776 protein-coding genes, 14 tRNA genes, 1 other RNA gene, 12 pseudogenes and 3 riboswitches (2 of these 806 running past the window's edge) are annotated in these 922746 nt (G+C 71.5%); of the genes and pseudogenes, 362 read left to right on the top strand and 441 right to left on the bottom strand.

From position 1 onward, the window contains the following. Positions 1-973, bottom strand: partial view of an MFS transporter gene (locus KV381_RS21125; RefSeq protein ID WP_030087409.1) — the 5' portion only. The gene continues 362 nt to the left of window position 1, outside the view; 973 of the gene's 1335 nt are visible here — the first part of the coding sequence; its start codon is at positions 971-973; its stop codon lies off the left edge, out of view. Positions 974-1109: 136 nt separating this feature from the next. Next, positions 1110-1550 carry a MarR family winged helix-turn-helix transcriptional regulator gene (locus KV381_RS21120; RefSeq protein WP_007452526.1) on the bottom strand — a complete coding sequence of 147 codons (441 nt, stop codon included), beginning with the start codon at positions 1548-1550 and terminating at the stop codon, positions 1110-1112. Between the two features lie 134 nt (positions 1551-1684). Between KV381_RS21120 and KV381_RS21115 the strand changes: the two genes are divergently transcribed. Beyond that, entirely contained in the window at positions 1685-1924 is a 240-nt protein-coding gene (locus KV381_RS21115; protein ID WP_030087407.1) for a hypothetical protein, read from the top strand. Here KV381_RS21115 and KV381_RS21110 read toward each other — a convergent pair. Beyond that, a complete protein-coding gene (locus tag KV381_RS21110) occupies positions 1917-3371 on the bottom strand; it encodes an NCS2 family permease (RefSeq protein WP_030087405.1) in 1455 nt (484 codons plus the stop codon). The two genes, KV381_RS21115 and KV381_RS21110, sit on opposite strands and share 8 nt — an antisense overlap. 210 nt (positions 3372-3581) lie before the next feature. Here KV381_RS21110 and KV381_RS21105 point away from each other — a divergent pair, with 210 nt between their 5' ends. Then, on the top strand, positions 3582-3884 hold the full coding sequence (locus KV381_RS21105) for a hypothetical protein (protein ID WP_030087403.1): 303 nt from the start codon (positions 3582-3584) through the stop codon (positions 3882-3884). 158 nt (positions 3885-4042) lie between these two features. After that, entirely contained in the window at positions 4043-6511 is a 2469-nt protein-coding gene (locus KV381_RS21100; protein WP_030087402.1) for an HAD-IC family P-type ATPase, read from the top strand. Positions 6512-6576: 65 nt separating this feature from the next. Here KV381_RS21100 and KV381_RS21095 read toward each other — a convergent pair whose 3' ends face one another. The 3 genes from KV381_RS21095 to KV381_RS21085 all read right to left on the bottom strand — a co-directional run bounded on the left by KV381_RS21095 (position 6577) and on the right by KV381_RS21085 (position 12001). Then, positions 6577-7434, bottom strand: a complete 858-nt coding sequence (locus KV381_RS21095; protein ID WP_098026441.1) for a DUF5707 domain-containing protein — start codon at positions 7432-7434, stop codon at positions 6577-6579. Between the two features lie 170 nt (positions 7435-7604). Then, positions 7605-10808 (bottom strand): sacsin N-terminal ATP-binding-like domain-containing protein, encoded by a 3204-nt coding sequence (locus tag KV381_RS21090; RefSeq protein WP_218787276.1) that lies wholly within the window; start codon positions 10806-10808, stop codon positions 7605-7607. A gap of 317 nt (positions 10809-11125) precedes the next feature. Further along, positions 11126-12001 carry a DUF3027 domain-containing protein gene (locus tag KV381_RS21085; RefSeq protein WP_032791033.1) on the bottom strand — a complete coding sequence of 292 codons (876 nt, stop codon included), beginning with the start codon at positions 11999-12001 and terminating at the stop codon, positions 11126-11128. A gap of 452 nt (positions 12002-12453) precedes the next feature. Between KV381_RS21085 and KV381_RS21080 the strand changes: the two genes are divergently transcribed. The 4 genes from KV381_RS21080 to KV381_RS21065 all read left to right on the top strand — a co-directional run bounded on the left by KV381_RS21080 (position 12454) and on the right by KV381_RS21065 (position 16037). After that, on the top strand, positions 12454-13893 hold the full coding sequence (locus tag KV381_RS21080; RefSeq protein WP_030087394.1) for an MFS transporter: 1440 nt from the start codon (positions 12454-12456) through the stop codon (positions 13891-13893). A gap of 27 nt (positions 13894-13920) precedes the next feature. Next, positions 13921-14397 (top strand): hypothetical protein, encoded by a 477-nt coding sequence (locus KV381_RS21075; protein ID WP_030087392.1) that lies wholly within the window; start codon positions 13921-13923, stop codon positions 14395-14397. Between the two features lie 73 nt (positions 14398-14470). Next, positions 14471-15175 carry a futalosine hydrolase gene (locus KV381_RS21070; protein ID WP_030087390.1) on the top strand — a complete coding sequence of 235 codons (705 nt, stop codon included), beginning with the start codon at positions 14471-14473 and terminating at the stop codon, positions 15173-15175. After that, a complete protein-coding gene (locus tag KV381_RS21065) occupies positions 15165-16037 on the top strand; it encodes a 1,4-dihydroxy-6-naphthoate synthase (RefSeq protein ID WP_030087388.1) in 873 nt (290 codons plus the stop codon). Before KV381_RS21070 ends, KV381_RS21065 begins: the two co-directional genes overlap by 11 nt. A 52-nt stretch (positions 16038-16089) precedes the next feature. Here the strand turns inward: KV381_RS21065 and KV381_RS36945 are convergent, their stop codons facing one another. Then, on the bottom strand, positions 16090-16473 hold the full coding sequence (locus KV381_RS36945) for a cold-shock protein (RefSeq protein WP_006126557.1): 384 nt from the start codon (positions 16471-16473) through the stop codon (positions 16090-16092). Between the two features lie 187 nt (positions 16474-16660). Between KV381_RS36945 and KV381_RS21055 the strand changes: the two genes are divergently transcribed. Then, complete coding sequence (locus KV381_RS21055) at positions 16661-16900, top strand: hypothetical protein (protein ID WP_030087383.1); 240 nt, start codon at positions 16661-16663, stop codon at positions 16898-16900. 50 nt (positions 16901-16950) lie between these two features. Here the strand turns inward: KV381_RS21055 and KV381_RS21050 are convergent, their stop codons facing one another. Then, positions 16951-17610, bottom strand: coding sequence for an HAD family hydrolase (locus KV381_RS21050; RefSeq protein WP_086779597.1), 660 nt, complete (start codon positions 17608-17610; stop codon positions 16951-16953). Positions 17611-17770: 160 nt separating this feature from the next. Here KV381_RS21050 and KV381_RS37115 point away from each other — a divergent pair, with 160 nt between their 5' ends. The 5 genes from KV381_RS37115 (at position 17771) to KV381_RS21025 (ending at position 23969) form a co-directional block, all read left to right on the top strand. After that, on the top strand, positions 17771-18517 hold the full coding sequence (locus KV381_RS37115) for a FecCD family ABC transporter permease (RefSeq protein ID WP_373461069.1): 747 nt from the start codon (positions 17771-17773) through the stop codon (positions 18515-18517). Continuing rightward, on the top strand, positions 18514-19608 hold the full coding sequence (locus KV381_RS21040; RefSeq protein WP_086779595.1) for an iron chelate uptake ABC transporter family permease subunit: 1095 nt from the start codon (positions 18514-18516) through the stop codon (positions 19606-19608). Before KV381_RS37115 ends, KV381_RS21040 begins: the two co-directional genes overlap by 4 nt. Beyond that, the gene (locus KV381_RS21035) at positions 19605-20564 is read left to right on the top strand and encodes an ABC transporter ATP-binding protein (RefSeq protein WP_256995126.1); all 960 of its coding nucleotides are present in this window, start codon (positions 19605-19607) and stop codon (positions 20562-20564) included. The genes KV381_RS21040 and KV381_RS21035 overlap by 4 nt, the downstream gene beginning before the upstream one ends. A 3-nt stretch (positions 20565-20567) precedes the next feature. Beyond that, positions 20568-21551: an ABC transporter substrate-binding protein gene (locus KV381_RS21030; protein WP_218785992.1), complete on the top strand. Its 984-nt coding sequence runs from the start codon at positions 20568-20570 to the stop codon at positions 21549-21551. 105 nt (positions 21552-21656) lie between these two features. Continuing rightward, entirely contained in the window at positions 21657-23969 is a 2313-nt protein-coding gene (locus KV381_RS21025) for a protein kinase (protein WP_256995125.1), read from the top strand. Between the two features lie 10 nt (positions 23970-23979). Here the strand turns inward: KV381_RS21025 and KV381_RS21020 are convergent, their stop codons facing one another. After that, the gene (locus KV381_RS21020; protein WP_218785991.1) at positions 23980-25260 is read right to left on the bottom strand and encodes a hypothetical protein; all 1281 of its coding nucleotides are present in this window, start codon (positions 25258-25260) and stop codon (positions 23980-23982) included. Between the two features lie 54 nt (positions 25261-25314). Between KV381_RS21020 and KV381_RS21015 the strand changes: the two genes are divergently transcribed. Both KV381_RS21015 and KV381_RS21010 read left to right on the top strand, forming a co-directional pair. Continuing rightward, a complete protein-coding gene (locus KV381_RS21015) occupies positions 25315-27804 on the top strand; it encodes a helicase C-terminal domain-containing protein (RefSeq protein WP_218785990.1) in 2490 nt (829 codons plus the stop codon). A gap of 5 nt (positions 27805-27809) precedes the next feature. After that, positions 27810-28589, top strand: coding sequence for a YqjF family protein (locus KV381_RS21010; RefSeq protein ID WP_218785989.1), 780 nt, complete (start codon positions 27810-27812; stop codon positions 28587-28589). Between the two features lie 38 nt (positions 28590-28627). Here KV381_RS21010 and KV381_RS21005 read toward each other — a convergent pair whose 3' ends face one another. Beyond that, on the bottom strand, positions 28628-29215 hold the full coding sequence (locus KV381_RS21005; protein ID WP_218785988.1) for a hypothetical protein: 588 nt from the start codon (positions 29213-29215) through the stop codon (positions 28628-28630). Positions 29216-29281: 66 nt separating this feature from the next. Between KV381_RS21005 and KV381_RS21000 the strand changes: the two genes are divergently transcribed. Next, positions 29282-29575, top strand: coding sequence for a hypothetical protein (locus KV381_RS21000; RefSeq protein WP_218785987.1), 294 nt, complete (start codon positions 29282-29284; stop codon positions 29573-29575). 212 nt (positions 29576-29787) lie between these two features. Beyond that, the gene (locus tag KV381_RS20995; protein WP_030634116.1) at positions 29788-31431 is read left to right on the top strand and encodes a DNA repair helicase XPB; all 1644 of its coding nucleotides are present in this window, start codon (positions 29788-29790) and stop codon (positions 31429-31431) included. Positions 31432-31453: 22 nt separating this feature from the next. Here KV381_RS20995 and KV381_RS20990 read toward each other — a convergent pair whose 3' ends face one another. Beyond that, positions 31454-31645, bottom strand: a complete 192-nt coding sequence (locus KV381_RS20990; protein ID WP_086780261.1) for a hypothetical protein — start codon at positions 31643-31645, stop codon at positions 31454-31456. Positions 31646-32071: 426 nt separating this feature from the next. Between KV381_RS20990 and KV381_RS20985 the strand changes: the two genes are divergently transcribed. After that, entirely contained in the window at positions 32072-34189 is a 2118-nt protein-coding gene (locus tag KV381_RS20985) for a UvrD-helicase domain-containing protein (RefSeq protein WP_030634117.1), read from the top strand. A gap of 44 nt (positions 34190-34233) precedes the next feature. Here KV381_RS20985 and KV381_RS20980 read toward each other — a convergent pair whose 3' ends face one another. After that, positions 34234-34923, bottom strand: coding sequence for a copper homeostasis protein CutC (locus tag KV381_RS20980; RefSeq protein WP_030075909.1), 690 nt, complete (start codon positions 34921-34923; stop codon positions 34234-34236). 296 nt (positions 34924-35219) lie between these two features. Between KV381_RS20980 and KV381_RS20975 the strand changes: the two genes are divergently transcribed. Further along, positions 35220-37514 (top strand): cation-translocating P-type ATPase, encoded by a 2295-nt coding sequence (locus KV381_RS20975; RefSeq protein WP_256995124.1) that lies wholly within the window; start codon positions 35220-35222, stop codon positions 37512-37514. A gap of 47 nt (positions 37515-37561) precedes the next feature. Here KV381_RS20975 and KV381_RS20970 read toward each other — a convergent pair whose 3' ends face one another. Genes KV381_RS20970 through KV381_RS20960 form a run of 3 tightly spaced genes read right to left on the bottom strand, consistent with a single transcriptional unit; the run spans position 37562 to position 39962 of the window. Beyond that, complete coding sequence (locus KV381_RS20970; protein WP_050495495.1) at positions 37562-38476, bottom strand: biotin-dependent carboxyltransferase family protein; 915 nt, start codon at positions 38474-38476, stop codon at positions 37562-37564. Beyond that, positions 38473-39216, bottom strand: coding sequence for an allophanate hydrolase subunit 1 (locus tag KV381_RS20965; protein WP_218785986.1), 744 nt, complete (start codon positions 39214-39216; stop codon positions 38473-38475). The genes KV381_RS20970 and KV381_RS20965 overlap by 4 nt, the downstream gene beginning before the upstream one ends. Continuing rightward, positions 39213-39962, bottom strand: coding sequence for a LamB/YcsF family protein (locus KV381_RS20960; protein WP_032790029.1), 750 nt, complete (start codon positions 39960-39962; stop codon positions 39213-39215). Before KV381_RS20960 ends, KV381_RS20965 begins: the two co-directional genes overlap by 4 nt. Positions 39963-40161: 199 nt before the next feature. On the opposite strand from KV381_RS20960, the gene KV381_RS20955 reads away from it, so the two are divergent. The 4 genes from KV381_RS20955 to KV381_RS20940 all read left to right on the top strand — a co-directional run bounded on the left by KV381_RS20955 (position 40162) and on the right by KV381_RS20940 (position 44541). Then, positions 40162-40887: a hypothetical protein gene (locus tag KV381_RS20955; RefSeq protein ID WP_030077554.1), complete on the top strand. Its 726-nt coding sequence runs from the start codon at positions 40162-40164 to the stop codon at positions 40885-40887. 157 nt (positions 40888-41044) lie between these two features. Beyond that, positions 41045-42289 carry a PQQ-binding-like beta-propeller repeat protein gene (locus KV381_RS20950; protein ID WP_256995123.1) on the top strand — a complete coding sequence of 415 codons (1245 nt, stop codon included), beginning with the start codon at positions 41045-41047 and terminating at the stop codon, positions 42287-42289. A gap of 142 nt (positions 42290-42431) precedes the next feature. Beyond that, complete coding sequence (locus tag KV381_RS20945) at positions 42432-43688, top strand: Cmx/CmrA family chloramphenicol efflux MFS transporter (protein ID WP_218787272.1); 1257 nt, start codon at positions 42432-42434, stop codon at positions 43686-43688. Positions 43689-43893: 205 nt separating this feature from the next. Continuing rightward, entirely contained in the window at positions 43894-44541 is a 648-nt protein-coding gene (locus tag KV381_RS20940; protein WP_218785985.1) for an HAD family acid phosphatase, read from the top strand. Positions 44542-44636: 95 nt separating this feature from the next. Here KV381_RS20940 and KV381_RS20935 read toward each other — a convergent pair whose 3' ends face one another. Together KV381_RS20935 and KV381_RS20930 are read right to left on the bottom strand one after the other, a co-directional pair. Next, positions 44637-44909 carry a DUF4031 domain-containing protein gene (locus KV381_RS20935; protein ID WP_030077547.1) on the bottom strand — a complete coding sequence of 91 codons (273 nt, stop codon included), beginning with the start codon at positions 44907-44909 and terminating at the stop codon, positions 44637-44639. Continuing rightward, positions 44906-45277 carry a hypothetical protein gene (locus KV381_RS20930; RefSeq protein ID WP_030077546.1) on the bottom strand — a complete coding sequence of 124 codons (372 nt, stop codon included), beginning with the start codon at positions 45275-45277 and terminating at the stop codon, positions 44906-44908. The genes KV381_RS20935 and KV381_RS20930 overlap by 4 nt, the downstream gene beginning before the upstream one ends. 103 nt (positions 45278-45380) lie before the next feature. On the opposite strand from KV381_RS20930, the gene KV381_RS20925 reads away from it, so the two are divergent. The 12 genes from KV381_RS20925 to KV381_RS20875 all read left to right on the top strand — a co-directional run bounded on the left by KV381_RS20925 (position 45381) and on the right by KV381_RS20875 (position 55169). Further along, positions 45381-46298, top strand: coding sequence for a MurR/RpiR family transcriptional regulator (locus KV381_RS20925; protein ID WP_030077545.1), 918 nt, complete (start codon positions 45381-45383; stop codon positions 46296-46298). Between the two features lie 89 nt (positions 46299-46387). Further along, positions 46388-47365, top strand: a complete 978-nt coding sequence (gene murQ / locus KV381_RS20920; RefSeq protein ID WP_030632984.1) for an N-acetylmuramic acid 6-phosphate etherase — start codon at positions 46388-46390, stop codon at positions 47363-47365. A gap of 44 nt (positions 47366-47409) precedes the next feature. After that, a complete protein-coding gene (locus KV381_RS20915) occupies positions 47410-48978 on the top strand; it encodes a PTS transporter subunit EIIC (RefSeq protein WP_086779103.1) in 1569 nt (522 codons plus the stop codon). A gap of 217 nt (positions 48979-49195) precedes the next feature. Beyond that, positions 49196-49576: a WXG100 family type VII secretion target gene (locus KV381_RS20910; RefSeq protein WP_256995122.1), complete on the top strand. Its 381-nt coding sequence runs from the start codon at positions 49196-49198 to the stop codon at positions 49574-49576. 51 nt (positions 49577-49627) lie between these two features. After that, positions 49628-49927 carry a WXG100 family type VII secretion target gene (locus KV381_RS20905; protein ID WP_030632993.1) on the top strand — a complete coding sequence of 100 codons (300 nt, stop codon included), beginning with the start codon at positions 49628-49630 and terminating at the stop codon, positions 49925-49927. 185 nt (positions 49928-50112) lie between these two features. Next, the gene (locus KV381_RS20900) at positions 50113-51888 is read left to right on the top strand and encodes an RNase A-like domain-containing protein (protein WP_218785984.1); all 1776 of its coding nucleotides are present in this window, start codon (positions 50113-50115) and stop codon (positions 51886-51888) included. After that, positions 51885-52631 carry a hypothetical protein gene (locus tag KV381_RS20895; protein WP_218785983.1) on the top strand — a complete coding sequence of 249 codons (747 nt, stop codon included), beginning with the start codon at positions 51885-51887 and terminating at the stop codon, positions 52629-52631. Before KV381_RS20900 ends, KV381_RS20895 begins: the two co-directional genes overlap by 4 nt. Positions 52632-52639: 8 nt before the next feature. Then, complete coding sequence (locus KV381_RS20890) at positions 52640-52939, top strand: RNase A-like domain-containing protein (RefSeq protein WP_030633002.1); 300 nt, start codon at positions 52640-52642, stop codon at positions 52937-52939. Positions 52940-52947: 8 nt separating this feature from the next. Next, a complete protein-coding gene (locus tag KV381_RS20885; RefSeq protein WP_218785982.1) occupies positions 52948-53589 on the top strand; it encodes a contact-dependent growth inhibition system immunity protein in 642 nt (213 codons plus the stop codon). 104 nt (positions 53590-53693) lie between these two features. Next, positions 53694-54329: an NADPH-dependent F420 reductase gene (locus KV381_RS20880; protein ID WP_218785981.1), complete on the top strand. Its 636-nt coding sequence runs from the start codon at positions 53694-53696 to the stop codon at positions 54327-54329. 116 nt (positions 54330-54445) lie between these two features. After that, complete coding sequence (locus KV381_RS36615) at positions 54446-54616, top strand: DUF5670 family protein (RefSeq protein WP_010071635.1); 171 nt, start codon at positions 54446-54448, stop codon at positions 54614-54616. Positions 54617-54815: 199 nt separating this feature from the next. Next, entirely contained in the window at positions 54816-55169 is a 354-nt protein-coding gene (locus KV381_RS20875; protein WP_030077529.1) for a PRC-barrel domain-containing protein, read from the top strand. An 88-nt stretch (positions 55170-55257) separates the two neighbouring features. Here KV381_RS20875 and KV381_RS20870 read toward each other — a convergent pair whose 3' ends face one another. The 3 genes from KV381_RS20870 to KV381_RS20860 form a co-directional block, all read right to left on the bottom strand. Then, the gene (locus KV381_RS20870; protein ID WP_030077527.1) at positions 55258-55872 is read right to left on the bottom strand and encodes a hypothetical protein; all 615 of its coding nucleotides are present in this window, start codon (positions 55870-55872) and stop codon (positions 55258-55260) included. A gap of 119 nt (positions 55873-55991) precedes the next feature. Further along, on the bottom strand, positions 55992-56228 hold the full coding sequence (locus KV381_RS20865; RefSeq protein WP_030077525.1) for a hypothetical protein: 237 nt from the start codon (positions 56226-56228) through the stop codon (positions 55992-55994). Then, positions 56218-56460: a hypothetical protein gene (locus KV381_RS20860; RefSeq protein ID WP_030077523.1), complete on the bottom strand. Its 243-nt coding sequence runs from the start codon at positions 56458-56460 to the stop codon at positions 56218-56220. The genes KV381_RS20865 and KV381_RS20860 overlap by 11 nt, the downstream gene beginning before the upstream one ends. 305 nt (positions 56461-56765) lie before the next feature. On the opposite strand from KV381_RS20860, the gene KV381_RS20855 reads away from it, so the two are divergent. Continuing rightward, positions 56766-57809: a LacI family DNA-binding transcriptional regulator gene (locus tag KV381_RS20855; protein WP_030077521.1), complete on the top strand. Its 1044-nt coding sequence runs from the start codon at positions 56766-56768 to the stop codon at positions 57807-57809. A 196-nt stretch (positions 57810-58005) separates the two neighbouring features. Here KV381_RS20855 and KV381_RS20850 read toward each other — a convergent pair whose 3' ends face one another. Further along, positions 58006-60846 (bottom strand): glycosyl hydrolase, encoded by a 2841-nt coding sequence (locus KV381_RS20850; protein WP_098026459.1) that lies wholly within the window; start codon positions 60844-60846, stop codon positions 58006-58008. Positions 60847-61081: 235 nt separating this feature from the next. On the opposite strand from KV381_RS20850, the gene KV381_RS20845 reads away from it, so the two are divergent. The 4 genes from KV381_RS20845 (at position 61082) to KV381_RS20830 (ending at position 65920) form a co-directional block, all read left to right on the top strand. Beyond that, on the top strand, positions 61082-62386 hold the full coding sequence (locus KV381_RS20845; protein ID WP_103538459.1) for an ABC transporter substrate-binding protein: 1305 nt from the start codon (positions 61082-61084) through the stop codon (positions 62384-62386). 163 nt (positions 62387-62549) lie between these two features. Then, complete coding sequence (locus KV381_RS20840; protein WP_030077515.1) at positions 62550-63530, top strand: carbohydrate ABC transporter permease; 981 nt, start codon at positions 62550-62552, stop codon at positions 63528-63530. Next, the gene (locus KV381_RS20835; RefSeq protein WP_030077513.1) at positions 63527-64441 is read left to right on the top strand and encodes a carbohydrate ABC transporter permease; all 915 of its coding nucleotides are present in this window, start codon (positions 63527-63529) and stop codon (positions 64439-64441) included. The genes KV381_RS20840 and KV381_RS20835 overlap by 4 nt, the downstream gene beginning before the upstream one ends. Positions 64442-64492: 51 nt before the next feature. Next, positions 64493-65920: a GH1 family beta-glucosidase gene (locus KV381_RS20830; RefSeq protein ID WP_030077511.1), complete on the top strand. Its 1428-nt coding sequence runs from the start codon at positions 64493-64495 to the stop codon at positions 65918-65920. Positions 65921-66069: 149 nt separating this feature from the next. On the opposite strand, the gene KV381_RS20825 is transcribed toward KV381_RS20830, so the two are convergent. The 5 genes from KV381_RS20825 to KV381_RS20805 all read right to left on the bottom strand — a co-directional run bounded on the left by KV381_RS20825 (position 66070) and on the right by KV381_RS20805 (position 71787). Then, the gene (locus KV381_RS20825) at positions 66070-67581 is read right to left on the bottom strand and encodes a cell wall metabolism sensor histidine kinase WalK (protein WP_103538458.1); all 1512 of its coding nucleotides are present in this window, start codon (positions 67579-67581) and stop codon (positions 66070-66072) included. Beyond that, positions 67578-68333, bottom strand: coding sequence for a response regulator transcription factor (locus tag KV381_RS20820; protein ID WP_103538457.1), 756 nt, complete (start codon positions 68331-68333; stop codon positions 67578-67580). Before KV381_RS20820 ends, KV381_RS20825 begins: the two co-directional genes overlap by 4 nt. A 105-nt stretch (positions 68334-68438) precedes the next feature. Continuing rightward, the gene (locus KV381_RS20815) at positions 68439-70247 is read right to left on the bottom strand and encodes a CotH kinase family protein (RefSeq protein ID WP_103546999.1); all 1809 of its coding nucleotides are present in this window, start codon (positions 70245-70247) and stop codon (positions 68439-68441) included. After that, the gene (locus tag KV381_RS20810; RefSeq protein ID WP_030077503.1) at positions 70247-70924 is read right to left on the bottom strand and encodes a DUF4956 domain-containing protein; all 678 of its coding nucleotides are present in this window, start codon (positions 70922-70924) and stop codon (positions 70247-70249) included. Before KV381_RS20810 ends, KV381_RS20815 begins: the two co-directional genes overlap by 1 nt. Then, positions 70921-71787: a polyphosphate polymerase domain-containing protein gene (locus KV381_RS20805; protein ID WP_373461067.1), complete on the bottom strand. Its 867-nt coding sequence runs from the start codon at positions 71785-71787 to the stop codon at positions 70921-70923. Before KV381_RS20805 ends, KV381_RS20810 begins: the two co-directional genes overlap by 4 nt. A 530-nt stretch (positions 71788-72317) precedes the next feature. Here KV381_RS20805 and KV381_RS20800 point away from each other — a divergent pair. Beyond that, positions 72318-72869 (top strand): DUF417 family protein, encoded by a 552-nt coding sequence (locus tag KV381_RS20800; protein ID WP_218785980.1) that lies wholly within the window; start codon positions 72318-72320, stop codon positions 72867-72869. A 70-nt stretch (positions 72870-72939) separates the two neighbouring features. Here KV381_RS20800 and KV381_RS20795 read toward each other — a convergent pair whose 3' ends face one another. Beyond that, positions 72940-74403 (bottom strand): MFS transporter, encoded by a 1464-nt coding sequence (locus KV381_RS20795; protein ID WP_030633017.1) that lies wholly within the window; start codon positions 74401-74403, stop codon positions 72940-72942. A 365-nt stretch (positions 74404-74768) separates the two neighbouring features. Here KV381_RS20795 and KV381_RS20790 point away from each other — a divergent pair, with 365 nt between their 5' ends. Next, the gene (locus tag KV381_RS20790; protein WP_218787271.1) at positions 74769-75455 is read left to right on the top strand and encodes a DUF4232 domain-containing protein; all 687 of its coding nucleotides are present in this window, start codon (positions 74769-74771) and stop codon (positions 75453-75455) included. A gap of 19 nt (positions 75456-75474) precedes the next feature. On the opposite strand, the gene KV381_RS20785 is transcribed toward KV381_RS20790, so the two are convergent. Further along, positions 75475-76422: an NAD(P)-dependent alcohol dehydrogenase gene (locus KV381_RS20785; RefSeq protein WP_030633023.1), complete on the bottom strand. Its 948-nt coding sequence runs from the start codon at positions 76420-76422 to the stop codon at positions 75475-75477. 133 nt (positions 76423-76555) lie between these two features. Between KV381_RS20785 and KV381_RS20780 the strand changes: the two genes are divergently transcribed. Next, positions 76556-77227 (top strand): TetR/AcrR family transcriptional regulator, encoded by a 672-nt coding sequence (locus KV381_RS20780; RefSeq protein WP_030633025.1) that lies wholly within the window; start codon positions 76556-76558, stop codon positions 77225-77227. 293 nt (positions 77228-77520) lie between these two features. On the opposite strand, the gene KV381_RS20775 is transcribed toward KV381_RS20780, so the two are convergent. The 4 genes and pseudogenes from KV381_RS20775 to KV381_RS20765 all read right to left on the bottom strand — a co-directional run bounded on the left by KV381_RS20775 (position 77521) and on the right by KV381_RS20765 (position 80785). Continuing rightward, on the bottom strand, positions 77521-78516 hold the full coding sequence (locus KV381_RS20775; RefSeq protein WP_218785979.1) for a hypothetical protein: 996 nt from the start codon (positions 78514-78516) through the stop codon (positions 77521-77523). Beyond that, positions 78513-79985, bottom strand: a complete 1473-nt coding sequence (locus KV381_RS20770) for a hypothetical protein (RefSeq protein ID WP_218785978.1) — start codon at positions 79983-79985, stop codon at positions 78513-78515. Before KV381_RS20770 ends, KV381_RS20775 begins: the two co-directional genes overlap by 4 nt. A 217-nt stretch (positions 79986-80202) precedes the next feature. Next, a pseudogene (locus KV381_RS37110) lies at positions 80203-80334 on the bottom strand (transposase); the annotation flags it as partial. Positions 80335-80338: 4 nt separating this feature from the next. Next, positions 80339-80785, bottom strand: a complete 447-nt coding sequence (locus tag KV381_RS20765) for a DUF1772 domain-containing protein (RefSeq protein ID WP_218785977.1) — start codon at positions 80783-80785, stop codon at positions 80339-80341. A gap of 91 nt (positions 80786-80876) precedes the next feature. On the opposite strand from KV381_RS20765, the gene KV381_RS20760 reads away from it, so the two are divergent. The 4 genes from KV381_RS20760 to KV381_RS36935 all read left to right on the top strand — a co-directional run bounded on the left by KV381_RS20760 (position 80877) and on the right by KV381_RS36935 (position 82463). Next, on the top strand, positions 80877-81467 hold the full coding sequence (locus tag KV381_RS20760) for a TetR/AcrR family transcriptional regulator (protein WP_086779532.1): 591 nt from the start codon (positions 80877-80879) through the stop codon (positions 81465-81467). Between the two features lie 200 nt (positions 81468-81667). Then, positions 81668-81937 carry a hypothetical protein gene (locus tag KV381_RS20755; protein WP_218785976.1) on the top strand — a complete coding sequence of 90 codons (270 nt, stop codon included), beginning with the start codon at positions 81668-81670 and terminating at the stop codon, positions 81935-81937. Between the two features lie 34 nt (positions 81938-81971). Next, positions 81972-82157 (top strand): hypothetical protein, encoded by a 186-nt coding sequence (locus KV381_RS36940; protein ID WP_306438362.1) that lies wholly within the window; start codon positions 81972-81974, stop codon positions 82155-82157. Between the two features lie 30 nt (positions 82158-82187). After that, a complete protein-coding gene (locus tag KV381_RS36935) occupies positions 82188-82463 on the top strand; it encodes a DUF6879 family protein (protein ID WP_306438361.1) in 276 nt (91 codons plus the stop codon). Positions 82464-82634: 171 nt separating this feature from the next. Here KV381_RS36935 and KV381_RS20745 read toward each other — a convergent pair whose 3' ends face one another. From KV381_RS20745 to KV381_RS20735, 3 genes are all read right to left on the bottom strand, one after another. Further along, the gene (locus KV381_RS20745) at positions 82635-83858 is read right to left on the bottom strand and encodes a mannosyltransferase family protein (RefSeq protein ID WP_218785975.1); all 1224 of its coding nucleotides are present in this window, start codon (positions 83856-83858) and stop codon (positions 82635-82637) included. 147 nt (positions 83859-84005) lie between these two features. Then, complete coding sequence (locus KV381_RS20740; protein ID WP_218785974.1) at positions 84006-84479, bottom strand: hypothetical protein; 474 nt, start codon at positions 84477-84479, stop codon at positions 84006-84008. Next, entirely contained in the window at positions 84472-84972 is a 501-nt protein-coding gene (locus KV381_RS20735) for a SigE family RNA polymerase sigma factor (protein ID WP_193464257.1), read from the bottom strand. The genes KV381_RS20740 and KV381_RS20735 overlap by 8 nt, the downstream gene beginning before the upstream one ends. A gap of 457 nt (positions 84973-85429) precedes the next feature. Between KV381_RS20735 and KV381_RS20730 the strand changes: the two genes are divergently transcribed. Both KV381_RS20730 and KV381_RS20725 read left to right on the top strand, forming a co-directional pair. After that, on the top strand, positions 85430-86248 hold the full coding sequence (locus KV381_RS20730) for a hypothetical protein (protein ID WP_218785973.1): 819 nt from the start codon (positions 85430-85432) through the stop codon (positions 86246-86248). A 56-nt stretch (positions 86249-86304) separates the two neighbouring features. Next, complete coding sequence (locus KV381_RS20725) at positions 86305-86892, top strand: Uma2 family endonuclease (protein WP_218785972.1); 588 nt, start codon at positions 86305-86307, stop codon at positions 86890-86892. 25 nt (positions 86893-86917) lie between these two features. Here the strand turns inward: KV381_RS20725 and KV381_RS36610 are convergent, their stop codons facing one another. From KV381_RS36610 to thrC, 11 genes are all read right to left on the bottom strand, one after another. Next, the gene (locus KV381_RS36610) at positions 86918-87307 is read right to left on the bottom strand and encodes a hypothetical protein (protein WP_256995121.1); all 390 of its coding nucleotides are present in this window, start codon (positions 87305-87307) and stop codon (positions 86918-86920) included. Beyond that, positions 87307-89454, bottom strand: a complete 2148-nt coding sequence (locus KV381_RS20715) for an ABC transporter ATP-binding protein (protein ID WP_256995120.1) — start codon at positions 89452-89454, stop codon at positions 87307-87309. Before KV381_RS20715 ends, KV381_RS36610 begins: the two co-directional genes overlap by 1 nt. Beyond that, positions 89384-89893: a lasso peptide biosynthesis B2 protein gene (locus KV381_RS20710; RefSeq protein WP_218785971.1), complete on the bottom strand. Its 510-nt coding sequence runs from the start codon at positions 89891-89893 to the stop codon at positions 89384-89386. The genes KV381_RS20715 and KV381_RS20710 overlap by 71 nt, the downstream gene beginning before the upstream one ends. Then, entirely contained in the window at positions 89890-90141 is a 252-nt protein-coding gene (locus tag KV381_RS20705; RefSeq protein ID WP_030087127.1) for a lasso peptide biosynthesis PqqD family chaperone, read from the bottom strand. Before KV381_RS20705 ends, KV381_RS20710 begins: the two co-directional genes overlap by 4 nt. After that, the gene (locus KV381_RS20700; RefSeq protein ID WP_218785970.1) at positions 90138-92228 is read right to left on the bottom strand and encodes an asparagine synthase-related protein; all 2091 of its coding nucleotides are present in this window, start codon (positions 92226-92228) and stop codon (positions 90138-90140) included. The genes KV381_RS20705 and KV381_RS20700 overlap by 4 nt, the downstream gene beginning before the upstream one ends. A gap of 50 nt (positions 92229-92278) precedes the next feature. Beyond that, positions 92279-92401, bottom strand: coding sequence for a keywimysin-related RiPP (locus KV381_RS20695; protein WP_018511015.1), 123 nt, complete (start codon positions 92399-92401; stop codon positions 92279-92281). A 555-nt stretch (positions 92402-92956) separates the two neighbouring features. Continuing rightward, positions 92957-93436: a hypothetical protein gene (locus tag KV381_RS20690; protein ID WP_256995119.1), complete on the bottom strand. Its 480-nt coding sequence runs from the start codon at positions 93434-93436 to the stop codon at positions 92957-92959. Positions 93437-93662: 226 nt separating this feature from the next. Next, entirely contained in the window at positions 93663-95285 is a 1623-nt protein-coding gene (gene groL / locus KV381_RS20685) for a chaperonin GroEL (protein WP_003967345.1), read from the bottom strand. 368 nt (positions 95286-95653) lie between these two features. After that, positions 95654-95860 (bottom strand): cold-shock protein, encoded by a 207-nt coding sequence (locus KV381_RS20680; protein ID WP_003967346.1) that lies wholly within the window; start codon positions 95858-95860, stop codon positions 95654-95656. Between the two features lie 445 nt (positions 95861-96305). Then, positions 96306-96584, bottom strand: a complete 279-nt coding sequence (locus KV381_RS20675; protein ID WP_003967347.1) for a MoaD/ThiS family protein — start codon at positions 96582-96584, stop codon at positions 96306-96308. A gap of 35 nt (positions 96585-96619) precedes the next feature. Continuing rightward, on the bottom strand, positions 96620-97915 hold the full coding sequence (gene thrC, locus KV381_RS20670; RefSeq protein WP_030633055.1) for a threonine synthase: 1296 nt from the start codon (positions 97913-97915) through the stop codon (positions 96620-96622). 18 nt (positions 97916-97933) lie between these two features. Then, positions 97934-98061: riboswitch (SAM riboswitch) on the bottom strand. Between the two features lie 153 nt (positions 98062-98214). On the opposite strand from thrC, the gene KV381_RS20665 reads away from it, so the two are divergent. Together KV381_RS20665 and KV381_RS20660 are read left to right on the top strand one after the other, a co-directional pair. Further along, positions 98215-99165 carry a glucosyl-3-phosphoglycerate synthase gene (locus tag KV381_RS20665; protein WP_030633058.1) on the top strand — a complete coding sequence of 317 codons (951 nt, stop codon included), beginning with the start codon at positions 98215-98217 and terminating at the stop codon, positions 99163-99165. 64 nt (positions 99166-99229) lie between these two features. Further along, positions 99230-100621 carry a trehalose-6-phosphate synthase gene (locus KV381_RS20660; protein ID WP_218785969.1) on the top strand — a complete coding sequence of 464 codons (1392 nt, stop codon included), beginning with the start codon at positions 99230-99232 and terminating at the stop codon, positions 100619-100621. A 19-nt stretch (positions 100622-100640) separates the two neighbouring features. Here KV381_RS20660 and otsB read toward each other — a convergent pair whose 3' ends face one another. Continuing rightward, positions 100641-101492, bottom strand: a complete 852-nt coding sequence (otsB, locus tag KV381_RS20655; protein ID WP_030087110.1) for a trehalose-phosphatase — start codon at positions 101490-101492, stop codon at positions 100641-100643. A gap of 202 nt (positions 101493-101694) precedes the next feature. Between otsB and KV381_RS20650 the strand changes: the two genes are divergently transcribed. The 3 genes from KV381_RS20650 to KV381_RS20640 are packed head-to-tail and all read left to right on the top strand — an operon-like array spanning position 101695 to position 104061. Further along, positions 101695-102639 (top strand): ABC transporter ATP-binding protein, encoded by a 945-nt coding sequence (locus KV381_RS20650; protein WP_030087108.1) that lies wholly within the window; start codon positions 101695-101697, stop codon positions 102637-102639. After that, a complete protein-coding gene (locus KV381_RS20645) occupies positions 102636-103610 on the top strand; it encodes an ABC transporter permease (RefSeq protein WP_030087106.1) in 975 nt (324 codons plus the stop codon). The genes KV381_RS20650 and KV381_RS20645 overlap by 4 nt, the downstream gene beginning before the upstream one ends. A gap of 46 nt (positions 103611-103656) precedes the next feature. Next, positions 103657-104061: a GntR family transcriptional regulator gene (locus KV381_RS20640; protein ID WP_030087104.1), complete on the top strand. Its 405-nt coding sequence runs from the start codon at positions 103657-103659 to the stop codon at positions 104059-104061. A gap of 22 nt (positions 104062-104083) precedes the next feature. Here KV381_RS20640 and KV381_RS20635 read toward each other — a convergent pair whose 3' ends face one another. The 3 genes from KV381_RS20635 to KV381_RS20625 all read right to left on the bottom strand — a co-directional run bounded on the left by KV381_RS20635 (position 104084) and on the right by KV381_RS20625 (position 109132). After that, positions 104084-106204: a serine/threonine-protein kinase gene (locus KV381_RS20635; protein WP_256995118.1), complete on the bottom strand. Its 2121-nt coding sequence runs from the start codon at positions 106202-106204 to the stop codon at positions 104084-104086. Positions 106205-106613: 409 nt separating this feature from the next. Continuing rightward, entirely contained in the window at positions 106614-107306 is a 693-nt protein-coding gene (locus KV381_RS20630) for a response regulator transcription factor (RefSeq protein WP_218785968.1), read from the bottom strand. Positions 107307-107410: 104 nt separating this feature from the next. Continuing rightward, positions 107411-109132: a sensor histidine kinase gene (locus KV381_RS20625; RefSeq protein WP_256995117.1), complete on the bottom strand. Its 1722-nt coding sequence runs from the start codon at positions 109130-109132 to the stop codon at positions 107411-107413. Between the two features lie 336 nt (positions 109133-109468). Between KV381_RS20625 and KV381_RS20620 the strand changes: the two genes are divergently transcribed. Continuing rightward, positions 109469-110140, top strand: a complete 672-nt coding sequence (locus KV381_RS20620; RefSeq protein ID WP_256995116.1) for a hypothetical protein — start codon at positions 109469-109471, stop codon at positions 110138-110140. 141 nt (positions 110141-110281) lie between these two features. On the opposite strand, the gene KV381_RS20615 is transcribed toward KV381_RS20620, so the two are convergent. The 11 genes from KV381_RS20615 to KV381_RS20565 form a co-directional block, all read right to left on the bottom strand. Then, a tRNA-Thr gene (locus KV381_RS20615) sits at positions 110282-110355 on the bottom strand. Between the two features lie 108 nt (positions 110356-110463). Further along, positions 110464-111993 (bottom strand): alpha/beta hydrolase, encoded by a 1530-nt coding sequence (locus KV381_RS20610; RefSeq protein WP_030087094.1) that lies wholly within the window; start codon positions 111991-111993, stop codon positions 110464-110466. Between the two features lie 90 nt (positions 111994-112083). Continuing rightward, positions 112084-113289, bottom strand: a complete 1206-nt coding sequence (locus KV381_RS20605) for a DNA polymerase III subunit delta' (protein ID WP_030087092.1) — start codon at positions 113287-113289, stop codon at positions 112084-112086. Positions 113290-113456: 167 nt separating this feature from the next. Next, positions 113457-116693, bottom strand: coding sequence for a dTMP kinase (gene tmk, locus KV381_RS20600; RefSeq protein WP_030087090.1), 3237 nt, complete (start codon positions 116691-116693; stop codon positions 113457-113459). A gap of 214 nt (positions 116694-116907) precedes the next feature. Then, positions 116908-119817 (bottom strand): type I DNA topoisomerase, encoded by a 2910-nt coding sequence (gene topA / locus KV381_RS20595; protein WP_218785966.1) that lies wholly within the window; start codon positions 119815-119817, stop codon positions 116908-116910. Between the two features lie 281 nt (positions 119818-120098). Continuing rightward, positions 120099-120296 carry a hypothetical protein gene (locus KV381_RS20590; protein WP_030087086.1) on the bottom strand — a complete coding sequence of 66 codons (198 nt, stop codon included), beginning with the start codon at positions 120294-120296 and terminating at the stop codon, positions 120099-120101. A 541-nt stretch (positions 120297-120837) separates the two neighbouring features. Beyond that, entirely contained in the window at positions 120838-122379 is a 1542-nt protein-coding gene (locus KV381_RS20585; protein ID WP_218785965.1) for a methyltransferase, read from the bottom strand. A 78-nt stretch (positions 122380-122457) separates the two neighbouring features. Continuing rightward, the gene (locus tag KV381_RS20580; RefSeq protein ID WP_030087082.1) at positions 122458-123129 is read right to left on the bottom strand and encodes a hypothetical protein; all 672 of its coding nucleotides are present in this window, start codon (positions 123127-123129) and stop codon (positions 122458-122460) included. A 367-nt stretch (positions 123130-123496) separates the two neighbouring features. Continuing rightward, positions 123497-125926, bottom strand: a complete 2430-nt coding sequence (locus tag KV381_RS20575) for a sodium-translocating pyrophosphatase (protein WP_103536490.1) — start codon at positions 125924-125926, stop codon at positions 123497-123499. A gap of 728 nt (positions 125927-126654) precedes the next feature. Further along, the gene (locus KV381_RS20570) at positions 126655-127125 is read right to left on the bottom strand and encodes an ATP-binding protein (protein WP_218785964.1); all 471 of its coding nucleotides are present in this window, start codon (positions 127123-127125) and stop codon (positions 126655-126657) included. Between the two features lie 199 nt (positions 127126-127324). Beyond that, positions 127325-127678: an STAS domain-containing protein gene (locus tag KV381_RS20565; RefSeq protein ID WP_003967428.1), complete on the bottom strand. Its 354-nt coding sequence runs from the start codon at positions 127676-127678 to the stop codon at positions 127325-127327. A 79-nt stretch (positions 127679-127757) separates the two neighbouring features. Between KV381_RS20565 and KV381_RS20560 the strand changes: the two genes are divergently transcribed. Further along, on the top strand, positions 127758-130229 hold the full coding sequence (locus KV381_RS20560; RefSeq protein ID WP_218785963.1) for a DEAD/DEAH box helicase: 2472 nt from the start codon (positions 127758-127760) through the stop codon (positions 130227-130229). A 53-nt stretch (positions 130230-130282) separates the two neighbouring features. Here KV381_RS20560 and KV381_RS36605 read toward each other — a convergent pair whose 3' ends face one another. From KV381_RS36605 to ssd, 7 genes are all read right to left on the bottom strand, one after another. Beyond that, positions 130283-130858, bottom strand: a complete 576-nt coding sequence (locus KV381_RS36605) for an Rv3654c family TadE-like protein (protein WP_256995115.1) — start codon at positions 130856-130858, stop codon at positions 130283-130285. After that, the gene (locus tag KV381_RS20550; protein WP_373461066.1) at positions 130855-131235 is read right to left on the bottom strand and encodes a TadE family type IV pilus minor pilin; all 381 of its coding nucleotides are present in this window, start codon (positions 131233-131235) and stop codon (positions 130855-130857) included. Before KV381_RS20550 ends, KV381_RS36605 begins: the two co-directional genes overlap by 4 nt. Before the next feature lie 127 nt (positions 131236-131362). Beyond that, positions 131363-131629 carry a DUF4244 domain-containing protein gene (locus tag KV381_RS20545; RefSeq protein WP_218785961.1) on the bottom strand — a complete coding sequence of 89 codons (267 nt, stop codon included), beginning with the start codon at positions 131627-131629 and terminating at the stop codon, positions 131363-131365. 114 nt (positions 131630-131743) lie between these two features. After that, entirely contained in the window at positions 131744-132547 is an 804-nt protein-coding gene (locus KV381_RS20540) for a type II secretion system F family protein (protein WP_256995114.1), read from the bottom strand. Between the two features lie 35 nt (positions 132548-132582). Continuing rightward, a complete protein-coding gene (locus KV381_RS20535; protein ID WP_218785959.1) occupies positions 132583-133506 on the bottom strand; it encodes a type II secretion system F family protein in 924 nt (307 codons plus the stop codon). Then, entirely contained in the window at positions 133503-134651 is a 1149-nt protein-coding gene (locus KV381_RS20530) for a TadA family conjugal transfer-associated ATPase (RefSeq protein WP_103538211.1), read from the bottom strand. The genes KV381_RS20535 and KV381_RS20530 overlap by 4 nt, the downstream gene beginning before the upstream one ends. Further along, the gene (gene ssd / locus KV381_RS20525) at positions 134648-135784 is read right to left on the bottom strand and encodes a septum site-determining protein Ssd (protein ID WP_218785958.1); all 1137 of its coding nucleotides are present in this window, start codon (positions 135782-135784) and stop codon (positions 134648-134650) included. Before ssd ends, KV381_RS20530 begins: the two co-directional genes overlap by 4 nt. Positions 135785-136284: 500 nt before the next feature. Between ssd and KV381_RS20520 the strand changes: the two genes are divergently transcribed. Beyond that, positions 136285-137133, top strand: a complete 849-nt coding sequence (locus tag KV381_RS20520; protein WP_030634155.1) for an HAD family phosphatase — start codon at positions 136285-136287, stop codon at positions 137131-137133. A gap of 711 nt (positions 137134-137844) precedes the next feature. On the opposite strand, the gene KV381_RS20515 is transcribed toward KV381_RS20520, so the two are convergent. Further along, a complete protein-coding gene (locus KV381_RS20515) occupies positions 137845-138669 on the bottom strand; it encodes a hypothetical protein (RefSeq protein ID WP_030634153.1) in 825 nt (274 codons plus the stop codon). Between the two features lie 102 nt (positions 138670-138771). Between KV381_RS20515 and KV381_RS20510 the strand changes: the two genes are divergently transcribed. Beyond that, positions 138772-139767 carry an ATP-binding protein gene (locus tag KV381_RS20510; protein WP_218785957.1) on the top strand — a complete coding sequence of 332 codons (996 nt, stop codon included), beginning with the start codon at positions 138772-138774 and terminating at the stop codon, positions 139765-139767. 343 nt (positions 139768-140110) lie between these two features. On the opposite strand, the gene KV381_RS20505 is transcribed toward KV381_RS20510, so the two are convergent. Further along, the gene (locus KV381_RS20505) at positions 140111-141406 is read right to left on the bottom strand and encodes a hypothetical protein (RefSeq protein ID WP_218785956.1); all 1296 of its coding nucleotides are present in this window, start codon (positions 141404-141406) and stop codon (positions 140111-140113) included. 372 nt (positions 141407-141778) lie between these two features. Here KV381_RS20505 and acs point away from each other — a divergent pair, with 372 nt between their 5' ends. The 5 genes from acs (at position 141779) to KV381_RS36600 (ending at position 147431) form a co-directional block, all read left to right on the top strand. After that, positions 141779-143779: an acetate--CoA ligase gene (gene acs, locus KV381_RS20500; RefSeq protein WP_030087037.1), complete on the top strand. Its 2001-nt coding sequence runs from the start codon at positions 141779-141781 to the stop codon at positions 143777-143779. A 321-nt stretch (positions 143780-144100) separates the two neighbouring features. Further along, a complete protein-coding gene (gene nhaA / locus KV381_RS20495) occupies positions 144101-145513 on the top strand; it encodes a Na+/H+ antiporter NhaA (protein WP_218785955.1) in 1413 nt (470 codons plus the stop codon). 40 nt (positions 145514-145553) lie between these two features. Then, positions 145554-146093, top strand: coding sequence for a phage holin family protein (locus KV381_RS20490; RefSeq protein WP_030087033.1), 540 nt, complete (start codon positions 145554-145556; stop codon positions 146091-146093). Beyond that, entirely contained in the window at positions 146090-147112 is a 1023-nt protein-coding gene (locus KV381_RS20485) for an alpha/beta fold hydrolase (protein WP_218785954.1), read from the top strand. The genes KV381_RS20490 and KV381_RS20485 overlap by 4 nt, the downstream gene beginning before the upstream one ends. 115 nt (positions 147113-147227) lie before the next feature. Further along, positions 147228-147431, top strand: coding sequence for a hypothetical protein (locus KV381_RS36600; RefSeq protein ID WP_078611269.1), 204 nt, complete (start codon positions 147228-147230; stop codon positions 147429-147431). Positions 147432-147512: 81 nt separating this feature from the next. Here KV381_RS36600 and KV381_RS20480 read toward each other — a convergent pair whose 3' ends face one another. The 3 genes from KV381_RS20480 to nth form a co-directional block, all read right to left on the bottom strand. Continuing rightward, a complete protein-coding gene (locus tag KV381_RS20480) occupies positions 147513-148718 on the bottom strand; it encodes a MarP family serine protease (protein ID WP_030087029.1) in 1206 nt (401 codons plus the stop codon). A gap of 91 nt (positions 148719-148809) precedes the next feature. Continuing rightward, a complete protein-coding gene (locus KV381_RS20475; protein ID WP_218785953.1) occupies positions 148810-149580 on the bottom strand; it encodes a CoA pyrophosphatase in 771 nt (256 codons plus the stop codon). A gap of 139 nt (positions 149581-149719) precedes the next feature. Further along, a complete protein-coding gene (gene nth, locus KV381_RS20470) occupies positions 149720-150466 on the bottom strand; it encodes an endonuclease III (RefSeq protein ID WP_030634144.1) in 747 nt (248 codons plus the stop codon). A gap of 493 nt (positions 150467-150959) precedes the next feature. Between nth and KV381_RS20465 the strand changes: the two genes are divergently transcribed. Beyond that, positions 150960-151634 (top strand): Crp/Fnr family transcriptional regulator, encoded by a 675-nt coding sequence (locus KV381_RS20465; protein WP_003967450.1) that lies wholly within the window; start codon positions 150960-150962, stop codon positions 151632-151634. Positions 151635-151805: 171 nt separating this feature from the next. Here the strand turns inward: KV381_RS20465 and KV381_RS20460 are convergent, their stop codons facing one another. From KV381_RS20460 to KV381_RS20445, 4 genes are all read right to left on the bottom strand, one after another. Continuing rightward, positions 151806-152636 carry an MBL fold metallo-hydrolase gene (locus KV381_RS20460; protein ID WP_030087020.1) on the bottom strand — a complete coding sequence of 277 codons (831 nt, stop codon included), beginning with the start codon at positions 152634-152636 and terminating at the stop codon, positions 151806-151808. Beyond that, complete coding sequence (locus KV381_RS20455; protein WP_218785952.1) at positions 152633-153529, bottom strand: NUDIX hydrolase; 897 nt, start codon at positions 153527-153529, stop codon at positions 152633-152635. The genes KV381_RS20460 and KV381_RS20455 overlap by 4 nt, the downstream gene beginning before the upstream one ends. Positions 153530-153714: 185 nt before the next feature. Continuing rightward, positions 153715-154185 carry a RidA family protein gene (locus KV381_RS20450; protein ID WP_030087015.1) on the bottom strand — a complete coding sequence of 157 codons (471 nt, stop codon included), beginning with the start codon at positions 154183-154185 and terminating at the stop codon, positions 153715-153717. After that, on the bottom strand, positions 154185-154343 hold the full coding sequence (locus KV381_RS20445; RefSeq protein ID WP_003967454.1) for a DUF4177 domain-containing protein: 159 nt from the start codon (positions 154341-154343) through the stop codon (positions 154185-154187). The genes KV381_RS20450 and KV381_RS20445 overlap by 1 nt, the downstream gene beginning before the upstream one ends. A gap of 72 nt (positions 154344-154415) precedes the next feature. Between KV381_RS20445 and KV381_RS20440 the strand changes: the two genes are divergently transcribed. Together KV381_RS20440 and KV381_RS20435 are read left to right on the top strand one after the other, a co-directional pair. Beyond that, positions 154416-155390 (top strand): ArsA-related P-loop ATPase, encoded by a 975-nt coding sequence (locus KV381_RS20440; RefSeq protein WP_030087013.1) that lies wholly within the window; start codon positions 154416-154418, stop codon positions 155388-155390. After that, complete coding sequence (locus tag KV381_RS20435; protein WP_218785951.1) at positions 155387-156820, top strand: ArsA family ATPase; 1434 nt, start codon at positions 155387-155389, stop codon at positions 156818-156820. Before KV381_RS20440 ends, KV381_RS20435 begins: the two co-directional genes overlap by 4 nt. Positions 156821-156870: 50 nt before the next feature. Here KV381_RS20435 and KV381_RS20430 read toward each other — a convergent pair whose 3' ends face one another. Continuing rightward, positions 156871-157221, bottom strand: a complete 351-nt coding sequence (locus KV381_RS20430) for a WhiB family transcriptional regulator (protein ID WP_030087009.1) — start codon at positions 157219-157221, stop codon at positions 156871-156873. 645 nt (positions 157222-157866) lie between these two features. On the opposite strand from KV381_RS20430, the gene KV381_RS20425 reads away from it, so the two are divergent. Next, positions 157867-160122: a transglycosylase domain-containing protein gene (locus KV381_RS20425; protein ID WP_218785950.1), complete on the top strand. Its 2256-nt coding sequence runs from the start codon at positions 157867-157869 to the stop codon at positions 160120-160122. Between the two features lie 101 nt (positions 160123-160223). On the opposite strand, the gene KV381_RS20420 is transcribed toward KV381_RS20425, so the two are convergent. Next, the gene (locus tag KV381_RS20420) at positions 160224-160688 is read right to left on the bottom strand and encodes a GatB/YqeY domain-containing protein (RefSeq protein WP_018514200.1); all 465 of its coding nucleotides are present in this window, start codon (positions 160686-160688) and stop codon (positions 160224-160226) included. Positions 160689-160807: 119 nt separating this feature from the next. On the opposite strand from KV381_RS20420, the gene KV381_RS20415 reads away from it, so the two are divergent. From KV381_RS20415 to KV381_RS20395, 5 genes and pseudogenes are all read left to right on the top strand, one after another. Continuing rightward, entirely contained in the window at positions 160808-161746 is a 939-nt protein-coding gene (locus KV381_RS20415; RefSeq protein ID WP_218785949.1) for a metallophosphoesterase, read from the top strand. Positions 161747-161868: 122 nt separating this feature from the next. Further along, on the top strand, positions 161869-162618 hold the full coding sequence (locus tag KV381_RS20410; RefSeq protein ID WP_193464239.1) for a Pr6Pr family membrane protein: 750 nt from the start codon (positions 161869-161871) through the stop codon (positions 162616-162618). 28 nt (positions 162619-162646) lie between these two features. Next, positions 162647-162720, top strand: a tRNA-Pro gene (locus tag KV381_RS20405). A 442-nt stretch (positions 162721-163162) separates the two neighbouring features. Further along, a pseudogene (locus KV381_RS36595) lies at positions 163163-163381 on the top strand (hypothetical protein); the annotation flags it as partial. A 312-nt stretch (positions 163382-163693) separates the two neighbouring features. Then, positions 163694-164500: an SGNH/GDSL hydrolase family protein gene (locus KV381_RS20395; RefSeq protein ID WP_030633976.1), complete on the top strand. Its 807-nt coding sequence runs from the start codon at positions 163694-163696 to the stop codon at positions 164498-164500. Between the two features lie 104 nt (positions 164501-164604). On the opposite strand, the gene KV381_RS20390 is transcribed toward KV381_RS20395, so the two are convergent. Together KV381_RS20390 and KV381_RS20385 are read right to left on the bottom strand one after the other, a co-directional pair. Beyond that, entirely contained in the window at positions 164605-165042 is a 438-nt protein-coding gene (locus KV381_RS20390; RefSeq protein ID WP_373307692.1) for a nuclear transport factor 2 family protein, read from the bottom strand. Positions 165043-165111: 69 nt separating this feature from the next. Further along, the gene (locus KV381_RS20385) at positions 165112-165954 is read right to left on the bottom strand and encodes a bifunctional 2-polyprenyl-6-hydroxyphenol methylase/3-demethylubiquinol 3-O-methyltransferase UbiG (RefSeq protein ID WP_030633972.1); all 843 of its coding nucleotides are present in this window, start codon (positions 165952-165954) and stop codon (positions 165112-165114) included. A 131-nt stretch (positions 165955-166085) separates the two neighbouring features. Here KV381_RS20385 and KV381_RS20380 point away from each other — a divergent pair, with 131 nt between their 5' ends. Together KV381_RS20380 and KV381_RS20375 are read left to right on the top strand one after the other, a co-directional pair. Then, positions 166086-167963, top strand: coding sequence for a prolyl oligopeptidase family serine peptidase (locus KV381_RS20380; protein ID WP_078611271.1), 1878 nt, complete (start codon positions 166086-166088; stop codon positions 167961-167963). A gap of 85 nt (positions 167964-168048) precedes the next feature. Beyond that, the gene (locus KV381_RS20375; RefSeq protein ID WP_086777352.1) at positions 168049-168918 is read left to right on the top strand and encodes an SURF1 family protein; all 870 of its coding nucleotides are present in this window, start codon (positions 168049-168051) and stop codon (positions 168916-168918) included. On the opposite strand, the gene KV381_RS20370 is transcribed toward KV381_RS20375, so the two are convergent. From KV381_RS20370 to KV381_RS20345, 6 genes are all read right to left on the bottom strand, one after another. Beyond that, on the bottom strand, positions 168888-170339 hold the full coding sequence (locus KV381_RS20370) for a hypothetical protein (protein ID WP_373461065.1): 1452 nt from the start codon (positions 170337-170339) through the stop codon (positions 168888-168890). The two genes, KV381_RS20375 and KV381_RS20370, sit on opposite strands and share 31 nt — an antisense overlap. A gap of 71 nt (positions 170340-170410) precedes the next feature. Further along, on the bottom strand, positions 170411-171073 hold the full coding sequence (locus tag KV381_RS20365; RefSeq protein ID WP_230543937.1) for a SigE family RNA polymerase sigma factor: 663 nt from the start codon (positions 171071-171073) through the stop codon (positions 170411-170413). 272 nt (positions 171074-171345) lie between these two features. Then, positions 171346-172419, bottom strand: a complete 1074-nt coding sequence (locus KV381_RS20360) for an aspartate-semialdehyde dehydrogenase (protein ID WP_030086986.1) — start codon at positions 172417-172419, stop codon at positions 171346-171348. Next, a complete protein-coding gene (locus KV381_RS20355) occupies positions 172416-173687 on the bottom strand; it encodes an aspartate kinase (protein ID WP_030086984.1) in 1272 nt (423 codons plus the stop codon). The genes KV381_RS20360 and KV381_RS20355 overlap by 4 nt, the downstream gene beginning before the upstream one ends. Before the next feature lie 244 nt (positions 173688-173931). Further along, positions 173932-176058 carry a LamG domain-containing protein gene (locus tag KV381_RS20350; protein ID WP_256995112.1) on the bottom strand — a complete coding sequence of 709 codons (2127 nt, stop codon included), beginning with the start codon at positions 176056-176058 and terminating at the stop codon, positions 173932-173934. A gap of 447 nt (positions 176059-176505) precedes the next feature. Beyond that, on the bottom strand, positions 176506-177465 hold the full coding sequence (locus tag KV381_RS20345) for a hypothetical protein (protein ID WP_050505070.1): 960 nt from the start codon (positions 177463-177465) through the stop codon (positions 176506-176508). A 423-nt stretch (positions 177466-177888) separates the two neighbouring features. Here KV381_RS20345 and KV381_RS20340 point away from each other — a divergent pair, with 423 nt between their 5' ends. Continuing rightward, complete coding sequence (locus KV381_RS20340; protein WP_218785947.1) at positions 177889-178734, top strand: SDR family oxidoreductase; 846 nt, start codon at positions 177889-177891, stop codon at positions 178732-178734. Positions 178735-178815: 81 nt separating this feature from the next. Here KV381_RS20340 and KV381_RS20335 read toward each other — a convergent pair whose 3' ends face one another. From KV381_RS20335 to KV381_RS20325, 3 genes are all read right to left on the bottom strand, one after another. Continuing rightward, positions 178816-179475 (bottom strand): DUF5063 domain-containing protein, encoded by a 660-nt coding sequence (locus KV381_RS20335; RefSeq protein WP_030086974.1) that lies wholly within the window; start codon positions 179473-179475, stop codon positions 178816-178818. 83 nt (positions 179476-179558) lie between these two features. After that, the gene (recR, locus tag KV381_RS20330; protein ID WP_030086971.1) at positions 179559-180158 is read right to left on the bottom strand and encodes a recombination mediator RecR; all 600 of its coding nucleotides are present in this window, start codon (positions 180156-180158) and stop codon (positions 179559-179561) included. A gap of 111 nt (positions 180159-180269) precedes the next feature. Continuing rightward, positions 180270-180614 (bottom strand): YbaB/EbfC family nucleoid-associated protein, encoded by a 345-nt coding sequence (locus KV381_RS20325; RefSeq protein WP_003967515.1) that lies wholly within the window; start codon positions 180612-180614, stop codon positions 180270-180272. Positions 180615-180934: 320 nt separating this feature from the next. Here KV381_RS20325 and KV381_RS20320 point away from each other — a divergent pair, with 320 nt between their 5' ends. After that, the gene (locus tag KV381_RS20320) at positions 180935-181738 is read left to right on the top strand and encodes an SLATT domain-containing protein (protein WP_218785945.1); all 804 of its coding nucleotides are present in this window, start codon (positions 180935-180937) and stop codon (positions 181736-181738) included. 132 nt (positions 181739-181870) lie between these two features. On the opposite strand, the gene KV381_RS20315 is transcribed toward KV381_RS20320, so the two are convergent. From KV381_RS20315 to KV381_RS20305, 3 genes are all read right to left on the bottom strand, one after another. After that, entirely contained in the window at positions 181871-182521 is a 651-nt protein-coding gene (locus KV381_RS20315; protein WP_030086969.1) for a hypothetical protein, read from the bottom strand. Positions 182522-182580: 59 nt separating this feature from the next. Continuing rightward, on the bottom strand, positions 182581-183300 hold the full coding sequence (locus KV381_RS20310) for a GntR family transcriptional regulator (protein ID WP_098023527.1): 720 nt from the start codon (positions 183298-183300) through the stop codon (positions 182581-182583). Between the two features lie 170 nt (positions 183301-183470). Further along, positions 183471-184853 (bottom strand): aspartate aminotransferase family protein, encoded by a 1383-nt coding sequence (locus KV381_RS20305; protein ID WP_086779905.1) that lies wholly within the window; start codon positions 184851-184853, stop codon positions 183471-183473. A gap of 162 nt (positions 184854-185015) precedes the next feature. On the opposite strand from KV381_RS20305, the gene KV381_RS20300 reads away from it, so the two are divergent. The 3 genes from KV381_RS20300 to KV381_RS20290 all read left to right on the top strand — a co-directional run bounded on the left by KV381_RS20300 (position 185016) and on the right by KV381_RS20290 (position 188320). Further along, positions 185016-185639 carry a DJ-1/PfpI family protein gene (locus tag KV381_RS20300; RefSeq protein WP_218785943.1) on the top strand — a complete coding sequence of 208 codons (624 nt, stop codon included), beginning with the start codon at positions 185016-185018 and terminating at the stop codon, positions 185637-185639. Further along, positions 185632-186156: a MarR family winged helix-turn-helix transcriptional regulator gene (locus KV381_RS20295; RefSeq protein WP_256995111.1), complete on the top strand. Its 525-nt coding sequence runs from the start codon at positions 185632-185634 to the stop codon at positions 186154-186156. The genes KV381_RS20300 and KV381_RS20295 overlap by 8 nt, the downstream gene beginning before the upstream one ends. A 388-nt stretch (positions 186157-186544) precedes the next feature. Further along, positions 186545-188320: a serine/threonine-protein kinase gene (locus KV381_RS20290; RefSeq protein ID WP_103538279.1), complete on the top strand. Its 1776-nt coding sequence runs from the start codon at positions 186545-186547 to the stop codon at positions 188318-188320. Here KV381_RS20290 and KV381_RS20285 read toward each other — a convergent pair. Beyond that, positions 188302-189642: an MFS transporter gene (locus KV381_RS20285; RefSeq protein ID WP_030633946.1), complete on the bottom strand. Its 1341-nt coding sequence runs from the start codon at positions 189640-189642 to the stop codon at positions 188302-188304. The genes KV381_RS20290 and KV381_RS20285 overlap by 19 nt on opposite strands. A 174-nt stretch (positions 189643-189816) precedes the next feature. Between KV381_RS20285 and KV381_RS20280 the strand changes: the two genes are divergently transcribed. The 5 genes from KV381_RS20280 to KV381_RS36580 all read left to right on the top strand — a co-directional run bounded on the left by KV381_RS20280 (position 189817) and on the right by KV381_RS36580 (position 194069). Then, positions 189817-190368: a TetR/AcrR family transcriptional regulator gene (locus KV381_RS20280; protein WP_030633944.1), complete on the top strand. Its 552-nt coding sequence runs from the start codon at positions 189817-189819 to the stop codon at positions 190366-190368. A 114-nt stretch (positions 190369-190482) separates the two neighbouring features. Beyond that, positions 190483-191436 (top strand): aldo/keto reductase, encoded by a 954-nt coding sequence (locus tag KV381_RS20275; protein ID WP_030633942.1) that lies wholly within the window; start codon positions 190483-190485, stop codon positions 191434-191436. A 78-nt stretch (positions 191437-191514) separates the two neighbouring features. Beyond that, positions 191515-192804, top strand: a complete 1290-nt coding sequence (locus KV381_RS20270; RefSeq protein ID WP_306438360.1) for a serine hydrolase domain-containing protein — start codon at positions 191515-191517, stop codon at positions 192802-192804. 94 nt (positions 192805-192898) lie between these two features. Then, positions 192899-193342, top strand: coding sequence for a MarR family winged helix-turn-helix transcriptional regulator (locus KV381_RS20265; RefSeq protein WP_030075956.1), 444 nt, complete (start codon positions 192899-192901; stop codon positions 193340-193342). Between the two features lie 235 nt (positions 193343-193577). Then, positions 193578-194069: an AMP-binding protein gene (locus KV381_RS36580; protein ID WP_030075957.1), complete on the top strand. Its 492-nt coding sequence runs from the start codon at positions 193578-193580 to the stop codon at positions 194067-194069. Here the strand turns inward: KV381_RS36580 and KV381_RS20255 are convergent. After that, positions 194066-194545, bottom strand: coding sequence for an AfsA-related hotdog domain-containing protein (locus KV381_RS20255; protein WP_050495430.1), 480 nt, complete (start codon positions 194543-194545; stop codon positions 194066-194068). The two genes, KV381_RS36580 and KV381_RS20255, sit on opposite strands and share 4 nt — an antisense overlap. A 441-nt stretch (positions 194546-194986) precedes the next feature. Between KV381_RS20255 and KV381_RS20250 the strand changes: the two genes are divergently transcribed. The 3 genes from KV381_RS20250 (at position 194987) to KV381_RS20240 (ending at position 196871) form a co-directional block, all read left to right on the top strand. Beyond that, on the top strand, positions 194987-195712 hold the full coding sequence (locus KV381_RS20250; protein WP_234024505.1) for a ScbR family autoregulator-binding transcription factor: 726 nt from the start codon (positions 194987-194989) through the stop codon (positions 195710-195712). 248 nt (positions 195713-195960) lie between these two features. Then, entirely contained in the window at positions 195961-196104 is a 144-nt protein-coding gene (locus KV381_RS20245; protein WP_158101260.1) for a hypothetical protein, read from the top strand. Beyond that, positions 196104-196871 (top strand): SDR family NAD(P)-dependent oxidoreductase, encoded by a 768-nt coding sequence (locus KV381_RS20240; RefSeq protein WP_030075959.1) that lies wholly within the window; start codon positions 196104-196106, stop codon positions 196869-196871. Before KV381_RS20245 ends, KV381_RS20240 begins: the two co-directional genes overlap by 1 nt. Positions 196872-196984: 113 nt before the next feature. Here KV381_RS20240 and KV381_RS20235 read toward each other — a convergent pair whose 3' ends face one another. The 5 genes from KV381_RS20235 to KV381_RS20215 all read right to left on the bottom strand — a co-directional run bounded on the left by KV381_RS20235 (position 196985) and on the right by KV381_RS20215 (position 200281). Further along, positions 196985-197401 carry a multidrug efflux SMR transporter gene (locus KV381_RS20235; RefSeq protein ID WP_218785939.1) on the bottom strand — a complete coding sequence of 139 codons (417 nt, stop codon included), beginning with the start codon at positions 197399-197401 and terminating at the stop codon, positions 196985-196987. An 87-nt stretch (positions 197402-197488) separates the two neighbouring features. After that, positions 197489-197809, bottom strand: coding sequence for a multidrug efflux SMR transporter (locus tag KV381_RS20230; protein ID WP_030075961.1), 321 nt, complete (start codon positions 197807-197809; stop codon positions 197489-197491). Between the two features lie 68 nt (positions 197810-197877). Continuing rightward, positions 197878-198357 carry a nucleoside deaminase gene (locus tag KV381_RS20225; protein WP_218785937.1) on the bottom strand — a complete coding sequence of 160 codons (480 nt, stop codon included), beginning with the start codon at positions 198355-198357 and terminating at the stop codon, positions 197878-197880. Between the two features lie 126 nt (positions 198358-198483). Continuing rightward, a complete protein-coding gene (locus tag KV381_RS20220) occupies positions 198484-199620 on the bottom strand; it encodes an NADH:flavin oxidoreductase (RefSeq protein WP_218785935.1) in 1137 nt (378 codons plus the stop codon). 1 nt (position 199621) lies between these two features. Then, complete coding sequence (locus KV381_RS20215; protein ID WP_218785933.1) at positions 199622-200281, bottom strand: DsbA family protein; 660 nt, start codon at positions 200279-200281, stop codon at positions 199622-199624. 179 nt (positions 200282-200460) lie between these two features. On the opposite strand from KV381_RS20215, the gene KV381_RS20210 reads away from it, so the two are divergent. Both KV381_RS20210 and KV381_RS20205 read left to right on the top strand, forming a co-directional pair. After that, positions 200461-201078: a GNAT family N-acetyltransferase gene (locus tag KV381_RS20210; protein WP_193464735.1), complete on the top strand. Its 618-nt coding sequence runs from the start codon at positions 200461-200463 to the stop codon at positions 201076-201078. Positions 201079-201165: 87 nt separating this feature from the next. Continuing rightward, complete coding sequence (locus KV381_RS20205; RefSeq protein WP_218785931.1) at positions 201166-201915, top strand: hypothetical protein; 750 nt, start codon at positions 201166-201168, stop codon at positions 201913-201915. Between the two features lie 27 nt (positions 201916-201942). On the opposite strand, the gene KV381_RS36930 is transcribed toward KV381_RS20205, so the two are convergent. The 3 genes from KV381_RS36930 to KV381_RS20190 are packed head-to-tail and all read right to left on the bottom strand — an operon-like array spanning position 201943 to position 204778. Then, a complete protein-coding gene (locus KV381_RS36930; RefSeq protein ID WP_030075967.1) occupies positions 201943-202155 on the bottom strand; it encodes an acyl-CoA carboxylase epsilon subunit in 213 nt (70 codons plus the stop codon). Beyond that, complete coding sequence (locus KV381_RS20195; RefSeq protein WP_218785930.1) at positions 202152-203699, bottom strand: acyl-CoA carboxylase subunit beta; 1548 nt, start codon at positions 203697-203699, stop codon at positions 202152-202154. Before KV381_RS20195 ends, KV381_RS36930 begins: the two co-directional genes overlap by 4 nt. Before the next feature lie 35 nt (positions 203700-203734). Continuing rightward, positions 203735-204778, bottom strand: coding sequence for a polyprenyl synthetase family protein (locus KV381_RS20190; RefSeq protein WP_103546884.1), 1044 nt, complete (start codon positions 204776-204778; stop codon positions 203735-203737). 270 nt (positions 204779-205048) lie between these two features. Between KV381_RS20190 and KV381_RS20185 the strand changes: the two genes are divergently transcribed. Further along, positions 205049-207229 carry an MMPL family transporter gene (locus KV381_RS20185; RefSeq protein WP_050505095.1) on the top strand — a complete coding sequence of 727 codons (2181 nt, stop codon included), beginning with the start codon at positions 205049-205051 and terminating at the stop codon, positions 207227-207229. A gap of 204 nt (positions 207230-207433) precedes the next feature. Here the strand turns inward: KV381_RS20185 and KV381_RS20180 are convergent, their stop codons facing one another. The 3 genes from KV381_RS20180 to KV381_RS20170 form a co-directional block, all read right to left on the bottom strand. After that, on the bottom strand, positions 207434-208060 hold the full coding sequence (locus tag KV381_RS20180) for a PadR family transcriptional regulator (protein ID WP_030089211.1): 627 nt from the start codon (positions 208058-208060) through the stop codon (positions 207434-207436). A 107-nt stretch (positions 208061-208167) separates the two neighbouring features. After that, on the bottom strand, positions 208168-210126 hold the full coding sequence (locus tag KV381_RS20175) for an AarF/ABC1/UbiB kinase family protein (RefSeq protein ID WP_030089210.1): 1959 nt from the start codon (positions 210124-210126) through the stop codon (positions 208168-208170). Between the two features lie 10 nt (positions 210127-210136). Next, positions 210137-211234 carry a methyltransferase gene (locus KV381_RS20170; protein WP_050495824.1) on the bottom strand — a complete coding sequence of 366 codons (1098 nt, stop codon included), beginning with the start codon at positions 211232-211234 and terminating at the stop codon, positions 210137-210139. Positions 211235-211519: 285 nt separating this feature from the next. Here KV381_RS20170 and KV381_RS20165 point away from each other — a divergent pair, with 285 nt between their 5' ends. Genes KV381_RS20165 through KV381_RS20155 form a run of 3 tightly spaced genes read left to right on the top strand, consistent with a single transcriptional unit; the run spans position 211520 to position 214409 of the window. After that, positions 211520-212530: a hypothetical protein gene (locus KV381_RS20165; RefSeq protein ID WP_050505096.1), complete on the top strand. Its 1011-nt coding sequence runs from the start codon at positions 211520-211522 to the stop codon at positions 212528-212530. Then, on the top strand, positions 212509-213753 hold the full coding sequence (locus KV381_RS20160; protein ID WP_143665783.1) for a sensor histidine kinase: 1245 nt from the start codon (positions 212509-212511) through the stop codon (positions 213751-213753). The genes KV381_RS20165 and KV381_RS20160 overlap by 22 nt, the downstream gene beginning before the upstream one ends. Next, on the top strand, positions 213750-214409 hold the full coding sequence (locus tag KV381_RS20155; RefSeq protein ID WP_030634174.1) for a response regulator transcription factor: 660 nt from the start codon (positions 213750-213752) through the stop codon (positions 214407-214409). The genes KV381_RS20160 and KV381_RS20155 overlap by 4 nt, the downstream gene beginning before the upstream one ends. A 28-nt stretch (positions 214410-214437) precedes the next feature. On the opposite strand, the gene KV381_RS20150 is transcribed toward KV381_RS20155, so the two are convergent. Genes KV381_RS20150 through KV381_RS20105 form a run of 11 tightly spaced genes read right to left on the bottom strand, consistent with a single transcriptional unit; the run spans position 214438 to position 268727 of the window. Then, a complete protein-coding gene (locus tag KV381_RS20150; RefSeq protein WP_256995110.1) occupies positions 214438-215010 on the bottom strand; it encodes a YbaK/EbsC family protein in 573 nt (190 codons plus the stop codon). After that, entirely contained in the window at positions 215007-216242 is a 1236-nt protein-coding gene (locus KV381_RS20145; protein WP_256995109.1) for a cytochrome P450, read from the bottom strand. The genes KV381_RS20150 and KV381_RS20145 overlap by 4 nt, the downstream gene beginning before the upstream one ends. Before the next feature lie 15 nt (positions 216243-216257). Beyond that, positions 216258-217223: an ATP-binding cassette domain-containing protein gene (locus tag KV381_RS20140; RefSeq protein WP_218785928.1), complete on the bottom strand. Its 966-nt coding sequence runs from the start codon at positions 217221-217223 to the stop codon at positions 216258-216260. Continuing rightward, complete coding sequence (locus tag KV381_RS20135; protein WP_218785926.1) at positions 217220-218548, bottom strand: cytochrome P450; 1329 nt, start codon at positions 218546-218548, stop codon at positions 217220-217222. The genes KV381_RS20140 and KV381_RS20135 overlap by 4 nt, the downstream gene beginning before the upstream one ends. Positions 218549-218552: 4 nt before the next feature. Continuing rightward, positions 218553-219944, bottom strand: a complete 1392-nt coding sequence (locus KV381_RS20130; protein WP_218785925.1) for an MFS transporter — start codon at positions 219942-219944, stop codon at positions 218553-218555. Between the two features lie 4 nt (positions 219945-219948). Then, positions 219949-220740 (bottom strand): ABC transporter permease, encoded by a 792-nt coding sequence (locus tag KV381_RS20125; protein ID WP_030089191.1) that lies wholly within the window; start codon positions 220738-220740, stop codon positions 219949-219951. Further along, entirely contained in the window at positions 220737-223952 is a 3216-nt protein-coding gene (locus KV381_RS20120; protein ID WP_218785923.1) for a non-ribosomal peptide synthetase, read from the bottom strand. Before KV381_RS20120 ends, KV381_RS20125 begins: the two co-directional genes overlap by 4 nt. Next, positions 223949-227383: an amino acid adenylation domain-containing protein gene (locus tag KV381_RS36570; protein ID WP_030634187.1), complete on the bottom strand. Its 3435-nt coding sequence runs from the start codon at positions 227381-227383 to the stop codon at positions 223949-223951. The genes KV381_RS20120 and KV381_RS36570 overlap by 4 nt, the downstream gene beginning before the upstream one ends. Further along, positions 227380-228675, bottom strand: a complete 1296-nt coding sequence (locus tag KV381_RS36565) for a cytochrome P450 (protein WP_078611324.1) — start codon at positions 228673-228675, stop codon at positions 227380-227382. The genes KV381_RS36570 and KV381_RS36565 overlap by 4 nt, the downstream gene beginning before the upstream one ends. Positions 228676-228726: 51 nt before the next feature. Continuing rightward, entirely contained in the window at positions 228727-248154 is a 19428-nt protein-coding gene (locus KV381_RS20110; RefSeq protein WP_218785922.1) for a non-ribosomal peptide synthase/polyketide synthase, read from the bottom strand. Then, positions 248151-268727, bottom strand: coding sequence for a non-ribosomal peptide synthase/polyketide synthase (locus tag KV381_RS20105; RefSeq protein ID WP_218785921.1), 20577 nt, complete (start codon positions 268725-268727; stop codon positions 248151-248153). Before KV381_RS20105 ends, KV381_RS20110 begins: the two co-directional genes overlap by 4 nt. A 232-nt stretch (positions 268728-268959) precedes the next feature. Between KV381_RS20105 and KV381_RS20100 the strand changes: the two genes are divergently transcribed. After that, positions 268960-269742: a thioesterase II family protein gene (locus tag KV381_RS20100; protein WP_218785920.1), complete on the top strand. Its 783-nt coding sequence runs from the start codon at positions 268960-268962 to the stop codon at positions 269740-269742. A gap of 248 nt (positions 269743-269990) precedes the next feature. Here the strand turns inward: KV381_RS20100 and KV381_RS20095 are convergent, their stop codons facing one another. The 19 genes from KV381_RS20095 to KV381_RS20005 form a co-directional block, all read right to left on the bottom strand. Then, a complete protein-coding gene (locus KV381_RS20095) occupies positions 269991-270212 on the bottom strand; it encodes an MbtH family protein (protein ID WP_030082141.1) in 222 nt (73 codons plus the stop codon). Positions 270213-270297: 85 nt separating this feature from the next. Continuing rightward, complete coding sequence (locus tag KV381_RS20090) at positions 270298-271005, bottom strand: 2-hydroxychromene-2-carboxylate isomerase (protein WP_103538053.1); 708 nt, start codon at positions 271003-271005, stop codon at positions 270298-270300. Between the two features lie 17 nt (positions 271006-271022). Beyond that, entirely contained in the window at positions 271023-271769 is a 747-nt protein-coding gene (fabG, locus tag KV381_RS20085; protein ID WP_030082137.1) for a 3-oxoacyl-[acyl-carrier-protein] reductase, read from the bottom strand. A gap of 71 nt (positions 271770-271840) precedes the next feature. After that, positions 271841-272326: a 3-hydroxyacyl-ACP dehydratase FabZ family protein gene (locus tag KV381_RS20080; RefSeq protein ID WP_030082135.1), complete on the bottom strand. Its 486-nt coding sequence runs from the start codon at positions 272324-272326 to the stop codon at positions 271841-271843. Beyond that, positions 272323-272778 carry a 3-hydroxyacyl-ACP dehydratase FabZ family protein gene (locus KV381_RS20075; protein WP_050495655.1) on the bottom strand — a complete coding sequence of 152 codons (456 nt, stop codon included), beginning with the start codon at positions 272776-272778 and terminating at the stop codon, positions 272323-272325. The genes KV381_RS20080 and KV381_RS20075 overlap by 4 nt, the downstream gene beginning before the upstream one ends. Next, positions 272775-273035, bottom strand: coding sequence for an acyl carrier protein (locus KV381_RS20070; RefSeq protein WP_030082131.1), 261 nt, complete (start codon positions 273033-273035; stop codon positions 272775-272777). Before KV381_RS20070 ends, KV381_RS20075 begins: the two co-directional genes overlap by 4 nt. Positions 273036-273095: 60 nt before the next feature. After that, complete coding sequence (locus KV381_RS20065) at positions 273096-274169, bottom strand: beta-ketoacyl synthase N-terminal-like domain-containing protein (protein WP_030082129.1); 1074 nt, start codon at positions 274167-274169, stop codon at positions 273096-273098. A 49-nt stretch (positions 274170-274218) separates the two neighbouring features. Next, a complete protein-coding gene (locus tag KV381_RS20060) occupies positions 274219-274638 on the bottom strand; it encodes a hypothetical protein (RefSeq protein WP_030633614.1) in 420 nt (139 codons plus the stop codon). Beyond that, positions 274638-275045 carry a hypothetical protein gene (locus KV381_RS20055; RefSeq protein ID WP_030633612.1) on the bottom strand — a complete coding sequence of 136 codons (408 nt, stop codon included), beginning with the start codon at positions 275043-275045 and terminating at the stop codon, positions 274638-274640. Before KV381_RS20055 ends, KV381_RS20060 begins: the two co-directional genes overlap by 1 nt. A 1-nt stretch (position 275046) precedes the next feature. Beyond that, a complete protein-coding gene (locus KV381_RS20050; RefSeq protein WP_030633611.1) occupies positions 275047-275376 on the bottom strand; it encodes a DsrE family protein in 330 nt (109 codons plus the stop codon). After that, positions 275373-276377, bottom strand: a complete 1005-nt coding sequence (locus KV381_RS20045) for a hypothetical protein (RefSeq protein WP_030082120.1) — start codon at positions 276375-276377, stop codon at positions 275373-275375. The genes KV381_RS20050 and KV381_RS20045 overlap by 4 nt, the downstream gene beginning before the upstream one ends. Continuing rightward, a complete protein-coding gene (locus KV381_RS20040; protein WP_218785919.1) occupies positions 276374-277492 on the bottom strand; it encodes an alpha/beta fold hydrolase in 1119 nt (372 codons plus the stop codon). The genes KV381_RS20045 and KV381_RS20040 overlap by 4 nt, the downstream gene beginning before the upstream one ends. After that, entirely contained in the window at positions 277489-278433 is a 945-nt protein-coding gene (locus KV381_RS20035) for a beta-ketoacyl synthase N-terminal-like domain-containing protein (RefSeq protein ID WP_030082116.1), read from the bottom strand. Before KV381_RS20035 ends, KV381_RS20040 begins: the two co-directional genes overlap by 4 nt. Continuing rightward, positions 278430-279569 carry a beta-ketoacyl synthase N-terminal-like domain-containing protein gene (locus KV381_RS20030; protein WP_030633607.1) on the bottom strand — a complete coding sequence of 380 codons (1140 nt, stop codon included), beginning with the start codon at positions 279567-279569 and terminating at the stop codon, positions 278430-278432. The genes KV381_RS20035 and KV381_RS20030 overlap by 4 nt, the downstream gene beginning before the upstream one ends. Then, on the bottom strand, positions 279566-280819 hold the full coding sequence (locus KV381_RS20025; RefSeq protein WP_030082112.1) for a beta-ketoacyl synthase: 1254 nt from the start codon (positions 280817-280819) through the stop codon (positions 279566-279568). The genes KV381_RS20030 and KV381_RS20025 overlap by 4 nt, the downstream gene beginning before the upstream one ends. 46 nt (positions 280820-280865) lie before the next feature. Beyond that, positions 280866-281117, bottom strand: coding sequence for an acyl carrier protein (locus KV381_RS20020; RefSeq protein ID WP_030082110.1), 252 nt, complete (start codon positions 281115-281117; stop codon positions 280866-280868). Between the two features lie 60 nt (positions 281118-281177). Continuing rightward, positions 281178-282176, bottom strand: coding sequence for a TauD/TfdA family dioxygenase (locus tag KV381_RS20015; RefSeq protein ID WP_218785918.1), 999 nt, complete (start codon positions 282174-282176; stop codon positions 281178-281180). Positions 282177-282339: 163 nt separating this feature from the next. Beyond that, entirely contained in the window at positions 282340-283302 is a 963-nt protein-coding gene (locus KV381_RS20010) for a helix-turn-helix domain-containing protein (RefSeq protein WP_050495654.1), read from the bottom strand. Positions 283303-283579: 277 nt separating this feature from the next. Continuing rightward, the gene (locus tag KV381_RS20005) at positions 283580-284293 is read right to left on the bottom strand and encodes an IclR family transcriptional regulator (RefSeq protein WP_030082104.1); all 714 of its coding nucleotides are present in this window, start codon (positions 284291-284293) and stop codon (positions 283580-283582) included. Positions 284294-284684: 391 nt separating this feature from the next. On the opposite strand from KV381_RS20005, the gene KV381_RS20000 reads away from it, so the two are divergent. Next, positions 284685-284924 carry a hypothetical protein gene (locus tag KV381_RS20000; RefSeq protein WP_086777693.1) on the top strand — a complete coding sequence of 80 codons (240 nt, stop codon included), beginning with the start codon at positions 284685-284687 and terminating at the stop codon, positions 284922-284924. Positions 284925-285039: 115 nt separating this feature from the next. Here the strand turns inward: KV381_RS20000 and KV381_RS19995 are convergent, their stop codons facing one another. The 5 genes from KV381_RS19995 to KV381_RS19975 all read right to left on the bottom strand — a co-directional run bounded on the left by KV381_RS19995 (position 285040) and on the right by KV381_RS19975 (position 290436). After that, positions 285040-286998 (bottom strand): BTAD domain-containing putative transcriptional regulator, encoded by a 1959-nt coding sequence (locus KV381_RS19995; RefSeq protein WP_218785917.1) that lies wholly within the window; start codon positions 286996-286998, stop codon positions 285040-285042. Positions 286999-287056: 58 nt separating this feature from the next. Further along, positions 287057-287785 (bottom strand): IclR family transcriptional regulator, encoded by a 729-nt coding sequence (locus tag KV381_RS19990; RefSeq protein ID WP_030633600.1) that lies wholly within the window; start codon positions 287783-287785, stop codon positions 287057-287059. Next, entirely contained in the window at positions 287782-288531 is a 750-nt protein-coding gene (locus tag KV381_RS19985; protein WP_218785915.1) for a thioesterase II family protein, read from the bottom strand. The genes KV381_RS19990 and KV381_RS19985 overlap by 4 nt, the downstream gene beginning before the upstream one ends. Before the next feature lie 162 nt (positions 288532-288693). After that, the gene (locus KV381_RS19980) at positions 288694-289605 is read right to left on the bottom strand and encodes a LuxR family transcriptional regulator (RefSeq protein ID WP_230543990.1); all 912 of its coding nucleotides are present in this window, start codon (positions 289603-289605) and stop codon (positions 288694-288696) included. A 51-nt stretch (positions 289606-289656) separates the two neighbouring features. Next, on the bottom strand, positions 289657-290436 hold the full coding sequence (locus tag KV381_RS19975; protein ID WP_218785913.1) for a hypothetical protein: 780 nt from the start codon (positions 290434-290436) through the stop codon (positions 289657-289659). 445 nt (positions 290437-290881) lie between these two features. Between KV381_RS19975 and KV381_RS19970 the strand changes: the two genes are divergently transcribed. Further along, positions 290882-291616, top strand: coding sequence for a 4'-phosphopantetheinyl transferase superfamily protein (locus KV381_RS19970; RefSeq protein ID WP_230543991.1), 735 nt, complete (start codon positions 290882-290884; stop codon positions 291614-291616). A 283-nt stretch (positions 291617-291899) separates the two neighbouring features. Here the strand turns inward: KV381_RS19970 and KV381_RS19965 are convergent, their stop codons facing one another. Then, positions 291900-293375: a helix-turn-helix domain-containing protein gene (locus KV381_RS19965; protein WP_030082091.1), complete on the bottom strand. Its 1476-nt coding sequence runs from the start codon at positions 293373-293375 to the stop codon at positions 291900-291902. Between the two features lie 397 nt (positions 293376-293772). On the opposite strand from KV381_RS19965, the gene dnaN (KV381_RS19960) reads away from it, so the two are divergent. Then, on the top strand, positions 293773-294888 hold the full coding sequence (dnaN, locus tag KV381_RS19960; RefSeq protein WP_218785911.1) for a DNA polymerase III subunit beta: 1116 nt from the start codon (positions 293773-293775) through the stop codon (positions 294886-294888). A 57-nt stretch (positions 294889-294945) separates the two neighbouring features. Here the strand turns inward: dnaN (KV381_RS19960) and KV381_RS19955 are convergent, their stop codons facing one another. The 3 genes from KV381_RS19955 to KV381_RS19945 form a co-directional block, all read right to left on the bottom strand. Further along, the gene (locus tag KV381_RS19955; protein WP_256995108.1) at positions 294946-295515 is read right to left on the bottom strand and encodes a peptidoglycan-binding protein; all 570 of its coding nucleotides are present in this window, start codon (positions 295513-295515) and stop codon (positions 294946-294948) included. Positions 295516-295769: 254 nt separating this feature from the next. Beyond that, positions 295770-296660, bottom strand: a complete 891-nt coding sequence (locus KV381_RS19950; RefSeq protein WP_030633582.1) for a glycoside hydrolase family 19 protein — start codon at positions 296658-296660, stop codon at positions 295770-295772. A gap of 328 nt (positions 296661-296988) precedes the next feature. Next, positions 296989-297852: a glycoside hydrolase family 19 protein gene (locus tag KV381_RS19945; RefSeq protein WP_078846079.1), complete on the bottom strand. Its 864-nt coding sequence runs from the start codon at positions 297850-297852 to the stop codon at positions 296989-296991. A gap of 176 nt (positions 297853-298028) precedes the next feature. On the opposite strand from KV381_RS19945, the gene KV381_RS19940 reads away from it, so the two are divergent. Further along, positions 298029-299141: a DUF6183 family protein gene (locus KV381_RS19940; RefSeq protein ID WP_218785909.1), complete on the top strand. Its 1113-nt coding sequence runs from the start codon at positions 298029-298031 to the stop codon at positions 299139-299141. A 79-nt stretch (positions 299142-299220) separates the two neighbouring features. Here the strand turns inward: KV381_RS19940 and KV381_RS19935 are convergent, their stop codons facing one another. From KV381_RS19935 to KV381_RS19885, 11 genes are all read right to left on the bottom strand, one after another. Further along, positions 299221-300024: a SprT family zinc-dependent metalloprotease gene (locus KV381_RS19935; protein WP_249628341.1), complete on the bottom strand. Its 804-nt coding sequence runs from the start codon at positions 300022-300024 to the stop codon at positions 299221-299223. A 5-nt stretch (positions 300025-300029) separates the two neighbouring features. Then, positions 300030-303734 (bottom strand): type I restriction endonuclease subunit R, encoded by a 3705-nt coding sequence (locus KV381_RS19930; protein ID WP_218785907.1) that lies wholly within the window; start codon positions 303732-303734, stop codon positions 300030-300032. Between the two features lie 141 nt (positions 303735-303875). Beyond that, positions 303876-304145, bottom strand: coding sequence for a hypothetical protein (locus KV381_RS19925; RefSeq protein WP_218785905.1), 270 nt, complete (start codon positions 304143-304145; stop codon positions 303876-303878). Further along, the gene (locus KV381_RS19920) at positions 304145-304480 is read right to left on the bottom strand and encodes a hypothetical protein (protein WP_218785903.1); all 336 of its coding nucleotides are present in this window, start codon (positions 304478-304480) and stop codon (positions 304145-304147) included. The genes KV381_RS19925 and KV381_RS19920 overlap by 1 nt, the downstream gene beginning before the upstream one ends. A gap of 185 nt (positions 304481-304665) precedes the next feature. Then, the gene (locus KV381_RS19915) at positions 304666-304854 is read right to left on the bottom strand and encodes a DUF397 domain-containing protein (protein WP_218785901.1); all 189 of its coding nucleotides are present in this window, start codon (positions 304852-304854) and stop codon (positions 304666-304668) included. 13 nt (positions 304855-304867) lie between these two features. Further along, a complete protein-coding gene (locus KV381_RS19910) occupies positions 304868-305719 on the bottom strand; it encodes a Scr1 family TA system antitoxin-like transcriptional regulator (protein WP_218785899.1) in 852 nt (283 codons plus the stop codon). A 33-nt stretch (positions 305720-305752) separates the two neighbouring features. After that, positions 305753-306919, bottom strand: coding sequence for a restriction endonuclease subunit S (locus KV381_RS19905; protein ID WP_218785897.1), 1167 nt, complete (start codon positions 306917-306919; stop codon positions 305753-305755). Continuing rightward, the gene (locus KV381_RS19900; RefSeq protein WP_218785895.1) at positions 306909-309620 is read right to left on the bottom strand and encodes a class I SAM-dependent DNA methyltransferase; all 2712 of its coding nucleotides are present in this window, start codon (positions 309618-309620) and stop codon (positions 306909-306911) included. The genes KV381_RS19905 and KV381_RS19900 overlap by 11 nt, the downstream gene beginning before the upstream one ends. Before the next feature lie 109 nt (positions 309621-309729). After that, entirely contained in the window at positions 309730-310464 is a 735-nt protein-coding gene (locus KV381_RS19895; protein WP_218785893.1) for an RloB family protein, read from the bottom strand. After that, a complete protein-coding gene (locus tag KV381_RS19890; RefSeq protein WP_218785891.1) occupies positions 310464-311732 on the bottom strand; it encodes an ATP/GTP-binding protein in 1269 nt (422 codons plus the stop codon). The genes KV381_RS19895 and KV381_RS19890 overlap by 1 nt, the downstream gene beginning before the upstream one ends. 117 nt (positions 311733-311849) lie before the next feature. Then, entirely contained in the window at positions 311850-313133 is a 1284-nt protein-coding gene (locus tag KV381_RS19885) for an adenylosuccinate synthase (RefSeq protein WP_030082081.1), read from the bottom strand. 186 nt (positions 313134-313319) lie between these two features. Between KV381_RS19885 and KV381_RS19880 the strand changes: the two genes are divergently transcribed. The 3 genes from KV381_RS19880 to KV381_RS19870 all read left to right on the top strand — a co-directional run bounded on the left by KV381_RS19880 (position 313320) and on the right by KV381_RS19870 (position 315039). Beyond that, complete coding sequence (locus KV381_RS19880) at positions 313320-314201, top strand: hypothetical protein (RefSeq protein ID WP_030082079.1); 882 nt, start codon at positions 313320-313322, stop codon at positions 314199-314201. Between the two features lie 32 nt (positions 314202-314233). Then, a complete protein-coding gene (locus KV381_RS19875; RefSeq protein WP_030082077.1) occupies positions 314234-314506 on the top strand; it encodes a DUF1876 domain-containing protein in 273 nt (90 codons plus the stop codon). Between the two features lie 191 nt (positions 314507-314697). Continuing rightward, positions 314698-315039 (top strand): hypothetical protein, encoded by a 342-nt coding sequence (locus KV381_RS19870; RefSeq protein WP_193464638.1) that lies wholly within the window; start codon positions 314698-314700, stop codon positions 315037-315039. A gap of 10 nt (positions 315040-315049) precedes the next feature. Here KV381_RS19870 and KV381_RS19865 read toward each other — a convergent pair whose 3' ends face one another. From KV381_RS19865 to KV381_RS19785, 17 genes are all read right to left on the bottom strand, one after another. Then, positions 315050-316255, bottom strand: coding sequence for a cytochrome P450 (locus KV381_RS19865; RefSeq protein WP_218785889.1), 1206 nt, complete (start codon positions 316253-316255; stop codon positions 315050-315052). A gap of 103 nt (positions 316256-316358) precedes the next feature. Next, on the bottom strand, positions 316359-317027 hold the full coding sequence (locus KV381_RS19860; protein WP_030082071.1) for a response regulator transcription factor: 669 nt from the start codon (positions 317025-317027) through the stop codon (positions 316359-316361). Further along, positions 317024-318367: a sensor histidine kinase gene (locus KV381_RS19855; protein ID WP_098023952.1), complete on the bottom strand. Its 1344-nt coding sequence runs from the start codon at positions 318365-318367 to the stop codon at positions 317024-317026. Before KV381_RS19855 ends, KV381_RS19860 begins: the two co-directional genes overlap by 4 nt. Positions 318368-318497: 130 nt before the next feature. Next, entirely contained in the window at positions 318498-319325 is an 828-nt protein-coding gene (locus KV381_RS19850; RefSeq protein ID WP_086777873.1) for an NAD(P)H-binding protein, read from the bottom strand. A 105-nt stretch (positions 319326-319430) separates the two neighbouring features. Further along, entirely contained in the window at positions 319431-320354 is a 924-nt protein-coding gene (locus tag KV381_RS19845) for an alpha/beta hydrolase (protein WP_030082066.1), read from the bottom strand. 136 nt (positions 320355-320490) lie between these two features. Further along, positions 320491-321738, bottom strand: a complete 1248-nt coding sequence (gene kynU / locus KV381_RS19840) for a kynureninase (protein ID WP_030082064.1) — start codon at positions 321736-321738, stop codon at positions 320491-320493. Continuing rightward, positions 321731-322579 (bottom strand): tryptophan 2,3-dioxygenase family protein, encoded by an 849-nt coding sequence (locus tag KV381_RS19835; protein ID WP_193464640.1) that lies wholly within the window; start codon positions 322577-322579, stop codon positions 321731-321733. Before KV381_RS19835 ends, kynU begins: the two co-directional genes overlap by 8 nt. A gap of 139 nt (positions 322580-322718) precedes the next feature. Continuing rightward, positions 322719-323132 (bottom strand): DUF3151 domain-containing protein, encoded by a 414-nt coding sequence (locus KV381_RS19830; protein WP_030082060.1) that lies wholly within the window; start codon positions 323130-323132, stop codon positions 322719-322721. A 47-nt stretch (positions 323133-323179) separates the two neighbouring features. Then, complete coding sequence (locus tag KV381_RS19825; protein WP_103537949.1) at positions 323180-324679, bottom strand: DHA2 family efflux MFS transporter permease subunit; 1500 nt, start codon at positions 324677-324679, stop codon at positions 323180-323182. A gap of 164 nt (positions 324680-324843) precedes the next feature. Then, positions 324844-326007, bottom strand: a complete 1164-nt coding sequence (locus KV381_RS19820) for a MalY/PatB family protein (RefSeq protein WP_030082056.1) — start codon at positions 326005-326007, stop codon at positions 324844-324846. A gap of 91 nt (positions 326008-326098) precedes the next feature. After that, on the bottom strand, positions 326099-327130 hold the full coding sequence (gene fbaA / locus KV381_RS19815) for a class II fructose-bisphosphate aldolase (RefSeq protein WP_030082054.1): 1032 nt from the start codon (positions 327128-327130) through the stop codon (positions 326099-326101). Between the two features lie 160 nt (positions 327131-327290). Next, positions 327291-327830: an orotate phosphoribosyltransferase gene (pyrE, locus tag KV381_RS19810; protein WP_030082052.1), complete on the bottom strand. Its 540-nt coding sequence runs from the start codon at positions 327828-327830 to the stop codon at positions 327291-327293. A 43-nt stretch (positions 327831-327873) separates the two neighbouring features. Further along, complete coding sequence (locus KV381_RS19805) at positions 327874-328698, bottom strand: aldose epimerase (protein WP_030082050.1); 825 nt, start codon at positions 328696-328698, stop codon at positions 327874-327876. Positions 328699-328753: 55 nt separating this feature from the next. Continuing rightward, positions 328754-329731: an SRPBCC family protein gene (locus KV381_RS19800; protein WP_218785886.1), complete on the bottom strand. Its 978-nt coding sequence runs from the start codon at positions 329729-329731 to the stop codon at positions 328754-328756. Positions 329732-329819: 88 nt separating this feature from the next. Then, positions 329820-331421, bottom strand: coding sequence for a polyamine aminopropyltransferase (locus KV381_RS19795; RefSeq protein ID WP_030633557.1), 1602 nt, complete (start codon positions 331419-331421; stop codon positions 329820-329822). 67 nt (positions 331422-331488) lie between these two features. Then, on the bottom strand, positions 331489-332010 hold the full coding sequence (locus KV381_RS19790; RefSeq protein ID WP_030082045.1) for a DUF2617 family protein: 522 nt from the start codon (positions 332008-332010) through the stop codon (positions 331489-331491). A 323-nt stretch (positions 332011-332333) separates the two neighbouring features. Beyond that, positions 332334-332630, bottom strand: a complete 297-nt coding sequence (locus KV381_RS19785) for a hypothetical protein (RefSeq protein ID WP_030082043.1) — start codon at positions 332628-332630, stop codon at positions 332334-332336. A 138-nt stretch (positions 332631-332768) separates the two neighbouring features. On the opposite strand from KV381_RS19785, the gene KV381_RS19780 reads away from it, so the two are divergent. After that, positions 332769-333965 carry a pyridoxal phosphate-dependent aminotransferase gene (locus KV381_RS19780; protein WP_030082041.1) on the top strand — a complete coding sequence of 399 codons (1197 nt, stop codon included), beginning with the start codon at positions 332769-332771 and terminating at the stop codon, positions 333963-333965. A gap of 67 nt (positions 333966-334032) precedes the next feature. Here the strand turns inward: KV381_RS19780 and KV381_RS19775 are convergent, their stop codons facing one another. Together KV381_RS19775 and clpB are read right to left on the bottom strand one after the other, a co-directional pair. After that, positions 334033-334578, bottom strand: a complete 546-nt coding sequence (locus KV381_RS19775) for a YbjN domain-containing protein (RefSeq protein WP_030082039.1) — start codon at positions 334576-334578, stop codon at positions 334033-334035. A gap of 159 nt (positions 334579-334737) precedes the next feature. Next, positions 334738-337323 (bottom strand): ATP-dependent chaperone ClpB, encoded by a 2586-nt coding sequence (clpB, locus tag KV381_RS19770; RefSeq protein ID WP_218785884.1) that lies wholly within the window; start codon positions 337321-337323, stop codon positions 334738-334740. 145 nt (positions 337324-337468) lie between these two features. Here clpB and KV381_RS19765 point away from each other — a divergent pair, with 145 nt between their 5' ends. Further along, positions 337469-337870, top strand: a complete 402-nt coding sequence (locus KV381_RS19765; RefSeq protein ID WP_030082035.1) for a pyridoxamine 5'-phosphate oxidase family protein — start codon at positions 337469-337471, stop codon at positions 337868-337870. A gap of 140 nt (positions 337871-338010) precedes the next feature. Here the strand turns inward: KV381_RS19765 and KV381_RS19760 are convergent, their stop codons facing one another. Together KV381_RS19760 and KV381_RS19755 are read right to left on the bottom strand one after the other, a co-directional pair. After that, positions 338011-338331: a hypothetical protein gene (locus KV381_RS19760; protein WP_003967571.1), complete on the bottom strand. Its 321-nt coding sequence runs from the start codon at positions 338329-338331 to the stop codon at positions 338011-338013. After that, positions 338328-338576 carry a hypothetical protein gene (locus KV381_RS19755; RefSeq protein WP_143665840.1) on the bottom strand — a complete coding sequence of 83 codons (249 nt, stop codon included), beginning with the start codon at positions 338574-338576 and terminating at the stop codon, positions 338328-338330. Before KV381_RS19755 ends, KV381_RS19760 begins: the two co-directional genes overlap by 4 nt. A gap of 109 nt (positions 338577-338685) precedes the next feature. Here KV381_RS19755 and KV381_RS19750 point away from each other — a divergent pair, with 109 nt between their 5' ends. Both KV381_RS19750 and KV381_RS19745 read left to right on the top strand, forming a co-directional pair. After that, positions 338686-339690: a hypothetical protein gene (locus KV381_RS19750; protein ID WP_030633543.1), complete on the top strand. Its 1005-nt coding sequence runs from the start codon at positions 338686-338688 to the stop codon at positions 339688-339690. Positions 339691-339787: 97 nt separating this feature from the next. Then, the gene (locus KV381_RS19745; RefSeq protein WP_218785882.1) at positions 339788-340312 is read left to right on the top strand and encodes a hypothetical protein; all 525 of its coding nucleotides are present in this window, start codon (positions 339788-339790) and stop codon (positions 340310-340312) included. A gap of 93 nt (positions 340313-340405) precedes the next feature. Here KV381_RS19745 and KV381_RS19740 read toward each other — a convergent pair whose 3' ends face one another. From KV381_RS19740 to dnaK, 4 genes are all read right to left on the bottom strand, one after another. Continuing rightward, complete coding sequence (locus KV381_RS19740) at positions 340406-340858, bottom strand: heat shock protein transcriptional repressor HspR (protein WP_007452885.1); 453 nt, start codon at positions 340856-340858, stop codon at positions 340406-340408. Position 340859: 1 nt separating this feature from the next. Continuing rightward, the gene (dnaJ, locus tag KV381_RS19735) at positions 340860-342053 is read right to left on the bottom strand and encodes a molecular chaperone DnaJ (protein ID WP_030082025.1); all 1194 of its coding nucleotides are present in this window, start codon (positions 342051-342053) and stop codon (positions 340860-340862) included. Between the two features lie 96 nt (positions 342054-342149). Next, complete coding sequence (grpE, locus tag KV381_RS19730; RefSeq protein ID WP_030082023.1) at positions 342150-342803, bottom strand: nucleotide exchange factor GrpE; 654 nt, start codon at positions 342801-342803, stop codon at positions 342150-342152. Then, positions 342800-344653, bottom strand: a complete 1854-nt coding sequence (gene dnaK, locus KV381_RS19725; protein WP_030082021.1) for a molecular chaperone DnaK — start codon at positions 344651-344653, stop codon at positions 342800-342802. Before dnaK ends, grpE begins: the two co-directional genes overlap by 4 nt. 526 nt (positions 344654-345179) lie before the next feature. Between dnaK and KV381_RS19720 the strand changes: the two genes are divergently transcribed. The 4 genes from KV381_RS19720 to KV381_RS19705 all read left to right on the top strand — a co-directional run bounded on the left by KV381_RS19720 (position 345180) and on the right by KV381_RS19705 (position 350719). Then, on the top strand, positions 345180-345833 hold the full coding sequence (locus tag KV381_RS19720) for a sugar transferase (RefSeq protein WP_218787262.1): 654 nt from the start codon (positions 345180-345182) through the stop codon (positions 345831-345833). Positions 345834-345929: 96 nt separating this feature from the next. Further along, positions 345930-348212 (top strand): (Fe-S)-binding protein, encoded by a 2283-nt coding sequence (locus tag KV381_RS19715; RefSeq protein ID WP_030082017.1) that lies wholly within the window; start codon positions 345930-345932, stop codon positions 348210-348212. A 262-nt stretch (positions 348213-348474) separates the two neighbouring features. Further along, entirely contained in the window at positions 348475-349629 is a 1155-nt protein-coding gene (locus KV381_RS19710) for a VCBS repeat-containing protein (RefSeq protein ID WP_218785880.1), read from the top strand. A gap of 118 nt (positions 349630-349747) precedes the next feature. Then, positions 349748-350719, top strand: a complete 972-nt coding sequence (locus KV381_RS19705) for a Yip1 family protein (protein ID WP_103537952.1) — start codon at positions 349748-349750, stop codon at positions 350717-350719. A gap of 76 nt (positions 350720-350795) precedes the next feature. On the opposite strand, the gene KV381_RS19700 is transcribed toward KV381_RS19705, so the two are convergent. Both KV381_RS19700 and dcd read right to left on the bottom strand, forming a co-directional pair. Further along, positions 350796-351296, bottom strand: coding sequence for a phosphoribosyltransferase (locus KV381_RS19700; protein WP_018514097.1), 501 nt, complete (start codon positions 351294-351296; stop codon positions 350796-350798). Between the two features lie 6 nt (positions 351297-351302). Next, complete coding sequence (gene dcd / locus KV381_RS19695; RefSeq protein ID WP_003967584.1) at positions 351303-351878, bottom strand: dCTP deaminase; 576 nt, start codon at positions 351876-351878, stop codon at positions 351303-351305. 534 nt (positions 351879-352412) lie between these two features. Here dcd and KV381_RS19690 point away from each other — a divergent pair. The 3 genes from KV381_RS19690 to KV381_RS19680 all read left to right on the top strand — a co-directional run bounded on the left by KV381_RS19690 (position 352413) and on the right by KV381_RS19680 (position 355059). After that, positions 352413-352486 (top strand) — tRNA-Gly (locus KV381_RS19690). A 522-nt stretch (positions 352487-353008) separates the two neighbouring features. Continuing rightward, complete coding sequence (locus KV381_RS19685) at positions 353009-354676, top strand: hypothetical protein (RefSeq protein WP_256995107.1); 1668 nt, start codon at positions 353009-353011, stop codon at positions 354674-354676. Next, on the top strand, positions 354673-355059 hold the full coding sequence (locus KV381_RS19680) for a hypothetical protein (protein ID WP_218785876.1): 387 nt from the start codon (positions 354673-354675) through the stop codon (positions 355057-355059). The genes KV381_RS19685 and KV381_RS19680 overlap by 4 nt, the downstream gene beginning before the upstream one ends. An 82-nt stretch (positions 355060-355141) precedes the next feature. On the opposite strand, the gene KV381_RS19675 is transcribed toward KV381_RS19680, so the two are convergent. The 3 genes from KV381_RS19675 to KV381_RS19665 form a co-directional block, all read right to left on the bottom strand. Continuing rightward, positions 355142-356290, bottom strand: a complete 1149-nt coding sequence (locus tag KV381_RS19675; protein WP_218785874.1) for a tyrosine-type recombinase/integrase — start codon at positions 356288-356290, stop codon at positions 355142-355144. Then, positions 356290-356508, bottom strand: a complete 219-nt coding sequence (locus tag KV381_RS19670) for a helix-turn-helix domain-containing protein (RefSeq protein WP_010071525.1) — start codon at positions 356506-356508, stop codon at positions 356290-356292. The genes KV381_RS19675 and KV381_RS19670 overlap by 1 nt, the downstream gene beginning before the upstream one ends. Before the next feature lie 188 nt (positions 356509-356696). Then, a complete protein-coding gene (locus tag KV381_RS19665; RefSeq protein WP_218785872.1) occupies positions 356697-357182 on the bottom strand; it encodes a helix-turn-helix transcriptional regulator in 486 nt (161 codons plus the stop codon). 307 nt (positions 357183-357489) lie between these two features. Between KV381_RS19665 and KV381_RS19660 the strand changes: the two genes are divergently transcribed. From KV381_RS19660 to KV381_RS19645, 4 genes are all read left to right on the top strand, one after another. Continuing rightward, positions 357490-358731 carry a DUF3631 domain-containing protein gene (locus tag KV381_RS19660; protein WP_218787261.1) on the top strand — a complete coding sequence of 414 codons (1242 nt, stop codon included), beginning with the start codon at positions 357490-357492 and terminating at the stop codon, positions 358729-358731. Between the two features lie 181 nt (positions 358732-358912). Next, positions 358913-359710, top strand: coding sequence for a DUF2637 domain-containing protein (locus KV381_RS19655; RefSeq protein ID WP_218785870.1), 798 nt, complete (start codon positions 358913-358915; stop codon positions 359708-359710). Between the two features lie 82 nt (positions 359711-359792). Beyond that, complete coding sequence (locus KV381_RS19650) at positions 359793-360449, top strand: MobC family plasmid mobilization relaxosome protein (RefSeq protein WP_373461060.1); 657 nt, start codon at positions 359793-359795, stop codon at positions 360447-360449. Continuing rightward, positions 360446-362149, top strand: coding sequence for a relaxase/mobilization nuclease domain-containing protein (locus KV381_RS19645; RefSeq protein WP_218785866.1), 1704 nt, complete (start codon positions 360446-360448; stop codon positions 362147-362149). The genes KV381_RS19650 and KV381_RS19645 overlap by 4 nt, the downstream gene beginning before the upstream one ends. A gap of 32 nt (positions 362150-362181) precedes the next feature. Here the strand turns inward: KV381_RS19645 and KV381_RS19640 are convergent, their stop codons facing one another. After that, positions 362182-363024, bottom strand: coding sequence for an NAD(P)-dependent oxidoreductase (locus tag KV381_RS19640; RefSeq protein WP_218785864.1), 843 nt, complete (start codon positions 363022-363024; stop codon positions 362182-362184). A gap of 300 nt (positions 363025-363324) precedes the next feature. Here KV381_RS19640 and KV381_RS19635 point away from each other — a divergent pair, with 300 nt between their 5' ends. The 5 genes from KV381_RS19635 to KV381_RS19615 all read left to right on the top strand — a co-directional run bounded on the left by KV381_RS19635 (position 363325) and on the right by KV381_RS19615 (position 368379). Next, positions 363325-364554, top strand: a complete 1230-nt coding sequence (locus KV381_RS19635) for a helix-turn-helix domain-containing protein (protein WP_218785863.1) — start codon at positions 363325-363327, stop codon at positions 364552-364554. 283 nt (positions 364555-364837) lie between these two features. Further along, on the top strand, positions 364838-365056 hold the full coding sequence (locus KV381_RS19630; RefSeq protein ID WP_007457738.1) for a hypothetical protein: 219 nt from the start codon (positions 364838-364840) through the stop codon (positions 365054-365056). A 303-nt stretch (positions 365057-365359) separates the two neighbouring features. Further along, a complete protein-coding gene (locus KV381_RS19625; RefSeq protein ID WP_199888238.1) occupies positions 365360-366592 on the top strand; it encodes a hypothetical protein in 1233 nt (410 codons plus the stop codon). A 108-nt stretch (positions 366593-366700) separates the two neighbouring features. Continuing rightward, positions 366701-368023 (top strand): UDP-glucose/GDP-mannose dehydrogenase family protein, encoded by a 1323-nt coding sequence (locus tag KV381_RS19620; RefSeq protein ID WP_218785862.1) that lies wholly within the window; start codon positions 366701-366703, stop codon positions 368021-368023. A 26-nt stretch (positions 368024-368049) separates the two neighbouring features. Beyond that, complete coding sequence (locus KV381_RS19615) at positions 368050-368379, top strand: MazG-like family protein (RefSeq protein WP_218785861.1); 330 nt, start codon at positions 368050-368052, stop codon at positions 368377-368379. 429 nt (positions 368380-368808) lie between these two features. Here the strand turns inward: KV381_RS19615 and KV381_RS19610 are convergent, their stop codons facing one another. The 4 genes from KV381_RS19610 to KV381_RS19595 all read right to left on the bottom strand — a co-directional run bounded on the left by KV381_RS19610 (position 368809) and on the right by KV381_RS19595 (position 374243). Further along, positions 368809-369588: a hypothetical protein gene (locus KV381_RS19610; RefSeq protein WP_218785859.1), complete on the bottom strand. Its 780-nt coding sequence runs from the start codon at positions 369586-369588 to the stop codon at positions 368809-368811. 87 nt (positions 369589-369675) lie between these two features. Continuing rightward, complete coding sequence (locus KV381_RS19605) at positions 369676-371220, bottom strand: AAA family ATPase (RefSeq protein ID WP_218785857.1); 1545 nt, start codon at positions 371218-371220, stop codon at positions 369676-369678. Next, the gene (locus tag KV381_RS19600) at positions 371221-372852 is read right to left on the bottom strand and encodes a restriction endonuclease subunit S (protein ID WP_218785855.1); all 1632 of its coding nucleotides are present in this window, start codon (positions 372850-372852) and stop codon (positions 371221-371223) included. After that, the gene (locus tag KV381_RS19595) at positions 372849-374243 is read right to left on the bottom strand and encodes a class I SAM-dependent DNA methyltransferase (protein WP_218785853.1); all 1395 of its coding nucleotides are present in this window, start codon (positions 374241-374243) and stop codon (positions 372849-372851) included. Before KV381_RS19595 ends, KV381_RS19600 begins: the two co-directional genes overlap by 4 nt. A 56-nt stretch (positions 374244-374299) precedes the next feature. On the opposite strand from KV381_RS19595, the gene KV381_RS37105 reads away from it, so the two are divergent. From KV381_RS37105 to KV381_RS19575, 4 genes are all read left to right on the top strand, one after another. Then, positions 374300-374704: a hypothetical protein gene (locus KV381_RS37105; protein ID WP_218785851.1), complete on the top strand. Its 405-nt coding sequence runs from the start codon at positions 374300-374302 to the stop codon at positions 374702-374704. Next, a complete protein-coding gene (locus KV381_RS37100) occupies positions 374677-374865 on the top strand; it encodes a hypothetical protein (protein WP_218785849.1) in 189 nt (62 codons plus the stop codon). Before KV381_RS37105 ends, KV381_RS37100 begins: the two co-directional genes overlap by 28 nt. A gap of 781 nt (positions 374866-375646) precedes the next feature. Further along, positions 375647-375895: a type II toxin-antitoxin system CcdA family antitoxin gene (locus KV381_RS19580; RefSeq protein ID WP_007457715.1), complete on the top strand. Its 249-nt coding sequence runs from the start codon at positions 375647-375649 to the stop codon at positions 375893-375895. After that, positions 375892-376293 (top strand): DNA-binding protein, encoded by a 402-nt coding sequence (locus tag KV381_RS19575; protein WP_218785847.1) that lies wholly within the window; start codon positions 375892-375894, stop codon positions 376291-376293. Before KV381_RS19580 ends, KV381_RS19575 begins: the two co-directional genes overlap by 4 nt. A 562-nt stretch (positions 376294-376855) precedes the next feature. On the opposite strand, the gene KV381_RS19570 is transcribed toward KV381_RS19575, so the two are convergent. The 4 genes from KV381_RS19570 to KV381_RS19555 form a co-directional block, all read right to left on the bottom strand. Then, positions 376856-378412, bottom strand: coding sequence for a PQQ-dependent sugar dehydrogenase (locus KV381_RS19570; RefSeq protein ID WP_218785845.1), 1557 nt, complete (start codon positions 378410-378412; stop codon positions 376856-376858). 102 nt (positions 378413-378514) lie between these two features. Beyond that, on the bottom strand, positions 378515-379186 hold the full coding sequence (locus KV381_RS19565) for a lytic polysaccharide monooxygenase (RefSeq protein WP_218785843.1): 672 nt from the start codon (positions 379184-379186) through the stop codon (positions 378515-378517). A gap of 287 nt (positions 379187-379473) precedes the next feature. After that, positions 379474-380592: an acyl-CoA desaturase gene (locus KV381_RS19560; RefSeq protein WP_218785841.1), complete on the bottom strand. Its 1119-nt coding sequence runs from the start codon at positions 380590-380592 to the stop codon at positions 379474-379476. A gap of 7 nt (positions 380593-380599) precedes the next feature. Continuing rightward, positions 380600-381610 (bottom strand): ferredoxin reductase, encoded by a 1011-nt coding sequence (locus KV381_RS19555; protein WP_218787260.1) that lies wholly within the window; start codon positions 381608-381610, stop codon positions 380600-380602. 132 nt (positions 381611-381742) lie between these two features. Here KV381_RS19555 and KV381_RS19550 point away from each other — a divergent pair. From KV381_RS19550 to KV381_RS19540, 3 genes and pseudogenes are all read left to right on the top strand, one after another. Continuing rightward, positions 381743-382835 (top strand): annotated as a pseudogene (locus KV381_RS19550) (PucR family transcriptional regulator). 262 nt (positions 382836-383097) lie between these two features. Next, the gene (locus tag KV381_RS19545; protein WP_103537972.1) at positions 383098-383436 is read left to right on the top strand and encodes a co-chaperone YbbN; all 339 of its coding nucleotides are present in this window, start codon (positions 383098-383100) and stop codon (positions 383434-383436) included. Between the two features lie 443 nt (positions 383437-383879). Next, the gene (locus KV381_RS19540) at positions 383880-384299 is read left to right on the top strand and encodes a hypothetical protein (RefSeq protein WP_103537973.1); all 420 of its coding nucleotides are present in this window, start codon (positions 383880-383882) and stop codon (positions 384297-384299) included. A 165-nt stretch (positions 384300-384464) separates the two neighbouring features. Here the strand turns inward: KV381_RS19540 and KV381_RS19535 are convergent, their stop codons facing one another. After that, positions 384465-386876: a PA14 domain-containing protein gene (locus tag KV381_RS19535; RefSeq protein WP_218785839.1), complete on the bottom strand. Its 2412-nt coding sequence runs from the start codon at positions 386874-386876 to the stop codon at positions 384465-384467. 325 nt (positions 386877-387201) lie between these two features. Between KV381_RS19535 and KV381_RS19530 the strand changes: the two are divergent. Next, positions 387202-387483, top strand: a pseudogene (locus tag KV381_RS19530) (sterol carrier protein domain-containing protein); the annotation flags it as partial. A 73-nt stretch (positions 387484-387556) separates the two neighbouring features. Here KV381_RS19530 and KV381_RS19525 read toward each other — a convergent pair. Beyond that, entirely contained in the window at positions 387557-387775 is a 219-nt protein-coding gene (locus KV381_RS19525) for a DUF6243 family protein (RefSeq protein ID WP_098023928.1), read from the bottom strand. 17 nt (positions 387776-387792) lie between these two features. Here KV381_RS19525 and KV381_RS19520 point away from each other — a divergent pair, with 17 nt between their 5' ends. The 4 genes from KV381_RS19520 (at position 387793) to KV381_RS19505 (ending at position 391031) form a co-directional block, all read left to right on the top strand. Further along, entirely contained in the window at positions 387793-388023 is a 231-nt protein-coding gene (locus KV381_RS19520; protein WP_218787363.1) for a DUF6193 family natural product biosynthesis protein, read from the top strand. 103 nt (positions 388024-388126) lie between these two features. Continuing rightward, a complete protein-coding gene (locus tag KV381_RS19515) occupies positions 388127-388711 on the top strand; it encodes a TetR/AcrR family transcriptional regulator (RefSeq protein WP_030634294.1) in 585 nt (194 codons plus the stop codon). 121 nt (positions 388712-388832) lie between these two features. Then, a complete protein-coding gene (locus KV381_RS19510) occupies positions 388833-390239 on the top strand; it encodes an MFS transporter (RefSeq protein ID WP_218785837.1) in 1407 nt (468 codons plus the stop codon). Positions 390240-390266: 27 nt separating this feature from the next. Then, positions 390267-391031, top strand: a complete 765-nt coding sequence (locus KV381_RS19505) for an SDR family NAD(P)-dependent oxidoreductase (protein WP_218785835.1) — start codon at positions 390267-390269, stop codon at positions 391029-391031. Between the two features lie 167 nt (positions 391032-391198). On the opposite strand, the gene KV381_RS19500 is transcribed toward KV381_RS19505, so the two are convergent. Beyond that, positions 391199-392044: an SDR family oxidoreductase gene (locus KV381_RS19500; RefSeq protein WP_218785833.1), complete on the bottom strand. Its 846-nt coding sequence runs from the start codon at positions 392042-392044 to the stop codon at positions 391199-391201. A gap of 89 nt (positions 392045-392133) precedes the next feature. Between KV381_RS19500 and KV381_RS19495 the strand changes: the two genes are divergently transcribed. After that, positions 392134-392751: a TetR/AcrR family transcriptional regulator gene (locus KV381_RS19495; RefSeq protein ID WP_030634285.1), complete on the top strand. Its 618-nt coding sequence runs from the start codon at positions 392134-392136 to the stop codon at positions 392749-392751. Positions 392752-392867: 116 nt separating this feature from the next. Here KV381_RS19495 and KV381_RS19490 read toward each other — a convergent pair whose 3' ends face one another. Continuing rightward, a complete protein-coding gene (locus KV381_RS19490; RefSeq protein ID WP_098023924.1) occupies positions 392868-393341 on the bottom strand; it encodes a hypothetical protein in 474 nt (157 codons plus the stop codon). A gap of 155 nt (positions 393342-393496) precedes the next feature. On the opposite strand from KV381_RS19490, the gene KV381_RS19485 reads away from it, so the two are divergent. Both KV381_RS19485 and KV381_RS19480 read left to right on the top strand, forming a co-directional pair. Further along, positions 393497-396835, top strand: a complete 3339-nt coding sequence (locus KV381_RS19485) for an AfsR/SARP family transcriptional regulator (protein ID WP_218785829.1) — start codon at positions 393497-393499, stop codon at positions 396833-396835. Positions 396836-396906: 71 nt separating this feature from the next. Next, entirely contained in the window at positions 396907-397626 is a 720-nt protein-coding gene (locus tag KV381_RS19480) for a hypothetical protein (RefSeq protein WP_256995106.1), read from the top strand. A 32-nt stretch (positions 397627-397658) separates the two neighbouring features. Here the strand turns inward: KV381_RS19480 and KV381_RS19475 are convergent, their stop codons facing one another. Both KV381_RS19475 and KV381_RS19470 read right to left on the bottom strand, forming a co-directional pair. Beyond that, the gene (locus KV381_RS19475) at positions 397659-398429 is read right to left on the bottom strand and encodes a polysaccharide deacetylase family protein (protein ID WP_218785827.1); all 771 of its coding nucleotides are present in this window, start codon (positions 398427-398429) and stop codon (positions 397659-397661) included. 144 nt (positions 398430-398573) lie between these two features. Further along, positions 398574-398789 (bottom strand): DUF4287 domain-containing protein, encoded by a 216-nt coding sequence (locus tag KV381_RS19470; protein ID WP_030075716.1) that lies wholly within the window; start codon positions 398787-398789, stop codon positions 398574-398576. 237 nt (positions 398790-399026) lie between these two features. On the opposite strand from KV381_RS19470, the gene KV381_RS19465 reads away from it, so the two are divergent. Next, positions 399027-400286, top strand: coding sequence for a hypothetical protein (locus tag KV381_RS19465; protein ID WP_218785826.1), 1260 nt, complete (start codon positions 399027-399029; stop codon positions 400284-400286). Between the two features lie 193 nt (positions 400287-400479). Next, positions 400480-401613: an NADH:flavin oxidoreductase gene (locus tag KV381_RS19460; RefSeq protein WP_086777270.1), complete on the top strand. Its 1134-nt coding sequence runs from the start codon at positions 400480-400482 to the stop codon at positions 401611-401613. A 24-nt stretch (positions 401614-401637) separates the two neighbouring features. On the opposite strand, the gene KV381_RS19455 is transcribed toward KV381_RS19460, so the two are convergent. The 5 genes from KV381_RS19455 to KV381_RS19435 all read right to left on the bottom strand — a co-directional run bounded on the left by KV381_RS19455 (position 401638) and on the right by KV381_RS19435 (position 407170). After that, positions 401638-402648, bottom strand: coding sequence for a D-alanyl-D-alanine carboxypeptidase family protein (locus tag KV381_RS19455; RefSeq protein WP_256995105.1), 1011 nt, complete (start codon positions 402646-402648; stop codon positions 401638-401640). Positions 402649-402795: 147 nt separating this feature from the next. After that, on the bottom strand, positions 402796-404070 hold the full coding sequence (locus KV381_RS19450; protein WP_218785825.1) for a HAMP domain-containing sensor histidine kinase: 1275 nt from the start codon (positions 404068-404070) through the stop codon (positions 402796-402798). 16 nt (positions 404071-404086) lie between these two features. Continuing rightward, a complete protein-coding gene (cseB, locus tag KV381_RS19445) occupies positions 404087-404839 on the bottom strand; it encodes a two-component system response regulator CseB (protein ID WP_218785824.1) in 753 nt (250 codons plus the stop codon). Positions 404840-404972: 133 nt separating this feature from the next. Then, the gene (locus tag KV381_RS19440) at positions 404973-405869 is read right to left on the bottom strand and encodes an endonuclease/exonuclease/phosphatase family protein (RefSeq protein WP_306438621.1); all 897 of its coding nucleotides are present in this window, start codon (positions 405867-405869) and stop codon (positions 404973-404975) included. Positions 405870-406225: 356 nt separating this feature from the next. Next, positions 406226-407170, bottom strand: a complete 945-nt coding sequence (locus KV381_RS19435) for a carbon-nitrogen hydrolase (RefSeq protein WP_218785823.1) — start codon at positions 407168-407170, stop codon at positions 406226-406228. A gap of 144 nt (positions 407171-407314) precedes the next feature. Between KV381_RS19435 and KV381_RS19430 the strand changes: the two genes are divergently transcribed. The 8 genes from KV381_RS19430 (at position 407315) to KV381_RS19395 (ending at position 418975) form a co-directional block, all read left to right on the top strand. Next, positions 407315-408349, top strand: coding sequence for a LacI family DNA-binding transcriptional regulator (locus KV381_RS19430; protein WP_218785822.1), 1035 nt, complete (start codon positions 407315-407317; stop codon positions 408347-408349). Between the two features lie 191 nt (positions 408350-408540). After that, positions 408541-408726: a plantaricin C family lantibiotic gene (locus KV381_RS19425; RefSeq protein ID WP_030075698.1), complete on the top strand. Its 186-nt coding sequence runs from the start codon at positions 408541-408543 to the stop codon at positions 408724-408726. A 107-nt stretch (positions 408727-408833) separates the two neighbouring features. Then, positions 408834-411863 (top strand): type 2 lanthipeptide synthetase LanM family protein, encoded by a 3030-nt coding sequence (locus tag KV381_RS19420; protein WP_218785821.1) that lies wholly within the window; start codon positions 408834-408836, stop codon positions 411861-411863. A gap of 100 nt (positions 411864-411963) precedes the next feature. After that, positions 411964-412164 (top strand): class II lanthipeptide, LchA2/BrtA2 family, encoded by a 201-nt coding sequence (locus tag KV381_RS19415; protein WP_030627248.1) that lies wholly within the window; start codon positions 411964-411966, stop codon positions 412162-412164. A gap of 98 nt (positions 412165-412262) precedes the next feature. Next, positions 412263-415145: a type 2 lanthipeptide synthetase LanM gene (lanM, locus tag KV381_RS19410; RefSeq protein WP_218785819.1), complete on the top strand. Its 2883-nt coding sequence runs from the start codon at positions 412263-412265 to the stop codon at positions 415143-415145. After that, positions 415145-417310 carry a peptidase domain-containing ABC transporter gene (locus tag KV381_RS19405; protein WP_218785818.1) on the top strand — a complete coding sequence of 722 codons (2166 nt, stop codon included), beginning with the start codon at positions 415145-415147 and terminating at the stop codon, positions 417308-417310. The genes lanM and KV381_RS19405 overlap by 1 nt, the downstream gene beginning before the upstream one ends. A 19-nt stretch (positions 417311-417329) precedes the next feature. Next, positions 417330-418088: an ABC transporter ATP-binding protein gene (locus KV381_RS19400; protein ID WP_218785816.1), complete on the top strand. Its 759-nt coding sequence runs from the start codon at positions 417330-417332 to the stop codon at positions 418086-418088. Next, positions 418085-418975, top strand: a complete 891-nt coding sequence (locus KV381_RS19395; RefSeq protein WP_218785814.1) for an ABC transporter permease — start codon at positions 418085-418087, stop codon at positions 418973-418975. Before KV381_RS19400 ends, KV381_RS19395 begins: the two co-directional genes overlap by 4 nt. A gap of 90 nt (positions 418976-419065) precedes the next feature. On the opposite strand, the gene KV381_RS19390 is transcribed toward KV381_RS19395, so the two are convergent. From KV381_RS19390 to KV381_RS19375, 4 genes are all read right to left on the bottom strand, one after another. After that, positions 419066-419251 carry a hypothetical protein gene (locus KV381_RS19390; protein ID WP_230543432.1) on the bottom strand — a complete coding sequence of 62 codons (186 nt, stop codon included), beginning with the start codon at positions 419249-419251 and terminating at the stop codon, positions 419066-419068. Between the two features lie 31 nt (positions 419252-419282). Further along, complete coding sequence (locus tag KV381_RS19385; protein ID WP_078611007.1) at positions 419283-419918, bottom strand: response regulator transcription factor; 636 nt, start codon at positions 419916-419918, stop codon at positions 419283-419285. A 262-nt stretch (positions 419919-420180) separates the two neighbouring features. Next, positions 420181-421407, bottom strand: coding sequence for a sensor histidine kinase (locus KV381_RS19380; protein WP_256995104.1), 1227 nt, complete (start codon positions 421405-421407; stop codon positions 420181-420183). Then, positions 421404-422054, bottom strand: a complete 651-nt coding sequence (locus KV381_RS19375; RefSeq protein WP_103538932.1) for a response regulator transcription factor — start codon at positions 422052-422054, stop codon at positions 421404-421406. Before KV381_RS19375 ends, KV381_RS19380 begins: the two co-directional genes overlap by 4 nt. Positions 422055-422531: 477 nt before the next feature. Here KV381_RS19375 and KV381_RS19370 point away from each other — a divergent pair, with 477 nt between their 5' ends. The 9 genes from KV381_RS19370 to KV381_RS19330 all read left to right on the top strand — a co-directional run bounded on the left by KV381_RS19370 (position 422532) and on the right by KV381_RS19330 (position 430037). Next, on the top strand, positions 422532-423770 hold the full coding sequence (locus KV381_RS19370; RefSeq protein WP_086779392.1) for an ATP-binding protein: 1239 nt from the start codon (positions 422532-422534) through the stop codon (positions 423768-423770). After that, on the top strand, positions 423767-424171 hold the full coding sequence (locus tag KV381_RS19365; RefSeq protein WP_030075680.1) for a roadblock/LC7 domain-containing protein: 405 nt from the start codon (positions 423767-423769) through the stop codon (positions 424169-424171). Before KV381_RS19370 ends, KV381_RS19365 begins: the two co-directional genes overlap by 4 nt. Then, complete coding sequence (locus KV381_RS19360; protein ID WP_030075678.1) at positions 424168-424542, top strand: DUF742 domain-containing protein; 375 nt, start codon at positions 424168-424170, stop codon at positions 424540-424542. The genes KV381_RS19365 and KV381_RS19360 overlap by 4 nt, the downstream gene beginning before the upstream one ends. Next, a complete protein-coding gene (locus tag KV381_RS19355; RefSeq protein ID WP_086779391.1) occupies positions 424517-425107 on the top strand; it encodes an ATP/GTP-binding protein in 591 nt (196 codons plus the stop codon). The genes KV381_RS19360 and KV381_RS19355 overlap by 26 nt, the downstream gene beginning before the upstream one ends. Positions 425108-425188: 81 nt before the next feature. Continuing rightward, complete coding sequence (locus tag KV381_RS19350; protein WP_218785813.1) at positions 425189-426598, top strand: cytochrome P450; 1410 nt, start codon at positions 425189-425191, stop codon at positions 426596-426598. A 269-nt stretch (positions 426599-426867) separates the two neighbouring features. Next, positions 426868-427995 (top strand): cytochrome P450, encoded by a 1128-nt coding sequence (locus tag KV381_RS19345; protein WP_030075672.1) that lies wholly within the window; start codon positions 426868-426870, stop codon positions 427993-427995. Further along, positions 427992-428819, top strand: coding sequence for an enoyl-CoA hydratase/isomerase family protein (locus KV381_RS19340; protein ID WP_086779389.1), 828 nt, complete (start codon positions 427992-427994; stop codon positions 428817-428819). The genes KV381_RS19345 and KV381_RS19340 overlap by 4 nt, the downstream gene beginning before the upstream one ends. Before the next feature lie 24 nt (positions 428820-428843). Continuing rightward, complete coding sequence (locus KV381_RS19335) at positions 428844-429788, top strand: TerC family protein (RefSeq protein ID WP_193462578.1); 945 nt, start codon at positions 428844-428846, stop codon at positions 429786-429788. 48 nt (positions 429789-429836) lie between these two features. Then, positions 429837-430037 (top strand): hypothetical protein, encoded by a 201-nt coding sequence (locus KV381_RS19330; protein WP_030075666.1) that lies wholly within the window; start codon positions 429837-429839, stop codon positions 430035-430037. Positions 430038-430052: 15 nt separating this feature from the next. On the opposite strand, the pseudogene KV381_RS36555 reads toward KV381_RS19330, so the two are convergent. Then, a pseudogene (locus tag KV381_RS36555) lies at positions 430053-430291 on the bottom strand (GNAT family N-acetyltransferase); the annotation flags it as partial. Positions 430292-430423: 132 nt separating this feature from the next. Here KV381_RS36555 and KV381_RS19325 point away from each other — a divergent pair. The 5 genes and pseudogenes from KV381_RS19325 to KV381_RS19305 all read left to right on the top strand — a co-directional run. After that, positions 430424-430945, top strand: a pseudogene (locus KV381_RS19325) (VOC family protein); the annotation flags it as partial. A gap of 189 nt (positions 430946-431134) precedes the next feature. Then, entirely contained in the window at positions 431135-431530 is a 396-nt protein-coding gene (locus KV381_RS19320) for a molybdopterin-binding protein (protein ID WP_030075662.1), read from the top strand. A gap of 140 nt (positions 431531-431670) precedes the next feature. Next, on the top strand, positions 431671-432495 hold the full coding sequence (modA, locus tag KV381_RS19315; protein WP_218785811.1) for a molybdate ABC transporter substrate-binding protein: 825 nt from the start codon (positions 431671-431673) through the stop codon (positions 432493-432495). A gap of 86 nt (positions 432496-432581) precedes the next feature. Further along, positions 432582-434543: an ABC transporter permease gene (locus tag KV381_RS19310; protein WP_030627225.1), complete on the top strand. Its 1962-nt coding sequence runs from the start codon at positions 432582-432584 to the stop codon at positions 434541-434543. Positions 434544-434633: 90 nt separating this feature from the next. Further along, positions 434634-434999 carry a PH domain-containing protein gene (locus KV381_RS19305; RefSeq protein ID WP_030075656.1) on the top strand — a complete coding sequence of 122 codons (366 nt, stop codon included), beginning with the start codon at positions 434634-434636 and terminating at the stop codon, positions 434997-434999. A 35-nt stretch (positions 435000-435034) separates the two neighbouring features. Here the strand turns inward: KV381_RS19305 and KV381_RS19300 are convergent, their stop codons facing one another. Beyond that, positions 435035-435805, bottom strand: a complete 771-nt coding sequence (locus tag KV381_RS19300; RefSeq protein WP_030627221.1) for a peptidoglycan recognition protein — start codon at positions 435803-435805, stop codon at positions 435035-435037. A 181-nt stretch (positions 435806-435986) separates the two neighbouring features. Here KV381_RS19300 and KV381_RS19295 point away from each other — a divergent pair, with 181 nt between their 5' ends. Both KV381_RS19295 and KV381_RS19290 read left to right on the top strand, forming a co-directional pair. Continuing rightward, the gene (locus KV381_RS19295; protein ID WP_030627219.1) at positions 435987-437489 is read left to right on the top strand and encodes an APC family permease; all 1503 of its coding nucleotides are present in this window, start codon (positions 435987-435989) and stop codon (positions 437487-437489) included. A 1-nt stretch (position 437490) separates the two neighbouring features. Then, positions 437491-437931, top strand: coding sequence for a universal stress protein (locus KV381_RS19290; protein ID WP_103538928.1), 441 nt, complete (start codon positions 437491-437493; stop codon positions 437929-437931). A 70-nt stretch (positions 437932-438001) separates the two neighbouring features. On the opposite strand, the gene KV381_RS19285 is transcribed toward KV381_RS19290, so the two are convergent. Both KV381_RS19285 and KV381_RS19280 read right to left on the bottom strand, forming a co-directional pair. Beyond that, the gene (locus KV381_RS19285) at positions 438002-439228 is read right to left on the bottom strand and encodes a cation:proton antiporter (protein WP_030627214.1); all 1227 of its coding nucleotides are present in this window, start codon (positions 439226-439228) and stop codon (positions 438002-438004) included. Between the two features lie 113 nt (positions 439229-439341). Then, positions 439342-440862 carry an alpha/beta hydrolase gene (locus KV381_RS19280; protein WP_218785809.1) on the bottom strand — a complete coding sequence of 507 codons (1521 nt, stop codon included), beginning with the start codon at positions 440860-440862 and terminating at the stop codon, positions 439342-439344. Positions 440863-441088: 226 nt separating this feature from the next. On the opposite strand from KV381_RS19280, the gene KV381_RS19275 reads away from it, so the two are divergent. Beyond that, positions 441089-443380, top strand: coding sequence for an MMPL family transporter (locus KV381_RS19275; protein WP_218785807.1), 2292 nt, complete (start codon positions 441089-441091; stop codon positions 443378-443380). A gap of 50 nt (positions 443381-443430) precedes the next feature. Continuing rightward, positions 443431-444519, top strand: a complete 1089-nt coding sequence (locus KV381_RS19270) for an acyltransferase family protein (RefSeq protein ID WP_218785805.1) — start codon at positions 443431-443433, stop codon at positions 444517-444519. Between the two features lie 31 nt (positions 444520-444550). On the opposite strand, the gene KV381_RS19265 is transcribed toward KV381_RS19270, so the two are convergent. From KV381_RS19265 to KV381_RS19250, 4 genes are all read right to left on the bottom strand, one after another. Beyond that, positions 444551-444778, bottom strand: coding sequence for a hypothetical protein (locus KV381_RS19265; RefSeq protein ID WP_218787256.1), 228 nt, complete (start codon positions 444776-444778; stop codon positions 444551-444553). A 191-nt stretch (positions 444779-444969) separates the two neighbouring features. Then, positions 444970-446541, bottom strand: coding sequence for a DEAD/DEAH box helicase (locus KV381_RS19260; protein WP_218785803.1), 1572 nt, complete (start codon positions 446539-446541; stop codon positions 444970-444972). Between the two features lie 244 nt (positions 446542-446785). Beyond that, positions 446786-446989 carry a cold-shock protein gene (locus KV381_RS19255; RefSeq protein ID WP_003967653.1) on the bottom strand — a complete coding sequence of 68 codons (204 nt, stop codon included), beginning with the start codon at positions 446987-446989 and terminating at the stop codon, positions 446786-446788. A 338-nt stretch (positions 446990-447327) separates the two neighbouring features. Continuing rightward, positions 447328-447675 carry a MerR family transcriptional regulator gene (locus tag KV381_RS19250; RefSeq protein WP_030088810.1) on the bottom strand — a complete coding sequence of 116 codons (348 nt, stop codon included), beginning with the start codon at positions 447673-447675 and terminating at the stop codon, positions 447328-447330. Positions 447676-448113: 438 nt separating this feature from the next. Here KV381_RS19250 and KV381_RS19245 point away from each other — a divergent pair. The 4 genes and pseudogenes from KV381_RS19245 (at position 448114) to KV381_RS19230 (ending at position 451248) form a co-directional block, all read left to right on the top strand. Continuing rightward, positions 448114-448691 (top strand): annotated as a pseudogene (locus tag KV381_RS19245) (hypothetical protein). A 10-nt stretch (positions 448692-448701) separates the two neighbouring features. Further along, a complete protein-coding gene (locus KV381_RS19240; protein WP_030088814.1) occupies positions 448702-449289 on the top strand; it encodes a hypothetical protein in 588 nt (195 codons plus the stop codon). Positions 449290-449356: 67 nt separating this feature from the next. Further along, positions 449357-450628 carry an MAB_1171c family putative transporter gene (locus tag KV381_RS19235; protein WP_030627194.1) on the top strand — a complete coding sequence of 424 codons (1272 nt, stop codon included), beginning with the start codon at positions 449357-449359 and terminating at the stop codon, positions 450626-450628. Then, on the top strand, positions 450625-451248 hold the full coding sequence (locus KV381_RS19230; protein ID WP_218785801.1) for a hypothetical protein: 624 nt from the start codon (positions 450625-450627) through the stop codon (positions 451246-451248). The genes KV381_RS19235 and KV381_RS19230 overlap by 4 nt, the downstream gene beginning before the upstream one ends. A gap of 46 nt (positions 451249-451294) precedes the next feature. On the opposite strand, the gene KV381_RS19225 is transcribed toward KV381_RS19230, so the two are convergent. Then, positions 451295-452629, bottom strand: a complete 1335-nt coding sequence (locus KV381_RS19225; protein WP_030627180.1) for a ParB/Srx family N-terminal domain-containing protein — start codon at positions 452627-452629, stop codon at positions 451295-451297. Between the two features lie 203 nt (positions 452630-452832). On the opposite strand from KV381_RS19225, the gene KV381_RS19220 reads away from it, so the two are divergent. Together KV381_RS19220 and KV381_RS19215 are read left to right on the top strand one after the other, a co-directional pair. Continuing rightward, a complete protein-coding gene (locus KV381_RS19220) occupies positions 452833-453087 on the top strand; it encodes a hypothetical protein (RefSeq protein WP_218785799.1) in 255 nt (84 codons plus the stop codon). Positions 453088-453177: 90 nt separating this feature from the next. Then, positions 453178-454029, top strand: a complete 852-nt coding sequence (locus tag KV381_RS19215) for a GNAT family N-acetyltransferase (RefSeq protein ID WP_098026922.1) — start codon at positions 453178-453180, stop codon at positions 454027-454029. A 25-nt stretch (positions 454030-454054) separates the two neighbouring features. Here the strand turns inward: KV381_RS19215 and KV381_RS19210 are convergent, their stop codons facing one another. Beyond that, positions 454055-455785: a SpoIIE family protein phosphatase gene (locus tag KV381_RS19210; protein ID WP_218785797.1), complete on the bottom strand. Its 1731-nt coding sequence runs from the start codon at positions 455783-455785 to the stop codon at positions 454055-454057. A 150-nt stretch (positions 455786-455935) separates the two neighbouring features. After that, positions 455936-456715: an alpha/beta family hydrolase gene (locus KV381_RS19205; protein WP_030088827.1), complete on the bottom strand. Its 780-nt coding sequence runs from the start codon at positions 456713-456715 to the stop codon at positions 455936-455938. A gap of 161 nt (positions 456716-456876) precedes the next feature. Here KV381_RS19205 and KV381_RS19200 point away from each other — a divergent pair, with 161 nt between their 5' ends. The 3 genes from KV381_RS19200 to KV381_RS19190 all read left to right on the top strand — a co-directional run bounded on the left by KV381_RS19200 (position 456877) and on the right by KV381_RS19190 (position 459617). Beyond that, entirely contained in the window at positions 456877-457368 is a 492-nt protein-coding gene (locus KV381_RS19200) for a peroxiredoxin (protein ID WP_218785796.1), read from the top strand. A gap of 104 nt (positions 457369-457472) precedes the next feature. After that, on the top strand, positions 457473-457982 hold the full coding sequence (locus KV381_RS19195; protein WP_030088831.1) for a hypothetical protein: 510 nt from the start codon (positions 457473-457475) through the stop codon (positions 457980-457982). Positions 457983-458162: 180 nt separating this feature from the next. After that, positions 458163-459617 carry a flotillin family protein gene (locus KV381_RS19190; RefSeq protein WP_030088833.1) on the top strand — a complete coding sequence of 485 codons (1455 nt, stop codon included), beginning with the start codon at positions 458163-458165 and terminating at the stop codon, positions 459615-459617. A gap of 171 nt (positions 459618-459788) precedes the next feature. Here the strand turns inward: KV381_RS19190 and KV381_RS19185 are convergent, their stop codons facing one another. Next, a complete protein-coding gene (locus tag KV381_RS19185; protein WP_218785795.1) occupies positions 459789-460364 on the bottom strand; it encodes an ABATE domain-containing protein in 576 nt (191 codons plus the stop codon). 80 nt (positions 460365-460444) lie between these two features. Between KV381_RS19185 and KV381_RS19180 the strand changes: the two genes are divergently transcribed. Together KV381_RS19180 and KV381_RS19175 are read left to right on the top strand one after the other, a co-directional pair. Continuing rightward, positions 460445-461620: an epoxide hydrolase family protein gene (locus KV381_RS19180; protein WP_218785793.1), complete on the top strand. Its 1176-nt coding sequence runs from the start codon at positions 460445-460447 to the stop codon at positions 461618-461620. 128 nt (positions 461621-461748) lie between these two features. Further along, on the top strand, positions 461749-462447 hold the full coding sequence (locus tag KV381_RS19175; RefSeq protein WP_218785792.1) for a nucleotidyltransferase domain-containing protein: 699 nt from the start codon (positions 461749-461751) through the stop codon (positions 462445-462447). A 187-nt stretch (positions 462448-462634) separates the two neighbouring features. Here the strand turns inward: KV381_RS19175 and KV381_RS19170 are convergent, their stop codons facing one another. The 3 genes from KV381_RS19170 to cbiE all read right to left on the bottom strand — a co-directional run bounded on the left by KV381_RS19170 (position 462635) and on the right by cbiE (position 465139). Further along, a complete protein-coding gene (locus KV381_RS19170) occupies positions 462635-463045 on the bottom strand; it encodes an Imm10 family immunity protein (RefSeq protein WP_218785790.1) in 411 nt (136 codons plus the stop codon). Between the two features lie 64 nt (positions 463046-463109). Then, complete coding sequence (gene cobM / locus KV381_RS19165) at positions 463110-463859, bottom strand: precorrin-4 C(11)-methyltransferase (protein ID WP_218785788.1); 750 nt, start codon at positions 463857-463859, stop codon at positions 463110-463112. Next, a complete protein-coding gene (gene cbiE, locus KV381_RS19160) occupies positions 463856-465139 on the bottom strand; it encodes a precorrin-6y C5,15-methyltransferase (decarboxylating) subunit CbiE (protein ID WP_218785787.1) in 1284 nt (427 codons plus the stop codon). The genes cobM and cbiE overlap by 4 nt, the downstream gene beginning before the upstream one ends. A 237-nt stretch (positions 465140-465376) precedes the next feature. On the opposite strand from cbiE, the gene KV381_RS19155 reads away from it, so the two are divergent. Both KV381_RS19155 and KV381_RS19150 read left to right on the top strand, forming a co-directional pair. Continuing rightward, positions 465377-465784: a YciI family protein gene (locus KV381_RS19155; protein WP_030088863.1), complete on the top strand. Its 408-nt coding sequence runs from the start codon at positions 465377-465379 to the stop codon at positions 465782-465784. Between the two features lie 9 nt (positions 465785-465793). Beyond that, a complete protein-coding gene (locus KV381_RS19150; RefSeq protein WP_218787255.1) occupies positions 465794-467065 on the top strand; it encodes an RNA polymerase sigma factor in 1272 nt (423 codons plus the stop codon). A 22-nt stretch (positions 467066-467087) separates the two neighbouring features. Here KV381_RS19150 and KV381_RS19145 read toward each other — a convergent pair whose 3' ends face one another. The 13 genes from KV381_RS19145 to KV381_RS19085 all read right to left on the bottom strand — a co-directional run bounded on the left by KV381_RS19145 (position 467088) and on the right by KV381_RS19085 (position 479706). Continuing rightward, on the bottom strand, positions 467088-467822 hold the full coding sequence (locus KV381_RS19145; RefSeq protein WP_249628284.1) for a hypothetical protein: 735 nt from the start codon (positions 467820-467822) through the stop codon (positions 467088-467090). Positions 467823-468427: 605 nt separating this feature from the next. Next, positions 468428-468994: a phage tail protein gene (locus KV381_RS19140; RefSeq protein WP_218785786.1), complete on the bottom strand. Its 567-nt coding sequence runs from the start codon at positions 468992-468994 to the stop codon at positions 468428-468430. Between the two features lie 4 nt (positions 468995-468998). After that, positions 468999-470987 carry a putative baseplate assembly protein gene (locus KV381_RS19135; protein WP_218785784.1) on the bottom strand — a complete coding sequence of 663 codons (1989 nt, stop codon included), beginning with the start codon at positions 470985-470987 and terminating at the stop codon, positions 468999-469001. Between the two features lie 31 nt (positions 470988-471018). Further along, positions 471019-471459, bottom strand: a complete 441-nt coding sequence (locus KV381_RS19130) for a GPW/gp25 family protein (protein WP_030088871.1) — start codon at positions 471457-471459, stop codon at positions 471019-471021. A gap of 9 nt (positions 471460-471468) precedes the next feature. Beyond that, complete coding sequence (locus KV381_RS19125; RefSeq protein WP_030627131.1) at positions 471469-471759, bottom strand: PAAR domain-containing protein; 291 nt, start codon at positions 471757-471759, stop codon at positions 471469-471471. Positions 471760-471823: 64 nt separating this feature from the next. Next, entirely contained in the window at positions 471824-473773 is a 1950-nt protein-coding gene (locus tag KV381_RS19120) for a VgrG-related protein (protein WP_218785783.1), read from the bottom strand. Further along, a complete protein-coding gene (locus tag KV381_RS19115) occupies positions 473773-474621 on the bottom strand; it encodes a LysM peptidoglycan-binding domain-containing protein (protein WP_098026245.1) in 849 nt (282 codons plus the stop codon). Before KV381_RS19115 ends, KV381_RS19120 begins: the two co-directional genes overlap by 1 nt. Before the next feature lie 5 nt (positions 474622-474626). Further along, positions 474627-475064 (bottom strand): phage tail protein, encoded by a 438-nt coding sequence (locus KV381_RS19110; RefSeq protein ID WP_030088878.1) that lies wholly within the window; start codon positions 475062-475064, stop codon positions 474627-474629. Between the two features lie 93 nt (positions 475065-475157). Further along, positions 475158-476051, bottom strand: a complete 894-nt coding sequence (locus tag KV381_RS19105) for a hypothetical protein (RefSeq protein ID WP_218785782.1) — start codon at positions 476049-476051, stop codon at positions 475158-475160. Positions 476052-477012: 961 nt separating this feature from the next. Further along, a complete protein-coding gene (locus tag KV381_RS19100) occupies positions 477013-477156 on the bottom strand; it encodes a DUF6760 family protein (RefSeq protein ID WP_086779281.1) in 144 nt (47 codons plus the stop codon). After that, positions 477153-477614: a hypothetical protein gene (locus KV381_RS19095; protein WP_030627120.1), complete on the bottom strand. Its 462-nt coding sequence runs from the start codon at positions 477612-477614 to the stop codon at positions 477153-477155. Before KV381_RS19095 ends, KV381_RS19100 begins: the two co-directional genes overlap by 4 nt. After that, on the bottom strand, positions 477614-478057 hold the full coding sequence (locus KV381_RS19090) for a phage tail protein (RefSeq protein ID WP_030075899.1): 444 nt from the start codon (positions 478055-478057) through the stop codon (positions 477614-477616). Before KV381_RS19090 ends, KV381_RS19095 begins: the two co-directional genes overlap by 1 nt. Positions 478058-478119: 62 nt before the next feature. Then, the gene (locus KV381_RS19085) at positions 478120-479706 is read right to left on the bottom strand and encodes a phage tail sheath subtilisin-like domain-containing protein (RefSeq protein WP_218785781.1); all 1587 of its coding nucleotides are present in this window, start codon (positions 479704-479706) and stop codon (positions 478120-478122) included. 476 nt (positions 479707-480182) lie between these two features. Between KV381_RS19085 and KV381_RS19080 the strand changes: the two genes are divergently transcribed. Both KV381_RS19080 and KV381_RS19075 read left to right on the top strand, forming a co-directional pair. After that, positions 480183-483677 carry a hypothetical protein gene (locus KV381_RS19080; RefSeq protein ID WP_256995103.1) on the top strand — a complete coding sequence of 1165 codons (3495 nt, stop codon included), beginning with the start codon at positions 480183-480185 and terminating at the stop codon, positions 483675-483677. A gap of 3 nt (positions 483678-483680) precedes the next feature. Then, a complete protein-coding gene (locus tag KV381_RS19075; protein ID WP_143665613.1) occupies positions 483681-484349 on the top strand; it encodes a hypothetical protein in 669 nt (222 codons plus the stop codon). A 28-nt stretch (positions 484350-484377) separates the two neighbouring features. On the opposite strand, the gene KV381_RS19070 is transcribed toward KV381_RS19075, so the two are convergent. The 4 genes from KV381_RS19070 to KV381_RS19050 form a co-directional block, all read right to left on the bottom strand. Continuing rightward, on the bottom strand, positions 484378-486603 hold the full coding sequence (locus tag KV381_RS19070) for an ATP-binding protein (protein WP_256995102.1): 2226 nt from the start codon (positions 486601-486603) through the stop codon (positions 484378-484380). After that, positions 486600-487394 carry a DUF4255 domain-containing protein gene (locus KV381_RS19060; RefSeq protein ID WP_030075889.1) on the bottom strand — a complete coding sequence of 265 codons (795 nt, stop codon included), beginning with the start codon at positions 487392-487394 and terminating at the stop codon, positions 486600-486602. The genes KV381_RS19070 and KV381_RS19060 overlap by 4 nt, the downstream gene beginning before the upstream one ends. Positions 487395-487455: 61 nt before the next feature. Then, complete coding sequence (locus KV381_RS19055; RefSeq protein WP_373461056.1) at positions 487456-489564, bottom strand: VWA domain-containing protein; 2109 nt, start codon at positions 489562-489564, stop codon at positions 487456-487458. A gap of 264 nt (positions 489565-489828) precedes the next feature. Then, positions 489829-490455: a response regulator transcription factor gene (locus KV381_RS19050; RefSeq protein WP_030075885.1), complete on the bottom strand. Its 627-nt coding sequence runs from the start codon at positions 490453-490455 to the stop codon at positions 489829-489831. A gap of 214 nt (positions 490456-490669) precedes the next feature. Here KV381_RS19050 and KV381_RS19045 point away from each other — a divergent pair, with 214 nt between their 5' ends. Then, the gene (locus tag KV381_RS19045; protein ID WP_218785779.1) at positions 490670-492013 is read left to right on the top strand and encodes a hypothetical protein; all 1344 of its coding nucleotides are present in this window, start codon (positions 490670-490672) and stop codon (positions 492011-492013) included. 54 nt (positions 492014-492067) lie between these two features. Here KV381_RS19045 and KV381_RS19040 read toward each other — a convergent pair whose 3' ends face one another. Continuing rightward, positions 492068-492943, bottom strand: coding sequence for a DUF4157 domain-containing protein (locus KV381_RS19040; RefSeq protein ID WP_218785777.1), 876 nt, complete (start codon positions 492941-492943; stop codon positions 492068-492070). A 279-nt stretch (positions 492944-493222) separates the two neighbouring features. Here KV381_RS19040 and KV381_RS19035 point away from each other — a divergent pair, with 279 nt between their 5' ends. The 4 genes from KV381_RS19035 (at position 493223) to KV381_RS19020 (ending at position 497013) form a co-directional block, all read left to right on the top strand. After that, a complete protein-coding gene (locus tag KV381_RS19035) occupies positions 493223-493903 on the top strand; it encodes an HhH-GPD-type base excision DNA repair protein (RefSeq protein WP_218785775.1) in 681 nt (226 codons plus the stop codon). Positions 493904-494062: 159 nt separating this feature from the next. Then, complete coding sequence (locus KV381_RS19030) at positions 494063-495595, top strand: M28 family metallopeptidase (protein WP_030075876.1); 1533 nt, start codon at positions 494063-494065, stop codon at positions 495593-495595. Positions 495596-495914: 319 nt separating this feature from the next. Continuing rightward, positions 495915-496211 carry a type II toxin-antitoxin system VapB family antitoxin gene (locus KV381_RS19025; RefSeq protein ID WP_003967677.1) on the top strand — a complete coding sequence of 99 codons (297 nt, stop codon included), beginning with the start codon at positions 495915-495917 and terminating at the stop codon, positions 496209-496211. A 193-nt stretch (positions 496212-496404) separates the two neighbouring features. Next, complete coding sequence (locus KV381_RS19020) at positions 496405-497013, top strand: LytR C-terminal domain-containing protein (RefSeq protein WP_030627100.1); 609 nt, start codon at positions 496405-496407, stop codon at positions 497011-497013. Positions 497014-497136: 123 nt separating this feature from the next. On the opposite strand, the gene upp is transcribed toward KV381_RS19020, so the two are convergent. Continuing rightward, positions 497137-497772 carry a uracil phosphoribosyltransferase gene (gene upp / locus KV381_RS19015; protein ID WP_030075862.1) on the bottom strand — a complete coding sequence of 212 codons (636 nt, stop codon included), beginning with the start codon at positions 497770-497772 and terminating at the stop codon, positions 497137-497139. A 102-nt stretch (positions 497773-497874) separates the two neighbouring features. Here upp and KV381_RS19010 point away from each other — a divergent pair, with 102 nt between their 5' ends. The 6 genes from KV381_RS19010 (at position 497875) to KV381_RS18985 (ending at position 500608) form a co-directional block, all read left to right on the top strand. Next, positions 497875-498126 (top strand): hypothetical protein, encoded by a 252-nt coding sequence (locus KV381_RS19010; protein WP_030627095.1) that lies wholly within the window; start codon positions 497875-497877, stop codon positions 498124-498126. A gap of 241 nt (positions 498127-498367) precedes the next feature. Beyond that, entirely contained in the window at positions 498368-498922 is a 555-nt protein-coding gene (locus tag KV381_RS19005) for a hypothetical protein (protein ID WP_030075858.1), read from the top strand. A 172-nt stretch (positions 498923-499094) separates the two neighbouring features. Beyond that, positions 499095-499523, top strand: a complete 429-nt coding sequence (gene tadA / locus KV381_RS19000) for a tRNA adenosine(34) deaminase TadA (protein WP_218787253.1) — start codon at positions 499095-499097, stop codon at positions 499521-499523. A 67-nt stretch (positions 499524-499590) separates the two neighbouring features. Beyond that, positions 499591-499678 (top strand) — tRNA-Ser (locus tag KV381_RS18995). Positions 499679-499934: 256 nt separating this feature from the next. Beyond that, positions 499935-500183, top strand: coding sequence for a hypothetical protein (locus tag KV381_RS18990; RefSeq protein WP_256995101.1), 249 nt, complete (start codon positions 499935-499937; stop codon positions 500181-500183). 74 nt (positions 500184-500257) lie between these two features. After that, on the top strand, positions 500258-500608 hold the full coding sequence (locus KV381_RS18985) for a DNA-binding protein (protein WP_218785773.1): 351 nt from the start codon (positions 500258-500260) through the stop codon (positions 500606-500608). A gap of 84 nt (positions 500609-500692) precedes the next feature. On the opposite strand, the gene KV381_RS18980 is transcribed toward KV381_RS18985, so the two are convergent. The 4 genes from KV381_RS18980 to KV381_RS18970 all read right to left on the bottom strand — a co-directional run bounded on the left by KV381_RS18980 (position 500693) and on the right by KV381_RS18970 (position 504614). Next, the gene (locus KV381_RS18980) at positions 500693-501796 is read right to left on the bottom strand and encodes a methyltransferase domain-containing protein (RefSeq protein ID WP_218785771.1); all 1104 of its coding nucleotides are present in this window, start codon (positions 501794-501796) and stop codon (positions 500693-500695) included. Further along, complete coding sequence (locus tag KV381_RS36545; protein WP_256995100.1) at positions 501793-501924, bottom strand: hypothetical protein; 132 nt, start codon at positions 501922-501924, stop codon at positions 501793-501795. The genes KV381_RS18980 and KV381_RS36545 overlap by 4 nt, the downstream gene beginning before the upstream one ends. Positions 501925-502745: 821 nt before the next feature. Then, entirely contained in the window at positions 502746-503930 is a 1185-nt protein-coding gene (locus KV381_RS18975) for a helix-turn-helix transcriptional regulator (protein WP_030627084.1), read from the bottom strand. Positions 503931-503975: 45 nt separating this feature from the next. Then, a complete protein-coding gene (locus tag KV381_RS18970) occupies positions 503976-504614 on the bottom strand; it encodes an HAD family hydrolase (protein ID WP_030627081.1) in 639 nt (212 codons plus the stop codon). Between the two features lie 145 nt (positions 504615-504759). Between KV381_RS18970 and KV381_RS18965 the strand changes: the two genes are divergently transcribed. The 8 genes from KV381_RS18965 to KV381_RS18930 all read left to right on the top strand — a co-directional run bounded on the left by KV381_RS18965 (position 504760) and on the right by KV381_RS18930 (position 511680). Beyond that, the gene (locus KV381_RS18965; protein WP_030627079.1) at positions 504760-505074 is read left to right on the top strand and encodes a 4a-hydroxytetrahydrobiopterin dehydratase; all 315 of its coding nucleotides are present in this window, start codon (positions 504760-504762) and stop codon (positions 505072-505074) included. Positions 505075-505585: 511 nt separating this feature from the next. Continuing rightward, positions 505586-506563, top strand: coding sequence for a MarR family transcriptional regulator (locus KV381_RS18960; RefSeq protein WP_256995097.1), 978 nt, complete (start codon positions 505586-505588; stop codon positions 506561-506563). A 70-nt stretch (positions 506564-506633) separates the two neighbouring features. Then, entirely contained in the window at positions 506634-507641 is a 1008-nt protein-coding gene (locus KV381_RS18955) for a phosphotransferase family protein (protein ID WP_218785767.1), read from the top strand. A 455-nt stretch (positions 507642-508096) separates the two neighbouring features. Beyond that, positions 508097-508261 (top strand): hypothetical protein, encoded by a 165-nt coding sequence (locus KV381_RS18950; RefSeq protein WP_007446295.1) that lies wholly within the window; start codon positions 508097-508099, stop codon positions 508259-508261. Positions 508262-508271: 10 nt separating this feature from the next. Further along, positions 508272-508565 carry a Dabb family protein gene (locus tag KV381_RS18945; RefSeq protein WP_015610041.1) on the top strand — a complete coding sequence of 98 codons (294 nt, stop codon included), beginning with the start codon at positions 508272-508274 and terminating at the stop codon, positions 508563-508565. Between the two features lie 225 nt (positions 508566-508790). After that, positions 508791-509645, top strand: a complete 855-nt coding sequence (locus KV381_RS18940) for an RNA polymerase sigma factor SigF (RefSeq protein WP_373307589.1) — start codon at positions 508791-508793, stop codon at positions 509643-509645. 234 nt (positions 509646-509879) lie between these two features. Continuing rightward, the gene (locus KV381_RS18935; protein WP_018958648.1) at positions 509880-510746 is read left to right on the top strand and encodes an RNA polymerase sigma factor SigF; all 867 of its coding nucleotides are present in this window, start codon (positions 509880-509882) and stop codon (positions 510744-510746) included. Between the two features lie 91 nt (positions 510747-510837). Next, on the top strand, positions 510838-511680 hold the full coding sequence (locus KV381_RS18930) for a hypothetical protein (RefSeq protein WP_218785765.1): 843 nt from the start codon (positions 510838-510840) through the stop codon (positions 511678-511680). 281 nt (positions 511681-511961) lie between these two features. On the opposite strand, the gene KV381_RS18925 is transcribed toward KV381_RS18930, so the two are convergent. After that, positions 511962-512177, bottom strand: coding sequence for a hypothetical protein (locus tag KV381_RS18925; RefSeq protein ID WP_030077455.1), 216 nt, complete (start codon positions 512175-512177; stop codon positions 511962-511964). Between the two features lie 259 nt (positions 512178-512436). Here KV381_RS18925 and KV381_RS18920 point away from each other — a divergent pair, with 259 nt between their 5' ends. The 5 genes from KV381_RS18920 to KV381_RS18900 all read left to right on the top strand — a co-directional run bounded on the left by KV381_RS18920 (position 512437) and on the right by KV381_RS18900 (position 518295). After that, entirely contained in the window at positions 512437-512949 is a 513-nt protein-coding gene (locus KV381_RS18920) for a MarR family winged helix-turn-helix transcriptional regulator (RefSeq protein WP_218785764.1), read from the top strand. A gap of 31 nt (positions 512950-512980) precedes the next feature. Continuing rightward, the gene (locus KV381_RS18915; protein ID WP_218785762.1) at positions 512981-515569 is read left to right on the top strand and encodes an MFS transporter; all 2589 of its coding nucleotides are present in this window, start codon (positions 512981-512983) and stop codon (positions 515567-515569) included. A 245-nt stretch (positions 515570-515814) separates the two neighbouring features. Further along, positions 515815-516633: a YceI family protein gene (locus KV381_RS18910; protein WP_218785760.1), complete on the top strand. Its 819-nt coding sequence runs from the start codon at positions 515815-515817 to the stop codon at positions 516631-516633. 155 nt (positions 516634-516788) lie between these two features. Continuing rightward, positions 516789-517259: a PPOX class F420-dependent oxidoreductase gene (locus KV381_RS18905; RefSeq protein WP_030077451.1), complete on the top strand. Its 471-nt coding sequence runs from the start codon at positions 516789-516791 to the stop codon at positions 517257-517259. Between the two features lie 7 nt (positions 517260-517266). Continuing rightward, positions 517267-518295, top strand: a complete 1029-nt coding sequence (locus KV381_RS18900; RefSeq protein ID WP_218785758.1) for an NAD(P)-dependent oxidoreductase — start codon at positions 517267-517269, stop codon at positions 518293-518295. Between the two features lie 16 nt (positions 518296-518311). Here KV381_RS18900 and KV381_RS18895 read toward each other — a convergent pair whose 3' ends face one another. Together KV381_RS18895 and KV381_RS18890 are read right to left on the bottom strand one after the other, a co-directional pair. Continuing rightward, a complete protein-coding gene (locus KV381_RS18895) occupies positions 518312-519244 on the bottom strand; it encodes a TetR/AcrR family transcriptional regulator (protein WP_256995096.1) in 933 nt (310 codons plus the stop codon). A gap of 101 nt (positions 519245-519345) precedes the next feature. Next, the gene (locus tag KV381_RS18890) at positions 519346-521013 is read right to left on the bottom strand and encodes an MFS transporter (protein WP_230543449.1); all 1668 of its coding nucleotides are present in this window, start codon (positions 521011-521013) and stop codon (positions 519346-519348) included. A 235-nt stretch (positions 521014-521248) separates the two neighbouring features. On the opposite strand from KV381_RS18890, the gene KV381_RS18885 reads away from it, so the two are divergent. After that, a complete protein-coding gene (locus KV381_RS18885) occupies positions 521249-522139 on the top strand; it encodes an endonuclease/exonuclease/phosphatase family protein (protein WP_218785756.1) in 891 nt (296 codons plus the stop codon). A 205-nt stretch (positions 522140-522344) separates the two neighbouring features. Then, entirely contained in the window at positions 522345-523511 is a 1167-nt protein-coding gene (locus KV381_RS18880; protein ID WP_218785754.1) for a serine hydrolase, read from the top strand. Positions 523512-523536: 25 nt separating this feature from the next. Here KV381_RS18880 and KV381_RS18875 read toward each other — a convergent pair. From KV381_RS18875 to KV381_RS18845, 7 genes and pseudogenes are all read right to left on the bottom strand, one after another. After that, a pseudogene (locus KV381_RS18875) lies at positions 523537-524966 on the bottom strand (ArnT family glycosyltransferase). Next, on the bottom strand, positions 524963-526318 hold the full coding sequence (locus KV381_RS18870; protein ID WP_218785752.1) for a bifunctional glycosyltransferase family 2/GtrA family protein: 1356 nt from the start codon (positions 526316-526318) through the stop codon (positions 524963-524965). Before KV381_RS18870 ends, KV381_RS18875 begins: the two are co-directional and overlap by 4 nt. Before the next feature lie 25 nt (positions 526319-526343). Then, the gene (locus KV381_RS18865; protein ID WP_218787250.1) at positions 526344-528020 is read right to left on the bottom strand and encodes a cell wall metabolism sensor histidine kinase WalK; all 1677 of its coding nucleotides are present in this window, start codon (positions 528018-528020) and stop codon (positions 526344-526346) included. Positions 528021-528030: 10 nt separating this feature from the next. Continuing rightward, on the bottom strand, positions 528031-528777 hold the full coding sequence (locus tag KV381_RS18860) for a response regulator transcription factor (RefSeq protein ID WP_030077428.1): 747 nt from the start codon (positions 528775-528777) through the stop codon (positions 528031-528033). Between the two features lie 166 nt (positions 528778-528943). Further along, complete coding sequence (locus tag KV381_RS18855; RefSeq protein ID WP_030077427.1) at positions 528944-529825, bottom strand: amidohydrolase family protein; 882 nt, start codon at positions 529823-529825, stop codon at positions 528944-528946. A gap of 23 nt (positions 529826-529848) precedes the next feature. Further along, positions 529849-530763 carry a DUF2797 domain-containing protein gene (locus KV381_RS18850; protein ID WP_218785750.1) on the bottom strand — a complete coding sequence of 305 codons (915 nt, stop codon included), beginning with the start codon at positions 530761-530763 and terminating at the stop codon, positions 529849-529851. Positions 530764-530824: 61 nt separating this feature from the next. Further along, the gene (locus KV381_RS18845) at positions 530825-531445 is read right to left on the bottom strand and encodes a TetR/AcrR family transcriptional regulator (protein WP_218785749.1); all 621 of its coding nucleotides are present in this window, start codon (positions 531443-531445) and stop codon (positions 530825-530827) included. Between the two features lie 146 nt (positions 531446-531591). On the opposite strand from KV381_RS18845, the gene KV381_RS18840 reads away from it, so the two are divergent. From KV381_RS18840 to KV381_RS18825, 4 genes are all read left to right on the top strand, one after another. After that, complete coding sequence (locus KV381_RS18840) at positions 531592-532356, top strand: siderophore-interacting protein (RefSeq protein WP_218785748.1); 765 nt, start codon at positions 531592-531594, stop codon at positions 532354-532356. 189 nt (positions 532357-532545) lie between these two features. Further along, positions 532546-534834, top strand: a complete 2289-nt coding sequence (locus KV381_RS18835) for a 2Fe-2S iron-sulfur cluster-binding protein (protein ID WP_218785747.1) — start codon at positions 532546-532548, stop codon at positions 534832-534834. A 39-nt stretch (positions 534835-534873) separates the two neighbouring features. After that, positions 534874-535827 carry an RNA polymerase sigma factor SigJ gene (sigJ, locus tag KV381_RS18830; RefSeq protein ID WP_030077417.1) on the top strand — a complete coding sequence of 318 codons (954 nt, stop codon included), beginning with the start codon at positions 534874-534876 and terminating at the stop codon, positions 535825-535827. Positions 535828-535920: 93 nt separating this feature from the next. Further along, positions 535921-537144 (top strand): NAD(P)/FAD-dependent oxidoreductase, encoded by a 1224-nt coding sequence (locus tag KV381_RS18825; RefSeq protein ID WP_103536369.1) that lies wholly within the window; start codon positions 535921-535923, stop codon positions 537142-537144. Here the strand turns inward: KV381_RS18825 and KV381_RS18820 are convergent. Both KV381_RS18820 and KV381_RS18815 read right to left on the bottom strand, forming a co-directional pair. Beyond that, positions 537122-537790: a hypothetical protein gene (locus tag KV381_RS18820; RefSeq protein WP_103536364.1), complete on the bottom strand. Its 669-nt coding sequence runs from the start codon at positions 537788-537790 to the stop codon at positions 537122-537124. The genes KV381_RS18825 and KV381_RS18820 overlap by 23 nt on opposite strands. Positions 537791-537835: 45 nt before the next feature. Continuing rightward, the gene (locus KV381_RS18815; RefSeq protein ID WP_103536363.1) at positions 537836-538570 is read right to left on the bottom strand and encodes a hypothetical protein; all 735 of its coding nucleotides are present in this window, start codon (positions 538568-538570) and stop codon (positions 537836-537838) included. A gap of 76 nt (positions 538571-538646) precedes the next feature. Between KV381_RS18815 and KV381_RS18810 the strand changes: the two genes are divergently transcribed. Next, positions 538647-539219 (top strand): transcriptional regulator, encoded by a 573-nt coding sequence (locus KV381_RS18810; RefSeq protein ID WP_103536362.1) that lies wholly within the window; start codon positions 538647-538649, stop codon positions 539217-539219. Between the two features lie 82 nt (positions 539220-539301). Here KV381_RS18810 and KV381_RS18805 read toward each other — a convergent pair. Then, positions 539302-539374, bottom strand: a tRNA-Arg gene (locus tag KV381_RS18805). A gap of 227 nt (positions 539375-539601) precedes the next feature. Then, positions 539602-539692, bottom strand: a tRNA-Ser gene (locus tag KV381_RS18800). Positions 539693-540020: 328 nt separating this feature from the next. Here KV381_RS18800 and KV381_RS18795 point away from each other — a divergent pair. The 3 genes from KV381_RS18795 (at position 540021) to KV381_RS37090 (ending at position 544638) form a co-directional block, all read left to right on the top strand. Then, positions 540021-540605: an SSI family serine proteinase inhibitor gene (locus KV381_RS18795; RefSeq protein ID WP_030627022.1), complete on the top strand. Its 585-nt coding sequence runs from the start codon at positions 540021-540023 to the stop codon at positions 540603-540605. Between the two features lie 292 nt (positions 540606-540897). Then, positions 540898-542343, top strand: coding sequence for a PAS domain-containing protein (locus tag KV381_RS37095; protein WP_256995095.1), 1446 nt, complete (start codon positions 540898-540900; stop codon positions 542341-542343). A 1074-nt stretch (positions 542344-543417) separates the two neighbouring features. Next, complete coding sequence (locus KV381_RS37090) at positions 543418-544638, top strand: response regulator (protein ID WP_373461054.1); 1221 nt, start codon at positions 543418-543420, stop codon at positions 544636-544638. A 129-nt stretch (positions 544639-544767) separates the two neighbouring features. On the opposite strand, the gene KV381_RS18785 is transcribed toward KV381_RS37090, so the two are convergent. From KV381_RS18785 to KV381_RS18750, 8 genes are all read right to left on the bottom strand, one after another. Beyond that, on the bottom strand, positions 544768-546420 hold the full coding sequence (locus KV381_RS18785; RefSeq protein ID WP_218785746.1) for a long-chain fatty acid--CoA ligase: 1653 nt from the start codon (positions 546418-546420) through the stop codon (positions 544768-544770). A gap of 174 nt (positions 546421-546594) precedes the next feature. After that, complete coding sequence (locus KV381_RS18780) at positions 546595-547158, bottom strand: SigE family RNA polymerase sigma factor (protein ID WP_030077401.1); 564 nt, start codon at positions 547156-547158, stop codon at positions 546595-546597. A gap of 169 nt (positions 547159-547327) precedes the next feature. After that, positions 547328-548494 carry a lipid-transfer protein gene (locus tag KV381_RS18775; RefSeq protein WP_218785744.1) on the bottom strand — a complete coding sequence of 389 codons (1167 nt, stop codon included), beginning with the start codon at positions 548492-548494 and terminating at the stop codon, positions 547328-547330. Beyond that, on the bottom strand, positions 548491-548940 hold the full coding sequence (locus tag KV381_RS18770) for a MaoC/PaaZ C-terminal domain-containing protein (RefSeq protein WP_218785742.1): 450 nt from the start codon (positions 548938-548940) through the stop codon (positions 548491-548493). The genes KV381_RS18775 and KV381_RS18770 overlap by 4 nt, the downstream gene beginning before the upstream one ends. Next, positions 548937-549983: an acyl-CoA dehydrogenase family protein gene (locus KV381_RS18765; protein ID WP_218785740.1), complete on the bottom strand. Its 1047-nt coding sequence runs from the start codon at positions 549981-549983 to the stop codon at positions 548937-548939. Before KV381_RS18765 ends, KV381_RS18770 begins: the two co-directional genes overlap by 4 nt. Position 549984: 1 nt before the next feature. After that, positions 549985-551007: a bifunctional MaoC family dehydratase N-terminal/OB-fold nucleic acid binding domain-containing protein gene (locus KV381_RS18760; RefSeq protein ID WP_373461053.1), complete on the bottom strand. Its 1023-nt coding sequence runs from the start codon at positions 551005-551007 to the stop codon at positions 549985-549987. Then, the gene (locus KV381_RS18755; RefSeq protein WP_218785739.1) at positions 551004-552176 is read right to left on the bottom strand and encodes an acyl-CoA dehydrogenase family protein; all 1173 of its coding nucleotides are present in this window, start codon (positions 552174-552176) and stop codon (positions 551004-551006) included. The genes KV381_RS18760 and KV381_RS18755 overlap by 4 nt, the downstream gene beginning before the upstream one ends. Positions 552177-552359: 183 nt before the next feature. Continuing rightward, positions 552360-552674 carry a hypothetical protein gene (locus KV381_RS18750; RefSeq protein WP_098023990.1) on the bottom strand — a complete coding sequence of 105 codons (315 nt, stop codon included), beginning with the start codon at positions 552672-552674 and terminating at the stop codon, positions 552360-552362. 378 nt (positions 552675-553052) lie between these two features. Between KV381_RS18750 and KV381_RS18745 the strand changes: the two genes are divergently transcribed. Further along, the gene (locus KV381_RS18745) at positions 553053-553961 is read left to right on the top strand and encodes a bifunctional DNA primase/polymerase (protein WP_030627006.1); all 909 of its coding nucleotides are present in this window, start codon (positions 553053-553055) and stop codon (positions 553959-553961) included. Between the two features lie 92 nt (positions 553962-554053). Continuing rightward, positions 554054-555160: a hypothetical protein gene (locus KV381_RS18740; RefSeq protein ID WP_143665775.1), complete on the top strand. Its 1107-nt coding sequence runs from the start codon at positions 554054-554056 to the stop codon at positions 555158-555160. Positions 555161-555224: 64 nt separating this feature from the next. Here the strand turns inward: KV381_RS18740 and KV381_RS18735 are convergent, their stop codons facing one another. Further along, positions 555225-555617 carry a hypothetical protein gene (locus tag KV381_RS18735; protein ID WP_218785737.1) on the bottom strand — a complete coding sequence of 131 codons (393 nt, stop codon included), beginning with the start codon at positions 555615-555617 and terminating at the stop codon, positions 555225-555227. Positions 555618-555781: 164 nt separating this feature from the next. Here KV381_RS18735 and KV381_RS18730 point away from each other — a divergent pair, with 164 nt between their 5' ends. After that, positions 555782-556195, top strand: a complete 414-nt coding sequence (locus KV381_RS18730) for a hypothetical protein (protein ID WP_373461052.1) — start codon at positions 555782-555784, stop codon at positions 556193-556195. A gap of 673 nt (positions 556196-556868) precedes the next feature. Here the strand turns inward: KV381_RS18730 and KV381_RS18725 are convergent. The 13 genes from KV381_RS18725 to KV381_RS18665 all read right to left on the bottom strand — a co-directional run bounded on the left by KV381_RS18725 (position 556869) and on the right by KV381_RS18665 (position 564657). Then, on the bottom strand, positions 556869-557243 hold the full coding sequence (locus KV381_RS18725; protein WP_218785733.1) for a hypothetical protein: 375 nt from the start codon (positions 557241-557243) through the stop codon (positions 556869-556871). Positions 557244-557324: 81 nt separating this feature from the next. After that, positions 557325-558452 carry a site-specific integrase gene (locus KV381_RS18720; RefSeq protein WP_218785731.1) on the bottom strand — a complete coding sequence of 376 codons (1128 nt, stop codon included), beginning with the start codon at positions 558450-558452 and terminating at the stop codon, positions 557325-557327. After that, complete coding sequence (locus KV381_RS18715; RefSeq protein ID WP_191861175.1) at positions 558452-558673, bottom strand: helix-turn-helix domain-containing protein; 222 nt, start codon at positions 558671-558673, stop codon at positions 558452-558454. The genes KV381_RS18720 and KV381_RS18715 overlap by 1 nt, the downstream gene beginning before the upstream one ends. Positions 558674-558675: 2 nt before the next feature. After that, entirely contained in the window at positions 558676-560091 is a 1416-nt protein-coding gene (gene repSA, locus KV381_RS18710; protein ID WP_306438338.1) for a replication initiator protein RepSA, read from the bottom strand. A 91-nt stretch (positions 560092-560182) separates the two neighbouring features. Then, complete coding sequence (locus tag KV381_RS18705; protein WP_128862537.1) at positions 560183-560497, bottom strand: SpdD-like protein; 315 nt, start codon at positions 560495-560497, stop codon at positions 560183-560185. A gap of 27 nt (positions 560498-560524) precedes the next feature. After that, entirely contained in the window at positions 560525-560680 is a 156-nt protein-coding gene (locus KV381_RS18700) for a hypothetical protein (RefSeq protein WP_010060553.1), read from the bottom strand. Positions 560681-560692: 12 nt separating this feature from the next. Beyond that, positions 560693-560884 (bottom strand): mobile element transfer protein, encoded by a 192-nt coding sequence (locus KV381_RS18695; RefSeq protein ID WP_218785728.1) that lies wholly within the window; start codon positions 560882-560884, stop codon positions 560693-560695. Positions 560885-560889: 5 nt separating this feature from the next. Further along, positions 560890-561075, bottom strand: a complete 186-nt coding sequence (locus tag KV381_RS18690; RefSeq protein WP_218785727.1) for a hypothetical protein — start codon at positions 561073-561075, stop codon at positions 560890-560892. Positions 561076-561093: 18 nt separating this feature from the next. Further along, positions 561094-561759, bottom strand: coding sequence for a DUF2637 domain-containing protein (locus KV381_RS18685; protein WP_218785726.1), 666 nt, complete (start codon positions 561757-561759; stop codon positions 561094-561096). Beyond that, positions 561759-561944 (bottom strand): hypothetical protein, encoded by a 186-nt coding sequence (locus KV381_RS18680; RefSeq protein WP_218785725.1) that lies wholly within the window; start codon positions 561942-561944, stop codon positions 561759-561761. The genes KV381_RS18685 and KV381_RS18680 overlap by 1 nt, the downstream gene beginning before the upstream one ends. A 79-nt stretch (positions 561945-562023) precedes the next feature. Beyond that, positions 562024-563376 (bottom strand): FtsK/SpoIIIE domain-containing protein, encoded by a 1353-nt coding sequence (locus tag KV381_RS18675; RefSeq protein WP_218785724.1) that lies wholly within the window; start codon positions 563374-563376, stop codon positions 562024-562026. Positions 563377-563378: 2 nt separating this feature from the next. Then, the gene (locus KV381_RS18670; protein ID WP_109175417.1) at positions 563379-563738 is read right to left on the bottom strand and encodes a hypothetical protein; all 360 of its coding nucleotides are present in this window, start codon (positions 563736-563738) and stop codon (positions 563379-563381) included. A gap of 139 nt (positions 563739-563877) precedes the next feature. Beyond that, on the bottom strand, positions 563878-564657 hold the full coding sequence (locus tag KV381_RS18665) for a GntR family transcriptional regulator (protein WP_003967790.1): 780 nt from the start codon (positions 564655-564657) through the stop codon (positions 563878-563880). Between the two features lie 18 nt (positions 564658-564675). On the opposite strand from KV381_RS18665, the gene KV381_RS18660 reads away from it, so the two are divergent. Continuing rightward, a complete protein-coding gene (locus tag KV381_RS18660; RefSeq protein WP_218785723.1) occupies positions 564676-565140 on the top strand; it encodes an NUDIX hydrolase in 465 nt (154 codons plus the stop codon). Positions 565141-565488: 348 nt separating this feature from the next. Here KV381_RS18660 and KV381_RS18655 read toward each other — a convergent pair whose 3' ends face one another. From KV381_RS18655 to KV381_RS18630, 6 genes are all read right to left on the bottom strand, one after another. Further along, positions 565489-567543, bottom strand: a complete 2055-nt coding sequence (locus tag KV381_RS18655) for a hypothetical protein (RefSeq protein ID WP_218785721.1) — start codon at positions 567541-567543, stop codon at positions 565489-565491. A gap of 177 nt (positions 567544-567720) precedes the next feature. After that, a complete protein-coding gene (locus KV381_RS18650; RefSeq protein WP_218785719.1) occupies positions 567721-569643 on the bottom strand; it encodes an ATP-dependent endonuclease in 1923 nt (640 codons plus the stop codon). A 397-nt stretch (positions 569644-570040) separates the two neighbouring features. Then, positions 570041-570349 carry a hypothetical protein gene (locus KV381_RS18645; RefSeq protein ID WP_218785717.1) on the bottom strand — a complete coding sequence of 103 codons (309 nt, stop codon included), beginning with the start codon at positions 570347-570349 and terminating at the stop codon, positions 570041-570043. Then, the gene (locus tag KV381_RS18640) at positions 570276-571088 is read right to left on the bottom strand and encodes a GntR family transcriptional regulator (protein WP_256995094.1); all 813 of its coding nucleotides are present in this window, start codon (positions 571086-571088) and stop codon (positions 570276-570278) included. Before KV381_RS18640 ends, KV381_RS18645 begins: the two co-directional genes overlap by 74 nt. Continuing rightward, positions 571085-571309 (bottom strand): hypothetical protein, encoded by a 225-nt coding sequence (locus tag KV381_RS18635; RefSeq protein ID WP_031124591.1) that lies wholly within the window; start codon positions 571307-571309, stop codon positions 571085-571087. Before KV381_RS18635 ends, KV381_RS18640 begins: the two co-directional genes overlap by 4 nt. A 526-nt stretch (positions 571310-571835) precedes the next feature. Then, on the bottom strand, positions 571836-572114 hold the full coding sequence (locus KV381_RS18630) for a hypothetical protein (RefSeq protein WP_069171556.1): 279 nt from the start codon (positions 572112-572114) through the stop codon (positions 571836-571838). 78 nt (positions 572115-572192) lie between these two features. Between KV381_RS18630 and KV381_RS18625 the strand changes: the two genes are divergently transcribed. After that, complete coding sequence (locus tag KV381_RS18625; RefSeq protein ID WP_218785715.1) at positions 572193-572948, top strand: GntR family transcriptional regulator; 756 nt, start codon at positions 572193-572195, stop codon at positions 572946-572948. A 162-nt stretch (positions 572949-573110) separates the two neighbouring features. On the opposite strand, the gene KV381_RS18620 is transcribed toward KV381_RS18625, so the two are convergent. Then, positions 573111-573197 (bottom strand) — tRNA-Ser (locus KV381_RS18620). 85 nt (positions 573198-573282) lie between these two features. Continuing rightward, positions 573283-575004 carry a S1C family serine protease gene (locus KV381_RS18615; RefSeq protein WP_218785713.1) on the bottom strand — a complete coding sequence of 574 codons (1722 nt, stop codon included), beginning with the start codon at positions 575002-575004 and terminating at the stop codon, positions 573283-573285. 201 nt (positions 575005-575205) lie between these two features. Here KV381_RS18615 and KV381_RS18610 point away from each other — a divergent pair, with 201 nt between their 5' ends. From KV381_RS18610 to KV381_RS18600, 3 genes are all read left to right on the top strand, one after another. Further along, entirely contained in the window at positions 575206-576048 is an 843-nt protein-coding gene (locus tag KV381_RS18610; RefSeq protein WP_030077379.1) for a glycerophosphodiester phosphodiesterase, read from the top strand. Between the two features lie 84 nt (positions 576049-576132). Further along, positions 576133-576798, top strand: a complete 666-nt coding sequence (locus KV381_RS18605; RefSeq protein ID WP_078845945.1) for an ATP-binding protein — start codon at positions 576133-576135, stop codon at positions 576796-576798. A 116-nt stretch (positions 576799-576914) separates the two neighbouring features. Continuing rightward, positions 576915-577880, top strand: a complete 966-nt coding sequence (locus KV381_RS18600; protein WP_030077376.1) for a DUF5926 family protein — start codon at positions 576915-576917, stop codon at positions 577878-577880. A gap of 269 nt (positions 577881-578149) precedes the next feature. Here the strand turns inward: KV381_RS18600 and KV381_RS18595 are convergent, their stop codons facing one another. Both KV381_RS18595 and KV381_RS18590 read right to left on the bottom strand, forming a co-directional pair. Beyond that, positions 578150-578545, bottom strand: coding sequence for a hypothetical protein (locus KV381_RS18595; protein ID WP_050495482.1), 396 nt, complete (start codon positions 578543-578545; stop codon positions 578150-578152). A gap of 447 nt (positions 578546-578992) precedes the next feature. Next, complete coding sequence (locus KV381_RS18590; protein ID WP_030077373.1) at positions 578993-579736, bottom strand: bifunctional DNA primase/polymerase; 744 nt, start codon at positions 579734-579736, stop codon at positions 578993-578995. Positions 579737-580385: 649 nt separating this feature from the next. Between KV381_RS18590 and KV381_RS18585 the strand changes: the two genes are divergently transcribed. Beyond that, positions 580386-581873, top strand: coding sequence for a PP2C family protein-serine/threonine phosphatase (locus tag KV381_RS18585; RefSeq protein WP_218785711.1), 1488 nt, complete (start codon positions 580386-580388; stop codon positions 581871-581873). Positions 581874-582018: 145 nt separating this feature from the next. Then, positions 582019-583500 carry an aminopeptidase P family protein gene (locus KV381_RS18580; RefSeq protein ID WP_030626927.1) on the top strand — a complete coding sequence of 494 codons (1482 nt, stop codon included), beginning with the start codon at positions 582019-582021 and terminating at the stop codon, positions 583498-583500. A 49-nt stretch (positions 583501-583549) separates the two neighbouring features. Here KV381_RS18580 and KV381_RS18575 read toward each other — a convergent pair whose 3' ends face one another. Continuing rightward, positions 583550-584038 carry an ATP-binding protein gene (locus KV381_RS18575; RefSeq protein WP_030626922.1) on the bottom strand — a complete coding sequence of 163 codons (489 nt, stop codon included), beginning with the start codon at positions 584036-584038 and terminating at the stop codon, positions 583550-583552. 317 nt (positions 584039-584355) lie between these two features. On the opposite strand from KV381_RS18575, the gene KV381_RS18570 reads away from it, so the two are divergent. The 9 genes from KV381_RS18570 to KV381_RS18530 all read left to right on the top strand — a co-directional run bounded on the left by KV381_RS18570 (position 584356) and on the right by KV381_RS18530 (position 594282). Then, the gene (locus KV381_RS18570) at positions 584356-585222 is read left to right on the top strand and encodes a hypothetical protein (RefSeq protein ID WP_030626919.1); all 867 of its coding nucleotides are present in this window, start codon (positions 584356-584358) and stop codon (positions 585220-585222) included. Between the two features lie 151 nt (positions 585223-585373). Next, positions 585374-586120: a YcnI family protein gene (locus KV381_RS18565; protein WP_086778175.1), complete on the top strand. Its 747-nt coding sequence runs from the start codon at positions 585374-585376 to the stop codon at positions 586118-586120. Positions 586121-586164: 44 nt separating this feature from the next. Then, positions 586165-586824: an SCO family protein gene (locus KV381_RS18560; protein ID WP_030077361.1), complete on the top strand. Its 660-nt coding sequence runs from the start codon at positions 586165-586167 to the stop codon at positions 586822-586824. Then, positions 586821-587282 (top strand): copper chaperone PCu(A)C, encoded by a 462-nt coding sequence (locus tag KV381_RS18555; RefSeq protein WP_098023981.1) that lies wholly within the window; start codon positions 586821-586823, stop codon positions 587280-587282. The genes KV381_RS18560 and KV381_RS18555 overlap by 4 nt, the downstream gene beginning before the upstream one ends. Positions 587283-587294: 12 nt before the next feature. After that, a complete protein-coding gene (locus KV381_RS18550; protein WP_218785710.1) occupies positions 587295-589217 on the top strand; it encodes a copper resistance CopC/CopD family protein in 1923 nt (640 codons plus the stop codon). A 5-nt stretch (positions 589218-589222) separates the two neighbouring features. Next, positions 589223-590548 (top strand): iron uptake transporter deferrochelatase/peroxidase subunit, encoded by a 1326-nt coding sequence (gene efeB / locus KV381_RS18545; protein ID WP_098023979.1) that lies wholly within the window; start codon positions 589223-589225, stop codon positions 590546-590548. 73 nt (positions 590549-590621) lie between these two features. Then, positions 590622-591557 carry a prephenate dehydratase gene (gene pheA, locus KV381_RS18540; RefSeq protein ID WP_030077354.1) on the top strand — a complete coding sequence of 312 codons (936 nt, stop codon included), beginning with the start codon at positions 590622-590624 and terminating at the stop codon, positions 591555-591557. Positions 591558-592192: 635 nt separating this feature from the next. Continuing rightward, positions 592193-593470: a serine--tRNA ligase gene (serS, locus tag KV381_RS18535; protein WP_103536337.1), complete on the top strand. Its 1278-nt coding sequence runs from the start codon at positions 592193-592195 to the stop codon at positions 593468-593470. Beyond that, entirely contained in the window at positions 593467-594282 is an 816-nt protein-coding gene (locus KV381_RS18530; protein WP_030077352.1) for an HAD family hydrolase, read from the top strand. Before serS ends, KV381_RS18530 begins: the two co-directional genes overlap by 4 nt. Positions 594283-594354: 72 nt before the next feature. Here the strand turns inward: KV381_RS18530 and KV381_RS18525 are convergent, their stop codons facing one another. From KV381_RS18525 to KV381_RS18505, 5 genes are all read right to left on the bottom strand, one after another. After that, positions 594355-595059: a hypothetical protein gene (locus KV381_RS18525; protein WP_218785708.1), complete on the bottom strand. Its 705-nt coding sequence runs from the start codon at positions 595057-595059 to the stop codon at positions 594355-594357. Positions 595060-595386: 327 nt separating this feature from the next. Next, positions 595387-596106, bottom strand: coding sequence for an ABC transporter permease (locus KV381_RS18520; protein ID WP_030077350.1), 720 nt, complete (start codon positions 596104-596106; stop codon positions 595387-595389). A 30-nt stretch (positions 596107-596136) separates the two neighbouring features. Next, the gene (locus KV381_RS18515) at positions 596137-597048 is read right to left on the bottom strand and encodes an ABC transporter ATP-binding protein (protein WP_030077348.1); all 912 of its coding nucleotides are present in this window, start codon (positions 597046-597048) and stop codon (positions 596137-596139) included. Continuing rightward, entirely contained in the window at positions 597045-597953 is a 909-nt protein-coding gene (locus KV381_RS18510; RefSeq protein ID WP_218785706.1) for an ABC transporter permease, read from the bottom strand. The genes KV381_RS18515 and KV381_RS18510 overlap by 4 nt, the downstream gene beginning before the upstream one ends. Then, entirely contained in the window at positions 597943-598980 is a 1038-nt protein-coding gene (locus KV381_RS18505) for an ABC transporter ATP-binding protein (protein ID WP_030077344.1), read from the bottom strand. The genes KV381_RS18510 and KV381_RS18505 overlap by 11 nt, the downstream gene beginning before the upstream one ends. A 292-nt stretch (positions 598981-599272) precedes the next feature. Between KV381_RS18505 and KV381_RS18500 the strand changes: the two genes are divergently transcribed. The 4 genes from KV381_RS18500 to KV381_RS18485 all read left to right on the top strand — a co-directional run bounded on the left by KV381_RS18500 (position 599273) and on the right by KV381_RS18485 (position 603613). Continuing rightward, positions 599273-600142: a M24 family metallopeptidase gene (locus tag KV381_RS18500; RefSeq protein ID WP_098023975.1), complete on the top strand. Its 870-nt coding sequence runs from the start codon at positions 599273-599275 to the stop codon at positions 600140-600142. Next, positions 600139-601911, top strand: coding sequence for an SDR family oxidoreductase (locus tag KV381_RS18495; RefSeq protein ID WP_103536340.1), 1773 nt, complete (start codon positions 600139-600141; stop codon positions 601909-601911). The genes KV381_RS18500 and KV381_RS18495 overlap by 4 nt, the downstream gene beginning before the upstream one ends. Continuing rightward, positions 601908-602855 carry a MerR family transcriptional regulator gene (locus tag KV381_RS18490; protein WP_218785705.1) on the top strand — a complete coding sequence of 316 codons (948 nt, stop codon included), beginning with the start codon at positions 601908-601910 and terminating at the stop codon, positions 602853-602855. Before KV381_RS18495 ends, KV381_RS18490 begins: the two co-directional genes overlap by 4 nt. Before the next feature lie 191 nt (positions 602856-603046). After that, complete coding sequence (locus KV381_RS18485; RefSeq protein ID WP_218785704.1) at positions 603047-603613, top strand: RNA 2'-phosphotransferase; 567 nt, start codon at positions 603047-603049, stop codon at positions 603611-603613. 27 nt (positions 603614-603640) lie between these two features. Here KV381_RS18485 and KV381_RS18480 read toward each other — a convergent pair whose 3' ends face one another. Next, positions 603641-604543 (bottom strand): LLM class flavin-dependent oxidoreductase, encoded by a 903-nt coding sequence (locus KV381_RS18480; protein ID WP_218785703.1) that lies wholly within the window; start codon positions 604541-604543, stop codon positions 603641-603643. A 149-nt stretch (positions 604544-604692) separates the two neighbouring features. Here KV381_RS18480 and KV381_RS18475 point away from each other — a divergent pair, with 149 nt between their 5' ends. Next, positions 604693-605550, top strand: coding sequence for an HAD family hydrolase (locus KV381_RS18475; RefSeq protein ID WP_098023998.1), 858 nt, complete (start codon positions 604693-604695; stop codon positions 605548-605550). Between the two features lie 56 nt (positions 605551-605606). Here the strand turns inward: KV381_RS18475 and KV381_RS18470 are convergent, their stop codons facing one another. From KV381_RS18470 to hisC, 5 genes are all read right to left on the bottom strand, one after another. Further along, positions 605607-607313, bottom strand: a complete 1707-nt coding sequence (locus tag KV381_RS18470) for a GAF domain-containing sensor histidine kinase (protein ID WP_030077331.1) — start codon at positions 607311-607313, stop codon at positions 605607-605609. 140 nt (positions 607314-607453) lie between these two features. After that, positions 607454-610978 (bottom strand): thiol reductant ABC exporter subunit CydD, encoded by a 3525-nt coding sequence (gene cydD, locus KV381_RS18465; RefSeq protein ID WP_218785701.1) that lies wholly within the window; start codon positions 610976-610978, stop codon positions 607454-607456. Positions 610979-611063: 85 nt separating this feature from the next. Next, positions 611064-612065: a cytochrome d ubiquinol oxidase subunit II gene (gene cydB, locus KV381_RS18460; protein ID WP_030626888.1), complete on the bottom strand. Its 1002-nt coding sequence runs from the start codon at positions 612063-612065 to the stop codon at positions 611064-611066. A gap of 16 nt (positions 612066-612081) precedes the next feature. Beyond that, entirely contained in the window at positions 612082-613593 is a 1512-nt protein-coding gene (locus KV381_RS18455; protein ID WP_030077325.1) for a cytochrome ubiquinol oxidase subunit I, read from the bottom strand. Between the two features lie 288 nt (positions 613594-613881). Next, the gene (gene hisC / locus KV381_RS18450; RefSeq protein WP_030077323.1) at positions 613882-614961 is read right to left on the bottom strand and encodes a histidinol-phosphate transaminase; all 1080 of its coding nucleotides are present in this window, start codon (positions 614959-614961) and stop codon (positions 613882-613884) included. A gap of 404 nt (positions 614962-615365) precedes the next feature. Between hisC and KV381_RS18445 the strand changes: the two genes are divergently transcribed. From KV381_RS18445 to KV381_RS18435, 3 genes are all read left to right on the top strand, one after another. Continuing rightward, positions 615366-616478: a LacI family DNA-binding transcriptional regulator gene (locus KV381_RS18445; protein WP_030626883.1), complete on the top strand. Its 1113-nt coding sequence runs from the start codon at positions 615366-615368 to the stop codon at positions 616476-616478. Between the two features lie 159 nt (positions 616479-616637). Beyond that, positions 616638-617831, top strand: coding sequence for a metallophosphoesterase (locus tag KV381_RS18440; RefSeq protein WP_256995241.1), 1194 nt, complete (start codon positions 616638-616640; stop codon positions 617829-617831). 203 nt (positions 617832-618034) lie between these two features. After that, positions 618035-618868 (top strand): hypothetical protein, encoded by an 834-nt coding sequence (locus KV381_RS18435; protein WP_086777590.1) that lies wholly within the window; start codon positions 618035-618037, stop codon positions 618866-618868. A gap of 184 nt (positions 618869-619052) precedes the next feature. Here the strand turns inward: KV381_RS18435 and KV381_RS18430 are convergent, their stop codons facing one another. Both KV381_RS18430 and thiC read right to left on the bottom strand, forming a co-directional pair. Beyond that, on the bottom strand, positions 619053-619409 hold the full coding sequence (locus KV381_RS18430; RefSeq protein ID WP_030626875.1) for a DUF805 domain-containing protein: 357 nt from the start codon (positions 619407-619409) through the stop codon (positions 619053-619055). A 284-nt stretch (positions 619410-619693) separates the two neighbouring features. Further along, a complete protein-coding gene (thiC, locus tag KV381_RS18425; protein WP_030077314.1) occupies positions 619694-621484 on the bottom strand; it encodes a phosphomethylpyrimidine synthase ThiC in 1791 nt (596 codons plus the stop codon). Beyond that, positions 621477-621610, bottom strand: a riboswitch (TPP riboswitch). It overlaps the preceding gene by 8 nt. Positions 621611-621680: 70 nt before the next feature. Between thiC and KV381_RS18420 the strand changes: the two genes are divergently transcribed. After that, entirely contained in the window at positions 621681-623027 is a 1347-nt protein-coding gene (locus KV381_RS18420) for a YibE/F family protein (protein ID WP_218785699.1), read from the top strand. 54 nt (positions 623028-623081) lie between these two features. On the opposite strand, the gene KV381_RS18415 is transcribed toward KV381_RS18420, so the two are convergent. The 4 genes from KV381_RS18415 to KV381_RS18400 all read right to left on the bottom strand — a co-directional run bounded on the left by KV381_RS18415 (position 623082) and on the right by KV381_RS18400 (position 625480). Beyond that, complete coding sequence (locus tag KV381_RS18415; protein ID WP_030077310.1) at positions 623082-623519, bottom strand: SsgA family sporulation/cell division regulator; 438 nt, start codon at positions 623517-623519, stop codon at positions 623082-623084. A 101-nt stretch (positions 623520-623620) separates the two neighbouring features. Continuing rightward, positions 623621-624397: an IclR family transcriptional regulator gene (locus KV381_RS18410; protein WP_032789937.1), complete on the bottom strand. Its 777-nt coding sequence runs from the start codon at positions 624395-624397 to the stop codon at positions 623621-623623. 393 nt (positions 624398-624790) lie between these two features. Beyond that, a complete protein-coding gene (locus tag KV381_RS18405; protein WP_030077306.1) occupies positions 624791-625003 on the bottom strand; it encodes a DUF5326 family protein in 213 nt (70 codons plus the stop codon). A 159-nt stretch (positions 625004-625162) separates the two neighbouring features. Then, the gene (locus KV381_RS18400) at positions 625163-625480 is read right to left on the bottom strand and encodes a cupin domain-containing protein (RefSeq protein ID WP_030077305.1); all 318 of its coding nucleotides are present in this window, start codon (positions 625478-625480) and stop codon (positions 625163-625165) included. 87 nt (positions 625481-625567) lie between these two features. Between KV381_RS18400 and KV381_RS18395 the strand changes: the two genes are divergently transcribed. The 5 genes from KV381_RS18395 to KV381_RS18375 all read left to right on the top strand — a co-directional run bounded on the left by KV381_RS18395 (position 625568) and on the right by KV381_RS18375 (position 629280). Continuing rightward, a complete protein-coding gene (locus KV381_RS18395) occupies positions 625568-625945 on the top strand; it encodes a phage holin family protein (protein WP_030077304.1) in 378 nt (125 codons plus the stop codon). A gap of 130 nt (positions 625946-626075) precedes the next feature. Continuing rightward, positions 626076-627200: a cystathionine gamma-lyase gene (locus tag KV381_RS18390; RefSeq protein ID WP_030626864.1), complete on the top strand. Its 1125-nt coding sequence runs from the start codon at positions 626076-626078 to the stop codon at positions 627198-627200. Between the two features lie 55 nt (positions 627201-627255). Next, entirely contained in the window at positions 627256-627735 is a 480-nt protein-coding gene (locus KV381_RS18385) for an NUDIX domain-containing protein (protein WP_030077302.1), read from the top strand. 119 nt (positions 627736-627854) lie between these two features. After that, the gene (locus tag KV381_RS18380; RefSeq protein ID WP_030077300.1) at positions 627855-628382 is read left to right on the top strand and encodes a hypothetical protein; all 528 of its coding nucleotides are present in this window, start codon (positions 627855-627857) and stop codon (positions 628380-628382) included. A gap of 4 nt (positions 628383-628386) precedes the next feature. Continuing rightward, entirely contained in the window at positions 628387-629280 is an 894-nt protein-coding gene (locus KV381_RS18375) for a GNAT family N-acetyltransferase (protein WP_218785698.1), read from the top strand. 126 nt (positions 629281-629406) lie between these two features. Here the strand turns inward: KV381_RS18375 and KV381_RS18370 are convergent, their stop codons facing one another. Further along, on the bottom strand, positions 629407-630618 hold the full coding sequence (locus tag KV381_RS18370; RefSeq protein WP_218785696.1) for an MFS transporter: 1212 nt from the start codon (positions 630616-630618) through the stop codon (positions 629407-629409). Between the two features lie 139 nt (positions 630619-630757). On the opposite strand from KV381_RS18370, the gene KV381_RS18365 reads away from it, so the two are divergent. Continuing rightward, positions 630758-631216 carry a MarR family winged helix-turn-helix transcriptional regulator gene (locus KV381_RS18365; protein WP_030077294.1) on the top strand — a complete coding sequence of 153 codons (459 nt, stop codon included), beginning with the start codon at positions 630758-630760 and terminating at the stop codon, positions 631214-631216. A gap of 74 nt (positions 631217-631290) precedes the next feature. Beyond that, positions 631291-631743 (top strand): GNAT family N-acetyltransferase, encoded by a 453-nt coding sequence (locus tag KV381_RS18360; protein ID WP_030077292.1) that lies wholly within the window; start codon positions 631291-631293, stop codon positions 631741-631743. A 97-nt stretch (positions 631744-631840) separates the two neighbouring features. On the opposite strand, the gene KV381_RS18355 is transcribed toward KV381_RS18360, so the two are convergent. After that, positions 631841-633217 (bottom strand): serine hydrolase, encoded by a 1377-nt coding sequence (locus tag KV381_RS18355; RefSeq protein WP_218785694.1) that lies wholly within the window; start codon positions 633215-633217, stop codon positions 631841-631843. Between the two features lie 549 nt (positions 633218-633766). Further along, positions 633767-634249 carry a MarR family winged helix-turn-helix transcriptional regulator gene (locus tag KV381_RS18350; protein ID WP_218785692.1) on the bottom strand — a complete coding sequence of 161 codons (483 nt, stop codon included), beginning with the start codon at positions 634247-634249 and terminating at the stop codon, positions 633767-633769. A gap of 157 nt (positions 634250-634406) precedes the next feature. Between KV381_RS18350 and KV381_RS18345 the strand changes: the two genes are divergently transcribed. After that, positions 634407-635126, top strand: a complete 720-nt coding sequence (locus KV381_RS18345; RefSeq protein ID WP_256995093.1) for a dienelactone hydrolase family protein — start codon at positions 634407-634409, stop codon at positions 635124-635126. A 45-nt stretch (positions 635127-635171) separates the two neighbouring features. Here the strand turns inward: KV381_RS18345 and dnaB are convergent, their stop codons facing one another. Next, a complete protein-coding gene (dnaB, locus tag KV381_RS18340) occupies positions 635172-636647 on the bottom strand; it encodes a replicative DNA helicase (protein ID WP_026290418.1) in 1476 nt (491 codons plus the stop codon). 458 nt (positions 636648-637105) lie between these two features. Between dnaB and KV381_RS18335 the strand changes: the two genes are divergently transcribed. Then, positions 637106-638443, top strand: a complete 1338-nt coding sequence (locus KV381_RS18335; protein WP_218785690.1) for an MATE family efflux transporter — start codon at positions 637106-637108, stop codon at positions 638441-638443. 164 nt (positions 638444-638607) lie between these two features. Here KV381_RS18335 and rplI read toward each other — a convergent pair whose 3' ends face one another. The 4 genes from rplI to rpsF form a co-directional block, all read right to left on the bottom strand. Continuing rightward, entirely contained in the window at positions 638608-639054 is a 447-nt protein-coding gene (rplI, locus tag KV381_RS18330; protein ID WP_003967856.1) for a 50S ribosomal protein L9, read from the bottom strand. A gap of 18 nt (positions 639055-639072) precedes the next feature. Then, positions 639073-639309, bottom strand: coding sequence for a 30S ribosomal protein S18 (gene rpsR, locus KV381_RS18325; RefSeq protein WP_003967857.1), 237 nt, complete (start codon positions 639307-639309; stop codon positions 639073-639075). A 43-nt stretch (positions 639310-639352) separates the two neighbouring features. Next, positions 639353-639970: a single-stranded DNA-binding protein gene (locus tag KV381_RS18320; protein WP_030077281.1), complete on the bottom strand. Its 618-nt coding sequence runs from the start codon at positions 639968-639970 to the stop codon at positions 639353-639355. 75 nt (positions 639971-640045) lie between these two features. Beyond that, the gene (gene rpsF, locus KV381_RS18315) at positions 640046-640336 is read right to left on the bottom strand and encodes a 30S ribosomal protein S6 (RefSeq protein ID WP_018957345.1); all 291 of its coding nucleotides are present in this window, start codon (positions 640334-640336) and stop codon (positions 640046-640048) included. Positions 640337-640667: 331 nt separating this feature from the next. Between rpsF and KV381_RS18310 the strand changes: the two genes are divergently transcribed. The 3 genes from KV381_RS18310 to KV381_RS18300 all read left to right on the top strand — a co-directional run bounded on the left by KV381_RS18310 (position 640668) and on the right by KV381_RS18300 (position 643379). Then, positions 640668-640979 (top strand): hypothetical protein, encoded by a 312-nt coding sequence (locus KV381_RS18310; RefSeq protein WP_030077279.1) that lies wholly within the window; start codon positions 640668-640670, stop codon positions 640977-640979. A gap of 171 nt (positions 640980-641150) precedes the next feature. Next, positions 641151-642269 carry a peptidoglycan bridge formation glycyltransferase FemA/FemB family protein gene (locus KV381_RS18305; protein WP_030077277.1) on the top strand — a complete coding sequence of 373 codons (1119 nt, stop codon included), beginning with the start codon at positions 641151-641153 and terminating at the stop codon, positions 642267-642269. Positions 642270-642347: 78 nt separating this feature from the next. Then, positions 642348-643379 (top strand): alanine racemase, encoded by a 1032-nt coding sequence (locus tag KV381_RS18300; protein ID WP_003967862.1) that lies wholly within the window; start codon positions 642348-642350, stop codon positions 643377-643379. Positions 643380-643438: 59 nt separating this feature from the next. On the opposite strand, the gene KV381_RS18295 is transcribed toward KV381_RS18300, so the two are convergent. Continuing rightward, the gene (locus tag KV381_RS18295; protein ID WP_181007981.1) at positions 643439-644953 is read right to left on the bottom strand and encodes a glycosyltransferase family 87 protein; all 1515 of its coding nucleotides are present in this window, start codon (positions 644951-644953) and stop codon (positions 643439-643441) included. Between the two features lie 159 nt (positions 644954-645112). Next, positions 645113-647869 carry a transglycosylase domain-containing protein gene (locus KV381_RS18290; protein ID WP_218785688.1) on the bottom strand — a complete coding sequence of 919 codons (2757 nt, stop codon included), beginning with the start codon at positions 647867-647869 and terminating at the stop codon, positions 645113-645115. A 400-nt stretch (positions 647870-648269) separates the two neighbouring features. On the opposite strand from KV381_RS18290, the gene KV381_RS18285 reads away from it, so the two are divergent. From KV381_RS18285 to KV381_RS18275, 3 genes are all read left to right on the top strand, one after another. Then, entirely contained in the window at positions 648270-648977 is a 708-nt protein-coding gene (locus KV381_RS18285; protein WP_030077268.1) for a PadR family transcriptional regulator, read from the top strand. Positions 648978-649036: 59 nt separating this feature from the next. Continuing rightward, positions 649037-650119: an inositol-3-phosphate synthase gene (locus KV381_RS18280; protein WP_030077266.1), complete on the top strand. Its 1083-nt coding sequence runs from the start codon at positions 649037-649039 to the stop codon at positions 650117-650119. A gap of 145 nt (positions 650120-650264) precedes the next feature. Then, a complete protein-coding gene (locus KV381_RS18275) occupies positions 650265-651533 on the top strand; it encodes an MFS transporter (protein WP_218785686.1) in 1269 nt (422 codons plus the stop codon). Positions 651534-651632: 99 nt separating this feature from the next. Here KV381_RS18275 and KV381_RS18270 read toward each other — a convergent pair whose 3' ends face one another. After that, complete coding sequence (locus KV381_RS18270; RefSeq protein ID WP_218785685.1) at positions 651633-653075, bottom strand: CCA tRNA nucleotidyltransferase; 1443 nt, start codon at positions 653073-653075, stop codon at positions 651633-651635. A 180-nt stretch (positions 653076-653255) separates the two neighbouring features. Here KV381_RS18270 and KV381_RS18265 point away from each other — a divergent pair, with 180 nt between their 5' ends. From KV381_RS18265 to trxA, 7 genes are all read left to right on the top strand, one after another. After that, on the top strand, positions 653256-655550 hold the full coding sequence (locus KV381_RS18265) for a DUF6049 family protein (protein WP_218785684.1): 2295 nt from the start codon (positions 653256-653258) through the stop codon (positions 655548-655550). A 50-nt stretch (positions 655551-655600) separates the two neighbouring features. Beyond that, positions 655601-657760 carry a murein biosynthesis integral membrane protein MurJ gene (gene murJ / locus KV381_RS18260; RefSeq protein WP_218785683.1) on the top strand — a complete coding sequence of 720 codons (2160 nt, stop codon included), beginning with the start codon at positions 655601-655603 and terminating at the stop codon, positions 657758-657760. Between the two features lie 129 nt (positions 657761-657889). Continuing rightward, entirely contained in the window at positions 657890-659620 is a 1731-nt protein-coding gene (locus KV381_RS18255; protein WP_098023777.1) for a protein kinase family protein, read from the top strand. A gap of 162 nt (positions 659621-659782) precedes the next feature. Then, positions 659783-660499, top strand: a complete 717-nt coding sequence (gene sigM / locus KV381_RS18250; protein WP_030077258.1) for an RNA polymerase sigma factor SigM — start codon at positions 659783-659785, stop codon at positions 660497-660499. Beyond that, entirely contained in the window at positions 660496-661461 is a 966-nt protein-coding gene (locus tag KV381_RS18245) for an anti-sigma factor (protein WP_218785682.1), read from the top strand. The genes sigM and KV381_RS18245 overlap by 4 nt, the downstream gene beginning before the upstream one ends. Positions 661462-661587: 126 nt before the next feature. After that, the gene (gene trxB / locus KV381_RS18240; protein WP_030077254.1) at positions 661588-662559 is read left to right on the top strand and encodes a thioredoxin-disulfide reductase; all 972 of its coding nucleotides are present in this window, start codon (positions 661588-661590) and stop codon (positions 662557-662559) included. A 47-nt stretch (positions 662560-662606) separates the two neighbouring features. Continuing rightward, positions 662607-662939: a thioredoxin gene (gene trxA, locus KV381_RS18235; protein WP_030077252.1), complete on the top strand. Its 333-nt coding sequence runs from the start codon at positions 662607-662609 to the stop codon at positions 662937-662939. Between the two features lie 97 nt (positions 662940-663036). Here the strand turns inward: trxA and KV381_RS18230 are convergent, their stop codons facing one another. From KV381_RS18230 to rpmH, 9 genes are all read right to left on the bottom strand, one after another. After that, positions 663037-663654: a GNAT family N-acetyltransferase gene (locus tag KV381_RS18230; protein ID WP_030077250.1), complete on the bottom strand. Its 618-nt coding sequence runs from the start codon at positions 663652-663654 to the stop codon at positions 663037-663039. Between the two features lie 304 nt (positions 663655-663958). Further along, the gene (locus KV381_RS18225; protein ID WP_030077248.1) at positions 663959-665053 is read right to left on the bottom strand and encodes a ParB/RepB/Spo0J family partition protein; all 1095 of its coding nucleotides are present in this window, start codon (positions 665051-665053) and stop codon (positions 663959-663961) included. Then, a complete protein-coding gene (locus tag KV381_RS18220) occupies positions 665050-666126 on the bottom strand; it encodes a ParA family protein (RefSeq protein ID WP_078585112.1) in 1077 nt (358 codons plus the stop codon). Before KV381_RS18220 ends, KV381_RS18225 begins: the two co-directional genes overlap by 4 nt. A 256-nt stretch (positions 666127-666382) precedes the next feature. Then, positions 666383-667099 (bottom strand): 16S rRNA (guanine(527)-N(7))-methyltransferase RsmG, encoded by a 717-nt coding sequence (gene rsmG, locus KV381_RS18215; protein ID WP_030077245.1) that lies wholly within the window; start codon positions 667097-667099, stop codon positions 666383-666385. A 109-nt stretch (positions 667100-667208) separates the two neighbouring features. Beyond that, on the bottom strand, positions 667209-667724 hold the full coding sequence (locus tag KV381_RS18210; RefSeq protein WP_010060419.1) for a R3H domain-containing nucleic acid-binding protein: 516 nt from the start codon (positions 667722-667724) through the stop codon (positions 667209-667211). A 14-nt stretch (positions 667725-667738) separates the two neighbouring features. Continuing rightward, the gene (yidC, locus tag KV381_RS18205; RefSeq protein ID WP_030626812.1) at positions 667739-669001 is read right to left on the bottom strand and encodes a membrane protein insertase YidC; all 1263 of its coding nucleotides are present in this window, start codon (positions 668999-669001) and stop codon (positions 667739-667741) included. A 3-nt stretch (positions 669002-669004) separates the two neighbouring features. Further along, positions 669005-669364 (bottom strand): membrane protein insertion efficiency factor YidD, encoded by a 360-nt coding sequence (yidD, locus tag KV381_RS18200; RefSeq protein WP_006125986.1) that lies wholly within the window; start codon positions 669362-669364, stop codon positions 669005-669007. Continuing rightward, positions 669361-669732, bottom strand: coding sequence for a ribonuclease P protein component (gene rnpA / locus KV381_RS18195; RefSeq protein ID WP_218785681.1), 372 nt, complete (start codon positions 669730-669732; stop codon positions 669361-669363). Before rnpA ends, yidD begins: the two co-directional genes overlap by 4 nt. Positions 669733-669751: 19 nt before the next feature. Continuing rightward, positions 669752-669889 (bottom strand): 50S ribosomal protein L34, encoded by a 138-nt coding sequence (rpmH, locus tag KV381_RS18190; protein WP_003967884.1) that lies wholly within the window; start codon positions 669887-669889, stop codon positions 669752-669754. 273 nt (positions 669890-670162) lie between these two features. Here rpmH and dnaA point away from each other — a divergent pair, with 273 nt between their 5' ends. The 9 genes from dnaA (at position 670163) to KV381_RS18145 (ending at position 683280) form a co-directional block, all read left to right on the top strand. Beyond that, positions 670163-672190 carry a chromosomal replication initiator protein DnaA gene (gene dnaA / locus KV381_RS18185; RefSeq protein ID WP_373461050.1) on the top strand — a complete coding sequence of 676 codons (2028 nt, stop codon included), beginning with the start codon at positions 670163-670165 and terminating at the stop codon, positions 672188-672190. Positions 672191-673139: 949 nt separating this feature from the next. Then, the gene (gene dnaN / locus KV381_RS18180) at positions 673140-674270 is read left to right on the top strand and encodes a DNA polymerase III subunit beta (RefSeq protein ID WP_003967886.1); all 1131 of its coding nucleotides are present in this window, start codon (positions 673140-673142) and stop codon (positions 674268-674270) included. Between the two features lie 160 nt (positions 674271-674430). Further along, on the top strand, positions 674431-675309 hold the full coding sequence (gene gnd / locus KV381_RS18175) for a phosphogluconate dehydrogenase (NAD(+)-dependent, decarboxylating) (protein WP_030077234.1): 879 nt from the start codon (positions 674431-674433) through the stop codon (positions 675307-675309). A 73-nt stretch (positions 675310-675382) separates the two neighbouring features. Further along, a complete protein-coding gene (recF, locus tag KV381_RS18170; protein ID WP_030077232.1) occupies positions 675383-676513 on the top strand; it encodes a DNA replication/repair protein RecF in 1131 nt (376 codons plus the stop codon). After that, positions 676510-677187 (top strand): DUF721 domain-containing protein, encoded by a 678-nt coding sequence (locus tag KV381_RS18165; protein ID WP_230543452.1) that lies wholly within the window; start codon positions 676510-676512, stop codon positions 677185-677187. The genes recF and KV381_RS18165 overlap by 4 nt, the downstream gene beginning before the upstream one ends. 470 nt (positions 677188-677657) lie before the next feature. Then, positions 677658-679727, top strand: a complete 2070-nt coding sequence (gene gyrB / locus KV381_RS18160; RefSeq protein WP_218785679.1) for a DNA topoisomerase (ATP-hydrolyzing) subunit B — start codon at positions 677658-677660, stop codon at positions 679725-679727. A gap of 47 nt (positions 679728-679774) precedes the next feature. Continuing rightward, positions 679775-682414: a DNA gyrase subunit A gene (gyrA, locus tag KV381_RS18155; protein WP_030626805.1), complete on the top strand. Its 2640-nt coding sequence runs from the start codon at positions 679775-679777 to the stop codon at positions 682412-682414. A 93-nt stretch (positions 682415-682507) separates the two neighbouring features. Further along, on the top strand, positions 682508-683128 hold the full coding sequence (locus tag KV381_RS18150) for a DUF3566 domain-containing protein (protein ID WP_030077224.1): 621 nt from the start codon (positions 682508-682510) through the stop codon (positions 683126-683128). A gap of 78 nt (positions 683129-683206) precedes the next feature. Then, positions 683207-683280: transfer RNA gene (locus KV381_RS18145), tRNA-Ile, on the top strand. A 346-nt stretch (positions 683281-683626) separates the two neighbouring features. On the opposite strand, the gene KV381_RS18140 is transcribed toward KV381_RS18145, so the two are convergent. Beyond that, positions 683627-684004 carry a DUF6344 domain-containing protein gene (locus tag KV381_RS18140; RefSeq protein WP_030077222.1) on the bottom strand — a complete coding sequence of 126 codons (378 nt, stop codon included), beginning with the start codon at positions 684002-684004 and terminating at the stop codon, positions 683627-683629. A gap of 291 nt (positions 684005-684295) precedes the next feature. Here KV381_RS18140 and KV381_RS18135 point away from each other — a divergent pair, with 291 nt between their 5' ends. Beyond that, positions 684296-684430 (top strand): DLW-39 family protein, encoded by a 135-nt coding sequence (locus KV381_RS18135; RefSeq protein ID WP_003958712.1) that lies wholly within the window; start codon positions 684296-684298, stop codon positions 684428-684430. Between the two features lie 194 nt (positions 684431-684624). Continuing rightward, positions 684625-686034 (top strand): hypothetical protein, encoded by a 1410-nt coding sequence (locus tag KV381_RS18130; RefSeq protein WP_256995092.1) that lies wholly within the window; start codon positions 684625-684627, stop codon positions 686032-686034. A 37-nt stretch (positions 686035-686071) separates the two neighbouring features. Here KV381_RS18130 and KV381_RS18125 read toward each other — a convergent pair whose 3' ends face one another. Then, positions 686072-687412, bottom strand: a complete 1341-nt coding sequence (locus KV381_RS18125) for a serine/threonine-protein kinase (protein ID WP_218785676.1) — start codon at positions 687410-687412, stop codon at positions 686072-686074. 145 nt (positions 687413-687557) lie between these two features. Then, the gene (locus KV381_RS18120; protein WP_030077216.1) at positions 687558-688106 is read right to left on the bottom strand and encodes a DNA-binding protein; all 549 of its coding nucleotides are present in this window, start codon (positions 688104-688106) and stop codon (positions 687558-687560) included. Positions 688107-688284: 178 nt separating this feature from the next. Between KV381_RS18120 and KV381_RS18115 the strand changes: the two genes are divergently transcribed. Further along, positions 688285-688357: transfer RNA gene (locus KV381_RS18115), tRNA-Ala, on the top strand. 48 nt (positions 688358-688405) lie between these two features. Here KV381_RS18115 and KV381_RS18110 read toward each other — a convergent pair. The 20 genes from KV381_RS18110 to KV381_RS18015 form a co-directional block, all read right to left on the bottom strand. Next, positions 688406-691558 carry a BTAD domain-containing putative transcriptional regulator gene (locus KV381_RS18110; RefSeq protein WP_218785674.1) on the bottom strand — a complete coding sequence of 1051 codons (3153 nt, stop codon included), beginning with the start codon at positions 691556-691558 and terminating at the stop codon, positions 688406-688408. Positions 691559-691699: 141 nt separating this feature from the next. Then, entirely contained in the window at positions 691700-691879 is a 180-nt protein-coding gene (locus tag KV381_RS18105; protein ID WP_030077212.1) for a hypothetical protein, read from the bottom strand. Between the two features lie 121 nt (positions 691880-692000). Then, a complete protein-coding gene (locus KV381_RS18100) occupies positions 692001-692642 on the bottom strand; it encodes a hypothetical protein (RefSeq protein WP_158688280.1) in 642 nt (213 codons plus the stop codon). Between the two features lie 92 nt (positions 692643-692734). Further along, entirely contained in the window at positions 692735-694090 is a 1356-nt protein-coding gene (locus tag KV381_RS18095; RefSeq protein ID WP_103538550.1) for an MFS transporter, read from the bottom strand. Then, positions 694087-695493, bottom strand: coding sequence for a hypothetical protein (locus KV381_RS18090; protein WP_210764243.1), 1407 nt, complete (start codon positions 695491-695493; stop codon positions 694087-694089). The genes KV381_RS18095 and KV381_RS18090 overlap by 4 nt, the downstream gene beginning before the upstream one ends. Then, entirely contained in the window at positions 695490-697439 is a 1950-nt protein-coding gene (locus tag KV381_RS18085) for a phenylacetate--CoA ligase family protein (RefSeq protein ID WP_218785672.1), read from the bottom strand. The genes KV381_RS18090 and KV381_RS18085 overlap by 4 nt, the downstream gene beginning before the upstream one ends. Next, entirely contained in the window at positions 697436-698662 is a 1227-nt protein-coding gene (locus KV381_RS18080; RefSeq protein ID WP_256995091.1) for an acetyl-CoA carboxylase biotin carboxylase subunit family protein, read from the bottom strand. The genes KV381_RS18085 and KV381_RS18080 overlap by 4 nt, the downstream gene beginning before the upstream one ends. Before the next feature lie 13 nt (positions 698663-698675). After that, positions 698676-699620, bottom strand: coding sequence for a 3-oxoacyl-ACP synthase III family protein (locus tag KV381_RS18075; protein ID WP_230543459.1), 945 nt, complete (start codon positions 699618-699620; stop codon positions 698676-698678). 11 nt (positions 699621-699631) lie between these two features. Continuing rightward, positions 699632-700504, bottom strand: coding sequence for a TauD/TfdA family dioxygenase (locus tag KV381_RS18070; protein WP_030077198.1), 873 nt, complete (start codon positions 700502-700504; stop codon positions 699632-699634). Positions 700505-700536: 32 nt separating this feature from the next. Continuing rightward, positions 700537-701751, bottom strand: a complete 1215-nt coding sequence (gene hemA / locus KV381_RS18065; RefSeq protein WP_218785670.1) for a 5-aminolevulinate synthase — start codon at positions 701749-701751, stop codon at positions 700537-700539. 177 nt (positions 701752-701928) lie between these two features. Next, complete coding sequence (locus KV381_RS18060) at positions 701929-702630, bottom strand: thioesterase II family protein (protein WP_158101288.1); 702 nt, start codon at positions 702628-702630, stop codon at positions 701929-701931. Next, positions 702627-703613, bottom strand: coding sequence for a fatty acid desaturase family protein (locus tag KV381_RS18055; protein ID WP_086779991.1), 987 nt, complete (start codon positions 703611-703613; stop codon positions 702627-702629). Before KV381_RS18055 ends, KV381_RS18060 begins: the two co-directional genes overlap by 4 nt. Positions 703614-703697: 84 nt before the next feature. Then, on the bottom strand, positions 703698-710213 hold the full coding sequence (locus KV381_RS18050) for a non-ribosomal peptide synthetase (protein WP_218785668.1): 6516 nt from the start codon (positions 710211-710213) through the stop codon (positions 703698-703700). 1 nt (position 710214) lies between these two features. Then, on the bottom strand, positions 710215-711261 hold the full coding sequence (ltaE, locus tag KV381_RS18045) for a low-specificity L-threonine aldolase (RefSeq protein ID WP_030077187.1): 1047 nt from the start codon (positions 711259-711261) through the stop codon (positions 710215-710217). A 60-nt stretch (positions 711262-711321) separates the two neighbouring features. Next, positions 711322-713589: a pyridoxal-phosphate dependent enzyme gene (locus KV381_RS18040; RefSeq protein WP_256995090.1), complete on the bottom strand. Its 2268-nt coding sequence runs from the start codon at positions 713587-713589 to the stop codon at positions 711322-711324. Next, entirely contained in the window at positions 713586-714572 is a 987-nt protein-coding gene (locus KV381_RS18035; RefSeq protein ID WP_063755548.1) for a kinase, read from the bottom strand. The genes KV381_RS18040 and KV381_RS18035 overlap by 4 nt, the downstream gene beginning before the upstream one ends. Then, positions 714541-716046 carry an argininosuccinate lyase gene (locus tag KV381_RS18030; RefSeq protein ID WP_230543462.1) on the bottom strand — a complete coding sequence of 502 codons (1506 nt, stop codon included), beginning with the start codon at positions 716044-716046 and terminating at the stop codon, positions 714541-714543. Before KV381_RS18030 ends, KV381_RS18035 begins: the two co-directional genes overlap by 32 nt. An 11-nt stretch (positions 716047-716057) precedes the next feature. After that, positions 716058-717335, bottom strand: coding sequence for an MFS transporter (locus tag KV381_RS18025; protein WP_032786493.1), 1278 nt, complete (start codon positions 717333-717335; stop codon positions 716058-716060). Beyond that, positions 717332-724630, bottom strand: a complete 7299-nt coding sequence (locus KV381_RS18020; protein WP_306438313.1) for a non-ribosomal peptide synthetase — start codon at positions 724628-724630, stop codon at positions 717332-717334. Before KV381_RS18020 ends, KV381_RS18025 begins: the two co-directional genes overlap by 4 nt. A 59-nt stretch (positions 724631-724689) precedes the next feature. Next, positions 724690-728190 carry a non-ribosomal peptide synthetase gene (locus tag KV381_RS18015; protein ID WP_218785664.1) on the bottom strand — a complete coding sequence of 1167 codons (3501 nt, stop codon included), beginning with the start codon at positions 728188-728190 and terminating at the stop codon, positions 724690-724692. Between the two features lie 308 nt (positions 728191-728498). On the opposite strand from KV381_RS18015, the gene KV381_RS18010 reads away from it, so the two are divergent. Further along, positions 728499-729005: an FBP domain-containing protein gene (locus KV381_RS18010; RefSeq protein ID WP_086777761.1), complete on the top strand. Its 507-nt coding sequence runs from the start codon at positions 728499-728501 to the stop codon at positions 729003-729005. 78 nt (positions 729006-729083) lie between these two features. Here the strand turns inward: KV381_RS18010 and KV381_RS18005 are convergent, their stop codons facing one another. Together KV381_RS18005 and KV381_RS18000 are read right to left on the bottom strand one after the other, a co-directional pair. Next, on the bottom strand, positions 729084-729302 hold the full coding sequence (locus KV381_RS18005; protein WP_030077178.1) for an MbtH family protein: 219 nt from the start codon (positions 729300-729302) through the stop codon (positions 729084-729086). A gap of 64 nt (positions 729303-729366) precedes the next feature. Further along, positions 729367-729600 carry a hypothetical protein gene (locus KV381_RS18000; RefSeq protein ID WP_218785663.1) on the bottom strand — a complete coding sequence of 78 codons (234 nt, stop codon included), beginning with the start codon at positions 729598-729600 and terminating at the stop codon, positions 729367-729369. 176 nt (positions 729601-729776) lie between these two features. On the opposite strand from KV381_RS18000, the gene KV381_RS17995 reads away from it, so the two are divergent. Continuing rightward, positions 729777-730823 carry a helix-turn-helix transcriptional regulator gene (locus KV381_RS17995; protein ID WP_050495472.1) on the top strand — a complete coding sequence of 349 codons (1047 nt, stop codon included), beginning with the start codon at positions 729777-729779 and terminating at the stop codon, positions 730821-730823. Between the two features lie 125 nt (positions 730824-730948). After that, positions 730949-731533: a TerD family protein gene (locus KV381_RS17990; RefSeq protein WP_030077175.1), complete on the top strand. Its 585-nt coding sequence runs from the start codon at positions 730949-730951 to the stop codon at positions 731531-731533. 172 nt (positions 731534-731705) lie between these two features. Here KV381_RS17990 and KV381_RS17985 read toward each other — a convergent pair whose 3' ends face one another. After that, on the bottom strand, positions 731706-732425 hold the full coding sequence (locus tag KV381_RS17985) for a DUF5324 family protein (RefSeq protein WP_218785661.1): 720 nt from the start codon (positions 732423-732425) through the stop codon (positions 731706-731708). Positions 732426-732706: 281 nt separating this feature from the next. On the opposite strand from KV381_RS17985, the gene KV381_RS17980 reads away from it, so the two are divergent. Both KV381_RS17980 and KV381_RS17975 read left to right on the top strand, forming a co-directional pair. Beyond that, a complete protein-coding gene (locus tag KV381_RS17980) occupies positions 732707-733234 on the top strand; it encodes a peptidylprolyl isomerase (protein WP_030626686.1) in 528 nt (175 codons plus the stop codon). Positions 733235-733376: 142 nt separating this feature from the next. Next, positions 733377-734279 carry a rhomboid family intramembrane serine protease gene (locus KV381_RS17975; RefSeq protein ID WP_030077172.1) on the top strand — a complete coding sequence of 301 codons (903 nt, stop codon included), beginning with the start codon at positions 733377-733379 and terminating at the stop codon, positions 734277-734279. 335 nt (positions 734280-734614) lie between these two features. On the opposite strand, the gene crgA is transcribed toward KV381_RS17975, so the two are convergent. After that, positions 734615-734869, bottom strand: coding sequence for a cell division protein CrgA (gene crgA / locus KV381_RS17970; RefSeq protein WP_003967902.1), 255 nt, complete (start codon positions 734867-734869; stop codon positions 734615-734617). A gap of 143 nt (positions 734870-735012) precedes the next feature. On the opposite strand from crgA, the gene KV381_RS17965 reads away from it, so the two are divergent. The 6 genes and pseudogenes from KV381_RS17965 to KV381_RS17940 all read left to right on the top strand — a co-directional run bounded on the left by KV381_RS17965 (position 735013) and on the right by KV381_RS17940 (position 739557). Next, positions 735013-735780, top strand: coding sequence for a DUF881 domain-containing protein (locus tag KV381_RS17965; RefSeq protein WP_179889339.1), 768 nt, complete (start codon positions 735013-735015; stop codon positions 735778-735780). Positions 735781-735810: 30 nt separating this feature from the next. Then, positions 735811-736472, top strand: a pseudogene (locus tag KV381_RS17960) (sortase domain-bontaining protein). An 89-nt stretch (positions 736473-736561) separates the two neighbouring features. Further along, the gene (locus KV381_RS17955; protein ID WP_030077164.1) at positions 736562-736750 is read left to right on the top strand and encodes a hypothetical protein; all 189 of its coding nucleotides are present in this window, start codon (positions 736562-736564) and stop codon (positions 736748-736750) included. Next, positions 736747-737385 (top strand): aminodeoxychorismate/anthranilate synthase component II, encoded by a 639-nt coding sequence (locus tag KV381_RS17950; protein WP_030077162.1) that lies wholly within the window; start codon positions 736747-736749, stop codon positions 737383-737385. Before KV381_RS17955 ends, KV381_RS17950 begins: the two co-directional genes overlap by 4 nt. After that, positions 737382-738797 (top strand): class E sortase, encoded by a 1416-nt coding sequence (locus KV381_RS17945; protein WP_218785659.1) that lies wholly within the window; start codon positions 737382-737384, stop codon positions 738795-738797. The genes KV381_RS17950 and KV381_RS17945 overlap by 4 nt, the downstream gene beginning before the upstream one ends. 25 nt (positions 738798-738822) lie before the next feature. Beyond that, positions 738823-739557, top strand: a complete 735-nt coding sequence (locus KV381_RS17940) for a class E sortase (protein WP_086777766.1) — start codon at positions 738823-738825, stop codon at positions 739555-739557. A gap of 163 nt (positions 739558-739720) precedes the next feature. On the opposite strand, the gene pknB is transcribed toward KV381_RS17940, so the two are convergent. The 6 genes from pknB to KV381_RS17910 all read right to left on the bottom strand — a co-directional run bounded on the left by pknB (position 739721) and on the right by KV381_RS17910 (position 747761). Then, positions 739721-741697, bottom strand: coding sequence for a Stk1 family PASTA domain-containing Ser/Thr kinase (pknB, locus tag KV381_RS17935; protein WP_030077156.1), 1977 nt, complete (start codon positions 741695-741697; stop codon positions 739721-739723). A gap of 171 nt (positions 741698-741868) precedes the next feature. After that, complete coding sequence (locus KV381_RS17930) at positions 741869-743326, bottom strand: penicillin-binding protein 2 (protein ID WP_030077154.1); 1458 nt, start codon at positions 743324-743326, stop codon at positions 741869-741871. Next, on the bottom strand, positions 743323-744723 hold the full coding sequence (locus tag KV381_RS17925) for an FtsW/RodA/SpoVE family cell cycle protein (protein ID WP_030077152.1): 1401 nt from the start codon (positions 744721-744723) through the stop codon (positions 743323-743325). The genes KV381_RS17930 and KV381_RS17925 overlap by 4 nt, the downstream gene beginning before the upstream one ends. A gap of 22 nt (positions 744724-744745) precedes the next feature. After that, positions 744746-746245 carry a PP2C family serine/threonine-protein phosphatase gene (locus KV381_RS17920; RefSeq protein WP_030077151.1) on the bottom strand — a complete coding sequence of 500 codons (1500 nt, stop codon included), beginning with the start codon at positions 746243-746245 and terminating at the stop codon, positions 744746-744748. Positions 746246-746380: 135 nt separating this feature from the next. Then, positions 746381-746896 carry an FHA domain-containing protein gene (locus tag KV381_RS17915; RefSeq protein ID WP_030077149.1) on the bottom strand — a complete coding sequence of 172 codons (516 nt, stop codon included), beginning with the start codon at positions 746894-746896 and terminating at the stop codon, positions 746381-746383. Positions 746897-746906: 10 nt separating this feature from the next. Continuing rightward, positions 746907-747761, bottom strand: a complete 855-nt coding sequence (locus KV381_RS17910; RefSeq protein ID WP_030077147.1) for a DUF3662 and FHA domain-containing protein — start codon at positions 747759-747761, stop codon at positions 746907-746909. A 309-nt stretch (positions 747762-748070) separates the two neighbouring features. On the opposite strand from KV381_RS17910, the gene KV381_RS17905 reads away from it, so the two are divergent. Then, positions 748071-748153, top strand: a tRNA-Leu gene (locus tag KV381_RS17905). A 314-nt stretch (positions 748154-748467) separates the two neighbouring features. Beyond that, the gene (locus tag KV381_RS17900; protein ID WP_030626670.1) at positions 748468-749277 is read left to right on the top strand and encodes a ScbR family autoregulator-binding transcription factor; all 810 of its coding nucleotides are present in this window, start codon (positions 748468-748470) and stop codon (positions 749275-749277) included. A gap of 222 nt (positions 749278-749499) precedes the next feature. Here the strand turns inward: KV381_RS17900 and KV381_RS17895 are convergent, their stop codons facing one another. Then, positions 749500-750111: an FMN-dependent NADH-azoreductase gene (locus KV381_RS17895; RefSeq protein ID WP_030077143.1), complete on the bottom strand. Its 612-nt coding sequence runs from the start codon at positions 750109-750111 to the stop codon at positions 749500-749502. Positions 750112-750258: 147 nt separating this feature from the next. Between KV381_RS17895 and KV381_RS17890 the strand changes: the two genes are divergently transcribed. The 4 genes from KV381_RS17890 to KV381_RS17875 all read left to right on the top strand — a co-directional run bounded on the left by KV381_RS17890 (position 750259) and on the right by KV381_RS17875 (position 753716). Next, positions 750259-750609: a helix-turn-helix domain-containing protein gene (locus tag KV381_RS17890; protein WP_030077141.1), complete on the top strand. Its 351-nt coding sequence runs from the start codon at positions 750259-750261 to the stop codon at positions 750607-750609. A 159-nt stretch (positions 750610-750768) separates the two neighbouring features. Beyond that, the gene (locus KV381_RS17885; protein ID WP_373461049.1) at positions 750769-752181 is read left to right on the top strand and encodes a DUF2252 domain-containing protein; all 1413 of its coding nucleotides are present in this window, start codon (positions 750769-750771) and stop codon (positions 752179-752181) included. Between the two features lie 81 nt (positions 752182-752262). Beyond that, positions 752263-753228, top strand: a complete 966-nt coding sequence (locus tag KV381_RS17880) for a J domain-containing protein (RefSeq protein WP_218785657.1) — start codon at positions 752263-752265, stop codon at positions 753226-753228. Positions 753229-753371: 143 nt separating this feature from the next. Next, positions 753372-753716: a rhodanese-like domain-containing protein gene (locus KV381_RS17875; protein WP_030077135.1), complete on the top strand. Its 345-nt coding sequence runs from the start codon at positions 753372-753374 to the stop codon at positions 753714-753716. Positions 753717-753769: 53 nt separating this feature from the next. Here KV381_RS17875 and KV381_RS17870 read toward each other — a convergent pair whose 3' ends face one another. The 6 genes from KV381_RS17870 to paaA form a co-directional block, all read right to left on the bottom strand. Continuing rightward, the gene (locus KV381_RS17870; protein ID WP_218787246.1) at positions 753770-754975 is read right to left on the bottom strand and encodes an acyl-CoA dehydrogenase family protein; all 1206 of its coding nucleotides are present in this window, start codon (positions 754973-754975) and stop codon (positions 753770-753772) included. A gap of 116 nt (positions 754976-755091) precedes the next feature. Beyond that, on the bottom strand, positions 755092-756150 hold the full coding sequence (locus KV381_RS17865; protein WP_218785655.1) for a 2Fe-2S iron-sulfur cluster-binding protein: 1059 nt from the start codon (positions 756148-756150) through the stop codon (positions 755092-755094). Then, on the bottom strand, positions 756151-756648 hold the full coding sequence (gene paaD, locus KV381_RS17860) for a 1,2-phenylacetyl-CoA epoxidase subunit PaaD (RefSeq protein ID WP_030077129.1): 498 nt from the start codon (positions 756646-756648) through the stop codon (positions 756151-756153). It lies immediately after the preceding gene. Continuing rightward, positions 756642-757358: a 1,2-phenylacetyl-CoA epoxidase subunit PaaC gene (paaC, locus tag KV381_RS17855; RefSeq protein ID WP_098025339.1), complete on the bottom strand. Its 717-nt coding sequence runs from the start codon at positions 757356-757358 to the stop codon at positions 756642-756644. The genes paaD and paaC overlap by 7 nt, the downstream gene beginning before the upstream one ends. Beyond that, positions 757355-757645: a 1,2-phenylacetyl-CoA epoxidase subunit PaaB gene (gene paaB / locus KV381_RS17850; protein WP_018489793.1), complete on the bottom strand. Its 291-nt coding sequence runs from the start codon at positions 757643-757645 to the stop codon at positions 757355-757357. The genes paaC and paaB overlap by 4 nt, the downstream gene beginning before the upstream one ends. Beyond that, entirely contained in the window at positions 757642-758691 is a 1050-nt protein-coding gene (paaA, locus tag KV381_RS17845; RefSeq protein WP_030626659.1) for a 1,2-phenylacetyl-CoA epoxidase subunit PaaA, read from the bottom strand. Before paaA ends, paaB begins: the two co-directional genes overlap by 4 nt. A 115-nt stretch (positions 758692-758806) precedes the next feature. On the opposite strand from paaA, the gene KV381_RS17840 reads away from it, so the two are divergent. Genes KV381_RS17840 through KV381_RS17830 form a run of 3 tightly spaced genes read left to right on the top strand, consistent with a single transcriptional unit; the run spans position 758807 to position 761738 of the window. Next, positions 758807-759637: a DUF5819 family protein gene (locus tag KV381_RS17840; protein ID WP_167396370.1), complete on the top strand. Its 831-nt coding sequence runs from the start codon at positions 758807-758809 to the stop codon at positions 759635-759637. Next, positions 759634-761007 carry an HTTM domain-containing protein gene (locus KV381_RS17835; RefSeq protein ID WP_218785653.1) on the top strand — a complete coding sequence of 458 codons (1374 nt, stop codon included), beginning with the start codon at positions 759634-759636 and terminating at the stop codon, positions 761005-761007. Before KV381_RS17840 ends, KV381_RS17835 begins: the two co-directional genes overlap by 4 nt. Further along, positions 761004-761738 (top strand): TrmH family RNA methyltransferase, encoded by a 735-nt coding sequence (locus KV381_RS17830; protein WP_030077116.1) that lies wholly within the window; start codon positions 761004-761006, stop codon positions 761736-761738. Before KV381_RS17835 ends, KV381_RS17830 begins: the two co-directional genes overlap by 4 nt. Here the strand turns inward: KV381_RS17830 and paaN are convergent, their stop codons facing one another. Then, a complete protein-coding gene (gene paaN, locus KV381_RS17825) occupies positions 761739-763439 on the bottom strand; it encodes a phenylacetic acid degradation protein PaaN (RefSeq protein WP_030626657.1) in 1701 nt (566 codons plus the stop codon). Positions 763440-763595: 156 nt separating this feature from the next. On the opposite strand from paaN, the pseudogene KV381_RS17820 reads away from it, so the two are divergent. Continuing rightward, positions 763596-764156, top strand: a pseudogene (locus tag KV381_RS17820) (TetR/AcrR family transcriptional regulator); the annotation flags it as partial. Between the two features lie 44 nt (positions 764157-764200). On the opposite strand, the pseudogene KV381_RS17815 reads toward KV381_RS17820, so the two are convergent. Then, positions 764201-764608: pseudogene (locus KV381_RS17815) on the bottom strand (Lrp/AsnC family transcriptional regulator); the annotation flags it as partial. Positions 764609-764868: 260 nt separating this feature from the next. Between KV381_RS17815 and pdhA (KV381_RS17810) the strand changes: the two are divergent. The 7 genes from pdhA (KV381_RS17810) to KV381_RS17780 all read left to right on the top strand — a co-directional run bounded on the left by pdhA (KV381_RS17810) (position 764869) and on the right by KV381_RS17780 (position 773420). Then, positions 764869-766029 (top strand): pyruvate dehydrogenase (acetyl-transferring) E1 component subunit alpha, encoded by a 1161-nt coding sequence (gene pdhA / locus KV381_RS17810; RefSeq protein ID WP_030626652.1) that lies wholly within the window; start codon positions 764869-764871, stop codon positions 766027-766029. After that, positions 766026-767057 (top strand): alpha-ketoacid dehydrogenase subunit beta, encoded by a 1032-nt coding sequence (locus KV381_RS17805; RefSeq protein ID WP_098025346.1) that lies wholly within the window; start codon positions 766026-766028, stop codon positions 767055-767057. The genes pdhA (KV381_RS17810) and KV381_RS17805 overlap by 4 nt, the downstream gene beginning before the upstream one ends. Further along, positions 767057-768487 carry a dihydrolipoamide acetyltransferase family protein gene (locus KV381_RS17800; RefSeq protein WP_218785651.1) on the top strand — a complete coding sequence of 477 codons (1431 nt, stop codon included), beginning with the start codon at positions 767057-767059 and terminating at the stop codon, positions 768485-768487. Before KV381_RS17805 ends, KV381_RS17800 begins: the two co-directional genes overlap by 1 nt. Before the next feature lie 100 nt (positions 768488-768587). Then, the gene (locus tag KV381_RS17795; protein ID WP_193462660.1) at positions 768588-769502 is read left to right on the top strand and encodes a DUF6457 domain-containing protein; all 915 of its coding nucleotides are present in this window, start codon (positions 768588-768590) and stop codon (positions 769500-769502) included. Further along, complete coding sequence (locus KV381_RS17790; RefSeq protein WP_218785649.1) at positions 769499-771244, top strand: molybdopterin molybdotransferase MoeA; 1746 nt, start codon at positions 769499-769501, stop codon at positions 771242-771244. The genes KV381_RS17795 and KV381_RS17790 overlap by 4 nt, the downstream gene beginning before the upstream one ends. Further along, positions 771202-772338, top strand: coding sequence for a TrkA family potassium uptake protein (locus tag KV381_RS17785; protein WP_030077098.1), 1137 nt, complete (start codon positions 771202-771204; stop codon positions 772336-772338). The genes KV381_RS17790 and KV381_RS17785 overlap by 43 nt, the downstream gene beginning before the upstream one ends. An 89-nt stretch (positions 772339-772427) precedes the next feature. Continuing rightward, a complete protein-coding gene (locus tag KV381_RS17780) occupies positions 772428-773420 on the top strand; it encodes an NAD(P)H-quinone oxidoreductase (protein ID WP_030077096.1) in 993 nt (330 codons plus the stop codon). A 148-nt stretch (positions 773421-773568) separates the two neighbouring features. Here the strand turns inward: KV381_RS17780 and KV381_RS17775 are convergent, their stop codons facing one another. The 6 genes from KV381_RS17775 to KV381_RS17750 all read right to left on the bottom strand — a co-directional run bounded on the left by KV381_RS17775 (position 773569) and on the right by KV381_RS17750 (position 781300). Further along, on the bottom strand, positions 773569-774117 hold the full coding sequence (locus KV381_RS17775; protein ID WP_006125928.1) for a bacterial proteasome activator family protein: 549 nt from the start codon (positions 774115-774117) through the stop codon (positions 773569-773571). A gap of 109 nt (positions 774118-774226) precedes the next feature. Beyond that, complete coding sequence (locus KV381_RS17770; protein WP_218785647.1) at positions 774227-777088, bottom strand: FtsX-like permease family protein; 2862 nt, start codon at positions 777086-777088, stop codon at positions 774227-774229. After that, the gene (locus KV381_RS17765) at positions 777085-777867 is read right to left on the bottom strand and encodes an ABC transporter ATP-binding protein (protein ID WP_030077090.1); all 783 of its coding nucleotides are present in this window, start codon (positions 777865-777867) and stop codon (positions 777085-777087) included. Before KV381_RS17765 ends, KV381_RS17770 begins: the two co-directional genes overlap by 4 nt. A 150-nt stretch (positions 777868-778017) precedes the next feature. After that, positions 778018-778641, bottom strand: coding sequence for a PadR family transcriptional regulator (locus tag KV381_RS17760; RefSeq protein WP_030077088.1), 624 nt, complete (start codon positions 778639-778641; stop codon positions 778018-778020). 81 nt (positions 778642-778722) lie between these two features. Further along, positions 778723-779469 carry a hypothetical protein gene (locus tag KV381_RS17755; RefSeq protein ID WP_103538366.1) on the bottom strand — a complete coding sequence of 249 codons (747 nt, stop codon included), beginning with the start codon at positions 779467-779469 and terminating at the stop codon, positions 778723-778725. Between the two features lie 178 nt (positions 779470-779647). Further along, positions 779648-781300, bottom strand: coding sequence for a protein kinase (locus KV381_RS17750; protein ID WP_030077084.1), 1653 nt, complete (start codon positions 781298-781300; stop codon positions 779648-779650). A gap of 359 nt (positions 781301-781659) precedes the next feature. On the opposite strand from KV381_RS17750, the gene KV381_RS17745 reads away from it, so the two are divergent. Further along, positions 781660-783255, top strand: a complete 1596-nt coding sequence (locus KV381_RS17745) for a protein kinase (protein WP_103538367.1) — start codon at positions 781660-781662, stop codon at positions 783253-783255. A gap of 80 nt (positions 783256-783335) precedes the next feature. Here KV381_RS17745 and KV381_RS17740 read toward each other — a convergent pair whose 3' ends face one another. The 3 genes from KV381_RS17740 to KV381_RS17730 form a co-directional block, all read right to left on the bottom strand. Continuing rightward, complete coding sequence (locus KV381_RS17740) at positions 783336-784367, bottom strand: phosphotransferase (RefSeq protein WP_030077080.1); 1032 nt, start codon at positions 784365-784367, stop codon at positions 783336-783338. Positions 784368-784497: 130 nt separating this feature from the next. Beyond that, positions 784498-784941 carry a pyridoxamine 5'-phosphate oxidase family protein gene (locus KV381_RS17735; protein WP_030626636.1) on the bottom strand — a complete coding sequence of 148 codons (444 nt, stop codon included), beginning with the start codon at positions 784939-784941 and terminating at the stop codon, positions 784498-784500. 94 nt (positions 784942-785035) lie between these two features. Continuing rightward, positions 785036-785695, bottom strand: a complete 660-nt coding sequence (locus tag KV381_RS17730; protein WP_030626635.1) for a response regulator transcription factor — start codon at positions 785693-785695, stop codon at positions 785036-785038. Between the two features lie 349 nt (positions 785696-786044). On the opposite strand from KV381_RS17730, the gene pdhA (KV381_RS17725) reads away from it, so the two are divergent. From pdhA (KV381_RS17725) to KV381_RS36920, 3 genes are read left to right on the top strand one after another with little or no spacing between them, the layout of a single operon-like run. Then, entirely contained in the window at positions 786045-787205 is a 1161-nt protein-coding gene (gene pdhA, locus KV381_RS17725; RefSeq protein WP_030077070.1) for a pyruvate dehydrogenase (acetyl-transferring) E1 component subunit alpha, read from the top strand. 2 nt (positions 787206-787207) lie between these two features. Continuing rightward, positions 787208-788188 (top strand): alpha-ketoacid dehydrogenase subunit beta, encoded by a 981-nt coding sequence (locus KV381_RS17720; protein ID WP_030077068.1) that lies wholly within the window; start codon positions 787208-787210, stop codon positions 788186-788188. Between the two features lie 11 nt (positions 788189-788199). Next, complete coding sequence (locus tag KV381_RS36920; RefSeq protein ID WP_086779341.1) at positions 788200-789651, top strand: dihydrolipoamide acetyltransferase family protein; 1452 nt, start codon at positions 788200-788202, stop codon at positions 789649-789651. A gap of 87 nt (positions 789652-789738) precedes the next feature. On the opposite strand, the gene KV381_RS17710 is transcribed toward KV381_RS36920, so the two are convergent. Continuing rightward, positions 789739-790638 carry a D-alanyl-D-alanine carboxypeptidase family protein gene (locus KV381_RS17710; protein WP_193462665.1) on the bottom strand — a complete coding sequence of 300 codons (900 nt, stop codon included), beginning with the start codon at positions 790636-790638 and terminating at the stop codon, positions 789739-789741. A gap of 247 nt (positions 790639-790885) precedes the next feature. Here KV381_RS17710 and KV381_RS17705 point away from each other — a divergent pair, with 247 nt between their 5' ends. Beyond that, on the top strand, positions 790886-791569 hold the full coding sequence (locus KV381_RS17705; protein ID WP_030077062.1) for a GntR family transcriptional regulator: 684 nt from the start codon (positions 790886-790888) through the stop codon (positions 791567-791569). Next, positions 791566-792873, top strand: a complete 1308-nt coding sequence (locus KV381_RS17700; protein WP_030077060.1) for a nitrate/nitrite transporter — start codon at positions 791566-791568, stop codon at positions 792871-792873. The genes KV381_RS17705 and KV381_RS17700 overlap by 4 nt, the downstream gene beginning before the upstream one ends. Before the next feature lie 55 nt (positions 792874-792928). Here the strand turns inward: KV381_RS17700 and KV381_RS17695 are convergent, their stop codons facing one another. Further along, entirely contained in the window at positions 792929-793753 is an 825-nt protein-coding gene (locus tag KV381_RS17695) for a maleylpyruvate isomerase family mycothiol-dependent enzyme (protein WP_030626630.1), read from the bottom strand. Positions 793754-793952: 199 nt separating this feature from the next. On the opposite strand from KV381_RS17695, the gene KV381_RS17690 reads away from it, so the two are divergent. Further along, positions 793953-794744 carry a carbon-nitrogen family hydrolase gene (locus KV381_RS17690; RefSeq protein WP_086779339.1) on the top strand — a complete coding sequence of 264 codons (792 nt, stop codon included), beginning with the start codon at positions 793953-793955 and terminating at the stop codon, positions 794742-794744. Positions 794745-794791: 47 nt separating this feature from the next. Then, on the top strand, positions 794792-795190 hold the full coding sequence (locus tag KV381_RS17685; RefSeq protein WP_030077054.1) for a hypothetical protein: 399 nt from the start codon (positions 794792-794794) through the stop codon (positions 795188-795190). A 77-nt stretch (positions 795191-795267) separates the two neighbouring features. Here KV381_RS17685 and KV381_RS17680 read toward each other — a convergent pair whose 3' ends face one another. Next, complete coding sequence (locus tag KV381_RS17680; RefSeq protein WP_030077052.1) at positions 795268-795759, bottom strand: LURP-one-related/scramblase family protein; 492 nt, start codon at positions 795757-795759, stop codon at positions 795268-795270. A gap of 64 nt (positions 795760-795823) precedes the next feature. On the opposite strand from KV381_RS17680, the gene KV381_RS17675 reads away from it, so the two are divergent. Beyond that, positions 795824-797641, top strand: a complete 1818-nt coding sequence (locus tag KV381_RS17675) for an NHL domain-containing thioredoxin family protein (RefSeq protein WP_218785645.1) — start codon at positions 795824-795826, stop codon at positions 797639-797641. A gap of 12 nt (positions 797642-797653) precedes the next feature. Here the strand turns inward: KV381_RS17675 and KV381_RS17670 are convergent, their stop codons facing one another. The 5 genes from KV381_RS17670 to KV381_RS17650 all read right to left on the bottom strand — a co-directional run bounded on the left by KV381_RS17670 (position 797654) and on the right by KV381_RS17650 (position 805115). Then, positions 797654-798394, bottom strand: a complete 741-nt coding sequence (locus tag KV381_RS17670; RefSeq protein ID WP_218785643.1) for a DUF4232 domain-containing protein — start codon at positions 798392-798394, stop codon at positions 797654-797656. A gap of 163 nt (positions 798395-798557) precedes the next feature. Beyond that, complete coding sequence (locus KV381_RS17665) at positions 798558-801425, bottom strand: AfsR/SARP family transcriptional regulator (RefSeq protein WP_218785641.1); 2868 nt, start codon at positions 801423-801425, stop codon at positions 798558-798560. 102 nt (positions 801426-801527) lie between these two features. Further along, positions 801528-801749, bottom strand: coding sequence for a DUF6458 family protein (locus KV381_RS17660; protein ID WP_030077045.1), 222 nt, complete (start codon positions 801747-801749; stop codon positions 801528-801530). Between the two features lie 100 nt (positions 801750-801849). Further along, the gene (locus tag KV381_RS17655; protein WP_030077044.1) at positions 801850-803148 is read right to left on the bottom strand and encodes a M18 family aminopeptidase; all 1299 of its coding nucleotides are present in this window, start codon (positions 803146-803148) and stop codon (positions 801850-801852) included. Between the two features lie 140 nt (positions 803149-803288). Next, positions 803289-805115: an acyl-CoA dehydrogenase gene (locus KV381_RS17650; protein WP_086780126.1), complete on the bottom strand. Its 1827-nt coding sequence runs from the start codon at positions 805113-805115 to the stop codon at positions 803289-803291. A gap of 167 nt (positions 805116-805282) precedes the next feature. On the opposite strand from KV381_RS17650, the gene KV381_RS17645 reads away from it, so the two are divergent. The 3 genes from KV381_RS17645 to KV381_RS17635 all read left to right on the top strand — a co-directional run bounded on the left by KV381_RS17645 (position 805283) and on the right by KV381_RS17635 (position 808035). After that, positions 805283-805750, top strand: a complete 468-nt coding sequence (locus KV381_RS17645; protein WP_006125898.1) for an SseB family protein — start codon at positions 805283-805285, stop codon at positions 805748-805750. A gap of 186 nt (positions 805751-805936) precedes the next feature. Further along, positions 805937-806893 (top strand): pirin family protein, encoded by a 957-nt coding sequence (locus tag KV381_RS17640; protein ID WP_218785639.1) that lies wholly within the window; start codon positions 805937-805939, stop codon positions 806891-806893. Between the two features lie 92 nt (positions 806894-806985). Further along, positions 806986-808035: an AI-2E family transporter gene (locus tag KV381_RS17635; protein ID WP_030626615.1), complete on the top strand. Its 1050-nt coding sequence runs from the start codon at positions 806986-806988 to the stop codon at positions 808033-808035. A 63-nt stretch (positions 808036-808098) separates the two neighbouring features. On the opposite strand, the gene KV381_RS17630 is transcribed toward KV381_RS17635, so the two are convergent. After that, on the bottom strand, positions 808099-810210 hold the full coding sequence (locus tag KV381_RS17630) for a SpoIIE family protein phosphatase (protein ID WP_030077034.1): 2112 nt from the start codon (positions 810208-810210) through the stop codon (positions 808099-808101). Positions 810211-810376: 166 nt separating this feature from the next. Here KV381_RS17630 and aspS point away from each other — a divergent pair, with 166 nt between their 5' ends. The 3 genes from aspS to KV381_RS17615 all read left to right on the top strand — a co-directional run bounded on the left by aspS (position 810377) and on the right by KV381_RS17615 (position 813892). Next, positions 810377-812170: an aspartate--tRNA ligase gene (gene aspS / locus KV381_RS17625; RefSeq protein ID WP_030077033.1), complete on the top strand. Its 1794-nt coding sequence runs from the start codon at positions 810377-810379 to the stop codon at positions 812168-812170. A 258-nt stretch (positions 812171-812428) separates the two neighbouring features. Next, positions 812429-813220, top strand: a complete 792-nt coding sequence (locus tag KV381_RS17620; protein WP_218785637.1) for a L,D-transpeptidase family protein — start codon at positions 812429-812431, stop codon at positions 813218-813220. A 153-nt stretch (positions 813221-813373) separates the two neighbouring features. Continuing rightward, a complete protein-coding gene (locus KV381_RS17615) occupies positions 813374-813892 on the top strand; it encodes a Uma2 family endonuclease (RefSeq protein WP_218787245.1) in 519 nt (172 codons plus the stop codon). Between the two features lie 72 nt (positions 813893-813964). Here KV381_RS17615 and metG read toward each other — a convergent pair whose 3' ends face one another. After that, positions 813965-815578, bottom strand: coding sequence for a methionine--tRNA ligase (gene metG, locus KV381_RS17610; RefSeq protein WP_030077027.1), 1614 nt, complete (start codon positions 815576-815578; stop codon positions 813965-813967). A gap of 183 nt (positions 815579-815761) precedes the next feature. Between metG and KV381_RS17605 the strand changes: the two genes are divergently transcribed. Together KV381_RS17605 and KV381_RS17600 are read left to right on the top strand one after the other, a co-directional pair. After that, on the top strand, positions 815762-816415 hold the full coding sequence (locus KV381_RS17605) for a response regulator transcription factor (protein ID WP_024263690.1): 654 nt from the start codon (positions 815762-815764) through the stop codon (positions 816413-816415). Further along, positions 816412-817737 carry a HAMP domain-containing sensor histidine kinase gene (locus KV381_RS17600; protein WP_218785635.1) on the top strand — a complete coding sequence of 442 codons (1326 nt, stop codon included), beginning with the start codon at positions 816412-816414 and terminating at the stop codon, positions 817735-817737. The genes KV381_RS17605 and KV381_RS17600 overlap by 4 nt, the downstream gene beginning before the upstream one ends. On the opposite strand, the gene KV381_RS17595 is transcribed toward KV381_RS17600, so the two are convergent. After that, entirely contained in the window at positions 817671-819233 is a 1563-nt protein-coding gene (locus KV381_RS17595) for a VWA domain-containing protein (protein ID WP_218785633.1), read from the bottom strand. The two genes, KV381_RS17600 and KV381_RS17595, sit on opposite strands and share 67 nt — an antisense overlap. Positions 819234-819526: 293 nt before the next feature. On the opposite strand from KV381_RS17595, the gene KV381_RS17590 reads away from it, so the two are divergent. Together KV381_RS17590 and KV381_RS17585 are read left to right on the top strand one after the other, a co-directional pair. Then, positions 819527-821596, top strand: coding sequence for a PhoX family phosphatase (locus tag KV381_RS17590; protein ID WP_218785631.1), 2070 nt, complete (start codon positions 819527-819529; stop codon positions 821594-821596). Positions 821597-821688: 92 nt separating this feature from the next. Next, on the top strand, positions 821689-822090 hold the full coding sequence (locus KV381_RS17585; RefSeq protein ID WP_030077017.1) for an RNA-binding S4 domain-containing protein: 402 nt from the start codon (positions 821689-821691) through the stop codon (positions 822088-822090). Between the two features lie 116 nt (positions 822091-822206). Here KV381_RS17585 and KV381_RS17580 read toward each other — a convergent pair whose 3' ends face one another. Together KV381_RS17580 and KV381_RS17575 are read right to left on the bottom strand one after the other, a co-directional pair. After that, positions 822207-822452: a DUF2630 family protein gene (locus tag KV381_RS17580; RefSeq protein WP_030077015.1), complete on the bottom strand. Its 246-nt coding sequence runs from the start codon at positions 822450-822452 to the stop codon at positions 822207-822209. A 92-nt stretch (positions 822453-822544) separates the two neighbouring features. After that, positions 822545-823471, bottom strand: coding sequence for a hypothetical protein (locus KV381_RS17575; protein ID WP_218785629.1), 927 nt, complete (start codon positions 823469-823471; stop codon positions 822545-822547). Positions 823472-823602: 131 nt separating this feature from the next. On the opposite strand from KV381_RS17575, the gene KV381_RS17570 reads away from it, so the two are divergent. The 5 genes from KV381_RS17570 (at position 823603) to KV381_RS17550 (ending at position 827978) form a co-directional block, all read left to right on the top strand. Continuing rightward, positions 823603-824010, top strand: coding sequence for a hypothetical protein (locus tag KV381_RS17570; protein ID WP_030626594.1), 408 nt, complete (start codon positions 823603-823605; stop codon positions 824008-824010). Positions 824011-824184: 174 nt separating this feature from the next. After that, positions 824185-824754, top strand: coding sequence for an NADPH-dependent FMN reductase (locus KV381_RS17565; RefSeq protein WP_030626591.1), 570 nt, complete (start codon positions 824185-824187; stop codon positions 824752-824754). Between the two features lie 57 nt (positions 824755-824811). Beyond that, positions 824812-825783: a daunorubicin resistance protein DrrA family ABC transporter ATP-binding protein gene (locus tag KV381_RS17560; RefSeq protein ID WP_030626589.1), complete on the top strand. Its 972-nt coding sequence runs from the start codon at positions 824812-824814 to the stop codon at positions 825781-825783. Beyond that, entirely contained in the window at positions 825780-826637 is an 858-nt protein-coding gene (locus KV381_RS17555; protein WP_030077004.1) for an ABC transporter permease, read from the top strand. The genes KV381_RS17560 and KV381_RS17555 overlap by 4 nt, the downstream gene beginning before the upstream one ends. Positions 826638-826742: 105 nt before the next feature. Next, positions 826743-827978, top strand: coding sequence for a MerR family transcriptional regulator (locus KV381_RS17550; protein ID WP_218785628.1), 1236 nt, complete (start codon positions 826743-826745; stop codon positions 827976-827978). A 15-nt stretch (positions 827979-827993) separates the two neighbouring features. Here KV381_RS17550 and KV381_RS17545 read toward each other — a convergent pair whose 3' ends face one another. From KV381_RS17545 to KV381_RS17530, 4 genes are all read right to left on the bottom strand, one after another. Next, positions 827994-831446, bottom strand: a complete 3453-nt coding sequence (locus KV381_RS17545) for an AAA family ATPase (RefSeq protein WP_218785626.1) — start codon at positions 831444-831446, stop codon at positions 827994-827996. A gap of 175 nt (positions 831447-831621) precedes the next feature. Beyond that, positions 831622-832044 (bottom strand): universal stress protein, encoded by a 423-nt coding sequence (locus tag KV381_RS17540; protein WP_030077000.1) that lies wholly within the window; start codon positions 832042-832044, stop codon positions 831622-831624. A gap of 139 nt (positions 832045-832183) precedes the next feature. Beyond that, the gene (locus tag KV381_RS17535) at positions 832184-832861 is read right to left on the bottom strand and encodes an FMN reductase (protein WP_218785625.1); all 678 of its coding nucleotides are present in this window, start codon (positions 832859-832861) and stop codon (positions 832184-832186) included. 5 nt (positions 832862-832866) lie between these two features. Continuing rightward, positions 832867-833958, bottom strand: coding sequence for an LLM class flavin-dependent oxidoreductase (locus KV381_RS17530; protein WP_218785623.1), 1092 nt, complete (start codon positions 833956-833958; stop codon positions 832867-832869). Between the two features lie 152 nt (positions 833959-834110). Here KV381_RS17530 and KV381_RS17525 point away from each other — a divergent pair, with 152 nt between their 5' ends. Both KV381_RS17525 and trpS read left to right on the top strand, forming a co-directional pair. Next, on the top strand, positions 834111-834251 hold the full coding sequence (locus tag KV381_RS17525; protein WP_167396279.1) for a DUF6126 family protein: 141 nt from the start codon (positions 834111-834113) through the stop codon (positions 834249-834251). 278 nt (positions 834252-834529) lie between these two features. After that, positions 834530-835654, top strand: a complete 1125-nt coding sequence (gene trpS / locus KV381_RS17520; protein ID WP_218785622.1) for a tryptophan--tRNA ligase — start codon at positions 834530-834532, stop codon at positions 835652-835654. A 31-nt stretch (positions 835655-835685) separates the two neighbouring features. Here the strand turns inward: trpS and KV381_RS17515 are convergent, their stop codons facing one another. The 4 genes from KV381_RS17515 to KV381_RS17500 all read right to left on the bottom strand — a co-directional run bounded on the left by KV381_RS17515 (position 835686) and on the right by KV381_RS17500 (position 846404). Further along, entirely contained in the window at positions 835686-837689 is a 2004-nt protein-coding gene (locus tag KV381_RS17515) for an NAD(P)-binding protein (protein WP_030626571.1), read from the bottom strand. A 40-nt stretch (positions 837690-837729) separates the two neighbouring features. Next, positions 837730-842730 (bottom strand): DNA repair ATPase, encoded by a 5001-nt coding sequence (locus tag KV381_RS17510; protein ID WP_218785620.1) that lies wholly within the window; start codon positions 842728-842730, stop codon positions 837730-837732. 628 nt (positions 842731-843358) lie between these two features. Then, a complete protein-coding gene (locus KV381_RS17505) occupies positions 843359-845470 on the bottom strand; it encodes a hypothetical protein (RefSeq protein WP_030076989.1) in 2112 nt (703 codons plus the stop codon). A 259-nt stretch (positions 845471-845729) separates the two neighbouring features. Beyond that, entirely contained in the window at positions 845730-846404 is a 675-nt protein-coding gene (locus KV381_RS17500; RefSeq protein WP_030076987.1) for a hypothetical protein, read from the bottom strand. A gap of 440 nt (positions 846405-846844) precedes the next feature. Here KV381_RS17500 and KV381_RS17495 point away from each other — a divergent pair, with 440 nt between their 5' ends. Next, complete coding sequence (locus KV381_RS17495; RefSeq protein WP_030076985.1) at positions 846845-847918, top strand: CdaR family transcriptional regulator; 1074 nt, start codon at positions 846845-846847, stop codon at positions 847916-847918. 30 nt (positions 847919-847948) lie between these two features. Here the strand turns inward: KV381_RS17495 and KV381_RS17490 are convergent, their stop codons facing one another. Then, complete coding sequence (locus KV381_RS17490) at positions 847949-848404, bottom strand: tellurite resistance TerB family protein (protein ID WP_030076984.1); 456 nt, start codon at positions 848402-848404, stop codon at positions 847949-847951. Positions 848405-848629: 225 nt separating this feature from the next. Between KV381_RS17490 and hemC the strand changes: the two genes are divergently transcribed. Beyond that, on the top strand, positions 848630-849562 hold the full coding sequence (gene hemC, locus KV381_RS17485; RefSeq protein ID WP_218785618.1) for a hydroxymethylbilane synthase: 933 nt from the start codon (positions 848630-848632) through the stop codon (positions 849560-849562). A gap of 125 nt (positions 849563-849687) precedes the next feature. Here the strand turns inward: hemC and KV381_RS17480 are convergent, their stop codons facing one another. Genes KV381_RS17480 through KV381_RS17470 form a run of 3 tightly spaced genes read right to left on the bottom strand, consistent with a single transcriptional unit; the run spans position 849688 to position 852053 of the window. Then, positions 849688-850962 carry a cation:proton antiporter gene (locus KV381_RS17480; protein ID WP_030076980.1) on the bottom strand — a complete coding sequence of 425 codons (1275 nt, stop codon included), beginning with the start codon at positions 850960-850962 and terminating at the stop codon, positions 849688-849690. A 2-nt stretch (positions 850963-850964) separates the two neighbouring features. Continuing rightward, the gene (locus KV381_RS17475; RefSeq protein ID WP_030076978.1) at positions 850965-851435 is read right to left on the bottom strand and encodes a cation:proton antiporter regulatory subunit; all 471 of its coding nucleotides are present in this window, start codon (positions 851433-851435) and stop codon (positions 850965-850967) included. A gap of 48 nt (positions 851436-851483) precedes the next feature. Further along, the gene (locus tag KV381_RS17470) at positions 851484-852053 is read right to left on the bottom strand and encodes a flavoprotein (RefSeq protein ID WP_030076976.1); all 570 of its coding nucleotides are present in this window, start codon (positions 852051-852053) and stop codon (positions 851484-851486) included. A gap of 159 nt (positions 852054-852212) precedes the next feature. On the opposite strand from KV381_RS17470, the gene KV381_RS17465 reads away from it, so the two are divergent. Continuing rightward, the gene (locus tag KV381_RS17465; RefSeq protein ID WP_030076974.1) at positions 852213-852857 is read left to right on the top strand and encodes a dihydrofolate reductase family protein; all 645 of its coding nucleotides are present in this window, start codon (positions 852213-852215) and stop codon (positions 852855-852857) included. 206 nt (positions 852858-853063) lie between these two features. Beyond that, positions 853064-853543, top strand: a complete 480-nt coding sequence (locus KV381_RS17460; protein WP_193462702.1) for a hypothetical protein — start codon at positions 853064-853066, stop codon at positions 853541-853543. A 55-nt stretch (positions 853544-853598) separates the two neighbouring features. Here the strand turns inward: KV381_RS17460 and KV381_RS17455 are convergent, their stop codons facing one another. Next, complete coding sequence (locus tag KV381_RS17455) at positions 853599-853985, bottom strand: DUF6221 family protein (RefSeq protein WP_030626558.1); 387 nt, start codon at positions 853983-853985, stop codon at positions 853599-853601. A 54-nt stretch (positions 853986-854039) separates the two neighbouring features. On the opposite strand from KV381_RS17455, the pseudogene KV381_RS17450 reads away from it, so the two are divergent. Next, a pseudogene (locus tag KV381_RS17450) lies at positions 854040-854162 on the top strand (hypothetical protein); the annotation flags it as partial. A 10-nt stretch (positions 854163-854172) separates the two neighbouring features. Here the strand turns inward: KV381_RS17450 and KV381_RS17445 are convergent. Continuing rightward, positions 854173-855285, bottom strand: a complete 1113-nt coding sequence (locus tag KV381_RS17445) for a cobalt-precorrin-5B (C(1))-methyltransferase (RefSeq protein WP_103538023.1) — start codon at positions 855283-855285, stop codon at positions 854173-854175. A 17-nt stretch (positions 855286-855302) separates the two neighbouring features. Here KV381_RS17445 and KV381_RS17440 point away from each other — a divergent pair, with 17 nt between their 5' ends. Next, positions 855303-856082 (top strand): cobalt-precorrin-6A reductase, encoded by a 780-nt coding sequence (locus KV381_RS17440; protein ID WP_218785616.1) that lies wholly within the window; start codon positions 855303-855305, stop codon positions 856080-856082. Positions 856083-856093: 11 nt separating this feature from the next. On the opposite strand, the gene KV381_RS17435 is transcribed toward KV381_RS17440, so the two are convergent. From KV381_RS17435 to KV381_RS17425, 3 genes are read right to left on the bottom strand one after another with little or no spacing between them, the layout of a single operon-like run. Further along, the gene (locus tag KV381_RS17435; RefSeq protein ID WP_218787244.1) at positions 856094-857635 is read right to left on the bottom strand and encodes a precorrin-2 C(20)-methyltransferase; all 1542 of its coding nucleotides are present in this window, start codon (positions 857633-857635) and stop codon (positions 856094-856096) included. 14 nt (positions 857636-857649) lie between these two features. Continuing rightward, on the bottom strand, positions 857650-858276 hold the full coding sequence (locus tag KV381_RS17430) for a precorrin-8X methylmutase (protein WP_030076958.1): 627 nt from the start codon (positions 858274-858276) through the stop codon (positions 857650-857652). Between the two features lie 48 nt (positions 858277-858324). After that, complete coding sequence (locus tag KV381_RS17425; RefSeq protein WP_218785613.1) at positions 858325-859641, bottom strand: cobalamin biosynthesis protein CobG; 1317 nt, start codon at positions 859639-859641, stop codon at positions 858325-858327. Between the two features lie 314 nt (positions 859642-859955). Beyond that, positions 859956-860035, top strand: a riboswitch (cobalamin riboswitch). 117 nt (positions 860036-860152) lie between these two features. Between KV381_RS17425 and cobN the strand changes: the two genes are divergently transcribed. Together cobN and KV381_RS17415 are read left to right on the top strand one after the other, a co-directional pair. Continuing rightward, positions 860153-863758, top strand: coding sequence for a cobaltochelatase subunit CobN (gene cobN, locus KV381_RS17420; RefSeq protein ID WP_218785612.1), 3606 nt, complete (start codon positions 860153-860155; stop codon positions 863756-863758). 82 nt (positions 863759-863840) lie between these two features. Then, positions 863841-865007 (top strand): hypothetical protein, encoded by a 1167-nt coding sequence (locus KV381_RS17415; protein WP_218785609.1) that lies wholly within the window; start codon positions 863841-863843, stop codon positions 865005-865007. Between the two features lie 26 nt (positions 865008-865033). Here the strand turns inward: KV381_RS17415 and KV381_RS17410 are convergent, their stop codons facing one another. From KV381_RS17410 to KV381_RS17355, 12 genes are all read right to left on the bottom strand, one after another. Next, positions 865034-867124, bottom strand: a complete 2091-nt coding sequence (locus KV381_RS17410; protein WP_256995087.1) for a hypothetical protein — start codon at positions 867122-867124, stop codon at positions 865034-865036. Continuing rightward, positions 867121-869175, bottom strand: coding sequence for a hypothetical protein (locus KV381_RS17405; RefSeq protein ID WP_230543468.1), 2055 nt, complete (start codon positions 869173-869175; stop codon positions 867121-867123). The genes KV381_RS17410 and KV381_RS17405 overlap by 4 nt, the downstream gene beginning before the upstream one ends. Continuing rightward, a complete protein-coding gene (locus tag KV381_RS17400) occupies positions 869172-871943 on the bottom strand; it encodes a hypothetical protein (protein WP_218785607.1) in 2772 nt (923 codons plus the stop codon). The genes KV381_RS17405 and KV381_RS17400 overlap by 4 nt, the downstream gene beginning before the upstream one ends. Beyond that, positions 871940-875308, bottom strand: coding sequence for a tubulin-like doman-containing protein (locus KV381_RS17395; protein WP_218785605.1), 3369 nt, complete (start codon positions 875306-875308; stop codon positions 871940-871942). The genes KV381_RS17400 and KV381_RS17395 overlap by 4 nt, the downstream gene beginning before the upstream one ends. A gap of 49 nt (positions 875309-875357) precedes the next feature. Beyond that, positions 875358-877628 (bottom strand): VWA domain-containing protein, encoded by a 2271-nt coding sequence (locus tag KV381_RS17390; protein ID WP_218785604.1) that lies wholly within the window; start codon positions 877626-877628, stop codon positions 875358-875360. Positions 877629-877783: 155 nt separating this feature from the next. Then, positions 877784-878335: a Pycsar system effector family protein gene (locus tag KV381_RS17385; protein WP_218785603.1), complete on the bottom strand. Its 552-nt coding sequence runs from the start codon at positions 878333-878335 to the stop codon at positions 877784-877786. After that, positions 878332-879513 (bottom strand): hypothetical protein, encoded by a 1182-nt coding sequence (locus tag KV381_RS17380; protein WP_218785601.1) that lies wholly within the window; start codon positions 879511-879513, stop codon positions 878332-878334. Before KV381_RS17380 ends, KV381_RS17385 begins: the two co-directional genes overlap by 4 nt. Next, positions 879506-882097 (bottom strand): hypothetical protein, encoded by a 2592-nt coding sequence (locus KV381_RS17375; RefSeq protein ID WP_218785599.1) that lies wholly within the window; start codon positions 882095-882097, stop codon positions 879506-879508. Before KV381_RS17375 ends, KV381_RS17380 begins: the two co-directional genes overlap by 8 nt. A gap of 2 nt (positions 882098-882099) precedes the next feature. Beyond that, positions 882100-882984, bottom strand: a complete 885-nt coding sequence (locus tag KV381_RS17370) for a hypothetical protein (protein WP_030626520.1) — start codon at positions 882982-882984, stop codon at positions 882100-882102. A 108-nt stretch (positions 882985-883092) separates the two neighbouring features. After that, on the bottom strand, positions 883093-883803 hold the full coding sequence (locus KV381_RS17365) for a Crp/Fnr family transcriptional regulator (RefSeq protein WP_030076925.1): 711 nt from the start codon (positions 883801-883803) through the stop codon (positions 883093-883095). Between the two features lie 430 nt (positions 883804-884233). Next, on the bottom strand, positions 884234-886078 hold the full coding sequence (locus KV381_RS17360) for a lysyl oxidase family protein (RefSeq protein ID WP_218785597.1): 1845 nt from the start codon (positions 886076-886078) through the stop codon (positions 884234-884236). Positions 886079-886562: 484 nt separating this feature from the next. Further along, positions 886563-886922, bottom strand: coding sequence for a helix-turn-helix domain-containing protein (locus KV381_RS17355; RefSeq protein WP_030076921.1), 360 nt, complete (start codon positions 886920-886922; stop codon positions 886563-886565). Positions 886923-887175: 253 nt separating this feature from the next. On the opposite strand from KV381_RS17355, the gene KV381_RS17350 reads away from it, so the two are divergent. Genes KV381_RS17350 through KV381_RS17330 form a run of 5 tightly spaced genes read left to right on the top strand, consistent with a single transcriptional unit; the run spans position 887176 to position 891560 of the window. Continuing rightward, positions 887176-887379, top strand: coding sequence for a hypothetical protein (locus KV381_RS17350; RefSeq protein ID WP_143665817.1), 204 nt, complete (start codon positions 887176-887178; stop codon positions 887377-887379). Positions 887380-887402: 23 nt separating this feature from the next. Continuing rightward, on the top strand, positions 887403-888614 hold the full coding sequence (locus KV381_RS17345) for an acyl-CoA dehydrogenase family protein (protein WP_050495468.1): 1212 nt from the start codon (positions 887403-887405) through the stop codon (positions 888612-888614). Next, on the top strand, positions 888611-889483 hold the full coding sequence (locus tag KV381_RS17340; RefSeq protein WP_030076914.1) for a hypothetical protein: 873 nt from the start codon (positions 888611-888613) through the stop codon (positions 889481-889483). Before KV381_RS17345 ends, KV381_RS17340 begins: the two co-directional genes overlap by 4 nt. Continuing rightward, positions 889480-890481, top strand: coding sequence for a ThiF family adenylyltransferase (locus KV381_RS17335; protein ID WP_078611050.1), 1002 nt, complete (start codon positions 889480-889482; stop codon positions 890479-890481). Before KV381_RS17340 ends, KV381_RS17335 begins: the two co-directional genes overlap by 4 nt. Next, the gene (locus KV381_RS17330) at positions 890478-891560 is read left to right on the top strand and encodes a TauD/TfdA family dioxygenase (protein WP_050495466.1); all 1083 of its coding nucleotides are present in this window, start codon (positions 890478-890480) and stop codon (positions 891558-891560) included. Before KV381_RS17335 ends, KV381_RS17330 begins: the two co-directional genes overlap by 4 nt. A gap of 85 nt (positions 891561-891645) precedes the next feature. Here KV381_RS17330 and KV381_RS17325 read toward each other — a convergent pair whose 3' ends face one another. Continuing rightward, positions 891646-892041, bottom strand: a complete 396-nt coding sequence (locus tag KV381_RS17325; protein ID WP_158101263.1) for a MarR family winged helix-turn-helix transcriptional regulator — start codon at positions 892039-892041, stop codon at positions 891646-891648. Positions 892042-892181: 140 nt separating this feature from the next. Between KV381_RS17325 and KV381_RS17320 the strand changes: the two genes are divergently transcribed. Then, positions 892182-893636: an MFS transporter gene (locus tag KV381_RS17320; RefSeq protein ID WP_030076905.1), complete on the top strand. Its 1455-nt coding sequence runs from the start codon at positions 892182-892184 to the stop codon at positions 893634-893636. 58 nt (positions 893637-893694) lie between these two features. Here the strand turns inward: KV381_RS17320 and KV381_RS17315 are convergent, their stop codons facing one another. The 3 genes from KV381_RS17315 to KV381_RS17305 form a co-directional block, all read right to left on the bottom strand. After that, positions 893695-894441: a hypothetical protein gene (locus KV381_RS17315; RefSeq protein ID WP_218785596.1), complete on the bottom strand. Its 747-nt coding sequence runs from the start codon at positions 894439-894441 to the stop codon at positions 893695-893697. A gap of 87 nt (positions 894442-894528) precedes the next feature. Further along, on the bottom strand, positions 894529-894768 hold the full coding sequence (locus tag KV381_RS17310; protein WP_218785595.1) for a hypothetical protein: 240 nt from the start codon (positions 894766-894768) through the stop codon (positions 894529-894531). A 119-nt stretch (positions 894769-894887) separates the two neighbouring features. Further along, a complete protein-coding gene (locus tag KV381_RS17305; protein WP_218785594.1) occupies positions 894888-895472 on the bottom strand; it encodes a TetR/AcrR family transcriptional regulator in 585 nt (194 codons plus the stop codon). 186 nt (positions 895473-895658) lie between these two features. On the opposite strand from KV381_RS17305, the gene KV381_RS17300 reads away from it, so the two are divergent. After that, positions 895659-896216 (top strand): hypothetical protein, encoded by a 558-nt coding sequence (locus tag KV381_RS17300; RefSeq protein ID WP_218785592.1) that lies wholly within the window; start codon positions 895659-895661, stop codon positions 896214-896216. Between the two features lie 24 nt (positions 896217-896240). Here the strand turns inward: KV381_RS17300 and KV381_RS36505 are convergent, their stop codons facing one another. The 3 genes from KV381_RS36505 to KV381_RS17285 form a co-directional block, all read right to left on the bottom strand. Then, complete coding sequence (locus KV381_RS36505) at positions 896241-896375, bottom strand: hypothetical protein (protein ID WP_256995086.1); 135 nt, start codon at positions 896373-896375, stop codon at positions 896241-896243. A 196-nt stretch (positions 896376-896571) separates the two neighbouring features. Continuing rightward, positions 896572-897234 carry a hypothetical protein gene (locus KV381_RS17290; protein WP_086778637.1) on the bottom strand — a complete coding sequence of 221 codons (663 nt, stop codon included), beginning with the start codon at positions 897232-897234 and terminating at the stop codon, positions 896572-896574. A gap of 233 nt (positions 897235-897467) precedes the next feature. Beyond that, positions 897468-897962, bottom strand: a complete 495-nt coding sequence (locus tag KV381_RS17285) for a peptidoglycan-binding domain-containing protein (protein ID WP_256995085.1) — start codon at positions 897960-897962, stop codon at positions 897468-897470. Positions 897963-898350: 388 nt separating this feature from the next. On the opposite strand from KV381_RS17285, the gene KV381_RS17280 reads away from it, so the two are divergent. From KV381_RS17280 to KV381_RS17265, 4 genes are all read left to right on the top strand, one after another. Then, the gene (locus KV381_RS17280) at positions 898351-899148 is read left to right on the top strand and encodes a peptidoglycan-binding protein (protein WP_030633429.1); all 798 of its coding nucleotides are present in this window, start codon (positions 898351-898353) and stop codon (positions 899146-899148) included. Beyond that, positions 899145-900203, top strand: a complete 1059-nt coding sequence (locus tag KV381_RS17275) for an XRE family transcriptional regulator (protein WP_218785590.1) — start codon at positions 899145-899147, stop codon at positions 900201-900203. Before KV381_RS17280 ends, KV381_RS17275 begins: the two co-directional genes overlap by 4 nt. 111 nt (positions 900204-900314) lie before the next feature. Continuing rightward, positions 900315-900629: a hypothetical protein gene (locus KV381_RS17270; protein ID WP_143665816.1), complete on the top strand. Its 315-nt coding sequence runs from the start codon at positions 900315-900317 to the stop codon at positions 900627-900629. A 183-nt stretch (positions 900630-900812) separates the two neighbouring features. Further along, complete coding sequence (locus KV381_RS17265; protein ID WP_256995084.1) at positions 900813-901055, top strand: hypothetical protein; 243 nt, start codon at positions 900813-900815, stop codon at positions 901053-901055. Positions 901056-901211: 156 nt separating this feature from the next. Here the strand turns inward: KV381_RS17265 and KV381_RS17260 are convergent. After that, positions 901212-901299: transfer RNA gene (locus KV381_RS17260), tRNA-Ser, on the bottom strand. Positions 901300-901431: 132 nt separating this feature from the next. On the opposite strand from KV381_RS17260, the gene ffs reads away from it, so the two are divergent. The 6 genes from ffs (at position 901432) to KV381_RS17230 (ending at position 910215) form a co-directional block, all read left to right on the top strand. Next, an RNA gene (gene ffs / locus KV381_RS17255) (signal recognition particle sRNA small type) lies at positions 901432-901528 on the top strand. A gap of 77 nt (positions 901529-901605) precedes the next feature. Continuing rightward, positions 901606-903885, top strand: a complete 2280-nt coding sequence (locus tag KV381_RS17250) for a DNA polymerase III subunit gamma and tau (protein WP_218785588.1) — start codon at positions 901606-901608, stop codon at positions 903883-903885. Between the two features lie 279 nt (positions 903886-904164). Beyond that, entirely contained in the window at positions 904165-905415 is a 1251-nt protein-coding gene (gene purD, locus KV381_RS17245) for a phosphoribosylamine--glycine ligase (protein ID WP_193464669.1), read from the top strand. A gap of 348 nt (positions 905416-905763) precedes the next feature. Continuing rightward, positions 905764-907509 (top strand): hypothetical protein, encoded by a 1746-nt coding sequence (locus tag KV381_RS17240; protein WP_218785586.1) that lies wholly within the window; start codon positions 905764-905766, stop codon positions 907507-907509. A gap of 239 nt (positions 907510-907748) precedes the next feature. Further along, complete coding sequence (locus KV381_RS17235) at positions 907749-909203, top strand: N,N-dimethylformamidase beta subunit family domain-containing protein (RefSeq protein ID WP_030076825.1); 1455 nt, start codon at positions 907749-907751, stop codon at positions 909201-909203. 97 nt (positions 909204-909300) lie between these two features. After that, complete coding sequence (locus KV381_RS17230) at positions 909301-910215, top strand: phosphoribosylaminoimidazolesuccinocarboxamide synthase (protein ID WP_030076823.1); 915 nt, start codon at positions 909301-909303, stop codon at positions 910213-910215. 57 nt (positions 910216-910272) lie between these two features. Here KV381_RS17230 and KV381_RS17225 read toward each other — a convergent pair. From KV381_RS17225 to KV381_RS17190, 8 genes are all read right to left on the bottom strand, one after another. Beyond that, positions 910273-910345, bottom strand: a tRNA-Gly gene (locus KV381_RS17225). Positions 910346-910368: 23 nt separating this feature from the next. Continuing rightward, positions 910369-910989, bottom strand: a complete 621-nt coding sequence (locus KV381_RS17220; protein ID WP_030076821.1) for a response regulator transcription factor — start codon at positions 910987-910989, stop codon at positions 910369-910371. Continuing rightward, entirely contained in the window at positions 910986-912377 is a 1392-nt protein-coding gene (locus KV381_RS17215; RefSeq protein ID WP_218785584.1) for a sensor histidine kinase, read from the bottom strand. The genes KV381_RS17220 and KV381_RS17215 overlap by 4 nt, the downstream gene beginning before the upstream one ends. Before the next feature lie 19 nt (positions 912378-912396). After that, positions 912397-913227, bottom strand: coding sequence for an ABC transporter permease (locus KV381_RS17210; protein WP_030633445.1), 831 nt, complete (start codon positions 913225-913227; stop codon positions 912397-912399). Continuing rightward, entirely contained in the window at positions 913224-914303 is a 1080-nt protein-coding gene (locus tag KV381_RS17205; RefSeq protein ID WP_218785582.1) for an ABC transporter ATP-binding protein, read from the bottom strand. Before KV381_RS17205 ends, KV381_RS17210 begins: the two co-directional genes overlap by 4 nt. Before the next feature lie 129 nt (positions 914304-914432). Continuing rightward, positions 914433-914505 (bottom strand) — tRNA-Gly (locus KV381_RS17200). Between the two features lie 79 nt (positions 914506-914584). Then, a tRNA-Gly gene (locus KV381_RS17195) sits at positions 914585-914656 on the bottom strand. Positions 914657-914872: 216 nt separating this feature from the next. Continuing rightward, on the bottom strand, positions 914873-915208 hold the full coding sequence (locus tag KV381_RS17190) for an Lsr2 family protein (protein ID WP_030633450.1): 336 nt from the start codon (positions 915206-915208) through the stop codon (positions 914873-914875). A gap of 420 nt (positions 915209-915628) precedes the next feature. Here KV381_RS17190 and purS point away from each other — a divergent pair, with 420 nt between their 5' ends. From purS to purF, 8 genes are all read left to right on the top strand, one after another. After that, the gene (gene purS, locus KV381_RS17185; RefSeq protein ID WP_030076812.1) at positions 915629-915880 is read left to right on the top strand and encodes a phosphoribosylformylglycinamidine synthase subunit PurS; all 252 of its coding nucleotides are present in this window, start codon (positions 915629-915631) and stop codon (positions 915878-915880) included. Next, on the top strand, positions 915877-916557 hold the full coding sequence (gene purQ / locus KV381_RS17180) for a phosphoribosylformylglycinamidine synthase subunit PurQ (RefSeq protein ID WP_030076810.1): 681 nt from the start codon (positions 915877-915879) through the stop codon (positions 916555-916557). The genes purS and purQ overlap by 4 nt, the downstream gene beginning before the upstream one ends. After that, entirely contained in the window at positions 916554-918803 is a 2250-nt protein-coding gene (gene purL, locus KV381_RS17175; protein WP_086778325.1) for a phosphoribosylformylglycinamidine synthase subunit PurL, read from the top strand. Before purQ ends, purL begins: the two co-directional genes overlap by 4 nt. A 121-nt stretch (positions 918804-918924) precedes the next feature. Beyond that, the gene (locus tag KV381_RS17170; protein ID WP_218785580.1) at positions 918925-919431 is read left to right on the top strand and encodes a helix-turn-helix transcriptional regulator; all 507 of its coding nucleotides are present in this window, start codon (positions 918925-918927) and stop codon (positions 919429-919431) included. A 38-nt stretch (positions 919432-919469) separates the two neighbouring features. Further along, positions 919470-920348, top strand: coding sequence for a M23 family metallopeptidase (locus tag KV381_RS17165; RefSeq protein ID WP_218785578.1), 879 nt, complete (start codon positions 919470-919472; stop codon positions 920346-920348). Between the two features lie 10 nt (positions 920349-920358). After that, positions 920359-921156, top strand: a complete 798-nt coding sequence (locus KV381_RS17160; protein ID WP_193464663.1) for a maleylpyruvate isomerase family mycothiol-dependent enzyme — start codon at positions 920359-920361, stop codon at positions 921154-921156. Positions 921157-921241: 85 nt separating this feature from the next. Further along, the gene (locus KV381_RS17155) at positions 921242-922096 is read left to right on the top strand and encodes an META domain-containing protein (RefSeq protein ID WP_030076800.1); all 855 of its coding nucleotides are present in this window, start codon (positions 921242-921244) and stop codon (positions 922094-922096) included. A 331-nt stretch (positions 922097-922427) separates the two neighbouring features. After that, a protein-coding gene (gene purF / locus KV381_RS17150) for an amidophosphoribosyltransferase (RefSeq protein ID WP_030076797.1) crosses the window boundary here: on the top strand, positions 922428-922746 show its start. Its footprint extends 1208 nt past the window's final position; only the first 319 of its 1527 coding nucleotides appear in the window; its start codon is at positions 922428-922430; its stop codon lies beyond the right edge, outside the window.

Genomic DNA, 922746 nt, shown 5'->3' with positions numbered 1-922746 from the left:
ACGGGGACAGCGAGGCGGCGATCTCCAGCAGCCCGAACGCCGTGCCCGCCGCCACCAGCATCCGCAGCCGTGTGGAGCGGCGGCGGGCCGAGAGCAGTGCGCCGGCCAGCGAACCGGCCGCCATCAGGATGTTGAAGAAGGAGTACATGCCCGCGCCGCCGTCGAAGATCTCGTCGGCGAAGGCGGTCAGCCAGATCGGGAAGTTGAAGCCGAACGTGCCGACGAAGCCGACCAGGACGATCGGCCAGATCAGCTCGGGGCGGCCGCGCACGTACGTCAGGCCCTCGCGGAGCTGGCCCTTGGCGCGGGGCACGGTCACCGAGGCGTGCAGCTCGTTTGTGCGCATCATCAGCAGGCCGATGAGCGGGGCCAGGAAGGAGAGGCCGTTGAGCAGGAACGCCCAGCCGCTGCCGACCGTGGTGATCAGGACGCCCGCGACGGCGGGGCCGATGAGCCGGGCGGACTGGAAGTTCGCCGAGTTCAGGCTGACCGCGTTGCGCAGCTGCGCGGGGCCGACCATCTCGGAGACGAACGACTGGCGGGCCGGGTTGTCGACGACGGTCACCATGCCGAGCAGGAAGGCGACCAGGTAGACGTGCCAGACCTCGACGACCCCGGTCAGGGTCAGGACGGCCAGCGCGATGCCGCACAGACCGAGCATGGCCTGGCTGACGAGCAGGATCTGCCGCTTCGGGAGGCGGTCGGCGATGACGCCGCCGTACAGGCCGAAGAGCAGCATCGGAAGGAACTGCAGGGCGGTGGTGATGCCTACGGCGGTGGCGGAACCCGTCAGGCTCAGCACGAGCCAGTCCTGCGTGATGCGGGACATCCAGGTACCGGTGTTGGAGATCACGGCGCCCGTGGCGAACAGGCGGTAGTTACGGATCTTCAGCGACGAGAAGGTCCCGCCGGTCTTGCTCTCGTGGGTGGAAGTCGGTGCGGGGGCGGAGTCTGCTCCGGATCCCGTACTCAAAAGGGTTCGCCTCCTCGGGCGTCTGCGGCGTTCGGTCCGACGAGGACGTGACGACGGGCGCTCCGGCGGTGATCCGGTCCGGCCGTATACAGGGATACGGCCCGGCGGGTGGATCACCGTCGGCGCGCCCGTGGGGTCACAGGTGGGCGAGCTTCTCCAACACGGGCGCGGCGGCCCGAAGCGTCTCCCACTCGTCCTCGTCCAGGCCCTCGGCGAGGTGGGACAGCCAGGCGTTCCGCTTGGTGCGGCTCTCCGCGAGCATGGCCTCGGCCTGCTCGGTCTGGCTGACCCTCTTCTGCCGACGGTCATCGGGGTGCGGTTCCAGCCTGACCAGCCCCTTCGCCTCCAGCAGCGCGACGATGCGGGTCATCGACGGCGGCTGGACGTGCTCCTTGCGGGCCAGCTCACCGGGGGTGGCGGATCCGCAGCGGGCCAGGGTGCCGAGCACCGACATCTCGGTGGGGCTCAGCGACTCGTCGACACGCTGGTGCTTCAGGCGACGGCCCAGCAGCATCACGGCGGAGCGGAGGGAGCTCACGGCGGCGGCACTGTCGCCGTCGTGGATCAGGTCAGGCATGTTTGTTAGCGTAACTCATTACCCACCCTAAATACCACTCGTTTACACCTCCCGTAAATTCCGATCACCCGAACGAGTGAGTTGGAAGCGGAAAGTGACGCAAAGAGCGCTCCGGGGCGGCGACCCTGCTGGACATGGGATCGACAGTGCTCAGCCTGCGGATAGACGGTGAGCTGCTCGACCGGCTCCGGCAGCACGCCGCGAAACGCGGAATGAGCGTCCAGGACTATGTGGTCCGGACGCTCATTCGCGACGACTTCGACGAACGCTTCAAGGTGGCCGTCGAGGAGACGGAGAAGTTCTACGGCGACTCCAGGGGAGGCGTCACGCCCCCCGTGGACGCCAGGAGGGGCGTGACGCCACCGATCACGTGAGGCCGAGCGCCGGCATCGCGTAGTAGAAGACGAAGACCGCCGACACGACGTACATCGCGATCGGCACCTCGCGGCCGCGGCCGGCCGCCAGGCGCAGCACGGAGAAGGCGACGAAGCCGATGCCGATGCCGTTGGTGATCGAGTACGTGAACGGCATCATCACCATGGCGAGGAACGCCGGGACCGCGAGCGTGTAGTCGCTCCAGTCGATGTCCCGCACCGAGCCCGCGATGATCAGGAAGCCGACCGCCAGCAGGGCGGGAGTGGCCGCCTGCGACGGGACCATGGTCGCCAGCGGTGTGAGGAACAGCGCCACCGAGAAGAGCAGACCGGTCACCACGCTCGCCAGTCCGGTGCGGGCGCCCTCGCCGACGCCCGCGGTGGACTCCACGAAGCACGTGGTGGCGGAGGAGGAGCTCGCACCGCCCGCGGCGACCGCGATGCCGTCCACGAACAGCACCTTGTTGATGCCGGGGAAGTTGCCGTCCTGGTCCATCAGCTTCGCCTCGTCGCCGACGCCCAGAATGGTGCCCATCGCGTCGAAGAAGCAGGACAGCAGCACGGTGAAGACGAACAGGACGCCGGTCAGATAGCCGACCTTCCCGAAGCCGCCGAACAGACTGACCTCGCCGAGCAGCCCGAAGTCCGGCGCGGAGACCGGGTTGCCCGGCCACGACGGCGTCGTCAGACCCCAGGCGCCCTCGGGCAGCCCGGCCACCGCGTCGATCACCACGGCGACGACCGTCATGGCGACGATCGAGATCAGGATCGCGCCGGGCACCTTGCGCACGATCAGCGCGAGGGTGAGCAGCGCGCCCAGCACGAAGACGAGAATCGGCCATCCGGTGAGGTGGCCGTCGCCGCCGAGCTGGAGCGGCACGGTGGTGTGCGCGGCGTCCGGGATGCGCGAGACGAAGCCCGAGTCGACGAGGCCGATCAGCAGGATGAAGAGGCCGATTCCGATCGCGATGCCCTTGCGGAGCGAGCGCGGCACGGCGTTCATCACGCGTTCCCGCAGCCCCGTGGCGACCAGCAGCATCACCACGATGCCCGCGAGGACGACCATGCCCATCGCGTCCGGCCAGCTCATCCGGGGAGCGAGCTGGAGCGCGACGACGGTGTTGACGCCGAGGCCGGCGGCGAGCGCGATCGGCACATTGCCGATGACGCCCATCAGCAGCGTGGAGAACGCGGCGGACAGCACGGTGGCGGTGACCAGCTGCCCGTTGTCGAGCTGGTGGCCGTACATGTCCTTCGCGCTGCCCAGGATGATCGGGTTGAGCACGATGATGTACGCCATCGCGAAGAACGTGGCGAAGCCGCCGCGGAACTCACGGGCGACGGTCGACCCCCGCTCGGAGATCCTGAAGAACCGGTCCAGGCTGCCCTGGGGCTGCGGAGCCGACGGGGGCGGGGAGTCGACCGGAGCGGTGGCCGAGGGGGGCATGGGTGACCTCAGTCGTACGTAGGGGAGGCGGAGCAAAGGACGAGAGGTGATCGAATTTGGATGTTCAGACGAACAATTCGAGCCAGCCCAAAGCAGATTCAGTATGAATACATCAAGCGAAGATCGCTATCTCCGCGCGTAGACCCTTGGGCCGAGCGGCCCGCAACCCGCCGATCGGGTGAGCGGCGCGGGGCCCCATACACTGAACCCATGGAGAAGTGGACACCGAAGCACGAGGCGCCCGAACCCCTGGAGGGCCCCGTCGTCGCCACCGTCGTCGGCGGCACGATCCTCTGGTTCGTCCTCTTCCTCGCCCAGCTCCCCTTCTACGGCTGGTTCGCCGACCGCGGCCACACCTGGTGGGTGTGGACCCCGCTGGCCGGCGCCGGGCTGGGCCTGATCGGCATCTGGTACGTCCGCGGGCGCGACGCCGCCCTCAAGCGCCACGCGGCCCGGGCCGCGGCCAAGGACGCCGCCGGGGCCGAGGCGGCGGGCGAAGCGCTCGACCGCTGAGCCGCCGGCCCGACCGGATCAGCCCGGCCCGGATCGCACGGGACCGGACCGCCCGACTCCGCTTCCGTACAACCACGGGACCGACTTGGTCCTCCCCTGGTCGGATCTTCGACCCCCTCGGTGGGTGTTCCGACGCGCACGCCCGTAACGTCGGACCCATGACGCAGCGGGCACTCGATTCCTCCGGGGAGCAGACCCCCGGACCCTCCCGGCCGGCCATGATCGACGCGGGGGCGGAACTCGATCCCGTGCACCCCGTCGAGCTACCGCCACCGGCCCATCGACCGGACGGTCTGAGCACCGCCGAGGTCGCCGAACGGGTCGCGCGCGGTGAGGTCAACGACGTACCCGTACGCTCCTCGCGCTCGGTCACCGAGATCGTCCGGGCCAATGTCTTCACCCGGTTCAACCTGATCATCGGCGTGCTCTGGGTGATCATGCTGTTCGTCGCGCCGATCCAGGACAGCCTCTTCGGCTTCGTGATCGTCGCCAACACCGGCATCGGCATCATCCAGGAGTGGCGGGCCAAGAAGACCCTGGACAGCCTCGCGGTGATCGGCGAGGCCAAGCCGACCGTGCGGCGCGACGGGGTCGCCGCCGAGATCTCCACCTCCGAGATCGTCCTCGGCGACCTGGTCGAACTGGGCCCCGGCGACAAGGTGGTCGTGGACGGCACGGTCGCCGAGGCCGACAGCCTGGAGATCGACGAGTCGCTGCTCACCGGCGAGGCCGACCCGGTGATCAAGCGGCCGGGCGACCCGGTGATGTCGGGCAGCTTCGTCGTCGCGGGCGGCGGCGCGTTCACCGCGACCAAGGTGGGCCGGGAGGCGTACGCCGCACAGCTCGCCGAGGAGGCCTCGCGCTTCACGCTGGTCCACTCGGAGCTGCGCAGCGGCATCAGCACGATCCTGAAGTACGTCACCTGGATGATGGTGCCGACGGCGATCGGGCTGATCATCAGCCAGCTGGTCGTGAAGGACAACAACTTCAAGGACTCGGTCGCCCGGACCGTCGGCGGCATCGTCCCGATGATCCCCGAGGGCCTGGTCCTGCTGACCTCCGTCGCCTTCGCCATCGGCGTCGTACGCCTGGGCCGCAAGCAGTGCCTGGTCCAGGAGCTGCCCGCGATCGAGGGGCTGGCCCGGGTCGACGTGGTCTGCCTGGACAAGACGGGCACGCTGACCGAGGGCGGCATGGACGTCACCGAGGTCCGGCCGCTGAACGGGAGCGACGAGGCGTACGTCCAGGAGGTGCTGCGGACGTTCGGCGCGTCGGACCCCCGTCCCAACGCCAGCCTCCAGGCCATCATCGACGCGTACCCGCAGGGCGACGGAGCCGCCTGGACGGTCACCGACGCGATGCCGTTCTCCTCCGCCCGCAAGTACAGCGGCGCGGCGTTCACCGAGGCCGACGGAACGGCCTCCGCCTGGCTGCTCGGCGCCCCCGACGTCCTGCTGCCCGAGGGCGACCCGACCCTCACCGAGATCGAGCACCTCAACGAGCAGGGCCTGCGGGTGCTGCTGCTGGCCCGCGCGCAGGGCGAGCTGAACGCGTCCGGCGCGGCCGCCGGAGCCGCCCCCACCGCCCTGGTCGTCCTGGAGCAGCGGCTGCGCCCCGACGCGGGCGACACGCTCGCCTACTTCGCCGACCAGAACGTGGCCACCAAGGTCATCTCCGGCGACAACGCGGTCTCGGTCGGCGCGGTCGCCGGGAAGCTGGGTCTCGCGGGCGCCGAGAACACCCTGGACGCCCGCCGGCTGCCCGCCGACCCGGACGCGATGGCCACGGCCATGGAGCAGAACGCGGTCTTCGGCCGGGTCACTCCGCAGCAGAAGCGGGACATGGTGGCCGCCCTCCAGTCGCGCGGCCACACGGTCGCGATGACCGGCGACGGCGTCAACGACGTGCTGGCCCTCAAGGACGCCGACATCGGCGTCTCGATGGGCTCGGGCTCGGAGGCGACGCGTGCGGTGGCGCAGATCGTGTTGCTGAACAACAGCTTCGCGACGCTGCCCTCGGTGGTCGCCGAGGGCCGCCGGGTGATCGGCAACATCACCCGGGTCGCCACCCTCTTCCTCACCAAGACGGTCTACTCGGTGCTGCTGGCGATCCTGGTGGTCTGCACCCAGGTGGAGTATCCGTTCCTGCCGAGGCATCTGACCCTGCTGTCCACGCTGACCATCGGCGTCCCGGCGTTCTTCCTGGCGCTCGCGCCCAACAAGGAGCGCGCCCAGCCCCACTTCGTACGCCGCGTGATGCGGTACGCGATTCCGTCGGGCGTCATCGCGGCGGCGTCCACCTTCGCGACGTACCTGGTGGCGCGGCACCACTACAGCGGCGAGGGCGCGCTGGAGGCCGAGACGAGCGCGGCGACGCTGACGCTGTTCCTGGTCTCGATGTGGGTCCTGGCGATCATCGCCCGCCCGTACACCTGGTGGCGCATCGGCCTGGTCGCGGCGATGGGGCTCGGCTTCCTGATCGTGCTCGTGGTGCCGTGGCTCCAGGACTTCTTCGCGCTGAAGCTGGTCGGCACGACGATGCCGTGGACGGCGGTCGGCATCGCGGTGGCGGCGGCCACGCTGCTGGAGTTCACCTGGCGCTGGGTGGGGCGGCGCTTCGGGGCGTAGGCCGCGGACAGGCGGAAGCCCCCGGGAGGACGGTGATCCTCCCGGGGGCTTCCGTGTGCCGGGTGCTACTTCACGTCGAGGTAGTCGCCCTTGGCCGAGACGGCCGGGGTGCTCGGCGTGCCGGCGAAGCTGTAACGCCAGTAGCCGTCGGCCGATGCCTTGACGGTGGTCTTCAGGGTGCCGGTGGAGCTGGTCTTGACGGTCTTGACCGTCGTGTAGCTCTTGGCGCCCTTCTTCTTGAACTGGAGCTTCACGGACTGCTTGCTGTAGCCCTTGTACGTGCCGGTGTCCCAGTTGGCGCGGGTCAGCTTGCCGGTGACCGTGATGGTCTTGCCCTTCTTCACGGGCTCCGGGGAGGCGTTCACGGTCAGCTTGGAGAAGCGCTGGACGCGGACCTTGGAGACCGCGTCACGCTCCACCTCCTGGCCGTCGTTGGCGCCGGCCGCGGCACCGACGCGCCACCAGGTCGCGTCCGAGTTGAGCATCAGACCCGGGGTGAGGGTGATGGTGCCCTTGCAGGTCGTGGTGGTCGCGCTGGACGCCTTGCACGAGATCGACTTCTCGTTCGGGCCGAAGCCGAAGCTGTCCTCGGCGTCGACGGACGAGCCGATCCAGATGAACGCGGCGGCGCCGGCGATGCCGGAGTCGTCGGTGGCCGTCACGGTGTAGGGCACCGTGACCTTCGACTTGGTGCCGACGACGATCGGCTTGCCGCCGTTGACGACCGCCGCGGTGATCTTGGCGTCGCCGTCCTTCGTGGCGGCGAACGCGCGCTTCGACTTCTCCCCGGCCGAGGGCTGGGTGGCGGTGAATCCGCGGTCCAGGCTCCACGAACGGCTGTCATCGGCCTGCGCGGCCGGTACGGCGAGAGCGGAAAGGGCCAGGGCGCCGGAAACGGCGGCCACAGTGGCACGAATACGCATGTGTCCCCAAGTGGAGAAGGGGGCCCGGGGGCGCGCTTGTGTCGTCAGCCCGGCGGGACCCGTCTGGTCCATGAGCCTCTTGGCTCAATGGAACAGACAGGCGAACCAGGTGAACGGTTGTGCGGATCTGTGACTTTTCTGTGAAGCCGCAGCTCGCGCCTCACGGCGGATCAGTCGAACCAGCGGTCCCGGGCCAGCTCCTCCGTCCGGGACGGGTCCTCCAGCAGGGCCGCGACCTCGAAGCGCCGCGGCCACTGGCCCGCCGCCCAGGCGAGACCGGCCGCCACGCCCTCCAGGGTCGCGGCGTGGACGACGCCGTCCGGGGTGCGGCGCCAGTCCAGTTCGACGCCGCCCGCGCGGAGTTCGGGGTGTTCGACGTACGTGTCCGGGGTGCCGGCGCCGAGCAGGACGCGGACCGGCTCCGGTACGCGGTGCTCCTCGCCCTCGCTCGTCACGTCCGCCTCGACCGTCTCGCCGAGGCGGCGCACCTGGAGCAGATCGGCCAGCTCGGCGGCGCGCGAAGGAGCCACCGGAAGCAGCGGCAGGCCCGCCGTCAGCGGCAGCACGTCCGGGGCGTCCGCGATCACGGCGTCCGCCGCGTCGGCCACCACCACCTCCCCGTCCACCACGGCGCGCAGCTCGTCCGGCAACGTCACCTGGTCCGGGTCGAGTTCGGCGAGGGCGGTGTAGAGCGCGTGCAGCTGTACGGGGGTGACGGGGCGGTCCTCGTCGGCGAGCCGGCCCAGCAGTTCGGCCGCGCCGCCCGGCTCGTCCAGGAGCGCGGCCACCGAGGTGCGCACCCCGAGCGCCCGCAGCACCTCGGTGTCGTCGAAGCCGGTGGCGTCCACCGCGTCGTAGAGCCCGGCCAGCCGGGGATCGCCGCCCGCGGCGCGGAGCCCGGCGGGGCGGCGGCCGTCCAGGACGGGGTGGTCGCGCAGCCACCACGCGGTGTACGGGCGCACGGACTGCGTCGTCCCGTCCGGCAGCAGCACCCGCACCGGCTGCGTCAGCGCGTCGCGCAGCGGCGGCCGGGCCAGCAGGGCGAGCGCCTGCGGCCAGGCGTCGTCGTCCACCAGATCCAGATCCCGTACGGCGACGATCTCGGTGGCGACCGGCGGCACCGGCGTCTCGGGCAGCTGGTCGAGCAGGTCCTCGCACCAGACGTCGACGGCGTCCAGCAGCCCGGCGTCGTCCGGTTCGGCGAAGTCGCTGTCGCGGGGCTCCAGTTCGTCCGGGTCCAGGACGACGTCGGTGGCCCGGACGAGCGCGAAGGTGGCGAGCACCCCGCAGGCGGTGAGCGGGCCCTCGCCCCAGCGGTCGGCCACCTCCTGGTCGACGAGGGCGAGTTCCCCTTCCCGCATGACCTGCGCGAACGGGCTTGCCGGAAGGACCAGTTCACCGGCGGGGGCGGGCTCGCCCTCCTCGTCGGGCAGCGCGAGCGCGCCGAGCCACGGTTCGTCGCCGGGGGCCAGCTCGGCGTCCCGGACGAGGGTGAGCACGGTCTCGGCCAGCTCGTCGCCGTCGAGCGCGTCCTCGTCCCAGATCTCCCCCGCGTCCAGCGAACCGGCGACGGCCGCCCGCACCTGCGGGGTCGTCAGCACGGCGCGGGGCGTGGCGGGCAGGGCTCCCAGCTTCTCCAGCAGCGGGTGGGCCGCGTCCGGGTGGGCGACCTTGAGGCCGAGCCGGGAGAGGCGGCCGAGGACGGGGCCGGTGAGGGCGTCCGGGAGGGGCAGCAGGATCTGGCGGGGGCCGATGGTGGTGCGCGGCGGGCGGCCCGCCTGCTCGTCCTCCGGGTCGCCGGCGAGCGGGACCGGCAGGCCGGTGAGCCGGTCGGGGTCGGTGCCCGCGAGGCTGTCGTAGAGCCGGTGCCACCAGGCGGGGTCGCGCTCCAGACCGGCGAGCCGGTCGATGGCCTCGGTCAGCGGGACCCGGGCGACGCCGAGGGTACGCAGCTCGGTGCGGCGCTCCAGACCGGCGGGCAGCAGACAGGGCAGCACCTCGGCGAGGACCCGTACGGTCTCGGCCCCGACGCCCTCGACGACCTCGGCCTCGACGGGCCGCAGGGCGGAGGTGCTCTCCGTACGGTCCTGGTCCCGGTCCCAGTCGTCGGCCCAGCCGCTCTCCGCCTCCGGGTCCCGGGGCGCGGCGGGCTCCAGGAACGCGACCCGCGGCAGCCGGGCGAGGATCGCCCCGCGCAGGTTCCCGTCCAGCGCGCCCTTGCCCAGCCGGCCCGGCACCAGGTCGATGGTCCCGGTCGACACGGGCCGCCAGTCGCCCAGCAGCTCCGCGTACGCGTCCGCCGCCCGCTCCACCAGGAAGTCGGTCAGCGGCCCCGGCGCGGGGTGCCTGCGGGCGGTGTCCAGCGGGAGCGAGGCGATGAGCAGGGCGGGGATGCCGAGCGGTTCGTCGGTGGGGGTCGGGGCGTGCACGACCGGTGCCGTACGGGGGTGGAGCGGGGCGCCGGACTCGTCGACCGGCACCGCCCAGGTCACCGACCAGTGCGGACGCAGCCGCTCCTCGACCGGGCGGTCGGCGAGCAGGGCGGGCTCGATCGGCCCGTGGCGCAGGACGGTACGCCAGCGGTTCAGGCCGTGCGCGGAGTCGTCGACGTGCGTGTACGGGCCGTGCTGCGACCGGCTCAGGGTCCGTGTGCCGTCCGGGGTCTCGATGACGACCTCGTCCAGGCCGGGCAGCGTGAGCAGCAGCGCGTCGTCCACGGCGGCCAGCAGCCGGGCCACCAGGTCCTCGGCGGTGCCGTCGCGCAGCGGCAGCACGACGACGGTGTCGTACCCCTCGGGCGCGGAGCCCTCGGCGGGCAGCGGCAGACGCAGCAGCGGTACGTGTCCGTCGCGGCGGCGCAGCTCGTCCCCGAGGCCGGGGCTGCCGACGGCCGCCTGGCGGGCCAGCTCGCGGGCCTCGGCCAGGGACCAGCGCACACCGCCGTGCCGGCCGAGCACCGCGGGTTCGTCGCTGACCGCGAGGACGGCGGCGAACCCGACGCCGAAGCGGCCCACCGCGGACTCGTGGCCCTCGCGCTTGGCGGAGGCCCGCAGGGTGGACAGGGACTCCACGCCGGTGGCGTCGAGCGGGGCGCCGGTGTTCGCGGCGGCCAGCACGCAGCGGGCGTCCGGGTCGCCGGGGGCGGCGGGGTGCAGGGTGAGGCGGAGCCGGCCGGGGGTCCTGGCGCGGGCGGCGGCGTCGGCGGCGTTCTGGGCCAGCTCGACGACGAGGCGGTCGCGGTAGCCGCCGAGCGCGAGGTCCTCCTCGGCGTTGGCGTCCTCCCGGAACCGGGCGGGCCCGGCGCCCCACGCGTCGAGCACGCCGCGCCGCAGCCGTGCCGTCCCGAACGGATCGGCCCCCTCGGTCGCCTTCATGCTCACGCTCTCGACTCCGTCCGGTGTGTCGGTCGGGCGCGCGGATGCCCGTGCCGCCCAGTGTGCGCCCGAAGGTACCGCGCGCGCCGCCCCGCCCGTACCGGCGGCCGCTTCAAGCCCGTCCGGCGCCCCCTTCAAGCCCGTCCGGCGATTGAGGACGGAACCCTTGACCGGGGCAGCGGTCACCGAACAGGCACCTGGTGCGCAGGACCCTGCGGTGGCACCCGACACCACGTCGACGGTTCCGTCCTCAAACGCCGGACGGGCTGGATTTGCTCACCCAACGCCGGACGGGCCGGCTGGTGCGGGCAGGAGCGTCAGGAGTGGCCCAGGTCCTCCGACGCGCCGTCCGCCTCGGCGGGCACGGAGCCCTCGCCCCGCTCCGGCCGCAGCGAGTACGCGTCCACCCGCATCGTGTCCATCGCATGCGGCGCCGGCTTCGGCGGCGCCGGCATCACCGCGGCCTCCGAGTGCCCACCGCACCCGTACGCCAGCGACACCACATGCCCGTCCGCCGGACCGAACTCGTTCGCGCACACCCCGAAGGCCTGCTTCAGCGAGCCCGCCATCGGGATCAGGAACGCACAGCTGACACAGGTCGCCGGAGCCGCCTGGGCCATCGGCGTCTTCGGGCCGAACTCCTCGTCCCAGCGGTCGGCCGCCTCGTACAGCCCGTACCGCGACAGCACCCGCGCCCGGCGCGTACCCAGCTCCTCGGCCACCGCGGCGATGGAACCCCGGCTGGTCGTGGCCACCGGCCGGTCGGTCAGCTCGGCGTCCTCGGAGTCGACCAGCTCCGCCAGCTCCTCGGAGACCGCGGAGTTCGGCGGCGGCTCGTCCTCGCCGGTCCAGCCGGGCTCCAGGCGCAGGTCCTCCGCCTCGGTGGGCAGCAGGTCGCCGGGGCCCATGTCGCCGGGGCGCAGCCGCTCGCTCCACGGCACCCACTCCGGCGCCAGGAGCGCGTCGTCCCCCGGCAGCAGCACCGTTTCGTCCAGGGTGACGTTCTTCGCGCGGGAGGCCCGCGCCACCGTCACCGCCCAGCGCCAGCCCCGGTAGCCGGGCTCCTTGGCCTCGAAATAGTGGGTGACGACCCGGTCTCCCTCGGAGACCACGCCGATGTGCTCACCGACCACGCCGGGCGCGGCGGCCTCCTCCGCGGCCGCGCGCGCGAGGTCCACCGCCTCGGCGCACAGGCGGTCGGGAACGGGGGTCCGGGCCGTACGGCTTCGCGTCGTCGTCGCAGCACTCACAGGTCTTCGCTTCTCTCCATACGCCAGTCTCACGAGCGCGCCAGCTGCTGCACGATTGCCGTTTCGGCCAGACGGGTGCGGGCGGAGCGGACCTGGGGGCCGCGTCGACGTCCACACCCGTTGTGCCTGCCTCGGGCGCGCCTTCTGCCACCCATTCTGCGGGATCGCCGAGAGGCGCGCGGCCAAGAACAACCGCCGGTGGCGCGTTACGCACGCTACCCTCTCCGCCGCTCCGCGCCCACCTGCCCGTCCCAAACGTGCCGTATCCGTTCCGGTCCGTTCGGTACCGGCACCCGTACCGGCGCCGGTACCGACAGCGCGTCCAACAGGGCGTCACACGCGCGTCCGCGCACGATCACCGTTCATACCGGCCAGGGTTGGGGCACTATGACGGGGTGACTGCCGCCAGGTCGCACGACGGTCCCGGCCCGCTCCGCAGGGCGGGACGGGCGACGGGCCGTGCCCTGCGCGCCCCGTTCACCGGCACGGCGCGCGGTATCCGCAAGGCCACCCACGCCCACGGCGCGGGCGAGTCCGGCCTCGGCAAACTGATCGAGCTGCACGCGGTGAACGGCGCGGGCGACGTCATGATCACCGTCGCGCTCGCCTCCACGGTCTTCTTCTCGGTGCCGACGGACGAGGCGCGGGGCCGCGTCGCCCTCTACCTCGCCATCACCATGGCCCCCTTCACCCTGCTCGCCCCGGTGATCGGCCCGCTCCTGGACCGGCTGCCGCACGGCCGCCGCGCCGCGATGGCGGGGGCGATGCTGGCCCGCGCGCTGCTGGCGATCACCATGTCGGGCGCGGTCGCCACGGGGGGCCTGGAGCTGTATCCGGCCGCGCTGGGCGTCCTGGTCTCGTCGAAGGCGTACGGCGTGGTGCGCAGCGCGGTCGTGCCGCGTCTGCTGCCACCGAAGTTCTCCCTGGTGAAGGCCAATTCCCGGGTCACCCTGGCGGGGCTGCTGGCGACCGGGGTGGCGGCCCCGATCGGGGCCGGTCTCCAGACCATCGGCTCCCCCTGGCCGCTCTACGGCGCCTGCGCGATCTTCGTCGCGGGCACCTTCCTCGCCTTCACCCTGCCGCCCAAGGTCGACTCCGCGAAGGGCGAGCGCCGGGCGCGGCTGATCGACCCGCACCACGGCGAGGAGTCCGTACCGCGCCCGGCCCCCGGCAAGACCAGCACCCGGGCCGGCCTGCGCAGGGGCGGCAACGGGGAGAAACCGGCCAAGGAGCGGCCGCCGGGCCTGCGGTCCGTCGGCGGGTCCGTCCTGCACGGGCTCCAGGCCAACGCCGCGCACCGGGCCCTCTCCGGCTTCCTCATCTTCTTCCTGGCGTTCCTGCTGCGCGAGCACCCGCTGGCCGGGCAGAGCGCCGCGGTCTCGCTCGGCATCGTCGGCGTGGCGGCGGGGGTCGGCAACGCCTGCGGTACGGCGGTGGGCTCCTGGCTCCGGGCGCGCGGCCCCGAGATCATCATCGCGACGGTGCTGGGGCTCGCGCTCGGCGTGGCGATCCTGACCGCGGTGTTCTTCTCCACCCTGCTGGTCGCCGCGCTCGGCGCGGTCGCCGGCTTCACCCAGGCCCTCTCCAAGCTGTCGCTCGACGCGATGATCCAGCGGGACGTGCCCGAGGAGGTCCGCACCTCCGCGTTCGCCCGCTCCGAGACCGTGCTCCAGATGGCGTGGGTGGTCGGCGGCGGCATCGGCATCGCGCTGCCGCTCAACGCGGTGGTCGGCATGTCGGTGGCCGCGGGCATCCTCGCGCTCGGCGCGGCCACCTCCGTACGGGGCCTCCTGGGGGCCGCGCGGCGCGGCACGCCGCACCCCCGCGTGGCGTGAGCGGAGGCGACCGATAGCCTTCGGCCCATGACCGTTGCGTTCTTCTCCGGTAAGGGCCGTCGAATCGGCGTCGCTCTTGGTGCCGTGTCCGCGGGACTCCTTGTCCTGTCCGCCTGCGACAAGCCGACCCCGCTCGCCACCGTGACGGTCGGCACCGACTCGGTGAACACCGAGGCCGCCTGCTACAACGACGGCGATGCGATCAAGGAGTCCCTGATCCAGGGCTGCCTGAACAAGAAGGCCGACAAGACCATCAAGGTCTCCATGGACGACCAGGTCCGCTTCGGCGTCGACCCGGAGATCGCCGAGAACGGCTGGACGCTCTTCATCAACGGCCAGCAGGCCGAGCAGGAGCCGTTCAAGAAGACCTACCGGACGATCCCCGGCAACGCCTTCTTCGCCAGCCAGACCGGCCAGCCGGCCGACAAGACGAACATCTCCATCGTGGAGACCAAGGGCAAGAAGCTCACGGGCATCTGGCAGTTCGAGTTCAAGAAGGACTGACCCGGCCGCCCGAAGAGCGCTCCCCTGCTCTTCCCCCGCCGCCCTTCCCCGTCCTCGACCCGAGGCTGATTCCGTGCGTGTGCTCGTCGTGACCGCTGTCCCGGTGGAACGGGACGCGGTCACGCGTGCGTTCGGGGGCGCCCCGGAGACCGTGGCGGTGCCGGGGGCGGAGCCGCACCGCTGCGGCGCGTTCGACGTCCTGGCGGGCGGTGCGGGTCCGGCCGCCGCCGCCGCGGCCACCGCGTTCGCCCTGGCCGCCGGGGCGTCGGCCCCCGTTCCGTACGGTCTCGTCGTCTCGGCCGGGATCGGCGGCGCGTTCACCCCGCTGACCCCGCTCGGCTCGCTGGTCGTGGCGAGCGACATCGTCGCCGCCGACCTGGGCGCCGACACGCCCGACGGCTTTCTGCCGGTCACCGCGCTCGGCTTCGGCCGGGACCGGTTCGCCCCGCCGCCCGCCCTCGTCCGCGAGGTGGCGGCCGCCGCGGGCGCCGCCGCCGGCCCCGTCCTCACCGTCTCCACCGTGACCGGCACCGCCGAACGCGCCGCCGGCCTGCTCGCCGCGCACCCGGGGGCGCTGGCCGAGGCGATGGAGGGCTTCGGGGTCGCGGAGGCCGCCGCCCGGGCCGGTGTGCCCGTACTGGAACTGCGGGCCGTCTCGAACGCCGTCGGCCCCCGCGACCGCGACGCCTGGCGCATCGGCGACGCGCTGGCGGCGCTCACGGACGCGTTCGGGAAGACGGCACCCGTACTGGAAGGTTGGAACCGGCATGACCACTGAAGCGAACCCGGGCCCGGCCGGCGAGGCGATCGAGATCGCCTTCTCGCCCTGCCCCAACGACACCTTCGTCTTCGACGCCTGGGTGCACGGCAGGGTCCCCGGCGCGCCCGCGCCCGAGGTGACCTTCGCCGACATCGACATCACCAACGGCATGGCCGAGCGCGGTGAGCTGGACGTCCTGAAGGTCTCCTACGCCGTGCTGCCGTGGGTCCTCGACGACTACGCCCTGCTGCCGTGCGGCGGGGCGCTGGGCCGGGGCTGCGGTCCGCTGGTCCTCACCAAGGAGCTGGGCCTCGACCTGACCGGCCGGACCGTCGCCGTGCCGAGCGAGCGCTCGACGGCGTACCTGCTGTTCCGGCTCTGGGCGGCGGAGATGGTGCCGGGCGGTGTCGGCGAGGTCGTCGTGATGCCGTTCGACGAGATCATGCCCGCCGTACGGGACGGCAAGGTGGACGCCGGTCTGGTCATCCACGAGGCCCGTTTCACGTACCGGAACTTCGGTCTGCACAACCTCGCCGACATGGGCCGGCACTGGGAGGACACCACGGGCCTCCCGATCCCCCTCGGCGCGATCATCGCCAGGCGCTCGCTGGGCGAGGAGACCCTGCGCCGGCTGGCCGACACGATCCGCAGCTCGGTCCGGCTCGCCTGGGACCACCCGGAGGTCTCCCGGCCGTACGTCCTGGAGCACGCCCAGGAGATGGACCCGGCCGTCGCGGACCAGCACATCGGGCTGTACGTGAACGAGTTCACCGCCGACCTCGGCGAGGACGGCTACGCGGCGATCCGCGGCCTGCTGACCCGCGCGGCGGCCGAGGGGCTCGTACCGCCCCTCGGCCCGGACGCGCTGGCGTTCCCCTGAGCCCGGGGGCTCCTCAGGGGCGGCCGCCCCTGAGCCCGCGGGCTTCCTCGGGTCAGACGTCGAGCTGGTCGGCGACCGCCCTCAGCAGGCCCGCGATCTTCGCTCCGGCGGCCTTGTCCGGGTAGCGGCCCCGCTCCAGCTGCGGCGTGATGTTCTCCAGGACCGTCGTCAGGTCCTGCACGATCGACGCCAGCTCGTCCGGCTTGCGGCGCTGCGCGGCCGCGACGGACGGGGTGGGGTCGAGGACCACCACAGAGAGGGCCTGGTCGCCGCGCTGGCCCGCGACCACGCCGAATTCCACGCGCTGGCCGGGCTTGAGCGCGTCGACTCCGGCAGGGAGTACCGACGAGTGGACGAAGACGTCGCCGCCGTCGTCGCGGGAGAGAAAGCCGAAGCCCTTCTCGCTGTTGAACCACTTGACCTTGCCGGTGGGCACGTCTGTCCTCGTCCTCGTACTCGTCGGTGTGCGGAAGAGCCGGTCCCCCCTCGGGCACCAGGGGAAACGGCTCCGGATAGCAGTACAGCGGGTCACCGTGACCCGCCCGGTCCCAGGCTAATGGCCCTACGGCCGGTGACAAGACGTCGCCGGAGAGTTCCTCCGGGCTGGGAACTACCCTGGTCGCGTGAGTACTACTCCTTCAGGCGCAGGTGACCGGCTTGTTCAGGTCGGCGCGATCGTCTTTTTCGTCGGCGCTCTGGCCACACTGGTCACGGTGGCCCCTCTGTTCCTGGGCACGGACCCGTTCCCTCCGGTCGCCTACGCCGTCTGCATGTTGATGGGCGTCGGGTTCCTGATCGCCGGGGCCGGCGTCGTCCGCTCGGCCTGGGTCAACTCGCCGAAACGGGCCGCGAACCGCGTCTGACGGTCTTGGCCCGTTCCCGCCCCTGACGTACGCCGTCCGGCCTGCGCGATCTACGCCGTGCGGTCCGCGTCGAAGGCGGCGAGCCAGGCCGGGAAGCCCGTCAGGTCCGGCAGGACCACGTCCGCGCCCGCCGTCCGCAGCTCCGCCGCGTCGCACGGGCCCGTCGTCACCGCGACCGACAGCGCGCCGGCCGCCCGCGCCCCGCGCACGTCGCCGGTGTGGTCGCCGACGTACACCTGTGCGCCGTTCTCGCGCAGCGCCTCGCCCTTGGCCTCCGCCCACAGCCAGCCGACGACCGCGTCCGGCTCGATGCCGAGGTGGGCCAGGTGCAGCTTCGCGTGCGTGGCGAACTTCGCCGTGACGACGATCGCCCGGCCGCCGAGCGCCCGCACCGCCGCCACCGACTCCCGCGCCCCCGCGAGGGCCGTGGACGGGGCTATCGCGTGGTCGGGGTAGAGCTCCCGGTAGCGGTCGGCCGCGGCCCGCACCCCGTCCTCCGGAAACCAGTGCGCCAGCTCCGTCTCCAGCGGCGGGCCGATCCGGCTCACCACCAGGTCCACGTCGATGGGCACGCCCGTCTCGGCGGACAGCGCCCGGTAGGTCGCGGCGATGCCGGGGCTGGAGTCGATGAGCGTCATGTCGAGGTCGAAGCCGACCGTCAGGGGGCGCCGGTGCGGGTGGGGGGCGGAGTGCGGAGCGGTGGACGTCATGCCTGCCATTGTGCCGACCTGCCGGGGCCGGTCCCGGGGCGGTCCGGCAGCCCCCGTCGGACCGGAAATCCCGCCGCCTAGACTGAGGCCCGTACTTAGCCAAGCCTTACCAGCCTCGGCCCCGTCCCCCTCACGCTCCGGGCCGTCACGATGGGTTCAGATGTCAGCGTCAGCACCGGTGCGGGACACCGCGCCACCCGGGGTGCCCCGAGCACCCCGCCTCTCCCGACGCGCGACGGCGACGGCCGCGGCCGTCGTCGCCCTGCTGCTCGCGATCCTGCTGAGCCTCGCCGTCGGCGCGCGTTCCATCCCGCCGGGCGAGGTGCTCGACACCCTGCTGCTCCGCACGTGCCGCGGCATCCTGACGGGCCGCCTGCATCTCGGCATCGCCATGGCTCGCGTTCGCGCACGCTTCGCGGGTGCTGACGGCCTCGGGGCGCGGCGCGCTGGGCGCGGCGGGCGGGATCAACGCGCCTGGGCGGACGTCGTCCAGCAGGTGTGGCCGTTCCTGCTCCTCGGCGCCGTCCTCGTGCTCTCCGTCGCCCGCGGCCTGGACGCGCTCGCGCTCGGCGAGGACGTGGCGAAGGGGCTCGGGCAGAACGTCGCGGCGGTCCGGATCACCGGCGGCATCGGGGCGACCGTGCTGACCGGGGTCGGGGTGGCAGCCGCCGGTCCGATCGCGTTCATCGGGCTCGCCGTCCCGCACATCGCCCGCGCGGTCGTCGGCAACGACCACCGCTGGGTGCTGCCCATGGCGGCGCTGATCGGGCCCGTGATGCTGCTGGTCTCGGACGTCGTCGGCCGGATCGTGTTCCCGCCGAGCGAGGTCCCGGCGGGCGTGATGACGGCCCTGATCGGGGTGCCGTTCCTGGTCGCCCTCGTACGCCGGAAGGCGGTTCCGGCATGAGCGTCACCCGTACGCCCGAGAAGACCGTGAGGCCCGTACGGGTCCGGCCCGCCGGGTACGCCGTCGTGAAGGCCGGGCCGCGCGGCCGGTTCCTGCTGCACCGCAGGGCGTCCGTCGCGGCGGCGGCCCTGCTCGTCCTCCTGGCCGCCGTCTGCGTCGCCTACCTCTGCGTCGGCGAGAGCTTCGTCGCGCCCGGCGAGGTCGTGAAGGTGATCCTCGGGCAGCCGTCCTCGGCCGAGCTGGTCGTGGGCACGCTGCGGCTGCCGCGCATGGTCGTCGGGCTGCTGGTCGGCGCCGCGTTCGGGGTCGCCGGGGCGCTGATCCAGACGGTCGCCCGCAACCCGCTGGCCAGCCCCGACATCATCGGCATCAGCCAGGGCGCGAGCGCCCTCACGGTCGGTGCGATGACCTTCGGCATCACCTCGTACACCGTCCTGCCCTACCTCTCCGTCATCGGCGGAGTGGCGGCGGCGGCGCTCGTCTACGTCTTCGCCTGGCGCGGCGGTCTGCACGCCACCCGCTTCGTGCTCATCGGCATCGGTTTCGCCGTCGCGCTGCGGTCGGTGACCACGCTGTTCCTGACCAAGGGCGACTACCTGGTCGCCCAGCAGGCGCAGATCTGGATGACCGGTTCGCTGAACGGACGCGGCTGGTCGGAGGCGGCCCCGATCGGCTGGACGCTGCTGGTGCTGCTGCCCGCCATCGCCTGGGCGGCCCGCGCGCAGCGCACCGTCACGATGGACGACGACACCGCCACCGCGCTGGGCGTGCGCCTGGGGCGGGTACGGCTCGGACTGGTCGCGCTCGGTGTGGTCCTGGCGTCCGTGGCGACGGGCACGGCCGGCCCGGTGGATTTCGTGGCGCTGCTCGCCCCGCAGATCGCCCGCCGGATGACCCGGACCGCGCAGATCCCGCTGCTGTCCTCGGCGCTGCTGGGCGCGGTGATCGTCGTCCTCGGCGACCTGCTCGCCCGCAGGCTGTTCTCGCCCACCGAACTGCCGGTGGGCGTCCTCACGGCGGCGGTCGGCGCCCCGTACCTGATCTGGCTGATCATCCGCGGTCACCGCGGCCGCAGTGGAGGCACCGCATGAGCCCGAGCCGAAGCACGAACACGAGCACGGGCCCGAGCCCGAGCCCGAGCCCGACGACATCCGACGCAGCGCGGCGGACCGGCCGCCTCGCGGCCAGCGCCCTGACGCTCGCGTACGAGGACCGCACCGTGGTCCACGAGCTGGACCTCACCGTGCCCGACGGGCAGGTCACCGTCATCGTCGGCCCGAACGCCTGCGGCAAGTCCACCACCCTGCGGGCGCTCGGCCGGCTGCTGAAACCGCGCGGCGGGGCGGTCCTGCTGGACGGCACGGAGCTGGCGCGGATACCGACGAAGCAGATCGCCCGGTCCATCGGACTGCTCCCGCAGACCCCGGTGGCGCCCGAGGCGATCACCGTCTCCGACCTGGTCGCGCGGGGCCGCCAGCCGCACCAGAGCTGGTGGCAGCAGTGGTCGGACGAGGACGAGCGCGCGGTGACCGACGCCATGTCCCGTACGGATGTGACGGCGCTGGCCGACCGGTCGGTGGACGAGCTGTCGGGCGGTCAGCGCCAGCGGGTGTGGATCGCGATGGCCCTGGCCCAGGACACGGACCTGCTGCTGCTCGACGAGCCGACGACGTATCTGGACATCGCCCACCAGGTCGAAGTCCTGGACCTGGTACGACAGTTGGCGTCCCCTGCCGCGGACGGCACCCGGGGCCGTACGGTCGTCACCGTGCTGCACGACCTCAACCAGGCGGCCCGGTACGCGGACCGCCTGGTCGCCATGAAGGAGGGCCGGATCGTCGCGGAGGGCGCCCCCGGGGACATCGTCACGGCCGAACTCGTCCGCGAGGTCTTCGGCCTGGAGGCGGTGATCGTCCCGGACCCGGTGACGGGCTCGCCGCTCGTCGTCCCGGGCGCCCCCTGGACCCCGACGGCCACGTCCGCTCCCGCTTCCGCTCCCGCTTCCGCTTCTTCCGCGTCCGACCCGACTCCCGGAAAGGTCCTCTGACCCATGACCCAGCGCAGCTTCCTCCCCCGCGCCCTGGCCGCCGTGTCCCTGACCACGGTCGCCGCCCTGACCCTGGCCGCCTGCGGCGGGTCCGACGACTCCGGTTCCGGCTCCGGCTCCGCTTCCTCCGGCGGCTCCACGCGTACGGTCGAGACGCCGATGGGCGACGTGCAGGTCAAGGAGGCCCCCGAGCGGGTGGTCGTCCTGGACACCGCCGAACTGGACTCGGCCCTCACCCTCGGCGTGAAGCCGGTCGGCGCGACCCACGCGGACGTGACGTCGGGCTTCCTGAACTACCTGCCGAAGGACCAGCTCTCGGGCATCAAGGACGTCGGTCAGATGATGACCCCGAACCTGGAGGCCATCGCCGCCCTGAAGCCCGACCTCATCCTCACCAGCAAGATCCGGCACGGCGACAAGTACGACGAGCTGTCGAAGATCGCGCCGACCGTGATGACGGAGAACACCGGCTACCCCTGGAAGGAGAACTTCCAGCTCCACGCGGAGGCCCTCGGGAAGCGGACCGAGGCGAAGATGGTCACCGACGACTACGCCAACCACGTGGCGGACGTGACCAAGGCGCTCGGCGGCAAGGACAAGGCCGCCGCGACCGAGGTCAACATGGTCCGCTTCGTCGAGGGCGCGGACATCCGCATCTACGGCAGGAAGAACTACATCGCCACGATCCTGGCCGACGTGGGCCTGGGCCGCCCCGCGATCACGGACCAGGCCAAGGACGGCTTCTCCTACGACGTCAGCCCCGAGAAGATCGACCTCGCGGACGCGGACGTGGTCTTCCACTCGACGTACGGCGACCCGAAGAAGTCCAAGGAGACGGAGACCACCGGCAGCGGCCTGTGGAAGAACATGGACGCGGTGAAGAACGGCAAGGTCTTCGCGGTCGACGACCAGCTGTGGATCCAGGGCATCGGCTACACCGCCGCCGACAAGATCCTCGGCGAACTCCACCAGAACCTGACCGCGTAGTCAGGAGCGCCCGAAGGCCCTGCACGGGCCCGGTTTCCGCTCCTCTAGGGTGTGCCGGGACACGTTGCAGGGTGCGATCGGGCGTTGGCGGGGGAGCTGGAGCAGGTGCCGTTGAGTGATGCCGACCCGGCGGCGGTGGGCGGCTACGAGCTGCTGGACCGCCTCGGTTCGGGCGGGATGGGCATGGTCTATCTGGCCCGGTCCGCGTCCGGCCGTCGGGTGGCCGTGAAGGTGGTCCACGAGCAGTACGCCGAGAACGAAGAGTTCCGGATGCGCTTCCGGCAGGAGATCGCGGCGGCCCGGCGGGTGAGCGGGGCGTTCACCGCGCCGGTGGTCGACGCGGACCCCGAGGCGGTACGTCCGTGGATGGCGACGCTGTACGTTCCGGGCCGGACGCTGGCCCAGCGGGTCCGGGAGGACGGGCCGCTCTCCGGTGCGGAGTTGCGGGTGCTGGCGCTCGGGCTGAGCGAGGCGTTGCAGGACATTCACCGGGCCGGGGTGGTGCACCGGGATCTGAAACCGGCGAACGTCCTGATGGCCGAGGACGGGCCGCGCGTCATCGACTTCGGCATATCCCGGGTCGCGGACCACCAGATGCTGACCGCGACCGGACGGGCCCTGGGCACGCCGCCCTACATGTCCCCGGAGCAGCTGGCCTCGGCGCGGGACATCGGTCCCGCGTCGGACGTGTTCTCGCTGGCCGCCGTACTGACGTTCGCGGCGTGCGGGTACGGGCCGTTCGACGCGGAGAGCTCGTACACGACCGCGTACAACGTCGTCCACACGGCGCCGGTGCTGGACGATGTGCCGGAGGTGCTGCGTCCGGTCCTGGCCCGGTGCCTGGCGAAGGACCCCGGCCTGCGGCCCGGCCTCGCCGAACTGCTGCCCCTGTTCCAGGCGTTGCCGTCGTACCGGACGCCGGCGTCACCGGACGCCGCCGCGCACGCGCCCGGGCGGCAGCCGCACCCGCACGCGACCGGCGACCTCCCTCCGGCCGGATTTCCCCCGGCCGGACCTCCCTCGGCCGGGTTGCCTCCGACCGGACACCTCCCGACCGGGGCGGCACCGACCGGAGTCCTGCCGACCGGAGTTGTGCCGACCGGAGTCCTGCCCCGCGACACGTCACCGCCGCCCGCCCGACCACCCCGACGACGGCGACGGCGGCAGCTGCTGCTGGCCGCCCTGACCGTGGCCGTGGCGGCGGCCGGCCTGACGACGGCCGTCCTGCTCCGGCCGGGAGGGGGCGGCGAGGACGGGGACCGCGCGGAGCCCACCGCGTCACGCGCTCCCGCGCCGGCCCTGCCCCGGGGCTGGCGGCCGTGGCTGACCACCGTACGGACTCAGGAGCCGATGGACGGAGGGGGTGACGGCAGCAGCGGCTGCCTGGCTCCGCCCGAGGCGCTGTACTGCGGCGGGCAGGGCTACACCGCCGCACGGCTGGACCCGGCCACGGGGAAGACCCGGTGGCGGTTCTCGGCGGGGATCGAGTCCTCCGCCCCGGTGATGGTGCGGGACGGCGTCGTGGTGGTCAACGACATGAAGGGCCCCTCCTGGTCGACCGAGGTACGTCAGTGGGTGACCGGCCTGAGCACGGACAGCGCCGAGGTCGCGTGGACCCACTCGGTCGCCGACGGTTCCCGTGCGGTCCCGTTCGGGAAGTGGGTGGTGGCCCTGTCGGTGAACAGCCGGCACCTCGTCGCCATGAACGCCGAGGACGGCGCCGAGGCCTGGCGCTTCACGATCCCGGAGGGCGACAGCTGCATACCGTGGTCCGGCGGCGGCGCCCTGTACGCCCGCTGCTTCCCGGCGAACGACCCGACCGTCGAGGGCACGCTGTGGCACATCGGCCCGGCCGGCCAGGCGCGCGAGGTGGGTGCCGTCCCGCCGGACGCGAACCCGGTGGGCGTCGACGGGGACGAGCTGGTCCTGCTGGAACGGTCCGGCGGCGCCCAGGACGAAACCGGCGACTACACCTCCGTGCTGAGGGTGCACACCACCACCGGTGAGTCCCGCCGCGTGGCACTGCCGAAGCGGGGCCGGGTCACTCCGGACGACCGGGCGCCGCTGATCGACGGGACGCTCTACCTGGTCCGGGCCGACGGCACGGTCACCGCGGTCTCGGCGCGTACCGGAAAGGTGCGGTGGCGGCGCGACACGGAGGTGGAGGGCCTGTCCGCTCCGGTGCTGTCGGAAAAATACGGAGCGCTGTACCTCGTCAGCGGCCACGGGCGGCTGCTGGCGCTGGCGAAGGCCGACGGCCGGGTCATGTGGAAGACCCCGTCCCGGGAGGGCGCGAGTCCCCGGCCGGACGCCGGGCCGCCCACGGTCCGGCTGAAGGGCGACGCCATCGTGGCCCACGCCGGAGGGCTGACGTTCTCCGTCAGCCCCCTGGAGCCGAACGCACCGGTCGAGCGCTGAGGCCCGGCCGTCACCCCGTACGCCTCCGCGCCCGCCACACCAGGTAGAGCGCGGAGGCGACGGCGGCGACCCGGACGACCACCGGCCAGGTCTCCAGCAGGACGTCCCGCATCGCGCCCTCGCGGATCGGCTCGCCCCAGCGCCCCTCCATCCGGCCCCAGATCCATACGAGGGCCGTGGCCGCCACCACGCCCGGCAGGCCCAGCGCCGCCCACTTCGCCTCCGTACGGGAGAGGGTGCGCGAGCTGTACGCGATCAGCCAGCCGCCCGCCAGCGGCAGCCAGGAGCCGGTGACCACGCCCGCGACGAGCAGGACGGCGGCCAGGACCAGCAGCGGGTGCGCGAAGCCGCCGCGGGGGGCGGGGGCGGCGGCCTCGGGCGCGGCGGCGACGGGGACGGCCTTGCGGCGGCGGAGCTTCACGAGGCGCAGGGCGCGGCGGCGCCGGGCGGTCCCGGCGGCTCCGGCGGCTCCGTCCTCCGCTGCTTCGCCGCCCTCGGCCTCCTTCCCGTCGCCTTGCTTCTCTTCCTTCTTCTCGTCCTTCTTCTCGTCCTTCTCCAGGGGGATCGGTCGGCGGCCCAGCAGCTCCGGGGCCTCGATGCCGCCGAAGAACCCGGGGATGGCGGTGCCCTCGTCGAAGGGGCCCGGCTCCAGACGCCACCAGTCGGTCGCGTCGCCCGCGCCTGTCTGCCGGTCCTGGCCGAGCATGTGCGGGGCGTTGGGGTCGGGCCAGTCGCGGGCCGGTACGCCGGTGTCGTCGGGGGCCGTCGACGGGCCGGGTACGGCGGCCGTGTCGGCGGTGGTTTCCGTACGGCTCTCCGGCGTGTCCCCGGCCTCGGGATCGCGGTCGCGGCGCGACGCGCCCCGCCCGAAACCGGCTTTCGGCTTCCCGGGGCCCCGGGACTCCCGGCCCCCGCCCACCCCGGACGCGGGCTCCTCGGGCCCTCCCGGCGCTTTGCGGAGGAGTCCGCTCCGGGGCCGGGGCAGACCGCGCCGCTGCTGCTCGCCGGCGCCCGGGCCGGTCCGGGCGGACGGCAGCGGGACCGTGCCGTCGGCCGACCCGGCGGCCGCGGCGACCAGTTCGTCCGGGCTGCCCAGCCTGCCGATGATGCGCCGCACGGCCGCCGGGGAGTCCGCGCCCTCCGTGCCGCGCTGCCGGTCGATCTCGCCCCGGAGCGTCGAAACCAGGCGCATCCGGGCGCCCGACGACAGCTGTTGTTGCTGAGCCAGGTCGCCGACCCGGCTCAGGTAGTCGTAGACGAGCTGGTCGCTCTCGATCCCCACGCGGTGCATCCCCTCTACCGGCCCTGCCCCGACGGTAGCGTTCCAGCGGCTACCGTGGGACGGATGGGGACGACCACACCACCGCGCACGCTCGCCGAAGCCCTGCGCGCCCGGGGCGACGAATCGCTGGCCGGGCTGCTGCGTGCCCGCCCCGACCTCCTCAACCCGGTGCCGAACGACATCACCCAGCTCGCCACGCGGGCCGGCACCCGGGCGTCCGTCGTCCGCGCGCTGGAGCACCTGGACCGGTTCGCGCTGCAGACCGCCGAGGCGCTGGCGGTGGCCCCGGACCCGGCCCCGTACGGCACGCTCCTCTCGCTGCTCACCGGCGACGGGCTCGACGACGGCGAACAGCGCGACGACGCGGGCGCGGCGGTCACCGCCGCGCTGCCGGGCGCGCTGGCGACGCTGCGCGAACAGGCCCTCGTCTGGGGCGAGGACGACCGGCTGCGGCTGGTGCGCACCGCCCGCGAACTGCTCGCCCCGTCCCCGCAGCACCCCTCCCCCACGGGCCTCGGCCCCACGGTCGCCGAGGCCACGGCGGGCATGTCGCCGGGCCGGCTCCAGGAGATCCTGGCGGCGACCGGGCTGTCCGCCACGCACGACCCGGTCTCGGCGGTGGCGGCGCTCTCGTCCCTGTTCACGGACCGGACGCGGATGGCGGAGCTGCTGGACACCGCGCCGGTGGAGGCGCTGTCGGTCCTGGACCGGCTGGTGTGGGGCCCGCCGTACGGCGAGGTCACGCCCAACCCCACCCCGCCCGTGAAGTGGCTGCGCGACCGGGGTCTGCTGCTGCCGGTGTCGACGCGCACGGTGGTCCTGCCGCGCGAGGCGGCGCTGCATCTGCGCGCCGGGCGCGCCCACCGCGTACCGGAACCGGTCCCCCCGGCCGTCGCGGCGGCCGCCGAACGCGATCCACAGGCTGTGGACAGGGCGGCGGCCGGTCAGGCGTTCACCGCGCTGGCGACCGTCGAGGAGCTGCTGAAGCTCTGGAACGGCGGCGGCCCCGCGATCCTGCGCGCGGGCGGGCTGAGCGTACGGGAGCTGAAGCGTACGGCGAACGCCCTGGACGTGACGGAGCCGATCGCCGCGTTCTGGATCGAACTCGCTTACGGTGCGGGCCTGTTGGCGTCCGACGGCGAGACGGACGAACGGTACGCGCCGACGCCCGCCTCCGACGAGTGGCTCGGCCTGCCCGCCGAGGACCGCTGGACGCACCTCGCCACCGCCTGGCTCGCCGCCACCCGGACCCCGGGCCTGGTCGGCGGCCAGGACGCCAAGGGCCGGGCCCTGTCCGCGCTCGGCCCGGAGCTGGACCGCTCGGCCGCCCCCGACGTACGCCGCCGGGTGCTGGCCCTCTTCGCCGAACTCCCGCCGGGCACCGCGCCGGACGCCGAGACGCTGCTGCGACGGCTGCGCTGGGAACGCCCGTTGCGCGGCGGACCGGCCGCTTCGGCCACCGGTCAGGGCCCGGCCCCGACGGAGGGCACGGACCTCCGCTCACGCCTCGCCCTGTGGACGCTCAACGAGGCGGAGCTGCTGGGCATCACGGGCCGGGGCGCGCTCTCCGCACAGGCCCGCGCCCTGCTGGCGGAGGGCGAGAAAGCCGCCGCGGCACGCCTCGCCCCGCTCCTCCCCGAGCCGCTGGACCACGTCCTGCTCCAGGCCGACCTGACGGCGGTGGCGCCGGGTCCGCTGGAACGCCCGCTGGCGGACATGCTCTCGGTCCTGGCCGACGTGGAGTCGAAGGGCGGGGCGACGGTGTACCGCTTCACGCCCGGTTCGGTGCGCCGCGCCCTGGACGCCGGGCAGGCGGCGACCGACCTGCACGCGTTCCTGGCCGCGCACAGCCGTACGCCGGTGCCGCAGCCGCTGAGCTATCTGATCGACGACGTGGCCCGCCGCCACGGCCATCTGCGGATCGGGGCGGCGGCCGCGTACGTACGCTGCGACGACGAGGCGGTCCTCAACGAGATCCTGGCCGACCGGCGCTCCACCGGCCTCCGCCTCCGCCGCCTGGCCCCCACGGTCCTGGCCTCCCAGGCCGACCCCGGCTCCCTCCTGGAGGCCCTGCGCGACATGGGCTACGCCCCGGCCGCCGAATCCGCCGAGGGCGACGTCCTGATCACCCGCGCCGGCGCCCGCCGCACCCCGCCCCGCACACCACCGGTCCCGGTCCCCGAGGGCCCGCCGGTCCCGGACGACACGCTGCTCGGCGCGGCGGTGCGGGCGATCCGCGCGGGCGACACGGCCGCCACGGCGGTCCGCAAGGAGCCGGCGGATGCCCCTTCCTCGAACGCCCCCTCCGGCGCCCTCCCCCGCACCACCCCCGCCGAGACCCTGGCCACGGTCCAGGCCGCCGCGATGACGGGCTCCACGGTCTGGATCGGCTACGTCAACGCGGACGGCGCGGCCAGCCAGCGCGTGATCGCCCCGGTCCGCGTGGAGGGCGGCTTCGTCACGGCGTACGACCACACCGCCGACGAGGTCCGCACCTACCCGCTGCACCGGATCACGGGGGTGGCGGAACTGGCGGAGGACGGGAAGGGTTAGGGGCCATGTCCTTCGCCCACCGCGCCGCCCGATCGCTGCCGCCCGAGCCGGTGTCACCCGAGCCGGTGTCACCCGTTCCGCCCGCCGCGCCGATGCCTCCGCTCCTCACGCAGTCCTGGCTCGATCTGGCGTTCCTGCACTGGGCGGTCGATCCGGCGGACGTGGCACCGCTGTTGCCGCGCGGCACGGTGCCGGACACCTTCGACGGGGCGGCCCACGTGGGGCTCGTGGCGTTCCGGATGGATCGGGTGAGCGGGTTCGGGCTGCCGGGAGTTCCGTACCTCGGGAGCTTTCCCGAGACCAACGTCCGGCTGTACTCCGTGGACGAACGCGGGCGGCGCGGCGTCGTCTTCCGCTCGCTCGACGCCTCGCGGTTGATCCCGGTCCTCGTGGCGCGGGCCGCGGTCCGGTTGCCGTACGTGTGGTCCCGGATGGACATCGAGCGGTCCGGCGACACCCTGACGTACACGAGCACCCGCCGGTGGCCCGGTCCGCGCGGCGCCCGGAGCCGGATCGTGCTGCGGACGGGCGACCCGATCGGCGAACCCACGCCCCTGGAGCACTTCCTGACCGCCCGCTGGGCCCTGCACACCTCGTTCTTCGGGCGGACCGCCTATCTGCCCAACGTCCACCCCGCATGGCCTCTGCACCGGGCGGAGCTGGTCGCGTGCGACGAGGACCTGGTGGCGGCGGGCGGGCTGCCCGCGCCGGCCGGGGAGCCGGTGAGCGTGCTGTACTCCCCGGGCGTGCCCGTGCGCTTCGGGCCGCAGCGGCGCGGGGACTGAGGCCCGCGCCGCGCCAGGTCCCCGCTCCCGTACCGACGTCAGTCGGGATTCATGTCCGAGAACCGCTCGAACGTGTCCGTCCCCGTGGCGCCCTTCTTCCACGTGACAGTCAACGTGTCGCCGTTCTGCCGCAGGTCGCCGACCCGGTCCTTGCTCTTGACCCGGACGCCGTCCTCCTCGCACAGCAGAGCCATCTCCAGGAAGTCGCCGCTCTCGTCCTCCTGCCAGCGGCCCTTGCACTGCAACCCGTCGCGGACGCTGTAGATCGCGTTGATCCTCGCGGGCTCGTCGGTGTACGCCTCGCCGAGCCCGAGCATCGTGGAGTCCGGCATCTTCCACACCGCCTGGAGCCCGGTGCCGGTGGGCTGGGGCACGAGCGGGTTGTCCGAGCGGGCGGGCGGCGAGACGGACGGCTCTTCGGCCGGGTCCGCCGTCGGGTCCGCCGCCTCCGGGCTCTCCCCGGTGCGCCCGTCGGCCCCGGACGCGCTCGGGGTCCCCACGGTCGTCGGCGACTTGGCTTCGTCGCTGCCGCTGTCCCGGTCGACGGCGAACCAGACCCCACCGCCGATGACCGCCACGGCCAGCGCGGCGGCGACCGCGATGAGCCCCGTCCTCTTCCGCTGCACGGGCGGACCCGGCTGGGGTGGCGGGAAGCCTCCGGTCCCGGGGGTTCCGTACGGGCCGTAGGGCGGTTGGCCGCTTCCGTACGCCTGGCCGCTTCCGTACGGAGTGGGCTGCGCACCGCCGTATCCGTACACCTGCGGGGGTGCGTCCTGGACCGGCTGCGCGTACGGGTTCCCGGCGACCGGCTGCTGGTGTCCGATTCCGGCGGCCGGCTGCTGACCGCTCCCCGGACCCGGCTGCGGCGGGCCGTACCCCGGCTGCGGGGGCAGCGGTGGAGGCGGTGGTGCGCCGAAGGGCTGCGGTGGTTGAGCCCCCGATGGCGTCGGCGGCTGCTGCTCGTCGTACGGCTGGGACACGCGTAACCCTCCCCCGTACCGACCCCCTGCCGGCACGCCACCTCTTTGTATCAGCCACGGATCCCCCGTCACCGACCACATCCGGCCTCCCTGCCGTCCCCCCGCCCGCGCCTCCCGTGCCCTCCCCCGCCCAGGCCCACCCCGCCCCGCTCCGCGATGCGGCACACTGGACGTTTGGCCGCAGCCGTGGCCGTACCCCGCAGAAAGGGCCGAAGCGCGTGACCGGACCCCTCATCGTCCAGAGCGACAAGACGCTGCTCCTCGAGGTCGACCACGACCAGGCGGACGCCTGCCGTCGTGCCATCGCGCCGTTCGCGGAGCTGGAGCGCGCGCCCGAGCACATCCACACGTACCGGGTCACCCCGCTCGGGCTGTGGAACGCCCGCGCCGCCGGGCACGACGCCGAGCAGGTCGTCGACGCCCTGGTCGAGTACTCCCGCTACCCCGTGCCGCACGCGCTCCTGGTCGACATCGCCGAGACGATGGCGCGGTACGGGCGGCTCACCCTGTCCAAGCACCCGGTGCACGGGCTCGTGCTCACCACCACCGACCGGCCCGTGCTGGAGGAGATCCTCCGGTCGAAGAAGGTCCAGCCGCTGGTCGGGGCCCGCATCGACCCGGACACCGTGGCCGTGCACCCCTCCGAGCGCGGGCAGGTCAAGCAGACCCTGCTCAAGCTGGGGTGGCCCGCGGAGGACCTTGCCGGTTACGTCGACGGCGAGGCCCATCCGATCGAGCTGGCCGAGGACGGCTGGGCGCTGCGGCCGTACCAGAAGCAGGCCGTGGAGGGCTTCTGGCACGGTGGGTCGGGCGTCGTGGTGCTGCCCTGCGGGGCCGGGAAGACGCTCGTCGGGGCCGGTGCCATGGCCCAGGCCAAGGCCACCACCCTGATCCTCGTCACCAACACCGTCTCCGCCCGGCAGTGGAAGCACGAGCTGGTGAAGCGGACCTCGCTGACCGAGGACGAGATCGGCGAGTACAGCGGGACGCGCAAGGAGATCCGGCCGGTCACCATCGCCACCTACCAGGTGCTGACCACCCGGCGGAAGGGCGTCTACCCGCACCTGGAGCTCTTCGACTCCCGCGACTGGGGCCTGGTCGTCTACGACGAGGTGCATCTGCTGCCCGCGCCCGTCTTCAAGTTCACCGCCGACCTCCAGGCCCGTCGGCGGCTGGGGCTCACCGCGACGCTGGTACGGGAGGACGGGCGGGAGTCCGACGTCTTCTCGCTCATCGGGCCCAAGCGGTTCGACGCCCCGTGGAAGGAGATCGAGGCGCAGGGCTACATCGCGCCCGCCGACTGCGTGGAGGTCCGCGTCAACCTCACCGACTCCGAGCGGCTCGCGTACGCGACCGCCGAGACGGAGGAGAAGTACCGGTTCTGCGCCACCACCGCGACCAAGCGGAAGGTGACCGAGGCACTGGTACGCAAGCACCAGGGCGAGCAGACCCTCGTCATCGGGCAGTACATCGACCAGCTCGACGAGCTGGGCGAGCATCTGGACGCGCCCGTCATCAAGGGCGAGACCAGCAACGCCCAGCGCGAGAAGCTCTTCGACGCGTTCCGGAACGGCGAGATCAGCGTCCTCGTGGTCTCCAAGGTCGCCAACTTCTCCATCGACCTGCCGGAGGCCACCGTCGCCATCCAGGTCTCCGGCACCTTCGGGTCACGCCAGGAGGAGGCGCAGCGGCTGGGCCGCGTCCTGCGGCCGAAGGCCGACGGGCACGAGGCCCGGTTCTACTCGGTCGTCGCCCGCGACACCATCGACCAGGACTTCGCGGCGCACCGCCAGCGGTTCCTGGCCGAGCAGGGGTACGCGTACCGCATCGTCGACGCGGACGAGCTGCTCGCGGACAACTGACGCCTCCGGAAGGGGCGGGCGTTCAGCGGCCGCGGCCGACGACGCCCGCCTCTTCCGCGTACTCCCCCAGGACGACGACGCCGAACGCCGTGGTCACGAACACCTTCACGGCGCGCAGCGCGTCGCCGACGCGGTGGGGTCGGTGGTCACCGGTCGCCGCGGTCGCGCCGTGCGCGGGGCCGGTCGTGCGGGGATTCAGGGTGGCTGTGCTCATGTATCCATGGTGCTCCCGTCACCCGTTCGGGCGCGTCGGCCCGCAGACGGAACCGGGTGAGCGGGCGCGTAGGTCTGCGGTGCCATGCCGAGGCCCGGCGTCCCCTACGGGTACCCCTTGGACCGCCCCCTCAGGTGGAGCCCGCACAGGCGGCGCAGCCCGTCGCCGGCCGGGCCCGTACGGCGGCGGAACCCCGTAAAGCGTTTCGACCGCGCCCCGCCCTGTGGCTACAATCGCCGGTCTGCCCGCCTCCCGAACCGTGGTACCGGCCTTTTCGCTGCCGGCAGCCGGGGGAGCGCCGCCGCCCGGACGGAAACCGGACGGCACCCACGCGAAGCGACCTTCCGAGCGGACCGCCCCGCCCCGGCCCCGGCCGGTACCGGCGCGCGGTCCGCCGTCCTGTGTTGAAGAGCCGGAGGCATCACCGTGCCCGCGCACGTAGCAGAAAGCGATTCCACCCCCGACCCGACCGGTCCCCCGGGCCCCGTCGACCCGCTGGCGCACGAACGCGCCCATCTGGCCGCGTCCCGCGCCGCGCTGCGCGGGATGCGCGAGGACGTCCAGGCCCTCGACATCCGCGATGTCACCGCGAACTGGGTCAACGCCGCCGTGCTCCAGTCCCAGATCGACGACCGCATCAAGGCGCTCGCCGATCTCTCGCACACCCCGCTGTTCTTCGGCCGCCTCGACTATCTGCACGCCGTCGGCGGCGAACTGGCCGAGGGCGCGGACGGCGAGCGGTTCTACATCGGCCGCCGACACGTCCACGACGCCGCCGGCGACCCGATGGTCATCGACTGGCGTGCGCCGGTCTCCCAGCCGTACTACCAGGCGTCCCGGAAGAACCCCCAGGACGTCGGGCTCCGCCGCCGGTTCGGCTACACGGCCGGCGAGCTGACCGCGTACGAGGACGAGCACCTCACCGACCCCGCCGAGGACGGCCCCGGGGCCGAGCACACCAGCCGCCTCCTCCAGGCGGAGATCGAACGGCCGCGCGTCGGCCCGATGCGCGACATCGTCGCCACCATCCAGCCCGAGCAGGACGAGATCGTCCGCAGCGGCCTCGGCGGCACCGTCTGCGTGCAGGGCGGGCCCGGCACCGGGAAGACCGCCGTCGGCCTGCACCGGGTGGCGTACCTGCTCTACGCGCACCGCGAGCGGCTCGCCCGCACCGGCACCCTCGTCATCGGGCCGAACCGGTCCTTCCTGCACTACATCGAGCAGGTCCTGCCCGCGCTCGGCGAGCTGGAGGTGAAGCAGGCCACCGTCGACGACCTGGTGCGCACCGGTGTCGAGGTGCGGGGCGAGGACGAGGCGGCCACCGCCGTCGTCAAGGGCGACGCCCGGATGGCCGAGGTGCTGCGGCGGGCCGTCCGCTCCCATGTGACCGCCCCCGCCGAGCCCGTCGTCGTGGTGCGCGGCTCCCGGCGCTGGCGGGTGCCGGTGTACGAGATCCAGGAGATGGTCGACGAGCTGCTGGCCCGCGACATGCGGTACGGGGCGGCGCACGAGGCGCTGCCGCAGCGGATCGCGCACGCCGTCCTCGTACGGATGGAGGAGGCCGGGGAGGCGCCCGACGACCGGGTGCAGAACGCCGTGGCCCGCAACCCCGCCGTGAAGGCGGCCGTCAAGGCGGTCTGGCCCCCCGTGGACCCGGCGAAGCTGGTGCTGCGGCTGCTCTCCGACGCGGAGTTCCTGGCCGCGCACGCGGAAGGCCTGCTGAGCGAGGACGAGCAGAAGCGGCTGCTGTGGGCGAAGCCCGCCCGCAGTGTGAAGTCCGCGAAGTGGTCGGCGGCGGACGCCGTGCTGATCGACGAGGCGGGCGATCTGATCGCCCGGACGCACTCGCTCGGCCATGTCGTGCTCGACGAGGCGCAGGACCTGTCCCCCATGCAGTACCGGGCGGTGGGGCGGCGCTGCTCGACCGGGTCCGCCACCGTCCTCGGCGACCTCGCGCAGGGGACGACGCCGTGGTCCACGGAGAGCTGGGGCGAGGCGCTGTTCCACCTGGGCAAGGCGGACGCGGTGGTGGAGGAGCTGACGGCCGGTTTCCGTGTGCCGCGCGAGGTCATCGCGTACGCCTCCCGGCTGCTGCCCGCGATCTCGCCGGGTCTGGCCGCGGTGGAGTCGGTGCGTGAGTCGCCGGGTTCCCTGGTCGTACGGGAGGTGGCGTCGGCCGAGGAGCTGGACGCGGCCGTCGTCGCCGCCTGCGAGGAGTCGCTCGGCCACGAGGGGTCGATCGGGCTGATCGCCGCCGACGCCCGGATCCCGGAGCTGGGCGCGGCTCTGGAGGCGGCGGGCCACGCGTATCTCTCGCCCGGCGAGGAGACCACCGCCGCGTCGCGGCTGACGCTGGTGCCCGCGTCGCTGGCCAAGGGCCTGGAGTACGACTACGTGGTGCTGGACGAACCGGCCGCCGTGGTCGACGGCGAACCGGACGAGCGGACCGGGCTGCGGCGGCTGTACGTGGCGCTGACCCGTGCGGTGTCGGGGCTGACCGTGCTGCACGCGGCCCCGTTGCCGGAGGCGCTGGTTCAGGCGTAGGCCCTCCGGGTGCGGGACTGCCCGGTCCCGCACCCGGTCGGACCTCAGGCGTCCAGCGCCTCGCGCCACTCCCGTACCGCTGCCGCGTCCACCGGCGCCGACCAGCCCCCGGGCCGGGCCGCGCCGCCGATGTGGAAGGCGTCGATCCCGGCGGCCAGCAGCTGTGGCAGGTGGTGCAGGTGGAGGCCGCCGCCGACCAGGACCTGTGCCTCGTATCCGGGCTCGCCGGTACGGGCCGCCTCGGCCAGGAGCGTCGGGATGCCCGCGTCCACTCCGGCCGCCGAACCCGCCGTGAGGAACGTGTCGAGGCCGGGCAGGTCCGCGAGCTGCTTGCGCAGGGCGTCGCGGTCGGCGGCCCGGTCGATCGCCCGGTGGAACGTCCACGGGCAGCCGTCCAGCTCGGCGACGAGCCGTTCGACGGCGACGAGGTCGGGGTGGCCCTCCGCGTCGAGGAAGCCGAGCACGAACGCGTCGGCCCCCGCCTCCCGCATCTCGCGGGCCTTGCCGGTCAGTACGTCGATGTCACCGGCGGCGAAGCCGTCCGCCACCCTGAGCATCACGCGCAGCGGGATGTCCACCGCGGACCTGATCGCCGTGAAGGTCTCCCGTGACGGTGTCAGACCGTCGGCGGCCATGTCGGTGACCAGTTCGAGGCGGTCTGCACCACCGGCCTGGGCAGCGACCGCGTCCTCCGCGTCGAGAGCGATCACCTCCAGGACTGCACGGTTGCTCATGGGTCCCCATTCCTCCGATACACAGCTCGATACACAGCTATAGGTCTAGTCCAATGGCCAGCCTACGGGTCGGTAGACGGACAGCCCAGCCCTCTATCTCAGCGCACGCACGCGGCGGCACGCGAGCCGACCCCGCAGACGAGTGACCCGCACCGCCGGAAACCCCTCGGCGGCCCGCCGCCGCCCCCTCCACAACCCCTCCCGTCACACCTTGCACTTCATAGGGGCGGGGGGTATACATGGAGAGAGAAGGAGATACCCCCTAGGGGTATCCGGACGGCTCCAGGGAGGACCCCGTGTCCGCGCACTCCGCCACCACCGCCGGTACCGCCACCGGCTCCGAGGCCGGCACCACCGCGGTCGAGCTCGCGATCGGCGGGATGACCTGCGCCTCGTGTGCGGCCCGTATCGAGAAGAAGCTCAACCGGATGGACGGCGTAGAGGCCACCGTGAACTACGCCACCGAGAAGGCGAAGGTCACCTACCAGGGCGCCGAGGTGTCCGTCGACGACCTGATCGCGACCGTCGAGGCCACCGGCTACACCGCCCGGCCGCCCGCGCCACCCGCACCGCCCGCCTCCTCCGGGAGCAACGGTACGGAGACGGCGGGCGCGGCGGGTACGGCGGGTCCGGCGGCGGAGGGCGCGGAGGACGACGGGCTCACCACCCTGCGCCAGCGCCTGGTCACCGCCGTCCTCCTGTCCGTCCCGGTGATCGCGATGGCGATGGTTCCGGCGCTCCAGTTCGACTACTGGCAGTGGCTCTCGCTGACCCTGGCCGCACCGGTCGTCACCTACGCCGCCTGGCCGTTCCACCGCGCCGCCTGGACCAACGCGAAGCACGGTGCGGCGACGATGGACACGCTGATCTCCGTCGGCACGTCGGCCGCGTTCCTGTGGTCGCTGTGGGCGCTGTTCTTCGGGACCGCGGGCATGGTCGGGATGACGCACCCCTTCGAGCTGACCATCGCCCGCAGCGACGGCGCCGGGAACATCTACCTGGAGGCCGCGGCCGGGGTGACGGCGTTCATCCTCGCCGGGCGCTACTTCGAGGCACGCTCGAAGCGGAAGGCCGGGGCGGCGCTGAAGGCGCTGATGGAGCTGGGGGCCAAGGAGGTCACGGTCCTGCGCGACGGTGTCGAGACGACGATCCCGACCGCCGCGTTGCAGGTCGGGGACCGTTTCCTGGTCCGCCCCGGGGAGAAGATCGCGACGGACGGGACCGTGGTCGAGGGCTCGTCCGCCGTGGACGCCTCGATGCTGACGGGTGAGTCCGTGCCCGTGGAGGTCTCGGTCGGCGACACCGTCTCAACGCCGGCGGACGTCGTCGTCGAAGCCACCCGCGTCGGCGCCGCAACTCGCCCGCATGGCCCGCCTCGTCGAAGACGCCCACCCTCCGCCCAACGCCTCGCCGACCGCATCTCCGCCGTCTTCGTCCCCATCGTCATCGCCCTCGCCCGCCTCGGCTTCTGGCTCGGCAACGACGCCGGACTCACCGCCGCCTTCACCGCGGCCGTCGCCGTCCTCATCATCGCCTGCCCCTGCGCCCTCGGCCTCGCCACCCCCACCGCCCTCATGGTCGGCACCGGCCGCGGCGCCCAACTCGGCATCCTCATCAAGGGTCCTGAGGTGCTGGAGACCACCCGCCGCGCCGACACCATCGTCCTCGACAAGACCGGCACCGTCACCACCGGCCGCATGACCCTCCAGACCACCCACACCACCGACACCACCACCGAGGCCGAAGTGCTGCGGCTGGCAGGCGCGTTGGAGAACGCCTCCGAACACCCCATCGCCCAGGCCGTCGCCACCGCCGCCACCGACGCCACCGGCCCGCTGCCCACCCCCGAGGACTTCCAGAACGTCCCCGGGCTCGGCGTCCAGGGCGTCGTCGAGGGCCACGCCGTTCTCGTCGGGCGCGAACAGCTGCTGGCCGAGTGGGAGATCCGCCTTCCCGCCCCCCTCGCCGAGGCGAAGAAGGCCGCCGAGGCCGCCGGGCGTACCGCGATCACGGTCGCCTGGGACGGTGAGGCGCGCGCGGTGCTGGAGGTCGCCGACGCGGTGAAGGACACCAGCGCCGAGGCCGTCCGCCGGCTCCGTGACCTCGGCCTGACCCCGATCCTCCTCACCGGCGACAACCGGGCCGTGGCAGAGTCGGTGGCCGCCGAGGTCGGCATCGACGAGGTGTACGCGGAGGTCATGCCGCAGGACAAGGTCGATGTGGTCAAGCGCCTTCAGGCGGAGGGCCGTTCGGTCGCGATGGTCGGGGACGGGGTCAACGACGCCGCCGCCCTCGCCCAGGCCGATCTGGGCCTCGCGATGGGCACGGGCACCGACGCCGCCATCGAGGCGGGCGACCTCACGCTGGTCCGCGGCGACCTCAACGCCGCCGCCGACGCGATCCGCCTCTCCCGCCGCACCCTCTCCACCATCCGCACCAACCTCTTCTGGGCCTTCGCCTACAACGTCGCCGCCCTTCCGCTGGCCGCCGCCGGACTCCTCAACCCGATGATCGCCGGAGCCGCGATGGCGTTCTCGTCCGTCTTCGTGGTCGGCAACTCCCTGCGGCTGCGCACCTTCAAGGGCGCGTGAGGCCCGAGGTGGCCTGAGCGCGGCGGGGCCTCGCGGTCCCGCCGCGCTCAGGCACGTACGAAACGCAGCCGGGTTCCCGGCACCGCCTGCGCCGCCGCGGCGAGGGAGCGTTCGGGGACGACGCCGACGACCGGGTAACCGCCGGTCGTCGGATGGTCGTTGAGAAAGACGACGGGCCGGCCGTCCGGCGGCACCTGGATCGCACCCAGCACCATGCCCTCACTGGGCAGTTCGCCCGTACGGGACCGCTCCAGCGCCGGGCCCTCCGTCCGCAGCCCGATGCGGTTGCTGTCCGGCGAGACCCGGTAGGCGGCGGTGCGGAGCGTACGGAGCGCGGCCTCGGTGAACCAGTCCTGCCGGGGCCCGGGGTGGACCGGGAGCACCAGCTCGGCGGGGGCGCCCGGCCAGGGGGCGGGCCCGGCGGGCGGCAGCGGAGCACCCGACGACGGTGCGCCCAGCGGGAGTTCGTCGCCCTCGCGCAGCGGGGCGGGCCCGAGACCCGAGAGCAGGTCCGCCGAACGGCTGCCCAGCACCGGGTCCGGCACCAGGCCGCCCGCGAACGCCAGGTAGCTCCGGAGTCCGTACGTCGCGGGGCCCGCGTCCAGCACCGCGCCCGCGGGCACCCGCACCGGCGCGCCCCACGCCACCGGCCGCCCGTCGACCGTCACCCGGCAGCCCGCCCCGCCGACGACGGCCACGACCGGCCGGTCCGGGCGGACCGCGCACCCGGTGAGCGTGGTCTCCAGGACGGCGGCGTCCGGCGGGTTGCCCAGCAGCCGGTTGGCCAGCCTGGCGGCGAGCGCGTCCAGGAACCCGGCCCGCCCGACCCCGAGGTGCGCCCAGCCGGGCCGGCCCGCGTCCTGCACGGTGGTCAACGCCCCGGCCCGGACGACGTACAGCCGGGAGCCGACGGGCGGGCGGCCGGTGGCGTGGGGCGCGCCGGAGCCGCCGGACGGCGTCATGAGCCCGCCACCGGAGGCCGCGGCACCGCGCCGGGCCGAGCCGCAGCCCGAGGACGCGGCACCGCGCCCCCGGCGTCCTCCCCCACCGCCACGAACCGCACCGGCGTACCCGGCTCCAGCAGCGCCGCCGGTTCCCGCTGCGGGTTCCACAGCTCGCCCGGGTCCGGCATCCGCCCGATGATCCGCCAGCCGCCGGGCGAAGGGCGCGGGTACACCCCGGTGTAGGGCCCGGCGAGGGCCACCGCCCCGGCCGGGACCCGGGTGCGCGGGGTCGTGCGCCGGGGCACGTGCAACCGCTCGGGCAGCCCGGTGAGATAGCCGAACCCGGGGGCGAACCCGCAGAACGCCACCCGGAACGCGGTGCGGGAGTGCACGGCGGCCACCTCGGCGGCCGGGACGCCCCAGAGCACGGCGACCTCGTCCAGGTCCGGGCCGTCGTAGACCACGGGGATCTCCACCGCGTCGCGGCCCGCGCGGCGCGGCGGCGGGATCCGCCAGGAAACCAGCTCCCGGGCGAACCGGTCCCGCGCCCCGGGCGTGCGCACACCGATTCCGTCGAGCAGGACGGTCCGGGCGGCCGGGACGATCTCCCGTACGGCGGGGAGTTCACCGCGCTCGCGGCGGCGGAGCAGTTCGGCGTGGAAGGCCTCGGCCTGCTCGCCGTCGGCCAGCTCCACGAGCAGCGCGTGCGGCCCGGCGGGCAGGACCCGTACGCCTCCCGTACCGCGCGGGCCGGTCACACGAACGCCCGTACCGCGACGCCCGCTTCTTCCAGCGCGGCCCGTATCCGGCGGGCGAGGGCCGCCGCGCCCGGGGTGTCGCCGTGGACGCAGAGCGAGCGCGCCACGACGGGTATCCGGCTGCCGTCCGCCCCGGTCACGGCCCGCTCGACGGCCATGCCGACGCTCCGGCGTACGACGTCGTCCGCGTCGTGCACCACCGCACCCGGTTCACCGCGCGGCACGAGGGTGCCCTGCGGGGTGTACGCGCGGTCGGCGAAGGCCTCCTCCACGGCGGGCAGTCCGGCGTCGGCCGCGTGGGCGAGCAGCCGGGATCCGGGCAGCCCGAGCACCGCCAGATCACCGCCCGCCAGCCGTACGCCCGCGATCACCGCGGCGGCCTGCTCGTCGTCCCAGACGGCCCGGTTGTAGAGCGCGCCGTGCGGTTTGACGTACGAGACGACGGACCCGGCGGACTCCGCGAAGACCCGCAACGCGCCGATCTGGTAGGCGATCTCGGCGGTCAGCTCGGCGGCAGGCACATCCATCGACCGGCGCCCGAACCCGGCCAGGTCCCGGTAGGAGACCTGCGCCCCGATCCGTACCCCGCCGGCCGCCGCCGCGTCGCAGACCCGCCGCATCACGGAGGCGTCGCCCGCGTGGAAGCCGCAGGCCACGTTGGCGCTGGTGACACAGGCGAGGAGCGCGTCGTCGTCGGTCAGGGTCCAGTTGCCGAAGCCCTCGCCGAGGTCCGCGTTGAGATCCATCATCACGGGCGCACGGTAGTGACAGGCCGGCCGGAGCGACAAGGGGCGGTCCGCAGAGCGGTACGGAGCCGGCACGGCCCGCCACCGGGGCCGCTGCGAGGACGGCACCGGAGCCGGTACGAGCGCGGCACGCGGGCCGTACGAGGGCGGCGGCACCGGGGGCGGCTCACCCGGCCGGAGGGCGTCTAGAGTCGCCCTCATGACGGACAGCTCCCGCCCGCCCCACGAAGCCGCCTCCCCGGACGACACCGCCCTCGGCGACACCGCTTCCCGGGACGACACCGGGCTCCGGCGCCGCTGGCACGACACGCTGCTGGCGGCGCGCGCCGGGGCGGACGGGCCCGATCCGCTCCCGTACGCCGAGAACCTCCTCGCCCGCTGGGCCGAACCGCAGCGCCGCTATCACACGACCGCCCACCTGACCGCCGTCCTGGACGGCGTCGACGCCCTGGCCGGCCACGCCGACGACGTGCACGCGGTACGCCTCGCCGCCTGGTTCCACGACGCGGTGTACCGGCCCGACCGCAGCGAGAACGAGGAGCGCAGCGCCGCCCTCGCCGAGCGCGCGCTGCCCGAGGCGGGGGTGCCGGACGCGGTGGTGGCGGAGGTCGCCCGGCTGGTCCGCCTCACCGTCACGCACGACCCGGCGGACGGCGACCGCAACGGCGAGGTGCTGTGCGACGCGGACCTCGCGGTCCTGGCGGGCGGCCCGCAGGCGTACGGGGCGTACGCGGCCCGGGTCCGCGAGGAGTACGGTTTCGTGCCCGACGAGGCGTTCCGGGCGGGCCGGGCGGCGGTGCTCCGGCAACTCCTGGACCTGCCACGGCTGTTCCGTACGCCCTACGGTGCGGCGGAGTGGGAGGCGCGGGCGCGGCACAACCTGGCGACGGAGCTGGAACTGCTGGACCCGTCCGCTCCGCGGTGACCGGCGGCGGCCGGTCCGGTTCCGCGGAGCAAATGTTCCGGTTCCTTCACGGAGTTGTTCCGGTCATGACCTGCCCCGGCCTGTGCCGCGGCACGCCCGCTAACGTCTGGCATCGCAGTTGCACACACTCTGACGACTCCACCGGGGGTACGGCGACATGTTCATGGGAACCGCGGGACACGGCACGACGGCCGGCAGACCTTCACGACGGCGAATACTGCGACTGGCCGGCGTCGGGGTCACGGTGGCGGCGCTCGGGGCCGGTCTGACCGGCTGCGAGGACGAGCTCGCCACCGGCGGCGAGGGCAGCACGCCGCCGCCGCGCACCGATTCCCCCGAGGAGGGCAAGGCGCCGAAGGACGGGGAGGCCCCCGCACCGCTGTGGACGAAGACGACCTCGGCACAGACCTACGGCGACAACGACGAACTGGTGACTGTGGACGGCGTGGTGATCGCGAGCGGCGATCCGCTCGCCGCCCTCGACGCGGCGAGCGGCGAGGAGCGGTGGTCGCTGCCGGGCGGCGCGGTCCCCGGTGCGCCGCTGCTGCTCGGCGACGGCACCCTGTACCTCGCCAGCGGCACGTACGACGGCAACGTCATCGGCTACGTACCGGGGACCGGCAAGGAGGCCTGGCGCAGCCACCTGGGCAAGGAGTACCGGCAGCCGAGGCCGGTCGCGGTGGACGCGGACCAGGTGTACGTCATCGCCGAGATCCTCGAACCCGACAACTCGTCCCACACCAATGTGATCGCCGCGCTGAACAGCAGCACCGGCAAGGTCGTCTGGAAGGAACAGCGCGACCTCGGCACCGAGCAGAACGGCATCCACGCCGCCGTGCAGGGCCGCTACCTCGTCTACACCGACTTCAAGAAGAACCTCACGGTCCGCGACACCGCCACCGGCCGCCAGGTGTGGACGCAGAAGACGACGAAGACGAGTTACGGGCCCTTCGTCGTCCACCAGGATCTGGTGATCGTCCCGCAGGGGCAGCGGCTCCAGGCGTTCGCCCTGTCCGACGGGTCCGAGAAGTGGTCTGTGGAGACCGAGAAGTTCACCACGTTCCGCGAGCCGAGCCTCGTGGAGGACGTGCTGTACATCGCGGACAGCGGCCGGACGCTGTGGGCCCTCCAGCCGGGCACCGGGAAGAAGGTGTGGCAGTCCACGGCCCTCAAGGACGCGGGCGCGCAGGTGCCGCGGCAGTTCGTGACGGCGGGCGGCGTTCTCTACGGCGCCACCGACCTCGACAAGCAGGGCGGCGTCCACGCCTTCGACGCGAAGACCGGAGCCCTGCGCTGGACGTTCAACGACAAGTCCGGCGACTTCCACGCGTGGCTGGTGGCCACCGACGGCAAGCACGTCTTCGCCCTGCACGGCAAGAAGCTGCACGCCCTGCCCGTGTGACGGGCCACACCGGTCCCTCCGGTGACCGAGGCGTGTGACAGGGGCGTGAACAAAGGCGCCCGCCACTCGACGCCGGGGAATGCGGAAGCGTTCCCCGGCGTTGTGACGAGTCATGCCCGACTCCGTCTCCCGCCGCGCACCCATGCCCGTCGCCGTATACATTCTCGGCCTCTCGGTCTTCGCACTCGGCACCAGCGAGTTCATGCTGTCGGGCCTGCTCCCACCGATCGCCGACGACATGAACGTGTCGATTCCGCAGGCCGGACTCCTCATATCCGCCTTTGCGATCGGCATGGTGGTCGGCGCCCCGCTGCTGGCCGTCGCCACGCTGCGGCTGCCGCGCCGCACCACCCTCATCGCGCTGATCTCGGTGTTCGGCCTCGGCCAGATCGCCGGTGCGCTGGCCCCGACGTACGAGGTCCTCTTCGTCTCCCGGGTGGTGAGCGCGCTCGCCTGTGCGGGCTTCTGGGCGGTCGGCGCGGCCGTGGCCATCGCGATGGTCCCGGTGAACCAGCGTGCGCGGGCGATGGCCGTGATGATCGGCGGCCTGTCCGTCGCGAACGTGCTGGGCGTGCCGCTGGGCGCCTTCCTCGGCGAGCACCTCGGCTGGCGTTCGGCGTTCTGGGCGGTCGGCGCGGCCTCGGCGGTGGCCCTGGTCGGCGTCGCCACCCGCATCCCGCACATCCCGCTGCCCGAGAAGAGGCCCGAGCTGAAGCGGGAGCTGGCGATCTACCGGGACCGGCAGGTCTGGCTGGCCATCGTGATCACCGCGCTCGCGGCGGGCGGGGTGTTCTGCGCGTTCAGCTATCTGGCGCCGCTGCTCACGGACGTGGCGGGTCTCGACTCGGGCTGGGTGCCGTGGATCCTCGGCCTGTTCGGCGTGGGCGCGCTGATCGGCACGATGATCGGCGGCCGGGTCGCGGACGCGCACCTCTTCGGGGTGATGCTGAGCGGCATCACGGCGTCCACGGTGTTCCTGGTGGCGCTGGCCCTGTTCGCATCCAGCCAGGTGGCGGTGGTCGCGCTGGCGTTCCTGCTGGGCCTGTCCGCCTTCTTCACGGCCCCCGCGCTGAACGCCCGGATGTTCAACGTGGCCGGAGCCGCCCCGACCCTGGCCGGAGCCACCACGACGGCGGCGTTCAACCTCGGCAACACGAGCGGCCCGTGGCTCGGCGGCACGGTGATCGACCTGGACTTCGGCTTCGCGTCCACGGCCTGGGCGGGCGCGGCGATGACGGCCCTGGCCCTGGCGGCGGTGGGGATCGCCCTGCGCCTCCAGCGCGGCGACGGCGGCCGGACGCGCTCCCGCTCACGGCTGATCGCGAAGAGCGCGGCGAGAGGGGCGGGGCGCCCGGCGCGGGTCGATTCCGTGCCCGCCGACGGCCGGGTGACTCCGTAGCTCCGGGCCCGGGCTCCGGGCCCACCGAGCCCTTCCCGGCCACAGCCCGGCCGATTTCCGCCGGGCAGCCGACAGCAGCCGAAAAAGACGCTACCGACCAGTAGTGAGATATCCACCCGCCCTTCATTATTGAGCGCGAGCATGACAACCCGTCGTCGGGTCACGGCGTACGGGCCATTGGCAGGTTCCCCACCCAGGAGTCCCCATGCATGCACGCGCCACCATCCAGCGCACCGCCGCGGCACTGGCCGCGACGCTCGCCCTCGTCGCGGTTCCCGTCACCTCGGCCGGCGCGGCGGAGACGCAGGCCCCGGCCCGTACCGCTCCCGCGGGCTCCGCTTCCGCCCTCGCCGCGGATGTCGACTACGGCACCTGGCGCAGCGACGTCGCGGCGGTCGTCGCCGAGGCGCGCCCCTGGATCGAGGCCCGGTCGGAGAGCGCCGGGAGCGAGAAGCAGGCGATCGTCCTCGACATCGACAACACCGCGCTGGAGACGCACTTCCACCCGTTCTGGGAGCTGCCCACCCCGGCCGTCGGGGACGTCCGCGAGCTGGCCCGGTACGCCGACGCGCGCGGCGTGGCCGTCTTCTTCGTCACCGCCCGGCCGGGCATCATCCACTCCCTCACGGACTGGAACCTGAAGAAGGCCGGCTACCCGGTCGACGGGCTGTACGTACGCAGCCTGCCGGATCTCTTCGAGGAGGTCAGCGCCTACAAGACCGAGCAGCGGGCCGCGATCGAGGCGAAGGGCTACAAGATCATCGCCAACATCGGGAACAACACCACCGACATCGTCGGCGGCCACGCCGAGCGCGGCTTCAAGCTCCCGGACTACGACGGCAAGCTCTCCTAGCGGACCCCGCCGACGGAACGGCCGGGCGGCGGGCGCTGTCGAGCGAGCCGACAGCGAGCCTTCCAGCAGGCCGGGGCGGCGGGCCGCCGGGTGGGCTACCCCGGCACCGGCCGCCCCTTCGGCCGCCGGAGGCCCGCCGCCGTGAGCCGCCGGACCAGCTCCTTCGAGCCGACCTCCCGCGCCCCGGCCCGTACGGCGTCCGCGTAGTGCGCCTCCGGCACGTCGTAGTGATCGCGCTCGAAGGCGCGCGGCGGGCAGCCGATCGCGGCGGCGAAGGCGTGCAGCTCCTCGAACGACTCATCGCTGACCAGGTGCGACCAGAGACGGCCGTGCCCGGGCCAGGTGGGCGGGTCGATGTAGACCGTCACCGCCGCAGCGCCCCGCCCAGCGCCCCCACCGGCGCCACCGCGACGGCCGCCTTGGTGCAGACCCAGTGCGGGTCGGGCCCCAGCTCCGGCTCGACGTCCAGGGCGTGCGGCTCCTCCTCCGGCGAGCACGCGGGGCACAGCGGCCACCGCCCGTACCGCTCCAGCAGGGCGTCCTGCACGTCCTGGGCGATCAGCCCGGCCACGAACTCCGCGCCCTCGGGCCACTGCTCCACCCACCACCGCCGGTGGGTCACCGCGTCCTCGACCAGCGAGACGATGTCCGCCTCGGCGACGTCGCCCGCCGCCAGATCGGCCATGACGAGCGCGCGGGCGGTGTGCAGGGACTGCTCCAGGGGGTTCAACTCCATGCCCCCATTGTGCGCGAGGGGCCGCCGGAGGGAGGGTCCGGCCGCCAGAGGTAGGGACCAAAGGGGGGTTGACGGACCACGAGGTTGAAAATATCTTTCAAATGTGACCAGTGACGTGAAGGAAATTTTCAGCGGCGACTCCCCTCCGGCCCCCGCGGCCCTCGCCGCCAAGGTCCGGACCCTCGCCCCCTCCATGACCCGCTCGATGCAGCTGGTCGCCGAAGCGGTGGCGGGCGACCCGGCCGGCTGCGCCGCCCTCACCGTCACCGGTCTCGCCGAGCTCACCGGCACCAGTGAAGCCACCGTCGTCCGCACCGCGCGCCTCCTCGGCTACCCGGGCTACCGGGATCTGCGCCTCGCGCTGGCCGGCCTCGCCGCGCACCAGGAGTCCGGCCGGGCCCCCGCCGTCACCGCCGACATCGCGGTCGACGACCCGATCGCCGACGTGGTCGCCAAGCTGGCCTACGACGAGCAGCAGACCCTCGCCGACACCGCCGCCGGGCTCGACACCGTACAGCTGGGGGCCGCCGTCGCCGCCGCGTCGACCGCCCGCCGCATCGACATCTACGGCGTCGGGGCGTCCTCGCTCGTCGGCCAGGACCTGGCGCAGAAGCTGCTCCGGATCGGCCTGATCGCCCACGCCCACATGGACCCGCACCTCGCGGTGACCAACGCCGTGCAGCTGCGCAGCGGTGACGTGGCCATCGCGATCACGCACTCCGGCTCCACCGGCGACGTCATCGAGCCGCTGCGGGTCGCCTTCGACCGCGGGGCGACCACCATCGCGATCACCGGGCGGCCCGACGGGCCCGTATCGCAGTACGCGGACCATGTGCTGACCACGTCCACCGCGCGCGAGAGCGAGCTGCGCCCCGCCGCGATGTCGAGCCGCACCAGCCAGCTGCTCGTCGTGGACTGCCTGTTCATAGGCGTCGCGCAGCGGACGTACGAGACCGCCGCGCCCGCCCTGGCCGCCTCCTACGAGGCCCTCGCCCACCGCCACACCCCGCGCACCCGCTGACCGCCCCGGACCGCCGACCACGGGCCACGGGCCACGCACCACCCGTACGCGTACGAGACCGAGCACCCGAGAAAGCAGAGCCGCACCTCATGACCTCCACCACGGACACCCCCGGCGCCACCGACACTCCCGGGTCCTCCGGCACGTACGGCGAGCTCCGCGCCCAGCTGGCCACCCTCACCACCGAGGCGTTCCGCCCCGAGCTGGCCGAGATCGACCGGCTGGCCACGCAGGAGATCGCCCGGATCATGAACGGCGAGGACGCCACCGTCCCGGCCGCCGTCGCCGAGCGGCTGCCGCAGATCGCCGCCGCCATCGACGCCACCGCCGCGCGCATGGCCCGCGGCGGCCGGCTGATCTACGCGGGCGCGGGCACGGCGGGCCGCCTCGGGGTGCTGGACGCCAGCGAGTGCCCGCCCACCTTCAACACCGACCCGTCCGAGGTCGTCGGCCTGATCGCGGGCGGCCCCTCCGCCATGGTCACGGCCGTCGAGGGCGCGGAGGACAGCAAGGAGCTGGCCGCCGCCGACCTGGACGCGCTGAAGCTGGGCGCCGACGACACGGTGGTCGGCATCTCCGCCTCCGGCCGCACGCCGTACGCGATCGGCGCGGTCGAGCACGCCCGCGCGCAGGGCGCCCTGACCATCGGGCTCTCCTGCAACGCGGACTCCGCGCTCGCCGCGGCGGCCGAACACGGCCTGGAGATCGTCACCGGCCCCGAGCTGCTCACCGGCTCGACCCGGCTGAAGGCGGGCACCGCGCAGAAGCTGGTCCTCAACATGATCTCGACGATCACGATGATCCGGCTCGGCAAGACGTACGGGAATCTCATGGTCGACGTACGCGCTTCCAACGAGAAGCTGCGCGCCCGCTCCCGGCACATCGTCTCCCTGGCCACCGGCGCGTCCGACGCCGAGATCGAGGCCGCCCTCACCGCCACCGACGGCGAGGTCAAGAACGCGATCCTGGTCATCCTCGGCCAGGTCGACGGCCCCACCGCGGCCACCCGCCTCACCGAGGCGGACGGCCACCTGCGCGCCGCCCTCGCGGCCGTACGCACCACCTGACCCACCGGGTACCCCACCCGCCGCACAGCAAGGCACCGAGCACCATGGCCACAGAAGACAAGAACCGCGCCACCGCCGCCGCGATCCTGCCGCTCGTCGGCGGTGCCGCGAACGTCGCCTCCATCGCCCACTGCATGACCCGGCTCCGTCTCGGGCTGCACGACCGGTCCCTCGTCGACGACGAGGCGCTGAAGGCCCTGCCCGCCGTGATGGGCGTCGTCGAGGACGACACGTACCAGATCGTGCTGGGTCCGGGCACGGTCGCCCGGGTCACCCCGGAGTTCGAGCAGCTGGTCGAGGAGGAGCGCGAGACGGCTCCCGCCCCGGCCTCCGGCCCCGGTGGTCCGGCCGCCACCTCGTCCGACGATCTGGCGGCCCAGGGCGCGGCGATCAAGGCACAGCAGAAGACGAAGAACGCCACCCCCTTCAAGCTGTTCCTGCGCAAGATCGCCAACATCTTCGTGCCGCTGATCCCGGCGCTGATCGGCTGCGGGATCATCGCGGGCCTCAACGGTCTGCTGGTGAACCTGGAGTGGCTGCCCGCCGTGACGCCGGCGCTGGCGGCGATGGCGTCCGGCTTCATGGCGCTGATCGCGGTGTTCGTGGGCTACAACACGGCGAAGGAGTTCGGCGGTACGCCGATCCTGGGCGGTGCGGTGGCGGCGATCATCGTCTTCCCGGGCGTCGCGAACATCGACGCCTTCGGCCAGACCCTCTCGCCCGGCCAGGGCGGTGTACTGGGCGCGCTGGGCGCGGCGGTCCTCGCCGTGTACGTGGAGAAGTGGTGCCGCCGGTGGGTGCCGGAGGCGCTGGACGTCCTGGTCACCCCGACCCTGACGGTGCTGATCTCCGGCCTGGTGACGATCTTCGGCCTGATGTACGTGGCCGGGGAGATCTCCTCCGCGATCGGCACGTTCGCCGACTGGCTGCTCTCCAACGGCGGCGCGGGCGCGGGCTTCGTGCTCGGCGGCCTGTTCCTCCCCCTGGTCATGCTGGGCCTGCACCAGGCGCTGATCCCGATCCACACGACCCTCATCGAGCAGCAGGGCTACACGGTCCTGCTCCCGATCCTGGCGATGGCCGGGGCGGGCCAGGTCGGCGCGGCGATGGCGGTCTACTTCCGCCTCCCCCGCAACGAGTCGATCCGCCGCACCATCAAGTCCGCGCTCCCGGCAGGCCTGCTGGGCGTCGGCGAACCGCTGATCTACGGCGTCTCGCTGCCGCTGGGCCGCCCCTTCATCACGGCGTGCGTCGGCGGCGCGTTCGGCGGTGGCTTCGTCGGCCTGTTCAACCAGCTCGGCGACACGGTCGGCTCCACGGCCATCGGCCCGTCCGGCTGGGCCCTGTTCCCGCTCCTGGACGGCAACCACGGCCTGGGCTCGACGATCGCGATCTACGGCGGCGGCCTGCTGGTGGGCTACGTCGCCGGCTTCCTGGCCACGTACTTCTTCGGCTTCGGCAAGGACCTGCTGGCCGAGTTCAACGTCTCCCAGGAACCGGCCCCGTCCACGGTCGCCGCCACGGGCGGCCCGACCACGGCCCCGAACCGGCCGACCGGCCCCGACGGAACGGACCCGGGCACCGACCCGGCCAAGGCGCCGGCCGGGGTCTGACCGCCGGAGTACGCCTGCGCGCAGGCCTTCCACCACGGCTCCGGCCGCCGCACACACGCGGCGGCCGGAGCCGTCGTCGTACATGCCGGGGCCGGCTGCCGCGAAGTGAGCCGGAGCCGCCTCACGTCAAGAAGTCCCCAAGGCTCCGGTCGCCGCCGATCGGCAGTGCGCCTCGTTGTTAAAGTGCCTGGAGTGTTCACGGGGGAAGGATGCAACGGTGACCCAGCCACCGAACCTCGCCGTGTCGGCCGCCGATCTCACGCGGCTCGCAGGCGACTTGGACGAGATGCAGCGTCATCTGGACACCCAGGTACGGCGGATGGACGCCGTCGTGGACCGTATCGAGTCCGGCTGGCGCGGCGAGGCGGCCAAGGGCTATCGCGCACTGCACCGAGGAGCCGCCGAGGACGCGGTGCGCATCCGGGAGATCCTCAAGGTTCTTGAGGCGGCCATGCGCATGGGCCGGGACGGTTTCACGGAGCAGGAGCTCGATGTGCTCCAGGCCATGCGGTCGGTCCGGTCCAACGTGGACGTGACGGCGGAGGCGCAGCGCCTCTCGGAGGGGCCTCAGCCGCACAGCAGGATCAACGACCTCTGACCTCGCGCACCGAACCTCTCGCACCCTCACACGCACCGAAGGAACCCTCGCGTGACCGACGACCACATAGGTGTCTCCTTTTCCACTCTGCGGGATCTGGCCGGAGAACTCGAAGACATCCTCAAACAGCTCAACGAAAAGCTCGAAACGCTCTACGGAAGGACGGAGAAGGCCGTCCTCACCTGGGAGGGCGAGGCACGGGACACGTTCGTGGACGAGCTCGACAAGTGGGATCGCGAGATGCAGGATCTCCAAGCCGCGCAGGCGTGGCTGCACGACGTCGTCACCACCGGCCACAGCAACTACGCGGCAGCCCACCAGGCTGTGCTGCGCGGATGGGGCGCGGCCTGATGGGAGAGCCGACCCCGGGCCCTTCTCCTTCGGCCACGCCCCCGGCCGACAGCAGTGAACCGAAGAGTCCTTCCGGAGACTCTCAGCCGACGCCCGAACCGTCACCGGGATCGCTCGAGGACCCCAACGGCGCCGACATCTCCCGTCATGACACCGGTTCGGCGGAGCGCGAGCGCAAGAGGAACGTGGAGGAGCTCAAGCCGTCGGCTCCGCCGGACGCAGGCGGCGGCTTCGACGTCTCGCCGGGACACGTCTACTACGCCTCGGGACTCGTCAGCAACGAGCAGTTCGAGTTCCACAAGTCCGCGAACCGGCTGGTCGACGCGGTGGGCGGCTGGAGCCAGACGCAGGCGGCGGGGCGCGGGCACGGCGCCGACGCCCTCGCCGCGGCCTACGAGGACGTGGCCGACAGCTTCCTCAAGCTGTGGGCCAGAGGCATCATGAGCATCGAGGGCGTCATCGTCGGACTGACGGTGACGGCCAACAACTACCAGCAGGCGGACTGGGCCTCGCGGGCCGCCAATCGTCAGCACCGCGGAGAGGAACCGCCGCGCCGGAGCCCTCCGACCAGCGTCGGCAAGACCACGTACAAGTCGGTCTCGTCAATCAAGTGGACCGGCACCGGCGACGACTCCGGACCGATCCTCGCGTGGGCCGGAAACGGCCCGGACTGGCTGGCCGAACAGATCGACGAGGCCGTCGAGCACCAGCTCCGCCTCGGCAAAACCGTGGAGATCACTCCCGGCGCCAACACGGGCGAGCTGCGCGGCATAGGCAACGCCTGGCTCGCCGCCGCCAAGGCGGCGAAGGAGTCCGCCACCAACTTCACCTCGTGCATCGCCTATCTCACCGACGGCAGCAACAACGAGTGGCAGGCGGCGATGAACTCCTTCTGCCAGTCGATCTGGGGCACGACGGCCTGGGGCGGGAGCCGTCGGATCTCGGACGCGAAGCCGGCCGCCCGGGGGGCGGCGGACGCACGCGAGTGGCGGACCAACCCGTCCGTTTCGCCGGCCGACCGGCGGCCCGTCATCGAGGTGCTCGCCCGAACCGGCGAAACGCTTCATCGGGCCCTCCACGACGCCGCGGACGCGGCGGACACATGCCGCGACACCACCTCGCGGCTCGCGGCGGAGGCCGCCAAGGCGACCGTCAAGGACCTGACGGTGGACATCGACTTCGGCGAACTGACCAGGCTCGGGGCCACCATGGCCTTCGGCGAGATCACCGCCACCTTCGCCAGCCACATGGACAAGGCGGGCGCGGATGCCGCCGTGGAGACCTGCCATGCCGCGTTCCACGAGGCCGCCACGACCGTGAGAGGTCTCGAAGCCGAGCTGACGGAGGCGCTCATGAGCGCTCCGCGGTTCGCGGCGGAGGAAGCACGCGCCCGGGCGTTCGGCGCCCGGGCCCTCGACGAGTTCAAGCCGCGGCACCGCTGGTCGCGGTCGGGCAACGCGGACCTCGGCATCTACGAGATCGACCTGGCGTCGACGGAGTGGCTGGAGAACTCGCACACCGTCAACAAGCACGTCGGCCTCACGGACGATCAGCTCGCCCAGCGCCTGCGAGACGACCTGAAGAAGGGGCCGCGCCCGGGAACCGAGTGGGAACACGGACAGCCCATGGTCGCCAGAGCATCCGCTTTCAAGGACATCGACTCGGCGCAGCGGATGACGCAGTACACCATCGACGCGAACCAGAAAACCATCAAGGATTGGATCGACGATCAGCCGGATTCCGGAAAACGCCTCGACATTAAAGTACCGCATACCGCCGACCCGGATGAGTACAGCGGCCGGAGCATCGAAAAGCAGGAGATGAAGAACTCCCCGTTCCCGTCGGACAAGGCCACCAACGTGAAAGGCGTCGAAACGCGCCTGGTGTACAATCCCGACCTCGATCCACCTTTCACTGTCCTGACCTCCATGCCGGCCCCTGTGAAGAAGGAAGAGGAATGACCGGAAGCGACGACAGGGGCGGCGTACGGCGGCAGGAGATGATGGACCACTTCGGCCTGGAAGGCGCGCGCATCCTCCTGGCTCCCTTCTCCTCCACCGGCATCCCGACGGATGCGGATGAGTGGCAAAGACGCCTCGGACCGACCCTCCGCGGCCTGTCGTACGCGCAGCGCGGCGGCGGAAGGACCTTCTACGAGATCGCCTCCCAGCTGCTCACCGCCGCGGAGACCTTCGCCGCGGACCCCGGGTCTCCGGCGCTCAGGGAGATCCCCGCCGCCGCACCGTCCGACCGAACCCCCGAAATATATCGCGAGATCTCCTCGTACATTCTGGACTGGCGCTCTCTTCCGACCGAGGAAAAGTACGAGCGCCGAGGTTGGACAGCTCGGGAGATCTCGCTCAGATTTCCGCGATTCAGCCAGTTCCTGCCTATTTACTTCGGGCAGGACGGAGTGGCGATCTCCGACGACATGCAGTCCGCGAGCATCGAGGAGAGCATCGCCCTGATCATCGAGGAGACGCATCCCCTGTGCATGTGGAACCTTCCCGGACTGGCCGCCGAGAGCTACGAGGCGCTGGCACTGTTCCAGAATGACGAGGACGCGATGGACCGGTTTTTCTCCGAGGTGTTCAGCGGAGGATCGGGCAACGCCGACTTCACGGAATTCTTCCCTCTCCTCGCACGGTCGATCATCGACCACCTCGCCTCCGCCCATCCGCCCGTGTGGCCGAAAGGGAAGTGACGCACACCGTGCGAACCCGCAGCGCGACGTACACCGACCGCGAAGCAGCCCAGTGGGCCACACAGCAGGTGGTCACCGCCAACGAGCAGACCATCCACCACTGGCTGGCCCAGTCCACCCGGCAACGCCTCACCATCGAGGCGGCCTGGCCTTCCCGTCCCGAGCCGGTCGGCCGCGTGCTGCTCCAGGCGATGATGCTGGCCGGACGTCCTGCCGTCGATGTGCGCGCCGCACGAGTCGTCCTCAGGCGCGAGCCCACGCGTCCGCACGGATTCGTCGTCCACTCCACCGCACCGATCTATCTCTAGAGGCATCCGTGTCCCTCAAGCCACTCGAACACGACCGCAAGTACGGCGAACTGGATCAGGTGGTCCGCGCCTACCTGGGCCGGACCGCGGACGACGAGGAAGCGATCACCGGCTATCTGCGCCACACCTGGCGCACCCGCCCGTGGTCCATCGCCACCGCCGAACTCCAGCTCCGTGAGTACGCCCGGAACCCTCCGGGCCGACTGCGGCTCCGCCTCGGCGAGTTCTATCCGGTGCCGGACGTGGGGCTGCCGGACGAGCGGATCCAGGACTGGCTCCTGATGCTCGCGGACCGCCTCAAGGAGAGCGTCGAGACCGGCCAGGCGCCGCCGCCCGCACCTCCGCAGACCCACTGGGAGTGGCGGGCCCGCTTTCCGGAGCTCGCGCAGTTGCTCGGAGGCTGGTACACGCAGGACATGCCGGACGAGTTCGAGGACCACGCGGCCGCGCTCCAGGACTACCTGGACAGCACGGATCCGGGGCTGGTGGCCCAGCTCGCCGGAGAGCTTCATGATCTGCTCGCGTTGCCCGTCGAGGAGCCGGACTACGCCGTCGGACTGGCCGAACTCGGCCTGGAGGTCGAACCTCCGGCGCCGCTCAGCATCGTCGGATGGCTGGTCGAGCTCGCCCGCGCGGTCGACCACCACTGACGCCGCGCACGGGCACCCGCCCTGCGGACTAGGCCATACGTCCTGCCTCGCACGGACCCATCGGCCGATCCGCGACGCCCGCCCCGCTGGCTAGCGTCCTCCCCATGCGTATAGGACTGCTCGGCACCGGAAATGTCGCCCGCGCCCTGGCCCACGGCTGGCGCGCCGCAGGGCACGACGTCCTCCTCGGATCACGTCGGCCCAAGGAACGCACCGACCTCGGCCTCCCCGTCGCGAGCCTCGACGAGACGGCCGCGCACGCGGAGGCCCTGGTCAACGCCACCCCGGGCGGCGTCTCCGTCGACCTGCTGCACTCCATCGGGGCCCCGGCCCTGGCGGGCACCCTGCTGATCGACGTCGGGGTCGGCCTCTCCGACGACTTCAGCGCCCTCACCCACCCCAACAGCAGCCTGGGCGAACTGATCCAGGAGGCCTTCCCCCTGACGCCCGTCGTCAAGACGCTCTGCACGATGGACTCGACCACCATGACCGCCCCGGGCGAACTCACCGAGCCGGGCACGGTCTTCCTCTCCGGCGACGACGCCGAGGCCAAGCGCACCACCGGCCGGCTGCTCACCGACCTCGGCTGGCCGGAGTCCTCCCAGCTCGACATCGGAGGCATCACCACGGCGCGCGGTCAGGAACACTTCGCGTTCCTCTTCATGGGCATCGCGGGCGGGGTGGGCTCCCACACCTTCAACATCAAGGTGGTCACCCGCCCGTCGGCGGACGCACGCTAGACGGCGGGCCCCGGGAACTCGTCCGCGCGCGGCTGTCGCCCGCCATCAATGATTCCGCACCTTCCGCGTGTAGACGGGAAAACAGCGGGAACCTGAATTCCTGGAGGTTGATAATCATGGTTCCCCTGCTACTCGTTCTCCTTCTCGCCCTGGTTCTCTTCGGTGCCGGTTTCGCGGTCAAGGCTCTCTGGTGGATAGCCGTGATCGTGCTGGTTCTCTGGCTCATAGGGTTCTTCGTCCGCCCTGCCGCGAGCGGTGGCCGACGTGGTCGGTGGTACCGCTGGTAGTCGCCCGTAAGCGGCTCTGAACAGCGGAAACGGGGGCGGGACCAGGCGTGCGCCCGGTCCCGCCCCCGTTTCTCGTCCCGGCACACGGGCCAGGTGTAGGCCGTCGTTCCCCGGGCACACGACGTTCAGCGGAATATCAATAACGCATAGACGATCCGCCGCAAGAACAATCCGGGCGGCCTTTGCGAAAGGAGCCACAATGAGCGACTCCCTGTGGGGCTACCAGCCGTCGAGCGGCCATACCGCGGGCGCCGATCTGACCGGTTATGCGGTCGAGGCGACCGACGGCGGTATCGGAAAGGTCGACAAGCACTCCGACGAAGTGGGTTCGGCCTATCTGCTGGTCGACACCGGGGTCTGGATCTTCGGCAAGGACGTCCTGCTGCCCGCGGGCACGGTGAAGCGCATCGACCCCGAGGAGCGGAAGGTCTACGTCGACCTCACCAAGGAACAGGTCAAGGACTCCCCGGAGTTCGACCGCCACCGGCAGGCCGAGGACCCGGGCTACCACGAGCAACTGTCCGCGTACTACCTGGCGTTCCGCATCATGTGACGGCGAACCGGAGTACGCCCCCGAACGGCGGCGGGCCCGGCCCCGAGGAGGGGTCGGCCCCGCCGTCCCGTACGTTCCCCGGCGCTCCTCAGAAGACCAGGTCCGACCAGAACGGCGGGCCGCTCCCGGCCGCCGGGGACGGCCCCTCCGCAGCGCCCGCCTCCCACCCCACGAACTCCCGCTCCACCCAGTCCGCCAGGTCCCGCCCGTAGTGGATGATGTCGGCCCCCTGCATCGAGAACACGGGGCTGCCGCACGGCTCCTTCGACGGCAGGTACCGGTGCGCGTAGACCGGGATCAGCTTCGGTACGGAGGCGAGCGCGGCCCGCGCCGCCGCGACGGCCTCCACCGGGTCCGCCGGACGCGCGCCCCACCGCCCGGGCAGCCACCAGCCGTGCTCCACCGAGAACAGCAGCCCCTCCACCGGCCCCTCCAGCCGCTCCCGGAGCAGGGCCGGGTCGCCGTCGCGCCAGTCGGGCCACGGGTTCCGCGGGGACTCGCCCTCCTCCGGCCGCCCCGCCCGGTCCACCGGCAGCCCGGCCGCCAGGAAGCCCCGGTGGTCGTCGGCGAAGACGATGCCGTACGCCGCCTCGATCCGGTCGAACTCCGCAGCGCTCAGGCCCGGCCCCAGCTCGCACACGCCCAGCTCCGCCAGACGGCGCGCCGCCCGCGCCCCCGCCCGCATTCCCTCGTCATCAGCCATCGGGGCAGCGTAACGAGTGCCGTCGGCGCCCCGCCCGGCGAGCGGACGACAGCCCGTCGCACTCCCGGTGAACGGCCGACGGCCGGCAGATGGTCGCCCGTCCGCACCCCGCCCCGCCCTCAACGTGGCAGCTGCCCCTCCCGGTTGATCTCCGTCACCCGGGCCCGCAGCACCACCCCCGGGGACGCCGGCCGCACCGCCTCCGCCGGGCACTCCCACTCCGGCCCGCCGCCGGGCGGCCGCAGCCGCACGTTCGGTCCGGACCGGCCCGTCACCCGGCCGACCCGCCCGTCCCGCCCGTCCACCGCGAACGCGCCCGCCTCGGGCGTACCCGGCTCACATCCCTCACTCGTCATGACCGCTCTCCTTCTCCGCCAGCACCTCGCACAGCCGCAACGCGGTGTCGATGTTGCAGCGGCCCAGGTCGACCAGGGGCGCCGGTTCGTCGCCCGCGCACGAGACCGGGTCGATCCGCAGGGACGGCAGCTTCACCCCGTGCTCCGCGAGGCCTTCCCGCAGTCGCTCCACGGCGTCCTCCGCCGTCCGCACACGGTCCGCCGCCGCCCTGCGCCGCTCCATCGCTTCCATGCCGCACACCTTCCACTCTGAGTGATGGCCATGCATACCCAGCGTGTTCAACGCGCAGTTGGCCCGTAAGAGGCGCAGTTCCGGCAACCCCGGCGTCGCCGCGTACGGCATCGGAACGACACCGCCTCCGCCGCTCTCCTTCTGGAAGCGCTCTCAGACCTGTCTGAGCCCGGCGCTAGGCTGTAGCCGATCCGGCGGCGACACCGAGCACCCAGCACGCGCACGACGCACCCCGCGCGCACCCGCGCGCGAGCCCCGCGCACCAGCCCGCGTTTCGCCGCCCCCGTCGACGAGGAGCGACCGCCTTGCCCGAGCAGTCCCCCGGGTCCCGGCCCACCCTGGAAGCCGTCGCGGCACGTGCCGGGGTGTCCCGGGCCACCGCCTCGCGGGTCGTCAACGGGGGCGACGGAGTCCGCAAGCCGCTCGTGGACAAGGTGCTCAAGGCGGTCGAGGAGCTGGGCTACATACCGAACCACGCGGCGCGGACCCTCGTCACACGGCGCACCGGCGCGGTGGCCGTCGTCATCGCCGAGCCGGAGACCCGGTTCTTCTCGGACCCGTTCTTCTCCCAGCAGATCCGCGGCATCAGCAAGGAGCTCACCGCCCACGACACCCAGCTCGTCCTGCTGCTCGTGGAGGGGCCCGGCGACTTCGACCGGATCGCGCGGTATCTGTCCGGCGGGCATGTGGACGGGGCGCTCGCGTTCTCGCTGCACACCGACGACCCGGTGCCCGCGATCACCCGGCGGGCCGGGATCCCGGCGGTGTACGGAGGCCGGCCCAGCTGGACCGCCGACCCGGGCGACCAGGCCGTGCCGTACGTCGACGCGGACAACCGGGGCGGGGCGCGGCTGGCCGTGCGGTATCTGAAGGACCTCGGGCGGCGGCACATCGCGCACATCGGCGGCCCCTCCGACCAGACCTCGGCGATGGACCGGCTGGACGGCTACCGGGACGTGCTGCTGGACGTGGATCCGACGCTCGTCGCCGCCGGGGCGTTCACCGTGGAGAGCGGGGCGCGGGCGATGGCGGAGCTGCTGGACCGGCGGCCCGATCTGGACGCGGTGTTCGCCGCCAACGACCTGATGGCGTCGGGTGCGTTGCGGGTCCTGCGCGAGCGCGGGATCGCGGTGCCGGAGCAGGTGGCGCTGGTCGGGTTCGACGACATGGACTCGGTGGCCTCGGAGACCGACCCGCCGCTGACCACCATCGGCCAGGAGATCGAGGAGCAGGGTCGGCTGATGGCCCGGCTGCTGCTGCGCGCGCTGGACCGGGACCGTACGGGCAGCGGCGACGTCCCGGAGTCGGTGATCACCCCGGTCACGCTGGTACGGCGGGCCTCCGCCTGAAAGCAGGGCCACCCCCGGACCCGCACAGCGAGGCCGCCCCGGCCCCGCGCACACGTACGGCGGGCCTCCGCCTGAGGAACCGGAGACCCGCCGCGTTCTGTGTCACCCGTACCGGCCGTCCCCCAGTGGCCGTCCGGTACGGATCACCGCCCACCGGTCTTCGGCCGGCCGTCGACCGGCCGAAGACCGGCAGCGGTCACTGGTACGGAATCCGCAGCACCGCCGCGTCCGTCCCGGTCTGCACCCGGGACGTGCCGTTGCCCAGCGCGTTCCAGATCTCCAGCCGGACCGTGCCGTTCTTCAGCTCGCCCAGGCTGCCGGTGGCCGTCTGGACGCCCGCCGCCTGCGTGTACTCCTCCCACCCGTTCACCGGGTCGGTCGCGAAGTAGCGGAAGGTCTCGGCCCGGTCGAACGTGCCGTCGCCGGTGAGGTCGTAGCTGACCCGGACCTGCGGGGCGAGCCCGACCGCCGTGCCCGCGTCCACCCGGAGGCGGAACGCGGTGGCGGCCCCGGCGGAGACCTTGCCGTTGACCTTCTTCACCTCGTAGACGGTCGGCCGGTACGGGGTGCCGTCCCGGTTGACGCCGTCGGCCGAAACGATGGTGTCCGAGCCCGCCGGGTCCGTGGTGGCGGTGGTGAGGACGCCGCCGGTCTTGAGGCGGAAGGTGTTGCCGGTGGACGGGCCGGGCTCCTCCGGCTCTCCCGGCTCCTCCGGGTCGGGGTCGCTGCCGCCGGGTCCGGTGCTCGTGGCCGTCGAACGGGCCGGTACGGAGAGCGTCTTGCCGTCGGAGAAGGTCACCGTACGGGCGGTCGAGCCGTGGTTGTGCGCGGTGTAGGTGCGCGTCCCGTCCTTGGAGAAGACGGCGGAGGTCGGGATGTCGCCGCTGACGGTCATGTCGGGGGCGCCGACGGAGGCGAGGGTGTTGATCCAGTGGTAGGTGTGCGCCTTGGACTCGCCCTGCTCCGGCTCGTAATTCCCGTTCACGCCGTCCCACTTGGCCTTGGCGGCGGCCGGGTCGGCCAGCGACTCGAACTCCCAGAGCAGGTCGCGCCACTCCTGGGCGGGGCCGCCGTTCTCGCGCTCCATCTCGGCGATGTTGCGCTTGATGGCCGCCTTCTCACGGGCGAGGTGGAGCGAACCGCCGGTCACCGGGAGGACGTTGATGCCGTGGATCTCCTCCGGGTTCGCCGTCCACCAGGTGGAGTACGCGCCGCCGCTGCCCCAGACCATGCCGACCGTGTCGTGGCCGAAGGAGGCGGGGAAGACCTGCTCGTCCGCGTCGAACCAGTACTGGGTGATGGCCTCGGACTCCGTCGTCAGCAGGTAACTGCCGAGGTCCCGCAGCGCGTTGTCACCGGTGGCCGCGCCCCAGAGGACGAGCCCCGCGCTGAGGTTGATGGACTCCGAGGACGACTCCTGGTTGTTGCCCGCCGCGAAGCCCTGGTGGCCGGAGGCCCAGCTGTGGCCGGCGTACACGTCGAAGCCGCGCAGGAAGGGGTAGGCGGAGTCGGTGCGGCTCGGGTTGGCGGTGTCGCGGATCAGGTGCTTGATCATCGTGCCCCAGGCCGAGTCGGCCGCCCAGGCCTGGTCGTACTGGGCGATGATCGCCGCCGCGTAGACGTAGTAGCTGTAGTGGAAGTGGTGGTCGTTGAGCTCGGTGTCGCTGCCGTACGAGGCCGGGTAGCCGGTGAGGGTCTTCCAGTCCTTGTCGTAGCTGAACTCGCTGGCCCCGCCCGCCGTGAACCACTCCTGGAGCCGGCCCTTCATCAGGCCGAGGAGCTTGTCGCGGGCGGCGGTCTCGCCGATCTGGTCGGCGACGGGCACCAGCTGGGCGAGCCGGCCGAGCGCCTTGCCGGTCCAGTAGGTGTCCGAGGCCCCGGAGAACGGGTCCGAGGCGTTGGCGACCTCGTTGATGTAGCCGGTCAGCCGGGCCTTGTCGACGCCGCTGGAGGCGGGCAGCGCGGGCACGACGCCGTTGTTCTTCTGGCTGGTGGTGAAGGTGGCGGACTCGCGCACCTTCATCGTGCCGCGCGGTGAGACGTACGTGTACGGGGTCAGCGCGTCGGTGGTGTGCAGCCACTGGTGGCGGTAGAGGGCCTGGAGCGTGCCGCGCTCGGTGCCCTCCTTCGCCTCGGTGGTCAGGCTGTAGGTCGCCCGGACGTTGCCGCCGGTGGTCTGCCAGGCCACCTGGGAGCCGGTGACGAAGCTGAAGGCGTACTTCCGGTAGGTCGCCAGCGCGTCCGTGGAGGGCAGGACGGCGAGCGAGAAGTAGTCCTTGGAGCCGAGACCCGCGGTGATCGTGGAGCCGGAGACGTTCCAGTCACTGCCGGTCGGGGCGAAGAGGGCGTAGTGGTGCCCGGCGACGGTGATGCCGAGGACGTTGCCCTGGTCGGAGAAGACGGTGGGCGCGGAGGCGGTCGTGACGCGGGCGTCGCCGCCGGAGCCCTTGGCGTACACGAAGGGCATGCCGTGGCCGATGGTGGCCCGGAAGGTGCGCGAGCCGTCGGCCCAGTACGGCGTGACCGTCCAGTCGGACCAGGCGTCGGCCTTGGTGTCGGGTGAGTTCAGCCCGGAGAGCCCGACGGTGAGGTCGGCCTTGTGGGCGTACTCGTACTGGCGGCCGTCGCCGACGATCGCGGGCGAGGTCGGGTAGCCGACCTCCAGTCCGCCGGAGGTCGCCTGGTAGGTGAGGGGGTGGCCGTACATGGGGGTGCTGTACGGGTTGTCGCCGTAGCGCTGGAAGGCGAGCGAGGACCACCAGTCGTTGGTCGGGACCGGCTGGTCCCGGGCGGCGGTGGTGAGCTTGGGGGTGACGGGCGCGCCGGTGTTGGTGGTCGGGCCCGAGGTCCCGGCGGGACGGCTGTCGGTGTAGCTGCCGGCGCCGGCGGGGATGGTGGCGGCGGCAGCGGGCGATGCGGCGGGACCCAGGCCCACGGCGGCCACGGCGACGGCGAGAAGCGCCGCCGCGGCGGGTCTGGGGGTGACTCGGGAAACGAGTCCGGAGAGGGAGGTCAGCACGAGCAGCACCTCGATCATGGGGGGCGAAGAGCGCGTTCGAGAGCGCTCTCAAGTGTCAAGGAACGTAAAACTCCTGAAACGTAAGTGTCAAGAGAACGCACACCGAAGGCAGTTGGGCGGTAGTCCGGTGTAACCCCAAGCTGTTATGCGTTCGAGTCTTGACGGGGCGGGGGCGGTGGGGGACGCTCCAGACGCAGGTTTTGAGAGCGCTCTCAAGGCGCTCGGTTCATCCCGAAGCCAAGGGAGGCTTCCCATGCCCATCGCCCGAGCCGCCAAGCGAGCCACTGTCCGCCTCGGCGCGGTCGTCCTCGCCGGGGCCCTCCTCGCCGCCTGTGGATCCGGCGACTCGTCGGACTCGTCCGACAGCGCGGGCGGAAAGGTCACGCTCAACGTCGACCTCTTCGGGTCGTTCGGCTTCAAGGAGGCCGGGCTGTACGAGGAGTACCAGAAGCTCAACCCCAACATCACGATCAAGCAGAGCGACACCCAGGACGAGGCGGACTACTGGAAGTCGCTCCAGACCCGTCTCGCGGGCGGCGGCGGTCTCGCGGACGTGCAGGGCGTGGAGGTGGGCCGCATCGCGTCGGTCACCCAGCAGCAGGCCGACAAGTTCCAGGACCTGAAGGAATTCGGGGCCGACAAGCTCAAGGACGAGTTCGCCGAGGCCAAGTGGTCGGCGGCGACCACCAAGGACGGCAAGATCCTCGGCCTCGGCACGGACGTCGGCCCGGAGGCGATGTGCTACCGCACCGACCTCTTCAAGCAGGCCGGGCTGCCCACGGACCGCGAGGAGCTCGCGAAGAAGTGGGCCACCTGGGACGGCTACCTGGAGCTGGGCAAGGAGTACAAGAAGAAGGCCCCCGCCAAGAGCGCCTGGCTGGACAGCGTCGGCTCGCTCTACGGGATCATGATCGGCCAGGAGGAGGAGCGGTACTACGACGCCTCCGGCGAGCTGATCTACGAGAAGAACCCGGCGGTCAAGGAGGCCTGGGACACCTCCGTGGCGGCGGCCGAGGCGGGCCTGAGCGCCAAGCTCGACCAGTGGTCGCCGCAGTGGAACCAGGCGTTCGCGGCCGGTTCGTTCGCGACGATCCCGTGCCCGGCCTGGATGCTCGGCTACGTCAAGGGCCAGGCCGGTGACGCGGGCAAGGGCAAGTGGGACATCGCCAAGCTGCCCGGCGGCGCGGGCAACTGGGGCGGCTCGTACCTCTCCATCCCGCGCGCGGCCAAGCACAAGAAGGAGGCGTACGCGCTCATCGAGTGGCTGACCGCCCCCGAGCAGCAGGCGAAGGTCTTCCAGAAGCAGGGCAACTTCCCGTCCTCGACGGGCGCCATCGAGACGATCTCGGACGCCAAGGACGAGTACTTCTCGGGCGCCCCGATCGGCCAGATCTTCGGTGACGCGGCCAAGGATTCCCCGGTCCAGGTGCTGGGTGTGCACGACCAGAACGTGATGCAGCAGATCACGAACGCGCTGAGCGAGGTCGAGCGCAAGGGCAAGCCGGCGGACAAGGCGTGGGAGACGGCGAAGAAGGGCGTGGACAACGTGATCGGCTGACCCGCCGGTCCGCGCGGTCCAGCTCCTCCCCGCCCGTCCCTGGGGCCGGCCCACCGGTGCACACCACGGTGGCCCGGCCCCACCCCCGTACCCCCGAATCCCTGCACCTCCGCACCCCCGCACCTCCGCAACAGACCGCCCCCCGATCCCGAAGGGCCGCACCGTGTCCCTCACCGCCACCGCGAAGGCCGGGCCCCCCGGCCCCGCCGGAACCGGGCCCGGCCCCGACGACGGCCGGGCCGCCGCGCTCCGGCGCACCTGGCGCAAGGCCTCCCCGTACGCCTACATCGCCCCGTTCTTCACGCTCTTCCTCGCCTTCGGCCTCTTCCCGCTCCTCTACACCGCGTTCGTCTCGCTCTACCGCGTCGAGCTCCAGACCAGCGGCGAGATGGAGTGGCGGGGCATCGCCAACTACACGGCGCTGTTCACCGACGAGTACTTCTGGACCTCGCTGCGCAACACGTTCACCATCGGCGTGCTGTCCACGGTCCCGCAGCTGGCGATGGCGCTGGGCCTGGCGCACCTGCTCAACTACAAGCTGCGCGGCCGGACCTTCATCCGCACCGCGATCCTGCTCCCGTACGCGACCTCCGTGGCCGCCGCGACGCTCGTCTTCGCGCAGCTCTTCGGCAAGGACTTCGGGCTGATCAACTATGTGATCGGGCTGGTCGGCTTCGACCCGGTGGACTGGCAGACCGGCACGGTCGCCTCGCAGATCGCGGTGTCGTCGATCGTGGTCTGGCGGTGGACGGGGTACAACGCGCTGATCTACCTGGCGGGCATGCAGTCGATCCCGCACGAGCTGTACGAGGCGGCGGAGATGGACGGGGCCTCGCGCTGGCGGCAGTTCCTCCACGTGACGCTGCCCGGTCTGCGCCCCACGATCGTCTTCACCGTCATCATCTCGACGATCGGCGCGACCCAGCTCTTCGGTGAGCCGCTGCTGTTCGAGGGGTCGATCTCCGGCGGTATCTCGCACCAGTACCAGACCCTCGGCCTGTACATGTACGAGCAGGGCTGGGGCTTCTTCCACCTGGGCCGGGCCGCGGCCATCGCCTGGGTGATGTTCGTCCTGATCGTGGTGCTCGTCGGGGTCAACGCCCTGCTCGTGCGCCGCCGCGCACGCAAGGAGGCCGGCCGATGACCGCGCTCGCCGCACCGCCGACCGCGCCCGAGAAGGGCGATCCGCCGCAGAGCCCGCCGGCCGGCCGGCGCATCGGCAAGGGAGGCGCGGGCCGCACGATGAAGGGCGGCTGGCTCTCCTACCTGATCCTCGGCTTCGCCCTCCTCATCTCGGCGTTCCCGTTCTACTGGACGATCGTCACGGCCAGCCGGTCCAACGCCGACATGGCGAAGGTCCCGCCGAGCCTGCTGCCCGGACCGAACCTGATCAAGAACTTCGAGCAGGTCCTCGAAGAGGCGGACATCGGCAAGGCGCTGCTGAACTCGCTGATCGTGTCGGGTTCGATCACGATCGGCACGGTGCTGTGCTGCACGCTGGCCGGATTCGCCTTCGCCAAGCTGAAGTTCAAGGGCCGCAACGCCCTGCTGACGCTGACGATCGGGACGATGATGATCCCGCCGCAGCTCGGTGTGATCCCGCTGTTCATGCTGATCGCCGAACTCCAGTGGGTGAACCAGCTCCAGGCGGTCATCCTGCCGGGCCTGGTCTCCGCCTTCGGTGTCTTCTTCATGCGCCAGTACCTGGTGCAGTCGCTGCCGGACGAGCTGATCGAGGCGGCCCGGGTGGACGGCGCGTCCACGGCCCGCATCTTCTGGTCGATCGTGGTCCCGATCGCGCGGCCGGGGATGGCGGTGCTCGGGATGCTGACGTTCATGACGGCGTGGAACGACTTCTTCTGGCCGATCATCGCGCTGTCCTCGCAGGAGCCGACCGTGCAGGTCGCGCTGCGTCAGCTCGGCGGCGGCTACGTCAACGACCAGTCGGTGATCATGGCCGGCACGCTGCTCGGCACGCTGCCCGTACTGCTGGTCTTCGGCCTGCTCGGCCGGCAGATCGTCGGCGGCATCATGCAGGGCGCGGTCAAGGGCTGATCCGCGCTCCCCCCATCTGCTCGCCCCCTCACTTCCTGGAGTGTCAGTCTCATGACCGCTGTCGATGCCCGCCCGGCGACCTCCACAGGCGCCCTCCCCGAGGCCGGTACGGTGCTCCGCTTCCCGACCGGTTTCCGGTGGGGCACGGCCACCGCCGCCTACCAGATCGAGGGCGGGGCCGCCGAGGACGGCCGTACGCCGTCGATCTGGGACACCTTCAGCCGGACGCCCGGCAAGGTGCGCAACGGCGACACCGGTGACATCGCCGCCGACCATCTGCACCGGATGCCGGACGACGTACGCCTGATGAAGGAACTCGGCGTCACCGACTACCGGTTCTCGGTCTCCTGGCCCCGGGTCCAGCCGACCGGCCGGGGCCCGGCGGTGGAGCGCGGCCTGGACTTCTACCGCCGGCTGGTCGACGAGCTGCTGGAGGCCGGCATCAGACCGGTGGCGACGCTCTACCACTGGGACCTGCCGCAGGAGCTGGAGGACGCGGGCGGCTGGCCGGAGCGGGACACGGCGCACCGGTTCGCGGAGTACGCGGGCCTGGTGGCGGGCGCGCTGGGCGACCGGGTGCCGACCTGGACCACGCTCAACGAGCCCTGGTGCGCGGCGTTCCTCGGGTACGGGAACGGGGTCCACGCCCCCGGCCGGACCAGCGACCTCGCGGCCCTGCGCGCCGCCCACCACCTGAACCTGGCGCACGGCGCGGGCGCGCGGGTCCTGCGCGACCGCCTCCCGGAGACGGCGGAGATCTCGCTCACCCTGAACCTGCACGCCCTGCGCCCGCTGACCGACACGGAGGCGGACCGGGACGCGGTGCGCCGGATCGACGCGGTGGCGAACCGGATCTTCCTGGACCCGGTCTTCCACGGCCGGCTGCCGCAGGACCTGGTCGAGGACACGGCGGCGGTGACGGACTGGTCGTTCGTGAGGGACGGCGACCTGGAGGTCACGTCGACCCCGATCGACTCGCTGGGCATCAACTACTACTCCCCCAGCGTGGTTTCGGCGGGCACGTCGGAGTCGCCCTCGCCGTGGGCGGGCGCGGAGAAGCATGTGGCGTTCACGCCGGCGGCGGGCCCGCGCACGGCGATGGACTGGCCGGTGGACGCGAACGGCCTGTACGAACTGCTGACCCGCCTGCGCGACGAACTCCCGTCCGTGCCGGTGCTGGTGACGGAGAACGGCGCGGCGTACGACGACTACGCCGACCCGGAGGGCGAGGTCCACGACCCGGAGCGGGTGGCGTACCTGGAGTCCCATCTGGCGGCCGTGCACCGGGCGATCGCGGACGGGGTGGACGTACGCGGGTACTTCCTGTGGTCGCTGCTGGACAACTTCGAGTGGGCGTACGGCTACAGCAAGCGGTTCGGCATCGTGCACGTGGACTTCGCGTCGCAGCGGCGTACGGCGAAGGACAGCGCGCGGTGGTACGCGGAACTGATCGCGCGGGGCGGGCTGTTGGAGGGATGAGGGGCGGAGCCTCCTGAGGGGCTGAGCTTCGCGATGTGGTCCAGGGCTCCGGGGTGCAGCACGCCCCGGGGCCCTTCGGCGTGCCGTACCGCGACGACGGGGCGGTACCCACCGCCCGACGCGGCCCGGGCCCGACACCCGATGCCGTCTCAGTGCGCGGGCAGGAGAAGGCGGAAGGTGCATCCGGCCCCGGGGCGGGTGTCGAGTTCGATGCGGCCCCGGTGGGCTTCGGCGATGGCGGAGGCGATCGCGAGGCCCAGGCCGCTGCCGGGTTCGTCGGCGTCCGCGGGGGCGGCCCGGTAGAAGCGGTCGAAGACGTGGTGGGCGTCCTCGGGGCCGAGGCCTGGGCCGGTGTCGGCCACCTCGATCACGGCGGCCGGGATGCCGGGCGGCAGGGCGGGGGTGGCGCTGGTGCGGCCGGGGCGGTCGAGGCCCCCGGCGGCCAGGCTCGTGCGCATGGTGCCGACGCGTACGTGGATGCGTGCGGGGGCCGGGGTGTGGGTGCAGGCGTTGGTCAGCAGGTTGGTGACGACCTGGGCGAGCTGGTCGGCGTCGCCGACGGTCTCGACGACGTCCAGTTCCTGGCCGCTGGTGTCGGTAAAGCCGGTGCGGAGCGGTTCCAGGGTGATGGTGCGGCCGGGGTGGCGTACGGCGGTGGTGGTGATGCTGTCGGCGGCCAGGGAGAGCAGGTCGACGGGTTCCGGGTGGGGGCCGGGGGCGTGGCCGAGCTTGGCGAGCAGGAAGAGGTCGTCGACCAGGCGGCTCATGCGGTCGGCATTGGCGGCGATGAGCGCGTGGGCTTCGGCGCGGCGCTCGGCGGACATGCGGGGGTCGTCGTGGAGGAGTTCGGCGAAGCCCTGGACGGCGGTGAGCGGGGTGCGCAGTTCGTGTCCGGCGTCGGCCATGAACCGGCGCATCTGCCGCTCGGAGGCGGCGGTGCGGTGCAGGGCGGTGCGCAGCCGGTCGAGCATGGTGTTCAGGGCCTGCCCCAGCCGTCCGACCTCGGTGGCGGGATCGGTGTCGGGCACGCGGAGGTCCAGCGCCCCGTCGGTGATCCGCTGGGCGGTGGCCTCGACGCGGGAGAGGGGCCGCAGCCCCAGGCGTACGGCGGCGTTGCCGAGCAGGGCGACCCCGGCGGCCACGACGACACCGAGAGAAGCGCTGAACCACAGCAGCTTGGTGGTCGCGCCGTCGACGGTGTCCAGGGGCAGGGCGACGACGGCGCGGATGCGGTCGGGTCCGGAGTCGGCGATGACGCGCCAGCTGCCGTCGCCGGTGGCGGCGGGAACGGTGGCGGGTGCACTGTCCCGCAACGTCAACCGGGATGTTCTGCCGGGGAGTCGTGGTCCGCGGTCGTCCTTGCGGCCCAGCGAGTCGGCCATCAGGCGGCCGTCGGAGCCGTAGATGTAGACGCGGTAGTCCGAGGGCAGGATGTCGCCGTTCCTGGGGACGTGCAGGCGGCCGTCGTCGGCAATGTCCTCGTATATGCGGCCGGGTGGTCTGAAGCCGGTGAGCCGGTCGTCGATCTGGTCGGTGAGCCAGGAGCGCAGCACGGTCAGTCCGGCGGTCTGGCACAGCAGGACGGCGCAGGTCGCCAGGACGGTGGCGATGAGCACGAGCCGGGTGCGCAGCGAGCGCGGGGCTCTCGGGCGGCTTCTCACGGCTCTCGCGTCCCGGCGCCGCTGCTGTCGGCCAGGCGCAGGCAGTAGCCGACGCCGCGGACGGTGTGGATCAGGGCGGGCGGGGTGGCGTCGATCTTGCGGCGCAGGTTCTTGATGTAGGTGTCGACGATCCGGGTGTCGCCGGCGAAGTCGTACTGCCACACCTCCTGGAGGATCGCGCGTTTCTCGATCACCCGGTCGGCCTGTGCCATCAGGCAGGCCAGGAGCCGGAATTCGGTCGGCGACAGCCTCAGCGGCCGGCCCGCCCGGTGCACGGTGTGCGCGTCCTGGTCCAGGAGGAGATCGCCGTAGCGCAGGGGCGGACGGGCACGGCCGGCGGAGGCCGGGGCGGAGGAGCCGGTACGGCGCAGGATCGCGCGGATCCGCAGCAGCACCTCCTGGACGTGGAAGGGCTTGGTGACGTAGTCGTCGCCGCCCGAGCTGAGGCCGATGATGCGGTCCTCGACCTCGGTGCGCGCGGTGAGGAACAGCACCGGGGTGTAGAGGCCCTGGGCGCGCAGCTGCCGGGTCAGGTCGAAGCCGTCGGCGTCGGGCAGCATCACGTCCATGACGATCAGGTCGGGCTGCCGGTCGCCCGCCTTGAACATGGCCTCCTGACCGGTGACGGCCGCGACGACGGAGTGTCCGGCGGCGCCCAGGGCGGAGGTGAGCAGGGTGCGGATGCTGGGGTCGTCCTCGACCACGAGGATCGTGGACCGGGCCGGGGCGGGCCCGGAGGCGGGGCGGGACATGTGCGGCTCACTGGGGTAGAGGGCGGTGCCGCGCGAGGGTAGCGGCACCGGCTGTGAGAGGCGGCCGGAGCCCGGGACGGGGGGTGGCCGTCCCGGGCTCCGGGGTCATCCGGTGACCTGCTTGTTCTTCGCGAGCGCCGCGGTGCGCTCGGTCACCGTGGTGCGCAGCTTCTCCACTGCGGCGTCCAGCTCCTTCGAGGACCCGGCCGCCTCACGGGCCTGCTCCGCGATGGTGTCCAGGGCCTCGACCGCCGTGTCGGAGGCGAAGGTCTTCGCGTAGACCTTCTTGTACGCCGCCTTGTAGACGGCGTCGAAGGCGTCGGACTCCAGGAACCGGTCCTTGAGGGCGTTCCCGCCCATCGAACCGCCCCGGCCGCCCGGCTCGCCGTTCCCGCCCCCGGGCATCCCTTCGGGCAGCTCCATCCCCTCCGGCAGTTCCATCCCTTCGGGCAGCTCCATGCCTTCGGGCAGTTCCATGCCTTCCGGCGGCTCGGGCATGCCCTCGGGCATCCCTTCCGGCCGGCCTGCGGCGCCTTCGCCGTTCTGCTCCCCTTGTCCTCCCCGTCCCCGGCCGCCGCCCATGCTGACCTTGTCGTCCGGGCCGGCTGCGGTGTCGCCGGAGAAGGTGAGGTTGTAGTCCCACCCCAGGACGGAGAACTTCTTGGTGTCCAGGTCGTACCAGAGCATGTAGTTCTTGCCGGGACCGGAGATGTCGTCGAAGTTCAGCAGCAGGTTCTGGGTGGCGATGTACGCGGCGAGCGAGTCGACGTCCACGTACTGGTGCAGTTCCTGCTCGAACTCCTTGTCGGAGGCTTCGTCCGCCCACTTGATCAGCTTCATGACCGGGCTCAGGTCCTGGCTGCCGACCTTGTTGAGCTGACGGAAGGAGCTCTTGTAGTCGGACGGGTCGTCCCCGCGGTAGGCGAAGCTCCCACCGGCCCGGGCCTTGTAGAGGATCCCGTTGCCGTCGCCGACGGCCTCGGCGTACTCGGTGTCCGGGTTGTCGACCATCAGGCGGGTCACCGCGGGCCGGTCGTTCACCTGCACCGAGGTGAAGCCGTACGCCTCGGCGGGCTGCCCGGAGGACTCGGTCAGCGACAGCGACAGCGCCTCGTTCAACGGCACCTGCTCGTTCGCTCCGGGGCGGAGCGAGATCTCCCGCTCTCCCTGGTAGGCGCGCCCTTCGATGTACTCGTCGATCTTGATCAGCCAGGGCAGTTCCTCGGGCTTCTCGGCGGACAGGTCGTACTGCACCATCCCGCCCGGCCCCCCACCGGCGGCTGCCGGACCGCCGCCGGCGGCGTCGCCTCCCGTACCGCCCTGGGCGGCCTGGCCGGGCTGCTGCTGGGAAGTGCCGGGACCGCCGCCGGTGTCCTGGCCGCGGTCCCGGCCCTCGCCCCCGCCCGCGCCTTGACCGGCGGCGGGCGGGCCGCCCTGCTGGGCACCGGCACGACCGGGCAGGTTCCGGCCGCCACCGGGCATGCCCTTGCCGTTGCCCCGCAGGGACATCAGGGTGGAGTTCCCCTTGAGACGGATCCCGACGTTCTCCAGATGGACGCCGTCGATCGTCAGGTCGGCCGAGATGTAGTCCTTCGTTCCCTCGTCCTCGAACTCCTTGATCATCTTGTTGAAGTCGGTCTGCTTGTACGTGAGTTGAATCTGGTGGGCCACCGACGCGTCGTAGAGGCCGACGGTGCCCTTGACGTCCTCGGTGATGGTGTCGGCCTCCACCCGCGATGCGGAGGTGACGTACGGCGACACGCGGGCGTCGCCGAAGAAGTAGACCGCCACCGCGAGTCCCGCGCACAGCGCCCCCGCCGGCTTCCAGTGGTGGCGCAGCCGTACCGGCAGCCGGTCCTTGAGCCGCCGTCCGCGCACCGGCACCACCACCGGGTCCCGCTCGTCGCCGGCCATCAGAGGTCCGTGGTGTCGTAACCGGTCAGGACCGTGACCCGCTGCCCGGCGGTGCGCTCCTGGAGCGCCGACACCAGGTCGCCCGGCTCGGTGCCCTTCTTCATCCGCACGGTGTAGAACACCTCGGTCAGCGCCCCGCCGCGGATGGTCTCCGTGCTCACCAGCTCGTACTCGCTGGTGTACTTGATCAGGACGTCGCTGATCGCCGGGCCGTAGTCCTCGCCGGTGGGCACCTGCACCTTGACGACCTGCCGCTGTACGTCGAGGGCGAACCAGTTGAACTTGAACATGATCAGGATGACGACGCAGATGGTCACGGCGCCGGCCACGGCGAGCGTGTAGAAGCGGGCGCCGCAGGCCATGCCGATGGCCATGGCCAGGAAGATGAAGCCGACGTCCCGCGTCTCCTTGATGGCGTTACGGAACCGGACCACCGACAACGCGCCCATCAGGGTGAACGCCCGTGCCAGGTTGGATCCGACGATCAGCATGATCAGCGCGACGATCATGCCGACGATCACGAGGGTCTGGACGTAGGACTGGCTGTAGGACACGTTGCGGTGCGTGTACCGGTAGGTGTAGCCGATGACCGTGCTCAGGACGAACGACAGCGCCAGCGCCACCACGACGTCGGCGACGCTGAACGTCCCGCTGAGTTCCTGCAGATCGAAGTTCACTGTGCTCCTGCTTTCAGCAGCGTGTGCGGCTGCTGCTCGATGGGGGAGGGCGGCGGCGGGCAGTCCGCCTCGTTGATGTGGAAGACCGAGCGCGGCGCCAGGCCGAACGCCTCGACGGACTGGACGTACTTGGAGATCCGGACCAGGTTGAGGTTGCGCCGGGCGGCGAGGTCGGTGATCCAGTGCGGAGTGCGCTCGTTCACCTTGATCTCCATCACCGACATGTGCGGCGGGATGGTGAACCGGTTCTCCGGGGTGGACGTGCCGAAGTGGAAGTCCCGGTCACGGCCTCGTACGCGACGGTCGAAGGTGACCCGCAGCCCGGTGTCCGCGTCCCGGCCGACCAGGGCCTCGCGCTGGTAGCCCGTGATCGCGGTGGGCTGCAGATTCAGCCGTACGATCAGATCGAGGACCTCCTGGATGAAGGCGCTCTCCTTCGCGCTGTGGTCGACCATTTCTCGGCCGTCGCACAGCCGCCGCGCCACTCCGTACGGCAGAGTGATCCGCCGCTTCTGCGTGACACGGTTGACGCGCTGCTTGATCTCCACGCACACCGGCGAGTCGTCGGTGACCGCGTCGAGATCGCCGTAGTGGCGGATCCGCAGCTTGCGCCGGAACTTCAGTCCCTCGATCTTCTCCCAGTAGAAGCGCAGTTGAGGAGTGTCGTAGTACAGGCTCCACACGCCGTAGCCGCCCACCGGGCTGTTGAGATCACGGTCCATCCGCTCACCCAGCTCGTCCCGGATCGCCGCGGCCTCCTCGACCGGCACCAGATACTTCAACTCGAACCGGTTGAACGCGTGCAGCCTGCTGGCCACGTGCAGCGGCTGCCCGTCCTCTTCTGCTCCTGCGGCTTGTGACACCTGCGCCTCCTCGTCGTACGGCCCGACCGGGCGGCCGGAAGGAACGCAATCAACGGCAGATGAGGGGGCGATGAGAATCGTGGGTGTATTGCAGGAGAACTACAGGTGTACGCATGGCAAAGCGGCCGGGGTGTGCGACAGCGCTCCCGCACCGACCGACACGGCCCGCACCCGGCCCGGGGTGACGGCATTCACCGTGCCGCCTCGACGGACGACCGCCGGGCATCCGGAAGCAACATGGCGCGAATGCACCCCTTCCGGCGAGCGCAACGGGACACACCCCTTGACGCCCTCCCGACCCTCACCCCTATGGTCTAGACCAAGCGAGGAGAGGGCGGCGCCGGCCCGTCGATCACGTACCGGCCCCGCCCCGCCCACGGATCCAGCCCCCATGCCCCGCTCCCCCGCCCCCACCTCCAGGCGCGCACCACCCCGCACCGGCTGCCACCGACGCCTCAGGCGCCCGACGAGCCGCGCGGGCCGCCCATGCACGTTTTCCCACCCCCCACAGAAACAGCGGGAGATCGCACATGAGAAGCCGCACCGTAGAGCCGACGCTGCCCCCACGCACCGCGACGACCTCAACACTCGCTCCACGCCAGCGGGTTGGAGACCGACTGACCGACCTGGCCGGGCTGGTCGACGCCCACGCCCTGACGCTGCTGAGAGCGACGGTCGGCATCGTCTTCGTCGGCTTCGGCGTACTGAAGCTGTTCCCCTCGGCCAGCCCGGCGGAGCAGCTGGCCGTGGACGCGGCGACGAAGATGACCCTGGGCCTGGTGCCGGAGACGGTCCTGCTCATCTCGCTCGCGGCGCTGGAGACGGCCATCGGGATCGGCCTGATCGCCGGCCGCCGCCTGCTGCGCCCCGCGCTCGTCGCGTTCTTCCTCCACATGGGCGGCGTGTTCTCGACCCTCGTCCTTCTCCCCGACGCGATGTGGCAGCCCCATTCCCCCGCGCCGACCATGGAGGGGCAGTACGTCGTCAAGAACGTGGTCCTGGTGGCCGTGTGCCTGGTCGTCGCCGCCGACGCCTGGGGACGTGGGTCGAGGTCCCGGCACCGGCCCCGCTCCCGTCCCTGAAGGCCGGACCGTACGGGCCGAGCAGCGGCATCGTCAGCCCGTGGGCTCGGCCGGTACGGGTATCAGGGCGTCAGCCCACGTGGGCCGGCACCTCAGCGGGCCGGTGCGGGGTGGCCGCGAGGCGGCGACCCCGGAGCATGGTCGCGGCGATGGCCGCCGCGACCACCAGGGTGACGGCAGTGGCGAGGAAGACCGAGGAGTAGCCATCCGTGAGGGCGGCCGCCTGGCCGCCGCCGGCCGCGGCGGAACGTTCAACGGCGCCGAGGTAGATCGTGGTGAACACCGACAGACCGACGCAACCACCGATCTGCATGGCGGAGTTGACCAGGGCCGATGCGGCACCGGCATCGTGGTGGTCGACGCCGGCAAGGGCGACGTTCTGCACGGGGATGATCACGAAGGCGATCCCGATGCCGACGACCACCAGGCCGCCGAAGACCTCGGTCCAGTAGCTTCCGTCGGCGGTGATGAAGGTCAGCCACAGCATCCCGGCCGCCGCGATCAGCGGCCCACCGGCCATCAGGACGCGCGGGCCCCTGGTGGGCAGCAGCCTGGCGGCCACGGGCGCGGTGATCATGGTCGCGAAGGTCATCGCGAGGCTCGCGAGTCCGGCCGTCAGCGGGGAGAGCCCGAGCACGATCTGCAGGTGGAACATCAGGTAGAGGGTCATCCCGATGTAGACGGCGCCGATCGTCGCCTGGATGAGGAACGCCCCGGCGCGGGCGCGGTCCCGCACGATCCGCAGCGGCAGCAGCGGCTGCGCGGCACGGGCCTCGATCCACACGAACGCCGCCAGCAGCACCAGACCGCCGGCGAGGAAGCCGATGGTGTCCGGCTCGGTCCATCCGGACTCGGCGAGGGTGAACCCGTAGACGAGGGCGGCCAAGCCGAGGGTGACGGCCAGGGTGCCCCAGATGTCGTAGCCGTTGCCGCCCTCGACCCGGCTTTCGGAGACGAAGATCAGGGCGCCGGCCAGGCCGACGACGGCGAAGACGATGTTGACCAGCAGGCACCAGCGCCAGTCGGCGAACTCGGTCAGGACACCGCCGAGCGCCAGGCCGACGGCGGCACCGGTACCGGCGACGGTGCCGAAGACGGCGAACGCCGTACCGCGCTCACGCCCGGCCGGAAACGTGACCGTCAGCAACGCGAGCGCCGCGGGTGCCAGCAGCGCCGCGAACACACCCTGCAGGCCGCGCGCCGCGATCAGCTCGGTCCCGCTCTGCGCGAGACCGCCCCACGCGGAGGCGGCCCCGAAGCCGAGCATCCCGACCATGTAGCTGCGCTTGCGCCCCCAGTAGTCGGCGACGCGTCCGCCGAGCAGCAACAGCGCGCCGAAGGCGAGGACGTACGCGGTGATGACCCACTGCCGCTCGGTGTCGCTCAGCTCCAGTTCGCGCTGGGCCTGGGGCAGGGCCACGTTGACGATCGTCGCGTCGAGCACGACGACCAGCTGGGTCAGGGCGATCACGGCCAGCGCCCACCAGCGGCGGGGGTCAGGATCGGTGGGCCGGGACGGCAGGAGGACAGACACGAAAAAACCTCCGGGGTTCTGTCTAACGAGCGCCGGAGGTTTCAAGCCTCGGACCAGACACCGGACGGCCGGGTCTGACCACCTCGACCACGGGGCCGAGCACACCCATCCTAACCACGGCCCACCGACCGGTCCGGACCACGAAGGACCGTGATCCGGCTCACAGAGGGACGCCGGACATCCTCGGCTCCTGGACCCGAACAAGCCCCGCGAGCTGGTGTTTGGCGCAAAATATCGCCGCTCCGATGGAACGGATCCGCTGAGACAGAACCTGGACATGCACGCAATCGTTTGAAGATCGGCCCGCCCCTAACGTCGTCGTGGTCAGCAGGAAGCACCGCACACGACAGCCGTTGGAGATCATGATGCGCTCGCGTCTCGCCACCCGTTCCGCCCGCCTCGTCCTGGCCGCCGCGGTCGTGACGGCGCTCGCCGCGACCACCGCGTGCGGCCCCGAGGACCCCACGGAGAACGGCGCCGCGGCCTCCTCCTCGTCACCCTCCGCAGAGGGCGGCGGCGGCAAGGGCGAGGCTCCGTCCGGCGACAGCGCACCGTCCGAGGCGGGCACATCGACGAACGGCTCCGACTCCACCGGTGGCGCAGGCGACAAGGGCGAATCCTCGACCGGCGACAAGAGCGGCTACGGGCAGTCCTGCGGAACCAACGACCTGGACTTCACGGTCACATGGGAGGCCCAGCCGATCAGCCACTACCTCGTCACCGCCAAGGCCAAGTCCGGCATCGCGTGCTACCTGGACGTCAACACGCCCAGCGTTTCCTTCGGTTCGGCCGCCGACGGCGTGGCGTCGCCCGTCGGGCAGGGCGGCGAGGACCCGATCAAGCTGTCCGGTTCCTCCGTCGCGTACGCCGGTATCAACGTCAAGACCACCGAGGGCGACGGCGGCAAGCAGTTCGAGCACGTCATCATCGCCACCTCCGAGGAGGACCCGAACCCCGCCCAGATCGAGCTGCCCGACGCGCCCACCGTCGACAAGCCGATCGTCACCAACTGGTCGACCAAGCGCGACGAGGTCGTTCCGCGCATCGTCTGACGCCCGACGGAAAGCGGCCTCACACCACCTGGATCACATGCTTGCCCCGTACTCCGCCCGCCTCCAGGGCGCGGTGGGCGGTGGCGATGTCCGCCAGCGGATGGACCGTGTCGACGACGGGCCGCAGGTCACCACGCTCCACGTACGCGGTCAGCTCGGCGAACAGGTCGTGCTTCGGGTTGCCGCTGAAGAAGCGGACGCGCTGCCGGCCGTGCACGGCCGAGCCCAGCAGATAGCCGATGCTCCGGACCGGGTGGTCGATGTCGAAGGCGATGGAGACCAGACGACCGCCGGGCGCCAACCGCCGCCGCAGCACGGGGTGTTCGGTGCCGACGGTGTCCATGATGACGTCGTAGCGGTCCAGGTCCGCCAGGGCGGTGGCCCGGTGGTCCAGCACCTCGTCAGCCCCCAACTCCCGCACGAAGTCAGCATTCTTGGCCCCTGCAAGCCCGGTGACATGCGCACCGAGGGCCTTCCCGAGCTGGACGGCGACACTGCCGACGCCGCCGGACGCCCCGCGCACGAGGAGGCGTTCACCCGCCCGCAGTCCGGCCTTGTCGCGCAGGGCGGTGAGGGAGGTGGTGCCTCCGGCGGGCAGTGAGGCGGCCTCGGTGAGGGTGACGTTCCCGGGGGCGTACGCGATCTGGCGCGGCCGGACGGAGACGTACTCGGCCGCGCTGCCGAAGGTGCGCCCCAGGATGCCCCACACCCGGTCACCCACGCGGAGCCCGGTGGCGTCCGGGTCCACCTCGGCGACCTCGCCCGCGAAGTCGAGCCCGGTCCGCTGCGGGAACCGGCGGCCGGTGACGAACCGGACCCGCCCGGCGCGCCCGTGCAGCTCACCGCCGTTGACGCTCGCCGCGTGCACCCGGACCAGCACCTCCCCGGGCTTGCGCACGGGCACCGGCACCCGGCCCTCGTAGAGGACCTCGGGCGGTCCGTAGCTGTCGTAGAGCGCGGCGCGCATGTCGTCGTTCACGGTGGGGGTCCTGTCTGTTCCGTGGTTCCGTCGATACGGGTGGTGAGTCCTGCTCCCACCCCTTCGTCCACCGTAGGCGGATAAACGGAAGACCCCCTCCATTTACCGTAAAGTGAGAGACATGCCAGTTCAGCCCTCTCACAACCCGCCCTCGGCCACCCCGGACCCCGGACCCGAGGCGCTACGGGCGGACGCCCGCGAGAACCGGGAACGCATCCTGCGGGCGGCCCGCGAGGCGTACGCGCTGCACGGCATCGACGTACCGATCAGCGCCATCGCCCGCCGGGCCGGCGTCGGGGTGGCCACCCTCTACCGCCGCTTCCCCACCCGCGACGCACTGATCACCGAGGCGTTCACGGAGCAGCTGACCGAGTGCGCCGGCGCACTGGACGAGGCCCTGGAGGACCCGGACCCCTGGCGCGGCCTCTGCACGGCGGTCCACAAGGTGTGCGCGATGCAGGCCACGGACCGGGGCTTCACCCACGCCTTCCTGGCCCGCTTCCCGGGCGACACGGCGTACGCCGGGGAGCGCGCCCGGGCGGAGGAGGGCCTGGCCCTGCTGGTCCGCCGGGCGAAGGAGGCGGGAGCACTGCGCCCGGACTTCGACGTCTCCGACGTGGTGCTGGCCCTGCTGGCGAACAACGGCGTGGCGACGGGGGCGGGCCCGGACGCCGCCGCCGCGTCGCGCCGACTGGTGGGCTACTTGCTGGAGTCGTTCCGTGCGACACCGTCCGCCGGGCCGCTCCCGCCGCCGGTGCGGCTGGAGCTGGAGCGGTTGGGCGGGGCTGGGTGAGGGGCCACGGATGAGAGGGGGCGGACGGGCTTCGGCCAGGACGGTGGGGAAACAGCTCAAAGAGCGTTTTGTCCCGGTGGGCGTTTGGCATTGCAGCGTTGCGTCGACCGCACATACCGCGCATACCGCGCATCTTCGGGCGCGACAGGTCCGGCAGAACACATGTGCGGCCTACAGATTTGTTGCGGACATTGGCTACTGGATGGCAGGAGAAGCGTCCGCGCGCCCGCGGCGGATCCTCGACCGTGTCTGCGGGGTCTGTGCCAGGGCGAGCCGGCGCAGGAGGCCGGCGTTCACGGTTCGAATCTCCAGGGCGAGTCCTCGCCGAGGAACGGCGACCCCGGGCGGGGTTTCCTGAACTGCCCGGTGCGCACCTCGCCGCGGACCCCGAGCCAGAGATAGATGCCGCTGCGCCACACGTCGTCGTGCTCTTCGGTGAGGAACACGACGGTGTCCGCGAGGGCGGGATCTCGGAAGCAGTAGACCTGCCAGGTGCTGCCGGCCGGGAAGCGATCGAGCCAGGAGTCGTCGACGTGATCGGCGAGGTGCACCTCGTGCTGCCTGCCGTCCGTGCCGCGGTATGTGACGTACAGGCCCGGCCGGCCGGTCATGAAGTCCGACTCCTCGTTGACCGTGACCATGGCGATGCGCGAGGTGCGATCCAGCGCGGGGAGCACCGCGTTCCGGCCGCGGCGCGAGCTGTGTCCGATCGTGCCTGCCCAGTCGACGAGGTGGATGTCGTCGAGCGCATCGGGGCGCAATGTGTTGTGGCGGAACCGCACCGGTCCACCCACCCGGCGGTCGTGATGCTCACCCTCGAGGTGGAGCCGACGGCGCAGCACGGAGCTCTCTGCGACCGCCGCGCTGATGCGCAGGTCCCACCAGGTCAGGTCATCGCCGCTGCCCGGATGCTCGATCGCCCGGTCCACGGTGCCCACGGTCTCGTAACCATCGGCGAAGCAGGCGGCCTGCCGACGGGAGCTGCCGAGCACCCACGTCAGCGCCCCGATGCCGGCGACGCCGACCGCAGTACCCCAGATCCACCACAGCGGTCCGGCAGGATCGCCGTCCGTGACGCTGTGCCAGACCGCCACCCCGATGGAGGCGAACGAGGCCGGCAGGAGCAGGGTGATGCCCATCAGCGTCACCGCGATCCCCGCGGTTTCGATGCGGGACCAGCGCCGGATCCGCGCCCGGGTCTCCGGCGTGCGCGCCGCGGCCATCCACTCGGCCGTCTGCCCACTGGGCAGGAACAGGCTCTGCACGATGGTGTTCTCGCGCATGCTCATCGCGCGCTCCTCTCGGCATGACGGCGCGCCTTCGCGCGCATCCGCTGAAAGGCCTTCCCGTGCGGGACCGTCGTCACCATGGGGTGTGCGTCCTCGGGGTCCTTCGAGGCGGTGATCAGCACCCACTGGTGCGTGGCGAGCTCCTCGGAGGTTCCGAACCCCGAGATGAACGGGAGATACCAGCCGCCTTTCGCCTCCGTCCCGAAGAGCCGTTCCGCCGGGAGAATCTCGTCCAGACAGGAGGTATCGACGACGGTGACAGCCGTGATCCAGGTGCGGAGCGCCTGATGGATCCGCTCCGCGACTCGATGGTCGAGCCGGTGATCGAGCGCGATGAACGTAGGGGAGCTATCCCCCTCGCCGCCGCTGCGGTCCCACGGAGCGCGGTGGAGGGTGCAGAGCACCCCGTGTCGGTAGATCCGCTCGTGGCCGGCCAGGTCTTCTCTCCGGATGTTCAATCGGTGCACCAGCACGCTGACCGAGACCAGCAGCCACACGAACGCCGCCACCCACAGCGCCCAGAAGAAGAACCCGTCCGGCCCTGCATCGCTCGAATCGCTGACGGTCAGGAACCAGAGAAGCCCGATCGCCGCCACCGGCAGGCACACCCAGAAGACCGGCGCGTGGATGAGCTGCGTACGGGCGAAGCTGTCCGAGTCCTCCCAGAGCCGGACCTCCTGGACCGATTCCGGCAGCGGTGCATCCTCCGCGCGACGGATGACCGGGGCCGGACGGGACGTTGCCGCCCAGATGCCCTGTGGGTCGGCGGGGAACGAACGCCGCTCACCCCGCACCTCGCCGCCAAAAGGATCACGCTCGGTCTTGAACGCCATGATCCCGAGAAACGGAGAGCCGGCCCGCGGCTCGGACCATCGCACGCGCTCGACGCGGGCACGCACCCCGTCGAGGTCGTAGCCCGCGCGCGGCACGTCGGTGAGTGAATCTGCGAGCAGGCACCGCATCGTCGCCCGGGCACCCGGTACTGCGTCTGCGCGCAGTCGGGTCCGAGGGTTCTCGAAGCACCGCACGGAGACCTCGGCACCGACCGTGAAACGCGGCAGCTCGCTGCCCGGGATCACATCGGCGAGACAGGCCCTGATCCGCTCACCCGCCTCCGTGGCGTATTCGACCTCGACCAACCAGGCATCGTGGATCAGCGAGCGCACATACGCCTCGTGCGCCGCCGCAGGCGCAAGACCTCGATACCAGTCGAGGAGCCTGCCCATGGGTGAGGTGTGCCGACGGTTCCACACGGGAAGCGGCGCGGGATGGATGGCCTGCACTACCGCGGGAACGGGCTCAGCGGCGAGCCTGGGCAAAGGTTCACGGGTCGTCCCGCTCCGGTGAACGATCATGACGCGCGTGAGGATGAAGATCAGGAGAGCACCGACGCATCCGCCGACGACGAGCCACGCCCACCAGGGCAGGTCTTGCGAATCGGTGCAGCACGTCCAAGCTCTCGGATCCATCGCACTTCCCCCACCGTCTACCGTCTCCTGGAGGAACATCGCATCGTCGCGGTGCGGAGTTCAGCTTCGCGCTGCGGCCAGTCCACCCCTGTGGGAGGCAGAGCCGGGCGTCTTGACGCCCCTCTCGTCGCTCTTCACGATATCGGCCCGTCACTCCCGATCACAGAGTGCCGGGAGCAGTGGGCCGGCATGCGCGAACGGTTCACTGCTCGTCGACGACCACGGACGGGCCGAAGGACACCGAAGGCAGCTGCTGCCAGGCGCAACCCGACAGGGCCACGAAGACGATCGCGGCCAACACCTCCCGGTCGCCGTGCGTGCGGGGACAGTCCCGCTTGTCCCCGCCCCCTGGCTCATACCAGCGCCGCGACCAGCAGCGTGAAGGCGGCGATCAGGACAGCGACCCGGATGTAGTGGTACCGGTCCCAGCGGTTCATCTGCTCCTTCCAGTCCGCGGGCCGGTTCTCCGGGGTCCACGTCTTGCCCAGGTTGTTGATCGGGACGAGCAGCAGGATCGACATGACCACGCTCACAAGCAGCAGCCCACCCGCGGTGACGACCAGGCCGATGCCCTCCTGCCCCCATCCGGCTATGGCCCAGATCGCGCTCAGGACCATCGAGCCGATGTACCAGAACGGCATCACCGCCCCCAGCATCCGGCCCCCGTGGCTTCGGCCGAGCTGAGTGCTGTCGTCGGGCAGCGCGTAGAGGATCCGGTTGATGACGAAGGCGACGGAGAACTCCACCCCCACCAGCAGTCCGACGATCACGGTGGTGACGATCTCCAGTGCGTTGAGCATGATGACCCCTCCTGAAATCTAGCGGCGCTAGGTGATGAGGCAACGCTAGACCTACTGCCGCTCGATTGTCTAGCGGTGCTAGGATCGAAGCATGTCGGTACAGGAACGCAAGGAGCGCGAACGAGCGAGCCGCGAGCGGCTCATCGTGGCGACGGCCCGCGAACTCGCCGAGCAGCAGGGCTGGGACGCGGTCACCACCCGCCGGCTCGCCGAGCGCATCGAATACAGCCAGCCCGTCCTCTACAGCCACTTCCGGGGCAAGCGCGAGATCATCGGCGCCGTCGCCCTCGAAGGCGCCGCCGAGATGGCCGGGGCGCTGCGGGCCGCGACCTCGGCCACGGCCACGGCCACGGCCGAGCCTCGCGCCCGGGTCGTCGCCCTCGCCCGCGCCTACCTCGATTTCGCCGCAGACAACCCGGCGGTCTACGACGCCATGTTCCAGCTCGACGGCGGCCTGGCGTTCGCGCAGGAGGACACCCCCGAGCCACTGAAGGACGCCTTCGCCGCCCTCCTGGAAACCCTCGGCGAGGTGGCCGGGGACGACGTTCACCCAGCACTGTTCACCGAACTGTTCTGGGCGTCCCTGCACGGGCTGGCCACCCTCACCCGAGCGGGACGGCTGCCGCCGGAGGACAGCGAGCTGAGGGTGGAACTACTGGTGGACCGGCTCGCCGTGGTCTGACACGCGCCGGCCCCGGGGTGCGCGCACGCGAGGCTCCACGCGGGGCCGGGCAGAGCCGCAGGGTGAACACGCGCCCCTCGGTAGAACACCAGCCCCCATTCGCACCTCCATTCACCAGTCCAAATCCCTTACTTGACACCGGTCTTGACCAGGTAGTCACTGGTAAGTTGGCCTGTTCACCCGGAGGAGGGGGCGGCAGCATGGGCAGACCCTGGGAAGCTGATCCTGAAACCGGCTTCAAGAGACGTCTCGGAAAGTCGGCACTGGAGCTGGGCGCCACCAGCACCGGACCCGAATGCCCGGATATCTGGGAGCTGGAGAACGGCGACATCGCCGTGATCGGACGCGACCTCACCGACTCCCTCGGGACACGTCTGCCCGATGGTGTCTCCATCAGTCGCGATGAGCGCCTCGTAGTCATCCCCCGAAGGATGCCCATCGCGGCGAAGGCGGACATCCCTCATGAATGAGTACGTCTGAATGAGTGCGTCAACGAGTGCATCAATGAACGCGTCAATGTTCGCGTGCTTCCGCAGCGGTGCCGGTGAAGTCCTCCAGAGGCCCGACTATCTCGCCGACTTCAGCCGGGTCCACGCGAGCGACATCCACCTCCTCGCCAAGCTTGAGCGGGGCCAGACCTTCAAGGAGCCGGGCACTCCCAGCTGGGAAGCCTTCGCTTCCGGGGACTGAAACCCCGTAACTCCGTACCTCCAGTGGGAGATGAACGTCCTCCGGCCCAGGTCGGAACTGGGCGAAGAGATCCGTGTACTGGACGCCGGAACAATCCCCGACCTGGAACGGGACGAGCATGTGCCCGAGGTCGTCATCCTCGGCAGTTCCGTGATGTACGCCGTCATCCACGACGACGATCTGAAGGGCGCAGGGGCCCGGCGGTTCACCGACCCCGACCAGGTCCGGACAACGACCCAGGAGTTCGAGGCCCTGTCCGGGGTGAGGAGTTCTCGGAGTTCTTCGCGCGGGAGATCGTGCCGCTGAATCCGCCTGTCTTTCACCAACGGCCGACGATGCGAACGTCGACCGCAGCGGCAGGAACAGCGTCAGGATGCGAAAAATCGGGCCGCACTCGCCCTGCCGGTGGACAGTAGGGGTGGGTATTGAGCACCGCCTCACCCACCGACGTACGTGTACACGTACACACACATGCCCTCACCCCGCCCACCTCCCCGTCAGGAACGTCAGCGCGACGATCGTCGTCACCGGCGCGGCCACGCACAGGTACGCCGTCGTGAACCACGGCCGCCGCAGGCTCACCGCCGCCAGGCCGATCCACAGCGGCCACCACAGCAGCGTCGCGCGCGGAACGGACGTGTACCAGTACGAGGTGCCCAGCGCCCACAGGCTGAGCGCCACGTACACCGCCTCGGGCCAGCGACGGCGGCGCAGCAGGATCGCCACCAGCGCCAGGCCCACCAGCATCGCCGCCAACTCGGCCTGGAACATGGCCGCGTAGCCCGTCGACTGCGTACCCTCGAACGCCCCGTGCCACGTGTTCGTCCACGCCTCCCACGGGGTGTGGAACGTGCGGTACCAGCCCCGCTCCTGCGCGTGCTTCCACGCCATCCAGTCGCCGGTGTGCGCGTGCAGATACCAGCTGTACGCGGCCGGGGGCAGCGCCGGAAGCAGCGTCCAGCCCGCCGTCCGCCAGTGCCTACCCGTCCGGGCGGACAGCACGAACAGCAGCCCGATCGCGGCGGCGAGGAACAGGCCGCTGACGCGCACCGTCGTCGCCGCCGTCGTCAGTACGGCGGCGAGCGCCCACCGGTGCCGCATCGCCGCAAGCCACGCGGGCAGGGCGAACGCGAGGAACAGCGCCTCCGTGTAACCGGCGGCCAGGAACACCGCGCACGGCGAGAGCAGGAAGAGGACAGCCGTACGGCGGCCCGCCACGTCCTCCGGCAGATACGCCCGCGCGATACGGGCCAGGGCCAGCACCGCCACCGCACCCGCGATGAACGAGATCAGCAGCCCGGCCGCCGTCCAGTCCGGGACGACCGTGTGCACGGCGCGCAGGAGGAAGGGGTAGCCCGGGAAGAACGCCTCCCGGTTGTCCCAGCCGCTCGTCCACGGGCCCGTTCCGGCCGGGAAGTAGCCGTCGCGCGCTATGTGGAGGTAGTGGTTCGCGTCCCACTGCTGGAAGGGCGCGAGGACGGGTGCCGCCTCCCGTGTTCCGGGGTGGGACGGGAACAGCCAGCGGGCGAGGTGGGCCGTGATCCACAGGGATATGCGGGTCAGGAGGTACAGCCACAGGACGCTGCGGTCGGCGGGCGTCAGGCGCGCGGCCGCACGGCGGATCCGGCCCGCCGCCCGGGGCTCGGGCGGCGGGGCCTCGGCCCGGGGCTCAGGACGTACGAGTGTGGACAGGGCGGTCATGCGGGCACCTTTCGGGCATGCCTCACGGACGTGCCGAGGTGAAGGCGTGCGGGATCGCCCGGTGAAGCCGCCGGGGCACGGAAGGGGTGGGGTGGGGGCTGGGGTGGGGTGGGGTACGGGCTATGGACTACGGCTACGGCTACGGGGTCAGGGCGTCGACGTGGCTCCGTCGGTCGCCGTCGACGTCGTCGACGTCGTCGACGTCGTCGACGTCGTCGACTCGGATGTCGGCGGCGGCTTCGTCCCGGTCGGACTCGTGCCCGTGGGCGCACCCGTGCCCGTACCCGTGGGCAGACCGCCCGGCAGCGTGGTGCTCGGCGAGGGCGGCGGCGACGACTGCTCGGTCGACAGGCCCTCCGACGGTACGGGCGAGGGGTAGCTCGGTGACGGACTCGTCGCCGGGACGACCGGTTCCGGCCGTACCGGCAGCAGGCCCACCGCGACCGCCCCGCCCCCGCCGACGACCAGGCAGACGCCCACCGCGACCACGGCCATCCGGCGGCGCTGCGCGCGCATGCCGCGTTCGGTGATGCTCGACGCCGGGTCCACCACCGAGCGGACCTGCCCGAAGTCACCGGCCTCCCGGAACAGAGACCGCAATGGATCCCGTGGTTCAGACATCAGGAGCCTCCTCGATGCGGGGGTCGTGCAGACGGTGCGCGAGCGCGGCCCGTCCACGGACCAGATGCGTCTTGATCGTGCTGGTGGAAAGCCCGGTCTCCCCGGCGATCTGCTCGACCGTGAGGTCGCACAGGTAGTGCAGGGTCAGCGTCCGCCGCTGCTGGGCGGGCAGTTCCCGGAGCGCGTCGACCAGCACCACATGGCCCGGGTCCGGCGGCTCCACGTGCTCGGGCGCACCGCTCCCCCGGCCCCAGGCGTCCGCCGAACGCCGCCGGAAGCGCCAACGGCTCACCGCCAGCCGCCAGGCGACCGTACGGATCCACGCCTCCGGCTGCCCGTCCCGCTCCAGCCGGCCGCGCCGGACCCACGCCTTGACGAAGGCCTCCTGCACGACGTCCTGCGCCTCCTGGAGGTCGCCGGTCATCACGTACAGCTGGCCCGTGAGACGCGCGACCGCCCGGGCGTAGAACTCTTCGAACTCCTCGACGGTCAAAAGTTGCTCCCGGATCTTTCGCTTCACCGGGTATACGCCCGGCGCGCGCCATCCGGTCGACACCACCGGCCATATTTCCGAGGTGACGGTCGTCACAGGACCCGAACGGCCCAGGCCCTCCCCTCACCCCCGCCGCTCACCACGCATCTCCCGAAGCTCAAGCGGCGAGATCCGAGCGCTCTTAACAGTGATGGGGTGGATGGGTCAGTAGTCCCACCCGCCCACCCTGGCTGCGAAGTTGACAGTTTGTGATCGAGTTGCGACGCACGGTCGCCAGGCTCTAGCGTGCGGGAAGACCACGACCAGGCAAAAGACGACCCCCACCGGTGCTCCAACACCGACAGGGGTCTAGCCACCGAAGATCGAGAAAGCGAAGAAAGCGATCCCCATGGCTGACAGCCAGTTTAGTGATGCACCCCGCGCTCCGCGCGAGACCCCGCCCACACCCCCGCACCCCATGGCCAACCCCGGCTACGGCAAGCGCTCCGCGCCCGGCGAACGTCCGCGCACCGACCGCGACTTCGCCCACCTCCTCCCCCGTGACGCCTCCGTCGCCGCCTACATCGACCGGCTGCCCGACGGCTCCGACATCTCCGTGAAGACGCTGGCCAAGCACCTCCCGTACGGCCAGTGCGCCCTGCGCACCACCCTCAACCGGCTCCAGGACGCCGGGCACTTACGGCGCGGCAGCGAGTGCGTGATCACCGACGAGGTCATGCTCTGGGTGACCCGGACCTTCTTCTCCCGCACCGCACGCGAGGACGCCTGGTGGAACGCCTACACCCGGGGCGACGCTCCGCCGGACGAACCGCAACGGCCCACCCGCTCGCGGGCGTTCATCCTGCTGGCGGCCCTGGGGCGGACCGCCCCCGCCCTGACGCTGTCCGCCGCCGACTGCGTACGCCTGGAGCCGCAGGTCGGTGAGTGGATCGCGCGGGGCGCGACCGAGGCGGAGCTGCTGCACGCCCTCACCAGCGGGCTGCCGTCCCCCGTCCACTGCGCCGCCCGCCTCGTCGAACGGCGGCTGCGCGACAAGCTGCCGCCCGAGCCGGTCCTGCCGGGACCCCGGACCGTCCTGCGCACCCTCGAATGCGGCAAGTGCGGAGTGCCCGGCTCGCCCGAAGCGCTCCTCGGCGGCCTCTGCCGGCCGTGCCGGGGGCCGTCCCCCGAGCCGCCGGTGGGGCCGCCGGGAACCGTGCAGCCGCCCGGCGTACGGGACCGGATGAACGCGGTCCGGGCCGGGCTCGTTCCTCGATCCGAAAGGACATACCGATGACCGTGCGGCTCGCCCGGAGATCCGACGGGGCACGATGGAGGGGAGGAGGCGACGCCATGACCCCCAGCTCCGCCGATCACGCACCGCACGCCCAGATGTCCGTCGAGGAGTTCGAGCAGCTTGCCCGGACGGCCCCCGAGACCGTGACGCTTGAGCTCATCAACGGAAAGCTGGAGGTCAAGCCCGTGCCGGACGGGGACCACGACGAGATCATCATGTGGGTCGCGATGCAGTGCATGCAGCAGCAGCCGGAACTGCGGCTGTACCGCGAACGCGGACTGCGGATCGGCGGATACCGCAACGGCCGCGCCCGCCCGGACGGCACCCTGGCCCGCGCGGGGCGCTTCGCGGGTGACGGCGAGTGGTCGAACCCGGACCGCGTCCTCATGACCGTCGAAGTCACGTCGCACGACCACGACACGGACCATCGTGATCGCACGGAGAAGCGTGACGGGTACGCCGCGGCAGGCATCCCGGTCTACCTCCTGATCGACCGCGACCACGATGCCCTCGTCGTGTACAGCGAGCCGGAGAACGGCCGGTACCGGCAGCGGACGACGTACGAGTACGGCAAGGCCGCCGCCCTCCCCCACCCCGTCGACATCACCCTGGACACCGAGGAGCTCAAGGACTACGCCCGCTGACCCGCCGCCCTCGGTTCTGACGCGGTCAGAAGCCGCCCGTGAAGGCGAAGAGGAACGAGAGCGGGTGGAGCACGCCCACGGCTCCCAGGACGAGGCCCGCGAGGCACTGGGGCCGGTTGTACCCGCCGATCAGGCCCAGCACACCGAAGGTGATCGCCAGACTCCCGGCCAGGAGGGCGAACAGGCCGAGGAAGAACGCGGCGATCAGCGCGATGACGCCGAAGCCGAGCGAGACGGGCCCGTAAAGCGTTGCGGGCGTCGCGGGTGTTGCGGGTGTTGCGGGTGTCGCAGGCGTCGCGGGTGTCGCAGGCGTCGCTGGGGTTTCGGGGCTTTCGATGGTGCCGGTTCCGGTTCCCTTGTCCCCCATCATGGCATTCGCCGCCGAACCGTCATCGCGCCGCCTCCGCCCCGCCATCACGCCACCTCCGCCGCCAGCTGCGTCGTCGCCAGCTCGCGGTACAGGTCGTCCCCGGCGATCAGCTCCTCGTGCGTGCCCGCCGTGCGGACCCGGCCCTCCTCCAGAACCACGATGCGGTCGGCGTGGCGGACCGTGGACAGACGGTGTGCGATGACCAACACCGTTGCCTGCTCGGCCATTTCGAGGATGACGTCGCGCAGCGCCTGCTCGTTGACCGCGTCCAGTTGCGAGGTCACCTCGTCGAGGAGCAGCAGCCGGGGGCGGCGCAGCAGGGCGCGGGCGATGGCGATCCGCTGGCGTTCGCCGCCGGAGAGCGTGACGCCCCGGTGGCCGACCGCCGTGTCCAGGCCGTCCGGCAGCCGGTCGACCAGGGCGTCCAGGCGGGTACGGGCCACCGCCGCCGTCAGCTCCTTCTCCTCCGCCTCCGGGGCGGCAAAGAGGAGGTTCTCGCGGAGCGTCCCGGCCAGGACCGGGGCGTCCTGTTCCACGTACGCGAGCGAGGCGCGCAGTTCGGCCAGCGGCCAGTCGCGGATGTCCCGGCCGCCCACGGTGATCGTGCCGCCGTCGTGGTCGTAGAAGCGTTCCAGCAGGCTGAACACCGTCGACTTGCCCGCCCCGGACGGGCCCACCAGCGCGACGAGTCCACCGGCCGGAACGTCGAACGTCACCCCCTTGTGGGCGGGGGCGCGCTCGTCCCCGTACCCGAAGGTCACGTCCTGGAAGGCGACCCCGAGCGGTCCGCCCTCCGGCTCCATGGCCCCGGATCCGGTGGAGGTCTCGCCCGGCAGCGACTCCACCTCGTCGATCCGGCGCACCGCCGCGAGGCCGCTCTGCAGCCCCGTCCAGCCCTCGACCAGACCGCCGATCGGGCCCATCAGGTAGAAGAGGTAGAGCAGGAACGCGATCAGCGAGGAGATCTCCAGCGAGCCCGACGCGACCCGCGCTCCGCCGACGCCCAGCACGGCCAGGAAGGCGAGTTGGATCGACATCATCATCGTGACGTCCGAGACCGAGGACCATTTCGCCACCGAGACGCCCCGGTCGTGCGCGTGCCGGGCCGCCTCCGCCACGGCTGCCGTCTCCCGCTCCTCGGCACCGCTCGCCTTGACCGTACGGAACGCCTGGAGCACCCGGTCCAGGGCCGCGCCCATCGCCCCGACGGACTCCTGCGCCCGGAGCTGCGCACGCTGAATACGCGGCATGAGCAAGGCCGTTACGGCTCCGATGCCGACGATGACGACCAGCGTCACGCCCAGCAGCGTCACGTCCATGTACGCCATGAACGCGACCGTTCCCAGCAGCATCAGCACACTGTTGAACGACTCGACCAGACCGCTGGAGAGGACCGTCCGGAGGAGAGTGGTGTCGCTGGTCACCCGGGACTGCAGGTCGCCGGGGGTGAGGCGGTCCACCGCCGGTACCTTCAACCGCATGATGCGGCCCACGAGTTGGTCTCGGGCACGGAGCACCACGCCCTCTCCCGTACGGGCCATGAGGTAGCGCCCGTACGCGGAGATGCAGGCTCCGGCGAGTACGAGCGCGGTCAGCGCGACGAGCGGGGCCACGGGCGAGCGGTCGGCGGCGAACGCGTCGACGGCGTACTTCGCCATCAGGGGCATCGCCAGGCCGGCCGCGGAGCCGGTGAGCGAGAGCAGGCCCGCGCGGATCAGTACGCCCCGGTGCGGGCGGACGCGGGCAAGGAGGAGGCGGAGGGGGGACGGGCCGGACTTGCCCTGGGCGGGGTTCCCGGTGGTATCCGCGGGGGACCCACCGGCCGGCGCCTCGGGGGCCGCCGCCTCCCCGGTGGGCCGCTCGGGCCCTACCGCCTCCCCGGTGGGCCGCTCGGGCCCTGCCGCCTCCCCAGTGGGCCGCTCGGGCTCTGCCGCCTCCCCAGTGGGCCGCTCGGGCTCTGCCGCCTCCCCAGTGGGCCGCTCGGGCTCTGCCGCCTCCTCGGTGGGCTGCTCGGGCTCTGCCGCCTCCTCGGTGGGCTGCCCGGGCCCCACCGGCACACCGGCGGTCTGCCCGGGCCCCACCGGCTCACCGGCGGGCCCCGCCGCCGGTGTCCCCGCGTCCTCAGGCCCGCTGCCGGCCGCCTCCGCCCCGGCTCTCGCTTCCGCCCCCGCCGTCCCCGACACCGCGCTCATCCCGTACCCCTCCGCCTGCCGTGACCGCCGCCGCCGTCACCACCATCAAGGGACGCAGATCCGCCGGTTCCGCCTGTTCCCCGACCGTACGGCCCTCCGCCTGCAGCCAAGCATGCGGGGCGAACGGTGGGGCGGACCGCACCCCGGCGCACCAGTCGGGCCAGACGCCGGACATCCGGCAGGCCAGGGCGACGGCCACCGAGCGGGGCAGGCAGCCGTAACGGCTCGCGCAGCGGCGGCTGGTGGCGACGACCGCCTCCAGCACCTCCATCGTCTCCGCGTACGAGGCCGGGCGCGCGTCCCGGGCGCATCTGGCCAATACCCGGCGCAGCCGTCCGGGCTTCAGGCGGGCCAGGACGAACGCGGCGACGATGGCCGTGCGCAGCCGCACCCCGCCCGCTCCCGCGCCCCGGCGCGGCATCGTCATCTCGGTGGTCATGGGCGCAGGATCTTCGCGTCGACGAGCTGCCGGGTCAGTTCCGCGACATCCGACTCCGCCTCGGCGCGCTCGACGTCGAACGCGGCGAGGATCCGCTCCACGGCGATGTCGGGGGTGTGTCCGGCGGCGAGGGTGTCGACGACGATGATGCTGGTGTCGTTCAACTGCCAGTAGCTGCCGTCCTTTTCGTCGAGGAGGACGCCGCCGTACTCGGTGGTCGTGACGGCGATGCCTTTTCTGAGCTTCACAGGGTTGCCTCGCTGGTCGTGGAGGTGCGGTGGGGTGGCAGTGACGGCGACTGTGCCGGTGTCGGCGTCGGCGTCGGCGTCGGCGTCGGCGTCGGCGTCGGCGTCGGCCAGGCGTTCTCGGCGGTGCGGAGCCAGGTCTCGCCGGCCACGGTGGAGCTGACGGAGTGCTCGACCAGGACCGGAGAGAAGGGTTCGGCGGCGAGCCGGAGCAGGTGGCGGGAGTCGACCAGGCCGTGCTCGGCGAGCCGGGAGCCGGTCCACAAGTCGGCCAGTTCCGACGCGTGTTGACGCAGCCCCTGGTGTTCGTCGGAGGACATGTGGTCCTTCGTCGTGCGGGCCAGCAGCGCGTCCGGGACCACCCCGCGCATCGCCTCGACGAGCAGCGGTTTGTAGCGCCACGGGCTGATGCGCTCCGCCAGGCGTACGGCGAGGGTCGCCTCCAGGACCCGGTCGTCGTAGAAGGGCGCGGCGACCGGCAGCCCGATCGTCATGCCGATGTCCTCCATCGCCTGGAAGTGCCGGGCCCCCATCCGTACGGCGTCGATGTCGACGTGCCGGCCGCGCCACGGGTCGATCGGCTCGGCGCGCTCGGCGGCGGCCCGGAACTCCTCGGCGATCAGGGCGTTGGCGTGCTCCGTGAACCAGGGGCGCAGCGACTGCCGTACGCCCCAGGAGAGCAGCGGCGTACGGGTGACCGGCTGGGGTTCGGCGGTGATCGCGCCGGCGAGCCAGCGGGGGAACGTGGAGCGGTTCAGCAGGGCCTTCAGCGTCGGCAGGAACGGCCAGCCGAGCTGGTGGCGCAGGCCGCTGAGGTGGTTCCAGGCAGTGAGCGGGTTGCCGTGGAAGAGGTCCTGGTAGGCGTGGGGCAGGCCGAGGAAGAGTTCGTCTCCGCCGTAGCCGGTGAGGTGGTAGCGCGAGCCGGTGGCGTGGGCGCGGCTCAGGAGCAGGTGCGCGCGGGCCCGGCCGGGGGCCACGGGGAGCGGCTCGTCGTTCAACTCGGCTGCGGTGGCGGCGAGCTCGGCGTAGAAGTAGGGGGCGTCGTCGGCGGGGATGATGTGGTGCTCCAGGCCGGTGACGTCGCCACCCTTCCGCCCCGCATCGCGCGTACGCGCCGCGTTACTGTCTCGGTTCCCGCCAGCACCTCGCGCCGCCCCGCCACTCCGCGTCGCCTCGCCGCCTCGCGCCGCCTCGCCCCCTCGCGCCCCAACACCTCCTTCTCGTGCCGCCTCCACCGCTCTGCGCGCCCACGTCTCGTCCTCGCTGTAGCGGTCGCGCGCGGCGACGGTGAGCAGGGCGAGTTCGGCGGGGCCGGTCGCGCGGGCGGCGAAGGTGAGGGCCGTGGAGTCCATGCCGCCGGACAGCTCGCAGCTGATCCGGTCCAGGCCGCCGACATGGGCCCGTACGGAGGCGGCGATGGCGTCGCCGAGCGCCTGCGCCCCGTCGGCCAGCGGGAGTTCGGCGGGTGGCGGCTCCCACCAGCGGTGCTCCGTGGGGCCGGGGACGGCGGCCGTGCCCGGTGCTGCGGCGGGCAGGGCCAGGCCGTACCCGGCGCCGGTCTCGTGCACGCCGCGCCACACGACGCGGCGGCTCAGGGGGTGCGGCAGGAAGTCGAGCATGCGCAGGGCCAGTGCGCCGTCGTCCAGGGGTGCGCCGATCAGGCGGGCGAGGACGGCGGGGCGGTCGGAGGCGATGGTTCCGGCCTCCGGGTGCCGGGCGTGGTAGATCCGGCGCAGCCCGGAGGCGGTGCCCCGGATCCAGGTCTGCCCGGAGAGCCGGGCGATCACATGGTGGAGGCCGGGCAGACGGGCGAGGCGGCGTTCCAGGCCCGCCCGGTCGCGGGCGCCTTCCAGGAGACCGGAGAGCACGGCGTCGGAGACCCGGTCCGGGCCGATGAGCACGAGGGCGTCGTCGCCCCGGCGGAGGTGGCTCACCCGGCGGACCAGCGGGCGGGCGAGGACCCAGGGCCGCCCGGATGCGTGGGCGACCACCGTCCCCCCGCCCGCCCCCGGAGGAAGTCGCCCGGCCACCGCCGCTCCCGCCACGCTGTCCGGCAGGACGACGAAGTAGTCACGCAGTTGGCCGGGCATGTTCACCTTCCGGAAGTTCTCGTACGACGCGCGGGAAACCGGGGGCCGGATCAGATGATGCGGCGGACCCAGTACTCCTTGTACGAGCCGTAGAAGTAACCGGCGGTCTTCTTCGAAAAGTCGCCCTGCTTGAACAGCGACGGCTTCACGTAAGCCTTCTTCTGCTGCTTCATGACACCTTCCCTTCTGTGCGGTTGACGACCGTTATGCCCAACTGGCAGCTGCATAACTGAAGTTATTCGTGCGGCTGGTGTTCACCACGTGAACACCAGAGCCATCATGTCCCGCTGCCGATCCGGTACGCATGATTCCGACTTACCGTGCGAAGTTGGCTGGATAGCGCGAGGACCGGGGCCGGCACGCAGGGCCGCTCCCGGCCTCTCCACGGCACCGCGGGGCACCGCGGGGCACCGACCGGTCGGCATGTGCAGTCGCACAGCACCGGAGCGCGGCGAGGTAGTGGACTGGACCAATGGCTGTACGCGTCGGCCGGACCGGGCAGTGAGCTGCCAAGAGAGCCGGCGGCGTGCGGCGGAACGCGGGAACCATGGCGGGCGAGGGCCCGGCAGCCCGCGCACCGGCCGTACCTCACGGGTCGCCGGCGCGCCACCGACATCGCCGAAAACGGAGGAACGCGCGGTGCAGCACGGCACCGGGCACGACAAGTACGCATTCGGCCACAGGCCCGGAGTGTGCCCGTTGGACCCGCCGGACCCGCCGGACCCGACCTACCGTCCGCGCAGCCGGTAGCCGCCCCAGGCCGCCGCTCCCGCGCCCAGCAGCAGCGGGATCATGCCGTAGCCGACGACCATCGAGGAGTGGGCGTACCACCGTCCGCCGTCGAACACCTGGGTCGCGGTGATGGTCTCGGGGTCCGTACGGCCGTCGTGGTCGGCGAAGAGGATCCTGGTGCGCCCGGTCTCCGCCGGCCGCGGCACGCCGTCCACATGGGCGCGCAGCGCCTCCCGGGCCACCCGTTCGCGCTCCGCCTCGTTGGCGCGCTGCTGGACCGGGCTCTCGCCGAAGCAGTGCCAGACGGTCTGCCCCTTCTTCGTCCGCGTGTCGTCGCAGTCGATCCGGCCGAAGGTCTCGACCCGCATGCCGAGGGCGCCGGAGAGCCCCGCCCCGGTCACCACGACGAACAGCCCCAGCACGAACAGCGCGGCCCCGCCCAGCACTAACGAGGCCCCCTTCCAATCCTTGGCCATCCCGTCCCGTCCCCGTCCCCGTCCCCGTCCCGTCCCCCGTTGTCGCGACGACCGGTCCACCGGCCCCCCGGCCGCATTGTTCCAGTGCGGCCGGGAACGCCACAGGGGCGGCACCTCCGTGAAGGAGATACCGCCCCTGTGGGACGTACTGCGGACGTACTGCGCACGTACGGGGACGTACGCGGAACTTCGGATCAGGCGGGGAGGCCGGAGCCTCCGTGGCTGATCAGAAGTCCATGTCACCGCCCGGCATGCCGCCCGGAGCGGCCGCGCCGGCCTTCTCGGGCTTGTCGGCGATGACGGCCTCGGTGGTGAGGAAGAGCGCGGCGATGGACGCGGCGTTCTGCAGGGCGGAGCGCGTGACCTTCGCCGGGTCGAGAATGCCCTCGGCGATCATGTCGACGTACTCGCCGGTCGCGGCGTTGAGGCCGTGACCGATCGGCAGGTTGCGGACCTTCTCCACGACGACGCCACCCTCGAGACCACCGTTGACGGCGATCTGCTTGAGCGGGGCCTCCAGCGCGAGCTTCACGGCGTTGGCGCCGGTCGCCTCGTCGCCCGTGAGGTCGAGCTTCTCGAAGACGGCCGAGGCCTGGAGCAGAGCCACGCCACCACCGGCGACGATGCCCTCCTCGACGGCGGCCTTGGCGTTGCGCACCGCGTCCTCGATGCGGTGCTTGCGCTCCTTGAGCTCCACCTCGGTGGCGGCGCCGGCCTTGATGACGGCCACGCCGCCGGCCAGCTTCGCGAGGCGCTCCTGGAGCTTCTCGCGGTCGTAGTCCGAGTCGGAGTTCTCGATCTCGGCACGGATCTGGTTGACGCGACCCTGAACCTGGTCACTGTCACCGGCGCCGTCGACGATCGTCGTCTCGTCCTTGGTGATGACGACCTTGCGGGCGCGGCCGAGCAGGTCCAGGCCGGCGTTCTCCAGCTTGAGACCGACCTCCTCGGAGATCACGGTGCCACCGGTGAGGATGGCGATGTCCGCGAGCATGGCCTTGCGGCGGTCGCCGAAGCCCGGGGCCTTGACGGCGACGGACTTGAACGTGCCCTTGATCTTGTTGACGACCAGGGTGGAGAGCGCCTCGCCCTCGACGTCCTCGGCGATGATCAGCAGCGGCTTGCCCGACTGCATGACCTTCTCCAGCAGCGGGATCAGGTCCTTGACGCTGCCGATCTTCGAGTTGACGATCAGGATGTACGGGTCGTCGAGCGACGCCTCCATACGCTCCATGTCGGTGGCGAAGTACGCCGAGATGTAGCCCTTGTCGAAGCGCATACCCTCGGTGAGCTCCAGCTCCAGACCGAAGGTCTGGGACTCCTCGACGGTGATGACGCCTTCCTTGCCGACCTTGTCCATCGCCTCGGCGATCTTGGCGCCGATCTCGGTGTCGGCGGCGGAGATGGAGGCGGTCGAAGCGATCTGCTCCTTGGTCTCCACGTCCTTGGCCTGCTCCAGCAGAGCGGCGGAGACGGCCTCGACGGCCTTCTCGATGCCGCGCTTGAGGGCCATCGGGTTGGCGCCTGCGGCGACGTTGCGCAGACCCTCGCGGACGAGAGCCTGAGCCAGAACGGTGGCGGTGGTCGTACCGTCGCCGGCGACGTCGTCCGTCTTCTTGGCGACCTCCTTGACCAGCTCCGCACCGATCTTCTCGTACGGGTCCTCGAGCTCGATCTCCTTGGCGATGGAAACACCATCGTTGGTGATCGTGGGCGCGCCCCACTTCTTCTCGAGGACGACGTTACGGCCCTTGGGGCCGAGGGTGACCTTGACGGCGTCGGCGAGCTGGTTCATCCCGCGCTCGAGACCGCGCCGTGCCTCCTCGTCGAACGCGATGATCTTGGCCATGTGAAGTGGTCCTCCCGGACAGGGGTGGATTTCTCCGGACCGAGAGGCGCCCGCGACGGACGGCCAGCGTGCGTGGTGGTTCCTTGCCCCACCGCGCCTGCGGGCCTCACCGGCCCGGTCCAAGTTCTGTCACTCTCACCTGGAGAGTGCTAACGCCAATGATTAGCACTCGACCCCTGCGAGTGCAAGCGTCCCTCGTCGGATGTGGACAGCGGCGGCGTCGGATGCGGACGTCGGCGCGCCCCCGCGACCGGTCACCGGACCGGATCGCCGGACCGGGCCACCGGACGCGCGTAGGGCCCGATCCCCCTGATCCGGGGTTCGGGCCCTACGGGCGTGAGTGGTGTCGTCGGACGACCGCGCCGAGCTCAGCCGACGGCGAGCTTGACCATGTCGGCCTGGGGCCCCTTCTGGCCCTGCGAGATCTCGAATTCAACTCGCTGACCCTCTTCGAGGGTGCGGTACCCGTCCATCTGGATCGCGCTGTAGTGGACGAAAACATCCGCACCACCGTCGACCGCGATGAAGCCGTACCCCTTCTCCGCGTTGAACCACTTGACGGTGCCCTGAGCCATGCCTAACTCCCCTATTACTGGCCCTTGCACGGGACCGCACTTCGCGGACCCGGGTCGGAACTCACCCTCCGACAGGAGAGGGTGTGCGGCGCCGCAGCGCGTCGACCGCGGCCGAATGTATCCGCCCAACTGCCCTCTGCAACAGGTCAATCGGACGAGAAATCTGGGCGCGGAAGAACACGCGAATATGCGGGTTTGCTGAGATTTACGGGCAAGTCGGGCCAGGCAAAGGGCACTTATGCCGCAAGAGGTTCACGCACTTTGGCTGCTTCTTATCGGGGCCGGGCGCATTCTCATATGCGGGCGGCACGGGCAGCGGATGGGGCTTCCCCAACTGTACCGTGCTCAACCATGCAGAATTGCCCCCTCCGCTTCTCTCGCGGAGGGGGCAATCGTGGTCACTCAGAGGTGCGGTGGGGGCCGCCGTGGAGCGGCCCGGGGCGGTTCAGCAACCGCCGGCGACCGCGGGGATGATCGAGACGCCGGCGCCGTCCGGCGTGGCCGCGTCCAGGCCGCCCTCGAAGCGCACGTCGTCGTCGTTGACGTACACGTTCACGAAGCGGCGCAGCTTGCCCTGGTCGTCCAGGACGCGGGCGGCGATGCCCGGGTGGTCCTTCTCCAGGGACTCGATGACCTCGGAGAGCTTCGCGCCCTCCGCCGGGACCTCGGCCTGGCCGCCCGTGTACGTACGGAGGATGGTGGGGATGCGGACCTTGACGCTCATGGTGGTGCCCTTCTTCCTTCGGTACGGGGTGGTCGTCAGGCGGTGCCGAGGCCCGCGGCGCGGAAGGCGTCCAGGCTCGGCTTGATGGTGGCCGTGGCCTGCGAGGTGGCGGAGACCGCGTCGAGCGTCTTCAGGCCGTCGCCGGTGTTGACGACGACGGTGGTGAGCGTCGGGTCGATGACGCCGGCCTCGATGAGCTTCTTCGTCACGCCGAGCGTCACCCCGCCCGCCGTCTCGCCGAAGATGCCCTCGGTGCGGGCCAGCAGCTTGATCGCATCGACGACCTGCTCGTCGGTGACGTCCTCCACCGCACCGCCGGTGCGGCGGGCGATGTCCAGGACGTACGGGCCGTCGGCCGGGTTGCCGATGGCCAGCGACTTGGCGATGGTGTTCGGCTTCTGGGGCCGTACGACGTCGTGACCGGCCTTGAAGGCGGCGGAGACCGGGGAGCAGCCCTCGGCCTGGGCGCCGAAGATCTTGTACGGCCGGTCCTCGACGAGTCCGAGCTTGATCAGCTCCTGGAGCCCCTTGTCGATCTTCGTGAGCTGGGAACCGGACGCGATCGGGATGACGATCTGGTCGGGCAGCCGCCAGCCGAGCTGCTCGCAGATCTCGTACGCCAGCGTCTTGGAGCCCTCGCCGTAGTACGGGCGGAGGTTGACGTTGACGAAGCCCCAGCCCTCGCCGAGCGGGTCGCCGATGAGCTCCGAGCAGAAGCGGTTGACGTCGTCGTAGTTGCCCTCGATGCCGACCAGTTCACCGCCGTACACCGCGGCCATGACGACCTTGCCCTGCTCCAGGTCGTGCGGGATGAACACGCAGGAGCGCAGTCCGGCGCGGGCGGCGGCGGCGCCGACGGCTCCGGCCAGGTTGCCCGTGGAGGAGCAGGAGAGGGTGGTGAAACCGAAGGCGCGGGCGGCCTCGACGGCGATCGCGACGACGCGGTCCTTGAAGGAGTGCGTCGGGTTGCCGGAGTCGTCCTTGACGTACAGGCCACCGGTGACGCCCAGCTCACGGGCGAGGTTGTCGGCCTTGACCAGCTTGGTGAAGCCGGGGTTGATGTTGGGCTTCTCCGCGACATCGGAGGGCACCGGCAGCAGCGGTGCGTAGCGCCAGATGTTGTCCGGACCGGCCTCGATGCGCTTCCGCAGCTCCTCCGGGGAGCCGGTGGGCAGGTCGTAGGCCACTTCCAGCGGTCCGAAACAGGACGCACAGGCGAAAAGGGGGCCGAGCTCGAAACGCTCGCCGCACTCGCGGCAGGAAAGCGCCGCGGCGGGACCGAGGTCCACGGGGGCGGTGGTGGCATTACCTGCAACGGTCTGAACAGCCATGATGGCGGAGGCCCTTTCTCCTCATCTTCCTTGCGACGCATTTCGCCACAAGACGGAATTGGCACCTTCCCCACCGTGACCTCGCGGTCGGCAGGAGGGTTGCCGGGACTTCAACGGGCCGTTCCCTCAGTCCCTCTGGATGAGCTCTATGGCGCTGGATCTTCGATCCAGGCGTTTATGTGCGGTCCGACCCCGACATGCGACGGCCATACGCGTTGTTCAAGACTGTAACCGAAGCATCGGACCGTTGAGATAGTCGTCCGAACCGCGAGATGGATCACACACAGGGAGTGCCGACCGTGCTCGAAGAGGTGGAACGCTGGCTGACCAGGCGTTCCTGGTCGTCCGGCGACCGCCCGCTGAACCGGCTCACCGACGCCCGGGACGCCGATCCGCGCCGTACGTCGGTGAGCGTGGTCCTGCCCGCGCTGAACGAGGAGGCCACGGTCGGCGCGATCGTGGCGACGATCCGCCGGGAGCTGATGGAGAAGGTCCGGCTGGTCGACGAGCTCGTGGTGATCGACTCCGGCTCCACCGACGCCACCGCCGCCGTGGCCCGGGCGGCGGGCGCGCGGGTGGTCCACCGGGACGCGATCCTGCCCCGGATCCCGGCCCTGCCCGGCAAGGGCGAGGTGCTGTGGCGGTCGCTCCTGGTGACCAGCGGCGAGATCGTCTGCTTCGTGGACGCCGACCTCAAGGACTTCTCGGCGGACTTCGTCTCGGGCACGATCGGCCCGCTGCTCACCGACCCCACGGTCCAGTTCGTCAAGGCGATGTACGACCGTCCGCTCGGCGACAGGGCAGGTCAGGGCGGCCGGGTCACCGAACTGGTGGCACGGCCGCTGCTCAATCTGCACTGGCCGCAGCTGGCCGGATTCGTACAGCCGCTGGGCGGCGAGTACGCGGTGCGGCGGTCCCTGCTGGAGCGGCTGCCGTTCCCGGTCGGTTACGGAGTGGAGCTGGGCCTGCTGGTGGACGCCCTGCACACGGTGGGCCTGGACGCGCTGGGCCAGGTCGACGTCGGCGTACGCATCCACCGCCACCAGGACGGGCAGGCGCTGGGCCGGATGGCGGCGGCGATCTACCGCACGGCGCAGCTGCGGCTCTCCCGTGGCCATCTGGTGCGGCCCGCGCTGACCCAGTTCGAACGCGGCGAGGACGGCTTCGTGCCGCGCACCCATGCGGTGGACACGGAGGAGCGGCCGCCGATGCGGGAGATCGCGGAGTACGCGGAGCGCCACGCGGCGTGAGCGGGCGGGGCGCGTGCCCCTCCGAGGCGTTTGGCGGCTTCCCGAACGGGCTAGGTTCCGCTACATGGTCTCCGAGCACACGTCTTCCTCGAACGCCCAGGTCCTCGTCGCGTCCAACCGCGGCCCGGTCACGTACACGCTCGGCGAGGACGGGACGCTGGACTCCAAGCGCGGCGGCGGCGGTCTCGTCTCCGGGCTGAGCGCCGTCGACGACAAGCTGTGGGTCTGCGCGGCCCTCGGCGACGGGGACCGCGAGGCGGTGCGCCGCGGGGTCGGCGAGGAGGGCGTGCGGATGCTCGACATCGACGCCGAGGTGCACGCCGACGCGTACAACGGCATCGCGAACTCGGTGCTGTGGTTCGTCCACCACCTGCTGTACCAGACCCCCGTCGAGCCGGTCTTCGACACGGAGTTCCGGCGGCAGTGGGCGGCGTACGAGACGTACAACCGGGCCTTCGCGGAGGCGCTGGCGGAGGAGGCGGGGCCGGGGGCGGCGGTCCTGGTCCAGGACTACCACCTGGCCCTGGTCCCCGGCATGCTCCGCGAACTGCGCCCGGACCTGCGGATCGGCCACTTCTCGCACACCCCGTGGGCCCCGGTGGACTACTTCCGGCTGCTGCCCGACGACATCGCCGAGCAGCTGCTGCGCGGCATCCTCGGCGCGGACCGGGCCGCGTTCCTGACCCGTCGCTGGGCGGACGCGTTCATCGGCTGCTGTACGGAGATCCTCGGCGGCACGGGCCGGACCAGGGTCGGGGTGCACGGCCTCGGGGCCGACGCGGACTTCCTGCGCCGGCGCTCGCACGAGGCGGACGTGGACGAGCGGATGGCGGCGCTGCGCGAGCAGGTGGGCGAGGGCAGGAAGACGATCGTCCGGGTGGACCGCACCGAGCTGTCCAAGAACATCGTGCGCGGCCTGCACGCCTACCGCACGCTGCTGGACACCCGCCCCGAGTGGCGCGAGCGCGTCGTCCACATCGCCTTCGCCTACCCCTCCCGGCAGGACCTCGCCGTCTACCGGGACTACACGGCGGCGGTGCAGACCCTGGCCACGGAGATCAACGCGGCGTACGGCACGGAGAGCTGGACCCCGGTGGTCCTCCACGTCAAGGACGACTTCGCCCGCTCGCTGGCCGCGTACCGCCTGGCGGACGTGGCGCTGGTCAACCCGATCCGCGACGGCATGAACCTGGTCGCCAAGGAGGTCCCCGTCGTCTCCGACCACGGCTGCGCGCTGGTGCTGTCGCGGGAGGCGGGGGCGTACGAGGAGCTGGGCGAGGACGCGATCGTGGTGAACCCGTACGACGTGACGGGCACGGCGGAGGCCCTGCACGAGGCGCTGACGATGAGCGGGGACGAGCGGTCGGGCCGCACGAAGCGGCTCGCGGAGGCGGCGACCGCGCTCCCGCCGCAGCAGTGGTTCCTGGACCAGCTGGAGGCGCTGCGGGAGGGGTGAGCCGAGGTCCTGGCCCGGCTCAGATCCGCTCGGCCAGGGCCGCCAGGAACGCGACGACGGCGGCCGGTCCCGGCACCGACAGGTCGGCGCGCTCGGCCAGTTCGGGCACCTCGGTGCTGCCGCTGCACACCAGGAGACCGGGGATGCCGTCCGGGCCCTCGCTGCGCAGCTTCTCCACCGCGGCGAACGCGGCGAGGTCCCCGAGGTCGTCGCCCGCGTAGATCACGGACTCCGCGTCCAGCTCGGCGACGAACCCGGCGAGCGCGACGCCCTTGTCCATGCCGGGCGGGCGCAACTCCAGGACCAGGCGGCCCGGTTCGACGATCAGCCCGTGCCGCGCGGCCAGCTCGCCGAGGGGTCCGCGCAGCGACTCGAAGGCCGCCTGCGGGTCCTCGGCGCGCCGGGTGTGCACGGCGACGGCCTGGCCCTTCTCCTCGATCCAGGTGCCATTCCACGCACCGAACTCGTGCAGTACGCCGGGGAGTTCGGCGCGCACGGCGGTGACGCCCGGATGCGGGGCGGGCGCGTGGACGGTGCCGGTGACGGCGTCCCAGCGCTCGGCCCCGTAATGCCCGAGCACGACGAGGTGTTCCAGGCCGGGCACGCCCGCGAAGCCTCCGTAGCGCACGGCGACGCCCGCCGGGCGGCCGGTGATCACGGCGACGGCGGCGACCTTCGGCGCGAGCGCGGCGAGCGCGGCCACGGTGCCGGGGTGGGCGCGGGCCTGTTCGGGGTCCGGGACGATGTCGGCGAGCGTGCCGTCGAAGTCGAGGGCGACGACCGCGCGGTCGGGCCGGGCGAGCACGGCGTCGAGCCCCTCGCGGCCGGCCGGGGTGGTCGGGTTCGGAAGACTTTCCGGGTGGCTGCCCATGGGGCGAGCCTAACGGGTACGGGGCCACTGCCGCCGGGTTCGGCCGCGACCGGGGCGCCACCCCGGCAAACCCACCTCCCCTCTTCCCGCCCCCTCCCTCCCCGGCCTGCCTCACTTGACAGTCATTCCCTCACGACTCCATGATTCCATTAATTGATTCATGGAATCACGATCACGGATTCACGGAACCGAGGTGAGGCGCGTGGCACACACGAGCACCCCGAACGCGACGTCCGGCAGCTGGGCGCTGGAGGCCCGCGGCCTGGGCAAGCGCTACCGGCGCGGCTGGGCGCTGCGCGACTGCTCCTTCCGGATCCCGGCCGGCCGCATCTGCGGTCTGGTCGGCCCGAACGGAGCCGGCAAGAGCACCCTGCTCGGGCTGGCGACCCGGCAGGTGCAGCCGACCACCGGCGAGCTGCGGATCTTCGGCGTACCGGTCGACGACCCCGCCGTGATGCCCACCTTCGCGTTCCTCGGGCAGGAGAAGCCGCTGTTCAAGCGGTTCACCGTGGCCGAGACCCTGCGGATGGGCGCCGAGCTGAACCCCGGCTGGGACGCGGTGGCGGCGGAGCGGATCGTCCGCGCGGGCAATGTCCCCTTCGACGCGCGGGTCGGCACGCTCTCCGGCGGCCAGCGCACCCGCGTGGCCTTCGCGCTGGCCTTCGGCAAGCGGCCCGACCTGCTGCTCCTGGACGAGCCGATGTCGGACCTCGACCCGCTGGCCCGCGACGAGATGAGCACCCTGCTGATGGCGGAGGCCGTCGAACGCGGCACCACGGTGGTGATGTCCTCGCACATGCTGACCGAGCTGGAGGACATGTGCGACTACCTGCTGGTCGTCGCCGAGGGCCGGATCCGGATGGCCGGTGACGCCGACGCGCTGGTCCCGGCCCACGCCCTGGTCACCGGCGTGACCCGGGACGGCGCGCTGCCGCCCGAGCTCGACCACCACACGGTCGTCGAAACCCGCCTCCAGGGACGGCAGTTCCAGGCGATGATCCGGCCGAAGGGCCCGCTCCCGGCGGACTGGGAGACGGCCGAACCCTCCTTGGAGGAAGTCCTCCTCGCCCATCTCCGCTCCCCGGACGCGCCCTCCCTCTACACCCAGGGCGCCCGCGTCGAGGCCGAAGGGACCCAGGCCGCATGAGCACCACCCTCACCGAGAAGCCCTCCGAGATCAGCTCCGGGCGCCGTCTGCTGCGCGGCATGCCGTGGCTCGTCGTACGCCAGCACCGGGTCGCGCTGGCCTGCGTCCTCGGCCTCACCCTGCTGACCGCGCTGTGGATCCTGTACGAGCGCAATGAACTGGTGCAGCTGCTCGACGCGAAGGGCTGGCCGGAGAAGGACGCCGGACAGCCGATGGAGAACAACCGCGGCTACAACTACATCACCGGCATCATCAACGGCCTGCCGCTGATCCTCGCCGTCTTCATCGGCGCCCCGCTGATCGCGGGCGATCAGGAGAACGGCACGGCCCAGCTCGTCACCACCCAGTCCGTCACCCGCCGGCAGTGGCTGATCGCCAAGCTGGGTCTGGCCTACGGCCTCGCGCTGATCTCCGGGGTGGTGCTCTCGGCCCTGTTCACCTGGTGGTGGAAGCCGTACCGCTCCGTCTTCCTCAGCGAGTGGATCACCGGCGTGATCTTCGACAACACCGGCCCCGTCCTGCCCGCGTTCCTCCTCTTCTTCACCGCGGCGGGCATCACCATCGGCGCCGTGGTGCGCCGGATGCTCCCGGCGATGGTGGGCACGTTCCTCTTCACCGCGATCACCACCATGTTCGTCTGGGACGAGGTACGCGTACGGCTCGGCTCCCCGAAGATGTTCACGTACCCGCTGGACGCCGAGCTGCCCGCCCGCTTCGACGAGGCGTACGAGGTGGACCGCTGGGTCGGCAGCGCGGACGGCACCCTGTACGGCTGGGGCACCTGCGCCGAGGCGACCGAGAAGGCGCAGAACGCGTGCATCAAGGACCACGGCATCGTCAACAACGTCATCGAGTACCTCGACTTCGGCCAGATGGCGTCGATGCAGTGGACCGCGGCGGGCCTCCTGCTCGCCGGGACTGCCCTGCTCACGGCGTTCACCCTGTGGCGGGTCTCGCGCCGCCCGCTGTGAGCACGCCCCGGTTCCCCTACGTAAAGTGTCGGCAATCGAGCGGAAGGTGAAGTCCGTGGTCGTGTTCCGCATCGACCGGCGCAGTGGAGTGGCGACCTATCTCCAGATCGTCCGGCAGGTCGAGCAGGCACTGCGGATGGGCGCGCTGGAGGAGGGCGACCGGCTGCCCACCGCGGCCCAGGTCGCCGCGACCACGAAGGTCAACCCCAACACGACCCTCAAGGCCTACCGCGAACTGGAACGCATGGGCCTCGCCGAGGTCCGCCAGGGTGCGGGCACGTTCATCACCCGCACTCTGGCGCAGCCCCAGTCCGGCCCCGACTCACCGCTGCGCGCCGCGCTCGCCGACTGGCTGGCCCAGGCCCGTACCGAAGGCCTCACCGGCCAGGACGTCACGGCCCTGTTCCACGCAGCGTTCGAGAACGCGTACCCGGGCGAGGCACCGGACTGACGGGCCCGGGCTTCCTCGCCGCTCAGGCGCGGTTGTAGCGGTAGCCGCTGCCGTGGGCGGGTCCGACGTCGTGGAGGATGCCGGACCCGGCGACGGTGAAGAACGAGGGGTCGGTGTCGCGGCACATACTGCCGGAACGGGCCTTGTTCACCACGGCGGTACCGACGTTGATCCGGTTGCCGCCGTCCGCCACGGAGCCGAGCTTCGCGGTGTACTCGCAGTGCCCCGAGCCCTGTACGTCGGCGATGAGGGTCACCGCCGACTGCCCGGGCGACACCCGCCGGATGACCACGGTGTGCGGCTGGAGGACGTCGTACTGGGACGCGATGGACCAGGTCCCGACGAAGTGCTGCGGCACCCGGCCGTCCGGCGCGGGGTCCGGGTCCGCGGCGGGCGGCTTCGCGGCGCCCCCGGACCCGCCCGACGCGGACGAACCGGCCCCGCCCTGCGCGCCGCCTCCGCCGGACGAGCCGGACTCCCCGGTCCCGGACGAGCCCCCGCCGGAAGCGGAACCGTCGCCGCTGCCGGCGCCCTGCCCACCACCGGCGTCGCCGCCCTGGCCCCCGTCGTCGCCGTTCCCTTTCTCCTTCTCCTTCTCCTCCGCGCTGTCCTCGGCCTTGTCCTTCGCCTTCTCTTCCTCGCTGCCCTTGTCGTCCTCGTCGTCGCCCTTCCCGGAGGGCGAGGCCGTGGCACCGTCGGCGGGCGGGGCGGCGGACTCCCCGCCCCGGGCATCCGCGCCACCGCCGGGGTCGCGGTTGAGGAAGGCCGTGGTCCCACCGGCGGCCAGAACGGCGACGACGACGGCCGCGACGGCCCAGACCCGACGGCGGTTACGCCGTGGCCCGGCCGCGACCGGCGCGGCGACCGGAACGGCCGCGGCGGCACCGGTCGTTTCGGGGCTCGGCCCTGCCACCGGTTCCGGTCCCGGTTTCCGTCCCGGTTCCGGCCGCAGATCGACCGTGCCGAGGTCACGAGGAGCGGACACGGGATCGGAATCGGAACCAGAAGCGGGAGCGGACACGGGATCGGGATCGGAACCAGAAGCAGGAGCGGACACGGGATCGGGATCGGGATCAGGCACAGGCACAGGATCAGCAACAGGACCGGGAACAGCAGCAGGACCGGGAACAGCAGCAGGCTCCGCGCCCTCCGGTTCGTCCGCCCCCTCAGGGACACCCGGCTCCTCCGGGACCTCCGCGTCGAGCAGCAGGGCCGACTGCTGCGCCAGCCGGGCCAGGAGCACCGGCGGCAGCCACGCGCCGCGCGCGGCGTCCGAGGACTGCTCGGGCGTCAGGCTCTCCAACAGAGCTTCCACGCCCGGACGTTCGGCCGGGTCCTTGGTCAGGCAGCGTTCGATCAGCGCACGCAAGGGGGCGTCGGACACCGCGGTGAGGTCCGGCGGGGACTGGACGATCCGGAACATCACGGCGTGCTGGTTGCTCACGCCCGCGCCGAACGGCAGCTGCCCGGTGGCCGCGTACATCAGCACACAGCCGAGCGAGAAGACGTCCGCGCCGGGCCCGGTCTCCTCGCCGAGGATCTGCTCGGGCGCCATGAAGCCGGGCGAGCCGATGACCATGCCCGTACTGGTCAACAGCGATTCCACGGAGACCTGGAGCGCGCGGGCGATGCCGAAGTCGATGACCCGGGGTCCGTCGACGGTGAGCAGCACGTTGGACGGCTTCAGGTCGCGGTGCACGATCCCGGCCGCGTGGATGCCCCGCAGCGCCCTCAACAGCCCCTCGGCCAGGGCGTTCACCGAGGCGGCGGGCAGCGGACCGTGTTCCCGTACGGCCTGCTCCAGGGAGGGCCCGGGCACGTAGCCGGTGGCCACCCACGGCTGCTCGGCGTCGGGATCGGCGTCGAGCACGGGGGCGGTGTAGCGCCCGCCGACCCGGCGGGCCGCCTCGATCTCCCGGCGGAAACGGGCCCGGAACTCCCCGTTCGCGATGTGCTCCTCGTGCACCACCTTCACGGCCACGGTGCGCCCGCCCGCCGAACGGGCCAGGTACACCCGGCCCATCCCACCCGCACCGAGCCGGCCGAGCAGCGGATAGGGCCCGATCCGCACCGGGTCACCGGCCGCGAGCGGCCGTATGCCCTCCATCGCCGTGTACCGCCCGCTGTCCTTGCCTTTGCCCATGCTGAACCGATCCCCCGATGGCCTTTGCCCGTACGGTCGTTCGCGCGCGTCCGGAGCCGTTCGCGCACGATCAGGATAGGCCGGGGACCGATCACGCAAGGGTCAGGCCGGCGCAGCCGCTGGACACCCACGGGCATCGGCGCCATGACCACGCGCCGGCAGGAACCCTCCAAGCGCGGCTCGCCATCGTTGTGCCGGCCAGGATCACCACACCCAGCGGCCCGGCAGCAGACTGGCGGAACGGGGCGTCCGGCGCGGCCAGGGACTCGACGCGAACAGAGTCGTGCAGCGGCACTCGACTCAGTTGAGCGGGAAGGTCGTTAGGAGCAGGCCAAGCGCCGCCAGCTCAGGCCTGGCGGTGCGACACGACCGTACGGGTACGGCCGTACGGAAGTGACGCTCCGTCCGGTCAGTGCCCGCCCGGCTGGAGTCCGCCCGGCTGAAGTCCCCCCGGCTGGAGCCCTGCGTCGCGAGCGAGGAGGGCGGCCTGGACCCGGTTGTCGCAGTCGAGCTTGGCGAGGATGCGGCTGACGTACGTCTTCACCGTGGCCTCGCTCATATGCAGCCGCCGCCCCGCGTCCGCGTTGGAGAGCCCCTCCCCGAGCAGCGCCAGCACCTCACGCTCCCGGGTGGTGAGCCCGTCGAGCCGACGCCGCGCGGCCTCCCCGCGCGTGGTGGCCCCGGTGGCGGAGAGCGCGTCCGCCACATGCCGAGTGGCCGCGGGTGAGAGATACGCGTTGCCCGCCGCCGCGGCCCGCACCGCCTCGATCAGCTCGCCGGGCGCGGAGTCCTTCAGCAGGAACCCCGCACCGCCGTGGCCGAGCGTCCGCAGTACGTTGTCCCGCTCGCCGAAGGTGGTGAGGATCAGGACCCGTACCTTCGGCGCGGCGCGGCCGAGCTCGACCAGCGCCGTCAGCCCGTCCATCACCGGCATCTGGATGTCCAGCAGCGCCACGTCGACCCCGCCGCCCCGGGCCTTCTCCACCGCCTCGCGGCCGTCCCCGGCCTCGGCGACCACCTCGATGTCGTCGGCCGAGGTGAGGATCATTCTGATGCCGGCCCTGATGAGCGGCGCGTCGTCGGCGACGAGGACCCGGATCACACAGCCTCCTGCGCGGTGTCGATCATGACGTTGTCAAGGAGAACGGACGGAGTGGCCCCGCCATCATGCCCTGTACCGGCCGACCCGCCGCACGGAGCCCGGCATCACTTCGCCTCGTACGTCTCCTTGGAGACCAACTTCCCGTCCTGGAAGCAGAACCGGAAGACGGTGAGGGCGTCGACCCGCTCGTCGTCCTCGGAGCCGAAGTGGCGGCACGTCGCTCCCTCGGCCGGCTTGGGCCCCTGGTCCGCCAGGTCCGAGGTGAGCCACGAGTCCCCTTCGGGGAGCCTGGCCCGGATGTCCGCCTCGGCATCCCCGACCTTCGCCTCCTCGTAGACGCTCGGCGAGATCTCCGCCTTCTTCACCTCTTCCGTCAGGACGCCGATCCCCCAGACGCCCAGGCCGATGACGCCCGCGACGAGGACGACGGCGGTGACGGCGCAGCCGATGGCGATGTTCTTCCTGGTACTCATGATGGTGGTGAACTCCCGCTGTGGATCGGCCCCGTTGATGACCGTTCCACCGTCGACCACCGCCCCCGGACGCCGCTGCCCCCGAACGTCGCGAGCCGGTACGACGGAGGTCGCGCCGTACGGCAGCATCCCCGCGATCCGGAAGCCGCCGTCCTCGGTGGGCCCGGTGTGCACCATGCCGCCGGCCCGGCCGACCCGCTCGCGCAGCCCTTTCAACCCCTGGCCGCCACTGATCTCCGGCGGCACCTCGGGCGCTCCACCCGGCACGGGCCCGTTGGTGACCTCCACGACCAGGCTGTCCGGTTCGTACCGCAGGGCAAGGCGTATCGGGGCGCCCGGCGCGTGCTTGTGGGCGTTGGTCAGCCCCTCCTGGACGATGCGGTACGCCTCGTGGTCGGCGGCGGGCGCCAACGGCCGCCGGACACCGCTCCGGTCCAGCGACACCGTCGTGCCCGCGCCCCGGGACGACGCGACCAGGCCGTCGATGGCGGCGGTGGTACGGGGCGCGTACGGCACCGAGGCGCCGCCGCCCACCGACTGCCGCCGCCGCCCCTGATACATCTGCTCGTTCTGCTGCTCGTTCTGCTGCTCGTTCTGTTGCCCGTTCTGTTGCTCCCGGTACTCCGCCTCGTCGTGGAGCACCCCCACCGCCGCCCGCAGCTCCGCCATCGCGGTGACGGAGGCACCCCGGAGGATCCGTACGGCCTCCCGCTGGTTCCCGGTCAGCTCCGGGTCGACCTGGAGGGCGCCCGCGTGCACGGAGATCAGGGCGAGTTGGTGGCCGAGGCTGTCGTGCATGTCATGGGCGATGCGGTTGCGCTCCAGCAACCGCGCCTCACGGGCCACCATCGCCTGCTCGCGCTGGAGTTGCTGGTTGTTCTGCCACAACGCGTCGAGCAGCCGTCGCCGTTGGTCCCGGTAGCGTCCGACGAGGGCCGGCACCACGGCCAGGGTGAGGAACGTGACGACGTTCCACCCGAGGGTGACGGGCAGCACGGGCGCGGCCCCCGAGGTGATGTCGTGGTACAGGCCCGGGACGGCGTGGAGCACACACGCGGCCCCGAACGCCGCGGTCACCCGCCAGGGTTCCGTGATCCGCCGCCCCGCCGACCAGGCGGCGCAGACCAGCAGCACGGAGGCCATGACGTTCCACCCTCCGGCCAGCGGGGCGGAGAGGATCAGGACGGTCGCGGGCAGCGCGTGGCGTGCGGGCGCCAGCAGGGCCATCGCCCCGGCGAGGAGGACGGTCCGCGCCCCGAGCGTGTCCATCCACGCGCCGACGCCGGTGGCGAGCCCGGCGAGGGTGACGGCGAGCACCGCCTCCCCGACGATACGGGCGGGGCTCCAGAGCACGCCGCCGGTCAACCGCCGCCGGAGACCCCGAACGGCGAGCCCGGCAGAACGTACCCGTCGATCTCCCGCATCCGTACCCGCCCTCACATCCACATCCACTTCCCTGTCCGCGTACACCGGACCGACGGTAGGACCCCCGGAAAGCGCGCGCATCGGCCGAGCGTCGTGCCACCGTACGACGAAAGTTGACACCTTTCGTCGCCCGGGATCGCGACTTCCGGAGACTGCGCCGGGCCGGTCGTGCGGCCGACGATGGACGGACCGCAACGGGGACACGGGGACAACGGGAGATGCCACATGGACAGCACGGGCACGGAGTCGAGTACGGGAACGGGCGTGGATGAGAACAAGGCCACCGTCGGCCTCACCAAGACCACCCCAGCCCCTGCCCCAACCTCGACCCCCACCTCCGCGGAAGCACCGGACATCCAGTCCCACGACACTTTCGTCATCAAGAAGACACTGAGCCTGACGGCCGGCGAGTACGTGGTGAGCGTGGCCCGGCCGGACGGCTCCGAGGGCGAGCCCGTCGCCTACGCACGCGAGAAGCGGCTGTCGCTCAGGGGGCAGGTGACCGTCTACACGGACGCGTCCAGGAAGTCCGTTCTCGCCGCCTTCAAGGGCCGCGACCACGAAGTGGGCTACATGTACGACGTGCGGGACGCTTCGGGCCAGTCCTTCGGATCGTTCTACGAGGATGCGGACGCCTCCTTCCTCCGCCGGACATGGCAGGTGCGGCAGCCGGGGACGATGAATCTGACCGGCCGCGAGCGCAGCCGGGTGGTGGCCTTCGTCCGGTTCGTCTGGGATTTCGTGCCGTACCTCGAGTACGTGCCGTTCATCTGGCCGTACCGCTTCAAGTACACCGAGAGCGGCAAGCCGCTGATGACCGTCACCAAGAAGCTGGGGCTGCACACCCGGTACGTACTGGAGATCCACGCGCCCGACATCGACCGCCGCCTCGCCATCGCCCACACGCTGGCCCTGGACGCCCTGGGAGTGGACTGACGGGGGCCATTTGCACGTTCGGCCACCGGTCGGCCACCGGCGACGATCATGGCGCCCCGAGCGGGCCGCGTCGCCCCTTCGGATCGATCATGAAAAGCACAAAGGCCCAGGACAGAAGCTATCTGTCCTGGGCCTTCACTGAGCCGCCTTCGGGATTCGAACCCGAGACCTACGCATTACGAGTGCGTTGCTCTGGCCAACTGAGCTAAGGCGGCGCGCCCTGTCGCACTATGGTGCGATCAGCAGCGGAGCCAAGTCTACACAGTTTCCGGGGGTGCTCCGCACACGGCACCCCCGGAGGCGTTTGTCCTGGTCAGAGTGGGTCAGCTGCACTTCTTGCCGTGGGTGGGCGGGGTGCCCTCCAGGAGGTACGTGTTGATCGCCGTGTCGATGCAGTCGCTGCCCCGGCCGTACGCGGTGTGGCCGTCGCCGTCGTACGTGAGCAGGGTGCCGGAGGAGAGCTGCTCGGCGAGGGACTCGGACCACGTGTACGGGGTGGCCGGGTCGCGGGTGGTGCCGACGACGACGATCGGGGCGGCGCCCTTCGCCTCGGTGCGGTGCGGGGTGCCGGTGGCCTTCGTCGGCCAGTAGGCGCAGTTCAGGGAGGCCCAGGCGAAGCCGCGGCCGAAGACCGGGGAGGCCTTCTCGAAGTCCGGGAGCGCCTTCTCGACCGCGTCGGGGCCGTCGAAGGCGGGCGGCAGGTCGAGGCAGTTCACGGCGGCGTTGGCGAACATCAGGTTCGCGTACTTCCCGTCCAGCTCGCGCTCGTAGTAGCTGTCTGCCAGTGAGAGGAGGCCGGAGCCGTCGCTGCGCTGCGCGCCCGCCAGCGCCTCGCGGAGCTGCGGCCAGGCCGCCTCGTCGTACATGGCGGCGATCACCCCGGTGGTGGCCAGGGACTCGCCCAGCTTACGGTTGTCGCCGGTCGGGATCGGCTTCGCGTCCAGGTCCGTGAAGAGCTGCTTGAGGGCGGTCGCCGCGTCGGCGGTGGACGTGGTGCCGAGCGGGCAGTCCGGCTGCTTCACGCAGTCGGCGGCGAAGGACTGGAAGGCCCCCTCGAAGCCGGCCGTCTGGTCGCGGTTCATGTCGATGGCCTTCAGGGACGGGTCCATCGCCCCGTCCAGGACGAGGCGGCCGGCCCGCTCGGGGAAGAGGTCCGCGTACGTGGCGCCCAGGAAGGTCCCGTACGACGCTCCGACGTAGTGCAGCTTCTCGTCGCCGAGCAGGGCCCGCAGGACATCCATGTCGCGGGCCGTGTCGACGGTGGAGACGTACGGGAGGATCTCGCCGCTCCGCTTCTCGCAGCCCGCCGCGAACTTCTCGAAGGCGGCGGAGAGCTTCTGGACCTCCGCGTCGTCGTCCGGTGTCTGGTCGACCTGGGTGTAGGCGTCCATCTCCGGGCCCGTGAGGCACTCGACGGGCTCGCTGCGGGCCACGCCGCGCGGGTCGATGGCCACCATGTCGTAACGGGCCCGCACCTGGGCCGGATAGCCGAGTGCCGCGTATCCCTGGAGATAGCCGATCGCGGAGCCGCCCGGGCCGCCCGGATTCACCAGGAGGGAACCGATCCGCTTGCCCGGTCCGGTGGCCTTCTTGCGGGAGACGGCGAGGTCGATGTCGCCGTCATCCGGCTTGTCGTAGTCCTTCGGCGCCTTCATCGTCGTGCACTCGAAGCCCTCCACCCCACAGTCGCGCCAGCTCAGCTTCTGCGCGTAGTACGACGACAATCCCTCGGGAGCGGCGGTGCCGGTGGCCGAGGCGTTCGGCGAGGAGCCGCTGCCGCTGCAGCCGGAGATGAGCAGGCCGGCAGTGCCGATCCCGATGGCGAAGGTGCGGAGCAGCCGCCTGGTAGTCATTCTGGGAGCGTATCCGGCGGGTGACGAGTCGTCTGATTCCCTGCTCATTCGGGTGAACAGGACTGAACAGGGGCGGCCGTGCCGGAGTCCTCAGCCCGCCCGCAGCGCCATCGTCATTGCCTCCACCGCGAGCAGCGGCGCCACATTGCGGTCCATCGCCTCCCGGCAGGCGAACACCGACTCGATCCTGCGCAGGGTCTGCGCGGGCGTCGAGGAATCCGCGATCCGGTCGAGGGAGTCCTGCACGTCGGCATTGGCGATGGCCAGCTTCGAACCGAGCTGGAGTGCCAGCACATCGCGGTAGAACCCGGTCAGCTCGGTCAGCGCCAGGTCCAGGCTGTCGCGCTGCGTACGCGTCTTGCGGCGCTTCTGCTTGTCCTCCAGCTCCTTCATCGCCCCCGCCGTACCGCGCGGCATCCGGCCCCCGGCGACCCCGCCGAGCGCCGCCTTGAGGTCCTCGGTCTCCTTGGCGTCGACCTCCTCCGCCATCTGCTTGGCGTCGTCGGTGGCCGTGTCGATCAGCTCCTGGGCCGCCTTGAGACAGCCGCCCACATCGGCGACCCGCAGCGGAACCTTCAGCACCGCCGCCCGCCGCGCCCGCGCCCGCTCGTCCGTGGCCAGGCGGCGGGCCCGGCCGATGTGCCCCTGGGTGGCCCGCGCCGCCGCGTGCGCCCGCTCGGGGTCGATGCCGTCGCGGCGGATCAGGACGTCGGCCACGGCCTCCACCGGCGGGGTGCTCAGGGTCAGGTGCCGGCAGCGGGAACGGATCGTGGGCAGGACGTCTTCGAGCGAGGGTGCGCACAGCATCCAGACCGTGCGCGGCGCGGGCTCCTCGACGGCCTTCAGCAGCACATTGCCCGCGCCTTCGGTGAGGCGGTCGGCGTCCTCCATGACGATGACCTGCCACCGCCCGACCGCCGGGGAGAGCTGGGCGCGCCGGACCAGGTCACGGGTCTCCTTCACACCGATGGAGAGCAGGTCCGTGCGGATGACCTGGACGTCGGCGTGCGTACCGATCAGGCTCGTGTGGCAGCCGTCGCAGAAACCGCAGCCGGGTGCGCCGCCCAGCGCCCGGTCCGGGCTGGTGCACTGGAGCGCGGCGGCGAAGGCCCGCGCCGCCGTGGACCGGCCGGAACCGGGCGGCCCGGTGAACAGCCAGGCATGCGTCATCTTCGAGCCCTGGTCCAGCGGCTTGCCGTCGGACACGGAGGTGACCAGCGCATCGGCGTCCCGGGCGGCAGCGGCGAGCTGTTCCTGCACTCGGTCCTGTCCGACCAGGTCGTCCCATACGGTCATGGGTCACCGCCCTTCCGGTGGTGTCGTGCACGGCCCGCGAACCGCGGTGCGTCGTCGCTCTCCATTGGTCGCTCTCCATTGTGGAGGACGCCACTGACAGTCCGGCCCGCCCGCCCCCGGAGGGGCGGACGGGCCGGGACCTCACCGTCGGCGGTGGGGCGGGTACGTCAGCCGCGCGGGCGACGCCCCCGGCCCCCGGGGCCCTCGTCGTCCTGGCCGCCGAGCAGCTCGTCCGCCAGGGTCGGCAGATCGTCCAGCGGGGTCTCCTCCGCCCAGTCCGGGCGGGGGCGCTTGCGGCGGCTCTGCTTCCGGTCGGGCGTCGCCCCGGCGTTCGGGTCCTCGACCTGCGGCAGCTCGCGGGTGCGCTCGTTCTCGCTCTCCGCGGGCGCGGCCCCCTGGCTCTCGTCCCGGAAGAAGCCCTGGGGCACCCGGTCGGAGGGCTGGTCGGCGGGCACGGGCGGCAGCACGGCCGTCTCGTCCGCGTCCCGGGCCTGCCGGGGGTCGGCCGGCCGCTGGTCCGTGAAGCGGGGCAGCATCGCCGTCTCGTCGTCCCCGGAAACACCACCGGTCACAGCCCCGGAGCCGGAGCCGGAACGAGAGCCCGCGCCCGCGCCCGTGCCCGTACCGGATCCGGAGGAACGGTCGTCCTCCGGACGCGCCGCCGGGACCGGCTGCGTGATCTCGTTCGGGTTCACGATCGGGGTGGGCACCGTGAGCTCGTTCTCCGGCACCGTCGGACCCGACGCGCCTTCGGAGCGCGAGGACGTCTCCGTACCGGACGTACGCGATACCCGCTCGGCCTCGGCCCGCGCCGCTTCCGTACGGGCGGCGGCATCGGCCTCCGCCCGGCGGCGGGCCTCCTCCGCGCGCAGCAGGGCCTCCTCGGCCTTGCGCTGCTTCTCCAGCCGCTGGGCCTCGGCCTCCTTGCGCTGCCGGGCCTCCTCCTCGGCCTGCTTGCGCAGACGTTCCTGCTCGGCCTCGCGGACCCGCTCCTCGGCCTCCAGCCGGAGCCGGTCCTCCTCGGCGCGGCGGCGGGCCTCCTCGGCACGCTGCCGGGCCTCCTCCGCCTGGCGTTCGGCCTCGCGGCGGCGGGCCTCCTCCAGTTCGCGCTGCTTGCGCTCCTCCTCCTCGGCGCGCAGCCGGGCGAGCTGTTCCTGGCGTTCCTTCTCCAGGCGCTCCTCCTCGGCCTTGCGGGCGGCCTCTTCCTCCGCCTTGCGCCGGGCTTCCTCCTCGGCCTTGCGCCGGGCCTCCTCGATGGCCTCGATCTCGGCCTCGGAGAGCGGAAGGAGCTGGTCGAGCCGGTGCCGTACGACCGTGGTGATCGACTCCGGCTCCTGGCCGGCGTCCACCACCAGATAGCGCGTCGGGTCGGCGGCGGCCAGGGTCAGGAACCCGGACCGCACCCGCTCGTGGAACTCCGCCGGCTCCGACTCCAGCCGGTCCGGCGCTTCCGTGAACCGCTCCCGCGCGGTCGCCGGGTCAACGTCCAGCAGCACCGTCAGATGCGGTACGAGGCCACTCGTCGCCCACCGCGAGATCCGGGCGATCTCGGTCGGGGCCAGGTCGCGGCCCGCGCCCTGGTAGGCGACGGACGAGTCGATGTAGCGGTCGGAGATGACGATCGCACCGCGCTCCAGCGCCGGGCGGACGACGGAGTCGACGTGCTCGGCGCGGTCGGCGGCGTACAGCAGGGCCTCGGCCCGGTTGGAGAGACCGGCGGAGGACACGTCCAGCAGGATCGACCGCAGCCGCTTGCCGATCGGGGTGGCCCCGGGCTCGCGGGTGACGACGACCTCGTGGCCCTTGGCCCGGATCCATTCGGCGAGCGCCTCGACCTGGGTGGACTTGCCCGCTCCGTCGCCGCCCTCCAGGGCGAGGAAGAAGCCGGTGGCCGCGGGCGCGACGGCCGGTTCGTCGCCGCGCAGCGCCTCGCGCAGGTCCCGGCGCAGCGGCACACCCGCCCGGTCGTCCGTCTTGGCGAGGACGACGGCGGCGACGGGCAGCAGCAGCGCGCCGAGCAGCATCAGGGTGTAGGCGGCCCCGCCGTGGGCGAAGACGAAGTCACCGGCGACCAGGCGGTGCCGGCCGATCGCGGCGGCCAGCAGCGGACCGGCGACCGCGCCGAGCGCCACGAGCACCCGGACGACGGCCTGGAGGTGCTCGGTGGTCCGGGCCTGCCGGAAGGCCTCGGTCTCCTGGTCGATCAGGGTGTGCCCGGTGTTGGCGGCGACCCCGGCGGTGTAGCCGGCGAGCAGCGCGATGGCGATCCCGGTCGCGGTGTCCGGCACCAGTCCGAGCGCGAGGAGCGCGAGGCCCGTGACGGCGGTGGCCAGCGCCAGCAGGCGGCGGCGCGACAGGGTGGGCAGTACGTGGCGTGCCGTACGGATGCCGAGGGCGGTGCCGCCGGTCAGTCCGAGGATCAGCAGCGCGAAGGTGGCCGGCCCGCCGCCGAGGTCGTAGGCGTGCAGGACGGAGACGGCCGCGGCCCCGGCGACGACTCCGGCGACGGCCGCGCAGACCGCGACGAGCAGCGGCACCGCGCCGGTGCGGCCCTTGTCCGGGCCGTTGCCGGTGGCGGGGCGGCGCAGGCCTTCCAGCGGGGAGCGCGGCCGGGGCGTCTGGGTGGCCGGGAACTGAAGGAAGTACAGGGTGGAGATGGAGGCGGAGAAGAGTCCGGCCGCGACGTAGGACCCCAGGGCCGCCTGGTGGAAGGAGAACCACTCCAGGCCCGAGCCGAGGAGGTTGCCGACCAGTGTGGCGGCCAGCAGGACCACCGCGGCGGCGGGCACGGCGAGGAAGTTGGTGCGGAGCGACAGACGGCGCAGGGCGTCGTGGTGGTCGGGCAGGGGGCGTACGGCCGCGCCTTCGAGGGGCGGGGCGGGCAGCAGCGCCGGGGCGGCGCTGTCCTTGGCCACGGCCCACAGGCGCTCACCGGCGCCGGTCACGAAGACGGTGATGAGGATCATCATGAGCGCCTTGTCGGGCGTCCAGTCGATCCACAGCGGGGCGACGACCAGCAGCGCCAGGCGCAGCCCGTCCACCCCGATCATCAGCCATCGCCGGTCCAGCTTCCCGCCGGGCCCCGTGAGGGACGTCAGGGGCCCCAGGAGTACGGCTCCGAAGAACAGGGTGGAAAGGATCCGGGCACCGAAGACGGCGGCGACGGCGAAGGCCGCCCCGCGGTATCCGGTGCCGAATGAGCCCTCAAGGACCGCCGCTTGCAGCGACAGCAGCACCAGCACGAGAAGGGCGAGTGCATCGCCGATACCGCCGACGAGCTGGGCACTCCACAACCGCTTCAGCGGGGGAATGCGCAACAGGGCCCGTACGGCGCGCTCGCGTGAGTCTGCGGCAAGTGTGTCGGAGGTGGGGCTCACGACCGTTGGCTGCTCGGCTCGCGTCATCCGCCCAGCCTATCGGCAGCGGTGCGGTGACTGTCGGCCCGTCCGAACATATGGACGCAGACAGTTTCGGCCATGGCGCCCGCGGACCCTTGACGCACCGCCGCCCGGCACCCGGATCACGCGGATCCGGGCGCCGGGCGGGGTGCTGTCGGCTCGGTGCGGCCGTCGGCCGTCCTGCGCGATGAGGCCGCCGGTCGTCCTGCTCGGTGCGGCGTCAGTCGTCCGACGGGGCGGAGGCCGAGGCCGTCTTCTTCGTAGCCGTCGTCTTCTTGGCGGCCGTCTTCGTGGCCGTCGCCTTCTTGGCCGTCGTCGTCTTCTTCGCCGCGGTCTTCTTGGCGGCCGTGGTCTTGGTGGCCGTCGTCTTCTTGGTGGCCGTCGTCTTCTTGGCGGCCGTCTTCTTGGCCGTCGCCTTCTTCGCGGGGGCCTTCTTGGCCGTCTTCTTCTTGGCGGGCCCCTTGGCGCGCTTCTCGGCGAGCAGCTCGTAGCCGCGCTCCGGCGTGATCTCCTCGACGCTGTCGCCGGTCCGCAGCGTCGCGTTGGTCTCGCCGTCGGTGACGTACGCGCCGAAGCGGCCGTCCTTCACCACGACCGGCGCACCGCTGACCGGGTCGGTGCCCAGCTCCTTCAGCGGCGGCTTGGCCGCGGCTCGGCCGCGCTGCTTGGGCTGGGCGTAGATCGCGAGGGCCTCTTCGAGGGTGATGTCGAAGAGCTGGTCCTCGGAGGTCAGCGACCGGGAGTCGGTGCCCTTCTTCAGATACGGGCCGTAGCGGCCGTTCTGCGCGGTGATCTCGACGCCCTCGGCGTCCTCGCCGACGACGCGCGGCAGCGACATCAGCTTGAGGGCGTCGGCGAGGGTGACCGTGTCCAGGGACATGGTCTTGAAGAGCGAGGCGGTCCGCGGCTTCACCGCGTTCTTGCCGGTCTTCGGCGTCCCCTCGGGCAGCACCTCGGTGACGTACGGGCCGTAGCGGCCGTCCTTGGCGATGATCTGGTTGCCGGTCACCGGGTCCGCGCCCAGCTCGAAGTCGCCGCTGGGCTTGGCCAGCAGCTCCTCGGCCAGCTCGACGGTCAGCTCGTCGGGCGCGAGGTCCTCGGGCACGTCGGCGCGCTGGTGGCCCTCGGCGTCCTTCTCGCCCCGCTCGATGTACGGGCCGTAGCGGCCGACGCGGAGCTTGATGTCGTTGCCGACCGGGAAGGAGGAGATCTCCCGGGCGTCGATCGCGCCGAGGTCGGTGACCAGTGCCTTCAGACCGCCGAGGTGGTCGCCGTCGCCGTTGCCCGCGTCGGAGGCCGATCCGGCTCCGGCGGTGTCGTCACCGGAGTCGGCACCGAAGTAGAAGCGCTTGAGCCACGGCACGGACTGGGCCTCGCCCCGCGAGATGCGGTCGAGGTCGTCCTCCATGCGGGCGGTGAAGTCGTAGTCGACCAGCCGGCCGAAGTGCTTCTCCAGCAGGTTGACCACGGCGAAGGACAGGAAGGACGGGACGAGTGCCGTGCCCTTCTTGAAGACGTAACCGCGGTCCAGGATGGTCCCGATGATCGAGGCGTACGTGGAGGGGCGGCCGATCTCGCGCTCTTCCAGCTCCTTGACCAGCGAGGCCTCGGTGTAGCGGGCCGGGGGCTTGGTGGCGTGCCCGTCGACCGTGATCTCGTCGGCGGACAGCGCGTCGCCCTCGGCCACCTGCGGCAGCCGGCGCTCGCGGTCGTCCAGCTCGGCGTTCGGGTCGTCGGCGCCCTCGACGTACGCCTTCATGAAGCCGTGGAAGGTGATCGTCTTGCCGGAGGCGGAGAACTCGGCGTCGCGGCCGTCGCTCGCCCGGCCGCCGATCTTGACGGTGACCGAGTTACCGGTCGCGTCCTTCATCTGGGAGGCGACGGTCCGCTTCCAGATCAGCTCGTAGAGCCGGAACTGGTCGCCGGTGAGCCCGGTCTCGGCGGGGGTACGGAAGCGGTCGCCGGAGGGGCGGATCGCCTCGTGCGCCTCCTGCGCGTTCTTGACCTTGCCGGCGTACGTACGCGGCTTGTCGGGGAGGTAGCTCGCCCCGTACAACTGCGTGACTTGGGCACGGGCCGCGGAGACCGCGGTGTCCGAGAGGGTCGTGGAGTCCGTACGCATATAGGTGATGAAGCCGTTCTCGTACAGCTTCTGCGCCACCTGCATGGTCGCCTTGGCCCCGAAGCCCAGCTTGCGGCTCGCCTCCTGCTGGAGGGTCGTGGTCCGGAAGGGGGCGTACGGGGAGCGGCGGTACGGCTTCGACTCGACGGACCGGACCGCGAAGGAGGAGTCGGCGAGCGCGGCGGCGAGCGCGCGGGCGTTCGTCTCGTCCAGGTGCAGGGTCTGGGCGGAACCGGCCTTCAGCTGCCCGTCGGGGCCGAAGTCGCGGCCCTGGGCGATGCGGCGGCCGTCGACCGCGCTGAGGCGGGCGGTGAGGTTCGAGGGGTCGGAGGCGTCACCGGTGCGGCCGGTGGCGAACTTTCCGGTCAGGTCCCAGTACTCGGCGGAGCGGAAGGCGATGCGCTCGCGCTCCCGCTCGACGACGAGGCGGGTGGCGACGGACTGGACGCGGCCCGCCGAGAGCTTCGGCATGACCTTCTTCCACAGGACCGGCGAGACCTCGTAGCCGTAGAGGCGGTCGAGGATACGGCGGGTCTCCTGGGCGTCGACCATGCGCTGGTTGAGCTCGCGCGGGTTGGCGACGGCGGCCCGGATCGCGTCCTTGGTGATCTCGTGGAAGACCATCCGGTGGACCGGGACCTTGGGCCGCAGGACTTCCTGGAGGTGCCACGCGATGGCTTCGCCCTCGCGGTCCTCATCGGTGGCGAGGAAGAGTTCGTCGGACTCGGCCAGCAGCTGCTTGAGCTTCCTGACCTGGGCCTTCTTGTCGGCGTTGACGACATAGATGGGCTGGAAGTCGTGTTCGACGTCCACCCCGAGGCGGCGGACCTCGCCGGTGTACTCGTCCGGGACCTCGGCCGCGCCGTTCGGGAGGTCGCGGATGTGCCCGACGCTCGCCTCGACCACGTATCCGGGGCCGAGATAGCCCTTGATCGTCTTCGCCTTGGCAGGCGACTCGACGATGACGAGTCGGCGGCCGCCCTGTGCGGTCTCGCTGGTCGGGGACAACTTCGCTCTTCTCTCCGGTCGACACTCGGTGGGCATCCGGGCAGCGTCATGACGCTGCCCGCGGTGCTGTCGCTGCGGAGTGTGACGGTACAACCCGCCCCCGTGTCAAACGGCAAAAGCCCGCAACGGCCACTCGAACGGTAACCCGACTTCCGCCATTCCTGCCGCCCGGACCGCCGGGTCCGCGCCGTGCGGGGCTTCGGCCTGCGGCTTTTCGGAGGCGGTCGCGGTGACCTTCGGAAGACCTGCCGTCCCGGGCTCCGCCCGGCCGGAGGCGAGGATCAGACGAGCGTGAAGCACCACACGCCGAGGCCGAGGAAAACTACGCCGAAGAGCGTCGTGAGTGCGGTGGAGGCGACGGGGCTCACACCGTGCGCCACCGGCGCGCGATGCAGGGCTCGCGCCCCTGTCCAGATCAGGAGGGCGGCGCCGAACAGGGTCAGGGCCGTACCGGCGAAGACTGCTGAGACGCTCTCCATGTCGTACTCCTGGACCGTCGTGTGACCCGTCGGGCGAACCGCCCGGGACGGGCCGGCCGGCCCGTCGGATCCGGACCTCGGCGGTCCGGCACGGGGAGGTTGTCACCCCGGGGCATCGTCCACACGAACCCGGGGTGAACAGCACTCTCCCGCCGCTCGGCGGAACTCCATCGGCCGCTTACGGTCCGGTCGGGACCGGAGCAGACCGGTCTCCGGATGACGAGGGCGGGGCCGGCCCGGGCACCGCGCTCGGACCGTGCGGTCCGGGCGCGACCGGAATACGCGGTCCGCGCGCGTCGGGGAGAGCGCCAGGCACGAACCCACTGGTGACAACGTCACCGCCACCCGAACGGTGACCGACCCCGGCGCGTACCGGAAGGAGGCTGTACGGGCGGCCCCGGTGCGTACGGGAAGGCAGTCGTACGGGCGGGCCCAGCCTGTACGGAAAGGCGGTCGTACGGGCGGGCCCGGCGCGTGCCGGAAAGCAGCCGCACGGGCGGCGGCTCCGGCCTGTAGGGGAAGGCAGCCGTACGGGCGGGGCCTACGCGCCCCGTGCGCCCTGCTGTCCGACGCCGGGCACCGGCTCCAGGAAGCCCTCCTCGACCAGCAGCCGGATCGCCTGCGGGGTGCGGTCGCGCAGCAGCACCGGATCCTCAGCCATCAACTGCGCGATGGCGTCCAGGATCCGCCCGGCGGGCAGCGAGCCGTCGGACACGCCCGCGAACCCGGCGGCCACCGCGTCGACCTTGGTCGCCCGCATCATGCCCCGGTGCTGACGCAGCACCACATGCTCGGGGTCCTCCGCTCCGGGCAGGCCGACCTGCTCCTGCACGACCTCGGCGGCGAGGGAGAAGTGCCCGGCGAGCAGCGCCGCGTCGTCCTGGTCGCGGAGGTAGTCCTGGCGGGCGAAGTGGTCCTGGACGGCCTGCCCGAGCGGCTGCTGCACCGCGTGCGGCCACTCCTCGACGACGATCGAGGGGTTCCCGGCCGCCGCAGCGGCGGACTTGCGCAGGGTGATCCAGCCGAACCCGACGGCCGTGGCGCCGAGCGCCTCGAACTCGTCGAGCCACGCCTCGTACCGCTCGTCGTACTCCGCCGGATCGCTGCGGTGGTCGCCGCTGTCCCGCAGCCACAGCTCGGCGTACTGCGTGACGTCCTGCACCTCGCGCTGGACGATCCAGGCCTCGCAGCCGTACGGCACCCAGGAGCGCAGCCGGTCCTGCCACTCCTCACCCTCCACGTGCTGCCAGTTGGCGAGGAACTGGGCGTATCCGCCGTCGTTCAGATGGTCGCCCGCCTGCTGCACCAGCGTGCGGCACAGGTCGTCGCCGCCCATGCCTCCGTCCCGGTAGGTGAGGCGGGCGCCGGGCGAGATGACGAAGGGCGGGTTGGAGACGATCAGGTCGAACGTGTCGGAGCCCACCGGCTCGAAGAGCGAGCCCTCGCGCAGATCGGCGGGGGCGGCGCCGGACAGGGCGAGGGTGAGCCGGGTGAACTCCAGGGCGCGGGGGTTGAGGTCGGTGGCGGTGACCCGGGTCGCGTGCTGGGCGGCGTGCAGCGCCTGGATGCCGGAGCCCGTACCGAGGTCGAGGGCCGAGGCGACCGGCGTACGGACGGTGATGCCGGCGAGGGTGGTGGAGGCCCCGCCGACGCCGAGGACGACGCCCTCCTCGCGCGAGCCGATCCCGCCCGCGCCACCGACCGCGCAGCCGAGGTCGGACACGATGAACCAGTCCTCGCCGTCCGGACCGCCGTACGGCCGTACGTCGACGCTCGCGCGGACCGTGCCGTCGTCCGCCGCCCGGGTCACCCAGCCGTCCGCGACGCACTCGTCCAGCGGCAGGGCGGCACGGGCCCGCTCCTCGGCGACGGGCCGCTGCAGAAGGAACAGCCGCACCAGCGTGTCGAGCGCGGTGTCGCCCCGGGTGGCCCGCAGCGCGGGGACGGTCTCGCTGCGGGCGAGGGCGGCGTAGGCGGGCGCGCCGAGGCGGTCGAGGAGCCCGTCCGCGGTGAAGTCCGCGGCGAGCAGGGCCTCACGGAGGCCGGCGGCGTGGTCGGGTGCGGGAAGGCTGCTCTTACTCACCCACCCATTGTGTCCGGTCCCACCGACAACGGCAGCGGCCCGGACACCCAGCGGGTGCCCGGGCCGGGAGAACGGCGCTCAGGCCTTCTTCTCCTCGGAGTCCTTCTTCTCGGAGTCCTTCTCGGTCTTCTCGGCCTTCTCGGGGGCCGAGGCCTCCGGGGAGGCGTCGGCGTCGGCCGCCCCGGAGCCGGAGGGGCCGGTCGAAGCGGTGGGCTTCTGGCAGCCCTTCTGCTTCGACATCGCGACGCCGACCTCGCCGGACTGGAGCTTCTTCAGCGCCTGGTCACCGCTGGTGCTGATCTTGTTCAGATCGTCGGCGATGCCCTTCAGTCCGTCGGCGAACTTCGCCTGGTCCTTGGTGTCGAGCGCGTCGACGTCGGTCTTGAGGTCGGCGTACGCCTTGGAGGAGGCGTTGAGCTCCTTCACCGCTTCCTTCTGCGTGGTCTCGCCGTCGTCGACCGGCGGCGGCCCCGCCGAGTCCACCGCGGCGCCCAGCGACTTGTACGCCTGGGAGATCTGCTGGAAGGCGGCCGAGTCGGTCTTCTGGACGTCGGCGGGCTTGCTGTTGTCCGCGGTCTGCTGCTGGATGGAGGCGTTGGCGTTGGCGATCTTCTGCAGTTGCGGCTGAACCTGGTCGCAGACCTTCTTGGCCCAGTCGTTGACCTTGTTGTCGCTGTCGTCGCTGCAACCCGACAGCGTCAGTACGAGTACCGCACCGCCGGACAGTGCGGCTGCAAGCTTCTTGTTCACCGGATTGGTCCCTTCCAAGGCTCTCGGCCCCGGAACTTACACGCCGAGGGGGCGACAGCCGGGTGCCGGTCATCCGGTGTGCACGCTTTTGAAGCCATTTGCACCAAGGGAAATGAGGGAGATGCCACTCACGCGGAGAATCGGACGCACGAGCGGTAACTCACCCGAAAGACTGCTCCTGATCGCCGCCCCGGCGCGCAGGGCGCGGGCGGACGGCACGTCAGCACGCACCGCCCACCCACTCACTGATCACCCATCACACGTGCCGCGAAGCACGTGACGCGAAGCACGTGACGCGACGCTCGTCGCTCGTCGCTCGTCGCTCGTCGCTCGTCGCTCGTCGCTCGTCAGGGACCGTACGTACGGATCACGGGGCCGCCGCGGGGTCCGGTGCGGGGACCGAGGGCCCGCCGCCCGCCGAGGCGTCGTCGTCGCCGACGGCGATGCCCCGCCGCTTGGAGACGTACACCGCGACGACGACGATCCCGATGGCGACGACGGCGACCAGCGCCCGCACCCAGGGATTCGCGTCCGCGCCGTAGCTGAACTGCACGATCGCCGGAGCGATGAGCAGGGCGACCAGGTTCATCACCTTGAGGAGCGGGTTGATCGCCGGGCCCGCCGTGTCCTTGAACGGGTCACCGACCGTGTCGCCGATGACGGTCGCGGCATGGGCCTCGCTGCCCTTGCCGCCGTGGTGGCCGTCCTCGACGAGCTTCTTGGCGTTGTCCCAGGCGCCGCCGGAGTTGGCGAGGAACACCGCCATCAGCGTTCCGGTGCCGATCGCGCCGGCGAGGTACGAGCCGAGCGCGCCGACGCCGAGGGTGAAGCCGACCGCGATCGGCGCCAGCACCGCGAGCAGGCCCGGTGTGGCCAGTTCACGCAGGGCGTCGCGGGTGCAGATGTCGACGACGCGCCCGTACTCCGGCTTCTCTGAGTAGTCCATGATCCCGGGGCGCTCGCGGAACTGCCGCCTGACCTCGTAGACCACGGATCCGGCGGACCGGGACACCGCGTTGATGGCGAGCCCCGAGAACAGGAAGACGACCGCGGCGCCCAGGATCAGGCCGACGAGGTTGTTGGGCTGCGAGATGTCCAGGCTCAGCCCCAGCTCGCCCGCCCCGGCTCCGACATCCGCGACGGCCGTCGCGATGGCGTCACGGTAGGAGCCGAAGAGCGCGGCCGCCGCGAGAACGGCGGTCGCGATGGCGATGCCCTTGGTGATGGCCTTGGTGGTGTTGCCGACCGCGTCCAGGTCGGTGAGCACCTGGGCGCCGGCCCCCGTGACGTCTCCGGACATCTCGGCGATGCCCTGGGCGTTGTCCGAGACCGGCCCGAAGGTGTCCATGGCCACGATGACGCCCACCGTGGTGAGGAGCCCCGTCCCGGCGAGCGCGACCGCGAAGAGCGCCAGCATGATCGACGTACCGCCCAGCAGGAACGCCCCGTAGACGCCGAGGCCGATCAGCAGCGCGGTGTAGACCGCCGACTCCAGGCCGATGGAGATGCCCGCGAGCACCACGGTGGCCGGACCGGTGAGCGAGGACTTCCCGATGTCCCGGACCGGACGGCGGTTGGTCTCGGTGAAATAGCCGGTGAGCTGCTGGATGAGCGCGGCCAGGACGATGCCGATGGCCACTGCGACCAGGGCGAAGATCCGCGGATCGCCACCGTGCTCGGCGATCGCCCCGTCGCTGACCCCGTCAAGATCGGCGTACGAGGACGGCAGATAGGAGAAGGCTGCCACGGCCACCAGGGCGAGCGAGATCACCGCGGAGATGAAGAAGCCCCGGTTGATCGCGGTCATCCCACTGCGGTCGGCGCGGCGCGGGGCGACCGCGAAGATGCCGATCATCGCGGTGACGACACCGATCGCCGGAACCATCAGCGGGAAGGCCAGACCGGAGTCGCCGAACGCCGCCGTGCCGAGGATGAGCGCGGCGACGAGCGTCACGGCGTACGACTCGAAGAGGTCGGCGGCCATGCCCGCGCAGTCGCCGACGTTGTCGCCCACGTTGTCGGCGATGGTGGCGGCGTTGCGCGGATCGTCCTCCGGAATGCCCTGTTCCACCTTGCCCACCAGGTCGGCGCCCACATCGGCGGCCTTGGTGAAGATCCCGCCGCCGACCCTCATGAACATGGCGATCAGCGCCGCGCCGAGGCCGAACCCCTCCAGCACCTTGGGCGCGTCGGCGGCATAGACGAGCACCACGCAGGAGGCCCCGAGCAGACCGAGCCCCACCGTGATCATCCCGACCACGCCACCGGTACGGAAAGCGATCTTCATCGCTTTGTGCGAGACAGCGGTGAGATCCTTTTCCGGTTCGCCCTCCGCCGGAGTCGCCTCACGCGCGGCCGCGGCCACCCGCACATTGCTCCGTACGGCGAGCCGCATGCCGATGTATCCGGTCGCCGCCGAGAAAAGCGCACCCACCAGGAAGAAGAGGGAACGCCCAGCGCGCTGCGACCAGTTGTCGGCCGGCAACAGGAACAACAGGAAGAACACGACGACGGAGAAAACACCGACCGTACGCAGTTGTCGGGCCAGGTAGGCGTTCGCACCCTCCTGGACCGCCGCGGCGATCTCCTTCATACGTTCGGTGCCCTCGCCGGCCGCCAGAACCTGGCGTACGAGCAGCTGGGCGACGATCAGCGCGGCGACGGCGACGACCGCCACCACGATGACGATCAGCCGGTTGCCGTCCGTGAGTACCGCCGCCGCGAGGGAGACGGGCCGGTCGGAAAATGCGGATTCTTGCGTCAGTGCTGCCATTGGGGTGGTGAAGAACTCCGCCATACGTCCTCCTTGACGCTCAGCGCTCAAGTCGTGGACGGATTGTAGGGAGCGGAACCTGATCAAAACAGTGGGCGGGAAGAGAATTGATCGCTCTCCCCCCAACGCCGAAAGATCAGCGGAGAGATGCTGCTCGAATGCAGTAATAGGGCAGACGGATTACCACGCAGACCTCAAGCGAAAAAGGCCCTGCTCAACAGGTCCCGGCAGAACGAAACATCACATCCCCCGCACACCTCGGGCCCCACGATCCACAGGGCCCCGGAGCCACAGGGCCGCCGGGCCGGCCTCAGCCGTAGTCGCGGGCTCGGGCTCGGGCTCGGGCTCGGGCTCGGGCTCGCAGGCACAGGATCACGGCTCGGGGATCGCGGCGACGGGCCGCAGCGTGGCCCCGGGGGCTTACGGGCACGGCCCTCAAGGCCCGGGAATCACAGGCGCGGGTCACGACATCGGCGCGCGAGGACAGGCGCAGCCTCAATGCGTGAGGACAAACTCAGCCCCGGCCTCACAAGCGCGGGCTCAGCGTCTGCCGGGCCGGCCCCAGGACAGCCTGGGCACATGGCCAGGGCCCTCCGGCCCAGCCCGCGACCGCCGGTCACAGGTTCTCAGGACATCGGGCGGGTCTCACAGCCTCCAGGCACGGGCCTCAGTGCCTCGGGCGCGGGGCTCAGTGCCTCGGGCGCGGGGCTCAGTGCCTCGGGCGCGGGGCTCACGGCCTCCAGACACGGGGCTCAGGGGCGTACCCCTGCGAGGGCCGTCGGCCAGCTCATGCGGATCACTCCGCCGCCCGCACCGGAACGGACCTCCACATCGTCGACGAGACCGCTGATGACCGCGAGGCCCATCTCGTCCTCGCCCTCACCGTCCGACTCGGAGTCGGACCGGTCCATCCCGGCTCCAGAGCCACCGGCGGCGTTGTGCGCCCCTGGCTCGGCGGAATCGGCGCCGGGGCCGGGCACGCTGTCCCCGACCTCGATGGAGAACGCCTTCTCCTCCTCGGTCAACGCCACGCTGACCGGCGCGGTGATGCCGTGACTGCGGTGCAGCCCGACCGCGCGGCTGCACGCCTCGCCGACGGCGAGCCTGACCTCGTCGAGCACCGCCTCGTCCACGCCGGCCCGGCGCGCCACGGCGGCCGCCACCAGGCGGGCCGTCCTGACATGTTCAGGCTGGGCGCTGAAGCGGAGTTCAACGGTGGCCATGCCATCCCCCTCGAACGTTCGGGCGTACGCCTCAGGGGCCCCGGGCGTGTCGCCCGGCACCCCTGCTCTTCTCCTCCGGAAGCCGACAAAGCCGACAGCCGACCCTGAGGTCGACCGCCTGCCCGTCACGGCCCATGCGCTGCCGCTGCCGGCCTGTTCACTGCCTGCCGACCGGCCCGGGGGCCGGCCCGCTCCGACCTCAGTCGGTGGCGGCGACAGCCTCGTCGACCGTGGTGTGAATCGGGAACACCTTGGTCAGACCTGTGATCCGGAAGATCTTGAGAATGCGCTCCTGGTTGCAGACCAGGCGCAACGAGCCCTCATGGGCCCGGACACGCTTCAAGCCGCCCACGAGCACGCCGAGGCCGGTGGAGTCGAGGAAGTCGACGCCTTCCATGTCGACAACCAGGTGGTAGCTGCCGTCATTCACCAACTCGACCAACTGCTCGCGCAGCTTGGGCGCGGTATACACATCAATCTCGCCACCGACCTCGACGACCGTACGGTCGCCACCAGGGCCGGACACATTGCGAGTCGACAGGGACAGGTCCACGGATCCTCCAGCACCTTGCTATCGAGCGGTCGCCCCTCGGTCTCCCCGACGGAGGCCAGGGGACGGATCGCCAGCCGCGATGGCATTCAATCACTTACCAGCAGCCATGCACGACGCCTTGGGACCATTGTCCGTCACGCCAGTGACACACTCGGTGCCGATGGCCAAGAATCACCGTCCCGGACGACCACCCGAGAGCAGGGGCTCGCGCCCCTCTCCCGCCATGATCCTCGACCGGCTCGCCACAGGGGCGGGCCGGGCCGCGCGCATCACTCATACGGAGCACTTGCCCCCGCGATCGGGAACCCATGCCATCTGGCCGGATCGCATCCGGCCAGGAGTGATCTCGGCGATCGAAAAAGCCGGGATCGACCATCCGTGGGCGCATCAGGCGGCCGCCGCCGAGCACGCGCTGGACGGCGAGTCCGTCGTGATCGCCACCGGCACGGCCTCCGGAAAGTCGCTCGCGTACCTCGCGCCGGTCCTCAGCACCCTGCTGGACGGCTCCGAGGCCCCGAACGGCCGCGGGGCCACCGCCCTCTACCTCGCCCCCACCAAGGCCCTGGCAGCCGACCAGCGGCGCTCGGTGAAGGCGCTGGCGGCTCCGCTCGGCAACGCCGTCAGGCCCGCGGTCTACGACGGCGACACCCCGGTCGAGGAACGCGAATGGGTTCGGCAGTACGCGAACTACGTCCTGACCAACCCCGACATGCTGCACCGCGGAATACTGCCCTCCCATCCCCGTTGGGCGTCCTTCCTGCGCGCCCTGCGGTTCGTCGTGATCGACGAGTGCCACACCTACCGCGGCGTCTTCGGCTCCCATGTCGCCCAGGTGCTACGCCGTCTGCGCCGCCTGTGCGCCCGCTACGGGGCCGATCCGGTGTTCCTGCTGGCCTCGGCCACCGCCGCGGATCCCGCGGTCGCAGCCGGGCGTCTGACGGGCCTGCCGGTCCGGGAGGTGTCCGACGACGCATCCCCGCGCGGCGAGCTGGTCTTCGCCCTGTGGGAGCCACCGTTGACCGATCTGCACGGCGAGAAGGGCGCCCCCGTGCGCCGGACCGCGACGGCCGAGACCGCCGACCTGCTCACCGATCTGACGCTGCAGGGCGTCCGCTCGGTCGCCTTCGTACGCTCCCGGCGCGGCGCGGAGCTGATCTCGGTGATCGCCAAGGAACGCCTCGCGGAGGTCGACCGCTCGCTGCCGAAGCGGGTCGCCGCCTATCGCGGGGGCTACCTTCCCGAGGAACGCCGGGCTCTGGAGCGGGCGCTGCACTCCGGCGAGCTGCTCGGTCTGGCGGCCACCACCGCCCTGGAACTCGGCATCGACGTCTCCGGCCTCGACTCGGTCGTCATCTGCGGCTACCCGGGCACCCGGGCGTCCCTCTGGCAGCAGGCGGGCCGCGCCGGCCGCTCGGGGCAGGGCGCCCTGGCCGTTCTCGTGGCCCGGGACGACCCACTGGACACCTATCTGGTGCACCACCCCGAGGCGCTGTTCCGACAACCCGTCGAGTCGACCGTGCTGGACCCGGACAACCCCTACGTCCTGACCCCCCATCTCTGCGCCGCGGCCGCCGAGCTGCCCCTCACCGAGCCCGACATCGCACTCTTCGGGCCTGCCGTGCCCGAGCTGCTGCCGCAGCTGGAGGCGGCGAAACTGCTGCGCAGGCGAGCCTCGGGCTGGCACTGGACCCGGCGCGAACGGGCCGCCGACCTCGCCGACATCCGGGGCGGGGGCGGCCGTCCCGTCCAGATCGTCGAGGAGGGCACCGGTCGCCTGCTGGGCACCGTCGACGCGGCCGCCGCCCACACGTCCGTCCACGAGGGCGCCGTCCATCTCCACCAGGGCCGCACCCACCTGGTCCGGAAACTGGACCTGGAGGACTCCGTGGCCCTGGTCGAGCAGGCCGAACCGCCGTACTCGACGGTCGCCCGCGACACCACGGCCATCACCGTCCTGGAGACCGACACCGAGATCCCCTGGGGCCAGGGACGGCTCTGCTACGGCTCCGTCGAGGTCACCAACCAGGTCGTGTCCTTCCTCCGCCGGAAACTGATCACCGGGGAGGTCCTGGGCGAGACGAAGCTCGACCTGCCGCCCCGCACCCTGCGCACCCGAGCCGTCTGGTGGACGGTCACCGAGGACCAGCTCGACGCTGCCCGGATCAACCCGGAGATCCTCGGCGGCGCGCTCCACGCCGCCGAACACGCCTCGATCGGACTCCTCCCCCTCTTCGCCACCTGTGATCGCTGGGACATCGGCGGCGTGTCCGTACCGCTGCACCCGGACACCCTGCTGCCGACGGTCTTCGTGTACGACGGCCACCCAGGAGGCGCCGGATTCGCCGAGCGGGCCTTTCACACCGCCCGTACGTGGCTGACGGCGACCCGGGAGGCCATCGCGTCCTGCGAGTGCGAGGCGGGCTGCCCCTCCTGCATCCAGTCCCCCAAGTGCGGCAACGGCAACGAGCCCCTGCACAAACGCGGAGCCGTACGGCTGCTCACCGAACTCCTCAGGGCCGCACCCCCGGAGCCGGAAGGAACGAAGCGTTAGGAGTCGCTGTCAGGCAGGCATTGGTCCCACCCGTGCGGGCGGCCCCGTCGGCCTCACCGGACACCGTGGCGCGGGGCACGGTCCGGGGGCCCTGCCCGAGATCTGACGGCTGGTTCGTAGGGCCCGAACCTCGAACGGGCGGTCACATCGGCGATCTCCCCGTGCACCGCGCAGCGAACGAGCACGGCGCCCTGCGCCAGGGCCACCCGCCGCGCCGCCTCGCACGCCGCCGACGCCCCTTCCAGCGCCCGGTCCGCTGCCGCGAGGGCCGCCAGATCCGCGGCTCCGCCAGCCCGGTGACGGGCAGCCACGGCCTGCCCCAGCGCGAGCACCACGGCGAACACGGTGCACAGAACAGCCGCGGTGACAGCCACCCACACCGTGGCCACGCCCCGATCCGCACCCCGCACCAAGGCCCGGCCCACGATCCACTCCGCGCCTCGGCTCCTGCCTCGGCCCACGCCCCTGCCTAAGGCCCGGCCCACACCAACGCCCTTGCCCTTGCCCGCGCCCTGCCTCCAGCCCCAGCCCCAGCTCCAGCTCCAGCCCCAGCCCCAGCCCCAGCGTCCGTGCACGTCCCGATGACGACCCCCTTCCGGCCCCGGGCCCTCGCCCCCGCGCTCCCTCATGACCCGGCACCTCCCACCATTTCCGGAACCTCTTCCCCCGCCCTCCGCCCCGTCGCTTCCCCCACGGTGTCCTCCGCCAGGGCAGCCGCTTCGGCGCTGAGCGTCAGGGCCAGCACGCCCGGCCCCGGGGTCGGCGACTCCACCCGGACTCGCCACAGGTCTCCCGCCCGGCCGATCTCGACCCGGGCGCCATGGGGCGCCGCTTCACGCGTGGCTTCCAGCACCGCCGCCTCCGGCTCCGAGCGAGCCGCGGCCCGTGCCCCCGCACGTGCCGCGTCCACGCAACGGATCTGGTCCGAGACCGCCATCAGCGCCCACAGCAGCGCCATGACGAAGGCCACCAGCACCGGGATCACCACGGCGGCCTCCGCGGTCACCGCGCCCCGGTCGCCACATCCGTAACCGCTCGCGGTCCGGCCCCGGTGCCTTCCCCGGTGCCGACCCCGGGGAAGGCCGCCGTTCGAGGCCATAGGCCCCCTCCGCGGGCTCAGCACCGACGGGGTATCAGAACTTCGCATCGAGCGCGTCCTCGACCAGTGACTGCAGCGCCGACAGCACCGGCCCGCTGTTCACGACCTTGTAGAGCACCGCCGCGAAGGCACATGCCGCGATGGTGCCCACCGCGTACTCGGATGTGGTCATTCCTCGATCGGACCGGCCGAGCCGCCCCGCCCACCGTGCGGACCACGTCGTCGGCAGGCCCAACACCCTTGTGGACAGCCGGCCCCCGCGCAGTGCGCCGACGGTCCGGCCCCAGAGCTTCTTTTCCATTTCATCCCCCGATGAGCATCGATGACGAGCGGGCGCCCGAACGGAACACCCGTGAGTGAGAGAGCGAGAACGAATGATCAGCGGGTCACTGCCGACCGCGCGTCGCGCGCCGCCTCACCGGCCCGGACGGCCGGTTGCGAGCAGTTCACCGGCCAGGCCGATGATCACCGGCGCCACCCCGACCGCCAGGAAGGCGGGGAGGAAGCAGAGGCCGACCGGCGCGGTGATCAGCACCCCGGCCCGTTGCGCCCGCGTCACCGCCGCACCGGCTCGCTCGGCGCGCATCGCCTCGGCCAGCCTGGCGACCGGCTCCGCGGCCGGGGCCCCTGTCGAACCGGCCCGGTGCAGGCAGCGGGCCAGCGGGGCTGCGCCCGGTATCTCCGCAAACCGGCCCCACGCCTCGGCCGGTTCGCCGCCGAGGCGGATCTCGGCGGCAGTTCGGGCGAGCCGGTCGCCGACCGGGCCGCCGATGGATTCGCCCACCTCCTCGGCCGCTTCCCGGGGCCCTGCCCCGACCGCGATACAGGCCGCGAGCAGATCCGCGGCCAGCGGAAGCTGCCCGGCGATCACGGCCCGCTCCGGATGGGCACTGCCGGGAACAGGCCGGGGCCGGGTCCGCTGCCACCGCCATGTCCCGTACGCAGCGGCCGAACCGACGGCGCAGCCGAACACGCCGCCGATCAGAATCCATCCCGTGAGCCAGACCCCGGCCGGGGCCGCCCACGGCCGAGCGGCCTCGGAGAGACCCGAACCACCGCTCGACCGGAATAGCCCGGTCATCCGACTCCACCCGCCGGGCCGTGCCACCGCGACCGTGCCCACCAGCAGCGCGCCCCGCTCGCGAACCGCTCGCCTCCGGTACCTGGCGACGGTCACGGCCGCCAGCTGCACCACCAGGCCCAGTACGGATACCGACATCCCCAGGCTGTGGAGAACTTCTCCGTCCGCCGCATTCACGCCGCCTCCCCTCCCCGCACGATCCGGCAGGCCCAGAACAGACCGGCCGTCTCCAGGAACGCCCCCGCTGCCAGACAGACCAGACCGCCCGGGGTGTGCAGCAGTACGCGCAGGGGGTCGGCTCCGAGGGCCGCTCCCAGCCCCAGACCCGCGACCGGGAGCAGGGCCAGGACCACGACCGTCGACCACGCACCCGCAAGCTGGGCGCGCAACTCCTCCCGTCTGCGTCGGTCCTCGCGCAACGCGGCCTCCAGGCGCTCCAGCCCGGTCGCCAGCCCGGCCCCGCCGTCCACGGCCACCCGCCAGCACGCGGCCATCCCGGACAGGCCCGCGAGACCCGGGCCCGCCGCCGCCTGGCGGAGCGCTGCCGGCACGTCGCCGCCGAACCGCGCCGCCGCCAGCACCGCTGCCTCCGCCTCTCCCAGCCGGCCGTCGGAAGCCACCGCCGATGGGCTGTCCTCCGACGGGCCCTCATTCAGTGCGAAGAGCAGTGCCTGCCCCGGCTCACGGCCGGCCCGCAGCTCCCCGACCACGGCCCCGCACAACGCTGCCACCGTGGCCGCCGCCTTCTCCGCCTCCCGTGCCCCGGCCCGCCTCCGCAGCCAACGGCGTATCACCGGGACCGCCACGGCTCCCGCGATCAGCGGCAGCACCGAGCCGCCCACCACCGCGAGCAGCACCGCGGCCGGTACGCACCACCACTCGCGACGCCCCCGGGCCGACTCCGTCACGCGCCCCAGGGCCTTCCGCAGCCCTGGCCACCGGCCCCACCCCCACGTCCGGCGTGACTCGGGCCGGGCGTCCACGAACAGCACCCTCGCCCGCCTCACCCCTGGATCCCGCACCATGGCGAGCCACACCGCCGAACCCGCGCAGAGGGCCACCGCGTGGGCCGCGTACGCGGACGTTCCCGCCGTCACAGGGCGCCTCCGATCAGCGACCGCAACCGTTCCCAGCCGCGCTCCGGCACGAATCCACCAACGCCCCAGCTCAGGGCCGGAACCGTGATGACCAGACCTGCCACGTCCCGCTCCAGGACATGCACCTCGGCGACCCGCCGTTGTCCCGCGCGGTCCCGCACGAGATGCACGACCACCGAGAGCGCGGCCGCCAACTGGCTGTGCAGGGCGACCCGGTCAAGACCGGCCGCGGTACCCAGCGCCTCCAGTCGGGCGGGGACATGCTCGGCGGCGTTCGCGTGGACGGTGCCGCACCCTCCTTCGTGACCGGTGTTCAACGCGGCCAGCAACTCGGTGACTTCGGCGCCTCGCACCTCTCCGACCACCAGCCGGTCGGGCCGCATGCGCAGCGCCTGCCGCACCAGATCTCGCAACGTCACCCGGCCCGCGCCCTCCTGATTGGCCGGACGGGACTCCAGGCGGACCACATGTGGGTGGTCCGGTCGCAGCTCGGCGGAGTCCTCGGCGAGCACGATCCGCTCGTTCGCGCCGACCGCGCCCAGCAAGCTGGCGAGGAGGGTCGTCTTGCCCGCTCCCGTGCCGCCACTGATCACGTAGGAGATCCGCGCTTCCACGAGGGCCCGCAGGATCCGGTCACCGCCGGGCGGCACCGTGCCCGCGTCCACCAACTCCGTCAGCGAGAAGGCCCGTGGCCGCACCACACGCAGGGAGAGACAGGTCGAGCCGACCGCCACCGGGGGCAGCACGGCGTGCATCCGGGTACCGTCGGGCAGTCGGGCGTCCACCCACGGCCGTGCGTCGTCCAGCCTTCTGCCGGCCACCGCGGCGAGACGCTGGGCCAGCCGCCGGATCGCCGCCGCGTCCGAGAAGGTAACGCCCGTCAGCTGGAGGCCACCGCCCCGGTCCACCCACACCCGGTCCGGTGCGGACACCAGCACATCGGTCACCTCCGGATCCGCGAGCAACGGCTCCAGCACTCCCGTGCCGACGAGTTCGCCTCGCAGCTCTGCCGCTGCTCCGAGCACCTCGGCGTCCCCCAGCAGCCGCCCCTGGGCCCGTAGAGCGGCGGCCACTCCGGCCGGAGTGGGAGCAGCGCCACTGCGTGCCAGCCGCTGGCGTACGGCGTCGAGCAGCTCGTCCGTCATGCCGCTCCTCCCCCGGGCGGGCCGGCCAAGGGGCTCGTTCCGCCGGCCACCGCCACCTGTTCCCAGAAGGCCGAACAGAACCGGGCCAGCGGTCCCCGGGCACTGCTGCCGGGCGGAGTGCCGTCGTCCTGGGAGACCAGAAGGCCTGATTCCCAAGGGAGTTCACCAACGAGTGGGAGGCCGATGGCCTGGGCCACCCACCGCCCGTCCAGACCTGACGCATACGGGCCCCGGGGCACCACCCGCAGGTCGCCCAGAACCATTCCGGCCGTGGACGCGACGCGCTTGGCCGCCGCGACCGCGCGCAGTTCACCGGGCACCACGAGCAGGCCGAGGTCGAGTTGTGCCAAGGCTTCCGCGACCCCCTCGTCGACCCGGCGCGGGAGGTCCACGACCACCACTCCGCCGAGTCGGCGCGCGGCGGCGAGCACGGCGCGCATCGCCTGCGGCGGGATCACCACCTCGTCGTCCCGCCCCCAGCTCAGCACCCGCAGCCCGTGGAGCGCGGGCAGCGAATCCTCAAGGGCTCCGCCGCCGAGTCGCCCTTTCGACTGCGCGAAATCCGGCCACCGCATGCCTTCGGCCCGTTCACCGCCGAGCAGGACGTCGATCCCACCGCCCAAGGGGTCGGCGTCGATCAGCATCGTCCGCCGACCGGACCTCGCCGCACTCACGGCAAGGGCACAGGCCAGCGTCGATGCGCCGGAGCCGCCCCGCCCGCCCATCACGCCGACGGTGAGCGCTGGCCGCCCCACACCTTCGGCGGCGTTGGCGATCTGATCGACGAGCCAGCCCTCGGAATCGGGCAGTCGCAGCACATATTCGGCCCCGATCTCCACCGCCCGGCGCCACACGTCAGGGTCGTCCTGGTCCCGACCGACCAGCATCACCCCCTTCCTGCGGCCGACGCCCCGACACCGCGCGGCGGCGTCGTCTCCCACCAGCACCATCGGAGCTCGCTCCCAGCCACCACGACGCCCGGGCGGCCCGTGATGAACCTCCGGCTCGGCTCCGGCCGCCGCGCACAGCCGCAGCAGATCGTCGAGCAGTTCCACGTCCTCCGTCACGATCAGCGGGCCTCCGCGCCGCCCCTCGGCGACCGCCGCTCCTTCTCCTGCGAGGGATCCAGCCACGATCTCCGCCCCCTTCTCACTGCCCCTTCAGTGCGGTTCGCGGCGTTCTCGGAGTGTTTCCGAGATGCGCGATTCCGGCACCCGCGGACTTCGCGGGTGGAATCAACGTGCAGCACCACGGAAAAACATGTGGATCTTGATGGAGAACTGTGGACAACCCCGGGGTTGTGAATAACTTCGTAACCCAAACCAGCGACTTCCGGAGTGCAGCCCCATGGCTACACAATGTGACGAGACGAGTCGCACGACACCCGGCTCGCACGATCGGGCCGGCGACGGCCAGACAGGAGACTCAGGTGATTTCCACCCCTAAAACGCGTCCGGACATGCGACGACCCCCGCCGGGGGGGAGAGCGGGGGTCGTCCCCACGGCCGACTCGGGGGGGGAGGAGTCGGACCGGGTTAGCACGGTCGCGAACGATCCGTGACCTCCATGGTGTACCCGAGGGCCTTCTCAGGCAAACCCACGCGCCGGAGTTTACGCCGAATGGTGGGCCCCTATGCTCAGCGTTGTGGAAAACTGCTTCTCGCCGCGCACAGCAGCCTTCTTTGACCTGGACAAGACGGTCATTGCGAAGTCTTCGACGCTGACCTTCAGCAAGTCCTTCTACCAAGGCGGACTGATCAACCGCCGCGCTGTACTGCGCACTGCGTACGCACAGTTCGTGTTCCTCGCCGGCGGCGCCGATCACGACCAGATGGAGCGGATGCGTGAATATCTCTCCGCCCTCTGCAAGGGGTGGAACGTCCAGCAGGTCAAGGAGATCGTCGCCGAGACCCTGCATGACCTGATCGACCCGATCATCTACGACGAGGCCGCCACCCTCATCGAAGAACACCACACAGCAGGTCGCGACGTGGTCATCGTTTCGACCTCGGGCGCCGAAGTCGTCGAACCCATCGGCGAGTTGCTGGGAGCCGACCGCGTCGTCGCCACGCGCATGGTCGTCGGCGACGACGGCTGCTTCACGGGCGAGGTCGAGTACTACGCCTACGGACCGACCAAGGCCGAGGCCGTGAAGGCGCTCGCAATCTCGGAGGGGTACGACCTTTCGCGCTGCTACGCCTACAGCGATTCGGCGACCGATGTACCGATGCTGGAGTCGGTCGGCCACCCGCACGCGGTCAACCCCGACCGTGCGCTGCGCCGCGAAGCGACCCTTCGCGAGTGGCCGATTCTCGTCTTCAACCGCCCGGTCCGACTCAAGCAGCGCCTGCCCGCCTTCTCGATGCCGCCCCGCCCCGCCCTCGTGGCGGCTGCCGCGGTCGGCGCGGCAGCCGTCACCGCGGGGCTGGTCTGGTACGCCAGCCGTCGGCGCACCACCGCCGGCGCCACCCTGCCGGGGTGAAACAGGCCGGGGTGAAACAGATCGGGGTGGGCCGGGGCAGGGCGGGTCGAGGCAAAGCGCGGTGGAGCAGGACGCTCCACCGCGGGCGACCTCGACCGACCCCCTCGGCCGATCCCGTGAACCCGTAGACCGGCCCCATCCCCTCCCCGGATTGCCTCAACCGATCACCTCGACCAGTCACCTGGACAGGTTCAGGCACCTCGTTCAGGCACCTCGTTCAGGCGCCCGCACCAGGTGCCTGTACCGGACACTCGCGCCGGGTGCCCGATTCATGCCTGATTGAACCTAAAAGTAAAGAAGCGAGGCCAGGGCTTTCCCTTCCCCTGGACCTGGAGTACAAAGGGGTTAACGGCCCGCGAGACCAAGGACATCCGTGAGGATGACCTGTAACGCAGTACGGCCCCACGGACCGCGCACGAAAGTCGAGCACCCACGCGACGTCGACCCGTCGATTACGGGCCAGCCGCACCAGGTGACGGGCAAAGTACCCGACCTGATGGGCAATTTACGAGGACGCTTGGTAACTGGGCGGACGTGCCAGCGGCGGTATCGCACCCCGATACCGCCGCAACCCTTGCTCCGGGCTTTCGCCCGTCGGCCACGCGGGCCACCCAGGAATCGACTTTCCCACCACGACGCCCGCTCGCGCCCTCTCGCCCCGCTCGCGCCCTCTCGCCCCGCTCGCGCCCCGTGCCGTGCCGCGCCGCGCCCTCAGGCCGCGCCGCGCTGAAGCGCCTCGCACACCGCGGTCGATTCACGTACACCCAGCTCGACCGAACGCCCGCAGTGGGCGATCCAGGCGGCCATGCCCTCCGGGGTTCCGGCTGTGTAGCCCTCGAACGCCGCGACATAGGCCGCCCGGCCCTGTTCCGCGTGACCCACCTCGGCCGGGCAGATCGACTTCGGATCCAGTCCGCTGCCGATCAGCACGATGCGCTCGGCGGTCCGGGCCACCAGACCGTTGTGCGAACCGAAGGGGCGCAGCGCCAGCAGTTCGCCGTGCACCACGGCCGCCGTGACCAGGGCGGGGGCGCTGCCGCCCGCGATGATCAGTTGCGAGAGCCCTTCGAGTCGTCCGGCGACCTCATCGGCCCCGGGCAGCGGCGCCTCGATCAGCGGCTCGTCGACGGATTCACCCGCCAGGCGCGGACGCCCCACCGTGTCGTCGGGAGCGGCCCCGCCGGCCGCCACCAGATGCAACCGAGCCAGCACCCGCAGCGGCGACTGCCGCCAGATGGAAAGGAGTTGCCCCGCCTCCGCGGTGAGGCGCAGTGCGGCACCGACCACGCGCGCCTCGTCCTCGCCACTGAAGTCGGTGCGCCGACGCACCTCTTCGAGGTTCCAGTCGGCACCGGCCAGTGCGGCCGAACCACGGGAACCCCGCAGTGCGGCCTCGGCCGTGACCTCGTTGCTGCGACGTCGCATGACGCGGTGACCGTAGACCCGGTCGACGGCCTTGCGTACGGAGTCCACGGCATCGGGCACGCCGGGCAGGGAACCGAGCGCGGCAAGCGGGTCTGAGGCAGTCGTACTCATAAGTAGCGAGGCTACGCGCCCACCCCACCCGGACCACCCTCAAGTGGCCTTCTTCACGAACGATGACAGCACACCGCAATGAAGCCGCTACCCTAGGTGAACATGAAGATCGCTTTCGTCGGGAAGGGCGGCAGCGGAAAGACCACGCTGTCCTCGCTCTTCATCCGCCACCTCGCCGCCAACGAAGCCCACGTCATCGCCGTGGACGCCGATATCAACCAGCATCTGGGAGCCGCTCTCGGCTTGGACGAGGCGGAGGCCGCCGCGCTGCCCGCCATGGGCGCGCACCTCCCGCTCATCAAGGACTATCTGCGGGGCTCCAACCCCCGTATCGCTTCCGCCGAGACGATGATCAAGACGACTCCGCCCGGCGAGGGCTCCCGGCTGCTGCGGGTCCACGAGAACAACCCGATCTTCGAGGCCTGTGCGCGTACGGTGCGGCTCGACGACGGGGACGTCCGGCTGATGGCGACGGGCCCCTTCACCGAGTCCGATCTCGGTGTGGCCTGCTACCACTCCAAGGTCGGGGCCGTGGAGCTCTGCCTCAACCACCTGGTCGACGGTCCCGACGACTACGTCGTGGTCGATATGACGGCGGGCTCGGACTCGTTCGCGTCGGGCATGTTCACGCGCTTCGACATGACGTTCCTGGTCGCGGAGCCGACCCGTAAGGGGGTGTCGGTGTACCGCCAGTACAAGGAGTACGCGCGCGACTTCGGCGTCGCCCTGAGGGTCGTCGGGAACAAGGTGCAGGGCCCGGACGACCTGGAGTTCCTGCGTGCGGAGGTCGGCGACGACCTGCTGATCGGGGTCGGCCACTCCGACTGGGTCCGGTCGATGGAGAAGGGCCGGCCGTCCAGGTTCGAGCTGCTGGAGGCCGACAACCGGATGGCCCTGCAGGCGCTGCAGGACGCCGCCGAGGACTCGTACGGGCTGCGCGACTGGGAGCGGTACACGCGCCAGATGGTGCACTTCCACCTGAAGAACGCCGAGAGCTGGGGCAACGAGAAGACCGGCGCCGACCTGGCGGCCCAGGTCGACCCGGCCTTCGTGCTCGACGAGCGATACGCGGGAGCGGGAGTCACGGCACCCGCCTGACACATCACGTGGGGACCACCCGGATCACCGCCCCTCGTTTCCCGACCCGCGTTTGCCGCCCCTCGTCTACCCGCCCCTCGTTCACCGACCCCGCGCTCAGCAGCCTCGCCGTGCCCGGCTGCCGCACAACCGGCCTCCACGCTCAGTGCCTGGAGCCTGGTGCGTGGTGCCTGGTATGTGGTGCTCGGTGCGGCGCGTTCGCCGGCCACTGAGGAGAGTGGCCGGCGAACGAGGGGCGTGATTCGGCCGTTGTTCAGGCCGGCGGCTCCTGCCGGATCCGAACCTGCGGCGCGCCCTGGCCCGTGCTCTGGTCCGTGCCCTTCTCCGAGCTCGCGTCCCGGCCCTAGTCCGTGCCCTTGTCCGCGCCCTTGCCCGCGGGCGGGGCGGCGGCTGCCTGGGTGCCGAGGTAGGAGGACCAGCCCGTCTTGGGCGCCTCGCCGACGCCGAGCGTGGTCAGCTTGGCCAGCGTCTTCGGGTCCTGGGCGTCCAGCCAGTCGGCGAGCTGCCGGAACGACACGCAGCGCACGCCCTCCTGGGGGCACACCTTCGCGATGGTCTCCTCGATGGCGCGCATGTAGGTGCCGCCGTTCCAGGACTCGAAGTGGTTGCCGATGATCAGCGGCGCCCGGTTGCCGTTGTACGAGCGGTCGAAGGCCTGAAGCAGCCCGTCCCGCATCTGGTTGCCCCAGTACTCGTGCTGGGACGGGTCGCCCTGGGTGGCCGTGCCGGACTGGTTGACCATGAAGTTGTAGTCCATCGAGAGCGTCTCGAAGGCGCGGCCGGGCATCGGGACGAGCTGGAGCGGAATGTCCCAGACCCCGTCCTTCTTCTGGGGCCAGACCTGGTTGCCGACGCCGCTGGAGTCGTAGCGGAAGCCCATGGTCCGGGCGGCGGCGACCATGTTCTTCTGGCCTTCGAGACAGGGAGTGCGGCCGCCGACCAGTTCCTTGTCGTAGTCGAAGGGCAGCGGGGCCTCGCCCTTCAGCTCCGGCGTGTTGGTCTTCCAGCTCTTGACGAAAGCTTTCGCCTGGCTGATCTCGCTCTTCCACTCATCGACGGACCAGGTCCCGACGCCGCCGTCCGCGCCGCAGAAGTGGCCGTTGAAGTGGGTGCCGATCTCGTTGCCGTCCTGCCAGGCGGCACGCACCTCGGCGAGGGTGTCGCGGATGCCCTCGGTGTCGTTGAAGCCGATGTCGGAACGGCCCGGCGCGTGCTGGGGCGGGTTGTAGAGGTCCTTCTTGTCCTCCGGCAACAGGTACACGCCGCTGAGGAAGTACGTCATGTTGGCGTTGTACTTCTTGGCCACACCGCGGAAGTGCGAGAAGAGCTTCTGGCTGTCCTCTCCGGCGCCGTCCCAGGAGAACACCACGAACTGCGGCGGCTTCTCGCCGGGCGCGAGGCGCTTGGCGGCCGGCATCTTCGGCTGGACCCCGGTGAAGGCGGTGGATCCGTCCCCGATGAGCTTGACCGCGTTCTTCGGGGCGGCGGCCGGGGGGTTCTCCTTGGCGCCGTGGGCGCCCTTCTCCGCGTCGGCTCCCTGCCCCCCGGAGCCGGAGCCTGCTCCGGAACAGCCCGCGAGCACGGCGACCAAGGCCGTGGTCATGACGCCCAAGGCGATCCTCTTCGTGGCGGCCATCATCCGCCCACCCTCTTCCTTGCAGGTTATTTGCGTTGAAGTGCCGACACGGCGCGGCCAAATTCGCACGCGGTCCCGCACAGGAAAGGGCGACATACCGAATGAAAAGCTTCTTATTCACCGATAAGAGTTATCAACTAGCCCGAACGACCCGAACGGCTCCGGCCTGAACCGGGCGAGCCCCGGGCCCGTGCAACGAGATGACCCCGTTCCGCATCGCGCCCCGGCACACCTCGCGGGGACGCAACTGCCGTGCGCCACGCGTCGTACGGCGGCTCTCGACCGCGGAACGGGATCATGGCTCCATACACGAAGACACAGGTCTAAACCAATTCCCGGCAGACACTTGTCACCCGGCCTCGCGCCTGATGAGCTATGCCCCGGGACACAACGGACACCCTGGGACTGGGAGAAGTCGTGAGCAACGAGAGCCTGGCCAACCTGCTTCGGGAAGAGCGGAAATTCGCTCCGCCTGCCGAGCTGGCCGCCAACGCCAACGTCACCGCAGAGGCGTACGAGCAGGCCGCGGCGGACCGGCTGGGCTTCTGGGCCGAGCAGGCCCGCCGCCTGACGTGGGCCACCGAGCCGACCGAGACCCTCGACTGGAGCAACCCGCCCTTCGCGAAGTGGTTCGCGGACGGCAAGCTGAACGTCGCGTACAACTGCGTGGACCGTCACGTCGAGGCGGGCAACGGCGACCGGGTCGCCATCCACTTCGAGGGCGAGCCGGGCGACAGCCGGGCCATCACCTACGCGGAGCTGAAGGACGAGGTCTCCCGGGCGGCCAACGCGCTGACCGAGCTGGGCGTCGGCAAGGGCGACCGGGTCGCCGTCTACCTGCCGATGATCCCCGAGGCCGCCATCGCGATGCTGGCCTGCGCCCGGATCGGCGCCGCGCACTCCGTGGTCTTCGGCGGCTTCTCGGCCGACGCCATCGCCGCCCGGATCAAGGACGCGGACGCCAAGGTCGTCATCACGGCCGACGGCGGCTACCGCCGCGGCAAGCCGTCCGCGCTCAAGCCCGCCGTCGACGATGCCGTCTCCCGCTTCGAGAACGTCGAGCACGTCCTCGTCGTCCGCCGCACCGGTCAGGACACCGCGTGGACCGAGGGCCGCGACGTCTGGTGGCACGAGATCACCGCCCGCCAGTCCGCCGAGCACACCCCCGAGGCCTTCGAGGCGGAGCAGCCGCTCTTCATCCTCTACACCTCGGGCACTACGGGTAAGCCGAAGGGCATCCTGCACACCTCCGGCGGCTACCTCACCCAGGCCTCGTACACGCACCACGCGGTCTTCGACCTCAAGCCGGAGACCGACGTCTACTGGTGCACCGCCGACATCGGCTGGGTGACCGGGCACTCGTACATCGTCTACGGGCCGCTGGCCAACGGCGCGACGCAGGTCATGTACGAGGGCACGCCCGACACCCCGCACCAGGGCCGGTTCTGGGAGATCGTGCAGAAGTACGGCGTCACGATCCTCTACACCGCGCCGACGGCGATCCGTACGTTCATGAAGTGGGGCGACGACATCCCCGCGAAGTTCGACCTGAGCAGCCTCCGGGTCCTCGGTTCGGTCGGTGAGCCGATCAACCCCGAGGCGTGGATGTGGTACCGGAAGAACATCGGCGCCGACACGTGCCCGATCGTGGACACCTGGTGGCAGACCGAGACCGGCGCGATGATGATCTCGCCGTTGCCCGGTGTGACGGAGACGAAGCCCGGAAGCGCCCAGCGCGCACTGCCGGGCATCTCCGCCACCGTCGTGGACGACGACGCCAACGAGGTGCCGGACGGCGGGGGCGGCTACCTCGTCCTCACCGAGCCGTGGCCGTCCATGCTCCGCACCATCTGGGGCGACGACCAGCGCTTCATCGACACCTACTGGTCGCGCTTCGAGGGCAAGTACTTCGCGGGCGACGGCGCCAAGAAGGACGAGGACGGCGACATCTGGCTGCTCGGCCGGGTCGACGACGTCATGCTCGTCTCCGGGCACAACATCTCGACCACCGAGGTCGAGTCCGCCCTCGTCTCCCACCCGTCGGTCGCCGAGGCCGCCGTGGTCGGCGCGGCCGACGAGACGACCGGCCAGGCCATCGTGGCGTTCGTGATCCTGCGCGGTACGGCGACCGCCTCCGACGAACTGGTCGCGGAGCTGCGCAACCACGTCGGCGCGACGCTCGGCCCGATCGCCAAGCCCAAGCGGGTACTGCCGGTCGCCGAGCTGCCGAAGACCCGCTCCGGCAAGATCATGCGCCGGCTGCTGCGCGATGTCGCCGAGAACCGCGAGCTGGGCGACGTCACGACGCTGACCGACTCCTCGGTGATGGACCTGATCACCACGCAGCTGCCGGCCTCCTCGTCCGACGAGGACTGACCGTCACCGAGGACTGAAAGCTGCCGAGGGCTGACAGCTGCCTAGGTCTGACAGCACAGGGCAGATCAGAACACAGACGCATGGATACGGCTCCGATGGGCATCCGGCAACGCGCCGGGTGCCCATCGGGCGTACGGCCGGGGCATCGCCTCGTACGGCCCGGGCATCGCCTCGTACGGCCCGGGCGTCGCCTCGTACGGCCCCGGTAGAGTGGGCGCTTCACCCACAACTCCAGAGAACATCTCCACAGGGGCGCCGGGAAGTCTGGTCGGCACATCGACCAGTCACGCCCGCACGCCGCCCGACCTGGAGGTCTCTCTCGTGGCACCGCCCAACGCGCCCGCCCCCGCACCGCCCCGCCGCCCACTGCTCGACCGGCTCTCCCTCCCCGAGCGGAACTACGTGGCGGAGGCGCTCCGTACCGAGACGGTCGGCGGTGTGCTCCTGCTGGTGGCGGCGGTCGCCGCGCTCGTCTGGGCCAACACCTTCGGCGGCTCGTACGAGAGGGTCAGCCACTTCCACTTCGGCCCCGGCGCCCTCGGCCTGGACCTCTCCGTGGCGCACTGGGCGGCCGACGGGCTGCTCGCCGTCTTCTTCTTCGTCGCCGGTGTCGAACTCAAGCGCGAACTGGTCGCGGGCGAACTCCGCGATCCGAAGGCCGCGGCTCTCCCGGTGGTGGCGGCCCTGTGCGGCATGGCCGTGCCCGCCCTCGTCTACTTCCTCACCACGGTCGTCGGCGGCGGCTCGACGGACGGCTGGGCGGTCCCGACGGCCACCGACATCGCCTTCGCCCTCGCCGTCCTCGCGGTGATCGGCACCTCGCTGCCCTCCGCGCTACGGGCTTTCCTGCTCACCCTGGCCGTCGTCGACGACCTCTTCGCGATCCTGATCATCGCGGTGTTCTTCACCTCGGACCTGAACTTCCTGGCGCTCGGCGGGGCGGTCCTCGGCCTGGCCATCTTCTACCTCCTCCTCCGCTTCGACATCCGGGGCTGGTACGTCTACATCCCGCTCGCCCTGGTCATCTGGGGCCTGATGTACAACAGCGGTATCCACGCCACCATCGCCGGTGTCGCGATGGGTCTGATGCTCCGCTGCACCCGTCGCGAGGGCGAGAAGCACTCCCCCGGCGAGCACATCGAACACCTGGTCCGCCCGATCTCGGCCGGCGTCGCCGTCCCGCTGTTCGCCCTGTTCTCGGCAGGGGTCGCACTGAACGGCGAGGCACTGGCCGGCGTCTTCACCCGGCCCGAGACGCTCGGCGTCGTCCTCGGCCTCGTCGTCGGCAAGACCGTCGGTATCTTCGGCGGCACCTACCTCGCCGCCCGCTTCACGAAGGCGGAGCTGAACAAGGATCTGGCCTGGGCCGATGTCCTGGCACTCGCCTCGCTCGCCGGTATCGGGTTCACCGTCTCCCTGCTCATCGGCGAGCTCGCCTTCGAGGGCGATCCGGAAATGATCAACGAGATCAAGGCCGCCGTACTGCTCGGCTCACTGACGGCTGCCCTGTTTGCCTGCGTCCTGCTCAAACTCCGGGTACGCAAGTACAAGGAGCTGTACGAGGCCGAGGAGCTGGACGAGGACGGATCCGGGGTACCCGACGTCTACGAGCAGGATGATCCGGAGTATCACCTGCGGATGGCCGCCATCCACGAGCTCAAGGCGGCCGAACACCGCCGTCTCGCCGAAGAGCGGGCGGGGGCAGCGCGCAACAAGCCGAACAGTCCGGCATGATCTGACATCGGATGTGTCGAAGACGGAGAGGGAGTCAGGGATGAGCGACCCCGGCAACTACGTGGGCAGTGCGGACCGCAGCATCGGGCAGCTGGTCGCCTCGGCGACGGCCGAGATGTCCGCACTGGTGCACGACGAGATCGCCCTGGCCAAGGCGGAGGTGCGGCAGGACGTCAAGCGCGGGGCGATCGGCAGTGCGGCGTTCATCGCCGCGGGCGTGCTGCTGCTGTTCATGATGCCGATGCTGAGCTTCGCGGCCGCGTACTGGATCCACACATCGGGCCTGGGCCTGGCGTGGTGCTTCCTGATCGTGGCCGGCGCGTACTTCTTCCTGGCCATCCTGATCGCGTTCATCGGTCTGCGGAAGTTCAAGAAGATCAAGCCGCCGGAGAAGTCCATCGCCTCCGCCAAGCAGACCGCCGCCGTCCTGCAGAAGGCCAAGCCGCATCCGCGCCCGTCGATCGAGGCCGCCGCGATCATCGAGCGGTCCGCCGTCTCCGGCAGTTCGCTGGCGAAGAAGAGCGTCGAAGGCGGCTCCGGCCAGGACAAGGCCACCGCTGTGGCACGCTCGTCCACATGACCGTTCCCGATTCCAGCGCACTCGGCCCGACGGGTCCCGCGGACCCGGAGGGCCCGGCTGCCCCGTCCGACCCGGCCACGGGCCCCTCGGGCCGGGCCGCGGCCGGAGGCCCGGTGCGCCTCGACGGCCCCTGGACCCACCGCGACGTGGCGGCCAACGGCGCGCGCTTCCACATCGCGGAGATGGGCGAGGGGCCGCTGGTGCTCCTGCTGCACGGCTTCCCGCAGTTCTGGTGGACCTGGCGTCACCAGCTGCCCGCGCTCGCCGAGGCCGGTTTCCGGGCGGTCGCGATGGACCTGCGCGGGGTGGGCGGCAGCGACCGCACCCCGCGCGGTTACGACCCCGCCAACCTGGCCCTCGACGTCACCGGCGTGATCCGCTCCCTCGGCGAGCCCGACGCGGCCCTGGTCGGCCACGACCTCGGCGGCTACCTCGCCTGGACGGCCGCCGTGATGCGGCCCAAGCTGGTCCGCCGGCTCGCCGTCTCCTCCATGCCGCACCCGCGCCGCTGGCGCTCATCGATGCTGTCCGACTTCGCCCAGTCGCGGGCCGGTTCGTACGTCTGGGGTTTCCAGCGGCCGTGGCTGCCGGAGCGGCAGCTCCTCGCGGACGACGCCGCCCTGGTGGGGAGCCTCATCCAGGACTGGGCGGGCCCGCGCACCCCGGAGTTCCCCGACGAGAAGACCCTGGACGTCTACCGCCGGGCCATGAGCATCCCCTCCACCGCCCACTGCTCGATCGAGCCGTACCGCTGGATGGTCCGCTCGATGGCGCGTCCGGACGGGATCCAGTTCAACCGGCGGATGAAGCGTCCGGTCCGGGTGCCCACGCTGCACCTGCACGGTTCGCTCGATCCGGCGGTCCGTACGCGGAGTTCGGCCGGGTCCGGCGAGTACGTCGAGGCGCCCTACCGGTGGCGGCTTTTCGACGGTGTCGGGCACTTCCCGCACGAGGAGGATCCGATCGGCTTCTCCACCGAACTCATCAACTGGCTCAAGGACCCCGAGCCCGACCGGTAGGCCGGTCACCCGTTCGCGCACAGCTGTCCGACGGACAGCCAATTGCCTGCCGCATAGGCCAATTGGCTGACTCGCCGACGGTTACCGACCATGGGTCACGGGCAGACGTCGGGGTATGGGCTGGACGCACGACTTCACTGACGAAGCACGCAACCGCCGCTCCACCGCCACAACCGGTGTGAGCACTCATGAGGGGGGCGGCCCTCGCGGCCGGGTGCACGAAGTGCATGACCTTCACCGATCCCGTCTCGGGATTCCGCGCATCCTCCGCCGTCGGGCCCGCTGGGTCTCGGCGCGGCTCCGCCATCCCCGTAACTGACCCCTGACCGCCCCTTTCGCTCCCCCTGAAGGCCCCTGAAGGCACCTGGAGGGCGCGCCGGAAGGCCCGCTGGAGAGCCCGTCAGAGGGCGCAGCCCTGGCTGTCGACCTGCTGGTTGGCCGTGCGGCCGATCTCGATGTCCTCGCGGATCTCGTCGGCCGTCAGCGCGTAGCCGGTGTCCGGGTCGTCGAGCGACTTGGCGAACACCACTCCGTACACCTTTCCGTCCGGAGTGAGCAGCGGGCCGCCGGAGTTGCCCTGACGGACCGTCGCGTAGAGCGAGTACACATCGCGGCGCACCGTGCCCCGGTGGTAGATGTCCGGGCCGTCGGGGTTGATCCGGGCGCGGACGCGGGCCGAGCGCACGTCGTACGCGCCGTTCTCGGGGAAGCCCGCGACGATCGCGCTGTCGCCGGTCCGCGCGTCGTCGTCCGGGCCGGTGAACCGCAGCGGCGTGGCCCGGAGGTCGGGGACGTCCAGGACCGCGATGTCGCGCTGCCAGTCGTAGAGGACGACCTTCGCGTCGTACAGCCGGCCCTCGCCGCCGATCTGGACGGTGGGCTCGTCCACGCCGCCGACCACATGGGCGTTGGTCATCACCCGGCGCTCGGCGAAGACGAAGCCGGTCCCTTCGAGGACCTTGCCGCAGCTCGGGGCCGTTCCCACGACCTTGACGATCGACTTCTTGGCGCGGGCGGCGACCGGGCTGCCCACCAGGGCCGGGTCCGGCGCCTTGACCTCGGTGATCGGTTCGTTGGCGAACGGGCTGAAGACCTGCGGGAAGCCGTTCTGCGCGAGGACGGAGGAGAAGTCCTGGAACCAGCTGGGCGCCTGCTCGGGCATCACCCGGTCGACGCCGAGCAGGACCGAGGAGTTGCGGACCTCCTTGCCGAGCGTCGGCAGCGAGGTGCCGGCCAGCAGCAGGCCGATCATCCAGGCCACCAGCAGCATGGCCACCACATTGACCAGGGCGCCGCCGGTGGCGTCCAGGGCGCGCGCGGGCGACCACGTGATGTACCGGCGGAGTTTGTTGCCCAGGTGGGTGGTGAAGGCCTGGCCGATCGAGGCGCAGATGATCACGATGACGACCGCGCCGATGGCGACCGCGGTGGTGACCTCGGCGTCCTCGGTCACCCGGTTCCAGATGACCGGCAGCAGGTAGACGGCGACGAGCCCGCCCCCGAGGAAGCCGATCACCGACAGGATGCCGACGACGAAACCCTGGCGGTAGCCGATGACCGCGAACCAGACGGCGGCGAGCAGCAGCAGGATGTCGAGCACGTTCACCGTCTATAGCCTCGCAGTTTCGTCACCTGGCCCGTCGGTGGTGACGGGGTCCGGGCCGGACCCGGAGCAGCGCAGCAGGAGAGCCAGCGTGTCATGCGCGCCAGTCGAGCGGCACCTGTCTGGCCCTGTCCCAGGGGCGTTCCCATCCCGCGTAGTGCACAATCCGGTCGATCACTCCGGCCGTGAAGCCCCAGACCAGAGCCGATTCGACCAGGAATGCCGGGCCGGCGTGCCCGCTCGGGTGGACGGCCGTGGCCCGGTTGGCGGGATCCGTGAGATCCGCCACGGGAACCGTGAAGACCCGGGCCGTCTCGCCCGGATCGACCACCCCGACCGGACTGGGCGCGCGCCACCAGCCGAGCACGGGCGTCACGACGAAGCTGCTGACCGGGATGTAGAGCCGGGGCAGCACGCCGAAGAGCTGTACGCCCTTGGGGTCGAGGCCGGTCTCCTCCTCGGCCTCGCGCAGCGCCGCGCGCAGCGGCCCGGTGGTGGCCTGGTCGCCGTCCTCGGGGTCCAGTGCTCCGCCGGGGAAGGACGGCTGCCCGGCGTGGGACCGCAGCGTTCCGGCGCGCTCCATCAGCAGCAGCTCGGGCCCTCGCTCCCCCTCGCCGAACAGGACGAGGACGGCCGACTGCCGGCCCGCCCCGCTCTCGGGCGGCAGGAAGCGGCTGAGCTGCTGCGGCTGGACGCTGCGCGCGGCGCGGGCGACCGGGTCGAGCCAGTCGGGCAGGCCGTCGGTGGTGACGGCGACGGCCGGGTCGGGAGCGCGGCCGCCATCGCCGCCGCTGTGCGACGGCCCCTCGGCGGGGTCGTTCCCGGCGTGCGTGTGCGTCGAGCCGTGTGTGTGCGCGTGCGTCATGGGCACCCCCGTCGTTTCACAACGCCTGTCGTCGGCCAATTCGTTCCTGACGGGTCCGTTCCCGGCCGTTCCGCTTCCGGCCGCTCCACCGGCCGTACCGGCTCGGTCGTGCCGGGCCGTTCCGTACCGGGAGCTGCCCTCACCCGGCCCCCAGCGCGGGCGCGGGCTTGCCCGGGTAGTCGGCGGGCGGGCTGAGCCGCTGGCCCGGATAGCCGCCCATCTCGTACTTCAGGAGCTTCCTGGCCTTCTCCGGGTCGGTCTCGCCCTCCCCGTACGAAGGACAGAGCGGGGCGATCGGGCAGGCCCCGCAGGCGGGCTTGCGGGCGTGGCAGATCCGGCGGCCGTGGAACACCACGCGGTGCGAGAGCATCGTCCACTCGCTCTTCGGGAAGATCCCGGCCACCACCGCCTCGACCTTCACCGGGTCCTCCTCGTCCGTCCACTTCCAGCGCCGCACCAGCCGCCCGAAGTGCGTGTCGACGGTGATGCCGGGAACCCCGAACGCGTTGCCCAGGACGACGTTGGCGGTCTTGCGGCCGACCCCGGGCAGCTTCACGAGGTCCTCCAGACGTCCCGGTACCTCGCCGCCGAACTCGTCCCGCAGGGCGACCGAGAGCCCTATCAGCGACTTGGTCTTGGCCCGGAAGAACCCGGTCGGCCGGATGATCTCCTCCATCTCCTCCGGCACGGCCGCCGCCATGTCCTCGGGGGTGGGGTAGGCGGCGAAGAGCGCGGGGGTGGTCTGGTTGACCCTCAGGTCGGTGGTCTGGGCGGAGAGGACCGTGGCCACGAGGAGTTCGAAGGGGTTACGGAAGTCCAGCTCGGGGTGGGCGTACGGATAGACCTCGGCGAGCTCGCGGTTGATCCGGCGCGCCCGGCGGACCATCGCGAGATGCGACTCCGGCTTCGGCGCCTTGGCCACCTTGGCTCCTTTGGCCCCCTTGGTCGTTTTGGCAGGCTTCGCGGATTTCGCGGATCTCGCGGGCTCGGCGGGCGTGGACGATGACACTGCGGACCTCCTGGCCGACTTCCGGAGCGGCTTCCCCGGCTCTCCGGTCGAGCCGTGCGCCTCTTCGAGGGAGCCATTCGCGGCAATCCTCGGGCGCGGCCGGGGTTGTTCGCCCACAGCGGAATCGCCGCCCTTCAGCACCCCGTCAGCCCCCTTGGCCTGCGCTCTCCCCGGCGTTCTGGACACCCGGCCAGCCTAGAGCCAGGCACCGACAACCACCCCTGTCACGGCATATCCACCCCCGATCGGCCCCCTGCCGTAGGGTCCGGCACGCCCGTGCGTCAAACTGGTTTGTGATTGATCGCACTGTTTTACCGTCCGGCATGATGGGGACCACGGTTCCCTGAACAGGCCGACAAGGAGAGAACTCGTGGACGACGTTCTGCGGCGCGCCCCGCTTTTCGCGGCGCTCGATGATGAGCAGGCCGCGGAGCTCCGCGCCTCGATGAGTGAGGTGACCCTCGCGCGCGGAGACGCGCTGTTCCACGAGGGCGACCAGGGTGACCGCCTGTACGTGGTCACCGAGGGCAAGGTGAAGCTCCACCGCACCTCGCCCGACGGGCGCGAGAACATGCTGGCCGTGCTCGGCCCCGGCGAGCTGATCGGTGAGCTCTCGCTCTTCGACCCGGGCCCGCGTACGGCGACCGCCTCCGCGCTGACCGAGGTCAAGCTCCTCGGCCTCGGCCACGGCGACCTGCAGCCCTGGCTGAACGCCCGGCCCGAGGTGGCCACCGCGCTGCTGCGCGCGGTCGCCCGACGGCTGCGCAAGACCAACGACCAGATGTCCGACCTGGTCTTCTCCGATGTGCCGGGCCGGGTCGCCCGCGCCCTCCTGGACCTGTCGCGCCGCTTCGGCGTCCAGTCCGAGGAAGGCATCCACGTCGTGCACGACCTCACCCAGGAGGAGCTGGCCCAGCTGGTCGGCGCCTCCCGCGAGACGGTCAACAAGGCCCTCGCGGACTTCGCGGGCCGCGGCTGGCTGCGTCTGGAGGCCCGTGCGGTCATCCTGCTGGACGTGGAGCGGCTGGCGAAGCGCTCGCGCTGACGCCTGCCTCCCGCCGCCTACGACGGGACCGATGCCTCCCGTACGGCACCGATGTCCTCCGTACGGCACCGATGCCCCGTGTGACATGGCGTGAAGGCCCCGCCGACCGGATCACGTACCGGTCGGCGGGGCCTTCCCCGTCACGATCCGCCGGGATCCGCCGGACACCCGCTAGATCAGCCCGTGCCCGCTGAGGTACTCCAGCTGCGCCCGTACCGACAGCTCGGCGGCCGGCCACAGGGAGCGGTCCACGTCGGCGTACACCTTCGCCACCACCTCCGACGGCGTACGGTGCCCGGCCTCCACCGCCGTCTCCACCTGGGCGAGCCGGTGCGCGCGATGGGCCAGGTAGAACTCCACCGCCCCCTGCGCGTCCTCCAGCACCGGACCGTGGCCCGGCAGCACCGTGTGGACGCCGTCGTCGACCGTGAGCGACCGCAGCCGCCTGAGCGAGTCCAGGTAGTCGCCGAGCCGCCCGTCCGGGTGCGCCACCACCGTCGTACCGCGGCCGAGGATCGTGTCGCCCGTCAGCACCGCCCGGTCGGCGGGCAGATGGAACGAGAGCGAGTCCGCGGTGTGCCCCGGCGTCGGCACCACGCGCAGCTCCAGGCCGCCGGTGGTGATCACGTCACCCGCCCCGAGGCCCTCGTCGCCCAGCCGCAGCGCCACGTCCAGGGCCCGCACCTTCGTCCGCGTCAGCTCCGCGAACCGGCCCGCGCCCTCCGCGTGGTCGGGGTGCCCATGGGTGAGCAGCGTGAGGCCCACACGCCGCCCGGACCGCTCCACCGCCTCGATCACGGCCCGCAGGTGTACGTCGTCGAGCGGCCCGGGGTCGATGACGACCGCGAGGTCGGAACCGGGCTCGGCCACGATCCACGTGTTGGTGCCGTCGAGCGTCATCGCGGACGGGTTGGGCGCGAGGACGTTGACCGTTCGGGCGGTCGCGGGTCCGGAGACCACGGTTCCGCGCGGCTGTCCGGGCAGGGCGGCTGCGTCGCTCACGCGGCACCGCCCCCGTCGCCCGCCGCGGGCACGTGCTTGGTGAACTCGTCGTGCCCCGGCCAGCTCAGCACCAGCTCGTCGCCCTCCAGGCGGGCCTGCGCGAGCACCGGGGTCATGTCCTGCACGTCGGCGGCCTCCAGCGCCTCGGCGGCCGTCCTGTACGGCGCGAGGGCCCGCAGCGTGGTCACGGTGGGCGGCATCATCAGCAGCTCGCCCGCGTCGTAGCGACGGGCCGCGTCGGCGGGGGCGATCCACACCGTGCGGTCGGCCTCGGTGGAGACGTCCCGGGTGCGCTGCCCCTCGGGCAGCGCGGCGACGAAGAACCAGGTGTCGTAGCGGCGCGGTTCGAACTCCGGGGTGATCCAGCGCGCCCAGGCGCCCAGCAGGTCCGAGCGCAGCACCAGGCCGCGCCGGTCCAGGAACTCCGCGAACGACAGGTCCCGGGCGACCAGCGCCTCCCGGTCGGCCTCCCAGTCCTCCCCGGTCGTGTCGCCCACCACGGTCGTGGCGGTCGGCCCGGCGAGCAGGACGCCCGCCTCCTCGAACGTCTCGCGCACCGCCGCGCACACGACGGCCTGCGCCTCGGTGACCGTCGCCACACCGAGCCGGGCGGCCCACTGCTCCAACGGGGGCCCGGCCCACCCGATCAGCCGGTCGTCGTCGCGCGGATCGACCCCGCCACCCGGATAGGCGTACGCGCCTCCGGCGAACGCCATGGAGGTCCGCCGCCGCAGCATGTGCACGACCGGGCCGGGCGTCGCGGCCCGGGGCCCCGGATCACGGAGCAGCATCACGGTGGCGGCCCGCCGGGGTGTCACGGCCGTCAGCTCACCGGCGGCGAGGGCCCGGATCCGGTCGGGCCATTCCGGGGGGTACCACTGACCTTGGGACATGGCCGGAGGCTATCCGGAACCGCGCCGATGTTCGAGAGGCTCCCTGATCATCACGGCGACCCGACATGCCCCGTACACACGCGGTCCGCCCGTCGCGGCACCCGTACACACGCGGTCCCGTACACACGCGATCCCGCCCGGTCGCGGGACCGGGCGGGATCGGAAGGACGGGCGGGCAGGGAACCTCAGGCGTCGACGAGCTCCACCTGGACCTCGACCTCGACCGGTGCGTCCAGCGGCAGCACGGCGACGCCCACGGCGCTGCGGGCGTGCACGCCCTTGTCGCCGAGCACCGCGCCCAGCAGCTCGCTGGCGCCGTTGATCACGGCGGGCTGGCCGGTGAAGTCGGAGGCCGAGGCGACGAAGCCCACGACCTTCACGACACGCTTGATCCGGTCCAGGTCACCGGCGACCGACTTCACGGCGGCGAGCGCGTTGAGCGCGCAGGTCTTCGCGAGCTCCTTCGCCTCGTCCGGCGTGACCTCGGCGCCGACCTTGCCGGTGACGGCGAGCTTGCCGTCCACCATCGGCAGCTGGCCCGAGGTGTACACGTACACCCCGGACTGCACGGCCGGCTGGTACGAGGCCAGCGGCGGCACCACGGCGGGCAGGGTCAGGCCGAGCTCGGCGAGGCGCGACTCGACGGCGCCCGCCACTACGCCTTCTCCCGCTTCAGGTAGGCCACGAGCTGCTCGGGGTTGTTCGGGCCGGGAACGACCTGGACCAGCTCCCAGCCGTCCTCGCCCCAGGTGTCCAGAATCTGCTTGGTCGCGTGCACGAGAAGGGGCACGGTCGCGTATTCCCACTTGGTCATGGGCCCGACTGTAACGCCTGGCACGTACGGTCCCGTGCGTAGGCCGGGGCCGGACTGGTTAGGCTCGAATACGTGAGCAGGTTCCAGGTCGTCAGCGGCAAGGGCGGTACCGGTAAGACCACGGTCGCCGCCGCCCTCGCGCTCGCCCTCGCGACCGAGGGCAGGCGCACTCTCCTCGTCGAGGTCGAGGGCAGGCAGGGCATCGCCCAGCTCTTCGGTTCCGGCGCGCTGCCCTACGAGGAGCGCAAGATCGCCGTCGCGCCGGGCGGCGGCGAGGTGTACGCGCTGGCCATCGACGCCGAGCGCGCGCTCCTCGACTACCTCCAGATGTTCTACAAGCTCGGCAGCGCGGGACGCGCCCTGAAGAAGCTCGGCGCGATCGACTTCGCCACCACCATCGCGCCCGGCGTCCGGGACGTCCTGCTGACCGGCAAGGCCTGCGAAGCCGTACGCCGCAAGGACAAGCAGGGCCGGTTCGTCTACGACCACGTGATCATGGACGCCCCGCCGACCGGCCGGATCACCCGCTTCCTGAACGTCAACGACGAGGTCGCCGGGCTGGCCAGGATCGGCCCGATACACAACCAGGCCCAGGCCGTGATGCGGCTCCTGAAGTCTCCGCAGACCGCGGTCCATCTGGTGACCCTCCTGGAGGAGATGCCGGTCCAGGAGACCGCGGACGGCATCGCCGAGCTGCGCGCCGCCGAACTGCCCGTGGGCAGCGTCTTCGTGAACATGGTCCGCCCGCATCTGCTGGACGAGGACGCCCTGCGCACCGCCGCGGGCGGCCGCCGCAAGGAGATCGCCAAGGCGCTGACCCGGGCCGGAGTGACCGGTTCCGCCGCCCTTGTACGCCCTCTGGTCGAGCAGGCGGCCCAGCACGCCGAGCGGGTCGGGCTGGAGCGGGAGCAGCGCGCGGTGCTGGCCGGTCTCGGTCTGCCGACGGCGGAGCTCCCGCTGATCGGCGACGGGGTGGACCTCGCCGCGCTGCACGAGCTGGCCACGGAGCTCCGTAAGCAGGGCGCGGGCGAAGAGGGGGACGCATGAGCGCGGACACAGCCGGTACGGACGCGGTTCCGGCGGCGGCGGACGGCGGCCTGGACACGGACGCGCTGCTGGACGACCCGGGCATCCGGATCGTCGTGTGCTGCGGCTCCGGCGGGGTCGGCAAGACCACGACCGCCGCCGCCCTCGGCCTACGGGCCGCCGAGCGTGGCCGGAAGGTCGTCGTCCTCACCATCGACCCGGCCCGCCGGCTCGCCCAGTCCATGGGCATCGACCGGCTCGACAACGTGCCCCGGCGGGTCGAGGGCATCGACGGCGAGGGCGAACTGCACGCCATGATGCTCGACATGAAGCGGACCTTCGACGAGACCGTCGAGGCTCACGCGGACGCGGAGCGGGCCAGGGCGATCCTGGAGAACCCCTTCTACCAGTCCCTGTCGGCCGGGTTCGCCGGTACGCAGGAGTACATGGCGATGGAGAAGCTCGGCCAGCTGCGGGCACGCGACGAGTGGGACCTGATCATCGTCGACACCCCTCCCTCGCGCTCCGCGCTGGACTTCCTGGACGCGCCGAAGCGGCTCGGGTCCTTCCTCGACGGGAAGTTCATCCGGCTGCTGATGGCACCCGCGAAGGTGGGCGGCCGGGCCGGGATGAAGTTCCTCAATGTCGGTATGTCGATGATGAGCGGGACGCTGGGCAAGCTCCTCGGGGGCCAGTTCCTGCGGGACGTCCAGACGTTCGTCGCCGCGATGGACACCATGTTCGGCGGCTTCCGCAGCCGGGCGGACGCCACGTACAAGCTGCTCCAGGCGCCCGGCACGGCCTTTCTCGTGGTCGCGACACCGGAGCAGGACGCGCTGCGCGAGGCCGCCTATTTCGTGGAACGGCTGGCCGCCGACGAGATGCCGCTGGCCGGTCTGGTCCTCAACCGGGTGCACGACAGCGAGGCTTCACGGCTCACCGCCGAGCAGGCGCTGACGGCCGCAGAAAATCTTGACGACGCCCGCATTGTGGATCAGAGGGCCGGGAAAGCTGGCTTTGGTGACCGGGAAGACCCCGATCCGGCGGTCACCGCTTCCGGAACGACCGAGCCGCCCCTCTCCCCCGAGGCCGGGCAGGCGTCCGGCCCCGAGCCCGCAGCCGAGCACCAGGACACGACGGAGAACGGACCGCCCCACGAGAACATCGCGACATCCGCGAGCACCAGCGACGACGAGGCCCACACCGTCGACGCCATCGACATCATCAGCATCGAGGACCTGACGGCGGGTCTGCTGCGGCTGCACGCCGAGCGCATGCAGGTCGTCGCCCGGGAGCACGGCACCCGTGACCGCTTCACCGCACGGCACCCCGAGGTGCCGGTGACGGCTGTGGCGGCGCTGCCCGGCGACGTACACGACCTCGACGGCCTCCGGGCCATCGGCGACCGCCTGGCGGGCGGCTCCGCACCGGCTCCGGCCGGAGCGGCGTAGCCACCACCACCCACCGGAACGGCGGAGCCGCGGCCTCGTGGCGGCCGCGGCTACCCGACGGCGGCGTACGTCTCGTTCAGTTCCTCGTCCTCCAGCCCGATGACTCCGGGCAGAATGCCGGTCGACCGCTCGTATTCGCTGCGCGCGGTCTCCAGCAGTCGGCGCCAGGACGTGACGGTCGGCCGGCGGCGCAGCAGTGCGCGGCGCTCCCGCTCCGTCATTCCGCCCCACACGCCGAATTCGACGCGATTGTCCAGCGCATCGGCCAGGCACTCGGTCCGCACCGGGCATCCGGTGCACACCGCCTTGGCTCTGTTCTGCGCTGCCCCTTGTACGAACAGTTCATCCGGATCGGTAGTGCGGCAGGCTGCCTGCGCACTCCAGTCGGTTACCCAGCCCATGCCGGCGCCGTCCTCTCCCGAATCGAGGCTCCCCCACGGCGGCAGCGGCATATTCACCGCTGCCAGTTGAGGACGTTACGGAAGGTGTGGACAGCACAACACCCCCTTCGGGCCCAATCTTGAATGGTCCGAACGGACTATGCGTATGCGGCAGATCACCCAGGGGAGTGAGCCGAGGACATACGCGACTATCGCCGTGAAAAGGGGACAGTGCACTCAAGTCGCAAAGGACTTCTCGCGACATACGGGGCGATTTCGGGAGCGCCTCGATGGGTGCGTGAAGTGCCATGCGATGACGCGTCGGCCGGGTGAAGAATGACCAGAAGACGCGCATGGGACGACAGGGGGCTTGATACGGAACCGGACTGCTGTGACAGTTGAGAGCAGCTTAGGCCAAGGCCTGTCCGTCTGTCCGGCGAATAGGAACGTAGCCGCCCGCGTCCGCGTGCCCGCTCCGCGACGCCTCGGTAGGCCCAAGACGCACTTTCGTACGCCCGCGACGCCTCCGTACGGTCCCGTCCGGGGCGCCCCCAGGCCCTCCAGGCGACCGCCCGGCCCTCCCGGATGTCACGGTCCGGTACGGGAACGCTCCGAGAGGCCCCCGCTCCTACGACACGTTCATCACTACGGATTAGGCTGCCCCCTATGCCAAAGAAGCGCTCGGGCGGGGGTCTCACCACGACCCAGCAGGCCGCCAAGTTCCTCGGTGTCGCCGCGCTCTCCGGAGCTGTCCTGGCAGGCATCGCGCTGCCCGCAGCCGGAGCGCTGGGGCTCGCCGCCAAGGGGACGGTCGAAGGGTTCGACGAGATCCCCTCCAATCTCAAGACGCCACCGCTCAGCCAGCGGACCACGATCCAGGACCGCGACGGCGGCACCATCGCCACGGTGTACTCCCGCGACCGCACGGTCGTCCCGCTCAAGGACATCTCGCCGTACATGCAGGACGCGATCATCGCGATCGAGGACTCCCGCTTCTACGAGCACGGCGCGGTCGACCTCAAGGGCATCCTCCGCGCGATGAACCGCAACGTGCAGGCGGGCGGGGCGGCGCAGGGCGCGTCGACCCTCACCCAGCAGTACGTGAAGAACGTCTTCGTCGAGGAGGCCGGCGACGACCCGGAGAAGGTCGCCCAGGCCACGCAGCAGACGCTCGGCCGCAAGGTCCGCGAGCTGAAGTACGCGATCCAGGTCGAGGAGGAACTCGGCAAGAAGAAGATCCTGGAGAACTACCTCAACATCACGTTCTTCGGACAGCAGGCGTACGGCATCGAGGCCGCGTCCCAGCGCTACTTCTCCAAGCACGCCAAGGACCTCAAGCTGGAGGAGGCCGCGCTGCTCGCCGGCATCGTCCAGTCGCCGAGCCGCTACGACCCGGTCAACGACACGGAGGAGGCGACCAAGCGTCGCAACACCGTGCTGGCGCGGATGGCCGCGGTCAAGACCATCTCGCAGGCCGAGGCCGACAAGGCCATGGAAACGCCCATCAAGCTGAAGGTGTCCCGGCCGAAGAACGGCTGCATCACCGCCGTCAGCGGCTCCGGCTTCTTCTGCGACTACGTCCGCAAGACGATCCTCACCGACCCCGCCTTCGGCAAGACCGACGAGGACCGGGCCAAGCTCTGGAACCTCGGCGGTCTGACCATCCGCACCACGCTGGACCCGCGCGCCCAGAAGGCGGCCAACGAGGCCGCCACCGCGAAGGTCAACAAGGACGACAAGTTCGCGGCGTCCGTGGTGCAGGTCCGGCCGGGCAACGGCGAGATCCTCTCCATGGGCCAGTCCCGCCCCTACGGCCTGGACCAGAAGCAGAACGAGACCGTGCTCAACCTCGCCGTCAGCAACAAGATGGGCGGCTCCACGTACGGCTTCCAGGTCGGCTCGACCTTCAAGCCGTTCACCGCGGCGGCGGCGCTGGAGAAGGGCATCAGCCCGGCGACGTCGTTCTCCTCGGACTGGAAGATGACGCTCCAGGAGCGGGACTTCCGCAACTGCTCCGGCTCCCCGGCCGGCTACGCGCCCTGGGAACTCCAGAACGAGCTGGAGTCCGAGAAGGGCAGCTGGGACATGACGAGCGCGCTCGGCAAGTCCATCAACACCTACTTCGCGATGCTGGAGCAGAAGGCCGGCCTCTGCGAGACCGTGGAGATGGCCAAGAAGGTCGGCTACGAGCGCGGCGACGGCAAGAAGATCGGCGAGTACCCCTCGATCACCCTCGGTGGTGAGGTGAGCACCCCGCTCTCCATGGCCGGCGCGTACGCGGCGTTCGCCAACCGGGGCACGTACTGCACACCGATCGCCATCGCGTCCATCAAGGACCCGCAGGGCAAGAAGATCCCCGTGCCGAAGACGTCCTGCTCACGCGCGATGAGCGAGAAGACCGCGGACACGATCAACCAGATGCTCAAGGGCGTCGTGGAGGACGGCACCGGTACGCAGGCCGGACTCAGCGACCGGGACAACGCGGGCAAGACCGGTACGACCAACGACCGCAAGGACGCCTGGTTCGTCGGGTACACGCCGAACCTCTCCACCGCGGTGTGGGTCGGCGACGACATCGGCGAGAAGAGCTCGATGTTCAACGTCACCATCGGCGGCCAGTACTACGACAAGGTCTGCGGCGGCTGCCTGCCCGGCCCGATCTGGCGCATCGCGATGACCGGAGCGCTGGACGCGGCCGAGACCCCCGGCTTCAACCCGGTCTCCGTCCCCCGGGGCAAGGAGAAGAAGGACAAGGACAAGGAGAAGGGCGACCGGGACCGTGACCGCGGCGATGAGGACCGCGAGGACGGCAAGCCCGGCGACAACGACGGCAACCGGTTCCCGGGCGTCGAGCTCCCGGACGGTGTGATCGGCGGCGGTGGCGGCGGGCGAGGTCAGGGCGGCGGCCAGAACGGCCCCTGACCCGTACGCGCACCCCTACAGGTAAACAAAAAAGGTGGGCGGCCCGGTCTCGATCGACCGGGCCGCCCACCCTTTTGCTTCTCTTGTTTCTCTTGCTTCTCTCAGCCGGCGAGGAGCTTCTTCACCGCGGCGGCGACCCGGCCGCCCTCGGCGAGCCCGGCGACCTTCGGGTTGACGATCTTCATGACGGCGCCCATCGCACGCGGCCCCTCGGCCCCGGCGGCCTTCGCCTCCTCGACGGCGGACGCCACGATCGCGTTCAGCTCGTCGTCGGAGAGCTGCTTCGGCAGATAGCCGTCGAGCAGCTCGCCCTCCGCCTTCTCCCGCTCGGCCTGCTCGGTCCGGCCGCCCTGGGCGAAGGCCTCGGCCGCCTCACGGCGCTTCTTCGCCTCCTTGGCGATCACCTTCTGCACCTCGTCGTCGGAGAGCTCGCGCGCCGACTTGCCGCTGACCTCTTCCTTGGTGATCGCGGTGAGGGTGAGCCGAAGGGTGGACGAGGTCAGCTCGTCACGCGCCTTCATGGCCGTGTGGAGGTCTTCCTTGAGCTTGGACTTGAGCGTGGTCATGCCGCGATTGTGACAGGTACGGGGCTTGGGCCGCCCACCGGTTTTCCGTCCGCCCACCGGTTTTCCCGTCGGCCTCACCGGTTTTCCGCTCACGGTTCCGCTTCTGCGACGATGGGCGCATGCGCGCACGCTACGGAGTACCCCTGAAAGTCACGGCAGTCGGCGCGGCGGTCGGCGCCGCCGGGCTCGCCTACGCCGCCGGATTCGAGGCCCGCTCGTTCCGCCTGCGACGGGTCACCGTTCCCGTACTCCCGCACGGGGCACGCTCGTTGCGCGTGCTCCAGGTCTCCGACATCCACATGGTGAGCGGTCAGCGCAAGAAGCGCGCCTGGCTCCAGTCGCTGGCGGGCCTGCGCCCGGACTTCGTGGTCAACACCGGCGACAACCTCTCCGACCCGGACGCGGTGCCCGAGGTGCTCGACGCGCTCGGCCCGCTGATGGAGTACCCGGGGGTGTACGTCTTCGGCTCCAACGACTACTACGGCCCCAAGCTCCGCAACCCGGCCCGCTACCTCCTGGAGAAGGTCCAGGGCAAGCACGGCCTCAACGGCAACGAGCCCGCGGTCGGCGTCGTCCACAACCCGTGGGAGCCGATGCGCGACGCCTTCGACGAGGCGGGCTGGCTGGACCTGTCGAACACCCGGGGCCGCCTGAAGCTCGACGGCCTGGAGCTGGCGTTCACCGGCCTGGACGACCCGCACATCAAGCGCGACCGGTACGCCGAGGTCCAGGGCGGCCCCGAGACCGGCGCCGACCTCTCCATCGGCGTGGTCCACGCCCCGTACCTGCGCTCCCTGGACGCCTTCACGGCCGACGGCTACCCGCTGATCCTGGCCGGTCACACGCACGGCGGCCAGCTGTGCATCCCGTTCTACGGGGCGCTGGTCACCAACTGCGACCTGGACACGGACCGGGTGAAGGGCCTGTCCACCCACACGGCGGGCGGCCACCGCTCCTACCTCCACGTCTCCGCCGGCTGCGGCACCAACCGCTACACCCCGGTCCGCTTCGCCTGCCCGCCCGAGGCCACGCTGCTGACCCTGGCCCCGAAGGCCTGACCGGGGCGCGGCTGTCGCTTTCGCGCGGCAGGCGCGGAGCGGGTCGCCGCGCGGGGCGGGGCGCCATCCGCGCGGCGGGTGACGAATCGCGGGGGTCTTCCCGCCCGCTTACGGTACGAATCATGACCGCGCCCCGGACCGCCCTGCTCCCCCGCCCCCGGGCGGCAGAGGCGCTCGCGGACCCCACCGGGCCCCGCCGACGCCCCTGGGCCGCGGCCCTGCGCGCCGCGGCGTGCGCGGTCGCGGCCGCGGGCCCGGTCATCGCCCAGGCGACCGGCTACGCGCCACCGACGCTGATCCGCTTCACGGTCCTGGCGAACCTCCTGATCGCGGGCGCATTCGGCTGGTCGGCCGTACGTACCTGGCGAGGCGGCCCACCGCTGTCGCCGCGCCTGTCGGGCGGGGTGCTCCTGCTCGCCGCGATCACCGGCCTGATGTACCACCTGGTGCTGGCGAACTACGGCGGCAACCCGCCCCCGCCAACGGACCGGCCCACCGCCGCGACCCTCCTGCTCCACACGGTGACCCCGCTGGCCGTCGCCGCGGACTGGCTCCTGCTGACCGCACCCCGGACCCTGCGCCTGGCCCACATCCCGCTCTGGCTGACGCCCCCCGCGGCCTACCTGGCCCTCACCCTGACCCGCGGAGCCCTGCTCTCCCCCGACGCCCCGGCCCGCTACCCGTACCCGTTCCTCGACGTCGGCACGTACGGCTACGCCGGCGTCCTCACCCAGTCCCTGGCCCTCGGCCTCCTCTTCACCGCCCTGGGCGTCCTGATCACCGCCGTGGACCACCTCCGGCCGAACGTGGCGGGGTGGTTCCAGCACCGCAGAAACCGGATTTCGCCTCCGGCCGCCGGTGGGCTAAAGTAATCGATGTCGCCGGGAGACCGGTGGACATCGGGGTGTAGCGCAGCTTGGCAGCGCGCTTCGTTCGGGACGAAGAGGTCGTGGGTTCAAATCCCGCCACCCCGACAGCTGAAACACCAGGTCAGGGGCTTGATCCGCGAGAGCGGGTCGGGCCCCTGACCTGTTTCTGCGTTCCCGTCGGCACGTGGGGAGCAGGGCGTCGAGCGCCCTCTCTCAGTGCCGGTAACGGGCTTCTCACGGGAGCACGGACTTCACCAGGTCATTGCCCGCGCGCAGCCCGAGTCCGGGAATCGTCTCCCTGAGCACCTTCACCGCCCGTACATGATCCTGTGCGGGGTTCACTCCCGCACGGGACAGGGTTCGGGTGGCCCATTCCCGGACGAGTTGCTCATCGGTGGCCGTCGCGCGTTGGTCGAGAAGGTGCAGGGCCTTCCGGAGACCCGGCTGCTCGGCCTCGCCCGCCGAATCCAGCTCACGAACGCTCCGGCGATCCCGAGTATTTCCACCGCGCCGTTCTTGCCCGCCTTCTTGGCATGCTTCATGAAGTCTCGCCACTCGCATGGACGGCCGGCCGCTGGAGCCGGACGGCAGCCAGCTGGTCGTGCCGAGGGACCGGTGCGGGGCTCGCTACGTCAGCTCCATCACCCGCGTCTGGGTCGGCGCCGCCATCTCCCCGTGTACGCCGAGGCCCAGGGCCTGTCTGCACGCCAACTTCCCACCCGAGCCCGCCCGGCAGATCCGTACGCCCGGCACGCCCGGAGCTTGAGCCGACCGGATGAACTTTCCGGTGCGCCGGGTGCCGGACCGGGCTCCGGCGCGCCAGGAATCACCGTCCGCCCGGCCTCTCGCAGCCCTGCCCGGGTACCCAAATTCCCCTTGAACTTGCCGGTTCCTGCCGCCAGTTGAGGGTTTATCTACGCGCGGAGCATGAGCCACCGAACGATCATTCGGGCATATCAGACGACTTCTCGCGCGGGCATTACCGGCGGGTACCGCGAGCTGCTAGAAACTGCATCGCTCCCCCCAACTCCCGCAGGTCCCCCCACCTGTCCCCCCACACTTCGAAAGGCTGGCAGCCATGTCAGTACGGAGAATTCGGGCATCCCTCTTCACCCTGGCGCTCACCGCCGCTGCCGCTCTCGGCGTCGCCGGACCGGCCTCCGCGGCCGACTCGGCCGCCGCCGGCGGCTATGTCGCGCTCGGCGATTCCTACTCCTCGGGCGTCGGCGCCGGAAGCTACATTTCCGACAGCGGCGACTGCCGACGCAGCACCAACGCCTACCCCTACCTCTGGCAGGCGGCGAACTCCCCCTCCTCGTTCGACTTCGTCGCCTGCTCCGGTGCGACCACCTCGTCCGTGGCGAGCAGCCAGCTCGGGGTGCTCAGCGCCTCCACCTCGCTGGTCAGCGTCACCGCCGGAGGCAATGACGTCGGGTTCGCCGACGTCATGCAGGACTGCGTGCTCTCCAGCGAGGCCACCTGCATCGCCAGCGTGGACAACGCCGTCGCGCAGATGAACAACTCCCTGCCCGGCAGCCTCGATTCGCTCTACGGCAACATCCGGTCGCGCGCCCCGCAGGCCCAGGTCGTGGTCCTCGGCTACCCGCGCTTCTACCAGCTGTCCGGCAGCTGCATCGCCGGGCTCTCCGAGGCCGAACGCGCCGCGATCAACAACGCGTCGGACGTGCTGAACGGCGTCATCGCCAAGCGGGCCGCCGACGCCGGGTTCACCTTCTCCAGCGTGGTGGACGAGTTCACCGGGCACGAGCTGTGCTCCGGCGACGCCTGGCTCCACAGCGTCACGCTCCCGATCTACAACTCGTACCACCCCAAGGCGGCCGGGCAGTCGGGCGGCTATCTGCCCGCCTTCCGCTCCGCGGTGTAGCGAAGTAGAAGTAGAAGTAGCTGCTTAAGTCCGTCCAGGCAGCGGCACAGGGCCTCGCGCTCGCAGCAACGGCGGTTCACCGGGCGACCGGTGGGCCGCCGTTCTCAGTAGCGCTCGACCAGGTGTTCACGCCCGGCCGGAGGCTCGTACGCCTCGGGCCAGAAGTCGGTCACCCCGGCGATCAACCCCTGCTCGTCGAAGGTGAAGAAGTGGATGGCGTCCAACTCCTGCGCCGGATCGCCCTCCTGCTCCCCCGTCACCGTGAACCCGGTCCGGGCCGCGGCCTGGCGGCCCTCCGCGTCGGCGACGATCCGCTCGACGCGGACGTGCCAGTCGCCCGGATACTCCTGGTTGAACCGGAGATACCGCTCCTTGCCGAGGATCCGCTCGCGCGTCTGCGGCAGCTCGTACACCACATCCTCGGCGAGGGTCGCCCCGAACGCGCTCCAGTCACGGGCCTCCGCTGCCGTCCAGTACGTCTCCACCGCTCCGCGCAGCGCCGCCGTCGTCCCCGGGACGACGCTTCCTGTCATGTCGGTCATGAGGAAGAGTGTGGCGGCCACCACTGACAATCGGTCGGAGAAGCCCCGCGAGACCGCTTCGACCTGCGGCTATCCGCGTCGCCCCGCAGGCCGCGACGCCTTGATCGAGTACATCAGCGGGATCCTCGGCCGGCCCGCGGGGAAACGGTAGTGACCGTCCGCATGGCGCTCCAACGAGCCGAAGCGCCGGACGAGCGACACATCGTGCTCGTGGAGGAACTCGATCCGCAGACCGGCCGCGGCGAGCGCCGTCACCACCCGGCCCACCGGGTGCTGCCACTCGACGCTGCGGTTGTGCACGGTCGGCGCGTCGAGGTCGGCGTACGTGCCCGGCGTCTCGTCCACCCAGGCGTCACGGCTGAAGTAGTCGTCGGTGACCACCGAACCGGTCTCGGCGTCCATCGAGTCGGTCAGCGGGTGGAACTCCGCCAGGTAGAGGAACCCGCCGGGCGCGACCAGCGACGCGGCGGTCTCGGCCCAGCGGTCGATGTCGGGCAGCCAGCCCAGCGCGCCGATGCCCGTGTAGACGATGTCGTACGCGGAATCGGGAACGGCGGCCGGAGCGTCGTACACATCGGCCGCGACGAACGCCGCCCGGTCCGGGCCCAGCTCCAGCGACCTGGCCAGGCCCCGGGCCGTCTCGACGGCGGGCTCGGAGAAGTCGAGGCCCACGACCTGGGCGGCGCCGTGCCGTGCCCAGGACAGGGTGTCCAGGCCGATATGGCACTGGAGGTGCAGCAGGGTCTTCCCGGTGACGTCACCGACCTCGGCCAGCTCGAAGGCGCGCAGCGCGTCCTTGCCCGCCCGGAACGCGTCCACTTCGTAGTAGTCGCTCGCCACGTGGATCGGCACGCGTTCGTCCCAGCGCGCGCGGTTGGTCTCGTGCCAGTCGTCCGGAGTCGGGGAGTACATGAGCGGAAAGCTACCCACGGGCCCGGGGGAACGCGACCGGTTATCCACAGGGCGGGGGAGATCGGCGGGGCCGGTGGACGGGTTATCCACAGGGTCCCCGGCAGAGCGGCCGATCGGGTTGGATGGAGGACATGAGCGAATCACAGAACGCCTCGACCGCGCCTGAGGTCTCGACCGCCCCCGGGGCCGCGACCACGCCCGGGACCTCGACCGCGCCCGAGTGGGAGCAGCGGTTCCGCGCGCCCCGGGTGTCCCTTCCCGACTGGGCCGAGGACGCGCCTGACCGCTCTCTGTTCGTCTCCAACGCCACCGGTACGTACGAGCTGTACGCGTGGGACCGGGCGAGCGGGCGGCAGCGCCAGGTCACCGACCGGCCGAACGGCACCACGGACGGGGTGCTGACGCCGGACGGCGAAGCGGTCTGGTGGTTCAGCGACACCGACGGCGACGAGTTCGGGGTGTGGATGCGCCAGCCGTTCGGCGGCGGGGCGGACGAACCGGCCGTCCCGGGACTCGCCCCCTCCTACCCGGCGGGCCTGGCCATCGGACGCGACGGTTCGGCGGTGATCGGCCGCTCGACCGACGAGGACGGCACGACGATCCACCTGGTGCGGAAGCCGGGCGGCGAGCCCGTGGAGATCTACCGGCACCGGGAGTCCGCCGGGGTCGGCGACCTCTCCCACGACGGGACGCTGATCGCCCTGGAGCACACCGAGCACGGAGACGCGATGCACTCCGCGCTGCGGGTGGTGCGCCAGGACGGCTCCACGGTCGCCGAGCTGGACGACACCGAGGGCGGCACCAAGGAGCTGGGGCTCGCCGTGCTGGGCTTCGCACCGATCGCCGGAGACACCCGGCTTCTCGTCGGGCACCAGCGCCGGGGCCGCTGGGAGCCGATGATCTGGGACCCGGTCACGGGCACGGAGACCGCGCTCGCCGTCGATCTGCCGGGCGATGTCGGGGCCGAGTGGTATCCGGACGGCTCCGCGCTGCTCATCGAGCACAGCTTCGAGGCCCGCGGCGAACTGTGGCGGTACGAACCGGGCGCCCCGGAGCCCGTACGCGTGGAGACCCCCGCCGGGACGGTGTCGGGCGCCACGGCCCGCCCGGACGGCACGGTGGAGTACCTGTGGTCCTCGGCCGCGCAGCCGCCCGTGGTGCGCTCCACGAGCGGTGCGGTGGTCCTGGACCCGCCCGGGCCGAAGGCCCCGCCGTCGGTGCCCGTCGAGGACGCGTGGGTGGAGGGGCCGGGCGGCCGGATCCACGCCCTCGTGCAGAAGCCCGCCACCGGTGAGGGCCCGTTCCCGACGATCTTCGAGATCCACGGCGGGCCGACCTGGCACGACAGCGACGCCTTCGCCTCCGGTCCGGCGGCCTGGGTCGACCACGGCTTCGCGGTCGTCCGGGTCAACTACCGGGGCTCGACCGGCTACGGCCGCGCCTGGACGGACGCGTTGAAGCACCGGGTCGGCCTGATCGAGCTCGAGGACATCGCGGCCGTACGGGAGTGGTCGGTCGCGTCCGGGCTCGCGGACCCGGAGCGTCTGGTCCTGGCCGGCGGGTCCTGGGGCGGCTATCTGACCCTGCTCGGGCTCGGCACCCAGCCCGACTCCTGGACGCTGGGCCTGGCGGCCGTGCCCGTCGCGGACTACGTCACGGCGTACCACGACGAGATGGAGGCCCTGAAGGCGATGGACCGCACGCTGCTGGGCGGCACTCCGGAGGAGGTGCCCGAGCGCTTCGAGGCCTCGTCGCCGCTGACGTACGTCGACGCGGTGCGCGCCCCGCTCTACATCTCGGCGGGCGTCAACGATCCACGCTGCCCCATCCGTCAGGTGGAGAACTACGTGGACCGGCTGGCGGCGCGCGGCGCGGTCCACGAGGTGTACCGCTACGACGCCGGGCACGGGTCGCTGGTGGTGGAGGAGCGGATCAAGCAGGTGCGGCTGGAGCTGGAGTTCGCCCTGAAGCACCTGGGCGGGGGCGCGGTGGCCGGTACGGCGGGGTGAGCCCGGGCGGCGGACGGGCGTAAGGGCCGGATAAATGACGGACCCCGCTCCGGGAGCCCGCGGCGGGGAACCGTACCTTTGAGGGGTGTACCGGTTCCTGCTGACCCCGCGATGGTGGGGGATCAACCTCTTCGTCGTGCTGGCCATCCCGTTCTGCGTGTTCATGGGCACCTGGCAGCTCGGCCGTTTCGAGGACCGTGTGCAGTCGCACGAACAGGCGGAGGAAGCGCCCGATCCGAGCACTCGGGCCGCGAAACCCCTGGACGAGCTGCTGCCCGTCGACAAGGTGACCTCCGGCCGTCCGGCCGTCGCCACCGGCACGTACGCCGATCAGTTCCTGGTGCCCGGTCGTGAGCTGGACGACCGGCAGGGCTTCTACGTCCTGAGCCTGCTGCGTACGGACAGCGGCAGGGCCCTGCCGGTGGTGCGGGGCTGGCTGCCCGGTTCCGCGAGCGATACCCGGGTGCCCGTCGCGCCGGAGGGCGAGGTCACGGTGACCGGCGACCTCCAGGCCTCCGAGAACACCAACAGCGACGGCGTCAACGTCCGGGGCGGGCTGCCCGAGGGCCAGATCGGCATGATCAGCGCCGCGACCCTGGTGAACCTCGTGCCGTACGACGTCTACGACGCCTGGGTGACGCTGCCCGAGGCCGAGGCGGGCGGTAAGGGCGGTGCGATGAAGCCCGTGCCCGCGGCGGCCCCGCAGGGCAGCGGCCTCGATCTGAAGGCCTTCCAGAACCTGGGCTACACGGGCGAGTGGTTCGTCTTCGCCGGCTTCGTGCTCTTCATGTGGTTCCGGCTGGTGCGCCGCGAGGCCGAGGCCGCGCGCGACATCGCCCTCGGCATCGTCCCGGAGGAGCCCGCCACCGAGGAGGCGGCGACCTCCTCGGCCCCGAAGACCTCGGAGGACCCGTCCTCGCCGGACTACGACGTGGCGAGCACGCCCGTGCGGTAGATCGTGCCCGAGCAGGCGTTGGGGATCTTCGTCTCCGCGGTGGGCGCTCCCGTCTCCGGGGTGTGCGTCACCGCGACACTGCCCTCCGCCGTGCCCCCGCCGTCCTCCTGGAGCCACTGCGCCTCGACGCCGGACTGTTGTTCGCCGCTCTCGCCGACCGAACCTCCCGCGCCGTCCGCCGACGGGGTCGGCGTCGGTGAGGGGCCCGTGGTCGGGCAGGTGTCGGTCGGCACCCAGGCGAACTTGACCTCGTACGCCATGGTCGGCTTCAGCGCCACCGTGCCCGGCTCCTGCGAGGGGTCGGGCAGACCGGGGGCCGCGTCGCCCGCGGCGTGCTGGACGACGCCGATCTTCAGCGGGTCGGCCGCGCCGAGGGCCGTGAAGCCCACCGTGCCGTTGCTGCTGACCGTGCACTCCTTGGCGGAGACGTTGGCGATCTTGAAGCTGCCGTAGACCGTGCCGTCGGCGCCCGGTGCGTCGGTACCGGCGGAGGCGACGCCGAGCTGGCTCGGGTCGCAGACCGGCAGGGACGCGAAGTCCACGCGCGGGGAGTCGGGCTTCTCGCCCTTCTCCGCCCCCTCGGGGTCGCCGACCCGGCCTTCGGAGGGGCTGGGGTCCGGGTCGGCCTCGCCGACACCGCCCTCGCTCTCGCGCTCGGTGGGCTGCACGGTCCGCCGACCGGGCTCCTCCGGGCCGCTCTCGTCGCCGTTGCCCCCTTGGGCCTGCTCGCCGTGTCCGGCGATGGCGGGGCGGGCGGTGGTCTGACCGTCGGAGGTCGCGACGTGGACGAAGGCGGGGACGGCGGTGCCGATCAGCAGGGCGGCCGCGGCCGCCCCGACGACGGCCTGCCGCCGCCTGGCCCGGCGGGCGGGAACGGCCCGGTGGAGATGGTCCAGGGTCCCCTCGGAGGGGGTGATGTCGCGCACCGCGCCCTGCAGCATGCGGCGCAGGGCCACCTCGTCCAGTTCGTCGGCCGTGGGCGCGACCCGGTCGGCGGCGAAGAGGTCGGTCAGGGTGGCGAGGACGTCGTCGTCGGGTGCCCCGGGGGCGTCGTCGGCGCCGAGCGCGGACTTCGCGGCCTTCCCCGCAGCGGCACCGGACCCGGGCTTCAGGTCGGACTTCGCGGCAGCGGGTGCGGCAGGGGCAGTGGCATCAGGTCCGAGCCCGGACTTCGCGTCAGCGGCGGCGTCAACGGACCGCGTACCGTCCTCCGCACCCGCAGCAGCACCCGCACCCGCACCCGCACGGGCATGCACACCCGCCCCCGGCCCCGCGTCCCGCTCGTCCGGGTCCTCGCCGGTCCCGTGGTCCGCCCGTTCGGGCGGTGCCGGGTCCGGGGTCTCGTCCGGCTCGGGCCCCGCGCTCCCGGCGTGCGGGCGGTCCGGATCGGTGTGCGGAGTCTTCTCCGGCCCGTGGTTCACAATTCCGTTTCCCGTCGGGTCATTCTCGTGCCTGTGCTCGGGGCCCCGTTCGGGGCGCTGGTCGGGCCCGCTCATGTCTGGGCCTCCATCACGACGCGCAGGGCCGCGATGCCCCGGGAACCGTACGCCTTGACCGACCCCAGGGAGATACCCAGCGTCTCGGCGACCTGGGCCTCCGTCATGTCCGCGAAGTAGCGCAGCACCAGCACCTCGCGCTGGCGTCGCTGGAGCCCCTTCATCGCCTTGATCAGCGCGTCCCGCTCCAGCTGGTCGTAGGCGCCCTCCTCCGCACTCGCCATGTCCGGCATCGGCTTGGAGAGCAGCTTCAGCCCGAGGATGCGGCGGCGCAGCGCGGATCGCGAGAGGTTGACCACGGTCTGGCGCAGATACGCGAGGGTCTTCTCCGGTTCGCGGACCCGGTTGCGCGCGGAGTGCACGCGGATGAACGCCTCCTGCACCACGTCCTCGCAGGACGCCGTGTCGTCCAGCAGCAGGGCCGCGAGACCGAGCAGGGAGCGGTAGTGGGCGCGGTAGGTCTCGGTGAGATGGTCGACCGTGGTTCCAGCTGCCACCGTCTCTTCAGCACCCCCGCGCTGCGAGGGCAACGAGGCCGGTCGCGCAGCGGGCATGGGCGCGATCACCGGCATGCCGCCGGGCGCGCGGGGCCGCCGGAGCGGACGCACCGAAGCGCCTCGCAACGGGCCCACCACTGTGATGTCGAGAACCTCTGCCACGCCTGTTGGACACGCTGCCCCCCGTCAGGGTTGTACGCGGACGGCGCCACGTTCGACGCTGTGCGACATGCCCTCATACGTACCTGCTCTTCCCCAAATGCCCCGTAATGGCGTCCGGCCACGCAGAAGTGACCGCATAGACGCCGCCCGGCCGCGGTGCGGTTGCAAAAAGGCCGGGAGATCATCGTCGGATACGACAACGCCCCAGCTCAAGAGGTTCAGACCAGCTAATTGCTCACAGGGCGTTCACAGATCCTACAAAAAAGGTTCGATCACGCTCGGGGAAATTCGGCGGCGACCGATTCGGCGATCTGCGCCACGTTCAAAGCCGCACCTTTTCGGAGATTGTCCCCGCAAAGGAACATTTCCAGGGCGCGCGGTTCGTCCATCGACCGGCGGACGCGGCCCACCCAGGTCGGATCGGTGCCGACCACATCGGACGGGGTGGGGAAGTCTCCGGACGCCGGGCTGTCGAAGAGCACCACGCCCGGGGCGGTCGCCAGGATCTCGTGCGCCTTGTCGACGGCGACCTCGTTCTCGAAGCGGGCGTGGACGGACATCGAGTGCGTGGCGACGACGGGGACGTACACACAGGTCGCCGTGGTCCGCAGATCCGGCAGGCCCAGCACCTTGCGGCACTCCTCGCGGATGGCGATCTCCTCGGACGACCAGCCGCCGCCGGCGTCCGTACCGGCCCAGGGCACGACGTTCAGGGCGATGGGCGCGGCGAAGGGGCTGTCCGCCGTGGACGCCTCGTCGCCGAGGGCCCGCCGTACGTCCCCGGGGTGGGTGCCGAGATCCGTACCGGCCACCAGGGCCAGCTGCTCGCGCAGGGCCGCGACCCCGTCCCGGCCGGCGCCGCTGACCGCCTGGTAGGAGGAGACGATCAGCTCGCGCAGCCCGAACTCGGCGTGCAGCGCGCCGACCGCGACGATCAGCGACAGCGTGGTGCAGTTCGGGGACGCGATGATGCCGCGCGGCCGGAGCCGTGCGGCATGGGGGTTGATCTCGGGGACGACGAGCGGCACGTCGTCGTCGAGCCGGAAGGCGGCGGAGTCGTCGATGACGACGACGCCCTTGGCGGCGGCGATCGGGGCCCAGTGGGCGGACACCTCGTCCGGCACCAGGAAGAGCGCCACGTCGACGCCGTCGAACACGTCCTCGGTGAGTGCGAGGACCTCGCTCTCCTCACCGCGCACGACCAGCTTGCGGCCGGCCGAGCGCGGTGAGGCGACGAGTCTGACCTCGCCCCAGACATCCGCGTGCTGCGAGAGGATCCGGAGCATGACACCGCCGATCGCCCCGGTCGCACCGACGACCGCGAGCGAAGGGCGGTGTTCCGTCATCGGCCGGTGCCTCCGTAGACGACGGCCTCGTCGGAGTCGCTGTCGAGACCGAAGGCGGTGTGCACGGCGCGCACGGCCTCGTTGACGTCGTCGGCGCGGGTGACCACCGAGATACGGATCTCGGAGGTCGAGATCAGCTCGATGTTCACGCCCGCGTCGGACAGCGCCTCGAAGAATCCGGCCGTGACGCCCGGGTTGGTCTTCATACCGGCGCCGACCAGGGAGATCTTCGCGATCTGGTCGTCGTAACGGAGCGAGTCGAAGCCGATGGAGGCCTTGGTCCGCTCCAGGGCGTCGATGGCCTTGCGGCCCTCGGCCTTGGGCAGGGTGAAGGAGATGTCCGTCAGCCCGGTCGACGCGGCGGAGACGTTCTGCACCACCATGTCGATGTTGACCTCGGCGTCCGCGATGGCACGGAAGATCGCGGCCGCCTCGCCCGGCTTGTCCGGGACGCCGACGACGGTGACCTTGGCCTCCGAGACGTCATGGGCGACTCCGGAGATGATCGCGTGCTCCACCTGCTGGTCCCCTTGCGGCTCGTTGCTGACCCAGGTGCCGCGCAGTCCGGAGAAGGACGAGCGGACGTGGATCGGGATGTTGTAACGGCGTGCGTACTCGACGCAGCGGTGCAGCAGCACCTTGGAGCCGGACGCGGCCAGCTCCAGCATGTCCTCGAAGGAGATCCAGTCGATCTTCTTCGCCTTCTTCACGACCCGGGGGTCCGCGGTGAAGACGCCGTCGACGTCGGTGTAGATCTCACAGACCTCGGCGTCCAGCGCGGCGGCCAGCGCGACGGCGGTCGTGTCCGACCCGCCGCGGCCGAGGGTGGTGATGTTCTTGCCCTCCTGGCTCACGCCCTGGAACCCGGCGACGATGGCGATGTTGCCCTCGTCGATCGAGGTCCGGATGCGGCCCGGCGTGACGTCGATGATGCGCGCTTTGTTGTGGACCGAGTCGGTGATGACACCGGCCTGGCTGCCCGTGAACGACTGGGCCTCGTGGCCCAGGTTTTTGATCGCCATCGCCAGCAGGGCCATGGAGATCCGCTCACCGGCGGTCAGCAGCATGTCGAATTCACGGCCGGTAGGCATCGGAGACACCTGCTCGGCGAGGTCTATCAACTCGTCCGTCGTGTCGCCCATCGCGGACACCACGACAACCACCTGGTTGCCGTTCCTCTTGGCGTCGACGACTCGCTTGGCGACCCGCTTGATGCCCTCGGCATCGGCTACGGAGGAGCCTCCGTACTTCTGCACGACAAGGCCCACGTGCGCTCCTCGCTCAGTCATTACTGCGGTCGGCTCAGTTTAACGAGCAGCCCGGAATCGACCCGTCCTTACCAGATGGTGAGATGTCCCGCTCATCACCCGATACGGCGTGTCGCTCCGAACTGCTCGTACGGGGCTGTTGCCCACCCAGCCCGCGAGCACTCCCGTTTGTGTCCCAGCCCACACGATCCGTACGGAAAGCGCGAGCCGGGACACGTCCGGTTACGGCAGCTGCCGGATCCCGTTACGGCAGCTGCCGGATCTGCGTCTCGGACAGCACACCCGCGTAGGCGTACACGCTGTCCACCACGCCCTTCAGGTGCTCGCCCCAGCCGTCGGCGGTGCGGCCCCGGCCGAGCTGGAGCCCGCCGGTGCTCTTCCAGGCGGCGTCGAAGGCGGCGGTGCCGCCCTCGGCGTCCTTCGACCCGTCCACGTAGAAGGACACCTGGTTCGCGGAGGCGTCGTGCACGACGGTGACCCGGTGGCCCGACCCGATGTCCCCGTCGGGCCACTCGATCCGGCGCAGCACGGTCTCCGGCGCACCCGGCTCGTCCGCTTGCCTCAGCACCAGGTCCCAGCTGGAGTTCTCCGGGTCGAAGCGCACCTTGAAGACGTCACCGTGCTCGCCGCCCTGGGAGAGGGCCGTCATCGGCGTCGCCGGGGCGTCGTCGGTGAGCCGGACGCGGGCGCTGACGGTGAAGCTCCCGGAGGTGTCGACCACCGGGGCGTCCGTGGCCGCGTGGCCCGAGACCCCGTCGAGGCGCAGATGCCCGTCACCCTCCAGCGGCCAGTCCTGGCCGCAGAACGGGTCGAAGGGGTCGCAGGGGTCGTCGTCGAGGCGGTATACCGAGGCTCCGACGCCCAGCTTCAGCGGTGCTCCCCCGTCCGACTCCGGGGCGAGGCCGTCCGGCGCGGTGTCCAGCGCCCAGTGGCCGACCCGCTGCGCGGCACGGGTGGCGAGGGCCGCCAGCTCGTCGGGCACGACGATCCGGTCGTACGCGCGTACGTCACCGATCTCGCCCTGCCAGCGGTCGCGGTAGCCCTGCGTCCCGCGCGCCCGGCCGATCTGGAAGTCGCCCTCGCCCGCCACGGGGACGGCGGCCGTCTCCTCGCCGACCGCGCGGCCGTTGACGTACAGCCGGGCCGTGCCGGTCTCCGCGTCGTACTGGCCGAGTACGTACGCCCAGTCGCCGGTCTCGGGCAGGCCACCCGTGACCCGGGCCCCGCCGACGGCGAACGACCAGGCGGGGGCGGAGTCGGCCTGCGTCAGCCCCAGGGTGAAGGCGCGCCCCGTGCCCGCGTCCTGCGAGAGGACCGTACGGGTGCCGTCCACGCGCGCCGGCCGGACCCAGCCGCCGACGGCGAAGTCCTTCGCGGTGTCGGCGACGACCGGGGCGCCCGGGGTCAGGAAGCCGTGGCCCGTTCCGTCGAGCGCGGCGGTGGAGGTGAGCGGGGTGCCGGAGGGCGCGGGCGCACCGAACGTGACCCCCGCACCGGCCCGGGCCGCGGTGCCGTTCTCGGCGGCGGCGGTACGGGTGCCCGCCGCGTCGGCGAGCTGCCACCGGGCCACCGGGGCGGGCCCTTCCCCGATCAGGAAGGTGTAGTCGGTGCGCGCGCTGCGATTGCCCGCCCGGTCCTGCGCCTGTACCGAGAGAATCTGGCGGCCGGACTTCCGCGGCACGAAGCGGATCTCGGCCGAACCGTCGGGCCGGACGTCTGCCGTGCGCGGTGGCTCACCCATGAACTCGTAGGCGAAGGCGACGATGTCCTCGGCCTGCGCCGTGAACCGGAAGGTGCCCCGGACACCGACACCGGGCGTCCAGGTGTCGTCGTCCGGATAGTCGGAGGACGTGACGACCGGGGCGTCGGGCCTTGTGCGGTCGTAGACGAACTCGCAGGGCGCGCCCGCCCCTTCGCTGCTCCAGGCGGAGGCCCCCGCGTCGTTGACCGCCCGCACCCGCCAGGACACGACGGTCTCGTCGGGGACGGTGTCCGGCAACTGCCACGCGAACGGGGCGGTGTCGTTCATCGTGGAGGTGGTCATGGACACGCGCTCCTCGGCGCCGCCCTCGCCCTGCCACCACGCCTCGAACTCGCCCCGGACCCGGCTCGCTTCGCCCGGCTGCCCGCCCCCGGGCCCGTACAGCCGCGCCGTCACCTGCGGGACGGTCCCCACGTACGGCCGGTCCTCCCCGGTGACGCATTCCGCACCGCCCACCGCCAGATCGGCGACCTGCGGCTGCTTCGGCAGCCCGTCGCCCGCCGCCAGTACGGTGCCCGGCGTCGCCAGCACCGTCCCGGCGGCGATCGCCGCCGCGACGGCAGCCCGTCTCGCTCGTCTCGCCTGTCTCTGTCCGGTACGTCCTGTCATGCGCGTTCCCCTCCCCTGTCCGGCCCTTGAAGATCGACGTTCAAGGGCCGGGGGAGATTAGCAACAGCGTGCGACAACCGCCCCCGGATATCCGTCCCGGATTCCGCACGCGGAGCCGGCGGCCGCGTAGCCGTCAGGCTTCTCGACGCGGTCGCGCCGGTTGGTGTCGGCGTCGCGCGAGGTGACTTCCACGGTCATCAGTACGCCGTTGGGGGCAGCCCACTCCCCCGCCCCGGCGAAGTGCTCGTCGGGCGCGAGAACGCCGTCCGGTCGGGCACGGGCTTGACCCGAACCTGTCCCTGGATGAACTCCAGCCGCACCAGCTCGGGCACTCGGCGGGCGAGTTCCTCGAACTCTTCAGTACTCATCCGGGGCTGGGCGGTGGTCCTGGAGGCATGGCGTCGCCTCCTCGCCTCCATGGTGCCCCGACCGGGATCTCCCGCACCCTCATCGACGCGGCCTCGGGGCCGGAAGGGCCGGTCGGGCCGTGGCCGAGCGGAGTTCGGCCATGCGGGCGGCGACGTCGACCTCGGCGCGCGGGCGGGCCAGGAAGGTGTCCGGTACGTAGCCGGTCAGGCCCGCCGCCTCGTCGCGGGCGATCGCCTCCTTGCAGTCGAGGCAGACGCCGTGGTCCAGCGTGGTCGTCGTCTCGTCCTCGTCGCAGAACAGGCACATGATCACGGCGCCCACGATCTGCTCGCCCGGGTGGTCCTTCTCCGGCAGGGGGGCGGGGCTCGGCGGCATCTTGGTCTCCAGTCGCTTTCGGAGGAGGGGTCCGGCGGAGTGCACGGACTCCGGCAGGCCCGAGGTCAGGGCCTGGGTGATCTGTTCGCGGCCGGCGCCGCGCGCCAGCCACTCCCCGACCAGGTGTTCCAACTGCACGCAGTCGCCCTCGGAGAGCTGGAGCCGGGGCTCACGGCGGCCGAGCCCGGCGAGGACGTCGTACGCCTCCGAGCGCGGGGCGCGTACGCCGGGCTCGGGCTGCGGCCGCGGCTCCTCGGCCGGTTCCGTGGATGTGGATACGGCGGCGGGCGCGGGCGGCTGACCCGGAGCGTCCATGCCCCGGACGAACCGCACATGGGCGGCCCACCAGGCGGCATCGCGGGCGGTGCGGGAGAAGTACGTACGGGTCACCCAGCGCATCTGGCCGTCGGCCACGGTGACATGGACCTTGATGCGGCGCAGGTGCCCGGCCCGGGTCAGCCGGTCGAGCGCGCTGCGGCACGCCTGCTGCCCGTAGTCCGGCAGCTCCTCGGCGAGCACCTTGTAGCCGATCGCCGCGCCTTCGGGGAGCCGGTCGATGTACGCGGCGATGGCCGCCTCACGCGGTTCCAGACCGGCGAAGTCAGCGGCGCGGGGCGGGGCCTGGTCGGGGGCGTCGCGCTTTCCGTACCCGACTTTCGCCATGGGGTGGGCGGGAGCGCGCAGGGCAGCACTAAGGTTGGCATCAGCCATGGGGATCGAGCCTTTCTACAGCGGCGATCTCTGACGGTCAGACCCCGGTCGGTGTTGTGAGCACCACCGGGGTTGTCCGTTTTACGGATTGTGGGTTGCTGTTCGTGAACCTAGAGCGTGCGTACGCTCCGGCGCAACCCGATCACCGAACGTCACTCGTGGTCGAATTCGGGCAGCCTGAACGGCAGTTAGGGAGGGTGGGTGGGTTGAACCCCACCACCCATTCCTACAGAGAGAGCTCGGGGCCCGGGGCTCGCGGCTCGGGGCTTGAGCCCCGGGCGGACCTGCGGAATCAGCCTGCTCCCTCAAACGGCTTGATCTGAAGGACGGTTGAGGTTCTAGCGTTCCCGATGTCGAACAGAGGAGCGCTGAGTGATGACGATGGTGGTGACCGGTGCGACCGGGAACATCGGCAGGGAGCTGCTGCGGCAGCTGTCCATGGACGGCCGCGGGGCCAGTGTCCGGGCACTGACCCGCGACGCGGCGCGGGCCGGGGCGGCGGTGCCCGACGGGGTGGCCGTGGTGGAGGGCGATCTCGGGCGGCCCGCGTCGCTGAAGTCCGCGCTGGACGGGGCGCGTTCGCTGTTCCTGGTCTCGGGGGTCGGCGACGACGCCGGAGTCCTGGACGCCGCCCGGGACGCGGGGGTGGAGCACGTGGTGCTGGTCTCCTCCATCACCGTCGAGACCCATCCGCACCTCGGCCCGGCGCAGGCGAATCTCGCGGTCGAACGGCGGCTGCGGGAGAGCGGGATGGAGTGGACCGTGCTGCGGCCGACGCAGTTCGCCTCCAACACCCTCTGGTGGGCGGATTCCGTGCGCGACGCGTCCGTCGTGCGCGTGCCGTACGCGGACGTCGGGCTGCCCGCCGTCCACCCCGCCGACATCGCCTCGGTGGCCCGGGCGGCACTGACGGGGCCGGGTCACCGGGGACGGACGTACCCGCTCACCGGGCCGGAGCGGATCACTCCGCGGCAGCAGGCCGGTGAGCTGGGACGGGTGCTGGGCCGGGAGGTGGCCTGCGTCGGGATCGGGAGGGAAGCGGCGTACGGGCCGATGGCCGCGATGATGGGCGCCGAGGTCGCGAACAGCGTGCTCGACCTGATGGGCGGCGACGTCAACAACGCGCTGCTGGCCGTGCACGACACCGTGGCCCGGGTCACCGGCTCACCCGCCCGGCCCTACCGCCGCTGGGCAGAGGAGAACGCCGACGCGTTCCGCTGAGGCCGGGCGCGGACGCCGACGCGTACCGGTGAGACCGGGCGGAGGCGTCGGCCCGGCTGCTTCACCGGGCGTGGGCGCCCGCTACTTCACCGGCCGCAGGCCCAGCGGTCCCGCGATCTCCTGGAGCATCACGCGGCCCGCCTCCTCGGCGAGGTCGTCCTCGCCCGGGTCCTGGTCGGTGTCCAGGCCGTCCAGCTCCTCCAGGGGCTGGCCGAGGCGGATGTGGGCGACCAGGGACTGGAGGGCTCGGAGGGTGGCGGAGGCGGTGGAGCCCCAGTTGGAGAAGTACGAGAACTGCCACCACCACAGCGCCTCGGCGGTGCGCTCGGCGTCGTAGTGCGCGAGGCCGTGGCCGAGGTCGGTGACCAGGTCGGCCAGGTCGTCGGAGATCCGGTGCGGAACCGGGGCCTTGCGGGGCTCGTACGGGTCGAAGACCTCGGAGTAGACGTCGATCGGCTCCAGGAGCGCCGCGAACCGCTCGCGCAGACCGTCCGCGTCCGGCTCCGCGCCGAGGTCCGGTTCGTACCGCTCGTCGGGGAGGACGTCCTCGTACGCGCCGAGGCGGCCGCCCGCGAGCAGGAGCTGCGAGACCTGGAGGAGCAGGACCGGAACGGCCTCTTCCGGCTCGTCGACCTTGGACACCTCGGTGACCGCGACGATGAACGTCTTGATCTGGTCCGCGATCTGGACGGCGAAGTCGCCCGGGTCCTGCGTGACGGAGTTCAGCGTGGCGTCAGACATCGAGGGGACCTCCCGTGGGCGCGGTCACAGACGGTGAAGCGAGGGGCGGTACGTGCGAGTGCCGGGGGTGTACGGCGGTGGCGTCAGACATCCAGCAGCCGCCTCCCCTCGAAGGCGCGGCCCAGGGTGACCTCGTCGGCGTACTCCAGGTCGCCGCCGACCGGCAGACCGCTGGCCAGCCGGGTCACCTTGAGGCCCATGGGCTTGACCATCCGCGCCAGGTAGGTGGCGGTGGCCTCGCCCTCCAGATTGGGGTCGGTCGCGAGGATCAGCTCCGTGATGGAGCCGTCCGCGAGCCGCGCCAGCAGCTCGCGGATGCGCAGGTCGTCCGGGCCGACGCCCTCGATGGGGCTGATCGCCCCGCCCAGGACGTGGTAGCGACCCCGGAACTCACGCGTCCGCTCGATCGCGACGACGTCCTTGGGCTCCTCGACCACACAGATGACGCTCTGGTCGCGGCGCGCGTCCCGGCAGATCCCGCACTGCTCCTGCTGCGCGACATTGCCGCACACGGCGCAGAACCGGACCTTGTCCTTGACCTCCAGGAGGGCGTGCGCGAGCCGGCGTACGTCCGTGGGCTCGGCCTGCAGGATGTGGAAGGCGATCCGCTGCGCGCTCTTGGGACCGACGCCGGGCAGCCTGCCCAGTTCGTCGATGAGGTCCTGAACAACGCCTTCGTACAACGGAACGCCTCTCTTCGCTTCCTGCTCCGTACCGTAGTGGGTACGGGTCGGTACCTGTAGGCCCCGTGGGGCACCTGTGGGCCCCGTGGGGCCCGGCTCACTCCGGTCCGGTCAGAACGGCAGGCCGGGGATGCCGCCACCGCCGCCCAGGCCCTGCGCCAGCGGGCCGAGCTTCTCCTGCTGGAGCGCCTGCGCGTTCTCGTTGGCCGCCTGGACGGCCGCGACGACGAGATCGGCGAGCGTCTCGGTGTCCTCCGGGTCCACCGCCTTCGGGTCGATCACCAGGGCGCGGAGCTCGCCGGAACCGGTCACAGTGGCCTTCACCAGACCGCCACCCGCCTGTCCGTCGACCTCGGTCCTGGCCAGTTCCTCCTGGGCCGCGGCGAGGTCCTGCTGCATCTTCTGGGCCTGCTGGAGCAACTGCTGCATATTGGGCTGGCCACCACCGGGAATCACGGTCACTCCTGGCATTTCGACGACAAATGTTTCGGTAAGCCGAGCCTACGTGCTCCCCGGTCACCGCGCTCCACCCGCCGGGGAGCAACTCTTTCGGGTGAGATTCCGGACCCTGCGTGGATGCTCCTATACCTGACCAGCGGCCGTGTACAGGCGGGAATCCCGCGATTTCGACCCCACGGCCCACCATTCGGCGGTAGGAAGGGCATGCGCATCGGCACACGAACGCGCATGAGCGGTGACGCAGAGTTACCCCCTACGCGTACGTTCCCGTCCGTTCCCGTCCGTCCCCGTCCGTCAGAGTGCAGAGGAGTGCCCCGGTGAGCCAGCCGGAGATGCAGCCCGAGGGGCCGCCCCGCAAGGAGTCCGATGCGGGATCCGGTGAGAACGGAGCTGAGCATTCCGCTACGGGAGCCCCGGCCGGCGGCCGCGCCCGAGGGAGCGATCTGACCGGGCGCCCGTTTCCGCTCGGCGACTGGGGCGAACCGGCCGAGCGGCTCGACGAGCTCTACCGCTGGGTCGAGACCGGCGCCCTGGACACCGCCGACTGGTATCTGAACGACCGGATCTGGAAGCGGCGGGCCGCCAGGGCCCTGCGGATGGGCACCGCCGCCGGGGTGGTCGCCGGGGCGGCCCTGCCGCTGCTCGATCTGACCGGCACGCTGAGCGGTTCGGCGGGCTGGGGCTATCTGTCGCTGCTGCTGGGGGCCGCCTGCATGGGCTGCGACCGGTATTTCGGCCTCACCTCCGGGTGGATAAGGAACCTCGCCACGGCCCAGGCCGTGCAGCGGCGGCTCCAGGTGTTGCAGTTCGACTGGGCTTCGGAGTGCGTACGGGAGATGCTCGGGCCGACCGAGGGCACGGCCAGCGAGGCGGCCGAGCGGTGCCTGGGGGTGCTGCGGAGGTTCTCGGAGGACATCACCGAGCTGGTGCGGTCGGAGACGGCGGACTGGATGGTGGAGTTCCGGGCCGGGCCCGCGCCGATGGGTATGCAGGCCCTGGCGACGGGGAGCGCGGGCGGGCGGGGGGAGCCGGGGGCTCTGCCGGGGCGGTTCTCCATGCCGTCGGTGGCGGCGCGGCCGAACATGCCGCGGCAGCGACCGCCGGAGTCGCCGCCGCGGTGAGGTGTTTCGGGGGCTCCGCCCCCGGACCCCCGGTCCTCAATCGCCGGACGGGCTGGATTTGGGCGCCCCGGTCCGAGGGCGAACCCAGACGGGCTGGATTTGGGCGCCCCGGCCCGTGAGGGGTCGAGAGGGCTAGCTGAAGATGATCATTGAGCCCTGGGCCAGGCTGCGGGTCGCCGCCGCGTGGAGGCCCAGCCAGACGTGGCGTTCCCGGGCGAACGGGCTGTCGTCGTAGGGGATCGGGTCCGCCGGCTGTTCCAGGGTGGTGGGGCCGGCGGGCGGTTGCGGGGCGGCCGGCGGGTTGGCCGGGTCGATGCCGATGGCCGGGGCCACGAACTCCAGCTCCCGCAGCAGCCCGTGCGCGGAGCCCAGCGGACCGCCGCCCGCCAGGAGCGCGTCGTCGGAGAGCGGGGCCGGGAAGTCCACCGGGACGTACGCCCCGGCGTGGTCGTAGTGCCAGACCAGGTGCGACTGCTGCGCGCCCTGTTCGAACATCTCCAGGAGCTGCTCGTAGTCGCCGTCGAGACCGGCGACCGGGGTGACCGCGAGGCCGCTCAGCTGGAGCAGGTAGGCGCGGCGCAGGAAGTGCAGCGCGTCGTAGTCGAAGCCGGCCACGGGGGCGACGTCCCCGGTGAGGCCCGGCATGTACGCGTAGACGGGGACGGGCGGCAGCCCGGCCTCGGTCAACGCCTTGTCGTAGACGGCGATCTCTTCGGCGAACGGGTTGTCGGCGCTGTGGCACAGCACATCGACGAGGGGGACCAGCCACAGGTCACAGGCCACGAAGTCTCGCTCTCGGAAGGTTCGGGCGATCGTCGGGACAGCGTAATGCGGGGCGAACCTCACGCACAGTGCCCCGGCGACTCCGGCGCATCGGGGACGCTCCTCCCGGCCTCCGCCGCCTCCAGCCGGTCCGCCCAGGCGAGCGCGTGTGCGTAGTAGGAGTGCATGGCGGCGTGGACCTGTTCGTGGTCGCACCGGCCGATGGCCTCGACCAGTTCCTCGTGGCCGAACCACAGGACGTCCTCGTCCATGCCGTCGCGGCGCAGCCGGTGCACGGCGAACACCCAGGCCTGGACGCGGAGCTTGGTGAGGAAGTCGGCGATGTACGGGTTGAGGACGAACTGGCCCAGTTCCCGCCAGAACCGCAGGTCGTACCCGATCAGCACGTCGAGGTCGCCGCCCTTGGCCGCGCGGACCGCCTCCGCGGCCCGGCGGCGGATCGAGGCGAGGGCCTCGGGCCGGACGGCGACCCGCTCGGCGGGGTTGCGGAAGAGGCCCTCGACGACGAGGGCGCGGGCCTCGGCCATCGCCCGGTAGTCGGCGACGGTGAACTCGCGTACCTGGAAGCCGCGGTGCTGGTCGGAGGCGAGGAGCCCCTGTGCGGAGAGGTCGAAGAGCGCCTCGCGGACGGGCGTCGCGGAGACCCCGTACTGCTCGGCGATCTGCTTGACGGTGAACTCCCGGCCGGGCGGAAGACGCCCCGCGAGCACCTCGTCCCGCAGCGCGTCGGCGATCTGCTGGCGCAGGGTGTTGCGCGTCACACCTCCGCTCGTACTCATGCCGGCCCCCATCCGTCCGTCCCGTCACTCTGGCTCGGGTCACCTTAAGCCAGCGCCGCCGCCGTGCCCGATTCCGGGCACGGCGGGGAGGCGTACGGGGTCGATCGCGTACGGAATCGGGTGATCCGGTTACCCGGCGTGCGGGCTCCGCCCTGTGCGGCCTGTGCGGCCTACGCGCCCTGCACCGTGTACGTGTCGGCGACCGAGAGCGCGATGTCCAGGGCCGCGAGCCCTTCCTTCGCCTCGGCCTCGGAGACGTTGCAGGCGGGGACGGCGTGGGTCCGGTTCATGTTGATGAACGGCCACAGCCCCTGCTTCTTCGCCGCGGCGCCGAACGCCGCCATCGGGGCGGCGGCCTCGCCCGAGGCGTTGTACGGCACCAGCGGCTCGCGGGTCTCGCGGTCGCGGACCAGCTCCAGCGCCCAGAACGCGCCGAGGCCGCGGACCTCGCCGACCGAGGGGTGGCGTTCGGCGAGTTCGCGCAGGCCGGGGCCGAGGACGGTCTCGCCGATCCGGGCCGCGTGCTCGACGACCTTCTCGTCCTCCATCACACCGATGGTGGCGACGGCGGCGGCGCAGGCCAGCGGGTGCCCGGAGTAGGTGAGGCCGCCGGGGTAGGGGCGGGTCTCGAAGGTGGCGGCGATCTCGGCGTTGATGGCGACGCCGCCGAGCGGTACGTAACCGGAGTTGACTCCCTTGGCGAAGGTCAGCAGGTCCGGCACGACGTCGAAGTGGTCGGCGGCGAACCAGGCGCCGGTGCGGCCGAATCCGGCCATCACCTCGTCGAGCACGAAGACGATCCCGTACCGGTCGCAGATCTCGCGCACCCCGGCGAGGTAGCCGGGCGGGGGCGTCATGATGCCGGCCGTGCCCGGGATCGTCTCCAGGATGATCGCGGCGATGGTGGCCGGCCCCTCGAAGGCGAGGGTGTCCTCCAGGTGCTGGAGGGCGCGGGCGCACTCCTCGGCCTCGGTCTGCGCGTAGAACGGCGAGCGGTAGAGGAACGGCGCCCAGAAGCGGACGACGCCCGCCGAGCCGTTGTCGGAGGGCCAGCGGCGCGGGTCGCCGGTGAGATTGATCGCGGTGGAGGTGGCGCCGTGGTACGAGCGGTAGGCGGAGAGCACCTTCGTACGCCCGGTGTGCAGCCGGGCCATGCGGATGGCGTTCTCGACGGCCTCGGCCCCGCCGTTGGTGAAGAAGATCTTGTCCAGGTCACCCGGGGTGCGCTCGGCGATGAGGCGTGCGGCCTCGGAGCGCGCCTCGATCGCGAACGCGGGCGCGAAGGTGGCGAGTCTGCCCGCCTGCTCCTGGATCGCGGCGATCACGGTGGGGTGCTGGTAGCCGATGTTGGTGTAGACGAGTCCGCTGGTGAAGTCGAGGTAGCGGTTGCCGTCGTAGTCCCAGAAGTAGGACCCCTCGGCGCCGGCGACGGCGAGCGGGTCGATGAGGCCCTGGGCGGACCAGGAGTGGAACACGTGCGCGCGGTCCGCGGCCTTCACGGCCGCACCGGCCGCGGGGTCGGCGTACGGGGCATGAGGGGCATGAGGGGTCATGCGGCGAGCGTAGGCGCTGGTGGGGCACGTCTCCATGGCCACCTTGTACGGCCTGGGGCGGATGGATCGGCAAGGTGTCGGGGTTCGGGGGAGAGGCCGATCGATGATTGACAGCATGCTGTCGACATGACAGCCTTCTGTCATCGAGTCGAGGAGGTCATCATGACCAGCAGCAGCGACAGAACCGTGCATCTCGCCGTCTACGACACCTTCGCCGACTGGGAGACGGGGTACACGACCGCCCATCTCGCGCAGAACGGCTACACCGTGCGGACCGTGGGCCTCTCCCGGGAGCCGGTGACGACCATGGGCGGTCTGCGCGTCCGGCCCGATCTGTCCTTGGACGAACTGCGGGCGCAAGACAGCGCGTTGCTCATCCTGACCGGGGCGGCGGAGTGGGACTCGGGCGACGCGCTCGCCCCGTTCGCGCGGGCGGCCCGGGACTTCCTGGACGCGGGGGTGCCGGTCGCGGCGATCTGCGGGGCGACGGCCGGGCTGGCCCGGGAAGGGCTGCTGGACGGCCGGGCGCACACGAGCGCGGTCTCCTTCTACCTCGCGGCGACGGGGTACACGGGCGGCGCGCGGTACGTGGACGCGGACGCGGTCACGGACGGCGGGGCGGACGGGGCCGGGCGTCTGATCACGGCCGGGCCGACGGAGCCGGTGGCGTTCGCGCGGGAGGTCTTCGCGCTGCTCGGGGTGTACGACGCGGAGAAGCTGGACGCTTGGTACCGGCTGTTCCATGACTCGGACGCGAGCGCGTACGAGGTGTTGCAGGGTGCGTGACGGCGACGGTGACGGTGACGGTACGGAGGCGGGTGCGGGTGACACCCCGTCCCAGCAGGAGCTGCTGAGCCGGGCCGCGTTGACGGTGTTCCGGCTGAACGGGCAGTTCCTCTCGGTGGCCGACGAGTTGGCGCGGCCGGGCGGTCTGACGGCGGCGTGGTGGCAGGTGCTGGGGGCGGTGCTGCCGGAGCCGTTGCCGGTGGCGGGGATCGCCCGGGCGATGGGGATCACCCGGCAGAGCGTGCAGCGGATCGCGGATCTGCTGGTCGAGCGGGGGCTCGCGGAGTACGCGGAGAACCCGGCCCATCGCCGCGCGAAGCTGTTGCGGGTGACGGGGGCGGGGCGGGAGGCGGTGTCCCGGATCGGCCCGTCCCACGCGGAGTTCGCTGCGCGGCTGGTGGGGGAGCTGGGGGTGGAGGGGGTGGTGGAGGCAGTGGGGGTGCTGGAGCGGTTGTCGCAGGCCTTGGACACCCTCAACCTCACCGCCACGGACCGGGCCGGCCCGTCCGGCGCTTGAGGACGGAAGCCCGCTGACATCGGGCCCGGCCACCCCAGCCCGTCCGGCGCTTGAGGACGGAAGCCCGCTGACATCGGGTCCAGCCACCCCAGCCTGTCCGGCGTTTGAGGACGGAAGCCCGTCGGCGTCGGGGCCCGGGCTGAACGTGTTGGCTCCTCCGGGGCACCGCCCCTGGTGTGCGCACCGCCCCCGTCGGCCAAGGGTTCCGTCCTCAAACGCCGGACGGGCTGGAAGGGTGCGCCGGGCGGGCTGTGAGGTGCGGGACCAGGAGCGTGGGGGTGGCGGAACCGGTGGGTGGGCTTGGGGTGTCCTGAGTTGGGGGGACGGGCGGGGTCGTTCGTGGGGGCAGCGTTATTCTCGTGCGGGCCGTACGGGGAGGAAGCGCACCATGGACAAGCTCGGGTCCGACGACCCGCACCGCATCGGTGCGTACCGCCTCCTCGGCCGCCTGGGCGAAGGCGGCATGGGCCAGGTCTTCCTCGCCCGCTCCGACCGCGGCCGCACCGTGGCCCTCAAACTCGTCCGCCGCGAACTCGCCGAGCAGCCCGAGTTCCGCGCCCGCTTCCGCCAGGAGGTCCGTGCCGCGCACCGGGTCGGCGGCGCGTGGACCGCACCGGTGCTGGACTCCGACACCGAGGCCCCCGTCCCCTGGGTCGCCACCGGTTACGTCGCCGGGCCCTCGCTCCAGCGCATCGTCTCGGGCCGCCCCGGAGCCCCGGTCACGGCCTCGGGGGCGTACGGGCCGCTGCCGTCGCGTTCCGTACGGTTCCTCGGGGCCGGGCTCGCCCACGCCCTCCGGCACATCCACGGGGCGGGGCTGATCCACCGGGACCTGAAGCCCTCCAATGTGCTGATGACCATCGACGGGCCCCGGGTCATCGACTTCGGTATCGCCCGCGCCCTGGAGTCCGTGCCGGACGGCGATCTGACCCGCACCGGGGCCCTGGTCGGCTCGCCCGGCTTCATGGCCCCGGAGCAGGTCCGCGGCGAGCGCGTGACCACCGCGTGCGATGTGTTCTGCCTCGGGGCCGTCCTCGCGTACGCCGCGTCGGGCCGGCTGCCGTTCGGTACGGCGGAGAGCGGCGGGGTCCATGCCCTGATGTTCCGGATTGCCCAGGAGGACCCGGACCTGACCGGCGTACCGGAGGAGTCGGCCGGCCTCGTCCGGGACTGCCTGGCGAAGGACCCGGCCGCCCGCCCCGGCACCGACGAGATCCTGGCCCGCCTGGGCGAGACGGACGCGGACGAACCGTGGCTGCCCGCCACCCTCATCGCCCAACTCGGCCGCCAGGCCGTGGGGTTGCTCGACGCGGAAGACCCTGAGTACCCGGCGGACCCGGCGGACCCGGCTGCTCCGGAGGGCCCGCACGGTACGCAGGCCCCACCGCCCCCGCAGGCCCCCCGGAGCAGCCAGGGCTTCCCCGCCCGGACCGGCCCGATACCGCCGGCCCCCGCGCCCACGCCGATACCGCCGACGCACCCCGCCGCCCCGGCCGCTCCGGCCGCCCGGACGGAAACCGCCCCGCCGTACTCCCCGTACGCCCAGCCCCACCCGCCCTACGGCCCCACCGCCGAACAGCCCCTCCCCCCGGCCTACTTCGCGCCCACGCCGCCCCCGCCCGTCCGGGAGCGCCGCTCCGTCGGGGCCACCGTCGCGCTCGTCGCGGTCGCCGTGATCGTGGCGATAGGCGCGGGCGGATCCGTGTACGCGTTCATGAACGGCGACGGGCCGGGAAAGACCGCATCGCCCGGCCCCTCGGGCTCCGCCGACACCGGCGGCAGTGGCGGGCAGCAGGGCGGTGAAGGCGCCGTACCGCAGGGCTTCCTCGGCACCTGGTCGGGCTCCATACCCGGCGAACAGGGCCCGTCCACCCGCACGTTGACCATCCGGCAGGGCGACGTGGGCGACCAGGTCCTCGCCCTCACCGCCGAGGGGCCCCTCGCGTCCGGGTCCTCGTACCACTGCGAGTTCAGCGCCCCGCTGGCCGACAGTCCCGCCGGGGACGGCCCGGTCCGCATCGGCCCCTCCACGGTGTCCTCCGGGAGCCCCGCCTCCTCCTGCTCCCCCGGCAAGCCCACCGAGCTGACCCTGCTCACGGACGGCACCCTGCGCCGCACCACGACCGGCACGGGCGAGAGTCTGATCTACACCAGGTCCGGCTGATCCGACCCGGTGCGCGGCCGGCCCTCCCGCGAAGCGGCCGCCCCGGTGCCGGGCCCCTCCCGCTCCGGCACAGGAGACCGCAGCGCCCGGGTGATCAGTGCCGCGCCGCCCAGCAGGACGAGCACCACCACCATCGCGTTGCGCAGCCCCACGTGGTCGGCCAGGAAGCCCAGCGAGGGCGGGCCGACCAGGAACGCCGCGTAGCCCGCCGTCGACACCGCCGCGACCCGGGCCGAGGCGTCCTCCGGCCTCGCCCCCTCCCCCGCCGCCGAGATCGTCACCGGGAAGCCCAGCGAGGCGCCGAGCCCCCACAGCACGACCGCGGCGCCGGCGAGCAGCGCGCTGGAGGAGAAGATCACCAGCGCCACGCCGACCGCCGCCACCAGCGCGCTGGCCCGGACCACGGCCGCGGGCCCGTAACGCACCAGGAGCGGTCCGCCCGCGAACCGGCCCGTCGTCATCGCGACGGCGAACAGCATGAACGTCAGCGATCCGGCCGTCGCGCTCGTCCCGTGGCCGTCCACCATCAGCAGCGGCAGCCAGTCGTTGGCGGATCCCTCCGCGAAGGCCATGGCCAGCACGATCAGGCCGATCAGCACCAGCCGCCGGTCCCGCCAGACCGCCAGCTGCCCGCGCACACCGCCCGTGCGTTCCCCGCCCGCGCCCTGCCCGGTGCCGGTCTCCGAGCCGGAGTCGGAGCCGGGGTTCTGCGCGTCCGCCTCCGCCTCCGCGCGCCCCGTACCCGCCGGAACCGCCCGTACGGTCCACACCCCGGCCGCCGTCACGGCGACCGCGACCGCCGCCAGGTGCCAGCCGACCGGGAACCGGACCGCCGTCAGAGCCATCCCGGCCAGCGCGCCGACCACGGTGCCCAGGCTGAAGCAGCCGTGCAGCACCGGCAGGACCGGGCGGCCCAGGGTCCGTTCGACGGCCGCGCCCTCGATGTTGAACGCCACCTCCGCCAGGCCCATCCCGGCCCCGAACAGCGCCAGCCCGCCGAACACCCCGGCCGACACCTCCAGCGCCGCGCCCCCGGCGATCACCGCGAGACCGGCCACCAGCAGCCCCGCCCCGAGGGCGATCACCGACCGGCCGCCGTGCCTGCGCACGAGGCCGCCCGAGACCAGCACGCCCGCCATCGAGCCGATCGAGAGCCCGAACAGCACCAGGCCCATCGACCCCGTGGACACCTCAAGGGCGTCCCGTACGGCAGGGGTCCTGGCCACCCAGGACGCCATGCTCACCCCGGTGGCGAGCATGAAGAGGAAGAGTGCGGCGCGCCAGCGGCGGGTCGCGGCGTCCATGAGCGGCGGGTTCTTCATCGGAGCAGTGCCTCGGCAGACGGGTGAGGGGCGGAACGCGCGGGAGGGTCACCGTGCATGACCCGCGGATGTACGAGCGTACGCCCGAAGCGTACGTTCGTACACTCCCCCGAGCCCTATGCTGCGAGGAGGCCGAGCCGACCGGCCGGGAGAGACCGAGGAGAGGAGCGCCGCGTGGCGACAGGGCGCACCGACCCCGAGCGGCGGGACCGCATCATCGACGCGGCGCTGGATCTCATCGTCGACGAGGGCGTGGCGGGCGTCTCGCACCGCAAGGTCGCCGCCCGCGCGGGCGTGCCGCTCGGCTCGATGACGTACCACTTCTCCGGCATGGACGAGCTGCTGCACGAGGCGTTCACCCGGTTCGCCGGCACGATCGTCGCCGTCTTCGAGGAGCGCCTGGGCGCGGCGAACACCCGGGACGAGGCGCGCGAGGCCGTCGCCGACCTCGTCCACCACCTCTCCGGCGGCAACCAGCGCGAGCTGATCCTCACCCACGAGCTCTACACCCTCGCCGCCCGCCGGCCCGCCTACCGCGAGCTCACCCGCACCTGGATGGGCCGCAGCCGCCGCGCCCTGGAATGGCACTTCGACCCGGCCACCGCCCGTCAGCTCGACGCGCTCATCGAGGGTCTGTCCATCCACCGCGCCCTGGAGACCGAGCCGCACGACCGGGCCCTGACGGTCGAGGCGATCGCCCGGATCACCGCATCCCGTTCCGCCTGAACTTCCCGAAGTCGTCGGAGGTCGGCAAGTAGTAACGGGATCCTGGGCTTCGAGAACGCCTGCTGGTGCCATGGAGTGGTCGCTTTCCTCTGTGGAGAAGGGAGTCCTCGCGGGATGCGGACCACAACACTGGGCAGGGACGGGCCGGTCGTCGGCCGGCTGGGGCTGGGGGCGATGGGCCTCTCGTACCGCTACGCCCCGGGCCTGCGGGACCGGAGCAAGGCCGTATCGCTGGTGCGGGAGGCCGTGGACCTCGGGGTCAACCTCGTCGAGACGGCCGGCGCCTACGCGGCCGGGGAGAACGAGCGGCTGATCGGCGAGGCCATCCGCGGCCGCCGCGACGAGGTGGTGCTGTGCACCGGCGGCGGGCTGCTCGGCGACGCCGGCGGTGTGCTGCGGCCCGCGGGCGGTCCGCAGGCGCTGCGGGACGCGGTCGACGAGAGCCTGCGCCGGCTGCACGTGGACCACATCGACCTCTATCTGCTGCGGCGCGTCGACCCCGGCGTACCGCTGGAGGAGAGCTGGGGCGCACTGGCCGAGCAGGTCTGGGCGGGCAAGATCCGCATGCTGGGGCTGCCCGTGGTCACCGTGCAGGAGGCGCGCGACGCCGAGGCCGTGCACGAGGCGGCGGCGATGGCCGCCGAGGTGTCGCTGTTCACGCGCTGCGGTCTCGACGACGTCGTGCCGTACGCGGTGGAGCGCCGGATCGCGCTGCTGGCCGGCGCCCCGCTCGGCCGCGGTCTGCTGGCCGGTGCGCTGTCCACGCACGACGACCTGGCCCCGGACGACTGGCGGCGCACCCAGCCCCGGTTCGCCCCACGGGCCATCCGCCACAACGTCGCCCTCACCCAGGCCGTCGCGCAGGTGGCCGCCCGGCACGAGGCCACCCCCGCGCAGGTCGCCCTGGCCTGGCTGCTCCGGCTCGGCGATCACGTGGTGCCGCTGCCCGGCACGCGCACGTCGTACCACCTCGCGGAGAACCTCGGCGGCGACCGGGTCCGGCTGACCCAACAGGACCTGACCGACCTGGAGTTCCTCCCCTACCCGGCGGGCGCGCCCGAGGCGTGAGGCCCTCCGTGCCTCCGCCGCACACTGCGCACCGCTGACCGGCTCTCCCTGGCTCTCCACCTCTTTGGAGTTCTTGACATGACGACCTCTCTGGTACGGCAGGTCCTCCCGCGCCCCCGGCCGCGGGCGGCGACGGACGACGTCCACGGAACCACCGCACCCGGGTTCGCCTCCGTGCGCCACTTCTTCGAACGGGCCTGCAGAGAAGCGGGGCCGCCCGGTTCCCGGGGGGCCGCGCTGGCGGTCGTACGGGACGGCGAACCGGTCGTCGACCTGTGGCACGGCACCGCCGACCCGGTCACCGGCACACCATGGTCCGGCGACACCCTGATGCCGCTGCTGACGGGCTCGCACGGAATCCTGGCCACGGCGGTCCTGCTGCTCGCCGACATGGGCGCGCTCGAACTGGACGCGCCCGTCGCCGACCACTGGCCGGAGTTCGCGGTGCGCGGCAAGGGCGCGGTGACGCTGCGGGACGTGCTGACGTTCACGGCCCGCCTCCCGGGCATGGCGGCCGGCCTCGACCAGCGGGACGTCGAGAACCCGCGCATGATGGCCGCGCTGCTCGAACTGCACAGCCTGGAGGAGGACCCGCGGGCCGGCGGTGTGCTGCACGGGCCGTGGACCGCCGGGTGGATCGTCGCCGAGGTGGTCCGCCGGGTCGACGGCCGCGATCTCGATCTGTTCTTCCTGGAGGAGATCGCGGGCCCACTGGGTCTCGACGTCCATTTCGGCCTCGTACCGGATCAACTGCCGCAGGCCGCCCGGATCTCGTACGACGAGGGCTTCCGCGCCCGCTACCGGGCGCTGGACGGCGGGGCGGGTGACGGCGGGGCGGGCGACGGCGAGGCGGAGCTCTTCGAACGGGTGTGGAACAACCCGTCCCCGTTCCCCGCGGACGCCGGGATGTGGAGCGAGAGCCGGCGGCGCTACGCGATGGTCCCCTCGCTGGGGGCGTACGCCTCGGCCCGCGGTCTCGCCCGGCTCCAGGGCGTTCTGGCCGCGGACGCCGTACGGGCCCCGGGCGAGGAGCCGTTGCTGTTGTCGCGCCGCACGCTCGACCAGGCCCGAGTGGGACACCGCCACCGGGCGTCCGGGCCGGATCTGACTGACGAACATCACCGACCGCCATCCGGCCGAACTGCTGGAACCGGCCCGGTCACCCGGCGGGCCGCAGGAGGCGACCCGGCGCATGGGAGAGGACTTCGGCCTCCTCGACTTCGAGGGCCGCTCCTTCCCCGGCCGGCACCGGCACATGACCCTCGTCTCGGCCGCCTACGCCTGCAGCACCCTGGAGGGCAGGGGCCGCTGAGACCGCGCCCTCACCGCGCCCCCTTCGACCCATTGCTTGCATATACATATATATAGCGACTAGAACCTTACCAGCAAGCACCAACGCTCCCCAGATTGTTGCATGGGCATGTATCTTATTGTTCATCGCAGTCGAGAAGGGGAGCCGTCCATGACGATCCAGCAGCAGCCACGCGCCGCCTCCGATCAGACCATGTGGGAGGCCGTTCTCGGTTTGCACGCCTTCGTGGAGCGCCAGCTCGCGCACGCCCTGCAGCGCCGCTACGGCGTCGGCCTCTCCGAGTACCGCGCCCTGGAGGCCCTCACCCAGGCCGAGAAGGGCGAAAGCCGCATGCAGGAGCTCGCGGACCACATCGGCCTGGGCCAGAGCTCGGTGACCCGCCTGGTCGGACGCCTGGAAAGCGCCGGCTACGCCTACAAGGACAACTGCGCCGACGACAAGCGCGGCGTCTTCGCCGTCATCACCGAAGAGGGCCGCAAGCGCTACCAGGACGCCCGCGCCACCTACGCCGACGTACTCAGCTCGGCCCTCAACACGGCGAGCGCCGACGACCAGCTCGCCCGGGCGGTGCAGGCGCTGCGCAGCGCCGCCTGACACGATCGCGGCAGACGGCGGGAGGCGTCCGGGACAACCGGGCCTCCCGCCGTTTTTGCATGTTCGGGCCTGTTTCCGGCCCGAAGTGTCGTGAGCTGGATCACCCTCGACTCCGATTTACATGCATGACCATGCACATAATATCCGTTAGGTTCTCTCTCGTAGCCAAGACAGCCCATCCACCGAGGGGGGACCGTCGCCTTCGCCTCGCCTGTTGCAGGCATTCAGCAGACATGTGCAGGAACAGCCCGACAGCACCGCGCTCGTCCACGCCGGCCACCAGGTCACCTACGCGGACCTGGAGCGGCTGACCCGCCGCGCCACCGCGGACCTCGACGGCGGCACCACGGCGCTGAGCTTCTCACCGCTCAACTTCGACCTGGCGCTCCTCGACGTCTGGACGGTGCTGGAGGCCGGCGGAACGGTCGTCGTGGCCGACGCCGGGGCCAGCGGCGACGCCGGCTATCTGCGCGACCTCGCCCAGCGCTACGAGGTGACCCTGGTCCAGGGCGTGCCCCCCGGGGTACGAGGCCAGTTTCGCGGTCCCGGCCTCGGTGCACGTCGCGGTCACGGAGCACGAGGAGATTCCGGAGCCGATGCCGGAGCCTGTGCGGGCCTGACGGCCGACGGGGGGCGGCCCGCATCCCTCCCGAGGGGGTACCCCTCCCGAGGAGGTACGGGCCGCCCGCCGCTCCGTGTCCGTACGTTCCCCCCGGGGCCGGTCTAGATCGTCACCTCGGAGGTGAAGACCCGGACGCCGTGCTGCTCGACCGACACGGGCGCGTGGTCGACGGCGTGGTCGAACAGCACCGGATGCGCGGGGTCCACCCGGTGCGGATCCACCGGCGGCCCGGCCGGCAGGCAGTTCGCGAGGGCGGCCTCGGCATCGGCGAAACTCCCGCGCAGCCGCCGGTACACGGCCGCGGGCTGGTTGTTGAACCGGGTGTGCGCGCTGCCCATCAGCCGCTCCCCCAGGTGGACGTCGATGTCCATCGCCATCCCGGCGAACCTGCTGCCGCGGCGGACCACGTCCGAGCAGGTCACCACCAGGCGTACCGCCTCGTCCACGGTGGTCGCCAGCGAGGCCAGCGGGTCGACCGAGAAGCTGAAGTGCTCCCACGCCTGTTTGTGCGCGCGCGGCACGTCGTGCACGGGGTGGGACAGCAGCGGCACCATCTGGCGCACGCTCTCGGTGAGCAGCATCGGGTCGTACGCCCCCCCGCGTCGGCCGGTAGAAGGCGTGGCCCCGGGGCCAGCGCCCCGTGAGCACATAGCGCCCGGGCGACCGCTCCGCCCACGCCGTGAGCAGGACTTCCTCACTCCGAAGCTTGTGCACCTGCCACTGGTGCACCTGCGACTGCTGGACTGGCTGGAATTCACGGCTCAGTACAGAAACAGACAACTTGGCCCCCCAAGATCGGTAGCTGTTGCGGGTGACTACGCAGCGATGTGTGCGGACGACTCCGTGTACCCGGCTCAAAAATAATGATCCTCCTGTTTTCTCGCATTAAGGGGCTACGGCGTCTTCCTTTGTTAGGCGGATGATTGGCCTCCATAAGCAACTCAACCACCACAGAATGGACTTGCCCTGACCGCCGTAGGCCCAGGTAACGTAAGGAGCATTCTTTTTGTAAGGTGGGAGATATGGCGCAACCGAAACAGGAGCGGGCGGAACAGACCCGCCGCGTACTCCTGCACGCAGCCGCAGAGGTCTTTGACGAGTTCGGCTATGCGGGGGCCAGCATCACGCGCATCCTGAAGCGCGCCGGCGTGACGGCAGGGGCGCTCTATTTCCACTTCGGCTCCAAGGAGGACCTGGCCAGGGCGGTGATGAACAGCCAGCCGGAGACCCTGGTCCCGCTGATCGCCGCCGGTGGTCTGCAGCGGCTCATCGACCTCACCCTCGTGTGGTCGTGGCAGCTCCAGCGCGACCCGCTGCTCCGGGCCGGCGTCCGGCTGACGAACGAACAGGCCGCCATGGGCGGCTCGTTGAACGCCGACCCGTACGACAACTTCCGCGGGATCATGACCGGCTGCCTGCACGAGGCGCGGGAGGAGGGCGAGCTCCAGCCGGGCATCGACCCGGTCGTGGTCGCGGAGTTCGTGGTCGCCGCCTGTACCGGAATGCAGATGTACTCCAACGTCATCAGCGGCCGCAAGGACCTGCCCGAGCGCACCCAGCAGATGTGGAACCTGCTCCTCCCGGGCATCGCGGTCCCGTCCGTGATCATCCGCGCCGACGCGACCCCGGCCCGGGGCGTCTCGCTGATGCCCGGCACACCGGAACGGACCGACGCACCGGAACGGGCCGGAACACCGGAACGGACCGACGCGACCGCGCGGAACCGGGCGCCCGAACAGCCCGGTTGACCGGAACAGCCCGGATCACCCGAACCGGCCGGCTCCCCCTTGCCGGCCGGCTCGGCCCCGAACAGTCCGCCCCACCCCAGCCGCACAGCCCGGCCCAGAACAGCTCGACCCACCCTGACCGCACAGCTCGTACAGCACGCCCAGCTCGCCCGACTGCCCTGCCCGCCCCGTCCGTTGCCGACGATTCCTTCGGCGCCGCCTTCGTCGGCCGCCCCTCCGACTTCGTCCACAGCCACCAGCGCGCGCTCATGCGGGAGTCGGGCGTCCGCCACCTGATCAGCGGCCTCGACGAACTCGACGACGGCCTGGTGCGCCGGATCGACCGGGAGACGGCCACGGGCAGCCTGTGGAGCACCCCCCTGGCCACGGCCGGGCAGGGGACGTACGCGTGATGCCGGGCGGACCGCTGCTGTCCGGCAAGGTGGCGCTGATCACCGGCGCCTCCAGCGGGATCGGCGCGGCGGCGGCCCGGCACTTCGCCGACGAGGGAGCCGCCGTCGTCCTCGTGGCCCGCCGGGCCGGCCTGGTCGAGGAGGTCGCCGAGCGGATCAGGAAGGACGGCGGCCGGGCCGTGGCCGTACCGGGCGACGTCACCGTCCGGGCGGACATGGAGCAGGCGGTCGCCACGGCGGTCGACCGGTTCGGCAGGCTCGACTGCGCGTTCAACAACGCCGGTTACGCCAGCGCCGGGACGGTCCTGCACGAACTGCCCGACGAGGTCTTCGACCGCACCATGGACGTCAATCTGCGCGGGGTGTGGAACTGTCTGCGCGCCCAGATCCCCGCCATGCTGCCGGCCGGCGCCGGCTCGGTCGTCAACACCTCCAGCGTCGCGGGCGTCCGCGCCACCTCCGCCTCGGCGCCCTATGTGGCCGCCAAGCACGCGGTGATCGGGCTGACCAGGGCGGCGGCCGCCGAGTACGGCGAGCACGGCATCCGCGTCAACGCCCTCGTGGTGGGCAGCACCGACACGGAGATGATGGACGGCGTCCTCGCGACCGGCCCCACCGTGCGCGCCGGCTTCGGCTCCAAGGCGATCCAGCAGCGCCTCGCCGATCCGGCCGAGATCGCCCGCGCCGCGGCCTGGCTCTGCTCGGACGCCTCGTCGTTCACCACCGGATCCGCCCTCGCGGTGGACGGCGGACGAACCGCGAAGTGAGCGCCGGACCCACCGCACGCACAACGCCCCAGGCGCCCGCTGCCCTTGTCGCTGAGGGCAGGAGGCGCCTGGGGCGTGCCGCCGGCGGAACGCCGGACCCGAACCGTGCCGGGTCAGACCCGGACCGCGCTCGGCTCGCCCGCGAGCCTCCCGGACTCCTGGGCCGCGGTGGCCGCCTCGGGCTTCGTACGGTCGGCGAGCTTGAGCCAGATGACCCCGACGATGATGACGGCCAGCCAGGCGCCCTTGGCCAGGGTGAGGGTCTCGTCGAAGAAGAGCGGGCCGAGGACCGCGGCGCCGACCGCGCCGATGCCCGCCCAGACGGCGTAACCGATGCTCACGTCGATCGTGCGGAGGGCGAGGCTCAGTGCGTAGAGCGTCAGCAGGAAGAACACCACGGCGACCAGGGACCAGGTCAGGACGGTGAAGCCTTCGCTGCCGCCGACGGCGAGCGCGTACCCGATCTCGAAGACTCCGGCGAGCAGGAGCGAGAGCCAGGCGTTGGTGGAGCTCTTGGCTGCGTTGGACATGGGAGGTGGGTCCTCTCTCAGGGGTGTCGTCAGGTGGTTACGGGGCGGGGTGCGGTGCACGCGGGGCCCGGGGGTCGCGCTCCGGGCTCAGGCGGAACCGCTCAGCTGCAGGCCGACGACACCGCCGATGACGAGGAGGATGCCGATCGCCTTGTTCACGTTCAGACGCTGGCCGAAGAACAGCGCGCCGAGGACGGTGATGCCGACACCGGCGACGGACGTCCACAGGGCGTAGCCGACGCCGACGTCGAAGGTCAGCAGCGCCTTGCTGAGGAAGAAGGTCGCGGCGGCGCCGCTGAGCAGCGTGATGGTGGTCCACTTGCGGTTCTTGAAGCCCTCGGCCTTTCCGGCGGCGATGGCGACGGTGATCTCGAAGGCGACGGCGATGGCGAGGTAGAGCCAGTGCATGGCGGGTCCTTCCGTGCGGTGGATGGGAGGGGGTGGGCGGAGTGAAGGGGCGGTGCGGAACCGGAGCGCTAGCGCGCGGCGCGGCTCAGGGTGAGGAAGTCCTGGAACGGCTGCTCGGCCTCGGGGAGTTGGAGCGCCGTGACCTTGATGGGCCAGTCCGCCGGGTCCTCGGCGAAGAGGGTGTACGTGCTCGTGTAGTCGAAGCCGTACCGGGCGGCGGTCCTGCGGTCGGCGGCGTGCACGATGTGGCCGATGCCGGCGTACCGCGCCGCCAGATAGCACAGGGCGCAGGGTTCACCGGAGGCGATCAGGGTGGCTCCGGCCACGGAGCGGATCCCGTGCTTGGCGGTGGCCTCCCGGAGGGCGACGACCTCGGCGTGCGCGGTCGGGTCGTTGTCCTCGCGGACCCGGTTGAAGCCGGTTCCGAGGATCCGTCCGCCGGCCACGACCACGCCGGAGAAGGGGATTCCGCCCTGGGCGACGTGCTCGCCGCTGAGCCGGATCGCTTCGTGGGCGTAGCCCGTCAGTTCGCTGTCGTGTGTGGCCATGAGCGGTTCGTCTCCCGAGTTGCCCTGTAGCGTTCATTTGCCTGCACATGCAATGGAAAGATGTCCGCACGTGGCCGCTCAGGGCCTCGCCCGCAGAACTACTCTTGCATGTGCATCTAAAAACTGTCAAGCGTGTGCGTGCGCCCGGGCGTTGCCCAGGGTCGCCAGCGGCTCCAGCACCCCGGGGTCGAACGCCGCCCGCGCCGTGCCCGCCGCCACTCTGCGCGGCAGGTCGGGGTTGGCCAGCGCGGCCGTCCCGATCGCCAGGAGGTCGGCGTGCCCCTCGTCCAGCACGCGGCGTGCCACCTCGTCCCGGTGCAGCCCGCCGTTGGCGATCACGGGGAGCCCGGTGACCGCCCGGGCGAGCGCGGGAAGCGACCGCCCCCGCGGGAACCGGTCCCGCCCGCTGCCCGCGAGATGCAGATAGTCGGCCCCGGCGGTGGCGGCCGCCGTGAAGACGGTGCGCGCCTCGGCGTCGCCTCCCGGCCACTGCCACCCCGGGTCGTTGATCTTCCCCTGCGAGAGCCGGACGCCGACCGTGAAGCCGGGCCCGGTCGCGGCTCTCACCGCGGCCGCCACCTCCCGTACCAGCCGCAGGCGTTCCTCGACGTCACCGCCGTACTCATCGGTGCGCGCATTGGTGTACGGGGTGAGGAACTGGTCGAGCAGATAGCCGTTGGCCGCGTGGATCTCCACCCCGTCGAAGCCGACGTCGCGGGCGCGGACCGCGGCGGCCGCGAAGCCCTCGACGACCTCGGTGATCTGCCGGCGGGTCAGCTCCATCGGCACGGGCCAGCGGCCGCCGCCACGGTATTTGGCCAGTTGCTCGCCCAGCGGCCGTACCGCCGACGGCCCCGCGGCCCGGTCACGGAACCGGTTGCCCTGCGAGACGGCCCCGGCGTGCATCAGCTGCAGGACGATCCGCGCCCCGGCGGCGTGCGCCCGCTCGACCACCGGCCGCCAGGCGGCGGCCTGCGCCTCGTCCGTGATGCCGGGCTGGAACAGATAGCCCTGGCTGAAGGCCCGGTCGGTGTAGGTTCCTTCGGTGATCAGGAGCCCGAAGCCGCCCTCGGCGAAGGCCGCGTAGTACGCGGCCATCTCCGGCGTGACCCGGCCGTCCTCGGTCGCGGAGACCCGGGTCATGGGGGCGACGGCGAATCTGTTGCACAGGTCGAGACCGGCGAACCGGCAGGCGGCGAGGGCGGGATGGGCGCGGGTCTGCCCGGTGGAGGCGCCGGACGGGCCGGCGGCGGTGCCGGGCAACTCAGCAGCTCCCGTCGATACCGCAGGCGGCGCCGTACACGACGGCGTCCTCCGCCTGCCGCGCCTGGGCGTCCAGGATCGCCTTGCGCAACTGGGCGGGGCGCGGGACGCCCTCGATGCGGGTGTCACCGATGAGCAGCGTGGGAACGGCTTGCACCCGGTGGGCCGCCGCTTCCCGCAGGGCCTCCTGGTGCCGGGCGCGATAGGCGCCGTCCGCCAGCGCGGCCCGGAACCCGGCCTCGTCCAGGCCGATCTCACCGGCCAGCGTCACCAGGACGTCGACCTGGCCCAAGTCCTGGCTCTCCTGGAAGAAGGCGCGGAACATCCGCCGGGTGTAGGCGGTGCCCAGGCCGTGCTCGGCCGCGTACTGGTACCCCTCGAAGGCGAGGGCGGTGTACGGCTGCGGCGACACGTCGGGGAGCGTGATGTCGACACCCAGGCGACGGGCCATGGGGTAGACGGCGCGCTTCCAGATGTCGGGCAGGTAGTCGTCCTCCGGCCGCAGGGTGGGCTGGGGGTGGGGCCGCAGCTCGAACGGCATCCACTCGATCTCCACCTCGGCGCCGATGTCGTCGATCGCCTCTTCGAGGGGGCCTTCGGCCAGCATGCAGAAGGGGCAGACGTAGTCGGACCAGATCTTGATCTTCACGGGATCAGCCATGCGCAGACCTCCAGGTCATTGATCGCGCAAGCAACAACATCCCCCGGCAAAGCGGCAGGAGTTGACGGACGACCAAAAGGTTGCACGATCATGCACTTTGATGTCAAGCGTGACTGCCCCGGTGGAGACGTCGCCCCACCCCCTTGCGGGAGCACTCCCGCACCGGAAGGATCCCGGCAATGACTCCTCCGCCGCCCGTGCTGCGCCCGTACCGCCCCGAAGACCGCGAGGCCCTCTTCGACATCTGCGTACGCACCGGGCACGAGGGCGGGGACGCCCGGCACCTCTACCCGGACCCCGACCTGCTGCCGAACATCTTCGCCGCGCCCTACGCCGCCCTCGAACCGGGCCTGGCCTTCGTGGTGGAGGACGGCGGGCGGGCCGTCGGCTACATCCTCGGTACGGCGGACACCGCGTCCTTCGTCGACCGCTACCGCGCCGAATGGCTCCCCGGCCTCGCCGACCGCCACCCGGCCCCCGTACGCGAACCGGCAACCCCCACCGAGGCGATGACCGCCCTGATGCACACCCCGGAACGCATGATCCTGCCGGAGCTGGCCGGCTATCCGGCCCACCTGCACATCGACCTGCTCCCGACCCACCAGCGCGCGGGACACGGGCGACGGCTGATGGAGACCTTCCTCGCCGCCCTCCACGAACAGGGCGTCAAGGCGGTCCACTTGAGCATGCTGACGGCCAACACCCGTGCGCGCGCCTTCTACGACCGCGTCGGCTTCCACGAGATCGCCGTTCCGGACCCCGGGCCCGTGACCTATCTGGGCCGCGCAACTCGGTAGCGCTCGGCCCGCATGGGCCGTCGAGGGCTTCGTAACCGCCCCTCCAACCGCCCGCACGCCCATCGGAGCACCCCCTAGAGTCTCGGCATGTCTGCTTCCCCGCCACGACCGCGGACCGCGCGCACCGGCCGCCGACGGTTCGCCGCCGCCGCCGGAGCCGTGCTCGTCCTCACCACCGTCGGCGCGTGGTACCTGTGGGGCGACGGCCCTCGGCCCGGTGACCACGCGCCCTTGGCGATCTGCGCGGTCGACGACACGACGCTGCGCGCCGACGTGGACGCGGACGGGCACCTGGACCTGATCCGGGATCCCCGGCGCGACGGCTCAAGTCACGTGGTTTTCCGGCGTGGTTCGGACCGCACCACGGTGGACGTCGGCTCCGCGCGCGGGTTCTGGCAGAAGCTGCGCGGCGCATCGAAGGACGACATGGTCGCCAAGGGCGCCTTCGGCGACTTCGACGGCGACGGCCATGTGGACCTGGCCCTCTTCTACAGCCAGGCGCACCGGGGTGACGACCCGACGCACCACATGGTCGCGCACGAGGTGCACTACGGTCCGCTCGCCCGCGACCTGCGCAGCGAGCGGACCGGCACGGTCGACGTGGTCTCCACGACCTTCGTGTACGGCCTGCGGGCCACCGACCAGGACCGCGACGGCCGTTCGGAACTCCAGATGTTCCAGTCCGAGGGGGACGGCGTCGTCGGCCACTACTCGGGGGTCCGGAGCGGGAAGGGCGGCGAGGACGGGATCGTCATGAGCGATGAGCGCGGCACGTGGTACGACATGGCCGGCTGGCCCCGGTACAAGCCCGGATGGCGCGACTTCGGCGTCTGCTGACCCCGTCGTGGCCGCCTGGAGTGGTGATCACGTCCGGTGGCCGGTCCGCCAGGAGACCGCCGAGGAGGCCGGGGCCTCCGCCCGGTGCCAGGCGGCCCGTTCCGGAGCGGTGTCCGTGCTCGGCGCGACCGGGTGGCGGACCACGGCCAGGACCGCCGCGAGCGCCGCCAGCTCCTCCGGGGTAGGTGAACCGTGGACCACGCGGAGCGAAGAGGCGGCCGGGCCGGTGGCGGCGCTCATGCCGGCTGGTTGCCGTGCTTGCGGGACGGCAGGTCGGCGTGTTTGCGGCGGAGCATGGCGAGCGAGGCGATGAGGACTTCGCGGGTCTCGGCGGGGTCGATGACGTCGTCGACGAGGCCGCGCTCGGCCGCGTAGTAGGGGTGCATCAGCTCGGCCTTGTACTCCTTGACCATGCGGGTGCGCATGGCCTCGGGGTCCTCGGCGTCCGCGATCTGGCGGCGGAAGATCACGTTGGCCGCGCCCTCGGCGCCCATGACCGCGATCTCGTTGGTCGGCCAGGCGTAGGTGAGGTCCGCTCCGATGGACTGGCTGTCCATGACGATGTACGCGCCTCCGTAGGCCTTGCGGAGGATGAGCGAGATCCTGGGCACGGTGGCGTTGCAGTAGGCGTAGAGGAGTTTGGCCCCGTGGCGGATGATCCCGCCGTGCTCCTGGGCCACGCCCGGCAGGAAGCCCGGAACGTCGACCAGCGTCACCAGCGGGATGTTGAACGCGTCGCAGAGCTGGACGAACCGTGCGGCCTTCTCCGACGAGTTGATGTCCAGGACACCGGCCAGGGCGAGGGGTTGACTGGCGACGATGCCGACGACCTGGCCGTCGAGGCGGGCCATCGCGCAGATGATGTTGCGGGCCCAGCGCTCGTGGATCTCCAGGTAGTCGCCGTCGTCGACGAGCTCCTCGATCACCTGGTGCATGTCGTACGGACGGTTCCCGTCCGCCGGGACCAGGTCGAGGAGGACGTCGCTGCGGCGGTCGGCCGGGTCGTCGCTCCGAGCCGTCGGCGGGTTCTCGCGGTTGTTGGAGGGCAGCATCCCGATGAGGTACCGGACCTCCGCGATGCACGTCTCCTCGTCGTCGTACGCGAAATGCGCCACGCCCGACGTCTCGGCGTGCACGTCCGCGCCGCCGAGACCGTTCTGGGTGATCTCCTCGCCGGTGACCGCCTTCACCACGTCCGGCCCCGTGATGAACATCTGCGAGGTCTCCCGGACCATGAACACGAAGTCCGTGAGCGCCGGGCTGTAGGCCGCGCCGCCCGCGCACGGGCCGAGCATCACGCTGATCTGCGGGATCACCCCGGAAGCGCGGGTGTTGCGCTGGAAGATCCCGCCGTAACCCGCGAGCGCCGAGACGCCCTCCTGGATACGGGCGCCCGCGCCGTCGTTCAGCGACACCAGCGGCGCACCCGCCGAGATCGCCATGTCCATGATCTTATGGATCTTCGTCGCGTGCGCCTCACCCAGCGCCCCGCCGAAGATCCGGAAATCGTGCGCGTACACGAAGACCGTCCGGCCCTCGACCGTGCCCCACCCGGTGATCACACCATCGGTGTACGGCTTCTTCGCCTCCAGGCCGAACCCCGTCGCCCGGTGACGGCGGAGCTGCTCGACCTCCTTGAACGAACCCGCATCCAGCAGCAGCTCGATGCGCTCGCGGGCGGTCAGCTTGCCCTTGGCGTGCTGCGCCTCGGTCGCCCGCTCACTCGGTCCGCGCAGTGCTTCGGCGCGGATCACGGCGAGTTCGGTGAGCGCCTCCTGCTCCATGGCCGGTCTCCTCCTCGTCCTGTCCTGCGGTCGGGTCAGCATCCGGCCGGCCCGGCGGCCGTGGACGCGCGGGCGCCGACGTAGGCACACAGCGCGTCCAGCGCGCGGCGCGGTGCGCCGTCCGGCAGCCGGCCCAGCGCGCCCCGGGCCAGCCGCAGGCGCTCCTGCAGGTGTTCCTCGGCGGCCGCGGGCGCGGTGGAGGACCGGAACAGCTCCAGCGCGCGCCGTCGGCGTACCTCGTCGTCCAGCGGTCCGGTCTCCAGGAGTTCACGCAGCTCGGCTCCGGCCGGTCCGGTGTCGGAGAGGGCCAGCAGGACCGGCAGGCTCAGCACTCCGGCCGCCAGGTCCTTGCCCTGCTCCTTTCCGGTCCGCGCGGCCGGCGCGACCAGGTCGAGGAGGTCGTCGGATATCTGGAAGGCGATGCCGAGCTGGTGTCCGTACTCCATGAGCGCGCTCCGCTGCCCGGCCGGCGCACCGGCCTGGAGCGCACCGGCCCCGAGCGACATCGCGAGCAGCGCCGCGGTCTTGCCGGAGGTGACCCGGAAGAAGTGCTCGACCGGGTCCTCGCCCTCGGCCGGACCGGTCAGCTCGCGGAGCTGGCCGTCCACCAGCACGGCCGCCACGTCCGCGTTGAAGCGCACCATGTCCGGGCCGAGTCCGGCGGCCAGCCGTGCGGCGCGCGCCAGCAGCCAGTTGCCGCCGGCCACCGCCATCCGCTCGCCCCACCGTGCGTTGGAACTGGCCACTCCGTGCCGCAGCGCCGCGCCGTCCATCACGTCGTCGTGGTAGAGCGAGGAGATGTGGACGAGCTCGGCGATCACGGCGGCGTCGACGACTCCGTCGCGCCACTCCTCGCCGAACTCCGCCCCGAGCAGCACCAGCAGCGGCCGCAGCCGTTTGCCGCCGGACGCGGCGAGATGGACGGTGAGCTCGGCGACGCGAGGGTCCGGCGAGTCGGCCGCCACGTCCAGCAGGCGCTTCTCGACGGCCAGCAGCTGCTGGGCCGTCCGGTGGCGGAACAGCGGGTCGCGTGCGGCGACATGGGCCAGGAGTTCGTTTCCGGGCGGGGCCGTGACCATCAATGTCCTCGTCCTCTTCCCGGCGGTTGGGTGACGCGTCGGCAGCCGTCACGTCCGCCGACGGCGGCAGCGGTTCGAGAATCGGCCGCCCGCCGCGCGGCGGGCAATGTCGCTGACCTCTTCCTGCCAGTCGTCCGCGGGCACGCCGCACCGGACGGCACGGTCCGGGCGAGCGGCAGGTTGCTGCCACGTTCCGGCCGAACCACCGGAGCGGGGAACCGGCCGTGCCGACAATCGGTGGCTCTCGAAAGACCGCTCTGGAGGAGTCCCATGTTCGGAAGGATCGGGCAGTCCGCCGTCCGGCATCCCTGGCTGACGATCGTCGCCTGGATCATCGCGGCGGTCGCCCTGATGTCCCTCGCGCCACAGCTGAAACCGACCGGCGACCAGGCGGACTTCCTGCCGTCGCACTATGAGTCGGTGCAGGTCGGCGAGGTGCAGAAACGCGCCTTCCCGCAACAGGAACAGCCGGCGTCCATCGCCGTCTTCCAGCGCGGCGACAAGGCGGCGCTGACGCCGGAGGACCGGCAGGACCTGCGGAAGGTCGTCGCCGGGCTGGACGACGCCGGGCTGAAGAAGGTCAAGCAGATCGCCACCGACGAGCAGTCGGTCTCGGCCGACGGAAAGCTCGCGCTGGCGTCGATCATGGCCACCACGAAGGATCCGTACGACGCGGATCTGATGGCCTCCGTCGAGGAACTGCGCGAGCTCGCCGTGCCGTTGCTGAAGTCCACCGAGCTGACCATGGGCATCACCGGTCAGACGGCCACCGGCGTGGACACGATGAAGTCGTCCGGCAACACCGACGCCATGATCATGATGGCGACGATGGTGCTCATCGTGGTGCTGCTGCTCGCCATCTTCCGCAGCCCGCTCATCGCGTTCCTGCCGCTGCTGATCATCTCGCTGGTCTTCATGGTGGCCAACGGGCTGATCGCCACCGTCTCCGACCTCGGCGGACTCAAGACCGACGCCTCGATCTCGTCCATCCTGATCGTGGTGCTGTTCGGCGTCGGCACCGACTATCTGCTGTTCCTGCTGTTCCGCTACCGCGAACACCTGCGCTCCGGCCAGGAGCCGAAGCAGGCCATGGCGGACGCGGTCGGCAAGGTCGGCGAGACGATCGCCTCCGCCGCCGGAGCGGTCATCGTCGCGTTCCTGGCGCTGCTGCTCTCCACGCTCGGCATGTTCCGCGCGATGGGCCCCGCACTGGCCATCGCGGTCGCGGTCACCCTGCTCGCCGCGCTGACGCTGGTGCCCGCGGTGTTCTCGCTGCTCGGCGCGAAGGCCTTCTGGCCGTCCAAGGCCTGGCGGAAGCAGCCCCAGCACCGGATCTCCGAGCGCGTCGGCGCGCTGACCGGCCGCAGGCCCGGTCTGGTGGCCGCCGCCTCCGGCGGTCTGCTCGCGGTGCTCGCCATCGGCGCGCTCGGCTTCAACCCGGTCTTCGACACCGGCAGTTCGCTGCCGAAGGAGCTGGAGTCGGTCAAGGCGATGGAGGACCTCCAGGACAGCTTCCCGTCCGGCCAGACCGACCCGGTGTGGATCATGGTGCGCTCCGAGGACGGCGGCAAGCTGGACCCGGCGGCACTGGAGGCGTACGGCAAGGAGCTGGCGGCGCTGGACGGCGTCGGCAGCGCGCCTCCGGCGGTGCTCGCCCCGGCCGGGGACGTCGCACAGCTCTCGGTGCTGATCGACCACCGGCCGACCGGTGACGCGGCCATCGACCTGGTCTCCGGGCCGCTGCGCGATCTCGCGCACGACAAGGCACCGGACGGCACCGAGGCGCTGGTCGGCGGCACCAGTGCGGTGCTCGCCGATGTGCAGCACGCGGTCAACCGCGACTACACGCTGGTCTTCCCGGCGGCCGGACTCGCCATCATGATCATCCTCGGTCTGCTGCTGCGCAGCGTGGTGGCTCCGTGGTACCTGATGCTGGCGGTCGGCCTCGGCTTCGGCGCGACGCTCGGCTCCACCGTCTGGCTCTTCCAGGACGTGCGCGGCGAGAGCGGTCTGCTCTTCACGCTGCCGGTGATCCTCTATCTGTTCGTCGTGGCGATCGGCACCGACTACAACATCCTCATGATCGCCAGGCTGCGCGAGGAGATCCGGCGGGGCAGCAGTCCGGCCGAGGCCACCGCGCGTGCCGTCGTGAGCACCGCGTCCACCATCACCGCCGCCGCGGTGATCCTGGCCGGCACGTTCGGCGTGCTGCTGCTGGCGGAGAACGCCATGCTGCAGCAGATGGGCTTCGCCGTGGCGTTCGGCATCCTGCTCACGGCGTTCGTGATGGCGATGCTGCTCGTTCCGGCGCTCACCGCGCTGTTCGGCCGACGCGCCTGGTGGCCCGGCGGCCGCGCCGACGCCCCGGGTACCGGGGAGGACGTTCCGGACGGGCCGGACGCGGCGGACGGCAGCGCGGACGAGCGGAAGCCGGCCGATGTGACGGGCTGACGCGCCCGGTCCCCGCGGGCCGGCCCGACCGGATCGTCCCTCGCGACGTGACGGATCGTCCGCCGGCCCGCCAGGACCCCAGGAACGCGTACGGGCCACGGACCCGGACGCGAAGGAGCGGCCGGACACCGGGCTTTCGGGCCCGGGTCCGGCCGCTCCGTCGTTTCCGTGGCCGCCGTCAGCGGTCGCGTACCGCTTCGGCGGTCAGCACTCCTCGTCGGCGAGCAGCCGGTACAGCTCGCGACGCGCCTCGGCCAGCACCGCCGCCGCCTGCTCGCGGCGGCGGGCGTCGCCCGACCACTCCAGGCGTCCGGCGGCCATCAGCACATCGCCGAGCAGCCGGTGCGCCTCGCCGGGGCGGGCGCCGGAGGAATCGGAGGACCCGGACGAACCTGCGGAGCCCGCGGAACCGGCGGACGCGAAGGGATCGAAGGAGCCGAAAGGACCGAAGGCTCCGGAGCCGCCGCGTCGAGCGGCGGCCTCGCGGCCCTCCTCCGTGAGCGCGTAGGCGCGCGGCCGGTCCTTCGTGCCGGCCGTCACCAGGTTCTCGTCGGTGAGCTGGTCCAGCAGCGGATACAGCTGCTCGGCGGTGATCTGCGGACGGCCCCGGAGGGTGCCGATCTCCTCGATCAGCTCCGCGCCGCTGCGCGGACCGCCGGAGAGGATCCGCAGGACCGTGTCGCGCAGCCCGTTGGCCGTCATCGCGTCGACCCAGCCGGGAATCCGGTCCAGCAGGTCGGGAACCTGGTCCAGGAGGTCGGGCACCTGGTCGAGCAGATCGGGTCCGCCGGGAACTCCCCAGCGCTTGCGGTAGGTCGACTTCGCCTTCATGACACGCCTCCAGTCGGTTCGGTGGTGCGTTTCCGTGGTGCGGTTCGGGGGTGTGCTGCCGTGGTGCAGTGCGGTTCGGTGAATCGCTTCTCTTCCGCCGGGGTTCCTCACGGTTCGCCGCGGAACACCCGGACGAGTACGCGCAGGCCGAGCACCGAGCTGACGACCAGCAGGTTGTAGCCGAAGACGTCGAGCAGCCCGAGCGTCGGCGTGATCAGCGGGCCGCTGTCCGTGCCGAGCAGCAGCACGCCCATGATTCCGAAGGCGGCGGCCAGCACCGTGATCAGCGACAGGTGGACCAGCCCGGTGACCAGCCTGCGGTCCCGCTCGCGGGCTCCGAGCCGTACGGTCACACCGAGCCGGCCCTCCTCCAGCGCGCCGGTGATGCGGTCCAGGCGGCGCGGCACCTTGCTGAGCATCGCCATCATGCTCAGGACGTTCTCCCCGGCGGTGGCGCGCAGCGCGGCCGGCTGGAACCGCTCGGTGTAGTAACCGGCCACCAGCTCCCGCGACTCGGTCACGATGTCGAAGGACGGCGCGAGGCCCATCAGCGTGCCGTGCAGCGTGGCGAGCATCCGGAACAGTCCGGCGACCTGCGGCGGCACGGACAGCCCGTGGCCGGCGATCACCCGGAACAGACCCGCGAACATCTCCAGGTCCGGAGTGGCTCCCGCGGTGAGGAACAGCGTGACGAAATCGCCGAGTTCGCGCTCCAGCGCCTGCTCGTCGAGGTCGTCGTGGCGGATGACCAGATCGAGCAGCGCGTCGCACAGCGCCGCCCGGTCGCCGCGTTTGACCGCCAGCAGCAGGGCGCGCAGCGCCGATCTGGCCTTGGCGTCCAGCCGGCCGACCACGCCGAAGTCGAGCAGCGCGAGGCGGCCGTCGTCCAGCAGCAGGATGTTCCCCGGATGCGGATCGCAGTGGAAGACGCCGTGGATCATGACCTGGCGCATCATGCAGTCCAGCAGGACACCGGCGAGCTTCTCGCGGTCCAGTCCGGCCCGTTCGACGCGCGGACCGGCCTCGCCGATCGGGGTGCCCTCCAGATGCTCCAGCACCAGCACACGCTTCGTGCACAGCCGGTGGAACTGCTCCGGGACGCACACCGCCGTGCCCGCCTCGGCCGCCGCCGCGCCGATCGCGCTCATGTTGCGCAGCTCGACCTGGAAGTCCAGCTCCTCGCGGAGCGCCGTGGCGAACCCCTCGGCCAGCGCGACCGCGCCGATCGACCGGGCCCAGTCGGCGCGTTCCTCCAGCGTGACGGCGATCCGGCCCATGATGTCCAGGTCCCGCTCCACGATGTGATGGATGCCCGGCCGCTGGATCTTGATCACCACGGAGGTGCCGGAGGTCAGCCGCGCCCGGTGCACCTGGGCGACCGATCCGGCGGCCAGCGGCTCCGGGTCGAACTCGGCGAACTCGCTGTCCACCAGCCCGCCGAGCTCGTCCTCCAGGACCCGCCGGACCTCCGGCCAGGGCGCGGGCGCGACCTTGCACTGGAGCTTGCTCAGCTCCTCGGTGAACTCGCTCGGTATCGCGTCCGGCCGGGTGGACATCAGCTGGCCGAGCTTGACGAAGGTGACCCCGCCCTCCTCGATGGCCAGCCGCAGCGACCGGGCCAGCCGCGGCGAGCCGAGCCGGCCCGCCGCGCCGCCCCGGTCCTTGCCGGTGCGGTCCTTGCGGCGCAGGAACGGCGCGAGGCCGTGCCGGGCCAGGATCACGCCGATCTGCGCGTACCGGTGGACCCGCATGATGCGGCGGTGCAGCCGGCGCGTCCAGGCCACCGGCCGCGACCGGTCCGACATCACGACGTCCGCCAGGACCAGGAACGCCATCGTCACCAGCACCGAGATGCCGACCATGACGGTGGCGAGCGCGCCGCGCTCCAGCGGCGGCTGCACATGGTTGCCGAAGACCACGGCGGTGGCGAAGCCGACCAGGGAGGCCAGCACCATCCGGAGCGTGCCGACGCGCAGACCGAGCAGCCGCCGCGCGCCGACCGCCATGCCGATGGCCAGCGTCACGACGCCGACGGTTCCGGCCAGGGCGAAGACGAGATCGTTCATGGCCGGCGCGCTAGGGGGTGTCGTGCTCGGCGGTGATCGGCAGGACGGCCCCCAGCTCCACGGCCGACCGGCCGGAGGGCAGCGGCAGCGTCCGCAGCACTCTCAGGTCCGCGGCGTCCGCGAGCTCGGCGTACTCCTCCAGCGAGCGTTCCCGGCCGCCGAGCGTGGTCAGCAGGATCAGGTTCAGCGTGGAGATGCCCTGCCGGATCTCCGGCTGGATCAGATGCTCCACGACCAGCACCCGGCCGTGCTCGCCCGCCGCCTCGGCGCACCGGCGCAGGATCGCGCGCGAGGCCTCGTCGCTCCAGTCGTGCAGGATCGTCGAGAGGAGGTAGACGTCCGCGCCGGCCGGAAGCGGCTCGAAGAAGCTGCCCGCCACGATCTCGCACCGGTCGGCGACGCCCGCCTCGGCCAGCAGCCGGCCCGCTCCGCCGGAGGCGGCCGGCAGGTCCACCAGGGTCGCGCGGAGCGACGGATGCGCGGCCAGCACCTCGGCCAGCAGCGTGCCGGTGCCACCGCCGACGTCCACGACATGGCCGACGCCGCTCCAGTCGTACGTCTTGGCGACGTCCGCGGCGATCTCCGAGACCTGCTTGGCCATCTTGGCGTTGAAGGCGCGGCTCAGGTCCGGCCGCGCGTCCAGGTCCTCCCAGTACGTCCTGCCGTAGATCTCGGCGTAGGCAGGACCCCCGGTGCGGATGCTGTGGAGCAGACCGGCGAAGGCGCGCTGCGGCCGGCCCATCGGCGAGTCCAGGTCGAGGAACTCGCGCATGCCGACCGGATGGTCGCTCTCGATCCAGCGGGACAGCTCGGTCGGCGCGTAGACACCGGGCTCCGGCTGGGCGAACAGGCCCTGGACGGTCAGGTGCCGCATCATCTCGCCGAGCGCCTCGCGGTCGGTGGAGGTACGGGCCGCGAGGTCGTCGAGCCGGTCCACTCCTTCGCGTACGAGATCGGCGATGCCGAGCGTCGCGGCGACGCGGACGGCGTTCGGCGTGATGACGTCGGACATCGCCATGAACCGCTCGGCGACGGGGTCGTGCGCCGGAGCCGCGTAGGCGCCGTTGCCGTCGGTGGCCGCGTCGGCCTGATCGGTCGGTCGGGACATGGATCGGCTCCTTGCCGCTGATGGGCCGTGGCCGCCTCGGCTCCGAAGAGCCCGCGGGCCGCGTGAGATTGACCGTCCGCACGCTAACGACGGCGAAGGCCGTGGCCGGACGTGTTGCCGCTACCGGCAAAGACCTTACGGAGAGGACCGGCCGCTCCGGCATCATCCGCAGGTCACATCGGCGCACGACCTGAGGCAGACGCGGCGGCCGGTACCCGGCTGCCACGGTGGAGGTACCTCGGCGCGAAGCATCCGGCCGCGGTACCGCAGTGAGAGGAGTCCGAGATGCCCGAAGGCGTCGTTCCGCTGACCGAGAAGCCCGCCCCCGCACCGGCCGCGGCCGTCCGGCCGGTCAGACCGTGGCCGGTGCTCGTGACGCTGCTGGCCGCGCTGGCCGCCGCGGCCGCCGAACCGCACCTGCCGGGAGCGGCGGACTACATCAGGTCGCTCGGCATCGTGCCGTCCTGGGCGCTCTGGGCCGGGGCGGCGGTCGGCGTCGTCGCCGTGCTGGCATCCGCCGCCCGCACCACGGCGCACGGCGCGGCGCGCACCGCGGTCCTGGTCCTCGGCTGGACCGGCACCGTCCTGCTCCTCTGGTCGGCCGTCGGCATCGTCTTCGACGGGTTCCGCGCGTTCTTCCGGGTCACCGGCATCCCGGCCGGCGACTTCGCGATCGTCGACTGGCCCGGCTTCCTCAGCCGTGCCGTCGCCTTCGCGGCCACCGTACTGCTCGCCCGCTCCACCCTCGCCTTCCAGCGCCGCACCGGAACGGGCTGCGACCGCTGCGGGCTGCTGCCGGGCGAGCGCGAGAAGTCCTCGCCGTGGCTCGGATACGCGGCGTTCGGCCTGGCCTTCGTCTACCCGGCGGTGAAGTATTACTGGTGGGCGGGCGGCGGCATCGGCCGTCCGGACGACTATCCCGAGGGATTCCCGGTCATGGAAACCATGCTGCTGGTCGGCGGCGGAGTGCTCTCACTGGCCCTGGTGAGCTCGTGGGGCCTGATCTACCCGTCGTGGGTGCCGTTCCTGGCCCGCCGCACCGTGCCCCGGATGCTGCTGGTCGCCTGCGGCTGGGGCCTGTCGGCGGCGCTGCTGCTCCAGGGGCTCATCCCGGTGTTCGCCGCGATCAACCATCTGCTCGGCGGCCCGGAACTGCCGTTCGACGCGGGCAGCGCCAACTCCTGGGTCATCCTCGCGGTGTACGGCGGCTGGTCGCTGTTCGGCGCTGCGCTGCTCGGCGCGACCCGCGACTACCAGCGCCGTACCCGGTCCGTGTGCGCGCAGTGCGGCCACTGAACCGGCTGCCGCGACCGGAGCGGCCCGACGTCCTGATCACCCTGGCCGTCGCGCTGCCGGTCGGCGGCTGGACGCTGCTCCTGCTGGCGCTCGCGCTGCCGGGGGCCTGGGCCCTGCTGCTGGCGCCGGCGGTGCTCGTCGGCCACGCCGCCGGGGCCTGGCGGCGGTCGGCGGCCACCGCCTCGTTCACCGTGACGACGGTGGCCTGCGCCGTCCAGGCCGTGGTCCTGCCCGGCGAGTTTCCGCTGCTGCCGTCCCTGCTGGCGTTTCCGCTGGCGCTGTACGCGTACTGCGCGCACGGCCCGGGTCGCGCGCCGCTGGCCTCGGTGCTGGTCGGCGCGGCCGGGGCGGCGGCGGTCACGCTGCGGTCCGCGCTGACCACCACCGTGCAGCTGCCCCCGGCCTTCCTCTTCGGCTTTCTGCTGGCGATCGTGCTGGTGGCGTTCAGCCTCGGTCTGTTCCGCCGCTTCCAACTGGCGTACGTCGGCGAGCTGGAGCACCGCGCGGTGCGCGCCGAGGCGGAGCGCGAGGAGCGCGCGGCGAGGGCGGCACGCGACGAACGGGCCAGGATCGCGCGGGAGATGCACGATCTGGTGGCGCACTCGCTGTCCGTCATCGTGAGCCAGGCGCAGGGCGGCCGGTACGCGGCGCGCGCCCGGCCGGAGCGCGCCGCCGAGGTGCTGGCCACCGTCGAGGAGGCCGGCCGGCAGGCGCTCACGGACATGCGCGGTCTGCTCGGCATGCTCCGCGGCGGCGACCACGGCGACGGCTTCGGACCGCAGCCGGATCTGGCGCAGGTGCCGGAACTCCTGCGCCGCGTGCGCGAGTCGGGGCTGACCGTCGACTACACCGAGACCGGCGAACCCGGCCGGCTGACGCCCGCGGCGGAGCTGGCCGCGTACCGGCTCGTGCAGGAAGCCCTCACCAACACTCTCAAACACGCCGGTCCCGGCGCCCGTTGCGGGATACGGTTCGACTGGTCGGACTACGAGGTGGAGATCCAGGTGCGCGACGACGGCACGGGGCCGGGGCCCGGCGACGGGGCCGGACACGGGCTGGTCGGCATGCGCGAGCGCGCCGCGGTGGCCGGCGGCACCGTGCACACCGGTCCGGCCCCGGGCGGCGGCTTCCTGGTCAGCGCGCGGCTCCCGGTGCGCGCCGCGGCGGGCGCGGCCGGACCGGAGAACAGCGAGCAGGAGAGCGGCGGGCAGGAGCGCGTATGACGATCCGGGTGTTCCTCGTCGACGACCAGGAGATGGTGCGGGCCGGCTTCGTCATGGTCGTCGAGGCGCAGGACGACATGACGGTGGTCGGCCAGGCGGGCGACGGCGCGGAGGCGCTGGAGAAGCTGGCCGTGACCTCCGCCGACATCGTGCTGATGGACGTCCGGATGCCGCGCATGGACGGCGTGGAGGCGACCCGCAGACTGCTGGCGCGCGCCGACGCGCCGAAGGTCGTCGTGCTCACCACCTTCGACGTCGACGAGCACGCCTTCGCCGCGCTCCAGGCCGGGGCCAGCGGCTTCCTGGTCAAGGACGCCCCGGCCGAGGACCTGCTCTCCGCGATCCGCACCGTGCAGCGCGGCGACGCGGTGATCTCGCCGACCACCACCCGGCGGCTGCTCGACGAGGTTGCGCCGGACCTGCCGCAGCGCAGCGAGGGACCGGACCCGCTGGCCGAGCTCACCGCCCGCGAGCGCGAGGTCCTGCTGCTCATCGCGCGCGGCGCGTCGAACGCCGCCATCGGCAAGGAACTGCATCTGTCCGAGGGCACGGTGAAGACGCACGTCGGACGGCTGCTGGCGAAGCTCGGCATGCGCGACCGCGTGCAGGTGGTGATCTTCGCCTACGAGCAGCGGCTGGTCCGCCCGGGGCGCTAGGCGGTGTCCTGGCGGCTTTCCCCGCACGTCACTTGGCGATGGCGGCGATGCGCGGGGTGCTCAGCGAGATGTAGTGGACGGTCCGCAGCGCCAGCGAGCGGTCGAGCCGGGCGGCGTTGAAGTAGATCTCCTCGTGCACCAGCAGGTCCGCGTCCACGACCACCGGCAGCCGCTCGTCGAACGAGAACGGGATGACGCAGCCGCTGACACAGCCGGTGAGGCGTTCGGCCTCCTCGCGGTCGCCGAGCGTGGCGTCGCTGCCTCCGTACAGTTTGCGGACCCGCCGCAGGTCGACGCGGCGGTGGCCCGGCACGACGGCGAGGACGTGGTGGTCCTCGCCGCCCTTCCTGCGGATCCGCAGGACCATGCACTTGGCGGCCATCTCCAGCCGGTGGCCGCGCAGTTCGCTGGCCAGGTCGGTGCGGCCCTCCGGCGCGTGGTCGATGATCCGGTAGTCGGCGCCGGCGCGGTCCAGCAGCGCCATCAGCCGGCGGTGGGTGCCGTCGCCGGCGTCCGGATCAGGAGGGTGGCCCAGGCACTGCCCGGCCGCCGGGGTCGCGGCCGGGACCGCGGCGGCTTCCGTGTCCAGCAGGCCGGTCACAGGACGACCGGCAGTGATTCCAGGCAGCGCAGCATCAGGCTGAACCGCCACTGGAGGTCCTCGCGGCCGACCGCCGGCGCGAGGTCGGGGAAGCGACTGATCAACTGGCCGATCGCCACCGCCCCTTCGACCCGCGCCAGCGGAGCGCCGAGACAGTGGTGCAGTCCGTGGCCGAAGGCGAGGTGCCCGGTGGCCGGGCGGGTGATCTCCAGGCGGTCCGGCTCCGAGAACTTCGACGGATCACGGTTGAGCGCGCCGATGGAGACGAACACCGAGTCGCCCGCCGGAATGGTGACGCCGCCGATCTCGACCGGCTCGGCCGCGTACCGGAACGTCGCCACGTTGATCGGGCTCTCGAAGCGCAGCAGCTCCTCGATCGCGCCCGGCAGGAGGGTCAGATCCTTCTGGAGCAGGGCGAGTTGGTCGGGCTCGGAGAGCAGCGACAGCATCGCGGTGCCGATGAAGCTGATCGCCGTCTCGTGGCCCGCGCCGAGCAGCAGGAACACCATCGACATGACTTCGGTCTCGGACAGCAGATCGTCCGCGTCCCGCGCCTGGAGCAGATTGCTGATCAGGTCGTCGGCGGGGCGGGCGCGCTTGTCGGCGATCAGATCGCCGAGGTAGCGGATCAGCGACTGCCTGGCCTCGGTGACCTGCTCCGGCGGGTGCACCCCGGTCATGGTGGTGTACCAGTCGCGGAAGATCTCGCCGTCCGCCGCCGGAATGCCGATCAGCTCGCAGATCACCCGGGTGGACAGCGGCATCGCGTAGTCGTTCACGACGTCCATCCGCTGCCCGGCCTCGAAGCCGTCCAGCAGCCCTGCGGCGAGCTCCTCGATGCGCGGCCGGAACATCTCCGTCGGCCGCGCCGTGAAGGCCTTCGTGGTCAGCTTGCGCAGCCGGGTGTGGTCCGGCGGGTCGCTGTTGAGCATGTGCCGCGACAGCAGCTCCATGCCCGGCTCCTCCGGGCCCATGCCGGTGCCGCCCGCCGGGTTCGGAAAGCGGCGCGGGTCCTTGTGCAGCTTCGGCTCGGCGAGCGCGGCGCGCGCGTCCTCGTACCGCGTGAGCATCCACAGGACCGAGCCGCTGGCCTGCCGCAGCTTGACCGGTCCCTCCTCGCGCATCCAGTCGTACGTGGCGTGCGGATCGCGTACGAAGTCCTGGGTGATCAGCGCCTCGGCGGAACGCGTCCCGTCCTCGGCGGTGGTGTGCAGGTCCATGTCCTGGCTCATTGCCGGTGCTCCTCGTCAGGCCTTCTGCGGTTCCGGTACCGCGGCGGCGGTCTTGCCGATCAGGGTGAGGAAGACGTCGTCGAGCGAGGGCCGGCGCAGGGCGAAGTCGACGACCTCCACCCCGGCGGCGTCCAGGCTCGCGGCGACGGCGGCGATGGAGTGGGTGCCCTCGGCGACCGGGGCGCTGACGGTCAGCCCGTCCTCGCTGAGCGTCGGCTCGCCGGCGATGGCCGAGGACAGCGCGCGTACGGTGTCGGCGGCGGTCTCCGGGTTCGCGACGGTCACCTCCAGCCACTCGCCGCCGACCTTCCGCTTGAGCTGGTCCGGCGTGCCGTCGGCGATGACCTTGCCCTGGTCGAGGACGGCGACGCGGCCGGCGAGCTGGTCGGCCTCGTCGAGGTACTGCGTGGTGAGCAGGATCGTCACTCCGGCGGCCACCTGCTCACGGATCATGTCCCAGAGGGCCAGGCGGCTGCTCGGGTCGAGTCCGGTGGTCGGCTCGTCGAGGAAGAGCAGCGGCGGCCGGCCGATCAGGCTCGCGGCGAGGTCGAGGCGGCGGCGCATACCGCCGGAGTACGTGCTCAGCGGCCGGTTGGCGGCGGCGGTCAGCTCGAACCGTTCGAGCAGCGACTCGGTCCGGGCGGCCGTCTCCTTCTTGCCGAGCCGGTAGAGCCGGCCGATCAGGGTCAGGTTCTCGCGGGCGGTGAGCCGTTCGTCGACCGCGGCGTACTGCCCGGTCAGACCGATGTTCGCGCGCACGTCCTGCGACTGGCTGACCACGTCGAAGCCGGCGACGCTCGCCCGGCCCTCGTCCGCGCGCAGCAGCGTGGTGAGGATGCGCACGGCGGTCGTCTTGCCCGCGCCGTTCGGACCGAGCAGGCCGAAGACGGTGCCGGACTCGACGCTGAGATCGACGCCTGCCAGCGCCTCGTGGTCCTTGTAACGCTTGCGCAGCCCGTGCGCCTCGATGGCGGTGGTCACGTCGGATCAGCTCCTGTCGGATGAGCGGAGTTCGCGGACGCCACCGGTGCGGCGGCGCTGCCGGCCGGAGCGGCTTCGCCCAGGCCTACGTGGAGCGCGCTCAGCCGCCGCATGACGTGCTCACGGGACCAGACCGCGTCCTGGGCCGGGTCGTCGTGCGCGAGGCGCAGCGCGGGAAAGCGGTCGATCAGCCGGCCGAGGGCGACCTCGCCGGTCATGCGCGCCAGTTGGGCGCCGAGACACATGTGGATGCCGTGTCCGAAGGAGACATGGCCGCCGACCGGACGGGTGATGTCCAGTCGGTCCGGGTCGGCGAAGCGTTCCGGATCGCGGTTGGCCGCGATGAGCGCCAGCTGTACGAGGTCGCCCGCGGCCAGCTCCCGGTCGCCGACGCTCATCGGCTCTCCGGCGCGCAGCGGGTTGGTGAGGGCGACCGGCGCCTCGTAGCGCAGGCACTCCTCGACGGCCCCGCGCAGCAGCTCCGGACGCGAGCGCAGCAGGTCGAGCTGGTCGGCGTGGTCCAGCAGCGCGAGCATCGCGCTCGCGAGCATCGCCGGAACGGTCTTGTCGGAGGCGATCACCAGGAAGACGGCGGTCTGTTCCAGCTCGCCGTCGGTGAGCCGGTCCTCGCCGGACCTGGCGTGCACGAGCGCGGAGAGGAGGTCGTCGGACGGCTGCTCGCGGCGGTCCGCGAAGAGCCGGGCGAACAGCCGGCCGAGACGGTCGGTGGCCGCCTGGAACTCCGGGAACGAGGTGCTCTCCGGAAAGGCCGCCATCGCGTCCCAGCAGCCGTGGAACTCCTCGGCGTCCGCTTCGCCGATGCCGAACAGCTCCGCGCCCGCCAGCGCGGCCAGCGGATGCGTGTACTCGGCCACCAGGTCGGCCTGCGGGCGGCCGGCCAGCGCGTCCAGCAGCCCGTCGGCGAGCCGCTCCACGGCCGGCCGCAGCCGCTCCACGCGCTTCGGCGTCAGCGCCTTGGCGGTGAGCCGGCGCAGCCGGGTGTGGCGCGGCGGATCGCTGTTGCCGAGGTGCCCCTGGAAGGCCCCCGGGTCCTCGACGGCGAAGCTCCGCAGCAGCCGCGACTCGGCGAGCAGCGCGCGTACGTCGTCGTAGCGCGTCGGTACGAGGACCTTGCCGCCGCCCTGGATGACGTCCTGGTGCAGCGGGCACTCGGACCGCATCCGCGCGTAGACGGCGTGCGGGTCGGCGAGTACGGCGTCGCCGTAGACCAGCGAGTTCTCGTCGGGCATGCCGGCGGGTATCTCGGGGGTGGCGGGTGGTGCGGGCGGCCCGGCGGTCGGTGCGGCGTTCGGTGCGTCGGCCATGGCGTCAGGCTCCTTTCGCGGAGAGGTGGCCGGGCTGCCCGTCCGCGGACGGCTCGCCGGTGGCGTCGGCAGGCGCGTCGGCGGGCGCGTCGGCGTGCGGAGCATCGGTGGTGGAGGCGTCCGCGTCTGCGGCCGGGTCGGCGGGCGGTCCCGCCTGCGGTCCCGTGGGCGGTTCCGGTGCCGTCGCGGTGCGCAGCGTGCGGTCCGTCAGCGCGACGAGCGCGGCGGCCAGCAGCGCCACCGCGCAGGCGGCGACCGCCGCCCGCGGGTTCGCCAGGCGGGCGACCAGGCCGACCAGGACGTAGGAGAGCGGAGCGGCGAGCGCGCCGGCCGCCATCACGACGCCCATCACCATGCCGAGCGCCTCCGGACGCGGTCCGGAGAACAGCACGCCGAGCGTGGCGGCGCTGGCGGCGGCGGCCGCGAGCGCCATCACGACCGTGAGCACGGCGGCGAGCGGCAGGTTCGGGCTGAACGCGAGACCGGCCATCGCCGCCGCGGTGAGCACACAGGCGAGGATCAGCCCGCTGCCGCTGCCGCGCAGCCGCCGGGCGAAGCCCGGGGCCAGCGCGGCGAGGACCGTGCCGAGGCCGACCGCGCCGACCAGCACACCGAATCCGACCGCGCCCCAGCCCCGGTCGTCGGCGAGCAGCAGGGTGCCGACGCCGAACGCCCCCGGGCAGCCGAGCTCGATCAGGACGGTGCAGATCAGTGCGGCACGGACGCCCGGCAGGGCCAGCGCCTCGCCGGCCTTCGGCGCGTCCGCTCCCGGCGGGCCGGGCATTCCGGCGGCCGGTCCGTGGCCGGCCGCCGGAGCCGTACCGTCCGCGTCGGACGGACGCGGACGGAGCGAGAGGAACAGCGCGGCGGAGACCAGGAACACCAGGCCGCCGACGATCAGCGCGGTGGACAGGCCGAGCAGCGCGCCGAGTCCGGCGAGCGGTCCGCCGACGACGACCGTGACGCGGAAGAGCGTGGTGCGCAGCGCCTCCATCCGCTGCCGGCCCGCCGCGTCGGCGATCAGCGCGGGCACCGAGCCGGCGGCCGGCTCGGTGATCGCCTCGACGAGGCCGAACAGCAGGCTCGCCAGCAGCAGTCCGGTGAAGTCGAGGCCGCTGACGGCGAGCGCGCCGGCCGCGGCCAGGGCCAGGGCCGCACGGCCGAGTTCGCCGACCGCCAGCAGACGGTGCGCGGCGAACCGGCCCGCGAGCCCGGCGGTCAGGCCGGACATCATCGCGATGCGCGGCAGGGTGCCGAGCGCGAGCACGACCGCGGTGGCGAGCGGTCCCGCCACGGTGAGCACGGACCAGGCGAGGACCACCTGGAAGACCTGGACGCCGAGCAGCGAGGCCAGTGTGGCGGACGACCAGCGGCCGGCCGGGGACGACGCGCTCATGTCCTCACCGCCCGACGACGGAGTGGTAGCGGCGGACGGCCAGCGGCATGATCACGATCAGCAGGACGACCGGCATCAGTGTCGCGACGAGCATCGGGTGCTCGACCGGGAAGGCGCCGGTGACCGTCGGGTTCGGGTTGCCCCACAGCTCGCGGCACGCCACCACGACCGAGCTGAACGGGTTCCACTCGCAGATGGTCTGGAGCCAGCCCGGCAGGTTGTCGATCGGGAAGAAGGCGGGCGACAGGAACAGCATCGGCATGACGATCATCGAACCGACGCCGGAGGACTGCGGGTTGCGCCCGGAGACCGTGCCGAGGATGCCGAGCCAGATGAACATGTAGCCGAACAGCAGCATCAGGCCGATGCCCGCCATGCCGCGCAGCAGGCCCTCGTGCATCCGCCAGCCGATCAGCAGACCGACGCCGGCGATCACCAGCCAGCCGACGAACATCATGAGGAGTTCGGCGATCGAGCGCGCCAGGACCGCCGCGGAGCGGGCGATCGGCAGCGACTGGAAGCGGTCCACCAGGCCGTTGCGCAGATCCTCCTTGAGGCCGTTCTGCGCGTTGGACATCCCGAGCATGGCGACCTGCGCGAACACGCCGGCCATCATGAAGTCCTTGTAGTTGCCGTTCCCCGGCACCACGATCGCGCTGCCGATCAGCAGTCCGTTGAGCAGGACCAGGATCAGCGGAGTGATCACCACCGGCACGACCCGCTCCGGACCGCGCTTGAGGTGTCGCATCTGGCGGCCGACCAGCAGCCTGGTGTCCATCAGCATGTCAGTGCTCATCGGATCGTCTCTCCGTACGCGGTTGACTCATGACGTGTGTCCTCCTGGGGGCGGTCCGCCAGTTCCAGCAGTGCGCCGGCCGCGCGGCCCGGGTCGTCCGCGACGGCCGCCGTCAGCCGCCGTACGCGCTCCGCGATCCCGGCCAGCACCTCCGTGCCGCCCCGGTACTCCAGCGCCAGGAAGATCTGGTCGTCGACGCGGAAGGAGAGCCGCAGCGTGTGCGCGGTGACCTCGTGCGTGTGCACGCCGACGATCCGTGCGCCGTCCTTCGGCGCGACACCGGCGGCGGCCAGCGCTTCGGAGGCCGGACGGTGGACCGGATAGTTCTGCGCGGCGACCGTGGCGTCGAACAACTCGCCCGCTCCGGCGTCCCGTTCGATCTCCGCGAGGCTCAGATGCTGGTGCGGGATGAGCGCGCTCTGCTCCTCCTGGAGTCTGGCCAGCACCTCGGTGAAGGGCTGCCCGGGGCTCCAGCGGACGCGGACCGGCAGCAGGTTGGCGTAGCTGCCGATGGCGTGCTCGATGCCGGGCACCTCCGGCGCGCGGCCGGCCACGGTGTAGCCGAGGACCACGTCCCGGCGGCCGGTCAGGGAGCCGAGGACCAGGCCCCAGACACCGAGGACCAGGGTGTTGAGCGTCAGTCCGTGCTCCTTGGCCCGCTCGCCGAGCGCCTTCGTCACCTCGGCCGGCACCAGGACCAGGTCCTGGACGTGCGGTGCGCCCGCGCGGTACGCCGGATCCGTCTCGCGTACGAGGGTCGGCGCGGCGAGTCCGTCGAGCGCGGCGCGCCAGGCGGAGCGGGCCGCCGGACGGTCCCGGCCGGCCAGCCACGCGGTGTACGGGGCCGCGGTCGACGCGGCGGGCATCGCGGCCGGCTCACCGTCGTACTGGTAGAGCACCCACAGGTCGTCCAGGAAGACCGGGAAGGACCAGCCGTCCATCTGGAGCTGGCCGAAGTTGAGCAGCAGCCGGTGCCGCCGCTCGCCGAACCGGACCAGGGTGAAGCGCAGCAGCGGAGAGCGCGACACGTCGAAAGGACGCTCGCGCTCGGCCGCCGCCAGCTTCTCGAAGACGCCTTCCTGCTGGTCCTCGGAGACCGCGCTCACATCGTGCTCGGCCCACGGCACCCCGTCCGTGCCGCTCACCCAGCCGGCGCCGAGGTCTCCGGGCACGGCCTGGAGCGGACGGCTCAGGCCCTCGTGCGCGAAGGCGGCGGCGGAGGCCGGGTAGCGGCGCAGCAGCGCGGCGGCGGCGCGCCGCATCCGCTCCGGTTCGATGCCGCCGTCGAACTCCAGCCAGAACTGCCAGCAGTCGACCAGCAGCCGGCCGGTGTCCGGCTCGCGCCGGGCTCCGGCGAGCAGCGTCTCCTGCATCGGCGTGACCGGAAGGACGCCGGCGTGGCCCGGCAGCGCGGCCGTGACCGCGGCCAGATCGGCGGCCGACGGCGCGAACGCGGCCCGGGTGGTGGCGACCGCCTCGTCGGCGCGCGCGGCCAGGCGGGCCGGGGTGCCGTGCCGGAAGACGTCCTGGACGGTGAGGTCCAGGCCCTGCGCCGAGGCGCGCTGCACCAGGGTGAAGGCGGTGATGCTGTCGCCGCCGAGCTCGAAGAAGTTACGGTCCGCACCGGCTCCGGGCAGGCCGAGCACCTCGGCGAAGAGCGTGCACAGGGCCAGTTCGGCCGGGGTGCGCGGCTCCGCGCCTGCACTGTCGCGGTCCGGTGCGGGCAGCGCCGCGCGGTCCACCTTTCCGTTCGGCGTCAGCGGCACCGCGTCCAGCTCGACGATCACCGGCGGCACCAGATGGGCCGGCAGGGTGGCCGTGAGGTGCCGGATCAGCTCGTCGGCGGCCGTGCCGCCACCCGCCGGAACCACATAGCCGACCAGGCCGCGGACGCCCGGCCGGTCCTCGCGTACGGCCGCCACCGCCTGGGCGACGGACGGGTGCGCGGTGAGCGCCGCCTCGATCTCGCCGAGTTCGATGCGGAAGCCGCGCAGCTTGACCTGCTGGTCGGCGCGGCCGATGAACTCCAGCTCTCCGTCGGCCCGTTGGCGGACCAGGTCGCCGGTGCGGTACATCCGCTCACCGGGCCGGCCCTGCGGACGGGCCACGAACCGGGCGGCGGTGAGCGACGGACGGCCGAGATAGCCGCGCGCCAGACCGGCCCCGGCGAGATACAGCTCGCCGACCTCGCCGGACGGAACGCTCCGCAGCCCCTCGTCCAGGACCAGCACCTGGGTGTACGTGACCGGCGCGCCGATCGGCGGCGGGCCGTCCCCGGCGGTCAGCGGTCCGGTCATGGTCGCGCACACCGTGGACTCGGTCGGACCGTAGGCGTTGACCATCCGGCGGCCGGGCGACCAGGCGTCGGCCAGCGCGGCGGAGCACGCCTCTCCGGCGGTGACCAGGGTGCCGCCGGCCAGCACGTCGGCGGCCGGTTCGGTGGCGGCCAGCACGGCGGGCGGCAGGGTGGCGTGCGTGACGCGGCGCTCGGCGAGCAGCGCGGCGAGCGGGGCGCCGGGAGCGAGCCGCTCCTCCGGGGCGACCACCAGGGCCGCACCGGACAGCAGCGCCATGCACAGCTCCCAGAACGCCGCGTCGAAGCTCGGCGAGGCGAACTGGAGCACGCGGGAGCCGGGGCCGACGTCGAAGGCCGCCAGCTGTGAGGTCAGCAGACCCGCCACGCCCATGTGCGTGACGACGACGCCCTTCGGACGGCCGGTGGAGCCGGAGGTGTAGATGAGGTAGGCCGGGGCCGGCAGATGCAGCGGAGCGAGCCGGTCGGCCTCGGTCACGGCGGTCGCGGACCGGGCGGCGAGCGCCGCCGCGGTCTCCGGCGCGTCCAGGACGAGCGGCGCCTCCACCGGCAGCCGCGAGGCGACCGCGCGGGTGGTGAGCACCAGCGCCGGACGCGCGTCGTCGAGCATGTACGCGATCCGGTCGGCCGGGTAGGCCGGGTCCACCGGAAGGTAGGCGGCGCCGGACTTCAGCACGGCCAGCAGCGCGACGATCAGGTCCGCGCCGCGCGGCACGGCGACCGCGACGAAGCTCTCCGGTCGCGCGCCGCGTTCGATCAGCAGCCGCGCCAGGCGGTTGGCGCGTGCGTCGAGTTCGGCGTACGAGAGGACGCCGTCCTCGGACACGACGGCCTCGGTGTCCGGGCCGGCGGCCACCCGGTTGCGGAACAGGTCCGGAACGGTCAGCGGAGGAATCATCGTCCGGCGCCTCCCGTCGTACGGAGCGGCAGGCTGCTCACCGGTCGGTCCAGGTCCTCGGCGAACGCGCCGAGCAGGTGGACGAACCGGTCCTGGATCTCCTCGATCCGGCCCGGCGCGAAGGCCTCGGACCAGTACTGCGCGAGGATGCCGAGCCGCTCGCCCGGAGCGATGGCGAAGCGGAGCGGGACGCGTGCGGCGTCGTGCGCCTCCATGCCGAGGATCTGGACCAGATGCGGCGGCGGCGCGAACGGACCGGCAGGAGCGCCGGGGGCGTCCGGACCGGCAGGAGCGCCGAGGCCGTCCGGACCACCGGGGCCGCCAGGACCGGCAGGAACACCCGGTCCGCCAGGACCACCGGGGCCACCGGGGCCACCCGGACCGCCCGGTCCCGGCGGCATCGGCGGCGGGCCCGGCGGTGGTGGCGGTGGGGCGGCGGTCGTCGGCGCGCTCTCGAACACCACCACGGTGTCGAAGAGCTGATCGCGGCCGGCGATCCGGCTCAGCTCGGCGAGGCTGACGTGCTGGTGCGCGATCAGTCCCGCCTGCTCGCGCTGGAGCCGGTGCAGCGCCTCGCGCACGGTCTCTCCGGCGCGCGGCCCGAACCGTACCGGCAGGTTGTTCATGAACATGCCGGACGCCTGGTCCAGCTGCGGCAGTTCGGCCGGCCGCCCGGCCACGGTGACACCGAAGACCTGCTCGTCCCGGCCGGTCAGCTCGCCGAGCAGCAGGCCCCAGGCGCCGGTCACCAGGGTGTTGAGCGTCAGGTCGTGCGCGCGGGCCCGTGCGGTCAGCGCGGCCGTGACGGTCTCGGTCAGCGTGACGACGTTCTCCACGACCGTGACGCGGCCGGTCGCCGCGACCGGCTCCGCCAGCGGCGCGGCCTCCGGCAGGTCGTCCAGGACCACATGCCAGGCGTCCGCGTCGGCTGCCGCGTCGAACCGCTCCAGCCACTGCCCGTAGGCGTGGTGGCCGGGTGGTGGCGCGGGCGGCAGCATGGCCTCGTCCGCGCCGGTCATATAGGTCATCCACAGCTCGCCGAGCACCAGCGGCAGCGACCAGCCGTCCAGCAGCAGCGGCGCGAGCGTCAGCACGAACCGGCCGTCACCGGGTCCGACGCGGACGGCGGCGCACCGCACGAGCGGCGGCCGCGCGAGGTCGAACGCGGTGTCCTGGTCGGTCTCCAGCAGCTGCCGCAGCCGCTCCTCGCGCTCGGACTCCGGCAGGCCGGAGAGGTCGGACTCGGTCAGCTCGGGCGTCACTTCGTCGGCGATCGCCTGGACCGTACGGCCGTCGGCCCCGGTCCGGAACGCGGCCCGCAGCGCCGGATGGCGGCGCGCCAGCAGGGCGAGCGCCCGGCGCATCACCGTGACGTCGAGCTCTCCGGCGAGCCGGAAGACGAACTGGTCGGCGTACGGGCCGGGGCCCGTGCCCGCGCGGCGGATCATGACGTCCTGGAGCGGCGACGCGGCGTACTCGGCGGCCCGCGCGGAGTCCGCGGGCGCGGTCGGGGCCGCCGGTGCGGCCGGTGAGCCGTCCGGACCGGCGTCGACGTCGGCCGCGAGCGCGGCCAGCGCCGCCGGGGTGCGGTGCAGGAACACATCGCGCGTACCGAAGCCGATGCCCGCCTCGCGGGCCCGCTTCACCAGCGTGAACGCGGCGACGCTGTCGCCTCCGGCGGCGAAGAAGCCGGTGTCCGGACCGGTGCCGGACGTGCCGAGCAGCTCGTCGAACAGCGCGCACAGCCGCGCCTCGCGCGCGCTCCGCGCCGACGCCACCGGTCCGGCGTCCGCCGCGTCCGTGGCGGTGGCCGTGGCCGTGACGGCGTCGGCGGCGGCCGGAGCGGGCAGGGCCGCCCGGTCCAGCTTGCCGTTCGGCGTCAGCGGCAGCGCCGCGAGCACGGTGTACGAGGTCGGCACCAGGTACTCCGGCAGCCGCTCGGCCAGGGCCGCACGCAGGGTCTCGGCGTCCGGCGCGACCGTGTCCGCGTCCGGCACCACATAGGCCACCAGCCGGGTGCTGCCGGGCCGTTCGGTGTGCGCGGCGACGGCGGCCGCGGCGATGCCCGGCACGCCGGTGAGCGCGGCCTCGACCTCGCCGGGCTCGATCCGGAAGCCGCGCACCTTGACCTGGTCGTCGCTGCGCGCGATGAAGTCCAGCTGTCCGTCCTCGCGGCGGCGCACCAGGTCGCCGGAGCGGTACATGCGCTCTCCGGCGGCGAACGGGCTGGCCACGAAGCGGCTCGCGGTGAGCCCCGGGCGGCCGTGGTAGCCGCGGGCCAGCAGCGCGCCGCCGATGTAGAGCTCGCCGACCGTGCCGGTGCCGACCGGGGCGAGGTGGTCGTCGAGGACGTACAGCCGGGTGTTCCAGATCGGCCGGCCGATGGTCACGACACCGGCCGGCACCTCGTCGCCCGGCTCGATGCGGTACTCCATGCAGCCGACGGTCGTCTCGGTCGGTCCGTACTCGTTGATCACGGTCGCGTCGGGCCGGCGCTTGCGCCACTCGGCCAGCGGCTCGCTGAGCAACGCCTCGCCGCCGAGCACCAGTTGGCCGGTCGGCGAGTAGGCGTCCGGCAGCGCGGCGAGGACGGCGAGGTGCGTCGGCGTGGCCTTGACGAAGGTGGCCTCCGGCAGCGTGCCGGCGTCCGGGGCGGAGCCCTCGTGCAGGTCCACGAGGTGGGCGCAGCCGCCCGCGGTGAGCGGTGCGTACAGGCCGGTCACCGTCAGGTCGAAGGCGACCGGCGAGTGCACCAGCGCGCGGCCGGTGACCGCTCCGTACGCGTGCCGGGCCCAGGCCAGATAGACGTTGAGCGAGCGGTGCTCGACCACGACGCCCTTCGGGCGGCCGGTCGAGCCCGAGGTGTGGATGACGAAGACCGGGTGCGCGGGCCGCAGGGGCGCGGTCCGCTCGGCGTCGGTCAGGTCGGCCGCGGACCGGGCCGCGGCCTCCTCGACGGTCTCCGGATCGTCCAGCAGCACGTGGTGCGCGCCGACGGCGGCGACCGCCGGACCGTCGGAGCGGCCGACGACCACCGCCGGGGCGACGTCCTCCAGCATCAGCGCGATGCGCTCGGCCGGATGCGCCGGGTCCAGCGGGAGGTAGGCCGCGCCGGTCTTGACGACGGCCAGCAGCGCCACGACCAGGTCGACGGACTTGGCGAGCGCGACCGCGACGAAGCTCTCCGGTCCGGCCTTGCGGTCCACCAGCAGCCGCGCCAGCCGGTTGGCGCGCGCGTTGAGCTCCGCGTACGTCAGCTCCGTGCCGCCGTGCGCCACGGCGACGGCCCCCGGGGTCCGGGCGGCCTGCGCCTCGAAGAGCGCGGTGAGCGTGGCCTCCGGCACGGCGTGGTCGGTGTCGTTGAACTCCACCAGCAGCCGGTGGAGCCGCTCGGACGTCAGGGCGTCCGGCCCTTCGGCGGCCGGGGTCACGGTCGCGGCTCCGGCCTGCGCGGTTCGCCGAGTTCCACCGGCAGCGCGACCAGACCGCGCGCCACCGGGTTGGACTTCCAGCGGACGCTCTCGGGGCCTTCGGCGTGCCGCAGGTCCGGGAAGCGGTCGAAGATCCGGCCGAGGACCGCGCGGCCCTCGGTCCTGGCGACCATGCCGCCGACGCAGTAGTGCGCGCCGTGGCCGAACGCCAGGTGGCCCGCGGTGTTCCGGGTGATGTCGAAGCGGTCCGGGTCCGGATAGCGCGCGGGGTCACGGTTGGCGGAGGCCCGGGACAGGATGACGATCTCGTGCCGGTCGACGGTCACATCGCCGAAGGTGACCGGTTCGGCGGTGTACTGCGGGGTGACGATGTCGGTCGGCGGGTAGTAACGCAGCACCTCCTCCACCGCGTTGGTCACCAGCGACGGGTCGGCGGTGAGCTGCTTGAGCTGGTCGGGTGCGGACAGCAGCGCGTGCACACCGTTGCCGAGCAGGTCGACGGTGGTCTCGTGACCGGCCACCACGAACAGCATGGCCTGCGCGATGACCTCGTCCTCGTCCAGGAACTCACCGGCGTCCAGCGCCCGGACGAACGCGGTGAACGCGTCGTCGCCGGGCCTCGCGCGCTTCTCGCCGATCAGGGCGCGCAGCCGCTCGACGGCGATGACCGCGCCCTCCGCGTACGCGCCGGTGGCGCCCTGGTCGCGGGAGGCGTCGGTGCCGTAGCCGAACAGCTCGTGGTCCTCCTCGGGCACGCCGAGCAGCTCGCACACCACGGTGAGCGGCAGCTTCCAGGCGAAGTCCTTGATGAGGTCGACGGGTCCGTCGCCGGCCCGCTCGGCGAGCGTGTCCAGCAGGCCGTCGGTGAGCGTCTCGACGCGCGGCCGGATGCCTTCGATCCGCTTCTTGGTGAAGAAGCGCGACATCACCGACCGCAGCCGGGGGTGGTCCGGCGCGTCCAGCAGCGTCAGGTTCCGGCCGAGCAGCCGTGCCACGTCGCCGCCGATCGCCGGCGGCTCCGGAATGCCGAGTTCGGCCAGGAACGCCGTCAGGTCGTGGCGCAGCCGGGAGTCGGCCTGGCCCTTGTGGACGTCCTCGTACCGCGTGACCATCCAGGCGCGTCCGGGCGGGCCCGGCCAGGTGATGCCGCGCACCGGGTCGTTGTCGCGCAGCCAGGAGTAGACCGGAAAAGGATTCTGGAAGAAATCCGGGTCCCAGACGCCGGGACCGGTACCGCTGATCGGCTGTCCGGGAAACGGCGGTGGTCCTGCTGCCTGAGGTGTTTCGGACATGACTCGATTGCCCTCTCGATCGGAATGGTTGCCAGGATTCGGTCGTCGAATTCAGGAAGCGGGGCCGGAGTTCTTCGCGGCGCCGAGTTTCTGTGCGATTACGCGGCCGATCTGCCCGATCGGTTCGGAGTTCGTCATGTCGTCGTGGTCACAATCGATGGCCACCGTGGTGATACGACCGCCCGCATAAGGCGACCACGACTGCGGATTCGGCGACCCGTCATTCTTGTTCCGGGTTGCGACGAACATTAGGAGGTCGCCGCTGAAAAGACGAGGCCGATGGGTCACCGCCTGCATGTTCCTGCATGCGGCGACCAGGGCGGTGATGCGCTCCTCGTCCAGTCCCGCCAGCGCGCTGCGGGTGGCTCCCACCTCGGCCGCGACCAGCTCCGCGGTGAGCGGTCCGGCGACCGCCTCCGGGTCCGCGCCGGCGAACCGCACCAGCGCCGCCAGCACCTCCGCCTCCTCGGCGGCGCCGCGCTCGCCGGTCACCGCCTCCGGGTAGGCGTCGAGCGCCGCCAGCAGTTCCACCTGCTCGCCGGCCTCCTGGAGCTGGACGGCCATCTCGTGCGCGACGACGCCGCCGATCGACCAGCCGAGCAGCCGGTAGGGCCCGCTCGGCTGCACCGCGCGCACCTGCTCCAGATAGTCGGCCGCCATTTCCCCGACGGACGACGGGAGTTCGGCCGGACCTGCCAGACCGCGCGCCTGAATTCCGTACACGGGGATTTCCGGATCGATGTGCCGGAGCAGTCCGGAATAGGTCCAGCTGATTCCCGCGGCCGGATGGACGCAGAACAGTGCCGGTCCTCCGTTTCCGGCCCGCAGCGGCAGCAGGACCTCGAACGGATCCTCCGCCGCGTCCGTTCCGATCCTTTCGGTGAATTCCGCGACGGTCGGTGCACGGAACAGCGTGGCGATACCGACCTCCACTCCGAGAACCGCCCGCACACGGCCGGTGAGCCGGGTCGCGGTGAGCGAATCCCCGCCGAGCGCGAAGAAATCGTCGTCGATACCGACCGATTCCCGCCCGAGCACCTCGGCGAAGATCCGGCCGATCTCCGCCTCACGGGGTCCGCGCGGTCCGCGCGAACGCACCGCGTCCGCCACCGGCTCCGGCAGCGCGGCCCGGTCCACCTTGCCGTTCACGGTGAGCGGCAGCTCCGGCAGCGTCATGAACACCGACGGCACCATGTAGTGCGGCAGCCGGGCGGCGACGTACGCGTGCACGTCCGGCTGTCCGTCGGCGGCGTCCGCCGGAACGAGATACGCCACCAGGCGGCGCACGCCCGGCCGGTCCTCCCGTACGGCGACGGCGGCGGCGGCCACCGCGGGGCTGCCGGTGAGCACGGACTCGATCTCGCCGGGCTCGATCCGGAAGCCGCGCAGCTTGACCTGCTGGTCGGCGCGGCCGACGAACTCCAGCTCTCCGTCGGCCCGTTGGCGCACCAGGTCGCCGGTGCGGTACATCCGGCCGCCGTCGGCGGCGTACGGATCGGCGACGAACCGCCCGCCGGTCAGCGCCGGACGGTTCAGATAGCCGAGCGCCACACCGGCACCGGCCACGTACAGCTCGCCGACGACACCGGCCGGCACCGGGCGCAGCGCGGCGTCCAGCACCCGCAGCGCAGCGCCGCGGACCTGCCGTCCGATCGGCGGCACCCCGCCGGTCGCGGCCAGTGGCGAGCTGACGGTCGCGGCGATCGTGGTCTCCGTCGGCCCGTACGCGTTGAACACCTGCCGCCCGGTGGCGAATCTGGCCACCAGGGTGCGGGTCAGCGACTCGCCGCCGAGGACCAGCACCCGCAGCCGCGGCAGCGGACGGTCCGGCAGGGTGGCGGCGACCGGCGCGGCGAGCATCACATGCGTGACGGCCTCGCGCTCCAGGGTGTCGGCCAGCTCCGCACCGGCCAGGCCGACGGCCTCCGGCAGGACGAGCGTGCCGCCGGAGAGCAGGGCCATCGCCACATCGGCGACCGACGGGTCGAAGTTCGCCGAGACGGCCTGGAGGACCCGGCTGCCCGGGGCGAGCGAGAACCGCTCGATGTGGTCGGCCGCCAGATTGGCCAGGGAGGCGTGCGCGACCATCACGCCCTTCGGCTCACCGGTGGAGCCGGAGGTGTGGATCGTGTACGCCGGATGCCCCGGCAGCAGCGGAGCGGTCCGCTCGTCCTGGCGGAGGTCGCCGGCCGGCAGATCGCCGACGGCGGCGGCCAGTTCGTCCGGTCCGAGCACCGCCGCGGAGACCGCGCCCGCCGCGGCCGACACCGCGGCGTCCGCCGCGTGCGCCGCTCCGGTGGCCAGCACCAGCACCGGCCGGACGTCGGCCAGCAGACGGCCGATGCGCGTCGCCGGCAGGCCCGGGTCCAGCGGCACGTAGGCCGCACCGGACTTGGCCACCGCGAGCAGGCAGACCAGCCACTGGGCCGACGAAGGACCGGTGACCGCGACCCGCTCACCGGGACCGGCGCCGCGTGCGGCCAGCAGGCGGGCGACCCGGTTGGCGCGGGCGTTCAGCTCCGCGTACGTGAGGTCGCCGCCCGGCGCGGCCACGGCGGTCGCGGCCGGTGTGCGGGCCGCCTGCGCCTCGAAGAGGTCCGGCAGCGTCGCGGCCGGGGCCGCGTTCCGCCGGTCGTCGCCGGCCGCCAGCAGCGCACGGCGCTCCGGGGCGGAGAGCGGATCGGTCCGGCCGAGCCGGGTGCCGGGCCGCTCGGCCATGGTCCGCAGCAGCTCGGTGAGCCGGCCCACCAGCCGCTCGCCGTCGGCCACCACATCGGTGCGGTGGTCCAGCCGGATGTGCAGCCGCTCGCCGACCAGCGCGGCCGACAGGCTCAGCGGATAGTGCGTGGCGTCGCGCAGTTCGGTCGAGGAGACCTGGACCGGGGGCGCGGAGCCGTCCGGGGCGGCGAGACCGCCGGGGGCGACCGGATAGTTCTCGAACACCGTTGCCGTGTCGAAGAGTTCACCGACGCCGGCCAGCCGCTGGATGTCGGCGAGGCCGAGGTACTGGTGCGGCAGCAGCGCCAGCTGCTCCGACTGGACGCGGTTCAGCAGGTCGTGGAGCGTCTCCTCGGGCCGGAGCGTCACGCGCACCGGCAGGGTGTTGATGAAGAGACCGACCATGGTCTCGATGCCGTCGATCTCCGGCGGGCGGCCGGAGACGGTCGCGCCGAAGGTCACGTCGTCGCGGCCGGTCAAACGGCCGAGCAGGATCGCCCAGGCCGTCTGGACCAGGGTGTTGAGCGTGACGCCCAGCTGCCGTCCGGCCGCGACCAGTTCGGCCGTGAACGCGGCCGGCAGGTCGGTCTCCAGACGCTCCGTACGCGCCGGAGCACCGTCGGCGGTCCCTGCCAGCAGCGTCGGCTCGTCCAGCCCGTCCAGCGCCGCGCTCCACGCCCGCTCGGACGCCTGCCGGTCCTGGACGGCCAGCCAGGCCAGATAGTCGCGGTACGGCGTGACGCGCGGCAGCTCGTGGCCGCGCCCGGAGTAGCAGGCGGCCATCTCGGCCAGGAGCACCGGCATGGACCAGCCGTCCAGCAGCAGATGGTGGTTGGTCACCACGAGCCGGTGGTGCCCGGCGTCGAGCCGGACCAGCGCGAAGCGGATCAGCGGCGGCCGGGCCGGGTCGAAGCCCGCCTCCTGCTCGCCGGACAGGATCCGCTCCAGCGCGGCGGCTTGGTCGGCCTCGGGAAGCGCGCTCAAGTCATGCGAGAACCAGGGCAGTTCGACATCCGCCGGAATGAACTGCACCGGCCGGGCGCCGCCCTCGTGCCAGAAACCGGCGCGCAGGTTGCCGTGCCGCCGCAGCACCTCGGCGGCGGCCGCCGCGAGCGCGCCCTCGTCCAGCTCGCCGGTCATCTCCAGCGAGAGCTGCACGGTGTAGGCGTCGGTGCCCTCCCCGTACAGCGCGTGGAAGAGCAGACCTTCCTGGAGCGGCGACGGCGGCAGGATCTCCGCCAGTCCCGGACGCGCCCGCTCCAGGCGTTCGATCTCCTGCTGGTCCAGCGAGACCAGCGGCAGGTCGGAGGGCGTACGGCCACCGGCCCCCGGCTGTGCCGAGTGCGCGACCAGAGCCTCCAGTGCGGCGAACCAGTCGTCCGCCAGCTCACGGACCTCCTCGTCCGCCAGGACCGCCGCCGGCCAGGACCAGGTGGCCGACAGCCACGGGCCTTCCGGTCCGTCCTCCACCAGGCAGTTGAGCTCCAGGGCGTGGCCGAGCGGCTGCGCCGGGTCGAAGCCGCCGCTGCCGGTGGTGACCGTACCGTCGCCACCGGCAAAGGCACCGCCGCCGCCGGGTATCCGGCCGAGGTAGTTGAACGCGATCTGCGGTGCGCCGAGCGCGGCGAGCAGCGGCGCGGTCTCCGGATTGAGGTACCGCAGCAGACCGTGGCCGAGCCCGTCGCCCGGCACGGCGCGCAGCTGCTCCTTGACCCGCTTGAGCGCCTGGCCGACGGCGGGACCGCCGGCCGGCCACTCGGAGCGGTCCGGCACGCCCGGGTCGAGGCGGACCGGGTGGAGCGTGGTGAACCAGCCGGCCGTACGCGAGAGGTCCAGGCCGTCCGGCTCGTACCGGCCGTGGCCCTCGACGTCGATCAGGGCCCGGCCGCCGGAGCCCGGCCGCCCGGCCACGGCCAGCGCGAGGCCGGTGAGCAGCACCTCGGAGACGCCGGTGTGGAAGGCGGTCGGCACCGTGGTGAGCAGGGCGGCGGCCGGCATCCGGAGCGTGAAGCGGCGCAGGGTGGCGGCGATGTCGCGGTCCGGGTCCAGCGGCCGGCCGCCGAGCAGCGGCTCCGGCTCGGACAGCGTCCGCCGCCAGTGGTCGAGTTCGGCGGTGCGCTCGGGGCGCAGCGCCTCCTCGGCCAGCCACCGGGACCAGGCGCGCAGCGAGGTGCCGACCGGCTGGAGCACCGGCTCCAGACCGGCTCCGGCGGCGGTGAGGGCCTGCTCCAGGTCCGGCAGCAGGATCCGCCAGGACACCCCGTCGACGACGAGGTGGTGCGCGGTGAACAGCAGCGTGCCCGGGGCGTCCGGGCCCGCGTCGAACCAGGTGGCGCGGAGCATCGTGCCCGCCGCCGGGTCCAGCGCGGCCACGGCGCGTGCCGCGTGGGCGTCGACGAGCGCGCGGACCGCGTCGTCGGCGAGGCCGGCGATGTCGACCCGGTGCAGGATGCCGTCCGCGTCGACCGCGCCGCGCGGCCGGATCTCCAGCGCGGCGGCGGGCGGCGGCAGCAGCCGGGCGCGCAGCGCGTCGTGGTGGTCGAGCAGCGCGGCCAGCGCGGCGACCACCGTGGCCCGGTCGCAGCCGGCGGGCAGCGGTGCGGGCATCGACTGGCTGAAGCCGTCGCTGCCGCCGCCGAGCTCCGCCAGCCAGTGCATGACCGGGGTGAACGGCAGCTCGCCGACCGGATCGTCCTCGGGTCCGCGCGCGGCGGTGCCCGTCTCCTCGTCGGCGGCGCGTGCCACATCGGCCAGCGCCTCGACGGTCTTGTGCTCGAACACCTCGCGCGGCGTGATCACCAGTCCGTCGCGGCGGGCGCGGCTGACCAGCTGGATGGAGAGGATCGAGTCGCCGCCGAGCTCGAAGAAGCTGTCGCCCGCGCCGACGGCGGAGAGGCCGAGCACCTCGGCGAAGAGCGCGCAGAGCAGCTCCTCGCGCGCGGTGCGCGGAGCGCGGCCGCCGGACGCCGCACCGAAGTCCGGTGCGGGCAGCGCACGGCGGTCCAGCTTTCCGTTCGGCGTCACCGGCAGGGCGGTGAGCGCCACGATCGCCGCCGGCACCATGTACGGCGGCAGCGAAGCGGCCAGATAGGTGCGCAACTCCCCTACCAGTGCGCCGACTTCACGGTTGCCGACCGGGTCGTTGGTGTACGCGTCCGGCCGCGCTCCGGCCCGGACGGCCGGGGCCAGGACCGGCTCGGCCCCGCCGGGCGCGGCGAACACCACATCCAGCGCGCCTTCACCGGCCGTGTCCGACCAGGCGACCGCCGCCCGGCGGCCCAGCCGCTCGGCCAGCAGCCACAACTCCCCCGGCTCCACACCGGTTTCGACGGGCCGCCGCCAGGCCTCCACGACGGCCTCCGCCGCCGCGCCGTCCTCCAGCGCACGGAGCGCGGCCAGTTCACCGGCGAGCCGGGCGTTCGGCACTCCGGTGACGCGCAGCGCACCGCGCTCCGCCGCGAGCCGGTCGGCCAGTCCGTCGAGACCACCGGTCACCTGCGTCCACGGCAGGCTCCGCGGGTCCGGCTCCTCGCGCCCGGCACGGCCGGTGCGCAGGACCACGTCGTAGCGGTGCCTGGCCAGCTCGTTGTCCGCGCCGGTCCGCTTGATCCGGACATCGGTCTCCAGGCCCGGCACGGTGGCCGCGACGGCGGCGAAGAAGGCCGGATCGACGAGGAGTTCCTTCTCCATCACGACGCTCTGCTCCACCGCGCGCCGCAGGGCGGCGGTGCCCTCCTGCGGCGACCACCGGTGCAGCGTCACCCCGGCGCCGAAGCCGCGCGAGGTCCGCAGATTGCGCACGTCGCCGACGAACACGCTGCCGCCGGGCGCCACCAGAGCGGCGGCGCGGCGCACCACGTCCTCCAGATAGGCGGCGTTCGGGAAGTACTGCGCGACGGAGTTGACGACCACGAGGTCGAAGAAGCCCTGCGGCAGGCCGTCCGTCTCATGGGCGGCGCCGGTGCGCAGCTCCACCCGGCCGGACAGCTCCGGTTCGCGCTCCACCTGGGCGCGCAGCGCCTCGATCGCCTCGGCGGAGAAGTCGGTGCCGACGTACGTCTCCACGTGCGGCGCGACCTTCGACAGGATCAGGCCGTTGCCGACGCCGAGTTCGAGGACCCGCACCGGCTCCAGGGCCAGGATCCGGTCCACGGTCTCGGACCGCCACCGCCGCATCTGCTCGACGGCGATCGGCTCGCCGTCGTAGCTGCTGAACCAGCCGGAGAAGTTCTCTCCGAATTCGCCCTCCTCGGCCTCGCGGCGGTAGTGCGCGTCGTACACCTCGCGCCACTCGTCGACCTGCTCCGCCTCGACGCCCTCGTCGCGGCCGGCGTCACCGACGGCGATCCTGGCGGCGGGCACCACATAGCCGACCAGCTGCCGGTCGCCCGGCCGGTCCTCGCGGACGATCACGGCCGCCTGCGCCACCTCCGGGCGGTCGGTCAGCAACGACTCGACCTCGCCCGGCTCGATCCGGAAGCCGCGCACCTTGACCTGGTGGTCGGCGCGGCCGACGAAGCTCAGCTCACCGTCGGCGCTCCACCGCACCAGGTCGCCGGTGCGGTACATCCGGCCGCCGCTCGGGTCGAACGGGTCGGCGACGAACCGTCCGGCGGTCAGAGCGGCCCGGCCGAGGTAGCCGCGGGCCAGACCGGCCCCGGCCACGTACAGCTCGCCGACCGCGCCGACGGCGACCGGGGCGAGCCGGCCGTCCAGGACGTAGACGCGTGCGTTGTCGATCGGCAGCCCGATGGGCGGCGGACCGTCGCCGGGAGCCAGCGGACGGCTCATGGTGGCGCACACGGTCGTCTCGGTCGGACCGTACGCGTTGATCATCCGGCGTCCGCCGGACCACCGGGCGACGGTCTCGCGCGACACGGCGTCACCGGCCACGACCAGAGTGGTCACCGAGTCGAGCGCGTGCGGCGGCAGCACGGCCAACGCCACCGGCGGCAGCGTCACATGAGTGATCCGCTCCGTCTCCAGCAGCTCCGCCAGCGGAGCGCCGGGCAGCATGCGGTCGCGCTCGGCGAGCACCAGGGCGGCGCCGGAGAGCAGCGCCATGCACAGTTCGGAGAACGCCGCGTCGAAGCTCGGCGAGGCGAACTGGAGCACCCGCGCGTCCGGACCGACCGCGAACCGGTCGATCTGCCCGAAGGCCAGACTGGCCGGACCCGCGTGCGAGACGACGACGCCCTTCGGCCGGCCGGTGGAGCCGGAGGTGTAGATCACGTACGCCGGGTGCTCGCGCCGCAGCACATCGGTGCGTTCGGCGTCGGCGAGGTCGCCGCCGGGGCGCGCCGCGACCTCGCGTACGGTCTCCGCCGCGTCCAGCAGCAGCACGGGGCCCCGGTGCTCCGGCAGACCGGCGGCGAGCTCCGTGTGGCTGATCAGCAGCGCCGGGTCCGCGTCGGCCAGCATGTACGCGATGCGCTCGGCCGGATAGTCCGGGTCGACCGGCAGATAGGCGCCGCCCGCCTTGAGCACGGCGAGCACCGACACCACCTGGTCGACGCCGCGCGGCAGCGCCAGCGCCACGATCCGCTCCGGTCCGACACCGCGCCGCACCAGCACCCGGGCCAGCTGGTTGGCGGCCTCGTTCAGCTCCGCGTAGTCGAGCACCCGCTCGCCGTGGACCAGGGCGACGCGTTCCGGCGTCGCGGCCGCCTGCGCCTCGAAGAGGTCCGGCACCGGCAGCGCCGGAACCTCGCGGTGGGTGTCGTTCCACTCGACGAGCAGCCGGTGGCGGTCCTCGGGCGTCAGCACGTCCAGGTCGCCGATCGGCCGGACCGGATCGGCGACCGCCGCACGCAGCAGCCGCGCCAGCTGGGCGGTGAGCCGGTGCACGGTCTCCGCGTCGAAGAGGTCGGTGCTGTACTCGGCGACACCGCCGAGCCCGGCCGGCCGGCCTTCGGCGTCGTGCCGCTCGACGAGGTTGAGCAGCAGGTCGAACCGGGACGTCTTGTTGCCGAGCGGCTCGGCCCTGGTGTCCAGTCCGGTCAGTCCGCGCGGCTCCGGCGTCGCGTTCTGCAGTCCGAGCGCGATCTGGAAGAGCGGATGACGGCCCGCGACACGCTCCGGGTTGAGCTTCTCCACCAGCAGCTCGAACGGCAGGTCCTGGTGGGCGAAGGCCGCCAGGTCGGTGCTCCGCACCCGCTCCAGCAGCTCCGCGAAGCCGGGATCGCCGGAGGTGTCCGTCCGCAGGACGAGCGTGTTCACGAAGAAGCCGACCAGGCCCTCCAGCGCCTCGTCGTCACGGCCGGCCACGGCACAGCCGATCGGCAGATCGGTACCGGCCCCCAGCCGCGTCAGCAGGGCCGCCAGACCGGCCTGGAGGACCATGTAGAGGCTGGCCTGATGCGTACGCGCCAGAGCGGCCAGCTCGCTGTGCAGCGTGGCGTCCAGCTCGAAGGTGATCTCGTCACCGCGGAAGTCGGAGCGCGCCGGACGCGGCCGGTCGGTCGGCAGGTCCAGCTCCTCCGGCAGCCCTTCCACCTCCCGCGTCCAGAACTCCAGCTGCCGGTGCAGCAGACTGCCCGCGTCCTCCTCGGAGCCGAGCACGCTGTGCTGCCACAGCGTGTAGTCGACGTACTGGAGCGGCAGTTCCGGAAGAGCCGGCGCCCGGCCGTCCGCCCGGGCGGTGTAGGCGGCGGCCAGATCCTCCGCGAGCGGTGCCAGCGACCAGCGGTCACCGGCGATGTGGTGCACCAGCAGGAGCAGGACGTGCTCCTCCGGTGCGAGCGCGAACAGCGAGGCGCGCAGCGGCGGTTCGGCCGCCAGGTCGAAGCCGCGACCGGCCTCCGCGGCCAGCCGGCCCGGCAGGCTCTCCTCGGTGGTGAGCACGACGGACAGCTCCGGCGCGGCGTCCCCGGTGGCCAGGACGTGCTGGCACGGCACACCGTCGACCTCGGGGAACACGGTCCGCAGGCTCTGGTGCCGCTCGACGACGTCGGCGAGCGCGGACCGCAGCGCGGCCGGGTCCAGCGCACCGCGCAGCCGCACGGCGAACGGCATGTTGTAGGTGCTGCTCCGCTCGTCGAAGCGGTTGATGAACCAGAGGCGGCGCTGCGCGAAGGACAGCGGGATCCGCTCCGGCCGCTCGGCGACGACGTCGGGCGCGGGCCGCGAGGCCTCGCCGGTGTCGAGGTGCGTGGCGAGCCGGGCCACGGTCGGTGCCTCGAAGAGCGTACGGACGGGGAGTTCGACGCCGAAGGCCGTACGGATACGGCTCACCAGCCGCGTCGCCAGCAGCGAATGACCGCCCAGCTCGAAGAAGCTCTCCTCGGGCCCGACCCGCTCCACGCCGAGCACCTCGGCGAACAGCCCGCACAACACCTCCTCCGCCACCGACACCGGACCACGGCCGACGCCGCTCTCCGGCTCCGGCAACGCCGACCGGTCCAGCTTCCCGTTCGGCGTCAACGGGAAACGGTCCAGCACCATGAACACCGACGGCACCATGTGCTCCGGCAACGCAGCGGCAACGACCGGCCGCAGCAGATCGCTGTTGACCTCGGCACCGTCGGCGGGCACCACATAGGCCACCAACCGAGACCCGGCACCGCCTTCACCGCGTACGACGACCACGGCACCGGCCACGGCGGGATGACCGGCGAGCACCGACTCGATCTCACCCAGCTCGATCCGGAAACCACGCACCTTCACCTGGAAGTCCGCACGCCCCAGATACTCCAACTCACCAACGGAGGCACCCGAATCCGACCAGCGCACCAAGTCACCGGTCCGATACATCCGCCCACCGGGCACCCTGCCGAACGGATCCGCGACGAACCGCGAAGCCGACAGACCAGGACGACCCAAATACCCACGCGCCACACCCGCACCAGCGATGTACAGCTCACCCACCACACCCGGAGCCACCGGACGCAACGCACCGTCCAGCACATACACCCGCGTGTTCAGCACCGGACGACCGATCGTCGGTGCTCCGGGGCGGTCGGTGACGGTGGCCGCGGTGGACCAGACCGTGGTCTCGGTCGGCCCGTACAGGTTGGTGACGTCACGGCCGGTCCCGCGCATCCGCGCGGCCAGCGCGGGCGGCAGCGCCTCGCCGCCGACGAGCATGCGCAGGCCGCGCAGCCGCTCCGGACGGTCGGTGACCAGCGCCTGCCACAGGGTCGGCGTGGCCTGCATGAGCGTGGCTCCGGTGCGTTCCACCAGGGCGCCGAGCGCTCCGGTGTCCCGGACGGTCGACCGCGCCGCGAGGACCACGCCCGCACCGGCGAGCAGCGGTGCGTGGATCTCCAGCGCGTGGATGTCGAAGGCCACCGTGGTGACGGCCAGCATCCGGTCGGCCGCGGTGAGCGTGAGGCGTCCGCCCATCGCGGTGAGGAAGTTGAGCAGCGCCGCGTGGGGCACGACGACGCCCTTGGGCCGGCCGGTGGAGCCCGAGGTGTAGATGACGTACGCCGGATGGTCCGGCGTCAGCGGGCTCAGCCGGTCGGTGTCGGCCGGGTCGGTGGCCGGCCATCGGGCCGCCGCCTCCTCGGCCGCATCGCCGGTGACCTCGGCCGTGACCGTGCCGTCGGGGCCGAGGACCAGACGCGGCGTGGACGCGGTGCCGGGCACGGCCTCGTCGCCGGTGAGGACGAGCACCGGACGCGCGTCGTCGAGCATGTGCGCGATGCGGTCGGCCGGGTAGTCCGGGTCGAGCGGCAGATAGCCCGCACCGGTCTTGAGGACCGCCAGCATCGCCACGACCAGGCCCGTCGAGCGCGGCAGCGCCAGCGCGACGAACCGCTCCGGTCCGGCGCCGGCGGCGATGAGCCGGTGCGCCAGCCGGTTGGCGCGGCCGTTGAGCTCCGCGTAACTCAGCTCCGTGAGCCCGCCGTCGGCACGGTCGTCGGCCAGCAGGGCACAGGCGTCCGGGGTGCGGGCCGCCTGCGCCGCGAAGAGCTCCACCACGGTCGCCGACGGCAGCTCGCCCGCGGTGTCGTTCCACTCCTCCAGGACGCGGCGGCGCTCCTGCGGCCCGAGTACGTCGATCGCGCCGAGCGACCGGTCCGGATCGTCGGCCACCGCGTGCAGCACCCGCAGCAGCCGCTCGTTGATCCGCCGCGCGGTCGCCTCGTCGAAGAGGTCCGCGCTGTAGTCGAGCACGCCGTCCAGACCGTCCGGCGATCCGTCGGCGGTGAACCGCTCGGTGAGGTCGAAGGAGAGGTCGAAGCGGACCGCGCCGCCGCCGATCTCCTCGGGCCGGACGTCGAGGCCGGGCAGGTCCAGCGTGGCGCTCTCGTTGTTCTGGAGCGTGAGCATCACCTGGAACAGCGGATGCCGCGCCATCGAACGCGCCGGATTCAGCTCCTCCACCAGCCGCTCGAACGGCACGTCCTGATGCGCGTACGCCGCCAGATCGCCTTCCCGCACCCGCCCCAGCAGCTCACGGAACGACGGATCACCCGACGTGTCCGTCCGCAGCACCAGCGTATTGATGAAGCAGCCGACCAGCTGGTCGAGCGCCTCGTCGGTGCGTCCGGCGACCGGGGTGCCGAGCGGAATGTCGGTGCCCGCGCCGAGCCGCGTGAGGAGCGTCGCCAGTGCGGACTGGACGACCATGAACAGGCTGCTCCCCTGCTCGCGCGCGAGCGCGGCCAGCCGGTCGTGCAGGTCGGCGTCGACGTCCAGCCGGACGCGTCCGCCGCGGCCGGTGGCGACGGCGGGCCTGGTCCGGTCGGCCGGCAGGCCGAGTTCGTCCGGCAGTCCGGCCAGCGTGGTCCGCCAGTGGTCGAGCTGACCGGCGAGCGCGCTGTCCGGGCGGTCCTCGTCGCCGAGGAGGTCGCGCTGCCACAGGGTGTAGTCGGCGTACTGCACCGGCAGCGGCTGCCAGTGCGGGGCCGTACCGGACAGCCGTGCGGTGTAGGCGGCGGCCAGGTCGCGGCCGAGCGGGGCCAGCGACCAGCCGTCGCCGGCGATGTGGTGCAGTCCGATCAGGAGGACGCGCGTCGTGGCGTCCAGCTCGAACAGGGTAGCCCGCAGCGGAGGTTCGGCGCTCAGGTCGTAGCCGCGCGCCGCGTCGCGCGCCAGCGCGTCGGCCAGTGTGGCCGGGTCGGCCGGTACGCGGACGAGGTCCGGGCTCCAGTGGTCCAGGACCTGTTGCGACGGTACGCCGTCGGTCTCCGGGAACACGGTGCGCAGCGTCTCGTGCCGGGCCACGACGTCGGCGAGCGCGGACCGCAGTGCGTCGGCGTCCAGATCACCGGTGAGCCGGACGGCGAGCGCCAGGTTGTAGCGGGCGTCCTGCGGATCGAGGCGGTTGATGAACCAGAGGCGGCGCTGCGCGAAGGACAGCGGGATCCGCTCCGGCCGTTCCATCGGCGCGAGGGCGCGGCGGGCGGTGTCGGCGGTGTCGAGCCGCTCCGCGAGCCGTTCCACGGTGGGCGCTTCGAAGAGGGCGCGGACCGGGAGTTCGACGCCGAAGGCCGTACGGATACGGCTCACGAGCCGTGTCGCCAGCAGCGAATGACCGCCCAGCTCGAAGAAGCCGTCCTCGGGCCCGACCCGCTCCACGCCGAGCACCTCGGCGAACAGCCCGCACAACACCTCCTCCGCCACCGACACCGGACCACGACCGATACCGGCTTCCGGCTCCGGCAACGCCGACCGGTCCAGCTTCCCGTTCGGCGTCAACGGGAAACGGTCCAGCACCACGAACACCGACGGCACCATGTGGTCCGGCAACGCAGCCGCGACCACCGGCCGCAGGACATCTCCACTCACCTCGGCGCCATCGGCACCATCGGCGGGCACCACATAGGCCACCAACCGAGCACCGGCAGCACCCGAGGCGCCCTCGCCGTGCACGACGACCACGGCACCGGCCACGGCGGGATGACCGGCGAGCACCGACTCGATCTCACCCAGCTCGATCCGGAAGCCACGCACCTTCACCTGGAAGTCCGCACGCCCCAGATACTCCAACTCACCGATGGAAGCACCCGAAGTCGACCAGCGCACCAGGTCACCGGTCCGATACATCCGACCACCGGACCCACCGAACGGATCCGCGACGAACCTCGAAGCCGACAGACCAGGACGACCCAAATACCCACGCGCCACACCCGCACCAGCGATGTACAGCTCACCCACCACACCCGGAGCCACCGGACGCAACGCACCGTCCAGCACATACACCCGCGTGTTCAGCACCGGACGACCGATGGTGGCCGAGGCGGGCCAGTGGCCGGTGTCCTCCGGAAGGGCCGTGCCGGTGACCACATGGGTCTCGGTCGGTCCGTAGTGGTTGTGCAGACGCCAGCCGCCGCGCCGGTGCGCGTCGCGGAGCCGTCCGGTGAGCGCGAGCGCCTCGCCCGCCTGGGCGACGTGCCGCAGCTCGGGCAGTTCGCCGTCCGGTCCGAGGGCGTCGAACAGCGCGTTGACGACCAGGCTCGGCGCGTACAGCTCCTGCACCCGGTGGCGGCGCATCCAGTCGGCGAAGGCCGCCGGATCGCGGCGTACCGCGTCGTCCGGCACCACCAGGCACTTGCCGTGCAGCAGGGTGGACAGGATCTCCTGGGCGGAGACGTCGAAGCTGAGCGCGGTGAACTGCGCGGTCCTCGTGCCCGGTTCGCCGGGTACGGCCTCGGCGTGCCAGGCCATGAGGTTGACCAGGGGCGCGTGCGGCATGACGACGCCCTTGGGCCGGCCGGTGGAGCCCGAGGTGTAGATGACGTACGCCGGATGGTCCGGCGTCAGCGGGCTCAGCCGGTCGGCATCGGTGAGATCGGAGCCGGCCGTGCCCGTGGGCGCGAGCGGTGCGCCGGAGAGGTCCAGGAGCAGCGGAGGGGCCGCCTCCACACAGGCCGCGGGCAGGCGCGCGGCGGTGTCCTCGGTGGTGAGGACCAGCTGCGGAGCCGCGTCGGCGGTCATGTGGACCAGCCGGTCCGCCGGATAGTCCGGATCGAGCGGCAGGTAGGCCGCACCGGACTTGAGGACCGCGAGCAGGCCGACGATCTGGCCGGTGGAGCGCGGCAGCGCCACGGCCACCAGGCCTTCGGGGCCCGCGCCGCGCGCGACGAGGAGCCTGGCAAGGCGGTTGGCGCGCGCGTTGAGTTCGCGGTAGGTGAGGGCCCCGTCGTCGGCGAGGACGGCGGTGGCGTCCGGGGTGTTCGCCGCCTGCCGCTCGAACAGCTCCGGCAGCGTGGCCGGAGCCATCGGGCGTGCGGTGTCGTTCCACTCCTCCAGGACGCGGTGGCGTTCCGCGGCGGTGAGGACGTCGATGCGCGCCAGCGGCCGGTCCGGATCGCTGACGGCTCCCTCCAGCAGCCGGACCAGCCGGTCGAGCAGGGTGGCCACGGAGGACCGGTCGTACAGGTCGGTGCTGAACTCGACGGTGCAGTCCAGTCCGTTCGCGCGGGTGCGCGAGACGCCCGTGCCCGTGCCCGTAGGCGTTCCCGTACTCGTACTCGTACGCTGCTCGGCGAAGGCGAAGAACAGGTCGAACTTGGACATGCCGGTGCCGACGTCGACCGGCCGCACGTCGAGGCCGGGCAGGTCCAGCTCGGCGGCCTCGTTGTTCTGGAGCGTGAGCATCACCTGGAACAGCGGATGCCGCGCCATCGAACGCGCCGGATTCAACTCCTCCACCAGCCGCTCGAACGGCACGTCCTGATGCGCGTACGCCGCCAGATCGCCTTCCCGCACCCGCCCCAGCAGCTCACGGAACGACGGATCACCCGACGTGTCCGTCCGCAGCACCAGGGTGTTGACGAAGCAGCCGACGACGTCGGAGACCGCGTCGTCGGTGCGGCCGACGACCGGGCTGCCGAGCGGAATGTCGGTGCCCGCGCCGAGCTTGCCGAGCAGGGCGGCGACACCGGCCTGGAGCACCATGAACAGACTGACGTTGGCCTCACGGGCCAGCGCGGTGAGCCTGCGGTGCAGGTCCGCGTCCAGGCTCATGGACAGGGCGTCGCCGCTGCCTCCGGCCACCGCCGGCCGGGGCCGGTCGGTCGGCAGCTCCAGCTGGTCCGGCAGTCCGGCCAGCGTGGTGCGCCAGAAGTCGAGCTGGCGCGAGACCGTGCTGTCCGGATCGCTCTCGCCGCCGAGCAGGGCGTGCTGCCACAGCGTGAAGTCGGCGTACTGCACCGGCAGCGGCTGCCTGCGCGGGGCGCTGCCGGACAGCCGTGCCGTGTAGGCGGCGGAGAGGTCGCGGCCGAGCGGGGCCAGCGACCAGCCGTCGGTCGCGATGTGGTGCAGGACCAGGAGCAGGACGTGCTCCCGCGGTGCGGTGCGGAACAGGGTCGTGCGCAGCGGCGGTTCGGCGGCGAGGTCGAATCCGCGCAGCGCCTCGGGCCGCAGCGCGTCCTGGAGCCCTTCCTCGGCGACGGCCACGACCGGCAGCGCGGGCCGGGCCACGTCCGCGTCGAGGACGTGCTGGTACGGAGTGCCGTCCGGCGCGGGGAACAGGGTGCGCAGGCTCTCGTGGCGGCCGGTGAGGTCGCCGAGCGCGGCGTGCAGCGCGGCGGTGTCCAGCTCACCGGTGAGGCGGACGGCCACCGGCACGTTGTACGCGGCGGACGGTCCGTCGACCTCGTTGATGAACCAGAGCCGCTGCTGCGCCAGTGACAGCGGTACGCGCTCGGGGCGCGGCCCCGGTACGAGCGGCGGGTGCGCGGCCGCTCCGGCGTGGTCCAGCCGGGCGGCGAGGCCGGCCACGGTCGGCTGCTCGAAGAGCGCGCGCATCGGCAGCTCGACGCCGAGGACGGTACGGATGCGGCCGACCAGCCGGGTGACCAGCAGCGAGTGTCCGCCGAGGTCGAAGAAGCTGTCCTCCGGGCCGACCCGCTCCGCGCCGAGCACCTCGGCGAACAGGTCGCACAGCAGTTCCTCGCGCGGTCCGCGCGGGGCGCGGCCGCCGCCTCCGGCGCCGAACTCCGGGGCGGGCAGCGCGGTCCGGTCCAGCTTGCCGTTCGCGGTGCGCGGGAAGTCGTCGAGGACGACGACGGCGGCCGGAACCATGTAGTCGGGCAGCTGCCGTGCGGCGTGCGCGCGCAGTTCGTCCGGGCGCGGTGCGACGCCCGCCCCGGCCGGAACGGCGTAGGCGACGATGCGTCGGTCGCCGGGGCTGTCCTCGCGGACCACGGCGAGCGTGCGGGCCACGCCTTCGTGCGTGGTGAGGACGGCCTCGATCTCGCCGAGTTCGATGCGGTAGCCACGGATCTTGACCTGGTCGTCGACGCGCGCGACGAACCGCAGTTCGCCGTCCGTGCCCCAGCGCGCCAGGTCGCCGGTGCGGTACATCCGCGAGCCGTCGGCGGCGAACGGGTCGGCGACGAAGCGGCTCGCGGTGAGGCCGGGGCGGTTCAGATAGCCGCGCGCCACATGCGTACCGCTGATGTAGACCTCGCCGGCCACGCCGGGGGCCACCGGGCGCAGCGCGGCGTCCAGGACGAGCAGGGCGGTGTTCCAGGACGGCCGGCCGATCGGTACGGCGGCCTCCGGGAGGTCGTCGTCGGGGCCGACGCGGAATTCGGTGCAGCCGACCGTGGTCTCGGTCGGGCCGTACTCGTTGACCACGGTCACACCGGGCCGGGCCGCCCGCCACTGGCGTACGGCGTCGGAGGTCAGCAGTTCGCCGCCGACGATGAGCTGCGCGGTCGGCGAGAACTCCACCGGCAGTTCGGTGAGGACCGGGATGTGGCTCGGGGTGCCCTTGACCAGTGCCGGGCGGTGGTCCGGCGGTCCGTCCGGCGCGCCTTCGCGCAGCTCGACCAGGTGGACGCAGCCGCCGCTGGTGAGCGGCACGAACAGGCCGGTCACCGTCAGGTCGAAGGAGACCGGCGAGTGGACCAGCCAGCGGCCGTCACCGGCGTCGTAGTGCACGCGCGACCAGGCGAGGTAGGCGTTGAGCGCGGCGTGCGGCACGACGACGCCCTTGGGCCGGCCGGTGGAGCCGGAGGTGTAGATGACGTACGCCGGGTGCTCCGGCCGCAGCGGCTCGGTCCGGTCGGCGTCGTCGATCGGCGCCGGATCGGCCGCGGCGCGTGCGGCCACGGTCTCCGGTGCGTCCAGGAGCAGCACCGGCACCTCGGTCGCGGGCAGCTGCCCCGCGGTCGCCGAGGTGGCGAGCAGCAGCGCCGGGGCCGCGTCGCCGAGCATGAACTCCAGGCGTTCGGCGGGCTGTTCGGGGTCCAGCGGAAGGTAGGCGGCGCCGGTCATGGCGACTGCGAGGACGGCGACGACCAGTTCGGTCGACCGCTCCACGGCCACCGCGACCAGCCGCTCCGGTCCGGCGCCGCGGGCGAGCAGCAGCCTGGCCAGGCGGGTGACCTGCGCGTCCAGCTCGGCGAAGGTCAGCGCGGTGTCCTCGAACGCCACCGCCGGGGCGTCCGGCGTACGGGCCGCCTGCTGGGCGAAGAGTTCCGGCAGCGTGGCGTCCGGCACCCGGCGGCGCGGTCCGGCGCTGCGGGTCAGCGCGGTGCCGCGTTCGGCCGGGGTGAGCAGTGCCAGCCGGCCGACCGGCAGCCGCGGATCATCGGCGACGGCCTCGAAGAGCTGCCGCAGCCGTTCGGCCAGCCGCTCCACCAGCACGCCGTCGAACACGTCCGGCCGGTAGTCCAGCTTGAGCAGGATGCGCGCGCCGGGGGCGACGGTCAGGCCGAGCGGATAGTGGTTGGCGTCGCGGCCTTCGACGCCGCGGATGCGCAGTCCGCCGATCGGCGCGTTCACCGCTTCCGGGTCGACCGGATAGTTCTCGAACACGACGGAGGTGTCGAAGAGCGTTCCGGCGCCCGCCAGCGCCTGGATCTCGGCCAGTCCGAGGTGCTGGTGCGGCATGAGTCCGGCCTGCTCGTCCTGGACCCGGGCCAGCAGGGCGGAGACCGGTTCGGCCGGATCGGTCCTGATGCGCAGCGGCAGCGTGTTGAGCAGCAGGCCGACCATGCTGCGCACCCCGTCGAGGTCCGGCGGGCGGACGGAGACGGTGGTGCCGGTGACGACGTCGGAGCGGCCGGTGAGCGAGGACAGCAGCAGGCCCCACACGGTCTGGACGACGGTGTTGAGCGTGACGCCGTGGTCGCGGGCGACGGCGTTGAGCCGTGCGGTCAGCGTCTCGTCGAGCTCGAACGGCAGCCGGTCCGGCCGGACCGGATCGGCCGCGGCGTCGACCGGTGCGACGAGCGTCGGCTCGTCCACTCCGGCCAGCGCGGACCGCCAGGCGTCCTCGGCGGCCGTACGGTCCTGTCCGGCGAGCCAGCCGAGGTAGTCGCGGTACGGGGTGACGCGCGGCAGCGCGCTGTCGTCGCCGCCGCTCAGGTAGAGCGCGAAGAGTTCGCTGAAGAAGAGCGGGGTCGACCAGCCGTCCAGCAGGATGTGGTGGTTGGTCACCACCAGCCGGCAGCGGCCGGGGCCGAGCCTGACCAGCAGGAAGCGGATCAGCGGGGCCTTGGCGAGGTCGAACCTGCGGCCCCGGTCGGTCTCCAGGATGCGCGCGAACGCGGCCTCGCGCCCGTCCTCGGGCTCGGTGCCGAGGTCGATCTCGTACCACGGCATGCGCGCCTTGCGGCGGATCACCTGGACCGGCCGGTCCAGGCCCTCGTAACGGAACGCGGCCCGCAGGTTGGCGTGGCGGCGCAGCAGGCTGTCGGCCGCGCCGCGCAGTGCGGCGGCGTCGACCTCGCCTTCGATGTCCAGGACGATCTGCACCGTGTAGACGTCCGGCGCCTGGTGGTCGTAGAGGGCGTGGAACAGCAGCCCTTCCTGGAGCGGTGAGAGCGGAAGAATGTCCTCGATCCGGGCGTTCACCGTGCGTCCCTCCAGAATGAGTCCATGTCGTCCTCTTCGTCCTCTTCGTCGTCCTCGTCGTCTCCGGCGAGCACGTGGTCGATCTGACTTTGCGTCAGTGATGTCAGTGCGACGTCGGACGGCGTCCAGCCGCCGGCGTCGGGGTTCCGCGCGTGCGTGACCAGGGCCTCCAGGGCCCGGAGCCAGCTCTCGGCCAGCTCGCGGACCTCGGCCTCGGTGAGCAGGCCGGCCGGCCAGGACAGGGTCGTGGACAGCCGTGGGCCGTCCGCGCCGTCGTGCGCGGCCGCGTTGATCTCCAGTACGTGCGGAAGCGGCGAGGCCGGATCCGCGTGGTCCGGCAGCGCGCCGGTCTCCGGAGCGGGCGTCCAGTGGCCGCCGACCGGATCGGCGGAGAATCTGCCGAGGTAGTTGAAACCGATCTGCGGAGCGGGCGCGCCGCTCAGCTCCGCCGCCGTGGCGGCGTTGAGGCGGCGCAGCAGGCCGTAGCCGATGCCGTGATCCGGCACCGCGCGCAGCTGCTCCTTGACCCGCTTGAGCGCGCGGCCCGCCGCCGGTCCTGCCGCCAGCGCCTCGGCCACGTCCAGCGGCCCGGGGTCCAGCCACAGCGGATGGCTGGAGGTGAACCAGCCGACCGTCCGGGACAAGTCCACGCCGTCGACGAGGTCCTCACGGCCGTGGCTCTCCAGCTCCACCAGGGCTCCGGTGCCCCGCTCGCGGCCGGTGCGCTCGCGCCAGTGTGCGAGCGCCAGCGTCAGAGCGGTGAGCAGGACGTCGTTGACCCCGGCGCGGAACACCGAGGGAACGGTGGTCAGCAGCGGTTCGGTGCGGTCGGCGGCCAGCTCGACGGTGACCGAGCGCAGGCTGCTCACCGTGTCGCGCGCCGGGTCCAGCGGCCGGCTGCCGAGCCGGGGGTCCGGACCGGCCGACATCCGCCGCCAGAGCGGCAGTTCGGCCAGGCGCGCCGGATCCTCGGCCAGCCGGACCAGGTGTTGCGTCCAGCGGCGGAAGGAGGTGCCTTCCGGCGGCAGGACGGCGGTCGCGGCGGCTGCGGCGGGCGCGGAATCCTTGCCTCCGTCCGGGCCGGCCGCGCTGGGCCCGTCCGCGCCGAGGCCGGAAGCGCCGGAACCGGCCGCACCGGAACCGCCCGCGCCGAGGCCGGCCGTCGCCTGCCAGGCCGTGACCAGGTCCGGCACCAGGATGCGCCAGGACACCCCGTCCACGGCCAGGTGGTGCAGGACCAGCAGCAGCCGTCCGGACCGGTCCGGACCGGCGTCGAACCACACCGCCTGCACCAGGACCCCGGCCTCCGGCGCGAGCCGGCCGCGGGCCGCCTCGCCCTCGGACCGGATCAGCCCGGCCAGCCGCTCGCCGTCCGCCTCCGCCACCGCACAGCGGCGCACCAGCGGCCCGGCCGCGACGGATCCGGGCGCGCCGACCGTCAGCCGCCGCTCCTCCCCGTCCACGGTCAGCCGCAGCCGCAGCGCGCCGTGATGGTCCAGCAGCGTCCGCACCGCGGCCACCAGCCGTTCCTCGCCGAGGTCCGGCGGAACGGTCAGCAGCGTCGCCTGGTTCACGCCGTCCGACGGGCCGCCGCGCTGCCACAGGTCGTGCACGATCGGCAGCGGCTCCACATCGCCGACGGCGATGTCCTCCGGGTCGCTCCCGCCGACGCCCTCCTGTTCGGTGGCGGCCGCGGCGAGCGCCGCCACCGTCCGGTGCCGGAACACGTCGCGCGGGCTGATCACCAGCCGGTGCGCACGGGCCCGGCTGACCAGCTCGATGGAGACGATGCTGTCGCCGCCGAGGTCGAAGAAGCTGCTCTCCGCGTCGACCTCGTCCCGTCCGAGCACCTCGGCGAAGAGCCGCGCCAGCAGCTCCTCACGGCCCGGACGGGGAGCCCGGCCGCCGCTGTCGCCGCCGGTGCGCGGAGCGGGCAGCGCACGGCGGTCCACCTTGCCGCTCGTGGTGAGCGGCAGGGCGTCCAGCACGGTCACGGTCGCCGGAACCATGTAGTCCGGCAGCTCCCGCGCCAGCTCCGCGCGCAGTCGCGCCGGGTCCAGCGGTACACCGGGCCTGGCCACGGCGTACGCGGCCAACTGCCGGACGCCCGGCCGGTCCTCGCGGACGACGGCGGCCGCCTGGAGGACCCCGGTCCGCCCGGCGAGCGCCGACTCGACCTCGCCGAGCTCGACGCGGAAGCCGCGGATCTTGACCTGGTCGTCGGCGCGGCCGACGTACTCCAGCTGTCCGTCGCGCCAGCGCACGAGGTCGCCGGTGCGGTACATGCGGCGGCCTGCCGGACCGTACGGGCAGGCCACGAACCGGCCCGCGGTGAGCGCCGGTTCACGCACATAGCCGCGGGCCAGCGCCGGGCCGGACAGATAGAGCTCGCCGGTCACACCGGGCAGCACCGGGCGCAGCCGGCCGTCCAGCACGAGCGCCGCCGTGTCCGGCACCGGCCGTCCGATGACCGGCCGCCCGGATCCGATCCTGGCCACCACCGAGTCGACGGTGCACTCGGTCGGCCCGTACAGGTTGAACGCGGCCAGGCCCGGCGTCGCGGCGAGCCTGCGCCACAGCGGCTCCGGCACCGCCTCCGCGCCGAGCGCCAGCGCCCGCAGCCCGTGCGGCAGGTCGAGCAGGCCCCGGTCCACCAGTCGGGCCGCGTAGGACGGCGTGGTGGAGAGCGCGTCGACGCGGTGGTCGGCCAGGTAGCGCAGCAGCCGCTCGGGGTCGGTACGGGTGTCCTCGTCGAGCAGGTGCAGCTCATGGCCGTCGAACAGCCACAGCAACTGGTCGACCGAGGCGTCGAAGGAGAACGAGGCGAAGTGCGCGGCCCGCAGCGGCGCACCGCCGGAGGACGGCCCGTACACGCGCTCGCGCATGCTGCGGAACAGTCCGCTCAGCGAGCGGTGGCTGACCACGACGCCCTTCGGCGTGCCGGTGGATCCGGAGGTGTGGATCACATAGGCCGGAGCGTCGGGCCGCACGGCGGAGGCGTCCGGAATCCGCGCGTCCACGGCCCCGGTGACAGTGCCGGTGCCGGTGCCGGTGGCAGCCTCCTGGCCGCCCGGTTCGGAGAGCGCCGCCGACTCGGCGAGCGTCAGCACCTCGGCAGCCGTCCGCACCCCGTCCGGCAGTCCGTCCGGGCCGGTGAGCACCAGGCGCGGCCGGGTCCGGTCGAGGATCCGGCCGATCCGCTCGGCCGGATGGGCCGGGTCCAGCGGTACGTACCCGCCACCGGCCTTCAGCACCGCGAGGATCGCGGTGACGAGCGCGGCGGACCGGGGCAGCGCGGTCGCCACCAGGCACTCCGCCGTCACTCCGCGCGCGGCCAGCGCCCCGGCCAGCCGGCCGGCCCGTGCGTCCAGTTCCGCGAAGGTCAGCTTGGCGTCCGCGGCGACGACGGCCGTGGCGTCGGGGGTCCGCGCCGCCTGCGCCGCGAACAGCGCGGCCGGAGTGGCGTCGGAGAGCGGCAGCTCTCCCCGGCCGCGGCCCCATTCCTCCACCACGCGTTCCAGCTCACCGGGTCCGGCGATGTCCAGCGCGCCGACCGGGCGGCCGGGATCCGCCGCGACGGCGGACAGCAGCCGCACCAGGCGGGCGGAGACCGTCTCGACCGTCTCCGCGTCGAACAGCTCGGCGGCGAACTCGATCCGGCCGCCGATGCCGTCCGGCGCACCGGACGCGTCCAGCCGCTCCTCCAGGTTGAAGGACAGGTCGAACTTGGCCGCGTCCAGGCCGATCCGCAGCGGCTCCACGCTCAGCCCCGGCAGGGCGAGTTCGGCGTTCTCCGCGTTCTGGAAGGACAGCATGACCTGGAACAGCGGGTGGCGGGCGAGCGACCGCGTCGGGTTGAGCACCTCGACGAGCCGCTCGAACGGCACGTCCTGGTGGGCGTAGGCGGCGAGGTCCGCCTCCCGCACCCGCTCCAGGAGCTCGCGGAACGTCGGATCACCGGAGACGTCCGTGCGCAGCACCAGGGTGTTGACGAAGAAGCCGACCAGATCGTCCAGCGCCTCGTCCGTACGACCGGCGATCAAGGAGCCGAGCGGGATGTCGTCACCGGCGCCGAGCCGGTGCAGCAGGGCCGCCAGACCCGCCTGGACCACCATGAACAGGCTGACGTTCGCCTCCCGCGCCAGCGCGGTGAGCTGCTGGTGCACGGCGGCCGGAAGGTCCACGCCGACGCTGCCGGCGATCCGGCTCGGCGTCTGCGGCCTCGGCCGGTCGGCGGGCAGCGCGATCTCGTCGGGCAGCCCGGACAGCGTCTCGTACCAGTGGCTCAGCTGCCGGGCGATCGGCGACTCCGGATCGCCCTCGTCACCGAGCACCTCGCGCTGCCAGACCGTGTAGTCGGCGTACTGCACCGGCAACGGCCGCCACCGGGGCGCCTCGCCCGCCAGCCTGGCCGTGTACGCGGCCGACAGATCGCGCGCCAGCGGCGCCAGCGACCAGCCGTCGGCGGCAATGTGGTGCAGCACCAGCAGCAGGACGTGCTCCTGCTCGCCGGTCCTGAACACCCGTACGCGCAACGGACGTTCACGGTCCAGTGCGAAGCCGGTGTTGGCGGCCTCCGCGAGCGTCGCGGAGAGACCGTCCTCGGCCGCCGGCTCGACCCGGACATCCGGCAGCCCGGCCGGCAGGACGAGCTGGCGCGGCCGCCCCCGGTCGTCCGGGAAGACCGTGCGCAGCGCCTCGTGGCGGGCCAGCACATCGCCGAGCGCGCACCGCAGGGCGTCCGGGTCCAGCGCGCCGGTGAGCCGGACGGCCATCGGCACGTTGTACGCCGAGGAGTTCTCCTCGAAGCGGTTGAGGAACCAGAGCCTGCGCTGCGCGAAGGAGAGCGGCACGGCGTCGGGCCGGTCGGCGGGAGCGAGTGCCGTACGCGCGGTGCCCGCGTCGTCGAGTGTGCGGTCGAGCGCGGCGACGGTCGGATGCTCGAACAACGCACGGACCGGCAACTCCACACCCAGCACCGACCGCACCCGGCTCACCAACCGCGTCGCCAACAGCGAATGACCACCCAGATCGAAGAACCCGTCCTCGACCCCTACACCCTCAACCCCCAGCACCTCACCGAACAGACCACACAGAATCTCCTCCCGCGCACTGCGCGGACCACGACCCCCCACCACCAACTCCGGCACCGGAAGCGCACGCCGATCCAACTTCCCGTGCACCGTCAACGGCAGAGCATCCAGCACCACGAACGCCGACGGCACCATGTACTCCGGCAGCACACCCGCCACCCGCTCCCGCAGCACGGAAACGTCCAGCGCACCATCGGCGCCGGTGCTCCCGGGCACGGCGTACGCGACGAGATACGCGCCGCGTGCCGGGTCCTCGCGGACCACGACGGCGGCCTGGCCGACCCCGTCCGCCGCGGCGACCACGGCCTCGACCTCGCCCGGCTCGATGCGGTGGCCGCGGATCTTGACCTGGTCGTCCGCGCGGCCGACGAACTCGAACTGACCGTCCGGGAGTTGGCGCACCACATCACCGGTGCGGTACATCCGCGAACCGTCCGCCGCGAACGGATCCGCCACGAACCGCGAAGCCGTCAGATCCGGACGGCCCAGATAGCCACGGGCCAGCCCCGCGCCGGCCACGTACAGCTCACCGGCGACACCGGGGGCGACCAGGCCGAGCGAGGCGTCCAGCACATAGGCGCGGGTGTTCCACACGGCCCGGCCGATGGGCGGGGTGCTCGCGCCGGTGAGCGGCCCGGTCATGGTCGTGGCGACCGTCATCTCGGTCGGCCCGTAGGCGTTGACGACGCGGCGGCCACCGCGCGCCCAGCGCGCGACGAGCTCGGCGGAGCACGCCTCACCGCCGGTGACGATGCAGCGCAGCGTGTCCAGCCCGGCGTCCGGCACGGTCGCCAGGACCGGTGCGGCCAGCTGGACGTGCGTGACCGCGTACCGGTCGATCGCCTCGGCGAGCTGGTCGCCGACGACGTGCCGGCGCGGATCGGCCAGGACCAGCGCCGCGCCGGAGAGCAGCGCCATCACGGTGTCGGCCACCGACGGGTCGAAGGTGGTGGACACCGCCTGGAGCACCCGGCTCGCACCGTCGACGTCGAGCCGGTCGATGTGCACCGCCGCGAGGTTGCCGATGCTGCCGTGCGTGACGACGACGCCCTTCGGCACACCGGTCGAGCCGGAGGTGTAGATGACGTACGCCGGATGCTCCGGCCGCAGCCCGGTCGTGCGCTCGCCGTCGGTGAGGTCGGTGGCGGCGAGACCGGCCGCCAGCCGCTCGGCCTCGTCGGTACGGAGCGCGGCGACGGACACGGCGAGCGGCGCGGCGGAGAACGCGGAGGCCTCCTCGCCGTCCGGCCCTTCGGTGAGCACCAGCACCGGCCGGGCGTCGGCGATCATGCGCTCGATGCGCGCGCCGGGCTGGGCCGGGTCGACCGGCAGATAGCCGGCTCCGGCCTTGGCCACCGCCAGGAAGGCGACGAGCCAGGACACGGAGCGCGGTACGGCCACCGCGACCAGGCTCTCCGGCCCGGCCCCCCGGCCGGCCAGCAGCCTGGCCAGCCGGTTGGACCGCGCGTTCAGCTCCGCGTAGGTCAGCTCCTGGTCACCGGCGACGACGGCGACGGCGTCCGGCGTGCGCGCCGCCTGCGCCTCGAAGAGCGCGGGCAGGGTGCCGTCCGGAAGGTCGTGGCCGGTGGCGTTCCAGCGGTGCAGCACGGTGTCGCGCTCGGCGGCGGACAGGACGTCGAGCGCCCCGACCCGCGTGCCGGGCGCCTCGGCGGCGGCGGCCAGCCAGCGGCCGAACCGGTCCGTCAGCAGCCGTACGGTGTCCTCGTCGAAGCGGTCGGCGCTGTAGTGCGCCAGCCCCTGGAGGCCGTCCGGCGCGCCGTCGGGACCGTGGCGCTCCACCAACTCGATGCCGAGGTCGAACTTGGCGTCGCCCTGCGCCGGAGGCAGCGGCTCCACGCTCAGCCCCGGCAGTCGCAGCGCGGCTTCCGGCGCGTTCTGCAGCGCGAGCATGACCTGGAACAGCGGGTGGCGGGCGAGCGAGCGGGCCGGGTTGAGCACCTCGACGAGGCGCTCGAACGGCACGTCCTGGTGCGCGTAGGCGGCGAGGTCCGTCTCCCGCACCCGCTCCAGCAGCTCGCGGAACGTCGGATCACCGGACACGTCCGTGCGCAGCACCAGCGTGTTGACGAAGAAACCGACCAGATCGTCCAGCGCCTCGTCCGTACGACCGGCCACCGGAGTGCCGAGCGGAATGTCGCTGCCCGCGCCGAGCCGGTGCAGCAGCGCGGCCAGACCCGCCTGGACCACCATGAACAGGCTGACGTTCGCCTCCCGCGCCAGCGCGGTCAGCCGCCGGTGCAGACCGGCGTCGAACGCGAACTCCACGGTCCCGCCCCGGTATCCGGGCACCGGCGGCCTCGGCCGGTCGGCGGGCAGGTCGATCTCGTCGGGCAGCCCGGACAGCGTCTCGTACCAGTAGCTGAGCTGCCGGGCGATCGGGGACTCCGGATCCGTCTCGTCGCCGAGCACCTCACGCTGCCAGACCGTGTAGTCCGCGAACTGCACCGGCAACGGCCGCCACTCCGGCACACCACCGGCGAGCCGCGCCGCGTACGCCGCCGACAGATCGCGCGCCAGCGGGGCCAACGACCAGCCGTCGGCGGCGATGTGATGGACCACCAGTGACAGCACGTGCTCACGCTCGCCGAGGCGCAGCAGCCGCGCGCGCAGCGGCGGATCGACCGCCAGATCGACCGGTACGGAGACGGCGTCGCGCAGTTCGCGGGCGACCTCGTCCTCCGTCACGTCGACCAGGCCGAGCCCCGGCACCCAGAAGTCGAGGACCTGCTGACGCGGTACGCCGTCGTCGTCCGGGAAGACGGTGCGCAGCGCCTCGTGGCGGGCGACCAGGTCGCCGAGGGCCAACCGCAGCGCGTCGCCGTCGAGTTCGCCGGTGAGCCGGACGGCCAGGGAGACGCTGCCGCCGGCCGACTCGAACCGTTCGAGGAACCAGAGCCTGCGCTGCCCGAAGGAGAGCGGCACCTGCGCCGGCCGCGCCAGCGGGGTGAGGGCACGCCGGGCCTGAGCGGCGTCGTCGAGTGTGCGGTCGAGCGCGGCGACGGTCGGATGCTCGAACAACGCACGGACCGGCAACTCCACACCCAGCACCGACCGCACCCGGCTCACCAACCGCGTCGCCAACAGCGAATGACCACCCAGATCGAAGAACCCGTCCTCGACCCCTACACCCTCAACCCCCAACACCTCACCGAACAGACCACACAGAATCTCCTCCCGCGCACTCCGCGGACCACGACCCCCCACCACCAACTCCGGCACCGGAAGCGCACGCCGATCCAACTTCCCGTGCACCGTCAACGGCAGAGCATCCAGCACCACGAACGCCGACGGCACCATGTACTCCGGCAGAGCCGCTGCGACCCGCTCCCGCAGCGCCGCCACATCCACCGCACCGCCCGCACCGGCCTCCGGCACGACGTACGCCACCACCGCGCGCACACCCGGGCGGTCCTCGCGGACGATCACGGCCGCCTGGTCCACCGCCGGGCTCTCCAGGACCGCCGCCTCGATCTCACCGAGCTCGATCCGGAAGCCGCGCAGCTTCACCTGGTCGTCGACACGACCGACGAACTCAAGCTCCCCGTTCGGCAGTTGGCGCACCACATCACCGGTGCGGTACATACGCGAACCGTCCGTCGCGAACGGATCCGCCACGAACCGCGAAGCCGTCAGATCCGGACGGCCGAGGTAGCCACGGGCGAGGCCGGGACCGGACACGTACAGCTCACCGGCGACACCGGGAACGACCGGCCCGAGCGAGGCGTCCAGCACATAGGCGTGGGTGTTCCAGACGGCACGGCCGATCGGCGGCGGCGTACGGCGGTCCGACGGGGCCAGCGGCTCGCTCATGGTGGCGCAGACGGTGGTCTCGGTCGGCCCGTACGCGTTGATCATCCTGCGGTCGCGCGACCACCGGTCGACCAGCGCGGCGGAGCACGCCTCACCGGCCACGGTCAGCACCATGCCGGCGGGCAGCCCGTCGTCGTCCAGGGCGGCGAGCGCGGCGGGCGAGATCGTCGCGTGCGTGATGCGCTGCCGTGCGATCACCCCGGCCAGACCGGACCGCCCGGCGCCCGGCAGCAGCCGGTCCGCCGGCGCCAGGACCAGCGTGGAGCCGGACAGCAGCGCGAGGCACAGCTCGGAGAAGGCCGCGTCGAAGCTCGGCGAGGCGACCTGGAGGATCCGGCTGCCCTCCTCGACCGCGAACCGCTCGATCTGGCTTCCGGCGAGGTTGGCGACGCCGCGGTGCGTGACCACGACGCCCTTCGGACGGCCGGTGGAACCGGAGGTGTAGATGACGTACGCGGGACTGTCCGGCGTCAGCTGCGCGCGCCGCTCGTCCGCCGCCGGACGGTGGCCCGGCCGGCGCAGGGCGATGTCGCCGCCGAGGACCAGCGCGGGCGTGCCGGTGTCGAGCTCCGGCAGCCGGCGGCCGGTCACCGCGTCCACCAGGAGCAGTACGGGCCGCGCGTCACCGACGACGTACGCGATGCGTTCGGCCGGATACGCCGGATCGATCGGCAGGTAGGCGGCCCCGGCCTTGGCAACGGCGAGCACGGCCACCACCTGGTCGACGGAGCGCGGCAGCAGCAGGCCGACGATGTCCTCCGGGCCGATGCCGCGCTCGATGAGCAGCCGGGCCAGGCGATTGGCCCGTGCGTCGAGTTCGGCGTACGTCAGCTCGACGGAGTGGTCCTCCCTCTCCTCGTACACCACGGCCGCCGTGTCCGGCGTCCGTGCCGCCTGCATCTCGAACAGGTCCGGGAACGGCAGGAGTTCGACGTACCGCCGGGACTGCCGCCGGTCCTGGACCAGCTGTTCCGCCTCGGCGTCGGTGAGGACGCCGACGCGCCCGACGGGCCGGTCCGGCTCCGTCACGATCAGGCCGAGCAGGGCGTGCAGCCGGTCGCCGATGGCCTCGACACGGTCGGCGGTGAAGCGCTCCGGCCGGTAGTCGAAGCGGAGTTCGAGCTCGTCGCCCGGTACGACGGCGAGCGAGAGCGGATAGTGGGCGGCGTCGCGCACGCGCGCGTCGGTGGCCCGCAGTCCGGTGCCCGGCAGGTCGAGCGTCGACGGGTCGAGCGGATAGTTCTCGAAGACGAGCAGGGTGTCGAAGAGCTCGCCGAGGCCGGTCCGCGCGGCGATGCCGGACAGCCCTACGTGGTGATGATCCATCAACTCGGCCTGCTGGTCCTGGATCTGCTCCAGCAGTCCGACCAGCGACATGGCCCGGGCCCGCTCCAGTGCGACGCGCACCGGCAGCGTGTTGCTGAACAGTCCGGTCATGTCCTCGACGCCGGGCAGATCGGCGGGACGGCCGGAGACGGTGGCGCCGAAGACGACGTCCTCACGGCCGGTGAGCCGGGCGAGCAGCAGAGCCCACGCACCCTGGAGGACGGTGTTCACGGTGAGTCCGCGCGAGCGGGCCCAGGTGTGCAGCTCGGCGGTGAAGGACTGCGGCAGCCGGACGGACAGCCGCTCCGGCAGGCCGGAGGAGTCCGGTGCCCGCTCGTCGGAAGCCACGGCGTCGGCGGAGTCGGCGGAGCCGAAGGCCTCGGCGAGGAGCGTCGGCTCGTCGAGTCCGGCGAGCGCGGTGCGCCAGGCCTCCTCGGCGGCCGGACGGTCCTGCGCTGCCAGCCAGTCGAGATGGTCGCGGAACTGCGGGGCCGGAGCGAGGTGCGCCCCGTCGCCGCCGTGCGCGTACAGCTCGAACAGCTCCCGCACGACGACCGGCACCGACCAGCCGTCCCAGAGGAGGTGGTGGTTGGTGAGGACGAGGCGGTGGCGGTTGTCGCCGAGGCGGATCGCGGTGAAGCGGAGCAGCGGCGGCCGCGCCGGATCGAAGCGGTGGGCACGGTCCTCGTCCAGGATCGTGTCCGCCAGGTCCTCCTGCTGGACGGCGCCGATGCCGCGGAGGTCGACGTCCGTCCACGGCACCTCGGTGACGGCCGGTACCACCTGCACCGGCCGGCCGGACTCCTGGTTCAGGAAACCGGCGCGCAGATTGGGCCGGCGGCGCAGCAGCGCGGCGGCCGCGCGGCGCATCGTCTCCGTGTCCAGGTCGCCTTCGAGGTCGAAGACGAGCTGGATGGTGTAGAGGTCGGGCGACTCGGTGTCGTACAGCGCGTGGAAGTGGAGTCCTTCCTGCAACGGTGCGAGCGGCAGTACGTCGTCCAGCCCCGGATACGTCGCCTCCAGCGCCTCGATCTCGGCCTGCGACACCTCCGCCAGCACGTCCGAGGGCGTCAGACCACCGGCACCGGGCTCACCGGCCTCCTGGACCAAGGCCTCCAGGACACCGACCCACAAGCGGGCCAGCTCCTCGACCTCGCCATCGCCGAACACACCACCAGGCCACGCCCAGACCGCCGACAGCACCGGACCGCCTGCGCCGTCCAGCGCCAGGGCGTTGACCTCCACCGCGTGCGGCATCCGCATCGACGGATCGACACCACCACCGACGCCTCCCGACTCACCGACGGGCAGCCAGTCGTCCTCACCGGACCGGAAGCGGCCCAGGTAGTTGAACCCGACCTGCGGTTCCGCCAGCCCTGCCAACGCCTCGGAAGCAGCGGGGTCCAGGTACCGCAGCAGACCGAAGCCCATACCCCGGTCCGGCAGCCCGCGCAGGGTCTCCTTCACCCGCTTCACGGCAGCGCCGACGTCCACCCCGTCGACGTCCAGCCGCACGGGGTAACGGCTCGTGAACCACCCGACCGTCCGCGACAGATCCCAGCCGTCGAGCAGCTGCTCGCGTCCATGCCCCTCAAGATCCACCAGCACATGACCGCCACCACCACGACGCCGATCACGCCACTGGGACACCGCCACGCCGAGCGCGGCGAGCAGAACTTCCTCAACTCCCGCGCCCCACACACCGGGAACCCAGGACAGCAGCCCCTGCGACACCTCGGCCGGAACCTCCACCGTCACCGAACCCGCAGTCGCTGCGACGTCCACCACCGGGTCCAGCGCCCGCGACCCCAGCAACCCGTCAGGCTCGCGCAGCGCCTCCTGCCACAGCCCCAACTCGCCCACCCGGCCCGCTGCCAGTGCGGGCAGAGAATCTGCCCAGGCCCGGTACGACGTCCCCACCGGCTCCAACACCACCGGCCCACCGGCCGCAACCTGCCGCCACGCCGCCTCAAGATCCGGCAGCAACACCCGCCACGACACACCATCGACCGCCAGATGATGCACCACCCACAACAACCGGCCCGCACGCCCCACACCCGCGTCGAACCACACCACCTGCACCATCACACCCGACACAGGATCCAACCGCCCACGAGCCGCATCCGCCTCCACACGGACCAACTCCGACAACACACCCCCGTCCCCACCCGACACATCAACCCGCCGCACACACCCCTCGACCGGAACCGAACCAACGGCCCCGACCTCAAGACCCCAACCACCATCCGCCCCGACCAACAACCTCAACCGCAAAGCGTCGTGATGATCCACCACACCCTGAACCGCCGCCGACAACGCACCCAGACCCACACCACCCGGCACCGACACCAACACCGACTGATGAAACCCACTCACACCAGAGCCCAGCCCCCGCAGCCACTCCACCACCGGAGGCACCACCACCTCACCCACACCACCACCGGGCAGATCGGCAGGACCGGCCACCGGCTCCTCGCCGCGCTCCTCCAGCTCGGCGGCCATGGCCTCGACGGTCTTCAGGCGGAAGACGTCGCGGGGGCGGAGTGACAGGCCGGACCTGCGGGCCCGGCCCGCGACCTGGATGGACATGATGCTGTCGCCGCCGAGGTCGAAGAAGCTCGCATCGGCCGCCACCTCGTCCAGCCCCAGCACCTGCGCGAACAGCTCGCACAGCAGTGCTTCGGCCGGAGTGCGCGGTCCACGGCCACCGCCCGCCGATCCGGCGAAGTCCGGGGCCGGAAGCGCACGCCGGTCCAGCTTCCCGTTCGGATTCAGCGGCAGCGCGTCCAGCACCACGAACGCCGACGGCACCATGTACTCCGGCAGCACACCGGCAACCCGGCTCCGCAGCACGGACACGTCCACCGCCCCGCCGTCCGCGCCGCCCTCCGGCACGACGTACGCCACCACGGCACGCACACCCGGACGGTCCTCGCGCACCACCACGGCGGCGCTGCCGACACCGGGGTGACCGGCGACGGCCGCCTCGATCTCGCCCAGCTCCATACGGAAGCCGCGGACCTTCACCTGGTCGTCGGCGCGGCCCAGGTACTCCAGCTCACCATCGGCCGACCACCGCACCACATCACCGGTCCGGTACATCCGCGCACCGTCACCACCGAACGGATCCGCCACGAACCGCGAGGCCGTGAGCGCCGGCCGGCCGCCGTAGCCACGCGCCAGACCGGGCCCGGCGAGATAGAGCTCTCCCCGGACACCCGGGGGCACCGGTCGCAGCCCGGCATCGAGGACGTACACGCGTCGGTTGCTGATCGGGCGGCCGATCGGCGGTGCGGCCGGAACAGGGCCGTCACCGGCGAACCATCCGGTGGAGTAGACCGTCGCTTCGGTGGGTCCGTAGAGGTTGGCGATCCTGGCGTCCGGCATGGTGCGGCGGATCCGGTCCACCAGGCGGGCCGGCAGTGCCTCGCCCGCCAGGACCACCAGCCCGGCGCTCACCGCCGGGCCGGAGTGCGTGAGCAGCTGGTCGAGGGCGGACGGCACCGCGCTCACCAGTGAGCCGGACCAGGTGTCGTACGGCTCGTCGGCGAGCGCGAGCACATCGCGCACCACCTCGGTGCAGCCGCCGGACAGGAGCGGCCCGAAGATCTCGAAGACCGACACGTCGAAGTTGAGCGAGGTCGAGAACAGGACCCGCGACAGCGCCTCGGCGCCCAGTTCTTCCTCGGCCCAGGACGCGAAGCCGACCACGCTCTCGTGGCTGACGACGACGCCTTTCGGGCGGCCGGTGGAGCCGGAGGTGTAGATGACGTACGCCGGGTTCGCGGGCCGCAGCGGCAGGATCCGGTCCGCGTCCGTCAGCGGCGCTCCGGTCTCGGCGCGCAGCGCGGCGGCGGTCGTGCCAGCGTCCAGCAGGAGGCGCGGGGTGCCGGTGTCCGGCAGGTCGGCGGCCACGGCGGAGGTGGTCAGCGTCAGCACCGGAGCCGCGTCCTCCAGCAGGAACGCGATCCGGTCCGCCGGATAGCCGGGATCCACCGGCAGATACGCGGCCCCGGCCTTCAGCACCGCCAGTACGGCGACGAGCAGATCGGCCGAGCGCTCCATGGCGACCGCGACGAACTGCTCCGGGCCCGCCCCCCGGGCGACGAGCAGCCTGGCCAGCCGCGACGCACGGTCGTCCAGCTCGGCGTAGGACATGGCGGCGCCCTCGAAGCGGACGGCCACGGCGTCCGGGGTGGCAGCGGCCTGGCGCTGGAACGCGTCGGCGACCGTGCCGTCCGGCACCGCTGCCGCCGTGTCGTTGCGGTGGACAAGGAGCTGCTCGCGTTCGGCCGCGGTGAGCAGGTCGATCCGGCCGGTCGGCCGGTCGGTGCCGGCGGCGACCGCGTCGAGGACGGCGAGCAGTCCGTTCAGGAAGCGCACGGCGCGCTCCTCGCCGATGAGGTCGGTGCGGTAGCCGAGGCGCAGGTGCAGACGGTCGCCGGGAACGGCGATCAGGGTGAGCGGATAGTGCGTGGTGTCACCGCCGTCGATGCCGGTGACGCGGAGCCGGCCGTCCGGGGTGCCGAGGTCGAGCGCGTCGACCGGGTAGTTCTCGAACACGGCGATGGAGTCGAAGAGTTCGCCGTGTCCGGCCAGCCGCTGCACATCGGTCAGCCGGACGTGCTGGTGCGGCATCAGCCTGGCCTGTTCGTCCTGCACGGCCGTGAGGAGACCGGCGAGGCTGTCGGCGGGACGGACCCGGACGCGTACCGGCAGGGTGTTGATGAAGAGACCCACCATGTCCTCGATGCCGGGCAGATCGGCGGGACGGCCGGAGACGGTGGCGCCGAAGACGACGTCCTCGCGGCCGGTGAGCCGGGCCAGCGTCAGACCCCAGCTGCCCTGCACCACGGTGTTGAGCGTGACGCCGAGCGCGCGGGCGCGCGCGGCGACGGCCCGCGTCTGCTCCTCGGTGAGCTCGACGCGGAGCTGTTCGGAGACCGGGGCTGCCACGGAGGCCGGATCGGCCGGGTCGGCGGAACCGGCGGAACCGGCGGTGCCGAAGGCTTCGGCGAGGAGCGTCGGCTCGTCGAGTCCGGCGAGCGCGGTGCGCCAGGCCTCCTCGGCGGCCGGGCGGTCCTGCTCGGCCAGCCGGCCGAGGTGCTCGCGGAAGGCCGTGACCCGGGGCAGAGCGGTGGTGTCGCAGCCGTTGGCGTACAGGGCGAACAGCTCGCGCATCAGGACGGCGGTCGACCAGCCGTCGAGGAGCAGGTGATCGTAGGTGAGGACCAGGTGGTGGCGGTTCTCGCCGAGGCGGATCGCGGTGAAGCGGAGCAGCGGCGGCCTGGTCGGATCGAAGCGGCGCGCGCGGTCCTCGTCCAGGATCCGGCCGAGAGCCGCGTCGCGCTCCGGGGCGTCCAGCTCGCTCACATCCCGCTGGGACCAGGGCAGTTCGACCTCGGAGGCGATGACCTGGACCGGAGCGTCCAGACCTTCGTGCACGAATCCGGCGCGCAGCCCCGCGTGCCGTTCCAGGAGCGCTTCGGCGGCGTGGCGCATCGCGCGGAGGTCGAGGCCGCCTTCGAGATCGAGGCCGATCTGCACGGTGTACGCGGCGGAGCCCGCGTCCTCGTCGAGCGCGTGGAAGTGGAGTCCTTCCTGCAACGGTGCGAGCGGCAGTACGTCGTCCAGCCCCGGATACGTCGCCTCCAGCGCCTCGATCTCCGCCTGCGACACCTCCGCCAGCACATCCGAGGGCGTCAGACCACCGGCACCCGGCTCACCGGCCCCGGCCACCAAAGCCTCCAGGACACCGACCCACAACCGGGCCAGCTCCTCGACCTCACCGTCACCGAACACACCACCAGGCCACGCCCAGACCGCCGACAGCACCGAACCACTCGCGCCGTCCAGCGCCAGGGCGTTGACCTCCACCGCGTGCGGCATCCGCATCGACGGATCGACACCACCACCGACGCCTCCCGACTCACCGACCGGCAGCCAGTCACCCTCACCGCCGGCACCGCCGGACCGGAAGCGGCCCAGGTAGTTGAACCCGACCTGCGGTTCCGCCAACGCCGACAGCACCTCAGAGGCGCCGGGCTCCACGTACCGCAGCAGACCGAACCCGACACCCCGGTCCGGCAGAGCCCGCACGGCCTCCTTCACCCGCTTCACCGCAGCGCCGACGTCCACCCCGTCGACGTCCAGCCGCACGGGGTAACGGCTCGTGAACCACCCGACCGTCCGCGACAGATCCCAGCCGTCCACCAACTGCTCGCGTCCATGCCCCTCAAGATCCACCAGCACATGACCGTCACCACCGCGCCACTGGCTCACCGCCACGCCCAAAGCGGCCAGCAACACCTCTTCGACCCCGGCCCCCCACACACCGGGAACCCAGGACAGCAGCCCCTGCGACACCTCGGCCGGAACTTCCACCGTCACCGAACCCGCAGTGCCCGCGACATCCACCACCGGGTCCAGCGCACGCGAACCCAACAGCCCATCAGGCTCGGCCAATACGCCCTGCCACAGCGCCAGCTCACCGGCACGGTCCGCGGCCAGCTCCGGCAGCATCCCGGCCCAGGCCCGGTACGACGTCCCCACCGGCTCCAACACCACCGGCCCACCGGCCGCAACCTGCCGCCACGCCGCCTCAAGATCCGGCAGCAACACCCGCCACGACACACCGTCGACCGCCAGGTGATGCACCACCCACAACAACCGGCCCGCACGCCCCGCACCCGCGTCGAACCACACCACCTGCACCATCACACCCGACACAGGGTCCAGTCGGCCCCGCGCCGCGTCCGCCTCCACACGGACCAGCTCCGACAACACACCCCCGTCCCCACCCGACACATCAACCCGCCGCACACACCCCTCGACCGGAACCGAACCAACGGCCCCGACCTCAAGACCCCAACCACCATCCGCCCCGACCAACAACCGCAACCGCAAAGCGTCGTGATGATCCACCACACCCTGAACCGCCGCGCTCAACGCACCCAGACCCACACCACCCGGCACCGACACCAACACCGACTGATGAAAACCACTCACACCAGAGCCCAGCCCCCGCAGCCACTCCACCACCGGAGGCACCACCACCTCACCCACACCACCACCGGCCTCGGAGCCGAGTGCGGCGACCGTGCGGCCGGCGTCCTCCACCGCGGCCTCCGCGATGGCCTCGACGGTCTTGAGGCGGAACACGTCACGCGTGGTCAGCACCAGGCCCTCGGTGCGGGCGCGGCTGACGAGCTGGATGGACATGATGCTGTCGCCGCCGAGGTCGAAGAAGCTCGCATCGGCCGCCACCTCGTCCAGCCCCAGCACCTGCGCGAACAGCCCGCACAGCACCGCCTCACGCGCCGTCCGCGGCGCGCGGCCGCCCGCCGCCGCACCGCCGAAGTCCGGCGCCGGAAGCGCACGCCGGTCCAGCTTCCCGTTCGGGCTCAGCGGCAGCGCGTCCAGCACCACGAACGCCGACGGCACCATGTACTCCGGCAGCACACCGGCCACCCGGCCGCGCAGCACGGACACGTCCACCGCACCGCCCGCACCGGCCGATCCGCCCGCACCACCGGCCTCCGGCACCACATACGCCACCACCGCCGGTGATCCCGGGCGGTCCTCGCGGACGATCACGGCCGCCTGGTCCACCTCCGGGTTCGCCAGGACCGCCGCCTCGATCTCGCCGAGCTCGATCCGGAAGCCGCGCAGCTTCACCTGGTCGTCGGCGCGGCCCAGGTACTCCAGGTCGCCACCCGCCGTCCACCGCACCACATCACCGGTCCGGTACATCCGCGCACCGCCACCACTGCCGTCACCACCGCCCTCGCCACCGCCGTCACCGGCGAACGGATCCGCCACGAACCGCGAAGCCGTCAGGCCCGGCCGGTGCAGGTAGCCACGGGCCAGCTGCACGCCCGCGAGATAGAGCTCTCCCGGTGCTCCGGCCGGTACCGGGCGCAGCCGCGCGTCCAGGACGTACAGCCGGGTGTTCCACACCGGGCGGCCGATCGGCACGGACGGGGTCTTGTCGTCGGGTCCGCACTGCCACCAGGTCACGTCGACGGACGCCTCGGTCGGCCCGTACAGGTTGTGGAGTTCCGGGCCGGGGCCGGGACCGTCGCCGGTGAGCACGGTGTGGAAGCGGTCGCGCAGCGGGGCCGGCAGCGCCTCGCCGCTGCAGATCACGCGGCGCAGGCCGGTGCAGCCGGCGGCGGCGGGCTCGGCGAGGAACGCCTGGAGCATGGACGGTACGAAGTGCGTGGTGGTGACGGACCGGGCCTGGATCAGCTCGGCGAGGTACAGCGGGTCCTTGTGTCCGTCCGGGCGCGCGACGACGAGCGCCGCTCCGGTGATCAGCGGCCAGAAGAACTCCCAGACGGAGACGTCGAATCCGGACGGCGTCTTCTGGAGCACCCGGTCCTCTGCCGTGAGCCGGTAGTGGTCCTGCATCCACAGGAGCCGGTTGACGATGCCGGCGTGCGGGACGACCGCGCCCTTCGGGCGGCCGGTGGAGCCGGAGGTGTAGATGACGTACGCCGGGTGGGCGGGCAGCGGAGCCGGAAGCGGTGCGGCGTGGTCCGGGGCGTGGGCGACGAGCAGCGCGGCGGTGTCGTCGGTGTCGAGGACCAGGCGCGGGGTGCCGGTCTCCGGCAGGTCGGCGGCCACGGCGGAGGTGGTCAGCGTCAGCACCGGAGCCGCGTCCTCCAGCAGGAACGCGATCCGGTCCGCCGGATAGCCGGGATCCACCGGCAGATACGCGGCACCGGCCTTCAGCACCGCCACCAGGGCCACGACGAGTTCGACGGAACGCGGCACGGCGACCGCGACGAAGCGCTCCGGGCCGACGCCCCGGCCCACGAGCAGGCGGGCCAGCCGCGCCGCGCGGTCGTCCAGTTCGGCGTAGGAGACGGCGGTGTCCTCGAAGAGGACGGCGACGGCGTCCGGGGTGGCGGCGGCCTGCGCGGTCAGCAGCTCGGTGAGCGTGACGGCCGGTACCTCGTGGCCGGTGTCGTTCCAGGTGTCCAGCAGCAGTCGCCGCTCGTCCTCGTCGACCAGGCCGAGCGTGCCGAGGACCTGGTCGGGTCCTGCGGCGGCCAGCTCGCGGAGGTAGCGCAGGAAGCGGTGGAGGTGCGCGTCGATCGCGTCCGGTGTGTAGAGCTCCGGGTTGGCGTCGAGGTCGATCTGCAGACCGTTGCCGTCGGTCCGGTCGTAGACGACCACGGACATGTCGTCGGCCGGTCCGACGGACAGGTTGTGGACGACGGCGCGGTGCCCGCCGAACGTCAGGTCGTAGTCGAACATCATGATGTTGACCTGCGGTCCGACCAGCCGCTGGTCGTCGGCGAGGAGGTTCAGGTCGCGGCGCAGGTCCTCGTACCGGTAGCGCTGGTGCCGCAGGTCGCCGCGCATGGCGGCGGAGGTGTGGCGCAGCAGCTCGCCGACGGTCATGTCGTCGTGCGGTGCGAGGCGCAGCGGCAGGACGTTGGAGACCATGCCGGGGGCGGTGCGTGCGGTGCGGCCGAGCCTGGTGGTGACCGGCAGGCCGAGGACGATCTCGTCGCCGCCGGTGCAGCGCTGCAGATACGCGGCGAAGGCGGCGGCCAGCAGCGGCGGCCACGGCACCTCGGCGGCGCGGGCCAGGTCGCGCAGTGCGTCCGCCGACGTCCGGTCGAGGTGCGCGGTGCGGCGTTCGAGGCGGTGCGGGGTGGCGGGGCGGCCGCCGGAGAGGCCGGCGGGCTCCGGTGCGCCGGCCATCCGGTCCGTCCAGTACGCGCGGTCGGCGGCGAAGCGGTCGGAGGCGCGGTACGCGGTGTCGGCGTCGATCAGCGCCGTGAGCGGGACGAAGGGCGTCGGCGTCGGCTCGTCCCCCGCCGCCAGCGCGGTGTAGACCTCGGCGGTCCGCCGGGCCACCAGCGAGACGGTGAAGCCGTCGACGGCGCTGTGGTGGTAGGCGTGCAGCCACAGGTGGTGGTCGTCCGCCAGCCGGAACAGGACGAAGTCGAAGAGCGGATCGCGGCGGATGTCCTTCGGTGTGGCCAGCAGGTCCCGCATCCGCAGTTCCGCCGCCGCGCGCGGATCCGGCTCCGCCGAGACGTCCAGGACCGGAAGGCGCCAGTCGCCGACCGGGGCGATCCGCTGCCGGGGGCCGTCGGAGGTGTCCGTGAACCGCACGCGCAGGCACTCCGCCTCGGCCAGCACGCGCAGCAGCGCGGCCTCGAAGACCGCCGCGTCCACCCGGCCGCGGATCTCCAGGTACTCGCCGGCGTTGTAGATGACGTTGGCCGGGTCGAGTTCCTGCGCGAACCAGATCCCGGACTGCGCGGCGGTCAGCGGCAGGAGAAGGTCCTGGACGTCGGACAACGGGAACCACCCTCGGTCGTTTTCGGGAACACCGGGGCCGGGGAGCGGTACGGGCCGCTGCCGGCAGTCATCACGGCGGAACGCACAGGAGGCGCGTCCGCTCATCCTGGCCCGGTACGCGGCCGATTCCCGTGCGCGTGCACGTTGTTGCAGACCGGCCCGGTGGCAGCGGTGGTGCGGGTGCACTGGTGGCGTCGCCGAACGGCGGTGGCACGACGACGGAGGTGGAGTGATGGCCGAGGGGTCCGATGTGTGGTTCCGGCGCTTCAGACGAGTGGCGCGGCCCCGGCTGCGGCTGGTCTGTCTGCCGCACGCGGGAGGATCCGCGTCGACGTTCCGGTCCTGGCCGCAGTGGCTTCCCGAGGACGTGGAGGTGCTGGCCGTCAACCTTCCGGGGCGGCAGGACCGGCTCGGCGAGGACTGTGTGAGCGACATGGACCGGCTGGCCGACGGGGTCGCGGAGGCGCTGCTGCCGCTGTCCGGCGAGCCGTTCGCGCTGTTCGGCCACAGCATGGGCGCGTCGGTGGCCTTCGAGGTGGCGCACCGGCTGGAGCAGCGGTACGGAACCGTGGCCGCGGCGCTGATCGTCTCCGGCCAGCAGCCGCCCGCCCGCTACCGCGTCAACGAGGCGCATCTCGGCGGAGATCCGGGCCTGTTGGCGGAGGTGCGGCGGCTCGGCGGCGAAGGCGCGGCGTTCCTGGACAGTCCGGAGATGCGTGAGCTGCTGATGCCGGCGATCCGCGGCGACTTCGCGCTGATGGGCGCGTACCGGCCGGATCCCTCGCTGCGGATCGCGGCGCCGGTGGACGCCTGGGTCGGCGACGCGGACGTGGACGTCACCGTCGAGGAGACGCGGGCCTGGGCGGAGGTGACGACGGGGCCGTTCGCGTACCGCGTGTTCTCCGGCGACCACTTCTATCTGAACGCGCAGAGCGCGGAGTTCACCGGTGCGCTCGTGGAGCGGCTCGCGCGGCCGGAGGCGAAGGTGGGCAGCGCGCCACACCAGGTGCGCTGAGCAGGACCACGACGAGGCGGCCCGGAACCGGAGAGGTTCCGGGCCGCCTCGTCCGTGCGCGGCACCTGCCGTGCGGCGGGGTGCCAGGGGGTGTCTTGTCGATCAGGGTCGGTCAGGCCGCGGCGTCTGGTGCGGTGCATCGCAAGGCGCTGGAACGTCCTCATCGCGGAGCGATTCGGGCGTTTCGGCAACGCCGCGAGGTGCCGTGGCAGGCGTCGCGGACCCGGCCGTGATCGACAAGACACCCCCTAGACCGTGGCGGAGTCCATCGCCACGGCGAGGCTGCTGGGCCGCATGTCGGTCCAGTTCTCCTCGATGTAGGCGAGCGCCGCGTCATGGCCGGCGTCCTTCAGGACGACCTGCCAGCCGGCCGGGACCTCGGCGAAGGCCGGCCACAGGGAGTGCTGGCCCTCGTCGTTGACGAGCACCAGGTAGGTGGCGTCCTTGTCCTCGAAAGGGTTCGTCGACATGGTGGTGTTCTCTCCTCGGTTCCTCGGTTCGTACGGAATGTCGTTCGGTCAGTCGGTCAAGCGGTGTCGCGGAACGTGCGGGCCGTCAGCCGCAGCCTCCGGCGTGGCCCAGGTCTCCGGACGGGGTGGCCGACAGCGCCGCCGCCGGAACGGGAGCCGGTGCGGGTGCCGGGGTCGCCGCCGCGGAGCGTACGGCGTCGGCGAAGCGGTCCAGCCGGTCCAGGCCCCAGAACTTCTCGCGGCCCGCGATCAGGAACGGCGGTCCGAACACCCCGTCGCGGTACGCCGACATCAGCGCCGCCGTGGCCCGTTCGCGCAGCGCCGGGTTCTCGGCGGCCGATCCGGCCGCGGCCGGGTCGAGACCGAGGCGGCCGGCGATCTCGGCGATCAGCGACGGATCGTTGATGTCCTCGCCGTCCTGGAAGCGGGCCCGGTAGACGAGGTCGGTGTAGGCCGGTCCCACGCCCTGGTCGGCGGCGAGGAACCAGGCCAGGTGCGCCGTCTCCCACACCGGTTCGCGGTCGAGCGGCCAGGAGACCGCCAGCCCCCGGTCCGTCGCCAGCCTGCGGACGTCGGTCAGCACGTAGAAGTGCTTCTCGCGGGACATCGGCGTGTAGAGGAAGGAGCCGCCGGCCTCGGCGAGCAGCCGCTCGCTCACCGGGTCCGGATCCCAGTACGGAATCCACTCCACCCGCCCGGCGACGTCCGGGTGGCGTGCGGTGAGGTCGTGATGGGCCAGCCAGGAGTACGGGCTGCGGAAATTGAAGTACCAGCGGGGGCCGCGCTGGGCCATGGCTGTCCTCCCGGACGCTAGAGGGTGATGCCGCCGTCGATCTGGAAGACGGAGCCGGTGATGTAGCCGGCCCGGTCCGACGCGAGGTAGCCGATGAGACCGGCGACCTCCTCCGGGCTGCCCATGCGGCCGAGCGGAATCTGCTTCAGCGCACGGTCGCGGACCGCGCCCTTCAGCGCGTCCGTCATGTCGGTGTCGATGAAGCCCGGGGCGACCACGTTGGCGCGGATGCCGTACGGTCCGGCCTCCTTGGCCAGCGCCTTGGTGAAGCCGATGATCCCGGCCTTGGAGGCGGAGTAGTTGGTCTGCCGCGCGTTGCCGTGGACCCCGGCGACCGAGGACACGTTGATCAGGTGGCCGGACTTGCGCTTCATCATCGAGAAGATGGCCGCCCGGCAGACGTGGTAGACGCCGTCCAGGTTGGTGTCCAGCACCGAGTGCCACTGCTCGTCGGTCATCAGCAGCAGCGGATTGTCGCTGGTGATGCCGGCCGAGGTGACGACCACGTCGACCGGTCCGAGTTCGTCCTCGGTGCGCTCGACCAGGTCGCGTACGGCCTTGGCGTCGGTGACGTCGGCGCGCGCCGCCAGCACGCGCACGCCGAGTTCGGACGCCTCCTTCTCCAGGGCCAGCGCCGCCTTCTCGTCCGACCGGTAGCAGAACGCCACGTCGTGGCCGTCCTGTGCCAGGCGCAGCACCGCGGCCCGTCCGATGCCCCGTGAACCGCCGCTGACGAGCGCGACGCGGGACGGCTGGTCTTCCACCCGTTTCTCCTTCTGTGAACGGCCGGTCCGGGTGCGGTGCGCCGGACCCGGCCATGATCGGTAGAACGCCCCTAGGAGGCGCGGACGGCTTCGGTGAGCGCGGTCGCCGGGCGGAACGCCAGCGTGGCGCGCTCCACGGTCATGACGCGCTCGCCGTCGACCAGCGCCTCGCCCTCGAAGATCATCGTGTCGGGGAGCACGCGCAGGACGCGGACGTGGTGCACGACCACGTCGCCGGGCAGCACCGGGCGCTCGAAGCGGACGTCGCTGACGCCGCCGAAGAGCATGACCCGGCCGCTCAGCACGTCCGGGTTCGGCTGGTCCCAGGTGGCGAGAACGCCGGCCGCCTGGCACCAGGACTCGGTCAGCAGGACCTCCGGGTAGCGGTAGCCGTCCGGGGGTGTGTCCTGCGGAAGGTCCGCGTACCAGGGCTCGTTGTTGGTGACGGCCTTGCGCGCGACCAGCCGCTCGCCCGCCTCCAGCTCCTCGACGCGGTCCAGCAGCAGCATCGGATGGCGGTGCGGCAGCAGGCCGCGCAGTTCGGCGGAGCCGATCATCCGAGACCTCCGGAGGTGAGGCGGAGCCGGACCGTGGCGGCCGTTCCGCGGACCGTCCGCACGGTCGCCGCGACCCGCCAGGCATCGTCGCCCCCGGTGTCGCCGGCGGCGGTCAGGGCGAGCTCCACGGACAGTTCGTCGCCCGGCAGCACCGGACCGCGGAACCTCGCGGACTCGATCGCGGCGAGCCGGGCCGACGGCAGGACGAGCAGGGCGCTGCGGTGGACGCATTCGATGACGCAGACACCGGGAAAGATCGGGAAGCCCGGATAGTGACCGGCGAAGAACGCCTCGTCCGGATCGGCCAGGCACGCGGTGGCGGCGCTCAGCGAACCGTCGGCGGCGCGCTGCGGCGTACCGACGATCCGCACCGGCGCGGAGACCGGCGACGCGGCGCGCGGCGGTGTCCCGACGGCCGGGGCGTCCGTGCGGAGCCCGCCGGCGACCGTCACCGGGGGTCCGCCAGCTTCTGCGCTATCAGGCCGTACGCGGCGCGCAGGCAGGTCACCTGCTTCAGCTCCTCCTCGCGGAGTTTGACGCGGTACCTCTTCTCCAGCACCACGACGACCTCCAGGGCCATCAGCGAGTCGATCTCCAGGTCGTCGGTGAAGCTCGTGTCGTCACCGACGTCCGCGGTCTCGACGTCGAGCACCTCGGCGATGATCTCGCGCAGCTGCTCCAGGTCCAGTGTCTGCACGGCGGATGTCATGGAATTACCTCTCTCGTCTGCTTGTCGGCTCGTTCACTGCATCTCGCGCGGTCCGGCCCGTCATCGGCCGAGCCGCAGGACCGCGCATCCCGCCTCGCCGTCCCGGTCCACCGCCGTGACGACGGCGACCCGTCCTCGTACGTCGTCCTGCTCGGCGAGCGCGAGCACGGCGGCCAGCTGGAACATCGCGGCCGCACCGGCCGTGTCGCCGATCAGCCGGGACACGCGGTTCACCGCCGCCGGGTCGAAGTGCTGGTCCAGCACCGCCTGTTCGGCCGCTCCGAGCGCGCCCGCCGCACCGCTCGGCGCGACGGTCCACACATCGGCCGGCTCCGCACCGGCGCGGTCCAGGGCGCGGCGCACACAGCGGCCGAGCACCGCCGCCGCGTCGCCGACCGCGTCGAACACGCCGACCTCGACGGCCTCCACGGTGGCGTGGGCGCCGCCCGTCGCGGCCGCCTCCGGCTCGACGCGCAGCATCACACAGCCCTCGCCGTGCACGACGCCGGTCTCGTCCTCGCCCCTGCTGTGCAGGTCCAGCCAGGCGCGGGCGTCCGCGTACTCCTCGACCGCCCCGCACAGCACGGTGCGCGCCCGGTCGGCGTTGAGCAGCCGCTGCGCGTACTTCAGCGCGTGCAGCCCGGAGACGCGGCCGCCGGCGATGGTGGTGTTCGGGCCCTTGAGCCGGTGGCGGATGGCGCACTGTCCGGCGGCGCAGTTCATCACGGCGTTCGGGAAGCGGGCCGGGTCGACGAAGTACGGCTTCTCCGAGACGAGTCCGCTGCGCGTGAAGTCCATCATGCTCTGCACGCTGCCGGAGGTGGTGCCGAGCACCAGCGCCACGTCCTCGCCGTCCGACGCGGTGTGCGGGTCCGGCGACTCGTCGATCAGCCGGCCGACCGCCGACACCGCGAGGCCGGTGACCCGGTCCATGGCCCGGGTGCCCTTGCGGCCGAGCGCGGCCGCCGGGCTGAAGCCCGGTACGAGGCAGACCTCGTCGTCCGGCGTACGCCACTGCTCGCGGTCCACCGCCGTGACGGCGGACCGTCCCGCGTGGAATCCGCTCACGAAGGCCTCGCGGCCGATGCCGAACGGCGAGACGGCGGACCAGGCGGAGATCACGGTCTTGGTCATACGGATCCATTCCTTGGCTGGAGCGACGGGGAGGGGCGGCCCTGCGCGGTCACAGGTAGCTGACCATCCGGTAGTGCGGCCACCAGCCGGACAGCTGGGCCGAGGTGACCGGGCGGACGGCGGCGTCCACCAGGTCGGCGGGGCCGAGTCCGAGGTCCGTGAGGTCCTCCTCCTGCACGAGGACCCGCACCCCGGCGGCGAGCAGCGCGCGCAGGTCGCGGCGCTGGTCGCTGAGCGTGTCCAGGACGCGCCCGCCGAACGTCAGCGGAGCGGTCTCCGCCGTCCGCAGCGCGCAGGTCACCGCGGGTCCGCGCAGCAGGATGTCCATGCCGCCGAGCTGGCGGTGGAGTTCCACGGCCATGTAGAGCACGTCGAAGAACTGCTTCTCCACCGCGCCCCGGTAGGCCCGTTCGACGATGCCGAGGACCCGGCCGTCGACCGTCGTGTCCCGGTCCGTCGCCGCCGTCACTAGAGCACCCCCACGAACAGCGTCCGGCCGGCCGCCTCGACGTTCTCGGCGAACGCCCCGGGGGCGCGGAGCCTGACCTCCGGGACGTGGGCGACCGCACCGCGGTCGTCGCTGCAGAAACGGCAGCCGTACCAGTGGAACCGGCCCGGGTGCGCCGCGAGCATGCCGCGGATGACGGTGGCGGTCGACGGATAGTCGACGGACCAGTCGGCGAGGTTGCGGGGCTTCGACTCGCCGAGGCCCTCCTGGGTGAGCAGCGTCGCGTAACCGCAGGCCCACACCTGCACACTGGCCTCGCGCCGCAGCAGCGACTCCACGAGCCGCAGCACGCTGGTGACCAGGTCGGAGCCGTGCGGCGAGCCCATGAGCGTGATCAGCACATCGGTACGCGGAATGCCTCTGGCCATCTCAGTGCCACACCACCTTCACCGAGGCGTCCAGCACGCTGTCGGCGATCTCGTCCATGTCCACCAGCCGGCCGCCCTCGACCAACTGCTTCTCCTCCAGGCCGCGTTGGCGGAAGGAGTAGCGGTCGACGAGGAGCTGTCCGCCGGTGCGCAGATAGTCCGCCAGCTCCGGCAGCACTCCGGGCAGCGCGCCGAGCACGCCTTCCTGGAGGAGGAAGAGCCGGGTGCGGTGCCCGCCGTCCGCCAGCGCCGCGGCGTCGCGGACGAAGGCCGCGCAGCCGCGGCCGCCGCTCCACGGTCCCCGGGTCTCGATGAGGAGGTGGCCGCTCATGCGCCGACGGCCGGTTCGCCGCGCAGCGCCCGCAGGACCGGCTCGTCGAAGTTGACCAGGTGCCAGTCGGTGCGGCTGTCGATGACGGCGTAGCCGTGCGTGACCTGGCCGGTGGCGGTCTGGACGAGCCGGCCCTCGCGCACCACGTAGGTGTCGAAGCGCGAGCGGTAGAGGAAGTCCTTGAAGATCTCCTCGACCGTGTAGACGACGTACAGGTCCTCCTCCATGAGGGCCTCGTCGAGGATGCGGATCTTCGAGTGCGAGCAGGCCGGGATCCACTTGCGGTCGTCCAGGAGCGTCTTGATGGAGAGGCCGCGGTCGGCGAGGAACAGGTCGACGACCTCCTCCATCTGCCGCAGATAGCCGGACATCTGGAGCCGCTCGGTGAAGTGGCAGTACGGGTAGGGGATGCGCCACTTCCAGCCGAAGGCGTTCTTCCCCTCGGTGAGCAGGCTGAGCACCGGGTCGGGGCCGGTGGTGCCGTGGCCGTCCGACAGCGGCTCGGGGGCGGCCGGCGTCACGTGCGCGCCGGGCTCGGAGGTGGCGATCCGCTCGACGGCGAACGGCCGCAGCTGCTCCGGTACCGGCTCGGCCGGGAAGGTGGTGTCGATGCGCAGCACGACGCGCGCCCGGCCGGTGACGGCCTTCACGGACGCGCCGTCGCGGTCGACGTTCAGCGTCACGCGGAAGAGCAGTGCGTCGCCGTCCTTGGAGACCGGCTCGACGTCGGCGGTCACCAGGTCGTCCAGGTGCAGCGAGCTGAGGATGCGGACGTCCAGCTCGGCGAAGTCCAGGCCGAGGCCCAGCTCCTCGTAGAGCACGCGGCTCGACAGGCCCGCGGCTCTGAAGTGTTCCAGGACGGCTTCCTCGACCAGGTAGTTGTCGTGCTTGAAGCCGATCCAGGTGCAGATGTTGGAGCCCTCGTAGCGCGGGCGCAGCGACACGCGCGTCGGCGTGTGCAGGAGCGTCTTGATCCGGGCGTCGGTCACAACGATGGTCATGGGGCTGGTTCTCCAGGCGCTCGGTCTCCGGGCCGCTGCGAACGCGCCCGCGAGGACAGGGACATGACGAAGTCGCCGACGACGGAGGAGAACTCCGCCGGCCGCTCCGTCATCAGGAAGTGGCCGCAGTCCGTGAGGACGCGGATGTACGCGTCGGGCAGGTCGGCGGTCAGATCGCGGCCCTCGGCCGGATCCACCGCGATGTCCAGCGCACCGCACACGACGGCGGCCGGCACGCGGATCCGCCCGGGCCGGAGCCACGGGGTGCGCAGATAGCTGTCCACGAACCGCAGCCAGCCGTACGGACCGATCCGGTCGCAGACCCGGCGCGCCATGGAGAGCTGGATCTCCGGATCCAGCCGGCCGCCGGAGTGGACCCGGATGCCCTCCTCCATGATCCGCTCGAACTCCGCCGGATAGCGGGTCATGGAGTCCCAGTCGAACTCCTCGGCCGTACGCCGGTAGAACGGCGAGACGAGCACCAGGCCCTCGATGCCGTACCGCTCGAACGGGTCGCGTCCGGCGTCCAGTTCGCGGTCGAGGAGCGCCAGCGTCTGGAGCGCGGAGAACGAGTGGGCGACGACCGTGCCCGCGCCGCCGGGTACGCCGTCCAGCGCCTCCGCCAGCCAGCGGGTGGCGTCCGGGGCACGGTGCCAGCCGCCGTCGCCCGCGCCGCGCCACGGCAGGTCGGCGGTCCACAGCTCCTGGCCGGCCGGCCGGTGCGCGAGGAAGGCGTCCCAGACGGTGGCGCTGTTGCCGAGGCCGTGCAGCAGGAGCATCCGGCCGGTGACCGGACCGCCCGCCACCGGATGGCGGTGCAGCTCGACCGGCGGCCCGGTGCCGGTGGCGAACCCGCGCGGCACCACGGCGGTGCGCGGCCGCGCGGACCGTACGGGAGCGGTGGCGGGCGGCTCCTGCCGTACGGGAGCGGCGGTGGCCGGTTTCGGCCGTACGGGAGCGGTGGCCGTCGTCGTCCGCCGTACGGGAGCAGGCGCGGTCGGCGTCTCCGGTGGGGCCGTCGTGGCGACCGCCTCCGGCCGTACGCGCGGTGCCGGAAGCGTGTCCGGCAGCGCCGGTGCCACAGGTCCGGCGGCCGTCCCGGTGGCGCTGCTCATCCGGCCTCCTGCGGTCCGACCAGCAGCAGGCCGGCTGCCGGCCCCGCGTCGCCGCCGCCGGTCACCGCGTACACGGGGCCGACGCCGCCCGCCGCGAAGTAGCCCGCCGAGGCCGCGCACTGGAGGACTCCGAGCGCACCGGAGGCGCCGGGCCAGCGGCCCGCGACGCCGAGGTCGCGGACTCCGGCCGGTCCACCGGCCGCCACGGCGTCGCCGTCCGGCGACTGCCAGGCCGTCGGAGGGCGGCCGCCGAGCGCGTCGAGCGCCTCGACGCAGTCCGGCAGCCCGCCGGAGCGCGCATGGCCGCCGACCACGGCGACCGCGCGCACACCGCGCACTCCGGCGGAGCGCCGGTGCTCCAGCACCAGTGCCGCCGCTCCGTCGAACGCCTGCGCACGGCCGGTGAGCCTGCGCGCAGGGTCGGTGTCCGGCTCCGCGCCGATCACCACGGCCCGGTCCGCGCGGCCCGCCGCGATCAGCGTCATGGCCCAGCGCACCGCGTCCGTTCCGGAGGTCTCGCCGTTGCACAGCATGAGGTTCGGTCCGGTGAGGCCGAACCTGATGGCGACCGACGAGGCGAGCACATTGCTCGACGCGTTCGGCAGGTCCATCGGGCTGGTGGCCCCCGCGGTGTCGGCGGCGATCGTGTCGACGGTGCGGCAGATGGTGTCGAGGTTGCCGTAGTTGGAGCTGGCGACGACGGCCGTACGGTCGCCGCCGAGCGCGGTCCCGTCCTCGTCCAGGAGCCGCGCCTCGGTCAGCGCGTCCCGGACCGCGCAGTAACCGAGCTGTGTGGCACGGTCCTTGTAGCGCAGCCCCTTGCGGCCGAGCCGGGCGCGCGGATCGACCGGCGCGCTGTCCGGACGCGGTTCGCCCAGCAGGTCCGCCGGAGTGTCCACGCCCGCCAGGGCGATGCCGATGCCGGTCACGAGGATGCTCATCGGACGGCCTCCACCACGGCGACGGCGTTGATACCGCCGAAGCCGAACGCGTTGATCTGCGCCACGGACAGCTCGGCCTCGGCCGCCTCACCGGTGACGAAACGGAAGTCGGCCGCCTCCTCCACCGGATGGCTCAGGCCCGGGGTCGGCGGTACGCGGCCGGTGTCGAGCGCGTTCAGCGCGGTGACCAGGCCGATCAGCCCGGAGGCTCCGGAGGTGTGGCCGGTCATCGACTTGATCGCGGTCATCAGCGGCACACCGACGTGCGCTCCGAAGGCCTCGGCCACCGCGGTGGCCTCCGCCTCGTCGTTGAGCAGCGTGCCGGTGCCGTGCAGCATCACCAGGTCGACGTCCTCCGGCTTGACGCCGGCCCGCTCGTGCGCCTGCCGGATCGCCGCGGCGATGCCCCGGTGGTCCGGCGCGGTGGCGTGGTGCGCGTCGCAGTTCAGTCCGACCGACCGCAGCCGGCCGCGGACCGCGCCGGTACGGCTGCCGGTGTCGCGGCGGATCACGACGGCCGCCGCGCCGTCGCCCATCACCGCGCCGGTACGGTCCCGGTCGAACGGCCTGACCCGGTCCGGCGGCACCGGATGCACCCGCTCCACCAGCCCGTACATGCTCTCGGTGAGCACGTCCACACCGGCCGCGATCACCGTGTCGGCCTCGCCGAGCTCCAGCAGATCGGTGCCCATCGCCAGCGCGTACAGCGAGGCGGAGCAGGCGTTGGCGAAGGTGTGCACGGAGGTCGTGCCGAAGCGTTCGCGCAGCGCCCGGCCGAAGTGCAGCCGCTCCGCGTCCATCGGCAGGCCGTCGCGCCACCACAGTTCGGCCGAGCGCAGCTCGCGCAGACCGGTGCCGACGAGCACCGGAACACCGGAGAGGTCGTCGCCGAGACCGGCGTCGCGCGCGGCCTGCGCCACCGCGTCCAGCAGGAGGGCGGTGGCCCGGCCCGGCACATCGGCGCCGGGCACCGGGCGGTCGTCGATCTCGTACGCGTACCGCGCGTTGTACCGCGAGCGGTCGAAGCCGCGCAGCTCGGCGTGGGCGCTGCGGCCGGCGCAGAGCGCCTCGAAGAGTTCGCGCGGATCACGGCCGACGCCGGCCGCCGCGCCCGTTCCGGTCACCAGCCAGCTCATCGGCCCTGCCCCTCGTACTTGCCGAGGACGACGACCGCGTTGTTGCCGCCGAACGCCAGACCGTTGTTGACGACGATGTCGAGATCGGCGTCCACGGCCTCGTTCGGTACGCAGTCGACGTCGCACTCGGGATCGGTGCTCACGTGGTTGATGGTCGGCGGGATAAAGCCGTGCACGATGGCCAGCGAGCAGGCGATGGCCGACAGCGCGCTGGCCGCGCCCATGGTGTGGCCGATCATCGACTTGATGGACACGGTGCGCGGCGGCTCGCCGAAGACCTCGCGGATGGCCTGCGCCTCGGTGATGTCGTTGGCCCGGGTGCCGGTGCCGTGCGCGGAGATCAGGTCGACCTGCTCCGGCTTGACCCCGGCGTCGTCCAGCGCCAGTTGCATGGCACGGCCGACGCTCGCGCCGTTCGGCGCGACCTGGTGGTGCGCGTCGCAGTTCAGTCCGTAGCCGAGGACCTCGGCGTAGATCCTCGCGCCGCGCGCCAGTGCGGACGACAGGCTCTCCAGCACCAGTACGCCGGCGCCCTCGCCGGTGAGGATGCCCTTGCGGTCCACGTCGAAGGGCTGGCAGCGCTCCGGTGCGATGGTGCCCAGCCGGTAGAAGCCGGCGAAGGTCTTGCGGCACAGCGCGTCGGCGCCGCCGCACAGCGCGAAGTCGACCTCTCCGGCGCGCACCGCGTCGTAGCCGTAGCCGATGGCGTAGTTGCCGGCCGCGCAGGCCGTCGGAATGGTGACGGCCTCCACATCGGTCAGTCCGAGCTCGTGCGCGATGGCGGTGGAGAGCCGGCCCGCCCGGACGCGCCGCGCGACCACCGGATCCATGTGCTCGGATCCGGCGCGGATCTCGGTCTCGACCAGGCTGTCGAGGTCGCGGGACTCGCCGTCGGTGGTGCCGATGGAGATGAGACCGCGTTTGGTCCGCAGCTCCTCCGGAAGCAGGCCGGCGTCCTGTGTGGCCATCCGGGCGGCGGCGACGGAGAACCGCGCCGCCCGGCCCAGCTGTTCGAGATCCGTGTCACGGATCCAGTCGGCCGGTTCGAAATCGCTGATCTCGCAGCCGTTGGCGTAGGCGAAGCCCGTGGTGTCGAAGCTGGTGATCGGCTTGGCGCCACTGCGCCCGGCCCGCAGCCCCTCGGCGAAGGCGGCTGCGCCCACACCGATGCTGGAGAACACTCCGAACCCGCTCAGGACCACTCGCTGCGCACCGTCCGGATCCGCCGGATCCACGGAGAACGACGTCATGAAATCTCCCCAACCAGTCTCGATGGTCCGTGGTGTGGTGACGCCGTTACCAGCCGGCTATCTCGGCGACGACCTGGTAGACGCTCTTGAGGTTGACCATGCGGCCGAGCTGGGCCTGGTCGATCTCGATGTGGAACTCCTTCTCCAGCGACGCGAGGATCTCGATCGCGCGGAGCGAGTCGGCGTCGTGGTCCTCCTTGAAGAGGCTGGTCTCCGTGACGTCCTCGGGCTCGATCTCCAGGATGTCGCAGACGATGTCCTTGATCTTTTCCTGGCGCTCGTCGATGGCGGTCGTCATCGTCAATCTCCTTGGTGTGGGGTGGTGTCGAGGCGGGCCGCACGGTGCGGCCGGCCGGGGTCAGACGTCGGTGCTGGACTGCACCTGTCCGTCGTCCGCGCGGCCCGGCCGCGAGCGGCGCAGGTCGAGCTGGACGAAAACGCGCTGGAGCCAGCGGTCACGGCCGTCGTAGCGCGGCGTGAACGCGGTACGGCCGTGCAGCGCCAGCCGGTTGTCGACGTACGCGAGGTCGCCGGGCTCCAGCACCAGCGTCCTGCGGGTCTCGGCGAAGGCCTCGCCGAGCTCGTCCATCGCGTGCCGCGCCTCGTCGTCCAGCGGCTGGGTGCTGGTGAAGTCGACCTTCACGTCCGGGTCCTGCCGGGCGCCGCTGAGGATGCCGTGCGGCTCCGGCAGCGAACCGAGGTCGCCGAAGGAGGCGGGCGGGGCGGTGACGTAGCGCGGCTCGTGCAGCACCGTGCGGGTGCGCTCGGACAGCAGCGGCAGCGCGTTGCGGATGGACGCCACGCGCAGACCGGCGACGTTGTCGTGGTCGTTGCGCAGGCACATGAGACCGACCAGGTCCGGCCGCATCGGGTGGAAGGCGTTCTCGATGTGCATGGTCAGCTGGGTGGCGCCGGCGTTGCCCTGGAACTCCTCCATGCCGGGCACCGGGACGACGTCCTGGACCAGTGCGCCGTGCTTCTCCTCGCGGAAGGCGGTGAGTTCGCCGAGCTGGAGCGAGATGAGCGCGAGGACGGAGGCCGGCAGGGTGGTGGAGCGCTGGACGGAGCCTGCCCTGCTCGGGGTGTCCGGCAGGACGTCGGAGTGGACCGGCAGGTTGCGCAGCAGCAGCATCGCGTCGGCGCCGGGTTCGCGGACGAAGCGGCGCAGCGTCTGGCGCAGCCGGATCGGAAGACGGGCCGAGAATTCGCGCGCCGCGTCGACCCAGACACGGTCGTCGATCTCTCGCGGACTGATATCGGTCAGCTCGGCGGCGACCCTTTCGAGTTCGCCCTTCTCTTCCTCGGTGAGCACAATGCCGGCCTTGCGGTCCAGCACGTTTCCGACGTCGACGGACATGTTTCTCCTCGCCTGCGGGAGGTGGGTGGGGCTCTGGAATCCGCGCTGCCGGAAATCGATCCGGCGCCTGTCCAGAATGACGGGCTTCGAAGAGCTAAAACGTGGCCTTGCAGCAACTGGCAAAAGCGCAGGCCGACCCCGGCCGTTCGCGGGCCGCGTCCGGTCAGAGCAGGCCCATCTGCGCGGCCCTGACACCGGCCTGGAACCGGCTGCGCGCGTCGAGGCCGACCATGGTGGACGCCACGTCGTTGCGCACCGTCCGGACGCTGACGCCGATGCGCCGCGCGATCGCGTCGTCGGTGAGGCCGTCGGCGAGCAGCCGCAGGACGCGTTCGCGGCGCGGCCGCGACGGCGGGGCCGGCAGCGGTGACGTCGCCTGCCTGACCTCCATGCTGTTGTCCCACAGCCGGTCGGCGAGGCCGTTCAGCGCGTCGAGGCCGGAGCCGCCGCGCAGGACCCGCGCACCGCCGCCGGCGTCGAAGAGGACGCCGACCGCGCCGTCGACGATCACCGCGCGGGTCGGCACGTGCGGCAGCGTGCACGGCGCCGCGCCCTGGGCGCCGAGCCACCGCGCATGCTCGACCGCGGCGGGCCGGTGCAGGAACGACGCGCTCCACACCTGCCGCAGCACGGCCTCTCGGCGGAGCACCGCCTCGGCCACATGGCGCGAGAACTCGAAGGATCCGGCGCTGTGCTCCGGTACGAGCAGCACCACCTCGCGCCGGACCGTGGCGACCAGCCGCTCCACCAGGGCCGAGGCCTCGTCGGCGCTGCCCGCGCCGAGCGGCTCGGCCGGTCGTTCCACGGACCGCTCGTGCAGCGCGATCAGCCGCTCCACCTCCAGGGGTCCCGGCAGCCCGGTGCTCTGGGCGTCCTGGAACCTGCGGGTCGCCAGGGCCGGCAGCGCCAGCGCCGGTTCGACCGCGCGCAGCGCGCCCTCGTCGTCGGCCGACGCCGTGACCAGTCCTTCCTCGCGCAGCTCCGCGACGACGCCGCCGAGCCACTCCTCCGTCGTGTCGAGCACGGCGGCCAGGTCGGACGGACGCCATCTTCGGCGACGCAGCATCATGCGATAGACGAATTCGGTCCGGCGGTCGAGTCCGACCGCACACTCTCGTTCGTTCATCTCCGGGCCCCCGTGAAATCATGGATACGCAGAAGCGTGAAGGCGTCCGCGGTGAACGGAGAATGATGTCACCGCAGTTGCCGAGGACACGTCGCATTCCGCCACGCAACGGAATGCGGAGAACAGGACCCGCCCGTCCTCGGACCTCTGTCCTACGGGCGTCCCGTCGACGATTCGTCCGGCATTCGACCGCCGGCCCGAATTCACGTTCCCATGTTTATCCGCCGCGCGGTGCCGGGGCAATGCCGGCTACATGAAGCTGCCAGCGCGGGCCGGTTCAGACCGTCAGACCAGCACCTAGCTGCACCGCGGCGTCGATGGCGGCGGCTCCGTACTGCCGGCCGGGCCGCCGGCCGAGCCGTGACACCGGCCCGGCCACGCACACCGCGGCGACGACGCGGTTGCCGGGTCCGCGCACCGGCACGGCCACGGACGCGGTCTCGCGCTCGGCGTCATCGGCGCCGACCGTCTGCGCCCAGCCCTGCTGCCGTACGCAGGTGAGCGTCGCCGCGGTGAACCGCGCTCCGCGCAGGCTCCGGAAGAGCAGCTCCGGCGCCTCCCAGGCGACCAGCACCTGAGCGGCCGCCCCGGCGTGCATCGGCAGCGCCGCGCCGACCGGCACCGGCGGCAGCTGCGCCCCGCATTCGGCGGCGGCGACACAGACGCGCAGGTCGCCGTGGCGGCGGTAGAGGCGTGCGCTGGCGCCGACGCGGTCGCGCAGCCGGCCGAGCACCGGACCGGCCGCGGCGACCAGCCGGTCGCGGCCGGCCTCGACCGCCATGTCGCCGAGCCGGGGCCCGAGCACGAACCGGCCCCGCCGGTCCCGGGCGACCAGCCGCAGCCGCTCCAGCGCGGTCGCCAGCCGGTGCACGGTCGGCCGCTTGAGGCCGGTGCGTGCCACCAGCTCCGCCAGCGAGGCGGGCCCCAGCTCCATCACTTCCAGCAGCAGCGACGCCTTGTCGAGCACTCCGACACCGCTGACCGCATCCACCCGTTCGGGAGCCACGGCGGTCATACCGGAACCTCTTTCTCACCCCGTCGGGCGACGGGGACGGTAGGGATGCACACACATGCGGCCTGAGGTCCGGATCCCACGGGATCCGGACCTCAGGCATCGCGACGGCGTCAACGGGGGGGGTGAATTCGGCCGTCGCACAGGGGGCTTCGCGGGAGGGGCGAGCACCACACCTGACACACCCATGGAACGGTGTGACGACGGTCCGGCGCAATCCCAACTTCAGGAAGCTGCCAGTGAGTTCGTGCCGGGGACGTGGTGTGCGAGGTGTCCTGGCGCGGCGCGGCCCGGAGTATAGAGAACGCATAGGCAGGTACCCAACCCTGGGAAGAACGCCCGGCAGGGGCGGGTCACGGAGGAGGGGATCATGAGCCAGGACGCGGCGCCGGATCCGGCAGAGGTACCGCACGGGGACGGCTCGGCGGACATCACGGAGACGGACTGCACGCAGGACCGCACGGAGGACGGCTCGGCCGCCGACAACGACGACCAGGGTCTGCGGTGGGCGGCGCTGCTGGCGGCGTTCATCGACGACGCGCTGAGTCCGGGCCCCGGCGCGCCTCCGGACGGGGCCACCGGCGAGCCGCCCGCTCCCGGTACCGCGTGATCGACGGGAGCCCGGCCGGACGCCGGGCTCCCGGAACCCGCGTACCGCCGTACGGCCTGACCAGCCGTACGGCAGCCCGACCGGCCCGACCGAGCGGCCGACCGGCCCGACCGGCCTACGAAGGCTGCCGGAGGCCGGCCGTCGGCTCCCGGAAGAGCAGGCGGACCAGCGGCGAGCACCGGTAGCGTTCCCGCGCCGGCCGCACGGCGGCGCCACCGCCGCGCGGAGTGACGAGGACCGTGTCCGGTTCACCCACCGAGGCGAGCAGTCCGGCCTCGACCAGCGCCGCGAGCGCCATCCTGGTGCGCTCCTCGGACCAGTTCAGCCGCCGCGCGGCGGCGGCCGGGGTGAACGCGCCGCGCTCGGCGCGCGCCAGCGTCCGCAGCACCGGCCGGAGGAACGGCCCGAGCTCCAGGACTCCGGCGCGCAGACCCGCCAGCGGATCGAGGCTGCCCTCGCCCCACTCCTCGGCCCGCACCTCGCCCTGGTCCAGCCGGGCCACCAGCCGCTCCACCGGCCACCTCGGCCGCGCCACCAGCCGGGCCGCGCAGAACCGCAGCGCCAGAGGATTGCCGTCGCAGGCCGTCAACAGCCTGTGCACAGCGCCGGGTTCGGCCTCCAGCCGGTCCTTGCCGACGGCGGACACCAGCAGCTCCCGCGCCTCCGCCTGGTCGAGCCGGCCGATACGGACCGCTCGTACGCCGTCCAGCGAGGCCAGCGAGCGACGGCCGGTGATCAGCGTCCGGCAGCCGGGACCGCTCGCCAGCAGCGGCCGCACCTGACCGGCGTCCACCACGTTGTCCAGCACCACCAGGACGCGGCGGCGCGACAGCGCGCTGCGGTAGAGCTGGAGCCGTTCGTCCAGCGTCGCCGGCAGGTCAGCGCCGCGCTCGGGAATCAGCGCGCGCAGGAAGCAGCCGAGCACCTCCAGCGGGCTCTTCGCGCCGCCGCTCTCGCGCCGCAGGTCGATGTAGAGCTGGCCCTGCCAGAAGTCGTCGCGGCAGATGTGGCCGGCCCGCACGGCCAGCGCGGTCTTGCCGGCCCCGGCCTCACCGGTCAGGAGGACGCCCCGGCCGCCGGACCGGCTGCCACGCAACTCCTCCAGCACATCGGCGAGTTCGAAGCGCCGTCCGACGAAGCCGACCGGATCCATCGGCAGCATCGCCGGCACCAGGCCGAGCCAGGGGCTGTGCGGGCCGCGGTGCCGCTGGAGCGCCGGCGCGGCCTGCCCCGCCGGACCGGCCGGACCGGCCGGAGCGGCCGGACCGGCCGGAGCGGCCGGAGCGGCGTCCGGGCGCGGTCCGGCGGGCACCGGCGTCAGCACCTCGGTCGCCGCCGGGCCGGGCAGCTCCTCCAGCAGGACCGAACGGTGCAGCGCGCGCAGCGCCGCTCCCGGCACCACGCCCAGCTCCTCCTGGAGAACGCGGCGGCCCTGCTCGTACACGCGCAGCGCGTCCATCTGCCGGTCGCCCCGGTACAGCGCGACCATCAGGTGGCCGCGCAGCGATTCCCGGGTCGGATGCTCGGCGACGAGCCGGGTCAGCTCCGGCAGCGCGGCGGCGTGCCGGCCCAGCGCGAGGACGGCCGCCATGCGGTTCTCGATCGCGGCGAGGCGGGCCTCCTCCAGCGCCGGCAGCTCGCTCCGGGTCAGGAACTCGGTGACGTCGGACAGCGCCGGGCCCTGCCACAGCTTCAGCGCCGAGTCCAGGCAGGCCGCGGCCTCCGCGTACCGGTGCTTCACCAGATCCCGGCGCCCCTGCTCGGCGAGCTGCTGGAACGCCGCCCAGTCGAACCACGCGGTGCCGAGGACCAGGTGGTAGCCGCGGTGCCGGCGCACCACGCGCAGGCCGGGACCGCAGCAGCGCCTCAGCCGCGACACATAGGTGTAGAGCTGGGCGGTCCTGGTGGCGGGCGGATTCGCGCCCCAGAGCAGTTCGGCGAGCCACGCGTCGGAGACGAACCGCCCCGGGGAGATGAGGAGCGCCGCGAGCACCGTGCGCTGCTTGGCCGCCGTCAGCGGGATGCGTACGCCTCCCGACCAGATCTCGGTCGCGCCGAGAATCCGGAACTCCACACGCGGAGTCAAATCATGACGGGCCGTCATGCACACCACCGGCCCGGTGTCGAACAGGTCATCCTTCGCAGGCTTCGCCCAGGCGCAGCGCCGCGTCGATCATCGCCGCGGTGCACTTCCGCGCGTCCGGCACGGTCGCCGGGCCGGACAACGAGAGCGCCGCGACGACCCGGCCGCCGGGCCCGCGTACCGGAACGGCCAGCGTGTCCGTCGCACCGGGCCCGCCCGCGCCCTGGGCCCAGCCGCGGTGGCGCACCTGCGCCAGCACCGCGGCGGTGAACCGCGCGCCGGCCAGGCCCTGGTAGAGCACGTCCGGCTCCGCCCAGGCCAGCAGGACCTGCGCCACCGGACCGGACCGCAGACCGGCGGCCGTGCCGACCGGCAGCGGCGGTGTCGCCGGGTCCGCCGTCTCGGCGACGGCCACGCACAGCTGATGACCGTCGCAGCGGCGGTGCAGACGTGCGGAGGCTCCGGTCTCCTCGCGCAGTTCGGCCAGTACGGGCGTGGCCTGCGCGAGCATCCGGTCACCGTGCTCCGTCACCGCCATCTCGCCGAGCCGGGGCCCGAGCAGGAAGCGGCCTCCGTTGTCGCGCGTGACCAGGCGGAGGCGCTGGAGCGCGAGCGCGAGACGGTGTGCGGTGGGCCGGGTCAGCCCGGTGAGCGCGACGATCCTGGACACCGAGGCGGGCCCGTCCTCCAACACGCTCAGCAGGAGCGACGCCTTGTCCAGCACGGCGACTCCGCTGTCGTGGCGGAGCGTGGCCGTGGGCGAGGGATAGGTGGTCATCGGACACCTGCCAGGGAGCGCCCGAGCTCGCCGGTCAGTTCGGCGTGCCGGTCGACGAGGTAGAAGTGGCCGCCGGGGAAGAGCCGTCGGCGGAAGCCGGCCGGGGCGATGTCGGCCCAGGCGGCGAGGTCGGCGGGGCTCACGGCGGGGTCGCGGTCGCCGGCGTACGCGTGCACCGGGCAGCCGACCGGGACGGCGGCGCGCGGACCGTAGGTGCCGGCGATCTCGAAGTCCGCGCGGATCACCGGCAGCACCATGGCCCGCAGACCGGGGTCGGCGAGCGCGGCCGCGTCGGTGCCGCCGAGGCGGACGACCTCGTCGATCAGCGTCCGGTCGTCCGCCAGATGGAGACGGCGGGCGGTGAGCCGGTGCGGCGGCCTGCGGCTGGACACATGCAGTCCGGCGAGCCGCACGGAGTGCCGTGCCCCCAGCCGGAGCGCCACCTCGTGGGCCAGTGACGCGCCCATGCTGTGACCGAAGAGGCTCAGCGGCAGATCCGTGAACGGCAGCAGCGCCGCCGTCACCGCGTCGGCGAGCTCGTCCATGGTCCGCAGGAGCGGCTCGTCGAGCCTGGTGTGCCGGCCCGGGTAGCACGCCACCAGCACATCGGTCTCCGGGCCGAAGGACGCTCCCCACCGGCGGTAGAACGCGGCGGATCCTCCGGCGTGCGGCAGTACCACGAGCCGTTCGCCGGGGGCCGCAGCCTCGTACCGGCGGAACCATCCGCCGGCGATGCCTGCCGTCATCTCTTCGCACCTCGCGTCAGCGGAACAGGGTCAAGGCGGTGGGGGTACGGGTGGTGTCGCCCGGGGGCGACGGTCACCGCAGCTTGTTCTAGTCGTCGGTTTCCGGACCGGACAACGGGTGCTTCAGGAAGCTGCCAGGACCGCCGCGCGGGCGTCGGCCGCTCAGTCCTCGGCACGAGGCTGCGGGGTCTGCTGCGGCTTCACCGCACCGAGCAGGCCGAGTTCGGCGGCCCGCACGCCGGCCTGGAACCGGGAGCTGGCGTCGAGCAGGGTCATGATCTCCGCCACGTAGCGCCGGTAGGTGCGCACCGAGACGGTCAGTTCGCGGGCGGCGACCTCGTCGGTGATGCCGGCGCGCAGCGCGGCCAGTATCTGCCGCGCGAGATCGGACCGGGAGTGGTCGCCGAAGGTGATGCGCCCGTCGGCCGTCACCGCGTTGCCCCAGACACCGTCGTAGAGCGTGCAGAGCGTGCGGATGACATCGGGAACGCGGATGAGGGACGCGCGGCGGCCGGTCGGGGACTCGGCGGAGACCAGCGCCACGGAATCGTCGACGATCATGGCCTGTAAGGGGGGCACACGCGCCACTCTGACCTCGACCGGCGCGTCGCGCTCGCGCTGGCGCCGTACGAAGTCCTCGTCGATCATGGCCGGCGAGCAGAGCAGCCGCAGCCGTACGGTGTCCGGCACCAGGCGGATCAGATCGCCGAGCGCCGCCTTGGCCTCGGCGCCGCAGCTCGGTCCCGCGGCCAGCACCACATCGATGCTGGTGGCGGCCTGGAGCACCAACTTGTGGGCTTCGCCGAGCACTTCGGGTTTTCGTCCGTCGAGCGCGGTGATCAGCTGGTCCCACGAGACCCGGTCGCGGTGCTGCTCCACGGTCGTCTCGATCATGGCCCGGACCTCCAGCAGAGCGCGCTCGATGGCGTCCTGGCCGGCGGCCGGTCCGTCCTGCGCGTCCCGCCCGGCGCGGTCATCGGCCTCCGCGGGTCTGAGCGGTTCCTTGCCCGCGTTCGGCCCGCGGCCGCTCTCGCCCGGATCCTCGGACCCTCTCGCAGATGTCGTCCTGGTCATCCTGTCGCCCCCCGATGTCTCTCTGCCGGTGCCACCGCCCGAGCCGACGGCTCAGCACCGCTCCAGCAGACCCAGCTCGACGGCGCGCGCTCCGGCCTGGAACCGGGAGTTCGCCCCGAGTTCGCGCATGATGTCGGCGACATGCCGCCGGTACGTACGCAGCGAGACGTCGATCTCCCGTGCCGCCACGTCGTCGGTGCGCCCCGCGCGGAGCTGTTCCAGGATCCGCCGGGTCAGCGCGCTGCGCAGGCTGCGGTCCAGCCGCAGTTCGTCGGCGACGGGGCGCGCGTTGGCCCAGGCCCCGGCGAAGAGCAGGTCGAGCGCGCCGACCGCCGCCGGGTCGGTGATGATCGCGGCGTGCCGGCCGGCCGAGCCGTTGCCCGACTGGACCAGCGCCGTGCGCCCGTCGACGATCAGCGCCTCGCGCAGCTCACCCTTCGTCATGCGCACTTCGAGATAGGTGTCGGCGAACGACTGACGGCACTCCGGGTTCAGTTCGAGCGCGCCGCCGGACGCGAGCAGCCGGACGGCCAGCCTGCCCCGGCCCTCGCGTGCCGTGCGCGGCGCGCCGGCCATCGAGTCCGCGACGGAGGAACACACCACGGCCGAGTGCTTGCGGTTGCTCGTCACCGCCAGGTGGGCCGAGTACCGCGCGCCCGCCATCAGGCGTTTCACCGCGTCGACGACCGAGCCGTCGTCCGCGCGCACCAGCAGCGACGTGCCTCCGGGCCGGTTGCGGTGCATCGACACCGAGGACTCGATCAGCGCGCGTGCCTCCAGGAGCGCCCGCTCGACGGAATCGGTGCGTTGCCTGTCCTCCGGTCGGTGCACTTCCCCACGCACACTCGCCACCCCCGAACCCATTCCACTCCCCCGTTACCCAGTGGCGATCACTCCGGGAACCGATGACGTGCATCAGATATCGCCGGGGTGTCATCGACCATGCGCAGTTGAATTGAGAACCAATTGGCGGGACCTCATAGGCACTTACACGCCAATCTTTGCGGCTCACCCAGAGATTAGGTCGCGAACGTGAACCCGTCAACGGCGGTCCTTTCCGCTTCATGAATAGGCTCTGCAACCTCCTCCACCACCACGTTCCGCACCTCCCGCGAGCCCGCAGATGTCAGGAAGCTGCACCCCTGACGCACATTCGCACCACTCACACTCCACTTACTCTTCCGTATGTGACCGGACCGTCACGCAGCGAAGTCACGCCTGTCCCATAGAGGACAGCCGTAGCCGTCAACCTCGGAGCCCGTCCTACGCTCTTCCCGTGACCGCACTCCAGGCCCCCGCAGCCACCGATGTGGCCGTCCACTGGTGGCAACTCGCCGGGAACAGCACCGATTCGGCCGATCTCGCCGTACTCGGCCCGAACGAGCGCGAAAGGCTGGATCGCATCCAACACCCCGCCCAGGCGGCCCAGTTCGTCGGCAGCCGCGCCGGCGTCCGCCGCATCCTGGCGGAGCTCCTCGGGGTCGCGCCGGGCGCCGTCGCCCTGGGCCGGCTGCCGTGCCCCGGGTGCGGAGCCGCGGACCACGGACCGCCGGCGGTGCTGCACCCGCGAAGCCCGTTCCGGATCAGCCTCTCGCACGCGTCGGGCCGCTGCCTGCTGGCCGTCGCACAGGTTCCGGTCGGCATCGACATCGAGGCGGAACGACCTCTGAACCTCAGCGAGTTGGCCCGCGTCGCGCTCACGGCCACCGAGCACCGGCAGTTGCTCGGCCTACCGGCCGGAGCGGCTCGCGAGCGCGCCTTCCTCCGCTGCTGGACACGGAAGGAAGCCGCGCTCAAGGCGCTCGGAACCGGTATCGCGACGAACCTGTCCCGCATCGAGACGCACCCGGACCGCCGAGGCCCGGTCACGGTCACGGCCGGCCCGCCGGGCACCGCGCGCGACTGGTCCGTGCACGATGTGACCGTCCCGGGACCATGGGTTGCAACCGCGGCGGTGCCCTACGGCGTCTCCGCTCGCGTAACCGTTTCCCAGCATCCCGGAGTGCATTAGCAAATTTCCCGAGCCCTCTCGCGCCCGCACCGTTCTCCGCAGCGCAATACCGCGTTCATCCGCCTGTCCGTGAACTGCCACTCAGCCGAGCAATTGTCCGCTCATCGGCCGCCCATTGGACGCGCAGTTAAATACGGTGCGGTCGACCGCGCGCAAAAAGAACCCGACCGGTCGGTAACCTGTGTCGGATTCTCCGGAGAAATCCGGAACACGGCGAAGAGGGAATGGTGAATATGCCTCGCCGGGCACCGGCCGAAGAGGCATCGACCCCCTGCTGGACCACCTACCGGTTCTCCTGCCGCGCCTCCGCCGCCAGGTCATGGGCGCGCAGCGCCAGCCACAGGTCGTAGCGGGCGCTCGGAGGCCGGAGCAGCGAACGCTGGAGGACCGTCTCCAGCCGGGTGAGGCGCTTGCGGGCGCCGGGCACGCTGATGCCCAGCTCGGCGGCCGCGGGCCCGAGGCGGCCCTCGCAGCGCAACCAGGTCCGCAGGGTCTCCTCGGAGCCGAGTACGGGGGCCAGTTGCCGGTCGGCCCAGTCCCGTACGGCAGGGCGGCGCAGGACGGTGTCGAGGCCCCGCGCCGCCGCTCGCGGACCGGATCCGCCGTCGATGTACGGGGTGGGCTCGGGGGTGCACGCCGGGGCGGGGGTGGCACGGACGCGCAGCGCCAGGTCCAGCGCGGCCTGGTCGGACAGCCGGTGCAGGTCGAGGCCGAGCAGTTCGCCGATGAGCCTCAGCCGGGCGGCGAGGGTGTTGCGGTGGACCTTGAGGTGGTCGGTCGCGTGCGAGGAGAACGCCAGCCAGGACGCGGCCGTGGCCGCCAGCTCCTGGCTCCCGGGGTCCTGCGCACGGCGCGGCACATGGGTCAGCAGCGGCGTCAGCAGCTCGTCCGCCCACTGCCGGCCGATCGGTCCGACGACCAGCGCGGGATCCGGCGAGGCCCCGAACCGGGCATGCCGGGCGGGCAGTTCACGGGCGACGGCCAGGGCGTGGAAGGCCTGGCGGTAGCCGGTGGCGGTGTCGGCCAGCGGCACCGGCTCGCTGACGCCCACCACGCAGTCGCCCACCCGGGCGGCGACGGCCTCGTCGGTCGCGACGGCGTCCGGCTCGGTCGCCCCGGCGGGCATCACGAGGATGAGATGGCGCGCGTAGACCGGGCACCGCACGATCCAGGACCGGCCGCCGTCCGCCTCCACACAGACCCGGGCCACCTCGTCGCGCCCGTCGCCGGAGCACTCCACGACACACACCCGTACCGGATCGGGCAGCCGGGGCCGCAGCGCGCCGGCGACCTGCTGGGCGATGGAGAGCTGGCCCGTCATCAGCAGATGCAGCACCGCCTCACGGCCCCGGGACTCGGCGAGGTCCACCCGGCGGCGTTTGCGCTCCAGCGTCTCGGCCTGGAGGCACAGGGCCAGCGGCAGGACCACGTCGGCCAGCAGCGTGGCGAGCCCGGCGGCCACCGGCCGGGGCGCGACGACGACGAGCACCGACGCGGCGGGGTCGTCGGCGCTCAGCGGGAACAACAGGGCCGTGTGCGCACCGGTGTCCAGCGAGTACGCCCGGGCCCCGCGCTCCGTGAGGGTGCTCGCGCCCTCGGCGACGAGCCCCGCGACATCGGGCACCACCACCCGCTCCGTCCGGGCCGCCGCGTGCAGCACCGTCCCGTCCGGCCCGACGAGCCCGGCCCAGCCCTCGGCCCGCCCGGCCAGCCAGCGCAGCAGCTCGGCCGTTCCGCCGGAGCGGGCCAGCCGGTGCATCCGCAGCAGATCGTCCGCACGCTCCTGTACCCGCATCCGTCCCCCGTTCCTGCCCAGGACACAGCCGCGGTACGGGGGGACCAATCGGCCCGACTGTGCGGACCGATACCCCCGTGACCGCCCCACTGGGCGTATTGAATCTCCCGGTTCCCTACCCGCCGTTCTATCGTCCGAACGTGTTCCGGCACGTCGGGGGAGACGGGGGAAGGCCGGAGCACTCGGGGGCGCGGCGGCAGCGGCTCACGGGGGTGGTCGCTGTCGCCGGTTCCCGGCCCGCGCACCGCCGCCCGGGCCCGCCGGCCGGCCCCGATTGTCAGTGGTGCCTCCTAACGTCGTACGGAGAAGTCGGATACGGCCTTCCGGCCTCCGGCTCGCGACGTCCGAGGAGAGGCGCCCCATGGAGTTCCGTATCGAACGCAGTGCCCTGACCGAGGCCGTGGCCTGGGCCGCCCGCGTCCTGCCCGTACGCTCACCCGTCCCGGTGCTGGGCGGCCTGCTGCTGGACACGGAGGGCGAGGGCGGGCGGCTGCGGATCTCCGGGCTGGACTACGAGGCGTCCGCGCGCGTCGACGTGGACGCCGACGTCGTGCGGCCCGGGCGGGTGCTCGTCATGGGGCGGCGGCTGCTGGACATCTGCAAGGTGCTGCCCGAGGGCCCCGTGGAGTGCGCGGTGGAGGGCTCACGGTTCACGGTCGCGGGCGACGGCGCCCGGTTCGGCCTCTCCGTGCTGCCCCTGGACGACTACCCGGCGCTGCCCGCGCTGCCGCGGATCCGGGGCGCGGTGGACGCGGAGCTGTTCGGGTCGGCCGTGGCCGATGTGGCGGTGGCCGCCGGTCGCGACGACACCCTGCCCGCGCTCACCGGAATCCGGCTGGGTCTCGACGGCGACACGATGACGCTCGCCGCGACCGACCGCTACCGCTTCGCCGTACGCACCCTCCCGTGGAAGGCGACCGCCCCCGGCGAGAGCGCCGACGTCATCGTCTCCGCCCGCCGCCTCACCGAGATCGCCCGCTCGCTGGGCCGGTCCGGACAGGTCAGCGTCGCCCTGGACGCCGGTTCGGCGGGCTTCGAACACGCCGGGATGCGGACCACCGTGCGCCTCCTGGAGGGCCGACTGCCGCGCCACGAGAAGCTGTTCGCGATGGCGGACCCGGCGGTCGCGGTGGTGGACCGGGCCCGGCTGACGGAGGCCGTCAAGCGGGTCTCCGTCGTCGCCGACGGGGACAGCCCGGTGCAGATGACCTTCTCCCGCGCCGACGCCTCGGTCCTGCTCCGGGCGGGTTACGAGGACGATGTGGCCTCCCAGCGGCTGCCGGCCGTCCTGGAGGGGCCCGAGGAACTGACCGTGGCCTTCAACCCGGGCTATCTGGCCGACGCCCTGGCCTCGTTCACGGATCCGTCGCTGCGGCTCCTGCTGCTGGGGGCCGGCCAGCGCGCGATGATCACGGACGGGACGGGCACGGACGCCCACCGCCACCTGCTGATGTCGGTGAAGCCACAGCTGGTGTGAGCGCGCCCGGCCGGGCCCGTCCCCCGCTCGTCCGTACCCCGCCCGCGCGAAGGCCCCTCAGGGGCAGCTGCGGTAGTCGTACCCGGCCTGTCGCCAGCCGTTGTTCCTGTCCTTGAAGAGGTACTTCCCTTCGGTGTTGCGCTCGATCGTGATGGTGTGGGCGTCGCCCGAGTACCGGAGGACCAGCTTCTTCCCCCGCGCCGTACTCCCCGACTTCTTGCGCAGGTGTGTGCCCGCCCGGCCGAGCGACGCCTTTCCGACCTCGCCGTCGACACCCAGGTCCCAGCGGGCCTGAAGTGCCCGGGTCGCCCGGTAGGTGGCGTCGTCGAAGATTCCGGTGATCTGGCTGCTCTTGAACAGCCGGTCGGGGGCCTCCAGGCTGGGACGGTACTTCGCCCCTTCGGCCCACAGGATCCGCTGCCACAGGCAGGTGGCGTTGGACCGGGTGTGGCTGGTCTTGCTCAGGACCCCCTCGTCGTCGAAGTCGTCCGTGAACGTGTCGTACCCGCGTACCCAGCCGTCGGATGCCTTCGCCGAAGCCGGCGAGGCCGACAGTCCCAGCGTGAGCGCGATGGCGGTGCCCATGGCCGCTGCGACCGCCCGGCCACCCCTCCCGTGCAGATTCACTTGGTTCCCCCTTGTTCGTGATGCGCTCTGTCCGTGGTGCGCCGGTGATCCGGACGGGACGAGGAAAGACACCGGAGGACCGGGCTGGAACACCGTGCCACTCGATCGCGGTCAGCGGCGAGGCGTTTGACCGGGAGGGCAAAAGCCCCGCTCGGCGGCCGGGTCCGGACGCCGGAACGGGGGGTGCGCTCCGGCTCTCGCCGGACGCACCCCCCGCTCGGGTGGGGCTCTCAGGTCCTCGTGAGGACCGGGGGTCAGCAGCTCAGGTTCGAGCCGGTGGTGGTGCCGAGCACCTGGGTGAACTGCGTGAACTTGTCGATCCGGCTCTGGACCTGGGCCGGGTTGCCGCCGTTGCACTCGATCGCTCCGTTGATGGAGCGGATGGTCTCGCCGAAGCCGGCGTTGTTGACGATGGCGTTGTGGCCGGTCATCGTGCCGGGGCCGCTCTGGGTGTTCCAGTACCAGAGGCCGGTCTTCCAGGCGATGGCGGAGTTCTGCTCCACGAGGTACGGGTTGTTCAGCAGGTCGATGCCCAGCGCGTCACCGGCCGCCTTGTAGTTGAAGTTCCAGCTCAGCTGGATCGGGCCCTTGCCGTAGTACGCGGACTGGCCGGCCGGGCAGCCGTAGGGCTGGCTCGCGTCGCAGTAGTGCGGGTAGTTCGCCTCGTTGACTTCCTTGATGTACACCAGCCCGCCGGTCTCGTGGCTGACGTTGGCGAGGAAGGCCGCGGCCTCCCGCTTCTTGATCTCGTCGCTTCCGGTGTTGGCGAAGGCCGGGTAGGCGCTCAGGGCGTCGGTCAGGCCCTGGTAGGTGTAGAAGGCGTTCCGGTTCGGGAACATCTGGTTGAACTGGGCCTCGCTGACGACGAAGCCGTTGCTCTGGCCCGGGTCCTCACCGCCGCCGCCGGTGCCGCAGGCGCCGTTGTCGGCCCAGACGTCGGAGCTGCCCGGCGTCTCGTTCTGGGTCCACCACTTGGCGGTGTAGTTGCGGCCGTTGTAGGAGGCGGTGCCGCCTCCGGTGTAGACCGCGGAGGAGTTCCAGGCCGTGGCGCAGGTGGCGGCCTGCGCGGTGGCAGCGGGAAGGACGACGAGCGCCGCGACGATCGCGCCGAGCGCGACCAGCAGGGCCATGACACGTCGAATCACGTGATCACACTCCTTAGACGCGGCGCGACGTCCGGCCGTGCGCCGCCGTGGGGGTGCCCGACACTCAAGCGAGGATGGTCTGGACCTGTCAAGGTCTAGACCATCCTCGGAAAGGACGGAGGTCGCACCGGCCCCGGCCGGGCCCGCCCCGGGCGTTCGCGTCAAGAGCGCTCTCAACAGCCCCTATTCCGGAAGGAGTCCATCCGGATCTTCCGCGAACGGAGGTGGGCCCGAAGGTAAAATCTTCCGGCCCGCCCAGCATGCGGACAGCCCCGCCCGCCCGGCGGACGCGCTCTCCGGCATCAACCCGCCGGGTTCCGGTTCCGGTTCAGCAGGTGAGCCCGGACCCCGGCGCCACCCCGACGACGCCCGTGATGCGCTCGTACCGCTCCACCCGCGCGGCCACCGACTCCGGATTGCCGCCGTCGCACTCCAGCGCGCCGTTGAGCGAGCGGATCGTCTCACCGAAGCCCGCGCCGCCGACCATCGCCTCGTGCGAGGTCATGGTGCCGGGGCCGTTCTGGGTGTTCCAGTACCAGAGGGCGGTGGCCCAGGCCACGGACGGATCCCGCTCGACCAGCCACGGGTCGTTCAGCAGATCGAGCCCGAGGGCGTCACCGGCGGCCTTGTAGTTGAAGTTCCAGCTGAACATGATCGGGCCGCGCCCGTAGTACGCCTCACGGCCCGCCGGGCACCCGAAGGGCTGGGTGTCGTCGCACTTGCGCCCGTAGTTGGCCTCGTTGATCTCCTTGACGTACTTCAGCCCCACCGACTCGAAGTCCGCGTGCGTCAGGAACGCCGCCGCCTCCCGGGCCCGGGTCTGCGGCGTACCGACGTTGGCGAAGTGCGGGTAGGCGTGCAGTGCGTCGATCAGGCCCTGGTACGTGTAGAAGGGGTCGCGGTCCGGGAAGATCGCGTCGAACTCCGCCTCGCCGATGACGAAGTCGGACACCCCTCCCGTACAGGCGCCCCGGTCCGCCCACGCGGAGCCCGCGCCCGGATTCTCCCCGCGCGTCCACCACTTGGCGCTCCAGTTGCGGCCGTGGTGGGAGACGGTGTCCCCGGCGCGGTAGTCGGCCGTCGCGCTGTGGAGCGGGGCGCAGGGCTCGGCGGCGGAGGTCGAGGCGGAGGCGGCGGGGGCCGCCGTGACGAGGGCGGCGGCGAGGACGGCCAGGGCGGCCGGCGCGGTCAAGAGCTTCGTGAAGCGATCGATGCGGGACAGGGCTGCTCACTCCTTCGACGCGGCACACCGAACGCCCGAGCGCCCCGGCGGGCCGACATGGGGGGCCACCACCCAAACCGCATTGGTCTGGACCTGTCAAGGTCCAGACCAATGACTGCCGCTCTGTCCAACTAGAGTGAGAAACCGTGAACGACACCGATGACGACGCCCGACGCTTCTCCTGGGAAGCGGCCCAACAGCGCGCCGCGCAGGGCGACTCCCGCCAGGTGGCAGGCCTGGCCCGGGAACTGACGGACAGGATCGACGCCGCCACCAGGAGGACGCGCGAGCACCAGCACCAGCTGGCCATGCTCGTCAAGGTGCTGGCCATCACTCCGGGCCACGACAGCCTGACCCAGCTGCTCCGGCTGTTCGATCGTCAGCAGGGCCATGGGGTCGACCTCGCGCCCCGGTTCGTGGCCTCGCTCCTGGCGGAGCACCGGGAGGCGGCCGACCTGGTGGGCCCGCTCTCCGAGCGCGACCCGGAGGGCCGGCTGGACGAGCTGCGCATCTGCCTCTTCCACGAACTGATCCTGCGGGGCGAGGACATGGACGCGTTCCCGAAGACGAACGACTGGACGCGTGTGAGGTACGACGACCATCCGCTGGTATGGCTGCCCCGGCACCGCAGCGCGCTGGAGACCCGACTCACCTTTCCCAGCCGTTCGGTCAACGGCAGTGCACGCCCCGGCGGCGTCACCCTTCCCAACGAGGGCCGGGTCGACCCACCGACGCCCCGTACGCCGGAGCGGTCGGCCCTGGTGGACTCCGCGACTCTCCACCTGCATCAGACGATCATCGCCGCGCCGAAGGCCGGCGGCTGGGGGGACTCCGAGGCCTGGGTCTTTCTGACGGACGAGGACGTGGAGCCGGACAGGGTGCCCGCACTGCTGCCCACCCTGCCGATGGAATGCGTCGAGGAACTCGGCGCCACGGGCCGCTTCGAGATCTCCCGCCGCCCCGCCGACGAGATCTGGAACCTGCTCTACGCCACCGCGTCGATGGGCGGCATGTATCACCACGGTGCGCACGGCGCGTTCGGCCGGCTGTGGGCGTGGAAGTCCATGGCGGCCCTCAGCGACGCCCCGGCGGGGGCGAGCGCGGAGGAGGTGGAGCACCACATCGGGCAGACGACATGGTTCCACTTCGAGTCGGACGCAGAGTGGTTCCACAACGACGCCTTCGCCGACTACGGCATCGCCGCCCTCTCCCCCGACTGCCGCCGGATCGCCGTACTCGCGGCGACGGACACCGACTGAGGCGGGCAGCGGGACTGATCTTCGCTCGGCCCGACGCCCGCACCCGACGCCAGGCACCTCTCGTGGTCAGCAGCTCGGATCAGGCCAGGTCACCCATCCAGACACGTCGGCCCAGCTCGTCCAGCTCCGTCTTCAGCCGACGGCATTCAGGCAGGGCCCTGCCCAGCAGTCGCCAGTACTCGGGACCGTGCCCGGCCACCCTCACGTGGGCCAGCTCATGCGCGACCACGTAGTCCACGAGGTGGATCGGCAGCTGGAACACCGCCCAGTGCAGGAAGATCATCCCCTCGTCGCCGTCTCCCACACCGGCCCGATAGCTTCCCCACCGGTGCCCCAGGTCCCGCACTCGTACGGCAGGCTCCCGCACATCCATCCGGGCGGCCCAGGGCTGGAGCCGCCCCCGCATCCACCGTTGCCCCGCACGGCTGTACCAGTCCGCGAGTGCCCTCCGTGCGAGCTCCGGATCGGCAGCGGCCGTGCGGTCCAGCCGGAGCCTCCCAGCGACCAGACGGACAGCGTCGGCCGGGGCCCCAGCCGACGCGTCGTCGACGACGAGGAGCCGGTGATCCCGCCCCAGATAGCGGTGGATCTCGCCGTCCTTGAGCGAGCGGGTGGGATGGAGCTGGCGGCGCTCCTCGCTGAGGCGCGTCTTGGCATCGATCCACCCTGCGCTGGAGCGTACGAAGTCCTCGGCCCGCCCCACCTCGCACCCCTTGGGCACATGGAGCGTGAGCGACCGGTCTCGCTCGACCGTCAGACCCAGCCGCCGCCGACGGACGCTGATCCGTACCCTCAGCTCCCGCCCGTCGACGACCAAGGCTCCGCCCTCGGTGAGCGTGCGCTCACTGGGGGTCGAGCCGGCTGCGGACGGCAGGGGAGACATACGGACTATTCTCTCCGCACCTCGGCCCGGAAGGCCTCCAGGTGCTGCGCAGCGTAGCCCGCGAGCGTGGATGCGATCCGGCTCACTTCGGCGTTCACCTGCTTACGCCTCGCACCCTCCCCCCGGTATCCCGCCTCGCGGAGCCTTGTGTGAAGGCACGCCTCCAGGTGAGCCACATGAGCCGCCTGCCCACCGAAGGACGCGAGGCTCACCCGGCTGGTGATCTCGTCGTAAACCTCGGCTACGACCCTGCGCAGTTCCTGCGGCTCCGGATCGTCGAGCAGTTCACTCGCCTTCAGCTTCTCCCTGAGTAGCTCGTGGAGCTTCCGCTCCATCGGGGGCAGGTCGGCGACAGCCGGATCGACCTGCTCGGCCTGACGCGCCCGCTCGACCAGGGGGCCGAGCTCCCGGAGGATGTCGTCCCAGCGTCCGGCGAACTCCTCCAGCACCCGCTCCAGCTCCGCGGACAGCTGCCGGTACACCGGCCGGTCCTCGACCGCCTGTCGCTCCTCCAGGTGGTACCGCAGACCCTGGATCTGTTCGGCCGCCGCCTCGCGCACCGGAAGCCTCCCAACCACCTCGTCGAAGTCCGGAGCGAGGATGGACACCGGCGCAACGGCCTCGTCCACCTCCTGCGCCTCCAGGTGCTCGGCGATCAGCGCCCGCACCTTGCGCCCGTAGCCGCGCATCGTGAAGCCGCCGCCGGTGTCGTCGCGGTAGTGACGGCGTACGCGCATCTGGAGCACGCTCCACGCCCGCGCGTCGGGGACGTACTCCAAGGCGTCCTGGTGCGGCAGGACCCGGTTCACCACTGCCAGGTACTCCCCGAGCAGCCGGTCGAAGCTGGCCCGCAGTACGGGATCGGAGAGCGCGAGCACAGCCTCCGCGAGCGCCGCCCGCGACGCGAGACCGGCCGGGTCGATCCCCTCCGACTCCAGAAACGTACGGAACTCCCCGGCCGTCCGGTCGAGCTCCGGCAGCTCGTCGGCCATGTCACGCAGCGATTCCCTGGCACGCGGGTTGCCCCGGTAGGCGGCCAGAGTGATGGCGAGGTTGTTCAGCACGCCGTAGTAATCGACGACGAGTCCCTCGGTCTTGCGCCGCGCGGGGCGGTTGACCCTCGCGATCGCCTGGAGGAGTTCGGCGTCGCGGATCGGCCGGTCCAGGTAGAGCGCCTGCTCGATGGGGGCGTCGAAGCCGGTGAGGAGCATGGACTTCACGATGAGAATGGCGATCGGCGGCGGGTCGGCCGCCTCGTTGCCCCAGACCAGATCGCTCCACGGGTTCATCCCGCCGATGGAGCCGGCGGGCACCGGGTTCGGCTCGACGGGCGGGGTGTACGCCCAGGGGTTGTCGGGAGGCAGCTGGGGGAAGGGCCGGAGGAACCGGTCGATGTGATCGCGCTGCTTCTTCTCGTCGGTCCAGTCGGTCCACCTTCCGGACTTCTGCTCCGAGCCGGCGGAGATCACGGGGACGAAGTCGATGCGCCGCAGGAGTTCCTGGAACTGCCAGGCGCGAAGGAGGAGCGATTCCTCGCGGGTGTAGGACTCCGGCGCCCTCCCCCGCAGCGACTCCCGCCGCCCGCTCGCGTCGAACTCTGCTACACGCAGCAGCAGTTCGGTTCGGGCCTCCTGGAACGCGTTGCGGTAGAGGACCGCGGCCTTGCGGCTGACCACCGCGACCTGGGCCTTGAACCCGCCCGTGAGCGGGCCGGTCACATAGTGCTCCAGCATGTCGGCGGCCTTGCGCCAGATCAGCGGCGGCGACTCGGCCACGGCCCGCTTGGACGGAGTGGCATACTTCGCGCGCACCCTGGCCCGCTCGGCCTCTTCCAGCGGTTCGATCAGGTCCTCGAAGCACTCGTCCAGCTGCTGCTTGTCACGGACCTCGGCCTTGGTGACACGGCCCGAGTAGCGTACCGGCACGACGACCTTGTCGCGTTCCGCCTCGGTCATGCGGTAGGTGTCGAGAAACTCCGGGTCTCCGCCCGGGGTGGTACTCGGCTCCAGGCCGAAGATGCGGCCGGTGTCGTCGCGCCTTCCCGCCATGAGCGGGGTACCGGTGAAGCCGATCCGCGCCGCGTTGGGCAGCGCCTTGCGCAGGCAGGCGTGCAGGACGGAGGTGTGGGACCGGTGGGCCTCGTCCACCAGCACGAGGACCCTCTCCGAGTCACTGCACTCGGGAAAGATCCGCGCGGCCTTCTTCAGGGTCTCCTCGTCCGGTACGGGATCGGCGACCTCCTGCGCGCTGACACCTGCCGCGGTCTTCGCCCGATCCGCTTCGAACTCTCCGTCGAGCGAACGCTCCTCGCCTCCCGCCGTGTCGGTCGCCCCGCCCTTGCCCCCGACCAGATCGCCGAGGAACTTCTGAATGGTCGCGAAGATCACCGCGCGTCCGCCGTGCCGCCCGGCTCGGCCCAGCAGGTTCTCCAGGTCCGTCCGGGACTTCGCCTCACGCACCTCGGACTCACTGAGCGCCACAGCCTTGCGCAACTGCCGCTGAAGGTCGATGCGGTCCGTGACGGCGACGATCGTGATGCCGTTCAGGGCAGGGTCCGAGCTCGCGTGCAGCCGCCGGGCGAGGAACTGCATCGTGAAACTCTTGCCCGCGCCCTGGGTGTGCCAGACGACCCCGCCACGCCGGTCGAGATCCCCGCCGGTGACGGCAATGCTGCCCCGCGTACGCAGCCGCTCGACGATCTTCTCGGTGGCCCGGTACTGCTGGTGCCGGCAGACCACCTTCGCCGTTCTGGGCTCCGCGCCCCGCCCCCGCCTCTTCGCTCCGGGGCCCTTGTCATCGCCGAGCGGCTTCTCGAAGACGTAGTGCCGGACGATGTTGAGCAGGTTCCCCGGCCGCAGGACGATCGCGGTCAGCTGTTGCTGAAGAGTGGGCTCGCCCTCCGCGCCGAGGAGCCCCCAGGCGCGCAGCTCCTGCTGAAGGTGGACCGGCTTCTCGTAGTCGGAGCTGATGCTGCGCCACAGGGCGTAGTGCTCCTCGGAGGAGGAGTACGTACCGAGCGCGGCGTCCGTTCCGTCGGCGGCGACCAGCAGCTGTACCGGTGCGAACAGGTGCGGGACGCCGCGCAGCGCCCCCGCGCCACTGCGGGTGTCATCGTCCACCGGCCGCCCGGTATAGGCCCGCAGGTCGCGAATGGCACTGCCGAGCGGGTCCCGGACGTCGGGCGACTTGCACTCGATGACGACGAGCGGGATGCCGTTGACGAAGAGCACGAGGTCCAGCACGGCCGGTTTACCGTCCGCGTCGCACACCCGCAGCTGGTCGACGACGACGTAGTCGTTCCGGGCCAGACGCTCCTCTCGGCTGCCCTCCAGCGCCTCGGACGACCAGTCGACGAACCGCGTCTTGACGTCCCGGTCGTCCGAACCTGCCTGGAGGACTCCGGAGAGGAGGAGATCGGTCGCGTCGCGGTTGGCTTGTGGCAGGGACTGCGCGGATACGTGCCGGGCGGCAGCACGCAGCGAGCGTACGGCGGGGTCGGTGTGCGTGTCGTCGGTCATCCACGAGGAGTACCGGCGCACGGCGGCCCGGAGCCTGCGCTCCAGCAGCACTTGCCTGAAGTCGTCGCGCTCCCCTTCGGCCCTCAGCCGGGCACCCTGGATGTGCTGCCACCCCATGGCCTTGAGATGGGCCAGCAGCGGCCACTCCGCCTCGACCTGCTCAGTCGTCCCCTCGACCACTTCGGTAGCCATCCCCCGTGCCTCCCCGCGTACCGACCGACGTACTGGTGAACCCGTTCGAAGGTCCATTGTGCGCCAGGGGTGGGGCGGGCACGCGGGCCAGGTCCCGCAGTTGGGGCTGCGGGACCTGGTGCGGTGCTCGGCTGTCGCCGGTCAGGCCGGGCGGTGTGTGGTGAGGACGCCCTTGCGGCAGTCGGGCAGCCCGGAGGCGGGGCTGATGAGAGCGGCGGTGGCGTCATCGAGGGCGTAACAGAGCTGCGCGTGCAGGGCCTCGGCCTCGGCGGGCGTCAGCCGCAGCGAGGCATCGGCCTCGAAGGCCCCGTCCCGACGCAGCCAGAGGTCGATCGCGAGCGATCCGTCCGCTTCCCGCCGCACGGGCTTGCTCGGCACCCGGCTGACGCGGACCTCCGGCGTGCCGCCCATCAGACCACCGTCCTGGTCGACGCGAGCACCAGGCTCCCGGTGCTGTACGCCTGCCCCACGCCGGCAGCGACCACCAGCCCGTCGAGCGCGAGCCGCATGACGGTACGGCGGAGGCGGCGTTCGGGGTCGAGGGGGTGGGGGCGGGAGGGGTGATCGAGGCGGAGGGGCCTTTGTCCGTACGGGGATTGGGGGCTGGGGTCGGTGAACGGGGAGGGCGCGGGGACGGACGGGCTCACCGACGCGGGCGAGTTGGAGGCATGTCGGATGCGCGCCAGAAAGGACAGGGCCATATGCACGAGTGCTCGTGGCAGGCCGGTACGGATACGGTGGAACACGCTGACGCTCCTCTGAAGCGTTGGCCATGCCCCGGGGTGGTCGCACACCGCCGGGGCACTTTGCGTCAGCCAACCGACTCTTCACGCCGAGTTAGCTGAACAACACCCAGAGTACGGGCCACGTGTGGACTAAGACAACATGTTGCGCGTACGAAGTGAAGTGGCATATGCCCGAGCAGCCTCACTCACGCAAAGTCGTCGAACTCTCCAGCTTTGGCGCCCGCCAGGAACGCCCGAAGCTTCGCCCGAGTGGTTCGGACGACCACCTCAGGATCGTCACTCTCACGCAGCAAGATTTCCCCGCCCTGCTCAGCCAGCTCGACGCAGCTCCCCGTGTCCGCCGAGAAGGACGCCTTGCGCCACTGAAGTTCCACCGCTTCCCAACCTTCAGATCCCTTTTGCCACTTGCCGGATGAACCCAACTGAGGCTTCCGGCTCGATGGCGCGTTCACGCATACGGTCAAGAACCGCACGGTAGTTCACCAGGTAGGTCTCCGCATGCAGGAAGGTCACACCTGTGGGGACATCGATCTGAACGGTGTCCAGCGCAGGAACGGGGCCGCACGCGTAGAGGGTCGAGCTACCTGCGTTCGCGAATCCGCCGGCGTCGAACGGCACGATTCGCAGGGTGATGTTGGGTCGATCGGACTGCTCCAGCAGGCACTCAAGCTGCCTCCGCAGCACGTTGCGATCGCCAAACCGCATCCTCAACGCGGACTCGTGGATGAGGAACTCACACGGTGGCGGATCGGAACGGTCGAGCAGGGCGGCACGCCTGACGCGGAACTCGATGTGCCGGTCCAGGTCTGCAGGGTCCATCGCGGGAACCGCTTCCGCGAAGATGCCGCGCATGTAGTCGGGCCGCTGGAGCATCCCAGGGACGTGCATGATCTGGGCTGACCTCAGCTTCGAGGCACGGTGCTCCATCTCAGCGATATCCAGAAGGCTCGCGGGCAGAGAGTCTCGGTACTCGTCCCACCAGTTGGGCCCGCGCTCCCGAGTCATCGCCTCCAGAGCATCGACGTATCGGGCATCCGGGCAACGGTAGTTGTTCGCCCATACCCTTACGCGGTCGCCGCTGACACCAGATCGAGCGGACTCGGTATTGCTGACTGTCGTCCGGTCGGTGCGATGCAGGGTAGCGGCCTCGTTGATCGTCATCCCGATGTGTTCGCGCATCCTGCGCAACTCAGCACCGAGACGCCGCTGCCGCTCGGTGGACGGTTTCCTGACGGGCATGGATGCCTCCTGATATCAGGCCGATTCAGACCATCACACTCGGCCCAACCGAGAGACGATCTTGCCGCTGAAAATACCGTCCGTAATTCCGCTCCGAAGCGCACGCAGCTTAGCAAGGAAAGAGCGAGAAGCCTGCAGTTCCTCCTCCCAGGAATTATGGACTCGCACGATTTTCTGCTGCTCAGCGAGGTCAAGGGGTGGGATCGACACCCTGCCGATCACGCCCTGCGTAACCAACGGCTGCCCTGTCTGACTCTGGTACTTTCGCAAATCAATCCAGCGCAAATAAATGGCAATAAATTCGGGAATCCAGCCAGGAGCGATTCTTTTGACCCATAGGGCGTTGTCCGTGACCCAAGCCGATTCGGAAGAAAAATGAACAGAGCCAGCCCCCTCCCCTACTCGACCAATAATGATGGCCGGGCCGCCAGTGATCTGGCGGTCGCCTCTACCCGCGAGACCTCCACTGCTGAAAATCTGGTATCTCCCAACGGGATTCAATTCAGCCTGTCCGAGCGGGAGACCCCCAGCCATCTTCAGCACGTCACGACAGGTTGCGTACGGACTGCCACCCGCAGCGACGGCTAGGCCGTCAGGGCTGCCTAGAAGTTTTGAAAGAAGACCCTCCTGCACAGACTGCATTTTAGCGATCGACGCCTCGGTAGACTGCTCCGACTGAGTCATCGAGTCCAGGATCCGAAGAATCTTTCGCTGGATCCACAATTCGGGACACGGAATAGGCATCGACTTCAGCTGCGAAGAACTAATTGTCGCCAAGTTCGTCGTCTGCTTAGCTGCCCCCAGGAAATACCGCTTCCCCAATTGCGAGGAAACATACAAGGAAAGATATTCCGGCAGCACCACGTTGCGGTCGCTTCGAACACGAAATAGGTGATTTTGGTGCAAGCAGACAGGAATACGCCCGTCCCACACGGCACCACGACCCAATTTATCGAGATCGCCACCCTCCGTGAGCAGGAGATCCCCCTTTCTGATCCGATATCGTTCGATCTCTCCGGGCAACACACGAACGGACTTCATCTCGGACGTATCAATGTATCCGTCTTGCACATTCGCAACCCTGAGATAGGGAACCTCTACGCCTTCTCGCTCCGAAACGGAGCGGCCCAACGCCAGCCCACCTGCGACTTGAGCAATCGAACCGAGTCGATGAGAGACGAAATAATCATCAGCCGACATAGCCCAGCTCCTTAAGGAACCCATCCAACCGCTGCGCCACAGCCCCGCGCCGGGCCTCGATATCCCGCAGCGATACCAGGTACTTCCGCTCCCAGCCCAGGTACACGTCGATCAACTCCCGCCGCCGACGCACCACATGCCCATCCAGCTTCGACGCCAAGTCGTCTCGAAGAATGCCAAGCACGATCTCCCGGGCACCCTCCTCGCTCAACGCGTCCCGCACCTCGTGCAGGAGAGGCCTGGGCCGCTTCTCGTCGGCATCGGCAACCGTCACGTCCAGCGCCGTCTGACCGGCGGACGCGGCAGCCGCAGGCTCCGTCGTCTCGGCCTTCTTCTTCGCCGCAGCGGTCGCCGCCTTCGCCGCGCCCCCCATCCCGTCCAACGGATAGAACGCCTCCTCCAGCGCCTTCACCGCCTTGCCCGCTGCCGTACGCCGCTTCTTCAGCGCCTTCAGGTCCGCCTCGCTGACCAGCGCCTCCGCCACCGCCGGGTCAAGGGCCTCAGGCGCCTCGTCGTCCTCCCCCGCCACCCCCGCCGCAGCGGCAGCCCGCGCGGCCTCCGCCTCCTCGGCCGCCTTCACCTCCGCGTCCAGGTCCGCCTTGGTCGCATCCACCTCGGCCAGCTCGCGCAGGAAGTCCGGGGCGATCAGGGCGACGACCTTGTGGCCGTACGCCTGCCGCCGCTCCGCGCCCGAGCGCTTGCGCGCACCGCCCGTCCACGGGTTCGGCTCCGGTTCGAGGAGCGTCTCGACCGTGTCGACCCAGCCCTCGACGACGCCCTTGAAGCCGTTGCCGGCCAGGGCCTTCAGCTCGTTCCGTGCGTCCTGCCACCACCCGGCGACCGCTCCTGCGAGCGCGTATCGGTCCAACAGGCCAACGCTGAGAAGCAGTTCACGGAACGACGCGATCAGGTCAGCGCGCAGTCGCGCGAGCTGGGAACGCTTCTCGAACTCCGTGCGGTCGTCGCCCTCGCAGGGGGCCAGTGACGCAATCTGCTCCGTCTCGACGGCCCACCACTTGTCGAACGCGTCCCACAGCTCCCGCTCTCGCCCCTCGGCCAGCGCGCTCAGCCGCTCGGCGTCCGGCCGCTCGCCCTCGGGCAGGAAGTCGACGTACGCGGGGTCCGCCGCCCGCGCAACGAACAGGTCGGTGATCCCGACCCGGTACGCCTCCAGCAGCTTCGCCTTCTCCTCCGCCTCGATCTCGGACTTCGGCACCCCGCCCGTCAGATGTGCCCGCACGTCCTGTGGCTCCGGCGGCGGGGTGTTGTCGACGTAGCGGCGGATGTTGAGGTTGTAGTCGTTCCTCTCCAACTCCTCCCGCTCCACCCAGCGGGCGAACCGCGGCACGCCCTCACCGTCGCCCACCTTCTCGCGGAAGGTGGAGACGATCTTCTCCACGTGCTCCGGCAGCAGCACGTTCTGCGCTCGCTCCGAGTGGTACTCGCGGTCGGCGTTGATGAAGAGGACCCGGCCCTGCCGGTCCGTCTTCTTCTGTCCCCTGGCACGCAGCACCAGCACGCAGGCGGGGATACCCGTGCCGTAGAAAATGTTGGACGGCAGACCGATCACGGCCTCCAACAGGTCGTCCTCGATCAGCTGCGCCCGGATGTCGCCCTCCGCGCCACTGCGGAACAGCACGCCGTGCGGCATCACGGTGAAGACGGAGCCGCCCCGCCCATCCACCATGTACAGCATGTGCTGGAGGAACATCAGGTCGGCCTTGCCCTTTTCCGAGGTCTGGCCGTACTTCATCCGGCCCTCGATGTCGGGCAGGTCATCGGCGCTGTAATCCATGGAGAAGGGCGGGTTGCTGAGCACCAGGTCGTACGACTTGTCGGCGTGCAACGGGTTGGCGAGTGTGTCGCCCGTCTTCAGGTCGAAGTCCTTGGCGCCGTGGAACAGCATGTTCATGGTCGCCATAACCCAGGAACCGTTGTTGGCGTCCTGCCCGGCCAGAGACAGGTTCTCGGGATCGCCGCCGTGCTCCTCGATGTACTCCTTGGCGTGGATGAGCATTCCGCCGGATCCGACGCAGGGGTCGTACACATGGTGCCCGGCCTCCGGTTCGGCCAGCTCGACCATCATCCGTACCACCGCGCGCGGGGTGTAGAACTCGCCGCCCTTGGAACCCGCCGAGTCCGCGAAGTCCTTCAGCAGGTACTCGTACGCGGCGCCGATGACGTCCGGGAACTCAAGCTCCTCGCCGCGCAGCCCCAGGCTTCCGAAGTGGCCAATGAGCGCGGAGAGCCGCTTGTCCGCAAGCTTGGCCGCCGACGTGCCGGTGCCGCCGCCCCCGCCGATCCGGTTGAAGTTGACCTGCCCGAAGAGGCCCTGGAGCTTTTCGTTGCCCTTGTGCCCCTCCAGTGCGTCGAGCGCCGGCTGGAGATAGCTCGTGGCCACGTCGTCCACCGCTCCGGCCAGCCGACCCCAGCGGGCCTCCTCCGGGACGTAGATGATCCGCTCGCTCGTGTAGTGGTAGGGCTCGTCCGCCTCGTCCTCGGCGTCTTCCCGGCTCGCTCCCTGCGCCATTTCCTTCGCGATGACCCGCTCCCGGGCCGCGTCGAACTCGTCGTTCGCCCGCTTCAGGAACAGCAGCACCAGGAGGAAGTCCCGGTACTCGGCGGCGTCCATGGTGCCCCGCAGAATGTCTGCGGCGGCGAAGAGGTGACGCTCCAGTTGATCGAGCGTGAGCTTGGCCACGGACGGCCTCCAAGGGGGGTCGATGTCTGCGCTGTGCAAAGGGGTACGGCCGTGGGCAGCGAGCCCCCCGGCCATGTGCGTCAAGGACGACGACGTACGTCGAGGCAGCCTAATAGCCGCTGAGGAGAAGTCCGTCCTCGACGAAATTCCAGACGTCGGTGTACGGATCCCACTTATCAGGATTGGCCGATTCGACGCGATTATTGATCGCCTTCGCGAACTTCTTGGCGTCCTTGTACCGCTGCCCGTCCTTGCTCAGCACCTGTTCCTCGCGCATGTGCTTGGACTGCTGCTCGGAGACGGTACGAACCTGCCGACCGTACGTCGCCGCGAAACCGGGCCGGGAGCGGAGCCGGCTGTTGGCGTCGCCGCATACGCCGCCGAAGCTGCTGGTGTAGTTCGTGTAGTGCAGGAGCCGCCAGAGCTCGAAACAGGGGTGGGAGTAGGCGATCTTGACGCCTTCCTTCTCCGCGAGCTGTCTGGCCTCGCGGATGTTCAGGTGGTCGTCACGGTCGAAGATCACCCACACCTCGGGGTAGTTCCAGTCCTTGGGCACCAGCCCCGCGTCCCGGGCCTCCCGCTCGACCTTGCGCAGGGTGCGTACGGCGTCCTTGACCATGGCGTACGGCTTGCGGTGCTTGCCTACGGCGTTCTCGTTCTCGAAGTGGTGATCGACGCCACGGCCCGGCGTGGCCTGCGTGCCGTTCTTCACGATGATGTCGATGTACTCGGGCTCGGTGACCTCGCCCTCGGTGAAGATGTACACCTGGCGTGCGCGGCTCGCGCGGCCCTTCGCTCCGCCCTTCTTGCGGGAAACGCTGTCCCCTCCCCTTGGCCTCGCCATCAGCCCTCCTCCGCCTCCATCTGCGCCAAGTCGTCCGTCCGCACCAGCCGCCGCCCGATCTGCCCTTCGGATACTTTCGGTACCGCGCCGAAGGAGCCCGCCAGGTACGACGCCATCAGGTCTTCCTCGTCGGTGGGCTCCCAGTCCGCGACGGACGACAGCTCCGTCGCGCCCCGCTCGTCCTTCTCGGTGAGCCAGAGCTGGCCCGGCTCCAGGAGCCGGCCGCCGCCAGGGGTGCGCAGCAGGGAAGGGTCATGGCCGGTAAAGACCAGCTGCGCGCCCTTCGGGTTCACCCAGGGAGCTTGGAAGAGACGGATGACCTCGGCCGCGAAGCGCGGGTGGAGGCTGGCGTCCAGTTCGTCGATGAGGAGGACGGCGCCACTGTCGAGGGCGAGCAGGAGCGGGCCGATCAACGCGAACCAGGAGCGGGTGCCCCAGGACTCGGCAGACCAGTCCAGCGCCGTGCGCTCTCCGCCGCCCGCGTGGATCAGCCGCACCACAGGGCGCCCGGACGAGGTCTGCTCGACCTCTACCTCGGCGATGCCCAGGTCGGCGACGCGCAGCAGTTCCTCGGCCCGTCGCCGGAAGTCCTCGTTCCTGAGCAGGTTCACAGCCGTGTAGTCCTCGCGCTGAGTGCGCTCGGTCTCGGGCGTAACGTCCCACAGGTTGTTCTTGAACCAGTCGAAGACAGGGGTGAGCTGCTCGTGGCCGTCATTGGCAGCCCGGGTCAAGAGGAGGGCGTCCTGCCTGGTCGTACGGGCCAGGCGGGTGCGGTCGTGGAGCCGGTCGCCCGGGAAGTCGAAGGGCTTCTCGCGGCCAGCGTCCCGGTCGAACCACACCTGACGGCGGCCCTTGGGATAGGCGTAGAGCCACTCCGCCTCGATCCGCCGTGCCCCAAGCTCGAATCCGTACGTCCAGCGGACACCGTCACCGAGGACGAAGTCCGCCTCGTACAGGGAGGTCTCCTCTGCCGCTTTCGGGTCCAGGGCGAACTCGTCCCGGGGAATGCCGTCGTAGGACGTCCAGTCGGCATAGGAGCGCATCACCGCATGCTTCATGTTCTTCAGCGCGGCGATGACATTGGACTTGCCTGAGGCGTTGGCTCCGAAGACCCCGACGACGGTGTGCACCGGGAGCAGGTTGCCGTCGGAAAGGGCAAGCTCGCGCGCGGCGGCCTGCTCCCTCTCGCTCCCCTCGGACGCGACGAACGACAGCTCCTGCTCGTCGCGCAGGGACCGGACGTTCGCCACCCGGAATCTCAGCAGCATCCTGGCTCCTTCATGGCGGACACATTAGTCACACCATCCAGCCCGCGTATGCGGGTGTGCGGCGGCGGACGACGCGTGGTGTCGTCGTCCGCCGCCGCGGTGTTGCTCGCCCGTTCCCTACAGGAACGAGTTGATCTCGATCGTCTCGGTCCGGCCGGGGCCGACGCCGATCGCGGAGATCGGGGCGCCCGACATCTCCTCCAGGGCCTTCACGTACCCCTGCGCGTTCTTCGGCAGGTCGGAGAAGGTCTTGGCCTTGGTGATGTCCTCGGACCAGCCCGGCAGGTTCTCGTAGATCGGCTTCGCGTGGTGGAAGTCGGTCTGGTTGTACGGGAGTTCCTCGACGCGCTTGCCGTCGATCTCGTACGCCACGCAGACCGGGATCTGCTCCCAGCCGGTGAGGACGTCCAGCTTGGTGAGGAAGAAGTCGGTCAGGCCGTTGACCCGGGTCGCGTAGCGCGCGATCGGGGCGTCGAACCAGCCGCAGCGGCGGTCACGGCCGGTGGTGACACCGCGCTCGCCACCGATGCGCCGCAGCGCCTCGCCGTCCTCGTCGTGCAGCTCGGTCGGGAACGGACCGGCGCCGACCCGCGTCGTATAGGCCTTGAGGATGCCGATGACGCGGCTGATCTTCGTCGGGCCGACACCGGCGCCGGTGCAGGCGCCGCCCGCCGTCGGGTTCGACGAGGTGACGAAGGGGTACGTGCCGTGGTCGACGTCGAGCAGGGTGCCCTGGCCGCCCTCGAAGAGCACGACCTTGCCCTCGTCGATGGCATCGTTCAGGATCAGGGTCGTGTCGGCGACGAACGGCTTGATCTGCTCCGCGTACTGGAGCATGTCCTCGACGACCTTGCCGGCCTCGATGGCCCGGCGGTTGAAGACCTTGGCCAGGAGCTGGTTCTTCTGCTCCAGGGCCGCCTCCACCTTCTGCTCCAGGATCGACTCGTCGTAGAGGTCCTGGACGCGGATCCCCACCCGGTTGATCTTGTCGGCGTACGTCGGACCGATGCCCCGGCCCGTCGTGCCGATCTTGCGCTTCCCGAGGAAGCGCTCGGTCACCTTGTCGAGCGTGACGTTGTACGGAGTGATCAAATGAGCGTTGCCGCTGATCAGAAGCTTGGACGTGTCGACGCCTCGCTCGTTCAGACCGCTCAGCTCGGAGAGCAGGACCGCCGGGTCGACCACGACACCGTTCCCGATGACCGGGGTACACCCCGGCGACAGGATTCCGGAGGGGAGGAGATGCAGTGCGTACTTCTGGTCGCCTACGACGACCGTGTGACCGGCGTTGTTACCGCCTTGGTATCGCACGACATAGTCCACGGATCCACCGAGGAGGTCGGTGGCCTTCCCCTTGCCCTCGTCACCCCACTGAGCACCGAGCAGCACAAGTGCGGGCACAGGCGTACACCCCTTCCGGGCGGGGCATGTCCAAGGTCAGGGGGCGTACGTAAAGGTCGTACCTGCCGCACGACGATGTACGGCAAAGCCTGAGCCGTCGAACCGGGTGCCCCGGAATAGACGAAGCCCCTGGCGCAATAGCGCAAGGGGCTCTTGCACCAAGATGCTACCCGAGGAAGGACCGAGGTGTCGGCTGCAGAGCCCCCCGACGACGGCGACGACCAGCTCCTGGTGGTCATCGACCCGGTCGCCCGCCGGACCGACGGCGAGTCCGTGCGCATCGCCAAGGACGTGCTGAGCGCCGGCTCGCACGCCAAGATCTGCCTTCCGGACACCCCCGAGGAGTTCGCCCGGGCCCTGTCCCGGCGGGGTGCGCGGCGGCCCGTGGTGGTCGGCGACGATCACGCGCTGCTGCGTGCGGTGGCCCAGCTGCACCGCGAACGGGAGCTGGCCGCCGGCGTCCTCTCCCTGATCCCGGTCGGCGCGGCGCACGCCCTGGAGGTGGCCCACGCCCTCGGCGTCCCCCGGGGCGCGGTGGCCGCCGCCCGGACCGCGCTCGACGGCGCGGTGCGGCGGCTGGACCTCCTGGTCGACGACAGCGACGGCGTGGTCCTCGGCCGCCTGCGCATCCCCGCCCCGGCCCCGCAGCCCGGCCCGGGCGGCCCGCCCTCGGGCGTCACGGCCGTCTGGGACACCTGCCGCTCGCTGGTGACGTCCCTGGTCCGCCCGGCCCCGGTCGCCGCCGCCACGCACCCGGGCGCCCACCGCCTGCGCATCGAGGCGGACGGGGTGCTGCTGAGCGACCTGGACACACCGGTCCGGGGCGTCTCGGTGACCTCGCAGGGCGGCGGCGGGCTGGCCGACGTGGTCGTCCGCACCGCGTCGGGCGAGGAGGTGACGGCGGAGGCCAAGGCCGTCACCGTCTCCGGCGCGGACTTCCGCTACCGGGCCGACATACAGACCGGGGGCCCGGTGCGCACCCGGACCTGGACGGTCCGGGCGGGCGCCTGGGGGCTGATGCTGCCGGGCCCGGCGAGCGCGGACGGGACAGCGGGCGCACGCTGGTAGAAGACGCCCGGAACGTCCCGGAGGTGTTCGTCATGACCAGGATCGCTGTCGGATGGCACATCGACCTCGAATTCGAGGAGGACACCCACCGCACCCGCGCGGCGGCGCTCGTCCGCCTCTCCGACGGAACAGAGGTACGCGCCCACGGCTACGCCAGCCGCCACCCCTCGGACGCCGACCAGCAGCGGGTCGGCGAGGAGATCGCGGGGGCCAGGGCGCTGAACGAACTGGCGATGAAACTGCTGACCAAGGCCCACGACGAGATCGACGAGGCATCGGGCCGGAGGTCGTACCCGCTGACGTGACGTCGCACGACAGCCCCCGGCACCTCCAGCCCCTCCGGCCGTTCGAGGAGCGGGGGCGCACCTCCAGCCCCTCCGGCCGTTCGAGGAGCGGGGGCGCACCTCCAGCCCCTCCGGCGTTTGAGGAGCGGGGGTCCGGGGGCAGCGCCCCCGTAAGCGGAACCGCGCCCGCACCCCGCCGCGTCCCCCCGGGCATGGAACCCCAGAACCCTCGGCGCGAAGCCGCCGTCGGCACCGCCGGCTGCCTGACCGCCTTCGCCGGCGCCCTCGCGGGCATCGCGCTGTGGACCCCGTACGGCAAGGACGGTCTCCTCGACGGCTTCGAGGGCGCCACGAACTGGGACGTGGTGTGGTACGGCCTGCCCCTCATGGTCATCGGCGGGATCGCCGCGGCGCTGGCCGTCTTCGCCGCGGTCCGCGGCCGCTGGCTGCGGGCGCTCGGTCTGGTCGCCGCCGTCGCAGGACTCGCCGCGATCGGTTACGCCGTCGACGCCCTGGCCGGTCCGCCGCGGCCGGAGTGCTCCAACCCCTGCTGACCGCCCCCGCCTACACCTCCGCCCGCAGCTCCTTCAGCCCCCGGATCACATACCCCGGGTGCCACTCCGGCTCCGCCGTCATCCGCAGCGCGGGCGCCTTCCGCAGCAGCTCGCCGAAGGACGCGGCCAGCTCCAGCCGGGCCAGCGGGGCGCCCAGGCAGAAGTGGATGCCCGCGCCGAAGGTGATGTGCGGGTTGTCCGTACGCGACAGATCCAGGACGTCCGGGCGGGCGAACCGCTCCGGGTCCCGGTTGGCCGAGCCGAACAGCAGCGCCACCTCCGCCCCGCGCCCGATCACCTGGCCGTCGATCTCGATGTCGTCCAGCACCCAGCGCTCGAACATCTGCAACGGGGTGTCGTAGCGCAGGAGTTCCTCGATCGCGGTGGGCAGCAGCGCCGGGTCGGCGCGCAGGGCGGCCAGCTGTTCCGGGTGGTGGAAGAGGGTGCGCCAGCCGTTGACGGTGGTGTTCACCGTCGCCTCGTGGCCCGCGTTCAGCAGCAGCACACAGGTGGAGATCATCTCCTGCTCGGTGAGCCGCTCGCCCTCGACGTGGGCGGCGATGAGCGCCGAGATCAGGTCCTCGCCGGGGTCGGTGCGCCGCTCGGCGATCAGCCCGCGCAGATACGCGGAGAAGTCGACGGAGGCCCGGACGGCGGCGGCCGCCGTCTCCTCCGAGGGGTTCAGCTCGAACATTCCGCAGATCGCCGCCGACCAGGGCCGCAGCAGGCCCCGGTCCGCCTCCGGGACGCCCAGCATCTCCGCGATCACCGCGACCGGCAGCGGCTCCGCGACCTCGGCCAGCAGATCCCCGCCGCCCTTCGCCACGAACGCGTCGACCAGCTCGGCCGCCAGCCGCCGTACGGTCGGGGCCAGGTTCTCGACCGTACGCGGGGTGAACGCCTTGGAGATCAGCCGGCGGATCCGCGGATGGTCGGGGGCCTCCAGATCGAGGATGCCCTGCCCGTTGAGCGTGGTGAACGGCTCGTGCGCGGCGGGCGGCGGGGTACGGCCGAACTCCTCGTGGCTGAAGCGGTGCAGATACGTCCGGCCGAGCCGCCGGTCGCGCAGCAGGGCCGATACGTCGGAGTGGTGCGGGATCAGCCACTGCCCCGTCGGCTCGAACCAGTGCGCCCGGCCGGTGGCGCGCAGCGCGGTGTAGGCGGGGTAGGGATCGGCGACGAACGCGGGCGACCAGGGATCGAAGGACACGTGCATGATCCGACGCTACCCGCGCCCGCGCCCGCCGCAAGGCCCCCGGCACAGGTCCGGGGCTCCCACGCTCGCCGGAAGGCCCCGGACAGCTCCGGCACAGGTCCGGCTACCCCGGGGTGACCAGCCGCGCCTCGTACGCGAACACCGCCGCCTGGGTCCGGTCGCGCAGCCCCAGCTTCACCAGGATGCGGCTGACGTGCGTCTTGATCGTGGACTCGGCGACGATCAGGTGCGAGGCGATCTCCGCGTTGGAGAGGCCCTGCGCGATCAGGACGAGTACCTCCGTCTCGCGCTCGGTGAGATCGCCGATCCGGGCCAGGGCGGGCGGCCGCGGGGTCTCCGCGAGCTTGGAGAACTCGGTGATCAGCCGCTTGGTGACCGTCGGGGCGAGCAGCGCCTCGCCCGAGGCCACCACCCGTACCCCGTCGGCGAGCTGCCGGGCGGAGGCGTCCTTGAGGAGGAAGCCCGAGGCCCCGGCCCGCAGCGCCTGGTAGACGTACTCGTCGAGGTCGAAGGTCGTCAGCACCAGGACCTTCGCGTCGGCGTCCCGGGCGACGATCTCGCGGGTCGCCTCGATGCCGTTCATCTCCGGCATGCGGATGTCCATCAGGACGACGTCCGGGCTCAGGGCGGCGACCTGGGCGAGGGCCTGCTGCCCGTCCACCGCCTCGCCCACGACGGTGATCCCCGGCATCGCGTTGAGCAGGACCGAGAAGCCCTCGCGGACCATCATCTGGTCGTCGACGATCAGGACCCGGATGTCGGTGTCGCTCATGCCCGGCCGTCCTGTACGCGTTCGATGACGACCGTTTCGCCGTTGCCGTTGCCGTCGGCCGGCTCCCGGGACTCCGGCTCCGGGGACAGCGGTACGGGGAGGAAGACGGCGACCTCGTAGCCGCCGTCCGCCGTCGCTCCGGCCGTCATCTCGCCGTTCAGCATCGCGACCCGCTCCCGCATCCCGGTGATCCCGTGCCCGGCCCCCGGCGAGGGCTTGACCAGACCGCGCGGCGGCCCGTTGACGATGCGCAGCCCGAGCCCGCCGAGGACATAGCCGAGCTCGACCCTGGCGGAGGAGCCCGGCGCGTGCCGCAGGGTGTTGCTCAGGGCCTCCTGGACGATCCGGTACGCCGACAGCTCGACGCCCTGCGGCAGCTCGCGGACGGCCCCGGTGATCACCTTCTCCGTCTCCAGGCCGGTCTCGCGGACGTTGTCCAGGAGCCCGTCGAGCGCGGCGAGAGTGGGCTGCGGGGCGTCCGGGGCCTCGTAGTCCTCCGCCCGTACGACCCCGAGGACGCGGCGCAGCTCGGTGAGGGCGGCGACGGCGTTCTCCCGGATGGTGACGAAGGCCTGCTCCAGCTCCGGCGGCGGGTTCTCGACCCGGTAGGGGGCGGCCTCGGCCTGGATCGCGACGACGGACATGTGGTGGGCCACCACGTCGTGCAGCTCCCGGGCGATGGTGGTGCGCTCCTCCAGCAGGGTGCGCCGGTCGCGCTCGACGGCGGTGACGGTGCGCTGCACGGTGACCTCGCGCTCGGCGTCGCGCCGGATCTGGACCACGGCGACGACCAGCAGCGCGAAGGCGGAGAGCGTCGCCAGCGGCGCGGTGATCGACGGGTCGCCGCCCTCCACCAGCATCCCGAACAGCAGGGTCAGCAGCCACATCCAGGCGGCGGTACGGGGCCGGGTCCGGGCGGCCACGACCACCAGGACCACCAGCTGCGCCCCGAAGGCGCTCGGCCCCCACAGCCCCTCGCTGCCCAGGACCGCGCAGAAGACGGTCGCCAGCATCGACGCCCAGAACGCGGCGACCGGCCTGATGAGGGTCATCGCCACCACGATCGCGGGGACCAGCCCCATCAGGAGGCGGAACTCCCACTCGGCGAACCCGGCCATCATCACGAGGAAGGCGGCGAACAGCACGAGGGCGTGCGGGGCCCAGACGGCGCCCCTGCGCAGCCCCTCGGGCAGCCGCCGCATCAGCCGTCCGTCGGGGTTCAGCGGCGGCAGGGGCCGGTAGGCGAACGCCTGGCGGAAGAGGTCCTCCCGCAGGCCGTCTATCGCCGCTGCGGCTGCCCGGAACTCCGGGCCACTGTTCTTCGTCTGGGTCTCGGTCACGCTTCCACGGTAGGCGGCGGCGGACGGCGGGTCGTCACCATCGGTGCGGATTCCGGGGCGTCCGTCTCAAGGACTACCCGCCTCCGCCGTACCGCTTCAAGGGCCGGATAACCCCAGGTCAGCAGCGCTTTCAGGACTGCGCGCGGAAGTGCTCCGCGTGCTCCTCGGCCCACTGCGCGAAGGTCCGCGCCGGCCGCCCGGTGACCTTCTCCACCGTGTCGATCACGGTCCGGCCCTCCGGCGGCGTGTCCCGGTAGACGCCGATCAGGAACGCGATCACGTCCTCCGGCATGCCCTGGCCCCGCCAGCTCTCCCGCGCCTGCTCCTCGGTGAGCTCGACCAGCTCGACGTCCGCACCCCGGGCCGCGCCGACGGCCGCCGTCTTGTCGCGGACGGTCAGCACCTGCGGTCCGGTGACCAGGTACTCCTGGCCGCCGTGACCGTCCTCGGTGAGGGCAACCGCCGCCACCGCCCCGATGTCCGACTCGTGGACCATCGCGCTCAGCCGGTCGACGAAGGGCTCGCGCACCACGCCCTCGCTCCTGATGCCCGGCGCCCACTCCAGCGCGTTCGCCATGAACTCCACCGGCATCACGACGGTCCAGTCGAAGCCGCTCGCCCGTACCGCGCTCTCCATCGGGGTGCCCCCGCCGCCGTGCAGCACGGTCACCCGGCGCACGCCCGCCTCCCGGGCCAGGCCGAGGATCTCCTCACCGGTCTCCAGCGGGGCGAAGAGGCCGCCGCCGAAGGTGATGAGGTGCAGTCCGGTCACCCCGTCCAGCGCGGGCTCCAGCGACGCCGGGTCGGTGAGGTCTCCGCGTACGACGTCGACGCCGGCCGGAAGCTCCGCGCGCGCCGGGTCGCGGGTCAGCGCCCGGACGTGCTCGCCGCGCTCCAGCAGCTGCTCGACCACGCGGCGGCCGACCGTTCCCGTTGCTCCGGTCACCAGGATCGTCATGAGGTTCTCCTTCGTCGGTTGCGACTCCGCCCGAGCGGCACAGGACCAACGTAGAGAGCCTTGCGGACACCTCCGGTCCGCAATCGGGGCGGCCCGGCGGGGAACTCACCAGGCGAGCTGGGTGATCTCCTCGGCCACCACGGCGCAGGCGTCGGCGGCCGGGTCGATCAGCGGGAAGTGCCCGACGCCGCCGAGCAGCGTCAGCCCGACCGTCTCGCCGGACCTGGCCGCCGCGTCGACGTACGCCTCGGCGACGGCCTTGGGCACGACGATGTCGTCGACGCCCTGGACGATCGCGGTGGCGATCCCGGTCGGCAGCAGCACCCCGGGGTCGGCGTGCGCCGCCCGCTCCTCGAAGTCGGCCTTGCCGCCCAGGAGTTGGTCGACCGCACCGCCGCACACCCCGAGCCCGGCCGCCGTGGCGAAGTCCGCGATCGGGGCCAGCGCGACGACTCCGCGCAGCGGTGGCGGGGCGGGCAGCCGCCACGGCGACCCCTCGGGCAGGACGTGCCGCGCCGCCGCCCACAGGGCGAGGTGGCCGCCCGCCGAGTGCCCGGCGACCACGATCCGCCGCACATCGGCGCCCGGCAGCTCACGGGCGGCCAGCGCGGGCATCGCGTCCAGGGCCGCGGCCACGTCGTCGAAGGTCTCCGGCCACCGTCCGGCGACGGGATCGGCGCCGGACGGCCGGGTGTTCTCCGCACCGTCGCGCTGCTGCGGGATGTCATCGCCGCCGCGCCGGTACTCCACGTTCGCCACGGCGAAGCCCCGGCGGGCCAGGAAGTCGGCGAGCGGGGAGGTGTGGACCCGGTCGTACGGGGCCCGCCAGGCGCCGCCGTGCAGAAGGACGACGAGCGGGGCGGCGGTGCGGCCGTCGCGTGGGGCGTAGAAGTCGACGACCTGGTCGGGGTGGTCACCGTAGGCGGCGGTGGCGTCGGGCGCGACGGGCGGATGGGCGAACGCCGACGCGCTCTCCGCCTCGTCCCGATCACGCGCCGCAGAGTCCGGGGAACCCGGGGAATCCGACATGCTGCTCAACCGTCCTATGCCCGTGGCCTGCGCCTGTGTTCTGTACCGGTGTCAGGTGCCCAACTGGGTTGACCTGCGGGGACGGTACCAGCACTCGGCACCGCCCCCGCCCGGTCGAACAGAGGGTGACGGCCCGTCAGCCGACGGTGTCCCCGGCGGGTACCTCGGCCAGCACATCGGCGAGGATCCGCGCCGCCCGTTCCGCGTCGGCGAACCCCACGTACAACGGGGTGAAGCCGAACCGCAGCACGTCCGGCCGCCGCAGATCGCCGACGACGCCCCGCTCGATCAGCCGGCGCATCACGGGCTCCGCCTCCGCGCAGCGCAGAGCGACCTGGCTGCCGCGTTCGGCGTGCGCGGCCGGGGTGACGGAGGCGACCCGGCCCGCCGGTACGTACGCCTCGACGCACTCCAGGAAGAAGTCCGTCAGGGCCAGCGACTTGGCCCGTACGGCGTCCACCGACACCCCGTCCCACACGTCCAGCGCCGCTTCCAGCGTCAGCATGGAGACGATGTCGGGCGTGCCGACCCGGCCCCGTACGGAACCGTCCGCCGGGGCGTAGCCGGCGGTCATGCCGAACGGGTCGGCGTGCGAGTTCCAGCCCGGCAGCGGCGAGTCGAAGACGGCCTGGTGGCGCTCGGCGACGTACAGGTACGCGGGCGAACCGGGGCCGCCGTTCAGGTACTTGTAGGTGCAGCCGACGGCCAGGTCCACCCGGTGCTCGTCCAGCCCGACGGGCAGCGCGCCCGCGCTGTGGCAGAGGTCCCACACCGCGACCGCGCCCGCCGCGTGGACGGCGGCGGTCAGACCGGGCAGATCGTGCAGCCGGCCGGAGCGGTAGTCGACGTGGTTGAGCAGCACGGCGGCGGTACGCGGGCCGAGCGCTGCGAGCACGTCAGCGGGCGCGACGGGCACGATCCGGTGTCCGGTCAGCCGGGCGGCGGCGGAGGCGATGTACCCGTCCGTGGGAAAGGTCGTCGCGTCAACCAGGATCTCGTCGCGTCCCTCCCCCGCGATCCGGACGGCCGCGACGACCGCCTTGAAGACGTTCACGCTGGTCGAGTCACCGACGACGATCTGCCCGGCGGCGGCCCCGACGAGCGGGGCGATCCGGTCGCCGATCCGCTCCGGCGCGGTCCACCAGCCGCTCTCGTCCCAGGACCGGATACGCAGCTCGCCCCACTGGCGGGTGAGGACGTCCTGCACGCGGGCGGGGACGTGGACGGGCAGCGCGCCGAGGCTGTTGCCGTCGAGGTAGACGCCGTCGTCGAGCGCGAAGAGCGCGCGGCGCCCGGCCAGCGGGTCGGTGGCATCGAGCTTCAGCGCCCGCTCGCGGAGGTTCTCCGTCGGGGCCGTGGTCGTGGTGGTCGTGTTCTCAGACATGGCTGCGCGCCGTCCACAGCTCGGGGAACACGTTCTTCGTGGCGCGCTTCTCCAGCCAGGCCACCCCGGCGGAACCGCCGGTGCCGGTCTTGGAGCCCATCGCGCGGCGGGTGGCGACGAGGTGGTCGTTGCGCCAGCGCCACACCAGCTCGCCGACGTCGGTGAGCAGCTCGCCGAGCCGCACCAGCTCGTCGTTCTGGTCGTCGGAGGCGTAGATCTCCGCCCACACCGCCTCGACCTCGGGCGACGGCTCGTACCGCTGGGTCAGGTCGCGGCTGGTGACCGCCTCGGGAACGGCATAGCCGCGCCGGGCCAGCAGGGCGAGGGTCTCGTCGTACAGGCTGGGCTCGCCGAGGGCCTTCTCCAGCTCCGCGTACACGCGGGGCGCGCCCCGGTGCGGCACCAGCATCGAGGCGGACTTGTCGCCGAGCAGGAACTCCATCCGCCGGTACATCGCGGACTGGAACCCGGAGCCCTCGCCGAGGGAGCCCCGGTAGGAGTTGAACTGGGCGGGGGTGAGTCCGGCCAGCGGCCGCCAGGACTCGTTGAGCGCCTCCAGCTCGCGCAGCGAACGCTTCAGGGCGTCGCGCGCGACGGGTATGCGGTCCTCGCGCAGGGCACGGGTGGCGGTCTCCCACTCATGGACGATGACCGTGAACCACAGCTCCATGACCTGGGTGGTGACCAGGAAGACCATCTCGCCGGGATCGTCCGAGCGCAGGTGCTGGAGATGGGTCAGGACATCCGCCTGGACATAGTCCTCGTACGGAGTCGTTCCCGCGAAGTCCAGGTGCGGGGTGTCCGCACCGGTGGCTTCGGGGTCGGGGTGATTCGTCGACATCGCTGTCTCCTCGACACGAGCTTCCGGGTAGCGGTCCGCCCCTTCCGTGAGGTGATGGAGCTCCGGTCCCCTGCTCGCATACTAAGCCGGACCCGCGCGACATGGGCGGCGGGCCCGGCTCGGGAGTACGGGCCCGGGCTCAGCCCAGGATGTCGGCGGCGGTCGGCGAGGAGTCGCGCAGGAACGTCGTGCAGCGCTCGTGCTCCTCGGTCTCCCCGATCGACCCGGCGGCCCGCGCCAGGGCGTGCAGGGCGCGCAGGAAGCCGCGGTTCGGCTCGTGCTCGAACGGGACCGGACCGTGGCCCTTCCAGCCGGCCCGGCGCAGGGAGTCGAGGCCGCGGTGGTAGCCGGTACGGGCGTACGCGTACGACTCGACGACCCGGCCGCCCTCGAACGCCTCGTCGGCGAGCTGCGCCCAGGCGAGCGAGGAGGTGGGGTACTTCGCGGCGACGTCGGCGGGCGGGGTTCCGGCGGCGAGCAGCTCGCGCGGCTCGGGGTCGTCGGGGAGGTGGGTCGGGGCGGGGCCCCCGAGAAGGTTCTCGTGGATGGACATGCCTCAAGTGTGCCTGCCGTCACGCCCCCGGCGGCACCGGGGACCGCTCAGCCGTCGCGGTGGTCCGGCTCCAGCGGCGGGGCGACGACCCCGCAGTGCATCGCGCACTCGGGCCGCTCGCTCCGGGCGGCGGCGGCCGGGGTCCGGACCGTCCACCAGGCGATGACCGCGCCCGCCACCAGCAGCCCGGCGCACATCGGCATCGCCCGCCGGAAGGTCGAGGCGAACTCCCCCGCGTCCCGGTACGCCTCCGGCCCCATCCCGGCGAGCAGCGGCAGGGCGGCCACCGCGATGAGCCCGGCGGCCCGCGCGGCGGCGTTGTTGATGCCGCTGGCGAGACCGGCCCGTCCGGTGTCCACGGCGGCCAGGACGGTCGCGGTGAGCGGGGCGACGACCACGACGAGCCCGGCGCCGAGCACCAGGACGGCGGGCAGCACCTCGGTCACGTACCCGCCGACGGAGGCGCTGTCCGTCCCCACCCGCAGCATCAGGAGCATCCCGGCGGCGGCCAGCAGCGGCCCGACGGTGAGCGGGATACGGGGTCCGATGCGCCGCCCGAGCTCGCCGGACCAGGCGGAGAAGAGCAGCATCAGCACGGTGGTGGGCAGCAGCGCGGTACCGGCCCCCAGCGCCGAGTACCCGGCGACGGTCTGGAGCTGGATCGCGGAGAGGAAGAAGAAGCCGCCGAGGGCCGCGTAGACGCAGAAGGTCACCAGGTTGACCGAGGTGAACAGCCGGGAGCGGAAGATCGACGGCGGCAGCATGGGATCCGCCCGCCGCCGCTCGACGAGGACGAACGCCGCTCCGAGGGCCACCCCGCCGAGCGCCGCCCCGATCACCACCGGCGACGCGCCCCGCCCCGGGGCCTCGATCAACGCGTAGGTCACCCCGGCCAGCGCCAGCGCCCCGAGCACGGCCCCGAGCACGTCGAACCGGCCGTGCGCCGCCGGATCCCGGGACTCCGGTACGTGCCGGAGCGCGACGGGTACGCAGAGGGCGGCGAGCGGCAGGTTGATCAGGAACACCCACCGCCACCCGGGCCCGTCGACGAGCCACCCGCCCAGGAACGGCCCCACGGCCGCCCCGACCCCGCCGAACCCGGACCAGAGCCCCACCGCCCGCGCCCGGTCGTCCGGATGGAAACTGGCCTGGATGAGCGCGAGGGACCCGGGCGTGAGCAGCGCGCCGCCGACGCCCTGGAGGGCCCGCGCGGCGATGAGCACCCCCGCGTTCGGCGCGATCCCGCAGAGCAGCGAGGCGGCCGCGAACCACACCACCCCCACCACGAACACCCGCCGCCGCCCGTACCGGTCCCCGAGCGCCCCACCGAGGAGGATCAGCCCGGCGAGCGTGAGCATGTAGGCGTTGACGGTCCACTGGAGCGCGGCCATGTCGGTGCCGAGATCCTCACCGATGCGGGGCAGGGCCACGTTGATGACCGTGGAGTCCAGCATCGCCATGCCGGACCCGAGCACCGTGGTCAGCACGACCCACCGCCCGACGGAAGAGGCAACCCGAATCTCACCGGGCGCGGGAGCAGCAGCCATGCCCCCAGCTTGCCCCGCCCGGCCCCACCCCGCACACGCTGCCCCGAGCCCGCACATCAAGCCCCTCCGGCGATTGAGGAGCAGGTGCACGGGGGCCCGCACATCAAGCCCCTCCGGCGATTGAGGAGCGGGGGCACGGGGGCAGCGCCCCCGAAACCACCCACCTACCGCACGGCCCCCACAGCCCGCACCAACGCCTCGACCCCCCGGACGACCTTCCCCCGAGGACACCCCACGTTCAGCCGGACAAACCCCGGCGCCCCATAAACCGCACCCCCCATGATCGCCACCCCCTCCCGCTCCACCAGCACCCGCTGCAACGCCGCGTCGTCCACCCCCACCGCCCGCAGGTCGATCCACGCCAGGTACCCGGCCTGCGGCGGCACCCACCCCACCTCGGGAAGCTCCGCCGCCAGCCGCTCCGCAACGTACGCCAGGTTCCCCGCCACGTACGCCCGCACCGCGTCCAGCCACGCCGCCCCCTCCCGGTACGCCGCGATGTGCGCGGTCAGCGACAGCACGGCCGGCGACGCCAGCCCCTCCGCCGTCTCCATCCGCCGCAGGAACTCCGCCCGGTCGTCCGGATCACCGATCAGCCCGTACGACCCGGTCAGCGCCGGAAAGTTGAACGCCTTGGACCCGGAGGTGATCAGCGCCCAGCGCCCGTCGCCCGCCACCCGCGTCCACGGCACATGGCCCCGCCCGACCCGCTCCTCGTGCACGAAATCCGCGTGGATCTCGTCGCTGATCACCGCGACCCCGTACCGCTCGGCCAGCGCGGCCGTCCGCGCCAGCTCCTCGGCCGTCCACACGTACCCCGTCGGGTTGTGGGGCGAGCACAGCACCAGAACCTTCGCGTCGGACCGCGCCAGCTCCCGCTCCAGCGCCGCCCAGTCCCCCACCGGCACCCCCCGCAGCTCGCGCCCGAGCCCGGTGATCGCCTTGCGGAAGCCGTCGTACACAGGGGTGTGGACGACGACGCCGTCCCCCTCCGCCGTCCACATCTGGAGCAGCTGGGAGAGCTGGTTGAGCACCGACGGGCCGTAGACCAGCTGCCCGGTGTCGATCGTGGTGCCGTACCGGGTGGCGTACCAGTGGGCGACCGCCGAGCGGAAGTCGTCGTGCTGCCAGCTGGTGTAGCCGAACACCCCGTGCTCCAGCCGGGCCCGCAGCGCGGCCAGCACCTCGGGGGCGGTGGCGAAGTCCATGTCGGAGATGGTGAACGGCAGCAGCCCGTCCACCCCGAACCGGTCCGCGACCCCGTCCCACTGGACGCACCAGGTGCCCCGGCGGTCGACGACGGCGTCGAAATCGTAGGTCGCACCCACAACAGCTCTCCTTGCTCACTCACGGCTCTCGGCACGGCAACGGGCCCGGCCCCCGAGAACGAGGACCGGGCCCGCTGCGTACGCGTCGTACCTACTTCAGCTTCGTACCGGTGGAGCGCAGGTTCGCGCACGCCTCGGTGACGCGCGTGGCCATGCCCGCCTCGGCGGCCTTGCCCCAGGTGCGGGGGTCGTAGGTCTTCTTGTTGCCGACCTCGCCGTCGACCTTCAGGACGCCGTCGTAGTTGCGGAACATGTGGTCCACGACCGGACGGGTGAAGGCGTACTGGGTGTCGGTGTCGAGGTTCATCTTCACGACGCCGTTCTCCAGCGCGGTGGCGATCTCCTCGGCGGTGGAGCCCGAGCCGCCGTGGAAGACGAAGTCGAACGGCTGGCTGCCGGCCGGCTTGCCGTACTTCTCGGAGACGCCCGCCTGCAGGTCCTTCAGCAGCTCGGGACGGAGCACGACGTTGCCCGGCTTGTAGACGCCGTGGACGTTGCCGAAGGAGGCGGCCAGCAGGTAGCGGCCCTTCTCGCCCAGACCGAGCGCCTCGGCGGTGCGCAGCGCGTCGTCGACGGTGGTGTACAGCTCGTCGTTGATCTCGTGCGTGACGCCGTCCTCCTCACCACCGGTCGGGGTGATCTCGACCTCAAGGATGATCTTGGCGGCGGCGGCCTGGGCCAACAGCTCCTGGCCGATGGCCAGGTTGTCGGCGAGGGTCTCGGCCGAACCGTCCCACATGTGGGACTGGAACAGCGGGTTCAGACCCTTGGCGACGCGCTCCGCGGAGACGGCGAGCAGCGGACGTACGTAACCGTCCAGCTTGTCCTTGGGGCAGTGGTCGGTGTGCAGCGCGATGGTGACGTCGTACTTCGCGGCGACGATGTGCGCGAACTCGGCCAGGGCGACCGCGCCCGTGACCATGTCCTTGTTGTGCTGGCCGCCCAGGAACTCCGCACCACCGGTGGAGATCTGGACGATGCCGTCGCTCTCGGCCTCCGCGAAACCGCGCAGCGCGGCGTGCAGGGTCTGGGACGAGGTCACGTTGATGGCCGGGTAGGCGAACTTGCCCGCCTTTGCCCGGTCGAGCATCTCGGCGTAAGCCTCGGGGGTTGCGATGGGCATCTGACCGCTCCTTGGGATGTGCGGGTGTGCAGGCTGAGTCCCTGACCTGGGGGCGACGTCATCGTCGCCCCCATCTTCCCAGACTCGTCATCCGGCTCCACTCGGCGGACCCGGTTTCACGTGAAACCGTCCGCCGCCCGGGACCGACGGGCCCCGGGGCTCAGCCCAGGTCGAGATCGGCCACCGAGTAGACGTGCACGTACGGCAGCCCGGCCTCGGCGATGGCCGGGGCGGCACCGCGCTCGACGATCACGGCGACGGCGACGACCTCGCCGCCCGCCTCGCGCACCGCCTCGACGGCGGTCAGCGGCGAACCGCCCGTGGTCGAGGTGTCCTCGACGACCAGGCAGCGGCGGCCCTTGACGTCCGTGCCCTCGATCCGGCGCTGCATCCCGTGCGCCTTCTGCGCCTTGCGGACGACGAACGCGTCCAGGCTCGTACCGCGGGCGGCGGAGGCGTGCAGCATCGAGGTGGCGACCGGGTCGGCGCCCAGGGTCAGCCCGCCGACGCAGTCGTAGTCCAGCTCGGCGGTGGCGTCGAGCATGACCTGGCCGACCAGCGGCGCGGCCTTGCCGTCCAGCGTGATCCGGCGCAGGTCGATGTACCAGTCGGCTTCCAGCCCCGAGGAGAGGGTCACCTTGCCGTGCACCACGGCCTTGTCCTTGATCTGCTGGAGCAGGTCAGCGCGTACGTCAGTCATGTCCACGAGGGTAAGCGGTACGGGCCGGGGCCCGGGCCAGGCCCTACGGCCGGTCATCGCCCCGGAGCGGTGTCCAGCTCCAGGTCGTCGCGATCTCCAGCGGGTCGATCGGGGTCACCAGCCGGGGCAGGGTGTTCAGTCCGTTGGGCGGCCCGGACTGCGTCTCCACGCAGACGGCCTCCTCCTGCTCGTCGTAGATCACCACCCACTCGCTGCGGCTCTTCACCGTCAGCTCCAGCCGCTCCGGCCAGGTGAGCTTTACGTCCACGCCGTCGGGCATGCCGAAGCAGTCGTCCCACGGGCCGGGCAGCGGGTCGATACGGCGGCCGGTGGGCAGATGGTCCGCGCCGCGCTCCTCCTGCCAGGCGGCGTCGAAGGACAGCTCGGCGTTCCGGCCGTCGAGCGTGCGCAGGAACCACGGGTGCCAGCCGGCCTGGGCCGGGAAGGAGTTGCCGTACGTCTCGACGGAGAGGCCGAGCGTCAGGGTGTCCTCGGACAGCTCGAAGGTCTGCGTGACCCGGCCCGGGTACGGCCAGGGCTCGGCGAGGTCGTAGTAGAAGGCCGCCCGGCCCTCGGCCACGTCGGCATCGGAGTGGGCGGTGTGCCAGGAGGTGTCCCGGCCGGTGCCGTGGATGGCGTGCGGCGGTGAGTTCAGCGGCAGCCGGTGGAGCTCGTCGCCGTTGCGGAACTCCCCGTTCGCGGTACGCCCGCACCAGGGCACCATCGGGAAGCAGCCGTACCGATCGCCCTGGCGGAGCAGTTCGGCGCCCCCGATCCGCAGGCTGCTGACGCGGCAGCCGTTCCCGGGGTCGATGGTCAACTCGGCTGCGCCGACGGTCAGCCTGACGTTCTCTTCGCTCCTGCTCACACGACGACCCTACTGGCCCGCCGCCGCCTCCGGCTGCCGCTCCCTCCGGCTGTTCCTACCTACGGCGCCGCAGGGCCCGGCCCAGCACCACGGCGGAGGCGAGCGCGAGGGCGGCGGCCGGGGCGACCCACCGCAGGGTCGTGCTCGCACCGCCCGCGTCCGGCGAGGGCACGGGGGCGTAACGGCCGCGCGGGGGCGCGTGGTCGACCTCCTCGGCGCTGCGCCCGATCATGGTGCGGCGGGCGTGCGCGGCCTCGGCGGGCGGTTCGTCCGGAACGGTGAACTCCACCCCTGCGACCGGATCGAGCGAGGGCGGCGGAACAGGCGAGTCGAACACGGACCCGGCCCCGGCCCCGGAGTCATCGCCGCCCGCCCCGGCTTCGGCCTCGGCATCGGCCTCGGCATCGGCCTCGGCATCGGCCTCGGCATCGGCATCGTCCTCGGCCTCAAGAGCAAGCTCCTCGGCATCGGCATCGGCATCGGCTTCAGGCGAGGGCATACCGTCGTCGCCGCCCTCGCCGCCCTCACGGACCTCGTCGCCCTCAAGCCCTTCGGCGACCACCGTGCGGTCCTCCGCGCCGGGCTCCTCGCCCTCGTCCCGCTCCGCCAGCGACTCCGTCACCAGCTGCTGGGTGAAGCGGTCCAGGAGCCGGTGGGCGGCCGCGAGCGCCGCGCCCTCCTCCAGCTCGACCAGCCGCCCGTCCCCGGTCGCCGTACCGCTGTACGTGAGCGTCGTCCCGCCGTCCGCCGCCGTGAGGCCGATGGTCAGGGCCACCTCGACCGCACCGGTGCCCCGGGCCTCCACGCCCTTCCCGGTGACGGAGAAGCGGTCTCTCTCCGGGCCGGTGAGCCGCAGCTCGCCCCGGTAGGTGATGGTGTGGCCGCCGGCCCTGAGCTTCAGCCGGCCCGCCAGCGGCGACGCCGCGTCGGCGTCCTGCTGGAGACCGGGGACGCAACGGGCGACCCGGGCGGGATCGCCCAGCGTGCGCAGCAGAGTCGGGACGGGAACCGGAACGAACACCTCATGCTCCATGGCAACCGAGCCTAATCGGCCCCGGCCCAGGACGTCAGCGCTTCGGCCACCGAAACCCGAGGACCGCCGCCGGGGAGCACGGCCGGGCTCACGCGTCCTCCCGGTACCGCGGGTGGATCAGCGTGGACGGGGCGAGCCCCGGCAGCCGGGCCTCGCCCGCGGCCCGCGCCCCCTCGCGCAGCTCCCGGCCCCCCAGCGACCGCGGTTCGGGCCCTCCAACGGCCAGCGAGGGCCCCGGCACCGGGCCGCCCGGCCCGGCGAGGAGGAAACCCCAGTCCTCCCGCTCCCGTGCGTCGCCGCCGCCCCGGTCCGGGCTCGCGGCGAGACCCGCGTACCGGCCGGTGACGCGGTACGGGCGGGTCACGAGGCCGCCCGCGCGCATCGAGGCCTCCACAGTCCAGAAGGTCTGCGGCCGGGAGCCCAGCGGCCCGGCGTGCACCACGAGCCGCCCGTCCGGGGCCAGCGCCTCGGCGACCAGCCCGTAGAACTCGGCGGAGTACAGCTTCGTACTGGCGGTGATGCCCGGGTCCGGGAGGTCGGAGATCACCACGTCGTAGCGGCCCCGGTCGGACCGGAGCCAGGGGAACGCGTCCGCGTCGACCACGGTGAGCCGCGGGTCGCGGAAGGCGTGGTCGTTCAGCTCGGAGAGGGCGGGGTCGGTGCGGGCCAGTCGGGTGACGGCCGGGTCCAGCTCGACGACGGTGACCGCGCGGACGTCCTCGTACCGCAGCACCTCACGGGCGGCGAGTCCGTCGCCGCCGCCCAGGACGAGCACGCGGGCGCGGGGCCCGTTCATCGCGGGGTGCACCAGCGCCTCGTGGTAGCGGTACTCGTCACGGGCGCTGACCCGCAGCCGGCCGTCCAGATAGAGGCCGAGGGAATCGCGGTCGGCGCCGGTCAGGACGACCTCCTGCACCCCGGTCTGCACGGCGACCCGCACCTGGTCCCCGTACACCGCCCGGCGCGCCGCCCGCTCGAAGTCGTCGACCAGCACCGTGGCGGTGGCCAGGACCGTGATCACCGCGACGTTGACCAGGATCAGGAGCCACCGGGAACGGGAGCTGAGGTCGCGCCGGAACACCCACAGGACCAGAGCGCCGCCGGCCGCCGCGTTGATCGCGCCGGTGAGCAGCGCACCGGTCAACTGCCCCAGCATCGGCAGCAGCAGGAAGGGGAACGCGAGCCCGCCGACGAGCGCGCCCACGTAGTCGGCGGCGAAGAGATCGGCGACGGCCCCGCCCGCGTCCTGCCGGTCGACGCGCTGGATCAGCGTCATCAGCAGCGGGATCTCCGCGCCGATCAGCACCCCGATCGCCAGCGAGAACCCGACCAGGGCGTACTGCGATTCGCCGAGCCAGGCGAACGAGGCGTAGAGCACCAGCGCCGAGGAGCCGCCGATCAGCGCGAGAGCGGCCTCGACCATGCCGAAACCGACGGCGGCATGGCAGCACAAACGTTTCGCGAGTAGCGAGCCGATGCCCATCGCGAACACCATCACCGAGAGCACGACGGAGGCCTGGGTGACCGAGTCGCCGATCAGGTAGGAGGCGAGCGCGACCAGTTCGAGCTCGTAGACGAGACCGCAGGCGGCACAGATGAAGACGGCGGCCAGCACGAGGAACCGGCCGGTCCTCGGCCGTACGGGAAGCCGCGCCGCGCCCCCTCGCAGCGCCATCTGCTGGTCGATCATGGTGCGAACGCTACGTCACGACACCGTCGCACCTTGTCACCCACACGGGTGTAAGTGCCCCTGCCGCTCAGGCCGCGGGCGCGGGAATCCGCACCCCCACCCGGGTCCGGGTCACCACCAACTGCCCCTCCTGCGGATACGCGTGCCAGGTGCGCCACCGCACCTGGCCCTCGGTGCGCTGGGCGAGCATCGCGGTGAAGGCGTACGGGCTGCCGGGGAAGGTGCCGGCCAGCCCGTGCGGGTGGTCGCTCACCAGGGCGAGCAGTTCCTGCGCCCGTCCGGCGAACTGCCCCTGGGTCAGGGTCTCGACGCGCGCGGCGAATTCGTACTCCCAGTCCCCGAGCCGCTTCGCGACGCCGAGGGGCAGGGGGGTGCTGCTGCCGGGCATACAGGCCACGGTCTCGGAGCAGACTCCGCGGTCCTCCTGGAGGAGGACCTGGTGGGAGGCGCCGAGCAGCCTCAGCTGGAGTTCGGCGCCGTCGAGCCGGAGATCGAGGACCGCCAGGGCGGGCAGCGGCTCCCGGCCCAGCGTCCAGGCCAGGTCGGCGGCGCGGGTATCGGAATAGGCCGTCTGGAGGGTGGTGAGCATGGGTGGGCTCCGCAAACACACATGGACACGCAGGGACAGCAGGACGCCCCCGGGTGACTGCGCGTGGGAGGTGGGGAGCGCCCGATCCGGTCCAACTGGGGTCCGAGGGCTGAATGTTCTCTTCAACGAGGGAATCACGAAGTACGCCGCACTCACAGCGCTTTCGCCCAACTTGCCGTGGTTTCCATCCCCTCGGGGGCCCACGGGTTCACTTGTTCAACCGAAAACGTCCGCGTCGCTCAACAAAAAGGCGTCCGGAGGGAGTTCACCCTCCGAACGCCCGGTGCCGGGTCACTGTCGGTGACCGTGCGGCGGTGGCCGGATCAGCTGCCACCCCCGCCGCAGCCGCCTCCGCCACCGCCGCACGACGAGCCGCCGCCGCAGGAGTGGCCGCCGGAATGCCCGCCGGAGCTGCCGGAGTCGCCGCTTCCGCAGGACGAGCCCGAGTCGGTGCCGCCCGCCCACCAGCCGGCGCCGGCGCCACCGGCCGAGGAACTGCTCGCGGAACGCCGACGTCCGGACCTCGACGCCGAGCCGCTCCCGCCACCGGTCTTCCGCAGGACGGTCACCAGCCCGCCGACGACGACCGCGGCGATCACTATCGCGATGAAGACGCCCATGGCCCCCACCCGCCTTTCTTCCCCCGAAGCGAGGTCCCCCGTCGCTTCCCCGTTGTTGTGTGACAGGGGGATGCCCCGCCCGTTCGGGCGCCAAAGCGGACTTGAGCAACTCCAGAGCTTCGGCACAGGATGGCGCCCATGACACAGGGACGAGCGACCCGGGGGAACCCGGCGCAGGAACGACCGCTGCTCAACCGCCGCCTCGCCGCGTTCGGTACGACGATCTTCGCCGAGATGTCCGCGCTGGCCGTGCGCACCGGCTCCATCAACCTCGGCCAGGGCTTCCCCGACACCGACGGTCCGGAGGAGATCCGGGAGGCGGCGGTACGGGCACTGCGCGCCGGCCACGGCAACCAGTACCCGCCGGGCCCCGGCGTCCCGGAGCTCCGTGCCGCCGTCGCCGCCCACCAGGAGCGCTTCTACGGCCTGACCTGGTCCCCGGAGACCGAGGTCCTGGTGACGACAGGGGCCACCGAGGCGATCGCCGCCTCGCTGCTCGCCCTCCTCGAACCGGGCGACGAGGTCATCGCGTTCGAGCCGTACTACGACTCGTACGCCGCCTGCATCGCGATGGCGGGCGCCCAGCGCGTACCGCTCACCCTGCGCGCCCCGGACTTCCGCCCGGACCTCGACGAACTGCGCACCCTGATCACCCCGCGCACCCGCCTGCTGCTCCTGAACACCCCGCACAACCCGACCGGCACGGTCCTCACCCCCGACGAACTGGCCGGCATCGCGGACCTCGCGGTGGAGCACGACCTCCTGGTGGTCACCGACGAGGTCTACGAACACCTGGTCTTCACGGGGGCGCACCACCCGATCGCCGCGCTCCCCGGAATGCGCGGGCGCACGGTCTCCATCTCCTCCTCCGGCAAGACGTTCTCGTACACCGGGTGGAAGATCGGCTGGGTCACCGGGGACGCGCCCCTGGTGGCCGCCGTGCGCGCGGCGAAGCAGTATCTGACCTTCGTCAGCGGCGGCCCGTTCCAGTACGCCGTCGCCGAGGCGCTCGCCCTGCCCGACGCCTTCTTCACCGGCTTCCGCGAGGACATGCACCGCAAGCGCGACCTGCTGGCGAAGGGCCTGCGCACCGCCGGCTTCCGGGTGTACGAGCCGGAGGGGACGTACTTCATCACGACCGACATCGCCCCGTTCGGCGACGAGGACGCCTACGCCTTCTGCCGTGCGCTGCCGGAGCGCTGCGGGGTGGCGGCGGTGCCGAACTCGGTCTTCTACGACGATCCGGAGGCCGGGCGCAGCCAGGTCCGGTTCACGTTCTGCAAGAAGGACGAGGTGCTGGAGGAGGCGGTCGAGCGGCTGGGGCGGCTGGGGTGAAATACGGCGACGGCCCGGGAGGCGGTCGTGATGACCCCCTCCCGGGCCGCTGAGGTGGACCGTGGCGTCAGGCGCCCGCGGGCTCCTCGCCGTCCTTCTTGTCCTCGGCGGGCTGGATGCCGAGGCGCTCGACGAGCCACTTGTCGAACTCGATCGAGGCGCGCACCCAGCTCACCGTCGAGGAGACGAAGTGCTCCAGGCTGACGCCGGTGCCGATGAGCATCTGCGCCTCACCGATCAGCCGGACGGAGCCCGCCTCGCCCTCCTCGCCCTCGTGGGCGTGGGTGTAGACCTTGGGCCACAGGGTGCGACGGTTCCAGTCGTCGATCGCGTCCAGCAGGACGGGACGCTGGTCGAGCGCGTGGGGGCGGTCGTAGAACGTACGGACCGAGAAGACCTGCTGCTCGTCCTCGCCCCGGAACATGAAGTAGGTCCGGAACTCCTCCCACGGCGCCGCGAGGTCGCCCTCGTCGTCGACGACGTACTTCAGCTCCATCTGGTCCAGGAGCTGCTTGACGAGGTCCTGGTCAGGGACGACGGGGCCCTCCGGTCCTGCCGCCTGCGGTTCGGGCTGGCCCCCGAAATTAGGAATCGAGGACGGATCGATGCTCACCGTTATTTCCCTTCGTGCGGTAGGCGGCCATCCTCTCCCATGGCGGGCGGGGCATGGCAAGCCCCGGCGGTCCCGATCCGCCACAAGCTGACAGACAGCGCGTGGGAACGGGATCCGCCGGGCTTTCACCCACAGCCTGCGACGGCCGGTGACCGGCGGTTACGAGGCGGGGCCGACGACCAGTCCGTCCTCGGCCCGGTCCACCCGTACGGTGTCACCGTCGCGGACCTCACCGGACAGGATCTCCTTGGCGAGCCGGTCGCCGATCGCCGTCTGGATGAGCCGGCGCAGCGGCCGCGCCCCGTACGCCGGGTCGTTGCCCTCCTGGGCGAGCCAGGCCAGCGCCTCCGGGGTGACGTCGAGGGTGAGCCGCCGGTCGGCCAGCCGGGCCGCGAGCCGGTCGATCTGGAGCCCGGCGATGTGCGCCAGCTCGTCGCCGGAGAGCGCCGAGAAGACCACCAGGTCGTCGAGCCGGTTGATGAACTCCGGCTTGAAGGAGGCCCGCACCACCTCCAGCACCTGTTCCTTCTTCACCTCGGGCTTGACCAGCGGGTCCATGAGGAACTGGCTGCCGAGGTTGGAGGTGAGGACGAGGATGGTGTTGCGGAAGTCGACCGTGCGGCCCTGGCCGTCGGTGAGCCGGCCGTCGTCGAGGACCTGGAGCAGGATGTCGAAGACCTCGGGGTGGGCCTTCTCCACCTCGTCCAGGAGCACGACGCTGTACGGGCGGCGGCGGACGGCCTCGGTGAGCTGGCCGCCCTCCTCGTACCCGACGTAACCGGGCGGGGCGCCGACGAGCCGGGCGACGCTGTGCTTCTCGCCGTACTCGCTCATGTCGATGCGGATCATGGCCCGTTCGTCGTCGAACAGGAAGTCCGCGAGCGCCTTGGCCAGCTCGGTCTTGCCGACGCCGGTGGGCCCGAGGAAGAGGAACGACCCGGTGGGCCGGTCGGGGTCCGCGATGCCCGCCCTGGTCCGCCGTACGGCGTCGGAGACGGCCTGCACGGCCTCGCTCTGCCCGATCAGCCGCCTGCCGAGCTCGCTCTCCATCCGCAGCAGCTTCTGGGTCTCGCCCTCCAGCAGCCGGCCGGCCGGAATGCCGGTCCAGGCGCCGACCACGTCCGCGATGTCGTCCGGGCCGACCTCCTCCTTGACCATGGTGTCCTTGGACGCCTCCTGCTCCGCCTCGGCGGCCTCCTCCAACTCCCGCTCCAGGCCCGGGATCTCCCCGTACAGCAGCTTGGAAGCGGCGTCGAAGTCACCGTCGCGCTGGGCACGTTCGGCCTGGCCGCGCAGCTCGTCGAGGCGCTCCTTGAGCTCACCGACCCGGTTGAGGCCCTGCTTCTCCTTCTCCCAGCGGGCGTTGAGGCCGCGCAGCTCCTCCTCCTTGTCGGCGAGGTCGCGGCGCAGCTTCTCCAGGCGCTGCTTGGAGGCGGCGTCGGACTCGTTCTTGAGCGCCAGCTCCTCCATGCGCAACCGGTCGACGGAGCGCTGGAGTTCGTCGATCTCCAGCGGCGAGGAGTCGATCTCCATACGGAGCCGGGACGCGGCCTCGTCGACCAGGTCGATGGCCTTGTCGGGGAGGAAGCGGGAGGTGATGTAACGGTCGGAGAGGGTGGCGGCGGCCACCAGCGCCGAGTCCGCGATCTGCACCTTGTGGTGGGCCTCGTAACGGCCCTTGAGCCCGCGCAGGATCGCGATGGTGTCCTCGACGGACGGCTCGGCGACCAGCACCTGCTGGAAGCGGCGCTCCAGGGCGGGGTCCTTCTCGATGCGCTCGCGGTACTCGTCGAGCGTCGTCGCGCCGACCATCCGCAGCTCGCCGCGGGCCAGCATCGGCTTGAGCATGTTGCCCGCGTCCATGGCGGAGTCGCCGCCCGCGCCGGCGCCGACGACGGTGTGCAGCTCGTCGATGAAGGTGATGATCCGGCCGTCGCTCTCCTTGATCTCGGAGAGGACGGTCTTCAGCCGCTCCTCGAACTCGCCGCGGTACTTCGCGCCGGCGACCATCGCCCCGAGGTCGAGCGAGACGAGCCGCTTGTTCTTCAGGCTCTCCGGAACATCGCCCTTGACGATGCGCTGCGCGAGCCCCTCGACGACGGCGGTCTTCCCGACGCCGGGTTCACCGATGAGCACGGGGTTGTTCTTCGTCCGGCGCGACAGCACCTGCACGACGCGGCGGATCTCCTGGTCACGGCCGATGACCGGATCCAGCTTGCCCTCGCGCGCGGCGGCCGTGAAGTCGGTGCCGAACTTCTCCAGGGCCTTGTACTGGCCCTCCGGGTCGGGTGTGGTCACCCGGCGCCCTCCCCTGCTCGTCTCGAACGCGGCCAGCAGCTTCTTGGCGCCGGCCCCCTGCCCTTCGAGGATCTCACCGGCACGGCCGCCCTTCGCGGCGATCCCGATGAGCAGGTGCTCGGTGGAGATGTAGTCGTCGCCCAGCTCCTTCGCCCGCTGGGCGGCGTCCTGGATGACGGCGAGCAGCTCGCGGTTGGGCTGCGGCGGGGCCACGGTGGAACCGGTGACGCTGGGCAGCCCGCCGAGCAGCCGCTCGGTCTCGCCGCGCACCAGCGCCAGATCGGCCTCGACGGCGGCGAGCAGATCGACGATGTTCTCGTTGTCCTGACCCTCCAGCAGCGCGAGCAGCAGATGCCCCGGGGTCAGGTCGGGGTGCCCGTCCTTCACGGCCCTGCTGGTGGCCGCGTTGATGGCGTCCCGGCTCTTGTTGGTCAGCTCGGCGTCCACGTGTGGTTACTCCTCCTCGCAGCTGGGGGTCAGGCATACCTCATGCATTGACTTAATCAACGTGCACAAAGTTGAGTCTATTCCACTCAAGGCACTGATCGCACGCGCTGTGAACCCTCGGCGGCGGCCCTCGTACGCTGCCCCCATGGCAGACGTACGCAACCCCTCCCCCGAATACGTCGCGTTCTGGCGCGAGAGCCACCTGTCCACCCTGACGACCCCCCGCCCGGACGGCACGCCGCACGTGGTCCCGGTGTGCGTGACGTACGACCCGGAGGCCGGGGTGGCGCGCGTGATCACCGACGGCGGCAGCCGCAAGGTCGCCCACATCCGCGCCGCCGGCCCCGACGGGGCACGCGTGGCGGTCTGCCAGATCGACCGGGCCCGCTGGGCGACCCTGGAGGGCCGCGCGGTCGTCCGCACCGAGCCGGAGACCGTCAAGGACGCGGAGGCCCGCCACGAGGAGCGCTACGGCCGTCCGCCGCGGATCAACCCGACCCGGGTCGTCATCGAGATCACCCTCGACCGGGCGCTCGGCAGGGCCTGAGACCGTCCGGCCGCGAACGGCCGGGTTCCCGCTTCCGCTTCCGGCCCGGAACAGCACAACGGCGCCACCGTGTTCAGGTCACGGTGGCGCCGCTGTGTGGGGGAAGCGCCTGGAGCGACAGGTGACGACGGGGGAATCGCTCAGGCGCTGCGGGGGGTGGCGGAAAGGGGTTCTGCGTCGAACAGCTCGTGGTCCCGCTGATCGAGATTGACGAAGATCATGCCGTACCTGACGGCGCAGCGGACCGGCTGCGGCGCACCGCGGGGCCGACGGAGACAGCGATAGGCGCGGACGTCCTCGTCCTCTTCCATCACCACGACGATCGGCTCTCCGAACAGGGTGACCATCAACGAGTCGCCACGGCGGGGGAGGGCCGTGAGCAGATCGATGAAATGCCACCCTGAGCGATAGGCGGTAGCCATCTCGCGCCGGAAGGTGCGGTCGTCCGGCGGGGTGCTCATGCGCGGTCCGTCTCGACCGGGGCGAAGTCCCAGCCCATATCGGGCGGCACGCCGACACCTTCAGCGGCTCCCGCCTGCTTCGCAGGCGCCGTATCCCAGGCCAGGTCGGGAGGCGGCGCGGCATGCGACGAGACTCCGATCGCACGGTCGCCATCTCCTTCCAGGCTCAGGGCCCCGAGAGCCACGGAGACCAGCCCGGCGGAGAAGGCCACGGCAAGCACCGAGCGAAGCATTTTCTTACTCATAGTGGGCTTCGTCCTCACTTCCAAGGTTTCCTCTCCCCCGCATCACAAGACGATGGCTCATCAAGGCACGTCAAACCACAGAATCGATGCATCATGTTCCTGCTGATGCATGTTCCTGGGGGGTGGAGAATTGACCACGAATAGAACAAAAGCGACACATCCCCACTCTGTCACCACTTTGTGCGACGAGGGGGCGCGGCTCTACACGAGCGCGCTGAGCGTGGGAAAGGTAGCCCGCGCCGAGGCGGAAGCGGCGCCGTGCCTGCTGGAGCTCGCCCTACTGCATCCCGACCCCGACGATCCCACATGGTTGCGTCCGGTACCGGCGTATGCGGCTCTCACGCAGCGACTTCACCCCATCGAGCGGGAGATCCAGGAGCGAAGACGACTCTCGGTGGAACTCACCGAGGCGTTCGAACCCTTCATGGCCGTCAGCACCCAGGCTCCACCGATCACGCACGCCATCACGGTCGTCGAAGGCGTCAACCGCATCAACGCCTCCATAGCGCTGGCCCTTTCCGAGTGCCAGTCGGAAGTGCTCACCATCCAGCCCGGGGGCGGGCGCAGCGAAGACGCGCTGAACATCGCCATGGAGCGCGGAAACACGCTCATGGAGCGCGGCGTCTCCATGCGCACCCTCTATCAGCACACCGTTCGCCACAGTCAGGGGACTCTCAACTACGTCGCCCGCATGGCGGAGAGCAAGATGGAGATCCGGACGCTCGAAGAACTCATAGAACGCCTCATGATCTTCGACCACACCGTCGCGTTCATCCCCGCCACGGACGACCGGAGCGTGGCCCTCGAACTGCGCCATCCCGGCATCGTGAAATATCTCGTCAAGGTCTTCGAACAGTTCTGGCACCGCGCGGTCCCTCTGCAGGACCAGATTCCTTACGACCCGGGCCCGGAAGGCATCTCCGGCGTCCGCCTCTCCATCGCCAAACTGCTGGTCGAGGGGCACGTCGACGAGGCCATCGCCCGCCGCCTCGGGATGAACGTCCGCACCTGCCGCGCCCACATAGCCAAACTCAGCGCCGCGCTCGGCAGTAACAGCCGGGCACAACTCGGCTATCTGATCGCGCGGTCGGGAATCCTGGAAGAGGATTCCTGACGGCCCGGCCTCCGTCGCGTCCTGCGAGAATTCCGTACGCCAGTCCTGACCGACCTGGCGAACACCTCCCGCGCGACAGAAGGACCACGAAGACCGGATGACCGACACCACCCCCCTGCCCGCCGCCGCCGAGGACGACCACCACGGGGACATCCTGGTCGAACTCACCGGCGAGCAGGCCGAGATACTCATCGTGAGCGGCGAGGGAATCCCCCGCGTCGTCCTCACCCGCGCCCCCGGCGCCGAGGCCGACGCCCACATCGTCATCGGCACCCGCGACCCCCGCCGGCTCACCCTCACCGTCGACGGCCGGGACGCCACGATCAAGCCCGGGAAGGGCAAGCTCCGCCGCCGCTCCTACCGGGTCGACGTCCGCTGCGCGGGTACGTCCTACCGCCTCGTGCCCGACTCGATCGCGAGCAGCAGGCTGACCCGCGACGGCAAGCACATCGGGGACTTCTCCTCGAACGGCGACCGGCGGGTGATCGCCGAATGGCGCGACGGGGCCGCCGTCGAGCCGCTCGACGCGGCGATCGGTTACGCCCTGGCCGCCGCGTTCGGCACCGGCGGCCAGCCGATGTGGATGATGGCGGTCGAGACGATCAGCGAATTCCTGCCGTAGGCGCCGTCCCACACCCCCGGACACGCGAAGGGGCCGGGAGAGCGACCGAACGCTCTCCCGGCCCCGTGGGCGTGCTCCTGAAGGGTCTCCCGCTCAGTCCGTCGGCCGCTTCGGCTTAGGCCGCCAGACCACCAGCGCGCTGGTCTGCTGCACGTCCTGGTACGGCACCAGGTCCCGGCGGTACGAGGCGTGCACCTGGGCCTCGCGCTGCTGCATGGCGACCGCCGCACCGTCCACCGCCGCCGAGAGCTCGGCGACGCGCTGCTGGAGCGCGGCCACCTGGTTCTCCAGCTCGATGATCCGCTTGATGCCCGCGAGGTTGATGCCCTCGTCCTGCGACAACTGCTGCACGGTGCGCAGCAGCTCGATGTCGCGGGCCGAGTAGCGCCGGCCGCGCCCGGCCGTACGGTCCGGGGAGACCAGGCCGAGACGGTCGTACTGGCGCAGCGTCTGCGGGTGGAGCCCCGAGAGCTGGGCCGCGATCGAGATCACGTACACCGGGGTCTCATCGGTCAGCTGGTACGGATTGCGTCGACGGCCGTCCATCTCAAGCTCCCTTCGCAGCCTGGAACAGTTCCGCCCGCGGGTCCTCGTCCGCGGTCGCCTTCCGGTAGGCCTCCAGGGCGTCCCTGGCCTCCTGGCCCAGGTCCCTGGGGACCGCGACCTCCACGGTGACCAGCAGGTCGCCGCGGGTGCCGTCCTTGCGCACCGCACCCTTGCCCCGGGCGCGCATCGTACGCCCGTTGGGGGTGCCGGCGGGAAGTTTCAGGGTGACCGGCGGACCGCCGAGCGTGGGCACCTTGACCTCGCCGCCGAGGGTCGCCTCCGGGTACGTGACGGGCACGGTGACCGTGAGGTTGTCGCCCTTGCGGCCGAAGACCGGGTGGGCGTCGACGTGGACGACGACGTACAGATCGCCGGCCGGACCGCCGCGTTCGCCCGCACCGCCCTTGCCGCGCAGCCGGATCCGCTGGCCGTCGGAGACGCCCGCCGGAATTCGCACCTGCATGGTGCGCGCCGACTTCGCCCGGCCGCTGCCCTTGCAGACGTCGCAGGGGTCCTGGGCGATGAGGCCCCGGCCCTTGCAGTCGACGCAGGGGTCGGTGAGCGAGAAGCCGCCGCCGCTGCCGCGCGAGACCTGGCCGGTGCCGACACAGGTCGGGCAGACCCTGGGGGTGCCGTTCTTGTCGCCGGTGCCGGAACACGCCTTGCAGGGCGCCTGGCTGGACATCCGCAGCGGGACCGTGGCCCCGTCGACCGCCTCGGTGAAGCTGAGCGTCACCTCGGACTCGATGTCCTGGCCGCGCTTCGGCTGGACCCGGGTGCCGGTGGAGCCGCGGTTGAACAGCCCGCCGAAGACGTCGCCGAGACCGCCTCCGCCGCCGCCGAAGCCGCCGCCCGCACCGCCCTGTCCGCCGCCCGGGGCGCCTCCGCCGAAGAGGTCGCCCAGGTCGAAGTTGAAGTTGCCGCCCGCACCACCGGGACCGGCCCGGAAGCCGCCGTTGCCGAAGAGTGCGCGCGCCTCGTCGTACTCCTTGCGCTTCTTGGGGTCGCCGAGGACGTCGTTCGCCTCGGAGATCTCCTTGAAACGCTCCTCCGCCTTGGCGTCACCCTTGTTGGCGTCCGGGTGGAACTCGCGGGCGAGCTTCCGGTACGCCTTCTTGACCTCGGCGTCGGTGGCGTCCTTCGGGACGCCGAGGACCTTGTAGTAGTCCTTCTCGACGAAGTCCTTCGTGCTCATCGACGTCCCTCCTTCCGGACGATCGGCCGAGCGGCCGGCCCGTGGGCCGGCCGCCGGGCCGGTCGGTGTGCACCGTGGTGATCAGACGCGTTGCCGTCAGACCTCCTCGGTGCCACCGCTCTCCTCGTCATCTGCCTTCTTCTCTTCCTTCGCCGCGGCGGGCGTGGCGCCCGGCTGCGGCTCGGCGACGGCCACCCGCGCGGGGCGGATGGTGCGCTCGCCGATGCGATACCCCGGCTGCAGGATCGCCACGCAGGTCGTCTCGGTGACGTCCGGCGCGTAGCTGTGCATCAGGGCCTCGTGGATCGTCGGGTCGAAGGGCTCGCCCTCCTTGCCGAACTGCTGGAGGCCCAGCTTCGCGACCGTGGTCTCCAGCGATTCGGCGACCGACTTGAAGCCGCCGACCAGCTCGCCGTGCTCCCGCGCGCGGCCGACGTCGTCGAGCACGGGCAGGAGCTCGGACAGGAGGTTCGCGACAGCGATCTCCTTGACCGTCACCCGGTCCCGCTCGACGCGGCGGCGGTAGTTCTGGTACTCGGCCTGCAGCCGCTGGAGGTCCGCGGTGCGCTCGCCGAGCGCGGTGCGTACCTGGTCCAGCTGTGCGGTCAGACCGACGGTCGGGTCGGTTTCCCCGGCCGGGACCGCCGCCTCCTCCTCGGAGGGTGCGGCAGCCTTCGGCTCGGCGTCATCAGGGGTGGCGCCGGAGGGGACGTCGGGCTTCTCCTCGAAGCCCGGAGTCTCCTCGGTCACGCCGCACCGCCCTTGGTGTCCTTCTCGTCGTCCACGATCTCGGCGTCGACGACGTCGTCGTCGGCCTTGGCCTGGCCGTCGCCCGGGGCCTCGGCGCCCGGGGTCGCACCCTCGGCCTGGGCGTTGGCGTACATCGCCTGGCCCAGCTTCTGGGAGACGGCCGCGACCTTCTCGGTGGCCGTACGGATCTCGGCGGAGTCCTCGCCCTTGAGCTTCTCCTTCAGCTCGCCGACAGCGGTCTCCACCTCCGTCTTGACGTCCGCGGGGACCTTGTCCTCGTTGTCCTTGAGGAACTTCTCCGTCTGGTAGACGAGCTGCTCGCCCTGGTTGCGCGACTCGGCGGCCTCGCGGCGGGCGTGGTCCTCCTCCGCGTACTTCTCGGCCTCTTCGCGCATCCGGTTGACCTCGTCCTTCGGCAGCGAGGAGCCGCCGGTGACGGTCATCTTCTGCTCCTTGCCGGTGCCGAGGTCCTTGGCGGCGACGTGCATGATGCCGTTGGCGTCGATGTCGAAGGCGACCTCGATCTGCGGCACACCGCGCGGGGCCGGCGGCAGACCGGTCAGCTCGAACATCCCGAGCTTCTTGTTGTACGCCGCGATCTCGCGCTCGCCCTGGTAGACCTGGATCTGCACGGACGGCTGGTTGTCCTCGGCCGTCGTGAAGATCTCGGAACGCTTGGTCGGGATCGTGGTGTTGCGCTCGATGAGCTTGGTCATGATCCCTCCCTTGGTCTCGATGCCGAGGGACAGCGGGGTGACGTCGAGGAGCAGGACGTCCTTGACCTCGCCCTTGAGGACACCGGCCTGGAGCGAGGCGCCGATGGCGACGACCTCGTCCGGGTTCACACCCTTGTTGGCCTCCTGGCCGCCGGTCAGCTCCTTGACGAGCTCGGCGACGGCGGGCATACGGGTGGAGCCACCGACGAGAACGACGTGGTCGATCTCGGAGAGCTGGATGCCCGCGTCCTTGATGACGTTGTGGAACGGGGTCTTGCAGCGGTCCAGGAGGTCCGCGGTCAGCTGCTGGAACTGCGAGCGCGTGAGCTTCTCGTCCAGGTGCAGCGGGCCCTCGGCGGACGCCGTGATGTAGGGCAGGTTGATCGTGGTCTCGGTCGAGGACGAGAGCTCGATCTTCGCCTTCTCCGCGGCCTCGCGGAGACGCTGGAGAGCCATCTTGTCCTTGGACAGGTCCACGCCGTGCCCGTTGGCGAACTGCTTCACCAGGTAGTCGACGACGCGCTGGTCCCAGTCGTCACCACCGAGCTGGTTGTCACCGTTGGTGGCCTTCACCTCGACGACGCCGTCGCCGATCTCCAGGAGGGACACGTCGAAGGTGCCGCCACCGAGGTCGAAGACGAGGATCGTCTGGTCGTCCTTGTCGAGGCCGTACGCCAGGGCGGCGGCGGTCGGCTCGTTGACGATGCGCAGGACGCTCAGGCCCGCGATCTCACCGGCCTCCTTGGTCGCCTGACGCTCGGAGTCGTTGAAGTACGCCGGGACGGTGATGACCGCGTCGGTCACCTTCTCGCCCAGGTAGGACTCGGCGTCGCGCTTCAGCTTCTGCAGGATGAAGGCGCTCATCTGCTGCGGGTTGAAGCTCTTGCCGTCCAGGTCGATCTTCCAGTCAGTGCCCATGTGGCGCTTGACGGAGCGGATGGTCCTGTCGACGTTGGTGACCGCCTGGCGCTTCGCGACCTCGCCGACGAGCACCTCGCCGTTCTTGGCGAAGGCGACGACGGACGGCGTGGTCCTGGCGCCTTCGGCGTTGGTGATGACGGTGGGCTCGCCGCCTTCGAGAACGCTGACGACGGAGTTAGTCGTGCCCAGGTCGATGCCGACCGCACGTGCCATTTCAATTCCTCCAACTGACTACTTGAGTGGATCTGACTCAAGAATGCATGACGCCGACCCAGGAGTCAACAGACCTGAGTCGCTCACACTCAACTTAAGTGCTTATCCCGAGCACATCTGCGCTGACAGCGCCGCCCCACCACCCCATCCGCGCACGCCACACCCCGCGCGCACCACCCACCCCACCGTCCCACCATGGGATCGTTCTGTCACAAAATGCCGTGAGACGGACGCAACCGTCACCGACCGGCAGGTTTCACCGTGGATCGTCACACCATCGAACCTCGAACCCCGGGCGGGCGCGATGCAGAACGCGAGGAAGCCGCGCGTACGACAGAAGAACCAGAGGAGCCACAAGAACCGGAAGAACCAGAAGAACCGGGGCCGGCCGCCCCGCCCCCGCTCCGAGCCGTACGCCGCGGAGCCGCGCGACCCCCGTCCGCACGACCCGCGCGACCCGCGCGACTCTCGCGACCCGCACGACGCGCACGATCCGTACGAACAGGAGCCCCACCCCCGCCCCGCAGTGAGCGGTACGGCCAGGAGCCACTTCCCCTCGCGCCCCGCCGCCCGCCTGGCCGGCCTCAGCGACCGGGCCGGACGGGCGGCTGACCGCTTCCTGCCACACGCGACGGCCGAGCGCGCACTGGACCTGACTCTCGGCATCTTCCTGCTGATCCTGACCGCCCCGGCCGTCGCCGTGACGGCCCTCGCCCTGACCGCGCGGAAGACCCCGGGCGGCGCCTGGGACCGCAGACCCCGGACCGGCCTGGGCGGCCGGGTCTTCGAACTGCGCACCCTGCGCACCCGCAGACTCCGGCTGGACCTGTACTCCCGGCTTCCGCACGTCGTACGCGGCGAGCTTTCCCTGGTCGGACCCGCTCCGCTGGCCCCGGGCGACCCACGCGCCGCCGGGCCGGGGGCCCGGCGGTGGCGGCAGGAAGTGCGGCCGGGCCTGACCGGACTGGCCCAGGTGCGCGCCCGCTCCGGCATGCCGTGGGACGACCCCGCCCTGCTGGACCAGCACTACGCAGAGCACCATGGAGTCGTGCTCGACCTGGCGATCCTCGCCGAAGCCGTACGCGGTCCACTGCGATCGGGGCTCCGGAAGGTCCGCCGAACCAAGGCACACCTGAGCGACACAGATCACCGCCCGCCCGGCTGCAGCGGGGTGGACTAAGTGGATAGTGTCAGCACAGACTAATTAAGTTACTGCTTAGTAGTAGCGGGCAGTGGCAACTGGACCCCGCTCTCGCAGGCCCGAGGAGCCCCCAAAATGCAACTCGCCGCGATCATCGTGTCGCTGGTGCTGACGGTCGTCGGCGTTGCGCTCATCACCCGAGCCGTCGCACAGATCTACCGCTTCGTCCGTCTCGGACAGTCGGTACCAGCAGGCAGCCGCACCGACGACCCCAAGCAGCGGACGATCACCCTGGTCAAGGAGTTCCTGGGCCACACCCGGATGAACCGCTGGGGCATCGTCGGCTTCGCCCACTGGTTCGTCGCGATCGGCTTCCTGACGCTGCCGCCCACACTGCTCCAGGCGTACGGCCAGCTCTTCCAGGCCGACTGGGTGCTGCCGATCATCGGCACGTTCCTGCCGTTCGAGATGTACATCGAGTTCATCGGCCTGATGACGGTCGTGGGCATCGTGGCGCTGATGGTGATCCGGCTGCTGAACCTGCCCTCCCGGGCCGGCCGCAAGTCGCGCTTCGCGGGCTCCAAGGCCTGGCAGGCGTACTTCGTCGAGTACATCATCCTGACGATCGGCCTCGCGATCCTGGTGCTGCGCGGTCTCGAGGGCGCGATCCACCACGTCGAGAGCTACGACGCCGCGTACTTCGTGTCGTACCCGCTGGTGCTCGCCTTCAAGGGGCTGAGCGTCAGCACGCTCCAGACGCTCATCTACTTCACCGCGATGATCAAGATCGGCACCTCGCTGATCTGGATGATCACGGTCTCGCTCAACACGAACATGGGTGTCGCCTGGCACCGCTTCCTCGGCTTCCCGAACATCTGGTTCAAGCGGAACGCCGACGGCGATGTCGCCCTGGGCGCGCTCCAGCCGATGACGACCGGCGGCAAGGAGATCGACTGGGAGGACCCGGCCGAGGACGCGGTCTTCGGTGTCTCCCAGGTCGAGCAGTTCTCCTGGAAGGGCATCCTCGACTTCTCCACCTGCACCGAGTGCGGCCGCTGCCAGTCGCAGTGCCCCGCGTGGAACACCGGCAAGCCCCTCTCGCCGAAGCTCCTGATCATGTCGCTGCGCGACCACGCGCACGCCAAGGCCCCGTACCTCCTGGCCGGCGGCGGCAAGGACATGGAAGGCAACGAGAAGGCCACCGAGGAGCAGCTCAAGGACGTTCCCGCGGCCGCCCTCGCCGAGGCCGAGCGCCCGCTGATCGGGACCGCCGAGGAGAACGGCGTCATCGACCCGGACGTGCTGTGGTCCTGCACCACCTGCGGCGCCTGCGTCGAGCAGTGCCCGGTGGACATCGAGCACATCGACCACATCGTCGACATGCGCCGCTACCAGGTGATGATCGAGTCCTCGTTCCCGTCCGAGGCGGGCACGATGCTCAAGAACCTGGAGAAGAAGGGCAACCCCTGGGGGCTGGCCAAGAAGGCGCGCGTCGAGTGGACCAAGGAGGTCGACTTCGAGGTCCCGATCGTCGGCAAGGACGTCGAGGACCTCACCGAGGTCGACTACCTGTACTGGGTCGGCTGCGCGGGCGCCCTGGAGGACCGGGCCAAGAAGACCACCAAGGCCTTCGCGGAGCTGCTGCACATGGCGGGCGTCAAGTTCGCGATCATGGGCGGCGACGAGAAGTGCACGGGTGACTCCGCCCGCCGCCTGGGCAACGAGCCGCTGTTCCAGCAGCTCGGCCAGGAGAACGTCGCGATGCTGAACATGGCGTTCGGCGAGGACTCCGCCGAAGGTGAAGAAGGTGACGAGACGACGAAGAAGCCCAAGTCGTCGAAGAAGATCGTCGCGACCTGCCCGCACTGCTTCAACACGATCGCGAACGAGTACCCACAGCTCGGCGGCGAGTACGAGGTCATCCACCACACGCAGCTGCTCCAGCACCTCATCGACGAGGGCAAGCTGATCCCGGTGACCCCGGTCGAGGGTCTGATCACGTACCACGACCCCTGCTACCTGGGCCGGCACAACAAGATCTACACCCCGCCGCGCGAGATCATCGCGAAGGTCCCGGGTCTGCGGAACGAGGAGATGCACCGCCACAAGGAGCGCGGCTTCTGCTGCGGCGCCGGTGGCGCCCGGATGTGGATGGAGGAGCGGATCGGCAAGCGCGTCAACAACGAGCGCGTCGACGAAGCCCTCGCCCTCAACCCGGACATCGTCTCCACCGCCTGCCCGTTCTGCCTCGTCATGCTGACCGACTCGGTCAACGGCAAGAAGAACGACGGCCAGGCCAAGGAGTCCATCCAGGTCGTGGACGTCTCGCAGCTCCTCCTGGAGTCCGTGAAGACGCCGGCCGACCCCGCGGGCGAGCAGGGGCAGGTGGACGCGCCGGAGCCCGAACCGGCAAAGTGACGTAGCGCATCGACGCGATGAGCGGCCGGACCTGCCTCGGGGGCAGGACCGGCCGCTTTTCCGTGCCCGGGCACCCGGGGCTCCGCCCGCCGGACGTGACGACCGCCGCAGGCGAACTGTGAACTCGGACATGTACGCGACGACGTATCTGGAGCATCATGTGCCCCGGAGAAACCCGCGACGGCTTCCGCCACAGCTCCCGGGACACCTCCCCGGCACCGGCGGGGGAGGCAGAGGTTGCCGAACACCGAACGAGGCCCCCGTGCGCCCACGCACCAGCACCGAGCACCCGCAGGCAGCGGTCACCAGCAGGGCGGCCGCCCTGGCCGCGGGCTGTACGGCCCTGCTGCTGGCGCTCACGGCCTGCGCGGGCCCGTCCTCCGCGTCCGACGGCAAGAACGGCGACACCCCGCCGGCGGCACAGTCCCGGTCCGAGTCGCGGACCCAGGCCCAGGCGGGCACGGCACGCACCCCCGTCCCGCGCGGCACCGGCAGCCGTGTCCCGTACGACTTCAACGGCGACGGCCACCGCGACCTGGTCGTCGACGACCTGGTGAAGGCCCCCGAGGACCGCCACGGCGACGACGCGGGCATCGGCATCGTCTACGGCACCGACGACCCCGACCGCCCCCTGGACCCGGCCGCCCGGCAGCTCCTGAGCGCCCGGGCGAACGCGGCGAAGTCCGGCGACACCCTGCCCGCCGCCTTCGACTCCGAGGCGGCCTGCGACCTGGACCGGGACGGCTTCACCGACCTGATCGTCTCCACCGACCCCCCGTACAACGGCATCGGCGCCCCGCCCGTCCCCCTCCAGATCCTCTTCGGCTCCCCGCAGGGCCTGACCGGCAAGGCGGTCACCGTACGCATCCCGCAGAAGGCCCGGTTCGGCAACGAGTGGCCCGAGCAGCCGGTGTGCGGCGACTTCGACGGCGACGGCAGGGCCGACCTCGCGGTCACCGCCAGCGCCGGCCAGGTCACCTTCCTGCACGGCCCCTTCACCCGCACCGGAGCCCCGCGCAGCGCGGAACTGCTGCCCGACGGCGGCCCGTACCTCTACGCCCCCGAGCCCAGGACCGACACCAACAAGGACGGTTACGACGACCTCGTCGCCGCCGCCCGCCCGCACGCCCCCGGCCGGGCGGGCAAGGGCACCCTCCTCCTCGGCTCCGCGAAGGGCCCGGCGGGTCCCGGCAGCGCGTACGCGTTCGCCGCGGAGGACCTCCCCACCGCGCCGCTGAAGACGACGGGCGCCACCCGCACCACGCTTCTGAACCACGGCGACTACGACGGCGACAAGAAGCCGGACACGGTGGTGCGGACGTACCGCGGAGAGCGGCAGGACCTGATCGCCCTCTACACGGCGGGTAACACGGACGAGCCCGCCGTCACCTTCTCCACGAAGCTGTTCCTCCCCTGAACTCCCCCTCCCGGGCCCCGGGGTGCGGCCCCTAGGGGATGTCACAGCTCGGCCGCAATGGCGGACGGGTTCCCCGGGCCCCCACTCCCCACCCCCGGGGACCAGGTACGTTCGACGGGTGGCTGGATTCAGGATCGGACGCGGCCGGGACAACCGCACCCCGCAACAACCGCAGCAGCAGCGGCAGCAGCCGTACGGAGGGCAGGCACCACAGCCGCCGTACGGTGCTCAGCCGTGGCCGACGGCAGGAGGCCCGGCCAACGGCGCCGCGCCACCGCCGTACGGAAACCCGCAGGGCCCCTCGTACAACGGCGGCGGGTACGCGGGACACGGCCAGGGCGGACAGGGCGGCTACGGCGGGCACCACCACCAGGGCGGCGGTCACGGTCACGGCGAACCGGAGTACTTCGGCGACCCCTACGCCGACCCCGCGCCCCATGACCCGTACGCGAACAACCCGGGGCACACACAGGCGTTCCGCGTCGACGAGGACCCGTACGGCGACGGCAACACCTACCACGCCGGCTCCGCCCCCGCCCCGCCGGCGGGCCCGCGGCTGCGCTGGAAGGAGTTGCTGACCGGCATCGTGACCCGCCCGGGTCCGACGTTCTGGCAGATGCGGGACTACCCGGTCTGGGGCCCGGCGCTGGTCGTCACCTTCGTCTACGGCCTGCTCGCGCTGTTCGGCTTCGACCAGGCCCGCGAAGAAGCGATCAACGCGACGATCTCGACGGCCATCCCGTACGTCCTGTTCACCGGCATCGGCTTCGTCATCGGCGGCCTGGTCCTCGGCGCGGTGACCCACACCCTGGCCCGCCAGCTCGGCGGCACGGGCTCGTGGCAGCCGACGGTGGGCCTGTCGATGCTGATCATGTCGATGACGGACGCCCCGCGGCTGCTCTTCGCCCTCTTCCTGGGCGGCGAGAACTCCCTGGTCCAGATCGTGGGCTGGCTGACCTGGCTGGCGGCGGGGGCGCTGTTCACGTCGATGGTCGGCAAGTCGCACGACCTGCCGTGGCCGAAGGCGCTGGGCGCATCGGCGATCCAGCTGATCGCGCTGCTGTCGATCATCAAGCTGGGCACGATCTGAGCGACGGACGAGGAAGGCCCCCGGAACGCTTCCGCGTCCCGGGGGCCTTCCGTATGTATGCCGTGGGTCCTGCGGGTTACGCGTCCAGAACCTGCCCGTCGCGCCGTACGACGGGCTTCTCCACGCTCCACGGGAAGTTGATCCACTGATCGGTCTTCTTCCACACGTACTCGCACTTCACGAGGGAGTGGGACTTCTCGTAGATGACGGCGCTGCGGACCTCGGCGACGTGGTCGACGCAGAAGTCGTGGACGAGCTTGAGGGTCTTGCCCGTATCGGCGACGTCGTCGGCGATCAGAACCTTCTTGTCGGAGAAGTCGATCGCGTTGGGGACGGGCGCCAGCATGACGGGCATCTCCAGGGTGGTCCCGACCCCGGTGTAGAACTCCACATTGACCAGATGGATGTTCTTGCAGTCGAGGGCGTAGGCGAGCCCGCCCGCGACGAAGACCCCACCCCGCGCGATGCTCAGCACGACATCGGGCTCGTACCCGTCGTCGGCGACGGCCTGGGCGAGCTCGCGCACGGCGCGCCCGAAGCCCTCGTAGGTAAGGTTTTCCCGCACGTCACTGGCCACGATTGATCACACCTGAGTCCGATGGAAGTTCTGGAAGGACCGCGAGGCGGTCGGCCCCCGCTGCCCCTGGTACCGCGACTCGTAGCGCTCGGAGCCGTACGGGAACTCGGCGGACGAGGTCAGCTTGAACAGGCAGAGCTGCCCGATCTTCATGCCCGGCCAGAGCTTTATGGGCAGGGTCGCGAGATTCGACAGCTCCAGGGTCACGTGCCCGGAGAACCCGGGGTCGATGAACCCGGCCGTCGAGTGCGTCACCAGACCGAGCCGCCCGAGCGAACTCTTGCCCTCCAGCCGCGAGGCCAGATCGTCGGGGAGCGAGATCACCTCGTACGTCGACGCCAGCACGAACTCGCCCGGGTGCAGGATGAACGCCTCATCACCCTCCGGCTCGACGGTCCGCGTCAGATCGGGCTGTTCCACGGCCGGGTCGATGTGCGGGTACCGGTGGTTCTCGAACACCCGGAAGTAGCGGTCCAGCCGCACGTCGATGCTCGACGGCTGCACCATCGAAGGGTCGTACGGATCGATACGGACTCGCCCGGCGTCGATCTCGGCCCGGATGTCCTTGTCTGAGAGAAGCACGCCCCGAGGATACGCAGAACGCGCGAGCCCGCCCCAACCGGACCACCCGCGCGCCCCTGCTCCACGTCTCCGCGATTACCGCTTCGCTACCACTTCACCACCGCCGGCGACCGCCTCGCATCGACTACCGCTTCTCGAACGCCACCGGCACGGCCTGCCGCAACCGGGCACACCGAGGACACCGGATCAACCGCCCGGGCCCGATCCGGCCGGCCCCGAGCTGCTGCATCGGGAACGACGAGGTAGCGAAAACGTGCCCTTCGGCACAGCGGACGACGGTGCGCTCCATCGACTCCATCAAGTCCCTTCCCCAACCGCATATGGACGAGAACGCCACATTAGGGGATGAACAGGACGCCACTCCACGCGGCACTCCGACCACCCACGCTACGCCCCCAACTCCCGCCCATCACACCCCCGTCCACACTCCTCCCACCACCACGCACACGACACGAAGACCCCGCGGCTCATCTGCCGGGGGCCTGACATGGGGTAGAGTGTGGAACGATGCAGCGCCGGTGATCGGCATGCTTCGCGGGTGTAGTTTAATGGTAGAACATGAGCTTCCCAAGCTCAGAGCGCGAGTTCGATTCTCGTCACCCGCTCCACATGAAAGCCCCAGGCCAACGGCCCGGGGCTTCTTTGTCGTCTAGACCTCTTGCGGTGCAGCATGCCCTCCGCGTGCCCCATCTATGGGGCCCGAAGGGCTTGCGCCCAGACCGCCGGCGGGACCAGCGGACGGTTGAAGCATCCGCTCAGCACGTCCGGCGTCGGCTTTCAAGACGTTGCCGATCTGCTGCGTGTCGGCCGAGGCTGGGGCGCTTCTGAGACAGAGATAGCCATTCGCCAGCGGAGGAGATCCGCCGTGGTCGAAGGTGGGGCCTTCATTGGACGGCCCTCGGGGGAGGTGGCAGGTGCCGCTGCTGTCTTGGAAGGCGGGAGTGCCCCGCGGACGCACACCAAACTCTGATGCCGGACAGAAGTCGGAGCCCGTTCCCCAAATACCAGTGAACGGCAAGACTGGTCGGCCGCTGGCCTACGTACCCGGCCAGCGCCCCGTCCGGTCGGAGTACGCTCGACGAGATCCAGCGCCAAGCAGCAACTCCGTCATTCGGGGGTTGGCTGGCTCCGTGCACGAGCGAGTCAACAGGATCATGCAGGCACGGGACTGGGTCGGGCGATGGCAGGACAAGATCCAGGGAAGGCCCCAGCGCCCCATTCGGGGTCTAGACGAGTTCACCGGGGAGCCTCTCGCGCAGTGGGCTCTGACAAATGTGCTGTACGCGCGAAAGCGGCCGGTGCCGTCCTTTGGATTCGCGTTGGCTCCGGTACTCACCCACAGCGTGGCGGCACGACGACAACGTCGCCTCCGCTTCACCCTGTTGCTGGCCACGTCCCTCTATATGGCAAGCACTCACCCACTGGGACTTGCGGCGCTCATCCTGGCCATGCTGGTCTGGCAGTTCCTCACCGGGCGGGCCGGTCGAGCAGTCATCCGCTGGGGTTTCAGCGCACTGGTTCCGACTGTCCTGCTTGCTGCAGCCCTGCTTGCCCTCTGGACCTTCGTCAAGCCTCATCAGCCGATGTTGCGCGATGCCGTGGTGGAAGCTCTTATCGTCGCTCCTCACCTTCTCATCGGCGCCACAAGCATTCATCTTCTTGACCGTTTGGTGTGTCACGCCTATATGCAGTCACTACGGCCTAGCCGCACACAACTGGCCAAACGTCCCTTCCTCGCCCCTTACGCTGCTAAGAAGATTGCTTCGCACGAAGTCTCAGAGCAGTGGCAAAGCATTGCCTACCGCAGGGAAGGCAATGTAGACCGCTTCGTGGGAGCCGGCCTCGATTCGTGGATGAGGGGCGCTACCCGCATCCAGCTAACGTCAGCTCGCACCAGCGATGAGGAAGAAGACAATCTTTCGGCCACTGGTGCGTTCGATCTCGATGCGAGCCAAAAGTTTGAGGCGGACGAACTCCTGGACAAGGTGCGTGACGAGCTAGAGGAACTTCGCGGAGCTCTGGTTGAGACCCACGCCCTACCCAACTGCGATGTGGCCGAATTCCTAGGGGTTCCAGAGAGCCGATGGAAAACCTTGGGGCAGAGTAGGGGCGGTGTCAGCAAGTCAGAGTGGCCGGAAGCTACTGAAATGTGCACCGAGGCCCGTGACGCGCCAACCGGCCACTTCTCTCGTAGATACCTGGCTGCGCAGGTCATCGCATGGGACGGGCAGATTGTGGTGACAGTCTTCGCGCACGCTGCGTTGGAAGGCAACACCCTTCACTTCGTTACCCGTCCACATGTCCACGCCCCATTGACCCCTTCGGCGAACGTTACTCCCGCGAAGGGTTGGGACCTCGCTAGGAAGCTGGCGGAAGCGCCGCTTCACGCGGTCGGAGACACCGTCGCACTAGCTGCCTGGGCCTACACAGCAGTCGGCCGTGGCCTCGGACTGCTGAGCGCGGCAACCACAGCCGCAGCCGCTGTTCGCCCAAGGGACGACGGCAAGCCCGTAAGCCTTCGAGAGCACTGTGGCCGGGCGACGACTGAGGATATGCACCAGACCGAGGACGTGCAGCGGTACGTTTCGATCCTCCAGTCGAGGATGTTCAGCACTGTGAGCGCCTTTCTCGCTGATCACGGTCTGGCCACCGGAGACTTCAAACGCCAGGCCATTGCCATCACACAGAACTTCATCAGCGGTGACAACAACCAGGTGAACACCGGAAATATGGGCGGCGGTATGCAGCAAGGCTCCGCGCCTGGCAGTCCGGCGAACAGAACCGAGAAGGCGGGATGACCATGCGTTTTGGACGAGCGAACACAAGTGGCGGCACCCACGTCACCGGCAGCGGCAATCAAGTCAACACCGGCAGGGTCGGCGGCGACATGCGCCAAGTCCAAGTGTCGGGACGTGAAGCAGACGATCCCAGGCTCTTGGCCGCGCATGCCAAACTCGCCGAGTTGGCAGCCGCCCTGGATACGCACGCTGACGAAGTCCACAGCATCGACAGCTGCCGACAAGCCGTGGCCAGAATCGACGAGGAGCTTCGCGAGCCGACGCCGGACGGCCGCCGCCTTGCCGAAACCTTGGAAATGCTTAGCCTCGCGCTTGGCTCTGCCGCGTCCTTGACCTCGCTCGCCGACTCGCTTCGAAGCGCGATCCAGACACTGCTCGGCTGAACGTGTGGCCTGCCAGTCGGCAGGCCACACATCTGGGCCACGCGGGCTGGCGAGGGGAAGGCTGCCGCCCGCCCTGCTACTTCTACCGCTCGGCCAGGCGGCTCGCCTCCTTGGCCCTTTGACGTCCTTCCCGCACCCGAGCGTCGATGCCCTCCGCTACCTCCCGCTGTCGCTCCCCGTCGGAGTGCTGGTAGATCAGCGCCGCCTTCTCCGAGGACTGGCCAGCGCGGACCATCGTGTCCTTGAGCGTGGCCCCCGACTGGGTGGACAAGGTGTGGCCGGTGTGGCGGAGGTCGTAGAAGCGGAAGTCCTCCGGCAGGCCCACCTTGGCGCGGGCCCTGCGCCACTTGCGGCCGAAGGAGGACCGCCGGAATGGCGCGCCCCGCTCACCGACGAACAGGAGGCCGTTGGGCTCCTTCTCCGCGTACCAGTCCAGGTGGCGTTTCACCTCGATGTGCAAGAAGGCCGGGAGGAAGACGGTTCGGCGTCCGGCGGTCGACTTCGTGTCGCCCTCGACCCGGCGGCCTGTGGTCAGCTCCGGCGCGGCGTCGCTGATCCTGGCCGCGAGCGGTTCGAGCGTGACGTCGGGCCGCCGCAGTGCCGCCTGCTCCTCCGGCCGCATCGGCCCGTAGGCGCCGAAGTAGACCATCAGCCGCCACCTGGGGCCCATGGCGTCCGCGAGCGCGTCGACCTGTTCGACGGTGGCGGTAGGGCGTTCCTTCGCCCTCTCGCTGCCGGCGCCCCTGATCCGGCAGGGGTTGCGGCGGATCAGCTCGTCGTCGGCGGCCGTCTCCATGATGGCCTTGAGGAGGCGGTACGACTTGGCGACGGTCGTCGCACCGGTTGCCTCCAGCCGCTCGGCCCGCCAGGTACGCACACCGGGCGGTGTGATGTCGTCCAGGTTCACCGAGGCGAACGTGGGCAGCAGGTGCAACCGCAGGAGCCTGCGGTACAGCTCCTCCGTGGTGGCCGAGAGGCCGCGCTCCTCGACCCACTGGACCGCGTAGGCAGCGAAGTTGAGCGCCCCGGCGTCCGGGTCGACCCAGTGCTTGCGCTCGATGTCGGCCTGGGTGAGCGTGAGCCAGGTCTGGGCGTCCGTGCGCGTCGAGAAGGTCTCCGGGGCGGTACGGCGGCTGCCGTCCGGGGCCCAGTAGCGTGCCTGCCAGCGACCCGAAGGCAGTTGGCGGACCGTGCCGAATTCACGCCGCCTCTGCGGCTTGCGGGTGGCCATCAGGCGGCCTTCCCGTAGCGGGAACGCTCATCGCGGAGAGTCGGCACGGTGCGCTCCTCGATGTATGCGGCGATGGCGCTCTCGGGTATCCGCACGGGCTTGCCGAGCTTGACGTAGCGGATACGGCGCTCCTGGACGAGTCGCCGGATGAAGCGCACGCCGGTGCCGAGGCGTTCGGCAGCCTGCTCCACGGTGAGGAGGGGGTCGGTGGTGGTCACCTCCTCCGGCTGGAGGGGGCGCTGAGCAGGGACGTGCGGTATCGCCGAAGGGCGCAAGGTTGGTGCTCCGGTTCTGGCCGGCGGGCAGGGCGGCAACCCTGGGCTGGCCTGGTGTCGTTCAGGGATGGGGCGGGTGATGCGTCCGCAGCGGGGGTTTGCGTTCCCACTGCGGCGGCTGGATCGGTTCGCTACGCGTCGGAAGCGGGACCGTACTCCTTGTTGATCTTGATCAGCTCGGTCGCGATGGCGTTGGAGACCATCACGTCGGCTTCCTCCCGGATGTCCGGGTGGTCCGCGAGGTAGGCGTCGAGCTGGTCGCGGGCTCTCCGTGCCTCGTGGTTGGCACGGTTGGAGGCCCGGTAGGTGGCGACGACGTTGTCGATCAACTCCATGGCGCGGCCCATGGTCGCCAGGCTGGGCGGTCCGACGAAGTTGCTGAGCGGGACGCCGAAGATCTCGGCGAAGCCGATGGCCTCGTCGAGGTTGATGCGGCGCTTGCGGTTCTCGATACGCCACACCGCGGACGGGTTCATGTCGAAGCCGGCGTCGTTCATGTAGTCGGACAGCGTCGTGGTGCTCCAGCCGCGCTTCTCCCGCTCCAGCTTGATCCGCACGGTGGCGTTCTCTTCGCCGCTGAGGAGCACCCCTTCCGGGCCCTCTTCGTCATCCGACATCGCCGCCTCCTCTCGCTCTCCGCGTTCACCGCCACTTTTGGCGCATGTCATAACGCTAGCATCGCTTCTGCTGATCGCAAAGCGCTATGCGAAACGCATAGGTGGTGGTACAGTTGAAACTCCCCAGCAGACCGCACCGGTCCGCTGGCGCGCGCTTCGACCTGCCCAGAAGCACAAAAAGCCCCCCGGTGACCCAACACCGAGGGGCTCAGCGCGCAAACCTCATGCCGCCCATCCCTGAACGACTGACCTGCAAGCCGGGATTGCCGTCCCATTGGCCTGCAAGCAGAGGAGCTACATGTCCAGTATGGACGATCCCGCCCCGAGCACGCCATCTCTTCCCGTCGGCGCAGCCGCCTGGCCGCCCGTGGCCGTACCCGGCCGCCCCCGTCCCGACGAGGACGGGCCGTCCTCCGAACAGCACCACCTCGCCTCCGCCTCCGCCTCCGCCTCCGAAGGCGAAGAAGTCCTCACGGCGCTGCGGGAGCAAATCCTGCGGTACGTGGTGATGCCGAGCGAGGAGGCATCAGCGGCGGTGACATTGTGGGTTGCGGCGACGCACCTGCAGACTGCATGGCAGCACGCGCCGCGTTTGGCGGTGGTGGGGCCTGCGAAGCGGTGCGGTAAGTCCCGGCTCCTGGACGTGATCACCGAGAGCGTCCACGATCCGCTCATCACGGTCAACGCCTCGGCCGCCGCGGTGTTCCGGTCGATCACCGACACCCCGCCCACCCTGCTGGTCGACGAGGCCGACACACTCTTCGGGTCCGCGAAGGTCGCGGAGAAGAACGAGGAGATGCGCGGCCTGCTCAACGCAGGTCACCAGCGCAACCGCCCGACCCTGCGGGTCTCAGGACCCAACCACGAGGTGTCGAAGTTCCCCACTTTCGCCATGGCAGCCCTCGCCGGGATCGGGGACCTGCCTGACACGATCATGGACCGCTCGGTCGTGATCCGTATGCGGCGCCGCATGCCGGGCGAGAAGGTCGCCGAATTCCGTACCTTCCGCGACACCCCGCCCCTCCACGCCCTGCGCGAGCGACTCGCCGCATGGCTGGGCCCACTCCACGCCAGCGCGATGGAACTGACACCCTCCATGCCGGTCGAAGACCGGGCGGCCGACACCTGGCAGCCACTGGTCGCAGTCGCCGACCTCGCCGGCGGGATGTGGCCTTCCCTCGCCCGCAATGCTTGCCGGGTCATGGCAAAGCACGAGGCCGAACAGGACCAGGACCGGAGCAGCCTGGGCATCCGCCTCCTGGCCGACGTCCGCCGTGCCTTCGCCTCCGAGGGCAACCCACCAGCGCTGCGCACCAGTCGGCTCCTGGACATCCTCAACCAGGACACCGAGACTCCCTGGCCGGAGTACACCGCCAACGGCCTCACTCCACGGGGCCTGCAGATCCTGCTCAACGAGTACGGCATCAGCTCTGCCCCCAAGCGCTTCCACGGCAACGTCCAGGCTCGGGGTTACACCCGTCGGCACTTCGCCGACGCCTGGGCCCGCTACTGCCCCGAGCCCGCACCCGAGGCCGCGACCGGGGCCTGACCCTGCACGACCCGTCACGACTCGTCTCCGCGCAGGTCAAAGCGGTGACAGGTCGAGATCCGGTGACGAGTCGTCTCGATGTCACCGCCGCACCCGCATCTGCCCTGACCAGGCATGCGACATGTCGTGACGGGTCCCCGCGCCCCTGGGCCGAACCTCGCACCTCCTGGAGCACTCCCCCTTGCCTTCACTCACCCTCGCCGCAGGACCGTCGACCGCGCTGCCGCCCTTGGCACCGGCCATCCGCACCGGTGTCGCGCTGCTGGCCGTGGCCGCGTTCGCGCTTTCCTACGACGCCCTGCGTCAGATGGCCGCCGCCAGCCACATCCATCCCGCGCTCACCTACGCCTTCCCGCTCGTTATCGACGGATTCATCGCTATCGGGATCGGCGCCCTGCTCGTCCTACGGACCGCACCCTTGTCCGCCCGCCTCTACGTCTCGGCACTGGTCGGCATCGCCACCGCCACCAGCATCTGGGCCAACGTCCTGCACGCCGTCCGCCTCAACCAGCAGAACCGGCGCAGCGCACTCACTCTCGACGACCTCACCGTCGGGGCCATCTCCGCCATCGCCCCGCTCGCCCTGGCCGGAGCCGTCCACCTCTACCTCCTCGTCCAACGGCGCCCTACGCGAACGAAGCCCCGCCCCGAGCCGCACAACGACGGAGCCACGTCTCCAGAAGCCGGGGCGACTCCCACACCGGCCCCGGTGCCCGATGCCGATGTGGCCAAGGCCCCTGCGGTGTCCGTGTCTCAGCCCACCCAGCCACGTGGCAAACGTCGCGGCCGACCGAGCGCCACCTTCAAGCAGGCAGTTGAGATCGGACGTACGGCTCCCATGGGACGTGGCGGCCAAATCTCTCGCCGCCACATCGAGGCGGCCGTCCACGCCAAGGGACTCGGCATCGGGCGGTCCCGCCTGGACGAGGTCAAGAACCTCCTCCAGGCCGAGCTCGACCAAGCCCGCACCACGGCGTAGGCCCGCACCCTCCCGCCAACTGCCCGCCTCGGAATCGCCGGGGTGAGCACGGCTTCCCCTTCGTACGGTCAGAGAGCCCCTCATGCACGAACAGTCCACACACTCTCTCCCCCACGCCTCTCGGCACCTGACCTCCACCCCAGCCCCAGGCGGAGCAAGGTATGGCGTTGGACCGTCCAAGGGCCGGTCCAACGCAGGTTCCTCCGCCCCGGGGGTGGCGGAGGGTCACGGGCGCCAGGGGGCGCCCGAGCAGGATCAGCCCATCGACACCTCCAGCGCTGCCGTGTCGCAAACGCGTGCCGCCGAAGCCGCCGCGCTCCACCGCGTCGCCCGCCGCCGCGATCGCAACGAGACCCAGCGCACCGCGCGCGTCGATGTCCGCTACAGCACCGAAGAGAAGGCGGACATCGTCGCCAAGGCCCGCTCGCTGAACATCGCCGCCGCCCACTACGTCGGTGCCGTCGTCATGGCCCACCTCGACGGGGACCTCGCCTTGCCCGGTCAGCGCACCCCGCTCGACGACTACGTCGACGAACTCACCACGCTCCGTGGCGAGGTCGCCAAGATCGGCCACAACATCAACCAGATCGCCAGGAAGCTCAACTCCGGCGACCTCCCTCACTCCGGCGACACCACCACCCTGGCCCAGGCCGAACGCACCCTCGCCGCGGTCGGCACCGCCGTCCGCCACATTGCGGAGGCCACCAACCAAGCCGTCGCCACAAAGAGCCACCGATGATCGCCAAGATCAGCAGCGGCAAGAGCACGGCCGGCCTCATCCGCTACCTCTACGGACCAGGCCGCGCCAACGAGCACATCGATCCCCACCTCGTCGCCTCCTGGGACGGCTATGCCCCCGACCCCGGCCGCGCCGACGACATCACGGCGGCCAGGAAGCAGCTCGTCGACGACCTCGATCTGCGCGTCAAGCAAGCTGATCGACTGGGCCGCGCCCCGAAGCAGCACGTGTGGCACTGCTCCCTACGTGCGGCACCCGGCGACCGCCTCCTCGACGACGGCGAGTGGGCGGACATCGCCCGTCGCGTCGTCGCGGCCGCCGGCATCGCACCGACGGACGACCCGGACGGCTGCCGCTGGATCGCCGTGCGCCACGCCCCCGATCACATCCACATCGCCGCCACAAAGGTCCGAGGTGACCTCCGCTCAGCACGTCACTGGAACGACTACCTCCCCGCTGACCGCGAACTCGCAGCCATCGAGAAGGAATACGGGCTGCAACGGGTCATCCGCGGTGACCGCACCTCCGCGAAACGGCCCCATCGCGCCGAACAGGAGAAGGCCCTGCGGAACGGCCAGGCCAAGGCTGCCCGCGAACGCCTGCGCACCGTGGTCCGCACAGCGGCGGCTGCCGCCACAGATACCGAGGAGTTCCTCGGTCTGCTCACCCACTCCAAGGGGGTTCTCGTCGAGGTCCTGCACTTCCCCTCGGGAGAACCACGCGGCTACAAGGTCGCTCTGGAGAACGACCGGAACGCCAAAGCAGAACCGGTGTGGTTCTCCGGCTCCACGCTGGCGCCGGATCTCTCCCTCCCGAAGATCCAGAGCCGTCTCGCCGCAGCAGAGGTCCCAGCGTCCGCCGCCGAGGAGCGTCTCAGGTCGCACCCATGGCATCAAGCCACCGCAGCCACCGAGCGCATCCCCCACCACCTCGACCAGCCGGACGCCGAAGCCGCCCAGGCCCACCTGGCCGCCTTCGGTGAAGCGCTCGACGCCGTAGCTCTCACCGCACCGCCGGACATTCGTACCGAACTCCTCTCAGCGGCCTCAGCTTTCGAGCGCGCGACCCGTTCGCGCGTCCGCGCCGAGCACCACCACGCTCGTGCCCTACGCGGCGCGGTCAAGGCGATGCTTCGCGAGCCGGCACCGAAGGACGGAGCCGCCTTGGCTATGTTCCTCGACGCTGCACTCCTCGCCGTCATCGCCGCCGCACGCTGGCACGACCGACGAGAGCACGAGCAACAGGTGGCCTCAGCCCACAAGAGCCTGCTCCACCTCCAGGCCGCCTACGACCACATGGCAGCCACGCCCCTACTGGTCCTCGGCCAACTCCGACCGTCCCAGAACCTTGCGGACCGATACGTCCGGCTCATCCGCCAGGCCGCCCCGGCGCACGCCGACCAGATCCTCGCCGACTCTGCCTCGCAGGCGCTCACCACCGCATTGGCCCAAGCAGAGGCAGCGGGCCACGACCCCAAACGCCTGCTGCAGCAGGCAGCAGACGAACGAGCCCTCGACGACGCACGCACCCCGGCACGCACCCTCACCTGGCGCGTACATCGGCTCTCGCAGAGGCCGGCTCCCAGTCGACGAGCTCTGGCGGCACAAGCTCGCAGCACCGGACTACGCCACGTGCCCTCGCCCGAACCTGCGGCGACGGCCCCACCCACCATTCCCGCGTCTCGCCCTCGGCGGAGGTGATCGTCCAGCGGCTAGCCCTCAGCGTGAACGAATCAACGGCTCTTCTCTGACCGGAGCTGGGAGAGGGTGTGCACGACCGGCAGGTCGAACTGGTCCTTGTCCTGCTCCCAGTAGGCGAGCACCCGAGCCGTGGCTTCGGCCATGTCCGTGGGCAGGTCAGCCGCGCGGAGAGTATCGGCGACCTCTTCCATCTCGGGCGCCCAGCGCCAGGCTCGGGCTGCCACGCTCGGTAGATACTCCGGATCGGAGAGGATCGCGGAGATCATGACCGCGGCTTCGGCTGTGAGCTGATCACCGACTCCATGGGCGTCGGCGAGCGCGTGAGCGACTCCGGCGAGGGTGCGGGCGGCCTTCTGGTAGCTGGAGAAGGCCATCTTCAGCGCGGAAGCGGAACCGACTGTGTCCCCGACGCGGCACACGTGCAGCGCAGAGTCCGTGAACAGCGACGCCACCAGCTCGACGGCAGAGTCGGCCCCTGCGAGATAGAGCCGTGTGGCACGCCCCTCGCCTGGCGGCTGACCGAAAACGGCACCGTCGACAACTGCGGTACCGGGGCGGATCTCGTCAGCGATGCGCCGTACGCGTTGAGGACTGATGGCGTTGACGTCGGCGTACACCCCCGCGAAACCGTGCGCGGCCACCGCCGCCGCAACGTCCTCCGCCGCCTGTGGTGGGCAGACCGAGAGAACGACCGCGCTCCGGGACAGCGCTTCCGCGAGCGAGTCGTACGCCGTGGCACCGGCCTCTCTCCCTCGGAGCCAGGTGTTCTCACTGCGGCCCTTGGTCACCGACAGCGCCTCATGGCCGCCGACGACAAGCTCGGCGGTGATCGCCGCGCCCATGGTTCCAGGGTGGAGGACGGTCACGGTGGTCACTGGCTGCCTCCGGCGGAGTGCGACGTGGAGTGTTCCTCATCCCCATGATCCGCTGTCGCTCGGCACCGGCGGCTTCAGGATCAATGCCTGGTGGCAGTCCGGGCACTGATGGCGGACAAAAGTGCCTCCGGTCTCGGACTCGCCGTTCAGGACGGGACAGCGGTACACGGGCCGCGGCCCCGACGGTCCTTGCAGCTCGTCTCACGCTGAAGCCGCGTCATGGGTACGGTGCAGGAGACGAACTCTGTACGGACAGACCGGCGGTCGCGCCGGATCGTCCGGCGGCTGGGAGGTGTCCTGATGCTGGAGGAAGCCGAGGAGATCGGCAAACGCGCTCGCAGGGCGAGGCTGCGACTGGGCATGCCGCAGGCCGACCTGGCGACGGCCCTCGGGAAGTCGCAGGGCTGGGTGTCGAAGATGGAGCGTGGACTGATCGAGCTGGACCGGGTCGGCCTGCTCAACCAGGTGGCCGCAGAGCTGCACGTCCATCCGAACGACCTGATCGGACGCCCGTACAGCAGCTCCCCCGACGACAGCCAGTGGCAGATCGCCGCCTCGTCGATCCTGCGCGAGCTGCGTCGCTACGACCTCGTTCCCGTCTTCGACGGGGATCCCCGACCGGCCTCACAGCTATGGCGTGAGGTGACCCGGCTGCACCGCCTGCGGGACACCGCCTCCAACGTCGCGATCCTCCGAGTTCTCCCGGACCTGTTCCGGGAAGCGCGCGCCCTGGCGGAGGACTCGGACGGGCACGAGCGGGAAGAGGCGTATGCCATTTACGCCGTGTGCTGCAAGTTCGCGCACACCGCCGCGCACGCCCTCGGACACCCCGAGCTGGTGGCCATGGCGTGCGAACGGGCCGCGTGGTCTGCCAGGTTGTCGGGAGACCCGGTGCTGCCTGCCGTCGCCGACTGGATGCGCGTCTGGGACATGTGGGCAACCGCTGACTGGACCGACGCTCTGACCCTCTCGGACAAGGCGATCGCCTCGGTGCAACAGCCGTACGAGCATGGTGATCCGCTGGCCGTGCGGGCTTGGGGCACGCTTCAGCTTCGGGCGGCCATCTCCGCCGCTCGGGCCAACCGTCCATCGGAAGCGGAGGACCGGATCGGACACGCGAAGGACGCGGCAGAACGCATGGACGCGTACGTCGGCGCACCGGTGTACGACCGGCATTCGCTGACGTTCTCCGCCGGAAACGTGCAGATCCACGCGATCAGCGTGGCCCTGGAAATGGGCAAGCAGGGCAAAGCTCTGGAGATAAACCGCCGCACCAGCCCGAGCCTGGTCGGGGCACTGCCCAACTCCCGTCAGGGACACCACCACATGGACGTCGCACGGGCCTGGCTGTGGGACGGAAACCGGGCAAAGGCCCTCACCGAGCTGGAGACGGCTGAGCGGATCGCGCCGCAGCTCGTGCGGAACCATCCCATCGCCCGTTCAACGCTTCGCAGCATCGTCTACGCGGAACGAGCAGCCACGAGGGAGAAGCTGCGGCACATGTCCGACCGCTTTCACCTGGACGGATAGGGGTCGTATTCCTCCGGCTCATATTCGAGGCCCGTCCTGTCCCTAACTTCGGGGCATGACGCGACGACGTTCTTCTCATCTTCCCTCGCAGGGAGCCGAGTTAGGTACGGCAGCACCGTTCGTTCCACGGCTCGGCGACCTCGCCACAGACAGCGCTCGCGATGGCCGTGTGGGTGTCGTGGTCGCTCTCCCTGGTGAGGGCTCTGCTACGACGTACCACCTGCGTCCGCCCGGGGGCGGGGCCCCGTGGTCCGCGCCCGCCGACGGGACGACGCTCAGGCCCGTGCCGGTGAGGGCCACCCACGCCACGCTCTCGGCCGGACGAGACGCGGTCTACGACCCGCGGGCCAGGCAGGGATCGGTTCCCATCGAGTTCCACTTGGATGACGGCTCGACCCTCGATGGCGCGCTCATCCTCACCTCTGTCGAGCTGGAGTGGCTGCACCAGCAGACCAGCCGCCTCGTCGACGCACACGGACGGGCCCTCGGCGGCACCCCGTGACCGGGCCTCGGCGACGCCACGCCTGAAAAGCCGCGCCGCGCTCCGTACGCCCCGAAGGCGGAGGCATCGCGCTCACGCTTCTGGCGGTCGCCGGCCTGGTGGGACCGGGCTGGGCACTGCGTGAGCAGGCCGTCCCGCTCCTCAACGTCCTCGGTCACCAGCCCGCCGCCGTCTCAACGGACGCGAGCCCGCCCTCCGACCGCTGACGCCGCTCCGCTGTCCGGGTCGTTCACCTCACCTTCCCGGCCAACGGAGCCTGCCATGCACCCGGAACATCCAGGCGTGATTCTCCAGGGAGAGATCATGGACATCCCGTACATCGTCATCGACCAGCTCACCCCCGACCAACAGCAGGTCTGGAAGACCTATTTCGGCGACGCCGACCGACCCCGCTACATCGAGGAAGGCATCTGGCGCCGTACGCAGGAGAAGGCCACGGCCGAACAGAGCGGCTGGACTGCCGACGACGACGCCCGGCGGCGGATCATCCACTACCGCTACCGGTACGGCCTGGTCCCCACCACCGCCGCGCCGGCCATCGGCCTGACCGACCTGTACCTCTACCACTCCGCTACCGCTCCCGCGGACGAGATCGACGCGCACCACGACGCCCTGTGGGACTCGCTCGCCACCGGCGGCTGGAAGGAGGCTCCCGGTGGATTCTTATGGACACGTCGAGATCTGAAGTGCCGGATCACCGAGCACGACGTCCACCCCCAGGACGCCGCTGCGGGCCGTACCCTACCCGTCGGCTACCGGAGCCTGGACGTGCAGATCGCCTCGGTGTCCTACGCACCGCCGCCCTCGGTGCGGCAGCTGCCGTGGAACGTCCTCTCCACCGGGATCAGGTGCAAGGACCGCCCCGGTACGCCGACCCGCGTCACGGACCTGTCCGTCCTCGCGGACCTGCTGCCGTTCCAGGTGGAGATCGGATGCGGTACGTCGGTCGAGGCGGGTATCCCGCCCCTGCACCGTCTCCACGAGATCTACCGGGTCACCGACCGCCAGGGCCACGAACCGCGGGAACACCGCTTCACCCTCTCCCCGACAGCGGACACCCTCCTCCACGAGCTGCTGACAGAGCCGGAGGAGAAGGCGGCGGAATTCGTGGAGATGTTCCGCGCATGCTTCCTGGCCGAGCCGACCCCGGCCATGTGGGCGCTCAAGGAACTGAAGGACGCCGGGCACCTCGTCGGCCCTGTCATCACCAACAACTTCGACGTGCTCGCGGCGCGCGCCGGGCTCGACGAGTGCTTCATGCGCCGGTACGACCAGGCCGTACCCGATGTCGAGTGGGTCGACGGTGCCAAGGCCCTTCTCGTCGTCGGCCTGCACGCCGACCGCCGCAAGGTCCAGGCTCGCGCCCGCGCTCGCGGCATGCAGGTCGTCTACCTGGACCCGGAGGGTTTCTGGCGCGACGGCCAGTTCATGCCGTACCCGCTGGAAGGGCCCCAGGACGGCGACCTGGTGTGCCGGGCAACCGCCGCCGAGGCGCTACCGGCCCTCGTCAACCTGCTGAAGCAGCAAGCTGGTTGATCCACCTGCACGAAGAGGGCCATGCCGGGTGTTGGCGCTAGCGTGACGCACCCGGCCGGCCCGGACTCCTCTGGGCGGGCGAGAGGCAAGGAAAGGAGCGTCGACCCCATGCGCGTATCCGTCATCGGTTGTGGTCACCTGGGCATCCCCCACGCCGCTGCTATGGCCGAGATCGGCCACGAGGTCATCGGCGTGGACCTGGACCAGGCGAAGATCGACCGTCTCAACGCCGGCGAGTGCCCCATCTACGAGGACGGCCTGCCCGAACTCCTCAGCACCCACACCGCCACTGGACGGCTGCGGTTCACCACCAGCCTCGCAGAGGCGGCCGAGTTCGCCGACATCCACTTCCTGGCCGTGGGCACGCCGATCGACGCGGACGGGCGGAGCTATGACACCGGACAGGTCTTCGGCGCAGCCCGCGCTCTCGCCCCGCACCTGACCCGCCCGACCGTCATCGTCGGCAAGTCCACGGTCACCGTTGGCACCTCTCGTGACCTCGGTGCTCTGCTCGCCCGTCTCTCCCCGGCCGGTGAGGACGTGGAGGTCGTCTGGAACCCCGAGTTCCTGCGCGAGGGCCACGCCATCGACGACACCCTGCGCCCCGACCGCATCGTCGTGGGCGTGCCCTCGGCCCGCGCTGAGGACGCGGTACGCCAGGTCTACGCACCACTGCTCGCGAACGGCATCCCGCTGTTCGTGACCGATCCCGCCACGGCCGAACTCATCAAGGGCGCCGCCAACGCCTACCTCGGCATGAAGATCTCCTTCATCAACGGCGTCGCCGACATGTGCACCGCCGCCGGAGCCGACGTCCAGCAGCTCACCGAGGCCATCGGCCTGGACCCCCGCATCGGCCGCGGCGGCCTGAACGCCGGCCCCGGCTACGGCGGCGGCTGCCTCCCGAAGGACGTCCGCGCCTTCACCGCCTCCGCCCGTGCCCTGGGCGCCGCCGAGGCAGCGACCATGCTGCGCGCCGCAGAGGAGGTCAACGAAACCCGCCCCACCGCCGCGCTGAGGCTCATCGAGCAGACGCTCGGCCGACCCGTCGACGGCGTACGGATCACCGTCTGGGGCGCTTCCTTCAAGGCCGGAACCGACGACGTCCGCGAATCCCCGGCCCTGGCGATCGCCGCACTCATGCACCAGCGCGGCGCGACCGTCACCGTCCACGACCCGCACGCCGTGCCCACAGCACTGCGCCGCCACCCCGAACTCGACTACTGCGAAGACCTCGAAGACTCCCTCGCGGCAGCCGAACTGATCGTCCTGGCCACCGAATGGCCCCACTTCCGCGAGGCCGACCCCAAAGCACTCGCCCCATTGGTCGCGGACCAGGTCCTCGTCGACCTCCGCAACCTCATCGACGCCGACGCCTGGCGCATGGCCGGATGGAACGTACGCCAGCTCGGACGACCCGCACAGGAATAGCCGAACCCATCGATCGGAGGTCCGACGTGGACACCCTGTGGGACAACATCGAGAAGCTCTCCGCCGTCTGCCGAGCAGCCGGCGCCCACCTCCCCGACGAGGAACTCAAAGCCCTCCAGGTCGGCAAGGTCGCCGAGGAAGCCGGCGAGGCGATGCACGCCCTCCACGGCCTGAAGGGACTCACCACCTGCGGCGACGACCACACCTGGTCCGAGGTCCAGAACGACCTGGTCGGCGCCGTCATCGCCGCCCTCCTGGCGATGCACTACATCGACCCCACGGGCGCCCGCGCCACCTTCGACGAGATTTTCCACCGTCGGACGCACAGGGGCCGCGAGGCCGCTGCGGCGGCCTGACGGCCTCCGGAGTTGGCTGGCGCCCGCCCCAGCTAGGCACGGGCGCCAGCCAACTTCGCCCCGCAAGCTGCGCAAGGCACCTGCTCCCGGGGCAAGTGAAACTTTCCCTACCCCATCAAGGGCCGCGCACGGCACGGGCGCGGGCCGCCTCAGCGGCGCGGCCTGCCTCTGTCTTCGCCCCGGCTGGCCGCGCCCGGCGGCGCGCTAGCAGCTGCGGGCATGAATCGGGAGACACCCTCTGCGGCTGGGGCGGTCGGCTCCACGACTTTACCCACCTCCCCGGTTCGGGTCCCGCGCCGAGCAAGATCAGGGGGCCACTCGTTGAAATTCCGGGCAGGATCACAGCCTGCCCGAGTTGCCGGCCAGCGTACGGCCCCCTGATCATGCTCGACCCCAAGCCGGGCAGGACACCGGCCAAACCCGCTCCGCCTATGACGCCTCGGCGATGAGCTTGGCTGAGGGGCTAGTATTGCGATAGCCCCTCACAGCGCACTTAGCTACAGCCGAGTAAGGGGCATCCTCCTTTTTCATTCTCCTAAGGGCATTAATCGACTCATGGAAGATGCTTCGCGCCATGACATCTTGAGTCGATTTATAACTCACAAGCGCCTCGTCCGCCTGGTCACACATTTGAAGCACTTCGAGAAAGACGCGCTTACGCGCTTCAATGAGTCTCACATGATCTAGATGATACAGAGAACGCGATACAGCTACGCGATCAGAGACATTTTCTTCCAATACTTCCGCGCCAGGGTTCACCTTCACCTGGCCCGTCTCATCGAACCACAAGGCGGTGATGTCAAACTGATCGCATGGATCGAGAAGCATTGGAATCTCGACCGATATTGGAATCAAGTGACTGTCCGACCTGCGCGAGCCTGCAGCCAGGGGGAAAAAATCAGCCTTACCTCCAATCGTCCCCCCTTCTCCGTGACGTCGGCTATTGCAATACGTGCAGGCAAATCTATAGTTGCGCACATCGAAAGCCAACCACCAATACCCCTCCTTGCCCCCGCCAGAAATTCTGCCCTTGGGCCTAAAATGGTCTACCGCATTATCCGACCGAATGTCAGCAGTTTCGCAATACCAGCACTTCTGATAGCCAACGGCCGCCAGGACACCCTTGATACTGCGCCACAGATCCTGATTATCATCGATAATCTTCTTTCTTTCCGCAATCCCATCAGCCTCCAGCAGCTCATCGGTCACGCCCTTCGCCTTAGCCTTCCACCCTTCTGGAAGACGTGCGATAACTTCCTGCCGATCAATGAAAATCAAGAACTGCCCCCGACAGCACTAGTCTTCCTGCTCTTCGATCTCATTCAATAGCGCCACAGCATCTTCGAAGTTCTCCTCCACTTCCTCCCTCGTGAAAGAGAGGGGACGCTGCGACGTTTGACTTGCCGATTTAGCCTTGAGATACGCCTGAAACTCAGGGTCCCTGTCTTCCATCAAAAGACCCAGATGCCTAAGCTCATTCCCTAGTCTATTTAGCCTGTCCTGCTCCTCTGGAGTCAGTTCACCATCAGAGCGCGCGGACAGAGTTCTTTTCTCATCTAGCTTGTCGAGCGTCTCAAGGTCGAGTTGAGACCTCAACCCGTAAACGTCACTCGTCAGGAGCGCTCCGACGCCCATTCCCTGCGGATCCTCCAACGGCTCTACGGCGGTTACGTGACCGCCGCTATGCCGTTCAAGAATACGAACATCCTGTCTGAGTAGGCCAGCTACAACAAGCGGGTCATGGGTTGCCATCAGCACCTGGCAACCGTCGTCAAGCCCACCGAACTCGCCCAAGAACTTCCGGTACTGAACACTCCAGGCCGGGTTCAAATGTGTATCAGGCTCATCGAGCAGAAAAAGGGACTCTTCTTCTCGAGTGAACCTCATCAATCCAAGAACAAGAAGAAGCTGCTGCTCTCCCTCGCTCAGTTCTCGGAACGTTAGAGAGGAGGATGACCTAGTGCTTTTCACTCTGATGCGGACGTCATGAATTAGTTCAGAAATGTAAGTACTTTCGAGAGCCTTGAAGAAATCACCATTGCTTGCATAGGCGGCTCTAAGTTCCTTGGCTTCCAGCAAACTCTCAAGGTAAAGATAGAGATGCTCCGTTTGCCCAGTCCGGGACAATCCTGTCCTTACCTTGCGTTCCAGCCTCATAGGCGCGAGCGACAGTCGGTAAAGGTGATCGAGTAGTGCTCTAACCGTGCCGCGCGCATTCCAAAATCGTTCATCACCATCCTTGCCAGGCCAGGAGGGCTTCTGCATCTCAAAGAGGACGGAGTCCAAGCCCTCGATACCAAGATGGTCACGCAGCAACCGCATGACTACAGGATCTTCGTCCAAGAAGAAAGCCAGGAGAACGAAATTGGAGTGCACATTACGAGCATAGAAAAGAGGCCGCAGCGGCCTCTCAATGCCGTCAATTAGGTCCCTGTAGAAACGCTCCTGATGAGGAATGAAGTGTTCTTCGAGGCGGTTACTCGGACCGGAGTAGTAGCCAAACACATGCTGGGGTCGGTACTCCCGGCCATCAGAGCCTGCGAACTTAGCGAAACTGATCGGGCTACCATTCACACGACATCTAACACTGTGGCCAGTTCGAGACGGCTCCGAGACGATGGAAACGGAATTCTCTTTGATCAGATAATCCAACTCGAACGCGAACTCGGGCCGCCGCCCGAGGTCAATGTCACGAAAGATGATCGTCAAAGCCTCAAGGAGGTTGGACTTTCCACTGCCATTACGTCCGACCAGTACGGAAACAGCGGTATTTTCATCAAGCTGAATCTCGAAGTCCTGCAGGTTCTTGAACGATTTCACTTTCACACGTGTGATACGCATTTACTCAGCCACCGAGATCTTGACATCCGTATCGTTCGGACGCACCACCTCAAGCCGGCGCATTTGCTTCAGCTCCCGCAAGGCAGCGTAGAAGCTATCAACAGCGCTATCCGACAGAGAAAGCTGTCGGAATAGGTGTTCTGGGACCAACGGGCCCGAAGCCCCTTGCAGTACGGCTAGTATCTCTTGCGGAGTGGTGGTGCTTTTGAGACTAATTCGCTTGCTCCTGTTCTTGCTGGATCGTGGCGACCTAGAAGCAGTCTTCTTGCGCGGCTTTGAAGCCGATTCCTTCACCTGGGTCAAAATTAGCGAGGACAAGGACTCACTCTCGTCGCCTGCCGTCCTCTGCGTAATCCATCTAGCCATGTCCCCGAACGCGCAAGATGCAGTGAACTCGTGCTCCAGTCCTTGGAGCCGACTGACGGCGCTTTGCGCATCCCTGATGACACCCTGATGTGCTGCGGTTACCTCATCCAAGGTTTCGGCAATCTGACGTTGAGTACTCAGGTCCCGTACTGGTACAGGCAACTGCCTGACATCACGCAGATTCAACCCAGGCATATCGATACCGCGCAATCGGCTTCGGAGCCATCCCTGCGCCGCTGAGCTTGATAGCCAATGCGCAAGGTAGTCGCTATCTACGCGGCTACTGGGTCTGATCCTGGCCGTTCCTTGAGTAATATTCGCGCCGCTGAGCTCTTGCGGTACGACGGCGACACGGAGGCTGCGGATGATGCCAAGTAGCACATCACCGCGCTTTAGCGATGACCGCTCATATCGCTGAGCGATCGACTGCGATGTCATCCTCAGATGATCTTGAAGAATAAACCCGTCCCTCAAGTCCTGGCCGCGAACATACGGAACGCCCGAACCATCATCGATGTCAGGCCCGGGCTGAAGAATCCCATAAACGATAGGTGAGTCTTCAGCGACTACGTCTGCTGCTGGTTGCCATGTTGTCCGCGTTTCCTGATCCGACTCTCCAGGCACTCCAAGCTCACGGCCTTCCAAGATGAGAAGGTTTCTCGCCCTACCTGGAAGATCAGTTGCCGTGTCAATGATGTTGCTCATCGCTACAAGAGCGGCGTCGATAGAGCTCTGTATATCGCGGGCACAATCAATGATTGCCTCTTGAGTAATTCTAGGAGGCAGCGGAAAAGGTAGCTCTTGAAATCGACGAAGTCCTAGGTGAGCAATATTAGTAGTGGACTTAGCGATTTCCGCGAACACGCCTGAGTGCTGGTACGCCCTGAAGACCAGGAGAGCAAATTCTGGTAGAATCTCATGATGAGCCCGGAATCTGATAAGCGTATTCTGGAAGTAAAGCTGCTCAGGTTCGGATCGATACATCGCCGCTCGCCCTACCAGCTCACGGCTCTGTCCCTCACATAGAAGAATGTCTCCTTCTACAAGGCGGTACTTCTCTCTAGCCACAGCGTCGAAGCTCATTGTCGCAAGATCCTGTAGATCTAGCGCATCATCGCGAACGTTTGCAACGCGCAGATAGTTCCGCTGATCGCTTGATGGACCGCTTGTAGTCTCTGGTGAACGTTGTTGGCCAACCAGAGTTTCACCCGCTTCTTTCACCAGGCAGAAACGCCATTCCGCGGGGAACGCATCGGGAATTGTCATAGCCCGAGTGTCTCCACTTCGTGGTCCTGGAGATGGCGCGTTAGAATCTTTTCAATCTCAGAAATCCCAGCCAAGGCGCTGTCGAGTTCCTCGCGCAAGGTCCTGGTCTCATCGAGTAGATCAGCGACACTACTTGAACCCACCGGCCTGTCGGCAGGCTTCACGTGAGCGAAGTCGAGACGATCACCACGGGTGGCGATCTCCTCACGCGTCATACGCTTGAATCGATCCGTTTCAACCCGAGGGCTTTTTCCAAAAGCATCGGCACCATAGGCTGAGACGAATTCATTCAAGTCGCTAGCCAGGATCTGCCTTCTTTTGCCGAAACTCGTCTGCCCTGAACGCAAGTCATAGAACCAGGTTTCGTCAGTTGCGCCATCGGCGCAGAAGAACAGTACTGAAGTCTTTACGCCTGTCGCGTAAAAAATCCCTGTCGGGAGACTCAGAATAGTGTGAACCCTGTAACTCTCTAGGAGCTTAGTCCGTACGGCGCCGGCCGTCCCTCCCTCGAACAGGACGTTGTCAGGAACGACAATTGCCGCACGTCCTCCCTTAGCCAGGTTTCGATAGACATGCTGCAAGAATGCAAGTTGTTTGTTCGAGGTTTGGTACTCAAGCTTCTCGTTCTGCTCTGCAGTTAGTGCACCCTTTGCGCCGAACGGCGGATTAGTGAGACAGACCGAGTACCCATTCTCACCTACATCGTGATGCAGAGCGTCACCGAGAATAACCTTCCCTTCGAGCCCGTGCAGCAGTAGATTCATGAGCGCCATACGCTGAACATCACGGACCAACTCAATGCCAACAAGTTTAGGAGGCGAAGTGTTAATGGTCGCAGTGCCCAATCCTGCGGCTACTAGGAACCCACCAGTACCTGCGGCAGGGTCGTACACAGTATCTTCATCACTTGGCGCAGTGACTTGAACGAGCGCCTCTACCACTGGTCGAGGTGTGAAGTATTGACCGGCGCCGTAACGAGACTCCTGCGCGTTTTTTTGGATTAGCCCTTCATAGACGTCGCCGAGGCCATTTTGTCGCGCTCGGTACCAGTCAATATCCTCGATGCCTTGGACCAATTGCATCAGGGATTCGCCAGAATTGATGCCCGTTTTCGAATCCGCAAAGATAGTTTTGACAACGTCATCATCAGCCGCGCCGAGATTTTCCAGCATTTCGGCATATCGCGAAAGAATGTCATCTGGTGCGCTTTCAGTAAGCTCGACCCAACGACAATTACCTGGGATTCTGTTTTCCATGTCAAGTTCATGGGCGAGCTTGAGGAAGAGAAGATACGTGAGTTCGTTCAAATACTCGTGGTAAGTCACACCTTCGTTTCTCAGCACTCCGCACAGAGCCCAAAGCCTCCGGGTCACATCCGAAGTGTCCTGCATAGTCGCATCCTTAGGTTGGTGGTGGCCTAGCCTACCTAGGGGCACCCACTCCGTGGGTGACTGACCTTGAGACCGATGTACCGCCTTGCCGCTGGGGCCAGCCGGTGACCAACGCCATGCTGAAGGAGCCGTATCGCGCGCACGCGCTGTTCGACGCTCACCACTTCCTGGCCGACGACGCGCGCAACGCCGGCGCCGTAGTGACGGACCGGACTTCATGGCGGATCTGCCGGGATGACCGCTGGTGGAGCGGGTTCGGCAAGAAGCGCGGCAAGGTCAAGGAGGCCGGCCCGCAAGTCCATGACGACCTGGTCCGCTGTGACTTCACCGCAACCTGTGCGAACCGGCTGTGCCTCGCCAGCATCACCGAGCACGCCACCGGCGAGGCAAGCTCTATCTCTGCGCGATCAAGGAAGCCTTCAGCAACAGGATCGTGGGCTACTCCATCGACGAGCGGATGAAGTCCCGCGTGGCCGCGGCCACCCGCGAAGAACTCCGGATCGCGATCGTGACCTGGATCGAGCGGACCTACCACCGGCGCCGCAGAGAAGCCTCACTCGGCCGGCTGACCCCCATCGAATTCGAGACTGTCATGATCACACCGGCCCTCCAGGTCGCGTGACCGAACCTGCGTCAGACCCGGCCATCAACCCAGGTGACAGGCGCAGCAGTCCCCAAGGGTAGCGACCTTCCCGAGCTGCTTCCCACCACCGCAGGGAGACCTTCACAAGCCGAGACACGATGGCTGACTCATGAGTCGACGAGTTCGTACGGCTTGGTACCCGCTCCCGGGCGAAAAGCCAAGCGAACACGAGGAGCGGGACGTAAATCACCGCAAGGAAGATGCTGACTACGGCCACCATCACCCGATCCGATCGACTGTACTGGTGCTGCGACGAAGAGCTCGCCGAAGCCCGCGCGAAGATCTTCGGCTCTGCCGGCACCCCAAGGGCGCGGACGCTGAGTGAGCGAGCGCGTCGAAACCGTCGTCCTGGGCTCGGAACGGTTCTCGGCCTGGATCGTCGCACCGCCCACCCCTGTGCCCCATCCGTGCCCAGCGGAGCGGACAACAGCGGTCAGGTGCGGTCCCCGGAGCCCCTAGCAATGCACCCCAGCCTATGAGAAAGCGCAGGTCAGGGAGCCTTCAACGGTTCAAGACCCGTTGATTCCCAAGCTCAGAGCGCGAGTTCGATTCTCGTCACCCGCTCCACAACGAAGGCCCTGGTCAACGACTGGGGCCTTTTGCTTGCCGTCCAACGGCACCGGCCCAGAGCGTCACACGCCAGGGCCAGCCGGTGAGTGATCGCCCCCCATGTCTCCACCCGGAGCCTGCGACCGCAGGCGTCAAGGCTGGGGACCAGAAACCCGAGCCAGTGCGTGCATACTCAAGTATGCTTGGACTTATGTCCTCAACGACTCGCATCACCGTCACGCTCCCCAGCGACCAGGTGGCGGAGCTCCGCAAGCTCACGGACAACGTCTCCGGGTACGTGGCGGAAGCCGTAGCCCGCCAGATCCGGCACCAGCTCCTGGGCGACGACCTCCGCCGTCACGAGGAGGAGCACGGACCCTTCAGCGACGAGGAGCTCGCCGAGGCTCGCGCGAAGATCTTCGGCTCCGCCGGCACCTCCACGGGCGCGGATGCCGCGTGAGCGAGCGCATCGAGACCGTCGTCCTGGACTCGGAAGGGCTCTCCGCCTGGATCGCGCAGGACCGGAAGCTGCTCGCGATGCTTCAGGTCTTCCACGACATGGGAGCCGACCTGGTCATCGGGGCCAACACCATCGTGGAAGTCGGCCACTCCCGCACCAACATGCCTCGTCTGAACTGGGCCCTGTCCCGCGTCAAGGTGGAGCCCGTCACCGAGCAGGCGGCGAAAGCAGCAGCGGAACTCCTCAAAGGCGTCGGGCTGCACGGGCACAAGTACGCCATCGACGCCACAGTCGCCGAGGTCGCCCTCCGCCAGCCGAAACCCGTCGCTCTGTTGACGTCCAACAGCGACGACACGACCAAACTCTGCGGCAACCAAGTTCGCATCATCTCCCTCTGACCAGTCGGCCCGCCCGGGCACGCGTCGCGCTCCTAGCTCTCGTGCCCCATCCGTGCCCAGCGGAGCGGACAACAGCGGTCAAATGCGGCTCCCAGAGACCGAGAGCCATTCACCCGCCCAATCCGAAATCGCAGGTCAGACCATCCGTAACAACCTAAGGACCGCTGATTCCCAAGCTCAGAGCGCGAGTTCGATTCTCGTCACCCGCTCTTCCACGAAGCCCCAGGCCAGTAACCTGGGGCTTCGCCGTGTCCAGACCTGTTCGGGACTCCCGCACCGCACACCTGGTGACTGAAGGCGCCGCCCGGCCCGGCGAGCACCATGAGGGCCGGAGCGGGCGAAGGCGCCACAAGCCGCCGACCGGCCCCCTTGGGGGGCACGGGCCATCGAGCGCACGAGCGAGGATGTAGTGCTCCCCGGCTACTGCTCGCCTGAGTAGCATTCGCGAATCGAGGGCTGTCGACTGCCCTCGGGAACGGGGCGCTTGATGGGACTGGCCGAGGAGAAAGCCGCCGTATGTGATGGATCGGGGCATCCGGGTCGTGTGGCCTCGGACCCGAACTCAGCGGGCGACCGCACAGGCGTCCCCGTTGAGCGTGAAGCGCGGCGGTGACGACGAGTCGCCGGTATGGGCGGCGAGGTAGCCGAGGGTGATGCTCGCACCGGGCGCGATCGTGGCGTTGTGCGAAGTGTTGGCGGCCGTGATCGTGTTGCTTCCCTGGGTGAGGTCGGTGTTCCAGTCGGAGGTGACGGTCTGCCCGAGAGCCAGCGGGAACTCCAGTGTCCAGCCGTTCACCGGAGTGCTGCCGGTGTTGGTGACCGTCAGGTCGACCGTCGTACCGGTGCCCCATGCCCGTACGGCGGGCTGCACTCGGCAGGTGGGTTCCTCCTGGGCGAAGGACACGCGGTGCAGGCCGCCTGGCAGGTCATTGACCGCGTAGAACTCCCCGTCGGCGGTCGTACCGATCGCCGTCACCTGGGTGGGCATCTCCCCTATCTCGGCCTGCTCGTAGCCGCCCTCGCCATCGGGGCGCAGCGCCCAGACGGTGGAGGAGCAGTAGTCGCTGGCGATGTACGTGCCGCCTACGAGGTCGGCGTGCTTCTGGCCTCGGTAGACGTGACCGCCGATGACCGAACAGCCGCCGGTGTACGGGGAGTAGGTGAAAACCGGCGCGGTGTATGTTTCGCCGGCGTCGCAGTCGCCACCGCTGAACTTCTCCAGCCCCTCGTAGCAGGACCAGCCGAGGTTCAGACCGCCCTGTCCGGGCCTGATGTGATCGACCTCCTCCCACCGGCCCTGGCCGACGTCGCCGATCCACATCGAGCCGTCGATGCTGTCGAAGGAGAATCGCCACGGGTTGCGCAGCCCGTACAGCCAGATCTCCTCGTGGGCGCCGGGAGTGTCCACGAAGGGGTTGTCCTCGGGCACGCAGTAGGGAAGCCGGCCGCAACTGCGGCTCACATCGATGCGCACGACCTTGCCCAGCAGGGTGTCCAGTCGCTGCCCGGCACGGAGGGGGTCCGCGGAACCGCCTCCGTCACCGATGCTCCAGTACAGGTGGCGGTCCGGGCCGAACGCCAGCTGGCCCCCGTTGTGGTTGCTGAACTCGGAGTGCGGCTGGGAGAGCAGGACCTCCAGGCGGGATTCGTCGAGCCGGTAGCGGGCGACGGTGACCGCACCGTCGGGCAGTGCCGTGTACGCCAGGTACACGCTGCGGCTGTCGTCGTAGTCGGGCGGAACGGCGATGCCGAGCAGGCCGCGCTCGTTGCCCGATTCGTCCACGGCCGACGTGATGTCGATGAGCGGCTCCGAGGTCAGGCCGGTACGGGGGTGGAAGGCACGTACGGTTCCGGACTTCTCGGTGATGAACAAGCGATCGGTGCCGTCATCGGTTGCGACGACCGCGGTTGGCCGTCTCAGGCCGGAGGCGACCTGGGTGGTGGTCGCGCGGAGCGACGGAAGGGGGACGGAGGAGGAGTTGGGCGCCGCGTCGGTCGGTGTGGCGGTCGCCGTCGGGGGAGGGGCCGCCGCGAGGGACTGGGCGGCGGCGGGCAATGCAGTGAGAGTGGTCAGTAGGAGGGCCAGCAGGAGCTGCCCGGTCCAGCGGTTTCGCGACATGTCGGCTCCGGAATCGAGGACGCTTGCATGGCGGTGACGTCGGGACACGGGAGTCCCGCCGGGCCCGTGGCGTCCGGCGGGATCACCCGGTGAGCGGTGAGGTCAGCCGAAGTTCACATCGCTGCACAGGAAGTACGTCTGGTCCATGTGCGATGCCTGCCAGATCGTGTAGACGACGTGGTGACCGGTGTAGCCGGACGTGCTCACGGGGATCGAGTAGTTCTGGCTGGGCCCGTACCTGCCGGTCTGCGCGACCAGTTCGAGGTCGCTCCAGCCCAGCGCCTGGGCGGTTGGGTCGAATCCTTGACGGCTGACGTAGACCTTGAAGTAGTCCGCGCCGTGGCTGGCCTGGTCGTACAGCTCGACGGTGAAGTCATCGGTGATGTCCGTGGTCTTCCATGCGCCCACGGTGTCCAGCGCGTTGTAGCGACCGCTCTCGGTCCGACCGCCGCTGCACAGCTGACCGTCCGGAACGACCGCCTCGAAGTTGCCCCCGGAGCCGTTGCGGTACAGGCCGTTCCAGTTCCACATGGCGTTCGGGTCGGCCTGCCACGCCTGCCAGCACATCGGGTCCTGCTGCGCCATGGCCGGGTTCTGGAAGTCGCTGCCCCAGCGCTGCCAGCAGTCGTAGGCGCGCGATGCCGGGTCGACGACCGACCCGTGAGCCATGGCTGTGCCGCTCCAGGCGGTCATGCTGAGAAGCACCGCTGCGACGGTGCCCAGGACGAGCGTTAGAGTGCGCCACGTTCGAGTGTTGCGTACATGACAAATCATGATCTCTTCCTTCGGTGGGGGCCGGGAAACCCGGCAGGGTCGAGAGTGTGGGAGCGCTCCCGCGATTCCACAGTGCGCATGGCGTGGCGGGACGGGCAATATCTGTTCACGCCACTTCAACGCCGCGTGGCGCAAAGCGCTTAGGCCCCGAGGACGGGCGCCGGGCCCTGCGCCCGAGGGGAGAACGGTGAGGCAGAACCGGGCTTTGCCGCCGTACAGGTCGCCGGGCGCGGTCTCTTCCTCCAGGAAGCCCGGTACGGCCGAAGAGTCCGAACCAGTGCCGGGAGTCAGGCGGCGATGAGGTCCTGCTCGCGCTCCAGAGTTCCGGCCTTGGGCTGCTTGTTCGGCAGTGCGAGCCGGAAGACCTTGTGCCACGCGGAGAACACCTGCTTGGGCAGCGGGCCGGTGACGTACTCCAGCTCGTACTTCTCGAACAGCGCGCGCACCTTCACCGCGACCTCGGCGTACCGGTTGCTCGGCAGGTCCGGGAACAGGTGGTGCTCGATCTGGTGCGACAGGTTGCCGGTCATGAAGTGCATGGCCTTGCTGCCGCTGATGTTCGCCGAGCCCATCATCTGGCGCAGGTACCACTGGCCGCGGGTCTCACCCTCGATCGACCGGCGCTCGAAAACCTGTACGCCCTCGGGGAAGTGCCCGCACATGATCACCGAGTGGGTCCAGACGTTGCGGACCAGGTTCGCGGTGAACGTGGCGGCGAGTGTGGTGAGGAACGAGGGGCCCGAGAGCAGCGGGTGGATCACGTAGTCCTTGAGCACCTGCTTGCGGATCTTGCGGCCCACGGCCCTGGCCCGCGCGCGGAACTCCGGGTTCTTGCGGCGGCTCCCGGTGAGGTTCTTGCCGAGCTCCAGGTCGTACGCCGCGATGCCGTACTCGAAGAAGCAGGCGTTGAGGAAGTTCCACAGCGGCTGGCCGAGGTGGAAGGGGTGCCACTTCTGGTCCTCGTCGACGCGCATGATGCCGTAGCCGAGGTCGTTGTCCTTGCCGATCACGTTGGTGTACGTGTGGTGCAGCTCGTTGTGCGAGTGCTTCCACTGATCGGACGGCGAGACGTGATCCCACTCCCAGGTGGTGGAGTGGATCTTCGGGTCGCGCATCCAGTCCCACTGGCCGTGCAGGACGTTGTGGCCGATCTCCATGTTGTCCATGATCTTCGCCACGGACAGCCCGGCGGTGCCGATCAGCCACGCGGGCGGGAAGATCGAGAACAGCAGCACACCCCTGCTGGCCAGCTCCAGCTTGCGCTGCGCCGAGATGACCCGCCGGATGTAGGCGGCGTCCTTCTCGCCACGGTCGGCGATCACCTCGTCGCGGATGGCGTCCAGCTCGCGTCCCAGTTCCTCGATCTGCTCCGCGGTCAGGTGGGCGGTGGGGTCGATGGCGGTCAAGGTGCTCCTACCGTTCGATGTCGCAGGGGCCCGCCGCGGCGGACACACAGGTCTGGATGAGGACGCCCGGCTCGGCCTCGGTGATCTCGCCGGTACGCAGGTCGCGGACAGCACCGGCCTTGAGCGGCGTGACGCAGCCGAAGCAGATGCCCATACGGCACCCGGAGGGCATGAGCACGCCGGCTTCCTCGCCGATGTCCAGCAGCGGCGTGGCGCCGTCCGCGTCGATGGTCTTGCCGGTGGTGCTGAACGTGACCTCGCCGCCCTCGCCGGCGACGACGGTGCCGGGGCGGAAGCGCTCGGTGTGCAGGCGTTCTTGGACGCCCTGTTCGGTCCAGTGTTCTTCGGCGGCGTCGAGCAGACCCGCGGGCCCGCAGGCCCAGGTCTCGCGCTCGGCCCAGTCGGGCACGAGTTCCTGGAGACGGGCGATGTCGAGCTTGCCGTCGGTGTCGGTGTGCACCTCGGTGAGCCGAAGCTTCTTGTCCGCGACCAGGCCGTGCAGTTCCTTGCGGAAGATCACGTCCTGCGGCTGTGGCGCGCAGTGGACCATGGCGACGTCGTCGAGTCCGGTGTCGCGCAGCATGCCCATCACGGGCGTGATGCCGCTGCCGGCCGTCAGGTAGAGCACCTTGGCGGGCTTGGCCCGCGGCAGGACGAAGTCCCCGGTCGCCTGGTCGAGCTGGATCAGCGTGCCCGGTTTCGCCCGCCGGACCAGGTGGTTGCTGACCTTGCCGTCCGGGATCGCCTTCACGGTGATCGTGATGCGGCCGTCCTGGCGGTTCGTCGGCGAGGTGATGGAGTAGGCACGCCACAGGCGCACCCCGTCGACGTCGACCCCGATCCGCACGTACTGGCCGGCTGTGTGGCCGCGCCAGCCCCGCCCCGGCCTGATCACGACCGTCGCGGCGTCTCCCGTCTCGGGGCGCACGGCCTCGATGCGCCCCCGTAGGTCAGCGCTTGTACGGAGCGGGCTGACCAGGTCGAGGTAGTCCGACGGCAGCAGCGGCGTCGTGACCATCTCCAGCAGTTTCCACGCCCTGCCGCGGAGGGCTGTACTCGTCATGCCTCCAGCTTGCTGCGCCTCCAGGCGTAAAGTCCTGACCACAGGATGTAAATCTGGTCGGCCGAATTGTTCGCAGGGAACAAAAAAATGAGCTATGCAATCCGGAGGGCCAGCGAACTGACCCTGGATGAGACGACGGTCACCGCCCTTCGGGCCGCACTGAAGACCACCGCCGACGAAGTCGTCCAGGCGATCATCGACGAGGTTCCTCCCTACGCCCGTGCCTTGTCGGGCCGCATGGGCGCCACCATCCGCAGGGCCGTCCGCACCGCCCTGGGGCACTACCTGGACCTTGCGAGCGGGAGCGCCACGGGCGGCGACGCCGGGGACGCCGCCTACGAGCTGGGCCGCGGCGAGGTGCGCGACGGCCGTTCGATGGACGCCCTGCTCAGCGCCTACCGCGTCGGCGCCCGGGTCGCCTGGCGATGTCTGGCAGCGGGTGCCGTACCCGCGGGTCTGCCCGCCGCCGAGGTCGCGAAGTTCGCCGAGCTGACCTTCGCCTACATCGACGAGCTCTCCGCCGCGAGCGCCGCGGGCCACGCCGACGAACTGGTCGCCCGGGGCAGAGCCCACGAGCGCCACCTGGAACACCTGGCCCGCGACCTCCTCGCCGGCGCAGCCGGTCTCACTGACCGCCGTCCTGCTGCCCGCCGCGCAGGCCCGGCCCGCCTACCGGACACTCGACCCGAGCACCCTCGTCCTCGACGATCTGCCGGATGACACCGGTGTGCTCCTCGTCCCCGATGCCGACCGATCACGTCTCCTACGGCAGCTGACCGACCGCGCCGCCGTGGTCGGCCCGGCCCGGCCATGGACCCACGCGTCCGCCTCGTACGCACGAGCCCTACGCGCGCGCTCCCTTTCCTCTGACATTCGCGACACCGAGGACCACCTGCCCGACCTGGTGCTCAGCGCCGACGCGGACGCGTTCGCAGACCTGCGCGCCCGAGCCCTCGCACCGTTGCAGACCCTGCCCGCCGCAACCGCACGACGGCTGGAAGAGACGTTGCGGGCGTGGCTGCTGCACCAGGGCAGACGGGACGAGGTCGCGGCGGAGTTGTTCGTCCACCCCCAGACGGTTCGCTACCGGATGTCGCAGCTGCGGGAGCTGTTTCCCGATCTCGCATCACCGCACCGGGTCCTTGAACTGACGCTGGCGGTCGGCCTCCGGGCCCGCTGACGCGTCCCCCGTCCACCGCCGCGTCCGCGAGCGTCCGGAGATCGTGCTCGTTCCCGGTGCCATGCCGCTGTGCCCTGGAAAACGGCTTTCCGGTCGTCGTGGCAAGGGGCCGGGCCGCTCGTCCCAGGGGCCACCGCCGTCCTGCGGCGGCCCGTACACCCACCTCCCTCCCGGCAGCCGGCCGGACGACCGGCCAGGGCCGACCTGGCACACCGCGCGAGGGATGATGGGATGGAGTACGAACGTGAGGTCAGGAGCTCCCATGACAAAACTGGTTCACCGGCCTCGTGAGGACGCGGAGTTCGATTTCATCCTCGAGAGAAGCAAGGTTCCGGTTCTCGCATACTTCACCGGGGCATGGCCCAAGGCAATCGAGCCCTGCCGGGTGATGGACGTCGTCGTGGGCGACATCGCCGCCGCCTACACCGGCCGCCTGACGGTCGTCCGCACCGACATCACGCGTTGCCCGGCGGCAACGGAGCGATACGGGATCACCGGAGCCCCGTCCTGCCTCCTGCTGAAGGAGGGAGCGGCGGTGGCGCACAGCACGGGACCCATGACCAGCGATGAGGTACGGCAGTTCCTGGACGGTCACCTCTGAGCGGCCGCTGCGGCGCCCGGACCGCCGCCTCGTCGCGTGCGAAGCAGGCGCGGGCGGTCGGGAGCCCGCCTCCCGCCTCACCACCGTAGGGCGGTTCGAGGTCGTGCGCGAGACCTCGCAGGAGGACTGCTCGACTTGGCCGGAGAAACCCTCGGCCTCCCCGACCCTGTACGTCTCGGCCAACCGTGCAGGTCAAAGCTAGAACGACCGCTCAAGAACCGCTGATTCCCAAGCTCAGAGCGCGAGTTCGATCCTCGTCACCCGTCCCACGGTTTCCTCAGCCCCAGGCATGGATGGGTGAGCCTGCCGATCCACCTTGCTCGTCGGACTGACCACGTCCCATCTCGATCAGCCACGGCTGCGGATGCCACTGCCGCGTCGTCCCGGAGGCGGCCGGCGCGACGGTCAGGCCGCCCAAGCACACAGCCGCTACGATGCGCCGGGTGGACGATGACATGCTCATCACGGCGCGCGTTCGGATCCATCTCGTACCGGCGGTGCTGGCGCTGGCCAATCCGCCCTGGCAGCGCGACGTATGGCTTGATCCGTCCACGTTCGAGAACCTGGACCATATCTTCCACGTCTTGTTCGACGACTTCTGCGATGCCGACCGTCCGGAGCAGTACCTCGGCATTGGGCTGCGTACCGAAGAAGAGGTCGCACTCATGCGGCAGCTGGGTGCCGCGCTCGGCACCGCCGAGGCAGAGACCTCGCACGAAACCGACGCGGAATACCTACGAGCCGACAGTTGGCCGCAGGTCGTGGCCATCGCCGGCCGCCTCGCCCAGGTCATGATCGCCAATGACCTCGGCGAGCTTCTCGCACTGCATGAGGCCCGGGTAGCAGGCGAAGCACCGCAGTGAGGCGTGTCAGGGCCTCGCCTTCTCCACCACTTCAGGGTCGCCGCTAAGCGCCTATCCAGCCGAAGTCCTGCGGTCGGTCGAGCCGTTCCTCGCCCGGCATGAGGGGAGGGGAACGAAGACTTCTTCGTTCCCCTCCCCTTGTCCTTGTTCTTGTCCTGCCTCCGGTCAGAGCCAGGAGTCCCAGATGCCGTACGCCGTGGATCGCGTCGCGGCCTCCGCGCCTGATGCGTCGAGGCGTACGACGCGGTAGTAGTACAGGCCGAGCCGGTCCTCGTGGACCGTCGTGTCCATGAAGTACGCCGCGTCGCCCACCGTGCCCTCCGTCAGGGTGGCGTACGAGGCGGTGGCGGGGTCCCAGCGTTCCACGCGGTAGCTCGTGAAGCGGGAGCAGTCTCCGAGGCCGGAGCTTGCGGAGCAGCCGACGTACAGCTCCGGGTACTGGTCCTCACGGACCTCGGTCTCCGTCCAGCCCGGCGGGCGGGTGTCCGGCAGGGTGACCGAGATTTCGGCGGGGTGGAGGACGTCGAGTGGGATGTCGTCGTGCAGGAGGCGGTCGTCCGTGGCTGCCACCTTGTAGACGTGGGTGGCGCCGTCGGGAATCGTCGGGCAGAGCATCTCGGTGTCGGCCAGGGAGCTGCCGAACCAGCAGTTCTCCTTCCAGACCGTCTCACCACTGTCCGGGTCGGTGACGCCCTGCCATACGTGGTAGCCGCGTACGTCGGTGTCGGCCGGCGGTGTCCAGGTCAGCCGGACGCCGAGCGGGACGCGTTCCGCGGTCAGGTTCTGGACCGGGGCGGGGCGCTGGGTGTCCGGGGTGGTCGCCCTGGCGGGCGGGCCGGGCTGCGACGTGCGTCCGTGGCGGTCGGTCGTCACGACTCGGTAGGTGTACGTCGTCTCCGACTTCCCCTGGACGTCCCAGCAGCTGCCGTTGATCTGCTTGCGGGCGGACAGGGGAGCGTCGTCGTCCGCCCAGGTCCAGTACGTGTCGGGGCCGGTCAGCGGCTGGTCCACCGAGGTGAACGGCTTGCACTGGTCGACGATGTCGGTCTCGCCGGTCGCGGTGTCGGTGCGGATGATCTGGTAGGTCGGGAGGGGGCGTTCGTCGACCGTCCACGGGTCGACGCTGCTCCACGCGACCATCACGCCCTCGTCGAAACTCTTGGCCGTGGTTGTGAACGCGGCGATCGCCTCCGGCCGGTCGGCCATCTTCAGCGTGATCTCCACCGGCGCCGCGGCGTTGCCCTTGGCGTCCACCGCGCGCACCGCGTACCGGTAGCTGTCGGCGACGGCGGCCGACTGGCGCGGCACCACCTCGGTGCGGGTGGCGGGGGTCCCCGCGGGACGGGCGTCGATGTAGCCGCCGGTCGCCGGGTCGTACTGGAGGACCTGGTACGAGGCGGCGTCGGTGACGGGCGACCACACCAGATGCGGTACGCCCGACCGGTACTCGGCGCGGAGCTTCGTGACGGCGGCGGGCGGGGTCAGGTCGGGGGTGGTGAACGTGGTGGCGGCCGAGTACGCCGACCAGTTCCCGGCGGCGTCCCGGGCCCGGCCCCGGTAGGTGACCTTGCTGCCGTCGGCCCGGTAGCCGGTGTCGCAGATCGCGCCCTTGGTGCCGGAGTAGATCGTGCTCCAGCTCTTCGTCGCGGCGTCGAGCCGCTGCATCTCGTACCGGACGATGTCGGCGGCGTTCTGCGCCGTGGTGACCAGCTCCGGCGCCGCGTAGGGCTGGTCGGCCGGGCAGGAGTCCCATTCGAGGAAGGGCGCGGCGGGCGGCGTCCTGTCGATCGTGGTGACGAGCTTGTCGGCGCTGCCGCCGGAGACACGGCCCGCCTTGTCGACGGCCCGCACCTCGTAGTAGTAGGCCGCGCCGGTCCTGGGCAGCGAACTGTCGGTGTACGACGTCGCGGTGGTCGTCGCGAGCTGCTTGCTGCCGTACGGCGTGCCCTTCAGCCGCCGGTAGACCCGGTAGTTCGCCAGGTCCATCTCCTTGTTCCTGGTCCAGGTGAACCTGGCCGCGCCGGTGGTGGAGGTGTACGAAACGGCCGCGCCCGTCGGGGCGAGGGGCTTGACCTTGTCGTGGGCGGCGGAGGTGCGCGGCGTGTAGGCGAACTTCACCTTCGCGGCACCCGTCCAGTTGACGTAGTCGAAGCGGAGCGTGTGCTTGCCCTTGGGGATCGTCACGTTGACCGTCTTCTTGACGGTGGCGGAGCCGTTCTTCCAGACGTTGATCTTGCGGACGCCGTCGAGGTAGACCCGCATGCCGTCCTGGGCGGAGGCCGTGAACGTAAAGGGGCCACCGGAGCCGAAGTCGCGCGTCACCGACCAACGTACGCCGAAGTTGTCGGACGGTACGCCGGAGACGGGCGCGCGCGTGCCCCAGTTCTGGTCGATCGCGGAGTCGCAGTCCGTCTTCTTGGGTGTGCCCGAGAACGTTGTGTTCGCGAAGAACTGCCGCTTGAAGACGGGGGAAGTACAGTTCGCCGCCGCGGATGCGGGTACGGCGGTGGCGTAGAGCACTCCGCCGGCCGTGGCCAGAACCAAGGCGGTGGCGGTCAAGCGTCTGGCTGGGTTCATCAAGTCCTTCAGTCCTGTCCGGCGACCGATGTCGATCATCGGGCGTCGCCGAACAAGACCGGGGAGGAGGCCGGTTGGTTGTACGGGCCTCGGCTCGCGGCCTCCTGCCGCCGCTCACAGCCGGCGCGATGGCTGTGAACTCACTCGGCGTACGTCCACGTCCGTCCGTGGGACGGCACCCGGAGGAGCAGCACTGCTATGACCTGGACTGATCTCGTCCCCAACCGGGACGTCTTCGCACCGTACTACGACGAGGTTCCCGAACTGTCGGGAGTCCGCCTGCGGTCGGTGCACCTCGATGCCTGGGGCTCGGTGGTCACGCTGCATGGACGGCGAGCCGGTCCTCGACGTCGAGGACCCGTTCCTCGGCGAACGCGGCCGCTACCTGCTGACCGTCCGGGACGGTCAGGCCGACTGCGCCCCGACGGACCGGGAGCCCGACCTGTCCCTGGACGTCGGCGACCTGGGCTCGGTCTACCTCGGCGGCACCACCCCGAGCACGCTGGTACGGGCCGGGCACATCCGGGCCCACCGCACGGGCGCGGCCGCCCTGGCCGACGCCCTCTTCCGTGCCGAGCGCGCCCCTCACTGTCTGCACTGGTTCTGACCGCGCCCCCGCCGGCCCTCCGGACCGCTGGACATCACCCTCCGGACGTCGCGGCAGGTGCGTCGGATCCGCGTCAGTTCCGGGTGGTGTCGTCGCCCGTCTGTCCGGCGGCGCCTCCGGCCGCGGCCGCCTTCTCGCGCATCTTGCGCACCAGTTCCGCCTTCTGTTCGGCCGCACCCTGACGGTCGAGGTTGCGGTGCGGGCCGTTGTTCTGGCGTTCGGCGCGGGACTGCCGCTTGCGCTGGCCGCCGCCCTGGCCCACGGGGTTGTTGATGTTCTTGCTCACGGTCATGGGCTCTCCCTGTACTGGTGTGGAGTGTCTACGTAATCATCGATGAGGGGCAGGCATCGACGAGCACCCCGTGGCCGTACGCACGTGACGTCGCGACGGCCCACCCGCTGTTCCAGGGCGGTTACCGCGTGTTCCGGGATTCCGACCGTACCGAGCTCGGCGAGGTCGACACCGTCGAGGAGGCGTACGCGTTGATCGCCCCCCATCTTCCGCGGGCCGCCGGGCTGGTCCCGCCGGGCCGTCGCTGAGCCGGGCCCTCGCCGATCCGGTCAGCGTCCTCGGCAACCCTGGCATCCCGGGCGCCTCCCGTAATATTTGACCGATCGTTTCAGTATCACCTAGAGTTCGAGCGTGGCCAGGACCAAGGAATTCGACCCCGAAGCCGCACTGCAGGCAGCCCTTGAGCTGTTCTGGCGGCGCGGCTACGAGGCGACCTCGATGGCGGACCTCGTCGAGCACCTCGGCATCGGGCGCGCCAGCATCTACGCCACCTTCGGCAACAAGCACGAGCTGTATCTGAAGGCGCTGGACCGGTACAACGAGAACCGCGATCCGGCCCTGCTGGGAGAGCTGTCCCAGCCCGGGCCCGCACTGCCCGCCGTACGGGCCCTCGTGCGGCGGTTCGCCGCCGAGGCGAACGCCGACGACCACCGCACCCAAGGCTGTTTCGTCACCAACACGGCCGCCGAGCTGGGCCCGCACGACCCGGCGGCGGCCCGGCGGGTCGAGGCGAGCTGGAGCCATGTCGAGACCCTGCTGCACTCGGCACTGGTACGGGCCCGGTCGCAGGGCGAGCTGCCCGCGGACCGCGATCCGCGCGCGCTCGCCCGGATGCTCCTGGTGCTGATGCAGGGCCTGCGGGTCGTGGGCAAGGCGTCGGACGACCCGGGCCGGGTGCGGGACGCCGCCGAGCAGGCGCTGACCCTGCTCGACTGAGCGACCGCCCGACCGCCTGGCTGCCCGGCCGCCCGGCTGCCCGGATCGGCAATTGCACGACACCCCACCGGGTGACTTCATGGGCCCATAAAAGAACGATCAGTCAAATATCGGGGGAGCAATGGCTGATACACCGCGCTGGGACACCACGACCGAGACCTTCACGACCTCATCCGTCTCCCCCGGGCGCGGGCGCGGGTCCGCGCCCGGGCCCGCCTTCGCGCTGCTCGGCACCGTGCAGATATCGCTGCTGTTCGCGCTCACCGCCCTCATCGTGCCGCTGCCCCGGATCGGCCGTGCGTTCTCGCTCGACCGGGCCGACCTGATCCTCCTCAGCTCCGCCTACGGGCTGTCCTTCTCCGGGCTGTTACTCCTCGGCGGCCGCGTCGCCGACCGTTTCGGCGGGCGGCGCGCCCTCACCGCCGGGCTGCTCGTGTTCGGCGCCGCGTCGCTCGCCGCGCTGCTCGCCCCGGGGCCGGGCACGCTGCTCGCCGCCCGCTTCGCGCAGGGCGTGGGCGCCGCGCTCGCCGCGCCCGCCGCCATGTCCGTACTGCGCGCGCTCTTCCCCCGACCCGCCGCGTACGGACGGGCGATGGCCACCTGGGGCGGGCTCTCGATGCTCGGTGCGACCGCGGGGCACCTGCTCTCCGGGGTCGTCTCGGCGTTCGCGTCCTGGCGGCCGACCCAGGCCGTCCCGGTCGCGGTGGCCGTCCTCGCCCTCGCCCTCGGGCCGCGACTGCTGCCCGTGACGCCGGTCGGCGGCCCCGGCCGCTCCCTGGATCTGCCGGGCGCGCTGCTCTCGACCGCCGGGATCACCCTGGCCAGTTACGGACTCGTCCTCACCGACGCCCGCCCCTGGGGTTCGACGGCCGTCCTGGTTCCTCTGCTCGGCGGGGCCGCGCTCCTCGCGATGTTCCTGGCCGCCGAGCGCCGCTCCCACAACCCGCTGCTCCCCCTCGCGTTCCTCCGCGACCGCCGCAGGGCCCTCGCCCTCGCCGCCGTCGGTCTGACCGCCGCCGGGACCGCCACGACGTTCATCCTCCTCTCGCTCCATCTGCAGCAGGAGCGCGGCTGGCCGGCGCTGCAGACCTCCGCCGCCTTCGTTCCCTTCGCGGTGGCGCTGCTCGTCTCGGGCCGTACGGCAGGTCCGCTCATCGCCAGGTACGAAGCGCCCGCCGTCACCACCGCCGGGCTCACCGCCGCCGCGACGGGCCTCGCGCTGCTCGCGCTCACCGGCCTGACGCCGCACATCCCGTACGCGTACGGGCTCCTCCCCGGGCTGCTCCTGCTGCCGGCCGGGGCCGCCGCCTCCTTCGCGGGGGCCGCTGTCCTCGCGACCGACGGAGTGGAGCCGCGGCAGACCGGGCTCGCGGGCGGCGTCATGAACACCGCGATGGAGCTGGGCCCGACCGTCGTCCTCGCCGCCCTGCTCACCCTCGGCTCCGACCCCGCCTCACTCGCCGCGACGGCGGCCGTTCTCGCCGCCGCCGCGTTCCTCAACTCCCGTACCGCACAGCCATCCACGTAACCGCGCACCGACCCAGGAGTCGTCACCATGACCGCACGTTTCACCGGCAGGACCGTCCTCGTCACCGGCGCGGGCTCCGGCATCGGCCGGGCCGTCGCCCTCGCCTTCGCCGCCGAGGGGGCCTCGGTGGTCGCGGCCGGGCGTACCGCCGGACCACTCGACGAGACGGTCGCCCTGATCGAGAAGGAGGGCGGGTGCGCGGCCGCGGTCACCGCGGACGTGACCCGGTCCGAGGACGTCAGGACGCTGGTCCGCCGCACCGTCGAACACTTCGGCAGCCTCGATGTCGCCGTCAACAACGCGGGCGTCTTCAGGGGCGGCGCCCCCGTGGGCGACCTTCCGGAGGAGGACTGGCGCACGCTGCTCGACATCAATGTCACCGGGGTGTTCCTCTGCCTCCAGGCCGAAGTCGCCCGGATGCGCGAGCAGTCCACGGGCGGCGCGATCGTCAACATCGCCTCCAACCTCGGTGCCCACACCCGTATCCCGGGCGCGGCCGGCTACATCGCCACCAAGGCCGCCGTCTCCGCCCTGACCCGGGCCGCCGCCCTGGACCACATCGCCGACGGCATCCGCATCAACGCCGTCAGCCCCGGCGCGTCCGCCACCACCATGTCGCTGCTCCCGGGCGAGACCGACGCCGACCGCGCCGACCGGATGAAGGGCGCGTCGCCGCTGGGGCGCGTCTCCTCCACCGCCGAGGTCGCGGCGGCCGTGCTGTATCTGGCCTCGCCGGACGCCGCTTCCGTGGTCGGCGGCGACCTGGTCATCGATGGGGGCGCCGCGGCCTGAGCTCGGCCGCCTCCCGGATCCGGCGCCGGGCACGGCCGCGTCGGGTCCGGGTCCGTGCCCGGGCCCGGGCCCGGGCACGGGCACGGGCACGGGTGCAGACGCGGGCACGGGTGCGGGCGCCCGCCGGGCCTCAGCGCCTCCGCACCTCAGCGCCTCCGGAGTCGGGGCTAGCGGAAGGCCGGCAGGTTGCGCGCGACCCATTCCCCGAAGGGCCGGGCCGGGCGGCGGAGGACGCTCTCCACGTCGGAGCCGACCGCCTGCTCGGCCGGCAGCGGGAGGCCGAGGACGTCCAGGGTGCCGCCGATGACCTCCTCCGGCATGAACCGGGCCAGGTGCTCGTGGGCCTCCTCCCGGGACAGTTCCACGAAGGCCACCTCCTCCCCCAGGGCTTCGGAGATCACCGCGGCCTGGCGGCGAGGGCTGATGGCCTCGGGGCCGGTCAGCTCGTACGTACGGCCCGCGTGACCGTCCTCGCTCAGCGCGGCGGCGGCGACCGCGGCGATGTCCGCCGGGTCGATCACGGGCAGCGCCACATCCCCGAACGGGGCGAACACCGTGCGCCGCATGCGGACCGACTCGGCCCAGGCGAAGGCGTTGGAGGCGAAACCGCCCGGGCGCAGGACGGTGAAGTCCGGTCCGGCCGTGCGCACGGCCGCCTCGAACTCACGCAGGCGGGCGTGCGAAAGCTCCTCGGGGCGGGTGGCACCGACCTGGGAGGAGAGCAGGACGACCCGCTTCACCCCGGCGGCCACGGCCGCGTCCAGCAGCGCCTTCGGGCGCTCGCCCCGGCCGTTGAGCTCGCCGCCCAGCAGGACGAAGAAGGCGTCGGCGCCTTCGAGGACCGGCGCCATGCTCGCGGCGTCGCCGACATCGGCCCGGGCGTGCCGGGCCCCGGCCGGAAGCCCGGCGGGGTGCGGCTGCCGCGATACGGCCACGACCTCCTCGCCCGCCTCGGCCAGCAGCGGCACCAGCGTCCGTCCGACATTGCCGGTCGCACCCGTCACCACGATCATGACTGCTCCTCAGGTAGGCCTAGTTAGTCAGTTGGCTGACTTGAATGGCGCTAGCACGGACCTCCGGGGCGCTGTCTATAGTTGGTTGGGTGACTGACTCAGTTGAGCCCCAGGGCTCCCGGAGGGCCCGGGGAGCCGACAAGCGACGGCGGCTCACCGCCGCCGCGGCCCAGGTCCTGCACGAGCAGGGCGTCGAACGGACCACCCTCGCCGACATCGCGCGCGTGGCCGAGGTCCCCGTCGGGAACGTCTACTACTACTTCAAGACCAAGGACGAACTCGTCCGGGCCGCACTCTCCGAACACAGCGCGCACCTGGAGGAGCTCACCCGCCGGCTCGACGAGCTGCCCGACCCGCTCGACCGGCTCAAGGCCCTGATCGAGGCCTGGGTCGGCCGGCGCGACATCGCCGCCCGGTACGGCTGCCCCACCGGCACCCTGGCCGTCGAACTCGACAAGCGCCCCGACGGGACGCTCGACGTGGAGGCCGGCGCGGTGATCCGGAGACTGCTCGACTGGGCCGGGCACCAGTTCCGGGCCCTCGGCCTGCCCGACCCGGACGGCCTCGCCGTCACCCTCGTCGCCGGCTACCAGGGCATGTCGCTCCTGGCCAACGCCCTGCGCGAGCCGGAGATCATGACCCGGGAGGGCGCGCGCCTCGTCCGCTGGCTCGACTCCTTGGAGGCATCCGCCCGGCGCCCGTCCTGATCTCCGGTTCGCCACGTCACCGTTGCCGCGTCACCGTTGCCGCGCCGCCATTCCTGCATCGTCATTCCCGCATCGCCGGTCTCGCGCCGCCGTTCCCGCATCGTCATGGGACGGGGTCAGTAGTGATGCACGGTGCCGTAGGTGCTGTAGACGTACAGGGCGATCACGCCCACGACGCAGGCCATGACCACCCATGAGCCGAAGCCGGTGTGCCTTTGCCTGCCGTTCCGCCGCTCGGATCTCCGGGGCCGACGGGGCTTCCCGGACCGCCGGGAGCGCTGCGACCGCCCCGGCCGGTCGGACCGCCCGGACGCCGCCCGGCCCGGAGACACCCGTACCGCGTCGGCCGCCGTCTCGGCCAGCAGGCGTCGGCAGGTCGCGGCGAGCGGGCCCATGCCCGCGGAGAGGGGCACCACGGCCTCCGAACGGGCCGGAGCGGTGGTGCCGCCGTCCAGGATGCGCCCGGCGCGTACGAGAACCTCGCCCGAGCCGCCCGCCGGGGCGAGACTGATCCACCGCTCCACGTGCTCGCCCCGGATGACCATCCCCCCGGACCGCTCCCGGTACACGGTGTGCTCCCGCCACAGCATCGCGGCCAACTCCTCTGCGGTACCTCTCAGTTGTGCTCCCACCAGCCGTCCCCCCAACCTCGCAGCGAATCGAACAAGCATCGAACTCTACTGGCGGGCGCGAACCCTGTGCGACCGGCGGTCGTTAGAGTTGCCGTCGAGGACGGGGGGCTGCTGTGGACTTCGGGGTACTGGGTCCGCTGACCGTGCGGCGGGCCGGTGTACCGCTGGAACTGGGCACGCCGAAAGGGCAGATGCTCCTGGCGGTCCTGCTGAGCCGGCCGGGCCGGACGGTCACCGACGACGCGCTGGTGGAGGCGGTCTGGGGCGCGGAGCAGCCGAAGAGTGCCACCAAGAACGTGCAGACCTACGTCCACCGCCTCCGGCGTCGCCTGGGAGATCCGGGGCGCATCACCCGGGAGGGCCGGGGCTATCGGCTGCGCGCCGACCGCGGTGAGCTGGACTCGGCGCGCTTCGAGGACCTGGCGGACGCGGCCCGGGCCGCGTCCGCCGCCGGTGACCACGAGCGGTCGCGCCGGCTCTTCGACGAGGCCCTGGGGCTCTGGCGGGGCCCCGCGTTCGGCGAGATCGCCGACGTACCGGCACTGCGGGCGGAGGCCACCCGACTCGATGAACTGCGGCTCGGCGTACTGGAGGAGCGGGTCGACGTCGATCTCCGGCTCGGCCGGCACGGCGAGGTGCTGGGCGAGCTGACCGCGCTGACGATGGAGCACCCGTTCCGCGAGCGGATGTGGGCCCAGCTCATGCTCGCGCTGTACCGCTGCGGCCGGCGGGCGGACGCGCTGCTGGCCTATCTCCAGGTCCGGGACGTCCTGGTCGAGGAGACCGGGCTGGAGCCCGGGCACCGGTTGCGGGACCTGCACCGGGCCGTCCTCGACGAGGATCCCGCACTGGACCGCGTGACGGCCGGGGCCGAGGCCCGTGCGCTGGACCGCGCGGCGGAAGGGGCCGAGGCCCGTGCGCCGGGCCGGACGGCGGTCACTACGCCCGGCCCCACGCCGGACCGGGTGGGAGTCGCGGCGGACGAACTCGCGTCGGACCGAACGGCGTTCGCCGCCGATGACCCGGCGCAGCGCCCTGTGCCGGACCTCGCGCCGGGCCGGACGGCGGTCACGGCCGAGGGCCCTGCGCCGGGCACGGATCAGGCCCCTGCGCCCGGCCCCGATCCGGGCACCGCACCCGGCCCCGCGCCGGGCCGCCCAGCGCTCGTATCCGAGGAGCAGGCTCGGGCGGACGTCGCCCGTGCCCGGATGCTTCCCCCCGCGCTCGGCGATTTCAGCGGGCAGGAGCGTGAGTTGGCAGAGATCGAGGCGGTGCTCCGTACGCGGCACGCCGCCGACGAGCCCGCCGCGACGGTGACGGTCTCGGGCCCCGGCGGGGTCGGCAAGACCGCCCTCGCGGTGCAGGCCGCGCACCGGCTGCGGTCCGCGTATCCCGACGGCCGGCTCTTCGCGGCGCTCGCCGGTAGCCGTACGCAGCCGGCCTCCGCGACCGCCGTGCTCGGCCGCTTCCTGCGGGCGCTGGGCGTCCCCGCCACCGCCGTTCCGGACGATCCGGAGGAGCGCGTGGACCTCTACCGGGGGCTGCTCGCGGAACGGCGGATCCTGGTGGTGCTCGACGACGCCTACAACGAGGCGCAGTTGGCTCCCCTGCTGCCGGCGAGCGGTACGTGCGGGGTGATCGCCACCGGTCGCGTACGGCTGGGAGGTCTGGGCGGTGCGCACCGGGTCGAACTCCGTGAGATGTCCGAGGCCGACAGCGCGGCCCTGCTGCGCGGCAGCACCGGCGGACGGCTCGCCACCGCCTCCGGGGCGGAGCTGTCCGAACTCGTGCGGCTGTGCGCGCGGTTGCCGCTCGCCCTGCGGATCGCCGGGTCGCTGCTGGTGTCCCGGCCGCACTGGCGCCCGGCGGATCTCGTGTCCCGGCTGGCGGACGAACAGCACCGGCTGGACGCGCTGCGCTATCGCGACCTGGAAGTGCGGGCCAGTTTCGGGCTGAGCTACGAAGGGCTGCGGCCCGGCGCACGGCGGCTGTTCCGGCTCCTGGGGCTGCTGGAGGCGCCCGACTTCCCGCTCTGGGCGGCGGCGGCCGCCGTCGACACCGAACTGCGGGAGGCCCAGGAGCTCCTCGACGAACTGGTGGACGTCCATCTGCTCGACGTCCGCCTGCCCGATGCCTCCGGAACGCCGTACGGCGGACAGGCACGTTACGCGTTCCACGACCTGATCCGCGCGTACGCCCGGGAGCGCGCGGACGCGGAGGAGACGGCGGCGGCCCGGGACGGGTCCGTCGTCCGGGTCCTCGGCGCGCTCCTGGCCTTCACGGACATCGCCGACCGTGACCACATGGGGCAGAACATGTTCCAGCAGGACGCCGATAGGTGGGAGCCCGCGCGGGTGGAGGCCGGCCTGCCGACCTCCGTACCGCCGATGGAGCTGCTGGACGCGGAACGCGCCTCCCTGATGGCAGGTGTGCGGCAGGCCGCGGAGCTGGGCCGGGACGAGCTGTGCTGGGAACTGGCCGTGGGCGGGCACGCGTTGTTCGAGACGGAGCGGTACTTCGACGACTGGCAGGAGTGCTACGACACGGCGATGGGGCTGGCCAGGGCCGCGGGGAATCTGCGGGGCCGGGCCCGGCTGCTCATCTCGATGGCCGGGCTTCTCTACACCCGGCGGCGCTACGGTCCGGCCGAGGAGTCCAACACCGAGGCCATGGGCCTGTTCGAGCGGATCGGTGACCGGCGGGGCTATCTGGAGGCGTTGAGCAACGCGCCGTTCTTCCTCGTGCCCAACGGCCGTCTGACCGAGGCGATCACGGCGGGCCGCGAGGCCTACGAACGGCTCGACGCGGGCGGTCAGGCGGCGGCGGCACTGCACGCGTACTCCCAGGTCGGCCTGGCCCATCTGCAGGCGGGCCGGCCGGAACGCGCGGTGGCGGTCCTCACGGAGATCGTCGCCGGGGCGCGGAAGCAGGGGATCCGGACCCTGATCGCACGGGACACCTACTGGCTGGGCCAGGCGCAGCTCGCACTCGGCCGGCATCAGGAGGCCGAGGAGTCGTTCGCCGAACTGACCGAGTGTGCCCGGGGCATCGGGGCGTCGGGCCCGTTCTACACCGCTCACGCCTGGGGCTGTCTCCACCTGGCCCGGGGCGAGTTCGCCGAGGCGCGGATCCGGCTCCTGGAAGGCGTCGAGGTCGCGCGCGCACTCCACGACCCCATGTTCGAGACCCGTGTTCTCGTCGACCTGCTCGACGCCCGTCTGTACGAGCACCATGACGGCCAGGACGCCCAGGACGGTCACGACGCCCCTGCCCTGGCGGCAGCGATCGTCCAGGGGGAGCACGCGGTCGAGGTGGCCCGCGGGATCGACTATCCGTATCTGCTCGCGGGTGTGCTGGAGAAGCTCGCCCGGCTGCGGGCGGCGGCGGGGGAGCCGGGCGTCGCGAAGGACCTGGACGACGAGGCGGCCGCCCTGCGTGACACGATCCACTGAGCCGTTCCCGGGCGGCGGGGTACCCGGCGACGCTCCTGGCGTGTACCCGACGTATTCCGCGAGGTGACAGCATGCGTGTCGCAGCGGAACCCTTCTCGAAACTCTCGTACATCGGTAGTGAGGTAGTAACAGTGCACAAGCGACGCATCGTTTTCGCGGCTTCTGCGGTCGCCCTGGGGCTCGGTCTCTCGGCCTGCAACGGTGACGACGGCGAGTCGGCCGCGAAGGAGTCTCCGGCCGCGTCGGCGTCCGCTTCGGCCCCGGCCTCGTCCGAACCCAGCAGCGAAAGCCCGACCGACGACAGCGGCGACGGCGGCAACGGCGGCGAGGCCCCCGCGGGCGACGTCACCGCCCCGGGCACCAAGCTCAAGACCGGCGACCGGGCCGTCCTGCCGTTCCGGTACACGAGCGACAAACAGGGCACCATCGCCGTCACCGTCACCGCCATCGAAAAGGGCGCCGAATCCGACATGGCCGCCTTCGGCGACAAGGCGAAAGGCATGACGCCCTACTTCATCAAAATGAAGGTGGAGAACGTCGGCGGCACCGACCTCTCGTACGCCTCACTCAAGCTCGACGGAGTACTGGACGGCGGCGCGGGCACCGGCGTCATCCTGATGGGCGACATCCCCGGCAAGTGCGACCGCGAAACCGCACCCCGCGACTTCACCACCAAGGGCGCCACCTACGAAACCTGCTCCCTCGCCGCAACCAAGACCGCACCCGTCACCGGCGCCGAATACGACGAGGGCGACACCTACAGCGACAGCCCGGTCGTCTGGACCAACTGACGGTCACGTCGTCCGGTACGGGCCGGCCTCGCTCAGCGCACCGGGAAGCCGAACGCGTACCCCTGCTCCTTCAGCCAGGGCAGGACCTCGCGCAGAGCGGCCACGGTCTCGGAGCGCTCTCCTCCCGCGTCGTGGAAGAGGACGGTCGGCCCGTTGGCGATCTCGCGCTTGACGGTGGCGACCATGGTGGCGGCGCCGGGATGTTCGAAGTCCTTGGTGTCGACGTTCCAGCCGAGCGGCCGCATCCCGTGGGAGGCGGCGAGCTTCCGGCTGTACGGGGTGAACGCACCGCCCGGGGCCCGGTAGTACTGCGAACGGACACCTCCGGACGCCTTGGTGATCATGCGTTCGGCGTCCAGGATCTGCTGCCGCTGGTAGGCCTCGGACTTGGTGTCCATGGTCGTGTCGTGCGAGACGGTGTGGTTGCAGAGCCGGTGGCCGTCCGCCACGACCGCCTTGACCAGGTCCGGGTAGGCCCGGGCCTGGGTGCCGACCATGCAGAACGTGGCCTTCACGCCCTGGTCCTTCAGCAGGCGCAGCACCTGCGGCGTCCAGACCGGGTCCGGCCCGTCGTCGATGGTGATGTTGACGCCACGCGGACCGGCCTCCGAGGCGTGCGCGATCTCCGCCGCCACCTTCTTCACGGGTCGTTCCCCGGCGGCCGCCGCGGAGTCGCCGCCCTTCGGCTGCCCGGTGGTGTCGGCCTGAGCGGTCCACACCGAGGTGGCGGCGGCCAGCGCCGTCACGCCGAGCGCCGCCGCGAGGAGCCTGCTGTGCCAGGCCCGTCCCTTGTGCTTCGCCATGTCCGCCCGCCCCTTTTGCCGTGTCCACCCGATGCCGTGCACCCATCCAGACAGGTGAAGGGCCCGGCGGGATGCCTCGGTTACCGAGCGCGGACATATCTGCAGGCAACCGGCGACATACGACGGCATTCCGCGACGTGAGGATCAACCGGTGCTGTCCTCCGCGAGCGTGTGCGCCACCAGGGCGTTGGCGTGCCCATGGCCCAGGCCGTGTTCGGACTTGAGCCAGCCGACCAACTCCATGTGCTTCGTCAGCGGGGAGGAGCGGATGAGGCCCTTCCACTCCGCGACCGGGCGGCCGTACTTCTTCTCGATCGAGGGGAAGTAACTGGCAGGGCCCTTCACGGCGTTGTCGGTCATGGGTGTCCCGTCTCTCGTGGTGCGCGTGATATCGCGGGTATGACCGGTGCCGGCGGGCGAAGTCATCGGCCTCCGGCCGCCGATCAGGTCACAACTCGGTCTCGCCGGAAGGCCCCGGCACCTCGGAGCGGCCCGGAGGGCGGTGCCCCCGGAGAGCAGTGACCCCGGAGGGCGGGGCATCGGGGCCGTTGCTCACACTGGTACGGACGTGGCGTACGGGCGAGCGGGGGGTCGGGAGTGGAGCCGAGGCCGGCGAATCGGACGGGAACCCAGCTGGAGGACCGGCTGAAGGACTGGGCTTCCCGGCACCGCACCTGGCTGCTGGTCGCGGTCGGGACGGTGGTCGTCCTGCTGATCGCCGGGAACGCGATGCGCGGACCGGCGAAGGACTGGTGGCTGGCGCGCGAGGCGTGCGGCGGCCAACTGCCGTCCGGTGACCTGGAGATCGTGCGGACGGACCTGCGGCTCGGAGAGGCGGAGGAGTCCTTCGACGCCGAGGACGGCACGTACAGCTGTGTGCTGAGGAACGAGAACGGCGGCGCCGTGGTCACGGTCGACACCTACCCGGCGGGTCGCGACCGTGACAAGGTGCTCGGTTCCGCGGGAACGTCCCGCCCGCCGGACGCCGTGCTGCCGGGCGGTCTGCCCGGCTTCGAGGAGGACCCCGGCATCGTCCATCTGATGCCGGAATGCCCGCGTGGCGTCCTGTCGGCGGCGGAGAAGAAGGAAGCGAGGGCGGAAGCGGGCGAGCAGGAGAAGGCGGCCCCGGTGCGCCGGCGGCTGCTCGTGAGCACCAGGACGTACTCCGCCCACAGCCCTGCGGAGAAGGCGGCCATGCTGCGGATCGCCGTCCACATGACGAACGCGGTGACCGAGAAGCTCGGCTGCGGCGGCGAGCCGCTGCCCGCCCCGGCGGACGGCGCGGTGCCGGACGAGGGGACGTACGTGCCCCGCGCCCGGGCGAAGGGCACCGCCTGCGACGCCCTCGCCACCACCCGCGTCCCGGAGGCGGGACGCAACGGCGACGTGCGCATCGCCATCGCCGACGGCGGGATCGTCGGCCGGTGCACCCTGCGCGCCACGGAGACGTACCCGGACGCGCGAGAGGGTACGTCGATCGTCGAGCTGACCTCCTGGCTCGGCGACTGGGGCCCGCTGGTCCACGAGATGGGCTCGGACCCCGACCCGCTGCCGATGGGCCGGGGCGCCGGCCGGAGGCCCGCCCTCACCGAGCACCGGGCGTGGGCCGTCGCCAGGTGCGACGGGGACGACGTCGGCTTCGCCGCGCGCTGGGGTCAGGGCTATCCCGACCGGCGCCGGAAGCCGGGCTCGACGTACGTGCCGCCGACCGAGGCCGAGACGTACGAGCGGAGTGTGCTGCTGCGCGCGTACGTCTCCGCGTTCGCCGCGGATCAGGTGCGGCGCGGGGCCTGCACGGACCTGAAGCTGCCGGCGAAGCCGGAGAAGCCGGAGCGGTCCGCGTCGGGGCGGGGATGAGCCGCCCGCGAAGGGCACCGGAGGCCGACTCCGTTCTTTGCCCACTCTTTACCCGGATCGAAGCCGTTGCCGGGATGGCCGCGCGGCACGAGTGCGTTGGGGCCGGGTGGACCACCCCCGCAATGGACAGGAACCCGACGTGACAGACGTGACAGACGTGACGGCCCCGGCAGCACCGGCGGCCCCGGCAGGTGTGCGGGACGCGGCGGAGGCGAGCAGCGCCGCCGCCCGTGCGGCGGCCACGCTCTCCCGCCCGTTCACGGTCCGCGGACTCACCTCTCGGAACCGGATCGCGATGGCGCCCATGACCCGGCAGTTCTCCCCGGACGGCGTTCCGGGGCAGGACGTGGCGGACTACTACACCCGGCGCGCCGCCGGTGACGTCGGGCTGATCATCACCGAGGGCACCTACGTCGACCACGAGTCCGCCGGGACCAGCGACCGGGTTCCGCGCTTCCACGGCGAGGCCGCACTCGCGGGCTGGGGGCATGTCGCGGACTCCGTGCACCGGGCGGGCGGCGCGATCATTCCGCAGCTCTGGCACGTGGGCGTCACCCGCACCGAAGGCGCCGGGCCCGTCCCGGACGCCGAGCCGGTCGGCCCCTCGGGACTGTCGCTGAGCGGTGAGCCCAAGGGCCGCGCCATGACGCAGAAGGATCTCGACGACGTCATCGCCGCCTTCGCCGACGCGGCCGCCGCCGCCGAGCGCCTCGGCTTCGACGGCGCCGAACTGCACGGCGCGCACGGCTACTTGATCGACCAGTTCCTGTGGTCCGGCAGCAACCGGCGTACCGACGCCTACGGTGGCGACCTGGTCGCCCGGACCCGTTTCGCCGCCGAGATCGTGGCCGCCTGCCGCGCCGCCGTCTCCGACGCCTTCCCCCTCTTCTTCCGGATGTCCCAGTGGAAGTCGGACAACTACGAGGCGAAGCTCGCTCGGACCCCGGAGGAACTGGACGCCCTGCTCACGCCGTTGGCCGAGGCCGGCGTCGACGTCTTCCACGCGTCCACCCGCCGCTACTGGCTGCCGGAGTTCGAGGGATCCGACCTGAACCTGGCCGGCTGGGTGAAGAAGATCAGCGGCCGGCCGACCCTCACGGTCGGCTCGGTCGGCCTGGACGGCGACTTCTTCAGCGCCTTCCAGGGCAACGACTCCAAGGTCACCGGCATCGAGCAGCTGCTCGACCGGATGGAGCGCGACGAGTTCGACATGGTCGCCGTCGGGCGGGCGCTGATCTCCGACCCCGAGTGGGCGGCGAAGACCCTCGGCGGGCGTACGGCGGACATCACCCCGTTCTCCGCGGAGATGCTGAAGACCCTGCACTGACGACGACCGGCACGTCCCGCACCGCTACGCCCTGTTCGCCGCATCCAGGAGGTCCGCGCGGATCGCGGTGATCAGGGCGCGGCTGGCCTCGTGGGCGGCGGCGCTGCCCTCGGCCGGGGTGGTGCCGGCGCGCTGGTGCAGCACGACGCCGATGACCAGACGGGACACTCCGGCGACCTCCTGCCTCGTGGCCCAGACGAGGTTGCCGCCCGCCGGGGTGGAGGAGCCGGTCTTCAGGCCGATGACGCCGTCGTGCCCGAGCAACTTGTTGGTGTTGCGGAAGGTCACCCCGGCGCCCGGGGCCGTGACGGAGCCGGTCGCCACGATCTGCCGGAAGGCCGGGTCCTTCATGGCGGCCCGGGCCAGCCGCAGTTGGTCCGCCGCCGTGCTCCTCGTACTCGCCTCCATGCCGCTCACCCCGGTGTACGTGGTGGCGCGCATGCCGAGTGCGGCGGCGGTCCGGTTCATCTTCGCGACGAACGCCTTCTCGTCGCCCGCGTCCCAACGGGCCAGCAGCCGGGCCACGTTGTTGCCGGACGGCACCATCATCAGTTCCAGCAGCCGCCGTTGGCTGTACGTCCGCCCGGCGAGCACCGGTGCGGTCGTCTCGACGGAGGAGTACGACTCGTCGGCCGCCCGCTGATCGGCGACCACGGTCGCGCCGGGGGCGTCGGCGCGCATCGGACGGTCCTTGAGGATCACGTAGGCCGTCATGACCTTGGTGACGCTGGCGATCGGCACCGGCTTCTGCTCGCCCCGGGTGCCGAGGCTGCCGATCCCCTCGACCGCCACGCTCGCCTGGCCCTCGCGCGGCCAGGGCAGCTGCATCGACCGGGCGAGCGGCGCCACCCCCTCCCCCGGCCCATCGGCGCCGCCGGCCCCGGTCACCGGCCCGCCACCGCCGAACGCGTACCACCCTCCCGTGCCGGCCGCGAGGAGCACGGCGGCGGTCAGCGGCAGGAGGACCGAGCGGCGGAAGCGCGCACCCCGACCGGCGGAAGGGGTGACAGTGGGGTCTGCGGGCAAGGGTTGCATGGGTTCCTCCAGGTGGACCGGTGCGGTTTCCCGTACCGGAGTCACCTTCGAGGAGTCGTTCTTCCGGGCCCGTACAGCGGCGTTTCCGCCCCCGCGAGAGTGCGTTTCGGTTCCGTATCAGGTTCCGTGTCAGCCGGAGTGCGGGATTCAGGCGGGGCGTGCGTGCGGAGCCAGGTCGAGCGTCGCGAGCGCTCCGCCGCCCGGGGCGTCGGCGAAGGCCAGCCGGGCGCCGAGCACCTCCGCCTGGCCCTGGGCGACCGTCAGGCCGAGACCGTGCCCCCGGCCGCGTTCGCTCGCGCCGGTGCGGAAGCGCTGCGGGCCCCGCTCCAGCAGGTCCGGCGGGAAGCCGGGGCCGTGGTCGCGTACGGCGATCCGCGCGCCGGTGACGGTCACCTCGACGGGGGCCGCGCCGTGCCGGTGGGCGTTGGCGACGAGGTTGACCACGATCCGCTCCACCCGGCGCGGGTCGGTCTCCACCACCTCCGCGTCCACCACGGAGACCCGGGTCTCCGTGCCCGTACGCCGCACCACATCGGCGACCAGCTCGCCCAGCGGCACCGGGTCGAGGCGGGCCCGCTCGGCGCCCGCGTCCAGGCGCGAGATCTCCAGCAGGTCCTCGACCAGCGCGTTCAGGGCCCGCAGCCGGTCCCGTACCAGGCTTGCCGCCTCGTCGGACTCGGGCAGCAGCCCGGCGGCGGTGACCAGGCCCATGAGCGGGGTGCGGAGTTCGTGCGCGACGTCGGCGGTGAAGCGCCGCTCGTTCTCCAGTTTGCGCTGGAGGGCGGTGGCCATGTCGTCGACGGCCGCCGACATCTCGGTGATCTCGTCACGGGCCCGCCCGGCGGGACCGATCCGGGCGTCCAGGTCGCCGTCCGCGATCCGGCGGGCGGTACGGGCCCCGTGTCGCAGCCGCCGGTTGATCGGTTCGGTGGCGAGGGCGGCGAGCGGGACGACGAACAGGAGGGCGGCGAGAACGGACTTCACGATGGAGCGGTCCAGGAGCTGGAGGCTGCGGACCTCGGTGCTCATGTCGTCCCGCACGACGAGGATCCGGTCGTCGCCGACCGCCACCGCGCCCCACATCCAGTGCCAGTTCGGCGGATCGGCGTCGTACCAGGTGGCGTATCCGCGGCCGGTGCCCGGCAGTTCGTCGCCGGTGACGTCGGCGAGGTCGCGCGCCAGCGGCTCCGGCAGCTCCGCCCTGGTCCGTACGTCGATGTCGGCCGGGGCCTTCCCCGTACGGTCGAACTCCCGCTCGGCGGCGATCAGCCGGGTCAGGGTGCGGTCGGTGCCGACGCGCAGACCGCGTTCGCGGGTCGCGTCGTGCACCAGGAAGCCGATCACGGCGGCGACCGCGCAGCATGCGGCGGCGACCAGGGCGGCGATCTTCCAGCGCAGGGCACGGGGGTTGAGGAAGTCCACGGCGGTCGCCGGCCGCTCAGCCGCGGACGAGCTTGTAGCCGAAGCCGCGGACGGTCTCGATCCGCCCGCTGCCGATCTTCTTGCGCAGCCGCAGCACGCACAGGTCCACGACCCGGGTGTCGCCCTCCCAGCCGTAGTCCCACACCTCGCGCAGCAGCCGCCGCCGGTCGAGCACCGAGCCGGGCGCGGCGGCGAACTCCAGCAGCAGCCGGAGCTCGGTCGGCGTCAGCGACACCGGCTCGCCCGCCCGGCGCACCTCCATGCCGAGGGTGTCGACGGTCAGGTCGCCGAAGGTCAGGACGTGGTCGGGGGCCCGGTCGGACTTCTTCGGCGCGCGTCCCACCGGGTCCGGGCGGAAGGTGGCGCGGCGCAGCAGGGCGCGGATCCGGGCGACCATGACGGCGGTGTCGACGGGCTTGATCACATAGTCGTCGGCCCCCGCCTCCAGGCCCGCGACCACGTCGAGGGCGTCGCCGCGCGCGGACATCATCAGGACGGGTACGGGGCTCTCCTCGCGGATCCGGTGGCAGAGGCCGATGCCGTCGAGCTCGGGCAGCATCACGTCGAGGATCAGCAGGTCGTGCCCGCCCGCGCGGAACGCCTCCAGGCCGCTGAGCCCGTCGGCGGCGACCGCGACCCGGTAGCCGTAGCGCTCCAGGGCCAGCTGGACGGCGCGGCGGATGGTGGCGTCGTCCTCGACCACGAGCACGCTGACGGGGGCCGGGCCCCGGGCTTCGGACACGCTGCCTACCTGGGCGTTCGAGGTCATCGGTCGGTCGCTCGCATCGTAGTCGGGGGAGGGCGGAGGGCCCGGTCATCGGCTCACCGGGTCACCGGGTCACCGGGTCACCGGGTCACCGGGTCACCGGGTCACCGGGTCACCGGGTCACCGGGTCACCGGGTCACCGGGTCAGCGTGGCCGCTACGGGGAGGTGGTCGCTGCCGGTGGCGGGCAGGGTCCAGGCCGCGCGCGGGGTCAGCCCCCGTACCAGTACGTCGTCGATGCGGGCCATCGGGAACGCGGCGGGCCAGGTGAACCCGAGGCCCGCGCCCGCCTCGCCCTGCGCGGACCGCAGCTGCGAGGTCACCGGGGCCAGCGCGCGGTCCCGGTACGTCCCGTTGAGGTCGCCCAGCACCACGACGCGGTGCGCGGACTCCGCCCGGAGCGCGGCCGCCAGCTCCCGGGCCGCCTCGTTGCGGCGGCCCGTCGTGAAGCCCGCCGCCGAGACCCGTACCGACGCCAGATGGACCGCGTACACGGCGACGGGCGGCCCGTCCGGGGCCCGCACCGTGGCGCGCATCGCGCGGGTCCACGGCATGATCGGCACCTCCTTCACGTCCGCCAGCGGGTGCCTGCTCCAGATGCCGACCCCGCCGAGCACCGCGTGGTGCGGGTAGGCGGACGCCAGCTCGCGGGAGTAGACGGGCGCCGAGGCGTCGGACAGCTCTTCGAGCGCCAGCACGTCCGCGCCCGCCCCGGCGAGCACGCGCGCGGTGCCGGCCGGATCGGTGTTCGCCTCGTCCACGTTGTGGCTGACCACCGTCAGATCGCCGCCGCCGGAACGCTTGTCGGTGAGGGCGCCGCCGAAGAGCGTGACCCACACGACGGCGGGCGCGAGAACCGCGACGGCGACGAGCCGGGACCGGAGCACGGCGGCGAGCACGAGCAGGAACGGCACGCCGAGGCCCGTCCAGGGCAGCAGCGTCTGGAAGAGGCTCCCCGCGTTGACGCCCGTGTTCGGGATCGATGCGTGGAGCGCCGTCACCGCCGCCCAGACGACCGCCCCGACGGCGAGCAGGCGGGCGGCGCGGTGACGGGCGGCGGGCCCGGCGGGGGCGGGCCCGGTGGGATCAGGTGCGGTGGGGTCCGGCGTCGCGGGAACGGGCGTCGCGGGAACGGGTCCGGGCGCGGGCGCCGTGTCGGCGGCGGGCGCTGTGGCCTCGGGTGGGCTCAGCACGGCACAGGTCTCCTGACGGTCGTGCACACCGGGGATCGGGTACGCCGACAGCCTCCGGGAACGCCGCTTCCGGCCGGTCAGGGGCGCGCTTCGAGCACCGCGCGGCTCTGTTTCAGGTGCGTATCGGCGCACCGGGGCGCGGGCGGGAGCAGCAGATCCAAGCCCTGGATCGCCCCCGGCTCCGCCACCGGGCCCCCTCAGCGGGGCTCGGTGAGCGGGCCGTACGCGTCGGGGCGGCGGGTGGTCAGGAACGGGAACAGCTCCAGCCAGTCGCGCCGGGCGTCCAGGTCGAGGTCGGCGACCAGGACGGCGGGCTCGTCGCGGGGGGCCTGGGCGAGGACACGGCCGTACGGGTCCACGATGAAGGAGCTGCCGTAGAAGGTGAGGCCGTTCTCGGCGCCGATGCGGTTCGGCACGATCATGAAGGTGGCGTTGGCGATGGCGTTGCCGGTGATCACCTTCTGCCAGAGCGGCTGGGAGTCGAAGCCGGGGAAGCCGGGCTCGGAGCCGATGGCGGTCGGGTAGACGAGGACGTCGGCCCCGGCGAGCGAGTAGGCGCGGGCCAGCTCCGGGAACCACTGGTCCCAGCAGGTCGGCAGGCCGAAGCGGGCTTCGTCGACCGTGACCAGCGGGAAGGCGTCGTCGCCCGCCGGACCGGCCCGGAACCAGTCGTCCTCGTAATAGCCCTCGGTCACCGGGATGTGGGTCTTGCGGGTGCGCTGGGCGAGGGTGCCGTCGGGGGCGACGAGGATCGCGGTGTTGTAGCCGAGGCCGTCGTCCTCGCCGCCGGCCGCCGGGGCCTTCTCGTACAGCGAGGCGTGGACGTACACCCCGTGCTCGCGGGCGGCCTCGGCGGCGAAGGTGAAGGTGGGGCCGGTCAGCAGCTCCTCCGGGGCGGCGGGCGCGGGGTGGTCGGCGCGGCGGACGACCGCGAAGTACGGCGAGAGCGTCAGCTCCTGGAGGCAGACCACCCGGGCCCCCTCGGCGGCGGCGAGCCGGATGCCCTCCAGCAGGGCGGCGCGGTGCTCGGCCGGGTCGCGGTGCCAGCGCTGCTGGACCGCCGCGACGCGCAGGGGGGCGCGCTCGGCGGGGCGGGTCCGGGTCGGGGAGGCGGGCGGGTTGTACGCGGTGATCAGACGCATGACCGGTTCCAGGAGCGGGGGCGGGGGACGGGGAGGCTGAAAGCGGGTGCCGGAACGTTCCGGCAATGGATCGAATCTAACCGTGCCGGAACGTTCCGGCAACCCTCCGGGCCGTACGGCCGCCGACGTCTAGACTTCACCCCCGTGACCTCCCGCACCGTGACCCTGCTCGACGTAGCCCGTGCCGCCGGGGTCTCCAAGAGCACCGTGTCGGACGCGCTCCAGGGCTCGGGGCGGGTCGCCGGGGCCACCCGGGACCGGGTCCGCGCGGTGGCGGAGGAGCTGGGCTACCGCCCCAACAGCGCCGCCCGGCGGCTGCGCCGCGCCAGCACCGGGGCCGTCGGGCTGCATCTGCCGGCCACCGCGACCCGGCTGGACTACTACATGAACCTCGCCTTCGGGGCGGTGGAGCGCGCCCAGGAGGACGGGCTCGACCTGGTGCTGCTCGCGCCCTCGGGGGCGTCGGGCGGGCGGATCGCCTCGCGCGTCGACGGGCTGCTGGTGATCGACCCCGAGGCGGGCGACAGCGCGGTGCCGGGGCTGCTCGACGCGGGCGTCCCGGTGGTGACCGGCGAGCGCTACCTCGGCCCGGCCGCCGCCCCCAGCGGCGCCGTGGTCTGCGACAACGCCGCCTCGCTGACCGCCCTCCTCGACCATGTCGCCGAGCGCGGCGCCCGCCGCCCCGCCGTTCTCGCCCCGTCCGGCTCCTCCGCCTGGGCGACCGCCCTGCGCGCGACGGCCCGGTCCTGGGGGCTGGCCCACGGGGTGGAGATGGCGCTGCGCACCGTGCCGTTCGCGGCGACCCCGGCGGAGGCCGAGGAGACCACCCGGGCGCTGCTCACCGCCGACCCGGCCGTCGACGCCGTGATCTGCGCCCCCGACGGGTCAGCCCCGGGCGTCCTGCGCGCGGCGGCCGCCCTCGGCCGGGAGGTCGGCGACAGCGAGAAGGCCGGCGGCAGCGGGAAGAGCGGGAGCGGCCTGCTCGTCGCGGCCTGCGTCGACGGGCCCGCCACGCGCAACGCCGAACCGCCGGTCACCGCCGTTGACCTGCGCCCCGCCGCGTACGGCCGCGCCTGCGCCGAGCTGCTCTGCGACATCCTCGCGGACCGGGCCGCCCCCGACACCGTCCGCCGCCACGCCTGGTCCCTGGAGACCCGCGCCTCCACCGGCCCCGCCTGAGCCACGCGGCACCCGAACTCCCGGCGAGGTTCCGGGCGGGGAACAACACCCCCCAGGGCGGGGGCGGAACCCGTCCCCGGGCGGGGGTGCGAGACGGATCCGATCCCTAGCGTTCAAGGGGTCAAGATCCATTCGGAACGGCCCGGCCCCACAGCCGCGCGCCGCTTCCACGCGTGAAAGGTGTGAGCCTCATGGCGAACCCCAACGTCGGCATCCTCGAAGAGATCGACGACCAGAACCTCGACGCCGTCAGCGCCGCCGGTCAGGGCTGGGGAACCATCGTGTCCTCCCTGAGCTGCTACGGCGCCAGCTACGTCCTGGGGAACAACGGGAACTTCTGCACGGCCACCGCCGAGTGCCAGAACAACTGCAAGTGACCGTATGACGCCGGGACCCACCTCCCGGCGTCACCTCCCCCTCTCCTCCTGAGGGGCAGTCCCTCCGAGGGCCCCTCCCTCCCCGCCCCGTCCTGGATCCGGTGTTCATGAACAGTCACGACGTCTCCCCCGGCATCGCCGAAGCGCTGCGGACGTATCTGCCGGAGCTCACCGACCCCGAGCTGATCGCGCACGTCGAGGAACGGCTGCGGGCAGCGGCGACCGAGGACGAGGGCGAGCAGGACCAGGAACTGCCCGACCCGCCCCCCGCCTACGATCCGTCCCTCGACCCCGACGGGCTCTTCCACGACTACTTCCGGCACTTCGTCGCACCCTGGAGCGGCCGCGTACGCCATGCCGCCGCGCAGTCGCCCACGATCGCCGCGCCCCAGCGGATCGTCGACGACTTCGTCACGCACCAGACCGGGCTCGTCTCCCGGCTGATGATCCGGACCCTGGTCGAGGAGCTGCACCGGCGGCGCACGGCGGGCCTGCTCGACGGCGAGACGCCCGAGGAGCGGTACGCCGCCTTCCGCCGGTGGACCAACAGCCCCGCCGGGCACGCCGAGTTGACCGCGCGCTATCCGCACCTCTTCTTCCTCGTGGGCCGCCAGGTCGAGGCCTCCGCCCGGTACGTCGTCGAGATCATCGAGGAAATCGGCTCTGCCGCACCGCAGTTGGGATCCCTCCTGGCGGGCGGTCCGGAACACCCCCGGGTCGACCGTCTCGTCCTCGGCGAGGGCGACACCCACAACGGCGGGCGGTCCGTCGCGCAGGTCCTGTTCACCGACGGCCGCCGGGTGCTCTACAAGCCGCACCCCATCGGCGCGGAGGCCGGCTACAGCTCCTTCGTGTCCTGGATGAACGGCCGGCTCGGCACCGATCTGCCGACCGTCGCCGTGGTCCCGACCGAGCACGGCGGGTTCGTGGAGTTCATCCCCACCGAGGAGTACGCGGGCGAGCAGAAGGACTACTTCGCCCGGATCGGCACCCTCGCGGGCATCCTCTTCCTGCTGCGGGCCACCGACATCCACTTCGAGAACATGGTGTCCTGCGCCGCCGGGCCCGTGGTCATCGACACCGAGACCCTGCTGTCGCCCCGGCTGAACCTCCCCGAGGCGTACGACGACGGCGCGGCCTCGAAGGCCGGGGCGCTCACGCTCCGGGAGTCGATCATCGGGTCGGGGCTGCTGCCGCTCGTCGTGCGCTCGGGCGACGACGACCACGGCATGGACATCGGCGCGATCGGCTACGACACCGGCCAGCGCTCCCCGTACAAGTCGCTGAGCCTCCAGAACCCGGGCCGCGACGACATGTTCGTCGGAATGGTGACCACGACGACCACGGCCGCCAACGCCAACCTCGCCGTGCAGCGCGCCACCCAGCTGCCCGTCAACGACCAACGGGACATCGTCAAGAGGGAGTTCGGCCGGGTGCTGCGGTACGCGGCGGACCATCCGGACGCGGTCGTCGACGCCGTCGAGGAGTTCCTCGGCGATGTGCAGTTCCGCCACGTCAACCAGGCGACCATCTTCTACACGCAGTTGCTGCGCATGGCGACCCACCCGCACGCCATGGCGGACCCGGTCGTCCGCGCCGCCGTCCTGAACCGGGTCGTCCTGCGCACCGGCGACTCCCCCGCCATCGCCGACGCCGAGGTCCGGCAGATGGCCCGGGGCGACGTGCCGTACTTCTCGTACACCGCCAGGTCGCGCGCGCTGGGCTCGACGGACGGCGCCGTACGGGCCGACGCCCTGGCGGAGCCGCCGCTGACCACCGTGCGCGAGCGGATCCACGGGCTGGACGAGAGCGTCATCGAGCGCGAACTGCGCCTGATCGACTTCTCGTTCGTCAACAAGCTGCCCACCGACCAGGAGGAGACCGGATTCGTCCCCGTGCGCCCGGCGGGGAAGCCCGCCGTCGCCGTGGACCGGGGCCGGTTCGTCGACGAGGCCGTACGGATCGGGGAGCGGCTGCTCGCGACCCGGGTGGCGAGCACCGAGCCGCACCACCCGGCGACCTGGATCGCCCCGCAGGTCACCACCGACTCGCAGAGCCAGTGGAGCCCGGGCACCCTCGGCTACGACCTGTACGGCGGCAGCCCGGGCCCCGCCCTCGTCCTCGCCGCGCTGGCCCGTGAGACGGGCCGGGCGGACTTCGCGGCGGCGGCGCGCAGTGTCCTGGACCTCGTCGAGGAGCAGCTGCGCGGCGGGCAGCTCGCCGAGCAGGGGGTGTCGGTAGGCGGGATGACCGGGATGGCCGGCACCGCGTACGCCCTCGTCGTGGCGCGCGGGCTGCTGGACGAGCCGGACGCCGGCCGGCTCGGCGAGCTGGCGCGGGAGCTGGCCCGGTGCTCGGGGGCCGAGGCCGGCACCGACTTCCTCAGCGGCATGGCGGGCGCGCTGGCGGTCGGCCTCGCGCTGCACGAGCGGGCCACCGACCCGGCGGAGCGGGCGGTCGTCGCCGAGGCGGTCCGCACGATCGCAGCCCGGGAGACCGAGGCGCTCGGCGGCATCGGCCTGGCGGACCCGCGGGTCACCCCGTACACCGGTTACGCGCACGGGGCGATGGGCATCGCGCCCGTACTGCTGCGCTACGGGGCCGAGTTCGGCGACCCGGGGGTGCACGGCCTCGGGCTGCGGATCCTCGGCGCGGTCCTCGACGCGCAGGAGGACGGCGACCGCGACTGGCCGCGCGTCTGGGGCGAGCCGGAGCGCTCGTACGGCTGGTGCCACGGGGCTCCCGGGATGCTGCTGGGCGCGCTGATGAGCAACGAGCACGCGCCCGGCGCGGTGCCCCGCCCGGTGCTGGACCGGCTGGCCGGGCTGACCCTGGACCGCGGCTTCGGCAACAACCCGACGTACTGCCACGGCGACCTGGCCTGCGCGGAGATCGTACGGCTCGGACAGGACCTGGTCCCCGGCCTGTTCGGCGAGGCCGCCCGGACCGGCGACGGCGGCGGCCTCGACGACCTGTATCCGCGGCTCTTCGACGAGGTCGTGGAGCGGTACGGACAGCGCTCGGACACCAAGTACGCGTACACCAACAGCCTCATGGTCGGGGAGGCCGGACTCGCCTGGTCCGTCCTCCGCCACCTGGACCCGGGGAGCCACCCCTCCCTGCTGCGCTTCGCCTAGGCCACGGCCGGGCGCGACGGCGCACCCACGAACCGGGCCCGCATCCTGCCGGGCCCTGGCACCACACCCATCCACGCAGGAAGAACAGAGAGGAACCGTCATGGGCGACATCGCCATGAACGACGCCACCGGATACGTCAGCGCCGACGAGCTCGTCGAGCTCGCGGACGCGCCGGAGTCGCTGGCCGCGGGCTTCACGCCCACCATCATCCCGGCCACCGCCGTCACCACCGTGATCGTCGGCGCCAGCGCCGCGATGCAGGGCGGCTGCCCGACGAGCGGCTGCACCAAGCGCTGCTGAACCCGCTGAGCCGGTGGGGTGCGGGCGCCCCGGAACTGGTACTTCCGGGGCGCCCGTCCCCACCCTCCCACCTTCGACGACGGCAAGAGAGTCCACGAGTGCAACTGAGCGACGCGTTCCTCGACGACCTGGTGCAGCGCATCACCGACGAGAGGTCAGACGTCTTCGGCGCGTTCTACGCGCCGTATCTGCGGGACGGCGCGCAGCGCATCGCCGGGCTCGCCGCCGCCCTCCAGAGCCCGGACACCACCGACGACCAGGCAGGACTCGCCGGCCTCGCCGACCTCGCCGGTGTCGCCGAGTCCGCGCTCCGCTCGCTCATGGGCCTCTGCGTGGAGACCGGCGTCCGCACCCTCATCGCCTCCTTCCGCGCCCAGGACACCGGGTACGAGGCGTTCCACGCCCGCCTCGCCCAGGCCCCCGGCCGCGAGGCGGTGCTCGACCGCTTCCCCGAGCTGGACCGGCTGCTGCGCCTCGCCACCGCCCGCACCGCGCGGACGGTGGCCGATGTGCTGCACGCCGCCGTCGCGGACCGCGCGGAGCTGGACGCGCTCCTCGGCGGGCCCGGCCGGATCGTCTCCGTCACCCCGGGGCTCGGCGACGCCCACCGGGGCGGGCGGACCGTCTGCCTGGTGGTCCGGGACGACGGCTCTCGGGCCGTGTACAAGCCGCAGCAGGACAACTGCCAGCAGCTCCTGACCTCCCTGCGCACACTCCTCGACGCGGACGGCTCGTTCTTCGGCCCGCTGCACCCCCGGACGCTCGTCCGGCCCGCCCACGTCTGGCAGGAGTTCGTGGTCCACGCCGACCTCGACGGGACGCCGGAGCACAGCGCCCGCTACTTCCGCCGCTTCGGCCGGTCCGCCGCGCTCCTGTCGATGCTGGGCGCCACCGACCTGCACCACGAGAACATCATCGCCACCCCGGACGGTCCGGTCGTCATCGACACCGAGACCCTGGTGTCGCTGCCCAACATCGCGCCGGGCCAGGCCCGTTCGGCGCCGGCCGCCGCCTCGCTCAACCTCGACATCGAGCGCTCGGTGCTCAACACCCTGCTCTTCCCGGCCCGTTACGCCGGGGCCAAGCTGGACGTCGACATCTCCGGGATCGGCTGCGTGCGGCCGGGGGCGTCCGAGCACCTCCAGTCGTACCTGGTCGTGGACGCGGGCACCGACGACATCCGCTTCGACCGCAGCCAGGTCGTCGTCGAGCACGGCGCCAACATGGCCACCGTGGCGGGCGATCCGCTGGACCCGCGCCGCTGGACGGACGAGCTCGTCGCCGGATTCCGCGAGGCCCGCACGCTGCTCGCCGCCCACCGCGACGCCGTCGAGGCGGCCGTACGGGACTCCGCCGGCTGGGCCGTGCGCCAGGTCGTCCGCCCGACCTACATCTACGCCCGGTTCCTGGAAGCCTCCACGCACCCCGTGCACCTGGGCAGCCGGCAGGACCGGGCCGAGCTGCTCGGCAAGCTGCCGCGCCATTACCGGGGCACCGCCGCCGAGTCGGCCGACGCGGTCCACCGGGAGGAGGTCGCGGCCCTGCTCGACCTCGATGTGCCGTTCTTCACCGTGGACTGCGACTCCGGGCTGCTGCGCGGCGACTTCGACGAGGAGATCCGCAGCGCCGCACAGCTCACCCCCCGCGAGTCCGCGCTCGCCGCCGTACGGTCGTTCTTCACCCGGCCCGCCGACCGTGATCCGCTCTACCTCCGGTACGCCCTGGCCGGTTCCGCCGACGACGTGTGGGAGCGGCGGGAGCCCGTCAGCGGGCCCGCCCCGGCCGCCTCGCCCGTCCACCTCGCCGACCCGGCCGGCTGGCACGCCCTGCTCCGCGACCTCGTCGTCGGCGGGGCGGACGCCCCGACCTGGCTGACGCCCCGCCTCCGGGGCGACGGGCTGCGCCTCGGCGGCGTCGACGCCACGCTGTACGACGGCGGTGGGCTGCTGCTGCACCTCGCGCAGAGCGCGGCCCGCACCGGAGTCTCACCGATCGGCGTGGACCTGGAGCGGGTCTGCGCCTCGGCCGTGCACGGCCGGCCGGCCGTGCTCGACGGAACGCCGCTGCCGATGTCGCCGTTCACCGGCGTGCTCTCCGACCTGGTGACCGACTGGGAGATCCGGCGGCTGACCTCGCCCGACGCCCGCTTCCGCGCGGGCGACGAGCACGTCCGATTCCGCCCGGCCCAGGGCGCGTTCAACGTCGACCGGCTCTCCGCCGCCGACTTCGACCACCTCAACGGCTACGGCGGCTACCTCGTCCACCTCGCCGCCCACACCGAGCACGGCGCGACCGAGGTGACCGGGGCCGGGGCCGAGCGGCTGCTGCGCCGCCTCGTCACGGTGGACGGAGACCCGGCCGCACACCGGGACGGCGAGGAACTCGGCCTGGCCCACGGCAGGTTCGGCCGGATCGCCGCCCTGTCCGCGATGGTCACGGCGGGCCTCGACGGGGACAGCGGCGCCCGCACCCATCTGGAGCGGTTCGCCGAGGCGTACGGCCGCCACCGCTGGCAGGACGCGGGGCTGCGCGACCGGGGGAACGGAACGGGCAACGGCGGCTGGTGCAAGGGGTACGCGGGCCTCGCGTACGCGCACGCCGCGCTGCTCACGGCCCTCGGCGAACCGGCCGGCCGGATCGCGGACGCCGTGGCCCCGGAGATCGACCGCGTCCTGGAGCCCACCGGTTCCGCGCGGGACATCACGACCGCCCCCGACCTCAGCCTCTGCCACGGTCTCGCCGGCCGGATCGCGGTCCTGTGCCATCTGGCGGACCTGCTCCACCGCCCCGACCTGCGCGACGCGGCCGCCGCGCTGCACACCGCGTTCCTCGACCGGTACGGAAACGGCGGCTGGTCCTGCGGGATCGGCACCGAACCCCTTCTGCCGTCCTATTTCCTCGGCCTCTCCGGCTGGTTCGCCGCCCAGGCGATGCTCGACCACCCCGGAACCGGCCTTCCCCGCTGCCTCGGAGGCCGCTGATGGCATGGCGTATGCGCAGGGTCCGACGGGTCCGCGAGGTCCAGCAGTTCGCCCAGGCCGAGTGCGGCCTGTGCTGCATCGCGATGATCCTCTCGGCGTACGGCTCCCGCGATTCGGTGGCCGGGCTGCGCCGCGAGCACGAGGTGGGGCGCGACGGCCTCACCATCAAGCAGATCGCGGCCATCCTGCGCGGCCGGGGCTTCGAGGTGCGGGCGTTCCGCGCCGGGGCGCAGCGGCTCGGACAGCTGCGGCTGCCGCTCATCGCGTACTGGGACGACAGCCATGTCGTGGTCGTCGAGGAGATCGACGAGCACCGGGTGACCGTCGTCGACCCGGGCGGCGGCCGGCGCACGTACCCGGCGGAGGAGTTCGCCGAGCACTACTCGGGCCTCGCGCTCGAAGCCGTACCGACGCCGGACCACCGGCCCGAACGGCACCGCGAGCCCAGCGTCTGGCGGGAGTTCCTGCGCTCGCTGACCGGGGCCCGGAAGCCGCTGGTCCAGGCGTTCCTGATGTCGTTGGTGCTGTACTCCTTCACCATCTTCATGCCGATCGCCACCCAGTACGCGGTCAACGACTACGCGGGCTATCTGGAGAAGGCCCCGATCGCCCTCGTCCTGGTGGCGTTCACCGCCCCGATGGCGGTGTTCTTCCTGCTCTCGCTGCTCAGAACCGTCGCGCTGGCGTCCGTGATCCGGAGCCTGGGCGAGGCGATGATGGGGAAGACGTTCCGGCGGCTGCTGGAACTGCCCTACAAGTACTTCGCCAACCGCTCGCAGGGCGAGCTGTTCTACCGGCTCTCCAGCATCACGTCCGTACGGGACATGATCTCCAGCCAGTTGTCGGTCGTGCTGCTCGACCTCGGCAGCCTGATCGCGATCTTCAGCTACATGTTCTACCGCTCGTTCACCCTCGGTGCGACGGCGTTCGCGGTCTTCCTGACCATGCTCGCGGTGGCCGTGGCGACGTACCGGCCGATCCGGCGGATCACCGAGCGGGAGATCAGCGAGACGACGAAGTCCTCGTCGCTCCAGATGGAGGCGCTGTCCTCGATCGAGACGCTGAAGGTCTCCGGGATGACCGGCACGTTCTTCCAGGACTGGCGGCAGGTCTACGCGGCGGGGATGGAGCAGACCCGGCGGCGGATCGTCCTCCAGGGCGTGGCGACCAGCGGTTACGCGGTGTTCCAGGTGTTCGGGCCGCTGCTGGTGCTGGCGGTGGGGCTGTGGCTGGTGCTGAACGGCTCGCTCGACCTCGGTTCGGCGGTGGCGGCGCAGACCCTGACCGCGACGAGCCTCGGCATGGTGATGTCGCTGTCCGGCGCGTTCACCCAGCTGATCACGGCGAACGCGCAGGTGGCACGGGTCGGCGACATCCTCCACCAGCCCGAGGACCCGGGGGCGTTCGGCGACCGGCAGGTCACCGTGCGGGGCGCGGTGCGGCTGCGGAACGTGGGCTTCTCCTATCCCGGCTCCGGTGTCCCGGCCCTGGCGGACGTCTCGTTCGACGTCCGGCCCGGCGAACGGGTCGCGATCGTGGGCAGTTCGGGCTCGGGCAAGAGCACGCTGGGCAAGCTCCTCATGGGGCTGTACCCGATCCGGTCCGGTGACGTCCTCTACGACGGGGTGTCGATCGGCGAGATCGACGCCGACACGTTCTACCGGAGCGCCGCGTACGTCCCGCAGGACATCGTCCTCAGCAACCGCAGCATCGCGGACAACATCCGCTTCGGGGTGCCCGAGGCCACGATGGAGGCGGTCGTCGACGCCGCGCGCCAGGCGCATGTGCACGACGACATCGCGGCGATGCCGCTGGGCTACCACACGCCGGTCCGCGAGATGGGCGGCAGCCTCTCCGGCGGCCAGCGCCAGCGGATCGCGCTCGCCCGCGCGCTCGCCCGCAGGCCCCGCGTCCTCGTGCTCGACGAGGCGACCAGCGCGCTGGACACCGTCACCGAGTCCCGGATCGCCGCCGCGCTGGACCGGCTGGAGTGCACGCGGATCATCATCGCCCACCGGCTGTCGACCATCGTGAACGCCGATCTCGTGGTGGTGCTGGAACACGGCCGGGTCGTCCAGACCGGCCGCCACGAGGAGCTGATCACCGAGCCCGGTCCGTACCGGGACCTGGTCCGCTCCCAGGTCGACCTCAACACGGTCCGATAAGAGAAGGAGGAGCCGACGCATGGCACAACACGCACAGGACGCACAGGACGCACAGCGACAGCAGGTGATCTCGGTCCGGGATCTCCGGAAGGAGTTCAAGGGCACGACAGCCGTCGACGGAGTCTCCTTCGACGTACGGCCCGGCCGGGTCACCGGCTTCCTCGGCCCCAACGGCGCGGGCAAGACGACGACCCTGCGCATGATCCTCGGGCTGATCCGCCCGACCGGTGGCAGCGCACTGCTCTGGGGCAGCCCGTACGCCGGACTCGCCGCCCCCACACGGCGGATCGGCGTCGGCCTGGACGGCGGGGCGTTCGTCGGCCGCCGCACGGGCCGGGGCCAACTGCGCTGTTACGCCCCGGCCGCCGGCTGCGGTCCGGAGCGGGTCGGCCAACTGCTGGCGGACGTGGGCCTGTCCGGGGCGGCGGACCGGCCGGTCGCCGGGTACTCGACCGGCATGAAGCAGCGCCTCTCCCTCGCGTCGGCGCTGCTGGGCGATCCGGAGCTGCTGGTCCTGGACGAGCCGGCCAACGGTCTGGATCCCGAAGGGATGCTGTGGCTACGGGAGTTCCTGCGGGACTTCGCGGCCTCGGGCCGGACCGTGCTGCTCTCCAGCCATCTGCTCGGCGAGCTGGAGCAGACGGTGGACGACGTCCTGCTGATGCATCACGGGCGGCTGCTGAGCAGCGGCCCTCTCGACGGTCTGCTGGAGCCGGGCGAGCGCCTGGAGTCGGCTTTCCTGCGGCTGACACGGGCCGGGAACGGAGTACGGGCATGAGCACGGGTGCGGGCATGAGCGCGGATACGCGTACGGGTACGGGCACGGTGGCGCGGGCGGACCGGGGCGCGAGCGCGGCCACCGCAACCGGCGCGGTCTCCACGGCCGATCTCCTGCGGTCCGAGGTGCTGAAGCTGACCACCACCCGGCTGTGGTGGATCCTGCTGCTCGCGGTCGTCGCGTGCAGCGCCGGCTTCACCGCGCTGATCGTCTTCGGCGGTCTCAACGCCCCGCGCAGTCCGCTGAGTTTCGGCACGGCGGGCGACGCCGTACCCGCGTACAACCTGGCGGTGGCGCTCGCGTACGTCTTCCCGCTGGCCATCGGCGTGATCGCGGTGACGCAGGAGTACCACGCGCGCACGATCTCCGCGACGCTGCTGGCCGAGCCGCGCCGGGCCCGGGTCTACGGCGCCAAGCTCCTCGTCGGGCTGGGCACGGCGTTCGTGTACGGCACGGTGGCGGTGGTCTCCGGCGCCCTGGTGGCGGCGGCGCTGCTCTCGGGCCACGGGAAGCCGGCGTACCTCACGGACGGCACGGTGCTCGGCGCGCTGGGCGGCAGCATCGTGGTGATGACCCTGTGGGGCGCGATCGGCGTCGGCGTGGGCGCGCTGGTGCGCAACCAGGTGGCGGCGATCGTCGGCATCCTGCTGGTGACGCAGTTCCTGGAGCCGACGTTGCGGATCCTCGCCTCCTCGCTCGGCAACGCGGAGCTGGGCAACCTGCTCCCCGGCGGGGCGGGCGACCTGGCGGGCGGCGGCACGATCATGACGGCCGCGGCGGAGGCGGACGGCGGTTCGCAGGGCCTCGGCTTCCTGGTGCTCACGCTGTACGCGGTGGCGATCGGGGCGGTGGGCGCGGTGCGCTTCACCCGGTACGAGGCCTCGTGACCGAGCGTTCATGAACGACGCGTGCCGGGGCCGCCGCACTGGTCAGGTGCGGCGGCCCCGGCATTCATCCGTGGTGCTCCCCCGGCCGGATCACTCGGCCCCGCGGGCGGAGCGCTCCTTCTTCTGCATCGTGACGTTGACGCCCGCGAGCATCACCGCGAGCAGAAGCGGAATCACGACGCCGGTCGGATTGTCCCCGAACAGCGGCGCGATCAGCGCGAGCACCAGCAGAATGGCCACCGGCGCCCAGCGCAGGGCTTCCTTCTTCTTTCCCATGACGGTCTCCTCCATGTTGTGTACTGCCGGTTCAGCCGGCCACCGGCATACGCGCCACGAGCTGACCGCGGTTACGGAATCCGGTCTTCTGCAGAATGTTCGACATATGGAACTTCACGGTGCTCTCCGCGATATAGAGGGCACCGGCGATCTCGCTGTTGTTCATTCCCTTCGACACCAGGGAGACCACTTCGTACTCCCGTGCCGTCAGGGCCGGATCGTGCGGCCGCCCCGGTCTGTGCGGCTGCCCGGCCACGGCGGTCGGCCGGACGGCCCCCGCCGGTGCGGACGGCTGCCCGCGCAGCAGCGGGCGCACCAGCGTGGGTGAGATCCACCCGTGCCCGGCGGCGACCTCCTGCACGGCCTCCAGGAAGGCCTCGTCCAGGTCGTCGCGGTCCACGACCGCCCGGACGTCGGCTTTCACCGCTCCGAGATGACGTATCTCCGAGCCGTAGGTCAGCGCCACGACCGGCGCGGCGTCCCGTATCTCGTCGAGCCGGTCGATGTCGACGACCAGGACGTCGGACGGGACGTCGGACGAAAGAAGCCCCCCGGCCCCCTCGCACGCGACGGCGTTCCATCCACGATGGGCGAAGAGCCTGGTCAGTCTTCGCCGCAACGACAATCTGGCGACCATCAGCCCTACGGCTATACAGTCATCTGCCATTTCTGCCCTACTTCCCCCGTACGGCCGCCGGCAGGGCGGATCCGTCACGACGGCCCCCGCACGGCGTGCGCTGGTCAAGGCGCGCAGCGATCCTATCTTTCCCAGGGAAATGACAGCAAGCAGCAATACACTTAAGGGAGGTGGGTCCGAATTATCCGGCCATTCGACGGGTGCACCCCCCGCCGGTCGGCGGGGTCCGGGGTTGCGGATCTCCTCCTGGAGAAGGACCGGAAATCCGGATCGGATGGGTGCGGACACACCCTCAGAAAGTCTGCCGGGACGGGAACACGGCCTGGATCCGGAATCCGCCGTCCGGCTCGGGCCCGGCGTCGAAGGTGCCGTCGAGCAGATGCGCCCGCTCCCGCAGACCGATCAGACCGTGACCGCCGCCGGGCAGTCCGAGGGGTGCGGTGGAGCCGTCGGCGGCGGTGTTGCGGACGTCGACCCGCAGTCCGCCGTCCAGCGGCCGGACCCGGATGTCCACCTCGGCGCCGGGGGCGTGCTTGCGCACGTTGGTGAGGGCTTCCTGGACCGTGCGGTAGGCGGCCCGCTCCGCCGCCTGGGACCAGTGGCCGGGGCCGTCCGGGGCATCGAGCGTGACGCGCAGACCGCAGTCGCGGACCAGGGCGGGCAGGTCGGTGAGCCGGGGCTGCGGGGCGAGGCCGGGCGCGGCGACACCGGCCGCGCGCAGGACGCCCACCATGTGCTGGAGCTCGGTGAGGGTCTTCACCGAGAGCTCGCGGACGACCCCGGCGGTCGAGCGTACGGTGGCGGCGTCCGGTTCGCCGACCTGGAGCGCCCCGGCCTGGAGGCCGATGAGGCTGACCTGGTGGGCGACGACGTCGTGCATCTCGCGCGCCAGCCAGGCCCGCTCGGTGGACAGGGTCCTCTCGGCGAGGAGCCGGTGCTCGCGCTCCCGGCCCTCCGCCAGCTCCCGCTGCCGCTCGCGGCGCACCCGGGCCGTACGCCCCAGGACCAGCGCCCCGACGGCCAGGACGCAGGAGTCCATCGCCATGATCAGGGTCTCCCGGTCCAGCGCGAGCTCCCGCAGGCCGGTGACCGGGTACGGCAGGAACTGGGCCAGGGCGACCGCGGCGGCCCCCACGGCTCCGACGGCCACACTGCGGCGGCGGTCGGCGAGGCAGTACAGCGCGATCAGCGGGGCGAACGCCAGCTGGCCGACGTACATCCCGGGCAGCCCGACGAGCAGCGGCACCTCGGGGCAGCGGCGGCGCAGCACCAGCGCGCCCGCCGCGACGAGCGCGACCCAGAGGCCGGGCCCGGGGCCGAAGCCGTTGACGAGGAGGCCGTCGACCACGGCGATCCCGACCGGCACGGCGGCCCGGCCGACGGCCCGCGCCCGGCGGGAGCCGGGGCGCAGGAGCGGACGGGAGGGACCAAGGCGGGTGAGACCCGGGCGGGAGAGACGCGGGCCGGAGAAGCGCGGACCGGAGAGGCGCGCCGGTATGCGGGGACGGAGGCGCTTCACGACACCCCGTCGATCAGACCGGCCCGGTCCGCGAGCACCGCCGCCTGGACCCGGTTGACCCCGCCCAGCTTGGACAGCACCGAGCTGACGTGGTCCTTCACCGTGCCGTGGGACAGCCGCAGCTCACGGGCGATCTCCCGGTTGGACAGGCCCGCGCCGACCAGCGCCAGCACCTGGCCCTCGCGGTCGGTCAGGGCCCCGGTGCGGTCGGCCGCTCCGGTGTCCCGGCCCGCGGCGAGATAGCCCTCGATCACCGGGCCGACCGCCTCGGGCGCCAGGATCCGGCCGCCGGCGGCCAGCACGCGGACCGCGTGGACGAGCTGTTCCGGGGCCGTGTTCTTCATCAGTAAACCGACCGCCCCCGAGCGCAGCGCGTCGTCGATGTGCCGGCCCGCGTCGAAGGTGGTCAGCATCGCCACGGCGGGCGGCGCCGTCAGCGCGCCCACCTGCCGCAGCACGGTCAGCCCGTCGACCTCGGGCATCCGGATGTCCAGCAGCAGGACGTCGGGGCGCGCCTCCCGTACGCGGTCGACGGCGTCGGCCCCGTCGCAGCAGGCGACCACCTCGATGTCCGGAGCGGCACCCAAGATCAATTTCAGCCCGGACCGGACCAGCTGCTCGTCGTCCACGACGGCAACCCGAATCACGATGCGCCCCTTCACCCTGCCGACCAGGAATCACCGAAGGGTACGGCAGGAGCGGGGCGGGTTCCAGGGACGCCGGACAAGAAGCGGAACGTTGAATTCCGTACCTTCGGAGGCCTGCCGACCGCACCCGTCGGCCGCGCCCGTCGGCCACCCCCACCGACCGTGCCCGCCGGACCCTGCCGGTCGTACCGGCGGCAGCGGGACGCCGTCCGCCAGGTCTCCTCAATGTGAACATCCTGCGTCGAGTGGCAACTGGCGTGGCGGCCTTGACATTTCGGCGCGCTGCCGATGATAAGATCATCTTACTTCCAGTGGGCTGATGGCGTATGGGGGCATTCCGGGAGGAATGAATTCCTCGGCCCCACCTTCGGAGGGGCACCTCCCGAAGCGGCGCACGGTCGTGGCGAACGAGCCCTGGCTGCGTGCCGCATGACGGGGTGTCAAGCCGTTTCCGCCATGGCACTTGAAGTGAGTCTCATGACATTTCCACAGGGCCCCGTCATCTGGGCGCTGGTTGTCGTAGCACTGGTCGCCGTGGGTGCCGTTCTGCGGGCTCGCGCGACCAACGTCAAGCTGCGCAGACACAACTCCGACCTGCGCGGTGAGCGCGACGCGCTCCTGCGCCAGCGGGACGAACTCCACGTCGTCCACAACGGTCTGCTGCAGCGTCAGTCCGCCGAACTCGCGGAGGTCCGCAAGGACGCCGAGGAGGAGACCAAGGCGGTCCTCAAGGCCGCCGTCCGTACCCTCCAGGGCCTCGCCGACGAGCAGCAGGTCGTGATCGAGAAGGCTCAGCGCAAGTACGGCGACGATCCCGGGATCCTCTCCGACCTGATGGCCATGGACCACGCCAACAGCCAGTTCGGCCGGCGCGCCCAGGGCATCGCCGTGCTCTGCGGCGGCTGGCTCGGCCGGCGCGAGACCGTGGCCTCCGTCTTCGACGTGGCCCGCAGCGCCCAGGGCCGGATCCGGCACTTCGACCGGGTCCGGGTCAACGGCCAGGTGAACTTCTCGGTGGTCAGCCGGGCCGTGGAGCCCGTCGCCGTGGTCCTCGCCGAGCTGCTGGCCAACGCCACGAACTACTCCGCCCCCGGCACCCCGGTCGAGATCAACATCCAGGCCGTGCCGACGGGTGTCTGCCTCATCGTCGACGACGCCGGTCTCGGCATGGGCCAGGAGGAGAAGGACCGCGCGGCGGCCCTCCTCTCCCCCCAGGCCGCGATCAGCGTCTCCAGCCTCGGTATTCCGCCGCAGTTCGGATTCGCCGTCTCCGGGATGCTCGCCGCCCGCTACGGCTTCCGGGTCTCGGTGGACTCCGTTTCCCCCTATGGAGGCGTACGCGCGGTGGTCCTGATCCCCGACGAACTGCTCACCACCGAGGCGCCGCCCGCCGCGGCCCCCGTGGAAGCGCCCGAAGCCATCGCTCCGCAGCCGCAGCGGGTGGACCACCGGCAGGCCGCCCCGGCCCCGGCGCCCACCCCGCTCTTCCCGCCCGCACCCCAGCCGGACACCGCGACCCAGCCGCTGGCCCAGATCACCACCACCGCCGGGGGGCTGCCGAAGCGTCGTCGCAAGAGCCCGGTCTCCGCGGTGCCCTCGGCCGAACCGCAGCCCGTGCGCAGCAACGAGGAGACCGCCTCCCGACTCGGCGCGTTCCAGCGAGGAACCCGGTCCGGACGCGACACGACGACGACGGAAGGACCCGAGTTCCAGTGAACCCCGATCTGTCCTGGGTGCTCAACGACCTGCTCCAGGTGCCCGGCGCCCGGCACGCGATCCTGGTGTCCGCCGACGGCCTCCTGCTCGCCAACTCCAGCGAGATCGGCCGGGACGACGCGGAGACCGTCGCCGCGGCGATGAGCTCCATGCAGTCCCTCAGCCGAGCCGTCGCCCCCTTCATCGGCACCCGCGACCCGGGCCACTGGCGGCAGACGCTCCTGGAGTACGAGGACGGCTGGATCTTCCTGATCGCCGCCGGCACCGGCGCCTATCTCGCCGCCACCGCCGCCGCCGACGTGGACATGGAGGCGATGTCCTTCCGGATGCAGCAGCAGGTCACCGCGCTGGGGAAGGCGATGACCACACCTCCCCGCCGACACGCGGACAGCGAGATATGACCGCGCCGGGCGAGGAGCAGCAGGTCAGCAGCGGGTTCGTCCGGTCCTATGTCATCACCGGCGGACGGGGGCTGCCCGACGCGGAAGACCTCTCGCTGGTCACGCTGGTCACCCTCGCCCCCGAGAGCCAGCCGCCGCCGAACCCCAGCCCGGAGGTCAAGGCGATCTGGGAGCTGTGCTCCGGCGGCTATCTGTCCGTGGCCGAGGTGGCCGGCCACCTCGGCCTGCCGGTCGGGGTGGCCCGTCTGCTGCTCCAGGACTTAAACCAGCAGGGACACCTGCTGCGCCGGAAGGCGCCGCCGCCGGCCCAGCTCGTTGACAGGAAGATCCTCGAAGAGGTGTTGCATGGACTCCAAGTCCGGTTCGGCTGAGAGCATCTATGTGCCGGACGCGGTGCAGCGCGCGGCGAAGATCCTCGTCGTCGGGCACTTCGCGGTGGGCAAGACGACGCTGATCGGCACCCTGTCCGAGATCACCCCGCTGCGCACCGAGGAGCGGATGACCCAGGCCGCGGCCCAGGTCGACGATCTGCGCGGCGCCCCCGACAAGAAGACGACCACGGTCGCCCTGGACTTCGGCCGGCTCACCCTCAGCGACGAACTGGTGCTGTACCTGTTCGGCACACCGGGCCAGCAGCGGTTCGTGGAGCTGTGGGAGGACATGGCGCGCGGTTCGCTGGGCGCCCTGCTCCTGGTCGACCCGGCGCGGCTCGCCGACACGTTCCCCGTCATCGACCTCGTCGAGACGTACGGACTGGAGTACGCGGTCGCCGTCAACAGCTTCGACCCGTACTCCCAGCACGCCGAGAACGAACTGCGCGAGGCGCTCGACCTGCTGCCGGACACCCCGGTCGTCTTCTGCGACGCCCGGGACCAGAAGTCCTCCGCGCAGGCACTGATCACCCTGGTCCGCCATCTGCTCTCGCACGTGGCCTGACCCACGCGGCCCGCCCGCACCAGAAACGTATACGGAAGCCGGGGCCCGACCGGGTCCCGCGATCACACCGAGGAAGCCGACATGGACCCGTCGCCGGGAGCCACCCCGTACAGCGCCCCCGCCGGGTGCCCCATGCACCAGCAGCAGACGTCGCTGTACGGACCGGAGTTCGCCGCCGATCCGCACCGCTTCTACGACGCGGCACGGACCCACGGCCCCGCCGCACCCATCGAGCTGGCCCCCGGCGTGGACGCCACGCTGATCGTGCAGCACGAGGCGGCGCTGCGGGTGCTGCAGAACCCGGCGCTGTTCGCCCGGGACTCGCGGCGCTGGGCCGCGCTGCGCGAGGGCGCCGTACCGATGGACAGCCCGGTGCTGCCGATGATGATCTACCGGCCCAACTGCCTGTTCACCGACGGCGCGGAGCACCTGCGGCTGCGCAAGGCGGTCACCGAGTCGCTGGCCCGGCTCAACAGCAGCCGGCTCAGCCGGGACGTCGAGCGGATCGCCGACTATCTGATCGACCAGTTCATCGAGCGCGGCACCGCCGATCTGCTCAACGAGTACGCCAAGCTCCTGCCGCTGCTGCTGTTCAACCAGCTCTTCGGCTGCCCCGGCGACATCGGCGACCGGCTGACCCGCTCGATGTCGGCGATCTTCGACGGCGAGGACGTGCTCCGCGCCAACGCCGAGCTGACCGAGTGCCTGATGGAGCTGGTCGCGATCAAGCGCCGCCAGCCCGGCGAGGACATCACCTCCTGGCTGATCCAGCACCCGGCGGGGCTGCGGGACGAGGAGCTGAAGGACCAGCTGGTCATGCTGATGGGCGCGGGCGTGGAGCCGGAGCGCAATCTGATCGGCAACGCGCTGCTGCTGATGCTCGCCGGTGAGCAGCCGGGCGCGCCCGAGCGGCGCGGTTCGGGGATGCTCGTCGAGGACGCGCTGGACGACGTCCTGTGGAACAACCCGCCGATCGCCAACTACGCCACGCACTACCCGGTTCGGGACATCGAGCTGGACGGGGTGGTGCTGAAGGCGGAGACCCCGGTCCTGATCAGCTTCGCCGCCGCGAACAGCGACCCGGGGCTCACCGACGCCCGCCAGACCCTGAGCAAGGGCGCCCATCTGGCCTGGGGCGCCGGCCCGCACGTGTGCCCGGCCAAGTCGCCCGCGACGCTGATCGCGCTGACCGCGATCGAGAAGATCCTCAACACCGTCCCGGACCTCGCGCTGGCCGTGCCCGCCTCGGGCGTGGCCTGGCGGCCGGGCCCCTTCCACCGGGCGCTGGTCGCGCTGCCCGTACGGTTCACCCCGACGACCGCGCGGCGTACGGGCGCCGGGGTGCAGCCCCCGGCGCAGACCTCGGCCCAGCTGCCCGACCCCTTCCGGAACTCCCCCGCCGCACCTCCTGTGACGCACCGTCACGAAGCGGATTCCGGCAGGAAGCAGAAGGGCTGGTGGAGTTCGTTCCTCGACGTGTTCCGCGTATGACTCACGGACCGACAATTCGCATATGACAACGGGCATTTGTGACGATTGCATGTGACGGGGGCAACAAAGATCGATGCTTGGCGCAGATATCCGGAGGGGTAGGTTCAGGGCGGTAACCATGGGCCTAGGTCAAGGAACTCTGCGTGAGTATCACGGGCGGTAAGGGCAGGACCCCGGACGGTCGGCGCGCGGTCATCGGGCTGCTCCGCCGGCTCAGTACGCCCGAAGGACAGGCCGATCCGTACGGGATACTCGCGGAGCTGCGGACGATGGGTGACGTCGTCCGCGCTCCGTGGAACGGGTATTTCGTCACCGGTTTCGACAGTTGCAGCCAGGTGCTCCGGGGCCGCGACTGGCTCGTCCCGGATCTCGCCTGGCAGGAGCGGCAGGACGACTCCAAGCAGTGGGACGCGATCGCGACCCGCGAGATGACCACCACACTCGCCCGGCTCAACGCCCCCGAGCACACCTGCCAGCGCCGCTCGCTGGGCAATCTCTTCGACCGTTCCACCATCGAACGCCTCACCCCCGACGTCGAGCGCGACACCGACCGGCTCCTGGACGAGCTGGCGGAGAAGCTCCGCTGGGGTGAGGCGGACTTCGTCTCCACGGTCAGCGAACAGCTGCCGATCAGCACCGTCGGCTCCTGGCTGGGGATACCGCCCGAGGACTACCCGGACATCCTGGAGATCACGCACAACCAGGTGTTCGCCCAGGAACTGCTGCCCACCAAGTCGCAGCTGGCCGTCTCCGCCGAGGCGACGCTGCGGCTGCGCGCCTACTTCACCGAGCTGGTCGCCCGCCGCCGGGCGGAGCCCCGCCACGATGTGCTGACCGGCTGGATCCACACCTGGGACGCCATGGAGCCGGACCGGGAGCGGGCGGACGAGATCCTCTACCGGCTCACCATGTTCGTCACCATCGCCTCGCTGGAGACCACCGCGACGCTGCTCTCCTCGATGACCGCCCTGCTGACCGAACCGGCCCGGTGGGCGTGGCTGCGGGAGCACCCGGAGCACATCGACGCGGCCGTCGACGAGACGCTGCGCTACGACCCGCCCATCCACATCAACACCCGGATCGCCGCCGAGGACACCGTCCTGGCCGGGGTCCCGATCAAGAAGGACAGCATGATCCACGTCCTGTACGGAGCCGCCAACCACGATCCGCGGCGGAACCCGGACCCGGACTCCTTCGACATCCTGCGCGGCGGCAGCCACCTCACCTTCGGCGGCGGGGTGCACTACTGCCTGGGCGCGGCGCTGGCCAAGCTGGAGGCGCGGACGCTGCTGGCGCGGATGCTGGACCGTTTCCCCACCCTGCACACCGTCTCGCCGCCGGTCCACGCGCCCCGGATGGTCTTCAGACGGATCACCTCGCTGAGCGTGGCGCTGTGAAGCTCTCGCTGCCCGACTTCCTGACGGCGGGCGACCGCTCCGACGACCGGCCCGCGACGGTACGCAGCCGGCGCGAGGGCCCCGTCCTGTACGTGGAGCTGAACGCGCCGGAGTCCGGCAACGCGGTGACCGAGGCGATGCTCGACGAACTGCTCGACGTCGTCGTCGCCCCGGACCCGGAGGTGCGGGTCCTGGTGCTCAGCGCCGCCGGGGACGACTTCTGCCTGGGCGGCGACCGTACCGAGTTCGCGGACTGGCTGGCGGAGGATCCGGGCGGCCGGGGCATCCGGGTCGCCGGGGAGAAGGCCCGCCGGGTCTGCGAGGCGATCTCCGGCGGCCGGGCCGTGACCATCGCCCGGGTGCAGGGCAAGGCGGTGGGCGCGGGGTTCGCGCTGGCCCTGGCCTGCGATCTGCGGGTCGGTGCGGAGGACGCCTCCTTCCGGCTGCCGGAACTGGCGCTCGGGCTGCCGACCGCCTGGGGCGGGCTGCTGCCCCGGCTGATCCACGAGGTGGGCGCGGCCCGGGTCCGCGAGCTGATCCTGACGGGCCGGGCCTTCGACGCCGCCGAGGCCCGCGAGCTGTCCGTGCTCCAGCGGGTGGTGCCCGGGGCTGAGCTGGACGCGGCGGTCGCCGCCTGGGCGAAGCCGGTGGTCCGCCGCCCGGAGGCGGCGCTGCGGGTCACCAAGGCGCTGCTGAACTCCTACGCCGCCGCCACCCGGCTGGCCGACCCCTCGTTCCTCGACGCGGAGCTGATGGCCTCGGTCGCGGCCGCCACCCGGCGCACTCCGGCGGGCGGTGACGGGGCGGGCGGGTCACACTCGTAAAAACCCGAGTGGGAGGTCTGCGGCGTGGACGTACCGGTGTGGCTCTGGATCGTGTTCGCCGCGACCGTGATCGTCTCGCTGACGGTCGACCTCATGGCGCACCGCAAGGCGCATGTCATCGGCTTCAAGGAGGCCGGGCTGTGGAGCGCCCTGTGGGTGAGCCTCGCGCTGATCTTCGGCGGGGTCGTCTTCCTGGTCCTCGGGACGACCGCCGGGACGGAGTACACCACCGCCTGGCTGCTGGAGAAGAGCCTGTCGGTCGACAACCTCTTCGTCTTCGCGCTGATCTTCGCCTATTTCAAGGTGCCCCGGGAATACCAGCACCGGGTGCTTTTCTTCGGTGTCATCGGCGCACTGGTGTTCCGCGCGATCTTCCTGACGGCCGGCGTCGCGGTGGTCAACCGCTTCACCTTCGTGCTCTTCCTCTTCGCCGCGATCCTTTTCTACAGCAGCTATAAAATCCTCAGCGGCCAGGAGGAGAATTTCGATCCCGGCAAGAGCTTCGCGGTACGGCTGCTGCGCAAGATCATGCCGGTCCAGGACGACTACGCCGGCACGCATTTCGTCGTCCGCGAGGAAGGACGGCGGATCGCCACTCCGCTGCTGGCGGTGGTCGCCGCGATCGAGGCGGCCGACCTCATCTTCGCGGTCGACAGCGTGCCGGCGGTGCTCGCGGTCAGCGACGACCTGTTCATCGTCTACACCAGCAACGCCTTCGCGATCCTGGGCCTGCGGGCCCTGTACTTCCTGCTGGCGGGACTGCTGGACCGGTTCCACTACCTGAGCCACGGCCTGGCGGTCATCCTCGCCTTCATCGCGGTCAAACTCGTCCTCCAGGCCTGCCACAAGATGATCAGCACCTCGATCCCGGAGATTCCCTCACCGGTCAGCCTGGCGGTGATCGTCGTCATTCTGGCGGTGTCGGTGACGCTGAGCATGCGCCGCCGGCCGAGCAAAGACGAGGAATAGCCAAGACCAAGACTTTCCAAAATATCGGGCCCCGCCTATCGTGGGTAAATGGACAGCAAAAAGCGTGACCTTCACCAGCGGGCCGCTTTCATGTGCCCGACCTGCAAACAGCCCGTCCCCTCCGAGATCCACCGCCACAAGTCCCTCGGGATCTTCGTCCCGGTATGGCGCGCGGGCCCCTGCGAGAACCCCGACTGCGCGGAGTACGCCGCCGAGACCCGGCCGGTCCGGCACCGGACCCGGGGATGACCCGGAAGAGTCCCCTCAGCCCGCGGCAAGGCGTGCGGTGAGACGCGCCTTCGCCGCGGGCCACTCGTCGGCCGGCAGCGACAAGTAGACGCTGTCCCGCCGGCTTCGCCTCGCTGTTCACCGCCGAGCGCCGGTGCGCCCGCCCGTACCAGGTCCAGCCGACCTCCAGGCGCTCGTCCTGGACCGCGACGTCCAGGTACGCGGTCCGGCCGACGGGCCCGGCCGCTCGCCCGGTGGACGACGGCGAACGGCACGTCTCTCCGACGCGCGGACCGACCCCCGGCTGACTAGCGTTGACCCTGCGGGCAGGGCCCGTAGGGCGGGGCCGACGAGAGGGACTCCAGGGAAGGACCGGCGCGCCATGGCTGTACAACCCGAGGGCACCGCTGATGGAGCCGATGCGGGTCGGCGAGTTCGGCACGATGGCGCTGGCCCGCGACCCCGGCGGCGCGGTCTTCGGCATCTGGCAGGCGAACACCCACGAGGGGTTCGAGACGAAGACGGGCGAGCCCGGCGGGTACTGCTGGGGTGAGGTCTTCACCCGCGACCCGAAGAAGGTCGACGCGTTCTACCCCGCGGTCTTCTCGTACACGACACGGAAGTTCGACGACGAGTCGATGGACTTCGCCATGTTCGACGTCCAGGGGCAGACGGTCCTCGGCCGGATGGTGATGGGCCAGGACTTCCCGCCCGATCTGCCCTCGTTCCTGAACGTGTACTTCTCCGTTCCGGACTGCGACGCGGCGGTGGCGAAGGCGACCGAGCGCGGCGGGGTGCTGCGGTTCGGGCCGATGGACAGCCCCTTCGGCCGGTTCGCGGCGATCAGCGACCCGCAGGGGGCCGCGTTCGCCGTGATCGACGTGACCACCACCGAGGGCGAGATGCCGGCGACGAGCCCGGTGACCTGAGCCGGCCGGATCCGAACGGAGCCGACCGACCCGCCCCACCCGGGGCGAAGAGCCGCCACGGGCCGCGACCGGAGCACCGGCGCGGCCCGTTCCCGTGCCCCGTACATTCCTCCGAGACCTGTCGCATCTGCGATGGATCATCGTCCAGAGAATGGTAAATGCCAGCCTGATTGGCCTAGCGTGTCGCACATGCAGTCCTACACAATCGGCCAGGCCGCACGACTTCTCGGAGTCAGCCCCGACACCGCCCGCCGCTGGGCGGACGCCGGCCGGGTCGCCACCCATCGCGACGAGGCCGGCCGGCGGCTGATCGACGGCCGTGCGCTGGCCGCCTTCTCGATCGAGGTCGGCCAGAGCGCGGGCGGCGAGGACGAGGCCCCGTACACCTCGGCCCGCAACGCGTTCCCCGGCATCGTCACCGCGGTGAAACTCGGCGATGTCGCGGCCCAGGTCGAGATCCAGGCCGGGCCGCACCGGCTCGTCTCGCTCCTGACCCGGGAGGCGGTGGAGGAGCTGGGCCTGGAGGTCGGCATGCAGGCGACCGCCCGGGTGAAGTCGACCAGCGTGCACATCGACCGCACCTGAGACCGGCCGGCGACGGGCCCGTACGGCTTCGGCCCACCGTCGTACCCGTACCACCGCCCACGTACCACCGCCCCGCACGGCAACCCCCGCCCGCCCGGCGCCCCGCCGGCCGCGCACCCGTCCAAGGAGCACCCGCCCTCATGTCCCCGCTGATCACCCGCCGCCGTGCGGCCGCCGCCGTGCTGACCACCGCCCTGCTGATCCCGCTCGCCGCCTGCGGCGACTCCGGCTCCGACCAGGCCAAGGACAAGGACAAGGACAGCGGCTCGAAGGCCGCCTCCTCCGCCTCCGGCGCCCCGAAGGCGGACCTGACCGTGCTGGCCGCCGCCTCGCTGACGGACGTCTTCAAGGAGGCGGGAGCGGCGTACGAGAAGGAGAACCCTGGCACCAGGGTGACGTTCTCCTTCGCGGGCTCCCAGGAGCTGGCCGCCCAGGTCAAGCAGGGCGCCCCCGCCGACGCCCTGGTCACCGCGGACACCAGGACGATGGACGGTCTCACCGGCGAGACCGGCACCCCGGCCGTCATCGCCAAGAACCGCCTCGTCATCGCCGTCGGCGAGGGCAACCCGGAGAAGGTCGAGAACCTCAAGGACCTCTCGGACGCCAAGCTGAAGGTCGTCCTGGCCGCCCCCGAGGTGCCGGTGGGCCGCTACAGCAAGCAGATCCTCGACGCGCAGAAGATCGAGGTGAAGCCGGTCTCCCAGGAGCCCAACGTCCGCGCGGTCCTCAGCAAGGTCGAACTGGGCGAGGCGGACGCCGGGATCGTCTACAAGACCGACGCCGCGACCACCACCGACAAGGTCGACGCGATCGACATCCCGGACGCGGAGAACGCCGTCGCCTCCTACCCGGCCGCCACGCTGAAGGGGTCGAAGCACAGCGAGGCCGCCGCCGCGTTCGTCGCCTGGCTCTCCACGCCCGCCGCCCAGAAGATCCTCCAGGGCGCGGGCTTCCAGCAGCCGTAGCCGCACACCGCTCCCGGCGGGCCCGTACCGTCCGACGGGCCCGCCGGGCACCGCACACGACAGCCCCCAGCCCGACGAGGTCACCGATGAAACGCCCGGTCCGCCGCCGTACACCAGGGGTCCGCGCCCCGCTCCTGCTGACGGTGCCCGCCCTGCTGGCCGTGGCGTTCCTGATGCTGCCGCTCGTCGGCATCCTGGCCCGCACCTCCTGGGGCGACCTGGGCGCGCACCTCACCGCCGACGCCACCACCGAGGCGCTGCGGCTCTCGCTGGTGGTCTCGCTCTGGTCGCTGGGGCTCTCGCTGCTGTTCGGGGTGCCGCTGGCCTGGCTGCTGGCCCGGGTGCCGTTCCCCGGCAAGGCGTTCGTCCGCTCGCTGGTCCTGCTGCCGATGGTGCTGCCGCCCACGGTCGGCGGCGTCGCGCTGCTGCTGGCCTTCGGGCGGCGCGGGCTGCTCGGCCCGTGGCTGGAGGACACCTTCGGCATCACCCTGCCCTTCCACACCTCGGGGGCCGTGCTCGCGGCGACCTTCGTCGCGATGCCGTTCCTGGTCATCTCGCTGGAGGGCGCGCTCGGCGGACTGCGCCCCCGGTACGAGGAGACCGCCGCCTCCCTCGGGGCCTCGCCGGTCCGGGTGTTCCTCACCGTGACGCTGCCGATGGTCGCCCCCGGGCTGATCGCCGGGGCCGCCCTGACCTGGGCGCGGGCGCTCGGCGAGTTCGGCGCGACGATCACCTTCGCCGGAAACCTCCCCGGCACCACGCAGACCCTGCCGCTCCAGGTCTATCTGCTGCTCCAGGACTCGCCGGAGGCCGCCACCTCCGTGTCGCTGCTGCTCCTGGCCATCGCGATGATCGTGCTCGTCACACTGCGCGGCCGGTGGACCGGCACCCCGGGCGACCACCGCGACCTCGCGAGCCGTACGGCGGCGGACCGCCCGGAGGACCCGACGGGCACCGCCCCGGACGCCCTTCCCGCACCGCCGCCGGACCTCCTGAAGAAGCCCGCGCCCGAACCCTGGCCGCTGCACGCCGAGGTCACCGGCTTCACCCGCCTCACCCTCGACGCCCCGCCCGGCACCACCGTCGCGGTGGTCGGCCCCAACGGCGCGGGCAAGACGACGCTCCTGCGGGCCCTCCTCGGCCTCACGCCCCGCGCGCACGCCACCCTGCGCCTCGGCGACAGCGACGTCACCGCCCTCCCGCCGCACCGCAGGGGCGTCGCCTGGGTGCCCCAGGACGGGGCGCTGTTCCCGCACCTGAGCGCGCTGACCAACACGGCGTACGGGCTCCGCGCCCACGGGGTGCCGCGCGCCGAGGCCCGGCGCGAGGCCCAGGGCTGGCTGGACCGGCTCGGGGTGGGCCACCTCGCCCACCGCAGGCCCGCCCAGCTCTCCGGCGGGCAGGCCCAGCGGGTCGCCCTGGCCCGCGCGCTCGCCGCCCGCCCGCGCCTGCTGCTGCTGGACGAACCGCTCGCCGCCCTCGACCAGACCACCCGGGCCCGGGTCCGGCACACCCTGCGCGGCCACCTCGCGGAGTTCGGCGGGGTCTGTCTGATCGTCACCCACGACCCGGTCGAGGCGGTCTCGCTGGCCGACCGGGTCCTGGTGCTGGAGGACGGCCGGGCCCTCCAGGACGAGCCGCCCGCCGAGGTCACCCGCCACCCGCGCTCGCCGTGGGTGGCCCGGATGCTGGGCCACAACGCCTGGCCCGGGACCGCCACCGCCGACGGCCTGGCCCCGGAGGACGGCGGGCACCTCGTGGTCGCCGAGCCGCTCCCGGCGGGCACGGACGCCCTCGCGGTCATCGCGCCGGAAGCCGTCTCCGTACACCGGGAGCGGCCCACCGGATCGCCGCGCAACGTCTGGCCCGGCACGGTCCGCGAGATCACCTCGGGCGGCAGCCGGCTGCGGCTGCTGATCACCTCGGCCGAGGCCCCGGACCTGGTCGCGGAGATCACCCCGGCGGCCGCGGCCGAGCTGGGCATCGCCGACGGCACGGCCGTCTGGACCAGCGTGAAGGCCACGGAGACGACGATCGTCCCGCTCTGAGCCCGCCGCCGGGTCCGGGGCGCGGGGGAACCATCACCCCCGTCGGCGCGTACTTCTGTACGTACGCGACCACCGGGAGACGGGGACCTCATGGCACTGTTCGGCAACGCCCACACGATCAATCCGGCCACCGCCCAGCAGGACTACGCGCGGCTGCTCGGGCAGGGCGAGCAGGTGCACGCCGCGTTCCTGCTGATCCGCGACACCATCCTGTTCACGGACCGGCGGCTGATCCTCGTCGACAAGCAGGGCATCACCGGCAAGAAGGTGGAGTACCACTCCGTGCCGTACCGCAGCATCACGCACTTCGCCGTGGAGACGGCCGGCACGTTCGATCTCGACGCCGAGCTGAAGATCTGGATCTCGGGCAACGCGACGCCGCTCCAGAAGACGTTCACCAAGGGCGTCGACATCTACGAGGTGCAGGCGATACTCACGCAGTTCGTCGCCCGCTAGGCAAGCCCGGCCAGGTCAGGTCAGGTCAGGTCAGGTCAGAAGGACGGGCGCAGCCGGGCCGTCGCCGCGTGCCCGGGGACGGTGGCCCGCAGCTTCGCGGCGCGCTCCCGCAGCTCGGGCAGCAGGTCGTAGAGCGCGTCGCCGGGGCAGCGGGTCTCGAAGCTGTCGCGGTGTCCGGAGATGACGTGCAGCCGGGCCACCTGGCCCCGGTCGAAGCGGCTCTCGTCGTTCGTCGACACCAGGTCGACGCTGCCCAGCGGATCCGCCCCGGGCCGCAGCTTCCAGGCGGCGAGCCGCACCAGCGCGTCCATCATCGGCTTCGGCACCTCGACCCCCGGGCCGAAGTTCCCGATCGCCGCGATGCCGACCGTGTCGGTGTTGAACCCCTTGGTGTGCGCGCCGAGCACCGAGCGGCCGACGCCGCCCGCGCGGCCCTCGTAGATGGTGCCGCAGCGGTCGACGAGGAAGTTGTAGCCGATGTCGTCCCAGCCGTCCTGCCGGATGTGGTCGCGCTGGACGGCCCGGATCAGCTCGGGGGCGTCCGCGCAGTCGTAGTCGTTGGGGTTGCCGGTGTGGTGCACGAACACCGCCCGCGCCGGGGCCGTGTAGTGCGGCCCCTCCCGCACCAGGGACTCGTCCGCGCCCCAGTCCCGGCGGCTGACGACGGCCGGCTGCGGCAGTCCGCGCGGCGGCCGGGGCCCGGTGGCCAGCTCCGCCCCCGGCGCGTGGAACGCCCGGCCGTCCCCGAACACCAGGAGGGCCAGGGGCAGGACCAGAACGCCCAGGACGAGTCGGCGGGACCACATGGGCTCCACCCTGCGCCCCGGCCTCCGGCTTCGCAGCGGAGCGGGCCGTTCGGGTGACCCCCACCGGCTTTCCCCGCAGCCCGGGCGCACCGCCCGGAATGCGGCTTTCGCCGGGTCTTCCTACGATGAGTCCCGGATCATCGCCCGCTCCCGGCGGGGGTGCCCGGCGGAGCGAGGAACCATGGCCCACGACCGTGTGCGGGACGAACCGGATGTCGGTCTCAAGCCGAACGCGATCGGGTTCGTCGACGCGCTTGTCATCGGTCTGAACGCGACCTCCCCGGCGTACTCGCTGGCCGCCGTCATCGGCCCGATCGTCGCCCTGGTGGGCATCTACGCCCCGGGCGTCATGTTCGCCTCGTTCGTGCCGATGCTGCTGATCGCCTCGGCGTTCTACTACCTGAACAAGGTCGACCAGGACTGCGGTACGACGTTCTCCTGGGTGACCCGGGCGATGGGCCCCTGGGCGGGCTGGCTGGGCGGCTGGGCGATCACCATGACCGGCGTCCTGGTGGTGGGCTCGCTGGCCGATGTGGCGGTGAGCTTCACCCTGCTGGCGGTGGGTCTGGACGGCTGGGTCGAGAACGACTTCGCCCGCCAGCTGCTCACCGTGCTCCTGATCATCGTGATGACCGGGCTCTGCGTCATCGGCACCGAGCTCTCCGCGAAGGTGCAGAACGCGCTGATCCTCCTCCAGGTGGCGTTCCTGCTGGTCTTCGTCGCGGTGGCGCTCTACCGGGTGTACGCGGGCACCACCGGCTTCGACTCGATCGAGCCCTCCGGCAGCTGGCTCAATCCCTTCGGCGCGGGCGGCGCCGCGCTGACCGGCGGGCTGCTGCTCGGGGTGTTCATCTACTGGGGCTGGGAGTCCGCGGTCAACCTCACCGAGGAGACGGAGGACTCGGCGAGCGCCCCGGGCAAGGCGGGCCTGTGGTCCACCGTGGTGCTCCTGGTGACCTATCTGTCGGTCGCCATCGCGGTCGTGGCCTTCGCGGGTACGGCGTTCCTGGCGGAGAACGCGGGCGAGGAGGAGTTCATCTTCGCCCAGCTCGCCGGGGACGTGCTGGGCGGCTGGGACTGGATCCTGCTGCTGGCGGTGGCCACCTCCGCCATCGCCTCCACCCAGACCACGATCATCCCGGCCTCCCGGACCGCCCTGTCCATGGCCCGCCGTCAGGCGCTGCCGCAGCACTTCGGGCACATCAGCCCCCGGTTCCGTACCCCGGACGTCAGTACGTGGTGGGTCGCCGGCATCGCCATCGCCTGGTACCTGGTGGTCAACCAGATCTCCGCCAACGCCCTCTTCGACTCGCTCACCGCGCTGTCGCTGCTGATCGCCTTCTACTACGCGCTCACCGGAGTGGCCTGCGCCGTCTACTACCGGCGCCACCTCACCGAGAGCGTGCGCAACTTCCTGCTCATCGGCCTCGGCCCGGTGGTCGGCGCCGGACTGCTGACCTGGCTGCTGGTCCGCTCGGTCATCGACATGTCCGACCCGGCCAACTCCTACAGCGGCACCTCCTGGTTCGGGCTGGGCCCACCGCTCGTCATCGGCATCGTGATCTCCCTGGTCGGCGTGGTCCTGATGGTGGTGTGGCGGCTGCGGGACGCGGTGTTCTGGCAGGAGCGGCCGGGGGTCGCCGACCCGGACCTGGTGCACGCCCCGAGCCGGAAGGAGCCGTGAGATGTCGGTCGTCCTCGGTTACGACGAGTCCCCCGGCGCCGCCCGCGCCCTGCGCATCGCCATCGAGGTGGCGGCGGCGTACGGGGAGGAACTGGTGCTGGTCTACGGGGCCGCCGCCCCCGGGCTGCGCGACGGCGCGGAGTACCGCAGCCACTACGAAGCGATCCGGCAGGCCGGGCGCACGGGCCTGGAGCACGCGCTCACGGCGGCCGAGGCGGCGGGCGTCCCGGCCTCGGTCGAGGTGCTGGACGAGAAACCGGCGCAGGCCCTGCTGGAGGCGGCCGAACGGCACGGGGCCCGGGTCATCGTCGTCGGCACCTGGGGCGAGAGCCCGATGCGCGGGGCCCTGCTCGGCTCGACCCCGCACAAGCTGCTGCACATGTCGACGGTCCCGGTGCTGTGCGTACCGACGGAGGAAGGCCACGAGCAGGCGCAGCCGTAGCCGGAAGGCCGGAGCCCAGCCGTAGCCGGAAGGGCCGGAGCCGCCCCCGCAGAACGCCCGACGGGCCGCCTCACCACGCCTCCCCGCTCTCCGCCGCACGGCCCGGCACCGACCGGCCGCCCCCGTCCTCCTCCCGGCGCAGCAGCCGGAACGCCAGCAGCGGGAAGACCAGCACCGACACCATCGCCGCGGCGACCAGGGCGGCGGCCTCGCCGGACCCGATCACCTTCTCGTCCAGGCCGATCGCGGTGATCGCGACCACCAGCGGCAGACAGGTCGACGCGAACAGCCCGAGCGCGGCCCGCGGCGCGCGCCCGGTCAGGTCGCGCGGGGCCAGCAGATACGCCGGAACCCCGCGCACCAGCAGGAACAGCAGCAGGAAGACCGGCAGGAGCAGCAGCGGGCGGCCGTCGTCCAGGAGCGCCGCGAGGTCGAAGTCGATGCCCGTGACGACGTAGAAGAACGGCACCAGGAAGCCGAAGCCGATCGCCTCGACCCGTTCCAGGATCGCGTCGCCGCTCTCGGGCACCGACCCCTGGAGGACGAGCCGGGTCAGCAGGCCCGCGGCGAACGCGCCGAGCAGGGTGTCCAGGCCGAAGGCATGGGCGAGCCCCAGCATCCCGGCGAGCAGCAGCATCACGAAGCGGACGGCGAACTGGCCGCTGGAGTGCAGCGTCACGGCGACGATCCGGGCGAACCACGGCGGCCGGGGCCGCATCGCCCAGAACACCGCGCCCGCCGTGACGACGGCGAACACCGCCAGCACCGCGCTCGCCGCACCCGGGCTGCGGCCGCTGAACAGCAGGGCCATCGCGATGATCGGCCCGAACTCCCCCACCGACCCGAACGCCAGCACCACCGACCCGAACCGCCCCTCGAGACGCCCCGAGTCCCGCAGGATCGGCAGCACCGCACCCAGCGCGGTGCTGGTCAGCGCGGTGCCGATGACCAGGCTCTTCGCCAGGTCCGCCCCGCTGAGCAGCAGCGCGACACCGAGCCCGGCGGCGAACGAGAGGACCCAGGCCCCGCCGGCCCGGCGCAGCGTGTCGCCGCGGACCTCGGCGAACTTGATCTCGTACCCCGCCAGAAAGATCAGCATCGAGAGCCCGAGGTCGGACAGGGCGTCGATGACCTGGTCGTGGTGGGCCCAGCCGAGCACATCGGGCCCGACCAGCACGCCCAGCACGATCTCGAAGATGACGACGGGGACCGGCAGCCACCGCCCGGTCGCGTAACCGAGCAGCGGCGCGAGAACCGCCAGGGCCATGATCAGGACGAGGGTCCCGGGGTGCTCCATCGCTCGTGTATAGCAAGGAACGCCCCGGAATCAGCCGCTATGACACCCCTTGGGGAGTCCGCTCGGTTCGGGCCGTGGGTGCCCGGCTCGGTCCGGGCAGGAGGTCGTCCCGCTCAGTCCGGGCAGTGGGCATCCCGGGCGGGACGCTTCCCGGTGACCAGGAAGTCGCTGACGGCCCGGTCGCCGCAGGCGTTGCCGTTGCCCAGGTACATCCCGTGCCCGCCCCGCTCGACGGTCACCATCCTGGCCCGCTCCCCGAGCGCCGCCCGCATCTTCCGGGCGCCCGCCAGCGGGGTGGCCGGGTCGCGCAGGCTCTGGATCATCAGAACGTTCGAGGGGCCCTCGGCCGTGATCCGGGTGGGCCTCGGCTCCTCGTCGTACTTCCAGAAGGCGCACGGGGCGATGTTCGCGGGCATCCCCGCGGTCAGCGGATACTCCGCCCGGTCGGCGGCTACCCGGCGGGCGTACCCGGAGTCCGGCCCCGGCCAGCGCACGTCGTTGCAGACCACCGCCATGGTCAGCGTCGCGTCCTCGTCGGGCATCGCAGCCGCCAGCTCCGGCGGCAGCACCGGTCGCCCCTCCGGATCCTGCGCCGACCGGATCAGCCGGGCCAGCGACGCGAACGCCTTGTCGCTCATGAGTGCGTTCTGGAGCGCCTGCCGCAGCCGGTTCCCGGTCAGCGGGACGCCGGGAGTCTCCGACTCCTTCGGGTCCCGGTCCAACTTCTCGGCCAGTGCGAGGAACAGGGGCTCCACGTCCTCGGCGCGCCGGGCCAGCCGGAGCCCTTCCGCCTCCCGGGCGGGATCCGCCGCCCAGGCCGCGAAGTCGGGGAAGCGCAGGGCGACAGCCGGTCCCACGTTCGTCATCCATCCGTACGCCACCCGCGCCGGGTCCGGGTCGCCGACGCTGTCCAGGACCAGCCGGTCGACCCGGTCCGGGTGCTCCTGCGCGTACACGGCCGCGGCGTAACTGCCGTACGAGTGGCCCCAGACGGACAGTTTCCGCTCGCCCAGCGCGGCGCGCAGCCGGTCGATGTCGCGGGCCTGGTTCCGCGTGCTGAAGGACCGCACCACCGGGCCGCCGTCGCGGGCACATGCCTCGGCGGTGCGGCGGGCGCGTGCGACGTTCTCCGTGATCGAGCCGTCCGCCGCGGGGTAGGCCCGCAGCGTCACCAGGTGCCGGTCCGCCTCGGGGATCCCGCAGCCGGCCCGGGTGGAGCCGCCGACTCCGCGCGGGTCCAGGCTTACCAGGTCGTACGCCCCCTCGGTCGCCGCCCGCAGCGCCTCGCCCTTCTGCGCGAGCCGCTGCACCCCCGAGCCGCCCGGACCGCCGGCGAGCACCAGCAGGGTGCCGCGCCGGGCCTCGGGCCGGTCGGTGCGCAGCCGGGTGACGGCCACGTCGACGGTGCGCCCGCCGGGGGCGCGGTGGTCGAGGGGAACGCGGAGCGTGGCGCACTGCTGTCCGGCGGGAACGGTGGTCCCCGGGATCGGGGCGCAGGGCCCCCAGGCGAGCGGAGTCGCGGCGGGCCCCGCCGGGCGGCTGTGCGCCACGGGTGCGCCGACGGCGGTCAGCGTGCCGGCCGCAGCCGCGGCGGAGACGGTGAGGAGTAAGGCCTTACGGGTCCAGGTCGTCATGGGCACAGCCTGGTCGGGCGGGGCCCCACTGCCCATGAGGGAGCCCGGTGGACCGAAGTGGGGACACCCCCCGGCCCCGGGCTCGGGCGGCCCCCCGGGACCGTTCCTCGGGCGGCCCCCGGACCGTCCCCGGACCGCCCCGTCACCCGTTCCCGCGCACCGGCGTGCCGGGCGGCGGCCGGAGCCGTTGAATGCGGAACGGGGGCGGAAGGCAGGAGAGAGCCGCATGCCGTCGTCACCGGCCCGCCCGGACCGGGCCACCGCGCCACGCCGCCGCGGTGCGCTGCGCCGCACCGGCGAGTGGTGCGCCCGGCACTTCGTGACCGTCCTGGTCCTGTGGGTGGCCGCGCTCGCCGGGCTCCAGGTCCTTCAACACGCGTACGGCGGCGACTACTCCGACGACTTCTCGCTGCCCGGCACCCAGTCGCAGGACGGCCTCGACGTCCTGAAGGCGCACGCGCCGCAGGCGGGCGGGTACAGCGCCCAGGTGGTGCTGCACGACGCGGACGAGCCGCTCACCTCGGTCTCCGACCAGGTCGCCACGGCCGTCAGCGACCTCCAGAAGCTCCCCGACGTCCTGTCCGCGCAGAACCCGCTGCCCTCGTCCGGCTCCACCCCGCCCCCGCCGCCGGACCCGAACACCGGGCCGCTCTCCACGGACCAGAAGACCGCCTACATCACCGTCCGCTTCAGCGTGCAGCCCTCCACGCTCGACCCGTCCTATCTCGACGGGGTCGACGACGCGGTGCGACCGCTGCGCTCGGCCGGGGTGGAGGTGGAGTACGGCGGGCCGCTCGGCGAACTCGCCCGGCCCGAGCCGAGCGACCGCACCAGCGAGGCGATCGGCTTCGGCGTGGCGATCGTGGTCCTGCTGATCGGCTTCGGCAGTCTGCTGGCCGCCGTGCTGCCGCTGGTCACCGCGCTGATCTGCGCACTGTGCGGGCTGGCGCTGCTCGGGCTGCTGGCCGCCGCCGCGACCTTCGCGACGGTCTCCCCGACGCTCGCCACGATGATCGGCATCGGCGTCGGCATCGACTACGCCCTCTTCCTGGTCACCCGGCACCGGCAGAACCTGGTCGACGGCCAGGACCCGGCGACCGCCGCCGGGAACGCCGCCGCCACCAGCGGGCACGCCGTGCTGCTCTCCGGCTGCACGGTGATCATCGCGCTGTCGGGGCTGTGGGTCTCCGGCATCGGCTTCATCGGCAAGCTCGGCCTGGCCGCCGCGGTCACCGTGGTCACCGCGGTGCTCGGCGCGCTCACCCTCGTACCGGCGATCCTCGGGCTCATCGGCCGCCGCATCGACCGGGTGCGGGTACGGAAACCGGTGGCCGAGACCGTACCGGCCCCCGAGGGCGCGGAGCCCGGCGGCTGGCACCGGTACGCGCAGCGGGTGGAGCGGCGGCCGTGGTGGTTCCTGGCCGGCGGGGTGGTGCTGCTGGCCGTCCTCTCCTTCCCCGTGCTCTTCATCCAGCTCGGCCACATCGGCGACGGCGCCGACCCGAAGTCGTTCACCGACCGGCGCGCCTTCGACCTGATGTCCACCGCCTTCGGCCCTGGCTCCAACGGCCCGCTGACGCTGGTCATCGACCAGAGCAAGGTGCCCTCGTCCGACCGTTCCGCCCTCGCCGACCAGGCGCAGAAGGCGCTGACGAACGTGCCCGACGCGGCTGTGATCACCCCGCTCACCGCCACCTCGGACGGCGATGTGCTGACCGCCACCGCCTACTCGGTGGCCGCCCCGCAGGACGAGCGGACCACCTCGCTGACGAACCGCCTCACCGACGACGTCCTGCCGCAGGCCGTCTCCGGCTACGACGCGAACACGTACGTCACCGGCACGACGGCCGCCCAGGTCGACTTCCTGGACATCGTCTCCAGCAGGCTGCCGCTGATCATCGCGGTCGTCGTGGGCCTGGCGTTCCTGGTGATCCTGGCCGTCTTCCGGGGCCTGCTCGTCGCGCTGAAGGCCGCCGTGCTCAACGTCCTGTCGATCGCCGCCTCGTACGGGGTCGTGGTGGCGGTCTTCCAGTGGGGCTGGGGCGGCCCGGCGCTGGGCGTCTCGGGGAAGGTGCCGATCGAGAGCTATGTCCCGATGATGATGTTCGCGATCGTCTTCGGGCTGAGCATGGACTACGAGATCTTCCTGCTCTCGCGCATCCACGAGGCATGGGTGCGCACCGGGGACGCGCGGGCGAGCGTGGCGCACGCGCTGGAGATCACCGCCCGGGTCATCACCTGCGCGGCGCTGATCATGGTGAGCGTCTTCGCCGCGTTCGTCATCAGCGACAACATCGTGGTGAAGATGCTGGGCCTGGGGCTGGCGGCCAGCGTGCTCATCGACGCCACCGTCGTACGGCTGCTGCTGGTCCCGGCGGTGATGACCCTGCTGGGCCGGGCCGCCTGGTGGATCCCGGGCCCGCTGGACCGGATCCTGCCGCACCTGGACGCCGAGGGCGGGGCGGAGGCCGGCGCGGAGACGCGCGCCGAACCGGCCGGGCCCGTCGGGAAGATGTGATGAGCACCACAGCCCTCAAAGGGAACGCGTCGAGCGCCTAGGGTGTCAGGATGCCTTCCCCCCTCACTTCGAGGAGGCTGCCTCGCCCCACCGCGGCCGCCTCCCCCGGGACCGGCGTCCCCGACGCCGGCGGCCGGGACCACTTCTTCGACAACGCGAAGTACCTGGCGATCGTGCTGGTGGCGATCGGACACGCCTGGGAACCCCTGCCCCCCGGCCGCCTCGTGGAGGCCGCGTACACCTTCATCTACACGTTCCACATGCCGGTGTTCATCCTGATCGCCGGCTATTTCTCACGGAACTTCGAGCTGCGGCCGGAACGGGTGTGGAAGCTGGTCACCAGCCTGCTGGTGCCCTACCTCGTGTTCGAGGTCCTCTACACGCTCTTCCACCGCGCCCTGCGCGACCCCGACTTCTCGCTGTCGCTGCTGGAGCCGTACTGGCTGCTGTGGTTCCTGCCCGCCCTGTTCCTCTGGCGGCTGTCCACCCCGCTGTGGCAGACCGTGCGCTTCCCGGTCCTGGTGTCGCTCGCCATCGCCGCCGTCGCGACGGTCTCGCCCGCCGCCGACGGAACGCTCCCGGTCCAGCGCATCCTGCAGTTCCTGCCGTTCTACGTGCTGGGGCTGCGGCTGGGCCCGCACCACTTCGCGATGGTCCGCCGCACCTGGGTGCGCGTCGTCTCGGTGCCCGTCTTCGTCGCCGGGATGCTCCTGGCGTACTGGCTGGTGCCCCGGACCTCGACGTCGTGGTTCTTCCGCAAGAACAGCGCCCAGGAGCTGGACACCGCCCAGTGGACCGGCCCGGCGGCCACGCTCCTGCTGTTCCTGGCCGCCGTCGTCCTCGGCGCGTGCTTCCTCGCCTGGGTGCCCCGGGGCCGCAGCTGGATGACCGCCCTGGGCACCTGCACGCTGTACGGATACCTCCTGCACGGCTTCGTCATCCGGGCCCTGCGCTACGAGGGCTTCTACGACCGGCCGTTCTTCGACACCACGATGGGCACGGTCGCCGTCACCGTGGGCGCCGCCGTCATGGTCACCCTGCTCTGCACACCACCGGTCCGGCGGCTGCTGAAGCCGCTGCTGGAACCGCGCATGGAGTGGGCCCGGCAGAAGCCGCCGCCGGCCGCACCGGCGCCCTGAGGGGCGCGACGGCGAGGACGGCGAGGAGGATTCAGTGGTCCACGACGACGGTCCGGCCGAGGACCGCGACGTGCTCCAGGACGTCCTCCAGCGGATCGTCGATCTGACCGGTCGCGATCAGGGCCACCTGCGGGCCGTTGTGGGCGTCGGTGTGCGTCTCGTCCGCGTGGGCCGCGGTGGCCGAGACGGTGGCGGGCATCACGGACGCCACCACGGTCACGCCCAACGCGGTCAGCTTCCTGTTCATGGCGCCGATCATGGCACGCCCCGCGAGGCCGCCGAGCGGCGTCGCGGGGCACGGAAGCCCGGCCGTACGGCAGGTGAACCCGGGCTCGGACAGCGCCCGGGCGGCCTCGGCGGAGCCGGAGTCCCGGCGGTCCTGCCGGGTGATCACTTCACCCGTCCGCTTGACGTTGCGGCCGGCGGCCGGGAGCCGCCGGCCGCGCGGGGTCACGCGGCGCGGTTGTTCCGGCGCTGCGCGGCGGCCGCACGGGCCTCCGGCGTCGGGACTCCGGGACGGCCGCGCCGGGCCGGGGCCCCGCCGCCGCGCTTGGTGCCGCGGCCCATGAACGCGCCACCGCGGCCGCTGCCGCGCTCCTTGGCCGGGGCGGAGACGACGACCGGGACGCCGGAGGGCGCCTGCGCCCCGGTGATCCGGCTCAGCTCGGCCTCGCCGGAGCGGACCTGGGCGATCTGCGGGGTGATCCCGGCGTCCGCCATCAGCCGGGTCATCTCGCGGCGCTGGTTCGGCAGCACCAGCGTGACGACGCTGCCGGACTCCCCGGCACGGGCGGTACGGCCGCCGCGGTGCAGGTAGTCCTTGTGGTCGCTCGGCGGGTCCACGTTGACGACCAGGTCGAGGTTGTCGACGTGGATGCCGCGCGCCGCGACGTTGGTGGCGACCAGGACCGTGACGTGCCCGGTCTTGAAGCGCTCCAGGGTGCGGGTGCGCTGCGGCTGCGACTTGCCCCCGTGCAGGGCCGCCGCCCGGACCCCGCTGTGCAGCAGGTGGTCGGTGAGCTTGTCCACCGCGTGCTTGGTGTCCAGGAACATGATCACGCGGCCGTCGCGGGCCGCGATCTCCGTCGTGGTCGCGTACTTGTCCGCGCCCTGGACGTACAGCACGTGGTGCTCCATCGTCGTGACCGCACCGGCTGCCGGGTCGACGGAGTGCACGACCGGGTCCTTGAGGTAGGTCCGCACCAGCAGGTCGACGTTGCGGTCCAGGGTGGCCGAGAAGAGCATCCGCTGCCCGTCCGGGTTCACCTGGTCGAGCAGCTCGGTGACCTGCGGCATGAAGCCCATGTCGGCCATCTGGTCGGCCTCGTCGAGGACGGTGATGGTGACCCGGTCCAGCTTGCAGTCGCCGCGCTCGATCAGGTCCTTGAGGCGGCCCGGGGTCGCGACGACGACCTCGGCGCCACCGCGCAGCGCGCCGGCCTGGCGGCCGATGGACATGCCGCCGACCACGGTGGCGATGCGCAGCTTCAGCGAGCGGGCGTACGGGGTGAGCGCGTCGGTGACCTGCTGGGCCAGCTCCCGGGTGGGGACGAGGACCAGGGCGAGCGGGCGCTTGGCGTCGGCGCGGCGGCCGGCGGTGCGGGCCAGCAGCGCGAGGCCGAAGGCGAGGGTCTTGCCGGAGCCGGTGCGGCCCCGGCCCAGCACGTCGCGGCCGGCCAGCGAGTTGGGCAGGGTGGCCGCCTGGATCGGGAAGGGCACGGTCATGCCCTCGGCGACCAGCGCCGCCTTCAGCGGTGCGGGCATCTCCAGCTCGCCGAAGGTCTCGGCGGCGGGGAGGGCGGGGGTGACGGTCACCGGCAGGGCGAACTCGCCCTTGGCGCCGGAGGCGGAGCGGCGGCCGTAGCCACCGGACCGGCCCGAGCCGCCGGAGCCGCCGGAGCGCTTGGGTCCGCCGCCGAAGCCCGCGGCCCGGCGCTCGCCGCCGCCGGAGTGACGGGGGCCGCCGCCGGAGCGGGTGCGGGAGAATCGGTCGTTCGAGCGGGGTGCGCGTTCGCGGTTCATGCAGAACCTTTCCTCGATAGGGCGCGTATCGAGGGATTCTTTTCGGGAAGAGACCGTGAACGGCACCCAGAATCGCAAGAACGAGCCGATGAAATGACAAAAGAAAACGAAGCCCGGCCGCCGGGAATCAATGCACCGGACGCGGCTTCGTCGAGGGGCGCGCGGAGCGGGCCCCGGAAACGACAACGAGCCGGGGCCCGCACCCCAAGGTGCGGGCCCCAGCTGCGCAGTGCTGCCCGAGTGATCAGGCGGGGGTGATGTTCTCGGCCTGCGGGCCCTTCTGGCCCTGCGTGACGTCGAAGTTCACCTTCTGGCCCTCCTGCAGCTCACGGAAGCCGCTGGCGGCGATGTTGCTGTAGTGGGCGAAGACGTCGGCGCCGCCGCCGTCCTGCTCGATGAAGCCGAAGCCCTTTTCCGAGTTGAACCACTTCACGGTGCCAGTAGCCATGTCATATCTCCTTAGGGGCAGAGCCCGCGGGCCCACACTGTGCGGGCCCCACGTCGCCGCGATGATTACCCCGTCCGGAAGAACACCGGAAATACAGAAGTGCACCCGCCGACATCCGATCGGCAAGAGCACTTGAAGTTTTTGGGAACCACAACTGCAACTGAGATCAACACTAGCACGATGACCCCGGAGAGGCGGGTGCGTAATATCACCGGCCACGTCGGAACAGATCCGGGACATAAAAGCCTCATCGCACATTGCGCGAAATTCTGTGCTGACGAATGCAGATATCTTTCCGGGCCGTGCGGAACCTCCGGCACCCCGGGGCGCGGCGGCGCTCAGCGCTCGGCGGGACCGCCGGAGCGTGCGGACCGGCCGCGCAGCTCCTCGTTGAGGCGCAGCGCCTCCTCCAGCTGGTCCTCCAGGATGACGATCCGGCAGGCGGCCTCGATGGGCGTGCCGGCGTCGACCAGCTCGCGGGCGCGGGCGGCGATGCGCAACTGGTAGCGGGAGTAACGGCGGTGGCCGCCCTCGGACCGCAGCGGGGTGATCAGGCGGGCCTCGCCGATCGCCCGGAGGAACCCCGGCGTCGCACCGATCATCTCCGCGGCTCGCCCCATCGTGTAGGCGGGGTAATCGTCGTCGTCGAGCCGGTCGGTGGCGTGCGAGGGGGTATCCGGGGGCATCTGCACCTCTTCCGTCACGCGTGACCGGAGGAACCGGGCGCCGTACGCCTGCGGGGTGCGCCTCTGCCGCGTACCGCTGTTTCACGTGACTGCACAAGAAACCCTAATCGCCCCGCAAGGCCATGTCTATCGCGGCCGGAACAGATTTGGGCCACCGGGAAGGGCCCGGTGGACGCGGTCCGGCGGATCACTGACCGACCGGTCAGTTGTCGTCGGGCGGACCGCGGGGCCATAATGCACGCGTAGCCCTTCACGCATCCCCCGTCGTGAAGGGCTACACCCCTGTCCGGAGCCTGCTCCGGGCGTCACGGGGCACAGGTTCATTCACGGGCAAGGGACTCCCCTCGTGGTCCCCTGCCCGTGTTTTTTCGAGTTAACAGTGACGTAGAGTGTTTACGCAAGCTCAGTTCCGACTCCGAGGTGATCGTGGAGGCCCGGATGGCCATGGACGACGGCGACGAACGCGGTCCGGAACCCGTCGGCCCCCCCGAGCCGGACGAGCTTCCCCGCCTCGACTCGCTGCGGGAAAAGGTCGAGTACATGGTCGAGAAGACCTTCCCCGGCCAGAAGATCTCGGGCCGGGTCTTCGCCGAGCTGGTCCGTGACCGCGGCGGCTCGCTGTCGCACAGCTACTTCTCCAACATCCTGGCCGGCAAGGTCACCCAGCCGTCCGAGGACATCCTCAAGGCCCTCGGCCTGGGGTTCGGGGTGGACTGGCGCTTCTTCAAGGAGGAGTCCGAGGTCGTCGACGACGTCGTCGCCGGACTCCAGTTCCTGGCCAAGCGGCGCACCGGGGAGATCAGCGGCCTGGCCGGCCGGGGCCTGGACGACGACGGCCTCCCGCCGGAACTGCTGCGGTTCGCCCTCTCCCTGCTGGAGGACGCCGCCCGCGACAAGGACGGGCCCGGCGCGTAGAGCGGCGGGCGAGCGGCACGGAGAGCAGCGGGGCAAGCCGCGGGGCGAGCGGTGGCAAAGATTCCGCCGTGCACCACCACCGGACGGGCCCGGCAGCGTAGCGTCTTCGTCATGTCCCTGCGGAAACTGCGGAAAGAGTGCGAGGCCGGGCTCGCCGACCTGCCCCTCCCGGTTCCCTTCTCGCTGGACGCACTCGTCGCGAACATGGAGGAGGCCGGCGGACGCACCATCCGGCTGCACGAGATGCCGGACCGCCTCGCCCGCGTCAACGCCGCCTGCGGGCTCCGCCTGAAGGCGGGCTCCACCAGCCTCGTCCTCTACCGCCGCAGGCCGACCGCGTACCAGACCCAGCACGTGATCCTGCACGAGCTGTGCCACGAGTGGTTCGACCACGGCACGACGCTCGACGCGGAGCGACTGCGCACACTCCTCCCGGTCTTCGACACCTCGCTGATCGCCCGGATGATCTCGCCGGCCGCCGCCGAGGCCTTCGCCTCCGGCGGCGGCACGGTCCAGGCCCGCGCGCAGTACGACACCCACGACGAACGCATGGCCGAATTCGGTGCGTCCCTGATCCCCCGGATGGCGCGGGATCTCACCACCGATGACATGGTGGGGCGGCTGGACAACTCCCTGTCCCGCCCGGTGGCCAACCGGCGGCGCGGTCTCTTCCCCGGAAGACGGTCCGACGACGCCTGACACGTGCCACCGCACCGCCCGCGGGCCCCCCGCCCCGCGCCCCCCGACCCCGAGGACGAACACCGCCGTGACCCCCCTCGATCTCGCCGGCTACCTGATAGCCGGCCTGATGACGGCCGTTGCCCTGTGGCGTATGCCCGCTGCCCTGTGGGGCGACGAGGAGGACCGCAGACGCCGGGCCCTGTGGGGCTGCTACGCCGGATTCGCCGTCGCGCTGTGGACGAAGACCGAGGCGGTGCGCATCGGCCTCAACAACAGCGCCGTCACCGACCTCGCCGTCCTCATCAAGCACTACACCGCCACGGTGGCAATTCTGGCCATCCTCAGCTACATCGTGGCCATCTACGGCAGCTACCCGGAAGAGGGCGCGATCCCGCGCCACGTACGGTTCGCGCGGCTGGTCCAGAAGCTCGCGGCCAAGGCCTCCGTCGCCACGCTGATCCTGCTGACCGTCCTGTTCTTCACCGTCGTCGACCGCTCCGAGCCCTCGGACCGCTTCGTCTCCGACCACGCCGGGGAGGGGGGCGCCACGCTCTACATGAGCGTCTTCTACCTCTACCTCGGCGCCGCGTCCGCCGTCTGCGCCTTCCAGTGGGCGCTGGCCACCCTCGACGCCCGGCGGCGCCATCTGCGCATCGGGCTCGGGATGATGACGTTCGCGATGTTCATCGGCGTCGGCTACACCGTCAGCCGCACGCTCTTCCTGTGGATCAGCGTGGTGGACGAGCCGAGCGAGGCCTTCGCCCTGCGGTTCGACCAGATCACCGAGGCGGCGCAGCTGGTGCTGTTCGCCTTCTTCGCCCTCGGCGCGTCCATCCCCGCCTTCGCGGCCGGGGCACGCCGGGCCAGGCTGTGGCGGGCCCAGGTCCGACTGCACGCCCTGTGGCACGAGCTGATGACCGCGTTCCCGGAGCAGCCGTTCGACCCGCCCGCCTCGCTGGTCCGCGAGCTGACCCGCTTCAACGTCCCGGCCGACCTGCGGGTGGACCGCTGGGCCGCCGACATCGCGGACGCCGCCGAGAAGCTGCGCCACTACGTGCCCGACGGGCTGCTCGCCGCTGCCGGACGGGCCGCCGCCCGCGACACGGACGACCCGGGCCGGGCCGAGTCCCTCACGGACGCCTACTGGATCCGGGCCGCCCTCCTCGCGAAGGACTCCGGCGCACCCGCCGGAGGGGCCGCTCCGGTCGCCGCCCAGCACGCGGCCGACCAGGACGGCGAGGTGGCCCGGCTGGTCCGGGTCGCCGCCGCGTACCGGACGGTCGACGAGGAGCGCGCCCGCGCCGTCCTCGCCACAGCCACGGCCGACACGGCCCGCACCACGGAGACGAGCGCATGACCGGCCCCACGGACACCACGACCGCCGAAGGGATCCCCACCGCCTCCGCCCGCACGGCCACCGTCGCGCGCACCGTCACCGACGCCCTCCAGCCGCGCAACGTGCTGCTGGCGGGCATGCTCGGCATCGGCCTGGCGGCGGCGGGCGACTGGACGGGGCTGCTCTGGGGCTTCCTCGGGGCGCTCTGCGCCGGGCTGATCCCGGCGGGCTACATCGAGTGGGAGCGCGGGCGCGGCACCTGGGGCGACCGCCATGTGGTGGACCGCACCAAGCGGGCGCCGATCTTCTTCGTGATCCTGGGCTCGATCGGCGCCGGCTCGGTGGTGATGGTGCTGGGGAACGCGCCCACCGGGATCCTCGTCGCGATGCTGGCGCTGTGGGTGATGACGATCGGCCTGCTGGCCGTCAACACGGTGTGGAAGATCTCGGTCGACTCGGCGGTGGCCTCGGCGGCCGTCTCGCTCCTCGCCGTCGTCCACTCGCCCTGGTGGACCGCCGCGTACGCGGTGACGGCGGCGGTCTGCTGGTCCCGGGTGGCCCTCGGCTATCACACCGTCGCCCAGACGGTGGCGGGCGCGGGCCTGGGCGCGGCGACGACGGTGGCGTACGTGTTCGCCTGAGGGGCGACGGTGACGTACGCCCGCGCCCGCGCCTTCCTCCGAAGGGCTACCGGACCACCACGGGCCCGTTCATCGTGTTCGCGGTGCAGCCCGGCCCTCCGATCCGTACGGGTCCGGAGCTGCGGGTCACCACGACGGGCCCGTCGACGCGCGAACCGCACAGGTGGACCTCCGTCGCCCGGTCGGCCTGGAGCGGGCCGTCCAACGTGGAGCCGGTGACCACGAGGGCGGCCCCCGCGCGGACGACGACGGGCCCGCGCTGGGCGGCCCTGTCCAGGCAGGTGACGCCGGCCGACACGACCAGGGGGCCGTTGCGGGGGCCGGTGACCGTGGTGGTGCAGGCGGGCACGGGCAGGACGCGGGCCTTGTAGTCGAGGGCCTCGGCGAGCTTGCCGGGCTTCGGGTCGCTCAGCGGCCTGCCGAGCTTGGCGAACTCCCCGCCCGTTTCCTTCTTTCCGCCGTTCCACTCGTCGATCCGGCCGAGCTGGGCGGCGGTCTTCCCGTCGTCGACGACCGCGTCGGCGTCCAGCGCGGCCATCGACTTCGAGGCGCGCTTCACCAGGTCGAGGTACGGGCCCGGGGCGGTCAGGTCGTACGCGGACGTGTCGTGCTCGCCGCGCAGCCACGAGCCCCAGGAGAACTCCAGGAACTCCGTCGCGCCGTCGGGGACCTCGTAGCCGATGTCCCGGGTGAAGTAGACGAGGCTGCGGTACGGGTCGTCGCGGAAGTGCGTGATGCCGAGCCGGTCCGGCAGCTGGTCCACGCCGAGCGGCCGGTTGTTCTCGTCGCGCAGCCACACCTTCTTCTCGGCCGTCATCCGCTGCCAGAAGGCCGGGGCGGACAGGGAGCTGAAGTTGTCGGTGACGCGGAGCCGGATGTGCATCCGGGTGGAGCCGTCGGGGCCCTCCAGGAACGACGTCAGCGTGTGGTGCCCGTCGGTGAGGTAGAGCTTGCCGCCCGGTCCGACGACGGCGGTCTTCATCGGGGCGATGGTCTCCGGGGTCTCCTGGCCGAGCGGCACAGTGCAGGAGAAGCTCGACGGATCGTCCAGCCGGGCTCCGGGGCCGGCCGAGGCCGCCTCCTCCTGGCCGTTGGTCTCGCACCAGTCGTCGAAGCGCTTGTTGACGTCGCCCGCCGCCTCGTCGCGATCGCTGCCGTACCGGCCGAGCTTGTAGAAGACCTGGTCGAAGCCGAGTACGGCCTGGGTCGGGTGGAGTTCGCCGAGGGTGACGTCGATCAGGTCGCCCGGCTGCGCGCAGGTGTACGGCAGCGGCCCGCTCCCGGCGCACGGATCGGCCGCCGCCGCCCCGGTGCCCGCCCCGGCCACGACCGTGCCCGCCGCCAGCACCCCGGCGAGCAACAGCGCTTTCGACCTGTTCATGAACGTCCCCTCCCGCGAAATGGCCTTCCGCCGGGGACCATCGCAAGGCCCGACGACCCCCGCGCGGCCGTGATGTGAACGAGGGATGGCGCCGGGGTGCCGCGACGGGACCGCCCGCGCTTGCGGGGGTGGCGGACACCCGGTTACGTGGACGGGGAGGGCGCGCCCGCGAACGGACGGCCCCACCGGCTGGAGGTGTCCCGATGGCGAAGAAACGGTCCGCACCCGCCAAGGGCCTGCGCGGCAGCAAGGCCGGGCTCGTGCTGAGCCTGGGCAGCAGCGCGCTCGCGGTCGTCAGGGCGTCGAAACAGGTCCGCCGGGCCAAGGGCACGCACGACAAGCTGAACACCGCCGACGCGGTGGCGGGGCTGCTGCCGCTGATCACCTCGGCCGCCCTCGTCCTGCGCCAGCTGCGCGGCCGGAAGCGGGAGGACCGGGAGAACCCGCAGGCGGCCTGAGCGAGCCCCTCCTCGGCGGCCCGCCCGAAAGGCCGGAAATCGCCCTGCTCGCGGCCGCTGAACGACGCTCTTCCGGGGTACGAAGGTGCCGTGCCGAACCCTTTCGAGATCACCGCCGCCCGCGCCCAGGACATCGTGACGCTGGGCGAGTGGGCCCACGAGGAGAGCTGGAACCCGGGCCTGGACGACGGCGCGGTGTTCTTCGCGACCGACCCCGGCGGCTTCCTCTTCGGCCGGCTGGACGGCGAACCGGTCACCTCCGTCTCCGTCGTCCGCTACGGCAGCGCGTACGGCTTCCTCGGCTTCTACCTGACCCGCCCCCACCTGCGCGGACAGGGGTACGGGCTGCGGACCTGGCAGGCCGGGACGGCCCGGCTCGCCGGACGCACGGTCGGTCTGGACGGGGTGCCCGCGCAACAGGACAACTACCGCCGCTCCGGCTTCCGCACCTGCTGGAGCAACGCCCGCTTCGAGGGCACGCCCCCGCCGGACGTCGCGCCCCCGCCCGGCACCGCCCTGGTCGACGCCCGCAGCGTGCCGTTCGACCTGCTCGCCGCCTACGACCGGCGGTTCTTCCCGGCCGCCCGGGACACCTTCCTGGCCTCCTGGATCACCGCCCCCGGCCGCACGGCCCTGGCGGCGGTCCGCGACGGCGAGCTCCAGGGCCTCGGGGTGCTGCGGGCCTGCCGCGCAGCGTCCCGGATCGGCCCGCTGTACGCCGCCTCCCCCGCCGTGGCGGCGTCCCTGGTCAGCGCGCTGGCGGCCACCGCCCCTGACACCCCGGTCGCCGTCGACGTACCCGACGTCAACCCGGCGGCGGTGCGGCTGGCCGGGGAGCTGGGCCTGACCCCGTCGTTCGACACCGCCCGGATGTACAGCGGCCCGGAACCGGCCATCGACCGGCCGGGCCTGTACGGCATCACCAGCCTGGAACTGGGCTGACCGGCGCTCCTCGAAACGGCGGCCGTCACTCCGCCGGGGTCGGCCGCACCACCGGCCGGCCCTCACGGATCCGGGAGGCGAGGACGGCGATGTCGTCCTCCGCGTCCGCGCCGAACCGGTCGAGGACCCGGTCCAGCAGGTCCTCCAGCCGTCCGCCCGGCGGCATGACCAGCGAGGCGAGCCGCCGCACGGAGACGTCGATGTCCTCGCCCCGGCGCTCCACCAGACCGTCGGTGTACATGAACAGCACGGTCCCCGGGCCGCAGGGCACGGACGCGGTCCGGTAGCCGCCGAACCCGGTGCCGAGCGGCGGCCCCACCGGAACCGGCACCACCCGGGCCCCGGCGGCGCCCGGGTCGATGAAGACCGGGGGCAGATGGCCCGCGCTGGCCACCTCGCACACCCCGCCGAACCGGTCGACGACGGCGAGCAGACAGGTCGCCGCCCGGTCCAGGCCCGACCGCTCCACCATGGTGTCGAGCTGTTCCAGGATCCGGTGCGGCGGCAGGTCCTCGCCCGCCAGCAGCCGGAGCAGCGAGCGGTACTGGCTCATCGCGACGGCCGCCTCCACCCCGTGCCCCATCACATCGCCCATCGCCTTGAGGTGCCGGCCGTCCTGGAGCGGGATGACGTCGAACCAGTCGCCGCCGACCAGGACACCGCGGCCGGCGGGGAGGTAGCGGGTGGCGATCTCGACGTGCGGGTGGGGGCCCCAGGGCTCGGAGAGCAGGGAGCGCTGGAGTTCGCGGGCGATGCTGTGCTCGTGGTCGTAGCGGCGGGCGTGGTCGAGGTCGACGCCCGCGCGGACGGCGAGTTCACGGGCGACGGCCACGTCCTGGCCGTCGAAGACCGGAGAGCCCTCTGCCCGTGCGAGGGTGAGCGTGCCGAGCGGCCTGCTGCGGGCGGTGAGCGGGACGACGAGCGCCTGCCGCAGCCCGAGCGCCTTGGAGGCGGTGATCCGGTCCGAGGTGATGCCGGTGCGCCGGCGTTGGTGGTGCTCCCAGTCGTCGACCACGGGTTCGTTCTCCGCCAGGCAGCGGGTCACCGCGGAGTCCGCGGCGAAGTCGACGTACTGCCCCGGAGAGCCGAACCGCTGCATCTGCTCGTCGAGTTCGCCGTCGCCGCGCAGCGCGGCCCGCCGCAGCCGTACGACACCGGGGGCCGGGCGGCGTACGGCGTGCCCCACCTCGGCCGGGAAGACGTCGACCGCCGCGACGTCGGCAAGGTCCGGCACCACGAAGTCGGCCAGCTCCTTGCAGGTGGTGTCCATGTCGAGTGTGGTGCCGATCGCGACGGCGGCGGTGGAGAGCAGGGCGACATGGCCGCGGGCCTGCTTCAACTCCTCGCGCTGCCGGGTGATGTCGGTGATCTCGACGACGATCGCCATCAGCCCGCACGCCGCGCCGTCGATGTCCAGCCGGTGGTACGTGGCCCGCCAGAACCGCTGGTCCGCGTCGGACGCCGCCCAGGTCTGCCCGTGAATCGTCTCCTCGCGGGGCCTGCCGTCGGCGAGGACGTCGCGCAGGGCGGAGGCCTGACCGCGCAGCCCGGGCAGCACCTGGGAGAACGTCCGCCCGATGTGGGAGGCGGCGGTGAGGCCGTTGAGCCGTTCGAGGGCCGGGTTGACGTAGGTGTAGCGGAGTTCGTGGTCGAGCACCGCGACGGCGGCCGGATTGCCGTCGAACAGGGTCGCGACGGTCTTCGGGTCGACGTACGAGGGCATGCCGTCGTCGCACGTGTCGGCCTGCAAGAGCATGCCTCCCGCCGTTCGTCGCCTCCCGGACCCCCATCGTCGGCCGCCCGTTCCCGTACCGCATCCGCAGGACGTCAGGGGCCGCACCGGCGGGCGGGGCGGGGCGGTCGGCGCGAGCGCCCACCGGCGGGCGGGGCGCTCGGGCGGGCGGGGTCAGCGCCGGGCGCCGGTCCGGCCCCGGTCCCGGCCCCGGAACCGCCCGCGTCCGGGATCGGCGAACAGATCCGGACCGGGGTCCAGATCGGAGTCCAGATCGAGGGTGCCCTCGGTGGCCTCGGCGGTGGCCGGCAGGGCGAGGGCGCCGCCGACCGCCCCCGGCAGACTGCCGGAACCGAGCAGCCCGGTGACCAGCCCGGTGGTGAGGCGGTGCCAGGCGGCGGCCCGGCGGATCATGGCGTGGTCGCCGCCCCGGACGGTGACCATGCAGGTACGGGCTCCGGCGCGGCGGGCCCGGGCGGTGAGCGACTGGGTGGCCTGGGGGCTGGTCAGCCGGTCGCGGTTGCTGTGGACGAGGACGACGTCCCGCCCCGCGAGCTGGGTGACCGGATCCCCCGCCGGACACCAGGGCGCGAGCCCGACGACGCCCCGCACCAGCGGGTGCCCGGCGGCGCGGAGGGCGGCGCGCGCCCCCATGGAGTGCCCCAGGAGCACCACCGGCAGCTCCTCGCCCGCTTCCTCCCGCAGGACGTCGAGGGCGGCCACGGCGTCGTGGAGCGGGTCCGCACGGTCGCCGTTCCAGCCCCGGTGGGCGTACCGCACCTGCCGCACGAGGACGTCCTCACCGCCGGCCCGGGCGGCCCGGACGAGAGCCCGGACGAAGGGCCGCATCCGTACGCCGGGCAGATTCAGCGGGCCCGGCGGCGGCGGCCCCGTACCGCTCTCCCGGCCCCCGTGCAGAACGAGAACCGCTGCCGACGGCGGTCGTGGGGCCACGCGTACCTCCAGGTCCGGGTGCGGGGCGCGGTGCCCCTCGCCCCGTATTCGGCGCCGCGGCCGCTCCGGATGGGTGAAGTGCCGTCCACTGTACGGTCACGGCCACGGAACCATCCGTGCCGTCCACGGCATCCCCCTCTACGGAACCGAAGGAGCCCTCCATGGCATCAGGACCTCAACTCAGCAGCGCGGCACCGGACTTCACCCTCCCCGGCGGAGTCCTGTCACCCTCGGGCGACACCTTCGAACGCTCCGACTACCGGCTGTCGTCCGCCCGCGGCCGGTCCGTGGTGCTGGCGTTCTACCCGGGGGACAACACCAGCGTCTGCACCAAGCAGCTGTGCTCGTACTCCTCGGGCATGGAGGCCTTCGAGGGTCTCGACGCCGACGTCTGGGGCATCAGTCCACAGGGTGTGGACAGCCATGAGTCGTTCGCCCGCGCCTTCGACCTGCGGATGCCGCTGCTGGCGGACGAGGGCCGGGAGATCGCCAAGGCGTACGGGGTTTCCGCACCGGGCATCGGGGTGCGGCGGGCGGTGTTCCTCATCGGCCCGGACGGAATCCTGCGCTGGAAGCACGTGGCGCTGCTCGGAACGACGTTCCAGTCACTCTCCACACTCACCGACCGGTTGTCCGGCATCAAAGAAGCGTAAAGATTGCCGGAACCCGGCAGTGACCGAAGTAGGTGGTGTATGGGATCATCCAGCCAGATCGACGGAAGATGCTCGGGGGAAGTCGACAACAGGGGAGTGATCGCGTGACCTTCTTTCTCGGTCTCGGCATTGCGGGGATCGTGCTGCTCGCGCTCTCCCTGATCTTCGGCGGGGTACTCGAAGGCCTCTTCGACGGCGTGCTCGACGGCCTCTTCGACGGGCTGCTCTCGCTCCCGGTGATCGCCGGATTCATCTCGATGCTCGGTTTCGGCGGAGCGATCGTGCTCGGCTCGACCGGTGCGGGAACGCTCGTGGCCACGGTCGTCGGCGTCGCCGCCGGACTGGTGGCGGGCTGGCTGACCTGGAAACTCAGCAAGGCCCTGATGCGCGACCAGACGCACGCCACTCCGCGCGACAGCGACCTGGTCGGCACCTCGGGATCCGTCGTGACGGCCATCCCGGCCGAGGGCTACGGCGAGGTGCTGCTGCGGCTGGGCGACCAGCCCGTGAAGTACGCGGCCAAGTCGGCGACGCCCGTGGCGCGCGGGACCGAGATCTGGGTGGAAGCGGCACTGTCGACCACCTCGGTCGCGGTCCGCCCGGTGGAGCGCTGACCACGTGACCACCGTGAGCCGTCCGCCCACCTGACAACCCACCACCGCCCGGCACAGACCGCCCGATCACCACCATGCCCCATCGCTTTCCCATTCCCACTTCCCATTCCCTTTCCCTGGCACCACCCCGCTCCACAACAATCTGCCGTCCCCCCACGGGAGGCAGGGGGGACACCTTTCATGAGTCCAGTAGTCATCGCCGTCATCGGCATCGTCGTCCTTCTCGTCCTGCTCGGCCTCGTCGTCATCACGCGTTACAAGGTGGCCGGGCCCAGCGAGGCGTTCATCATCACGGGCCGCCGCGGCAAGAAGTCGACGGACCCGGTCACCGGACTGACCAGCATCGACAACAGCGGACAGAAGGTCGTCGTCGGCGGCGGCGTCTTCGTCGTGCCGTTCGTCCAGCAGAAGTTCACCCTGGACCTGTCCAGCCGGCACATCCCGATCGCCGTGCGCGGCGCGGTGACGCTGCGCGGCGTCAAGTCGAACCTCGAAGGCGTCGCGATCGTCAAGGTCGGCGGCAGCGAGGACGCGATCCGCGCCGCCGCCCAGCGCTTCCTGCAGCAGCAGGACGGCATCGTCGGCTTCACCCAGGAAGTGCTCTCCGGCGCGCTCCGCGCGATCGTCGGCCGGATGTCGGTCGAGGACATCATCCGGGACCGGGCCGCGTTCGCCGGGCAGGTCGCGGAGGAGGCCGAGGCCAGCCTCTCCGGCCAGGGCCTGATCCTGGACGCCTTCCAGATCCAGGACATCACCACCGAGGGCTCCTACCTGGAGGACCTCGGCCGCCCGGAGGCCGCCCGCGCCAAGCAGGAGGCGGACATCGCCGAGGCCATCGCGAAGCGGGCCTCGGAGCAGGCCCGGCTGAAGGCGGCCGAGGAGATCGCCATCGCCGAGCGGACGTACTACCTGAAGCAGGCCGAGATCAAGGCCGAGACGGAAGCCGCGGCCGCCAAGGCCAACGCCGCGGGTCCGCTCGCCGAGGCCGCACGCCAGCAGGAAGTCCTCCAGGAGCAGGAGAAGGTCGCCGAGCGCCAGGCCGCGCTGACCGACCGCGAGCTGGACACCAAGGTCCGTAAGCCCGCCGACGCCGCCCGTTACCAGGCCGAGCAGGAGGCGGAGGCCCGCCGCATCGCCCAGGTCAAGGAGGCCGAGGCCGACGCGGAGCGCTCGCGCCTGACCGGTCAGGGTGAGAAGCTGCACCGTTCGGCACTGGCCGACGCGGTCCGCATCGAGGGTGAGGCGGAGGCCGCCTCGATCGCCGCCAAGGGTGCGGCCGAGGCCGAGGCCATGCAGAAGAAGGCCGACGCGTTCGCGCAGTACGGCGACGCGGCCGTCCTCCAGATGCTGGTCGAGGTCCTCCCGAGCGTCGTGGCCAAGGCCTCCGAGCCGCTGAGCGCCATCGACAAGATGACGGTCATCTCCACGGACGGCGCGAGCCAGCTGGCCCGTACGGTCACCGACAACGTCGCGCAGGGCATGGAACTGCTCAACTCGACGACGGGCGTGGACCTGGCGTCGCTCCTCCAGAACCTCAAGTCCCGCACGGCCACGGTGCCCGCGCCGGGCGCCCCGGAGGCTTCGGAGGCGGACGCCTCGACGTCGAAGAACGGCGAGATCGAGATCAAGGGCTGACGCGCGGGGCCTCTGCCAGGGGCCGAGCCCGTCCACCCGTCACCTGTGCCCGGCAGCGACGCGTTCGCCGCCGGGCACCGGCATGTCCGCGTTCGGATGCGCCGGTGGCCCTGGTCCGGGCCACGGGCCGGGAGGGCGGGCGGAGCAGGTGGAGGAACCGCCGGCCCGGGCTCACTCCGCCGGTCCGGCATCTCCGCGCTGATGGGCACGGAAGCGCGCCTTCTTCTGACGATTCCCGCAGGTGTTCATGTCGCACCATTTACGGGTCCGGCTCTGGCTGGTGTCGAAGAAGGCGGCCCGGCAGGTCGGTGACGCGCACAGGGCCAGCTTCCCGTCGCGTTCGCCCGCGATGATGCTGATCGCGTCGGCGGCGATCACGCCGAGGGCGTCCTCCACGCCGGAGGACGAGCCGAGCCGCCAACGCCGCTCGCCCTCGGGCGTCAGGATCGCCGCGGCCCGCCCCTGAGCGCTGCGGTCGTTGATGACCCGGACAGCAGACGCGGGCAGAGCCTCCTGGAGCGCGGCCGCCGTCGCGGCGGCGTGCATCGCCTCCCTCAGCTCCCGGGCACGGTCGAGCTGGGCAGGGGTGCAGGAGTCCACGGCGAGGCCGTTCACCGCCAGCCAGTCGACCAGTCGCCGCGGAACGGGAATGCGCTCGACAGGGTCGCCACGCCGCTCCGACAGAGTCCCGGTGAAGCTGGTCGCCAGCACGCTGCCGAGGCGGAAGTCAGGGAACCGATCACGCATGGAACCACCTTAGGCGGTTGCATCGCGGCTCCGGCTGCTGCTAGAACCGGCTTAGCCGGTTCCCGATGGCAGGAGGTCTCATGACCCGCCCGACGAGCGACGTACAAGCTTTTGAAGCCCACGCGACCGACGCCGACCTCGACGACCTGCGCGCACGACTCACCGCGGCGCGGCTGCCGGAGCCGGAGACGGTCCACCGCACCGGACCGGGCCCCCTCCGCTGGGAACAGGGCGTCCCCCTCACCGACCTCGTCGATGTCGTGCACTACTGGCGCACCGAGTACACCTGGCGGTCGTTCGAGGAGCGCCTCAACCGGATCGGCCAGTTCCGCACGACCATCGACGATCTGGGAATCCGCTTCCTGCACCGCCGGTCCGCACGGGCGGATGCCACTCCCCTGATCCTGACGCACGGCTGGCCGGGCAGCATCGCCGAGTTCATCGACACGGTGGACGAGCTGGCCGACCCGAAGGCCGCTGACGCACCGGCCTTCCACGTCGTGGTCCCGTCCCTGCCGGGCTTCGGCTACAGCGACAGGCCGGCCACCACCGGGTGGGGAACGGAGAAGATCGCGGCCGCCTGGGTGGAGCTGATGGGAAGGCTCGGCTACGACACATTCCTTGCCCACGGCGGCGATTGGGGAGGCGTGATCACCACGATCCTCGGCGGCAGGTTCCCGGAACACGTGCTCGGCATCCACACGACGACCGCGCAGGCACCCCCCGGACTGACCACGGACGGACTGACGGCGGCCGAGCGCGGGTGGACCGAGGAGACCCGTGACTTCTGGCTCCGCCGCGCGGCGTACGCGAAGCAGCAGGCGACCCGCCCGCAGACCATCGGCTACGCGCTCGTCGACTCACCGGTCGGGCTGCTCGCCTGGATCCTCGACAAGTTCGCGGAATGGTCGGACACCGAGGACAGCCCGTTCGAGAGGATCTCCATCGACAGGATCCTCGACGACGTCACCCTCTACTGGCTGACCCGCACGGGCGCGTCGGCGGCCCGCATCTACTACGAGAGCCACGACTCGCTCGACCCCGGCCTCCGGGTCGACGTCCCGTCGGCCATCACGGTCTATCCCCGTGACATCGAGAAGTGTCCGCGCCCCTGGGCACAGGAGCGCTTCCGCCGGATCGTCCACTGGGGGTCGCCCGAAGCAGGGGGCCATTTCCCGTCCTTGGAGGTCCCCGACCACTTCGTCGAAGACCTGCGGGAGGGCCTGGCGGCCGTGCTGGCGGCCGCCGGTCGCTGAAGGCGGCCGGGAGGACCGACGGCATTCCACGCACCCACCGACCGGCCGACACCCACCTCGTTCCGCTGGAGGCCCTGAGGCCGAGAGCGCGCCCGCTCCCGTACGGCACCAGCACGTACGCTGCGAGCATGGACGACCCCGTGCTCACAGCCCGCGCACTGGTCCGGGACCGGTTCCCCGCCGCCCGGGCGGCCTTCCTCGCCGGCAGTGTGCTGACCGACCGCCGGACGCCCACGTCCGATCTGGACATCGTGGTCCTCGTGGACGACCCGCTCGCCGCGGGCCGGGAGAACCTGATGTATCGCGGATGGCCGGTGGAGCTGTTCGTACAGACGGAGTCCCGCTGGCACGCTTTCGCCGACCAGGAGACCGCGAAACGGAGTTCACCGCTGCTCGCCATGTGCGCCGAGGGCATGCTCCTGGCGGACACGGACGGCCTGGGCGCCGCGCTCCAGGACGAGGCACGCACACGCTGGGCCGCGGGCCCGCCGCCGCTCTCCGAGCAGGAGCGCAACTACCGGCGCTACATCCTGACCGACCTGCTCGACGACCTACGGGGCTGCACGGACCCCGCGGAGCGGGTGTACCTGGTCTCGCACCTGCTGCAGCGCGCCTCGGAGCTGGTTTTGCTGGTAGGCGGTCACTGGCTCGGCACAGGCAAATGGCTCTCTCGACGACTGGCCGCGGCCGCCCCCGAGGCACACCGCGCCCTGTCCGGATCGGCCGCGCAGGCGATGACCGGGGACACGAAGACCTTCGCGGCGGCCGTGGCGGGGGTGCTGGACCGGTCCGGCGGCACCCTGTGGGACGGATACGCGATCCGGTGACGTGGCGGCGGGTGGGCGCGGAGGCACGGGACACGCAGAGGTGTAGGTACAGCCGCCCGACATCCGGGCCGCCTCGGCCCTGACACCGGACCCCGTGGACCCGGCGCCCGGCCAGAGCCGCCATCGCCTGGCACGAGCACCGCAGGTCGGGCTGAGCAGAGATCGTCGCCGCACTGCGCCACAGGCACTACACCATGGTCAGCCTCGGGCGGGCGTCCGGCCGCCCGTACTCCAGGATTCTGGGCAACACCTCGCGCAGGCGTGCCACATCCTCCGCCGGTGCTCGAAGCACGGCCTCGATGACGTGGTCCCGCAGATCAAGGTCGTCCAACGACTCGGGGTCCAACGTCACACGCAGCAGATCCCGTTCGAACTCCACGGTGCGTATGCATCCATAGGCCGTGCCCTGGTCGGGGGTGACGAGGCAGTGCGTATCCATGCCCAGCGCTATCTCCTGCGGGCCGGGATCCTCGAAGTCGCACATGAAGTGCAGGGAGAAGCCCTCTTCGTCGTCCGACTCGGCCACGCCCGCCTGCACGCAATCCTCGTCCGGGTCGTCGACGCCCCAGGCGATCTGCGCGGTGAACCTGTATGTCATGACCTTGTTCTAACAGAGGCGTCCGACAACAGCGCCCCGCGTCGAACCGGAAACGCCCCGCCCCTCAGCACTCCCCCCGGTCCCGCCCCGCCGAGTACAGGTAGCTGTCCCGGAACTGCTCCGAGCCCAGCGTCCGCCCCACCATGATGACCGCCGTCCGGATCACGCCCGCCGCCTTCACCTGCTCGGCGATCGAGTCCAGCGGGCCGCGCAGGACGATCTCGTCCGGGCGGGACGCCATCGCCACGACCGCCGTCGGGCAGTCCGCCCCGTAGTGCGGGAGCAGTTCGTCGACCACGCGGTCCACGTAGCGGGCCGCCAGGTGCAGGACGATCAGGGCGCCGCTGCGGCCCAGGGTGGCCAGGTCCTCGCCCTCCGGCATGGCCGTGGCGCGCTGCGCGACGCGGGTCAGGATCACCGTCTGGCCGACCGTCGGGACCGTCAGTTCGCGCTTCAGGGCCGCGGCCGCCGCCGCGAACGCGGGGACGCCGGGGACGACTTCGTACGGCACGCCCGCCTCGTCCAGGCGCTTCATCTGTTCGTTCACCGCGCTGAACACCGACGGGTCGCCCGAGTGCAGCCGTGCCACGTCGTGGCCGTCCTGGTGGGCCCGGACCAGCTCCGCCGTGATCTGCCCGATGTCCAGGTTCGCCGTGTCGATCAGGCGGGCGTCCTTCGGGCACTCGGCCAGGAGCTCCACCGGGACCAGGCTGCCCGCGTACAGGCAGACCGGGCTGGCGGCGAGGATCCGGGCGCCGCGCACCGTGATCAGGTCGGCCGCGCCGGGGCCCGCGCCGATGAAGTACACCGTCATGATCGATCTCCCTTGTGCGAACGCGCCCCGGATCCCGAGGACTTGATGACCGACCACTGCGTTACGGGCATGGCCTGGCGCCAGCCGGTGAAGCCGCCGACCGGGACCGCGTGGGCGACCGCCAGGCGGACCAGCTCGCCGCCGAACTCCTTGTGCCGCGCCGCCAGCAGCGCCTCCGACTCCAGCGTCACCGTGTTCGCGACCAGCCGGCCCCCCGGCCGCAGCGCCTCCCAGCACGCCTCCAGCAGGCCCGGTGCGGTCAGGCCGCCTCCGATGAACACCGCGTCCGGCGCTTCCAGTTCGGCCAGTGCGGAGGGGGCCGGGCCGGTGACGACCCGCAGGCCCGGGACTCCCAGGCGGTCCGCGTTCCTCGTGATCCGCTCCGCCCGTACCGGATCCCGCTCCACGCTCACCGCCCGGCAGGACGGATGGGCCCGCAGCCACTCGATCGCGATCGAGCCCGAGCCGCCGCCCACGTCCCACAGCAGCTCTCCGGGCGCGGGCGCCAGAGCCCCGAGCGTGGCCGCCCGGATGTGGCGCTTGGTGAGCTGGCCGTCGTGCTCGTACGCCTCGTCCGGCAGACCCGGGACCGTTCCGAGCCGCAGCGCGTCCGCCGACGCCCGGCATTCGACCGCGATGACGTTCAGGCGGTCCCCCGGGGCGTGCGTCCACGTCTCCGCGACGCCGTCGACGTACGCCTCCGCCTCACCGCCCAGCTGTTCCAGCACCCGCATACCGCTCGGGCCGAAGCCATGGGCCGTGAGGAGCGCCGCGACCGTGGCGGGCGTGCTCGCGTCCGCGCTCAGGACCAGCAGCCTGCGGCCCTCGTACAGCGAAGCCGCCAGCCGTGCCGCCGGGCGGCCCACCAGCGTCACGACCTCCGTGTCCTCCAGCGGCCAGCCGAGGCGCGCGCAGGCGTACGAGACGGAGGACGGGTGCGGGAGTACGCGCAGCCCCTCCGGACCCAGTTCTTCCGCCAGCGCCCGGCCGATCCCGTAGAACATCGGGTCCCCGCTCGCCAGCACCGCGATCCGGCGCTCCCGGTGCTCGGCCAGCAGCCGGGGCACGGCCGGCCTCAACGGGGACGGCCAGCCCACCCGTGCCCCGGCGCACTCCGGCGGAAGCAGGTCCAGCTGGCGCGCCCCGCCGATCAGCACCTCCGCCTCCCGCAGCGCCTCCCGCGCCGTACCGGACAGGCCCGGCCAGCCGTCCGCACCGATCCCCACGACGAAGACGGGGCCGGTGTGCGGAAGCGGGGCCGGAGACGGGGGTGGGGGCACGGGCCGGACCTCAAGCGTTCGGAGGGGAAAACAGGGGTGACTGGTGGAAACCAGGCGCAGCCGAACCTTACTGAACGCCCTGTTCCGACCCCTCCGGCGGGTGAATCCGCCGGCGCATCCGGAGTGAATCCGAAAAAGAACCGCGCGTGGTGTCGAGAACCGGGCCCCGGCCCCGACGTCCCCTGTGCAGGAGGAAGAAACCGCACCGAGCGAACGAACGACCAGGAGGCGACGGTCATGAAGTATCTGGTGATGGTCCAGGGCAGCCAGGCGGACTACGACGCGCAGTCCGGCACGGGCAACGCCACCAGCCCGGCCTGGGACGAGAAGGCCATGCAGGAGATGTTCGCCTACATGGGCAGCATCAACGACGACCTCGCCGAGTCGGGCGAGCTGGTGACCGCGTACGGGCTCACGGAGCCCGCGCAGGGCCGGGCCGTGAGCGTCGACGCCGAGGGGCGGCCGGTGGTCTCGGACGGGCCGTACAGCGAGACGAAGGAGCTGCTCGCCGGGTTCTGGGTCCTCGAATGCGAGAGCCTGGAGAGGGTGACCGAGATCGCCGCCCGCGTGGCACGCTGTCCGCAGCCGCCCGGGGCGCCCGAGTACCCGGTGCTCATCCGCACCATCGGCGGCGGGATCGACTAGGAGCGACGACTGAGGCCGGACCGTACGAGCGACGACGACTCGACCGACGACATCGAGGACCTGCTGCGCCGTCACGCGCCGCAGGTCCTCGGCGCGCTCGTACGCCGGTACGGGCACTTCGACCCGGCCGAGGACTCCGTCCAGGAGGCCCTGATCGCGGCCGCCGGGCAGTGGCCCGAGGACGGCATCCCCGACAACCCGCGCGGCTGGCTGATCCGGGTCGCCTCCCGCCGCCTCACCGACCGGCTGCGCAGCGACGAGGCCCGGCGGCGGCGCGAGGAGACGGCGGCGGCCCTCACCCCGGCCGACGCGTTCGTCGCCCCGCCGCCCGGCGAAGGCCCCTCCGGGCCGGGCCAGGCCCCCTCCGAGGACGACACCCTCACCCTCCTCTTCCTCTGCTGCCACCCCGCGCTCTCCCCGGCCGCGCAGATCGCGCTCACCCTCCGCGCGGTCGGCGGCCTCACCACGGCGGAGATCGCCCGCGCCCACCTCGTACCGGAGGCGACGATGGCGCAGCGGATCAGCCGGGCCAAGCGGACGGTGCGCGGTACGCGGTTCCGGCAGCCGGACGCCCAGGACCGCGACCAGCGGCTCGCCGCCGCGCTCCAGGTCCTCTACCTGATCTTCAACGAGGGCTACACCGCCACCGCGGGCCCCGACCTCCACCGCACCGACCTGGCCCGCGAGGCGATCCGGCTCACCCGTGCCGTCCGCCGGCTCCTCCCCCACGAGGGGCGCGTGACCGGGCTGCTGGCGCTGATGGTCCTCACCGAGGCGCGCACGCCGGCGCGTACCGGGCCCGACGGCGAGCTGATCCCGCTCGACGAACAGGACCGCGGCCGCTGGGACCGTGACGCCGTCGCCGAGGGCACCGCGCTCGCCGAGGAGGCGCTCGCCCAGGGCCCCGCCGGCGACTACCAGCTCCAGGCCGCGATCGCCGCCCTCCACGACGAGGCGGAGCGCGCCGAGGACACCGACTGGCCGCAGATCCTCGCCCTCTACGACCTCCTCGTGCGGCGCACCCCCGACCCCGCCGCCGCACTGGGCCGGGCGGTCGCCGTGGCCATGGTGCACGGGCCCCGGGCGGGGCTCACGGCGGTCGACGCGCTGGCGGGGGCGGTGGAGCCGCCCTACCGCCTCGACGCCGTACGCGGACATCTCCTGGAGCGCGCCGGCGAGCCGGCCGCCGCCCGCGCCGCGTACCTCTCGGCCGCCGACGCCACCCTCAGCGAACCCGAGGCGCGTTATCTGCGGATGCGGGCGGGGCGGCTGGCCCCGTAAGAGCCGCCCCGGCAGCGGTAGTTCACTCCCGCCGCCCGAAGAACTCGATCTCCGCCACCGCCGTACGCCGGCCCTCGCCGGAGCCGTACGCCGCGTCGACCGTGAGCCGGGCCCGTACCGTGTCCGAACCCCGTACGTCGAAGGTCTGCTGGCCCGCCTGGTCGCGCAGCCGGATCGTGCGGTCCGTCTTCTTCCCGTCCTTCGACGTCAGCTCCACCGTGAGCCGCGCCGGGCGGCCCTGCGTCAGGAACTCGTCCTGGCGCGCCGAGGTCCCGGAGAACACCACGATCTTCATCATCCGTACCGGCTGCGCGAAGGCGCACTCCAGGTGCTCACCAACGCCCTCACCGGTCTTCTCCGGTGCCCAGTAACGGTTGTTGAACCCGTCGACCGCCGCCGAAGCCGGGTGCCCGTCCGCCTCGCTGGAGCCCTGGCAGGCGGCCGGTGGCACGGACTCCGGGGTTCCGGTCTCCTCCTTGGCGAAGCCGAACAGGCCCGAGAGATGGGGCAGCGCGAACCAGACGCCCACCGCCAGCAGGATCAGCACGATGGGCAGCCCGACCCTCGGCCGCCGCCACCCGCGCCGCGGCCGCGCCCCCGCCACGCGCGCCTGCCGGGGGCGTCGGCGCAGGATCCGCCGCCACCACGGCGGGCGGCCCTCGGGGGCGGGCCCGGGGTCCAGGAGCAGGGCGCAGCGGATGCACCGGGTGCGGTCCGGGGCGTTCTCCGTACGGCAGTTGGGACAGACGACCGGCACGCCCACGGGCTCCGGGCGGGCGGACGCGGCCGGCTGCCGCCGCCCGTCGTCCGGCCATGCGTCGGGACCGGGCGCCGGGCCGGGCGGACCCTCGCCCGGACGCCGGGGAGCGGCCGCCTCCGGTTGCGTCGGCGGGGGCAGCGGAGCCGTTACGGGCATGGGCTCGGGCGCGGCCGCGGGGGCGGACGCGGGCGGCGTTACGGGGGTGGGACCGGGCGGTGTCACGGGGGCGGGCACGCCGGACACGGGCGGTACGGCAGGCGCATTCGGCGCGGGCGGCCCGGCAGGCGCACTCCGCGGAGGCGGCACGTTCCGCGCGGGCGGCCCGGCAGGCGCGCTCGGCGCGGACGGCGTGCTCGGTCCATGCGGCGCGGGGGGCGCGCTCGGCGCGGGCGGCGTGCCCGGTCCATGCGGCCCGGCAGGTGCGCTCTGTGCAGGCGGCGCGCTCGGCGCGGGCGGCCCGGCAGGCGCCGGCCGCGCACCCCCCGCAGGAGGCCTGCCCTGCGCAGGCGGCGGCGAAGGCTCCTCCTCCCACCCCAGGAACGCTTCGCACGCCACGCAGAACTCCCGTCCCGGTGGATTCCGCCGGCCGCACTCGTCGCAGATCACAGCAGCTCCAGGGTGAATCCGACGTGCGCCGGAACCTCCGCGCCGATCAGCTCCTCCAGCCGCACCCGGTCCACCCGCCCCGGCCCGGCCCCGCCGTCGCCGCCCGCCCCTCCGCCTTCCGCCGCCCGGATCCGGATGGTCACCCACGGGCGGTCCTGGCCGGGCAGTGCGGTGCGGGGGCGGGTCGACCAGGCCGTGCCGCCGCTCTCGACGATCTCCGGTTCCGTGCCGGTCTCCAGCCGGAGCGCCTCCGCCAGGCCGCCCACCGTGCCGCGTCGGGCATGCCGGGCGACCGCGCCGCGCACCGCCGCCCGGCGCAGCTCCGGCGGGCTGTCCTCGTGCGGGTCGACGGCCACCCACCGGGCCAGCCAGTCGAGGAAGTCGTCGGGGGCGCTGCGCGGGTCCAGGTGCGCGGGCAGGTTGTCGATGGAGAGGAGGACGGGAGCCAGGACGTCGTCCAGGGCGGCCAGGAACCGCTGGAGGAAGTCCTGTTCCAGGTAGACGGCGGGGAGTTGGTCGATCAAGGGGTGCGGGGTCGGCAGCCCCGGGATTCCGCTGCGCATCGGCTCAGGCCCCCCTCACCCGGAGCTGGTGCTCGTAGCTGAAGACCAGCGCGTGCGGGTCCAGCGGGATCTTCGCGGTGGCGTCGGTGCGTTCGCCGGTGACCGGATCGGCCCGGTACAGCCGTACGTCCTCCACCAGGTCGACCCCCGGCACCCGTTGCAGCACGGCGAACGCCTCGCCGGACTGGACGGGCCTGCCGAACGGCCAGCCGTCCCCGGCCGGCCCGCCGGTGAGCGGGTTGAAGTACCCGTACAGCGCGGCCAGCGCGCTCTCACGGACCTTCTCCGCGACCGCCCCGCGCTCCGCCTGGACCAGGGCGACGACGGTGACGCCCTGGTAGAACGGCGGCTCGACGACCAGCCGGGCCCCGATCGGCCGCCGGGCGTCCAGGTGCCCGGCGATCAGGGCGAGCGTGTTCGCGGGCGGGATCAGTTCGTCGAACGCGATCCGGCCCTGCTCGTCGCCGCTCCCGGCGGGCACGACGAGCAGCCGCACCCCGCCCGCGTCGGCCGCGTCGGCCGAGCCGTCCTCCGTACCGGCCCGGATGCAGTGGACCCGGGCCGCGTCCGGGGCGATCTCGCGGGCGAGGAGTTCGTAGTCGTGCGGGACCACCGCCCGGTGCAGGGTGCGCAGGGTCATCGGCCCGCGCACCCGGGCGCTGTCGACGCTCTCGCCGTCCACGCCGCCGAGCGCCGGCCGGCGGTTCTCGACCCGGGCGACGTACGGGATCGCGCTGCGCAGGACGCGGAGCGTGGAGCGGGCGACGTTGCCGCGCAGCCCGCCGCCCGTACGGTACGAACGGACCCGGACGGTCGCGCCCTTGACCGGGACGCGGCCGTAATGGCGTACGGAGCCGTCCCGTTCGCGTACGGCGGGGCCGAACTCGACGCGGCCCGCGTTCGGGTCGAGCGTGACGTGCCGGTCCTCGGGGCCGGAGTGCGCGAAGTCGTCGACCCGGGTCCAGCGGGTGAGGTCGGAGCCTCCGCCCGCGCTGTCGGCGGCGGACGGGTCGGTCACCTCGACCACGAACTCCCCCGGCACCACCGGCGGCCGCGCCAGCCGGAACACCTGCCCCGGCACGCCCTCCGCCTGGCCCAGCACCTCGTCCGTCACGGTCTCGGCGTGCTCGGCGGCGACGGTCGCGCCGATGGTGAACGCGGTGATCCCCCGGACGACCGGCGGGGCCATGTACGTCGGCTGCCCCGGCTCCGCCTCGATCAGCCGGCAGCGCAGCCAGCCCCCGGTGCGGCCGACGACGGCCGCCGGGACATGGGTCCTCGGCAGGTGGAGAATCAGCTCGCCGGACCGGTTGAACCCGCCGGTGTCGTCCTTCTCCACCTCGCAGACCGCCCAACTCGCCCCGTCCCAGGCCTCCCAGAGGATCGGCGGCCGGGCCGGGTCCACGCCGACGCCGTCCACCGTGCAGTCCAGCCGCAGCGCCAGCACGCCCGCGGGCACGGCGGCCGACAGGCCGACGTACAGGCAGTCGCCGGGCGCGGGCGCCGCCCCGAACACCGGCACGTCCCGGCCGAGCGTCAGCTCCTCGGTCCGGTCGACGGCCTCCCCGGGCGAGGGCCAGGTGGCCAGGTGGGCGAAGGAGCACGGCACGATGGAGAGCGGCTCGGAGGTGGTGAAGACGACCGCCTCCTCCGTCTCCGTACGCACGGTGGCGACCTCCGTACCGGCGCGCACCAGGACCGGTTCCGGGCGCGGCGCGGAGAGCCGGAACGTCACCTCGGTGTGGGCGGCGGTCGGCGGGTGGAGCTGCACCCCGATCAGGTCGAGGAAGGTGAGGTAGCTCTTCTCCGGCACCCGGTTCACCCGGTAGACGAGCTGGTCGACCATGGTCGCGAACGCCTCGATCAGCGTCACCCCGGGGTCCGAGACATTGTGGTCGGTCCACTCCGGGCAGCGCTGCTGGACCAGGCGTTTCGCCTCGTCGACCAGGCCCTGGAAGGTGCGGTCGTCCAGATGCGGGCTGGGCAGGGTCATGCCCTCGCCTCCTCGTGCGGGCCGGGCAGGGTCATGCGCCCATCTCCTCGTCCTCGGCCGATGGACCGGCCGCCTCGGCGTGCTGCGGGATCACGTAGAACGGGAAGACGAGGTTGCGGGGGTCGTTGGCGCCGCGCACGGTGTAGCCGATGTCGATGTAGAGGACGCCGTTGTCCGCCTCGTCGAACCGGACGACGACCTCCGTCACCTCGATCCGGGGCTCCCAGCGCTCCAGCGCGAGCCGCACCTCGTACGCGAGCTGCCCGGCGGTTCCCGCGTCCGCCGGGGCGAACACATAGTCGTTGACCGCGCAGCCGAACTCCGGCCGCATGGGCCGCTCGCCCGGCGAGGTCGCCAGGATCAGCCGGATCGACTCCTCCAGCTCGTGTTCGCCGCGCACCAGGGCGATGGACCCGGTGGCGTCCGTGCGCGGCGGGAACGCCCAGCCCGCGCCGATGAATTGCTGTCCCACGGTGACGTCTCACCCTCCGATCAGTACGGTCGGGCAGCCGGACACCACCGGTGAGCCGCAGCCCGCCAGGTCGCCGACGCGGGCGGCGGGCTGCCCGCCGATGAACACCGTCGAGCTGCCGGGCGGGGCGAGGACGGTCGGCGGGTGGGCGGCGGGCGAGGAGCACAGGTGGGCGGTCCCGACGGTGGCGGCGGGCTTCCCGCCGATGAGCACGGACAGGACGCCGGGCGGCCCGACCGTGCCGGGGTGGCCGGTGGGATCGCCGACCCGGGCCGCCGGAGCGGCAGGTGTCTCGGACATGCTCCGCACTCCTCTCTGCCTCGTCACCCTTGCGGATGGCTGATGACTGATGACTGATGACTCGTCAGTTGAGCTTGACCATCGGCGCGTTGATGTTCACCGTGCCGCCGCTCCTGATCTCCGTACGGCGACCGCCGTCGACCGTGACCTCACCGCCCCGCACCTCCACCGAGCCCTGGGCCGTGACTCCGACCTTTCCGGTGCCGCCGTCCACGGAGACCCCGTTGCGCGCGCTCAACGTGACGCTTTCACCAGCGAGTTCGAGCGACCCGCGCCCCGCGTCCAGGGCGACGCCGTCGGCCGCCCGGATGGAGACCTGCTCCTTGGCCTCGATCGTCACGCTGCCGTCGCTGCCGATGACGATGGCGGTGCCCTTGCGGTCGAGATCGATCGTGAGCTTGCCGTCGCCGGTGCGGAGCCGGACGCCCTGCGGGCCGTTCGCGGCGTCCAGCAGCTCCAGCTGGTTTCCGCTCTTGGACGCGAAGGCGCGGCGGTTCACGGCACCGCTGGTGGGATCGACGAGTTCGCCCCCGCCACCGCCGCCTCCCGCTTCTCCTGAGCCGCCCGCAGCGCCGGCCGCAGCACCCCCGCCCGCGCCGCCCGCGTCAGCGGCACCACCCGACCCACCCGCGCCGCCGCCCGGCCGGTCCTGCCCGTTGTACAGACCCGCCAGGACGTACGGCCGGTCCAGATGCCCGTGCTCGAAGCCGACCAGCACCTCGTCGCCGACCTCCGGGATGAACGCCTCGCCGCCCCCCGTCCCGTTGGCCTGTGCCGTACGCGCCCAGTCGCTCGCGTACTCGTCGGACAGCCACGGGAACCGCACCTTGACCCGCCCCGACCCCTCCGGATCCTGCGTGTCCGTCACCGTCCCGCTCACCAGCCCCGCGCACCGTGAACCACCGGCTCCGGAGGCCGAGTTGGCGAGCCCGTACAGCGACCGCTCCTGCTGCCCCGACACGGTGATCCAGGTCTCGTACCCGCGTACGGCGTCGAAGACATGGCGCGAGGTCGTCACCGTGTACCGGCCCTCGAAGGGCGCGCCCACCGCGTTCAGCGCCACCGCGCTGCCCGCCCGCACCTCCGGATTGCCCCGGATCACCGCCTCCAGCTCCGCGAACGACCCGGCGATCCGCTCCGCCAGCGCCTTCGCCGCCTGGTCGACCTGGGCCTGCGCCCCGTACGCCGCGTCCGTCACGACGAACCGGGCCTCGCCGAACGGTTCCGACACCTCCGCCGCCGTCACCCCCAGCTCCAGCGTCGGCGACGTGCCCGCCGGGGCCCGGCCCACCAGCGGCTGCTTCGCCTGGACGTCCCAGCCGCGCACCTCCACCTCGGAGACCTGCTCGGCGGCCGACACCCCGGCCCGGCAGCGGAGCAGATTGCTGCCCAACTCCAGCACGAGCGGGTCGCGTTCGGCGCGCGCCGAGGTGTCGGGCGCGCCGCCCGCCTCGGCCGGTTTCGTGATGTGGAGCTGCCCGTCCCGTACGTACGCCTGCGCGCCCGCCTCCTCCGCGAGGCCGCGCACGAACTCCCAGTCGGTGACGTTGGGCTGGGCGATGTGTTCCAGTACGGGCCCGGCGATGTCGACCGGACCCGGCTTCAGTCCGGCGCGCTGGGCGACCTGGCCGCAGATGTCGGCGAGGGTCATGTTCTGGTAGCTGGCCACGCGCCGCCCCCGGAACAGCCGGTGCGACTCGTCGAGCCCGCGTACGACGGTGAACGTGCCGGACTCGTCGAGCTCCACCTCCAGTGCCGTGACGACCCCCTCCAGCAGGGGCTTAGGGGCGGTGTCGCCGCCCGCGCGGGCCAGCAGCCGGGCCTCGGTGCCGATCTTCAGCCCGGCCTGTTCCAGCAGCACCCGGTCGGGGTCCCGGAACCGCAGCAGGAACAGGTCGGGGAGCGTACGGCTGTCGTCGACATAGCCCTCGACCAGCGTGTTCACGAACTTCGCGGGCAGCGGCGTACCGCCGAACTCCACCGTCAACGCCGTGGAAACCCCCTGCCGCGCCATCAGCCCCGCCCCCGGTCCAGGGCCCTGTCCCGGCCCCTGCCCCGGCCGGCCTTGGCTGCGTCCTTGTCCGAGGCGTCCCTGAGCCGGGCCAGCTCGTCCAGGGCGGGCAGCAGGAGCTGGGTGCCGGGGGCGAGCCGGAGCGGGTCGTCGATCCCGTTCGCCTCGGCGATCACCCGCCAGGCCCCGGGATCCCCGTACTCCCGGTGGGCGAGCGAGGGCAGCGAGTCGCCCGAGCCGACGCGGTGGACGCGCCGGGCGGCCAGCGCGCCCGAGGTCGGGTTCTGGCCGGGCGTCTCGCCGCTGATCTCCTCCATGGTGACCTGGCAGACCGCCCGGATCGGCACCCCGGACGTCGTGAACAGCGTGTATTTGGCGGCGACTTGGCTGACGTACCCGGGAAAGCCCGTCAGCCCGCCCCAGTGGAAGACGACCCACGGCGGGGAAGACCGCTGCTGCTGCCGGGTCTCGTCCGTCGGCACGCAGCACGCGAAGAGCTGCTCCACCGAGGTGACGACCCGGGTGTCCTGGGTGTCGCTGGCGTCGAAGAACATCTCCACGGTCAGCTTGCTGGGCTGTGAGCCCTGGTACTCCGGCGGCCCCGAACTCTTCGCCCCCTTCGCCGGACTCCGCTTCCAGGAAGCCGCCTTGGTCAGGCTCAGCTCCTTCGGGTTGAACTGGAAATCGATCCGCCCGCACGGCCCGCCGGGCGTCAGCCCGCCCCCGGTCGGCGGGGTCCGCAGCTCCAGGTAGGCGTGCTCCAGCTTGGGCCGCGCCGAACCGCCCTTCGCCGCCGAGGCCACCCCCGACGTACCGGCCGCGCTGAACGCGATGGGACCCGCACCGCTCATCGCGTTCAGCCCTCCATCACGTAACCGTGGTGGGCGATCTCGATCGTCTCCATCGCGACCTTCGGCGACTCGGGCGTGAACGAAGGCCCGGTCCACCGCACGGGCACGACCTCCAGCAGCCCCCACTGGGCGACCTTGTGGCCGTCGCCCGTACGCGCCTCGATGTGCGCGGTCTTCCTGCTGAACCCGGTGGTCATCGTGGCGAACCAGCGCGCCACCTTTTCCGTCTCCCGGGTGAGCGGTCGCGACAGCTTCACGTTGGAGTACTTCAGCCGGGTCGGCAGCTGCCACACATGCCCGTTGTTGCCGCCCTCCTCCCGTGCTTCGAGGACTACTTCGCAGCCGAGGCCCTCGCACGTGTTGAACGACCCGAGCTCGATGTCGTCGATGGTCACGACGAAGCAGACGCTGACGGCGGGGTCGCTGTCCTGGGCGGTGGCCATGACACGTACCTCTCAGTTCGGTCGTGCGGTCGATCGGTCGATCGGTCGGTCGGTCGGTCGGTCGGTCGGTCGAGCAGTCGTACGGTCGGTCCTTCAGTGGCGGGTGTTGATGAGATGACCGGCGCGTTCACGTTCCAGCCGGAGATCGTTCTTGAGGAGTCTGCTGAGCGGGGCGTACAGGTCCCGGACCAGCTCGTCCGTGACGGCGGGTGCCCCCTTGCCGTCCGTCGCTCCGGCCGCGTCGGAGCCGCCTCCGGCCGTCACGGCCCCGGGCTCCGCGCTGCCCTCCGGTTCCGGTACGTCTACGGGGTCGGGTTCGGGCGGCGGCGGCTCCTCGGCGGTCTCGGCATCCCGCTGGACGACCGGCCGCGAGGTACCGGAGGCCGGCGCGCCCCTGAACACGACACTGCCGTCGGCCATCCGCTGCGCCACCCCGGCGGCCACGGCCACGTCACCGGCCCCGCCCCCGGCCCCGGACGAGGGCATGTAGGGCGCCCGTCCGGAACTCGGCGAGGCCCCCGGGAGCCGCCCCGGCAGGGATCGCGCCACCGAGGCCGGCACCGGGGGCCGGCCTCCGGACGCCTGCCGCTGCAAGGGAGCGGCGGGCCCGATGGTGGGTGCGGCGGAGGCCCGGGGAGGCGCGGGCCCCAGCGGGACGCCGGGACCGTCCATCAGCCCGCCGCCGCCCGCCGCCTCGGCCCACCGGACCGGGACGCCCTCGGAGGGCGATGCGGTGGGTACGGCGGGGTTCGGCGCGGCCCCGACGGCCGGTTCCGGTTCCGGATCCGGCCCTGCGGCACGCTGTACGTCGACGTTCTGCGGGACCAGGGGCCGGTCGCCCAGGAGCGGGGCGACGGGCGGGCCGGTGGGGGGCGGGGCGGGGGCCGGGCCGGGGACGGAGGCCGGACCGACCGCCCGCTGGAGCGAACCACCCGTGCCACCGGCATCACCCGTCCCACCGGTGCCACCGGCGGCACCGGCCCCCACCAAGGGGTCCTCACCGAGCAGGGGCGCGACGGGCTCATCGGCGTCCGCTGCCGGTCCGGAGCCTGAAGGACCGGAGGCAGCAGGCGGACCCTGGCTCACGAAGGCACCGGAAGCTTCGGAGCCTCCCGAGGTTCCTGCGGTGCCCGATGCCGCCGATGCCTCCGGTGAGGACGCCGCCCGACGCTGAGCGGTCGGCGGCAGACCCGGCAGAGGCGCACCGAGCCCGGGAACCCTCCGGGGCCGCTCCCCCGCAGGCGGCATCGCAGCCCGCTGAACGCCCACGCTTCCGGAGGCCGGACCAGCCGGGGCGGCCGGATCAGACGGCGGAACCGGTGACGAAGGCGGCTCCGGCACGACGGCCCGCTCACCCACCAGCCGTCGCACGGGCAGCTCCTCACCACCTCCGGCGACGGAGGTCAGGCCCGAGCCCTCATCCCCGTAAAGACGCTGTACAGGGACGGACACGGGTCCGGATACAGCTCCGGGTCCGGGCTCCGCCCCCGACCCCTCGGGCCCCCGCGCAAGCAGGGCCTCACCCCCACCCGCCCGGTCGAAGTACGTCACCGCCCCCCGCAACGGCATCTCCACGGACCGCTGAGCCGCAACCCCCGACGACGAGGACGGCGACGACGGCGACGACGACGGCGAAGGGGCGGACTCCGCGACACCGACGCCCCGCACCAGCCCACTAGGGGCGTCAGGGCTCACCACATGCCCCAGCGGCGTCCCGAGCACCGTGGACTGGCGCGTGGTGAGTGAAGCCTCGAACTCCGTCGGCGACGAGGTGAGTTGCTGCCCGGAAACCATCCGCTGGAGCGGCTCCAGCCGGTTCACGTCGACACGGTCGCCACGATCGGCCCCCGCCGGGCCGGGTACGGGCACGGGCGCATCGCCGGCGCGGGTGCGGCCGCGGTCACCCCGCAGCCAGGACATCAGCCCCATGAACCTTCGTCCTCTCCGACTACGGCCCGTTGAGGCGGGCGACCTGCGCGACGAACTTCAGGCGTTCCGGATGTTCCAGGTCCAGCAGGTCGTCCAGCGGCCAGTGGAAGTGGTAGGCGAGGTACGCGACCTCCTCGTAGAGCAGGTCGGCCGCGTACGTCACGATTCCCCCAGGCGGCCACCGGCGAGATTCACCGCAAACTCCTCGTCGCAGGACGGGCAGGTGACGGCGGCGCGGGTGTGGCCCTCGGCGTTGATCCGGCGGTAGAAGTCCTGGAGGAAGGCGAGATCGGAGGCGAACAGGTCCTCGATGACGCCCGGGTGGATGTCCTCGACGGTGCCGATGCGGGTGACGACCCGGGAGATGAGGATCACCGACAGATAGGCCGAGTTCTCCCGCACGCGGTCGTCCCGCAGCGGGACCAGCTCGTCGCGGGCGGTGGCGAGGCGCATCACGCCCGTACGGTGGACGGTCCCCGCCTCGTCGACGTAACCGCGCGGCAGCTCGAACCCGAACTCCGTGCGCATCGGCTCCTGTTGGCGCGCGGAGCCGCCCCGCCCTCCGGCCGCCGCCCCGGCCTCGACCTGCTCCGGGCTCTGGAACTGGACCGAGCGGCGCATCAGTCGAGTTCCATGCTCTCGTAGGTGATCGCCAGCTTCTCCGTCAGCACCGAGGTGTCACCGGCCTTGAGCGTGCCGATCTCCAGCGACTTCGGCCAGGCGTTGATGAGCTTGTAGCGCTTGATCGGCATGCCCTCGTAGTCGTAGACGATGACCGCGCCGTTGCGGCGGGCGTTCGTCATCCGGCCGAACCGCGAGTCCTTGATCCACCGCTCGAAGCTGTTGTCCTCGGTGAGGCCGCGCGTCACCGTGACCTCACCGGCCTTGGGGCGGCCGGGCAGCTTCTTGATGGCGTACTTGCCGTCGGCGGTGTTCTGCTTCAGCTCGATGACGTCCTGCTCCATCTTCAGACCACTGACCTCGGTGATCTGCTTGATGATGACGCTGTCGAATTCGAGGCCGAAGGAATGCCCGACGGAACTGTCGAGATCGGGAAGTGGCACAGCAGACTCCTTACGCCAGGCTCAGGAACGGGCTGTCAGCGACCAGCGGGGGCGGCGGCCGGTCATTCGTCGACACCGCCGCTGCCGCCGGTCAGCTGGGAGAGCCGGAACACGACGAACTCGGCCGGTTTGACGGGGGCGACCCCGATCTCGCAGATGACCTGTCCCGCGTCGATGCTCTCCGGCGGGTTCGTCTCGCGGTCGCACTTCACGTAGAACGCCTCCTCGGGGGTCAGCCCGAACAGCGAACCCTTGCGCCACTCGTTGACCAGGAACGCCGAGACCGTGCGCCGGACACGCGCCCACAGGGCGTCGTCGTTGGGCTCGAAGACGACCCACTGCGTACCGGCGAGGATCGACTCCTCCAGGTAGTTGAAGAGCCGTCGGACGTTCAGATAGCGCCAGGCCGGGTCGGAGGCGAGCGTGCGCGCGCCCCACACCCGGATGCCCCGCCCGGGGAAGGACCGGATGCAGTTCAGCCCGATCGGGTTGAGCAGGTCGTGCTCGCCCTTGGTGAGCTGGGTCGCCAGTGCGACGGCCCCCCGGACGACCTCGTTCGCCGGGGCCTTGTGCACCCCGCGTGTGTCGTCGTTGCGCGCCCAGATCCCGGCGATGTGCCCGCTGGGCGGTACGAGGGTGGGGCGGCCCGACGCGGGGTCGGCGACGCTGATCCACGGGTAGTAGAGCGTGGCGTACTTGGAGTCGAAGTTGGCCTGCCCGGTGCGCCAGCCGCGTACCTGCTGCGGGGTGAGGCCGGGCGGCGGGTCGAGGATGGCCACCCGGTCGCCCATCAACTCGCAGTGCGCGATGAGCCCTTGCTGGACGGCGATGACCGACTCCAGGTCCAGCAGCCCGCGTTCGTACGCGCTCATCAGATCGGGAACGGCGATCATGGTGACCTCGTCGACCGCTTCGAGGCCGCCGAGCCCCGTACGCCGGTCGGCGTCACCGACGTACACCTCGGGGGCCATCGCACCGGAACCGCCGGCGGCGGGGGCCGCCGGAGCGAGGGTCACCGTCTGCGGCTCGGGCGGGGCGGGCGCGGCGCCGCGCCCCGACTCCCGTACCTCGATCAGCTCGGACTTGGCGTTGACGCGGGTGGCGACGTTGTCCTTGCTGCGCTTGGTGGTGACGGAGGGGTACGTCTCGACGACCTGGCCGTCGCGCTTCACGAGGAAGCGGAAGACGTCGGCGGGCGGGTCGTCGCCCTCCACGGGCGCGACCTCCACGCTGATCTCGCCGCTGACGCCGGGCCGGGGGCGTACGGCGTACGGGCCGACCCGGACCTCGGCGCCGACGGGCAGTTCCCCGGCCTCCCGGCTCTTCCCGGGGGCGCCCTCGCCGTCCTGGTCGTCCTGGCCCTCCTGGCCGTCCGCCGCCACCGTGCCGTCGCCGATGCGTACGACGTAACAGACCCCGCCGCCGTTGGCGAAGAAGCCGTAGACGGCGGACGCGAGGTAGGCGCCGTCGACGAAGTCGCCGAAGGCGGCGACGAACTGGCTCCAGTTCGTGATCAGCGTCGGCTCGTCGAAGGGGCCCTTCTGGGCGAAGCCGACGAAGGCGGCGACCGAGGTGCCCACCCCTTCGATCGGCCGGGATCCGGACTCGACCTCTTCGACGTAGACGCCGGGGGACAGGTACGACGGCATAGGGCCTCTCCTCGACACACTCCTGGGCGCACTGCTGGGCACAACGCTGCTCGGCACACTGCTCGACGCTCGACCGGGTGACGCGGGCCATTCTCGCCACGGCAGCGATCACCGGGAACGGACGGTCGGCCGCCCTGCCGCGCAGGGCGGGCTGCCCGATGAGGCAACGGGACCGCGCCACGGGTGCCGCCCCGCCCTGCCCCGTACGCGGACCGCGCGCGCTGGGTACGCCACGGGATTCCCCGGCACGGTGGCAGCCACCACGCATGCACCACATCCGGGCGGGCCCCGCGATCCGGGCGGCCTCCGGCCGGCGGCCGCGGAGAAGCGGGGAGGGGCGGGGAGGGCGGATGAAGGCGGTTCCGGAGAAGCCTTCCGCCACGCCACAGCCGCGCCACGAGGCGGTACGCGCCCCGGACCTCGACGCCGTACCCGTCCCGGACCTCGACGCCGTACCCGTCCCGGAACGCGACGCCGTGCCCGTCCCGGAACGCGATGGCTCGCGCCCGGACGCCGCACGAACGGAGCAGACGGCCACCTCCCCGGCATCCCGGGCCCCCGACCGCCGTTCCGTCCAGCGGCTGCAGCGGCTGGCCGGGAACGGGGCGGTGTCACGGCTGGTGGCCCAGCGGTACACCGCACCGGTCAAGCCGTCCCCGGCCCAGTCGCCGCGCTTCCGCAACGTGAAGACGGATGTGGCGGCGAAGAAGACCCGGCTCGCGGCGCACGCCCCGGCGGCGACGGAGTCGAAGGCGTCGCAGGACGCGGCCGTGGCCCCACCGGACGACAAGGAGGCCCAGGGCAAGGCGGCGAACGCCGAGAAGATGAACGCGGCGAAGCCCGGTGAGTTCGACAAGGCGGCGTTCATCGCAGCCGTCGACAAGGCGATCGACGCGCAGGCGCCCAAGAACCTCGACGAGGCGGACAAGTTCTCCAAGTCCGGCAAGGCGGACCAGGTCAAGGCGGAGGTCGACGGCAAGGTCACCGACGGCAAGGAGTCCTCCGCCAAGGACATCGACACGGCGACGAAGGCCCCGCCCGACACCTCGGCCGCCAAGGACAAGGACGTCACCCCGCTCACCCCCGACCAGGCTCCGGGCAACCCGGGCGCGCCGTCCGCCACGGACGCGGTCCCGGAGAAGCAGCCCGCGGCGGTGACGGACTTCTCCGAGGGGCCGGCCGAGAACGACAAGGCGATGGCGGACGCCGAGGTCACCGAGGAGCAACTGGCCAAGGGCAACGAACCGGAGTTCAACGAGGCGCTGTCAGCGAAGAAGACCTCGGAGGCGGACGCGGCGAAGGCCCCGGCGAAGGGGAAGGCGGCGGAGGACCAGCAGCTCTCCAGCGCCAAGCAGAACGCGGCGGCCTCCGGTGCCCAGGCGATGTCGGCCCTGACCGCGACCCGGGCCACCGCCGGCAAGCAGGTGGACGGCGGCAAGAACGACACGAAGTCGAAGGACGAGAAGAAGCGCGCCGAGGTCACGGCCAAGCTCCAGAAGGTCTACGACGGCACGAAGAAGGACGTCGAGGACACCCTGTCCGGCCTGGACAAGAAGGTGGACTCGGCGTTCACGGCGGGCGAGAAGTCGGCGCGGGACGCGTTCACGGCGGACCACAAGAGCCGGATGAAGAAGTACAAGGACAAGCGGTACTCGGGCCTCATGGGCAAGGGCCGCTGGGTCAAGGACAAGTTCGCGGGCCTGCCGAAGGAGGCGGACGCCCTCTACCAGGAGTCCCGCAAGCTCTACGTCGCGAAGATGCGGACGGTCATCTCCTCGGTGGCCGACATCATCGGCGCCGAGCTGGGCAAGGCGAAGGCCCGGATAGCCAAGGGCCGCACGGAGTTGAAGGCGGAGGTCGACAAACTCCCGGCGGACCTACGTCAGTTCGGCGAGGAGGCAGCGAAGGACTTCGCGGGCAAGTTCGACGACCTGGAAGCCACGGTCAACGAGAAGTCGGAACAGCTGGTCCAGGACCTCGCCCAGAAGTACACGGCGGCACTCAACAAGATCGACGAGGAGATCAAGAAGCTCCAGGAGGCCAACCGGGGCCTGATCGACAAGGCGAAGGACGCGATCGTCGGAGCCATCAAGACGATCAACGAGCTGAAGAACCTGCTCCTGGGCATCCTCGCCAAGGCCGCCTCCGCGATCATGAAGATCATCAAGGACCCGATCGGCTTCCTGGGCAACCTGGTGAAGGCGGTCGGCGCGGGCCTGAACCTCTTCATCACGAACATCGCCGACCACCTGAAGACCGGCGTCGTCTCCTGGCTCCTGGGCACAGCGGTCAAGGCGGGCCTGGACCTGCCAGCCCGTTTCGACCTCAAGGGCATCATCCAGCTCATCGGCTCGATGCTCGGCCTGACCTGGGACAACATCCGCACCCGCGTCACCCGCAAGGGCGTCCCCGACGAAGCGATGAGCGCGGTCGAAACGTCCGTCCCGGTCGCGAAGAACCTCGCCGCCGAAGGCCCGGCCGGCGCGGTCAAGGAAATCCAGGCGGAAGCGGGCGACCTCAAGGCCACGATCCTCGGCAAGCTGACGACCTACCTGATCCCGACGGTCCTCATCGCGGGCATCACCTGGATCATCTCCCTGCTCAACCCCGCCTCGGCGTTCGTCCGCGCGGTCAAGGGCATCATCGACATCGTCACGTTCATCGTGACCCAGGGCGCCCAGATCGTGGACTTCGTCAACGCGGTCCTGGACGCGGTCATCGCCATAGCCAACGGCGGCCAGGCCGGCGTCCCCAAACTCATCGAAGCCGCCCTCGCCACGAGCGTCCCCCTCCTCATCGGCTTCCTGGCCGCCCTCCTGGGCATCGGCGGCCTGGCCAACAAGGTCAAGTCGGTCTTCCAGTCGGTATCACGACCGGTGACCCGCGCCATCGACAAGATCGTCGACTTCATCGCCAAGAAGGGCAAGGCGCTGTGGGCGAAGCGTAAGGGGAAGGGCGCTGGGCATAAAGGGGGCGAAAAGGATCCTCAGACCGGAGGAGCGCAGGCCGCGCTCAAGGATGCCGTCGCCTTGGTGAAGCCAGGCGTATCGATCGAGGAAGTAGAGAGGCATCTACCCTCCGTTAGAAGCAAACACAAAATCCGCTCCCTGACACTGATAGTGGACAGCCAGAGCGATTCACGGAGCAATGTCCACTTCCGGGCCGTGAACAGCCCAGGAGTGGACAGCGAACAAGTTTCCATAGATCGCGAAGACGAAGAGCTGCGATTGATCGACAATGGTATAGCATCGATCGACGAGCGCCGCGAAGTCCTCCTCAAGGCCCGCAGTATCGTAGAGAACGAGGATGCCATTCAGGCCGTCTTCGAACGCATCAAGGCCGGAAGCCCGGGCAAGAAAAAGGCCATTCAAATCTTCCAGAAAATAGTCAAGAACAACTTGAAGCACGGATACCGAATAGACAAGCAGCTGGTAAACAGCACCAATACTCTAAACATGAACTATTTCGGGCTGAACATTGAATCAGTTGCAAAAGTCGACGGAGTGAAGCGGGCCGGAAAATCAGGCCCCCCTCTTGGAATCGCTAACGTCAAACCTCTGACCATCGACCGGGACACCGAACCCGTACCAGCCCTGTCACTCGACTTCTACACCCACCCAAGCATCGTGAACGCAAAAATAAAAGGAGTAGGAAGTAAACTATTCAGTATAGCGAATGAGCATTTCGGCACTCAGCACGAAGCTATCGCCGGCGAGTGGTTCAGATTCGGATGGTACGAATCAAAAGATCTGGGTAGACCCTCCTTGTCAGCCAACCTGGACGCCTACATCAAGGCCAGAAAGGCGGGGATGACCGAGGAGGAGGCTGTGCGGCAAACATGGACGTATCGTCGCGCTCGGGAAATTTACGGCGGCCAGGAACTGGACGTCCAAGTAACGGAACTGCACTCCCTCGACAATCCTCCAGTCGACGAAATGATCGTTCAGGTTCTCATGAGGCCGAGGATGTGAATCGTGCAGATTCAGGTGTTCGACGGTGATCGAGTATTTCTTATCCGGATCAACCTGACCGAACGAATCTGGCACATGATCGCCCCGCTGGTAGGCGAGTCACTGCACATCACAGGCGAACCTTCCCCTGAATGGGATCGAGAGCTGACGGAACAAAGCACGGCACGGCTCCGTGAAGGGCTAGAGTCTCCAATTCAGACCCTTCTCACACGCTCTCCGGACCGACATCGACGAAGAGGTTTCGGTAAGGTTCAACGGGAAGTTCTAGGCGAGAGAATCTGGCTCGATCCACGCGATACACGCGACGGAGAAATACAACGACTGAGCGGGATTCTCGCATCGCTGAAACATGCTTCTTCTTTTCCTTTGATGCTCTTCACCATGCCGAAACTAAGTTCTGTAGAGCATCGACTCGCTTGGCTGCTTCGAGAGGAAGCCGACGGTTTCCCAGCGAATGAAGTGCCCAGTCGTGTTCTCCGGCGCCTACAGGAGATGCAGAACTTGGGACTAAGTGAAGAAGTCAAAAATTCACTGGCCCGGGACGCAGACAGGGTGGCTCTCGGAGAGCTCACTCAAGATGCCGTCGCCCGGCTTCACGAGTGGCGGTTGCTCCAGCGCACACCGGATAGCAAAATCCGCGCTACACAAAAACTGCAGGTCGTGCTGATATAAATGCAGCGCCGCCGCGAGCATCCCGTCCTCAGGACACCAGCCCCAGATACGGCCCGAACTCCGAAGCCAGCGTCAGCCGCCCCAGCTTCTGGTACTCCCGCTGGATCGCGTGGATCACCGTCTCCATCGTCACCGCGCCCCCTGTGTCCGCCGCCAGGTACGCCGAAGTCACCGCGATCGAGCGGATGTTGCCGCCCGCCAGCTCGAAGTTCTCGGCGCAGAACGGCAGGTCCAGGTCCGTGCCGCGCGGGAGGGTCGGGCCCAGGCAGCGGTCCCAGAGGAGGAGGCGTTGTTCGGGGTCCGGGACCGGGAAGTCGATGACCAGGTCCAGGCGGCGGGTGAAGGCGTCGTCCAGGTTGGCGCGGAGGTTGGTGGCGAGGATGGCCAGGCCGTCGAAGGACTCCATGCGCTGGAGGAGGTACGCGCTCTCCACGTTGGCGTAGCGGTCATGGGCGTCCTTCACATCGGAGCGCTTCCCGAAGATCGCGTCCGCCTCGTCGAAGAGCAGCACCCCGTTCACCCCCGCCGCCTCCGTGAAGATCCGCTCCAGGTTCTTCTCCGTCTCACCCACGTACTTGTCGATCACCGTCGCCAGGTCGACCGTGTACAGGTCCAGCCCCAGGTCCGCCGCGATCACCTCCGCCGACATGGTTTTCCCCGTGCCCGAGTCGCCCGCGAACAGGGCCGAGACTCCCCTGCCCCTGCCCCCGCCCGGCCGCATGCCCCACTCCCCCAGCACCCTGTCCCGGTGCCGCGCGCGGGCCGTGAGTTCGCGGAGCTGGGTGTGGGTGTCGGGCGGGAGAACCAGGTCGTCCCAGGTCACCGTGGGTTCGATGCGGCGGGCCAGGCGGTCCAGGCCCGCCGCGTTCTGAGCGCGGGCCCCACGGCGTACGTGGTCCGCGGTGAGTTCGCCGCCCGCCAGACGGGCCGCCTGGGCGGCGGAGCGGGCGGCTCCGGTGATCTGTTCCGGGGTGAGGAGGAAGGGGGCCAGCAGGTGGTCCGGGGCGATGGCGGGCGGGAGCGGCGCATCCTCCCGAAGACGGTACGCCTCCCGCCACAGCGCCCCCCGCGCCGACGGCTCCACCCGGGGCGCGTGCAGCAGCAGCGGTGGGGCGGCCGACCACGACGCGTCCCAGGGCGCCCGCCCCACCAGGACCGTCGGGACCGGGGTCGCCGTGAGGAGCCGCAGCAGCCCCGGGCGCTCCCGGGCCACCGCGTCCAACGGCGCGCACACCAGGCCCGCCCCGGTCAGCCGCGCCTCCCGCACCAGCGCCCGTACCGCCTCGGCGGGCGACGGGTCCTCCGCCAGCCGGGCCAGGTCCAGGCCCAGCACCCGCCGGCCCGCCGCCCTCAGCGCCGACGCCGCCAGCGCCGTACCCGCACCGCCCTGGTCCTCGCTCAGGTAGGCCAGCGCGCCGCCCTCGGCCAGGACGCCGGCGAGCGGGGCCGGATCGCCCACCCCGGGCACCGCCTGCCACGGGGCCAGCAGGTCCGCCAGCCGCGGGTCCGGGGTGTCGTCGCCCAGCAGGTGCGCGGCCACCCGGTCCGGCACCCGCAGCGCACGGCTCAGGAACGGTCGGTTCAGGTCCTCCGCCAGCAGCAGACCGCCCGCCCGCAGCGGCGCCCCCGCCGCCAGCCGGGCACGGGCCGCCGGATCGGAGAGGGCAACCCCGCACAGGCCCAGGGCCAGCCCGATGGACGGGCGGCGCCGGGACACGTCGTCGTTGAGGTAGCCGTAGAACGCCTCGAAGCGGTCGTCCAGATCCGGTACGAGCGCGATGAGCAGGATCTCCGTGTCGAGCGCGGTGAGGCCGAACTCCCTGGCGAGGGACGCCAGTCGGGAATCCTCGCTCTCGGCAGGGAGCCCGTCGAGCGCACCCTCGGCCGAGCTACCGGCCAAGGCGGGAAGCCCTCGCGCGCCTTCGGCCGAGGCATCAGCCAACGCGGGAAGCCCCCCTGCACCCTCGGCCGAGGTACCGCCCAACGCGGAAAGCCCCCGCGCACCCTCGGCCGGGGTTCCCTCCACCGCGCCCCCCGCCAGGGCGCCGTCCACCTCCGGAAACCCCCGCGCCCCCTCATCGTCCAGCAGCCGCGCAATGCTCTCGTCCGTCAGATACAGGCCCCGGAAGTCGTCATCCGGGTCCGGGTCCGTGCTCCGCCGCAACTCCACCGCGTGCCGGATGCGCCGCTCCACGGCCGCCGCCCGCGCGAGCAGATGGCGGAGGTCCGGGCCTACGGCGTCCCGCGCCGTCATGCGTCCCCTTCCTCAGGTGGTGTCCCCCGCCGCTCCGTGATGCGCAACGACACCGCCCGACCACCGCGCTCACCGCCCGCACCGCCCCGCGCCGCCGGTTCCCGTACCGGGCGGCCCGGACGCGACCCGTACACCGGCAGACCCGGCCGGCCCGGCTGCGCCTCCGTCGCGCCCGCGCCGGTGCCGACGCCCGCGCCCTCCCCGAGCCCCGGCCCGGGCATGTCCCCGAACTCCGCCCGCAACCCCTCGTCGCCCACCGGCGGGCCCGCCTCGTAGACCGGCGAGGCGGTCACCGGAACGCTGATCACCAGGTCCAGCGAGGGCTTCAGTTCGCCGCCGAGCGCGCTCCACACATCGGCGAACGACCTGTCCTCCGGCGGCGGCAGCGCGATCGACATCGGGACCGCGGCCCCGACCTCGGCCAGCGAGCCCGCCAGCCGCTCCGGCGGCAGCGCCTCGTACCGCAGCAGGCACGCCAGGAGCGAGGAGAGCAGGCGGTGTTCGTCCTCCGGGCGCTTCGTCCACGCCGTGATCAGGTACGACAGCTTGAAGAAGCGGGGCGGGCGGCGGCGCGCGACGATCGCCCCGCGCTCGTCGTACTCGTTGTGCAGGCCGCGCTCCCGCCGACGCATGTCCTCGCGGATGTCGTAGAGGTAGAGGTTGACCATCGGCGCGTTGACCTTGGCCGCCCACTCCCGGGTCGGGGCGTCGAAGACCACCGCGATCTGGCGGCCCTCCAGCACCTCGGCCCGGATCAGGGCACGCAGGACGTCGTCCACTTCATGGATCATCCGGTGACCGCCTCCGACGCGAAGAGCAGGCTCGCGAAGAGCAGGCTCATGAGGAGCAGGCTCATGAGCGGCCCGCGAAGTCCGGTGGTTGCAGGTTGCGTTGCACGACCAGCACCGGTTTCCGCAGGCGCGGCAGATCGCGGGCCTCCGCCCGCAGGACGCGCGGGCCCAGCGTGTCCTTCCGCAGGACCAGCACCTGCACCTCGAAGGTGCCGTCCCGGCCGACCCGTACACCGGACCGGTCCGCGGTGATGCCGATGTTCCACGTGAAACGTACGGTCTCGCCCGGCGGATAGTCCTTGCCCCGGGCCAGTACCGGCTGCCCCGGCTTCGCCACCTGCGGGGTGACCGTGAGCGAGGGCTTGAGGACCCGCAGCCGGTCGATGTCCTGGTTGTTCGCCACGCGCCGGTCGGGCAGGGTGCCGCGCACCGTGGCCCGTACGTCACCGGTGACCGCGTCCCGATAGGTCGCCGTCTGCGTCACCTCGACCCGGCCCCCGGCCGGAACCGTGCAGGGCCGGGCCGCCGTGCACCGGCTCAGCGCGGGCAGGCTGCGGTCCTTCGCCTCGGCGGTCCTCGGCCAGCTCGCCCCGAGGACGACTCCGGTCGCCGTGTCCGGGCCCGCGTTGGTGATCGTGAACCGGGCGAGCGCCGGCCGGCCCACGTACGTACGGTCCGGGCTGACATCGGCCCGTACCGCGAGGTCCGAGGCCGGAGGCGGGGGCGGCGGCGGAGTGGGCGGGTCCGGCGGGACGACGGGTTCCAGGACCTCGAACCGTGCCGTGTCCGCCCCCGTGTTGCCCGCCGAGTCCGTGGCCGTACAGGTGACCGTCGTCGTGCCGACCGGGAAGAGCGATCCGGACGGCGGGGCGCAGGTCACCGGCAGCTCCCCGTCCTGCGGGTCCGTCGCCGTGGCCGTGTACGAGATCCGTGCGCCGTCGTCGTCGGGCGCCCTGGCCGTACGGTCGTCCACGGTGACGACCGGGACGTCGACGTCGTTCACGGTGATGCTGATCTGCTGCTGGAAGTCGGGGTCGGCCGCGGCGGCGGGCCCGATCGTGTCCGTCCCCAGCACCTGCGTGCCGAGCAGGAACTGCACCGTGCAGGTCAGCGTCGTGCCCTGCGGGGCGTCCTCCGAGACGTCGACCGTCTCCGCGAAGTGCGCCGTCTCACCGCTGGTGAGCTGCCGGGTGGGCGGGTCGAGGGCGACCGTCAGATGCGGGTCGCAGGCCTCCAGCCGGTGGCCGACGGAGGTGGGGAGGTTGTCGAAGCCGTCGACGATCGCCTCGGCGACCCGGTCCCCGTCGATCCCTTCGAGCAGCCGGCCGCCGGTGGCCTCGATGATGCGGGTGGCCTGGCCCGGCGTGGTGGGCGGATCCTCGACGTAGTCCGGGTTTCCGGCGTCTCCGTTGCCGTTGAGGCCGTCGCCGATCGTGCTCTCGACATCGACCCCGATGACCCGGACGCCCTTGTCCTGGAGCGCGAAGATCGTGTCGTCGATGGTGTGGCCGTTGCTGGGCGAGTGGCTGGAGGCGTCCCCGACGAGCACCACGACCCGGCTCGCGCCCTCGCGGAACACCGTCTTGCCGCCCGCGCCGTCGGCGATCTGCCACAGCCCGTTGATCCAGTCCTCCGAAGGGCCGCGGCTGGCGCCGCCGAGGTCGGTCTTCAGCTGGTCGACGCCCTCCTGGACCTTCACCAGGTCGTCCGTCAGCTCCGTGAAGACCTGGAATCCCGCGTCGACATCGCCCTCCTGGTCGCCGAACGTGGCGACCGCGAACCGGGAGTCGGGCTGCTCGTCCAGGATCTTGCCGGTGATGGCGGGCAGGTTCTCGCGGACGCTGGCGATCGGGTCGGCCATGCTCGCCGTACCGTCCACCAGCAGCACCACATCCGGCCGGGGCGGGATCGCCGGGGTCCGCACCTGCTTGTCCACGCCCGTCGAGCCGCCCGGGTCGAGCGTCTCCTCCAGCGTCGCCGGGGTGACCCACGGCTCCGGCACCGCAGCGGGCACCGGCACCGGCACGGCGGACGCCACCCCGCTCACACCCGACGCGGGGGCGAGCCCGGCGGCCAGCAGCAGAAGGACGCACGCGGCCGACCGGCGACGCGCCCCGGTGCGCCTGCCCGCCCGCACTCCCGGCCCGGCCCCTGGCTGAAACCACCGCACAGCGTTCCCCTCCCCGCGTCCCGCCCGGCACCTCGGCACCCAGGCGCCCGGGCACCACCGTCGCGCGACGCCCGCCCCCGTACGGAGAGAGGCGAGCCACTTCCGCGGGAAGGCCGAACTGCCCGATGGTGCAACGCCGTTCGCGAAGCCACCGCCATTCAGCCGGTCATCAGGGCCAGCAGGTCCAGCAGGGCCAGCAGGGCCAGCAGGGCCAGCAGGGCCAGCACGGCGGCAGGGCCATCACGGCGGCAGCCGAACGGGCCGTCAGATGAGGCCCTGCCGCATCGCGTACGCCACCGCGTGCGAGCGGTTGCGCAGCTGAAGACGGGTCATCACCGAGTGCAGCACGTTCTTGATCGTGCGCTCGGAGTACGCCAGCTTCGTCGCGATGTCCGCGGTGTCGTACCCCTCGGCGACCAGCCGCAGCACGTCCACCTCGCGCGCGGCCAGGCCGGTGAAGTGCAGACCACGCGGACCGAGCACCTGGCCCTGGAGCCGGCCGACCTCTTCGAGGAGGCGTCCGAGCAGGTCGGAGGGGAGGTGTCCCTCGCCGCGCGCCACCGTGCCGATGACCTGCACCAGATGGTCCGGCGTCGAATCCGAGCGCCGCACGACCCCCGCGACCCCGCACTCCGCGGCGCTCACCAGCTTCTGTTCGTCGATGTCCGTGGTCACCAGCACCGTGCGGCAGGTGCTGGTGCGCTGGATGTTGCGCAGAACGCGCAGGACCTCGTCGTCCACCGCGTCCACCACCATGACCACGACCTGCGGCGCGGCCTCTCCGTCGTCCCGGTCGACGACACTGACCTCGGGGCGGGCTCGTAGCTGACTGGCCACTCCGGCCTGGGAAATCGGGTCCTGCGCACGTAAAACGACAGTGATGCGCTCCATGCGAATGCTCCCCCTGGGCACCAGCCGGGAAGCGTCACACAGCATGCACAAGCTCCACAGCTGTATTCGTCCGCCCCATCAGTCGTGAGGCGGTCAGAAGATTCCCGTTCTTACTCGCGAGGAAACTGAAAGGTTGCTCCGGGCATCACATCTGCCCGAAAGTGTTCCTCCGTGACCGGTGCCCGCCCCCCGGCCCGGTTCTACGGTCCGGCGTATGAGTCTTACGGCAAGCCTCGACGCGTCGTCCGTCACCGTCGCACCGGGCGAGGAGACGACCCTTCCCCTGCAGATTCTCAACTCCGGCCGGACCGTGCAGGAATACCGCTTCGAGGTGGTCGGCGCGTGTGCCGCCTGGTCGGCGGTGGAGCCCGCGGTCCTCTCCCTCTACCCAGGAGACTCCGGAACCGTCTCGCTGGTCCTGCGCCCGCCGCGCGACGCGACGGTCCCCGCGGGCGAGACGACGTTCGGGATCCGGGTGAAGCCGACCGGCGACCAGGGCGACACGGTGGTGCCCGAGGGCCGGGTGACGGTCCTGCCGTTCACCGAGACGACCGCCGAACTGGTCCCGCGCAGCTCGAACGGCTCGCGGAGCGGACGGCACCAGTTCGCCGTCGACAACCGGGGCAACACCCCGGTGACCGTACGGCTGGGAGCCCAGCCCGGTACGGAACAGGCGCGGGTGGTCTTCGCCGCCTCCGAGCTCCGGATCGAGCCGGGGCACGCGGAGTTCGCGAAGCTGCGGGTCCGCCCGGCGAAGCGGATGTGGCGCGGTACGCCGGTGACGCACGCCTTCCAGGTGTTCGCCGCCCCGCAGGTGCCGGAGGGTGCGGAGCCGCCGCCTCCGGTGCTGGTGGACGGCTCCTACCAGCAGGAACCCATCCTGCCGCGCTGGCTGCCCCGGGCTCTGCTCACCGCGGCTCTGCTGCTCCTGGTCCTGGTGGGCCTCTGGTACGCGCTGCTGCGCCCGGCGGTGAAGTCCGCGGCCCGGGAGGCGGTCACGCCCGAGGCGGTACGGTCGGCCGCCGCGGCCGACAAGAGCAAGGCCCCGGAGGAGGGCGGACAGGGCGGTGCCGGTTCCGGGGGCGGCGACTCCTCCGGTGCGGGCACGGGCGGCGGCTCGGCCGGGCCCACCCCGTCACCGGGCGCGTCCGCCCCGGGCGGCACCGGCGGCGGCGACGCGGCGTCGGGCGCCCCGACCAGCGCGCAGGCCCGGGTGCAGGACGCGGTGGGCGGCGGCCCGAACACCGGGACGGCCCTGGAGGTACCGGCCGGCCACACCTTCCAGCTCACCGACATCGTGGTGCAGAACCCGCAGGGCGACGCGGGCACGGTCACCGTCACGGCCGGCGAGGACACCCGGGTCCTGAGCCTCGGGCTGGAGAACTTCCGCGACTCCGACTACCACTTCGTGACCCCGATCCTGGTGCCCGCGGGCGGCAAGGTCACGATGACGATCGACTGCCGGCGGGTCGGCAAGCCGGTGGGCGCCCCGGCCCCGGCACGGTGCTCGACCTCGATGTTCCTGGGCGGGACGATGCGCCCGGACTCGGCGGGCTGACACGCCCCAGGGCCGGATCCGGGGAGTCAGGCCAGGGCCTTCGGGCCAGGGGCCTCAGGCCGGAGGAGTCTCCTCCTCTTCCTCCTCCGGCTTCTTCTCCGCCGCTCGCTGCACGAACGACCCCTGTACGTCGGCGGGTTGCTCGTCCTCGTCCTCCGTGGCCTCTCGCTGCACGGCGGGCGCGGGCGCGGAGGCGGACTCGGAGGCGGCCGGGGCCGCGGTCTCCGGCGCGGGGTCGGCCAGCACCCGGTCGGCGTTCGCGACGGCTTCACGCTCGAAGCGGTCCGAGGGGTCGCTGACCCGGATGCCGCCCGGGGCCTCGGTGCCCTCCACCGGACCGTTGCGCTGCTGGATCACATGGGTCAGCTCATGGGCCAGCGTGGTGCGGCCCTGCGGCGACCCGGGGTCGTAGGCGTCGCGCTGGAACACCACGTTGTTGCCGACGGTGTACGCGTGCGCGCCGACGCCCTTCGCCGACTCGTGGGCGGCGGAGTCGTGGTGGACGCGTACGTCGGAGAAGTCCGCGCCCATCCGGCTCTCCATGTCCGTACGGGTGTCGGTGTCCAGGGCCGACCCGCCGGAGGAGATCACGTCGTGCACCGGCGACCGCTGCGCCTCGCCCTCTTCCGCCTGCGCGGTCTCCTCGGTCCGCTGGACGGCGGGCTCCGCGGCTGCCGACCGGGCGCGCTGGACCATCGCCCCGAGGGCGCCGTTGCCGGCCGTCCGCTGGATCAGCCCCATCCCGGCCGCCCCGACCACATCGGCCCGGCCCGCGGCGGCCGCCCGGAAGACGTGGTGGTCCTGCTCGCCGGGCGTCCGGTCAGCGGTTTCACCATGGTGCTCATCGCGCTGGTGGGCCTGCTCCCGCGCATCATGTCCGTGGTGGTCGTGATGGTCGTGCTGCTCCTGCTCGACGTCGTACGCGTCCATGCTCATCTCCCCTGACCTGACCGCGCCCTCTGACCTGACCGCGGCCCCTGACCTCACCGTCCCCGGCATTCCACGATTACGGCGCGGCCCCCGGACCGTCCAGCCCGCGCCCCGGCCGGGCAGGGGCATCCGCGGCTGCCTCATCGGGCAGCGCGGCGGCACGGACGGACGCGCACACCACGGCCGCCCCGCTCCTCCTTACTCCCTTCGGCCGACAGGGAGAGGCCATCGGCGCAGCCCCGGTCGCCGTGGGCCACAGGCCTCGCGATGATCGGCACCATGACCACGAGCGACAGCGGCAAGGACATCACCCTGCGGATCGCCCAGAATCCGGAGGCCGACGAGCTCCTCGGCCGCAGCCCGCTGGCCGCTCTGGTCGGCATGCTGCTGGATCAACAGGTGCCGATGGAGTGGGCGTTCACCGGCCCGTACACCCTCGCGGAACGGATGGGCTCCGACGACCTGGACGCGGGCCGGATCGCCGCGTACGACCCGGACGCCTTCACCGAACTGTTCACCGCCAAACCGGCCCTGCACCGCTACCCCGGTTCCATGGCCCAGCGGGTGCAGCAGCTGTGCCAGTACCTGGTGGCGGAGTACGACGGCGACGCGAGCGCGGTGTGGCGGACCGCCACGACCGGCGACGAGCTGCTGGAACGGCTCAAGGCGCTGCCCGGCTTCGGCGAGCAGAAGGCCAGGATCTTCCTCGCGCTGCTCGGCAAACAGCTCGGCGTACGGCCGACGGGATGGCGGGAGGCGGCGGGACCGTACGGAGAGGCCGGATCGCATCGGTCGGTCGCCGACATCACGGGTCCGGAGTCGCTCGTCGAGGTGCGCGCGTACAAGCAGGAGGCCAAGGCGGCGGCGAAGGCGGCAAAGGCAGCGAAGACGGCTAAGACCCCCAAGGCGGCCAAAGCAGCCAAAGCGGCGAAGAAGCCCGGAACCGCGCGGAAGAAGTGACGCGTACATGCGCAGGAACAGGCCGACGCCCCTGTCCGACCGATCAGAACCGGCCACACCGGTTCACAGGCGTCACGCCACTCGCTAGCTTTCGCAGCACATTCGTTCAGCCGTTTTCGGACCGGAAGGACTCCTGTGCACGCAACACGTCGCAGAGCCATCGCTGTTGTGGCCGCCACCGCTCTGGCCACACCGCTCCTCCTGGCCGCGTCCCCGCACCCCGGGCGCCCCGCACCGCACGACCCCGGCAAGGAAGCGGCGAAGCTGTCACGGGAGTTGGTGAGGAACGCGTCCGCGCGTGAGGCGCACCGCCACCTCCGGCAGTTCCAGGCGATAGCCGACTCCGCCGAAGGCCACCGCGCCGCCGGCTCGCTGGGCCACGACGCGTCCGCGGCGTACGTCTACCGCCAGTTGCAGCGGGCCGGGTACAAGGTCTCGTACGAGAGCTTCCGCTTCATCTACACCGAGACGCTGGCCGAAAAGCTCTCCGTGGTGACGCCGACGCCCCGCGACGTCACGATCAAGGCCATGACGTACACGCCGTCGACGAAGGAAGGCGGCCTGACGGCAGAGCTCGTCGCCGTACCCGTCGACGAGACGACCGGTTGCGAGGCCTCCGACTACGCCTCCGCGAACTTCACCGGCAAGATCGCGCTGATCAAGCGCGGTGGCTGCTCCTTCGCCGAGAAGCAGGCGGCCGCCGCCGAGGCGGGCGCGGCCGGAGCGGTCGTCTACAACAACGTCGAGGGCGTCCTGTCCGGCACGCTCGGCGAGGTCGCCGCCGGCAAGATCCCGACCGGCGGGCTCACCCAGGAGGAGGGCGAGAAGCTCGTCGCCGACCTCGCGGGCGGCGAGGTGACGGTCTCCTTCGAGATCCGCGAGTTCCAGGAGGACCGCCCGACCCGCAACGTCATCGCCGAGACACCCGGCGGCAGCGCGGCGCGGACCGTGATGCTCGGCGCCCACCTCGACTCGGTGACCGAGGGCCCCGGCATCAACGACAACGGCTCCGGATCCGCCGGTCTGCTCGAAGTCGCCCTGCAACTGGCGAAGTCGAAGAGCAAGCCCGCCAACAAGGTGCGGTTCGCCTGGTGGTCGGCGGAGGAGAACGGTCTGATCGGCTCGGAGAAGTACGTCGAGGCGCTCTCCGAGAAGCAGCGCGAGCAGATCCAGCTCTATCTGAACTTCGACATGATCGCCTCGCCGAACGGCGTCCAGTTCGTCTTCGACGGCGACAACTCCGACGAGGTCGGCGAGGGCCCCGGCCCGGAGGGCTCGGCCCAGCTGGAGCGTGACATCAACGAGTTCCTCGACGGCAAGGGCAAGCCGCACGAGGGCACGGACTTCACCGGCCGCTCGGACTACGGCCCGTTCATCGAGGCCGGCATCCCCTCCGGCGGTACGGACACCGGGGCGGAAGGCATCAAGACGGCGGCCCAGGCCGAGGTGTACGGCGGCGAGGCGGGGATCGCGTACGACCCCTGCTACCACGCGGCCTGCGACGACCTGGACAACATCGACATGGGCCACTTCGACACCAACATCGACGTGATCGCCAACGCCGTCGGCACGTACGCCCACGACCTGCGCTCGCTGACCCGCCCGGTCGACCCGGACACCGGCACCGGCACGCCCGGCAGCGGCGGCAGCGGCGGCGGCCTGCGCGAGGGCCACGGCCGAGTCGCGCGGTAACGGCGGAGTCCGCGCGGCAGCGGCCAGGCCTCGCGGCAACCGCCGAGCAGCGCGGTAACGGCCGAGCCGCCCGATATCAGCCGAGCCGCGCGATAGCGGCCGGGTCGCGCGATAGCGGCCGGGTCGCGCGATGGCCGACAACCGCTCCCAGGAGCCCGGTACGGACCCCGTACCGGGCTCCGGGGCTTTCCGCCGGACGGCCCCTGCCCCGGTATCCCGCCCTATTCGGCGCTATACGGCCTTTGCGCCGCCCTGCGTGGCACATCACGGTGAGGTTCCGTGGCTGCGCCCGGTGGCCCTTGCCCGGTAGGCTTTCCGTGTGATCTTCAAGCGCATCGGAAATGGTAAGCCGTACCCCGACCACGGCCGGGAATCCACCCGCCAGTGGGCGGATGTCGCGCCGCGTCCGGTTCGCCTGGACCAGCTCGTGACCACCAAGGGCCAGCTGGACCTGGAGACCCTCCTCGCCGAGGACTCCACGTTCTACGGCGACCTGTTCGCGCACGTCGTGAAGTGGCAGGGCGACCTCTATCTGGAGGACGGGCTGCACCGGGCGGTCCGCGCCGCGCTCCAGCAGCGCCAGGTGCTGCACGCCCGCGTCCTCGACCTGGGCTGACACCTCGACCTGGGCTGACACCGCCGCCCCGGCACTGCCTCCTCAGCACTGGCTCCTCAGCACCGCCCCGACACCCCGATTCGGGCTTTCGGGTGCTTTCACGCTCATCCGGGTGCCATACGTTGATCATTTAGTACGCATCATCACCGGGTCGCACTACGCTGCGTCCATGAGCATGCTCACTCCCCCCGGCATGGGCGGAAAGTACCGCATCACGGGCGACACCTACCCCCGCATGCGCCGCCCCCGGCACCGCCGCAGGCTGGTCCTCGCCGGTATCGGCGCCGTCGTCGCCCTCGGCCTGGCCGGCTGGGGCACTCTGCAGCTCATCGACGTCTTCACCGGCGGCGACAAGAGCGCCAGCGCGGCCGACCACAAGCGCGACTGCCCGACATCGGCCCCGAAGCCGTCGGCGGCCCCCGTCAAGGCGCTGCCGAAACCGGCCGCGATCAAGGTCAACGTCTACAACGCGACGACGCGCAGCGGGCTGGCCAAGGCCGCCGCCGAGGAGCTCAAGAAGCGCGGTTTCACCATCGGCGAGGTGGGCAACGCGTCGAAGGAGTACGACAAGAAGGTGCCGGGCGCGGGCGTGCTGCTCGGCGCACCGGCCGCGAAGAACGGCAGCTTCACGGTGCTCGGCACCCAGCTGGCGGGCACGGTGCAGAAGACGGACACCCGGAAGACGGGCGAGGTCGATCTGATCCTCGGGGCGAAGTTCAAGGCGTTCAGCACCCCGCAGGAGGCCACCGCGGCGATGACGGCCCTGACGAAGCCGGCCCCCGCGCCTTCCCCCACCTGCTGAAAGCCGGGCGGCCCGTCGGCCGACCTCGGCCGCCCCGCACATGAAAACGCCCCGCCCCGGCTCCGTACGGTCTCAGCTCGTACGGTGCCGGGGCGGGGCGCGTACATCGCGCCGAGGGCGGCCCTACTCGGCCGTGCCGTACATCCGGTCGCCCGCGTCGCCGAGGCCCGGAACGATGTAGCCGTTCTCGTTGAGCCGCTCGTCGACGGAGGCGGTGACGACGGTGACCGGGGTGCCGGCCAGCTCGCGCTCCATGACCTCGACGCCCTCGGGCGCCGCGAGGAGGACGACGGCGGTGACATCGTCGGCGCCGCGCTTGATCAGCTCGCGGATGGCCGCGACGAGGGTGCCGCCGGTGGCCAGCATCGGGTCCAGGACGTACACCTGGCGGCCGGAGAGGTCCTCGGGCATCCGGGTCGCGTACGTCTCCGCCTGGAGCGTCTCCTCGTTGCGGATCATGCCGAGGAAGCCCACTTCGGCGGTCGGCAGCAGCCGCACCATGCCGTCCAGCATGCCCAGACCGGCCCGCAGGATCGGAACGACGAGCGGCCGGGGGTGCGAGAGCTTGACGCCCGTCGTGGGCGTCACCGGGGTCTCGATGTCGACCTGCTCGGTACGCACATCCCTGGTGGCCTCGTAGGCGAGGAGGGTGACCAGCTCGTCGGCGAGCCGCCGGAAGGTCGGGGAGTCGGTGCGCTTGTCGCGCAGCGTGGTGAGTTTGTGCGCCACCAGCGGGTGGTCGACGACGTGGATCCGCATGCGTCAACAGTAACGGTGCCGTCCGGCACTCTGCGCTGGCATCAACCACCTGTTCGGGGGGAAGGTGGGGGCATACGGACCCAGCACTGGGGTGATGTGTCGATGGCTGACGGGGAACTGCGGCGCAACCAGGCCTCTGGCGGGCCGCGCGACGGGCGCGACGCCGAGGGCGTGGCGGGTACGACGAGCGAGGTCGAGGACGCGCAGGAGGGTGACGCGGCCCGCCGGCGCCGACGCGCCCAGTTCCTCCGCGAGCTCCACGAGGCCAAGCAGCTGCGCGACCGTGTGCAGCCGCGCCGGGCCCGCGCCGCCCGGATGCGGCAGCAGATGCGGATGCGCACTTTCCGCTGGTGAGGCCGTACCACGAGCGTTCCCGCGCCCCCTCCCGTACCACCGGCGCACTCCCTCGCCGATCAGCACGTCAGGGAGAGGGCCGACCAGGCACTCCTGGAACTGATGGCCGACGCAACGGTCGAAGAGGTCTCGCACGGCGCTTGTTTCTGCCACGATGCCGATTGGGCGGGGCTCAGGACGGACGGATCACCGTTCGCCCTCCCGTCGGACCGATTCGCCTATGACCAGTGGGAGAGTCACGGTGTACTTCGCCGCACTGCTCGCGCGCACCGAAGACGGGTGGGAAGCGAGCGATACAGAGCTCGACGATGTGGAGACCCTGTCCGATCTGACGGATCTGGCCCGGGAGGCCTCGGTGGACGAGGACACGGTCCTGGTCTACATCGAGCAGGAGGACGCCTGGTTCGGCGTCGTCCGGGTGGACGGTGAGGAGGACCCCCGAATCTACGTCTCGGACGCGTCCGCCGCCGCCCGCTCCTCGTACGGGGAGATCCTGCTCACCGACGAAATGCTCGGCCGCGAACCAGGGGCCGAGGACGAGATCGCCGCCCTGGAGGAGCTCGTCGACCTCGACGGCACGGAGGACGGCGAACCGGAACGGCCCACCCCCGCGGCCGTCGACCAGGACGACGACGCCCCCGACCCGGACGCCGTTCCGGCGGGGCCGATCGGTGAGCTCGGGGTCCTCGCCGACCTCGGGATGTCCGAGAAGGAGCTGCTGACCCTGCAGACCGACGCACTCGCGGAGATCGCGGAGGCCGTGGGAGCGGCGGAGGTCCTGGAGTCGGTCCGCTAGGCCGCCCCTGACGCACGCCCTCCTTCCTTCCCTCCCTCTCTCCCTCCCCACCAGTCCCGTCCGTTAGGGTCCGCGGGTGATCGCACGACCGCCGAACCCCTCACCTGAGCCCGTCCCGGGTCCTGTACGCGGGCCCGAGCCCGACCCCGTACGCGACCCCTGGCAGACACCGATGCGCCGCGCCCTGGCCGAGGCCGCGCAGGCGGCGTCGGCCGGCGATGTGCCGGTCGGCGCCGTCGTTCTGGGCCCCGACGGAACCGAGCTCGCCGCCGCCCACAACGAACGCGAGGCCACCGGCGACCCGACCGCGCACGCCGAGATCCTGGCCCTGCGCCGAGCCGCCGAGGCAGTGGGAGAGTGGCGCCTGACCGACTGCACCCTGGTGGTCACCCTGGAGCCCTGCACGATGTGCGCGGGCGCCCTGGTCCAGTCCCGCGTCGCCCGGGTCGTCTACGGCGCCCGCGACGAGAAGGCCGGCGCGGCGGGCTCCCTCTGGGACGTGATCCGCGACCGCCGCCTGAACCACCGCCCGGAGGTCATCGCGGGCGTCCTGGAGCCGGAGTGCGCGGAGCAGCTGACGACGTTCTTCCGCTCCCTCTGACCAGGTGAGAAGTGGCTCCGGAGAACCGATTTCTGTCCACGCCCCGGGATGGTCTAAGCTCTCTCTCGGTAGCGTGTCCGAGCGGCCGAAGGAGCTCGCCTCGAAAGCGAGTGTGGCGTAACCCGTCACCGTGGGTTCAAATCCCACCGCTACCGCTGTAGACGAAGGGCCCGGTTCACTGAACCGGGCCCTTCGCTTTGCCCTCAGCCTGAGCCGGTGAGTACGAGCACCTCGGCGTCCCGGTCCCTCGGCCGCTCTCCTGCCGGTTTCCAAATGAGGCCGTCGACCTGTCACGCAACGCCCGCAGGTCTCACCCCCTTAATTCGTGGAACACGATCAAAGGGGGGTGCTTGAGGCGGCAGACGGAGCATGACAGGACAGGAATCCTACTGCTAGTGGGACAATGCGGGTGTGGCTGCCGACTACGCACTTCCGGACGAGACCACCGTCAAGAAGTCCGTCACCATCCCCAGGTCGCTTGCCAGCGAGGTCGAGGCCCGCACAGGCTCCCGGGGCTTCTCCCGCTTCGTCTCCGAAGCCATCGAGCACGCCCTCGCCCTGACCAAAACCAGGGAGATCGTCGAGGCCTACGAGGACGAGCACGGCTCCTTCACTCCCGAGGAGATCGAGGAGGCCCGTCGGGCATGGCACGGCGAGTAGCCCCGGCGTTCCCCCGGGCCCTCTTCATCCTTGACGCACAGCCTCTGTCCCTCCTTGCCGACCAGGACCGCAGGATGACGCTGATACTCAAGGTCGCCGAAGCCGAGGGCTACGCGGCAGCCATCTCCACGGTCAGCATCGCCGAAGTCCGCCGTACCGGAAGGGCCGCGGACCACCTGCGCTCGCTCCGCTCCCGGCTCACCGTCATTCCCGCGACTGAGGTGATCGCCGATCGTGCGGCAAAACTACTGGAGGACGTCGGCCTGGACGGTCACGAAAACGTCGTGGACGCGCTCGTCGTCGCCACGGCTGCCTGCTCCGACGGGCCGATGAAGGTCGCCTCCACCGACGGTTCTCACATCCCGAAGCTCTGCCACGCTGCGTCCGTGGGCCGCAACAGCCCGGTGGAGTGGGTACACGTCTGACCTGATCGGTGTGCTCCATCGCAGGGCCGGCACACCGGGTCAACGGGTAAGGGCCCAGCGCCTGCGCGATGAGCCCTACGCGGGTCACGCCCGGCTCGGCCGGATGGCCTCGCTCGGATCCCGCAGCCATACGTGCTGGCCCCGATCGGTGACGGTCAGCCCGAATTGGTCGGCGTCGGGCCGCCCTTCCGTCTCGTACTCCCACCAGCTCTGTTCGATCTCCTCCCAGAGGAATCCGGGCCCGTACTGCCACACCTCTTCTCCCGTGGCGGCTGTCGCGGCGCTTCCGTCTTCGCGGGTCGCCCACACGTGAACGCCGTTGTCGGTGCTTTGGTGGATGAGGCGTACGCCGGGGAGCCGGGCCCCGGCGTAGAGGGCGAAGCCGAGGTCGAGGAGGAGGGCGGGGTCCAGGCCTGCGGCACGCGCCCGGCCTTTCCCGTGTACGTCGTGGAGGTCGGGGAGGCGGTGGGCGCGCATGGGCATGTACGTGGCACCGCCGCGGAACGGGCCGATCGCGGTGCCGTCGTCCTGGACATGGAGCTGGACCAGCGCGCCCGACCAGAACTCCCGGGCCAGCGGAGCGACAACGATCCCTCCGGGCCGGACTTGTCGAAGCAGGGCGTACGGGATGTACCGCAACGCGCAGGTGGCGATGAGCCGGTCGACCGGGCCGAGGCCGGGCCAGGGTTGTTCGCCGTCGCCGACGCGCAGGTGCGGCCGGTACCCGGCCTGGGCCAATGCCTCTTCAGCTTGCCGGGCCACGACCGGGTCCAGCTCGATGCTGTGGACCAGGTCGTCACCGAGGCGTTCGCAGAGCAGCGCGGCGACGTACCCGGTGCCGGTGCCGATCTCCACCACCCGCTGACCGTCCTGAACTTCGAGCAGGCCGAGCATCCGGGCCACCATCGAGAGCATCGAGTTCGACGACGTCGCCACACCCGGTCCGTCCTCGGCCCCGTCATCGAGTTGCGTGACGACCGGCTCGTCGCTGTTCACCAACGCCAGCCACGCTTCCGTGCCCACGACCGGCTCGCACCGGTCCGGAAGCTGCCGCCAGACTTCCGCCGGGACGAACCCGCTGCGCGGCACAGCATCAAAGACCTGCCGCCAACGGGCAGTGAGCAGCCCCCGATCGGCCAACTCCTGTACCAGCGCCGGGTACGTAGGGACCTGGTGTGCGGTGCTCATGGCTGCGGGGCGAACTGGGGCCGGCTGCCGTCCGGTGACGGCTTCGGCTCCTGCGGCGGGGTCCACGGCTTGTCCGACGGCGGCCCGCCGTGCTTACCGGCCTCGACGGGTACGGAGGTGCTGGTCATCGTCCATCTCCTCTGATCGGTGAAGCTGACTGGTTGAGAAGGTGGTGCAGTCGGTAGATCCCGTACGGCGGGAACAGGTCGACCCGGCGCGGGCAGCCACCCACGGCACACGCCCGGCACAGCAGATCCCGGCCGTTGGCAGTGCGCCGGACTGCGGTCACCGGTGCTCGCCAGCACGCCTCACACGTACGGATATCCGTGACCGACAGGTCGAGGGTCATCCGGCACCCCGGAGAGCAACGGGCAACGGCGCGTGGCACGGACAGACACAGTCCGGCCGACAGCACACCGCATGCACTGCGGCCAGGTCCGTCACCAACGCACTGCGACAGGCCATGCCGTACGGGCCGTCCGCCCCCAGCGACAACCCATCCAGGTCTGCCACCGCACCCCGGGGCACATCAACGGAAGTGATCGGATCACCACGCCACAACAACGTCACCTCATGCTCCGGACAGTAAGCACCCACCCTGTCCTCGGACGGCACCTCGTGCGCGACCCCATCCGCGTAGCACCTCATCCGCGCCGCGTCTCCCGCCAAACACGACCCAACCGCACAGCCATCGGACAAGAAACTCCGGCACGGCAGGTGGCGCAGGACTGGGTGTGGCCGAGCCACATTCTGTACGTGGCGTCGCCGCTCTCGCTCCGGCTGCTCCTGGTGCGGCGTTCGCCGGTATGTGGCCGGGCGATGCCCGGTTCCTCCACGGGCACGGAAATGCTCATCCGGTCTCCTCACAACTGCCTGTCTGGCGCGGACAGGTAGAGCATGGATGGCACGACTACACGTGACTGCTACTGCATGTAGCGGCACGCACGGTTCAGACGGCTCCGGCCCAGTGGGCGAAGTGCGTCAGGCTCTCGGCGTCAGAGCGATGGAAGCGGCGCAGGCTTCGGGCGACCTCACGCGTCCAGGGATGCTCCCGTGTGTGCTGGGGGGCCGCAGCACGTGCCATTCGGAGGCTGTTGAAGGCCTCTACAGGTCGGCCTGCCCAGTCTTGAGCCCTGGCGAGTTCGATGTAGAAACCACTGCGACGCTCGGCCGGCAGATCGATGCCCGGATCCCATGCCTCAGCAGCGCGAAGGGCCCGGTCCACGTGGCCAGGTCCGAGGCTGACGGCGACAGACACTTCGTGGATACGGACGCTCTCAGGCCCAAAGGCCGTGCCCAGATAACAGCCTTCGCCGCCGACTTGTCGGCTCAGCTGACGCGCATGACCCAGGTGAGTTTCCGCCCCGGCAGCATTCTGCGCGCGACCCGCGAGCACTGCGGCCCTCATGTGCAGTGCACCGCGAGCAGCCGCCTGCGTACGCCCGTCCGGTGGTGGGGCAGCCTCGATGGCCTGCTCCAGCGCTACCAGGCCTGCTGCGTGGGCACGGGCCGCGAAGAACGTCTCCGCGCGGACGTACGAGGCGGCCGCCTGGACGAGGGGGTCCTCTGCCCGGTCCGCTGCCCAGCGCATCAGGTCGATGAGCCGCGCGGAGAGGTCGTGTGCCCCGTGCTTGAAAGCGACGGCATCTGCGGTCCGAGCGGCAGAGGCCAGCATCCGCGCGGCGTTCTTGTGCTCAGTTCCGGGCGCTGTATGGACGTACCGAATCGCGTCCGCCAACAACCCGGGAATGACGGCGGCGATCCGGCCGTACTGGGCAGCGAGACGCCAGCCCACCGCCGTAGTGATCCCATCGGCCAGTTCCTCCGGTCTACGTGCCGGCGCCCCCAGGGCAAGGTCATACCCGACGATCGCTTCCGACAGGGCGGGCAGCGCCCGATGGACACGACGCTCCGTGCCGACGTAATCCGCGCGTAGACGCGCGACATCCACTCCAAGGGCATCCGCGATCGCTTCGAGCACCTCGTCGCTGGGCCGACGAGCGCCTCGCTCAATGGCACGAACCATGGCGTAGGACACGTGAGAGGCCGCGGCAAGTGCGGTCTGGGTGTAGCGGCGTGCGCGGCGGCAGGCGGCAATCCGTCGGCCGATCTCCTGCGGGCTGTCGGAGGACACCTGCTGACTGTACGCGGGCGATGACGTTACGGAAGCCGATTCCCGCTACTTCCCAGCAATATCGGTGAGTTCGGACAGCGACCGGATCACCCAGTCGGCCGTCGCGTGTACACGGTCGTCCCCGACCCAGAGGTGTCCCCAGGGGCCCCTGCGGATGTGCGCGGTGCGGAGTCCGGAAGCGGCGGCGGGGAACGTGTCGTTCGCGGGGTGGTCGCCGACGTACACGGTGTCGCGCGCAGGGGCACCCGACGCCTCCAGCACCTTCGCGAAGAACTCCGCCGACGGCTTGGCGCACCCCCACTCTTCGGAGGTCACGACGAGATCGGCGGGCAGGTCCAGCCCCCGCAGCAACTCGCCTGCACGGACCGTCTGGTTGCCTGCGACGACTACGCGCATCCCGAGTCGGCGGAGCCCCGCGAGTGCGGGGCGGACGTCTTCGTAGAGGTCGCTCTCGTCGAGGTACTCGCCCCGCCCGGCTGCCTCGCGGGCGGCGTACTCGGCCGGAATATCGATGCCCGGCTTCACCAGCTTCAGCGCTTCGGAGTTGTCGAGCCCTTGGGCGGTCACGGCACCGACGAGAGCGGACAGCGTGTGTCGAGGCGTGCCGAGCCAGTCGGCCCAGGAACGCCAGTAGCGGTCGTCGCGGACGAGAGTCTCACCGATGTCGAACACGAACGTCTTCACGCATCGAGCCTAGGGCTGACAACCGTCCCGCGCGATGCCGTCCCAGCCTGATCCTGAACTCACCGGGGCTCGGGGCGGACACAGGTCGCCAGCTAGGCCGGCACCTTACGGAGGTCCTGGTGCTGGTGATCGAGGAGATCTGACGATGGGCATGGATCCGCTGCCGGACGGGGAGATCGCAGCGCGCTTGGCCGAGTTGCCGGGGTGGGTGCGTGAAGGAAACACAATCACCCGCGCGGTCGGCGTCCGGCACCACGGCGGCGTCGCGCTGATCGTCAACGTTGCGGACGTCGAGCGGCTCGTCGGCCACCACGCGGACATCGACCTGCGGTGGGATCACGTACGGTTCCGGATCACGACGCACGACGCCGGCCACCGGCTGACCGCGGCCGACTTCGATCCGGCCGCACGGAGCGACCGGATCGCGGCGGCACACCAGGCGCGGGCTCACAACGTCTGAAGGCATCCGGTATGCAATCCGCCTCGCCGACGAACTCCTGTCACAGGGAAGTCCCGACTGGCTGCGCACCGCCCTGGAAGAAGGCAACACGTAGGCCCCGAAGCTCGGGTCCCGAGCCGCAAGACTCGGGCCTCGGGGCCGGTCCGGTCACTCTTCCGGGGGTACGTGAACGGGGGCCCGGCCCGAAGCTTGAGACCCGGGATTCGGGCGTCGGGATACGAGACCCGTGACACGAGCGCCTTCTTTAACCGGTAGGTAGAAGAAGGGGGTTGGGGAAAACCTTCCCTCCCTCCCCACCCCGCCACGGCCAGCAAGTATGACTAATCGTGACAGCTTGCGGCGCAGCGTGACCGCCGCTTACGGTGCGAGAACTAATCGACCCCGACGCGGTGTTGCCACACCAGGCCGGGGTCTCACCGCAAGATCGATCCAGTGAGAAAGTTCCGATCCCGTGGCTACAAAGCACATTAGCTCCGTCCTGCCTGCCCCCGCACTCTCCGCCGCGTACCCGATGGCCAATCCCGGGTACGGCAAGCGCTCCGCGCCACAACAACTTCCCCGCACCCGCGAGGACTTCTCTCTTCTGCCGACGCGTGAGCGGTACGTCGCCGGGTACGTCGACCACCTCCCCGAAGGTGCCGCGATGAGCGTGAAGCAGCTGGCCAAACAGCTCCCGCTCTACGGGCAACAGTCCATCTCCACCGCCCTGACCGCCCTCTCCGTCGCCGGGCACCTCCGCCGCGTCCGGTGCTCCGTCACCAACGCAGGCGACGAAACCCGCTGGGTCTTCCGCACCTTCTGGTCCCGCACCGCCCGCGACAGCGAATGGTGGAACGACTACCTCGCCACCGAGAACAGCAGCTCGGCCGCGAACTCTGCGCTGGATACCCCGGCCCTCGACGCCACTCCCCCGCCGCCCGCACCGGAAGAACCCCGTACGGAACAGGCCCCCGAAGCCACCGGCGTACCGCAGCAACGCACACCGGACCAGGCACCCGACACCGCTCCCGCACAACCCCATACCGCCGAACCCGAACCCGGGCCCGCCTACCTCGCCCTCGCCCACCTCGGCCGCAACGACCACCGCCTCGCCCTCTCCGCCGACGACTGCACCGCCCTCGAACCACTGGCAACCCAATGGCTCGACCGAGGCGTCAACATCGACTACCTCACCCACGCCCTCACCGCAGGACTCCCCGCCCAGGTCGACTCACCACTCGGCCTCCTCCGCCGACGCCTCACCGACAAGATGCCGCCCCGGCTGCCCGCCGCCGAGAACTCCTCACCCGGAAGCCCCGCCCCCACCCGCCGCATCCTCATGGAGTGCACCGACTGTGGTCGGCCCGGCCAGCCCGAAGCCCTCCCCGACGGGCTCTGCCGACCCTGCCGCACAGCCCACCGCCCCGACACCCCGCCCGCCGAAGCCACCGAAGCCGCCGACGTCAGAGCACGCATGACCAACCTCCGCGACCTGCTGAAATCGGTCTGAGTTGGTCACATTCGAGTTCGTCGGCAAGGACTCGGGACGCACCCGACGGGACGCGGCTAGCCTGCGCTCCATGAGCGAGAGGGCCGAGAGCATCGGTGTGGATCGTGGTGACCGTCCGGGCTGGGACGCCACGCGGTCCTGGGTGGAGAAGAACGGGCTCTCCGAGGCCGAGCGCATCGAGCAGGTCGTGCCGTTGCGTGGTGGTTGGACGTCGGAGATGCGGCGGCTGGATCTCGGTGGGCCGGGTGGGGCGCGGTCGCTCGTTCTGCGGTCCTTCGTCAAGCCGTTCTACGTTCGGCACGCGGAGGGTTTGTTGAACCGGGAGGCCGACATCCTGCGTCTCCTCCGTGATACGGACGTACCCGCCGCCACCCTCGTGGCCGTGGATGCGGCGGCCGAGCATTGCGATCACCCCTCCCTGCTGATGTCCCTGCTTCCGGGGGCCCTGCGCCTCGACGATCACGGTGCCGATGACCGTGCCGATCTCCTGGCGCGGCAGCTCGTGCGGATCCATCGGCTGCCCGTGGCCGCGCATCAGCGCCCCCGGACCTATCAGGCCTGGGCCTCTCCCGAGCGGGTGGTCCTGCCCCCGGCCACCGCGCGGCCCGAGCTCTGGCGGCGGGCCGTCGATGTCATCCGCCGCGAGCCTCCGGCGTATGAAGGGTGCTTTCTGCATCGGGATTTTCATCCGGGGAATGTCCTCTTCTCCGGCACCGGCGACGGTGACCGTGACGGTGGCGGCGACGGCCTTCGGATCAGTGGGGTCGTGGACTGGGTGGAGACCTCCTGGGGGCCCGCCGATCTGGACGTGGCGCACTGTTCGACGGCCCTCGCTCTGCTGCACGGGGTTCCCGCGGGCATGCGGTTCACCGATCGGTATGTCGACGCGGGAGGAACCCTGGCCGGGGACCCCTCCGACCATCTCTACTGGCGGCTGCTGGACGCGCTCGGTTTCGCCCCGGACGGGGAGAAGGTCGCTGTCCCCTGGCGGGAAGTGGGCCGCGTCGATCTGACCGCCGACGTCCTCGCTCAGCGGCTGGAGGGGTACGTCCAGGCCCTCTTCGAGCGTTACGCCTGAACGCTCGCTGCGATGTCCTCGCCGATGCCCCTGCGCACAGCAGAGCGCCCGGCCGGCGTACAGAGGATGTACGGCGGCCGGGCGCTCCGGTTCAGGTCGGGGGAAGCGGCATCGGGGGGACAAGCCGCTTCCCCCGATGAGAACAGGGCCTGCTGGCCGGCCCGCCGCGGTCAGGGGGTATCGCGCGGCGGTGGCCCCACAGGGAGGCCCTGTTCCGGGCCCTTCGGGTCCTGCCTGGTCCCGTCGGGCTCGATATCCATCCTGCCGCGCGGCGCGGGCCGTGAGGCCCGGCGAAAGACCTCGATGGCGGGGACGTAGGTCCTTAAAGAGTGCGTCAGTGATCAGAAGCGACCAGGGAACCGCCAGGGAGCGGGCGGCGAACGGCCAGCGGATACGACCATTCGTGCGGATACAATCGCCCGATCGCACGTGGGGTCGATGGGGAGGCAAGGATTGTGGCCAAGGCAAAGACGATCATCATCTACATATTGGTGGTCTTCGTGCTGTACACGATCATCATGTCTCCGCAGCGGGCCGCCGAACTGGTCCAGGTAGGGTTCGAGGGCATTTCCACCGCCGCCCAGAGCGTCGGTGACTTCATGTCAGAACTGGTGAAGTAGGAGACCCACGATGATCCGCCACCTGGTCCTCTTCAAGCTGAACGAGGGCGTCGAGCGGGACGACCCGCGGGTCGTCGCCGGGGACCGGGCCTTCCGGGAGCTGGCCGGGCAGGTCCCGGAGCTGGAGTTCTGGGAGTGCGCCTGGAACATCACCGACCGGCCGATCGCGTACGACTACGCCATCAACTCCGCCGTCGCCGACGAGGACGCCCTCAAGCGGTACATCGAGCACCCCGCCCACCAGGCCGCCGCCGGACAGTGGCGCGAATTCGCCACTTGGGTGATCGCCGACTACCCCTTCTGATCCCGCTCACGGGGGCCGGTCCATCCCGGTTCCACCCAACCCCTCGCCGTTCCGGCGGGGGGTTTCCTTGTTCCTTTTAAACCCTTATGCCGTCAACACGGCACTATGCGGTGCTTGCACACAGTGGACATGTCTTGTGATGCTATGACCGCTTTTGACGGATGAGTTGACCGTAGTTGACCGCAAAGGGGTGGCGTCACCGTGCCGGCCAGTACAGCGCCTCAAGTGCCTCCCCAGACCGTCCAGACCGTCGAGACCGTCCGGGCCGAGGACATCCAGACCGAGACCCCGGACCCCTCGACCCGGCCCGCCAGAGCCCGCGGCGCCGACACCAGGGCGCTCACCCAGGTCCTCTTCGGTCAGCTCAAGAACCTGGAGCCGGGCACTCCGGAACACGGCCGGGTCCGGGACGCCCTCATCGAGGCGAACCTCCCCCTCGTGCGGTACGCCGCCGCACGGTTCCGCAGCCGTAACGAGCCGATGGAGGACGTCGTCCAGGTCGGCACCATCGGTCTGATCAACGCCATCGACCGGTTCGATCCGGAACGCGGGGTCCAGTTTCCGACCTTCGCGATGCCCACCGTCGTCGGCGAGATCAAACGTTACTTTCGCGACAATGTGCGCACCGTTCACGTCCCCCGCCGACTGCACGAACTCTGGGTCCAGGTCACCGGCGCCACCGAGGACCTGACGACCGCTCACGGGCGGTCCCCCACCACCGGCGAGATCGCCGAGCGGCTGAAGATCTCCGAGGACGAGGTGCTCGCCTGCATCGAGGCCGGGCGCTCGTACCACGCGACCTCGCTGGAGGCCGCCCAGGAGGGCGACGGGCTGCCCGGCCTGCTCGACCGGCTCGGTTACGAGGATCCCGCGCTCGCCGGGGTCGAGCACCGCGATCTCGTACGCCACCTCCTCGTCCAGCTTCCCGAGCGTGAGCAGCGCATCCTTCTCCTGCGCTACTACAGCAACTTGACCCAGTCTCAGATCAGCGCCGAGCTCGGCGTCTCCCAGATGCATGTGTCAAGGCTCCTCGCCCGAAGCTTCGCCCGACTGAGATCCGCAAACAGGATCGAGGCGTAACCGGAACGGGTAGACCGTCCACAGAGCAGTTCTGACGGCATAAAAGGGCTACACCCCCTGTTTCCAGGGCGGATTCGGCGCTGACTTGTCGACATGTCACTACAGCGTGTTGCCGACATGTGACATTCTGCTCGAAGCGCGTTTGCCGCAGCCCCGCCTCCGGTATTCAGGTGGAGGCTGCGTTCCTCCGATGGTCGCGGCCACCGCGACCGTCCGCGACCTCAAGGGGGTGGCATGTCCGAAGAACAGGGCAGCTCGAAGGTGCTCACGCTCACGAAGAGCGTGCCGGCACCCGCCGTGCTCACCAGCTCGCCGGAAGCCATCGACACCCGCACGCTGTCCCGCTCCCTGTTCCTGCGGCTCGCCGCGCTCGGCCCCGCCTCCGGGCCCGAGGGAACGGACAGTCCGGAGCGGACCTATGTGCGGGACACACTGATCGAACTGAACCTCCCGCTGGTGCGGTACGCCGCGGCGCGGTTCCGCAGCCGCAACGAACCGATGGAGGACATCGTCCAGGTCGGCACGATCGGCCTGATCAAGGCGATCGACCGGTTCGACTGCGAACGCGGCGTCGAGTTCCCGACGTTCGCGATGCCCACCGTCGTCGGCGAGATCAAACGCTTCTTCCGTGACACCTCCTGGTCCGTGCGGGTCCCCCGCCGTCTCCAGGAGCTGCGGCTCGCGCTGACCAAGACCAGCGACGAGCTCGCGCAGAAGCTGGACCGCTCGCCGACCGTGCCGGAGCTGGCCCGCGCGCTCGGGGTCTCCGAGGAGGACGTGGTCGACGGTCTCGCCGTCGGCAACGCCTACACCGCCTCCTCGCTCGACTCCCCCTCGCCCGAGGACGACGGCGGCGAGGGCTCGCTCGCCGACCGCCTCGGCTACGAGGACTCGGCGCTGGAAGGCGTCGAGTACCGCGAGTCGCTGAAGCCGCTGCTGGCCAAGCTCGCCCCGCGCGAGCGACAGATCATCATGCTGCGGTTCTTCGCGAACATGACGCAGTCACAGATCGGCGAGGAGGTCGGCATCTCCCAGATGCACGTCTCCCGGCTGCTCACCCGCACGCTCGCGCAGCTCAGGGAAGGGCTCATCGCCGACTGAGCCGGTAGCCGGAAAGACGAGTGGGCCGGCCCAGCCGGAAAAGCGGTTCACGAGGCTTCATATGTGACGAAGCGTCAGACACACTGACGCGATGCGACGTCAGACATGCGGATCCACCGGCCGCCGGGGCAGCGCCATCGCCGCCTCGGCGGCCGCGCTGTGCCTGGGCGCTGGCCTGCTGTCCGGCTGCGGCAGCGGAACGGGCGACGGTTACGTGGCCGTGGGCGCGGCCGCCGAAGACCCGGACAGCCCCTCCGGCGGGGACGGGCGGCCTTCGGGCGAGGTGACGCTCACGCCCCTCGACGCGAGCGGCGGGGGTGCGGCGAGGGGTGGGGACAATACGTCCCCTTCTGCGGCGCCTGCCTCCGGTGCGAACGCCTCGCCGGGCCCCAAGGGCCGCCCCGGGCCCGGTGGCGGGAGCGGGAGCGGTGGGGAGCGTTCGGGGGCGGTCGGCGGTCAAGGCGGTGCGGGTGCACCCGGCTCGCCCGGTTCATCAGGTTCATCAGGTGGGGCGGGGGCGAAGCCCCCGGCTCCCTCCAAGCCGTCCACGCCCACCGAACCCTCCACGCCTCCGAAGCCCGGCGGCGGGTCCTCCGGCAGCCCGGAACCTCCCGCGCCGCCCCCGGCCCCGGCCGCGCTGACGCTGAGCGCCCCGGAGCGTGCGGCGGCGGACAAGCGGTGGTGCGAGAAGGTGACCGTGGAGTTCCGCAACACCGGCGGCTCCCCGGCGCGTTCCGGGACCGTCACCTTCGCCACCCACATCATCGGCACCCTCGGCGTCGACTGGGCGACGATCACCTCGTCCCAGCCCTTGCCCGCCCCGATCGCCGCGGGTTCGACGCGCTCGAAGACGTACACCGTCTGTGTTGAGTCCTGGCGGGTACCGCTGGGCATGAGCGTCGAGACCCAGGACGTCTCCGCCGAGTGGGAGTGATCCGGGCGGACCCGCGGAATCCGTAAAGCCTGCGGAACTCGTAGAGCCCGCTGAAGCCGCAGGGCCCGCTGCTGTCGTTCGACCCGCTGAATCCACTGAATCCGCGCAGCACGCTCGAAGCCGCCCCGGACGCACGAAGGCCGCCCGGGGCGGAGCGGGAGCCGGTCGGTCGTGGCCCCGCCGTCCGTCCCCCGTGCGGCCGGATCGTGCGGTCGTGCGTGATGTCCTGCGTGCTGCCCCGCGTGATGTCGTGATCAGCCCGGCACAAGCGTGCGAGCCGGTCAGCCCAGTGCGAGCCAGGCCACCGCGCCGAGGACGACGACGACCGCGATCACCGCCGCGATCACCCCGACTCTCGGCCCGGACGAGGTCGCCGCGGGCTGCTGCCGGCGCTGCGGCTCGCCCTCGTCGACGAAGGCGCGGAACATCTGCGTGCTGCCCGCCGGGTCGTGGTTGCCCTCGGGGCCCGGCTGAGGGGCGTGGGGGTTGTGTGCCATGGGGCAGGACCCTAGCGAACTCGGGGCCCCGGCCCAACCCCCGGGGCCACCCGGGGCACCCCGCTCCACCTGCGGCGGCCCGCCCGAAGATCGCCCCACAGCCCCGTGGAGAGCAGGTGGCGCCGCGCTTGACCTCGGCCCTACAGAGGCTTTTGCGTTCCTTTACTTCTGCAAGGCCGTTTTCGTTTGCCTGCAGCAACCAACGGCTTCTATCGTTGCCCTAAGCAACAACATGGTCGTGAGTGTGCTGGGGGTTCCCGTGGCCGCACGGAGTAGTTACGAGGAACTGGCCCGGCAGCTCAGTGCCGTCGGGGCCGTCAAAAGAGGGCTCGCCCGAGCCCTGCCCTCCGAGTGTCCCGCGGGATCCGCGGCCGTACTGACCCTCCTGGACCGGCACGGCGAGATGCGGATCAGCAGGCTCGCCGAGCTGCTGTCCGTGGACATGTCGGTGACCAGTCGGCACGTGGCCCATGTGGCCGATCGCGGCTGGATCGAGCGGTCTCCGGACCCGGCGGACAAGCGGTCCCGCATCCTGCGGCTGACCCCCGGCGGGCACGAACAGCTCGGCGAGCTGACCCGGCGGACCACCGAGATGTTCGCCCACAACCTCCAGGACTGGTCCGACGAGGACGTCGGCCGGCTCATCGCGCTGCTGTCCCGGCTGCGTGACAGCTTCGCCTGTCGCGGATCCGGCGGCTGCGCCCCCGGACGTCACACCGGCGAGTGCAGGACCCGCCTCGGCGACGAGGCTCACACCCGTACACCTGTGTAACAGAAGCAAATACGCACGGATAAGGAACTCAATGGCTACGACCACACCCACCGGTGTGCGGGGCGGCCACGCCAAGCACGGAGGGCACGGCGGCGGCAACGCCTCCGGCGCCCCCGACGGCACGCCGATGACACACCGGCAGATCATGGAGGCGCTGACCGGGCTGCTGCTCGGCATGTTCGTCGCGATCCTGTCGTCGACGGTCGTCTCCAACGCCCTGCCCGAGATCATCTCCGACCTCGGCGGCGGCCAGAGCGCCTACACCTGGGTCGTGACGGCCTCGCTGCTGGCCATGACCGCCACCACCCCGCTCTGGGGCAAGCTCTCGGACCTCTTCAGCAAGAAGCTGCTGGTCCAGATAGCCCTGATCATCTACGTCCTGGGCTCGGTCGTCGCCGGTCTGTCGACCAGCAGCGGCATGCTCATCGCCTGCCGGGTCGTCCAGGGCATCGGCGTCGGCGGGCTCTCCGCCCTCGCGCAGATCGTCATGGCCGCGATGATCGCCCCGCGCGAGCGCGGCCGCTACAGCGGCTACCTGGGCGCGGTCTTCGCCGTCGCCACCGTCGGCGGTCCGCTGCTCGGCGGCGTCATCACCGACACCAGCTGGATGGGCTGGCGCTGGTGCTTCTACGTCGGCGTGCCCTTCGCGATCATCGCGCTGATCGTGCTCCAGAAGACCCTGAAGCTCCCGGTCGTCAAGCGCGAGGGCGTCAAGGTCGACTGGTCCGGCGCGTTCTTCATCAGCGCCGCCGTCTCGCTGCTGCTGGTCTGGGTGACCTTCGCGGGCGACAAGTACGACTGGCTGTCGTGGCAGACGTACGTGATGGTCGCGGGCTCCGCCCTGCTCGGCCTGATCTTCGTGTTCATCGAGTCGCGGGCCAAGGAACCGATCATTCCGCTGCGCCTCTTCCGCAACCGCACCATCACGCTGGCCTCGATCGCCTCGCTGTTCGTCGGCATCGCGATGTTCGCGGGCACCGTCTTCTTCAGCCAGTACTTCCAGCTGGCGCGCGGCAAGTCGCCGACGATGTCCGGCGTCATGACCATCCCGATGATCGCGGGGCTCTTCCTCTCCTCGACCGTCTCCGGCCAGGTCATCACCAAGACGGGCCGCTGGAAGGCGTGGCTGGTCAGCGGCGGCTTCCTGGTCACGGCCGGGCTGGGGCTGCTGGGCACGATCCGGTACGACACCCCGTACTGGCACGTCGCGGTCTTCATGTTCGTCATGGGCCTCGGCATCGGCATGATGATGCAGAACCTGGTCCTCGCCACGCAGAACCAGGTCGCTCCCGAGGACCTCGGTTCCGCGAGCTCCGTCGTCACCTTCTTCCGGTCCCTCGGCGGTGCGATCGGCGTCTCGGCGCTGGGCGCCGTGCTCGGCAACCGCGTCACGCAGTACGTCAAGGACGGCCTCGCCGCTCTCGGTCCCGAGGGCGCCAAGCTCGGCCACGGCGGCACCGGCGGCGGGGGCATCCCCGACCTGGACAAGCTGCCCGAGCCGTTCCGCGTGGTCATGGAGGCCGCGTACGGGCACGGCGTCGGCGACGTCTTCCTGTACGCCGCTCCGTGCGCGCTGATCGCCTTCATCGTGACGATCTTCATCAAGGAGGTCGCGCTGAAGAGCAGCGCCGGGAACGACACCCCGGTCGACACCCCGGCCGAGGCTCCGGCGGCCGTCGAGACGGCCGAGGCCCCCGTGCCCGCCGCCGTCGGCGCGGCCGGGCTGGTCTCCGAGGGCGCGGCCGGGGTCACCTCGGTCGACACGGCCGACGCCGAGGCCGACGCCCTTGCCGCGGGCGGCGGTGCCGGTGCCGGTGCCAGTGCCGCGTACGAGAACGTGCACGACACCGTCCAGGGCACCCCTGTCCGCGGTGTGGTGCGCGGCGCGGAGGGCGCTCCGGTCGCCCGTGCGGCCGTCACGCTGATCTCGCTGGGCGGCCGTCAACTCGGGCGTTCGGTCGCCCGGTCCGACGGCGGCTACACCCTCGACGCCCCCGGCTCCGGCAGCTATGTGCTGATCGCCTCCGCCGACGGCTACCAGCCGCAGGCGTCCACGGTGGTCGTCGGCGAGGAGCCGCTGGCCTTCGACATCCTGCTGTCCGGTACGAGCGGGCTGGCCGGAACCGTCAGGGCCGAAGGGTCCGGCACTCCGGTCGACGGGGCGATGGTCATCGTGACCGACGTCCGGGGCGACGTGCTGGCCACCGGCACGTCCGGCCCGACCGGTGAGTTCGCCTTCGGCGAGCTGATCCCGGGCTCCGTGACCGTCGCGGTCAACGCGGCCGGCTTCCGGCCGCTGGCGCTGCCGGTGGAGATCGGCGGCCAGGGCGTCACCCGCGTCGAGGCCACGCTGCGGTCCGGTGCGCTGGTCCAGGGCGTCGTGCGGGCCGGGTCCGCCCGGAGCCCGCTGACCGACGCCCGGGTCACGCTGATCGACGCGGCGGGCAACGTGGTCGCCACCGCGACGACCGGCGAGGACGGGGCGTACGCCTTCACCGACCTGGACACGGGCGAGTACACCGTCATCGCGACCGGCTACCCGCCGGTGGCGGGCTCCCTCACCGTCAGCGGCACGGGAGTCGACGGGCACGACATCGAACTCGCCCACCCGGGTGAGTGATTGATCCCTCGGACGCGGGCGCACGTGCACCTATAGGGATGCGCGTGCGCACGTGAAGGGATCGCGAAGACCCCTGGTCGGACGGCACTTCCAGCGGAGAGGCTGTCACGACCGGGTGGAAAGGGGCCCCGGAGGCGGATACGGCGGGCAGGGGACGGCCTGCCGTGTCCGCCCCGGGGCCCGACTCATTTCCCGACGGCACGGCCGGACGGGTCATCGAGCCAGGGCTTCTAGGAGAGGTACGGATGGGACTTCGCGCACAGGTACGGACGCGGGACGGCTGGGCGGTCCAGCACGCCGTCGTGACGGTCACCGACATGACCGGCGCCCAGGTGCTGCGGGCCGCGGCCGACGAGGACGGGGCGGTCCGCACGGACGGTTCGCTGGCGGCCGGCGCGTACACGGTGATCGTCACGGCGGTCGGGTACGCCCCCGCCGCCTCCACCGCCCTCGTCACCGCGAGCGGCCGGATCGAGGCCGGCCAGATCGTGCTGGCCCGCCAGGGCGGGGTGGAACTGCCGCCGCCGGGCGCCTGGTCGCTGGACCCCGCGCACTCCTCGGTCGGCGCGGTCGCCCAGCACCTGGGGATCTCCAGCGTGCACGGCCGCTTCACCGACTTCGGCGGCCGGATCGAGATCGCCGAGGAGATCGGGAGTTCCCGCGTCGACGCGGTGATCAGGGCGGCCAGCATCGACACCGGCAACGGCATGCGGGACAAGCATCTGCGCTCGCCCGACTTCCTGGACGTGGACCGGTTCCCGGAGATCGCCTACAGCTCCACCGGCCTCGCCCCGGCCGGGCCCGACCGCTGGACCGTGCACGGCGAGCTGACGATGCACGGGGTCTCCCGTCCCGTCGATCTGGACCTCAGCTACCTCGGCACCGGGCCCGACCCGTGGGGCGGGGTGCGCGCGGCCTTCCACGCCACCGCCGAACTGCGCCGCGACGACTTCGCGATGAACTACAACCAGGTCGTCCAGGCGGGCATCTCCGCGATCGGCACGACCCTGCGCGTGGAGCTGGACATCCAGGCGGTGCAGGGCGAGGCGCTGCCCGTGCCATGACCCCGGCCCGCCTCGCGCCGGTCGCGCGAGGCGTTGCCCGGACAGCGGTTCGGCCCGGTCGTGGGGCGAGGGCGCTGCCCGGGCGGGTGCCGTCCCGCCCGTGGGGGCGAGGCGCTGCCCGGCCGGGTGCCGGGCCCGGTCGTAGGGTGGTGGGCATGGCACCGAACATCGCGACCAACACCGCCGTGGAGCTCGACGAGTTGCTGGCGTTCGTACGCCCCCGGCACCGGGCGGTCCTGCTCACCGCCCGGGCCGACGGCCGCCCCCAGGGCTCCCCGCTGACCTGCGGCGTGGACGACTCGGGGCGGATCGTCATGTCGACGTACCCCGAGCGCGCCAAGACCCGCAACGCGCGGCGCGACGAACGGGTCAGCGTGATCGTCCTGTCGGACGAGTGGGACGGGCCGTGGGTGCAGATCGACGGTACGGCGGAGGTCATCGACGCCCCGGACTCCGTCGAGCCGCTCGTCGAGTACTTCCGGAACATCTCGGGCGAGCATCCGGACTGGGACGAGTACCGGGCGGCGATGGTGAAGCAGGGCAAGTCGATCATCCGTGTCACCCCGGAGCGCTGGGGCCCCGTCGCCACCGGCGGCTTCCCGGCCCGCCTCGCCCCGGGGAGCTGACCCCGCGATGACCACGACGCCGCTGCCCGCGCCCGACGAACTCGCGCGGGCCCGGCTGCTGGTCGCGCCCTCGCTGGACGGCGGCCTGGTACGGGAGCTGGAGCGGATCGCCGGCCGTGCGGCGGAACCCCTGACGGACGTCCCGCCGTCGCCGTCCGGCGTACCGCTCCTGTGCGTGGGCGAGACGCTGCCCGAGGCGCTGCGGACGGACCGGCTGCTCTGGTTCCACAGCGTCAACGCGGGCACGGACCCGCTGCTCTCCGCCGGCCCCTGGCCCGCCCCGGCGCTGCTGACCCGGACCGTGGGCCGGATGGGCGAGCGGATGGCCCAGTACGTCCTGGGCTGGATCCTCGCCGAGTGCCAGGCCGTACCGGAGTTCACCGCCCAGCACGACCGCGCGCACTGGGAGCGCCTGCCCACGGAGCTCATCGCCGGGCAGACCGCCCTGATCTACGGGACCGGCCGCATCGGCGCGGCCGTGGGGCGGCTGCTGAGGGCTTGCGGGGTGCGCACGGTGGGCGTCGCCCGCACGACGCGGTCGGGGCCGACGCCCGGCGCCGAGCGTGGGGTGGTGCCGGGCGCCGCCCCGGTGGTGCCGGGCCCCGGACCAGGGGTGCCGGGCTTCGATCTGGTCGTCGGGGCCGGTGAGGACGGCGGGGCGCTGGCCGAGGCGCGGTGGGTGATCTCCACGCTGCCGTTGACCACGGCCACCGAGGGCTTCTTCGGGGCCGCCCGGTTCGCGGCGGTGCGCGGGGCGACGTTCGTCAACGTGGGGCGGGGCGCGACCGTGGACATGAGCGCGCTGGAGGACGCGCTGCGGGACGGCCGGGTGCGGCGGGCGGTCCTGGACGTGCTGCCGACGGAGCCGGCCGCGCCCGACGACCCGGTGTGGAGGCTGCCCCGTACGGTCATCACCTCGCACTCCTCGGGCATCACCGCCGACGAGGACGTGGCCGTGGACTTCGCCGCCTGCTGGGAGGCCGTGACGGCGGGCCGGCGGCCCGGGCTGACGGTGGACGTGGGGCGCGGCTACTGAACGCGCGGGGGCCGGTTCACGGCGAAGGCGTGCCGGTGCCGGTCCGGGCGCTCATCGTCTCGATGCCCGCGATCAGCAGGTCCAGCGCGAAGACGAAGTCCCGCTCGCGCATCTCCTCGACGGTGTCGCTGCCCCGGGCCGCCATGATGTCGTCGGAGTACGCGGCGATCTCCCGCATGTGCGGCTGCGCCCTGATCGTGCCCATCGCCCGCTGGTGGTACTCGTCCTGCGTGAGCCCGGTCGCGTCGCAGCGCGCCTTGAAGTGGCCCTCGACGGTGCCGAATCCGTACACGAACTGGAAAACCGCCGAGAGCGCGCCCGTCTGCCGCTCCAGGGGCAGGCCGGTGGCCCGGACGATGTCCTGGACGGCGTACGAGAACAGCATGGAGTTCGGGCCGATGTTGAGGAACGTCCCGGCCAGCGGCGAGATCCAGATGTGGCGGACGAGGAGTTCGCGGTAGCTGCGCGCCAGGTCCCGCAGCCGGTCCCGCCAGTCGTCGGCCTCGCGCGGCGGGGCGATCTCGGCGTAGACGGAGTCGAGCGCCAGCTCCAGGAGGTCGTCCTTGGTGTCGACGTACCAGTAGAGGGACATCGCGGTGACGTCCAGTTCGGCGGCGAGCCGGCGCATGGAGAACTTGGCGAGTCCGTCGGCGTCCAGCAGCCGCACCGACGCCTCGGTGATGCGGGTGCGGTCCAGGCCCGCCGGGGACTCCGCCCTGCGGGAGCGTGAAGGCGTCCGCCGGTCCAGCCACACGCTGGTCCGTACGGTGTCGGTCGCGCGGTCGGATGCGGACGCGGACGCCGACGTTGACGCGGCGTCGGGCGCGGGCCCGGAAGCTGACGCTGACGCTGACGCGGAGTCAGGGGCGGGCCCGGAGTCGGGCGCGGACGCTGACGCGGAGTCGGGATCGGGCGCGGACGTGGGCTCGGCCCCGGACGCGGACACCATGGCGCACTCTCCTCGTCTGTCTCGGACCGGCCCACCGAGCCGTCCTGCCGGAAGGACGACGTACCGGACGCTTACGGTCCGGTACGCCGTCCCGTCCGATGCTATGCCGCCGGTCCCGTCGAGTCTGCCCGGTCCCCGGCCTTCCTCAGCCGATCGCCCTGCTCAGAAGGGTCGTCCTGGTCGGCGGCAGCGCCGTTCCCGGCCGGGGCGGGGCTCTCCGCACCGGCGGCGGGCGCACCGGAAGCCGTCCCGGCCGCACCGGCCGGACCGGCCACCGCCGCCTCCAGCCGCTCGGCCCGGCGCAGCAGGAACGCGGCGAGCAGACCGCCCGCCAGCACCGCGACCGCGCCCGCCAGTTGGCTGACCTCAAGGCCCGAGGAGAAGGCGTCCTTGATCTGCTCACGGGCGGCGGGCCCGTCCGCGGCGGCCAGGGCCGCGGGCAGCGAGGTGGCGCCGACGGCGGCCGGTACGAGCGCGGAGAAGCGGGCGTTCAGCACGGCGCCGAGCACCGCGACCCCGAGCCCGTTGCCGAACTCCGCGAGCGTGCCGTTGACCCCCGCGCCCACCCCGGCCTTCTCCGGCGGGATGGCGCTCATGATGGCGTTGGCCATCGCGGGCATCGCCAGCGCGATCCCCACCCCCATCACGAGCAGGCCGAGCAGCATCCCGCCGTACCCGTGCCGCCCGAGCAGCGCGATGGCGGCGAGCCCGGCCGCCAGGCAGCTCATGCCCGCCGCGATGACGGCGGGCGTCCCGGCCTTCCGCACCATGCGGGCGCCCAGTCCCGCCAGGTTGAGGACGACCACGGTCAGCGCCATCGGGGCGGTCCGCAGCCCCGCCTCCAACGGCCCGTACCCGAGGACGAACTGAAGGTGCTGGGTGAGCAGGAAGAGCGAGCCGGTCATCCCGAAGGCGACCAGGAGCGCACCCGCCACCGCGCCGACGAACTTCTGGTTCCGGAAGAAGTGCATGTCGAGCATCGGGTACGGGATGTGCAGCTCCCACAGCACGAATCCGGCCAGCACGGCGACGCCGATGAACGCCGTCAGCAGCACCCGGCCGGACGCCCAGCCGTGCTCGGGCCCGGAGATGATCGCGAAGACCACGGCGGTCATACCGATCGTGGAGAGCAGCGCGCCCAGCAGATCGGGCCGGTCGCCCTGCACGATCCTGGACTCCGGTACGAGCCGGGCGACGGCGATCAGGCCGATCAGGGCGACCGGGATGTTGATGAGGAAGATCGCGCCCCACCAGAAGTGATCGAGGACGAACCCGCCGAACAGCGGGCCCGCCGCGAAACCGAGGGAGGCGACGGTGGACCAGATGCCGATCGCCTTGACCCGCTCGGTCTCGTCGAAGATCTGGACCACGACGGCGAGCGTGGTGGTGAGCAGCAGCGCGCCGCCGATGCCCATCCCGGCGCGGGCCGCGATGAGCTGGCCGGAGGACTGGGCGAGCCCGGCCACCAGCGAGCCGACGCCGAACAGGGCGAGGCCCACCATCAGCATCTTCTTCCGCCCGTAGCGGTCGGCCGAGCTGCCCGCGGTGAGCAGCAGGCCCGCCTGGACGAGCGAGTAGGAGTTGATCATCCACTGCACATCGGCGGTGGAGGCGTTCAGCTCCGTGGTGAGGGAGGGGATCGCGACGTTGAGGACGGTGTTGTCGAGCAGCACCGTGAGCTGTGCCAGGCAGATGACGCCGAGGATCAGCCAGCGTTGCGGATGTCCCTGGGGGGAGAGGTCGTTTCGCTCTGCGGCGGGCGCCGTCATGCGGGCTCCTTGGGCTCCATGGGTCGACCGGAGCGTGATCGCGCGACCGGTGGTTGTACGGCGTACAGGACACCGTGTTGTACACCGTAAGACAGCCCTGTACGACGTACAAGTCGATTTCCGTGGGGTCGGGCCCGTCGCGCCGCCGGGACCCGGAGGGCGGCCCGACGGTACGGTTCTCGACGCTGACCTGACAAAGTGCGTGATGTTCGGCCGTTCGGCCCTTTGGAGAGCCATGTCTCTGCGTCGCCGTTCCGCTCGATTCCCTCGACTACTCCTCGCCGCCTCCCTCTTGGGCGTGCTCCTCGCACCGCCCGCGGCCGCCGCGTCGGCTCATCGCTCCTCCCCCTCGGGCGGGCCCGGCGCGGGCCTGCCGCTGCGGGTCGCCACGTACAACATCCACGCCGGGGCGGGCGTGGACGGCGTCTTCGACCTCGACCGTCAGACCGCCGAACTCCGTTCCCTGGACGCCGATGTGATCGGGCTTCAGGAAGTCGACCGGCACTGGGGCGCCCGCAGCGAGTGGCGGGATCTCGCGGGTGAGCTGGCGCGCCGGCTGCGCATGCACGTCTCCTTCGCGCCGATCTACAGCCTGGACCCGGCCGAACCGGGCGCGCCCCGCGCGGAGTACGGGGTCGCCGTGCTGTCGCGGCACCGGATCGTGAGCGCCGAGAACCACGAGATCACCCGCCTCTCGACCCAGGACCCGAACCCGGTCCCGGCCCCCGCGCCGGGGTTCGGCGAGGTCGTCGTACGGGTGCGGGGGCTGCCCGTGCACGTGTACGTGACCCACCTCGACTACCGCCCCGACCCCGCCGTCCGTGTCGCCCAGGTCGCCGACACCCGGCGGATCATGGCCGAGGACCGGGGCCCGCGGATCCTGCTCGGCGACTTCAACGCGGAGCCCGCCGCCCCCGAACTCGCCCCGCTGTGGCGGGAGCTGACCGACGCGGACCCGGGCGCGCCCACGTTCCCGGCGCAGGACCCGGTCAAGCGGATCGACTTCGTGGCCGTGTCGAAGGGCGGCGTCGGCGTGCGGAGGGCGTGGGTGCCGGAGAGCGTCGCCTCGGACCACCGGGCGGTGGTGGCGGACCTGTTGGTACGCGGGAGGGCGCGGGGCCGATGAGTCCGGAGCCGTTCGGGAGTCTCCACCTGCGGGAGCTGCGGGAGCCCGGGTGGCTCCGGCGGCCTCAGCAGCCTCCGCTGCCTCCGCTGCCTCGGCAGTTTCGGCCTGAGAGCTTCCTTTTACGACCGGAGCGCGTCTTCCTGCCCGAGGGCGGGCCCAGAGCTCCGAGAGAACACGCGGTACCGGACGAAGGACGACCACGACCATGACCACCTCCACCACCCTGCACGAACTGCTGGACACCCACATCGCCGCCGGATCGATGCCGGGCGCGGTGGCGCTGGTCGCCCGGGGCGAGCGGGTCGAGGTCGTGTCGGCGGGTACGGCCGGACTCGCCGGGTCCGCGCCGATGCGGCGGGACTCGATCTTCCGCATCGCCTCGATCACCAAACCCGTCGTGGCGGCCGCCGCCATGACGCTCGTCGAGGACGGCCTGATCGCCCCCGCCGACCCGGTCGCGGCCTGGCTGCCCGAGCTGGCCTCGCCGCTGGTCGTCCGGATCCCCGAAAGCCCGGTCGACGACGTGGTGTCGGCGGTCCGCCCGATCACCCTGCTGGACCTGCTGACCTTCCGGGCCGGTTACGGCTTCCCGTCCGACTTCTCGCTCCCGGCCGTCGCCCCGCTGTTCGCGGAGCTGAGGCAAGGTCCGCCGGAGCCGCAGGCGGGCCTCGCGCCGGACGCCTGGATGGCCGAGCTGTCCCGGGTTCCGCTGCTGCACCAGCCGGGCGACGGCTGGCTCTACAACACGTGTTCCGACATCCTCGGCGTCCTCATCGCCCGGGTCGCCGACCGCCCGCTGCCCGCGTATCTGGCGGAGCGGATCTTCGAGCCCCTCGGCATGAAGGACACCGGGTTCTGGGTGGAGCCCGCCGCGCTGGACCGGTTCACCTTCTCCTACCGGCCCGGGGCGGACGGCGGAAGCGATCCCGTCCTGGACGACGCCCCGGACGGGCAGTGGAGCAGCCCGCCCGCCTTCCCGTCCGGAGCCGGGGGCCTGGTCTCGACCGTCGACGACTGGTACGCCTTCGGCCGGATGCTGCTCGCCGAGGGGCTCAACGACGCCGGTGACCGGGTGCTGGCCGGCGAGTCGGTGCGCCAGATGATCACCGACCACCTGACCCCGGAGCAGCGCGCCGCGAGCGGGCTGTTCACGGAGGGCCAGGGCTGGGGGTTCGGCGGCGCGGTGGACGTCGAGATCGCCGCCCCGTGGAACGTCCTCGGCCGCTACGGCTGGGTCGGCGGCACCGGCACCACGGCCCACATCGTCCCGGCCACGGGCACGGTCGCCGTCCTGCTGACCCAGATGGCGATGGCCGGGCCCACCACACCGCAGGTGATGCGGGACTTCTGGACGTACGCGGCCGGGTTCTGAGCCCGGCCGCGCACGTCCCCGGCCGTCAACTCACCGGCTGCGTCAGGTCGTAGAACGTGGCGCTGCCGACGGTGACCTCGGTGAAGTTCTCCGTCACCCAGGAGGAGATCTGGGAGGAGGTGCCGGAGGAGCCTCCCGGGCCGCCGCCCGTGCCGCCTCCGCCTTCGCCGCCCATGGCTCCGCCACCCATGCCGCCGCCCATTCCGCCGCCCGAGACGAAGTAGTGGATCTTTCCTTCCGCCACGTACTTCTTGAACTGGGCCAGCGTCGGTGACGGGTCGCTGCCGTTGAAGCCGCCGATCGCCATCACCGGGTCACCGGTGGCGAGTTGGTAGCTGGCCGCGTTCTGCGCGCCGACCGCCGCGGCGACCCAGGTGTAGTCGTCCGCGCCCTTCGTCAGGAGGGCCTTCGCCTCGGCGTCGACGGTCGCGCCGTTGAGCAGGCCGCCCATGCCGCCGCCGCCACCGCCGCCACCCCTCATGCCTTCGCCGAAGCCGTTGCCCGTACCGGCTCCGGTGCCGGTTCCGGTGCCGCCGGGCATGGTGGGCATGCCGCCCGTGCAGCCGCGCCTCCGCCCCCGCGACCACCTCCGCCGACGCTGCCGGTCTCCTCGCCGTTGATGCGGCCGAGCCCGTTGTAGCCGAAGGTGAGTTCAAGGAAGGAGTTGTTCTGGGAGCCGCCGACGTACGGCCGCGAGGACGCGGGCATCAGCTCCACGATCGCGACCCACCAGCCACCGGCGACGACCATCGTCAGTGCGGACAGAGCGAGTTGGCCGAGCCGCTTCCGTACGGGAACGGGGGCGCACACCGCGTACAGCACGGCCAGCGGGGGCAGGATCAGGAACGCCTGGAGGGTCTTCGTCAGGAACGCGAACCCGACCGCCGCGCCCGCCCAGAGCAGCCACTTCGTCCGGCCCTGCTCCAGGGCCCGCAGCACGCACCACACGGTGACGGTCATCAGCAGGGCGAGCAGCGCGTCCGGGTTGTTGAAGCGGAACATCAGCGCGGCGACGGGCGTCAGCGCGAACACGCCGACCGCGATCAGCCCGGCGACGGGCCCGAATCGACGGCGTACGGCGGAGTTCAGCACAGCCGCCGTGGCCAGCGCCATCAGGACCTGAGGGGCCAGGATCGCCCAGGAGGTGAGCCCGAACAGCCGCACCGACAAGGCCATCGGCCAGAGCGCGGCGGGCGGCTTGTCGACGGTGATGGCGTTCGCCGCGTCCAACGAGCCGAAGAAGAGGGCCTTCCAGCTCTGGCTGCCCGCCTGGACGGCCGCGGAGTAGAAGGAGTTGGCGTAACCGGAGGCGCTGAGGTTGTAGAAGTACGCGAGCCCGACGGCCAGCAGCAGCCCGTACAGCGCCGGCCGCGCCCACCGAGGGCTCGGTCCGGAACGGCGATCGGGTTCCGGAGGCGGGGCGGTGGCGGTGATCGTGGTCGTGGCCGTGGTCATCGGAGATCCTCGGGTTCGGGGCAGGCGCGGGCCGGGAAGACCCAGGCGCGCAGAAGCAGGAAGCGCAGCACGGTGGCCGCGAGGTTGGCGGTGATCAGTACGGCCAGCTCCGTGGAGTGCGAGGGCGATCCGGAGGCCGCGCCGAGCGCCGCGAGCGAGCCGCTGGTCAGCGCGAGGCCGATCGCGAAGACGACCAGGCCCTGGGCCTGATGGCGGACGGCCCCGCCCCGGCCGCGTACGCCGAAGGTGAGCCTCCGGTTGGCGGCCGTGTTGGCGACGGCGGAGACGAGCAGCGCGCCGCCGTTGGCGATCTGCGGGCCGACGCCGAGCCGGAAGAGGGAGTAGAGCGCGAGATAGAAGAGGGTGGAGAGGACTCCGACCACACAGAACCCGACGAGCTGGCGGGCCAGTCCGCGCGGCACCCCGGTCAGCGCCCGGTCGCGCGGATCGTCCCCGAAGGGCCGGGCCAGCCGGTCCAGCGGCAGCGCGCCGACGGCCAGCGCCCGCCCCACCCGCCACACGCCTTTCAGGTCGTCGGTGGCCGTCCGCACGATGTGGACGGTCGAGTCGGGGTCGTCGACCCAGTCGACGGGCACCTCGTGGATGCGCAGCCCCGCCCGCTCGGCGAGGACCAGCAGCTCGGTGTCGAAGAACCAGCCGCTGTCCTCCACCATCGGCAGCAGCCGCTCGGCGACCTCACGCCGGATCGCCTTGAACCCGCACTGGGCGTCGCTGAAACCGGCGGCGAGGGACGAGCGCAGGATCAGGTTGTAGGCGCGCGAGATGAACTCCCGCTTCGGTCCCCGCACCACCCGCGAACTCCGGGCGAGCCGTGACCCGATGGCCAGGTCGGAGTGGCCGGAGATCAGCGGGGCGACCAGCGGGAGAAGGGCGTTGAGGTCGGTGGAGAGGTCGACGTCCATATAGGCGAGGACCGGGGCGTCGGAGGCCGCCCACACGGTCCGCAGGGCCCGCCCGCGCCCCTTCTCCTCCAGCCGTACGCTCCGCACCCCGGGCAGCTCCGCGGCGAGCGCGGCGGCGACGGCGGGGGTGGAGTCGGTGCTGGCGTTGTCCGCGACGGTGATGCGGAAGGGGTACGGGAAGGTCCGCGCGAGATGGCCGTGGAGGCGCAGCACGCAGGTGCGGAGGTCCTTCTCCTCGTTGTACACGGGGACGACGACGTCGAGCACGGGGGCGTCGGGCCCCGCGGCGGCCTCCTTGCGGGCCGGGAGGTGCTCCCGGACCGGCAGGAGGCCGTGCCCCGCGCCGTGCTCCGCGCGGTGCTCCGCGCCGTCCCCGCTACTGCGGCCGGTCGCGCCGGGGCCGCTCCGGAGGCTGCTGTCGGTGGTCATGCTCCGACATTCGCCAACCGCGCTGTCACACCGGTGTGGTGAGCCTGTCCCTGGCCTGTGAGTCCGTACGGATCGCTGGTTCCTCCGCCGGCAGTTCGATCACGAACACCGTGCGCCCCGGCGCGGACTCGACCCGTACCCGGCCGCCGTGGGCGGAGACGACGGCCTGCACGATGGCGAGGCCGAGCCCGGTGGAACCGGTCGCTCCGCCGCCGTCGGTGCCCCGCGTCCGTGAGGCGTCGCCCCGGGCGAACCGTTCGAAGACGTGCGGCAGCAGCTCCGCCGGAATGCCGGGCCCGTCGTCCCGTACCGCCAGCGTGACCGGCTCCCCATCCCGTACGGGCGGCCGCACGGAGACCGTGACGGTGGTCCCCGGCGGGGTGTGCGTGCGGGCGTTGGCCAGCAGGTTGACCAGCACCTGCCGGATCCGGTCGGGATCGGCGCGTACGGTCACGGGCTCGTCGGGCAGTTCGAGCCGCCAGCGGTGCCGGGCGTCCGGACCGGCGCCCGGCGGGTCCGCCACGAGGGCGTCGGGCCCCGGGCCCGCTCCGGGCCCGGCCGCCGTCCGCGCACCACCGCCCGGACCGGCATCCGGCCGGTCCGCCACCTGGGCGTCGCTGACCGCGTCCACGACCAGCGGAAGCAGATCGGTGGTGCCGTACGAGAGCGGCCGCCCGGCGTCCAGCCGGGCCAGCAGCAGCAGATCCTCCACCAGGCCCGTCATCCGGTCCGCCTCGGACTCGATCCGCCCGAGCGCGTGCCGGGTGACCGGATCCGGCTCCGGCGCTTCCCGCCCGCCGGTGGCACGCCGGGTCAGCTCGGCGTACCCCCGGATCGAGGCCAGCGGCGTGCGCAGCTCATGGCTGGCGTCGGCGACGAACTGCCGGACCCGCGTCTCGCTCTCCTGCCGGGCCGCGAGCGCCGAACCGACGTGCCCCAGCATCCGGTTGAGCGCCGCGCCCACCTGTCCGACCTCGGTACGCGGGTCGGCCTCGGCTTCGGGTACGCGTTCGAGGGGGGCCACCTCGCCGCTGTGCAGGGGGAGTTCGGAGACCCGGGTGGCCGTGGCGGCGACCCGGCGCAACGGACGCAGGGCGACCCCGACGAGGACGGTGCCCGCGATCGAGGCGGCGAGCAGCCCGGCGGCGGTGACGCAGACCTCGACGACGATCAGGGTGGTCAGCGCACCGCTCACCTCGGCGCTGGGGATGCCGACGAGGACGGTGTGACCGTCGGTGGTGGTCGCGGCCTCCACCCGGTAGCCGCCGAGCCCCGGCAGATCGACGCTCGTGGTGCCCTCACCGGTCTCCGGCGCGGCCTCCTCCAGCGCCCGCCGCTGCTCCTCGGTCAGCGGCTTCGCGCTCTCCTGGGCGCGCAGCCCGCTGTCCTCGACGACCTTCGACGCGCCGACGGACCCGTCGTCGCCGACGAGCGCCCCGAACGTGCCGAGCGGCTGCCCGCCGCCGCCGACGAAGCCGAGCGGGCCGGTCTCGCGCAACGCCTCGGGCACCGGCGTGGGCCCGGGCGGCCGTTCGGCCCGCTCGGCGACGGAGTGCAGCTGGTCGTCGAGCTTGCCGTACATGTAGCTGTGGAAGGCGATGGCGGTGACGGACCCGATGACCGCGGCGACGACGGCGATCAGCGAGACGGCCGACACGACGAGCCGGGTCCGCAGCGTCCAGGGGCGGCGCGACACCTTCATGGCGGGACGCCTACTCACCGGGCTTGATCAGATACCCCGCGCCGCGCCGGGTGTGGATCATCGGCGTGCGCCCGGCGTCGATCTTCTTGCGGAGGTACGAGATGTAGAGCTCGACGACGTTGGCCTGGCCGCCGAAGTCGTAGTTCCAGACCCGGTCGAGGATCTGCGCCTTGCTGAGGACCCGGCGCGGATTGCGCATCAGGAAGCGCAGCAGCTCGAACTCGGTGGCCGTGACGTGGATCGAGTCCCCTCCCCGGCTCACCTCGTGGCTGTCCTCGTCCAGGACCAGGTCCCCGACGACGAGCGTGGACTCGCTCCGCCCGGCGGCGACGGCCGAGCCCGAGCGGCGGATGAGCCCGCGCAGCCGGGCCACGACCTCTTCCAGGCTGAACGGCTTGGTGACGTAGTCGTCGCCGCCCGCGGTGAGCCCGGCGATCCGGTCCTCGACGGCGTCGCGGGCGGTCAGGAAGAGGACCGGCACATCGGCGTACTCGCGGCGCAGCCGGCCCAGGACGGACAGCCCGTCCATGTCCGGAAGCATCACGTCCAGGACCACCGCGTCGGGCCGGAAGTCCCGCGCGGCCCGGACCGCCCCGGCTCCGTCGCCCGCGCTGCGCACCTCCCACCCCTCGTACCGCAGGGCCATCGAGAGCAGCTCGGTGAGCGGAGCCTCGTCGTCCACGACCAGGACCCGCACGGGGGTACGGTCCGGCCTGAGCAGTTCGGTACGCCCCTGGGGCGAGGTCGTCATCGTCATGGGAACCACTCTGTGAGTCACCCGTGAGAGAAGCCTGACCCGTTTCTGTGAATTCCCTGAGAAAGCGGTTCACGCGTGCTCGTCATGCGTGGGCCTCGCCACGCGCGGGGCCTCGCCACGCCCGGGGAGCCTCGTCACGTACGGGTCTCGTCACGTACGGGTCTCGTCACGTACGGGCGGGGAACAACGCGGCGGCGTTCCCATGACAGACCGCCCGCAACCACTCCTCGCCCAGCCCGAGCCGCTCCAGCACCTCCAGCTGGTGGACGTACGGATACGGAATGTTCGGGAAGTCCGTCCCCAGCAGGATCCGGTCCCCGAGATCGGCGAGCCGCCCCCGCTCCGCCGCCGGAAACGGGCTGAACCCCTCGCTGAAGTCGGTGAACGCCATCGTCGTGTCGAGCCGCACCTCCGGATACGCCTCCGCCAGCGCCAGGAACTCCGCGTACTCCGGCATCCCCATGTGCGCCACGATCAGCCGCAGCCGGGGGTGCCGCGCCAGCAGCCGGCCGATCGGCTCGGGCCCGGTGAACCGCCCAGGCGCAGGCCCCGACCCGCAGTGCATCACCACCGGAACCCCGGCCTCCGCGAGCAGCCCCCACGCGGGCTCCAGCAACGGGTCGTTGGCGTCGTACGCGCCCACCTGGAGGTGCGACTTGAACACCCGGGCCCCGCCCTCGACGGCCTCCTTCACATACGTCTCCACGCCCTCCTCCGGGAAGAGGGTCGCGGTGTGCAGGCAGTCGGGCGTCCGGGCGGCGAACCCGGCGGCCCAGTCGTTCAGCCAGCGGGCCATGCCGGGCTTGTGCGGATAGAGCATGGCGGTGAAGCGCAGCACCCCGAAGGACCGCAGCACGGCCAGCCGCGCGTCCTCCTCGTACCGGTAGGTGATCGGCCATTCGAGCCCGGTGAGCGGACCGGCGGAGTCGAAGTAGGCCCAGACCTTGCGCAGGACCTGCTCGGGCATGAAGTGGGTGTGCACGTCGATGATCCCGGGCAGGCCGAGCCGCTCCCAGAACCGCACCACGTCATCGCTTCCCGTATCCATGCGCAGGTCCTTTCGCCGGTCGTTCAGAACAACCCACCCTGCACACCGCCGCCGCCGATGTCGATGAGGGGGACACGTACATCGTTCTCGGCCACCGCCGTCAGCTGCCACCCGGTGATCAGCCGCGTGTCCAGCACGACCACGCCCGCTCCCGCTCCCGGACCGTCCACGGCGAGGTGCAGATCGGGCCCGGCCGCCGCGACGAGCCGCCCCGCGACGACACCGCCGTCCACCAGCTCCCGCACCGACCGGACGGGCGGGTCCGCACGGTCGAGCCCGAAGATGCCCACCTGGTCGACGACTTCAAGGGGCAGCCGCTCCAACGAGTCGGGCCAGCCGCGTCCTTCGAGCCCCGCCGCCCGCCCGTACAGCTCCGTCACCTCGGTGGCCCGCTCGTCCGCGTCGGGGAGGCGACCGCGCTCGGCCCGCTTCCTGGCGTACGGGATCCGGTCGGGCACCCCGAGGGCCGCCCGCAGCACCTCCTCGGTCCGCCGGGCCGCCATGAGGGGCCCGCGCCCCAGCCAGCTGAAGACCACAGCCCCCTGCTCCCGCAGCCGGGCCGCGCCGCGCTCCTCGCCGGTGATGCCGACCTTGACCAGGCCGGGCCCGAACCAGGCGAGATACACGCGGTACGTCCGGGGGTCGTCCGCCATCGTGTCGGCGGCCACCGAATGCGCCCGGTCCAGCCGCGCACACTCGGCGCACCGCCCTCCGGTGGAGCGCCCGGGCACCACGGCCCCGAGCGGGCACACGTTGCCCCGGGCCCCCACGCAGTGCCGCTCCCCGAGCGCCCGGAACCCGAGCCCGGCCCCGTACGCGAGCACACTCACCCGCCGGTCACGGCCCCTGCTCCACCCCAGCTCGGGCGCCTCCCCGGGCCACCGCACGCCGGCACACCGCCACCCACCACCGGACACCCGGACTCCGTTCCCCGTCATCGATCGCCGTCATCGGTCGCCGTCATCGGTCGCCGTCATCGGTCGCCGTCATCGGTCGCCGTCACCGATCGCCGCTCAGGTATCGCGTGACCATGGCGACCAGCTCCGCCTCCAGCCTCTCCACCTGACCGGGCCGCGACGTGGCCATGAACTTGTGGGTGTTCAACTCCACCGTCCCCACGATCAGTTCCGCCGCCATGTCGAGGTCCCGCACGCGGACATCCGGATGCCGGACGAGCACATCACGCACCTGAGCCACCCGCTCCCTGCCGTGCCGCTCCATCGCTTCGAGCAGCTCACCGGAGACCGGCGCCTCCTCGATCATGATGCGCAGCAGTTGCGGGTCGTCCCGATGGTGGTCGATCGCATCGCGGACCAGGGCGCGCACGGTCTGCTCCAGTGTGCCGGGGGACAGGTCCAGCGCCTGGGCTCCGGCCCAGGAGCCACGGTCGATGTGCCGGACCAGCAGCTCCGCAAGAATCGAATCCTTGTTCGGGAAGTACTGATACAGCGAGCCGATGGACATCCGGGCGTGCTCGGCGATGCGGTTGGTGGTGCCGGCGGCGTAGCCGTACTCGGCGAAAACGTGAGCAGCGGCGGTGAGGATGCGCTCCCGCGTGAGCTCGGCGCGCACCTGCCGAGGCTTGCGACGTGGGGCGAGACGGCGTTCGGAGGCGGACATCCGTGGATCCTTCCCGGTCGGCGAAAGCGAGTAGCCAAGAGGTGAGCTTTTACTCAGAATAGTGCCATGAGCTGCGGAAACAAGAGAAGTCCAGCAGTAGGTGAACGGCCGTGATGCCCCGGGTGAGCCTTCCTCGGGAGCGGAAGATGATCACGCTGGAGGTCCGGCGGCGCGAGCTGCTCACACCCGGTTCCGCCTGCGTCACCCTCGGCGGGCCCGGCGTGCGGGACCTCGTGGCGGGCGGTGGCGACCAGGCCGTCCGGCTCTTCTTCCCCCGGGAAGGACAGAGCGGGCTGAGGATGCCGACCGCCTCGAACGAGGCATGGATGGTCCAGGTCATGCTGATGCCCAAGGCGGTCCGCCCGTGGGTGCGGAACCTGACCGTCCGGCGGCTGCGGCCCGCGGAGCAGGAGATCGACATCGAGTTCGCCCTGCACGGCGACTCGGCCATGTCCTCGTGGGTGCGCCGGGTCCGGCCGGGCGACCAGGCCGGGATCTTCGACCTCGGAACCATGTACCGGCTGCCCGAACACGCCCGCGGCCGACTGCTGGTGGCCGACGAGAGCGCGCTGCCTGCCGTCCTGTCGATCCTGGAGGACGACCAGGACCCGCCGCCCACCGAGGTCTTCGTGGAGGTGGCGACCGCGGCCGACATCCGGTCCGTCGCCCCGCGGGCCGGGGTGCGCATCCACTGGCTCAGCCGCGACGACGAGAGCCTGCGGCCCGGAACGCTCGCGCTGGAGGCGGTCCGGGCCGCCGAACTGCCCGCAGGCCCCCTCTACGCGTGGGTGGCCGGCGAGTCCCGCCTGGCCACCGGCGTCCGGCGGCACCTGGTCGACGACCGCGCCGTACCCAAGCAGAACATCGCGTTCTACGGCTACTGGCGACTGGGCCGATCCGCCCCCGGCTGATCCACCCCGGTTGGTCCGCCACCGGCTGGTCCACCCCCGGTTGGTCCACCCCCGGTTGGTCCGCCCCCCAGCTGATCCGTCCCCGGCTAATCCACCCCTGGTTGGTCAGCCCCGGTTGATCCGTCCCCGGCTGATCCACCCCCGGTTGGTCAGCCTCCAGTTGGTCAGCCCTCGGCTGAAAGGCCCCTCATGCAGCAGCACTCCCTCCGGCCGGACTCGTGGCACCGGCTCTCCTCCGCGGCCGAGGTCGAGGCGGTCATCGGCCGCCCGGCCGCCATGATCACGCGCAAGCAGATCGGCTTCCTCGACGCGGGCTGCCGCGAGGTCCTGGCCCACAGCCCGGTCGCGGCGTTCGGCCACCGGGGCGCGGACGGCAACGCCCGGACCACCTTCGTCGGCGGCGCCCCCGGGTTCGCCCGCGTCCACTCCTCGAAGCGGTTCTCCTTCGCCGTCCCCGGTCCGGCGGTCGCGCACGGTCCGGTCTCGCTGTTCTTCCTGCTGCCCGGGGTGGGCGAAGTGCTGCGCGTCAACGGCACCGCGTCCGCCCTCAGAAACGGGGAGACGGCCGTGGACGTCACCGAGGCGTACGTGCACTGCGCACAGGCCGTCATCCGCTCCGGCCTGTGGGAGCCGCCGCCCGCCCGGCCCCGGGCAGCCGAACCGGTCCCGGGCGACGGCCCGTTGACCGGCCCCGGCGTGCGCGACTTCCTCGCCGCCTCGCCCTTTCTGGCCCTCTCCACCTGGGGCACGGACAGCGGCGGCGACACCAGCCCGCGCGGGGAGCGGGAGACGGTGGCGGGCGTCCTGGACGGCCGCACCCTGGTCCTGGCCGACCGCAGGGGCAACAAGCGCGCCGACAGCCTGCACAACCTGCTGCAGGACGACCGGCTCTCGCTCGCCGCGCTCGTCCCCGGCCGCAGCGGCGTGCTGCACATCCGCGGGCGGGGTGCGATCACCGACGACGCCGCGCTGCTGGAGACGATGGCGCTGCGCGGAGTGCCCCCGCATCTCGCGCTGCTCATCGACGTGGAGTACGCGGAGGTGTGCGGCAACGAGGCGGTGGCCGGTGCCCGCCTCTGGACACCGGACGGACGGCCCGGTCACGGACCGACGGGTCGCGGACAGACCGGCCGGGCTCAGGCACCCGACATGATGGCCGTGGGAAGCGCCCACCTGGCCGCCGGCTCCGCAGACTCCACCGACCCCACCGGCTTCGGGCGCGCGTCGGCCTGGCTGATCAAGCTGGCCACCACCGTCACCGCCGTCCCCGGCGTGAGCCGGCTGATACGGAAGGCCATCGACCGCGCCTACGTCTCCGGACTGCGCAAGGAAGGCTACGCAGACGCCCGGGCCCCCGTCGCCGCGCGCCACGGCAAAACGCGCCACGGCAAGACGCGCAGCGACAACGCGGGGGAAGGTTCGCTGCCGCCGCTGCGTCCGGTGCACATCCGCGAGATACGCGAGGAGACGCCCACCACCCGAACACTGGTCCTGGAGGACGCGACCGGCGGGGCAAGGCCGTTCGACTTCCGCCCCGGGCAGTTCTTCACCCTGGTCATGGACGTGGAGGGCCACCAGGTCCGGCGCGCCTACTCGGCCTCCTCGGCCCCCGGCACGACCCGGCTGGAGGTCACGGTCAAGAAGGTGGAAGGTGGCCGCTTCTCCACGCACGTCCACCACGTCCTGCGCCCAGGGGACCGCCTCGCGGTCCGCGGCCCCTCCGGCGCCTTCCACGCCCAGGAGCAGGAGCCCGGACAGACGGTGCTGATCGCCGCCGGCAGTGGCATCACGCCCCTCATGAGCATGCTGCGCACCCGGCTGTCCGACCCCGCGACGACCGGCCGGATCGACCTGCTCTACAGCAGCCGCAGCTCTGAAGAGATCATCTTCGGCGACGAGTTGGGCCGTATGGCGAAGGACCATGCCGACCGGCTGACCGTCACACACGTCCTCACCTGCCGTGACGGACGACTGAACACCGACAGCATCCACCGGTGGGTGAGCGGCCTGCCCCTCTCCGACAGCGCCCACCACTACGTCTGCGGCCCCGAAGCACTCATGGACAGCGTCCGGGAAGTCCAGCGGCGGCTCGGGGTGCCGGACGAGTTCACGCACCAGGAACGCTTCACCGGCGGCACCGACGCGCCCACCGGCGCCGCTGCGCCCCAGGAGATGCGCGTCGAGAACGGCGAGAACGGCGGCGGCCTCGTCGGCACCGCCGTGGTCGAACCCGGCCAGACCCTGCTCGACGCCGGTCTCGCCGCAGGGCTGCCCCTGCCGTACTCCTGCACGGTCGGCACCTGCGGCACCTGCGTGCTGCGGCTGCGCGACGGCGAGGTCGCACAACCCGAACCCACCTGCCTCACCCCCGAGCAGAAGGCCGAGGGCCAGGTGCTGGCCTGCGTCAGCCGCCCGCTGTCCGGGGTGACCCTCGACCTCGCCGCCCCGACGGCCTCCGACGGGCGACGGGAGTGCTGACGGGAGTGCTGAGAGGTACGTCTGTCTAAGATGCGAACCATGGCGCTGACCGGGAACCAGATGGACCTGTTCGAGGCTTCCATGCCCCGGCTGAAGGCCATCGCCTACCGTCTCCTCGGCTCCGCGAGCGATGCCGAGGACGCCGTGCAGGACACGTTCCTGCGCTGGCAGGCCGCCGACATCGACCGCATCCAGGTGCCCGAGGCGTGGCTGACGAAGGTGCTCACCAACCTCTGCCTCAACCAGCTGACCTCGGCGCGCGCCCGGCGCGAGACCTATGTCGGCCAGTGGCTGCCCGAGCCGCTGCTCGCCGGGGACCCGATGCTCGGCCCCGCCGACACCGTCGAACAGCGCGAATCGGTCTCGTACGCCGTTCTCGCCCTCATGGAGCGGCTGTCGCCCAACGAGCGGGCGGTGTACGTGCTGCGGGAGGCGTTCGCGTACCCGCACGGGAAGATCGCCGAGATCCTCGACACCACGGAGTCCGCGAGCCAGCAGCTGTTCCACCGCGCCAAGAAGCACATCGCCGAGGGCCGGGCCCGCACCGAGATCGACGAGGCCGCCGCCCGGCGGATCGTCGAGGAGTTCCTCACGGCCGCCACCAGCGGCCGCACCGAACCGCTCGTGGAACTGCTCACCGCGGACGCCGTCGCAATCGGCGACGGAGGCGGGAAGGTACCGGCCCGGGCAAAGGCGTTCGAGGGGGCCATGGCCGTCGCGAAGTTCATGCGGAGCCTGTTCACCCCCAACCAGGCCGCCCGCCGGCTCCTCGGCGGCACCGCGGAGATCCACGTCTCGTCCGCCAACGGGCTGCCCGCCCTGGTGGTCCTCGTCGACGGCCGGGTCATCGGGGTGGTCTGCCTGGAGTTCACCTCGGACGGCATCGCCGCGTTCCGCAGCCAGGTCAACCCCGACAAGCTCGAACGCGCGACACGGCAGTGGGCGGCCACGGACCACGGGACCCCTCTCCTCACCATCGACCAGCACATGTGACCCACATCACACACTCCACCTGTCAGCAATCGGCGGCCCGCCCGGTTCAAGGGGCGAAACCGCGCGAGACAGGAGTGCAGGGACATGCAGAACATGCGGCAGAACATCCAGCAGCACCGCGTCGTCGTCATCGGAGCCGGATACACCGGAGCGACCGCCGCCGGGCGCCTCGCCAGGCGGCTGCGCAGCGAGGACGTCTCCATCACCCTCGTCGACGCCGAACCGGACTTCGTCGAACGCGTCCGGATGCACCAGCTGGCGGCGGGCCAGGACCTCCGCCCGCGGCCCTACCGCGAGATGTTCGCCGGCACGGACGTCCGACTGCGCCTCGCGAAGGTCACCGGCGTCGACGTCGACCGCAGGACGGTGTCCGTCACCGCCCCGGAAGGAGCGGGCGAGCCGGAGGACCTGGCGTACGACACCCTCGTGTACGCCCTCGGCAGCGCGTGGAACACCCATGCCGTGCCGGGCGCCGCCGAGCACGCCCATGACATCGCCGGCCGCCCCGGAGCCCTGCGACTGCGCGAGCGCCTGGCCGCCCTCGGACCCGGCGAACCCGTGGTCGTCGTCGGCGGCGGCCTCACCGGCGTGGAGGCCGCGACGGAGATCGCCGAGACCCGCCCGGACCTCGACGTGGCCCTGATCGCCCGAGGCGCACTGGGCGACTGGCTCTCCCCCAAGGGCGCCCGGCACCTGCGGAAGGTCTTCACCGGCCTGAAGATCACCGCGCACGAACACACCACCGCCACCGCCGTGGAGGCCGACCGCGTCACCACCGCCGAGGGCGACATCCCGGCCGCGGTCACCATCTGGACGACGGGCTTCTCGGTCCACCCGATCGCCCGGGCCACGACCCTGAAAACCGGCGACACGGGCCAGATCGTGGTCGACGCCACCATGCGCTCGGTCTCCCACCCGGACGTGTACGCCATCGGCGACGCGGCCCTGGTCGCGGGCCCCGGCGACAAGCCGCTGCGCATGTCGTGCGCCTCGGGCGTCCCCACCGCCTGGCAGGCCGCCGACGCCATCGCGGCCCGCCTCACCGACGGCAAGCTCCCGACCATCTCGGCCCGTTACTTCAACCAATGCATCTCCCTCGGCCGCAAGGAGGGCCTGATCCAGTACGTCACCGCCGACGACCGGGCCGTCAGCGCCGCGCTCACCGGCCGTCTGGCCGCCTTCTACAAGGAACTGGTCTGCAAGGGCGCGGCCTGGGGCGTCGCGAACCCGACCCTGGGCCTGCCGACCCGCCGCCGCAGGACCACGAGCGAGCCGGCCCCGGCGAGCACTACAGTCACCGCCGCCGAAGCGGCTTGAGGTTCCGGTCCAGGATCCCCCTGAGGCGCTCCACGCCCTCAGGGCCCTGGGCACCCCGCTTCGGCAGCACCGCGACACCGGCGGAACGTTCACCGCCAAGCAGCACGAAGAGACGGGCGGTCTCCAGATACTCCCGGTGCACCGCCCACTCGACAGTGAAGGACACCCGCTCGCCGGTACTGACAGCGCCGCGCTCATCGGCCACCATGCGGCACTGCCCGTACGGCTCCACGATGCTGAACATCCGGCGGGCCTGGGTGCGCAGAGCCCGCAGGGTGCCCCAGGAAACGACGGCCGCGCAGACCACCAGGGCGACGACCAGCACCGGCGCCGACATACCGACGACCAGACCGAACCCGGCCAGAGCACCGACCGACACCACCGGCCCCGTCATCGCCTGCACCCGCCCCGCCCCTGTCCGCAACGCGCGCGCACGAAGCGCCTCTTCGAAGTCCGCGACGGTCGGCCGGTAGACGAACACCACATCCGCTCCCGTGCCGATGCCTGTGCCGCCTCCGATGTCCGTGCCCCTGTCGGAAACGAACCCTTCCCCACCCTTGCCATCCATGAGCGAGGAGCCTAACGAGGGCCGCATGGCGACCGGCTCGCCACCCTCACGAGGAATTCGCGAGAGGTCACGGGGCATCTCCCCCAGGGTCTCCGGCCGAGGAGAGCCGATGCCCCAACAGCTCTACACGTAGGGCCGGATGGCCACCATGACATCCATGTCGAAGGCGTTCGCCCCCGCGGTGGACGGCAGGCCCAGGGCTCGGTCGAGCACACGCCCCAGGGGGCCACAGCCACTGGTGCGCGGCGCGGAGAACTCCGCGTCCCGGGCGCCGAAGGCGAGGACCAGCGGGTCGCCGGATATCACCCGGGTGGGCACGGTGTCCTTGAGCACCAGGTGAACCGCGTCCTCATCGCCGCCCACCGAACATCCCGCCAACGGCCGGCCCACCAACCCGTGCGCCGAGCCCAGGGCGAACGTGATGTCGAACTCGCCGCGCCGGGTGTCGTCGGACAGGAAGTCCGCGTACCCGCCGTACTGCGGAGTCAGGGTCAGCGGGGCGCCTCCCACCCGGATCGGCGCGGCGGTCATCTCCCCGAAGACCTGGCGGAACTCACTGTCCACACGGCCTTCCGCAAAAGTGATCTTCATGGGCTCGGTGAGCGGCTCGTCGACGGCCCCCATGCGCAGATGCCCCGTGGCATGCATGACCTCGCAGCGCCAGGTCCCGGGGTCCGCCCCCGCGGGCAGCTCATCGGCGGCCGGGCAGGCGGAGAAGTCGAACTCGGGAAGCTCCACCGCCCGTTCGGCTCCGTGGGCCGGCACGGCACCCAGGACGAGTCCGGCAAGCAGGGCCCCCGCAGCACCACGTACGAAGCGGCGGACCGCGCGATTCAAGGTCACTCGATTCGGCGTCATGCCCTCAGTATTGCAGAGGTTTCTCTGCAGAGGAAGGTCTGCAGAGAATTCGCTGCCGCCTGGCTAGACTGCCGCCATGACGGAAGAGCGGAGAACGGAAGCCGTGGAGCGGCACACGGTCGAGAGCCCCGAGGTGCTCAAGGCCCTCTCGCACCCCCTGCGCCTGCGCATCCTGCGCCACCTCGGCACGGCAGGCCCGGCCACCTCGACCACGCTGGCCGCCGCCCTCGGCGAGAACACCGGGACGCTCAGCTACCACCTGCGCATGCTGGAGCGCAGCGGCCTCATCGAGGACATCCCCGAGCGCTCCACCGGGCGGGAGCGCTGGTGGCGCGGAGTACGCGGGCTCGACATCCGCAGACCGCCGCAAGGCGAACTGACGGAGGCCGAACGCGCCATGTCGGCCGAGCTGGACCGGATGAGGATGGAGGAGGACGTCGAGCTCGCCCGACAGTTCACCGCCGGACAAGCAGAGTCGGAAGGCTGGATGCGCGGCTCCCACAGCCTCGCCCACCTCACCAAGGCCGAGCTGAGCGCGTTCCACGACGACTACCTGACCCTGCTCGCGCGCTACGCCCGTGGCCCCGAGGACGCCCCCGCCGACGCACGCCCCGTACTCCTGCGCTGGTTCGGCCTCCCCGCCGACTGACCGTCAGCGCCGCTCGGCACCCGAGCCGCACGGACAACGCGAGAGGCCCCCGGGATTTCTCCTGGGGGCCTCTGGCCTGATGTGCACTCGGCAGGATTCGAACCTGCAACCTTCTGATCCGTAGTCAGATGCTCTATCCGTTAAGCTACGAGTGCTTGGCGTTCCGGGCTTTTTCTTCCCGGTCGGCGTTGCGAGAACAACATTACATGACCTGCGCCGTGACGCGAAATCCATTAGCCCCACCGGTGCTGAGCTGCGGAAACGGTGTCCTGTGGCCCGTCTCCGGTGAGCCTCCGAACCAGCCCCGGCGCGCCCTCCGCGCCCGGGCGTGTCCCGGAACGGCCGAAGCCCCGTGCCTGGGGCACGGGGCTTCGGGGTGGAGCGGAGGCGGAGGGATTTGAACCCTCGATGGGCTTTAAGACCCAAACCGCATTAGCAGTGCGGCGCCATAGACCGGACTAGGCGACGCCTCCTCCACACGCCTCGCGCGGACGCGAGTGGTGCGTGCAGATGATGACACAGTCGAGCGTCGTGTCACCAATCGCCGCCAACGTTACTAGGCCCTCGGGGGCCAGGGCAAAGCAGTTCGGCGTGGTGGCGCAACGTCCGGGCGTGGTGCGCGTTAGAGAGGGGTGGGGGCCCCGGGTCTCCGTCCGGCGGCGGCTCCGGCAGTCCTCGTCGCCGGTCGTCCGTCGTCGTTGCCCGTCAGTCGTCCGTCAGCCGTGGTGCCGGGGCGGGTCCGTGATCGTCCGTGACCGCCGCCCGTGGCCGACCGTGCTGCAGAGATCCTGGAGCTTCCGCATGCTGCGCCGTCTCGCTCTCACCGCCGTCGTCTCGCTCGCCGCGCTCGCCACCGCCGTACCGGCGTCCATCGCCACCGCCTCCGGGCCCGCGTCCTCCGGACCGGTGCCCTCCGCCGTGCCCACCACCGGACCGTTCGCCGCCGCCCGGCCCGCCCTCGGGCCGCTGCCCGTGCCCCTCCCGCTGCCCGGGTTCCTGGACGGCGGGGACAGCGGGAAGGGCAGCGGGGGCGGTGAGGCCGGTGACGTCCGTACGCGGCTCACCGTGAGCGTCGAGAACACCGGGGTCGCCGGGGCCGACGGCACCTTCGAGCTGGAGTGCGGGCCCACCGGGGGCAGCCACCCGCAGGGGCAGGCCGCCTGTGACCGGCTGGCGGAGGCCGGCGCCACCCGGTCCGGGCGGCAGGAACTGTTCCGGGAGACCCCCGAGGGCACGATGTGCACGATGATCCACGGCGGCGACGCCACCGCGCGCATCGTCGGCACCTGGGAGGGCCGGGCCGTGGACACCACCGCCAGCCGCCGCGACGGCTGCGAGATCGCCCGCTGGAACAGCCTCGTGCCGGTGCTCCCGGATGTTCGATAGTCCGCCGGTCAGGACGTAAAGGCGTTCGCTCCGGCGAAGGGGCGCGGGGCTTTCCGGTGGCCGGGGCGGAGCGTCGCGCCGCGCGTCCGCGCACGTCACAGGGTGCGCGGACGCTCACGCCGTGGGCTCGCGGCGTACACCGCACGCACAGAACCTTGGTGAGAGCTCCCCCTCATCCGCCGCCCCCGGAGCCTCCCCTGCCCTTAGACTCCTCCAGTGACAGTCTGCGGCCCGAGGGGCAAGATGGGGCCCGCTGTCGGCAAGGTGCGGTAATCAGGGAGGAAGCGTCGTCGTGAGCAGCAGGCCATCCCGAGGCACTGCTCGCCTCGCAGCCATACTCGATGCCCTTCCTGACGGGCTTCTGCTCGTCAATTGCAACGGCACGGTCGTGAACGCCAACGCCATCGCCCTCGAAATGTTCGAGACCCCGGGCACCGCGCTCGTCGGTCGCGGACTGCTCGATCTGCTGCCGGAGTTCGACTCCAAGCTGATCCCGGGTTCGATGCGCCGGCCCGAGGCTGCGGACGAGCAGGGCAGGACGAAGCCGACGCGGATGACCGCGCGGCGCACCGACGGTCACGAGTATCCGGTCGAGGTCACCAGCGCGAGCCTCGACAGCGGGCAGGCCGCGTACAACGACATCCACTCCAGCTACACCGGCGACGAGCTCCTCATGATCGTCGTACGGGATCTCTCCGGCACCGTCGACACCGAGGCGGAGCTGGCCCGTTCGCAGCGCCAGACCGAGATGATCCTGCGGGCCGCCTCCGAGGGCGTCGTCGGCACGGACACCGACGGGCGCGTCGTCCTCGTCAACCCCGCCGCCGCCCAGATCCTCGGCTTCCGGGCCAGCGATCTCGGCGGCCAGGAGCTGCACCCGCTGATCCTGCACTCGCGGGCGGAGGGCGAGCCGTTCCCGTACGAGGACTCGCCGCTCGCCGACACCCTGAAGTCGGGGCGCAAGCACCGGGTGCGCGGGCAGGTGCTGTGGTCCAAGAGCGGTGCGCAGGTCCCGGTGGATCTCACGACCGCGCCGGTACGGGACGGGGACCAGCTCGTCGGCGCGGTGATGACGTTCACCGACCGCCGCCCGTACGAGGAGCTGTCGGCGCAGCACAAGAACGTCGTCGCCGAGCTGACCACGAGCCACTCCGCCGAGGTCACCGCGCTCAAGGAGGCGCACGCGGCCGAGCTGGAGGCGCTCAAGGAGGCCCACGCCGCCGAGATCGCCGACCGGACCGAACGGTACGCCGCCGAGATCGAGGGCCAGGCCGAGCTGCTCGCCTCCCTGGGCGCCCAGCACGCCCAGCTCACCGCCGTCCTCGGCGGTTCGCTGCGCGGGCCGCTGGAGGAGCTGCGCGGCGAGCTGTCCACGCTCGCCGCCGACCCCGCCGGCCAGCTGTGGCCGGAGGCCAACCAGATCCTGCACCACCTCGCCGCCGGGTACGCCCGGATGACCACCCTCGTCGACAACGTCCTGGGCTACCAGCGCCTCGACACGGGCGTGGAGGGGCTGCACAAGGCCCCCGCCATGATCGAGGGAATCGTGACCGGCGGGATCGACGGGGCGGTCGAGCTGATCGGGCGGCGGCGAGCCCGCCGGCCCGGCCGCTGTTCCCGCCGCCTCCTCCGAGGACCGTCCGGCCGCCGAGCCGACCGGGCGGCGGCGAGCGCGCCGTGGACCGGCCGCGCCCGAGGAGCAGCAGGCCCCCGAACTGATCCCCGCCCAGCAGGGTGAGGGTTCCGGGCGGCGGCGCGGCCGTCCCAGCCCGGCCGAGGCGGCCCCTGCCCCGGTCCAGGGCGCGGTTCCGGTGGACGCCGGGACCGCCGCCGTACAGGAGCAGCCCCAGCAGCCGCAGCGGCAGGCACTGGCCCTGACCTCCGCCCCGTCCGCCGCGCCTTCCGCCGCGCCTTCCGAAGGGTCGGTCGTCACCGCGGCCGAGAACGCCCAGGGCGGCGGTCGTCCGCAGCTCGGGCCGACCGTGCCGCCCCAGGGCGTGCCGGTGGACCCGCAGCAGCCCGTTCCGCCCACCGGGCGGCGGGCCCGGCGCGACGGTGAGAACCTCGCCCTGCCCGCCCTCGCGTCCGGCAACGGAGCAAGCGGAGGAAACGGCGGCCACCCGGGGCCCGAGCCGGCCCCGCAGTCCAGCAATCAGCAGCCCGGCGGGCGGCGGGCCCGGCGTGCGCTGGCCGCCGCCCAGGAGCGCACCGCCGCCGACGCCGGTCCGCGGACCGCCTTCGCCCTGCCGCCGGCCGACGCCGACCGGACGCCCCTCGCTCCCGACGCCCCGGCGGGCCCCGGCCCCGGTGACGAGGCGAGCGGGCACCCCGCACCGCGCGGAGGCGGCGCGCCCCAGGCCGCGGTCCACGCCTCCGGCGCAGCCGCGCACCCCGTCGCCCACCAGGCCGGACGGAACCTCTCGCGTCCGGCAGGGCCGGCCGCCCCGAACCCGGCACCGCACGCGCCCGACCCGTACGGCAACGGCGGCAACGGCGGCCTCCCGCAGGCTCCGGGCCCCGCGCCGGACAACGCCTCCTGGGGCAACCCCCCGCACACCGGCCCCGCACACCCCGGCACCGCACACCCCGATACCGAGCACGCCGACACCGGGCACACCGCCCACACCACCGGCGTCGCGGCCGTCGCCGATCCGGCGCCGCACCCCGCCGACGCCCCCGACGCGCGGGCACGGCCGAGCCGCAGCCGACCCGCGCCGCCGGATGCGGACGATCCGGCGCCGCTCCGCGCCCCGAGGCGCGGCAGCCCTTCGATGCGGCCGGCAGCGTCCACGACGCAGGGCCCAGCCAGGGCGTGCCGTTCGCCCAGCACCTCGCGCACCAGCAGAACCAACCGCACCAGAGTCTCGGCGGCGCAGGACGGCGCCGTAAGCTCGCCGCCCCGCCGGAGGGCGACCGCACCCCGGCGCGGACCGCCGGCGGCCAGCAGGTCGCACCCCAGCAGGACCGCCCGGGCCCGGCCCAGCCGACGAGCCCCGCACCCGTGCCCGCACCGGCACCCGGCCCGCAGCAGCCACAGCCCCAGAACCAGGACCCGAGGCAGGACCTGGCCCAGGGCCACAACCCGGCGCACGAGGCCGGACGACCGGGTCAGCCGGGTCAGCCGGCGCAGGCCGGACCCGGCACCGCCTACGGCGAGGGGCAGCTGCTCGCGCCGCCCGTCTCGGAGGGGCGCGCGTACGCCATAGGGGCGCCCGACGAGGGCGCCGAGGGGCCCGAGCCGCTGGACGGGCCCGGCGGCGCGGTCGAGGTCGCCAACCGGCCGCACCCGCACCCGGTCGACGACGAGCTGCCGCCCGAGCCGCTGGACAACCCGCGCCGGCTGCTGGTCTGGCCCGCGCCCGACGTACCGACCCAGCAGGCGCTGAGCGACCGGGGCTACCGGCCGGTGATCGTGAACTCCCGCGAGGAGGTCGACGCCCAGATCGCCGCGTTCCCCGCCGCGCTCTTCGTCGACCCGCTGACCGGGCCCATCACCCGTACCGCGTTGCAGTCGCTGCGCCAGGCGGCCGTCGCGGCCGAGGTTCCGGTGCTGGTCACCGCGGGTCTCGGGCAGGCGACCCGGGAAGCGGCGTACGGAGCCGACCCGGCCGTCCTGCTCAAGGCGCTGGCCCCGCGCGACAGCGAACAGCATCCCTCGCGGGTGCTCCTGATCGAGGAGCACGAGGAGATCGCGGTGGCGCTGACGCAGACCCTGGAGCGGCGCGGCATGCAGGTCGCGCGCGCCGCGACGGACAGCGAGGCGGTCGATCTGGCGGGCCGGATGCGGCCGAACCTCGTGGTGATGGACCTGATGCAGGTACGCCGCCGACGCGCCGGGATCATCGACTGGCTGCGGGCCAACGGGCAGCTGAACCGCACCCCGCTGGTCGTCTACACCTCGGCCGGGATGGACCCTGCGGAGCTGCCGAGGCTCGGATCGGGCGAAACCGTTCTCTTCCTGGCAGAACGGTCGACCAGCGACGAGGTCCAGTCGCGGATCGTCGACCTGCTGGCGAAGATCGGCACCAACTAGCCACGCACGACAGGGCGGGGGCGGTACGGGATTCCCGTACCGCCCCCGCCCTGTTTCACGTGAAACGTGCGGTCCGGCGGACCGGCGGACCGGACGACCGGCGGACCGGCGGACCGGCGGACCGGAGCCTCAGAGCTGGGTGACGTCCAGCTCGCCCTCCGCGTACTGCTTCCGGATCACCTTCTTGTCGAACTTGCCGACGCTCGTCTTCGGCACGGCGGCGATCACCGACCAGCGCTCCGGCAGCTGCCACTTGGCGATGCCCGACTCGGCGAGGAACGCCTTCAGCGCCTCGTAGTCGACATCGGCGGCGTCCTCCTTGAGGACGACGGTCGCGAGCGGACGCTCGCCCCACTTCTCGTCCGGCACGGCGACGACGGCCGCCTCCGCGACGTCCGGGTGGGCCATCAGCGCGTTCTCCAGCTCCACGCTGGAGATCCACTCGCCGCCCGACTTGATGACGTCCTTGGCCCGGTCCGTGAGGGTCAGGTAGCCGTCGGTGCTGATCACGCCGACGTCGCCGGTCTTCAGCCAGCCGTCCTCGCTGAACTTGTCCTCGGGGCGCAGATGCTCGCCGTCGGCCCCGCCGTAGTAGGCGGCGGCGATCCAGGGGCCCCGGACCTCCAGCTCACCGGCCGACTCGCCGTCCCACGGAAGGTGCTCGCCGGCGGGGCCGACCAGCCGCGCCTCGACGCCGGCGGGGAAACGGCCCTGGGTGACCCGGTAGGGCCACTGCTCCTCGGCGCTCAGTCCGGCGGGCGGGTGCGCCATCGTGCCCAGCGGCGAGGTCTCCGTCATGCCCCAGGCGTGGCAGAGCCGGACGCCGAGCTTGTCGTACGCCTCCATCAGCGAGGGCGGACAGGCCGCGCCGCCGATGGTCACGTTGGCCATGGAGGTGAGGTCGCGCGGGTTGGCGGTGACCTCGGCGAGCAGGCCCTGCCAGATGGTGGGGACCGCTGCCGCGTGCGTCGGGCGCTCGCGCTCGATCATGTCGGCGAGCGGGGCGGGCTGCAGGAAGCGGTCCGGCATCAGCATGTTCACGCCGCTCATGAACGTGGCGTGCGGCAGACCCCAGGCGTTCACATGGAACTGGGGCACGACGACGAGGGTGGTGTCCTTGTCGGTCAGTCCCATCGACTCGGTCATGTTGACCTGCATCGAGTGCAGGTAGATCGAGCGGTGCGAGTAGACGACGCCCTTGGGGTCGCCGGTGGTGCCGGAGGTGTAGCACATGGCCGCGGCCTGGCGTTCGTCCAGCTCCGGCCAGTCGAACGTGGTGGGCCGGTCCGCGATCAGTTCCTCGTAGTCGTGCACGCGCGGCGCTACGCCGTCGAGCCCGGAGCGGTCCCCCGGCCCGGACACGACCACGTGCTCGATGCTCGGCAGGTGGGGCAGCAGCGGTACGAGGAGCGGCAGCAGCGAACCGTTGACGATCACCACCTTGTCGTCCGCGTGGTTGACGATCCAGGCGAGCTGCTCGGGCGGCAGCCTGAGGTTGAGGGTGTGGAGCACGGCCCCCATGGAAGGGATGGCGAGGTAGGCCTCGACGTGGGCGGAGTTGTTCCACATGAGCGTCGCGACCCGCTGGTCGCCGACGACGCCCAGCTCGTCGCGCAGCGCGTTGGCCAGCCGAGTGGCGCGCGCCCCGATCTCGGCGAAGGTGATGCGGTGCGGCTCGGGTTCGCCGGTCCAGGTCGTGACCTGCGACTTCCCATGGATCGTCATCCCGTGGTGCAGGATGCGGGTGACAGTCAGCGGTACGTCCTGCATGGTGCTCAGCACGGCGTCCTCCCGGGGGCGCTACGCGGCAGTAAGGTTCCGCTGATTCTGCGCACATACCACGCGGTATGTCACTACTCGCGGGAAAAATTCCTGCCCGGGGGAGGCCCGGGAGAGGCCCTGAGGCGGTACGGGAGCCCTGAGGAAGGCCCTGCGGGAGCCGCGTGCCGGCCGGCGTCACCGGACCGGCGTCAGCTCCGGGTCCTCGCGGAGCTTTCCGAGGGCACGGGAGACGGCGCTCTTGACCGTACCGATCGACACGCCGAGCACCTCGGCCGTCTGGGCCTCGCTCAGGTCCTCGTAGTACCGCAGGACGACCATCGCGCGCTGGCGGTCCGGGAGCTTGAGCACCGCGCGCCACATCGCGTCGTGCAGCGACTGCTGCTCGGCCGGGTCCGGCGCCGGGAAGGCCTCCCGCTCGGGCAGTTCCTCGCAGGCGAACTCGTCGACCTTGCGCTTGCGCCACTGCGAGGTGCGGGTGTTCAGCAGCGCCCGGCGCACATAGCCGTCCAGCGCCCGGTGGTCCTCGATCCGCTCCCACGCGACGTACGTCTTGGCGAGCGCGGTCTGCAGCAGGTCCTCCGCGTCGCACGGGTTCGCGGTGAGCGAGCGCGCGGTACGCAGCAGGACCGGTCCCCGGGCCCGTACGTACGAGGAGAACGACGCGTAGGGCGTGTGGGGGTGGCCGGCGGCGGTGGCAGAGGCCGCCCTGGAGGCGCCCGTGCAGACTGGCGTGGTCATGTACTCAACGCTAGGAGCGGGCGCCGCCGAGGGGATCGCCCCCAGGTCCCGAAGCGCCGTCCGCCTCAGGTTGTAGGGGGCGTACACCCTGCACCTCCTGAAGGTGGACGGGCCTCGGCCGGGCCGTCAGGGTCCGGCCCCGAGAGCCACCGGGGCCGGAGGCCGCCGTTCAGTCGTCCGCGCCGAGGACCAGGCCCGAGGTCGGAACGCCCGTACCGGCCGTGACCAGTGACCTCGCCGCCCCCGCCACCTGGTTCACCGAGGTGCCCCGGATCTGCCGGACCGCCTCCGCGATGCCGTTCATCCCATGGAGGTACGCCTCCCCCAGCTGACCCCCATGGGTGTTCAGCGGCAGGGCGTCCGCCGCGACGAAGTCGCCCGCCTCCCCCGGCCCGCAGAAACCGAACTCCTCCAGCTGCATCAGGACGAACGGGGTGAAATGGTCGTAGAGGATGCCCACATCGATGTCGGCCGGGGTCAGTCCGGAGCTGCGCCAGAGCTGCCGGGCGACCACGGCGGTCTCCGGCAGGCCCGTCAGCCCGTCCCGGTAGAAGCTCGTCATCTGCTCCTGCGACCGGCCCGCGCCCTGGGCCGCCGCGACGACCACGGCGGGCGGGCGGGGCAGGTCGCGGGCGCGCTCCACGCTGGTGACGACGAGCGCCTGACCGCCGTCCGTCTCCTGGCAGCAGTCCAGCAGCCGTAGCGGCTCCACGATCCAGCGGGAGGCGGCGTGGTCGGCGAGCGTGATCGGTTTCCCGTGGAAGTACGCCGCCGGGTTCCGTGCCGCGTGCCGCCGGTCGAGGACCGCCACCTGACCGAAGTCCTCCGGGCCGCGGCCGTACGCGTGCAGATACCGCTGGGCCGCCATCGCCACCCAGGAGGCCGGGGTGAGCAGCCCGTACGGCAGGTTCCAGCCGAGCGCCGCGCCCTCGGCGGTCGGCTCACGCCGCTGCACGCCGGATCCGAAGCGGCGGCCGGAGCGTTCGTTGAAGGCCCGGTAGCAGACGACGACGTCCGCGATCCCGCTAGCCACCGCGAGGGCGGCCTGCTGCACGGTGGCGCAGGCCGCGCCGCCGCCGTAGTGGATCCGGGAGAAGAACGACAGCTCGCAGATGCCGGCCGCCTGGGCGACGGTGATCTCCGGGCTGGTGTCCATGGTGAAGGTGACCAGCCCGTCGACGTCGGCGGGCGTGAGGCCCGCGTCGTCGAGCGCGGCGCGGACGGCCTCGACGGCCAGCTTGAGTTCGCTGCGGCCGGAGTCCTTGGAGAACTCGGTAGCCCCGATGCCGACGATCGCCGCCTTTCCGCCGAGCGTGTCGGCCCTGCGGATACTCATGGTGCGACCACCCCGTCCGGGCCGGGGAGGGTCACCGGGCCGGGGAGGGTGAGGGTCACCGTGCCGGTCACATGGCGTCCGATTCCGTTGTCTCCGGTGACCCGGACGACCGCCTGGACCGTCTCCTCGGTGACCACTTCCGTGATCCGCCCGGTCAACCGCAGCACGTCGCCCGGGTAGTTGGGCGCGCCGAGCCGGATCGCGACCTTGCGGAGGACGGCGGTGGGGCCGAAGTGGTCGGTGAGGTAGCGGCCGACGAGCCCGTTGGTGGTGAGGATGTTCATGAAGATGTCGGGGGAGCCCTTCTCCCGGGCCAGCTCCGCGTCGTGGTGCACGTCCTGGTAGTCGCGCGAGGCGATGGCCCCGGCGACGACGAGGGTCCGGGTCACCGGGATATCCAGGGGCGGCAGCTCGTCGCCGACGCGGTGGGTGCGCGGGTGCGTCATGACGCCTCCTCCCGGGGTCCGGCCGCCAGCAACAGGCCCAGCTCCTCCAGGACTTCGCCGCCGCAGCCGAGGTACGCGTCGAGCTGGCGGCCCCAGAGGAAGTGCCGGTGGACCGGGTGGTCGAGGTCGGCGCCGGTGCCGCCGTGCAGATGCTGGCCCGCGTGGACGACCCGCTTGCCCGCCTCCGAGGCCCACCAGGCAGCGGTCAACGCCTGTGCCTCGTACGCCTCTTGTGCGTCGTGCCGCCAGGCCGCCTCGTACGCGGTGACCCGGATCGCCTCGGTGTCCATATGGGCGTCGGCGGCGCGGAGCAGGACGCCCTGGTTGGTGGAGAGCGGACGCCCGAACTGCTCGCGGGTGACGGTGTGCTGGACCGCGCGCGCGAGCGAGCCGGCGCACACCCCGGCCTGAAGACCCGCGAACGCGGTACGGGCGGTGGCGAGGACCTCCGTGTACGCCCCCAGCCGCCCGTTCCCCAGCCGCTCCCCGCGTACGCCGTCGAGAACAAGCCGCCCCGCGGACCAGGGCGCGGTCGTCTCCACCGGCACCACGGTGACGCCCGGCTCGCCGGTCCGGACGATCCACGGACCGCGCTCCGCGTCCGCCACCAGCACCTGGGTGGCGTCGCGCAGCCAGGGCACCCAGGGCACCGCCCCGTACAGCGCCCCGTCCGCGAGGTGTACGCCGCCCCGCGCCGGGAAGGCGCCCGTCGCCACTTCCGTACCGTCGCGCAGGCCGGGCAGCAGGCGCTCGCGCTGCTCGGCCGTACCGTGCTCGGCGACGGCGAGCAGCCCGTACACACAGGTGGCCGCGAACGGGACCTGGGCGGTGGTGCGGCCCTGCTCCTCCAGGAGCAGCACGAGGCCGAGCAGCCCGGTCTCCTCGACCGCGCCGGGCAGTCCCGCCGCACACAGTTCCTTCCACAACTCCGCGTCCGTGCCCGAACCGGCCGCCGTCAGCCGCTCGTGCGTGGACAGATCGCCGAAGATCCGCGCGACCAGCCCCTGCGCCGCCGCCTGCTCCTCGCTCGGGGTGAAGTCCATCTCAGCCCCCTTCGCCCGCCCGGAAGACCGGCAGTTCCAGGTCGGGGTCCGTACGGAGGAACTCCAGCTGTACGGGCATGCCGACGCGGACCTTGTCGTACGGCACACCGATCACGTTGCTGACGATGCGGACGCCCTCGGCCAGCTCGACCAGCGCGACGGCGTACGGTCCGCCCTCGCCGTCCGGGGCGAAGGCGGGGAAGGGCGGGTGGTGCATCACGACATGGCTGAAAACCGTGCCGCCCCCGCCCGCCTCGACCGTGTCCCACTCCGTGCCACCGCAGGCGTTGCAGCCGGGCAGCCAGGGCAGTCGAAGGGTCGCGCAGTCGGTGCAGCGCTGGATGAGGAGCCGGTGCTCGGCGACCCCGTCCCAGAATCCGGCGTTGTCGCGGTTGATCACGGGCCGGGGCCGACGCGCTGCTTCGGGGCTCTTGTTCCGTTGCGCGGGGCGGTACTTGAGGATGCGGAAGCGGTGCGTCCCGGCCGGTTCTCCACCGGCGTGCACATCCGTGCGGGTGGTGACGAAGTAGCCGGTGCCGAGCTTGGTCGTCTTGCGCGGGGAGACGGACTCGATGACCGTGTCGAAGGTGATCCGGTCACCGGGCCGGAGCGGTCGCAGGTACTCCTGCTCGCAGTCGGTCGCGACGACGGAGGTGTAACCGGCGCCGTCGAGCAGCGCGAACATCTCGTCGTACGCGGCGGAGCGGTGGTCGGTATGGCCGGTCAGCCCGCCCATCGTCCACGCCTGGAGCATCGTCGGCGGGGCGACGGCGTCCGGGCCCCGGTAGGCGGCCGAGGTGTCGCCCATCGCCTCGCACCAGTGCCGGATCATCGGCTCGTTGACCGGGTCCTTGCCGCGCCCGGCGACGGCGGCGGCACGGCCTTCGTAGGCGCTGAGCCGCTCGAACAGCTCGTCGCTCTCGGCCCTGTCCGCCCCATCCGCCCCATCCGTTCTATCCGTTCTATCCGTCCTGTCTTCCACAGCGGCCTCCGGCCGTGGGATCTCGGCGCCCGCCCCGCTCATCGCCTGCCCCGGGTCATCCCGAGCCGGGCCGTCGCGACGATCTCGCGCTGCACCTCGCCGACACCGCCCCCGAAGGTGTTGATCTGCGCGGCGCGGTTCATCCGCTCCAGCTCGCCGTCCGGGCCGAAACAGCCGGGAGAACCGGCCCGGAGCAGGGCGGTCTCGCCGACGGCCTCCTGGCACATCCGGTAGACCTCGACGGCGCTCTCGGTGCCCGCGAACTTCACGCCGCTGGCCTCTCCGGGGGCCGGTGCGCCGGCGCCCACGGCGTCGACCAGCCGCCAGTTCAGCAGGCGCGTCGCCGCGAGCCGGGCGTACGCCTCCGCGAGCCGGGCGCGCACCCATGGCTCGTCGATCCGGCGGCGCCCGGTCAGGGGGTCGGGGGTACGGGTGTGGGCGAGGGCCTCCTCGTAGAAGTCCTCGGCCTGCATGCCGAGGGCGGCCAGGGCCACGCGTTCGTGGTTGAGCTGGCTGGTGATGAGCTTCCAGCCCGCGTTCTCGGTGCCGACGAGGTTGGCGGCGGGGACGCGTACGCCGTCGTAATAGGTGGCCGTCGTGGTCAGCCCGCCCACGGTCCCGATCGGCGTCCAGGAGAAGCCGGGGTCGTCGGTGGGCACCAGGATGATCGAGATGCCCCGGTGCTTGGGGGCCTCGGGGTCCGTACGGCAGGCGAGCCAGATCCAGTCCGCCTGCTGGGCGTTGCTGGTGAAGATCTTCTGGCCGTCGATGACCCAGTCGTCGCCGTCCCGCACGGCGCGGGTCCGCAACGACGCCAGGTCCGTACCGGCCTCGGGCTCGCTGTAGCCGATCGCGAAGACGAGGTCGCCGGCGAGGATGCGGGGCAGGAAGTACGCCTTCTGCTCCTCGGTCCCGTACGCCATCAGCGTCGGGCCGACGGTGTTGAGCGTGACCATGGAGACCGGGGCGCCGGCACGGTACGCCTCGTCGAAGAAGACGAACTGCTCGTCGGGGCCCCGCCCCCGGCCGCCGTACTCCTCGGGCCAGCCGAGACCGAGCAGCCCGTCGGCGCCGATACGGCGGAGCAGCCGCCGCTGTTCGCCCGGGTCGACGCGCTGTCCGGCGTACACCGCGTCGGACATCAACGCACCGAAGTAGGAACGGAGTTCGGCACGGAGGCGCCGTTGTCGTTCTGTCGGAGCGAGATGCACGGAGAGACCTCCAGAGCCGCGGATGCAGGTGCCGAGGTTTCTGACTGTCCGTCAGAAACAGGCGCCCTGTCAAGACGACGACAGCCCGCACGAGGACACCGAAGTGCCGTCGCGCGGGCTGCTGTCCAGTCCGCCGGAACCCACCCCCCGGGAGGTCCCGACGGCCGCGTCACCTGGGGAGCATCACCAGAAGAAGGGCGTGAAGTTCACCGCGACACTGTGGTCCGACTGGTCGATCGGCACGAAAGCCGAATTGCTCACCTGGGCGGACGTGTTCTGGTTCGACGCACCGGCGCCGACGGCCTGCTGCTGGGTCGTGGCCGAGTTGCCGGAGTTGTTGCCGCCGACACCGCTGCCGCCGACCGTCGCCACCGCCGCGTTCGATCCGTCGTTCGCGAAGGAGCCGTTGTCCGCCATGGCGACCCCACCGCAGAGCGCGACGGTCAGGGGCAGAGCGGCGACAGCGGCGAGGGCACGAGCGGTACGGATACTTGCCATGTCATTTCCTCCAGGAAACGGAATTGCGGCTTCATATTCGGCTGGTCCCGGGGGAGTTGGCCGACCACCCCGGTGCTGTTCACAACGTCGCGAGACCAGAGTTGCCCAGCGCATCCCCGGCGAACCCCTCGCTTCCGCCCGATTCCCCCTCACGTATGACGAAGAGCCGATAAACCTCCCATGCCGTACGAAAAATCCGGGGCGGGTCAGGCCGGCGAGGCGACCTGAGGCGACTCGTTGGGGCACCCGGGAAGAAGCGTTACGCCACCCGACTCGCCCGCACTCGCCCGCACTCGCCCGCACTCGCCCGTACGCCTCCACCCACCCCCCGCACCTCCCCCTCTTCCTTTCTTCGAACGCTTGTACGAAAATGAAGCCATGGCCACCATCGACCGGCAGACCCCCACCCTGGCCCTGGCCCACGCCCTGGCCGCCGCCGGGCGCGGCCTCCCCGTCTTCCCCCTCTCCGCCACCAAGCTCCCCGCCCTGCGCTCGCCGCACCGGGGTCAGCGGCTGCCCGCGCACTGCCGCGGCGAGTGCGGGCTGCCGGGGCACGGGGTGCACGACGCCACCACCGACCCCGCGGCCGTCCGGGCTCTCTTCGCCGCCGCGCCCCGGGCCACCGGCTACGGCATCGCCTGCGGACGCGCCCCGCAGCGCCTCATCGGCATCGACCTGGACGTGGACCCCGCGTACGGCAGCGACGCGGCGGGCGCGCTCCGGCAGCTGGCCCTCCAGCACCTGTTCACCATCCCGCCGACGGTCACGGTGCTCACCCCGAGCGGCGGCCGGCACCTCTGGCTGACCGGCCCCGCCGACGCGACGGTCCCCAACTCCGCCGGCCGCCTCGCCCCGGGCATCGACATCCGCGGCAGCGGCGGCTATCTGGTCGGCCCCGGCTCGGTCACCGCGCACGGCCGCTACCGCCTGGCCCCCGGCACCGCCCACCTCACCCCGGCCCCGTGCCCCCGCGCCCTGCTCCGCCTCCTGACCCAGCCACGCCGCGCGCCCGCGACCGCCGGGGGCACGGGCCCTGCCCCCACCCCGGCCCGCAGGGGCGAGGGCCTGATCCAGTTCGTGCTCGCCGCCCACGAGGGTCAGCGCAACACCCGCCTGTTCTGGGCGGCCTGCCGCGCCTACGAACACGGCTTCGGCGACGCCCTGGCGGACGCGCTCACCGCCGCCGCCGTCCGCACCGGCCTGCCGGAACACGAGGCCCGCGCCGCGATCGCATCGGCGGCACGGCTGACGTCGGGGCGGAACGGGGAGACGGACGGCGCGACCTGACAGAACGGACCGAACAGGACCGGACCAGACCGGACCGAACGGGACCGGACCGAACGGGACCGGGATCAGGCCGCCGGCGGCAGAATGCGAGGGTGACCATGACCCCGCCCCCACCACCGCCCACGAGCAACGACCTCAGCGCGAGGCGTCGTTCGGGAGTGCGGCCCGGCCTGATACTCGGCAGCGCGTTCACGCTGGTGGCGGCCTGGCTGCTGCTCGTCACCACGCCGGGATCCCACGCCGAGGAGCGGGACTTCAGGGCGGCGGTCGCATGCCCCACCCCGCTCGACGCCCGCTCCGGCTCCGACTGCCTGCGTACGGTCCCGGCGGTGATCGACCGCACAGAGAAGGTGACGAGGAGCAAGACGGCGTCGTACTGGCTGTACATCACCGAGGCCGACGGAACGGCCACACGCACCCGGGTCAACGGCAGCCCGCGGGAACACCCGGGCGCCACGGCCGGAGAGAACATCGAGGCCACCTACTGGCGGGGGCAGATCCGGTACGTCGACCTCGCCTCCGGACGCCACCACACGAACGCGGACCCGCGCCGCTCCTACCGGATCCCGCTCACGCTCGGTCTGGGCCTGGGCCTCTACGGGGCGGCGTTCCTGGCGGGCGCGGCCGCGATGGTCCGGGCCATGCGGCGCTCGGTCAAGGCCCACTCCTGGCAGGCCGGCCTCACGATCACCGGCGGCACCGTCCTCGCGGCGTTCGGCGCGCTGGCTCCCTGGCTGACCGACAGCATCGCCGAAGCCCTGCAACTCACCGGTCTGGCCACCGTGGTGGTCCTGGCGCTCTGCGCCCTGGCCGTCCCGTTCCTGCGGCGGCGCGACCGCGGCGGCGACGACACGATCGCACTGCGGCCGTCCGTGCTCACCGAGGAGCGGTGCTTCCCGGGCCTGATCATGGGCGAGGTCCCGTACGCGAGCGGCGCCGGCTACCTGATCGCGGGCCCCGGCCTCCTGGCCACGACCCCCGACCCCACCGGCGTCTTCCACCGCAAGCCCGTCCCCCGCACCCTGACCCCGCTCCGCCTCCGCCCGCCCTACCTGACGGACCCGGCGGGCCGCCCCGACTACGACGGCCGGGCGGTGGTCCTGGAATGCGAGGACAACGGCGTACCGGTCCTCGTCGTCACGCGGAAGAAGGACGCACCCGCCGTCCTGGGCGCACTCGGGCCGGTCCCGGCGGAGTAGCCCGGGCCGCTCACCACTCGAACCCCACCGGTCACCTGGCCACCCACCGCCCCGGACGTACGCGTCACCGAGCCGCCCCGGCCGGCCTCACACCCACGCGAGCCAGCTCCGCGTCGTACCGATCAGCATCGAAGTGGAACGCCGGCGGAGCGACCTCCCCGTACGGAATCTCCCAGTCGGACCACTGCACGATGTCCCCGAGACGCTGAACGACCACCGTCAGGAACCCGCAGCACCCTCCTGAACACTCCGGCTCCCCCAGCTCCACCCGCCGAGCCTCGCCGGTGGCCCACAGCGGACCGGGGCCGGCGTCCGGCACCGCATCCGCGACGAACGGGCCCCGGCCACATTCACCGACCGCCTCCGCCACCACGTCCTCACCATTGACCAGAATCCGCAGAGTGGCCGCGAACCGGCGCCCTGCCGACAGCACACTGATCTCCAGACGATCGACCATGCCGCCCACGCTACGGCCGAAATCCCAAGGGCGGCATCCCGGTTCGCGTGTGACCGCCCGCACGTCACAGCCGAACCGCCCCGCCACCCCCAAAAAAAGAGGTGCCGCCGGCAGGTACTCCGCGGCGATACTCCGGCATGAGCAGAATCGCGCAGGTCATCGTCTTGGCAACGTACGCGGACGAGGTCATGGAACCCCTGACCCGCCCCGACGATGCGCGGAGCTGGCGAGGCCACTTCGAACCCCTCGACCTGTTCGTCGGCGGATGGGTCATCGAGTTCAACCGCGTGGAACCACGCTCCGGACTCCTGAGTCACCTCGAATCGCTTCCCTGGCCCGACCCGGGCCAGGTACAGGTACTGATCCACGACGAGGAGGACGACTGCTTCGGGCTGTGGATGATCCATGACGGCAAGCTCGTCGAGGTACCGCTGCCCCGCACCCAGCGCTTCCACGCCCCGGCCCCTCCCTCCGACGAGTTCGTACCGAGCCCGGGCTACCTGTGGCGAACGGACACGGGCAACAACGTGCCCGCAGGCTTGTCACCGGAACGCCAGGACCCACGCCCGGCCTGGTAGCGCTGCCCCCGGCCGCGCCCACGCACCTGCCGTGGGCACGCTCGGCACCAGCCGTGCTCGGTACTCGGTGCGGAAAGCCCGACAAGGAACGGCCCCCGACCGAAGCTGCTGGTCGGGGGCCGTTCATCTGCGGTGGGTGTGGGATTTGAACCCACGGTGACATCGCTGCCACGACGGTTTTCAAGACCTTTTGGTGGTCGGGCGGCTTCTGGACTCCCCCGCAGGTCAGACGGGTAGGCCCCGCCCCGATCGAACCGTTGCCGTGGTCATCGTGCCCGCAGCGTGCCCCTCAACCCGTGATCGAGCCGCGTCTGGTCAGGTGGGCTGTCCACGTAACGAGCAAGCGCACTCGCCAAGTGAATCCTCAATCAGAACCCGAACGAGGCATCGACTGCCCTCACTCGACAGTCCGGGCACCTCCCGGACCTCTTCGCAACGAACAGACGCCTATAGGCCGTCACGTGTTGGCGAGGGATGCCGCAGAGTGTCGCCTGATCCACCAGGGCATGTTCCAAAGCCGGACTACGTGTCTCGCGACACGCCGGAAAGCTCGTCGGAACAAGCCCTAACGAGAATCTCAAAGAGCGAAGGCGCTGACCGAACTGCTGCATGGGTACACCCTTGCACCTTGCCCAATCAACGCTAACTGACCGCTTCAGAATGGGGCAGATGGTCAGTCGTCGTCGAGCCGCTGAAGGACCTGCGTGAAGTCACCAGAATCGAGCAGGCCGGTCAGCACGCGCGTGATGTTGTCGATGCCTGCGTCTCGAACGATGAGGCCGTCGGAGCACCAGAAGTAGCGGCCGCTCAGAGACTCGCCGGTTCGGGAGTCCTTTTCCATGAGGCGCTCGACCTCAGCAAGAGTGAACACGGTCGCGCTCCAGCGTGACTCGTCCGCAGTCAGCCGGACCTCCACATCGACGTTGCAGACGGCATCCAGGGCCTCGTCCGCGCTGGGCAGGAATGATGCGTGGAACCGATCTGTTCGGACGCGATACCAGGGAGCGTCCCATCCCTGCTCAGCGGCTTCGGCCCCATTGCTGGTCATGCAGGGAGTATGTCGAGCTGGTCCGGAGGGCTCAACCGGATTCTCTGTAAGTCAACGAGACGAGCTCCTTTCGGCGAGAACTTAGCCGACGGGGTCAATCTCCCCGTCGCCGCTGAGCCAAACATCCGCAGCCGTCGCCACCTGGTCGTCGCGACCGGCGACTGGCCGGGCGTAGTGCCGAGTGGTCACGCTCGCGTTCGAGTGTCCGAGCCGGTGGGCGGCGGTCATAACGCCGTACCGGTCGGCCACCCATGTGCCGTGCGAGGCGCGGAGATCGTGCGGCGTGACGTCAGTGAGCCCGGCAGCCGCCACAGCAGGATCGAAGTACGCCTTGCGCCACTGGTTGTAGCGCAGCGGCTTGCCGCCAGGCGTGACGAACAGGAGAGCGTCCTCCCCACCGGGCAGCGTCTCCAAGTGCCGGCCGATCCGCGCCGCGAGTGACGGCCCGATCCGCAGAACCCGCTTCTGGTGGGACTTGGGAGTGTCGAAGACGAGGGTGCCATTCGCTTCGGCCAGGTTCTCATCGACGAGGACCAGGCCGCCCGACACATCGATGTCCGCTCGCCGCAGCGCGAACGCCTCCCCGACCCGCAGACCCGCGTAGGCGAGCAACGAGATCAGCAGGTCATGCGGTTTCGTCGCGCTCCGCACGATCCGCGAAGCTTCCAGCGGGGTGAGGATGTTCGGCTCGGTCTGCGGCATGCGAGGCAGCTTCACGCCCCTGCACGGGGTCTGCCCGATCATCTCGTTGTCAACGGCGGCCCGCATGATCTGCGAGAGCACCCGGTAGGCCTGCCTGATCCGTGATGCGCTGAGACCGCGGGTCTTCATCGCACCGACCCATTCGACGATGGTGATCGGCCGGAGGCTGGAAAGCTCACGGTCACCGAGCGCCGGAACGATCAGCGAGTTGATCAGGGATCGGTACGACGCCTGTGTCTTGTGCTTGAGCTGCGGGGAGACCGCGGTGAGCCATCGTGCCGACCAATCGCGGACGGTGGTCCGTCCCTCGGCGGGGTCGAGCCAGCGGCCCTCCTCCATCTCGATTCGCTTCCGTGCCAGCCAGCGATCGGCATCGGTCGTTGTCGCGAACGTCTGATCAGCGGCACGGAGCACGCCGTCAGGCCCCGGATACCGAGCCTGGAACCGACCGGACGGCAGCTTCCGGATCCGGCCGAAGGCGCGTCGGGACTTACGCTTAGCGGCCATCAGGCGGCCCTCCGGTACGAGTACGTTGAGGCGGGCCGCAGGACGATCGGCGCCACCGTGTGGGCACTGACGTATTCCTCCACGGCACTCTCGGGGATGCGAACGTGTCGGCCGACCTTGACGAACGTGATGCGGCGTTCCTCGATGAGCCGGCGGGGGAAGCGGAGACCGGTGCCGAGTCGTTCGGCAACCTGATTCACGGTGAGCAGTCGGTCCGCCACAGTCACCACTCCCCCTCGTTGGCAGTGATCCCCTTCAGTGCGTCGCGGGCGGTCTCGCGGTTGGTCTGGAGGTCACGGGCGATGGTGGCAGCGAGAGCGCCTTCGCCGGGGGTGTGCCCGTGGCCGACGTACTGCCAGTCCGTCAGGACGAGGACCGTGTCCGGTTCACGGTCGGCCAGGCCGAGGACGGTCGCTTCCTGTGAAGCGCGGTAGTCGGCGCGTTCCTGGCGGAGGGCACCGAGGGTCGTCGAGTAGGTGCGGGACTTGGACGAGAAGTGGCCGCGGAAGCCGAGCATGTGGGCCCAGGCCCAGAGACGTCGGTCCGGATAGAGGCTGTCGAGCTCACGGCATGCGGTGATGAGCCGACGGGTGTGATCGGGAACGCGGTGGCGGTCGAGTTCGGCGAGTTCACCGATACGGCGGTCCAGGGTGCCGGTGTTTTCGGCAGCTTTGGTGGCGTACTTGGCCACGTACGAGGCGACCGCCTGTTCGGTGACATCCGAACCGTCGCCGAAGGCCTTGACCGGGCGGACGTCGAGCTGTCGGCCCCACCGGAAGGTCCGGGCCGACTGATCACCGGCAGCCGGGACGGAGACCGCCGTGTACGAGTGCGCGGCTGCGGCGCGTATAGCGTCGGTGAGGAGATCGACCGTGGCCCAAGAGGGCGGCGGAATGCAAGGTCCCTCCGGGCCGTCGAGACGTACGACGGCGTGGAAGTGGAGTGCCCCGCGCTTCTGGAATTCGGCGACCTTGCCGAAGGAGACGCGGAGGTGGTAGCCCAGCTCACGGCGTGGGATGCCCGCGTGGATGGCGAGTTCGCGGCGGAGCCGGGTGGTGAAACGCTGCCAGAGCTCCCCGGCGTAGTTGTTGAAGAGCACGGCGCCCGCGTAGTCGTAGGTCTCCGGATCGAGGGCGGAGCCCAGGTCCCCGGAGTCCGAGGCGTGCGCCGTGCCGCACCGGCAGGTGCCCCGGTCGGGGCGGTTGTGGACGGGGCCGAACGAGGGTGCGGTGAGGGTGGCGAAGACGCGCGGGTGGTCGCGGACGGCGGCGGTGATGTCGCGGCGGTCGTCTCCGGCGAGGCCGGCGCGGATCAGGTGGTAGGTGTCGCCCGCGTAGGTCCAGGCACAGGAGGGGCAGCGGGAGGCACGGCGGTTGCCGCAGGCGATGCGGAGACGCCCGCCCGGCTCGTACGCGGTCGAGTAGCGGTGCAGGGTCTCGCCGGTGGTCTTGTCCTTGTGGGTTACCCAGCCGCTCAGATGGACGGGGTCGGCACAGCCGCCGGTGCGGCGGATCTGGTCCTCCCAGCGCGTGTAGTCGGAGGCCGAGGCCACGCGGAGGACGTCCCCGAGGACGGTCGGGTCGAGCTGTGGGGCGGGCATGGACCGCTTCTGCTTCGAGGGTGCGGGCCGGTGGGCCATGCTGGAGGTTCCTTCCGGTTGCGAGATCGATCGGTGGGCACGGCTCCCGGGCGGCGGATGCTTGGCGGTATCGAGGCCGCCCGGGGGCCGGTCAGCGGCGTTTGGCGTCGGACGCGATCAGGGAGCGCAGGACGACCGCGCAGACGGCGACCGATGCGCTGGTGACGGCGACCGCCAGGAGCAGCGAGACCAGGACGGTGCCGACGACCAGGACGACGGCAGTACCGGCACCGACGAGCGCGACCGCAGTGCCGGGGGCGAGCTGTACGACCGGACGGGACGGCTCAGGGGCGGCGGCGGGTGCCGGGGCAGGCGTGCCCGGCGTGATGGTGGTCGGCCGGACGACGGCGGGCGGGGTGACAAGGCCCGAGGGCTGCGGCATGGTCGGGATCTTGGGCTGGAACATGAGTGGTTCTCCTCTCCCGGGCGCGGGTTACTTGACGGCGGTGTCGATGACGGACGCGAAGAGGCTGTCGGCGAGGAGGTAGCCGCCGAGGAGGAGCACGCAGATCAGCCACACCGGCGGACGGAAGAGCTTGATGCCGAGGTAGCCGACGACCAGCAGGGCGATCCAGAGGGGGACGTCCATGGACGCTGTCTCCTAACGGACGGTGCAGCGGTGGGTACGGGCGGCGAGTTGGGCGGCGGACCGGCTGGAGTAGTCGGCGGACCAGCCGCAGCGGTCGGCAGTGCAGACGGCGGCGTGGGCGGTGCGGCCGGTGCGGTCGCGGTGGGTGCCGATCTGCACGGGGCCGATACGCATCACGGAGTGGAAGCTGTCGCGAGCGGGCATGCCGGTCAGCCCCTGCCGGTCGTCGGGTCGGTGTACTGGGCGCGGATGCCGCGGGCGGTGGCCGGGTCGTCGACGCGTCGTGCGGCTTCCTCGGCGAGCAGATGGGCGAGGAAGGGGCGTCCGGCTGCGGCCATCTCACGCGCTCCGTCGAGGTAATCGGCCACGGTCAGGGCGGCGGGATCGTGGGTCATCTCAGTTCTCCTTTGCGGTCAGCTGAGGCGGGCGGCGATGGCGTCGGCGAGGTGAGGCGGAACGCCGAGGCGGGTGCGGAGGGTGTCGGTGTCGATCGGTGATCCGGTGCGGGTGCGGTGCTCCTCGGCGACCTTGCGGGCGTGGTCGATCAGCACGGCGGGAACGGGCGGCTCCGGGGACGGGGCCGAGGGCGAGGACGGGGCCTCTTTCGCAGGGGGTTCATCAGCCTGGGATGGGATCGGGGCGGTGTCAGGCACGCGCGTCGGCCCGACTTCCTTCGTCTCCGTGACGGCGGCTGGCGGAGCTGGCTCCGGCTTCCCCGACGAGTGGGCGAGGAGGGTGCCGCCGAGGAAGGCGAGTGCGGGCCATCCGGCGATGCCGAGCCGGAGCGGGGCCGGTGGGTCGGCCAGGTCGAGGAACCCGGCGGTGGCGACGTTGGCGCCGAGCGACGCGAACAGGGCGATCAGGAACCAGCACCAGGCCAACCGGGACGGGCCCTCACTGCGCAGCCGACGCCAGGCGGCGACAAGGAGCAGGTCGACGCTGACCGGGTAGGCCCATGCCTTCCAGCCGTCCTGTCCGGCCGCGGCGGCGAGGTCGTGCAGGTGCGCGAAGGACAGAGCCCCGGCGATAACCGCCTGGATCAACACCGCGTCGATCCGGAGACCGTGCCGGGCGCCCATCAGGAGTCCTCAGCGGGGTCGGAGTCGTCCGGGAACGTGCCCGGCGGCGGCTCCGGCAGCGACACGGCGAGGGACGGGCTGACGGCGTCCACGAAGTCGAGGTCGGCGCTGTCCATGTCGGCGTACAGGGCGAGTTGGACGAGCAGAAGCACGGTCCGGGCGAAGTCCTCGCAGTCAGGGCACATGGCGGTTCTCCCTTCTCTGGGCATGGCAGTGGTAGGGACTCGGCGCGAAGACGGTCACGCCTGCCGGGTGGGGGAGAGATCAGGCGGTGGCCGGAGAGGCCTTCGCTGATGGCACGAGCTCGGTGGCAGTTCCGGTGGTCGGCCGGAAAGGGGCCAGCTCAGGCAGGTCCGGGGCCCTGTCGGCGTACCGGTTGCAGAGGTTCACGGCCTGGCGGAGCGAGGTGTGCGGAGCGCGGATGCGGTGCCAACCGCCGGACGCATCTCCCGCGATGGCGAGGCCTCGCAGTTCGGCGGGAATCTGGATGGCGGCGAGGACCGCGTCCGGGGCGATGTCGCCGAAGGCCATGTTGGCGGAGGTCTCGTCGTTGAGACGGTGGGCGGTGCGGCCGGTGAGTTGGGCGCGGAGCATGGTGATGCCCTTGCCGAGTTCGGAGCCGAAGCGCTGTCCGCAGATTTCGAGGTAGATACCGGCGGCGCGGCCGAGCTGCGCGAGACGGACCAGGGCGGTGATGATGCGGTCCCGCCGCTTCTCCTCCTCCTTCGTTGCGTACAGGGCGAGTTCGGCCACCTCGTCGACCAGGACGACGACCGGGGTCGGGCGGAGCTCATCAGGCAGGTCCCAGATGTCGGCGGCGATCTCCGCGTCCGGTACATCGACGGTGATGCGCTGCTGGGTACGGATGAGGCGGTAGACGTCCGCCATCCGCACCACGAGTGCATCGAGGAGTTCGGCAGCGGTGTCCGGACTGTCGGCCAGGGCTGAGAAACGGCGCGCCAGCGGGAAGAGTTCGACCCCTTGCTTGCAGTCGATGCCGACGAGGGCAACGTCCAGAGGAGCAAGGCCGGCGACCAGGTTGCGTTGGTAGACGGACTTGCCGGACTCCGTGGCGCCGAGGGTGAGGGCGTGCGGTATCGCGCGGTAGTCGCGGTAGTGCACCGACCCGTCCTCCCGAAGGGCCACCGGTACCCGCATCGCCCGGGTCTCCGACTCAGCAGGCATCTGCACCCGCTTGAGCACGTCGTATCCAGTCATCCGCACCTCGACGACACCGGACCGCACCTCACGCGAGGTCACGCCGAACATCGAGAACGAGTGCCGAAGCCGGTCCGAGGCCGCAGCGATGTCGAAGACGTCTTGGCCGGGACGGAGCTTGAGTCGGAGGACCAGGCCGGTGCGAGTCGGCCGCAGTCGCCGGATACGCGGTGGGCGGGGCTCAGGTATCGGCTGATTGGTGGCCCGAGCCAGAGCTAACCGCCACCGCGGCGGCGGAACGGTCAACCCGCATGCGTCCATGACCGAGCGGTACCGGATCAAGACCCGCAGCGCGGCCAGGGTGACCCCGAAGGCCAGCCAGTACCAGGCGGGACTCCGCCACCGCAGGAGACCCGCAGCGGCGACGACCAGCACCAGAGCGACCGTGAAGGCGGTCATGATCAGGCTGCCTTCGACCCTGCGGCGGCGACGTCGGCGAGCGAGGTGACCGCGACCGCGCGGAACGCGATGCCGTGCCGCCGCTGACCGTTGAAGTCGTTCTCCCACGGACGGGCGACCAGGCCGGTGAGCGCAACCGGCGTACCCATGGCCAGCTCACCAGTGATCCCGGGCTCCGGAACGGTGACGGACAGGATTTCCACCTCCTCGTTCGCCGCGAACATCACGTCCACGGTCATGAGCTGAGCACCGGTCTCCATGTCGGTGGCGATCTCACCGGTGCGGCGGTCACGGACCTTGACCTGCGGAGGCTTGGCGACCATCACGACAGCGCTGGAGGTGTCGACGGGAATCTGACGCACAGCAGAACACTCCTCTATAGATGCTGAACTTCGTCACTCATGTACATGAGTGACATGAAGAAGAGTGCACGACTCCTGTACATGAGTCAACCCGCCGCGAAGAAGAACTCACGACGGGTTGCGGGAAGTTGAGCGGACGTCAGTCGTCGGCAGGGATCCGGTACTCGAAGACGAACTGGTCAGCGGCCATGAGCGTGTCACACACCTCGACCACCCGACCCGCGGTCGTACGGGCCTCACGGATCAGGTGAACCACGGGCGCGCCAGGGCTGAGCGCCAGTTCAGACGCCTCCGACTTCGAGGCCGGGCGCGCTTGCAGCGTCTCGACGAACTCCGCAAACTCATGCCCGTGGTCTTCGAGTCGGGCGTAGATGCCACCGCCCCCGGGGTTCTCGGCGAACAGCTCGGGGATCTCCTTCACCACGTCCCAGGGCAAGTACGACGAGGCGGTTTCCACCGGAGTGCCGTTGCGAAAGTAGAGGCGCCGGCGAGCCAACACCTGCGTACCGGCGGGAACGCCCAGGCGCTCGGCGGCGTCCTCGGGCGCGTCCATGGGACCGATGTAGAGGACGCTGACTTTTGCGGTGGCGCCGGACTGTGCGGACTCCGCGAGGTAGGCGGCCTGGCCCCCTTGCCGGAGCGAGCGCCGGAAGCGATCGGAGGAGCGGTGCCGTACGGGGGGCCGATTCTTCACGATCGAGCCCTTGCCATGCCGGGTCTCGACGAGCCCGCTCGCCCGTACCTCGACCATGGCCTTACGGATCGTCCCACCGGAGACGCCGTAGCGGTCCACCAGCTCGGATTCGCTCGGCACCATGTCGCCGGCCTTGAGAACCCCCGCCCGGATCTGCTGCACGAGGTCATCAGCGATCTGCACATACCGAGGACCGGAACCGGCCCCTCCCGCCGCAGTTCCCATAGTCCTTCCCTGCCTCCTATGCTCCTCTACATGAGTCAATCACAGGAAGCGGCACCCCCTCCCCTGCACTCCGTGTCCGTCGCCGGAGTAGTGGTGCGCGAGGACGGCCGTCTCCTGGCGATCCGCCGAGCCGACAACGGCGCCTGGGAGCTCCCCGGCGGCATCCTCGAACTCAACGAGACACCCGAGGCCGGCGTTGCACGCGAGGTCTGGGAAGAGACAGGCATCCACGTCGAGGTGGACCAGCTCACCGGCGTCTACAAGAACACGACCCGAGGCATCGTGGCTCTGGTCTTCCGCTGTAAGCCCTCCGGTGGCACTGAGCGCACATCAAGCGAGTCGACAGCCGTCTCCTGGCTCACACCCGACGAGGTCAGCGAGCGCATGGCCGAGATCTACGCGGTCCGTCTCCTGGACGCCCTGGACGGCAACGGCCCCCACGTGCGGAGCCACGACGGCAAGCAGCTCATCACAGCGGGATAAGACTTTCTCTACTTCATCAAGGCGGCTCGCTCCGCTCCCCGCCCGCGGCCCGGCCCTCGTCCGGGCCTGCGCTCCTGTCTCCGCCCCGCTCCAGCCCGGTCGACGCCCGTGCCGCGCTCAAAGCATGCAGCCGCCTGATGCCAGAGAAGGGGTACGTCGGGGCTGGGGCGGTCGGCTCCGCGGCTTTACGGAGCCACTTTGGCGCGAGCCTCGAAGATCATGGCCCCAACGTCGTGCTTTACCGGGCAGGTCCACAGACTGCCCGACGCGCCGAAAGCTTACGGGGCCATGATCACTCGCGCCAAAGCAGCGCCACCCCAAAGCCGCTCCACCCACCTGTAGCGCCGCTTATCGCCGCATTACCCCTGCGATAGCCTCGGCAATCGGCATCCAGACCTCACGCTTGTCCTCAAAGGTCTGGACGCCCTCCCTCTTCTTGCCGGAAAATCGATTGGGCATCCACTGGTGGGTAAGGTGGATCATCGGACCATCGAGTGAAACAACACCCTGCTTTTGTAGCACCGAGATGACACGTCTGAATTCGTCCCCCTTAATGGACTGTCGCCCCTCAAGTTTCTTGTCGAAGACCGCAGGAGTTCCCTTGTGCCCATGGTTTCGAAGAAGGTTCATCAGCATCTTGATGAAGCGGGTTGCACGCTCGTTCGGCTCCACACTTGGAAGCTCCATGGGCTTCTGATAGGGGAACCATGGGTATCCAATTCTGCGGCCTGCCGGAACCAAAACCTCAAAACTCTCCGCCGGAGGGTCACCAGCCAGTTGCGCCTCGCACAAAAGATTACCCGTAAGCTCAAAAGTTACGCTGGCGCCACCATCCTGGAGGCTACCTACCGTTCCGTTTGGGCGCAGGGAGATTTGGACACTGTCTCCCGACACACGAAGGTCTGTGCACCGAATGAAGCAGTCGGGGCCAAAATTTGCAGACCCAGAACTGGGCCTTACCGTCACCACTCCGGGGAATGTCAGGGAAAGTGAGGCCAATGGACCCTTTAGATCAACAATCCCCTCCTTGTCTAGCAACACGTCAACGCGGACGCTATTACGGCTGCCAGAACTCTCCCAGAGGGTAAGTTCTCCTTGCATCTGCAGAACGTCGCTATCAGGTTCAGCAGTAGGTTCACCACCCGACACGCTGACCGAAACTTCTACGTCATGACGCTCAGATGCCATAAGCGACGCATGGAGCGCGGCGAACTGCCACTCGTCCACCACGATGTCGTCTTCTTTTGCGGAAATGAACTCAAAGAGCAGTCCGGTAGAAAGCCCTACATTTTGCAGCTTCTCTCGAACCTCGATTCGATCAAAACGCTCTGCTGCAATGTAGGCAGAGAAGACAGGATTAGCCCATCGGCTTTCGCTCCGGAACGGGTGATCATCGATGAATTCGCGAATTTTGCTCTTATACTCGCCCTTCAAAGCATCGGAGCACCATGCGAGTTCGGGAGCCTCCGCGCCCAAGAGGTAGTGGGCGAGCCAGTCAATCTGCTCCACAGGTGTGTACACCTTGCTCGGTGCCACCCCGAGTTGCTGAGCTAGCTTTTGAGTTTTCTCCTGTTCACGCTTCAGGAGTTGTTCGATAATCTCACCCAATACTCGAATTCTCCGCTCATTGCCCACTTCAGGCAAAAAGGAGTTCCGAATTTTCAGCAAATTACCCTTTTTGAGAAGAAGAGCAACAGCATAAAGGACGGGAGCGTAACCAATAAAAGAGTCCGCCTGACTCCCCTCGACGGCTCCAGAAAGAGCTTTGATCACCGTGTCCCTGGCGTCGAGATAGGTCTCGCTCTCCTTCGACTGCGCTTCCCCCACATAGAGGTCAATATACTTTGTGCGCTGATCCGAATCAAAATGAGAAATCTCATACCAATTGGCGCTGCTCCCTGGGAAGTTGGCCCAAATGTCCTCCAGCACTCGCTCGCGACCAAAGAGAACCAGCGAGTGACTTTCCTCTGAAGCAGCGAAAAGCGTCTGCACGTATTCGTACCATGAGGCTCCCGAGACTCTCATGCGCGCTTCATCGAGTGCATCGATAAGAATAAACGACCCCGGATCCTTACTTAGCAAATTAAGGCCATATGAATTTCCTGTATAGTCACGCAGTCGAGCCCGAAGCGCATCGCCACTGACGGCCATATCCTCATTCAGCAGCCACAGAGGAACCTGCTTGAGCGCCGACACCTGTTTAGCCAAACAGGACTTACCTGTCGCACCCCTTGCGGAAACGAGCGTAATCAGCGGAGCTTCACAAGAATCCAGTATCTCCAAATTCGGAGGGACAAAAGTGGCCTGAGGGCTTGAGATTCTAAAGGCCGTAGACCCCTGCCCAGTGAAATTGCCGTCAGGCAAAACTTCAAGGAAATCTGCGAACGAAAATACGCTGTTCATGAACTCCACCCCTCAAATTGGCAAGTTAACGCAAATACTAGCGGTCAGCCGAGCAGGATGGGGGGAGAGTGACATCTTGCCCGGCTGCATGGGCCGCCGTCTTCAACCCCCGTCAGTCAACGGAGCGACAGACGTACCGACAACAGTTGGCCGCCGGATTCAAGAGAGCGCATGCCACTACTGCCGCCGAGCCAGGTATCGGACATTTTCAAGCAAGGCGTGCAGCAGGTACGGGGGCTCCGCCGCAACGGTCCGGGTGGTCTCCAGATACGTTGCGGCGTTCTTCCCGTCCGGGCCTTCGCCGGCGCGGACAAGCTCCTGCCTGCGCTCTTCCCAGGTCGGCCAGTGCCAGCGCAGGTGGGTCTCCAGGGTGTCTTCGAAGACGGTATACCGGCCCGTCGAGTCATCGGCGGGCTGAGGATTCGGCGTCGCACCCAGGTACTGTAGAAGATTCGCGTTCTTCGTCCGGTTTGCCCGCGCCTGACGCTCGAACTCCTCCTCCTTCTGCTGGCGTTGCGCAAAATCGAGGTGACGCACCGACTCCCGCTTGCGCTCCTCCATGCCAGCATCACCGTCGAACACTACGTAGCAAGGCACTCCCAGGGCGCTGAAGAGCGCGTCGGAGATCATGAGGTTGTCCTTGCCAGTGACCTCGATGATGCTGATGCCGTCCGCACCCAGGTTGACTCTGGACCGATCCGCACAACCGATGATCACTCCCTCATCCCCGCGCCCCTCGACCAAGACCACCACATGGGCAAAAAACCCCTCAGCAAGCGCGCCTCCCAAAGTGCCCTCGGTCCTGCTCCTGATCACCTTCCTATCGACAAGCCCGTCCAGGACTTGGCACAGGTTCTCCTCAGTGGCCTGCCACACCTCTGTGACGGGATGCTCTTCACCGACAGCTCGACAGAGGCGCCGAATCTGGTGGTAGCCCTTCGGATCGATGAACACCGGATTGTGGGTGGCATACATAACCTGAGTACGCGCCTGCGGTGAGGTAGCGACCAACTCGCGGAGCACCTTTGCGAAAGTCCGCGCTTGTGGGGGGTGCTGGAACAACTCGGGCTCCTCAATGGCCAGGCACAGCGTCCGCATGCCGTCGGCCGGACGCCTGCGGTCGGCCAGATACTTCAGCGCCGCGATGATCAGGGCGCGTTGGAAGCCATGCCCCTGCCGGTGCACGGAGGTATGAGCAGCACCGTCCCGGATGCTCACTTGGAAGGTGGTTCGAGCCGGCCTCGGCGCCAGTACCGTGGGGGTCACGACAACCTCACGCCCGGTGGTGAACTTAGCGACCTCTGCGGAGAGCGCGACCGATACCTCGTTTAGCACAGGGCCGTACACCTTGCTATGCACCTCCTGCCGCGCCAAATGGGCGTTCTCCTCGATCTCTCCGAGCTCCCTATTCACGTGCGAGCGGTCCACAGCGTGATCAAGGATGCGGCCAAGCGCCGTCGCCTTCTGGTCATCGGCCTCCTCGTACGCCCGCAGGTCAGCGGAGACGAAGACGAAGTCGATCAGTTGGTTGAGCCTGCTCTGTCCGGCGAAGCCGAAGAAATGTGTGTCCTCGACTTCCGCTTCGGTGAGGCGATCACGGTTGGCCAACTCCCAGGCCCGCATCGCGTCCAGGACCTTCTCCTTGGTGCCTGCGGATGGCAGGCTCAGGCTTGGATCACTGTCCTTCAACTGGTCGTAGGCTCGGCGCAGCTCCATGGCCTTCTCGTTCTTGCGAACCTCCTCGAACGGCCCGTATGCAAGCGCCTTGCCCGTGATCTTGTCCTCACCGTTCCGCCAAGTCCGCCAGATACTCACGCTCGCTGTTCCGTCGGGCGCGTACCGTCCGAGAGTCTGGCGATCGTGATCTGTAAGCCTGTCGAACTCCACCTCCACGGAGATTCGGTCCTCCTGAGCCGCAGAGTGGACATCGTCGTCGCTCAGGGCAACGCCCTTTTCGCCGTTGAAGAACCAGTCAAGCGCCCGCAGCACAGTGGACTTACCGACTCCCGTCGGTCCGATGAAAGAGGTGATGTCTTCGAAGGACACGTCCACCTTGTGCAGGCAGCAGAAGTTCTCAATGCGAACACGTTTGATCTTCACGGTCGTCCTGTGCGTTGAGGTGCGGGCGGGGCGTATGGGTGCCCATGCGTCGACCGTGACGCTAGCAGCGGGCCTGACTGCTCATCAGCCACTTCTCCAAGGTGAGCGATCTTTCCGCACATATGTTCAAAAATAGGGTAGTAGCGACGGCGTCTCTCAGCCAAAGAAGGCCTGCGTTCCCCGCGCGCGGCCCCCGGCCCCGTGGTCACGGGGGCGTGCCAAACGCGTGCCTGCTCCGGCAGGGGCCAACGGGGAATAGCAGTGAGGCTGCCGATGAACCCGGCCCTCGGGCCGTCCAAGGTCGACGGAAGTCAGTAGGCAAAGCCAGAGGCCCATGGCACCTGATCTGGTCGGAGCCATGGGCCTCTCTTGCCGTGCAGGTCGGCGGAGCCGTAGATCAATAGGCGGACTCACGCGGATCGCTCGCGGCTAGGAGGTGACCGCGGCTCGTTGCGATGCGGAAGATGTCCCGCAGTGCCCCGGTCAGCTCTTTGACCAGGCACCGCATGTCGTCGAGTGACGTCCCCTGGTTGTCGAGAGCCTCTGAGGCTTCTTCCAACAGTGCGCTCGCCGTGCCGAGTTGGATCGCCTCGATGTTGTCCGCGAGGCGGGACATGTAGCCGTCCGAGTCGTCAGTGCTCAGGTAGCAGGGCTTGTCCCCCGGGCCAGACCACGGGAGGAGCCGAAGTTCGTTCGGTGTTGTCATCGTTGGGTGGCCTCTCGTTGAGCATGTGGTGGGCGGTGAAGACGGCGTCGACTCGGTCTCCCGGAAAGGCCAGGAGCGCGGCCTCAACGACGCGACCGTTGGCGTCGGTGGCGATGCGCGTGATCGCGAGAACGGCCATGTTGTTTCCGATGCGGAGGGTCGACGCTTCGTCTGAGGTGGGAGAGCGGGCGGAGACCGTCTCTCGGATGGTGGCCGGCGACGGGCCGAGGACGGCGAATCGCGTGGCTGCCTCCCGGGACACGGAGTCGTCGTCGAGGACTCCGGCCGGGGCCAGGTCGCGCGGGATGTAGATGCGGGCCAGGCCGTGCGGTGACCCTTGTTCGAGGCTGAGGCAGGTGTACTCCGCGAGGGGGCTGCCCGTTGGCACCTTCAGCAACGTCGTCAGGTGCACAGAGGCCGGAACCGTCGTGCTGCGAACCGTGATGCGCCACGCTGGCTCAGCGGCGGTCCAGGGGTCGAGCGTGCCCCAGCCGCCGACGTACGTGATCTTGCGGCGGGGGTGACGGACGTAGTTGCCCTTGCCGTGGATCTTCTCGACGAGTCCTTCGCCTTGGAGCACGGCGAGAGCACGTCGCAAGGTCACCGTGCTGACCCTGTACCGGGCGGCCAGGCCGGCTTCGGATGGGAGGCGTTCGCCAGGCTTGATGCTGCCCGTCGTGATCTGGTGGCGTAGGTCGTCGGCGATGTCGTGATGGCGTCGGTGCACGGAGCCGGTCACCGCCTTCTCAGCAGTCGCAGGGCGATGAGCCGGGTACGGGCGTGTATGGCCAGCAGTTCGCCCGACTCGAAGACCAGTTGCTTAGCCCCTTGAGGGAGCTGAAAGAGGTCGCTCACTCGGCAGGCCTGGCCGCCAAGTTCGATGATGTCACCGCGCTGCACGGTGGCCGCAGTGACCTCGACGGAAGAGACCAGCGCGCCGCCGGGGGCTGGGACCCTCATGCCACCACCTGCACGGACGCAGACAGGTCGGGGGTCGAGTGGCACGGGCAGATGCACTCCTCGTAGATCACCGGCACGTCGTCCCTCGTCGCAGGCGGGGACGGCTCGATGCAGGAGTGGTGCGTGCCAATCCAGCAGGCGATCGAGCGGTAGGGGACGGAAGTCGTGCCCGTCGGGTGCGATTCTCGGCGAGGAGGCATCAGTGGGCCCCCGCGAGGGCCGACCATGCATCGGCCGGCAGGTGCGGCGCGACGAGCACCGTGCGCGTCCGTGCACGCTGCTCTTCCCACGCCAGCAGGTACGGACGGACAAGCGCGACGTCCTCTCCCCTCAGCGGGTAACGGTGGACCGTGCCGACCAGAGCTCGCCCCATGGCGACGGTTGAAGCGCCAGCGGGCGCGGGGCAGGTGAGAGGGGCCAGCGGCCGGACGGGCGTTAAGACGCGGCGGTGCCGACCGTTAGGGAAGCACCGCGCTCTGGTGCGCGCGATGGCTTGGCGGATACGGTTGAACATGCTGTTCAGCTCCTATCGCTGATAGCCCGGTCCCCCGACGTCGCCTGTCGTGGGGACCGTTTTACGTACGACCGCCCATAAGGTGCGGCCGTTCAAGCTGGTGGCCACGAGCCCGAATCGATCGGCATCGGCCACCGCGTCCAGGACCTCCCGCCATGAGTCGGCGGAGAGCGTGTCCGGTACTTCTGCCTCGACCGTCGTGAACTGGGTGTCCTCCTCCACGCGCGGGCGGAGGCCAGCGGCAGACAAGCGGGCGGCGATGGCCGCCGCGGTGACTTCCGAAGCGGACACAGCGCACCCTCCGTTGCCAGCGATCACTTTCAGTGAAGCTAGTTAACTAGATTAGAGCTAGTGGACTAGATTTTCCATATGTCTGAGCAACCGCCGTACCTCCGCATCGCCGACGAACTCCGGCAGCGCATCGCGGAGCACGTCTGGGAACCGGGTGACCGCCTCCCGTCCCGCGCCCAGATCGGCCAGGAGTGCGGCGTGGGCGAGAATGTGGTGCGCAGAGCCCAGGAGTTGCTGATCTCCCAAGGCGTGCTGGAAGGCCGGGCCGGATCGGGCACCTACGTCGCCGAGCCTCGGGAGCGCGTGAGAGTCGTCCGGTCGTCGGCACGTGAGCAGCCCAGCGGGTCCCCGTTCCGCCAGGACATGAAGGCCCTTCGCCTACAGAGCGACTGGGAGAGCCGGACCGACGCGAAGGTGCCGGCCCCGGCGGAGATCGCGACGCGGCTGGGGATCGCCGAGGGCGAGCTCTGCGTGCGGACGACGTACGAGTTCCTGGCGGACGGGAAGCCGGTTCAGTTGTCGACGAGTTGGGAGCCGTACGCCGTCACTGGCGGCACTCTCGTCGTTCTCCCCGAGGGAGGGCCCCACGCGGGGGCCGGGGTCGTGAACCGCATGGCCGAGATCGGAGTCACCATCAGCCACGCGGTGGAGCAGCCCGAACCGAGGCACGCGACCGCCGAGGAAGCGTCGCTACTCGGTATCCAGAAAGCCGCGCTCGTGACGCACATCCGGCGGACCTACTACAGCGACGACGGCCGACCCGTGGAGACAGCGGACATCGTGGTGCCCGCAGCGCACTGCGAGATCGTCTACGAGATCCCGATCAACCGCTGACGAGCTGTCCCGGCAGCTCCAAAGCCGTGGCTCAGCCGTGCCCCCTGCGTGCCCCTTCCGTGCCCGACAGAGCAGGAAACCAGGGGGAACAGCGGTGCCCGGCGGGAAGCGGGCATGGCAGAGGCCCCCGACCATACGTACTGGTCAGGGGCCTCTCGCCTGCGGTGGGTGTGGGATTTGAACCCACGGTGACATCGCTGCCACGACGGTTTTCAAGACCGTTCCCTTAGGCCGCTCGGGCAACCCACCCCGCGTCGGCGGCCCCGTCGCTGTGCAAGCCGATGGGCCGTCAGGCCCGGGTGGGGCCGGTCGACGCGTGGGACAGCCTAGCCGGTCAGCTGTCGCCCTCGCGCTGGCCCAGGGTGACTTCGGCCGTGGCCGTCTTGCCGTCGCGCTCGTACGTCAGGGTGACCTTCTCGCCCGGCTTGCGGGTCCAGATCTCGCCGATCAGGGTCGGGCCGCTGTCGATCACGGTGTCGTTGAACTTCGTGATCACGTCGCCCGCCTTGAGGCCCGCCTTGGCCGCCGGGCCGTCCGGGGTGACGGCGGGGGTGCCGCCCGCGCCCTCGGCGGAGATGGCCGCGCCGCCCGTCTTCTCCTCCATCGTCACCGTCGCGCCGATCACCGGGTAGACCGGCTTGCCTGTCTTGATCAGCTGCTCGGCGACGTTCTTGGCCTGGTTGATCGGGATCGCGAAGCCGAGGCCGATGGAGCCGGCCTGGGACTGGCCGAGGCCGCCGCCGGTCGACTGGATCGCGGAGTTGATGCCGATGACCGCGCCCGTCGCGTCCAGCAGCGGGCCGCCGGAGTTGCCCGGGTTGATCGAGGCGTCGGTCTGCAGGGCGCTCATGTAGGAGTTCTTGTTGCTCTGGCCGTCTCCGGAGGCCACCGGGCGGTTCTTCGCGCTGATGATGCCCGTGGTGACCGTGTTGGACAGGCCGAAGGGCGCGCCGATCGCGATCGTCGAGTCGCCGACCGCCACGCTCTCCGAGTTGCCGAGCGGGAGGGGCGTCAGGCCCGCGGGCGGGTTCTTCAGCTTCAGGACCGCCACGTCGTAGCCCTGCGCCCGGCCGACCACCTCGGCGGCGTACTTCTTGCCGTCGGAGAAGGTCGCCGACAGTTCGCCGGACTCCGCGGCGGAGGCCACCACGTGGTTGTTGGTGAGGATGTGGCCTTCCTTGTCGTACACGAAGCCGGTGCCCGTGCCGCCCTCGCCGTCGCCGCCCTGCGCGTCGATGGTGACCACACTGGGGAGCGCCTTCGCCGCGACCCCGGCCACCGTGCCCGCCGGGCGCTTCAGGTCCCTCGGGGTGTCCGACGCCGAGATGGTCGTCGAGTTGCCGGAGGAGCCGTTGTCGTTGCGGTCGGCCGCCCAGTAGCCGAGGGCGCCGCCGATGCCGCCCGCGACGAGCGCGGCCACGGCCACGGCCGCCACCAGACCGCCGGCCCGGCTCTTGCCGTTCTTGCCGCCCGCGGGATCATCCGTGCCGGGCGGGACCGGAGCGCCCCAGACCGGGCCGTGACCGCTGCCGTTGCCGATACCGCCGGACGCGTGACCGGACGCGTGATTAGACGCGTGACCGGTGTTCCCGCCGGCGTACGACGGGACCGCGGGCGGGGGCGGGGGCCAGGAGGCCGCGCCTGCGGGGAGTTCGGACGGCGCGCCGTAAGGGGAGTGCTGGGGCGGCTGCGGCGGCGGGGACGGCTGCGCGGCCTGGCCGTACGCGGGTGCGGCCGGAGCGCCCTGGTGCGTGGGGTTGTGGCGCGGCGCTTCGGCATGCGCCGGGGCGCCGGGGGCGTGCGGGGTGGTCTCCGGCGCGCCGGTCTCGTGCACGGGAAGGCGCGCGGTGTCCTGCACGGGGTCAGCGGGTTCGGGCGCCGTCTCAGGTGCCGTTCCGTGCGTGGCGTCCTGGGCTGCGGCCGGGGCCTGGGCCGCCGGCGGTGTGGCTCCGCCGGTCGCCGGTTCAGGAGTGTCGGCCGGCACGGGAGGTGCTGACGGAACGGACGGCACGGCCGGTACCGCGTGGTCCTCGTTGCCCTCGTTCTCGGTGCTCACAGCTCTTTACTCCTCGGTTCCACTCGGCATCCAGTCGGCGTTCGGCAAGAAATCCGCTGTGCACGTGTCTGCGGTCAGCTTTTCCCACAACACGTCGGGCCACTGTAAGCAGGACCTGTGCATCCGCACACCAATCTTTACATCCGACAAAACAGACCTCCAGGGTGACATGTGCTCAGCCACCCCCGCGGCGGTGACACCATGGCGCGGGTGACCCACGCACGGCAGCGCAGCGCGCACACCTCCATCCAGGTCATCGCCCACCGCGGAGCCTCCGAGGACGCCCCCGAGCACACCCTGGCCGCCTATCGCAAGGCGATCGAGGACGGTGCCGACGCCTTGGAGTGCGATGTCCGGCTCACCGCCGACGGCCAGCTCGTCTGCGTCCACGACCGGCGGGTGAACCGTACGTCCAACGGGCGCGGCGCCGTGTCGGCCCTGGAGCTCGCCGACCTCGCCGCCCTCGACTTCGGCTCCTGGAAGGACCGCGAGGAGTCGCCCGACTGGGATCCGGTGCCGGGCGAGCTCACCTCCGTACTCACCCTGGAACGGCTGCTGGAGCTCTTCACCGAGGTACGGGCCACCGGGCGGCAGCTGCAGCTGGCCATCGAGACGAAGCACCCCACCCGCTGGGCCGGACAGGTCGAGGAGCGGCTGCTGCAGCTGCTGAACCGCTTCGGGCTGGCCGATCCGCCCGCCGAGGACCCCTCCCCCTCGCCCATCCGCGTCATGAGCTTCTCCGCCCGCTCGCTCCACCGCGTCCAGGCGGCCGCGCCCACGCTGCCCACGGTCTATCTGATGCAGTTCGTCTCGCCCCGGATGCGCGACGGGCGGCTGCCCGCCGGGGCCCGGATCGCGGGGCCCGGCATGCGGATCGTGCGCAGCCACCCCGGATACATCGAGCGGCTGCACCGGGCGGGGCACCGGGTGCACGTGTGGACCGTGAACGAACCGGCCGACGTCGAGCTGTGCGCCGAACTCGGCGTGGAGGCGATCATCACCAACCGCCCGAAGCAGGTTCTGTCCCAACTCGGCCGCATTTAGTACGGATAAGGACCTGCCAGGCCTCCGACCTCGGCCGTTACGGGGTGTGCACCGGCGCATTCGCTGCGCGTCCGATCGTTACGAGTGCGTCACCGGCAGCGCCTTGGCCGGTTTCCGGTCCAGCCCAGTGGGGCATCCAACCCGTGGCGTGGGGCAAAGGAGGTCTCGGGGGTGGCGTTGGTGGTGGCACAAGAGGTGCCCGCGTCGTCGAGCATGGCCATTCCTCATGGCCCTGCCGGCGTGGGGCAGGCACGACACCGGATGCGTGAGCAGTTGCGCGGCAACGGGGTGTCGGACGCGGTCGTCGACGACGCTGTTCTGATCCTTTCCGAACTTCTCAGCAACGCCTGCCGGCACGGCAGGCCGCTCGGCCGGCAGACCGACGTCGGCGACGGGGACATCCGCGCCGCCTGGCGGGTGGACACCGGCGGCGCGCTCACCGTGGAGGTCACGGACGGCGGCGGCCCGACCCGACCGGTTCCGGCCACCCCTTCGGTGACGGCACGCGGCGGCCGGGGGCTCAACATCATCAGCGCCCTGGCCCAGGAGTGGGGCGTACGGGACGACTCCTCCGGCGAAGTCACCGTCTGGGCCCTGGTCTCCGCGAAGAAGCCGCCCGGCATCGGCGGCGGCAACGGCAGCAGCGAGGGAAGCGGCTCCGAAGCCAACGGCGTGCGGGCGAACGGGGTCGGCGGGCTCACCGGGTTCGAGGGCCTGGACTTCTCCGAGGCCTTCGACGACGTGGGCTGAGAGCCGGAGCACGGCCGGAGCGCACGGGGCTGTGCGCCTGCGTGGGCGGGGCAGGGCTCCCCGGGCGGCTAGGCTCGCGCCGAGTCCGCACTGTCGCAATCGGGAGAATGCCCACCATGGCCAAGAAGCGCCCTCAGTCCAAGGCCGGGAAGCAGCAGCTCAAGGACGGTGAGATCCCGGTCGTCGGGGCCCGTGAGCCCTGCCCGTGCGGATCGGGCCGTCGTTACAAGGCGTGTCACGGACGCGCCGCCGCCCAGGCCGTGACCGAGCTCGTGCACCGCCCCTTCGAGGGACTCGCGGGCGAGTGCGACTGGGTCGCGCTGCGCGAGCTGGTGCCCGCCGCCACGGTCGAGCTGACCCTCAAGGACGGGCTGCCCGAGGGAGTTCCGTCGGTGACGCTCGCCACGGTTCTGCCGATGGCCTGGCCCGCGCTGCGCCGCGACGACGGTTCCGTCCTGCTCGCCCTGCAGAACGACACCTCCTCCGGTGACCTCAGCCGCGACCTCGCGGACACCCTCCAGCGCGCCCTGGAGGCCGAGCCCGGCTCCCCGGTCGCCGCCCGCCGCGTACCGGCCGACGGTCCGCGCCTCCAGGACCTCCTCGCCCCGGACGCCGCCTTCGAGCCGGACGTGCACTCCGGGTTCGAGTTCTGGGTGCCGGACGCGGAGAACGCCACGCCGGAGGTGTCCGCGTCGTTGGAGCGCGCGAACGCCGCCGCGATCCCGACGACCCTGCTGTCCGGCGTCGACGCCGCGTACTGGTGCGAGACCCCGGAGAAGAACCACCTGCGCTGGGTCATGCCGCACCCCGAGGAGCAGCTCCTCGACGCGCTCGCCCGGCTGCACGCCGCGGGCACCTCCTCGCTCGGCGACGACACCCGTCTGGTCGGCTCGTTCCGGGCGCACGGGCTCGTCGTCCCCGTCTGGGACCTGCCGAGCTCGATGGGCGCCGAGGCGTGCGAGAAGCCCGCCGTCGCGTTCGCCGAGCGACTGGCGGCGGCGCTCGCGTCCGACGCCCCGCTCACCGCCGAGGAACGCCGTGCCCGGGGCGGTCTCACCAACCGCCAGGTGACCCTCAGCTGACCGTGACGACCGGGCGCCGCAGACGGTGACCCGCGTCACAACTCGCCGTACTCGTAAGTAAATCGGCGTCCCTACAGGCGAGATCGAATTTGCGAACGGCAGATCTCTTGTTACGGTTCTAGAAGCCCGGTCGCTGGTGCATCCCCCGTCGCCAGCGACCGGGCGTCCTCGTTTCCGGCTGCGGCCCGCCCTGTGACACTCCCGGGCGCGGCGACCGTACGCCCCTCTCGCCCCCTCTTGGCCCACTCCGGTCGGTTGACCGGCCCCGGTCAGTCCTCGGCGCCCGGCGCCCTCTCGGATCCGGCGCGGAGCAGCAGCGGCGCCTCGTCCACCGGCCCCGCGCCCAGGAACTCCGCGACCGCCGTGGTGGACCGGGACGCGCCCGGGGAGGGGATGCGCGGCGTCTCGCAGAGGCCGGGTTCGTCGTGCGCGGCCGGCGCGCAGTGCAGCTCGACGGTCCGTCCGGCCGGGCCCATCAGCGTGAGCACGGACCGGAGTTCCTCACCGGTCGCGTTCCGGTAGTACGTACGTGCCCAGGTCTCGCCGTCCTGGGTCATCACACAGGTCTGCGCCTCGACGCCCTCCGGTGCGACCAGCTCGGGGCCGCACCGCGCCACCGCACCCGTACGGTCAAACTCGGGCAGGGAACCGGCTTCCGTGCTCATTCTCGATGGCGATTTCGGCAAGGTCGAAGAATGTGCGTCGGCAGCGCCTTCGCCGGATAGTTCATCAGAAACCTTTGGCCTGAGCATTTCTGGCGATCCGCCAGAAGATTTCGCGTCGGCCGGTTCACCGGACGGATCGGAGGCCGCGTCAAAGATCGAGCCAAAGGCCGGGGCAGGGGTCGGGTCGACGGCGGGATCCGCGGAAGCGACCAGCGGGACGAGACACCCGAACACCACGGCTGCCGTGAGACCGATCATGCGGAGATTCATGGTGGCCCCACCTGGCGACTGCGCGGAATTCCCGAGGACGGGGCGACGATATCGACGGAATGCGCGCCGCCGGGCCGCCCGGCACCCGTTTACCGCAGATCCGGTCCGGCTCACACCCGTTCGAGTGAGCCGGACACCCGCCCTTTCGCGAACATGCGCCCTTCCGGTCCCGTGGCGTCAGTGGGCGAGCCGGCTGCCGCCGCCCGGGGCGCCGGTGCTCGCCTCGACCAGGGCGTCCAGGACCGCTTCGACGTCCGGGAGCCAGGGCGCCGCGGCCGCCGGGGCCTCGCCCTTCGTCCGCCTTCGGGACACCGGGGCGGCGGCGGAGGCGCCGAGCGGTGCGGGCGGCCGTTCCCAGCGGACCTGGCCGGCGCCCGTACGGGACGGCGGCAGGACGAGGTAGCCGCCCTCGCCGTGGAACCGGAGCGAGCTGGGCACCCAGTCCTTCGCGTACAGCAGTTCGCCGAGCCGCTCCAGGGAGTACGGGGCCACCAGCAGCGACCATCGGGTGGGCGTCGCCACCACGGGGCCGAGCCGCATGCCGAGGGCGTCGAGGGCGCTCAGCGCTCCGGCGGCGGCCACGGCGGGCAGGCTCACCGCGCAGGGCGCCCGGCCGCCGGTCGCCAGCATCACCGGCGCGGCGGGGCGGTTGGACCACCACCAGCGCACCATGCGCTCGTCCGTGGTGGCCGCCAGCAGGCCGGGCTCGAAGGGGTGTGCGCCCGGTACGGCGCAGTCGGGTTCGGGGCAGGCGCAGCCGAGGCCGCCGCTCTCGCCGTCCGGGGTGGCCCGCGCCGTCCCCACTCCGGGGACCACGGGCCATTGCCATACGGTGGCGCAGGTCAGGGCCGCGTCGAGCCGGGCGGTCCCCTCCTTGCGCCGGAGCCGGAGCCTGCGTCGCCTTCCGAGGATCTCGCGCATGAGCGCTCGTTCCTTTCCGTTGAACGCCGAGTCCACATGACAGCACGCGTGCGTGACACCACGTGCGTATCTCTTCGCTGTGCGTACGTGCTCATCAGTTCTGCGGTACGGGCGTGCCGTCGATACCGAGCGTGAGCCGAGCCGAGCCGAGTGGAACCGATCCGAATAGAACCGATCAAGAACAGATCTGGGGTGGAACAGAGCCGAATCGAGCAGAGTCGAGCGGAGTCGAACCGAACGGGGTCGAACGGACCGAGCGGATCGAACTGACCGAGCGGGTCGTGCTGCCCTGGCGGAGTCGTGCGGGTCGAACCGAGCGGGTCGAGCCGGGCCGGCGGTCGCTGGGCGAGGGTGGCATGTGCCTCGCCCGCCGTCCCCGGTGGGAACCCCGCCGTCCGGGGCGGGGCGTCACCTTCACGGGTAAGGACGCCGGAACCCGCTGCCGGGTTCCTTGGCGATCACAACCGCACCCGCGCATCACCGTTTACGTACCCAGCATGCCCGGAATGACGCTCCTCCGGCGACTTGACCCCGGAGGTACCCCTGTTGAGCAGCCCCAGTCGATCGCAAATAGCGTCCATAGGGTGCATTTTTTGGCCAAGTTAACCGACACTGGGAGAGCACGAATCGCCCGGCCCCCGAAGGGACAATGCTGGACATCGGGTTACTTGTGCGTGTACATGTGGATGCATTGATAGTGGCGCAGAATCACATGGGGGTTTGCGATGCTATTCGACGAATCGCACCGGTCGGAAAGCTGGCTGCCATGAGCGCCCCACACCTGCCGAAAGTGGCTGGAATCGATCCAGAGGATCCGGTTTCAACGCACACTCCCGCTCCTCTGACGGAGGTCCCGGGACCGCCCGGAGCCTTCATCCAGGACCGGCTGGCGGGCTGGGTCTCGGACCTCACCACCCTCCACGAACTCACCGAGCGGCTGGCCGGTACGAGCACCCTTGACGACGCCCTGAACGAGCTGCTGCGCGCCGGAGCCGCCCTCGTCGGCGCCCGGCGCGGACTCCTCGTTCTGGAACCGGCGCACGGCGAAGGCCCCTCCGCCACCCTCGGCCTCGGCCTCTCCCACGCCGAGCTCGGGCACATCGAGACCGTGCCCCGCCCGGCCACCGCCCTCGGCCGCGCCCTCGACGGCGCGCCGGGCACCACCGACGGGGTCGCCAGCCCCGACCTGCTCGGCGAGCAGGACCTGGACCCCCGGCACCGCGAGGTCGCCGTCCGGCTCGGTTACGCCGCGAGCTACGCCCTCCCGCTCACCTCCGAGGCGGCCGGCCGTCTCGGCGCGGCCGTCTGGCTCTACGACGAACCGGCCGAGCCCGCACAGAAACAGCGCCACCTCGCCGGCCTCTACGCCCGTTACGCCACCGAGCACCTGGCCCGGCTGATCGAGCTGGAGCGGGCCCGCGCGGACGTCGCCGCCGTCGCCGAGGAGCTGCTGCCCAGCCGGCTGCCCCGGATCTCCGGCGTCCAGCTCGCCGCCCGGCACCGCACCGGCCCCCGGGGCGGCGGCGACTGGTACGACGCGCTGCCGCTGCCCGACCGCACGCTCGGTCTCGCCGTCGGCTCCGTCGGCGGATCCGGACCGAGCGCCATGGCCGCCATGGGCCGGCTGCGCGCCAGTCTGCGGGCGTACGCCGTGATGGAGGGCGAGGACCCCGTCGCCGTCCTCTCCGACCTGGAACTGCTGCTGCGGCTCACCGAACCCGCACGGACCGCGACCGCCCTGTTCGCCTACTGCGAGCCCGCCGCCCGCAAGGTCGTGCTGGCCGGGGCCGGGCACACCCCGCCGCTGGTGCTGGGCGAGCGGCGCTGCGAGTTCGTCGAGACCACGCTCTCCGCCCCGCTGGGGATGCTCGCCTGCTGGGAGGCGCCGAGCGTGGAGTTCAGCCCCGCGCCCGGAGAAACGGTGCTGCTCTACACGGACGGGCTGCTGCGCCGCACCGGGGACCCGATGGACCGCGCCTTCGCCCGGCTGCACTCCGCCGCCGCTTCCGTGCCGAAGGCGGGGCGGCACGATCCGGCGGCCGTCGCCGACCACGTCCTGCGCACGATGCTCCCCGACGGCCTCGACCGGACCGATTCCGCCGAGGACGTCGTGATCCTCGCCGCCCACTTCGACTGACCGACCGGCTCGGCCACCCCCTCGACCGCCCGCCTTCACCGGTGTCGACAGCTCTCTCCGGTAACAGGTCCTTCGGCCCTGGGCCCCCTTCCGTACGCCCGTACGATGGGTGATGGTCCAGTGTCGTATCAAGGAGAGACAAATCGTGTCTGAGGAGCTCATTCCGGAGAACCCGGAGCAGGAGACCGAAGAGAACGAAACGGCGGAACCGGTCAAGCAGCGGAAGAACGGCCTGTACCCGGCCGTCTCCGACGAGCTCGCCGACAACATGAAGTCGGGCTGGGCCGACACGGAACTGCACGACCTCCAGCCGATCGCCCAGGCCGAGCACACCGCCGCCCGGCGCGCCGCGCTCTCCGCCCGCTTCCCCGGCGAGCGCCTGGTCATTCCCGCGGGCAACCTGAAGACCCGCTCCAACGACACCGAGTACGCCTTCCGCGCCTCCACCGAGTACGCGTACCTCACCGGTGACCAGACCCAGGACGGCGTGCTCGTCCTGGAGCCGACCGGCGACACCGGCCACGAGGCCACCCTCTACCTGCTGCCGCGCTCCAACCGGGAGAACGGCGAGTTCTGGCTCGACGGCCAGGGCGAGCTGTGGGTCGGCCGCCGCAACTCCCTCACCGAGGCCGAGCAGCTGCTCGGCATCCCCGCGAAGGACGTCCGCGAGCTGGCCGCCGCGCTGACCGAGGCCACCGGCCCGGTCCGCAATGTGCGCGGCCACGACGCGTCCGTCGAGGCCGCGCTCACCGACAAGGTCACCGCGGAGCGCGACGAGGAGCTGCGCGTCCACCTCTCCGAGGCCCGCCTCGTGAAGGACGCCTTCGAGATCGCCGAGCTGCAGAAGGCGTGCGACGCCACCGCGCGCGGCTTCGAGGACGTCGTGAAGAGCCTCGACAAGGCCGAGGCGACCAGCGAGCGCTTCATCGAGGGCACGTTCTTCCTGCGCGCCCGCATCGAGGGCAACGACATCGGCTACGGCTCCATCTGCGCCGCCGGCCCGCACGCCACCACCCTGCACTGGGTCCGCAACGACGGCGCCGTCCGCGCGGGCGAGCTGCTGCTCCTGGACGCCGGCGTGGAGACCAACGACCTCTACACCGCCGACGTGACGCGCACCCTGCCGATCAACGGCACGTTCTCGCCGCTCCAGCGCAAGATCTACGACGCGGTGTACGAGGCCCAGGAGGCGGGCATCGCCGCCGTGAAGCCCGGCGCCGACTACCGCGACTTCCACGACGCCGCGCAGCGCGTGCTCGCCGAGAAGCTCGTCGAGTGGGGCCTGCTCGGCGACCTGTCCGTGGAGAAGGTCCTGGAGCTGGGCCTCCAGCGCCGTTGGACCCTGCACGGCACCGGGCACATGCTCGGCATGGACGTCCACGACTGCGCCGCCGCGCGCACCGAGACGTACGTCAACGGCACGCTGGAGCCGGGCGTCTGCCTGACGGTCGAGCCGGGTCTCTACTTCCAGGCCGACGACCTGACCGTGCCCGAGGAGTACCGGGGCATCGGCGTCCGGATCGAGGACGACATCCTCGTCACCGAGGACGGCAACCGGAACCTCTCCGACACGCTGCCCCGCCAGGCGGACGAGGTCGAGGCCTGGATGGCCCGGCTCAAGGGCTGACCCCGGCCGCGTGTCCGCACGTGCCACAGCGCCGAGGGCGCGCCGCTCACTACACCGTGAGCAGCGCGCCCTCGCGCCATTTCAGGACCTTGTCGAAGCTCACCACCGCGCCGCGGCCCGGCCGGTTGCCGAACTGGACGTGGTCGGAGAGCTGCTGGATGAGGTCGAGACCCCGGCCGCTCTCGGCTTCGTCCTGCGGGGAATGCGCGGCGGGGCGAAGCGCGCGCCGGGCGGGAAAGCCCGGCCCCGAGTCGCTGACCTCGATACGGCATTTCTCGCCGTCCAGATAGGCCGTGACCCGGTACTGCCCGGAGTCCGCGGCAGGGCGTCCGTACCCGGAATCCCCGGGCTCCCCGAGAGCCGTCCGGTCGCCGCCGTGTTCGACGGCGTTCGCACAGGCCTCGCTGAGCGCGACCGACAGGTCGAAGGAGATGTCCGGATCCACCCCCGCGGTTTCCATGGTGCCGAGCAGAAAACGACGGGCGAGCGGCACGCTCGCAGCTTCGCGCCGCAAATGGAGAGACCACCAGATGCTCATCTTTCAGCCTCCTGGCTGCGGCTCGACGTATCGATACGTATTGCCGCCCTCGGCACTTCGTAAGCACGGATCGGGTGGGAGAGCCCTCATTCGGCGGATGTGGATATTCGGCCGCCCGGTGTATGGACCCGTCCGGCCGCAGGTCGCCGGGGGGCGCGTCCCGGTGGCCCGGAGGGCGCGTCCGGTCGGTCCGGTCCGTGCGCCCCCGGTCCGTACATCCCCCGCGAACAGGCGCAACAAGCACGGTTGCGGACGGAGCCTGATCTTCCGGACCTGCCGTACGGCCGAGGGGGGCGCAGTGCGATGATGTCCCGGCCATGTCCACGCCTCTCGCACGCGCCGGAGCCGGTCTGCGGCTCATGAGGGCCGCGGTGTTCACCGCGGTCTGCGTCGTGCTGTCCGCGGCCGGGCACGCGTTCGCCGCCGGAACGGCCGTCCCCGCGTGGACCCTGCTCGCCGGATTCCTCGGCGTCCTCGCCGTCGCCGCCGTCCTCGCCGGACGGGAACGTTCCCTTCCGGGCATCGTGGGCGCCCTGGCCGGCGGACAGATCCTCCTGCATGTGCTCTTCGCGTACGGCAGCCACGGCAGGACCTCGGCCGCCGGCTCCGTGTCCACGGGCGGCGACAACCCGCTCATCCGGTTCGCCGCAGGACTCGTGTGCGGTGAGGCGCCGGCGGGGCTGAACGCGGCCGACGCCCATCGCATCGTCTCCTCCGCGGGCATCGACCCGTCGACGCTCGCGGGGTCCCACGACCATCTCGCGGCGGGCGGCGGAGCCGGAGCGGCGACCGCCGCGTCGGCGGCCCCGGACGGTGCATCCGGCATCGAGCAGGTCTGCGCCGCGGTCTCCGCGATGCTGCCGAGCCTGCCGATGTTCCTGGCCCACGTCCTCGTCGCGCTCGCCACCGGCTGGCTGCTGCGACGCGGCGAGATCGCCCTCTTCGGGCTGGCCCGGCTCTCCGCCCACAGCGCCCAGGCACTGGCGGCCGGGGCCCGGCTGCGGTCCCTGCGGGCCGCGCTCGCCCTCGTCCGCGCGCTGCGGGCCGGGGCACGCGAGCAGCTCATGGCCGGGCCGCGCGTTTCCCGGCACTCCGACGACGTGCCCGTACCGGCCGCCGGAGATCCTCTGCAGCACCTGGTGATCAGGCGCGGGCCGCCGGCCCCGTACGCCCTCGCAGCCTGACGCGACGCCTCCACCGGGCCTCGCGGGCCGTTCGCGCACGTCGCCGTGCACGCGGACTCCCCGCGCGGAACCGCACCGCGAGGTGTCGTGATGCCGCCGCGCATCCGCGCGCCGGACCACCGTGTTCCGTTTCCCTGTGGAGATTCCTGCCATGAAGCTTTCCCGTATCGCCCTCGCCGGCGGCGTCGCCGCGTCCACCGTCCTGCTGATCGCCGGCCCGGCCGCCGCCCACGTCAGCGTCCAGCCGGTGGGCGAGGCCGCCAAGGGCGGATACGCCACGCTCAACTTCAAGGTCCCCAACGAGCGCGACCAGGCCTCGACGGTGAAGCTCGAAGTGAACTTCCCGACCGACCACCCGCTCTCCTCCGTCACCCCGCAGGCCGTTCCGGGCTGGAAGATCACGATCGACAAGAGCAAGCTCGACAAGCCTCTCGAAGTGCACGGCAAGAAGATCACCGAGGCCGTCTCCAAGGTGACCTGGACCGCTGACGACAGCGAGATCGCCCCCGGCTACTTCCAGCAGTTCCCGGTCTCCGTCGGCGCGCTTCCCGAGGACGCCGACCAGCTCGTCTTCAAGGCGATCCAGACGTACGACAACAAGGAAGTCGTCCGCTGGATCGAGGAGCCCACGGCGGGCGGCGAAGAGCCCGACAGCCCGGCCCCGGTCCTGAAGCTGTCCGCCGCCGCCGACGACCACCACGGCGGCGCGGCCGACGACGCCAAGGAGGCCGACGACCACAAGGCCGCCGACACCGAGGCCTCGGCCAAGGAGAGCAGCACCGCCGCGTCCTCCTCCTCCAGCGACACCACCGCCCGCACCCTGGGCATCATCGGCATCGTCATCGGTGTCGCCGGTGTCGCGTTCGGCGTGCTCGCCGGACGCCGCCGCTCGGCCTGACCGGCCGGATCCCTCACCCGCACCACGTTCAGGACATCCCTTTCATGCGCAACAGAAAAGCAGTGACGGCCGTGGCGTTCGCCGCCGCGGCCGCACTGGCCCTCTCCGCCTGCGGCTCCGGTGACGACAAGGCGGGCTCCTCGCCCGTCGCCGACGTCAGCGCCGCGCCGAAGGACAAGGCCGCGACCGTCCTCGACCAGCCGTTCACCAAGCCGAACCTCGTCCTCACCGACACCCACGGCAAGGAGTACGACCTCCGCGAGGCGACCAAGGGCAAGCCGACGCTCATCTACTTCGGCTACACCAACTGCCCCGACGTCTGCCCGCTGACCATGAGCAACATCTCCCTCGCCAAGCGGGAGCTGCCCAAGGCCGACCAGGACAAGCTCCAGGTCGTCTTCGTCACCACCGACCCCGAGCGCGACACTCCTGCCTCGCTCGGCAAGTGGCTCTCCGCCCAGGACCCCACCTTCACCGGCCTCACCGGCGACTTCCCGACCATCCAGGCCGGGGCGCGGCAGATCGGCATCGGCATCGACGCGCCGAAGAAGGAGAAGGACGGCACCGTCGTCTCGATGCACGGCGCCCAGGTCATCGCCTTCTCCCCGAAGACGGACGAGGGGTACGTGCTCTACGGCGAGGACACCACCGCCGAGGAGTACACCAAGGACCTCCCCAAGCTCATCAAGGGAGAGGCCCCGTGAACCGCCGCCGCACGGCTCTCGCCGGTGTCCTCGCCCTCACCACGGGGCTGGCGCTGGCCGGGTGCTCGTCGGACGGCGGATCGGGCGGCGGACCGGAGCTGAAGGTCACCGACGCCTTCATGCCACAGCCGGTCAGCGACATGGCCGCCGGATTCCTCGTCGTACAGAACAGTGGCGGGACCGGGGACCGGCTCACCTCGGTGACCAGCCCGCTCTCCGACGACGTCACGATCCACGAGACGAAGAACCAGAAGATGCGCGAGGTCTCCTCCTTCGAGGTGCCCGCGAACGGCGAGCTCGATCTCGAACGCGGTGGCAACCACATCATGTTCATGAAGCTCAAGCAGAAGCCCAAGCAGGGCGAGAAGGTCTCCGTCGAGCTGCACTTCGAGAAGGCCGACCCGATCACGGTCGACCTGCCGGTGAAGGAAACCACCCACAACCCGAAGAAGCAGTGAGGGACTGAAGCGATGTCTGCCACCGCCCCGTACGCCGGACCGTCCCCGATACGACGGCCCGTCGCCGCCGCCGCGCTCCTCGCCGCGCTGATCAGCCTGGTGTTCGGGCTGCTGCTGGCCGGCGCGGGCCCGGCGTCCGCGCACGCCGCCCTCACCGGGAGCGACCCGCAGGACGGGGCGGTGGTGGACACCGCGCCCAAGGAGGTCACCCTCAGCTTCTCCGAGGCCATCGCCGTGGGCGACGACTCCATCCGGGTCCTCGATCCCAGCGGCAAGCGCGCCGACACCGAGGCCGAGCCGAAGGACCTCTCCGAGGGCGGCATCGTCCGCTACGGCGTCGCGCTCCACTCCGGTCTGCCGGACGGCACCTACACGGTCGCCTGGCAGGCCGTCTCGGCCGACAGCCATCCGATCTCCGGCGCCTTCACGTTCTCCATCGGCGCCCCGTCCGAGACCACGGTCGCCGTGCCCACCCAGGAGGCGGGCGGCGGCCCGGTCGGCGTCGTCTACGACATCGCGCGCTACGCCGGGTACGCCGGATTCGTCCTGCTCGTCGGCGGCAGCGCGTTCGTCCTGATCTGCTGGCAGCGCGGCGCGGCCGCCCTGCCGATGCAGCGGCTCGTGGTCCGTGGCTGGCTCACGCTGACCGCGGCGACCCTCGCCATGCTGCTGCTGCGCCATCCGTACACCAGCAGCGGGAAGTTCGCCGACGCCTTCGACCTCACCGGACTCCAGTCCGTCCTGGACACCAAGCCCGGCGCCGCCCTCGTCTCCCGCCTCCTGCTGCTGGGCGCCGCCGCGCTCTTCATCGCCGTGCTGTTCGGCACGTACGCCCGGCGCGAGGACGAGCGCGAGAAGAAGGACCTCACCTTCGGCCTCGCCGTCGGCGGCGGCGTGGTCGCGGCGGGCATCGCCGCCACCTGGGCGATGTCCGAGCACGCCTCGACCGGCATCCAGACGTCGATCGCCATGCCGGTGGACGTGGCGCATCTGCTGGCCGTCGCCGCCTGGCTCGGCGGGCTCGCCTCGCTGCTGGTGGCGCTGTACCGGACCCCGGACATCGGGAGCGCCGCCGTACGACGCTTCTCCGCGGTCGCGTTCACCAGCGTCGTGGTCCTGGCGGCGACCGGCATCTACCAGTCCTGGCGGCAGGTCGGCTCCTGGTCGGCGCTGACCGGTACGCGCTACGGGCAGCTGCTGATCCTCAAGGTGGCGCTGATCGGCGTCCTGCTCGCGGTCGCCTGGTTCTCGCGGCGCTGGACGGGACGGCTGACGGACCCGGCGGCGGCTTCGGAAGAGGCTTCCGAGGAGGAGCCCGCATCCGAGTCCGAGCCCGAGGACGCCTCGGCCGACCTCGGCCCCGAGCGCGCCGCGCAACTGGCCCGGCAGCGGGCCGTCGTGACCGCGACGAAGAAGAAGCGGATACGGGACGCCGACCCGGAGCGCTCCGGACTGCGCCGCTCGGTGCTGGCCGAGGCCGCCGTCGCCGTCGTCCTGCTGGCCGTCACCACCATGCTGACGTCCACCGAACCGGGCCGTACGGAGGAGGAGGCCGCGGCCGGCGCCCCGTCCGCGAGTGCTCCCGCCGCCGGGGGACCGGTCAACCTGAGCATGCCGTTCGACACCGGCGGCCAGAACGGCAAGGGCACCGTCCGGATCGACCTCGAACCCGGCGGCACCGGCTCCAACGATCTGCATGTGTGGATCGACGGCAGCGACGGCAAGCCGATGGACGTCCCCGAGCTGAAGCTGGCCCTGACCCTGGAGTCGAAGGACATCGGCCCGCTGCCGGTCGTCCCGGACCGGCTGGCGGAGGGGCACTGGTCGGCGAGCGGGGTACAGATTCCGATGGCCGGGGACTGGAAGATCGACGTGACGGTACGGACGTCGGACATCGACCAGGTCACCATCGACAAGAACGCGAAGATCGGCTGAGCACGGTGAGCAAGACCAGGAAGCAGGCCCCGGACGGGACCGTCACGACCGTCGCCGCCCCGGGCGGCGACGGCGCCGCACCCACCGGCGTATCGCGGCGGCGGCTGCTGGGCACCGCGGGTGCCGCGGGCGCCACCGGGCTGGTGCTGGGAGCCGGGGGCGGGGCCGCCGGGTACGCCGCCACCCGTCCCGATGAGCCGGCCGCGCTGACGACCGTCGGGGCGACCGAGGCGATGTTTCACGGGAAACATCAACCGGGGATCACCACTCCGCTTCAGGCCCGGGGCCATCTCGTCGCCTTCGACCTGGCGGCGGGCGCGGGGCGCAAGGAGGCCGCGGCGCTGCTGCGGCGCTGGTCCGCGGTGGCGAAGGAGCTGATGGCGGGCCGCCCGGCGGCGGGCGGACCGGACGGGCCCGGGCACGACACCGGGATCGCCCTGGACGCGGGGCCGTCCTCCCTGACCGTCACCTTCGGCTTCGGCCGTACGTTCTTCGCGCGCACGGGTCTGGCCGACCGGCTGCCCGCGGCGCTCGACCCGCTGCCCGCGTTCTCCGCCGACGCCCTCGACGCCAAGCGGTCCAACGGCGATCTGTGGGCGCAGATCGGCGCGGACGACGCGCTGGTCGCCTTCCACGCGCTGCGGGCCCTCCAGAAGGAGGCCGCGGGCACGGCGCGGGTGCGGTGGCAGATGAACGGCTTCAACCGCACCCCCGGCACCACCGCCCGGCCGATGACCGCCCGCAATCTGATGGGCCAGATCGACGGGACCGGCAACCCGAAGCCCGCCGACGAGGACTTCGACCGCCGCGTGTTCGTCCCCGCCTCCCCCGGAAAGCCGCAGGAGTGGATGGAGGGCGGTTCGTACGCCGTCGTCCGCCGGATCCGGATGCTCCTGGACGACTGGGAGAAGCTTCCGGTGGAGCGCCAGGAGCGGGTCATCGGGCGGCGCAAGGCGGACGGGGCGCCGCTGAGCGGGGGCACCGAGACCACCGAGATGGACCTCGACAAGGCGGGTCCGGACGGCCGGCTCGTGATCCCCGACAACGCCCACGCCCGGATCTCCTCGCCCGAGAAGAACGGCGGCGCCGCCATGCTGCGCCGCCCGTTCTCGTACCACGACGGCATCGCGGAGGACGGCACCCCGGACGCCGGGCTGCTGTTCATCTGCTGGCAGGCGGACCCGTTCCGGGGCTTCGTACCGGTGCAGCGCAAGCTCGACCGGGGCGACGCGCTGTCACCGTTCCTCCGGCACGAGGCGAGCGGGGTGTTCGCGGTCCCGGGCGGGGCGGCGGAGGGCGAGTACGTCGGACAGCGGCTGCTGGAGTCGTAGGGCACTCCAGGAGGTGCGGGCCCGCATTCTGAGACAGCGCGGCGGGCCTCGCGAGGCGCACTAGGGTGACCGTATGTCAGCCACGCGCTACGCCTATCTCGGCCCCGAAGGCACCTTCACCGAGGTCGCCCTCCGTACGCTCCCGGAAGCCGCCACCCGGGAACTCGTCCCGATGGTGTCCGTGCCGGCCGCCCTGGACGCCGTACGCAACGGCGATGCGGCGGCGGCGCTCGTGCCGATCGAGAACTCCGTCGAGGGCGGCATCACCGCGACGCTGGACGAGCTGGCCGGCGGGGAACCGCTGATGATCTACCGCGAGGTGCTGCTCTCCATCACCTTCGCACTGCTGGTCCGGCCCGGCACCAAGCTGTCGGACGTCAAGACGGTCACCGCGCACCCGGCCGCCCAGCCGCAGGTGCGCAACTGGATGGCGGAGAACCTGCCGGGCGCCCTGTGGGAGTCGGCGGCGTCCAACGCGGACGGGGCCCGGCTGGTCCAGGAGGGGCGCTACGACGCCGCGTTCGCCGGTGAGTTCGCCGCCGCCACCTACGGCCTGGAGCCGCTGGTGACGGAGATCCATGACGCGGAGAACGCCCAGACCCGCTTCGTCCTGGTGGGCCGCCCGGCCCGGCCCTCCGCACCGACCGGCGCGGACAAGACCTCCGTGGTGATCTGGCTCGGTGACGACCACCCCGGCGCGCTGCTGGAGCTGCTCCAGGAGTTCGCGGTGCGCGGCGTCAACCTGATGCTGATCCAGTCCCGCCCGACCGGCGCGGGCATCGGCAACTACTGCTTCGCCGTGGACGCGGAGGGGCACATCGCGGACCGGCGGGTCGGGGAGGCCCTGATGGGGCTGAAGCGGATCAGCCCGAAGGTGCGGTTCCTCGGTTCCTACCCGCGGGCGGGCGTCTCCCCGGACGAGGTGCGGCCGCTGCGGGCGGGCACATCGGACGCGGCGTTCACCGAAGCCTCCGACTGGCTGGCGCGCAGCCAGGACGGCCGGATCTGACGCCGTTCCTCCGGGAGCAGGGCTTCGGGGCGGTCTTCTTGCGCGCTCCGCAGCGGTGCGATCTACAGATAGTCACGCACTCCGGAGAGTTATCCACAGGGAGGGGGCTCACCCTGGGGACAAGTCGACACCGCAATGCGACATCGTCGACAAATCAATCCAGTCACCCCAGAGCCGTCCACAGAGCCGCGAGACGGCGTGAGTCGCCGCGTGTCCCCTCAATTACCTTGATCAACTCTTTGAAGTGGCGAATTCCCACCCGAATGAGTGCGCGGAACGGGTTTGGGCGGAGATTCCATGGACCTTCGCCCGACTTCCGGAACAATGCCCTCCGGCATCCACAGAACTTCCACACAGCCTGTGGATAACTATTCCGACAGCGACCTCCCTGTGGACAACAGCGCCCGACTCGCCCCCAACTCCCGCCCCGCTCAAGGCCGGTACGTCAAGGCGGGCCACACCTTCTGCCCTGTTCAGGGGAGTTAACCACCGTTATTGACGCCCCTTCCCCCACTCCGGCACCGCCGCCGTCCACGATTCCCCCTCAGAAATATCAATTCCGGCAATTCGGTCATAGTGACACGCTCGGCAATATCGGTTCGAGTGCGAGAACCGCGCACCGGTAGCCTGGGGGGGTGATTGACCTTCGCCTGCTTCGTGAGGACCCCGACCGTGTTCGCGCCTCCCAGCGCGCCCGTGGAGAGGACGTCGACCTCGTCGACGCCCTGCTCTCCGCCGACGAGCTGCGCAGGTCGTCCGGCGTCCGCTTCGACGAACTCCGCGCCAAACAGAGGTCGCTCGGCAAGCTGATCCCCAAGGCCACCCCCGAGGAGCGCACCGAGCTCCTCAAGGAGGCCGAGCAGCTCAAGGCCGACGTCAAGGCGGCCGACGCCGCCCAGGACGAGGCCGACGCGGACGCCAAGCGGCTGCTGCTCCAGCTCGGCAACATCGTCCACGAGGACGTGCCGGTCGGGGGCGAGGAGGACTTCGTCGTCCTGGAGACGCACGGCACCATCCGCGACTTCGGCGCCGAGGGCTTCGAGCCCAAGGACCACCTGGAGCTCGGCGAGGCGCTCGGCGCCATCGACATGGAGCGCGGGGCCAAGGTCTCCGGCTCGCGGTTCTACTACCTCACGGGCGTCGGCGCGCTCCTGGAGCTCGCCCTCGTCAACGCGGCGATCGCCCAGGCCACCGAGGCCGGCTTCGTCCCGATGCTGACCCCCGCGCTGGTCCGCCCGCGCGCCATGGAGGGCACCGGCTTCCTCGGCCAGGCGTCGGAGAACGTGTACCACCTGGAGAAGGACGACTACTACCTGGTCGGCACCTCCGAGGTACCCCTCGCCGCGTACCACATGGACGAGATCATCGACGCCGACAAGCTGCCCCTGCGGTACGCCGGGTTCTCCCCGTGCTTCCGCCGCGAGGCCGGCACGTACGGCAAGGACACCCGCGGCATCTTCCGCGTCCACCAGTTCGACAAGGTCGAGATGTTCTCGTACGTCGACCCGGCGGACGCCGAGGCCGAGCACCGCAGGCTCCTGGAGTGGGAGAAGCAGTGGCTCACCGCCCTCGAACTGCCCTTCCAGGTGATCGACGTCGCCACCGGTGACCTCGGCGCGTCCGCCTCGCGGAAGTTCGACTGCGAGGCGTGGATCCCGACGCAGGGCAAGTACCGCGAGCTGACCTCCGCGTCCAACTGCGACGGCTTCCAGGCCCGCCGCCTGTCCGTCCGGATGCGCGAGGGCAAGAAGGTCCAGCCGCTGGCCACGCTGAACGGCACGCTCTGCGCCGTACCGCGCACGATCGTGGCGATCCTGGAGAACCACCAGCTCCCCGACGGTTCGGTCCGGGTGCCCGAGATGCTCCGTCCGTACCTGGGCGGACGCGAGGTCCTGGAACCGGTCGCCAAGTGACCTTCCCCTACAAGCTCGTCGCGACCGACCTCGACGGCACGCTGCTGCGCGAGGACGACACGGTCTCCGAGCGCACCCGCGCGGCACTGGCCGCCGCCACGGCGGCCGGCGCCGCGCACATCATCGTCACCGGACGCGCGGTCCCCTGGACCCGGCACATCCTGGACGACCTCGGTTACGAGGGGCTCGCGGTCTGCGGTCAGGGCGCGCAGGTCTACCACGCGGGCGAGCGCAAGCTGCTGACCTCGCTGACCCTGGACCGGCAGCTCGCCGGTCTCGCTCTCTCCAAGATCGAGGCGGAGGTGGGCCCGCTGCACCTGGCGGCCAGCCGCGACGGGCTGGAGGGCGAGGTGCTGGTGGGCCCCGGCTACCGGGTGCAGGAGGGGCCGCTGCCGTACCTCTTCGTGGACGACGCCTCCGAGATGTGGACCGCCCCGCTCAACAAGGTCTACATACAGCATCCGGAGCTGGACGACGACGCTCTGGCGTTCGCTGCGCGGTCGGCCGTCGGCAGCCTGGTCGACGTGGTCATGGCCGGGGCCGGCGTGGTCGAGATCCTGCCGCTGGGCCTGAGCAAGGCGACCGGCCTCTCGCTGGCCGCCCGTCGGCTCGGCGTGAAGGCCGCCGACACGATCGCCTTCGGCGACATGCCGAACGACATCCCGATGTTCGGCTGGGCCCACCACGGCGTCGCCATGGCCAACGCCCACGAGGACCTGAAGGCCGTCGCCCACGAGATCACGGCGTCCAACGAGGACGACGGCATCGCGGTGGTGCTGGAGGAACTGCTCCGTACGGCGGCCGTGCGGTAGGACATCCAGCACCTGCGCCCCGACAGCGCGACAGCGGCCCGGCACCGTACCCACGGTGCCGGGCCGCTTCGCTCAGCGCTGCCCGCGCGGCCCGTTACGGCGGCGCAGATCCTTCAGCTGCCCGGCGAAGGCGTCCATCCGCCCGTCCATCCGCACGACGTCCTGCTGCACGTCCGTCAGCCGCAGGCTCATCGCCCCGACCACCTGGTGCGTCATCTCCACCTTCCGGTCGAGGCTGTCGAGCCGCTCCGACATCCGCATCAGCACCGGTCCGAGCTCCTGAAGCGCACCGCCGACGCCGGTGAGGCAGCTCTCGATGCGCGTGACGCGCTGGTCGAGGGAGGCGTACTGCGTGCGCAGCTCCTCCTCGGCGTCGAGGAGGTAGGTGCGCACGCAGCGGGCGATGTCGCTGTCGCGAAGAAGCATGGCGATGTTGAGGACGGTTCGGCGGGTGTAGAGGGTCAGCCGCGTGGCCGCCTGTGGATAACTTTCCCACCCCTCTCCCTCCCATAGGGACAACATGTCCCTATGGAAGACTCGCAGCTCAGCGCCGCGCAGCAAGGTGAGGCCGTTCTCCTCGACCTCCGCCCGGTGCCGCTGTGTCACCTTCTTCACGACCTCTGTGGATACTTCGAAGTAACGAGCCACGTCCTCTGTGCGAACGTGAATTCCGTCCGGGAGCATGACAAGGCTCTTCACCTTGTCGAGGACGTCGACGCGCCCCATCCGCTCGCCGCGCAGCGTGCGCGATTCGAGCAGGGCGACCTCCGTGGGCATGGGTGTGCCTTTCGTACGAGGGAATGACGAGGACGGCCCACACCCCGGGCTTCAGGGGTGGAGGACGCTCACGGTTGCCACTCACTCGATGACCGGTCCGGTGGGCTGAGCCTCACCCGGTGCCGGCACTCCCCGATTTCACGATCGCTACGACGCCACGGATTCCAGTTGCCTCCACGCGCCCTGCCCAACGACCCGATAAACGTACGGTTACGCGCACACCTGTCCGCTCATACGACGACCCCCGCCCTCTTCAGGAAGGGCGGGGGTCGTCGGGGCGTACGGGCAACTCAGGCCTCAGGCGCTCAGGCACTCAGCCCGGAAGCCTCACTCCTCGCCCGCCAGCTTCAGCACCCGCAGCTTCTGGCCCGCGTACCAGGTGGCGGCGACCGTGACCGCGACCAGCAGGACCGTGGCGAGCGGCAGGCCGACCTCCGAGGTCACCGCGCCCTCGCCCGCGACCTTCTGGGCGACCGCGAGCGACCACTGCTGGACGCTGAGCGTCCGCGCACCGGCCACCAGGCTGCCGAAGAGGGCCTCCCAGACCAGGGCGTAGACCAGACCGAGGACGACCGCGTGCCGGCTGACCGTGCCGAGCAGCAGGAACAGGGCGCTGTACGCGATCGAGGCGACCAGCGCCGCGATCGTGTAGGCGACGGCGATCTGCTGGCCGTTGCCGTTGAGGATCAGGCCCGCGAGCAGCGTCGGCAGGGCGGAGAACACCATGGTCACCGCGATGGCCACGATCAGCTTGGTGAAGATGATCGTGGGCCGCTTCACCGGCTTGGCCAGCAGGTAGACGATCGAGCCGTCGTCGATCTCGGGGCCGATCGCGCCGGTCCCGGCGATCACGCCGATCAGCGGGACCATCGTGGCGATGGCGAACCCTCCGAGGACATTGGCCGCGACCTGGTCATCGGCCCCGGCGAACATGCGCACGGCCGCGGCGATGACCAGCAGCAGCGCGGGCAGGACGAACAGGATGGCGGCCCGGCGCCGGCCGAGCAGGGCCCGGTAGGTGAGCCGGGCGACTGTGGGGTCGTACATGACGGTGCACAGCTCCTTTCAGGCCACTACTCAGGCCGCTACGAGGTAGGAAAAGACCGATTCGAGGGACTCGTCGGACGGTGAGACGGTGAGCAGTCGGATGCCCTGCTCACGGGCCACCTTCGGCAGCAGTTCGGTGAACCGCCCGAAGTCGACGGCCTGGATGCGCAGCGCCTTCTCGGTCAGGTCGACCTCGATGCCGGCCGTGGACGGGTCGGCGATGAGCGCGGCCGCCAGGGCCCGGTCGTCGCTGGAGCGCACCAGATAGCGGTGCGGCCGGTCCTTCATCAGCCGGCGGATCTTCCGGAAGTCGCCGGACGCGGCGTGCCGGCCCGCCACGATCACCTCGATGTGCGAGGCCAGCTGCTCGACCTCTTCGAGGATGTGGGAGGAGAACAGGACGGTGCGCCCCTCGGCCCCCATCCGCCGCAGCAGCTCCATCAGCTGCATCCGCTGGCGCGGGTCCATGCCGTTGAACGGCTCGTCCAGCAGCAGCACCGAGGGCTCGTGGACCAGCGCGGACGCCATCTTCACGCGCTGGCGCATGCCCTTGCTGTACGTGGAGATCTTGCGGTCCTGCGCGTACTCCATCTGCACCGTGGCGAGCGCCTTCTGCGCCTCGGCCCCGCCCAGACCCTGGAGTTCGGCGTTGGCGACGACGAATTCCTTGCCGGTGAGGAAGTCGTACATCCCCTCCCGCTCCGGGACGATGCCGATCTCCTTGTAGACGGCCTCGTTGCGCCAGATCGGCCGTCCGTCGAGCGTGACCTTCCCCGTCGAGGGGGCGAGGAATCCGCCCATCATGTTGATGAGAGTGGACTTCCCGGCGCCGTTCGGGCCGAGGAGTCCGGTGACGCCGGGCCCCACGGTCATGGAGACGTCGTTGACGGCGACCACGTTGCCGAACCAGCGGGAGGTGTGGTCGATCTCGATGGTGGTCACAGCCCGGCCCTCCGGTAACGGCGCATCAGGACGGCGTACGAGCCGGCGACGAGCGCGAGAACAACGAACAGGTAGACCACACCGGTGCCGGCCCCCGGGCCTTCCCCTCCGGGGAAGGCGGAGGTCGCGCCGAGGAACGCGGTCTGGATGCCGTCGATCAGCGTGATCGGCGAGAACAGGCCGAGCCACTGCACGGCCCCTTCCGACCCGGTCTCCCAGGCGATGGCCTGAATCGTGGAGACGGCGCCGTAGGTGATGGTCAGGAGGGCGATCACCGCGGCGACGCCGAAGCCGCGCCGCGGGGTCAGGGCGGCCATCACGAGGCCGAGCCCGGCGAACAGCACGGACAGCAGCGCCACCGACACCAGTCCCTGGCCGAACCACATGGTCTGGTCGGCGAAGTCGAACTTCGCGAGCAGCGAGCCCACATAGAGGATGAGCAGCGGTGCGCCGGTGAGGACGAAGAGCGCGGTCGCGGTGGCGGCGAACTTCGCGAGCACGTAGTCGGCGCGTTCGATGGGCCGCGAGAAGTACAGCGGCACGGTCTTGAAGCGGAGGTCCCTGGAGACCGCCTGCGGTGCCTGGGCGGCGATGAACAGGCCGATGACGGCCTGGAGGTAGATCGCGTACGAGGTGTACTTGACCACCAGCTTGGTGGCGTCCGGCGCGGCCATGGAGACCGCCACCAGGATCGCCGCGACCAGCGCCATCACGCCGAACAGCAGCATGGGCAGCACCTTGGACTTGGCGGAACGGCCCAGTCCGAAGGAGCCCCGCAGGGTCTGCGAGAACAGGGAGCGGCGGGCGTAGGCCCGGCCGAGCCGCTGTCCGTCGTAGGAGCGGTAGCCGATGTTGTGGATCCGGGAGGCGTCACGCCCGGCCGCGGCCTTGGTCTCAGCGCTCATCGCGACCGCTTCCCTTCTGCTGGACGACCTGCTGCGCGGGCTGCGGTACGGCCTGGTGCGCGGCCGGTACGGAGCCGGCGGCGGCCGGGACGGCGGCGTGCGCCGCGCCCTGTTCGGTACGGAAGACCTCGGCGATGTGGTGGCGGCGCTGTTCCATGCGGACCAAGCCGAGCCCGAGCCCGGCGACGCTGTCGCGCACCAGGTCGTACGTCTCCTCGCCCACCGCCTCGATCAGCAGGATGTGGCCCGCGCCCGGCAGCCCCTGGGTGTCGATCCCGTCGAGGCCGATGAGCGTGACCCCGGCGTCGGTGAGGACCTTGCGCAGTGCGCCGGTGCCGTCGGGGTGGGTGTCGCTGTCGGTCACCTCGACCGCGAGGGTCGCGGTGGTCTGGGTGAAGTCGCTGGTGGAGCTGGAGCGCAGGAGCGTTCCGCCGTCGATGACGACGACGTGGTCGCAGGTGCGTTCCAGCTCGCCCAGCAGGTGCGAGGTCACCAGCACGGAGATGCCGAAGTCGGTGTGGATCCGGCGGATCAGGCCGAGCATCTCGTCGCGGCCGACCGGGTCCAGACCGTTGGTCGGCTCGTCGAGCAGGACCAGCTGGGGGTCGTGGACGAGGGCCTGGGCCAGCTTCACCCGCTGCTTCATGCCGGTCGAGTAGCCGCCGATCGGGCGGTAGCGCTCCTCGTAGAGGCCGACGTGGCGCAGGGTGTCGGCCGTGCGCTCGCGGGCCGCCGTGGGAGGCAGCCCCGACATGCGGGCCATGTGCACGACGAACTCGGTGGCCGAGACGTCGGGCGGCAGGCAGTCGTGCTCGGGCATGTACCCCACCCGTTCCCGGATGGCGGCGCCGCTGGTCGCGACGTCGAGCCCGAGCACTGCGGCCCGGCCTTCGGTGGCGGGGGAGAGACCCAGCAGGATCTTGATCAGTGTGGACTTGCCGGCTCCGTTGGAACCCACCAGACCGGTCACACCCGGTCCGATGTCCAACGTGAGCCGGTCAAGCGCGGTCACCCGGGGGAACCGCATGCTCAGGGCTTCGGTAGCGATTACGGCTGTCACGGAAAAGACGTTAGTGGCGCGGACCACAGAGGTCGTCAGCCCTGACGGCTGGATCCGCGTCAGACTCCAGGCGTACACGCCCGTAGGGGGAGGCGCCGTGGACTCACCGCGGAGCCGACGTCGTCCACAGGCCGTTGTCCACAGGCCGTGCACACCCCTTGACGCAGCCGCCGGACATTGTCACATTCATCAGTGTCACGTTACGGGCACGTACCGCACACGGCAGGGAACGGACGGTGGCATGACGGGAACGACGGGCATGGCGGGCCTGACCGGGACGACCTCCGCGGTGCGGGGTGATGTCGCCCAGGATCTGCGGGGGTTCAGAGAAGTCCAACGCCTGGCCTACGCCTGCGCGGAGGCGGTCGCCGGTCAGCTGCGGTCGGGGGTGACCGAGCGCGAGGCGGCCCGGATGCAGCGCGTGTGGCTGCGCGAGCGCGGTGTGCGCGACTGGTTCCACCTGCCGTTCGCCTGGTTCGGCGACCGTACGGCGTTCGCCGGGTTCAAGGTGCCGCTGCAGTTCTTCCCGACCGACCGGAAGCTGGAGCCGGGGATGCCGTTCATCCTCGACATGGCTCCGGTGTACAAGGGATTCACCGCCGACGTCGGGTATTCGGGGTGCCTCGGACTCAATCCGCTGCACGACAAGCTGCTGGCCGACCTGGAGGCCCACCGCGCGCTGATCCTGCGGGAGGTGCGCGAGCGCCGTTCCTTGCGCGAGATCTACGAGGACGTCGAACGCCTCATGACCGCACAGGGATACGCGAACAGACACCGGGCCTACCCCTTCGGCGTGATCGCCCACAAGGTCGACCGCGTCGCCGAACGCCGTTGGTCGCCCCAGGTGTTCGGCTTCGGCACCCAGTCCCTCAAGGGGCTGCTGAGCGACGCCCTGCACGGTCACCGGGACGGCTGGTCGCCGCTGTGGAGCCCCTACCGCTTCTCCGACCACCCGCCGCAGCCGGGCCTGTGGGCGGTCGAACCCCACCTCGGATTCCGGGGTACGGGCGCGAAGTTCGAGGAGATCCTGGTCGTCACCGACTCCAAGGACCCCGAGCAGAGCGCTTTCTGGCTGGACGACGATCTGCCGCATGTGCGGCGCTGGGCCGAGGAGAAGGTGGCGGCGTGAATCTGTCCCAAGCACGTGAGCGACGCGTGGTCACCGGTGGCGTCGAGTTGTGCGTCGCCGAGCTGGGCGACGCGGGCCGGCCGACCGTGGTGCTGGTCCACGGCTATCCGGACAGCAAGGAGGTCTGGTCGGACGTCGCCGCCCGGCTGGCCGAGCAGTGGCACGTGGTGCTGTACGACGTGCGGGGCCATGGCAGGTCCACCGCCCCGAAGCCGCTGCGCGGCGGCTTCACCCTGGAGAAGCTGACGGACGACTTCCTGGCCGTGATCGACACGGTCAGCCCGGACCGGCCGGTGCACGTGGTCGGTCACGACTGGGGGTCCGTGCAGGCCTGGGAGTTCGTCACGGTCGGCCGGACCGAGGGCAGGATCGCCTCCTTCACCTCGATGTCCGGTCCGTCCCTGGACCACTTCGGGCACTGGATCAAACGCCGGATGTCCCGCCCCACCCCGCGCAAGGTCGGCCAGCTCCTCGGCCAGGGCGCCAAGTCCTGGTACGTGTACATGCTCCATACGCCGGTCCTGCCGGAGCTCGCCTGGCGCGGGCCGCTCGGCAAGCGATGGCCCCGAATCCTGGAGCGGCTGGAGAAGGTGCCCGCGGGCGACTACCCCACCGCCTCCCTGCCCAACGACGCGGCGCACGGGGCCTGGCTCTACCGCGACAACGTCCGCGCCCGCCTCGGCAGGCCCCGTGCGGACGCCTACGCCCACGCACCGGTCCAGCTGATCACGCCGACCGGGGACTCCTTCCTCTCGGAGCGGCTCTACGACGGTCTTGAGGACTGGGTCCCCGCGCTGGTGCGCCGTTCGATCCCGGCCAAGCACTGGGTGCCCCGCACCCGCCCGGACCAGCTGGCCTCCTGGATCGACGAGTTCGTCACCGCCAACGAGTCCGCCGGGCGGGACGGCGCGCCCGTGCAGCAGCCGGCGGCCAAGAGCCCCTACGCGCAGCGGTTCGGCGGTCAGCTGGTCCTGGTGACGGGCGCGGCCTCCGGGATCGGGCGGGCCACGGCGTTCGCGTTCGCCGAGGCGGGCGCCCGGATCGTGGCCGTGGACCGCGACGCGGAAGGGGCCGCCCGGACCGCCGAGATGGCACGGCTGATCGGGGCGCCCGCGGCCTGGGGCGAGGCGGTCGACGTCAGCGACGAGGCCGCGATGGAGAAGCTCGCCGCCCGGGTCGCCGCCGAGTACGGCATCGTCGACGTCCTGGTCAACAACGCCGGTATCGGGCTCTCCGGCTCGTTCCTGGAGACCACCAGCGAGGAGTGGAGGAAGGTCCTCGACGTCAATCTGTGGGGGGTCATCCACGGCTGCCGGATCTTCGGCAAGCAGATGGCGGACCGCGGCCAGGGCGGCCACATCGTCAACACGGCATCCGCCGCGGCCTTCCAGCCCTCGCGCGCACTGCCCGCGTACAGCACGTCGAAGGCGGCGGTGCTGATGCTCAGCGAGTGTCTGCGGGCCGAGCTGGCGGAGAAGTCGATCGGGGTCAGCGCGATATGCCCCGGCATCGTCAACACCAACATCACCGCCACCACGCGCTTCGCGGGGGCCGACGCGGCGGAGGAGGAACGGCTGCAGAAGCGGACGAGCCGGCTCTACGGACGCCGCAACTACCCGCCGGAGAAGGTGGCCGACGCGATCCTGCGGGCGGTCGTGCGCAACCAGGCCGTGGTGCCGGTGACCCCGGAGGCGCGCGGGGCCAGGCTGCTGTCCCGGCTGAGCCCGGGGGCCCTGCGTTCCGTCGCCCGGCTGAAGCCTCCGCTGTGACCGGGGCCGGGGCCGCGGCCGCCGAGTACCGCATCGAGGACCTGGCCCACGCCAGCGGGGCCACGGTGCGCACGATCCGCGCCTACCAGGACCGCGGGCTGCTCCCGACGCCGGAGCGGCGCGGACGGGCCAATGTGTACCGGGAGACCCATCTCGCCCGGCTGCGGCAGATCGCCGACCTGCTCGACCGGGGCTACACCCTGGCCAGCATCAAGGAGTTGCTGGAGGCGTGGGACGCGGGGCGGGGTCTCGGCGGGGTGCTCGGGCTCGCCGCGGAGGTGCACGGCCCGTGGACGGACGAGGAGGCCGACCGGATCAGCCGCCGGGAGCTGGACGCGAGGTTCGGCGGCCGGCAGGACGACGAGGCCATCGCCGAGGCGGTGGAGCTCGGCGTGCTGGAGCGCGTGCCGGGCCGGGACGACGAGTTCCTCGTACCCAGCCCGCAAGAGCTGGCGGTCGCCGTGGAGTTGTACGCGGCCGGGGTGCCGCTGACGGCGATCTCGGGTCATCTGCGGGAGCTTCGCGGCCAGGTGGAGCACATAGCGTCCCGTTTCCTGGAGTTCACCACTGAGCACGTCTTCGCCCGCTATCTCGGCCATCTGCCGCCCACCGACGCGGACGCGGCCGAGGCGGCGGCCCTGGTGCGTCGGCTGAGGCCCCTCGCCCAGCAGACCGTGGACGCCGAACTGGCCCGCGCCATGCGGACGTTCGCCACCCGCCACCTGCACCACCACCTCGGCGCGGAGCAGAGCACGATCACCGGGGATGCGACCCGCCCGGTGCTGCTGCCGGTCCGGACAACCCGGGCCGTACAGGATCTGGTTGGCGCGGACCGGTTGGCGGAGTTCATCACGGCGGCCACCGAACGGGAGGTGCAGGCCCGTACGTTGGACCACCTCGCGGCAACTCACGCCAAAGAGGGCAAAATTGACGAAAGCCTCTAAATCTCATGGGTGTTGTCCACAGAACCACCAAATACCCTGTGGATAACTCAAGTTGACTGTGGATCAAACCTGGTGAAGGAGAAAAGCCGAGGAATCACAGGAGAACGAGGAGATGAAAAGCCGAAGAGCCGACGATCCGGCCAGGCGTAATACGGATGCACCGATCGGCTCGCCACAGGCACTCTGACGCCATGGACGAACGTCGCACCGTCAAGGTGTCCAAGTACCTCTCGAAGCATCTGCGGCACCAGCCGGAACGCATCGGCCTCACTCTCGACGAGAACGGCTGGGTGCCGGTCGACGAGCTGCTGCGCGCCGCGACCCGGCACGGGTTCGCCTTCTCCCGCGCAGAGCTGGACCACGTCGTCGCCGCCAACGACAAGCGCCGCTTCACCATCGAGGGCGGCGCGCCGGGCGGCGCAGGAGCAGACCGTATCCGCGCCAACCAGGGCCACACCGTCACCGTCGACCTGGACCTGCCGTCGGCCGAGCCGCCCGCGCACCTCTACCACGGCACGGTCGCCCGGGTGATGGACGTGATCCGGGCCGAGGGCCTGCGCCCCATGGCCCGCCACCACGTCCACCTGTCGCCCGACCGGGAGACGGCCACCCGGGTCGGCGCCCGCCGCGGCCGCCCCCTCGTCCTCACCGTGGACGCGGGCGCGATGCACCGCGCCGGCCATGTCTTCCGGGTCAGCGCCAACGGGGTCTGGCTCGCGGACGCCGTACCACCTCAGTTCCTGCTCCTGCGCGGCTGAGGACCTGAGCGACAGGAGCCGTACGGATCAAGCCAGTTGAGCGGGCGCCTCGGTCGCGATGCGCTCGAAGACCTTCGGGTCGACGTCGAAGTCGGAGTCCGGGATCGGGGCGTGGACGACGATCTCGGTGAAGCCCAGCTCCGCGTGGCGCCCCGCGAAGTCGACGAAGGCGTCCACGGACTCCAGCGGGGCGGTGCGGTCCGGTGTGAAGCCGGTCAGCAGGACCCGGTCCGGCTCGGCGGCGTCCCGGCCGATCTCCGCACAGGCCGCCGTGAACCTCTCGTTCTGCGCCCGCAGCGCGGCCCGCGACTCCTCCGGGGTGCCGTTCTCGTACAGCTTGGGGTCGCCGGTGGTGACCCAGGCCTGCCCGTGGCGGGCGGCCAGCCGCAGACCGCGCGGCCCGGTCGCGGCGACCGCGAAGGGCAGCCGGGGGCGCTGGACGCAGCCGGGGATGTTGCGGGCCTCCTCCGCGGCGTAGTGCGTCCCGCGTTCGGTCACCGCGCCCTCGGTGAGCAGCCGGTCCAGAAGCGGCACGAACTCCGCGAAACGGTCGGCCCGTTCGCGCGGGGTCCAGGCCTCCTGGCCCAGCGCGGTGGCGTCGAAGCCGTTGCCCCCGGCGCCGATGCCGAGGGTGATCCGGCCGCCCGAGATGTCGTCCAGGGAGATCAGCTCCTTGGCCAGCGTCACCGGGTGGCGGAAGTTCGGCGAGGTCACGAGGGTGCCGAGCCGCAGGCGTTCGGTGGTCGTCGCCGCGGCCGTGAGCGTGGGCAGCGCCCCGAACCACGGGCCGTCCCGGAAGCTCCGCCAGGACAGGTGGTCATAGGTGTAGGCGGTATGGAAGCCCAGCTGCTCCGCGCGCTGCCAGCGGTCACGACCGCCCTCGTGCCAGCGGTGGACGGGCAGGATCACGGTGCTCAGGCGGAGGCTCATGTCCACGAGCCTACGGCCGTGCCCGGGCCCGTCGGCGCCCCGATGACCTGTGACATATGCCGGAGGAATGTTCCCCAGCTCAGGGGCGTACGCACTCAGATGTGCGCCCCTCCGCACGCCCGTGCGCCTTCGTGGGCGAGAATGGCCCGGTGACCTCAGTGACCGATGCGCCTCTTCCCGCCGTGACCCGGCTGATCGCCACCGACCTCGACGGCACCCTGCTGCGCGACGACAAGACGCTGTCCGCGCGTACGGTCGCGGCCCTCGCGGCGGCCGAGGAGGCCGGGATCGAGGTCTTCTTCGTCACCGGCAGGCCGGCCCGCTGGATGGACGTCGTACGCGACCACGTCCAGAGCCATGGAACGGCGATCTGCGCCAACGGCGCCGTGGTCACCGATCTGCGGACCGACGGCGACCTGCTCTCCGTGCGGCCGCTGGAGCGCGGCGCCGCCCTGCACGTCGTGCGCACCCTGCGCGAGGCGGCCCCCGGCACCTCCTTCGCCGTCGAGTTGACCACCGGCATCAACTACGAACCGGCCTACCCGCCCTTCCATCTGGATCCGGGCGCCACGGTGGCCGTCGCCGAGAAGCTGCTGCACGAGGACTCCCCCGGCGTCGGCGCGCCGGTGATCAAGCTGCTGGCCCACCACACCGAGCTGGCGCCCGACGCCTTCCTCGGCCTGGCCCGCACCGCCGCCGGCGACCGGGCCGCCTTCACCCGGTCCAGCCCCTCCGCGCTCCTGGAGGTCAGCGGGCTCGGCGTCTCCAAGGCCACCACGCTCGCCGCCTGCTGTGCCGAGCGCGGCATCGCGCCCGCCGAGGTGGTCGCCTTCGGCGACATGCCCAACGACATCGAGATGCTCCGTTGGGCCGGGGCCTCCTTCGCGATGGGCAACGCCCATCCGGACGCGGTGGCCGCCGCCTCGGGCCGGACCGCCACCAACGAGGAGGACGGGGTGGCCCTCGTCATCGAGCGGATCCTCGCCGGCCGCAGAGACACCCCCTGAATCCACCCTGCTGAAACCTTTCGGCAGACCGGGCCGAGGAGCCCGATCCGCCGTCCTCACAACGGCGCCTCCCACACCACCGTCGTACCGCCGCCGCCCTCCCCGATCCCCGGTTCGATCCGGCTCGACCCGCCCAGCGACTCGGCTCGGCGGGCCAGATTGCGCAGTCCGCTGCGCCGGCCGCCCTCCGGGATGCCCACCCCGTCGTCGGCGACCGAGAGACGCACCGCCGCCCGCCCGTCCGGCAGGGTCACCGTCGCATCGACGACCACATCGATCAGCGACGCCCCCGCGTGCCGGAACGCGTTGGAGAGGGCCTCGCGCAACGCGGCGACCAGGTTCTTGCCGGTCAGCTCGCCGACGAGCGAGTCCACCGGCCCCAGGAAGCGGTGCGCGGGCTTGAAGCCGAGCGGGACGGCCGCCATGTTGATCTCCCGCAGGACACGGGTGCGCAGCCCCGACGGGGCCTCGGCCGGTTCCTGCTGGAGCGCGAAGATGGCCGTACGGATCTCCTGGATCGTCACGTCCAGCTCGTCGACCGCCCGGCCGACCCCGGTCCGCACCTCGGGCACCACCGACCGGCGCTGGGCGCTCTCCAGCATCATCCCGGTGGCGAACAGCCGCTGGATGACCAGGTCGTGGAGGTCGCGGGCGATCCGGTCGCGGTCCTCGTACACCGCGAGCCGCTCCCGGTCACGCTGCGCCTCGGCCATCATCAGCGCGAGCGCCGCCTGCGAGGCGAACTGGGTGGCGAGCGTCCGCTCGCTCTCCGTGAACGGGCGCGCGCCCCGGGACCGGGGGGTGGCCAGCGCGCCGAGCACCCGGCCGCCGCTGTGCAGCGGCAGCATCATGCTGGGGCCGAACCGGTCGGCCAGTCTGGTGATCATCCGGCTGTCGGTGGCCGAGTCGTCGATGAACACCGCCTCGCCCGCGAGCAGTTTCGCCACCACCGCGCTCCGGGGCGGAATGATCACGCCGAGCGAGGACGAGGGGTCGTCGGACGACACGGCGACGATCTCCAGACCGCCCTCCCCGGTGGGCAGCAGCACGATCCCGGCGGCGGAGTCGGCGAGCCGGCGGGCCTGTTCGGCGACCACGGACAGGGCCTCGTCCGCGTCCCCGCCCGACAGGAGCGCCGTGGTCACCGCGACCGATCCGTCGATCCAGTGCTCCCGTTGCCGCGCCGCCTCGTACAGCCGGGCGTTGCCGATGGCGATTCCGGCCTCCGTGGCGAGCACCCGGACCATGTGGAGGTCGTAGTCGCTGAACTCCGCGCCGTGCCGCTTCTCGGTCAGATAGAGGTTGCCGAAGATCTCGCCCTGGACCCGGATGGGCACCCCCAGGAAGCTGCGCATCCGAGGGTGTCCGGCCGGGAATCCGGCGGACCTGGGGTCGGTCGACAGGTCGGCCAGGCGGACCGGGTCGGGGTCGTGGATCAGCGCGCCGAGCAGGCCCCGGTGGCCGTCGGGCCGCCGCCCGATCGCCTCGGCCACCTCCTGCGGAACGCCGTAGGTGACGAAGTCCGAGAGGCCCTCGCCCAGCTCGTCGACGACGCCGATCGCGGCGTACCGGGCGTGGGCGAGCTCGGCGGCCGTCTCGCAGATCCGGTCCAGGGTGGAGTGCAGTTCCAGCCCCGCGCCGACGGAACGCATCGCCTCCAGGAGCTGCGGCACCCGCGCGGTCAGCTCGGTGGACAGCCCCTGGAGGCTGCGGGTGGCCCGGGTGGCGGCGTCGAGGGAGTCCTGCGGATCGGGCTCTGCCATGGCCCGAGCCTAGTTAGTGGCGATAAGGGGCGAAAGTCGAGAATGCGTGCGATGACCGGAGAGCGCGACCGTGCACGGCCCGGTAGGGCGACGCGAACCGGGCCGCGCACGGTCGCGTCGCCCAGGGCATCCCCCGGGCCTCACACCCCCGCCCCCACCGTCTCCCTCTCGCGCTCCAGCATCCGGCGCAGCGGCCCGTCCTCGGCTGCGAGTTCGGCGTACGGTCCGCGCTGCACGACCCGGCCCGCGTCCAGCACCAGCACCTCGTCGACCGCCTCCAGGCCGGTCAGCCGGTGGGTGATCAGGACCGTCGCACGGCCCCGGGTCGCGTCCAGCAGATCGGCGGTGAGGGCGTCGGCGGTCGGCAGGTCGAGGTGTTCGGCCGGCTCGTCCAGGACGAGGACGGGGAAGTCGGCGAGCAGCGCGCGGGCCAGGGCGAGGCGCTGGCGCTGGCCGCCGGAGAGCCGTGCGCCGTGCTCGCCCACCGGGGTGTCGAGCCCCTGCGGCAGGGCCGCCGCCCACTCCAGGAGCCGGGCCCGGGAGAGTGCGTCGCGCAGCTCGGGGTCGGTCGCCCCGGGCCGGGCCAGGCGCAGGTTCTCGCGGATCGTGCTGTCGAAGACGTGCGCGTCCTGGGCGCACAGCCCCACCGAGCGCCGGACCGTGTCCGACTCCAGCGCGGCCGCCTCGACGCCGCCGAGCCGGTACGTCCCCGACGAGGCGTCCAGGAAGCGCAGGAGGACCTGGGCGAGCGTCGTCTTGCCCGAACCGGAAGGGCCCACGACCGCGATGCGCCGTCCGGGCGTCAGCGTCAGGTCGAGCGAGGACAGGGCGTCCCGCGCCGCGCCCGGGTAGCGGGCGCTCAACCCTCGTACCTCCAGTGGGAAGGGGGCGGCGGGCTCCTCCGCGGGGCTCTCGGGCTCCCGTACGGGCACGGGGGCGTCCAGCACCTCGAACACCCGCTCCGCGCTCCGGGCGACACGCTGCCGGTACTGCACGGCGAGCGGCAGCCCGGTGACGGCCTCGAAAGCGGCCAGCGGGGTCAGCACCACCACGGCGAGCGCGACGCCGGACAGCCGGCCGTCGTGCACGGCGGGAACGGCGACGGCCGCGGCGGCGACCACGGTGAGCCCGCAGACCAGGGCGGACAGACCGCCGCCGAGCGCCGTCGCCGCGGCCGCGCGGGAGGCGATCCGGGTCAGCAGCCGGTCGGCCGTGCGCAGCCGCGCCTGTCGGGCGGGCAGCGCCCCCGCGACGGTCAGCTCCGCGGTGGAGCCGAGGAGATCGGCGACCCGGGTGGCCAGGGCGGCGCGGGCGGGCGCGAGCTGACGCTCCGTACGGCGGGCGCAGGCGCCGCTGACGAACGGCACGCCGACCCCGGCGACCAGCAGCCCGACGGCCAGGATCACGCCCGCCTCCGGGAGCAGCCAGCCGGTGAACCCGGCGGCCGCGGTGCCCACCACGAGGGCGGTACCGGCGGGCAGCAGCCAGCGCAGCCAGTAGTCCTGGAGCGCGTCCACATCGGCGACGAGCCGGGACAGCAGATCGCCGCGCCTGGTGGTGCGCAGTCCGGCCGGGGCGATGCGTTCGAGGCCCCGGTAGACGGAGACCCGCAGGTCGGCGAGGAGCTTCAGCACGGCGTCGTGCGAGACGAGCCGCTCGGCGTAGCGGAAGACCGCCCGGCCGATGCCGAAAGCGCGGGTCGCGGTGACGGCCATCATCAGATACATCACCGGCGGCTGTTCGGAAGCGCGGGAGATCAGCCAGCCGGAGACCGCCATGAGCCCCACGGCCGACCCGACGGCCAGGCTGCCGAGCAGCAGGGCCAGGGTCAGCCGGCCGCGCTGCGCCCCGGCGGACGCGCGGACCCGGGCGAGCAGGCGCCCGGAGCGGCTGCCGCTCGTCCCGAGGGGGGCGAGGTCCTCCGCCCTGCGGGTGTCCGGGAGTTCACCCCCGGCGAGGGGCTCGGGTACGGCGGACCCCGGGGCCGCGGCGCCCGCGAGCACCTTCGCGTACGGCTCCTCAGGGGCTCCCGTACGCGGTTCCAGCGTCACCACCCGGTCGGCGACCGCCAGCAGCGCCGGACGGTGGACGACCAGCAGCACGGTCCGCCCGGTGGCCAGCCGCCGTACGGCGTCGACGATGCCCGCCTCGCTCTCGCCATCCAGGCTCGCGGTCGGCTCGTCCAGCAGCAGGACCGGCCGGTCGGCGAGGAACGCCCGGGCCAGGGCGAGGCGCTGACGCTGGCCCGCGGAGAGCCCGGCGCCGTCCTCGCCGAGCGGCGTCCGCAGCCCGTCGGGCAGTGCCGCGACGAAGTCGTACGCGCCCGCGTCCCGCAGCGCCGCGAGGACCGCCTCGTCGTCGGCGTCGGGCCGGGCGAGGCGGACGTTCTCGGCGATCGTGTCCGCGAAGAGGTAGGGGCGCTGGGGGACCCAGGCGATCCGGCTCCGCCAGCGTTCGAGGTCCAGCTCCGCGAGGTCCCGGCCCCCGACCCGGACGCGCCCCTCGTCGGGTACGGCGAACCCGAGGACCACGTTCAGCAGGGTGGACTTGCCGACCCCGCTCGGGCCGACCAGGGCGACGGTCTCCCCCGGCTCCACGGTGAGCGACGCGGCGTCCAACGACGGTTCGGCGCGGCCCTCGTGGCGTACGGTCACCTCCGCCAGCTCCAGGCGCAGCGTGTCCGGCACGTCCTCGGTGCCCGGGGCGCGGGGTTCGGTCTCCAGGACCGCGAAGATCTCCTCGGCGGCCGAGAGGCCCTCGGCCGCCGCGTGGTACTGCGCCCCGACCTGGCGGATCGGCAGATACGCCTCCGGGGCCAGGATCAGGACCACCAGACCGGTGTAGAGGTCGAGTTCACCGTGGACGAGGCGCATGCCGATCGTGACGGCGACGAGCGCCACCGACAGGGTCGCCAGCAGCTCCAGGGCGAAGGAGGAGAGGAAGGCGATCCGCAGGGTGCGCAGGGTGGCCCTGCGGTAGTCGGAGGTAATGGTGCGGATCGACGCGGCCTGGGCCTTGGCCCGCCCGAAGACCTTCAGGGTCGGCAGCCCGGCGACGACGTCCAGGAAGTGCCCGGAGAGCCGGGACAGCAGCTGCCACTGCCGGTCCATCCGGGACTGGGTGGCCCAGCCGATCAGGATCATGAACAGCGGGATGAGCGGCAGGGTGACGACGATGATCGCCGCCGACACCCAGTCCTCGGTGACGATCCGGGCGAGCACCGCCACCGGCACGACGACCGCGAGGCCGAGCTGCGGGAGGTAGCGGGCGAAGTAGTCGTCGAGCGCGTCGATGCCCCGGGTCGCCAGGGCGACCAGCGAACCGGTGCGCTGTCCGCTCAGCCAGTCGGGGCCCAGTCGCGCCGCCCGCTCCAGGAGCCGGCCGCGCAGTTCCGACTTGACGGCCGCGCTGGCGCGATGGGCCGCCAGCTCGGTGAGCCAGGCGACCAGGGCCCGCCCGAGCGCGACGGCGGCGAGCAGCAGGAGAGGGGTACGCAGTGCGGTGACCGTGAGCCCGCCCTCGAAGCCGCCCACCACGATCTCGGCGATGAGCATCGCCTGGGCGATCACCAACAGGGCGCCGACCAGGCCGAGAGCCACCACGGCCGCCAGGAAGAGGCGGGTGGCCCGTGCGTGGTGGAGCAGACGCGGATCGATCGGTTTCACGTGAAACATCCCCCCGGCGGGGTCGGTGAGCTCTGCGGGATCGAGAGCTGCCGCGCGCCGCGAGGCCCGCGGCAGCTCACCGGAGTCAGTGCGCGTCGGCGATGTGCTGGGTGCCGATGCGCTTGCGGAAGACCCAGTAGGTCCAGCTCTGGTAGAGCAGCACGATGGGCGTGGCGATGCCCGCGCACCAGGTCATGATCTTGAGCGTGTACGGGCTGGACGAGGCGTTGGTGACCGTGAGGTTCCAGGCGTCGTTCAGCGAGGACGGCATGACGTTCGGGAAGAGCGTCAGGAAGAGCATCGCGACCGCCGCCGCGATCGTCACGCCCGAGAACGCGAACGACCAGCCCTCACGTCCCTTGGCGATCGCCCCGATCGCGGCCAGGAGCGCCACCACCGCCACGACCAGGGCGCCCAGGCTCCAGCCGTCGCCGTTCTCGGCCTGGGTCCAGAGCAGGAAGCCGAGCGCGAGCACCGCGGTGACCGGGCCGAGCTTCAGCGCCAGGGCGCGGGCCCGGATCCGGATGTCGCCCGCCGTCTTGAGACCGGCGAACACCGCCCCGTGGAAGGTGAAGAGGGTGAGCGTGACGAGGCCGCCGAGGATCGCGTACGGGTTGAGGAGGTCCCAGAAGTTGCCGACGTACTCCATGTCGGCGTCGATCTTCACGCCCCGCACGATGTTCCCGAACGCCACGCCCCACAGCACCGCGGGGATCAGCGAGGTCCAGAAGATCGCGGTCTCCCAGTTCGTCTGCCACCGCTCCTCGGACCGCTTGGCGCGGTACTCGAAGGCGACGCCCCGCACGATCAGGCAGAACAGGATGATCAGCAGCGGCAGATAGAAGCCGGAGAAGAGGGTGGCGTACCACTCGGGGAAGGCGGCGAAGGTCGCGCCGCCCGCGGTGAGCAGCCAGACCTCGTTGCCGTCCCAGACGGGCCCGATCGTGTTGATCAGGACCCGGCGCTCCTTGCGGTCGCGGGCCAGCAGCTTGGTGAGGACCCCGATGCCGAAGTCGAATCCCTCCAGGAAGAAGTAGCCGGTCCAGAGGACGGCGATGAGCACGAACCAGACGTCGTGGAGTTCCATCTCTCAGCTCCTGTGCTCAGTACGAGAAGGCCATCGGCCGGTCGGCGTCGTCTTCGTCGTGGCCGCCGATCTTCGTGGGCGGGTTCAGGTCGTCCTCGGTGAGTTCCGGCGGCCCGGCCTTGATGTACTTCACGAGCAGCTTCACCTCGATCACGGCGAGCACCGCGTAGAGCAGGGTGAAGACGATCATCGAGGTGAGAACCTCGCCCTGCGAGACACCGGGGGAGACCCCGGCACGGGTCTGGAGCACCCCGTAGACCACCCAGGGCTGCCGGCCCATCTCGGTGAAGATCCAGCCCCAGGAGTTGGCGATCAGCGGGAAGAGCAGCGTCCAGAGCGCGACGAGCCAGTAGAGCTTGGTGAGCCGCGGGCTGAGCGCCTTGTTCCGGAACAGGACCAGATGCGGCACCTCGTCCTCACCGGTCCGCAGCGCCGGTGGCAGCAGGAACTTCTTCCGGGTCAGCCAGAGCCCCAGCAGGCCGAGGCCGAAGGAGGCCATCCCGAAGCCGATCATCCAGCGGAAGCTCCAGAACGCGACCGGGATGTTGGGGCGGTAGTCGCCGGGCCCGTACTTCTCCTGCGACTGCTTGTTGATGTCGTTGATGCCGGGGACATAGGAGTTCGGGTCGTTGTTGGCGAGGAAGGACAGTATCCCGGGGAGCGAGATCTCCACGGAGTTGTGGCCCTTGCTGACGTCCCCGTACGCGAAGATCGAGAACGGCGCCCGCTCCTGACCGTCCCACAGCGCCTCGGCGGCGGCCATCTTCATCGGCTGCTGCCGGAACATGACCTTGGCGAGGCTGTCGCCGCTGACGGCGGTGAGCAGTCCGGCGACCACCACGGTGATCAGCCCCAGCCGCAGCGAGGTCCGCATCACCGGGATGTGCTTCTTGCGCGCCAGGTGGAACGCGGCGATGCCGACCATGAAGGCCCCGCCGACCAGGAACGCCGCCGTGATGGTGTGGAAGAACTGGGTGACCGCGGTGTCCTGGGTGAGCACCCGCCAGAAGTCGGTGAGTTCGGCGCGGCCGCGCTCCTCGTTGATCCGGTAGCCGACCGGGTGCTGCATCCAGGAGTTGGCCGCCAGGATGAAGTAGGCGGAGAGGATCGTGCCGATCGAGACCATCCACATGCAGGCGAGGTGGATCTTCTTCGGCAGCTTGTCCCAGCCGAAGATCCACAGCCCGATGAAGGTGGACTCGAAGAAGAAGGCGATCAGCGCCTCGAAGGCGAGCGGAGCGCCGAAGATGTCGCCGACGAAGCGCGAGTAGTCGGACCAGTTCATGCCGAACTGGAACTCCTGGACGATGCCCGTGACGACGCCCATGGCGATGTTGATCAGGAACAGCTTGCCCCAGAACTTGGTCGCCCTGAGGTACTTCTCGTTCTCCGTCCGCACCCAGGCGGTCTGCAGGCCGGCGGTGAGCGCGGCGAGCGAGATCGTCAGGGGGACGAAGAGGAAGTGGTAGACGGTGGTAATGCCGAACTGCCATCGCGCCAGGGTCTCCGGCGCCAGAGCTAGGTCCACGTCGTCAGTCTCCTTACATCGCCGTGGTCACACCGGCACTATGCCCCTTTGATTCCCCCGATTACGGGAGGAAGCAGGGCACGCTTGTGAACGCGTTCACATTCACAAGCAATTATGGCGCACACACTTTCGGAGCCTTCGTCGGGGGTACCCCTTTTCGGCCCAAGCCCGTGCGCACGGCCTCCGCCGCCCACGCGAAAGGCCCCGGGCCTCGTCGATCGAGGTCCGGGGCCACCCGGTCGTACGGCGCCACCGCGCGCGAGGAGCCGCCTCGCGCGCCCGGCGCGGCTACAGCTCCGCGCGGAACGCCTCCGCCGCCTTCAGGAACAGGTCGTTGCCCTCGTCCTCGCCGATCGAGACCCGCACACCCTCGCCCGCGAACGGCCGCACGACCACCCCGGCCCGCTCACAGGCCGCCGCGAAGTCGAGGGTCCGCTCACCGAGCCGCAGCCAGACGAAGTTCGCGTGCGACTCCGGCACCGTCCAGCCCTGGCGCACCAGCTCCGCGCTGACCCGGGTGCGCTCGGCGACCAGCGAACCGACCCGGCCCAGCAGCTCGTCCTCGGCGCGGAGCGAGGCCACCGCCGCGTCCTGGGCGAGCTGGCTCACGCCGAAGGGGACGGCGGTCTTGCGCAGCGCGGCGGCCACCGGCTCGTGGGCCACCGCGAAGCCGACCCGCAACCCGGCCAGACCGTACGCCTTGGAGAAGGTCCGCAGCACCGCCACATTGGGCCGGTCCCGGTAGATCTCGATGCCGTCCGGCACGTCGGCGTCGCGGATGAACTCCTTGTACGCCTCGTCGAGCACCACCAGCACATCGCTCGGCACCCGGTCGAGGAACCGTTCCAGCTCCGCTCGGCGCACCACCGTGCCGGTGGGGTTGTTGGGGTTGCAGACGAAGATCAGCCGGGTCCGGTCGGTGATCGCGTCCGCCATCGCGTCGAGGTCGTGCACATCGCCGTCGGTCAGCGGGACCTTGACCGAGGTCGCGCCGCTGACCTGGGTGATGATCGGGTACGCCTCGAAGGACCGCCAGGCGTAGATGACCTCGTCGCCGGGGCCGGAGGTGGCCTGGAGCAGCTGCTGGGCCACGCCCACCGAGCCCGTTCCGGTGGCGATGTGCGAGAGAGGCACACCGAAACGGTCGGCCAGCTCGTTCATCAGGCCGGTGCACGCCATGTCCGGGTAGCGGTTGAAGTTCCCCGCGGCGGCGAGCGCCGACTCCAGGACACCCGGCAGCGGCGGATAGGGATTCTCGTTGGAGGACAGCTTGTACGCGACCGGTCCACCGGCCGCCGCCGGCTTCCCCGGCACATAGGCGGGAACGCCGTCCAGCTCGGCGCGCAGCTTGGGGCTCGTCTCGCTCACCGCAGGTCCTCCTCGACCGTCCGTTCACAGCAATACTGCACACCTTATGAGGATTGGGCCCCGCTGCGAATGGCCCGAGCGGGAAATCGACCGCAGTGCCCGGGAATGGGACCTCGCGCGGGGCGGCCCGGGGCCTCCGCCCGGGGGAGCGCATCACGGTCCGGCGCGCGCCGGTGGCTCACGCCGTGGCGCGCGTCCCCCGAAGTGGTGAGTTGAGACCTCTTCGAGACATCGCACATTCGGCAGGCTGCCACCCGCCAGCACCTGAAACACGCATGCATGAACACCCAACTCCCTTGCATTCAAAGGAATCTGATAGACAGTGACCTTGCAGAAACGTGCCTGTCAACGTGCGCATATGCGACCGGACCGACCACCCCTCGGAGCCCTACTATCGGCTCGCCATGACAGCAGCAGGGAAGCACCAGGTGAGCCGGACGGAGACACCCCGGCGCAGCGGCCGGCCGGGACGGGCGGGGATCCGTGATGTGGCCGCCGCGGCCGGAGTCTCGATCACGACCGTCTCCGACGCGCTCAACGGCAAGGGCAGGCTCCCGGACGCCACCCGCCGCCATGTCCGCGAGGTCGCCGAGCGCCTGGGCTACCGCCCGTCCGCCGCGGCCCGAACCCTCCGTACGGGCAAGTCGGGGCTGATCGGCCTGACCGTGACCACGTACGGGAATGAACCTTTCACCTTCACCGAATTCGCGTACTTCGCGGAGATGGCGAGAGCCGCGACCTCCGCGGCGCTCGCCCGCGGCTACGCCCTCGTCATCCTGCCCGCCACCTCCCGGCACGACGTCTGGTCGAACGTCGCACTCGACGGGACCGTCGTCATCGACCCCTCCGACCAGGACCCGGTCGTCACCGAACTCGTCCGCCAGGGACTGCCGGTCGTCTCGGACGGCCGCCCGGCCGGGACGCTCCCCGTCACCGCCTGGGTCGACAACGATCACCGGGCCGCGGTACTCGACCTCCTCGACCATCTCGCCGCCGCCGGAGCCCGCCGTATCGGCCTGCTGACCGGCAACACCACCGACACGTACACCCGGCTGTCCACCACCGCCTACCTCCACTGGTGCGAGCGGGTCGGCCAGGATCCCGTCTACGAGTCCTACCCGGCCCACGACCCCTGCGCGGGGGCGGTCGCCGCCGACCGGCTGCTCGCCCGCCCGGACCGCCCCGACGCGGTCTACGGGCTCTTCGACCCCAACGGCACCGATCTCCTCGCGGCGGCCCGCCGCTACGGACTGCGGGTCCCCGAGGACCTGCTGCTGGTCTGCTGCAGCGAGTCCACCGTGTACGCGGCCACCGAGCCGCCCATCACGACGCTCTCGCTGAAGCCGCGCCGCATCGGCACGGCCGTCGTCCAGCTCCTCATCGACGCCATCGAAGGGGTCGAGCACGACGGGCCGGTGGAGCAGGTCATACCGACGGAGCTCATCGTCCGGACCTCCTCGCAACGCCGCCCACCGCGCACCACGGTCAGCCCGCCGCGCTCCCCCAGCGGGGATTGATCGGCTCTTTTCGGACCAATCGGCCGGTGAACCGTGCGTGCGCCCGGATTCACCACCCCTGGTGCGTCACACAGATCGATCCGCATTCCTATGATGGGCGCACGACACCGCGGACCACCTCTACCAGGCAGGGCCCGTCAGGTGTACGGCGGCGCGACGGTGGTGGAGGGGTCGATGACTCAGGGGGCCGGTCAGGAACCCGTGGTGCGGACGGCGACGTTGCGTGACTTCCGGGTTCCGCCGTATGCGCAGACACCCGTGCCACCACAGGCACAGGTGGCACCTCCTTCCTCGGTACCGCCCCGTGCGCCGGACCCGAACCCGCCGGCGCCGGGCGCTCCCGTACCGCCGGCCGCCTCCGTACCGCCGCGGGCACCCGCGCCGGACCGGCCGCCGCACCCCGGCAACGCTGTCGTGGGCGACGAGCAGCCGGAGGGCTACACACCGACCGAGCGGGACCTCCCGGTCATCCGGCGCGGCGACACGGTCCAGGTGCAGACCGTCGCCGAGCCGGCCCCGGCGCCCGAGGACGGCCTCGGCCCGCTCTTCGTCGTCGGCGACGTCCACGGCTATCTGGACGAACTGCTGGCCGCCCTCGGCGAGCAGGGCCTCATCGACGCCGACGGGAACTGGGCCGCGGGCAACGCCCGGCTGTGGTTCCTCGGCGACTTCACCGACCGCGGTCCGGACGGCATCGGGGTCATCGACCTCGTCATGCGGCTCTCCGCCGAGGCGGCGGCGGCCGGCGGCTACTGCAAGGCCCTGATGGGCAACCACGAGCTGCTGCTGCTCGGCGCCAAGCGGTTCGCCGACACCCCCGTCAACTCCGGGGCCGGCACCGCCACCTTCCAGGCCGCCTGGCTGCTCAACGGCGGCCAGAAGACCGACATGGAGCGCCTCCAGGACGTCCACCTCCAGTGGATGTCCCGGCTCGACGCGGTCGTCGAGGAGGACGGGCATCTGCTGATGCACTCCGACACGACGGCCTACCTCGACTACGGCTCCACCATCGAGGACGTCAACGACACGATCACGGCCATTCTCACGCGTAACGACGCGGACGAGTGCTGGGACCTCTTCCGCAAGCTGACCAAGCGGTTCGCCTTCCGGGACGAGGGCGGCGCCGACGCGGTGCGCGAGCTGATGGCGACGTACGGCGGACAGCGCGTCGTCCATGGTCACAGCCCTATTCCGTATCTCCTGGGCGAGGTCGGCACGGAGGACGGCGAGGACGCGTCGGGCCCCGTGATCAACGGCCCGCACGTGTACGCGGACGGCCTCGCCATCGCCATGGACGGTGGAGTGACCATGGCCGGAAAGCTGCTGGTGGTTCAACTCCCCCTGCATGCCTGACCATCGACGGGGAAGGCGCTTCAGGTTCCGCCCGCGCCGACCTCGCCGATCACCGGACCCGTCACCGGGCCCAATTCTGGAAACACACTGTCACCCCGTGCCGTGAGCGCTCTACCATCGGCGTATCAGTGGCAGGCTCTCCTCCGTTTCCGCCCGATCGCCCGGTCCACGCGGGCAGCCGGGCACCGACGGAGCATCGGGGGATGCAGATGACAAGCGCTCCGCACCTGCTGGCCGAGGACGGACCCGAGTACGAGCGGATCCTGGGCGACGCACTGCGCCACGCTCATGAACGCCCGGACCTGGAGGGCGTCGGTGACCGGCTCAACACCGAACAGCTGCGCACCATGGCGCTCAGCGCCACGGCGCTGATCACCGCCGCCGCGGCCACCGAGTACGAGCACTACGTCGAGGCCCGGGACGAACTGCGCCGGGCCTCGACCGCCGCCGAAGCGGCCGACGGGCTCCCGGCCGTGGACGGGCCGCAGAGCACGGCGGCCGGGGCGGGGGCCGGCATAGGCGCGGTCGTCACGGTCCTGACCCCGCTGCTGGCCGGTACCGCGGCCGTCATCTTCCTGCTCGTCGGCTATCTGCTCAAGGCGGTCAGCCCCTCGGTGGCCTTCGGCGACTCCATGGTCGCCGCCGGGTGGTTCTTCGCGGCGGTCGCCGCCGCCGCGATCCTGGTCGCGGCGGTCGGACTGCTCGTCACCGCGCTCCGCAACAGCACGACGTCCCTGGCCGCCGAGGACGAGGAACAGGAGCTTCCGGAGGAGGTCGCACGAGCCCGGGAGGCCTGGCGCCACGCCCTGCTGGAGCGCGGCATCCTCCCGTTCCTCCGGGACGCCCTGGCCGACCCCACCGCGGGCCCCGCCGCGCGGACCCCGCACCGTTCGCCCCACCGCATCCCGAAGGTGGGCTACAGCAGGCCGGACTTCTCGGGCCCGGACGACGGACCGGCGGCCGGCCCCCGGCCGACCTTCACCAGCCCCGACTTCACCAGCCCGGACTTCGGCGGCCCCGAACACCGCCCGGACTGACGGGCCGCGGCCCGGACCGCCTTCCGTCTGCGGTTCGGTGCCGGCTCCGCTTCCGCTTCCGCTTCCGCTGCCGCATCCTGCTCCGGGGTCCGGCCCCGCCTCCGGCTCCGGACGCACCGCGGGCCGGGGCGGCAAGTGCCGCGCCCGGCCCGGGGAGACGCTCCGGACGGACCGGAGCGGTGGATCAGATGCCCTGCGGAGCCAGCTTCGGGTTGGCGCCGTGCTGGTTCGTCTCCGGCTTGCCCTCCGAGGCGAGGAAGACGATCAGGATGATGAAGCCGACCAGCGGGACGAACGCGATGAAGAACCACCAGCCCGAGCGGCCGGTGTCGTGCAGCCGGCGCACCAGGACCGCCAGCGACGGGACGAGGACCGCGAGGAGGTAGAGGTAGTACGGGATCTGCGTGTCTATCGCCGTGCCGATGACCGACAGCACGACACCGATGATGAAGTTGAAGAGCACGAACATCCAGTACTCCTTACGGCGCGCGCGTCCGCTGAAGCCTGCGTAGTTCTTGAGTACGTCCAGGTACCAGTTCACTGTGTTTCCCTCCCCGGGCCCCCGTTCCGAGGGCGCACCAATTTCAGCCAAGCAAGCCGGAAAGTAAGCCACGGATAAGGAAAGGGTCAAGCGCAGGTGAGCCGGCGGCCAAACGTACATCCAGCTGCCACACGACTGTGTCCATACTGTCGCTTAACAAGGCGGTTAACCGTGCCAAACAGCGGTGAACCAGCTGTAGTTACCCGTAAAGGCGCGGACCGGGCGAAGGCGGGCCCCGGCACCATGACAGGGCCCGGTGGTCCCTGCCATGGTGCCGGAACGGATCAGTCGGCGATAGGCAGGTAGACCCGGTTGCCGGCGGCCGCGAACTCCTTCGACTTCTCGGCCATGCCCTCCTCGATCTCCTCCTGGGAACCGCCGTGCTGACGCCGGATGTCCTGGGAGATCTTCATCGAGCAGAACTTCGGCCCGCACATCGAGCAGAAGTGCGCCGTCTTCGCGGGCTCGGCGGGCAGCGTCTCGTCGTGGAACTCCCGTGCCGTGTCCGGGTCGAGGGCCAGGTTGAACTGGTCCTCCCACCGGAACTCGAACCGCGCGTCGGACAGCGCGTCGTCCCACTCCTGCGCGCCCGGGTGCCCCTTGGCGAGGTCGGCCGCGTGGGCGGCGATCTTGTAGGTGATCACGCCGGTCTTCACATCGTCCCGGTTGGGCAGCCCCAGGTGCTCCTTGGGCGTGACGTAGCAGAGCATCGCCGTGCCCCACCAGGCGATCATCGCGGCGCCGATGCCCGAGGTGATGTGGTCGTAGGCGGGCGCGACATCCGTGGTCAGCGGGCCGAGCGTGTAGAACGGCGCCTCCTCGCAGATCTCCTGCTGGAGGTCGATGTTCTCCTTGATCTTGTGCATCGGGACATGCCCGGGACCCTCGATCATGGTCTGCACGCCGAACCGCTTGGCGATCGTGTTCAGCTCGCCCAGCGTGCGCAGTTCGGCGAACTGCGCCTCGTCGTTGGCGTCCGCGATCGACCCGGGGCGCAGTCCGTCCCCCAGCGAGTAGGTGACGTCGTACGTCGCGAGGATCTCGCAGAGCTCCTCGAAGTGCTCGTAGAGGAACGACTCCTTGTGGTGCGCCAGACACCAGGCCGCCATGATCGAGCCGCCGCGCGAGACGATGCCGGTCTTGCGACGGGCCGTCAGCGGGACGTACGGCAGGCGCACGCCGGCGTGGACCGTCATGTAGTCCACGCCCTGCTCGGCCTGCTCGATGACGGTGTCCTTGTAGATCTCCCAGGTCAGCTCCTCGGCCCGGCCGTCGACCTTCTCCAGGGCCTGGTAGAGCGGGACGGTGCCGATCGGCACGGGGGAGTTGCGCAGCACCCACTCCCGGGTGGTGTGGATGTTGCGGCCGGTGGACAGGTCCATGACCGTGTCGGCGCCCCACTTCGTCGCCCAGGTCATCTTGTCCACCTCCTCCTCGATGGAGGAGGTGACGGCCGAGTTGCCGATGTTGGCGTTGACCTTCACCAGGAACCGCTTGCCGATGATCATCGGCTCGATCTCGGGGTGGTTGACGTTGGCCGGCAGTACGGCCCGGCCCTCCGCGATCTCCTCACGGACGACCTCGGCCTCGACGTTCTCCCGGATCGCCACGTACTCCATCTCCGGGGTGATCTCCCCCCGGCGGGCGTACGCGAGCTGGGTGACGGGGCGTCCGTCGCGGCTCCGGCGCGGCTGGCGCGGACGGCCGGGGAACACCGCGTCGAGGTTGCGCAGCCCGCCGCGCGGCGAGGTGTGCTTGAGCCCGTCGTCCTCGGGGCGGACCGGGCGACCCGCGTACTCCGCGGTGTCACCGCGGGCGATGATCCAGTTCTCCCGCAGGGGCGCGAGACCGCGGCGGACATCGGTGTCGATGCCGGGATCGGTGTACGGCCCCGACGTGTCGTACAGCGTCACGTCCTTGCCGTTGGTGAGGTGCACCTGTCGGACCGGCACCCGGAGGTCCGGGCGCGAGCCCTGGACGTACCCCTTGTGCCAGCCGATGGACTTCCCGGCCTCGTCGCCCTGGTGCGCGGCGTTCTGTTTCGAGGCAGGCGTGCGTGCGTCCGATGTGGTCATGAGACCTACTCCCTACGCCGGCATTACCCGGTAACAGGTTCGGCGGTCGGCGCAGCGAGTCCCGTACGGATGTACGGCGATCAGCGCCCTCTCAGCCCGGTGCTCCGAGCTCCCGCGTGTGCAAAGGTGCCTCCACGCTAGCGTCCTTTCCGGCGAGCTGACCAGAGGGCCCTCCCGTTCTTGCGATGATCGCCCCGTGACCTCCCCCCAAAGCGACCCCGCACCCCAGCCGCCGCCCCAGGGCCACAGCCACGGCCACACGCACAGCCACGGGCCCGCCGCGCCGGTCTCCCGACACCTGCGCAAGGTCATCGCCGCCGTGCTGATCCCGTTCGCGACGGCGGTCGTCGTCGGCCTGATCGCGTTCTGGCCCGGCGGCGTGCCCGACCACGAGCGCACCGGCGTCGGATTCGACCGGCAGACCCAGGACGGCAAGGTCGTCCAGGTGGTCAAGGTCGACTGCGCGGACGTCAACGCCGCGCAGGTGCCCCCGACCGGCGACACCTCCACACCCTCGGGCCGGGAGGCCGTCAACGAGCAGGAGGGGGACTGCGCGAAGGCCACCATCGAAGTGACCAGCGGCGACGACAAGGGCCGCAGGTTCGTCGAGGTGGTCCAGCCGGACGCGCCCCGGCAGCTGAAGGAGGGTCAGGGCGTGGTCGTGGCCTACGCGCCCGACGCGCCGCGCGACCTCCAGTATTCCGTGACCGACGTGGACCGGAAGGTCCCGATGGCGCTGCTCGCCGGGATCTTCGCGCTCGCCGTGGTCCTGGTGGGCCGGTTCCGCGGGCTGATGGCCCTGGTGGCGCTGGCCGTGTCGTTCGTCGTACTGACCCTGTTCATCCTGCCGGCCATCCTGCAGGGCTCGAATCCGCTGGTCGTGGCGGTGATCGGGGCCAGCGCGATCATGCTGGCTGCGCTCTATCTCTGTCACGGGGTGACGGCCCGTACCTCGGTCGCGGTCGTCGGCACGCTGATCTCGCTGCTGCTGATCGGGCTGCTGGGGTCCCTGTTCATCGGCTGGGCGAGCCTCAGCGGCAACACCGACGACAACACCGGCCTCATCCACGGCCTCTACCCGGACATCGACATGAGCGGTCTGCTGCTGGCCGGTGTCATCATCGGTTCGCTCGGGGTGCTCGACGATGTGACGGTCACACAGACCTCCGCCGTCTGGGAACTGCACCAGGCCGACCCGGAGATGGGTTGGAAGGGGCTGTACCGGGCAGGTATCCGTATCGGGAGGGACCACATCGCCTCGGTGGTCAACACCCTGGTGCTGGCGTACGCGGGCGCGGCGCTGCCGCTGCTGCTGCTCTTCTCCATCGCCCAGAGCAGTGTGGGGACGGTGGCCAACAGCGAGCTGGTCGCCGAGGAGATCGTCCGCACCCTGGTCGGGTCGATCGGCCTGGTCGCCTCGGTGCCGGTGACCACGGTGCTCGCCGCGCTGGTCGTCTCCGCGGACCGCCCGGGGCCCGGCGGCGCGCAGACGGCTACGGCCGCGCCCGCGCGGAGCGGCCGGGGCCGTCGACGCAAGAAGTGATGACGGGCTGTCGGCGCGCGACAGGATGACGGACCGTCGGCTGTACCCGCCCGGTCAGCCGGCGTTCTGCTCCTCGGCGAGGATGCGGCCGAGCGCGTCCTCCAGATTCCCGTCGAAGTCACCCTGCGTGTGCTCCTGACCGAGCGGCACGAGCTTGTCCGTCCGGTCGAGAAACGCCACCAGTGGCGCCGTTCCTGCCCGGAACAGCGCACGGTCCGCGCCGACCTGGAGCCGGATGTGCACATCGCCGAGGCCCTCGGGCTCGGTCGGGCCGATGTGCACATCTCCGTCGCCGCTCGGGCTGTTGAGCCCGTCCAGCAGCAGTTCGCGGCCGAACGCCCAGGTCACAGGGGCATCGCCGGGCAGGTGGAACGTCATCCGGATGGCGTACGGATCGCCGACCTCGTACCGGAGCTCCACCGGAATACGGAACGAGAGCTCCTCGGAGACGAGGAAGCTCATCATGACCTCTGCTTGAACCGACTCGCGCATCGTTCAACCCCGCAGTAGATGAAACTGGCCAGGAATGATCCCCCATGGCCCTATTGACGCCATCGTGGTGCACGCGATAGCAGATCACAAGGAGTGATTTTTCAGATACTGATAGAGAACACGAACGAACGCAAGAGGCTGGCGACTTCGCCACGTAGCTGTTCGACTGCGGGCAGCAACCGATCTTCCCGCTCCAGGGGTACGGAAATGGCCATCGCCGCAATGGTGGCACCGGCTGTGACGGGAATCGCGGCGCACACGGTCCCCAGTGCGTACTCCTGGCGTTCGATGACCGGTTCACCTCGTCGGAGGGTGCGCAGCCGCTCCAGAAGTGTGGCGCGATCTCGCACTGAGTAACGGGTGAGCGGGCGTACGGGGTGCCGGTCGAGGTGGTCCTCGCGGGCCCGCTCGTCGAGCTGGGCGAGCAGACACTGGCCGATGGCGTGCGCGTGGGCGGTCTCCCGGAACGAGGCCCACTCCTCCACCGCCGGGGTGTCGGGGGCGTCCGCGACCGCGATGAGCTCGATCTCGCCGTCGCAGTAAACGGCGCAGTACACCGGGGCGCCGATGGCGTCGCGCCAGTGGCCGAGGGAGTCGGCGACGGACGTGGGGCGTGGGCGGCTCCGGCCGCCGGGGGCGGCGGTCAGGTTCTCGGCGGCCGCACCGAAGAGGAAGACGCCGTTCTCACGGCGGAGATAGCCCTCGTGGGTGAGGGTCCGCAGCAGGTGGTAGGCGGTCGGCAGCGGAAGCCCCGCCTCACGTGCCAGTTGCTTGGCGGGAGCCCCGTCCCGATGGGCGCCCACAGCCTCCAACAGCCTCAACGCCCGCTGAACCGAACCGATCAACGTCGGGACAGCGGTGCTCGATGCCGTGGTCAAAGGTCACCCCCAGGCATGGTGACGGGCCGTCGGCCCTCCCGTGGGGGCCGCCCCCACGGGCCTGCCGCGATCCCGAGGACCGGAGGGGACCGGAGATCCGGTGACCCGTGACCGGCGAGGACCGGTCCGGGCGCCGGCGATCGGAGGCCAACGACCGGACTGTCGTACCCAGGACCGATCAGGCGATCGATATGGTGACGGAAGGTCACATTCCGGATGGCGGCAGCGGTTTGCCACTGTATCGGCCGCCTGCGGCAGACGGGTGGTTTCTTTCGGGACTTAGCTCTGCTGGGCTAATGCTCCCGGGACGCTGACCGCGCCGCGCCCTTCGGAACCGGGCCGGCCGAGTCGGACGGAACAGGCCGGCCCCCGCGCCGGCCCGGGATCCGTGTTCTACCAGTCACCGCGCGAGGACGACGACGACATGAACTTGCGGACGACGAAGATCAGACCGCCGACCACGACGACGAAGACCAGCACCTTGAAGAGCAGGCTGATCACGAAGCCGACCACGCTGGCGATCAGACCGCCGAACACGAAGATCGCAATGACGGGCACCGCGATCCACTTCACCCACCAGGGCATTCCCGCGAATATCTCCCGCACGGCCATCGCCTCTACCTCGTCTCTGTGAAGTCCTTGCCTCGATGCTAAGGGCGTGAGGTCGCCCGGTGGGCGGTCGGCAGCCCTTGAAGACCCCTGATCCAGCCCCTAGGGATCCCCGAGAAAAGAACCTCCGGTGCCCGGACATCCGGGCCGGTGGCCTCAGCCCTCCGGCGGCGAGAAGACGACCATGACCCTCAGGTCCTCGGTGATGTGGTGGAACTTGTGTGCCACCCCCGCGGGCACATACACCACGCTGCCCCTGCCGACCTGCGTCGTCTCCATCCCCACCGTGATCGCCGCCCGCCCGCTGACGACGAAGTACACCTCGTCCTGCTGGTGGGGCTGCTGCGGATCGAGTTCGCCCGCGTCCAGGGCGTACAGGCCGACGGACATATTGCGCTCCCGCACGAACTGCAGATAGGCGCCGTCGTTGGCGGCACGCTCCGCCTCCAGCTCGTCCAGTCTGAATGCCTTCATGGCCCGTCCCGCCCCTTGTGCCCACGCTGTCGGCTGTATCCGTACTGCCGGTGTCCACCACCGATCATGTCTGCCACGATCAGACACATGAAGAATTTCGTAGTCAAGACGATCGCCAACGCGGGTGCGCTGGCCGTTGCCATCTGGCTGATCGGCAACATCACGCTGGAGGGCGGCAGCACCGGCCGCAAGGTCCTCACCCTGATCCTCGTCGCGCTGATCTTCGGCCTGGTGAACTTCCTGGTGAAGCCGGTGGTCCAGCTGCTGACGTTCCCCTTGTTCATCCTGACGCTGGGGTTGATCACGCTGGTGGTCAACGCCCTGATGCTGCTGCTGACCTCCTGGCTGGCCGGCGTGTTCGACCTCAGCTTCCACGTCGAGGGGTTCTGGACGGCGGTGCTCGGCGGGCTGATCATCTCGGTCGTGTCCTGGGCGCTCAATGTCGTCCTGCCCGACGAGGACTGATACCGGTACCAGGATCTGGCGAAGGTCCGCTCCGGGGCCTCTGAGAGAGTGCGGAAGGACACCGGTCCACCACCGGGTCCACCCGATCCACCAGCGGTTTCACCAGCCGGGAATGCAGTGAAGGAGCAGCATGAGCACCATGGGCGACGGAACGCGTGCGGTACGCGCCGGGCTTCCCGAACCGGAGCAGTTCGAACCGACCCTGCCCGGCCCGGTCTTCGCCGCGCACTTCCATCTCTCCGGCGACCCGGTGGGCCCCTACACCTACGGCCGGGAGACCAACCCGACCTGGACCCACCTGGAGCGGGCCATCGGCGAGCTGGAGGCTCCCGGTGAGGAGGTGAGCACGACGGTGTTCGCCTCGGGCATGGCGGCGATCACCGCGGTGCTGCTCTCCCAGGTCCGCTCGGGCGACGCCGTCGTCCTGCCCGACGACGGCTACCAGGCGCTGCCGCTCGTACGGGAGCAACTGGCGGCGTACGGAGTCGAGGTCCGGACCGCGCCGACCGGCGGCGACGCCCAGCTGGCCCTGCTGACCGGCGCGAAACTGCTGTGGATCGAGAGCCCGTCCAACCCGGGCCTGGACGTCTGCGACATCCCGCGGCTGGTGGAGGCCGCGCACGCGGCGGGCGCCCTGGTCGCCGTCGACAACACCCTGGCCACCCCGATCGGCCAGCGCCCGCTGGCGCTGGGCGCCGATTTCTCGGTCGCCAGCGACACCAAGGGCATGACCGGGCACGGCGACATCCTGCTCGGCCATGTGACCTGCCGCGACCCCCGGCTGACGGCGGACGTACGGCGCTGGCGCAAGGTCGTCGGGGCGATCCCCGGGCCGATGGAAGCCTGGCTCGCGCACCGCTCGCTGGCCACCCTCCAGCTCCGCATCGACCGGCAGTGCACCACCGCGCTCACCCTCGCCGAGGCGCTGGCCAAGCGTGCGGAGGTCACCGGCCTGCGGTATCCGGGCCTGCCCACCGACCCGTCGTACGCCGTCGCCGCACGCCAGATGCGGCGCTTCGGCTCCGTGGTCTCCTTCGAGCTGGCCGACCGGGAGACCGCGGAGCGCTTCCTCTCCGCGCTGCGCCTGGTCGACGACGCGACGAGCTTCGGCGGCGTCCGGTCCACCGCGGAGCGCCGGGGCCGCTGGGGCGGCGACGCCGTGGCGGAGGGCTTCATCCGCTTCTCGGTCGGCGCGGAGGACCCCGAGGACCTGCTCGCCGACGTCGAACAGGCGCTGGACACGGCAGTCCGGTAGGGCCTGTCGTGGGCCGGGGAGTTTCAGACGGCCCTCGACGGGCCACGCTCTTGCCATGACCGAACGTCCTGTGGTCAAGCGCACCGCACGCGCCGTCCTGCTCGACGGCGACGATCTCATCCTGATCAAGCGCACGAAGCCGGGAGTCGATCCGTACTGGCTCACGCCCGGCGGCGGGGTCGAGCCGGAGGACGCCACCGTCGTCGAAGCGCTGCACCGCGAGGTCGACGAGGAGCTCGGCGCCAAGATCGTCGATGTGGTGCCGTGCTTCGTCGACACCGTGGAGCACATCGCGGACGGCGGCGTGACAGGAGTGAAGGTCCAGCACTTCTTCGTCTGCCGGCTGGCGTCGATGGACCTCTCGCTGCGGCACGGACCGGAGATCGACGAGCCCACCGGGGAGTACGAGATCGTCCGGGTGCCGTTCAGCCGGGTCGGGATCGCGGCCGTGCACCTCGTACCGCTGTCCCTGCGGCACTACCTGGACGGCAACATCGAAGGCGTACGGGCGATGCACGCCCCCGACCTGGGCTGACCTCCGCCACTCCGGGCAAGCGCCCTCGTCCCGGCCGGGGCGCGTACTCCCCGGCCGGTACGCGTGGATACTCCCGGTGCCGGACGACCCGGGGCGCGCGGCTCGGCATCGTGTTTCACGTGAAACCACTCAAGCGCCCCGTACGCCGAGGGGTCCTCGTCGCCCATGTCGCCGTCTCCGTCAGCTGGCTCGGTCTGACCGTCGGTCTGCTGACGCTCGGCCTCACCGCCTTCCTCACCGGAGACCCGGCCACCGCGAGTGCCGCCACCCGGGCCATGAAGGTCTTCGGTGACTGGCTGGTGGTCCCGGTGGCGTTGCTCTCCCTGGTGAGCGGTCTGGTGCTGGCGCTGGGCACGCCGTGGGGCCTGGCCCGGCACCGCTGGGTGTGGATCAAATTCTGGCTGACCCTGATCACCACCGGACTGTCGATCTTCTCCCTGCGCCCCGGTATCGACGCGGCGGTCGCCGACGAGGTGGTCGACATCAACCTCGTGATCGCGCCGTCGGTGGCCACGGCCACCTATCTCTTCATCACCGCGATCTCGGTACTGAAGCCCTGGGGGCTCACCCGGCGCGGCAGGCGGCTGCGGATCTCGGCCAGTTCCGCGAAATCGGTGGACGCGCCATCTCCCCGTCAGACAGCCTGACCCCATGCACAGCCCATCACCCCGCTCCCTCGTCGACCTGCCGATCCGGCGCCTGAACCGGGGAGATCTGGTCCCCTGCGCCGATCTCTGCGAGGACCGCGGCTGGCCGCGCGACGAACACCGGTGGGGGCTGCTCCTCTCGGCCGGCATCGGATACGGAATCGACGCCCCGGACGGCAAGGGCCTGGCCGCGACCTGCCTGACCACGCCGTACGGATCCGACCTCACCGCGGTGGGCATGCTGCTCGTCGCCGGGCGCTACGGACGTCAGGGGCTCGCCCGGCGGCTCATGCGACACGTGATGGAGGCGGTGGGGGACAGCCCGCTCGCGCTGTACGCCACCGAGCAGGGGCGCCCGCTCTACGAAGGCCTCGGCTTCTCCCCCGTGGGCCGGGCCGAACGCGTCGGTGGCCGTTTCGGGGCTCCCCGGCCCGGCGGCTCCCCCTCGGCCGCTCCCTCCCGCCCGTCCCTGACCACCCGCCCGGCCGCTGCGGACGATCTGCAGGCGATGGTCCGGCTCGACCTCCCCGTGTTCGGCGCCGACCGGACGCATCTCCTCGCCCGGCTGCCCGCCTTCTCCGACCGGCTCCAGGTCGCCGAGGAACACGGTGAGCTGGTCGGCTACGCGGCACTCTGGCCGAGCGGGCACGCCGCGGTGGTCGGGCCGCTGGTGGCACGGGACACGGCCACCGCGCAGGCTCTGGTCTCGGCCCTGGCCGGGACGACGGACCGGCCGCTGCGGGCCGACATCGACGGTCGGCACAAGGAACTGCTCGGCTGGCTGACGGAGCACGGTCTGGAGCCTCTCTCCTGGACCACCGTGATGACGTACGGCCTCGCGGAGCTGCCGGGCGACGCCGCCCGCCGGTTCTCCCCGCTCACCGTCGCGACGGGCTGACGCGGAACAGCCGCACCGCCCTCGTGGGGTGGTGCGGCTGATGCGTGGTGGTGGTGCGGGTGCTTTCGGTGCTGCTGTTTCTCGGTGCTGCTGTTTCGCCGTGCGCTGTTGCGCGGTGTCCTGGGGTCAGTGCCGGGCCGCCGCCGCGGCGGCCGGTTCGGGGCTGCTCCCGGCGACGATCCTGCCCCTGCCGGTGTCCCGGCGCTCCAGCAGGCTGGAGAGCACGGCCAGGACCAGCGCGGACGCGGCGAGCACGGCGCCGACCCAGTTGGGGGCGGTGTAGCCGAGACCGGCCGCGATCACGAGGCCGCCGAGCCAGGCGGAGAGGGCGTTGCCGAGGTTGAAGGCCCCGATGTTGACGGCGGAGGCCAGCGTCGGCGCACCCGACGCCTGATCGAGGACCCGCTTCTGCAGCGGCGGCACGGTCGCGAAGCCCAGGGCGCCGATCAGGACGATGCTGACGGCCGCGGCGAACTTGTCGTGGGCGGTCACGGTGAACAGGCCGAGGACCACGGCGAGCGCGCCGAGCGAGACGTACAGCAGGGGCATCAGGTGGCGGTCGGCGAGCTTGCCGCCGATCAGGTTGCCGCCCACCATGCCGAGGCCGAAGAGGACCAGCAGCCAGGTGACGGACGAGGCGGAGTAGCCGGCGACCTCGGTCATCATCGGGGTGATGTAGGTGATCGCGGCGAAGACTCCGCCGAAGCCCAGGACGGTCATGGCCATCGCCAGCAGGACCTGGACGTTGCGGAACGCGGCCAGCTCATGGCGGATGCGCACGCCTTCCGGCTTGGGCTGGTCCGGGACGAGCTTGGCGACGCCGAGCAGGCCCACGACGCCGAGAACGGCGACGACGAGGAACGTGGTCCGCCAGCCCGCGGTCTGTCCGAGATAGGTGCCGAGCGGAACTCCGACGACGTTGGCGACGGTGAGCCCGGTGAACATCATCGCGATGGCCCCGGCCTTCTTCTGCGGGGCGACCAGATCGGCCGCGACCACCGAGCCGATACCGAAGAACGCACCGTGGGCGAGGGAGGCGATCACCCGTCCGGCGAGCATCACGCCGAAGACGGGGGCGAGTGCGGACACCACGTTGCCCACGATGAACAGCCCCATGAGGAGCATCAGCATGCGTTTACGGGTGACGCGGGTGCCGAGCAGCGTCATCAGCGGGGCGCCGAGGACCACACCGAGCGCGTAGCCGGTCACCAGGAAGCCTGCGGTCGGGATCGAGACCTGGAAGTCACCGGCGACCTCGGGGAGCAACCCCATGATCACGAACTCGGTCGTTCCGATCCCGAACGCCCCGATGGCGAGAGCGAGGAGCGCGAGCGGCATGGGTTCACCTTCTCTGAAAATTGCGTCTGCGCCTTACGAGCGTCCACAATAATTGCAGACGCCGATTAATTGCAAGCGCGGGCTATTGCAGACGTCCTCTATCCTGGAGTCACGCAGCTCCCGCCCGGAGGAGAGAGACATGACAGCGACCGACCCCGCCCTGACCGCCATCGCCCAGAGCTGGTGCGCGCTCTCGCTGCTCCACGGGAAGATCGAGGCCCGGATCGAGCGGGCCCTCCAGGCCGGCCACGGGCTGAGCGCACGCGAGTACTCGCTGCTCGACGTGTTGAGCCGGCAGCACAGCGGCCCCGGCGGGCATCTGCAGATGAAGCAGGTCGCCGACGCCGTCGTCCTCAGCCAGAGCGCCACCACCCGGCTCGTCACCCGGCTCGAGGACCGTGGGCTGCTGACCCGCTATCTGTGCGACACCGACCGCCGAGGCATCTACACCGACGTCACCGAGGCCGGGCTCACGCTGCTGGAGGCCGCCCGGCCGACGAACGACGGCGCCTTGCGGACGGCCCTGGACGAAGCGGCGGAGAACCCGGAGCTCGCCCCTCTGGTCAGGGCGGTCGAGGAGCTGAAGGTTCCGGTCTGACCGGCGCCGATCGACTCCGACCGGCCCCCGATCGACGTGCCGCCGCCCGGGACCGCCCGCCTAGGATGCCGATCATGAGTGATCTCGAAATACGCCCTGTCGCCCCGGACGACCTGGCCGCGGTGGTCGCGATGCTCGCCGACGACCCTCTGGGCGCACAGCGCGAGTCCCCGGACGACCTCGCCCCGTACCGGGAAGCACTGCAGCGGCTGGCCGACGACCCGAACCAGCATGTCGTCGTCGCCGTTCGCGAGGACCGGGTCGTCGGCACCCTGCAGCTGACCATCGTCCCGGGGCTGTCCCGGCGGGGCGCGACCCGCTCGATCATCGAGGGCGTCCGTATCCATGGCGACGAGCGCGGCAGCGGCCTCGGCACCCAGCTCATCCAGTGGGCGGTGGACGAATCCCGCCGCCAGAACTGCCAGTTGGTGCAGCTGACCTCGGATGTCACCCGCGAGGACGCACACCGCTTCTACGAGCGGCTCGGCTTCACGGCCAGCCATGTGGGCTTCAAGCTGGCGCTCTGACGAGGGTGGGCCGGTGGGTGTTTCACGTGAAACACCCACCCGCTCCCGGGGGACGCACCACCGGCCGAAGCCGCTCGGCCGCTCCTCGGCCGGTAGCTCAGCCGCCGAGCCCGCGCCAGCCCTCCGCGTCCACACCGCCGGGCACGGCCGCCCCGGACTCGTAGGGCTCCCGGGTGAAGACGAACGAGCCGAGGTCGAGGTGGTCGACCGAGCCGTCGGCCCGGCGGACGACGCGCAGCGTCTCCCCCGCGTAGTAGTCGTTCTGGCCCGTCCAGGTGCCGTCCGACCGATAGGTGAAGGCCGCACCCCGCCCCTTGCCGCCCAGCGGCGTGAGCCGCAGCCCCCGGTCCCCCGTGAGCGTCAGCGTGAACGTGCTGGTGCCCCAGTGCCAGATCCCGGTCAGCGCGAGCAGTTCGTCGTCCACCTCGGGCAGCGGACGCCACGGGTCCGGGATCCGCGGCTCGGCCTCGACGACGATCCCCAGCAGTTCGGCGGCGACCGTCGCGGCGGGCAGCCCGGAGGTGGCGTTCGCGAGGACCACCGCCGCCACATCCTCCTCCGCGCAGACCCAGAGGCCGGCGACGAACCCGGGAAGCGATCCCGAATGCCCGAAGAGCACGCGCCCTTCGCCCCCGACGATCTGGAGCCCGAGACCGTACCCGCTGCCGCCCGTCTCGACCGGCGCGGCCGGCGTCCGCATCTCCCGCACGGAGGAGGCCGACAGGACCCGGTCGTCGCCCTCGGTCAGGAAGGCGGCGAACCGCAGCAGGTCCGCCGTGGTGGACCAGAGCTGCCCTGCGGGCGCCATGATCCCGAGGTCCTCGGAGGGCTCGCTCAGCATGACGTCGGCCCAGGGGTGGACGGCCCAGCCGCCCGCGTGCGGCGCCACCGGAACGGCCGTCGTCCGGCGCATACCCAGCGGCTCCAGGATCTCGCGGCGCAGCGCCTCCTCCCAGGAGACCCCGCGTACCGCTTCGACCAGCGAACCGAGCAGGGTGTAACCGGGGTTGGAGTAGTGATGGCGGTGGCCGGCCGGATGCATCTGCGGCCGGTCCCCCAGCACATCGGCGAGCCCGGGCCGCAGACTGCCGGGCGTCCGCTCCCACCAGGGCGCGGGTGTCTCGGCGCCCAGCCCCGCGGTGTGGCCGAGCAGCTGATAGACGGTCGCCCCGCCCGCGCCCGTGCCGGGAAGGTGCTTCTCCAGGGGGTCGTCCAGGTCGATCAGGCCCTCGTCCCGCAGCCGCAGCACCAGAACGGCCGTGAACGTCTTGGTGATCGACCCGATCCGGTACTGCGTGTCGGCGTCGGGAGCATGCCCCTCGACGCACGTACGCGCCCCGCTCCAGGCCGTACGCCCCTGGCGCCGCACGGCGGCCACGACGGACGGCGCACGGCCGTCCCGCTGTGCGACGGCGATACGGTGCACCAGGGCACGCCGGGTGGTGGGAAGCAGCTCTTCGTCGATGGAAGTCATGGTCCAACCCCTACCTGACGGCCCGCCCCTTGACGAACCCTTTTCCCCGGAGTCGAGAGCTTCCGCGCTCCGGGCACCGGGCGGACCGGCACCGGTGGGCTCCCGGCGCGTTCACAGAGACCCGAGAAACCCTCTGACGGCTCCGGCGAATTCCACCGGAACGGTCTCATGGACGGAGTGCCCGGCCGGAAGCTCCACGAGCCGGGTACGCGGACTCCGTGCCGCCATGCTCCTCGCGTGCTCGGCGCTCAGGACCGTACTGCGGCTGCCGCGCGCCAGCAGGGCCGGGCAGGCGCCGGCCGGCCAGTCGCCCCAGTGATCTCCGCTGGTCGAGGGCGACGACCCGCACCGCATCGCCCGGTTCACCGGCGAGACGCGTGAACGTACGCCCGTCCGCGAAGTGCCCGTGCAGTGCCGGCCGCGGACGGCCCGGGCCACCGAAGTCGAGAAGGGAAAGCCGCCGCCCGGACACGTGCACCGCGCGGCGTCCCGGCTCGGGCGGAGTCCTTGTCGTCATGGCCGCCAGTACGAGCACTCCTCGACGCGAGGTCAGAAGGCCCCGGTGTGGTGGTCCAGCAGGCGGGTGAGCAGCCGGACGAGCTGGTCGCGTTCGGACGGGCTCAGCGGCGCGAGCAGTTCGCCCTCCAGACCGTCCAGGGCCTCGTCCAGCAGGCTCAGGCGTCGGCGGCCGAGGGCGGAGACCGTGATGACGTTGCGGCGGCGGTCCTCGGGATCGGGCACCCGCTCGACGAGGCCGCGCTCGGCCAGCTCGTTGAGCACGCCGACCATGTCGCTCCGGTGGATACCGGAGCGCTTGCTCAACTCGGCCTGGCTGCCGGGCCCGTACTCCTCCAGCGAGGCGAGCACCGCGTAGTGCCACTTGCGCGCGTCGACCCGAACCAGCCCGTCGCTGATCAGCCGGTCCGACCGCACGGTCAGCTGCGACAGCAGTCGACTAGGCCGCCGACGCAGCCTCTCGGGCGTCCGGGCGGTGCCGTCCTCCGGAACACCCACGTTCTCGGCTCCGCCCATGACGTCCGCTCACTCCTTGCGCAGGGCCGACCGAAGCTGTACGTTCGCTCGCGCCGAAACCGTTGGTGTCACTAACGTTAACCCGACAAACGTTCGCGGCACAGACGTCGGCCCTGCGAACTCCCAGGAAGGAAGATCCGCCATTCCCACCAAGACCGTGCAGATCCCCACCGCGGACGGCCTGTCCGACGCCTTCGCCGCCCGTCCCGACCAGGGCGAGCGGCATCCGGGGGTCCTGATGTACGCGGACGCCTTCGGCATCCGGCCCGTCGTGCGGGAGATGGCCCGCGAACTGGCCGGGCACGGGTACTACGTGCTCGTCCCCAACTTCTTCTACCGGAACGGGCCGACGCCGGTCGTCGACCTTCCCGAGCACATCGGGGAGGAGGACCGGCCCGCGCTCATCGGCCGGCTGATGCCCCTCATCGAGGCGCACACCACCGAACGCGTCCTGCGCGACGCCGACGCCTACCTCGGCTTCCTCGCGGATCAGCCCGAAGTGGCGGCCGGACCGGTCGCGGTGACCGGCTACTGCATCGGCGGCCTCCTGGCGACCCGCACCGCCGCGGCCCGCCCCGGACAGGTCGCCGCCCTCGCCGCGTTCCACGCCCCCGTCGCCGCCGACGGGCCCGACAGCCTGCGCCGCCTCACCGCCGAGGTCCACTTCGGCCACGCCGCCACGGACATCACGCCCGAGGCGCTCGGCGAGCTCAACCGGTCCCTGGACGCCGCGCGGATCGACTACACCTCCGAGATCTACCCGGACACCGTCCACGGCTTCACCATGTCCGACACCGACGCCTTCGACCCGGCCGGTCTGCGCCGCCACTGGGACCGGCTGCTTCCCCTCCTCACCCGCGCCCTGACGCACGGCTGACGCTCCGGGCGCGTCCGGCGCAGGCCCGGGCGGCAGGCGCGTCCGTCAGGTCTGCGCCATGTCGACGAAGCGGGAGTAGTGCCCCTGGAAGGCCACGGTGATGGTGGCCGTCGGACCGTTACGGTGCTTGCCGACGATGATGTCGGCCTCGCCCGCACGCGGTGACTCCTTCTCGTACGCGTCCTCGCGGTGGAGCAGGATGACCATGTCGGCGTCCTGCTCGATGGAGCCGGACTCACGCAGGTCGGACACCATCGGCTTCTTGTCCGTGCGCTGCTCGGGGCCACGGTTCAGCTGCGAGAGCGCGATCACCGGCACCTCCAGCTCCTTGGCCAGCAGCTTCAGGTTTCGGGACATGTCCGAGACCTCCTGCTGACGGCTCTCGGACCGCTTCGAGCCACCGGCCTGCATCAGCTGCAGATAGTCGATGATCACGAGCTTGATGTCGTTGCGCTGCTTGAGCCGGCGGCACTTCGCACGGATCTCCATCATCGACAGGTTGGGGGAGTCGTCGATGTAGAGCGGGGCGGCGGAGACCTCGGGCATCCGGCGCGCGAGCCGCGTCCAGTCCTCGTCCGTCATCGTGCCGGACCGCATGTGGTGCAGGGCCACCCGCGCCTCGGCCGACAGCAGACGCATCGCGATCTCGTTGCGGCCCATTTCGAGGGAGAAGATGACGCTGGGCAGGTTGTTCTTGATCGACGCGGCACGCGCGAAGTCCAGCGCCAGCGTGGACTTGCCCATGGCGGGGCGGGCCGCGATGACGATCATCTGGCCGGGGTGCATGCCGTTGGTCAGGGCGTCGAGGTCCGTGAAACCCGTCGGCACACCGGTCATCTCGCCGCTGCGCGAGCCGATCGCCTCGATCTCGTCGAGCGCGCCCTCCATGATGTCGCCGAGCGGGAGGTAGTCCTCGCTGGTGCGCTGCTCGGTGACCGCGTAGATCTCGGCCTGCGCGGAGTTGACGATCTCGTCGACGTCCCCGTCGGCCGCGTATCCCATCTGCGTGATCTTCGTGCCCGCCTCGACCAGCCGCCGGAGCACCGCCCGCTCGTGGACGATCTCCGCGTAGTACGAGGCGTTGGCCGCGGTGGGGACGGACTGCACCAGGGTGTGCAGATACGGCGCTCCGCCGACCTTGGTGATCTCCCCGCGCTTGACCAGCTCGGCGGCGACGGTGATCGGGTCGGCCGGCTCGCCCTTGGCGTAGAGGTCGAGGATCGCCGTGTAGACGGTCTCGTGGGCGGGGCGGTAGAAGTCGTGCCCCTTGATGATCTCCACGACGTCCGCGATGGCGTCCTTGGACAGCAGCATGCCGCCGAGGACCGACTGCTCGGCGTCGAGATCCTGCGGCGGCACCCGCTCGAACCCGGGGGAACCGCCTTCCCATGCCTCGTCCGAGCCGCGGTCGTGGCGGTCCTCCCGCCCCTTGCGGTCCCCGCGACGCTGGCGGGAGACAGGCAGACGGTCCCCGGGACCGGTCTCGGTCCAGGGGTCGTCCAAAGGCTCGGGAATGCTCACCGGGCCGCCTCCTCCCGTCCGCATCGCGGACCTAGCCGTGCCACTCTTTCTTACGGCACGGCACCGACAAACAGGTCGCCCGACTCCACTTCCGGCGCGTCTGGTTCGGTGGATTCCGGTGCCGGGACGGAGTGCGGGCGCCGCACTACGGTAGGCCCCTCCGCACCGTCAGCCAATCTGGTTATCCACAGGGCATGTGGACGACGGACCAGATGCTGTGGAGAACCCCGCCGAACCTGTGCACGGACCGGGGGACAGCACTGTGGACAAACTCATAGCGACCTCGGCGTAACCCATCTGACCTGCGCCTTCTCCGTCCACCGACTGTGGGGGAGAAAAACTTTCGCCCTCATTCCAAGATCACCACAAACAGCGCGGGAGGGAAGGCCCCGCCCGGGCAGAAGTAAGGGCCAACAAGCAATTGCATCTCTTACCTGTGGAAGATTAGATTGACCCCCATGACCAAGGCCCCCGCGACCTCGAAGAACGGCCGCCGACGACACGACCGTGAGATCTTCGCCCTTGCCGTGCCGGCCTTCGGCGCGCTCGTCGCCGAGCCCCTGTTCGTGATGGTCGACAGCGCCGTCGTCGGCCACCTCGGCACCCCGCAACTGGCCGGGCTCGGCATCGCCGCGGCCCTTCTGATGACCGCCGTGAGCATCTTCGTCTTCCTCGCCTACGCGACCACGGCGGCCGTCGCCCGCCGCGTCGGGGCGGGCGATCTGCCCGCCGCCATCCGGCAGGGCATGGACGGTATCTGGCTCGCCCTGCTGCTCGGAGTCGCCGTCGTCGCCCTCGCGGTACCGACGGCCCCCTGGCTCGTCGACGTCTTCGGCGCGTCCGACACCGCGGCCCCGTACGCCATCACGTACCTGAGGATCTCCATCCTCGGCATCCCGGCCATGCTCGTCGTGCTCGCCGCCACCGGCGTACTGCGCGGCCTCCAGAACACCCGCACCCCGCTGTACGTCGCCATCGGCGGTTTCACGGCGAACGCCGTCCTCAATGTGACCCTCGTCTACGGTGCCGGGCTCGGCATCGCCGGATCCGCGTGGGGAACGGTGATCGCCCAGGTCGCCATGGCCGCCGTCTACCTCGTCGTGGTGGTCCGCGGAGCCCGGAGGCATGGCGCCTCCCTGCGCCCCGACGCGGCCGGCATCAGGGCCAGCGCACGGGCCGGCGTCCCTCTGCTGGTCCGGACCCTGTCCCTGCGCGCCGTCCTGATGATCGCCACCGCCGTCGCCGCCCGGCTCGGTGACGTCGACATCGCCGCGCACCAGATCATCCTCTCCCTCTGGAGCCTGACCGCCTTCGCGCTCGACGCCATCGCCATCGCGGGGCAGGCGATCATCGGCCGCTATCTGGGGGCGAACGACGAGAAGGGAGCGCGCGAGGCCTGCCGCCGCATGGTCGAGTGGGGCATCGGCTGCGGCATCGTGCTCGGCGTCCTCATCGTGCTCGCCCGACCCCTGTTCATCCCGCTCTTCACGAGCGACCCCTCGGTGAAGGACACCCTGCTCCCCGCGCTCCTGGTCGTGGCGGTCTCCCAGCCGATCGCCGGAGTGGTCTTCGTCCTGGACGGCGTCCTGATGGGAGCCGGCGACGGACGCTATCTCGCCTGGGCGATGCTGGTGACGCTCGCCGTCTTTGCTCCCGTCGCACTCCTGGTGCCCACGCTCGGCGGCGGGCTCACCGCGCTCTGGTGGGCGATGACGTTGATGATGGCCGTCCGCCTCATCACGCTCTGGCTGCGCACGCGATCGGGCCGGTGGATCGTCACCGGCGCCACGCGCTGATCCGTACGCTTCACGGCGTGGGCGGCTTGTTTCACGTGAAACAGGCCGCCCGTTTCACGTGAAACGTCCGTGGTGTTTCACGTGAAACACCACGGACGCCGGAACACGGTGAAGGGCCCCACCCAACGGGTGCGGCCCTTCACTGACTCAGCTGAGCTCTGCCCTTAGGCAGCAACGACCTCGACGCCGAGCTTCGCCGCAACCTCGGGGTGCAGACGGACGGACACCTGGTGTCCGCCGAGCGTCTTGATCGGCGAGCCGAGCTCGACGCGACGCTTGTCGACGTCGGGACCACCGGCAGCCTTGATCGCCGCAGCGACGTCGGCCGGGGTAACCGAGCCGAAGAGACGGCCGGCGTCGCCGGAGCGAACAGCCAGACGGACCTTCACGCCCTCGAGCTTGGCCTTGATCTCGTTGGCCTGCTCGATCGTCGCGATCTCGTGGATCTTGCGGGCGCGGCGGATCTGCGCCACGTCCTTCTCGCCGCCCTTGGTCCAGCGAATGGCGAAGCCACGCGGAACCAGGTAGTTACGGGCGTACCCGTCCTTGACGTCGACGACGTCGCCGGCGGTGCCGAGGCCGGAGACCTCGTGGGTGAGGATGATCTTCATGCTCTTGTCACCCTTCCCTTATCGCGCGGTGGACGTGTAGGGCAGCAGCGCCATCTCACGGCTGTTCTTGACAGCCGTGGCGACGTCACGCTGGTGCTGCGTGCAGTTGCCGGTGACGCGGCGGGCACGGATCTTGCCACGGTCGGAAATGAACTTCCGCAGCATGTTCGTGTCCTTGTAGTCCACGTACTGGGTCTTGTCCTTGCAGAACGCGCAGACCTTCTTCTTAGGCTTGCGCACAGGCGGCTTCGCCATGGTGTTTCTCCTGTGTGATCAAGAAGTGGGGGTACGAGCAGCCCTAGAAGGGAGGCTCGTCCGAGTAGCCGCCGCCAGAGGAGCCGCCGGAACCGCCGGAGCTTCCGCCCCAGCCGCCTCCGCCGCCCTGCTGTCCCCCGCCGCCCTGGCCGCCGGCCGGCGCGCCGGTCGCCCACGGGTCGTCGGCGGGTGCACCGCCGCCGCCCTGCTGGCCACCGCCACCGGGACCGCCGCCCCAGTTGCCGCCGCCCTGCTGGCCGCCGCCGTATCCACCCTGGCCGCCCTGACCACCGCGACCGGTGGTCTTGGTGACCTTGGCCGTGGCGTTCTTGAGGCTGGGGCCGACTTCCTCGACGTCCAGCTCGTAGACCGTGCGCTTGACGCCCTCACGGTCCTCGTAGGACCGCTGCTTCAGCCGGCCCTGCACGACGACGCGCATGCCTCGCTGGAGCGACTCCGCGACGTTCTCCGCCGCCTGACGCCAGACCGAGCAGGTGAGGAACAGGCCTTCGCCGTCCTTCCACTCATTGGTCTGCCGGTCGAAGATGCGGGGAGTGGACGCGACACGGAACTTCGCGACCGCCGCACCGGACGGGGTGAAGCGCAGCTCGGGGTCGTCGACGAGATTGCCGACGACCGTGATGACGGTCTCGCCTGCCATTGGGTGAACCTCTCGGCGGGGATTGCTTCTGGCTGCTTGCTGCTACTCGGACCCGAAAACCGCTGAGCTAGATGCTCAGTGGATCTCGGGACGGAGGACCTTGGTCCGGAGGACCGACTCGTTCAGGTTCATCTGGCGGTCGAGCTCCTTGACGACCGCAGGCTCGGCCTGCAGGTCGATGACCGAGTAGATGCCCTCGGGCTTCTTCTTGATCTCGTAGGCGAGCCGACGACGGCCCCAGGTGTCGACCTTCTCCACCTTTCCGTCGCCCTCACGGACGACGGAGAGGAAGTTCTCGATCAGCGGGGAGACTGCTCGCTCCTCGAGATCGGGGTCGAGGATGACCATCACCTCGTAGTGACGCATGTGGAACCCACCTCCTTTGGACTCAGCGGCCACGGTCGTTCCGTGGCAGGAGGGTCGTGATGCGTGTCGCAACGGCGTTCCCGAGGAAAACACCCGGCACTGACAATCCGCTCCCGAACGATCCCGGAGTGGGGGTTTGGGTAGAGGCTCGCCGTGCTGGCCTGGGCAGACACCGGTGCAGACCGTACAGACTACCCGTAGACCGGCTTCCGGTTGAAATCAGGAGCTCAGAGGGCACAATCGAGACAGATGCGGTGTGAGAGGCGCTACACCCGCCGCGGTGCGGGAGGCGCTGGATCCACCGCCCATCCGTCCGGCCAGGAGGTACTCCATGGCACAGACCATTCGCCCCGCCACCGGCTCGCTCTTCGCGACGGACGGCAAGCCGCACCCGCTCCAGGACACCCTGCTCGCCGTGACCCTCGTGCTGGGCGCTCTCGCCTTCGTGACGGCGATGTTCCACCACCTGCACCTGATCAGCTCGTGGGCCGGGCTGGTCGGCATCCTGACCGGTGGGTTCGGGATGTACGTCTCCAAGACGACCGGCGAGCGGTTCGGCCTGGTCATCGGACTCGGTCTGTCCGCCGTCGGCTTCTTCCTCGGTATGGCCCACGGCGGCCTCTTCGGCGGCGTGATCACCTGACCGGACCACCGGCCGGAGCACGGACCGGCGCGGGCGCCGGGCGCCCGCGCCGGTCCGTCGTACGTTCCTGCCCCCCGGGGCCAGGCCGGGCGGCCCTCGGTCACAGTAGGCTTCGGCGCGAGAGCCGGAGCCCCTGACCGATGGGGACACACCTGCCGAGGAGCGCCCCGCATGAGCCTGACCCTGAGGACCATCAGCCGAGAGCAGCATCTGGCGTACATCCAGAGCCTGCCCTCGGCCAGTCACTGCCAGGTCCCGGCGTGGGCTGATGTGAAGACCGAATGGCGCTCGGAGAACCTGGGCTGGTTCGACAAGAACGGCGAGATCGTCGGCGCCGGCCTCGTCCTGTACCGCCAGCTGCCCAAGATCAAGCGCTACCTGGCCTACCTCCCCGAGGGCCCGGTCATCAACTGGTACGCACCGAACCTGGACGACTGGCTCCAGCCGATGCTCGCCCACCTCAAGCAGCAGGGCGCCTTCTCCGTGAAGATGGGCCCGCCGGTGGTCATCCGCCGCTGGGACTCCGCGGCCATCAAGTCCGGCATCCAGGACCCGGACGTGAAGCGCCTGCGCGACGTCGAGGCCACGCACATCGAGCCGCGCGCCTTCGAGGTCGCGGACCGACTGCGGAAGATGGGCTGGCAGCAGGGCGAGGACGGCGGCGCCGGATTCGGTGACGTACAGCCCCGCTACGTCTTCCAGGTGCCGCTGGCCAACCGCTCGCTGGAGGACGTCCTCAAGGGCTTCAACCAGCTGTGGCGCCGCAACATCAAGAAGGCCGACAAGGCCGGCGTCGAGGTCGTCCAAGGCGGCTACGAGGACCTGGCCGAGTGGCAGCGGCTCTACGAGATCACCGCCGTGCGCGACCACTTCCGGCCGCGCCCGCTCTCGTACTTCCAGCGCATGTGGACCGTCCTCAACTCCGAGGACCCCAACCGGATGCGGCTCTACTTCGCCCGCCACAACGGCGTGAACCTCTCCGCCGCCACGATGCTCGTCGTCGGCGGACACGTCTGGTACTCCTACGGCGCCTCCGACAACATCGGGCGCGAGGTCCGGCCGTCGAACGCGATGCAGTGGCGCATGCTGCGCGACAGCTACGCGATGGGCGCGACCGTCTACGACCTGCGCGGGATCAGCGACTCGCTGGACGAGACCGACCACCTCTTCGGCCTGATCCAGTTCAAGGTCGGCACCGGCGGCGAGGCCGTCGAGTACGTCGGCGAGTGGGACTTCCCGCTCAACAAGCTGCTCCACAAGGCGCTCGACATCTATATGTCGCGCCGCTGACCGGCTTCACCACCTCTCGCCGCACCACCCGTTCGTTTCCCTGATCCACCGCAGCCACCAGAAAGGTTCCGGGCCGCCATGGCGCTCTCCCTCTACGTCGACACCGCGCGCTGGCGGGCGCACCAGAAGTCCGTGATCGACCAGTTCCCCGGTCTCGTACCCGTCTGCAAGGGCAACGGCTACGGCTTCGGCCACGAGCGCCTCGCCGACGAGACGATCCGCTTCGGGTCCGACACCCTCGCCGTCGGGACCACCTACGAGGCGGCCCGGATCAAGGACTGGTTCAGCGGCGACCTGCTCGTCCTGACCCCGTTCCGGCGCGGTGAGGAGCCCGTACCACTGCCGGACCGCGTCATCCGGTCCGTCTCCTCCGTCGACGGGGTGCACGCCCTGGTGGGCGCCCGGGTCGTCATCGAGTGCATGAGCTCCATGAAGCGCCACGGCGTCAAGGAGGAGGAGCTCGGGCAGCTGCACGCGGCGATCGAGGACGTACGGCTCGAAGGCTTCGCCCTGCACCTGCCGCTGGACCGCACCGACGGCTCCGACGCCGTCGAGGAGGTCATCGGCTGGATGGACCGGCTGCGCGCGGCCCGACTGCCGCTGCACACCATGTTCGTCAGCCATCTGCGCGCCGAGGAGCTGGCCCGGCTCCAGCAGCAGTTCCCGCAGACCCGCTTCCGCGCCCGTATCGGCACCCGGCTCTGGCTCGGCGACCACGAGGCCACCGAGTACCGGGGGGCCGTCCTGGACGTCACGCCCGTCGTCAAGGGCGACCGCTTCGGCTACCGCCAGCAGAAGGCCGCGTCCGACGGCTGGCTGGTCGTCGTGGCCGGCGGTACGTCCCACGGGGTCGGCCTGGAGGCGCCCAAGGCGCTGCACGGCGTGATGCCGCGGGCGAAGGGCGTCGCCCGCGCGGGCCTGGCCACGGTCAACCGCAACCTGTCGCCGTTCGTCTGGGCGGGCAAGCAGCGGTGGTTCGCCGAGCCGCCGCACATGCAGGTGTCGATCCTGTTCGTGCCCTCGGACGCCCAGGAGCCGCGCGTCGGCGACGAGCTGGTCGCCCATCTGCGCCACACGACCACGCAGTACGACCGGCTCGTCGACCGCTGAGCCGCCCGTCCTGAGAAGCCGCCCGGGCGCGGCCCCGAGCGGCCGCGCCGGGCCCCGGCTCAGCCGTCCCGGGTGGGCGTCGCGCCCCACTCCACCTGAGGTCCCGTGACCGTCGGGGCCGTGTGCCCGGACGGCCGGGCCTCGGGCGCCAGCACGAACGTGTCCGGAGCCCCGTCGAGGACTCCGCCCGACGGATCGTCCGACCCGTCCCTGCGCACCGGGTCCTTCTCCGGCTGGAGGATGTCCCGGACGATCAGCGCACACAGGTACAGCGTGCCCAGCAGGTGCAGGGCGATCGCGACCTGGTAGCCCTCCTGCGGCAGCCCCTGGTGCTTGTCCCCGCCGCTGGTGTACGCGAGGTAGAACCAGATCCCGAGGAAGTACATGACCTCGCAGGCCTGCCAGATGAGGAAGTCGCGCCAGCGCGGGCGGGCCAGGACCGCCAGCGGGATCAGCCACAGCACGTACTGCGGCGAGTAGACCTTGTTCGTCAGGATGAACGCGGCCACCACCAGGAACGCCAGCTGGGCGAAGCGCGGCCGGCGCGCCGCGGACAGCGCCAGACCCGCGATGCCCGCGCAGAACACCACCATCAGGACGACCGACGCGGTGTTGACCGTCTCCACGTCGATGGGCTTGCCGGTGCGCTGGGTGATGATCAGCCAGAACGAGCCGAAGTCGATGGGCCGCTCCTGGCTGAAGGTGTAGAACTTCCGCCACCCCTCGGGCGCGAAGATCATCACCGGCAGGTTCACCACCAGCCAGGCCGCCCCCGCGCCCAGCAGGGCCGTACCGAACGCGCGCCACCGGCCCGCCCGCCAGCAGAGCACCAGGAGCGGCCCCAGCAGCAGGACCGGGTAGAGCTTGGCGGCCGTCGCGAGGCCGATGAGGATGCCGAACGCCAGCACCCGGCCCCGGGACCACATGAGCATCGCCGCGGCCGTCAGGGCGACGGCCAGCAGGTCCCAGTTGATGGTCGCGGTGAGGACGAACGCGGGGGCCAGCGCGACCAGGAGGCCGTCCCAGGGGCGGCGGCGGTGCGTACGGACGGTGCACACGGCGATGACGACCGCGCAGATCATCAGCATGCCCGCGTTGACCATCCAGTACATCTGCTCGCGCTGCTGGATGGGGTCGCTGTCGGGCGTCAGCGTCAGCCAGGCCGCCACCTGCATGAACACCCCGGTCAGCACGGGGTACTCCAGGTACTGCATGTCGCCGCTCAGCCGGTCGAAGTACGGCACCAGCCCGTCGGCGAACCCGCGCCCCAGGAAGAGGTGCGGAATGTCGGAGTAGCAGGCGTGCGTGTACTGCGAGGTGGCCCCGCGGAACCAGGCCCATTCGTAACAGGGGATCTTCTGCACCATGCCGAGGGCGAACATCCCGATCATGACCAGCGCGACGACGCGCACCGGCGTGAGCGGCCCGTCTCCGAGCCGCGCCCAGCGCCCCACCCGGCCGCCGAACAGTTCGCTGCCGGCCGCCGCGACCTCGTCCTGATCGGTGGGCCGCACGACGGGCCGCTCCTGGTGCACGCTCGTGTCTTCTGCGCTGGGGCTTGGCATGCCGCACATCCTGCCGTACGGGGCTGTGCCCGGGGCAAGGACCGCCCGGGGGACACGGCGGGAGAGCCCGGACGCCGTGGGCCGCCGGGAACGCGGCGAGGGCCGCCGCACCCGTACGGTGCGACGGCCCTCGTCACGGTGCTCGGCCGGTCCCGGCCCTCGGTCCGGCTATCCGGAGGTGCCCCAGATCGATCCGGTGCCACCCGGGTTGCCGTTGGCTCCCTGGGCGCCGCCGTTGTCACTGCCGTCGGTGGTTCCGGTGGTGTCGCCGCCACCGTCGGCTCCGGTGTTGTCGCCGCCACCGTCGGCTCCGCCGTTCTGGCCTCCGCCGTCCGCCCCGGCGTTCTGACCCCCGTTGGACTCCTGGCAGTTCGGGTCGAAGAAGCCGCAGGACTTGGTCGGCGTCGGCGTCGGGCTCGGGGTGGTCTGGGTCGGCGTCGGGGTCGGACTCGGATCCTCCGAGGCCGTCTCCGAAGGCGTGGGACTGGGCGTCGGGCTCGGGCTGACCGCGCCACCGCCCCACACGACATCGCCCAGGTCCTTCGGCTCCGGGAAGGCGATGGACTTCTTGCCCTTCATCGCGTCGGACATGTAGTCGTGCCAGATGGAGGCCGGGAACGAGGCTCCGTGGATCTTCTGCTCGCCACCCGTGCCGAACATCTTCAGGAACTCACGTTCCTTGTTCGTCTCGTCGTCGTCGAGCCGGAACATGCTGATGGCGGTCGAGATCTGCGGCGTGTACCCGACGAACCAGGCGGACCGGTTGCCGTCCGTCGTACCGGTCTTGCCCGCGACGTCACGGCCCTCCAACTGGGCGGGCGTGCCCGTCCCGTTCTCCACGACGTTCTTCAGCACGTCCGTGACGTTGTCGGCGATGTCGGTGCTGAAGGCGCGCTTGGTCCTCTTCTGGTGCTTGAAGACGGTCTCGCCCCCCTGCTTCACCTCGGTCACCGAGTACGTGTCGTTCTGCTGGCCGCTCGTGGCGAAGGTGGCGTAGGAGCCCGCCATGCGGATGGCGCTGGGCGATGAGGTACCGATGGAGAACGAGGGAACGGTCGCGTCGGCCATGAAGCTGTCGTCCTTCAGACCGGAGGCGACGGCGACGTCCTTGACCTTGTCCGTCCCGACGTCCATGCCGAGCTGCACGAAGGGGGAGTTGGCGGACTGCTCCATGGCCGTCCGCAGGTCGATCTCACCGTAGTCCTTGCCGCCGTCGTTGGTCTGACGCCATTCCTCGTTGTCCTGATTCAGCCAGATCTTGCCCGTGTAGTCCTTGATCCGCAGCAGGTTGTCGCCGTTGTAGATGCTCTCCTGCGAGACCTGGGTGCGCTGGGACTCGCTCTGTTCCCTACCGCCGGACGGATCGCGCACGCCGTACTGCATGGCCGCGGCCAGCACGAACGGCTTCCACGTCGAACCGACCTGGGCACCCGTGGCGTCCGCGTTGTTCGTGAAGTGCGTGGTGGCGTCCTGGCCGCCGTACGTGGCGATGATGGCGCCGGTCTTCGCATCCACGGAGGCACCGCCGAACTCGACGTGTGTGTCCGTCTCGGGGCGCTCCTTGGGCCGGATCTTGGCCTTGTAGACCTTGTTCACCGCCTTCTCGAGCTCCTGCACCCGCTTCTTCTGGAAGGTGGTGTGGATCTCGTAGCCGCCCAGTTCGAGTTTCTTGGCGTCGATGCCCTGGTTGTTGTTGGCGAGGAAGTACTTCTTGGCGAGATCCACCAGGTAGCCGGTCTGACCGCCCAGCTTGGCGTCCTTCTTCGGCGGCAGAGGCATGGGGAACTTCGTGTACTTGGCGCGGTCCTCCGCCGACATGCGCCCGTCCTTGACCTGCTCGTCGAGGATCCACTCCCAGCGTTCCTTGGCCCGCTTGGTGTTCTTCTGCGGGGTCGCGTTGGCCTTGTCGATGTCGATCGCGCCGGCCGGGTCGTAGTAGCTCGCGCCCTTGAGCAAGGTGGCCAGGAAAGCGCACTCGCTCGCGTTCAGCTCGTTGGCGTCCTTGTTGTAGTAGGTGCGGGCCGCCGCCTGCAGACCGGAGGCACCGCGTCCGTAGTAGGAGACGTTGAGGTAGCCGGCCATCACGTCTTCCTTCTTCTCCTCACCGGCGACCTTGAGCGTGATGAAGAGTTCCTGGAACTTCCGCTTCAGCGTCTGGTCCTGGCTGAGCATGGAGTTCTTGACGTACTGCTGGGTGATGGTCGAGCCGCCCTGGGTCTCACCGCCCGTGGCCATGTTGTACAGCGCGCGCCCGATACCCATCGGGTCGATGCCGCGGTCCGAATCGAAGCTCTTGTTCTCGGCCGAGATCACGGCGTTGCGCATCGCTTCGGGGATCTGCTCGTACTTGAGGATCTGGCGGTTGACCACACCGCCGGTCGCGACCATCTGCGTACCGTCGGCCCAGTAGTAGACGTTGTTCTGCGCCTCGGCCGCCTCGTTGATGTTCGGCTTGGACACCAGGGCGTACGAGACGCCCCCCACGCCCATCAGCACACCGAGGAACCCCAGACAGAGCCCCGACACCAGCTTCCACGAGGGCACCCAGCGGCGGAACCCGTACTTGCCGTGGCGCGGGTAGTCGATGAAGCGCTTCTTGCCGGGGCCGCCGTTGTCACGCCCCCGGCCCCCCGGTCCGTCCGAACCTCCGCCGCCACCGCGCCGTCGGCCGCCACCGCCGCCCGCGCCCCCGGCGTCGGCGCCACGGCGTCGGCCGCCACGCTGGGCGGCTCGGCGGGCCTCGGCCCGACTGCCAAACTGGCGCTCCTCACCGCCGTGCGACTCGTAAGGCGATTCGGTAGGTGATGCCGAAGTCGCTCTGCGTGACGGGGCCGCTCGGCGTCCGGTCGACTGCTGGGCGGCTCGTCTGGCCGCGGCACGCCCGCCGCCCTGTGGCTGAGGCGATTTGCGACGGTGCTCGCTCATGGAACGACTACTCCTCGGGCAGGCGAGAGCGCCTGGAAGCGGCAGTTGAGATCCGGTCCCCCCGAATTACGGACAAGCCACTGCGGAAGGCTCATCCGCAGCGCATCCGGCAGTCCGCGAAGACTGACGCGCGAGAGCGTCTCGCGGTTCCCGGTGGTCTGCATGCCGCACAGACTACGCACGGTCAAAACCCGCCTAGGGCCGAACTTCACCCCAAACAACGCAAGTCGAACCCTGGGAATTGTCGATGTGACGCCGTTCACGAAGGTCACCCTTGTCGAACAGGTCGGAGCGATCTATCGTGCTGATGTATCGAGTCGATACATCAGCACGGCATAAGTACGCCGGTGATTCCGGTGGACCGTGCCGACGGAAGCAGCGGGAGAAGGAGGAGGCACCGGTGAGCCGACGCTCCGGCATCCTCGAGTTCGCCGTTCTCGGCCTGCTCCGCGAATCGCCGATGCACGGCTATGAGCTGCGCAAACGCCTCAACACTTCGCTGGGGATCTTCCGTGCGTTCAGCTACGGGACCCTCTACCCCTGCCTCAAGACGCTGGTCGCCAGCGGCTGGTTGATCGAGGAGCCCGCCGGTGACGCGGCGGACGCCGCGCCGGTCACCGGACGCGCGGCAGCTTCCTCCTCCTCACTGACGGGACGCCGGGCGAAGATCGTCTACCGGTTGACGGCAGAAGGTAAGGAGCACTTCGAGGAGCTGCTGTCGCACACCGGTCCGGACTCCTGGGAGGACGAGCACTTCGCAGCGCGCTTCGCCTTCTTCGGTCAGACCGAGCGCGATGTGCGGATGCGGGTGCTGGAAGGCCGGCGCAGCCGGCTGGAGGAGCGCCTGGAGAAGATGCGCGCCTCGCTCGCCCGTACCCGCGAACGACTCGACGACTACACGCTTGAGCTGCAGCGACACGGCATGGAGTCCGTGGAGCGCGAAGTGCGCTGGCTGAACGAGCTCATCGAGAGCGAGCGGTCGGGACGGGATCGGCGACGATCCTCACCCGAAGGCTCCGCTCAGCAGGACACACCTGGAGAGACGGGCGGCCTGCCCCGGCGTCGGGACAACACCCCGCCGGATCCGTCCGACGACACCGCCAAGTGAAGTCATCGCACTCCGCGGCGACTTCATCGGAAACACCGATTACACAGGGAGCAACCGGAATGGGTTCGGTTCGCGTAGCCATCGTAGGCGTGGGCAACTGCGCCGCCTCGCTGGTGCAGGGCGTCGAGTACTACAAGGACGCCGATCCGGCCGGCAAGGTGCCCGGTCTGATGCACGTCCAGTTCGGCGATTACCACGTCAGCGACGTCGAGTTCGTCGCCGCCTTCGACGTCGACGCGAAGAAGGTCGGCCTCGACCTCGCGGACGCCATCGGCGCCAGCGAGAACAACACCATCAAGATCGCGGACGTGCCGAACACGGGCGTGACCGTCCAGCGCGGCCACACCCACGACGGTCTCGGCAAGTACTACCGCGAGACGATCGAGGAGTCCGCGGACGCCCCGGTCGACGTCGTCCAGGTCCTCAAGGACAAGCAGGTCGACGTTCTCGTCTGCTACCTGCCCGTCGGTTCCGAGGTCGCTGCGAAGTTCTACGCCCAGTGCGCCATCGACGCCAAGGTCGCGTTCGTCAACGCCCTCCCGGTCTTCATCGCCGGCACCAAGGAGTGGGCGGACAAGTTCACCGAGGCCGGCGTCCCGATCGTCGGTGACGACATCAAGTCCCAGGTGGGCGCCACCATCACGCACCGCGTGATGGCGAAGCTCTTCGAGGACCGCGGTGTCATCCTGGACCGCACGATGCAGCTGAACGTCGGCGGCAACATGGACTTCAAGAACATGCTCGAGCGGGAGCGCCTGGAGTCCAAGAAGATCTCGAAGACGCAGGCCGTCACCTCGCAGATCCGTGACCGTGAGCTCGGTGCGGACAACGTCCACATCGGCCCCTCGGACTACGTGGCCTGGCTGGACGACCGCAAGTGGGCGTACGTGCGCCTCGAGGGCCGCGCGTTCGGCGACGTCCCGCTGAACCTGGAGTACAAGCTCGAGGTGTGGGACTCCCCGAACTCGGCCGGTGTCATCATCGACGCCGTCCGCGCCGCGAAGATCGCCAAGGACCGCGGCATCGGTGGCCCGATCCTCTCGGCTTCGAGCTACTTCATGAAGAGCCCGCCCGTGCAGTACTTCGACGACGAGGCCCGCGAGAACGTCGAGAAGTTCATCAAGGGCGAGACCGAGCGCTGAACCGGCCGTCTCGGCCGACAGCCTCACCGAAGCGCTGACAGCCACACCGGAGTGCTGAGCGGAGACGCTCACCTCTTCCTGCCGCACGTCGGGGGTCCCCGGGCAATCCGCCCGTGGACCCCCGACGTGTGTGACGCTTGCTCCCATGTCTGTCGCGCGTGATCTGCGCATGCTGCTGCGCCTGCGGAACTTCCGCCGCCTGCTCACCGTGCGGCTCCTGTCGCAGTCCGCCGACGGCGTCTACCAGGTCGCCCTCGCCACCTACGTCGTCTTCTCCCCGGAGAAGCAGACGTCGGCCGCCGCCATCGCCTCCGCGATGGCCGTGCTCCTGCTGCCCTACTCCCTGATCGGCCCGTTCGCGGGGGTGCTGCTGGACCGCTGGCCCCGACGTCAGGTCTTCCTCTACGGAAACCTCCTGCGGGCGGCCCTGGCCTGCTCCACGGCGCTCCTGATCCTCGCCTCGGTGCCCGACTGGCTCTTCTACGCCTCGGCCCTCTGCGTCACCGCCGTCAACCGTTTCGTGCTCGCCGGCCTCTCCGCCGCCCTGCCCCGGGTGGTCGACACCGATCGCCTCGTCGTCGCCAACTCTCTCTCCCCGACCGCCGGCACCCTGGCGGCGACCGCGGGAGGCGGACTCGCCTTCGTCGTGCGACTGGTGGCCGACGAATCCGACGCGGCCGTCGTGCTGCTGGGGTCGATGCTCTACCTGCTGTCCGCATTGGCATCCCTGAGCCTGCCCCGGGCCCTGCTGGGGCCGGACACCGACGAGAGCCCCCTGCGGTTGCGGGCGGCTCTGGCCGTCACCGCACGCGGGCTCGTCGCCGGGTTGCGACATCTGGCACAGCGGGACCACGCGGCGCGGGCGCTCGCCGCGATGACCGTGATCCGCTTCTGTTACGGCGCGCTCACCGTGATGGTGCTCATGCTGTGCCGCTACGCCTGGTCGGACACCGAGTCCGACGGGCTGGCCCTGCTCGGACTGGCGGTCGGGGTGTCCGGCGCGGGGTTCTTCGTCGCCGCCGTCCTCACCCCGTGGGCCGTGGGGCTCCTCGGCCGGTACGGGTGGATCGTGGGCTGCGCCGGGGCGGCGGCCGTCCTGGTTCCCGCCCTGGGCCTTTCCTTCGCGCCCGTCCCGATGCTGATCGCCGCGTTCGTGCTCGGCGTCGTGACCCAGGGCTCGAAGATCGCGACCGACACCATCGTGCAGACCTCGGTCGACGACTCCTTCCGCGGCCGGGTCTTCTCGCTCTACGACGTGCTCTTCAACGTCGCGTTCGTGAGCGCTGCGGGAGTGGCGGCCCTGATGCTCCCGCCGGACGGCAGATCGGTCTCCGTCGTGGCGGTCGTGTCGGTGCTGTACGCGATGGTGGCGGTGACGATGTTCCACTGGCGGCGCACCGATGCCCGGCGGTAGCCGCTCATGGATGTGCCGAGGGGCGTTGTTTCACGTGAAACAACGCCCCTCGGTACATCCGGCCGGTGATGTTTCACGTGAAACATCTCCCCGGCGGACTCAGTTCTGCCGCGCCCACCACTCCTTGAGCGCCGCCACCGCGGCGTCCCGCTCCATGGGCCCGTGCTCCAGGCGCAGCTCCAGCAGGAACCCGTACGCCTTGCCGATCACCGGCCCGGGGCCGACCTCCAGGATCTGCATGATCTCGTTGCCGTCCAGGTCGGGGCGGATCGAGTCGAGCTCCTCCTGCTCCTGCAGCAGGGCGATGCGCTCCTCCAGCCCGTCGTAGGTACGGGAGAGCGCATTCGCCTTGCGCTTGTTCCGGGTCGTGCAGTCCGACCGGGTGAGCTTGTGGAGACGCTCCAGCAGCGGCCCTGCGTCGCGCACGTACCGGCGCACCGCGGAGTCGGTCCACTCGCCGTCGCCGTACCCGTGGAAGCGCAGGTGCAGCTCCACCAGCTTCGACACGTCCTTGACCAGCTCGTTGGAGTACTTGAGCTCGGTCATGCGCTTCTTCGTCATCTTCGCGCCCACCACCTCGTGGTGGTGGAAGGAGACCCTGCCGTCCTTCTCGAAGCGGCGGGTCCTCGGCTTGCCGATGTCGTGGAGCAGCGCGGCGAGACGCAGCACGAGGTCGGGGCCGTTCTCCTCCAGATCGATGGCCTGCTCCAGGACGGTCAGCGAGTGCTCGTAGACGTCCTTGTGGCGGTGATGCTCGTCACTCTCCAGGCGCAGCGCGGGCAGCTCGGGCAGCACCTGCTCGGCCAGCCCCGTGTCGACCAGGAGCCCCAGACCCTTGCGCGGGTGCTGGGAGAGCAGCAGCTTGTTGAGTTCGTCGCGGACCCGCTCGGCGGAGACGATCCCGATCCGGTCGGCCATCTCCGTCATGGCGGTGACGACCTCGGGAGCGACCTCGAAGTCGAGCTGCGCCGCGAAGCGGGCCGCGCGCAGCATGCGCAGCGGGTCGTCGGAGAAGGACTCCTCGGGCGTGCCCGGCGTACGCAGCACCCGCTCAGCGAGGTCCTTCAGGCCTCCGTACGGATCGACGAACTCCTTCTGCGGCAGGGCCACGGCCATGGCGTTGACCGTGAAGTCGCGGCGCACGAGGTCGTCCTCGATGGAGTCGCCGTAGGAGACCTCCGGCTTGCGCGAGGTCCGGTCGTACGCCTCCGACCGGTAGGTCGTGACCTCGATCTGGTAGCCGTCCTTCTGGGAGCCGACGGTTCCGAAGGCGATCCCGACCTCCCACACCGAGTCGGCCCAGGGGCGGACGATCTTCAGCACATCGTCGGGGCGGGCATCGGTGGTGAAGTCCAGGTCGTTCCCGAGCCTGCCCAGCAGCGCGTCGCGGACCGAGCCGCCGACCAGCGCGAGACCGAATCCGGCCTCCTGGAATCGACGGGCGAGGTCGTCGGCGACCGGGGACACCCGCAGCAGCTCACTCACCGCGCGGTGCTGCACCTGGCTCAGGGCACTGGCGTTCTCTTCGTTGGCGTTCGGCACAACAGAAAAGGGTACGTGCACCGACCGGTCGCGGCGTCATCGTTTACGGGGACCCTGCGGCACACCCGCGATCATGTGCGACGGACCCCAGCACTTCGGCCCGCCGCACCTCGTTACCATGCGGGGACGCAGGACCGAACGATCGACAGCATCTGACGACGAAGAGGGACGGGTAGGCGCGTGGCCGAGGCGGCAGACTTCCGGGGGACGCGTCCGTCCCCTGCCCGCCGGTGGCTCCGGCGCACGGCCTCCGCGGTGCTGGGAGCACCGCTGCTGGCCGGTCTCCTGGCCGTTCCGGCCGCCGGTGCCGCCCCGGCCGCCGAACCCGCCAAGGCCCCCACAGGCTCCCGTACGGTCGCTGTGTCCCTGAACACGCTCTCCCCGAGCGTTCCCACGGAGGACGACACCCTGACCGTCTCCGGAACGCTCACCAACAAGGGCAAGGAGACGATCAGCAGCGCCGAGGTCGATCTACGGGTCGGCCCCCGGCTCTCCGGCCGGGGAGAGGTCGACGACTCCGCCAAGCGCTCCGGGTATCTTCCCGGCGCCGACCCGGTCACCGTCGGGGACAAGTACACGGTGAAGTTCCCCAAGCTCGCCAAGGGGATCAGCCAGGACTTCACGCTCACCGTGCCCGTCGACAAGCTGGGCCTGGACGACCCGGGCGTCTACCAGCTGGGCGTCTCGGTCTCCGGCCGGACGACCACCGCACCGTACGAGCAGGTGCTGGGCATCGGGCGCTCGTTCCTGCCCTGGCAGCCCGAGGCGAGCGACAGCCGGACGAAGCTCACCTTCCTCTGGCCGCTGATCGCTTCTCCCCACGTCACGGCGGAGACCCGCTCGGACGAGCAGCAGACCCCTGTCTTCGCCAACGACGACCTGGCCAAGGAGCTGGCGCCCGGCGGCCGGCTGGAGCAGATGGTGTCCCTGGGCAGCCGGCTCCCCGTCACCTGGGTCGTCGACCCGGACCTCCTGGCGAGCGTCGCGGCGATGGCCGGGAAGTACGAGGTCGAGTCGGGTGACACGACCGTCCCGGGCAAGAACCAGAACGTCGCCAGGCAGTGGCTCACCGCCCTGGAGAAGGTGGTGGAGGACGGCAAGGTGATCGCCCTGCCGTTCGCCGACCCGGACCTGGCCTCCATCGCGCACCGCGGCAAGAACGTCTCCGGAACGCTCAGCCGCCTGCAGAACGCCTCGGCGGTGGCCGCGACCACGGTGGAGACCATCCTCCATGTGAAGCCGTCCACCGACTTCGCCTGGCCCGTGAACGGCGCCGTGGACTCCTCCATCGTCGATGTGGCGACCTCGGCGGGCGCCCACAACGTGATCGCCCGCAGCGACAGCTTCCGGGAGACCGCGGGGCTTCCGTACACGCCGACCTCGGCGCGGCCCATCGGCGGCGGCACCACCGCCGTCGTCGCGGACGCCCGGCTGTCGACCCTGTTCGACGGCGACATGTCGAGGGCGGGCGCCTCCACCCTCGCGGTCCAGAGGTTCCTCGCCCAGACCCTCGCGCTGACCGAGCAGGCGCCCGACAATGAGCGCAGCATCGTCGTGGCCCCGCCGCGGATGCCCACCGCCGCGCAGGCCCAGACGATGGCCCGCGCCCTGGAGGGCCTGTCGGGCAACCGCTGGACGCAGCCCCTCGACCTCGTCTCCGCCGCCGAGGTGAAGCCCGACCCGAAGGCCACCGCCAAGGTCCCCCGGGCCGCCGCCTACCCGAAGAAGCTCCGCGCCCAGGAACTGCCCACACAGGCCTTCCAGGACATCCGCACCACCCAGAGCTCGCTCGACAGCTTCGAGACGATCCTGACCCAGCCCGAGCGCGTGGTGACGCCCTTCGGCAACGCCGTCAACCGCTCCATGTCGACGTCCTGGCGCGGCCAGGCCCTGGAGGCGCAGCAGTACCGGGACGCGGTCCGCGACTATCTGCAGAGCCTCACCTCCGAGGTGCAGCTCATCAAGAAGTCCGACGTCACCCTCTCCGGACGCAGCGCGACGATCCCGGTCACCGTGCAGAACAAGCTGGTGCAGGGCGTGGACCGGCTCGTTCTCAAGCTGACCTCGGACAACATCCGGCTCAAGTTCAACGACGACGGATCCATGGCCGAACTGCCGGTCAGCATCGCCGGCGGGCACAGCCAGTCGGTGAAGTTCGACACGGCGACCAGCGCCAACGGCCGGGCCCAGGTGACCGCACGGCTGTACACCGAGGACGGCACCCAGTACGGCGAGGAGATGACCTTCACCGTGAAGGTCTCCGAGGTCACGCCCACCGTGCTGCTCGTGATCGCCGGCGGACTGCTGCTCCTGGTGCTGGCGGGCATCAGGATGTACAGCCACCGCAAGCGCGCCGTGGCAAGCGACACGGCGAACGGTGACGGCGACGGACCCGAGCAGCCGAGTGACCCGACTCCGGACACCGGTCCGGAAAGCGGGGCCCCGTCGGGAACGGGTGAGAAAGTGGACCGTTGAGCGATGTCTGTCGTGGCCGGTCGGCCGGGGACGATGAGGTAGGGGTTTCGATGAACGCGCCGTACGACGGTGACCGCGGGCAGGGCGCGGGCGGGGCAGCGTCTCCGGGCGGGCCTCCGGTTCCTCCGGGCGCGGGCCAGGACGGCCACGCGCCGCCGGACCCGTACCTCCAGCACGCCTACGAGGACGACCCCTACCGAGCGCGGGACCTGACCGCCCAGGACCCGGTGGGCGAGGCGCTCTACGACCGCGCCGCGCACCCGCCGCCGCCTCCCGGCACCTACCAGGAGCCGGCGCCGCTCTACCAGCAGCCGCCCGCCGCCCCGTACGCCCCCGACCCGCGTATCTGGGCCCAGACCCCGCCCCCCGAGCCGGCGGGCCCCTCCCGGCACCTGCCGTACGGGGACCGGCCGGCGACCACGCAGTTCGTCGGCGTCGACGCCCTCGTCACCCAGGCCTCGGACGACCGGCAGGAGCCGGACGCGTTCGCCCACCTCTTCCGGGACCAGGAAGGCTCGGGCAAGCCTCCGGTACCGCCCCAGCCCGAACCGGCTCCGGCGCCTGCGCCCGCGAAGGGCGGCGGCAAGGTCTCCGGGCTCCTCAAGTCCAGCGCGGTCATGGCCGCCGGCACCCTCGTCTCCCGGCTGACCGGATTCGTCCGGTCCCTGGTGATCACCGCCGCACTCGGCGCCGCGATGCTCGGCGACAGCTTCACCATCGCGTACACCCTGCCGACGATGATCTACATCCTCACCGTCGGCGGCGGCCTGAACTCGGTCTTCGTCCCCCAGCTCGTCCGCGCCATGAAGGACGACGAGGACGGCGGCGAGGCCTTCGCCAACCGGCTCCTGACCCTGGTGATGGTCGCCCTCGGCCTGATCGTCGCCGCCGCGGTCCTCGTGGCGCCGGTGCTGATCCAGCTGATGTCCAACACGATCGCCGACGACGTCGCCGCGAACAGCGTGGCCGTCACCTTCGCCCGGTACTGCCTGCCCACCATCTTCTTCATGGGTGTGCACGTGGTGATGGGTCAGATCCTCAACGCCCGCGGCAAGTTCGGCGCGATGATGTGGACCCCGGTCCTGAACAACATCGTCATGATCATCACGTTCGGTCTGTTCATCTGGGTCTACGGCACCTCCGCCGAATCGCGGATGGGCGTCGACACCATCCCGCCGGAGGGTATCCGGCTGCTCGGCATCGGCACCCTGCTCGGCCTCGTCGTCCAGTCGCTGGCGATGATCCCGTACCTCCGCGAGACGGGCTTCCGCTTCCGCCCCCGGTTCGACTGGAAGGGCCACGGGCTCGGCAAGACCGTCAAGCTGGCCAAGTGGACCGTGCTGTTCGTCCTGGCCAACCAGGCGGGCGTCCTGGTCGTGACCCAGCTCGCCACCGCGGCGGGCAAGCTCTCCGGCAAGGACGGCACCGGGTTCCTCGCCTACTCCAACGCCCAGCTGATCTGGGGCATGCCGCAGGCCATCATCACCGTCTCCGTCATGGCCGCGCTGCTGCCCCGCATCTCCCGCGCCGCCCACGACAACGATCCCGGTGCGGTCCGCGACGACATCTCCCAGGGGCTGCGCAACTCGGCCGTCGCCATCGTGCCGGTGGCCTTCACCTTCCTCGCCCTCGGCCTGCCGATGTGCACCCTGCTGTACGCCTCCAGCGGCGCCGAGGCGGCCCGGTCCATGGGCTTCATCCTCATGGCCTTCGCCCTCGGTCTGATCCCGTACTCCGTGCAGTACGTCGTGCTGCGCGGGTTCTACGCCTACGAGGACACCCGGACCCCCTTCTACAACACCGTCATCGTGGCCGCCGTCAACGCCGCCGCCTCCGCGCTCTGTTACGTCGTCCTGCCCGCCCGCTGGGCCGTCGTCGGCATGGCCTTCTCCTACGGTCTGGCCTACGCGGTCGGAGTCGGCGTCGCCTGGCGCCGGCTGAGCAAGCGGCTGGGCGGCGACCTGGACGGCGCGCACATCGTCCGGACCTACGCCCGCCTCTGCATGGCCGCGGTGCCCGCGGCCCTGGTCGGCGGCGCCGTCGGATTCGGGATCCTGGAATTCGTCGGCACCGGCGCTCTCGGCTCGCTGGCCGCACTGATCTGCGGCGGCGTCCTCCTCCTGGGCATCTTCTTCGTCGCGGCGAAGAAGATGCGCATCGAAGAGGTCAACGGCCTGGTCGGCATGGTCCGTGGACGGCTCGGACGCTGAATGAGCGCCCGCCCGCACAACCATCTCCGCACTCCGCGTGTCGTGCATAGCGCTGGAGTGTGGGCACAATTGGCGTGACTGTGCAGAGCTGGCTGGCATCGCGCAACGGATGGGGAGGCAGGAACGACGGTGGCGGAACGTAGCACGGCCTCCGTCGACGTGGCCGACAACAGCGGCGACGAGCCGCTGACCGCCAAGGCGGACGAGGCCACGACCGACGGGACGGCGCAAGCCGAGGACACCGAGGGCGCGAGCTCCAAGGACACCGAGAACACGGGCGGTGGGCGGGAGCGTTCCGAGGCCGTTCCGGCATCGCCCGACCTGCACAGCGGTCACAAACTCGCCGGGCGCTACCGCCTGGAGGAGTGCGTCACCCGTCTGGACGGCTTCAGCAGCTGGCGCGCGGTCGACGAGAAGCTCCGCCGGGCGGTGGGCGTCCATCTGCTGCCCGCCGACCACCCGCGGGCCCGCTCGGTGCTGGCCGCCGCCCGCTCCTCGGCGCTGCTCGGCGACCCCCGCTTCGTCCAGGTCCTGGACGCCGTCGAGGAGAACGACCTCGTCTACGTGGTCCACGAATGGCTGCCGGACGCCACCGAGCTCACCGCTCTGCTGGCCGCCGGGCCGATGGAGGCCCACGACGCCTACCAGCTCGTCAGCCAGCTCTCCCAGGCGATGGCCGCCGCCCACCGCGAAGGCCTGTCCCATCTGCGTCTCACCCCCGGCGCGGTCCTGCGCAGCTCCACCGGGCAGTACCGCATCCGCGGCCTCGCCGTGAACGCCGCCCTGCGCGGCATCACCGCCGAACGCCCCCTCCGCACGGACACCGAGGCCATCGGCGCCCTGCTGTACGCCGCGCTGACCCACCGCTGGCCGTACGGGAGCGACGCCCACGGGCTCTCCGGGCTGCCCAAGAGCATGGGCCTCATCGCCCCGGACCAGGTCCGGGCCGGCGTCCACCGCGGCCTCTCCGAGCTCGCCATGCGGGCGCTCGCCAACGACGGCGCCACCGCCTCCCGGCAGGAGCCGCCCTGCACCACCCCGGACGAGCTGGCCAAGGCCGTCGCGGCCATGCCGCGCATCCTTCCTCCGGAGCCCACGTTCACCGCGCCTCCGGCCTACCAGCGCACGACCTATCAGCAGGGCACGTACGGGCGCCCGTCCTCCCACCCGTCCGCGGTCACCCAGCCCGTCATGCCGGCCCCTCCGGCCCCCCTGCAGAGCCGCACCGGCCGCGTGCTCAAGTGGACCGTCTCGGCGCTCCTCATCGCCGCGCTGGGCCTCGGCAGCTGGCAGCTCGCGGAGGCGCTACTCGACCGGACCAAGGGCTCCGACGACACCGGCGTCTCCGAGCCGAACGAGGACGACAAGAACAAGGACGACAAGCCCGCGCCGTCCGCCGAGCCCCTGGACATCGCGGGGGCCACGGAGTTCATGCCCGACGGCTCCGGCATCAAGCAGCGGGATGTGCCGAACACCATCGACGGCGATACCGGCACCGCCTGGGTCACCCCGCGGTACGAGACCTTCGCCAACTTCGGCAACCTCCCCCAGCGCAAGCAGGGCAGCGGAATCATCGTCGACCTCGGCAAGGTGCGCGACGTCTCCGGCGTCGACGTCTCCATGTACCGGAAGGGGCAGACGACGACCGTGCTCGCCGCGTCGCCGGACGCCTCGTCCCCGTCCACGACAGCCGACTTCGACCAGCCGATCGTCAAGCGGACGGTCGCGGGCTCGAAGCTGGAGGAGAAGCTCGACAAGCCCGTCCGCACCCGCTACGTCCTGATCCACGTCACGGAGCTCCCGTCGGACGGAACAGGCGGCTACCGGGGCGGCATCAGCGAGATCTCCGTCCTCGGCTGATCCACCGCCCCGATACTGTGGGGCGGACCGTTCGCCCACCGAGCGACCGCGACGCCGAGGGTTGCGGCCGTCACACCCGTGACGGCAGGCTTCTCCCCGTCGCACCGCTTCACCGGGCGCGGTTCGTCCATGACATCGGATCCGGTTCGGAGGGGGAGCACGGTGGATTCCGTTCCACCCGAGGCGCCGAGCGACTCGGAGCTGCTCGCCCGGCATGTGGCGGGCGACCCCGATGCCTTCGGTGAACTCGTACGCCGCCACCGCGACCGGCTCTGGGCCGTGGCGCTGCGCACCCTGGGGGACAGGGAGGAAGCGGCCGACGCCGTGCAGGACGCCCTGATCTCCGCCTTCCGCGCCGCCCACACCTTCCGCGGCCAGTCCGCCGTCACCACCTGGCTGCACCGGATCACCGTCAACGCCTGCCTCGACCGGGTCCGCAAGGCCGCCTCCCGCAAGACGTCCCCGGTGGACGACGCCGAGCGCCTCGACCAGCTGCTGGAACCCCACGAATCGGCCGAGGCCCCCGCAGTGCGGCAGGACCTCCACCGCCAGCTCCAGGAAGCGCTGGCCACGCTGCCCGCCGAGCAGCGGGCAGCCCTCGTCCTCGTCGACATGCAGGGCTACCCCGTCGCGGAAGCGGCCAGCATCCTGGAGGTACCGACCGGCACCGTGAAGAGCAGATGCGCCCGGGGCCGGGCGAGACTGGCCCCCCTGGTCCGCCATCTGCGCGCGGGAACCGGAGGTCAGGACCCCGACGGGGACAAGGACGCCACCGGAAGGAACCGGACACCCGGAGCATCCGTCCCATCTGCGTCAGGCCCCAGAGACGCAGGAGCAAGCGATCCTGCCGCTACGAAGGGAGGAGGTGGGCGCCCGTGACATCCACGGCCGACACGGCTCAGCACCCGGAGGTCTCCGAGATCTCCGATCTCACCGAAGGGCTGCTCTCCCCTTCCCGAACGGCGGAGGTCCAGCAGCACGTCGCGGGCTGCGACCTCTGCTCGGAGGTGCGGGACTCCTTGGAGGAGATCCGCGGGCTGCTCGGAACGATGCCCGCACCCGAGCCGATGCCCGACGACATCGCCGCCCGCATCGACGCGGCGCTCGCGGCGAAGGCACGCTCCACCGCTCCCGTGGACGAGCCGGTCGTTGTTTCACGTGAAACAACGACCACCGAAGGCACCGCGAGCGGCATCGCGACACCCGGGCCCGCTTCCATGGGCACGGGCGGCACCGCGCCGGACCGTCCCGCGGGCCGGTCCTCCGCTGCCACCGGACCGGGCCGCCGTCCTGCCCGCCGCCGTCGGCGCGCCGTGGTCCTCGGCACCGCGTTCGGCGCGGCGGTCATCGGGATGAGCGTCTTCTTCCTCCAGTCCGTCACCCCTTCCGGCGATGCCGCCAAGACCTCGGCCGACAGCGGAGTCAGTGCCGCGGACAGTGGCGCACGCACCTACGACGACGGCACGCTCGAAGCCCAGGTGCAGGACCTCCTCGGCGATGAGACGAGCACGGAAAGCCCCGGTGTGAAGAAGGTGCCGCCGGGCTCGGACACCAAGTCGACGAGCGAGGCCCTCACCCCCGACGCCGAGGCCTCCAGGGGCCCCTTCAAGGCCCCCACCGTCGCAGTTCCCCCGTGTGTGCAGCAGGCCACCGGCCGCACCACACCGGCCCTCGCCCTCGACGAGGGGACGTACAAGGGGGCGGAGACCTATCTCGTCGTCCTCCCGCACACGAGCGACCCCTCGCGCGTACAGGCCTACCTCGTGGCCGCTGCCTGCGTGGACGCCGCCCCGGAGTCCACCGGGCAGCTGCTGCTCACCCGCGCCTACCAACGCCCCTGAAGGCCGTACGCGGCCGCCGCGGCACGTTCGGGAATGCATCAGCCGTAGGATCCGTTGGGTGGGGTGAGAGTCGTTGACCGACCCCCGTAGGCAGTTAGGCAGTCTGCAGAAACGAGGAAGAAACCCGTGAGCGACGTCCGTAATGTGATCATCATCGGCTCCGGACCGGCCGGGTACACCGCCGCGCTGTACACCGCCCGCGCCTCGCTGAACCCGTTGGTCTTCGAGGGCGCCGTCACGGCCGGCGGTGCGCTGATGAACACCACCGACGTGGAGAACTTCCCCGGCTTCCAGGACGGCATCATGGGCCCCGAGCTCATGGACAACATGCGGGCCCAGGCCGAGCGCTTCGGCGCCGAGCTGATCCCCGACGACGTGATCGCGGTCGACCTCACCGGTGACATCAAGACCGTCACCGACACCGCGGGCACCGTCCACCGCGCCAAGTCGGTCATCGTCACGACCGGCTCCCAGCACCGCAAGCTCGGACTGCCCAACGAGGACGCCCTCTCCGGACGCGGCGTCTCCTGGTGTGCCACCTGCGACGGCTTCTTCTTCAAGGACCACGACATCGCCGTGATCGGCGGCGGCGACACCGCGATGGAGGAGGCGACCTTCCTCTCCCGCTTCGCCAAGTCGGTCACCATCGTCCACCGCCGTGACACCCTGCGTGCCTCCAAGGCCATGCAGGACCGCGCCTTCGCCGATCCGAAGATCAAGTTCGCCTGGGACAGCGAGGTCGCCGAGGTCAAGGGCGACCAGAAGCTCTCCGGTCTGACCCTGCGCAACACGAAGACCGGCGAGACGTCCGAGCTGCCCGTGACCGGGCTGTTCATCGCCGTCGGCCACGACCCGCGCACCGAGCTCTTCAAGGGCCAGCTGGAGCTCGACGACGAGGGCTACCTGAAGGTCGAGGCGCCCTCGACGCGCACCAACCTGGCCGGCGTGTTCGGCGCCGGAGACGTGGTCGACCACACCTACCGTCAGGCCATCACGGCAGCGGGCACCGGCTGCTCCGCCGCCCTGGACGCCGAGCGCTTCCTCGCGGCCCTGTCCGACGCCGAGGCCGCCGAGCCGGAGAAGACCCCGGCCGTCTGAACCTCCTCACCACACCCCACCACCCCGAGAAGACTAAGGAGGCCGCCGTGGCCGGCGACCTGAAGCACGTTACGGACGACAACTTCGACGACGTCGTCCTCAAGAGCGACAAGCCCGTTCTGGTGGACTTCTGGGCAGCCTGGTGCGGCCCGTGCCGCCAGATCGCCCCCTCGCTGGAGGCCATCGCGGCCGAGCACGGCGACCAGATCGAGATCGTCAAGCTCAACATCGACGAGAACCCGGCCACCGCCGCCAAGTACGGCGTGATGTCCATCCCGACCCTCAACGTCTACCAGGGCGGCGAGGTCGCCAAGACCATCGTCGGCGCCAAGCCGAAGGCCGCGATCCTCCGCGACCTCGAAGGCTTCATCAGCGCCTGACCGCGCAACAGCGCCCCGGCGCAATGTTTCACGTGAAACAGGCCCACCCCTCAAGGGGGTGGGCCTGTTTCGTATCACGACCGACAGCGGCCCGGCCTCACAGCGGCCGCAACACCGGTTCCTTCTGAACCGCCCCCAGAAGCCGGTCGAGCGCCATCTCCACGTCTTCCTTCCAGGAGAGCGTCGTCCGCAGATTCAGCCTCAACCGCGGGTACACGGGATGCGGACGCACGGTCTTGAAGCCGACAGCCAGCAGATGATCCGCGGGAAGGACGCAGGTCGCCTGCTCGGCCCGCGCGTCCCCGAACGCCTCGATCGCCTTGAAGCCCCTGCGCAGCACGTCCTTGGCCACGGTCTGCACCATGACACGGCCCAGCCCCTGACCCTGGTACTCGGGAACGATCAGCCCGGTGATGAGCTGGACGGCATCGGGCGAGACCGGACTGGTCGGAAAAGCCGTCGAGCGGGGGACGTACGCGGGCGGGGCGTAGAGCACGAAGCCGACCGGAACGTCGTCCACATAGACCACCCGGCCGCAGGAGCCCCACTCCAGAAGAACCGCGGAGATCCAGGCCTCCTTCTCCAGCTCCGGCTTGCCCGCCTTTACCGCGGCTTCCCCACTGACCGGGTCAAGCTCCCAGAAGACACACGAGCGGCAGCGCTCGGGGAGATCCGGAAGGTTGTCCAGGGTGAGTGGTACGAGCCGACGCCCCATGACGGCGATCCCTCACTTCCTTCGCCCGCCGCACCACGTGCGGCTGCCAGCGCGCTCCGCTCCTGGAACAGACTGCCGACGAAACCCCCGACGGCGCCCAGGCCGAGACCGACCGTGACGAGCCGACTGCGGCTCACTCTTCGCAAGGCCTCCGCCCTCCTCTGAGGTCGATCACCGTGGATGCGCCGTCCCAGAACGCATCGTATCCACCCAGAGGTGATGCGGACACCGAGAGAGAGCAAAGGGCGGACCGTGTTCCGGTAAGCACCGGAACAACGGCCCGCCCTTCCACAGGTCCCGCCGCTCAGCCCTCGTCGTCCTCCTCGGACGTCTCGGCGAGCCGACGCTCCAGCACCCGGCCCTCGCCCGGCGCGAGGCTGCCGAGGATCCGGTCCAGATCCTCCATCGAGGCGAACTCGACGACGATCTTCCCCTTCTTCTGCCCCAGGTCGACCTTCACCCGGGTCTCGAAGCGGTCCGACAGACGCGTCGCCAGGTCCGTCAGGGCGGGGGACAGACGCCCGCCGGCCCTCGGCCCCTTGGACTTCGGAGAGCTCGCGGGTCGCGAGCCCATCAGCGTCACGATCTCCTCGACCGCACGCACCGAAAGCCCCTCAGCCACGATGCGGTGGGCCAGCCGGTCCTGCTCCTCGGAGTCGTCCACGGACAGCAGGGCACGCGCGTGGCCGGCCGAGAGAACGCCCGCGGCGACCCGGCGCTGCACCGGCGGCGAGAGCCGCAGGAGCCTCAGCGTGTTCGTCACCTGCGGACGGGAGCGGCCGATCCGGTCTGCCAGCTGGTCATGGGTGCACTTGAAGTCCTTGAGCAGCTGGTCGTACGCAGCAGCCTCCTCCAGCGGGTTCAGCTGAGCCCGGTGGAGGTTCTCCAGCAGCGCGTCCAGCAGCAGCTTCTCGTCGTCCGTGGCGCGGACGATGGTGGGAATCCGCTCCAGGCCCGCTTCACGGCAGGCCCTCCACCGACGCTCACCCATGATGAGCTCGTAGTTGCCCGGGCCCACCTTCCGGACGACGACCGGCTGGAGAAGACCGACCTCCTTGATGGAGACGACCAGCTCGGCCAGCGCGTCCTCGTCGAAGACCTCACGAGGCTGACGGGGGTTCGGGGTGATCTCCCCGATCGGCAGCTCGGCGAAGTACGCGCCGGACGTTCCGGCCTCCTGCTCGGAGCGGTCCTCCGGGGCGGACGCCGGCTCCGGCACCACCGGGACGGACGGCAGCGCGGTCACCTTCGCCGCGGCCACCCCCCGCTCCGCCGTCAGCACCGGACCCACACCGGACGAGGCCGGACCGCCTCCGGGCGCCGACACCTGCTTCTCCTGGGGAGCGGCGGGGATCAGCGCACCGAGCCCACGCCCCAGCCCTCTACGACGCTCACTCACTGAATGCCCTCCGAAACGTTCTGCTGGCTGTTCTGACTGCTCGTGTGGGCGTGCTGAGCCTCGTAGTGCACTCCGACGCCCCTCAGGGCGATCTCCCGGGCGGCTTCGAGGTACGAGAGCGAACCGCTGGACCCCGGGTCGTAGGTCAGCACGGTCTGCCCGTAGCTCGGCGCCTCCGAGATGCGCACCGACCGCGGGATGCTCGTCCGCAGCACTTCCTTGCCGAAGTGGGTACGGACCTCCTCGGCGACCTGGGAGGCGAGCCTCGTCCGGCCGTCGTACATCGTCAACAGGATCGTCGAGACATGCAGATCCGGGTTCAGATGGCCCCGCACCAGATCGACGTTGCGCAGGAGCTGCCCCAGGCCTTCCAGCGCGTAGTACTCGCACTGAATGGGGATCAGCACCTCGGCCCCGGCCACCAACGCGTTCACTGTCAGCAGGCCGAGCGAGGGCGGGCAGTCGATGAGGATGTAGTCCAGCGGCTGCTCGTACGCCTGGATGGCCCGCTGGAGGCGGCTCTCCCGTGCCACCAGCGAGACCAGCTCGATCTCCGCACCGGCGAGATCGATGGTGGCGGGCGCACAGAAGAGGCCCTCGACGTCCGGTACGGGCTGGACCACCTCGGAGAGCGGCCGGCTCTCCACCAGGACGTCGTAGATCGAGGGAACATCGGCATGGTGATCGATGCCCAGAGCCGTGGAGGCGTTGCCCTGCGGGTCGAGGTCGACCACCAGAACGCGCGCACCGTGCAGGGCAAGGGAGGCGGCAAGGTTGACCGTCGTGGTCGTCTTGCCGACCCCGCCCTTCTGGTTGGCCACCACCATGACGCGGGTGCGGTCAGGACGGGGCAGCCCTTCGCCGGCGCGGCCGAGGGCCTCGACCGCCAGCTGAGCGGCACGGCCGATGGGTGTGTCGTCCATCGGCGGCGGTGTTTCACGTGAAACACCCTCACCCACGGACTCGGTTCGGGGACCGGGGACCGGGTCGGTCATCGGTCCCGCGATGTTGGCGTCGGACCGCAAGGATTCACTCTCCTCGACTTCAGGCTCGCAATGAACAGAGCCTGCCATGCTTTCGGGGTCGTGAACCAGCGAGGCCCGCTGTTCTGTGGATGAATCCGTGCGTGTGGACAACTCGGCAACCCGTCCGGGCTTGCGGTCGCGCGGCGTGGCAGCCGCACGACCGCGGCCGATGATTCCCTGCAGCAGAGAGCGACGTTTCACGTGAAACACGATGCCCCTGCGGAGCAACTACCAGGCCACGACACTCCGCACGCCGACCGTCCGGAGCGCTCGACCGGACGGCGACGCCGTTTCGCGGCGCTCCTCAGCGACGCCTGCGCGTACGCCCTGTGCGAGCGGCCTTGGCCCTCTTTGCGGCGAACCTCACACCGCCCGGGCTCTCACCCACCACGACACGGACCACGGTGGAGAGCGGATCGACCACGCCTTCGCCGACATGGAGCACCTCGGTCTCCAGCACACCGAGCTTGCTGAGCGCGGCCCTGGCGCCGTTGAGCTCCTCCTCGGCGGTGTCGCCCTTGAGCGCCAGCATCTCCCCGTACGGCTTCAGCAGGGGCACACCCCAGCCCGCCAGCCGGTCCAGCGGCGCCACCGCACGGGCGGTCACCACCTGGACGGGCTGAAGCGTCCCGAGAACCTCCTCGGCCCGGCCGCGCACGACCGTCACATGGTCCAGGCCGAGCAGGTCGACGACCTCCTGGAGGAAGTTCGTCCGCCGCAGCAGCGGCTCCAGCAGGGTGATCTTGAGATCGGGGCGTACCAGCGCCAGCGGGATCCCGGGCAGACCCGCGCCCGAGCCCACATCGCAGACGGTGACGCCTTCCGGCACGACCTCGGAGAGCACCGCGCAGTTCAGCAGGTGCCGCTCCCACAGCCGGGGAACCTCACGCGGCCCGATCAGGCCTCGTTTGACCCCGGCATCCGCAAGAAGCTCCGCGTACCGGACAGCCTCCGGGAAGAGCTCTCCGAACACCGCCTGCGCCTCCGCAGGTGCCTGGGGGAGCTCTGCTGCCTCCGTCACGGGGACCGTCCTTCCATACCGCACTAGCGCACTGTGGGTGGCTGACTATCAGGCTGACAAAGATCGGCCCCGCCTGCGAACAGACGGGGCCGACAGTACAAGGATCCGGTCAGGCCGGGAGAACGACGACGAAGCGCTGCGGCTCCTCGCCCTCCGACTCGCTCCGGAGACCGGCCGCGGCGATCGCGTCGTGCACGACCTTGCGCTCGAACGGCGTCATCGGGTCCAGCTTCACCGGCTCGCCCGTGCTCTTGACCTCGTTCGCGGCCTTGGCACCCAGCTCCGCGAGGACCGCGCGCTTCTTGGCACGGAAACCGCCGATGTCCAGCATCAGACGGCTGCGGTCGCCGGTCTCCCGGTGGACGGCCAGCCGCGTCAGCTCCTGGAGCGCCTCCAGGACCTCACCGTCGCGGCCCACGAGCTTCTGGAGATCGCGCGCCGATTCGCTGATGATCGACACCGCGGCCCGGTCCGCCTCGACGTCCATGTCGATGTCGCCGTCGAGGTCGGCGATGTCGAGCAGTCCCTCAAGGTAGTCGGCCGCGATCTCGCCCTCCTGCTCCAGGCGGGTCAGGGTGTCGCTGCCGGCCTCAGCGGCGGCCGTGGAAGTGGTGCCTTCCGTCACGGATGGACTCCTTCTTACTTCTTGGACGGGTGCTTGGGCCGCTGCGGGCCCTTGCGCTGTCCGGACTTGGCTTGGCGTGAAGAGCCGGAGGCGGGCTTGCCCGCCGACTTCGGCTTGTCGTCCTGCGGTGCGTCCTGCTTCTCGAGCGAGGTCTTGGAACCGGCTGCCTCGGACTCCGCGTCCTTGGCTCCCGCAGTCGCGTGACCGGTCTGGCGCTTCGCCTTGGTCTGGCGCTTGGGCTGCTGACGCTTGTGCGCGTGGCCGCCCTCGGCGTCGGCGGTGGCGGTCTCGCTCTTCGCCACCGTGCCGTCCTCCTGGGGCGCGAGACCCAGCTTGCCGAGGCCGGTGACGAACTTGCGCTCGATGTCGTTGCGGTCGCTGCCCTTGGCGACGATCCCCTTGACCATCTTGCGCCGGGTACGGCCGCGCACCTCGCCGTGGGAGGTCACGCTCTTGAGGAGTCGCTGGAGGTAGGCGTCCTGCGCCTTGCTGCCCGGAGTCGGGTTCTGGTTGATCACGTACATCTGCTGACCCATGGTCCAGACGTTGGTGGTCAGCCAGTAGACGAGGACACCGACCGGGAAGTTGATGCCCATCACGGCGAAGATGACCGGGAAGATGTACATCAGCATCTTCTGCTGCTGCATGTACGGGGTCTTCACCGTCAGGTCGACGTTCTTCGTCATCAGCTGGCGCTGGGTGAAGAACTGCGAGGCCGACATCAGCACGATCATGATCGCGGTGACGATCCGGACGTCGGTCAGGGACGCGTCGAGCGAGGTGACCTTCTCGACGCTGTCCGTGAACTTCGCGGCCAGCGGGGCGCCGAAGATGTGCGCCTGACGCGCGCTGTCCAGCAGGTCCTGGTTGATCGCGCCGATCTTCTTGCCCGAGGCGATGGAAGACAGCACGTGATACAGGGCGAAGAAGAACGGGGACTGCGCCAGGATGGGAAGACACGAGGAGAGCGGGTTGGTGCCCGTCTCCTTGTACAGCTTCATCATCTCTTCGGACTGACGCTGCTTGTCGTTCTTGTAGCGCTCCTGGATCGCCTTCATCTTCGGCTGGAGCACCTGCATGTTGCGGGTCGACTTGATCTGCTTCACGAAGAGCGGGATCAGGCAGATCCGGATCAGCACCACCAGGGACACGATCGACAGACCCCAGGCCCAGCCGGAGTCGTCACCGAAGAGCGCCCCATAGACCTTGTGGAACTGAACGATGACCCATGAGACAGGCGTGGTGATAAAGCTGAACAGACTGGCAATCGTGTCCACTAATCAGGCTCCTTGAGCATTGGGCGAGGTCTCTGCGGCCGGGCTCGGAGGTTCGGAGACCGACCCCCCGGACGGCACATCAGCGGCGGACTCCCCGCCCTTTTCGCCGCGCAGGGCATTGCGCAGCAGCTCGTGCCACCGCGGACGCTTGCGTGGCGGAACATGATCCACACCGCCGGGTGACCACGGATTGCACCGCAGGATGCGCCAGGCTGTCAGCGCGGTTCCCTTGATGGCTCCGTGCCTGTCGATCGACGTATATCCATAGTGGGAACACGACGGGTAATAACGGCAGACAGGCCCGAGGAGTGGACTGATCGTCCACTGGTACAGCTTGATGAGAGCAAGCAGCGGGTACTTCATCGCGCGCCCCCTCCCAGCAGCCGCTGCAGAGCGGCGTCCAGGTCTCGGGCCAGCTGTGCATGGTCGGCGTCGCCCGCACCGGGCAGCGCCCGTACGACAACAAGGCTACCGGGGGGCAGCTGAGCCAGCCGGTCGCGGACCAGGTGACGAAGCTTCCGCTTCACCGCGGTACGCACGACGGCGCCCCCCACGGCCTTGCCGACGACGAAACCCGCACGTGGCGCGGGAAGAGTCTCCCCCGTCACGTGCGGGTCCGTTTCACCGCTGCGTAGATGGACGACGAGTAGCGGACGCCCGGCTCGGCGCCCTCGTCGTACCGCGATCGCGAAGTCCTCGCGCCGCCTCAGCCGATTCTCGGTAGGCAGCACGTCATGGACCTGTAAGCGATCAGGCGGACAGGCTGCTGCGGCCCTTGCCGCGGCGGTTCGCGAGGATCGCACGGCCGGCACGGGTACGCATGCGCAGACGGAAGCCGTGGGTCTTGGCGCGACGGCGGTTGTTCGGCTGGAAGGTGCGCTTGCTCACTCGGGGGCTCCAGAAATGATTCGTGTCTTGGCGGGACATCGCCTGGCTGTCACCGTGCGCCCACGAGGAACTCGCGTAAACGCCTTAGTGCACCGCTTCACAATCACAGATCGTGATCTTTGCCCATCGGAGGCAGGCGGCAGCAGCCATCGACAACTCGACCTGGTCACGGTACGCGCGGCTACGCCATCCGGTCAAACCGGCTCCGCGTGACCCCCCATTGTGCACAGCCTGTGGACAACAACTTGAACCGCGCGGGTCGGCCTGACTACCGTGGCTGAACTCCGGTTCTTTTCCTTCCCGACTGCCGGGCCTCACCCGACCCGACCCATCCCGTCCCGAGAACCACACATTCGTGGGACATGCGAGAGAGCGTGCCTTGTGGCTGACGTACCTGCCGATCTTGCCGCAGTGTGGCCGCGAGTGCTGGAACAACTCCTCGGGGAGGGCCAGCAGGGCATCGAGCCGAAGGACAAGCAGTGGATCGAGCGCTGCCAGCCGCTGGCACTCGTCGCCGACACCGCACTGCTGGCCGTTCCCAATGAATGGGGCAAGCACGTCCTGGAGGGCCGGCTCGCGCCGCTCCTCAGCGAGACGCTGACCCGCGAGTGCGGCCGCCCCATCCGGATCGCGATCACCGTCGACGACTCGGCGGGCGAACAGCCCGCTCCGCCGGCGCCTCCGATGCACCCGTCGCACCAGAGCCAGCAGGGCCACCGCTACCCGTCGCAGCCGCGTGAGGACCCCCAGCGCAACGACGGGTACGACGGATACGGTCACCGGCCCTCCGACGACGGCATGCCGACGGCCCGGCCCGCCTACCCCGACTACCAGCAGCAGCGCCCGGAGCCCGGCGCCTGGCCGCGTACCCAGGAGGACCTCTCCTGGCAGCAGCCCCGGCACGGCGGCTACCAGGACCGCGAGCAGCCCTCCGGCGAGCCGTACCGCGACAGCGAGTCGTACCGGGAGACCGAGTCGTACCGGGAGCGGGAGAACGAGTCGTACCGCGAGAGCGAGCCGTACCGGGAGCAGCCCGCCGAGCAGTGGCGCGAGCCGTACGGCACCGGGCGTCCCCAGCAGCCGCAGCACGACTACCGCTCGCAGCCGCCCGAGCACCAGGGGTACGAGCAGCAGCGTCCCGACCGGCAGGACCAGCAGCCGCAGCACCGTCAGAGCGGCCCGGGCGGTCACGGCCCCGGACGGACCGGCGGCTCGGTCCCCGGCCCGATGGGCGCCCAGCCGGCCCCCGCGCCGGGCCCCGGTGAACCGCACGCCCGGCTGAACCCGAAGTACCTCTTCGACACCTTCGTCATCGGGGCGTCCAACCGGTTCGCGCACGCCGCGGCCGTCGCCGTCGCCGAGGCGCCCGCGAAGGCGTACAACCCCCTCTTCATCTACGGGGAGTCGGGGCTCGGCAAGACCCATCTGCTGCACGCCATCGGGCACTACGCGCGGAGCCTCTACCCGGGCACCCGGGTGCGGTACGTGAGCTCGGAGGAGTTCACCAACGAGTTCATCAACTCGATCCGCGACGGCAAGGGCGACACCTTCCGCAAGCGCTACCGCGACGTGGACATCCTGCTGGTCGACGACATCCAGTTCCTGGCGAGCAAGGAGTCGACGCAGGAGGAGTTCTTCCACACCTTCAATACGTTGCACAACGCGAACAAGCAGATCGTGCTCTCCTCGGACCGGCCGCCCAAGCAGCTGGTGACGCTGGAGGACCGGCTGCGCAACCGCTTCGAGTGGGGCCTGACCACCGATGTCCAGCCGCCCGAGCTGGAGACCCGGATCGCGATCCTCCGCAAGAAGGCGGTGCAGGAGCAGCTCAACGCCCCGCCGGAGGTCCTGGAGTTCATCGCCTCGCGGATCTCGCGCAACATCCGCGAGCTGGAGGGCGCCCTGATCCGGGTGACGGCCTTCGCCTCGCTGAACCGGCAGCCGGTGGACCTCGGGCTGACCGAGATCGTGCTGAAGGACCTGATCCCGGGCGGCGAGGAGTCGGCCCCGGAGATCACCGCGCCGGCCATCATGGCGGCGACCGCGGACTACTTCGGCCTCACCGTGGACGACCTCTGCGGATCCTCGCGCAGCCGGGTGCTGGTGACGGCGCGCCAGATCGCCATGTATCTGTGCCGCGAGCTGACCGACCTGTCGCTGCCGAAGATCGGTGCGCAGTTCGGCGGCCGCGACCATACGACGGTGATGCACGCCGACCGGAAGATCCGGGCGCTGATGGCGGAGCGGCGCTCCATCTACAACCAGGTCACCGAACTGACCAACCGCATCAAGAACGGCTGACGCCGGCTTCCCGGGCTTCTCCTGGAGCGATTCTCACGGGCGCCTGTCACGGACCTCCACGGTCCGCGGCGGGCGCTTTTTCGCGTTCCCGGGCCCTGTGAGCGGGTTCCCGGAGCCCTCGACGGGTCCTCCAGGGCGTCGTCGAGGCCCTCGGCGAACGCCCTGCCGGACCCGCGCTGTTCGAATACGGGCTGCTCAGAGGCCCTTCTCCACAGATGTGCGGGAAATCTTCCGTCCACAGCCTGGGGACCGGGAAGTTGTCCATATTGCGTCCACAGGGCTCGCTGCCGATACTCCATCAGGCCAGGTCACGTGGTTGGGGATTTGTGGTCAACCGTGATCCACAGCCTGTGGACAGACTTTCCGTCCACAGGGGGCCGTCGATGTTGTCCACCGGCGGCCCACAGGCTGAGCCCTGTTGTCCCCAGCTTCTCCCGGCTTCTCCACACCTCTGTCCACTGTTCGGCAACGCAACACACGCTCTCACCGCCCGGAGTGAAAGGCGTCACACCAAGGTGCTGGGTTGGGCTGTGGGGAACGTGGGTAAAGCTGGGGACAGGCCTGGGGAGAAGTGGCCCCCTCCTGTGCATCGGGTGTGCAGAACTTTCGTCCGTCCACAGAAAGCCCCGGTTGTCCACGGGCGCCACCCACAGGACCGGTGGACAAAAAACAGTCGCTGACCTGCGCAAACGACGTTATCCACGGTATCCACAAGGCCTACTACTACTACCACCCAGAGTTAGCCAGGAATCCGCTTCGAAGTGGGGCCTGTGTACAACTCGACCGTCGACCGCCGCGAACCTCTTGGCCCGACTTGACCCCGAGCAGCAACGGCTGTCGGTGCCGTACGTCAGACTGGTCCCCGGAGCCTCCGCCGTCTCGGCAGCGGGCTCCGGTCCAGACGACGAAGGCCAGCAGGGCGAGCGAGCAACAGCAGGAGGCGGTTCCGGTGAAGATCCGGGTGGAGCGCGATGTACTCGCGGAGGCGGTGGCCTGGGTGGCCCGCAGCCTCCCGGCCCGTCCGCCGGCGCCCGTTCTCGCGGGCCTTCTGCTGAAGGCCGAGGACGGGGCTCTCAGCTTCTCCAGCTTCGACTACGAGGTCTCCGCCAGGGTCTCCGTCGACGCCGAGATCGACGAGGACGGCACGGTGCTCGTCTCCGGCCGGCTGCTCGCCGACATCTGCCGCGCCCTGCCCAACCGCCCGGTGGAGATCTCCACCGACGGTGTGCGGGCCACGGTCGTCTGCGGCTCCTCCCGCTTCACCCTCCACACACTGCCTGTGGAGGAGTACCCCGCGCTGCCGCAGATGCCGACCGCCACGGGCACCGTCCCCGGTGAGGTCTTCGCCTCCGCCGCCGCGCAGGTCGCCATCGCCGCCGGCCGCGACGACACGCTGCCGGTGCTCACCGGTGTGCGGATCGAGATCGAGGGCGACACCGTCACGCTCGCCTCCACCGACCGCTACCGCTTCGCGGTCCGCGAGTTCCTGTGGAAGCCGGAGAACGCGGACGCTTCTGCGGTCGCCCTGGTGCCCGCCAAGACGCTCCTGGACACCGCCAAGGCGCTCACCAGCGGCGACACCGTCACCCTGGCGCTCTCCGGCTCCGGCGCGGGCGAGGGCCTGATCGGTTTCGAGGGCGCCGGACGCCGCACGACCACCCGCCTTCTCGAGGGCGACCTGCCGAAGTACCGCACGCTCTTCCCGACCGAGTTCAACTCCGTCGCGGTGATCGAGACGGCCCCCTTCGTCGAGGCCGTCAAGCGTGTGGCCCTGGTCGCCGAGCGCAACACACCCGTACGCCTCAGCTTCGAGCAGGGCGTCCTCATCCTGGAAGCCGGTTCCAGCGACGACGCACAGGCTGTGGAGCGGGTCGACGCGGTGCTGGAGGGCGACGACATCTCGATCGCCTTCAACCCGACGTTCCTGCTGGACGGTCTGAGTGCGATCGACTCCCCGGTCGCCCAGCTCTCGTTCACCACGTCCACCAAGCCCGCCCTGCTCAGCGGCCGCCCGGCCGTGGACGCCGAGGCGGACGACGCGTACAAGTACCTGATCATGCCGGTGCGGCTCTCCGGCTGATCCCGGTTCCCCCGGCCGGCCGGGGGACGTATCCGCGGCAGTTTCCGGCGGGCCCGCTCGGCGCGGAGCGGGCCCGCCGTGCTGTCCACCGCCGGGCGTAGGCTCGGTCCCGGGCGCACCTGCCCCGACGCTTATCGCCACGACGCTTAAGGAATCTCTGATGGAGCTCGGTCTCGTCGGCCTCGGCAAGATGGGCGGCAACATGCGCGAGCGCATCCGCCGCGCAGGCCACACCGTCATCGGTTACGACCGCAACCCGGATGTCGCCGATGTCCACAGTCTCGAAGAGCTTGTGGGCAAGCTGAAGGGCCCGCGGGTCGTCTGGGTCATGGTCCCGGCCGGTGCCGCGACCCAGTCCACGATCGACGAGCTGGCCGCGCTGCTCTCGCCCGGCGACGTCGTGGTCGACGGCGGGAACTCGCGCTGGACCGACGACGAGAAGCACGCCGTCGAGCTGGGCATCAAGGACATCGGCTTCGTCGACTGCGGCGTCTCCGGTGGCGTCTGGGGCCTGGAGAACGGCTACGCCCTGATGTACGGCGGCACCGAGGAGAACGTGGCGAAGGTCCAGCCGATCTTCGACGCGCTGAAGCCCGAGGGCGACTTCGGCTCCGTGCACGCGGGCAAGGTCGGCGCCGGCCACTTCGCGAAGATGGTCCACAACGGCATCGAGTACGCGATGATGCAGGCCTACGCCGAGGGCTGGGAGCTGCTGGAGAAGGTCGACTCCGTCACCGATGTGCGCGAGGTCTTCCGCTCCTGGCAGGAGGGCACGGTCATCCGTTCCTGGCTGCTCGACCTCGCGGTCAACGCGCTCGACGACGACGAGCACCTGGACAAGCTCCGGGGTTTCGCCGCGGACTCGGGCGAGGGCCGCTGGACGGTGGAGGCCGCGATCGACAACGCGGTGCCGCTGCCCGCGATCACGGCGTCGCTGTTCGCGCGGTTCGCCTCGCGTCAGGAGGACTCGCCGCAGATGAAGATGATCGCCGCGCTGCGCAACCAGTTCGGCGGGCACGCGGTGGAGAACAAGAAGTAGTCCCGCCGCACGACCGAGAAGAGCGGCACCAGCACGGCACAGCGGAACGGAAAGGCCCGGGAGGTCGGCGCACATGCATGTCACCCATCTCTCGCTGGCCGACTTCCGCTCGTACGCCCGGGTCGAGGTCCCTCTCGACCCGGGCGTCACCGCGTTCGTGGGGCCCAACGGGCAGGGCAAGACCAATCTCGTCGAGGCCGTCGGCTATCTCGCCACCCTCGGCAGCCACCGGGTCTCCTCGGACGCCCCGCTGGTGCGGATGGGCGCGGAGCGGGCGGTGATCCGCGCGGCGGTGACCCAGGGCGAGCGCTCCCAGCTGATCGAGCTGGAGCTGAACCCGGGCCGCGCCAACCGGGCCCGGATCAACCGGTCCTCGCAGGTCAGACCGCGTGATGTGCTCGGCATCGTACGGACGGTGCTGTTCGCGCCGGAGGATCTGGCGCTGGTCAAGGGCGATCCGGGCGAGCGGCGGCGGTTCCTGGACGAGCTGATCACCGCGCGGTCGCCCCGGATGGCCGGGGTCCGCTCCGACTACGAGCGGGTGCTCAAGCAGCGCAACACCCTGCTGAAGTCGGCGGCGATGGCCCGTCGGCACGGCGGCCGCTCGATGGACATGTCCACGCTCGACGTCTGGGACCAGCACCTGGCCCGGGTGGGCGCCGAGCTGCTCGCGCAGCGGCTCGACCTGATCGCCACGCTCCAGCCGCTGGCCGACAAGGCGTACGGGGACGTCGCGCCGGGCGGCGGGCCGGTGGCGCTGGAGTACCGCAGCTCGGTCGGCGAGGACGTGGGTCCCGAGCGCACCCGCGACGAGCTGTACGAGCAGCTGATCGCGGCACTGGTGGGGGTCCGCAAGCAGGAGATCGAGCGGGGTGTGACGCTGGTCGGTCCGCACCGTGACGATCTGCTGCTCGGGCTGCGGGGGATGCCGGCGAAGGGGTACGCGAGTCACGGCGAGTCCTGGAGCTACGCGCTGGCGCTGCGTCTTGCCAGTTACGAGCTGCTGCGCTCCGAGGGCAACGAGCCGGTGCTGGTCCTGGACGACGTCTTCGCCGAGCTGGACGCCCGCCGCCGGGAGCGGCTGGCGGAGCTGGTGGCCCCGGGTGAGCAGGTGCTCGTGACGGCGGCGGTGGCGGAGGACGTTCCGGGCGTGCTGGCGGGGACGCGGTACGCGGTGACGGCGGGCGAGGTGGAGCGCGTATGACCGGCCGGGGCGAGAACACGGCGGGCCGACGGGGACCGGCCTCGCGCGCGAGCGGTACGGCAGCCTCCGGCCCGGGCCGTACGGGAGCGGGTGCGGGAGACGCCCTGCCGGATCCGGCCGCTTCCGAAGCCGCTTCCGGAGCGTCCGCCGCGGCGGCGAAGCCGCCCGAGGTGACCGGTGTCGATCTCGCCCGGGTCGCGTTGCGGGCGGCGAAGGAGCAGGCCAGGGCGCGGGGCGCGGCGGCGCAGCAGAAGAAGCAGGCCCGGCGGGGCGGCGGGCTGCGTTCGGGGGCCCGGTCGGACGGCCGGGATCCGCTGGCGCTGGGCTCCGCGATCAACCGGCTGATCACCGAGCGGGGCTGGGAGACGCCCGCGGCGGTCGGCGGGGTGATGGGGCGGTGGCCGCAGATCGTCGGCGACGATCTGGCGAAGCACTGCGTACCGCTGCGGTACGACGACGATCCGGACGCCCGGGTGCTGACCGTGAGCTGCGACTCGACGGCGTGGGCGACGCAGCTGCGGCTGCTGGCTCCGCAGCTGGTGGCCCGGCTGAACGCGGATCTGGGCCAGGGCACCGTACGGCTGATCAAAGTGGTCGGTCCCGGCGGTCCGGAGCGCCGGTACGGGCCGTTGCGGGCGCCCGGCAGCAAGGGCCCGGGCGACACCTACGGCTGAGGCTCCGGCCGGCCGCCGGACGTTTCCCGGCCGCCACCGGACGCCGGTGGGCCGCCGTGGGCCCCGCGGTCGGGTTTCCCGTTTCTCCGCCGACTCCGTACCGATCACCACCCCCCACGGCTGAGCTGCACGTTCGGCGTAAAATTGTCGTGTACTGGGCGAGCTTTGCGCCGGGTTCGTCAGGGTTCGCGCCACAGGAAACCGGACGGTACGGCCGGAGCGTCCCTCACCGTAGCGGGAGGTTGACAGGCCGAAGCGCTCAAAGCCCGTCAGGGCCTCTTGGAGCCCCTTCCTGAATATGGGGAGTCGTCAGTCGCTCATTCAGGGCGGCACAGCCGGACTCAGGTACCGGCAAACCCCCAATCATGTCGGCGCTACCGGTAGACTGGTGAGTAATCCCGCCGCTGAGGCGGGAGTCGTCGATACAAGCCGAACGACGCAGCCGCTCCCGCCTGCCCGGAGAACGGCCTGTGCTGTGCCAGAAAGGGCGCTTCGTGGCCGATTCCGGCAACCCCAACGAGAACATTCCGTCCACAGCCGGTGCGCCGGGCGAGGCCGCCGCCTCGTACGACGCCAGCGCGATCACCGTGCTGGAAGGGCTGGACGCGGTCCGCAAGCGACCTGGCATGTACATCGGCTCGACCGGTGAGCGCGGCCTGCACCACCTGGTGCAGGAGGTCGTCGACAACTCGGTCGACGAGGCGATGGCCGGCCACGCGGACACCATCGACGTCACGATCCTGCCCGACGGCGGGGTGCGTGTGATCGACAACGGCCGTGGCATCCCGGTCGGCATCGTGCCGTCCGAGGGCAAGCCGGCCGTCGAGGTCGTGCTCACCGTCCTGCACGCGGGCGGCAAGTTCGGTGGCGGCGGTTACGCCGTCTCCGGCGGTCTGCACGGCGTCGGCGTCTCCGTCGTCAACGCCCTGTCCACCCGGGTCGCCGTCGAGGTCAAGACCGACGGCTTCCGCTGGACCCAGGACTACAAGCTCGGTGTCCCGACCGCCCCGCTGGCCCAGCACGAGGCCACCGAGGAGACCGGTACGTCGGTCACCTTCTGGGCCGACGGGGACATCTTCGAGACCACCGAGTACAGCTTCGAGACCCTCTCGCGCCGCTTCCAGGAGATGGCGTTCCTCAACAAGGGCCTCACGCTCAAGCTCACCGACGAGCGCGAGTCGGCGAAGGCGACCGCGGGCGCGGACAGCGCGGACGCGGCCGAGCCCGCCGAGGAGGAGACCGCCCGCTCGGTCACGTACCACTACGAAAACGGCATCGTCGATTTCGTGAAGTACCTCAACTCCCGCAAGGGCGACGTCATTCACCAGTCGGTGATCGACATCGAGGCCGAGGACAAGGACCGTCTTCTCTCGGCCGAGATCGCCATGCAGTGGAACACGCAGTACACCGAAGGCGTCTACTCCTTCGCCAACGCGATCCACACGCACGAGGGCGGTACGCACGAGGAGGGCTTCCGCGCGGCGCTGACCTCGCTGGTCAACCGGTACGCGCGCGACAAGAAGCTGCTGCGGGACAAGGACGACAACCTCACCGGCGAGGACGTCCGCGAGGGCCTCACCGCGATCATCTCGGTGAAGCTGGGCGAGCCGCAGTTCGAGGGCCAGACGAAGACCAAGCTGGGCAACACGGAGGCCAAGACCTTCGTGCAGAAGGTCGTCCACGAGCAGCTGACGGACTGGTTCGACCGGAATCCCAACGAGGCCGCCGACATCATCCGCAAGGGCATCGCCGCCTCGACCGCCCGTGTGGCGGCCCGCAAGGCGCGCGACCTGACGCGGCGCAAGGGGCTCCTGGAGAGCGCCTCGCTGCCGGGCAAGCTCAGCGACTGCCAGTCGAACGACCCCACCAAGTGCGAGATCTTCATCGTCGAGGGTGACTCCGCCGGTGGTTCGGCGAAGTCCGGCCGTAACCCGATGTACCAGGCGATCCTGCCCATCCGCGGCAAGATCCTGAACGTCGAGAAGGCCCGGATCGACAAGATCCTCCAGAACACCGAGGTCCAGGCGCTGATCTCGGCGTTCGGCACCGGGGTCCACGAGGACTTCGACATCGAGAAGCTCCGCTATCACAAGATCATTCTGATGGCGGACGCCGACGTCGACGGTCAGCACATCAACACCCTGCTGCTGACCTTCCTCTTCCGCTTCATGCGGCCGCTGGTGGAGGCGGGGCACGTCTACCTCTCGCGCCCGCCGCTGTACAAGATCAAGTGGGGCCGGGACGACTTCGAGTACGCGTACTCGGACCGGGAGCGCGACGCGCTCGTGGCGCTCGGCAAGCAGAACGGCAAGCGGATCAAGGAAGACTCGATCCAGCGCTTCAAGGGTCTCGGCGAGATGAACGCCGAAGAGCTGCGCGTCACGACCATGGACGTCGACCACCGGGTCCTCGGCCAGGTCACGCTGGACGACGCGGCGCAGGCCGACGACCTGTTCTCGGTGCTCATGGGTGAGGACGTCGAGGCACGGCGCTCGTTCATCCAGCGCAACGCCAAGGACGTCCGCTTCCTCGACATCTGAGTCGGCCGTACCAGCGACGCCGCAGCTCGAAAGGACTTTGACCAGCAATGGCCGACGAGAACACCCCTGTGACACCTGAACCCGTGACGTCCGAGGAAGAGACCGTCCCCGGTGTGGGCATGCGTGTCGAGCCCGTCGGGCTCGAGACGGAGATGCAGCGCTCCTACCTCGACTACGCGATGTCCGTCATCGTCTCGCGTGCGCTGCCCGACGTACGGGACGGCCTCAAGCCCGTCCACCGCCGGGTGCTGTACGCGATGTACGACGGCGGCTACCGCCCCGAGAAGGGGTTCTACAAGTGCGCCCGCGTCGTCGGTGACGTCATGGGTACGTACCACCCGCACGGCGACTCCTCCATCTACGACGCCCTCGTGCGCCTCGCGCAGCCGTGGTCGCTGCGGATGCCGCTGGTGGACTCCAACGGCAACTTCGGTTCCCCGGGCAACGACCCGGCCGCCGCCATGCGGTACACCGAGTGCAAGATGATGCCGCTGTCCATGGAGATGGTCCGGGACATCGACGAGGAGACCGTCGACTTCCAGGACAACTACGACGGCCGCAACCAGGAGCCGACGGTCCTGCCGGCGCGCTTCCCGAACCTGCTGGTCAACGGCTCCGCGGGGATCGCGGTCGGCATGGCGACCAACATCCCGCCGCACAACCTCCGCGAGGTCGCGGCCGGCGCCCAGTGGTACCTGGAGCACCCCGAGGCCTCCCACGAGGAGCTGCTGGACGCGCTGATCGAGCGCATCAAGGGCCCCGACTTCCCCACCGGCGCGCTGGTCGTGGGCCGCAAGGGCATCGAGGAGGCGTACCGCACCGGCCGCGGCTCCATCACGATGCGCGCGGTCGTCGCGGTCGAGGAGATCCAGGGCCGCCAGTGCCTGGTCGTCACGGAGCTGCCGTTCCAGACCAACCCCGACAACCTCGCGCAGAAGATCGCCGACCTGGTCAAGGACGGCAAGGTCGGCGGCATCGCGGACGTCCGCGACGAGACCTCCTCGCGTACGGGGCAGCGCCTGGTCGTCGTCCTCAAGCGGGACGCGGTCGCCAAGGTCGTCCTGAACAACCTGTACAAGCACACCGACCTCCAGACGAACTTCGGCGCCAACATGCTGGCCCTGGTCGACGGGGTGCCGCGGACGCTCTCCATCGACGCGTTCATCCGCCACTGGGTGACGCACCAGATCGAGGTCATCGTCCGGCGTACGCGGTTCCGGCTGCGCAAGGCCGAGGAGCGGGCGCACATCCTGCGCGGCCTCCTCAAGGCCCTGAACGCCATCGACGAGGTCATCGCCCTCATCCGGCGTTCCAACACGGTGGAGATCGCGCGCGAGGGCCTGATGGGCCTGCTGGAGATCGACGAGCTCCAGGCCAACGCGATCCTGGAGATGCAGCTGCGCCGGCTGGCCGCGCTGGAGCACCAGAAGATCACCGCCGAGCACGACGAGCTCCAGGCGAAGATCAACGAGTACAACGAGATCCTGGCCTCGCCCGCCAAGCAGCGTGCCATCGTCAGCGAGGAGCTGGCGGCGATCGTCGACAAGTTCGGCGACGACCGGCGCTCCCAGCTGGTGCCCTTCGACGGTGACATGTCCATCGAGGACCTGATCGCCGAGGAGGACATCGTCGTCACGATCTCCCGCAGCGGCTATGTGAAGCGCACGAAGACGGACGACTACCGCTCGCAGAAGCGCGGCGGCAAGGGCGTGCGCGGCACGAAGCTGCGGGAAGACGACATCGTCGACCACTTCTTCGTCTCGACCACGCACCACTGGCTGCTGTTCTTCACGAACAAGGGCCGGGTCTACCGCGCCAAGGCGTACGAGCTCCCGGACGCCGGCCGGGACGCGCGCGGCCAGCACGTCGCCAACCTGCTGGCCTTCCAGCCGGACGAGAAGATCGCCCAGATCCTGGCGATCCGCGACTACGAGGCCGTGCCGTACCTGATCCTGGCGACGAAGGGCGGTCTGGTGAAGAAGACCGCGCTCAAGGACTACGACTCGCCCCGCTCCGGCGGCGTCATCGCGATCAACCTCCGCGAGATGCCGGAGGGCGGCGACGACGAGCTGATCGGCGCCGAGCTGGTGTCGGCCGAGGACGATCTGCTGCTCATCAGCAAGAAGGCCCAGTCGATCCGGTTCACCGCGACGGACGACGCGCTGCGCCCGATGGGCCGTGCCACCTCGGGTGTGAAGGGGATGAGTTTCCGCGAGGGCGACGAACTCCTCTCGATGAATGTCGTCCGGCCCGGTACGTTCGTCTTCACCGCTACCGACGGCGGGTACGCGAAGCGGACCCCCGTCGACGAGTACCGCGTCCAGGGCCGCGGCGGCCTCGGCATCAAGGCCGCCAAGATCGTGGAGGACCGCGGATCGCTCGTCGGTGCGCTGGTGGTCGAGGAGACCGACGAGATTCTCGCCATCACGCTCGGCGGTGGTGTGATTCGTACGCGAGTCAATGAAGTCAGGGAGACGGGCCGTGACACCATGGGCGTCCAACTGATCAATCTGGGCAAGCGCGACGCCGTCGTCGGCATCGCGCGCAATGCCGAGGCCGGTCGTGAGGCGGAAGAGGTCGATGGGGCCGATGACGTCGACGGCGAGCCGTCCGAGGCCCACGCCGAGGGCGTGGCAGAGGGCACTGTCGAGGGCACGGAGCCTTCGACCGGGGAGCACGAGGAGTAGAGCGTGAGTGGAGCCACGGGCGCAGGTTCGGCCGCTTCCGGAGCCGGTGCGAACGGCGCCCGTGGCCCTGCCACGGACTCCCAAGGGGGCACTGTGACGGACACACGAGGGCCTCAGCCCCAGTACGAGGGTTACGCGACCGGGCCGCTGCCCGGCGAGCGTGAGCCCGCACCGGGGCCGTCGGGGCCGTACCACCCGCCCCAGGCGTATCAGGCGCCCGGCGGCGGCACCCAGGGCGGCCAGCGCCCCGGACAGCCGGGCGGCGGCACGCTGGGCGGTGCGCAGGGCGTGGGCGGCGCCCAGGCGACGCGCAAGCCGCGCACGGGGGCGCGGACCACTCCGCGTACCCGCAAGGCCCGTCTGCGGGTGGCCAAGGCCGACCCGTGGTCGGTGATGAAGGTCAGCTTCCTGCTGTCCATCGCGCTGGGCATCTGCACGGTGGTGGCGTCGGCGGTGCTGTGGATGGTCATGGACGCGATGGGCGTCTTCGAGACCGTCGGCGGCACGATCAGCGAGGCCACCGGCTCGAACGAGAGCAACGGCTTCGATCTGCAGTCGTTCCTGTCGCTGCCGCGCGTGCTCATCTTCACCTCGGTCATCGCCGTGATCGACGTGGTGCTGGCCACCGCGCTGGCGACGCTGGGCGCCTTCATCTACAACCTGTCGGCGGGCTTCGTGGGCGGTGTCGAGCTCACGCTGGCCGAGGACGAGTAGGGCCGCGGGTATCGATTTTGGGACTGGCCCCGACGTGCGCTAATCTTCTGAAGTCAGCGCGGAGCAGTACAGCGCGGCGGGGCTATAGCTCAGTTGGTTAGAGCGCATCCCTGATAAGGATGAGGCCACAGGTTCAAATCCTGTTAGCCCCACAGAACGAAGACCCCCAGTCACCAGTGGCTGGGGGTCTTCGCGTTGGCGGGACCAGGGGAACGGGAGGGCCCCGGCGTACGGAGAGGCCCCCCGTGCACGAGAAGCCTCCTGGTGTACGGAAGCCCCCTGGTGCACGGAAGGCCTCGCGCGTACGGGGACGGCCTGGGTGTACGGGGTGTGCTCGGTGCGTGCGGACGGCCTGGGAGCACGGGTACCGCCTGGGCGTACGGGTGTGCTCGGTGCGTACGGAAGGGGCTGGGTGTACGGGGTGTGTCCGGGCATGCGGAAAGGCCCCCGGCCGGTGTGAACCGGACCAGGGGCCCCGGAAGTGCGGTGGCGGCGGGATCAGGGGGGTGGCGCCGGGGAGTCGCCTTCCGGGGCTGTGGAGTGGGAGCCGGTCTGGCCGGTGGTGCGGGCGGTGTCGGCGGGGTCGAGCGACAGGTGGCGGGTGGCCGGCGAGGAGCCGTGGGCCTCGGCCCGGATGCGCTGCTTCATCGTGGGCGGCAGGGCCCGGTCACGCGGAAGGGTCCATCGGACCGAGGGGGCGAGCGGGGTTGCCGCGGTGGCACCCGTGTGCTCGTGGGTCGTGGCGCTCGGCTGCGCGGCGGCGTTCGTGGCGTTCGTGGCGCTCGCCGTGGCGGTGGCGAGGCCCAGCGACGCCAGGAGGGCGAAGAAGGCGGTGATGAAGGCGGTCCAGATGTTCTTGGGCTGGAAGGTGCTCATGGCCCCTCGCTTTCGGACGGTCCGGTTGCTGACTTCTCCGATCATGTGGATCCGGGCCGTGATTCCGAGGAGCGACGCCCGCTCTGCGCCGATCTTCGGATTAACACCACTCGTATGGTGCAACCGGGGTGGACAGCCCTTCGTCAGGGGGCGGAACGGGTCGCCGGGAGGTCGTTCGGGGCGCCGGGAAGGGGCTGCTTCTGGGTTCCGGGCAGGTCACCGATCGGTATCGGCCGGTGTGTATAGTCGGCGGCAGAAGGCCCCCAAGCCAAGGAAAGACGAGGTAGCGCGGTGAAGAAGCTTCTCCTGGTCGCACTGGCCGCCATCGGCGGGCTCCTCGTGTACCGCCAGATCCAGGCGGATCGCGCCGAGCAGGATCTGTGGACGGAGGCTACCGACTCCGTGCCCGCAGGTTCGGGTGTGTGAGACGGCACAGTCTGTTACGGGCCCCGGTCGCTGAGCGGCCGGGGCTTCGTGCTGTCCGGGGTCCGTTCGCCGGCGTGGTTCCGCTGTCCGCGTTGCGCGAGTGAAGTGACCTGAGCGCGTCGGCGGGCCCGGAACGCGGACAAGAAGGGCAATCCGGCTGCGGCCGGAGACAGCAGCGGTGCGGGCGGGGCAGGATGGACCGGCAATGGCGGCCGGGCGGTCGACGGGCATCGGCGCGTGAGGACGACGAGGGGAAGCGCGTGAAGAGGCAGCGGCAGCGCAACAGGGGGCGGGCGGTGGCCGCGGTACTCGCGGCGCTGTGCGCGGCGGCGGTCCTGCCGGGGCAGGCGCACGCGGCCGGCCCCGGGGCGTACGCGTTCGACCCCGACGCGAAGAACGTGCAGGGGGCGACGGCGAACGTCGAGGCGTCCGAACTCGACGAGGGCGTCCCGTACCGCAGCACGATCAGGCCGGGCGAGAAGCTGTACTACCGGGTCACCCTGGACGACGTCTCCGCCGCCTACGTCTCGGCGGTCGCGGTGCCCGGCGACAGTGGTCCGGTCGCCTACGGCGACGGCATCACCGTCAGCCTCCGGGAGACCGACGACAGCCAGTGCGGCTCGGGGCGGGCGAACTTCGGGCCGGGCGCGTACGCCCGGCCCGTCGCCGCGTACGCCTACCGGACCATCAAGGAAGGCAGCGGCACCTGCCAGGACAGCGGCCCCTACGACGTCCTCGTCGAGCGCGAGACCAAGTCGGCCGCCGACACCGACGCCTGGGACCTGGAGCTGCGCTTCCTGCAGGAGCCGCAGGTGAAGAGCGGCTCCGCCCTGCCGACCGAGGGGCCCGACAGCTGGCCGTCGGCCTCGCCGCAGCCCTTGACCGGCCAGCGGCAGAAGCGGTCCGGCGGGGCCGGGTACTCCGAGGCCACCAGCCTGGAGAACGGCCGCTGGCAGGACACCGTCGCGCCGGGGCAGACCCGCTTCTACCGGGTGCCGGTGGACTGGGGCCAGCAGATCTACGCCACCGCCGGGCTCTCCAACAGCGCGGGCGGCAAGAAGGAGTTCGTGGGCAACGCGCTCACCCTGTCGCTGAACAACCCGGTCCAGGGGCCCGTCTCCGACGCCACGCTCTCGTACTCCGGAGGGCCCGCGTCCGCGTCCCTGCGGCCCCTGCCGCCGGTGGCCCACCGCAACCGGTTCGACCCGTCGAGCCAGGTCGGCGCCCTGCGCTTCGCGGGCTGGTACTACCTGTCGGTCTCCCTCAGCCCGAAGCTCAAGGAGTCCTACGGCACCGAACCCCTCCCGTTCGAACTGTCGGTCCAGGTGAAGAACAAGGCGGAGGAGTCCCCGTACGAGGGTGACGCCGGGGTCTTCGGCGTCACCGACCAGGACCGGGAAGTGGCCCGCGACGGGAAGAACGCCCGCCAGGCCGCGCGGAGCGGCCCGATGACGGTGGTCGCCGCGGCCGGGATCGGGACGGGGTCCGTGCTGGTGCTCGGGCTGGGCGTCTGGACGCTGCTGGCCCGCCGTCGTGCGGCGGCCGGGGCCCCGGCCGCCGGTCACCCGGCCGGTGGGGGCCACCAGCCGCCGCAGGGCTGGTAGTCGGGCCCGGGGCGTCGGCCGCCGGGACCCGTACCCGTCAGATCTGGGTCAGGGCCCAGATGCCGACCGCGAAGCAGATCAGCGCCACCACCAGGACCGGGACCGCGACCTTCGGGGGCGGTCCCGGACGCGTCTGCCGTACGCGTACGGGGGCGTGGGGCGCGGCGTGCTGCACCGGTGGGGACGGTACCGGCGGGTGCTGCTGCTGGGTGGTGTAGGCGCGGGTGGCCGCGGGGTCGGGTACGCCGGAGGTCGGTGCCTGGGAGGAGTGCGGTGCGCCGACGGCGTACGGGGGCGGCGCGTCCGTCGTGAACGGGGCTGCGGGCGGCGGTTGCCGGAACCCCGGCTGTACGTACGGCTGTTGCTGCGAGGGGCCGGCCCCGGGCGGGGGCGCGAGGTGGAAGCTGCCCGTCTCGGACATGGAGACCGGCGGAGTCGCCGAGGGCTGTGGAGCAGCGCCGGCCGCGGGGCCGGGGCCGGCGGGCTGCTGGGGGGCGGTGACCGGGCCGTCGGGGCCGAAGCCCGCGGGCAGCGGCCCGATCTGGTCGAACACCTCCACCGGCTCGTCGTCCGGGCCGGCTTCGGGCAGCATCTCGACCGCCGCGGTCAGGGCCTTGCGCGCGCCCGTCGCGGTCCGGAACCGGGCGTGCGGATCGGGCTGGAGCAGCCCGGCGAGAACCTGCCACAGCGGCTCGGGAATGCCGTTGGGGGCGCCCGGGGTGCCGTGCTCGACGAAGTGCTCGACCAGCGCCTGGGAGTCGGGCTTCTGGCCCTGGAGGAGGTAGAGCGCGACCAGGCCGACCGCGAAGAGGTCGGCGGGGAAGTCGGGCTCGGCGCCCATCATCTGCTCGGGGGCGAAGTAACCGGGCGTGCCGACCACGTAGTTGGTCTCGGTCAGCCGTGGTTCGCCCTTGCGCATCGAGATGCCGAAGTCGGAGAGGCGCAGATGCGGGCGGCCCGTTCCGGTCGCCTCCATCAGGATGTTGGCGGGCTTGATGTCGCGGTGCACCACCCCTTCGGCGTGCACCGTGGACAGCCCGGAGAGCAGCTGGTCCAGCAGCAGGCAGACGAAGCGCGGGGGCAACGGGCCGTAGTCGCCTATGACATGGGCGAGCGAGCCGCCGCTCACCAGGTCCATGGTGAACAGGACCTTGTCGTCGTCGGCGGCCCAGCTGGCCGGGGCCAGCACATGCGGGTGCTCGATGCGCAGGGCCTGCTCGCGGACGAAGCGCAGCAGCGTGTGCGCGTCGCTCTGCTGGAGCACCTTGGCCGCGACGTACCTGCGGCGGCGGTGGTCCCAGGCCCGCCAGACGGCGCCGACCCCACCGCGTCCGATCGGATCGATCAGCTCGTACCGACCGGCGAAGACCTCACCCATTGTGCTGCGCCCGCTCCCCGTTCCTGTGGCGCCGCGGCGTCCGCCGCGGCCCGTGTCCGGCCCCCGTGCCCTGCCGGTACCAGGGCGCTGCGCGGTGCGCGTGCCCTGGCTCCGTCGTCGTTCCGTCGCGCTCCGGAGCCGTTCGCTAGCTCTGGTGCCCCTCGTAGTGCGCGACCGCGTCCGCGGTGCGTCCCGCTCCGTACACCTTGAGGAACTCTGCCAGCTCCGGGTGGGTCGGTGCGAGGGCGTTCGCGGCATCGATGATGTCGCCGGCGGCCGCGACCGACCGCAGCAGGGACTGGATCTCGCGGACCACGCGGCGGACGGTGGGAGCGCCGCCGGTGGAGGTGGTCTGGCCGGTGGAGGTCAGGACGGAGCCGCCCTGCGACTTCTTGACCTCCTCCATGCGTTCGGTGGCCTCGCCCGCGCTGACGCTGCCGTCGGCCACCTGGCTCGCCAGCTCCTGGAGGGCCTGGACGCGCTGGACCACCGCGGGGTTGCCGATCTTGGCCCGCTGGCCGCTCATCAGTTGGGAGAGCATCGGGGCGGAAAGCCCGAGAACAGCGGCCAGCCGGGCCTGATTCAGCCCGAGGTCATCGATCAGCCTTCGGAAGAGCGCCCCCAACGGCTCCCCGTACCAACTGCGTTGAAGTTCTCTGGCTCTTGCCGTCGCCTCTTGTTGCGCTGCGTCCATGGCGTCTCCCCATCGCTGCGGCTTCGCTGCTGCGAACCTTGCGAGCATCTTACGGAGCGTGGTCGTTCCCCGGGAGTCCCTATCCTTTTGCAGGATTACGGGGGTCACCCGGTACTCTGGTCTGCGACGGTAGCCCTGGCGCGGATGTGCTGGACGTTGCCATCGTTCGTCATGGCCCGGGGCCTTAGCTCAGTTGGTAGAGCGCTGCCTTTGCAAGGCAGATGTCAGGAGTTCGAATCTCCTAGGCTCCACAGCAAACAGAACCCTCTGACCTGCAGAAATGCGGTCAGGGGGTTCTTTCAGAACAGGGTGCGGGAGCCCTCCGGTACGCCCATGGACGCGAACAGCGCGTCCGCCCGGCGCCGGCAGTCGGCTGCCTCGGTGGGTTCCCGCGACTGGGCGTGGGCCTTGGCCATGCCGTCCAGGGCGAGGGCCTCCTCGAAGCGGAAGCCGATGCCGGCCGAGAGGTCCCGGGCCTGCCGGTGGTGCCGGAGGGCTTCGGCCGGTTCGCCCAGGGCGCGGTGGACCCGGCCCGCGGCGTTCATCACCGCCGCCTGGCGTACGGCCACATCCGCCTGTTGCACCAGGGCGCGGGCACGGTCGATCAGGGTGAGGGCCGTGTCCGCCCGGTCGAGCAGGGTCATGACATCGGCGGAGCAGGCCAGGACGAACGCCGTGTTGGCGGGGCTGTGCACCTGTTCGCAGAGGTCCTGGGCCGCCGTGAGGAGGTGCGCCGCCTCCGCCGGGTCGCCCAGTGCGGTGCGGGCGAGTGCCAGGTGGGTGAGGCCGAGGGCGGAGTTGTGGGTCTCTCCGGTCGACTCGAAGATCTTGATCGACTCCTCGGCCGCCTCCGCGGCCTCGATGAAGCGGCCGGTGCGCAGGCGGACGGAGCTGAGGATGTTCAGCGACGAGGCGAGGCCCCGGACCAGGCCGAGCCGGGCCTCCATCCGGGCCGCCTCCTCGGTGTGGCGGAGCGCGGCGGGGAAGTCTCCGAGGCTGTTGTAGTTCTGCCCCAGACCGCCCAGGCACGCCGCCTCCGCGCGTTCGTCGCGGAGCTCGCGCGCGAGGACCCTGGCCTCCTCCAGGCAGGCCACGCTCTCCCGGAAACGGCCCAGCGGCCACAGGTGCATGGCCAGGTTGGTGAGGTTGAGCCGCAGCAGGGCGACGTCCTCCAGCTGCCGTGAGGCGTCGACCGCCCTGCGGTAGGCGGTGCAGGCCAGGCGCGGGTAGTTCCTGATGTCGGAGTGGAAGCCCAGCTCGCGCGGCAGGGTGGCCGCATGGCGCGGCAGCCCGTGCGCGTGGGCGACCTCCACCGCCGCGAGCAGGTCGTCGCGGTGCAGGTCCAGCCAGGCCAGCGCGTCGTCCCTGCTGCCGAAGCCGGGGTGCAGCGAGCGGCCCGGGGGCAGGAAGTCGCCGTACGGGACGCGCTCCGGGAAGAGGGTGGCGTTGGCCCGTTCCGCCGTGTGGACGTAGTGGTCGAGCAGCCGCCGGGTCGCCGCGGCGTCCTCCGGCGCGGTGGACTCGTCGGACAGGCCGCCCGCGAAACTGCGGACGAGGTCGTGCAGGGTGTACCAGCCGGGCCGGTTCTCCTGGAGCAGATGCGCGTCGGTGAGGGCTTCCATCAGCTGCTCGGCGTCCTCGGTGCCGGTGCCCAGCAGCGCCGCCGCGTCCTCGGTCCCGATCACCCGGCCCGGGTGCAGGCTCAGCAGCCGCAGGCCGGTGCGCTGTTCCGGCGGCATGGAGTCGTACGACAGCCGCAGCACCCCGGCCACGCTCCGGCCGCCGGAGCTGAGCTCGGCCAGCCGCCGCGCGTCGTCGTTGAGCCGTTCCACCAGCCGCCGCACCGTCCAGTTGGTGCGGTTGCGGAGCCGTCCCGCGGCGATCCGGATCGCCAGCGGAAGGCGGCCGCACAGCCGGACCAGTTCGATCACGGCGTCCGGCTCGCGGTCGACCCGGCCGGCCCCGACGATCCGTGTGATCAGCTCTATGCCGTCCTGCTCGGGCAGCACGTCGAGGGAGAGCCACTCGACGGCGTCCAGGTCGACCAGACGGGGGCGGCTGGTGATCAGGGTGAGGCAGTGCGGCGAGGACGGTATGAGGGAGCGCACCTGTTCGGAGTCGGCGGCGTTGTCGAGGACGACGACGAGCCTGCGCCGCCGGGTGACCGACTGCCAGAGCGCGGCCCGGCCCGCGGCGGTCGCCGGCAGCTCCGTGCCCGATACCCCGGCCATGGCCAGCAGCGCCTCATGGGCGGCCGACGGGGAGAGCGGCTCCTGCCCCGGGGTGAACCCCCGCAGATCGATGAACAGCTGACCGTCCGGATACCACTCGGCGAGCTGCCAGGCCGCGCGCGCCGCCAGGGCGGTCTTGCCGCTGCCGCCCATGCCGTCGATGGCGACGATATGGGCCGACTGCCCCCGGGTGCGCTCCGCGGCGTCCCGTATCCAGTCGAGTTCGGTGGCCCGTCCGGAGAAGTCCTGCAGGCCGTAGGGCAGGGTGTTGGGCTCGTCGGCCTCCACGGCCGCGGGTCCCGCCGTCCCCGCCGATCTCGTATAGCCGGTGTGGGCGGTGTGGCCAGGTGTGCCTGGTGCCCCCTGCCCTCCCGCCGCTCCCGCCGTCTTCGCCGGTTCCTTCGGCGCGGATGCGGGCGGCACGGCCGCCGGGCGGCGGGTCGGGGCCAGGTCGGGGCTCTGCCGCAGGATGCGCTCGTACAGGCCGGACAGCTCGGCGCTGGGGTCGATGCCGAACTCCTCGGCCAGCAGCGTCCGGGCCCGCCCGTACTCCTCCAGCGCCTCCGCCTGCTGACCGGTGCGGTACAGCGCCAGCATCAGCTGGCGGCGCAGGGTCTCGCGCAGGGGGTGGCGCTGGACGAGGGTGCGCAGCGCGCCGATGATCTCGGCGTCCTTGCCGGCGTCCAGCCGCAGCTCGAACAGCTGCTCCGTGGCCCCGAGATGCTGTTCCTCCAGGGCCGCCGAAGCGCCGTTGATCACCGGCCCGCCCTCGCCCGCCAGGACGGGGCCGCGCCAGAGTTCGAGGGCCTGGTGGAGGCGGTCGGCGGTGGTGGCGGACTCGCCGCGCGCCCTCGCCTCCCTGGCCTGTCCCAGCAGGGTCAGATACCGGCCGAGGTCGACCTGTTCCGGGGTGACGCAGGCCCGGTAGCCGGGCCCGTCGGTGACGATGGTCTCGGGGCCGTACGGGATGTTCTGCCGCAGCTCCGCTATGGCCTTGCGCACCTGGTGGGCGGCGCTGCTGGGGGGCGCGTCGTCCCAGCCGGCGTCCACCAGCCGGTGCACCGGGATGACGCGGTTGGCCTCCAGCAGCAGCATCGTCAGCGTGCGTTCGCGCAGCCGCCCGCCCAGCCGTAGCGGTTGCTCGCCCTGCCACCCCTTCAGGGCGCCGAGGATCTGGAACGTCGGTTTCGTGAGCGTCCCCGTGCGTGCTCTCTCGCCCATGGTGATGTGCTGCCCCCCGCAGATACGTACCATCCAACGTGAGGATCGATCCGCACCGGAGTTGTGTCAACCACGCCTCGCCGGAGCGAGATTGGGGCGTACGGGGGGCGCACGAGGGGGCGCACTCAAGGGCCGGCCGGCTCAGCCGTTGCCCTTGTTGTCCTCCAGCTTGCCGTCGTCACCGGCCGCCGGGGCCGCCTGGGCCGAGGACGCCGACGGGGTGTCCGTCGCCGTCGCGCCGAACGGGGCGGCGCCGCCCCAGAGGAGCACCGCTGCCGCGGCGAGTGCTACGAGCCCTGCGAATCCGGTGGTACCGCGCATGTTCTGTTCCCCCTGTGGGTGTCGGTCGTGCTTCGCAGGAGGAAGACTGCCGGGCGCCGTTCCCGTTCCGTTCCCGTCTGGGCACCCGGCGTCACATGACGACCGGCCGGCGCCCCGGCCATCAGGTCGACGGCCGCCCCGCATCGCGGACGCCGGGCCCCCTGCCAGGGCGTACGTCCGTGCGGAGCAGCGTCCGGACGTGGCCCACCCGCCGGGCGGTCTCCCGCTGCGAGCCGCCGGTGACCACCACATAGCCGTGTCCGGTGTCGGCCGTGGCGCCGTCCTCGGCCGCCGGCGGCACCACCGCACCGGTCCCGAACGGGAAGCGCACCGCGTGCACGTACGGCAGGACGCTGATGCTGTCGAGCCCCGCGACGGACCACAGCCGGCCCGCCGGCACCCGGAAGAAGCCGATCTCCGCACAGCGGTACGGGGGCGGCAGCCGGGTGGGCTCGTCGTGCCACGGACTCCCGTTCCCGTCCCGGGACAGCACGACGCCCCGGGAGAGTTCGATCAGGAACGGGATCCTGGCACCGCCGTGTCCGGTCCCGGCCCGTACAGGCACGGGCCCGCCGGATGTGTTCACGAACTCGACATGTACCGGCCCCGTGCGATGGCCCGCCCGGCGCAGCAGCGCGTGGGACTGCTCCTCGGCGGCGGCCCGGTCCGGATCGGGCAGCGGCGCCGGGTGGACGTACCCGGCGGGCCGCCGTGCCGTGACGCCCAGGGTGAGGTGCCGGCCTTCCAAGGAGAGCGTGCTCACGCTGAACTCCCCCTCGTGCGCGGGTGCGTCGGCGTGCCCGCGCCGCTGGGACCGTACGGCTTCCATGAGCGGTCCGGAGTTCTGACACGGGATCACGGCTGTCCGCTCCCCGACCCGGCCTCCGGCGCCTCGTGCTTCGTCGGCTCCGGCTCCCCGGTCTCCCCCTCCGGCAGGGCCCCGACGGCCTCGTCCGACCAGCGCAGGATGGCGGGGGTCAGCAGGATCGTGGCGGCGAGGTGGACGGCGCCCCCGGCGATCCAAGGGGCGGCCAGGCCGAACTCGGCGGCGACGAACCCGCCGACGAAGGCACCCAGCGGCAGCGCCCCGAAGCAGACCATGCGGGAACCGGCGCTGACCCTGCCGCGCAGGTCGTCCGGGGTGAGGCGCTGGCTGACCGACGCCGCCATCACGTTCCACACCGCGAGACCGGCGGACCAGACGCAGAACAGCAGCACGACCACCCAGGGCTGACGGCCGATCAGCCCGATCGCCATCAGGCTCAGCGAGCTGCCGAGCGAGACGGTGACGGCCACCTTCCGCGCGCCGAGCCACCGGACGATCCGCTCGCTGACGAGTGCGCCCGCCACCCCGCCGGTCGCCATGGCGGCCAGCAGCAGTCCGTATCCCATGTCCCCGACGCCCAGGACCTGCTGGGCGAAGAGCACCTGGATCGACAGGGCCATCAGCGCACCGAAGTTGGAGACGGCGGCCATCGCCACGATCACGCCGAGCACCCGGTGGCGCATCACATAGCGCAGCCCCTCCGTCGCCTCGGCCAGCAGCTTCGGCCGCTCCCGGCCCTTCTCCAGGTCCGGGCGCTCCGGCTGGAACCGGCCGTTCGCGCCGTTGATCCGCATCAGGAGCAGCAGCGAGGCCAGATAGGTGATCGCGTTGAACCACAGCGGCAGCGGCAGGGCGAAGGCGAACAGCGCGGTGCCCAGCGGGGGTCCGGCGAACTGCTTGCCGATCGTCTCCGCGGTCACGATCCGCCCGTTGGCGGTCTCCAGCCGGCTGCGCGGCACCAGGTTCGGGATCATCGCCCGGCTGGCGCCGGTGAACAGGATGTCGCCGGTGCACAGCAGGAACGCCAGCAGATAGACCATCCACAGCTGGACGAACCCGAAGGACGCGAGGATCGCGAAGCAGAACAGCAGCCCGCCCTGGGCGGCCTGGGTGCGGAGCATCAGCCGCCGGCGGTCGAAGCGGTCGACCAGCACCCCGCAGGGCAGGGCCAGCAGCAGCCAGGGCAGCTCATGGGCGACGCTCACCCAGGAGATCAGCCGGGGGTCCTCGGTGATCTTGCTGGCGAGCAGTGGCAGCGTCGCGATGATGACGCCTTCGCCCAGCGTCTGGACCGAGTAGGCCGACACCTGGAAGCCGTAGTCGCGGCCCAGCCGGTGGCGCTGCTTCTTCGTGGGGGGCGAGGGGTCGAGGACGTCGGATGTCATCGGGTGGCACCTCCCGCGACGGTCGCGGCCGGCGCGCCCGTCGCGTCGTCGGGGCAGAGGAACAGGCCGGCGACGCGCCGCTGGTCCAGAGGGATGTCGGAGGGGGCGCCCACGGGGATGAGCCGGCCGCCGCCGCCCGCGTAGCCGGAGGGCAGGTAGAACATGCCCCAACAGGCCTCCCAGTCCGCGGTGCGCCCGGTGGCGGGGTCGTACAGCCGCTCGGCGCGGGGCACGACGCGTCGCTGCACCACGGCTCCTCCGGCCGCCGCCGCGCGCAGCGCCCGCCACCACGCGTCGTCGTCGGTCTCCCAGCCCCGGACGATGCCCTGGCCGCCGAAGCCGGTGTCGGGCTTGAGGATGAGGCGCTCCCGCTCGTCGCGCAGCTGCTCGGCCAGCTCCCGGTCCCCGTCCAGGGCCGCCGCGTCGGGCAGGGCGCGGGTCCAGGGCAGCCGGCGGTCCACGACGCGCCGCTCCTCGTCGCTGAGGTGGCCGCGCAGCCGGGGGTCGGAGAGATGGGCGAGGAAGCGTTTGTTGTCGCCGGCCTGCGGGGTGATCCACAGGGCCACCCGGCCGTCCTCGTGGGCGGCGAGGAGGCGTTCGGTCTTCTCCGTGTTCTCGGCGTCCGCGGTGACCTGGTCCAGCGAGAACACCCGGAAGACCACGTCCACCGGTACGTCCCCGAGCAGCACCCGGCCGTCGCGGAAGGTCACCTCGGTGATCTCGCCGAGGTGGCAGTCGAGCCCCCGCAGCCGCAGCGCCTCGGTCAGCGGGCGCCACGCGTCGCCGTACTCCGCGAGCCCGCCCGGACCTTCGAGGACGGCCACCACCGGGTCATGGCCGGACGTGACCGGTGCGGCCACCTCCCGCAGCGCGTCGGCCAGCATGCCCACGGTGTCCGTGTGCCGCAGGCCGTGGGTGCCGGCGAACTCCCGGAAGTGCGGGAACTCCTGCAACGCCTCCGGGATCTCGCTCACCCAGTGGGCGCCGCCCGCGTCGCTGGAGGCGTTCACCTCCAGGACCTTCAGCGACTCGCCGTCGTGGTAGGCGTCGATGCGCCCGAAGGGCGGCGCGGGCCGGGTCCGGGGGCGGCACATCAGCCGGGCCTGGACCTCGGGAATGCCGAGCTCCGTGGCGAGGCGTCGGGGGTCGCCGTCGAAGAGCCGCAGATGCGCGGTGGTGAGCAGGCCGACCAGGACCATCAGGTCCTCGCCGAGCGCGCGTATCTCGCCGGCCCCCAGCAGCAGGGGCCGGGAGAGGCGCGGGACGCCGAAGGTGTGCAGCCGCTCGAACCGGCCGCCGTTCAGGTCGATCCGGGCCAGTTCGCTGCCGGGGCGGGCGAGTTCCCGGTTCAGGAGCTCCGAGGTGCGGGCCGGTGTCTGGGTGGTCGCGATGGTCGTCATCATCCTTGCGGCGTCCGTCGGGGGCGGGAGGAGGAGGGGCTGGACTGTGCCACGCGTCGGTCGATGACCGGGCGGATCTTGGCGCTGACCGGGTTCCGGGGGAGCTCTCCCTCGGCCAGGCACTCGACGACCAGCTCGAAGGCGGACAGGCTGTCGTCGTACAGCTGCTCGTCGCTCAGGGCCGGAAGCGTGCTGGTCAGATGGGCGCGCACGCGGGCCTCGTCCAGGGGCTCCGGGGACTCGGTGCGCAGGATCAGCGTCTCCCGGTGCTCCCGGGTGTCCAGTTCGAGCTGCAGCTGCGAGACCTTGAAGGTCTCCAGGGCCGCCAGGACCTCGTGGTGGTGGACCGTGCAGGACTTGAACCGGAGCAGACCGTCGGAGCGGCCCAGGTACTCCAGCGTGCGGCCCGACACACCGCAGGCGCAGTCCCGTTCGACGATCCGTCCGACGTCCCCGATCCGGTAGCGGATCAGCGGGCCCTCGAACTTCTGCAGGCTGGTGACCAGCAGTTCGCCGCTCTCGCCGTCGGGCAGCGGCCGGCCCTCGTCGTCGACGACCTCGATGAGGTTGTAGTCGTCGTTGAGGTGGTGCAGCGTGCCGCCCAGCTCACCGCACTGGTAGCCGAGCTGGGCGCCGTCGTTGGCCGCGAGGATGCTGGTGATCCTCCGGGTGCCGAGCTCCGTGCGGAGCCAGCTCTTGTCGGACTCGGTCATCGCCGTGCCGCCGTAGATGACCGTCTCGATGCGCAGCCCCGGGTGCTGCTTCTTGGCGTCGCGCAGCAGCGGCAGGATCAGCGCGGGCTGGCCCAGCAGCACGTTGGCGTCGAAGTGGTCGACCAGCTTCAGCAGCAGGTCGACGGTGATCTGCTGGCCGGTGGAGTACGCCTCCACCGGCAGCCGGGTCAGCTCGCTGGCGCTGGTCAGCAGCCCGCCGTACATGCTGCCGCCGATCAGGGTGTTGACGACCCGGTCGCCGTTGCGCACGCCCAGCTCCCGCAGGACGGGCAGCGCCTCGCGGACCATGTTCTCCCAGTCGGTGCGGGAGAAGACGACATAGCGGGGCTCGCCGCTGGTGGCGCCGCTGCGCAGCACCTCGCCGCTGGGGCGGGCGCCGCTGGACAGGTCGGCGGAGCGCGGCAGGGAGTGCGCTTCGAGCAGGTCCTTGGTGAGCATCGGCAGCCGGTCCAGCTCCGCGGTGCCGCGCACCCGGGGCAGGTCCCGGTAGTACGGGGCGCGGCGGGCCGTGCCGAGGAGATAGCGCAGCTTGGCGTCGAGCCGCCCGGTGCGCTCGGGGTCGGCGTTGCGGACGGCGGCCAGCGTGGTGCCGGGCAGATACACCCGGCGCAGCAGGCCCCGCGTCCAGTCGTCGCGGGCGTCCAGGGCGGTGACGGGCGCCGGGAGGCCGTCGCCGGATGCCGGGACCGCGATGCCGATGGCCGGTTCGCCCGGGGTACGGGACGGGGCGTACAGCTGCTCGTCCCACCAGGCCGGAAGCGGCCGGCCGCCGGGCACGGGCACCAGGTCGGGCACGGTGACCGGCAGGGCGTCGGCCGGGGCGTCCGGGCCGGTGACCCGGCCTTCGGGCAGCGGCAGACCGGTGCCGCGCAGGGTCTCCAGCACCTCCTGCCACAGGGCGGGGCGGCTGCTGCGGATCACCACGGTGTTGCCGGTGGCCCAGGCGTACAGCAGTCCGCGCAGGGTGTTGCCGGGCCGGTGGTCGTCGAGGGCGACCGCCCCGGCGGGCCGGAGCTCGTACACGTCGTTGGTGTCGGCGAGGGGCTGCCAGGGGTACTGGCTGAGCCCGCCGAGCAGCTCGTCGAGCGCCTCGGCGAGCGGTGCGCCGTCCAGCAGCGGGACGAGACCGTCGAGCTTCTCGCGCCGCAGCAGCGCGGTCAGCGGGGCCGCCGCCTCTTCGACGGCGAGCAGCAGATCGGTGGGGTAGTGCCTCACAGGGTCGCCTCCGCCCGGGCCGGTTCCTGGTGCGTGGTGTGGTGCAGGGTGACGCGCCGGGCGCAGGTGCGCAGGAAGGCGCCGAGTTTCTCCGGGTCGGTGTGCGAGGCCTCGATGAACACCGGAACCTCCCATTCCTGGTAGGTGACGTGGTCGGGGAGCGGCTGTTCGGGGTCGAGCAGATGGATCCGGTCCACGCACGGATCGGCGCGCAGCTCGTCGGGGATGTCGACACGGACCGTGCTGCCGGCCGGCAGCTGGTGTCCGGGCAGCGCCACCCAGCCGTGGTGGAGCCCGGACGCGGCGTCCGGCGCGGGCCGGGGAAGCCCCAGGCGCAGGGCGATCTCGTGGCTGGGCAGATGCACCCCGGTGTGGCGGTGGTGCATGGTGACGATGCCGCCGCCGCCGACCCGGTTGGCGATCTCCAGGAAGACCGTCTCGCCGTCGGCCGTGGTGAAGAACTCCAGGTGGACGCAGCCCTCGGTGATGCCGAGCGCCTCGACGACCCGGGAGGTGAACTGCCAGTGCTCCTCGGTGCGGTGGATCTGGTGCGAGCCGAGCGGGCTGCCGTCGAGGTACTCGGCGGGCTTGTTGACGTACCGGCTGACCACCAGATCGGTCAGGACGCCGTCCGCGACGAGCCCGTCGGCGTGGTGGAGTTCGCCCTCGACGTACTCCTCGATCTGGTAGTCGTGCGGCTCGGGCAGCCTGCGGTACGCGCCGAGGGCCTCCCGCGCGCTGTCGAAGATCATCACGTTCTCGCTGGACGCGCCCTGCCGGGGCTTGACCACGGTCCGGCCCTGCCACGGCAGCGGGCCGCAGGACGGCGGCGCGTCCACGAAGCGCGGCAGCCGGATGCCGGAACCGCGCAGGGCCTCCTTCATCAGGACCTTGTCCCGCACCAGCCGGATCCGCTCCTCGGAGGGGCCGGGAAGCCCCAGGTGGAGCCGGACCCGGGTGGCTTCGAGGATCCCGAACTCGGACAGGGCCAGCACCTTGTCGAAGCCGTCGGCCGGGGAGGTGCGCGCGGTGATCCCGGCGACCAGGTCCTCGTCGTCGCCCAGCACGACGCGCTCGCACCGCAGGGTGTCGGGGAGGTTCTCCATCGCCGTGGCGCGTCCGATGTAGGTGACCTGGTGCACGGCGTGGTCGATGCCCCGGTCGTAGGAGATCTTCTGGTACGGAACCTGATGGATGACAAGAATCTTCAAGGGCGTAGTCATGGGCGCACGGCTCTCATCCTTGGTATTCGAGGGCGGTGATCCCCCAGCTGAAACCCATGCCGCTGGTGGCCAGCAGGATCAGTTCGCCGGAGCTCAGAAGTCCGTCGTCGCTGAGGTCGCGCAGGGCGATGAAGGGGTCGGCCCCGCCCATGTGGCCGAACCGGTGGTAGTTGAAGACGCTGCGCGATGCCGGGATGCCCAGCTCGTTCAGCAGCCGTTCGTGCATGCTCCGGTCGCCCTGGTTGATCAGCAGCCGGCCGACGTCGTCGATGTCCCGGCCCAGTTCCTTCAGGGTCTGCCGGACGAGCTCGGTGAAGGTGCGGACATAGGCGTCCGCCAGGCCGGAGCGGTGCGGGCCGCGCCGGATGACGACCCGGTCGTTCCGGCTCTCGCCGTGGTAGTAGTCGGACCAGCTGGGGTCCGTGCGCATCGCGGAGTGCAGGACCCGGAAGGAGGTGGCGGCGTCGCCGTCGGCCGCCAGCAGGATCGCGGCGGCCGCGTCACCGAAGTTGAACAGGCCCTTGGAGGCCGGATCCGCGTAGTCCACCATCGTGCTGAGCCGGTCGCCGACCAGCACGAGCGCGTACTCCCCGGGCCCGAGCGCCGGGTTCTGGGCGGCCAGCCACAGGGCCGCCGCCCCCGCGTTGCAGAAGTTCGCCACCTCGAAGCAGTGCGCCTCGCCGATGCCCAGCCGGTCGGCGACCTTGGCGGCCGGCGACCAGAACGGCCGGTCCCAGGCCCCGGACCCGGCGTAGAGGACCTGCCGGACGCGGTGCGGCGGGGCCGCCGTACGGTCCAGCACCGTACGGGCGGCCCGCACCGCCAGCTCCCAGGCCGGCTCGCCGTCGCCCAGCACCGGGAAGCTCTCGGTGTGGGTGATCCGGGCGATGTCCGCGACGGGGACACCCGAGGCGCGGTGCATCGCGTGGATGTCGGCCGTCGCGGACGGGAAGCTCACCGCGAAGTCGACTATGCCTCCCACGGCTCGGCCGCATCGATGCTCACCCGGTGCACGGTGCGGACGGCGTCCGGCGCCACCGCGGTGGCCGCGTGGTAGGTCGTCTCCGTCTTCCAGACCACCAGGTCGTCGGTGGTCCAGCGGTGGGTGTAGACCCGCTCGGGGTCCTGGATGAGGCTGTCCAGCAGCGCGAAGAACTCCGCGTTCTCGTTGGCGTCGAACCCGACGACGGAGTCCATGTACTCCGGGGCGCCGTAGAGGTACTGGCGTCCGCTGGCCGGGTCGCGCTTCACCAGCGGGTGCTCGACCTTCGGGTACTCCTGGTCGACGAGCGCCCGGAACTCGGCGATGGACAGGCCGACATGCTCGCTGCTGATGCGCTGCCGCTTGTTCACGGTGTGCAGCGCGGTGCGGTCGGCGATCCGCTGCTTCCACTCCTCGGGCAGCCGGTCGTACACGTCGCAGGCGCTGGCGTACAGCGTGTGGCCGCTGGTGCTGGGCACCTGCACCCCGTGCAGCATCGTGTACGGGGCCGGGTTCTGCTGGTACGTGGAGTCCTGGTGCCAGAAGTTGCCCACGCGGGCCACGCCGATCGGCTTCTTCGCGCGGGTGGCGTTGGAGGAGATCATGATCTCCGGGAACTCGGGGTGGCGGTACTTCGCCATCAGGAAGGGCTTCGGCGTGCCCAGCCGGCCCGCGAGCTCGACCTGCTGCTCGGGGGTGATGCGCAGGCCCCGCACCACCACCAGCTCACGCTGGTGGACGATGTCGACGAGGGTCTGCCACACCTCGTCGCGCTTCAGGTCGTCGTAGGTGACGCCGAGCATCACCGAGCCGATGAACGGCGTGAGCTGCTCGACCTGTACAGGGGTGGTCGTAGACATGGTGAAGGTGTTCCTCTCCTCGGACAGCGGTTTCACGTGGTGGTGAGGCAGGTGTGCATCGCCTCGGCGAAGCCCTCGATCTGCTCGGGGGTCCTGAAGGGCTGGACCGTGACCCGGAAGCGTTCGCTTCCCTTGGGCACGGAGGGGTAGTTGACGGGCTGGACGTAGATGTCGAACTCGTCGATAAGACGTCGCGAGACCTGTTTCACCCGGTCGCCGCCCGGCACGATGATGGGCACGAGATGGGTCGGGGCCGCGATGAAGTCGATGTCCCGCCGGGCCAGTTCGGCGCGCATGCGGTCGGCGTTCTCGCGCAGCGTCTTCCGCAGCAGCCGGCCGGTGTCACCGCCGATGATGTCCAGGCTGCGCACGGTGGCGTCCAGGCTGGACCGCGGGATGGTGGTGGTGAAGATGAAGCCGGGGGCGTGCGAGCGTACGTAGTCCAGGGCGTCGTCCGGCCCGGCCACATAGCCTCCGGTGGTGCCCACGGCCTTGCCGAACACCCCCTGCACGAAGGACGCGCGGTGGTCGCCGATCTCCTCGCAGATGCCCGCCCCGGTCGGTCCGTTGACCCCGATGGCGTGGGTCTCGTCCAGGTAGGTGAGGGCGTTGTAGCGCTCGGCGAGGTCGCAGATCTCGCTGATGGGCGCGATGTCCCCGTCCATCGAGTACACCGACTCGAAGACGATCAGCTTGGGCCGTTCCAGGGGGTAGCCGGCGAGCAGCTCCTCCAGGGCGGCCAGGTCGCTGTGGGCGAACACGTGCCGGGTGTTCCTGGTCGCGCGGATGCCCTCGATCAGCGACCGGTGGTTCAGCTCGTCGGAGAGGACCACGGTGTCCGGCAGCGCCTTCAGCAGGACGCTCAGCGTCTCGAAGTTGGCGACGTACCCGCTGTTGAAGACCAGCGCGCGTTCCTTGCCGTGCCACTCGGCCAGCTCCCGCTCCAGCCGGGCGTGCGTCTCGCTGGTCCCGGCGATGTTGCGGGAGCCGCCGTTGCCGACGCCGTGCTGGACGGTGGAGGTGATCTGCGCCTCCATCACCTCGGGGTGCTGGCTCATGCCCAGGTAGTCGTTGGTGCACCAGACCTGGATACGGCGGCCGTCGTGCATGGCGTGCCCGCGGTCGTGGGCGATGTAGGAGCAGGGGGTGAACTCCCGGTAGAGCCCGGTGCTCCTGAGCTTTTCGAGCTCGGCACCGAGCCCGCTGAAAGCGGATGGGGAGCGGGAGACGAGCGATGACGCGGCCATGGTTTCCCTTCGCTGTTCCTCCCGGGTCTGTCCTCCGGGGCGTTGAAAACAGCGTGCAGGGGCCGCTTCCCCGCTCGGTCCCGTCTGCTTCCCCCGCCGGTACCGAGAACGCCCCCGCCCTCCACGGGGCGGGGGCGGGGGCGTTGCGGAGGGGCAAGGGGGCGCGTCGGGCGGGCTTCAGATCAGGTCGCGTACGGTCCGCCATGCCGCGTCCCAGTCGTCGGCGAGATACATGTGTCCGCCGGGCCGGTCGACGGTACGGAACGGCTGCGAGGTGTAGGCGGCCCAGTCCAGCCAGGGTCCGGTGGGCGTCAGGGCGTCGTCCGTGCCGCGGATCGCGGTCAGGGGCACGGGCAGCGGTTCCGGTTCCCGGGCCGGGTCCGGGGCCAGCAGGGCGACGTCGGCGCGCAGGGCCGGGAGCAGCAGGGTGCGCAGCTCGGGGTCGAGCAGCGGGGCCAGGTCCCCGCTGAGGTTCTGGCCGGTGGCCGCGCACAGGTCGGCCACGGCCTGTGCGTCGTCGGTGGCGGAGATCGGCAGCGGGCTGCGGTGGCGCGGGCTGACCGTGCCGCTGACGATCAGATGGCGGGGCCGGGGGCCGCCCCGGGCCACCAGTTCACGGGTGACGCCGTGGGCCAGGGCGGCTCCGAAGCTGTGGCCGAAGACGACGAAGGGCCCGGAGCCGACCGCGGTGCGGACCCGGTCGGCCGTGCCGTGCACGGCCGCCTCGAAGGTGGGGTAGAAGGGCAGGCCGAACTCCTCTTCACGACCCGGGAGTTGGATCGGTACGGCGGTCAGGTCCGGGGTGGAGAGCGCCTTCCAGCGGCGGTAGACGCCCGCGCCCGCTCCCGCGTACGGCAGACAGATCAGCCGGGTGGTCACACGGCCCCCTGCGGCAGGCCGGTGCGGGGCTGTTCCAGGACGCGGGTGCGGTAGCGGATCGTGGTGCGGTACGGCTCGTCGTGGGCGAGGAGTTCGCGGTGCAGCCGGGCGATCCGGTGGTGCGGTACGCCGGGCCACAGGTGGTGGACCGTGTGGAAGCCGTCGCCGTGCGGGTGGAAGAGCAGCCGCTGGCGGAGGCCGATGTTGCTGACCGTGCCGCCGAAGACGGTGTCGGCCTCGCGGTAGACGTGCTCGTTGGCCTCGCCGACGAAGCGCAGGGCGGGCAGTCCGACGAGGTGGGTGGCGAGCCAGCCGAGTCCGGCGGCGAGCGCCCAGCCGGTGCCGCCCATGAGCCGGGCGGGCAGCACGAGGACCAGGGCGCACCACAGGAAGGGCAGCGCCGTGGTGAGGGGCGCGGATCCCATGGACTCCAGCCAGCCGCGCTGGTAGGCGCCGAACCGCCGGATCATGCCGAGGGTGTACGGCAGGACGCCCGAGCGGTCGAGGTTCTCGAGGTCGAGTTCCTCGTAACGGGTGCGGTCGGGGTCCTCGGCGGTGCCGAAGCGTCCGTGGTGCAGCAGATGGCTCGTCCGGTAGTCGGCGATCCGGGCGCCGGTCGGCGCCCCGGCCAGCACGGTGGCCAGGATGTCGCCCGCCGTGCGGTGGCGCCGGCTCCAGTTGAAGTGGGACGCCTCGTGTACCAGGCATTCGAGCGCGCGCAGCTGGCGCGCCGCGAGGAGGACGGCGACGGGGAGGGCGAGGGCGAGCGCCCACCAGCCGGCGTCGCGGACGGCCGGCGAGGTGGCCGCGAGCAGCAGGACCACGACGCTCAGGTGGTCCAGGACGGCGGTGCCGGTGGTGCGCCACAGCCGGGTCGTGTGCGCCTCGGCGATCGTGTCGCGCAGCTGCGACGGGTTGCGGTAGCCCCTCTTGTAGGCGGTCTCGGGCAGGCCGAGACGAGCGCCCGGTGGTGACGAAAGCATGGAAATCCCCCAGGGTGCGGTGTAAAAGGGCGGCGGAGGCGCTGGGCTCTCCGCCGCCCGTGGTGCTGGTGAGAGGCGCGCGCTCTAGCGGCGCAGGGTGCGGCTGCGGCGGACGATGCGCGGACCGTCGTCCTGAGCGGCGGCAGCGGCGGCGTCCGGTGTGCCGGCCGTGTCGACGACGGCGGCGAGCCCGGCGACCGTCGGCGCCTGGAAGAACTCCTGGACGGTCAGCGGTACGCCGAACCGGGCGCGGATCCGGGTCAGGGCCTGGATCGCCAGGAGCGAATGCCCGCCCAGCGCGAAGAAGCTCTCCTGGCGGCCGACCCGGGCCAGCCCGAGGAGCTCCGCCCAGATCTCCGCGACCCCGCGTTCGGTGTCCGTGGCGGGGGCCGCGTACGCGAGACGGGTCGGGCGGACCCCGAGGGCGAGCAGGGCCCTCTTGTCCACCTTCCCGTTCGTCGTCAGCGGCAGCGCGTCGAGCACGCGGTACGCCGAGGGCACCATGTAGTCCGGCAGCGCCGCCTCGGCGCAGCCGCGCAACTGCGCCTCGTCGGGCGCGAGCACCCCGGCCTCCGGGACCACGAAGGCGATCAACTGCCGCCCCACGGAAGGGATGTCGACGGGCAGGACACGGGCCTGGTCGACCGCCGGGTGCGCCGAGAGCGCCGCCTCGATGTCGCCCAGCTCGATCCGGAAACCCCGGATCTTCACCTGGTCGTCGGTCCTGCCGTGGAACTCCAGCATCGCGTCCCGCCGCCAGCGCGCCAGGTCGCCCGTGCGGTACATGCGCGAGCCGGGCGGACCGAACGGGTCGGCCACGAACCGTTCGGCGGTCAGCCCCGGGCGGCCCAGATAGCCGCGCGCCAACTGCGCCCCCGCCAGATACAGTTCGCCGGTCACGCCCGGGGGCACCGGCTGGAGCCTCGCGTCGAGCACGTACACCTGGACGTTCTCGATCGGTCGCCCGATCGGCGTGCGGTCGTGGACGTCGACGCAGTCCATCACGGTGACCGCGACCGTGCTCTCGGCCGGGCCGTAGCCGTTGAAGAAGGTGCGTCCTCCGGCGGTCCACTGCGGGACGAGGGAGCCGGCGTAGGCCTCCCCGCCGACCGAGACCAGCCGCAGTCCGGGCAGCCGCTCCGGATCCAGCAGCGGCAGCATCGCCGGCGGGAACTCCGCCACGGTGACGCCCGTGGAGCGCATCAGCTCCGTGAGCACCTCCGGGTCGCGGCGCTCCTCGTCGGAGGCCACCACCAGGGCGGCCCCGGAGAGCAGCGAGCAGTAGACGTCCTGGGCGTGCACGTCGAAGGTGGGCGCCGCGAAGTGCAGGAGTGTGTCGGCGTCGGTCACCTCGTACCGGCGGGTGAGAGCGTGGAAGAAGCTCACCACCGCGTGGTGCTCCACCAGGACGCCCTTGGGCAGCCCGGTGGATCCCGAGGTGTGCACCACGTACGCCGCATGGCGCCGGGTCAGCGGGCGCACCCGGTCCGCGTCGGCCGGATTCGACTCCTTGCCCGGGGTGTTCAGCAGGGCGGCGACCGACTCGACGGTGAACACGGCCACCGGCGCGGCGTTCTCCAGCGTGGCGGCGGTCCTGGCGGCGGGCGCGGCGGGGTCGATCGGCATGTAGGCGGCGCCGGACTTCAGCACGCCGAGCATGGCGGTCACCATGTCCGCCGAGCGCGGCAGCACCAGCGCGACCAGGTCCTCGGGGCCCGCGCCGGCCGCGATCAGATGGTGCGCCACCCGGTTGGCGCGGGCGTTGAGCTCCCCGTAGGAGATCGTCCGGCCGGCCCAGATCAGGGCGGGGGCCTCCGGTGCGCGCGCCACCCGGTCCTCGAACAGCTCGACGAGGGTGGCCGGGGCGACCGGGCAGGTCCGGGAGTTCCGCGTGACGAGCAGGTCGTCGCGCTCCTCGGGGGCCAGCAGGTCGACGGCGGACAGACGGCGGCCGGGGTCGTCGGCGAAGGCCTCCAGGATCCGGACGAGCCGGTCGCCGAAGTCCCGCGCGCTCGCCTCCTCGAACAGGTCCACGCTGTACTCGACGTAAGCGTCCAGACCGTCGGGGGCGCCGTCCGGGGTGTGGCTCTCGGTGAGGTCGACGTGCAGGTCGAACACGGCCGAGTCCAGGTCGAGCGGGACCGGCTCGGCCCGTACGCCCGGCAGGTCGAGCAGGTCCTCGGTGTCGTTGTGCAGGGTGAGCATCACCTGGAACAGCGGGTGGCGGGTCATGGAGCGGACCGGGTTGAGCGCCTCGACCAGCCGCTCGAAGGGGATGTCCTGGTTCTCGTACGCGGCGAGATCGGTGGCCCGTACCCGGCCCAGCAGCTCCCGCAGCGTGGGGTCGCCGGAGGTGTCCGTGCGCAGCGCCAGCGTGTTCACGAAGAAGCCCACCAGCTCGTCGAGCGCCTCGTCGGTGCGGCCCGCGATCGGGGTGCCGATCATGATGTCCGTGCCGCCGCCGAGCCGGCCGATCAGGGCGGCCAGGCCGGTCTGGAGCACCATGAAGAGGCTGGTGTCGGTCTGCTCCACGCGCTCCAGGAGCCGCCGGTGCAGCGGTGCCGGAATCCGGAACGGCACCGTGCCGCCCTTGTTGCTCGCGGCCGCCGGACGCGGCCGGTCCACGGGCAGCACGGTCTCCTCCGGTGCGCCGTCGAGCGCCGTGCGCCAGAAGGCGAGCTGGCGGGCGACCGTGCTGTGCGGGTCGTCCTCGCTGCCGAGGAGGTCCTGCTGCCAGAGGGTGTAGTCGGGGTACTGCACGGGAAGCGGCGGGAGGTCGGGAGCCGCTCCCCGGGTCCGTGCGCGGTAGGCGGCGGCCAGGTCCCGCCACAGCGGGCCCATGGACCAGCCGTCGCCGGCGATGTGGTGGATCACCAGCAGGAAGACATGGGTGTCCGGACCGGTGACGAGGAGACGGGCGCGGACCGGCGGGTCGACCGTGACGTCGAAGCCCTCGCCCGCGGCCCGGGAGGCGGCGGCCGCCACCTCGTCGTCCGTGGTCTCGGTGACGACGAGCCGGGGGCGTGCCTCCACCGGGTCCAGGAGCTGCCGGCGGGGGCCGTCGGCCGAGTCGGGGAAGACCGTGCGCAGCGTCTCGTGGCGGGCGACGAGGTCGCCGAGGGCCGCCTCCAGGGCCGCGCGGTCGAGCGGACCGGTGAGCCGCAGCGCGGAGGGCATGTTGTACGCGGCCCGCTGGTCCTCGAACCGGTTGAGGAACCACAGGCGTTGCTGGGCGGACGACAGCGGTGCGGCGTCCGGGCGCTCCGCGCGGACCAGCGGCCTGCGCGCGCTGCCCGCCGCGTCGAGGGCCCGGGCGAGGGCTGCCACCGTCGGCGTCTCGAAGACGGCCCGGATGGGGAGTTCGACGCCGAGCTCCGAGCGGATCCGGCTGATCAGCCGGGTGGCGAGCAGCGAATGGCCGCCGCCGGAGAAGAAGTTGGCGTCGACGTCGTGCCACGGCCGGCCGAGCACCTCGCCGAAGAGGGCACACAGCTCCTCCTCCCGCCGGCTCGCGGGCGCCCGGCCGGCCGCCTCCGGGGTGAAGGAGGGGGCGGGCAGGGCACGGCGGTCCAGCTTGCCGTTGGGGGAGAGCGGGAAGGCGTCCAGGACGACGAAGGCGCGCGGCACCATCGCGGAGAGCAGGAACTCCTCGGCGTGGCGGCGCAGTTCACCGATGTCCGGACTGCTTCCCGCGTCCGGTACGACGTAGGCGACCAGCTGCTTCCCCTCGGACCCCTCGTCCCGGGCGAGCACCGCGACCTGGGCCACCGAGGGGTGCTTGGCGAGCACCGACTCGATCTCGCCCGGCTCCACGCGGATGCCGCGGATCTTGACCTGGTGGTCGGCCCGGCCCTGGAACTCCAGAGCGCCGTCGGGCAGCCGCCGGGCGAGGTCGCCGGACCGGTACATCCGGGAGCCGGCCGGCCCGTGGGGGTCGGCGACGAAGCGCTCGGCGGTGAGGCCGGGGCGGTCCGCGTAGCCGCGGGCGACGCCCTCGCCGCCGATGTACAGCTCGCCCACGACACCGGCGGGCACCGGCCGCAGCCGTCCGTCGAGGACGTAGACCCGGGTGTTGGCGACGGGCCGGCCGATCGGGGCCGCAACGGGCCAGCGGGCGGGGTCGGCGGGCAGCGAGTGGACGGTCGCCCCGTGGGCCTCGGCGGGGCCGTACAGATTGTGCAGCCGTCGGCCGTTGCCCGTGTGGTGGGCGCGGGTGCGGTCGTCGAGGGTGAGCGCCTCACCGGCCTGCTGGACGTCGGTGAGCGAGGTCAGCGCGAGCCCGAGCTCCTCGGCGGCCTCGTACACCGCGTCGATGACCGGGGCGGGCGCGTACAGCTCGTTGACCTGATGGCGGTCCAGCCAGCGGGCGAGCTGTTCGGCGCTGCGCCGGGTGTCCTCGGTGGGCACCACGAGCGTCTTGCCGGAGATCAGCGTGGAGAGGATCTCCTGTACGGAGACGTCGAAGCCGACCGCGGTGAACTGGGCCGTCCTGACCCCGGTCATGCCGGCCATGGTGTCCCGCTGCCACAGGATCAGGTTGCGGGGCCCGGCGGCCGGCATCAGGACGCCCTTGGGGCGGCCGGTGGAGCCGGAGGTGTAGATGACGTACGCCGTGTTCAGGGCGGTGAGCGGCGCGGTGCGCTCCGCGTCCGTGGGGTCGGTGGCCGGGCGGGCGGCCGTCTCGGCGATCAGCGCGGGGTCGTCCAGCAGCAGCCGCTCAGCCCCCTCCGGCACCAGGCCGGCGGTCCGGGAGTGGGCGATCGTCAGCGCCGGGGCGGCGTCGCCGAGGAGGTAGGCGACGCGGTCGCGGGGGTAGTCCGGGTCCACCGGGACGTAGGCCGCGCCGCTCTTGAACACGGCGAGCAGCGCCACGATCATGTCGAGCGAGCGGGGCACCAGCAGCGCGACGGACCGCTCCGGGCCCGCGCCCCGGGCGATCAGGGTGCGGGCGAGCCGGTTGGCGCGCTCGTTCAGCTCGGCGTAGGTGAGGGTCTCCTCCTCGAACACCACCGCTGCCGCGCCGGGCGTCCGGGCGACCTGCTCCTCGACCAGGGCGGGCAGGGTCGCCCCGGCGACCGGGGCCTCGGTGGCGTTGTGGCCGGTGATCTCCCGGGCGTGCTCCTCGGGAGCGAGCAGGGCGATGTCGTCGGCGCGGGCCCCGGGCGTCGTCAACTGGGCGCGGAGCACGGTGAGGTAGTGGTCCGCCATCCGCCGTACGCGGTCCTCGTCGTAGAGGTCCCGGCTGTAGACGAAGCGGCAGACGGTGGATTCGGGTCCGGCCTCGAAGTGCGCTTCGAGGTCGAAGCGGGTGACGCGGTCCTCGATCTCCAGGAAGCGGACGTCCAGTCCGGGCGCGCCGGCCTCCTCGCGCAGGTCGAGGTAGTTGCACATGACCTGGAAGACCGGGTTGAGGCCGGGGTCGCGGTCGGGGGCCAGCTCCTCCACCACCCGGCCGAAGGGCGCCTCCTGGTTGGCCTGCGCGGACAGCAGGTTCTCGTGCGTGCGCCGCTGGAGTTCGGCGAGCGTCGCACCGCCCGGCACCTGGTTGCGCAGCGCCACCGTGTTCACGAAGAACCCGACGATGCCCTCGAACTCCTTACGGGTCCGGTTGGCGACGGGCGCGCCGACGATGATGTCCTCCTCGCCGGTGTAGCGGTGCAGCAGGACGTCGAACGCGGTGAGCAGCACGCTGAACGGGGAGACCCCGTCGCGTCGGCACACCACCTTCAGCTGCCGCTCCAGGTCGTCCGGGAGCGTGGCCAGGAGCGTGGAGCCCTCGAAGGTGGGCCGGGCCGGGCGGGGGCGGTCGGCGGGAATCCTCAGAACGGGCAGCTCGCCGGCGAGTTCGCTCTTCCAGTGGTCGACCTGGCGGCGCAGCTCGCCGCCCACGAGCGACTGCTGCTCCCAGCCGGCGTAGTCCGCGTAACCGAGCGCGAGGGCGGGCAGGGTGGCGGGCGTGCCGGAGACGCGGCCCTCGTAGAACTGCCAGAGCTCCCGCGAGAAGAGGCTCTCCGACCAGCCGTCGGTGACGACGTGGTGGAAGTTGAGGAAGAGGTAGTGGCGGCCGGTGCCGGGGCCGGACCGGAACACGGCGGCCCGCAGCAACGGCCCCTCGGTCAGGTCGAACGGGATCTGCGCCGCGTCCGCCATCCGGCGCAGGACCTCCGCCTCCACCGCTTCGGGCGTGGCGCCCGGGACGTCGGTGCACGCGATGTCGAGCGCGAGCGCGGAGGAGATCCGCAGCACCGGTCCGCCGTCCTCCTCGCCGAGGACGGACCGCAGCATCTCGTGCCGGTCGACCAGGTCCTGGAGTGCGCCGCGCAGCGCGTCGAGGTCGAGAGGGCCGTCGACGCGCAGGGCGAACGGGACGTTGTAGGCGGCGTTGCCGCCGTGCAGCCGGTCCAGGAACCACAGTTGGCGCTGGGCGCTGGAGGCGGGCAGCGGTCCTTCGCGGTCCACCCGGCCGATCGCGTCGTCCGCGAAGACGTCCTTCGTGGAGGTGAGGAGCATGCCCAGGAGCTCGGCCTGGAGGCTCTCGGCGGTGGTGCGCGGCGCCTGGTCGGTGGCGTGCGCGGTCGTGCCGGTGTCCTGCGGTGCCATGTCAGTGCTCCCGTCCGTCGGCGAGCACCCGGCGCACGATGGCCAGCGCCCGGTCGATGTCCGCCTCGCGGACCCCGCAGTGGGTGACGGCGCGCAGCCGGCCGTGGCCGAGCTCGGCCAGTGCCAGCCCGTGCAGACCGACGGCCTCGACGAAGGTCTGCCAGGTGAAGCGCGGGTCGGTCACCCTGAACATGACGATGTTGGTCTGGACGGCGGCCGGGTCGACCTCGATGCCGTCGATCCCGGCGAGCCCCTCGGCCAGCCGCAGCGCGTTCGCGTGGTCGTCCTGGAGCCGGTGCAGATCGTCCAGGGCCACCAGCCCGGCCGCCGCGATCAGGCCCGCCTGCCGCATACCGCCGCCGAGCATCTTGCGGGCCCGCCGCGCCTCCGTGATGAACTCGGCGGTGCCGACGACCATCGAGCCGATCGGCGCGCCGAGCCCCTTCGAGAGGCAGAACTGCACGGAGTCCGCGTACTGCGCTATCTCGCCGGCCGGCAGCCCCAGCGCGGTGGACGCGTTGAAGATCCGCGCCCCGTCGAGGTGTACGGCGACCTCGCGTTCGTGCGCGAACTCCCACACCTCCTTGAGATAGGTCTGCGGCAGCACGACACCGCCGCACCGGTTCTGGGTGTTCTCCAGGCAGATCAGCGAGGGCAGCGCGAACTGCTCGTCGTCCGGGTCGTCGGGGAAGCCCCGCCGCAGATCGGACAGGAGCAGCCGGCCGTCGCTCTGGTTGGGGACCGGTTCGTACATGACGCCGGCGCAGACCGTCGCCCCGGCCGCCTCGTAGATGTAGATGTCGCTCTCCGCGCCGACCAGCATCTTCGAGCCGCGCGGGGCGTGCGTCATGATCGAGACGAGGTTGGCCATGGTGCCGCTGGGCAGCAGCAGGCCGGCCTGCTTGCCGAGCAGATCGGCGGCGCGCTCCTCCAGTTCGAGGACGGTCGGGTCCTCGCCGTACACGTCGTCGCCGAGGCGGGCCTCGTTCATCGCCCGCATCATGGCGGGGGTGGGCAGGGTGAAGGTGTCGCTGCGCAGTTCAATCATCGTCGGTGCTCTCTTCGCTGCTGGTCTGTGGGTGGTGTCGGAGCGCCGGGGCCCAGGCCCTCAGGCGTCGGGGCGCAGCCGGACGTCGACGGCCCGCAGGGCCGCGTCCAGGGCCTCCGCCACCTCGCCGGAGCCGGCTCCGGCGGCGACGATGTGGCCGAGCCGGTCGTAGGCGTTCCGCGGCGGGCGTACGGCCGCGCCCTCGCGGGCGGTCACGGTGACCCGCTCGACGCCGTCCAGGGCCTGGGCCTCGTCGGCTCCGGCCACGGTCTCCAGGGTTCCGGGGCGGTCGGCCAGCAGGAACTGGATGCCCGCGTGGCCGCTCCGGTCGGCTGCGAGGTCGACGGGGAGGGCGGCGGCGGCCCGGATCTGCTGCTCCAGGAGGTCACGGCCGGTGGCCAGCCGGATCAGCTCGGGGATCATGCCCCCGGCGAGCCGCGGGTTGATCTCGATGATCGCCGGTCCGCGCCCGGTGAGCTTGACCTCGGTGTGCGTGGGTCCGGAGCGGATGCCGACGGCCTTGAGCGCCCGCCGGACGGTCTCGGTCAGCTCCTCCCGTACGGAGTCGGGGAGTTCGGCCGGGAAGAGGTGCCGTGACTCGACGAAGTGGGGTGTGCCCGTGAGGTATTTGGCGGTGACGCCGACACAGGTGGCCTCGCCGTCCTCGCCGAACATCTCCACGCTGTACTCGGGGGCGTCGAGATACTCCTCGACCAGTACGGTGCGCGCGGTGGGCAGCCCTCGTACGTTGGTGTGCACGGCGAGCACCCGGGCGGCGTGGGCGACGGCCTCCTCGACCGTGGTGCACAGGAGCACGTCGTTGGAGCCGGAGTCGTCGGCGGGCTTGACCACGCACGGCAGGCCCACCGCCGCGACCGCCGCGGCGGTCCGTGCCTCGTCCGTCACCACGGCGAAGCCGGGCTGGCCGACGCCGGCCGCCGCGAGGGACTTCCGCAGCTCGGCCTTGTTGCGGCAGCGGACGGTGGCGTCCTCGGGGTTGCCGGGCAGGCCCAGCCAGTCGGCGAGCGCGGCGACCGTGGGCACGTAGAAGTCGCTGGTCGTGGTGATCCCGGCGATCTCCTCGCGGCGGAAGTGCTCCTGGATCAGCGTGCGGAGGCCGGGCATGTCGTTGGTGTCGCAGACCATGACCTCGCATCCGGTGCCGTCCAGCCCGGCGTAGCGCTCCGGCTTCGAGGTGAGCAGGACGGAGGTGAGGCCCAGGCCGGCGGCGGTGCGCAGCGCCTGCACCCCGGTGCCGCTGGTGTTGGCCTCGACGAACAGCAGATGGCGGCGGCGCTCCGGGCGTCCGCTCAGCTCGGCGCGGGACCAGGCGTACACCTCGGTGCCGTAGTCGACGGTGACGGGGGCCTCGGACAGCGGGAGGTCCGTCAGCCGGTGCTCCTGCCAGTAGGCGTCGCTGTAGACGGTCGTGGTGTACCGGTCGCCCCGGTCGGGGAAGATGCCCGCGATCCGGGTGCCGGGCGCGGCCCGCAGCGCGGTGTCGCGCAGCAGCCGGTAGACGGATCCGGAGGTGTTGCCGGCGAAGATCTGCTGCTCGCGGGCGAGCGCGCGGGTGGCGGTGAACGCCTCGTGGTCGTTGAGCCAGTGGACCTCGTCGATCTGGGTCCGGTCGAGGTTGTTGGGGTGCAGGCTGTTGCCGAGCCCGCTCTGCCGGCGGCCCGGCACGTCGGGCTGGTCGAAGAGGGTGCTGCCGACCGAGTCGACGCCGATCACCCGGAGGCCGGGCAGGTGCCTGCGCAGGGCGCGGGCGGTGCCGCAGAGGGAGCCGCCGCTGCCGACCGCGCCGACCAGGATGTCGATGGGGCCGAGGTCCTCCAGGATCTCGGCGGCGAGCGCCCGGTAGGCCCCGGGGTTGTCGGGGTTGCTGTACTGCTGCGGCCAGAAGGCGTCCGGCATCTCGCGCAGGAGCTCCGCGAGGCGGGTGAGCCGGGCGCCCTGCCAGCCGCCGTCGGTCATGGCGGGCACGACGTGCACCTCGCAGCCGAGCGCCAGCAGCTTCGCCATGGTCGTCGGGTCGGTCCGCGGGTCGGTGACGATGTGGACCGGGTGGCCGAGCGAGCGGCCGACCAGGGCCACGCCGAGCGCCATGGTGCCCGACGAGCTCTCCACGACGGGGGCGCCCGGCCGGAGCACGCCCAGCCGGCGGGCCTCGGCCACGATGTTCTTGGCCACCCGGTCCTTCATGCCGAAGGCGTTCGCGAGTTCCAGCTTGGCGTACACCTCGGTGCCCGCGGAGGCCGGCAGGTCGAGCCGGACCAGCGGTGTGTGGCCGACGGCTTCGTTCATCGAGTCGAAGATCATGTTCATGCCCCCCAGGCACGGTCGGTGTGCGAAGAACGAGCGGGTACGGGCACGGCCCGGCGGGCGCCGGAGTGCCAGGCGTCGCCCGTGCCGAGCGAGCGGTGTACGGCGGTGGCGCCGGTCAGATCGGCGCAGGCGGCGCGCGCGGCGGCCACCTTCACGTCCAGGGCCGGGTCATCGGCGGCGTAGAGGATGCCGAGCATGGTGCCGCTGTGCGCGCACACCACCCCGAGCCCGCCGGTCGCGGCGCTGATGCGCTCCAGCTCGGGCAGCCGACGGCGCGGCCGCAGCCGGGCGTTGAGCTGGGCGCTGCGGGTGGCGACCTGGCCCACGGTGGTGAGGTCGCCCGCCCGGACGGCGTCGCACAGCCGGTCCAGCAGCCGCGCGTACTCCCGCTTCTCGGCCTCCCCGGCCGGTTTCGCCGCCCGGTTGTGCACGATCGTGTCGACCTGGCCGCCCTCGTCGTGCGCGACGATCACCAGGGGCGGCAGGGCGCCGAGGGCTTCACGGAGCTCGGCCTCCCGGTGGTAGTAGGCGACGATCTCGTCGTACATCACGCCGTCGGTCGGTTCGATCTCCCGCAGGAACGACTCGATCGTCGCGGCGTCGAACTCGGTGCCGAGCGCCGCCGCCACGGCGCGCGCCGTGGCCACGAGGTCCGCCGACGAGCTGGCCATGCCCTTGCCCTCGGGCAGTTCGCTGTCCAGCTCCAGGACGCCGCCGCCCCCGTGGCCCGCCGCCGCGAGGGCGAGCCGGGCGATCCGCAGCGCCTTGCGCTTGTGCGGGGGCCAGACGACCAGCCCGCTGCTGTCGGGGAAGTGCTGGAAGGAGGCCGTGCTCCACGCGGCGACCGGGAAGGTCACCATGAAGTGCCGGTCGCTGCCCGGCAGTACCCCCTGCAGCAGTTCCCCGAAGGTCCCGAAGGCCCTGCCCGTTCCCCGTGCCGCCTCGTCCGTCTCAGACAGCACCGTGCGCGGTTCCGCTTCCATCTGCGCTCTCCCCCGTTCCCCGGGCGTTCGCCGCCCTGTCCTGCCATTCCTTGACGAGCCGCTCACGCTCCGCGCCCTGGGCGCGCAGTGCGGCGGCCACCGCCTCCGGGTGCGCCGACCCGGAGGACTTCATACGGAGCAGCGCCTGCTCCACCTCGAAGGTGTCGCCGAGTGTCCCGGCCGGGTCGCGCAGGACCAGGCCCTCCGTCCCGGCGGCCGCCCGCAGCAGCTCGGGGTCGGTGTCGGCCGGGGCGAGCCCGGCCTCCGAGGCCGCCACGACATACCGGCCGGCGATCACCTGGGCGCGGCGCCAGGGGATGTCCTCGGCGAGCGTGAGGGAGTTGGCGAGCGAGAAGCCGCCGAGGAACTCCCGGGCGCACACCCGGGCCATCCGGTCGGTGTCGAAGTCGAGATGGCGCAGCACCTCGGTGAACAGCCGCAGGGTGCTGCGCAGCGTCTCGAAGGACTGGTTGACGTACGCCCCCGCCTCCTTGGACACCTCCACGGTGTTGGAGTACGGCGTGTTCCGCTGCCCGAGGCTCGCGTCCAGGTGGAAGGAGGACAGATGGGCGCTGCGCCCGCGGATGCGCTCCAGGACCGGGAAGTTCTTCTTCTGCGGCATCGCGGAGGAGATGCCGCACAGCTCGTCGGGCAGGTCGATGAAGCCGTACTCGCTGCTGCCCCAGGCGAGCAGGTCCGTGGCGAAGCGGCTCAGCGTCACCCCGAACACACCGAACTCCGCGGTGATTTCGAGCGCCCAGGCGCGGGAGGCGACGGAGGTCAGCGCGTTGGGCTGCACCCGTCCGAAGCCGAGGAGCGCGGCCAGCCGGTCACGGTCCCAGGCCAGCTCCTGCCCCGACATGGCGCCCGCGCCGAGCGGGCACGCGTCGAGCGCCTCGTAGGTGGCGAGCAGCCGGCGCAGGGTGTGCTGGACGTGCTCGGAGAGCGCGGCCAGATGGAAGCCGGGCGTGATGATCTGGGCGGCCTGGTGGTGGGTGTAGCCGGGCATCGGCCGGTCGGCGGTACGGGCGGCCAGCGCCCGTGCGGCGGCCTCGAACTCCAGCAGGTGCTCCGCCGCCTCGACGAGCCTGGCCCGCCCGAACATCAGCTGGGCGCAGGCCTGGAGGTCGTTGCGGCTGCGGTCGACGTGCCAGGCCGGGACGGGGGCGGAGAGCCCGGACTCCACATGGCGTTCGAGGGCGAAGGCGATGTCGGACATGGTCGACTGTCGCTCGGCCGCGAGGACGTCCTTCGTCGCGCCGGCCAGCAGGCCGTCGAGCTCGTCGGCCTGCTCGGGGGTGACGAGCTCCATGCGGGCGTACTCGGCGACGAGCGCCCGTTCGATGCGTACGTAGAACGGCAGCAGGTGCTCGGACTCGTAGCGGAACTGCGGATCGAGGATCTCCTCGCGCAGCAGGGTGCTGGGGCCGCTCGCGATGCGGCCGGTGAGTGCGGTGGTGTGCGGCGTGTTCACAGGGGTGCCCCTCAGACCGTTTCGGGATGGTGCTCGGGAATGACCCGCACCGAGCGGACGTCGGACAGGAGCAGGACGACCGCGGAGAGCAGCACGCCGACCGCGCCGAGCAGCAGCGTCTGCTGGGTGCCGATCCAGCCGCCGAGGAGGCCGCCGGCGAGGGCGCCGACCGGCGTGATGCCCATGACGATCATGCGGATCGAGGCGTTCATCCGGCCCAGCAGCCGGTCGGGCGTGAGCGCCGTGCGCAGGCTGCGCTGGTTGACGTTGTAGACGATCACCATGGCGGCGTCGACGAAGTACATGACGACGATCAGGAGTGCGGCGACGACCTTGGGCAGCAGGGTGGCCACCGGGATCAGCAGGGCCGTGACCCCCGCGAGGCCGAGCGAGAAGACCATGGCGCGGCCGACGCCCAGCCAGTCGCTCGCCCGCTCCGCGATGAGCGCGCCGACCAGCGCGCCCGCCCCGGAGGAGGCGAAGACCAGGCCGATGTAGAAGGGTTCGAGCCCCAGGGTCCGGGTGATGAAGATCAGGAACACCGGCTCGATGACCAGGGTGAACAGGTTGAACAGCAGGGTCGCGGTGACCAGGGTGCGGATCACCCGGTTCCGCAGGATCGGCTCCGCGCCCTCGACGATGTCCCGCCAGATGCTCTGCGGTGCCGGCCCCTCCTCGGACACGACCGGGGCCGCCTTCTCCTCCCGGTGGGTGATGAGGCCGGTGAAGACCGCCGAGACGAGGTACGTCACCGCGTTGATGATCACCGCGAACGGGGCGGAGATGATCTGGAGAAGCGCCCCGCCGACGGCGTTGCCGCCGATGTCCGACGCGGAGCTGCTCAGTTCGAGCTTGCTGTTGCCGTCGACCAGATGCCTGCGGTCGATGAGCAGCGGCAGATAGGAGGAGCTGCCGATGTCGGACACCACGGTGCAGGCGCCGATCAGCAGGGACACGATGAGCAGCAGCGGGAAGGTGAGGAAGTCACCCGCCCAGGCCGCCGGAATGATCAGCAGCAGCACCGCGCGCAGCACGTCGGTCAGGATGAGGATGGGCCGCTTGGGACTGCGGTCCAGCCAGACGCCGACGAACAGGCTGATGAAGAGGTACGGCAGCGTCTCCGACGCGACCAGGACACCCATCTCGAACGGGGTCGCCGAGAGGGAGACGGCCGCGATCAGCGGGACCGCCACGGCGGTGACCTTGGATCCGAACAGCGAGGCGGTCAGCCCGAGCCACAGGTTCCGGAAGTCCGCATGCCGCCACAGACTCGATTTCTTCTCCGTCACCGGTCCAGCCCTTCGCCCATGATCTTTTCCATGTCCTTCGCCGTCTCCCGGATGTGCGCGCCGCGCACGATCCCGTAGTGGTCGGTGTCGAGTTCACGCACGACGAGAGGTCCTCGGACCGCGCGCGCCCAGGCCCGTGCGGAGCCGAGCCGGGCCCCGTCCGTGCTCTGGTAGAAGTGCACGGCTCCCCGGTGGGCGGGGGGCTGGTAGGCCGCGGCGGCGAGCGTGTTCGCCCGGAACACCGCGTAGTGGCGGGCGAGTTCACCGGGGGTGAGCCCGGCGCCCGCGTCCTGCCGGATCAGCTCGTCCCGGACGGTCCGCAGCCCGTCCTCCTCGTGCCCGGCGGCCTGCGCGGCGGCCAGGGACGCGGCCAGCGGCTCCGGCATACCGAGTCCGGCGGACCTCAGGAGGTCTTCGGCGAAGTCGGCGAGCAGGGTGTCGGGGGCGCCGCCCGTACCGGGGAAGCCGGTGTCCAGCAGGGCCAGCAGCGCGACGTCCTCGCCCTGTTCGGTGAGCGTGTGGGCCATCTCGTACGCCACCAGACCGCCGAACGACCAGCCGCCGAGCCGGTAGGGGCCGGCCGGCTGGACCTCGCGGACGGCCCGCAGCCCGAGGTCGGCCAGCTCCCGCACGGTCGCCGCCGACGGTGTTCCCGGGGTCAGTCCGGGGGCGGGCAGACCGTGGACGGGCCGGCCGGTCCCGAGTACGGCGGCGGCCTCCCGGTAGCACAGGACACCTCCGCCGACCGGGTGGACGAGGAACAGCGGGGGCTGCCCGCCGCCGCCCGCGAGGGGCACGGCCGCGCCGGGGCGGCCGTCCGTGCCGTGCCCGTCGCGCAGCAGGGCGGCCTGCCGGGCGACCGTCGGGTGCGCCAGGACGGCCGAGACGCCGAGAGCGGTGCCGTACGCCGCGTTGATCCGGGAGATCAGGCGCAGGGCCAGCAGGGAGTGGCCGCCCGCGTCGAAGAAGTCGTCGTGGATCCCGAGCCCGCTCCGCCCCAGCAGCTCGGCCCAGATCTCCAGCAGCCGCTGTTCCCGGGCGTCGCGGGGCGGCGCGGCGGGGCGGTCCCCGGCCGGGGCGGCGGTCGGGTCGGGCAGCCGCTTGCGGTCCAGCTTGCCGCTGTGCGTCAGCGGCATCGCGGCCAGCGGGGACCAGGCGGTGGGCACCATGTAGGCGGGCAGGGCGGCCCTCAGACGGGCGGCGAGCGAGGCCGGTTCGGGGGCGGCGCCGGGAGCCGGCACGTAGTAGGCGGCCAGCCGCTCCTCGCGCAGCAGCACCGCGCACTCCGCCACCGACGGGTGGGCCGAGAGGACGGCCTCGATCTCGCCGAGCTCGATCCGGAAGCCGCGGAGTTTGATCTGCGCGTCGGTCCGGCCGCGGTACTCCAGCGCGCCGCCGGGCAGCCGCCGGACGAGGTCGCCGGTGCGGTAGAGCCGCCGGGTCACCCCGCGGCCGTCGGTGTGCCGGACGAAGCTCGCCCCGGTCAGATCGGGCCGCCGGTGGTAGCCCTCGGCGAGCTGGACGCCGCCGAGATACAGCTCGCCGGTCACGCCCTGCGGGACGGGCAGCCCGTGCCGGTCCAGGACGTGCAGTTCGGTGTTGGCGACCGGCCGGCCGATGGGCACGATGCCGGAGCCGTCGTCGACACACGTCCAGTGGGTGACGTCGACGGCCGCCTCGGTCGGCCCGTACAGATTGTGCAGCTCGGCGGGGAACCGGGCCAGGAACCGTTCCTGAAGGTCGTACGGGAGCGCCTCGCCGCTGCAGACGACCCGGGTCAGACCCGTGCACCCGGCCGTGGCCGGGTCCTCCACGAACGCCTGGAGCATGGAGGGCACGAAGTGCGCCGTGGTGACGGACTCCGCCTCGATCAGCGCCGCGAGGTACGCCGGATCGCGGTGCCCGCCGGGCTTCGCGACGACGAGGACGCCGCCCGCGAGCAGGGGCCAGAACAGCTCCCAGACCGACACGTCGAACGTGGTGGGCGTCTTGTGCAGCACCGGCTCGCCCGGCCGCAGGCCGTACGCGCGCTGCATCCACAGCAACCGGTTGGCGATCGCCCGGTGGGAGACCACCACGCCCTTGGGTTTTCCGGTCGAGCCCGAGGTGAAGATCATGTACGCGGGATCGGCGGGCCCGGCGGCGGCGCAGGCCCTCTCGTCCGGAGCCGTGGTCCCGGCGTCCCCGGGCCGTACGACCTCGACGCCGGGCCCGGCGATCTTCGCGTCCCAGGGGGCCGCCGAGATCACCAGGGAGATGCCCGCGTCGTCCAGGATCCCGCGCAGGCGCTGTTCGGGGTGGTCCGGGTCGAGCGGGACGTAGGCGGCGCCGGACTTCAGCACTGCGAGCAGCAGGACGGGAAGTTCGAGGCAGCGCTCCACCAGGACCGCCACGAAGCGCCCCGGGCCCGCGCCCCGGGCCCGCAGCCGGTCCGCCAACAGGTCGGCCCGCTCGTCCAGTTCGCGGTAGCCGAGGGTCTGCCCGTCGTACCGCACGGCCGGGGCGTCCGGGGTGCGCCGGGCCTGCTCCTCGACCAGGGTGTGCAGCACATGGGGGCGGTCGAACACCTCGGCGGTGGCGTTCGCCTCCGCCAGGGCGCGGTGCTCCGCCGCCGAGAGCAGGTCGGCGCTCTCGTAGCGGGCCTCCGGGTCGGTGGCCAGGGCGGCGAGCGCGGCGGCGTAGTAGCCGTGGGCCCGCTCGACGCTCTCCGCGTCGAAGCGGGTGGCGTCGTGGCGCAGCCCGAGCCCGAGCGCACCGTCGGTGCCGTCGCGGAAGAACTCGGCGCCGAAGGGGAAGTTGGTGTGCGCGATCCCGCGCTCGTCGAGCACCCGCACCGGCACCGGAACCGGCGACCCGTTGGACGTCTCCGCCGCATCCGGCACCGCCGACACCGACGCCTCGACGTGGAAGTGGGTGTAGTTGAAGAACGCCTCGAAGAGCTCGGACGTACCGGCCTCCCGCACGACCTCGGAGAGCGGGAACCTGCGGTGCCGCTGGATCGCCAGATCCAGCTCCGCGGTGTCCCGCACCAGGTCGGCCCAGGTGCCGCCGGTCAGCCGGGCGCGGACGGGCAGCGTGTTGAGGAAGACGCCGAGGGCCAGATCGCCGTCGCGCTCCTCGCTGCGCCCGCCCAGGACCGCGCCGGTGACGACGTCGTCGGTCCCGGTCAGCAGCGACAGCACGCGCAGATGCGCGGCGAGCAGCACGGTCCGCAGCGGGACCCCGAGGTCGCGGGCGAGCGCGGTGAGGCCCCGGTGCACCGCCTCGGGCACCGGACGCTCGTCGATCCCCATGACCGGACGGGCCGCCTCCCGGGCGGCGGCGGGGGTGCCGGGCAGCCGGGTGAGCGTCGAACCGGCGAGCCGGTCCGCCCAGAAGCGGCGGCTCTCCTCGTCGGCTGTCGCCGCGCGCTCCAGGCGTACGTAGGAGGCGAAGCGGGCGGCCGGCGGGGGCGCGGTGACCGGTGCGGCGCCGGCGAGCCCCCGGCCGTAGCCGAGAAGCAGTTCGGCGAAGAGGGAGCGCTCGCTCCAGCCGTCGAGGATCGCGTGGTGCTCGCTGATGAACAGCTGGAGGGTGTCGTCCGTGCGGCGCTGTACATGGAAGCGGATCAGGGGCGCCGTCAGCGGGTCGAACGGCGCGGCACGCTCCCGCTCGAACCTGCGGTCCGCCGCCGCGTCCAGCTCCGCCCCGGTCAGCCCGCGCAGATCCTCGAACGTCAGCGGCAGCGGCACGTGCTCCCACACCAGCTGCATCGGCTCGTCGAAGCGGCTCAGGTCGAAGGAGGTCCGCAGGATCTCGTGCCGCCGCAGCAGGCCGGCGACCGTGTCGCGCCAGGACCGCTCGCAGAAACCGGCTTCCAGGCGGTACGTGGAGACGTTGTGGTACTCCGTGCCCGCGCCGGACAGATCGCTGTGGAAGAGCATCCCGCCCTGGAGCCGGGTCATCGGGTACGCGTCGGTGACGCCGTCCGGCACCCGGGCCCGGTCGGCGGCCGGGAGCAGCGAGAAGGGCCGGTACGTCCGTCGGCCGGCGGGCTCCTCGGGGGTGCGGGCGACGGCGGCGAGCGTGCGCACGGTCTGGTGGGTCATCAGATCGGTGAAGCCGATCTCCAGCCCCGCCTCGCGGGCCAGCGACAGCAGCCGGATGGAGCGGATGGAGTCGCCTCCGAGGGCGAAGTAGTTGTCGTCCACGCCCACCCGCTCCACGCCCAGGGCGTGTGCCCACACCGAGGCCAGCGTCTCCTCGGCCGGAGTGCTCGGTGCGGTGAACTCCGCCTCGCGGTGAACCGTTCGGGCCGCCGGGTCGGGGAGCTTCGCCCGGTCCACCTTGCCGTTGGCGGTGAGCGGGAACTCCGGCAGCACCGTGAAGGTGGACGGGATCATGTAGCCGGGAAGCCGGCGGGCCGCGTGGCCGCGCAGGGCCTCGGGGGCCGGGTCGGCGCCGCGCGCGGTGACGTACGCGGCGAGCGCGGCGTGCCCTTCCGCGTCGGTGTGCAGCACCACGACCGCCTCATGGACGCCCTCGTGCTCGGTGAGGGCCGACTCCACCTCGCCCAGCTCCACCCGGAAGCCGCGCAGCTGGATCTGCGAGTCGATCCGGCCGCCGTACTCCAGGTCGCCGTCGGGCAGCCGGCGGGCCAGGTCGCCGGTGCGGTACAGCCGCTCGCCGGAGCCGGTGGCGGGGGCGGTGCTGAAGGGGTGGGGGACGAAGCGTTCGGCGGTCAGCTCGGGCCGGTTGAGATAGCCGTCGGCCAGGCCGCTCCCGCCGACGTACAGCTCACCCGTCACCCCGGGCGGCACGGGCGAGCCGTGCCGGTCCAGGACGTACAGCCGGAGGTCGTCGATGGGCTCGCCGATGACGCTGCCGGCGCCGGCCCGCAGGTCCTCCAGGGTGATCGGGCGGTAGGTGACGTGCACGGTCGTCTCGGTGATGCCGTACATGTTGACCAGCCGGGGCGTGACGTCGCCGTGCCGGGCGAACCAGTCGCGCAGGGCGTGCGGATCGAGCGCCTCGCCGCCGAAGATCACCTGACGCAGGGCGAGTTCGCCGGCCGGTGATCCCGGCGCGGCCTCGGAATCACCGGTCCGTCCGGCCTCCTCGGCGCGGATCAGCTGGTAGAAGGCGGAGGGCGTCTGGTTGAGCACCGTGACCCGCTGCTCGCGCAACAGCCGCAGGAACGCCGCCGGTTCGCGGCTCGTCTCGTACGGCACGATGACGAGCCGGCCGCCGTGGGCGAGCGCTCCCCACAGCTCCCAGACCGAGAAGTCGAAGGCGTAGCTGTGGAACAGCGTCCACACGTCCTGCTCGCCGAACCCGAACCAGCGGTCGGTGGAGGTGAACAGCCGGCTGATGTTGCGGTGCGGGATCAGCACGCCCTTGGGACGGCCGGTCGACCCCGAGGTGTAGATGACGTACGCGAGGTCGTCGGGGCCCGCACCGCCGGACGGAGGGCCCGCCGGGCCGTCCCCGGCCGTGTCCTCGGCGTCCAGGACGTCCCCGTCGAACCCCTCCCACCACCGCGGAACCGCGCCCCCGGTGAGGATCGTGCGGAGCCCGGAGTCCTCGACCATGTGGCGCAGCCGCTCCACGGGATAGGCGGGGTCCAGGGGTACGTAGGCGCCGCCGGCCTTCAGGACGGCGAGGAGCCCGGTCACCAGGGCGGCGGACCGCTCCATGCTCAGGCCGACCAGGGTGCCCGGTCCGACGCCGTGCGCGCGCAGCCGGTGGGCGAGGCGGTCCGCGCGGGCGTCCAGTTCCGCGTAGCCGATCGTGGTGTCGCCGTCGACGAGGGCCACCGCGTCGGGCGTCCGGGCGGCCCACCGGGCGAAGCGCTCGTGGACTGGCTCCGGGCGGGCGTCGGTGCGGCCGGGGGCCGGCGGCGGGGCCAGTTCCGCGTACTGCGCGTCGGACAGCATCCGCAGCGAGGACACCGGGGCGTCCGGGTGCGCGACGATCTCCTCGATCAGCCGCCCGTAGTGCTCGGCCAGCGCCCCGACGATCCGGTCGTCGAACAGGTCCGTGCGGTACTCGAAGACGCCCGCAGCGCCGCCGTCCGCGGTCTCCGCCACATCGAGGGTCAGGTCGAACTTGGCGGTGCCGGAGTCCACGGGCACGGGCCGGGCGGTGATCCCCGGCAGCCGCAGCTCCTCGTCACCGGTCTCGTTCATGCCGAACATCACCTGGAAGAGCGGGGAGGCGTCGGCCGTGCGGTCCGGGTTCTTCATCCGGACCAGTTCCTCGAAGGGGAGGTCCTGCTGGCCCTGGGCCGCCAGCACCCGGTCGCGTACCTGCCCGAGGAGTTCGCGGAACGTCGGGTCCGCCGACAGATCGGCGCGGAACACCGTGGTGTTGATGAACAGCCCCACCGTGTCGGCGAATTCGTCGCGGTGACGTCCGGCGATCGGGGTGCCGACGACGATGTCGTCGTGTCCGGTGTAGCGGCTCAGCAGGATGTCGAAGGCGGCGAGCAGGCCCATGAAGAACGTGGCGTTCGCGTCGGCGCACAGCTCGCGCAGCTGCCGGGCCGCCGAGGGCAGCGGAAAGGCGAGGTCGGCTCCGGCGCCGCGGGCGGCCGGCGTGGCGGTGCCGCCGTTCCCGGCCGGTGCGTCCGTGCTCGGCTGGCGGGTCACGGGCAGCCGCAGGACGGGCAGTTCGCCCGCCAGCTCCGCCTCCCAGTGCTCCCGCTGCCGCTTCGCCTGCGGGCTCTCCAGCCACTCGTCCTGCCAGGCGGAGTAGTCCGCGTACTGGAACTCCGGCTCCTCGGGAGCCGCCGGGTCCTCGCCGTTCACCAGGGCGGTGTACGTCGCGGTGAACTCGCGGAGCAGGATCTCCGTCGACCAGCCGTCCGCGACGATGTGGTGCATGCCGAGCAGCAGCACCGCGTCCCGGTCGCCGACCCGCAGCAGACCGGCCCGGAACAGCGGGCCCTCGGCCAGGTCGAACGGGCGGGCCGCCTCGTCCCGTGTCCAGGCCTCGGCCGCGGCCTCCGGGTCCTCGGCGTCGCGGACGTCGTACTCCCGCCACTCGAAGCCGGCGTCGGGGCTGATCAGCTGGAACAGCTCGCCCTCACGGGCCGCGAACGTGGTGCGCAGGGCCTCGTGCCGCTGGACGAGAGCCTCGGCGGCCCCGCGCAGGGCCCGGCTGTCCACCGCACCGTCCAGCCGGTGGAAGAGCGGCAGGTGGTACGTCGGCGCGTCCCCGGCCAGCTGCTGCAGGAAGTACATGCGGTGCTGTGCCCGCGAAGCGCGGAACTCATAGAATTCCGGTTCGGCTGCTCCAGGCAGTCCGGTCGTCACGACGTCCCCATCCTCGATGTCCTTCGATGTCCCTCGGTGCCCGGTCGCTTCGGCACTGCTCAGCGCAGGAGTTCGAGCAGGGAACGCATCTCGTCCACGCTCATGCCGCTGATCTTTTCCCTGAGGTTCCGGTCCACCTCGTCGGCGAAGTCCCGCAGCACCGGCCGGTCGAACACGGTGCGCAGCGGCAGCTCCAGGCCGAAGCGGTCGCGGAGCCGGCCGGTCACCCGGGTGGCCAGAAGCGAATGGCCGCCCAGGTCGAAGAAGGAGTCGTCCGCGCCGACCGACCCGACCTCCAGCACCTCGCACCAGATCTCGCCGACGGCCCGCTGGACCGGCCCGTCGAGAGCGGCCCGTTCGCCCTGCCCGGCGGTCATGTCCGCGGCCGGGTCGGGCAGTTGGTGGCGGTCGGTCTTGCCGTTGGCGTTGAGCGGCAGCCGGTCCATGACGACCAGGAACGGCGGCCGCATGTGGTCCGGGAGCCACTCGGCCAGATGCGCCCGCAGCGACTCCACGGTCGGCGCGCCGTCCTGCCCGCCCCCCGCCACGTAACCGCTGAGCCGGTACTGCCCGGAGGGCGTGCGCCGGGCGACCACCACGGCGTCCCGCACCTGGGGGTGGTCGCGGAGCACCGACTCGATCTCGCCGAGTTCGACGCGCATGCCGCGGACCTTGATCTGGTGGTCGTTGCGCCCGACGAACTTGATCGAGCCGTCCGGGCGCAGATAGCCCTGGTCGCCGGTGCGGTACAGCCGCTCCCCGGTGCCGAAGGGGCTGGCCACGAACGCCTGGGCGGTCTTCACCGGGTCGTTGAGGTAGCCGCGGGCCAGACCGGCGCCGCCGATGTACAGGTCTCCGGTGACCCCGACGGGCAGCGGGGCGTAAGCCGCGTCGAGGACATGGACGGTGTTGTTGTCGAACGGCGTCCCGACGCTCACCGCACCGGAGTCCTCGGCGTCGGAGGCCGTACACGTACGGATGGTGGAGTCGATGGACACCTCGGTGGCGCCCCAGGTGTTGTGCAGGGCCCCGGGCATCGTCTCGTGGAAGCGCCGTACGGAGGCGGGGGTGAGGGCCTCGCCGCTGGAGACCGTGTTGCGCAGGGAGCCGAGCGCGATCCGCTCGTCCGGGGTGATCTGGTCCATCAGCAGGTTCAGCATGCTGGGCACGGTCTGGAGGAGGACCGTCCGGTAGGCCGTGGCGGCGGCCAGGACCGCCTGCGGGTCGCGGTGGAGGCCCGGCCCGATCAGCGCGATCCGACCGCCGTACATCAGCGGCCAGAAGAGTTCGAGCGCCGAGTCGTCGAAGGTGAGCGTCGTCTTGTGCAGGACGGTCTCGCCGGGGCGCAGGGCGTGCTGTTTCTGCATCCAGACCATCCGGTTGACCCAGCCCCCGTGGGTGCTGGCGACCCCCTTGGGCGCCCCGGTCGAGCCCGAGGTGTAGTACACCGACACCAGGTTCTCCAGGTGCACGGCGACCGCCGGCCGGTGCGCCGGGCAGGCCGCGAGGGTCTCCCGGTCCGCGTCGACGCGGACCACATGGGCCGCCTCGGGGGCCCGGTCCGCCTGGTGGCCGAGGGTGAGGCAGACCTCCGCCCGGGCGTCCGCCATGATCTGGGTCAGCCGCTGGCGGGGGGCCTCCGGGTCCAGGGGCAGATAGCCGGCCCCCGCCTTGAGGACGGCGAGGAGCGACACCACCAGCTCCGTCGACCGGTCCAGGCACACCCCGACCACGTCGTCGGGCCCGACGCCGAGCCGCCCCAGGTGGTGGGCGAGGCGGTTGGCGCGCGCGTCCAGCTCCGCGTAGCTGAGCTCGGCGTCCTCGTGGACCACGGCGACGGCGTCCGGGGAGGCGTCCACCCGGTCCTCGATGAGCTCGTGCAGGGCCCGGTCGGCGGGGAAGGCCACGGCGGTGTCGTTCCAGGCGTCCAGCCGGTCCAGCTCGGCCCGGGTGCAGAGCCGGTGCCGGGCGAGGCCCGCGCGGGGGGCGTCGAGGACCTGGTCGAGCAGGCCGAGGAAGTGGGTGACCAGGCGTTCGGCGGTGGCCCGGTCGTAGAGGTCGGTGCTGAACTCCAGGTCGCAGGCGAACGATCCGTCCCGCTGCCGCGCCATGAAGAGCGTCAGGTCGAAGCGCGAGGTCGCACCGGTCGCCCGGGCCGGTTCGGTCTCCAGTCCGTCGAGGCGGAGGGTGAGGTCCTCCCCCTCCTGGTAGGCGAAGACCGTCTGCACGAGCGGCGCGTGGCTGGTGACGCCCTGGAGGCCGAGCCGCTGCACGATTTGCTCGAACGGCACGTCCTGGTGGTCCAGCGCGCCCAGGCAGGTGGCGCTCACCCGGCGCAGGAAGTCCTCGAAGGTGTCGTGGTCCCGGTGGCGGGAGCGTACGGGGACGGTGTTGACGAAGAAGCCGACGAGCCGGTCGACGTCGGGGTGGTGCCGGCCTGCGACCGGGGTTCCGACGACGAGGTCGCGCTGCCCGGAGTACTTGTGCAGGGTCGTCAGGAAGGTGGTGAGCAGCCACGCGTAGACCGTGACGTCGTGCCGGCGGCTCGCCTCGGCCACCCGGTCGCCGAGCTCCGGCTCCAGCGTGAACAGGACGTGGTCCCCGTCGTAGGACTGGGCGGCCGGGCGCGGTCGGTCGGTCGGGAAGGCCGACAGCTCCGGGGCGCCGGCCAGCTCGGACTCCCAGTACGCCAGCTGCCGCTCCCCGGCCCCGCCGTCCAGCCAGGCACGCTGCCGCACCGCGAAGTCCGCGTAGTCCAGGGGAAGTTCCGGCAGGCCGGGGGAGCGTCCGGCGAGCGCCGCCGTGTATCCCTCGGCCAGCTCGCCGAGGATCAGGGTGGTGGACCAGCCGTCGGTGACGACGTGGTGGAAGGTGAGCTGCAGGAAGGCGTCGTGCTCGGCGATCCGGTACAGCGTGGCCCGGAACAGCGGGGCCGCCGCCAGGTCGAAGGGGGTGGCGATGTCCGCCCGGATGAGGCGTTCGGCGGCAGCCGCGGGATCGGCCGTGCCGTCGCGCAGATCCTCGATGCGCAGCTCGGCGTGGAGCGAGGGCTCGATCCGCTGTACGGGCCGGTCCCCGTCCAGGTGCAGGGCGGTGCGCAGGACGGCGTGACGGTCCACCAGGCCCTGCAGCGCGGTCCGCAGCGCCGCCGGGTCGAGCGCGCCGCGCAGCCGGTGGACGAGCGGTTCGTTGTAGGCGGCGGAGTCCGGGTCGAGCTGGTGCAGCAGCCAGAGCCGCTCCTGGGCGTGGGACAGCGGAAGACCTTCGCGGCCCGCCGCGCCCCGGCCGGAGGAGCCGGAGGATCCGGAAGGGCCGGAGGCGGCCGCCGGCTCGGACCGGTCCGACGGGTCCGACAGGCTCGCCGGGTCGATGAGGTCGACGAGCAGCACGGCCAGCTTGGCGGGGCTGCGCTGCTCGAAGATCCAGGCGAGCGGCACCTCGCCCGTCGCCTTCGACCGGATCCGCATCGCGGCGCGGGCGGCGAGGATGGAATCACCGCCGGCTGCGAAGAAATCGTCGTCGCGCGCGAAATCGGAGAGGCCGAGGGCATTCCCGAACACGTCGGAGAGCCAGGCCTCTACTTTTTCCTGAGATTCACTGCGCGAAGACACGTCTACCCCGACCCCAAAGAGAGAGTTCATCGATCCTGCGGACTTATCCGTATGCCTGTGTCGGCATGTCCTGATCCTGCACTTCGCGACAGGGGAAAAGGGCGGCGACGGTGGCTCACATACCTGCATGACAGCAACATGAGCGCCCGGCATATCGGAAGGCAATGGATTAAATCGGACAGTGTTGGTCCGGTGTCCCGTGATCCCCGAGGTGAATCACCTGTTCCGTTCGGAGCCCTCCGATATATTTGCCCACCATGGATCCATTGAGTGAAAAAGCCATCCGGAATTCTTTTGTGAACTGCACCAAGGGGGAGGCGTCCCGGCTGCGTCTCCCGCTCGGGTTCGGCGAACTGGCCTGGGAGGATCTGGACTTCCTCGGCTGGGTCGACCCCGGCGCACTGCTGCGGTCGCATGTCGTCATGCCCGGCCCCGACGGGCCGCGCGGAATCACCCTGCGCGTTTCCAGTGCCGCCCGGAAGAGCGCGGTGAAGTCCAGCATGTGCCAGATATGCCTGACCGGGCATTCGTCGTCCGGCGTGAATCTCTTCGTCGCACCGCTGGCCGGACCGTCGGGCCGGCAGGGCAATACCGTGGGCATCTATGTGTGCGCGGACCTCGCCTGCTCCCTGTACATGCGCGGGAAGCGGCAGCCCAAGCTGCGATTCAGTCAGTACGAGGAATCGCTCACCCTCGACGAGCGCATCGCGCGGGCGATGGACAACCTCACCAAATTCGCGGACAAGGTGGCCGGGATCGCCTGAGGAACGGGACCGCCCGAGGAACAGGAAACGCCGAATGCCCGCCACCTCCCGGGTGGCGGGCATTGCGTCGGACCGGGGTCAGCGGCCGGCGCTCTCCATGGCGTCCACGAGGCTCTGCGGCCGCATGTCCGTCCAGGTCTCCTCGATGTACGCCAGGCACTTCTCCCGGTCGGCGGCGCCGAACGCCTGCGTCCAGCCGGCGGGCACCTCGACGTGGCCGGGCCACAGCGAGTGCTGGTTCTCGGCGTTCACCAGCACGTAGTACGTACCCTCGGCGTCCTCGAAGGGGTTGCTCACAGCCTGTTCCTTTCGTCTGGGCGGTCGGATCTGCGGGGCGGATCTGCCAAGGCGGACCGGTGGGTCAGGCCGCCCGGCCCCAGCCGGTGTCCGCGACGCCCCAGCCGGTGTCCGCGGCGATCGTCCGGACGCCCGGCGTTCCCCACCCGGTGTCCTTGGCGATCGTCCTGGCGGCCGGCGCACCCCAGCCGGTGTCGTCGTTCGTGCCGCGGCTCTCGGCGGCGGCGACGGAAACCCCCGCGACGCCGACGACGACGAGTGCGCAGACGACTCCGACGGCCTGAAAGAGGTGCCTCATGATGCGGTGTCCTTACCTGCTCGTACGAGAGAGGCGCAGTTGGCGCCGCTCTGCACCCCCCGTGGGCACACCGCCACACTGCCAGCCCGGCGTCGGCACATGGCCGGTTCCGGTGGGCCATAAAGTTGCATGTCAGGTTGATGATCGCTGGACAGATCGGGATGAAGGGCCGAGATATGGAATTGCCGGAACTTTCGGGCGCCGTAGAGCCTTCCGCCGACACTCCCCAGGCCGTATACCGGTTCGCCCTGCGCCAGACGGCCGTCACCGCCGCCGACGTGGCGGCCGCCCTCGCACTCGGCGTCGAGGCCGCCGAGGACCACTGCGCGCAGCTCGCGGCTCTCGGACTGCTGGCCGAGGACACCCGCACCTCCCCCGCCGTCTTCCGGGCCGTCGACCCGGAGACCGCCGGGGAGCGGGTGCTCGGCCCGCTGGAACGTGTCATCCGCACCCGACGCCAGGAGCTGGAGGGCGTGCGGTCCCGGCTCGTGGAGTTCAGCCGCGTCTACGAGGAGCAGCCGGTCCGGACCGACACCCGGGGCACCGTGGAGTTCCTGGCCTCCCTGAGCAGTACGCGCGCGGCGATCGTCGAGCTCGCGGCGAAGTGCGAGTCCGAGGTGCTGACCGCGCAGCCCGGCGGCGGCCGGCGCGCCGAGGTCCTGGAGGAGGCGATCTCCCGGGACGAGGCGATGCTGCGGAGCGGCGTCCGGATGCGCACCCTCTACCAGCACACCGCCCGCTTCAGCCAGGGCACCCGTGAGTACGTCGACCGGGTCTCGCGGATGGGCGCGGAGGTCCGCACGCTCGACGACCAGTTCATCCGGGTGCTGCTCTTCGACCGCAGGGCGGCGGTCATCGGAGTGGAGAGCGACCCCGGCTCCGCCATCATCGTGCGCGAGCCCAACCTCATCCACTTCATCGCCAAGACCTTCGACCTGTGGTGGCTCAACGCCGCGCCCTTCCCCCTGGAGTGGAGCAACCAGGAGGTCGCCGACATCGCCGACCAGCTGAAGCAGCGCATCGCCCTGCTCCTCAGCGAAGGTCTCACCGACCAGACGATCGCCAAGCGCATGGGCATGTCCGTCCGCACCTGCCGTCGTCACATCGCCGAGATCATGGAACGTCTCGGCGCCAAGAGTCGTTTCCAGGCGGGCTGCCTGCTGAGCGCCCGCACGGACGTCTTCACCGCCCCCGAGGCGCCCGAGACCCCCGCGGACCGCTGAGCGCGGTGGTCCCGGACCCCGATCTCGTACGATCCGGAACTGTTCTCGCTGCCTCCGGGGGCTGAGTTCCGGGGTCACCAGGCACACTTCATACGTAAACAGTCGAGCCACAAAAGGACTCAGGCATGATCACGTTGACGAAGGAAGACGGCCCGGCGGACCTGGGCGGGGTGACGCACCTGTCCATCGGGGCGTCCTGGGACCCGACCGTCGGCAGCAGCGGCGGTCTGATGGGGAAGATCAAGCAGAAGGCCGGCACGGACCTCGACCTGATCGCGATCGCGCTGCAGGGCGGGGACCCGGTGCGGCTGGCCGGGCTGGACTCGCTGGACCCGCTGGGCAACGGCTCGCTGGTGCACAGCGGCGACAACCAGACGGGTCACGGGGACGGCGACGACGAGACGGTGACCGTCGAGTTCGCCAAGATTCCTTCGAACATCACGTCGATCGTCTTCATCGCCGCCGCGTACAAGAAGCGCAGCGCGTTCAAGAACGCGCGCAACATCAGCTTCAAGGTGTACGACGCGACGGGCGGCAGCACGCAGCAGGTCGCCGACATCTGGCCGAGCATGCTCACCCAGGACAACGGCGTCGCCGTGGCCAAGGCGATCCGCGAGGGCGCCGGCTGGAAGCTCCAGGTGATCAACGAGACCGGGAAGATCAAGCAGGGCGACGAGCAGGCCCTGATGCGCTTCGCCGTGAGCCGATAGTCACCGGTCGTCGCCGGTGGCCGAAGCCCTGGCGCCGCCGTCGTGGCGGAGCCGGGCGGCCGACCGGACACACGGCTGACGTAGACATGGCTGACGCACACGCGGCTGCGGTGACCACCGGAGTGGTCACCGCAGCCGCGTTCGTTCTTTCCGGGGGTACCGGGAGCCGGGATCAGGGCCGGTCGTCGAGACCGGGGGTGTCCCCCCCGCCCGACTCGGCCTCGTCCTGCTTGGCCTTGACCTCCGGGTCGAGGTCGGCCCGGCTGCTGCCGTCGACCGAGCTCAGCGGCGAGCGCTCGTCGCCCACCTCGGTGGCGACGGGCGGCTCGACCAGCCAGTCCGGGTTGGCCTGCTTGTCCCACCAGCGCCAGGCGGCATAGGCGCCGCCCGCCAGCACGCCCAGCACCAGGAAGCCCTTCGCGGCCCGGCCGGCCTTGGCCCGCCGCCGGTGCTTCCTGGCCAGCTTCTGGATCTCCTTGGCGGTCACCTGGGTACGCAGCGCCGCCAGGGCCGCCGCGCTGCGGGCCGACGCCTGCTCGGCGACGGGCAGGGCCACCGACCGGGCGTGCTCGACGCGGGGCGCGGTGTAGTCGGCGGCGCTCCGTGCGGCCTTCCGGGTGGAGACCGCGGCGCGGTGCGCGGCCTCGTCGACCCGGGGCGGCACATGCGAACGGGCCTGTTCGAGGCGCGGTGCGAGATGGGACGCGTACTGGACACGGGCCTGCTGGGCCGCCTTCGTCACCTTCGGTGCGAGCCGTACGCGCGCCTCGTGCGCGTAGTGGGCCGCCTGCTCCTTGGCCGTGTCGGCGTAGGGCGCCACCACTTCCGCGGCGTGCTGCGCGCTGTCCTTCGCCGAGTCGGTTGCGGCGCGCACGCTGTCGATGCGGGTCACGAGATCCTCCTCCTTGGTGGCGGGTAGGTACTCCGCCTGTCCGCCCAGTTCGAAATCATGCCTGTTGTGGCCATGCCCGGCATGCGGGACGGGCATCCGGGTCATGATCGTCATTTGCGGTCAAAACGGTTCATGCGAAGTGTGCCGACGACAATGCCACGGTTCGGTGGTGAACGCGCCGTTTCGCCCGGCATCCGGCCGTACATTTCCCGGTCCGTGGGAGGATCGGCGGACGCCGGCGAAGGATTCGACGGCGGGCGAAGGACGAAGGAAGGCAGATCGTGGCCGAGCAGCTTTACGCCACCTTGAAGACCAGTCAGGGCGACATCGAGATCCGGCTCCTGCCGAACCACGCCCCCAAGACGGTCAGGAACTTCGTCGAGCTGGCCACCGGACAGCGCGAGTGGGTCAACCCGGAGACCGGCGAGAAGACCACGGACCGGCTGTACGACGGCACCGTCTTCCACCGCGTCATCAGCGGTTTCATGATCCAGGGCGGCGATCCGCTGGGCAACGGCACCGGCGGTCCCGGCTACAAGTTCGCCGACGAGTTCCACCCGGAGCTGGGCTTCACCCAGCCGTATCTGCTGGCCATGGCCAACGCGGGCCCGGGGACGAACGGCTCGCAGTTCTTCCTGACCGTGTCCCCCACCGCCTGGCTGACCGGCAAGCACACCATCTTCGGCGAGGTGGCCGGCGAGGCCGGCCGCAAGGTCGTCGACGCCATCGCGGCCACCCCGACCAATCCGCGCACCGACCGTCCGCTGCAGGACGTGGTGATCGAGTCCGTGGTCGTCGAGACCCGCTGACCGCCCGGCGCCCGGCGGGCCCCGGGTCGTCGGGCGCGGGAACCAACCGCCCCGCCCGTCCGTACTTGTTACCGAGCGGAGCAGCGGGGCGGCTCCGTCCGCGCCGCCCGAGTGACGAGGACCGAGAGGCAGGCCAGGACCGATGGAGCAGCAGCCGCCGGGGGACCGGGCCGCCGCGGGAAGCGGTGTGCCGACGCCGACCTGCTACCGCCATCCCGACCGCGGGACCGGCATCAGCTGCACGCGCTGCGAGCGGCCGATCTGCCCCGAATGCATGGTCAGCGCCTCGGTCGGCTTCCAGTGCCCCGACTGCGTACGCCAGGGTTCGGGCACCGGACACCACCCGGCCGCCAGCAGGCCGCGCACGCTGGCGGGCGGCTCGGTGGCCGCCGATCCGCGCCTGGTCACCAAGATCCTGCTCGGCATCAATCTCGCGGTCTTCCTCCTGGTCAGCATCCGCCCCGAGCTGGTGAACGATCTGACGCTGCTCGGGCGGGCCTGGGACCCGAGCCCGCCGCCGGGATCGATCGAAGGCGTCGCCGAGGGCCAGTGGTACCGCCTGGTGACCTCGATGTTCCTGCACCAGGAAGTGGTGCACATCGGGTTCAACATGCTGGGGCTGTGGTGGCTCGGCGGACAGCTGGAGGCCGCGCTCGGCCGCTCCCGCTATCTCGCCCTCTATCTGCTGTCCGGCCTCGCGGGCAGCGCCCTCACCTATCTGATCGCCGCGCCCAACCAGCCTTCGCTGGGTGCGTCCGGCGCGGTCTACGGCCTCTTCGGCGCCACCGCCGTCCTGATGCGCCGGATGAACTACGACATGCGTCCGGTGCTGGTGCTGCTGGCGATCAACATGGTCTTCACCTTCACCTGGGGCGGCATCGCCTGGGAGGCGCACGTCGGCGGACTGATCGCGGGCGTCGCCATCGCCGTCGGCATGGTCCACGCTCCGCGCGACCGCCGTACGGCGGTGCAGGCGGGCACCTGCGCGCTCGTCCTGCTGGCGACGGTCGGGATGATCGTCGCCCGGACGATGACGCTCACCTGAGCCGGAGCCGTAGCAGATCCAGGGCGGATCCAGGGCCGGATCAGGGCCGGATCCTGTGCGGAACGGGGCCCTCCACCCCCAGGCGGACCGAAGTTGTCCACAGTGTGCGCAGAATCTTGTGCATGGCAAGAGGAACATGCGTTCCCGTAGTCGCTGAGCTGGGTCTTTCCGCCCGGACAACGGGGTGCAGCCCCCCTCGATGAGGGAGGCTGCAGTCACACCGGCGTCAACTTGAGTGGAGGTTATCCACAGATCGTCTGACCTTTTCCCCCGGCTGTGGATAACTCTGTGGGTAACTCAGGGCAAGGCTTGCGCAGCGGCGGGGAGGCGGTCCGTCACTTCCACTGCGTCGACACGGCGAAGCCGCCGGCGATGAAGCCGAAGCCGACCACGATGTTCCAGTTGCCCAGGGCGTCGACCGGCAGATCGCCTTCGGTCACGTAGAACACCACGATCCAGGCCAGCCCGATGAGGAACAGGGCCAGCATCACCGGAGCGACCCAACTGCGGTTGGTCAGCTTGATAGCCGTTGCCTGCTTCGCCGGGGGCGGCGTGAAGTCGGCCTTCTTGCGGATACGTGACTTCGGCACGAGGGACTCTCCTGTCGATGCGCTGCGTGACCGCGCAGGGATCTGTGGCGGGCGCCGGGGGCGGGGGTGTCAGGGGGAATGCTGCTCCCCCCGAGCGTCCGTTAGCGTAGTGCTTCCCTGGCGCCTGATGAGATAAGGGTACGTTGAGCAATTCTGCCGACTCCCCGGAAGGCCCGGCCCGGCGCACCTCCGTGTGGGCGGTCCGGGGGCTCACCGCTGCGGTTTTCGCCCTGGCCGGACTCATCTTCGTCACCAGCGCCAACACCGCCAAGGGCACCAATCTGCGCAGCGACTCCTCGCTGCTCAAGCTCTCCGACCTGATCAGGGAGCGCAGCGAGAAGAACGGCGAACTGGACGACTCCGCCGCCGCCGTGCGCGCGGACATCGACGCGCTCGCCCAGCGCGACGACGGCTCCACCGAGGCCGAGGACGCCAAGCTGAAGGCCCTGGAGAAGGCGGCCGGCACCACGAAGATCAGCGGCGACGCGGTCAGCGTGACCCTCAACGACGCGCCCCCGGACGCCACCGCCAACCCCGGCTACCCCGAGCCCCAGCCCAACGACCTGGTCATCCACCAGCAGGATCTGCAGGCCGTGGTGAACGCGCTCTGGCAGGGCGGGGCCCGCGGGATCCAGGTGATGGACCAGCGGCTGATCTCCACCAGCGCGGTCCGCTGCGTGGGCAACACCCTGATCCTCCAGGGCCGCGTCTACTCCCCGCCGTACAAGGTCACCGCCGTCGGCGACCCGGGCAAGCTCAAGCGGGCGCTCAACGACTCCACCGCGATCCAGAACTACCTGCTGTACGTGAAGGCGTACGGGCTGGGCTGGAAAGTCGACGAGAACGAGGCGGTGACTCTTCCCGGGTACTCGGGCACAGTGGATCTCCACTACGCACAGCCTGTGGAGTGAGCCCGAGCTGAGCCCCGGGGAGGCCGTCCGGTGTCGGTGCGACTCGTCGTCAGAACCTTCAGCGAACTCTGCGTCACCGTGGGCGCCCTGATCGTGCTCTTCGTCGCCTACCTCCTGCTGTGGACGGGGGTGAAGGCGGCCGACGCGGCCGAGGGCGAGATCGACGCGCTCCGCAGCCAGTGGGCCCGGCAGCCCGTGACACCGGCCCCGCCGCCCGCCACCACCGAGCCCTCCGCCGACCCGTCCGACGAGCCATCCGCTCCGGCGGCCCCGGCCCCGTACCGCGACGGAAAGCCCTTCGCGACGCTGCACATCCCCCGCCTCGGCTCCGGCTGGGAGTGGCCGGTCCTGGAGAACACCGAGGCCACGACCTTCGGCCACTACCGCGGAAGACACCGGGCGGTCGGTACGGCGACCCTTCAAGGACTTCCGGAACCGACGCGGTGATCGTCAACGACGGCACGACCTGGTTCACGTACCGCATCGCGAAGAAGCCGTACCGGACCGTGCCCACCGACACCGCCGTCGTCGACCCGGTGCCCCGCGGGTCCGGCTTCGAGGGTGCCGGGCGCTATCTGACGCTCACCACGTGCGAGCCGGAATGGGGCAGCAGCCACCGCCTGATCGCCTGGGCGCACCTGGACGCGACGCGGCCCGTGAGCGACGGCACACCGCCGGAGCTTTCCGGATGAGTCCTGCCCGGCCGGAGCTTTTCCCCAGCTGACCCACGCCCCGGCCGCGGCCCTCTAGTCTGGTGCGGGTACCGAATGGAGGGGGCAGCATGTACGGCTGGATCTGGCGGCATCTGCCGGGCAACGCATGGGTGCGGAGCATCATCGCGCTCGTGCTGGTTCTGGCGGTCGTCTACGCGCTGTTCCAGTACGTGTTCCCGTGGGCGGAGCCGCTGCTTCCGTTCGGTGATGTGACCGTCGACGGCGCGAGCGCCGGTGGAGCAGGAGCCGACCGATGAGCGCACGCATTCTCGTCGTGGACAACTACGACAGCTTTGTCTTCAACCTCGTCCAGTACCTCTACCAACTCGGCGCCGAGTGCGAGGTGCTGCGCAACGACGAGGTAACCACCGCGCACGCCCAGGACGGCTTCGACGGCGTCCTGCTCTCGCCGGGCCCCGGCACGCCCGAGCAGGCCGGCGTCTGCGTCGAGATGGTGCGCCACTGCGCGGACACCGGGGTCCCGGTCTTCGGCGTCTGCCTGGGCATGCAGTCGATGGCGGTCGCGTACGGCGGCGTCGTCGACCGCGCCCCCGAGCTGCTGCACGGCAAGACCTCACCCGTGACCCACGAGGGCAAGGGCGTCTTCGCCGGACTGCCGTCGCCCTTCACCGCGACGCGCTACCACTCGCTGGCCGCCGAACCCGGCGCGCTGCCCCCGGAGCTGGAGGTCACCGCCCGCACGGCGGACGGCATCATCATGGGTCTGCGCCACCGTGACCGGGCGGTGGAGGGCGTGCAGTTCCACCCCGAGTCGGTGCTCACCGAGTACGGCCATCTGATGCTCGCCAACTGGCTGGAGCAGTGCGGGGACCAGGGGGCCGTCGCGCGGTCGGCGGGGCTCGCGCCGGTGGTGGGCAAGGCCGCCGCGTGACCGCGGGCCGCCCCGGGCCCGACGCCGGACCGGAGGGCCCTCACCCGCAGGGGGCGTACGGGGCCGACGGCGCGTTCGTGGCGGCGGTGGACGGCCTCGCGGATCCGCTCAACGACCCGCTGCCCGGCGGGCACGCCTCGCCGTGGTTCCGGGCGGACAACATCCCGGCGGGCGGACCGGTCCCGGCCGGTCCGGGCCCCGCCCTGGTCCCGGACGCGGGCCCCGGCCCCGGCCACGCACCCCACCAAGGGCCTCAGCAGCCCCAGGGAGCGCCGAACGAGTGGTACGACCCCGCCGGGTACCAACGCGACTGGTACGGCTCCCAGGAGCCGTCTGTGCGAATAGCTGAGGCAGCGGCGGCACCGGTGGCTCCGGCGGCTCCGGTCGAGGAACGGGCCACGGGCCCGGCCCCGGCCCCGGGCTACTCCGCCGAACCGCGTACCGAAGTCATCGCCCGCATCCCGGCCGAGCCCGCGGCCCCGTTCGAGCCCGACGTGGCGTACGCACCCGACGTCGGCCACGAGCCCGCCCGGGAGCGCGAGTCCGGCGCGGAAGACCCGGGCCCGGACCCGGATCTCGCCCCGGCCGCCGTGCCGCCGCCCACCGGTGGGCGGGCCGAGCGGCGGCGGGCGGCCAAGGGGCGCGGACGCAGACGCCCGGGTCCGGCCGTGGAGCGGGCCGCCCCGGCCGCCGCCCCGATGTCCCGGATGGAGGCCAGACGCGCGGCCAAGGCGGCGAAGGACAGCCCGGCGGTCGTCGCCAGCCGGGTGGTCGGCGAGGTGTTCATCTCGCTGGGCGTCCTGATGCTGCTGTTCGTCACCTACCAGCTCTGGTGGACCAACATCCGGGCCGAACAGATCGCCGGCAAGGAGACCGACCGGATCCAGGACGAGTGGGCCAACGGCGACCGGAAGCCCGGGGTGTTCGCGCCCGGCCAGGGCTTCGCGATCATGCACATCCCGAAGCTGGACGTCGTCGCCCCGATCGCCGAGGGCATCGACAAGGAGAAGGTCCTCGACCGGGGAATGATCGGCCACTACGGCGAGGGCAAGCTCAAGACGGCGATGCCCTCCGACGAACAGGGCAACTTCGCGGTGGCCGGTCACCGCAACACGCACGGCGAGCCGTTCCGCTACATCAACAAGCTGACCCCCGGCGACCCGATCGTGGTCGAGACGCGGGACGCGTACTACACGTACGAGATGGCCAGCATCCTTCCGCAGACCTCGCCCTCCAACATCTCCGTGATCGAGCCGGTCCCGGTCGGTTCGGGGTTCGAGGGGCCGGGCAAATACCTCACGCTGACCACCTGCACCCCGGAATTCACGAGTACCTACCGGCTGATCGTCTGGGGCAAGATGGTCGACGAACGGCCGCGCAGCGAGGGGAAGCCCGACGCGCTCCTCGGCTGAACATCCTCACGACAGGGACGGTGCGGTGACAGCGAGGACCGAGCACGACGAGCGGACCGACCCGTCCGCGGCCCCGCCGACGGCACGACGGCGCGGCCGTCACCCGGTCGCGACGGCCGTCAGCGTCTTCGGCGAACTGCTGATCACCGCGGGCCTGGTGCTCGCGCTGTTCGTCGCCTACTCCCTGTGGTGGACCAACGTGCTCGCCGACCGCGAGGCCGACAAGCAGGGCGACACGGTCCGCAGCAAGTGGGCGGACGGTCCGGGCGACCTGGACACCAAGGACGGCATCGGCTTCCTGCACGTACCCGCCATGAAGAACGGCGAGGTGCTGGTCAAGAAGGGCACCGACCCCAAGACCCTCAACAACGGCATCGCGGGCTACTACACCGACCCCGTCGAGTCGGGCCTCCCCTGGGACGACGAGGGCAACTTCACGCTGGCCGCGCACCGCGACGGCCACGGCGCGAAGTTCCACAACATCCACAAGCTGAAGAACGGCGATCCGGTCGTCTTCGAGACCAAGGACACCTGGTACGTCTACAAGGTCTACAAGACGCTCCCGGAGACCTCGAAGTTCAACGTCGACGTGATCCAGCCGGTCCCGGAGGAGTCGGGCGTCAAGAAACCCGGCCGCTACATCACGCTGACGACCTGCACCCCGGTCTACACCTCGAAGTACCGGTACATCGTGTGGGGCGAGCTGGAGCGTACGGAGAAGGTCGACAAGGACCGCACCCAGCCGGTCGAACTGCGCTGAGCACCCGCGGGCGTTGAGCACCCGCGGACGCTGAACGCCCGAGGACGCTGAGAAGCCGCTTGCGCAGCCGGCCGCCCGCGGACCCTCGGGCACACGGGAAGGGCCCCGGTCGCCATCGTGGTGACCGGGGCCCTTCGTCGTGTGCCGCGAGGTGCGCGGGCGCTCAGCCGCCCGGGCCTCCGAAGAGGCCGCCCCCGCCGTTCTCGATGGTCACGAGCATGACGGTGCTGCCCTTGTCCGCCTGGGTGTTCGGCCCCGGGTTGCTGGTGATCACCTTGGCGTTCGGCTTGTCGACCGAGCCCGGGGCGAGCTGCACCACGAAGCCGAGCCCTTCGAGCTGGCCCTTCGCGTCCTGGTACGACTTGCCCGCGATGTCACCGGGGATCTGGACCTGCTCCGGCTGGGCCGGGCCCTTGGAGACCTTCAGGACGATCTGGGTGTCCTTGGCCTGCTTGCTCGGGCCCGTGGGGGTCTGCTCGACCACCTCTCCGGCCGGCTTGTCCGAGTCCACGTCGGTCCGCGAGACGTTGGTGAAACCGATGCCCCGGAGCTGCTGTTCCGCCGCCTCGTACGTACGGGTCCGCATGTCCGGCAGGTCGAGCGTCGCCTGTGCGGCCACGGTGATGGTGATCTCGGCCCCCTCCTCGGCCTTCGCGCCGCCCTTGGGGTCCTGCTTGATCACGGTGCCCTCGGTCGCCTCGGACTCCTCCGTGGTGACGTTGACCGTGAAGCCCTTGTCCTCCAGGACCTGGCGGGCGCCGTCCTCGGACTTCTCCAGGACGTTGGGAACCTCGGTCTTCGGCGCTCCGGTGGAGACGACGACCGTGACGGTGCCGTCCTTGTCCATCATCGCGTCGGCCGTCGGGTCCTGCGAGCAGATCTCGCCCTTCTCCTGGGCCTCGCACGGTTCCTCGGCGCCGACCTTCACGGTGACACCGGCGTTGGACGCCAGACCCTGCGCCTTATCGAGCGTGGAGCCCACCAGGTTCGGTGCCTTGATCTTGCCGTCGTCACCGCTCGGGGTGAAGATCACCCGGCCGATCAGGATCGCGCCGATGAGCACCAGGATGCCCGCGACGACCAGCAGGATCGTTGAGGTGTTGCTCTTCTTCTGCTGGCGCCGGCGGCCCTGGCGGTCGTCGTAGCCGTAGCCGCCGTCGTCCGGGTTGACCGGGGGCAGCATCGAGGTCTGGGCGTTGTTCGGGTCGGTCGGGCGCAGGGCGGCGGTGGGCTGGTCGGCGTTGTAGCCGTCGTAGCCCCCGTACCCCGCGGCGCCCATCGCCGCCGTGGCCGCGACCGGCTGGCCGTCGAGGCAGGCCTCGATGTCGGCCCGCATCTCGTCGGCGGACTGGTAGCGGTAGTCCGGGTCCTTGGTGAGCGCCTTCAGCACGATCGCGTCCATCTCGGGCGTGATCTCGGGGTCGAAGTTGCTCGGCGGCTGCGGCTCCTCCCGGACGTGCTGGTACGCCACCGCGACGGGCGAGTCCCCGACGAACGGGGGCCGCACGGCGAGCAGCTCGTACAGCAGGCAGCCGGTGGAGTACAGGTCGGAGCGCGCGTCGACCTGCTCGCCCTTGGCCTGCTCCGGGGAGAGGTACTGGGCGGTGCCGATGACCGCGGCGGTCTGCGTCATCGTCATCCCGGAGTCGCCCATGGCGCGGGCGATGCCGAAGTCCATGACCTTGACCTGGCCGGTGCGCGTCAGCATGACGTTCGCCGGCTTGATGTCGCGGTGGACGATCTGGGCGCGGTGCGAGTACTCCAGGGCCTGGAGGATGCCGACCGTCATCTCCAGCGTGCGCTCGGGGAGCAGTCTGCGACCGGAGTGCAGCAGTTCCCGCAGCGTCGACCCGTCGACGTACTCCATCACGATGTACGGGATGGAGACCCCGTCCACGTAGTCCTCGCCGGTGTCGTACACGGCGACGATCGCGGGGTGGTTGAGCGAGGCGGCCGACTGGGCCTCACGGCGGAACCGGGCCTGGAACGACGGGTCACGGGCCAGATCGGCCCGAAGCGTCTTCACAGCTACGGTGCGGCCGAGCCGGGTGTCGTGCGCGAGGTATACCTCGGCCATGCCACCACGGCCGAGCACCGAGCCCAGCTCGTACCGGCCGCCGAGGCGACGCGGCTCTTCCATAACTGTTCCAGCCCTCTCCGTCAGTCCCGACCGCACCCGTGTGTGGTCCGCGGCGGTGCGCTGTTCGCGCATACGCTACCGGGCACGGGTGACGTGATCAGCCCGCACCCGTCAGCCGATATCCGACCGGTATCCGATGTCCGGTATGACGGGCGACCGCCGTGACAGGTCTCACTTCTTGGCGTCGATGACTGCCTTCATCACGTCGCGCGCGATGGGGGCGGCCAGCCCGCCACCGGAGATGTCGTCCCGGTTGGCGTTGCCGTCCTCGACCACGACGGCGACGGCGACCGGTGAGCCGTTGTCGGTCTTCGCGTACGAGATGAACCAGGCGTACGGCTTCTCGCTGTTGTTCAGACCGTGCTGTGCGGTACCGGTCTTGCCGCCCACTGTGACGCCGGGGATCTGCGCGTTGGTTCCCGTACCGTCCTTGACGACGGTCTCCATCATCTGCTGGACCTTCTGGGCGTTCTCGCCGGACAGCGCGCGGCTGAGCTCCTTGGGCTCGTGCGTGTAGACGGGGTCGAGGTCGGGAGCCTGGCGCTGGGCGACCATGTAGGGCTCCATCAGCTTGCCGTCGTTGGCGATCGCGGAGGCCACCATGGCCATCTGGAGCGGGGTGGTCCGGTTGGACGCCTGACCGATGCCGGCCATCGCGTTCTGCGGCCTGTTGTCCTCGGGGTAGATGCTCGCGTCGGCGCGGACGGGCGTGAAGACTTCCTTGTTGAAGCCGAACTTGTCCGTCTGCTCGATCATCTTCTTGTTGCCGAGGTCGTCGCTCATCTTGCCGAAGACGGTGTTGCACGACCAGCGCAGCGCCTCTCGCAGCGAGGCGTCCTCGCAGGGGATGTTGCCCTCGTTCTGAAGCGGGACCTGCGTCTGCGGCAGCGTCCAGGGCAGCGGGGACTCGGTCTTGGCGTCGATGTCGTCGTAGAGCCCGTTCTCCAGGGCGGCGGCGGCGGTGACGACCTTGAACGTGGAGCCCGGCGGGTAGGTCTCGCGCAATGCCCGGTTGAGCATCGGCTTGTCCTTGTCCTTCAGGAGCTTCTGCCGCGCCTTGGAGTCCTTGTCGGAGTTGCCCGCGAAGACGGAGGGATCGTACGAGGGGGTGCTCGCCAGCGCCAGGATGGCGCCGGTCTTCGGGTCGAGGGCGACGACCGCGCCCTTCTTGTCGCCGAGCCCCTTGAAGGCGGCTTTCTGGGCGTCGCTGCTCAGGGTGGTGACGACGTTGCCACCCTGCTTCTTGTCCCCGGTGAACATGGAGAGCGTGCGGTTGAAGAACAGCTGGTCGTCGTTGCCGGTGAGGATGCCGTCCTCGAGGTTCTCCAGCTGCGAGGAGTCGAAGGCCTGCGAGGAGTAGCCGGTCACGGGGGCCCAGAGGGGCCCGTCCTTCCAGACGCGCTTGTACTTGAAGTCGCTGCCGTCGGTCTCGACAGACCCGGTGACCGCCTTGCCGTCCACGATGATGTCGCCGCGCTCGTGGGCGTACCGCTCGATGCGGATACGGCGGTTCTCGTCGCGGTTGGTCAGCTCGTCGGCGCGGACGTACTGGATCCAGTTGTCCCGGACCAGCAGGGCGAGCATGAGAATGCCGCAGAAGATCGCGACGCGGCGCAGGGGCTTGTTCACGGGCGGACCACCTGCGTCATCTCGGCGTCGGTCGACGGGGCGGGCGCCGGGGCGGGACGGCGTGCGGTGTCGCTGATGCGGATCAGGATGCCGATCAGTGCCCAGTTGGCGATGACGGACGAACCACCGGCAGCGAGGAACGGCATCGTCATACCGGTGAGCGGGATGAGACCCATGACGCCGCCGGCGACGACGAACACCTGGATGGCGAAGGCGCCGGAGAGCCCGATGGCCAGCAGCTTGCCGAACGGGTCGCGGGCGGCCAGGGCGGTGCGAACGCCACGCTCGACGATCAGCCCGTACAGCAGGAGGAACGCCATCACTCCGGCCAGCCCGAGTTCCTCGCCGACGGTGGCGAGGATGAAGTCGGTGTTGGCCGCGAAGAGGATGAGGTCGGAGTTGCCCTGGCCGAGGCCGGTCCCGAGCGTGCCGCCGGAGCCGAAGGACATCAGTACCTGAGCCATCTGCTCACTTGCGGCGTGAGTGCCCCAGCCCGCGAAGGGATCGAGCCAGGCGGTCACACGGTCCTGCACATGCGGCTCGAACGAGGCCACGCCGACCGCGCCCACTGCCGACATGGCCAGGCCGAAGACGATCCAACTGGTGCGCTCGGTCGCCACGTAGAGCATGACGACGAACATGCCGAAGAAGAGGAGCGAGGTGCCGAGGTCGGTCTCGAAGACGAGGATCAGGATCGACATCGCCCAGATGGCCAGGATCGGGCCGAGGTCGCGGCCGCGGGGCAGGTACATGCCCATGAAGCGTCGGCTGGCCAGGGCGAGGGCGTCGCGCTTCACCATCAGGTAGCCGGAGAAGAAGACCGCGATGACGATCTTCGCGAACTCACCGGGCTGGATCGAGCCGATACCGGGGATGGTGATCCAGATCTTCGCGCCGAACTGTGCGGGGAAGAACATCGGCAGGATCAGCAGAATGAGCGCCACCACCATGGAGATGTAGGTGTAGCGCTGGAGGATGCGGTGGTCCTTGAGCAGGAGCAGCACCCCGATGAACAGGGCGACGCCCATCGCCGAGAAGATCAGCTGCTTCGAGGCGGCGGGCGCGAAACTGGGGAGCCGCGCCAGTCGTTCCGACTGGTCCAGACGCCAGATCAGCGCCAGGCCGAGACCATTGAGCAGGGTGGCCAGGGGCAGGAGCAGCGGATCGGCGTACTTGGCGAACCTGCGCACCACAAGGTGGGCGACCCCGCCGAGCAGCGCGAGCCCCGCCCCGTAGCCGAGCATGCCCGCGGGCAGCTCGCCGTTGAGCGCGAGGCCCACGTTGGCGTAGGCGAACACCGAGATGGCGACGGCGAAGACGACGAGCGCCAGCTCGGTGTTGCGGCGGCTCGGTGCGTCGATCGCGCCGATGGTGGTCGTGTTGGTGACAACGCTCATGGTGCTGAAGGCCCCCTACGGCTTACTGCTTACCGCACTGCGGGACCAGCTTCTTCTCTTCCTCCGAGAGGCTGGGGCCGGGAGTGGGAGCGGTGGTCGACTTGGTCCCCTTGGCGGAGGACGTGGCGGAAGTCCTGGTGGCGGGGGCTCCGGCGGTGCCGCCGGCCTCGCCCTCGCCCGTACGGGCCCGGTTCTCGGCGTCGGCCGCGCGGCGCTGCGCGTCCTTCTTGCAGGCGGAGGCCTGGGCGGCGAGCTCGTCGATCTTCTTGCGGGCGTCGGTGATGTTGCCCTCGGCGATCGTCGACTCGACCTGCTTGCGCTGGTACGGCGGCAGGTACTTGAGCTCGATCTCGGGGTGGTTCTTCTCGACCTTCGAGAGCGAGACCCAGGCGAGGTCCTGGCTGATGCCCTGGAACAGCGCGACGTTCTCGTCCTTCGTGCCGACGTAATACTGCGTCTGCGTCCAGCGGTAGCCGCCGTACAGACCGCCGCCGATCACGGCCAGCGCCAGCACGATGTAGACGGAACGCTTCAGCCATTTACGACCGCCGCGCGGTTTGACGAAGTCGTCGTCCGTATAGGAGTCGTAGGAGCCGTCCGGCATGCCGCCGTAGCCGACGTCGCCGCTGCCGGGCGGGCCGAAGCCGCCGGCGGGCGGGGGCACGGGGCGGCCGAGACCGGCCGCGCGGCCGGCGGGCGTCTGCATGGCCCCGCCGTCGCCCAGCTGGGCCTGGTTCTCCGCGACCGCGCCGACGACGACCGGGGTGTCGTTGAGCTGGCCGGCCAGGGTGTCGTTGCTGTCGACGTCCAGGACGTCGGCCACGATGCAGGTGATGTTGTCGGGGCCGCCGCCGCGCAGAGCGAGCTGGATCAGCTCCTGGATGGTCTCCTGCGGGCCCTGGTAGCTGGCGAGGGTCTCCTCCATCGTCTGGTGCGAGACCACGCCGGAGAGGCCGTCGGAGCAGATCAGATAGCGGTCGCCGGCGCGGACCTCGCGGATGGAGAGGTCCGGCTCGACATGGTCGCCGCTGCCCAGCGCGCGCATCAGCAGGGAGCGCTGCGGGTGGGTGGTGGCCTCTTCCTCGGTGATCCGGCCCTCGTCGACGAGGCGCTGCACCCAGGTGTGGTCCTGGGTGATCTGCGTCAGGACGCCGTCGCGCAGCAGATACGCGCGGGAGTCGCCGACGTGCACCAGGCCGAGGCGCTGACCGGTCCAGAGCAGGGCGGTGAGCGTGGTGCCCATGCCCTCCAGCTGGGGGTCCTCCTCGACCATGACGCGCAGCTGGTCGTTCGCCTGCTGCACGGCGGTGCCGAGCGAGGTCAGGAGATCGGATCCCGGTACGTCGTCGTCGAGCGGGACGAGCGTGGAGATCACCTCGGAGCTGGCGACCTCACCGGCCGCCTGACCGCCCATGCCGTCGGCGATGGCGAGCAGCCGGGGACCGGCATAGCCGGAGTCCTCGTTGCCCTCCCGGATCATGCCCTTGTGCGACCCGGCGGCGAAGCGCAGCGACAGACTCATGCGCACCTGCCCCGTCGAGTCCGCCTCGGGGTACAGCCTGTCTCGAGCCACACTGCCCACCCTCCGGTCGGGAACCGGGCAGCGTCCACCGTCGGGACCGCCGCGGCTCGCTCGCTCCGCTCGCTCATTGTCGTACTACTTCCGCAGCTCGATGACGGTCTTGCCGATACGGATCGGCGCGCCCAGCGGAACTGGTGTCGGGGTGGTGAGCCGGGTCCGTTCCAGATACGTGCCGTTGGTGGACCCGAGATCCTCGACGATCCACTGGCCGTCACGGTCCGGGTAGATCCTGGCATGCCTGCTGGACGCGTAGTCGTCGTCCAGCACGATCGTTGAATCGTGGGCCCGGCCCAGGGTGATGGTCTGGCCCTGGAGCGCGACCGTGGTGCCCGTGAGCGTGCCCTCGGACACGACCAGCTTCGTGGGCGCCCCGCGGCGCTGCCGGCCGGACTGCTGGCGCTGCTGGGGCGGCGCCGCTTGTTGTTGGCGGCCCTGCTGGGGGCGCGTGTCGGTGGCAGTGCGGCGTGAGCCGCGCTGCGTGACACGCGTTCCGAACAGGTCGCTGCGGATGACCTGTACGGCCACGATGACGAACAGCCACAGAACAGCCAGGAAACCTAGCCGCATGACCGTCAGGGTCAGCTCTGACATTGCCCCCGCTTCACCCTTCGGCTTGCCGGTAAACGATGGTGGTGCTGCCCACGACGATCCGCGAGCCGTCGCGGAGCGTAGCGCGGGTGGTGTGCTGCCCGTCCACCACGATGCCGTTGGTGGACCCGAGATCCTGGATCGTCGAGGGCGTTCCGGTCCGGATCTCACAGTGCCGGCGCGATACGCCGGGGTCGTCGATCCGCACGTCGGCGTCGGTGGATCGTCCCATCACCAACGTCGGGCGGGAAATCTGATGGCGGGTGCCGTTGATCTCGATCCAGCGTCGCGTCCGGGCGTCCGGCAGAGGGCCGGACGCGGCCGGCGGGCGCCGGTCGTTCGTGGGGGCCGAGGGCCGTCCGGCGCCGGGCGGCGGGGCCGCGGGCATCGGCGGGGCGGCGCTCGGGGGGTAGCCGTAGCCGCCGGGAGCCTGCGGGGCGGCGGGCCGTCCGGGCGCGGGCTGCGGCGGCCCCGACGGGTCGTGCTGTGACGAACTCGACGCCAGGGTGCGGCTGCGGACCCGGTAGAGCCCGGTGTCGAGGTCGTCGGCCTTCTCCAGGTGGACCTTGATCGGTCCCATGAAGGTGTAGCGCTGCTGCTTGGCGTAGTCGCGCACCAGGCCGGAGAGCTCGTCGCCCAGCTGACCGGAGTACGGGCTGAGCCGCTCGTAGTCGGGTGTGGAGAGCTCGACGATGAAGTCGTTGGGGACGACGGTCCGCTCGCGGTTCCAGATCGTCGCGTTGTTGTCGCACTCGCGCTGGAGGGCGCCGGCGATCTCGACGGGCTGCACCTCGGACTTGAAGACCTTGGCGAAGGTGCCGTTGACCAGCCCCTCGAGGCGCTGCTCGAAACGCTTCATGACCCCCATGGGGCACCTCCTCCGTTGTCATCGACCCTGTACTGCTTACTGATCGTATCCACGCGTCGGGAAATCGGCTGGTTCCCCTTGTCTGGCCTGTGGATGAGTGTCACCCCTCACACGGATCGTAGAGGTGGCCTCCTCACAGTGTCCCGCACCCGGGACGCACTCTGGAGGAGTGGGGGCGATGGTTCGGGGTTCCCGCTTCCCTTCCCCGAGCCGGCGAAACAACGGATGTGAATCCGCCCTGTCCAGCGTGCTAATCTTCGTTTGTCGCCAGGCGCTCACCCCACAAGGTGAGGGTCTGAAACACCACTTGCGCGAGTGGCGGAACGGCAGACGCGCTGGCTTCAGGTGCCAGTGTCCTTAGGGACGTGGGGGTTCAAATCCCCCCTCGCGCACAACGGCAGTTGCCCGCAGCTGCTGAAGTTGATTCGAGAGAACCCCCGCTCCGGAGAGATCCGGAGCGGGGGTTCTTCGTTGTTCCGTGTTTTCGCCGGACGGCCGGGGTACGGACAAGCGGGTAAGAAACAGGCGGTGGGGAAGTGGCGGCGGCGGTCGTCCGCAGGCGGTGATCCACCGGGGTGCGGGCGCGGTTTCCGGACAGACCGATGGCCGGTGCGACGGCGCACGTGCTTACGCTGGCCGCAGAGGTTGGATCGACGGCGGCTCGGCGGTGAAGGGCTGAGCGCACAGAACGTCCCGGAGGCAGGAAATGGCGAAGCAGGCTCGCGCGGTCCAGACGTGGCGGTCGATCGTGGACGCCGCGGCGAGTGTCTTCGACGACTACGGCTACGAGCGTGCCGCCATCTCGGAGATTCTCCGCCGCGCCAAGGTCACCAAGGGGGCCTTGTACTTCCACTTCGCCTCCAAGGAGGCCATCGCCCAGGCGATCATGGACGAGCAGACCTCCACCGTCGAGTTCGAGCAGGAGGGATCGCCGCTCCAGTCCCTGGTGGACGGCGGCCAGCAGTTCGCCTTCGCCCTGCGCCACAACGCGATGGCCCGGGCCGGTACGAGGCTCTCCATCGAGGGCGTCTTCCTCGGCGGACCGCATCCGTGGGGCGACTGGATCGACGCGACGGCCCGGATGCTGGAGCTGGGCCAGGAACGCGGCGAGGTGTTCCCGCAGATCGACCCGATGGTGTCGGCCAAAATCATCGTCGCCTCGTTCACCGGTATTCAGCTGGTCTCGGAGGCCGACACCGGTCGCGCCGATCTGCGCGAGCAGGTGGCGGAGATGTGGCGTCACATCCTGCCGTCGATCGCGCACCCCGGTGTCATCGCCCACATCAAGCCGGAGGGCCGGGTGGATCTGGCGGCCCAGGCGCGCGAGAAGGCCGAGCGCGAGGAGCAGGAGGCCAGGATCGCCGCGGAGGCCAAGGACGCGGGCTCCCTGCCGGGCGAGGCCGGTCCGCGGGGCGGTGGGGCCGGTCGCGGTACGAGGGCCGGGCAGGGGGCCGACGAGGCCGACGAGGAGCCGGCGGGCGCGGGCGCGGGGGTGGCGGCCGGAGGGGCCGTCTGAACCGCACCGAGGACGTCCGCATCGCGCTCGGGGAAGCCCGAACCAGGCTCGGGAAGGCTTGAATCGTGCTCGGGAGAGCCTGGATCGGGCTCGGGGGTGCGATGTTTCACGTGAAACGCCCGATTCATCATGCGGCAGGGCCGCGGAGCTCGTAGAAGCTCCGCGGCCCTGTCTGCGTTTTCGTGGTCTGTGTTCTGCCGTTCCGCCGTTCTGCCGTTCCGCTCAGGCGGCGAGGCGGGTGGCGAGGGCCTTCGCCTTCTCCCGGGCGTCGTCGAGTGCCTTGGCGCGGGAGGCCTCGGCGAGCGGGATCAGTTCGGCCATCGACGGCTGCGAGGGGGCGAGGGTCAGCTCCGGAACGATGAAGTCCACCTCGATGGAGAACATGCCCGCGAACACCTTCTCCAGGTAATTCTGGACAAATTCAAAGCTCTCGCGCGGGGTGCCCGGAGCATACGAACCGCCCCGGCTGGCGACGACGGTCACCGGGGTCCCGGCGACGGGGGAGTCCGGTCCCGCGTTGTGCCCGACGATGATCACCTGGTCGAGCCAGGCCTTGAGCGTGGACGGGATCGTGAAGTTGTACATCGGGGCCCCGATCAGGACGGCGTCCGCCGCCGCCAGCTCGTCGGCGAGCTCCCGGCGCAGCGGGTCGTCGGCGCCCGCGGCCGTGGCGCCGGCGTCCAGGTGGGGCAGCGGATCGGCGGCGAGGTCGCGATGGACGACGGTGCCGTCCGGGTGCTGCTCGCGCCAGGCCTCGACGAACGCCGCGGTGACGTCGCGGGAGGCGGAGCCCTGGGGGAAGACGGCGGAGTCGAGGTGCAGAAGCGTGGCCATGGTGATCTCCACAGAGAGGGGAAGGGGGCGCGGGCGGGTCGACGGGACCTCGCGGGCGTCCGAGCGGAACCATTCCGTACGTAACTACTAATAGCATAGCTACTTATTTTTAGTAAGCCACCTACGGCGGCGCAGTACTCTGGGGGTATGGCGGATCACAACGAACAGGCCTGTCAGCGGGTCGATGTGGGGATCAGTCGCGTCTTCGAGCTGTTCGGCAAGCGCTGGACCGGCCCGATCGTCTCGGTGCTGTTGCAGCGACCGGTGCACTTCGCCGAGTTGCGCCGGGCCATTCCCGGAATCAGCGAGCGCATGCTCTCGGACCGGCTGACCGAACTCGGCGCGGCCGGGCTGGTGATCCGTGAGGTCGACGAGGGGCCGCCGCTGCGCGTCGCGTACCGGCTCACCGAGGCCGGCGCCGCGATGGAGCCCGCGCTCAAGGAGCTCGGGCAGTGGGCGGACACCTACCTGGCGCCGGACCCCGGTACCGGCTGCTGACACCGGCTGCCGGTACCGGGGTGCCGGCAGCCGAATCGGCGGTACCGTCGTGCCCGGCCGCTGCTGGGCAGGGCCGCTGGCCGTGCGGAGAGCCGGGCAGCCGACGAGCGTGTACGAGGGTGGGGGAGGCGACGCTCCATGGGCGTAACCGGGACGACGATGCCTGAACAGCGTGCCGAGGGGCCGGGTCCGCGTATTCCGGTCGTGCCCGGGTTCGCCCGGCGCGGGGCCACGAGTTCACCGAAGGCGGCGGGCAAGGCGCTCCGCGACCGCGTGCCGAGGTCCTCGCACGCCTCGCTGGTCCTGCCGCAGGGCCGGCCGGACGCGGTGCGGGCGGTCGAGGAGTCGAACCGGGGCCGGGTGCCCGGACTGACGCCGATACGGGTGGGCCGGATGGCGGCGACCCCGTTCGCCTTCCTGCGGGGCGCGGCCGGACTGATGGCCCACGACCTGATGGGCAGCCCGGTCACCGGTGTCGGCGCCCAGCTCTGCGGCGACGCGCACGCGGCCAACTTCGGCCTCTACGGCGATGCCCGGGGCAGCCTGGTCATCGATCTCAACGACTTCGACGAGACCGTCTTCGGGCCCTGGGAATGGGACCTCAAGCGGCTCGCCACCTCCCTGGTGCTGGCCGGCCGGGCCGCCGGCGCCGACGAGGACACCTGCCGCCGGGGCGCGTACGACGCCGTCGGCGCCTACCGGCGCACGATGCGGCTGCTGTCCCGGCTGCCCGCCCTGGACGCCTGGAACGCCATCGCGGACGAGGAACTCGTCTCGCACACGGACGCGCGTGACCTGGTGGGCACCCTGGAACGGGTCTCGGAGAAGGCCCGCAACAACACCAGCGCCCGCTTCGCCGCCCGCTCCACCGAGGAGTGCCCGGACGGCGGCCGGCGCTTCGTCGACGCCCGGCCCGTGCTGCGCCGGGTGCCGGACGCCGAGGCCGCGGCGGTGGCCGCCGGGCTCGCCGGATACCTCTCCACCGTCTCCGAGGACCGGGTGCCGCTGCTGGCCCGGTACGCGATCCACGACGTGGCGTTCCGGGTGGTCGGCACCGGCAGCGTGGGCACCCGGTCGTATGTGGTGCTGCTGCTCGACCACCGGGGCGAGCCACTGGTCCTCCAGGTGAAGGAAGCGCGCCCCTCGGTGCTCGCGCCCTATCTGCCCGCGGTCGGTTTCGACGTGCCGGAGGTGGCGCACGAGGGCCGCCGGGTGGTGCTCGGACAGAAGCGGATGCAGGTCGTCAGCGACATCCTGCTCGGCTGGGCGGACGTCGACGGCAGGCAGTTCCAGGTCCGGCAGTTCCGTAACCGCAAGGGCAGCGTGGACCCCGCCGCGCTCGCCGCCGACCAGGTGGACGACTACGGGCGGATGACCGGTGCGCTGCTCGCCCGGGCGCACGCGCACAGCGCCGATCCCCGGCTGCTGGCGGGCTACTGCGGCAAGAACGACGAACTCGACGAGGCGGTGGCCGCGTTCGCGGTGACGTACGCCGACCGTACGGAGGCGGATCACGCCGAACTGGTGCGGGCGATCAACGCGGGCAGGCTGGCCGCCGAGTTCGGTGTGTGACCGGACCGTGAGGCGGTGGGCCCCGGCGCCGGGGCCCACCGTGTGTGCCGGGCCGCCCGGCCGTGGCCATACGCTGGACGGGTGAGCGACGAAGCCGCCGGGGTGCCGACCACCCGGAACGATGAAGACCGGCAGGACAACGACCGGCAGGACAGCGGCCGGACGGACGCGCCCGGGCCCGCCCCGGAGGCGCAGGACGCCCCGGGCGCGCCGGGTGACTCCGGGGCCGCGGACGCCGCTGCCGGGGAGCCGGTCGGCGCCGAGGACGCCGCGCCGCGGCCCGAGGCGCGGCTGGCCAGGGCGGTGCAGGCCGCCGAGCAGGCGTTGATCGAGTTCGAGATCGCGGTGGAGACCTTCCGGGTGGAGGTCGAGAACTTCTCCCGGCTGCACCACCAGAAGCTCGGCCCGATGTACACCCGTCTCGACGAGCTGGACGCGCTGATCGCCGAGGCGCGGGCGGCCAGGACCGGTGACCCGGAGGACGAGCGCAAGGCGCGCGAGGCGCGGGCCGTCGTCATGCCGATGCCCGGGGTCGACGAGCTGTTCCACGACTGGATGGACACCGACGGGCTGTCCCCCGAGGCCGCGGCCATGCTCACCGAACAGCCGGTCCGGCCGCCGAAGCGGGTCCGGCCGAGCGAGGAGGCCCGCAGGCTCTACCGGGAGCTGGCCCGCAAGGCGCACCCGGACCTCGCCCAGGACGAGCCGGAGCGGCAGCGCCGCGACGAGTTCATCGCCCGGGTGAACGCCGCCTACGGGCGGGGTGACATCGAGCTGCTCAAGGAGCTCGTGGCGGAGTGGGAGGCCGGCCCGGCGCAGCCCCCGACGCCGCTGAGCGAGAGCGAGGAGCTCTACGCCCGGCTGGAGTGGCTCAGCCGGCGCAAGGAGCTGCTGACGGTGCTCGCCAAGGAGCTGGAGGAGGGCGCGATCGGCTCGATGCTGCGGATGGCGCCGGACGACCCGGACCAGCTGCTGGAGGACATCGCGGAGCAGCTGCTCGGCGAGGTGTCCCGGCGCGAGGCCGAGCTCGCGGAGCTGGTGCAGTAGCGTTCCGGGTGACTCCGCCGCGCAGGCACGAGACCTCCGTACGAGGTCCGTGTACGCGGCCCGCGTACCGAGGTCCGGTACGGCGCCCGGGGCCGCGACCCCGGGACGGCAACTTCACGATCGCACGAGAGAAGGCATGACCCATGAATTTCGCCCCGCTGCCCTCGGTGGACGCCGCGGCGGTGCCGTCGGACGGCTTTGTCCTGGACGTCCGTGAGAACGACGAGTGGGCGGCCGGTCACGTCGAGGGTGCGCTGCACATCCCGATGAGCGACTTCGTGGGCCGGTTCGGCGAGCTGACCGAGGCCGCCGAGGACGGCCGGCGCGTGCATGTGATGTGCCGGGTCGGCGGCCGGTCGGCCCAGGTCACCCAGTACCTGGTCCAGCAGGGCGTCGACGCCGTGAACATCGACGGCGGCATGCAGGCCTGGGACGGCGCCGGGCGCCCGATGGTCACGGACAACGGGACGCCCGCCTTCGTCCTCTGACTCCTGACGTCCTCTGACGCCTTACGAGGCCGGCGCGGCCCCGCTCTGCGGCTTCAGCCGAGCGGATGGGCGGCCAGCAGGTCGCCCAGCGCCTCCTCATGGGCCGCGGCCGGCCCGAGGGAGAGCTCGATCTGCTTCGCCCAGGCGTGGAAGCGGTGCAGCGGGTAGTCGGTGTCCGCGCCGAAGCCGCCGTGCAGATGCTGGGCGGTCTGCACGACACGGCGGACGCCGTCGGAGGCCCAGATCTTCGCCACGGCGACATCGCCCGCGGCGGGCAGCGGGCCCCCGGCGTCGGTGGAGATCCGCCAGGCGGCCTGCCAGAGCGTCGCCTCCATAGCCCGCAGATCGATGTACCGGTCGGCGGCCTGGACCGCCACCGCCTGGAACGTGGCGACCGGGAACCCGAACTGCTCGCGCCTGCCGGTGTATTCGGCGGTCATCGCGAGCACCCGCTCGCCCAGCCCGAGCGCGAGCGCGCAGGTTCCCGTGGTGAGCAGGGACCGCAGCCACTCCCAGCAGCCCGGCGCGTCGATCAGCTCGCGGGCCGTCACGCGTACGCCGTCGAGCCGGACCTCGGCCAGGCGTTCACCGCTGGTGGAGACCTGGTCCGCCAGGGTGACGCCCTCGCGGGTACGGGGCACGAGGGCCAGGACCGGCCGGCCCCCGGCGGTGTGCGCGGGCACGGCGATCCGGTCGGCCACCTGAGCCCAGGGAACCGCGGACTGCACCCCGTCGAGCACCCAGCCGGAGCCTCCGGCCGGGCCGCCGGTCTTCCCGCCGCCCTCGCTGCCGGTCTGTCCGTCCTCCTCGCCGTCCCGCACCCCGTACGGCCGTGCGAAGACGGCGAGTTCGGCCGGATCGTGGCCGCTGCGTCCGTTGGCGCCGACGGTCAGGATCAGTTCGCCCCGCCCGGCCCGGGGCAGCAGCTCCGCCGCGAGGGTGCGGTCGCCGAACCGCTCGATGGCCATCGCCACCGCACAGCTCTCCAGCAACGGGACCCGCGCCAGCACCTTGGCCGACTCCCGCAGGACCAGGCAGAGCGCGATCGGGTCCAGGCCCGCGCCCCCGTGGTCCGGCGACAGCGTGAGCCCGAGCAGGTCCGTGCGCCCCAGCTCGTGCCAGAGCCGGCGGTCGATGTCCTCCGCCACGGCCCCCGGGGTCAGGGCGGGGCTGGGCGCGCGGTCGGGTGCGACGTCCGAGAAGACGGCCCGGGCCGCTTCGACGGCCGCCTGCTGTTCCTCGGTGAAGGTGAAGTCCACTGTCCCGGCCTCCCGTTGACCATCGACGACCTGACGGGCCGTCAAGATAGAACAGGTTCTATGGGAAGGGAACAGTGCGCGGCGGCCCGGGGGCCACGTCAGCCGACTCGGCTGCCTCAGCGGTCGAAGTCGAGCTCCACCTCCGGGGTGAGCGGATGCGACTGGCAGGCCAGCACGAAGCCCGCCCCGGTCTCCTCCGGCTCCAGCGCGAAGTTGCGGTCCATCCGGACCTCGCCCGATACGAGGAAGGCCCGGCAGGTCCCGCACACCCCTCCCTTGCAGGCGTACGGAGCGTCCGCACGGCTGCGCAGCACCGTCTCCAGCAGGGATTCGGAGTCCTGTACCGGCCAGCTGCCCGAACGGCCGTGGAGGGTGGCCGTCAGCATGGCGTCGGCCGGGGCGGCGACCTTGACCCCCGTCACATCGGTGGGGCCCTCGTCGACGTGGAAGATCTCCTGGTGGACCCGGGAACGGTCGACGCCGAGCGCTTTCAGGGCCTTCTCCGTGCCCCGTACGAGGCCGAGCGGTCCGCACAGGAACCAGCCGTCCACCTCCGGCACCGGGAGCACGGCGGGCAGCAGACCGGTGAGCCGTTCGGCGTCGAGCCGCCCGGAGGGGAGCCCGGCCGACTGCTCCTCCCGGGAGAGCGCGGTGACCAGCTGGAAGCGGTCCGGACAGCGGTCCTTGAGGTCGGCCACCTCGTCGAGGAACATCGTCGAGGCCGCCGTGCGGTCGCTGCGGATCAGGCAGAACCGGGCCGCCGGCTCACGGTCGAGCAGGGTGGCCGCCATCGACAGCACCGGGGTGATGCCGCTGCCGCCGACCACCGCGGCGAACAGGCCCGGGCGCGGCTTCAGGACGAAGCGGCCCATCGGAGGCATGGCCTCCACCTGGTCCCCGACAGCCAGTTCCTTCAGGGCGTACGTGGAGAACGCCCCGCCCTCGACCCTGCGGATGCCCACGCGCAGCACCGGTTCGCCGGGCTGCTCGGCGGCCGGTGCGCAGATCGAGTAGGAGCGGCGGACCTCCTGGCCGTCCACGGTGAAGCGCACGTTCAGATGCTGGCCGGGGGTGTGGCGGAAGGTCTCGCGCAGCTCGGCGGGCACGGCGAAGGTGACGGCCACCGCGTCGTCCGTGATCCGTTCGATCGCGCTGACCCGGAGCGGATGGAACATCTACAACTCCTTGAAGTGGTCGAACGGTTCGCGGCAGGCGACGCAGCGGCGCAGGGCCTTGCACGCCGTGGAGGAGAACCGGCTGAGCAGCTCCGTGTCCGTGGAGCCGCAGTGCGGGCAGCGCACCGAGAGCGTCAGCGGCACGGGGCCGCCGTCCGCGCTGTGGGCGCGCGGCGGGGCTATGCCGAACTCGGCGAGCTTGCGGCGGCCTTCGGCGCTGATGTCGTCCGTCGACCAGGCCGGCGCCAGGACCGTGACCACGGAGACCTCCGGCACGCCGTGGTCGTGCAGCACCCGCTCGATGTCGGCGGACATCGCCTCGATCGCCGGGCAGCCGGTGTAGGTCGGGGTGAGATGCACGGTCACCCGGCCGGGGCCGTCCACCCGCACGTCCCGCAGCACGCCGAGCTCCGCCAGGGTCAGCACCGGCAGCTCGGGGTCCGGCACGGAACCGGCGAGGCCGCGCAGCTCCGCCTCCAGCAGGGTGTCGGTCACCATGACGCCCCCGGATGACTGCGGTGCAGATGCTGCATCTCGGCGAGCATGCGGCCGAACGACTCGGTGTGCAGGCCCTGCCGGCCCGCGCCCGCCGCCCAGCCCCCGGACCGCGGGCCCGCGGGGAGGGTCAGAGTGGCGCGCTCGACGACCTCGGTGACGGCGGCGAGCCACCTGCTCTCCAGCGCCTGCCGGTCGACACCGGATTCCGGGGCGTCGAGCCCTTCGACCGGCTGGAACATCTCGCCGGTGAACCGCCACAGCGCGTCCAGGCCACTCTGCATCCGGCGGTGGCTCTCCTCGGTGCCGTCGCCGAGCCTGAGGACCCACTGTTCGGCGTGGTCGCGGTGGTAGGCCACTTCCTTGACGGCCTTGGCCGCCAGGCCGCTGAACTCGCCGTCCCCGGCCGCGAGACGCTCGTACAGCAGGTGCTGGTACACCGAGAAGTAGAGCTGCCGGGCGATGGTGTGGGCGAAGTCCCCGTTCGGCTGTTCGACCAGCTGGAGGTTGCGGAAGGCACGCTCCTCGCGGAGGTAGGCGAGCTCGTCCTCGTCGCCGACGAGCGAGAGCAGCACCCGGGCCTGTCCGAGCAGGTCCAGGGCGATGTTGGCGAGCGCCACCTCCTCCTCCAGGACGGGGGCGTGACCGGCCCACTCCCCCAGCCGGTGCGAGAGCACCAGCGCGTCGTCGCCGAGGGCGAGTGCGGCGCTCACAGGTGCTTCACCCCGTCCGGGATCTCGTAGAACGTCGGGTGGCGGTAGGGCTTGTCGGCGGCCGGCTCGAAGAAGGAGTCCTTCTCGTCGGGGGAGGAGGCGGTGATCTCGGTGGACGGGACCACCCAGATCGAGACGCCCTCCGAGCGGCGGGTGTAGAGGTCACGGGCGTTGCGCAGGGCCATCTCGGCGTCCGGCGCGTGCAGGCTGCCCGCATGGGTGTGGGACAGTCCGCGCCGCGAACGCACGAACACCTCCCACAGGGGCCAGTCGGTCGAGCTGCTCATGCCGTCTCCTCCACATGCTGCGCGGACGCGCTGTTCTGTGCCGATGCCCGGGCTGCCGCCGGGGCGTGCTTGGCGGCGTACGCGGCTGCCGCGTCCCGGACCCAGGCGCCTTCCTCATGGGCCGTGCGCCGCTGGGTGATGCGCTGTTCGTTGCAGGGGCCGTTGCCCTTGAGGACCGCCTGGAACTCGGCCCAGTCGATCGCGCCGAAATCGTGCCGGCCCAGCTCCTCGTTCCACCGGATGTCGGGGTCCGGAAGCTCCAGGCCCAGCGCCTCGGCCTGGGGCACGCAGATGTCCACGAAGCGCCGGCGCAGCTCGTCGTTGGAGTGCCGCTTGATCTTCCAGGCCATGGACTGCTCGGAGTGCGAGGAGGCGTCGTCGGGCGGGCCGAACATCATCAGGGAGGGCCACCACCAGCGGTTCACCGCGTCCTGGGCCATGGCGTGCTGGGCCTCGGTGCCACGGCTGAGGGCGAGCAGCAGCTCGTACCCCTGGCGCTGGTGGAAGGACTCCTCCTTGCAGATGCGGACCATCGCGCGGGCGTACGGGCCGTAGGAGCAGCGGCAGAGCGGCACCTGGTTGGTGATCGCCGCCCCGTCCACCAGCCAGCCGATCGCACCGACGTCGGCCCAGGTCAGCGTGGGGTAGTTGAAGATCGACGAATAGCGCTGGCGGCCCGCGTGCAGCTTGTCGAGCAGCTCCTCGCGGCTGGTGCCCAGGGTCTCGGCGGCGCTGTAGAGATACAGGCCGTGGCCCGCCTCGTCCTGCACCTTGGCCATGAGGATCGCCTTGCGGCGCAGCGAGGGCGCCCGGGTGATCCAGTTGGCCTCGGGCTGCATGCCGATGATCTCGGAGTGGGCGTGCTGGGCCATCTGGCGGACCAGCGTCGCGCGGTAGGCGTCGGGCATCCAGTCGCGCGGCTCGATCCGCTCGTCCGCCGCGACCGTCGCGTCGAAGGCCGCGAGAAGGTCCGCGCCCGCCCCGTCCACCGCATCCGCCGTGCCGAGCGTCTTCTGCGTCGTCTGGTCCGCAGTCACTGCCGCCATCCCGGGCTCCCTACCGACCGATCGTTCGGTTCCTTGACTTCAATGGTGAGTCGGAGGCCCGTAGGGTGTCAACCCTGTGGATAACTGAGTGGTGATCGACGGTGAGCGGGGCGGGATGGATTCGGACCACGACAGGAGCTCTGCGGGCGGGGGGAAGGACGCCTGGCCGCAGGCGTCGAACCGGCCGGCGGAAGCGCGAAGCACCCCCGAAGCCATACCGCCGCCCTCGGCACCGGTGGCGGAGCCCTCGGACACGGGCCGGGGCATGGCGGGGCTCTCCTTCCCCTACCAGGTGGTGGCGGCCCTGGCGCTGTCCCTGATCGGGCTGCTCGCCTGCACCCAGGTGGCCATGGTGTTCCTGCACGTCGCCCCGTCCAACACGCTGACCAAGCAGCACGGGAAGTCGATCGACCGCTGGATCTACCCGGAGTTCGAGCAGAACTGGAAGCTCTTCGCGCCCAACCCGCTCCAGCAGAACGTCGCGGTCCATGTGCGGGCCGATGTGGTGGGGGCCGACGGCCGCCACACCACGAGGTGGATGAACCTCACCCATGAGGACGGCGAAGCGATACGCGGCAGCCTCTTCCCCAGCCATGTGGCCCAGAACGAGCTCCGCCGGGGCTGGGACTTCTACGTCAACTCCCACGACAGCGAGAACCGCCCCAACGGCCTGCGCGGCGATCTCTCCGAGCGCTACGTGCGGCGCATCGCGATGCTGCGGCTGAGCGAGCGCGACTACGGCGGCACGATCGAACGCATCCAGCTCCGCTCCGCCACCAGCTCCATCGCCCCGCCCCCGTGGAGCAACGAGAAGATCAGCACCCGGCCCGCCTACCGCGTACTCCCCTGGTGGACCGTGACCCCGGACGATCTTCCCGAGCGCGGCGCGGAACAGCGTGCGGCGGAACAGCGGGACACGGAGCACGGCGTGGAGGAGAACCGGTGACCGTCCCCCCGCCCGCGACCCCGCAGGACGCGGCCCAGCAGCCCACGGCCCCCCGCCCGGGCGCCCCCCGCCCCGGCGCACCCCTCAGCGGCCCGGCCCGTGCCCTCCAGCGCGTCACCGCCTCGGCCCTCGGCCCGTACCAGAGCGCCGTCGTCCGGATCGGCTTCGCCGCCACCTACCTCTTCTTCCTGCTGCGCGAGCTGCCGCACCGCCATGAGCTGTACGGCCCGGACAGCCCGTGGCACTGGGACCTGGCCCGCCAGCTCACCAACGGCAACGAGGCCTTCTCCGTCCTCATGTGGACCGACAGCACGGTCTGGTTCGAGGCGGTGTACGCCCTCACCCTGCTGTCCGCGGCGGCGCTGATGCTCGGCTGGCGGACCCGGACCATGTCCGTCCTCTTCATGGTCGGCGTGCTCTCGGTGCAGAACCGCAGCATCTTCATGGGCGACGGCGGCGACAACGTCGTCCACCTCATGGCGATCTACCTGGTGCTGACGCGCTGTGCGCAGGTCTGGTCGCTGGACGCCCGCCGTGCGGCGCGCAACGCGCAGCGCGCTGCGGCGGGCCTGCCGCCGCTGCGGGACATCGTGGGCCCGGTGCTCTGGGTGCTCCTCGGTCCCGTCCTCGTGACGGCCACGCTGATGGGCGGGCTCGGCGGCACCTGGTGGCTGCCGACGCTGCTGTGGGTGATCTGGCTCTCCGCCGCCGCCTGGTGGGCCGTGAACCGCTACCTGCCGCAGAGCGAGCCCCGCACCCTGCTCGACGTGCTGGCCAACCTCGGGCACAACGCCACGCTCGCCGTGATCATGGCCGAGGTCTGTCTGATCTACGCGACCGCCGGCTGGTACAAGATCCAGGGTTCGCGCTGGCAGGACGGCACCGCGCTCTACTACCCGCTGAACCTCGACTACTTCACCCCGTGGCCCGCCCTGTCGGACATCCTGGGCGCCAGCGGGCTGATGGTGATGGTGCTGACGTACGGCACGGTCATCGTCCAGGTCGCCTTTCCGTTCACGCTGTTCAACCGGCGGGTCAAGAACGTCCTGCTGGTCGCGATGATCTGCGAGCACGCGGGGATCGCCCTGCTGCTCGGGCTGCCGTTCTTCTCCATGGCGATGATCGCGGCCGACGCGGTGTTCCTGCCGACGGCCTTCCTCGTCTGGCTGGGCGCCCGCGCCACGACCGGCAGGCGCCGGCTGCTCGCCGGGCTGCCCGGCCGGTCCCGTACGCCGGGGAAGGACGGGAAGCCCGGTGCCGACGACGGATCCGACGGCCGGTCGGCGGCCGGTCCGGCGAAGGACGGTCACGGCGGTACGCAGGAGCCCCGGCTCCAGGGCGGCGGCGGGGGCCATACGCTCGTCGGGTGAGCAGTGAGACCGGCAGAACCCAGCAGCCCCCCGCGGAACAGCCCCCGACGGATCCCCTCCCGGCAGAGGCCCTCCCGACGGAGCCTCTCCAGTACGACGACGGCTACGGCCAGACGATCGGCGTCGGGCCGCACCCGCTGCCCTGGCCCGAGGGCGAGCGCTACGACCCCGAGCTGCTGGCCCAGGGCGACCGGCGCAACGTCGGCGACGCCTACCGCTACTGGACGCGGGAGGCGATCGTCGCCGATCTCGATCTGCGGCGGCACGACTTCCACGTAGCCGTGGAGAACTGGGGCCACGACTTCAACATCGGCTCGGTGGTGCGGACCGCCAACGCCTTCCTGGCCAAGGAGATCCACATCGTGGGCCGCCGCCGCTGGAACCGGCGCGGCGCCATGGTCACCGACCGCTACCAGCATGTGCGCCACCATCCCGACACGGCCGACCTGACCGCCTGGGCGGCGGCCGAGGGGCTGCCGATCATCGGGATCGACAACCTCCCCGGCGCCGTGCCGCTGGAGCGCACCGAGCTGCCGCGCCGGTGCGTCCTGCTGTTCGGGCAGGAGGGGCCGGGCCTGACCGAGGAGGCGCGGAAGCACGCCTCGATGGTGTGCTCGATCGCGCAGTTCGGCTCGACCCGGTCCATCAACGCCGGCGCCGCCGCGGCCATCGCGATGCACGCGTGGGTGCAGCGCTACGCCGACGTCCCGGACCCGCGAGAGACCCGCTAGTCACGCCTGGCGGCGCACCTCCACCACCCGGAAGCGGTTGGCGACGAACGCCCCGTCGCACAGGGCCGCGTTCGCGGCGGGGTTGCCGCCGGAGCCGTGGAAGTCGGAGAAGGCCGCGGTCTGGTTGACGTAGACCCCACCGGTCAGGTTCAGCGAGAGCTGGGCCGACTCGTCCAGGCAGACGTCCTCGACCGCCCGCTCCACCTCGGGGGAGGTGGTGTAGGCGCCGACCGTCATCGCCCCCTTGTCGCGGATCGTGCGGCGGAGCAGGTCCAGGGCGGCGGACGTCGACTCGACGGCGACGGCGAAGGACACCGGTCCGAAGCACTCCGAGAGGTACGCCGCGCCGTCGTCGGGCTTGGTGCCGTCGAGCTTCACGACGACCGGCGTACGGACGACCGCGTCGGGGAATTCGGCGTTCGCGACCGTCCGCGAGGCCAGTGCCACCTCGCCCAGCTCTCCCGCCGCCTCAACCCGGCCCCTGACGTCCGGGTTGACCAGCGCGCCGAGCAGGGCGGACGCGCGGGCGTCGTCGCCGAGCAGTCCGGTGACGGCCGCCGCCAGGTCGGTGACCACGTCGTCGTAGGACTTGGCGCCGTCGTCGGTGGCGATGCCGTCCCGGGGGATCAGCAGGTTCTGCGGGGTGGTGCACATCTGGCCGCTGTACAGCGAGAGCGAGAACGCCAGGTTGGCGAGCATGCCCCGGTAGTCGTCGGTGGAGTCGACGACGATCGTGTTGACGCCGGCCTTCTCCGTGTAGACCTGGGCCTGGCGGGCGTTCTCCTCCAGCCAGTCGCCGAAGGCGGTGGAGCCCGTGTAGTCGATGATCCGGATCTCGGGGCGGACCGCGAGGGTCTTGGCGATGCCCTCGCCGGGCCGTTCGGCGGCCAGTGCGACCAGATTCGGGTCGAAGCCCGCCTCGCTCAGCACCTCGCGGGCGATGGACACCGTGAGGGCCAGCGGCAGCACGGCGCGCGGGTGCGGCTTGACCAGCACCGGGTTGCCCGTGGCGAGCGAGGCGAAGACGCCGGGATAGCCGTTCCAGGTGGGGAAGGTGTTGCAGCCGATGACCAGCGCGACGCCGCGGCCGGACGTGATGAACGACTTGTGCAGCTTCAGCGGATCACGCTTGCCCTGCGGCTTGGACCAGTCGGCGGTCTCCGGGGTGCGGACCTGCTCGCGGTAGGCGTACGTCACGGCCTCCAGGCCGCGGTCCTGGGCGTGCGGGCCGCCCGCCTGGAACGCCATCATGAAGGCCTGGCCGCTCGTGTGCATCACCGCGTGGGCCAGCTCGTGGGTGCGGGCGCTGATCCGCGACAGGATCTCCAGACAGACCAGGGCCCGGATCTCCGGCCCCGCCGCCCGCCAGGCGCCCTGGCCGGCCTTCATCGCCGGCAGCAGGATGTCCACGTCGGCGTGCGGATACTCGACGCCGAGCTCCGGTCCGTACGGCGAGACCTCGCCGCCGGTCCAGCCGTCGGTGCCGGGCTGCCCCAGGTCGAACCGGGTGTTCAGCAGCGCGTCGAAGGCGGCCTTGCCCTCGGCCGCCCCCAGGCTGCCCGGGGCGCCGCCCTCGCCGTACGCCTTCGGGTGCTCGGGGTGCGGTGACCAGTACGCGCGGGTACTGATCACGTCGAGGGCCTGGTCGAGCGTGGGCCGGTGGGTCTCGGACAGCTGCTGGGGGGTGAGCGCGGCGGCCATGGCGGACCAACTCCTCATCGAGCCGGGCGGGGACGTACGGACGGAGTTAGAGTAACCGAACGATCGGTCGGGACAAGGGGCCCCGGGAAACCTGTGGACAACTTCGATGGTCCCCGCCTGTGCGGGGCTGATCCCTCATGGGGGAGGATCGCGGACATGACCACGGCCAAGCGGGACACGTACACACCGGAGACCCTGCTCACCGTCGCCGTCCGTGTGTTCAACGAGCGCGGCTACGACGGCACGTCCATGGAGCACCTCTCCCGGGCGGCGGGTATCTCGAAATCCTCCATCTACCACCATGTGGCGGGCAAGGAGGAACTGCTGCGCCGGGCCGTGAGCCGGGCGCTCGACGGGCTCTTCGCGATCCTCGACGAGCCGGGGGCGCAGCGCGGGCGCGCGGTCGAGCGGGTCGAGTACGTCACGCGCCGGACCGTCGACGTGCTGATGGCCGAGGTCCCCTACGTCACCCTGCTGCTGCGGGTGCGCGGCAACACGAAGACGGAACGCTGGGCGCTGGAGCGCCGCCGCGAGTTCGACCAGCGGGTCTCCGAGCTGCTCCAGGCGGCGGTCGCCGAGGGCGACCTCCGGGCGGACGTGGACATACGGCTGGCGACCCGGTTGCTGTTCGGCATGGTGAACTCGCTGGTCGAGTGGTACCGGCCGCAGCCGGGCGGTTTCCCGGGGGAGGAACAGCTCGCGGACACGGTCGTCCGCGGTCCGAGTTCGAGGCGCGGGCCGACGGCCGCTGAGCACTCCGTCGCCGGCTCGTCCGGCGTGTGCACCAGCAGCAGTACGTCGAAGTCACCGCTGACCAGCGCGATGTGCGTGGCCCCGGGCAGCGCCTGGAGCTGTTCGCGCACGGTGCGCCAGGAGTTCTGCACGATCTTGAGCGTGATGTACGCGGACGCCCCCTGGCCCGCCCGCTCGTGGTCGACCCGGGCGCCGAAACCGCGGATCACCCCGTCCTCGACGAGCCGGTTGATCCGGGCGTAGGCGTTGGCGCGCGAGACGTGGACCCGCTCGGCCACGGACCGTATCGAGGCGCGGCCGTCCGTCTGGAGGATCCGCAGGATGTCGCGGTCGATGGCGTCCAGCGGCCGGGCGGGCGGAAGCTCGCGGGGCGGCGGCCGAGCCTCGCCCTTGTCGGCCATTCGTTCAGCTGCCATCGGCCCGCGCCTCCCTGTCGTGGACGACCTGTACCCATCCCAGGCTGTGGAGAACCGTTTGTCCACAGGCTGGCGGTGCCTGTAGCCAAAATGCGCCCGCGACCGAACAATCGGTAGGTGAGGCACACCACACCCGTGCCTCGCCCGGCCCTCGACGTCTCGCTCCGATCGACACCATCAACACCCGTCGACACCGTCGATCGACCCGACACCGCCGATCGACACCCCTCGATCTCCCTCGATGCCAGGAGGTGCTTCTCATGACGGTCCAAGAGCTGCCCGGCGCGGCCGCCTACCGGCCCACGCCGCCCCCGGCCTGGAAGCCGATCACCGACCCCGCCCCGCTGCTCCCGGACCCGGAGCCCTACCGGGTGCTCGGTACGGACGCGGTCGCCGACGTCGACCCCGAGCTGTTGCTGCGGCTCCACGCCGAGCTGGTCCGCGGGCGCCGCTACAACGCCCAGGCGACCGCGCTGACGAAGCAGGGCCGGCTGGCGGTCTACCCGTCGAGCACCGGCCAGGAGGCGTGCGAGATCGCCGCCGCCCTGGTCCTGGAGGAGCGCGACTGGCTCTTCCCCAGTTACCGCGACACGCTGGCCGCCGTCGCACGCGGCCTGGACCCGGTCGAGGCGCTGACCCTGCTGAGAGGCGACCGGCACACCGGCTACGACCCGCGTGAGCACCGCATCGCCCCGCTGTGCACCCCGCTGGCCACGCAGCTCCCGCACGCCGTGGGGCTGGCGCACGCCGCCCGGCTCAAGGGCGACGACGTGGTGGCGCTCGCCATGGTCGGCGACGGCGGCACCAGCGAGGGCGACTTCCACGAGGCGCTGAACTTCGCGGCCGTCTGGAAGGCCCCGGTCGTCTTCTTCGTCCAGAACAACGGCTTCGCGATCTCCGTGCCGCTGGCCAAGCAGACCGCCGCCCCCTCCCTGGCCCACAAGGCCGTCGGATACGGAATGCCGGGCCGCCTCGTCGACGGCAACGACGCCGCCGCGGTGCACCAGGTGCTGAGCGAGGCCGTGGCCCGGGCCCGGCGCGGCGAGGGCCCGACGCTGGTCGAGGCGGTCACCTACCGCATGGAAGCCCACACCAACGCCGACGACGCCACCCGCTACCGGGTCGACAGCGAGGTCGAGGCCTGGAAGGCGCACGACCCGGTCCGGCTCCTGGAGCGCGAGCTGACCGAGCGCGGGCTGCTGGACGACGCGGGCATCGAGCAGGCGAAGGAGGCCGCCGAACGCATGGCCGCCGCCCTGCGCGACCGGATGAACGCCGATCCGGAGCTGACCCCGATGGACCTCTTCACCCATGTCTACGCCGAGCAGACCGGCCAGCTCCGGGAGCAGGCGGCGGCTCTGCGCGCCGAGCTGGACGCCGAGCAGGACCACGACGAGCACAGCGCGGAGGCAGGACGATGACCACCGCGGCAGCGACGGCCGGCGGACGTACGGCGAAGGCGAAACCGGCCACGATGGCGCAGGCCCTCGGGCGGGCGCTGCGCGACTCGATGGCCGAGGACCCGACGGTCCATGTGCTCGGTGAGGACGTGGGCACGCTCGGCGGGGTCTTCCGGATCACCGACGGGCTGGCGAAGGAGTTCGGCGACGACCGCTGCACCGACACCCCGCTGGCCGAGGCGGGCATCCTCGGCGCGGCCGTCGGCATGGCGATGTACGGGCTGCGGCCCGTGGTGGAGATGCAGTTCGACGCGTTCGCCTACCCGGCGTTCGAGCAGCTGATGAGCCATGTCGCCAAGATGCGCAACCGCACGGGCGGGGCCATGCCGCTGCCCATCACCGTGCGGGTGCCGTACGGCGGCGGCATCGGCGGGGTCGAGCACCACAGCGACTCCTCCGAGGCGTACTACATGGCCACCCCCGGTCTGCACGTCGTCACCCCGGCCACGGTCGAGGACGCGTACGGGCTGCTGCGGCAGTCGATCGCCTCGGACGACCCGGTGGTGTTCCTGGAGCCGAAGCGGCTCTACTGGTCCAAGGCCGACTGGTCGCCCGAGGCCCCCGCCGCGGTCGAGCCGATCGGCAAGGCGGTGGTGCGCCGCTCCGGCCGCAGCGCCACGCTGATCACGTACGGCCCCTCGCTGCCGGTCTGCATGGAGGCCGCCGAGGCGGCGGTCGCCGAGGGCTGGGACCTCGAAGTGGTGGACCTGCGTTCGCTGGTGCCGTTCGACGACGAGACGGTGGCCGCGTCGGTGCGGCGCACCGGGCGCGCGGTCGTCGTCCATGAATCCCCCGGTTTCGGCGGACCCGGCGGTGAGATCGCGGCCCGGATCACCGAGCGGTGCTTCCACCATCTGGAGGCCCCGGTGCTGCGGGTGGCCGGGTTCGACATCCCCTATCCGCCGCCCATGCTGGAGCGGCACCATCTGCCGGGAGTGGACCGGGTGCTCGACGCGGTGGCCCGGCTGCAGTGGGAGGCGGACAGCTGATGGCCCAGGTGCTGGAGTTCAAACTGCCGGACCTCGGTGAGGGACTGACCGAGGCGGAGATCGTCCGCTGGCTGGTGGAGGTCGGCGATGTCGTCGCCATCGACCAGCCCGTCGTCGAGGTCGAGACGGCCAAGGCCATGGTGGAGGTGCCCTGCCCCTACGGGGGTGTGGTGACCGCGCGGTTCGGCGAGGAGGGTACGGAACTTCCCGTCGGCGCACCGCTGCTGACCGTCGCCGTCGGAGCGGCGGAGGGGTCTTCCGGCTCCGCCCCCTCCCCTTCCTCCCCTTCCTCCCCTTCCTCTTCCCTCTCCTCCGGCTCCGGCACGGAGTCCTCGGGCGGCTCGGGGAACGTGCTTGTGGGATACGGGACCGGCGCACCGGCGGCACGCCGTCGGCGCATCCGTCCCGACCGTCTCGACCGGGCGGTGGCCGAGGCTCCGGTCTCCGTTGCTCCGGTGGTCGCGGCCCCGGTGGCCGAGGTGCTGGTTGCCGAAGCCCCGGTGCACGAGGGGCCCGTGCCGGTGGTCTCTCCGCTGGTACGCCGCCTGGCCCGGCAGCACGACATCGATCTGCGGCGGCTGGCGGGCTCGGGCCCCGACGGGCTGATCCTGCGCGCCGACGTCGACCGGGCGATCCGGACGGCGGAGGAGACCGCGGCGGCGACGGCCCGGGTCCAGGCGCCGGTGGCGGCCGTGGTCGCGGCCCCGAACGGCGTGGCCGCCGCTTCGGACGCCGAACGGATCCCGCTGCGCGGGGTGCGCGGCGCGGTCGCCGACAAGCTGTCGCGCAGCCGCACCGAGATTCCGGACGCCACCTGCTGGGTCGACGCCGACGCCACCGAACTGATGGCGGTCCGGGCCGCGATGAACGCCGCCACGGGCCCGTCCGCCGGGCCCAAGGTGTCGGTCCTGGCCCTGCTGGCGCGGATCTGCACGGCGGCGCTGGCCCGGTTCCCCGAGCTCAACGCCACCGTGGACACGGCGGCCCGGGAGATCGTCCGGCTGCCCGGCGTGCACCTCGGGTTCGCGGCCCAGACCGAGCGGGGCCTCGTCGTTCCGGTCGTCCGGGACGCGCACACCCGTAACGCCGAGTCGATCGGGGCCGAGATCGCCCGGCTGACCGAGCTGGCGCGGACCGGGAAGCTCAGCCCGGCCCAGCTGACCGGGGGCACGTTCACGCTGAACAACTACGGGGTGTTCGGGGTCGACGGTTCGACGCCGATCATCAACCACCCGGAAGCGGCGATGCTCGGCGTCGGCCGGATCATGCCCAAGCCCTGGGTGCACCAGGGCGAACTGGCCGTACGTCAGGTCGTCCAGCTGTCCCTCACCTTCGACCACCGGGTGTGCGACGGCGGAACGGCGGGCGGCTTCCTCCGGTATGTGGCGGACTGCGTGGAGCAGCCGGCGGTGTTGCTGCGCACCCTGTAGCCGTACCTCCGGCGTCGTCACGGACGCGCCCCCGCCGGGTGCGGTTCTTCCAGCCACCCCGGCGGGGGCGTCGCTCCGGGGCGCCGCCCATACTCGACGTATGACCGCCTATGACGTGATCGTCCTTGCCGGCGGGGCCGCGAAGCGGCTCGGCGGCGCCGACAAGCCAGGAGTCCGGGTGGGCGGCCGGGCGCTGCTCGACCGGGTTCTCGCGGCCTGCGCCGGGGCGGCCCGCACCGTCGTGGTGGGCGGTCGTCGGGCCACCGCACGGCCGGTCGTCTGGACCCGGGAAGTGCCCGAGGGCGGCGGCCCGTTGGCGGCGCTGGGGGCGGGGCTCCGGCTGACGACGGCGGAGTACGTTCTCGTGCTCTCCGCCGACCTTCCGTTCCTCGGTCCGGGGACGGTCGACGTCCTGCTCGCCGCCGCCGGAAGGACCGGCCGGGAAGGGGCCCTGTGCACCGACCCCGACGGGCGCGACCAGCCGCTCGTGGCCGCCTACCGCGCCGAGCCGCTCCGCCGTGAGCTGGCCCTGATCGCCACCGAGCACGGAAGTCTCGCCGGGCTGCCGCTCCGGCTCCTGACGGCGGAGCTGGACCTCGCCCGGGTCGAGGCGGGCCCCGACGCCGCGTTCGACTGCGACACTTGGGACGACATCGCCGCCGCCAGAGCCCGGATCAGGGAGCATGGGGCCGTGCTGGACGAATGGATGACCTCGGTCAAGAACGAACTGGGTATCGACCTCGACGTCGACACCGGTCTCCTGCTCGACCTCGCCCGGGACGCCGCGCACGGAGTCGCCCGGCCTGCTGCCCCGCTCACGACCTTCCTGGTCGGGTACGCGGCGGCCCGGGCGAGCGCCGGCGCGGGGCCCGAGGAGGCCGCCGCAGCGGTCGCGGAGGCCGCTCGCAGGGCCACCGCCCTCGCTCTGCGCTGGGAGGCGGAGGCGAGCGCGGCAGGCGATACGGCGGACGGGGCGAAGCCCGACGCGGGCCGCGAGGGGACCGGGACACCATGACCGGCCCCGACGGTCCGCACCATGCGTCCGGCAGCGACGGCGGTGACTTCCGCCCCGACGGAGGCGGCAGCGACCTCGCACGCGAGGAGGAGGAGCGGGCCGTCGAGCAGGCGCTCGCCCTGGTCGGCGGGACGACCCTGCGCCCGAGCCGCGGTCGCGACATCCCTGGCACCCCGGGCACACCCGGCACCCCCCGCGCCTCCGGCGGCGACTTGAGCAGTGGCCCGAACGGGAGCCCGGGCAACGGCCGCCGGGGCAGCAGCGGCCCGACCGGCAACGGCCCGGACCAGAGCGCTTCGACCGACAGCGCTTCGACCGACAGCGCCCCGATCGGCGGCTCCCCGGCCGGCAACGGCCCCAGCGCAGGCGGCCCTTCGGGCGGCGCCCGTGCCACCGCTCAGGCGTCCGGAAGCGATCAGCGACCCCGGCCCGGCCGGTCCTCCTCCGAAGCTCCCGCACCGAACGCCGAGCCGGCCACCCCGAAGGCCCCGCCGCTCTCCTGGGACCGGGCGCGGGCGGTCGCCACCAGGGCCGGGCGGACCGGGCCGCCCGCGACGATCCGGCTGCCGCTCGACCGGGCGCTGGGCCATGTGCTGGCCGAGCCGCTCGGCGCGCTCACCGATCTGCCGTCCTTCGACACCTCGGCCATGGACGGCTGGGCGGTCGCCGGACCGGGCCCCTGGGCGTACGAGGCCGGGGCGGGGCTCCTCGCCGGACGGAGCCCGGACACCCCGCTGCCCGACGGCACCGCCGTACGGATCGCCACCGGCGCCCGCGTACCGCCCGACACCACGGCGGTCATCCGCAGCGAGCACGCGCACCCCGACGAGGCCAAGGGGCTGCTGCACGCGCGGCGGTCCGTGGTCACCGGACAGGACATCAGACCCCGCGGCCAGGAGTGCCGTTCGGGCGAGCAGCTCGTTCCGGCCGGGACGGTCGTGACCCCGGCCGTGCTCGGCCTCGCCGCGGCCGCCGGGTACGACGCGCTGCCCGCCGTGCCCCGCCCGCGCGTCGACATCCTCGTCCTCGGCGACGAACTGCTCGCCGCCGGTCTGCCGCACGACGGGCTGATCCGTGACGCGCTGGGCCCCATGCTCGGCCCCTGGCTGCGGGCCCTGGGTGCCGAGGTCGCCGGGCCCGTCCGCCTCGGGGACGACGCCGGGGCGCTGCGCGATGCCCTCGCCTCCTCCGACGCCGACCTGATCGTCACCACCGGCGGCACCGCCTCCGGCCCGGTCGACCATGTGCACCCGGTCCTCGACGCCCTCGGGGCCGAACTGCTGGTGGACGGGGTCGCGGTCCGCCCCGGCCACCCCATGCTGCTGGCGCGGCTGCCGGCCCCCGGACAGATGAAGGACCAGCCGGAGGGGCCGTATCTGGTCGGGCTGCCCGGCAATCCGCTCGCGGCCGTATCGGGGCTGCTGACGCTCGCGGAACCGCTGCTCGCGGGCGTCGCGGGCCGCCCCGCCCAGGACGCGTACCGGGCCCTCGTCCATGCCGAGGTGCACGGGCATCCGCACGACACCCGGCTCGTCCCCGTGGTGCACCGTGCGGGCCGGGCGGGCGGCCGGGACCATGTCGCACCGCTCCGCTACAACGGGCCCGCCATGCTGCGGGGCATCGCCGCGGCGGACGGGTTGGCCGTCGTGCCGCCGGGCGGGGTACGGTCCGGCACCGAGGTGGAGATTCTGGATCTCCCATGGGCCCCGGCGACGCCGTGGACGGAAGGGTGTTTCACGTGAAACTTCCCGGCCACGATGCGATGGCCAGGCGAGCCGACGAACTGGTCGTGCCGACCCGGGTGATGCTCCCGCGCCGGGTGGCCCTCGGACCGGCCCGCCAGGTCGCCAAGCGCCTGCTGATGGCGCTGCTCGTGCTGGCCGCGACCGTGCTGATCGTCTGGCTCGACCGCAACGGCTACAACGACAACGCCGACGGCAAGGTCGACCTGCTCGACGCGGTCTACTACGCGACGGTCACCCTCTCCACCACCGGGTACGGCGACATCACGCCGTACAGCGACGGAGCACGGCTGATCAATGTGGTGCTCGTGACACCGCTGCGCGTGATGTTCCTGATCATCCTGGTCGGTACCACTCTGGAAGTCCTCACGGAACGGACCCGCGAGGACTTCCGGCTGAAGCGTTGGAGATCCAGCTTGCGTGACCACACCGTCGTCGTCGGTTTCGGTACGAAGGGCCGCTCGGCGATTCTGACCCTCTGCGCCACCGGCCTGTCGAAGGACCAGATCGTCATCGTCGATCCGGCCTCCAAGGTGATCGAGGCGGCCAACGCCGAGGGCTTCACCGGCGTCCTCGGCGACGCCACCCGCAGCGATGTCCTGCTGCGCGCCGAGCTCCAGAAGGCCCGTCAGGTCATCATCGCCACCCAGCGCGACGACACCGCCGTGCTGGTGGCCCTGACCGCGCGCCAGCTGAACCGCGGGGCGAAGATCGTGGCGGCGGTCCGCGAGGAGGAGAACGCGCCCCTCCTGCGGCAGTCCGGCGCCGACGCCGTCATCACCAGCGCCAGCGCCGCCGGCCGGCTGCTCGGCCTCTCCGTCCTCAGCCCCAGCGCGGGCACGGTGATGGAGGACCTGATCCAGCAGGGCAGCGGACTCGACCTGGTGGAACGGCCGGTCATAAAGGCCGAGGTGGGCAAGAACGTACGGGAGACGGAGGACCTCGTCGTCAGTGTGCTGCGCGGGCACCGGCTGCTCGGCTACGACGACCCGCAGGCCAGTCCGTTGCAGCTGACGGACCGGGTCATCACCATCGTCCGGAAGAGCCCCAGCACGCCCTCCGTGCCGCACACCTCGATGCCGCCGCGCCCCTGAACGTATGCCGCGCACCGATACATACGCCTCGCTCCTGAACCGCACGCCGCGCTCCTGAACGTGCGCTCCGCCGGAGTAGCCTCGCGGCCATGCATGCGATCACGATTCCTGAACCCGGCGGCCCCGAGGCGCTCGTGTGGGCCGAGGTGCCCGATCCCGTACCCGGCGACGGCGAGGTCCTCGTCGAGGTCGTCTCCAGCGCCGTGAACCGCGCCGACGTACTCCAGCGGCAGGGCTTCTACAACCCGCCGCCCGGTGCGTCCCCCTACCCCGGACTGGAGTGCGCGGGCCGCGTCCTCGCACTCGGTCCCGGGGTGACCGGCTGGGCGGTCGGCGACGCGGTGTGCGCGCTGCTGGCGGGCGGTGGCTACGCGGAGAAGGTCGCCGTTCCGGTGGGCCAGCTCCTGCCCGTACCGGAGGGCGTCGACCTGGTGGAGGCCGCGGCGCTGCCCGAGGTCACCGCGACGGTGTGGTCGAACGTGTTCATGGTTTCCCACCTCCGCCCCGGCGAGACCTTCCTGGTCCACGGCGGCTCCAGCGGCATCGGCACGATGGCGATCCAGCTGGCGAAGGCGGTCGGCGCCCGGGTCGCGGTCACGGCGGGCAGTCCGGACAAGCTCGCGCGGTGCGCCGAGCTGGGGGCGGACATCCTGATCAACTACCGCGAGCAGGACTTCGTCGAGGAGATCCGGGAGAACACCGCCGGAGCGGGGGCAGACGTCATCCTGGACCTCATCGGCGCCAAGTACCTGGACCGGAACGTCCAGGCGCTCGCCGTCAACGGCCGCCTCGCGATCATCGGACTCCAGGGCGGGGCCAAGGGCGAGCTGAATCTCGGCGCCCTGCTGACCAAGCGGGCCGCCGTCACCGCGACCTCGCTGCGCGGCCGCCCGCTCCACGAGAAGGCGGCCATCGTCGCCGCCGTACGCGAGCACGTGTGGCCGCTGATCGCCGACGGGGTGGTCCGGCCCGTGGTGGACCGGGCGCTGCCGATGGCGGACGCGGCCGAGGCGCACCGGGTGCTGGAGTCCAGCGCGCACATCGGCAAGGTCCTGCTGACCGCACCGTCGGCCGCCGCCTGACCCGTAAGCGGGCCCGGCCCCCGTAACGACGCCCGACCCGGCGGACAGAACACCCACACGTACGACGAAGGGGCCCGGCGGCACATCACACGGTGTGCTGCCGGGCCCCTCGCGGTCGGTCCTCGGTCTCCGGAGGCGGATACGGGTCTTACAGATACGGGCCGGAACGGATCGGGCCGTGCGGGTCCGCGCCGCCTTCCTCGTCCTCGTGGGCCATGCCGGGCGGCAGGGCCCGGCGCATCTGCTCCAGCTGGGCGCGGGCCGCCATCTGCTGGGCGAACAGCGCCGTCTGGATGCCGTGGAAAAGCCCCTCCAGCCAGCCCACGAGCTGTGCCTGGGCGATCCGCAGCTCGGCCTCGGAGGGCACCGACTCCTCGGTGAACGGCAGCGAGAGCCGCTCCAGCTCCTCGACCAGCTCCGGCGCCAGGCCGTCCTCCAACTCCTTCACGGAGCTGGCGTGGATCTCCTTGAGCCTGACCCGGCTCGCCTCGTCGAGAGGAGCCGCCCTGACCTCTTCCAGAAGCTGCTTGATCATGCTGCCGATGCGCATGACCTTCGCGGGCTGTTCCACCATTTCCGTCACCGGGACCTCGCGCGACTCGTCGTCACTGGCACCGCCGCCGATAGCCATTCCGTCCTGGCCCACGACAAGGACCTGCGGGTGCTCCTGCGACCGGTCATTCCTCGGCATTTCCATGCCGCCATTGTCTCGCACACATGCCGTACCCCACGGTGGTGCCCCCGAAAACGGATGATCCACCGTCCTCGGGGGCACCGGATCCCTTCCGGGAGCGCCGGAAGGGGCTTCAGCCCGCGCGCCGGGCCAGGGTCAGCCGGGAGCTGGTGAGGGCGGCTGCCAGCAGTCCGGCGAGCACCGGGACGACCAGGGCCAGCAGCCCGATGGTCTCCCACGGCATCACGATCGGCGTGTAGGCCGACTCCATCGGGTCCGCCCGCATGTCCTCCAGCGCCGCGCGCAGGTCGGTCAGGCGCAGGGCGACCGCGGGTACGAGCCCCGCCGCCGTGCCCAGGAGTACCCCGGTCAGGGCGACGACCAGGCACTGGAAGCCGGACAGCGAACGCCGTACGCCCGGGGGCGCGCCCACCGCGCTGAGGGTGGTGAGGTCGGCCTCCGCGTCGGCCTTGGACAGCCCGGTCGTGATGGCCGCGGCGCCCAGGGTCACCACTCCGGCGAAGAGGGCGAGGATCAGCAGGATCGTGTCGTCCTCCGTCCGGTACTGCTCGTTCGAGGTCATGAGATACCCGTGGTCACCGGCCCGCTGGAGTGCCGAGTAGGCCGCTTGCTGCTCGGCGTCCGTGGGTTCGCGGGTGACCGGGTAGATGCTGCCGTGGTCCTCGACATGCAGGCCGAACCGTTCCGCGGTCTGCTTCGGCATGACCATCCGGATGCCCGGCGTCGCCGCGAAGCGGTCCTCCGCGACATAGACCTTCAGCTGTTCCGTGGTGGTGCGGGCCTTGCCGGGGTGCAGGGCCCGGTTCTTCTTGTCACGGTCGTTGTAGATGTGCGCGGCCTTGAGGGTGACCTCGCCGTTCTTCGCGTACGCCGGGTTCAGCAGGACGGGCGTGCCCTCGGCCAGGGCCTTCGCCGCCGCCGGGTCGTCGAGCTTCACGTACGTGGAGAGCACGTCCGCGCCCCCAATGACGATCTTGTGCTCGTCGGAGCCGAACGCGATCGTCGTGTAGTTCTCGTCCATGCAGGCCGGGGAGTTCATCAGCCGCTTGTGCTCGTCGGCCGAGATGCGCAGGGCCAGCTCCTTGGCGCCCTTGCCCTTCAGCGGGCAGGAGTGGGCCTTGCCGGTGGGCTTGACGAGTTCGAGGGTGCCGCAGTCGGCGCCGTCCTCATCGTAGTAGTCCGTGCAGTCGCTGCCGGCCCAGACCCGTCCGATGTCGGCGCGCCCGCCGCCGACCGGGAAGTTCTGCTCGACGGCGGCCCGGGAGAGCGCCAGATCGGCGGCGCCGCCGCTGCCGCCGGAGTCCACCAGCGCGACGGTGCCCGGGGTCATGTTGGGCACGAAGTCGTACTCCTGCTCGGCGGCGTTGCTGCTGGTGTACGTGGCGATGGCGATGCTGCCCGCGACGGCCGCCATCACGGCGGCGACGGCGGGTGCGGTACGGCCCCGGTTGCGGGCCGCGTCGCGCAGCGCGATCCGGGGCGTCAGCGGGAGCCGCCGGCCGAGCCGGCCGAGGAGTCCGACGATCACCGGGATGCAGCAGAGGACGCCCAGTTCGGCGAGGACGGATCCGCCGGCGACGAGATTGGTGCTGCCGCTGATGCCGCCGTAGACCGCGATCGCGACGCCTACCGTGAGCGCGACGACACCGAGGACGGGCAGCACCCGGGAGCTGCGGCGGATGCCGCGCCGGCCGGTGAGCGACTCCAGGACCGACTGGCGGCCCGCGACGATCGCCGGGGCGAGTGCGGCGAGGACACCGGTGACCAGGCCGAGCACGGCGATGCCGAGGATCTCCCAGGGCCGTACGGTCAGTTCGCCGAAGCGGTTGCCCGTGTAGTCCTCGATCATCGGGCGGAACAGGGCGGTCAGGCCGAACCCGGCGCCGACCCCGGCCACCGCGCCGACCGCTCCGAGCACCGCGCCGCCCGCGAGCACCACGGCCCGGACCTGGCCCCGGCTGCCGCCGCACGAACCGACCAGCCCCAGCTGGCGGCGCGAACGCCGCGCGCCCACGGCGAACGCCGGACCGGCCAGCAGCACGATCTCCAGGAGAGCCATGGCGGTCACCGTGAGAGCGGCCGCGGTCAGCTCCGTGTCCTGAGCGAACCCGCCGCTGTGCTCGGCCATCGGGACCTCGGAGTCCGGCGGCGGATCCAGGACGACCTGGCGGGACTTGACCACCACGCCCTTCTCGTTGGCGGCGAGGATGTCCTGCCAGGTCACGCCCGCTCCGGACGGTCCCCGGACCAGCCAGCTCAGGTCGGTCGCCTGGGGCGGCAGAACGGTCTTGTCGCCGTCGGCGGTCTTCTGCCAGGGGGCGATGACCGAGCCGGGGAGCGCGTAGAGGGAGTCGGCCCGCAGGTCGGCGGGGAGTTCGACGGCGCCGGTGAGCGTGTAGGTCTGGTCGGGGCCGCGCACGGTGACGCGGTCGCCGACGGACAGCCCGGACGACTCGATGAACTTCTCGGTCGCCGCGATCTCGTCGGCGGCCCGGGGGAAGCTTCCGTCGGTCAGTTCGATCCGGCCGCGCAGCATCGGGTCGGCGATACGCAGTTCGGTGATCTCGGTGTCGGTGATGCCGTGGCGGGTGGTCACCGACACCGGCACGCTCCGCTCGGTGACGTGACGCGAGCCCTCGGGGAAGGCCGCGGTCACGTCGACCGGCCTCGCCTGCTCCTCGGGCGTGGGGTCGGCGGCGCCCTCGGGCGGGTTCCAGCTGATGCCGTCGGGCAACTGCTGGAGCTTCACCGGTCCCATGCTCGTGGCCGTGAACCGGGCGTCGGCCGAGCCCAGCTCGGCCGTCAGTTCCTCGGCCTTGGTGGGCAGGGCGCTGCGGTAGGTGAGGTCGGCCGCGGTCACACCGAGGACCGGCAGGGCGATCATCGCGACGACCAGGGCGCTGCGGCCCTTGGCCCGTGCGGCGTCGCGCCGGGCTATGCGGAAGGCGGCGCGCCAACCAGGGAGGGGGTTCACGTGGCGGCCTCGGCGGTTCCGGCGGAGAGGAGGGAGTCGGCTCCGGTGGTGAGCGTCTGGTCGACGATCGAGCCGTCCCGGAGGAAGACGACCCGGTCGGCCCAGGCCGCGTAACGGGGCTCGTGGGTGACCATGACGCCGGCCGCGCCCTGGTCGCAGCGGGTGCGCAGCAGGGCGAGGACGGACTCGCCGGTCTCGGAGTCGAGTGCTCCGGTCGGTTCGTCGGCCAGCACGAGGCGTCGGTCGCCGACGAGGGCGCGGGCGATGGCGACGCGCTGCTGCTGGCCGCCGGACATCTCGTCGGGGAAGCGGTCGGCGATCTCCGCCAGCTTCATCTCGGCCAGCGCGGCGAGGGCCTCCTTGCGTGCCTTGCGCACGGAGACGCCGTCGAGTTCGCGGGGCAGCGCGATGTTCTCGGCGGCGGTCAGGGCGGGGATGAGGTTGTAGTCCTGGAAGACGTAGCCGACGCTGCGGCGGCGCAGGGCGGCCATCCCCTTGGGGCCGAGGGCGGCGATGTCCTGGCCCTCGATGACCACCTGGCCGCTGGTGGCGGTGTCGAGCCCGCCGGCCAGGGTCAGCAGGGTGGACTTGCCGGAGCCGGAGGGGCCCATCACGGCGACCAGTTCGCCCGGGTGGACGGAGAGGTGGATTCCGCGCAGGGCGTGCACCTCGGCGATGCCGGAGCCGTGGGTACGGGTCAGCGCCCGCAGTTCGAGTACGGGGCTGCCGCCGGGCGTCCCGGAGGACGGCGGGGGCGGGGGTGTGGCGGACGAGGGCATGACGGGTGGTTCCCCCCTAGGAACGGACTGGGTCAGGTGTGGGCGGCGGCCGGACCGGGACCGGCATCACGCGTTACGGGTGACGGCGGGACCGGGACCGGCATCACGGGTGACGGCGGTACGGCACCGGCCGGGCCGGGCGCGCCGGCGTCAGCGCCGGGAGCGGATGCGGCCGGCCAGTGAGCGGGCCGGGCCGCGGGTGGCCGCGGGGCCGGGCTCCTCGGTGGGCTCGACGGCGGCGGCCTCGGCGAGGCGGACGAGGCGGGACTCGCAGTGGTCCAGCCAGCGGGCCTCGGCCTCCGCCTGGAAGATCAGCTGCTCCACGACGAGCAGCCAGGCGACCTCGTCCCGGTTGGCCGGGATGTCGGCCAGGGCCTGGGCCTTGAGCCGGGTGTAGTCCTGCATCGCCTGGAGTGTGTGGTGGCGTTGGGACTGGATGACGTCGCGGATGTCGACGCCCGGCGCACCGACGGCCATGGCGAGCTTGATGGCCAGCTCGTCGCGGGGCGGACTGGTGCGGTCCACGGGCGTCTCGAACCAGGTGCGCAGCTCGGCGCGGCCGTCGTCGGTGATGGCGTAGAGGTCGTGCCCGGCGTCGTCCGTACCGTCCTGGACGATCATGCCGTCGCGTTCCAGGCGGCTGAGCGTCGTGTAGACCTGCCCGACGTTCAGGGGCCAGGTGGAGCCGGTGCGCGACTCGAACTCGGTGCGGAGCCGGGACCCGTAACGCGGGCCCCGTTCCAGCAGGGCCAGTAGGCCGTGGCGAATGGACATACTGAGTATGTATACCGAGTATGTTCGTCCTGGCAAGTCGCGACGGCCGCCGGGAGGGGGTGGATCAGCGCGGCGCGACGCTCAGTTCGCGCGGCGCATACGGAACGCGAGGAAGCCGAGCCCCAGACCGACCAGGGCGACGCCCGAACCGAGCGAGACCTGCTGCACCCGGCGCACGTCCGCGGCGTCCAGCGCCTGCACGGACCGCTGCCCCGGATCGGTGAAGGCATCGGACGGCGGAGGGGAAACGGGCAGGTCGACGGCGTCCACGACCGGCTCCTCGGCCTCCTCGGGCTCAGGCTGCTCGACGGGATCCTCGGGATCCTCGGCCCGCGCCTGCTCCAACGGCGACAGCGAACGCCCGGGTCGCTCCTTCCCGGCCCCGGCCTCGCGCCCGGCCAGCGGGGCGGTCGAGCCGGAGACGTCGGGAGAAGCGGAAGCGGAGGAGGAGGGTTCCGGAGGGTCGGCTCCGGGCCCGGCGGGGGCCTGCGCGTCGTGCCCGGTCGCCACCGGGGAGGACGGGACCGGGCCGGTCCCCGATACTCCGGGGACCGGAACGCCGGACGGCAGGGGCAGGGCGGAAGGAAGCGTCGAGGGGGACGTGGAGCCCGACGGGGCGGACGGCGGAGGGGCCGGGGAGGACGGGCCGGCGGGCGCGGTGGCGGCGGGACCCGACGTGCCGGGGACCGTGGCGGTCACGGACGGCGGACCGTCGGGCGCCGACGAACCGTGGGCGGAGACCGCCGACGGCCCCAGCGCCGCTCCGACCGCCGCCAGCAGACAGACCGCACACCTCGACAGCCATGCGGCCGGAAGTCCTGGAGCCATGAGATCAGCGTCACACGGGCCCCTGTATCCGGCATCCCGGACGCGGTATCCGGAAGTCAGGGGCTCTTTACCGGTCCACTTACCGGTCCACGACGAAGATCCGGCGAGATCTGTGGACCGGTAACGATCACCTTCGGACACCGCCCGGCCGGGCGGTGTCCGACGTACCGGCGGAGGCTCAGGAGGGCTTGCCGGTGGAGACCTTCAGCTCGAAGTGGGCGCCGCGCTCGTCGACCGCCGCACCGGAGGACGGGAACTGGCCGACGACCTGGCCGTCGGCGTACGTGTTGCCCGGCTCCTCGATCTCCTTGATCGTCCAGCCGGCGGCGGCGGCGCACGCCTTCGCCGACAGGATGTCCTTGTAGATGAAGCTGGGCGCGCGGACCTTCTTCGGGTCGTTGGAGTCCTCGGACGCGCCGGAGCACTCCGTGTCCTTCATCGTGCGGTTGCGCTCCGGCGGGCGGTAGCCCTCCACCTGCTCGGTGCCCGTGCCCGTCTCGCCGCCCTTGCCCGCCTCGTCGTCCTTGCCCTGGAGGGCGATGGCGGTGATCAGGCCGCCGATGGCCAGCAGGGCGACGACGATAGAGCCGACGATGACCGGCATGTTCCGCTTCGAGCCGCCGCGGTCGGTGGTGCCGACGGCCGTGGAGTGCTGCGGGCTGATCGAGTACGGCGGCGGGGTCTGGTGCGACAGGGGGCCCGGGGTCGGGTAGCCCTGGACCTGGCCGGACTGCGGGTAGCCGTAGCTCGGCGTGGGCGCCGGGGTCGGCTGGCTGTACGGGCCGGGCTGGTGGGGCTGCTGGTGCTGCGGATGCGGCTGGTACGGCGTCTGCACGCTGTGCGGCGCCGGGGTGCTCTGGTCGACCGGCGGGAACACCGCCGAACCGACACCGGAACCGCTGTTGGCGGGCCCGCCCCCGGCCACGATCACCGGGGCGCCGGACTGGCCGCCGGAGGCGTTCAGCACCCGGGCGATCTCGTCGCGCATCGCGGCGGCGCTCGGGAAGCGCTCGTTCGGGTTCTTCTTGAGGGCGCGGGCGACGAGGGCGTCCATCGCCGGGGTGACCGCCCGGTTGATGCTGGAGGGCGCGACCGGCTCCTCCTGCACATGCGCGTACGCGATGGCCAGCGGCGAGTCCGCGTCGAACGGGATCCGGCCGGTGAGCAGCTGGAAGAGCATGATGCCGACCGAATACAGGTCGGAGCGGGCGTCGACGCCGCGGCCCAGGGCCTGCTCGGGGGAGAGGTACTGCGGGGTGCCGACGACCATGCCGGTCTGGGTCATCGAGGTGACGCCGGACTGCATGGCGCGGGCGATGCCGAAGTCCATCACCTTGACGACGCCGCGCTTGGTCATCATCACGTTGCCGGGCTTGATGTCCCGGTGGACCAGGCCCATCTCGTGGCTGGTCTCCAGGGCGGCGAGCACGTCCGCCGTCACCTTGAGGGCCTTGTCGGCCGGCATCGCGCCGTGATCGCGGATGTCGGTGGCCAGCACCGAGCCGAGCGGCTGCCCCTCGACGTACTCCATGACGATGTACGGCATCAGCGCACCGCCGAGCTCGTCCTCGCCGGTGTCGAAGACGGAGACGATGTTGGTGTGCTGGAGCTTGGCGACGGCCTGCGCCTCGCGCCGGAAGCGCTCGCGGAAGGACTGCTCGCGGCCGAGCTCGGTGTGCAGGGTCTTGATCGCGACCTGGCGGTCCAGGGCGGAGTCGTAGGCCAGGTAGACGGATGCCATCCCGCCCTCGCCGAGCAGGTCGCGCAGCTGGTAGCGGCCGCCCGCGACCGCCCCGCCCGCGTAGCGGCCCTGTGCGCCGTCCTGGCTCATGACTTGCATCCCCCTCGGCGGCGCGCGGTGGCACGCGATGTTCTGCCTGACAGTTTCTGTCTGACGTGATTGCGTGCGACGCGGTTCCGTACAACGCGATTACGCGCCAAGTCTGCCGTAGGGGTCCGACACGTCAAGCCGGGTGCCCGTTCCGTGACCCTACGCACAAGAAGCGTCTCGGAAGCGTTACAGGAAACGCATCAAATTCAGGTGTAGGACGCGCCGGGCGGTCCGATGATCCTTCCGCGGCGGAACCGGGGTGTCCGGCGGAGGCTGTAGCGTGACGTGGCAATGCAGCACGTGCAGCAAGGCACCGTGAGAACCCGCGGACGCGCGGACAGATACGACGGCGAGGACTGATGGCACCCGATTCCGAAGCAAACGGCGGCGGAGTTTCGGATGGCACCGACTCCTGGGGCGTCGGCGGCGTCGTCGGTGACGGACGTTACCGGATGACCCACCGGCTCGGCCGGGGCGGCATGGCGGAGGTCTACGCGGCGGAGGACGTCCGGCTCGGACGGACGGTCGCGGTGAAACTGCTCCGCTCCGACCTGGCCGAGGACCCGGTCTCCAAGGCCCGCTTCACCCGCGAGGCACAGTCCGTCGCGGGCCTCAACCACCACGCGATCGTCGCCGTGTACGACTCCGGCGAGGACGTCGTGGGCGGCCAGACCGTCCCGTACATCGTGATGGAGCTGGTCGAGGGCCGCACCATCCGCGACCTCCTCCTGACCGCCGAGGCCCCGCCGCCCGAGCAGGCGCTGATCATCGTCTCGGGCGTGCTGGAGGCCCTGGCGTACTCGCACCAGCACGGCATCGTGCACCGTGACATCAAGCCCGCCAACGTGATCATCACGGACTCCGGCGCGGTCAAGGTGATGGACTTCGGCATCGCCCGCGCGCTGCACGGCGCACAGTCGACGATGACCCAGACCGGCATGGTCATGGGCACCCCGCAGTACCTCTCCCCCGAGCAGGCGCTCGGCAAGGCCGTCGACCACCGGTCCGACCTGTACGCCACCGGCTGCCTGCTCTACGAGCTGCTCGCGCTGCGGCCCCCGTTCACCGGCGAGACCCCGCTCTCGGTGGTCTACCAGCACGTCCAGGACATCCCGGTGCCGCCGTCCGAGGTCTCGGACGTGGTGCCGCCGGAGCTGGACGGGATGGTGATGCGCTCGCTGGCGAAGGACCCGGACGACCGGTTCCAGAGTGCCGAGGAGATGCGCGGGCTCGTCCAGTACAGCCTGCAGATGCTCCAGGTGCAGGGCGGTCACACGGGCACCTGGAACACCGGCCCGGTCACGCTGCACGAGGGCGGCCAGACCCCGCCGCACGGGATGACCGGCTCCACCCGCGCGATGGGCACGGGCCACCCGATGCACGGCGACACCTCGCAGGGCCCGATCCTGCCGCCGTACAACCCGGACGACGGCGGTTACGACGGTGGCGGCGGGCAGCGGCGCTCCGGCGGGCGCGGCAAGATGTGGCTCTTCGTCCTGCTGGCCCTGATCGCGATCGGCGCGGGCGTCGCGTTCGCCCTCAACGCGGCGCAGGGCGACGGCGACAAGGAGAAGGACCCGGTCACCCCGTCCACCTCGGTCAGCCAGTCCGAGGAGGAGCCCTCGGAGGAGCCGTCCGAGGAGGAGAGCGACGAGCCGGAGGAGCCGGACACCACCAGCGGTGGCCAGACCGAGCCGAACCCGCCGCCGTGGACCCCGGACCCGACGCCGAGCGAGCCCACGTTCAGCCCGTCCCCGACGCCGACCGACACGGACGCCGGGACGTCGGACGGCAGCACGAACGAGGGCGGCAGCGGCGAGCCCACCGGTGATCCGACCGGTCCGAGCACCGACCCCGGCACCCCGGGCGGCGCCGTCGAGGGCGGGGCCGGCGGGGAGGACGGCGGTACGGGCACGACGCCCGGAGACACCTCTGTGGGTGCCACGGCGGGGTAACGCGCCACCGCATCGCATCGCCCCTGAGCCCGGCGCACGCCCCAGTGGCGCGCGCCGGGCTCGCGCGTTGACGCACCGCTTCACTCCGTGAAGGCCGCGCACACCGCCTCGTACTCCCGCGTCCACCACACCGCCAGGGCCGACACCGCGGGGAACTGCGGGTCGGCCCTGCGGTCGTCGAGGCGGTAGCGCCAGCGGAGTATCCAGAAGTCGTTGAGCCGCTCCCACCACACCCGGTGCACCGCCGCCGCCAGCTCCGCCGCCCCCGCCCCGGCGGCCCGCCGGTACGCGCGGGCGTACGCCCGGACCTTCGCGAGGTCCAGCTCGCCGGTCGGCCGGACGAAGAAGATCGCCGCCGCCCGTACCGCCTCCTCGGCGCGCGGCTGTACGTCCAGCCGGTCCCAGTCCACGATCGCGACCGGATCGGCGCCCCGGTAGAGCAGGTTCAGCGGGTGGAAGTCGCCGTGCACCCACCCCGTGGCCGGCCCGTCCGGCGTGGGCGGGCGGCGGTGGGCGTGCTGTTCGAGCAGGGCGCGGCGCTCCACGAGCCGGTGCACGGCGAGTTCGTCGAACGCGTCGCGCGGGGTGTCCCGGCCGCTCTGCCCGCGCGCGGCGGCCAGCAGGTCGTCGATCAGCGCGAAGGTGTCGGCGGCGTCCGGGCTGCGGTGCCCCGGCCGGGCGGGCTCTCGCGCCGGACGCGGGCCGTCGCGCGGCGCCATCACCTGCTCCAGGCCGGTGTGCACGGTCCCCAGGAGCGTTCCGAGCCGCTGCGACTGGGCGAGCGTCAGCTGGGCCCCGACCCGGTGGAGGCCGTTGACCCAGGGGTGGAGGGCGTAGCACCGTTCGCCGATCACGGTGACGGTGTCGCCCCGGGTGTCCGTCAAGGGCGGTACGACGGGCACGCCGAGCGACTTCAGGCGCTGGGTGGCGCGGTGCTGGCGCACGATCGCGGCGCGTTCCCCGCTGGGGTCGTCGAGATGCTTCTTGTCGAGATGGTGCTTGAGAAAATAGGAACCGCTCGTGGTGGAGACGCGGTATCCGTGGTTCAGCAGGCCTTTGGTGATCGGCTCGCAGGCGAGCGGCTCGCCCACGCCCGGGTAACGGCGCAGCACCTCGCCGACCGGGGGAACAGGCGGACGAGTGACATATGAGCGCGGCACTTACCAGATGTTAGATCACTCTGCGTGGCCGCTTCGCGGACTTGCGGTCACGCCCGCCGGTGCGCTAGAGGGCGCCCGAGCCTCAGAAGTCCAGCGTGTGTTCCGTGACGAAGTGCGGATCGACCCGCAGATAGGCCGGCGCGTAGGGCTCCCCGTTGACGGAGACGGGCGCCGCGCCGAACAGTTCCTCCTGCTCGGGGCAGGGGCGCACGATCTCGGCGGGTCCGGTGAACTGCACCGACCACAGATTGCCGCCGTCGCCGGACGCCGCGTCGTTGTAGTTGTCCGCCCCGTACGCGACGACACTGCCGTCGCACGCCTCGTGATGGCCGAAGCCGCTGTGCATCCGCAGCAGGATGCGGCCGTCGCACACGATGTGCCGGGCCACCGCCAGGAACGGCAGGGCCCGCATGCTGGTCGCGAGGCGGCCGTACGGGACCCGGCCGAGCAGATCGAGCGGCTCGGCCCGCTCGACCGTGCCGACCGCGCGGCGTGCGTGGCGGGATCCGTGGGAGTCGAAGGACATGGCTTCCACTGTCCCCCGGCCGTAGGGGCCGCGTAAGAGTCGCCTGCCCCGGGTGGCGCGGGACCAAAGTCCCGCCGCGCCGGCGGCGGCGGGCTCAGCGGCGCTCGGCCTGGAGCCGTGCGACGTACGCGGCCGCCTGCGAGCGGCGCTCCATGCCCAGCTTGGACAGCAGGCTGGAGACGTAGTTCTTGATGGTCTTCTCGGCGAGGTGCAGACGCTCCCCGATGACCCGGTTGGTCAGCCCCTCGCCGATCAGGTCCAGGATCTTGCGCTCCTGCTCGGTGAGGCCGGCGAGCTTGTCGTCGCCCCTGCCGTTGCCGCCGTCGCGCAGCCGCTCCAGCACCCGGGCGGTCGCCACCGGGTCCAGCAGCGATTTTCCGGCGGCCACGTCCCGTACGGCATTCAGCAGTTCATTGCCGCGGATCGCCTTCAGCACATATCCCGAGGCGCCCGCCATGATCGCGTCGAAAAGCGCCTCGTCATCGGCGTACGAGGTGAGCATCAGGCACTTGATGTTCTCGTCCTGGGAACGGACCTCCCGGCACACCTCCACCCCGCTGCCGTCCGGCAGCCGCACGTCGAGCACCGCCACATCGGGACGCGTCGCCGGGATCCGCACCAGCGCGTCCGCCGCCGTGCCGGCCTCGCCGACCACCTCGATGTCCGGTTCGGAGGCGAGCAGCTCATGGACGCCGCGCCGGACGACCTCATGATCGTCGAGCAGAAATACCGTGATTTTTCCTTCTTCGCGCACGATCGCAGTCTCACACACTCGCTTCCCCTCCGCTCTTCCCTGGCGCTGATCCGCGGGATAACGTGCCGTTGTTCCGGCGGCCTGCAAGGCTGTTTCCAGTGCCCTGACCAGCAGAGCTTCGCGATTTTTTCGATTTACTTGGAAATCCAAGCAAAATCGCAGGTCAGATAGGGTTTCGCAGTTATGCGATGCACTGGGTAACGTGCCTATGACAGGGCGCTCGCCGGGGCACCTGTCACGCCTGATCCCGGCCGACCGGCACCCACCCCGTGCACGGCTGTCGGATTCAGGCGAGCCGCACTGGTTTCCCGGCAGACCCCGGGGGCCGGACCGACGGAGGAGCACGCACGTGACCGTGGAGAGCACTGCCGCCGCGCGTAAACCGCGACGCGCCAGTAAGCGGACCAGCGCCGCGAAGAAGCCGCAGAGTTCCGAGCCCCAGCTCGTACAGCTGCTGACGCCCGAGGGCGAGCGCGTCGAGCACCCGGACTACAGCATCGACCTGAGCCCCGACGAACTGCGCGGCCTGTTCCGCGACATGGTGCTCACCCGCCGCTTCGACGCCGAGGCGACCGCCCTCCAGCGTCAGGGCGAGCTGGGCCTGTGGGCCTCGCTGCTCGGCCAGGAGGCCGCCCAGATCGGCAGCGGCCGGGCCCTGCGCGACGACGACTACGTCTTCCCGACCTACCGGGAGCACGGCGTCGCCTGGTGCCGCGGCGTCGACCCGACCAATCTGCTGGGCATGTTCCGCGGGGTGAACCACGGCGGCTGGGACCCGAACAGCAACAACTTCCACCTGTACACGATCGTCATCGGCTCGCAGACGCTGCACGCCACCGGCTACGCCATGGGCGTCGCCAAGGACGGCGCGGACTCCGCCGTGATCGCGTACTTCGGTGACGGCGCCTCCAGCCAGGGCGACGTCGCCGAGTCGTTCACCTTCTCCGCGGTCTACAACGCCCCGGTCGTGTTCTTCTGCCAGAACAACCAGTGGGCCATCTCCGAGCCCACCGAGCGCCAGACCCGCGTGCCGCTCTACCAGCGCGCCCAGGGTTACGGCTTCCCCGGCGTCCGGGTCGACGGCAACGACGTCCTCGCCTGTCTCGCCGTCACCCGCTCCGCGCTGGAGCGCGCCCGCCGCGGCGAGGGCCCGACCCTCGTCGAGGCGTTCACGTACCGCATGGGCGCCCACACCACCTCCGACGACCCGACGAAGTACCGGGCCGACGAGGAGCGGGCCGCCTGGGAGGCCAAGGACCCGATCCTGCGGCTGCGCGCGTACCTGGAGAAGGAGAAGCTCGCGGACGAGGCCTTCTTCACGGCGCTGGACGAGGAGAGCGAGACCCTCGGCAAGCGGGTACGGGAAGCGGTACGCGCGATGCCCGACCCGGACCCGATGGCCCTGTTCGAACACGGCTACGCCGACGGCAACTCCCTCGTGGACGAGGAGCGCGCCCAGTTCGCCGCCTACCAGGCATCGTTCGCCGACTCTGCCGAGGAGGGCAAGTAGCCATGGCCGTGGAAAAGATGTCCATCGCGAAAGCGCTCAACGAGTCGCTCCGCCTGGCCCTCGACAACGACCCCAAGGTCCTCATCATGGGTGAGGACGTCGGCAAGCTCGGCGGCGTCTTCCGGATCACCGACGGACTCCAGAAGGACTTCGGCGAGGACCGGGTGATCGACACCCCGCTCGCCGAGTCCGGCATCGTCGGCACGGCGATCGGCCTGGCCCTGCGCGGCTACCGCCCGGTCGTCGAGATCCAGTTCGACGGCTTCGTCTTCCCCGCGTACGACCAGATCGTCACGCAGCTCGCCAAGATGCACGCCCGCGCGCTCGGCAAGGTCAAGCTGCCGGTCGTCGTGCGCATTCCGTACGGCGGCGGCATCGGCGCGGTCGAGCACCACAGCGAGTCCCCCGAGGCGCTCTTCGCGCATGTCGCGGGCCTCAAGGTGGTCTCGCCGTCCAACGCGAGCGACGCCTACTGGATGATGCAGCAGGCCGTCCAGAGCGACGACCCGATCATCTTCTTCGAGCCCAAGCGGCGTTACTGGGACAAGGGCGAGGTCGACACCGAGTCCATCCCCGGCCCGCTGCACAGGGCCGTCACCGTCCGCGAGGGCAGTGACCTCACGCTCGTCGCGTACGGGCCGATGGTGAAGGTCTGCCTGGAAGCGGCCGCGGCCGCCCAGGAGGAGGGCAAGTCGATCGAGGTCCTGGACCTGCGCTCGATGTCCCCGATCGACTTCGACGCCATCCAGACGTCGGCCGAGAAGACCGGCCGGGTCGTGGTCGTCCACGAGGCGCCCGTCTTCTACGGCTCCGGTGCGGAGATCGCCGCCCGGATCACCGAACGCTGCTTCTACCACCTCGAAGCGCCCGTGCTGCGGGTCGGCGGCTACCACGTCCCGTACCCGCCGGCCCGGCTGGAGGACGAGTATCTGCCCGGCCTGGACCGGGTGCTCGACGCCGTCGACCGCTCGCTGGCGTTCTGAGGAGAGGGTTCGTGACGACGATGACCGAAACGTCTGCTCGCTTCCGTGAGTTCAAGATGCCCGACGTGGGCGAAGGACTGACCGAGGCCGAGATCCTCAAGTGGTTCGTCCAGCCCGGCGACACCGTCACCGACGGCCAGGTCGTGTGCGAGGTCGAGACCGCGAAGGCGGCCGTCGAGCTGCCGATCCCGTTCGACGGGGTGGTGCACGAGCTGCGCTTCCCCGAGGGCACGACCGTCGACGTCGGCCAGGTGATCATCGCGATCGACGTGGCCCCGGGCAGCGGCGACGCGCCCGCCCCGGCCGCCGCCGCTCCGGCCCAGGAGCCGGCCGCGGAGCCCGAGGCGGAGGCCGAGCCGAAGGGCCGTACGCCGGTCCTGGTGGGCTACGGCGTCGCCGAGAGCTCCACCAAGCGCCGTCCGCGCAAGGGGGCGTCGGCCACTCCGGAGGCCGCCGCCGTCGCGGCGGCGGTGCAGGCCGAGCTGAACGGGCACGCGGCACCCGCCGCGCCCGCCGCCCCGGCCGCGGCGGTGCCGGCCCAGGGCGGCCGTCCGCTCGCCAAGCCCCCGGTGCGCAAGCTGGCCAAGGACCTGGGCATCGACCTGGCGACGGTGGTACCGACCGGCAAGGACGGCATCATCACCCGCGAGGACGTCCACGCCGCGGCGGCGCCGGCCGCTGCTCCGGCGGCTGCCCCGGCCCCCGCGCCGGCGGCTGTCGCACCGGCGGTCGCCGAGGCCCCGGCGGTGGTCTCCGACTCCGCCCGCGAGACCCGTATCCCGGTCAAGGGCGTCCGCAAGGCCATCGCGCAGGCGATGGTCGGCAGCGCGTTCACCGCGCCGCACGTCACCGAGTTCATCACGGTCGACGTGACGCGCACGATGAAGCTCGTGGCCGAGTTGAAGGAGGACAAGGACATGGCGGGGGTGCGGGTCAATCCGCTCCTCGTCATCGCCAAGGCCCTCCTCGTCGCGATCAAGCGGAACCCCGAGGTCAACGCCGCCTGGGACGAGGCCAACCAGGAGATCGTGCAGAAGCACTACGTGAACCTGGGCATCGCGGCGGCCACCCCGCGCGGTCTGATCGTGCCGAACATCAAGGACGCGCACGACAAGACGCTGCCGCAGCTCGCGGCGGCCCTGGGCGAGCTGGTCACCACGGCCCGGGACGGCAAGACCTCCCCGGCCGCGATGGCGGGCGGCACGGTGACCATCACCAACGTCGGCGTCTTCGGCGTCGACACCGGTACGCCGATCCTCAACTCCGGTGAGTCCGCGATCCTGGCGGTCGGCGCGATCAAGCTCCAGCCGTGGGTCCACAAGGGCAAGGTGAAGCCGCGTCAGGTCACCACGCTGGCCCTGTCGTTCGACCACCGCCTGGTCGACGGAGAGCTGGGCTCCAAGGTGCTGGCCGATGTGGCGGCGATCCTGGAGCAGCCGAAGCGCCTGATCACCTGGGCGTAACGCGTTTATCGGCGGCCTTTACGTAGAAGGGGCCCGGCCCGCACATCACGTGCGGGCCGGGCCCCTTCGCCGTACGACGCGGGCGGGCTACTTCTTGAACCCGTAGTCCATCAGCTTCTTCGCGTCGGCGGTGCGGTTCGCCTCGGAGGACGAGGTGAGCACCGTGCCGATGACCGTCTTGCCCTTGCGGGTCGCCGCGAAGACCAGGCAGTACTTGGCGGTCGGGCCGGAGCCGGTCTTGACGCCGGTCGCTCCGCTGTAGCTGCTGAGCATCTTGTTGGTGTTGCTCCACGACATGTAGCGGTAGCCACCGTTCTTCGTGGTCACCTTCTGCTTCGTCGACTTGGTCTTGACGATGGAGCGGAACGTGGAGTTCTTCATCGCCTTGCTGGCGATCTTCGTCAGGTCACGGGGGGTCGAGTAGTTGTTGCCACCCCCTATGCCGTCGAACGAGTCGAAGCGGGTGTTCTTCAGCTTGAGGCTCTTCGCCGTGGAGTTCATCTTGCCGATGAACGACTTCACGCGGGCCGCACGGGTCTTGCCGGAGCCGAACTTGTCGGCCAGGGCGTACGCGGCGTCGCAGCCGGAGGGGAGCATCAGACCGTAGAGGAGCTGGCCCACGGTGACCTTGTCGCCGACGATCAGCCGGGCGGACGAGGCGTTCTTCGAGACGATGTAGTCGCTGTAGGCCTTCTGGATCGTGACCTTGGACTTCAGGTTCACGTTCTTCTGCGACAGCACGACCAGCGCGGTCATGATCTTCGTGGTGGAGCCGGTGGCCCGGCGGGTGTCCGCGGACTTGGTGAAGAGGGTCTTCCCGGTGGCGTCGTTCATCACGAAGCCGCCCTTGGCGACGATCTTCGGAGTCGGCGGTGCGGCGGCGTGCGCCGTGGAGGCGAAGGCGCTGCCCGCGAGCACCGCACCGGCGGTGAGGGTCACGGTGGCCGTCACGGTGACGCGATTGATGCGCTTGATGCCGATTTTCAACTGAACGCTCCAAATGCCCCTGATATGCGGCCACATAAGGGTGCCGCTCGCAGATGAGACTCCTGGGGCGGGGCAATGGATGTGTTACCGAACGGGTGATTTTGCGCGGGCTTGACCGGGACGCCCTCCGGTCGGCGTCCGCAGCCGTCCGGGCCCGCCGCCGGGGCGCTGGAGGAGGCGATCGTTCCGGAGGTCCAGAATCCGGACGCCGGTCCCCATGCGTGCATGTTGTATCTATGCTGTGCGCATGCCTGCCGCGCCCTCCGCCCCCGTACGGTCCACGTCCACCTCCCTCAAGCGCCCGCCCGCCGCCGAACGCGTCTACACGCACATCAAGGAAGCGGTCCTGGACCGCCGTTACGAGGGCGGCACGCTGCTCACCGAAGGCGGCCTGGCGGACGTGGTCGGGGTCTCCCGCACGCCCGTGCGGGAGGCGCTGCTGCGGCTGGAGGTCGAGGGGCTGATCAAGCTCTATCCGAAGAAGGGCGCGCTCGTCCTCGCCGTCTCCGCGCAGGAGATCAAGGACGTGGTGGAGACCCGGCTGCTGGTCGAGGAGTTCGCCGCGCGCAAGGCGGTGCCCGCGTCGCCGCAGCTGATCGAGCGGCTGGAGCAGCTGCTGGAGGAGCAGCGGCAGTTGGCGGAGGCCGGCGATCTGGCGGCGGTGGCCGTCAAGGACCGCTGTTTCCACGCCGAGATCGTGAAGTACGCGGGCAACGAGATCCTCTCGCGCCTCTACGACCAGCTGCGCGACCGTCAGCTGCGGATGGGCGTCGCGGTGATGGAGGCCCACCCCGGCAGGATCGAGGCCAACGTCACCGAGCACGGCGAGCTGCTGGACGCGATCCGGGCCGGGGACGCCGAGCTGGCCGCGCAGGTCGTGCGGCGCCATGTCGGCCGGGTGCGGGTGCTGGTGCGGGGTGAGGACCGGTGAGTTCGGCCGCCCCCACGCTCTCCCTGCCCGGTGACCCGCCCGGCGGCCGGCGTGCCGCCTGGGTCTGGGGCATCGGGGTCGCCGTCTACTTCGTCGCGATCATCTTCCGTACGAGCCTGGGCGTCGCCGGACTCGACGCCGCCGACCGGTTCGACGTCAACGCCTCCGCGCTCTCCACGTTCTCCATCCTCCAGCTCCTGGTCTACGCGGGCATGCAGATACCCGTCGGGCTGATGGTCGACCGGCTCGGCACCAAGAAGGTCCTGACCATCGGGGTCGTGCTGTTCACGGTCGGTCAGCTCGGCTTCGCGCTCTCCCCGTCGTACGGGATGGCGCTGGCGGCCCGCGCGCTGCTCGGCTGCGGCGACGCGATGACCTTCATCAGCGTGCTGCGGCTCGGCAGCCGCTGGTTCCCGGCCCGGCGCGGTCCGCTGATCGGCCAGGTCGCGGCGCTGTTCGGGATGGCGGGCAACCTCGTCTCGACGCTGTTCATCGCGCGGGCGCTGCACAGCTACGGCTGGACCACGACGTTCGTCGGCAGTTCGCTGGCGGGCGTGGTGGTGCTGGTGCTGCTCCTGCTGTTCCTCAAGGACCACCCCGAGGGCCATGAGCCGCCGCCCGCCGAGCACGCCGGGGCCGTGTACGTGCGCCGGCAGATCGCCGCCGCCTGGCGGGAGCCCGGGACGCGGCTCGGGATGTGGGTGCACTTCACCACCCAGTTCCCGGCGATGGTGTTCCTGCTGCTGTGGGGCATGCCGTTCCTGGTCGAGGCGCAGGGGCTGAGCCGGGGCACGGCGGGCACCCTGCTCACCCTGGTGGTGCTGTCCAACATGGTGGTCGGGCTCGTGTACGGGCAGATCATCGCCCGCCACCACGGGGCGCGCGTCCCGATCGCGCTGGGCACGGTGGCGACGACGGCCCTGCTCTGGGCGTCCGCGATCTTCTATCCGGCCGACCGCACGCCGATGTGGCTGCTGGTCGTCCTGTGCCTGGTGCTCGGAGCCTGCGGTCCGGCCTCGATGGTCGGCTTCGACTTCGCCCGCCCGGCCAACCCGCCCGAACGCCAGGGGACCGCGTCGGGCATCGTCAACATGGGCGGCTTCGTCGCCTCGATGACCACCCTGTTCGCCGTCGGGGTCCTGCTGGACGCCACGGGCGACAACTACCGCGTCGCGTTCGCCTCGGTCTTCGTCCTGGAGGCGCTCGGCGTCGCCCAGATCCTGCGGCTGCGCCGCCGGGCGGCGCTCAGGGAACGCGACCACCATGTGGTCAGCCGCGTCGAGGCCGTGCACGTGCCCGCGTAGCCCTCAACCCCGGGGCGCGGGCACGTGCCCGTGAAGCGGTAACGGAGTCATGGCGTCACGGGGTCACGGCGAAGTTGTCCAGGATCGCCGTGGCCAGCTCCTGGTCGCCCTCGACCTTGATCCGGTCGGCGACGGCCGCGTGCCGGACCCGGCCGCAGGCGAGGCGGACATACGTCTCCCAGTCCAGCGACAGCGTCACGGCGGGGCCCAGCGAGGGCGCGCCGTCGATCGAACCGCGGCCCTCGGCGTCGACCCGGACCGTCCGCAGGAACTCCACCGGGCCGTGCACATCGAAGACGACCGCCGAGTTGGCGGGCGCGCCCGCGCTCTTGGCGACCACCTTCGGCAGCCCGGCGAGCAGCATGTCCCGGGTGATCAGGGCGCCGGGGGAGTCGAGGTTGCCCGGCTGTCCGAGCGTGGTGCGCAGATCCTGTTCGTGCGCCCAGAGGTCGAAGGCCCGCAGATTCAGCGCCGTTTCGAGGGTCTGCTCGGCGCCCAGGGGCGCGCGGACCTTGGTCTCGGGGCTGCGCGACTCGTTGCGGATCTGGCGGGCCCGGCGGATGAGGACGTACTCCAGCTCGGCGGTGATCTCCGGGGAGGTGTGGTGGCGCCGGACGTCGACCTGCATCTCCATGTACCGGGCGAAGTCGCTCTGTACGTGGTAGAGGTCGCGCGGCAGGGTGTGGATCGGCCGCGGATCGCCGAGCATCTCGCACTCCATGCCGATGACGTGCGACACGATGTCGCGCACCGACCACCCCGGGCAGGGCGTACGGCGGTTCCACTCGCTCTCGGCGAGGGGCTTCACCAGCTCGGCTATCGCCTCGATGGAGTGGGTCGCGGCGTCGGTGTAGGGCTGGAGGCTGGGATGGACGGTCACGGGACCCCTCGTGCGGTTCTGCGGTGCATGGGCTGGAGAGCAGGGAGTGCCGGCGGGTGGGCCGGCTCTGACGGCGCTGTCGGCGGGCTGCGTGGGAGGTTCGACCGCTAAGTTACGCTGCGAGCAGGCACCCCGGCAGTGCTTTCGTGTGACGATCGTAGGCCCGTGTTGACGGCTTGAATGCCAGGACGGTGGTAGTGTGCGCGCCTCCCTCATCCAGATCGCAGTGGACCCGGACGAATCCGTCGAGGCCCGCAGGGCGCGAGCGGCCTCTCTGGTGGTCGCCCAGCGCGGCGCTGACCTGGTGGTTCTTCCCGAACTCTGGCCGGTCGGGGCGTTCGCCTACACCGCTTTCGAGGCGGAGGCCGAGCCGCTGGAAGGCCCTACGCACGAGGTGATGGCGAAGGCCGCCGCCGAGGCCGGTGTCTGGCTGCACGCCGGATCCTTCGTCGAACGCGCGGACGACGGAACCCTGTACAACACCAGCCTGGTCTTCTCGCCCGAGGGCGAGCGCACGGCCGCCTACCGCAAGATCCACCGCTTCGGTTTCGACCAGGGCGAGGCGGTGATGATGGGCGCGGGCGAGGAGCTGGTGACCGTCGCCCTGCCGGACACCACCCTGGGCCTCGCCACCTGCTACGACCTGCGCTTCCCGGAGCAGTTCCGGGGGCTCGTCGACGCGGGCGCCGAAACGCTGGTGGTGGCGGCGGGCTGGCCCGAGCGCCGGCGCGCCCACTGGACGCTCCTGGCGCAGGCCCGCGCCGTGGAGAACCAGGCGTACGTCCTCGCCGTCGGCACGGCCGGCACGCACGCGGGCGTCCAGCAGGCCGGGCACAGCAGCGTCATCGACCCCTGGGGCGAGGTGCTGGCGCAGGCGGGCGCGGACGAGGAGATCCTGACCGTCGAGCTGGATCCGGAGAAGGTCCGCACGACCCGGGACCAGTTCCCGGCCCTGAAGGACCGTCGGCTGGGGCTCGCGCCGCCGCTCTGAGGGCGTTCCGCACGGGCGGTCGCGACGCCCTGCTTACAGTGAGCGCCATGGCTGAACAGGGCACTGCCGCATCGACGTTGCTCCGTGGCACGGCGATATGCGCCGCCTCGACCACGGTCGTCCTCTACCTTCTCGGCCTTCTCCTGGCCGGCTTCGCGGTCAGCGAGGTCGGCTCGGGAGCGGACTCGACGCCCATGCACCATTGCCGGTCCGCGCCCGGCCTGCCGGAGGGCGCCCGGGTGGAGACCCACGAGGTGCGCTACCTCCCGGTGCATGTCCTGTGCCGCACCACCGACGGCCGGTTGTTCAACAGCGGGGTCGTCCCCTCCTGGCTCAACCCGGCCCTCGCGGTCTCCTTCGCGGCCACCGTCACCCTTGCGGCGGCCACCTTCGTGCAGGCGGACCGGCGGGCAGCCGCACGGCAGGAGGAACGAGCCGGAACCTGACCGCACGGTCCGGACAGACGCGACGTTTCACGTGAAACAACGAACTCCCGGGCTCGGTCCCGTCCGTGGGAACGGGCTCAGCCTTCCTTCTCCTTCTCCGCCAGCACGATCACGCACATCGCCACGGCGATGAGCAGCGCGGTGTCGGCGTCGTCCCGGACGACGTCGATGCCGTACGTGTCCCGGATGGTCAGCCAGCGGCGCGAGATCTGGGCCAGCAGTTCGCCGTCGTACTCGATGGCGAACTCGCGGTCCAGGATCTTGCCGCTGACGTCCAGCTCCGTGCCGTCCACCAGCGTGACCCGGTAGTGGTTGCGGAGCAGCGACAGCCGCTTGCGCTTGACCTTCGCCAGCTCCTCGCCGGCCCGCTCGATGAGCATCGTGTCGCGCAGGCTGATCAGCTTCTGCCGCAGCTCGACCAGGACCCGGCCGTCGGCGTCCTTCAGCTCGAAGGTGTCGCGCAGCCGCATCGCCTTGCCGTCGACCAGGAAGACCTTGCGGCCCCCGTCGTCCTCGATCCAGTAGTCGTCGCCGATGGCGAACATCCGCTCACGTACGAGAAGTCTCATGCGTCACAGGTTCCCCCGGGGCCCGGCGGAATGCGCGCAGGCCGGGACGGTGTTGACTGGTGACATGGCAACACGTGCACGCGTCCGCGCCCCCGAACTCATCGGCAAGGGCGGCTGGCTCAATACAGGCGACCAGCAGTACACCCTCGCTGACCTGCGAGGACGCATCGTCATCCTGGACTTCTGGACCTTCTGCTGTGTGAACTGTCTGCATGTCCTGGACGAGCTGCGCGAGCTGGAGGAGAAGCACCGCGACACCGTGGTGATCATCGGCGTCCACTCGCCGAAGTTCGTCCACGAGGCCGAGCACCAGGCCGTCGTCGACGCCGTCGAGCGCTACGAGGTCCACCACCCCGTCCTCGACGACCCCGAGCTGGCCACCTGGAAGCAGTACGCCGTACGGGCCTGGCCGACGCTCGTCGTGATCGACCCCGAGGGCTATGTCGTCGCCCAGCACGCGGGCGAGGGCCACGCGCACGCCATCGAGAAGCTCGTCGAGGAGCTGGAGGCCGAGCACGCCGCCAAGGGCACGCTCCGCCGCGGTGACGGCCCCTACGTCGCGCCCGAGCCCGTCGCCACGCACCTCCGCTTCCCGGGCAAGGCACTGCTCCTGCCCGACGGCGGCTTCCTGGTCTCCGACACCACCCGCCACCGCCTGGTCGAGCTGGACGCGGACGGTGAGACCGTACGACGTCACTTCGGCACGGGCGAACGCGGGCTGGCCGACGGCGGTCCGGACGAGGCCCGGTTCAGCGAACCGCAGGGGCTCGCCGTGCTCCCGGACGGCCGCGTCGCCGTCGCGGACACCGTCAACCACGCCATCCGCGCCCTGGACCTCACGACCGGGGTGACCAGCACCCTCGCCGGCACCGGCCGCCAGTGGTGGCAGGGAACCCCGGCCAGCGGCCCGGCGCGCGAGGTGGACCTCTCCTCGCCGTGGGACGTCGCCTGGTTCGGCGACCGGCTGTGGATCGCCATGGCGGGCGTGCACCAGCTGTGGACGTACGACCCGGAGAGCGCGACCGTACGCGTGGCCGCCGGGACCACCAACGAGGGCCTGGTCGACGGGCCGGCCGACGAGGCCTGGTTCGCCCAGCCGTCCGGGCTCGCCGTCTCCGCCGACGGGGAGCGGCTCTGGGTCGCCGACTCCGAGACCTCCGCGCTGCGCTGGGTCGACCGCGAGGCGCGGGTGCACACCGCCGTGGGCACCGGCCTCTTCGACTTCGGCCACCGCGACGGGGCCGCCGAACAGGCGCTCCTGCAGCACCCGATCGGCGTGACCGCGCTGCCCGACGGGTCCGTCGCGATCAGCGACACGTACAACCACGCCCTGCGCCGGTACGACCCGGACTCCGGCGAGGTCACCACCCTGGCCACCGATGTCCGCGAGCCCAGCGACGCGGTGCTGGTCGACGGCGACCTGGTCGTCGTCGAGTCGGCCCGCCACCGGCTGACCCGCCTCCGGCTGCCCGAGGAGGCGGTACGGGTCGCGGACCGGGCGCACCGCACCCAGCGGGCCGCCACCGAGATCGCCCCGGGCACCCTCCGCCTCGACGTGGTCTTCCAGGCCCCCGCCGGACAGAAGCTGGACACCCGCTACGGGCCCTCGACCCGCCTGCTGGTCTCCGCGACCCCGCCCGAGCTGCTGGCGGAGGGCTCCGGCGCGGGCACGGACCTCGGGCGCGATCTGGTGCTCGCGGACGGGGTCACCGAGGGCGTCCTGCACGTCTCCGCGATGGCGGCGTCCTGCGACGACGACCCGGCCAACGAGTACCCGGCCTGCCATGTGCACCAGCAGGACTGGGGGGTGCCGGTCCGCGTCACGACGGAAGGCGCATCCCGGCTGGCGCTGGTGCTCGCCGGGATGGACGGCCCCGCGTGACCGCTCGACGGATCAGAACTCGTCGGCGCCGTTGCGCAGTTCGGTGGTCCAGTAGCCGGTGGCCCACGTCTGCGGGTTGACGGACAGGCCCTCGGCGGCGGGGGACTTCACGACCGCCATGCCGCCGCCGTTGGCCTTCAGCGTGACCGTGAACTCCTTCACGGTCTCGGTGTTCTCCTTCCGGCCGCCCTCGGACATGCGCACCGCGGCATGAGCGGACTGGCCGGGCTCCAGGATCACCGGGGCCTGCGGCTTGCTCTTGGCGACGGGCGGGACGACGCCCCGCGCGTTGTCCAGGAAGTGGATGTGCGGGTACTCCTTCATCTCGCAGCTCGTGCCGGAGGTGTTCTTCGCGGAGAGCGTGAGGTGGGTGTAGGGCGGGCCGTCCTGACGCTCGGCGGTGATGCTCAGGCCCTTCGCCGTGCAGAGGGCGACGGCGGCCTTCTCGGACGTGCCGCCGGTGTTTCCGGAACCGCCGGAGCTCTTGGCCGCGCCCGCGGGCTGGGCGGTGCCGGTGCCGGTGGAGCTGCCGGCGGAGCCCTTGGCGCCGGTCTCCGCCGCGTCGTCGCCGCCCTTCTCGGAGCCGGCGTCCTTCCCGGACCCGGCGGCCGACGCGGCGGTGGTCGCGGAGCTGTCGGCCGCGCCCTCCGAACGGGTGCCGGAGCCGTCGTCGCCGCAGGCGGTGAGGGTGAGAGCGAGGGCGGCCGTGGTCGCGGCGGCCAGGACGGTGGTGCGGTTGCGGAAGGTACGCACGGAGATTCCCCCGGGGAGACGGTGAGGCGGACGCCCGGTCGAGACGCCCGCCCGCGAACTGCTGACAGGAACGACTCTGACCGTCGCCGCTCACGTATCGCTGCCGTCCCGCTGACGTACGGCTGATGTCCCGGGCGGCAGCGAGAACCCGCAGGTCAGCCGGTCAGACCTCGTCGGTGAGCCGCCGCAGCGCCGCGTCGTACCGCCGCCGGTAATCCGTCCGCGCCGACACCCGCAGCAGCGCCTCCAGCGCCTGCACGGCCCCGTCGTCGTAACCGGCCTTCTCCGCCTCCTGCGCGGCCCGGTCCAGCAGCCGGATGCCGTCCTCCTCCTCGCCCAGCGCGATCCGCGCCTCGCCGCAGACCGCCAGCAGCAGCGACCGGCGTACCGCCTCCTCGTGCTCGGGGCCCAGATCGAGCGCGGCCCGCGCACAGTCCAGCGCCTCCTGCGGGCGGTGCGCGGTGAGCCGCATCCGGGCCAGGTGCTGGAGACCGAGCATCTCGGTGTGCCGGTCCTCCTCCCCGCGGCACAGCTCCACGGCGCGGGCGCAGTTCTCCAGCGCGGTCGGCAGCTCGCCCAGCTCGGCCTGGACGACGGCCAGGTTGATCAGCGCGGTCGCCTCGCCCAGCGGGTCGCCGGCCTCCCGGGCGAGCACCGGTGAGCGCTCCAGTACGGCGGCGGCCTCGGTGGTCCGGCCCTCCTCCGTCAGCACCCAGCCCAGCAGCGTGAGCACCCTCGACTCGGCGTACGCGTCCTTCCCGGCCCGGGCCGACTCCAGGGCCAGCTCCAGCAGCGGCGCCCAGTTGTCCCGTACCCGCCACACCACCTGCGGCCACTGGAGCAGGATGATCCGCCAGGCCCGGTCCTCCAGACCCGCCTCCCGCGCCGCCACGGCGGCCAGCGCCAGGTTCTCGCGCTCGGCCGCCAGCCAGCGCATCGCCTCCGCACGGTCGGCGAAGTCCCGTACGGCGGCGGGCTTGCGGTAGCCGTCCGGCAGCACGAAGCAGGGCTCGCCGCCGGGCTCCGCCGTGTCGGCGGCGGCCAGCGCGGTGGCGATGCAGTGGTCGAGCACGCCGGTGAGGGCCTCGTGCGCCGATGCCGGGTCGAGGCCCCGGGCGTACAGGCGCACCAGGTCGTGCAGGATCCACCGGCCCGGGGCGGTCTCGGCGACGAGGTGGGCGGCGGCGAGACGCTCCAGCGCGGCCGCCGCGGCGACCGGGTCCGTCCCCGCGAGCGCGGCGGCCGCGTACGGGTCGACAGGGCCGCCGGGATGGTGCCCGAGCCGCGCGAACTGGTGGACGGCCTCCGGCGGCAGATGCTGGACGGTCAGCCGCAGCGCGGCCGCGACACCGGTGTCGTCCACGTCGAGACAGGCCAGCCGGCCGCGCTCGTCGGCCAGTTCGTCGGCGAGGGCGGCCAGCGTCCAGTGCGGCCGCCCCGCCAGCCGGGCGGCGGTGACGCGCAGCGCGAGCGGCAGCCCGCCGCAGAGCTCGGCGAGCCGGCGGGCCGCCACCGGTTCGGCGCGCACCCGCTCCTCCCCCAGCACCCCGGCGAGCAGCGCCGTGCCGTCGTCGGCCTCCAGCGTGCCGAGCGGTACGGGCCGGGCGGCGTCCGAGGCGATCAGCCCCTCCAGCCGGTGCCGACTGGTGACCAGCGTGACGCAGTCCGTGCCGCCCGGCAGCAGCGCCCTGACGGTGGCGGAGTCGCGGGCGTTGTCGAGGACGACCAGCAGCCTGCGCCGGTCGGACAGCGAGCGGAAGAGCGCGGCGGCCGCCGGGGCGGACTCCGGTATCCGGCGGGGTGCGACGCCGAGCGCGAGCAGGAACTCCCGCAGGACGTCGACGAGCGCGGGCTCACCGGCCTCGCTGAACCCGCGCAGATCGGCGAAGAGGCGCCCGTCCGGGAAGAGCGCGCCGCTGCGGTGCGCCCACTGGAGCGCCAGCGCGGTCTTGCCGACCCCGGCCGGTCCGGTGACCAGACAGACGGGCGCCTCGCCCGCCGCCGCCCGGGTGAGCGCGGCCAGCTCGGCGGCCCGCCCGTGGAAGCCACGGGGCGCCCGGGGGAGCAGATCGACGGGCAGCGGCTCTCCGGCGTGCCCCGGGTGCGGTACGGGCACCGCACCGGCAGGGGCAGCGGGCCGGGCGGCGTCGGAGGTACGGGCGGGGCCGGCGGTCCGGGCGGGATCCGGGGCGCCGGCCGGGTCCGGGGCAGCGACCGGAGCGGCGGCAGGGCCCGGTGCGCTGCCCCGAGCCGCGCCGAGGCCGGACCCCGGACCTCCCGGCCCCGCCCCCGGCTCACCCCGCAGGATCAGCGCGTACGCGTCGGCGAGTTCGTGCCCCGGGTCGATGCCCAGCTCATCGGCGAGGAGCCGTCTCGTACGGTGGAAACGGTCCAGCGCCTCCGACTGCCGCCCCGCCCGGTACAGCGCCAGCATCAGTTCCGCCGCCAGCGACTCGCGCAGCGGATGCGCCGCGGTCTCCGCCGCCAGCAGCGCCGCCGCCCGGTGGTGCTCGCCGAGCTCTCCGTACGCACGGGCCAGCTGCTCGACCGTCGCCAGCCGCGACTCCTCCAGGGAGTGCGCGGCGGCCCGGAGCGGCGGACCGGTGAACGCCCCGCTGAGGGCCGGGCCCTGCCAGAGGGACAGGGCCTCCTTCAGCATCAGCGCGGTATCCGCCCAGGTGCGCTGTTCGCGTGCCAGCATCAGCAGTTCCTCGAACCGCTGCGCGTCCACCAGCGTCTCGGGCACCCGCAGGACGTACGCGTCGCCGAGGGTGGCCAGTTCGACCCCGTACGCCTCCGCGTCCGCGCCCACCAGCAGGGCGCGCAGCCGCGACACATGGCCCTGGATGACGCCACGGGCCTGCGACGGCGGGGTGTCGTCCCAGAGGGAGTCCGTCAGCCGGCCGACCGGGACCGGGGTGTTGGCGGACAGCACCAGCGCGGCGAGCAGGCTGCGTCGCTTGGCGGGCCCCAGGGGCAGCGGTCCGGCGAGCGTTTCGACAGTGACCGTGCCGAGCAGCCGGAACTCCACGGACGGCTCCTCTTCGGGGCGGGACGCGCCCACGGCGGGGGCGCGGGATCCGCCCCAGAATATCCGGCCCCCGCAGGGCCCTCGCCGGGCCGCCGCGGGCCGTCAGCGGTAGCGCTGCTCGTCGTCCTGGACGACGGTGGTGGTGGGCGGCACGACCATCCGGCGGCGGCGCGCGATGCTCATGTAGACGAAGACCCCGACGAGGCCGACGAGCATCATGATCCAGCCGACCAGGTCCACATTGACCGAGTCCAGCTTCCAGTCCGTGGCGAACGCCAGGATCGCGCCGCCGCCGATCAGGAGAATGCATCCTCCGAGTCCCATGAATTCCGCCTCCTCGACCGCCCGGTGAATCCGGGCCGGTGTACGGGTCGCGTACCCGGCCCGGCAACAAGCATGTGCGCGGCGGCGGTTGGGCGGCGGATCAGCCCGCGAGGAACGAGGCGAGCGCGTTCGCCAGCAGATACGGGTCGTCGGCGCCGCACAGTTCGCGCGCGCTGTGCATCGAGAGGATCGCCACGCCGATGTCCACGGTCTGGATGCCGTGCCGGGCCGCGGTGATCGGACCGATCGTGGTGCCGCAGGGCATCGCGTTGTTGGACACGAAGCTCTGCCACGGCACGCCCGCCTTCTCGCAGGCCGCGGCGAACACGGCCCGGCCGCTGCCGTCGGTGGCGTACCGCATGTTGACGTTGACCTTGAGGATCGGTCCGCCGTTGGCGACCGGGTGGTGCGTCGGGTCGTGCCGCTCCGCGTAGTTGGGGTGCACGGCGTGGCCGGTGTCGGAGGAGAGACAGACCGTGCCGGCGAAGGCGCGGGCGCGGTCCTCGTACGTGCCGCCGCGCGCGAACACCGAGCGCTCCAGCACCGATCCGAGCAGCGGCCCGTCGGCCCCGGTGTCGGACTGCGAGCCGTTCTCCTCGTGGTCGAAGGCGGCGAGCACCGGGATGTACGGGAGGTCGGCGTCGGGCAGTGCGGAGACGGCGGCCAGGGCGGCGGTCGCGGCGTGCACCGAGAGGAGGTTGTCCATCCGGGGCCCGGCCACCAGCTCCCGGTCGCGGCCCAGGTAGGAGGGCGGCTCGATGGCGTGCGGCATCAGGTCCCAGCCGGTGACGTCCTCCGCGTCGACGCCCGCCTCCTCGGCGACGAAGCGGATCAGGTCGCCCTCCTCGACGTCGCCGAGCCCCCAGATCGGCTGCATGTGCTTCTGCCGGTCGAGCTTGAGCCCCTCGGTGTTGGCCGACCGGTCCAGGTGCACGGCCAGCTGCGGCACCCGCAGCAGCGCCCGGTCGATGTTGACCAGCCGGTGGGTGCCGTCGCGCAGCGAGATCCGCCCGGCCAGGCCCAGGTCCCGGTCGAGCCAGGTGTTGAGCAGGGTGCCGCCGTAGACCTCGACCGCGATCTGGCGCCAGCCGTGCGCCCCGGTGTCGGGCAGCGGCTTCACCCGGAGGTTGGGGGAGTCGGTGTGCGCCCCGGCGATCCGGAACGGGGTGTGCGCCTCGGCGCCCTCCGGCACGTACCAGGCGACGATCGCCCCGCCGCGCAGCACGTACTTCCCGCCGGCCGACGCGTCCCAGGCGGCGGTCTCCTCGACCTGCCGGAAGCCGGCCTCCGCCAGCAGCGCGGCGGCGTTCGCCACCGCGTGGTACGGGGACGGGCTGGCCGCCAGGAAGGACATCAGGTCATCGGTGTGGGCGCGGTCGAACCGGAGAGGGGAACTCATGTTCTTCACTGTAACGAGGACGCGCGGTCCGGTATCCGGTGACCGGGCATCCGGCACGACAGCGCCGCCGCACGGAGGATTCCGGGCGGCGGCGCTGTCGACGGTCCGAGCAGGTCGGGCGAGGTTCTGGGGGTGTCTCCCTAGAACGCGGCCTCGTCCAGCTCCATCAGCGAGTTGTCGATCGCCTCGGCGAGCGCGCGCTCGGTCGAGACGCCCGGCAGGACGTTCGCGGCGAAGAACTTCGCGGCGGCGATCTTGCCCTGGTAGAAGGCGACGTCCTTGGCGGCTGCGGTCGGCAGCTTCTCGGCGGCCACGGCCGCGCCCTTGAGGAGCAGGTAGCCGACGACGACATCGCCGGAGGCCATCAGCAGGCGGGTCGTGTTGAGACCGACCTTGTAGATGTTCTTGACGTCCTCGCCGGTCGAGGTGAGGTCGGTGATCATCGTGCCGACGATCGCCTCCAGGTCCACGGCGGCCTTGGCGAGCGAGTCCAGCGCGGGGGCCAGCTCCTCGTTGCCCTGGTTGCCCGCGAGGAACTTCTTGATCTCCTCGGAGAGCGTGTTGAGCGAGGCGCCCTGGTCGCGGACGATCTTCCGGAAGAAGAAGTCCTGGCCCTGGATCGCCGTGGTGCCCTCGTAGAGGGTGTCGATCTTGGCGTCCCGGATGTACTGCTCGACCGGGTACTCCTGGAGGTAGCCGGAGCCGCCGAAGGTCTGGAGCGACTGCGCGAGCTGCTCGTAGGACTTCTCGGAGCCGTAGCCCTTCACGATCGGCAGCAGCAGGTCGTTGAGGCCGTTCAGCGCCTTGGCGTCCTCGCCCGCGGCCTCCAGCTCCTGGATCGCGTCCTGGACGGAGGCGGTGTACAGCACGAGGGAGCGCATGCCCTCGGCGTACGCCTTCTGCGTCATGAGCGAGCGGCGCACGTCGGGGTGGTGCGTGATGGTGACCTTGGGCGCCGTCTTGTCCATGAAGTTCGCCAGGTCCGGACCCTGGACGCGCTCCTTGGCGTACTCCAGGGCGTTCAGGTAGCCCGTGGAGAGCGCGGCGATGGCCTTCGTGCCGACCATCATGCGGGCGAACTCGATGATGCGGAACATCTGGCGGATGCCGTCGTGCTTGTCACCGATCAGCCAGCCCTTGGCGGGGTGCTGGTCGCCGAACGTCATCTCGCAGGTGTTGGACGCCTTGAGGCCCATCTTGTGCTCGACGTTCGTCGCGTACACGCCGTTGCGCTCGCCCAGCTCGCCGGTGGTCCAGTCGAAGTGGAACTTCGGGACCATGAAGAGCGAGAGGCCCTTGGTGCCGGGTCCGGCGCCCTCGGGGCGGGCCAGCACGTAGTGGATGATGTTCTCGGACATGTCGTGCTCGCCCGAGGTGATGAAGCGCTTCACACCCTCGATGTGCCAGGAGCCGTCGTCCTGCTGCACGGCCTTCGTCCGGCCGGCGCCGACGTCGGAGCCGGCGTCCGGCTCGGTCAGCACCATCGTCGAGCCCCACTGCTTCTCGACGGCGATCTCCGCGATCTTCTTCTGCTCCTCGTTGCCCTCGTCGAAGAGGATGCCGGCGAAGGCCGGGCCGGAGGAGTACATCCACACGGCCGGGTTCGCGCCGAGCAGCAGCTCCGCGTAGCCCCAGATCAGGGAGCGGGGCGAGGTGGTGCCGCCGATCTCCTCGGGGAGGCCCAGGCGCCAGTACTCGGAGTCCATGAAGGCCTGGTACGACTTCTTGAAGCTCGCCGGGACCGGGGCCGTCTTGGTCTCCGGGTCGAAGACCGGCGGGTTGCGGTCGGCGTCGGCGTAGGAGTCGGCGAGCTCGTTCTCCGCGAGGCGGGTGAGCTCGTCCAGGATGCTCTTCGCGGTGTCGACGTCCATCTCAGCGAACGGACCGGTGCCGTACACCTTGTCGCGCCCGAGGACCTCGAAGAGGTTGAACTCGATGTCGCGGAGATTCGACTTGTAGTGCCCCATGGGAAGGCTCCGTAATCAATAGCAGTGGCGCACAGCGCCCCGGGGAGTGATGCGGGTCGGGCGACAGGCAGGCGTAGGTCTATCAGCTGACCTCTCCGATGATGCTACCCGTCAGTAATAAGGCGCAACCCCTCAAGCCGTAGATGTGTCCGATTACTCTTTGCAGCATGTACGGCTACGACCAGAACCCTGGTGCTCAGCAGCAGATGGGTCAGATGGGCCAGATGGGTCAGATGGGCGGCGGCTACGGGGAGCAGCCGCTGTATCCGGAACCGTCGCCGCCCTCCCTGGCCGACGCGGTACGGGCCTTCACCACCGGCTCCCTCTCCGCCGAGGACTTCCAGCAGATTTTCGCCACCTCGAAGGTCTACTGCCCGCGCGGTGACAACCCCGGCTTCCTGGCGCTGCACAACACGCAGCAGCCGGTGATCCCGATGTTCACCACGCTCAAGGAGCTGCGGCGGTACGCGGGCAAGGAGTCGAAGTACTTCGTGATCACCGGGGCCGAGGTGATCGACCTGCTGCCGACGGGCTACGGCTTCGTCCTGGACATGGAGGGCGACCACCGGATGGTCTTCGACGCCAAGGCGGTCGAGCAGATGGTCGACTTCGCGATGCGCCGGATGTACGGGTAGGGCCGAGGCTTCAGCACGCCTCCGGCCTGCTGTTTCATCGTTCGGGCGAGGGTCCGTGCCGGGATGGGCACGGGCCCTTCTCGCTGTCGGGGCGCCTCCGGCGCGGTCCGGGAATGCGCGACGCCTTGCGAGATGTTCATCATTCAACTAAATTGATTCCAGAACACTCGCCCGGAGGTGGCTTCCATGCCCGCAGTGACCGTCGACAACCCGCTGACCCTGCCCAAGGTCGCCGCTTCCGGCGATGCCGCGGCCCGCCCCGTGGTCGCCGTCACGACCGCGCCGAGCGGATTCGAGGGCGAGGGCTTCCCGGTGCGCCGGGCGTTCGCCGGGATCAACTACCGGCACCTCGACCCGTTCATCATGATGGACCAGATGGGTGAGGTGGAGTACGCCGCCGGAGAGCCGAAGGGCACCCCCTGGCACCCGCACCGCGGCTTCGAGACCGTCACGTACCTGATCGACGGGACCTTCATCCACCAGGACTCCAACGGTGGCGGCGGCACCATCGAGAACGGCGACACCCAGTGGATGACCGCCGGGTCGGGCCTGCTGCACATCGAGGCCCCGCCGGAGTCGCTCGTCATGTCCGGCGGGCTCTTCCACGGCCTCCAGCTCTGGGTGAACCTGCCCAAGGCCGACAAGATGATGAACCCGCGCTACCAGGACATCCGCGGCGGCGAGGTCCAGCTCCTGGCCTCTCCCGACGGCGGCGCGCTGCTCCGGGTCATCGCCGGTGAGCTCGACGGCCACGAGGGCCCCGGCATCACCCACACCCCGATCACGATGATCCACGCCACCGTCCGGCCCGGCGCCGAGGTGACCCTGCCCTGGCGCGAGGACTTCAACGGTGTCGCGTACGTCCTGGCCGGCCGCGGCACGGTCGGCGCGGAGCGCCGCCCCATCACGATGGGCCAGACCGCGGTGTTCGGCGCCGGCGGCTCGCTGACCGTCCGCGCCGACGAGCGGCAGGACGGCAACACCCCGGACCTGGAGGTCGTCCTCCTCGGCGGCCGCCCGATCCGGGAGCCGATGGCGCACTACGGACCGTTCGTGATGAACAGTCAGGCCGAGCTGAAGCAGGCCTTCGAGGACTTCCAGGCCGGCCGCCTGGGCACGGTCCCGGCGGTCCACGGCATGTGATCCGCCCCGCCGCTCCCGCCTGGTGACGCCCCGTCACCCGTACGGGGGCGGCGGACGGGACAGCGGGCGTGCGCCGTGATCGGGTGGGGAGGGTGCCCGCACCCAAGCCCCTGCTGCCCGAGAGCGCCCGCCGCGCGGCCGCCTGGTGCGGAGTCGTCCTGCTCGTCGTGGGCGTCGCCGCCGTCGCGGTCTGGCTGGTCGTCGCCCTCAAGACCGCGGTCACCCCGGTGCTGCTGGCCCTGCTCGGCACCGCGCTGCTCGGCCCCGTGCACCGCCGGCTCATCGCGCTCCGCCTCAACCGCTCGCTGGCCGCGGGCCTCACCTGCGCGGCCCTCGTCGCGGTGGTCGGCGGCGCCGGATACATCGTGGTCACCGCCCTCGTCGACTCCGGCGACCAGATCGTCGCCTCGCTGAAGGACGCCGGCCAGTGGGTCGTCGACCATCTGGACATCGCCGGGGCCACGGACGTCGACGACCTGGCCGACAACGCGAAGAACCTGGTCGAGAAGTTCGGGGCGAGCGCGGCGGGCGGGCTGCTCAGCGGCATCAGCCTGATCGGTTCGCTGGTGGCGACCAGCGTGCTGGCCCTGCTGCTCACCTTCTTCTTCCTGCGCGACTCGGACCGGGCCGTGAGCCTGGCCCACGCGGTGGCCCCGCGCGGCACCGGCGACCTGGTGGAGGCCATGGGCCGCCGGGCGTTCGAGGCCGTCGAGGGCTTCATGCGCGGCACCACGTTCATCGCCCTGATCGACGCCGTGTGCATCACGGTGGGCCTGCTGATCCTGGACGTCCCGGGGGCGGTGGGGCTCGGCGCGCTGGTCTTCGTCGGCGCGTACATCCCCTACCTCGGGGCGTTCCTCTCCGGCGCGGTGGCGGTGCTGGTCGCCCTGGCCGACCGGGGGTTCGTGATCGCGCTGTGGGCCCTGGGGGTGGTCCTCGCGGTCCAGGTGCTGGAGGGCCATGTGCTCCAGCCGATGATCCAGAGCCGTACGGTCCAGATGCACCCCGCCATGATCATGATCGCCCTGACGGCGGGCGCGAGCGTGGCGGGCCTGCTGGGCATGCTCCTGGCCGTCCCCCTGTGCGCGGCGGCCTTCGGCGTCCTGGGCGAACTACGCAGACCCAGCCCGTCCGGCGCTTGAGGACGGAACCGTCACGGGGTCGGCCCCGAGCACGCGGAGCGCCGGGCCCCGGGGCCCACCCGCTCAAGAACCCCCCGCCCCAGCCGCCTCGTACAGCTCGAACCAGATCGACTTCCCCTCCCCCCGAGGATCCACCCCCCACACATCCGCCAGCATCTCCATCAGCACAAGCCCCCGCCCGCTGGACGCCATCTCCCCCGGCCTCCGCTTGTGCGGCAGTTCGTCACTGGCGTCGGCGACCTCGACACGCAGCCGCCGCGCCCCCCGCTCACCGGAGACCTCCGCCACCATCAGCGCGTCCCCGTCCGTGTGGACGAGCACATTGGTGGCCATCTCGGAGACCATCAGGACCGCCGAGTCGACCTGCTCCGGATCGCTCCAGTCGTGCAGCAGCTCACGCACCAGCTGGCGGCCGACCGAGATCCGCTCGGGCTCGGCCTGCGCGATGGTCAGGACGCTGCGGCGCGGCGGCGTCTCCGGCGCCGGGGCGCTCTCCCGCCGCAGCACCAGGACCGCGATGTCGTCCTCCCGCCGGTCCGCGAGCGGCCCCGTCGTGTAGTGCGAGGTGGGCCCGTGCACGGCCTGGACCAGGGCGTCGGCCAGCTGCTCCAGGTCCTCGACGGGCCGCTCCAGGACGGGCTGCAGCCGGGTCCAGCCGGTGGCCATGTCGTGCCCGCCGGTCTCGATGAGGCCGTCCGTGCACAGCATGATCGTCTCGCCGGGTTCCAGGACCACCCGGGTGGTGGGGTAGTCGGAGTCCGTCTCGATCCCGAGCGGCAGCCCGCCCGCCGTCTGCCGGATCACCGCGGTCCCGTCGGCGCTGATCACCACCGGGTCGGGGTGGCCCGCACGGGCGATGTCCAGCGTCCCGGCCTCCGGGTCCACCTCCGCGTACAGACAGGTCGCGAAGCGCGGCGCCGGCGGCTCCGCGTCGCCCTCGACGCTCTCGTACGCGTCGGTGAGCCCGGACAGGAAGCGTGAGGCCCGGGAGAGCACCGCGTCCGGGCGGTGCCCCTCTGAGGCGTAGGCGCGCAGGGCGATACGGAGCTGGCCCATCAGCCCGGCGGCCCGCACGTCGTGGCCCTGGACATCGCCGATGACCAGGGCGATCCGGCCGTTGGGCAGCGGGATCATGTCGTACCAGTCGCCGCCCACCTGGAGCCCGCCGCCGGTCGGCACGTACCGCGCGGCCACCGTCATCCCGGGGATGTCCGGGCCCAGCGTCGGCATCATCGAGCGCTGGAGCCCGAGCGACAGCTCGCGTTCCGTCTCGGCCACCCCGGCCCGGGCCAGCGCCTGCGCGAGCATCCGGGCGACCGTCGAGAGCACCGCGCGCTCGTCCGGGGAGAACCCCACCGGATGCCGGAATCCGGCCATCCAGGCGCCCATCGTGCGGCCGGAGGAGACCAGCGGCAGGAACGCCCAGGACTGCCGCCCGAAGCGCCGGGCGAGCGGCCAGGTGGCCGGGTAGCGGCGGCGGTACTCCTCGGGGGAGGGGAGGTAGATCGCGCGTCCGGTGCGGACGACCTCGGCGGCCGGGTAGTCGGTCTCCAGGGGCATGTCCGTGAAGGGCTCCTCGTCGCCCATGGTGTGCCCGTGGTGCCCGATGATCGTCAGCCGCTCCCCGACGGAGCCGAAGACCGCGAGGCCGTCCGGGGAGAAGCCGGGCATCGACAGCGATCCGGCGACCCGCAGCACCTCCGCGGTGGACCGGGCCTCGGCCAGCGCGCGCCCGGCGTCCAGCAGGAACGCCTCCCGGGACCGCCGCCAGTCCCCGGTGATCGGCGTGTGGGCGGAGTCGGTGGAGCCGGGCTGTGGCTCGGCGACCTCCTGGAGCGTGCCGATGAGGACGTAGTTCCCGGCCTCCCGGTCCGGCGGGAAGACCGGCTTGGAGCGGCTGCGCACGGTACGGAGGACCTTCCCGCGCTCGTCCACGATCCGCAGCCGCGCCTCGGCGAGGCTGCCTTCGGCGACCGCGAGGTTCACCACCCCGTAGATCTCGTTCCAGTCGACCGGGTGGAAACGGGAGCGCACCGCCGCTTCCCGGTAGCTGCCGGGCTCGGGCGGCAGGCCGAGCAGCCGGGCCGCCTCCGCGTCGAGCGTGACCGTGCCGACTGCGTTGTCCCAGCGCCACAGGCCCGTCGCGATCGCGGCCAGGACTTCCTCGGTGCGCATTGCCCCACTTTAGGAAGGTCTGCTCGGCGGACGCCACCGAGGAGCGGCCACCTGCCCCGGCGGCCGGGCGGGTGCGGAGGCGGCAAGCGAAATGAAGCGTCCCGGTCCCGGACGGTAGCCTGGGGAGGCTCCTTTCACCCCAACCGCGAAGACTGGATGAACGACGATGCATCGGTACAGGTCCCACACCTGCGGCGAGCTCCGCGCCTCTGACGTCGGTACCGACGTCCGGCTGAGCGGCTGGCTGCACAATCGCCGAGACCTGGGTGGCATCCTCTTCATCGATCTGCGCGACCACTACGGTCTGGTGCAGCTCGTCGCCCGCCCCGGCACGCCCGGCAACGAGGCCCTGGCGAAGCTCACCAAGGAGACTGTCGTCCGGATCGACGGCAAGGTGTCCGCGCGCGGTGCCGACAACGTCAACCCGGAGCTGCCGACCGGTGAGATCGAGATCGAGGTCACCGAGGTCGAGGTGCTCGGCGAGGCCGGCCCGCTGCCGTTCACGATCAACACCGAGGACGGCGTCAACGAGGAGCGGCGCCTGGAGTACCGCTTCCTCGACCTGCGCCGCGAGCGCATGCACCGCAACATCATGCTGCGCTCGGCCGTGATCGCCTCCATCCGCTCCAAGATGGTGGCCCTCGGCTTCAACGAGATGGCGACCCCGATCCTCACCGCGACCTCCCCCGAGGGCGCCCGTGACTTCGTCGTCCCGTCCCGCCTGAACCCCGGCAAGTTCTACGCGCTGCCGCAGGCCCCGCAGCAGTTCAAGCAGCTGCTGATGATCTCGGGCTTCGACCGCTACTTCCAGATCGCGCCGTGCTTCCGCGACGAGGACGCCCGCGCGGACCGTTCGCCGGGCGAGTTCTACCAGCTCGACGTCGAGATGTCCTTCGTCGAGCAGGAGGACGTCTTCCAGCCGATCGAGAAGCTGATGACCGAGCTCTTCACCGAGTTCGGCAACGGCCGTGAGGTCACCTCGCCGTTCCCGCGCATCCCGTTCCGCGAGTCGATGCTGAAGTATGGCAACGACAAGCCGGACCTGCGCGCCAAGCTGGAGCTCGTCGACATCTCGGACGTCTTCGCCGACTCCGGGTTCAAGGCGTTCGCCGGCAAGCACGTACGCGCGCTGCCGGTCCCGGACACCGCGGGCCAGTCCCGGAAGTTCTTCGACGGCCTCGGTGAGTACGCCGTCGAGCACGGCGCCAAGGGCCTGGCCTGGGTGCGGGTGGGCGAGGACGGCACGCTGGCCGGTCCGATCGCCAAGTTCCTCACCGAGACCGACGTCAAGACGCTCACCGAGCGGCTCTCGCTGGTCCCGGGCCACGCGGTCTTCTTCGGTGCGGGCGAGTTCGACGAGGTCTCCAAGATCATGTCGGCCGTCCGGGTCGAGGCCGCCAAGCGCGCCGGCCACTTCGAGGAGGGCGTCTTCCGGTTCTGCTGGATCGTCGACTTCCCGATGTACGAGAAGGACGAGGAGACCGGCAAGATCGACTTCTCGCACAACCCCTTCTCGATGCCCCAGGGCGGTCTGGCCGACCTGGAGGAGAAGGACCCGCTGGACATCCTCGCCTGGCAGTACGACATCGTCTGCAACGGCATCGAGCTGTCCTCGGGCGCCATCCGTAACCACGAGCCCGAGCTGATGCTCAAGGCCTTCGAGATCGCCGGGTACGACCGCGAGACTGTCGAGCACGAGTTCGCGGGCATGCTCCGCGCGTTCCGTCTCGGCGCCCCGCCGCACGGTGGCATCGCCCCGGGCGTCGACCGCATCGTGATGCTGCTCGCCGACGAGCCGAACATCCGCGAGACGATCGCCTTCCCGCTCAACGGCAACGCCCAGGACCTGATGATGGGCGCCCCGACCGTGCTGGACGAGACGCGGCTGCGCGAGCTGAACATCCAGCTGCGCAAGCCGGTCGCCGCGAAGGGCGCATCGGAGAAGCCCGCCGCGGAGTAGTGGTCCGCGCGGGACCGACGGTCCGGACGGTCCCGCTCTGCGGATGTTTCACGTGAAACAGCCCCCGATCACCCGATCGGGGGCTGTTTCGTTGCACGCGGCCCGGAGCCGATGACGGCCGGGCGACGCGGTACAGCCGGATGGCCCCGGATCGGATTCGGCCGGGCCGGGCCCGGCAAGGACTGGCACCGAGACACCCCTCCCGCAGCCCGTCCTGCCGCGCCGCGCCGCCCGCCGCCATCCGAGGAGCCCACCGCCGTGTCCCTCCCCCGCCGCCCACCCGTTCTGCTCGCCGCACCGCTCCTCGTCCTGGCCCTGCTGCTCACCGGCTGCTCCTCCGACGCCGCTCCGGAGGAGACCCCGGTCGGCGTCCCGGGCCAGGGCGCCGCGGGCCCGCAGTCCGACGCCGCGTCCGCGCTCCGGGCCTCACCCGCCCCGACGCCCACCCCGAGCCCCGCCGAGATCCCCGACCTGGGGCCGGAGACCCTGGCCCAGATCCCCGCCGAGGCCCGGCAGGCCTTCGTGGTCACCGGCGAGGAGGCCGACTCCTACCGCTCCAGCGCGGTCCTGTACAGCCGCGCGGACCCGGCACAGGGCTGGGAGCCGGTCGCGGGGCCCTGGCCGGCCCACAACGGCATGGAGGGCTGGACGGACCACCACGTGGCGGGCGACCGGAGATCCCCCACGGGCGTCTACACCCTCACCGACGCCGGCGGCCGGCTCCCTGACCCGGGGGCCCTGCTCCCGTACGACGAACACCCACGGTTCGCGGTGGACGGCGAGGGCTTCTTCGGAGAGCCGCTGGAGGGTTCCTTCGACTACGTCGTCGCGATCAACTACAACCGCACGGAGGGCGTCAGCCCCCTGGACCGCACCCGCCCGCTCGGCCTCGAACGCGGCGGCGGCATCTGGATCCACGTCGACCACGGCGGCCCGACCCAGGGCTGCGTCTCCATCCCGGAGGAGCTGATGGAGGAACTCCTGCGCACCCTGGACCCGGCGATGAACCCGGTGATCGTGATGGGGGACGGGGAGACGCTGGGGCGGTGAGGGGATGATCGGGCTGACGGGCGGGGACCGCGTCCGTAGGCTGGAGGCATTTCCTGATGTCTCGGTGGTCATGCACAGGAGGAAGCCGCTGTGAGCGTGGTCGAGCGCCGCGTCCTGGCGCAGGACGTCTTCGAGGATCTGGCCCGTCATGCCATGCGGGTCGAGGAGGCGCCATGGCTGGAGTTTGTGCACGGGCAGATGGAAGTCAAGGCGCCGCCGGACGGGAATCGCGGGCGGATCATCGAGTGGCTGACACGCTTGTGCGTGCAGGTGGATCTGAACCGGTGGCTCTACGCCTACCAGCGGCTGCGAATCGAGAACGATCGCGAGGGCAATGCTCGCCCGGATGCTGCGCTCGCCCCGATCGACGCCTTCGTCGGCCAAGGCGAATGGGCCAACCCCGACGACGTCCTCATGGTCGTCGAGGTCACCTCGTACGACGAGGACACCGACCGCCGCGACCGCGTCGAGAAGCCGCGCGCGTACGCCGAGACCGGCATCCCCGTCTACCTGCTGATCGACCGGGACACCTGTGAGGTGAAGGTCCACTCGCAGCCCGACGGCGTGCGCTACGAGCAGGTCGTGACGGTGCCGTACGGCAAGACCGTCACGCTGCCGGACCCGGTCGGGATCGAGCTGGACACCGAGCCGCTCAAGAACTGGACACGCTGACCCGGCGCCGTACGCGAGGAGCCCGGGACCATGAACAGTGGTCCCGGGCTCCTCGCGTACGTACGTCGGCGGTTACGCCGGCTTCTCCTCCAGGCGCGGGAACAGCACCGCGCCCTTCGTCACCGTCGCGCCCGCGGGCAGGACGCCCCACGCGCCCGCGTCCTGGACCTTCTGGTCGGCCAGCGCGCCCAGGGACTCCTCGGCGCCCAGCGACTCCCACAGGCTCTGCGAGGTCTCCGGCATCACGGCGTTCAGCAGGACCGCCACACCGCGCAGCGACTCGGCGGCCGTGTACAGGATGGTCGCGAGGCGGGCCTGGCCCTCGGGAGTGGTGTCCTTGGCCACCTTCCACGGCTCCTGCTCCGTGATGTAGCCGTTGACCTGCTTCACGAAGTCGAAGACCGCCAGGATGCCGGCCTGGAAGTCCAGCTCCTCGCCGATCTTCCGGTCGGCGGTCGCGACGGCCTTCGCCAGGCCCTCCTGCACGGCCCGCTCCGCGTCGCCGACGGCCGTGGCCTCCGGCAGCGCGCCGCCGAAGTACTTGCCGACCATCGCCGCCACGCGCGAGGCGAGGTTGCCGTAGTCGTTGGCCAGCTCGGAGGTGTAGCGGGCGGTGAAGTCCTCCCAGGAGAACGACCCGTCGCTGCCGTACGCGATGGCCCGCAGGAAGTACCAGCGGTACGCGTCCACGCCGAAGTGCGAGGTCAGGTCCTGCGGCTTGATGCCGGTCAGGTTGGACTTCGACATCTTCTCGCCGCCGACCATCAGCCAGCCGTTGGCGACGACCTTGCCGGGCAGCGGCAGGCCCTGGGCCATCAGCATCGCGGGCCAGATCACCGAGTGGAAGCGGAGGATGTCCTTGCCGATCAGGTGCACGTTCGCCGGGAACGTACCGTCGAACTTCTCCTGGTTGGCGCCGTAGCCGACGGCCGTCGCGTAGTTGAGCAGCGCGTCGATCCACACGTAGATGACGTGCTTGTCGTCCCACGGCACCGGGACGCCCCAGTCGAAGGTCGAGCGCGAGATCGACAGGTCCTGCAGGCCCTGCTCGACGAAGTTCACGACCTCGTTGCGCGCCGACTCGGGCTGGATGAAGTCCGGGTTCGCCGCGTAGAACTCCAGCAGCTTCGGGCCGTACTCACTGAGCTTGAAGAAGTAGTTCTCCTCCTTGAGGAGCTCCACCGGCTTCTTGTGGATCGGGCAGAGCTTCTGACCGGCGAACTCGCCCTCGCCGTCGATCAGATCGCCGGGGAGCTTGTACTCTTCGCAGCCCACGCAGTACGGGCCCTCGTACCCGCCCTTGTAGATCTCGCCCTTGTCGTACAGGTCCTGCACGAACTCCTGCACACGGTCGGTGTGCCGCTTCTCCGTCGTCCGGATGAAGTCGTCGTTGGCGATGTTCAGATGCTCCCAGAGGGGCTTCCACGCCTCCTCGACGAGCTTGTCCGCCCAAGCCTGCGGAGTCACGTTGTTCGCCTCGGCCGTGCGCATGATCTTCTGACCGTGCTCGTCCGTGCCGGTGAGGTACCACACCTTCTCGCCGCGCTGGCGGTGCCAGCGCGTGAGCACGTCGCCTGCGACGGTCGTGTAGGCGTGGCCCAGGTGAGGAGCGTCGTTGACGTAGTAAATGGGGGTCGAGACGTAGTACGCCGTCGCCCCCTGCTTCTCGGATCCAGTGGCCGCCATGGTCGAAATCCTAACGGCCCGATCAAGATCCACTCACATCGATAGACGGTGGCCCCGCGCGCGGACGGAGCGAAGCCCTCCGGTGGAGAGCTTTGCGAAACATCCGTTCCCGTAATGGTTCCCGAAGGAAAGTCGCATCCTGGGAGGGAGCGGACAAGCGTGCACGAGGCAGGGGACAACACCATGCGGGTACTGGTCGCCGAGGACGAGGAGATCCTCGCGGAGCTGGTCGCCACCGGACTGCGCCGGGCCGGCTTCGCGGTCGACACGGTGTACAGCGGCGACGCCGCCCTCGCCTACCTCGGCCTGCACGACTACGACGTCGTCGTGCTCGACCGCGACCTCCCCCGGGTGCACGGCGACGACGTGGCCCGCCGTCTGGTCGCCTCCGGCTCCCGCACCCGGATCCTGATGCTCACCGCCTCCGGCGCCATGGAGGACCGGGTCGCCGGACTCGACCTGGGGGCCGACGACTACGTCAGCAAACCGTTCGAGTTCCCCGAGCTGGTCTCCCGGGTACGCGCCCTGCGCCGGCGCAGCGCCCGGCCCGTACCGCCCCAGCTGGAACGGCACGGCATCCGGCTCGACACCGTACGGCGTTCCGCGCTCCGCGACGGCCGGGACCTGGACCTCTCGCCGAAGGAGTTCACCGTGCTGCAACTGCTCCTGGAGGCCGACGGAGGCACGGTCAGCGCGGAAGAGCTGCTGGAGCGGGCCTGGGACGCCAACGCCGACCCGTTCACCGGGGCCGTACGCGTGTGCATGAGCAAGCTCCGCGCCAAACTCGGCGAGCCCGCGCTGATCCGCACCGTGCAGGGCGTCGGGTACGCCCTGTGAAGCGTTCGGTCCTGCGGCGGCTGGTGGACGCCTCGAAGCTGCCGCACACGACGATCCGGACCCGTATCGCCCTCGTGTACGGCGGTGTCTTCCTGGTGCTCGGCACCGCGCTGCTGGCCACCGTCAACCTGGCCTCCCGCGCCGGTACGGAAACGGATGCGCGGGCCATCGCCTCCTCGGCGGCCGTCGGACCGCCCGGCTACGTCATCGGCCCGCCCGGATACGTCGTCGCACCGCCCGGCCAGCTGGTGAACGGCCCCGTCATCAGCCGTGGCTCCGTCGCGTCCCCCACCGTCTACGAGATCACCGACCATGTCAGCGACGCGGCGGGCAAGCAGCTCATGAACTGGTCGTTCGCCGCGCTGCTCGTGATGACGGCGGGCGCGGTCGGGGTGGGCTGGTGGATAGCGGGCCGGGTGCTGCGGCCGGTCCACGCGATGACCGCGAAGGCCCGCAGGCTCAGCGAGCGGACCCTGCACGAGCGGATCGCGTCCAGCGGCCCCGACGACGAGCTGAAGGAGCTGGGCGAGACCCTGGACGCGCTGCTGGGCCGGCTGGAGAAGGCGTTCGACAGCCAGCGGAGGTTCATCGCGAACGCCTCCCACGAGCTGCGGACCCCGCTGGCCACCCAGCGCGCCGCGATCCAGGTCGGCCTGGACGACCCGTCCCCCGAGGACCTCGTCCGCACCCGGCAGACCCTGCTGGACACCAACCGGCGCAGCGAGCGGCTCATCGAGGGGCTGCTCGTGCTGGCCCGCAGCGAACGGGGGCTGGCCACGGACGAGCGCGAGTCGGTCCGCTTCGACCATGTGGTCAGGGAGGAGACGGCCCGGCATCCGGCGGTACGCGGCCCGATCGGCGGCACGGAGGAGCGGAGGGCGGACGGCGGGCCGGCGGTGAGGGTGACGGTGGCCGGCTGTTCCGTGCGCGGCAACCGGCTGCTGCTCGCCCAGCTGGTGGCGAACCTGCTGGCCAACGCGGTCACGTACAACGTGCCGGGCGGCTCGGTGGAGGTCTCGCTGAGCGGAGAGGGGGCCCTGCTGGTGCGCAACACCGGCCCGGTGGTCTCCGAGGCGGATATCGCGGGGTTCTTCGAGCCGTTCCGGCGGGGCGAGGGCCGCGACCGGATGGGTCCGGGGTCGGGCCTCGGTCTGTCGATCGTGCGGTCGATCGCGATGGCCCACGGCGGAACGGTCACGGCGAGACCGGGCCCCGAGGGCGGCGGTCTAGCCGTGACCGTACGGCTTCCGGTCGATCAGGCCTCGGAGCCGGCCGCGCGCGCGGCGGTCCAGTCCGGCAGCCCGGCGAGGATCTCCCGGTAGAGCTCGACGTCCGCGATCTCGCGGGGCGCCGGGCCGGCGTGGAAGAAGCCGGTGTTCGGGGCGTCGAGCTTCCGCAGGAAGTCGAAGCCCTTCGCGTCCTGCTCGCCGAAGGCGACGAACTGGAAGAACAGCGGCAGCCGCGCCGCCTCCGTGAGGGCCTGCCGGGCGGCCTGCTTGGCGTCCGGCGGGCCGTCCGTCTGGAAGATCACGAGAGCCGGACCGGTGGCCTCCGTCTTCTCGTAGTGCGCGACGATCTCCTCGACCGCGCGGTGGTAGTGCGTCCGGCCCAGCCGGCCGAGGCCCGCGTGCAGCTCGTCGACGCGGCCCTCGTGGCCGGAGAGCTCGATGGACCCGGTGCCGTCGATGTCGGTCGAGAAGAAGACGACCGGCACGGTGGCGTCCTCGTCCAGGTGCGCGGCGAGCGCGAGCGTCCGGTCGCCCAGGTGCTGGGCGCTGCCGTCCTTGTAGAACGGCCGCATCGAACCGGAGCGGTCGAGCACCAGGTAGACACGGGCGCGGAGCCCGGTCAGCCCGTGTGCCTTGAGCGCCGCCTGCGCCGCCTTGTACGGGGCGACGAGCTGCGGAGCCTGCGACTTGACCCGCGCGAGGGTGGTGGCGGGCTTGCCGGGGGCGATGGCGGCGGCCGGGGCGGTGGAGGCCTCGGGGGCTTCTTCGGTCGCGGTCGGCTCCGGGGCGGCGGGGGCGACAGTGGCCGCGGGGGTCTCTTCCGCGACCGCCGGTGCCGCTGAGGCTTCGGGGGCCTTGGGAGCCTCGGAGGTCTCGGAGGCCTCGGGGGTCTCGGAGGCGGCCTGAGGCGCCTTCGGTGCGGCCTCGGGAGCGGTCTCCGGAACCTCCGCTGCTGCCGGTGCGGCTTCCGCAGCCGGCTCCTGCGTGGTCTCCGGCGCCTGCGCGGCCTCCGCTGCCGGCTCCGGCTGGGCCTCCGGCTCCGGGGTCTCGTCGAGGTCGAGGTCGATCGTGATCGGCTCCGGAGCCGATACGGGCTCCTCGGCCTCGACCGGCTCCACGACGGCAACCGGCTCTTCCGCAGCCACGGGCTTCTCGGCGGTCACCGGCTCGTCGGCGGCCGCAGGCTCCGGCTCCGCGGGCTTCTCCGCCTGCGGGGTCTCCTTCGCGCTCTCCTTCGCGGTCTCCTCCGGGGCCGACGCCTGCGCCGGGACGGTCGGCGACGGCTTGGCGGCAGTGGCCGCCTTGTCGAAGGCCTCCGCCACCAGGTCGGCGGCCTTCGAACCGTCACGCTCCGTGGACTCGCCGGAGTCCGTGGACGGCGCGTCGGCGGAGGACGGGGCGGAGGACGCGGGCGAGGCGGGCGCCGGGATCGACGCCTTCGGCTCCGCGGCGGGCTCGGCCGCCGAAGTGGTCTCCGGCTCCGTCTCCTTGGGCTGAGTGCGCTCGGCCTGGGGCGGGACGGTGGCCGTGGTCGGCTCGTCCTGCTCCGTGCGGCCGAACACCTTACGCAGCAAGCTCCGAATGCCCATGAGCGAGGCCTTTCGCATGAGTTGGGTGCGGGGAATGTCCGACCTGGGCGAATTCATCCCTGGCCAGGACGGATACGTAAGGTTAGCGGCCGGATCCGGCCGTTCGCCGGTGCGGCCCACCGCTGCGTCAACCGAGCCGAAACCGTTCCCTGACCGAGTCCCCGACGGTGTCCACCGCCGACCCTCAAGGGCACAGCGGTGTCCCGGACTTCACCCGCCGTTCACCGGGAGTCCCTCGGACCGCGTGGAGGCGCACCTACCGTCACGCACGACACCAGACGGAGGGAATCCACGTGCGCAACCTGCTGCCGTTCATCAGCTCGCATCCCGGTGGGCGTTCCGCGCTGACCTGCCGCTTCCGCTGCGGCGACGCCTGCTTCAAGGAGACGCCCAACACCAGCGACAACGAGTACGCCGGTGACATCATCGCCGGAGCCGTGTCGCGCCGCTCGATGATGCGCGCCGCCGCCGTGGTCACCGTCGCCTCCGCCGCCGGTGCCGCCGCCCTGACCGGCCCGAGCGCCCCGCAGGCCGAGGCCGCCGTGCTCGCCGGACACGGCAACAAACCGGGCCACCCCCATAAACCGGCCCCGTCCGGAGCGCGGGGCCTGCGGTTCTCGCCGGTCGCCCCCAACAAGGACGACAAGGTCACGGTCCCCGACGGGTACGCCCAGAACGTGGTGATCCGCTGGGGCGAGCCGATCCTGCGCGGCGCGCCCGCCTTCAACCCGGACCAGCAGACGGCGAAGGCGCAGGCGGGCCAGTTCGGCTACAACAACGACTTCCTCTCCCTGCTCCCGCTGCGCGGTGAGCGCGGGCGGCAGGTGATGGTCGCGAACCATGAGTACACGGACGAGATCCTCATGTTCCGCGGCTACGATCCGGCCAACCCGACCCGCGAACAGGTGGAGATCGCCTGGGCGGCGCACGGACTCTCCGTGGTCGTCGTCCAGGAGGAGCACCGCACCGGAAAGCTGGGCCCGGTCAACCGGCACCCGCTGAACCGCCGCCTGACCGCGACGAGCGAGTTCCGGGTGACGGGCCCCGCCGCGGGCAGCCCGCTGCTGCGGACGTCCGCCGACCGCACGGGCCGCAAGGTGCTCGGCACCCTCAACAACTGTGCGGGCGGCACCACTCCGTGGGGCACGACGCTGCACGGCGAGGAGAACTTCAACCAGTACTTCGCCAACGGCAACACCGACATGCACAAGCGGTACGGGATCGGCACCGGCGCCACCGAGCGCAAGTGGGAGCGGTTCGACCGGCGGTTCGACCTGGCGAAGGAGCCCAACGAGGCCAACCGCTTCGGCTGGGTCGTCGAACTCGACCCGTACGACCCGGACTCCACCCCGCGCAAGCGGACCGCGCTGGGCCGGTTCAAGCACGAGGCGGCGCAGCCCCGGCTCACCTCCGACGGCCGCCCGGTCGTCTACATGGGCGACGACGAGAAGTTCGACTACCTCTACAAGTTCGTCTCCAGCAGGCGGATGAAGAAGGGCAACTCGCGGGCCGCACGCGAGCACAACCTGACGCTGCTGGACGAGGGCACGCTGTACGTCGCCAAGCTGACGGGCGACTCGCCGGTCACCGAGATCGACGGCACCGGAAAGCTGCCGAACGACGGGGAGTTCGACGGCAGCGGCGTCTGGATCCCGCTGGCCACCGGCACCACCTCGCACGTGCCGGGCATGACCGCCGACGAGGTGTACGTCTACACCCGGCTCGCCGGTGACAAGGTCGGCGCGACCAAGATGGACCGCCCCGAGGACGTCGAGCCCTCGCCGCGCACCGGCCGGGTCTATGTGGCGCTCACCAACAACTCGGACCGCGGCAAGGAGGGCAAGGCCGTGGCGGACGAGGCGAACCCGCGCAACGCCAACAAGCACGGTCAGATCCTGGAGCTCGCGGAGAACTGGGACGACCCGGCGGGCGACGGCTTCGCCTGGCGGCTGTTCCTCGTGGCGGGCGACCCGGAGGACCCGTCGACGTACTTCTCCGGCTTCCCCAAGGAGCGGGTCAGCCCCATCTCCTGCCCGGACAACGTGGCGTTCGACGCCCACGGCAACCTGTGGATCTCCACGGACGGCAACGCGCTCGGCTCGCACGACGGGCTGTTCGGCGTGGCGACCCACGGTGACCGGCGCGGTGAACTGAAGCAGTTCCTGACCGTGCCGACCGGGGCCGAGACCTGTGGCCCGGTCATCCAGGACCGCCGTGTCCTGGTCGCGGTCCAGCACCCGGGCGAGATCGACGGGGCCTCCGTGGAGAAGCCGGCGAGCGTCTGGCCCGACGGACCGGGCAGGATCGTCCGTCCCTCGGTCGTCGCCGTCTGGCGCAAGGACGGGCGCGACATCGGCGTGTGAGCCCCGGCCGGATGCCGGATGCCGGATGCGGGCGGCGGGTGGGGGCTTTATCGGCTCCCGCCCGCCGCCCGGTCCGCATTACAGTCGGACCCATGGTTTCCGGTGACGCGCCGCAGGCGGAGGGAAGCGTCCGGGTCGACGTGTGGATCTGGTCGGTCCGGCTGACGAAGACCCGTGCTCAGGCGGCCGCCGCCTGCCGGGCGGGGCATGTGAGGGTCGGCGGCGATCGGGCCAAGCCCGCACAGGCCGTACGCGTCGGCGACGAGGTGCGGCTCCGGCACGCGGGGCGGGACCGGGTGGTCGTCGTCTCGAAGATCGTCAAGAAGCGGGTCGGCCCGCCGGTGGCCGTGGAGTGCTTCGTCGACAACAGCCCGCCCCCGCCGCCCCGCGAGATCGCGATCCAGGTTCCGGTACGGGACCGGGGCGCGGGCCGTCCGACCAAGCGCGACCGCCGGGAGATGGAACGCCTTCAGGGGCGCCCGCCGGAGAGCTGACGCGCACCGTCCGGTGTTTCACGTGAAACACCGGACGGCGGTCACCACGAGCACGCTTCGGGCCGTGGAGCCGCCGGCCCGGTCGGTCCTGGTTCAGTTCTGGGTTCAGGGCTGGTTCAGCTCTGGTAGCCCTCGACCTCGTCGGCGGGGCGGACCTTCGCCGTCGAGGGGTCCTCGCCGTACTCGCTGAGCGCCCGCCGCCGGCGCAGCAGGTCCCAGCACTGGTCGAGCTGGACCTCCACCGCCCGCAGCCGGGCCTTCTCGTCCGTGGACAGGCCCATCTTCGCCACGGAGCGGTCGCGCAGGTCGCGCTCCTCGGAGACCAGCTCGTCGATGTTCTCGAAGATGTCTTGGTCGGCCATGACGCCTCTTTCGGGTCGCGGTGGCGGTCGTCGCCCGGTGACGGTCGTCGCCCGATGACGGCCACGGATCCCACTCTCACCCGGTCACCGCCTCATCGCACGTCGGCCGAGGACGTCCTGTTCCGCAGGAGCACCCGCGCCGAAACCGCCCCCACCAGCAGCACCGCGCCGACCGCCAGCACCACCCACACCGTGGTCCGCAGCGAGTTGGTCAGGGCGTCGAAGACCGCGGCGGCCGTGTCCCGGTCGCTGCCCGGCACCTCGTCCAGCACCCGGCTGCGGCCGACCGCGACCAGCACCCGGAGCAGGACCGCGCCGAGCACGAACCCGGCGCCCACGATCGCGGTGGCCCACAGCCCGGCCCGCAGCCCACGCCGTACGGTCGCGATACCCACCACCAGGACGAGCAGGACCAGCGTCGCGACCGCCGGCCAGATGCTGCAGGAGCGAAGCCACCGGAACGAGTCCCTGAGGTCGTCGGCCTGACCGGGGCCGAGCACGGTGATCTCCGTCCGCTCGACCGGGATCCGATCCGCGAACGGCACCCCGTCATCGACCAGATCCTGTTTGACCTGCTCGATCACCGGGGCCAGATCGATCGTCACGGCCTCGCCGCTGTCGCCGTCCAGGGCTGCCTCCACCGCCTGGTGCGCGGCCCGGTTCGCGGTGTCCCAGGCCTGCTGGAAGGCCTCGGTGGAGGTGAAGGACCGCACGGACTCGTGCAGGAACTCCCGGACCGTGTCCTGGAGCGGGCCGAGATCGATCTGCCGCATCGCCTCCTCGGTGACCAGGTCCGCGACGGTGGTCCGCACCGCCGGGTCCGAGGCGAGCGGGGAGACGGCGGCGACGTACCGGTCGGTGTCGTCGATCTCCAGGTCGACCCAGGCGGAGAGCGCGCCGAACGGTACGAGGACGGCGAGCAGGACGAGCAGGAGCGCCGAGAAGGCCGCCGAGGCCGCCGAGATCGACGAGGTCGCCGAGGTCGCCGAAGCCGAGGTCGCCGAGGGAGAGGTCCGCACTCCTCCAGGGAATCCCGTCCGGAGCCGGGCCGCCCCGGGCCGTACGCCATTCGAGTTGCCGGGTCGCGCGGGCGGGTGTGCTCTGGAGGAACGGGGGCGTGCGACGGGGGCGACGGAAGGAGCTGTCCGCGATGGCCACACACGCAGCCATGCCCGGCCGAAGGGGCGCCCGCGCGCATGCGCGCACCCGCCACCACTCCCAGCTCGCCTGGGCCCTGCCCCTGGTGCTCGGCGTGATCTACGGGTTCTACGCGGCGTTCATCCGCCGCGACGGCGGCCCCAGCACCGGCGGGCAGGTCCTGCTCGGGTTCGTCTCCGGTATCGCCCTGGCGGCCCTCTGCTTCGCGCTGGGCCGGATCCAGCACTCACTGCCGCGCGAACTGCGGGCGGCCGCGTACGGTGCGCTGACCGCGTGTGCGATCGGCTTCCTGGTGAGCCTCACCGACACCAGCGTGCTGCGGTCGACCGCGCTGGGCCTGGCGGTCGGGGCGGGTGTCCTCGTCGTCTCGTTCTACCTCTTCTACACGCGGGAGACCTGAGGCCCGCCCGGCGTCCGGGCTCCCGCTGACCGCGTGCGCGGCCGCCAGATTCGATCTGGCGGCCGCGCCCCCGCGTCTGGCGCCCAAGAGGTGAGGGAGCGAAGCGGCCGGGCGCTTCCCGGCCCGGACGGGAGGTCCGGGAGGCGGCCCGGGACGCGGGAGGAGGAGCGGGCGATGACGACGGACGGTGTTCCGCTGCGGGTCGCGGTGATCATCGGCAGCACCCGCGAGGGCCGCATCGGCGATGCGGTCGGCCGCTGGTTCATGGAGCGGGCCCGGCACCGGAGCGAGCTGGACCTCGCCGTTCTGGATCTCGCCGATTTCGACTTCCCCGTGCACTACCCGGGGCGGGCGACCGAGCAGATGACGGAGTTCACCGAGGAGATCGCCAGGGCCGAGGCCTTCGTCGTGGTCACCCCGGAGTACAACCGCTCGTTCCCCGCCTCGCTGAAACAGGCCATCGACTTCGCGTACGAGGAGTGGCAGGCCAAGCCGGTCTCCTTCGTGAGCTACGGACACGGTTCCGCCGGGCTGTACGCCGTGGAGCAGCTGCGTTCGGTCTTCACCGAGCTGCACACGGTGACCCTGAGGAACGGGGTCGCGCTCGACTTCCTCCAGCAGCCGCTGGAGGGCCACCCCGGCGACACCGGCCGGGACCGGTCCGTGGGCCTGATGCTCGACCAGCTCGGCTGGTGGGGCTGGGCCCTGCGCGAGGCGCGCGCCGTCCGCCCGTACGTCTCGTGAGCCGCCGGGCCCGCCGCAGCTCGCAGACTCCCACCGACGACCCACAAGGAATGGATCATGAGCACTGAACTGGCCATCGAGACCACGGGGCTGGTGAAGGTCTTCGGCGACAACCGCGCGGTGGACGGCATCGACCTCGCCGTCCCCACCGGCACCGTCTACGGCGTCCTCGGACCCAACGGCGCCGGCAAGACCACCGCCGTCCGCATGCTCGCGACCCTGCTGCGCCCCGACGGAGGCACGGCCCGGGTGTTCGGCAAGGACGTCGTGAAGGACGCCGACGCGGTCCGCAGCCGGGTCAGCCTGACCGGGCAGTACGCCTCGGTGGACGAGGACCTCACCGGCTCGGAGAACCTCGTCCTGCTCGGCCGGCTGCTCGGGCACTCCAAGCCGGCGGCCCGCGACCGGGCGGCCCAGCTGCTCGACGGGTTCGGGCTGAGCGAAGCGGCGGGAAAGCAGGTGAAGAACTACTCGGGAGGCATGCGGCGGCGCATCGACATCGCCGCGTCCATCCTGAACACCCCGGACGTGCTGTTCCTGGACGAGCCGACCACCGGACTCGACCCCCGCAGCCGCAACCAGGTGTGGGACATCGTGCGGGCGGTCGTCGCCCTCGGCACCACGGTGCTGCTGACCACCCAGTATCTGGACGAGGCGGACCAACTGGCCTCCCGTATCGCGGTGATCGACCACGGCAAGGTCATCGCCGAGGGCACCAAGGGCGAGCTCAAGGCCTCCGTCGGCGCCGGCACCGTCCATCTGCGGCTGCGGGACGCCGGCCAGCGGGCCGAGGCCCAGCAGGTGCTGGCGCTCGTGCTGAACGCGGAGGTCCAGCTGGACGCGGACCCGGTGGCGCTGACCGCCCGGGTCGACGGACAGCGCACCGAGCAGGGCGCGGCGGAACAGGCCGGGCGCGCCCTGGCCGAGCTGGCCCGGTCCGGCATCACGGTCGACAACTTCTCGCTGGGACAGCCCAGCCTCGACGAGGTCTTCCTCGCACTCACGGACAAGAAGGGAGTGGCGGCATGAGCACCGCGACCGCCAAGACGGAGCTGGAGGGCGCCGAGCTCGCCGCGCCGGACCGGGAACGCCTCGCGGAGCTTCTGGTGGGCCACGAGCGCCCGCCGAGGCCCAGCGCGCTGTCGGCTTCGGTGACCTTCGGCTGGCGCGCCATGCTGAAGATCAAGCATGTGCCGGATCAGCTCTTCGACGTGACGGCATTCCCGATCATGCTGGTCCTGATGTACACGTATCTCTTCGGAGGGGCGCTGGCCGGCTCCACCGAGGAGTACATCCAGTTCCTGCTGCCCGGCATCATGGTGATGAGCGTCGTGATGATCACGATGTACACGGGCATCGCTGTGAACACGGACATCGCCAAGGGCGTCTTCGACCGGTTCCGCACGTTGCCGATCTGGCGGCCCGCCCCGATGGTCGGCTATCTGCTCGGCGACGTCCTGCGCTATCTGCTGGCGTCGGCGGTGATGCTCACCATCGGCATGATCATCGGGTTCCGGCCGGAGGGCGGCGTGCTCGGCGTGCTGGCGGGCGTCGCTCTGCTGGTGGTGTTCTCGTTCGGGTTCTCCTGGATCTGGACCATGTTCGGGCTGCTGCTGCGCTCCGAGAAGTCGGTGATGGGCGTCAGCATGATGGTGATCTTCCCGCTGACCTTTCTCAGCAATGTCTTCGTCGACCCGAAGACGATGCCGGGCTGGCTCCAGGCCTTCGTGAACAACAGCCCGGTCACCCACCTCGCCACGGCGGTGCGCGAGCTGATGGCGGGCAACTGGCCGGCCGCCGACATCGCCTGGTCGCTGGGCTGGGCCGGGGTGCTCATGACGGTCTTCGGCGTGGTGACGATGCGGCTCTACAACCGGAAGTGACCGACGGCGGCCCCCCGCGCGCCGGGCATCCTTGACCTTCCCCGCAGGGGAAGCCCCAGCATCGGTGGGGCCGGGCGGGAAGCGCCCGGTACGAGGAGGTACGGGGTGGAACGCGAAGGCCGCGCGGTGGGCGCCGCGAGCGGGGAGCTGGTGACGATCGGGGAGTTCGCCCGGCTGTCCCGGCTCTCCGCCAAGGCGCTCCGGCGCTACGACGAGCTGGGCCTGCTCCGGCCCGCCCTGGTCGACCCGGTGAACGGCTACCGGTACTACGACCCGGCGCAGGCGGAGGAGGCCCGGCTCGTGGCGTGGCTGCGCAGGATCGGCATGCCGCTGAGCCGGATCGGCCGGGTCGTGGCGCTCGACGCGGGCGCCGCGGCGGTGGAGATCCGGGCCTACTGGGCGCGGGTGGAGGCCGAGACGGCGGCCCGGCGCGATCTGGCGATGTACCTCGTCGACCATCTGTCAGCGGAAGGCAAGGCCATGGCGCGGATACCGGGCAGCACAGGCGGCACAGGCAGCACAGGCAGCACAGGCAACGCGGGCAACGCGGGGAGCGCGGGACGTGCGGGAGCGGGGCCTCTCGCGATCCGGTGTGCCGCGCTGACCGATACGGGAGTGGTGCGTACGGCGAACCAGGACGCGGCGTTCGCGGGGCCACGGCTGCTGGCGGTCGCCGACGGTTTCGGGGAGGGCGGGGCCGAGGCGAGTGCGGCGGCGATCGAGGCGCTCAAGCCCTCCGCGTGGGGCTCCGGGGGCGGTGCGCCCTCTGCCGCGGATCTGCTGAACGCCCTGGAGGACACGGCGGATTCCGCTTCGCGGGCGGTCCGGGAGGCGGTCGCGTCCTGTGCGGCTCCGGACGGTTCGGGGACCACGCTCACCGCGATGCTGTGGACCGGGTCGCGGCTCGGGCTCGTCCACATCGGGGACTCGCGGGCGTATCTGCTGCGGGGCGGTGAGCTGTTCCGGATCACGCACGACCACAGCCTGGTCCAGTCGATGATCGACGACGGTTCGCTGAGCCGGGAGGAGGCCGCTTCCCACCCGCAGCGCGCGCTGCTGCTGAAGGCCCTGGTCGGCGAGGCGCGGTCCGCCCAGGTCGCGGTGGCGTCCCGTCCGGACGTCCGCTTGCGGGAGGTGCTGGCCGGGGACCGCTATCTGCTCTGCTCGGACGGTCTGTCGGCGGTGGTGGACGAGGCGGATCTGAGGGCGGCGGTCGTCGCGGCGGACGGTCCGGAGGAGGCCGTACGCGGGCTGGTCGGCCTGGCCCGCGAGGCGGGCGGGCCCGACAACGTGGCGTGTGCCGTCGCCGACGTCGTCGTCGAGGAGCAGGAGCAGGAGTAGGAGAAGCGGCCCGGGTCAGAGGCGCCAGTCGGGGGAGTGTTCGGGGCGGTAGGCACAGGTGGTCCCGGTCGTCACGGAGGCCTTCAGATGGGCCGCCAGCGCGGGGTGCAGGGTCTCCAGCTTGCGCAGGGTGTCGCGGATCCGGGCGGTGACCGTCTTGCGGGCCCGCTCGGTCTGGTCGCCCAGTCGCCGGGTCCGGCCGCCCAGCCCGGCCGCGGTGCGGAGCTCGTCGAGCAGGGCCTGCCGCTCCCGGTCGTACGTCTCGACCTGCCGGGTGTCGTCCCGGGCGGCGGCTCGGTCTATCTCGGCGTCCAGCCGGGCCAGGCGTTCCTTGTAGCGGCGCTTGGCCTCCTCGTCGAGCACCGGGTCGCCGCCGAGCTGCCCGGCGGCGACGACGAGCTCCCCGCCCTCGGGCGCGAGGAGCCGGACCGCCGGGACGTCGGCGCCGGGCAGCCCCAGCAGACTGTGCAGGTCCCGCAGCCCCTTGGCGTCCGGGACATGGACGGTCACCCCGTCCCACCGCAGCTGCCAGACCGGCCCGTTCCGCCGGAACTCGGAGGCGCCGGGAGCGGCGGAGTCGTCGGTACCGGGATCGGCGGTGGCGTCGGGGACGGCGACGGTGCGAGGTGCGGTGGGCGGGGCCGTACGGAGGGCCGAGGCCTCGGCCTCCAGGTGGATCAGGTCCAACTCGCCCGCCTCCCGGATCACTTCGCCGAGCAGCCGCCGAGCCCGCCCCGCGTCACCGCCACCTTCCGCACCGCTGCCCGCGTCACCGCCGCCCTCCGCACCGCTGCCCGCCGCACCGGAGCGGGCGAGCAGGGCGCGGGCCAGGCCGAGCCGGGCGCGTACGGCCCAGGGGCGGGCGCCGAGGCGGTCCGCGGAGGCGGCGGCCTCGGTGAGCGCCGCCACCGCCGCGTCCTGGTCGTCGCGCGCGGCGGCGAGCAACCCGAGCCAGAGGTCGACGGGGCCGCCGATGTCGCACCCGTACAGCGAGACGATCCACTGGCCCGTGTACGGGGTCAGCTCGTCCTCCGCGCGGGCGATGAGGCGCCGGTCGCCCGTCACCGCGGCCGTCTGCGCCAGCAGCCGGAGCCAGAGCGGCATGAACGCCCGCGGATAGGGGCCGTCGCGGTCCGTCTGTTCGGCGATCAGGCGCAGCGCAGGCGTCGCGTCGCCCTGCTCCACGGCCGTGACCGACTCCAGCAGCCCGGGGTAGGGGTACCCGGAGGCCGGAAGCCTGCCGAGGACCTCCTCGGCCTCGGCGAAGTGCCCCCGCAGCAGATGCAGCGCCCACCGCAGGTGGTGCCCCATGAAGCCGAAGGCCGCGTGGTCGTTGTTCTCCGGGTCGAGTGCCTCGTCCTGGAGCGCGGTGGCCGCCTCGGCGAACCGGCCCTGCAAGGAGGCGATCAGACTGGTGTCGACGGCGATGCCCAGGGCGAACCGGGGCAGCTCGGTCTGCTCGGCGAGCCGGACGAACGTACGGAACTGGTCGATGAAGGCCGGGTCGCCCAGCTCCAGCAGCGCCACCCAGCGCATCGACGTCGCGTGCAGCTCCATGTCCTGGTGCCGGGTGCGCCGGCCGATGACGGTCATCTCGTCGGTCAGCTCGATCCGCTCCACCGCCGAGCCGAGGCCCCACACGGAGTCGTGGCGCGCCCAGAGCGAGAAGGCGAGCGCCTCGTCGTCCGAGCCGCCCCGGGCCAGCGCCATGATGTGGATGGCCAGCTCCTGGGCGAGCCGGTCGTCGGAGAGGCTCTCCTGGCCCTCCTTGCCGGTGAGCCCGCGGTGCGCCCCGAGGAGGAGGTCCCTCGTGGAGGCGTCGTGGCCGCCGCCCATGGAGCCGTCGCGGTAGAGGGTGATCGCCACCCGGGCCAGCAGCTCCGGGTCGTCCAGCTCCCGGGTCCGGGCGACCGCCCCGTCCAGCAGCCGCTGCGCCTCGGCGCCCTCCCCCGCGTGCCGGAGCTGCCCGGCGAGGTCGAGGCCGATCAGCGCGGCCCGCCGGAGGTCCGGATCCTCGCCGGAGGCCACCGCGAGGGCGCGGCGGTAGTGGCCGGCGGCCTCCTCCTCGGCCAGGCGTCCCGAGGCGTCCCGGGCGGCCGCCAGCAGCAGGTCGATCCGGCGGTCGCGCTCCAGCGCCCCGCCCGCGAGGTGGGCGTGCCGGGCCAGCTCGCCGGGCCCCACCGCGTCACCGATGCCGCCGTGCGCGTCCAGGGCCCGTACGGCGGCGGCATGGGCCTCGCGGGCCCCGGCCTCGTCCAGCGAGGCGTACAGCGTCTCGCGCAGCAGGTCGTGGGCGAAGGCGTACTGGCCGGAGGGGCGGGGAACGACGACCCGGGCGACGACGGCCGACTCCAGCAGCCGCTCCACATGGGGGACCGGCGCACCGTGCACCACGGCCAGGACCTGCCGGCGGAACTCCCGGCCGAGCAGGGCGGCGCTGGTCAGCAGCGAGACGACCGGCTCGGGCAGCAGGGCGAGCCGCTGCCGGACCGCTTCCCGTACCCCGGGCGGAATGGTGGAGACCGGGGCCCCGCTGTGCCAGAGCCGGGCGGTCTGCTCGACGAAGAAGGGGTTGCCGCCGGTGCGCCGGTGGACCTCGTCGACCAGCTGCGGTGCGGGCTCGCGGCCGGTCGTCACCGTCATCAGCGCGCCCACCTCGTCCCGGCCGAGGCCGGTCAGCGTGAGCGTCGCGGCGGCGCGCGAGACCAGCGGCAGGATCAGCTGCTGGAGCGGGTGTCCGGGGGCCTCCACCTCGACGTCCCGGTAGGTGCCGATCAGCAGCAGCCGCTCGAACCAGGCGTGCTGGGCGGCGAATTCGAGCAGCCGCAGCGAGGCCGGGTCGGAGCTGTGCAGATCGTCCAGGACGACCACCAGCGGCCGGCTCTGGGAGACCGTGACGAGGGCCGTGGTCACCGCGTCGAACAGCCCGAAGGCCTCGGGCCCCTCCGGCGCACCGCCGCCCGGAAAGCCGCCGCCCGGGGAGCCGTGCCCGGGCGAACCGTCGCCCGGCGGGCTCGTGCCCGTCGCCGTGCCGGGCTCGCCGCCCTGGGCCGCACCGGAGTCCGGGCCCCCGGCCGCCGCTCCCGGGGCCGACAGTGTGCTGGGCCCAGGGCCGTCCGAGCCGCCCGTGACGACCTTGGCCGGATCGCCGAGGAGCACGGCGAGCCGGCCGTCCGACGCCTCCTGGGCCGCCGTCCATTCCGCCGCCGTGGCGGACCGGCGCAGACCGCGCAGGACCTGCACCCAGGGCCAGTAGCCCGGGGTGGTGTCGGAGTCCCAGCAGGAACCGCCGACCACCAGCGCCCCGCGCCGCCGCGCCTCGTGCGCGGCGTCGGTGACCAGCGTGCTCTTGCCGATCCCGGCCTCGCCGGTGACCAGCACGAGACCGCCGTGGCTGTCCGTGGCCCGGGCGATCTCCGAGCGGAGTACGCCGACGGGGTGGTCGCGCCCGAAGAGAGCAGGGGTCATGACCACACGATAGGAGCAGCCACTGACAACGGCCCCTTGTTTCTCCGCGAGCAGCCGTGACCTGCATCGAGCCCCTCTGCGAGCCTCTCCGCGAGCCGCTGTGAGCTGCTTCGAGGTTCTTCGAGCTCCTTCGCGCGCTGCTTCACGGGGCCGCGCGAAACGGCCGGCGCGCGCCTCAGTCGCGGACCACCGTCACCGGGCACGGCGCGTGCTGGGTGACATGGAGGCTGACCGAGCCCAGCAGGGTGGCCTTGAAACCGGTGTGGCCGCGGGCCCCGACGACGAGCAGATCGGCGCCCCGGGCGCGGTCCAGCAGGGCCTGGGCCGGATTGCCGATGACCACGATCTTGCTGACGGCGGCGGCTCCGGCGGCGCCGAGAGCCTCCTCCAGCGCCTCGGTGAGGGAGACGGTGGCCAGGGCCTGCGGGTCGAAGTCCTCCGGCATGCCCGGCATCATCGACGCCCAGCTGGTGGCGGGGTACTCCCAGCTGTTCACGGCCTCCACCGTGGCGCCGGTCAGCTCGGCCTGGCGCACCGCCCAGTGCAGCGCCTTGATCGAGGATTCGGAGCCGTCGACGCCCACAACGATCCTGCCCATATCTGCCTCCAGCTCGGTCGCGCTCGGCCTGTTCGGTACAGCGTCCGGTCTCACTGTAATCAAATAGGGCAATCGGGGCGGGTCCGTGTGACCCGCCCCGATCGCCCCGGCACGCCCTGAGCCCAGACTCAGTCCCGCCTCAGTCCAGCCGCAGGTCCGCGAGCTGCTGCTCGAAGGGGACGATCGCGTCCTCCCCGTCGTCCAGACCCGGCGTCCGCGAGGCCCCGGAGACCGTACGGCCCAGGACGGCGGAGGCCAGCTCGCCGCCCGCACGGCGGATCCGGGACGGCAGGCCCTCGGTGTACTCGTCGCCCGAGGAGCCCCAGTCCTCCGACGCCGCGTAGACGGAGGTGGGCACGGTGACGGCCCGCAGATAGGCGAAGAGCGGGCGCAGCGCGTGCTCCAGGACCAGCGAGTGCCGGGCCGTGCCGCCCGTCGCGGCGATCACGACGGGCTTGCCGGTCAGCGCGGTGGGGTCGATCAGGTCGAAGAACGACTTGAACAGTCCGCTGTACGAGGCGGTGAAGACGGGCGTCACGGCGATCAGCCCGTCGGCCTCCGTCACCGCGTCGATCGCCTCCCGCAGTCCGGCCGACGGGAACCCGCTGACCAGGTGGTTCGCGATGTCCACGGCGAGATCGCGCAGCTCGATGACACGAACCTCGACGTCCCTGTCGTCCCTGTCGTTCCTGTCCCGCTCGGCGACGAGGCGCTCACGGGTGGCGGCGGCCAGCCGGTCGGCCAGCAGCCGGGTGGAGGACGGCTGGCTGAGCCCGGCCGATACGGCGACGACGCGCAGCGGTGTGGTGGCGAACATGGCGGTCAGCTCTCCTTTCGGGCGGCACGGGCGGCGGCGACCACCGGGTGGACGGGCGCGGACTCCGGCACACCGGCCGGCCGCAGGTTGGCGAACTCCTTGCGCAGGACGGGCACGACCTCCTCGCCGAGGATGTCGAGCTGCTCCAGGACCGTCTTCAGCGGGAGCCCCGCGTGGTCCATCAGGAACAGCTGGCGCTGGTAGTCGCCGACCGCGTCCCGGAACGTCAGCGTCCGCTCGATGACCTCCTGCGGGGAGCCCACCGTCAGCGGGGTCTCGCGGGTGAAGTCCTCCAGGGACGGGCCGTGGCCGTAGACCGGCGCGTTGTCGAAGTACGGGCGGAACTCCCGTACCGCGTCCTGCGAGTTCTTCCGCATGAACACCTGGCCGCCGAGCCCGACGATGGCCTGTTCCGCGGTGCCGTGCCCGTAGTGGGCGTAGCGGCGCCGGTAGAGGTCGACCATCTTCCTGGTGTGCTCCATGGGCCAGAAGATGTTGTTGTGGAAGAAGCCGTCGCCGTAGTACGCGGCCTGCTCGGCGATCTCGGGCGAGCGGATGGAGCCGTGCCAGACGAACGGCGGGACGCCGTCCAGCGGGCGCGGGGTGGCGGTGAAGGACTGGAGCGGCGTACGGAACTTGCCCTCCCAGTCCACGACGTCCTCGCGCCACAGCTTGTGCAGCAGGGCGTAGTTCTCGATGGCCATCGGGATGCCCTGGCGGATGTCCTTGCCGAACCAGGGGTAGACCGGTCCGGTGTTGCCCCGGCCCATCATCAGGTCGACGCGGCCGTCCGCGAGGTGCTGGAGGGTGGCGTAGTCCTCGGCGATCTTCACCGGGTCGTTGGTGGTGATCAGCGTGGTGGAGGTGGACAGGATCAGGTTCTCGGTGCGGGCGGCGATGTAGCCGAGGGTCGTCGTCGGCGAGGACGGGACGAACGGCGGGTTGTGGTGCTCGCCGGTCGCGAAGACGTCCAGACCGACCTCCTCGGCCTTCTGCGCGATGGCCAGGGTCGCCTTGATCCGCTCGTTCTCGGTGGGGGTCCGGCCGGTCGTCGGGTCGGTCGTGACGTCTCCGACGGTGAAGATCCCGAACTGCATGGCGTCCGCCTTCCTGAGTCCCGGCCGGGGATCCGGGGTTCCGGAGACCTGACCGATTTGGTTGAACGTTGAACTACACCCTACAACGGGGCCCCTCCCCGTCCTATTCCGCACGGCCGGACGCTCTTCCCGGGCGGGCGTATTCTGGAACGGTGAGCGAGCTGAAGAGCAACAGCGAGGAGTGGAAGGCGCGCGGAGTGTTCCTGCGCGTCTTCGTCTATGTCTTCGCGACGCACCTGTTCGCCGGGTTCATCTGGCTCCTCTTCTACGTGGGCGGGCACGCGCCGAAGTAGACCCCCGCGGGAAGAGGCCCCGCGGGAAGGGCCCTCCACGGGACGCCCCCGGCGGGAAGCGGACCCCTCTATAGTGAAGCCATGACCTCCGTCCCGTGCCGAAACTGGTGGCGCTCCTCATAGGAGCGGCCACAGCATCTGCACGGAACCAGGGCCGTTCGACATGGACGGCCCTTTTCGCTGCCCTCGTACGGCGCGGAAACGGAGACGGAGCGCAGCGGCGCTCACCGGCTGGGCCGTCCTCCACGCACCATCCACGCGAGGAGAGACCCGATCCCATGACCAGCACCGCACCCGCACCCGCACCCGCCACCGCACCCGCCACCACTGCGCCCACCGCTGTCACCGCCACCGCCGGCGCGCCCGCCACCTCACCCGCCCCGGCCGCCGCCACCGAGCTGGAACGCCGTATCGCCCAGGACCCCGGCAGCTTCCGGGTCCTCACCGGGGACCGGCCCACCGGCGCCCTTCACCTCGGCCACTACTTCGGCTCCCTGCTCAACCGGGTCCGCCTCCAGAACCTCGGCGTGGACGTCATCGTCCTGATCCCCGACTACCAGGTCATCACCGACCGGGACACGGCCGAGCGGCTGGGCGAGTACACCGACGGGCTGCTCCTGGACTATCTGGCCCTCGGTCTCGACCCCGCCCGGTCCACCGTCTTCTGCCACAGCGCCGTCCCCGCGCTCAACCAGCTCATGCTGCCCTTCCTCAGCCTGGTCTCCGTCGCGGAGCTGAACCGGAACCCCACCGTCAAGGACGAGATCGCGCACTCCCGGCAGTCCACGGTCAGCGGGCTGATGCTCACCTACCCGGTCCACCAGGCCGCCGACATCCTGTCCTGCAAGGGCAACCTCGTCCCGGTCGGCCGGGACCAGGCGCCCCACCTGGAAGTCACCCGGACGATCGCCCGCCGCTTCAACGAGCGGTACGGCCAGGTCTTCCCGGAACCGGACATCCTGCTCTCCGCCGCACCCCTGCTGCTCGGCACGGACGGTACGAAGATGAGCAAGAGCCGGGCCAACTCCGTGCCGCTCTCCGCCACCGCCGACGAGACCGCCCGCCTGATCAAGGGCGCGACGACGGACGCCGACCGGCACATCACCTACGACCCCGACGCCCGCCCCAACGTCTCCTCGCTGGTCCTGCTGGCCGCCCTCTGCCTCGACCGGGACCCGCACGAGGTCGCGGCGGAGATCGGCGACGGCGGGGCCGCCGCTCTGAAGCGGACGGTGACCGACGCGGTCAACACCCACCTGGCCACCTTCCGGGCCCGGCGGGCGGAGTACGCGAAGGACCTGACGTACGTACGGTCGGTGCTCCGCGCGGGCAACGAGCGGGTGAACGCGCTGGCGGAGGCCACGCTGGACGAGGTCCGGGAGGCGATGGGCGCGTTCCGGTAGCGACCGGGAGAGCGGCGGGGAAGCCCGGTCCCTACCGCCCCGGCACCACCGACCGCTGCCGCCTCAGCAGCTCCGCGAGGCCGCGGCGGGTGGCGGCGATCACCACCCGGTCCTGGGCGCGCAGGACATAGCCGGGGTGCAGGTCCCAGACCAGGCCGGAGGGCGGCGGTGTCGCGTCGCCCTCCGGGTCGTACGGCGGGATCGCGGCGAGGTCCGGGTTGCGGTCGGCGGGCGGGGTGGCGTCGATGGCCAGGACCCGCCAGGCGCCCGCCCGGAACGCCTGCTCGACCGTGTGGCCCTCCAACTGCGGGTGCCCCGCCACCTCCAGGGCCGCGAACAGCATGACCTTGCGCTCGACCGGGACCGCGCCGAGGATCTGGCGGCCCATCATGGCGACCGCGAAGGACGGCGCGGCCAGATGGGAGACCGAGCGGGAGCGGGTCAGGGCCTGGGGGTGCGCGGTGCGCAGGGTGCGGTAGACGGCGGTGGCGAACTCGTCGTCGTACAGCCGCAGCGCCACCCTCAGGTCCGGCTTGACCGAGCGGGCGTACAGCGCCGCTTCCAGGTTCGTCGTGTCGATGCTGGTCAGCGCGAGGAGGGCGCGGGCGCGGCGGATCTTGGCCGCTTCGAGGACGCCTTCCTGGGTGACGTCGCCGATGACGGTCGGCACATGCATCGAGCGGGCCAGCGGAATGCCCCGGGCCTCGGGGTCCTCCTCGACGACGACCACGGGGATGTCGAGTTCGCGGAGCCGTACGAGGACGCGCGTACCGATCTTGCCGAGCCCCAGCAGCACCACGTGCCCCGACAGACCGCGCGGCGGCCGGCGCAGCGAGGAGGCGGTGCGCAGGGTGCCGAAGGCCTCCAGGACGGCGGCGAGCAGCAGCGGGAGCAGGAGCAGCCCGGCGACTCCGGAGAGCAGCTGGATGATCTTCCGGGCCGTCGTGCCGTCCTCCGACGGGTCGTTCATGCCGAGCAGGTCGAGCAGGGTCAGATAGGTGGAGTGGATCAGGCTGTCCTCGGTGGTGAGGAGCGAGGCGACCACCAGGGCGAGGGCCGCGAGCGCTATGCCGAGGGCCGACCAGCGCAGCCTGCGGGAGAAGACCTGGGAGAGCGGGGCGCCCCGGCCGCCCATGCGGGTGGCCGGGCGGTCCGGGTCGGCCCGGCTGACCGCTTCGAGGACCACCGTGCCCCGGCCGGTCGCGGCGGCGATGGCGCTCTCGTCGGGCAGCAGCTGCGGGGCCTCGTCGCCGCTGCTGTCCGAACCCTCCGCGCCCGCCGGGTCGTTGGTGGTGGAGGAGAGCAGGGCGAGGGTGCACAGGCCGGGGTCGGCCCGCTCGCCGGAGCGGGGCGGGGGACGCTCGGCGGCGCGCAGGAGCAGCCCCTCGGCCTGGATGATCTTGCTGCTGCCGGTCAGCGCGGTGGCGGCGAGGGCCGGGGCGGCGGTGTCGGCGTCGGACAGGACCGTGGTGGAGGCGTCCAGTAACGCCGGGTCGATGCCGGGCATGGCGACGGCCGCCGCCTGGTCGAGCAGTTCCTCCAGATGGAGCCCGAGCTTGCGGTTGTAGAGCCGGATCACCAGCCGCAGGCGGGGGTTGAGGCGGCGGGCGGTCAGGGCGGCGCGGATGTTGCGTTCGTCGTCGTCGTAGACGAGCGCGAGGGCGGCGGCCCGGTCGACGCCCGCCTCCTCCAGTACGTCGTCGGAGGGTTCGGGGGCCTCCATGATGCGGACGGCCTCGACCCCGGCGTTGGTGTCGCCGCTGCCGCCGGTGGTCCCGCCGCCGTTGCCCGCGCGGTTCATCGCCGCCGACATCCGGCCGAACAGGGCGGCCGCCCGCCCCCGTTGGGTCAGCGGCGTCTCCGGGCTGTTCGCGTCCCGGCCCGGCGGCAGGAGCAGCGTGACCCGCTCCCCGTAGACGAAGCGCAGCTCCACGGCGAGCCGGCGCGCCAGGGCGTCGTCACCGCAGACGATCATGTGGCCGGAGGACGGCGGCCGTCCCGGCTGCTGAGGAAGTGGAGGCACGAAACCCAGCATGCCGTGATCCTTCCGGCTCGGTCTTCCCGATCGGTCCCGATCAGTGTGGAGTGTTGGTGATCTTCGCATGACGGCCGGGGGCGGGCCGGTCGTCGACCGTCCCGCCGTTGGCCCCTCCTTGGGGGCCCGCCAGCAGGTGGCGGGGGTCCGCCGCCCGCTGGATCGCCGTCTCGACCGCAGCGATCCGGTCCGCGAGCAGTCCGAGCGCGGCAACCGCCCGGGTCATCGGGTCGCCGTCCGGACCGCCGAGCGCCTGCGTACGGACGTAGGAGGCGGTGATCGCCGCCCACCGCTCGGCCTGTCCGGCGGTGAGCGTGCCGCGCAGGGCGGCCAGCTTCAGCAGGTTGGCCTCGGCGCCGGTGGTGAGCGTCTGGGCCTCGCCCGCGTAGTGGTCCTCGACGACGGCGGACAGTTCGTCGTCGTTCATGACGGGCACGATCCGCTCGGCGATCTTGTTCATGTTGCGGTAGGAGCCCTGGAGCCGGAACGGCGGTTCGGTGCGCGTGGCGTCCGTCTGCGCGGCCGAGGCGATGTACGCCGCGTTCACCGCGAGCACGGTGTCCCGGGCCGTGAGCAGATGGCGCAGCACGGCCAGGATACGGTCCAACTCGGCCGCACTGTAAGGGTGTTCCAGGTGCTCGGCGCGCGCGGCCGGGTCGCTGCCGCCCGCCAGCCGCACCAGCAGCGCCAGATCGTCGCGGGAGCGGGCGGCCAGCGGGGCGAGCACCGGGTTGGCGGTCAGCGCGTTCTCCACGAAGCTCAGCGCGAAGACGTCGTCCCGGCCGCTCAGCACCTCGCCGAGGTTCCACACGTCGGCCCGGTTGGCGAGCATGTCCGGGATCCGGAACTGCTCGCCGGACTCGGTGTACGGGTTGCCCGCCATGCACACCGCGAACCGCTTGCCCCGCAGGTCGTAGCTGCGCGGCTCGCCGTCCCGCACCCCCTCGATACGACGGGTGGCGTCGCACAACGGGATGAACTTCTGCAGGAGTTCGGGCGAGGTGTGCTGGATGTCGTCGAGGTAGAGAAGCGTGTTGTTGCCCGCCTCCAGGGCGAAGTTGATCTTCTCGATCTCCTGTCGGGCGGTGGCGCTCGGGGCCTGGTCCGGGTCGAGCGAGGTCACGTCGTGGCCCAGGTTCGGGCCGCTGATCTTGACGAGGACCATGCCGAGCCGGTCCGCGACGTACTCCATCAGCGTCGTCTTGCCGTAGCCGGGCGGCGAGACGAGCAGCAGCATGCCCTGCGAGTCGGTCCGCCGGTCGGCGTCGGCGGTGCCGAGCTGCTTGGCCAGGCTGTCGCCGATCAGCGGCAGATACACCTCGTCGAGCAGCCGGTTGCGGACGAACGCCGACATCACGCGCGGCCGGTGGTCGTCCAGCCGCAGCCGTCCGCGCTCGGCGGTCACCAGCGAGGTGCGCAGCCGCTGGTACGCGCGGAACCCGGGCACGGTGTCCGTGCGGAACTCGGCCGTACGGGCGAGGAGTTCGTCGATCCGTACGGTGAGGACCCCGCCGCCCGCGATGCGCGGGTGATCGCCGAGCAGGCCCTCGAGGCGCTCGGTGAGCGGGGCGTCGCAGTCGTACCGCTCCAGCTCCGGGCAGAGCTCCACCGCCACGGCCTCCGCCAGATCCCCGTCGCCCAGCTCCGCCCCCGTGGCCCCGGCGTACGGGGCGAGCCACCCCTCCACGAGCTGCCGGCGCGCGGCCAGGTTGTCGCCGAGGGCCGCGAGGTCGTCCGCGTACGCGTCCGGGCCCGCCGCCCGGTGGAAGGCTTCCAGGAAGGCCCGGATCGGGGAGCCCACGACGAACCCGGAGGGCCCGGTGGTCAGCTCCTCGAAGAGGTACGCGGCGACGGCGTGGGCCGGTGCGGAGGAGAACCGGGAGCCGATCTCCGACGCCCACTCCTCCTGGAGCACCGCGATGGCCGGGGCGAGCCCGAAGGTGTCGCGGGCCCGGGCCAGGGAGGCCGCGCGCCTGGTCCAGGAGGTGCGCCGCGCCTCGTCGGAGCCGTACGCCCAGAAGAGCTGGGCCGCCGCGCGGACGGCCGGCTCGTGGCGCAGCAGCCCGGCGTCCGTGTGCAGCCGCAGCAGGGCGGCCAGGATCGCGGTGGCGTCCTCGTCGTGGACGCCCCGCGTGTACCCCTCGTCGTACGCCTCGGCGGCCGACTCCCGTACGAGAGTGGTCAGTTCGGCATCGGCGAGCGAGGCGAGGTGTGCGGCCCCGTGCTCGTCGAGGAGCCGGGCGGCCAGATGCTCGGCCCGGTAGACGGAGGCGTTCTCCGAGGGGAGCAGCTGCTCCCAGTACGGCCGGGCCGCCGCGAACTCCGGGTCGGTGACCGGGGCCCGGTAGTCGGTCCCGGTCAGCGCGAAGGCGAGGCTGTCCCCGGAGGGCACCAGCGTCAGGTCGAACGGCTGGGTGTTCACCGCGAACCGGTGGCGGCCCAGCTTGATCACGGACCCGCCGTCCGCGTACAGCTCGGTGCGGTCGCGCAGGGCGCGGCCCGCCTCCTGCCGGGCCGCCTTCAGCCGCCCGTCCAGCTCCTCGGCCCGTACCGGGTCGCCCAGTTCGCGCAGTTCGTCTGCGGTCCGGCGGACCTTGGCGACCATCGGGTCGGAGGCGAAGTAGGTGTGGACGGCGTCGAGGTCATCCAGCGCGGCGACCCGCCGGGCGATGGTGTCGAGCACCCGCTCCGCCGACCCGGCCAGCCGCTCCGCGCGCCGCGCCCGCTCGTCCTGGAGGGTCTGCTTGCGCGCCGAGAACGCCTCGTACACCTCGGTGCGGCGCTCGGCCAGCTCGGCGAGGAAGTCGTCGAACTCCGCGAACCGCGACTCCAGGTTCTCCAACTGGAGCAGCAACCGCGCCAGTTGGTCGTCGCAGGCCTCCGGTGATTCGGCGGCGGCCAGCGCGCCCGTGACGGCCTGTCCGAGCAGGGCGAACTCGGCGGCGAACTCGGCCCGCCCCTCCTTCGACAGCAGCTCCCGACGGCGCGCGTCCAGCGTGGCGCGGGCCCGGTTCGCCCCGCCCAGCACCTCCGCGATCCGCTCCAGGATCGACGTACGCACGGTGGCGTCGCCGATGTCGAGACCGGCCACCACGTCCGTGACGGTGGCAAGGCCCTCCGTCATCGCGGACAGCCGGTCGGTCACGGCGGAGGCGTCCCGGACGGTCTCCAGCGCGCCCGCGTCGGCCACCAGCCCCGCGATGTCCTCGTGGTACCCGTCGAAGGCGTCCTCGCGGGCGAGGAACGACACGGCCCGCTGGGCGGCGGAGGCGAGGTCGTCCTCGGTCCGGGCCGACAGCTCGGCGATCCGCTCGACATCGGCGTACCGCATCTCGCCGACCGTCGCCAAGTGGCCGTGCGCCTGCCGCAGTTCGGTCAGCCGCTCGACCCAGACCGAGGCCGACCCGGGCACCTCGCCCCGCACCCGCCGCACCAGCGCGGTGATCCGCGCGGCGGTCTCCTCCAGCGCGTCGGCGGCCCGCCGGGTCAGCTCCTGTACGGCGGTGAACTCGGCCAGCACCTGCTGCGCCGTGGCCCGCAGCTCACCCAACGGCTCGGCCAGCGAACCCAGTTCCGGGTCGGACAGCCAGTGGTAGCGGTCCTGGGCGCGAGCGCAGTCGGCGGCGAGCTGCCCGTAGACGGCGGTCGTCGGCGTCATGTCCTGAACGCCGTGCGCGAGCGCGAGGCAGTCCGAAATCCCGCGCACCAGGTCGGCGTTGCCGGTCCGGGCGAGCGGACCGGTCCCGGCGGGCCGGGCGGCGGCGTAGGTGTCGGAGACGTACGGCGTCTGCCAGCGCTGCAACGGGTGCACCCGGGCCGGCCCGTCCGGGTTGTCCCGGAGCAGGATCAGCGTGCCGTCGTCCAGCAGCGCGTGGCCGCGTCCGGTGAGCGGGGTGGCGACCTCCTGGCGGATCAGGTTGTAGGGGAGGAGGAGGCTGCGCAGGCCGTCGCGGGAGCGGAAGACGTAGAGCACGTCCTCGCCGTTGGGCGAGCGGACCGCGCCCTCGAAGACCGGCTCGGTCAGCTCCTCGGCGGTGTCGAAGGTCTTCGCGGTGCCGGTGGTGAGGTAGTAGCCGCCGGGGAAGATGATCCCCTGGTCCTCGGGCAGCCGGTGGCAGGCGGGCCCGATCGAGTCGAGCCGCTGGACACTGGAGAGCAGCGAGTTGAAGACCAGGTACCGCCAGTCCGTCTCCTTGTACGGCCGCACCCGCAGCAGTACCAGCGGCCCGACCTCGGCGTACTCGACGTCGGCGTCGGCCAGCGACTGCAACGGCTCGTCGACGGGCTCCTCGTAGATGCCGTCGGGCGACTCGGTGTCGTCGGTGACCTTGACGGTGAGCGTGCCGCCGAGCGTGTCGACGAAGAGCCCGCCGCCCTTGCCGACGGCGATGTGCGGATGCCGTCCCGGAACGTGGGCGTCCCGGCCCGCCACGGTCCACTCGAAGTCGTGCGACGGCGGAAAGACGTGATCGCGCTCGCCCTGAGCGTCCAGGAACGCCCCCGGCGACCCGTCCGCCCCGAGCGCCCAGCGCAGCACCCGGATGTCCTCGGCGTTCTCGCCGGTACGGAAGACGGCCAGCAACTTGCCGTTGACGCGGCGCAGCCGGAGGAGGCGGGCGTCGCGGAAGTAGCGGTGGAGGGAGGAGAACTCGCGCCGGAAAGCCTCGTCGTCGAGGAGGGTGCTCTCTGCTCCGGGAGCGCCGTCCTCCGCGTCCGCGTCCCGTACGAGCAGGACGTCCTCGACCCCGGCCTCGCCCCGGGCGCCAGGGCCCCGCTCGAACCCGAAGAGCAGCCGGCCGCCCACGGCGACGAGATCACGCGGCACGGAGGCCCGCTCGGTGTGGACCTGCTCGGTGGCCAGGAGCCGCAGCCCGGTCGACCCGAACTCCTCGGTCCGCCGGACGTTGAGCGCCTCGGCCCGCCGCACGAGCTCCCCGGCCTGCGCGGAGAGCCGGCGCCGCAGCACCTCGTAGGCACCGGCATCCACATCGGCCTGCCCGCCCTGAGGCGCGGTGGCGGTGGCGGTGATGTCGCTGTCCATGCGTACGGCTCCCTACGTGATCTTCAGACTCAGCCCGTCCGGGTGGGCCCGTTCTTGGCGTGTGGCGCGGACCCGGAAATCCAGCTCGTCCGGCGTTTGAGGACGGAACCTTTGGGCCGGTGGGCCCGCGTGCCCCGGCACACCCAGCCCGTCCGGCGTTTGAGGACGGGACCTTTGGGCTGGTGGGCCCGCGTGCCCGGCACACCCAGCCTGTCCGGCGTTTGAGGACGGGACCTTTGGGCTGGTGGGCCCGCGTGCCCGGCACACCCAGCCTGTCCGGCGTTTGAGGACGGGACCTTTGGGCTGGTGGGCCCGCGTGCCCGGCACACCCAGCCTGTCCGGCGTTTGAGGACGGGACCTTTGGGCTGGTGGGCCCGCGTGCCCGGCACACCCAGCCCGTCCGGCGTTTGAGGACGGAACCTTTGGGCTGGTGGGCCCGCTTCCCGACGTGGTGCGGCAGGCCCGAATTCCAGCCTGTCCGGCGTTTGAGGACGGAACCCCCGACCGGGCGGGCCAGGCCTGTGCGCCCACCCCCGTGGGACGCACACGCAGACCTTCCGGCCCCCCGGCCGAGGGGTCCGTCCTCAAACGCCGGACGGGCTGACAGCGGGCCGCCCGCTGCCTGGGGCTACCCCTTGGCCCCGTTCAGAGACACCGCCGCGGGAGCCACCTTCGTACCGGTCACCGAAGACACCGGCAGATCCGCGAGCCCCAGCTCCTTCGCCGCCGCCAGCAACTGCTCCACCTGCCCGGACGCCGCACCCGACGACCCCATCAGCCGCATCAGCAGCGCCGACACCGTCAGGTTCTGCACATCACCCGTGGAGACCGACCCCAGCACCCGGCTCAGGTCGTCCGTGAAGGACGACGAACCGTCCAGCCACGGCCCCGCCAACGCTTGCGCGGTCTGCGAGTTGTCCACGAACCCGTCCACCGCCTTGCCGAGCGAGATCGACGACACGAGCCGGTCGAAGAAGACGGACTCCCCGCCGACGATGTCGATGTCGGCGTTCTCCAGACCCGTCGCCAGGACCGTCGCCTGCGCCTCGGCGACCTGCCGCTGCACCTCCAGGCCGGCCAGCCGGATCTCCTTCTCCGCGTCGAGCCGCAGGCGGTACTCCTCGTGCCCGCGCGACGCCTCGTCCAGCGCCGCCATCGCGGCCGCCTTCTCCGTGAGCCCCGCGGCCTCCGCCTTCAGCTTCTCGCCGATGACCGCCGCGTCGGCGGTCGCCTGCGCCTGGGTGCCCTCCGCGTCGGCGAGCGCCTTGAGCCGCGCGCCCTCCGCCTCGGCCTTGAGCCGGGCCGCCGTCGCCTCGGCCTCCGCGAGGCCGGCCTTCTCGGTGACGTCCGCCTCCGCGTCCCGCACCTGTACGGCGGCGAGCCCCGGCGCGGCCGTCTCGGCCTGGATCCCCTCGGCCAGCCGCAGCTTGGCCTGCGCGTCGAGGTCCGCGGTCTTCAGCCGCGCCTCGGCGAGCGTGAGCTGCTCGGCCGCCAGGTGCGTGGACGCCGCCTCGGCCGCCTCGGCCGCCTTGATGTCCTTGACCAGCTTCTCCTGGGCCTCCGCCTCGGCCGCGATGATGACCGACCTGCGGGCCCGCTCGGCGTCCTCGACGGCGCGCAGGGTGAGGATCGACTCCTCCTGCTCGGCGACCGTGCGGTCCACCGCGATCCGCTCCCGGATGACGTCGGCGACCTCGCGGCGCTCGGCCTCGACCTCCTTCGTGGCGGCGATCCGGTTCAGCTCGGTCTCGCGCTCGCGCCCGATGACCTCCAGCATCCGGTCCTTCTCGATGCGCTCGCTCTCGACGGCGATGACGCGCTCGCGGTTCTTCTGCGCGACGGCGATCTCCCGCGCCTGGTTCTCGCGCTGGATGCCGAGCTGCTCCTCGGTCTTGATGAACGCGCTCTGCGAACCGAGCCGCTCCTCCTCCTGCACCCGAGCGGTGGCCGCCTCCTCGCGGGCCCGCAGCGTCTCGACCTCGCGGCGCTGCTTGATCTCGGCCTCGGCCTGCCGGCGCTCCAGCTCCAGGATCGTCTCGCGGGCGTCGACGTCCTGCCGGGTGATCTCCTTCTGCTCGGTGCGCTGGAACTCGTTGGTGCGCACGTGCTCGATCGCGGTCAGCTCGGTGATCTTCCGGATGCCCTGGGCGTCCAGGATGTTGGCCCCGTCGAGCTGCGCCATCGGGGTCTGCTCGAGGAAGTCGATCGCGGCGTCGTCGAGGTGGTAGCCGTTCAGGTCGGTGCCGATGACCTGGATGATCCGGTCCCGGAACTCCTCGCGCTTGGTGTACAGGTCGACGAAGTCGAGCTGCTTGCCGACGGTCTTGAGCGCCTCGGAGAACTTCGCGGAGAAGAACTGCTGGATGGCGTCCTTGTCGCTCGCCCGTCCCGTACCGATGGCCTGGGCGACCTTGATGACGTCCTCGACGGTCTTGTTGACCCGGACGAAGAAGGTGATCTGGATGTCGGCGCGGATGTTGTCCTGGCAGATCAGACCCTCGCGCCCGGCACGGCGGATCTCGATCGTCTTCACCGAGATGTCCATCGTCTCGGCCTTGTGGAGCACGGGCAGGACGACGGCCCCGGTGAAGGTGACGTCGACCTTCTTGGTCTTGGAGATGATCAGCGCCTTGCCCTGCTCGACCTTGCGGAACAGCCGGGTGATGACGAAGGCGATGGCGATGACGATGAGCAGGACAACGGCGATGAGCACGCCGATGCCCAAGGAGATGGCATCCATAGAAGAGTCCTTGGCGGCTTGTCGGTACGGAAGTGGCACAAGCGAAGTAGGGGTGGCGGGCCGTCACGGGGACGGGCGGCGGGTGCGTACGTCGGGACGATCCGGAGCCTCGGAGCCCCGGCCGGCCCGGGCGGGCCGACCGATCCGGTGACCTGGTGCCCCGGTCGTCCGGGCGGACGGATCACCCGGACCGGACAGGCGACCCGGGTGGCCGGGAAGCCGGTGCCGCCCGGTCACCCGGATCGGCGGATCGGCCGGTTCAGCTGTCCGGCCCGCCCGGCAACTGCTGTGGTCGGGTGTTCGGACCGGGGTCGAGCGCCGCGTCGTAGGGCGAGACCCAGAAGAACTCGCCGTCCTCGTCGTACGCGTAGAGGAGTCCGGAGCCGCCCAGCACGAGCGGCGCCTCCTCCGCGCCCGGTCGGGGGAGCGGGAAGGGCTCGGCCCGGCGGACCTGCACGATGGCCGTCGATCCGTCGTGGGACACGACCTCGGCCTGGCCGAACGTCGCGGTGACGGAACCGGTGCGGATCGTGCAGACGCTCCCGACGAAGTCCAGCCTCGATGGCGGAGGTTCCGCCGGGAAGTACCGGCGGAAGCGGTGGACGAGGAGGCGGACGGCCCCCCAGGCGAGGAGCAGCGAACCGGCGAGCACGGCGACCGCGAGCACGGCGCGGGTGGCGGTGCCGTGCTCGCCGTGGCGCAGCAGAACGGTGCCGGACAGGCTGCCGAACCAGGAGAAGACGACCAGCAGGGAGACGGAGACGGAGACCGGAACACCGCCGAGACCGGCCGGGCCGGTGTCGAGGTCCGCGTCGAAGGAGTCGTGGCCGGCGGCCCCGGCCAGCACCAGCAGCCAGAAGCAGATGACGACGATCAGAGCGGCGCCGAAGATGACGGCGGGGAAGGTGAGTGCCGCGCTCAGGAATTCGTCCATCGGTCCCGCCCCCCTGCGTCCTGCGCACGGGCCCTGGGGCGGTGCGCGTCCTTCGTGCTTCCTGCCGGTACGGGGGCGGCGAGCGGCCGGCGGGTGGTCCGGGACCCCGGCCGCTGCGGCACTGTCGGTGCCTGCCGCAGTGGCCGGGGCGTTCCCCCGGTGGGGGCCTTCCGCCGGATCTCGAACCGACTCCGAACCGTCCGTGTTCCCCCGTGGACGATCCGGGATCCGAGACCCGGGAAGGGCTCCCGTTCCCCCGTTTCCCCGTGCTCCCCCGTGTGCTTCCCCCGTGTTGTTGCTGACCTGATCCTGTCATCCGGACTCCGCCCGGCGCATTGCCGGATCCCGGCAATCTTTACGCTTTGCTGATGCCGGGCACCGGCACCGCCCCGTGTGCGTTGGGGAAATGACAGGACTGTTGCAAGGCTGAAGGAGAGTGCGTGGCCGAGCCAAGGATTCCCGAGGAAATACTGGGCAATTATGCTCATATTCTGGGCGAAGTCGCCCTCACGGGCCGCCGCCTGACGCGTAACGAACTGGAGGCGCGCCGGGCACTCGGCCGTGCCGCGGCGGATGCCGGGCATCAGCTGCGCGCCCTGGTGACGATGCATCTGGCACAGACGCGTGAAGCCTGGCCGCGCGCCGCTGCCGGAAACTCCCCCGCCGTGACCGATGCCGTGCTGGCCGCGGTGGAACAGGCGGTCGACGCGTTCGCCGAGGGCTTCGAGCGCGCCCAACGGCTCACCGTACGGCGGGAGGAGGCGGCGCGCCGGGAATTCATCGACGACCTGCTCTACGGGCGCAGCGACCTGGTCCGGCTCGCGGAGCGCGCGACCCGCTTCGGCCTGCGGCTCTCCCGGGCGCACGCGGTCGCGGTGGCGTCGGGCCCGGAGGCGTACACGGAGACGGACGCGGTGCCGCGCAGTGTGGAGACGGCGCTGCTGACGCGGTTCAGCGGCCGCAAGATCCTGCTGACGACGAAGGACGGCCGGATCGTCTGCATCGCCCCGGGCAGCCAGCCCGACGTCCTGCGCTACTTCGCCAAGCAGGCGCACGCGGCGACGGACGGCGGCCGGGTCGCGGTCGGCCGCCCGCACAAGGGCCCGGGCGGGGTGGTCCACTCGTACGACGAGGCGCTCGAAGCCCTCGATCTGGCGGACCGGATGGGGATGGACGACCCCGTGCTGTACGCCTCTGACCTGATGGTCTACCCGGTGCTGACCCGGGACCGGCAGGCGATGGCCGATCTGGTGCGCAGCGAGCTGGGCCCGCTCCAGAAGGCGAGGGGCGGTGCGGAACCGCTGCTGAACACGCTGGCGGTCTATTTCGACGCGGGCTGCGTGGCCGCCGAGACGGCCCGCCGACTGGCGCTGAGCGTACGGGCGTTGACGTACCGGCTGGAGCGCATCCACCAGCTCACCGGGTCCGACCCCTCGGACCCGATGCACCGCTACAGCCTGCAGACGGCGGTCATCGGGGCCCGGCTGCTGGACTGGCCGGCCAAGGAGCTGTGACACGCCCCGGCCGGCCCGGTGGTACGCGCTCTACAGGTCGAACTCGTGCGGCGGCAGGTCGAGCGCGAAGCACGCCTCCCGCACGACGGCCTGCTCGGTGGCGTCGAAGTCTCCGTCGGCGCCGCCGATGACGATGCCGATCTGGATCACGGCACGGGCCTCGGCCGGCTTCTTCTTCGCCTTGGCGATCTCCTGGACCACGCCGACCTTGCCGAGGGCGAAGTCGGCGGTGAGCTGGTCGACGTACGTGTTGAAGCGCCGCTGGAGGTCGTCCGCGGGGAAGTTCCGCAGGACGTCGTTGGACGCGATGAGCGCCGCGACGCGCTGGCGCTCGGACGGGTCGACGGAACCGTCGGCGGCGGCCACCAGGGCGCACATGGCCATGCTCGCGTCCCGGAACGACCCCGACTTCAGCTCGTTCTTCTTCGCCTCCAACTGCGTCTGCATCGACGAGGCGGATTCCTTGATGCGGTCCCACAGAGCCATGACGTCTCCCTACGTTCCCTGCGTCGAACATCTCTACAAACATGTAGAGATTAACAGCCGAGGTCTCTCCGGACGCCGGGAACGAGCCGCTCCACAGCCCTCGGACACGCATCGGCCGAATGTCGTCTCGCACGACTGAGCGATACTCAACAGCCTTTGCATGAACCGGAGGTGACGGAGGGTCCGGTCCACGGAACCCGCGTCCGACCCTCTATCGTGGGCGCCATGCCCGCCGATCTGATCCGCATCGTGTCCCGTGACTCCCCGATGGCGCTCGCCCAGGTGGAGCGCGTACGCGCCGAGTTGGCCGAATCCCACCCCGGAATCCGTACCGAGGTCGTCCCGGTCCGCACGACCGGCGACAAGTGGATGGGCGATCTCAGCGCCGTCGAGGGCAAGGGCGCGTTCACCAAGGAGGTCGACCAGGCGCTCCTCGCCGGGGAGGCGGACCTGGCCGTGCACTGCGTGAAGGACATCCCGGCGGACCGCCCGCTGCCGGCGGGCACGGTCTTCGCCGCCTTCCTCCGGCGCGACGACATCCGCGACGCGCTGATCCACCCGGGCGGGCTGACCCTGGACGAGCTGCCGTCCGGCACCCGGATCGGCACCTCGTCCGTACGCCGCTCCGCGCAGCTCGCGGCCTCGCACCCGCACCTCGACTGCGTACCGATGCGCGGCAACGCCAACCGCCGGCTGGAGAAGCTGGCCGGCGGCGAGGCCGACGCGCTGCTGCTGGCGGTGTCCGGCCTGGAGCGCATCGGCCGTACGGACGTGATCACCGAGGTCCTGTCGCCCGAGGTGATGTGCCCGCCGATCGGCGCTGGCGTCCTGGCGCTCCAGTGCCGCGAGGGCGACGACGCCGTGATCGACCTCGTGAGCGGCCTCGGCGACCCGGCGGCGTACCGCGAGACGACCGCCGAGCGGATGTTCCTCCATGTGCTGCAGGGCCACTGCAACAGCCCGATCGCCGGGTACGCGCAGGTCGAGCGGAGCGGTGATCTCTCGCTGCGGGCGAAGGTGTTCACGCCCGACGGCAAGACCGTGCTGAACGCGCACGAGTGGGCGGGGGCGCTGGACCCGGCCACCCTGGGCACGTCCGTCGCGGTCGCGCTGCTGCGGCAGGGGGCGCGGGAACTGATCGACGGCATCGCGCACTGAACGGCATCGCGCACGGAGAGGTGCGGTACGGACGACGAAGCCCCCGGACACCAGGGGGCGTCCGGGGGCTCGACCACGCTCAGGGAGCTACGGCGCCGGCATCGGTGGCCGGCGCGGCTGAACCGCTACTCGTGCTTCTCGCCCGCCGGTTCGGGGGTGAGGTCGTCGTGCGTGGGCAGTCGGCGTTCGGGCGCGGACTTCGCGACGGGCTCCTTCGCCAGGGCGTCGCTCGTGTCCTTGCCGCCGCCGCGCCGGGCCTCGATCTTCGCGGCGATGGGCTGCGTCCACCGGGCGGTGAGCGGGCCGACGATGACGAGGATCAGGACGTACGCGGTGGCGATGGGGCCGATGCGCGGCTCGGTGGCCACGGCCAGACCGGCGATGACGATGGAGAACTCGCCACGCGCCACGAGGGTGCCGCCCGCCCGCCAGCGACCGCGCGAACCGACGCCGGCGCGGCGGGCCGCGTAGTAGCCGGTGGCGATCTTGGTGAAGACGGTGACGACGGCCAGCAGGGCCGCGGGCAGCAGCACCGGCGGGATGTCGGCCGGGTTCGTGGAGAGCCCGAAGAAGACGAAGAACACGGCGGCGAACAGGTCCCGCAGCGGCGTGAGCAGCTTGCGGGCGCCCTCGGCGACCTCGCCGGAGAGCGCGATGCCGACGAGGAACGCGCCGACGGCCGCGGAGACCTGGAGCTGCTGGGCGACACCGGCGACCAGGACGGTGAGGCCGAGGACGACCAGGAGCAGCATCTCCGGGTTGTCGGAGGAGACCGCGCGGCTGATCAGACGGCCGTGGCGGAGCGCCAGGTAGAGGACGAGCCCGACGGCCCCGAGCGCGATGACGAGCGCGAGGCTGCCGCCGGCCAGGCTGACCCCGGCGAGCATGGCGGTGAGCAGCGGCAGGTACACCGCCATCGCCAGGTCCTCCATGACGAGGACGCCGAGGATGACGGGGGTCTCGCGGTTGCCGAGCCGGCCGAGATCGGTCATCACCTTGGCGATCACGCCGGACGAGGAGATCCAGGTGACACCGGCCAGCGCGACCGCGCCGACGGGGCCCCAGCCGAGGACCAGGGCGGCGACGGCGCCGGGCGTCGCGTTGAGGACGAAGTCCACGGCCCCGGACGGATACTGCGTCTTCAGACTGGTGACCAGCTCCGACGCGCTGTATTCGAGCCCCAGCAGCAGAAGGAGCAGGATGACGCCGATCTCGGCGCCCACCATGGTGAACTCCTCGCTCGCGTCGAGCGGGATCAGCCCACCGTGGCCGAACGCCAGCCCGGCGAGCAGGTAGAGCGGGATGGGGGAGAGCCCTATCCGGCCCGCGAACCGTCCCACGAGCCCCAGCCCGAGGATGACGGCCCCCAGCTCCACCAGCAATGCAGTCGTGTCATGCACGGTCAGCCCTCCGCAATGATCTCGGAGAGCGCGTCGACGCCCTCACGCGTACCGACGGCGACGAGTGTGTCCCCGATGGCCAGTCGAAAATCCGGTTCCGGCGACGGGTGCGCGCTGTGGGTGCGCAGCACCGCCACGATGGACGCCCCGGTCCGGGTCCGCGCCCGCGTCTCCCCCAGCAGCCGCCCGCCGTACGGGGAACGGGACCCGAGCGGGATGTGCTCGGTGACGAGGTCGATGCCCTCGGTCCGTACGGCGTCGATGGGCGCCGGATCGATGAGGTGCGCGAGCGCGGTGGCCTCGGTCGTCGTCAGGGGGACGGAGAGTTGGCACGAATCAGGGTCGTCCTGTTCGTAGAACCCGATGAACCGGCGTCCGTCGTGGTGCACGACGACCGAGATGTGCTGACCCGTCTCGGTCGTGAAGTCGTACTGAGCACCCACTCCGGGCAGTGATGTACGGCGGGTTCCCATGGCTTCCTCCCGAGACGTGCGGCGGCGTGCGCGCACTTGGCGATCTCTTTATTCGGCCATTACCTTATCGGGCGGCTCCCGGCCGTCGAGGGGCCGCAGCAGCTCCAGGGCCTCTTCCCAGGGAAAGGGCTCCTGGCCGCCGTCGGAGGCGGGCGGCTGGGACGTACGGGAGCCGACGAGGACGCCCATCTCGCGCAGCTTGCGCAGGCTCTCGGCGTACGCGGGGTGCTTGGCGAGGACGGAGTTCACGGCCGGAAGGACGGCGGTGGGGACGCCGAGCCCGTACGCCTCGCACAGGATGCCGAGGGCCAGGGTGTCCGAGATCCCGGCCGCCCATTTGTTGATCGTGTTGAACGTGGCGGGCGCGACGACGATCGCGTCCGGGTCCGGGAACGGCCGCGGGTCGCCGGGCGAGCGCCAGGCGGACCGGATCGGATACCCGGTCCGCGCCTCGACGGCCGCGGCGTCGAGGAACCCGAGCCCCTGCGGGGTGGCGACGACGCCCACGTCCCACCCGGCGTCCAGCGCGGCGGCGAACAGCCGGTCGGCCTCCCGGGCGACCCCGGCCGCGCAGACGACGACGTACAGGAACGGCTTACGGTCCGGCTGATCGCTCATGGGCTCCCCTGTTGATCGCTGAGGCGGTGCGGCTCAGCAGCGTACGGGGGGCGGACGGCGATAGTGGGTGGAGAGAGCCGCGGGCACGACCGGGACCGATGAGTTCGGGCGGCGCCCCCGGTCTACCCGTGGAGAACGCCAGGAACACAGGAGGACGGCATGGCTCAACTGCTGCGAGTGCAGAACTTCACGGTGTCGAGCGACGGCATCGCCGCCGGCGAGAACCAGACGCTGGAGCGGCCTTTCGGCCACGTCGACCCCGGGCGTCTCTTCTCCTGGGCGGGCGCCACGGCGAGCTGGCCGAACCGCACGGACCCCGGCGGGAGCCGTGGCCTCGACGACTACTTCACGCGGGACTTCGCCCACAACATCGGCGCGGAGATCATGGGCCGCAACAAGTTCGGCCCGCAGCGCGGCCCTTGGGAGAACCACGAGTGGCAGGGCTGGTGGGGCGACGAACCCCCGTTCCACACCCCGGTGTTCGTGATGACCCACCACACGCGCCCTTCGTTCACGCTCTCCGACACCACGTTCCACTTCGTCGACGCCGACCCGGCGACGGTGCTGGACCGGGCGAAGGAAGCGGCGGACGGCAAGGACGTCCGGCTCGGCGGCGGAGTCACCACGATCCGCGCGTTCCTCGACGCCGGCCTGATCGACACCCTGCACGTGGCGGTCTCCCCGGTGAAGCTGGACACGGGCCTGCGCCTGTGGGACTCGCCGGACGAACTGCTGGACCGCTACCACCTGGAGGCGGTGCCCAGCCCGAGCGGCATGACACATCACCTGTTCTGGCGGAAGTGACGGCGAGGGCCGCCCGGATCCGCGAAACGCCCGGCGTCGCGGCGGCGGATCGTGGAGAGTCGATTGCGTAGTCGTCCGAGTGCGCACAGATACGAAGCGCACCCGGACACCGCGCGCTGCCGACCAGCAGCCCTCCGCAAAGGACTTCCGCCTTGTCGCCCTTCGAACCTCGACACGCTCCCGCCGGCGATGTGGGCGCGGCGCTCATGCTGGTCGACTCCCGGATCAGGACCGTTCACGCGGGCAAGAGCGGGCCCGACCCCGAACAGGAGCAACTCGTCCAGCACCTCCTCAGTTCACTCGGCCCGGAGGGTGTCGACGACGTGCTGGACGGAACATGCACGCTCATCTACCTGTACATGAAGTGGCTCCGGGAGGCCCACGAGGCGCACGAGAAGGACGTCGTCGAATACGTGGTGCCGACTCTCGTCACATCCCTGAAGATGCTGCCGAAGAGCGTTCCGCCCGAGGCGGTACCCACGATGGCGGGCCTGGCCATCGCGGCCGCCATCGGCCTGAGCCCCACCCTGTGGCGCAACCAGTACGGCGACTGGACGGAAGCGGAACTGACCCCGCTGGAGGCGACGGCATTCCTGCTCGCCGAACACATCAACCGGATGACGGACGACCACAACTTCGCGACGCGCATGATCACGGAGGCGCTGTCGAAGGCGGAGGCGGGGTGAGGGCCATGTTCGGCCTGCCGACGTTTCCCGGGGCAGTCCCGTGAACGATCTGCGCTCAGGGGCGTCGGGGGCGGGGGTAATCGGGGTGATCGGCGTAAGGCGACGCGAGGTCGAGCAGGTCGTCGCACGGCCAGCTCTCGCCGTCGTACTGGCAGTCATCGCGGTTGTCCCACGGCAGTTGGGGGTCGCCCGTGGCTGGACTGAGTACATGGCGGGCGAGCACGCGTCGCTTGGCCTCGATCTCCCGCAGGATGCGAGCCGGGTCGTGCAGCGCGACGTGCAGGGCGATCGTGGGATGGAAACCGGAGAGTTCTCCTTGACAGAAGTCGACCGTGTGCCCGTGAGCGGTCCACACCCCGCAGCCGTCACCGTCACAGCGTCGGGCCAGGTCGGCCTCCTCATCCAGCCGTGTGCGGAGGAACGTCGTCAGGTCGTGACTCATGGGGTCATCCTGGATGAAGCGCCGGGCCAAGTCGCCTGATTTCACCGGGTACTACTGGCGAAGGTCTCCGCCAACTCCTTCCTCGCCACGAAGATCTCGTTCATCGACGCGATGGGCGAGGTCTGCGAGGCCGTGGGTGCCGACGTCGGCGAACTCGCCGAGATCCTCGGCCCCGACGTCTGAGGAGTCACCCCCGCCCCACCACCACCCCCGCCCGGTCGATGCAGATCACGTCCACCGCGACCGGGGCGCCGCGCAGGACCGTCAGGGCCTCGTCGCGGGCGCGGGCCGCCACCAGGTCGCCCAGGGGGACGCCCGCCGCCTCGCACAGGCGCAGGGCCTCCAGGCCCGTGTTGGCGGTGGCGATCCGGGAGGCCAGGTCCTCGTTCGCGCCGCCCGTGCGGGCCAGGTCGGCGAGGAAGGGCTTGTTCACCTGGGAACGGGCCGAGTGGAGGTCCAGGTGGCCGGCCGCGAGTTTGGACAGTTTGGCGAAGCCGCCGCAGATCGTGAGGCGGTCGACCGGGTGGCGGCGTACGTATTTGAGGACCGCGCCCGCGAAGTCGCCCATGTCCAGGAGGGCTATGTCCGGCAGGCCGTACTCCGCGACCACCGTCTTCTCCGACGTCGAGCCCGTGCAGCCCGCCACATGGGTCAGGCCCGCCGCCCGTGCCACGTCCACGCCCCGGCGGATCGAGTCGATCCAGGCCGAGCAGGAGTAGGGGACGACCACGCCCGTCGTGCCCAGGATCGACAGGCCGCCCAGGATGCCGAGGCGGCCGTTCCACGTGGAGCGGGCGATCTCCTCGCCGTGGTCCACCGAGACCGTGATCTCCACGTCCCCCGCGTCACCGTGCTCCGCCGCCACCCGCTCCACGTGTTCGCGCATCAGCCGGCGCGGGACCGGGTTCACCGCGGGCTCCCCGACGTCCAGCGGCAGGCCGGGGAGCGTCACCGTACCGACGCCCGGGCCGGCCCGGAACACCACGCCGGAGCCGGGCGGCAGCCTCCGTACCGTCGACCTCACCAGCGCCCCGTGCGTCACGTCCGGGTCGTCGCCCGCGTCCTTCACCACCCCGGCGCTCGCCCGCCCTTCCGCCAGCTCCTCCACCGCCAGCGCGAAGGCCGGGGTCTGGCCCTTCGGCAGCGTGATGGACACCGGGTCCGGGAAGTCGCCGGTCAGCAGTGCCGTGTACGCGGCCGTCGTCGCCGCCGTCGCACAGGCTCCGGTCGTCCAGCCGGGGCGCAGACCGGTGTGCTTGAGTTGGGCACTGCGACCGCCCCGCGCCTCAGCAGCGTTCACGAGAAGAGTCCGTTCCGATGTCTGTGCCCGTGCCCGTGCCCGTGCATGTGCTTGTTCTGGGTGGGACGACCGAAGCCCGCCGGCTGGCCGAGCGCCTCGCCGGTGACCGGCGGGTCCGGGTCACCACCTCGCTCGCCGGACGCGTCGCCGCCCCGCGGCTGCCGCCCGGCGAGGTGCGGATCGGTGGCTTCGGGGGCCCCGCCGGGCTCGCCGCCTGGGTGCGTGAGCACGGTGTGGACGCCCTCATCGATGCCACCCACCCCTTCGCCGCGACCATGAGCCGGAACGCGGCCGAGGCCGCCGCGCAGGCCCATGTTCCCCTCCTCGCCCTCCGCCGGCCCGGCTGGGTCGCCCAGGACGGTGACCGCTGGCACTCCGCCGGATCGCTCGCCGCGGCCGCCGAGCTGCTGCCCGCACTCGGCGAGCGGGTCTTCCTCACCACCGGGCGGATGGGGCTCGCCGCCTTCGCCGGAGCCGCACTCGACGACCTGTGGTTCCTCGTGCGGTCCGTCGACGCACCCGAGCCGCCCTGCCCGGCCCGGACGGAGGTGCTGCTCGACCGGGGGCCGTTCACGTTGGAGGGCGAGCGGGAGATCATCCGGCGCCATCGCATCGACGTCCTCGTCACCAAGGACAGCGGCGGGGACGCCACCGCGCCCAAGCTCGCCGCCGCCCGTGAGGCCGGGATTCCCGTCGTCGTGGTGCGGCGGCCACCGGTGCCGGAAGGGGTGCCGGTGGCCCGTACGCCCGAGGAAGCCGTGGAGTGGGTCGTACGGAGGCTCCACGCCTCCGGGTAGCGGCGTGAGCTCTACGCCTCCGGGTAGCGGCGCGGCGTCCAGACGACGGACCGGTCCGCTCCGGCATCGCCCCGCCGTATCCACCGCGTCTGCGACGAGCCCACGATCAGCAGCGTCCGCATGTCCACCTCCGCCGGGTCGATGTCGGCCAGCCGCACCGTGCGTACGGACTCCGTCGGGCCGCCCACGTCCCGGGCCAGCACCACCGGGGTGTCCGGCGAGCGGTGTTCCAGGAGCAGGTCCCGGGCCTTGCCGACCTGCCACGTACGGGACGTGGAGCCCGGGTTGTAGAGGGCGAGGACCAGGTCGGCCGAGGCGGCCGCGCGCAGGCGTTCCGCGATGACCTCCCACGGCTTGAGCCGGTCCGAGAGGGAGATCGTGGCGTAGTCGTGGCCCAGCGGCGCACCCGCGCGGGCCGCCGCCGCGTTGGCCGCCGTGACTCCGGGCAGGACCTGTACGGGGATGTCCGCGTACTCCTCCTGCGAGGCCACCTCCAGCACCGCCGTCGCCATCGCGAAGACCCCGGGGTCGCCGCCGGAGACCACCGCGACGCGGCGGCCCCGCCGGGCCAGGTCCAGCGCGAACTCCGCCCGCTCCGACTCCACCTTGTTGTCCGAGCCGTGCCGCGCCTGGCCCGGGCGGACCGGGACGCGGTCCAGGTACGTGGTGTAGCCGACCACGTCGTCCGCCGCCGCCAGCGCGCCCCGCGTCTCCGGTGTCAGCCACAGCGGGCCCGCCGGGCCGGTGCCGACCACGACCACGTCTCCGGAGGCCGAGGCCGAGGCCGAGGCCGAGGCCGAGGCCGAGGGCGAAGGGCGCGGCGCGTCGACACGGCTCGGCAGCACCGCCACCGAGAAGTACGGCACCGACGCCGGGTCGATGTCCGCCAGCTCGCCCGTGCGCTCCCCGGCCATCGTCGCCCGCTCCACGTACCGGGCCTCCGCCAGCCGCCCGGACGCCTCGAACGCCCCGCGCACCGCCGGGAACGTACGGCCCAGCTTCATCACCACCGCGGTGTCCGTGGCGGCGAGACGGGCCGTCAGCTCCTCCTCCGGCAGGGTGCCGGGGAGGATCGTCAGGATCTCCTCGCCCTCGACGAGCGGGGTGCCGAGGCGGGCCGCCGCCGCGCTGACGGACGTCACGCCGGGGATGACCTCGGTGGGGTAGCGGTCGGCCAGCCGCTTGTGCATGTGCATGTACGAGCCGTAGAACATCGGGTCGCCCTCGGCGAGGACCGCGACGGTCAGGCCCGCGTCCAGATGCGCCGCGAGGCGGGCCGCGGCCTTCTCGTAGAACTCCTCCAGCGCGCCCCGGTAGCCGCCCGGGTGGTCCGTGGTCTCCGTCGTGACGGGGTAGACCAGGGCCTCCTCGATGTGGTCGGGACGCAGGTGCGCGGCGGCGATGGAGCGGGCGATCGAGCGGCCGTGGCGGGCGCTGTGGTACGCGACGACGTCCGCATCGCCGATCGCCTGAACGGCCCGCAGGGTCATCAGGTTCGGGTCGCCGGGGCCGAGTCCGACGCCGTAGAGCGTGCCGGTACGGGTGTCCTTCACCGGAGAGGTCACGGCTACTCCTCCTCGCTCGCGATGGCGTTGAGCGCCGCCGCCGCTATCGCGCTGCCGCCGCGCCGGCCGCGCACGATCAGGTACTCCAGGCCCGACGCGTGCTCGGCCAGGGCCTCCTTGGACTCCATCGCGCCGACGAAGCCGACCGGGACGCCGATCACGGCGGCCGGGCGCGGGGCGCCCTCCTCGATCATCTCCAGCAGCCGGAACAGCGCGGTCGGGGCGTTGCCCACCGCGACCACCGCCCCCTCCATCCGGTCCCGCCACAGCTCCAGGGCCGCCGCGCTGCGGGTCGTGCCCATCTTCGCGGCCAGCTCCGGCACGGACGGGTCGGAGAGCGTGCACACCACGTCGTTGTCGGCGGGCAGCCGCTTGCGGGTGACCCCGCTGGCCACCATCGCCACATCGCAGAGGATCGGCGCGCCGGAGCGCAGGGCCGCGCGGGCGTCGGCCACGGCGTTCGGCGAGAAGGCGAGATCGCGTACGAGGTCGACCATGCCGCAGGCGTGGATCATCCGGACGGCGACCTGGCTCACATCGGCGGGCAGCCCGGCCAGATCCGCCTCCGCGCGGATGGTGGCGAAGGACTGGCGGTAGATCGCCGGTCCGTCCTTCTCGTACTGATGCACAGTGCTGTCGCTTTCTTCTGCCGTTATGGGGGTGGGAGGGGAGCGTGCTCAGGCGCGGGCCGCGGCCACCGTCGCCGCGAGTGCCGCCGGGTCGTTCCGGACCGTCGCCGGGGGGTCCCGGCGGTCGCCCCGTACGTGTGAGATCCGGTGGCCTTCGGGCGTGACGACCACGTCGATCCACTCCCCGTGGGGGTGGCCGCAGCGGCGTTCGCACCCGGACCAGTACACAGGGAGCCGCCCGACCGGTCCGACAGCGGCCCCCGCTTCGGCCCGTACGTCGGACAGCGACTTCGCGCAGCCGGGGTGGCCGATGCAGGCGCCGACGCCCGTCCACGGGGACTCGGGGGCGGTGATCAGCCCGGCCGCCGCCAGGGTGCGCAGCGCCTCCGCCGCGCCACCCTCGTCGAAGGGGCCGGGGACGACGATGCCGCGCCACGGGGTGAGCCGCAGCTCGTTCCCGTACCGCCGGGCCGTGCCGGTCAGCAGCCGCCACTGGGCGGGGGTGAGCTGTCCGAGCGGTACGTCGACACAGAGCGCGGTCACGGTCGTGGTGGTGGCCGTTGCTGCTGCCGCGTTGCCGTGCGGTCCGGTGACGAGGCCCGGGGCCGGAGCCTTCGCCGTACGGGGGCGGGGGCGGTGCACGGGCTCGCCCGCCGTCGACCCGATGGCGCGGACGAGCTCCGCCCGTACGCCGTCGGGCAGATCCTTCACGCGCCAGGCGCCGGAGTCCGCGGCGGCGCGGAGGAACGCCTCGGCGGCCAGGAGCGCGGCGCGCGGGGCGTCGGCGGCGGGCACCCGGAACACCGTGTCCTCCGCGCCGATCCGCAGCAGGGCGTCCGGCCCCTCCGCGATCAGGGTCACGTCAGCGCCCAGCGCGTCCACGTCACCCCGTCCGTCGTCGAGGGCGAAGAGGAAGCGGCCGGAGAGCGACGCGGCGGCGGCCGATCCGCACACCAGGCCGTCCAGCCCGGTCAGCCAGGGGCCGAGCGCGGGCGAACCGTCCAGTCCGGCGAGCGGCGAGGCCACGATGTTGCGGGCCCGCTCGTGCGCGGCGGAGGGCAGGAGCCCGGCGGCCGTGAGCAGCCCGGCGAGCTCACCGCCGCACCGCGCGTCGAGGCCGCGCAGCTGGACGTTGCCCCGCGAGGTGAGATGCAGCTCACCGTCCCCGAACCGGTCCGCCACCGCGAGCAGCGCGTCCGCCCGCTCCGCGCTCAGCACTCCGCCGGGGATGCGTACGCGGGCCAGCGCACCGTCGTCCGCCCGGTGCAGCCGCAGCGTTCCTGGGCAGGCGTCGCCGCCGCTGCGGGGGGAGACGCCGCCCGCGGAAAGGGGCGAGGGGGCGGAATCGGGCATGGCGGCGAGCATACCGACCGGGCCGGTCCGGGAGACGGGGTCGCTCCTGTGACCTGCGGGACAGCGGTCGGAGACGGAACCCCTGGCTCGCGGGGCACGGACCGCCGCCCGAACCGCTGACCTGCGGGCCGGCGGCCGGCCCCGGAGCCGCCCCGGTCCGCCGGATCCTTCCCGCAGTCCCCGCCCCGCCCACAGGCACCCCGTACGAGCCCCCGCCCGCAAACAGTGATCACCACCGCACCCCCGCCCTCTGCCCCGCCCCTCCTTCGCCGCTTAGGATGCAGGCGGTGGTCCGTTCAGGCCGCCATCGCCAGACGGCGACAGGGGAGGAAGCCCGGTGAGATTCCGGCGCGGTCCCGCCACTGTGAGCACGGCCGCCACCACCGGCCGGGCGAGTCAGGAACTCCCTTCCCCGAGCGCCCGGTTCACGAGCCGGGCCGCAGCGCCCGGTTCGCGCCGGACGCGGGGAGACCCCTCCGACACCGCCCGGGGCGTGGACACCCCGAGGAAGGCCTGACGCAGCATGATCCTGCTCCTGTCGACGTCCGACACCGACCTCCTGAGCGCCCGCGCTTCCGAGGGCCCCGTCAGCTATCGCTACGCCAACCCCTCCCGCGTCGACCTCGACGGACTGCCGGAGCTGCTGGACGGCGTCGACCTCGTCGTCGTACGCCTCCTCGGCGGCGTCCGGGCGTGGCAGGAAGGGCTCGACGCCGTGCTGGCCACCGGGCGGCCGGTCGTCGTGCTGACCGGTGAGCAGGCCCCGGACGCCCAGCTGATGGCCGCGTCCACCGTGCCGATCGGGATCGCCGCCGAGGCGCACGCCTACCTCGCGCACGGCGGGCCCGCCAACCTGGAGCAGCTGGGGCGGTTCCTCTCCGACACCGTGCTGCTGACCGGCCACGGCTTCGAGCCGCCCGCCCCGGCCCCCGCGTGGGGCCCGCTGGAGCGGCGGGCCCGTGAGCTGCCCGAGGGTGCGCCGACCGTCGCCGTCCTCTACTACCGCGCCCACCACATGAGCGGGAACACCGCGTTCGTGGAGGCGCTGTGCACGGCGGTGGAGGACGCTGGGGCCCGGCCGCTCCCGCTGTACGTCGCGTCCCTCCGTACGCCGGAGAACGACCTCATCGACGAACTCCGCACCGCCGACGCCATCGTGACCACCGTCCTCGCGGCGGGCGGCACCAAGCCCGCAGAGGCCTCCGCCGGCGGTGACGACGAGTCGTGGGACGCGGGCGCGCTGACCCAGCTCGACGTGCCGATCCTCCAGGCGCTCTGCCTCACCAGCCCGCGCAGCGCCTGGGAGGAGAACGACGAGGGCGTCTCCCCGCTCGACGCTGCCACCCAGATCGCGGTGCCGGAGTTCGACGGCCGCCTGATCACCGTTCCCTTCTCCTTCAAGGAGATCGACGAGGACGGGCTCCCGGCGTACGTCCCCGACGCCGAGCGCGCCGCCCGGGTCGCCGGCATCGCCGTCCGCCACGCGAAGCTCCGCACCCTCCCCAACGCGGAGAAGCGCATCGCGCTCGTGCTCTCCGCCTACCCGACCAAGCACTCCCGCATCGGCAACGCGGTCGGCCTCGACACGCCCGCCAGCGCCGTGGCGCTGCTGCGCCGGCTGCGCGCCGAGGGGTACGACTTCGGGCCCGAGGAGGAGATCCCGGGCCTGGTCTCCGGCGACGGCGACGAGCTGATCTACGCCCTCATCGACGCGGGCGGCCACGACCAGGAGTGGCTGACCGAGGAGCAGCTGGCGAAGAACCCGGTCCGGATCCCGGCCGCCGACTACCGCCGCTGGTTCGCCGAACTTCCGCGGGAACTGCGGGAGTCCGTGGAGGAGCACTGGGGCCCGGCCCCCGGCGAGATGTTCGTGGACCGCTCCGCCAACCCGGAGGGCGACATCGTCCTCGCGGCCCTGCGGCGCGGCAACCTCCTCATCCTCATCCAGCCGCCGCGCGGCTTCGGCGAGAACCCGATCGCGATCTACCACGACCCCGATCTGCCGCCCTCGCACCACTACTTGGCCGCCTACCGCTGGATCGCCGCCTCCGCCGAGGACAACGGCTTCGGCGCGGACGCGATGATCCACCTCGGCAAGCACGGCAACCTGGAGTGGCTGCCGGGCAAGAACGCCGGCCTGTCGGCCGCCTGCGGTCCGGACGCCGCCCTCGGCGATCTGCCGCTCGTCTACCCGTTCCTGGTGAACGACCCGGGTGAGGGTACGCAGGCGAAGCGCCGCGTTCACGCCACTCTCATCGACCACCTCGTCCCGCCGATGGCCCGCGCCGACAGCTACGGCGACATCGCGCGCCTGGAGCAACTCCTCGACGAGCATGCCCAGATCGCCGCGATGGACCCGGCGAAGCTGCCCGCGATCCGGGCGCAGATCTGGACGCTGATCCAGGCCGCGAAGCTCGACCACGACCTCGGGGTGGCGGACCGCCCGGAGGACGAGGGCTTCGACGACTTCATCATGCATCTGGACGGCTGGCTCTGCGAGATCAAGGACGTCCAGATCCGTGACGGTCTGCACGTCCTGGGCAACCCGCCCGCCGGGAACGACCGGGTCAACCTGGTGCTCGCCGTGCTGCGCGCCCGCCAGATCTGGGGCGGTACGGCATCGCTGCCGGGGCTGCGAGAGGCGCTGGGCCTGGACGAGTCGGCGGCCACCCGCACCGCCGCCGACGCGATCGAGGAGCAGGCCCGCGCGCTGGTCCAGGCGATGGACGACGCCGACTGGGACCCGGCGGCGGTGGCGGCCGTGGCCGCCGGGCTGCCGGACGCGGTGGCGGACATCCTCACCTTCGCCGCCACCGAGGTCGTGCCGCGCATGGCGGCCACGACCGACGAACTCACCCACGCGGTGCACGCGTTGAACGGCGGCTTCGTCCCGGCGGGCCCTTCCGGCTCCCCGCTGCGCGGCCTGGTCAACGTGCTGCCCACCGGCCGCAACTTCTACTCGGTGGACCCCAAGGCGGTCCCCTCGAAGCTGGCCTGGGAGACCGGCCAGGCACTGGCCGACTCCCTCCTGACCCGCTACCGCACCGACAACGGCGACTGGCCCACCTCGGTCGGCCTCTCCCTCTGGGGTACGAGCGCGATGCGCACGGCGGGCGACGACATCGCCGAAGCCTTCGCCCTGCTCGGCATCCGGCCCGTCTGGGACGACGCCTCGCGCCGCGTGACCGGCCTGGAGCCGATCCCGTACGAGGAGTTGGGCCGTCCCCGGATCGATGTGACGCTGCGCATCTCGGGCTTCTTCCGTGACGCGTTCCCGCACACGGTCGGGCTGCTCGACGACGCCGTACGGCTGGCCGCCTCGCTCGACGAGCCGGCCGAGCAGAACTACGTACGGGCGCACACCCAGGCGGACCTGGCCGAGCACGGCGACGAACGCCGGGCCACGACCAGGATCTTCGGCTCCCGCCCCGGTACGTACGGCGCGGGCCTCCTCCAGCTCATCGACTCCCGCGACTGGCGCACCGACGCCGACCTCGCCGAGGTCTACACGGTCTGGGGCGGTTACGCCTACGGCCGCGAACTCGACGGCCGCCCGGCCCGCGAGGAGATGGAGAGCGCCTACAAGCGCATCGAGGTCGCCGCGAAGAACACCGACACCCGCGAGCACGACATCGCGGACTCCGACGACTACTTCCAGTACCACGGCGGCATGGTCGCCACCGTGCGCGCGCTCAAGGGCAAGGCCCCGGAGGCGTACATCGGCGACTCCACCCGCCCCGAGACCGTCCGCACGCGCACCCTGGTCGAGGAGACGTCCCGCGTCTTCCGCGCCCGGGTCGTCAACCCGAAGTGGATCGAGGCGATGCGCCGCCACGGTTACAAGGGCGCGTTCGAGCTGGCGGCCACCGTCGACTACCTCTTCGGGTACGACGCCACGACCGGCGTCGTCGCCGACTGGATGTACGACAAGCTCACCCAGACGTACGTCCTCGACCCGGAGAACCGGCAGTTCCTCCAGGAGGCCAACCCCTGGGCCCTGCACGGCATCGCGGAACGCCTCCTGGAGGCCGAGTCGCGCGGCATGTGGGCCAAGCCGGACCCTGCGGTGCTGGACGCGCTGCGCCAGGTGTACCTGGAGACGGAGGGGAACCTGGAGGGCGAGGACTGACCCTCCTCGCCCTGCCGGGCCGCACGGCCTTTCTTCGTCCGGCACCTGCCCCGGATCGTCTCCGACCGGCACAATCACGGTCATGGGAACGACGGGGCGGGCGTCGGACGAGCAAAGCGCCGATGAGCTCAACGAACGTACGAGGAAAGACAGTTCGGCGACGGAAAGGCTCGGTTCCGTCCTCCGCCTGGTGCTCGTCCCGGGCGTGACCGGCGCGGCGCTCGCAGCCCTCGTGGTCGGCGCGATCCTGGAGCGGTTGCCGCTCCTGCTCGCCGGGGGCGGCGCCCTCGTCCTGCTGATCCTCCTCGCCCTCCTCGGCGGCCGTCGGCGGGCCGCCCGCCGGAAGCCGCCGGTGACCAGGACCGCCCTCGCCCGGATCGAGGACCTGCGCGCCACGAGCGGCGAAACGGCCGACGTACCGGTGAAGTTCCGGCTGACCGTGGCCCCGGAACCGGAGGACGGCCGGCCCGCGTACCGGGTGAAGATCAGCCAGCAGATCAACCTCGTCGACATCCCCGCCTACCGGCCGCGCGGCATCGCGGTCGTGGAGTACCGCCCGGACGAGCCCTGGGAGGTGCGGATCGTCACCCGCCCGACCCCGGAGTGGAGCCGCCGGGCCGAGGAGGCGGAGATCGACTCCGCCCCGGAATCCACCCTGGTCAAGGACCCCGACGACGGGGGCGGCGCGTGGTGCCTGCTGGGCCTCCTCGCGCTGCTGGCGGGCGCGGCGCTGGTGGTGCTGCTGTTCCGGGCCGAGCTGTTCACCTCCGAGGACGGCGGCACCGGAGCCTCGCCGAAGCCGTCGTCCACCACGTCCTCCTCCCGGACGTTCACCGTGTCCACCACGGTCTCCGGGCCCTCGTCCTCGATGCTGGCCCTCGGCCGGATGCGGGAGACGGCCACGCGACTGGAGGCCCGGGCGGGCACGCCGGACGTCACCGCGATCACCATCGAGGCGGGCCGTATGGAGATCCGCGGCGACTCCGCCCGCCCGCCCGGCGGGACGGTGCACCTCCAGCTGCTCCCGTACGAACTGTTCCCCGCCCTGGTCGGCGAGGCCCGCGAGACCCTGGGCGTACGCGACCCGACGTCCTGGCGGATCGACGTGACGCCGGGCACGGGGACGGGGGCGGGCCCCCGGGTCCGGGTCACGGTGACCGGTGCCGAGGGCACCGCCCACCTGGACGCGGACGCCACGGCCCGGATCGTGGACCGGCGGCCGGTGGGGCAGACGGCCGACAGCGGCTGATGCGCTGGAGTGACGTACGGCGGTGGTCAGTTGAGGGCGATCATCAGCAGGATGCCGAGGATCCCGACGCCGACGACCCCGGCGAACGTGGGCACGAACCAGGTCTTGTAGAGCAGGTCGGAGAGGCCGGACGAGGACCGGGCGGCGTGCCCGCCCGGTGCCGTCCGCGCCGACGTCGGGGGCGCCGGGGCGACAGGAACCGCCGGGGGCGGCGGGGTCGGCGCGGCTGCCGACGCCGCCGCGTACGAGGGCGGGAGCGGGACCGGGGGCTTCGCCGGGGCGGGGACGGCAGCGGGCTGTGCGGGTGCCGGTGCCGGTGCTGTTACGGGCTGGGGTGCGGGCGCCGGGGCCGGGTGGGCGAGCAGGTCCGTCACGATCTGCTGCCACAGCTCCGGGGGCAGGTCCGGTGCGCGGCCGCCCGGGGGCGCGACCAGGACGCGGCGCAGCCACTCCATGCCGTTGCCGCGGCCGTCCTTGAGGAAGATGTTGAACAGCGGCCGGAGGTCGGGGGCCTGGTGAGGGTCCCGTACGAGCGGGGCGACGGCCCAGGAGAAGAGATCGGCCGCGCGCTCGCGCATCTCGGCGGTGGGCGGACTGCCCGGTTCGGGCCGGGAGGGCCGGAAGTACAGGTTGTGCCGCAGTACTTCGGAGCACAGCGCGTGCTCGGTCTCCGGGTCCCGGGTCCGCAGCCGGTCGGGGTGGCCCAGCTCGGCGAGGACGAGTTCGCGGGAGGCCCACGGCAGCCGCTCGGAGCGCAGGAGGGGGAGCAGTTGGGTGTCCCGAAGGTCCTGGAGCCGGGCGGCCAGCCGTGCGGACCTGGCGGTGTCGGGGCCCTGGTGGGACAGCAGTTCGTCGTGCAGGAGCAGGAGTTCCTGCTGGTGGCGGTCCTGTTGGTGGCGTTCCTGCTGGTGCTGCTCCTGTTGACGGCGGTCCTGCTGGTGCTGCTCCTGTTGGTGGTGTTCCGGGTAGGGGCGTTCCTGGCGGTGGCCGTGGTGGTGGTCGATGTCCCGGGGGTCCGCCCGGTCCTCGCGCTCGTACCTGTCCTCGTACCTGTCCTCGTACCTGTCCTCGTACCTGTCCTCGTACTTGTCCTCGTACCTGTCCTCGTACGCCGGGGCCGGCGTACGGGCCGGCGCGTGCCGGGTGGTCAGCATCCGGCGCAGGGCGTCGCGTCGTTCCGGCCCGGACATGCGGGCCCCGGAGAGGAGTTCGCCGGTCAGATGGGGCACGCCCGGAGGTGCGTCCGGGCGGTCGAGCACGTACTCGACCATCTCCTTCGCCGCGGCCATCTCGACGTCCTTCTCGGCGGGCAGCCGCAGCCGGATGCGGGCCAGCGACCGGGCCCCCGCCGCCTGGGACGTCCACCGCGGCACACAGGTGAGGCGCAACGGGTGGGTGTCCACCGTGTCGTACGTCGTGTAGCTCCACTCCGTGCCGAACCAGTCGCCGAACACCGAGAGCAGCCCGAGATAGAGCAGGGGCGCGGCGTTGCGGCGCGGCCAGCCGGGCAGTTCGTGCTCCTCTGCGAGGAGCGAGAGCCGTCGCGACGGGTCGCGCAGCCACTCGGCGGTGACCACCACCAACGGCTTCTTCACCGTGGGGAGTTCGCGGGTCATCGCGCGCAGCCGCTCGGTCGCCGTCGCCCGCAGCTCGGCCCCGTCCAGCGGCGGCAGCGCGCCCGAGACGGTCTTGGCCACGGCGCGGTCGCTCCAGGCGCTGCCGTTGAGACCCAGGCAGTGCAGCGGGGTCAGGGTGTCCGGGTCGCCGAACACCGCGTGGCAGGCCGTGCTGGGCCGGCCGCCCCGGTCGAGGGTGGGCCACCGCTGGAGGAGCACGGTTCCCCCGGTCCGGGACGGGACGCGGACGCTGCTCGGGCGGGGGTCCGGGCCGGGGCCCGGAACCCAGAGCAGCGGGCCCAGTTCACGGCGGAGGGCCTCCGCGCGCTCGGCGGAGCAGGAGTGCGCCACCGCCGCCATGCCCGTACTGGAGCGGCCCTGGTTTCCGTCCCAGCGGAAGACCACCTGATCGAGTTGGCCGGACCGGCCGGAACCATCGGGTCGGTCGGGCCGGTCGATGCGGTCGTTCTCCGGGCGCCGATCGAGGGCGTCGTCGTTCACTGCGCTTCCCTTCCCACGCCGAATGATGCGGCGCTCCCGGGCGCCTCGATGATCCCGTGCATCGCCAGCAGCGACACCAGGGGTTCCAGCACCCGGCGCGGGCCCGTGCCCGCCGGGTAGCGGCCCTGGCTCTCCTGGCCGCCGGTGGCCGAGGCGATGTGCAGGGTGCAGCGGCGGAACGCGTCGAAGGGCCGCAGCCAGGCCGGTCCGGCGTGCTGCCGCAGCAGCGCGTAGACGTCCCCGCTCTCCTCCAGGAACGGGTCCGGGCCGATCGCGGCGGGCGGCCCCTCGCCCAGCCAGCGGTCGACCGGCGGCTGGAACCGGAGCAGGTCGGACTTGCCGAGCACCATCGCCGCCGGGGTCTCCAGATAGGGGCCCGTGCGCGGCAGCCGGTCGAGCACGGTGCCGAACGCCGCGTCGCCGTCCCGGTCCACCTCGGTGCCCCACCGCTTGCGGACCTCGTCGAGCTGGGGCAGCGGCAGCGCGAGCGCCGGGTCGACGACGAAGACCAGGGCGTCGATGCCGAGCAGGAAACGCAGCGCCCCGTCGGTGCGGACCAGGTCCTCGCCGCCGAGGTCGAAGAAGGCGACCGGCCGGACCCGTCCGCGCGCGTCCGTGAGCAGCAGCGATTCGACGAACCGGGCGAAGCCGTCCAGGCCGACCCCGCTGGTGTGGTCGAGCACCTTGCCGCTGCGCAGCGGCTGCACGCGCTCACGGACGAAGCGGCTGTGCTGTTCCGGGTTGACGGACTGCCAGCCCACCCCGTACCGCTCCAGGCCGCCGTCGGTGATCTCGGCGATCATCTGGGTCAGCAGATGGCTCTTGCCGGTGCTGGACTGGCCGATCATGGCGACCGTCAGCGGGCGGCCGTGGGTGAGGTAGGGCACCGGGATGTGGTGCTCGGGGAAGTCCGGGTCGGCCGTGCACTGCTGGACCGCGCCCCGCATGACGTCCTCGCGCCGCACCGGGTTGCCGATCCGGGACAGGTCCAGGGCGCGGTACTGCATCTGGTCGTCCGTCACATACAGCTTGTCGAGGTCGAGTTGAATGCCCTCCAGGCAGTACGGGCAGAGCACCTCGCCGGGCCCGCGGCCATTGGACTCCCCGTTCGCCGCGTCCTCGGCGGGGGCGGGCGCCCGCCGTTTGGCGTCCAGCGCCCGGGCGAACGCCTCCTGGTGCGGACGGGTTCCGTCGCCCGTGGCCGCGGGCCTCAGCCGCCGCGCCTCCTCCGGGGCCAGCAGCTCCAGCAGCGCCCCGGGGGTGGGCCGGCCGGCCGCCGTGGGGGCGAACGCGCGGGGCAGCGTTCCGGCGAGCACCCGGTGCCGGTCGAGGTCGGCCGGGGCCCGGTCGGCGGGGCCCGGGTGGCCGGTCACCAGCTGGTAGAGCACCTGGGCGGCGCTCCACACGGCGTCCCGGGAGTCGACGAGGCCCTCGCCCCGGTGCTGTTCGGGCGAGGCGAACGGGGCCCGGCCCCACGGCGTCCGGGGCCGCCCGGCCCGGGCGACGCCCTCAAGTCCCCAGAGCTGTACGGACGTTCCGTCCCAGAGGACGGTCGCGGGCGAGATCCCGCGGGGTACGAGGCCCTGGCCGTCCAGCAGACACAGGGCCAGCGTCAGATCACGGGCGAACACCCGCTGGTCGGTCGCGGACATCACATGGGTGCGCCCGGCGGCGGTGCCGCGCGGGGCGGCGTACAGCAGGAACGGCTCGGCGGTGTCCAGTTCGTAGCCGATGACGGTGGGGAACAGATGGGCGTACGGGGTGTTCTCCAGGGTCCGGTCGAGGTGCAGCGCGGTGCCCGCCTCGGTGTCCAGCAGGGCCCGGGCCGCCGGGTGGGCGGCGTCGGCCGCCGACAGGAACACCTGGACGCACTGCTGCCCCTGGTCGTCGAGCAGCCCGTTGCGGATCTGCTGCGGCAACGCCGGATCGCGGCGCGAAGGGCGGCCGAAGCGGGCCGGGGCGGTGCGCCGCCGCCCGGTGGGATCGGTGAAGACGAGGTGGGGGCGCGGGGCCCCCGGTGACGCGGGCCGGCCCAGCGGCGTGGTGCTCACCACCGGTCGTCCTCCCTGAACTCGGCGTGGACGGTGGTCTCGGCGCGGCCGGTGTCGCCGCCGCCGGCCCGGGGGCCGCCGGTCCGGGAGGTGCCGGTCCCGGATCCACCGGTCCCGGAAGTGCCGGTGCTCTGCCGGGGAAGGACCGTGTCGACCACGCCCATCCGCAGCGGAGTGAGCCGGATCAGCCCGGCGTACCGGCCGGAGGAGGTCCACAGCGCGTCCTCGACCGGCGGCGAACCGCTCTTGAACCAGGCGGCCTCGACCTCGCCCTGGAGGGTCGCCGGGGCGAACCGGATCCACCGGGCGGCCTCCGGGTCACGGCTGAGGAGCGCCCCCTGCTCCGGCGAGGACAGCTGGACGACGGCTCCCCGGTCCGCCTCCCGCCCCACCAGCTCGGCGACCCGCAGCGAGTCGGTGCCCAGCAGCCCGGCGGCCGTGGTGCGGGCCCGGTGGTCGGCCGGGTACGGCGGCGGGGCCAGCACCCCGTACCGCCACAGGTGGTGGCGGGCGGCCGACAGCAGTTCACGGACCCGTTCCTCGGTCCGCGAGACGGCGAGCGCCCCGGCCTGACCGCGTTCGACGGCGCCCCAGTAGGGGGCCATCGCGGCCATCGCGGTGTTGCGGAGGTCCCCGGCGAGGGTGGCGACCAGGTCCGGGCCGCCCTCGCCGATCTCCCGGTCGAGCCAGCGCGGTGCGCGGTCGCTGCCGCCGTCGGCCCACGGGGCGTCGTCGGGACCGGCGGGGTACGCGGCCGGGGCGGGCGCCCCGTACGGGCCGGAGCCCTCGCCGTACGGGCCGGAGCCCTCCCCGTACGCGTACCGGTCCCCGTATCCATCGCCGTATCCGGCCCCGTCCCGGTCGGTGGGCCGGTCGTCCGGGCGGTCGTCGGCCCGTTCGCCGTTCTGGAGCGGGCTGTTGTCCCAGGCGTAGGCGGCGGCCCAGTCGCCGTCGTCCGCGCCCCCGTCGGCGGCGCCGGAATCCAGGGTCTCCAGTGCGGAGGGCGCGGAGAGCCAGTCGTCGTCCCCGTACGGATCGGAACCGCCCGCCCCGGCCGGGGCGACGGGCTCCGGCGCGGCCTGGGCGTCGGCGGCCGCCGCGGTCGCCCGCAGCATCCCGGCCACCGAGCGGGCGGCGTCGGCGCAGTACAGCCGCTCCTCGGCCGCCCAGTGCTCGCGGACCAGCTCCGCCAGCAGCGCGTCGAGCCCGTCCAGCGCGGTGCGCAGCGCCGTCGTGCCGCGCCCGGCGGCCCAGGAGTCCGCCGCGTCCCGCCAGAGCCTGCGGACCGCCTCGGCGGTGAGCCCGAGGCCGACCAGCAGCCCGGCCCCGCCGAGCCAGAGCGGCGGTTCGACGGCGTACGCGGCCGCCGCCCCGGCCACCGCGCCGGCGACGGCGGCGACCCGGGGGCCCGCCGTCCACCGGGCGGTGCGCCGGCCCGAGCGCAGCCGGCCCGCGCCCACCAGCGCGACCAGCACGAACACCACCGGCACCACCAGGGCCGCGGCGACGGCGGGCCACTGCCACAGGCCGCCGAGCAGTCCCGCCGCGCCCGCCATGAGCAGCACCCCGCCCGAGGTGCGGGGCGGTGCGGCGTACTCGGTGGCGGAACCCCGGTTCACCGACTCCTCGGAGTGGTCGGCGAGCCGGTGCAGCAGCGCGGTGCCCGGCACCGGCTCGACCCGGCCGGCCAGCGCGGTGAAGTGCTGGGCCACCGAACGCAGCGCGAGCCCGTCGCCGAGGAGGGTGCCCGCCAGTTCGCGCAGCCCCTCGCCGACGCGTTCCCCCGCGCTGTCGGCCGACGGCACCCGCAGCCCGAGCGCGCCGAGCCGGGCGGTGGCCTCCGCGGTGGGCGCCGCCGCACCGCCGCCGCCCTGGAGGGCCCGCTCCACCAGGGTGCGGAACCCGTCCAGATCCTCGCGGGCCTGCTGCAGATCCGCCTCCAGTGCCTCGCGCCGGGCCGGGTGCAGCAGGCCCGGGAAGGCCCGCAGCGTGACGAGGTCCTCGTCCGCGCGGTCCAGGGACTCCGCGCACGCCCGGTGCGCGAGGTTCACCGGGCCGTCCGGCCGCCGGTGCCCCTGGCCGCGGGCGTCCCGGCCCGATACAAGGGCGCGCAGCGGTTCGGGCAGCCGGGCGTCCGGGGTGATGTCGACCGGGTCGCCGGACCCGGAGTCCTCACCCGCGAACCGGGTCAGCGCGTCCCGCCAGGCCCGGTCCCTGACCTCCGTCGGCAGATCCTGCTCCAGCAGCCGGACGCCGGGGGCGGCCACGGAGTCGGGCAGCTTCCGCAGGTCCTCCAGGACCCGGACGAAGACGTCCGGCACCGACAGCAGGTCCACCAGGACGGCCAGTGCGGCGGGGTCGTCCGGTTCCGGCCGGTCCAGGGCGGTCCGGGCGGACCGCAGATCACCGGCCCACACCAGGCCGGTCGAGGAGGCCCGCAGGGTGGTGGGCCGCACCAGTCGGCGGTCGGGGAGGTACGCCTCATCGCCGCCGGCGTACGAACCGGGGGAGCTGCCGACCAGCAGCACCAGGATCCTGGTCTCGCCCACCGCCCGGTAGCCGGAGAGCAGTTCGTACTGGAGCTGGTGGTCGGTGAGCCCGGCCGGGGTGTCGGTCACCAGGAACAACGGGTAGTCGGGCTCGGGCAGTCCGGCCCGGCCCAGCTGTTCGGCCACCCGGTCGCGCACGGCCTGCGCGGTGGCCAGGGCCGCGGCCCCGGAGCGCAGGTCGAGCCGGACCACGGCGGTGGTGTCGTCGAGAGGTGTCACTGCGCGCCCCCGTTCCGGCCGGAGCGCCCGGTGGCGTCCTCGTCCGCGTCCCACCCGTCGCCGTCCCAGCCGTCCGCCGCCGGCCGGCGGACCGGCGGCCGGTCGTGCCCCCCGAACCCGTCCGGCCCGTCACCGAACCGGTCGTCCCGGCGCCCTTCGTCCCGCCGTGCTTCGTCCCGCCGTGCTTCGTCCCACGCCCGCTCGCCGCCGAACCGGTCGTCGCCGGAGGGCCGGGAGTCGGTGAAGCGCTCGTCACCGAACCGGTCGTCGCGGGGCGGCCGGGAGTCGGTGAACCGCTCGTCCGTGACCCGCTCGTCGCCGGAGGGCCGGGAGGCGCCGAACCGGTCGTCGCGGGCCGGCCGGGGCTCGGTGAAGCCCTCGTCGCCGAACCGCTGGTCCCGCCGTCCTTCGTCCCGCGCCCGCTCGCCGCGCGAGGAGGAGCCGCCCCCGTACCGCTCATCCCCGGAGTCGTACCGCTCCCGCCCGTTCCTCGGCTCCGCGCGTCGCGTTCCGCTCTCGTACCGCTCCTCCGTTCCGTACCGCTCCTCCGTCCCGTACGTCTCGTACGACTCGTGCGGGACGGAGTGGTGCGCCGAGCGGGGCGCGGGCAGGCCGCTCTCGCGGGGCCGGTCCTCGGCGGCCGGGTGGTCGTCGGTGCCGGGGGCCGTCGTGCCCCAGTCCTCGTCGTCCGCCGGGGCGCGTCGGCGTTCGGGTGCGGGGCGGGCGGGGCGGGGCTTGGGGGTGCCGCCGCGTGCCTGTTCCAGCAGCGTGCGCAGGGTGGGCTGGATCGCGTGCTGGTCGCCGAACTCCGTGTCCAGGGCGGCGGGCAGGGTCTCCGCCCAGAATTCCCACAGCGGCCGGATCCAGCCGTCCACGCGCTCTCCGTCGCGCTCCCGGCGCTCCTCCAGGAGCTCCAGCTGGCGCGGGGCGATGCGTTCGACCAGCTCGACGAAGAGCGGGTGCGGGTCGGTGCCCGCGCGGGCGAGGCCGAGGGGCTGGGCGCTCATCAGTTTGCGGCAGTAGTCCTCCACGGTGCGTTCGTCGTCCAGGACCGTCCAGCGTTCGTAGGAGCGCAGCAGCTCCGACCAGCTGGAGATGCCGCCGGGGAAGTCGCCGAGCCGCAGCCGTACGCCGGGGACGCTCGCGCCCTTCTCCGGGAAGAGCCGCAGCCGCACCCGGGCGGGCGAGGAGGACTCGCCCTCCAGGACGTCCACCTGGCCGTTCCACAGGCAGCACAGCAGGCGGTGCAGGATCGTGCGCCGGTCCTCCTCGCTGCTGACCATCCAGTCGTCCTCGAAGCCGAGGCGCTGGCGCCAGCGCAGGACGTCGTGGGCCTGCTCGTCGTCCTTGGCCCTGGCCCACTGGCGCAGCACCTTGCGGGCCTCGGGCACCTGGGTGAGGCTCATCTCGCTGCGGAAGAGGACCACGGTGATCGAGTCGCTCTCCACGCCCCGGTACTCGACGGCGTTCTTCGCGTCGGACGGCAGCCGCAGCGCCTTGGCCAGGTACTCGTGCACCTCCTCCGCGGCCTGGACCCGCGGGTGGGTGACCAGGACCCGCAGCGGCCCGGTGCCCTCCGGGGTGAAGCCGACCGGCAGCAGCCCGGCGAGCTTGCGGCTGAACAGGTCGAGCGCTTCCTTGCTGACCTGCTCGGTGGCGTCGGCGTCACCGGCGGCGGCCGCCAGCAGGGTGCTCATCGAAGGCAGCAGCGGCCGCTCCTCCAGCTGCGCCCCGCTCTCCGCGAAGAGCCGGGTGATCCGGCCCTCCAGCCGGGCCTTGACGACACCGACCGCGCCCTCGGGGCTGCGGTGGCTGCGCGCGTGGACGTCCCGCCAGGTGTCCCCGTCGACGAGCCGCAGCAGCAGCGACGCCTCGTCGTCGCTCTCGCGCAGGCCCTCGCGGCGTACGAGGCGGGCCACGACGTCCTCGTAGAAGTGGTTGAGGCTGCGCTGCGGCGGCAGCAGGTACGAGATGCCGGTGCGCTCCGCGTACAGCTCCATGCCCTTCTGCTCGGCGGACTTGCGCTCCTGGTCGGCCTGCTTGCGGAAGGCGTTGACCAGCCGCCCGAGGTCGGTGCCCGCCGTGTCCGCCTGCGACTGCCAGCGCTGCTGCTGCTCGCGCCAGGCCTCGTGCCACACGGCCCGGCTGCGCCAGCGGTACCAGCTGTCCTGCGCCTGGAGCGCGGCCCGTACGTCGTCGTCGCCCCAGCGGGCCGGGGACATTCCGGCGATCCGGCCCTTGATCCGGGGGGTCTTGGGCGGCTGGTCGGTGATGCCCGGCGGCCGCTTCGGGGAGCGGGCGCGGGCGGTGAGCATGCCGAGGAACCCGAGCCGGGTGATCTCGTCCTCGCTGTCGGGAACGCCCCGGACGAGACGTTCGGCGAGGAACGGGTCGACGCTCTGGAGCAGTTTCTCGATCGCCGGGCGCGGGCTGAAGCGGCTCGCCATCGCGGCGGCCTGGCGGTCGGCGATGCCCTGGAGTTCGGACAGCAGCCGCTGCATGTCACCGATCCGGTGGTTGAGCGCCTCCTCGATCGCCTTGCCGCCGCGCGGCAGCGGCTGCGGGTCCTCCACGGGCAACTGCTTGCGCTCCCACAGCTCTTCGAGCTGGGAGTCGGCGAACAGCTGGCGGACCAGCGGCATCGCGTCGTCCTTCGCCGGGTTGCGCGGGCGTTCCACCAGCTCGGTGACCGCGACCCGCAGCAGCCGCCCGGCCACCAGATCGGCCAGCTGGTCCATGGGCGCGGTCATCGAGGCGACCAGGCTGGTGGAGACGCCCTGGCGGCCGATGCCGGTGGGGGACAGGGCGCTGCGGTGCACCCCCCGGTTGATGAAGCTGGCGGCGAAGGTCTGGAAGTCGTCGTCGCCGGCCATCGACCGGCCCTGCGAGCGGCTGTCGCCCAGTTCGGTGCCGATCAGCGACATCACCAGCGAGACGATGGAGCGGCGCAGGTCGTCCTGGCGGATGCCCGCGGTCGGGCTGAAGAGGAACGCGGTCGGCAGGATCCCGGTGCGCAACCGGACCGGGGTGGTGCGCGGGGTAGCGCGACCTCGTCGCGCAGGCCGGTCTCGGGCGAACTCGGTCGGCAGGAGGTTGTGGGTGGCCCGCGAGGTGCGGGCGTAGGCCGCGCGCAGCGAGGAGTCCACGTTGAACTGGGGCAGCCGCTGGAGGTCGGGCTCGCTGAAGTCCGCGTACACGAACTGCAGGCAGTCGGGCAGTTGATAGGGGGCGAGGCCGCCGATGTGCTGGAGGGCGGTGCCGTCGGGGCCGCACAGGTCCACGCGCAGCTGGCGTTCCAGCTCGGCGCCGACGAGGCCGCCGGTCCCGCCCAGGCCGACGAAGAGCATCGGCTGGAAGATCTTCATGGGGTTCCTCCCGCTGCCGGCCGGGGTGGGGCCGGTACGTCGATGGGCGTCACAGGTAGTCGTCGTGTCCGCCGGTGCTCACCGGATCGGGCCGGCCGGGGGCGGTGGGGCGTACTGAGTCCTCGCCGAGGGCGAGGCTCAGCCGGTCGGTGAGTTCCACCCGGCCGGTCGCGGTGAGCCGGGTCCGGGCGCCGCCGCGCCTGCGCAGCACCGCACCGCCCTCGGGGCTGCGCTGCACGGCGTACTGGCCGTGGGTGCGCCGCTCGATGCGCGGGTTGCTGTGCGCCTCGGCGATGTCGAACGCGTACCACTGCTTCTGGCCGTGCCCGGCCTTGTGGACGCCGAGCACGTCGCCGTCCTCGGAGATCAGATGGAGCATCAGCCCGTACGGGTCGCGGCGGCGGCGCCGCTGCCGGATCCAGGCCAGTGCCAGCAGGACGCCGACGACGATCAGCGCGACGGCGCCGACCAGCACCCACCAGTAGCGGTCCAGCAGACCGGGTTCGGCGGTGACCTGGACGGAGATCGGGGTGCGTACCAGGGTGCGGTCGTCGTCGGTGGCGTCCTGGACGGTGACCGTGCCGCCGATGCCGAGCGGGCCGTCGTCGAGCCGCCCCTCGAAGGCCTTCGCGTCGCCGATCCTGAGCCGGATCTCGTGGGTGGTGGACGCGCCGGGCTTCACCACGATCTCGGCGGGGCTCACGCCGAGGAGTCCGGCCCGGACGTCCGCGAGGGAGAGCCGCAACGTGTGCGGGGCGTCGGTGGTGTTGGTGACCGAGAGGTTCGCGGTGACGGTGTCCCCGGGGTGGCCGTCGCCGCGGACCGGGCCGAGCGCCGTGGTGACGGGCAGGGCGCCGGGGGAGACCTGGCCGCCCTCGCTGCGGGTGTCGGCGCTCAGCCCGGAGGCGGTGAGGGTGCCGCTGACCTTCAGGGCGCCGTCGGCGCTCTCGGGGACGGTGACCGTACCGCTGAAGGAGCCGTCGCTCTTCGCGGGGTCGGGGCCCTTGCCGTCGTCGGCGAGCCGCAGGGGCAGCGGTGCGAAGCCGTCGCCGGTGAGCTCGCTGCTGACCTTCAGACCGGCGTAGTCGGCCGGGTCCTTGATCTCGTAGCCCTCGCGGGTCTGGAGCCGCATGGTGACGGTCGCCTTCTGCCCGGCCTGCGGGGAGGGCGGGTCCATCGTGATGGAGCCGCGCAGTTCGCCCTGCCACAGGACGCTGACGCCCACGGGCAGCGAGCGGTGGCCCTCGGGGGCCTTCACATCGACCTTCCACCGGCCGGGCACCGGATCGATGATCTTCAGCGCCTCCACGGTGTTCCCGCCGCCCGCCAGTTCGAAGGTGGAGTCCTGGAACGTCCCCGTGGTGGGCACCTTGTTGCCGAGCGGGTCGGTGTAGGTGACGGTCACCTCGGGGGAGCCCTTGTCGACGACGATGGAGCCGACGGTCGCCAGCGGCGAGATGGTGACGGGCAGCGTGGCGGGCGGGCGCTTGCTCGGCCCCGGCTGGTAGCGCAGGCAGTGCGCGGCGGCGAAGATCCGCTCCAGCACCGGCCCGACGTCCTTGGCCCCGGAGACCTTACGGGCGGTGGGGCGGGCGGACGGCAGGTCGACGCAGCCCTTCTGGTAGCCGCCCGCGGCGATCTTGTCGAGCTGCTCCTTGTCCGGTGCGGGACCGAAGCCGAGCGGCCAGATCTGTACGTTCTTGGCGGCGGCGTTCTTCAGCTCCAGCTCCAGCTGCCGCTTGCCCTCCGCCTCGCGGTGCGCCGGATCCCCGTACTGGGGGCTGCCGGTGACGTCCATCTCCCCGTCGGTGAGCAGGAACAGCACGCGGGGGACCGACGGATCGGTGCCCGAGCTCAGTTCGTGCACGCCCTGGCGTATCGCGCTCGGGAAGTCCGTACCGGTGCCCTCGCTCTTCTTGCGGCTGCGCAGCTTGTCCACGCAGCCCCCGATCGACTCCCGCCCGGCCGCGTCCAGTCGGGTACGGGGGCAGGCCGGGTCCACCGCCCGCTGGTCGGCCGACTCGGCGGCGGCGAAGCCGAACACGGTGATGTGCGAGGTCGCCGAGACGTCGCCGAGCGCGATCCGGGCGGCGGCGGCCTTCTCCGCCTTGATGTCCTCGGGCGCGAGGCTCGCGGACTGGTCCACGGCCACCGCGTAGTTGACGGAGGCGAAGGCGGGCGCGGCGGCCGCGGCCGGTTCAGGATCGGGGGCGGCCGGTGCCGTCAGAGACATGAGCACGGCCGCGCCGGCCAGGACGGACAGCGCCGCCCGTCCGGCCCGGCCGGTGCCGGCCGGGCCTCTTCTTCGGTCAGTTCGCACGACCGTCCCCTTTTACTGTCGTTGCGTGTCTGCGTGTCTGCGTGTCTGCGTGTCTGCGTGTCTGCGTGGTGCCGTGAAGCGTGGCGTACGTGTTCGATCGCTGTAGGTAGTCGTCGGTGGTGTGCCTCTGGACGTGGCGCACCCGTGCGGTTCGGTCAGCGCGCGGCCAGGCTCCAGGCGAGAGCCAGCGCGGCCGACGGGGCGAGCGTGGCGACCGCCCAGCGGATCGCCCGGTATTTCGCGGACAGGATGGCGCTGACGTCCACGGCCTGGACGAGCAGCCAGCCGACCGGATCGCGGCCCGCCTCGTTGATCCGGGCGGTCAGCACGTCGTAGTCGAACGGGGCCAGCAGGTCCCCGAAGTACGTCACCCCTTCCTGGTCGCGGACCGTGCCCGTACGCGGCAGGAGCGCGCGGACCAGGGCGGCCACCGCGACCACCCACAGCAGCCCGGCCGCGACCAGCGCCAGGTCGCCGGGGCCCTGCCAGTCCGGGGAGCCGTGCCGCCCGATGAGGAAGGCGGGCAGGGCGAGCGCTCCCGAAAGCAGCACCGCCGCCTTGGAGTCGGCCCTGCCCAGGTCCTCCCGGACGGTGACCAGGAGCCGTTCCGCGATGCGTTCCCCCGCCCTGTCCGGCCCGTGCTGACCCCCGTCCGGCACCGGCGCGGTCGGGGCGGGGGAAGTCCGTGTACCGCCGTCGGCGCTCATCCGTCGTCCTCCGCCCAGCCCCAGCCGTCGTCGCGGGGGCGAGGACGCGGCGCGGGCGGCTCGGGCGCGGGGCCGGAGTCCCGGTCCTGGTCCCGGCTTCGGCTCCGGTCCCGGTCCCGGTCCTGGTCCCGGTCCTGGTCCCGGTCCTGGTCCCGGTCCTGGTCCCGGCTCCGGTCCCGGCCATGGCTCCGGTCCCGGTCGGGCCGGGGCCGCCGCACCGGAGGCTCGTCCGACACCCAGTCCGGGGTGAACGGCTCGTCGCGGGCGGGCTCCAGCTCCTGCGGGGTCCTGCGGGCGGGACGGTTGCCCACGGGGCCCTGGATGCTGAGGCGTTCGCGGTTGAGATAGGCGAGTGCCTGGGCGTCCATCTCGCTGGAGGGGATCTGGCCGCTGGCGACCATGTCGAAGAGCCGGTCGACCCGGTCCTTCTCGTCCTGCCGGCCCTCCTGGCGGATCTTCTCCAGGAAGCTGTTGGCCGCCTCGGGATCCGCGGCCAGCATGTGGCTGAGCTGCTCCAGCTCACCGCCGCGCAGCATCGTCAGATAGCGCTGCTGGCGGATCATGTTCAGCTCGGCCCCGGACGCCTCCTCCCGGACGGCCTCCGTGTGGCCGATCGTCCGGTCGTCCACCCGCAGCCGTACGTACAGCCGCACCCGCAGCCCGAGGTCGGAGCCGAGGTCGTTCCACCGGCCGGAGACGCAGGTCCGGGTGATGGCGGTGTTGGCCTGCTCCGCCTGGTGCACCGGGTACTGGGCGGAGATGTCCCGCAGCCGCTCCAGGGTCGGCGCGGTGAGCCGCTGGGCGATGTCGGTGACCACCTCCACCGCCACCAGGTGCGGGTCCTCGACGGTCCAGTGGATGTCCACCTCCGCCTTGAAGAACGTCGCCCCGCCGGCGGCGGGCAACTCCATCCGCAGGGTGGTGACATAGGTGCCGGCGGCGATCTCGCAGATGGTGTGCGGCCGGGCCAGCGGCGGCTTGTCGTAGTGCTCGACGCCGGAGACGCCCGCCACGCTGTAGCCCCGCCGGTAGAACAGCACCGACGTGGTGCGCGCGCCGCCCTGCCGGAACGCGCCCGTCGGCTTGTACTCCCGCAGGAACGGGCCCGCGGGCCTCGACGCCGCGGGCGCGTCGTCCTCGGCCACGCCGTTCCCGGCCACGCCGTTCTCCTCAGCCATGACTCTCCTCCTCGTCGGACCGCCGCTGCCGCGCGGGCACGGCGAGCCGCCACAGGGCGCGTGCCGTTTCGGCGGTGAGCGGACGGTCCTGATCCCTCATCATTCGGCGCAGCAGCCAGTCCAGCCGCCGCTGGTCGCGCTCCTCGGCGATCAGCGCGGGCAGCAGCGCGGCCAGCCCCGGCCGCGTCCACGCGCGGCCGTTCCCGCGCGTCGCGGAGCGCAGCATGTGCTCCAGGGCGTCGAGCGCCACGCCCTGGGACCGTGCGGTGTTGAGCGCGGTCCAGAACAGGTCGGCCAGCCGCCCGATCAGTTCGGGCCGGGTCGCGGCCAGGGCCAGCAGCAGCGGCCAGTCGCCCCGGTCCGCCAGCGGGGTGCCGGGGTCCTCGTCGAGGACGTCGTCCACGTCGATCAGCGCCAGCCGGACGATGGTCACCAGGGCGAGGTCCTGGTACTCCTCGCCGCGGTGCCCGGTCCAGTCGGCCAGCCGCTTCAGGACGACGGAGCACTCCGGGAGCAGCAGCAGCCGGACCACGTTCAGCGAGGCCACGGCCAGCAGCTCACCGTCGTCGCGGATCCCGATCCGGGCCAGCGTGTCCAGGGTGTCGTCCATCGAGTCGGCGGACCGCCCGTAGCCGAGCGCCATCGCCGCCGTCCAGCGCAGCGAGGCCGAGCCGTACCGCGACCAGTCGTCGACCACCTTGCGCACCGCCTTGCGGTGCGAGGCGTGCCCGGCGGCCTGGTCCAGCGCGGCGGCGGCGAACACCCTGCGGCGCGGTGTGGGCGCCTCGGCGAGCGGCCGGACCACCTCGGTGTACCCGTGCTCGAAGTCCCGTACGGACAGCTCTCCGGCGGCGACCGCGGCCCGCATCGACACATCGGGCCGGGGGTCGTCGGCGAGCAGCCGCAGCCAGCGGACGACCGGGAGGCGGACGGGGAAGTGCCGGTCCCAGAGCTCGGCCAGCACGGCGGCGGGCAGCGCGGCGCCCCGGTAGTAGACCAGCCGCCCCTTCACCTCGGTGCCCGCCACGTCGACGGTGCCGTCGACCTGCCGGGCGCGGGAGAGCGCCAGGTCGGATTCCGGGTCGTCGCAGAACAGGGCGCGCGCCGGGGTGCTGTCCGGATCGCTCTGTACGGACAGTTCCCAGGTCAGCAGATGGGCGGCGGCGGACACCGCGCTGTGCGAAGCGCCGCCGAGCACCGCGAGCGCGATCCGGAACGCCACCGGGTGGAACAGGGCGGCGGTGCCGGAGCGCACGGGCGTCCGCCCGTCGCCCGGGGGCGGGGCCGCCAGGGCCCGGTCCACCCCGGCGAACCACTCGTACGCCTGGACGGCCGCGAGCCCGCGGCACCCGGACAGCAGCTCCTCGCGGTCGACGGTGCCCAGGAGATGCCCGGCCAGCAGCGAGGCGAACAACTCGGCCTCGGCGGGGCGCAGATCGTCGAGGCCCACGGCCTCGGTGACCTCGGGGTCCGCACGGAGCTCGGCGGCCCGCTCCAACAGCCGGGAGAGCGCCCCGTCCCGGCCCCCGCCGCCCTCGCTCGTGCCCCGGCCCCCGCCGCCGTCCCCGTCCCGGCCGCCGCTCCCGCCCCCGTCCCGTTCCGGGTCGCCGTGTTCCTCCTCCAGCCGCTCGCGCAGCCGGACGGCGACCAGTTCACGGGTGGGGGCGGGCGGGCAGATCGCCCCGTACCGCCCGGCCAGCAGCGGGTTGGCCGCCGAGCCGACGCTCACCACGACCACCGCGTACGAGCCCCGCGCGGCCAGGGCCGATGCCAGCTGGTCCAGATCCGTCTCGTCGGGCGGCAGGGTGCCCGGCCGGTCGAGCGCGGGCTCCAGCAGATACCCGGTGCCGGGGAGGTGGCCGCCCTCCCCGGCGGACACCTCGCCGACCAGCGTGCGCACCCCTTCCGCCGGGGCGGCGCGACGGACCCGCTCGCTGTTCTCGGCGCCCTCGCCGTTACGGGTGACCTCCTCCAGGAGTGCCAGGGCGGTGCTGGTCCGGCCGGTGCCGGGGGCTCCGCCGAGCACCAGCAGCCGCCGCGACTCCAGCGCCCGACGCAGCCGTACGTACCCGGCCGGCTCGATGTGGGCCCGGCGCAGCCGCCGTAACTCCTCCTCGGGCACCGGGCCGTCGCGCATCGTGAGGCCGGAACGCCGGGCGTCGAGCGTGACGTTGATGTCGCCTACGTGGGCGTGTTCGATGCGCGAGCGGTCGAAGCTGGTGAAGTCCCGCCCGCTGGTGAGGAGTTTCTGCCCGGCCCGCCGGGCGCGCGCGGCGGCGGCGAGGTCGGTCGGCTCCTTCTCGCCCTCCTCCTCGGCGAGCGGATCGCGGGTCAGATCCTTGAAGCGGTCGGCGGCGCGCTCGCGCTCCTTCTCCCGTTCGGCGGCCTCGTCGTCGGCGGAATCGGCGGCGTCGGGACCGTCCGGGGCGTCGGAGGAGCCGGGCGCGTCCTTGCCGCCCGGGGCGTCCTTGGCCTTGTCGTCCTTCCGCCCTCCACCACGCGGCGGTGCGTCGGGCGAGCGGTCGTCCTTCGGCTGCGGACGCGCGGGCTCGGCCGGACCGTCGGCCACTGCTTCGTCGGCCATGCTCAGTCCTTCCGGGGGCCGGCGCCGGTGACGCGGCCGATGTGCACGGGCTGCTGGTAGACGTTGTGCTGGTGCACGGAGAGATCGCCCTGCGCGGCGTACCGGACGGACGCGTCGCCGTCCTCGTCGTCCTCATAGCCCTCGCTGTCAGGGTCCCCGCCGTCCACAGCCCCGGGAGAAGGGTCCGCAGGAGACACAGCAGCACCTCCGGCACCAGCAGAAACTCCAGCCGCCACACCTCCGGTACCCGCCACACCCCCGTCGCCCGGCTCCTCCGGACCGAGCGCCCCGGTGTCCGGCGCGGGCCGTCCCGGCAGGTGGAACCAGGCGGTGACGGCGCCCTCCTTCAGGGCGAGCCGCGCCGGGGCGAAGCGCGCGGGATCGATGAACTTGCCCCCGGCCTGCACCACATCGGCGTAGAGGGAGTCGGAGACGGCGAGGACCAGATCGGCCCGTTCGCGGTCCAGCAGCTCCCGGGCCACGGAGGAGTCGGCGAGCCGGCACGTCAGGTCGACCGCGCGCCCGCTGATGCCCCGGCTGTCGTGACGTACGGGACCGACGTGCATCGCCACCCGCAGCCCGAGCGGCACGAGCAGGGAGCCGTTCTCCTCCCGGAGGTTCTCGTGGACCTCCACCATCCACAGGCCGAGCAGCCGCGACACCGCGATCCGGCCGGGGACCGACATCAGCACGCCGTCCCCGCGGTCCTCCATGTGGACGGCGTCCCGGACCACCCCGGCCTGGGCGAGCGCGGACTCCAGGACCCGGTAGATCCGCTGCCGCATCCGCGGCTTCTCCGCGTCGTTGTACTGCCCGGAACGTCTGGCGTCCACGCTGACGACCAGCTCGTAGCGTGCCTCACCGGCATCGAACGCCTCGTGCGCCACCCCGTGTTCCACCCCGTGCTCCGCTCTCTCTCCGCTTGCCGTCCCGTACAGCTTCCGGCCCGGGACGTAGGCCGTCTGTAGCCGTTTACACACGGCGGGGCAGAGCTTTTACTCCCGGTGTCCCTCCGCGAGGAGGGCGAGCAGTTCGGGGTCGAGGATCTGCACCATGCGGGTGCCGGTGCGCACGATGTTCTGGGTGCGCAGCAGCCGCAGTGCCTTGGCGACCGCTTCCCGGGTCGCCCCGACGGTGGCGGCCAGTTCGTCCTGGGCGAGGTGGACGACGGTGCCGCCGTGACCGGGGCCCGGCACGGACGGCGCGTAGGGGCCCGGGGCGGTGGCCCCGGAGAGTTCGGTGAGCCGGCTCGCCAGACGCTGGAGGACGGTCAGCGAGGCGAGGGCGGAGCGCTCCTGGTCGGCGCTGCGCAGCCGGAAGGTCAGCTGCCGGATCACCAGCCCGCTGACCCGGGGATGGGTGGCGAGGAACCGGCGGAACGCGTCGCCGCCGATCACGGTCGCCTCGACGGTCCCGAGGGCCCGGACGGTGGCGCTGCGCGGATGGTTGTCCAACGCGGCCATTTCGCCGAGCAGTTCGCCCGGGCCGCGGAGTCCCAGTATCAGCCGGGTGGCGCCCCGGTCGGTGGTGCGGGAGACGGTCGCCCAGCCGCGGATCATGATGACCACGTGGCCGGTCCGGTCGCCCTCGGTCAGGAGCGGGGCGTCGGCCGGGTACTCCTTGCGGTGGCCCAGGGCCATGACGCTCTCGTACTCCGGGGCGGTCAGCGCCCGCCCGAACGCCAGCTCATCGCCGAGCAGCCCCATGGCCACTCCCCCCGCGGCGGTATGTATGGCCCGATCTCGTTGGCGTAGATGCTTCCAGAGCCACCCCTTGAGAGGAGTGAATTGCGCCACACATGCGCTACGCATGGGTAACCGATGCCTTGCCTGGTCGCGGCGGTGCCCGCTGGACACCCCTTCCCCGTAGGGGCATAGCGGAGGGAAACCCTCCACAGCACACCACTGCCCGCGCCCTCTTCCGGCCGCGTCCCTGACCGGGGGAGATCGTGGAGGGGCGGCGGTACGGCGGTGGCGACACGCCGATACGGGGCCGGGGTTACGGGTGCACGGGCGACTTGGCGAGAACTCGGGTTTGGCCCCCCGCATGCCACCGGCCCCGGGGAGGCGGACGAAAGCCTTCCCGGGGCCGGCGGAACGTACGTCGATGAGCGGATCAACGCTCGTGACAAGAACCTCAGTTGGCGTCGACCAGGTGGTGGGCCGGAACCTTCACCGTGCGGGCGCCCTTCTTGCCGCCGAGGACGACCTTGCGCAGGGCGCTGTTGTTGTTGTGGTTGGTCTCCTTGAGCCGGTTCTCCGGGTTGGCGAGGACCTGGATGTAGTACGTGCCGTTCGGCAGGTCCGTGATGTCGAAGGACTGGCCGGGCAGGTCCTGGGTGTAGGTGTCACCGGAACCCACGTCGAGCACCTCGCGGACGGAGATCGAGTTCTCCTGGCCGCACGCGGTGGACAGATCGGTGTTGTCCGGGTGCCAGTTGGCGTTCTTCACCGTGTAGTCGACCGCGTCGGTGTTGGCCAGGCAGAACGCCTCCTTGCCGCTGCGCACGGTCTCCTTCTTGTCGGCCTTCAGCAGCCGGTAGCTGGCGAAGTCCGTGAAGTGCCAGTGCTCGTGGCCGGGGCGCGGGTCCCACTCCATGGTGCCGGTCGGGGTGTAGCCGACCTGCTTGCCGTCGGCGTCGTAGAAGTACTGGTACGCGTCCATCAGCTCCTTGCCCGGGGAGCGGAAGCCGTCCACGACGAGCTTGGCCGGGCCCGCGTTCCACACGTTGGCGCTGAAGGCGAGGTAGTCCTTGCCGGGCACGTCCTCGTAACCGTCGCTGACGGTGATGCCGTACGCGGGCAGCGAGCGCAGGTCCGGCTTGGGCACGTCGGGCACGGTCGCCTTGCCGGTGGGCCGCTTGGCGTTGGGCGTCGCGCCGGGCGCCTGGCGCGACCCGTCGGTCTGTCCGGCGCGGTCGCCGACCTTGGCGGCCGAGAAGGCCTGCCGCTGGAGCGACTCCTTCTTCAGCGCCCAGGGCAGGGCGGGCGGGGCCGGCGGGTAGGGGCCGTGGCCGATGTTGAACGTGGGGGCGGCGCCGGTCGTCCGGGCGGCGGGCGCCTCGGGACGGGCGGGAGCGCCGTGCGAGGCGTGGGCGGAGGACGCGGCGGGCGCGTCGGCGACCTGCCCATGCCCTGCGTGCCCGCCGTGCCCGCCGTGCCCAGCGTGTCCCTCGTGCCCGGAGGCGGAGGCCGCGGAGGCACCGGACTTCGGTGCCGCGCTACGAGGCTCGGCGGCCGGGCCCTCGCCGCCACCCTCGCCCTCGTTCTCCCAACTGCGCTCGCGCACGACGACCTTGACGGTCTGCGGCTTGTTGGCGATACCGAACAGGTCGCGGTACTTCTTCGTCACCGAGATCTTGGCGGTGTACGTACCGGCGGCCAGCTGGACCGGGTCGGAGTAGTACCCGGCGTAGGTGTTGGAGGCCCAGCCGTTCTCGACGCCCCACACCGAGCCGAGGGTGAAGGGGTTCACCGGACAGCTCTGCGGATACTTCGAGTTGGCGGGGGCGTCCGGCCGGATCCGCCCGGAGGCGTTGTTCGGGCAGAAGGCCTCGGTCTTGCTCAGCACGGCCTTGCCCGCCGCGTCGGTGATCGCGATCTTCGCGAAGTCCGGCAGCCCGGAGAAGTCCTTCACCAGCCCGGCGGGAAGCGCCTTGGTCGTGGTCTTCTTCCCGTTCCGGAGAATCTGCTGCGCGACCACCGGGTCCTTGTAGGACTTACGGGTCACCTTGAGCTCGAAGGCGCCGTTCTCGGAGGTGAGATACGTCCCGAGGTCCAGATAGACGCCGGGATCCTCCTTCCACGAGTCGAGCGTCACGGAGGTGGACGCGGCGACGAGTCCGAGTTTCGGCGTCGGCTCCGCCGTCTTCGCGTCGGGCGCGGCGGCGACGACGCCCGCCGTCACGGCGACGGCCGCGGCGATGGCGATCGACGGACGGGTCAGGCGGTGGGTGCGGCCCTGCTGTGATCTGGTCATCATTCCTCGTACTTCCGGACTTCCGAGTGCGTGATGGAACGTGGACGATCAGCACGGCCCCAACTCACCTGTGGCGACGCTGTGTCCGGCCTGTGAGAGGCGGTAGGGCGTCCATTGGTTGTCTGCGCTTCGAGGCAACACTCGGATGGCCGAAACATGAGGTTATGGGCAGAGGTCGGAGACAGTATCGTCCCATTTTCCCTGGAAGGTCGTGGGGTTGTGGTATTTCTCCCGCGGGCGCGCGGAGGGGGATATCTCTCCGCGCGTTTCCGGACCGTGTTGTTCCGGTCGGCCGTGTTCGTCAGGAGTTGCGGAAGCCGTGACTCGGTGGCTCCCATCGGAGGCCACAGGAAATTCTTGCGAGTGTTTTCCGGGGTTCATGTCGGAACGTGCGGATCGATGAACCCCTTAAGCCGTTCGGTGAGATGCCGCAACAAAATTTCGGGCATGTAAATTCTCATGGGCATTCGCCCGGGATGTCCTTGCGTCAACCGACTGCGGACAGCTCGAGATTTTCGTAGGAGCGGCGGGCTTCCTCGATGTGCGGACCGTGCTGGGCAGACCAGTCGACGATGCCCCGAACAACCTCCAACAGGCTTGTTCCCGTGGGAGTCAGTTCGTATTGAACGGTCGGTGGCCTGCTGTCGAAGACTCTGCGCTCGATCAGGCCGTCCCGCTCCAGCCGGACCAGGGTCTCCGACAGAACCTTGTTGGACACACCGTCCAGTGCGGATTTCAGATCCCCGAACCTACGGGATCCGGCAGCGATTTCCTGGCAGGCGAGCATCGTCCATCGCTCGCCAATGCGATCCATCACCATTCGAGCCAGGCAGCATCCTGCATTCATGCGGTCCTCTCCCCCCCAGGAGCGCGTTACTTGTAAGTAACCATAACTCTGTGACGTGCCCTAGTCACGGTGAAGTGGATCACGGTCTTGGCTATAACTGGTCCCTCCTTGGTCACCACTTCCTAGGGGGATCTCCATGACGACCTCGTCCGACCAGGCCGTAAAGGCTCTCACCACAGCCGCTCAGGCCGCTCCCGCGTGGAGTGATGCGGGAGCCACCGTTCGGTTTCTCATCAGTGAACCGGATGCCGACGTGACGCTCGATCCACAGGGGCTGGCGACCGATGCCGCACCGACCCATGTGGTGCGGATCGCCTGGGCCGACCTCCAGGACATCGCTGCCGGCCGCAGGACGTTCATGCGGGCTGTGACCGGGCGGCGTCTCTCCTCGCACGGCCCGCTGATGCAGACCTTCGCCTTCGGGCAGGCCCTGTCGACCTTCACCCTCGACCACTGACCGTCCCGAACAAGGAGAACCAGATGTCCACGACGCACTCCCCCGCCGGCCACCCGCTGCTGGACAGCCACGAGGCGGATGTCCTGCGGACCGTCGCCGCTTTCACCAGGGACCAGGTGGCACCCGGGGCCGCTGAGCGCGACAGCATCGAGAAGGGGCAGCTGGACTGGGAGACCGTCCGCGCCGGCCACGACGTCGGGCTGCTGCGGATGGCGATCCCGCGCGAGCTGGGCGGCCTCGGTCTGAGCAACCTGGCCGTGGCCCTGGTGCTGGAGGAACTGGCCGCGGCCGACCCGGGGATGGCCCTGGTCTTCGGCGCGACGGGGCTGTTCCAGACGCCCATCCTGATCTCCGGCGACAGCCGTCTGCAGGAGCTCTACCTGCCCAAGTTCCTCGGCGACGAACCTGTCCTGGCCTGCAACGCGGTGGCGGAGGAGCTCAACGGCACCGACCTGGTGCTTCCGCAGAACGCCCCGTACGCGCAGAAGATGACGCGTGCCACGCGTTCCGGCAGCGACTTCCTCATCAACGGCACCAAGCGCTACATCACCAACGCCCCGGTGGCGACGTACGCGACGGTCATGGCGAACATCGACGGCGAGCCGGGTTCGACCGGCATGACGTGCTTCGTCACCGACCTCGAACAGGACGGCGTCGAGCGGGGCGAGATCCACGACAAGGTCGGCTACCGCACCGCCCCCGCGGGCGAGCTGATCTTCACCGATGCCCGGGTTCCCCAGGAGAACGTGCTCGGCGGTGAGCTCGGCGGCTGGGATCTCAACGTGGCGATCGGCAACGTGACCCGGGTGACCTGCGCTTCGGTGGCCACCGGCATCGCCCGGCACAGCCTGGAGCGGGCCGTCGCCTGGAGCGGCGAGCGCGAGCAGGGCGGACGCAAGCTGTACGAGCACCAGATGTCGGCCCGCAAGCTGGCCGACATGGCCGCCCGCGTATCGGCCTCCCGGGCGCTCTACCTCGACGCGGCGGTCAAGGCCGACCGGATACTTCCGACGCCCGCCTACGAGCCGGCTGTCGCCAAGCTGGTCGCCGACCGCGCCGCGATCGACAACGCCGACGCCGCCATGTCCCTGATCGGGGCCCAGGCCTTCCAGCGCGGTGACGGCATGGACCGTGTGCTGCGCGACGCCTACGGCCCGCGCATCTACGAAGGCTCCCCGGAGGCGCTGGCCCTCGTAATCACGGGCGAGCTCTTCGGCGTGAGCGAGGTCCGATGACGACGGCCCCCACCGGGCTCCGGACCGACGAACTCCTCGGCCGGGCAGACCCCGTGGGCCTCCCCGGGCTGGAGCGGGAGCTGGCCGGCGATCCGCTCTTCCGGGCGGTGAGCCCTGAGGGGCTGCTCGTCCTGACCGTCCGGGGCTCGCAACTGCCGCCTTGGGCACTGGACCTGGTCTACCGGTTCCGGCTCGTCCAGTACGTACGGCGGGGCTGGGCCGACGCAGCTGCCGTGGCGTCGCGAGGGCTGCGGACCGAGCCGTACGACGCTTTCGCGCTCCGCGACTTCCACACGCTGGTCATCGAGGAGGGGACCGGGTGGCTGCGCGGCTACGGCACCCTGGCCGCGGCTCGTGACGAGTCCGCCCTGCCGCTGGGCGATCCCGGGCACCGGCCGTTCGTCGTCGAACGCGACTACGCGCTGCGGCTGGCCGACCATCTCGGGGCGGGGACCTCCTCGTCCCGGGTGTGGGAAGGCAAGCGGCTGGTACGCGACGACGCGATGCCCCGCTCACAGGCGGCGGTCTCCGTGCCCTGGTGGGTCTACCTCGCCTGGGCGACGGCGTGCCTGGAGGTCCTGGGTGACGAGGGCGCCGCGATCGTGGGCGACGGCAAGATCGAGGGGGCCGTCCGGCAGCTGCGCCTGCTCGGATTCAGCACCCGGACACTCGATGCCGACCCGGTGGAGCCCGACCCGGCCGATCTGTTCGCCCCGATGTGGGACCAGCAGGAGCGCTCGTACCCCTTTGTCCTGACGGACGAGGGCGCGCTGCGGCCCACCCTGGCGTACCTGCGGTCGGTGCTGACGTCCGGCGCCGAAGGATCGGTGCGCGCCCGGCTTGTCGATTTCATGGAGGCCAGGACATGAGCGTGATCGATGTGGAGACCACGGAGCAGGCCCGCGGCTTGGACGAGGAACAGTTCTACGCCTGCCTGACCCAGCGCAACCGGGGGCTGATTCCGGACACCCTGCAGGAGCAGATCGGCCGGACCCGGCTGCTCGTCGCGGGCTGCGGTTCCATCGGGGGAGCGACGGTGCAACCGCTCGGCCGCATGGGCTACCGGCGTTTCGTCCTGGCCGACGTCGGCACGTACGAGCTGAACAACCTGAACCGGCAGAGTGCCACGGTGGACGACCTCGGACAGAACAAGGCGTCCGTCGCGGCACGGCTGCTGCGCGGCATCAATCCGCATGTCGAGGCGGAGGTGGTGCCCGAGGGCGTCGCCAGGGCCAACGTGCAGGAACTCGTCGCCCAGGCCGATGTGATCATCGACGGCGTCGACGTCACCACCCCCTCGGGCCTCGCCGCGAAGATCTGCCTGCACCAGGAGGCATGCCGGCAGCGGAAGCCGCTCGTGACCGCCTGGGACATGGCCGGCATGCTCGCCGCCCAGTGCTTCGACTACCGGCTCGTACGGGAGATCTTCGACGGGCAGCTCGTGCCCGGCGACGAGAGGCGCCTGGACACCTGGGAAGTCATCTTCCGTATCGCCCCGCGGGCGTACATCCCCGGTGAGATGTTCCGGGAACTCCGGCGAGGCCTCGCCGACCCGGACTACAGCGTGCCGCAACTGGCCGAGGCCGCGACGCAGTTCGGCGCCCTGGCGGTACACATGGTGAATCTGCTGGTCGAGGGCCAGGACGTGCCCCGGACCGTCGCGGTGGACGTCCACCACGTGTCGATGTCCCGCGGCCGCCGCGCCCTCGACCACGTCGACCGCTACGTGGAACGCGCCCGGTTCCTGGCCCACCTGCCGCGGGAGCAGGCCTGGAACGGATTCGCCCCCGCCCCGGCCTACCGGGCCCGCCGCCGGCTGGCCATGCGTACGGCACACACCGTGAGGAAGCGAGAGAACACCCCATGAGCAGCGAGTTCACCTACGCGGACGTGCGGCCATCCGCCGTCCCGCTCACCGCGGACGACGCGGTCCGCATCGAGCGGGCGGCCCTGGCCGTGGCCCGGGACCACGAGGGCGGTTCACTGCACGACGCGGCGCTGCTGCACGCGGTCGAGCTCGCGGCGGCCGCGCTGCCCGCACCGGTGCGACGGGCCCTGATCTCCTTCCGGGACAAGGGGAACGAGGGCGGTTGCCTGCTGCTCACCGGTCTCCCGGTGGGTACGGTGCCCCCGACGCCGGACCGGTCCGAGGACGAGCCGCACTGGTCGCGGGTCGCGGTGGCCACCATCGCCCAGCTGATGGTCATGTCCGTGCTGGGGCGCTCCATCTCCTACAGCGACGAGAAGAGCGGGCGGCTGGTCCAGGACGTCTGCCCCAAGCGCGGCGCGGAACGACGACAGGAGAACAGCGGGTCGGTCCTGCTCGAACTGCACACGGAGGACGGCTTCCATCCCAACCCGCCGCACTTTTTGAGCCTGATCTGCCTCCGGGCAGATCATGAAGAGACTGCGGCCACCGTCGCGGGGGGAATCGGCGACGTCCTGCCGCTCCTGGACACCGAGACGGTCGAGGCGCTGCGGCGACCGGAGTTCCGGACCGGTTTCAGTTCCTCGTTCGTGCAGGACGGGGCCACGGGAGCGCTGACTCCGCCCATGCCCGTACTCTCCGGCGGCGACGACTGCCCGGACCTCCGGGTCGACTTCCACACCACGACCGCGATGACGGCACAGGCTCGGACCGCGCTGCGGCGGCTGGAGCAGGCGATGCTGAGCTCGCTGCGGGGTCTGGTGCTGCTCCCGGGCGATCTGATCGTTCTGGACAACCGCCGCGCGGTGCACGGGCGTTCCGACTTCACCCCGCGCTACGACGGGCAGGACCGGTGGCTGCGGAGATCCTTCGTGGTGACGGACCTGAGGCCGGTCAACGGCCACCTCGGGCGGGGCCGGCGCCACAATCCGGTGACGCCGGGACGTGTGCGGCACCCCGCCCGCACGGTCGCCGAGCGGGCGCCGGAACGGGTACCGGCCGACGCGATCGGCGCCTGAACCGGCCTGCCCCGGTCCCGGCGGCTTACGGCCCGCGTGGTCTGCGCGGAGTCCGCCCGCCGGGACCGGGCCCCAGCCGCTCGGCTCACCCCATCAACGTACGGGCGTCGGCGTTCTCCTCGCTGATGCGGCCCAGTACGTCCTCGACGGTGGCGGCGGCGTCGGAGAAGATCTTGTGCCCCGAGGCGGTCAGCCGGATCTGGGAGCTGCGGCCGTCGCCGGGGGAGGGCTCACGGGTCACATAACCCGCGTCGACCATCTGCGTAACCAGCCGGGAGACCTGGGGCTGGCTGCGCGAGGTCCGGGTGCTGACCTCTCCCGGGCGGATCCAGTCCCGCTCGTGCGACAGCACCTCCATGATCTCGTAGGCGCTCACGCAGAGATCGTACTTTTCGGACAGAGTGCGCTCGATCCGCTGGTTCATGAGCGCGCCGACGCGCACCAGGGACAGCCACCGGTCGGAAAGAGAAGGGTTCGCCACGCTTTGCAGTCTAGGTCTGCCGCCGCTATCTTGTCGATTCATGCGCATGAATATTAATGTCGGGACGTCCCGGTCGCCCTGACCGCGTCGATCACCTCGATCACCTCGATTTCCTTGAACTTCTCGAACAGGAGCCACTCATGACCGAAGCACCCGCACTCACGGCTGCTGAAGAAGGGAGGGACAGCGAACCCGCCAAGGCGTCCTGGCTACCGATGGCCGCTGTGGGCGTGGCCCAGCTGATGGTCATGCTCGACGTGACGGTCGTGAACGTGGCCCTGCCCTCGATCGGCGCAGACCTTCCCGCGGGACCGTCCGCCCTCCAGTGGGTGATCAGCGCGTACATCCTGCTGTACGGAAGCCTGCTGCTGTTCGGCGGCCGGGTCTCCGACGTGATCGGGCGGCGCAGGGCCTTCCTCGCCGGACTGCTGACCTTCGCTGTCGCGTCCGTCCTGTGCGGCCTCGCCGGGAACCAGGAACTCCTGATCGCCGGCAGGGCGTTGCAGGGTCTGGGCGCGGCGGTGCTGTCCGCCGCGGCACTGTCGATCGTGCTGACGGTGTACGAGAACGAGGAACAGCGCAAGGCGGCCCTCGCGCTCTGGAGCGGCCTGGGCGTCATCGGGGCCATTCTCGGCGCGGTGCTGGGGGGTCTCATCGTCTCGGCCATCAGCTGGCGGTGGGCCTTCCTCATCAACATCCCGGTGAGCCTCGCCGCCGGCGCCATCGCTCTGCGCAGCCTGCCCGCCATGGCTCCGACCGGCCGGCGGTCCCTGCGCTTCCCCACCGCTTTCCTGGCCACGGCGGGTCTGGCCTGCCTTTCGTTCGGGCTCATCCAGCTGCACGACGGGATGACCTCGCCCACCGCCTGGTCGAGCATGGCCCTGTCCGCCGTCCTGCTCACGGTCGTGGCCCGCATGGAGCTGAACAAGACGGACCCGCTGCTGCCGCTGCATCTGCTGCGCATCCCGACGTACTGGCTCAGCAGCCTGGGTCTGCTGCTCGCCGCCGTGGTGATGATGAGCAGCTCCTACCTCGCGAGCAACTACTTCCAGGGCGCCCACGACATGAGCGCCTTCGCCACCGGTCTCGCCCTGCTGCCGATGGGCCTCGCCTCTCTGGTCTTCGCCCTCTTCGTGCCGAACCTGATCAACAAGGCCGGGCCGGGCGGCGCCTACCTCGCCGGGGCGCTCGCCCAGATCATCGGCGCGGCCCTGCTCGCCACCGGGCCTTCCGGCGTCCCGATGGCCGTCGTCGCGCTGATCGTCATCGGTGCGGGCCTGCCCACCTGCTTCGTCCCGCTGTACGGCATCGGCACCTCCCACGTGCGCCCCGAGGAGTCGGGCGTCGGCTCGGCCCTCCTCAATACGTTCAACGAGAGCGGCGCGGCCCTCGGGATCGCCGTGATCGGCACGATCCTGGCGACCTCCCTGCAGCGCGAGACCTCCTCCGGCGCGCCCGCCGCCGACGCCATGACCACCGGTGTCGGCCACGGCTTCCTGGCCCTGGTGATCTGCGCGGCACTCGCCGCGGGTATCGCCCTGGCCCTGCACCGGCTGACCCGCGCCGAGACGGCCGCCGCGGCGGACCACGGCTGAGGGGCGTCCACGCCACTCCGGTTCGACCCGCTCGCCCGGACCGGGGAGCTCCCGACCTTCACGGCGGTGGGCTCCCGGGGCCGGGCGGCCGTGTCTTCGCGCAACCGGGCCCGCCCGGGGGGCATGTGTCCGGTGCGGACCGCTCCTCCGCGTGGTCCTCGGCCTCCTGAGGATCAGCCCCGAAGATCCGGTGGAACTCCGACCGGACGGCGGCGCGTTCAGGATCGCCCTCGGGCAGGCAGAAGGCCAACTGCTCCCACGCCAGTCCGAGCCGCCCGATCGCCATGTCGAAGTCGTCGGAGCCTTCTGAGTAGTCGGAGTCGGTGGTGAGCGCCCGCATGGTGTTCGCATCGGTCGAGGCATTCCAGCGACGTTGCTCGTGCAGCAGCAGATAGCGGGAGAAGTCGCCGGGGTGCCCATCGTCGTTGCCCGCGGCGACAACGGCGGCGAGCGACGCCATGTGAAGGGTCAGTGGTGAGGCGCACGAGGGATCTGTCAGGTCGTCCGGGGCGGGCGGGGACAGATCGGGCAGCTCCAAGGCCTGAGCGATCCTGGTGGCGGCCTCGTGGAAGAGCGTCTCCCCCGACCGTTCAGGGAAGCCGGTCAGCGCGGCCGGCGGAGCGAACGCGATACCCAGGCCGCCGAGCTCGGCCTCCAGCTGATCCCAGAAGTGAGTGTGGGATCGGGCCGGCAGCAGGACCCGCACGGTCTGGTCCTGTGCGGCGGAAAGTATGGATGCGAGCATCTCCAGCGAGGGCTGTTCCAGAAGGATGGGCAGGTCGCCGGTGACCTCCCCGATCTGCATGTTGTGACCGCCGATCCACGAGCTGTCCAGGGACGGGCGGTCCGTCCCTGCCGCCCCCGCTCCCCCCGAACCCGCCGACGACACCGGTCAGGTCCGGCTGATCCGTACGGCTCCGCCCGCCTGCCCGATCTGGATGTTGTCCCCGCCGATTTCGCTGTGGGAGATGGACGGACTGTGGCCCCCCGTCCGAACCCCCGGCCTCGCCGCCCCCGACAAGGTGGCCAGTTCACCCCGCAGCTCGACGTCCTCACGCAGTGCCCGCTCCATCTGCTGCCGCAGCCCGACGGTGGCGTCCGCGTCGTCCGGCCGGTCGGCGGCATCGGCCACGGCCTGTTCCAGCTCGGTCCGCCCGGACGAGTTCTGGCGGCGCCGGATGCCTTTGACGACATCCGTTCCGGACGGAGCCGGGCCGCGTACACGGGACCTGCTGTATAGGCCGGAGGCCCTCAGGCGCCCCGCGCCCGCAGGATCCCCTCGACGCCCAGGAGGAAGGTCTCGGCGATCGGCTTCGGGTCGGAGAGGCAGCCCGCGGCCATGGCGCCGTCGCGGAGCATGACGAGGTGCCGGCCCGCTCCCTCGGCGGGCTCGTCGCCGACCTGTGCCAGGAGTTCGGTGACGGTTTCCAGGAACCACTGGCGGTGGGCCAGGACGGCCTGGTGGATGGGGTGGACGGGGTCGGGGTATTCGGCCGCCGCGTTGAGGAAGGCGCAGCCGCGGAAGCCGGGGCTCTGGATGCCTCCGGTGATGAACCTGCCGATCGCCCGGACCGCGTCGGCCGCCGACGGCTCGCCCGCCCGCGCGGCCTCGATGCCCGCCCGGATGCCCCGGTCGGCCTGGTCGAGATAGGCGAGGACGAGCTCTTCCTTGCCGGTGAAGTGGCGGTACAGCGTGGCGCGGGTGACCTGCGCCTCCGCGATGATCCGGTCGATGCCGACGGAGTGGATGCCCTCCGCGTAGAAGATTCTGGTCGCCGTGTCGAGCAGCCGCGCCCGCGCCGCCGACGTACTGGCCCTTCCCGTGCCCTCACTCATGCGGCCAGATTACCGCACACGTGAGGGAGAACGTTCGGTCTTGACAGAGGCGACCCCGTTCCCTTGAATGGAGAGCGAGACCGAACGTTCTCCCTCGTGATGTGGAGTGCCTCCGGTGCCCGACCGACCGATGTCAATGCGGTCCGACCGACCGGTATCGATGCGGTCCTCCTGAAAGGAACTTCCATGGACACCCTCGTCGGTACCGCTCCCGCGAGCGTTCCCACCGCCCTGCGCAAGCTGTACCTCCTGCGCTTCGCCTTCGCCGCCGTGTGGGCCGCCCTGCTGTTCGCGACCGCCGACACGCTGGGCCCGGTCACCGCCACGCTGCTGGTGATCTATCCCCTGTTCGACGTGGCCTGCGCGGTCGTCGACATCCGGTCCGCCCGGGCGAACGGCCAACCGGCGCGCGCCCTGTACGTGAACGTCGCGCTCAGCGCCCTCACCGGCATCGGCCTCGCCGTCGCCGCCACCTCCGGCATCCCCGCGGTCCTGCGGGTCTGGGGCGCCTGGGCGGTCACCGCGGGCATCGTCCAGCTCGTCGTCGGCGCCGCCCGGCGTCAACTCGGCGGCCAGTGGGCGATGATCGCCAGCGGCGGCATCTCCACGCTCGCCGGCACCTCGTTCGTCGCCCAGGCGGGCAAGGACGGCGCCTCCCTGACCAGCCTGGCCGGTTACGCCTTCCTCGGCGGCGTCTTCTTCCTGGTCTCCGCCCTCCGCCTGGGCCGCGCGCGTACGGCGTGACGTACCGCCCGACCCTTGCGGTCCTCACCGGTGATCGCGCAGGAAGCCGGGGATCTCCTGGCGGGTCGGGTGGTCCGGCGGGGGCGCGGGCTCGTCCTGGAGGAACGCGGTGATGACGGCGGCGGCCCGGTCGTCGTTGTCGTCGAGCCGTTTCCCCATGTGGTGTCCGACCCGGGCATGTACTGCGTGCGTCGGGCGGCGGGGGCGCCGGCGAGGACGGCGGTCGCCCATGGGCGGACCTGGGAGGAGCACTCGGCGATCATCCCCCCTTCATCTACCTACCGGTTAAAGAAGGCGCTCGAACCCCGGGTCTCGCATCCCGACGCCCGAATCCCGGGACCCGAGCTTCGGGGCCTCAGTTGGTCCAGACGACCGGGCTGTCGGTGTAGGTGTCGCCCTCGTCGAATTCCGCGCCGGTGACGGGTGCGGTCTTCGTGGCGGCGAGGGAGCAGGTTTCGTAGGTGGCGCCCTTGGTGGTGAAGTCGCGGGGTGCGGTTTCGCGGTCGCACTTGCCGGGGATGTCGCCCATCAGGATGACGCCGGTGCCCGCGCCGCCGTCCAGTACGCCGTCGAGCTTGAGTGAGGCGTACGAGAGGTCGGTGCCGCCGACGTTCTCCACCTTCATTTTGATGAAGTAGGGCGTCATGCCTTTCGCCTTGTCGCCGAAGGCGGCCATGTCGGATTCGGCGCCCTTTTCGATGGCGGTGACGGTGACGGCGATGGTGCCTTGTTTGTCGCTCGTGTATCGGAACGGGAGGACGGCCCGGTCGCCGGTCTTGAGCTTGGTGCCCGGGGCGGTGACGTCACCGTCTGCGGGGGCCTCGCCGCCGTTGCCGCTGTCGCCGCTGTCGTCGGTCGGGCTTTCGCTGCTGGGTTCGGACGAGGCCGGGGCCGAAGCGGACGCCGACGCGGCCGGAGACTCCTTCGCGGCCGACTCGCCGTCGTCACCGTTGCAGGCCGAAAGTGCGAAACCTATGACGGCCAGAGAGGCCGCGGAAACTACCCGTCGCTTGTGCACTGTTTCCTCGCTGATATGAAGGCTGCCTCATAGGGCAGCCCTCGATCGTTCTATGGGTCGGAGGGTTGGGGTCCGTGTGGTACGCCGCAGGGGTCCCCCTCCCCGGCAGCCGCCTCTCCGGCCAAGCCCCTCGCGGTGGTGTCGTCTCCCGGCCACAGCCCGCGAATCCGCCGATTCGGCAGGGGCATTCGGGCAGTCCGGCAACGTCACCGGGAAGGGCTCGGCCGGTCGGGTCAGAGTGTGGACGGGTTGGTGCAGGAGTTCAGCAGCGCACCGCGGTCGTAGTAGTGCGGCCACCGCATCTTCGCTCGCGTCTGGGGGCCGTAGACACCGTCCGCGTTGCCGGCGAGGTTGAGCTTGTTGATCTGAAGCCATCTCACCGCCTCGACCGTGCCGTTGCCGTAGATGCCGTCGATGCCGTCGGAGTCGTGGATCTTCCTGGCGGCCCAGGTGCCGGGGTAGCAAATGGTGATGGCCTGCTGAAGGGCCTCGACCGCCGAAGAAGCGCCGTCGCGGTAGCCCATGTAGCAGGAGATTCCATTGCCCGAACGAGCGGGAATCTTGTAGTCGTTCTTCCCGCCGAGCGTGGGAACGTCACGCCATGAGGTGGTGTTGCAGGGCCCGTAGGCGGCGTGGGCCGGTGTGGTCATCGCCGGGCTGGCCGTCAGGCCGGCGGCGACAAGGAGAGACAGCGCCCCCAGCGCTCCGATCCGCGTGCGGAGCGGCATGGATGCTCGTTGCATGGTTCAACCCTTCTGGTGCGTGGTTCCGTCTCGGAGAAGACGTTGGGCTGGCGGGTGAGCCGCCTTGCCGGCACACGTGGGGGTGGGGCCGGTTCTGCCCCGAGCATGCGGGCGCGGCGCGGCGGTCGGCCACAGCTGCTGAGGAAGTGGCCCCGCTCCGGGACGTCCCGCCTCCTGGCCTGCGGAGATGCCGACTGCCAAGTCCCCGGGGCGGGATCCACGGCGGCGGCGGGACGGCCGGTTCCGCCCCCGGGCCGAGGGCCCGCCGGGCTGTCGCGCAGGCTCCCTGCTCTGTGGTGCCCGTATCAGCTGTTGCAGAATGAGACCGACGTATGGAGGCCGCGCCTGCGGTCCGGAACGTGATGGGAAGAGCGTGCCCCGCTGGAAGGAACTGCCCGCGGAACTGCCCCCGCCCGCCCGTCAGCTGATCGTCCGGCTGCGCGGGCTGAAGGACCGCAGCGGACTCAGCTCGCGGCAACTGGCCGCGCGGACCGGATACAGCGCGAAGTCGTGGCAGAGGTACCTGAACGGTAGGTCCCTGCCGCCGCAGGAGGCCGTGGCGGCGATGTCCCGGGTCTGCGGCGAGGATCCGGTTCGCCTGCTGGCGCTGCACGAGATCGCCACCGAGCACCGGCTGGAGGGACGGCAGCCCGCCGCCCGGGCGCTCGAAAGCCTGCCCGCGGCTCCGGCACAGGTTTCCGGGGTGCGGCAGCCGTACGGGCGCCACCTGCGTGCCGCGCTCACCGCGGCGGCCGTGGTCACCGTCCTGTCCACCTCTGCGGCCCTCCTGCTGGCCGTGCGGCTCACCGATGCCCGTACCCAGCTCGCCCAGCAGCGCGACGCCACCGCGGCGACCGCGCCGGCCACGGTGTCGGCGACTCTGGTCCCGGTCATCTACACCTGCCGCCTGGAGAGACAGGACGGCCGCTGGCACGCGGGGCTGAGCCCGACCGCGGAGGTGCTCCTCTCCAACACCCAGGTGGGCCTCGAAGTGGCCGAGGCCCAGTGTCTGCTGCGCCGGGCGGGTAGCGTTCCGGGGGACATCGACGGTGTTTTCGGACCGAAGACCCGACGAGCGGTCGAGCACCTGCAGAAGAGGAACGGGCTGATCGTGAACGGAGTCATCGACCCGCCGACCTGGAACGCCCTGCGGCAGGCAGATCCGACGTGACCCCGGAACACGCCCGGCTGGTCGCGGCGTTGCGGGAACTGCGGGCCGGTGCGGGGCTGAGCCTGGCCGCGCTGGCGGAGCGGACGACGTACAGCAAGTCCTCGTGGGAGCGCTACCTCAACGGCAAGGCGCTGCCTCCACGCCAGGCCGTCCAGGAGCTGTGCCGTCTCGCGGACCAACCGCAGGGGCGGCCGCTTGCCCTCTGGGAGATCGCCGAGTCGCGCTGGAGCGGTCGCTCGGTGGCCACTCCCCAGACCGCTTCCTCTTCTGCGACGGACTCTTCAACAGACTCCTCGACGGACTCTTCGACCTCTTCGACCTCTTCGACAGAAGGCCCGCCGCCGCAGCCCGTGGAGGCCGCCACGACCGAAGGGCCTCGACGACGCCTTGGACGGAGCAGGCTCCTGGTGCTGCTGGCGTCGGCCTACAGCGTGATCGTCGGTGGTGTCGCCGTCGTGCTGCTCTTCCTGCTGCCGGACTCCGAGGCGCCCAGGGCCGAACCGACCCCATCCTCCGTCCCCTTCTCCTTCGCTCCGCTGTGCCACGGAGCCGCCTGCGAAGGGCGGGATCCGATGCGCTTGATCTGTGGCATCGGCCCCGACACCCTCGCCGCGCACCGCACCGCCACCGGCGCCCACGTCGAACTGCGGCACAGCGAGAAGTGCGGGGCGAGCTGGGTACGGACCTGGGGGACCGAGATCGGCGACCGGGTGGACGTCACGGCAGACGGCCCGACCCACAGCGTGCGCATCGAGAACGCGGAGGACGCGGCGACCTTCGTCTACACCGGGATGACGGAGGCCACCGTCGGCGGCACCGTCCGGGCCTGCTTCCGGCCGGCGTCGGCCGACGCCGAACGGGAGTGCTTCGAGGCCCGGGTGACCGAGCCCTCCGCCAGGACCCCCTCGCCCTCGGTGCAATCGGGCTCCGGCGGGGGGGCAGAGCCCGACCGAGGAACGTCAGGGTGCGGCGGCTCGATGACGACGCCCAGCGGGGTGCGTTGTCGTACAGAGGTGTTGGCGGGGCCTGGGGAGGCCAACCCTGCACAGTTATAGGTGAGTGTCTGGCTCTCCGCGCGTCAAGCTGAGTGCTCGCTGTTGGCTGACAGGCGGTCAGCCTGAGAGCTCCAAGGGGGACCGGACGGTATGGGCAGTCGAGGGAAGACCATGGTGGGTGCGGTGGTAACCGCGGTGAGTATGGTCGCGCTGGTCGCCGCGCCGGCGTCCGCGGCCACGGCGGATCTGTCGCGCACATGTGGCGGCGTGAAGACGTACTACGACGCCTACTCCAGCCGCACTCTGGTCTACACGCAGAAGACCGGCACCTCATGTGCCGGGCACGCCTGGGTACGTGTCAAGACCAACGGCACATGGAAGAAGTGGATCCATAACAACTCCAAGGCCACGATCAGCAATTCGACCGGCAACTTCCAGGGATCGCAGCACAAGAGCTGTGAGACGTGCACCGTGAAGACGCTCTGAACCGAGTGCCCGGACGGTGTGGGGCGGAGGAGACGGAAAGCCCTGTCCCGCCCCATCAAGATCAAGCGCGCTGTCGCAGGAGCCGCGCACCGCGCCGGGTACCCACGCGCCTGGAACGTGGGGACCTGCCCGCAGGGCGCGGAAAGGTCGACGGCCGGCAGCCTGTGGACCGAATCGGACTACGTGTCCACGAAGCCGCTCGGTGGGCCGCTCAGCCCGAACACCGACTGCCACGACTGGAAGAAGTCGCTCGATGACGCGGGCGTACGTGCCGGGCGCCTGTATGACGCCCGGCACACCGCTGCCACGGTCCTCACGCTGCTCGGCCTCCCGGACCGTGTGATCGACCAGATCAATGGGCCGGGCGGCAGGCACGTCCTCGCGGATGCGCGCGGTACTACCTGCACGTGCCTGACGCCATGCTGAAGGACGTGGCGCAGAAGCTCGCAGCTGCCATCGGGGGGCCCGCACCGAGCGCCCCTGTGGACGCGGACAGGGACCAGAACAACGAGGGCCGAGGCAACGTCGAAGGCCCCCGCAGCGAGCTGCGGGGGCCTTCGACGTATTGCCCGGTGAGAGCAATGGCGGAGGATACGAGATTCGAACTCGTGAGGGGTTGCCCCCAACACGCTTTCCAAGCGTGCGCCCTAGGCCACTAGGCGAATCCTCCGCCGCAAACAATACAAGACGTTGGAGGGTGCTCGCGAACACGTTCCCCGGAGATCGTCCGGAGAGGGTCCGCAGGTCGTTCCGTGAGGGTGGGCGGGTGGACCGCAGGGGGTGGGGATCCGCTAAGGTGGGCGTCAGCCCCTCACGTGGCGCTATCTGACTGAACTCCCCCAGGGCCGGAAGGCAGCAAGGGTAGGTCGGCTCTGGCGGGTGCGTGGGGGGCCCTTGCGTTTCCGGGGGCCTTGAGCGGGCGGGTGCTCGGGCGACGTGGGTTCGGTTGTCAGTCGGCCCCGATAACCTCGTAGATGTGTCGTCCCTTGCGCTGTACCGCCGCTACCGCCCCGAGTCGTTCGCCGAGGTCATCGGTCAGGAGCATGTCACTGACCCGCTCCAGCAGGCCCTGCGGAACAACCGGGTCAATCACGCGTACCTGTTCAGCGGGCCGCGCGGCTGTGGAAAGACGACCAGCGCGCGCATCCTCGCCCGCTGTCTGAACTGCGAGCAGGGCCCCACCCCCACACCGTGCGGGGAGTGCCAGTCCTGCCGGGACCTCGCGCGCAACGGGCCGGGGTCCATCGATGTGATCGAGATCGACGCCGCCTCGCACGGTGGTGTGGACGACGCCCGTGACCTGCGCGAGAAGGCGTTCTTCGGGCCCGCCTCCAGTCGTTACAAGATCTACATCATCGACGAGGCGCACATGGTCACCCCGGCGGGCTTCAACGCCCTGCTGAAGGTGGTCGAGGAGCCGCCGGAGCACCTCAAGTTCATCTTCGCGACGACCGAGCCCGAGAAGGTCATCGGGACGATCCGGTCGCGTACGCACCACTATCCGTTCCGGCTCGTTCCTCCGGGGACCCTGCGCAGCTATCTCGCCGATGTGTGCGGGCGGGAGAACAGCCCCGTCGAGGACGGCGTCCTGCCGCTCGTCGTGCGCGCGGGCGCGGGGTCCGTGCGTGACTCGATGTCCGTCATGGACCAGCTGCTGGCCGGTGCGGGCGACGACGGTGTGACGTATGCCATGGCCACCTCGCTCCTCGGGTACACCGACGGCTCGCTGCTCGACTCGATCATCGACGCCTTCGCCGCCGGTGACGGGGCCGCCGCCTTCGAGGTCGTGGAGCGGGTCATCGAGGGCGGCAACGACCCGCGCCGGTTCGTGGCGGACCTGTTGGAGCGGCTGCGCGACCTGGTGATCCTCGCCGCCGTGCCGGACGCGGGCGAGAAGGGGCTCATCGACGCCCCCGCCGATGTCGTCGAGCGCATGCAGGCCCAGGCCTCCGTCTTCGGCGCCGCCGAGCTGAGCCGCGCCGCCGACCTGGTCAACGACGGGCTCACGGAGATGCGCGGGGCCACCTCGCCGCGCCTCCAGGTGGAGCTGATCTGCGCCCGGGTCCTGCTGCCCGCCGCCTACGACGACGAGCGGTCGCTGCAGGCCCGGCTCGACCGGCTGGAGCGCGGGGCCTCGGCGGCCGCTGCCGCCTCGTTCGCCGCTCCGCCCGTCGGCGCTGCTCCCATGGGGTACGTGCCGGGGCCCGAGGCGCACGTTCCGCAGGCCCACGCCCCCGTGGCCCCCGCCGGTCCGGACGCCGCGCGTGCCGCCGTACGGGGCGAGGCGCCCCCGCCCGCGACGCCCGCCACGGCCGCCTACGCGCCGCCCGCCCCGGCCCAGGCCTACCCGCCCGCCCCGCAGGCCCCCGCGGCGCCTGCCCCCGAGCCCGCCCAGCGGCCCGGGTCCTGGCCCGCCGCCGCCGGATCCGGATCCGGAGCAGGAGCCGGGGACCAGGCCCGTCGTCCCGGCGGCTGGCCCACCGCGTCCGCCCCCGGCAGTGGCCCGGCCCCCGCCGCCACCCCGACGCCCGCGGCCCCGGTTGCCCAGGCCCCGGCGGCCCCCGCGGCCCCGGCCGCGCCCGATGGCGGCCAGAGCATGGCCCAGGGCGCGGCCCAGGTGCGGAACATGTGGCCGGACATCCTGGAGGCGGTCAAGAGCCGCCGTCGCTTCACCTGGATCCTGCTCAGCCAGAACGCCCAGGTCGCCGGGTTCGACGGCACGACGCTCCAGCTCGGCTTCCTCAACGCCGGCGCCCGTGACAACTTCGCGAGCAGCGGCAGCGAGGAGATCCTCAAGCAGGCCCTCGTCGAGCGCTTCAACGCCCAGTGGCGCATCGAAGCGGTCGTCGACCCCTCCGGCGGCGGGACGCCCCCGCAGTCCGGCGGCGGCGGTGGACGCCCCGCCCCGCAGTACCAGCCCGCCCCGGCCGCGCCGGCGGCCCCGGTCGCGTACGAGCCCCGGCCCCAGCACGCGCCCCCGCCGCAGCAGTCCTCGGCCCCGCAGCAGGGGCAGCACGCCCCGTCCGCCCAGCAGTCGCCGGCCTCCTCCGCGCCGCCGCAGGGCCGGGAGGCCGCGCCCGCCCCCGAGGCCTCCTCCAACGCGTACGGGGCGGAGCCGCCGCGATCCGTGGCCCCCGAGGACGACACCCCGGAGGCCGACGACCCGGATCTCGTCGACTCCGCCCTCTCCGGCCACGATCTGATCGTCCGCGAGCTGGGCGCCACGGTGGTCGAGGAGTTCCCGAACGAGCAGTGAGGTGGTGGTCGGGGTCCCCGGCGGGCGGTGAGCTGGTGGGCCGCCACGTGAGGCGGTGGTCCTGGGCGCGTGAGGCCGTGGCCGGGCGCATGAGCCGGTGGGCGGGTCGTGGTGGCCCGACGCGATGAGCCGTGGTGGCCCGGCCCTGACGCGTGCGACGGGCCGTGAGGCGGCGGCGGCCCGGCCCCGACGGGTGCGACGAGCCGTGAAGCCGCTGTGGTCCGTCCACGGACCGGCGGCCGTCGGGGCTCCCCGCGCCCGGCGGCTAGGCTGCACCCCGTGAAGGTCCTCGTCATCGGCGGCGGCGCCCGCGAACACGCCCTGTGCCGCTCTCTGTCCCTCGACCCCGATGTCACCGCTCTGTACTGCGCCCCCGGCAACGCCGGCATCGCAGAGGTGGCCGAACTGCACCCGGTCGACGCGCTCGACGGTGACGCCGTCGCGCGCCTCGCGACCGAGCTGGGCGCCGGGCTGGTGGTCGTCGGCCCGGAGGCGCCGCTCGTCGCCGGGGTCGCCGACGCCGTGCGCGCGGCCGGCATCCCCTGCTTCGGCCCGTCCGGTGAAGCCGCGCAGCTGGAGGGCTCCAAGGCGTTCGCCAAGGACGTCATGGCCGGCGCCGGGGTCCCCACCGCCCGCAGTTACGTCTGCACCACCCCCGCGGAGATCGACGAGGCCCTCGACGCCTTCGGCGCCCCGTACGTCGTCAAGGACGACGGCCTCGCGGCGGGCAAGGGCGTCGTCGTCACCGAGGACGTGGCCGTGGCCCGCGCCCACGCGCTGTCCTGCGACCGCGTGGTCATCGAGGAGTTCCTCGACGGCCCCGAGGTCAGCCTCTTCGCGATCACCGACGGCACCACCGTGCTGCCGCTCCAGCCCGCCCAGGACTTCAAGCGCGCCCTGGACGGCGACGAGGGCCCGAACACCGGTGGCATGGGCGCCTACTCCCCGCTTCCGTGGGCCGACCCCAAGCTGGTCGACGAGGTTCTCGAAACCGTCCTCCAGCCGACCGTCGACGAGCTGCGCCGCCGGGGCACGCCCTTCTCCGGGCTGCTCTACGCGGGCCTCGCGATCACCTCGCGCGGTGTCCGGGTCATCGAGTTCAACGCCCGCTTCGGCGACCCGGAGACCCAGGTTGTCCTGGCCCGGCTGAAGACCCCGCTCGCCGGTGTCCTGCTCGCCTCCGCCAACGGCACCCTCGATGTCCTCCCGCCGCTGAACTGGCGCGACGACGCGGCCGTCACCGTGGTCATCGCCTCGCACAACTACCCGGACACCCCGCGCACCGGCGACCCGATCGACGGGCTCGCGGACGTCGCGGCGCAGGACGGACCCGACGCGTACGTCCTGCACGCCGGGACCCGTGCCGAGGGCGACGCGGTGCTCAGCGCGGGCGGCCGGGTGCTCTCGGTGACCGCGACCGGCAAGGACCTCACAGCGGCCCGGGAACGCGCCTACACCGCGCTGGGCCGGATCCGTCTGGACGGCTCCCAGCACCGTACGGACATCGCTCTGAAGGCCGCCCAGGGCTGACCCGTCGGCGTACGAGGGTTTCCGCAGCCCCTCCGCCCAGCCCCTCCGCCCGCTCCCGTACGTCACCGGCGTACGCGGCGGGCGCGAGGGGCTGTCCCATGCCACGGGTCCGTCTCCCCTTCCCCTCCGGAGGTCCTGCCCCATGGGCGCGAACACGTCAGCAGCTTTACCCAAAGCCATTCCATCGGGTGACGACTGGGCCATCCGGATGACGGTCGCCGGAGCCCCAACTAGGGTGCGGCGCAAGCGTTCCGGCACTTGGCCCACCGGCATTGCGATGTCGGTGACGGGTGCCACAGTGGGGGAGTGAGCAACACCGTCGAGGGGCAGAGGGGGTGACGTCCGGCCGTGTCCGGTATCGATGTGGGTGAGGAGCTGGGTGCGCGGGCCGCACAGGCCCGAGCGCTCTCCCTGCTGCGGATCCGCGGCAGGGCACTGGCCGTGGCGATCCTGCCCGCGGCCGTCGCCGTCGTGCTGTTCGCGGCGGGCGCGCAGGGCCACCTGGCCGGTCCCGCCTGGGACGCCGTGCGCTGGACGGTGCTCGGCGTCGCGGTCGTCGTGCTGCTGGTGACCGTCCTGGTCGCCGTCTCCGTGGCCCGCGCACGGCCCGCCATGAGCCCGACCGTCCCCGTGCCGGAGGAAGGGGCCCCCGACCTCTACCGCCTGGTCCGGGAGCTGGCCGACCGGCTCGACGTGCCCGCGCCCTCGGCCGTGGCGCTGACCCCGGACTGCGACAGCTGGCTGGAGGACCGCACCCACCGCGCGCTCCGGCCGTCCCGGCGGACCCCGGCGGGGGGCGGGGACGGGGACAGAACCGGGGGCAGGACCGGGGACAGGAGCGGGGACAGGGCCGGGGAGACCGCACCCGTCCTGGTCATCGGCTCGCCGTTCCTGTGGTGGATGAGGGTCGCCGAGCTCCGCGCGGTCCTGGCCCCCGTGGTGGCGGGCACCGGCCCGTCCGCGCACCCCGACATAGCCGCCGCCCGCCGTTTCGTACGCGGCCTGGACGCGGCGATCGCCGATGCCGCCGCCCCCGGCCGGGGCGCACTGCGCGGGGCGCCGCTCGCCTTCGCCGGCTGGGTCGCCCGGCTGCTGCTGCGGGCCTGCCGGGACCATGCCGCCGAGATGGAGCGCTGTGTGGCCGCCGCCGCGTCCATGCGGGCCCAGACGGTCGACTACGGGCTGCGCATCGCCGCCCAGGAACAGGTCGGCCTCGCCTACGCCGGCTGGGACCGGCTGCTGACCCGGGTGGCGCTGCCCGCCTGGCGGATGGGCCGCTGGCCCTCCCGGCTGGACGCCGGGGTCGTCTCCGCGCTCACCGAGCTCTCCCGCCGGGACCGGCTGGCCGACGGCTTCGCCCTGCGCCTGGGCGAGCGGCCCGCGTGCGACCTCCTGGAGGAGCCCGGGGTGGCCGACGAGGCGGCGTCCCTGCTCGCCGCCCGGCTCTTCCACGGCGGCCCCGCCGAGAGCGGTCCGGACTGGGCGCCGGTGGACTGGCAGCAGTATCCCGACGAGGTCGTCGACCGGAAGTGGCGTACGGAAGCGGCCCGGCTGCACCGGGTCCTGGACACCCTGGGCGTCCCCCGGGCCGCCGCCGGCGACCCGGACGTGCCCACCCTGGCCCGGGTCATGGAGCAGCTGTCCGGGCCCGGCGGACCCGGCGGTCCGGGCGAGGAGCTCGCGGCGCGCATCGGCGCCGCGGTCGCCCGCGAGGAGGCCGGGCGCCCGGGACACGGCGGTCAGGGGCACGGCGGTCCGGGTCCGGCCGGCCCCGACTCCGGCGCGGCCGAGGACCCCCTCGACCTCTGGGGGCCGGGACCGCTGCCCCTCTTCCCGCTCCAGCCGCCGCGTACGGGCACCGAGCTGCTCGCCGACCACGTCGCGGCCATGGTCTGCTGCGCGGCCGTGGACACGGCGGGTGCGGCGCCCGGCCTGGACTGGCTGGACGGCCCCGCGCTGCTCGTCGGCGGCGAACGCCGGGCGGACCTCGCGGCCCCGGTCCTCAGCCTGGTCGAGGACGGCGACCCGGACCCGCTGCTGTCCTGGCTCGCCGAGGTGGGCGTGCGCTCCGACAAACCGGTCCGGCTGGTGTGAGCCGCGCACCGGCACGGGCCGCGGCTCACCCACAGCCCTACCGGGGCGGCCGCAGTACGGAGCACCGAGTCCGGAAATCGGAAGGAAAGGTTCCGTTCCCGTCAATTCGCGACGAAGGGTGACGGGGTGCATGCGTTATGTGATGTGCTGGGGATCGGCGCTGACACTCGGCGCACCAGAGTTGTCCGAAGGGTCCACGGAGCCGTCCGGCTCCGGGGGATCCGAGGGAGGGGCGCGGCATGGGGGCGGAGCAGATTCGCCGGTGGGAGTCGGGTGCCCTCGCGCACGCGGTGAGCGATCCCTTCGGGCAGGGCCCGCTGCCCTGGCTGCGCGGCAGTGAGAACTACTTCGACGACACCGGCCAGGTCGTCCCCTGGTACGCCGACCTCGCCCGCTCCACCGGCGGCGGCACCCGTACCGCCGACGACGTGCACCGCCAGATCAAGGGCTTCGTCTCGCCCGGCGCCGCGGCCCCCGGCGAGGCCATCGACTTCCACATCACCGTGGACCCGCCCCAGCAGTTCTCCGTCGACGTCTACCGGATCGGTCATTACGGCGGCGACGGCGCGGCCAAGATCACCACGAGCCCGCGGCTCTCCGGCATCGTCCAGCCCCCGCCGCTCGCCGCCGACCGGACCGTCTCCTGCCACCACTGGTGGATGTCCTGGCGGCTCCAGATCCCGAGCTACTGGTCGGTCGGCGCGTACGTGGCCGTCCTGACCACCGCCGACGGCTACCGCTCGCACATCCCCTTCACCGTCCGCCACGACCACCCCGCCGACCTGCTGCTCCTGCTGCCCGACATCACCTGGCAGGCGTACAACCTCTACCCGGAGGACGGCCGCACCGGCGCCAGCCTCTACCACGCGTGGGACGAGCGGGGGCGGCTGCTCGGCGAGGAGGACGCCGCCGTCACGATCTCCTTCGACCGCCCGTACGCCGGATCGGGCCTGCCGCTGCACGTGGGACACGCGTACGACTTCATCCGCTGGGCCGAGCGGTACGGCTACGACCTCGCCTACGCCGACGCCCGCGACCTGCACGCGGGCCGCGTCGACCCCAGCCGCTACCGGGGCCTGGTCTTCCCCGGCCACGACGAGTACTGGTCGCTGCCGATGCGCCGGGCCGCCGAGCGCGCCCGGGACTCCGGCACCTCGCTCGTCTTCCTCTCCGCCAACACCATGTACTGGCAGGTGGGCCTCGCCCCGTCCGCGTCCGGCGAGCCGGACCGGCTGCTCACCTGCCGCAAACGCCGGGGGCCCGGGAAGTCCGCCCTGTGGCGCGAGGTGGACCGGCCCGAGCAGCAGCTCCTGGGCATCCAGTACGCGGGCCGGGTGCCCGAGCCCCGCCCCCTGGTCGTGCGCAACGCCGAGCACTGGCTCTGGGACGCCACCGGCGCGGTCGAGGGCGACGAGATCCCGGGCCTGGTCGCCGGTGAGGCCGACCGCTACTTCCCGCGCACCAGCCTGCCCGAGCACGACACCAGGATCCTGCTCGCCCACTCCCCGTACGAGGACTCCGAGGGCGCCACCCGCCACCAGGAGACCTCGCTCTACCAGGCCCCCTCCGGCGCACTCGTCTTCGCCTCCGGCACCTTCGCCTGGTCCCCGGCCCTGGACCGCCCCGGCCACACGGACCCCCGGATCCAGCGGGCCACGGCCAACCTCCTCGACCGGATCTGCAAGCGCGACTGACCGGCGCGACGGCACCCGGGCCGGGCCCGGCGCGCGCTCCGCGTCCTGCGTACGGGACAATCGGAACCGCTCCTGGATCAATCTACGCGGAGGCACCGTGTCCGGTTTTGTAGAAAAGCCCGAGCCCGTCGAGGTTCCGGGCCTCACCCACCTGCACACCGGCAAGGTGCGTGACCTGTACCGGAACGAGGCGGGCGACCTCGTGATGGTCGCCAGCGACCGGATCTCCGCGTACGACTGGGTCCTGCCGACCGAGATCCCCGACAAGGGCCGCGTCCTCACCCGGCTCTCGCTCTGGTGGTTCGACCAGCTCGCCGACCTGGTCCCCAACCACGTCATCTCCACCGAACTGCCCCCGGGCGCCCCGGCCGACTGGGCGGGCCGCACCCTCATCTGCAAGGCGCTGCGGATGGTCGAGGTCGAGTGCGTGGCCCGCGGCTATCTGACCGGCTCCGGGCTGGTCGAGTACGAGGCCACCCGGACGGTCTGCGGCATCGGCCTTCCCGAGGGTCTGGTCAACGGATCCGAGCTGCCCGGCGCGATCTTCACCCCGGCCACCAAGGCGGCCGTCGGCGAGCACGACGAGAACGTCAGTTACGAGGAGATCGCCCGCTCCGTCGGCGTCGAGACGGCGGCCGAGCTGCGGCGCACGACGCTCGACGTCTACCGCCGGGCCCGGGACATCGCGCACGAGCGCGGCATCATCCTGGCCGACACCAAGTTCGAGTTCGGCTTCGAGACCACCGAGGACGGGACCGAGCGGCTGATCATCGCCGACGAGGTGCTGACCCCGGACTCCTCCCGCTTCTGGCCCGCCGCCACCTGGCAGCCCGGCCGTGCGCAGCCCAGCTACGACAAGCAGTTCGTGCGCGACTGGCTGACCTCGCCGGCCTCCGGCTGGGACCGCAAGAGCGAGCAGCCGCCCCCGGCGCTGCCGCAGGAGATCGTGGACGCGACCCGCGCCAAGTACATCGAGGCGTTCGAGGTGCTGACCGGCACCAACTGGTCGTAGCCGACCGGGAAACGCGGAAGGCCCCGGTCCACGAGGACCGGGGCCTTCTCCTTCTTGAGCGGACGACCAGGTTCGAACTGGCGACCTCAACCTTGGCAAGGTTGCGCTCTACCAACTGAGCTACGTCCGCAGTGCGCCGAAGCGCGATGCCTACTATACCCAACCCCGCTCGCGGGCGAGACGCACTGCCGTGTGCCGGTTCTCCGCACCGATCTTGGTGGCGGCCGACGACAGGTAGTTGCGTACGGTCCCCTGGGACAGCGAGGCCCGTTCCGCGATCTCCGCGACCGGCGCCCCGTCCGCCGCCAGTTCGAGCACCTCGGCCTCCCTGGCGGTCAGCGGGGAGTCCCCGGCGGAGATGGCGTCGGCCGCCAACTCCGGATCCACGTAACGGTTTCCGGCGTGGACGGTACGGATGATCTCGGCGAGCCGCCGGGCGCTGACGGTCTTCGGGACGAACCCCCGCACACCGGCGGCCAGCGCCCGCTTGAGGTGCCCGGGGCGGCCGTGGCTGGTCACGATCATGGTGCGGCAGCCAGGCAGTTCGGCCCGCAGCGATGTGGCGACCTTCACACCGTCCGCACCCGGCATCTGGAGATCCAGGACGGCGACATCGGGCCGGTGCGCGAGCGCCATCGCCAGCGCCTCGGGGCCGCTCGCCGCCTCCGCGACCACCACGAGGTCCTCCTCCAGGGCGAGCAGCGCGGCCAGCGCACCCCGGATCAGGTGCTCGTCGTCGGCCAGCAGGACCCGCAGGGGCTGCGCGGTGGTCATCGTTCCTCCGGAGGAGCGGAAGCGGTGTCGGGAGAGGAGGGGGTGGAGGGGGTGGAGGGGGAGGAAGGGGCGGAGGGGGTGGAGAGGGAGGAGGAGGCGGAGGGGGTGGAGAGGGAGGAGGAGGCGGAGGGCGTCGGGCGGGGGGCCGTCAGCGGGACCGTCGCCGTCACCCGGAAGAGGTCCTCCCCGGCGGGCCCGGCGCTGAGCGTCCCGCCGAGCGCCCCGAGCCGTTCGCGGAGTCCGGCGAGGCCCGAGCCGCCGCCGTCGTCCGGGCCGCCGAGCGGATCCGTCGCGCCGGCCCCGTCGTTCTCGACCTCCAGGACCACCGCGTCCCGGGTCCGCGCGAGCCGGATCCAGCAGTGGCGCGGGTCGCCGTGGCGCAGGACGTTCGTCGCGGTCTCGCGCACCACCCAGCCGAGCGCGGCCTGGACGGCGGCCGGAGCCCCGATGCCCGCCGGGCCGTCGGCCCCTTCGACCGTGACGGTGATCCCGGCGGCCTGCAACACGCCTCGCGCGCCCATGAGTTCGGTCGGCAGATCGGCCTCCCGGTAGCCGCGCACGACATCGCGGACCTCCTGCTGCGAGGCCCGGGCGATCCGCTGCACCTCGACCATCTGGTCCACCGCCGCGGCGTTCCCGCGCTGGGCCAGCTCCACCGCCAGCTCGCTCTTCAGGGCGATCACGGACAGGTTCCGGCCCAGTACGTCGTGCATGTCCCGGCCGAACCGCAGCCGCTCCTCCGCCACCGCGAGGCGCGCCTGCATGTCCCGCGCCTCCTCCGCCTGCCACATCACGGACAGGCTCCAGATGCTCGGCCGGGTCGAGACGAGCACCAGCAGCGTGACGACGACCAGGGAGGAGGCCGCCCCGATCAGCGACGCGCCGGGCACGCCCACGGCCGCCAGGAGGGCCACGACGAGCGCGGCGTAGACGGCGCCGAGACCCAGGTACCTCCGGACCGGGACGAGCAGGACGTACGGGATGGCGAACGCCACGGGCAGATCCAGGACCAGCAGCACCAGCCCCTGGTCCTTGACGCCGTTCACGGCCGCGAGCGCCACGAGGACGCCGGTCATCACCACCTGGAGCGCGACGGGCAGCCGCAACCGCCCGGGAGGGAACGGGCCGGCCCCCCGGTAGTGGTCGAAGGCGGCCGAGAGATTGCGGTTGCTCAGCACGGACTGGGTGATGTTGGCGACGAGGAACGCGGCGGCGAGGGCCACCGCCACCGACCCGTTGTCCAGGGCGTCGCCGAGCGGCAGCAGGCCCCAGGACACCGCGAAGAACCAGGTGATCGAGTAGAGCGTCACCCGCGTGTAGAGGTCGATGCGCTGGAGCTTGCTGCGCTCGTGCCAGCCGCGCCGCCAGCCCCGTACCCGACCGATCACGCCCCTCAGCTCCTTCACGTCAGCCGCGCGGGTCCCAGCGGAACCACCGTCGCACAGCAAACACCGCGAAGGCGGTCCAGGCCAGCGCCGCCACGGCGGCCGTCAGCAGGTCGCCGGTCTCCACGCCGCCGAGCCAGCCGTGCCGTACGAGGGTCATCACCCCGGTCAGCGGCAGCAGCTCGAAGACGGCGGCCAGCTTCTCCGGGAAGACGCCCAGCGGGACGATGATCCCGGAGGCGAAGAGCGAGATGAAGAACAGCGGCAGCGTGGTGATCTGCGAGGTCTGGACCGTCCGGGTCACCGCGGAGGTCGCCGCGGCGAGCGCGGACATCATCACGAAGCCCGCGAGCAGGCCCAGCAGGAACAGCTCCGGCCGCTTCGGCGCGCTCAGGTCGAAGGCGATGGCGCCCGCCACGACGAGCAGCACGCTCTGGATGACCGCCAGCGCCACGGAGGGCAGCGCCGTGGAGATCAGGATCTCCCGGTCGGTGACCTCGCCGGTGCGCAGCCGCTTGAGGACGAGTTCCTCACGCCGGGTGACGTAGCCGGTGACGAGGTTCATGTAGACGACCTGGACCAGCACGATGCCGATGCCGCCGGTGAGGGCCGCGCCCGCGACGGAGAGTCCGGTGCCGGCGAGGTCGATCTGTTCCAGCGAGGCCCGGATCGAGAAGATCATCACGATCGGCAGCACCAGGGCCACGAAGATCGCGGACCGGTTGCGGATCAGCAGGATCAGTTCGGCGCGGGCGAGGGCGTTCAGCCGCCGGAGGGAGGCGGACCAGCCGGAGGGGGAGGGGCCCGGGCCGGGGGCCGTGCGGCCGTCCGCGAGGGCGGTGGGCGTGGTCATGCCGTCACCTTCTTCGTCTCGTTCGGGGTGCTGCTGTCCGGGTACGGGGCGGCGGACCCGTGCCGGGGCCCCGCCCTGCGCGGGTCGTCGGCCCGCGAGCGGAGCTGGGTGTTCGCGATCTGCAGGAACGCCTCCTCCAGGGAGGCGGAGCGGGCGTCGAGCCCGAGCAGTTCCACGCCCGACTGCTGTGCCCAGCCGAGCAGTTCGTGCAGGGACTCCTGGAGCGTGGAGGTACGGATCTCCACCCGCTGCCCCTCCGCGCCGGCCCGCAGCGAGAGGGGAAGGTGCCCGGCCGGTACGCCGTCGGGCAGGGTGAAGCGGATCCGGGCCGGGTGTGCGGCGGTGACCTCGGCGGTCGTCCCGGCCGTCACGATCTGTCCCTGGTGCATGATCGCCAGCCGGTCCGCGAGCGACTCGGCCTCCTCCAGATAGTGCGTGGTCAGCAGGACGGTCGTGCCGGACTCACGGAGCGCCCGGATCAGATCCCAGGTGTCGCGCCGCCCCTCGGCGTCCAGCCCGGTGGTCGGCTCGTCCAGGAAGAGCACCTCGGGCCGCGAGGTGAGCGCCAGCGCCAGGTCCAGGCGCCGCTTCTCGCCGCCGGACAGCTGCTTGACCCGCACGTTCGCCCGTGCGGTCATGCCGACCATCTCCAGGGCCTCGGCGGCGGGGCGGGCGCCGGTGGTGCAGGCCGACCACATGCGTACGGTCTCCATGACCGTGAGGTCGGAGGGGAAGCCGCCCTCCTGGAGCATCACTCCGGTACGGGGGCGGACGGCGGCGCGTTCGCGGTACGGGTCGTGGCCGAGGACCTTGATGGTCCCGGAGGTCGGGAGGGCCAGTCCTTCGAGGAGTTCCACGGTGGAGGTCTTGCCCGCGCCGTTCGTCCCGAGCAGGGCGAACAGTTCGCCGCGGGCGACGGAGAAGGAGACGCCGGAGACGGCCTCGAAGCCGTCCTTGTAGCTGCGGCGAACCCCGTCCACCGCGATCACCGTCTCCGCGGTCACGGTTCCCGCGGGGGGCGTGACCGGAAACGGGCCACCGTCGCGTCGGTCGTTGAGAAAGTCGTCGCTGGTCATGCTTCAAGGTTTCCGCCGGAACCGGCCCGGGAGCAGTGCGCGCTGTCACCAGTGGTCATGACAAACGTCATGGGGCGACCGAAGAACGCCAAAGGCCCCGATCGAAAACGATCGGGGCCTTTGCCTCTGAGCGGACGACCAGGTTCGAACTGGCGACCTCAACCTTGGCAAGGTTGCGCTCTACCAACTGAGCTACGTCCGCAGTGCAGCCACTCGGCTTTCACCGGTGGAGCGAGCACCACTCTACCTGATCCACTTGCGTGGTCCGAAGAGTCGTGCAGAGCGGGTGACAGGAATTGCACACTGCGCCTTCCCCCTGGAAGGGGGATGTTCTACTACTGAACTACACCCGCACGCTGCGTGGGATTCGGCTTTGCGGCCTCGCCCCTCGGCGTGCTCCAGACTCTAGCCGACCTGCGGGGGTGTCGCGCAAGTCGGCTCCCCGCGGAGCTCGCGGAGCGGCTCCGCGAGCCCGGCCGGCAGGTCGTCCGGCGAGGCGCCCGGGGCCGCCTGACGGAGCGTCCGGACGCTCCGAGCGCCGGCCGGACCGCCGTGCGATCCGCCCCGCCTCAGCCGGCCGCGGCGAACGCCTCGTAGACCTTCTTCGGGATGCGGCCCCGGGCCGGCACCTCCATCCGGTGCGAGCGGGCCCAGGCGCGGACGGCCGCCGGGTCCGGGGCGAGGGAGGTGTGGTGGTAGGCCGTGGGCGTCCTGCCGTGCTTGCCGGCGTTCGTCTGCTTACGGCCGGCGGCCACGTAGGGCGCCAGGGTCTTCCGCAGTTTCTTCGCGTTGGCGGGATTGAGATCGATCTCGTACGTCTTCCCGTCCAGAGCGAAGGTCACCGTTTCCGCCGCTGCTCCCCCGTCGATGTCGTCGGAGAGCGTCACCACTACGCGCTGAGCCACGGATATCGGTCCTTTCCTACGGCACCGGCGCGTGTCGCGTGCGCGGATGCCTGCCTTCCGGCTGTCAGGCGGGCGGATGTGGATCGACGAGATGTCGACTGTTCCGTTGTCCCCGGGGCAATGCTGCTTTCCCCGGTAATCATTTGTACAGCGGTGGACACCGCATTGTGAAGCCCCGCCAATTACATCCGCGTGTCCGTGTGCAATCCGTGTGCAATCCGGGTGGGTTTTTCCCAGACCTTTTCCGTGCGGTGTCGTGTCCGATATCTCGGCGTGATCTGCGCCGCATGATCGCCATGTCCGTGCCGCCCGATATCTACCCGCGTAGAAATTTTGGCCAGGTACGCTGAGTGGACCCGCGGGGGTCTGGGGAACCCCCCGGAGAGACAGCCGCACCACACCACCACACCGGGAGTGCCAGTGGCACGCGTCGTAGTCGACGTCATGCTCAAGCCCGAGATCCTCGACCCGCAGGGACAGGCGGTGCAGCGTGCACTGCCCCGTCTCGGCTTCGAGGGAATCGCGGACGTTCGTCAGGGAAAGCGTTTCGAGCTGGAGGTCGAGGGACCGGTCGACGAGGCCGCCCTCGCCCGTATTAACGAGATGGCCGAGACGTTCCTCGCCAACACCGTCATCGAGGACTTCGTCGTGAAGGTGGAGGAGGAGAAGTGACCACCCGTATCGGCGTCGTCACTTTTCCCGGCACCCTCGACGATCAGGACGCCCTGCGCGCCGTCCGGATCGCGGGCGCCGAGCCCGTATCCCTGTGGCACCGCGACAAGGACCTGCACCAGGTCGACGCGGTCGTCCTGGCAGGTGGTTTCTCCTACGGCGACTACCTCCGCGCCGGAGCCATCTCCCGCTTCTCGCCGGTCATGGAAACCCTCATCGAGCAGGCGAAGGCCGGTATGCCGGTCCTCGGCATCTGCAACGGCTTCCAGATCCTGACCGAGGCGCACCTGCTGCCCGGCGCGATGCTGCGCAACAACCACCTCCACTTCATCTGCCGCGACCAGAAGCTGCGGGTGGAGAACGCGGGGACCGCCTGGACCTCGGACTACAGCGCCGGCCAGGAGATCAGCGTCCCGCTCAAGAACATGGACGGCCGCTACACCGCCGACGAGCACACGCTCGACGAGCTGGAGGCCGAGGGCCGCGTCGCCTTCCGCTACCTGGACGGCAACCCCAACGGCTCGCTCCGCGACATCGCGGGCATCACCAACGCCGCGGGCAACATCGTCGGCCTGATGCCGCACCCGGAGCACGCCGTGGAGCCGCTCATCGGCACCGGCCGCACCGACGGCCTCGGTTTCTTCACCTCGATCATCAAGAAGCTGGTCAACGCATGAGCCTGGATACGGTCAAGCACGCGGCCGAGACCCCGGACGCCGCGCAGCCCTGGAAGGAGCTCGGCCTCAAGGAGGACGAGTACGCCCGGATCCGCGAGATCCTGGGCCGCCGTCCCACCGGCGCCGAGCTCGCCATGTACTCGGTGATGTGGTCCGAGCACTGCTCGTACAAGAGCAGCAAGGTCCACCTCAAGCAGTTCGGCGAGAAGGTCCCGCAGAACGACGCGATGCTCGTCGGCATCGGCGAGAACGCGGGCGTCGTCGACGTCGGCCAGGGGTACGCGGTCACCTTCAAGGTCGAGTCGCACAACCACCCCTCGTACATCGAGCCCTACCAGGGCGCGGCCACCGGCATCGGCGGCATCGTCCGCGACATCCTCGCGATGGGCGCCCGCCCGATCGCGGTCGTCGACCCGCTGCGCTTCGGCGCGGCCGACCACCCCGACACCAAGCGCGTCCTGCCGGGCGTCGTCGCGGGCATCGGCGGCTACGGCAACTGCCTGGGGCTGCCCAACATCGGCGGCGAGGTCGTCTTCGACGCCTGCTACCAGGGCAACCCGCTGGTCAACGCCGGCTGCATCGGTGTGATGAAGCACGAGGACATCCACCTCGCGCAGGCGTCCGGCCCCGGCAACAAGGTCATCCTGTACGGCGCCCGCACCGGCGGCGACGGCATCGGCGGCGTCTCCGTGCTGGCGAGCGAGACCTTCGAGTCCACCGGCCCCGCCAAGCGCCCGGCGGTCCAGGTCGGCGACCCGTTCCAGGAGAAGCTCCTCATCGAGTGCACCCTGGAGATCTTCAAGGAGAAGCTCGTCGCGGGCATCCAGGACCTCGGCGGCGCCGGGCTCTCCTGCGCCACCAGCGAGCTGGCCTCCGCCGGTTCCGGCGGTATGCGCGTCGAGCTGGACACCGTGCCGCTGCGCGACTCCTCCCTCTCGCCCGAGGAGATCCTCATGAGCGAGTCGCAGGAGCGCATGTGCGCGATCGTCGAGCCGCAGCACGTGGACCGCTTCCTGGAGATCTGCGAGAAGTGGGACGTCATCGCCACCGTCATCGGTGAGGTGACCGAGGGTTCCCAGCTGGAGATCTTCTGGCACGGCGAGCAGATCGTGGACGTCCCGCCGCGCTCGGTCGCCCACGACGGTCCGGTCTACCAGCGCCCGTTCGCCCGGCCGTCCTGGCAGGACGCGCTCCAGGCGGACGACGCGGGCAGGCTCGCCCGCCCGGCGAACGCGGCCGAGCTGCGCGAGCAGGTCCTCAAGCTGGTCGCATCGCCGAACCAGGCCTCGAAGTCCTGGATCACCGACCAGTACGACCGCTTCGTGCAGGGCAACACCGTCCTCGCGATGCCCGAGGACGCGGGCATGGTCCGCATCGACGCCGAGTCGAACCTGGGCGTGGCGATGGCGACCGACGGCAACGGCCGGTACGCCAAGCTCGACCCGTACACCGGCGCGCAGCTCGCGCTGGCGGAGTCGTACCGCAACGTCGCCGCCTCCGGCGCCAAGCCGCTGGCCATCTCGGACTGCCTCAACTTCGGTTCGCCCGAGGACCCGGACGTCATGTGGCAGTTCGCCGAGGCCACCCGCGGTCTCGCGGACGGCTGCCTGGAGCTGGGCACCCCGGTCACCGGCGGCAACGTCTCGCTCTACAACCAGACCGGAGAGACGGCGATCCACCCGACGCCGGTCGTGGCCGTGCTCGGCGTGATCGACGACGTCAACCGGCGTACGCCGGTCGCCTTCGCGGAAGAGGGCCAGCTCCTCTATCTGCTGGGCGACACGGCCGAGGAGTTCGGCGGCTCGGCCTGGTCCGAGGTCGTCCACGGCCACCTCGGCGGCCTGCCGCCCAAGGTGGACCTCGGCCGCGAGAAGCTGCTCGCCGAGATCCTCATCTCGGCCTCGCGCGACGGCATGATCGACGCCGCGCACGACCTGAGCGACGGCGGTCTGGTCCAGGCCGTCACCGAGTCCTGCCTGCGCGGCGGGAAGGGCGCCCGGCTGGTCGTGCCGGACGGCCTGGACGCGTTCACGTTCCTCTTCTCCGAGTCGGCGGGACGCGCGGTCGTCGCGGTCCCGCGCAGCGAGGAACTCCGCTTCACCGACATGTGCGGCGCGCGCGGTCTGCCCGTCGCCCGGATCGGTGTGGTGGACGGCGAGGAGATCGAGATCCAGGGCGAGTTCTCCATCCCGCTGAGCGAGCTCCGTACGGCACACGAGGCGACGATCCCCGCGCTGCTCGCCTGAGCCGCGCGCCGACCGGCGCCTCCGAAGCCCCCGCCCGGGTCCTCCGGGCGGGGGCTTCGGCTTTCCCCGGACCCGCGCGACCCTCTTGATGGAAATTACGTAATTACGTAAGGTTGGTGTGATGGAGCTGGAACAGCGGGTCGCCGAGCTGGAGCGGCGGCTCACGGCGCTGGAGCGGCAGGACCCCGGGTCCCCCCGCCTGGGCGACGGCGACTTCTGGGCGCTGGAAGGGCTGAAACAGCAGCTCGCCGACGCCGGGGAGGCCGGGGCCGACGGAGGGGTGCTCTACACGGGCTCGGTCCGGCTGCCCACCGGTGAGCAGTACGGATGGCAGTACGGCGCCTTCACCGAGGCCCTGTTCGACGGTGACTGGGCGGACACGGCCGAGTCGTTCGCCGCGCTGGGCCACCCGGTCCGGCTGCGCCTGCTCCGCGAGATCCTCGGCGGCCTGAGGACGGCCGCCGAACTGGCCGCGCTCGACGGGGCCGGGACCACCGGCCAGATCTACCACCATCTGCGCCAGCTGACCGGCGCGGGATGGCTGCACGCGGCCGGGCGCGGCCGGTACGAGGTGCCGCCCGCCCGGGTCGTGCCGCTGCTGGTGGTGCTGACGGCGGCGCGGCCCTGAAGCCGACGAGAGCCGTCGGAACACCAGGGGGAATGATCATGTCTGTCCGCACAGCCGTCCCGGTCGCCATGCGACTGTCCTGGCTGGTCCTGTTCGCGCTGATGATCGGCGAGTTCGTCACGGATCTGCCCGGACCGGGCTGGGCGACCACCTTCCTGCCCGCGATGGTCGTGCTCGCCCTCATGGTGGCCACGACGACCCTTCAGGCCCGGGCCGCCGCACCCAGGGGCGAGCCGCGGCCCCCGGTGGAGGTCGGCCCGCCGGTCACCGGACGCTGGACGGCCCTGAACAGCCCGGCCGACAAGGTGCCGAGCCATGGAACGCACGTGTACGGACAGACGTACGCGATCGACATCGTGGCCGACCCGGAGGCGGGGGAGGGCGAGCCCCCGGCCCGGCCGGCGTTCCGTTGGCTCTGGCCGTTCTTCCGCCGCAACCGCGCCTTCCCGGCGTTCGGCGCCCCGCTCCTCGCGGTGGCCGACGCCACGGTCGTCCGCGCGAGCGACGGCCGGCGCGACCACCTGAGCCGCACCTCGCTGCCCGCGCTCCTCTACCTGATGCTCATCGAGGGCAATGTCCGGTCGATCATCGGCGTGCACCGGATCATCGGCAACCACGTCATCCTCGACCTCGGCGACAGCACGTACGCCGTCTACGCCCACCTTCAGCGCGGCTCGCTCCGGGTGAGGCCCGGGGACCGGGTCCGCGCCGGACAGCGGCTCGGGCGCGTGGGGAACTCCGGCAACACCACCGAACCGCACCTCCACTTCCACCTGATGGACGGCCCGGACCCGGACTCGGCCCGGGGCGTCCCGTTCACCTGGCGGGGCGTCGGAGTCCCGGCGAACGGCGAGACGTTCACGGTCGGGGAGCAGGCCGCCCCGGCCCCGACCGGGAAGGTCGGTGGGGCCGGTTAGTCTCGGCTCCATGCCCCCGGCCAAGAAGCGCCCGCGCGCCTACGACCACCTCAGGACCCGGACGGCGGTCCTCGCCCAGTACGCCCATGTCCGCGACGCCGTCCGCTCGTTGACGCCCGACCAGCTCGCCCGGCCGACCCGGCTCGGCGACTGGACGGTGCACGATCTGGTCGCGCACATCGCCCAGGGGCTCGGCTCGGTCAGCCGGGACCTGGCCCTGCCGGAGCCGCCGGGACCCAAGCCCGCGACCACCCTCCTGGAGTGGCCGCCGGCCGTCGCGGCGTTCGTCAGGGACCCCGAGGCCCCGGCCCCGGCGGCCGCCCGCCCCGACCTCCTCGCGCTGTACGAGCAGGTGGAGGCGGCCTTCCTCGCGGACGTCCCCGCCACCGGCACGGGCGACCGGCTGCTGCCCACCCTGGTCGGCTCCATGCGGCTGACCGACTATCTGGTCACCCGGACCGTCGAGCTGATCGTCCACACCGACGACCTGAACGAGGCGCTCGACGCGGAGATCCCGTACGACCGGCAGGCCCTGGCCGCCTGCACCCGGCTGCTGGCGGACACCCTCGCGGACCGGGCGCCCGGCGGATCGGTCGAGGTGCGCGTCCCGCCGTTCGCGGTGGTCCAGTGCATCGGCGGGCCCAAGCACACCCGGGGTACCCCGCCCAACGTCGTGGAGACCTCCCCGCTCACCTGGATCCGGCTCGCCACCGGGCGTACGGAGTGGGCGCGGGCCCTGGAGGAAGCCGAGGTCAGCGCCAGCGGGGAGCGGGCCGACCTGGCCGCGCTGCTCCCGCTGCTGACCTGAGAGGCCCGGGCGGCCCGGCCCACGGCGGAACGGGCGGAACCGGAGGCGGCGGAACCGGATCGGGGCCCCGTTCCGTCACATCGCCATGCGCACACAACGTACGACCCTCAGCGTCAGTGTCCTGGCCCTCCTCGCCCTCGCCGCCTGCGGTACGGAGTCGGGTCCCGGCTCCGCCAAGGGCTCCGGCGACGGCGGGGACGCCGTGCAGAGCGATGTCCCGGTCACCGGGGTGGCGTGGCGCGTCGACTCCGTGACCGTCGGCGGGAAGAAGACCGAGGCCCCGGAGGGCTCCCGACTGGAGATCGACCCGAAGGGCCGGGCCAAGGCCCACTTCGGCTGCAACCACATCAGCGTGGACGCCCGGGTGAAGGGCGACCGGATCACCCTGGGCAAGCCCGTCACCACGCAGATGGCGTGCGGGGAGGACGTCGAGAAGTTCGAGAAGGCCGCCATCGACGCGATGGGCGGCGAGCACACCGCGAAGCTCTCCGGCGACAAGCTGACCCTCACCACCGAAGGAGGCGACACGATGGCCCTCAGCGAGGAGAAGCCCGCCGACCTGGTCGGCACCCGGTGGACGGTGACCACGCTGCTCAGCGGGCAGACGGCCACCACGGTGCCGGCGGATCTGCCGAAGGAGCGGACGCCGTATCTGACCTTCTCCGAGGACGGCGCCGTGCAGGGCCACTCCGGCTGCAACTCCTTCCGCGGGAAGGCGACGGTCAAGGACGGCACGATCACGTTCGGGCCGGTGGCCGGCACCCGCAGGATGTGCCCGGAGCAGGAGATGGCGGTGGAGCGCGCCGTGCTCGCGGCCCTGAAGGGCTCGACGACGTACACGATCAAGGGCAGCACGCTTACGGTCACCGCGGAGGGCGGCAAGGGGATCGGCGCCACGGCCGCGTCCCCCGGGGCCGGAAACAGCTCCCAGCACGGCTGAACCCGGCTCCCCGGTGTGAGGCTCACCACGAAACGGGCGTTCGGCCGGTGGCCGGGCCGGGCCGGGGGCGCGTTCACCGAGCGCCACGGCCGCCCGTCCGCCGCCGATGATCCTTACTGGCTGGTAACAGGCCTCTCGGCCCGAAAGTGAGCCCCGCGTTCCCCCGGCGAAGGTCGCGCCACCGGTGCGGCCGTCACCCAGCGTAATTGATCGAAGTCCCGCGAATCGCCCGCTCCGGGCGGCCGGCGGGCCCGTTCCCCGTGCTCCACCGTGCGTTTGCCCATCGGTCCCCAATTCGGACCAGTGGTCGATCTCGCCTACACTCGGTGCCGTGCCCCGTGGTGATGGACGACTCAACCACGACCTGCTCCCCGGAGAGAAAGGCCCCCAGGACGCTTGCGGCGTCTTCGGTGTCTGGGCTCCGGGTGAAGAGGTCGCCAAGCTCACCTATTTCGGACTGTATGCCCTGCAGCACCGCGGACAGGAATCCGCGGGCATCGCAGTGAGCAACGGGTCCCAGATCCTGGTCTTCAAGGACATGGGACTGGTCTCGCAGGTCTTCGACGAAACGTCTCTGGGTTCCCTCCAGGGCCATATCGCGGTCGGTCATGCCCGCTACTCCACCACCGGCGCCTCGGTGTGGGAGAACG

It is taken from the genome of Streptomyces sp. WY228, from assembly GCF_019287315.1.
Lineage (GTDB): Bacteria > Actinomycetota > Actinomycetes > Streptomycetales > Streptomycetaceae > Streptomyces > Streptomyces caviscabies.
The sequence above is the reverse complement of the archived record's forward strand: the minus strand, read 5'-3'. Positions and strand labels throughout refer to the sequence as shown.

Coding starts and splice junctions, on each gene's coding strand:
- KV381_RS18860 (WP_030077428.1), bottom strand. CDS start 528,777: ATGACGATGACGACCTCGCCCCAGGGGCGTACCGAACTGCTCAGGCCG.
- KV381_RS17910 (WP_030077147.1), bottom strand. CDS start 747,761: ATGGGGGTCATGAAGCGTTTCGAGCAGCGCCTCGAGGGGCTGGTCAAC.
- KV381_RS20680 (WP_003967346.1), bottom strand. CDS start 95,860: ATGGCTCAGGGCACCGTCAAGTGGTTCAACGCGGAGAAGGGGTACGGC.
- KV381_RS18035 (WP_063755548.1), bottom strand. CDS start 714,572: ATGGAAGCGGAACCGCGCACGGTGCTGTCTGAGACGGACGAGGCGGCA.
- KV381_RS20300 (WP_218785943.1), top strand. CDS start 185,016: ATGACCAGCAGCAGCGACAGAACCGTGCATCTCGCCGTCTACGACACC.
- KV381_RS18140 (WP_030077222.1), bottom strand. CDS start 684,004: ATGAGCACCTTCCAGCCCAAGAACATCTGGACCGCCTTCATCACCGCC.
- KV381_RS19010 (WP_030627095.1), top strand. CDS start 497,875: ATGGCTGACGGGGAACTGCGGCGCAACCAGGCCTCTGGCGGGCCGCGC.
- KV381_RS18840 (WP_218785748.1), top strand. CDS start 531,592: ATGATCACGCTGGAGGTCCGGCGGCGCGAGCTGCTCACACCCGGTTCC.
- KV381_RS20490 (WP_030087033.1), top strand. CDS start 145,554: ATGAGCGACCCCGGCAACTACGTGGGCAGTGCGGACCGCAGCATCGGG.
- KV381_RS20425 (WP_218785950.1), top strand. CDS start 157,867: ATGCCAAAGAAGCGCTCGGGCGGGGGTCTCACCACGACCCAGCAGGCC.
- KV381_RS20135 (WP_218785926.1), bottom strand. CDS start 218,548: ATGGCCGACGCACCGAACGCCGCACCGACCGCCGGGCCGCCCGCACCA.
- KV381_RS19395 (WP_218785814.1), top strand. CDS start 418,085: ATGAGCACGGGTGCGGGCATGAGCGCGGATACGCGTACGGGTACGGGC.
- KV381_RS18070 (WP_030077198.1), bottom strand. CDS start 700,504: ATGTCTACGACCACCCCTGTACAGGTCGAGCAGCTCACGCCGTTCATC.
- KV381_RS17440 (WP_218785616.1), top strand. CDS start 855,303: ATGTCTGTGCCCGTGCCCGTGCCCGTGCATGTGCTTGTTCTGGGTGGG.
- KV381_RS19785 (WP_030082043.1), bottom strand. CDS start 332,630: ATGGGCGTCTTCATCGCGATAGTGATCGCCGCGGTCGTCGTCGGCGGG.
- KV381_RS17650 (WP_086780126.1), bottom strand. CDS start 805,115: ATGGGGCACTACAAGTCGAATCTCCGCGACATCGAGTTCAACCTCTTC.
- KV381_RS17805 (WP_098025346.1), top strand. CDS start 766,026: ATGACCACCGCGGCAGCGACGGCCGGCGGACGTACGGCGAAGGCGAAA.
- KV381_RS20360 (WP_030086986.1), bottom strand. CDS start 172,419: ATGACGGAACACCGCCCTTCGCTCGCGGTCGTCGGTGCGACCGGGGCG.
- KV381_RS18000 (WP_218785663.1), bottom strand. CDS start 729,600: ATGAGGCACCTCTTTCAGGCCGTCGGAGTCGTCTGCGCACTCGTCGTC.
- KV381_RS18680 (WP_218785725.1), bottom strand. CDS start 561,944: ATGTGCCCTGACTGCGAGGACTTCGCCCGGACCGTGCTTCTGCTCGTC.
- KV381_RS20275 (WP_030633942.1), top strand. CDS start 190,483: ATGCGGACCACAACACTGGGCAGGGACGGGCCGGTCGTCGGCCGGCTG.
- KV381_RS20690 (WP_256995119.1), bottom strand. CDS start 93,436: ATGGCCAAGGATTGGAAGGGGGCCTCGTTAGTGCTGGGCGGGGCCGCG.
- KV381_RS17795 (WP_193462660.1), top strand. CDS start 768,588: ATGACCGCCTATGACGTGATCGTCCTTGCCGGCGGGGCCGCGAAGCGG.
- KV381_RS20715 (WP_256995120.1), bottom strand. CDS start 89,454: ATGAGCGCGGTGTCGGGGACGGCGGGGGCGGAAGCGAGAGCCGGGGCG.
- KV381_RS19115 (WP_098026245.1), bottom strand. CDS start 474,621: ATGAGCGGTGCGGGTCCCATCGCGTTCAGCGCGGCCGGTACGTCGGGG.
- KV381_RS19035 (WP_218785775.1), top strand. CDS start 493,223: ATGACCACGAGCGACAGCGGCAAGGACATCACCCTGCGGATCGCCCAG.
- KV381_RS19225 (WP_030627180.1), bottom strand. CDS start 452,629: ATGAACAGGTCGAAAGCGCTGTTGCTCGCCGGGGTGCTGGCGGCGGGC.
- KV381_RS18780 (WP_030077401.1), bottom strand. CDS start 547,158: ATGACCACGCCAGTCTGCACGGGCGCCTCCAGGGCGGCCTCTGCCACC.
- KV381_RS19135 (WP_218785784.1), bottom strand. CDS start 470,987: ATGACCCTGCCCAGCCCGCATCTGGACGACCGCACCTTCCAGGGCCTG.
- KV381_RS17915 (WP_030077149.1), bottom strand. CDS start 746,896: ATGTCAGAGCTGACCCTGACGGTCATGCGGCTAGGTTTCCTGGCTGTT.
- KV381_RS17875 (WP_030077135.1), top strand. CDS start 753,372: ATGAATTTCGCCCCGCTGCCCTCGGTGGACGCCGCGGCGGTGCCGTCG.
- KV381_RS20755 (WP_218785976.1), top strand. CDS start 81,668: ATGGGCAGACCCTGGGAAGCTGATCCTGAAACCGGCTTCAAGAGACGT.
- paaN (WP_030626657.1), bottom strand. CDS start 763,439: ATGGCCGCCGCGCTCACCCCCCAGCAGCTGTCCGAGACCCACCGGCCC.
- KV381_RS18395 (WP_030077304.1), top strand. CDS start 625,568: ATGAAGAATTTCGTAGTCAAGACGATCGCCAACGCGGGTGCGCTGGCC.
- KV381_RS19715 (WP_030082017.1), top strand. CDS start 345,930: ATGCAACTCGCCGCGATCATCGTGTCGCTGGTGCTGACGGTCGTCGGC.
- KV381_RS20835 (WP_030077513.1), top strand. CDS start 63,527: ATGACCGCGCTCGCCGCACCGCCGACCGCGCCCGAGAAGGGCGATCCG.
- KV381_RS19555 (WP_218787260.1), bottom strand. CDS start 381,610: ATGGTCACGACGCCGCTGCTGCCGTCGGACTACCTCGACCTGGTCAGC.
- KV381_RS19800 (WP_218785886.1), bottom strand. CDS start 329,731: ATGGAGCATGAGGTGTTCGTTCCGGTTCCCGTCCCGACTCTGCTGCGC.
- KV381_RS17385 (WP_218785603.1), bottom strand. CDS start 878,335: ATGAGCGCCGACGGCGGTACACGGACTTCCCCCGCCCCGACCGCGCCG.
- KV381_RS20035 (WP_030082116.1), bottom strand. CDS start 278,433: ATGAGCATCCTCGTGACCGGCATCGGCATCGCCCTGGCGGGCGTGGAC.
- KV381_RS17990 (WP_030077175.1), top strand. CDS start 730,949: ATGATCACGTTGACGAAGGAAGACGGCCCGGCGGACCTGGGCGGGGTG.
- KV381_RS20700 (WP_218785970.1), bottom strand. CDS start 92,228: ATGCCCGGCCAACTGCGTGACTACTTCGTCGTCCTGCCGGACAGCGTG.
- KV381_RS18930 (WP_218785765.1), top strand. CDS start 510,838: ATGCGACGTCAGACATGCGGATCCACCGGCCGCCGGGGCAGCGCCATC.
- KV381_RS17760 (WP_030077088.1), bottom strand. CDS start 778,641: ATGTCCATTCGCCACGGCCTACTGGCCCTGCTGGAACGGGGCCCGCGT.
- KV381_RS19635 (WP_218785863.1), top strand. CDS start 363,325: ATGCTGGAGGAAGCCGAGGAGATCGGCAAACGCGCTCGCAGGGCGAGG.
- KV381_RS19060 (WP_030075889.1), bottom strand. CDS start 487,394: ATGATCCATGAAGTGGACGACGTCCTGCGTGCCCTGATCCGGGCCGAG.
- KV381_RS19835 (WP_193464640.1), bottom strand. CDS start 322,579: ATGTCGACGAATCACCCCGACCCCGAAGCCACCGGTGCGGACACCCCG.
- KV381_RS20520 (WP_030634155.1), top strand. CDS start 136,285: ATGCTCAGCGTTGTGGAAAACTGCTTCTCGCCGCGCACAGCAGCCTTC.
- KV381_RS19650 (WP_373461060.1), top strand. CDS start 359,793: ATGCACGAACAGTCCACACACTCTCTCCCCCACGCCTCTCGGCACCTG.
- KV381_RS17565 (WP_030626591.1), top strand. CDS start 824,185: ATGACGACGGACGGTGTTCCGCTGCGGGTCGCGGTGATCATCGGCAGC.
- KV381_RS20865 (WP_030077525.1), bottom strand. CDS start 56,228: ATGACGAGTGAGGGATGTGAGCCGGGTACGCCCGAGGCGGGCGCGTTC.
- KV381_RS19180 (WP_218785793.1), top strand. CDS start 460,445: ATGACCCGCCCGACGAGCGACGTACAAGCTTTTGAAGCCCACGCGACC.
- KV381_RS19220 (WP_218785799.1), top strand. CDS start 452,833: ATGGCGAAGAAACGGTCCGCACCCGCCAAGGGCCTGCGCGGCAGCAAG.
- KV381_RS17360 (WP_218785597.1), bottom strand. CDS start 886,078: ATGATGACCAGATCACAGCAGGGCCGCACCCACCGCCTGACCCGTCCG.
- metG (WP_030077027.1), bottom strand. CDS start 815,578: ATGGCGGCCACTGGATCCGAGAAGCAGGGGGCGACGGCGTACTACGTC.
- KV381_RS20590 (WP_030087086.1), bottom strand. CDS start 120,296: ATGGAGAGCGTCTCAGCAGTCTTCGCCGGTACGGCCCTGACCCTGTTC.
- KV381_RS20770 (WP_218785978.1), bottom strand. CDS start 79,985: ATGGATCCGAGAGCTTGGACGTGCTGCACCGATTCGCAAGACCTGCCC.
- KV381_RS18505 (WP_030077344.1), bottom strand. CDS start 598,980: ATGCGGTTCCCCCGGGTGACCGCGCTTGACCGGCTCACGTTGGACATC.
- KV381_RS20235 (WP_218785939.1), bottom strand. CDS start 197,401: ATGTCCAACGCAGCCAAGAGCTCCACCAACGCCTGGCTCTCGCTCCTG.
- KV381_RS21090 (WP_218787276.1), bottom strand. CDS start 10,808: ATGAAGGCGACCGAGGGGGCCGATCCGTTCGGGACGGCACGGCTGCGG.
- KV381_RS17735 (WP_030626636.1), bottom strand. CDS start 784,941: ATGTCCTTCGACTCCCACGGATCCCGCCACGCACGCCGCGCGGTCGGC.
- KV381_RS19625 (WP_199888238.1), top strand. CDS start 365,360: ATGGACATCCCGTACATCGTCATCGACCAGCTCACCCCCGACCAACAG.
- KV381_RS19320 (WP_030075662.1), top strand. CDS start 431,135: ATGCAGTCCTACACAATCGGCCAGGCCGCACGACTTCTCGGAGTCAGC.
- KV381_RS18720 (WP_218785731.1), bottom strand. CDS start 558,452: ATGGCCGCTAAGCGTAAGTCCCGACGCGCCTTCGGCCGGATCCGGAAG.
- KV381_RS20020 (WP_030082110.1), bottom strand. CDS start 281,117: ATGACGACCGCCATCGACGAGCGCCAGGAAAAGATCAAGGACATCGTC.
- KV381_RS20745 (WP_218785975.1), bottom strand. CDS start 83,858: ATGACCGCCCTGTCCACACTCGTACGTCCTGAGCCCCGGGCCGAGGCC.
- KV381_RS19985 (WP_218785915.1), bottom strand. CDS start 288,531: ATGACGGCAGGCATCGCCGGCGGATGGTTCCGCCGGTACGAGGCTGCG.
- KV381_RS20055 (WP_030633612.1), bottom strand. CDS start 275,045: ATGGCCAGAGGCATTCCGCGTACCGATGTGCTGATCACGCTCATGGGC.
- KV381_RS18745 (WP_030627006.1), top strand. CDS start 553,053: ATGGCCACCATCGACCGGCAGACCCCCACCCTGGCCCTGGCCCACGCC.
- KV381_RS20760 (WP_086779532.1), top strand. CDS start 80,877: ATGTCGGTACAGGAACGCAAGGAGCGCGAACGAGCGAGCCGCGAGCGG.
- KV381_RS17375 (WP_218785599.1), bottom strand. CDS start 882,097: ATGGCCGACGAAGCAGTGGCCGACGGTCCGGCCGAGCCCGCGCGTCCG.
- KV381_RS20290 (WP_103538279.1), top strand. CDS start 186,545: ATGGACAAGCTCGGGTCCGACGACCCGCACCGCATCGGTGCGTACCGC.
- KV381_RS20815 (WP_103546999.1), bottom strand. CDS start 70,247: ATGGCCGGCGACGAGCGGGACCCGGTGGTGGTGCCGGTGCGCGGACGG.
- KV381_RS18275 (WP_218785686.1), top strand. CDS start 650,265: ATGTCTGTCGCGCGTGATCTGCGCATGCTGCTGCGCCTGCGGAACTTC.
- KV381_RS18815 (WP_103536363.1), bottom strand. CDS start 538,570: ATGACGCCGAATCGAGTGACCTTGAATCGCGCGGTCCGCCGCTTCGTA.
- KV381_RS20185 (WP_050505095.1), top strand. CDS start 205,049: ATGTTCGGAAGGATCGGGCAGTCCGCCGTCCGGCATCCCTGGCTGACG.
- KV381_RS21110 (WP_030087405.1), bottom strand. CDS start 3,371: ATGCCCCCCTCGGCCACCGCTCCGGTCGACTCCCCGCCCCCGTCGGCT.
- KV381_RS17800 (WP_218785651.1), top strand. CDS start 767,057: ATGGCCCAGGTGCTGGAGTTCAAACTGCCGGACCTCGGTGAGGGACTG.
- KV381_RS19435 (WP_218785823.1), bottom strand. CDS start 407,170: ATGCGTCTGATCACCGCGTACAACCCGCCCGCCTCCCCGACCCGGACC.
- KV381_RS18900 (WP_218785758.1), top strand. CDS start 517,267: ATGACCACGACGCCGCTGCCCGCGCCCGACGAACTCGCGCGGGCCCGG.
- KV381_RS18320 (WP_030077281.1), bottom strand. CDS start 639,970: ATGGCAGGCGAGACCGTCATCACGGTCGTCGGCAATCTCGTCGACGAC.
- KV381_RS20635 (WP_256995118.1), bottom strand. CDS start 106,204: ATGGGCAAAGGCAAGGACAGCGGGCGGTACACGGCGATGGAGGGCATA.
- KV381_RS19290 (WP_103538928.1), top strand. CDS start 437,491: ATGTCGGTCGTCCTCGGTTACGACGAGTCCCCCGGCGCCGCCCGCGCC.
- KV381_RS17530 (WP_218785623.1), bottom strand. CDS start 833,958: ATGCAGTTCGGGATCTTCACCGTCGGAGACGTCACGACCGACCCGACG.
- KV381_RS17900 (WP_030626670.1), top strand. CDS start 748,468: ATGGCGAAGCAGGCTCGCGCGGTCCAGACGTGGCGGTCGATCGTGGAC.
- KV381_RS18470 (WP_030077331.1), bottom strand. CDS start 607,313: ATGGCAGAGCCCGATCCGCAGGACTCCCTCGACGCCGCCACCCGGGCC.
- KV381_RS20530 (WP_103538211.1), bottom strand. CDS start 134,651: ATGACGGACGAGCTGCTCGACGCCGTACGCCAGCGGCTGGCACGCAGT.
- KV381_RS17165 (WP_218785578.1), top strand. CDS start 919,470: ATGTCTGTCCGCACAGCCGTCCCGGTCGCCATGCGACTGTCCTGGCTG.
- KV381_RS20510 (WP_218785957.1), top strand. CDS start 138,772: ATGAAGATCGCTTTCGTCGGGAAGGGCGGCAGCGGAAAGACCACGCTG.
- KV381_RS19675 (WP_218785874.1), bottom strand. CDS start 356,290: ATGGCCACCCGCAAGCCGCAGAGGCGGCGTGAATTCGGCACGGTCCGC.
- KV381_RS17685 (WP_030077054.1), top strand. CDS start 794,792: ATGGCTGAACAGGGCACTGCCGCATCGACGTTGCTCCGTGGCACGGCG.
- KV381_RS18760 (WP_373461053.1), bottom strand. CDS start 551,007: ATGAGCGGGGCGGGCGCCGAGATCCCACGGCCGGAGGCCGCTGTGGAA.
- KV381_RS19510 (WP_218785837.1), top strand. CDS start 388,833: ATGGCTGATACACCGCGCTGGGACACCACGACCGAGACCTTCACGACC.
- KV381_RS20340 (WP_218785947.1), top strand. CDS start 177,889: ATGACGATGGTGGTGACCGGTGCGACCGGGAACATCGGCAGGGAGCTG.
- KV381_RS20540 (WP_256995114.1), bottom strand. CDS start 132,547: ATGTCGGTATCCGTACTGGGCCTGGTGGTGCAGCTGGCGGCCGTGACC.
- KV381_RS20475 (WP_218785953.1), bottom strand. CDS start 149,580: ATGACGCACGCGCACACACACGGCTCGACGCACACGCACGCCGGGAAC.
- KV381_RS18725 (WP_218785733.1), bottom strand. CDS start 557,243: ATGACCAGCAATGGGGCCGAAGCCGCTGAGCAGGGATGGGACGCTCCC.
- KV381_RS20175 (WP_030089210.1), bottom strand. CDS start 210,126: ATGAACGATCTCGTCTTCGCCCTGGCCGGAACCGTCGGCGTCGTGACG.
- KV381_RS20945 (WP_218787272.1), top strand. CDS start 42,432: ATGCCCGTCGCCGTATACATTCTCGGCCTCTCGGTCTTCGCACTCGGC.
- KV381_RS18925 (WP_030077455.1), bottom strand. CDS start 512,177: ATGGCACACAACCCCCACGCCCCTCAGCCGGGCCCCGAGGGCAACCAC.
- KV381_RS20090 (WP_103538053.1), bottom strand. CDS start 271,005: ATGGCCCAGCGCGGCCCCCGCTGGTACTTCAATTTCCGCAGCCCGTAC.
- KV381_RS19070 (WP_256995102.1), bottom strand. CDS start 486,603: ATGACGGCGCGGGACGCCGTAGGCCCGGACCTCCGCCATCTGCTCGCG.
- KV381_RS18050 (WP_218785668.1), bottom strand. CDS start 710,213: ATGGCACCGCAGGACACCGGCACGACCGCGCACGCCACCGACCAGGCG.
- KV381_RS18500 (WP_098023975.1), top strand. CDS start 599,273: ATGGCGGGCCTGACCGGGACGACCTCCGCGGTGCGGGGTGATGTCGCC.
- KV381_RS18735 (WP_218785737.1), bottom strand. CDS start 555,617: ATGGTCGATCGTCTGGAGATCAGTGTGCTGTCGGCAGGGCGCCGGTTC.
- KV381_RS18560 (WP_030077361.1), top strand. CDS start 586,165: ATGCGCAACAGAAAAGCAGTGACGGCCGTGGCGTTCGCCGCCGCGGCC.
- KV381_RS17655 (WP_030077044.1), bottom strand. CDS start 803,148: ATGAGTTCCCCTCTCCGGTTCGACCGCGCCCACACCGATGACCTGATG.
- KV381_RS19760 (WP_003967571.1), bottom strand. CDS start 338,331: ATGAGCACCCCGCCGGACGACCGCACCTTCCGGCGCGAGATGGCTACC.
- gnd (WP_030077234.1), top strand. CDS start 674,431: ATGGAGCTCGGTCTCGTCGGCCTCGGCAAGATGGGCGGCAACATGCGC.
- KV381_RS19875 (WP_030082077.1), top strand. CDS start 314,234: ATGACCAGGATCGCTGTCGGATGGCACATCGACCTCGAATTCGAGGAG.
- KV381_RS17340 (WP_030076914.1), top strand. CDS start 888,611: ATGACGACGGCCCCCACCGGGCTCCGGACCGACGAACTCCTCGGCCGG.
- KV381_RS36565 (WP_078611324.1), bottom strand. CDS start 228,675: ATGTCCGAAACACCTCAGGCAGCAGGACCACCGCCGTTTCCCGGACAG.
- KV381_RS19620 (WP_218785862.1), top strand. CDS start 366,701: ATGCGCGTATCCGTCATCGGTTGTGGTCACCTGGGCATCCCCCACGCC.
- KV381_RS19990 (WP_030633600.1), bottom strand. CDS start 287,785: ATGACCACCTATCCCTCGCCCACGGCCACGCTCCGCCACGACAGCGGA.
- murJ (WP_218785683.1), top strand. CDS start 655,601: ATGAACGCGCCGTACGACGGTGACCGCGGGCAGGGCGCGGGCGGGGCA.
- KV381_RS19260 (WP_218785803.1), bottom strand. CDS start 446,541: ATGAACCGCGAACGCGCACCCCGCTCGAACGACCGATTCTCCCGCACC.
- KV381_RS20225 (WP_218785937.1), bottom strand. CDS start 198,357: ATGGCCACACACGACAGCGAACTGACGGGCTACGCCCACGAAGCGATC.
- KV381_RS17895 (WP_030077143.1), bottom strand. CDS start 750,111: ATGGCCACGCTTCTGCACCTCGACTCCGCCGTCTTCCCCCAGGGCTCC.
- KV381_RS20025 (WP_030082112.1), bottom strand. CDS start 280,819: ATGACGTCGTTCTCCGTGGATCCGGCGGATCCGGACGGTGCGCAGCGA.
- KV381_RS19040 (WP_218785777.1), bottom strand. CDS start 492,943: ATGGACGCGTACGACGTCGAGCAGGAGCAGCACGACCATCACGACCAC.
- KV381_RS20605 (WP_030087092.1), bottom strand. CDS start 113,289: ATGACCGTATGGGACGACCTGGTCGGACAGGACCGAGTGCAGGAACAG.
- kynU (WP_030082064.1), bottom strand. CDS start 321,738: ATGTCTGAGAACACGACCACCACGACCACGGCCCCGACGGAGAACCTC.
- KV381_RS20895 (WP_218785983.1), top strand. CDS start 51,885: ATGACCGGAAGCGACGACAGGGGCGGCGTACGGCGGCAGGAGATGATG.
- KV381_RS18895 (WP_256995096.1), bottom strand. CDS start 519,244: ATGGTGTCCGCGTCCGGGGCCGAGCCCACGTCCGCGCCCGATCCCGAC.
- KV381_RS36610 (WP_256995121.1), bottom strand. CDS start 87,307: ATGGCGGGGCGGAGGCGGCGCGATGACGGTTCGGCGGCGAATGCCATG.
- KV381_RS20430 (WP_030087009.1), bottom strand. CDS start 157,221: ATGGGCTGGGTAACCGACTGGAGTGCGCAGGCAGCCTGCCGCACTACC.
- KV381_RS20080 (WP_030082135.1), bottom strand. CDS start 272,326: ATGATCGGCTCCGCCGAACTGCGCGGCCTGCTGCCGCACCGCCATCCG.
- KV381_RS17560 (WP_030626589.1), top strand. CDS start 824,812: ATGAGCACTGAACTGGCCATCGAGACCACGGGGCTGGTGAAGGTCTTC.
- KV381_RS21020 (WP_218785991.1), bottom strand. CDS start 25,260: ATGCACCGCGTGGGGATCGAGAGCGACCAGCTCGTCTACGACTACCTG.
- KV381_RS18040 (WP_256995090.1), bottom strand. CDS start 713,589: ATGAACATGATCTTCGACTCGATGAACGAAGCCGTCGGCCACACACCG.
- KV381_RS19330 (WP_030075666.1), top strand. CDS start 429,837: ATGGACAGCAAAAAGCGTGACCTTCACCAGCGGGCCGCTTTCATGTGC.
- KV381_RS20310 (WP_098023527.1), bottom strand. CDS start 183,300: ATGAGTACGAGCGGAGGTGTGACGCGCAACACCCTGCGCCAGCAGATC.
- KV381_RS19660 (WP_218787261.1), top strand. CDS start 357,490: ATGGACGATCCCGCCCCGAGCACGCCATCTCTTCCCGTCGGCGCAGCC.
- KV381_RS19850 (WP_086777873.1), bottom strand. CDS start 319,325: ATGACGATCCTGGTGACCGGAGCAACGGGAACGGTCGGCCGCCGCGTG.
- KV381_RS18385 (WP_030077302.1), top strand. CDS start 627,256: ATGACCGAACGTCCTGTGGTCAAGCGCACCGCACGCGCCGTCCTGCTC.
- KV381_RS19240 (WP_030088814.1), top strand. CDS start 448,702: ATGTCCCTGCGGAAACTGCGGAAAGAGTGCGAGGCCGGGCTCGCCGAC.
- KV381_RS17335 (WP_078611050.1), top strand. CDS start 889,480: ATGAGCGTGATCGATGTGGAGACCACGGAGCAGGCCCGCGGCTTGGAC.
- KV381_RS17315 (WP_218785596.1), bottom strand. CDS start 894,441: ATGCAGATCGGGGAGGTCACCGGCGACCTGCCCATCCTTCTGGAACAG.
- KV381_RS20205 (WP_218785931.1), top strand. CDS start 201,166: ATGTCTGCTTCCCCGCCACGACCGCGGACCGCGCGCACCGGCCGCCGA.
- KV381_RS20560 (WP_218785963.1), top strand. CDS start 127,758: ATGGCATTCAATCACTTACCAGCAGCCATGCACGACGCCTTGGGACCA.
- KV381_RS19305 (WP_030075656.1), top strand. CDS start 434,634: ATGGCACTGTTCGGCAACGCCCACACGATCAATCCGGCCACCGCCCAG.
- KV381_RS18935 (WP_018958648.1), top strand. CDS start 509,880: ATGTCCGAAGAACAGGGCAGCTCGAAGGTGCTCACGCTCACGAAGAGC.
- KV381_RS17785 (WP_030077098.1), top strand. CDS start 771,202: ATGGGCCCCGGCGACGCCGTGGACGGAAGGGTGTTTCACGTGAAACTT.
- paaA (WP_030626659.1), bottom strand. CDS start 758,691: ATGGCGGCAGTGACTGCGGACCAGACGACGCAGAAGACGCTCGGCACG.
- KV381_RS20070 (WP_030082131.1), bottom strand. CDS start 273,035: ATGACATCCGCCGTGCAGACACTGGACCTGGAGCAGCTGCGCGAGATC.
- KV381_RS19190 (WP_030088833.1), top strand. CDS start 458,163: ATGAGTCCAGTAGTCATCGCCGTCATCGGCATCGTCGTCCTTCTCGTC.
- KV381_RS18355 (WP_218785694.1), bottom strand. CDS start 633,217: ATGACTTCCATCGACGAAGAGCTGCTTCCCACCACCCGGCGTGCCCTG.
- KV381_RS17425 (WP_218785613.1), bottom strand. CDS start 859,641: ATGCTCGCCGCCATGCCCGATTCCGCCCCCTCGCCCCTTTCCGCGGGC.
- KV381_RS17380 (WP_218785601.1), bottom strand. CDS start 879,513: ATGGCTGAGGAGAACGGCGTGGCCGGGAACGGCGTGGCCGAGGACGAC.
- KV381_RS18165 (WP_230543452.1), top strand. CDS start 676,510: ATGACCGGCCGGGGCGAGAACACGGCGGGCCGACGGGGACCGGCCTCG.
- KV381_RS20230 (WP_030075961.1), bottom strand. CDS start 197,809: ATGCACTGGCTCTACCTCGCCATCGCCGTCGCCTTCGAGATCACCGTC.
- KV381_RS20575 (WP_103536490.1), bottom strand. CDS start 125,926: ATGGCGGAGTTCTTCACCACCCCAATGGCAGCACTGACGCAAGAATCC.
- KV381_RS17355 (WP_030076921.1), bottom strand. CDS start 886,922: ATGAATGCAGGATGCTGCCTGGCTCGAATGGTGATGGATCGCATTGGC.
- KV381_RS17675 (WP_218785645.1), top strand. CDS start 795,824: ATGGCAACACGTGCACGCGTCCGCGCCCCCGAACTCATCGGCAAGGGC.
- KV381_RS20915 (WP_086779103.1), top strand. CDS start 47,410: ATGGCCACAGAAGACAAGAACCGCGCCACCGCCGCCGCGATCCTGCCG.
- KV381_RS20940 (WP_218785985.1), top strand. CDS start 43,894: ATGCATGCACGCGCCACCATCCAGCGCACCGCCGCGGCACTGGCCGCG.
- KV381_RS19250 (WP_030088810.1), bottom strand. CDS start 447,675: ATGCCCCCGGATACCCCCTCGCACGCCACCGACCGGCTCGACGACGAC.
- KV381_RS17775 (WP_006125928.1), bottom strand. CDS start 774,117: ATGGAAATGCCGAGGAATGACCGGTCGCAGGAGCACCCGCAGGTCCTT.
- KV381_RS17540 (WP_030077000.1), bottom strand. CDS start 832,044: ATGGGCAGGATCGTTGTGGGCGTCGACGGCTCCGAATCCTCGATCAAG.
- KV381_RS19280 (WP_218785809.1), bottom strand. CDS start 440,862: ATGACGACCTGGACCCGTAAGGCCTTACTCCTCACCGTCTCCGCCGCG.
- KV381_RS17285 (WP_256995085.1), bottom strand. CDS start 897,962: ATGCCGCTCCGCACGCGGATCGGAGCGCTGGGGGCGCTGTCTCTCCTT.
- KV381_RS17925 (WP_030077152.1), bottom strand. CDS start 744,723: ATGAGCGTTGTCACCAACACGACCACCATCGGCGCGATCGACGCACCG.
- KV381_RS18705 (WP_128862537.1), bottom strand. CDS start 560,497: ATGTTCCAGCCCAAGATCCCGACCATGCCGCAGCCCTCGGGCCTTGTC.
- KV381_RS17920 (WP_030077151.1), bottom strand. CDS start 746,245: ATGAGTCTGTCGCTGCGCTTCGCCGCCGGGTCGCACAAGGGCATGATC.
- tadA (WP_218787253.1), top strand. CDS start 499,095: ATGCGCCGCGCCCTGGCCGAGGCCGCGCAGGCGGCGTCGGCCGGCGAT.
- KV381_RS19470 (WP_030075716.1), bottom strand. CDS start 398,789: ATGACCGACAACGCCGTGAAGGGCCCTGCCAGTTACTTCCCCTCGATC.
- KV381_RS20350 (WP_256995112.1), bottom strand. CDS start 176,058: ATGACAGGACGTACCGGACAGAGACAGGCGAGACGAGCGAGACGGGCT.
- KV381_RS17780 (WP_030077096.1), top strand. CDS start 772,428: ATGCATGCGATCACGATTCCTGAACCCGGCGGCCCCGAGGCGCTCGTG.
- KV381_RS17885 (WP_373461049.1), top strand. CDS start 750,769: ATGCCTGAACAGCGTGCCGAGGGGCCGGGTCCGCGTATTCCGGTCGTG.
- KV381_RS17500 (WP_030076987.1), bottom strand. CDS start 846,404: ATGGACGAATTCCTGAGCGCGGCACTCACCTTCCCCGCCGTCATCTTC.
- KV381_RS20875 (WP_030077529.1), top strand. CDS start 54,816: ATGAGCGACTCCCTGTGGGGCTACCAGCCGTCGAGCGGCCATACCGCG.
- cseB (WP_218785824.1), bottom strand. CDS start 404,839: ATGACCTCGAACGCCCAGGTAGGCAGCGTGTCCGAAGCCCGGGGCCCG.
- KV381_RS17155 (WP_030076800.1), top strand. CDS start 921,242: ATGCGCACACAACGTACGACCCTCAGCGTCAGTGTCCTGGCCCTCCTC.
- KV381_RS20165 (WP_050505096.1), top strand. CDS start 211,520: ATGCCCGAAGGCGTCGTTCCGCTGACCGAGAAGCCCGCCCCCGCACCG.
- KV381_RS19665 (WP_218785872.1), bottom strand. CDS start 357,182: ATGTCGGATGACGAAGAGGGCCCGGAAGGGGTGCTCCTCAGCGGCGAA.
- KV381_RS18850 (WP_218785750.1), bottom strand. CDS start 530,763: ATGACGGGGAACGGAGTCCGGGTGTCCGGTGGTGGGTGGCGGTGTGCC.
- gyrA (WP_030626805.1), top strand. CDS start 679,775: ATGGCCGACGAGAACACCCCTGTGACACCTGAACCCGTGACGTCCGAG.
- KV381_RS19420 (WP_218785821.1), top strand. CDS start 408,834: ATGAACAGTCACGACGTCTCCCCCGGCATCGCCGAAGCGCTGCGGACG.
- KV381_RS20710 (WP_218785971.1), bottom strand. CDS start 89,893: ATGACCACCGAGATGACGATGCCGCGCCGGGGCGCGGGAGCGGGCGGG.
- KV381_RS20545 (WP_218785961.1), bottom strand. CDS start 131,629: ATGGAAAAGAAGCTCTGGGGCCGGACCGTCGGCGCACTGCGCGGGGGC.
- cydB (WP_030626888.1), bottom strand. CDS start 612,065: ATGGAACTCCACGACGTCTGGTTCGTGCTCATCGCCGTCCTCTGGACC.
- KV381_RS18305 (WP_030077277.1), top strand. CDS start 641,151: ATGAGCCTGACCCTGAGGACCATCAGCCGAGAGCAGCATCTGGCGTAC.
- KV381_RS21035 (WP_256995126.1), top strand. CDS start 19,605: ATGAGCCCGAGCCGAAGCACGAACACGAGCACGGGCCCGAGCCCGAGC.
- KV381_RS17555 (WP_030077004.1), top strand. CDS start 825,780: ATGAGCACCGCGACCGCCAAGACGGAGCTGGAGGGCGCCGAGCTCGCC.
- KV381_RS19425 (WP_030075698.1), top strand. CDS start 408,541: ATGGCGAACCCCAACGTCGGCATCCTCGAAGAGATCGACGACCAGAAC.
- KV381_RS18130 (WP_256995092.1), top strand. CDS start 684,625: ATGGACCGGCAATGGCGGCCGGGCGGTCGACGGGCATCGGCGCGTGAG.
- KV381_RS20270 (WP_306438360.1), top strand. CDS start 191,515: ATGACGACCTCTCTGGTACGGCAGGTCCTCCCGCGCCCCCGGCCGCGG.
- KV381_RS19830 (WP_030082060.1), bottom strand. CDS start 323,132: ATGTCCATCCACGAGAACCTTCTCGGGGGCCCCGCCCCGACCCACCTC.
- KV381_RS19765 (WP_030082035.1), top strand. CDS start 337,469: ATGGCAGACGTACGCAACCCCTCCCCCGAATACGTCGCGTTCTGGCGC.
- KV381_RS18965 (WP_030627079.1), top strand. CDS start 504,760: ATGGGCATGGATCCGCTGCCGGACGGGGAGATCGCAGCGCGCTTGGCC.
- KV381_RS17585 (WP_030077017.1), top strand. CDS start 821,689: ATGGTTTCCGGTGACGCGCCGCAGGCGGAGGGAAGCGTCCGGGTCGAC.
- KV381_RS21105 (WP_030087403.1), top strand. CDS start 3,582: ATGGAGAAGTGGACACCGAAGCACGAGGCGCCCGAACCCCTGGAGGGC.
- murQ (WP_030632984.1), top strand. CDS start 46,388: ATGACCTCCACCACGGACACCCCCGGCGCCACCGACACTCCCGGGTCC.
- KV381_RS20255 (WP_050495430.1), bottom strand. CDS start 194,545: ATGCTGCTCACCGAGAGCGTGCGCCAGATGGTGCCGCTGCTGTCCCAC.
- KV381_RS19500 (WP_218785833.1), bottom strand. CDS start 392,044: ATGATCGTGGTGACGGGTGCGACCGGCAATGTCGGACGGACGCTGGTG.
- KV381_RS19275 (WP_218785807.1), top strand. CDS start 441,089: ATGCCGTCGTCACCGGCCCGCCCGGACCGGGCCACCGCGCCACGCCGC.
- KV381_RS18570 (WP_030626919.1), top strand. CDS start 584,356: ATGTCCACGCCTCTCGCACGCGCCGGAGCCGGTCTGCGGCTCATGAGG.
- KV381_RS20335 (WP_030086974.1), bottom strand. CDS start 179,475: ATGTCTGACGCCACGCTGAACTCCGTCACGCAGGACCCGGGCGACTTC.
- sigJ (WP_030077417.1), top strand. CDS start 534,874: ATGGCGCTGACCGGGAACCAGATGGACCTGTTCGAGGCTTCCATGCCC.
- KV381_RS19870 (WP_193464638.1), top strand. CDS start 314,698: ATGGAACCCCAGAACCCTCGGCGCGAAGCCGCCGTCGGCACCGCCGGC.
- KV381_RS19310 (WP_030627225.1), top strand. CDS start 432,582: ATGAAACGCCCGGTCCGCCGCCGTACACCAGGGGTCCGCGCCCCGCTC.
- KV381_RS19545 (WP_103537972.1), top strand. CDS start 383,098: ATGACAAAACTGGTTCACCGGCCTCGTGAGGACGCGGAGTTCGATTTC.
- KV381_RS20515 (WP_030634153.1), bottom strand. CDS start 138,669: ATGAGTACGACTGCCTCAGACCCGCTTGCCGCGCTCGGTTCCCTGCCC.
- KV381_RS18550 (WP_218785710.1), top strand. CDS start 587,295: ATGTCTGCCACCGCCCCGTACGCCGGACCGTCCCCGATACGACGGCCC.
- pknB (WP_030077156.1), bottom strand. CDS start 741,697: ATGGAAGAGCCGCGTCGCCTCGGCGGCCGGTACGAGCTGGGCTCGGTG.
- KV381_RS20830 (WP_030077511.1), top strand. CDS start 64,493: ATGACCGCTGTCGATGCCCGCCCGGCGACCTCCACAGGCGCCCTCCCC.
- dnaN (WP_218785911.1), top strand. CDS start 293,773: ATGGAGTTCCGTATCGAACGCAGTGCCCTGACCGAGGCCGTGGCCTGG.
- KV381_RS17865 (WP_218785655.1), bottom strand. CDS start 756,150: ATGTTCCATCCGCTCCGGGTCAGCGCGATCGAACGGATCACGGACGAC.
- hemA (WP_218785670.1), bottom strand. CDS start 701,751: ATGGCCGCGTCATCGCTCGTCTCCCGCTCCCCATCCGCTTTCAGCGGG.
- KV381_RS20390 (WP_373307692.1), bottom strand. CDS start 165,042: ATGACCGACATGACAGGAAGCGTCGTCCCGGGGACGACGGCGGCGCTG.
- KV381_RS20730 (WP_218785973.1), top strand. CDS start 85,430: ATGGCCAACCCCGGCTACGGCAAGCGCTCCGCGCCCGGCGAACGTCCG.
- KV381_RS19755 (WP_143665840.1), bottom strand. CDS start 338,576: ATGAGTAAGAAAATGCTTCGCTCGGTGCTTGCCGTGGCCTTCTCCGCC.
- KV381_RS18520 (WP_030077350.1), bottom strand. CDS start 596,106: ATGTACGACCCCACAGTCGCCCGGCTCACCTACCGGGCCCTGCTCGGC.
- aspS (WP_030077033.1), top strand. CDS start 810,377: ATGCATCGGTACAGGTCCCACACCTGCGGCGAGCTCCGCGCCTCTGAC.
- hemC (WP_218785618.1), top strand. CDS start 848,630: ATGCCCGCCGATCTGATCCGCATCGTGTCCCGTGACTCCCCGATGGCG.
- KV381_RS19200 (WP_218785796.1), top strand. CDS start 456,877: ATGGCATCAGGACCTCAACTCAGCAGCGCGGCACCGGACTTCACCCTC.
- KV381_RS18565 (WP_086778175.1), top strand. CDS start 585,374: ATGAAGCTTTCCCGTATCGCCCTCGCCGGCGGCGTCGCCGCGTCCACC.
- KV381_RS18220 (WP_078585112.1), bottom strand. CDS start 666,126: ATGGCAGGCTCTGTTCATTGCGAGCCTGAAGTCGAGGAGAGTGAATCC.
- KV381_RS20305 (WP_086779905.1), bottom strand. CDS start 184,853: ATGACCCCTCATGCCCCTCATGCCCCGTACGCCGACCCCGCGGCCGGT.
- KV381_RS21065 (WP_030087388.1), top strand. CDS start 15,165: ATGACCACTGAAGCGAACCCGGGCCCGGCCGGCGAGGCGATCGAGATC.
- KV381_RS20100 (WP_218785920.1), top strand. CDS start 268,960: ATGGCCGAGGGGTCCGATGTGTGGTTCCGGCGCTTCAGACGAGTGGCG.
- KV381_RS19095 (WP_030627120.1), bottom strand. CDS start 477,614: ATGCGCCGCTCGGTCCAGTTCCAGAGCCCGGAGCAGGTCGAGGCCGGG.
- KV381_RS18365 (WP_030077294.1), top strand. CDS start 630,758: ATGACAGCGACCGACCCCGCCCTGACCGCCATCGCCCAGAGCTGGTGC.
- KV381_RS19935 (WP_249628341.1), bottom strand. CDS start 300,024: ATGTCTCCCCTGCCGTCCGCAGCCGGCTCGACCCCCAGTGAGCGCACG.
- KV381_RS19140 (WP_218785786.1), bottom strand. CDS start 468,994: ATGCGCAGCGGAATCCCGGGGCTGCCGACCCCGCACCCCTTGATCGAC.
- KV381_RS20870 (WP_030077527.1), bottom strand. CDS start 55,872: ATGGCTGATGACGAGGGAATGCGGGCGGGGGCGCGGGCGGCGCGCCGT.
- KV381_RS19230 (WP_218785801.1), top strand. CDS start 450,625: ATGACCGGCCCCACGGACACCACGACCGCCGAAGGGATCCCCACCGCC.
- KV381_RS17470 (WP_030076976.1), bottom strand. CDS start 852,053: ATGAGCGATCAGCCGGACCGTAAGCCGTTCCTGTACGTCGTCGTCTGC.
- KV381_RS18980 (WP_218785771.1), bottom strand. CDS start 501,796: ATGAGCACCGCACACCAGGTCCCTACGTACCCGGCGCTGGTACAGGAG.
- KV381_RS18585 (WP_218785711.1), top strand. CDS start 580,386: ATGCTGGACATCGGGTTACTTGTGCGTGTACATGTGGATGCATTGATA.
- KV381_RS21075 (WP_030087392.1), top strand. CDS start 13,921: ATGACCGTTGCGTTCTTCTCCGGTAAGGGCCGTCGAATCGGCGTCGCT.
- KV381_RS19300 (WP_030627221.1), bottom strand. CDS start 435,805: ATGTGGTCCCGCCGACTCGTCCTGGGCGTTCTGGTCCTGCCCCTGGCC.
- modA (WP_218785811.1), top strand. CDS start 431,671: ATGTCCCCGCTGATCACCCGCCGCCGTGCGGCCGCCGCCGTGCTGACC.
- groL (WP_003967345.1), bottom strand. CDS start 95,285: ATGGCCAAGATCATCGCGTTCGACGAGGAGGCACGGCGCGGTCTCGAG.
- KV381_RS20155 (WP_030634174.1), top strand. CDS start 213,750: ATGACGATCCGGGTGTTCCTCGTCGACGACCAGGAGATGGTGCGGGCC.
- KV381_RS18575 (WP_030626922.1), bottom strand. CDS start 584,038: ATGAGCATCTGGTGGTCTCTCCATTTGCGGCGCGAAGCTGCGAGCGTG.
- KV381_RS20045 (WP_030082120.1), bottom strand. CDS start 276,377: ATGACCATCGTTGTGACCGACGCCCGGATCAAGACGCTCCTGCACACG.
- KV381_RS18360 (WP_030077292.1), top strand. CDS start 631,291: ATGAGTGATCTCGAAATACGCCCTGTCGCCCCGGACGACCTGGCCGCG.
- KV381_RS17475 (WP_030076978.1), bottom strand. CDS start 851,435: ATGGGAACCCGCCGTACATCACTGCCCGGAGTGGGTGCTCAGTACGAC.
- KV381_RS19790 (WP_030082045.1), bottom strand. CDS start 332,010: ATGCTCACCACCCTCCAGACGGCCTATTCCGATACCCGCGCCGCCGAC.
- KV381_RS18750 (WP_098023990.1), bottom strand. CDS start 552,674: ATGGCAAGTATCCGTACCGCTCGTGCCCTCGCCGCTGTCGCCGCTCTG.
- KV381_RS18685 (WP_218785726.1), bottom strand. CDS start 561,759: ATGGGCGCCCGGCACGGTCTCCGGATCGACGCGGTGTTGATCCAGGCG.
- KV381_RS18660 (WP_218785723.1), top strand. CDS start 564,676: ATGCTCCTCTACATGAGTCAATCACAGGAAGCGGCACCCCCTCCCCTG.
- KV381_RS18435 (WP_086777590.1), top strand. CDS start 618,035: ATGCAGATGACAAGCGCTCCGCACCTGCTGGCCGAGGACGGACCCGAG.
- KV381_RS17580 (WP_030077015.1), bottom strand. CDS start 822,452: ATGGCCGACCAAGACATCTTCGAGAACATCGACGAGCTGGTCTCCGAG.
- KV381_RS18600 (WP_030077376.1), top strand. CDS start 576,915: ATGGCCAAGAAGCGCCCTCAGTCCAAGGCCGGGAAGCAGCAGCTCAAG.
- KV381_RS17640 (WP_218785639.1), top strand. CDS start 805,937: ATGCCCGCAGTGACCGTCGACAACCCGCTGACCCTGCCCAAGGTCGCC.
- KV381_RS18655 (WP_218785721.1), bottom strand. CDS start 567,543: ATGAACAGCGTATTTTCGTTCGCAGATTTCCTTGAAGTTTTGCCTGAC.
- KV381_RS19740 (WP_007452885.1), bottom strand. CDS start 340,858: ATGGACGGCCGTCGACGCAATCCGTACCAGCTGACCGATGAGACCCCG.
- KV381_RS17320 (WP_030076905.1), top strand. CDS start 892,182: ATGACCGAAGCACCCGCACTCACGGCTGCTGAAGAAGGGAGGGACAGC.
- KV381_RS17755 (WP_103538366.1), bottom strand. CDS start 779,469: ATGGCTCCAGGACTTCCGGCCGCATGGCTGTCGAGGTGTGCGGTCTGT.
- KV381_RS18595 (WP_050495482.1), bottom strand. CDS start 578,545: ATGAGCACGGAAGCCGGTTCCCTGCCCGAGTTTGACCGTACGGGTGCG.
- KV381_RS18910 (WP_218785760.1), top strand. CDS start 515,815: ATGGGACTTCGCGCACAGGTACGGACGCGGGACGGCTGGGCGGTCCAG.
- KV381_RS20780 (WP_030633025.1), top strand. CDS start 76,556: ATGCCAGTTCAGCCCTCTCACAACCCGCCCTCGGCCACCCCGGACCCC.
- KV381_RS17660 (WP_030077045.1), bottom strand. CDS start 801,749: ATGGGACTCGGAGGATGCATTCTCCTGATCGGCGGCGGCGCGATCCTG.
- KV381_RS20775 (WP_218785979.1), bottom strand. CDS start 78,516: ATGAGCATGCGCGAGAACACCATCGTGCAGAGCCTGTTCCTGCCCAGT.
- KV381_RS20145 (WP_256995109.1), bottom strand. CDS start 216,242: ATGAGCCAGGACATGGACCTGCACACCACCGCCGAGGACGGGACGCGT.
- KV381_RS18845 (WP_218785749.1), bottom strand. CDS start 531,445: ATGTCCGCCTCCGAACGCCGTCTCGCCCCACGTCGCAAGCCTCGGCAG.
- KV381_RS21015 (WP_218785990.1), top strand. CDS start 25,315: ATGGGGACGACCACACCACCGCGCACGCTCGCCGAAGCCCTGCGCGCC.
- KV381_RS18825 (WP_103536369.1), top strand. CDS start 535,921: ATGCGGCAGAACATCCAGCAGCACCGCGTCGTCGTCATCGGAGCCGGA.
- KV381_RS17745 (WP_103538367.1), top strand. CDS start 781,660: ATGGCACCCGATTCCGAAGCAAACGGCGGCGGAGTTTCGGATGGCACC.
- KV381_RS18665 (WP_003967790.1), bottom strand. CDS start 564,657: ATGGGAACTGCGGCGGGAGGGGCCGGTTCCGGTCCTCGGTATGTGCAG.
- pdhA (WP_030626652.1), top strand. CDS start 764,869: ATGACGGTCCAAGAGCTGCCCGGCGCGGCCGCCTACCGGCCCACGCCG.
- KV381_RS18985 (WP_218785773.1), top strand. CDS start 500,258: ATGACGCTGATACTCAAGGTCGCCGAAGCCGAGGGCTACGCGGCAGCC.
- KV381_RS18870 (WP_218785752.1), bottom strand. CDS start 526,318: ATGACCACCGACAGCAGCCTCCGGAGCGGCCCCGGCGCGACCGGCCGC.
- KV381_RS19265 (WP_218787256.1), bottom strand. CDS start 444,778: ATGATCGGCGCCATGAACAGGAAGCTGACCGCGTTGGGCGTGACCGTG.
- KV381_RS17365 (WP_030076925.1), bottom strand. CDS start 883,803: ATGGGGCTGCTCGGCGATGAGCTGGCGTTCGGGCGGGCGCTGACCGCC.
- KV381_RS20645 (WP_030087106.1), top strand. CDS start 102,636: ATGAGCACCACCCTCACCGAGAAGCCCTCCGAGATCAGCTCCGGGCGC.
- KV381_RS17490 (WP_030076984.1), bottom strand. CDS start 848,404: ATGGCTCTGTGGGACCGCATCAAGGAATCCGCCTCGTCGATGCAGACG.
- KV381_RS21030 (WP_218785992.1), top strand. CDS start 20,568: ATGACCCAGCGCAGCTTCCTCCCCCGCGCCCTGGCCGCCGTGTCCCTG.
- dnaK (WP_030082021.1), bottom strand. CDS start 344,653: ATGGCACGTGCGGTCGGCATCGACCTGGGCACGACTAACTCCGTCGTC.
- KV381_RS18795 (WP_030627022.1), top strand. CDS start 540,021: ATGCTGCGCCGTCTCGCTCTCACCGCCGTCGTCTCGCTCGCCGCGCTC.
- KV381_RS19580 (WP_007457715.1), top strand. CDS start 375,647: ATGTCCTCAACGACTCGCATCACCGTCACGCTCCCCAGCGACCAGGTG.
- KV381_RS19085 (WP_218785781.1), bottom strand. CDS start 479,706: ATGCCGTCGTACCTGTCCCCCGGCGTCTACGTCGAAGAGGTCGAGTCC.
- KV381_RS17465 (WP_030076974.1), top strand. CDS start 852,213: ATGGCTCAACTGCTGCGAGTGCAGAACTTCACGGTGTCGAGCGACGGC.
- KV381_RS19110 (WP_030088878.1), bottom strand. CDS start 475,064: ATGGCCACCGCCCAGGACAGCGACCCCGCCGTCAGCGTCTGCTTCGTC.
- KV381_RS20065 (WP_030082129.1), bottom strand. CDS start 274,169: ATGACCAAGACCGTGATCTCCGCCTGGTCCGCCGTCTCGCCGTTCGGC.
- KV381_RS20415 (WP_218785949.1), top strand. CDS start 160,808: ATGCGCGCACGCTACGGAGTACCCCTGAAAGTCACGGCAGTCGGCGCG.
- KV381_RS17570 (WP_030626594.1), top strand. CDS start 823,603: ATGGCCACACACGCAGCCATGCCCGGCCGAAGGGGCGCCCGCGCGCAT.
- yidD (WP_006125986.1), bottom strand. CDS start 669,364: ATGAAGTACCCGCTGCTTGCTCTCATCAAGCTGTACCAGTGGACGATC.
- KV381_RS20395 (WP_030633976.1), top strand. CDS start 163,694: ATGTCAGTACGGAGAATTCGGGCATCCCTCTTCACCCTGGCGCTCACC.
- KV381_RS21040 (WP_086779595.1), top strand. CDS start 18,514: ATGAGCGTCACCCGTACGCCCGAGAAGACCGTGAGGCCCGTACGGGTC.
- nth (WP_030634144.1), bottom strand. CDS start 150,466: ATGGTCCGCCGGGCGCGCCGGATCAACCGCGAGCTCGCCGAGGTCTAT.
- KV381_RS18700 (WP_010060553.1), bottom strand. CDS start 560,680: ATGGACGTCCCCCTCTGGATCGCCCTGCTGGTCGTCGGCTACCTCGGC.
- KV381_RS19745 (WP_218785882.1), top strand. CDS start 339,788: ATGACCGACACCACCCCCCTGCCCGCCGCCGCCGAGGACGACCACCAC.
- KV381_RS18080 (WP_256995091.1), bottom strand. CDS start 698,662: ATGACTACGCCCTTGAAGATTCTTGTCATCCATCAGGTTCCGTACCAG.
- tmk (WP_030087090.1), bottom strand. CDS start 116,693: ATGACGCGAGCCGAGCAGCCAACGGTCGTGAGCCCCACCTCCGACACA.
- KV381_RS17975 (WP_030077172.1), top strand. CDS start 733,377: ATGGAGCAGCAGCCGCCGGGGGACCGGGCCGCCGCGGGAAGCGGTGTG.
- KV381_RS18945 (WP_015610041.1), top strand. CDS start 508,272: ATGATCCGCCACCTGGTCCTCTTCAAGCTGAACGAGGGCGTCGAGCGG.
- KV381_RS20695 (WP_018511015.1), bottom strand. CDS start 92,401: ATGAAGCAGCAGAAGAAGGCTTACGTGAAGCCGTCGCTGTTCAAGCAG.
- KV381_RS18120 (WP_030077216.1), bottom strand. CDS start 688,106: ATGGACGCAGCGCAACAAGAGGCGACGGCAAGAGCCAGAGAACTTCAA.
- KV381_RS19355 (WP_086779391.1), top strand. CDS start 424,517: ATGGACTCCAAGTCCGGTTCGGCTGAGAGCATCTATGTGCCGGACGCG.
- KV381_RS19570 (WP_218785845.1), bottom strand. CDS start 378,412: ATGTCGCGAAACCGCTGGACCGGGCAGCTCCTGCTGGCCCTCCTACTG.
- KV381_RS20245 (WP_158101260.1), top strand. CDS start 195,961: ATGCGGGAGTCGGGCGTCCGCCACCTGATCAGCGGCCTCGACGAACTC.
- KV381_RS18625 (WP_218785715.1), top strand. CDS start 572,193: ATGTCTGAGCAACCGCCGTACCTCCGCATCGCCGACGAACTCCGGCAG.
- KV381_RS19295 (WP_030627219.1), top strand. CDS start 435,987: ATGGCCCACGACCGTGTGCGGGACGAACCGGATGTCGGTCTCAAGCCG.
- KV381_RS20345 (WP_050505070.1), bottom strand. CDS start 177,465: ATGGCGAAAGTCGGGTACGGAAAGCGCGACGCCCCCGACCAGGCCCCG.
- recF (WP_030077232.1), top strand. CDS start 675,383: ATGCATGTCACCCATCTCTCGCTGGCCGACTTCCGCTCGTACGCCCGG.
- KV381_RS18645 (WP_218785717.1), bottom strand. CDS start 570,349: ATGACAACACCGAACGAACTTCGGCTCCTCCCGTGGTCTGGCCCGGGG.
- KV381_RS20930 (WP_030077546.1), bottom strand. CDS start 45,277: ATGGAGTTGAACCCCCTGGAGCAGTCCCTGCACACCGCCCGCGCGCTC.
- paaD (WP_030077129.1), bottom strand. CDS start 756,648: ATGGTGACCGACACCCTGCTGGAGGCGGAGCTGCGCGGCCTCGCCGGT.
- KV381_RS20285 (WP_030633946.1), bottom strand. CDS start 189,642: ATGAAGAACCCGCCGCTCATGGACGCCGCGACCCGCCGCTGGCGCGCC.
- KV381_RS19455 (WP_256995105.1), bottom strand. CDS start 402,648: ATGCAACCCTTGCCCGCAGACCCCACTGTCACCCCTTCCGCCGGTCGG.
- KV381_RS17415 (WP_218785609.1), top strand. CDS start 863,841: ATGGGAACGACGGGGCGGGCGTCGGACGAGCAAAGCGCCGATGAGCTC.
- KV381_RS19255 (WP_003967653.1), bottom strand. CDS start 446,989: ATGGCTACTGGCACCGTGAAGTGGTTCAACTCGGAAAAGGGCTTCGGC.
- KV381_RS17510 (WP_218785620.1), bottom strand. CDS start 842,730: ATGGACAGCGACATCACCGCCACCGCCACCGCGCCTCAGGGCGGGCAG.
- KV381_RS20445 (WP_003967454.1), bottom strand. CDS start 154,343: ATGACCAAGTGGGAATACGCGACCGTGCCCCTTCTCGTGCACGCGACC.
- KV381_RS18915 (WP_218785762.1), top strand. CDS start 512,981: ATGGCTACGACCACACCCACCGGTGTGCGGGGCGGCCACGCCAAGCAC.
- KV381_RS36615 (WP_010071635.1), top strand. CDS start 54,446: ATGGTTCCCCTGCTACTCGTTCTCCTTCTCGCCCTGGTTCTCTTCGGT.
- KV381_RS21115 (WP_030087407.1), top strand. CDS start 1,685: ATGGGATCGACAGTGCTCAGCCTGCGGATAGACGGTGAGCTGCTCGAC.
- KV381_RS20610 (WP_030087094.1), bottom strand. CDS start 111,993: ATGACTACCAGGCGGCTGCTCCGCACCTTCGCCATCGGGATCGGCACT.
- KV381_RS18310 (WP_030077279.1), top strand. CDS start 640,668: ATGGCACAGACCATTCGCCCCGCCACCGGCTCGCTCTTCGCGACGGAC.
- KV381_RS18125 (WP_218785676.1), bottom strand. CDS start 687,412: ATGGGTGAGGTCTTCGCCGGTCGGTACGAGCTGATCGATCCGATCGGA.
- KV381_RS20215 (WP_218785933.1), bottom strand. CDS start 200,281: ATGGCTGATCCCGTGAAGATCAAGATCTGGTCCGACTACGTCTGCCCC.
- KV381_RS20820 (WP_103538457.1), bottom strand. CDS start 68,333: ATGTCCCGCCCCGCCTCCGGGCCCGCCCCGGCCCGGTCCACGATCCTC.
- KV381_RS18690 (WP_218785727.1), bottom strand. CDS start 561,075: ATGACCCACGATCCCGCCGCCCTGACCGTGGCCGATTACCTCGACGGA.
- KV381_RS19845 (WP_030082066.1), bottom strand. CDS start 320,354: ATGTCGGATTCCCCGGGTTCCCCGGACTCTGCGGCGCGTGATCGGGAC.
- KV381_RS19780 (WP_030082041.1), top strand. CDS start 332,769: ATGACACAGGGACGAGCGACCCGGGGGAACCCGGCGCAGGAACGACCG.
- KV381_RS20050 (WP_030633611.1), bottom strand. CDS start 275,376: ATGAGCGGCCACCTCCTCATCGAGACCCGGGGACCGTGGAGCGGCGGC.
- KV381_RS20380 (WP_078611271.1), top strand. CDS start 166,086: ATGAGCGAATCACAGAACGCCTCGACCGCGCCTGAGGTCTCGACCGCC.
- KV381_RS20850 (WP_098026459.1), bottom strand. CDS start 60,846: ATGATCGAGGTGCTGCTCGTGCTGACCTCCCTCTCCGGACTCGTTTCC.
- KV381_RS18905 (WP_030077451.1), top strand. CDS start 516,789: ATGGCACCGAACATCGCGACCAACACCGCCGTGGAGCTCGACGAGTTG.
- KV381_RS37115 (WP_373461069.1), top strand. CDS start 17,771: ATGTCAGCGTCAGCACCGGTGCGGGACACCGCGCCACCCGGGGTGCCC.
- KV381_RS19120 (WP_218785783.1), bottom strand. CDS start 473,773: ATGGCGCGGCAGGGGGTTTCCACGGCGTTGACGGTGGAGTTCGGCGGT.
- KV381_RS18865 (WP_218787250.1), bottom strand. CDS start 528,020: ATGAAGGTGTCGCGCCGCCCCTGGACGCTGCGGACCCGGCTCGTCGTG.
- KV381_RS19860 (WP_030082071.1), bottom strand. CDS start 317,027: ATGAGCGACACCGACATCCGGGTCCTGATCGTCGACGACCAGATGATG.
- KV381_RS20860 (WP_030077523.1), bottom strand. CDS start 56,460: ATGGAAGCGATGGAGCGGCGCAGGGCGGCGGCGGACCGTGTGCGGACG.
- KV381_RS20000 (WP_086777693.1), top strand. CDS start 284,685: ATGAGCCAGGACGCGGCGCCGGATCCGGCAGAGGTACCGCACGGGGAC.
- KV381_RS20420 (WP_018514200.1), bottom strand. CDS start 160,688: ATGACCACGCTCAAGTCCAAGCTCAAGGAAGACCTCCACACGGCCATG.
- KV381_RS20385 (WP_030633972.1), bottom strand. CDS start 165,954: ATGTACTCCCCGACTCCGGACGACTGGCACGAGACCAACCGCGCGCGC.
- rpsF (WP_018957345.1), bottom strand. CDS start 640,336: ATGCGTCACTACGAGGTGATGGTCATCCTCGACCCCGATCTCGAGGAG.
- KV381_RS20170 (WP_050495824.1), bottom strand. CDS start 211,234: ATGTCCCGACCGACCGATCAGGCCGACGCGGCCACCGACGGCAACGGC.
- KV381_RS19020 (WP_030627100.1), top strand. CDS start 496,405: ATGGGCGGAAAGTACCGCATCACGGGCGACACCTACCCCCGCATGCGC.
- KV381_RS19525 (WP_098023928.1), bottom strand. CDS start 387,775: ATGACCGTGAGCAAGAACATCAACAACCCCGTGGGCCAGGGCGGCGGC.
- KV381_RS18960 (WP_256995097.1), top strand. CDS start 505,586: ATGGCCAATCCCGGGTACGGCAAGCGCTCCGCGCCACAACAACTTCCC.
- KV381_RS17455 (WP_030626558.1), bottom strand. CDS start 853,985: ATGAGTCACGACCTGACGACGTTCCTCCGCACACGGCTGGATGAGGAG.
- KV381_RS36600 (WP_078611269.1), top strand. CDS start 147,228: ATGGGCTGGACGCACGACTTCACTGACGAAGCACGCAACCGCCGCTCC.
- KV381_RS18775 (WP_218785744.1), bottom strand. CDS start 548,494: ATGAGTATCCGCAGGGCCGACACGCTCGGCGGAAAGGCGGCGATCGTC.
- KV381_RS20210 (WP_193464735.1), top strand. CDS start 200,461: ATGACTCCTCCGCCGCCCGTGCTGCGCCCGTACCGCCCCGAAGACCGC.
- KV381_RS20765 (WP_218785977.1), bottom strand. CDS start 80,785: ATGCTCAACGCACTGGAGATCGTCACCACCGTGATCGTCGGACTGCTG.
- KV381_RS19270 (WP_218785805.1), top strand. CDS start 443,431: ATGCCTTCCCCCCTCACTTCGAGGAGGCTGCCTCGCCCCACCGCGGCC.
- KV381_RS19490 (WP_098023924.1), bottom strand. CDS start 393,341: ATGCTGTGGCGGGAGCACACCGTGTACCGGGAGCGGTCCGGGGGGATG.
- KV381_RS17605 (WP_024263690.1), top strand. CDS start 815,762: ATGCGGGTACTGGTCGCCGAGGACGAGGAGATCCTCGCGGAGCTGGTC.
- pyrE (WP_030082052.1), bottom strand. CDS start 327,830: ATGACTGACGTACGCGCTGACCTGCTCCAGCAGATCAAGGACAAGGCC.
- KV381_RS19825 (WP_103537949.1), bottom strand. CDS start 324,679: ATGGCTGCTGCTCCCGCGCCCGGTGAGATTCGGGTTGCCTCTTCCGTC.
- KV381_RS17505 (WP_030076989.1), bottom strand. CDS start 845,470: ATGGATGCCATCTCCTTGGGCATCGGCGTGCTCATCGCCGTTGTCCTG.
- KV381_RS18335 (WP_218785690.1), top strand. CDS start 637,106: ATGACCAAGGCCCCCGCGACCTCGAAGAACGGCCGCCGACGACACGAC.
- KV381_RS19905 (WP_218785897.1), bottom strand. CDS start 306,919: ATGTCGGCTGATGATTATTTCGTCTCTCATCGACTCGGTTCGATTGCT.
- KV381_RS19175 (WP_218785792.1), top strand. CDS start 461,749: ATGGACGACCCCGTGCTCACAGCCCGCGCACTGGTCCGGGACCGGTTC.
- KV381_RS19475 (WP_218785827.1), bottom strand. CDS start 398,429: ATGGCGAAGCACAAGGGACGGGCCTGGCACAGCAGGCTCCTCGCGGCG.
- KV381_RS20800 (WP_218785980.1), top strand. CDS start 72,318: ATGAGAAGCCGCACCGTAGAGCCGACGCTGCCCCCACGCACCGCGACG.
- KV381_RS20120 (WP_218785923.1), bottom strand. CDS start 223,952: ATGATTCCTCCGCTGACCGTTCCGGACCTGTTCCGCAACCGGGTGGCC.
- KV381_RS20435 (WP_218785951.1), top strand. CDS start 155,387: ATGAGCGCGGACACAGCCGGTACGGACGCGGTTCCGGCGGCGGCGGAC.
- KV381_RS17205 (WP_218785582.1), bottom strand. CDS start 914,303: ATGACCAGCGACGACTTTCTCAACGACCGACGCGACGGTGGCCCGTTT.
- dnaJ (WP_030082025.1), bottom strand. CDS start 342,053: ATGAGCACGAAGGACTTCGTCGAGAAGGACTACTACAAGGTCCTCGGC.
- KV381_RS17345 (WP_050495468.1), top strand. CDS start 887,403: ATGTCCACGACGCACTCCCCCGCCGGCCACCCGCTGCTGGACAGCCAC.
- KV381_RS18880 (WP_218785754.1), top strand. CDS start 522,345: ATGACCACCTCCACCACCCTGCACGAACTGCTGGACACCCACATCGCC.
- KV381_RS20970 (WP_050495495.1), bottom strand. CDS start 38,476: ATGACGCCGTCCGGCGGCTCCGGCGCGCCCCACGCCACCGGCCGCCCG.
- KV381_RS17330 (WP_050495466.1), top strand. CDS start 890,478: ATGAGCAGCGAGTTCACCTACGCGGACGTGCGGCCATCCGCCGTCCCG.
- KV381_RS17305 (WP_218785594.1), bottom strand. CDS start 895,472: ATGAGTGAGGGCACGGGAAGGGCCAGTACGTCGGCGGCGCGGGCGCGG.
- KV381_RS20725 (WP_218785972.1), top strand. CDS start 86,305: ATGACCCCCAGCTCCGCCGATCACGCACCGCACGCCCAGATGTCCGTC.
- KV381_RS20980 (WP_030075909.1), bottom strand. CDS start 34,923: ATGAGCAACCGTGCAGTCCTGGAGGTGATCGCTCTCGACGCGGAGGAC.
- KV381_RS19210 (WP_218785797.1), bottom strand. CDS start 455,785: ATGCTCTTGCAGGCCGACACGTGCGACGACGGCATGCCCTCGTACGTC.
- thiC (WP_030077314.1), bottom strand. CDS start 621,484: ATGACCACATCGGACGCACGCACGCCTGCCTCGAAACAGAACGCCGCG.
- KV381_RS19385 (WP_078611007.1), bottom strand. CDS start 419,918: ATGGCAGATGACTGTATAGCCGTAGGGCTGATGGTCGCCAGATTGTCG.
- otsB (WP_030087110.1), bottom strand. CDS start 101,492: ATGGGCAGCCACCCGGAAAGTCTTCCGAACCCGACCACCCCGGCCGGC.
- KV381_RS20570 (WP_218785964.1), bottom strand. CDS start 127,125: ATGGCCACCGTTGAACTCCGCTTCAGCGCCCAGCCTGAACATGTCAGG.
- KV381_RS19535 (WP_218785839.1), bottom strand. CDS start 386,876: ATGAACCCAGCCAGACGCTTGACCGCCACCGCCTTGGTTCTGGCCACG.
- KV381_RS18610 (WP_030077379.1), top strand. CDS start 575,206: ATGGCGCGGGTGACCCACGCACGGCAGCGCAGCGCGCACACCTCCATC.
- KV381_RS18445 (WP_030626883.1), top strand. CDS start 615,366: ATGACAGCAGCAGGGAAGCACCAGGTGAGCCGGACGGAGACACCCCGG.
- KV381_RS17630 (WP_030077034.1), bottom strand. CDS start 810,210: ATGCGCACCGAGGAAGTCCTGGCCGCGATCGCGACGGGCCTGTGGCGC.
- rpsR (WP_003967857.1), bottom strand. CDS start 639,309: ATGGCGAAGCCGCCTGTGCGCAAGCCTAAGAAGAAGGTCTGCGCGTTC.
- KV381_RS18110 (WP_218785674.1), bottom strand. CDS start 691,558: ATGGGCGAGAGAGCACGCACGGGGACGCTCACGAAACCGACGTTCCAG.
- KV381_RS17220 (WP_030076821.1), bottom strand. CDS start 910,989: ATGACCACCGCGCAGCCCCTGCGGGTCCTGCTGGCCGACGACGAGCAC.
- KV381_RS19185 (WP_218785795.1), bottom strand. CDS start 460,364: ATGCGTGATCGGTTCCCTGACTTCCGCCTCGGCAGCGTGCTGGCGACC.
- KV381_RS17720 (WP_030077068.1), top strand. CDS start 787,208: ATGGCCGTGGAAAAGATGTCCATCGCGAAAGCGCTCAACGAGTCGCTC.
- KV381_RS18590 (WP_030077373.1), bottom strand. CDS start 579,736: ATGCGCGAGATCCTCGGAAGGCGACGCAGGCTCCGGCTCCGGCGCAAG.
- KV381_RS19750 (WP_030633543.1), top strand. CDS start 338,686: ATGTTCCTGGGGGGTGGAGAATTGACCACGAATAGAACAAAAGCGACA.
- KV381_RS18095 (WP_103538550.1), bottom strand. CDS start 694,090: ATGACATCCGACGTCCTCGACCCCTCGCCCCCCACGAAGAAGCAGCGC.
- trpS (WP_218785622.1), top strand. CDS start 834,530: ATGACCAGCACCGCACCCGCACCCGCACCCGCCACCGCACCCGCCACC.
- ltaE (WP_030077187.1), bottom strand. CDS start 711,261: ATGATTGAACTGCGCAGCGACACCTTCACCCTGCCCACCCCCGCCATG.
- KV381_RS20990 (WP_086780261.1), bottom strand. CDS start 31,645: ATGAGCACAGCCACCCTGAATCCCCGCACGACCGGCCCCGCGCACGGC.
- KV381_RS19505 (WP_218785835.1), top strand. CDS start 390,267: ATGACCGCACGTTTCACCGGCAGGACCGTCCTCGTCACCGGCGCGGGC.
- KV381_RS18300 (WP_003967862.1), top strand. CDS start 642,348: ATGGCGCTCTCCCTCTACGTCGACACCGCGCGCTGGCGGGCGCACCAG.
- KV381_RS18635 (WP_031124591.1), bottom strand. CDS start 571,309: ATGAGGGTCCCAGCCCCCGGCGGCGCGCTGGTCTCTTCCGTCGAGGTC.
- KV381_RS17235 (WP_030076825.1), top strand. CDS start 907,749: ATGGGGGCGGAGCAGATTCGCCGGTGGGAGTCGGGTGCCCTCGCGCAC.
- KV381_RS17210 (WP_030633445.1), bottom strand. CDS start 913,227: ATGACCACGCCCACCGCCCTCGCGGACGGCCGCACGGCCCCCGGCCCG.
- KV381_RS20240 (WP_030075959.1), top strand. CDS start 196,104: ATGCCGGGCGGACCGCTGCTGTCCGGCAAGGTGGCGCTGATCACCGGC.
- KV381_RS18675 (WP_218785724.1), bottom strand. CDS start 563,376: ATGACCGCCTTCACGGTCGCTCTGGTGCTGGTCGTCGCCGCTGCGGGT.
- KV381_RS36930 (WP_030075967.1), bottom strand. CDS start 202,155: ATGAGCGCCGCCACCGGCCCGGCCGCCTCTTCGCTCCGCGTGGTCCAC.
- KV381_RS19125 (WP_030627131.1), bottom strand. CDS start 471,759: ATGTCCGAGACACCTGCCGCTCCGGCGGCCCGGGTCGGCGATCCCACC.
- KV381_RS36935 (WP_306438361.1), top strand. CDS start 82,188: ATGAACGTCCTCCGGCCCAGGTCGGAACTGGGCGAAGAGATCCGTGTA.
- KV381_RS18955 (WP_218785767.1), top strand. CDS start 506,634: ATGAGCGAGAGGGCCGAGAGCATCGGTGTGGATCGTGGTGACCGTCCG.
- KV381_RS17790 (WP_218785649.1), top strand. CDS start 769,499: ATGACCGGCCCCGACGGTCCGCACCATGCGTCCGGCAGCGACGGCGGT.
- KV381_RS18770 (WP_218785742.1), bottom strand. CDS start 548,940: ATGACGCACCCGCGCACCCACCGCGTCGGCGACGAGCTGCCGCCCCTG.
- KV381_RS18010 (WP_086777761.1), top strand. CDS start 728,499: ATGGATCCATTGAGTGAAAAAGCCATCCGGAATTCTTTTGTGAACTGC.
- repSA (WP_306438338.1), bottom strand. CDS start 560,091: ATGGCCCACCGGCCCGCACCCTCGAAGCAGAAGCGGTCCATGCCCGCC.
- KV381_RS19045 (WP_218785779.1), top strand. CDS start 490,670: ATGAGTCTTACGGCAAGCCTCGACGCGTCGTCCGTCACCGTCGCACCG.
- upp (WP_030075862.1), bottom strand. CDS start 497,772: ATGCGGATCCACGTCGTCGACCACCCGCTGGTGGCGCACAAACTCACC.
- KV381_RS20960 (WP_032790029.1), bottom strand. CDS start 39,962: ATGGATCTCAACGCGGACCTCGGCGAGGGCTTCGGCAACTGGACCCTG.
- KV381_RS19155 (WP_030088863.1), top strand. CDS start 465,377: ATGAAGTATCTGGTGATGGTCCAGGGCAGCCAGGCGGACTACGACGCG.
- KV381_RS21010 (WP_218785989.1), top strand. CDS start 27,810: ATGTCCTTCGCCCACCGCGCCGCCCGATCGCTGCCGCCCGAGCCGGTG.
- KV381_RS21120 (WP_007452526.1), bottom strand. CDS start 1,550: ATGCCTGACCTGATCCACGACGGCGACAGTGCCGCCGCCGTGAGCTCC.
- KV381_RS20950 (WP_256995123.1), top strand. CDS start 41,045: ATGTTCATGGGAACCGCGGGACACGGCACGACGGCCGGCAGACCTTCA.
- thrC (WP_030633055.1), bottom strand. CDS start 97,915: ATGGCTGTTCAGACCGTTGCAGGTAATGCCACCACCGCCCCCGTGGAC.
- pheA (WP_030077354.1), top strand. CDS start 590,622: ATGTCAGCCACGCGCTACGCCTATCTCGGCCCCGAAGGCACCTTCACC.
- KV381_RS20195 (WP_218785930.1), bottom strand. CDS start 203,699: ATGGAGCAGGAGGCGCTCACCGAACTCGCCGTGATCCGCGCCGAAGCA.
- KV381_RS18855 (WP_030077427.1), bottom strand. CDS start 529,825: ATGGATACGGGAAGCGATGACGTGGTGCGGTTCTGGGAGCGGCTCGGC.
- KV381_RS36505 (WP_256995086.1), bottom strand. CDS start 896,375: ATGGGGAAACGGCTCGACGACAACGACGACCGGGCCGCCGCCGTCATC.
- KV381_RS20660 (WP_218785969.1), top strand. CDS start 99,230: ATGGTCTCCGAGCACACGTCTTCCTCGAACGCCCAGGTCCTCGTCGCG.
- KV381_RS36545 (WP_256995100.1), bottom strand. CDS start 501,924: ATGACCAGCACCTCCGTACCCGTCGAGGCCGGTAAGCACGGCGGGCCG.
- KV381_RS17765 (WP_030077090.1), bottom strand. CDS start 777,867: ATGCCCTCGTCCGCCACACCCCCGCCCCCGCCGTCCTCCGGGACGCCC.
- KV381_RS17535 (WP_218785625.1), bottom strand. CDS start 832,861: ATGTTCGCCACCACACCGCTGCGCGTCGTCGCCGTATCGGCCGGGCTC.
- KV381_RS21050 (WP_086779597.1), bottom strand. CDS start 17,610: ATGACGTCCACCGCTCCGCACTCCGCCCCCCACCCGCACCGGCGCCCC.
- KV381_RS20250 (WP_234024505.1), top strand. CDS start 194,987: ATGGCGCAACCGAAACAGGAGCGGGCGGAACAGACCCGCCGCGTACTC.
- KV381_RS17705 (WP_030077062.1), top strand. CDS start 790,886: ATGCCTGCCGCGCCCTCCGCCCCCGTACGGTCCACGTCCACCTCCCTC.
- KV381_RS18485 (WP_218785704.1), top strand. CDS start 603,047: ATGGACGAACGTCGCACCGTCAAGGTGTCCAAGTACCTCTCGAAGCAT.
- paaB (WP_018489793.1), bottom strand. CDS start 757,645: ATGAGCAGCTCGACCGACTGGCCCCTGTGGGAGGTGTTCGTGCGTTCG.
- KV381_RS19480 (WP_256995106.1), top strand. CDS start 396,907: ATGCGTGTCGCAGCGGAACCCTTCTCGAAACTCTCGTACATCGGTAGT.
- KV381_RS17270 (WP_143665816.1), top strand. CDS start 900,315: ATGGTGGGTGCGGTGGTAACCGCGGTGAGTATGGTCGCGCTGGTCGCC.
- KV381_RS18280 (WP_030077266.1), top strand. CDS start 649,037: ATGGGTTCGGTTCGCGTAGCCATCGTAGGCGTGGGCAACTGCGCCGCC.
- KV381_RS17595 (WP_218785633.1), bottom strand. CDS start 819,233: ATGGGCATTCGGAGCTTGCTGCGTAAGGTGTTCGGCCGCACGGAGCAG.
- KV381_RS17750 (WP_030077084.1), bottom strand. CDS start 781,300: ATGAGCCAGGACGGCGCACAGGGCCGCTACGCGGGCGGGGCGGTCGCG.
- KV381_RS18350 (WP_218785692.1), bottom strand. CDS start 634,249: ATGGGCGGAGCCGAGAACGTGGGTGTTCCGGAGGACGGCACCGCCCGG.
- KV381_RS18820 (WP_103536364.1), bottom strand. CDS start 537,790: ATGCCCCGTGACCTCTCGCGAATTCCTCGTGAGGGTGGCGAGCCGGTC.
- fbaA (WP_030082054.1), bottom strand. CDS start 327,130: ATGCCCATCGCAACCCCCGAGGCTTACGCCGAGATGCTCGACCGGGCA.
- KV381_RS20095 (WP_030082141.1), bottom strand. CDS start 270,212: ATGTCGACGAACCCTTTCGAGGACAAGGACGCCACCTACCTGGTGCTC.
- KV381_RS21100 (WP_030087402.1), top strand. CDS start 4,043: ATGACGCAGCGGGCACTCGATTCCTCCGGGGAGCAGACCCCCGGACCC.
- KV381_RS17890 (WP_030077141.1), top strand. CDS start 750,259: ATGGCGGATCACAACGAACAGGCCTGTCAGCGGGTCGATGTGGGGATC.
- KV381_RS19285 (WP_030627214.1), bottom strand. CDS start 439,228: ATGGAGCACCCCGGGACCCTCGTCCTGATCATGGCCCTGGCGGTTCTC.
- KV381_RS19795 (WP_030633557.1), bottom strand. CDS start 331,421: ATGATCGACCAGCAGATGGCGCTGCGAGGGGGCGCGGCGCGGCTTCCC.
- KV381_RS17545 (WP_218785626.1), bottom strand. CDS start 831,446: ATGACCCCTGCTCTCTTCGGGCGCGACCACCCCGTCGGCGTACTCCGC.
- KV381_RS20880 (WP_218785981.1), top strand. CDS start 53,694: ATGCGTATAGGACTGCTCGGCACCGGAAATGTCGCCCGCGCCCTGGCC.
- KV381_RS19405 (WP_218785818.1), top strand. CDS start 415,145: ATGGCATGGCGTATGCGCAGGGTCCGACGGGTCCGCGAGGTCCAGCAG.
- KV381_RS18480 (WP_218785703.1), bottom strand. CDS start 604,543: ATGAGCCTCCGCCTGAGCACCGTGATCCTGCCCGTCCACCGCTGGCAC.
- KV381_RS19895 (WP_218785893.1), bottom strand. CDS start 310,464: ATGGCGAGGCCAAGGGGAGGGGACAGCGTTTCCCGCAAGAAGGGCGGA.
- KV381_RS19360 (WP_030075678.1), top strand. CDS start 424,168: ATGACCGCGCCGGGCGAGGAGCAGCAGGTCAGCAGCGGGTTCGTCCGG.
- KV381_RS18290 (WP_218785688.1), bottom strand. CDS start 647,869: ATGAGCGAGCACCGTCGCAAATCGCCTCAGCCACAGGGCGGCGGGCGT.
- KV381_RS20180 (WP_030089211.1), bottom strand. CDS start 208,060: ATGAAGGCGAAGTCGACCTACCGCAAGCGCTGGGGAGTTCCCGGCGGA.
- KV381_RS19965 (WP_030082091.1), bottom strand. CDS start 293,375: ATGCACCGGCTGGCCCGCTCCGGCGGAACGGCCGAGCTGCTGCGCTGG.
- KV381_RS18230 (WP_030077250.1), bottom strand. CDS start 663,654: ATGGGGCGTCGGCTCGTACCACTCACCCTGGACAACCTTCCGGATCTC.
- KV381_RS20785 (WP_030633023.1), bottom strand. CDS start 76,422: ATGCGCGCCGCGCTCTACGACAGCTACGGACCGCCCGAGGTCCTCTAC.
- acs (WP_030087037.1), top strand. CDS start 141,779: ATGCCCCGGGACACAACGGACACCCTGGGACTGGGAGAAGTCGTGAGC.
- KV381_RS17395 (WP_218785605.1), bottom strand. CDS start 875,308: ATGAAGATCTTCCAGCCGATGCTCTTCGTCGGCCTGGGCGGGACCGGC.
- cobM (WP_218785788.1), bottom strand. CDS start 463,859: ATGACGGTGTACTTCATCGGCGCGGGCCCCGGCGCGGCCGACCTGATC.
- KV381_RS20790 (WP_218787271.1), top strand. CDS start 74,769: ATGCGCTCGCGTCTCGCCACCCGTTCCGCCCGCCTCGTCCTGGCCGCC.
- KV381_RS19645 (WP_218785866.1), top strand. CDS start 360,446: ATGATCGCCAAGATCAGCAGCGGCAAGAGCACGGCCGGCCTCATCCGC.
- KV381_RS18055 (WP_086779991.1), bottom strand. CDS start 703,613: ATGCTTTCGTCACCACCGGGCGCTCGTCTCGGCCTGCCCGAGACCGCC.
- KV381_RS19565 (WP_218785843.1), bottom strand. CDS start 379,186: ATGATTTGTCATGTACGCAACACTCGAACGTGGCGCACTCTAACGCTC.
- KV381_RS19925 (WP_218785905.1), bottom strand. CDS start 304,145: ATGGGCGGCACGCCGGAGGTCCGCGTCAGCCGGGTGCCGAGCAAGCCC.
- KV381_RS18090 (WP_210764243.1), bottom strand. CDS start 695,493: ATGATGACGACCATCGCGACCACCCAGACACCGGCCCGCACCTCGGAG.
- KV381_RS17950 (WP_030077162.1), top strand. CDS start 736,747: ATGAGCGCACGCATTCTCGTCGTGGACAACTACGACAGCTTTGTCTTC.
- KV381_RS20845 (WP_103538459.1), top strand. CDS start 61,082: ATGCCCATCGCCCGAGCCGCCAAGCGAGCCACTGTCCGCCTCGGCGCG.
- KV381_RS19170 (WP_218785790.1), bottom strand. CDS start 463,045: ATGACATACAGGTTCACCGCGCAGATCGCCTGGGGCGTCGACGACCCG.
- KV381_RS17460 (WP_193462702.1), top strand. CDS start 853,064: ATGCTGGTCGACTCCCGGATCAGGACCGTTCACGCGGGCAAGAGCGGG.
- KV381_RS17680 (WP_030077052.1), bottom strand. CDS start 795,759: ATGAGACTTCTCGTACGTGAGCGGATGTTCGCCATCGGCGACGACTAC.
- KV381_RS20485 (WP_218785954.1), top strand. CDS start 146,090: ATGACCGTTCCCGATTCCAGCGCACTCGGCCCGACGGGTCCCGCGGAC.
- KV381_RS19345 (WP_030075672.1), top strand. CDS start 426,868: ATGGGTGACGTCGTCCGCGCTCCGTGGAACGGGTATTTCGTCACCGGT.
- KV381_RS17840 (WP_167396370.1), top strand. CDS start 758,807: ATGGATTCGGACCACGACAGGAGCTCTGCGGGCGGGGGGAAGGACGCC.
- rplI (WP_003967856.1), bottom strand. CDS start 639,054: ATGAAGATCATCCTCACCCACGAGGTCTCCGGCCTCGGCACCGCCGGC.
- KV381_RS18835 (WP_218785747.1), top strand. CDS start 532,546: ATGCAGCAGCACTCCCTCCGGCCGGACTCGTGGCACCGGCTCTCCTCC.
- KV381_RS20265 (WP_030075956.1), top strand. CDS start 192,899: ATGACGATCCAGCAGCAGCCACGCGCCGCCTCCGATCAGACCATGTGG.
- KV381_RS18390 (WP_030626864.1), top strand. CDS start 626,076: ATGAGCACCATGGGCGACGGAACGCGTGCGGTACGCGCCGGGCTTCCC.
- KV381_RS19930 (WP_218785907.1), bottom strand. CDS start 303,734: ATGGCTACCGAAGTGGTCGAGGGGACGACTGAGCAGGTCGAGGCGGAG.
- KV381_RS21095 (WP_098026441.1), bottom strand. CDS start 7,434: ATGCGTATTCGTGCCACTGTGGCCGCCGTTTCCGGCGCCCTGGCCCTT.
- purL (WP_086778325.1), top strand. CDS start 916,554: ATGAGCCTGGATACGGTCAAGCACGCGGCCGAGACCCCGGACGCCGCG.
- KV381_RS18885 (WP_218785756.1), top strand. CDS start 521,249: ATGTCTCTGCGTCGCCGTTCCGCTCGATTCCCTCGACTACTCCTCGCC.
- KV381_RS18415 (WP_030077310.1), bottom strand. CDS start 623,519: ATGCGCGAGTCGGTTCAAGCAGAGGTCATGATGAGCTTCCTCGTCTCC.
- KV381_RS19390 (WP_230543432.1), bottom strand. CDS start 419,251: ATGGGAAAGAAGAAGGAAGCCCTGCGCTGGGCGCCGGTGGCCATTCTG.
- KV381_RS18370 (WP_218785696.1), bottom strand. CDS start 630,618: ATGCCGCTCGCGCTCCTCGCTCTCGCCATCGGGGCGTTCGGGATCGGA.
- KV381_RS18695 (WP_218785728.1), bottom strand. CDS start 560,884: ATGCCCGCTCGCGACAGCTTCCACTCCGTGATGCGTATCGGCCCCGTG.
- KV381_RS18400 (WP_030077305.1), bottom strand. CDS start 625,480: ATGAAGGCATTCAGACTGGACGAGCTGGAGGCGGAGCGTGCCGCCAAC.
- KV381_RS17515 (WP_030626571.1), bottom strand. CDS start 837,689: ATGCTGGGTTTCGTGCCTCCACTTCCTCAGCAGCCGGGACGGCCGCCG.
- KV381_RS36940 (WP_306438362.1), top strand. CDS start 81,972: ATGAACGCGTCAATGTTCGCGTGCTTCCGCAGCGGTGCCGGTGAAGTC.
- KV381_RS20190 (WP_103546884.1), bottom strand. CDS start 204,778: ATGGTCACGGCCCCGCCCGGAAACGAACTCCTGGCCCATGTCGCCGCA.
- KV381_RS19600 (WP_218785855.1), bottom strand. CDS start 372,852: ATGACAATTCCCGATGCGTTCCCCGCGGAATGGCGTTTCTGCCTGGTG.
- KV381_RS19980 (WP_230543990.1), bottom strand. CDS start 289,605: ATGACCAGGACGACATCTGCGAGAGGGTCCGAGGATCCGGGCGAGAGC.
- KV381_RS20040 (WP_218785919.1), bottom strand. CDS start 277,492: ATGAGCAGCGCCACCGGGACGGCCGCCGGACCTGTGGCACCGGCGCTG.
- KV381_RS19890 (WP_218785891.1), bottom strand. CDS start 311,732: ATGCTGCTGAGATTCCGGGTGGCGAACGTCCGGTCCCTGCGCGACGAG.
- KV381_RS19595 (WP_218785853.1), bottom strand. CDS start 374,243: ATGCAGGACACTTCGGATGTGACCCGGAGGCTTTGGGCTCTGTGCGGA.
- KV381_RS17170 (WP_218785580.1), top strand. CDS start 918,925: ATGGAGCTGGAACAGCGGGTCGCCGAGCTGGAGCGGCGGCTCACGGCG.
- KV381_RS18510 (WP_218785706.1), bottom strand. CDS start 597,953: ATGAGCGCTGAGACCAAGGCCGCGGCCGGGCGTGACGCCTCCCGGATC.
- KV381_RS17615 (WP_218787245.1), top strand. CDS start 813,374: ATGCGGGTCGAGGAGGCGCCATGGCTGGAGTTTGTGCACGGGCAGATG.
- KV381_RS18810 (WP_103536362.1), top strand. CDS start 538,647: ATGACGGAAGAGCGGAGAACGGAAGCCGTGGAGCGGCACACGGTCGAG.
- KV381_RS20130 (WP_218785925.1), bottom strand. CDS start 219,944: ATGAGCGCGTCGTCCCCGGCCGGCCGCTGGTCGTCCGCCACACTGGCC.
- KV381_RS20740 (WP_218785974.1), bottom strand. CDS start 84,479: ATGTCTGAACCACGGGATCCATTGCGGTCTCTGTTCCGGGAGGCCGGT.
- KV381_RS20505 (WP_218785956.1), bottom strand. CDS start 141,406: ATGATGGCCGCCACGAAGAGGATCGCCTTGGGCGTCATGACCACGGCC.
- KV381_RS18525 (WP_218785708.1), bottom strand. CDS start 595,059: ATGCCCACGGAGGTCGCCCTGCTCGAATCGCGCACGCTGCGCGGCGAG.
- KV381_RS20015 (WP_218785918.1), bottom strand. CDS start 282,176: ATGTCCGTCGACGTCGGAAACGTGCTGGACCGCAAGGCCGGCATTGTG.
- KV381_RS19680 (WP_218785876.1), top strand. CDS start 354,673: ATGACCATGCGTTTTGGACGAGCGAACACAAGTGGCGGCACCCACGTC.
- KV381_RS36605 (WP_256995115.1), bottom strand. CDS start 130,858: ATGAGGGAGCGCGGGGGCGAGGGCCCGGGGCCGGAAGGGGGTCGTCAT.
- KV381_RS17995 (WP_050495472.1), top strand. CDS start 729,777: ATGGAATTGCCGGAACTTTCGGGCGCCGTAGAGCCTTCCGCCGACACT.
- KV381_RS18765 (WP_218785740.1), bottom strand. CDS start 549,983: ATGGACTTCACCCCGAGCGAGGAGCAGGCGGCGGCGCAGGGGCTGGTC.
- KV381_RS20125 (WP_030089191.1), bottom strand. CDS start 220,740: ATGAGCACTGACATGCTGATGGACACCAGGCTGCTGGTCGGCCGCCAG.
- KV381_RS17160 (WP_193464663.1), top strand. CDS start 920,359: ATGCCCCCGGCCAAGAAGCGCCCGCGCGCCTACGACCACCTCAGGACC.
- KV381_RS20455 (WP_218785952.1), bottom strand. CDS start 153,529: ATGTCCCAAGGTCAGTGGTACCCCCCGGAATGGCCCGACCGGATCCGG.
- KV381_RS20410 (WP_193464239.1), top strand. CDS start 161,869: ATGACCGCGCCCCGGACCGCCCTGCTCCCCCGCCCCCGGGCGGCAGAG.
- KV381_RS20675 (WP_003967347.1), bottom strand. CDS start 96,584: ATGAGCGTCAAGGTCCGCATCCCCACCATCCTCCGTACGTACACGGGC.
- KV381_RS17300 (WP_218785592.1), top strand. CDS start 895,659: ATGGACACCCTCGTCGGTACCGCTCCCGCGAGCGTTCCCACCGCCCTG.
- KV381_RS19865 (WP_218785889.1), bottom strand. CDS start 316,255: ATGCACGTGTCCTTCGATCCCTGGTCGCCCGCGTTCGTCGCCGATCCC.
- KV381_RS19910 (WP_218785899.1), bottom strand. CDS start 305,719: ATGCCCGTCAGGAAACCGTCCACCGAGCGGCAGCGGCGTCTCGGTGCT.
- KV381_RS18375 (WP_218785698.1), top strand. CDS start 628,387: ATGCACAGCCCATCACCCCGCTCCCTCGTCGACCTGCCGATCCGGCGC.
- KV381_RS17645 (WP_006125898.1), top strand. CDS start 805,283: ATGTACGGCTACGACCAGAACCCTGGTGCTCAGCAGCAGATGGGTCAG.
- KV381_RS19400 (WP_218785816.1), top strand. CDS start 417,330: ATGGCACAACACGCACAGGACGCACAGGACGCACAGCGACAGCAGGTG.
- KV381_RS20030 (WP_030633607.1), bottom strand. CDS start 279,569: ATGAGCTGGCTGGTGACCGGAACGGGCGCGGCGGCCGGCGTCGGCCGT.
- cobN (WP_218785612.1), top strand. CDS start 860,153: ATGATCCTGCTCCTGTCGACGTCCGACACCGACCTCCTGAGCGCCCGC.
- KV381_RS19370 (WP_086779392.1), top strand. CDS start 422,532: ATGACATTTCCACAGGGCCCCGTCATCTGGGCGCTGGTTGTCGTAGCA.
- KV381_RS19605 (WP_218785857.1), bottom strand. CDS start 371,220: ATGCGTATCACACGTGTGAAAGTGAAATCGTTCAAGAACCTGCAGGAC.
- KV381_RS18295 (WP_181007981.1), bottom strand. CDS start 644,953: ATGTGCGGCATGCCAAGCCCCAGCGCAGAAGACACGAGCGTGCACCAG.
- KV381_RS19050 (WP_030075885.1), bottom strand. CDS start 490,455: ATGGAGCGCATCACTGTCGTTTTACGTGCGCAGGACCCGATTTCCCAG.
- KV381_RS18105 (WP_030077212.1), bottom strand. CDS start 691,879: ATGCGCGGTACCACCGGATTCGCAGGGCTCGTAGCACTCGCCGCGGCA.
- KV381_RS18890 (WP_230543449.1), bottom strand. CDS start 521,013: ATGACGGCGCCCGCCGCAGAGCGAAACGACCTCTCCCCCCAGGGACAT.
- KV381_RS20955 (WP_030077554.1), top strand. CDS start 40,162: ATGACGGACAGCTCCCGCCCGCCCCACGAAGCCGCCTCCCCGGACGAC.
- KV381_RS20010 (WP_050495654.1), bottom strand. CDS start 283,302: ATGAACGAACGAGAGTGTGCGGTCGGACTCGACCGCCGGACCGAATTC.
- KV381_RS19350 (WP_218785813.1), top strand. CDS start 425,189: ATGGACCCGTCGCCGGGAGCCACCCCGTACAGCGCCCCCGCCGGGTGC.
- KV381_RS19415 (WP_030627248.1), top strand. CDS start 411,964: ATGGGCGACATCGCCATGAACGACGCCACCGGATACGTCAGCGCCGAC.
- KV381_RS17955 (WP_030077164.1), top strand. CDS start 736,562: ATGTACGGCTGGATCTGGCGGCATCTGCCGGGCAACGCATGGGTGCGG.